The sequence below is a fragment of the Rhodococcus sp. IEGM 1302 genome (assembly GCF_030056935.1).
GTDB classification, from domain to species: Bacteria; Actinomycetota; Actinomycetes; order Mycobacteriales; family Mycobacteriaceae; genus Rhodococcus_F; species Rhodococcus_F qingshengii.
Genome location: NZ_JASHKY010000001.1, coordinates 308,948 through 970,358, shown reverse-complemented (window position 1 = coordinate 970,358; position 661,411 = coordinate 308,948). Strand labels below are relative to the sequence as shown.

The 661,411-nt window shown below is 62.1% G+C and carries 641 protein-coding genes, 1 tRNA gene and 3 pseudogenes (1 of these 645 only partly in view); 314 read left to right on the top strand and 331 right to left on the bottom strand.

Translation table 11 applies throughout. The features are described from left to right. The 5 genes from QM609_RS04690 to QM609_RS04670 all read left to right on the top strand — a co-directional run. A partial coding sequence (locus tag QM609_RS04690; RefSeq protein WP_502942710.1) for an AMP-binding enzyme occupies window positions 1-299 on the top strand: 299 nt, incomplete at its 5' end. Further along, entirely contained in the window at window positions 296-766 is a 471-nt protein-coding gene (locus QM609_RS04685) for a nuclear transport factor 2 family protein (RefSeq protein WP_042448401.1), read from the top strand. The genes QM609_RS04690 and QM609_RS04685, both read left to right, overlap by 4 nt. A 13-nt stretch (window positions 767-779) precedes the next feature. Further along, on the top strand, window positions 780-1,676 hold the full coding sequence (locus QM609_RS04680) for a TIGR03619 family F420-dependent LLM class oxidoreductase (RefSeq protein ID WP_050656594.1): 897 nt from the start codon (window positions 780-782) through the stop codon (window positions 1,674-1,676). A gap of 1 nt (window position 1,677) precedes the next feature. Then, window positions 1,678-2,193, top strand: a complete 516-nt coding sequence (locus tag QM609_RS04675) for a nuclear transport factor 2 family protein (RefSeq protein ID WP_050656595.1) — start codon at window positions 1,678-1,680, stop codon at window positions 2,191-2,193. Between the two features lie 157 nt (window positions 2,194-2,350). Continuing rightward, complete coding sequence (locus tag QM609_RS04670; RefSeq protein ID WP_371683553.1) at window positions 2,351-3,370, top strand: DUF222 domain-containing protein; 1,020 nt, start codon at window positions 2,351-2,353, stop codon at window positions 3,368-3,370. Window positions 3,371-3,807: 437 nt separating this feature from the next. On the opposite strand, the gene QM609_RS04665 is transcribed toward QM609_RS04670, so the two are convergent. Continuing rightward, window positions 3,808-3,963, bottom strand: coding sequence for a hypothetical protein (locus tag QM609_RS04665; protein WP_003940615.1), 156 nt, complete (start codon window positions 3,961-3,963; stop codon window positions 3,808-3,810). A gap of 135 nt (window positions 3,964-4,098) precedes the next feature. Here QM609_RS04665 and QM609_RS04660 point away from each other — a divergent pair, with 135 nt between their 5' ends. After that, window positions 4,099-4,923 carry a mycofactocin-coupled SDR family oxidoreductase gene (locus QM609_RS04660; protein ID WP_003940537.1) on the top strand — a complete coding sequence of 275 codons (825 nt, stop codon included), beginning with the start codon at window positions 4,099-4,101 and terminating at the stop codon, window positions 4,921-4,923. A 31-nt stretch (window positions 4,924-4,954) separates the two neighbouring features. Here QM609_RS04660 and QM609_RS04655 read toward each other — a convergent pair whose 3' ends face one another. The 7 genes from QM609_RS04655 to QM609_RS04625 form a co-directional block, all read right to left on the bottom strand. Then, window positions 4,955-5,743: an SDR family NAD(P)-dependent oxidoreductase gene (locus QM609_RS04655; RefSeq protein ID WP_003940182.1), complete on the bottom strand. Its 789-nt coding sequence runs from the start codon at window positions 5,741-5,743 to the stop codon at window positions 4,955-4,957. A gap of 78 nt (window positions 5,744-5,821) precedes the next feature. Continuing rightward, the gene (locus QM609_RS04650; RefSeq protein ID WP_003940283.1) at window positions 5,822-6,472 is read right to left on the bottom strand and encodes a PaaI family thioesterase; all 651 of its coding nucleotides are present in this window, start codon (window positions 6,470-6,472) and stop codon (window positions 5,822-5,824) included. Then, window positions 6,472-7,341 carry a MaoC/PaaZ C-terminal domain-containing protein gene (locus QM609_RS04645; protein WP_283337061.1) on the bottom strand — a complete coding sequence of 290 codons (870 nt, stop codon included), beginning with the start codon at window positions 7,339-7,341 and terminating at the stop codon, window positions 6,472-6,474. Before QM609_RS04645 ends, QM609_RS04650 begins: the two co-directional genes overlap by 1 nt. Further along, entirely contained in the window at window positions 7,341-8,543 is a 1,203-nt protein-coding gene (locus tag QM609_RS04640) for a lipid-transfer protein (protein WP_003940027.1), read from the bottom strand. Before QM609_RS04640 ends, QM609_RS04645 begins: the two co-directional genes overlap by 1 nt. Before the next feature lie 7 nt (window positions 8,544-8,550). Continuing rightward, on the bottom strand, window positions 8,551-10,731 hold the full coding sequence (locus QM609_RS04635; RefSeq protein WP_050656596.1) for an acyl-CoA dehydrogenase family protein: 2,181 nt from the start codon (window positions 10,729-10,731) through the stop codon (window positions 8,551-8,553). A gap of 34 nt (window positions 10,732-10,765) precedes the next feature. Next, window positions 10,766-11,929 (bottom strand): steroid 3-ketoacyl-CoA thiolase, encoded by a 1,164-nt coding sequence (locus tag QM609_RS04630; protein WP_007732681.1) that lies wholly within the window; start codon window positions 11,927-11,929, stop codon window positions 10,766-10,768. Between the two features lie 192 nt (window positions 11,930-12,121). Then, a complete protein-coding gene (locus QM609_RS04625; RefSeq protein ID WP_030536987.1) occupies window positions 12,122-12,748 on the bottom strand; it encodes a TetR/AcrR family transcriptional regulator in 627 nt (208 codons plus the stop codon). Between the two features lie 153 nt (window positions 12,749-12,901). Here QM609_RS04625 and QM609_RS04620 point away from each other — a divergent pair, with 153 nt between their 5' ends. Next, window positions 12,902-14,434: an FAD-dependent oxidoreductase gene (locus tag QM609_RS04620; RefSeq protein ID WP_030536986.1), complete on the top strand. Its 1,533-nt coding sequence runs from the start codon at window positions 12,902-12,904 to the stop codon at window positions 14,432-14,434. 79 nt (window positions 14,435-14,513) lie between these two features. On the opposite strand, the gene QM609_RS04615 is transcribed toward QM609_RS04620, so the two are convergent. The 7 genes from QM609_RS04615 to hsaA form a co-directional block, all read right to left on the bottom strand. After that, the gene (locus tag QM609_RS04615) at window positions 14,514-15,065 is read right to left on the bottom strand and encodes a pyridoxamine 5'-phosphate oxidase family protein (RefSeq protein ID WP_283337060.1); all 552 of its coding nucleotides are present in this window, start codon (window positions 15,063-15,065) and stop codon (window positions 14,514-14,516) included. Window positions 15,066-15,095: 30 nt separating this feature from the next. Beyond that, window positions 15,096-16,112 carry a TIGR03617 family F420-dependent LLM class oxidoreductase gene (locus tag QM609_RS04610; protein ID WP_050656598.1) on the bottom strand — a complete coding sequence of 339 codons (1,017 nt, stop codon included), beginning with the start codon at window positions 16,110-16,112 and terminating at the stop codon, window positions 15,096-15,098. A 1-nt stretch (window position 16,113) separates the two neighbouring features. Further along, entirely contained in the window at window positions 16,114-16,995 is an 882-nt protein-coding gene (locus QM609_RS04605; protein WP_030536983.1) for an SMP-30/gluconolactonase/LRE family protein, read from the bottom strand. 81 nt (window positions 16,996-17,076) lie between these two features. Next, window positions 17,077-17,538 carry an SRPBCC family protein gene (locus QM609_RS04600; RefSeq protein ID WP_050656857.1) on the bottom strand — a complete coding sequence of 154 codons (462 nt, stop codon included), beginning with the start codon at window positions 17,536-17,538 and terminating at the stop codon, window positions 17,077-17,079. Then, complete coding sequence (locus QM609_RS04595) at window positions 17,531-17,890, bottom strand: ArsR/SmtB family transcription factor (RefSeq protein WP_003940373.1); 360 nt, start codon at window positions 17,888-17,890, stop codon at window positions 17,531-17,533. The genes QM609_RS04600 and QM609_RS04595 overlap by 8 nt, the downstream gene beginning before the upstream one ends. A gap of 65 nt (window positions 17,891-17,955) precedes the next feature. After that, a complete protein-coding gene (locus QM609_RS04590) occupies window positions 17,956-19,248 on the bottom strand; it encodes a type I glutamate--ammonia ligase (RefSeq protein WP_050656856.1) in 1,293 nt (430 codons plus the stop codon). A gap of 38 nt (window positions 19,249-19,286) precedes the next feature. Next, window positions 19,287-20,453: a 3-hydroxy-9,10-secoandrosta-1,3,5(10)-triene-9,17-dione monooxygenase oxygenase subunit gene (gene hsaA / locus QM609_RS04585; protein ID WP_042448427.1), complete on the bottom strand. Its 1,167-nt coding sequence runs from the start codon at window positions 20,451-20,453 to the stop codon at window positions 19,287-19,289. A 237-nt stretch (window positions 20,454-20,690) separates the two neighbouring features. Between hsaA and QM609_RS04580 the strand changes: the two genes are divergently transcribed. The 4 genes from QM609_RS04580 to QM609_RS04565 are packed head-to-tail and all read left to right on the top strand — an operon-like array spanning window position 20,691 to window position 23,457. Next, a complete protein-coding gene (locus QM609_RS04580; protein ID WP_003940257.1) occupies window positions 20,691-21,854 on the top strand; it encodes a 3-ketosteroid-9-alpha-monooxygenase, oxygenase component in 1,164 nt (387 codons plus the stop codon). Beyond that, window positions 21,832-22,128 (top strand): hypothetical protein, encoded by a 297-nt coding sequence (locus QM609_RS04575; protein WP_003940353.1) that lies wholly within the window; start codon window positions 21,832-21,834, stop codon window positions 22,126-22,128. The genes QM609_RS04580 and QM609_RS04575 overlap by 23 nt, the downstream gene beginning before the upstream one ends. A 30-nt stretch (window positions 22,129-22,158) precedes the next feature. Next, the gene (locus QM609_RS04570) at window positions 22,159-22,947 is read left to right on the top strand and encodes an SDR family NAD(P)-dependent oxidoreductase (protein ID WP_020909164.1); all 789 of its coding nucleotides are present in this window, start codon (window positions 22,159-22,161) and stop codon (window positions 22,945-22,947) included. 51 nt (window positions 22,948-22,998) lie between these two features. After that, the gene (locus QM609_RS04565) at window positions 22,999-23,457 is read left to right on the top strand and encodes a nuclear transport factor 2 family protein (protein ID WP_050656855.1); all 459 of its coding nucleotides are present in this window, start codon (window positions 22,999-23,001) and stop codon (window positions 23,455-23,457) included. A 1-nt stretch (window position 23,458) separates the two neighbouring features. On the opposite strand, the gene QM609_RS04560 is transcribed toward QM609_RS04565, so the two are convergent. Continuing rightward, window positions 23,459-24,253, bottom strand: coding sequence for an SDR family NAD(P)-dependent oxidoreductase (locus tag QM609_RS04560; RefSeq protein ID WP_003940521.1), 795 nt, complete (start codon window positions 24,251-24,253; stop codon window positions 23,459-23,461). A 214-nt stretch (window positions 24,254-24,467) separates the two neighbouring features. Between QM609_RS04560 and QM609_RS04555 the strand changes: the two genes are divergently transcribed. Next, entirely contained in the window at window positions 24,468-25,046 is a 579-nt protein-coding gene (locus QM609_RS04555; RefSeq protein ID WP_050656854.1) for a GNAT family N-acetyltransferase, read from the top strand. Here QM609_RS04555 and QM609_RS04550 read toward each other — a convergent pair. From QM609_RS04550 to QM609_RS04525, 6 genes are all read right to left on the bottom strand, one after another. Beyond that, complete coding sequence (locus tag QM609_RS04550; protein WP_050656853.1) at window positions 25,037-25,543, bottom strand: ClbS/DfsB family four-helix bundle protein; 507 nt, start codon at window positions 25,541-25,543, stop codon at window positions 25,037-25,039. The genes QM609_RS04555 and QM609_RS04550 overlap by 10 nt on opposite strands. Before the next feature lie 87 nt (window positions 25,544-25,630). Continuing rightward, a complete protein-coding gene (locus QM609_RS04545) occupies window positions 25,631-26,566 on the bottom strand; it encodes an alpha/beta fold hydrolase (RefSeq protein ID WP_007732711.1) in 936 nt (311 codons plus the stop codon). Between the two features lie 32 nt (window positions 26,567-26,598). Further along, window positions 26,599-27,678 (bottom strand): dipeptidase, encoded by a 1,080-nt coding sequence (locus QM609_RS04540; protein ID WP_007732718.1) that lies wholly within the window; start codon window positions 27,676-27,678, stop codon window positions 26,599-26,601. A gap of 97 nt (window positions 27,679-27,775) precedes the next feature. Then, complete coding sequence (locus QM609_RS04535; protein ID WP_228232244.1) at window positions 27,776-29,170, bottom strand: serine hydrolase domain-containing protein; 1,395 nt, start codon at window positions 29,168-29,170, stop codon at window positions 27,776-27,778. A 217-nt stretch (window positions 29,171-29,387) separates the two neighbouring features. Beyond that, on the bottom strand, window positions 29,388-30,143 hold the full coding sequence (gene hutC / locus QM609_RS04530) for a histidine utilization transcriptional repressor HutC (RefSeq protein WP_024487384.1): 756 nt from the start codon (window positions 30,141-30,143) through the stop codon (window positions 29,388-29,390). A gap of 109 nt (window positions 30,144-30,252) precedes the next feature. After that, window positions 30,253-34,899: an NAD-glutamate dehydrogenase gene (locus QM609_RS04525; protein ID WP_228232245.1), complete on the bottom strand. Its 4,647-nt coding sequence runs from the start codon at window positions 34,897-34,899 to the stop codon at window positions 30,253-30,255. A 234-nt stretch (window positions 34,900-35,133) separates the two neighbouring features. On the opposite strand from QM609_RS04525, the gene QM609_RS04520 reads away from it, so the two are divergent. The 12 genes from QM609_RS04520 (at window position 35,134) to QM609_RS04465 (ending at window position 49,025) form a co-directional block, all read left to right on the top strand. Continuing rightward, a complete protein-coding gene (locus QM609_RS04520; RefSeq protein ID WP_007732726.1) occupies window positions 35,134-36,303 on the top strand; it encodes an acyl-CoA dehydrogenase family protein in 1,170 nt (389 codons plus the stop codon). 11 nt (window positions 36,304-36,314) lie between these two features. Next, window positions 36,315-37,457 (top strand): CaiB/BaiF CoA transferase family protein, encoded by a 1,143-nt coding sequence (locus tag QM609_RS04515; RefSeq protein WP_003940060.1) that lies wholly within the window; start codon window positions 36,315-36,317, stop codon window positions 37,455-37,457. A 37-nt stretch (window positions 37,458-37,494) separates the two neighbouring features. Further along, window positions 37,495-38,157, top strand: a complete 663-nt coding sequence (locus tag QM609_RS04510) for an IclR family transcriptional regulator (RefSeq protein WP_030536970.1) — start codon at window positions 37,495-37,497, stop codon at window positions 38,155-38,157. Between the two features lie 91 nt (window positions 38,158-38,248). Further along, entirely contained in the window at window positions 38,249-39,040 is a 792-nt protein-coding gene (locus QM609_RS04505) for an IclR family transcriptional regulator (RefSeq protein ID WP_007732728.1), read from the top strand. 109 nt (window positions 39,041-39,149) lie between these two features. Then, the gene (gene hutH, locus QM609_RS04500; RefSeq protein ID WP_007732730.1) at window positions 39,150-40,718 is read left to right on the top strand and encodes a histidine ammonia-lyase; all 1,569 of its coding nucleotides are present in this window, start codon (window positions 39,150-39,152) and stop codon (window positions 40,716-40,718) included. Then, a complete protein-coding gene (locus QM609_RS04495; protein WP_030536969.1) occupies window positions 40,715-41,788 on the top strand; it encodes a histidinol-phosphate transaminase in 1,074 nt (357 codons plus the stop codon). Before hutH ends, QM609_RS04495 begins: the two co-directional genes overlap by 4 nt. A 16-nt stretch (window positions 41,789-41,804) precedes the next feature. Further along, window positions 41,805-43,169, top strand: coding sequence for an FAD-binding oxidoreductase (locus QM609_RS04490; protein WP_050656850.1), 1,365 nt, complete (start codon window positions 41,805-41,807; stop codon window positions 43,167-43,169). Between the two features lie 203 nt (window positions 43,170-43,372). Next, complete coding sequence (locus QM609_RS04485) at window positions 43,373-44,809, top strand: purine-cytosine permease family protein (protein ID WP_003940251.1); 1,437 nt, start codon at window positions 43,373-43,375, stop codon at window positions 44,807-44,809. Between the two features lie 42 nt (window positions 44,810-44,851). Beyond that, the gene (gene hutU / locus QM609_RS04480) at window positions 44,852-46,525 is read left to right on the top strand and encodes a urocanate hydratase (protein WP_007732742.1); all 1,674 of its coding nucleotides are present in this window, start codon (window positions 44,852-44,854) and stop codon (window positions 46,523-46,525) included. 37 nt (window positions 46,526-46,562) lie between these two features. After that, a complete protein-coding gene (gene hutI / locus QM609_RS04475) occupies window positions 46,563-47,753 on the top strand; it encodes an imidazolonepropionase (protein WP_030536967.1) in 1,191 nt (396 codons plus the stop codon). Window positions 47,754-47,776: 23 nt separating this feature from the next. Then, the gene (gene hutG, locus QM609_RS04470) at window positions 47,777-48,745 is read left to right on the top strand and encodes a formimidoylglutamase (RefSeq protein WP_283337053.1); all 969 of its coding nucleotides are present in this window, start codon (window positions 47,777-47,779) and stop codon (window positions 48,743-48,745) included. A gap of 121 nt (window positions 48,746-48,866) precedes the next feature. Beyond that, entirely contained in the window at window positions 48,867-49,025 is a 159-nt protein-coding gene (locus QM609_RS04465; protein WP_155277930.1) for a hypothetical protein, read from the top strand. A 13-nt stretch (window positions 49,026-49,038) separates the two neighbouring features. Here QM609_RS04465 and QM609_RS04460 read toward each other — a convergent pair whose 3' ends face one another. From QM609_RS04460 to QM609_RS04430, 7 genes are all read right to left on the bottom strand, one after another. After that, a complete protein-coding gene (locus tag QM609_RS04460) occupies window positions 49,039-49,308 on the bottom strand; it encodes a hypothetical protein (protein ID WP_030536965.1) in 270 nt (89 codons plus the stop codon). A 238-nt stretch (window positions 49,309-49,546) separates the two neighbouring features. Continuing rightward, entirely contained in the window at window positions 49,547-50,455 is a 909-nt protein-coding gene (locus QM609_RS04455; RefSeq protein WP_030536963.1) for an ABC transporter substrate-binding protein, read from the bottom strand. A gap of 11 nt (window positions 50,456-50,466) precedes the next feature. Next, window positions 50,467-51,207, bottom strand: coding sequence for an ABC transporter permease (locus QM609_RS04450; protein WP_030536962.1), 741 nt, complete (start codon window positions 51,205-51,207; stop codon window positions 50,467-50,469). After that, window positions 51,204-51,854 carry an ABC transporter permease gene (locus tag QM609_RS04445; RefSeq protein WP_050656849.1) on the bottom strand — a complete coding sequence of 217 codons (651 nt, stop codon included), beginning with the start codon at window positions 51,852-51,854 and terminating at the stop codon, window positions 51,204-51,206. Before QM609_RS04445 ends, QM609_RS04450 begins: the two co-directional genes overlap by 4 nt. After that, window positions 51,851-52,966 (bottom strand): ABC transporter ATP-binding protein, encoded by a 1,116-nt coding sequence (locus tag QM609_RS04440; RefSeq protein ID WP_003940114.1) that lies wholly within the window; start codon window positions 52,964-52,966, stop codon window positions 51,851-51,853. Before QM609_RS04440 ends, QM609_RS04445 begins: the two co-directional genes overlap by 4 nt. A gap of 99 nt (window positions 52,967-53,065) precedes the next feature. Beyond that, window positions 53,066-54,538: an aromatic amino acid ammonia-lyase gene (locus QM609_RS04435; RefSeq protein ID WP_003940419.1), complete on the bottom strand. Its 1,473-nt coding sequence runs from the start codon at window positions 54,536-54,538 to the stop codon at window positions 53,066-53,068. A 198-nt stretch (window positions 54,539-54,736) separates the two neighbouring features. Beyond that, the gene (locus tag QM609_RS04430; RefSeq protein ID WP_003940587.1) at window positions 54,737-55,411 is read right to left on the bottom strand and encodes a TetR/AcrR family transcriptional regulator; all 675 of its coding nucleotides are present in this window, start codon (window positions 55,409-55,411) and stop codon (window positions 54,737-54,739) included. Window positions 55,412-55,521: 110 nt separating this feature from the next. Between QM609_RS04430 and QM609_RS04425 the strand changes: the two genes are divergently transcribed. Next, entirely contained in the window at window positions 55,522-55,896 is a 375-nt protein-coding gene (locus QM609_RS04425) for a nitroreductase family deazaflavin-dependent oxidoreductase (RefSeq protein WP_003940550.1), read from the top strand. A gap of 9 nt (window positions 55,897-55,905) precedes the next feature. On the opposite strand, the gene QM609_RS04420 is transcribed toward QM609_RS04425, so the two are convergent. The 4 genes from QM609_RS04420 to QM609_RS04405 all read right to left on the bottom strand — a co-directional run bounded on the left by QM609_RS04420 (window position 55,906) and on the right by QM609_RS04405 (window position 59,391). Continuing rightward, window positions 55,906-56,457 (bottom strand): TetR/AcrR family transcriptional regulator, encoded by a 552-nt coding sequence (locus QM609_RS04420; protein WP_003940236.1) that lies wholly within the window; start codon window positions 56,455-56,457, stop codon window positions 55,906-55,908. Window positions 56,458-56,484: 27 nt separating this feature from the next. Next, on the bottom strand, window positions 56,485-57,171 hold the full coding sequence (locus QM609_RS04415) for an ABC transporter ATP-binding protein (protein WP_003939803.1): 687 nt from the start codon (window positions 57,169-57,171) through the stop codon (window positions 56,485-56,487). After that, on the bottom strand, window positions 57,168-58,298 hold the full coding sequence (locus QM609_RS04410; protein ID WP_050656859.1) for an ABC transporter permease: 1,131 nt from the start codon (window positions 58,296-58,298) through the stop codon (window positions 57,168-57,170). The genes QM609_RS04415 and QM609_RS04410 overlap by 4 nt, the downstream gene beginning before the upstream one ends. 142 nt (window positions 58,299-58,440) lie before the next feature. Further along, window positions 58,441-59,391, bottom strand: coding sequence for a TauD/TfdA dioxygenase family protein (locus tag QM609_RS04405; protein ID WP_050656846.1), 951 nt, complete (start codon window positions 59,389-59,391; stop codon window positions 58,441-58,443). Window positions 59,392-59,566: 175 nt separating this feature from the next. Here QM609_RS04405 and QM609_RS04400 point away from each other — a divergent pair, with 175 nt between their 5' ends. Then, on the top strand, window positions 59,567-60,334 hold the full coding sequence (locus QM609_RS04400; protein ID WP_003940101.1) for a MerR family transcriptional regulator: 768 nt from the start codon (window positions 59,567-59,569) through the stop codon (window positions 60,332-60,334). A 78-nt stretch (window positions 60,335-60,412) separates the two neighbouring features. Continuing rightward, a complete protein-coding gene (locus tag QM609_RS04395; protein WP_050656858.1) occupies window positions 60,413-61,969 on the top strand; it encodes an alpha/beta fold hydrolase in 1,557 nt (518 codons plus the stop codon). Window positions 61,970-61,971: 2 nt separating this feature from the next. Here the strand turns inward: QM609_RS04395 and QM609_RS04390 are convergent, their stop codons facing one another. The 3 genes from QM609_RS04390 to QM609_RS04380 all read right to left on the bottom strand — a co-directional run bounded on the left by QM609_RS04390 (window position 61,972) and on the right by QM609_RS04380 (window position 65,546). Beyond that, window positions 61,972-63,492: an AMP-binding protein gene (locus tag QM609_RS04390; protein WP_050656845.1), complete on the bottom strand. Its 1,521-nt coding sequence runs from the start codon at window positions 63,490-63,492 to the stop codon at window positions 61,972-61,974. Between the two features lie 73 nt (window positions 63,493-63,565). Beyond that, entirely contained in the window at window positions 63,566-64,687 is a 1,122-nt protein-coding gene (locus QM609_RS04385) for a DUF5938 domain-containing protein (RefSeq protein WP_003940189.1), read from the bottom strand. Between the two features lie 55 nt (window positions 64,688-64,742). Beyond that, on the bottom strand, window positions 64,743-65,546 hold the full coding sequence (locus tag QM609_RS04380; RefSeq protein WP_007732778.1) for an SDR family NAD(P)-dependent oxidoreductase: 804 nt from the start codon (window positions 65,544-65,546) through the stop codon (window positions 64,743-64,745). Between the two features lie 343 nt (window positions 65,547-65,889). Between QM609_RS04380 and QM609_RS04375 the strand changes: the two genes are divergently transcribed. Next, window positions 65,890-66,492, top strand: coding sequence for a TetR/AcrR family transcriptional regulator (locus tag QM609_RS04375; protein ID WP_042448650.1), 603 nt, complete (start codon window positions 65,890-65,892; stop codon window positions 66,490-66,492). Here the strand turns inward: QM609_RS04375 and QM609_RS04370 are convergent, their stop codons facing one another. Further along, a complete protein-coding gene (locus QM609_RS04370) occupies window positions 66,493-67,086 on the bottom strand; it encodes a TetR/AcrR family transcriptional regulator (RefSeq protein ID WP_003940428.1) in 594 nt (197 codons plus the stop codon). A 117-nt stretch (window positions 67,087-67,203) separates the two neighbouring features. Here QM609_RS04370 and QM609_RS04365 point away from each other — a divergent pair, with 117 nt between their 5' ends. The 3 genes from QM609_RS04365 to QM609_RS04355 all read left to right on the top strand — a co-directional run bounded on the left by QM609_RS04365 (window position 67,204) and on the right by QM609_RS04355 (window position 70,073). Then, entirely contained in the window at window positions 67,204-67,965 is a 762-nt protein-coding gene (locus QM609_RS04365; RefSeq protein WP_003940058.1) for an enoyl-CoA hydratase-related protein, read from the top strand. A 241-nt stretch (window positions 67,966-68,206) separates the two neighbouring features. Then, complete coding sequence (locus QM609_RS04360) at window positions 68,207-68,722, top strand: OsmC family protein (protein WP_050656844.1); 516 nt, start codon at window positions 68,207-68,209, stop codon at window positions 68,720-68,722. A gap of 37 nt (window positions 68,723-68,759) precedes the next feature. Further along, a complete protein-coding gene (locus tag QM609_RS04355) occupies window positions 68,760-70,073 on the top strand; it encodes a bifunctional o-acetylhomoserine/o-acetylserine sulfhydrylase (RefSeq protein WP_050656843.1) in 1,314 nt (437 codons plus the stop codon). Window positions 70,074-70,137: 64 nt separating this feature from the next. Here QM609_RS04355 and bphC read toward each other — a convergent pair whose 3' ends face one another. The 4 genes from bphC to QM609_RS04335 form a co-directional block, all read right to left on the bottom strand. After that, window positions 70,138-71,058, bottom strand: coding sequence for a biphenyl-2,3-diol 1,2-dioxygenase (gene bphC / locus QM609_RS04350; RefSeq protein ID WP_003940493.1), 921 nt, complete (start codon window positions 71,056-71,058; stop codon window positions 70,138-70,140). 35 nt (window positions 71,059-71,093) lie between these two features. Beyond that, window positions 71,094-72,272 (bottom strand): acyl-CoA dehydrogenase family protein, encoded by a 1,179-nt coding sequence (locus QM609_RS04345; RefSeq protein ID WP_003940250.1) that lies wholly within the window; start codon window positions 72,270-72,272, stop codon window positions 71,094-71,096. A 171-nt stretch (window positions 72,273-72,443) separates the two neighbouring features. Further along, on the bottom strand, window positions 72,444-73,313 hold the full coding sequence (locus QM609_RS04340; protein WP_019745379.1) for an alpha/beta fold hydrolase: 870 nt from the start codon (window positions 73,311-73,313) through the stop codon (window positions 72,444-72,446). A 76-nt stretch (window positions 73,314-73,389) separates the two neighbouring features. Beyond that, a complete protein-coding gene (locus QM609_RS04335; RefSeq protein ID WP_007729442.1) occupies window positions 73,390-74,298 on the bottom strand; it encodes an IclR family transcriptional regulator in 909 nt (302 codons plus the stop codon). Between the two features lie 138 nt (window positions 74,299-74,436). Between QM609_RS04335 and QM609_RS04330 the strand changes: the two genes are divergently transcribed. The 3 genes from QM609_RS04330 to QM609_RS04320 all read left to right on the top strand — a co-directional run bounded on the left by QM609_RS04330 (window position 74,437) and on the right by QM609_RS04320 (window position 77,213). After that, a complete protein-coding gene (locus QM609_RS04330) occupies window positions 74,437-75,312 on the top strand; it encodes a TIGR03619 family F420-dependent LLM class oxidoreductase (RefSeq protein ID WP_003940045.1) in 876 nt (291 codons plus the stop codon). Between the two features lie 32 nt (window positions 75,313-75,344). Further along, window positions 75,345-75,836 carry a nuclear transport factor 2 family protein gene (locus QM609_RS04325; RefSeq protein WP_003939809.1) on the top strand — a complete coding sequence of 164 codons (492 nt, stop codon included), beginning with the start codon at window positions 75,345-75,347 and terminating at the stop codon, window positions 75,834-75,836. Between the two features lie 129 nt (window positions 75,837-75,965). Then, window positions 75,966-77,213: an Nramp family divalent metal transporter gene (locus QM609_RS04320; RefSeq protein ID WP_020909201.1), complete on the top strand. Its 1,248-nt coding sequence runs from the start codon at window positions 75,966-75,968 to the stop codon at window positions 77,211-77,213. Between the two features lie 56 nt (window positions 77,214-77,269). Here QM609_RS04320 and QM609_RS04315 read toward each other — a convergent pair whose 3' ends face one another. Next, window positions 77,270-78,865 carry an acyl-CoA synthetase gene (locus tag QM609_RS04315; RefSeq protein ID WP_007729448.1) on the bottom strand — a complete coding sequence of 532 codons (1,596 nt, stop codon included), beginning with the start codon at window positions 78,863-78,865 and terminating at the stop codon, window positions 77,270-77,272. A 370-nt stretch (window positions 78,866-79,235) separates the two neighbouring features. Here QM609_RS04315 and QM609_RS04310 point away from each other — a divergent pair, with 370 nt between their 5' ends. After that, window positions 79,236-80,174 (top strand): 3-oxoacyl-ACP reductase, encoded by a 939-nt coding sequence (locus QM609_RS04310; protein WP_007729451.1) that lies wholly within the window; start codon window positions 79,236-79,238, stop codon window positions 80,172-80,174. 27 nt (window positions 80,175-80,201) lie between these two features. Continuing rightward, entirely contained in the window at window positions 80,202-80,945 is a 744-nt protein-coding gene (locus QM609_RS04305; protein ID WP_019745385.1) for an SDR family NAD(P)-dependent oxidoreductase, read from the top strand. Between the two features lie 22 nt (window positions 80,946-80,967). On the opposite strand, the gene QM609_RS04300 is transcribed toward QM609_RS04305, so the two are convergent. Next, complete coding sequence (locus tag QM609_RS04300) at window positions 80,968-81,873, bottom strand: amidohydrolase family protein (protein WP_179090785.1); 906 nt, start codon at window positions 81,871-81,873, stop codon at window positions 80,968-80,970. Between the two features lie 125 nt (window positions 81,874-81,998). Here QM609_RS04300 and QM609_RS04295 point away from each other — a divergent pair, with 125 nt between their 5' ends. From QM609_RS04295 to QM609_RS04285, 3 genes are all read left to right on the top strand, one after another. Then, window positions 81,999-82,526 carry a nuclear transport factor 2 family protein gene (locus QM609_RS04295; RefSeq protein ID WP_050654616.1) on the top strand — a complete coding sequence of 176 codons (528 nt, stop codon included), beginning with the start codon at window positions 81,999-82,001 and terminating at the stop codon, window positions 82,524-82,526. Window positions 82,527-82,530: 4 nt separating this feature from the next. Continuing rightward, complete coding sequence (locus QM609_RS04290; protein WP_283337045.1) at window positions 82,531-83,664, top strand: oxidoreductase; 1,134 nt, start codon at window positions 82,531-82,533, stop codon at window positions 83,662-83,664. Window positions 83,665-83,744: 80 nt separating this feature from the next. Further along, complete coding sequence (locus QM609_RS04285; RefSeq protein WP_050654614.1) at window positions 83,745-84,743, top strand: MDR family oxidoreductase; 999 nt, start codon at window positions 83,745-83,747, stop codon at window positions 84,741-84,743. Window positions 84,744-84,748: 5 nt separating this feature from the next. Here the strand turns inward: QM609_RS04285 and QM609_RS04280 are convergent, their stop codons facing one another. Further along, on the bottom strand, window positions 84,749-85,300 hold the full coding sequence (locus QM609_RS04280; protein ID WP_007729467.1) for a ribonuclease H family protein: 552 nt from the start codon (window positions 85,298-85,300) through the stop codon (window positions 84,749-84,751). Window positions 85,301-85,345: 45 nt separating this feature from the next. Between QM609_RS04280 and QM609_RS04275 the strand changes: the two genes are divergently transcribed. From QM609_RS04275 to QM609_RS04265, 3 genes are all read left to right on the top strand, one after another. Further along, a complete protein-coding gene (locus QM609_RS04275) occupies window positions 85,346-86,299 on the top strand; it encodes a DNA-3-methyladenine glycosylase family protein (protein WP_042923994.1) in 954 nt (317 codons plus the stop codon). A gap of 17 nt (window positions 86,300-86,316) precedes the next feature. Then, the gene (locus QM609_RS04270; protein WP_003940212.1) at window positions 86,317-86,967 is read left to right on the top strand and encodes a pyridoxamine 5'-phosphate oxidase family protein; all 651 of its coding nucleotides are present in this window, start codon (window positions 86,317-86,319) and stop codon (window positions 86,965-86,967) included. A 111-nt stretch (window positions 86,968-87,078) separates the two neighbouring features. After that, the gene (locus QM609_RS04265; RefSeq protein ID WP_003940625.1) at window positions 87,079-87,576 is read left to right on the top strand and encodes a hypothetical protein; all 498 of its coding nucleotides are present in this window, start codon (window positions 87,079-87,081) and stop codon (window positions 87,574-87,576) included. A gap of 7 nt (window positions 87,577-87,583) precedes the next feature. On the opposite strand, the gene QM609_RS04260 is transcribed toward QM609_RS04265, so the two are convergent. The 5 genes from QM609_RS04260 to QM609_RS04240 all read right to left on the bottom strand — a co-directional run bounded on the left by QM609_RS04260 (window position 87,584) and on the right by QM609_RS04240 (window position 91,720). After that, a complete protein-coding gene (locus tag QM609_RS04260) occupies window positions 87,584-87,973 on the bottom strand; it encodes an ArsR/SmtB family transcription factor (protein ID WP_003940184.1) in 390 nt (129 codons plus the stop codon). A 60-nt stretch (window positions 87,974-88,033) separates the two neighbouring features. Continuing rightward, window positions 88,034-89,230, bottom strand: coding sequence for an acetyl-CoA C-acetyltransferase (locus QM609_RS04255; protein ID WP_050654613.1), 1,197 nt, complete (start codon window positions 89,228-89,230; stop codon window positions 88,034-88,036). Between the two features lie 40 nt (window positions 89,231-89,270). Continuing rightward, window positions 89,271-89,723 (bottom strand): MaoC family dehydratase, encoded by a 453-nt coding sequence (locus QM609_RS04250; RefSeq protein WP_050654612.1) that lies wholly within the window; start codon window positions 89,721-89,723, stop codon window positions 89,271-89,273. A 67-nt stretch (window positions 89,724-89,790) separates the two neighbouring features. Further along, window positions 89,791-90,537: a GntR family transcriptional regulator gene (locus QM609_RS04245; protein ID WP_003940169.1), complete on the bottom strand. Its 747-nt coding sequence runs from the start codon at window positions 90,535-90,537 to the stop codon at window positions 89,791-89,793. Between the two features lie 31 nt (window positions 90,538-90,568). After that, window positions 90,569-91,720 (bottom strand): acyl-CoA dehydrogenase family protein, encoded by a 1,152-nt coding sequence (locus tag QM609_RS04240; RefSeq protein WP_003940468.1) that lies wholly within the window; start codon window positions 91,718-91,720, stop codon window positions 90,569-90,571. Window positions 91,721-91,920: 200 nt separating this feature from the next. Here QM609_RS04240 and QM609_RS04235 point away from each other — a divergent pair, with 200 nt between their 5' ends. From QM609_RS04235 to QM609_RS04225, 3 genes are read left to right on the top strand one after another with little or no spacing between them, the layout of a single operon-like run. Beyond that, window positions 91,921-92,796 (top strand): HpcH/HpaI aldolase/citrate lyase family protein, encoded by an 876-nt coding sequence (locus tag QM609_RS04235; RefSeq protein ID WP_050654611.1) that lies wholly within the window; start codon window positions 91,921-91,923, stop codon window positions 92,794-92,796. Then, window positions 92,793-93,791, top strand: a complete 999-nt coding sequence (locus tag QM609_RS04230) for a MaoC family dehydratase (protein WP_050654610.1) — start codon at window positions 92,793-92,795, stop codon at window positions 93,789-93,791. The genes QM609_RS04235 and QM609_RS04230 overlap by 4 nt, the downstream gene beginning before the upstream one ends. Before the next feature lie 31 nt (window positions 93,792-93,822). Then, window positions 93,823-95,043, top strand: a complete 1,221-nt coding sequence (locus QM609_RS04225; RefSeq protein WP_050654609.1) for a CoA transferase — start codon at window positions 93,823-93,825, stop codon at window positions 95,041-95,043. A gap of 66 nt (window positions 95,044-95,109) precedes the next feature. Here QM609_RS04225 and QM609_RS04220 read toward each other — a convergent pair whose 3' ends face one another. Beyond that, a complete protein-coding gene (locus QM609_RS04220; RefSeq protein ID WP_003940617.1) occupies window positions 95,110-96,267 on the bottom strand; it encodes an acyl-CoA dehydrogenase family protein in 1,158 nt (385 codons plus the stop codon). Window positions 96,268-96,462: 195 nt separating this feature from the next. On the opposite strand from QM609_RS04220, the gene QM609_RS04215 reads away from it, so the two are divergent. The 5 genes from QM609_RS04215 (at window position 96,463) to QM609_RS04195 (ending at window position 102,666) form a co-directional block, all read left to right on the top strand. Next, window positions 96,463-97,926, top strand: coding sequence for an MFS transporter (locus QM609_RS04215; RefSeq protein ID WP_174519483.1), 1,464 nt, complete (start codon window positions 96,463-96,465; stop codon window positions 97,924-97,926). Between the two features lie 134 nt (window positions 97,927-98,060). After that, a complete protein-coding gene (locus QM609_RS04210; RefSeq protein ID WP_050654608.1) occupies window positions 98,061-99,191 on the top strand; it encodes a thiolase family protein in 1,131 nt (376 codons plus the stop codon). A gap of 54 nt (window positions 99,192-99,245) precedes the next feature. After that, complete coding sequence (locus QM609_RS04205) at window positions 99,246-100,010, top strand: SDR family NAD(P)-dependent oxidoreductase (RefSeq protein WP_003939944.1); 765 nt, start codon at window positions 99,246-99,248, stop codon at window positions 100,008-100,010. A gap of 41 nt (window positions 100,011-100,051) precedes the next feature. Next, a complete protein-coding gene (locus QM609_RS04200; protein ID WP_050654636.1) occupies window positions 100,052-101,707 on the top strand; it encodes a class I adenylate-forming enzyme family protein in 1,656 nt (551 codons plus the stop codon). A gap of 53 nt (window positions 101,708-101,760) precedes the next feature. Next, the gene (locus tag QM609_RS04195; RefSeq protein WP_371684401.1) at window positions 101,761-102,666 is read left to right on the top strand and encodes an NAD(P)H-dependent flavin oxidoreductase; all 906 of its coding nucleotides are present in this window, start codon (window positions 101,761-101,763) and stop codon (window positions 102,664-102,666) included. Here QM609_RS04195 and QM609_RS04190 read toward each other — a convergent pair. The 6 genes from QM609_RS04190 to QM609_RS04165 are packed head-to-tail and all read right to left on the bottom strand — an operon-like array spanning window position 102,663 to window position 108,706. Beyond that, a complete protein-coding gene (locus tag QM609_RS04190) occupies window positions 102,663-103,559 on the bottom strand; it encodes a LysR family transcriptional regulator (RefSeq protein ID WP_003939949.1) in 897 nt (298 codons plus the stop codon). The two genes, QM609_RS04195 and QM609_RS04190, sit on opposite strands and share 4 nt — an antisense overlap. Before the next feature lie 3 nt (window positions 103,560-103,562). After that, window positions 103,563-104,465, bottom strand: coding sequence for a LysR family transcriptional regulator (locus QM609_RS04185; protein WP_007729501.1), 903 nt, complete (start codon window positions 104,463-104,465; stop codon window positions 103,563-103,565). A gap of 30 nt (window positions 104,466-104,495) precedes the next feature. After that, window positions 104,496-105,308, bottom strand: coding sequence for an enoyl-CoA hydratase/isomerase family protein (locus QM609_RS04180; RefSeq protein ID WP_050654635.1), 813 nt, complete (start codon window positions 105,306-105,308; stop codon window positions 104,496-104,498). Continuing rightward, window positions 105,305-106,066 (bottom strand): crotonase/enoyl-CoA hydratase family protein, encoded by a 762-nt coding sequence (locus tag QM609_RS04175; protein ID WP_047272107.1) that lies wholly within the window; start codon window positions 106,064-106,066, stop codon window positions 105,305-105,307. Before QM609_RS04175 ends, QM609_RS04180 begins: the two co-directional genes overlap by 4 nt. A gap of 37 nt (window positions 106,067-106,103) precedes the next feature. Then, on the bottom strand, window positions 106,104-107,150 hold the full coding sequence (locus QM609_RS04170; RefSeq protein WP_042448546.1) for an MBL fold metallo-hydrolase: 1,047 nt from the start codon (window positions 107,148-107,150) through the stop codon (window positions 106,104-106,106). Continuing rightward, window positions 107,147-108,706: a long-chain-fatty-acid--CoA ligase gene (locus tag QM609_RS04165; protein WP_003939977.1), complete on the bottom strand. Its 1,560-nt coding sequence runs from the start codon at window positions 108,704-108,706 to the stop codon at window positions 107,147-107,149. Before QM609_RS04165 ends, QM609_RS04170 begins: the two co-directional genes overlap by 4 nt. Before the next feature lie 187 nt (window positions 108,707-108,893). Between QM609_RS04165 and QM609_RS04160 the strand changes: the two genes are divergently transcribed. Further along, the gene (locus QM609_RS04160; RefSeq protein ID WP_042923979.1) at window positions 108,894-109,838 is read left to right on the top strand and encodes a LysR family transcriptional regulator; all 945 of its coding nucleotides are present in this window, start codon (window positions 108,894-108,896) and stop codon (window positions 109,836-109,838) included. Here QM609_RS04160 and QM609_RS04155 read toward each other — a convergent pair. Next, window positions 109,772-110,662 carry a LysR family transcriptional regulator gene (locus QM609_RS04155; RefSeq protein WP_030537198.1) on the bottom strand — a complete coding sequence of 297 codons (891 nt, stop codon included), beginning with the start codon at window positions 110,660-110,662 and terminating at the stop codon, window positions 109,772-109,774. The genes QM609_RS04160 and QM609_RS04155 overlap by 67 nt on opposite strands. Before the next feature lie 182 nt (window positions 110,663-110,844). Here QM609_RS04155 and QM609_RS04150 point away from each other — a divergent pair, with 182 nt between their 5' ends. After that, window positions 110,845-112,515, top strand: a complete 1,671-nt coding sequence (locus tag QM609_RS04150; protein WP_007729525.1) for a chitobiase/beta-hexosaminidase C-terminal domain-containing protein — start codon at window positions 110,845-110,847, stop codon at window positions 112,513-112,515. Between the two features lie 50 nt (window positions 112,516-112,565). On the opposite strand, the gene QM609_RS04145 is transcribed toward QM609_RS04150, so the two are convergent. Next, window positions 112,566-113,756, bottom strand: coding sequence for an acyl-CoA dehydrogenase family protein (locus QM609_RS04145; RefSeq protein WP_050654634.1), 1,191 nt, complete (start codon window positions 113,754-113,756; stop codon window positions 112,566-112,568). A gap of 309 nt (window positions 113,757-114,065) precedes the next feature. Between QM609_RS04145 and QM609_RS04140 the strand changes: the two genes are divergently transcribed. Next, complete coding sequence (locus QM609_RS04140; RefSeq protein ID WP_050654605.1) at window positions 114,066-115,286, top strand: acetyl-CoA C-acetyltransferase; 1,221 nt, start codon at window positions 114,066-114,068, stop codon at window positions 115,284-115,286. Between the two features lie 5 nt (window positions 115,287-115,291). On the opposite strand, the gene QM609_RS04135 is transcribed toward QM609_RS04140, so the two are convergent. The 5 genes from QM609_RS04135 to QM609_RS04115 all read right to left on the bottom strand — a co-directional run bounded on the left by QM609_RS04135 (window position 115,292) and on the right by QM609_RS04115 (window position 120,994). Then, the gene (locus QM609_RS04135; protein ID WP_003940302.1) at window positions 115,292-116,488 is read right to left on the bottom strand and encodes a CaiB/BaiF CoA transferase family protein; all 1,197 of its coding nucleotides are present in this window, start codon (window positions 116,486-116,488) and stop codon (window positions 115,292-115,294) included. 72 nt (window positions 116,489-116,560) lie between these two features. Further along, a complete protein-coding gene (gene fabG, locus QM609_RS04130) occupies window positions 116,561-117,301 on the bottom strand; it encodes a 3-oxoacyl-ACP reductase FabG (RefSeq protein WP_003940214.1) in 741 nt (246 codons plus the stop codon). Window positions 117,302-117,343: 42 nt separating this feature from the next. Further along, complete coding sequence (locus QM609_RS04125; protein WP_050654604.1) at window positions 117,344-118,510, bottom strand: acyl-CoA dehydrogenase family protein; 1,167 nt, start codon at window positions 118,508-118,510, stop codon at window positions 117,344-117,346. A 120-nt stretch (window positions 118,511-118,630) separates the two neighbouring features. Beyond that, window positions 118,631-120,151 (bottom strand): acyl-CoA synthetase, encoded by a 1,521-nt coding sequence (locus tag QM609_RS04120; protein ID WP_042448562.1) that lies wholly within the window; start codon window positions 120,149-120,151, stop codon window positions 118,631-118,633. Window positions 120,152-120,196: 45 nt separating this feature from the next. Beyond that, window positions 120,197-120,994: an enoyl-CoA hydratase gene (locus tag QM609_RS04115; RefSeq protein WP_042448564.1), complete on the bottom strand. Its 798-nt coding sequence runs from the start codon at window positions 120,992-120,994 to the stop codon at window positions 120,197-120,199. A gap of 109 nt (window positions 120,995-121,103) precedes the next feature. On the opposite strand from QM609_RS04115, the gene QM609_RS04110 reads away from it, so the two are divergent. After that, the gene (locus tag QM609_RS04110; protein ID WP_003940108.1) at window positions 121,104-122,534 is read left to right on the top strand and encodes a coniferyl aldehyde dehydrogenase; all 1,431 of its coding nucleotides are present in this window, start codon (window positions 121,104-121,106) and stop codon (window positions 122,532-122,534) included. 36 nt (window positions 122,535-122,570) lie between these two features. On the opposite strand, the gene QM609_RS04105 is transcribed toward QM609_RS04110, so the two are convergent. From QM609_RS04105 to QM609_RS04065, 9 genes are all read right to left on the bottom strand, one after another. After that, window positions 122,571-124,493 (bottom strand): SEC-C domain-containing protein, encoded by a 1,923-nt coding sequence (locus QM609_RS04105; RefSeq protein ID WP_228232246.1) that lies wholly within the window; start codon window positions 124,491-124,493, stop codon window positions 122,571-122,573. Window positions 124,494-124,528: 35 nt separating this feature from the next. Further along, on the bottom strand, window positions 124,529-126,511 hold the full coding sequence (locus QM609_RS04100; RefSeq protein ID WP_283337037.1) for an SEC-C metal-binding domain-containing protein: 1,983 nt from the start codon (window positions 126,509-126,511) through the stop codon (window positions 124,529-124,531). An 18-nt stretch (window positions 126,512-126,529) separates the two neighbouring features. Next, on the bottom strand, window positions 126,530-127,207 hold the full coding sequence (locus tag QM609_RS04095) for a GAP family protein (protein ID WP_003940298.1): 678 nt from the start codon (window positions 127,205-127,207) through the stop codon (window positions 126,530-126,532). Between the two features lie 49 nt (window positions 127,208-127,256). Next, window positions 127,257-128,810 carry an acetolactate synthase large subunit gene (locus tag QM609_RS04090; RefSeq protein ID WP_037128881.1) on the bottom strand — a complete coding sequence of 518 codons (1,554 nt, stop codon included), beginning with the start codon at window positions 128,808-128,810 and terminating at the stop codon, window positions 127,257-127,259. 150 nt (window positions 128,811-128,960) lie between these two features. Then, window positions 128,961-130,535, bottom strand: coding sequence for a polyamine aminopropyltransferase (locus QM609_RS04085; protein ID WP_003940065.1), 1,575 nt, complete (start codon window positions 130,533-130,535; stop codon window positions 128,961-128,963). Beyond that, window positions 130,535-131,038, bottom strand: coding sequence for a DUF350 domain-containing protein (locus QM609_RS04080; protein ID WP_042448576.1), 504 nt, complete (start codon window positions 131,036-131,038; stop codon window positions 130,535-130,537). The genes QM609_RS04085 and QM609_RS04080 overlap by 1 nt, the downstream gene beginning before the upstream one ends. Continuing rightward, the gene (locus tag QM609_RS04075) at window positions 131,035-131,412 is read right to left on the bottom strand and encodes a DUF4247 domain-containing protein (RefSeq protein ID WP_050654602.1); all 378 of its coding nucleotides are present in this window, start codon (window positions 131,410-131,412) and stop codon (window positions 131,035-131,037) included. Before QM609_RS04075 ends, QM609_RS04080 begins: the two co-directional genes overlap by 4 nt. 26 nt (window positions 131,413-131,438) lie before the next feature. Next, window positions 131,439-131,939 (bottom strand): DUF2617 family protein, encoded by a 501-nt coding sequence (locus tag QM609_RS04070; RefSeq protein WP_042448582.1) that lies wholly within the window; start codon window positions 131,937-131,939, stop codon window positions 131,439-131,441. Then, on the bottom strand, window positions 131,936-132,568 hold the full coding sequence (locus tag QM609_RS04065; protein ID WP_050654601.1) for a DUF4178 domain-containing protein: 633 nt from the start codon (window positions 132,566-132,568) through the stop codon (window positions 131,936-131,938). Before QM609_RS04065 ends, QM609_RS04070 begins: the two co-directional genes overlap by 4 nt. 171 nt (window positions 132,569-132,739) lie before the next feature. Here QM609_RS04065 and QM609_RS04060 point away from each other — a divergent pair, with 171 nt between their 5' ends. Continuing rightward, on the top strand, window positions 132,740-134,053 hold the full coding sequence (locus QM609_RS04060; protein WP_050654600.1) for a YhgE/Pip domain-containing protein: 1,314 nt from the start codon (window positions 132,740-132,742) through the stop codon (window positions 134,051-134,053). A gap of 99 nt (window positions 134,054-134,152) precedes the next feature. Continuing rightward, window positions 134,153-135,529, top strand: coding sequence for an NAD-dependent succinate-semialdehyde dehydrogenase (locus QM609_RS04055; RefSeq protein WP_030537211.1), 1,377 nt, complete (start codon window positions 134,153-134,155; stop codon window positions 135,527-135,529). 118 nt (window positions 135,530-135,647) lie between these two features. Here the strand turns inward: QM609_RS04055 and QM609_RS04050 are convergent, their stop codons facing one another. Further along, complete coding sequence (locus tag QM609_RS04050) at window positions 135,648-135,926, bottom strand: hypothetical protein (RefSeq protein ID WP_003939940.1); 279 nt, start codon at window positions 135,924-135,926, stop codon at window positions 135,648-135,650. A 49-nt stretch (window positions 135,927-135,975) separates the two neighbouring features. On the opposite strand from QM609_RS04050, the gene QM609_RS04045 reads away from it, so the two are divergent. Next, window positions 135,976-136,419, top strand: coding sequence for a hypothetical protein (locus tag QM609_RS04045; RefSeq protein WP_050654599.1), 444 nt, complete (start codon window positions 135,976-135,978; stop codon window positions 136,417-136,419). A gap of 4 nt (window positions 136,420-136,423) precedes the next feature. Here the strand turns inward: QM609_RS04045 and QM609_RS04040 are convergent, their stop codons facing one another. Further along, window positions 136,424-137,257, bottom strand: coding sequence for an alpha/beta fold hydrolase (locus tag QM609_RS04040; protein WP_050654598.1), 834 nt, complete (start codon window positions 137,255-137,257; stop codon window positions 136,424-136,426). 74 nt (window positions 137,258-137,331) lie between these two features. On the opposite strand from QM609_RS04040, the gene QM609_RS04035 reads away from it, so the two are divergent. The 5 genes from QM609_RS04035 (at window position 137,332) to QM609_RS04015 (ending at window position 143,225) form a co-directional block, all read left to right on the top strand. Further along, window positions 137,332-137,811, top strand: coding sequence for a MarR family winged helix-turn-helix transcriptional regulator (locus tag QM609_RS04035; protein ID WP_050654597.1), 480 nt, complete (start codon window positions 137,332-137,334; stop codon window positions 137,809-137,811). Then, complete coding sequence (locus tag QM609_RS04030; RefSeq protein WP_003940006.1) at window positions 137,808-138,440, top strand: 5-oxoprolinase subunit B family protein; 633 nt, start codon at window positions 137,808-137,810, stop codon at window positions 138,438-138,440. The genes QM609_RS04035 and QM609_RS04030 overlap by 4 nt, the downstream gene beginning before the upstream one ends. Next, complete coding sequence (locus QM609_RS04025) at window positions 138,437-139,300, top strand: 5-oxoprolinase subunit C family protein (RefSeq protein ID WP_050654596.1); 864 nt, start codon at window positions 138,437-138,439, stop codon at window positions 139,298-139,300. The genes QM609_RS04030 and QM609_RS04025 overlap by 4 nt, the downstream gene beginning before the upstream one ends. 46 nt (window positions 139,301-139,346) lie before the next feature. Further along, window positions 139,347-140,897, top strand: coding sequence for a bifunctional 3'-5' exonuclease/DNA polymerase (locus QM609_RS04020; RefSeq protein ID WP_283337030.1), 1,551 nt, complete (start codon window positions 139,347-139,349; stop codon window positions 140,895-140,897). Between the two features lie 102 nt (window positions 140,898-140,999). Then, window positions 141,000-143,225: an MMPL family transporter gene (locus QM609_RS04015; protein WP_050654594.1), complete on the top strand. Its 2,226-nt coding sequence runs from the start codon at window positions 141,000-141,002 to the stop codon at window positions 143,223-143,225. Window positions 143,226-143,229: 4 nt separating this feature from the next. Here QM609_RS04015 and QM609_RS04010 read toward each other — a convergent pair whose 3' ends face one another. Genes QM609_RS04010 through QM609_RS03995 form a run of 4 tightly spaced genes read right to left on the bottom strand, consistent with a single transcriptional unit; the run spans window position 143,230 to window position 145,709 of the window. Further along, window positions 143,230-144,075, bottom strand: coding sequence for a DNA-3-methyladenine glycosylase family protein (locus QM609_RS04010; RefSeq protein ID WP_050654593.1), 846 nt, complete (start codon window positions 144,073-144,075; stop codon window positions 143,230-143,232). Then, window positions 144,072-144,671 carry a methylated-DNA--[protein]-cysteine S-methyltransferase gene (locus QM609_RS04005; RefSeq protein ID WP_007729599.1) on the bottom strand — a complete coding sequence of 200 codons (600 nt, stop codon included), beginning with the start codon at window positions 144,669-144,671 and terminating at the stop codon, window positions 144,072-144,074. The genes QM609_RS04010 and QM609_RS04005 overlap by 4 nt, the downstream gene beginning before the upstream one ends. Continuing rightward, window positions 144,668-145,222: an RNA polymerase sigma factor gene (locus tag QM609_RS04000; RefSeq protein WP_080961251.1), complete on the bottom strand. Its 555-nt coding sequence runs from the start codon at window positions 145,220-145,222 to the stop codon at window positions 144,668-144,670. The genes QM609_RS04005 and QM609_RS04000 overlap by 4 nt, the downstream gene beginning before the upstream one ends. Next, complete coding sequence (locus QM609_RS03995; RefSeq protein ID WP_003940613.1) at window positions 145,209-145,709, bottom strand: methylated-DNA--[protein]-cysteine S-methyltransferase; 501 nt, start codon at window positions 145,707-145,709, stop codon at window positions 145,209-145,211. The genes QM609_RS04000 and QM609_RS03995 overlap by 14 nt, the downstream gene beginning before the upstream one ends. Window positions 145,710-145,853: 144 nt before the next feature. Here QM609_RS03995 and QM609_RS03990 point away from each other — a divergent pair, with 144 nt between their 5' ends. Beyond that, window positions 145,854-146,399 (top strand): hypothetical protein, encoded by a 546-nt coding sequence (locus QM609_RS03990; protein ID WP_007729604.1) that lies wholly within the window; start codon window positions 145,854-145,856, stop codon window positions 146,397-146,399. Between the two features lie 4 nt (window positions 146,400-146,403). Here the strand turns inward: QM609_RS03990 and QM609_RS03985 are convergent, their stop codons facing one another. From QM609_RS03985 to QM609_RS03970, 4 genes are all read right to left on the bottom strand, one after another. Beyond that, window positions 146,404-147,141, bottom strand: coding sequence for an SDR family NAD(P)-dependent oxidoreductase (locus QM609_RS03985; RefSeq protein ID WP_050654592.1), 738 nt, complete (start codon window positions 147,139-147,141; stop codon window positions 146,404-146,406). Continuing rightward, the gene (locus tag QM609_RS03980) at window positions 147,138-148,163 is read right to left on the bottom strand and encodes a phosphotransferase family protein (protein ID WP_007729609.1); all 1,026 of its coding nucleotides are present in this window, start codon (window positions 148,161-148,163) and stop codon (window positions 147,138-147,140) included. Before QM609_RS03980 ends, QM609_RS03985 begins: the two co-directional genes overlap by 4 nt. Continuing rightward, window positions 148,160-149,371 (bottom strand): acyl-CoA dehydrogenase family protein, encoded by a 1,212-nt coding sequence (locus tag QM609_RS03975; protein ID WP_003940162.1) that lies wholly within the window; start codon window positions 149,369-149,371, stop codon window positions 148,160-148,162. Before QM609_RS03975 ends, QM609_RS03980 begins: the two co-directional genes overlap by 4 nt. A gap of 75 nt (window positions 149,372-149,446) precedes the next feature. Further along, complete coding sequence (locus QM609_RS03970; protein WP_283337029.1) at window positions 149,447-151,225, bottom strand: ABC transporter ATP-binding protein; 1,779 nt, start codon at window positions 151,223-151,225, stop codon at window positions 149,447-149,449. A gap of 95 nt (window positions 151,226-151,320) precedes the next feature. On the opposite strand from QM609_RS03970, the gene QM609_RS03965 reads away from it, so the two are divergent. Beyond that, window positions 151,321-151,908, top strand: coding sequence for a TetR/AcrR family transcriptional regulator (locus tag QM609_RS03965; protein ID WP_030537226.1), 588 nt, complete (start codon window positions 151,321-151,323; stop codon window positions 151,906-151,908). Here QM609_RS03965 and QM609_RS03960 read toward each other — a convergent pair. Further along, complete coding sequence (locus tag QM609_RS03960; protein WP_050654591.1) at window positions 151,843-153,378, bottom strand: helix-turn-helix transcriptional regulator; 1,536 nt, start codon at window positions 153,376-153,378, stop codon at window positions 151,843-151,845. The genes QM609_RS03965 and QM609_RS03960 overlap by 66 nt on opposite strands. A 170-nt stretch (window positions 153,379-153,548) precedes the next feature. Between QM609_RS03960 and QM609_RS03955 the strand changes: the two genes are divergently transcribed. From QM609_RS03955 to QM609_RS03930, 6 genes are all read left to right on the top strand, one after another. Next, complete coding sequence (locus QM609_RS03955) at window positions 153,549-153,923, top strand: PLDc N-terminal domain-containing protein (RefSeq protein WP_030537228.1); 375 nt, start codon at window positions 153,549-153,551, stop codon at window positions 153,921-153,923. Continuing rightward, window positions 153,920-154,357, top strand: a complete 438-nt coding sequence (locus QM609_RS03950; RefSeq protein ID WP_050654590.1) for a DUF6325 family protein — start codon at window positions 153,920-153,922, stop codon at window positions 154,355-154,357. The genes QM609_RS03955 and QM609_RS03950 overlap by 4 nt, the downstream gene beginning before the upstream one ends. A gap of 1 nt (window position 154,358) precedes the next feature. Continuing rightward, entirely contained in the window at window positions 154,359-154,667 is a 309-nt protein-coding gene (locus QM609_RS03945; RefSeq protein ID WP_007729626.1) for an SHOCT domain-containing protein, read from the top strand. 65 nt (window positions 154,668-154,732) lie between these two features. Continuing rightward, entirely contained in the window at window positions 154,733-155,710 is a 978-nt protein-coding gene (locus QM609_RS03940; RefSeq protein WP_003940299.1) for a DUF1214 domain-containing protein, read from the top strand. 27 nt (window positions 155,711-155,737) lie between these two features. Next, window positions 155,738-156,151, top strand: a complete 414-nt coding sequence (locus tag QM609_RS03935) for a phage holin family protein (RefSeq protein WP_050654589.1) — start codon at window positions 155,738-155,740, stop codon at window positions 156,149-156,151. Between the two features lie 38 nt (window positions 156,152-156,189). Beyond that, window positions 156,190-157,011, top strand: a complete 822-nt coding sequence (locus QM609_RS03930; RefSeq protein WP_047272157.1) for a tyrosine-protein phosphatase — start codon at window positions 156,190-156,192, stop codon at window positions 157,009-157,011. On the opposite strand, the gene QM609_RS03925 is transcribed toward QM609_RS03930, so the two are convergent. Beyond that, entirely contained in the window at window positions 156,998-157,975 is a 978-nt protein-coding gene (locus tag QM609_RS03925) for a DMT family transporter (protein ID WP_228232248.1), read from the bottom strand. The two genes, QM609_RS03930 and QM609_RS03925, sit on opposite strands and share 14 nt — an antisense overlap. 34 nt (window positions 157,976-158,009) lie before the next feature. On the opposite strand from QM609_RS03925, the gene QM609_RS03920 reads away from it, so the two are divergent. Beyond that, window positions 158,010-158,588 carry a TetR/AcrR family transcriptional regulator gene (locus tag QM609_RS03920; RefSeq protein ID WP_050654587.1) on the top strand — a complete coding sequence of 193 codons (579 nt, stop codon included), beginning with the start codon at window positions 158,010-158,012 and terminating at the stop codon, window positions 158,586-158,588. A gap of 50 nt (window positions 158,589-158,638) precedes the next feature. On the opposite strand, the gene QM609_RS03915 is transcribed toward QM609_RS03920, so the two are convergent. Then, the gene (locus tag QM609_RS03915; RefSeq protein WP_030536574.1) at window positions 158,639-159,265 is read right to left on the bottom strand and encodes a TetR/AcrR family transcriptional regulator; all 627 of its coding nucleotides are present in this window, start codon (window positions 159,263-159,265) and stop codon (window positions 158,639-158,641) included. Window positions 159,266-159,354: 89 nt separating this feature from the next. On the opposite strand from QM609_RS03915, the gene QM609_RS03910 reads away from it, so the two are divergent. Continuing rightward, window positions 159,355-159,816 (top strand): SRPBCC family protein, encoded by a 462-nt coding sequence (locus QM609_RS03910; protein ID WP_003940411.1) that lies wholly within the window; start codon window positions 159,355-159,357, stop codon window positions 159,814-159,816. A gap of 2 nt (window positions 159,817-159,818) precedes the next feature. Here QM609_RS03910 and QM609_RS03905 read toward each other — a convergent pair whose 3' ends face one another. The 3 genes from QM609_RS03905 to QM609_RS03895 all read right to left on the bottom strand — a co-directional run bounded on the left by QM609_RS03905 (window position 159,819) and on the right by QM609_RS03895 (window position 162,544). Beyond that, window positions 159,819-160,466: a TetR/AcrR family transcriptional regulator gene (locus QM609_RS03905; RefSeq protein WP_007730038.1), complete on the bottom strand. Its 648-nt coding sequence runs from the start codon at window positions 160,464-160,466 to the stop codon at window positions 159,819-159,821. Between the two features lie 97 nt (window positions 160,467-160,563). Next, window positions 160,564-161,325: an SDR family NAD(P)-dependent oxidoreductase gene (locus tag QM609_RS03900; protein WP_003939707.1), complete on the bottom strand. Its 762-nt coding sequence runs from the start codon at window positions 161,323-161,325 to the stop codon at window positions 160,564-160,566. Window positions 161,326-161,398: 73 nt separating this feature from the next. Continuing rightward, complete coding sequence (locus QM609_RS03895; RefSeq protein ID WP_007730036.1) at window positions 161,399-162,544, bottom strand: acyl-CoA dehydrogenase family protein; 1,146 nt, start codon at window positions 162,542-162,544, stop codon at window positions 161,399-161,401. 140 nt (window positions 162,545-162,684) lie between these two features. Between QM609_RS03895 and QM609_RS03890 the strand changes: the two genes are divergently transcribed. Further along, entirely contained in the window at window positions 162,685-163,293 is a 609-nt protein-coding gene (locus QM609_RS03890) for a TetR/AcrR family transcriptional regulator (protein ID WP_050654586.1), read from the top strand. Window positions 163,294-163,319: 26 nt separating this feature from the next. Then, window positions 163,320-163,898, top strand: a complete 579-nt coding sequence (locus QM609_RS03885) for a DUF7822 domain-containing protein (protein WP_050654585.1) — start codon at window positions 163,320-163,322, stop codon at window positions 163,896-163,898. Window positions 163,899-163,905: 7 nt separating this feature from the next. Here QM609_RS03885 and QM609_RS03880 read toward each other — a convergent pair whose 3' ends face one another. After that, complete coding sequence (locus QM609_RS03880) at window positions 163,906-165,147, bottom strand: RNA polymerase sigma factor (RefSeq protein WP_050654584.1); 1,242 nt, start codon at window positions 165,145-165,147, stop codon at window positions 163,906-163,908. Between the two features lie 6 nt (window positions 165,148-165,153). Next, on the bottom strand, window positions 165,154-165,498 hold the full coding sequence (locus tag QM609_RS03875) for a YciI family protein (RefSeq protein ID WP_007730031.1): 345 nt from the start codon (window positions 165,496-165,498) through the stop codon (window positions 165,154-165,156). Window positions 165,499-165,638: 140 nt separating this feature from the next. On the opposite strand from QM609_RS03875, the gene QM609_RS03870 reads away from it, so the two are divergent. Then, window positions 165,639-166,115 (top strand): DUF309 domain-containing protein, encoded by a 477-nt coding sequence (locus QM609_RS03870; RefSeq protein ID WP_003940372.1) that lies wholly within the window; start codon window positions 165,639-165,641, stop codon window positions 166,113-166,115. Further along, window positions 166,115-166,753, top strand: coding sequence for an LON peptidase substrate-binding domain-containing protein (locus QM609_RS03865; RefSeq protein WP_003940076.1), 639 nt, complete (start codon window positions 166,115-166,117; stop codon window positions 166,751-166,753). The genes QM609_RS03870 and QM609_RS03865 overlap by 1 nt, the downstream gene beginning before the upstream one ends. A gap of 6 nt (window positions 166,754-166,759) precedes the next feature. Here the strand turns inward: QM609_RS03865 and QM609_RS03860 are convergent, their stop codons facing one another. The 4 genes from QM609_RS03860 to QM609_RS03845 are packed head-to-tail and all read right to left on the bottom strand — an operon-like array spanning window position 166,760 to window position 170,523. After that, window positions 166,760-167,575 (bottom strand): mycofactocin-coupled SDR family oxidoreductase, encoded by an 816-nt coding sequence (locus QM609_RS03860; protein ID WP_042926525.1) that lies wholly within the window; start codon window positions 167,573-167,575, stop codon window positions 166,760-166,762. A gap of 58 nt (window positions 167,576-167,633) precedes the next feature. Continuing rightward, window positions 167,634-168,260, bottom strand: a complete 627-nt coding sequence (locus tag QM609_RS03855; protein WP_050654583.1) for a LutC/YkgG family protein — start codon at window positions 168,258-168,260, stop codon at window positions 167,634-167,636. After that, window positions 168,257-169,777 (bottom strand): LutB/LldF family L-lactate oxidation iron-sulfur protein, encoded by a 1,521-nt coding sequence (locus QM609_RS03850; protein ID WP_047272064.1) that lies wholly within the window; start codon window positions 169,775-169,777, stop codon window positions 168,257-168,259. The genes QM609_RS03855 and QM609_RS03850 overlap by 4 nt, the downstream gene beginning before the upstream one ends. Then, window positions 169,774-170,523 (bottom strand): (Fe-S)-binding protein, encoded by a 750-nt coding sequence (locus QM609_RS03845; protein ID WP_050654582.1) that lies wholly within the window; start codon window positions 170,521-170,523, stop codon window positions 169,774-169,776. Before QM609_RS03845 ends, QM609_RS03850 begins: the two co-directional genes overlap by 4 nt. A 98-nt stretch (window positions 170,524-170,621) precedes the next feature. Here QM609_RS03845 and QM609_RS03840 point away from each other — a divergent pair, with 98 nt between their 5' ends. After that, entirely contained in the window at window positions 170,622-171,332 is a 711-nt protein-coding gene (locus tag QM609_RS03840; RefSeq protein ID WP_030536564.1) for a FadR/GntR family transcriptional regulator, read from the top strand. A gap of 53 nt (window positions 171,333-171,385) precedes the next feature. Then, window positions 171,386-171,459: transfer RNA gene (locus tag QM609_RS03835), tRNA-Met, on the top strand. Between the two features lie 97 nt (window positions 171,460-171,556). On the opposite strand, the gene QM609_RS03830 is transcribed toward QM609_RS03835, so the two are convergent. Genes QM609_RS03830 through QM609_RS03795 form a run of 8 tightly spaced genes read right to left on the bottom strand, consistent with a single transcriptional unit; the run spans window position 171,557 to window position 178,532 of the window. Continuing rightward, the gene (locus QM609_RS03830; protein ID WP_050654581.1) at window positions 171,557-172,183 is read right to left on the bottom strand and encodes a TenA family protein; all 627 of its coding nucleotides are present in this window, start codon (window positions 172,181-172,183) and stop codon (window positions 171,557-171,559) included. Then, entirely contained in the window at window positions 172,180-172,932 is a 753-nt protein-coding gene (locus tag QM609_RS03825; protein ID WP_003939869.1) for a glutamine amidotransferase, read from the bottom strand. The genes QM609_RS03830 and QM609_RS03825 overlap by 4 nt, the downstream gene beginning before the upstream one ends. Further along, the gene (locus QM609_RS03820; protein ID WP_228232250.1) at window positions 172,925-174,016 is read right to left on the bottom strand and encodes a phosphotriesterase family protein; all 1,092 of its coding nucleotides are present in this window, start codon (window positions 174,014-174,016) and stop codon (window positions 172,925-172,927) included. Before QM609_RS03820 ends, QM609_RS03825 begins: the two co-directional genes overlap by 8 nt. After that, window positions 173,971-175,014: an ABC transporter permease gene (locus tag QM609_RS03815; RefSeq protein WP_007730024.1), complete on the bottom strand. Its 1,044-nt coding sequence runs from the start codon at window positions 175,012-175,014 to the stop codon at window positions 173,971-173,973. Before QM609_RS03815 ends, QM609_RS03820 begins: the two co-directional genes overlap by 46 nt. Further along, window positions 175,011-175,781: an ATP-binding cassette domain-containing protein gene (locus QM609_RS03810; RefSeq protein WP_003939830.1), complete on the bottom strand. Its 771-nt coding sequence runs from the start codon at window positions 175,779-175,781 to the stop codon at window positions 175,011-175,013. The genes QM609_RS03815 and QM609_RS03810 overlap by 4 nt, the downstream gene beginning before the upstream one ends. 2 nt (window positions 175,782-175,783) lie before the next feature. Continuing rightward, window positions 175,784-176,791: a substrate-binding domain-containing protein gene (locus tag QM609_RS03805; RefSeq protein WP_019745494.1), complete on the bottom strand. Its 1,008-nt coding sequence runs from the start codon at window positions 176,789-176,791 to the stop codon at window positions 175,784-175,786. Continuing rightward, window positions 176,788-177,687 carry a PfkB family carbohydrate kinase gene (locus QM609_RS03800; protein WP_050654580.1) on the bottom strand — a complete coding sequence of 300 codons (900 nt, stop codon included), beginning with the start codon at window positions 177,685-177,687 and terminating at the stop codon, window positions 176,788-176,790. The genes QM609_RS03805 and QM609_RS03800 overlap by 4 nt, the downstream gene beginning before the upstream one ends. Window positions 177,688-177,689: 2 nt before the next feature. Continuing rightward, window positions 177,690-178,532, bottom strand: a complete 843-nt coding sequence (locus tag QM609_RS03795) for a BtpA/SgcQ family protein (protein ID WP_050654579.1) — start codon at window positions 178,530-178,532, stop codon at window positions 177,690-177,692. Between the two features lie 234 nt (window positions 178,533-178,766). Between QM609_RS03795 and QM609_RS03790 the strand changes: the two genes are divergently transcribed. Then, window positions 178,767-179,792, top strand: a complete 1,026-nt coding sequence (locus QM609_RS03790; protein WP_042446970.1) for a LacI family DNA-binding transcriptional regulator — start codon at window positions 178,767-178,769, stop codon at window positions 179,790-179,792. Here the strand turns inward: QM609_RS03790 and QM609_RS03785 are convergent. The 4 genes from QM609_RS03785 to QM609_RS03770 form a co-directional block, all read right to left on the bottom strand. Next, entirely contained in the window at window positions 179,753-180,835 is a 1,083-nt protein-coding gene (locus tag QM609_RS03785) for a M20/M25/M40 family metallo-hydrolase (RefSeq protein WP_050654578.1), read from the bottom strand. The two genes, QM609_RS03790 and QM609_RS03785, sit on opposite strands and share 40 nt — an antisense overlap. 26 nt (window positions 180,836-180,861) lie before the next feature. Next, the gene (locus QM609_RS03780) at window positions 180,862-181,479 is read right to left on the bottom strand and encodes a sortase domain-containing protein (protein WP_050654577.1); all 618 of its coding nucleotides are present in this window, start codon (window positions 181,477-181,479) and stop codon (window positions 180,862-180,864) included. After that, a complete protein-coding gene (locus QM609_RS03775) occupies window positions 181,451-183,148 on the bottom strand; it encodes a hypothetical protein (protein ID WP_050654576.1) in 1,698 nt (565 codons plus the stop codon). The genes QM609_RS03780 and QM609_RS03775 overlap by 29 nt, the downstream gene beginning before the upstream one ends. A 133-nt stretch (window positions 183,149-183,281) precedes the next feature. Beyond that, complete coding sequence (locus QM609_RS03770; RefSeq protein ID WP_003940498.1) at window positions 183,282-183,854, bottom strand: peroxidase-related enzyme; 573 nt, start codon at window positions 183,852-183,854, stop codon at window positions 183,282-183,284. Between the two features lie 154 nt (window positions 183,855-184,008). Here QM609_RS03770 and QM609_RS03765 point away from each other — a divergent pair, with 154 nt between their 5' ends. After that, a complete protein-coding gene (locus tag QM609_RS03765) occupies window positions 184,009-184,887 on the top strand; it encodes an AraC family transcriptional regulator (protein ID WP_050654575.1) in 879 nt (292 codons plus the stop codon). 63 nt (window positions 184,888-184,950) lie between these two features. Here the strand turns inward: QM609_RS03765 and QM609_RS03760 are convergent, their stop codons facing one another. Together QM609_RS03760 and QM609_RS03755 are read right to left on the bottom strand one after the other, a co-directional pair. Then, complete coding sequence (locus tag QM609_RS03760) at window positions 184,951-185,598, bottom strand: CoA transferase subunit B (protein WP_003940102.1); 648 nt, start codon at window positions 185,596-185,598, stop codon at window positions 184,951-184,953. Then, window positions 185,595-186,341, bottom strand: a complete 747-nt coding sequence (locus QM609_RS03755) for a CoA transferase subunit A (RefSeq protein WP_030536554.1) — start codon at window positions 186,339-186,341, stop codon at window positions 185,595-185,597. Before QM609_RS03755 ends, QM609_RS03760 begins: the two co-directional genes overlap by 4 nt. 171 nt (window positions 186,342-186,512) lie before the next feature. Between QM609_RS03755 and pcaH the strand changes: the two genes are divergently transcribed. From pcaH to QM609_RS03725, 6 genes are read left to right on the top strand one after another with little or no spacing between them, the layout of a single operon-like run. Continuing rightward, on the top strand, window positions 186,513-187,232 hold the full coding sequence (gene pcaH / locus QM609_RS03750; protein WP_007730015.1) for a protocatechuate 3,4-dioxygenase subunit beta: 720 nt from the start codon (window positions 186,513-186,515) through the stop codon (window positions 187,230-187,232). After that, entirely contained in the window at window positions 187,225-187,866 is a 642-nt protein-coding gene (gene pcaG, locus QM609_RS03745; protein ID WP_042446987.1) for a protocatechuate 3,4-dioxygenase subunit alpha, read from the top strand. Before pcaH ends, pcaG begins: the two co-directional genes overlap by 8 nt. Before the next feature lie 11 nt (window positions 187,867-187,877). Then, window positions 187,878-189,206 carry a 3-carboxy-cis,cis-muconate cycloisomerase gene (pcaB, locus tag QM609_RS03740; RefSeq protein WP_050654574.1) on the top strand — a complete coding sequence of 443 codons (1,329 nt, stop codon included), beginning with the start codon at window positions 187,878-187,880 and terminating at the stop codon, window positions 189,204-189,206. Continuing rightward, entirely contained in the window at window positions 189,203-190,384 is a 1,182-nt protein-coding gene (gene pcaDC / locus QM609_RS03735) for a bifunctional 3-oxoadipate enol-lactonase/4-carboxymuconolactone decarboxylase PcaDC (protein WP_050654573.1), read from the top strand. Before pcaB ends, pcaDC begins: the two co-directional genes overlap by 4 nt. Next, window positions 190,381-191,205, top strand: coding sequence for an IclR family transcriptional regulator domain-containing protein (locus QM609_RS03730; protein ID WP_007730008.1), 825 nt, complete (start codon window positions 190,381-190,383; stop codon window positions 191,203-191,205). The genes pcaDC and QM609_RS03730 overlap by 4 nt, the downstream gene beginning before the upstream one ends. Before the next feature lie 24 nt (window positions 191,206-191,229). Beyond that, window positions 191,230-192,441 carry an acetyl-CoA C-acetyltransferase gene (locus tag QM609_RS03725; RefSeq protein ID WP_050654572.1) on the top strand — a complete coding sequence of 404 codons (1,212 nt, stop codon included), beginning with the start codon at window positions 191,230-191,232 and terminating at the stop codon, window positions 192,439-192,441. Here the strand turns inward: QM609_RS03725 and QM609_RS03720 are convergent, their stop codons facing one another. Beyond that, the gene (locus QM609_RS03720; protein WP_225320148.1) at window positions 192,442-192,981 is read right to left on the bottom strand and encodes a MarR family winged helix-turn-helix transcriptional regulator; all 540 of its coding nucleotides are present in this window, start codon (window positions 192,979-192,981) and stop codon (window positions 192,442-192,444) included. A gap of 72 nt (window positions 192,982-193,053) precedes the next feature. On the opposite strand from QM609_RS03720, the gene QM609_RS03715 reads away from it, so the two are divergent. Then, window positions 193,054-193,779 carry an SDR family NAD(P)-dependent oxidoreductase gene (locus QM609_RS03715; RefSeq protein WP_050654571.1) on the top strand — a complete coding sequence of 242 codons (726 nt, stop codon included), beginning with the start codon at window positions 193,054-193,056 and terminating at the stop codon, window positions 193,777-193,779. Here the strand turns inward: QM609_RS03715 and QM609_RS03710 are convergent, their stop codons facing one another. Further along, entirely contained in the window at window positions 193,780-194,499 is a 720-nt protein-coding gene (locus QM609_RS03710) for a dienelactone hydrolase family protein (protein ID WP_050654570.1), read from the bottom strand. It lies immediately after the preceding gene. Window positions 194,500-194,545: 46 nt separating this feature from the next. Further along, window positions 194,546-195,595: an ABC transporter substrate-binding protein gene (locus tag QM609_RS03705; RefSeq protein ID WP_228232258.1), complete on the bottom strand. Its 1,050-nt coding sequence runs from the start codon at window positions 195,593-195,595 to the stop codon at window positions 194,546-194,548. A gap of 346 nt (window positions 195,596-195,941) precedes the next feature. On the opposite strand from QM609_RS03705, the gene QM609_RS03700 reads away from it, so the two are divergent. Further along, complete coding sequence (locus QM609_RS03700; protein WP_003939930.1) at window positions 195,942-196,145, top strand: cold-shock protein; 204 nt, start codon at window positions 195,942-195,944, stop codon at window positions 196,143-196,145. A gap of 58 nt (window positions 196,146-196,203) precedes the next feature. On the opposite strand, the gene QM609_RS03695 is transcribed toward QM609_RS03700, so the two are convergent. Next, window positions 196,204-197,112 (bottom strand): LysR substrate-binding domain-containing protein, encoded by a 909-nt coding sequence (locus QM609_RS03695; protein ID WP_042447004.1) that lies wholly within the window; start codon window positions 197,110-197,112, stop codon window positions 196,204-196,206. A 95-nt stretch (window positions 197,113-197,207) separates the two neighbouring features. Between QM609_RS03695 and mqo the strand changes: the two genes are divergently transcribed. After that, window positions 197,208-198,650, top strand: a complete 1,443-nt coding sequence (gene mqo / locus QM609_RS03690) for a malate dehydrogenase (quinone) (protein ID WP_050654569.1) — start codon at window positions 197,208-197,210, stop codon at window positions 198,648-198,650. Here mqo and QM609_RS03685 read toward each other — a convergent pair. The 4 genes from QM609_RS03685 to QM609_RS03670 form a co-directional block, all read right to left on the bottom strand. Then, window positions 198,634-199,362, bottom strand: a complete 729-nt coding sequence (locus QM609_RS03685; RefSeq protein ID WP_283337020.1) for a Clp protease N-terminal domain-containing protein — start codon at window positions 199,360-199,362, stop codon at window positions 198,634-198,636. The genes mqo and QM609_RS03685 overlap by 17 nt on opposite strands. Window positions 199,363-199,432: 70 nt before the next feature. Then, window positions 199,433-200,218, bottom strand: a complete 786-nt coding sequence (locus QM609_RS03680) for an alpha/beta fold hydrolase (RefSeq protein WP_050654629.1) — start codon at window positions 200,216-200,218, stop codon at window positions 199,433-199,435. Between the two features lie 83 nt (window positions 200,219-200,301). Continuing rightward, entirely contained in the window at window positions 200,302-201,294 is a 993-nt protein-coding gene (locus QM609_RS03675; protein WP_007729992.1) for an ABC transporter substrate-binding protein, read from the bottom strand. 428 nt (window positions 201,295-201,722) lie between these two features. Next, a complete protein-coding gene (locus QM609_RS03670) occupies window positions 201,723-202,361 on the bottom strand; it encodes a DUF2461 domain-containing protein (protein WP_003939783.1) in 639 nt (212 codons plus the stop codon). Window positions 202,362-202,441: 80 nt separating this feature from the next. Here QM609_RS03670 and QM609_RS03665 point away from each other — a divergent pair, with 80 nt between their 5' ends. Next, on the top strand, window positions 202,442-203,293 hold the full coding sequence (locus QM609_RS03665) for a mechanosensitive ion channel family protein (protein ID WP_007729990.1): 852 nt from the start codon (window positions 202,442-202,444) through the stop codon (window positions 203,291-203,293). A 94-nt stretch (window positions 203,294-203,387) separates the two neighbouring features. Here the strand turns inward: QM609_RS03665 and codB are convergent, their stop codons facing one another. After that, window positions 203,388-204,719, bottom strand: coding sequence for a cytosine permease (gene codB / locus QM609_RS03660; protein WP_050654568.1), 1,332 nt, complete (start codon window positions 204,717-204,719; stop codon window positions 203,388-203,390). Then, window positions 204,716-205,180, bottom strand: a complete 465-nt coding sequence (locus tag QM609_RS03655; RefSeq protein WP_003940577.1) for a nucleoside deaminase — start codon at window positions 205,178-205,180, stop codon at window positions 204,716-204,718. Before QM609_RS03655 ends, codB begins: the two co-directional genes overlap by 4 nt. Window positions 205,181-205,355: 175 nt before the next feature. Here QM609_RS03655 and QM609_RS03650 point away from each other — a divergent pair, with 175 nt between their 5' ends. Together QM609_RS03650 and QM609_RS03645 are read left to right on the top strand one after the other, a co-directional pair. Next, entirely contained in the window at window positions 205,356-206,876 is a 1,521-nt protein-coding gene (locus QM609_RS03650; protein WP_228232260.1) for a PucR family transcriptional regulator, read from the top strand. 26 nt (window positions 206,877-206,902) lie between these two features. Then, entirely contained in the window at window positions 206,903-207,547 is a 645-nt protein-coding gene (locus QM609_RS03645) for a formylglycine-generating enzyme family protein (RefSeq protein ID WP_179090786.1), read from the top strand. Here the strand turns inward: QM609_RS03645 and QM609_RS03640 are convergent. Both QM609_RS03640 and QM609_RS03635 read right to left on the bottom strand, forming a co-directional pair. Further along, window positions 207,530-208,105 carry a P-loop NTPase family protein gene (locus tag QM609_RS03640; RefSeq protein ID WP_050654565.1) on the bottom strand — a complete coding sequence of 192 codons (576 nt, stop codon included), beginning with the start codon at window positions 208,103-208,105 and terminating at the stop codon, window positions 207,530-207,532. The two genes, QM609_RS03645 and QM609_RS03640, sit on opposite strands and share 18 nt — an antisense overlap. Window positions 208,106-208,123: 18 nt before the next feature. Next, window positions 208,124-209,233 carry a DUF6670 family protein gene (locus QM609_RS03635; RefSeq protein ID WP_050654564.1) on the bottom strand — a complete coding sequence of 370 codons (1,110 nt, stop codon included), beginning with the start codon at window positions 209,231-209,233 and terminating at the stop codon, window positions 208,124-208,126. Between the two features lie 146 nt (window positions 209,234-209,379). Between QM609_RS03635 and QM609_RS03630 the strand changes: the two genes are divergently transcribed. Genes QM609_RS03630 through QM609_RS03620 form a run of 3 tightly spaced genes read left to right on the top strand, consistent with a single transcriptional unit; the run spans window position 209,380 to window position 211,653 of the window. After that, complete coding sequence (locus tag QM609_RS03630; RefSeq protein WP_019745522.1) at window positions 209,380-210,222, top strand: alpha/beta hydrolase; 843 nt, start codon at window positions 209,380-209,382, stop codon at window positions 210,220-210,222. Between the two features lie 2 nt (window positions 210,223-210,224). Then, on the top strand, window positions 210,225-210,791 hold the full coding sequence (locus tag QM609_RS03625) for a nucleotidyltransferase family protein (protein ID WP_050654563.1): 567 nt from the start codon (window positions 210,225-210,227) through the stop codon (window positions 210,789-210,791). A 58-nt stretch (window positions 210,792-210,849) separates the two neighbouring features. Then, window positions 210,850-211,653: a transglutaminase-like domain-containing protein gene (locus QM609_RS03620; RefSeq protein WP_030536536.1), complete on the top strand. Its 804-nt coding sequence runs from the start codon at window positions 210,850-210,852 to the stop codon at window positions 211,651-211,653. A gap of 6 nt (window positions 211,654-211,659) precedes the next feature. Here QM609_RS03620 and QM609_RS03615 read toward each other — a convergent pair whose 3' ends face one another. The 4 genes from QM609_RS03615 to QM609_RS03600 all read right to left on the bottom strand — a co-directional run bounded on the left by QM609_RS03615 (window position 211,660) and on the right by QM609_RS03600 (window position 215,220). Next, a complete protein-coding gene (locus tag QM609_RS03615) occupies window positions 211,660-212,631 on the bottom strand; it encodes an alpha/beta hydrolase (protein WP_050654562.1) in 972 nt (323 codons plus the stop codon). A 143-nt stretch (window positions 212,632-212,774) separates the two neighbouring features. Further along, a complete protein-coding gene (locus QM609_RS03610; RefSeq protein WP_007729979.1) occupies window positions 212,775-213,212 on the bottom strand; it encodes an SRPBCC family protein in 438 nt (145 codons plus the stop codon). 76 nt (window positions 213,213-213,288) lie between these two features. Further along, window positions 213,289-213,819, bottom strand: coding sequence for a gluconokinase (locus QM609_RS03605; RefSeq protein WP_003940404.1), 531 nt, complete (start codon window positions 213,817-213,819; stop codon window positions 213,289-213,291). A gap of 12 nt (window positions 213,820-213,831) precedes the next feature. Next, window positions 213,832-215,220 (bottom strand): GntP family permease, encoded by a 1,389-nt coding sequence (locus tag QM609_RS03600; protein ID WP_003939838.1) that lies wholly within the window; start codon window positions 215,218-215,220, stop codon window positions 213,832-213,834. A 133-nt stretch (window positions 215,221-215,353) separates the two neighbouring features. Here QM609_RS03600 and QM609_RS03595 point away from each other — a divergent pair, with 133 nt between their 5' ends. After that, the gene (locus QM609_RS03595) at window positions 215,354-216,082 is read left to right on the top strand and encodes a FadR/GntR family transcriptional regulator (RefSeq protein ID WP_030536531.1); all 729 of its coding nucleotides are present in this window, start codon (window positions 215,354-215,356) and stop codon (window positions 216,080-216,082) included. Window positions 216,083-216,179: 97 nt separating this feature from the next. Continuing rightward, window positions 216,180-217,187 (top strand): NAD(P)H-dependent glycerol-3-phosphate dehydrogenase, encoded by a 1,008-nt coding sequence (locus QM609_RS03590; RefSeq protein WP_003940093.1) that lies wholly within the window; start codon window positions 216,180-216,182, stop codon window positions 217,185-217,187. Window positions 217,188-217,241: 54 nt separating this feature from the next. On the opposite strand, the gene QM609_RS03585 is transcribed toward QM609_RS03590, so the two are convergent. From QM609_RS03585 to QM609_RS03570, 4 genes are all read right to left on the bottom strand, one after another. Then, window positions 217,242-218,078: an SDR family oxidoreductase gene (locus QM609_RS03585; RefSeq protein WP_050654560.1), complete on the bottom strand. Its 837-nt coding sequence runs from the start codon at window positions 218,076-218,078 to the stop codon at window positions 217,242-217,244. A gap of 173 nt (window positions 218,079-218,251) precedes the next feature. Further along, a complete protein-coding gene (locus tag QM609_RS03580) occupies window positions 218,252-218,971 on the bottom strand; it encodes a M50 family metallopeptidase (protein WP_003940327.1) in 720 nt (239 codons plus the stop codon). Further along, window positions 218,968-220,155 carry an ATP-binding protein gene (locus QM609_RS03575; RefSeq protein WP_007729973.1) on the bottom strand — a complete coding sequence of 396 codons (1,188 nt, stop codon included), beginning with the start codon at window positions 220,153-220,155 and terminating at the stop codon, window positions 218,968-218,970. Before QM609_RS03575 ends, QM609_RS03580 begins: the two co-directional genes overlap by 4 nt. Before the next feature lie 119 nt (window positions 220,156-220,274). Beyond that, complete coding sequence (locus QM609_RS03570; protein WP_050654559.1) at window positions 220,275-221,336, bottom strand: NAD(P)/FAD-dependent oxidoreductase; 1,062 nt, start codon at window positions 221,334-221,336, stop codon at window positions 220,275-220,277. Window positions 221,337-221,450: 114 nt separating this feature from the next. On the opposite strand from QM609_RS03570, the gene QM609_RS03565 reads away from it, so the two are divergent. Beyond that, window positions 221,451-222,305: a hypothetical protein gene (locus tag QM609_RS03565; RefSeq protein WP_050654558.1), complete on the top strand. Its 855-nt coding sequence runs from the start codon at window positions 221,451-221,453 to the stop codon at window positions 222,303-222,305. 77 nt (window positions 222,306-222,382) lie between these two features. On the opposite strand, the gene QM609_RS03560 is transcribed toward QM609_RS03565, so the two are convergent. The 3 genes from QM609_RS03560 to QM609_RS03550 are packed head-to-tail and all read right to left on the bottom strand — an operon-like array spanning window position 222,383 to window position 223,923. Next, window positions 222,383-222,823, bottom strand: a complete 441-nt coding sequence (locus QM609_RS03560) for a MaoC/PaaZ C-terminal domain-containing protein (protein ID WP_030536527.1) — start codon at window positions 222,821-222,823, stop codon at window positions 222,383-222,385. Beyond that, complete coding sequence (locus tag QM609_RS03555) at window positions 222,820-223,269, bottom strand: FAS1-like dehydratase domain-containing protein (RefSeq protein ID WP_019745537.1); 450 nt, start codon at window positions 223,267-223,269, stop codon at window positions 222,820-222,822. The genes QM609_RS03560 and QM609_RS03555 overlap by 4 nt, the downstream gene beginning before the upstream one ends. Window positions 223,270-223,278: 9 nt before the next feature. Continuing rightward, entirely contained in the window at window positions 223,279-223,923 is a 645-nt protein-coding gene (locus QM609_RS03550) for a TetR/AcrR family transcriptional regulator (RefSeq protein ID WP_007729967.1), read from the bottom strand. Between the two features lie 112 nt (window positions 223,924-224,035). On the opposite strand from QM609_RS03550, the gene QM609_RS03545 reads away from it, so the two are divergent. Both QM609_RS03545 and QM609_RS03540 read left to right on the top strand, forming a co-directional pair. Continuing rightward, window positions 224,036-224,917 (top strand): alpha/beta fold hydrolase, encoded by an 882-nt coding sequence (locus QM609_RS03545; RefSeq protein ID WP_050654557.1) that lies wholly within the window; start codon window positions 224,036-224,038, stop codon window positions 224,915-224,917. 218 nt (window positions 224,918-225,135) lie between these two features. Further along, on the top strand, window positions 225,136-225,312 hold the full coding sequence (locus tag QM609_RS03540; RefSeq protein ID WP_167398219.1) for a hypothetical protein: 177 nt from the start codon (window positions 225,136-225,138) through the stop codon (window positions 225,310-225,312). 34 nt (window positions 225,313-225,346) lie between these two features. On the opposite strand, the gene QM609_RS03535 is transcribed toward QM609_RS03540, so the two are convergent. Next, complete coding sequence (locus tag QM609_RS03535) at window positions 225,347-225,646, bottom strand: DUF4259 domain-containing protein (RefSeq protein ID WP_228232262.1); 300 nt, start codon at window positions 225,644-225,646, stop codon at window positions 225,347-225,349. 1,420 nt (window positions 225,647-227,066) lie between these two features. Between QM609_RS03535 and QM609_RS03530 the strand changes: the two genes are divergently transcribed. Together QM609_RS03530 and QM609_RS03525 are read left to right on the top strand one after the other, a co-directional pair. Beyond that, a complete protein-coding gene (locus QM609_RS03530; protein WP_158656617.1) occupies window positions 227,067-227,204 on the top strand; it encodes a hypothetical protein in 138 nt (45 codons plus the stop codon). 303 nt (window positions 227,205-227,507) lie between these two features. Further along, on the top strand, window positions 227,508-229,463 hold the full coding sequence (locus QM609_RS03525; protein ID WP_228232263.1) for an ABC1 kinase family protein: 1,956 nt from the start codon (window positions 227,508-227,510) through the stop codon (window positions 229,461-229,463). 14 nt (window positions 229,464-229,477) lie between these two features. Here the strand turns inward: QM609_RS03525 and QM609_RS03520 are convergent, their stop codons facing one another. The 3 genes from QM609_RS03520 to QM609_RS03510 all read right to left on the bottom strand — a co-directional run bounded on the left by QM609_RS03520 (window position 229,478) and on the right by QM609_RS03510 (window position 232,267). Continuing rightward, complete coding sequence (locus QM609_RS03520) at window positions 229,478-230,209, bottom strand: hypothetical protein (RefSeq protein ID WP_283337012.1); 732 nt, start codon at window positions 230,207-230,209, stop codon at window positions 229,478-229,480. Between the two features lie 38 nt (window positions 230,210-230,247). Next, window positions 230,248-230,532: a hypothetical protein gene (locus tag QM609_RS03515; protein ID WP_042924918.1), complete on the bottom strand. Its 285-nt coding sequence runs from the start codon at window positions 230,530-230,532 to the stop codon at window positions 230,248-230,250. 127 nt (window positions 230,533-230,659) lie between these two features. After that, on the bottom strand, window positions 230,660-232,267 hold the full coding sequence (locus QM609_RS03510) for an AMP-binding protein (protein WP_050654553.1): 1,608 nt from the start codon (window positions 232,265-232,267) through the stop codon (window positions 230,660-230,662). 320 nt (window positions 232,268-232,587) lie between these two features. On the opposite strand from QM609_RS03510, the gene QM609_RS03505 reads away from it, so the two are divergent. Beyond that, window positions 232,588-233,103 carry a CGNR zinc finger domain-containing protein gene (locus QM609_RS03505; RefSeq protein ID WP_003940315.1) on the top strand — a complete coding sequence of 172 codons (516 nt, stop codon included), beginning with the start codon at window positions 232,588-232,590 and terminating at the stop codon, window positions 233,101-233,103. 10 nt (window positions 233,104-233,113) lie between these two features. Here QM609_RS03505 and QM609_RS03500 read toward each other — a convergent pair whose 3' ends face one another. The 3 genes from QM609_RS03500 to QM609_RS03490 all read right to left on the bottom strand — a co-directional run bounded on the left by QM609_RS03500 (window position 233,114) and on the right by QM609_RS03490 (window position 235,684). Continuing rightward, entirely contained in the window at window positions 233,114-233,746 is a 633-nt protein-coding gene (locus QM609_RS03500; RefSeq protein ID WP_030536522.1) for a hypothetical protein, read from the bottom strand. 87 nt (window positions 233,747-233,833) lie between these two features. Continuing rightward, window positions 233,834-234,370 (bottom strand): hypothetical protein, encoded by a 537-nt coding sequence (locus QM609_RS03495; RefSeq protein WP_007729952.1) that lies wholly within the window; start codon window positions 234,368-234,370, stop codon window positions 233,834-233,836. 150 nt (window positions 234,371-234,520) lie between these two features. Next, a complete protein-coding gene (locus QM609_RS03490; RefSeq protein WP_003940457.1) occupies window positions 234,521-235,684 on the bottom strand; it encodes an LLM class flavin-dependent oxidoreductase in 1,164 nt (387 codons plus the stop codon). 157 nt (window positions 235,685-235,841) lie between these two features. Between QM609_RS03490 and QM609_RS03485 the strand changes: the two genes are divergently transcribed. From QM609_RS03485 to QM609_RS03475, 3 genes are all read left to right on the top strand, one after another. Then, a complete protein-coding gene (locus QM609_RS03485; protein ID WP_050654628.1) occupies window positions 235,842-237,173 on the top strand; it encodes an MFS transporter in 1,332 nt (443 codons plus the stop codon). Between the two features lie 141 nt (window positions 237,174-237,314). Next, complete coding sequence (locus QM609_RS03480) at window positions 237,315-237,980, top strand: TetR/AcrR family transcriptional regulator (RefSeq protein WP_050654552.1); 666 nt, start codon at window positions 237,315-237,317, stop codon at window positions 237,978-237,980. Then, window positions 237,977-239,632: an FAD-binding dehydrogenase gene (locus tag QM609_RS03475; RefSeq protein WP_003940084.1), complete on the top strand. Its 1,656-nt coding sequence runs from the start codon at window positions 237,977-237,979 to the stop codon at window positions 239,630-239,632. Before QM609_RS03480 ends, QM609_RS03475 begins: the two co-directional genes overlap by 4 nt. An 8-nt stretch (window positions 239,633-239,640) precedes the next feature. Here the strand turns inward: QM609_RS03475 and QM609_RS03470 are convergent, their stop codons facing one another. Together QM609_RS03470 and QM609_RS03465 are read right to left on the bottom strand one after the other, a co-directional pair. Then, the gene (locus QM609_RS03470; protein ID WP_153211511.1) at window positions 239,641-239,778 is read right to left on the bottom strand and encodes a hypothetical protein; all 138 of its coding nucleotides are present in this window, start codon (window positions 239,776-239,778) and stop codon (window positions 239,641-239,643) included. A gap of 47 nt (window positions 239,779-239,825) precedes the next feature. Next, a complete protein-coding gene (locus QM609_RS03465) occupies window positions 239,826-242,192 on the bottom strand; it encodes an arylsulfatase (protein ID WP_102999462.1) in 2,367 nt (788 codons plus the stop codon). A 117-nt stretch (window positions 242,193-242,309) separates the two neighbouring features. Between QM609_RS03465 and QM609_RS03460 the strand changes: the two genes are divergently transcribed. From QM609_RS03460 to QM609_RS03445, 4 genes are all read left to right on the top strand, one after another. Beyond that, complete coding sequence (locus tag QM609_RS03460; RefSeq protein WP_050654551.1) at window positions 242,310-243,521, top strand: DUF2254 family protein; 1,212 nt, start codon at window positions 242,310-242,312, stop codon at window positions 243,519-243,521. Window positions 243,522-243,615: 94 nt separating this feature from the next. Beyond that, window positions 243,616-245,448 (top strand): APC family permease, encoded by a 1,833-nt coding sequence (locus tag QM609_RS03455; RefSeq protein WP_050654550.1) that lies wholly within the window; start codon window positions 243,616-243,618, stop codon window positions 245,446-245,448. 989 nt (window positions 245,449-246,437) lie between these two features. Then, entirely contained in the window at window positions 246,438-246,815 is a 378-nt protein-coding gene (locus QM609_RS03450) for a hypothetical protein (protein ID WP_283337010.1), read from the top strand. A gap of 32 nt (window positions 246,816-246,847) precedes the next feature. Continuing rightward, a complete protein-coding gene (locus tag QM609_RS03445; RefSeq protein WP_050654548.1) occupies window positions 246,848-247,507 on the top strand; it encodes a hypothetical protein in 660 nt (219 codons plus the stop codon). Window positions 247,508-247,989: 482 nt separating this feature from the next. Here QM609_RS03445 and QM609_RS03440 read toward each other — a convergent pair. From QM609_RS03440 to QM609_RS03420, 5 genes and pseudogenes are all read right to left on the bottom strand, one after another. Beyond that, a pseudogene (locus QM609_RS03440) lies at window positions 247,990-248,118 on the bottom strand (hypothetical protein); the annotation flags it as partial. A gap of 410 nt (window positions 248,119-248,528) precedes the next feature. Continuing rightward, a complete protein-coding gene (locus QM609_RS03435) occupies window positions 248,529-250,172 on the bottom strand; it encodes an ABC-F family ATP-binding cassette domain-containing protein (protein WP_050654546.1) in 1,644 nt (547 codons plus the stop codon). Window positions 250,173-250,505: 333 nt separating this feature from the next. After that, window positions 250,506-250,808: a hypothetical protein gene (locus QM609_RS03430; RefSeq protein WP_047271963.1), complete on the bottom strand. Its 303-nt coding sequence runs from the start codon at window positions 250,806-250,808 to the stop codon at window positions 250,506-250,508. Between the two features lie 1,543 nt (window positions 250,809-252,351). Further along, window positions 252,352-253,425: a VIT1/CCC1 transporter family protein gene (locus QM609_RS03425; RefSeq protein WP_042924901.1), complete on the bottom strand. Its 1,074-nt coding sequence runs from the start codon at window positions 253,423-253,425 to the stop codon at window positions 252,352-252,354. Window positions 253,426-253,449: 24 nt separating this feature from the next. Next, complete coding sequence (locus QM609_RS03420; RefSeq protein ID WP_003939910.1) at window positions 253,450-254,295, bottom strand: alpha/beta hydrolase; 846 nt, start codon at window positions 254,293-254,295, stop codon at window positions 253,450-253,452. A gap of 190 nt (window positions 254,296-254,485) precedes the next feature. On the opposite strand from QM609_RS03420, the gene QM609_RS03415 reads away from it, so the two are divergent. Further along, on the top strand, window positions 254,486-255,127 hold the full coding sequence (locus tag QM609_RS03415) for a DUF4232 domain-containing protein (RefSeq protein ID WP_042447085.1): 642 nt from the start codon (window positions 254,486-254,488) through the stop codon (window positions 255,125-255,127). A gap of 1 nt (window position 255,128) precedes the next feature. Here QM609_RS03415 and QM609_RS03410 read toward each other — a convergent pair whose 3' ends face one another. From QM609_RS03410 to QM609_RS03400, 3 genes are read right to left on the bottom strand one after another with little or no spacing between them, the layout of a single operon-like run. Further along, window positions 255,129-256,199: an ABC-2 membrane transporter-related protein gene (locus QM609_RS03410; RefSeq protein WP_065454941.1), complete on the bottom strand. Its 1,071-nt coding sequence runs from the start codon at window positions 256,197-256,199 to the stop codon at window positions 255,129-255,131. Then, window positions 256,196-257,065: an ABC transporter ATP-binding protein gene (locus tag QM609_RS03405; RefSeq protein ID WP_050657035.1), complete on the bottom strand. Its 870-nt coding sequence runs from the start codon at window positions 257,063-257,065 to the stop codon at window positions 256,196-256,198. The genes QM609_RS03410 and QM609_RS03405 overlap by 4 nt, the downstream gene beginning before the upstream one ends. Next, the gene (locus tag QM609_RS03400; RefSeq protein ID WP_003939899.1) at window positions 257,062-257,478 is read right to left on the bottom strand and encodes a GntR family transcriptional regulator; all 417 of its coding nucleotides are present in this window, start codon (window positions 257,476-257,478) and stop codon (window positions 257,062-257,064) included. Before QM609_RS03400 ends, QM609_RS03405 begins: the two co-directional genes overlap by 4 nt. Before the next feature lie 308 nt (window positions 257,479-257,786). Between QM609_RS03400 and QM609_RS03395 the strand changes: the two genes are divergently transcribed. The 4 genes from QM609_RS03395 to cobU are packed head-to-tail and all read left to right on the top strand — an operon-like array spanning window position 257,787 to window position 261,895. Continuing rightward, a complete protein-coding gene (locus tag QM609_RS03395; RefSeq protein WP_058038466.1) occupies window positions 257,787-258,746 on the top strand; it encodes an ABC transporter substrate-binding protein in 960 nt (319 codons plus the stop codon). A 7-nt stretch (window positions 258,747-258,753) separates the two neighbouring features. Continuing rightward, entirely contained in the window at window positions 258,754-259,788 is a 1,035-nt protein-coding gene (locus QM609_RS03390; RefSeq protein ID WP_019745569.1) for a FecCD family ABC transporter permease, read from the top strand. Beyond that, complete coding sequence (locus QM609_RS03385; RefSeq protein WP_050657036.1) at window positions 259,785-260,573, top strand: ABC transporter ATP-binding protein; 789 nt, start codon at window positions 259,785-259,787, stop codon at window positions 260,571-260,573. The genes QM609_RS03390 and QM609_RS03385 overlap by 4 nt, the downstream gene beginning before the upstream one ends. Then, complete coding sequence (gene cobU / locus QM609_RS03380) at window positions 260,573-261,895, top strand: bifunctional adenosylcobinamide kinase/adenosylcobinamide-phosphate guanylyltransferase (protein WP_050657037.1); 1,323 nt, start codon at window positions 260,573-260,575, stop codon at window positions 261,893-261,895. The genes QM609_RS03385 and cobU overlap by 1 nt, the downstream gene beginning before the upstream one ends. Window positions 261,896-261,897: 2 nt before the next feature. Here the strand turns inward: cobU and QM609_RS03375 are convergent, their stop codons facing one another. Both QM609_RS03375 and QM609_RS03370 read right to left on the bottom strand, forming a co-directional pair. Beyond that, window positions 261,898-262,683: an IclR family transcriptional regulator gene (locus QM609_RS03375; RefSeq protein WP_050657038.1), complete on the bottom strand. Its 786-nt coding sequence runs from the start codon at window positions 262,681-262,683 to the stop codon at window positions 261,898-261,900. Then, on the bottom strand, window positions 262,680-264,218 hold the full coding sequence (locus tag QM609_RS03370) for an APC family permease (protein ID WP_050657039.1): 1,539 nt from the start codon (window positions 264,216-264,218) through the stop codon (window positions 262,680-262,682). Before QM609_RS03370 ends, QM609_RS03375 begins: the two co-directional genes overlap by 4 nt. Window positions 264,219-264,566: 348 nt before the next feature. Between QM609_RS03370 and QM609_RS03365 the strand changes: the two genes are divergently transcribed. From QM609_RS03365 to QM609_RS03330, 8 genes are all read left to right on the top strand, one after another. Beyond that, the gene (locus QM609_RS03365; protein WP_063315621.1) at window positions 264,567-265,157 is read left to right on the top strand and encodes a MauE/DoxX family redox-associated membrane protein; all 591 of its coding nucleotides are present in this window, start codon (window positions 264,567-264,569) and stop codon (window positions 265,155-265,157) included. 44 nt (window positions 265,158-265,201) lie between these two features. Next, a complete protein-coding gene (locus QM609_RS03360; protein WP_019745575.1) occupies window positions 265,202-265,810 on the top strand; it encodes a redoxin domain-containing protein in 609 nt (202 codons plus the stop codon). Window positions 265,811-265,885: 75 nt separating this feature from the next. Next, the gene (locus QM609_RS03355; RefSeq protein ID WP_029256402.1) at window positions 265,886-266,557 is read left to right on the top strand and encodes a methylamine dehydrogenase light chain; all 672 of its coding nucleotides are present in this window, start codon (window positions 265,886-265,888) and stop codon (window positions 266,555-266,557) included. Then, window positions 266,554-267,873, top strand: a complete 1,320-nt coding sequence (locus QM609_RS03350) for a hypothetical protein (protein ID WP_050656033.1) — start codon at window positions 266,554-266,556, stop codon at window positions 267,871-267,873. Before QM609_RS03355 ends, QM609_RS03350 begins: the two co-directional genes overlap by 4 nt. Next, the gene (locus tag QM609_RS03345; protein ID WP_050656034.1) at window positions 267,870-269,459 is read left to right on the top strand and encodes a multicopper oxidase family protein; all 1,590 of its coding nucleotides are present in this window, start codon (window positions 267,870-267,872) and stop codon (window positions 269,457-269,459) included. The genes QM609_RS03350 and QM609_RS03345 overlap by 4 nt, the downstream gene beginning before the upstream one ends. A 27-nt stretch (window positions 269,460-269,486) precedes the next feature. After that, a complete protein-coding gene (locus QM609_RS03340) occupies window positions 269,487-269,834 on the top strand; it encodes a plastocyanin/azurin family copper-binding protein (RefSeq protein ID WP_050656035.1) in 348 nt (115 codons plus the stop codon). Beyond that, window positions 269,834-270,157, top strand: a complete 324-nt coding sequence (locus QM609_RS03335; protein WP_080712742.1) for a cupredoxin domain-containing protein — start codon at window positions 269,834-269,836, stop codon at window positions 270,155-270,157. Before QM609_RS03340 ends, QM609_RS03335 begins: the two co-directional genes overlap by 1 nt. A gap of 74 nt (window positions 270,158-270,231) precedes the next feature. Further along, complete coding sequence (locus tag QM609_RS03330) at window positions 270,232-271,068, top strand: hypothetical protein (protein ID WP_050656036.1); 837 nt, start codon at window positions 270,232-270,234, stop codon at window positions 271,066-271,068. A gap of 95 nt (window positions 271,069-271,163) precedes the next feature. Here QM609_RS03330 and QM609_RS03325 read toward each other — a convergent pair whose 3' ends face one another. From QM609_RS03325 to QM609_RS03300, 6 genes are read right to left on the bottom strand one after another with little or no spacing between them, the layout of a single operon-like run. Then, entirely contained in the window at window positions 271,164-271,853 is a 690-nt protein-coding gene (locus tag QM609_RS03325; RefSeq protein ID WP_050656037.1) for a SanA/YdcF family protein, read from the bottom strand. 25 nt (window positions 271,854-271,878) lie between these two features. Beyond that, a complete protein-coding gene (locus tag QM609_RS03320) occupies window positions 271,879-273,612 on the bottom strand; it encodes an ABC transporter ATP-binding protein (RefSeq protein ID WP_050656038.1) in 1,734 nt (577 codons plus the stop codon). Next, on the bottom strand, window positions 273,609-275,423 hold the full coding sequence (locus tag QM609_RS03315; RefSeq protein WP_228232269.1) for an ABC transporter ATP-binding protein: 1,815 nt from the start codon (window positions 275,421-275,423) through the stop codon (window positions 273,609-273,611). Before QM609_RS03315 ends, QM609_RS03320 begins: the two co-directional genes overlap by 4 nt. Next, window positions 275,420-275,767 (bottom strand): cupredoxin domain-containing protein, encoded by a 348-nt coding sequence (locus QM609_RS03310; protein WP_050656040.1) that lies wholly within the window; start codon window positions 275,765-275,767, stop codon window positions 275,420-275,422. Before QM609_RS03310 ends, QM609_RS03315 begins: the two co-directional genes overlap by 4 nt. A 10-nt stretch (window positions 275,768-275,777) precedes the next feature. Then, a complete protein-coding gene (locus QM609_RS03305) occupies window positions 275,778-277,340 on the bottom strand; it encodes a multicopper oxidase family protein (RefSeq protein ID WP_050656041.1) in 1,563 nt (520 codons plus the stop codon). Continuing rightward, a complete protein-coding gene (locus QM609_RS03300; protein ID WP_232319092.1) occupies window positions 277,337-278,221 on the bottom strand; it encodes an ABC transporter substrate-binding protein in 885 nt (294 codons plus the stop codon). The genes QM609_RS03305 and QM609_RS03300 overlap by 4 nt, the downstream gene beginning before the upstream one ends. 284 nt (window positions 278,222-278,505) lie before the next feature. On the opposite strand from QM609_RS03300, the gene QM609_RS03295 reads away from it, so the two are divergent. Continuing rightward, window positions 278,506-279,237 carry a TetR/AcrR family transcriptional regulator gene (locus tag QM609_RS03295; RefSeq protein WP_050656043.1) on the top strand — a complete coding sequence of 244 codons (732 nt, stop codon included), beginning with the start codon at window positions 278,506-278,508 and terminating at the stop codon, window positions 279,235-279,237. A gap of 62 nt (window positions 279,238-279,299) precedes the next feature. Here QM609_RS03295 and QM609_RS03290 read toward each other — a convergent pair whose 3' ends face one another. Next, a complete protein-coding gene (locus QM609_RS03290; RefSeq protein WP_050656044.1) occupies window positions 279,300-280,463 on the bottom strand; it encodes an alpha/beta hydrolase family protein in 1,164 nt (387 codons plus the stop codon). A gap of 174 nt (window positions 280,464-280,637) precedes the next feature. Between QM609_RS03290 and QM609_RS03285 the strand changes: the two genes are divergently transcribed. Then, window positions 280,638-281,078 carry a VOC family protein gene (locus tag QM609_RS03285; RefSeq protein WP_007729713.1) on the top strand — a complete coding sequence of 147 codons (441 nt, stop codon included), beginning with the start codon at window positions 280,638-280,640 and terminating at the stop codon, window positions 281,076-281,078. A gap of 21 nt (window positions 281,079-281,099) precedes the next feature. Here the strand turns inward: QM609_RS03285 and QM609_RS03280 are convergent, their stop codons facing one another. Both QM609_RS03280 and QM609_RS03275 read right to left on the bottom strand, forming a co-directional pair. Then, window positions 281,100-281,699, bottom strand: a complete 600-nt coding sequence (locus QM609_RS03280) for a TetR/AcrR family transcriptional regulator (RefSeq protein WP_030536496.1) — start codon at window positions 281,697-281,699, stop codon at window positions 281,100-281,102. 75 nt (window positions 281,700-281,774) lie between these two features. Then, the gene (locus QM609_RS03275) at window positions 281,775-283,208 is read right to left on the bottom strand and encodes an FUSC family protein (RefSeq protein WP_050656045.1); all 1,434 of its coding nucleotides are present in this window, start codon (window positions 283,206-283,208) and stop codon (window positions 281,775-281,777) included. Between the two features lie 58 nt (window positions 283,209-283,266). Between QM609_RS03275 and QM609_RS03270 the strand changes: the two genes are divergently transcribed. Further along, on the top strand, window positions 283,267-283,782 hold the full coding sequence (locus QM609_RS03270; RefSeq protein ID WP_003940222.1) for a MarR family winged helix-turn-helix transcriptional regulator: 516 nt from the start codon (window positions 283,267-283,269) through the stop codon (window positions 283,780-283,782). Between the two features lies 1 nt (window position 283,783). Here the strand turns inward: QM609_RS03270 and QM609_RS03265 are convergent, their stop codons facing one another. Next, window positions 283,784-284,188: a PaaI family thioesterase gene (locus QM609_RS03265; protein ID WP_019745591.1), complete on the bottom strand. Its 405-nt coding sequence runs from the start codon at window positions 284,186-284,188 to the stop codon at window positions 283,784-283,786. A gap of 117 nt (window positions 284,189-284,305) precedes the next feature. Here QM609_RS03265 and QM609_RS03260 point away from each other — a divergent pair, with 117 nt between their 5' ends. After that, complete coding sequence (locus QM609_RS03260; protein WP_050656046.1) at window positions 284,306-284,749, top strand: winged helix-turn-helix transcriptional regulator; 444 nt, start codon at window positions 284,306-284,308, stop codon at window positions 284,747-284,749. 2 nt (window positions 284,750-284,751) lie between these two features. On the opposite strand, the gene QM609_RS03255 is transcribed toward QM609_RS03260, so the two are convergent. The 4 genes from QM609_RS03255 to QM609_RS03240 form a co-directional block, all read right to left on the bottom strand. Then, the gene (locus QM609_RS03255) at window positions 284,752-285,207 is read right to left on the bottom strand and encodes a PPOX class F420-dependent oxidoreductase (RefSeq protein WP_050656047.1); all 456 of its coding nucleotides are present in this window, start codon (window positions 285,205-285,207) and stop codon (window positions 284,752-284,754) included. Window positions 285,208-285,240: 33 nt separating this feature from the next. Then, a complete protein-coding gene (locus tag QM609_RS03250; protein ID WP_003940463.1) occupies window positions 285,241-285,750 on the bottom strand; it encodes a hypothetical protein in 510 nt (169 codons plus the stop codon). A 70-nt stretch (window positions 285,751-285,820) separates the two neighbouring features. Further along, entirely contained in the window at window positions 285,821-286,636 is an 816-nt protein-coding gene (locus tag QM609_RS03245) for a DUF72 domain-containing protein (protein WP_050656048.1), read from the bottom strand. 44 nt (window positions 286,637-286,680) lie between these two features. Then, window positions 286,681-286,863: a hypothetical protein gene (locus tag QM609_RS03240; protein WP_003940600.1), complete on the bottom strand. Its 183-nt coding sequence runs from the start codon at window positions 286,861-286,863 to the stop codon at window positions 286,681-286,683. Window positions 286,864-286,944: 81 nt separating this feature from the next. Here QM609_RS03240 and QM609_RS03235 point away from each other — a divergent pair, with 81 nt between their 5' ends. From QM609_RS03235 to QM609_RS03215, 5 genes are all read left to right on the top strand, one after another. Further along, a complete protein-coding gene (locus QM609_RS03235; protein WP_007729728.1) occupies window positions 286,945-287,265 on the top strand; it encodes a GYD domain-containing protein in 321 nt (106 codons plus the stop codon). Between the two features lie 44 nt (window positions 287,266-287,309). After that, window positions 287,310-288,158 carry an LLM class F420-dependent oxidoreductase gene (locus tag QM609_RS03230; protein WP_076948696.1) on the top strand — a complete coding sequence of 283 codons (849 nt, stop codon included), beginning with the start codon at window positions 287,310-287,312 and terminating at the stop codon, window positions 288,156-288,158. A gap of 74 nt (window positions 288,159-288,232) precedes the next feature. Next, window positions 288,233-288,982 carry an SDR family oxidoreductase gene (locus QM609_RS03225; RefSeq protein WP_047271926.1) on the top strand — a complete coding sequence of 250 codons (750 nt, stop codon included), beginning with the start codon at window positions 288,233-288,235 and terminating at the stop codon, window positions 288,980-288,982. Window positions 288,983-289,044: 62 nt separating this feature from the next. Beyond that, window positions 289,045-289,509: an RrF2 family transcriptional regulator gene (locus tag QM609_RS03220; protein ID WP_050656050.1), complete on the top strand. Its 465-nt coding sequence runs from the start codon at window positions 289,045-289,047 to the stop codon at window positions 289,507-289,509. A 118-nt stretch (window positions 289,510-289,627) separates the two neighbouring features. Further along, window positions 289,628-290,770 carry a GGDEF domain-containing protein gene (locus QM609_RS03215; RefSeq protein ID WP_050656051.1) on the top strand — a complete coding sequence of 381 codons (1,143 nt, stop codon included), beginning with the start codon at window positions 289,628-289,630 and terminating at the stop codon, window positions 290,768-290,770. Between the two features lie 27 nt (window positions 290,771-290,797). On the opposite strand, the gene QM609_RS03210 is transcribed toward QM609_RS03215, so the two are convergent. Further along, window positions 290,798-291,682 (bottom strand): helix-turn-helix transcriptional regulator, encoded by an 885-nt coding sequence (locus QM609_RS03210; protein ID WP_007729733.1) that lies wholly within the window; start codon window positions 291,680-291,682, stop codon window positions 290,798-290,800. A 167-nt stretch (window positions 291,683-291,849) separates the two neighbouring features. On the opposite strand from QM609_RS03210, the gene QM609_RS03205 reads away from it, so the two are divergent. From QM609_RS03205 to QM609_RS03190, 4 genes are read left to right on the top strand one after another with little or no spacing between them, the layout of a single operon-like run. Continuing rightward, window positions 291,850-292,887: a zinc-dependent alcohol dehydrogenase family protein gene (locus QM609_RS03205; protein ID WP_030536486.1), complete on the top strand. Its 1,038-nt coding sequence runs from the start codon at window positions 291,850-291,852 to the stop codon at window positions 292,885-292,887. Between the two features lie 42 nt (window positions 292,888-292,929). Beyond that, entirely contained in the window at window positions 292,930-294,402 is a 1,473-nt protein-coding gene (locus tag QM609_RS03200; protein ID WP_050656069.1) for an MFS transporter, read from the top strand. Continuing rightward, on the top strand, window positions 294,377-294,763 hold the full coding sequence (locus QM609_RS03195; RefSeq protein WP_007729735.1) for a DUF2255 family protein: 387 nt from the start codon (window positions 294,377-294,379) through the stop codon (window positions 294,761-294,763). The genes QM609_RS03200 and QM609_RS03195 overlap by 26 nt, the downstream gene beginning before the upstream one ends. 29 nt (window positions 294,764-294,792) lie before the next feature. Next, window positions 294,793-295,206: a (R)-mandelonitrile lyase gene (locus QM609_RS03190; RefSeq protein ID WP_050656052.1), complete on the top strand. Its 414-nt coding sequence runs from the start codon at window positions 294,793-294,795 to the stop codon at window positions 295,204-295,206. Window positions 295,207-295,219: 13 nt separating this feature from the next. Here QM609_RS03190 and lexA read toward each other — a convergent pair whose 3' ends face one another. Continuing rightward, window positions 295,220-295,909, bottom strand: coding sequence for a transcriptional repressor LexA (gene lexA / locus QM609_RS03185; RefSeq protein WP_174519486.1), 690 nt, complete (start codon window positions 295,907-295,909; stop codon window positions 295,220-295,222). A gap of 77 nt (window positions 295,910-295,986) precedes the next feature. On the opposite strand from lexA, the gene QM609_RS03180 reads away from it, so the two are divergent. After that, a complete protein-coding gene (locus QM609_RS03180) occupies window positions 295,987-296,445 on the top strand; it encodes a hypothetical protein (protein ID WP_050656053.1) in 459 nt (152 codons plus the stop codon). Between the two features lie 102 nt (window positions 296,446-296,547). Here the strand turns inward: QM609_RS03180 and QM609_RS03175 are convergent, their stop codons facing one another. Further along, window positions 296,548-298,047: a flavin-containing monooxygenase gene (locus tag QM609_RS03175; protein WP_003940522.1), complete on the bottom strand. Its 1,500-nt coding sequence runs from the start codon at window positions 298,045-298,047 to the stop codon at window positions 296,548-296,550. Between the two features lie 516 nt (window positions 298,048-298,563). Between QM609_RS03175 and QM609_RS03170 the strand changes: the two genes are divergently transcribed. Together QM609_RS03170 and QM609_RS03165 are read left to right on the top strand one after the other, a co-directional pair. Beyond that, window positions 298,564-299,223 carry a helix-turn-helix transcriptional regulator gene (locus tag QM609_RS03170; protein WP_050656054.1) on the top strand — a complete coding sequence of 220 codons (660 nt, stop codon included), beginning with the start codon at window positions 298,564-298,566 and terminating at the stop codon, window positions 299,221-299,223. Between the two features lie 168 nt (window positions 299,224-299,391). Beyond that, complete coding sequence (locus tag QM609_RS03165; RefSeq protein ID WP_021331802.1) at window positions 299,392-300,279, top strand: ScbA/BarX family gamma-butyrolactone biosynthesis protein; 888 nt, start codon at window positions 299,392-299,394, stop codon at window positions 300,277-300,279. A gap of 38 nt (window positions 300,280-300,317) precedes the next feature. Here the strand turns inward: QM609_RS03165 and QM609_RS03160 are convergent, their stop codons facing one another. Next, complete coding sequence (locus QM609_RS03160) at window positions 300,318-300,962, bottom strand: ScbR family autoregulator-binding transcription factor (RefSeq protein ID WP_003940238.1); 645 nt, start codon at window positions 300,960-300,962, stop codon at window positions 300,318-300,320. 86 nt (window positions 300,963-301,048) lie between these two features. On the opposite strand from QM609_RS03160, the gene QM609_RS03155 reads away from it, so the two are divergent. The 5 genes from QM609_RS03155 to QM609_RS03135 all read left to right on the top strand — a co-directional run bounded on the left by QM609_RS03155 (window position 301,049) and on the right by QM609_RS03135 (window position 305,916). Next, window positions 301,049-301,891 carry an NAD-dependent epimerase/dehydratase family protein gene (locus QM609_RS03155; RefSeq protein WP_021331801.1) on the top strand — a complete coding sequence of 281 codons (843 nt, stop codon included), beginning with the start codon at window positions 301,049-301,051 and terminating at the stop codon, window positions 301,889-301,891. 358 nt (window positions 301,892-302,249) lie between these two features. Next, complete coding sequence (locus QM609_RS03150; protein WP_050656070.1) at window positions 302,250-303,368, top strand: hypothetical protein; 1,119 nt, start codon at window positions 302,250-302,252, stop codon at window positions 303,366-303,368. 219 nt (window positions 303,369-303,587) lie between these two features. Continuing rightward, the gene (locus QM609_RS03145) at window positions 303,588-304,301 is read left to right on the top strand and encodes a FadR/GntR family transcriptional regulator (protein ID WP_003940486.1); all 714 of its coding nucleotides are present in this window, start codon (window positions 303,588-303,590) and stop codon (window positions 304,299-304,301) included. 49 nt (window positions 304,302-304,350) lie between these two features. Beyond that, window positions 304,351-305,586, top strand: a complete 1,236-nt coding sequence (locus tag QM609_RS03140) for a CynX/NimT family MFS transporter (protein ID WP_050656055.1) — start codon at window positions 304,351-304,353, stop codon at window positions 305,584-305,586. A gap of 183 nt (window positions 305,587-305,769) precedes the next feature. Beyond that, window positions 305,770-305,916: a hypothetical protein gene (locus QM609_RS03135; protein ID WP_167398223.1), complete on the top strand. Its 147-nt coding sequence runs from the start codon at window positions 305,770-305,772 to the stop codon at window positions 305,914-305,916. A 5-nt stretch (window positions 305,917-305,921) separates the two neighbouring features. Here QM609_RS03135 and QM609_RS03130 read toward each other — a convergent pair whose 3' ends face one another. After that, the gene (locus QM609_RS03130; RefSeq protein WP_030536476.1) at window positions 305,922-306,578 is read right to left on the bottom strand and encodes an alpha-ketoglutarate-dependent dioxygenase AlkB family protein; all 657 of its coding nucleotides are present in this window, start codon (window positions 306,576-306,578) and stop codon (window positions 305,922-305,924) included. A gap of 94 nt (window positions 306,579-306,672) precedes the next feature. Between QM609_RS03130 and QM609_RS03125 the strand changes: the two genes are divergently transcribed. Genes QM609_RS03125 through QM609_RS03115 form a run of 3 tightly spaced genes read left to right on the top strand, consistent with a single transcriptional unit; the run spans window position 306,673 to window position 307,974 of the window. Beyond that, entirely contained in the window at window positions 306,673-307,017 is a 345-nt protein-coding gene (locus QM609_RS03125; RefSeq protein ID WP_003939956.1) for an ArsR/SmtB family transcription factor, read from the top strand. Window positions 307,018-307,019: 2 nt separating this feature from the next. Continuing rightward, complete coding sequence (locus QM609_RS03120; RefSeq protein ID WP_003940319.1) at window positions 307,020-307,502, top strand: SRPBCC family protein; 483 nt, start codon at window positions 307,020-307,022, stop codon at window positions 307,500-307,502. 40 nt (window positions 307,503-307,542) lie between these two features. Next, a complete protein-coding gene (locus QM609_RS03115) occupies window positions 307,543-307,974 on the top strand; it encodes a VOC family protein (RefSeq protein WP_050656056.1) in 432 nt (143 codons plus the stop codon). Here the strand turns inward: QM609_RS03115 and QM609_RS03110 are convergent. Genes QM609_RS03110 through QM609_RS03090 form a run of 5 tightly spaced genes read right to left on the bottom strand, consistent with a single transcriptional unit; the run spans window position 307,937 to window position 311,819 of the window. Then, window positions 307,937-308,230, bottom strand: coding sequence for an Ada metal-binding domain-containing protein (locus QM609_RS03110; protein ID WP_030536475.1), 294 nt, complete (start codon window positions 308,228-308,230; stop codon window positions 307,937-307,939). The genes QM609_RS03115 and QM609_RS03110 overlap by 38 nt on opposite strands. Continuing rightward, window positions 308,220-308,939 carry a 2OG-Fe(II) oxygenase gene (locus QM609_RS03105; RefSeq protein WP_050656057.1) on the bottom strand — a complete coding sequence of 240 codons (720 nt, stop codon included), beginning with the start codon at window positions 308,937-308,939 and terminating at the stop codon, window positions 308,220-308,222. Before QM609_RS03105 ends, QM609_RS03110 begins: the two co-directional genes overlap by 11 nt. Before the next feature lie 21 nt (window positions 308,940-308,960). Continuing rightward, the gene (locus tag QM609_RS03100) at window positions 308,961-309,980 is read right to left on the bottom strand and encodes an ABC transporter substrate-binding protein (RefSeq protein WP_050656058.1); all 1,020 of its coding nucleotides are present in this window, start codon (window positions 309,978-309,980) and stop codon (window positions 308,961-308,963) included. Continuing rightward, window positions 309,977-311,353, bottom strand: a complete 1,377-nt coding sequence (locus tag QM609_RS03095; RefSeq protein WP_050656059.1) for an MFS transporter — start codon at window positions 311,351-311,353, stop codon at window positions 309,977-309,979. The genes QM609_RS03100 and QM609_RS03095 overlap by 4 nt, the downstream gene beginning before the upstream one ends. A 46-nt stretch (window positions 311,354-311,399) precedes the next feature. Then, window positions 311,400-311,819: a MerR family transcriptional regulator gene (locus tag QM609_RS03090; protein WP_021345761.1), complete on the bottom strand. Its 420-nt coding sequence runs from the start codon at window positions 311,817-311,819 to the stop codon at window positions 311,400-311,402. Between the two features lie 132 nt (window positions 311,820-311,951). Here QM609_RS03090 and QM609_RS03085 point away from each other — a divergent pair, with 132 nt between their 5' ends. The 3 genes from QM609_RS03085 (at window position 311,952) to QM609_RS03075 (ending at window position 316,361) form a co-directional block, all read left to right on the top strand. Beyond that, entirely contained in the window at window positions 311,952-313,361 is a 1,410-nt protein-coding gene (locus QM609_RS03085) for an ABC1 kinase family protein (protein ID WP_030536471.1), read from the top strand. A 164-nt stretch (window positions 313,362-313,525) separates the two neighbouring features. Further along, the gene (locus QM609_RS03080) at window positions 313,526-315,166 is read left to right on the top strand and encodes a PucR family transcriptional regulator (RefSeq protein WP_030536470.1); all 1,641 of its coding nucleotides are present in this window, start codon (window positions 313,526-313,528) and stop codon (window positions 315,164-315,166) included. 79 nt (window positions 315,167-315,245) lie between these two features. Then, on the top strand, window positions 315,246-316,361 hold the full coding sequence (locus tag QM609_RS03075; protein ID WP_030536469.1) for an NDMA-dependent alcohol dehydrogenase: 1,116 nt from the start codon (window positions 315,246-315,248) through the stop codon (window positions 316,359-316,361). 58 nt (window positions 316,362-316,419) lie between these two features. Here QM609_RS03075 and QM609_RS03070 read toward each other — a convergent pair whose 3' ends face one another. Together QM609_RS03070 and QM609_RS03065 are read right to left on the bottom strand one after the other, a co-directional pair. Next, window positions 316,420-317,322: an alpha/beta hydrolase gene (locus tag QM609_RS03070; RefSeq protein ID WP_228232592.1), complete on the bottom strand. Its 903-nt coding sequence runs from the start codon at window positions 317,320-317,322 to the stop codon at window positions 316,420-316,422. A 294-nt stretch (window positions 317,323-317,616) separates the two neighbouring features. After that, entirely contained in the window at window positions 317,617-318,207 is a 591-nt protein-coding gene (locus QM609_RS03065; protein ID WP_003940245.1) for a GlcG/HbpS family heme-binding protein, read from the bottom strand. Window positions 318,208-318,391: 184 nt separating this feature from the next. Here QM609_RS03065 and QM609_RS03060 point away from each other — a divergent pair, with 184 nt between their 5' ends. Then, entirely contained in the window at window positions 318,392-319,561 is a 1,170-nt protein-coding gene (locus QM609_RS03060) for a sensor histidine kinase (protein ID WP_030536467.1), read from the top strand. Beyond that, the gene (locus QM609_RS03055; protein ID WP_050656060.1) at window positions 319,558-320,187 is read left to right on the top strand and encodes a response regulator; all 630 of its coding nucleotides are present in this window, start codon (window positions 319,558-319,560) and stop codon (window positions 320,185-320,187) included. The genes QM609_RS03060 and QM609_RS03055 overlap by 4 nt, the downstream gene beginning before the upstream one ends. A 21-nt stretch (window positions 320,188-320,208) precedes the next feature. Here the strand turns inward: QM609_RS03055 and QM609_RS03050 are convergent, their stop codons facing one another. The 6 genes from QM609_RS03050 to catA form a co-directional block, all read right to left on the bottom strand. Beyond that, entirely contained in the window at window positions 320,209-320,343 is a 135-nt protein-coding gene (locus QM609_RS03050) for a hypothetical protein (RefSeq protein WP_256261881.1), read from the bottom strand. A gap of 249 nt (window positions 320,344-320,592) precedes the next feature. Beyond that, window positions 320,593-322,056 carry a benzaldehyde dehydrogenase gene (locus QM609_RS03045; protein ID WP_030536465.1) on the bottom strand — a complete coding sequence of 488 codons (1,464 nt, stop codon included), beginning with the start codon at window positions 322,054-322,056 and terminating at the stop codon, window positions 320,593-320,595. A gap of 153 nt (window positions 322,057-322,209) precedes the next feature. Continuing rightward, window positions 322,210-323,157 (bottom strand): helix-turn-helix domain-containing protein, encoded by a 948-nt coding sequence (locus QM609_RS03040; protein ID WP_030536464.1) that lies wholly within the window; start codon window positions 323,155-323,157, stop codon window positions 322,210-322,212. A gap of 6 nt (window positions 323,158-323,163) precedes the next feature. Then, window positions 323,164-323,445 (bottom strand): muconolactone Delta-isomerase, encoded by a 282-nt coding sequence (gene catC / locus QM609_RS03035; protein WP_003940264.1) that lies wholly within the window; start codon window positions 323,443-323,445, stop codon window positions 323,164-323,166. A gap of 13 nt (window positions 323,446-323,458) precedes the next feature. Continuing rightward, window positions 323,459-324,580 (bottom strand): muconate/chloromuconate family cycloisomerase, encoded by a 1,122-nt coding sequence (locus tag QM609_RS03030; protein WP_003940572.1) that lies wholly within the window; start codon window positions 324,578-324,580, stop codon window positions 323,459-323,461. Between the two features lie 29 nt (window positions 324,581-324,609). Further along, the gene (catA, locus tag QM609_RS03025; RefSeq protein WP_003940427.1) at window positions 324,610-325,449 is read right to left on the bottom strand and encodes a catechol 1,2-dioxygenase; all 840 of its coding nucleotides are present in this window, start codon (window positions 325,447-325,449) and stop codon (window positions 324,610-324,612) included. 199 nt (window positions 325,450-325,648) lie between these two features. Here catA and QM609_RS03020 point away from each other — a divergent pair, with 199 nt between their 5' ends. Further along, window positions 325,649-326,419 carry an IclR family transcriptional regulator gene (locus QM609_RS03020; protein WP_003939932.1) on the top strand — a complete coding sequence of 257 codons (771 nt, stop codon included), beginning with the start codon at window positions 325,649-325,651 and terminating at the stop codon, window positions 326,417-326,419. Here QM609_RS03020 and QM609_RS03015 read toward each other — a convergent pair. Continuing rightward, entirely contained in the window at window positions 326,416-327,354 is a 939-nt protein-coding gene (locus QM609_RS03015) for an AraC family transcriptional regulator (RefSeq protein WP_007729772.1), read from the bottom strand. The genes QM609_RS03020 and QM609_RS03015 overlap by 4 nt on opposite strands. A 273-nt stretch (window positions 327,355-327,627) precedes the next feature. Here QM609_RS03015 and QM609_RS03010 point away from each other — a divergent pair, with 273 nt between their 5' ends. The 11 genes from QM609_RS03010 (at window position 327,628) to QM609_RS02960 (ending at window position 342,147) form a co-directional block, all read left to right on the top strand. Then, entirely contained in the window at window positions 327,628-328,197 is a 570-nt protein-coding gene (locus QM609_RS03010; protein ID WP_007729773.1) for a flavin reductase family protein, read from the top strand. A gap of 11 nt (window positions 328,198-328,208) precedes the next feature. After that, complete coding sequence (locus tag QM609_RS03005; protein WP_003939685.1) at window positions 328,209-329,837, top strand: 4-hydroxyphenylacetate 3-hydroxylase family protein; 1,629 nt, start codon at window positions 328,209-328,211, stop codon at window positions 329,835-329,837. Window positions 329,838-330,097: 260 nt separating this feature from the next. Continuing rightward, complete coding sequence (gene benA, locus QM609_RS03000; RefSeq protein ID WP_050656061.1) at window positions 330,098-331,495, top strand: benzoate 1,2-dioxygenase large subunit; 1,398 nt, start codon at window positions 330,098-330,100, stop codon at window positions 331,493-331,495. An 11-nt stretch (window positions 331,496-331,506) separates the two neighbouring features. Next, the gene (gene benB / locus QM609_RS02995) at window positions 331,507-332,016 is read left to right on the top strand and encodes a benzoate 1,2-dioxygenase small subunit (protein WP_003939939.1); all 510 of its coding nucleotides are present in this window, start codon (window positions 331,507-331,509) and stop codon (window positions 332,014-332,016) included. 31 nt (window positions 332,017-332,047) lie between these two features. Further along, a complete protein-coding gene (gene benC / locus QM609_RS02990) occupies window positions 332,048-333,601 on the top strand; it encodes a benzoate 1,2-dioxygenase electron transfer component BenC (protein WP_050656062.1) in 1,554 nt (517 codons plus the stop codon). Beyond that, window positions 333,598-334,380 (top strand): 1,6-dihydroxycyclohexa-2,4-diene-1-carboxylate dehydrogenase, encoded by a 783-nt coding sequence (locus tag QM609_RS02985; protein WP_050656063.1) that lies wholly within the window; start codon window positions 333,598-333,600, stop codon window positions 334,378-334,380. The genes benC and QM609_RS02985 overlap by 4 nt, the downstream gene beginning before the upstream one ends. 44 nt (window positions 334,381-334,424) lie before the next feature. After that, window positions 334,425-335,810, top strand: a complete 1,386-nt coding sequence (locus tag QM609_RS02980; protein WP_050656064.1) for an MFS transporter — start codon at window positions 334,425-334,427, stop codon at window positions 335,808-335,810. After that, window positions 335,807-338,509, top strand: coding sequence for a helix-turn-helix transcriptional regulator (locus QM609_RS02975; protein ID WP_050656065.1), 2,703 nt, complete (start codon window positions 335,807-335,809; stop codon window positions 338,507-338,509). Before QM609_RS02980 ends, QM609_RS02975 begins: the two co-directional genes overlap by 4 nt. Window positions 338,510-338,513: 4 nt before the next feature. Beyond that, window positions 338,514-339,758, top strand: coding sequence for a benzoate/H(+) symporter BenE family transporter (locus QM609_RS02970; RefSeq protein WP_050656066.1), 1,245 nt, complete (start codon window positions 338,514-338,516; stop codon window positions 339,756-339,758). A 62-nt stretch (window positions 339,759-339,820) separates the two neighbouring features. Further along, entirely contained in the window at window positions 339,821-341,068 is a 1,248-nt protein-coding gene (aztD, locus tag QM609_RS02965) for a zinc metallochaperone AztD (protein WP_050656067.1), read from the top strand. A gap of 278 nt (window positions 341,069-341,346) precedes the next feature. Further along, the gene (locus QM609_RS02960) at window positions 341,347-342,147 is read left to right on the top strand and encodes an NAD(P)H-binding protein (RefSeq protein WP_042925183.1); all 801 of its coding nucleotides are present in this window, start codon (window positions 341,347-341,349) and stop codon (window positions 342,145-342,147) included. A 218-nt stretch (window positions 342,148-342,365) separates the two neighbouring features. Here QM609_RS02960 and QM609_RS02955 read toward each other — a convergent pair whose 3' ends face one another. Further along, entirely contained in the window at window positions 342,366-342,833 is a 468-nt protein-coding gene (locus QM609_RS02955; protein ID WP_042925187.1) for a VOC family protein, read from the bottom strand. 123 nt (window positions 342,834-342,956) lie between these two features. Between QM609_RS02955 and QM609_RS02950 the strand changes: the two genes are divergently transcribed. The 6 genes from QM609_RS02950 (at window position 342,957) to QM609_RS02925 (ending at window position 348,588) form a co-directional block, all read left to right on the top strand. Next, window positions 342,957-343,910, top strand: coding sequence for a helix-turn-helix transcriptional regulator (locus tag QM609_RS02950; RefSeq protein ID WP_050656068.1), 954 nt, complete (start codon window positions 342,957-342,959; stop codon window positions 343,908-343,910). 122 nt (window positions 343,911-344,032) lie between these two features. Then, window positions 344,033-345,238 (top strand): MFS transporter, encoded by a 1,206-nt coding sequence (locus QM609_RS02945; RefSeq protein WP_283336991.1) that lies wholly within the window; start codon window positions 344,033-344,035, stop codon window positions 345,236-345,238. Window positions 345,239-345,340: 102 nt separating this feature from the next. Further along, window positions 345,341-346,009 (top strand): FadR/GntR family transcriptional regulator, encoded by a 669-nt coding sequence (locus QM609_RS02940; RefSeq protein WP_003939850.1) that lies wholly within the window; start codon window positions 345,341-345,343, stop codon window positions 346,007-346,009. A gap of 21 nt (window positions 346,010-346,030) precedes the next feature. Then, a complete protein-coding gene (locus QM609_RS02935; RefSeq protein WP_228232276.1) occupies window positions 346,031-346,459 on the top strand; it encodes a hypothetical protein in 429 nt (142 codons plus the stop codon). Between the two features lie 119 nt (window positions 346,460-346,578). After that, entirely contained in the window at window positions 346,579-347,940 is a 1,362-nt protein-coding gene (locus QM609_RS02930; RefSeq protein ID WP_149357898.1) for an HNH endonuclease signature motif containing protein, read from the top strand. 99 nt (window positions 347,941-348,039) lie between these two features. Beyond that, window positions 348,040-348,588 (top strand): SMI1/KNR4 family protein, encoded by a 549-nt coding sequence (locus QM609_RS02925; RefSeq protein WP_228232278.1) that lies wholly within the window; start codon window positions 348,040-348,042, stop codon window positions 348,586-348,588. A gap of 13 nt (window positions 348,589-348,601) precedes the next feature. On the opposite strand, the gene QM609_RS02920 is transcribed toward QM609_RS02925, so the two are convergent. Beyond that, on the bottom strand, window positions 348,602-349,483 hold the full coding sequence (locus tag QM609_RS02920; protein WP_047269436.1) for a DUF4190 domain-containing protein: 882 nt from the start codon (window positions 349,481-349,483) through the stop codon (window positions 348,602-348,604). 175 nt (window positions 349,484-349,658) lie between these two features. Here QM609_RS02920 and QM609_RS02915 point away from each other — a divergent pair, with 175 nt between their 5' ends. The 3 genes from QM609_RS02915 to QM609_RS02905 all read left to right on the top strand — a co-directional run bounded on the left by QM609_RS02915 (window position 349,659) and on the right by QM609_RS02905 (window position 352,487). After that, window positions 349,659-350,363: a TetR/AcrR family transcriptional regulator gene (locus QM609_RS02915; RefSeq protein WP_050655986.1), complete on the top strand. Its 705-nt coding sequence runs from the start codon at window positions 349,659-349,661 to the stop codon at window positions 350,361-350,363. Next, window positions 350,360-351,097 (top strand): SDR family oxidoreductase, encoded by a 738-nt coding sequence (locus tag QM609_RS02910; RefSeq protein ID WP_050655985.1) that lies wholly within the window; start codon window positions 350,360-350,362, stop codon window positions 351,095-351,097. The genes QM609_RS02915 and QM609_RS02910 overlap by 4 nt, the downstream gene beginning before the upstream one ends. Window positions 351,098-351,179: 82 nt before the next feature. Then, window positions 351,180-352,487, top strand: a complete 1,308-nt coding sequence (locus QM609_RS02905) for a serine hydrolase domain-containing protein (RefSeq protein ID WP_050655984.1) — start codon at window positions 351,180-351,182, stop codon at window positions 352,485-352,487. Between the two features lie 19 nt (window positions 352,488-352,506). Here QM609_RS02905 and QM609_RS02900 read toward each other — a convergent pair whose 3' ends face one another. From QM609_RS02900 to QM609_RS02890, 3 genes are all read right to left on the bottom strand, one after another. Then, window positions 352,507-353,343 (bottom strand): DUF1206 domain-containing protein, encoded by an 837-nt coding sequence (locus QM609_RS02900; RefSeq protein ID WP_003943056.1) that lies wholly within the window; start codon window positions 353,341-353,343, stop codon window positions 352,507-352,509. 61 nt (window positions 353,344-353,404) lie between these two features. After that, window positions 353,405-353,806, bottom strand: coding sequence for a hypothetical protein (locus tag QM609_RS02895; protein ID WP_037130583.1), 402 nt, complete (start codon window positions 353,804-353,806; stop codon window positions 353,405-353,407). Window positions 353,807-353,864: 58 nt separating this feature from the next. Beyond that, window positions 353,865-354,836 carry a serine/threonine dehydratase gene (locus QM609_RS02890; RefSeq protein WP_050655983.1) on the bottom strand — a complete coding sequence of 324 codons (972 nt, stop codon included), beginning with the start codon at window positions 354,834-354,836 and terminating at the stop codon, window positions 353,865-353,867. A gap of 167 nt (window positions 354,837-355,003) precedes the next feature. On the opposite strand from QM609_RS02890, the gene QM609_RS02885 reads away from it, so the two are divergent. Together QM609_RS02885 and QM609_RS02880 are read left to right on the top strand one after the other, a co-directional pair. After that, window positions 355,004-355,642: an NAD(P)-dependent oxidoreductase gene (locus tag QM609_RS02885; RefSeq protein ID WP_030536013.1), complete on the top strand. Its 639-nt coding sequence runs from the start codon at window positions 355,004-355,006 to the stop codon at window positions 355,640-355,642. Window positions 355,643-355,674: 32 nt separating this feature from the next. Then, complete coding sequence (locus QM609_RS02880) at window positions 355,675-356,592, top strand: nuclear transport factor 2 family protein (protein WP_225320166.1); 918 nt, start codon at window positions 355,675-355,677, stop codon at window positions 356,590-356,592. Window positions 356,593-356,628: 36 nt separating this feature from the next. Here QM609_RS02880 and QM609_RS02875 read toward each other — a convergent pair whose 3' ends face one another. From QM609_RS02875 to QM609_RS02860, 4 genes are all read right to left on the bottom strand, one after another. Next, on the bottom strand, window positions 356,629-357,795 hold the full coding sequence (locus tag QM609_RS02875; protein ID WP_007730881.1) for an alkane 1-monooxygenase: 1,167 nt from the start codon (window positions 357,793-357,795) through the stop codon (window positions 356,629-356,631). A 420-nt stretch (window positions 357,796-358,215) separates the two neighbouring features. Beyond that, a complete protein-coding gene (locus QM609_RS02870) occupies window positions 358,216-359,199 on the bottom strand; it encodes an ABC transporter substrate-binding protein (protein ID WP_030536016.1) in 984 nt (327 codons plus the stop codon). Between the two features lie 94 nt (window positions 359,200-359,293). Continuing rightward, the gene (locus QM609_RS02865) at window positions 359,294-360,151 is read right to left on the bottom strand and encodes a helix-turn-helix transcriptional regulator (RefSeq protein ID WP_050655982.1); all 858 of its coding nucleotides are present in this window, start codon (window positions 360,149-360,151) and stop codon (window positions 359,294-359,296) included. Continuing rightward, window positions 360,148-361,092, bottom strand: coding sequence for a D-cysteine desulfhydrase family protein (locus tag QM609_RS02860; protein WP_050655981.1), 945 nt, complete (start codon window positions 361,090-361,092; stop codon window positions 360,148-360,150). Before QM609_RS02860 ends, QM609_RS02865 begins: the two co-directional genes overlap by 4 nt. Before the next feature lie 56 nt (window positions 361,093-361,148). Between QM609_RS02860 and QM609_RS02855 the strand changes: the two genes are divergently transcribed. Next, complete coding sequence (locus QM609_RS02855) at window positions 361,149-361,835, top strand: dienelactone hydrolase family protein (RefSeq protein ID WP_050655980.1); 687 nt, start codon at window positions 361,149-361,151, stop codon at window positions 361,833-361,835. A gap of 13 nt (window positions 361,836-361,848) precedes the next feature. Here QM609_RS02855 and QM609_RS02850 read toward each other — a convergent pair whose 3' ends face one another. From QM609_RS02850 to kynB, 3 genes are read right to left on the bottom strand one after another with little or no spacing between them, the layout of a single operon-like run. Next, the gene (locus QM609_RS02850) at window positions 361,849-363,282 is read right to left on the bottom strand and encodes an amino acid permease (protein WP_003943087.1); all 1,434 of its coding nucleotides are present in this window, start codon (window positions 363,280-363,282) and stop codon (window positions 361,849-361,851) included. A 52-nt stretch (window positions 363,283-363,334) separates the two neighbouring features. Beyond that, window positions 363,335-364,600, bottom strand: a complete 1,266-nt coding sequence (kynU, locus tag QM609_RS02845; RefSeq protein ID WP_050655979.1) for a kynureninase — start codon at window positions 364,598-364,600, stop codon at window positions 363,335-363,337. Continuing rightward, window positions 364,597-365,328, bottom strand: a complete 732-nt coding sequence (gene kynB / locus QM609_RS02840; protein ID WP_050655978.1) for an arylformamidase — start codon at window positions 365,326-365,328, stop codon at window positions 364,597-364,599. The genes kynU and kynB overlap by 4 nt, the downstream gene beginning before the upstream one ends. Before the next feature lie 137 nt (window positions 365,329-365,465). Between kynB and QM609_RS02835 the strand changes: the two genes are divergently transcribed. Both QM609_RS02835 and QM609_RS02830 read left to right on the top strand, forming a co-directional pair. Beyond that, window positions 365,466-365,957 (top strand): Lrp/AsnC family transcriptional regulator, encoded by a 492-nt coding sequence (locus QM609_RS02835; protein ID WP_007730865.1) that lies wholly within the window; start codon window positions 365,466-365,468, stop codon window positions 365,955-365,957. A gap of 341 nt (window positions 365,958-366,298) precedes the next feature. Then, window positions 366,299-366,958 (top strand): phosphotransferase enzyme family protein, encoded by a 660-nt coding sequence (locus tag QM609_RS02830; RefSeq protein WP_238587990.1) that lies wholly within the window; start codon window positions 366,299-366,301, stop codon window positions 366,956-366,958. 49 nt (window positions 366,959-367,007) lie between these two features. On the opposite strand, the gene QM609_RS02825 is transcribed toward QM609_RS02830, so the two are convergent. The 5 genes from QM609_RS02825 to QM609_RS02805 all read right to left on the bottom strand — a co-directional run bounded on the left by QM609_RS02825 (window position 367,008) and on the right by QM609_RS02805 (window position 372,068). Further along, window positions 367,008-367,634: an MBL fold metallo-hydrolase gene (locus tag QM609_RS02825; RefSeq protein WP_007730862.1), complete on the bottom strand. Its 627-nt coding sequence runs from the start codon at window positions 367,632-367,634 to the stop codon at window positions 367,008-367,010. Beyond that, window positions 367,631-368,719 carry an S-(hydroxymethyl)mycothiol dehydrogenase gene (locus QM609_RS02820; protein ID WP_007730860.1) on the bottom strand — a complete coding sequence of 363 codons (1,089 nt, stop codon included), beginning with the start codon at window positions 368,717-368,719 and terminating at the stop codon, window positions 367,631-367,633. The genes QM609_RS02825 and QM609_RS02820 overlap by 4 nt, the downstream gene beginning before the upstream one ends. A gap of 148 nt (window positions 368,720-368,867) precedes the next feature. Further along, window positions 368,868-370,130, bottom strand: coding sequence for a helix-turn-helix transcriptional regulator (locus QM609_RS02815; RefSeq protein WP_050655977.1), 1,263 nt, complete (start codon window positions 370,128-370,130; stop codon window positions 368,868-368,870). Between the two features lie 22 nt (window positions 370,131-370,152). Then, a complete protein-coding gene (locus QM609_RS02810; RefSeq protein ID WP_050655976.1) occupies window positions 370,153-371,322 on the bottom strand; it encodes a glycoside hydrolase family 183 protein in 1,170 nt (389 codons plus the stop codon). Window positions 371,323-371,441: 119 nt separating this feature from the next. Then, the gene (locus tag QM609_RS02805; protein ID WP_007730853.1) at window positions 371,442-372,068 is read right to left on the bottom strand and encodes a type 1 glutamine amidotransferase; all 627 of its coding nucleotides are present in this window, start codon (window positions 372,066-372,068) and stop codon (window positions 371,442-371,444) included. A gap of 209 nt (window positions 372,069-372,277) precedes the next feature. On the opposite strand from QM609_RS02805, the gene QM609_RS02800 reads away from it, so the two are divergent. The 6 genes from QM609_RS02800 (at window position 372,278) to QM609_RS02775 (ending at window position 377,613) form a co-directional block, all read left to right on the top strand. Continuing rightward, window positions 372,278-372,781: a PASTA domain-containing protein gene (locus QM609_RS02800; RefSeq protein WP_030536029.1), complete on the top strand. Its 504-nt coding sequence runs from the start codon at window positions 372,278-372,280 to the stop codon at window positions 372,779-372,781. A gap of 129 nt (window positions 372,782-372,910) precedes the next feature. Then, window positions 372,911-373,687: a cysteate racemase gene (cuyB, locus tag QM609_RS02795; protein WP_225320168.1), complete on the top strand. Its 777-nt coding sequence runs from the start codon at window positions 372,911-372,913 to the stop codon at window positions 373,685-373,687. A 36-nt stretch (window positions 373,688-373,723) separates the two neighbouring features. Next, complete coding sequence (locus QM609_RS02790; RefSeq protein WP_019745689.1) at window positions 373,724-374,407, top strand: GntR family transcriptional regulator; 684 nt, start codon at window positions 373,724-373,726, stop codon at window positions 374,405-374,407. A gap of 62 nt (window positions 374,408-374,469) precedes the next feature. Then, a complete protein-coding gene (locus tag QM609_RS02785) occupies window positions 374,470-374,847 on the top strand; it encodes an ArsR/SmtB family transcription factor (protein ID WP_050655974.1) in 378 nt (125 codons plus the stop codon). Then, window positions 374,844-375,440 (top strand): SRPBCC domain-containing protein, encoded by a 597-nt coding sequence (locus QM609_RS02780; protein ID WP_042446276.1) that lies wholly within the window; start codon window positions 374,844-374,846, stop codon window positions 375,438-375,440. Before QM609_RS02785 ends, QM609_RS02780 begins: the two co-directional genes overlap by 4 nt. A 133-nt stretch (window positions 375,441-375,573) precedes the next feature. Next, a complete protein-coding gene (locus QM609_RS02775; protein WP_050655973.1) occupies window positions 375,574-377,613 on the top strand; it encodes a YhgE/Pip domain-containing protein in 2,040 nt (679 codons plus the stop codon). A 6-nt stretch (window positions 377,614-377,619) separates the two neighbouring features. On the opposite strand, the gene QM609_RS02770 is transcribed toward QM609_RS02775, so the two are convergent. The 12 genes from QM609_RS02770 to QM609_RS02715 all read right to left on the bottom strand — a co-directional run bounded on the left by QM609_RS02770 (window position 377,620) and on the right by QM609_RS02715 (window position 389,834). Beyond that, entirely contained in the window at window positions 377,620-378,819 is a 1,200-nt protein-coding gene (locus tag QM609_RS02770; RefSeq protein WP_039973188.1) for a glycoside hydrolase family 183 protein, read from the bottom strand. A gap of 173 nt (window positions 378,820-378,992) precedes the next feature. Further along, window positions 378,993-379,778 carry a RhlG family 3-oxoacyl-ACP reductase gene (locus tag QM609_RS02765; RefSeq protein ID WP_007730838.1) on the bottom strand — a complete coding sequence of 262 codons (786 nt, stop codon included), beginning with the start codon at window positions 379,776-379,778 and terminating at the stop codon, window positions 378,993-378,995. Further along, complete coding sequence (locus QM609_RS02760) at window positions 379,775-380,974, bottom strand: acetyl-CoA C-acyltransferase (RefSeq protein WP_007730836.1); 1,200 nt, start codon at window positions 380,972-380,974, stop codon at window positions 379,775-379,777. Before QM609_RS02760 ends, QM609_RS02765 begins: the two co-directional genes overlap by 4 nt. A gap of 79 nt (window positions 380,975-381,053) precedes the next feature. Continuing rightward, on the bottom strand, window positions 381,054-382,037 hold the full coding sequence (locus QM609_RS02755) for an NADPH:quinone oxidoreductase family protein (protein ID WP_003943088.1): 984 nt from the start codon (window positions 382,035-382,037) through the stop codon (window positions 381,054-381,056). A 31-nt stretch (window positions 382,038-382,068) separates the two neighbouring features. Further along, a complete protein-coding gene (locus tag QM609_RS02750; protein ID WP_047269421.1) occupies window positions 382,069-383,166 on the bottom strand; it encodes an acyl-CoA dehydrogenase family protein in 1,098 nt (365 codons plus the stop codon). Then, the gene (locus QM609_RS02745) at window positions 383,163-384,356 is read right to left on the bottom strand and encodes an acyl-CoA dehydrogenase family protein (protein ID WP_076948641.1); all 1,194 of its coding nucleotides are present in this window, start codon (window positions 384,354-384,356) and stop codon (window positions 383,163-383,165) included. Before QM609_RS02745 ends, QM609_RS02750 begins: the two co-directional genes overlap by 4 nt. A 34-nt stretch (window positions 384,357-384,390) precedes the next feature. Further along, window positions 384,391-385,149, bottom strand: a complete 759-nt coding sequence (gene fabG, locus QM609_RS02740; protein ID WP_042446291.1) for a 3-oxoacyl-ACP reductase FabG — start codon at window positions 385,147-385,149, stop codon at window positions 384,391-384,393. A gap of 45 nt (window positions 385,150-385,194) precedes the next feature. After that, on the bottom strand, window positions 385,195-386,229 hold the full coding sequence (locus QM609_RS02735) for a phosphotransferase family protein (RefSeq protein ID WP_039973187.1): 1,035 nt from the start codon (window positions 386,227-386,229) through the stop codon (window positions 385,195-385,197). Then, on the bottom strand, window positions 386,222-387,004 hold the full coding sequence (locus QM609_RS02730; protein WP_007730827.1) for an SDR family oxidoreductase: 783 nt from the start codon (window positions 387,002-387,004) through the stop codon (window positions 386,222-386,224). Before QM609_RS02730 ends, QM609_RS02735 begins: the two co-directional genes overlap by 8 nt. 1 nt (window position 387,005) lies before the next feature. Then, window positions 387,006-388,226: an acyl-CoA dehydrogenase family protein gene (locus tag QM609_RS02725; protein WP_019745701.1), complete on the bottom strand. Its 1,221-nt coding sequence runs from the start codon at window positions 388,224-388,226 to the stop codon at window positions 387,006-387,008. Beyond that, window positions 388,213-389,016, bottom strand: coding sequence for an enoyl-CoA hydratase-related protein (locus tag QM609_RS02720; protein ID WP_050656976.1), 804 nt, complete (start codon window positions 389,014-389,016; stop codon window positions 388,213-388,215). Before QM609_RS02720 ends, QM609_RS02725 begins: the two co-directional genes overlap by 14 nt. Then, complete coding sequence (locus QM609_RS02715; protein WP_003942864.1) at window positions 389,013-389,834, bottom strand: SDR family oxidoreductase; 822 nt, start codon at window positions 389,832-389,834, stop codon at window positions 389,013-389,015. The genes QM609_RS02720 and QM609_RS02715 overlap by 4 nt, the downstream gene beginning before the upstream one ends. Window positions 389,835-389,991: 157 nt before the next feature. Between QM609_RS02715 and QM609_RS02710 the strand changes: the two genes are divergently transcribed. Next, window positions 389,992-390,468 carry a MaoC family dehydratase gene (locus tag QM609_RS02710; RefSeq protein ID WP_003942878.1) on the top strand — a complete coding sequence of 159 codons (477 nt, stop codon included), beginning with the start codon at window positions 389,992-389,994 and terminating at the stop codon, window positions 390,466-390,468. A 73-nt stretch (window positions 390,469-390,541) separates the two neighbouring features. Here QM609_RS02710 and QM609_RS02705 read toward each other — a convergent pair whose 3' ends face one another. Further along, entirely contained in the window at window positions 390,542-391,222 is a 681-nt protein-coding gene (locus QM609_RS02705) for a TetR/AcrR family transcriptional regulator (protein ID WP_007730821.1), read from the bottom strand. A gap of 137 nt (window positions 391,223-391,359) precedes the next feature. Here QM609_RS02705 and QM609_RS02700 point away from each other — a divergent pair, with 137 nt between their 5' ends. Beyond that, window positions 391,360-392,862 carry a class I adenylate-forming enzyme family protein gene (locus tag QM609_RS02700; protein ID WP_050656978.1) on the top strand — a complete coding sequence of 501 codons (1,503 nt, stop codon included), beginning with the start codon at window positions 391,360-391,362 and terminating at the stop codon, window positions 392,860-392,862. Window positions 392,863-392,914: 52 nt separating this feature from the next. On the opposite strand, the gene QM609_RS02695 is transcribed toward QM609_RS02700, so the two are convergent. From QM609_RS02695 to QM609_RS02670, 6 genes are all read right to left on the bottom strand, one after another. Further along, window positions 392,915-393,202, bottom strand: coding sequence for a putative quinol monooxygenase (locus tag QM609_RS02695; protein ID WP_007730819.1), 288 nt, complete (start codon window positions 393,200-393,202; stop codon window positions 392,915-392,917). 55 nt (window positions 393,203-393,257) lie between these two features. Next, window positions 393,258-393,890, bottom strand: coding sequence for an HAD family hydrolase (locus tag QM609_RS02690; RefSeq protein ID WP_007730818.1), 633 nt, complete (start codon window positions 393,888-393,890; stop codon window positions 393,258-393,260). Between the two features lie 38 nt (window positions 393,891-393,928). After that, window positions 393,929-394,603: a TetR/AcrR family transcriptional regulator gene (locus QM609_RS02685; RefSeq protein ID WP_003943027.1), complete on the bottom strand. Its 675-nt coding sequence runs from the start codon at window positions 394,601-394,603 to the stop codon at window positions 393,929-393,931. Window positions 394,604-394,671: 68 nt separating this feature from the next. Next, entirely contained in the window at window positions 394,672-396,063 is a 1,392-nt protein-coding gene (locus QM609_RS02680; protein ID WP_050656979.1) for an MFS transporter, read from the bottom strand. A gap of 250 nt (window positions 396,064-396,313) precedes the next feature. Further along, the gene (locus QM609_RS02675; protein WP_076948617.1) at window positions 396,314-397,969 is read right to left on the bottom strand and encodes an AMP-binding protein; all 1,656 of its coding nucleotides are present in this window, start codon (window positions 397,967-397,969) and stop codon (window positions 396,314-396,316) included. A gap of 3 nt (window positions 397,970-397,972) precedes the next feature. After that, window positions 397,973-398,944 (bottom strand): phosphotriesterase family protein, encoded by a 972-nt coding sequence (locus QM609_RS02670; RefSeq protein WP_003943005.1) that lies wholly within the window; start codon window positions 398,942-398,944, stop codon window positions 397,973-397,975. A gap of 157 nt (window positions 398,945-399,101) precedes the next feature. Between QM609_RS02670 and QM609_RS02665 the strand changes: the two genes are divergently transcribed. The 3 genes from QM609_RS02665 to QM609_RS02655 all read left to right on the top strand — a co-directional run bounded on the left by QM609_RS02665 (window position 399,102) and on the right by QM609_RS02655 (window position 401,291). Beyond that, on the top strand, window positions 399,102-399,662 hold the full coding sequence (locus QM609_RS02665; protein ID WP_003943195.1) for a TetR/AcrR family transcriptional regulator: 561 nt from the start codon (window positions 399,102-399,104) through the stop codon (window positions 399,660-399,662). Window positions 399,663-399,764: 102 nt separating this feature from the next. Beyond that, window positions 399,765-400,469: a FadR/GntR family transcriptional regulator gene (locus QM609_RS02660; protein ID WP_003943086.1), complete on the top strand. Its 705-nt coding sequence runs from the start codon at window positions 399,765-399,767 to the stop codon at window positions 400,467-400,469. Window positions 400,470-400,484: 15 nt separating this feature from the next. Continuing rightward, complete coding sequence (locus tag QM609_RS02655) at window positions 400,485-401,291, top strand: ABC transporter ATP-binding protein (RefSeq protein WP_003943111.1); 807 nt, start codon at window positions 400,485-400,487, stop codon at window positions 401,289-401,291. A gap of 12 nt (window positions 401,292-401,303) precedes the next feature. On the opposite strand, the gene soxR is transcribed toward QM609_RS02655, so the two are convergent. Continuing rightward, a complete protein-coding gene (soxR, locus tag QM609_RS02650; RefSeq protein ID WP_003943238.1) occupies window positions 401,304-401,744 on the bottom strand; it encodes a redox-sensitive transcriptional activator SoxR in 441 nt (146 codons plus the stop codon). 63 nt (window positions 401,745-401,807) lie between these two features. Between soxR and QM609_RS02645 the strand changes: the two genes are divergently transcribed. Continuing rightward, window positions 401,808-403,238, top strand: a complete 1,431-nt coding sequence (locus QM609_RS02645) for an MFS transporter (RefSeq protein ID WP_050656772.1) — start codon at window positions 401,808-401,810, stop codon at window positions 403,236-403,238. 32 nt (window positions 403,239-403,270) lie between these two features. Next, window positions 403,271-403,483, top strand: coding sequence for a helix-hairpin-helix domain-containing protein (locus tag QM609_RS02640; RefSeq protein WP_007730800.1), 213 nt, complete (start codon window positions 403,271-403,273; stop codon window positions 403,481-403,483). 9 nt (window positions 403,484-403,492) lie between these two features. On the opposite strand, the gene QM609_RS02635 is transcribed toward QM609_RS02640, so the two are convergent. The 3 genes from QM609_RS02635 to QM609_RS02625 all read right to left on the bottom strand — a co-directional run bounded on the left by QM609_RS02635 (window position 403,493) and on the right by QM609_RS02625 (window position 406,848). Beyond that, window positions 403,493-404,587 (bottom strand): GGDEF domain-containing protein, encoded by a 1,095-nt coding sequence (locus tag QM609_RS02635; protein ID WP_030536047.1) that lies wholly within the window; start codon window positions 404,585-404,587, stop codon window positions 403,493-403,495. Between the two features lie 147 nt (window positions 404,588-404,734). Next, window positions 404,735-405,874: an EstA family serine hydrolase gene (locus tag QM609_RS02630; protein ID WP_042446349.1), complete on the bottom strand. Its 1,140-nt coding sequence runs from the start codon at window positions 405,872-405,874 to the stop codon at window positions 404,735-404,737. A 104-nt stretch (window positions 405,875-405,978) separates the two neighbouring features. Then, window positions 405,979-406,848, bottom strand: coding sequence for an oxygenase MpaB family protein (locus QM609_RS02625; protein ID WP_042446353.1), 870 nt, complete (start codon window positions 406,846-406,848; stop codon window positions 405,979-405,981). Window positions 406,849-406,964: 116 nt separating this feature from the next. Here QM609_RS02625 and QM609_RS02620 point away from each other — a divergent pair, with 116 nt between their 5' ends. Further along, the gene (locus QM609_RS02620; protein ID WP_050656789.1) at window positions 406,965-407,585 is read left to right on the top strand and encodes a TetR/AcrR family transcriptional regulator; all 621 of its coding nucleotides are present in this window, start codon (window positions 406,965-406,967) and stop codon (window positions 407,583-407,585) included. A gap of 10 nt (window positions 407,586-407,595) precedes the next feature. On the opposite strand, the gene QM609_RS02615 is transcribed toward QM609_RS02620, so the two are convergent. After that, window positions 407,596-408,288, bottom strand: a complete 693-nt coding sequence (locus QM609_RS02615) for a GntR family transcriptional regulator (RefSeq protein WP_050656773.1) — start codon at window positions 408,286-408,288, stop codon at window positions 407,596-407,598. A 9-nt stretch (window positions 408,289-408,297) separates the two neighbouring features. Further along, a complete protein-coding gene (locus QM609_RS02610) occupies window positions 408,298-409,440 on the bottom strand; it encodes an acyl-CoA dehydrogenase family protein (protein WP_007730792.1) in 1,143 nt (380 codons plus the stop codon). 127 nt (window positions 409,441-409,567) lie between these two features. On the opposite strand from QM609_RS02610, the gene QM609_RS02605 reads away from it, so the two are divergent. Beyond that, the gene (locus tag QM609_RS02605; protein ID WP_050656790.1) at window positions 409,568-411,094 is read left to right on the top strand and encodes an aldehyde dehydrogenase family protein; all 1,527 of its coding nucleotides are present in this window, start codon (window positions 409,568-409,570) and stop codon (window positions 411,092-411,094) included. 12 nt (window positions 411,095-411,106) lie between these two features. On the opposite strand, the gene sfnG is transcribed toward QM609_RS02605, so the two are convergent. Next, window positions 411,107-412,231, bottom strand: coding sequence for a dimethylsulfone monooxygenase SfnG (gene sfnG, locus QM609_RS02600; RefSeq protein ID WP_050656774.1), 1,125 nt, complete (start codon window positions 412,229-412,231; stop codon window positions 411,107-411,109). Between the two features lie 98 nt (window positions 412,232-412,329). Here sfnG and QM609_RS02595 point away from each other — a divergent pair, with 98 nt between their 5' ends. Next, window positions 412,330-413,550 carry an SfnB family sulfur acquisition oxidoreductase gene (locus QM609_RS02595; protein ID WP_050656775.1) on the top strand — a complete coding sequence of 407 codons (1,221 nt, stop codon included), beginning with the start codon at window positions 412,330-412,332 and terminating at the stop codon, window positions 413,548-413,550. Window positions 413,551-413,556: 6 nt separating this feature from the next. On the opposite strand, the gene QM609_RS02590 is transcribed toward QM609_RS02595, so the two are convergent. Beyond that, on the bottom strand, window positions 413,557-414,219 hold the full coding sequence (locus QM609_RS02590) for a TetR/AcrR family transcriptional regulator (RefSeq protein WP_007730788.1): 663 nt from the start codon (window positions 414,217-414,219) through the stop codon (window positions 413,557-413,559). 119 nt (window positions 414,220-414,338) lie between these two features. Here QM609_RS02590 and QM609_RS02585 point away from each other — a divergent pair, with 119 nt between their 5' ends. Next, a complete protein-coding gene (locus QM609_RS02585; protein ID WP_076948618.1) occupies window positions 414,339-415,733 on the top strand; it encodes an MFS transporter in 1,395 nt (464 codons plus the stop codon). A 6-nt stretch (window positions 415,734-415,739) separates the two neighbouring features. After that, window positions 415,740-416,735 (top strand): ABC transporter substrate-binding protein, encoded by a 996-nt coding sequence (locus QM609_RS02580; RefSeq protein ID WP_042446360.1) that lies wholly within the window; start codon window positions 415,740-415,742, stop codon window positions 416,733-416,735. On the opposite strand, the gene QM609_RS02575 is transcribed toward QM609_RS02580, so the two are convergent. Continuing rightward, window positions 416,722-417,549, bottom strand: a complete 828-nt coding sequence (locus QM609_RS02575) for a helix-turn-helix domain-containing protein (protein ID WP_030536057.1) — start codon at window positions 417,547-417,549, stop codon at window positions 416,722-416,724. The genes QM609_RS02580 and QM609_RS02575 overlap by 14 nt on opposite strands. Window positions 417,550-417,689: 140 nt before the next feature. Here QM609_RS02575 and QM609_RS02570 point away from each other — a divergent pair, with 140 nt between their 5' ends. Then, the gene (locus QM609_RS02570) at window positions 417,690-418,358 is read left to right on the top strand and encodes a DsbA family protein (protein ID WP_007730785.1); all 669 of its coding nucleotides are present in this window, start codon (window positions 417,690-417,692) and stop codon (window positions 418,356-418,358) included. 146 nt (window positions 418,359-418,504) lie between these two features. Continuing rightward, window positions 418,505-418,936 carry a MarR family winged helix-turn-helix transcriptional regulator gene (locus QM609_RS02565; protein ID WP_003942924.1) on the top strand — a complete coding sequence of 144 codons (432 nt, stop codon included), beginning with the start codon at window positions 418,505-418,507 and terminating at the stop codon, window positions 418,934-418,936. A 54-nt stretch (window positions 418,937-418,990) separates the two neighbouring features. Here the strand turns inward: QM609_RS02565 and QM609_RS02560 are convergent, their stop codons facing one another. Both QM609_RS02560 and QM609_RS02555 read right to left on the bottom strand, forming a co-directional pair. After that, window positions 418,991-419,683 (bottom strand): alpha/beta hydrolase, encoded by a 693-nt coding sequence (locus QM609_RS02560; protein ID WP_047269408.1) that lies wholly within the window; start codon window positions 419,681-419,683, stop codon window positions 418,991-418,993. A 190-nt stretch (window positions 419,684-419,873) separates the two neighbouring features. Continuing rightward, on the bottom strand, window positions 419,874-420,041 hold the full coding sequence (locus QM609_RS02555) for a hypothetical protein (protein ID WP_225320434.1): 168 nt from the start codon (window positions 420,039-420,041) through the stop codon (window positions 419,874-419,876). Between QM609_RS02555 and QM609_RS02550 the strand changes: the two genes are divergently transcribed. Beyond that, a complete protein-coding gene (locus QM609_RS02550; protein WP_228402304.1) occupies window positions 419,964-420,767 on the top strand; it encodes an AraC family transcriptional regulator in 804 nt (267 codons plus the stop codon). The genes QM609_RS02555 and QM609_RS02550 overlap by 78 nt on opposite strands. A 2-nt stretch (window positions 420,768-420,769) precedes the next feature. Here the strand turns inward: QM609_RS02550 and QM609_RS02545 are convergent, their stop codons facing one another. From QM609_RS02545 to QM609_RS02535, 3 genes are read right to left on the bottom strand one after another with little or no spacing between them, the layout of a single operon-like run. Then, window positions 420,770-421,498, bottom strand: a complete 729-nt coding sequence (locus QM609_RS02545; RefSeq protein ID WP_502942708.1) for a YdcF family protein — start codon at window positions 421,496-421,498, stop codon at window positions 420,770-420,772. Window positions 421,499-421,553: 55 nt separating this feature from the next. Beyond that, the gene (locus tag QM609_RS02540; protein WP_047269406.1) at window positions 421,554-422,081 is read right to left on the bottom strand and encodes a hypothetical protein; all 528 of its coding nucleotides are present in this window, start codon (window positions 422,079-422,081) and stop codon (window positions 421,554-421,556) included. A gap of 60 nt (window positions 422,082-422,141) precedes the next feature. After that, the gene (locus QM609_RS02535) at window positions 422,142-423,425 is read right to left on the bottom strand and encodes a PucR family transcriptional regulator (RefSeq protein WP_047269447.1); all 1,284 of its coding nucleotides are present in this window, start codon (window positions 423,423-423,425) and stop codon (window positions 422,142-422,144) included. Window positions 423,426-423,561: 136 nt separating this feature from the next. Here QM609_RS02535 and QM609_RS02530 point away from each other — a divergent pair, with 136 nt between their 5' ends. Then, window positions 423,562-424,437, top strand: coding sequence for an SGNH/GDSL hydrolase family protein (locus QM609_RS02530; RefSeq protein ID WP_042446375.1), 876 nt, complete (start codon window positions 423,562-423,564; stop codon window positions 424,435-424,437). A 52-nt stretch (window positions 424,438-424,489) separates the two neighbouring features. Continuing rightward, window positions 424,490-425,866, top strand: a complete 1,377-nt coding sequence (locus tag QM609_RS02525) for a spinster family MFS transporter (RefSeq protein ID WP_050656777.1) — start codon at window positions 424,490-424,492, stop codon at window positions 425,864-425,866. 52 nt (window positions 425,867-425,918) lie between these two features. Here QM609_RS02525 and QM609_RS02520 read toward each other — a convergent pair whose 3' ends face one another. Both QM609_RS02520 and QM609_RS02515 read right to left on the bottom strand, forming a co-directional pair. Then, window positions 425,919-427,175, bottom strand: coding sequence for a Tat pathway signal protein (locus tag QM609_RS02520; protein ID WP_050656778.1), 1,257 nt, complete (start codon window positions 427,173-427,175; stop codon window positions 425,919-425,921). Continuing rightward, the gene (locus QM609_RS02515; RefSeq protein WP_050656779.1) at window positions 427,172-428,500 is read right to left on the bottom strand and encodes a lipase family protein; all 1,329 of its coding nucleotides are present in this window, start codon (window positions 428,498-428,500) and stop codon (window positions 427,172-427,174) included. The genes QM609_RS02520 and QM609_RS02515 overlap by 4 nt, the downstream gene beginning before the upstream one ends. Window positions 428,501-428,656: 156 nt before the next feature. Here QM609_RS02515 and QM609_RS02510 point away from each other — a divergent pair, with 156 nt between their 5' ends. The 3 genes from QM609_RS02510 to QM609_RS02500 are packed head-to-tail and all read left to right on the top strand — an operon-like array spanning window position 428,657 to window position 432,105. Further along, on the top strand, window positions 428,657-429,406 hold the full coding sequence (locus tag QM609_RS02510) for a succinate dehydrogenase cytochrome b subunit (RefSeq protein WP_007730765.1): 750 nt from the start codon (window positions 428,657-428,659) through the stop codon (window positions 429,404-429,406). Further along, on the top strand, window positions 429,407-431,359 hold the full coding sequence (locus QM609_RS02505; RefSeq protein WP_007730764.1) for a fumarate reductase/succinate dehydrogenase flavoprotein subunit: 1,953 nt from the start codon (window positions 429,407-429,409) through the stop codon (window positions 431,357-431,359). Continuing rightward, entirely contained in the window at window positions 431,356-432,105 is a 750-nt protein-coding gene (locus tag QM609_RS02500) for a succinate dehydrogenase/fumarate reductase iron-sulfur subunit (protein WP_042921559.1), read from the top strand. Before QM609_RS02505 ends, QM609_RS02500 begins: the two co-directional genes overlap by 4 nt. Window positions 432,106-432,108: 3 nt before the next feature. On the opposite strand, the gene QM609_RS02495 is transcribed toward QM609_RS02500, so the two are convergent. After that, window positions 432,109-433,590: an anion permease gene (locus tag QM609_RS02495; protein WP_042446385.1), complete on the bottom strand. Its 1,482-nt coding sequence runs from the start codon at window positions 433,588-433,590 to the stop codon at window positions 432,109-432,111. Between the two features lie 427 nt (window positions 433,591-434,017). Between QM609_RS02495 and lepB the strand changes: the two genes are divergently transcribed. The 10 genes from lepB to QM609_RS02445 all read left to right on the top strand — a co-directional run bounded on the left by lepB (window position 434,018) and on the right by QM609_RS02445 (window position 442,292). After that, the gene (gene lepB / locus QM609_RS02490) at window positions 434,018-434,761 is read left to right on the top strand and encodes a signal peptidase I (protein WP_042446389.1); all 744 of its coding nucleotides are present in this window, start codon (window positions 434,018-434,020) and stop codon (window positions 434,759-434,761) included. A gap of 106 nt (window positions 434,762-434,867) precedes the next feature. Continuing rightward, window positions 434,868-435,221, top strand: coding sequence for a glyoxalase superfamily protein (locus QM609_RS02485; RefSeq protein WP_003942961.1), 354 nt, complete (start codon window positions 434,868-434,870; stop codon window positions 435,219-435,221). 55 nt (window positions 435,222-435,276) lie between these two features. Further along, window positions 435,277-436,326 carry a saccharopine dehydrogenase family protein gene (locus QM609_RS02480; RefSeq protein ID WP_042921555.1) on the top strand — a complete coding sequence of 350 codons (1,050 nt, stop codon included), beginning with the start codon at window positions 435,277-435,279 and terminating at the stop codon, window positions 436,324-436,326. Then, window positions 436,323-436,907, top strand: coding sequence for a TetR family transcriptional regulator (locus QM609_RS02475; RefSeq protein ID WP_003943180.1), 585 nt, complete (start codon window positions 436,323-436,325; stop codon window positions 436,905-436,907). Before QM609_RS02480 ends, QM609_RS02475 begins: the two co-directional genes overlap by 4 nt. Window positions 436,908-436,928: 21 nt before the next feature. Next, window positions 436,929-437,555 (top strand): SMI1/KNR4 family protein, encoded by a 627-nt coding sequence (locus tag QM609_RS02470; RefSeq protein ID WP_042446400.1) that lies wholly within the window; start codon window positions 436,929-436,931, stop codon window positions 437,553-437,555. Then, the gene (galT, locus tag QM609_RS02465; RefSeq protein WP_047269402.1) at window positions 437,552-438,652 is read left to right on the top strand and encodes a galactose-1-phosphate uridylyltransferase; all 1,101 of its coding nucleotides are present in this window, start codon (window positions 437,552-437,554) and stop codon (window positions 438,650-438,652) included. Before QM609_RS02470 ends, galT begins: the two co-directional genes overlap by 4 nt. Then, window positions 438,652-439,782 (top strand): galactokinase, encoded by a 1,131-nt coding sequence (galK, locus tag QM609_RS02460; protein ID WP_050656780.1) that lies wholly within the window; start codon window positions 438,652-438,654, stop codon window positions 439,780-439,782. The genes galT and galK overlap by 1 nt, the downstream gene beginning before the upstream one ends. Window positions 439,783-439,901: 119 nt before the next feature. Beyond that, window positions 439,902-440,351 carry an RrF2 family transcriptional regulator gene (locus QM609_RS02455; RefSeq protein WP_003943059.1) on the top strand — a complete coding sequence of 150 codons (450 nt, stop codon included), beginning with the start codon at window positions 439,902-439,904 and terminating at the stop codon, window positions 440,349-440,351. 31 nt (window positions 440,352-440,382) lie between these two features. After that, entirely contained in the window at window positions 440,383-441,576 is a 1,194-nt protein-coding gene (locus QM609_RS02450) for a globin domain-containing protein (RefSeq protein ID WP_064075004.1), read from the top strand. Between the two features lie 92 nt (window positions 441,577-441,668). Next, window positions 441,669-442,292 carry a LysE family translocator gene (locus QM609_RS02445; RefSeq protein WP_042446415.1) on the top strand — a complete coding sequence of 208 codons (624 nt, stop codon included), beginning with the start codon at window positions 441,669-441,671 and terminating at the stop codon, window positions 442,290-442,292. A gap of 2 nt (window positions 442,293-442,294) precedes the next feature. On the opposite strand, the gene paaK is transcribed toward QM609_RS02445, so the two are convergent. From paaK to QM609_RS02400, 9 genes are all read right to left on the bottom strand, one after another. Continuing rightward, window positions 442,295-443,596 (bottom strand): phenylacetate--CoA ligase PaaK, encoded by a 1,302-nt coding sequence (gene paaK, locus QM609_RS02440; RefSeq protein WP_050656782.1) that lies wholly within the window; start codon window positions 443,594-443,596, stop codon window positions 442,295-442,297. A gap of 41 nt (window positions 443,597-443,637) precedes the next feature. Then, window positions 443,638-444,717: a 1,2-phenylacetyl-CoA epoxidase subunit PaaE gene (paaE, locus tag QM609_RS02435; protein WP_050656783.1), complete on the bottom strand. Its 1,080-nt coding sequence runs from the start codon at window positions 444,715-444,717 to the stop codon at window positions 443,638-443,640. A 4-nt stretch (window positions 444,718-444,721) separates the two neighbouring features. After that, entirely contained in the window at window positions 444,722-445,180 is a 459-nt protein-coding gene (paaD, locus tag QM609_RS02430) for a 1,2-phenylacetyl-CoA epoxidase subunit PaaD (protein ID WP_047269445.1), read from the bottom strand. Window positions 445,181-445,245: 65 nt separating this feature from the next. Further along, window positions 445,246-446,163, bottom strand: coding sequence for a 1,2-phenylacetyl-CoA epoxidase subunit PaaC (gene paaC, locus QM609_RS02425; RefSeq protein WP_029256501.1), 918 nt, complete (start codon window positions 446,161-446,163; stop codon window positions 445,246-445,248). Between the two features lie 28 nt (window positions 446,164-446,191). Next, window positions 446,192-446,509, bottom strand: coding sequence for a 1,2-phenylacetyl-CoA epoxidase subunit PaaB (gene paaB, locus QM609_RS02420; protein ID WP_007730622.1), 318 nt, complete (start codon window positions 446,507-446,509; stop codon window positions 446,192-446,194). Then, window positions 446,506-447,474 (bottom strand): 1,2-phenylacetyl-CoA epoxidase subunit PaaA, encoded by a 969-nt coding sequence (gene paaA / locus QM609_RS02415; protein ID WP_050656784.1) that lies wholly within the window; start codon window positions 447,472-447,474, stop codon window positions 446,506-446,508. The genes paaB and paaA overlap by 4 nt, the downstream gene beginning before the upstream one ends. A gap of 92 nt (window positions 447,475-447,566) precedes the next feature. After that, window positions 447,567-448,352 carry an enoyl-CoA hydratase-related protein gene (locus QM609_RS02410; protein WP_050656785.1) on the bottom strand — a complete coding sequence of 262 codons (786 nt, stop codon included), beginning with the start codon at window positions 448,350-448,352 and terminating at the stop codon, window positions 447,567-447,569. Between the two features lie 27 nt (window positions 448,353-448,379). Beyond that, window positions 448,380-449,237 (bottom strand): 3-hydroxyacyl-CoA dehydrogenase family protein, encoded by an 858-nt coding sequence (locus tag QM609_RS02405; RefSeq protein ID WP_007730617.1) that lies wholly within the window; start codon window positions 449,235-449,237, stop codon window positions 448,380-448,382. After that, window positions 449,234-449,962 carry an enoyl-CoA hydratase/isomerase family protein gene (locus QM609_RS02400; protein WP_007730615.1) on the bottom strand — a complete coding sequence of 243 codons (729 nt, stop codon included), beginning with the start codon at window positions 449,960-449,962 and terminating at the stop codon, window positions 449,234-449,236. Before QM609_RS02400 ends, QM609_RS02405 begins: the two co-directional genes overlap by 4 nt. Before the next feature lie 107 nt (window positions 449,963-450,069). On the opposite strand from QM609_RS02400, the gene QM609_RS02395 reads away from it, so the two are divergent. The 4 genes from QM609_RS02395 (at window position 450,070) to paaI (ending at window position 453,565) form a co-directional block, all read left to right on the top strand. Further along, on the top strand, window positions 450,070-450,681 hold the full coding sequence (locus tag QM609_RS02395; RefSeq protein WP_007730612.1) for a TetR/AcrR family transcriptional regulator: 612 nt from the start codon (window positions 450,070-450,072) through the stop codon (window positions 450,679-450,681). An 88-nt stretch (window positions 450,682-450,769) separates the two neighbouring features. Next, window positions 450,770-452,812, top strand: a complete 2,043-nt coding sequence (gene paaZ, locus QM609_RS02390; RefSeq protein ID WP_030536074.1) for a phenylacetic acid degradation bifunctional protein PaaZ — start codon at window positions 450,770-450,772, stop codon at window positions 452,810-452,812. A gap of 6 nt (window positions 452,813-452,818) precedes the next feature. Next, window positions 452,819-453,130 (top strand): EthD family reductase, encoded by a 312-nt coding sequence (locus tag QM609_RS02385; protein WP_007730606.1) that lies wholly within the window; start codon window positions 452,819-452,821, stop codon window positions 453,128-453,130. Window positions 453,131-453,196: 66 nt separating this feature from the next. After that, on the top strand, window positions 453,197-453,565 hold the full coding sequence (paaI, locus tag QM609_RS02380) for a hydroxyphenylacetyl-CoA thioesterase PaaI (RefSeq protein ID WP_050656786.1): 369 nt from the start codon (window positions 453,197-453,199) through the stop codon (window positions 453,563-453,565). Between the two features lie 18 nt (window positions 453,566-453,583). Here the strand turns inward: paaI and QM609_RS02375 are convergent, their stop codons facing one another. Beyond that, entirely contained in the window at window positions 453,584-455,374 is a 1,791-nt protein-coding gene (locus tag QM609_RS02375) for a CocE/NonD family hydrolase (protein ID WP_042446428.1), read from the bottom strand. An 81-nt stretch (window positions 455,375-455,455) separates the two neighbouring features. Continuing rightward, complete coding sequence (locus QM609_RS02370; RefSeq protein ID WP_050656787.1) at window positions 455,456-455,902, bottom strand: cupredoxin domain-containing protein; 447 nt, start codon at window positions 455,900-455,902, stop codon at window positions 455,456-455,458. A 272-nt stretch (window positions 455,903-456,174) separates the two neighbouring features. Between QM609_RS02370 and QM609_RS02365 the strand changes: the two genes are divergently transcribed. Next, a complete protein-coding gene (locus tag QM609_RS02365) occupies window positions 456,175-456,537 on the top strand; it encodes a hypothetical protein (protein WP_042446474.1) in 363 nt (120 codons plus the stop codon). Between the two features lie 7 nt (window positions 456,538-456,544). Then, the gene (locus QM609_RS02360) at window positions 456,545-457,684 is read left to right on the top strand and encodes a cation:proton antiporter (protein ID WP_030536077.1); all 1,140 of its coding nucleotides are present in this window, start codon (window positions 456,545-456,547) and stop codon (window positions 457,682-457,684) included. Here the strand turns inward: QM609_RS02360 and QM609_RS02355 are convergent. Further along, window positions 457,668-458,429 (bottom strand): DUF2127 domain-containing protein, encoded by a 762-nt coding sequence (locus tag QM609_RS02355; protein ID WP_003943067.1) that lies wholly within the window; start codon window positions 458,427-458,429, stop codon window positions 457,668-457,670. The two genes, QM609_RS02360 and QM609_RS02355, sit on opposite strands and share 17 nt — an antisense overlap. Window positions 458,430-458,504: 75 nt before the next feature. On the opposite strand from QM609_RS02355, the gene QM609_RS02350 reads away from it, so the two are divergent. The 3 genes from QM609_RS02350 (at window position 458,505) to QM609_RS02340 (ending at window position 462,236) form a co-directional block, all read left to right on the top strand. Beyond that, complete coding sequence (locus tag QM609_RS02350) at window positions 458,505-459,311, top strand: alpha/beta fold hydrolase (protein ID WP_003942939.1); 807 nt, start codon at window positions 458,505-458,507, stop codon at window positions 459,309-459,311. Between the two features lie 118 nt (window positions 459,312-459,429). Continuing rightward, window positions 459,430-460,803, top strand: coding sequence for a 4-aminobutyrate--2-oxoglutarate transaminase (gabT, locus tag QM609_RS02345; protein WP_076948621.1), 1,374 nt, complete (start codon window positions 459,430-459,432; stop codon window positions 460,801-460,803). Continuing rightward, window positions 460,800-462,236 carry an aldehyde dehydrogenase family protein gene (locus QM609_RS02340; protein ID WP_076948622.1) on the top strand — a complete coding sequence of 479 codons (1,437 nt, stop codon included), beginning with the start codon at window positions 460,800-460,802 and terminating at the stop codon, window positions 462,234-462,236. The genes gabT and QM609_RS02340 overlap by 4 nt, the downstream gene beginning before the upstream one ends. Here QM609_RS02340 and QM609_RS02335 read toward each other — a convergent pair. After that, on the bottom strand, window positions 462,212-463,744 hold the full coding sequence (locus QM609_RS02335) for a PucR family transcriptional regulator (RefSeq protein ID WP_228232284.1): 1,533 nt from the start codon (window positions 463,742-463,744) through the stop codon (window positions 462,212-462,214). The genes QM609_RS02340 and QM609_RS02335 overlap by 25 nt on opposite strands. Window positions 463,745-463,922: 178 nt before the next feature. Here QM609_RS02335 and QM609_RS02330 point away from each other — a divergent pair, with 178 nt between their 5' ends. Further along, window positions 463,923-465,362 carry an amino acid permease gene (locus tag QM609_RS02330; protein WP_283336971.1) on the top strand — a complete coding sequence of 480 codons (1,440 nt, stop codon included), beginning with the start codon at window positions 463,923-463,925 and terminating at the stop codon, window positions 465,360-465,362. Window positions 465,363-465,483: 121 nt separating this feature from the next. After that, on the top strand, window positions 465,484-466,608 hold the full coding sequence (locus QM609_RS02325) for a GGDEF domain-containing protein (protein ID WP_076948643.1): 1,125 nt from the start codon (window positions 465,484-465,486) through the stop codon (window positions 466,606-466,608). Between the two features lies 1 nt (window position 466,609). Here QM609_RS02325 and QM609_RS02320 read toward each other — a convergent pair whose 3' ends face one another. The 7 genes from QM609_RS02320 to QM609_RS02290 all read right to left on the bottom strand — a co-directional run bounded on the left by QM609_RS02320 (window position 466,610) and on the right by QM609_RS02290 (window position 478,119). Next, window positions 466,610-468,937, bottom strand: coding sequence for a putative bifunctional diguanylate cyclase/phosphodiesterase (locus QM609_RS02320; RefSeq protein WP_050656928.1), 2,328 nt, complete (start codon window positions 468,935-468,937; stop codon window positions 466,610-466,612). 237 nt (window positions 468,938-469,174) lie between these two features. Beyond that, window positions 469,175-470,797 carry an MFS transporter gene (locus QM609_RS02315; protein WP_042446444.1) on the bottom strand — a complete coding sequence of 541 codons (1,623 nt, stop codon included), beginning with the start codon at window positions 470,795-470,797 and terminating at the stop codon, window positions 469,175-469,177. Between the two features lie 42 nt (window positions 470,798-470,839). Further along, entirely contained in the window at window positions 470,840-472,003 is a 1,164-nt protein-coding gene (locus QM609_RS02310) for a VWA domain-containing protein (RefSeq protein WP_050656927.1), read from the bottom strand. Beyond that, window positions 472,000-474,186: a DUF5682 family protein gene (locus QM609_RS02305; protein WP_076948624.1), complete on the bottom strand. Its 2,187-nt coding sequence runs from the start codon at window positions 474,184-474,186 to the stop codon at window positions 472,000-472,002. Before QM609_RS02305 ends, QM609_RS02310 begins: the two co-directional genes overlap by 4 nt. Further along, entirely contained in the window at window positions 474,183-475,253 is a 1,071-nt protein-coding gene (locus tag QM609_RS02300) for an ATP-binding protein (RefSeq protein WP_050656937.1), read from the bottom strand. The genes QM609_RS02305 and QM609_RS02300 overlap by 4 nt, the downstream gene beginning before the upstream one ends. A gap of 77 nt (window positions 475,254-475,330) precedes the next feature. Further along, window positions 475,331-476,815 carry a DUF5691 domain-containing protein gene (locus QM609_RS02295; RefSeq protein WP_050656925.1) on the bottom strand — a complete coding sequence of 495 codons (1,485 nt, stop codon included), beginning with the start codon at window positions 476,813-476,815 and terminating at the stop codon, window positions 475,331-475,333. Then, the gene (locus tag QM609_RS02290) at window positions 476,812-478,119 is read right to left on the bottom strand and encodes an SWIM zinc finger family protein (RefSeq protein ID WP_047269386.1); all 1,308 of its coding nucleotides are present in this window, start codon (window positions 478,117-478,119) and stop codon (window positions 476,812-476,814) included. The genes QM609_RS02295 and QM609_RS02290 overlap by 4 nt, the downstream gene beginning before the upstream one ends. A 116-nt stretch (window positions 478,120-478,235) precedes the next feature. Here QM609_RS02290 and QM609_RS02285 point away from each other — a divergent pair, with 116 nt between their 5' ends. Further along, the gene (locus QM609_RS02285) at window positions 478,236-479,537 is read left to right on the top strand and encodes an HNH endonuclease signature motif containing protein (RefSeq protein WP_050656924.1); all 1,302 of its coding nucleotides are present in this window, start codon (window positions 478,236-478,238) and stop codon (window positions 479,535-479,537) included. Between the two features lie 101 nt (window positions 479,538-479,638). Here the strand turns inward: QM609_RS02285 and QM609_RS02280 are convergent, their stop codons facing one another. The 5 genes from QM609_RS02280 to QM609_RS02260 all read right to left on the bottom strand — a co-directional run bounded on the left by QM609_RS02280 (window position 479,639) and on the right by QM609_RS02260 (window position 486,841). After that, window positions 479,639-480,928, bottom strand: coding sequence for a PucR family transcriptional regulator (locus tag QM609_RS02280; RefSeq protein ID WP_042921507.1), 1,290 nt, complete (start codon window positions 480,926-480,928; stop codon window positions 479,639-479,641). A 35-nt stretch (window positions 480,929-480,963) separates the two neighbouring features. Then, window positions 480,964-482,397 (bottom strand): phytoene desaturase family protein, encoded by a 1,434-nt coding sequence (locus QM609_RS02275; protein ID WP_030536102.1) that lies wholly within the window; start codon window positions 482,395-482,397, stop codon window positions 480,964-480,966. Continuing rightward, entirely contained in the window at window positions 482,394-484,241 is a 1,848-nt protein-coding gene (locus QM609_RS02270; RefSeq protein WP_042451545.1) for a DUF3556 domain-containing protein, read from the bottom strand. Before QM609_RS02270 ends, QM609_RS02275 begins: the two co-directional genes overlap by 4 nt. 85 nt (window positions 484,242-484,326) lie before the next feature. Continuing rightward, a complete protein-coding gene (locus tag QM609_RS02265) occupies window positions 484,327-485,799 on the bottom strand; it encodes a class I adenylate-forming enzyme family protein (protein ID WP_050656936.1) in 1,473 nt (490 codons plus the stop codon). Window positions 485,800-485,947: 148 nt separating this feature from the next. Next, on the bottom strand, window positions 485,948-486,841 hold the full coding sequence (locus QM609_RS02260; protein WP_003943053.1) for a LysR family transcriptional regulator ArgP: 894 nt from the start codon (window positions 486,839-486,841) through the stop codon (window positions 485,948-485,950). A 75-nt stretch (window positions 486,842-486,916) separates the two neighbouring features. On the opposite strand from QM609_RS02260, the gene QM609_RS02255 reads away from it, so the two are divergent. Both QM609_RS02255 and QM609_RS02250 read left to right on the top strand, forming a co-directional pair. After that, window positions 486,917-487,537 carry a LysE/ArgO family amino acid transporter gene (locus QM609_RS02255; protein WP_042451547.1) on the top strand — a complete coding sequence of 207 codons (621 nt, stop codon included), beginning with the start codon at window positions 486,917-486,919 and terminating at the stop codon, window positions 487,535-487,537. A 114-nt stretch (window positions 487,538-487,651) separates the two neighbouring features. After that, window positions 487,652-488,974: a ClC family H(+)/Cl(-) exchange transporter gene (locus QM609_RS02250; protein ID WP_050656935.1), complete on the top strand. Its 1,323-nt coding sequence runs from the start codon at window positions 487,652-487,654 to the stop codon at window positions 488,972-488,974. A gap of 43 nt (window positions 488,975-489,017) precedes the next feature. Here the strand turns inward: QM609_RS02250 and QM609_RS02245 are convergent, their stop codons facing one another. From QM609_RS02245 to QM609_RS02230, 4 genes are all read right to left on the bottom strand, one after another. Further along, window positions 489,018-489,887: a TIGR03619 family F420-dependent LLM class oxidoreductase gene (locus tag QM609_RS02245; RefSeq protein WP_050656934.1), complete on the bottom strand. Its 870-nt coding sequence runs from the start codon at window positions 489,885-489,887 to the stop codon at window positions 489,018-489,020. A 322-nt stretch (window positions 489,888-490,209) separates the two neighbouring features. Further along, entirely contained in the window at window positions 490,210-491,400 is a 1,191-nt protein-coding gene (locus QM609_RS02240; protein ID WP_050656923.1) for a 4-hydroxybenzoate 3-monooxygenase, read from the bottom strand. 98 nt (window positions 491,401-491,498) lie between these two features. Continuing rightward, a complete protein-coding gene (locus QM609_RS02235) occupies window positions 491,499-492,251 on the bottom strand; it encodes an IclR family transcriptional regulator (RefSeq protein ID WP_050656922.1) in 753 nt (250 codons plus the stop codon). Between the two features lie 49 nt (window positions 492,252-492,300). Further along, complete coding sequence (locus tag QM609_RS02230) at window positions 492,301-493,668, bottom strand: NAD(P)/FAD-dependent oxidoreductase (RefSeq protein WP_003942969.1); 1,368 nt, start codon at window positions 493,666-493,668, stop codon at window positions 492,301-492,303. A gap of 124 nt (window positions 493,669-493,792) precedes the next feature. On the opposite strand from QM609_RS02230, the gene QM609_RS02225 reads away from it, so the two are divergent. From QM609_RS02225 to QM609_RS02215, 3 genes are all read left to right on the top strand, one after another. Continuing rightward, a complete protein-coding gene (locus QM609_RS02225) occupies window positions 493,793-494,683 on the top strand; it encodes a LysR family transcriptional regulator (RefSeq protein ID WP_003943104.1) in 891 nt (296 codons plus the stop codon). A 93-nt stretch (window positions 494,684-494,776) separates the two neighbouring features. Continuing rightward, window positions 494,777-496,240 (top strand): benzaldehyde dehydrogenase, encoded by a 1,464-nt coding sequence (locus tag QM609_RS02220; protein WP_050656920.1) that lies wholly within the window; start codon window positions 494,777-494,779, stop codon window positions 496,238-496,240. A gap of 154 nt (window positions 496,241-496,394) precedes the next feature. After that, the gene (locus QM609_RS02215; RefSeq protein ID WP_202426560.1) at window positions 496,395-497,891 is read left to right on the top strand and encodes an MFS transporter; all 1,497 of its coding nucleotides are present in this window, start codon (window positions 496,395-496,397) and stop codon (window positions 497,889-497,891) included. A 27-nt stretch (window positions 497,892-497,918) separates the two neighbouring features. On the opposite strand, the gene QM609_RS02210 is transcribed toward QM609_RS02215, so the two are convergent. Beyond that, window positions 497,919-498,782 (bottom strand): SDR family NAD(P)-dependent oxidoreductase, encoded by an 864-nt coding sequence (locus tag QM609_RS02210; protein WP_030536111.1) that lies wholly within the window; start codon window positions 498,780-498,782, stop codon window positions 497,919-497,921. Between the two features lie 47 nt (window positions 498,783-498,829). After that, window positions 498,830-499,717, bottom strand: coding sequence for an SDR family NAD(P)-dependent oxidoreductase (locus tag QM609_RS02205; protein WP_042921616.1), 888 nt, complete (start codon window positions 499,715-499,717; stop codon window positions 498,830-498,832). Window positions 499,718-499,958: 241 nt separating this feature from the next. Between QM609_RS02205 and QM609_RS02200 the strand changes: the two genes are divergently transcribed. Beyond that, a complete protein-coding gene (locus QM609_RS02200; protein WP_007730530.1) occupies window positions 499,959-500,306 on the top strand; it encodes a hypothetical protein in 348 nt (115 codons plus the stop codon). Then, window positions 500,299-500,949 carry a Dabb family protein gene (locus tag QM609_RS02195; protein ID WP_030536113.1) on the top strand — a complete coding sequence of 217 codons (651 nt, stop codon included), beginning with the start codon at window positions 500,299-500,301 and terminating at the stop codon, window positions 500,947-500,949. The genes QM609_RS02200 and QM609_RS02195 overlap by 8 nt, the downstream gene beginning before the upstream one ends. A gap of 5 nt (window positions 500,950-500,954) precedes the next feature. On the opposite strand, the gene QM609_RS02190 is transcribed toward QM609_RS02195, so the two are convergent. Then, window positions 500,955-501,881, bottom strand: coding sequence for an alpha/beta hydrolase (locus tag QM609_RS02190; RefSeq protein ID WP_007730522.1), 927 nt, complete (start codon window positions 501,879-501,881; stop codon window positions 500,955-500,957). Window positions 501,882-502,145: 264 nt separating this feature from the next. Between QM609_RS02190 and QM609_RS02185 the strand changes: the two genes are divergently transcribed. Together QM609_RS02185 and QM609_RS02180 are read left to right on the top strand one after the other, a co-directional pair. Beyond that, a protein-coding gene (locus QM609_RS02185; protein ID WP_118603796.1) for an IS3 family transposase occupies window positions 502,146-503,401 on the top strand; the annotation gives its coding sequence in 2 pieces (ribosomal slippage) (window positions 502,146-502,419 and window positions 502,419-503,401; 1,257 coding nt in all). A gap of 97 nt (window positions 503,402-503,498) precedes the next feature. Continuing rightward, window positions 503,499-504,221 carry an IclR family transcriptional regulator gene (locus QM609_RS02180; RefSeq protein ID WP_007730520.1) on the top strand — a complete coding sequence of 241 codons (723 nt, stop codon included), beginning with the start codon at window positions 503,499-503,501 and terminating at the stop codon, window positions 504,219-504,221. A gap of 108 nt (window positions 504,222-504,329) precedes the next feature. On the opposite strand, the gene QM609_RS02175 is transcribed toward QM609_RS02180, so the two are convergent. Both QM609_RS02175 and QM609_RS02170 read right to left on the bottom strand, forming a co-directional pair. After that, window positions 504,330-504,911: a PadR family transcriptional regulator gene (locus QM609_RS02175; RefSeq protein WP_050656919.1), complete on the bottom strand. Its 582-nt coding sequence runs from the start codon at window positions 504,909-504,911 to the stop codon at window positions 504,330-504,332. Window positions 504,912-505,049: 138 nt separating this feature from the next. Then, the gene (locus QM609_RS02170) at window positions 505,050-506,315 is read right to left on the bottom strand and encodes a cytochrome P450 (protein ID WP_283336962.1); all 1,266 of its coding nucleotides are present in this window, start codon (window positions 506,313-506,315) and stop codon (window positions 505,050-505,052) included. A 368-nt stretch (window positions 506,316-506,683) separates the two neighbouring features. Here QM609_RS02170 and QM609_RS02165 point away from each other — a divergent pair, with 368 nt between their 5' ends. Further along, the gene (locus QM609_RS02165) at window positions 506,684-507,730 is read left to right on the top strand and encodes an NADP-dependent oxidoreductase (protein WP_050656933.1); all 1,047 of its coding nucleotides are present in this window, start codon (window positions 506,684-506,686) and stop codon (window positions 507,728-507,730) included. A gap of 61 nt (window positions 507,731-507,791) precedes the next feature. Here QM609_RS02165 and QM609_RS02160 read toward each other — a convergent pair whose 3' ends face one another. Continuing rightward, the gene (locus tag QM609_RS02160; RefSeq protein ID WP_003942925.1) at window positions 507,792-508,877 is read right to left on the bottom strand and encodes a TerC family protein; all 1,086 of its coding nucleotides are present in this window, start codon (window positions 508,875-508,877) and stop codon (window positions 507,792-507,794) included. A gap of 225 nt (window positions 508,878-509,102) precedes the next feature. Between QM609_RS02160 and QM609_RS02155 the strand changes: the two genes are divergently transcribed. Further along, window positions 509,103-509,450: a hypothetical protein gene (locus tag QM609_RS02155; RefSeq protein WP_030536118.1), complete on the top strand. Its 348-nt coding sequence runs from the start codon at window positions 509,103-509,105 to the stop codon at window positions 509,448-509,450. 4 nt (window positions 509,451-509,454) lie between these two features. Here QM609_RS02155 and QM609_RS02150 read toward each other — a convergent pair whose 3' ends face one another. Beyond that, window positions 509,455-510,687, bottom strand: coding sequence for a PucR family transcriptional regulator (locus QM609_RS02150; protein ID WP_050656918.1), 1,233 nt, complete (start codon window positions 510,685-510,687; stop codon window positions 509,455-509,457). Between the two features lie 162 nt (window positions 510,688-510,849). Here QM609_RS02150 and QM609_RS02145 point away from each other — a divergent pair, with 162 nt between their 5' ends. Continuing rightward, entirely contained in the window at window positions 510,850-511,677 is an 828-nt protein-coding gene (locus tag QM609_RS02145) for an SDR family oxidoreductase (RefSeq protein WP_003942902.1), read from the top strand. Here QM609_RS02145 and QM609_RS02140 read toward each other — a convergent pair whose 3' ends face one another. The 5 genes from QM609_RS02140 to QM609_RS02120 all read right to left on the bottom strand — a co-directional run bounded on the left by QM609_RS02140 (window position 511,678) and on the right by QM609_RS02120 (window position 517,738). Beyond that, complete coding sequence (locus QM609_RS02140; protein WP_042921490.1) at window positions 511,678-512,889, bottom strand: PucR family transcriptional regulator; 1,212 nt, start codon at window positions 512,887-512,889, stop codon at window positions 511,678-511,680. 37 nt (window positions 512,890-512,926) lie between these two features. Beyond that, the gene (gene scpC, locus QM609_RS02135; RefSeq protein ID WP_007730514.1) at window positions 512,927-514,480 is read right to left on the bottom strand and encodes a succinyl-CoA:acetate CoA-transferase ScpC; all 1,554 of its coding nucleotides are present in this window, start codon (window positions 514,478-514,480) and stop codon (window positions 512,927-512,929) included. Window positions 514,481-514,562: 82 nt separating this feature from the next. After that, window positions 514,563-516,206, bottom strand: a complete 1,644-nt coding sequence (locus QM609_RS02130) for an AMP-binding protein (RefSeq protein ID WP_050656917.1) — start codon at window positions 516,204-516,206, stop codon at window positions 514,563-514,565. Between the two features lie 14 nt (window positions 516,207-516,220). Further along, the gene (locus tag QM609_RS02125; protein ID WP_228232286.1) at window positions 516,221-517,099 is read right to left on the bottom strand and encodes a crotonase/enoyl-CoA hydratase family protein; all 879 of its coding nucleotides are present in this window, start codon (window positions 517,097-517,099) and stop codon (window positions 516,221-516,223) included. 45 nt (window positions 517,100-517,144) lie between these two features. Next, a complete protein-coding gene (locus tag QM609_RS02120; RefSeq protein WP_007730510.1) occupies window positions 517,145-517,738 on the bottom strand; it encodes a TetR/AcrR family transcriptional regulator in 594 nt (197 codons plus the stop codon). Window positions 517,739-517,862: 124 nt separating this feature from the next. Here QM609_RS02120 and QM609_RS02115 point away from each other — a divergent pair, with 124 nt between their 5' ends. Beyond that, on the top strand, window positions 517,863-518,516 hold the full coding sequence (locus QM609_RS02115; RefSeq protein ID WP_007730507.1) for a nucleoside/nucleotide kinase family protein: 654 nt from the start codon (window positions 517,863-517,865) through the stop codon (window positions 518,514-518,516). 14 nt (window positions 518,517-518,530) lie between these two features. Here the strand turns inward: QM609_RS02115 and QM609_RS02110 are convergent, their stop codons facing one another. The 5 genes from QM609_RS02110 to QM609_RS02090 form a co-directional block, all read right to left on the bottom strand. Continuing rightward, a complete protein-coding gene (locus QM609_RS02110; RefSeq protein ID WP_003942853.1) occupies window positions 518,531-518,665 on the bottom strand; it encodes a hypothetical protein in 135 nt (44 codons plus the stop codon). A gap of 227 nt (window positions 518,666-518,892) precedes the next feature. Further along, window positions 518,893-520,320 carry an aminobutyraldehyde dehydrogenase gene (locus QM609_RS02105; protein WP_371734693.1) on the bottom strand — a complete coding sequence of 476 codons (1,428 nt, stop codon included), beginning with the start codon at window positions 520,318-520,320 and terminating at the stop codon, window positions 518,893-518,895. Window positions 520,321-520,334: 14 nt separating this feature from the next. After that, window positions 520,335-520,697, bottom strand: a complete 363-nt coding sequence (locus QM609_RS02100; protein ID WP_007730501.1) for a cupin domain-containing protein — start codon at window positions 520,695-520,697, stop codon at window positions 520,335-520,337. Between the two features lies 1 nt (window position 520,698). Next, a complete protein-coding gene (locus QM609_RS02095) occupies window positions 520,699-522,303 on the bottom strand; it encodes a N,N-dimethylformamidase beta subunit family domain-containing protein (protein ID WP_050656914.1) in 1,605 nt (534 codons plus the stop codon). Then, window positions 522,300-523,754, bottom strand: coding sequence for an APC family permease (locus tag QM609_RS02090; RefSeq protein WP_050656913.1), 1,455 nt, complete (start codon window positions 523,752-523,754; stop codon window positions 522,300-522,302). Before QM609_RS02090 ends, QM609_RS02095 begins: the two co-directional genes overlap by 4 nt. Before the next feature lie 248 nt (window positions 523,755-524,002). Here QM609_RS02090 and QM609_RS02085 point away from each other — a divergent pair, with 248 nt between their 5' ends. The 3 genes from QM609_RS02085 (at window position 524,003) to QM609_RS02075 (ending at window position 526,708) form a co-directional block, all read left to right on the top strand. After that, complete coding sequence (locus QM609_RS02085; RefSeq protein ID WP_007730477.1) at window positions 524,003-525,049, top strand: LacI family DNA-binding transcriptional regulator; 1,047 nt, start codon at window positions 524,003-524,005, stop codon at window positions 525,047-525,049. A 90-nt stretch (window positions 525,050-525,139) separates the two neighbouring features. Continuing rightward, a complete protein-coding gene (locus QM609_RS02080; protein WP_030536126.1) occupies window positions 525,140-526,006 on the top strand; it encodes an alpha/beta hydrolase family protein in 867 nt (288 codons plus the stop codon). 336 nt (window positions 526,007-526,342) lie between these two features. After that, window positions 526,343-526,708 carry a hypothetical protein gene (locus tag QM609_RS02075; RefSeq protein WP_007730475.1) on the top strand — a complete coding sequence of 122 codons (366 nt, stop codon included), beginning with the start codon at window positions 526,343-526,345 and terminating at the stop codon, window positions 526,706-526,708. A gap of 137 nt (window positions 526,709-526,845) precedes the next feature. On the opposite strand, the gene QM609_RS02070 is transcribed toward QM609_RS02075, so the two are convergent. Together QM609_RS02070 and QM609_RS02065 are read right to left on the bottom strand one after the other, a co-directional pair. After that, window positions 526,846-528,180, bottom strand: a complete 1,335-nt coding sequence (locus QM609_RS02070; protein ID WP_050656991.1) for an MFS transporter — start codon at window positions 528,178-528,180, stop codon at window positions 526,846-526,848. Further along, entirely contained in the window at window positions 528,180-529,895 is a 1,716-nt protein-coding gene (locus QM609_RS02065; protein WP_030536127.1) for an amidohydrolase, read from the bottom strand. Before QM609_RS02065 ends, QM609_RS02070 begins: the two co-directional genes overlap by 1 nt. Window positions 529,896-530,119: 224 nt before the next feature. Here QM609_RS02065 and QM609_RS02060 point away from each other — a divergent pair, with 224 nt between their 5' ends. From QM609_RS02060 to QM609_RS02030, 7 genes are all read left to right on the top strand, one after another. Further along, window positions 530,120-531,022 (top strand): Lrp/AsnC family transcriptional regulator, encoded by a 903-nt coding sequence (locus tag QM609_RS02060; RefSeq protein ID WP_042921480.1) that lies wholly within the window; start codon window positions 530,120-530,122, stop codon window positions 531,020-531,022. A gap of 79 nt (window positions 531,023-531,101) precedes the next feature. Next, complete coding sequence (locus QM609_RS02055; RefSeq protein ID WP_050656993.1) at window positions 531,102-531,758, top strand: FadR/GntR family transcriptional regulator; 657 nt, start codon at window positions 531,102-531,104, stop codon at window positions 531,756-531,758. Then, entirely contained in the window at window positions 531,755-532,558 is an 804-nt protein-coding gene (locus QM609_RS02050) for a class I SAM-dependent methyltransferase (RefSeq protein WP_050656994.1), read from the top strand. The genes QM609_RS02055 and QM609_RS02050 overlap by 4 nt, the downstream gene beginning before the upstream one ends. A 56-nt stretch (window positions 532,559-532,614) precedes the next feature. Next, entirely contained in the window at window positions 532,615-533,166 is a 552-nt protein-coding gene (locus tag QM609_RS02045; RefSeq protein WP_050656995.1) for an acyl-CoA thioesterase, read from the top strand. Window positions 533,167-533,211: 45 nt separating this feature from the next. Further along, a complete protein-coding gene (locus tag QM609_RS02040; protein ID WP_228232288.1) occupies window positions 533,212-534,492 on the top strand; it encodes an NAD(P)/FAD-dependent oxidoreductase in 1,281 nt (426 codons plus the stop codon). A 69-nt stretch (window positions 534,493-534,561) separates the two neighbouring features. Then, complete coding sequence (locus QM609_RS02035) at window positions 534,562-534,885, top strand: DUF6292 family protein (RefSeq protein ID WP_003942947.1); 324 nt, start codon at window positions 534,562-534,564, stop codon at window positions 534,883-534,885. Window positions 534,886-534,965: 80 nt separating this feature from the next. Further along, window positions 534,966-536,387, top strand: a complete 1,422-nt coding sequence (locus QM609_RS02030) for a DUF2252 domain-containing protein (protein WP_030536132.1) — start codon at window positions 534,966-534,968, stop codon at window positions 536,385-536,387. Between the two features lie 4 nt (window positions 536,388-536,391). On the opposite strand, the gene QM609_RS02025 is transcribed toward QM609_RS02030, so the two are convergent. Both QM609_RS02025 and QM609_RS02020 read right to left on the bottom strand, forming a co-directional pair. Next, entirely contained in the window at window positions 536,392-536,649 is a 258-nt protein-coding gene (locus QM609_RS02025) for a WhiB family transcriptional regulator (RefSeq protein WP_003943196.1), read from the bottom strand. Window positions 536,650-536,668: 19 nt separating this feature from the next. Next, window positions 536,669-537,199 (bottom strand): HNH endonuclease, encoded by a 531-nt coding sequence (locus tag QM609_RS02020; RefSeq protein WP_102999525.1) that lies wholly within the window; start codon window positions 537,197-537,199, stop codon window positions 536,669-536,671. A 335-nt stretch (window positions 537,200-537,534) separates the two neighbouring features. Between QM609_RS02020 and QM609_RS02015 the strand changes: the two genes are divergently transcribed. After that, window positions 537,535-538,545 carry a threonine aldolase family protein gene (locus tag QM609_RS02015; protein ID WP_007730456.1) on the top strand — a complete coding sequence of 337 codons (1,011 nt, stop codon included), beginning with the start codon at window positions 537,535-537,537 and terminating at the stop codon, window positions 538,543-538,545. Between the two features lies 1 nt (window position 538,546). Here QM609_RS02015 and QM609_RS02010 read toward each other — a convergent pair whose 3' ends face one another. Both QM609_RS02010 and QM609_RS02005 read right to left on the bottom strand, forming a co-directional pair. After that, window positions 538,547-539,401 (bottom strand): LLM class flavin-dependent oxidoreductase, encoded by an 855-nt coding sequence (locus tag QM609_RS02010; RefSeq protein ID WP_030536134.1) that lies wholly within the window; start codon window positions 539,399-539,401, stop codon window positions 538,547-538,549. Beyond that, window positions 539,398-540,261: a patatin-like phospholipase family protein gene (locus QM609_RS02005; RefSeq protein ID WP_030536135.1), complete on the bottom strand. Its 864-nt coding sequence runs from the start codon at window positions 540,259-540,261 to the stop codon at window positions 539,398-539,400. Before QM609_RS02005 ends, QM609_RS02010 begins: the two co-directional genes overlap by 4 nt. A gap of 54 nt (window positions 540,262-540,315) precedes the next feature. On the opposite strand from QM609_RS02005, the gene QM609_RS02000 reads away from it, so the two are divergent. Both QM609_RS02000 and QM609_RS01995 read left to right on the top strand, forming a co-directional pair. Further along, window positions 540,316-542,001, top strand: a complete 1,686-nt coding sequence (locus tag QM609_RS02000; RefSeq protein WP_039973156.1) for a dihydroxyacetone kinase family protein — start codon at window positions 540,316-540,318, stop codon at window positions 541,999-542,001. A 101-nt stretch (window positions 542,002-542,102) separates the two neighbouring features. After that, a complete protein-coding gene (locus QM609_RS01995; protein WP_003943212.1) occupies window positions 542,103-543,725 on the top strand; it encodes a long-chain fatty acid--CoA ligase in 1,623 nt (540 codons plus the stop codon). 87 nt (window positions 543,726-543,812) lie between these two features. Here QM609_RS01995 and QM609_RS01990 read toward each other — a convergent pair whose 3' ends face one another. The 3 genes from QM609_RS01990 to QM609_RS01980 are packed head-to-tail and all read right to left on the bottom strand — an operon-like array spanning window position 543,813 to window position 546,436. After that, on the bottom strand, window positions 543,813-544,439 hold the full coding sequence (locus QM609_RS01990) for a TetR/AcrR family transcriptional regulator (protein WP_050656998.1): 627 nt from the start codon (window positions 544,437-544,439) through the stop codon (window positions 543,813-543,815). A 13-nt stretch (window positions 544,440-544,452) separates the two neighbouring features. Beyond that, window positions 544,453-545,214, bottom strand: coding sequence for a 3-hydroxyacyl-CoA dehydrogenase (locus tag QM609_RS01985; protein WP_003942978.1), 762 nt, complete (start codon window positions 545,212-545,214; stop codon window positions 544,453-544,455). Between the two features lie 28 nt (window positions 545,215-545,242). Further along, window positions 545,243-546,436, bottom strand: a complete 1,194-nt coding sequence (locus tag QM609_RS01980; protein WP_050656999.1) for a thiolase family protein — start codon at window positions 546,434-546,436, stop codon at window positions 545,243-545,245. 368 nt (window positions 546,437-546,804) lie between these two features. Here QM609_RS01980 and lanKC point away from each other — a divergent pair, with 368 nt between their 5' ends. Continuing rightward, the gene (gene lanKC / locus QM609_RS01975) at window positions 546,805-549,387 is read left to right on the top strand and encodes a class III lanthionine synthetase LanKC (protein ID WP_050657000.1); all 2,583 of its coding nucleotides are present in this window, start codon (window positions 546,805-546,807) and stop codon (window positions 549,385-549,387) included. Between the two features lie 638 nt (window positions 549,388-550,025). Here lanKC and QM609_RS01970 read toward each other — a convergent pair. Next, on the bottom strand, window positions 550,026-550,160 hold the full coding sequence (locus QM609_RS01970; protein WP_256082940.1) for a hypothetical protein: 135 nt from the start codon (window positions 550,158-550,160) through the stop codon (window positions 550,026-550,028). A gap of 484 nt (window positions 550,161-550,644) precedes the next feature. Between QM609_RS01970 and QM609_RS01965 the strand changes: the two genes are divergently transcribed. Together QM609_RS01965 and QM609_RS01960 are read left to right on the top strand one after the other, a co-directional pair. Beyond that, a complete protein-coding gene (locus tag QM609_RS01965; protein ID WP_050657001.1) occupies window positions 550,645-551,631 on the top strand; it encodes an ABC-2 membrane transporter-related protein in 987 nt (328 codons plus the stop codon). Between the two features lie 62 nt (window positions 551,632-551,693). Continuing rightward, window positions 551,694-552,932 (top strand): HNH endonuclease signature motif containing protein, encoded by a 1,239-nt coding sequence (locus QM609_RS01960; RefSeq protein WP_076948644.1) that lies wholly within the window; start codon window positions 551,694-551,696, stop codon window positions 552,930-552,932. A gap of 81 nt (window positions 552,933-553,013) precedes the next feature. On the opposite strand, the gene QM609_RS01955 is transcribed toward QM609_RS01960, so the two are convergent. Beyond that, a complete protein-coding gene (locus tag QM609_RS01955; protein ID WP_074447109.1) occupies window positions 553,014-553,856 on the bottom strand; it encodes an SDR family oxidoreductase in 843 nt (280 codons plus the stop codon). A 277-nt stretch (window positions 553,857-554,133) separates the two neighbouring features. Between QM609_RS01955 and QM609_RS01950 the strand changes: the two genes are divergently transcribed. From QM609_RS01950 to QM609_RS01935, 4 genes are all read left to right on the top strand, one after another. Next, complete coding sequence (locus QM609_RS01950) at window positions 554,134-555,141, top strand: AurF N-oxygenase family protein (protein ID WP_003943163.1); 1,008 nt, start codon at window positions 554,134-554,136, stop codon at window positions 555,139-555,141. Between the two features lie 33 nt (window positions 555,142-555,174). Beyond that, window positions 555,175-556,902, top strand: a complete 1,728-nt coding sequence (locus QM609_RS01945) for an FAD-dependent oxidoreductase (RefSeq protein ID WP_050655025.1) — start codon at window positions 555,175-555,177, stop codon at window positions 556,900-556,902. A gap of 212 nt (window positions 556,903-557,114) precedes the next feature. Further along, window positions 557,115-557,591: a Zn-ribbon domain-containing OB-fold protein gene (locus tag QM609_RS01940; protein WP_003943075.1), complete on the top strand. Its 477-nt coding sequence runs from the start codon at window positions 557,115-557,117 to the stop codon at window positions 557,589-557,591. Further along, a complete protein-coding gene (locus tag QM609_RS01935; protein WP_050655024.1) occupies window positions 557,588-558,778 on the top strand; it encodes a lipid-transfer protein in 1,191 nt (396 codons plus the stop codon). The genes QM609_RS01940 and QM609_RS01935 overlap by 4 nt, the downstream gene beginning before the upstream one ends. A gap of 30 nt (window positions 558,779-558,808) precedes the next feature. On the opposite strand, the gene QM609_RS01930 is transcribed toward QM609_RS01935, so the two are convergent. Beyond that, a complete protein-coding gene (locus tag QM609_RS01930) occupies window positions 558,809-559,615 on the bottom strand; it encodes an alpha/beta fold hydrolase (protein ID WP_007730412.1) in 807 nt (268 codons plus the stop codon). A gap of 99 nt (window positions 559,616-559,714) precedes the next feature. Here QM609_RS01930 and QM609_RS01925 point away from each other — a divergent pair, with 99 nt between their 5' ends. After that, window positions 559,715-560,731, top strand: coding sequence for a helix-turn-helix domain-containing protein (locus QM609_RS01925; RefSeq protein ID WP_228232290.1), 1,017 nt, complete (start codon window positions 559,715-559,717; stop codon window positions 560,729-560,731). Here QM609_RS01925 and QM609_RS01920 read toward each other — a convergent pair. Continuing rightward, window positions 560,716-561,423, bottom strand: a complete 708-nt coding sequence (locus QM609_RS01920; RefSeq protein WP_228232292.1) for an ankyrin repeat domain-containing protein — start codon at window positions 561,421-561,423, stop codon at window positions 560,716-560,718. The genes QM609_RS01925 and QM609_RS01920 overlap by 16 nt on opposite strands. Before the next feature lie 50 nt (window positions 561,424-561,473). Continuing rightward, a complete protein-coding gene (locus tag QM609_RS01915) occupies window positions 561,474-562,184 on the bottom strand; it encodes a FadR/GntR family transcriptional regulator (RefSeq protein ID WP_050655023.1) in 711 nt (236 codons plus the stop codon). 216 nt (window positions 562,185-562,400) lie between these two features. On the opposite strand from QM609_RS01915, the gene QM609_RS01910 reads away from it, so the two are divergent. The 5 genes from QM609_RS01910 to QM609_RS01890 all read left to right on the top strand — a co-directional run bounded on the left by QM609_RS01910 (window position 562,401) and on the right by QM609_RS01890 (window position 569,974). Further along, complete coding sequence (locus QM609_RS01910) at window positions 562,401-563,840, top strand: aspartate ammonia-lyase (RefSeq protein WP_050655022.1); 1,440 nt, start codon at window positions 562,401-562,403, stop codon at window positions 563,838-563,840. Continuing rightward, window positions 563,840-565,285 carry an amino acid permease gene (locus QM609_RS01905; RefSeq protein ID WP_007730398.1) on the top strand — a complete coding sequence of 482 codons (1,446 nt, stop codon included), beginning with the start codon at window positions 563,840-563,842 and terminating at the stop codon, window positions 565,283-565,285. Before QM609_RS01910 ends, QM609_RS01905 begins: the two co-directional genes overlap by 1 nt. Window positions 565,286-565,300: 15 nt before the next feature. Next, on the top strand, window positions 565,301-566,263 hold the full coding sequence (locus QM609_RS01900) for an asparaginase (RefSeq protein ID WP_050655021.1): 963 nt from the start codon (window positions 565,301-565,303) through the stop codon (window positions 566,261-566,263). Between the two features lie 175 nt (window positions 566,264-566,438). Next, a complete protein-coding gene (locus QM609_RS01895; protein ID WP_283336951.1) occupies window positions 566,439-569,138 on the top strand; it encodes a helix-turn-helix transcriptional regulator in 2,700 nt (899 codons plus the stop codon). A gap of 14 nt (window positions 569,139-569,152) precedes the next feature. Next, window positions 569,153-569,974, top strand: a complete 822-nt coding sequence (locus QM609_RS01890) for a hypothetical protein (RefSeq protein WP_050655019.1) — start codon at window positions 569,153-569,155, stop codon at window positions 569,972-569,974. Here QM609_RS01890 and QM609_RS01885 read toward each other — a convergent pair. The 3 genes from QM609_RS01885 to QM609_RS01875 are packed head-to-tail and all read right to left on the bottom strand — an operon-like array spanning window position 569,966 to window position 573,051. Then, a complete protein-coding gene (locus tag QM609_RS01885; RefSeq protein ID WP_050655018.1) occupies window positions 569,966-571,666 on the bottom strand; it encodes a SulP family inorganic anion transporter in 1,701 nt (566 codons plus the stop codon). The genes QM609_RS01890 and QM609_RS01885 overlap by 9 nt on opposite strands. After that, window positions 571,663-572,376: a GAP family protein gene (locus QM609_RS01880; protein ID WP_283336948.1), complete on the bottom strand. Its 714-nt coding sequence runs from the start codon at window positions 572,374-572,376 to the stop codon at window positions 571,663-571,665. Before QM609_RS01880 ends, QM609_RS01885 begins: the two co-directional genes overlap by 4 nt. A gap of 15 nt (window positions 572,377-572,391) precedes the next feature. Then, complete coding sequence (locus tag QM609_RS01875) at window positions 572,392-573,051, bottom strand: GAP family protein (RefSeq protein WP_007730384.1); 660 nt, start codon at window positions 573,049-573,051, stop codon at window positions 572,392-572,394. A 258-nt stretch (window positions 573,052-573,309) separates the two neighbouring features. On the opposite strand from QM609_RS01875, the gene QM609_RS01870 reads away from it, so the two are divergent. Beyond that, window positions 573,310-573,522 (top strand): DUF8691 family protein, encoded by a 213-nt coding sequence (locus QM609_RS01870; protein ID WP_003943015.1) that lies wholly within the window; start codon window positions 573,310-573,312, stop codon window positions 573,520-573,522. A 95-nt stretch (window positions 573,523-573,617) separates the two neighbouring features. On the opposite strand, the gene QM609_RS01865 is transcribed toward QM609_RS01870, so the two are convergent. Next, window positions 573,618-574,034 carry a DUF7144 family membrane protein gene (locus tag QM609_RS01865; protein ID WP_003943077.1) on the bottom strand — a complete coding sequence of 139 codons (417 nt, stop codon included), beginning with the start codon at window positions 574,032-574,034 and terminating at the stop codon, window positions 573,618-573,620. Window positions 574,035-574,179: 145 nt separating this feature from the next. Here QM609_RS01865 and QM609_RS01860 point away from each other — a divergent pair, with 145 nt between their 5' ends. After that, window positions 574,180-574,653: an SRPBCC family protein gene (locus tag QM609_RS01860; protein WP_050655037.1), complete on the top strand. Its 474-nt coding sequence runs from the start codon at window positions 574,180-574,182 to the stop codon at window positions 574,651-574,653. Window positions 574,654-574,707: 54 nt separating this feature from the next. Here the strand turns inward: QM609_RS01860 and QM609_RS01855 are convergent, their stop codons facing one another. Both QM609_RS01855 and QM609_RS01850 read right to left on the bottom strand, forming a co-directional pair. Then, window positions 574,708-575,379, bottom strand: a complete 672-nt coding sequence (locus tag QM609_RS01855; protein ID WP_228232295.1) for a cation efflux transmembrane domain-containing protein — start codon at window positions 575,377-575,379, stop codon at window positions 574,708-574,710. Then, a complete protein-coding gene (locus QM609_RS01850) occupies window positions 575,379-575,723 on the bottom strand; it encodes an ArsR/SmtB family transcription factor (protein ID WP_007730375.1) in 345 nt (114 codons plus the stop codon). Before QM609_RS01850 ends, QM609_RS01855 begins: the two co-directional genes overlap by 1 nt. Window positions 575,724-575,847: 124 nt before the next feature. On the opposite strand from QM609_RS01850, the gene QM609_RS01845 reads away from it, so the two are divergent. Continuing rightward, entirely contained in the window at window positions 575,848-576,618 is a 771-nt protein-coding gene (locus QM609_RS01845) for an acyl-[acyl-carrier-protein] thioesterase (protein ID WP_003943026.1), read from the top strand. On the opposite strand, the gene QM609_RS01840 is transcribed toward QM609_RS01845, so the two are convergent. Beyond that, entirely contained in the window at window positions 576,609-577,205 is a 597-nt protein-coding gene (locus QM609_RS01840) for a CHAP domain-containing protein (RefSeq protein WP_030536161.1), read from the bottom strand. The genes QM609_RS01845 and QM609_RS01840 overlap by 10 nt on opposite strands. A 131-nt stretch (window positions 577,206-577,336) precedes the next feature. Here QM609_RS01840 and QM609_RS01835 point away from each other — a divergent pair, with 131 nt between their 5' ends. The 4 genes from QM609_RS01835 (at window position 577,337) to QM609_RS01820 (ending at window position 580,537) form a co-directional block, all read left to right on the top strand. Continuing rightward, a complete protein-coding gene (locus tag QM609_RS01835) occupies window positions 577,337-577,852 on the top strand; it encodes a toxin-antitoxin system HicB family antitoxin (RefSeq protein WP_007730367.1) in 516 nt (171 codons plus the stop codon). Between the two features lie 65 nt (window positions 577,853-577,917). Continuing rightward, window positions 577,918-578,793 (top strand): DUF4097 family beta strand repeat-containing protein, encoded by an 876-nt coding sequence (locus tag QM609_RS01830; protein ID WP_050655016.1) that lies wholly within the window; start codon window positions 577,918-577,920, stop codon window positions 578,791-578,793. 14 nt (window positions 578,794-578,807) lie between these two features. Then, entirely contained in the window at window positions 578,808-579,749 is a 942-nt protein-coding gene (locus QM609_RS01825; protein ID WP_007730361.1) for a daunorubicin resistance protein DrrA family ABC transporter ATP-binding protein, read from the top strand. Continuing rightward, on the top strand, window positions 579,746-580,537 hold the full coding sequence (locus tag QM609_RS01820) for an ABC transporter permease (protein WP_050655015.1): 792 nt from the start codon (window positions 579,746-579,748) through the stop codon (window positions 580,535-580,537). Before QM609_RS01825 ends, QM609_RS01820 begins: the two co-directional genes overlap by 4 nt. On the opposite strand, the gene QM609_RS01815 is transcribed toward QM609_RS01820, so the two are convergent. Beyond that, window positions 580,492-581,286, bottom strand: a complete 795-nt coding sequence (locus QM609_RS01815; RefSeq protein WP_050655014.1) for a 2-phosphosulfolactate phosphatase — start codon at window positions 581,284-581,286, stop codon at window positions 580,492-580,494. The two genes, QM609_RS01820 and QM609_RS01815, sit on opposite strands and share 46 nt — an antisense overlap. A 12-nt stretch (window positions 581,287-581,298) precedes the next feature. Beyond that, the gene (locus QM609_RS01810) at window positions 581,299-582,126 is read right to left on the bottom strand and encodes a transglutaminase domain-containing protein (RefSeq protein WP_050655013.1); all 828 of its coding nucleotides are present in this window, start codon (window positions 582,124-582,126) and stop codon (window positions 581,299-581,301) included. 88 nt (window positions 582,127-582,214) lie between these two features. Between QM609_RS01810 and QM609_RS01805 the strand changes: the two genes are divergently transcribed. Next, window positions 582,215-583,228, top strand: a complete 1,014-nt coding sequence (locus QM609_RS01805; protein ID WP_228232297.1) for an ABC transporter substrate-binding protein — start codon at window positions 582,215-582,217, stop codon at window positions 583,226-583,228. Here QM609_RS01805 and QM609_RS01800 read toward each other — a convergent pair. Beyond that, window positions 583,203-584,495 carry an MFS transporter gene (locus tag QM609_RS01800; protein WP_050655011.1) on the bottom strand — a complete coding sequence of 431 codons (1,293 nt, stop codon included), beginning with the start codon at window positions 584,493-584,495 and terminating at the stop codon, window positions 583,203-583,205. The two genes, QM609_RS01805 and QM609_RS01800, sit on opposite strands and share 26 nt — an antisense overlap. Before the next feature lie 132 nt (window positions 584,496-584,627). Here QM609_RS01800 and QM609_RS01795 point away from each other — a divergent pair, with 132 nt between their 5' ends. Next, complete coding sequence (locus tag QM609_RS01795; protein WP_050655010.1) at window positions 584,628-585,749, top strand: endonuclease/exonuclease/phosphatase family protein; 1,122 nt, start codon at window positions 584,628-584,630, stop codon at window positions 585,747-585,749. On the opposite strand, the gene QM609_RS01790 is transcribed toward QM609_RS01795, so the two are convergent. Beyond that, window positions 585,720-586,799: an alpha/beta fold hydrolase gene (locus QM609_RS01790; RefSeq protein WP_050655009.1), complete on the bottom strand. Its 1,080-nt coding sequence runs from the start codon at window positions 586,797-586,799 to the stop codon at window positions 585,720-585,722. The two genes, QM609_RS01795 and QM609_RS01790, sit on opposite strands and share 30 nt — an antisense overlap. Before the next feature lie 106 nt (window positions 586,800-586,905). On the opposite strand from QM609_RS01790, the gene QM609_RS01785 reads away from it, so the two are divergent. After that, entirely contained in the window at window positions 586,906-587,508 is a 603-nt protein-coding gene (locus QM609_RS01785) for a TetR/AcrR family transcriptional regulator (protein WP_050655008.1), read from the top strand. Here QM609_RS01785 and pip read toward each other — a convergent pair. After that, window positions 587,496-588,455, bottom strand: coding sequence for a prolyl aminopeptidase (gene pip, locus QM609_RS01780; protein ID WP_050655007.1), 960 nt, complete (start codon window positions 588,453-588,455; stop codon window positions 587,496-587,498). The two genes, QM609_RS01785 and pip, sit on opposite strands and share 13 nt — an antisense overlap. Window positions 588,456-588,556: 101 nt before the next feature. Between pip and QM609_RS01775 the strand changes: the two genes are divergently transcribed. The 10 genes from QM609_RS01775 (at window position 588,557) to QM609_RS01730 (ending at window position 604,140) form a co-directional block, all read left to right on the top strand. Continuing rightward, a complete protein-coding gene (locus tag QM609_RS01775; protein ID WP_003942982.1) occupies window positions 588,557-589,015 on the top strand; it encodes a hypothetical protein in 459 nt (152 codons plus the stop codon). A gap of 4 nt (window positions 589,016-589,019) precedes the next feature. Next, the gene (locus QM609_RS01770; protein ID WP_007730333.1) at window positions 589,020-589,616 is read left to right on the top strand and encodes a hypothetical protein; all 597 of its coding nucleotides are present in this window, start codon (window positions 589,020-589,022) and stop codon (window positions 589,614-589,616) included. An 84-nt stretch (window positions 589,617-589,700) separates the two neighbouring features. Then, window positions 589,701-590,315, top strand: coding sequence for a TetR/AcrR family transcriptional regulator (locus QM609_RS01765; RefSeq protein ID WP_007730330.1), 615 nt, complete (start codon window positions 589,701-589,703; stop codon window positions 590,313-590,315). A 15-nt stretch (window positions 590,316-590,330) separates the two neighbouring features. Next, window positions 590,331-591,191 carry a 3-hydroxyacyl-CoA dehydrogenase gene (locus QM609_RS01760; protein ID WP_007730327.1) on the top strand — a complete coding sequence of 287 codons (861 nt, stop codon included), beginning with the start codon at window positions 590,331-590,333 and terminating at the stop codon, window positions 591,189-591,191. Window positions 591,192-591,391: 200 nt separating this feature from the next. Then, window positions 591,392-592,435 (top strand): ParB/Srx family N-terminal domain-containing protein, encoded by a 1,044-nt coding sequence (locus tag QM609_RS01755; protein WP_050655006.1) that lies wholly within the window; start codon window positions 591,392-591,394, stop codon window positions 592,433-592,435. Between the two features lie 182 nt (window positions 592,436-592,617). After that, window positions 592,618-598,086 (top strand): glutamate synthase-related protein, encoded by a 5,469-nt coding sequence (locus QM609_RS01750; RefSeq protein WP_283336938.1) that lies wholly within the window; start codon window positions 592,618-592,620, stop codon window positions 598,084-598,086. A gap of 33 nt (window positions 598,087-598,119) precedes the next feature. Further along, entirely contained in the window at window positions 598,120-599,892 is a 1,773-nt protein-coding gene (locus QM609_RS01745; protein WP_050655004.1) for a sulfite reductase subunit alpha, read from the top strand. 46 nt (window positions 599,893-599,938) lie between these two features. Continuing rightward, entirely contained in the window at window positions 599,939-600,832 is an 894-nt protein-coding gene (locus QM609_RS01740) for a ChuX/HutX family heme-like substrate-binding protein (protein ID WP_007730314.1), read from the top strand. Window positions 600,833-600,961: 129 nt separating this feature from the next. Then, the gene (locus QM609_RS01735) at window positions 600,962-602,593 is read left to right on the top strand and encodes an ATP-binding cassette domain-containing protein (protein ID WP_050655003.1); all 1,632 of its coding nucleotides are present in this window, start codon (window positions 600,962-600,964) and stop codon (window positions 602,591-602,593) included. Then, window positions 602,593-604,140, top strand: coding sequence for an ATP-binding cassette domain-containing protein (locus QM609_RS01730; RefSeq protein ID WP_050655002.1), 1,548 nt, complete (start codon window positions 602,593-602,595; stop codon window positions 604,138-604,140). Before QM609_RS01735 ends, QM609_RS01730 begins: the two co-directional genes overlap by 1 nt. A gap of 11 nt (window positions 604,141-604,151) precedes the next feature. Here QM609_RS01730 and QM609_RS01725 read toward each other — a convergent pair whose 3' ends face one another. From QM609_RS01725 to QM609_RS01720, 3 genes and pseudogenes are all read right to left on the bottom strand, one after another. Further along, window positions 604,152-604,556, bottom strand: a complete 405-nt coding sequence (locus QM609_RS01725; RefSeq protein WP_349307376.1) for a sugar O-acetyltransferase — start codon at window positions 604,554-604,556, stop codon at window positions 604,152-604,154. Between the two features lie 24 nt (window positions 604,557-604,580). After that, window positions 604,581-604,739, bottom strand: a pseudogene (locus QM609_RS29195) (maltose acetyltransferase domain-containing protein); the annotation flags it as partial. Between the two features lie 102 nt (window positions 604,740-604,841). Further along, window positions 604,842-605,999, bottom strand: coding sequence for an acetyl-CoA C-acetyltransferase (locus QM609_RS01720; protein ID WP_030536178.1), 1,158 nt, complete (start codon window positions 605,997-605,999; stop codon window positions 604,842-604,844). A gap of 654 nt (window positions 606,000-606,653) precedes the next feature. Here QM609_RS01720 and QM609_RS01715 point away from each other — a divergent pair. Continuing rightward, on the top strand, window positions 606,654-607,034 hold the full coding sequence (locus tag QM609_RS01715) for a hypothetical protein (protein WP_050655001.1): 381 nt from the start codon (window positions 606,654-606,656) through the stop codon (window positions 607,032-607,034). Between the two features lie 96 nt (window positions 607,035-607,130). On the opposite strand, the gene QM609_RS01710 is transcribed toward QM609_RS01715, so the two are convergent. Further along, a complete protein-coding gene (locus QM609_RS01710; RefSeq protein ID WP_050655000.1) occupies window positions 607,131-608,216 on the bottom strand; it encodes an ABC transporter substrate-binding protein in 1,086 nt (361 codons plus the stop codon). A 54-nt stretch (window positions 608,217-608,270) separates the two neighbouring features. Further along, window positions 608,271-609,101, bottom strand: a complete 831-nt coding sequence (locus QM609_RS01705; RefSeq protein ID WP_064443569.1) for a siderophore-interacting protein — start codon at window positions 609,099-609,101, stop codon at window positions 608,271-608,273. A gap of 172 nt (window positions 609,102-609,273) precedes the next feature. On the opposite strand from QM609_RS01705, the gene QM609_RS01700 reads away from it, so the two are divergent. The 3 genes from QM609_RS01700 to QM609_RS01690 all read left to right on the top strand — a co-directional run bounded on the left by QM609_RS01700 (window position 609,274) and on the right by QM609_RS01690 (window position 612,739). Continuing rightward, entirely contained in the window at window positions 609,274-610,857 is a 1,584-nt protein-coding gene (locus QM609_RS01700; RefSeq protein WP_050654998.1) for a helix-turn-helix transcriptional regulator, read from the top strand. A gap of 157 nt (window positions 610,858-611,014) precedes the next feature. Further along, complete coding sequence (locus tag QM609_RS01695) at window positions 611,015-612,130, top strand: agmatine deiminase family protein (protein WP_050654997.1); 1,116 nt, start codon at window positions 611,015-611,017, stop codon at window positions 612,128-612,130. A 36-nt stretch (window positions 612,131-612,166) separates the two neighbouring features. Next, a complete protein-coding gene (locus QM609_RS01690; protein ID WP_050654996.1) occupies window positions 612,167-612,739 on the top strand; it encodes a TetR/AcrR family transcriptional regulator in 573 nt (190 codons plus the stop codon). A gap of 3 nt (window positions 612,740-612,742) precedes the next feature. Here the strand turns inward: QM609_RS01690 and QM609_RS01685 are convergent, their stop codons facing one another. Continuing rightward, a complete protein-coding gene (locus QM609_RS01685; protein ID WP_050654995.1) occupies window positions 612,743-613,399 on the bottom strand; it encodes a TetR/AcrR family transcriptional regulator in 657 nt (218 codons plus the stop codon). A gap of 167 nt (window positions 613,400-613,566) precedes the next feature. Here QM609_RS01685 and QM609_RS01680 point away from each other — a divergent pair, with 167 nt between their 5' ends. From QM609_RS01680 to QM609_RS01655, 6 genes are read left to right on the top strand one after another with little or no spacing between them, the layout of a single operon-like run. Beyond that, window positions 613,567-614,955, top strand: a complete 1,389-nt coding sequence (locus QM609_RS01680) for a flavin-containing monooxygenase (protein ID WP_007730290.1) — start codon at window positions 613,567-613,569, stop codon at window positions 614,953-614,955. Then, window positions 614,952-616,106 carry a serine hydrolase domain-containing protein gene (locus tag QM609_RS01675; RefSeq protein WP_007730288.1) on the top strand — a complete coding sequence of 385 codons (1,155 nt, stop codon included), beginning with the start codon at window positions 614,952-614,954 and terminating at the stop codon, window positions 616,104-616,106. Before QM609_RS01680 ends, QM609_RS01675 begins: the two co-directional genes overlap by 4 nt. Further along, window positions 616,103-617,143, top strand: a complete 1,041-nt coding sequence (locus QM609_RS01670; RefSeq protein WP_030536186.1) for an NAD(P)-dependent alcohol dehydrogenase — start codon at window positions 616,103-616,105, stop codon at window positions 617,141-617,143. Before QM609_RS01675 ends, QM609_RS01670 begins: the two co-directional genes overlap by 4 nt. Before the next feature lie 19 nt (window positions 617,144-617,162). Beyond that, a complete protein-coding gene (gene casG / locus QM609_RS01665) occupies window positions 617,163-618,824 on the top strand; it encodes a steroid-24-oyl-CoA synthetase (protein WP_283336935.1) in 1,662 nt (553 codons plus the stop codon). After that, window positions 618,821-620,566 (top strand): N-acyl-D-amino-acid deacylase family protein, encoded by a 1,746-nt coding sequence (locus QM609_RS01660; RefSeq protein ID WP_050654992.1) that lies wholly within the window; start codon window positions 618,821-618,823, stop codon window positions 620,564-620,566. The genes casG and QM609_RS01660 overlap by 4 nt, the downstream gene beginning before the upstream one ends. After that, on the top strand, window positions 620,556-621,344 hold the full coding sequence (locus tag QM609_RS01655; RefSeq protein ID WP_030536188.1) for an SDR family NAD(P)-dependent oxidoreductase: 789 nt from the start codon (window positions 620,556-620,558) through the stop codon (window positions 621,342-621,344). Before QM609_RS01660 ends, QM609_RS01655 begins: the two co-directional genes overlap by 11 nt. Window position 621,345: 1 nt before the next feature. Here the strand turns inward: QM609_RS01655 and QM609_RS01650 are convergent, their stop codons facing one another. The 3 genes from QM609_RS01650 to QM609_RS01640 form a co-directional block, all read right to left on the bottom strand. After that, a complete protein-coding gene (locus QM609_RS01650; RefSeq protein ID WP_003943220.1) occupies window positions 621,346-621,825 on the bottom strand; it encodes a carboxymuconolactone decarboxylase family protein in 480 nt (159 codons plus the stop codon). Then, window positions 621,822-622,946, bottom strand: coding sequence for an NAD(P)H-dependent amine dehydrogenase family protein (locus QM609_RS01645; RefSeq protein WP_030536189.1), 1,125 nt, complete (start codon window positions 622,944-622,946; stop codon window positions 621,822-621,824). Before QM609_RS01645 ends, QM609_RS01650 begins: the two co-directional genes overlap by 4 nt. A 61-nt stretch (window positions 622,947-623,007) precedes the next feature. Beyond that, the gene (locus QM609_RS01640; RefSeq protein ID WP_050654991.1) at window positions 623,008-623,688 is read right to left on the bottom strand and encodes an NUDIX hydrolase; all 681 of its coding nucleotides are present in this window, start codon (window positions 623,686-623,688) and stop codon (window positions 623,008-623,010) included. A gap of 27 nt (window positions 623,689-623,715) precedes the next feature. Here QM609_RS01640 and QM609_RS01635 point away from each other — a divergent pair. The 7 genes and pseudogenes from QM609_RS01635 to QM609_RS01605 all read left to right on the top strand — a co-directional run. After that, window positions 623,716-624,648, top strand: a pseudogene (locus QM609_RS01635) (ADP-ribosylglycohydrolase family protein); the annotation flags it as partial. Between the two features lie 546 nt (window positions 624,649-625,194). Then, window positions 625,195-625,704, top strand: coding sequence for an O-acetyl-ADP-ribose deacetylase (locus QM609_RS01630; RefSeq protein ID WP_042922970.1), 510 nt, complete (start codon window positions 625,195-625,197; stop codon window positions 625,702-625,704). Between the two features lie 269 nt (window positions 625,705-625,973). Further along, complete coding sequence (locus QM609_RS01625; protein WP_042451633.1) at window positions 625,974-627,116, top strand: Ig-like domain-containing protein; 1,143 nt, start codon at window positions 625,974-625,976, stop codon at window positions 627,114-627,116. A gap of 29 nt (window positions 627,117-627,145) precedes the next feature. Beyond that, a complete protein-coding gene (locus QM609_RS01620) occupies window positions 627,146-628,891 on the top strand; it encodes an Ig-like domain-containing protein (RefSeq protein ID WP_218959820.1) in 1,746 nt (581 codons plus the stop codon). Window positions 628,892-628,995: 104 nt separating this feature from the next. Then, a complete protein-coding gene (locus QM609_RS01615) occupies window positions 628,996-631,119 on the top strand; it encodes a phosphocholine-specific phospholipase C (protein WP_050654989.1) in 2,124 nt (707 codons plus the stop codon). Between the two features lie 80 nt (window positions 631,120-631,199). Then, window positions 631,200-632,669, top strand: coding sequence for a cellulase family glycosylhydrolase (locus QM609_RS01610; protein WP_050655036.1), 1,470 nt, complete (start codon window positions 631,200-631,202; stop codon window positions 632,667-632,669). 83 nt (window positions 632,670-632,752) lie between these two features. After that, window positions 632,753-633,814 (top strand): alpha/beta hydrolase, encoded by a 1,062-nt coding sequence (locus QM609_RS01605; protein ID WP_007730276.1) that lies wholly within the window; start codon window positions 632,753-632,755, stop codon window positions 633,812-633,814. 8 nt (window positions 633,815-633,822) lie between these two features. On the opposite strand, the gene QM609_RS01600 is transcribed toward QM609_RS01605, so the two are convergent. Beyond that, window positions 633,823-634,149, bottom strand: coding sequence for a winged helix-turn-helix transcriptional regulator (locus tag QM609_RS01600; protein WP_007730275.1), 327 nt, complete (start codon window positions 634,147-634,149; stop codon window positions 633,823-633,825). A 56-nt stretch (window positions 634,150-634,205) separates the two neighbouring features. On the opposite strand from QM609_RS01600, the gene QM609_RS01595 reads away from it, so the two are divergent. After that, window positions 634,206-635,090 carry an SDR family oxidoreductase gene (locus QM609_RS01595; RefSeq protein WP_050654988.1) on the top strand — a complete coding sequence of 295 codons (885 nt, stop codon included), beginning with the start codon at window positions 634,206-634,208 and terminating at the stop codon, window positions 635,088-635,090. A gap of 61 nt (window positions 635,091-635,151) precedes the next feature. On the opposite strand, the gene QM609_RS01590 is transcribed toward QM609_RS01595, so the two are convergent. Together QM609_RS01590 and QM609_RS01585 are read right to left on the bottom strand one after the other, a co-directional pair. Beyond that, window positions 635,152-635,280 carry a hypothetical protein gene (locus QM609_RS01590; RefSeq protein ID WP_003943237.1) on the bottom strand — a complete coding sequence of 43 codons (129 nt, stop codon included), beginning with the start codon at window positions 635,278-635,280 and terminating at the stop codon, window positions 635,152-635,154. Window positions 635,281-635,459: 179 nt separating this feature from the next. Next, window positions 635,460-636,032 carry a TetR/AcrR family transcriptional regulator gene (locus tag QM609_RS01585; protein ID WP_050654987.1) on the bottom strand — a complete coding sequence of 191 codons (573 nt, stop codon included), beginning with the start codon at window positions 636,030-636,032 and terminating at the stop codon, window positions 635,460-635,462. A gap of 53 nt (window positions 636,033-636,085) precedes the next feature. On the opposite strand from QM609_RS01585, the gene QM609_RS01580 reads away from it, so the two are divergent. Next, the gene (locus tag QM609_RS01580; protein WP_050654986.1) at window positions 636,086-636,523 is read left to right on the top strand and encodes a DUF2867 domain-containing protein; all 438 of its coding nucleotides are present in this window, start codon (window positions 636,086-636,088) and stop codon (window positions 636,521-636,523) included. Here the strand turns inward: QM609_RS01580 and QM609_RS01575 are convergent, their stop codons facing one another. From QM609_RS01575 to QM609_RS01565, 3 genes are read right to left on the bottom strand one after another with little or no spacing between them, the layout of a single operon-like run. After that, entirely contained in the window at window positions 636,524-638,149 is a 1,626-nt protein-coding gene (locus QM609_RS01575; RefSeq protein ID WP_050654985.1) for a cation:proton antiporter, read from the bottom strand. It lies immediately after the preceding gene. Between the two features lie 39 nt (window positions 638,150-638,188). Then, window positions 638,189-638,854, bottom strand: a complete 666-nt coding sequence (locus tag QM609_RS01570) for a YoaK family protein (RefSeq protein WP_003943143.1) — start codon at window positions 638,852-638,854, stop codon at window positions 638,189-638,191. 14 nt (window positions 638,855-638,868) lie between these two features. Next, the gene (locus tag QM609_RS01565) at window positions 638,869-640,422 is read right to left on the bottom strand and encodes an MBL fold metallo-hydrolase (protein ID WP_050654984.1); all 1,554 of its coding nucleotides are present in this window, start codon (window positions 640,420-640,422) and stop codon (window positions 638,869-638,871) included. A gap of 244 nt (window positions 640,423-640,666) precedes the next feature. Between QM609_RS01565 and QM609_RS01560 the strand changes: the two genes are divergently transcribed. Next, window positions 640,667-641,644: an ABC transporter substrate-binding protein gene (locus QM609_RS01560; RefSeq protein WP_050654983.1), complete on the top strand. Its 978-nt coding sequence runs from the start codon at window positions 640,667-640,669 to the stop codon at window positions 641,642-641,644. A 33-nt stretch (window positions 641,645-641,677) separates the two neighbouring features. Here QM609_RS01560 and QM609_RS01555 read toward each other — a convergent pair whose 3' ends face one another. Both QM609_RS01555 and QM609_RS01550 read right to left on the bottom strand, forming a co-directional pair. Continuing rightward, complete coding sequence (locus tag QM609_RS01555) at window positions 641,678-642,163, bottom strand: hypothetical protein (protein ID WP_050654982.1); 486 nt, start codon at window positions 642,161-642,163, stop codon at window positions 641,678-641,680. A 71-nt stretch (window positions 642,164-642,234) separates the two neighbouring features. Continuing rightward, on the bottom strand, window positions 642,235-643,113 hold the full coding sequence (locus QM609_RS01550) for an alpha/beta fold hydrolase (protein WP_050654981.1): 879 nt from the start codon (window positions 643,111-643,113) through the stop codon (window positions 642,235-642,237). A 98-nt stretch (window positions 643,114-643,211) separates the two neighbouring features. On the opposite strand from QM609_RS01550, the gene QM609_RS01545 reads away from it, so the two are divergent. Then, complete coding sequence (locus QM609_RS01545; RefSeq protein WP_050654980.1) at window positions 643,212-645,170, top strand: AfsR/SARP family transcriptional regulator; 1,959 nt, start codon at window positions 643,212-643,214, stop codon at window positions 645,168-645,170. A 4-nt stretch (window positions 645,171-645,174) separates the two neighbouring features. Here QM609_RS01545 and QM609_RS01540 read toward each other — a convergent pair whose 3' ends face one another. The 4 genes from QM609_RS01540 to QM609_RS01525 all read right to left on the bottom strand — a co-directional run bounded on the left by QM609_RS01540 (window position 645,175) and on the right by QM609_RS01525 (window position 649,877). Further along, entirely contained in the window at window positions 645,175-646,749 is a 1,575-nt protein-coding gene (locus QM609_RS01540) for a carboxylesterase/lipase family protein (protein ID WP_050654979.1), read from the bottom strand. A gap of 25 nt (window positions 646,750-646,774) precedes the next feature. Then, window positions 646,775-647,452 carry a GAP family protein gene (locus tag QM609_RS01535; RefSeq protein ID WP_050655034.1) on the bottom strand — a complete coding sequence of 226 codons (678 nt, stop codon included), beginning with the start codon at window positions 647,450-647,452 and terminating at the stop codon, window positions 646,775-646,777. Window positions 647,453-647,526: 74 nt separating this feature from the next. Continuing rightward, window positions 647,527-649,221 (bottom strand): sensor histidine kinase, encoded by a 1,695-nt coding sequence (locus QM609_RS01530; RefSeq protein ID WP_050654978.1) that lies wholly within the window; start codon window positions 649,219-649,221, stop codon window positions 647,527-647,529. After that, window positions 649,218-649,877 (bottom strand): response regulator, encoded by a 660-nt coding sequence (locus QM609_RS01525; protein ID WP_050654977.1) that lies wholly within the window; start codon window positions 649,875-649,877, stop codon window positions 649,218-649,220. The genes QM609_RS01530 and QM609_RS01525 overlap by 4 nt, the downstream gene beginning before the upstream one ends. Window positions 649,878-650,050: 173 nt before the next feature. On the opposite strand from QM609_RS01525, the gene QM609_RS01520 reads away from it, so the two are divergent. From QM609_RS01520 to QM609_RS01510, 3 genes are all read left to right on the top strand, one after another. Further along, window positions 650,051-651,496 (top strand): MFS transporter, encoded by a 1,446-nt coding sequence (locus QM609_RS01520; protein WP_050654976.1) that lies wholly within the window; start codon window positions 650,051-650,053, stop codon window positions 651,494-651,496. A 76-nt stretch (window positions 651,497-651,572) separates the two neighbouring features. Then, complete coding sequence (locus tag QM609_RS01515) at window positions 651,573-654,968, top strand: ATP-binding protein (protein WP_007730236.1); 3,396 nt, start codon at window positions 651,573-651,575, stop codon at window positions 654,966-654,968. Between the two features lie 118 nt (window positions 654,969-655,086). After that, on the top strand, window positions 655,087-656,472 hold the full coding sequence (locus QM609_RS01510) for an FAD-binding oxidoreductase (RefSeq protein ID WP_050654975.1): 1,386 nt from the start codon (window positions 655,087-655,089) through the stop codon (window positions 656,470-656,472). Here the strand turns inward: QM609_RS01510 and QM609_RS01505 are convergent. After that, window positions 656,453-657,781: a diacylglycerol/lipid kinase family protein gene (locus QM609_RS01505; RefSeq protein WP_007730225.1), complete on the bottom strand. Its 1,329-nt coding sequence runs from the start codon at window positions 657,779-657,781 to the stop codon at window positions 656,453-656,455. The two genes, QM609_RS01510 and QM609_RS01505, sit on opposite strands and share 20 nt — an antisense overlap. 140 nt (window positions 657,782-657,921) lie before the next feature. Here QM609_RS01505 and QM609_RS01500 point away from each other — a divergent pair, with 140 nt between their 5' ends. The 4 genes from QM609_RS01500 to QM609_RS01485 are packed head-to-tail and all read left to right on the top strand — an operon-like array spanning window position 657,922 to window position 659,894. Then, on the top strand, window positions 657,922-658,356 hold the full coding sequence (locus QM609_RS01500; protein WP_007730223.1) for a hypothetical protein: 435 nt from the start codon (window positions 657,922-657,924) through the stop codon (window positions 658,354-658,356). Further along, window positions 658,353-658,616, top strand: coding sequence for a hypothetical protein (locus QM609_RS01495; RefSeq protein ID WP_007730221.1), 264 nt, complete (start codon window positions 658,353-658,355; stop codon window positions 658,614-658,616). Before QM609_RS01500 ends, QM609_RS01495 begins: the two co-directional genes overlap by 4 nt. Further along, entirely contained in the window at window positions 658,604-659,248 is a 645-nt protein-coding gene (locus QM609_RS01490) for a TetR/AcrR family transcriptional regulator (RefSeq protein WP_007730219.1), read from the top strand. Before QM609_RS01495 ends, QM609_RS01490 begins: the two co-directional genes overlap by 13 nt. 10 nt (window positions 659,249-659,258) lie before the next feature. Then, window positions 659,259-659,894: a DUF5701 family protein gene (locus QM609_RS01485; RefSeq protein ID WP_283336928.1), complete on the top strand. Its 636-nt coding sequence runs from the start codon at window positions 659,259-659,261 to the stop codon at window positions 659,892-659,894. Here the strand turns inward: QM609_RS01485 and QM609_RS01480 are convergent. Next, window positions 659,891-661,324 carry an amidase gene (locus QM609_RS01480; protein WP_050654974.1) on the bottom strand — a complete coding sequence of 478 codons (1,434 nt, stop codon included), beginning with the start codon at window positions 661,322-661,324 and terminating at the stop codon, window positions 659,891-659,893. The two genes, QM609_RS01485 and QM609_RS01480, sit on opposite strands and share 4 nt — an antisense overlap. 68 nt (window positions 661,325-661,392) lie before the next feature. Here QM609_RS01480 and QM609_RS01475 point away from each other — a divergent pair, with 68 nt between their 5' ends. Further along, window positions 661,393-661,411, top strand: the start of a protein-coding gene (locus tag QM609_RS01475; protein WP_228232299.1) for a TetR/AcrR family transcriptional regulator. It continues 614 nt past the right edge of the window; 19 of the gene's 633 nt are visible here — the first part of the coding sequence; the start codon lies at window positions 661,393-661,395; its stop codon lies off the right edge, out of view.

The window sequence follows — 661,411 nt, the reverse complement described above, 5'->3', positions numbered from 1 at the left end:
CCGACCTGATCCTGCGCGGCGGCGAGAACGTCTACCCCACCGAGATCGAGCAGACGCTCGACGAACACCCCGACGTGATCGAGTGCGCTGTCATCGGCATGCCGCACCCCGACCTCGGCCAGGAAGTGTCCGCCGTGGTTGTCCTGCGTCCCGGAGCCGCCACAACGGAGGCGGAGCTGCGTGATTACGCCGCCGAGCGACTGTCCTATTTCAAGGTGCCGTCGAAGTGGCGCATCACCAGCGATCTGCTGCCTCGCAATGCAACCGGCAAGATGGTTCGGCGCGAGATCACCGTATGACCACGGAGCTGTCACGGATCGTCGCCGAGTCGGCGATCCGTGACCTGCTCTGCGAGTACACGCATCTGATCGATCAGGGCCGATTGCGTGAAGTCGCTGCATTGTTCGCATCGTCCGACTACGGGCAGTGCGGGCCGGACGGGGTTGCCATCACGCTCATTTCGTCCGACGCCGACGCAGTGTTCGCAGCCTGCAGCGGCTTCATTCGAATGTACGGTGATCCGCCGGTTCCACGAACCAAACATCTGCTGACCAACACGCGAATCGCGGTCGACGGTGAATCAGCGACGGCACTCTCGTACGTCACGGTCATCCAAGGTACCGAAAATCTTGCCCTGCAACCTATTCTGGCGGGGCGCTACTTCGATCGCTTCACCTGCGTCGACGGGTCGTGGCAGTTCAGCTCGAGACTCTTCTGTCTGGACAACATGGGCGAGATGTCCGCGCATGCCAAGCGGGCACTGTAGAGGAACGACGACTGTGGAAATCGGCGTCAACATCTTGGGCCTCGAGGCCCTGTTCGACGGCAAGATTCGCCCGGTTCTGGACTTCGCCGCGCGTGCTGACCGTGCCGGGATCGATCTGATCTGCACCGGCGATCATCTCGGGTTCAATGCCGAAGCACACGCTCAGCGGGTAGCCGAACACAACTTCTTGTTCCCGTTGGATCACCCTTGGTACGAACCGATTTCACCTCTTTCCTCGATCGCCGCAGTGACCGAACGCGCTCGCCTCGGAGTATCGGTTCTGATCGCCACTGTTCGCCCAGCCGCCCTGCTTGCCAAACAGGTTGCAACTCTCGACTCATTGTCCGAAGGTCGAGCCGTCATGGGTTTCGGCGTCGGTTGGCAAGAAGCCGAATACACCGCTACCAACATGCCTTTCGACGCGCGATTCGGGCGCATGGAGGAGGCTGTCGCAGCGTGTCGCGAACTGTGGACCAATGCTCCGGCCACCTTCAAGGGACGCGACTTCGCCTTCGAGAACTACCACAGCCTCCCGCTGCCGATCCAAAATCGCGTACCGGTGCTCTTCGGTTTCGGACCAAGCCGGCGGAACTTCGACCGCATCGCACGCGTCGCCGACGGCTGGACCGTGAACCCGACCGATCTGGGAACGTTCACCGACAGTGTTGCACTGTTGCGCAACACGTTCGAAGCCCACCAACGTGACCCGGAGTCGGCGCGCGTGCAAGTGTCTGCGGCGCCGGTTCGACGCGACAACGGGTCCGTCGACCTCTCGGCAACCGCAGACAAGACCCGGGACTGGTTCGCCCGCGGCGCGCCCGTCGTCGTTTTTCGACCTGCCGTATTCGATTGCGCTGCCGAAGAACTACCAGAACTACTCGACTGGATAACCAGCATCAAGGAGGCATGACATGGACCGGGCACTGCAGGATCTCATCGACAAGCAGGCAATTCGTGAGGTGGTTCTGACGTACTGCCGCGGCATCGATCGCCTCGACTTCGATCTCGTCCGCAGCGCCTACCACCCGGACGCGATCGACCATCACACCGGATTCGACGGCACCATCGACGAGTACATCGCCTGGGCCACAACAAAACTCTCCGCGATCGGCGGCACGATGCACCACATCGGCAACCACCTGGTCGAACTGCACGGCGACCACGCGATCAGCGAGGCGTATTCGATGTCCACACACTGGGGCGGGCCCGAAGACATCGGAATGATCAACTTCACCAGTGGTGCGCGGTTCATCGACCACATGGAGCGACGCGACGGCCGTTGGGCGATCAAGGAGAGATGGGCCGTACGCGAGTGGACTCGCTCGGACGAGGGCCGCTTCGTCAACCCCGAAGGGCCTGGTCCGCGTGGGCGTCGAGATGCCTCGGATCCGCTGACAGCATTACGACTAACCCTTGAGATGCACTGAAATTCAGGAAACCGACTATTCCGACTGATTCAAGAATTCGACGCCATTCGAACGCATATTCGAATAAGATCGATGCATGGTCAACCCCACGACAGAGCTCTTCGGTATCTCAGCACAGCTGATTGGTACCGAAACTGATTGTGCGCTGGTTGATCTCATGACCGATCTGCATGCATGCGAGGCGATGCTGGTCGAACGCAAGCTCGCTGTGATTGCCGAGTTCTTTTCGCGGCGAAGCTCGGAGCATGTCGCCAGTGGTGCGTGGTCGTCGACCGCACACGAGTTGGCTGAATCGGAAGTCGGTGCGTCACTGACGATGGGTCGCGCGGCTGCCGGCAAGCTGATCGGGTTGGGGTTCTCGTTAAAGACTCGTCTGCATCGCACTCGAGCGGCGATGGCCCGTGGCGAGTTGGATCTGTACCGAGTTGGTTTGATCGATTCCGCGACCGCGAACGTGAAAGACGAATTGATCGACGAGGTGGAACGACTACTGCTCGAGCAGGTTCTCGCCCCACCAGTAGCAGGCGGAACGGGCTTGACGGGAAGGCGACTGACAGCGGCGATCGATCGGATCGTGGCGATGGTGGACCCGGAAGGTATGCGAGAACGCCGACGCCGTGCTCTCACCGATCGGTTCGTCGGAGTCAACGCTGCCGAGGACGGGATGGCAAAGATCTTGGGAAGCGTTCCGGCAGAACAGGCTCGGGCATTCGACGGCCGACTACGCGAGTTGGCAATGTCGGTATGCCGAAACGACTCTCGAACGTACGAGCAGCGACGAGCCGACGCGCTCTTCGAGTTGACCAACGGATCACAATTCTTGCCGTGCAACTGTGGCCGAGCTGATTGCCCGCAGGATCGTAGCGGTGGTGTTGTCGTTCGTCGGCCCGTGGTTCACGTCGTGATGACTGATTCCACTCTGCACGGTGGCGGCGAGCCCGCCCACCTCGACGGGTACGGGGTGATCAGCGCTGAGCATGCTCGCGATATCGCCCGTGACGCCGTAATTCGAAACGTCCGAGCACCTGCTGATGACGTCGCAGAGCCGGTGCCTGCTTCGGCGCGCGTCTACCGACCGGGCGCCGTTCTCGATACCTGGTTACGGATCATCGCGGGCAGCTGCCAATGGCTGCATTGTGATGTCCCGGCCTGGAATTCCGATCTGGACCACAAATGAACCGTTCCATCACGGCGACCCCGAATGCGGCGGTAAAACGGTCGCGTCGAATATGAGTGCGTTCTGCCGCAACCATCATCGCCTCAAGCATTCCGACCGGTGGCGGTTCACGTCGAACGAGGATCGGACCATGTCGCTGACGTCGCCGACCGGGCATTGTTACCGAACGCGACCCGCAGGATTGATGGCTGGATCGCACGAACCGACACCGCCCCAGGGCGGTCGAAATCGGCGGACCCAGGCGGAGAACAAAGCTGCCCGTATCCAGAGTGAACGCAATCGCCAGCGCCGACGGATACAGAAACGAGCAGAGGAGCACGTTCAATACAAGCGGCGGAAATCACCGCGAGCCCGCCGAGAACCCATCGACTACGGGGACGACCCGCCACCGTACTGAGATACCGAGCGGTGTCGAGGCGCGCCGACGGGTCGCAGGGTCAGTCTGACGTCGGCTTGGTGCCGTCTTCTGGTGCCGGATCGTCGTCGGCAAGCGGATCTATGGTGTCGACACCTTCGAGGACGGTCAGCTCTTCTTCCGCCTCGGCGAGGAGCCCTTTGGCTTCAGCTTCGACCTTCTTCACCCAATCGGACATCCCGAGCCTCTTCTCTTCCGAAGCGAGTTCCCGCTGTAACTGAACTCAGACTACGTCGCCGGCGACGAATTTCGCCGTCCCCTCGGGTCAGTACTCATGACCGAGTAATCATGATTCACGACGGACGGAGCACGCATGCCCGGACAGTTGGAAGGCAAAACCGCACTGATCACCGGGGCCGCCCGAGGTCAGGGCAGGAGCCACGCCGTGCGATTGGCGCAGGAGGGCGCGAACATCATTGCGCTCGACATCTGCCGTCAGATCGAATCGGTGGCCTACCCGATGGGAACCGCCGACGATTTGCGGCAGACAACAGCAGCGGTCGAGAACCTGGGACGAAGTATCGTCGCGCGAGAAGTGGATGTTCGCGATCTGTCCGCACTGCGAACTGCGGTATCCGAAGGAATTGCGGAGCTGGGCAGCGTCGACATCGTCCTGGCCAACGCCGGTATCGGCATGATGTCCCCGGATATCGACGATGCTCGCGCCTTCCGCGACCAGATGGAGGTCAACCTATTCGGCGTCTGGAATACCGTCCAGGCCGCAGCGCCCGCGATGATCGAACAAGGTACAGGTGGCGCAATAGTCCTTACCGGATCAACTCTGGGACTTGTCGGTCGTGGAGGTGACGGCACCGGCGGATCCGACGGCTACTGCGCGAGTAAACACGCCATCGTGGGGCTTGGGCGCACGTGGTCGCACTGGCTTGCTCCCCACAATATTCGTGTCAACTCCGTGCACCCGACTGGCGCGAATACACCGATGGTCGTCAACGACGCGGTCGCGAAGCTGTTTGCGGACTCCCCGACATCGAGCGGAGCCGACGTGGGCAACCTCTTGAACGTCGAGTTGATCGAAGCTGCCGACGTCAGCAACGCGATAGCCTGGCTGGTTTCGGATCAGGCTCGATACGTCACAGGTATCGCGTTGCCGGTCGACGCCGGGTTCACGGCCAAATAGACGCCGGATACACCGGCTGCGTCGCCGTCGATCAGTCGACGGTCGGCGCCCACTGCACGCCGTTGATGTGCCCACCACCGTCGACGAAGAGGGTGTTGCCGGTGACGTAACGGCTGTCGTCACTTGCCAGGAAGGCCGCAACGGGGCCGATGTCGTCGAGGGGATCGCCGATCCGCCCCATCGGGTTCTGTGCGGCCATCACTGCCACGTTCTCCGGATTGGCTTCGGCGACACGCTTGTACGCCGCACTCTGCGCACCGGGACAGATGACGTTGCAGTTCACCTGCTTGGGAGCCCACTCGCGGGCAGCAGTGCGAGTCAGGGTTCGCAATGCTTCCTTCGCCGCGTTGTACTGCACCGAGTACATGTGAGCATTCACGCCGTTGAGGCTGCACATGTTGATCACGCGGCCCGTGCCGTGACGCTCCAGTTCCGGCAGGGCAGCCTGCATCGCCCAGAATGCCGCCATCACTGCCATGTCGAAACCGCCGCGCAATTGCTCGTCGGACATCTTCTCGAGCCGAGCGAAACCGAAAGTCCGCCAAGCATTGTTGACCAGGATGTCGAGGCGTCCGAACCGCTCGACGGACTTGTCGACCATGGCAACAACCTGAGCTTTGTCAGTGACGTCGGTCCGGACGAATTCCGCCTCCGCGCCCCATTCGTCCCGCAACCACTGGGTGGTTTCGAGGCCCGCTGCCTCGTCGATCTCGGCAACCAACACCGACGCGCCTTCACGCGCGAACGCGCCCGCCACTCCGCGCCCGATGCCCATACCGGCACCGGTGACCACTGCTACACGTCCGTCGAGCTTGCCCACTGGGCCCTCCTTCGTCAGAACCCCTGTGCGCCTTTTTGGTAGTTCCCACTACCAAAAAGGCGCACGGGGGCGAAGCCCCTACCTGGGGCGCGGCACGGTCTTGTCGATGAACAGTCCCTCTACCGACACACACAATTCGCCGTCCGCAGTTTTGATCTCACCGACGGTGTGAATCTTGCGGCCGTCCTTGGACAGGAATTTGCCGCTGATCGTGAGTGGCTCGAACAGCGGAGTCGGGCGATGGTACCGAGTGCTCAATTGTGCTGTCATGCCGGAAGTTCCACCCCAGGCGTTCGCGACGCCGAGAACGTGATCGAGCAGCAGCGCCGAAACACCGCCGTGCACATGGCCGGGAGGGCCCTGGTACGGCAGCGTCAACGTGACCACTCCCTGCACCGACCCGTCAGCGAGCCCTTCCAGAACGAGCGGCGGCGCAATGGCGTTCTCGGGGCCGGTCACGGGGTCGTGACGAGTCACGCCCTCACCGTTCCACATGTCGATCAAGCGCTCGGCCACCTCGGGTGAGTGCTGTTCGAGATGCTCGGCAATGCTGTTGAGCTCCTCCGCAACCCGGTCCAGATTGGCGTTTCCGCGGTCGGTGCGCAGCATCGCGTCGACAACGCGACGCGCTGCTGCCGTGGCCCGGTCGACCGGGGCGTCCTGCGGCGGCGACGTCAGAATCGTGCCGCCCGGATGTGTCGCTGCTGTGGGGTGCGAACCGAGGTCCATCAGTTGATCTCCATTGTTGCGTGCGTGAGAACCGGGGAGTTCTCGCGTTCGGGGCACGTCGCCGCCAACGTCAGTGTGTTGCCGTCCTGCCATACCGAGGTGGTGATGGATTCGCCGGGGAAGAGCGAACCTGCAAACCGCACCGAGTAGTTCTTCACCCGCGTCGGATCTCCGTCGAGAATCCCGTCTACCACGGCCTTGCAGACGATGCCGTACGACGCGAGGCCGTGCAGAATCGGTGCATCGAAGCCCGCCATCTTCGCGAAGGAGGGATCAGCGTGCAGCGGGTTCATGTCTCCACTGAGTCGGTACACCAGCGCCTGTGAGGGACTCGTGCTCGACGTCAGTACCTTGTCGGGCGCTCGATCAGGCACCCCGGCAACAACTTCGGGCCCGGTGTTGCCGCCGAATCCACCTTCGCCGCGCGCCCAGATCTGCATTCCGGTGGTCCATAACGGATTCCCGTCCAGGTCCTCGGCCGCCGTATCGAGAACGATCACAGCTGCCTTTCCCTTGTCCCAGACATCGGCGACCCGAGAAGAAATACGGGCAGCACCCGTCGACGGGATGGGCGCGTGAAGTGCCAGCGACTGCCCACCGTGCAGGATCTTTCGCAGATCGATGTCGATTCCCGGCATACTCATCGACGGTGCGGGCAGTACACCCGCCGAAACTCCCTGGCCTGCAACCATTGCAAACGTCGGGAGTACCTTCAGCCCCTTTTCGTACACCCAGGTCAGTTCAGCGGGATCGAGAGCATTCACCCCTGCCCCGAGTCCCAATTGGTAGAGCATGACGTCGCGATCGGTCCACGACGCCTCGCGCACAGTCGGTTCGGCGGCCAACGCCACCTCGAGATCGATAGCCATCAGTTCTCCAAAGTTCCGGCTCGGTAGACCGTCACGACGCACGCGCCGCCCAGTCCGAGGTTGTGTTGCAAGCCAATACGAGCGCCTTCGACCTGCCGCGCATCCGCGGTCCCGCGGAGCTGCCACGTGAGTTCGGCGCACTGCGCCAAGCCCGTCGCGCCCAGCGGGTGTCCCTTCGAGATCAAACCACCCGACGGGTTGACGACCCACTGGCCGCCGTACGTGGTCGCGCCGGATTCGACGAGCTTTCCGCCTTCTCCGACCGCGCACATCCCCAGGCCCTCGTAGGTGATGATCTCGTTGATCGCGAAGCAGTCGTGCAGTTCGATGACGTCGACGTCATCGATGGTGATCCCGGCCTGCGCAAAGACCTGCTCTGCCGCAGCTGCCGTCATCGGCGCGCCGACCACGTCGATCATCGACTTCTCGGCGAACGCTGCCTCGGTGTCAGTGGTCAACGCCTGTGCGACGATTTCGATCGCCCGGTCTTCGAGGCCGTGCTCACGCACGAACTTCTCGCTCACGACGATCGCGGCTCCGGCGCCGTCCGAGGTCGGCGAGCACTGCGAACGTGTCAGCGGCTCGTGAATCATCTTGTCGCCGAGTACCTGTTCGAGGGTGTACTCGTCACGGAACTGTGCGTACGGATTGTTCACCGAATGCTTGTGATTCTTGACCGCCACCGCTGCGATCTGCTCGACCGTGGTGCCGTACTTCTTCATGTGCTCGACGGCAGCGTTACCGAACAGCTGAGCTGTCATCGGCGATCGGGCGAACCCGTAATCCTCGACCATGATCTTCAGCTGAGAGTCCAAGGTCGTGACCTTGGGCATCTCACCGTTACCGGTCAACGCCGTTTTGGTCATCTTCTCGAAGCCGACGGCCAAGGCGCACTCGGCTTGTCCGGCCTGGACCCACTCGCGCGCCATCATCAGCGCCGTCGAGCCGGTCGCGCAGTTGTTGTTGACGTTGAAGATCGGAATGCCGGTCAGACCGGTCTCGTAGAGAGCTCGCTGTCCTGCTGTCGACGCGTTGAACACGTAACCGACCGCAGCACGCTGAATCTGGCCGTAGCCGATCCCGGCATCGGTCAGGGCATTCGAGACGGCTTCGGTCACCATGTCCGGGTATTCCCAGTCGCGGGTCTCGATCTTCTCGAACTTGGTCATGCCGACGCCGATGACGAAGGTGCGATTGCTCATGTGCAGGTCACTTTCCCGGTTCAGGGTCGCGAGGCAGACCCAGGATTCGCTCACCGATGATGTTGAGCTGAACATTGGTTGTACCACCCGCGATGGACATGCACTGCGAGTTCAAGAACATCTGGGTTGCAGACATCCGATGCTGTTCGCCCAGAAGTGAACTCGGTCCGGCCCACTCCATTGCCACGTCCCAGACCTGCTGGATGTGCTCGACACCGATCAGCTTCGCCACCGAGGATTCGGCACCCGGCTGCGCGCCGGTGAGCGAGCGCAGCGTGGTGCGCAGACCGAGCAGACCACCGGATTGCGCGTCGCACAGCACCTTTCCGAGCACGGTCAGCTGCTCGTCGTCGATGCCACCGGGCAGTCCGTCGACCAGGCTCAGAAGAGCCTCGCCACCCGATCCGAGCGACGAGTCGTTGGACAGCGAGACACGCTCGTTGGCCAGCGTGGTGCGAGCGAGCTTCCAGCCGTCGCCTGGCGCGCCGACCAGGCACTCGTCGGGAACGAAGACGTCGTCGAAGAAGACTTCGTTGAACAGTGCTTCACCGGTGATCTCGCGCAGCGGACGAATGTCGAGGCCACTGTTCTTGATGTCGATGAGGAAGTAGGACAGGCCCTTGTGCTTGGGTGCGTCGGCGTCGGTGCGCGCGAGGCAGATTCCCCAGTGCGCGTCGCGTGCCATCGACGTCCACACCTTCTGGCCCTGCAACTTCCAGCCACCGTCGACCTTGGTGGCCTTTGTACTCAGTGCGGCGAGGTCGGAACCTGCGCCGGGCTCGGAGAAGAGCTGACACCAGACGATGTCGCCGCGCAGTGACGGCGGGACGAACTTGGCGAGCTGCTCTTCGTTGCCGTGCGCGATGAGCGTCGGGATGACCCAGTTGCCGATGATCATGTCGTGCGGCTTGATCTTCGCAGCGCGCAGTTCTTCGGCGATGACCAGCTGGCTGACGGCGTCGGCGGACTTGCCCCACGGAGCCGTGAAGTGCGGTGCGGTGTAGCCCTTTTCCGCGAGGTACGTCTTCTGCGCGGCACCTTCGAGTTCGAGCGCAGGACCGAGCTCGGCGCGAACGTCGGCGCGGACCGCCTCGGCCTCGGGCGGCAACTCGATGCTGAGCACGCGACGGGTGCCGGCAATGGTCAGCTCGGCAACGCGACGACGCCAGGATGCCGTGGAACCCAGCAGAATTCGCAGGGACTGCGCGCGGCGCAGGTACAGGTGCGCGTCGTGCTCCCACGTGTAGCCGATTCCGCCGAGCACCTGGATGCAGTCACGCGTGACGGAGAAGCCAGCCTCGAGGGCCGTGGCTCCGGCGACGGCTGCTGCGAGAGAAGCCTCCTCGGCACCGACGCCGTTGGCGGGAGTCAGCGCACGCGCAGCGTCCCAAGCGCAGACGCGTGCCTGTTCGGCAAGCGCGAGCATACGTGCAGCCTTGTGCTTGACACCCTGGAACTGGCCGATCGGGCGACCGAACTGCTGACGCACCTTCGCGTAGTCGGCCGACGTCGTGACTGCCCAGTCGGCCAAGCCTGATGCCTCGGCCGCGAACAGTGTTGCGGCAATGTCGAGTACACGCTGGGTATCGATGGTGAGGATCTCGGAATCGGTGAGCACCAAACCGTCGACGGTGACCTCGGAGTTACGACGCACGACGTCGTAGCTGGCCAAGTCCGTGACCTCGAGGCGGTCACGTCCGAGCAGAACGAATCCGCTGTCCGTCGCGAGGAGGAACAGGTCAGCGACATGGCCGCCGAGAATCTGGCTGGACGTTCCGCTGAGGGTGGTGTTGTCGCCGTCGCGGGTGATCTTCAGCGAACCCGGCTGCAGTGCAACAGCTCCGAGCGTGCTGCCATCCACGAGCGTCGGCAGTCTGTCCGTTTCTCCGGCATCGCTGAGAACAGCGCTGACCACTACCGTCGGCAGGAATGGTCCGGGAACCATCGAGCGTCCAAGTTCCTCGACGACGATGGCGAGTTCGACCAATCCGTATCCTGCGCCGCCGAATTCCTCGGCTACGTGTAGTCCGAGAAGCCCCTGCTCGGCAAGCCCGTTCCAGAGTTGGGGGCGAGTTTCGACCTTCGCCTCGACGGCTTCACGGACGACGGTGGGTGTTGCGTGACGCGCCGCCCAGCCCCGTACGGAGTCGCGGAGGTCACGATCTTCTTCACTCAATCCAATAGTCATGTCTACCTCGTCAATTCGACAGTGTCAGTACGGGTCAGATGCGTTCGATAATGGTGGCGGTCGAGAGAGCGCCACCGGCGCACATCGTGACCAGAGCCGTCGACTTGTTCGAGCGCTCGAGTTCGTGCAGCGCAGTGGTGATCAGACGAGCGCCCGTGGAACCGACGGGATGTCCGAGCGCGATCGCACCACCGTTGACGTTGACCTTGGACAGGTCTGCGCCGTGAACCTGCGCCCAGGAGAGCACGACCGAGGCAAAGGCTTCGTTGATTTCGACGAGATCGATGTCGTCCAAGGTCATTTTGGCCTTGTCGAGCACCATCTGGGTGGACTCGATCGGCCCGTCCAGGTGATAGAAGGGATCGGATCCGACCATGCCGGACGCGACGATCCGCGCGCGGGGCTTCAATCCCAGTTCCTGTGCGCGCTCTTCGCTCATCAGCAGTACCGCAGCCGCGCCATCACTGATCTGCGACGAGTTGCCGGCGGTGTGGATATGGCCTTCGATGACCGGCTTGAGCCCAGCCAGCGCTTCTGCCGTCGTCTCACGCAGTCCCCCGTCGCGAGTGACAGTGGCGATCTCACCGGTAGGCACGCCTTCCTTGTCCACCACGGGAGCCTTGACGGGCACGATCTCGCGGTCGAAGCGTCCTTCAGCCCAAGCCTGAGCTGCGCGGCGCTGCGATTCCAGACCGAACGCGTCGACGTCGGCGCGCGTGATCCCACGCTTCTCGGCAATTCGCTGCGCGGAGGTGAACTGGTCACCCATGTCGATGGTCCAGTCGTCCGGGTACGGGTTTCCCGTTCCGGGTGCGTTTGCCTGACCCAGGAACACACGGCTCATAGCCTCGACGCCGCAGCCGATACCGGCCGAGATCTGACCAGACGAAATCAGGCCGGAAATCAAATGCACTGCCTGCTGGGCGGATCCACAGGCGCAGTCGATAGTGGTTGCCGCGGTGCTGTACGGCAATCCGGCGTGCAGCCACGCCTGCCGCGTGACGTTGTTGGACTGCTCACCTGCCTGGGTGACACAGCCGCCGATGATCTGTCCGATGTCTTCCGGTGCGACGCCTGCCCGTTCGAGAACGCCGAGCTGCGCTGCTCCCAGAATCTCGGCGGGGTGCAGTCCCGCCAGGGCGCCGCGACGACGGCCGATCGGTGTCCGAGCGGCCTCGACGATGACTGCATGACCCATGATGTTCGCTCCTTCGTGGAGTTTTCGGTCGGCGAGCTGGCTCACCGTCTATTTTTCTGTAATTTATTCTATTAATGATGTCAGGGCAATGTCCGGATTGACATCAACTCCCAACCGATGCGGATTCAAAAATAGAATTGATTTCAATTTTGCGAACATGACGAACCCACCCCAGAGAGGGGCGAAGTCACGTCAGTGCCGTGAGAGATTCACCAGAAGCAGGTCGCATCCCTTGCGGATGTCGTACTCCGCATCGGGGATGGAGATTCGACCGTTGAGGCACGATTGGATGACCCCGAACCACAGCTGCATCAGCAGACGCAACCCGGTGTTGTCTTCCTCGGTGGGGTTCTCGATCCCGGCCGCGTCGAGGATGATCTGCCGGAAGCCGCGATCGATCTTTCCCACGTCCGGCACCGTCGCGACGTTGGCGGTACTGGACGACTGCAGCATCGCAGTCGAGAGAGCCGGCCGACGCAGTAACCCGCGAGTCGCGCGAACCAATACCTCGTACACCGCATCCTGCGGATTGTCCGACTGAACCTGATGCCTGACAAAGCTGGCACCGATCTGGTCGATCTGCTCGACCATCACAGCGACGAAGAGGTGCGTCTTCGAGGGGAAATAGCGATAAAGAGTGCCGATGGCCACGCCCGCCCGCTTGGCGACCTCGTGCATCTGTACCCGTGAGAGTTCCTTCTCGGTCCCCAATTCGGCTGCCGCTTCCAGCATCCGCACATGGCGCGCCCGCTGCTCGTCCGAACTGGGCTCTGCAGCGTCCCTGACCTCGGCAATTCTCGGCAACGTCGCCCCCATCATCGATTCTGTGTCCCGGTCGCGAACGACCTCGCCAATTCTCTCATCTCGACCACCCATCTCGGCATATTGCCCGCTCAGTGGGACCTGGCATGGCCTTCTCTCCCCGTGCGGTATTCCGTGGACACCCCACCCTCTTGGAGTTAGGACGCAATGATGCAGGACTGGACCACCGAGTGCGACGTGTTGGTAGTCGGCTCCGGCGGCGGCGCGCTGACCGGCGCATACACCGCGGCAGCTCGAGGATTGACGACGATCGTCCTCGAGAAAACCGATCGCTTCGGCGGAACTTCCGCGTACTCGGGCGCATCCATCTGGCTGCCGGGAACCCAAGTACAGGAACGTGCGGGACTCCCCGACTCGACGGAGAACGCACGCACCTATCTGCGCGCATTGCTCGGCGACGCCGAGTCCGAGCGCCAGGATGCCTATGTCGAGACCGCTCCCGATGTCGTCGCACTACTCGAGCAGAACCCGCACATCGAATTCGAGTTCCGTGCGTTCCCCGACTACTACAAGGCCGAAGGCCGGATGGACACGGGACGCTCCATCAACCCTCTCGATCTCGATCCTGCCGACATCGGTGACCTCGCCGGCAAGGTGCGTCCGGAACTCGACCAAGACCGCACCGGTCAGGATCATGCTCCCGGCCCGATGATCGGTGGGCGCGCACTGATCGGCCGACTGCTGGCCGCAGTCCAGAGCACCGGTAACGCAGAACTTCGTACCGAATCCATCCTCACCTCCCTGATCGTGGAAGACGGTCGGGTTGTCGGCGCCGAGGTCGAATCCGGCGGCGAAACCCAGCGAATCAAGGCGAACCGCGGTGTGCTGATGGCAGCGGGCGGCATCGAAGGCAACGCCGAGATGCGTGAGCAGGCCGGCACCCCCGGCAAAGCGATCTGGAGTATGGGTCCCTTCGGCGCCAACACCGGTGACGCGATCTCCGCCGGAATTGCTGTCGGTGGCGCAACCGCTTTGCTCGATCAGGCGTGGTTCTGCCCCGGCGTCGAGCAGCCGGACGGCAGCGCCGCATTCATGGTCGGCGTTCGCGGCGGACTCGTCGTCGACAACGCGGGCGAGCGTTACCTCAACGAGTCTCTCCCGTACGACCAGTTCGGCCGGGCCATGGATGCGCACGACGACAACGGTTCTGCAGTGCCGTCGTTCATGATCTTCGACTCGCGCGAGGGTGGCGGACTACCTGCCATCTGCATCCCGAACACGGCGCCCGCCAAGCACCTCGAGGCCGGAACCTGGTTCGCCGCCGACACTCTCGAAGAACTCGCCGCCAAGACCGGACTGCCGGCCGACGCATTGCGCAGCACTGTCGAAAAGTTCAACGACGCCGCAAAGCTGGGAGTCGACGAAGAGTTCCATCGCGGCGAAGACCCGTACGACGCATTCTTCTGCCCACCCAACGGCGGCGCGAATGCGGCACTGACGGCGATCGAGAACGGTCCGTTCTACGCGGCCCGCATCGTCCTCAGTGACCTCGGCACCAAGGGCGGATTGGTCACCGACGTCAACGGTCGAGTCCTGCGTGCCGACGGCAGCGCCATCGACGGCCTGTACGCCGCCGGCAATACGAGCGCGTCACTGAGCGGCCGCTTCTACCCCGGTCCTGGCGTTCCGCTCGGCACGGCCATGGTCTTCTCGTACCGAGCAGCCCAGGACATGGCGAAGTAACCAGCACAACGAGGACGTGGGGCAGGCAATGTCAGAATCACCTGCCCCACACTCTTTCGCACGGCGACGCGATTTTGTATCACTCCAGGTCGATACCGGGCAACCCGTCCACACTCTTCGCGTTCTTCTCGGCGCGATAGGCGATGAGCCGCTCCGGCCCCCTCTTCTCCGCTACGCGGTCGAGCACGTCACGATCGGATTGGTAGTCCATCAGCGGTACTGCGTATCCGCACGAATCCGAAACGCGCGTTAGATCGACCACGACGATCGACCGCAGCCCCGGGTGCTCAGGGAACCTACCGACAAGCTCGTTGAATGGTTCCGACCCTGCAAGCAGAACGTGTCCGTGACCGTGCAGTCGTACGATCTTCGGTGGTCCGTCAAACGCCATGAACATCAGTGTTATTCGGGAGTTCTCGCGCACGTGCGCGATGGTTTCCACACCGCTGCCGGCGAGGTCGAGGTACGCCACCCGGTTGGATGTCAGCACCACAAACGATCCGACTCCCCCTTTGGGTGAGCAATTGACCAACCCGTCAGCAGACAACGGTGCGGTGGCAACGACGAACAGCGGTTGAGCCTGCAACCACGTGGCGAGCTTTTCATCGATGCCTTCGTAGACGCGCCCCATGTCGAGAGTGTAGTTCGCGCCGACTGGACGTCACGGGGCAGACGCTGCGGCAGCTCGAATCTCCTCACACATCGCTGCGAAGACGCGGTCGTCGGCGGGATTCGCCGGCACCGCCAGTGCAATGCCGTCGCAGAGACTCGCGTATTTCGAACTCAGCACCTCGGGGAGTTCGGCGTAGGTGCATTGCGTGACCAGCCTGTCGAGAACATCGTCGGTGAGGACGGCAGGTAGTCGAGCCCAATCACCTGCCCGCGCCATCACTGTCAGTTCTTCCCCGACCTCGGATAATCCGAGGACCTCCAGCGCGACTCGGTACGCCGGAGTGGAGTAGAGAAAGGCAAGTTCACTGCGCACCGCTTCTCGTTGAGCAAGTATCGCGGCAGGATCTTTGCCGGTGATCATCTTCGGAACGGCAATCAGTCGCGGCTTCCTTCCGCCCGCCGTCAACGATGGAATGATCCTCTCCGCGAGCACCTTCGGATGGGAGCTGGTGGGGTGAGAAACAAAACCGTCGGCGACGGCTCCCGCCAGTGAGCACATGCGCGAGTTCACTCCCCCGGTCCAGATCTCCGGAGCCGGAACATCGAGCGGCCCCGGATTGAAGTAGGGCTGCAGCCGGTCGAAGGTGTAGTGCGTTCCGGCATGGTCGAGTTCACCGCCCTCCTGAAAAACTCGGAAGATCTCGCGTACAGCGCTGACGTAATCACGCAGTTGCGCAACAGGATCCGTCCACGGCATCGAGTACCGCCCGACGATGTTCCCACGCACCTGCGTCGCAAGCCCCAGTTGAAATCGCCCACCCGAGAAACCCGCAAGATCCCAGGCAGCCAAAGCCGTCACCATGGGACTGCGCGCAAACGCGACAACCATCGACGTCCGGACAGTGAGAGTACTGCTGTGCTCGACGGCCAGGGCCGCCACCGCAAACGGATCACGAATGGTTTCGGAGATGTGCACCGTGTCGAAACCAAGGTTCTCGATGCGTCGGACGTGCTGAGCTACCTGCCGCAGCGGAGTGTCGGCAGGTAGCGAGGTCACCAATTCCATATCAGCTCAAAGGCTCCAGGCGAATCGACAGCAGCTTTCCTTCGGTAGCCACCTTGCGAGCGTGTTCGTTGAAATCCGGGGCGGCACAAACGAACAGGGTACGACCGTCGGAACCGCCGAGTCCGCAAGCGAAGACACCGCTGTCGAAGGCAATTTCGTCGACTATCTCCCCGCTGGCGCCCACATGAAGAACACGGCTTCCGAGGGCATCGGCCACCCACATCGAATCGTCTCCGTCGATACAACACCCGTCCGCCGCAACGACGATCTGAGCGAGGGTGGTCTCCATCTCGGGTCCACCAGGCACCGGCCCGAACGACGCCCAGTCGCGGCGTTCACCCAGAGAGCCGTCGGCCTGGACGGCAAACGCACTGATTCGATTTCCCAGCGTTTCGTCCACGAGCAGATCTCCGGTCGACGTCAGAGCCATTCCGTTGGGGAAGTGGAGATCTCGCGCGACGACGTGCACCGATCCGTCCGGGTCGACGCGGAGGAGATCTGCCGTCTCGACGGGGGCCAGGTTCATCAGATCGAACCCGAAGTTGCCCACGTACGCTCGTCCCTGTGCGTCGACCAGCATGTCGTTGACGTTGGCACTGACGTACCCGGACAAGTCTGCGTGCACCACCAACTCGCCATCGGATTCTCGCCGCAGAATCTTCTGGTCCCGCATGGAGACGACCAGTAATCTGCCGTCCGGAAGCCACCCCAGCCCGGACGGCTGCCCTGGAACCTCCGCCTCGACGCGTATGTCTGTCCCGTCCTCGCAGGCCGAAATCACCTGGTAGGTGTAGAAGTCCGATACCCAGATCCGGTTCTCGTGCCAGCGCGGGCATTCGAAGTAGGTGTATCCCTCGAGAACTACCGCAACTTCTGGTGCCATCAGGCTCTCCTGCGTCGGTGACGAATGGTCTATCAGCCCCATTCAATCACCGGCACCGCTGTCGCGGTGTCCGATTCCCGACTAGTCGCCGGCGCGAACTTCGTCCAACACGTCGAAAGCGGATTCCCATCCGTCGTACACATTCCCGTCACCCTTGAATCCCGGAATTCCTACCAGGTGGAAGGTCATCTCGGTTTTGTCACCCCGTTCTGCGAGCGTGACCGTTATCCGAGGTGCGGCATCCACCGGATCACTCGGATTTCCCCAGGTGAAGACCAGCCTCTTCGGCTCGTCGACCTCGAGATAGGTTCCGCCGGTGGGGTACTCGGCTCCGTTCTCGTCGTTGATCATCAGGTAGCGGTACGTTCCGCCAACCCGGGGGTCGATCGTGACGTACTCCCGAGGACTGCTGACACCCTTCGGATGCCACCAGCGCGCCGCCTCGTCGGGGTCGGTCCACGCCTGCCAGACAAGGTCGCGCGGCGCATCGAAGATCCGGGTGATGGTGAATTCTGCAGTGGCATCGACGTTCTGGTCACTCATTGTCCTTCTCCTTCTTCGGTCGACGTTGCTTCAGCTCACGTAGACGCTCGTCGAGGAGGTCGAAGCGTTCGTTCCAGCCTCGCCGGTGTTCGTCGACCCAGGCGCTGGCGTCGTCGAGACCCTCTGCGCGAAGGGTGCACGTGCGCCATTGCGCGGTGGCGGTTCGTTCGATGAGACCGGCTCGCTCGAGCACCTTCAAATGCTGAGAGATGGCGGGTCGACTCATTTCGAACGGCTCGGCCAACTCACCGACGGTCATCGAACCATCAGTGAGGCGAGAGAGCATTTCACGCCTCGTCGGGTCGGCCAATGCGCTGAACACTGCATCGAGTCGGCCACTTCGCTCGTCCATGTAAGCAACTCCTTAATTAAGGAATAGCTTAAACATAGGACTCGACATCTTGCGCGTCAACCCTTTCAGCTCCAGGTATATCGAAGCCGCTCGACGGTTGTCGCCTCGTCCATCTGGGACAAAGTCTCGCGCTCAACTCCCTTCACTGACACCATCGCTTCGATGATCGACTCCCCGAAGATTTCCTTCGCCACCGAGGAGGAGTTGAACTTCTGCACTATCTCGCGCAGATCGGTGGGGACTCGGGTCACCCCGCGCTCATCACGTTCCGCCTCCGTGAGAGTCGACGGGTTCACCACAATTTCCGGCGGCAATGGCGAGGCATTGCCGATACCGATATGCGAAAGGCCAAGTATCGCAGCGGTCGCCAGATACGGGTTGGCCGATGGATCGACGATTTTCACTTCGGCGTTGGCGCCGTGTGGATTCGACGGTGACTCTGCGCAGAACCTCAGTGCCGCTTCCCGGTTCTCGAGCCCCCAACAGACGTAGGCCCCCGACCAATTGTCCGGTCGCAGCCTGACCCCGGAGAGCGGTGAGGACGCAAAGACGGCCGTGAATTCCGCGAGGTGAGAGAGGATTCCACCCAAAGCTGACGATCCTTTGTCGGTCATCCCGTACTCCTGCCCGCCACCGGAGAAGACGGGCCGCCCACCTGAGTTCAACGAAAAGTGCTGGTGTGCACCGTTCCCTGCACCTCCGACCGTAGGTATCGGTGAAAACGAGGCCGCCAATCCATGGGCTCTGGCAGTGCGGCTGATCAAGATCCGGGCCAGTATCACCAGGTCGGCAGCCTGAACAGGAGTTGCCGGAGCGATGGAGATCTCGAATTGATCCGGTCCGTACTCTGCATGCACTTGCTCGATATGAAGTTGTGCGCGTTCGGCATTGCGCAGAAGGTCCTTGAGGAAGTCCTCGCGGCGCAGGACTGCACCTAACCCGTACGCCGACCACGCTCCGTCACACGCATCACCGAAAAGAGTGAACTCGATCTCGTGACCCACCCGAGCTTCCAGTCCGTCGGCGGCAAGCCGCGCCACGACGGCAGTGAGTGCGGACCGAGTACACACGGCAGCCGTCGCACCGTCTTGCTCGTGCAACGTCGCCGGCGCCCACGACACGCCCCCGCCGAGATCACGGAGGTCGGAGCGGTCGATACGCAACCGGAGATCACCCACGACGGAAAAGGAATCGGTGAAGGCAATCCGATCGTCGCTACAGAAGACGTTCCAGCTCGGTGAGACTCCCGCACCGGCTTTCTCGAAGACACCGGTTCGGCCGGCCGGCATCACCTTCGCGCGCGCGACACCCGCCATGTCGACGATCGAGCCGATGGTCAGAGCCGGTACTTCCCTCATCCAAAGGCAAATACCCCACCCGGTGACGCGCCAACCCGTCAGATCAGGTTGTCCTCCACCGGCAGTCCGAACGCCGCCCGGCCGTAGAGCGCCAACGCGCGCTCGGGTTCGTTGGCAACGTGAACGCTGCCCGCATGAACGTCACGCCACGCACGCTCGATCGGGTTTCCGCGAGAGAGGGAGTTCCCGCCTGCCGTCTTGAAAAGCATGTCGATCGCTTCCACCGAGCGTTCCGTCGCACGAACCTGATCACGACGCGCACGCAGCCTCATCGAGAGTGGGAGCTCCTGACCGGCCACAGCAAGTTCGTACATCTCCCGGATATTGCGATCCATCTGCAGAATCGCAGCATCGATCTCCGACGACGCACGTGCGACGGCGACCTGAGCGAACTGATCCTCACTGAACCGTCCACCACCCAAACTCAGACGGACGCGCTCACGCATCACGTCCAGGTACCCCTCGTAACAACCGGCGACGATGCCCACACACGGAGCGGCAACCGTCGAGGTGAAGATGCTCCCGAACGGAAGTTTGTACAGCGGGCCAGGATTGACCGCTTGGCCAGGACCACGCAGTTGTGCGGTCTCGTAGTTGCGCTTCAATCGGTGCTCGGGAACGAAGGCCTTGTCGACCACGATCTCGTTGCTCGCGGTGCCGCGCATCCCCACGACATCCCACACGTCACGGATTTCGTAATCGGTGCGCGGCACCAACACCGTCATGAAATCGACGGGACGACCATCCATGCCGACCACCATCGCTCCCAGCAACGCCCAACTCGCGTGGTCGCAACCGGAGGAGAAACCCCACTGGCCCGATAGCTCGTAGCCTCCGTCCACCGCCGTCAGTCGACCGACCGGCGCATAGGCGGACGAAATGAGCGTCGTCTGATCCTCTCCCCACACGTCGGCCTGCGCTCGGTCGTCGAAAAGTGCAAGATGCCACGGGTGCACCCCCACCACCGACGCGACCCAACCGGTCGAGCCGCAGGCAGCCGAGATGGCCCTGACCACTTCGTAGAACTGAACCGGGTCGCTCTCGGCACCTCCGTATCTTTTCGGCGCCAGCATGGAGAAGACGCCGGCTTCGGACAGCTCCCGGATGGTCCGTTCGGAGATCTTGCGCGAATCGTCGACCTTCTGAGCGCGGGCCGCGATCTTCGGAAGCAGATCACGGACTGAACTCAGGACCTTGTTGACCATGGGAGACACTCCTCGCACCGAACCGTGAGGGAGCGGATCGGCAGATAGACATAACGGCTGCCCCGTCACGATATGTCGGTCACGCGTTCCGGTGATCGGAAGTCCCGGAGGCCGGGATCAGCCGCCGGATCCTCGCGCTCGCCGCTGGTCCCGGCCAGTGAGACGAGACCCCAGAGGCAATTCACGCTCCCCTAGCGTCGGGCGTCGACACTGCCCCTGGAAAGGACGGGACTCATCGTGACGATCACTCAGTCCGACAACGACGAGGTTCGCGAGATCCAAGCTGGAACCGCGCCTACACGCTTTGCGCGTGGATGGCACTGCATTGGACTCACGGAGTCCTTCAAGGACGGCCAGCCGCACTCCATCGAGGCGTTCGGCACCAAACTGGTCGTCTTCGCCGACAGTGAAGGCAACGTCAAGATCCTCGACGCGTACTGCCGTCACATGGGTGGCGACTTGAGCCAGGGCACCATCAAGGGCGACGCCATTGCCTGTCCGTTCCACGATTGGCGCTGGGGCGGCAACGGCAAGTGCCAGAAAATTCCGTACGCACGCCGCGTCCCCCCGCTGGCCAAGACGCGCGCCTGGCAAACCCTCGACCAGGACGGCATGCTCTTCGTCTGGCACGACCCCGAGGGCAACCCGCCGACCGACGACGTGGCTATCCCCCGCATCGAAGGCGCGCTCAGCGACGAGTGGAGCGACTGGGTCTGGTACACCACGACCGTCGACACCAACTGCCGCGAAATCGTCGACAACATCGTCGACATGGCGCACTTCTTCTACGTGCACTACTCCTTCCCGACGTACTTCAAGAACGTCTTCGAAGGCCACGCCGCAACGCAGTACATGCGCGGCGTCGCTCGCTCGGACATGCGTCCCCACGCAGCTGGCACCCCGAAGATGGTCGGCAGCAACTCGGTTGCGACGTACTTCGGCCCCTCCTTCATGGTCGACGACCTGACCTACGAGTACGAGGACTACAACGTCGACTCTGTGCTCATCAACTGCCACTACCCGGTCAGTGCGGACAAGTTCGTGCTCCAGTACGGCATCATCGTCAAGAAGTCGGATCGCTTCCAGGGTGAAGCCGCCGACGCGATGGCCGCGAACTTCGGCACGTTCATCGCCAAGGGCTTCGAGCAGGACGTCGAGATCTGGAAGAACAAGACTCGCATCGAGAACCCGCTCCTGTGCGAAGAAGACGGCCCGGTCTACCAGCTCCGTCGCTGGTACGAACAGTTCTACGTCGATGTCGCGGACATCGCTCCCGAGATGACCGAGCGCTTCGAATTCGAACTCGACACCGCGCGACCCGTCGCAGCCTGGCAGAAGGAAGTCGAAGACAACCTCGCTGCAAAGAAGGCAGACGAAGATGCAGCCTCTTCAGTGCGCTGAGTGCAAGGCTCAGGTCCTGGTCCAGAAGAACAGTTGGGAACACACCACCGTTCAGTGGAGTGACCAGGCCCGCGCCCAGTGCCTCGAAATCGCCGACGACCGTGAATTCGGGCAGCGAGAGGGACGACCCGGTGCCCCTCGCAAGCAGTGCGGCGCCTTGATCGCGTCCATCGTGAACGCTGCAACAGCGGGCGAACTCGAGATCCTCAACGACGAGCCGGTGCCTCAGCCGATCGTCGACGACAGCGAACCCGTACCGACTCCGTTTCACTAGTCAAGCCAACATCTTTCGAAGAAGGTAGTAATGATCGATCCTCAGTACTACGGCCCGTGGGCAGTCATCGCCGGCGGTTCAGAAGGTGTCGGCGCAGGGTTCGCCGACGAGCTCAGCAAGATCGGCATCAACCTCGTTCTCATCGCCCGCAAGCCGGGCCCGCTCGAGGAGACCGCGGCCAAGGCACGCGCCAACGGCGTCGAAGTACGCACTCTCGCATTGGATCTGCTCGTTCCGGACGCGCTCGATCAGATCAAGGCGGTCACCGACGACGTCGAGGTCGGCCTGCTCATCTTCAACGCCGGCGCCAACAGCTACGGCCACGAGTTCGTGACCGGTGATCTGACGGGATTTGCCGGAGTCATCGAGCTGAACATCAACAAGCAGCTCGAACTCTCGCACCACTTCGGCGGATTGATGAAGGATCGCGGACGCGGCGGCATCATGCTGCTCGGTTCGCTGGCCGGATTCATGGGCTCCGAGCACCAGAGCATCTACGCGGCGTCCAAGGCATTCGGGCGCATCTTCGCCGAAAGCCTGTGGCTCGAACTCCAGCCGTACGGCGTTCACGTCGTCGAGTTCATTCTCGGTGTCACTCGCACACCCGCTATGATTCGCGCGGGACTGAACTTCGACATCCCGGGCATGAACGTCGCAGAGCCCGAAGATGTTGCACGTGAAGGTCTCGAACACCTTGCCGACGGCCCGATCTGGGTGGCTGCAGGAAACTACGAAGGCGCCAAGAAGCGCAGTGGCTTCCCCCGAGACAAGATGGTCAAGGGCGCTGCCGAAGCGATGCGCAAGCTGCTCAACCGCTGACATCTGCTGTGCGCCTTTATTAACCCCCCGACGTTAAGAAAGGCGCACAGCATGAGCATCGACATCACCACTCTTCTCGACGAACGCGAGATCACCCGCTCCATCTTCGAGTTCGCCCGAGCCATGGATGCACGAGCGTGGGATGAACTCCACCGGATCATGACGCCGGACGCTACGGCAGAATTGGGCACCGGAACTCTGCGCGGACCCGCCGAGGTAGTGGCGTCCATCCGCTCGTTCCTCGACGAGTGCGGTCCCACCCAACATCTGATCGGTAACGTGCTGGTCGAGGTGGTCGGCGATCTCGCCACCAGCCGCTCCTATGTCAGCGACATGCATGTGGGCACCGGGAGCAAGGCTCACCTGAACTTCTTCACCCTCGGCGACTACCACGACTCATGGACGCGGATCGACGGAAAGTGGCGAATGACGCACCGCACCAAGCATTCACACGCCAGTCAGGGATCCATCGAGGTTCTGGGCGCCGGCCCCAGCGGTTGGCGGAGCTGATTCAGCTCAACATCGACGAACGGCCGGTCGCGAGCGGACTCTTGCTGGTGAGTCCGCCGTCGACCACCAGGGTCTGCCCCGTCATGTAGCGAGATTCGTCCGAAGCCAGGTAGACCATGGCATGCGCGATGTCTTCGGGTTCGCCGAGGTAAGGCAGGGCGTTTGCCTGCTTCATGCCGTCGATGACATCAGCGGGGATGTTGTCCACGAGAGCGGGTGTCATGATCGCGCCCGGCGCTACGGCATTGCACCGAACGCCGTTTGCTCCGTACTGGACTGCGATGTACTGCGTCAGACGAATGACTGCCGCTTTGGCGGATCCGTAGGCAGACTGCAGGGAATCCCCGATCAATCCACCTACCGAGGCCGTGTTGACGATCGATCCTCCACCGGCACTGTTCATGTGCGGAATGGCAAGTCGTGAAGCGACGACAGTGCTGCGGACGTTGAGCGACATCACGCGATCCCACTCGTCCAAGTCCATCCGGAGCAGGTCGAGATCCTTGCGCGGGTTACTACCGCCCACGTGATTACACAGGACGTTGATGCCGCCGAATTCGGCGACCGCCTTTTCGATCATCGCTGCCAGAGAGTCCTCGTTCATGACATCGACGCCGAAACCCATTGCATTGCCACCGGTCTCGCGAATCGCCACCGCTGCTTCCTCTGCACGCGCAGGATCGAGGTCGGCGACCAGCACCTTGGCGCCCTCTGCCGCCATGAGTTGTGCTGCTGCACGCCCGATTCCACTGGCGGCGCCTGTGATCACTACATTCTTGCCTTCGAGCCTGTTCATATCTGTTCCTTTCGCGGAGAATCGCCGTACCCGGATCTCACGTGCCCGGAGTTGACCGCTCGGCGATTGCCCGATCACTACCAGTCAACGCAGGATCGACAGCCTCGTCCAACTTTCTTGAATGAACTCACAAGTACGTGACCACGGCCCGCGCACCTGCTACACCGCCGAAATCGAGTGGCGACGGAAGACCTCCCTGTGCTGAAGTGGCACTATGCAGAATTCTGTTCGACCGCTGTCCATCGACGATCTCGACCGTGCCGCCGAGGTTCTCGGCGAGGCGTTTGCCGACTACCCCTGGACGAACTGGTGCGTCGCCGAAGACTCCCACGTGGAACGCGTCGCGACTCTGCAACGGATCTATCTCGAACACCTGGCACTACCGTTCGGGCGTTCCTACATCGACGATTCCGGCAACGGCGTCATCGCAGTCCTGCCGCCGGACGCTCCAGAGCCTGATGAAGCGACCGTCGAGAAGATCGTCGAACTGCACGGAGATCGGTTCGAGCGCGTTCTTCAGGCTGACGAACAACTGTCTGCGCTTCCCGTCCCCGACAACGCGTGGTCGTTGGCAACGATCGGTACGGCGCCGCGCTCACGCGGAACCGGATTGGGTTCTGCGCTACTGAAACATGCTTTGGCGGAACTGGATCGAACCGAACAGAATTGCTGGCTCGATACGTCGACCGAACGAAATCTACCGCTGTACCAACGGTTCGGTTTCACGATCGTCGGCCAGACCTCGCTCCCCGACGGACCGGACGTATGGCGGATGCATCGACTTCAGGGCTGATTGTTCGACTTCAGCACTCGCCGAATCATTTTCGACAACGACGCGTATTGGGTGATCGTGTTGACGGCGATCCACCTCGAGACCGGCCACGTCCGGGTCCACGAGAAAACCCCGACCGACAGCAGTTGATCGTCGTCAAGGGTCTCGATGTAGTTGCGCAATATCGCAACAGCAGCTCCCAAGCGGTCACGAAGCTCCTGAGCCGGAATGTCGATGCTCGCGTCGACAACCGACTGGTTCAGTGCGGGTGTTTGCGTCCACTTGTAACCCGCCGCCGGCGTCTGCGGAGCCTCGTCTCGCAGCCCGGCACCTATCCACTCTGCGACGGCCTCTGCCCACCAGACACGCACAGCGAGTACGTCGTGCACCGTCCACGCGTCGACGGCAACGGCGTCGAACGCATCGGCCTCGGCGACGCCGTCGAGTAACGCTTCGAGTTTCGAATACGCCGAGTCCAGCTCGCTCACCAGTTCTTCGCGTGACCAGGTCTGCGCCACAATGCCTCCGAACGATCAGTGGAGAAGAAAGAAGCGGGACCATCTCGACTCGATGGCCCCGCCTCCAACTTTAACGTCCTCCCGGATTCAGTTCAGCTCACCCAAGAACCTTCCGAGGTTCTCGGCGATTTCCTTCGACCTGGTGTGGTGCAGGTAGTGGTCTCCGTCCAGCAAGATCACCTCTCCGTGATCGACGGAGGCTGCCTGCCCCTCGTGCAGCTCTGTCCAGCCCTGAACTTCTGAATTGTTCACGGCGAACAACAGAATCGGAAGATCGGCTGGGAACGTCTTGCCGATTGCTTCAGCGAAGTTACTGGAAAGATGATCCATCTCGTTGAGATAGGTATCGCTGAAGTTGTTCTTCGCAGTCAACTGTCGCATCTCGTCCTTTGCGGCGGGATCGAGGTACTCGTCCGAGGCTTCACCACCGACGACCTTGGACAGCAATTCCGCCAAGCCCAATTGCCTTCCAACTCGGAGTGCGTCGATCGGGAATTTGGTATCCATGTTCGGCTGCCCTGGAACACTGCTGTCGATACCCACGAATGCGGTGACCTCGTCACGGTACTTCGCGGTGTAGTCCAGCGCATAGAGACCAGTGATCGAGTGCCCCATGAGGATGTATTCGTCAATTCCCAGCGACTGTACTGCCGTATGAATCTCTTCGACGATGTTCGCAGTCGTGCGGTCCTTGTCCGTTCCATCACTGTAGCCGTAACCGAAGGGCTCGATCGTGACGACGCGGTAGTCAGGTGCGAGCTCGTTGACAAGCGGTGTGAAGTCGAGAATCGGTGCGGACGTTCCGAACCCGGGTAACAGCACTATGGTCTGATCGCCGTTGCCGCGGATCGAGTAGCTCATGTTCTTTCCGTCGACGGACACGAACTGGTTGCCCGTCTCCCCGGCCGGAACGCTCGCTTTGCTGGAGCCGACATTGAATACGAGCGCTATCGATACCAGCACAACCAGAACTACGGACACCGAAGCAACCAGCTTCAGTGCAACGGTACGAATCTTCTTCATTCTCATCCTCATCTTCTCGGGCGTCGATACGGCTAGGAAAGGCTCGACATCGAGGCCGCACTGGTCTCGTCGAGCACACGCAACACGTTGTTGCCCATCAGCTTTGCCAAGTCCTCCGCGGACCAACCGCGTTCCGCCAGACGGTCTATCAACACCGCGAAACCGGATACGTCCTGCATACCGTCCGGAAAGTCGTCGAACCCATCGTAGTCACTGCCCAAACCGATGTGGTCGATGCCCGCGACGTCTCGGGCATGCTCGACGTGGTCGGCGAGATGGTCCACTGTCATCGCCGGTCGTGGGCCGACTCGCCCGCCTTTGAACCACTCGTTGTACTCGGCAGAAAGGAACATGGGTACAAAGGCGATCATGATGACCCCGCCGTTGTCCGCGAGCAGTCGCATGACGTCGTCGGGAACATTACGGGGGTGACCGCATAGCTGAGAGCACGACGAATGGCTGAAAATCACCGGCGCCGACGACGTCTCGATGGCATCTCTCATCGTTTCCACCGAGACGTGCGACAGGTCGACGAGTACGCCGAGCCGATTCATTTCGCGCACGATCTCGCGACCGAAGTCGGTCAGCCCGCCGTGTACTCGAGTGTCCGTCGCGGAGTCCGCCCACCCGGTGTTGTCGTTGTGCGTCAGCGTCATGTACCGAAGACCAAGGCGCGCCATCATTCTCAGGACACCGAGCGAGCTGCCGATGCTGTGACCGCCCTCCGCGCCCAACAAGGACGCGACCTTGCCCTCGCTCCAGATGCGACGCACGTCGTCACCTGTACGCGCGAATTCGAAAGTATCCGGATATCGCTCGATCATCCGGTACACGTAGTCGATCTGTTCGAGTGTGTACTGAACCGCCTCTGGCTCCGTCCGGTCACACGGGGTGTAGACCGACCAGAACTGCGCACCGACGCCGCCGCGACCGAGTTTGTCGATGTCGGTTTGGAAGATGGAATCCTTCTCGAGATTCTCCACCGAGTATGCGGCAGTTTCGCGAGCCGTCCAGGCCAGATCGTTGTGACCGTCGATGACCGGCGCAAGGCCGTAAGCATCCAGTGCCGCGGGGTGATTCACGTCCGGAAAAGGAGCGAGAGGTTTCATCATGAGTTTTCCTCGAAAAGTAGTGCGGGCAGGTCGAGGGCCCTCATCGCCTTCGACCTGCCCGAGATTTCATTCAGCGGAGAGAATCATCTCGCCGCGACTAGTCGGAAATCTTCTTGAAAAGCCTTGTCATGTAGAGATATTGCTCGCCATCGATCGTGAGATGAGCCATCTCACCCGAAGCGCTCTCGTTACTGATCGAGAACCGGGAGGCGGACAGAGGCACGACCTTGGTGGGCGGAGCCGGCGGCTCGCCGTCGATCTCGACCTTGGCGAAGTTCTGCACCTGGAATCCGCCGTCCTCGCCGCGCGTGAGTTCGATTCGCACGGTTGTCGATTCATAGGTTCCGAGAATGTGCGACAGGTCGATGTCTTCCGCATTCGGCTCGGACTTCGGCTCCGGCAGAACGAGATCGAGCTCCTGGGCGATCTCCTTCTCGATGTCGTGGGCCAGGGCGCCGCCGCCACGCGAGTTGGTCACCACGGCCATGGCGAGACCGAGCTCGGGGAAGGTGTGAAAACGAGTGATCTGGCCGATCGTCGCACCACCGTGCTGCGCGGACGTCACGCCACCCCAGTCGGACAGGATCCAGCCGAGACCCCAGGCCTGATCGACGCTCGAGACCGCGGTCAGGTCGAATTGCGGAGTGCGCATCAGGCGCGCGGATTCTTCGGACAGAATGCGTTCACCCGTCAATGCGAGTCCGTCACGCATGTGTGCAGCACCGAAGGTCAGGAGCGAGCTGACCGATCCGGTGATGATCCCGGCCGGACCGATACCGCGCGGAAGCAGCCACTGCTTGGTCGGAATCACCTTGTCCGGCGACGTCCGATCCGGGTTGGCCACGTGGCCGACGGCCGTGCGGAACAGCGGCGCGTCCTTGGCCTTGGTGATGATGTGCGTCAATCCGAGTGGCTTCCAGAGATATTCGACCAACGCCTCGTCCCACGTCATCTCACGAAGGACCTCGACGATGCGGCCGGCAACGGCAAAACCCGCGTTGCTGTAACTCAGATGCCCGCCGGGCTCGGTGACGCTGATCGCGGTCGCGAGTTCGTCTACGTACTTCTCGACGCAGTCGTCACCGTCACCGGTGTCGTTGAACAGGTCTCCGTCGATACCGCTTGTGTGCGTGAGCAACTGGCGGATCGTGATTTCCTTCGTGTTGGAAGGATCCGCGATCGTGAACTCCGGAAGCACCTCCACCACCAGGGTGTCCAGCGTCAGCTTGCCCTCGTCGACGAGCTGCATGATCAGCGTCGTCGTCCAGATCTTGCTCGCGGATCCGTACTGGAACAGGGTGTCTGCGTCGACGTCGACGCGCGTGTTCAGGCTCGTCACTCCGGTGGTGATGACACGGATATCCGCCGCGCAGTCTTCGCCCAGCGCGATCACACCGACCTGCGCGCCCGGTACCGAATGCTTGGCTGCCAGTTCGTCGAGGCGTTCCTGCCACTTCGGGGCGACAAGTAGGTCCTTGGGCAAGTCGGTCACAGGTCGAACTCCTTCGATCATGGAAGCGAGCGGCGTAGACGGCGTTGCTGGGATCCGCTCAGGTCTCACTCGTCGGGAAGTGAGGTTGCGGAAGCAATAACCGTCCACCCATGATCTCAGTGTGCTCGCAGTCACGTCCTGGTCGATTGCACCGAAGTCGGCCCCGAAAATGGTGCAATCGGACGAGCGAGTGTTCAGGATTCGCCATTCGAAACGATCAGCGCTCGAAGGTTCCTTCCAAGCGATTGCGTGAACCCGGATGGATCAAGCGCGCCGCGCTGACCAATCCGTTAGCCGACCAGGTGCGGCGGCGAATCAGCAGGCACGGTTCCCCGCGATCGATGCGTAACAGCTCGCATTCGTCCGGGCTACCCAACACCGCTTCCACGACATGCTCGCCGCGAACCAGAGGCGCAACGTCACTCAAGTAGTTGTTGGGGGTGATCGCGGTGAAGTCCTGGCGCAGATAGTCGGGCGCCTCGTTCGGATTCACGAATCGGTCTTCCACCTGAATCGGAGTTTCGTCCTCGAAGTGCACCATCAGCGAATGGAACACCCGTTTGCCCACCGATTCACGAAGGAACGTCTGCCCGTGGTCGGTTTCTTCCTCACGAACGAAGACGACCTCGGTTCGATGACGGTGGCCGCGGCGCTGAATCTCGTCGGCGATGTTCTTGACTTCGAACAGCGGGGACGCGGTCTTCGTGGCGGCGACAAAAGTACCGACCCCCATCATCCGCACGATCAGACCGTCGCTGGTGAGTTCGCGAAGCGCTCGATTGATCGTCATTCGTGACAACCCCAGCGCACTGACCAGTTGATTCTCCGAAGGCAGCTGATCGCCTTCGGTCCACCGACCCGAGTTGATCTGCGAGACCACGAGGTTCTTGACCCGTTCGTAGGCAGGGGCGGACTCGCCGCCTGCCTCGTTGAACAGCACGGCGAGTTCTGCGTCCACTTCGGCAATCGCCATCGCCACCACCCGTTCGTCGAAAACCACCGAGTCGGTTCTCCCGTTCGGCCTCCGAAGTCTATCCGCCTCGTGCACCTTTCCGATCCATCCGCGAGCGTCCGCGCCGGACCTAACCCACCATGCGCCGCAATTGGCTCGTCGCAACCGAAAGCGCAGCAAGATCGTGTTGCCCGGACGCCTCGATCTCTGCGAGCGCGAGAGTGGACCTCTCGATTCTCGACGCATTCCTTTCTTCCCACCTCGAGAGTTTTTCCGCTGTCGTGTCACCCGCTTCCGCGTCGGCCAAGACGTCGAGGGTCAGGGCCCGCACCGTCGAGTACAACTCGTCCCGCAACGACAACCTCGCCAACGCGTTCCATTTTCCGTCCTTGCTCAATGCCGACACTCGATTGAGCATCGGGACGAGCCCAACATGCTCACCGAGCCGGAAATAGAGTTCGCCGGTCTCCGAGATCGTCCGATCGGCAAGGTCCGCGATCTCCACCACGTCGAGCAGTCCGAACTGATCGAGCAATATCTCCACTCGCCTGACCAGGTTCTCCGGCGCGCCCTTGTCCGTGATGAGGACCGTTCGCGCAGCCAGGTTCCGCTGATCTGCGCCTACCAGCCAGTCATCGAGCTCTGCCGACGCCTCCGCGATGCGATCACCGAATCTGCTGATCTCGGCCCCGACGGCCAGCGGTTGCGGACGACGTGTCAGCATCCACCGTGACGCCCGGTCGAGCAGTCGCCTGGTGAGCAGGATCAACTCGTCGGACACTGCGGTCGAGATCGAGGCTTCGCTGATGTCGTGCCACAACCCCCACAGTCCGAACACCTCGGAGACCACAGTGAAGGCACGTACTGCGTCTTCCGGATCAGCGCCGACTTCTTCACCGAGCCGATACGCATAGGTGATGCCGCCTCGATCGATGACGTTGTTCGTCAGCACTGTCGCGACGATCTCGCGACGAAGTGGGTGCCGGTCGAGGGCGTCACCCCCTGCAACTCGAACGCCCTCCGGAAAATAGTTCGCCAGCACCTGGCGGTAGATCTGGTTGTCGATCGAGCTTCCCGCCAACAGCGTGGATTTCAGATCGAGCTTGACGTGGGCCATCAGTGTGGCGAGTTCCGGCGACGTCAGCCCCGTTCCCGACTTCTCGGCCGCGGCGAACTGCTTCTTGGTCGGAAACCCTTCGATGACACGGTCGACGATCCCGCGCGATTCGAGGTTGGAAATCACTCTGCCGTGCACACCGATCATCGCCCCCGCATCCGCCCGCGTGGTACCCATCAGTTCGTTCTGCGAACGGTTGTCTGCGAGAACGAGTTCTGCGACCTGGTCGGTCAGCGATTCGAGTAGTGCGTCACGACGTGAGTCCGTGACGACGCCTGAGCTGATCAGGGAGTCGAGAAGGATTTTGATGTTCACCTCGTGGTCGGAACAATCGACTCCGGCCGAATTGTCGAGGGCGTCTGTGTTGATCCGTCCACCGCCGCGTGCGTATTCGATCCGTCCGGCCTGGGTGAGGCCGAGATTGCCTCCTTCACCGATCACTCGGGCACGCACTTCGTTGCCGTTCACCCGAACGGCGTCGTTGCTCTTGTCGCCGACTTCGAGGTCGGACTCACCGGAGGCCTTGACGTACGTTCCGATGCCGCCGTTCCACAACAGATCTGCCGGGGACCGCAAAATCGCCCGAATCAGTTGCGGTGGAGTCAGTTCGGTGACGTCGTCCTCGAGGCCCAGTGCCTCTCGTATCTCGTCACTGATCGGAACGCGCTTCGCCGAGCGTTCCCACACTCCGCCGCCGGCACTGATCAAGGTCGGGTCGTAGTCGGCCCACGAGGATCGGGGGAGCGCAAAGAGACGTGATCGCTCGTCGTACGAGCGCTCAGGCGACGGGTTCGGATCGACGAACACGTGCCGATGATCGAACGCCGCGATCAGGCGAATGTGTCTGCTGCACAACATACCGTTGCCGAAGACGTCGCCACTCATGTCTCCGATCCCCACCGCGGTGAAGTCATCGTGCTGGGTATCGACGCCGAGCTCACGGAAGTGCCGCTTGACACTTTCCCAGGCGCCCTTCGCCGTGATACCCATGGCTTTGTGGTCGTAGCCGACCGACCCGCCGGACGCGAAGGCGTCGCCGAGCCAGAATCCGTACTCCGCGGCAACCTCGTTCGCGATGTCGGAGAACTTCGCAGTTCCCTTGTCCGCGGCGACAACAAGATACGTGTCGTCTCCGTCGTGGCGAACGACCCGCCGCGCCGCGACAACGGCCCCGCTCTGCTTGTCGACGTTGTCGGTCAGATCGAGTAGTCCGCGAATGAAGGATCGGTAGCAATCGATCCCGGCCGCCAACGCAGCTTCTCGGTCTGCGTCTGCGCCCCGCCCTGGAACCGGTGGGCGTTTGACGACAAATCCGCCCTTCGCTCCGACAGGCACGATGACTGCGTTCTTGACTGCCTGCGCCTTCACCAATCCCAGTACCTCGGTGCGAAAGTCCTCTTTCCGATCCGACCAGCGCAAGCCGCCGCGAGCCACCGTACCGAAACGAAGGTGCACACCTGCTACATCGGGTGAGTACACGAATATCTCGAACTTCGGTCGAGGGAAAGGCAATACGGACAGCTTCTCCGAATCGAACTTCAACGAGAGCGCGCCGAGCGATTCAGTGGGATACACGAAATAGTTGGTACGCAACGTGTTACGGACCAGTTCGGACAACGCGCGCAGGATCCGATCGGCGTCGAGTCCTTGCACCTGCGCCACGGCCGCTTCCACGTCCGCTGCTGCACGTGCACCTCGATCTCCGTCGACGACGCCAGGATCGAAACGGCTCTCGAACAATTCGCACAATCTGCCGGCGATCTCGGGATGATCGGCAAGTACCTCGGCGACGCGACCGGTGCTGTAAGGAAATCCCGCTTGCTGCAAGAACTCCGCGTACGCCCGCAGCACCACTACCTGTTTCCAGCCGAGTCCCGCGATCGCGACCAATTCGTTGAACGAGTCCGGCTCGGCGTCACCGTTTCGAACCGCGGCAAACGTCGCCGCGAATCGCGCGGCAAAGTTGTCGAAGCCTTCGACCGGAGCACTCGGGTAGTAGAGCGTGAACTCGTAGATCCTGGACTGTTCGGTTCCCACCGGTGCGATCTCGTACGGACGTTCGTCGACCACTTCGACGCCCAGGCTCTGCAATACGGGCAGCACCTCGCCCAGAGAGAGCGGATCACCCGATACGTACAGTCCGAGACGGTGAGTACCCGGTCCGTCGACAGATCGGGCCAACCGTGGACTTACTTCTCCGGGCGCGAGGCCCTCGAACACCGCCATGTCCTCGGCGGCTCGGACAGCGTCGAAATCCTGCTTGTATGCCACCGGAACTCGCTCGGCGAACCGAGCACGCCTGCGCCGCTCGTCGTAGTGCGAAGCATCCAGAACGAATCGTTCGTCCCACGTCAGGCAAGCGTCGACGACGAGGTCCCGAATCTCCCGTGCTTGTCGCGCCGACGCGAAGTTCGCGCCGCCGCCGACTGTGGCCGTGAAATGTACGACGGCCAAAGGGGATTCCGAGACTCGACTGGAGAACTCGATATTGTGAGCACCGAGTGCGTCGGCGAGTACCGACTCGGCCGTTGTTCTGATCGTCGTACTGAATTTCTCGCGCGGAACGAAGAGCAAAGCCGACAACTCTTGATCTCGCCCTGTGACCGGGGAACTTCCCACCGGTTGCAAGAACAGATGGATCGATGTGCGGCCGTCCACGGAAGTGAGTTCGTCCAGCGCGTCCGCGATTCGGGCCGGCTCGGCCGCCAGGAGCACTGTGACCGGAATCGACTGAATCACTGCCAGCATCGATTGTCCGACAAACGAATCGACGGTGGATCCTGAGGCCTCGAAGATGTCTGCGACGCGTCCTCGCACGAGCGGGGTTCGCCTGACGTCGGCGACGATACCGGTCGCGGTGAAGAACCCGACGAATCGGTACGCACGGTCGCCGACGGACACGTCGATCTCGGTGGCGTATTCGGATCCACCGAACCCTTGCCGGAGGTACACCACTGCAATCGCGAGGGGCGCCGCTTTCGAATCCGAAGAGCCGGTTGGATCGGGGAGCACGCCGATGGCGTACGGCTCGTCACTGTCGACAGTTCGCGCACCACCGATGACACTGAAGTTTCCGGCGCTGCACCACCGGAGAAAGTCAGCTTCTTCGGCGTAGCCGTTCGAGTCCAGTTGCTCGCGCGCCTCGTCGACGAGGTCCCGCAGGGGCACGGAATCGCGGAAGGCACGCGCGATACGGTCGAGGATTCCGGCGACGTCGTCCGCGATCACCTGCGCCTGCGCGTCCGAACAGTGTGCGGGTAGTCCTATGTGGATCCATGATTCGGTGCGCTCCCCGGCCCGGGCGTCTTCGGTGCTGTGCGCCGGTTGTACGGCTGTGCGAAGCACGGGGTGCACCACGAATTCAGGTTCCACGCGGGCACGGGCAAGTGTCGCCAAGACCGCTTCGACGAGCTGCGGCATGTCGTCGCCGACGTATTGAATCGCGGGGCCATCCCCTAACTCCCCGGCCGGCGCGAGTCGCGAGATCGACGAGTTGTGTCCTCGTCGACGCGAAAGGTCCATGTGCGCGGCGACAATCGCCAGCTTGCGGTCTTCGGCGAGCGCAGCGTATCGATCCGCCGACAAGCCCTCGAAATACGTACTGGACACCCTCCTCACATTCTCGGAGTCCGGTGTCGTGTCGACTGAAACGAGGCTCATGTCAGCACCTTCCGTCGAAAGCCACGCTGCTTCCGACTTGTAGTGGGTTCGATCCGCAATCAACTTGTCTATACAGGCTTAGACAAGTTGATCATTGCAGAACGTGAGCCGCGACACAACAACTTCACCCCTGGACAAATTCGCCACCCTCGGCCATAGTCAGTCCATGCCAACTAGTGGCAATTAGATTTCATTAGATGAAATTCGTAACTATTCCGCCTCGAAGGAGCCCCCGTGACTACCCAGACCGCGCCCGACACCGACAGCGTCGATCTCGCAGAGTTCCGCAGCACTGTCCGAGCCTTCGCCAACGCCGAGATCCACCCAGGAGCAGCCGCACGCGACGAGTCCAAGGAGTTCCCGGCGCAGCTGGTCAAGCGCCTCGGGCAGCAGGACCTCATGGGCATTTCCGTGCCCGAGGAATTCGGCGGGCTGGGTCTGTCGACACGAACCCAACTGGTCGCCATCGAAGAAGTTGCACGCACCGACGCCGCGCTGGCATCGATCTACACCGCCCACTACCTGGGCCTCGAGCCGATTCTCGTCGGCGGCTCCGAAGAGCAGAAGCATCGCTGGTTGCCCCAGCTCGCGTCGGGCGAACTACTGGCCGGCTTTGCACTCACAGAACCCGATGCCGGCTCCGACATCGCCTCGATGCGTACCGTCGCCCGACGCGAGGACGACGGCTGGCATCTCTCCGGATCGAAGACGTACATCTCCAACGCCAAGGAAGCCGACCTGGTCGTGCTCTTCGCCAAGACGGACCCGAGCGCAGGATTCCGAGGCATCACCGCCTTCGTCGTCCCCAAGGGAACTCCGGGAATCAGCTACTCGGAGCCGCAGGACAAGATGGGAATTCGTTCGGCCCCGACGTACACCGTCTACCTCGACGACGTCGTTCTGCCGCTCGACTCCGTGATCGGCACCGAAGGTCGCGGCGGCAACATTGCCTTGACCGCCCTGAACCGAGCACGCATCGACGTAGCGGCAATGGCAAACGGCATCGCTCTGCGCGCTTGGGAACTGGGACGCGAGTACGCAACGGAGCGAAAGCAGTTCGGCACGCCGATCTTCGACTTCCAGGCAATCCAGCTACTCCTCGGTGGCTGCGACGCGCAACTTGTCGCATCACGCGTCACCGCAGACTGGGCCGCCGACGTCAAGGACGCCGGTCAGGACATCCGCCGCGCCGCATCGATTTCGAAGTACGTCGCCACCGAAGCCTGCTTCTCGATCGTCGATCAAACCGTACAGATCCACGGTGGCGCAGGTTTCATGCGCGAATCGGAAATCGAACGCCTGTACCGCGATTGCCGCATTCTCCGCATCTTCGAGGGCACCTCGCAGATCCAGTTGCTCACCATTGCCGGCAATGCTCCGTCGCCGCGTTCCACCGAGTTCTGAAAGGCGCGGACATGACTGCACTTCCCCCACTCGACGGCATCCGGGTCATCGACCTCTCGCGCGTTCTTGCCGGACCCTACTGCACCGCACTGCTTTCCGACGCCGGTGCGGACGTCGTCAAGATCGAATCCGAACACGGTGAAGACTCTCGGCACCTCGGCCCGTTCCGCGACGGCGAGAGCATCTACTTCAACGTGCTCAATCGTGGCAAGCGTTCGGTGGCACTCAACCTCAAGAACGACGAGGACCGTGAGGCGCTGCTGACGCTCATCGAGACCGCCGACGTCGTCGTCGAAAACTTTCGCCCCGGCGTCACCAAGCGCCTGGGAATCGACTACGAGGCTGCGCGGGCTCGCAATCCGCGCATCGTGTACGCGTCCATCTCCGGTTTCGGACAGGACGGGCCCATGTCCGGAGCCGCCGCCTACGACCTTGTAGTCCAGGCTCTTTCGGGAATCATGAGCATCACCGGTTCGGAGGAATCCGGGCCGACACGGTTGGGTGAGTCGTTCGGAGACCTGGTCGCCGGGCTGTTCGCCGCCTGGGGAATCAGTACCGCCCTGCTGAGTGCACGGGCGAGCGGACTCGGGCAGCACCTTGACGTCGCGATGTTCGACAGCATGCTCGCCATGCTGCCGACAGCACACAGCCAACTGCAATCCACCGGGCTCACTCCCCCACGCGTCGGCAACCGTCATCCGGTGTCAACACCGTTCGACACCTACAAGGCCGACGACGGACTCTTCGTCCTCGCAGTTGCGAGCCAGTCGGGTTTCGAGAAGCTGGCGCAGACGATGAATCGCGTCGACCTGATCGCAGATCCCCGATTTGCCGACGACACCGCCCGGACCGAGAACGAACCGGCACTGCGCAAGGAGATCGAAAACTGGGCTGCCGGAAAGACCGTCGCCGACGTGGTCGGTATTCTCGGCGACGCGGGCCTCGCCGGCTCGGAAATCTGGGACGTCCAGCAGGCACTCACCTCCGCGCAGGCCGAGTATCGCGGAGTCGTCGAATCGTTCGAGCACCCGGTAGCAGGAAAAATCTCCTACGTACGACAACCCGTCGTGTTCGGTGATAGCCGACGCCCCGATGTCCGCCGCAGTCCCCTGCTGGACGAGCACCACGGTGAGGTACTGCCGGGCTCGCGATAGATTCAGCGCAGACATCCCTCGGCACTTGGAGTAGGACATGGCCCCCGGCGACGTGACCCGCAGCGCGAATCGCACGTTCGAACTTCTCGGTGCGATCGTCGAGCACGGCGGGTTGACGCTCGGCGACGCCGCCAAGGCAACCGATCTGGCAACCAGTACCGCGCTTCGCCTGATCAGAAGCCTCGAACAAACCGAGTTCGTCGTCCGCGGCGAGGACAACGTCTATCGCGTCGGCCCGCGGCTACTACAGATCGGGGCTCGCGCACTCGGTGACAATCAACTGTTGCCGAGAGCGCGGCCCGCGATGAAGGCCATCGCCGAAACCACGAGAGAGTCGACCTACCTGTCGACGAAGGGACCGAAAGACACTGCGCTGTATCTCGATCAGATCGAGGGCACGCACGCGATCCGCCACATGGGGTGGGTGGGCCAGAGCGTTCCCCTGGACGGCACCGCCGTCGGCGCAGCGTTGAGCGGCAAGGTAGGCGAGAGCGGGTACGCCATTGCGCACGACACCATCGAGGATCACTCGACCGGAGTTGCCGCGCCGATCTACAACGCGGTCGGTCAGATAGCCGGAGCGCTCAGCGTCGTGGGCCCGACCTTCCGTCTGACGGACGAGGTCTGCGCCAGCCACGGCCGCGTCTTGGTGGAGCACTGCGCCCGGTTGTCCGCGGAACTCGGCAACCAGACTCCCTGACCACCCCGAGCACTTGGCGATTCAGTCTCGTATCCGAGACAATGTGGGTCCCCGCTCCCACCTCAGCCCTACCCGTAAGGACACACCCCATATGACGACGAGCCGCGTGAAATCTGCTGAGCGCGTGCTCGACGTGCTCGATCTCCTGGCCCGCCGGGGTGTGCCGCTGGCGACGGCAGAAATCTCCAGCGCCCTCGAGCTGCCGAAGAGTACGACGCATCACCTCCTCAATGTCATGCGGGATCGACGGTTCGTCTCGTACTGGGCTGATCAACGCGCCTGGACCCTGGGTGTCTCGGCGTTCGAAGTCGGTGCGTCGTACATGCGGTCCGGCCCACTTCACCGTGAGGGCCAACGATTCATGCTGGCACTCACTCAGTCGACCGACGAGACCTCCCATCTGGCGGTACTTCAGGGTTCTGACGTCATCTACCTCGACAAACGTGAACCTCTGAAGCCCGGCGTTCGGTTGGTGACCGAGATCGGGACCCGCCTTCCGGCGCATCTCACCGCAGTCGGGCGGGCGATTCTGAGCCGTCTGGATGCGGAACAGATCAGCGCGCTCTACGAGGGGTACACCTGGCCGACGCGGACCGGAACGGGTCCGTCGACGCTCGCCGAACTGCGAGAACTGCTCGCCGCAGCACGTGAGAGCGGATATGCGGTCGAAGAGAATGCGACGACATCCGGGATCAACTGCATCGCCAGCCCCGTGATCACACGGGACGGTCGTCCGGTCGCAGCTCTCGGCGTCACCTTCCTCTCCGGCTCCAAATCGGCCGAGGAGAGTGCCCTGATCGCCGACCGAGTGCGCGCCGTCAGCGCCGAGTTCTCCGCCGATCTCGGAGATCGAATGGTGGAGACCCCGACCGCAGACATGTAGCCAATTCCTCCGTTCCGTACTTTGCGGGCCTTGTTTTCGTCTCATATTCAAGACTAGAGTCTCGTATACAAGACTTTGTTAGATAGCCACGCATCATCATTGGAGTCCCATGAACGCCACCCCTGCCACCCAGACAGCCACCCGAACCATCGAGGTCGGAATCGGCGCTGTCACCATCGCCGACGTCGTCGACGTCGCGCGCAACGGATACGGCGTTGCATTGACCGCGGAATCACTGGCCGCGATCGCCGAAAGTCGTGCACGCATCGAAGCGCTGGCCGCAGACCCCACACCGGTCTACGGAGTTTCCACCGGATTCGGCGCACTTGCCACCCGGCACATTCCGGCGCATCTGCGGACACAGTTGCAGCGCAGCCTGATCCGCTCACATGCGGCAGGTTCGGGACCGGAAGTCGAACGCGAAGTGATCCGGGCCTTGATGCTTCTGCGTCTGTCGACGCTCGCCACCGGGCGGACCGGAGTGCGCCCTGTAGTCGCACAGGCGTACGCCGACCTACTCACCGCAGGCATCACCCCGGTGGTGCACGAATACGGCAGCCTCGGATGCTCGGGAGATCTGGCACCACTGGCGCATGTGGCGATGGCAATCATCGGTGAAGGTTCCGTCCGCACCGCCGACGGTGAACTCACCGATGCGGCAACGGCATTGGCTGCCCATGGCCTCGAACCGGTGGTTCTGGCCGAGAAGGAAGGCCTCGCACTGATCAACGGTACCGACGGGATGCTCGGCCAACTGGCCCTTGCGATCACCGATCTCGATCATCTGCTCAAGTTGGCCGACATCGCTGCCGCTATGAGCGTCGAGGGCTTGCTCGGCACAGATCAAGTGTTCGCCGCCGATCTTCAGGCGCTTCGCCCCCACCCCGGACAGGGCGCGGCCGCCTCGAACATGGTGCGCTTGCTTGCCGACTCCCCGATCGTCGCCAGCCACGCGGGCCCTGACTGCACCAGAGTTCAGGACGCGTACTCACTGCGGTGCGCACCGCAGGTCGCCGGCGGCGCACGCGACACCGTCGATCACGCCCGCCTCGTCGCCGGGCGCGAATTGGCCAGTGCTGTCGACAATCCCGTCGTCACTCTCGACGGACGGGTTCGATCCAACGGTAACTTCCACGGAGCTCCCGTGGCTTACGTCTTGGACTTCCTCGCCATCGTGACCGCGGATGTCGCGGGTATCAGCGAACGCCGCACCGATCGCTTCCTCGACGTAGCACGCAATCACGGTCTGACCCCCTTCCTCGCCGACGACCCCGGTGTCGACAGCGGACTGATGATCGCGCAGTACACACAAGCTGCCATCGTGTCCGAACTCAAGCGACTCGCGAGCCCGGCCAGTGTCGATTCGATTCCCTCCTCGGCCATGCAGGAAGATCACGTCTCCATGGGATGGTCGGGTGCACGCAAGCTCCGCCGGTCCATCGACGGTCTCACCCGAGTTCTCGCGATCGAGATACTGACTGCAGCACGAGGAATCGATTTGCGCTCCCCACTCGAGCCCTCCCCCGCCACCGGAGCCGTCCTTCGGACCCTGCGCGAGAAGGTGCAGGGGCCGGGTACCGATCGCTTCCTGTCCCCCGAGATCGAGGCCGCGGTGGACTTGGCGGCATCGGGTGCACTTGTTGCGGCCGCGGAGAACGCGATCGGCGCCCTGGCATGAGCGCGCCCGGTGCGCTGAGGCCTCGCCCCCGACCCGAAATCGAAGCACTCCCTCGATACTCCAAAGCCGCCGGCCTCGAGCAGGTTCGGTGGCGGGCGTCGAGCAACGAGTCGACGGTTGCACCCTCGGCGGCCATTCTCGAGGCCGTCAATCTCGCGGCCTCACACTCGCACTTGTATCCGTCGCTGTTCGGCGACACGCTGATCGCTCGGTTGAGCGGCCGCCTGGGCGTCGGCGACGACCAGGTATTGGTCGGCGCCGGTTCGTTGGCACTGCTCCAGCAGGTATTGACTGCGTACACGGGTCCGGGCACCGAGGTCGTCTACCCGTGGCGCAGCTACGAGGCGTACCCGATACTGATCGGAATCGCCGGGGCGAGCGGTGTCCCCGTCGCACTCGATTCCGAACATCGGCACGATCTGAGTGCAATGGCGGCGGCGGTGACCCCGCAAACCCGCGCGGTACTCGTCTGCAACCCCAACAATCCGACCGGTAGCGAGTTCTCGACCGCCGAGTTCGTCGCGTTCGCCCGTGCAATCCCGAGCGACGTCCTCATCCTCCTGGACGAGGCCTACCGGGAGTTCGCGACCAGCGACGTCGACGGCGTCGACCTGCTTCGAGCCTTTCCCAACATCGTCGTCTTCCGAACCTTCTCCAAGGCTTACGGATTGGCCGGACTTCGTGCCGGCTATGCCGTCACCAACTCGGCGATCGCAGCGGATCTTCGCAGCGCTGCACCGCCCTTCGGGCTCAGCGCCGTTGCCGAGGCCGCAGCCTGCGCGGCCCTGACCGATCCGGCACACACCGATTCGATAGTCGAAACGGTGACCGCGGGTCGCTCTCACCTACGTGAGCAATTGGCTCTGCGCGGCGTCGAGACGGTCCCGAGCGGTGCCAACTTCGTGTGGATTCCTCTCGGCAAGAGAGCTTCTGCACTCGAAGCGGCCTGCGTCGCGCAGGGTGTCTCGGTCCGGATGTTCCCCGGCGAGGGTGTGCGGGTGACCGTAGGTGAGCGGGCAGCAGAAGACGCCGTGATCGCCGCTGTGGATGCACTCGCACACAACCTTTGACCGACTGGAGAAAAGAATGTCCGTCCACGAACTTGCTCGGTCGATCGGTTCGAGTCGCCTGATCACCGACCCTGCGGTAATGGACTCGTACCGCCGTGACGAGGCCCATCTCGCCGAACCCGGCCATCCGGCGGCCGTCATGCTCGCCGAAACTGCGGCCGACATTTCCGAGGCGCTGAAATGGGCTACTGCTCACCGTGTCCCGGTGGTAACCCGCGGTGCGGGAACCGGTTTGGCGGGCGGCGGGGCAGCCGTCGAGGGCTGCCTGGTCATCTCGACCACTCGCATGCGCTCGATTCTCGAGGTCAATCCGGACGATCAACTCGCTGTCGTGGAAGCCGGGGTGATCAACGCCGACATCAGTCGAGCAGCAGACGAGTACGGGCTGATGTACGCCCCTGATCCGAGCAGTTTCGAGATCTCCACGATCGGCGGAAACATCGCCACTAACGCCGGTGGACTGCGTTGCGTGAAGTACGGCGTCACCCGCGATTCAGTCCTGGGTCTCGAGGTTGTGCTCGCCGACGGTCGGATCGTGCGGACAGGCCGAAGGACCGTCAAAGGTGTTGCGGGATACGACTTGACCAGTCTTCTCGTCGGTTCGGAAGGAACACTCGGAGTCGTCACGAGTGCCACGCTGAAGTTGCAGCCCAAGCCCAAGAGAGCACCGGTCACCGTCGTCGGCAGTTTCGATTCTCTCCGCTCCGCAGCGGACGCGGTTGCCGCGGTCGTTCGCGACGGAATCGGGCCGAGCCTGCTGGAGCTGATCGATCGAGCAACGCTGCGCGCCGTCGACGACTGGAAACGAATCGGGTTGGAAGACAACACCGCCGCGATGCTGATCGCACAGGCCGACGGGGTCGATGCCGACGCAGCAGCCGCGGCTATGCAGAAACACTTCGAGAGGGCGGGCGCCGATTTTGTCGCCGTCTCGCAGGACGCGGCAGAAGCCGCACAGCTACTCGAGATTCGTCGACTCGCCTATCCGGCTTCCGAACGACTCGGGCAATGTCTCGTGGAAGACGTCGGGGTCCCGCGGTCGAAACTGCCCGACATGCTCGAGAGTATCGACCGAGCGGCCGCCGAGTACATGGTCAAGATCATGACTGTCGCGCATGCTGGTGACGGCAACGTCCATCCGACCTTCGTCTTCGACCGCGCTGCCGACGGCTCGGTCCCCGAAGCCGTGTGGACCGCCGCGGACGAGGTCTTCCGGCGTGCTCTCGAACTCGGCGGAACTCTGACCGGAGAGCACGGCGTCGGCGTTCTCAAGCGTCGCTGGCTCTCTCTCGAGCTCGGTGAGGACAGCATGCAACTGCACCGATCGATCAAGGCTGCCTTCGACCCGCTCGGAATCCTCAACCCGGGTAAGGGTTTCTGATTTCTCGCGCGGTGTTACACAGCATTTACGCGAAAACGGGTCCCGGGTATTGACGCCTGTATATACAGGCATATACATTTATCCGCAGTGACAGTGACCCAGCGCACAAAGCACAAGGCGCAAAGCACCAAGCACGAAGAAGGTGGGCAATACCCCGACGTCGATTCCGTCGCTCGACGGGCTCGCAGCAGAAAGACAGGCCTATGACTCACGATGGACCGGCCGAGGTCATCCTCACTCCGGAACGACGCACTATCGACGTCGTCCCGGATGCAGAACGACACGGCACCCCGCGCAGCCAGTTCACTCTCTGGTTCGGCGCCAACATGCAGATCACTGCAATCGTCGACGGCGCTCTCGCCGTCGTATTCGGCGCGGACGCCATCTGGGCGATCGTCGGACTTCTGATCGGCAACATCTTCGGTGGCGCTGTCATGGCGCTTCACTCCGCACAGGGCCCGCGTATGGGTCTCCCCCAGATGATCTCGAGTCGCGCCCAGTTCGGCGTCAAGGGAGCAGTCGTACCGCTTGTTCTCGTCATCCTGATGTACCTCGGCTTCGCTGCCACCGGCACCGTGTTGGCCGGACAGGCCGTCAACAAGATCCTGCACATCGACAGCCCCACCGTCGGCATCGTCGTCTTCGGTCTCCTCACCGCATTCGTCGCGGTCACCGGCTACAAGCTGATCCACATCGTCGGCAGGATCGCCACCGTCGTGGGCATCGTCGGATTCTCCTACCTGGCCGTTCGACTGTTCCTCGAGTACGACGTCGCCTCGTACGTCGGCATCAAGGGCTTCGACATAGTCACCTTCCTGCTCGCGATCTCGCTGGGTGCCGGTTGGCAGCTCACCTTCGGCCCGTACGTCGCCGACTACTCGCGTTACCTGCCGCGCAGCACTTCCGAGAGCACCACGTTCTGGTCGACGTTCCTCGGTAGTGTCATCGGATCGCAGTGGTCCATGACCTTCGGCGCTCTCGTCGCGGCCTGCGCCGGCGACGCGTTCCTGGGTAACCAGGTCGGCTTCATGGGAGATCTGGCCGGACCCGCTGCCATCGCCTTCCTGATCTACTTCGTCATCCTGGTCGGCAAGCTGACGGTGAACGTGCTCAACGCCTACGGCGGATTCATGTCGATCCTGACCACCGTCACCGCCTTCAACGGACAGTCGCGAATCTCGAGCACCGCGCGCACCCTCTACATCCTCGGTTTCACTGCGGTCTCGGTCTTGATCGCCATCGCCGCCAGCGCCGACTTCCTGGACAACTTCAAGAACTTCGTCCTGGTGTTGCTGATGGTGTTCACGCCGTGGAGTGCGATCAATCTGATCGACTACTACCTGATCTCCAAGGAACGCATCGACATTCCGGCGCTGTACGACGTCAACGGTCGATACGGAGCATGGAACTTCACCGCATTGGCTTGCTACGCCGCCGGCGTTCTCGCCCAGATCCCGTTCCTCGCCCAGAAGATGTACACCGGCCCCGTCACGGACATGCTCGGCGGCGCCGACATCTCGTGGCTGGTCGGCATCGTGTTCACCGGGCTGATCTATTACCCACTCGCCAAGCGCACCAGCAATCCACCCTCGTCGATGATCTACCCCGATCACACCGCGATGACCGACTCTCGCGTCTGATCCCCCAACGTCTTTCGAACTTCAGCAAGCTAGGAGAACACAATGGAAATCAGCACCCCCGGCCACGAGCCGCGCCCCGTCCGCGCTCCCCGCGGCCCCGAGCTCACGACGCTCGGTTGGCAGCAGGAGGGTGCCCTGCGCATGCTCATGAACAACCTCGACCCCGATGTTGCCGAGCACCCGGACAGCCTCGTCGTCTACGGCGGAACCGGTCGCGCAGCGCGTAGTTGGGCTGCCTTCGACGCCATGGTCGCCACGCTGAAGACCCTGAAGAACGACGAGACCATGCTGGTGCAGTCCGGCAAGCCGGTCGGTGTCTTCCGCACCAACGAGTGGGCACCGCGAGTGCTGATCGCCAACTCCAACCTGGTCGGTGACTGGGCGAACTGGGAAGAGTTCCGCCGTCTCGAAGACCTCGGCCTGACCATGTACGGCCAGATGACCGCAGGCTCCTGGATTTACATCGGCACCCAGGGAATCCTGCAGGGTACGTACGAGACCTTCGGCGCCATCGCGAAGAAGCGCTACAACGGCTCACTCGCCGGAACGATCACCCTCACTGCGGGTCTCGGCGGCATGGGCGGCGCTCAGCCTCTCGCCGTCACTATGAACGACGGCGTCGCGATCTGCGTCGACTGCGACATCACCCGCATCGACCGTCGTATTGCCCACAAGTACCTCGACACCAAGGCAGACAGCATCGAGCACGCGCTCGAACTGGCGACCGCGGCACGCGATGCCAAGAAGCCGCTCTCCATCGGCCTCGAAGGCAATGCGGCAGAGATCTTCCCGGCGCTGCTGGAGATGAAGGCCCCCATCGACATCGTGACCGACCAGACCTCGGCGCACGATCCCCTCGCCTACCTGCCGATCGGCATCGACTTCGGCGACATGAAGACCATGTCGGAGAAGGATCCGCAGAAGTTCACCGAAGATTCCCGCAACGCGATGGCCGCACACGTCAAGGCCATGGTCGGATTCATGGACGCCGGCGCCGAGGTATTCGACTACGGCAACTCCATCCGCGACGAGGCCCGCAAGGCCGGCTACGACCGTGCATTCGACTTCCCCGGATTCGTTCCCGCCTACATCCGTCCGCTCTTCGAAGAAGGCCTCGGCCCCTTCCGCTGGGCAGCGCTCTCGGGTGATCCCAAGGACATCGAGGCCACCGACAAGGCCATCCTCGAACTCTTCCCCGAGAACGAGCACCTGCGCCGCTGGATCACCATGGCCGGCGAAAAGGTTGCCTTCGAAGGCCTTCCGGCTCGCATCTGCTGGCTCGGATACGGTGAGCGCCACCTCGCCGGCCTCAAGTTCAACGAGATGGTGGCCTCGGGCGAGCTCTCCGCACCGATCGCCATCGGCCGCGATCACCTCGACTCCGGATCGGTCGCCTCGCCGTACCGCGAAACCGAATCGATGATCGACGGGTCCGACGCGATCGCCGACTGGCCGCTGCTCAACGCCCTGGTCAACACCGCGTCCGGCGCTTCGTGGGTTTCACTCCACCAAGGCGGCGGCGTCGGGATGGGGCGCTCCATCCACGCGGGACAGGTGTGCATCGCCGACGGCACCGAACTCGCAGCCAAGAAGCTCGAAGCAGTTCTCACCAACGATCCCGGGATGGGTGTCATCCGGCATGCGGATGCAGGATACGACCACGCCATCGACACGGCAGCCACCCGCGGCGTCCGCATCCCGATGACCGAGAACTGAAACAGCCCCACCACCTCACCCTGAGTTAGGAATTACATTGACCACGAATGGTTCTCGAACCACCGTTCTGACCAACATCGGAACCCTCGTCACCAATGACCCGACTCTGGGTGAGGGCAAGCTCGGCGTACGACACGACGCGGCAATCGTTTTCGAGGACGGCGTTGTTGCTTGGGTCGGTGATTCCGCCGACGCCCCGGCTGCCGATATCGGTCAGGATATCGGCGGTCGGGCCCTGCTCCCCGGATTCGTGGAGAGTCACTCGCACCTGGTGTTCGGTGGCGAGCGGGCCGAGGAATTCGCAGCTCGCATGGCGGGCGAGAAGTACGCGGCGGGCGGTATTCGCAACACCATCGAAGCGACGCGCTCGGCCACCGACGAACAATTGCAGGCCAATGTTCGACGCCTACTCGACGAATCCCTGCGCTCGGGCAGCACAACCGTCGAATGCAAGACCGGATACGGGCAGAACACCGAGAGCGAACTACGCAGCGCACTGATCGCCGGACAGTTCACCGACGAGGTCACACTGCTGGCCGCCCACGTTCCACCACCCGAATATGCCGGCCGCGTCGATGACTACGTCGCCATGGCGTGCGACGAGATGATCCCTGCCTGTGCGCCACACGCGAAGTGGATCGACGTCTTCTGCGAACGAGGGGCGTTCAACCGCGAACAGGCACATGCAGTCCTGAGCGCAGGCGTCGCCGCTGGACTGATCCCCCGCGTCCACGGCAATCAACTCGGCGAAGGGCCAGGAGTTCAACTCGCCGTCGAGATGGGAGCCGCATCCGTCGATCACGTCACCTACGTCACCGCCGAGGACATCGACGCCCTGGCTCAGAGTTCCACCGTCGCAACACTGTTGCCAGGTGCCGACTTCTCCACCCGCAACAAGTACCCCGACGCCCGCGCACTGCTGGACGCCGGCGTCACCGTAGCTCTCGGCGCCGACTGCAATCCCGGCACCTGCTACACCACCAGCCTCCCGTTCTGCATAGCAATTGCGGTGCGAGACATGCACATGACACCCGCCGAGGCAGTCTGGGCAGCCACTGCAGGAGGCGCCCGGGCGCTGCAGCGCACCGACGTCGGAACCCTTTCTCTCGGAACACGTGCCGACGCCATCGCGCTCGATGCACCGTCGTACCTCCACCTCGCCTACCGCCCGGGCGTCCCTCTGGTGCGCGAGGTCTGGAAAAACGGCGCACTCGCCACAAGCTACTGAAATACACTCACCGGGAGGCCGTCGTGGCACATCAGATCGCAGTCGACATCGAACCCAAGCCGTGGACCGGGCGCTCCGACGGCACCACTGCCGAGCATCTGCGGTGGCATCATGCCGTGCAACCGTATTCAGCCGAAACAGCTCCCGGCGACTGTGTTCTGATCGGATTCTCCAGCGACGAAGGAGTCCGCCGCAACAAGGGCCGCCGCGGTGCCGCGGATGGCCCCGACGCTTTGCGAGCCGGGTTGGCTTCCATGGCGCTGGCCGAACCACTGCAGATTCAGGACGCGGGAACCGTTGCCGTGTCGGGTGAAGAACTCGAGGCCGGTCAGGCCGCACTCGGGAACGCCGTCAGCGCTGCGCTTGATTCGGGACACTTCCCCGTGGTTCTCGGGGGAGGACACGAAATCGCCTACGGTACATACCTCGGCGTCGCGGGCTCCGAGTTGCGAACCGCCGAAGCCAAACTCGGAATCCTCAACTTGGATGCGCACTTCGACCTGCGGGGCGATCCGATACCCAGCTCCGGCACACCCTTTCGTCAGATCGCCGAGGACGAAGCCGCGGCAGGCACCTCGCATCAGTACAGCGTGATCGGAATCAGCCAACCGAGCAACACCACGGCACTGTTCGACACGGCTCACCGCCTCGGTGTTCGCTATCTGCTCGACGAAGAATGCGGAGCGATCGGCCGAGGCGTCGTGGATCAGTTCCTCGCAGACTTCCTCGACGACGTCGATCTGGTCTACCTGACCATCGACCTCGACGTCCTGCCTGCAGCTGTGGCGCCGGGCGTCAGCGCACCTGCGGCCTACGGAGTCAGCCTCGAAACCATCCAATACGTATGTGACCGAGTCACGTCCAGCGGAAAACTCGCGGTTCTCGATCTCGCCGAACTGAACCCGAGCCTCGACGTCGACAATCGCACTGCCCGAACGGCTGCTCGTCTGATCCACCGGATAGTCACGAAGCACGTGCCGGTTCAGCGCTAGCCTCGGCGCGCCTCCAGCAGATCTACGGGACTGCCTGAAAACTGATTCCACGAGTTCTGTCCGAGCACTCCAAACTATGTCCTTTGCCACCTCACAAGTGATGCCGCCTTGCAGATTGCCGATGGCGGCGACAACGCCTGTCTCGGGGTACGTGATCGTTCCGCACCCCTCGGATGTGGATGCCGTCGGCAATCGTGAAGTCGAAGTCGACGAATTGCCCGAGCAGTACTCGAAGCCGGGGACACCACCGATCACAGGAGGCCCGACCGTACCGTCGTGAATCGAAAAGCCGATCAACCCTCCGGGGTCGCCATTACCGACTTGCCCCGGATCACCGGTGGTGACGAAGATCGATTGGCCTGACTCAGTCTGAATCGTCCGTGTCGAATGATCGTTGCCGTAGGCCGATTCGATTTGAGCCACGGTGAGCCGTCACCGACGCCGCGGTCAGTCAGCGTTCCCGGCGGTGATTCGATGACGGTGACGCCCTCGCTGGTGAGAATTGCCCGTCCGGTGCCACCAGGCGTCGTGAACGGAACTACAGCGCAACTCGGAAACTGCATGGGCGTTCCAGCCTGATGCCAGACACACGCCGGCCACTACAACCGTGGTTGTAGTGGCTGCGCCGTTCCGAACTCGTCCAATGGGTGTGCGCGGTCGGCTTCTCGGCATGTCGGCATCCTTGGTCGGAACGGCTCGCCGCGAGGTCGAGGCATGCCTGACTTCGCGACGCTACCCCGAGCGGGGTCGAATCGATATCGTCTGTTCGGCCGACGACAAGGACGCCACCCCGGCCTTCGATCATGGCACCAGGGAGTTCTCCTGCAACCAGTCCTGAGCGATGTCACTCATGTCGTCGAGATCGGCAACGCGCTGGTTCATCTCGATGAGATCTTCGGTGGTCAGCGCCGCCGAAACCCCCGCGAGCACGGATCGGACGTCATCGCGAGCCTTCAACTCGTTGATGATCGGTGTGATGTTCTCCGCGAGGAAGAGGTGCTTCGTATCCTCGAGTGCAACCAAGTTCTCCGAGCGCATCGCAGGATCGGTACTGAAGACATCGGCAACCTGTATCTGCCCGCTCAGAAGCGCATTGAGCGTGAGGGGTCCACCTGCATCGAGTGCCAGGAACTCCCGGAATGTCAGGCCGTATTTGGTCTTCAAGCCGGCGACGCCGTTTTCGCGCGTCTTCCATTCCGGCGGTCCGCCGAGAGTCAACTCGTCGGCATGCTGCACCAGATCCTCGACGGTCTCCAGCGAATACTTTTCCGCCGTCTCCTGTTTGACGGCAAGTACATCCTTGTCCTCTGCGGGCGAGGGCTCGAGAGCCACCAGACCCTTGGGCAATTTCGCATCGATTTCAGCGGATACTTCATCTGAAGCCGTCGCCGTTGTCTTGCTGTCCAGATATTGCAACAAGGCGCCGGAATACTCGGGGATCAGATCGATGGAACCGTCGCGCAGTGCCGGTACATAGAGTTCTCGGCTACCGATGTTCAACTTCTCGGTAACGTCGATACCGTTGGCACGAAGCGCTTCGGCGTAAATGGTCGCAATCAGTTGGCTCTCGGGAAAATCGGCGGAACCGATCACGATGGCGCCCTCAGCACTACCGCCGCCGTCCGTAGCCAAGGGGTCCTTGCCGATTCCGCAGCTGGACAACGCAACCGCTGTTACGCCGACCAACGCGGCGATCAATACCTTCTTCATGTCGAACGTCCTCAGATCGGTGCGGGCTCAGGCACAGCGGTGCGCTGTGAGGGGGCGGCGGTCTTCTCGGTCTTCTTCTTCCGATCGCGCCTGGTCAGGCCAGGCGAAACGACCCGCGCAGTCAGTGCTCCGATTCCGAGATCGAAAACCAGGGCAATCAGCGATACCAGTACGGCTCCGGCCGCCATCTGGCCGTAATCGCTCTGAGCTTTTCCGTCGATCAACAACCGGCCGAGTCCGCCCAAAGAAATGTAAGCGGCGACAGTCGCAGTGGAGACGATCTGAAGCACGGCACTTCTGATGCCGGACAACATGAGTGGTAGGGCACATGGAATCTCGACCTCGGTCAAGATCCGCATCGACCGAAATCCCATCCCCCGCGCGGCGTCGACTGCAGCCTGATCGACCGCTCGAACTCCGGCGTACGTGTTGGTGAGAATGGGAGGGATCGCGAGAAGCACCAGGACGATGAGGCTGGGGATCAGATACGCGAGTTTGTTCGGGAATGACGGCGCGATGATGAGAACCAGTAGGATCAGCAGACCGATGGTCGGCAGCGCTCGTAGCGAGTTGGCCAGTCCAGCAACAACAACGGAGCCACGGCCCGTATGTCCGATGTAGAGACCGAGCGGGATCGCGATAACCGCAGCCACCGCCAGCGCGGCGAATGTGTACATCAAATGCTGAACGAGAAGGGTGGGGATGCCGTCCGGCCCGGTCCAGTGGGATCCGTCGAGAAGGAAGCTGATCATGATGTAGTCACTTTCGGGGTCCACGGCGTCAACAGCCGATTCGCCAACATGATGAGGAGATCAAGGATCAACGCCAGCACCAGACACAGAGCGATACCCGCGATGATGGGCGTGTAGAAACGCAACTGAAATCCCTGGGTGAACAAGGAACCTATCTGCGGAATACCCAGGAGTGCGCCGAGTGAGACAAGACTGACGTTCGAGACGACTGCGACGCGCAAACCTGCACAGATCACCGGAACTCCTACTGGCAACTGTACTTTCAACAGCGTCTGATACGGCCGGTAACCCATCGCCGTCGCTGCCAGAACCGTCTCCGGCGGAACCGAATCGAGCGCGTCGGCCACTACCCGCACGAGCAGAGCAACGGTGTACACGGTGAGCGCCACGATGATGTTCATCGGATCCAGAATCTTGGTACCCAGAATTGGAGGCAGGAGCACGAAGAGCGCGAGCGAAGGGATCGTGTAGAGCAATCCGGCCGTCCCCACCACGTAGGGATGCAACCGACGACTGCGATAGGCGACCCAGCCGATCGGCAACGCGACCACCAAGCCGATCACCAAGGGAATCAACGACAGCAGAACATGCCATCCCACCAAGTCCATCATCCGGTCGGACTGACGTCCGAGCCATTCGAAGTTCATCGAAGCGCCCTCCCCGCGTCAGCCAGATCGGCAGCCTCGATGGCTTCCACTGCAGCATGCGCAGTGACGGTTCCCACCAGGCGTCCGGCGTCGTCCACGACAACGCCCCGCTTGCTCGGCGCTGACAGCGCCGCATCCAGCAGAGCGCGCATCGTCCCGGTGGAATCAGCAAGTGTTCCACTGAGATTCAAGTCATCCGGGCGGATACAATCCGTGAGCGCGTCCGGCCTCACCCATCCGAGCGGCTTGTTCGCGGGATCCACTACCAACAGCCACGTATCGCCGGTGAGTGCGCGGGCCGCCGCAGCGGAATCGCCCAGATGCGCAACGGGTTCTGACACCGTCGGTAGGTCGCCGTCCAATGTCGTGAACCCCAACGATCGGTACCCACGGTCACGTCCGACGAAGTCGGCAACAAATTCGTCGGCAGGTTGAGTCAGCAATTCGAGGGGCGTCGCCGCCTGCGCAAGAATGCCGCCGGTACGCAGAACCACCACTTGATCCCCGAGTTTCAGCGCTTCGTCGATGTCGTGGGTGACGATGATGATCGTTTTTCCGATTTCCTTCTGCAGACGGAGAAACTCGTCTTGCAGCTGGCCGCGAACAACCGGATCAACGGCGCTGAACGGTTCGTCCATCAGCATGAATGACGGATCCGCAGCCAATGCTCGCGCAACACCGACTCGTTGCTGCTGCCCTCCGGAGAGCTGCCACGGATAGCGGTCGGCGAAGTTGGTCGTCAGACCAACCGTTTCGAGCAATTCCATAGCGCGAGTGCGAGATTCCTTTTTACTCGCACCGAGCAATCGAGGCATGGTCGCTATGTTGTCGACGATGGTGCGATGGGGAAAGAGACCCGCGTGCTGGATCACGTACCCGATGCGTCGACGCAGAAGGGCCGGATCCATTCCCGCCGTGGACTCGCCGTCGAGCGAAATCGTGCCTGACGTCGGTTCGATCAGCCTGTTGATCATGCGGAGTGAGGTCGTCTTGCCGCAGCCGGAAGGACCCACCAACGCGGTGATCTTTCCCGTCGGGCACTCCAGATCGAGAGCATCGACGGCAATGGTTCCGTCTGGATACGCCTTGGTGACCTTGTCGAATTTGATCATCTACGAACTACTTTCGTGTCGACCTGAGTCCGGACGCACCCAGGAGAAATGGTCGAGTTCCGTTCGAGCACACACCTACTTGTGATTCGGTCCACCTGCTTACTGGTCGAGCGGTTGAGAAAGAAAGTTCACGGCGGCACTCAGATCTGCACTGAGTGGCCGGTCTTCGGTCCTCGTGTCCAGCACCAAACGCGCACGCGCGAGGTACGCGCCGAGCTCGGTCGCCGGATCCAGCTCACGCTGTTGTTGCGAGAGTGCGCGAACTGCCGAGATCAGTTCACACGCCAGCACCAATCGAGATTGGGCAAGAATGTCCGCCAATTGAGTTGCAGCTTGGGATGCGAAACTTGCGTGATCCTCGGTGCCGCGCGAAATTACCGTGTGGCCCAACGACCCCGGTGCCGCCGACGAGCGGATCTCGGCAATGGCAGCAGAAGTCGTGTATTCGAGAAGCATGGTTCCGCTGCTGCCGTCGGGACCGTCTGCAAGGAACGCACGAAGGCCGGTGACTGCGGGGTCGGAGAGGTTGGCGAGCCGACATTGCGAGAGCAGGGCAGCACTGGCGACCGCCAACTTCGCCTCGTCGACTGCAAGGGCTATTGGCATTGCGTGGAAATTTCCGTTGTGGAACACCATGTCGTCTTCGACCGACACCAGCGGATTCTCCGAAGACGAATTCATCTCGATACTCAGCGTGTTCTGCAGTCGATGCACCGCTTGCCAGGTGGCACCCAAGATTTGCGGTAGGGCGCGAAACCCGAACGAGTCCTGAACTCTCACGGGTGTGATGTCGTGTGGTGCCAGCAGATCGCGAACCCGCTCTGCGACTTCCGCTTGACCGAAGTGCATTCTTGCCGACTGTACTTGTGCAGCAAACGGTTCGACAGAACTACGCGACGCAAGCACGGAAAGAACACTGACAACCAAGCAGTGCTGAAGCCACCCCGCGACTTCGATACTGGTGTCGCCGGCGATCGCCACCGTCATCGCATTGGTGGAAATGAACGGAAGTGCATCACCGTGGTGCGGAGTCCAACCGATTCCGGTGCGTCCGTCGCGAAGCGGGCTCTCGCCGATCAGCCCCATGGCGATTTCGGAGAACGCACTCAGGTCACCCGTTCCGATCGCACCGCGTGCGTGCACTGTCGGCAGGTTCTGTGAAGCAACAGCAGCAACCAGACCGTCGATGATGTCGGGATGCATACCTGAGCCGCCGTTGAGGATCTGGTTGGTGCGGATGACGATCGCGGCGCGCACCAACCGGTCAGGGAGCCTGGGGCCCGATCCCGTTGCGTGACTTCTCAGAAGCCTCAGATCCTGCTGCACACCGTCGGAGACGGATGTTTCGCGATTCCCGCCCACCCCGGTAGTGCGCCCGTACACCGCTTGACGGGAGGAAACCCGAACCGCGGTCTCCCATGACCGCCGTGTGAGCTCGAGAGCCGCGTCGGCAGGTCGAATCACGGCCGGCTCTCGCGCGATTTCGTTCACCCGGTGAACCGACAACCCTTTCCCGTCGAGCAGGACATTGTCGTCTTCCGTCCGGTCTTCTCCAGGAAGACGTTCAGTCATCAGAACTCCATCGATCGAAGGACTCGGCCACCGCGGTCGGCGTGCATCACATCATCTACGTAATGTGCCTTGGGTCACTTTTGATGAATGTATAGTCCTGTATATACAGCCACCTGTCAATAGGGACACTGCAGCTCATCCGCGTGCACACACCTTGCGTCACCCCAGTACGAGTGAGCAACTGGGCACGAATCGTTGCTATTCGAGGACCGGTGCCGCCGATGCGCGACGCGCCTCGAGCGCATCGAGGATGAGATCGAGACCGTAGGCGAACTCACTCGTGTGGTCGTAAGCCGGACTCAGACCGTGATCGACGATCATCTCGTGAAGGAAGGGCAACTCTTCAGCCGGAAGGTGCTCGAGGATGTCACTCGCAACTTCTTCGACGTCGCCGGGTGCGCTCATCGGTAGATTCGCCTCCTGGAGAACATATCCGCCGATATAGCTGTCGATCAGCGAGGCTCCGTGGGCGGCCATCGGCAGCGTGAACCCGGCCTTCCGGAGGACTCCGAGCACAGCGTCGAGATGACGCAGGGTCGCCGAGCCAGGGCTGCGTCGCGAATCCAGCAGACCGAGAGCCCAACGGTGCTGCGACAGGACTGTGCGAGCAGAAAAGGCGCGTCCACGGATTGCGTCTCGCCAATCCACACACTCACTGTCGGGCAGGTCGATCGCCTCGAAGACCGCATCGACGACGCCGTCGAGAATCGCATCTTTGTTGGGCACGTGGTGGTAGAGCGACATCGCCTCGATGCCCAGCTCCTGGGCCACCCGTCGCATCGTGACGGCCTCGACACCACCCGCGTCGGCAACGCGGATCGCACCCTCGATTACGCGAGTCCTGTTCAGCGACTGTCGCGGTTGCCGTGACACACAGACTCCCCTCGGCGGAACGAATACGTTGACAACCTTACATACGTAAGTCACCCTTACAGGCGTAAGCCCGCCTTACGCTCGTAAGGCGATCGAGAGAGGAGATCACAATGCCGATGCCGAGATGGTGGGGACATGTCAACAAACGAGTGTTCAACCCGCGTGCAATTTCGAGCGGTAAATGGCCGGTACTGACTCACGTCGGACGCACATCCGGCACGACCTACCGGACACCTCTCGACGCCTATCCGGTCGAGGGTGGCTACGTCTTCATTCTGGTGTACGGATCAGGCTCGGACTGGGTGCAGAACGTCCTGGAAGCGGGAAGCGCTCGACTGTCGGTCGACGAGACGGAGGTGAGCCTCGGCACCCCACGCCTCGTCGCGAAAGACGAAGCATTTCAAGCACTTTCCTCAGACGTGTCCCAACCCCCGAGGCTGCTCCGCATCACCGAGTACCTTCGGATGGATCTGATTACGGCCTGAGGGTGCCCGTCACGCGAGGACCTCACGCACGGCGGACCTGACTTCGTCCATGCTGCAACCGGATTCGATCAGTTCAGTACCCGTATGCACCAGCGAGTTGATCAACTTGGCGGTGAGCTTCGGGTCCGACACGCCACGGAGGCGAAGGGCCTCGACCAGCGGAAGCACAAGACTGTCGTGCATTTCCATGATCCGCGAATTTCGAAACGTTTGCGGGGTCAGCGTCGCCAGCGCTCCGACTATCGCATGCTCCCCGTCGGCAACCAGTTGGAGGTTTGCCTCGACGTACGCCCATACCGGATCGTCTGCGCCTGCCATCGCCTCGACGATCTTGTCGTTCCAGCGCGGGAACATGTCTTCGACGACGGCACCGAGGAGATCTTCCCGGGACCGGAAGTAGTGGTAGGCACTCGACCTGGCGAGCCCTGCCTTCGCTGCCACCTCACCGAGCCCCGGCGGCCGGTCCGGGGCCTCGGACAGAAGAGCGTGTGCAGCGTCGAGGAGAGCGCGGCGCTGAGCAGCACGATGCTCGACCACAGTGGGCGCATCGATCCTCGGCACCGAATCTCCTCCAGTCCCCTCGCGGGCTTACTCGCTCTGACGCAACCGACCGTCAACCATTTCGAGGATGCGGTCGCAGTGCCCGAGCACGTCGTGATCGTGGGTCACCATGATCGTAGCGACGCCTGCCTCGTGAGTTTCGCGCGAGAGCAGTTCGACCACCTCATGGCTGCGTTTGCGGTCGAGAGCAGCCGTCGGCTCGTCGACGAGCAGTAGCGAGGGATTGCTCATCAATGCCCGAGCGATACCGACGCGCTGGCGTTCACCGCCGGAGAGTTGACCGGGTCGACGATCTGCACGGTGACTCATACCGACCGAGTCGAGCAACTCCTCGGGATCGCGACCCGGCCGCCCCGTGAGCTTGGGGATCAGCCGAAGCTGATCGCGCGCCGTCAGCGCTGGAATCAGGTTGCCGGACTGAAAGACGAAGCCGACCTTGTCTCGTCGAAGTTTGGCGAGAGCACGGGCCGGCATCGCCGACACGTCCACGCCGTCGATGACAATCGTTCCACTCGACGGCCGACCGAGTCCGCCGGCCACAGCGAGCAAGCTCGACTTTCCAGCGCCTGACGGTCCGACGATCGCGACAAGTTCGCCGCACGAGACCTCGAGGTTCACGTTGTCGAGGGCGAGCACGGTGGAGTCACCGTCACCGAATCGAAGACTGACAGCGGTCAATACCAATCCGGTTGTGGTCTTTTCGACTGTGGTCATCGGTTTTCTCCCAATGCGGTGAGCGGGTTGACACGGGTAACACGGACGATGGCAACGGCTGCGCCGACCAGCCCGAGTACCGCCAAGAGCACTGCGCCGTTGACGACTGGGCCGGACTCGAGGGCGAACGGCATCCCCCCGCCTTCGAGCCCCGAACCGAGCCCCAAGCCCAGCAACACACCGAGGCCGATGGAACCAAGCAGCACTACCAGTGCCTGCGCCATGCCGTCACGAAGCAGGAAGCCGGTAGAGGCTCCCATCGCGCGCAACACTGCGAGTTCACGACCGCGCTGAACCGTCCAGATACTGAAGAATGCACCGACCACCAGGGCCGAAATCGCGTACAGAAACGCCTTGATCATCGACATAGTCATCATTTCCGCGGAGAACCCTGGTGAGGAGTCGAAAGATTCCTCGAGCGTCTTTGCGGACGTTCCCGCCGCCGCATCGCCCGACACGAGATCCGGTAACGCGCCACCAATGCCCCGAATCGCAACAACACTTGCTTCGGAATAGGCACTGGCATTGGCGGTTTCGCCGATCTTGGCACCGGCGTGAACCTCCTGCCAAGTACGCAGGGGCAGGTAGGCGACATCGACGTGACCGAAAGTGCGCTTGTCTTCGGTGAATCCGACAACTGTCAGCTCCGTACCGAGTCGATCGAGTATCACGGTGTCACCGATCGCAACACCGTCGTCACGGAAGGTAGAGCTGACGATGATGTCCGTGTCGGCATGCAGCCCCCTCCCGTCGGCGGAGACGGGCTCGAGGAAGGAGCCAGGTTCGATGCCGAAGAGCGTGAGATCGACAGGCGTGCCACTGCGAGTTTTTGCATTGACGATCATGTTGCCGAAGAGCTCGGCGTCTTGGACATCGGGTTGCATACGCCATGCCTGCGCCTGCTCCTCGGTGACGACCGAGCGCGAAAACGCCGAGTCGGCTTTGGTGTCCGGCGCGAAGGCAAACGCCTGAATCGGCGTCCGCTGCAAAGCGGAGACACCGTCATTTACCAGTCCGGACGAGAGGCCGGACAGAATCACCATCAGGATCGAGATGAGGGCAACCACGGCACCCATCAAGAGGAATCGATTTCGCGCAAACCACAGTTCACGCAGGGCGAGGAACATTCGGGAAGCTCCAAAGTCGTCGATACGAGTCACGCCGACTTTTATCGACGCCTTGTCGAAATCATATCGACAAGGCGTCGAAAAACTATGTGAGGTGCGTTACTACTTTCCGTAGTAGACACTCGAGGTGCTGAGCGTCGTATCAGCCCCCGACGCCCACCGGTCGATCCCCGACAATCGAGATTCGATCCATCACACGACGAGCCGGGAAGTAGTCACTGGCCGCGTAGTGCTGGCAGGTCCGATTGTCCCAGAAGGCAACAGTATTCGGCTCCCACTTCAAACGGACCTGAAATTCCGGACGATTGACGTGGCGATACAGCATCGTGAGAAGTTCGTTCGATTCCTCTTCTGACACGCCCAAGATCCGTTGCGTGAAGGTCATGTTGACGAACAACACCCGCCTGCCACTTTCCGGAATGATCCGAACCACCGGATGCTGCACAGCGGGGAACTTCGGACGCAACATCTCGACCGCATCCACCGGCATCGACCTACCGAACGAGTTGATCCAATCATGTTCTGCAACAAGTGGGTCGATACGCTTCTTGATGTCTTCAGGAAGCAGATCGTAGGCAGCTGCAGTATCGGCCCACAAAGTGTCACCACCCACCTCCGGCACCTCGACCGCACGAAGAACTGCTGCGAACGAAGGAAACTCGTGCCACGTAACGTCGTTGTGCCAGTTGTTCTCGACTCCGCCGACCATCGCATCCTTCGCCAGTGTCGTGACATCGACGTCCGTCTGCCCGGGCTGCGTGTACTTGAAGAACGGATGCTGTTCGAGATCGCCCCAACGCTCGGCAAAAGCTCGATGTTCCGCTCGGTCGAGGTCCTGATCGCGGAAGAAGAGGACTTTCCATTCGAGGAGAGCTCGGCGGAGTTCCGCAATCACGGCATCAGACAGACCCCCGCCGAGTCGAATACCGGAGATTTCCGCTCCGATCGTCGGCGCGACCGCCTTGACCGCAAAGTGTTCGTACGGTGCCGGAACTACCGACTCGGGATTCCGGCGAGCAACGAGTGGACCGTACGCAGCAAGCGGGTCGATGGGGATCGGAAAGATTGTTGCCGCAGGAAAAAGGGTAGCCATCAGGGCACTTCCTCGAAATCGACGATGTCGTAAAGGACAAAGGTCAGATTAAGTCCGCCTCCTTAAAGTGTCAACGGTCACGTTCTCCGGCGCGAATCTTGACCCTGACGCCGCGTCAAGGTTGGAGAATGGTTTTCACAGACGGAATCCGATTCGATCACGGGAGGGCAGGGCGATGATGACCATCGGCGAGCTGGCCAAATTGGCCGGCACCACCGTCAGATCCGTGCGCTACTACCACTCGAACGGCCTTCTCGAAGAACCACAACGCCAACCCAACGGCTACCGCATGTACCGGGCGGTGGACCTGGCACGACTGAGTCGCATCCGCCGCCTGCGCGATCTGGGGATTCCTGTTGCCAAGATCGCCGAACTACTCGACGGCGACGCTCACGACACTCGGTCCGCACTCGATGCCCTCGACAAGGAATTGGCGACGAAGGCCGAACAGATCGCTGTTCAGCGTGCGCACATCGAGTCGCTACGCCGCAATGCCGATCCTGAACTACCCGACGCGTTTTCGGAAGTGCTCGCACAGTACGTCGTTGCCGGTGCGCCGACAGCGTGGATCGACAACGAGCGTGAACTTCTGATCCTCGCACTCACGGTCTCCGGGGGCGATCCCGAGGTCTGCGATTCACTCCTGTCCGCCCATCGCCGGGTATTGGCCGAGCCGAACCGCGAGCAGGCCATCGAATTGATAACTCGCATGTATGCCCTCGCCGACGCACCGGCTGACGCGGACACGATTGCGGCCCTTGCCATTCAGTTCTGCGACTTCACCGAGAGCGTGCTACCCGAACAGGCTGCACCGGAGGACGCTTCCCCCACCCGGCTGGTAGCGGTACTGCGCGAACACCAAGCGGATCGACGAACCGTCACCCAGGAAAGATTCGCGAAGGCTGTGGCCGCGGAGTTCGCCGCCCGTCAATCCCGCCTCTGAAAACCCCTGATTAGCCCCCACATTCGAAGTGGGGTGACCAACACTGCCCGAAAATGGGCTCAACACAAGGACACGACAATGACTGGATTCACCATGCCCAGATCACGCATGCCTCGACCACGAAGGTGGCTGGCTACCACAATCGCCGCTGCCGCACTCGCCGTACCTGCATTGGCGGCGTGCTCGGATCCTGCTACTCCGCAGGAAGATCCACAATCGAATCTCAGCGCGTTCTACGAACAGGATCTCGAGTGGGGGCCATGCGCCACAGATACCGGAACGTCGACCGCAAGTGAATGCGCCATGGTCACAGTACCTTTGGACTATTCCGCCCCTGACGGCAAGACGATCGAAGTGGCGATCTCGCGGGTCGCATCCACCGACCCCGCACAGCGACGCGGGATCCTGCTCACCAACCCTGGTGGCCCGGGTGGCCGAGGACTGGGATTGCCCGAGATTCTGAATGCGGGCATGACACCGGAAGTCGCAGCGGCATACGACGTCATCGGCATGGATACCCGAGGACTCGGCAAGAGCACACCGATCGACTGCGGCGTCGAACAGATGACATGGATGCGGTCGCCGGGCACCACGGACGAGGGATGGAACGAGAGTGTTGCGCTCGCACGCGAGGCCGCTGACACATGCTGGGACAAGTACCCGGACTATCTGCCGCACATCAATACTCAAAACATCGCCCGAGACCTCGATGTGATTCGTGGCGCCCTCGACCAGGAGAAGGCGTCGTACTTCGGGTGGTCGTACGGTACATACCTCGGTGCAACCTATGCTCAAATGTTCCCGGACAGGATCGACCGTGTGGTTCTCGACAGTGCACCGGATCCGAAGAAATACGGATACGAGATGTTCCAGGACATGGGCCCGGCCAACGAGAAAGCGATCGACGGATTCTCGCAGTGGGCAGCAGAACACAACTCCACCTATGCACTCGGATCGACGCCCGCCGAAGTTCGCGCCCTCATCGAGAAGCTGATCTCGGACGCGGCCACCACTCCGATACAGATCGGTGACCATGCCGTCGACGATCACGTCCTTCCATTCCTGATGTACGTCAACGGAACCGGCGACACCGAGAAGGAGAGCGAGGCATTCGCACAGGTATTGGTTCAGTTGCGCGATCTCGCCGCAGGCAAGACCGTCGAGAACATCCATCCCCAGCTGACGGGATTGATGCAGGCATGGTTCCAGACCGAACTGGGAACCGGTCCTGACTATGCCGGGACAATCGCCATCGTCTGCGGAGATGTGTCGATGCCGAGCGATCCCCAGTGGTACCGCAACAAGTTGGAGGAACACCGTGATGATCAGCCGATCTTTGCCGGCACACACAACACGATCATGCCGTGCGCGTTCTGGCGCAGTGAGGCCCCTACGCGGATCGACATCGACAACAACGTTCCGGCATTGCAGATCCAGGCAACCGGTGACACCCGCACGACGTACGACGAAGGCCTCGGCATGCACGAAGCGATGAAAGGCTCACGGCTCGTGACAGTTCCAGGCCGCACTCATGCGGTGTTCCCGGGCTACGCAAATACTTGCGCGAACGCCGCCGTCAACTCGTACCTGCTCGACGGCTCACTACCGGCCGAAGACGTGGTGTGCGAGTCGTGACCTCAGCCCGTCAGCTCGCTCTTGATCTCGTTCTTGAGAACTTTGCCGACCTTGGAGCGAGGTAGATCGTCCCAGACGATGACTTGCTTCGGAGTCTTCACACTTCCGATGCGAGCCTTCACGAAAGCCATCACCTCGGCGCCGTCGATGTCGGCGCCGAGGTGCGGTTGCACCACTGCCACAACGCGTTCGCCCCACTTGTCATCCGGCAACCCGATCACTCCGCAGTCCTGAATCCCCGGATACGCCATGAGCGCCTGCTCCACCTCGACCGAATAGACGTTGAAACCGCCGGTGATGATCATGTCCTTCGCACGGTCGACGATGAACAGGAAATTGTCGTCGTCCAGGTACCCGATATCGCCGGTGTGATGCCAGCCGTGGGCTGACGCTTCCGCGGTTGCGTCGGGGTTCTTGTAATAACCCGCCATCACCAACGAACTGCGAATCACCACCTCACCACGCTCGCCACGTCCGAGCAGCGCGCCTTTGTCATCCATGATCCCGACGGTCACCAGCGGCGACGGTCGACCCGCCGACGAAAGTCGTGACGTTGCGACAGTGCCGTCCGAGCCGAAGTGCTCCTTCGGTGACATCGTCGAGATCATCATGGGGGCTTCACTCTGCCCGAACAGCTGAGCCATGACCGGGCCGATCTTGTCGATCGCCTCCGCGAGTCTGGTCGGGGAGATCGGCGCCGCTCCGTACCAGAAGCATTGCAGCGAGCTGAGATCCGTGGCAGACAGGGCCTCGTGCTCGAGCAGCATGTAGATGAGCGTCGGCGGCAGGAAGGTGTGAGTCACCTTGTGCTTCTGAACGTTCGCGAGGAAGTACCCGAGATCGGGCTTCGGCATGATCACCACTTCGCCGCCGAGGGCCATGATCGGGAAGCACAGAACACCGGCGGCGTGAGTCAACGGTGCCAGCGCCAGATACACCGGGCGCCCCTCGAACGGATAACTCATCAAAGTGATTGCGGTCATCGTCTCGATGTTGTGCCCGGTCAACATCACTCCCTTTGGCCGTCCAGTTGTACCACCGGTGCCGACCAGCATGGTGACGTCGTCGGGCGCCGCGGCGTCGAGTTCTTCTTCCCCGAGCCAGCTTTCGAGGGACTGTGCCGAGTCCCATTCGCCGTCGATGCAGACGAGCGTCACCAACTGGGGAAGCGCATCCTTGATCTGGTCGACTAGCGGCGCATAGGACTTCTGGAAGAACAGAGCGCGACAATCGAACAAATCCAACAGGTCTCGGTTTTCCGCAGCTTCGTTGCGAGGGTTGATCGGGCACCAGACGCCGCCGGCCCGGCTTATTCCGAATACGCACGAGAACGAGATCGGGTCGTTGCCGGACAGAATCGCGACCTTTTCGCCCGGCGCGATGCCCGAAGCCGCGAGTGAAGCTGCGAAGCGTCGGCTGAACTGCTGCACCTCGCCGTAGGAGAGAGTGCGCTCCCCCATCGTCAAACACGGTGCGGTGGAACCAAGAGAGGCTCCCTTGTCGAGATAGTCGGTCAAACGCATGGGGAGCCTCCAGGGCGGGGCTCCCGGCGCGCTACACGCCGGGAGCCGTGAACATGATGACGAGGGCGACGAGTTAGGCGTTGATGGTTACTTCCGGCTCCAGAGCCAGCCCGAAACTACGTAGCGCGCCGAGCAGTTCGCGATGGCCGAACGCCTGGCAAGCCGAGGCAAGCCCGGTCCGCTTCGGCGCCTGCTGGAGCAGAGAATGCGCTGCATAGGCGTGCAGGAGGCCCGTCTGCTTGTAGTTACAGTTTCCGTGGATCACGACGTGCGAGCGACCCAGCGGGCCCGACGCGTAGACGGAGTCGAGTGAGGTGTTGATGCGCGGATTTTCACGAGGGGGCATACCGGCCTGAACCGATCCGGCGATCTCGGCCAAGGCGGCTTCCTGCTCGTCGGCGGGCAGGGTCTTGATCTGCTCCTCCACGATCTTCTGCGTCGCGACAACGCCTTCCATCACGGTGCGGTCGAACACTCCGCCCGCAGCCTTGACGTTGGAAACTCGCGGATCGTTCTTGAACCACACCGGGTGGCATGTTCCGCCCCACGGCAATGCAAGCGCAGTTTCGTGCTGGCCCGGAACGACGACGTCGAAAGTCTGGCCGGGCGCCCACTGCACGTACTTGTTCTGCTCGAGGTAGTACCAGTTTGCCTTGAGGATGGTGAAGATCGTCTGAGTGGACGCGTAGGTGGGAAATCCCTTCCACAGCACGAGGATGTCGAGCGTATCGAGGCCCGGCGTTTCCAGTGCGATATTGGCCGCGATCTCACCGGTGGTGTACATCTGCGCGATACCGGGAGAGAGGAGCAGGCCCTTCTCCTGATACTTGTCGCTGAACTTCTCCTGGACGTCGAGTACCCAGTCCTGCTCACCGGTGGTATCCATGTAGTGGCAACCGGCATTCAACGCAGCCTCGACGACGGTGCCGCCGAGCTTGATGAACGGCCCGACCATGTTGCTGACAACCTGTGCACCGGTGAACAATTCGGTGAGAGCCTCGACCGTGTGCTCGACCTCGACGACCTCGTGATCGACGGTGTCCAAACCAGGGATCTTGTCGAGGACCTCTTGGATGCGAGCGGCGTCGCGGCCGGCTGCGATGAACGGGATGTTGAACTCGCGCAGGTATTCACACACCAGACGGCCGGTGTACCCGGAGACGCCGTAAACGATGACGGGCTTCTTTTCGGACATGTTCGTGGAACCTTTCGAAGACGTGAGAAGGGTGTACGTACGAATGAAGGGCGAGTTACATGCCCATGCCACCGTCGACCGGTAGGCCGATTCCGGTGATGAATCGCGCGGCGTCGGAGGACAAGAACACAACGGCGTCAGCCATGTCGTTCACTTCACCGAGGCGGCCGAGCGGGGTGAGGCCGATGACGTCTCCGACTGCTGCTTCGGCGCTGGGCCAGAGACCGAGCTTCTCCATGTCCGCCGCGAGTCCGAGACCCATCTCCGTGGCGACAAGACCCGGGTAGATGCAGTTGACGCGGACTCCGTAGCCGAGCTTGCCCGACTCGGCGGCGGCAACTCTGGTGAAGCGATCGACCGCGGACTTGGTCGCGGAGTATCCACTGATCCCGGGAAACGGAATGGTTGCGGCCACTGAAGAGATGTTGATGACGGAACCGCCGGTTCCGGCTACGCCACCCGGACGCATGCTGCGCAGTCCGTGTTTGGTTCCGAGCGCTGTTCCGAGGATGTTGACCTCACACATACGGCGGATGTCGTTCGGATCGAGGTCGACCACCAGCGAGGAAATCTCGATGCCTGCGTTGTTGACGAGGATGTCGAAGCCGCCGAGAGTCTCCGCGGTGGCGGCGACTGCCTCTTCCCAGTTGGCGTCGTCGGTGACGTCCAGCTTTACGAAGCCGGTTTTGACTCCGCCCGAACCAACAGCCTCTGCGGTGGCACGACCCTCGTCTTCGAGAACGTCGCCGATCATCACTGACGCCCCCGCCTTCGCCAACGCCTCAGCCATTCCGGCTCCGAGCCCCTTGGCACCACCTGTGACCAGTGCTTTTCGTCCCTCGAGATCAAACACGCTCATTTTCGACTGCCTCCATGACTGAAACGACTCTCGCGATGCCACCGTTCACAGCGACGCTGCCAAGTGGTGTGAGTCACAGAGTATTCAACTTTGGACGAGTGTCAAGAGAAATCTTGACGACTGTCAAGATTTTGTTACACGCTCGTCAAAGACCAGGGGTTACACTGATTCGGACGCGGTGATCGTGCCGCTGTGGAAACCGCAGGGAACAGGACGTGCCATCGTGACCACGACAGTCGAGAAGCCTAGTGAGGCAGGGAAAAAGGCTGCACCTAGCTCACCGGGCCAGCAGTCCGACTCCTCGAAGCGGTCCGACTCCGCCAAGCGGTCCAACGCAGACAAGGTGTCGCGTCGCCAGGTCGACAAATTCTCCGAGCGACGTGATCAACTCGCCGAGGCCGCACTGCAAACCCTGGCCGAATTGGGCTACGCACGCACGAGCCTGCGCGAAATCGCCCAGAATTCGGAGTTCTCCCACGGCGTCCTGCACTACTACTTCAGCGACAAGGTCGATCTCATCACCCACTGCGTGCGCCACTACAAGGCACGCTGCGTCACCCGCTACGACGGCATCGTCGCCACCGCGAAGACACCGGAGGAACTGAAAACCGGTTTCGGCGCACTGCTCGCCGAGACCATGATCGAAGAACCCACGATGCACCGCCTCTGGTACGACCTGCGCGCGCAGTCGATGTTCGAGGAGTCGTTCCGAGCCGACGTCGCCGCGATCGACGAGAGTCTCGAAAACATGATCTGGCGCATCGTTTCTCGCTACGCCGAGCTTCTCGACGTAGAGGCATCGGTCACCTCGGCGGCGATGTACGCAATCTTCGACGGCCTGTTCCAGCAGAGCCTGCTGCGCCATCTGTCCGGCGATCAGACTGCCGCAAACTATCTTTCGGAGAGCGTCCAGCAGATGCTGCCTCTGGTAGTGCCCACTCCCTGATCAGCGAGCAGCGATGCCTTCCGCGACGTACCTGGCTCCGCGATCGAATTCTCCGACCACGTCGTAATCGGCGTCTTGCCGCCAGAAGCGGACCAACGCTCCGTACGTACCACCGATCATCTGTGCGAGAAAGAGCGGCGGGTAGTCCGATCTCACTTCGCCGGCTTCGATACCGGCAGTGACGATCCGCAGAAGTTCCACGTGGAACCGATGATCGTGGGCCGCCCCCGCTCCGGAGGAGGCGAAGTCGCGCTCGAGTTCTGCAGTCACCATGCGCAGATAGCGCGGGTGCATGATCGCTTGCTGCGCAAAGTCCTGAAAAATCCGGGAGATCCGATCAGAAGTCGGCATCGGCGATTCCATGAGCTGATCCACCAGTGCCGCAAGCTGATCGAGATGATCACTGTGCAACGCCTCGAGAACCGAGTCCTTGCCCTGGAAGTAATTGAAGAAGGTGGCTCGCGACACCTCGGCTCGCTCGGCGATGTCGTCGACGGTCGTGCTGGCGAAACCCTGCGCCGAGAACAGAATTCGAGCAGCCGAGAGCAACCTGTCGTTGGTGTCGCGCTTGTTCTGTTCTCGTTTGGAAATCACGTCGACCTGCCCTTCTCCGCCTCAGAACACAGTCTTCGCCACAGTCCGGAATGTGTCCAATGTCCGTCCCGTCAGGTGACGCACCTCCGCCTCCGATAGGTGGACTACAGTCCAATTATGTCGACTGTTTCCACCGAACGCCATGACCGCGTTCTCATCGTCAGGATCGAACGCGAAGAACGCCGTAACGCGATCAACCGTGAGACTGCCGAGGGAATCGAAGCCGCGCTGAATCTTCTCGACGACGACCCTGATCTGTGGGTCGGCATCATCACCGGAACCCCCAACATCTTTTGCGCCGGAACCGATATCCGAGAGCGGGCCGACCTTCGCATGCCTCGCGGCGGTGAGTACGGCGTCATTCGGCGCCGGCGGAACAAGCCCCTGATCGCTGCAGTCGAGGGCTACGCGCTTGGTGGCGGTTTCGAAATCGCACTGGCCTGCGATCTGATCGTCGCTTCCGCCACAGCGCAATTCGGCCTTCCCGAAACCAAACGCGGTCTGGTTGCGACGTCCGGAGCACTCTTTCGGGCGCCTCGCGCGCTTCCGATCAACGTCGCCCGCGAACTCTTGATCACCGGCCGCACACTCGATCCCGAACGGGCAAAGGACCTCGGCGTCGTCAATGCAGTCACTGCCCCTGGTAAGGCACTCGACGAGGCACTGGTGATGGCAGCGGAGATCTGCGAGTCCTCCCCCACCTCCGTGAGTCTGAGTCTGAAGGCCATCGAGGCTCTCTACGCCGACGCCGACGCCGACGGATGGAAGGTCACCGACGACGCCAAGGACGCAGTGTTGCGCTCTCCGGACATCGCCGAAGGACTCGACGCTTTCGCCACTCGTCGGACACCCCGATGGAGCGGACTGCCGCCCGCATGACAGACCATAATCCGAGACAGATTTCCTATACGTCTGGTCGGAAAGGGTATGAACCGGTTACAGTCTCTCCTGTGACGGGAATCGGCGCATACGAGACGGGCACGCTGCTGACGCGGCGGCGCCATGTCGACTTTGCGCATGTCTGTACATCCGGGTGTCCGATCTACTGATCGGACCTACGACGTGAGCGCCGCTCACGTCGATACTCGTATATACACCCAGATCAGGGGACATTTCTGTCATGACCACCGCCTCCATCTCACACCTGAGTTCCGTCGTAGCAGCCAACGCCGACGCCATCGACAAAGACGCGAGCAAAGCACACGTCGTATTCAAGGCTTCCGCCCAGGCGCACGACGCCGTTGCCAGCACCATTTCTCTCGGTAAGTACAGCGTCGAGGTCGACGAGCCACCGGCCCTCGGCGGCGAGAACACCGCAGCCAATCCTGTCGAGTACTACCTTGCTTCCCTGCTCTCCTGCCAGGTGGTCACCTACCGCGTCTGGGCGGACAAACTCGGTATCGCTCTCGACGACATCTCGGCCAGGGCCGAAGGTGACCTCGACGTTCGTGGATTCTTCGGCTTCGACGACGCCGTCCGCCCGGGATTCTCCGAGGTCCGCGTGGTCGTCACCCTGACCGGCCCCGAACCCCGCGAGCGCTACCTGGAACTGCAGGAAACGGTCGACGCCCACTGCCCCGTACTCGATCTCACCCGCAATCCCGTCCCAGTGCATACAGTCGTCGAAACCGCCTGACCCGCACCAACCCACCTTCACCACGGAGTATGAATTCATGAGCGAGAACACCCCCGTCGATACCGATCCGACCGCCGATTGGTCGTTCGAAACCAAGCAGGTCCACGCCGGACAGGGCCCGGACAGCGCTACCAACGCTCGGGCGCTTCCGATCTACCAGACCACCAGCTACGTCTTCGACAACACCGACCATGCGGCGGCGCTCTTCGGCCTCGCCGAGCCGGGCAACATCTACACCCGCATCATGAACCCGACGCAGGACGCCGTCGAGCAGCGCATCGCCGCCCTCGAAGGCGGAGTCGCGGCTCTGCTGGTTGCGTCCGGTCAGGCCGCCGAATCCTTCGCGATCCTCAACCTCGCCGAGGCCGGGGACCACATCGTCTCAAGCCCTCGCCTGTACGGCGGCACGTACAACCTCTTCCACTACACGCTGCCCAAGCTCGGTATCACCGTCGACTTCGTCGAGGACCCGGACAACCTCGATCACTGGCGTGAGGCAATCCTTCCGAACACCAAGGCGTTCTACGGCGAAACCATCTCCAACCCCAAGAACGACGTGTTCGACATCCCCGGCATCAGCGCAGTCGCCCACGAGCACGGCATCCCGCTGATCGTGGACAACACGGTCGCAACTCCGTACCTCATTCAGCCGCTGAAGCACGGCGCCGACATCGTCGTCCACTCCGCCACCAAATACCTTGGCGGACACGGTACCGCGATCGCCGGCGTCATCGTCGACGGTGGCACCTTCGACTGGACCCAGGGACGCCACACCAACTTCACCACTCCGGATCCCAGCTACCACGGCGTCACCTTCGCCGATCTCGGCGCACCCGCCTACGCCCTCAAGGCACGCGTTCAGCTTCTGCGCGACCTCGGCTCGGCCATCGCACCGTTCAACGCCTTCCTCATCTCGCAGGGCATCGAGACCTTGAGCCTGCGCATCGAGCGCCACGTGTCCAACGCACAGAAGGTTGCCGAGTTCCTCGACGGCCGCGCCGAGGTCACGTCGGTCGCGTACGCCGGACTGGAATCCTCGCCCTGGCACGAGCGCGGAAAGCAGCTGGCTCCCAAGGGAACCGGCGCCATCGTCGCGTTCGAGCTCGCCGGTGGAGTCGACGCAGGCAAGAAGTTCGTCAACGCGCTGACGTTGCACAGCCACGTCGCCAACATCGGTGACGTTCGCTCACTCGTCATCCACCCCGCGTCGACGACGCACTCGCAGCTCACCCCCGAGGAGCAGCTCGCTTCGGGCGTCACGCCGGGGCTCGTCCGCCTCGCGGTCGGCATCGAAGGGATCGACGACATTCTCGCCGACCTCGAAACCGGTTTGGCCGCAGCAGCTTCCTGATCTATCGCACGAAAAAGCTCGGCCCCGATATGCATTGGGACCGAGCTTTTTCGTTGCGTAAGAGCTAGCTCTTGGGAGTGAACGCAGCCAGCGGTTCACTCTCGGACCAGTCATGGCCCCAGTAGCTGTCGGCCGTGATTTCCTCAGCGGTGTAGAAGGCTTCGTCGACAAGCATACCTTCGCAACCGAACTCCAGATCCCATCCACCCGGTGCGCGCACGTAGAACGACACCATCTTGTCGTTCGTGTGGCGACCCAACGTCGAGGAGATCGAGAAGCCGAGCTTGGCAACACGATCGAGAGCCTGACCGACGGCGTCGAGAGTCTCGGCTTCCATCATCAGGTGCACGAGACCGGGCTCGTCAACCGGCGGCGCCGGGCACAACGCCAGGCTGTGGTGGCGCTGGTTGACACCCATGAAGCGAACGCGGCGAGCCGGCGGCGGCGCATCGATACCGCCGAGACGGATGGAACCGCGCGGGAGGAATCCGAGCACCTCGGTGTAGAAGGTGTATGCCTCGTCGAAACGCGTAACCGGAAGCACCACATGGCCGAGGCCCTGATCGCCGGTGACGAAACGGCCGCCGTGCGGGGTGACCAACGGGCTGTGGTCGAGTACCGGTCCGAAGAAGACCTCGACTCGGTTACCGTTGGGATCGTCGAATGCGATGACCTGCTCGGCATCGCGGTAGCTGGCGTCGACCTCGGAAAGAACCTCGACCTCGACTCCGGCCTTCTCCACTGCTTCACGAACACGCTGGAGCGCGAACTGATCTCGCACTTCCCAGCCCACTGCGAGAGCCTTGTCCGTCTCACCGGGCAGGACGATCAGTCGCGCACGACGCTCGTCCAGGCGCAAGTAGAGGCCGTCGGCTTCCGGGCCACTACCGACCGCGAGGCCGAGTCCGTCGACCACGAGCTCGCGCCAGCGAGCCACGTCCTGCGTTTGGATCCTGAGATACCCCAGGCCCCGAATTTCAGTCATGCCTAACCGTCCTTGCTTCGAAAGTATTTGTGGGACTAGATCATCGAGCGGTGGATACCCTGCGGTTCGCCGCCGAGCTGCGAGAGCGTCGACGCATGGAAAATGGAGCCAGGTACGTGGATCGCGTGCGCGAGACCGGCATGAGCATCACGCCAGAACCGCTGCATCGGCGTGTTCAACTGCAAAGCCCCACCACCGGAACGAGCAAAGATCTCGTCCACCGCACGCACCGCCCGCCACGCAGCAGCAGTCTGCGTACGGCGACCGATCGCACGAAGCTCGAACGAAACTTCCTGCCCCTTCTCCGTCATGTCCCAGAAACGATCCACCGTCTCCAAGATCGCAGCCCGAGAAGCAGCGATCTCGGCCGCCGCCTCACCGATCGCGAACAGCACGTACGGATCTTCCTTGATCGGAACACCACTGACCGTCACACGCTCACGCTGCGCCGCCATGTTGCACGCCAACGCACCTTCGGCGATACCGATCAACGACGAGGTGATCCCCAACGGGAAAATGCACGAGAACGGGAACTTGTACAACGTCTCCGTACGGCCCGCTTCCTTCCACGCCGTCCCGTCGTACACCTTTCCGGCGTCGATCGTGCGGTACGTCGGCAGGAATGCGTCCTTGACGATCAGATCCTTCGACCCGGTTCCGCGTAGGCCCACGACATTCCAGCTGTCCTGGTCGATGTCGTAATCCGAACGCGGCAACAGCACGTGCAGGTGCTTCGGCGGCATCAACGGCTTGCCGGACTCGTCACCGACCATCGCACCGATCATGATCCAGTCACAATGATCGGTACCCGAGGAGAACGACCAGCGACCGTTGAGGATGTACCCGCCCTCGACCGGCCTCGCCACACCCATCGGCGCATACGGCGACGCCATCCACGTATCGGGATCGGTTCCCCACACCTCTTCCTGAGCCTTGCGGTCGAAGAACGCAAGCTCCCACGGATGAACACCGACGATGCCGCTGACCCAGCCCGTGGCACCGTCCATCGCGCCGATAGCCATTGCCGTCTCGGCGAATTCACGCGGATGCGCCTCGAGGCCACCGAACTCCTTCGGCTGGAACATCCGGATGACGCCGGAGTCGCGCAAGCGCTTCGCGCTGCCGTCCGTCAAGCGCATCAGCTTGTCGCCCTCGACTCCGTCGGCGCGGATCTCGTCGGCGAACTGTGAGATGTTGTCCAGAACCTGACCCATGATTTTTCCGGCTTTCTGGTTTCGCTACCCGGCGAGTGCCTGGGCAGAATGAAAATCTGTTGGTGAAACGGTGGCAGGTAGCCCACCGAAGTGCAGAAACGCTTCCCGGTGAGTGGGAGCACCCCTGTGCGCCTTTTTGGTAGTGGGGGCTACCAAAAAGGCGCACGGGCCTTACTTGCCTTCTGGACGCGTCAGAAATGCCAGAACGGACGCGACCCAGGCGTCGCGAGCTTCGATCATCGTCCAGTGTCCGCAGTTGGGGAAGATGTGAACTTCGCCGTTGGGGATGTCGCGCATCGGCAGAATCGCCATGTCCACGGGGCTGACGCGGTCGTCGCGTCCCCAGGTCAACAGCGTCGGCGCCTTGATCTTGTTCAGCTGCGCCCAGTACGGCACGGCGGTCGACGCAGCGGCAGCCGCGCCCATGGCGGCCATGGCCTTGCTGCTGTACATACGACGGGCGATCTCGAGCGTCGTCGGCTCGGTGGCCAGGGCCCAACGCTCTTCGATGAGCTGCTCGGTGACGACGGCACGGTCGAAGACCATCGAATGCAACCAGCGGACCAGGGCTTCGCGGGTGGGGTTGTCGGTGAACTCCATGAGGAGTTTGATGCCTTCACCGGGCCCCGGCGAGAAGGTGTTCTTTCCCATGCCGCCGATGGTGACGAGCTTGCTCACCCGGTGCGGCTCGTCGATCGCGACCTTGGTGGCGACGATGCCGCCCATGGAGTTACCGATCATGTGGACCGGGCCGAGGCCGAGGCCGTCGAGGAACATCCCGACCGACGCCTGCGCCATCATCATGGGATGGTCGGGGCCGGGATCGCTGACGCCGAATCCGGGAAACTCGAGAACGTAGCAGTGGAAGTGCTCCGCGAAGTCCGCGAGAACGCCGCGGTAGTTACGCCAACCGGTGACGCCGGGGCCCGATCCGTGCAGCAGCAGGAGCGGCGGGCCGTCGCCGGCTTCGTGGTACCGGAGCACACCGAGATCGGTCTGCAGTTCCTTCAGAGTTCCCTCGTAGCTCAGTTCAGTCGTCATGGTCCGAACGGTGCCATCAGGACCGCTGAGCTGCTATGACTCGTCCCGATCAGCGAGACAAGTCGATCAAAATACGTCAGATCCAGTGGTCGGACGACGCTGCCAGCAGGCGATCCATCGTCTCCGCCGAGAACGTATTGGTCGGAACGGGAGGCGTTTTGCGGCCGCGGCGAGGAGCACCCAGTTCGGGGTACAGCGTCCGTGAGACCTCGCGAGCCGCGTCGACGACCAGCGGAGCAACTCGCTCGAGCTGAGCGGTCCGCATGTCACCACACAACGCGATGCTGCCGACGGGACCCTCGTGTCCGCGAATTGCCGAAGCCACACAAGCGACTCCACGCGCCGACTCCCCGCGTTCGAAGGCCAGTCCCCGACGCTGACGGATGCGGTTCAGTTCCTGGTGGAGCACAGCGACGTCGGTGATCGTGTTCTCGGTGCAGCGGGGAAGAGAAGCCCCGAACAGAGCGTCGACGCGCTCGGGGTCGATCCACGCCAGCATCGCCTTGCCACCAGCCGTCGAATGAGCGAGCACTCTGCCGCCGACGCGGGACGGGAGCGCCGCGGCGAATCGTCCGCCGACCTTGTCGAGATAGACGCTCTCGCGTCCGTCGAGCACCGACAGGTGAACGACCATGCCGGTCTGCAGGTGCAGTTCGTGCAGAAGCGGTGCAGCGGCTTCGCGGATCTGGCTGTGGCCGCCGTCGCCACCACCGAGGCCGAGCGCGCGACGCCCGAGGCAGTAGCCGAACGATGCGTGATCGACCCAGTCCAGCTTGACCAGCTGATCGAGAATGCGGTGGACCGTGGAGCGCGGCAACTGAGTACGGCACGCGACCTCTTCCAGCGTCAGCCGCGCGGCGCGGCCGTCGAAGGCGTCGAGAATCAGTGTCATCCGCTCGACCATCGACGGCGGCAGATCCTTCTTGGGTTGCCCACCGGCAGTCTGGACGGTGGACAGTGTGTCGTTCATGTCAACAATGGTCATGGACGCCTCCCGAAAACTGGAATTGATTCTACCGACTATAACCCAGGTCACAGTTTCTGGAAAGTGAATCGATCTTTTCGATCCCGATCAGCGGTAATTCACCTGCCACCGGGCGAGTGGGGACGCTATAAACGCCCGATGCACCTGGGAATCGTCACACCGGTCCTGATTCAGCACCCGAGCACGCGCTCGGAGTGGGAGGCAAGTGCTGACATCGGCGAGATCGCCACAGTGGCCGCCACGGCGGATCGACTCGGTTTCCATCATCTGACCTGCAGTGAACACGTGGCGGTCCCCGAGGAGATTGCCGCCGAGCGCGGCGGAACCTACTGGGATCCGCTCGCCACCCTTGGTTTTCTCGCCGCGCGTACATCAAGAATCCTGCTGGCGACCCAGGTGCTGGTGTTGGGCTACCACCACCCCCTCGAGATCGCCAAGCGTTACGGAACGCTTGATCGCGTCAGCAATGGACGCCTGATACTCGGCCTCGGGGTGGGGACTCTGAAACAAGAATTCGATCTCATAAATGCTCCATTTGCCGACCGAGGAGCGCGCGCTGACGATGCCTTGGCCGCACTTCGGGCATCACTGTCGACGCCGACTCCGGAGTATCACGGCGAGTTCTACGACTACTCCGGATTTGTCGTCGAACCCCACGCCGTCCAGAAACGGGTGCCGCTGTGGATCGGCGGCCGGACCAAGAGATCGCTGCGCCGGGCCACCACACACGGCGACGGGTGGGTGCCGTTCGGGCTGCGATTCTCCGAACTGAAGGAAATGCTCGATGCCACGACGCTCCCCGACGGATTCGACGTGGTGCTTCCCGCCGGTGCGCCGCTCGATCCTCTCGGCAATCGCGAATCCACCCTTCGCGCCTTGACTCGCGTCCGTGACGCCGGGGCGACCATCGCCAGCTGCTCGGTCGGCGCTCGAAGCGTCGAGCACTACTGCGAACAACTCGAAGAACTTCACCGAATCGCCCTCGCCGAGGGCTTTTCTTTCACCACTTCCTGATTCCCCGACAATTCAATGCAAAGGACGTACCGATGACCGACTCGACCGCCCTGATCGAATCCCTGCTCGCCCGAGTGGAATTGCTCGAGGACAAGCTCGCGATCACCGAACTGCTGACCACATACAGCCCTGCCGTCGACAGCGGATCAGCCGACGAGGTCGCGAACCTGTGGCTCGAGGACGGCGTCTACGACGTCGATACCGGTGCGATGCACGGCCGCGGCGAACTGCGCGCGATGGTTCACAGCGCCTCACACCAGAACTGGATCATGAACGGCGCGGCCCACATGATGACACCCGCCCACATCCGCATCGACGGCAACAAGGCCGTCGCGACCTGCCATTCGCAGTTGGTCATCAAAGATCCCGAGAACCCGACGGGATTCAAGGTCCTCCGCATCACCGCAAACCGTTGGGAACTGATCAAGACGGACGGCGAGTGGAAGGTCGAACTGCGTACCAACGCCCTCCTCGACGGCCGACCCGAGGCTCGCGCTCTCCTGGCTGCCGGCGTGACGGCCTAACCGGCCTGTGCGCGGTTAGGGACCCTCTGCGGTCGCTGACCGCGCACAGCTGTTGAAAGTTCGGCTCCCCGAACTCTATAGTTCACTTATTCGAACCAACAGGTCCGAGTACGTGTGACCAGGAGACCGATGAGCACCAGTACGCAAGAGCCGACGACTCCGCGCCGACGACCCACGGGGAGATCCATCGCCCTGCTCGGTCCGGCGTTCGTCGCGGCAATCGCGTACGTCGATCCGGGCAACGTCGCCGCCAACCTCACCGCCGGCGCCAAGTACGGCTACCTCCTCATCTGGGTACTCGTACTCGCCAACGCGATGGCCGTCCTCGTGCAGTATCTGTCCGCGAAACTCGGTCTCGTCTCCGGCAGATCCCTGCCCGAAATGCTGGGTCAGCGCCTGCGTAAGAACAACCGCCGCGCCTTCTGGCTCCAGGCCGAGATGATGGCGATCGCGACCGACGTCGCCGAAGTCATCGGCGGCGCCATCGCACTCAACCTGCTCTTCAACATCCCGCTCTTCCTCGGCGGACTGATCACCGGATGCGTGTCGATGGTCATCCTGACGATCCAAAGTCGGCGCGGACAGCGCACTTTCGAGTTCGTGGTCATGGGATTGCTGGCCATCATCACCATCGGCTTCCTGACCGGGCTCGCCTTCACCGACGTCTCCGGCAGCGAGGCCGTCGCCGGACTGGTCCCCCGCTTCGAAGGAACCGAGACCGTACTGCTCGCCGCCAGCATGCTCGGAGCAACGGTCATGCCGCACGCGATCTACCTTCACTCCGCATTGGCACGTGATCGCCACGGCCACATCAAACCCGGCCCACGGTTGCAGCGACTACTCAAAGTCACCCGTTGGGATGTCGTCGTCGCGTTGATCATCGCCGGTGGCGTGAACATCGGCATGCTGCTTCTGGCCGCTTCGGCGCTGCGCGGAGTACCCGGCACCGACACCATCGACGGCGCGCATGCCGCGATCGAGAATTCGCTCGGCCCGGGCGTAGCCGTGGTGTTCGCGATCGGCCTCCTCGCCTCCGGACTCGCGTCGACCTCCGTGGGATGCGCGGCCGGCGCCGAGATCATGCATGGTCTTCTGGCCATTCGGATTCCGGTGATCACACGCCGGATCGTCACGCTCATCCCGGCACTGATCGTGCTCGGACTCGGCGTCGACCCGACGCTGGCGCTCGTGCTCAGCCAAGTGGTCTTGAGCCTGTGCATCCCCTTCGCGATCATCCCGCTGGTGCGAATGACCTCGGACCCCGAACTCATGGGCGACGCGCGCAATGCCCCGCTCACGACCGTCGCGGCGTGGATTGCGGCGGGCTTGATCGTTGCACTCAACGTCGCTCTGCTGGTTCTGACGGTGACAGGCTAGAGCACCGGAGCCACCCAACGCGTCCCTCACAAACGCGCTGGACGGCTCCGGCCGGACTAGGAGACTTGCTCGGCGAGAGTGGCCTTGGCCCAGCGATAGTCGGCCTTTCCGCTGGGAGAACGCCTGATCGACGGAACGTTCATGACGGTGCGCGGCACTTTGTACCGAGCGACCTGCGACGCGCAATGCTCACCGATCTCGGCAGCGTCCGGGACGTCGAAGCCTTCGCGGGTCGTGATGACCGCAGCGACGCGCTCACCGAACTTCGCATCCGGAATTCCCGCGACCAGAGCGTCGAGCACCGCCGGGTGACTCTTGAGCGCCTGCTCGACCTCTTCCGGATACACCTTCTCCCCGCCGGTGTTGATGCACTGAGAACCACGTCCCAGCAAGACGATCGAGCCGTCGGCTTCCACGCGCCCGACGTCGCCGAGCACCGACATCCGCACCCCGTCGATCACCGGGAACGTAGCCGCGGTCTTGACCGGATCATTGAAGTAGCCGACCGGCACGTGACCGCTGCGAGCGATGTAGCCGGTCTCGGGCGATCCCGGCTCCAGCGGCCGCATCCTTTCGTCCACGACGCGGGTCTCGTCGCGAGCGGCGATGCGCATCAGGCCGTCTTCGCCGATCTCCAGATTGCCGTCGACGCCCGACTCCGAGGAGCCGAATCCGTCGCGGATCACCAGGTTCGGAAGCATCGACTTGAGCTGCTCCCGCAGTGAGAGCGAGAACAAGGCTCCGCCGGACGAGACCATTCCGACCGTGCTGAGGTCGTAATCTGCTGCGTTTGCTGCCAATTCGTCTGCGAGCGGACGTGCCATCGCGTCTCCGACGACGGTGATGGAGACGGCCTTCTCACTTCCGGCGAGCTGCAGCGTCGCCTTCGCGTCGAACCGCGCCATGAGAATTGCGTTGGCGCCCATGAAGAATCCGGTGAACAGCGAGTACGACGCCGCACCGTGCATCAGGGGTGCGGTACTGAGCATGTTCATCGCGGGAACGTTCGGCACCGCGGCGAACAGAGCCTCAGCGGTCGTGTGCGGCGGACCGAACGGATTTCCGCCGGTGAGCGCCGCGAAGTAGAAGTCTTCATGACGCCACATGACACCCTTGGGCATCCCCGTCGTGCCGCCGGTGTAGATGACGAAGAGGTCGTCGTTGCTGCGGGGCGCGAAGTCACGAGTAGCGGGCTGCTCCGCGGCAGCGTCGGCGTATCCAACGACGTCGACACCTTCGATATCGCGGACCACGGACTTGCCGACGACAACGACGTGTTTGATGCCGGGCGCGGCCGGGAGAACCGTCTCCACGACGGAAACGAACTCCTCGTCCACGATCAGTGCCACCGACTGCGAATCGTTGTACAGATAGGTCAGTTCGGCGTCGACGTAGCGATAGTTGACGTTGATCGGGACCGCACGAATCTTGAGGCAGCCGAGCAAACTCTCGACGAACTCGATGCTGTTGCGCATGTGCAGAGCAACGTGATCGCCGGGCCCGACACCGACGCTCGCCAGGTGGCGGGCGATGCGATTCGAGCCCTCGTCCAGCTCGACGTAGGTGCGACGACGACCATCGCACACGAGCGCCGTGCGGTCCGGAATCAGATCCGAGATGCCCTCGTACAGATCTGCCAAATTCAGTGACACTGCTGGTGCCTTCCTTGATGTCCGGCCCGGTGAATTCGGGGCCGACCGTACTGCGTTTTCGGTGGGAACTATCCGACCCTGGAGCCGACGAATGCGGCCGAGAACCGAGCGGATCGGTGGTGACGCAAACGCGTACGCGGTGGGATCGCCGCGTCGCCCCAAGGTGGCATGCAGCGCTCGTGACCCAGATCACCGCTCCCGCTGAGTGAGACTCCTCCTCAGTCGGCCAAACTTCTGTTCAAAACTAGAACTAATTCTGATTTCGCTCGAATGATTTTTTCGGAACCGACTACCGAACTCTCGACTTCAAATTAGAATGAATACTAATTCTGCAAGACGTACCCGACCGCCCGGATCGAAGGAGCACGACATGACGCAATCACTGAGCTTGGAAGGCAAAGTTGCCGCCGTCACCGGCGCCGGCGCCGGCCTGGGTCGCGCCGAAGCACTCGGACTCGCGGCTGCCGGTGCAGCCGTCATCGTCAACGACATGGGTGCAGCGGCCAACGACGTGGTCGACGAGATCAAGGCCGCAGGTGGACAGGCACTCGCCATCACCGGCGACGTCTCCGACTGGTCGCTCGGCGGGCGCATCATCGAAGAGGCTGTCAAGAACTTCGGATCCTTCGACATCCTCGTCAACAATGCAGGCATCCTGCGCGACAAGATGATCTTCAACCTGACCGAATCCGATTGGGACGACGTCATCCGTGTGCACCTCAAGGGCCACGCCGCCACCTCGCACGCAGCCGCAGTCCACTGGCGCGCAGCCAGCAAGGCAGCCGACGCACCGGTCTACGGCCGCATCATCAACACCTCTTCCGAGGCCTTCCTCTTCGGCAGCGCCGGACAGCCCAACTACTCGGCAGCCAAGGCCGGCATCACCGCTCTGACGCTCTCGAGCGCAGCAGGTCTCTCCCGCTACGGCGTCCGCACCAACGCGATCTGCCCCCGCGCGCGCACCGCCATGACGGCAGAAGCCTTCGGCGAGAACAACACCGGCGTCGTCGGCCTCGATCCGCTTGCACCCGAGCGCGTCGCGACCCTGGTCAGCTACCTCGCATCCCCCGATTCCGACGAGATCAACGGACAGGTCTTCGTCGTCTACGGCAAGATGGTGGCGTTGATGGAAGCACCCAAGGTCGAGAACCGTTTCGACGCAGCCGGATCCGCGTTCACCGTCGAAGAGCTCGGTGGCCAGCTCTCGTCTTACTTCTCCGGCCGTGGGCCGTACGAGACCTACGCCGCCTACAGCATCGCCGGCCTCGAAAAGATTGCACTTGCAGTCGACGAGACCGCAACAGTTTGAGCAGCACTTACGAAGAGGAGCGTTTTCATGAGGTTGAACGGCAAGGTAGCGATCGTCACCGGCGGCGCCGGTGGAATCGGTCGCGCTATCACCCGAGTCTTCGCCCGTGAAGGCGCGAAGGTCCTGTTCGTCGATATCAACGACGAGCAGGGCCAGGCCCTCGAACAAGAACTGGCCGGCTCCGGCAAGTTCCTGAACGTCGACCTTGCTGCCGCCGGTTCGGCCGAGCAGATCCGTGACGCCGCGCTCGAGGCTTTCGGCAAGCTCGACATCCTGGTGAACAACGCTCACGCGTCCCGTCAGGCTCCGTTGCTCGAAACCACGCAGGACATGTTCGACCTGTCCTTCAACACCGGTTTCTACCCCGTTGTCCACCTCATGCAGGCGTGCCACGACGAACTCGCGAAGACCAAGGGTTCGGTCGTCAACTTCGCATCGGGTTCAGGTTTGGACGGAATGCCCACCCAGACGTCCTACGCTGCGGCCAAGGAAGCTGTGCGAGGCCTGACGCGCGTCGTCGCCAACGAGTGGGCGCCGGAAGGCATTCGGGTCAACGTGGTCTGCCCGTTCGCCGCCACCGAAGGCGTCGTCAAGTGGCAGGAAGCCTTCCCTGAGCGCGCAGCCGCATCGGTTGCCAAGGTGCCTCTCGGACGCATCGGTGATCCTGAAACCGACATCGCTCCCGTCGTGGTGTTCCTGGCGAGCGAGGATTCCAAGTACATGACGGGTCAGACGTTGATGGCCGACGGCGGCAGCATCAAACTGCGCTGAGTCGAAGTTCTTCTCGGTGAGCTCAGCTCACCGAGAAGAGCTTGGCGGCGTTGTCGTGCACGACGGCTCGCAGCCATTCGTCTCCGAGATCGAAGCGCGTAACCGCTTGCAAGGCTGTGAGATACGGGTACGGAATGTTCGGGAAGTCGCTACCGAACAGAATCCGGTCCTGCATGTCGACGAGCCGTGATACGTCTACCTTCGGGAAGGCACACTGCTCTTCCGTGAAGTCGGTGAACGCCATGGTCGTATCCAGGCGGACGTTGCCGTAAGCCTCTGCCAGATCGAGGAATTCGCTGTACTCGGGCATCCCCATGTGGGCGACGATCAACGACAGGCGCGGGTACCGTGCGAGCAGCGAAGAAATGCGATCAGGTCCCGTGTACTCCCCCGGCGCCGGTCCCGATCCACAGTGAATCACGATGGGCGTCTCGGAGTCCTCGAGTTGCCCCCAGACCTTGTCGAGCAGAGGGTCGTTCGGATCGTAGTTTCCGACCTGGATGTGGGACTTGAAGATTCGCGCGCCCGACTCCAAGGCCTTTCCGACGTACGACGCCGCCGACTCCTCGGGATAGAACGTGGCCGTGTGCAGGCAATCGGGCGTTTGCGCGGCAAATTCGACGGCCCACTGATTGAGCCACTCGGCCATCGCGTGCTTGTGCGGGTAGATCATCGACGTGAAAGCCCGGACACCGAACTCGCGGAGACGGTGTACCCGCTCCTCCTCGGCAAGTCGGTAGGCGATGGGCCAAGGACGACCGATCATCGGTCCCGCCGAATCGAAGTAACCCCACACCTTGTCCATGACGCTCTTCGGCATGAAATGGGTGTGGACGTCGATCACGCCAGGAACACCCAACTCGCGCCAAAAAGCCCGAACCTCGGCGATCTCCTCCGGTCCGGTCGATGGGACCTCTTCGGTACACACGTCTGACACCCCTTTCGTTCGCTCGACCATACCGAGTGCCGTCGCGCTCACCGGGACAGGTCGTTGACGGCCCGCCCGGAGCACCCGAATGTGAACCCATCTTGCCGATCACCGTTGGAGGTTGAATGTCTCAGGCCGAGTCCGAAGTGGGGTCGATCAGTGCCGTCGAGGAACTGCTCGCAATCGAGGAAATCAAGCGTGTGTTCGCCGCGCGCCTACGCTGCATGGACACCAAGCAGTGGCACGTCTACCCAACCCTGCACACCGCAGACGTCGTCAGCGAGACGTGGGGCGGACTCCCGACAGACAAGCAACCCAAGACCGGCGACACCTCGAACCAGGTAGTGGGCATCGACAAACTCACCGCGGCAATTCGGAACATGCTCGACGGCGAAATCCCCCTCACCACGGCGCACCACGCACACACTCCCGAAATCGTGCTGACCTCGCCCACCACCGCAACCGGCATCTGGGCGATGGAGGACATGCTGTGGTGGAACGACGGCGAGAAAGAACTGCACCTACACGGCTACGGCCACTACCACGAGAAATACCGCAAAGAAGACGGCAAGTGGCTGATCAGCTACCGAACCCTCACCCGGCTCCGTGTCGACCAGGACCCCGGATTCTTCCGATTCATGAAAGCGCTGTGACGAAGTGACCAACCCGCTGTTCCAACCGCTCCGCATCCGTTCGCTCGAACTGTCCAACCGCATAGTCATGTCGCCGATGACGCGCACGTACTCCATCGAGGGCGTGCCTGGCCGGGACGTCGCCGAGTACTACCGCCGACGAGCTGAGGGCGGCACCGGACTGATCGTCACCGAAGGCGTCGCGATCGATCACGAGGCTGCTGTCGACCACGCCAACGTCCCCAACCTCCACACTCCCGCTGCTCAGGCCGGATGGCGGAAGGTAGTCGACGACGTGCACGCTGCGGGCGGCAAGATCGTGCCTCAACTCTGGCACGTCGGACCTCTGTGGGGCGCGATGACGCAGATGGACCCCTCACTCAAGCCGATGCGCCCCTCAGGCGAATGGGGCCCGCTCGGCGTCACCTCGTACTCCGCTGCCTACGTCGAACGCGCACAGGCGAGCACCGAAGCGATGACCGAGCAGGACATCCAGGACGTCATCGACGCGTACGTCCGTAGCGCGAAGCACGCCGTCGAACTCGGCTTCGACGGCATCGCGATCCACGGCGGTCACGGCTACCTCCTCGATTCCTTCTTCTGGGAGGGCACCAACCAGCGCGACGACGCGTGGGGAGGCGACCTGGAGCGTCGTACCAGGTTCCCGGCCGCCGTCGTCGCCGCGATCCGCGCGGCCATCGGACCGGATCTGCCGATCATCTACCGTTTCTCACAGCACAAGCAGCAAGATTTCACCGCGAAGATCGCCGAAACCCCCGAAGAGTTGGGCGTCATCCTGGGCGCGCTGGTCGACGCCGGAGTCGACGTTCTCGACGCCAGCATCAGGCGTTTCGACGTGCCGGCCTTCGAAGGCAGCGATCTCTCGTTGGCGGGTTGGGCGAAGAAGCTGACCGGCGCCGTCACGATGGCCGTCGGCAGCGTCGGTATCGGAAAGTCGCTGCGGGACAGCCGCATCGAAGGCGTCGCACCTGTAGTCGACAACATCCCACAGCTCGAGGAGCGCATCGGCAGCGGAGAGTTCGATCTGATCGCGATCGGCCGTCTCCATCTCGCCGATCCTGCATTGGCAACTACCCTGCGCGCCGGTGGCCCGCTACCGGCGTTCGATCGAGCGGTGCATGAGGGCAGCTTGATCTAGGGGCTCCGCCCCTGTGCGCCTTTCTGGTAGTTCGCACTACCGAAAAGGCGCACAGGGCCGAAGGCCTTTATGTTCGACCCATGACTACTTTCAACGCCTGGGTCGCCCGCGACAGCGACGGCACCATCGACTTCGCCCCCGAAACCGTCGACGAATCCTTCCTCCCGGCAGGTGAGGTCACCATTCGCGTCGAGTATTCGAGCGTCAACTACAAGGACGCGCTCGCGGTCACGCCGAAAGGCGGGGTGGTTCGCGAGTACCCGATCGTCCCCGGTATCGACGTCGCCGGCGAGGTCATTGCCTCCGAGTCCGACGCATTCGCCCCGGGAGACAAGGTCGTCGCACATGGCTACGAGATCGGGACCGCCCGCAACGGCGGCTACGCCGAGATCGCCCGTTTGCCTGCCGAGTGGGTCGTGAAGCTCGACGGCATTTCCACCGCCGACGCTGCCGCGATCGGCACGGCAGGATTCACCGCAGCCATGAGCGTCCAAGCCATTCTGGCCAGCGGAGTGAAGCCAGCCGACGGTCCCGTCCTGGTGACGGGCGCGAGCGGCGGAGTCGGCACCGTCAGCGTCGACCTTCTGGCAAGCGCAGGCTTCGACGTGGTCGCCTCCAGCGGTAAGCCCGGCGCGGCAGACCTTCTGACGTCACTCGGTGCGTCTTCGGTGATCGGCCGGCTCCCCGAGGATCCCGACGCCAAGCCTCGCCCGCTCGGAAAATCTCAGTGGGCGGCGGCCGTCGACTGCGTCGGTGGAAAGACCCTCGCTCACGTTCTGAGCACGATCAATTACGGCGGTGTTGTCGCTGCCAGCGGATTGACCGGCGGCGCCGCGCTGCCTACGACCGTGCTGCCGTTCATTCTCCGCGGAGTCTCACTGCTGGGCATGGACTCGGTATTGATGCCGATCGAGCCCCGTCGCGCGCTGTGGACCCGGCTGGGCTCCGACTTGGCGCCACGTCATCTGAGGGAGATCACGAACCTCGTTGCCGTCCGCGACGTCGTCTCGGTGATCGATCAGGTACGCGAAGGCAAGTACACCGGCCGGGCGCTGGTTCAGGTTGCCGACGGATTCTGAACCGCTCAGAAAAGTGTGAACAGATCTGCCGGTTCTTCGGCCGTCGTGGACTTCTCCTTGTAAGGAGAGTTCACGGCGGTCGGTTCCTTCTTCACCGGGGCAGCAAGCGGGACCGATGCGATGTCCCCCGAGACGATGGCGCGTGCGGCTTCGCCGGCCAGCTTGTCTGCCATTTCGTTGTAGTGGTTGCCGACGTGCCCGCGCACCCAGCGAAAGCGCACCGGTCCGACACGATCGGTGATGGCTCGATCGATACTCTGGACCAGTTCGAGGTTCTTGACCGCCCCGCCGCTCGCGGTCTTCCAGCCCTTGCGCTTCCAACTGGGCAACCATTCGGAAGCGCACTTGATGGCGTACTGCGAGTCGGATTCGATGAGTAGAGGATCAGCACCGGGATGGGCGACGACGGCCTCGAACAGAGCACGCAACTCTGCAATCTGGTTGGTGCCGGACGCTTCTCCGCCGGACATGCTCGGACCCTCGTGATTGACCCACGCCCAGCCGATAGCCCCACCGGGGTTTCGCAGACAGGATCCGTCGGTGCTCACGATGATCATGGCTCGGACAATACGTTGCGCCACCGACACACGCCTTAACGGAGGATGGACGGTGGCGATACGCTGACCTCGATGACGCCGCTATCTCCGGTCGACGAAGTCACGGTGACTTCTCAGCGACCACTCGATGCCGCGCTGACGCTCAGCCCGCATCAGCGCGGACCCGGCGACCCCGCACATCGACGGTCAGCCGACGGAGCGATCTGGCGAGTTTCCCGCCAACTTTCGGGTCCTGTGACCTACCGCATCACCCAGTCGGATCGCCATACGGTCCGGGTACAGGCCTGGGGTCCCGGCGCCACGGAATTCCTGAACGGCGCCGAAGCGCTGCTCGGTCTCGACGACGAAGCCGAAGATTTTGCCCCCGAACATCCCAAGCTCGCCGAAGCTCATCGACGCTTCCCTCATCTGCGCATCGGCCGCACCGGCCGCGTCATGGAAGCTCTCGTTCCCGCGATCCTCGAGCAACGAGTCCACGGCATCGACGCATTCGCCGCGTGGCGCCGCCTGCTGACCAAGTTCGGGGAGCGCCCACCCGGCCCCGCGCCCGACGGAATGCGGGTTCCACTCACCGCGGACCAATGGCGTCGAATGCCGTCATGGGAATTCCATCGCGCGAACGTCGATCCAGCGAGGTCCAAGACGATCGTTCAGTGCGCTCGCGTCGCCGACCGCCTCGAGCAGGCATCCACGTTCCCCAGGACCGAGGCGACCAAACGGTTGCGAGCGGTACCCGGCGTCGGGATCTGGACTGCCGCCGAAGTGGCTCAGCGTGCATTCGGCGATTCAGATGCACTCTCGGTCGGCGACTACCACCTCGCTGCCGTCGTCGGGTGGTCACTGCTGGGTGAACCGATCGACGACGCCGAGATGGTGCAGTACCTCGCTCCCCTTCAACCGCATCGATACCGCGCCGTGAGGCTCCTGCAGGTCAGCGGGCAAGCCGTCAAACCCAAGTTCGGTCCGCGAACTGCCGTTGCCGACCACCGTTGGCACTGAGCATCAGGAGTTGGAAAATGTCGACCCGATACGCACACATCGCCTTCTCCCCCGCTGCGGTGGAGCGTCAGCGGTCGACCGGAAGTTTCACCGTGTACGGTTCGAAACTCGATCAGCCCGACGAAGGCCCGATGGAATTCGATTTCCGCGCGCAGGGATTCGTGAAATCCGTGGATTCCTTCTTCATGTCCACGGTGACGCCCGACGGTTGGCCGTACGTCCAACATCGCGGCGGCCCGCGCGGATTCCTGCATGTGTTGGGCCCGAATCGAATCGGATTCGCCGATCTCCCCGGCAATCAGCAATTCGTGACGCTCGGCAATCTGGAAGAGAACAATCGCATCTCGCTGTTCGTCATCGATTACCCGACGCGAACGAGATTGAAGATCTACGGGCGCGCGCAGGTGATCGAAGCGGACGAGGACCCTGCACTACTGCAACAGCTCTTGCAAGTCCCCGGCGGCACCATGACGGCAAAAGCCCAGCGTTCCATCGTCATCGACGTCGAAGCGTTCGACTGGAACTGCAGTCGAAACATCACGCCACGCTTCGACAAGGAGCGCATGGACGAATCCCTCGCTCTGGCACGCCAACCCCTGCAAGCCGAGGTAGATCGGCTTACTGCCGAGGTCGAAGAATTGCGTGCGCGGTTGTCGAAAAACGAATGAGACTAGGCGGTTTCAGGGCACTCGGAGTCGGGTAGCCACCAAACACGGCCCGTCGCGCGGAGACGACGGGTCCCGTTGTGCCCGAGGAGGTCCGCACGATCGATCCAGACGGTGGAGTTCTGGTTAACGAACTGCACCGCCACCATTCACGACTGGTTCCACACAGACAGATTGGCCGTCCCCATGAAACTGTCCCGAACTCTCACCATGTCCGTTCTCGTCGTCGCCGCAGTCGGCGCTGGAGCCGGCACCGCGGTCGCAGCGCCCCCGAATGCGGGCTTCGATCCGTCCCAACCCCTACTGACACCGACCGCAGAGTCGAACAGCCAGGCGGCGTTGATGCTCTTCCCCGGTAACGATCCGAAGCAGGCCGCGTTCGACACGATGGCCAACGAGGTCAATATCGGCTGGAACAACGGTGGTCTGCAATCGACCCTGATCGGAGCTAACCTCGGCGTCGGAATCGGCTGCCTGTCGATCTTCCCGAACTTTATCGCCGGCTGCATCGTCGGTGGAGTCATCGGCACGGTTGCCGGAGTCGGCGCAGGAATCACCAACGGAAACCCGAACGCTGCGCCGGCCGTCGAGAAGTTCTTCGCGACTCCTTGAGTAGCGCTCAGCTGTGCGTGTGCCCGGGGGTGGGTGTCTCGTCGTGAAAATGTGTGGCGCCGATCGAATGCAGCAGCTGGTGAACGGTGTCGTCCGCCAGTTGGTATCGCATCGATCGGCCGTCGCGGGTCGCGCTCACCCACCCCTGGCTACGCAGTAGCCGCAGCGCATGTGAGACGGCTGTGCCGCTCATCCCCAGCGCCACGGACAAATCCGTGACGCAGATACCCGGTGCGTGATGAAGGCAGAGCAACAGACGCAGACGATTGGTGTCGGAGAGAAGCTCGAAGCGACCGGACCAACTGGTGACGTCCAAACCCTCGAGTGCGGCCCTGGCGCGACGAACATCCTCGACGCTCAGCGCGCCACTGGTGTCTGCTGCGCCTGCATTCGTCAACCGACTGCCTCCGTAGAACTTCCGATCCCCCGCCGCAAGTGTACCCAGAAGCGAACCTCGTCAGGCAGACTCCACCACGGCCGCCATACCCTGGCCACCGCCGATACACATGGTCAACAGCGCTTTTCCGCCGCCGCGTCGGCCGAGTTCGTGAAGCGCGGTTGTTGCCATACGCGCACCCGTCGCTCCCACGGGGTGGCCGAGCGAGATGCCGGAACCGTTGACGTTCAGGCGATCGAGGTCCTCGAATCCCCATTCCTTCACGACGCCGAGAACCTGGCACGCAAACGCCTCGTTCAGCTCGACCAGATCGAAATCGGCAAAGCGTGCCCCGGTGCGAGCAAACAGTTTCGAGACGGCGGCAACCGGCCCGAGGCCCATCAGCGCCGGTTCACAACCGGCCGCGGCCCAACTGTCGAGGAACCCGATGGGTTCCAGCCCCAGCTCGTCCAGACGATCCTCGGCGACCACCAACATCGCTGCCGCAGCGTCGTTCTGTTGGCTGGCGTTACCGGCGGTCACGACGCCTCCCTCGGTCACCGCACGCAGCCGTGCCAAGGTTTCGAGTGAGGTATCCGGACGGATCCCCTCGTCAGCACGAAACTGTGTGACGTTCCCTTTTCGATCCGTCAGTTCGACGGCGACGATTTCGGCATCGAAGCGGCCGGATTCTCTTGCCAGTGTTGCCTTTCGGTGGCTGTCGACGGCGAAGGTGTCCGACTCTTCCCGCGTGATCCCGCAGCGTGTCGCGACGTTCTCGGCCGTTTCGATCATTCCGCTGATCCGACCGAATCGCCACTCGGGTTGCGAGCGCTCGCGGCCACGATCGAGGCGGTCGAACAGTTGCAGCCCACCGGATCTGGTGCCCCACCGCGCTCCGGTGGTGTAGTGCTCGATCCCGCTCATCGATTCGACGCCACCCGCGAGAACCACGTCGGCCGCACCCGTCTGGACCATCATGGCCGCGGTAACGATGGCCTGCAGACCCGTTCCACATCGGCGATCCGTTTGGAAGCCGGCTACCGAAATCGGCAACCCGGCCTCGAGCGCCGCCCACCTTCCGATGCACGGTGCCTCCGAATTGGCATACGACTGCCCCATCGCGACGTCGTCGATGCGGGACGGATCGATTCCGCTACGACGCACGGTCTCCTTGACGACGGTGGCAGCCAGACTTTCCGCAGGCACGTCACGAAGTGCCCCTCCGAAACGGCCCACCGCGGTTCTGACCGGCGCGACCAATGCTGCTCGTTTCACAACTGACCTCGAATCTCGTTCTGGAAGAATGGAAAAGGATTCAGGAGACCAACAGGCGCACGGTATCCGCTACCAGCGCAGGTTTACCCGCTCCTTCGATTTCGATCGTGTACCGCACGACTATCGTCGCGCCCTTCGAGGTGCGCTCGAAGGAAAGAATCTCCGCACCTGCCCGCACCGAAGAACCGACCTTGACCGGTTCGGGGAATCGCACCTTGTTGCTTCCGTAGTTCACGGTCATGGAGATTCCGTCGACACGCATCACCTGAGCGCCGAGCACCGGCAACAACGAGAGAGTCAGATAGCCGTGGGCAATGGTGCCGCCGTACGGACCCTGCGCTGCGCGCTCGGGATCCACGTGAATCCACTGGTGATCCTCGGTGGCGTCGGCGAACTTGTCGATCCGATCCTGTGTGACCGGGAACCACGCGCTGTAGCCCAAGTGCTCACCGACAGCCGTCTCTACTTCGTCGATTCCGTTGAAAATTCGCATAGTTCTCTCCTGAAAGGTGTTGAACAGCAAAGAAAAGTGCAGCGCTAATGTGCGCCGCGGCGCAGCGTCAATGTGCGCCGCGGCGCAGCGTGACCCGATACGTGTACTGCTCCGGCAAGAAATAGCTCACCGACAACTCGTTGGCAACGCCCTGCGCGTTGGAGTACAAACGGTCCACCCGCAACATGGCGTGGCCGATTTCGCAATCGACGTCCCTGGCAACGTCCGCCGTGGCCGGGGACACCGTGATCGATTGTGCTGCTTCGACAATCGGACTGTCGATCAGCGGTTCCAGCAAGCCGATCACCGTATTGGCGCTCACCGCACCGGCCGCCATGGCGGGCAGGTCGATGATCTGCCGCGCGATCGCCTCCGGCAGATGCGCCGTCGTCTGCACGAACGGAACTCCCTCGTGTATCCGCCGGAAGACCACGGTGTACACGACGTCGGTGTCGAGCCGAAGCCGACTGGCCGCCTCGATGTCCACGCGCCGTTGCAGCGGTGACACAACTTCCATCGTCGTGTCCCGCGAAAGGTTCATGAGATCTTCGATGGATCCGAGATGACGGAGATAGCGGCCGCTGTTCTCGGTCACGAACGTTCCGCGCCCGGGTACTCGGTACACGATGCCCTCGGCAACCAGATCGTGAAAGGCTCGGCGGACCGTCTGCCGACTCACGCCGTGATGCTGCGCCAGTTCGGATTCGGTGGGCAGTTGAATGCCGTCGCGGTAGGTACCGGCAGAGATCTGCTGACGAAGCTCACGAGAGAGGCGTTGGTACGCCGGCTCCGTCTCTCTTTCCTTACCGCTCATAGCGACATGATCCTACTTGCTCACCGATCCGTCACAGACCGCCGCGGGCAACCAGCTGCGAAACGATCACGTTGCGCTGAATTTCGTTGGTTCCCTCCCCGACGATCATCAGTGGTGCATCACGGAAATACCGCTCGACGTCGTACTCCGTCGAATAGCCGTAACCGCCGTGGATGCGGACGGCGGACAAAGCGATTTCCATCGCCACCTCGGAGGCGTACAGCTTGGCCATGCCTGCCTCCATGTCGCACCGCTCGCCGCTGTCGTACATCTGCGCCGCGTGCCACGTCAGCTGCCGTGCGGCCGTCAGCTTCGTTGCCATGTCGGCGAGGTAATTGCCGATCGACTGGTGCTTCCAGATCGGCTGGCCGAAGCTCTCGCGCTGCTGCGCGTACGCAAGTGAATCCTCGAGTGCGGCCGTGGCGACGCCCAGTGCACGGCAAGCCACCTGGATACGGCCGGTCTCGAGCCCCTTCATCATCTGACCGAAACCCTTTCCGGGAGTACCGCCCAGAATGGCCGACTCGGAGATGCGGTAATTGTCGAAGGACAGTTCACAACTCTCGACGCCCTTGTATCCGAGCTTCGGGAGGTCGCGGGAGACGGTCAGCCCTTCGCCGTGCTCGACGAGAACGATCGAGATGCCCGCATGACGAGGGCTTGCGCTTGGATCGGTCTTGCACAGCAAGGCGATCACGCCGGATCGGCGGGCATTGGTGATCCATGTCTTGGCGCCGTTGACGACCAGATCTGTGCCGTCGCTCTTGGCGTTGGTTGTCATGGCCTGCAGATCGGAACCTCCGCCGGGCTCGGTGAGGGCCATCGTTGCCCGGATCTCGCCGGTTGCCATTCGCGGCAGGTACTTCACCTTCTGTTCTTCGGTACCGAACAGCGAGATGAGCTTGGCGACCACAGTGTGCCCGCCCATCGCTCCCGCCAGGGACATCCATCCGCGCGACAGTTCTTGCGTCACCTGCGCATAACAGGGCATGGACACCGGCGATCCGCCGTACTCCTCGGGAATCGCGAGCCCGTAGATCCCGATCTGCTTCATCTGATCGATCCACTTCTCGGGATACTCGTTCGCGTGCTCCACCTCCTGGACCGTGGGCTTGACCTCTCGGTCGACGAACCGGCGCACGGTTTCGATCAGGAATGTCTCTTCGTCGTTGAGCTTGAGCATGAATCCGCCTCGACTTGAAATAAGTTTGTACGGCCATATTTCGATATTGTTCGCGCAATGTCAATACCGCGCCTTGACATCGATACGCAGCAACTGCCAGCATCGAGGCAGTTCGGTGCACATCAACGCCGTTCACGGCAGCTCATCCACTTCACAACTGGCCGTACATTTGATTTCCAGATCGAGGTAATCGACACACTATGGACGAGAACCACTACCGCGCCACCAGACATCGCGCGTCCCTGGTCGCGCCGGGTTCTGACGAGCGCAAGGCACGCAAAGCACTCTTCTCGAACGCAGACGAGGTGATTCTCGACCTCGAAGATGCCGTCACTTCGGCGAACAAGGACCTGGCGCGAACCCTCGTGAGCACCTTGGTGCACGAGTTCGGTAGGGCGCGCACCATCTCGGTCCGAATCAACGGCCTGACCACACCATGGGCCCGCGACGACCTGATCGCCTGCGGCGCCCTCGGAGAATCGCTGACGAGCGTGATCGTCCCGAAGGTCGAGTCCGCCGACGAACTACTCGAGGCCGAGCACATCCTCTTCACTGCCGGTGGGCACCACACCACCCTGCAAGCCCTGATCGAAACTCCGCTCGGCGTCCAGAATGCCGACTCCATCGCCCGCGCGACTCCTCGTCTCCAAGCCGCAATCATCGGATACGCCGATCTCGGTGCAGCGCTCGGCCGTTCACGCTCGGCACTGCCTGAACACTGGCTTGCCGTCCAGGACAGAATCCTGATCGCCTGCCGCGCAGCCGGCGTCGCAGCCATCGACGGGCCCTTTCTCGGCATCACCGACGACGACGCTTTCCGCCGCGCCGCGCACTGGACCAGCGCTCTCGGGTTCGACGGCAAATGGGTCATCCACCCGGCGCAGATCGACTCGGCCACTACCGCATTCACTCCTTCGGACGACGCCGTCAATGACGCCCGACGGGTACTGACCGCACTCGAAGAAGCCGAAACCCTGGGTTCGGGTGCCGCCCAACTCGACGGCCAGATGCTCGACGAAGCTGTGGCCGTAGCAGCGCGTCGTACGCTTGCCCGAGCCGAAGGAGTCACCGTATGAGCGAGCACTACGTGGGAGGCCCGTACTTCGACGAGCTCACCCATGGACAGATCTTCGACGAAGCCCCCGCGGTGACGTTGACCAGTGGACTCGCCGCCTCCCATCAGGCGATCCTCGGTGACCGCATGCGCCTGCCTCTCGACGCACACTTGTCGTCGAGCGTCACGGGTTCCGGTGCACCAGTGGCAAATCCAGGACTGGTCACCGACATCGCCATCGGCCAGTCAACCGTGGTCACACACCACGTCAAGGCGAACCTCTTCTACCGTGGACTGCGATTCCACCGTTTCCCGGTACTCGGCGACACCCTGTACACGCGCACCGAGGTTGTCGGTCTACGCGAGAACTCGGCCAAGCCGGGACGCGGCGCCACCGGACTTGCCGCGCTACGGATGACGTCTGCTGATCAGAACGGCAACACGGTCCTCGACTTCTACCGCTGCGCCATGCTCCCCCTGAGCCCCGACCCGATCGAGGCGAGAACTCGCCACGCCGACGACCTCGGGGCGATCGGTCCGTCCGAACCGGCTCCGTACGTATCACCTGACGGTTGGGACCTCGACACGTATCGAGAGCGGGTACCCGGCAGGCACTTCGATTCCGATTTGGTGGGCTCCGTCTTCCACAGCAGCGGCGACGTCGTCTCCAGCGCACCCGAACTTGCCCGGCTGAGCTTGAACATCGCAGCGACGCACCACGACGATCGCGTCGGCGCCCACGGTCGCCTCGTCTACGGCGGCCACACCATCGGGATCGCACTCGCCCAGGCGACTCGCGCTCTGCCCAACGTGGTGACGGTTCTCGGGTGGCACTCGTGCGATCACACCGGACCCGTTCACGAGGGCGATACCCTCACGAGCGAACTGCACGTCGAAAACTCGTCGCCCCTCGAACACGGAACCGCAGTGCAACTGCGTTCGCTCGTGTTCTCCCACAATGCTTCTGCGACACAAACTCCGGTTCTCGACTGGTGTTTCACCGTGTTGATGGCATGAGCACACACTCTTCTATCATGGAGGACCACACATGACTCAGAGCCCAGGCCCGCTGTCCGGGCTTCGCATCGTCGAGGTCTCGAGCTTTGTCGCCGCGCCGCTGTGCGGACTGACGCTCTCCCAACTCGGCGCCGAGGTGATCCGGATCGACCCGATCGGAGGTGCCTCCGATTACAACCGCTGGCCCGTCACAGACAAGGGCGAGAGCATCTACTGGACCGGACTCAACAAAGGCAAACGGTCACTGTCAGTGGACATGCGCGCCGAACGCGGCCAAGAACTGATACGCCAACTGGTCACGGCGCCGGGACCTGGCGGCGGAATCCTGGTCACCAACGCCGGCGGCCGTAAGTGGATGAGCCACGACTCCCTGGCCCAGTTGCGTAGCGACGTCATCACCCTCGAGATCCTCGGACGCCGCGACGGCAGCCCCGGAGTCGACTACACGGTCAACGCCGCCTTGGGATTTCCACAGATCACCGGCCCCGCCGACTACGCCGGAGTTGTCAACCACGCACTGCCCGCCTGGGACGTCGCATGCGGGCTCTACGCCGCCCTGTCGATCACTGCCGCAGTGCGCCAACGTGACTCGACCGGACATGGATCTCGGATCACGCTCCCACTCGAAGACGTCGCATTGGCCACCGCGGGAACCCTCGGTTACCTCACCGAGGTACAAGTGAACGGTCGCAGTCGCGAGTCCGGCGGAAACGCCGTCTACGGCACGTACGGAATCGATTTCGTCTCCAGCGACAACGAACGGTTCATGATCGTTGCACTCACTACCCGCCATTTCCGCGACCTCGCGTCGGTCACCGGCACCACGGCGGCTGTCGAAGCTGTCGAAGCTGCACTCGGAGCCGACTTCTCCACCGAAGCGGATCGCTACCGTCATCGAGAGGTACTCACTGCTCTGTTCTCACATTGGTTCCGGGAACACAGCGGCGCCGAGATCGCTGCAGCGCTGGACACATCGTCGGTTCTGTTCGAGAGGTACCGCAGTTTCGAGGAAGTGGTGAAATCTGGCGAACTGGAGAACAACCCGATGTTCTCCGCACTCGATCAACCTCGAATCGGAAGCTACCTGGCTGCCGCCAATCCTGCCTCGTTCGACGGCGCACACCTGGGTACCGGACCCGCCTCCGAGGTCGGCGGCGATTCGATCGCGGTGCTCGCCGACATCCTCGGAACCAACGCCGATCACGCCTCGACGCTGATCGCGGACGGCGTCGTCGGGGTTCCGGCGAACTGACCTACCCGGAAGATGTTTTCGGCCTCGGAACATTTGTTCCGAGGCCGAGAACATGTCGAGAGTGCGTCAGAGACCAAGATCCTTCGCGATGATGGTCTTCATGACTTCACTTGTGCCACCGTAGATTCGTGTGACACGCGTGTCTGCGTAAAGACGCGCGATGGGATACTCGGTGATGTAGCCGTACCCGCCGTGCAATTGGAGGCACTTGTCGATCACTCGACCTGCCGCCTCGGTGCAGAACAGTTTCGCCTTCGCTGCGTCGGGAATCGTCAGAGTGCCGCGGTCATGACATTCGAGTGCGTTGTCGGACACCAGCTGGATGGCATCAACCTCGGTAGCGCATTCGGCCAGAACGAATTTGGTGTTCTGGAAGGCCGCGACCGGCTTGCCGAACACCTTGCGGTCCTTGACGTAGTCGATGGCAAAGCGAAGCGCTGCACTGGCAGTGGCGGCCGCTCCGAACGCGATGGTCAACCGCTCCTGAGCCAGGTTGTGGGTCAGATAGCTGAAGCCGTCGCCCTCTTCTCCGAGTCGGTCCTCGACGGGCACCTTGACGTCGACAAACGAAAGCTCCGCAGTGTCGGAGGTCTTGAGCCCGATCTTGTTGATCTTGCGCCCCACCGAGTATCCGGGCGACGACGTATCGATCACCAGAATCGACAACCCCGTGCGCCGGTTCTCCGCTGTGCTGGGCGCGGTACGGCACACCACCAGGACGCGGTCGGCAAGTACTCCACCGGTGATGAACGTCTTGGAACCATTGACCACGTAGTGCGTACCGTCCTCCGACAGCTTGGCCGTGGTCGCGATGTTCGCCAGATCCGATCCTGTTCCCGGTTCGGTCATCGCAATCGCGAACATCAGATCTCCGGAAGCGAAGCCCGGCAACCAGCGGCTCTTCTGTTCTTCGTTCGCGTACTCGAGCAGGTAGGGCAGGATCAGGTTCGTATGCACCGACTGCGAGCCGAATGACGCCCCGGCGGCAGCAACTTCCTCGGCGACGACGACGTTGAACTTGAGCGACTTCTCGCCGCCTCCGCCGTATTCTTCCGGCACCTGAATTCCGAGTACGCCCAGCTCTCCGAGTCGTCGGTAGAAGTCACGGGGCGGGTGACCGTCCTCTTCCCACTTCTCGTGGACCGGGGTTACTTCCTTCGCGATGAAATCGCGAACGGTTGCCCGGAATGCCTCGTGATCCTCGTTGAACACGGTGCGCTGCATGTATGAACTCCAGTCGGTCAAGGGGACAGGGTGATCCTGATCTCACCTTGCCTCAATGTTCCGCATTCGATCCAACACTCATCGGCTATGCGTCCGATAGGGCGTACCAATATGGCCTGACCTGCGATACATAGGCAACCGCTATCGTTCCGATCATCGACGCGACATTGCTCAAAGTGATCCAGAACACGTTGAATGAGTCAGCCGGCAAACACACCACCATCGATCGCTTCGAGGCCGCGCTTCGAGCACGATCGCATCCGCCCACCAGTCTCGAAGGGACGCCACGTGACCCCCATCGCGCCACAGCGTAACGACGTCCAGCCCGAAGCAACAGCAACGCCAGATTCGTCAGCAGTTCCCGTCTTCGGTACCCGCAAGCGTGCGTGGACGATGACCGGGCTCGTCGTTTTCCTCTACATCGTCAACTACGCGGACAAGGCAGTCCTCGGAATCATCGCTCAGCCCCTCGCTCGTGAGCTCGGACTGAAGTCTTCGCAAATCGGCATGGTCGGCTCGCTCTTCTTCCTGATGTTCTGCATCGGTGGATTCCTCGCCGGACCGCTCAACAAGTACCTGACCCTGCGTTGGGCGCTGTTGATCCTGGCCGCAATCTGGTCCGTGGTCATGCTCCCCCTCGTTCTCGGCGCCAGCCTCGCGATGTTGATCGTCTCGCGCATGCTCCTCGGATTTGCCGAAGGCCCCAGTTCGGCGCTGATGCACACCGCGGCGTACTCGTGGCACCCGCCGGCCAAGCGCGGCCTTCCCGGCGCAATGCTCGCCGGATCCGCCTCTGTCGCAAAGATCGCCCTCGCGCCGGTACTGACCTTCATCGCCGTTCATTACGGCTGGCGCGCAGCGGTTCTCTCGCTCTCCGTTCTCGGTCTCGTGTGGATGGGTTGCTGGCTGGCCGGTTGGTCCGAGGGCCCGTACACGAGCAAGGCCGTCAAGGCGACCAAGACTGCAGATACAGAAGCAACCGAGGCAGCCGGGACAGCCACGAAGGCGGTCACCGAGCCCAACGTTCCGTGGCGCAAGATCCTGCTCTCCCGCACGTTCGTCAGCTGCTGCTTCCTCATCGCGACCATCTACGCGCTGACCACCGTCGTTCTCACCTGGTTGCCGTCGTACTTCGAGGTCGGCCTCGGATACAGTGCGATGCAGGCCGGTTCGATGTTCGCGCTGCCCTCGATCGTCGGTCTCGTCCTCATGATCACCTCCGGTTCCGTCACGGACAAGTTGATCGGCCGCGGCTTCACCTCTCGTACGGTTCGCGTCATCGTTCCCTGTGTCGGCGTTCTGATCTGCGGATCGATTCTCCTGTTCCTGCCACAGATCTCCACTCCCATCGTCGCTGTCGCCATGGTCTCGATCGGCTACGGGTTCTCGGCAATCACCTTCCCGCTCATCAACGCTGCGATCTCGGAGCTGTGCCCGCCGCAGCAGACTGCCGGAACGATGGGATTCTTCCTCGCCATCATGTCGATCGGTGGCCTGATTGCTCCTTACGCAACGGGAGTCATCGTGGACAACGCTGCAACCCCGGCCGACGGTTACGCCCAGTCCTTCCAGGCAATCGGCGTCATCGGAGTGATCGCCGCGGTTCTGGTCCTCGTCTTCGCCAATCCCGAGCGCGATCGCAAGCTCATCCGAGGCTGAGTACTCCACGTATAGCCACTCGCTAACAAAGCCATTCACCGAAAGACATTGCCGGGTCGACCCGCTCGTGATCGACTCGAGACACGCCCCGACCGCACAGTCGCAGAACCGGGCACGAACAGCAGGAGAGATACATGCGAGATGCCGTCATCGTCGACGCAGTACGTACACCGATCGGCCGTCGCGGCCGCGCCCTCTCGGAGATCCATCCGGCCGAGTTGTCCGCCCATGTACTGCTTGCGCTCGCTGAACGGACCGGACTCGACGCGGCGACGGTCGACGACGTGATCTGGGGTTGCGTCAGTCAGGTCGGCGAGCAGGCCGGAAGCATCGCCCGCACAGCGGCACTCGCTGCCGGCTGGCCCGACAGCGTTCCCGGCGTCACACTGACCCGGGCCTGCGGATCGAGCCAGCAGGCAGTTTCCTTTGCTGCGGCCACCGTCATCTCCGGTCAGAACGACGTGGTCGTAGCCGGAGGCGTCGAATCGATGTCACGAGTACCGATGGGTACCGCCAGCAAGAACGGTGAGCATTTTCCGGCTTCGGTACTCGAACGCTACGGGGTGGACGGTTTCAGCCAGGGGACCGGCGCCGAGATGATGGCCCGGAAATGGGCACTCACACGAACAGCTCTGGACGAATACTCCCTCCGCTCACACGAACTCGCGGCCCGTGCCACCGATGAAGGGGCATTCACCGGGCAGATCACTCCGATCGCGGGCTTGTCCCAGGACGAAGGCATTCGGCGAGGCGGAAGTGTGGAGTCGCTCGCGAAGTTGCCCCCGGCCTTCGACGCCGACGGTGCCATCCACGCCGGCAACTCTTCTCAGATCTCCGACGGGGCGGGCGCCACACTCGTCACGACCAGCGAGTACGCCCGGGCACGCGGGTGGAAGCCGCTCGTTCGTATTCACACCGCAGTGGTCGCAGCCGACGACCCGGTCATCATGCTCACCGGTCCGATTGCCGCCACCGCAAAGGCATTGGATCGCTCCGGATTGTCCATCGACGACATCGGCGCCTTCGAGATCAACGAGGCATTCGCCCCCGTCCCGCTTGCCTGGCAGGCTGAAACCGGCGCAGCCATCGATCGTGTGAATCCGCTCGGCGGCGCTATCGCGGTCGGCCACCCACTCGGCGGATCAGGTGCGATCTTGATGACTCGCCTGGCACATCACATGCGCGACAACGGAATTCGCTACGGTCTCCAGTCGATGTGCGAGGCCGGCGGCATGGCCAATGCGACCATTCTCGAATTGATCTGACCCGACAACGCTTTCGGGCCGACACGTCATCCAGCAGGAAAGAAGAATTGATCCATGAAACTCGAGGGACTTTCCACCGCGATCACCGGCGGCGCTTCAGGCCTCGGCCTGGCAACCGCTCGACGGCTGCTCGACGCCGGAGCGCAGGTCACGTTGATCGATCTGCCTTCGTCCGACGGTAAGCAGGTGGCGGCCGATCTCGGTGCTGCCGCACAATTCGCCCCGGCCGACGTCACCGACAGCGAACAATTCGCCGAAGCACTCGACGCGGCGCACGAGCGCGGCGGCCTCCGCGGCGTCGTCCACTGCGCGGGTGCCGGGCGTCGTATGCGCATTCTCGACAAGGACGGAAAAGCCGGATCGGTCGAAGATTTCGAGTTCGTCGTCAAGCTGAATCTTGTCGGTTCGTTCAACGCACTCCGTCTCGGCGCCGAGCGGATGGCGGAACTCGACGCCGTGGACGGTGAGCGAGGTGCCATCGTCATGACGGCGTCGGTCGCAGCATTCGAAGGTCAGATCGGTCAGATCAACTACACAGCGTCCAAAGCCGGCATCGTCGGTATGACGGTCACCGCTGCCCGCGATCTCGCCAGCCGCGGAATTCGCGTCAACACCATTGCTCCCGGCATCATGGACACTCCCCTCCTGGCGCGCCTACGCGAAGACGTGCGCACGGCCCTCGAAGCCTCTGTTCCCAATCCCTCACGACTGGGTCGTCCGGACGAGTTCGGCCAGCTCGCCGTCTCGATGCTCGAGAACGGCTACCTCAACGGCGAGACCATCAGACTCGACGGCGCTATCCGAATGGCTCCCCGGTGACGGGCATCAGCGTGATCGCCAATCCACAACTGCGCCACAACATGCACTACCCGGATACCACCATGGCCTACTGGGCACCCAGCATGGCGGCGCTCTACGGTGATCGCCTCGCCGTCGTGGACGGCGAGCGCACGTGCACGTTCCGCGAACTCGGTCAGCGCAGTGCACAATTCGCCGGCGCACTGCGGCAGGCCGGGGTCGGCGTCGGCGATGTCGTGTTGCTACACCTCGGCAACTGCGTCGAGTTCCTCCAGGCCTACTACGGCTGCCTGCAGGCCGGGGCGACAGTCACATTGGTCAATCCGCTGCAGCCAGAACTTGGACTGCGCAAGCAGATCGAGGAGACGTCCGCCGTTGCTGCGGTCACTCAGAGTTCGCAGCTGCACACACTGCTCGCGGCCTCTTCCGGAACCTCCGTGCGTACGATCGTGATGGTCCAGGACACCGAGGGCGCGCTCGACACACCGGAGTCGGTCGTCGCATTCGACGCCTTCATCGCCGATCTACCCACCGAATTCACCCCTGCCTCGGTTCGTAGCGACGACATCGCACACATCGCGTTCACCGGCGGAACCACCGGAGTCTCCAAAGGTGTTCGTGTTCTTCACCGCAACGTCGTCGGCAACATCACGCAGATGTGTGGGTGGAGAACCGGTCACGAGTTGGAAGCAGGTCCTGACGGTCTCGTCACGCCTCGACGCATCGACGGCCTCGACGTGCTCGGTCCGACGCCCGGGACCGGGGCGACCATCGTGGTCTCCCCTCTCTTCCACGCACATTCGTTGCTCAACACGTCGTTCCTGTTGATTTCCGGTCTCACCCAGGTATTTGCCGGTCGGTTCGAACCCGGCCGGATGCTCGAGCTGATCGAAAAGCACGAGGCCACCTATCTCACCGGGTCTCCCGCTATGTGGCACGCACTGTCGGTTCATCCCGACGCTACGGTGCGCAACACCGACAGCGTGTGCGTCGTGTCTTCGGGTGCTGCCCCGATCGACAGTGTCACGCTCGCCGCACTCCGCCGGGCATTTCCCAAAGCGCTCGTCGTCGAAGGCTACGGGCTGACCGAGGCCACCTGTGTGGTCACGGCCGCACCGCTGATCAACGGCTCGGAATATCGGCAGAGCAGCGTCGGCCTCCCGATCTTCGACACCGAAATCCAGATTCGCGATCAGCTCGACCGGAAGACCGTTCTGGGCGAGAACGAACGCGGCGAACTGTGGGTGCGTGGGCCTCAGGTCACCGACGGCTATCTCGGACACCCGGAAACCACCGCAGAACAGTTCGTCGACGGCTGGTTGGACACGGGAGACATCGCGTACCTGGACTCGGACGGATACCTCTTCATCTGTGACCGGGCCAAGGACATGCTCATCTACAAGGGGTACAACGTCTATCCGCGGGAACTCGAAGAGATTCTGGTTTCGCACCCGGCGATCTCGACTGCTGCGGTTGTCGGCCGCGAAGTGGGAAGCAACGGCCAGGAGCCCGTAGCCTTCGTCGTGATGATTCCGGGCGCCGAGTTCGACGCCGAGCAGATCAAAGCGTTCGTCGCCGAGCAGGTGCTGCCGTACAAGAAGATTCGCGAAGTCGTCGAGGTAGAACTCCTTCCGACATCGGCTGCCGGTAAGGTCCTCAAGACCGACCTCCGCTCGAGACTTCTCGAATCCGTCGATCAGAAAGGCGGTTCCAGGTGACGACCTTCGCAGACCTGACGTCGCAACTGCGTGTCCCGGTTCTCGCTTCACCGATGTTCATCATCTCGACTCCTGACCTCGTCATCGCGCAGTGCACCTCTGGCATCATCGGATCCTTCCCGGCACTGAATGCTCGTCCGCAGTCGGCACTTCGGGATTGGCTCAAACTGATCACCGTGGCTCGTGAGGAACATGATCGTGAGCACCCGGAGAATCCGTCGGCGCCATTTGCCGTCAACCTCATCGTCCACCGGTCCAACAACCGCCTGGAAGAGGATCTGGCGACCATCGCCGAGTTCGAGGTTCCGATCGTCATCACGTCCCTCGGCGCTCGCACCGACATCAACGACGCAGTCCACGCATACGGCGGAATCGTTCTCCATGACGTCATCGACAATCGCTTTGCATGCAAGGCGATCGAGAAGGGCGCCGACGGACTGATCGCGGTAGCTGCCGGGGCCGGTGGTCATGCCGGTAGGCAGTCGCCGTTTGCCCTGATTCGGGAGATTCGTGAGTGGTTCGCCGGTCCACTGCTGTTGTCAGGTGCCATCGCTCATGGTGATTCGATTCTCGCTGCGCTCGCGGCCGGGGCCGATTTGGCATACGTCGGATCAGCTTTCATCGCAACCGAAGAGGCTAACGCGGATCCTGCGTACAAGGAGATGATCGTGGATTCAGGGGCCTCCGACATCGTCTATTCCAACCTGTTCACCGGAGTACACGGAAACTACCTGCGGGGCAGCATCGTTGCCGCCGGCTTGGACCCCGACAACCTGGCCGAATCCGATCCATCCGCAATGAGTTTCGCGACCAACGACACCGATACCAAGGCGTGGCGAGACATCTGGGGCGCCGGACAGGGCATCGGAGCGATCGACGCAGTCCTTCCGACGCATGCAGTAGTAGAACGTCTCGCCGCCGAGTACTCTGCCGCGCGAGAACGTATCTGCCGACTCTAGTGCTGTGACCGGCGTTCGTCGGACAGGTACTCGTGGATCAGGTTCACGAATACCTGTCCCACCGGCGACAACGTCGAGGGGTCGAAGGCGAGACCGTACGCACGCAGAAATCTCGGCTCGCAGGCCCGTTCCACCACCTGACCAGGCATCGATTTCGCCACCGAGCGCTCGACCAACGAACCGCCGAGTCCGGCGATGACCATCGGGAGCCGCGACTCCCGTTGCTCGGTCACCACCGCGAGTTCCGTTCTGGTACCGGCCTTTCGGATCGAGTCTTCGATCGCGTCACCCATCGCTGCCCCGCGAGGAACGAATACCATGGGAATGTCCGGCATTTCCGAAAGGCGTACCGGCCCCTCGGGTAGTTCCGTTCCCGCCGGGTAGACCAGGCGGTATTCCTGCTCCCCCAATTCGACGATTTCGAGCCCTTCGCCCGCCTCGAGCGGCAGATGAGCCACCGCGAATTCGCAGTGGCCGTCCCGGATGAGACTTTCCAGATTGTCCTCACGCTCGAGTTCCGAGAATCTGACTCGTGCTTGCGGATACCGTCGACAGAACTCCGCAATCAGATCGACGATCGTCCCCGAGGTCAGTGCAGGGAAAGCCATGATGTCGAGGCGACCGACGATGGCGCCATCGGATGCCGTCAACTGTTCAGCCGCCGCAGCTACGTCTCGCAAAACCTGTCGACTCGGGCCGACCAGACTGCGACCGGCAGCACTGAGCACCATGCCGCGCCCGATGCGATGGAACAGCCTCACTCCCAGTTCACGTTCGAGCCCGCGCAACGCTTGTGACACGGTCGGCTGAGCAACGCCGAGAGCCGCTGCGGCGCCGTTGATCCCCTTGTTCTCGACCACTGCGAGGAAGTACTCCATCTGCCGGAACTCCACAGTTCACTCCTCTTCCGTGGACGGAACGGCGGAGGTGGCCATTTCCGCAGCCGTCGCGATGAATGCAGCGGCCGCCGGGGATTGCTCGCCCGAGCGATAGACGATACCGACGTCGCGTGTCAGCGGCGGATCGAAGGAGAAGGCGCAGACGTCTGTCATCTGCTGTTGTGCAACCCTTCTCGGCACTACAGTGGCGCCGATTCCGCGGCGAACCAGTTCCCACGTGGTCACAGGGTGGACACAGTCCACGACTACGTTCTCGGCGCCTTCGCTCAGTAGACCCCGGAACTGATTCGATTGATCACCGAGATCGACCACAAGCGGCAAACTGTGCAAGAGCGCTCGCGGAACCGGATCCGCCAACGGCGTTGCAAGTCGGCCGGACAACGACGCATGGGTGGCGAGCACCAACTCCTGAGTGGCAATCGGAGCCGTGACCAAACCTTCGTACCCGATACTCAGATCGGTGACGCCGACCTCGGCCGACCCTCGCCGCAACGCATTGTCGACCCCGGCCGGGCCGTACGTGTCGAGAACACGCACGACGATCTTCGGGAAGTTGGCCCGGAATCGCCGGACCAACTCGACCATCGGATCGATCGAGAACGCCGAGTACGAGACGACGTCGACACGACCGAACTCGAGTTCGCGAACGGCGGTCACTTTCGCCTTCGCGCGCTCGACGTCGGCAAGGATTCTCCTGGCCGCGAGATCGAACGTGCGGCCCGCGTCGGTAAGAACCAACCGCCTGCCCGTCCGGTCGAACAGCGTGGCGCCGAGTCGACGCTCGAGCGTACGAATTGCCTGTGACAGCGAGGGCTGCGAAATGTAGAGAGCCTGAGCGGCCTTCGTTATCCCACCGTGGTCGACAACAGCGACGAAGTAGGTGACGAAGTGCAGATCCACTCATCCATCATACGACCAGCGATCCGTCGCTCACTCCACCCGAGTTGCCCCTGGTACGGCCCACTCTCCGGTGAAGATCGGCTCCCGCTTTTCCACGAAGGCACGAACCGCGTCGGTGGCATCCGTCGCAAAATTGACCGCTTGCGCCCTCGCCTCGTTGTCCAAGGTCTCCCGCAACGAGAGGGAGGTGTGACGTTCGAGCATGGCGGCAGACTGACTCAGTGCGGCCGGCGGGCCGGCGGCGAGCCGCTGCGCCAGTGTTGACGTGTGTTCGTCCAGCTCGGCCGGTTCGACCAGATAAGTCACCAACCCGAGCTCGTAGGCTTCCTGTGCGTCGATCGTCTCGGCAAGCATCACCAGTCGCTTGGCTTGTTGGAGGCCGACCAGTCTCGGCAGGATCCACGAACCACCGAAGTCGACAGACAACCCCCGTTTGGCAAAGATCTGGCTGAACTTCGCACCCTTGGCCGCCACGACGAAGTCGCAGAGCAACGCCATGTTCCATCCGGCTCCGACGGCAAACCCGTCGACCTTCGCCACCAGAGGTTTGGGAAACTCACTCAGTGCGATTGCCGTTGCGTTGATGACACGCATGCGATCGAGCGGGTGCGACGAGCCACGCTTGTCCAGATCGGAGCCCGCGCAGAAGGTCCCATCCGCGCCGGTCAGGATCACCGAGCGAATCTGCGCGTCCTCTTGAAGTTCGAGGACTGCTTCACGTAGAGCGATCCAGGCGTCGAGATCGAGAGCGTTGCGGCGGTGCGGCCGACAGAGAACAATCGTCGCGACAGCACCGTCTCGTTCGATGCTTACGGCCGCACGCTCGATCGTCTCGGCACTCATGAACCACTCCACACGGGAGAGCGCTTCTCGGCAAATGCCGTGGCGCCCTCCTTGGCATCACGAGAGGTGAAGACCGGATCGATGAATTCGCGTTGCGCCACAAAGGCATCCGGATCGGTGTACTTGGCGGACATTGCCAGTACCTGCTTGGTCGCGCGAACAGCCAGTGGACCGTTAGCCGCTACTCGGGCCGCAAGCTCGCGTGCGACGGTCAGCGCCTGTCCCGGTTCGGCGAGCCGATTGACCAAGCCGTGATGGTGCGCCACGGTGGCACTGAGCGGATCCCCCGTGATCGCGATTTCCATGGCCAACTGATACGGAAGAATTTTCGGCAGACGTAGGAGTCCGCCGGCGGCCGCGGCAAGTCCCCGCTTCACCTCGGGCAGGCCGAATTTCGCGTCCGTGGACGCCACGATCAAGTCGGCCGCCAAGGCCAGTTCGCAACCGCCGGCGAGTGCCCAACCTTCGACGGCTGCAATCAGCGGCTTCGACGGCGGAGCCTCGGTCAGACCGGCAAAACCACGACCCGGTAGCGATGGCCGCTCTCCGCGCGCAAATCCCTTCAGATCCATACCGGCGCAGAAGGTTCCACCAGCTCCGGTCAGAATGCCGATGGTGAGATCGGAGCGTTCCTCGAACTCGTCGATGGCCGCAGCCAAGGCTTCGGCAAGTTCGAGATTGACCGCGTTCTTGGCCTCGGGACGATTGAGGGTGATGACGGCAACGCCGTCGGCGAAGTCGGTGAGCACGACGCTCATGTTCGGTTCCTACTTCCGTGATGAGATTCTTGAAAGGTCACTGCGCGCGAATGCTCCAGCGCACGGGTGTGCCGCCGGACGGTGTCACGATCTCCCGCTTGGCCAAAACAACAAGATGAGCATGGGTTTCGCGGACTGCCAAGCGAAGTAGTCGCGGCGACATCTGTTCGAACGGGCGAGACCAGGAGATCGTGCGTGAGAGTTCCCAGGCCGTGGATTCAGGCTCATCCTGCACCGCAGCCACGATCTCCGCCAATCGCTCCTCGTGGTGCCCCATCAATTGACGTGCACGATCGGCGATCCCACGGAATCGATATTCATGTGCCGGAAGCACTTCGCACTCGCCCAGTGTTGTCGTCGCCTCGAGCGAGAGAAGATAACGATGAAGTGGGTTCTCGAGTTCACCGGGAATCGTGGAGATGTTCGGGCTGATCCTCGGCAGCATGTGATCGCCGCTGAACAACAAGCCTCTGGCCTCTTCCACGAAGCAGAGATGTCCGGGAGTGTGCCCCGGTGTCCACTGGGCGCGGAGATTCCAACCGGGCAGGTTGAGTGAATCCCCATCTCCCAGAACAATGTCGATGGTTTCGTGCTCGGCGAACCGCACCAGGTCGACCCGAGACGCGTCGAGCACTTCGGCCGGTGCGCCGAGTTCGGACAATTGCAGGTTCCAGCCACTGATGTCGTCGCGGGTCTGCTCGGGACCGTGGTATCCGAGGAGCGTCGCGTCGGCCACATGCATCGCAAGCGTTGCGCCGCTGACCTGCCGAAGACGCGGCGCCAGACCGAAGTGATCCGGATGCAGGTGCGTGATTGCCGCATAGCGCACTTCGGAAACGTGGTATCCGATCGATGCTATGCCGTCGACGAGAGCCTGCCAGGACTGTTCGTGATCCCAACCGACGTCGATGAGGGCAAGTCCGTCGTCGAGCGCGAGTGCGTAGACGAGTACGTAACGCAAAGGGTTGTCCGGCATGGGAACAGGGATCGACCACAATCCGTCCCGCACCTGTTCGACCGGTGGAAGGACTTTGTTCGCCCATGCCTCACGTTGTGCGACACCGACGTCTTCGGTCACGATCATGATGCTTCTCCGCTCGCGTTCAGCATGGTCCGCAGGCTCGACTTGAGCAGTTTTCCGCTCGCGTTGCGAGGTAGGGAGTCCACGAAATGGATCTGGCGAGGTTTCTTGTACGACGCCAACTTCGCTGTGCTGAAAGCGATCAACTCGTCGACGCTCGGCACGTCGGCACCGTCGACCAGTTTGACCACTGCGGTCACGGATTCACCCCAGCGCTTGTCGGGAACCCCGACCACCGCGACCTCGGCGACCGAGGGGTGCTCGGCCAGAATGGATTCCACCTCGATCGGATAGACGTTCTCTCCGCCGGTGATGATCATGTCCTTGAGTCGATCGGTGACGAACAGATACCCCTCGTCGTCCAGATGGCCGGCGTCCCCCGTTCGGAGGAAACCGTCGTGGGTGAACAATTCGGCGGTCTCACGGTCACGTCGCCAGTATCCGCGAGTGTTGTTTCTACTGCGCGCGACGATCTCACCGGAATTATTGGGCGGCAATTCCTCACCAGTGGTGACGTCTCGAATCGAGATCTCGACGCCGATCATCGGCTTGCCCGCAGAGCGAAGCAACTCCGAACGCGGCCCGCTCACATGATGGTCGTAAGCACGAAGGACGGATACCGAACCCGTCGTCTCGGTCATCCCGTATCGCTGAACGAATTTGCAGTTCAAGACAGTCATCGCGTGGGCGAGGAGCGCCGGAGTGATCGGTGACGCCCCATAGGCGACCACCTCCAGGCTGGTCAGATCGAAACTGTCGAGAGTCGGCAGATCTACCAGCGTCTGAATGACTGCAGGCACCAGAAATGCGTGGGTGACGCGGTGGGTCGCGATGGCATCAGCGACCCGAGCCGGCGCCATGTCTCCGAGCAGCACCAAAGGCACTCCGGCCGACAAGCATGTACTCATCCAGCCGGCACCGGCGATGTGAAAGAGGGGAAGTGCATCGAGTGCGACTGCATTCGAACCGAATTCGTAGACATCGAACCCCTCGGGCTCGTTGTACAGATTCCGGTGCGTGGCCACGACGCCCTTGGGCCGGCCGGTTGTCCCGGACGTGTACAGCTGCAGAACTGCTGCGTCCGGATCGTGCCCGTGTCCGGGGTCGACACCGGTACCTGATGCCACGAACTCCGCCCAGGTTCGCGAATCCGGCAGGCCCCCTGCAGCTCCCACGGTTATGACCTCGATGTCCGGCAACGCTGCGGACATCGCCGCCGCCCCCGCGGCGAACTCGTCATCGACGATCAAGACGTCGAGCTCCGCGTCCTCGGCGATGTCGACGAGTTCGAGTGGGTTGAGCCGCCAGTTCAACGGTATGAACACAGCGCCTGCCTTCGCACATGCGATGAAGGTTTCCGCACCTTCGAGCCCCATACGCAGTAGCGCACCGACACGAGCACCCGTTGTGGTCACTTCTGCCAGCGCACTCGCCAAGGTGCTGGTCTCGCCATCCAGCTCAGCCCAAGTCAACGTTCGGTCGCCGCACGTGATTGCCGGATCGGACGGCCGTGTCGACGCCGAGTGGCGTATCCGGTTGGGTAGGTGAAGCTCGCTCACATCACGCTCCTGTGTTCCAGGTACTCACCGAGCACGAACCGCGGTCGGTGGTACTGGAACAGTCGACCATCGCTATGGCCTGCGCCACAAAGACGAGAAGGCGCACAGAGCCATAGCTCAGACCTATGTCAGCAGGTCGCAGCAAGTCACCGCCGCCAAGGGTCCGTCATCTGGGAGAATTCGTCAGATGCAGGCACCCGGGATGGACATACGCAGCGCGCAGTATCTCGTCGCGGTCGTCGATCACGGCAGCGTCACTGCCGCCGCGGACGTCCTGCGTATCTCGCAACCGTCCCTCTCGCAGGCCGTGCGCAACCTCGAACGAGCTCTCGGAGCCACACTCTTCGAGCGCACCACTCGCGGTCTGGCTCCCACCACGGTCGGACTGGCAGTTGCCGATTCTGCCCGTACGTTGCTCGCCGACGTTGCTCGGGCCGAGGCCGCGGTGGCTGCGGTAACCGCTTTGCGCGCCGGGGAACTCGCCATAGCGGTTCAGTCCGATCTCGCCATCGACCCTGTTGCAGAGGTCGCCGGACGCCTCCATCTGACGGCACCCGGAATTCGGTTCTCCACGAACGCCTCCGCCAACGCACAGGACGTGCGCGCGCTCGTGAGAGCAGGTACGTGTGAACTCGGGTTTCTCGAGACCCACCCGGGTGCCGAAGTCTCCGACGGGCTTCGAGAAATTGCCGTGAGCACCCAGGAAACGGTCTTGTCGATCCCCATTCGCCTGGCCACAGACCTCCCCGATCCGGTTCCGCGCACCGTGGTCGCGCGCCTGCCGATGGTGGTCGAGGCATCCGCAGTTCGGCGCGGGCACTCGATCGACGACGATCTGGAACTCACCGACGTCGTCGTGGAAGTACCTGATCGCCTTGCTGTCCGGGAAATGGTCGGGCAAGGTGTAGGCGCCGCGCTGCTGCCCAGATCGATCGCCGAACAAGACTCCCCGGCATCTGAGGTTCGCTCGCTTTTCCCACCGATCACCCGGCAGACGATCTTGGTCTACCGCGACGGCCCGCTCTCACCGGCCGGGTCTGCGTACATCGAGAACATCTCCCCACGTCACAAGCCCTCCACGAACAGCCTGCCCAACGGCGAGAGCGTCTCCGGATCGAACTCGACGCCGTAATTCAGTGAGATCGCCGGCTCCACCGGAAATATCTCCGCGCCGGACGCGACCGACCTCTCGGCCAACGAACGCTCCATGAATGCCATGCCCAAACCAGCAAAGACGAACGCGCCGACGGTCTCCCGCTGCGCCAACTCCGTCGACATCCGAGTCCGGGCCCCGGCGGCCTGCAGAGACGACTCGATGGCAAGGCGAGCCCGCGAGTGTTTGAGCACACCCACCACGGGGAGATCGGGCAATGCCGTCAATGACACCGGCTCTCCCGCAGCGGGTTTCACACCATTCGGCCAGACGTCAGGATGAACCCCCGACGGCACTGCCAGCCAGTACTCGTTCACCCCCAACACTTTCGTGGACAGCGCCGACATGTCGGGTGGCCAGTAACTGAAGACCACCTCGCACGCGCCGTCTGCCAACACCTGCTCAGACGTTGCACCCTGCGGCAACTCACCGACCCGAACGGTCACAGCAGGCCACCGCTCACGAAAGTCTGCCACGATGCGTGCGATCGGACCTTCGAGACCATGTGCCGCGGAGCAGATGTCGAGCCGGCCACGAGGCTCGTCGGCCGTACCGATCGCGACGTCGAACGCGGCCGCGCTGCTGCGAGTCATCTGCCTCGCCGGCCCTACCAACGCCCGACCTGCTGCCGTCAGCACCAAACCGCGACCGACGCGGTGAAACAGTTCGACTCCGAGTTCACGCTCGAGGCCACGAATACCCTGCGACAGCGACGGCTTGGTGACCGACAGATTCTGCGCAGCCGTCGACAAGGACTCACCACCGGCAACGGCAAGGAAGTACTCGATCTGACGTAGGTCCACTCCATCGACTTTGCCATAAACGCAGCCGGGTATACCGGTACCAAGCACTGCAGGGTGTTCACACACGCTTCATTAATCGGACATTCAGGACACACCTTCTTCTACCCGGCGCCACCTACCGTAATTGGTCCAGACCAATTACGGATAGGTCTGAACCACCGCGTCGAAGACAAGGAATCCTCGTGAGACGTACGACCATCGCGATAGCAGCCGTGACAGCGGCTCTCGCCGTTCCCGGCATCGCCCCCGCCGAATCCCACGCCGAACCCGGCTGGGGCAGTTCGTCCTTCGAATGGGGCAGCTCTTCGGGCGAGAACAACACGCCGCCCGCAGCGCCCGGCGTCAGCGTCCCCGGCGGACGGTACGAGCACCCCGTCGACCTGACCTTCACCGCCGAGCGCGGCGCCACCGTCCGCTACACCGTGGACGGAACGACACCCACCACCGACAGCCAAGCTGCCACGCCGGGACGTCCGCTGCACATCGCACAGGACACCAACGTCACTGTCGCAGCTTTCCGCGGCGATCACGCGAGCGCGGCCGTCTCGTTCGGCTACCTGATCAAGACCTCGGAAAAGCCGCTGGCTCAGGTCGTCGTGATGTCCGACGTCCACGTCGGCGATCACGCGAACAACGACAAGAAGTACGAAAGCTTCTTCGACACAATCGGTTCCATCTTCCCGAAACCCGACGCCATCCTCTCCAACGGGGACATGATCAACGACAACGGAGACGGCAAGGGGCCCGACCACAAGATCGTCGCAGAAATCTTCCAGGCAAACCTCGCCCGAAAGGGCATGAACGACACACAACTCCTGATCTCCAACGGCAATCACGATGCAAGTCTCGCGGCGATCAGAGCCGGATACCCGGCGGAGTGGTTCCCGGATTCCGGTGGCGGATACTACGAATCCGACGTCAATGGTGTCCATCTCTTCACGGTCAACACCGAAACCTACAACAATGATTCAGCGCAACGCAATTGGCTGAAGTCCCGCCTGACCGAAATCACCGCGGAGTCCGGGAACCTGACCAAGCCGATCCTGGTCCAGGGACACCGGCCGGCAAGCAACACAGCCATGGACGGGCAGCAGGCGTCGAACCCTCGATTGACCGAAGACCTGAGTGCCTTCCCTCAGGCAATCTTCTTCTCCGGGCACTCACATCTGAACAACAACGACGACCGGTCGATCCATCAGCGTGACTTCACGTCGGTCAACGACGGCTCGATGTCGTACATCGAAATCGATCACGGCTACCAGATGGTGACCGAGTCCGGTCTCGCGAACCGTTTCGAATCACCCACTGCCCAAGCGCTCTTCGTCGAGGTCTACCAGGACCGCACGGAAATCAACCGAATCAACATGGCGGCAGACAAGCACGACATCTACGCCGGTGGCGCGTGGTCAGCCAACTGGCAGCCGCCGTACTCGAGCGCGGGCACGCTGAGCGGTTCGGGGTGGACGGTCGAACTCGACGGGTCGACCAACCAGCAGATCAAGGACAACTTCCGCTACACCTCGGGCGCACGGAACACGCACGCGCCGGAGTTCACCTCGAGCACTCCGCTCTCGGTGACGACCGGCGAAAACGGTGCGACCGCACTGAGGATCGCGCAGGCCAAGGACGATCAGATGGTGCACCACTACGCCGTCGAGGTCACGGACACAGCCACCGGAGCGAAGGTGGTCTCGTCGAAGGTGCTCTCGGACTTCTACTTCATGCCGCGGCCGAACAGCCTCGACATTCCGATTCCCGATGCCGCAGCGGGCACCGCATACGAAGCCCGCGTCGAAGCCGTTGACGCATACGGCAACCGGTCACCGGTGACAACCCTGGCCTTCACCCGCTGACCCGACACGACAAAGCGGCACCGCGCATATTCGCGGTGCCGCTTCTCGGCTCAGTTGTACGTGCGAAGCAGGCCCTTGCTGATGATCTGCTTCTGGATGTCGCTGGTGCCTTCACCGATCAGAAGGAACGGCGCCTCACGCATCAACCGCTCGATCTCGTATTCCTTGGAATAGCCGTATCCGCCGTGGATACGGAAGCTGTCCTGGGTGACCTCCGAACAGAATTCACTCGCCAGATACTTCGCCATACCCGCTGCGACATCGTTGCGCTCACCCGAGTCCTTGAGCCTGGCAGCGTTGACCATCATCAGATGTGCCGCTTCGACTTTGGTGCCCATCTCGGCGATCCGGAACGCGATGGCCTGATGCTCGGCGATCGGCTTGCCGAAAGTCTCGCGTTGCTTGGCGTAGGTGACAGCCAGTTCGAAAGCGCGCTGGGCAATTCCGCAGGCACGCGCGGCGACGTTGACCCGGCCGACCTCGACACCGTCCATCATGTGCCGAAATCCCGAGCCAGGGGTGCCACCGAGAACCTCCTCGGCTCCGATCTCGAAACCGTCGAAGATCATCTCCGTGGTGTCGATTCCCTTGTACCCCATCTTCTCGAGCTTGCCCGGAATGTTCAGGCCCGGGAGTACCTCGCCGAAACCTGCGGGTTTCTCGATCAATATCGTCGTCAGATTGTTGTGCGGCTTCTCCGCGCCCTCGTCCGTCTTGACCAGGACTGCCACCAAGGTCGAGGAACCCCCGTTGGTCAGCCACATCTTCTGGCCGGTGATCACGTAATCGCCGGAGTCCGTCCGCTTCGCCTTGGTCGATATGGCAGCAACATCGGAACCGAGGGCAGGCTCCGACATGGAAAATGCACCGGTGAGTTCCCCGGAAGCCAAACGCGGCAGGTACTTCGCCTTCTGTTCCGGCGTCCCGTGCGCCGAAATCATGTGAGCCACGATGAAATGCGTGTTGATGACACCGGACACGCTCATCCATCCACGGGCCAATTCTTCGACGCACAGCGCGTAGGTGAGCAATGATTCGCCGATACCCCCGTACTCGGGGTCGATGGTCAGTCCGAACAGACCCATGTCCTTCATCTGCTTGACGATGTCGGTCGGGTACGTATCCGAGTGTTCGAGTTCCTGCGCCGCGGGGATGACCACACGATCGACGAACTCGCGTACCGCCCCGACGATATCGGTCTGGGTTTCGGTCAATCCCGCCGTCTGCGCCAAACGAGTCACTGTTCCACCTGTCAGTCGGTACTTCGTGCCCTCCCGGTCGACGAAATTGATTCGACTCCAGGAACTTTCATCCCACCGCGACGTGTGTGCGGCAGAGACGCTGCATCCATTCAATCCCCGAACGGTATATGTGTCAAAGTCGATTTCGCATACGAACCGTATGGCGGAAACTATGTCCGAACAGGTCGTTCCTGCTGTTGACAACCGCGCCACGTGTGCTGGATATTCGAGAGGCCAGGTCGCGGTGGGCCCTTCGATCGGCCCGTTCACGCGACGCATTCCCCACTCTCCTCGAGACAGGCGCATTCCATGCACGACGCAGTCATCTGTGAACCCGTTCGCACCCCGGTGGGCGGATTCGGCGGAGTCTTCAAGGACGTTCCCGTCACCACACTCGCCGGCACTGTTGTGCGTGGCCTCGTCGAACGAACCGGCATTGCGTCCACCGATGTCGACGACGTCATCTTCGGTCAGGGGTACGCCAACGGAGAGGCCGCGGCCATCGGACGAATCGCGGCACTCGACGCCGGTCTCGACGTGTCCGTTCCCGGAATACAACTCGATCGCCGTTGCGGTTCGGGATTGCAGGCGATCATCTACGCCGCGATGCAGGTACAGACTGGGATGAGTGATCTGGTCATCGCCGGCGGCGCCGAGAGCATGAGCGGAACCGAGTTCTACTCCACCGACATGCGTTGGGGCACAAAGCGCCCTTCCGTCGAGTTCCACGACCGATTGGCCAAACCGCGCACGAACTCCGGCGGAGTCAACTTTCCGGTGGAAGGCGGCATGATCGAGACCGCTGAGAACTTGCGCCGGGAGTACTCGATCACCCGCGACGAGCAGGACCGATACGCGGTGCGATCGCACGAACGGGCCGTTCACGCCCAAGACAGTGGGTACTTCGACGACGAGACCATTCCCGTTTCGGTGCCCGGACGCCGTGGTGAGCAGGCAGTCGTCACCCAAGACGAGCATCCGCGCCGAGGGATACAACTGTCCGATCTTGCTGCACTGCGCCCCATTCGAGGTCGCGTCGACCCTGAAGCAACAGTCACCGCCGGAAACGCCTGCGGCCAGAACGACGCCGGAGCCGCGGCCATCGTCACCACTGCGGCCAACGCCGAACGGCTGGGCCTGCGGCCGTTCGCGAAACTGGTCAGCTGGGGTGTGGCCGGTGTGGAGCCGAACCGGATGGGCATCGGACCGGTGCCTGCCGTGGCGAAGGCTCTCTCCCGTGTCGATCTGTCGCTGGACGACATCGACCTCATCGAAGTCAACGAGGCCTTCGCCGCCCAGGTTCTCGCGTGCGCCAAAGCCTGGGGATTGAGCGCGCAGGACATCGAGGAACGCTTCAACGTCAACGGTTCCGGAATCTCGCTCGGACATCCTGTCGGCGCTACCGGTGGGCGGATCCTCGCCAATCTGCTGCGCGAACTCGACCGGCGCAAGGCACGGTACGGGATCGAGACCATGTGTATCGGTGGCGGACAAGGGATTGCCGCGGTGTTCGAGAACCTGCGACGCTAGAAGCGTTAACCGATCGATCCGTCGCGGCGAAGTTCCGCGATCCGGTCGCCCGTAAGTCCCAACTCGGCCAGCAGAGAATCCGTCTGCTGGCCGAGTGCCGGAACGTCACCCATGCGCATTTCGACATCCGAATACGTCATCGGAGGCAGCACGGCATCGATCGGACCGTTCTCGGTGCCCACGGACCGCCATCTGGCACGCTTCTCCAGCTGCGGATGTTCCAGCAGACCGGCCATGTCGTTGAGTGCCGCGGCCGGAACACCAGCGGCGGCCAGACGCTGATCCAGATCTGTCGTCGAGTACAGACGCGTCAGAGAGCCCACCAATTCGTCCACCTCGCCACGGTTTTCGACGCGCACGATGTTGGTGCGGTAACGCGGATGATCGACCAGATCCTCTCGCTCGAACACGTCCACCATCAGCGCTCGCCATCCACGGTCGTTCTGGACGCCGATCAGGATTTCGCCGTCGGCCGTGGGATACGAATCGTAGGGAACGATCGCGGCATGGCCGAGACCGACACGTGGAATCTGCTTGTCCGCATACATTTTCATGTACATCGGATGGCCCAGCCACTCGACGGTGGAATCGAACATCGAGACCTCGACGAGCGCTCCCTTGCCCGTTCGCTCTCTACGGAACAGGGCGCTCAGAATCGAAGTCAGCGCGTACATTCCTGCTGCGATGTCGGAGACCGGGATGCCGGTCTTGGTGGCCGTCTCCGGTGTGCCTGTCACGGAGATCATTCCGGTCTCGGCTTGGACCAACATGTCGTAGGCCTTGCGCTCGCGCCGCGGGCCGGCACTGCCGTAGCCGGACATGTCGATCACGATGAGCCGTGGGTATTTATCGCGCAGTTCCTCCGCGCCGAACCCCAGTCTCGCGGCTGCGTCGGGAGCCAGGTTCTGCAGGAACACATCGGCTCGCGCGACCAGATCGAGAAGGATCTGCCGGCCGGCGTCCGACTTCACGTCGACGGCGATCGATTCCTTGGAACGGTTGAGCCACACGAAGTGTGATGCCTGACCGTGAACCGCCTGGTCGTAGTGACGCGCGAAGTCACCCTCGCCGACGCGTTCTATCTTGATCACCCGCGCACCCATGTCCGCGAGATGTCTGGTGGCGAGCGGTGCCGCCACCGCCTGTTCGAGTGCAACTACGGTGATTCCGTCGAGCGGAAGATCCGAGTTCGGCTGTCCCATGTCAGTAGTCACCCCAGAAGTTTTACACCCAGAATTCTCACACTCTGAATTCTTGCACTCGAACAGGACGGATCAGATGTGGCGGCCGCCGGTGATCTCGAGAACCGTGCCGGTCATGTAGCTCGAGAGGTCGCTCGCGAGGAACAGCACAACCGAAGCAACTTCCGAAGGCTCGGCTGCGCGCCCCATCGGAATCTCGGCAAGCTTCTCGTTCCAGATCCGTTCGGGCATCGCCTCGGTCATCGCCGTGCGGACCAGTCCGGGCTGAACGGCGTTGACGCGAACGTTCTTGAACGCGACCTCTTTTGCCGCGGCCTTCGTCAGACCGACGATCCCGGCCTTCGCGGCCGAGTAGTTGGTCTGCCCGAGCATGCCCACCTTGCCGGAGATCGACGAGATGTTCACGATCGCGCCCGTCTCACGCTCGCGCATGCGGGCGGCGGCAGCGCGTGTTCCGTTCCAGGCGCCCTTGAGGTGAACTGCGATCACGTCGTCGAAGTCCTGCTCGGTCATCTTCCGCATCGTGGCGTCGCGCGTCATGCCGGCGTTGTTGACCATGACATCGACTGGACCGAAAGCGCTTTCGGCCAGATCGAGCATGGCCTCGACCTGTCCGGAGTCACGCACGTCGCAGGAAGCGAAACGGGCGACCGACTCTCCACCGAGTTCGGCGACCGCAGCCGTTCCCACGGTTTCGTTGATGTCGCCGAGAACGACGGTCGCGCCTTCCTTGATGAAGGTGCGCGCAATTTCGAGCCCGATGCCCTGGGCTCCGCCGGTCACTACCGCAACCTTGCCGTCCAACAATCCCATGTCCACTCCGTTCGTGAGGTTAAAGCTCGTCTGGAAAATGTGTCAGCGCTGGTATTGCTTTTTCGCTTGCGCCACGAGCCCACCACCGAGAATCAGACGCTGGATCTCGCTGGTTCCCTCGTACAGGCGCAACAGGCGAACTTCACGGTAGATGCGTTCGACCGGAACACCGCGCATGTACCCGTTGCCCCCGTGGATCTGCACGGCGAGATCTGCGACCTTGCCCACCATCTCGGTGCAGAAAAGCTTTGCCGCCGAAGGCCCGAGACGGCGATCCTCACCGCTGACGTACCGCGCGGCCACCTCGCGCACCATCGCGCGCCCTGCCATCACACCGGCTTGCTGGTCTGCCAACATCGCTTGAACCAGCTGGAAGTCGCCGATCGCGGTGCCGCCCTGTTCCGTGACCACGGAGAACGCGACAGATTCGTCGAGCGCTCGCTGTGCTGCTCCCACCGAAAGCGCCGCGATATGGACTCGTCCGCGCGCGAGAGACGTCATCGCTGCGCGGTATCCGGTGTCCTGGTCGCCACCGACGAGGGCCGACTCGGGAACTCGGACGTTGTCGAAGGTGACCTCGGAGGTCCAAGCACCTTCTTGACCCATCTTCTTGTCCTTGGGACCGACCGTGACACCTGGCGTGTCAGCCGGAACCAGGAACACTGCAATTCCCGGACCATCGGAATCCGCCGGGCGAGTGCGCGCGAACACCACGAACAGCTGCGCCAGTGGAGCATTGGTGATGAACCGCTTGTTGCCGTCGATCACCCAGTCGGATCCGTCCAGAACGGCCTTGGTCCGAAGGCCGGCCGGGTTGGAGCCCGCGCCGGGTTCGGTGAGAGCAAAGGAAGCCACGACGTCGCCGGAGGCGATGCGCTCGAGCCACTGAGCCTTCTGCTCGTCGGTACCGAAGCCGACCAGCACCTGCCCGGCAATTCCGTTGTTGGTACCGAACATCGAACGCAGCGCCAGGGACGTGTAGCCGAATTCCATTGCCAGTTCGACGTCTTGGGTGAGATCGAGTCCGAGCCCACCCCATTCCTGAGGGATCGCGTAACCGAAGAGCCCGATAGCTGCGGCCTTCTTGCGTATGTCCTCAGGAATGGCGTCGGTGTCGGCTATCTCCTGCTCACGCGGAACTACTTCCTTACGGATGAACTCCCGCGCAGTCGCCAAGATATCTGCGAAGTCATCTGCGTCGACCTGCATTCCCACCACTCACCTTGCTGTTTCCGAAGTCCATGCCGTCCCCCGAAGTCAATACCGTGAGGCAATCGGAGTCAAAGACCTGAAAACGAACCGAAGGTAAGGCAGAACCTATAGCAAGCTTCAGACGGTGCGCAGTTCCCGCTTCAGTAGCTTGCCGCTCTGGTTGCGCGGAAGCTCGGCCACGAAACGGACATGCTTGGGCACCTTGAACGGAGCGATTCGCTCCTTGACGTGGGCAATCAACGCCTCGGGCGTCAACTCGTCGTTGCCGTCCTTGAGCACGACGATCGCGGTGACGGCCTCGATCCACTTGTCGTCGGGCGTACCGATCACGGCAACTTCTGCCACGGCTGGGTGCGTGTAGACCGCATCTTCGACCTCGCGTGACGCCACCAGGATGCCGCCGGTGTTGATGACGTCCTTGATCCGGTCGACGACCGTGATGAAACCTTCTTCGTCCCGCACGACCAGATCGCCCGAATGGAACCAGCCGTCACGGAAGGCCTCGGCGGTGGCTTCCGGATTCTCCCAGTAGCCGTTGCACAGCTGCGGTGAGCGGTAGAGAACCTCGCCGGACTCACCGTCGGCAACATCGTTTCCGTCGGCGTCGACGACGCGGGTTTCGACGAAGAACACCGCGCGACCACAGGAAGACGGGCGATCAGCATGCTCGCTGGGCTGGAGAACTGTTGCCAGTGGGCCGATTTCGGACTGACCGAAGCAGTTGTAGAAACCGATGTCCGGGTAGCGCTCGCGCAGACGATTGAGCACGGTGACCGGCATGATCGAGGCGCCGTACTGCGCCTTCTTCAGCGAAGACAGATCGCGGGTCTCGAGGTCCGGATGGTTGGCCAGCGGTACCCACACGGTCGGCGCCAGGAACAGCGATCCGATCTTTTCGGCTTCGACACGGCGCAGGATTTCCGGGATGTCCGGCGCCTGCATCAGACTGACCGTCGCGCCGACGGACAGGTACGGCAGCATGAAGACGTGCATGCCCGCGGAGTGGTACATCGGCATGCAGATCAGCGGGTTGTCGTTCTTGTCGAGGCCGAGCGCGATCACCGAGGACACGTACTCGTGAACCAGTGCACCGTGAGACATCATGGCGCCCTTGGGCTTCGAGGTGGTGCCCGAGGTGTACAGGAGTTGCGCCAGATTGGTCGACGTCGCCCGCGGTTCGAAGACCGGCACCTCGCCTGCCTCACCGATCGTGACGACGGACAGTTCCGCGTCCCGCAGTGCGATCACGTGATCGAGATCGAGGTCGGAGCGTACCGAGTCGAGCGTCGGCGCCAATGCCGGATCCACCAACACCGCGCGGGCGCCTGACTGCGCCACGAGGTACCGGAGTTCCTCCCCCTTCAGTGCGTAATTGACCGGAACATGCACCAAACCTGCTCGTGCACAGGCAAGAAATCCGATTGCATAGGCGTCGGAGTTGGTTCCGTATGCCGCGACGCGGTCGCCGTGTTCGAGCCCCAGACCGAGCAAGTAGGCGGCGACCCGCGTCACCGCGTCGTCGAGTTCGCGGTAGGTGCGAGTGCGATTTTCGAAGACGACGGCTACACGGTCGGGGTACTTGGCTGCCGAGCGCCGAAGCACTCCGTCGACAGTGTTGGTGCGTGGATCCAGGCTCATGCGCCTCAGGTTATAGGACGTCCAACTAAACCGGAAGAGCGATCGTTACTTATTGCGCCATTCGGGCTTTCGCTTGTCCACAAAGGCCTGCATACCTTCCTGAGCGTCGCAGGTCACGGCGTTGGTTGCCATAGTTTCCGCCATCGCCTCGTACGCCTGCGCTTGCGGAAGATCGATCTGGCGATAGAACGCCTGCTTACCGATCTTCACCGTCAAGGGGCTGGCCATCGTGACCTTGGCGGCCAGTTCGCGCACCTCTCGGTCCAGGTCTTCGGGCGCGACGACGAAGTTCACCAGACCCCAGTCCGCAGCGGTGTCGGCGTCGATCGTCTGCCCGGTGAGCAACATCTGCATCGAGCGCTTGCGCCCTACTGCCCTGCTCAGCGCCACCATGGGCGTCGAGCAGAACAGTCCGATCTTGACGCCCGGCGTGCCGAAGACAGCATTCGACGCAGCAACAACCAGATCACACGACGCGGCCAGTTGGCAGCCCGCCGCGATAGCCGGGCCCTGTACTGCGGCAATCACCGGCTGCGGAATCCGCTGTACGGTCTCCATCATCTCGGTACAGCCGTCGAAGATCGCCCGCTCGTCCTCGAGGGTTCTCCCGATCATCTCCGTCAGATCGTGTCCGGCGGAGAACACCGGGCCTTCGGCGCGCACGATCACGACCCGCACGCGCTCGTCTACAGACAATTCGACAAGGGCAGCCGTCACCTCACGCATGGTCTCCGCCGAGAGCGGATTGCGCCGCGCCGGCCGATCGAGCGTCAGGAAACCGAGTCCCACCGATTCCTCGACGGAAATCTTCACTGCAGTGTCTTCTACCTGTGTCTGCGACATGTGTTCTCTCTACCAATCGAATCCGTCCCGGTCAACGAGACGAAAAGGACATCCACTCGCACCGCGTCGATACGGTCCGGTCAATACTTCGCCACTACGAGGAGTGCCCATGAGCACCGATGCCGCCGTCACCACTGATCTCGAAGAGATTCTGCGCGCTCAGCAGGAAGCAACTCGAGCCGCTGGTCTTCCGTCCGCGCAGACACGACGCGAGCGCATTCAACGCGTCGTCGATCTCCTGGTGGCAAACCACAAGGATCTGACCGAGGCGATCAACGAAGACTTCGGCGGTCGAATCCCGGCCTACTCGGTGATGAATGACGTTCTCGGGTCGATGGTTTCACTCAAGCACGTTCGTGATTCGCTCGAAGAGTGGATGATTCGCTCACCGAGAGCTACCGGAGCGATGCAGGACCAGTTGGGTGCCACGGCGTACGTGTCGTACCAGCCGAAGGGTTCGATCGGCATCATCGGAACCTGGAATGCTCCCCTTTTCACTCTCCTGAGCCCGCTCGCCTGCGCCCTCGGAGCAGGAAATCGCGCCGTTCTCAAACCGTCGGAGATCGTGCCCAATACTGCGGCCGTCCTGGCCGAGGCGGCGCGTCGAACTCTCGACCCCGTGGAGGTCGCGGTGGTGACCGGCGGCCCGGAAGTCGCTGATCGGCTGACGTCCCTGCCTTTCGACCACCTCGTCTTCACCGGCAGCACGACCGTCGGAAAGCTGGTCATGGCCAATGCTGCGAAGAACCTGGTGCCGGTCACCCTCGAACTCGGCGGCAAGTCACCGAGCGTCTTGAGCCGCAGTGCCGATATCAGCTCTGCTGCTTCGCGTTTGGCTATCGCGAAGTCCACCAACGCCGGTCAACTCTGTGTCTCTCCCGATCTGATCTACGTTCCGCGCGAGAACACGGAAGCATTCATCGACGCGTTCACCGACCAGTTCACGGGACTGTTTCCCACGATTGCCGACAACAAAGACATGGTCTCGATAGTCAGCGATCGTCACCTCGCACGCATCGAGGGGTACATCGCGGACGCCGAAGAACGTGGGGCACGAATCATCACCGTTCCCGACGAAGAACTCTCCGCAGACACTCGTCGTCGCCCACTGCGAATCGTGGTCGACCCTCCGACCGACGCGCAGATCATGAAGGAGGAGATCTTCGGGCCGGCCGTCGTCGTCTTGCCGTACGACCAACTCGACAACGTCGTCGCCGACATCAATTCACGACCGAAACCGTTGGCGCTGTACTACTTCGGAACCGATCTGGACGAGAAGGAATCCGTACTCGAACGGACCGTCTCGGGCGGCGTCACCATCAACGACGCGATGTCTCACCCCGGGCTGAGCGACGCACCCTTCGGCGGCGTCGGAGCTTCGGGCATCGGGCACTACCACGGCCGTGAGGGTTTCCTCGAGTTCAGTCACGCGCGAACGGTATTCGAAGCAGCGCAGCATGACCCACGCGGTGAATGGGGAATGCTCCCGCCGTACGGTGAGGGTTTCGAGCAGATGATGTTGGCTCAGGTAACGCCCTAGGGCCTCCGGCCCCGTGCGCCTTTTTGGTAGTTCGCGCTACCGGAAAGGCGCACCGGCAAGGCCGCGGCTGAGGAACTCCACCAGCTGACCCGGCTCGGTGTCCTCAGACTCGATCAGTTGGATCAACTCCTTCTTGTCTTCTACCGCAAGCGGTTCGATGCCACCGAACGTGCGCATCGTGGACCCGGCCGGAAGAACACGAGCACACACGAGCGTGCCTGGCTCGAGGTTCAGCGAGCCCCACTCGTCCGTGACCTTCACCAGATGGCCGTTGCGGACGTCGCTGAGGGTCACCAACTGTCCCGGCTCCGTCGAGGCGACCTTGTACACCGAGCGCGGAATCGACAACCACTGATCGGCCAGTTCGCGTTCGTCGGCAGGCAGCAGTTCTCCGCGGCGCTCGACAAAAGCTGCGAAAATACCCGCATCGAACAAGGCAGCGTCGACGGCCAAACCACCTTCGACGGCCAGCGTCAGTGCTTCTTCGCTGTTGAACTGCTCGGCACGGATGAGCGCAAGATCGAACACGGCGTCGAAGTACTCCGGCGTGCGCGAGAACAACTGAGCCTTGACGTAGAGCCAGCTGGCCCGGTCGTCGAACGTCACCTCGGACTTACCGAGATGGCAAACCTTGAACTTTCGACCGGAACCGCACCAGCACTTGTCATTTCGTCCGAGTTCGGGGTGCTCGGCCGGGGCGTAGCGCTGAAGAACCTCGTGCAGAACCTCGGACTCGCCACCCTCGATTCGGCCCAGCAAAGCCAGCGCGCGCGTCACATCGCTTCGATCGGCGGCCAGTAGCGCCAGATCGAAGATCGCGGGAGTCCAGTCGGGATCGAGATCGTGCGCTGATTCGTACGACGCCTCAGCGGCCAGGATCTTGCCGAGACGATCCGAAGCCTTGCCCGCCAGCCAGTGCGCTGCCGGCTTGACACGACGCGACCCTTTTTCGGCGAGAGCAGTTGCAACAGAATGCAATACGGAATCATGATCGTCGAGTTCGGACAACAGCTCCAACGCTGCCGCAGCCGCGGGCGGCTCGGCGAGGCCTGCGAAGGCCTGCGGATCCTCCTTGATCTTCTTGCGCGCCCAGTCCGAGACATCGTCGACGCCTTCGGCTTTCGCGGCCATGACCACATCGACGAAGGCGATCACCGACGCTGCTTCTTCGGGGTGCAGATTCTCGCGGACCTCGAGCATGCGAGCCCGGTTCGCCAGGTGGTACGCCTCGAAATCGAATCCGTCGACCGCAACGTAATCACCGTCGCGGACGTAACCTGCCGCCTCGAGCATCTCGCCCAGCGGTGCGGTCGGCTGACGGAACAGCGACGGCTCGTCGAGCATCAATTGCCAGACAATGGCATCGAGGGTGTCAGCACCGGTGTCGGCGAGGACCGTCCCCAGACTCTCGCCGAATCCGGGTGCGGGATCCAGTACCTCGGGGATGGTGCAGAGTGTCAGCTCACGGTCAGCGACGAACAATCCGATCAAGTCACCTACCGAGCACTCGGCAAGGGTGTCGGTGTCGAGCAGAAAGCCTTCGTCGTGTGGGAACTCCGGATCTTCGATCCCACGATCAGCCAAAAGATCGTCGTCGGTCCCGCGGTGCACGACGCTGATGCCGTGGATTTCGTCGTCGTCACGATCGAGGAAAACCCGCAGCATCATCAGATCGGGGTTCGCGTCGAGAACGCCGGACCTGATTTCCGCTTCGGTGAGCCGATGGGTCAACACTCGATGCTCGAACAACGTGTCGAGGGCGGCGTACCGTTCCTCACTCAAGTATCCGAGCAACGGGTCCTCGACGTACTCGACGAATTCGGTCATGTCCTCGGCTGTACCGTGCCCGGCGTCAGCCAACAGGGTGCCCCAGTCCGCCGCTGTCTGCGGGCCGTGCTCACGCAACAACTCCATCGCGGCTTCGGCGATCAAGTCATTGGCATCCATCGGTTCGTTCACCTATCCAACTTTAACGGGGTCGACTCGATACATCGTCACCGGTCATCGGTCGAGTGATCGGCGCCTCCGCGCAACTCGCGCACCAGTTCTTCGGCCTCGAGATCTTCTGAAGCGAGAACCTCGAGTACCCTCGCGGCCTGCGATTCCGTAGCCATGACCACAACACCCACCGCAAACGCGCCAGTGGGGGCCGTCAGGACCCGAGCACTGATCACATCACCTGGCTCGCCTTCGACCGAGTGAGCAACCGTGACGGTCTCCTTGGACCCACGATCGAGCAGCACGACGCCGGTGTCGGACGTTTCGATCACCTCGTACACCGACCTCCGGATTCCGGGCCACTGTGCGGCTGTCACAACTTCCGCCTCCGGAAGTAGTTCGCTGCGTCTGGCCAAGAATTCGGCAAAGATTCCACCCTCGAACAGAGCGACGTCCAGTGCCGATCCGTCGAAGATCGTGGCCGCGATCAGTTCGTCCTCGGAGAGATTTTCGTTTTCGAGATCGTCGAGCCCGGTCACGATGTCGACGAATTCGGAGGCAAACGCAAACAGGCATGCCTTCTTGTACAGCCACCGACCGTCCGCCTTGACGGATTCATCGGCCTTTCCGAGGTGGCAGACCTTATACTTGCGGCCGGAACCGCACCAACACTTGTCGTTTCGCCCGAGTTCCGGGTGATCGGCTGGGACGAAGTCCTGCAGTACGGCGTAGAGATTCTCTTCACTTCCGCCGTCGATCCGCCCGAGCAGTGACAGCGCCCGGGTCGCATCGCCGCGGTCCGACGCGAACTGAGCCAGCTCGAACAAGGCCGGACCCCAACCGGATTCGGCAAGGAGCGCTTTCTCGTAGTGCGCCTCCGCTTCGAGGACGCGCCCCAGCCGATCGACAGCCTTACCGGCGAGCCAATGAGCCGCCGCCCTGACCGACCGTGGCCCTCGCTCGGCCAGTTCGGAGGCAAGCGCTTCGAGGATTGCGTCGGTCACCGGGTCCTGATTCCGAAATCCGAGATCGAACACGGCCACTGCAGCACCCGGATCTGCCAGTGAGACAAAAGAGTCCGGAGCAGCGCTCACATGACGGTGGGCCCAGTCCGCGATATCGAAGTCGGCGATGACCGCGTCGGTGTATCCGCGGTCCGCCAGATCGACAAACGCAACGGCAGAGACTGCCTCGTCGTGGGTCAGGTCGTAGGTACTGGCCACCAAGGCTGTCCGAATCTGCAGGTCGTAGGCGTCGAAGTCGAATCCCCGTCGGGCCAGTAGCTCACGCTCGTGCTCGCATGCCGTCCCACATGCGGGGGCTACCGCCGAGGCCGCCACCGACATAACCGTCGGCGGCCTGGAACAGTCCGTGCGGAACGAGCGGATGTAACCTGCCACCTCGAAGATCTCACCCAGCGGCGCAACAGGAACCGTGAAGAGTGACGGATCCTCGATCAGGAGTTGCCAGCACACAGAATCCAGGGCCTCGACTCCGTCCTCCTCGAAGAGTTCGCCGAGCGCCGGAGCAAGATCGGGTTCGTCCTCGATCTCGACCAGACGAAACGCAAGTGTTCCGTCTTCGACAGCCAAGCCGACGAGATCACCGTCGGCGCACTCGCCGAGGGTTCCGGCCGGAAGTACCACAACTCGTCGACTCCGGAAGGGAGCAGCTCCGCGTTCGGAGGCTGCTTCTTCCGCCAGGGCCACCCGGATCGCCCCGTCGTCGTCGCCGAATGCCAAGATCGGTTCCAGGTCGGGGCTCGCGTCAAGGATGTCCGACGCAATTTCGACTTCGCTGAGCCGGTGAGTGAACACGAGCCCTTCGAGGACCGTGTCGAGAGCGACGTACTTTCCGTTGGGCAGGTACCCGAGCATCGGTTCGGACAGGTACTCGAGTACATCGGCCAACTCGGTCGCAGTTCCGTACTCCTCGAGATGGGTCGCCCACTCTTCGAGACTCAGCGGGCCTTGCTCGCGCAGAACAGCCAAAGCAGCGGAGGCAATGGAACCGGCAGCGTCGTCGTCGAAATCAGTCACCCGCCAATGGTAGGCGACCTATTGCAGCCCACTGAGCCCCTCGCCCAGCACGGTCGCACCGAGGATCGTCAGGATGACCGTCATCATCACCGCGTTGTTGGCGGTCATCCATGCCTTCGCGGACGCGAGGATCTCGTCGGCACGCTTGCCGGAGAACACCTTCACCAGGATCGGCGACGCGATGCCGACGCTCGCGATGACCGTGAAGATCACCGCGGCAACAATCTGTTGGGCAACGACATTCGTGGCGACCGCGATAGTGGCCGCACCGGATACCGCCAGCGCTGCATTCTTGGGATTGACCGCCGCGGACAAGAACGCCAACCCGAACGCCTTCCGCGGAGTCAACCCGTCGACGCTCTTCATCCACTTCGGAACTGTCGGCTCACTCCCGTTTCGCGGACGCGCGCGCCACTGCTTGTATGCCAAGCCGAACAGGACAAGACCCAACACGATTCGTACGACGCTCGACCACATGGAAGTCTGCGACGACTCCGACTCCGCAAACGAATAGTCCGCGATCACGATGGTCACCGCGACGACTGCCGAGATTCCGAGGACCCACCCGAGTAGAAAAGATGCCGCCCCTCGATGTGCTCCAGCGGTGATCATGACGAGCACGATCACCGCCATGGGCATCGAGACGAAAAGCAGGCCGAGGGCAATCGGAAGAGACAGACCGATCGCAGCTAGCACCGAAAACCTCCAGTTGAATGCACGATCGACGATCGATTCGAGGTCGAAATCACGACGTCGGAGGCAGCATGACCTCGATGAGATGCGGGCCGGGTTCCGCCAGCGCTGCGGCAAACTGTTCGGCCAACTCCTCCGCTGTGTTCGCCCGCGACGCGGGCACTCCCAACCCCTCGGAGATCTTGACGTAGTCCATGTTCGGAGATGACAGATCCAGCATCGACTGTGCGACGACGCCGCCACCTTCTGCGCCGACTCGTTGCAGTTCGCCACGCAGGATGGCGTATGCGCGATTGTTGAGCAGAATCGTCGTGACGTTCAACATCTCTCGCGCCTGCGTCCACAACGCCGTGATGGTGTACATCGCGCTTCCGTCGGCTTCGAGATTGATCACCGGTCGCTCCGGCGCTGCCACAGCGGCGCCCGTCGCCACCGGGATGCCCTGGCCGATGGCACCTCCGGTGAGCGTGAGCACGTCGTGGCGCGGCGCTCCGGCAAGGGCAATCGGGATCGCCCAACCGGAAGTCGCCGCCTCGTCGGAGATGATGGCGTCGCCTGGCAGCAGGGCGCCGATCACGTCGGCCCAATTTCGAACGTCCAGAGGCCCGCTCGGCAGCGCCGGCCGATTCGCTTCCTGCAAAACAGGTTCGACTCCCGGTGCCACGAGTTCGGCCACTGCCTCCAGTGCACCGGCAACATCGTCGCCGACGCTTGCCAGCGTTGTCACCGCAGCACCCTCCGGTGCCAGATCGCTCGGTTTTCCGGGATACGCAAAGAACGAGACCGGCGAAACCGCTCCGGCCAGAACCAGCTGAGTTGTTCCGCGAAGTTGTTCGGTGGCGTGCTCGGCGAAGTATCCCAAGCGCTCGAATGACGGTAGCCCCGCACCTCGTTGAAGCCTGGCTGGAAAAGTCTCGATCAGAATCTGTGCACCGGTCGCGACCGCAATTCGGGAAGCGGCGCGCAGCCCAGCTTCGGAACAGGCTGCGCCGCCCAGCAGTAGCGTGGCGCGACCCTCGGCATTGAGCGCGCCCACCACCGAGTCGATCTGTGTTGCAGAAACTTCCGCCCGCGGCGGTATGTCCCGAGGACCCGCAAGAACTCCACCTTCGCCCCACGAGACGTCGGCAGGGAGGACAAGTGTGGCAATGCGTCCGGGCGGATTCATCGAGGCGGCAACGGCGTCGGCCGCGTCGCTACCGACGGTCGCGGTGGATTCGGAACGTCGACTCCACCCCTCCAACCATTCGGTCAGCGCATCGATGTTCGATTCGAGAGGAGCGTCGAAACCGTGGTGGTAGGTCGCGTGGTCCCCGACGATGTTCACGATCGGTGTGTGGGCGCGGCGCGCGTTGTGAAGGTTCGCCAGTCCGTTCGCCATACCGGGGCCCAGATGGAGCAGCGTCGCGGCAGGCTTTCCGGCGATCCGTGCGTAGCCGTCCGCGGCACCGGTCACGGCGCCCTCGAACAATCCGAGTACCGCACGCATCTGCGCAACGGAATCGAGTGCGGCGACAAAATGCATCTCGGACGTTCCTGGATTGCCGAAGCACACCTCGACGCCCGAGTCGACCAGGCTTTGGATAAGCGACTGTGCACCGTTCATTTCGATCACCTCTTCTTCATGAAAAGCTGCGAATGCTTCCTGCGCTTCATCGTGAGCAACCGGACTCCCGGTGCGTGCTCCTCGATCCGAACAGTCATCCGTACCTCCGTCGTGGCCGAGAGTCTCGATTCAAGCTACTCGGTCGGGAGTTCAGCGTTCGTAGCCCTTGCGCATATCGTCGACGATGCGCGGCCGGTCGAGTGTTGACGGCTCCATTTCCCGCCTCGGGCGATCGCGAGGAAACACCGAGGCCGACGCCAGAGTGGGCTCGTCGAGGAACCGCAGGTTCGGCACATCAGCGGGCAGACGAAGCTCGGGCGGCGTGGAACCTCTTTGCGCGAGCACATATCCCCAGTCACCGAAGCTCGGCACGAAAACGTGATAGGGCGAGACGCTCAGTCCGACAGCCGATACCGTCGACACCGTTCTCCAGTACGCATCCGGTGTCGAGTACGGGCTGCCGGACTGTACGACCATCAGCCCGCCCGGATTCATCGCGGCAGCGGCAAGTCCGTAGAACTCCATCGAATACAAGCGGCCAAGTGCGGGGGTGTCAGGATCCGGGAGGTCGACGATCACCGCATCGAAACCCGGTTCCGGACGCTCTCGCAGCCACCGAAACGCGTCGTCGAGTACGACGTCCACCCGTGGATCCTCGAGCGCTCCCTCGTTCAGATCACGAAGACGCGTGTTGGCCAACTCGATGACTGCCGGATCGAGTTCCACTTGAACGATCTGCTCGACGCTGTTCATTCGCAGCACTTCCCGTGCAGCGAGGCCGTCACCGCCGCCCAGAATCAGCACGCGCCGGGGGTCGTTCACCAGGGCCGGATACACCAGCGACTCCGTGTACCGATGCTCGTCGACACTGGAGAACTGCAGGTCTCCGTCGAGGAACAGGCGCACGTCGTTCCCCCGCTCGGTGACGACGATTTCCTGGTACACCGATCGCTCGGCGGCCACCACGGGATCGGTGTAGAGCCGCTGCCTCGACGTGGTCTCGATGTCCGACGCTGCGATCAGCAACCATCCGATCAAACTTGCTGCCAACAGCATTGCGACGACGGCGATCGATCGTGCGCGCAGGCTGAGCTGCCACCGAAGGAGTATCAGCGCGACCACTGCCGCAGCCACGAGATTGATCATGCCGGTGAGTGCGGCACCGCGAATCATTCCCGCCCACGGCAACAGTACGAACGGCCACAGCAGACCACCGATCAATGCGCCGAGGTAGTCGGCGGCATTGAGGTTGGCCAGTACCTTTCCGGTGCTCTGTGCGTCGTTGTCGCTGCGACCGGACTGCAAGAGCGTCATCAGCAGAGGCACTTCGGCACCGACGAGGATGCCGATCAGCGCGGTCGCCGCCACCAGAACTGCTGCGCTGGAACCGAAGAACGTGAAGGTCACGTACAGCGTGACGGCACTGAATCCGCCGATCAGCCCGAGCAGAATTTCGACGGTCACAAACGAGATGGCCGCATGCCCCAACAGCGGTTTGGCGGCCAGCGCTCCGATACCCAGAGCCGCAACAAATCCCGCGACGATCAACGACGTCTGGGTGATGCCGCCGCCGGTCAGACTCACGCTGAGTGTCAACAGGGCCAGCTCGTAGATCAGGCCACACGCAGCGCACGCCGCAACAGCCGCAAGGAGAAGGACGCGTGCGCGCGGGCCGAGCATCGTCGAACGCTCGTCAACTGTCACATCGGGATCAGCGGCAACCATCAGGTGAGCGCTGCGGCGTTCACCAAACCGATGGACAGCAAGCTCACACCCACAGCCCACGCGGCGCCACACATCTTCGGATCCTGCACCAGCGCAACCAACTTGCCGGGAAGGAATGCGTTCATCAATCGCAGCGCGATCGCTTGCAACACGATCGCGAACAGTCCGTACACCGCGGAGTCGGCGAGTCCCTGAGCAAAGCCGTCCGAACTGGTCAGGATTGCCGTCACCACGATGATCGCCAGCGCAAGATGATTGGAGGCCAACAGAATCGCAGCGTTCGGATTCTTGTCGACGTAAACCTGATGGCGGAGATTTCCGGGTGTCATGAGGTCGAGGACCAGGAATCCCGTCGCCAGAACCGCTGCACCGACGACGAAGTAGGCGAGGGTGCCGAGAACGCCCCCGACGAGCAATGCCGGATCCACCGTTCCGATCTCGACGGAAGTGGATGCAAAGATGTTCGTCACGCCGTTCTCCTTCTCATTGAGCATTACCGTCATTTGGCACTACCCGAGCCGCCGCTGCCACTGCTTCCACCCGCCGGGGATCCCGGGTTGAAGCCCGGTCCCAGGTACGCGTATCCGCCGCTGCGATACGTGCCGTCGATGTCCTCTACCTTGATGGTGCTGCCACCGCCCGAAGCCGAACTGACAGTGACGATGTCGTCGTCGTAGCGCAGGTATTCGTTGCCGCCGTCAGCACTTCGCGCCGCTGGTTGGTCCGCGTCGACAATCCGTGAGACGGTCGTGCCCACTGGATCTTTCGACGAGTACAACACGACGTCGCCATCCTGGGACGTCTTGGAATAGTTGTCCGCGATGAAGTCTTTGGCTCCACCACCGCACGCCGACAACATAATTGCGGCCGCCACCATCACCGGAGCAAACCACGTCCGCCCCCTCACGGGCGCCACCTACTGCGCGTCTTCACGATCACTCCTGTCCCCTCCCCCGGGTACAAATGCCAACTCTGCCAACTCCACCCCTGGCGGTCTCGCACGCCACACAACGCGGTCAACGCTGTGTCGTCGCCGGGAAAGGATCCGCAGATCCAACCGTCCTGGCCGGCGGACTCTCTCAACGATGCAGCTTCCGAATCGAATTCGACTCGGTCCAGGATCAGCGAGGAAGACTCGAACCGGTAGTTTTCCGTGGACTCCACTGCCGGCAAGGGTTCACCGCCGGCGGCAAGAGCATCGCACGAAACCTGCTCGGTCAGTTCCTTTCCCGACGCCCAGGCCGTCACCACGTGCGAAGCCCCGAGCACTCCGAGTGTCAGCGTCGCGTCGGAAGTTCCGATCACCAACTCGGCGAGGGTCGGTGGCGCAGGAGCTCCCAGTACCAACCCCAGTGCCGAGGCATCCACGTCGGTCGGCTCCACGTCGAGTAGATACAGGCTCATTCCGGGGGGCCCGAGTGGATGACAGTGAGTTCGCTGCGAGTGACCGCCCGTCCCGTGGAAACCTCCCACGACTGTCCGCGCGCCCACTTCTCGAATGCAATCAGGCCGGTCTTGTCTGCGGTCGCATAGTCCGCGTATTCCATCGAGCCGGAAGGGGCCGTACCCGTCGTACCCTCGGCCGTGAACTTCGCCGTTCCACTTTCGATCTTGCGGTGAACCTTGTCGTCGAGAATGACGTCGCCGTTCGGGACCAGGTTGGTTCCTTCTCGACGCATCCAGAGAGTCATCTCCAATTCGCCCTCGTCGTCCTCGACCGTCAACCAACGACGACCGGTCGAACCGTCGAGAAGGTGCTCACGCCAGATGTACCCCTCTTCGTCGAGCGTGATGGTCCCTCGAACAACATGGTCGATACCCGCGTACGTGATGATGTCGCCGACCCCGATCTTGTGGGGGTCGTACACCTCGGGATAGTCGGCGAGCGGGTCGACGCGAGCATTCGGCTTGCCCTGGCGTCCACGCAGGACCACAAACACGACGGCAGCGATCACTACGAGTATCAGGACAACTATCAGCACGTTGGTCAACGGTTTCTCCGAAATCGTCTCGGCAGGGTTGCCGCGGGCCATACCCTACCGATCCGTTCTCAGCCTTTTCGGATGAGACTGCCGGCAATCCGGCCTGTCGCCGACCGGACAGGTCTCCAGCGCCGCGGGCAGATCGAAAGACTGCCCCGGCGCACCTTTGCGTTTACGCTCAGCCCGAGGAACTCCGCGCGAACGAAAGCCGATCGACTGACGATGAGCAAGAACACGGAGCCGTCTGCCCGCACCGTCATGCACACACCACGATTCTGGTTGACACCATTGATAGTGGTCACCCTCTTGATGTCTGCGCTGGCAGCGTTGTACATGGGCGGAATACTCGACCCCAAGAAACACCTGGACCAGTTCCCGATCGCCCTGGTCAACCAGGACGAGGGCGACACCCTCCCCGGTGGCGACCCCGCCGACCGCAAGAACTTCGGAAACGACATCGTCGCCGGCCTCGAAAGCGGAATCGACCACCAGAAGATCGACCTGCAGCAGATCGGTATCGCCGAAGCCCAATCGCGGTTGAACTCCGGCACGCTGTACGGCGCGATCGTGATTCCCAGTGATTTCACGAAGAGGACGATCATCCTGGCGGAAGCCAGCGTCGTCGCCGGTGACGTAGAGCAACCGATCATCACGATCTACACCAATCCTCGCGCCGGTTCCGTCTCGGCATCGCTGGTCCAGTCGATCGGAACCACAGCCCTCGCCTCGGTCAACAAGAACATGGGCGAGCAACTCACCGCCCTTGTCACCGCGCAGTTGGAAGCGGGAGGCACCGGAGCCCAGATCTCCGGAGCGAGCCGCCTGCTGCTCGAAAACCCGGTGAACGTACTCACGGTTGCCCACGATCCGCTTCCCGACGGAACCGGATTCGGTTTGGTGGCATTCTATTTCGCGCTGCTGTTGGTCCTTGCGGGATTCACCGGAGCAACCGTGGTCAATTCCTTGGTGGACGGCATGCTCGGATACGCGCCTACCGAATTCGGTCCACTCTTCGTTCAGAACGACGTTGTGGGTATCAACAGGTTTCGAACGCTGCTCGTCAAATGGGCATTCATGATCGTGTTGTCCGGCATAGTCTCCGCGTTGTTCCAGTGGATCAGTCGCGCCCTCGGAATGCCGGTCACTCACGGGCTTGCATTGTGGGAGTACGGCGCGCTGGTCATCACAGCGGTGGGCATCACGGCGATGTCGGTGATGGCCGCGTTCGGCTCGTTGGGCATGTTGATCAACCTGTTCGTGTTCGTCATTCTCGCGCTGCCCTCGTCCGGTGGCACCATCCCCCTCGAAGCCAGCCCCAGGTTGTATGCCTGGCTGGCGCAATTCGAGCCGATGCACCAGATCTACATGGGCACGCGATCGATCCTGTTCTTCGGCGCACGCGGTGAGGCAGGCCTGCTGCATGCCGTCTGGATGACGTTGGTGGGGCTACTGATCGGCGTCGTACTCGGCATCGTGACCACCCGTTTCTACGACCGCAAGGGCTACGAGCGCACCCATCGTCCCAAGGTGGCGTGACATGGTACCCAGCCGGGATTTGATCGAAACCTGTTGAGCCGATTCAATGTGATTGCGCGTTTCGGGAATCTTCGAGCCCCTTCCGCACGTTGTACAACTATGGCTAATTACAAAACAGTCAATCCCGCGACAGGTGAAACCGTCAGGGAATTCGATACTTTGGATGACGCCGGAGTTGAAGCCGCACTTGCGAACACGCATCGCGGCTACTTGACCTGGCGCAACAGTGCGCCACAGCAGCGTGCGGCAGTCCTGAGCAAGACCGCCGAACTGTACACAGAGCGCGCAGACGAACTGGCCCGAATGATCTCCTTGGAGATGGGTAAGCCGGTCCGCGAGGCCAAGGGCGAAGTACAACTCTCGGCCGCGATCTATCAGTGGTATGCAGACCACGGTCCGGCACTGCTCGAGGAAGAACGACTCGACGTTCCCGGGGCCGAGGAGTCGGTTGTGTACCGGCGACCGATCGGCGCTCTCATCGGCGTCATGCCGTGGAACTTCCCGTACTACCAAGTCGCCCGCTTCGCGGCACCGAATCTGATGCTCGGTAACACGATCATTCTCAAGCACGCATCGAACTGTCCGCAGTCGGCGCTGCTGATGGAAGAGATTCTGCGACAAGCCGGATTGCCGGACGACGCCTACGTCAACGTCTTCGCGACCAACGAGCAGATCGCGGACATGATCGCCGATCCCCGAGTTCAAGGTGTGTCACTGACCGGCAGCGAACGCGCCGGAACCAGCGTCGCCGAAACTGCCGGACGCAATCTCAAGAAGGTCGTCCTCGAACTCGGCGGATCAGACGTGTTCATCGTCCTCGATTCCGACGACATGGATGCCACCGTCAAGTCCGCAACCAAGGCACGTCTGTCCAATGCCGGCCAGGCCTGCAACGCGGCCAAGCGTTTCATCGTCACCGAAGATTTCTACGACGACTTCACCGACAAGTTGGCGACGTCCTTCGAATCCGTCACTGCCGGTGACCCGTTGGACGAATCCACAGTCTTGGGTCCGCTCTCTTCGCAGAGCGCGGCAGACACTCTGATCGAGCAGATCGACGACGCTGTGTCCAAGGGTGCCACGCTGCTGACCGGTGGAAAGAAGATCGACGGCCCGGGCGCCTACGTTCAACCGACATTGCTCGCAGACGTGACACCGGACATGCGGGCCTACAGCGAAGAACTGTTCGGACCTGCCGGAGTCGTCTACAAGGTCAAGTCGGCCAGCGAGGCTGTGGAACTTGCCAATTCGTCGGTCTACGGCCTGAGCGGATCCGTCTGGAGCAGCGATCTCGATTCCGCCCGGTCGGTCGCTGCAGATCTCGACGTGGGAATGGCGTTCGTCAACGAGCACGGAACGACGTTGCCCGGTCTGCCTTTCGGCGGAGTCAAGCGCTCCGGAGTCGGCCGCGAGCTGGGTCCGTGGGGAATGGACGAGTTCGTCAACAAGAAGCTGCTCCGCGTCTCGAAGAAGTAGTTCGACACAGAAGTAGCTCGGCACAGAAGTAGCTCGGCGCAAAGGAAGGCCCTGACCTCGATGGAGGTCGGGGCCTTTCCTCATAACCCACGGACCAGCAAGCGGGTCCGCTGCCTGGTCACTCGCTTGCCGGCGTGGCACCCCCACGAGTGAGGCTCCACCCGAACCTCGTCGCGATGACAGCTGACACCCAGCCCAACAGTGCACCCACCAGTGGAGCAGCGACGGCGGTGTAGATCGCCTCGTTGGAAACACCAACCGACACGGCGGAGTCACCGACGAAGGCGAAATCGGTTCGGGAGGCGAAGGACGCCCACTCGATCAGGCCGGAGACAACAATAATCAGGAACCCCAGCAGGAAGCCGAAGCCGGCCAGCAGAACGTGAAGTGCGCGCATCCGGTCAGTCTGCCTGTAACACCCACCCAGATAAAACCGACCTGCTGGTATGACACTTTCACGAATCGCTCGAACTACCGTAGTCGCCGCTGCCCTCTGCGCGAGTGCAGCCATCGGTTCCGCAACTTCAGCGTCCGCGGACGTAGTCGACGTCACGATCCTTCCGGGTCTCAGCAGCGGGCCGACGACGCCGTACGGAGCGGCCTGCACGTATCTGGTGGTTGCCAGGACAGCAGCGTTGAACGAGCCGAACGTCTCGATTGTCGACATGAACCGGGCGTCGACCATGTTCCCGCAGGAACTGATCTGGGACACCGTCAATCCCTACTTCACCTTGCCGGTCGTACTCGGCCACGCCGTCACGCTGTGGACTCCGACTGCACCGGGCGAACACTCTCTGATGGCCTACCAGACGTCCGCGGGCGGGCCGGTCACAACGGTCGATGTCAATCCGGCGACACCGATCGGTCCGGGGTGCGTCGTCGCACCCTGATCCGCTAGCCCTCCAAGAAGTCGACGAGCACCCGGTTGATTTCATCGGCGGGAACCATCGGAATGCTGTGATGCGAAGAAGCTTTCAGCACCTCGACACGCGCTGCGGGAACCCTCTCCCGCACTGACTTCGACACGGTTTCCGCATCATGCACCCGTCCGTCTTGTGCGAGGACCACCAGCAACTCGACATCCAGTGCGCTCAAGGCCTCCTTCGAAGGACGTCGAGGCACTACGAGATCGGGTCGCGGTAGATCCGAAGTGCCCACTTCCACAAGAGACAGCCAGTCGGAGTCGATACTCAACTCACCTGTCTCCCAATCCAACAGTCGCCGTCGGCGCGCTCGCGACGGGGAGAGCAACAGCGGAAGCGCACGCAGAAGGTAGCCCGCCTTCATGCCGGAGAAACTCGAATTAGGATCGAGCAGAACAAGTTTCCCGACACGATTCGGTCGATGCAGCGCAAAGGCCAACGCAATCATTGCGCCATAGGAATGTCCGATCACATCAACGGTGCCGGCCCCGGTGCAATCGACTATCGAGTCCATCCACTCGATCAGATCGTCGACGGACTTCATCGGATCACCATTCGGAACGCTCCGCCCGGCATCGCCCATGGTGTCGACAGCAAAGACACGCCGGGATTTCGACAGCGTCGCAACATTGTCGAACCACACCGTCGAAGTGGCACCTCCCCCGGACAGAAGGATCAACGGCCGCGAGTCTGCATGCCCACAGACGTTCACATGCGTGTTACCGAACCGCCCCGCGAGATCCACACCCAGCGGTTTCTGCGGCCATTTGGTCAGTACAGCGTCGTATGCGCGATTGAAGTCCATCCCCCACCCCCATTTCTCTCGATTATCGAGATAGTAGACAATCAAGAGACAACACACCAGGGCTGGAGGCATCCTTGAGCGTCGGCGATGCAGAAGACGAAGCGATGGCGATCGTCCACTCGCTTCGCGCACTTACCGTCGACTTGAACGTGGCGGTTTCCGGCTTTGCGAACAAGTACAAAATGCACTCCACCGACGTGCGCGCGTTGATCTGCCTTCTCGATGCCGAGCGCTCGGACACACCGGCGACACCAGGCTGGCTCGGCGCACAGCTGGGTATCAACTCGGCGTCGGTGACCGCGCTCGTCGACCGGATGGTCAAAGCGGGCCACGTAGCTCGGGAGCGGGACTCAGCAGACCGCAGGCGGGTGCTCTTGCAGGTCACACCAACCGCAGCCGCACTCGGCGAGAGTTACTTCGGCCCACTCATTTCACGGGCGGTGAGCACCCTCGGCAATTACACCGCCCCAGAGCGAGCCACCATCGCGAGTTTCATCGCCGCGATGCGAGCGGACGTGGAGCGGACTCGAGTCGATAGGGAGCCCTCCCTGTGACTCGCATACTTCCCGCGGGAGAACGCGCATTGCTCGTGGACTTCGATTCCGAAGCTGGCGTTCTCGCGTTCACCGAAGCACTGACGCGTAACACCCCGGTCGGGGTCGAAGACTTCCTCCCCGCAGCTCGCACGGTCCTGGTCACGTGCACCCCGGCGGCAGATCTCACGTACGTCCGGAAGCGCTTGAACGATCTCGAGCAGACCGATTCTGCCGCGACCACAGACGAACATTTCGAGACGGATGCACTCACCATCGCCGTCAGGTACGACGGGCCCGACCTCGACGACGTCGCACAGTCACTTGGTATGAGCCGATCCGAGGTGGTTGCGGCCCACACCGGGGCAATGTGGCGTTGCGCCTTCATCGGATTCGCACCCGGCTTCGCCTACCTGACTTCAGGCGACACTCGGCTCGACGTTCCGCGTCGAACGCAATCACGAACCGCTGTGCCTGCCGGTTCCGTCGCCCTGGCCGCTGGATACAGCGCGGTCTACCCGCGTGCATCACCGGGTGGCTGGCAGATCATCGGGAGCACCGATGCCGTGATGTGGGATCTGAACGCCACACCACCGGCCACCGTTCAGCCCGGCAGACGCGTGCGCTTCGTGAACGAGGAACAACGATGAACGGCCTCGAGATACTCGACACCGGGCCGCTGAGCCTGATCCAGGACCTCGGACGGATAGGTCATCTTCGCTCGGGTGTCGGGGTTTCCGGTGCGGCGGACAGGCGATCTCTCAGGCTTGGCAATCGGCTCGTCGGCAACAACGAGGGCGCAGCCGGTGTCGAGGTCCTCCTGGGTGGGCTGAGTCTTCGGGCGCAGCAACCGACAACGATCGCGTTCACCGGTGCGCCTGCACAGGCCTACCGCGACGGCATTCCGGTCGGGCATTCGAGCGTGATCGATCTGCGGGCTGGGCAGACCGTCCGCCTGGACTACGCACCGAGTGGACTGCGGACGTATTTGACCGTCCGAGGCGGCATTGTGGTTCCCGAGATCCTGGGATCGCGCAGCACCGACACGATGTCCGGGATCGGTCCGGCGCCTCTCGAGCCTGGTGTTTTTCTCCCGATCGGGCCATCGCCGACCACGTTCTCAGCCGTCGACCTCGCACCGGTGCCGCCGATGGCAAACGAGACTCTCGCCATTCGAGTGGTGTTCGGTCCTCGCGCAGATCGATTCACCAACCCCGAAACACTCCTCCAGGGCCGATGGGCGATCTCGACCGACTCGGACCGAATCGGCGCACGCGTCGATCGCGTCGGCGCCGACGAACTACTTCGAAGAACAGACGACACCGAACTGCCCACCGAAGGCGTGGCACTCGGATCGATCCAGGTCCCACCCAGCGGCCAACCTGTCGTGTTCCTCGCCGATCACCCCATCACCGGCGGCTATCCGGTGGTGGGAGTGGTCGAGGACGCAGATATCGACCGACTCGGCCAAGCCCGCCCGGGTCAGCACATCCAGTTCGTCGGGGCCTGAGCACGCCGAGCGATGGCGTGTCGGACCCAGCCGTCACACTGATGTCGTGCGAGTTGTCCTGGTCCCCGGTAGTACGACGTCCACGGGAGCTGTGACGGCGACTGTCCTACGGACCGATCCCGCTGGAACGCCGCTCGCCGATCCCGTCGAATACCCCGACTTGATCGCAGCGGTACGCACCATCGAGGAAGCCGAGCACCCGCGGTGGGTGTGGCCGAGTACGGCGACCGTGTACCCACCTCTACTGCGGGCAGGCGTACGGGTTCAGCGGTGCCACGACATCTCCCTGACCCGCGCGATACTCGGAATGCGCGCCGGCAAACCGTCACCGCCCGCCGAGGAGTTCGACGACGATCGACTCGGACTCTTCGACACTGCACCCGTTCTCGATCCCCTCGCCGTCGTCACCGAATTCGCCGAGCAGCGCGCAACCATCGGCGCGGACGCTCGACTGGACTTGTTGATCGCAGCAGAATCGGCCGGCGCTCTCAGCGCCGCCGAGATGACGCACACGGGCCTTCCGTTCTCGACGCAGAAGCATCGCGAACTCCTCGAAGAACGGCTGGGGCCGCGGCCGACGGGATACGACCTCCCCGCTCGTATGCAGGAACTTGCCGCACAGATCAGTGAGGTCTTCGGGCGCACCGTCAATCCTTCGTCTTCGGTGGAGATCACCGAGGCGTTCGGTCGTCAGGGCATCGAACTTCCGTCGACGCGCAAGTGGTTTCTGCAGGAGATCGATCATCCGGCTGTGCCGCTACTCCTTCGTCATCGCGAACTCGCCAAGCTGTACAGCACCAACGGTTGGCAGTGGATGGACAGTTGGGTGCGGGGAGATCGATTCCGTCCGATCTACGTTCCCGGTGGTGTCGTGTCCGGCAGGTGGGCGAGTCGAGGCGGCGGGGCCCTCCAGATTCCGAAGACAATGCGCTCGAGCGTCGTCGCCGATCCGGGCCACGTGTTCGTCGTCGCCGACGCCGGTCAGCTCGAGCCCCGAATTCTGGCCGCCATGTCCGGCGACCGCCGCATGATGGCCGCCGCCGGGGACGACGACCTGTACGCACTTGTCGGTGCCGAAGCCTTCGGCGGTGATCACGCAAAAGCCAAGGTCGCAATCCTCGGAGTCCTGTACGGGGCGACGGCGGGTGAAGCCAAAGCACTGCTCGTCTTGTTGCGGAAGCGATTCCCGGTCGCCGTCGAGTACGTCGAGCAAGCTGCCAAGGCAGGTGAGCGCGGCGAGGTGGTGAAGTCACTGCTCGGCCGGGCCTGTCCCCCACCGTCTCCCGACTTCTACTCCCACGGCGACGCTCACGCCCGCGGTCGTTTCACGCGCAACTTCGTCGTGCAGGCCACTGCGTCCGAGTGGGCGCTGTGCCTCCTGGCCGACCTCAGGCGCCGCCTCGCCGAAGATCCGGACGGCGAGTTGGTCTTCTTCCAGCACGACGAGGTAGTCGTGCATACCCGAAATCCTGAGTCAGGTACCGCCCACGTGCTGGCCGCCGCGGCTTCGGCAACTCGATTGTTGTTCGGCGACACAGTCGTCCGTTTTCCCATGGACGTCGCAGCCCGCGAGACATACGGCAAAGGCACTTCGTAGCGTCGTCAATTCCACGCCAAGTGGTTCCACCGCGCCCGTATTGCGTGTTCTACTGGAAAATGTTGCTTTGTTGGTGCTGGTCGACTGCGTTCGAGGAGAACCATGACCAAGCTGGACACAACTGACGCAGAACGGAACGAGCGCGGAGCCGTGAAGCGCCTTCGCGTGCCGATCTTCACCGTGATCGCCCTTGCGATCTTCGCCTTCGTCGCAGGCGGATTCGGCGGTTCTTTCCAGGGCAAACTCGCCGAGGTTCAAAAGAACGACAACGCCTCGTACCTCCCGAGTTCCGCCGAATCGACAATCGTCAGCAACCAATCCGCGAACTTCCTCGCAGTCGAGACGATCCCTGGATTTGTTCTGTTCCATAGAGATTCGGCCCTCACCGAGGCGGACAAATCTGCAATCAACTCGGCCTACGGCGCCATTGCCGGCATCTCCGGGGTAGACGCCGACGGTATGCAGCCCACTCAGTACTCCGCCGACGGCACAACTGCGTCGATCTTCGTGCCACTCGTCGCCAAGGACGGAGACACATCCGTGGCAGGCGATGTCCTGGCGACCACCGAGCAGAACGTCATCGACGCAGCAAAACAAGCAGCTGGTGATGTCGAGGTACTCCCAGCCGGGCCAGGTGGGCTACTCGTTGCGTTCATCGACGCCTTTGCCGGTCTGGACGGAGCGCTCCTTGGCGCGGCACTCCTGGTCGTGATCCTCATCCTGCTTGTCGTGTACCGATCGCCGGTGTTGTGGTTCTTCCCGCTGTTCTCCGCGCTCCTCGCCATCGGTTTGTCGTCGATGGTGATCTATTTTCTCGCGAAAGCCGAACTACTGACGCTGACCGGGCAATCTCAAGGCATCCTTTTCGTATTGGTAATCGGTGCCGGTACCGACTACGCCCTACTCTTGATTTCTCGCTACCGCGAAGAACTGCACACGTATCCCAACCGCTTCGACGCGATGATCAAGGCCTGGCGCGAGTCTGCGCCGGCCATCACCGCTTCGGCTGTCACCGTGATTCTCGGTCTGCTTTGCCTGACGTTCTCTCAACTCAACTCCAACAAGAGCCTCGGACCCGTCGCCGCCATCGGGATCGCCTGCACCTATCTGGTGATGATGACGTTCATGCCGGTCGCTCTGGCCGCCACCGGACGGTGGGTCTTCTGGCCGCGCAAGCCCAAGGTCGATCACGCCGCAGACCTTACGACGCACGGGATGTGGGGCAAGATCGCCGAGGCCGTCGGTAGCAAGGACCGCCCACTGTGGATCGGCGCCACAGTGTTGTTGATCATCCTGTTCGCGGCCGGGATCGGCAGTCTCAAAACCGATGGCCTGACGTCTACCGAAAGCTTCACCAATCGTCCCGACGCCGTTGTCGGACAGGAACTCTACGACTCGAAGTTCGATCCCGGAGCCGGCGCACCGGCCGTGATCACCGCAAACGCCGACCAGGCCGACGCCGTCATCAAAGCAGCCAGCGGCGTCGAAGGTATCTCGCAGGATCCCGGCGCCGTCTGCACCCAGGTGGACGTCGCAAAGGTCAGCGATTTGATCAAGACCAACCCCGCTGCCGTCGCACAAGCCGCCGCTGCGGGTTGCGCCCCTGCGGCTTTCACCGTTGCACCGATCGACGGCCGAACCATGATCAATGCAACCCTCGCCGACTCCTACGATTCGCCGCAGGCACTCGAAACTGTCAAGCGACTGCGGACTGCCGTCCACGACGTGCCCGGCGCCGACGCGCTCGTCGGGGGCAGCACGGCCACCACCCTTGATGTCCAGGCCGCCTCGGTCCGCGACAGAAACCTGATCATCCCGATCGTGTTGGTGGTGATCTTCCTGGTTCTGGCCGCTTTGCTCCGCGCTCTGCTGATCCCGGTGATTCTCATTGTCACCGTGGTGCTTTCCTTCGCGGCGACCCTCGGTGTGAGCGGATTCTTCTTCACACACGTATTCGGGTTCGCCGGGGCGGATCAATCGTTCCCGCTGTTCGCCTTCGTCTTCCTCGTCGCACTGGGTATCGACTACAACATCTTCCTGATGACCAGAGTCCGGGAGGAGACCGGAGAATTCGGCACCCGTGCAGGTGTACTGCGCGGTCTTGCGGTGACGGGCGGTGTGATCACGTCAGCCGGAATCGTCTTGGCCGCAACATTTGCCGTACTGGGCATCCTGCCACTGGTCTTCCTCGCCGAGATCGGATTTGCCGTGGCCTTCGGCGTGCTGCTCGATACGATCATCGTGCGCAGCGTCCTGGTGCCGGCACTCTCTCACGACATCGGGAAACGTATTTGGTGGCCGTCCGAACTGGCGCGCGCGAAAGACTGACCGACTACAGAAACGCTTCCTTGGTCCACAGATGAAAGAGCGCGTAGGCTCGCCAGGGTCGCCAGCGCTCGGACAACGCTGCGGCTTCTTTGGCCGTCGAGACCCCCAACGCACGTTTCAACACCAGATCGTCGGGTACGAAGGCGTCGCGATCACCGAGAATTCGAACAGTGAGATAGTCAGCGGTCCACGGTCCGATTCCCTTTAGCGCCAACAGCTCTCGCCGAAATTGGACAGGATCCGCATTCCAGGAGAGATCGAGGCCGTTCGCTGCCGCAGTTGCCAGCGTGTGCACTGTTCTTGCGCGCGCTGTGGTCAATCCGACGGCTTTCTGTATGCCCTCCGTTGATTGCGCTGCAACCACGTCCGGATCAGGGAAGGCAAGAAAATCCCCTTGCACCGGCGCTCCGAATGCGCTGACAAAACGACCACCGAACGTCCTCGCCGCGCCGAGCGAAACCTGTTGTCCCAGAACGGTGAGCACTGCGGTCTCGAACCCGTCCACCGATCCGAGCACACGCAATCCTGGACGGGCGGCAACAAGTGGGGCCAACAACTCATCACTACCGAACGCTGCTTCGACAGCAGTGTGATCGGCGTCGAGGTCGAGCCAACGGCGCACGATCACCTCCAGCACTGCGGAATCCGCTACCGGCACATCGGAATCCACGACGACACCGTCGTCTGTCCACGACACCGACACAACTACCGGGCCGGAAGGCAACGGTATGACTCTGGTGTGAACACCGTCGTCGTGACGCTCGAGGCCTGCGACGCAGTGAGCCCGCAAGGCACCGGTGAGCGGTTCGACTGCATAGGGCGCCTGAAAGCGCAGCGTCACTGCGCTCACCGGCCGGCTTCCAGATCCAGCAGAATCGCTTTCAGTTCGGGGCCGCCGGCGTACTGTCCGAGGCTGCCGTCGCTGCGCACCACGCGGTGACACGGGACCACCAACGGCAGCGGATTCTTTGCGCATGCGGTCCCGACGGCACGCACCGCACGCGGGCTTCCCGACGCTGCTGCGACCACCGAATAGCTTGCAGTGTGGCCGTATTCGATCTCGGGGAGATGACGCAACACTTCGCGTCGGAACCCCTTCGCGAGTTGGAAGTCCAAGCGCAGATCGAATTCTCGACGCGCACCGGCAAAGTACTCGTCCAACTCGCGAGCGACAGTGTCCAGCCTGCGCGGGTAATGAAGCACACGGGGGCTGACGGTGTCCGCCAAACGTTCCAGAACGAGGTCGTGCCCTTCGACGGCAAAGGCAACCCGCACCAGGCCGACATCGGTCGCCGCCAGGAGCAGCTTTCCGACCGGCGAATCGACGGTTCGATATGCCACGTCGATCAATTCAGCTTCGGACGCCTGAGCAGCCAGGCGCGCCCGTAGGCGGATCATGGCGTCAGCGTCAACGGCTGGAAGCGCCTCGAACACATCGTTACTCATGAGTGACTCCCTTCCGCAGCGGTAGCGGACAAGTAGGTTCTTCGTAGGGTGGCGATACCGTCCGCACCCGCGCGTCTGGCGGCTGCCGGCGTGTTGCCGAGGATGTCCGCGATCTCTGCGTACGGCAGCCCACCCAGAAAGTGATAGGCGACCGCCGCACGTTGTTTGAGTGGTAGTTGTTCGAGTGCGTCCCAGAGTTCGTGATCCCACGTGCCCGGCACGCCGATTCGCGTCGGCAACTCCGGAACGTCGTCTGTCGGCACGGCCACGCGGGCACGCACTCGGGTGATGTCGATTGCCTTGCGGTGCGCGATGGTGACCAGCCAGGCTTCGATGTTCGCGTCCGGGTTCAGATCCGGGTATGCCCGCATCGCCGCGATGAACGTCTCGGACCACGCGTCCTCGGCGTCGACGGGCCCGACCACCGCGCGGCAGACACGGAGGACCACTGCACCGTATTCGGTCACGACGTCTTCGAACGGTTTGAGTGTCACGACCGGTAGACGTTCCCGATCACCGAATTGTGAGCCGAGCGCATCAGAAGAGGACATCCGATTCGCCGCCGTGCTCGCGGTCGAGCAGGAACCGCTTACGTTCGAGGCCGCCGGCGAAACCGGTCAGACTTCCGTCGCTACCGACCACGCGATGACAGGGAACGATGATGCTGATCGGATTCTTGCCGTTTGCCGCGGCGGCAGCACGGATCGCAAGCGGGTTACCCAAAGTTTGCGCGAGCTCCATGTAGGTCCAGGTTTCGCCGTACGGGATCGTTCGCAAGGTGTCCCACACCCGCTTCTGGAACTCGGTACCCACGGGCGCCAGCGGCACGGAGAACTCCGTGCGATCACCCTCGAAGTACTCGGTGAGCTGCGATTCGACTTCACCGAAGACCGCCGAGGAACGATCACCGAACGTGGACTCGTCCGGCTTGTGGCGATGCTCCGCCATGTACAGACCGCAGAGGTCGTCACCTGCTGCTACCAGCGTCAACGCTCCGATCGGCGAGTCGATCACAGTGTGCGTACGGATAGCCGTCATGTCTCGATCCTTCCAGGTTGCGCGGTGCGGCAGGCAGCGGGTGAATTGATTGTCCGCGCCGGCACCGACACCTCGAAGACGCCGCGGGCCTCGTGAATGTGAGATTTACCTGTACTTTGACGTCACATCAGGCAGTATCGAGGGATGGCTCTAGTTTTGCCCGGCAGCTCCACCGTCGTCCGCTCCGTCGGCGACGTGGTGCACTGGTCCCTGTCCACGGTCGCTTTTGCGGTCACCCTGCCCACTCGACTCGAGGCGCTCCTCTTCTCGGTCGAGAGGTTGGTGGCGCGCATCAACCAGATCGCCGACAACGCCGACCGCGTCGTCATCGGAGCTGCCGCCGTGACCGTTCGCGCTGAGACACTGGTCGAGGCCGTCGAGCAGACGTCGGACATCGCGGGACAACTCCTCGAGATCTACGAGCCCATCGCCCTACAGCTCGCGCCGCTCGCCGCCAGGTTCGCCGACGACCTTTCCGAGGCAGAGGTCAGCGCCGCGATCAAGCTGATCGACCAACTACCGGAGCTCACCGACCGGGTGGCCGCGGTGTTGCCCATCCTCGGAACCTTGGACTCCGTCTCGCCCGAGATCCACGAACTCCTCGGAGTGGTCAAGGACCTGCGGCAGGCGATCGTCGGGGTGCCTGGCTTTCACTTCTTTCGCAAGCGGGGCGAAGCCAAGCTGGATTGAAATTTCAGGCGGAGTAGCCGTTGGTCCCGGCCCGCGCCATGACGACCTTCGGAACGACCGCTCGAGACGAGAGCTTGAGCAGACCGTCCACCAACTCCACGACGTCGTCGACCTTGATCATGGTGTCCGGTGTGATCCGATCGTGTGTCCATGCCGACATGTCGGTGTCGACGTAACCGGGAGCGATGGCCGTCGCACTGACGCCGTTTCCGGATTCCTCGGCGTTGAGTGCCTCGACCATCGAAATCAGCGCAGCTTTGGTGGCTCCGTAGACGGCCAGGCCGCTCTCGGCATACACACCGGCCATCGAGGCGAGAGCGATCACCTTCGCTCCGCCGGCAAGGTCCGCGTCCGCCGCTGTACGCAGGAGCGGCAGCGACGCTTGCAATAGTGCAAACGGTGTTCGGAGATTGACGGCAACGGTCTTGTCGAAACGTCGCATCGGGTAATCCGCTACTCGCCCACTGGTTCCCACTCCGGCGTTGAGGACGAGAGCCCTCATGGAGCCGAATCGCTCATTGTGTGTGGCGACGAGTGCTGCGGCGAAGTTCTCGTCCGCCATGTCGCCGGCCGAGACGACGACGTCCGGCGATCCGGCGCGGGTAAGTTCTTCGGCGACAACGGCGAGCCGCTCGGTATCACGCGCCGTAATGGTCAGCCCGTACCCTTGCGAAGCCAAGCGTGTTGCGATGCCGAGCCCGATTCCCTTGGAGGCGCCGGTGACCAGTGCTGATCGAGTCATTCGAATTTCCCTTGCAGTGCGTTGAGTCCGGCCGAGATCAGTTCCGGCACAGAAGATCCAGCCTTGTCGAATCCCCCGCCGACGGTGGCTCCTGCTCGGAATCGGTGATCGATGCCCTGCGCCACGACGGCGAGTTTGAAGAACCCGAGCGCCATGTAGAAGTTCCAATGCGCCAGTTCACGACCCGAAACGGACGAATACCGTTGCGCCAGATCGACAACGGACGGTAGCGACGGGCTCGTCCACGCAGCAGGCTCACCCAGAACCAGATCCAGCGCGGGATGCCGATAGACGCACATCATCGCGATGTCCGCCAGCGGATCTCCCAGCGTCGACAGTTCCCAGTCCACCACTGCGGCAACCTTGGTGACGTCGTTCGCCGCGAGAATCGTGTTGTCGATCCGGTAGTCGCCGTGCACGATCGACGAGGCTGATTCCGCCGGAATCAATTCCGCGAGGCTCGACGCCAACCTGTCCACGTCGGCCGAGTCCTCGGTCTTGACGCGTGACCATTGACCGGCCCACAACTTCACCTGGCGGGCTACGTAACCGTCGGGTCTGCCGAGTTCGCCGAGACCCACTGCGGTGTAGTCGACGTCGTGCAGTGCAGCGAGAACACGCACCAACTCGTCGGTGCACTGCGTGACCTGCGCTGCCGGAACAGCTTCCAACTCGGTTTTGGTTCGGATCACTTGACCGGTGACGAACTCGACCACCGTGAACGACGCACCCATCACCGAGGCGTCCTCGCACAGCACGACGGTCGGCGCGACCGGCACGGCGGTGTTCTGCAACGCCGAGGTGATTCGGAACTCACGCGCAACGTCGTGCGCCGACGGCGTGAGGCCGGCCGTGGGTGGACGACGGAGAATCCACTTCGAGTTGTCGTCGAAGATTCCGTAGGTGAGATTGGATTTGCCGCCTGAAATCAGTTCGGCTCGCAACTCACCGCTCACCTCGACGCCTGCGGCTTGCAGATACTTGTGGAGCGCCGCGAGATCGAGTCCTGGAAAGTCCGTCACTTCGACTCCTCCCGAGCAGCGCGCTTCGCAGCTCCGACAACACGTTTCGCAATTGCCCAGCGATGAACCTCGGACGGGCCGTCGTAGACGCGGAAGGGACGCACTTCGCGGGACAAGCGTGCCAGCGGCAGATCGCCGGACACGCCCATTCCGCCACACATCTGAATGGAGCGGTCCACGATCCGGAAGATCGCCTCGGCAGCGTAGGTCTTGGCGATGGACGTCGCGTTGCTCGCGTGCCCGCCCTGATCGAGTTCGAAGCAGGCCTGCACCAGAAGTGCGCGGCTGGCTGCGATGTCGATCTCGTTGTCGGCGACCATCTTCTGGATCATTCCGAGATCACCGAGTTTCGAGCCGAAGCCTTCTCGTTCGGCAACCCTGGCCACGGCGACGTCGTGGCCGCGGCGCGCTGCACCGAGCCAGCGCATCACGTGCGTCATGCGGGCGGGACCGAGGCGAACCTGCGCGTAGGCGAAACCTTGATCGACCTCACCGAGAACGGCCTCGTCGGGTACGAAGAGATCCTCGAACGTGACCTCGCAGTGCCCGCCGATCATGGCCTTGTCGAGGGTGTCGATGTGTCGACCCACTACCAGGCCGGGAGTGTCCGTCGGCGCCAGGAACATGGTCGCTCCGCCGCGCTGCCCGGGCTCACCGGACGTGCGCGCCATGATGATGAAGAACCCGGCGCCGTCGGCGCCGGTGATGAACCATTTCTTACCGTTGATCTTCCAGCCACCGGGGACTTTCTCGGCGCGGGTGTTCAAAGCCGAAGGATCGGATCCCGCTCCCGGCGCGGGTTCGGTCATGGCGAATGCCGACCGCATGTCCCCGCTTGCGAGCGGCGCGAGGAACTGCTGCTTCTGTGCTTCGTTCGCCACGTGGGCCAGCATGTGAACGTTGCCCTCGTCCGGCGCCGCGATGTTGAGCGCCGTCGGCCCGAATAGCGAGTAGCCGGCTTCCTCGAAGACCGGCGCGCGATCACTCATGTTGAGTCCGTGTCCGCCGTACTCGATCGGCGCATGCGGGGCGAAGACACCGGCTTCTTTTGCTGCCGACTGCATCTCGATGCGGATTGCATCGCCACCCGCTACAGCGATGTCACCGGCGTGTTCGTCTTCGATGGGGAGCACTACGTTGCGCGTGAAGTCGCGCGTCTTCTCGATCAGCGCCACCACCTCGGGCGCGTACGTCAGATCGATTGCCACCAGCCACCTCCGAAAGAACATCCCGACCGAGCGATCGCTCGGTATCAGCACTCTCGCACACGCCGACGCGTCGGGTCAACAATCCTCGAGCATTGCCTCGCCCTGATCGAGCCGGCCGGCAACCACCATGTCGCGGTACAGATCGTCCTTGTCCATGAGCTCGTCATGGTTGCCGATGTTGCGGATCCGACCGTCTTCCATGACCACGATCCAGTCGGCGTCACGCACCGTCGAGAGCCGGTGAGCGATAGTCACCACGGCCCCGGTGCGCGCACGTTCGTTGATCGCGTCGACAATCGCGGCTTCGGTGAGCGTGTCGACCTGGGCAGTGGCTTCGTCGAGCAGAAGCAAAGCACTCGGCCGCAGAACTGCGCGCGCCATCGCGATCCGCTGACGTTGGCCGCCCGACAGCGAAGTGGCCGTCAGAGCGGTGTCGAGTCCGTTGGGCAGGGCCTCGATCGCGTCGTCGAGCCGGAGCAAGCGCAGAACGGCCTGGACTTCTTCGTCCGTCGCATCGGGATGGCTGAAGACGACGTTCTCCCGAATCGTTCCGGGCACCACCGGTGTCTCCTGCTCCACGTATGCGAGACTCTCGCGCACAGCGCGGTGATCGAGCGCGTCGTAACCGACTCCATGCAGGAGAACCTCACCCGATCGCGGTTCGACAAATCGCAGCACGGTCGAGAGCAAGGTCGTCTTTCCTGCACCCGACGGGCCGACGATGGCCATGTGCCCACGCGTCGGAATGACCAGCGAGACATCGCGCAACGCCGGCTGGTTCGATCCGTGGTAGCTCACGGTGACGTCGCGCAACTCGATCAGCGGCGCGGCAGCGTTGGTTTTCGCGACCACGTCCACGACCTCGTCGTACTGCTCGGTGGGCAACGACTGCATCTCGCGAATCCGGATAGCTGCCGCGATTCCCGACTGAACGGAGGTCACGTTCTGCGCAAGCTCCGACACCGGCCCCATCAGGGTGAAGGCGTAGAGCAGAAACGCGATGAGCGTCGAGACTGCCATTTCGCCGTCGGCGACTCGCCAGGCACCAAAGCCGAGGATGGCAATGATCGATCCTTGAATGGCGGTCCACGCGACAGTCCACGCGGTTGCCGACACTCGAACTGCCGTGATCGCATGCTTTTTCGCCTCGGACGCATTGTTCGTCACCAGAGCGCCGACGCGATCCTCGGCGAGGGAAACTTTGACCGTCCGGATCGCACGCAAGCCACCCTCGAGTACGCCGCCGAGCTGACCGAGCGATTCCTGGGTTCGCGCTTCGGCTGCGGAAATCCGAGGCATCAGAACGGCAAAGAGTATGGAGGCGAACACGATTGCCACCATGGTGACGCCCAACAACGGCAGATCCAGTACGCCCATCAGAACAATCGTTCCGATGGTCAACGCGGCTGCGTTCAGAATATTCACCGCGGCCGACGACGCAGCCTCCCGCAGCAGCAAGGTGTCAGACGTGACCCGGGTGACCAATTCACCCACGGATCGCGATTGCAGCGAAGGTACGGTCGCCGCCAGGAATCGCTTCACCAGCGACGACCTGGCGTCGAAGACAACCTTCTCGGCGGCGGTTCCGAGAACGATCCACTGAGCACAACCGAGCACGGCACCGACGATCAGAAGGACGACGAGCGTGAGGATAGGTCCTTTCAGCGACGCACCGGCATCGAGGGTGTCGAGAACCCACTTGGTGACCATGGGCGTTGCCAGCGTCGCCGCGGAGCCGCACAGCGCCAGTACCAATCCGAGGAGGAGCGACGGCAGATGCGGTCGAGCGAACTCCGAGAGGACGCGGAGATTGCTCCATTTCGGTGCGGGCTGAGAAGCGTCGGATTCAAGCATGAATTTATGGAACACGAATGTTCCATAAAGGGCAAGAGAAATTCCGATTCGGAAACACTGGATACCGAAACCGGACACGGCTACGCTTCGGATTCGTGACAACGATCCACAGCGCGCCAGAACAAAGCGCGACCCGCGAGCGCACACGGAAGGCCATCCTCGATGCTGCCGTTTCGGTGTTCGCATCCAAGCCTGCTGCGACCCTCAGCGAGATCGCTTCGGCCGCAAAGGTCGGCCGGACCACTTTGCACCGCTACTTTCCCGAACGGTCAGACCTGGTCGACGCAGTCGCGGCCGAGGCCACCCGCGCCGTCGGAGAGGCAGCAGCAGCAGCTCGACTCGGCGAGGGTACGGGAGCCGAAGCGCTGGTTCGCCTGTGCCATGAATACTTCGAACTGGCCGACCTCTTGACGGTCCTGTTCTTCACTCCCGGTGTGTATCAGGAAGATTCGTTTGCCGAGTCCGCGTCGAACGACGACTCAGTCACCGATGCCATCGAGCGCGGACACTCCGACGGTTCCATCGACCCCGACATGGGTTCGGACTGGGTGCAGAACCTGCTGTGGTCACTGCTCTACACGTCGATGGACTACGTGAACCGTGGTTCCGGGACGCGCCTACAAGCCTTGGACCTGACGGTTCGCAGCCTCCGCCGCGGAATCGCCCCCGATCCCGCGGTCTAGGTTGTCGGCTGCTTGGACTGCGGCACGCCGTTTGGTCACGCCTAGTTTGCGGTAGATCGAGCGAATGTGAGTCTTCACAGTGGGATAGGCGATGCCGAGGTGCGCAGCGATCTCGTCTGCAGTCATCGTAGTTCGCAGAAAAGTGAGGATCTCTTTCTCACGTTCCGTCAGGACTCCGGCGAGTTTGGCAGAGAGCTGGCCCCGTTTTTCCAGAATCGTGCGTAGGAGCTCGTGGTGTCTCGACCCCCGGACCGCGTGCGCTGTCAGGAGGTCGACAACTACCGGATCGCCGCTCAGAAATGGGGCGAGAATGCGCTCGGGGATTGCCTCGGCCAGCGCACGATCCAACTGCTCGTGTGCCTGCGGTCCACACCCTGCGACGGAGCTCAGGGCGGCAGACGTGACAAGGGTGCTCACCAGCGCGTATCGCGGCAGCGCGGCCGAGGTTGCCAAGCGAAGCGCTTGAGCCGACGGTTCCGGATCCCCCATGACTCGGTAGAGCTCCGCGAGAAGCGCGTGAGCGACCGCAGCACCTGTTCTGGTCAGCGTGGGCATTGCGATGCGGCGAGCTTGCTCGTCCTGTCCTTGAGCGTGGGCGAGCCAGGCCGTGGTGACGCGCCGCAGCGTATCCCAAGGAATGCCGTGCTTGTCCGCAGTGCTCACGCCTCGCAGCAGACGAGCGGCGTTGTGGTACCGGTCTTCCCGGTTCAGAGCGATCAGGCTCATCACCAGGTACAGACGGGCGAGCGCCTCGAAGTTGGTTCCGGGACTGCCCTCCACGATGATCGAGTCGAACTGAGCGATCGCTTCCTCGAAGTCGCCACGCCAGTAAGCGATGCACCCTCGATTCGACTGTGGGAGTCCACCTTCGAAGCGTTCCCAATCGGACGCCACATCTCGCGCAGGAAGGCCGTCGAGGATCTGTTCGGCTTCGGTGAATGCTCCCGCGTGGGTCAGCGCAAAGGCCAAGTTGGACTGTGCAAGACGCAATGTCTCCGTGCGCGACTGCAACTGCGCCTCGTCGCCGGCCGAGCGAAGTAGCGCGATGGCACGAGGAAGGTCACGACGAAGCCTGACCTCGGTCCATCCGAGGAGGAAAAGCGCGGACGGGTAATCGTCCTCGGGCTCGCACTGGGCGAGCGCGTGACGCGCGCGATCGGCGATGACGGCCTTGGTCGAGGTGTCCGGAGCGAGCAGCAGGTCGGTGAAGCAGACGACAAAATCGTCGGACGCCACCCGCAGACCCTGCCCGCGGAGAAACTCAGCGCCGTACGGATCACCGCTGAGATCGCGGCAGCACGCCCGTATCAGCAGGATGTGCGGATCGTGGGGATCGGGATGAGCAAGGCAGAGCTGCTCGAGTTCCCTGGTGTGAGATTCGAGAATCAAACGAAGCCAGTTTTTCCGCAGGACTCGTCGAGCCTGCTCCGCCTCACCAGAGGCGAGTGCGTCACGCACGGCTTCGATCATGTGTCGAAGATACTCGAGACGTTCGATGTCCGTGGAAATCCGGTCTCATCCGCTTCGGATGAGACCGCGATCGAAGCCTGCGGAAACCAGTGAGAATTGCCGGAATCAACCGAAATGCGCTAGTCGGCGGAATCCCGGTGCGCAGGCCTGACACGAAACGGATAAGACACATGAGCTTCTGGGAAAGCCTCGGCTGGATGCTGTGGGCAACCGTCTTCATCGGATATCTCTTCGCGCTGTTCGCGATCATCGCCGACCTGTTCCGCGACCACAAGCTCAGCGGTTGGTTGAAGGCCGTCTGGGTGTTCTTCCTACTCTTCCTGCCCATCCTCACCGCGCTCGTCTATCTCGTCGCCCGCGGCGAAGGGATGACGGAACGCAGCAACAAGGCCGCACGCGACGCCGAGAAGGCCGCCGAATCGTATATCCGCGAGGTCGCGGGGAAGAGCCCCAGCGAGGAGATCGCCGCAGCCGCAGCACTGCTCGAAGCCGGAGCGATCAGCGAGGACGAGTTCGCCGCACTCAAGCTGAAGGTCCTCTCGTGAGTGCCGCGCGTTTCGGCCCCGTCGACTTCTACCTTCTCGGCCTGCCTGGGCAGAGCCTCGACCCGGCCGCGCTCTCCGCACTGACCGACCTTACGGATACCGGCCTGGCGCGGCTGCTCGATCTGATCGTCATCTCCAAGTCCGAGGACGATGAACTCACCCTCATCGAAGTCGAGGAGTTGCCGAACGGCTTCGAGATCAACGTCGAGATGCTCGGCGCGTCCGGTCTGCTCGGGCATGAGGACATCACCGAACTCGCGGCAGCCATTCCCACCGGTGCCACAGCGCTGCTGGTCGCGCTCGAGCTGGTCTATCAGCGCGAACTCGCCGCACGCACCGCTGCGTCAGGCGCGGTGCTACTGGGTTACGAGCGGATACCCGCACCCGTCGTCAATGCCCTCATGGACACGATCATCCCGAAATTGGAGGTCTGACATGCCGTACATCCCGAGACGAGGCCGCCCCGGACTGCTGGGCCTCGCCGCCCGCACCGCGGTCGTCACCGGTACCGCGACCGCCGTCAGCGACGGTATGGCCACCCGCCGGCAAAGGAGAGCTCAGGCCGACTACGAGCAGGCGCAGTACGAATTCGCCCAGCAGCATGCCGCACTCCCGATGCCCACACCCGCACCCGCGGCCCCGGTCGATCTCGTCGCCGAGTTGCAGAAACTCGGCGACCTCAAATCACAAGGCCTGCTGAGCGACGCCGAGTTCCAAGCCGCGAAAGCGCGACTGCTCGGCTGATTCACCCCGACGGGCCATGGATTACCGCGCCCGCTTCCGTACCCCGACACCGATTGGAACCCACTATGTCCACGATCGCCGTCAACGTCCTGAACTTCAATCGGGCAGAGTCCGATCTCATGTTCGCTCGCCTGGCCGCGGGCGTCGGCCTGGGCACGTGGAACCACACTCGTGATCTCGGGTCACTCGACAACCAGCCGATCATCCGCCAGAACCGCGACACTCTGTACAGCAGCGCGATCATCGACGTGCGCGAGAACGTCACCATCACGGTGCCCGATACCGGCGAGCGCTACATCTCCGTGTGGGTGGTCAGTCAAGATCACTTCGGTCCCGTCATCCTGCGCGACCCGGGAGAGCACCTGCTCACGCGTGAATTGGTCGGGACCGACTACGCCGCACTGATCGTGCGCATCCTCGTCGATCCGAACAGCCCCGAAGACGTCGCCGAGGTGAACCGGTTGCAAGACGCCCTCAACATCGACGGCGGCGGAACGGGAGAGTTCCCGTTGCCCGACTACGACGAGCAATCGCAGACCGAGACCCGCGACGCACTCCTCGCACTCGCGCGAGGCATCACCACGTACGACCATTCATTCGGTACCGCTGCGGAAGTCGATCCGATCAGGCACCTGCTCGGTACCGCATCCGGCTGGGGTGGCCTTCCCGAGTACGAGGCCACCTACGTCAACTTCGACGAACGTCTCCCGGTCGGGGAATACCGTCTCCGCCTGAACGATGTTCCCGTGGATGCGTTCTGGTCGGTCTCGCTGTACAACGCGGCCGGATACTTCGAAGAGAACGCTCTGGGCGTCAACAGCATCAACAGCCTCACGGCCACCCCAGACTCCGACGGCAGCACCACCATTCGCTTCGGGGTCCATCTCGACGGCGTCGCGAACGCACTGCCCATCATGCCCGGGTGGAACTACGTACTGCGCCTGTACCGCCCCCGTCCCTCCGTGCTCGACGGCACCTGGACGGCGCCTCGTCCCGAAGCCCTGCAGCAAAGCGTTCCCCACGCACACACCACTCTCGGGTGACTCGACCTGACCACGGAGGTACAAGCCATGCGTCTGTTATTTCAGCTCATTTCGCAATGTGTTCTCGGCGCGATCGCGCTGATCGTCGTGCATTTTGCTCTTCCCGGGGTCAGCCTGGGCGTGAACGGCTTCTTGGCCGCTATCGGTGTATTCACCCTCGCACACATGATCCTCGGCCCATTCGTGCTCAGCGTGGCACTGCACTACGCAGCTCCGCTCGCGGGTGGTGTCGGTTTGGTCGCCACACTGCTCGCGCTCTGGGTTGCGACCCTGGTCCCCGACGGTATCGAGATCAGCGGCGTCGGGTCCTGGATCCTCGCCCCGATCATCGTGTGGGTGATCACGGCATTGGGCGGGTGGATCTTCATGGCTCTCGTCATCGACAAGTGGATCAAGAGACGCAATGCCGAAAAGCTCGTGCGCAGTGTGCAGAAGGCATGAATGATCAGTTCGGAAACGGAACCCACAAGGAGTCAGCCATGCCAACTCACCCGCTCGATCGCCGCGTTCTCCTGAAGACCGCTCCGAACTTCCGGGACCTCGGTGGCATTCCTGTTGCGGACGGCACCGTCCGCGCGGGCGCGCTCTATCGTTCGGCGACTCTGGCGAAACTCGACGGCGACGACCTTGCCGCGGTCGCCGACTTGGACGTCCGGACGGTATACGACCTGAGGACCGCCGCCGAGCGCGACGGCGCACTCGACAATCTCCCTGACTCGACGCGCACAGTCTGGCTCGACGTACTTGCCGACAATGCCCAAAACGCCGCGGCCACTGGACTACTCATGACGGACCCGGTCGCATACGCCGAGACCATCAGCGATGGACGTGGGATCGCACAGATGGAGGAAGCCAACCGCAACTTCGTCAGCCTGCCGTCCGCTCTCGACGCCTATCGCACGTTCTATCTCGACCTCATCGACGAAAAACGCTCCGGGGCAGCACTTTTCCACTGCACCACCGGCAAGGATCGAACCGGGTGGGCCGCGACCTCTTTCCTACTCCTCCTCGGGGCCGACGAAGCCGATGTACGCGCCGACTACCTGGAGACGAACACCGATCTGGCCCCCATGACAGAACCGATTCTCGACTTCGCCGCGAGCAAAGGCGTTGACGCAGAAGTGCTACGACCCCTCCTCGGAGTCCGTGACAGCTATTTCGACGCAGCTCTCGACGAAATGCGCACGCACTTCGGCACCGTCGAGGACTACGCAATCAACGGACTGAAGCTCACCGCAGAGCAACTCACCGCGCTCCGCGAGCGGTTCACATCCCGATCGGCCTTCATCAGCGCGACGTGATCGAAGCTCTCGCCGGGCAGGAATCCGTGCCCTCGTCCTGCTTCTTCGGGCGATTGCCCACCCGGGTGACCACGACGACGGCGACGATGCCCACCGCCAAGCCGAGCGCGGTGAACGGAGTGAAGGATTCTCCGAACATCAGTGCGCCCCAGACCGCGGTGACGGGGGCGATCAAGAACATCAGGGTGTTGACGGACGTAATGCCGATGCGGCGGAGCAACAACCAGTACAGCCCGTAACCACCGAAGGTGGACAACACGATCAACCAGAGCAACGCGATCCAGAATGTGCTGATACTCGGCGGTACGGCAGCATCCGAGACGATCGCCAGAGTTGTGAAAACTATTGCGCTGGTTGAGCAGTGGATGGCCAAAGCCTGCAGTGGCGGTGTGGACGTGGGAGCGCGTTGCTGGACGAAGGTGGATGCAACCAGGCTGAGCATCCCCAGGAACGGAATCGCGTACGCCCACCACGGCGCCGATGTACCGGCCCCGGCATCGGCTGCCGTGACCATCGCGACGCCGCCCAGTCCGATCGCCAACCCGATCCACTGCATACGCGGGACTGCGACCCCGAGGACCGGGCCGAGCAGAGTCGCCGCGACCAGCGGCTGAATACCGTCGATCAGTGCGGTGGTTCCGGTGTTCACACCGAGATCGACTGCCCAGTACACAGACAACAGGTAGCCGCTCTGAGAGAGCATTCCGATCACCACCTGCCTGCCGAGAGTCCGCGGAGTCGGCACCATGTTCCGGCGCCGGGCGGACAGCCAGACAATCGGGACGAGTACCGCCACGAGCGGAAGGAACCGCCACATCAGCAACGTAGGGATCTCGGCACTGTCGGCCCCGAGTTTGGCTCCGATGAAACCCGAACTCCAGCACGCGACGAACAGGACCGACAAGGTAGCCGTCACGGCAGATCTCGAGGTCACGATCCGAGGTATACCGATCTGTTTACTCATGAGTCCGACTATACAGATCGGTATACTTTTGTCCATGGCAGAGGAATTCACACCCGAATTGACTCCAAAAGCGCGTCGCATTCTGGAGTCTGCGTCGAAGCTGTTCTACGAAAAGGGGATTCATGCCGTAGGCGTGGATACCGTCGCACTGGACGCCGGGGTCACGAAGAAGACTTTGTACGAACGGTTCGGCTCGAAAGACGGTCTGGTCGTGGAATATCTGAAGGATCGAGATCGGCGGTGGCGAATCTTTCGCGACGGGAAGCTCGCATCAGCCGGACACAGCCGCGCCGAGCAGTTGAGTGCGGCATTCGACGCTTCCGCCTCCTGGTCCAAGGCGAGCGGAGGCAAGGGTTGCAGCATGGTCAACGCTCACGCCGAGTTCAGCGATCGGTCACACCCGGTGTTCGCTGTCATCGCCGAACAAAAGCGGGAGATGTCAGACCTTTTCCGGCGCATTCTGGCGACGGACGGACTAGCCGACGAACGTCTCGTCGAGGCAATCATGCTGCTTCACGAAGGTGCCCTCGTCGCAGACGGGATCGGTATCGGCACCGACCCCTTCGGCGCCGGCCGGGACGCGGCGCTCGAATTGCTCAAAAATTCAGACTGATTCGCGCAGTTGCCCCCACAGTCACTCCCCCACCCGCTTCGCCCCCACAGTCACTCCCCCACCCGCTTCGCCCCCACCATGCGCCTCGCTATCTCCAAATACCTCTCCACCAACTCGTCCGGAGACAACTCACCGTCCGGTCGGTACCAGACCGCGACGGCGACGCACATCGTCACCACGGCTCGGCTGGCGTCCTCGGGATGGTCGGCCTCGAACACTCCCGAAGCGACGCCGTCGAGGACGATCCGGTCCACCTGCTTCTGCTGTTCGTCGCGCTGGGCGATGTAACCAGCCCGGCTGTCGGGCTCCATGCTGCGGATCTCGGAGGAGGCGACGAACGACTGCTCGCGTCGAAACATGTGGAACCGCAACAGAGATTCGATCACCGCGTCGAAGCGATCGGAGGGATCGTCCCCGGCATCGAGTTCGGCGGCGCGGCTTCGCTCCAACAACTCCGTCATCACCACGGTCGCCAGACCGATCAGCAGAGCCTGCTTGGACGGGTAGTGGTGGTAGAGCCCCGGCACCGACAGCCCGGACCGCGACGCGACGTCACGGATCGAAGTCCCGTGATAGCCCTGCTCGACGAACGCCTCCAGCGCCGCAGCGAGCGGTTTCGGTAGTCCCAGGTCTTCGTAATCGCGCCAGGACCCGCGTACCGGAAGCTCGTTCGTCATACCGATACCGTAGATCGCTCTTGCGCCGCCGCCGAACACGTCGGAGCCATTGGTTAGAGTCGGTGTTCACCGAAAGACAGGGACCAGTCATGATCCATGTTCGCCACACCGCGGTTGCTGCCGTGCCGGTTGATGTCGCCTTCGACTACATCGACAACTACCGCAATGTCCCGACGTGGATGTTCGGTGTTTCCGAGTTCACCCCGTTCGGAGAGTTCGATCAGGGACTCGGCGCCACGTTCGACGCGGCCATGCAGATCGGGCCGAGCACGTTGCGCTCCAAACTCGAGGTCACCGAGTGGGAGAAGAATCGAATCATCAAGCTGTCTTCGCTCGGCGGTGTATCCAACTCGTCCACGTGGGAGTTCGCCGCGATCGACGATTCCAAGACCGAGCTTTCCGTCGACTTCGCCTACAAACTGCCCGGCGGCATTGCCGGCAAGGCACTCGGCCGATTGATCGGGCCGTTCGTCGAAAACGCTGTCAAGAACAGCGAGGAAACACTGCGCCACAGCCTCGAGGAGCAGTTCGCGGCCCGCGGCGAAGGCTGAAACTACCCGCGGTCGCCTTCGAGTCCCAGCGCGTTGGCCCACACCTGAGTAGCCGTCTTGACGACGTCCTCGAACGGGACGGGGTTGCCGTCGGCGCCAGGTTCCTCGGAGACGAATGAACTGTAGGCAAGACGGCTCACCATCGCCGACAGTGCTCGGGAAGCCAACAGCGGGTCCAACGAGGCATCTGCCTTGCCAGCCGCTTGCAAGCGTTCGATGGCTCGGGCATTACGAGAAATGAAGGTCTCGGCTCGGTCCCGACGCAGTTTCGCGAAGGCCGGATCGATGTGCGATACCTGCTCGAGTAGGCCCATGAGTTTGGCGTTGCGGCGAAAAGCCGTCAGGTAGGCACGGTTGCTCGATTCGAGGACCGCATACGGATTGTCGACGTCGCGGACCCGTCCCATGCCGGGGTGCAGCATGTCTTCCTGCGCGACGTCGAGAACTGCGGCGAAGATCTGCTCTTTGTTGTCGAAGTAGGTGTAGAACGTGCCGGTGGAGCAGTTCGCTTCCTTGGTGATGTCCGTGAGACGGGCGTCGAGATACCCTGCGCGCTCGAACACCGTTCGAGCCGCTGCGACCAAAGAAGCCCTGGTCCGGACGCCGCGGGCAGTCACCGGCAGGTCACGCAGAAGCTCCGTCGCAGCCATGGATGGTGGCGGACGGTCTTCCCAGTTCTCCTGAGGTTCGGCGCGAGAGGTCACCAGCTACTTATACGGCAAAGCCGGCGACATCTCGGCATCGGCGTCAGGTGATGGTGATTCCTCCGTCGACGGCGATGGTCTGACCGGTGACGTATCCGCCGGCCTCGGACGCGAGCCACACCATGGTGGCCGCGAGCTCTTCCGGATCGCCCATGCGGCCGAGGATCAGGCGCGGAGCCATCGCGTCCAAGTAACCGTCGTTGTATTGGTCTGTCATTTCCGACTTGAAGAAGCCGGGCGCGATCGCGTTGACGCGAATGCCCTTGCGCGTTCCCCACTGCTGTGCGAGGTCGCGGGTCAATCCGACGACGCCTGCCTTGCTCGCCGCATAGGCGGCCTGCGGGAGTCCGGCGGTCGTCAATCCGAGAATGCTCGAGATGTTGACGATGGAGCTGCCCGGGAGCATGACGCGGCCGCAGGCCTGCGCTGCCCAGTAGGACCCGTTGAGGTTGATGTCGATGACGGCGCGGAACTGGTCCGGGGTCTCGCGGGTCGCCGGAACGGCAGTTCCGACGCCGGCATTGTTGACCAGCACGTCCACGCGGCCGAACTTCTCCATCGCGGCGTCGACCATGTTCTGAGCCTGAGCCGGATCGACGATGTCGGTGGCCACGCACAATGCTTCGCGGCCTGCGTCACGCACGAGCTTGGCCGTGTCTTCGAGCTTGTCGACGCGGCGAGCAGCGAGGACGACGTCCGCGCCGGCCTCTGCTGCGGCTTTCGCAAACGCCACCCCGAGGCCCGACGACGCACCGGTCACGATGACCACTCGATCGGTCAGAGAGAACTTGTCGAGAACAGACATGCGCGGTGATGCTCCTGTGTCGTCGGGTTCGGGAAGTGGCGGTTGCAGTGACGTATCGACTGCAGTTGCGAAATTACAGGCCGAGATCGCGGCCGATGAGTTCCTTCATGATCTCGTTGGATCCGGCCCAGATCTTGGTGACGCGGGCGTCCATCCACGCGCGAGCGGCGCGGTACTCGGTCATGAAGCCGTAGCCACCGTGCAACTGAACGCAGTGATCGAGGACCTCGTTCTGCACCTGCGCGGTCCACCACTTAGCCTTCGCGGCGTCGATGGCGGTCAGCTCGCCGGCAGCGTGTGCCGCGACGCAGTTGTCGACGTAGGCCTGGGTGACCTCGATGCGGGTGACGAGATCCGCGAGAAGGAATTTGTTCCACTGCAGCGAGCCGATCGGCTGACCGAAAGCCTTGCGGTCCTTGGCATATTGCAGCGTCTCTTCGAGGATCGGAGCGGCGTGCGCGATGTTGGACACCGCAGCGCCGACGCGCTCCTGCGGCAGCATTTCCATCATGTGGATGAAGCCGCGGTCGATCTCACCGATGATGTTGGTGGACGGCACGCGAACGTTCTCGAAGAACAGTTCGGCGGTATCGGACTCGTGCTGGCCGACCTTGTCGAGCTTGCGTCCGCGCTCGAAGCCTTCCATGCCGGTCTCGACGGCAAAGAGGGTGATGCCCTTGGACTTCTTCTCGGGACTGGTCCGAGCCGCCACGATCACGAGGTCGGCGTTGTAGCCGTTGGTGATGAAGGTCTTGGAGCCGTTGATGATCCAGTCGTCGCCGTCCTTGACCGCAGTGGTCTTGAGCGAGGCGAGGTCGGATCCACCGGAAGGCTCGGTCATGCCGATGGCCGTCAGCATCTCACCGGTGCAGAACTTGGGCAGCCAACGCTGCTTCTGCTCTTCGGTGGTGAGCTGAACGAGGTAGGGAGCAACGACGTCGGCGTGAATGCCGAAGCTCGAGGCAACAGCTGCACTGGCGCGCGAGAGCTCTTCGGCCAGAACCGCGTTGAAGCGGTAGTCGCCGGCTTCGCTTCCGCCGTACGCCTCCGGAACCTCGAGTCCGAGGAAGCCGTTGCGTCCCGCTTCGAGCCAGATTTCACGATCGATGAAGCGCTGGTCGATCAGCTTCTCTGCGACCGGAAGGATGTTCCGGTTGACGAATTCGCGAGCAGATTCGCGAAATGCCTCGTGATCGGGTCCGTACAGAGTGCGACGCATGACGAGTTGCTTCCTTTCGGCGTGGCAATGCCACACGTAACGATGTTCCTAAGCATTCGCTTAGAATCTAAGCACCTGCTTATAGTGAATCGAGAGCGGGATATTGTCAACATCGAAATCCGTCACACCTGGAGGAAACCGTGAGCGATTCACCTGACGTGGTGATCAGCCCCTCCAAAGCTGCGGCCCGTATCCGCGCGGCAGCCGTGGACGCTTTTGCCTCTGCCGGCTACGGCGGCACCACCACCCGTGACATCGCCGCGCGACTCGACATGAGTCCCGCCGCCATGTACCCGCACTACCGCTCGAAAGAAGAGCTGCTTTTCGCGATCAGCTACGAAGGCCACACCGAAGCGTTGAAGGTGGTCGAGGGCGCCGACCGACCGGGTGAAGAACCGTCCGTTCGTTTGCAGGAACTGATCAGCACCTTCGCCAGTTGGCAGGCCGGGCACCATTCACTCGCTCGCGTTGTCCAGTACGAACTCACTGCCCTCACACCAGAGCACTACCGAACCGTCGTCGCGCTTCGCCGCAGCACGACGCGGGTGGTCCGGGAGGTTGTCGATGCCGGCGTGCAGTCGGGCGATTTCACGATCCCCGATGCCGAAGGCGTCACCCTCGCCTTGATGTCCCTGTGCGTCGACGTGTGCCGCTGGTTCCCGGCCGGCAACTACACGAATCCGGAAGACATCGGAAAACTGTACGGAGACCTGGCATTGAGGATGGTGGGCGCCGCCCGAATCAGGTGACGCCGACCGCAGAAAGGACTCGGCCAGTGGCCAACCGCACCTATCTCTACTCGACCCCTGTTGCTCCGCATGAGAATCCGGCTGCCGCTCGCGCCCGAGGTCTCACCGGTATCTCCGAGTGGTCGTACGCGATACCGCTGGTCCCGAGGATCCTTGTGTCCGTGAATCCCGTCGCCCAACAGTCGATCATCTGGGACGACACCCCCGACCTGATCGCGGTCACCGCGCCCTGTGGTCCTGGTATCGCCCGGCTCGAAGACTTCCTCGGCCGAATCGATCACCCCGAACTCGGCACGATGGCCGGCGATGCGCTGCGTTTCCTGCGCAGCCACACCGAACCCGACCACTACTTCGTCCTCGAGTGCGGCGAGATCTTCGACATGGACGACGAACCGTTCGCCGAACAGGGCACGGCCCTGATGACCGGTCTGGCGGACATCGACGCCGAGATGGAAGCGGCGCTGGCCACGCTCGCACCCGTCAAGCCAAGCTTCTGGGAGCGACTGTTCACGCCGACTCAGGAGAGCGTCGAGGAACCGCTACGCGAGCTCGGCCTCGGTTACTGGTCCGAGACCCTGTACTTCGATCTCGACGTCCCTCGATAGGAGCCGATCAGTCCGAGATCTCACCCAACCGACGCTCCAGGTAGGCCCGCTCCGGTTCCGTACCAACGAGTTTCAGAGCTTGTCGGTACGCGGATGCCGCTGCGTCGGTGCGCCCCAACCGAGCAAGTAGTTCGGCTCGTGCAAGGTGATACGGATGGTAGTCGGCAAGTTTGGGCTCCGCTGCCAGTTCCTCCAGCGCAGTCAGCCCGACTTCCTCGCCGTCGCGCATCGCCAACGCTACTGCCCGATTGACGGCCACGACCGGCGACGGAGTCAGCGTGAGGAGCACTCCGTAGAGAGCGCAGATCTGTGGCCAGTCGGTGCTCTCCACATCGGCGGCCTCGTGGTGCAATGCGGCGATAGCGGCCTGCACCCCGTACGGCCCCGGCGCTCCCCCGGTCAACGCGACTACGACGAGGTCGCTGCCTTCCTCGATCATCGGCTGGTCCCAGCACCCGCGATCCTGATCTTCGAGGAGGACGATCCCGCCGGCGGCGTCGGTACGGGCATCCCGACGCGCGTGGACGAGAAGCATCAATGCAAGCAACCCGGCGATCTCGCGCTCATCGGGAAGCAATGCGCGCAAGATCCTCGCCAGCCTGATCGCCTCCACCGCCAGGTCGACGCGTTGCAGATCCGGACCCGAACTCGCTGCGTACCCCTCGGTGAACACCGAGTAGATCACCTGCAGAACACCGGGCAAACGTTCCGGGAGTTCTTCGGCGCTGGGAGTGCGGAAGGGAATCCGAGCCTGACGGATTTTCTTCTTCGCGCGCACGATCCGCTGCGCCATCGTCGCCGAAGGAACGAGGAAGGCCCGAGCAACCTCGGGCGTCGTCAACCCTCCGAGGCAACGCAAGGTGAGTGCGATTCGGTCGTCCTCGGCCAGCGCTGGGTGCGAGCAGGTGAAGAACAGCTGCAACCGCTCGTCGGGAAGTTCTCCGTCGACCGTGGGCGGCGCCGGGTCGGCACGATCGGCGTCCACCTGCATCACCGCCAATCGCGCCGCATAGGCCTGATCACGACGAAGCCTGTCGACGGCTTTACGACGCGCCGTGGTCAGCAGCCAGGCGCCGGGTTTAGCCGGCACTCCGTCCACGGGCCAGTGCACCAACGCGGCCTCGACGGCTTCGGAGGTGACTTCCTCGGCCAGATCCAGATCACCGAAGCGGCGGACGAGCGAGGCCAAGAGTCGTCCGCGTTCCTCCCGGAACACTGACTCGATGGAGTTCTCGGCCTGCTCGTCCACGGCGAATCAGTCCCCGAACCCGGCCAGTGGACGCACCTCGACGCTGCCGCCGTCGCGCGCGCCGGGGCACCGCGCGGCCCAGGCCAGCGCCGCATCCAGATCAGGGACGTCGATGACGTCGTAGCCGCCGAGGATCTCACGGGTTTCAGCGAAGGGTCCGTCAGTGACGGTCTTTTCTCCGGACTGCGAGACCCGAACCGTCGTCGTAGTCGTCAGATCGGCGAGGGCATCGCCGGACACCCAGATGCCGGCATCCTTCATTTCCTTGTCGTATTGCTGCCAGTCCTCGAACGTGCACTGGGGTTCGGTGTCTCCGCCGGGTGCGGTGTAGATGAGCAACATGTACTTCATGACTGACTCCTTGGTCTGTTGTTTTTCTTGCGGCTTTCCTGCCTTACAACATGACGACGAACGGTTCTCCCCGGAATCGACAGGCGACTCGAAAAAACTTTTGGCGAGTTCGGCCGAGGCGCTGCCGTTAGGCTGAGTGTATGACCGAACGCGACCGGGACGCCGCTGGGAAACCCCTCAATTCGCGGCCCCGTGACGGACTCGGACGTCCACTGCCACGCGACGCAGCGGGCGGTGTCCCGCGCATTCCGGACGATGTACGCCTGCCACCAGACGAGTCGATCACCGAGGCGCAGCGCCTCCTCGACCACGGCATGCCTTTCCACGCACACGAGATTCTCGAAGGAACGTGGAAAAGCGCGCCGCCCGAGGAACGTGACCTGTGGCAGGGACTGGCTCAGTTGGCCGTCGGGCTCACCCATCTGCTTCGGGGCAACAACACCGGCGCCGTCTCACTCCTCGGCCAGGGTCACGACCGCATCAGGCACTACGAGGTCGAGAGTCCGCACGGCCTCGATATCCCCGGTCTACTGACGTGGTCCGAGCACCTGCTCGCCGAAATCGATCGCCCCGGCGATTTCCCCGCCCCTCCGATTCCGAGGTTGAGAATCCCCTGATGCCCATCTTCCCCATGTTTCCGCTCGGCTCCGCTTTGCTACCGGGTGAGGTGTTGCCCCTGAACATCTTCGAACCTCGGTATCGCGCACTGGTCGAGAACGTTCTCGAAGCTGCCGACGGCCCACTGTTCGGAGTAGTGCTCATCGCTCGTGGCCACGAGGTCGGTGGCGGCGAATCACGTCACGACGTCGGCACTCTGGCTCGGATCGAGTCTCATGTCGCCATGGGTGCCGGGCGGTATCAGTTGTATTGCCGGACCGAAGACCGCATCCGGGTCAATCGATGGCTGCCGGACGATCCCTACCCACTTGCCGAGGTCGAATTGTGGCCTGACGAGAACAACGGAACACCAGTCACTGCTTACGAATACGACTCGCTCCTCGAGCGCATCGAGTTCATGTACGGAATGTTGGGAAAGCTCGCACTTCGGGCCGGCGAACAGACTCCGCGAATGCCCGTCCCACCGGATCCCTTGGATCCGCTGGGTTCTCGGCTGTATGCCCTCGCCAGGAGCATTCCGATGGGTGACGCCGATCGCCTGGCGATTTTGACCGCGCCAGGCGCCGACGAACGTATTCGGACACTCTCGGAGGCAGTCGAGAACACCATCGAGGTCGCGCAGTTCAATCTCCTCTGAGCGCAACTACGCCATCGTCTGACCCATGTCGATGACGATCTTCGTCCCGGTGACCGCGCGGGAGAGGTCCGTCGCGAGGTAGACGACGGCGTTGGAGATGTCCTCGACGGTGGTGCGCGGGACCGAGGTGAGCGGCCACTTGTAGGAATTCATGTACTCCGGGTGCGCCGTGAGTACCTTGCCGACGTTGGGGTCATTGCCCATCTCGGTCTCCACGGCCCCCGGATGAATGCTGTTGACTCGAATGTCGAAGCCGCCCAATTCCGTTGCCGCAGTGCGTGCCAAACCGACGAGCCCGTGCTTGGCCGCCGAGTAGTGCGCGCAACCGGGCGCTTCGGCGACGCCGGCAGCACTACTCACAATCACGATGGAGCCACCGTTGCCCGCCTCGATCATTGCGGGAACCGCAGCCGCCATCGTGCGCCACACACCGTTGAGATTGATGTCCACCAGCGTCGACCACTGCTCTTCCGGCATCTCCCAGAAACGATTCCACGTAGCGATGCCCGCATTGGCAATCACGACGTCGAGGCGACCGAACTTGTCGACGCCCGACGCCACCGCCGCACGCAGTGCCTCGAGGTCACGGACGTCCGCTACAGCGGTGACGATCTCGCGCCCCTCCGCTCGCACGAGACGAGCCGTTTCTTCGAGGTCGGCTTCAGTCGCGGCCGCGTAACCCACGTCTTCGGACACCGACGCGCACACGTCGACAGCGATGACGTCTGCACCTTCCTGCGCGAGTCGAATCGCGTGATTGCGTCCCTGACCCCGCGCTGCACCGGTGATGAAAACGACCTTGCCTGCCAACAGTTGTGTCATGGCCGGGACGTTAGACGCTGATGTGGCCCGCTGCCTCCGAGTTCCCGCTCGACGGGAATCAACCGTCGACGATGACGACGTGAAGATTCCTCGGACCATGGACACCTTCGACGCGCTCGAGTTCGATGTCGGAGGTCGCCGACGGGCCGCTGATCATGGTGGTGGGGCGCTCCGGTGTCAGCTTCGCAATCGCCTCCGGCACTCCCACTTCCACACTGCTGCGATACACGACGCAGATGTGTGTGTCCGGTACCAGTGTCAACGCACGGCGTCCCTGTGATGGACCGGCGTCGAGGAAGATGGTGCCGGTTTCGGCGCACGATACCTTCGAGCCGGTGACAACGGCGTCGAGGTTCTCGAGTTCAGGAGCCGGTACGTCCGGGCTGTCCACCACCAGCGTTCCGTCGAATCCGGCTACCCATGATCGGTCGAGGCCGGCGGGGATCCCCAGAGTGTGTAGTCCGCGCCCTTTCAGTATTCCGGCGACGGCCTCGGCGATTTCTGTTGCAGCGCAATGGTGAACGTGCGCCTTGTAGTCCACCAGACGGTCGACGAACAAATCGATGAGTTCCTCGTCGGACATGGTTCTGCCAGTCCGGTAGTTTCGCGGTATCTCGCCTTCGCGGGCGGGCGCCAAGGTGATGGCATCACGAATGCGTCCGAGCACCACTTCACGTGAATTCATCTGTCCGCCTTCCCGTCACGACGAGCCTCGTCCAATGCCGCGCGGCCTTCGTCGGAGTCCCACCAGGATCGGAAGGTCTGCTTGGGCGGTGCGGGAATGTCTCTGGCAGCTGTCCAACCGTTCAATGGAGGTGGCAACGTAGAGATCTTCCCTTTCCTGCCGGCCACGACGCGTCCGAGCCCGGCAGCTTTCTGAGCCAACGTCCACCGGCCCTCGGTCGACATCGCCAGAGAGGCGGCTTTCATCGCCAAAGACTCTGCCGTGACACCGGATTGCTCGACCTTCTGGTGCCGCAATTCGACGAGCAGCGAGGGTATGTCGATCTTGACCGGGCAGGCGTCGAAGCACGCACCGCACAGACTCGAGGCAAAGGGAAGCGTCGAGTTGGGATCGTCTTTGCCATGCATGCCCGCGAGCTGCGGAGTCAGCACCGCGCCGATCGGTCCCGGATAGGTCGATCCGTAGGCGTGACCGCCGGTGCGCTCGTAGACCGGGCACACGTTCAGACACGCCGAGCACCGTATGCAGCTCAGGGCTTCCCTCCCGATCTTGTCGGCAAGCGCGGCAGTCCGACCGTTGTCGAGGAGGACCAGGTGGAACTCCTGTGGACCGTCGTCGGGCGTGACGCCGGTCCACATGGAGGTGTACGGGTTCATCCGCTCCCCCGTCGAGGACCGCGGCAGCAGTTGCAGGAAGACCTCCAGATCCTGATACGTCGGCAGAATCTTCTCGATGCCCATCACGGTGATCAGTGTTTTCGGCAGCGTCAGGCACATTCGCCCGTTGCCCTCCGACTCCACGACGGTCAGAGTGCCCGTGTCCGCGATGCCGAAATTGGCGCCGGAGACGGCGACCGGCGTCGTCATGAACTTGTGGCGTAAGAACTTTCGTGCAGCTGCGGCAAGTTCGGCCGGGTTCTCCCCGAGGTTCGGATCGACATCTGGCATCTCACGAAGGAATATCTCCCGAATCTCGGACCTGTTGCGATGGATCGCGGGAACCAGGATGTGCGACGGTTTGTCGTGGCCGAGTTGGACGATCAATTCCGCGAGATCGGTCTCGTAGGCGGTGATTCCGTGGGCTTCGAGATGCTCGTTGAGACCGATCTCCTGCGTGGCCATCGACTTGACCTTGATGACCTCGTCGGAGCCGGTGGCTTTGACAAGTTCGGTCACAATGGCGTTGGCCTCGTTGGCATCCGCCGCCCAATGCACATGCCCACCGCGCGCGATGACTGCAGCCTCGAACTGTTCGAGCAGTTCCGGCAACCGCGCCATGACGTCGGCCTTGATCGCCGAACCCGCGTCACGCAGCTCTTCCCAATCGGGCAGCTCTCCAGTCACGTTGATGCGCTTGGCACGGATGGTGTGCGTCGCCTTGCCGATATTGCGTCGCAGTTGCGCGTTGGCCAGCTCGTGATGTGCTGCGACGGGGAATTTCTCAGTACCTCGCAGGAACCCTGCACCCTCGGGCGACCTCGGCGGGAAGCTGGGCAGACCCAGCGTCACAGCGCTCATGCGTGCACCCGGCTTTCCACCGACGCCAGAATCTCCGCGAGGTGAATGGTCTTGGCGCCCATCTGCAGTCGTGACATACCGCCGCCGATGTGCATGAGGCAGGACGAGTCTCCGGCGCTGCAGAATTCGGCGCCGGTGTCCGCAACGTGGCGAATCTTGTCCGCCAGCATGGCCGTCGAAGTCTCCGCATTCTTGATGGCGAAGGTGCCGCCGAATCCACAGCAGGAATCTGCTTCGGGGAGTTCGACCAGATCGATGTCGCGGACGTTGCGCAGCAACTGAAGTGGCTTGTCCCCCACCCTCAACATGCGCAGTGAGTGACAGGTCGGGTGATAGGTGACCCGGTGCGGGAAGTACGCGCCCACATCGGTGACCCCGAGAACGTCCACGAGGAATTCGGAAAGCTCGTACGTCTTTGCCTTCACGGTCTGCACCTGTCCACACAGCGACGCGGTGCCGTAGCGCTCGGCGACGATCTCGTGTTGATGACGGACCGAACCGACGCACGACCCCGATGGTGCGACAACCGCGTCGATCGACGCATCACCGAAGGTGTCGGCGTAGTTCGCGACCAGCGGTAGTGCGCCCGGCTGATAGCCGGTATTGACGTGCGTCTGCCCGCAGCAGGTCTGCCCGGACGGAAACACGACGTCGTGCCCGAGACGGGTGAGCAGGAGGGCGGTGGCCTTGACGGCGTCGGGAAACATCGTGTCCCCGATGCAGGTGGCGAACAGCGCTACTCGCATGTGGTTCCCCGCAATCTGTCGGTGTGGTCTGACCACAGTAATACATCCCCGTACAGGCCACCCCATAAACGGCGTCCACCCGGTTATGCTCTTGCCTCATGCCGACCGAGCCGAGCCCGCGAGCGTGGGAACAAGTACTGAGCCACCTCGAACGTCGGCTCGTTTCAGGCGAGGTGTCTCCTGGCCAGCGCCTGCCGGGAGAGAGAATTCTGGCAGCAGAGTTGGGCGTCGGACGGTCATCGGTCCGAGAAGCGTTGCGGGTCATGGAAGCACTCGGCCTCCTCAAGGCGCAGACTGGCTCCGGCCCGACGTCCGGCGCGATGATCGTAGCCAAACCGACCGGCGGTATGACCATGCTGATGCGGATGCAGGTTGCAGCACAAGGCTTTCCGGTCTCGGATGTGGTGAAGACACGACTCGTTCTCGAATCCGAGGTGATGCAATCCCTGGCATCGCGGACTCCGACGCCCGACCTCCGCGCGGCCGTCGAACTGCTCGACTCGATGGAGGACGCAGCTCTCTCGGCCGAGGAATTCTTGCTACTCGACGCACAGTTCCACGTGGCGCTCGCCGACGCGGCGGGCAATCAGGTGATCGCAGCCATGATGACCGGCCTGCGCGAGTCCATCGAGGCCTACGTTCTCGCGGGCGTCCAGATCGACAGCTGGCCGAGCACCTGCATGCGACTGCGTGACGAACACCGAGGATTGGTGGATGCGGTCAACGCGGGTGACGGCGAACTCGCACGTCAGCGCATAGTCGGACACATCCGCGGTTACTACTCGGAAAGCGCGCACTCCAGCCGGTGACAGGGGGTGGTAATTGCGCCTCCAGAAGTCGTGTACTGTTGGTTTCACACCGACGCGGGGTGGAGCAGCTCGGTAGCTCGCTGGGCTCATAACCCAGAGGTCGCAGGTTCAAATCCTGTCCCCGCTACAAAGAAGAGGCCCGTAGGTTGCGAAAGCGACCTACGGGCCTTTTGCTGTGCGCCTTTATTAACCGCCGGGGGTTAATAAAGGCGCACAGCAGTGGTTCACACCACCACGTTGTGAAAATCGATCTCTGCGACCAGCATGCCGGAGAACCACCGATCCAGGTCCTCGTCGGTGACGGACTCGGGCATGGCGTCCACCTCGCACGCCAGCACCGCCACCTGAGACACGAACGGCGGAGCGACATGCATGTCCACCCAGTCCTGCAACGCTGGTTCGCGATCTACCTTCACTGCCGCCGCCTCCCGGCACCACGACAGATACAGGGTTTCCGCGGCGTACATGCCCACCAGCGCCGCCGCCCTGCCCTCTTCGCGAGCGAGGGCCAAGGCGTGCGTGGACAGCACGGCCGACTCCTCGACCAGCGCCGCTGCGTCACCCTCGTACGGGAAGCGGGAACGCAAGTGCGCGAAATACTCGCGCTGCTCGCCCACCAGGTTCGACATCGACGTCACGTGGTCGAGCGCGTCGTCGAGCGTCGGGGATTCCGCGACCACCAACCCCAACACCTTGACGGCCGTCAGTACAAATGCCTCTTCGATCACGAGGTACCGGCGGAATCCCTCATCACTCAACGTCCCGCCGATGGTGTCCTCGATGAATGGAACCGCCCGCGCGGCAGCGAGATTACTCTGCTGCCGCGCGAGCAGGTCTGAGGAGCGACTCATTCGCCGGCGACCCAACTGATCAAGCCGTCGAACAGGTCGGTGTATCCGGGCCACTGCTCACAGAACTCCGGCGGAGCCCAGTGCGGCGAGCAGTCCGAGGTGAAGACGATCGACCGTCCGGCGCCGTATTCACCGGCAGCGACAAGCGGATCGCCGTTGATGGTGGCGGGAACCACGGCACCGTCCTTCGCGACGACGCGGTTGTATCCCAGGAGCGCCGGCCAGGAATCGCCGGCACCACCGAGAGCCGGGTGAGCAGCATCGACGACGGTGGGAACGATCCCAGCCGGTGTCTCGACGCGATCGTCTTCGGCCAGCATCGTCACGGGCAGTACCTCGGCGATCGCGGTCTGGCGGAAAGCTGCTCGCGCCTGGAACCCGGAGAACGAGAGGTAACCACCGATCATCATCAGTGAGCCGCCGGCGTTCACCCAGTCACGAAGCGCGACAAGGCGATCCTCGCCGGCGCGGAACTGGTCGAACACGCCGGGAGCCAGCTGCAGCGAGTTCGCTCCGATGTCGGAGAGAACGACGACGTCGAACTGCGACAGTGCTTCTGCGGTACCGGGGAACTGCGTCGGCACCAGGTGTGCGGGCATGTGTGTCACGTCGTGGCCACGTGAGGTGAGCGCATCCCGAAGCGGGCCGACTCCCTCGACGTAGGAATGGACACTGAACTCGTCGACGCCCTTGACGTGCGTCGACGTCGTCATCCAGCTCTCGCCGGCGATCAGTACTCGTTTACCCATGACTGCTTCTGTTTCCTTTCGCGGCCTGCTCGAAGAGCGACCTCGGGTTGTCTCGCATCAATGCGGACACTTGCTGGGGATCTACGCCTGCGCGCACCAATCGGGCGGCGAAGGCGAGTGGTACGTAGGAGAATCCGTTTCCGCCGTGCTTTCTGAGCATTGATTTGAGGAAGAGGTCGTGACTGAGCAGGAGCTGTGATGCGTGACCGGAGGTGACCAATCCGGCTACCGCAGTGGCTGTTTCCGCCGGATGCGGAGAAAGACCCTCGCCGGGGAAATCGAAAGGCATCCCGATCATGTCGAACTCGAGAAAGACACCGCGGTCGGCGAGCGATCGTTGGTAGTCGGCGTCGTGTCCGGACGGGTCCATGTGGCACAGGACCACTGCTTGCGGATCGACGCCCATCTCGTCGACCACGATGTCGACGACGTGATGTCCCACGCGCTGCCAGCCCGGAAGGTGGACGAACAGGGGCACGTCCACCTCGCGCTGGGCGATGCATGCCGCCCGCAACGCTTTCGCCTCGTTCTGAGTGAAGAGCGGGGAGACTCCGATCTCCCCGATCACGCCAGGAGCCAATTCCTTTGCCGGATCGAACTCCTCGACGAGCGAACCTGCCAGATCGTCGACACCGAGTTCGTGGACCTCGACCGGATGGGTCGTCTCGAGGTACCACCCTGAACCCATGATCACTCGCACGTCTGACTTTCGCGAGAACTCCGCCAGCTTCTCCGGTGCCCGGCCCAGTCCCGGCGGTGTCAGATCGACGATCGTCCGACCACCGAGGCGGGCGAAGTCCGCAAGGTCTTCCACCACGGCCGATCCGTCGTCGACTCGACAATTGTCGAGACTGTAATACGGATTGTCGTGAAGAAGCCAGGCATCCTCGGCGCGTACCGGACCGGCCAACCGCTGTGCCACAACCGGATCCGGGGCCTCGGTGTACGCACCGGTGACGTCGTTGTGCAGATGTTCGTGTGGGAGAACCAGTCCGAGTTCCGAGCTGTCCACGGTTCCCGTGACAGTACGAACCTTGCTCATGAGCGTGCAGGCCCCGACGGTGCGGACTGCAGGTGTCGCCACAGCGCGCTCAGTGTATGTCCGCGCATGTTGATCCAGATGGCCAGTAGCAGAACGACACCGGTGATGATCGGCGTCAGGAACGGGCTCACGCCGAGCAGGGTCAATCCGTTGGCGATGATTCCGGTCAGGACGGCGCCGATGACGGTACCGATCACGGTGCCGCGACCGCCGAAGAGATTGGTGCCACCGAGAACCACCGCGGTGATCACGGTGAGCTCGAATCCCGTTGCGGAGTTGGCCGAACCCGAGCCCAGTCGAGCCGCGATCAGCAGTCCCGCGATACCGGCAGCCAAGCCGGTGAAGACGAGCGTCATCATGAGCACACGACGCGTGTTGACGCCGGACCGTCGCACGGATTCGACGTTGGAGCCGATACCGGTGACATAGCGCCCGAAGCGCATGCGGTTGAGCGCAATTGCTCCGATGACCACGACGACGAGAGCAATCCAGGCGCTGGCGGAGAACCCGAGGAATTCCGAAGTTCCGAGCTTCGCGAAGTAGGTGTCGGCCGGAACCGGAACGGAGAATCCTTCGGTCCGATACAGCGCGATACCGCGAATGACGGACATCGTCGCCAGGGTCACGATGAACGGCGGAATACCCTGATAGGCAGCGAGCCATCCGTTGACCAGGCCCCAGGCCGCACCCATCACCGGGGCGGCGACGAAGACCAGGGACGAATCGACGCCGGCCTGGATAAGCTCGGCACTCATCGCCGCGACGAACGCGACGATCGCACCGACGGACAGGTCGATCTGACCTGCCGTGATCACGAAAGTCATCGCCACCGCGATGATCAGAACCGGAGCGATCTGGGTTGCCAGGTTCGACAGGTTCGTAAATGTCAGGAACGACGACGTGGTCGCCGAGAAGACGGCTGCGACAGCAACTGTCACCGCCAGCATCGCGAGGGTGGGCTTGTTGACGCTGTCCCACAAGGAGGGTTTCGCGGCGAGCTTGCGCTCGATCGGCGCCTGGGTCTTCTCGAGAGTGGTCATGCCGTGGCTCCCTGTGTTGCTGCCGATGTCCGTTGCGGCACCGGAGTTCGAGTGATGAGTCCGACGAGGGACTCGATGTTGAGGTCGCCGATCGGAACGTCGTCGACACTCTGCCCCTCGTACATGACCGTGATTCGGTCACACACGCGGAACAGGTCCTGCAGGCGGTGTGTCACGAGAATGACGCCCACGCCGGCCGCTGCGACGTCCGTGATCAGCTTGAGCACCGACTCGACCTCGGCGACGGCAAGCGCTGCGGTGGGCTCGTCGAGGATCAGTACGTCTGGGCGGAAGGAGACTGCGCGGGCGATCGCGACGGTTTGCCGCTGTCCGCCGGACAGTTGCCCGATCTCCTGGTAGGTCGACTTCACCTTGACATGCAGGTCGGCGAGAATGTGAGCCGCCTTCTCGTGCATGGCATGCCGGTCGAGGAAGGGGCCTTTTCGCGGTTCTCTGCCGAGGAACAGGTTGCTGGCGACATCCAGCGTGTCGCACAGAGCCAGATCCTGGTAGACGATTCCGATCTTCTTCTGCTGGGCGTCGAGAGGCGTCGAAAAGCGCACTGGTTCACCGTTGACGCGCATTTCGCCGCCGTCGTGCTGAACCGCACCGGCGAGAATCTTCATCAGAGTGGACTTACCGGCGCCGTTGTCGCCGACCACTCCGAGTACTTCACCCTTCGCCAGCCGAAGGTCCACTCCTTGAAGGGACTTCACCGGTCCGTACGACTTGGTGATGCCCGAGAGTTCGATCAGTGGAGGTGCCATGATTACTTCTCCAAGTAGTACATGTAGTCGGCCACGTTCTCCGGGGTCACGATCTGGGTGGGAACCGGGATGTTTGCCGGAGCGCCGCGTCCGCAAGCCAGGTCGATTGCCGAATTCATTGCCTCATGGCCGAATTCGAAGGTGTTCTGCTGGACCACGCCTTTAAGCCAACCGGCTTTGAGTCCGCCTACCGCCTGATCCGAAAGATCCCAACCGACTGCTTCGATGCGATCCTGCGCCTTCTGACTGTTGACCGCCGCGACGAGACCGATCAGTGCCGGCTCACCGGTTGCGTAGACGTACTTCATGTCGCCACCGCCGGTCAGCAGGTTCTCCGCTGCGGTCTGTGCGTTCTCCTGAATGTTACGTCCGTCCACGACGGTGCCGACGGTCATTCCGCGGCCGGTCACGGTCTCCGTGAAGCCCTTCTGCCGCTCCAACTGGACAGTGCTGTTGAGCGCGCCGACGATACCGACCGTTCCGGTGTTGTTCGCGACGTCGGCCAAGGTGTTTCCGATCTTGGCACCGCCCTCGGCGTTGGCCGTACCGACCTGAGTCGACAGTGCCGGATCGTCGATGGTCGCGTCGACCGCGACGACGGGGATGCCCGCGTTCTTGGCCTTGACCACCGACGGCTTGATTCCGTCCGTGTCGATTGCATCGACGATGATCGCGTCGACTCCGGCGGCGATCAGATTGTCGAAGGCGTTGGCCTGCGCGACGGAATCGTCGTTGCCGCTGATGATCTGCAGGTCGACGCCTGCCTTGTCCGCGACGTTCTTCGCGGCATTGTTGATCTGGTTGAAGTACAGCGCCTGGAGGTTGATGGTCACCAGACCGACCTTGAGCTTGCCGTTCGTCCCGTCACAGCTTTCGGCGACCCGGGTCGGCTGCGGGATGGACGAGCCCCCCGATGCGTCCTTCGAGTCACTCGACGAAGCCGAGTCACAAGCGGTGAGCGTGAGCGCGACTGCAGCTCCCAGCGCCAGAGGCAATGCACGTTTCATCATCGAGTCTCCAAAAGGGTATGAGGGGTCAATGTTGCTGTGAAGCTGTCCAATTCATCTCGGGTTGGGCATCCGCGGGGGCCTGCGGTGGCGCAAGCCAATGCAGCCGATGCCCCGGCGAGTCGTGCGGCGTCCACCGGTGAGCGCCCGGCGTCGACAAAAGCGATGTACGTACCGCCGAAGCAATCACCGGCCCCGACTGCATCGACGACGTCGACCGCGACTGCCGGTTCGCTCGTCACCTCGCCGTCCGGTGTGGCCAGTGTCCAACCTCGCGAGCCGTCGGTCACCAGCAGGTGGGTGTGGTGCTCGGCGGCCAGAGTCTGCCACTGGTCGAAACCGATCCCGAACTCGCCTTCCCACAGGGCACGCCCTACGACGACGTGGTCGGCCAGAGCGAACGCGCGCAGTGCCGCGGCTTTGTTTTCACAACCGTCCAGATCGATTACCAGACTTACGCTTCCCGGTAATTCATCCGGGAGGAAGACCGCACGGTATCCGTCGAGGAACAGTCGTCCACCGCCGGCAGCCGCCAATCGGGTGACGACAACTCCGATGCGTTCGGCATCGTTCGGGTCGTCCTGGCTGATGATGGAGCGATCGCCGTCCTGCGCGATGAGAACAACTGCCGTCGACAGGAACGCATCTCGCGGCGACCAACTGGTGTCGACGCCATCTGCCTCGAGGGCTTCGAGAAACTCGGTGGACCGCGCGTCCGGGCCCACGGCACCGGCAAAGATCACTTGCGCGCCCATTCTGGCCGCGGATACCGCAGCATTTGCATTCATTCCACCGTCGATCTGACTGATGGCCGTTGCCTGAACGCGCTCACCGAGTACCGGTACGTGTGGGACATGTACCGTCACATCGTTGTTGGCGTATCCACAAAATACAATCATGGTTACTTTCCTGCGGCCCGGGACAGTTCGCGGACCTTCTCGCCTGCGACCCGTCCCCACCAGCGTCCATTGTCCTTCACCGAGGATGCAACTATGGCGCCGTCGCATTCCTTCATCAGCGCTGCGACATTGGCAGCCGTGATGCCGGATCCGATGATCACCGGAAGAACGGTGTTGTCTCGGATCACGGAAACCTCGTCGACCGAAGCGGCGTCACCGGTGCGCGAACCCGTCGCGATCAGAACATCTGCGTCGAAGAACTCGGCGTCTTCGGTCTGTTCCGCGACAGTGCGGTCCGCGACAATGGCATGCGCACCGTGTTTGACGTGCACGTCAGCGAAGATCCGGACCGGGTCGGCGCCGATGCGATGGCGGAAGCGCGTCGTCTTGGCGGCCTGACCCTCGATGAAGCCCTCATTGGCAATGTAGGCATTGGCCCACTGATTGACGCGCACAAAACTCGCGCCTGCCGCCCACGCTGCGGCCACTCCGCACTCGCCGGCGTTGGACAGGATGCTGACGCCGACCGCCTTGCCGAACTCGCCGACCACCGCTGCCGTGATGACTCCCATGCTGGCGGCGGTTTCGTATCCGTGTTCGCCGGGCTTGAGGAACGGTATGTCCCAGTGATTTTCGACGATCACACCGTCGAAACCGTTGTCGACATACGCGTGTGCTTCCTCGACGGCGAAGCGAGCAATTTCCGAAACCGGCTGCCCGGTGTAGTGCGGGCTGCCCGGCAGGGCCGGGAGGTGAATGGCCCCGATGAGAGATGGCGTGCCGGTGAACATATCTGCCAGCGCCGAGGGCTTGGGCGGAAAGACTCCGAGCGGTGATGCGGTCACTTCAGCTACCCCATTCCATGCGCAAGATTTGCGCTGTATGTCCATGCACAAGATCTGCACACGATGTAATCGATTGCCTTGATGAATTAGCAGGTTATGCGATCAACACCGGGTTGTGTCAAGGATTTCACAATTCGAATTTGTAAACGATTGCCTCAATCGCGTTACATGCGGGACACTGGACCGTGCGGTTCGATAACCTCGGACCCGAATCGAGCAGAAAACGGGGGACGCATGCGCAAGGCGACCATTCGCGATGTCGCGGAACTGGCCGGGGTCTCGACGGCCACCGTGTCGCGGGCACTGTCCGGCTCCCGCCCTGTCTCGGACGAGCTTGCAGCGACGATCAAACGAGCCGCGGATTCTCTCGGATACTCGGGAAACATCATCGCCAGCTCACTGCGTCGTAATCGGACGGACACTGTCGGAATGGTGGTTCCGAGTATCGCGAACCCCTTCTTCACTTCGCTGGTGGTCAACGTCGAACACGTCCTCGCTCGGCGCGGACTACAACTGTTCCTGTGCGATTCTCGTTCCGATCCCGACGTGGAAGCGCAGCGACTCAAGTCGCTCGTCTCCCGGCAAGTGGACGGAATCATCATCAGCCCGTGCCACGGCGAACTGAGTGCCGAGGCCGTCCGAGCCAGCGCGGCAACGCTTCCGGTCGTTCAACTGGACCGGTTTGCAATGGATACCCAGACGGACTGGGTCGGCGTCGACGACGACGCCGCTCAATCCCTGGTGATGGAGCATCTGTCGGAGCGTGGCGCGCAATCAGCCGCCTTCATCAGTTCCGAGCTGACCAATTCGTCAACAGAACTTCGCCGGGCCGGCTTCTTCCGCCACGCGGATCGAATGGGCATCGAAACTCGTGACGAGTGGACACAACTCGGCGAGTACTCGATCGAGTGGGGGCGCACGGCATCCAACATCATCCTGACCGGCAAAACTCGCCCCGACGCCCTGGTCTGCGCCGACGACTTGATCGCACTCGGCGTGTTGCAGACCTGTCACGCATTGGGCATCGACGTTCCCGGCGACGTTCTGGTCACCGGTTTCGACAACATCCCGTTCTCCGAATTGTGCAACCCGCCGTTGACCACCGTCGGGCAGCCGCAGGAAAGAATCGCGGAAGAAGCTGTGCGACTTCTGGATCAGGCGATGAACAACTCTTCCGAGTCGACAGCCCACATCGCGCTTGCTCCTGAACTGATTGTCCGTCAGTCCACCGTCGGCCAAGCGGCGGCAACCGCACCGTAAGCAGCGATCGCATCGTCCAGTTCGGAAACCTTGACGCTTTCGTTGGCCGCATGCATCAGCGAGGGAGTGCCAGGGCCCCAGATCACGACGGGAGCACCAGGGGCGGCGGCGGCCAGTACCGAAGCGTCGGTGAAGTACGAAACCGGTTCGGTTGCAACAGGGATAGGCAGGGTCGCCAACCACGGGTCCGACGCGTCGGTACGCACACCTCCCAGATGAATCGACGTCTCCACCGAGTCGACTTCTGGCTGGGCTCGCCACCACGCGAGCAGGTCGGCGCCGTCTCCCACCGTGCGGTGATCGATCACCGCACGTGCACTGTCCGGCACGATGTTCGGAGCCGAACCCCCGCCGACCAAGCCGAGGTTCCAGGTTTCGGCACCCAGAAACGCGTCGGACGACAGCGGAAGCTCACGCCGGGCTCGGTCGACGACGTCAAGCAGTTTGAGGACGGCGTTGGTTCCTCGCTGCGGCGTACTCCCGTGCGCGGCTTTTCCTTTGACGGACACTTCGAGCCACAGTGCGCCGCGGTGCCCCAGGTTGATTAGGTTGCCCGTTGCCTCGGGAACGATGACGGCCCCGACCTCGAGATTCGCAACGGCGTCGGCCGAACGAACAGCCCCGAGCGATCCGATTTCCTCGTCGCTAGTCAGCAACAGCGCGACCGGGACTCCACGTTCGAAGGCTTCGACTACCGCGGCAGTAGCGGCAACAAGACCGGCTTTCATGTCCGATGTCCCTCTGCCGAGGAATAATTCGCCGTCGACCTGTGCGGCATAGGGATCGAACTCCCAGTCGGAGACAGTGCCCACCGGCACCGTGTCCACGTGGCAGGCGAACAGTAGTCTCGCGGCCGAGGGTGCAGCTTCGTTGGTGATCAAGGCCCAGGGATGATTGCCGGTCAGGTCTGACTCCACCTTCGCCTGTGGCGCACGGGAGAGAACCAACGAGACAATCGAATCCATCGCCCGCCGTTGAGGAGCGGCCTCCCCCGAGACCGTGTCGAGAGCTACCAGTTCCGAGAGAAGTCCGAGGGAATCCATGTACCTATTCTTGCACTGCCACGGATTCAGTGCGCTGCCAGCTGGGCGATGACGACGTAATTGTCGTCGGTCGACTCTCCTTCGACGACATCACAATTGGCGAGGATCAGCCGTCCCGGAACCGATTCGCGCAACTCGTGAGCGCCCAGCAGCGAACCTTTGTGCAGCGGCCCGACTGTTTCGACGTCGTACTCGAGTGTGCCGTTCGGTGTACCCAGGAGAATTCGATCGCCCGGCTCCACTACCCGGAGCGCCCGGAACGGTGCTTCGCGAGTGGTGTAGTTGTGGCCGACCACGACAACTGTTTGTGTGGTCGACGTTCCCGGCATTCCGCTTTCACCCCACCACACCGGCAGTTCGTCGACGGGATTCAGTTGCTGCCCACTCTCGCCGCCGCGCATCAGTTTCTCCGAGTGCAACGGACTGCTCAGGTACGTAACCCCGGACGCAGACCTCAACTCGATCCGCTCGGGTTCTGCCGGATCGACGGTCACCGAAGCCGGTGCAGCCGCGATATGCGACTGCACCGGCGAGCGGTCTGGTAGCGATCCTGCGTTCTCGCCCGAACATCCGGATGCGAGGAGGGCGAGGATCGCTACCGCCGAGAGGCCGACGCTACGCAGACGTGTTGCCCGGGCCGTCATGACGCTTGCGACGAACAACCACCGTCGTAGCTGCTGCGGCGGCAGCGCCGACGACTCCGACGCCGATCAATACAGCCGGCAGGTTGGAGTTGCTGCTACCGCTGGTGCTGCTGCTTGCGGTGTCGCCGAGAGCAAGATCGACCGGGGGCAGGCTTCCAGCGAGTGCCGGATCGCCGTCGGCGTCGGTGACGTAGTAGTCGACGACGTCGAAGGCTCCCTTGTTGTTGTAGTAGCCGACCAGCTTGACGCCGGTCTTGTTCACTACAGCGGTGGTCTCGTCGACCTTCGTGACTCCGGAGCCGTCGTCGGTGTGCTCACCGATGATCACCTCACCGCCGACGCCTGTTCCGTTGTCGATCTCCTTCTCGCCCTTTGCCTTGAGCTCGTCGACGATCTTCTGCGCTGCATCCGCTTCGGCCTTTGCGGCGGCTGCAGCGGCCTGAGCTTCCTTGGCCTTTGCTGCTGCGGCGTCGGCCGCCGCCTTCGCGTCTTCGGCGGCCAGGTAGAGATCCTGCGCCTTCTTACTCGCTACTTCGGCAGCTTCGGCCTTCTTGGCGGCTTCGGCAGCCTTTTCGTCGGCGATTGCTCGCTTGTCGGTGGCCGCCTCCCCTGCAGCATCGGCCTCGGCCTGCGCCGTCTCCGCGGCCTTCTGTGCAGCGGCAGCGTCCTTCTGTGCGGAAGCTGCGGTAGCTGCCGCTTCATCAGCAGCCTTACGGGCGGCGGTGGCAGCTTCTACCTCGGTGGCGGCTGCGGACTCGGCTGCCTTGGCCTTGGTTTCAGCGGCGGTGGCCACCTTCTGAGTTTCCTTGACGGTGATCGCGAGCTGCTTGGCATTCCAAGCTGCGGCCAACGCCTGAGCCTTAGCGACGGCTGCCTTCGCGAAATCCCAGTTCTTGAAGGCTTCCTCGGCTTCCTTGTTCTTGTCCGCTACCAGTTTGGCGTTTGCATCCGCGGCAGCCTTCGCCTCATCGGCCTTGGCCTGCAGAGCATTAGCCTCGGCGCGCGCCCTTGCTGCCTCTTCGGTCTTGGGCCCCGAACCGGCGGCCTTCGCAGCCTCCTCGAGTTCAGCAGCCTTGGCTGCGGCCGCGTCGGCTTCTGCCTGAGCTGTTTTTGCTACCTCTCTCGCATCGGCCGCCGCGGACTCCGCAACCTTGGCTGCCTCTTCGGCTTCCTTGGCAGACTGTTCCGCGGCCCCGGCCTCCGCCTTGGCCTTGGTCGATTCGACCGCCGCCTTGGTTGCCTCGACGCTCGCCTGGGTCATTGCCTCGGTCGCCTTCACCGAAGTGTCTGTCGCTGCGGACGAGTCGACCCCTGCCGTCGCGGCTGCTTCGGCGGCCTTCGCTGCCGCGTCGGCAGCTGCCTTGGCTTTTGCTTCGGCTTCCGCCAGTGCTGCAGCGTCCGTACCAGCGGTTTCGGCACTGCCCGTGCCCGCGACCCCGGCTTCAACCTTCTCCGGCGTGGTCTCGGTGCTCGTCGCCGCGTCGGCGTCGGTGGTGGCAGCTGCCTCTTCCTCGGCGCAGGTCACCACCGGATCAGCGCTCGGGGTACACACGGTTTCCGGCTCTGCCGATGCAATTCCCGTGCCGCCCACCGCCAATCCGAGAGCTAGTACGGCACCGGCGGCCGCAGAGCGGACCCTCCGAGAATGGGCGATGGACTTCTCCGACATAGCGCTCAACCTTTCGGCCTTCTTTACGAAGACGGCAATTCCGGCGTGGACAGCCTTTACTTCGTCGGCTGACTTCCAGACGTTACGACCGGTCGGTCCGAAAAATTGAGAGCTGCTGCGCTAACCGCAGGAATCAGGACCGCGGAACGCGCCCCATCAGGTAGAACTCCGGATTGGGCAGCATGCCGGAGAAACTCGCCATGCGATTGCTGAGCCCGAAGAATGCAGTGATCGCGGCGATGTCCCACGCGTCCTCGTCGCCGAAGCCGTGCACACGGAGGGCGTCGAAGTCGGCGTCGGCGATTTCGTGTGAGGCGGAGTTCACCTTGGTGGCGAAGTCGAGCATCGCGCGCTGACGATCGGAGATCTCTGCGGTGCGATAGTTGACCGCAACCTGGTCGGCAACCAACGGCTTCTTCTCGTAGATACGCAGAATTGCGCCGTGCGCGACAACGCAGTACGTACATTTGTTGGCCGCAGAGATCGTGGTGACGATCATTTCTCGATCACCCTTGGTGAGTGCGGAATCTTCCTTGAGCATGATCGCGTCGTGGTATGCGAAGAATGCCCGGAACTCGGCTGGGCGCCGAGCGAACATCAGGAAGACGTTGGGCACGAACCCCGACTTCTCCTGGATCTCGAGAATCTTGGCGGCGATGTCCTCGGGCACCTCGGTCAATTCAGCCTGCGGAAAACGGGTGCTCACTGTGCCTCCTGGTCAACCATCGATGTTCGATTCAAGATAATGATGATTAACTGAGTTGTCCAGATGCATTTCCTGCCCTACTTTTTCGGGCACGGTTAGTCGGGTACGGCCCAAGTGATCTGCGTAGCGTGAAACCCGTGAACAGGAAGACACGATGATCGACGGACTGAACCGCGCACTCGACTACATCGAAAGCAATCTGAGCGGCGAGATCGAGACAGCCGAGATGGCAAGGCTGGCAACCACCTCGGAGTATCACTTTCGGAGGATGTTCTCGGCCCTGGCCGGCATTCCCGTATCCGAATACATCCGTCGACGTCGACTCACCCTGGCTGGTGCCGAGTTGTCCGTCAGCAGATCAGGAGTGTTGGAGACCGCCGTGAAGTACGGCTACTCGTCCGCGGAGGCCTTCACACGAGCGTTCACCGCATTTCACGGCGTGAGCCCCGGCGCGGTCACACGCGCTCCCGCCGTTCTCAAATCCCAACAGAAACTTGTCATTCACGTGACACTGGAAGGAGCCACACCGATGGACTACATGCTTGTGGACAAACCTGCCCTGACGGTAGTCGGGTTCAAGACCCGGGTTCCATTGGTTCACGAAGGTCCCAATTCTGCGATCGAAGATTTCACCTGCTCCGTGGACAAGGTTGCGTTGCGAGGGTTGCGCGAGCTCTCCGATCAGGACCCGGCGGGAATCGTCAGTGTCGTCGACAATTTGGCGCATCCCAGAACCGAAGGCACAGAACTGGATTACTACCTGGGAGTGGTCACCGGCAAACCTTCACCCACGGGTTTCGATGTGCTGACGGTCGACGCACACACATGGGCCGTCTTCACCGCCGACGGGTCGGAAATCGAATCTGTGCAGTATTTGTGGCGAGATATCTACACGGAATGGTTCCCTGCCAACCCTTTTCGCTCCGTACCTGGTCCCGAGATCATGCGCACCGAATACAACGACGATTTCACCGTCGCACGGTTCGAGCTCTGGATTCCGGTCGAGAGCGAGCTGAGCGACGTCGGGGCGTAAAACAGCCGCCAGGTCGGATGGAAGTCACGACCCGGCGGCTGAGCCATCAGATGAAACAGACTGTCAAAGAATCAGTTTCGCTCCGGTAGCAGCAACCACGTCCTCGACGCTGATGCCCGGCGCCGTCTCCACCAGGCGGAGACCGTCGTCAGTCACGTCGATCACGGCCATGTCGGTGATGATTCGCTGGACGCAGCCCTTACCGGTCAGCGGAAGCGAGCACTTCTCGACGATCTTGTGCTCACCCTTCTTCGAGACGTGCTCCATCATCACGATGACGCGCTTTGCGCCGTGGACCAGGTCCATCGCGCCGCCCATGCCTTTGACCATGTGGCCGGGGATCATCCAGTTCGCGAGGTCTCCGGTGGCACTGACCTGCATGGCACCGAGCACGGCAACGTCGACCTGGCCGCCGCGGATCATGCCGAACGACGCTGAGGAGTCGAAGAACGACGCACCGGGGAGAACGGTGATGGTCTCCTTGCCCGCATTGATCAGCTCGGGATCGAGTTCGTCCTCGGTCGGGTACGGCCCCACGCCCAGAACGCCGTTCTCCGAGTGCAATACAACGGTGATGTCGGTCGGGAGGTAGTTCGGAACCAGCGTCGGCATACCGATGCCGAGGTTCACGTACTGCCCGTCCTCGAGTTCGCGCGCGACGCGGGCCGCCATCTCTTCGCGGGTGAGTTTGGTGGGTAGTACAGAAGTCATGCTCGTACCGTCCGATTCTCGATGCCGACCGTCACGGGGCCGACGTGGACAACACGCTGAACGTGAATGCCCGGCGTGTGGATCTCGGCGGGGTCGAGCTCACCCGGCTCTACGAGGTGCTCGACCTGCGCAATGGTGATGCGCCCCGACGTTGCTGCAGCCGGATTGAAGTTCTGGGTACTCGCGCGGTAGACGAGGTTGCCGTGCCGGTCACCTTTCCAGGCATGGACCAGTGCATAGTCGGCGACGATGCCGCGCTCCATCACGTAGGTGACGCCGTCGAAGTCACGAGTTTCCTTGGGCGGACTGGCAACTGCGATGCCGCCGCTGCCGTCGTAACGCAGTGGCAGGCCGCCGTCGGCGACCTGGGTGCCGACGCCGGCCGGGGTGAAGAACGCGGGGATGCCCGCTCCCCCGGCGCGCATGCGCTCGGCGAGCGTGCCCTGCGGCGTGAGTTCGACTTCCAGCTCACCGGAAAGGTACTGACGCGCGAACTCCTTGTTGGAGCCGACGTACGAGCTGACAGTACGACGGATACGCCCCTTCTCCAGAAGCACTCCGAGCCCGAACCCGTCGGTGCCGCAGTTGTTGCTCACCGTTTCGAGTGATGTCGCGCCCTGCTCGAGGAGCGCATCGATGAGGATTTCCGGCACTCCGACGAGCCCGAAACCTCCGACAGCGATCGTGACGCCGTCCGGCACGTCGGCGACGGCCTCGGCAGCAGTGGGAATGACTTTGTCCATCATGTCGATCACAGTAGCGCGACCCGTACGTATTGTGAACCTCCGTCCGCATAACGAACATTTTTCGCCCCCGGCATTGCCTGGGTCACATCTACGAACTATTCTGTTCGCAGAGCGCAACACATGTACACATTGCGAACAGCTTCACGTAACCGAACGACGAGGTTCCCTATGCTGCATCTACCGCCGAGGTACCAGCGGCCGACTGGCGTCAACGCCCCGGCCGATTTCGCGGACTACAAGACGACTTCCCTTCGCCACCCGAAGCAGCCGCTGAAGCTGCTCCCCCAGCGACTCACGGAGCTCACCGGGCCGGTATTCGGCGAGGATCGCGTCGGCGCCGGCGAAAACGACCTGACCATTGCCAACGGCGGCGAAGCACAGGGACAGCGCATCGTCGTTCACGGCCGCGTACTCGACGGCGACGGAAAACCCGTCCCCCACACACTGCTCGAGGTATGGCAGGCCAACGCCGGTGGACGCTACCGCCACACCGGCGACAACTGGCCCGCGCCGCTGGATCCGTTCTTCAACGGCCTGGGTCGCTGCGTCACCGACGCGAACGGCCACTACAGCTTCACCACGATCAAGCCGGGCGCCTACCCGTGGATGAACCACGACAACGCCTGGCGACCGGCCCACATCCATTTCTCGCTGTTCGGCACGGCATTCACGCAGCGCCTCGTGACGCAGATGTACTTCCCCGACGATCCGATGTTCTTCCAGGACCCGATCTACAACGCGGTACCCGAAGCAGCACGTCACCGCATGGTCAGCGTCTTCGACTACGACGCCACAGTCCCCAACTGGGCTCTCGGGTTCCGCTTCGACATCGTCCTGCGCGGCCGTAACGCCTCCGTATTCGAGAACGAGGAAGACCACGATGACTGATCACACCGCGAAGCCCGCACCCACTTATCCGGTCGTCCCCGGCGACTTCACCACCGCCCCCTTCGGTGTCACGCCCTCTCAGACCGTCGGGCCGTACTGGCACATCGGCCTCCCCTGGACGGACGGCCCCGACGCCGCTCCCGCCGATGCCCCCGGACGAATCACGCTGGCCATCACGGTGATCGACGGCGCCCGTACACCCGTCGCCGACGCGATGATCGAAACATGGCAGGCCGATACGCTCGGACGCTTCAACCATCCGGACGATCCCCGTGGCGCAGTGGAGCTCACTCCGGCTGGTTTTCGCGGATTCGCCCGCAGCGCAGCGGATCCCACGGGCACTGCATTGGTCCACACTGTCAAGCCCGGTGCGCAGCCCACTGAAACGGATGCGGACGAGGCCCCACACGTGAACGTGTCGGTCTTCGCTCGCGGCATGCTCGACCGCCTGGTCACCCGCTTGTACTTCCCCGAAGACGCCGACGCACACGCAACAGATCCGGTGCTGTCCTCACTGAGCGAAACCGAACGCGCGAAGCTGGTTGCAACCAAGGTCGACGGTGGGTACTCCTGGACGGTCTATGTTCAGGACGAGGACGCGAACGGCGTCGAGACGCCCTTCTTCGAGCTGTAAGAGGAGTACACATGCCCACTCGCGGCGCACTGTTCGACCCGGTGTTCGGGGCCACCCGCGTATCGGAGCACCTGTCCGACCAGGCGTGGGTCACCGCGTTGCTCGACGTGGAGGCCGCACTGAGTTGTGCGATGGCCACAGTCGGGTTGGCGGACGGGGAACATTGCGCCGCGGTGGCTGCTGCCGCGGCCGAACTCTCACAACCGGGCGGTCTGGACATCGTGGCGCTCGGCCGCGCGTCGGCCGCCGGCGGAAATCCCGTCATTCCGCTGGTGAAGATGCTGCGCGAAAGGGTCGGACAGGAAGGTGTGCCTGCCTCCGTGGTGCACCCGGGCGCCACCAGTCAGGACATCATGGACTGTGCGCTGATGCTGTTGACGCGACGCGCGGGCGCGGTGGTTCTGGCCGACCTGACCCGCGCCGCCGATTCCGCCGCCCACCTCGCCCGCCTCCATCGCTCCACTCCGATGGTCGCGAGAACTCTGGGCCAGCAAGCACTTCCGACCACCTTCGGGCTACTGGCATCGAGTTGGTTCACCGCACTCGACGCCGCCGCGATCCGCCTCGAGATCGTGCTGTCCACGTTGCCGGTTCAATTCGGCGGAGCCGCAGGAACACTCGCTGCGTTGTATCCCGACGGGCTCAGGATCGCCGACGCGCTGGCCGACGAACTCGGCCTGGCCAGGCAGGTCACTCCCTGGCACACCGACCGCGTGACCATCGCAGAACTCGCGACCACACTCGGTATCGTCGCCGGCGCCGTTTCCAAGCCCGCCACCGACATCACCGTCATGGCGTCCACCGAACTGTCCGAGGTTGCCGAGAGCGCTCCGGGCGGCTCATCGGCCATGCCGCACAAGCAGAATCCGGTTGCCGCGATCACCGCCCGCGCGGCAGCGCGACGTGCTCCCGCACTGGTGGCCACAGCCCTGTCGAACATGGATCACGAATTCGCTCGCGCCGCAGGCCCCTGGCACGCCGAGTGGGAAACCGTCACCGATCTCCTGCGTCTGGCAGGCGGAGCGGCGCACCAGCTTTCCGTGAGCCTCACCGGCCTGCAAGTACACACCGAGTCGATGGCTCGCAATCTCGACATCACCGGTGGCCTGATTCTCGCCGAGCGTGTCACCAAGGCCCTGTCCGCACACACTGATCGAGCGCGCGACATCGTCACCGCGGCAGCCACTTCCGGAACCAGATTGGATCGTGATCCCGCCATCGCAGAGCACCTGAGCGAAACCGAGATCGCCGAACTACTCGACCCCGCACACTATCTGGGCCACGCCACCGATCTGGTCGACCGCGCCCTCGCCGAACGCCCCACAGGAGGATCTCGATGAGCGTCGCGCTCAACTTTCAACAGACCGGCAATCTCGATGCCCCGGCAGTGGTTCTCCTGGGTTCACTCGGATCCGATCTGTCCATGTGGCAGCCGCAGATTCACGCGCTGTCGAATCGCTACCGCGTCATCGCCGTCGACCATCGCGGCCACGGCAAGTCACCGGTGCCTGCGGGCCCCTACTCCATTGCCGATCTCGCCGGCGATGTCATCGCTCTCCTCGATTCGCTCGAACTCGAGTCCGTACATCTCGTCGGGCTCTCCCTCGGCGGCGCTGTCAGCCAGTGGATCGCCGCACATCACCCCACTCGCGTCGAGACGTTGACCTTGATGTGCACGTCCGCGCAGTTCGCCCCGGCTCAGCCGTGGATCGATCGCGCCCAGGCTGTCCGAGCGGACGGTATTGCATCCATCGCGGCCGCCGTGGTCGGACGCTGGTTCACGCCGGGTCTGGCCGACAACGATCCGGAACTAGTTGCCCGCCACGTCGCAATGGTCGAAGCCACACCCGACGAGGGCTATGCCGCCTGCTGCGAGGCGCTTTCGGTATGGGACGGCCGCGCCGACCTGGCCCGCATCGTCGCTCCGACGCTTCTCATCGCTGGCGAGCAGGATCCGGCGACGCCTCCGGCGACGTTGAGCGCGATCGCCGACGGTATCGCCGACGCGGTACTGCACGTCGTTGATCCCGGCGCACACCTGGCCAACGTCGAACAAGCCGGGCGCGTCACCAAACTACTTGCAACGCATATTGCCTCGCACACATCTACGCTCGCCCAACGTAGCGCCGCCGTGTCGGCCGGCATGACCGTACGACGCCAGGTGCTCGGCGACGCCCACGTCGACCGTTCCATTGCCGGTGCCACCGAGTTCACCGCCCCTTTCCAGGACTTCATCACTCGCACGGCGTGGGGTGACATCTGGTCGCGCCCCGGCCTCGATCACCACACCCGCAGGCTCCTCACTCTCGCGATCCTCACTGCCGTCGGCAACGAACACGAACTCGACATGCACATTCGCGCTGCGCTGCGTGCCGGGATCGATCCCGACGAACTCGTGGAAGTATTTCTCCATACCGCGGTCTATGCGGGTGTGCCGAACAGCAACTTGGCTTTTGCGCTGGGAAAGCAAGCACTCGCGGACCTCTCGGCCGAACCTGAGGAGAACGAGACAACATGAGTGAGAACAGCAGCGAGCAGGCGCCGGGACCGTCCCCGGACTACGTGCAGTCGCTGGCCCGTGGGCTTTCCGTCATCAAGGCTTTCGACGGTGAGCACCCGCGTCGCACCCTCAGCGAGGTTGCCCGGCACACCGATCTCACGCGTGCGACTGCTCGCCGCTTCCTACTCACGCTCGTCGAACTCGAATACGTACGTACTGACGGTTCGGTGTTCTGGTTGACGCCTCGCGTCCTCGAACTCGGCTACAGCTACCTGTCCAGTCTGTCTCTCCCCGAGATTGCCGGGCCGCATCTGGAAGCTTTGTCCGCCAAGGTCCGTGAATCCACGTCCGTGTCGATCCTCGACGGTGACGACGTCGTGTACGTGGCTCGTGTTCCGGTCAGCCGCATCATGACGGTGTCCATCACCATCGGCACGCGCTTTCCCGCGTACGCCACATCCATGGGTCGAGTTCTGCTCGCAGGCTTGCCGGACGACGCACTGGACGCCTACCTCGCCCGAGTGTCCTTCGCCCGCCTGACCGGCAAGACCATCTCCACCGCCGACGGACTGCGTGCCGAACTCGAGAAGATTCGCGCCGACGGGTTCGCGATTGTCGATCAGGAACTCGAAGAGGGTCTGCGCTCGCTCGCCGCACCCATCCGGGACGCGACCGGTGACGTGGTCGCGGCCGTCAACATCTCCACCCAAGCCGCCCGCTACAGCGCCGAAGCTGTTCGCGGTGAACTGGTTCCGGCCGCAGTCGCCACCGCGGACGCCATCTCCGTCGATCTCGGACGTACTCAGTCGTCCAACAATCACTCGGCTGCCACCCGCTGACCGAGCAGACCCAAGGAAGAACCAATGCCTGACGTTGTCATCTGTGAACCGCTCCGTACCCCTGTCGGCCGCTTCGGCGGTGTCTTCCGTGACGTAGCCCCGGAAGATCTCGCCTCGACGCTGATCACCGAACTCGTCACGCGTACCGGCATTTCCGGCGCGGAGATCGACGACGTCATTCTCGGCCAGGCTTCGCCGAACGGTGAGGCTCCGGCGATCGGACGCATCGCGGCGCTCAACGCGGGTCTGGGCATCGATGTTCCCGGCATGCAGGTGGATCGCCGGTGCGGGTCGGGATTACAGGCAGTCATCCAGGCCGTCATGCAGGTTCAGTCCGGTGGCAGTGACCTGGTCCTCGCGGGCGGTGCCGAGTCGATGAGCCAGGCCGAGTTCTACGCAACCGGAATGCGTTGGGGCGTCAAGGGTGAAGGAGTTGCGCTCAGCGATCGTCTCGCGCGCGCCCGCGTCACAGCCGGCGGACGTGACTTCCCGGTTCCCGGCGGAATGATCGAAACGGCAGAGAACCTGCGCGCCGAGTTCTCCATCAGCCGCGAGGATCAAGATGCACTCGCGGTTCAGTCCCATCAGCGTGCAGTCGCCGCACAGAAGAACGGCGTCTTCGCCGAAGAAATCGTTCCGGTATCCATTCCGCAGCGCAAGGGCGGGGCCCTGCTCGTCGACACCGACGAGCATCCACGCGCCGACACCTCGATGGAATCGCTTGCGCGCCTTCGTCCCATGCGCGCAAAGATCGACCCCGACTCCACCGTGACTGCAGGTAATGCCAGCGGTCAGAACGACGGCGCAGCACTGGCGATCGTCACCACCGCCGACAAAGCTCGTACCCTCGGACTGCGACCGCTCGCACGCCTCGCGAGTTGGAGCGTTGCGGGCGTTCCGCCGCGCACCATGGGCATCGGCCCCGTACCGGCGTCGGAGAAGGCACTCGGCCGCCTCGGGCTGTCCCTGGCGGACATGGACGTCATCGAACTCAACGAAGCCTTTGCGGCACAAGCACTTGCAGTCCTGCAGAGTTGGAATCTCGAGGCCGACGACCCACGCATCAACCCCAACGGCTCCGGCATCTCCCTCGGACATCCGGTCGGAGCTACGGGTGGACGAATCCTGGCCACCCTGTTGCGCGAGATGGACCGTCGCGAAGCGCGTTACGGCCTCGAGACGATGTGCATCGGCGGCGGGCAGGGCCTGGCTGCGGTCTTCGAGCGCCTGTCCTGATCAAGCCCCGACGTGCGCGACGCCGGAGTCACCGAGTTCGCCGCGTAGGCCGTCGAGAAAGACACGCAGCAGGTCGGTGAGTTCGGCCTGCTGCTGCTCGGTGAGAATCGACGTCAGTTCGGCTTCACGGCCGAGGACTCGGTCCACCAATTGCTCCACCAGTTCGTGACCGGCGGCAGTGAGGGTCACGAGCACTATTCGTGACCCTTCCGCGGCGGAAGACCTCTCCACCAGACCCGCGTTCTCCGCGCGCGCGAGTCGCTGCGAGATTGCACCGGCCGTGACTCCGGTCTGCTCGGTGATCTGGCGAGTCGTCAACTGATACGGCTCGCCGGATCGCCGCAGGACACTGAGCAGGTCCAGAGTCGCGGTGTCCGCACCGGCCGAGGCGAGTACCCGTCGGCGATCCTCACCGAGCAGCTTGGCGCACATCCACAGCCTGGTGACGATGCCGATACCCTCTACGGGCGTGCCCGGCCTTTCGCGAAGCCACGCCAAGGCAACCGCGTCCACCGCGTCGTCCGGGTTGTAGTCGCCCACCACTGCACACCTCGTTTAGCTCTAAATGATACGTTCTTCGTATAGGTCTAAACGTAGCTCACGGAGGTAGGCATGACACGCACAGTTCTGGTAACCGGCGGCGGAACAGGGATCGGGCGCGCAGTTGCAGCGGCGTTCACCCGGGACGGAGACACCGTTTTTGTCACCGGCCGACGCACGGAACCACTCGAAAAGACCGCGGAGGAGTTGGGCGATAATGTTCACGCCTTGACCTGTGACAACTCCGACCCGAAAGACCTGAAGCGGCTGCAGGATTCGCTTCCGGGAACCATCGACGTCGTGGCGCACTGCGCCGGCGGTAACACGGACTTCGATCGTGAAGCGCCGTCAGATCTGGAATCCCTGGCCGCCGGGTGGCGGGCCAATCTGGACTCCAATCTGATCTCGGCAGTGTTGACCACAGCAGCAGTTCGAGATCGAATCCCCAGTGGCGGTGCCGTCATCACCATCGGATCGATTGCCGCCGACAAGGGAGCTGGAGCGTACGGCGCTGCCAAAGCAGCAGTTGCGACGTGGAATGTCGATCTGGCCGCCGAACTGGGCCCAGAAGGCATCACCGCGAACATCGTCTCCCCCGGTTACATCGCCGACACCGAGTTCTTCCGGGACTTTCTGACGGACGAGCGTCGCGCGATGCTGATCGAATCCACCAGCACCAAGCGCGCCGGAACCCCGGACGACATCGCGTCTGCCGTCCATTTCTTGGCCTCACCGGGTGCCCGGCAGATCACCGGTCAGGTATTGGCAGTCAACGGCGGTGAGAGAACCAGTCGCTGATCATGCCAGGTGGCGCTCGAAGAACGAATCGATTCGCTTCCAGGCATCCTGCGCTGCAACAGGATCGGGACCGATTCCGAGAATGCGCTCCAAAGGACGAAGCACCTTGGGTCCGGCCTCCGCGTCGTTGAGGAACGCGTGGCCGGCGGTGGGGTACTCCTTGACGTCGTTCTCGATACCGGCATTGCTGAGCGCCGTCTCCAGCTTCGCTGCAGCACCCCGGAGCGAGAAGTCCTTGCCTCCGAAACTCCCGACGATTGGGCACGCATCCACCACGGCCTCATCGAGTTTGCGTGGAAGCTGACCGTAATTGACCGAGGCAGCGTCGAAATCTCCGGCGCTGACCATCGCGAAGCCGCCGCCCATGCAGAATCCGATGACACCGATCTTTCCGGTGCAGTCCCGGGATTCCACCAGCCAACTGCGAGCGACTTCGATGTCGGTGAACGCCTTGCCGTGTCCTCGAAGCATCGACGTCATGGTGGGCACGAGGCACCGCTTCGCCCCGCCCGCGCTGTAGAGGTCGACAGCAAGCGTCAAAAACCCCGCAGCGGCCAGCCGCTTGGCTTGCCGCTGCATCACCTCCTCGAGCCCGAAGGCCTCGTGAATCATCACTACCCCCGGCCACGGGCCGGGGGTAGTGGGGGTTTCGAGTATCGCTCGCAGCGGTTGTGATCCGCCGACTACTGCGGCGCGGCCCGTCAGATCTATGTCCACCATGTTTCGATGCTAGGCCGACGCAGGGTCCGTACGCTCGGAAGCGAGGTCAGGGGAGTTGTTTTCCCTGGCCCGCCGCAAGCCCGGTCAAGACCCCGGCGAGCTGCGGCAAGGCGTACGGCGCGCTCAGTGGACCGAAATTATCGACAAAGGCATTCGAGAGCAGAAGTTCGACCGGCGCATAGGATCGCGCCTTCACCGCGGGGAGGTTCTGGAAAACTGCGAAGTTCTCCAACCTCGTCGTCGCTTCCTGATCAGAAGCGAGGCTGAGCAAAATGTCTGCGGGTGCGAGTACCTCCGCCTGCTCCATCGACAGCGCAGTCATCTGCTCGGCGTTGTATCCGCGATAGTCGAGTCCGAGTTCGCGCAGCAGAACCCCGGGCGCACTGGCATCCCCCTGCACATACAACTGATCGCCGTACATCGAGCCGATCATGATCGTCTTGCCACCCAAGCCGTTCAGGGAAGCTGCGGTGTCGGAGATCAGAGCGTCGGTCCGGGCGATCGCTGCAGCAGCAGCCTCGTCGACAAAAGCTGCCTGCCCGACCGTGGCGACGCCGTCACGCCACGAGGTGGTCCAGTCCAGCGCGATGACCGGAGCGATCTGACTGAGCCTCTCGGCTGCAGGTTCGAGATAAGTCTTCATTCCGATGATGAGGTCCGGCGAGTAGCGCGCGATGATTTCCGGGTTGATTTCGCCTGTGGTGCCGAAGCTTTCGAGGTCGGCTATTCCCGCGGTGCTCTGCCAAGGCAGTGAACCGCGGTCCCACGATCCTGTGTTGCCGTAGGCGACTGGGTGAACGCCGAGCGAGAGCAGGAATTCCAGATCCGTGAAGTCGCTGGCAACAACGATCCTTTCCGGCTTCCCCGAGATCGTGGTGGTTCCGAGCGCATTGATCACCTCACGTTGTTCGCCGGCATCAGAAGCATCTGATGTAGTCGAACACCCCGCAAGGATGGCGGCCGCCGCCACTGCGCCGACCCCGAAGAACCCACGGCGACTGAGCTGGTCCACAAGTTCAGACGTCGTGGATTCACAAATCGTTCCGTACATGTATGCACTCTCCTTCTCGGCGACTGCTGCGCGCGCCGAGGGCACAGCGAAAGAGAGGTTAGCCCACCCTCATCTTCCATAGGGTTCCTACGTTTGCGATTCCGAGAGATCGGAGCGATAAAAATGGACCGTTCTCGAGCGGACAAGTACATTCCCGCTGATCTATCACCGCAGGCAGTTGGGCGAGCCACCAGTCCCTGCCTTCGGCGATCGGGTCGCTCCAGCGTCGAAAATCAGTCGAAGATCAGTTGCCATTCCCTCCTCGAAAGCTTCCGAATTACCGTCTTTTGCACGTCGCCCACCGTTCGACTTGCGCGGCGTGGGAGGATAGACATATCGAGATCGGGACTTCGATGTGAGGGCCCGGATCGAGTTTGTAGGGAGTATCGGTATGGCACAGGGCATCGTGAAGTGGTTCAACGGCGAAAAGGGCTTTGGTTTCATCGCTCCCGACGACGGAACACCGGACGTGTTCGTTCATTACTCTGAAATCTCGGGCAACGGCTACAAGTCGCTCGACGAGAACCAGCGTGTGGAGTTCGAGGTTGGCCAGGGCCAGAAGGGTCCTCAGGCCACCAATGTGCGCGCTGTCTAATCAGTGACACAAGAAGAGGGCCGCACCCGCAAGGGTGCGGCCCTCTTCTGCATTGTCCTTACGGCGACCCGAGAAGCGCTGTTGCACGAGCAATCAGGTGATCACGCAGTCGAATTACGGCGGGCGTCAGGCGGTAATTGCCGACGGCCAACGCGATGGTTCGATCGCGAACGCCCGTTACCGGAACAGCGACGAGATCCGGGTGATCGACCTCGGCGACGGGGAGCAACGCGATACCGAGACCACGCGAGACCAGGGCACGAATCGTTTCGAACTCCGTGATCTCGAATGCAACCCTCGGCTCGAATCCGGTTTGCATACAGCAAGAGTCGAGCAACATCCGAAGGTGATAGGTGGGCGGACTCGCGATGAATGTCTCGTCGACCAGTTCCGCGAGGTCGACACAATCTCTCGCCGCTAATCGATGTCCAGTACCCACATGCAGGAGTATTTGCTGATGCCCCAACAGCGTTGTAGGCAAGTCCTCCGGCGCTGGAATCATCACGGCAAGATCCAGACGCCCGTCTCGGACCATTTGCGCGAGTGATTCCCCATGCGCTTGCACAAGGTTCAATCGCACCCGCGGCGCCGCCTCGTGAAACTCTGCGAGCAGCGACGGGACGCTGATCGGGCCCAATGTCAGTGGAAACCCGAATCGTACGAGGCCACCCTCCGGATCCGCGTTACTACGGACCAGACCTACTGCGTTGTCCAGCTCCTTGACGAGGCGGCTAGTTAGTTCGTGTAATTCGCGCCCTGCCGAGGTCAGTGCAACCCGGCGCCCAACCGGCTGAAAAAGCTGAAATCCCAGCGTCTTTTCGAGCGTCTTCAATCTCCGGCTGAGCGAGGACTGAGGAATCCCGAGCAGGTCGGAAGCTCTCGTGATGTGGCCTTCCTCCGCGGCCACATCGAAGGCCGCCAGAAGCGGCGCCAGCCCTTCTACTTCAGCCGATCGAAACTCATCCATATTCGGATCATAAACCGATGGTTTCTTCATTGGACGGATGAGTCTGTTTGGGGCCACGATGCACATACACCCCAACCTCTGAGGAAAGGCCGCCCATGTTCACGTCGCCACCGTCGGGATTGAAACCTGGTTCCGAAGAGCCCCCACTCGACGCAATACTCATCGGCGCCGGGATCATGTCGGCAACGCTGGGTACATTGATTGCAAGACTCCAACCCGATTGGTCCATCGAGGTACTCGAACGGCTCGGCGAACCCGCCGGCGAAAGCTCCAACGCGTGGAACAACGCAGGAACCGGCCATTCGGGCCTATGCGAACTGAACTACATGCCCGACCCCAGCGACCCCGCGAAAGCTGTAGAGATCAGCCACCAATTCCACCTGTCTCGCCAATTCTGGGGATCACTCGCGGAAACCGGCGAGCTGAAACAAACCCCATCGTTCGTCAACCCAACCCCTCACATGGACGTCGTTTTCGGCAAACGAGACATCGAATATCTACGTCAGCGCCACGCCACGCTACATGGATTACCCGAATTCTCAGCCATGGAGTACACAGAAGATCCTCAGACGGTCAATAATTGGGCGCCGCTGATGATGCGCGGCCGAATGGATTCCGAACCGATAGCTGCGACTCGATACGCAGCAGGTACAGACGTGGACTTCGGTGCTCTGACCCGAGAACTGCTTCACACCATGACAAATCGTGGTGCACGCATCCGCACGAGCCACGACGTAACATCACTCCAGCGCATGACAGACGGCACGTGGCTCATCTGTGGGCGAAACACTATCTCTGGCATTCAGTTCCAACTGAGATCTAGATTCGTCTTCGTCGGCGCAGGCGGGTACGCGCTCAGGCTTCTTCAGAAGGCGCGAGTTCCCGAGGTTCGAGGCTATGCGGTGTTCCCACTCGGAGCCCAGTTCCTGCATACCGAAAAACGCACCGTCGTCGACTCCCACAACGCGAAGGTGTACAGCCAGGCCGCGATCGGAGCACCACCGATGTCGGTCCCCCATCTCGACAGGCGTGTGGTCGACGGCTGCCCGTCATTGATGTTCGGACCGTATGCCACCTTCAGCACACGACTCCTCAAGCATGGCAAGCTAACTGACTTGTTCGCTACGATCCGATTCCGAAACGTCGCAGTATTGCTTGCTGTCGGAATACAGAACATCTCGCTCGTCCGATACCTGTTCAGCCAATTACTGTCATCGAAACGGCGCAAGTTTGCCGCACTGCAACGCTTCTATCCCGAGGCCGATCCCGCAGACTGGAAGCTGATTCAGGCCGGGCAGCGCGCCCAATTGGTGAAGCCTCACCCGAGAAAGGTCGGGATGCTGACATTCGGCACAGAGGTAATCACCAGCGCAGAGGGATCGATTGCCGGTCTCCTGGGTGCATCGCCGGGAGCTTCGGTTGCACCATCTGTGATGACGGACGTACTCGCCAAGTGCTTTCCGAGCCACATCGAGCAATGGATGCCGGCACTTAAGGAATTGATGCCGGCACTGACACCGATCACTGATCCTGAATGACGGCCAACGCTCCAACGATGTTCGACTCCGCCACCGACTTCGAGATTCCGAGATCAGCCAGAACGCCTGATCCGTCTTCGAGTTCGAGCAGCGCGAGCAGGATGTGCTCGGTTCCGATGTAGTTGTGGCCCAGGCGAAGAGCCTCACGGAACGTCAGTTCCAGGACCTTGCGCGCACGAGCGTCGTACGGAATGAGTTCTGGTAGTTCGGAAGTCGGAGTCGGTAGTACACCGGCCACTGCAGCTCGGACGGATCCGAGCTCCACCCCTTGCGCCACTATCGCCTTCGCAGCCAACCCGGCAGGCTCCTCGACGAGCCCCAGGAGCAGGTGCTCCGGCTGGATCTCTGCGTTACCGGCGGCGCGGGCTTCGTTCTGCGAGGCCATGACGACGTTCTTCGCCCGGGGAGTGAACCGGTTGAACCCTTCGTTCGGATCCATCGGCTTCTGATCACTCGGCGCCTTGGGAACAAAACGCTTCTGCGCAGCCTGCTTCGAGACACCCATGCTCGCGCCGATCTCCGTCCACGACGCTCCCGACCTGCGCGCCTGGTCGACGAAGTGACCGATCAGGTGATCTGCAACTTCACCGAGATGATCAGCGGCAATCACGGCGTCGGAGAGTTGGTCGAGAGCATCGGTGTGCACCTTCTTGATCGCGTCGATGAGGTCGTCGAGTCGAACCTTATCGGTCATTTCCACTGGTTTGCTCATGCGTCAACCATAGGTTGACGCAATCGAAAGCGTCAACCCTAGGTTGACGATCGTCTTCGCCGCCCAGTGCTCAGCCGGAAAAGAATTCACGCAGAGCCGGGACAATAGCGTCGTCGGCGACGCCGTGGCCCTGACCGGGGATCTCCAAAGTCTTTGTCCCCGAGACTTTTGCAGCGATTCTCGTCGCCGAGGCAGGTGCCCATTGACCACTGTCACCGCCGTACATGACCAATGTAGGGACGGTAATGGAGGCAAGCCAGTCGAGCGACTGACAGCCGTGATCACACACCGCGACGTCGTAAGGCAAGGTGTGCGCGATGGCGCACATGTCGGGCCAATCGGCACTCCGCTTGATCTCGTCGACCATCTCCGGAGACGCGCCGGTCAGATCCAGAAAACGCGTCACAGCACCTTCCCTGTCGCCGCCCGCAATCAATCGCTCCAGGTCACTTTGGGCAGTCTCGTCACGCTGGTCGTCGTCCATGTACGGCGCCTCGTAGACGGCGAGCTTACGCATCGGAACGGCCTGCGCAGCGGCCTCCAAAGCCAGCGCGGCACCCGACGACAATCCGTAAACGAGCGGTGTTTCACCGGTGGCAGCGACGACCGCCCGCAAGTCCTCCACCTCGGCGTCGATCGAGAACGCGCGACTGTCACCGCTGTCCCCGCGTCCGCGCCTGTCGTACGAGTACACCGTGAAGTCCGCCGCCAACTCTGCAGCCAGGGAATCGAACCAACCGCGGTCGCAGAACGCTCCGGCGACCAGGACCACTGCTGGTCCGGCACCGGAGCGTTCGTATGCGATGGTCGTACCGTCGCGGGATTGCACTACCGCAGGGGATTGCTCTGTTTGCACGTCGATCTCCTCACGTCTGGTCAATGCCTACCTGATTAGACCGCCCGCGCTACCGAAACTCATCGGTCCGGTCGGCAGAGGCTTCAGCTGATCTTGTTGTACAGGGCATCCCAACCCTGTGCCACGTACGAAATCGTGTAGATCGAACCGTAGAACGTAGAGCCACCCAGACTGGTGACGTTGCCCGCCTGCACTGCCGGGAGTCGCTGCCACAGCTTGCTCGCCACCAATGCCTGGTACGCGGCACTGTCCTCGTTCTCGGTGATCATGAAGCCGTCGACGCCGGCCAGCACGTCGAGGCCCTCGAGGCTGACCCCGCCCTCGGGATCGAGCCCCTCCGAGGTGGCGGTTTTGCCACCGATGTCGCCGAGCGTCATGTCGCTGGGCTTGTCGCCCTTCTCGGAGGTACGGATGCTCGTGACGTACAGCGTGTTCGTGTCCGGCATGAACGAGACACTGGCGACGGTCTTGGACGCAATCTTCTCGGCATGACGACTGCGGATGTCGGAAATCAGATTGTCGTAGTCGAGCGTCAATCGATCGAGTGTGGCCGTTCGACCGAGCCAGCCCGACAACCGCGAGAGGTTTGTGCGCCAGTCGTCGGTGAACTCTGTCGTCAGAACCGGTGCGATGGTGGACATCTCGGCCACCGGCCACCACTCGCTCTCGTAGTTCAGGCACACGATCAGGTCGGGCTCGAGCGCCAAGATCTGCTCGCGGTTGGGGATCTCCGACAGGAACGGTACCGACGAATCGATAGGCACCCACGGTGTCGCCTGGGCGTACGTGTAGCCGACGAGCGGAAGTTCCAGCGCTACAGCAGGTTCCAGATCGAGCCGCGAGTCGATCGCGACAACCCTCTTCGGATTGACAGGAATGTCGTACGTTCCGAGAGGTGTCGTCACAGAACGCATTTCGGTTTCACCCGAACTGCTCCCGCTGTCACCGCAGGCCGCCAGGAACGCGCCCAGCCCGGCGATTCCGGCACCGAAGCCGAACTGCCGACGTGTGAGGTCCGAAACGAGGCGGTTGTCGGAGTAGCCCTCGGGAAGCAAGAGCGTGGATTGAGCGGGCATGCGTGTCGAACCTCCAAAAGAAATGAATCATCCACTGTTGCGAGCGGATAAGGATGCCCTAACAGCGTACGCAGGGAGGGTCGTCGCGATCGGCCCAGAAATAGTCGAATCAGGCCAATTCGCACCCCTTACTTGTCGAGTTTGCGCATCTCGACGAAGTAGACCGCACTGAACGCGAGGTAGGTGCCGACGATTCCGAGGACCGAGATGATCAGGACGAGAGCGAGAAACATAGCCATGATGGTCTCCACTGACACGGGTTGTTCACGATGTCGATCGAGAGAAAATGGCTTCGAACTGCGGCGCTGCGACTCGAAGCGGGGCCGAAACTTTCGGTTACACACACCACGCTAGCCCCAGGCGTCTCGAGTTTTGATGAACTCGAGGTGAACTCTCCTACGGCTACGTCACACTTTTCTGTCGGACGGTCAGTTCGGTCCGAGCACCTGTCCGGACCATTCGACCAAAGGCGTCAGTGCGCGCCACGCTGTGCGAACTTCCTTCAATGTCCTGGCGCTGTCCAGCCACGACGGGCTTGGGTAACTACGACCAGCAGTCAGCGACTTGTGACGCAGCAATTCGATCCGCGGGTGATCGACCGTGTATCCGCGAGGCGCCGTCTTGAGCTTGTCGCCGCCGATCGTGAATCCGGCCTTCTCGACGGAGGCCAGGATCTTCTCGAGCTCCGGCCCTCGAACGTCGTCGTCGACAGCCGCACGATAACGCGCGATGGTCTCCGAACTGCTGGCGTAGAAACCACCGGCCACCATCAACCCTGCCGCGTCGATCTGCACGTAGTAGCCACAGCTCTCGGCGAGACCGACGAACGCTCCCTGGTGCGTCTTGTACGGGATCTTGTCCTTCGAGAATCGAACGTCACGATACGGCCGAAAGAGCTTGGCCGTGCCGAATTCGTCCTCCAACGCCGCGGTCAACGACGCCATCGGACGACGAACCACTTCGTCGTACGTCTCCTTGTGCGCTGCCCACCAGGTCTTGCTGTTGTCGGCCTCCAAGTCTTCGTAGAAGTCGAGTGCAGCAACGGGTATGCCAGTGAACGCAGCCATGACGTAAGCCTAGCTGCCTGTTCGGCTTTGGACCGTCTGCCCTGCACCGATGCCCGGATCGGCCCGAATCCGTAGACTGCATGGAGATGATTTCCGAAATACAAGCATGGGAACTGACCGATACCAACCGAGACTGGTTGATTCACCGACCCGTCGAGATCGCGATCTACGTGGCACTCGCAGTCGTTCTGCGCTTCGCACTGCACCGCGGGATCGATCGAATGTCGAAGCCTCGCAAGTCTCCGAACGCCAAGGTGAACGAGCGCAGATCGCAGCGAGCCCGGACCATCGGTTCGGTACTCAAATCGACGGTGTCCATCGTCATCCTGGTCTGGTGTGTGCTGCAGATTCTCGGCATCCTCGGGATCAACGTCGCGCCGTTCATCGCATCCGCCGGAGTCATCGGCCTTGCCATCGGTTTCGGTGCACAAAACCTGGTGCGTGACTTCCTCTCCGGCATCTTCATGTTGCTCGAGGATCAGTACGGTGTCGGCGACGTCGTCGATCTCGGCGACGCGGTCGGCACCGTCGAAACAGTGGGCCTGCGCGTCACCACGATTCGAGATGTGAACGGCACCTTGTGGTACTGCCGCAACGGCGAAATCCTGCGAGTGGGCAACATGAGTCAGGGTTACGCCACTGCAGTTCTCGATCTCCCGATCGCCCACAATGCGAACGTGCACAAAGCGTGTGAGGTGGCGACGCGAGCTGTCCTCGAGGCGGCAGAGTCCGAACCGATCAGGGCGGACATGATCGACAAGCCGGAGATGCTGGGAGTCAATTCGGTTACTGCCGAGGCAATTACCATTCGAGTGACGGCGCAGGTCAAGCCTGGGCGCCAATGGGCAGTCCAGCGCGCATTTGCGCGCTCGGCTCTGACTGCGTTCGAAGAGCAGGGTATCGAGGCACCGTACCTGCCTGTTCTGCGATGACGGTTGAGACGGAAGCGTCTGCCCTTTCCATCAAGTGCGCGAGCCCCCGGCGCGGTCGATACCGCCGGGGGCTCGCTGGTGCCTGAAGCATGATTCAGACGGTGGAGGTCGATACCTCCCGATCTGCCGATCTGTTGCCAAACGCCTTGTGCAGGAACATCGTCAGTGCAATGGCTACCACGATTCCGATCAGCGGCGGGATTCCCACCTCGAACTCACCGGAAAGCCAAGCGAGGAACGCTGCGACGGCATAGACGGCGAGGTTGCGCCAGTGGACCGGCTGCGGGGTGTACCCCTCGGGGATGCCTCGCCGCCACCGGCACAGGAAGTCAGCGATGATCACGCCGCCCAATGGCGGGATGAAAGTTCCGAGCAGACTCAGGTAGTCGACCAGATGGTTGTGCACACCGGTCAGAGCGAGCGCCGTGCCGATCACACATCCACCGATGACGAACGGGGTCTTGCGAGGCTTTCTGAACAGTTCGGCACCGGCCACCCCGAAGGCGTATGCGGTGTCGGCGTTGCTCTTCCAGAGGTTCCCGAACAGCAAGACCAGGCCCCAGCCGACAAGCCCGAGGTTGTAGAGAATCAGCACGAAGTCACCTTCGTGGAACGTGATAGCTCCGATGGCACCGAACAGGATCATCAATCCGTTTCCGAGGAGGAACCCGATAACGCAGGCCCACACCGCTTGTGATCCGGAACGGGCAAACCTGGTCCAGTTGGGCGCTTGCGTTCCCGCCGATACGAACGTGCCGACGACAGTGGTGATTGCGAGCGCGATCGTCATGGTCGTCTGCGGTTGAACCGAGACCAGGCCGGAGAATCCACCGACCTCTTCGAGGGACCGGAACACGACCCAGCAGGCCAACGCCAGGATCAAGGGCGTCGAGACGAGCGAGACCCAATACATTCCGCGGTAGCCGTAGCAGGCGGTGATGCACATCAAGATGCTCGCCGCGATCATCACCGACGCCCGCGCGAGATAGGAATCCCAGCCCAATGCCTGCGCGGTGAGATCGCCGATCGTGCCGATGATGACTCCGTACCAGCCGATCTGGGTACCGCCCAGCAGGATCGAAGCGAGCTTGGACCCGCGAGTGCCGAAACTGTAGCGCGCCATCACAACTGTTGTCAGCCCGGTTCGGGCTCCGACGAACCCCATCATGGCGACGTAGACCCCCAAGATGGCGGATCCGGCGGCGATCACCACCATCAGTTTCCAGAACGAGAACGCGGTACCGAGCGCTGCTCCGGCCAACATCGTCGGTGTGAAGATGGTGAACCCCAGCAACACCACCGCGAGCGAGAAGAACGGCTTACGTGCATGAAGCGGAACCGGAGTGACGGGATAGTCTGGATCGATCGGGTGGCCTGCGCTCTCCGAATCGCCTGCGACCGTGGCAGGTTCGACGGCGCTGCTCATACAACTTCGCCGATGTCTTCGAGCCACAGGCTCGGGCGCTCGGCCAGCATGCGGTCCATCAGTGCCACACACTCCGCGTCGTCGACGACGTCGACCTGAATTCCGCTGCTGCGCAACCATTCCTCCGATGCCTCGAAGGAACGATTTTCGCCGACCACGATTCGAGGGATCTCGTACAGGCGCGCCGTTCCGGCGCACATGAAGCACGGCGACAAAGTCGTGTAGAGGACACACTCGCGATACACCGAGGCCGGCAGTCGTCCGGCGCGCTCGATGCAGTCGGTCTCTCCATGACGGATGGCGCTGTTCATCTGGACCCGACGGTTACGTCCGACTGCGAGAACCTCGCCCCGGTGAATCAGCGCCGCGCCGATCGGCACGCCGCCCTCCTCCCAACCGATCTTCGCCTGTTCGATCGCAAGTCCGAGAAAATACTCATCGGTGTGTGCCGGATGATTCATGTGCGCTCCTGGAGTCTGACCAAAATCGTCGATTGTGGCTCGTGTCACAATCCGACCACGGTGGTAACAGCCCGACAAGGGACAACCTGTCAGTTCGGCAGAACTAGCTCTATGACGAAGTGCCCCCTCGGCGGACGATATAGAAATGCTCCCGACTCTGCGACAAGTTCTTGCGATGCCCTCGTTTAAGGCCGCCGCAATCGAGGTGCTCGCGGGCGACATCGATACCGCGGTGGTCCGCTGGGTCCATTCGTCCGAGGTGTACGAGATGGGTGGGCTGCTGTCCGGAGGTGAGGTCCTTCTGACCACGGGCCTCGGTCTCCACGGGCGGTCTCCCGAGCAGCTCACCGCCTACATCGACCAATTGGCGGACGCGGGATGCGTCGCACTCGCGATGGAAGTCGGGCGCTCGTTCCTCACGGCCCCTCCCGAACTCGTCGAAGCTTCGCGCCGACGGGGACTCGCGTTCTTGGCCCTGCACGCAGTAGTGCCCTTCGAGCGGATGGTCGAAGACTTTCACGACCTCATGCTCCGCCGCACTCTCGGTTCGGCGCAAGCGGGCGAGCCTGTCTGGCAAGAACTTCTGAGTCTCGTGGTTGCAGGCCAGGGCATGACTGCGCTGCTCGACAAAGTGTCACGACTCGCGGGGTGCGGCGTCGATCTGCTCGACGCGGATGGCAGAACCGTCGAGCGCAGCACAACCGGCGCAGAGCGATCCGAGACCGAACGCACTATCCACGACGTACGCGGCCCGACGAACTCACTCGGTCGACTTGTCCTGTGCGGGCCGGCAACCACACGCCGAACCGCCGTCGCAAACTGCGCCGCCGTCGCGGTAGCTCTGGAACTCGGCCGTCACGGCGATCTCGGCCCAAGACAGTCACTCACCCAATCGGTGATCACCGACGTGGTGGGCGGTGTGCTCACATCGCACGGCGACTTGTCCGAGCGACTGACAGCGGCCGGGTGGACGCCGTTGTCGGAGGGGCACCACGTCCTCGTCGCCGCTGTCGACATCGATCGGCAAACCCCGGTTCGAGAGCTCGCTGACCAAGTACGCGACGCCGTGCGGGCCGTGCTCGGCTCCTGTGTCGTCGGGACTGCGGCCAATCACGTCATCGTGCTCGCGCACGGGTGGGCGTCCGCATCCCCCGCTCGAGTGCGGACTGCGTTCACCGAAGCCGACGAGCTGCTACGCCGCGGGCCGGGCGGTTCCGCGGTACGCACGCTCGGAGTGGCGACGCCGGTCGCGGATCTGTCGGGCGTCGGGGCTGCGGTCGCGCAAGCTCGCGAAGTCGTCCAGATCGCGCGGCGCTTCGGCTCCCGGACCGGAGTGATCCTCGCGAGGGACGTCGGCGTCCAACGACTGCTCGCCGCCGGAACGACACCCGCTTCGCTGTCCGTGTTCGTAACCGAGCAACTCGGTTCGCTGATCGCATACGACACAGCACATTCCGCCGATCTCGTCCGAACGCTCGACGCGTACCTCGCACATCGGGGCGGCAAGGCGAGAACCGCGGATTTCCTCGGCATTCGGCGTCAGTCGCTTTATGCACGGCTCACGCGTATCGAGAAGCTGATGGGTGTTTCCCTCGACGATCCGGCACAGGTGGTCTGCCTCGGGCTTGCGCTGACCGCATGGCGCATGCGCACCGGCCTTGATCCACAAGCTGCGTTCGAGCGTCTCCCCGGGTGAGCGACAACCTCTGCGATGATGAACGAATGACCGGAGCAGCGGAGTTGATGATCGAGATCCCTGCCGGCCAGGTGCACCTTCGGGACGACCGCAAAGGTACTGCGTGGACCTCGAAAGTCGAATCCTTCCGCCTCGCACGCCATCTCACCACCAGGGCGCTGCTTCACGGAGATTCGTCGGACGATTCGAGCAAACCAGCGGTCGACCTTTCATGGAAGGACGCCATCGCAACCTGCAACACACTTTCGGTCGCGGACGGTCTGACACCCGCATATCGAGACGTCGACACCGATTCTCCGCAGTGGGACCGGGGCGCAACTGGCTACCGGCTCGCCACCGAGGCCGAGTGGCAGTACGCATGCAAGGCCGGCACCTCCGGCTACCGCTACGGCGAGATCGACGAGATTGCCTGGTACAGCGACAATTCAGAGGGTAGAGCGCATCCCGTCGGAACCAAAACACCCAACAACTGGGGCCTGTACGACATGATCGGCAATGTCTGGGAATGGTGCTGGGATCTCTACGACCCCGAGGTTTACGGCACGTACCGGATCTTCCGCGGCGGCAGTTGGGCCGAAAGTGAGCGCGGTTGCGGCGCTACCGTAAGGAGGCGAAGCCACCCGACGTTTGCTATCGACGACTTGGGATTTCGCCTAGCTCAGACGATCTGAGGGCAGACGGCCGAGGACTTCGAGCACAGCCTCGATCTCTTCTCGACTGCGCAGCCGAACTATCGGCAACGACGGCACATCGACAAGAACCGTGGCCATACGCCCGACGTTGCGTCCGTCGCTTCGCCAGGCCCAGCGCACCACGTGATCCGGATCGAAGAGAATGGTGTGCAGTGGCGGCTCCATGTTGCGATTCCACAACACCTCTCGATGCAATCGCCGACGCACGGTTCGTGTGATCACCTGGCGCATCACCGTCCGCCGAGGCAGATCCAACCACAGCATCAGGTCCGCACGCTCGGCCAGAAGCTCACGCACCGCGCCGTACTGCCACTCGGTCACCCAGGCCGGCTCGCTGGAAAAGCGTCGTACTTCGGTTTCGAAACTGTCGAGCGGAATCCAGCCGGGCCCGTGGAACAGCGAGTCCAGCTCAGTGTGTTCGATCTCGAGAAGCCGCCCGATTCGACCGGCGAGAGTCGTCTTTCCGGCACCGGAAGTCCCCGCGACAAGGATCTTCTGCGGACGAATCGTCAGCGCGGCGGGGTCTACGAAAGGCACCGATACACCCTAGGGGCCTTACACTTCGCAGTCCACCCATTCGATGTAACCGGTGCCGTTGATCGACGCACCGTCGAAGCTTCCCCGGTAGGTATACGCGCCGACGTATCCCTTGCCGTGACCGTAGCGCCACTCCGACTCGATCTCGGCCTCGAACTCCACGACCGTCCTGCCGTGATCGCGTACCTGCCAACGCAGTACGCGCGGCACACGCATCTCGCGACCCTGTGGGTCGACGTGCAATGCGTCGGCGTACTCGAGCACGTCGAACTCGACGTCGTCGAAGACCTTCGCACTACCGTCGACAGTCCGAATGTAGGCGAGCTTGCACGCCGTAACCCCTGACGCTCGAACATCGGTGAGCAACAACTGATGCCGGTCGTCCAGTTGAACGATCTGGTAGGTGAAAAAGTCGGCCGGGAGCTTCCACGACTCGGGAAGCGCGCGGCGAGTCAACGATTGCGGTGTCATGCACCGCGCGTACTCGACGGTGCACGGAGCCGAAATACTCACCGGTCCATCCGGACTCGCAATTGTTCCGGAGCACTGTGCCAGCAGACTGACGTGGTCGTAGACGGGATTACGCACGAACCACGACGCTTGGTCCGTTGCCACGATCTCGAGATCGACGTCGAATGAGTCGTATCGCCCGGTGACACGGAAGTTCGGATAGCTGTTCTCGATGATCAGGTTGTCACCGAAGGCGATTCGCGAACCATCTTCTTCGAACGCACACTCATCGGCAGCGTCGTACGCCCGGTAGAAGTGATGGCCCGGCGCTGCGGTGGAACTCAGCACGGTTGCGGTGTTTCGCGCGTCGGGTGCAGCGAGATAGTCGTTGTCGAACACCACCGTCCCGGTTGCACCGATCAACGTCATGGTGTTGAGGTAACGGAAAGGCCCTGGCAGCCGGGGAACGAAGATCCCGTAGTGCGTCCACGCAAACTTCCGCGAAGCCAGGTGCGGACGCAGCATCTCGGGCCGATCGAACGGGCGTACCGATTCCGCCATTCGCTTGTCGATCAGCGGTAGCGCGCCGTCCAGCAAAGCCCGAACCGCGGGTCGCCACAATCGGCGCGAGCGGGTGGCGGGAACAGGGTCGGAACGATCAACGGTTTGTCCGGTCACGCCCCTAAGTTAATGTAACCAGCCGTAACAAACAAGTGTCGAAGTCTCCTCGACGACCTCACACCCTGAACACCCGCGCTCTGCCCACCGGGCGAATAGCATGTGAGAATCCGCGTACCGGAACCGGTCGCAGAGAGGGCGCAACAATGCAGCACGAAGAGTCGTCGTTCACCGGAGTCGCCGGTACCAAGATCGTCTACGACGTGTGGACACCGGACCGCGAACCCACCGGGGTTCTCGTCCTGTGCCACGGACTCGGCGAACACGCGAGGCGCTACGACCATGTTGCTGCGCGGCTCGGGGAACTCGGGCTCATCGTGTACGCACCCGACCATCGCGGGCACGGACGCTCTGGCGGCAAGCGCGTTCACCTCAAGGAATTCTCCGACTTCACCGACGACGTCCACACGTTGTTCTCGATCGTGACGGCGGCACATCCCGGCAAGGACAAGTTCCTGCTCGGGCACAGCATGGGCGGCGCGATCGCCCTTTCCTACGCCCTCGACCATCAGGCCGATCTCAAAGCCCTCGCCCTGTCCGGACCTGCGGTGATCATCGCAACCGGCACTCCGAAGATCGTGATGCAGCTGGGCAAGATCGTCGGCAAATACCTCCCGGACGTGCCCGTCGAGAACCTGGAAGCTGCTGCCGTATCGCGTGATCAGAAGGTCGTCGACAAGTACAACGCCGACCCGCTGGTTCACCACGGCAAGGTTCCCGCCGGCATCGCGCGCGGCATGATCACCGCCGCGGAAGGCTTCCCGGCGCGCCTGCCCTCGCTCACCATTCCCGTACTGCTTCAACACGGCTCGGACGACCGTTTGACGGACCCGGCCGGCAGCAAGCTCGTCGCAGATCTGGCCGGCTCTTCGGATGTGACCTTGAAGGTGTACGACGGCCTGTACCACGAGATCTTCAACGAGCCTGAGCAGGAAGAAGTTCTGAACGATCTGATCGAGTGGCTGCGTCCGCGGGTCACCGGAGCATAGTCATGTCTACGTGCGGGATCCTGCTGGCGGCCGGGGTCGGATCCCGCATGGGCAAGCCCAAAGCGCTCGTCACAAACGCCGAGGGTCAGTCTTGGCTCCACCACGGGGTGACGACACTGCAGTCCGCAGGCCTCTCACCGGTCATCGTGGTCCTCGGCGCGCAGGCAGAGGACGCCCTCGAACTACTGCCCACCACCGATGTCATTGTGGTGATATCGGATTGGCAACACGGAATGAGCGCGTCACTGCGCTGCGGACTCGAGGCCGCCATGCGAATCGACGACGCAGATGCGGCAGCGATCTCTCTGGTCGACGTCCCGGACCTCAACGCCGACACCGTGACGCGGATCGTGGGTCACAGCTCCCCATCACGAAACATACTGCGAAGAGCTGTCTTTCACGGCCGTCCCGGCCATCCCGTCCTGATCGGACGCGACCACTGGCCGACGCTTGCAAAGTCACTCACCGGGGACGGCGGCGCCAACACCTACCTACGCAAGAACGGGGTCGAGTTGGTGGAGTGCAGCGACCTCAGCAGCGGCGTCGACGTCGACTACCCCGAAGCCTGATCGCACGTCACAATCCTCCCAGGTGGTGGGTGTCCGTATTCGGTGTAAAGATGGCCCGATGAAACGTACAGTCGCCGCCCTGCTCGACATCGAGATCGACGAGGCGACCAACCTGGAGTTCAAGATCGCGGTGACGCGCGCGCCGGGTGTCGAACTGCTGGAAACGATGTCGTTCGTCCATGACGGCAATCCGCTCGAACCCCGCGAGATCACCGCCGAACACGGTACCCGGATTCACCTACTCGACTGTGCCCCAGGCAAACTGATCGTCAGCTACGACGCAACCGTCATCGGCCGCGCAGAACCGGCGTCGGTCAGCGACTACGACGTGTCGAAATATCTGCGCCCCAGCCGGTATGCCGAGGCCGACAAGTTCTTCGGTTTTGTCGCCGGGCAATTCGATCTCGCCACTCCCCCGGCCGAACTCCTCCTCGAAGTCACTCGCTGGGTGAGTACACATTTGAGTTATGTTCCCGGCACCAGTCGCGGCACCGACAGTGCGGTCGACACCTTGCTCGCCGGCGCCGGAGTGTGCCGCGACTACTCGCACCTGACCATCTCACTGCTGCGCGCCGTGGGGATTCCCGCTCGACTGGTGGCCGTCTACGCGCCGGGCTGCGATCCGATGGATTTTCACGCCGTAGTCGAAGCCAATATCGACCACGTCTGGCGCGTGGTCGATGCAACGCAATTGGCGCCGCGCAGCAATCTTGTGCGCATCTCGACCGGCCGAGATGCCGCAGACACAGCCTTCCTCGACAATCACGGCGGTTCGATCACGTTGCACGCCTCGGAAGTTCGCGCAGTCGTCGACGGCGTTCTCGACAACGACGACTACGCAACACTCACATCGATCGGCTGAAAAGCGTCAGGCGCTGATCTGGTTCTGCGAGGCCATCGTTCGCTCGAGGAACTTGGTCGTGAGATCGACGATCGCCTTCCCCTCCCGAAGAGCTTTCCCGATCACCGGGAAAGCATGGATCTGCCCACTCCAGATGTGCGTTTCGACGGCTTGTCCTGCCTTGATCAAGTTTTCGGTCATGATCTCGACGTCGGGACGCATCAGTTCGTATTCGGCGGACACCAGGAACGACGGCGGAATCAGACTGGCGTCGGCGTTGATCGGCGACTGCGCACCGGGAATCTCGTCCGGACCCTCGAGCCACCGGTCCTTGAGCTTTTCCACCTGTGACATCGGTAGGTAGGCATCACGTTTCATGAAATCGGGATCATGGTCCTCGAGGTTCACGTTGAGAAGAGGGGAATATCCCACCACGGCAGCGGGCCGCGTGATTCCGCGCAGTGCGGCAATTTCGGCGACCTTCATGGCCAGGTATCCGCCCGCCGAGTCACCGGCAACCACAATCTTGTTCGGGTCTTCGGCTGTCTCGAGCAACGCGGTGTACGCGGCCATTGCGTCCTTGACCGAGGTGCCGATGGAACCTTCCGGCAGCTGGCGGTAGCGCACGGAGATCACCGGTACTCCGGCCTTCGCAGAGAGCAAACCGCACAGTGCCCGGTGCGTTGCCAGACCGCAGAAGACGAATCCCCCTCCATGGAAGTAGAGGATCGTGGCGCCGGCCAACTCGCCCTGCGCTTTGCGTGGATGCTGCACCTTCTCGCTGGGCACACCACCCAGCGTGAAAGGCTCGATATCGAGGTTCTTCGGCTTCGGCAGTTTGTCCGCCATCGCGTCGAGTCGCTCGAGTTGGCGGATACCACGTTCGGTGGTCGGCCAGAGGGTGAACATCGGCTTCACGAACGTCCTGGTCAGGCAGAAGATGACCCGCGCTCGCGGACTCACGTTCCAATGCCATACCGTCGAATCTCGCGTCCGCATAGCGTCCTCCCAGGTCAAGCCGTTTTGTGCATTTGAGTTACACATACTTGTCGGCTGCTGATGTGAACGATAACTGACGCTGCGTCAAAATGACACGACGGGTATGGATCAATTGCTCGAGCGTGTGCAAGTTCTGGTCGCGATCACGGCCGGGAGAGATATGCGCACAGTCCGCGGTGCCCTCCACGCATCATCGCTTCATGATTCCACTCGAACAGCGGCTTCGCGACCTTCGCGGCCAGACCAAGCGCTCCGGACACCGCTACCTGTTGCCGAAATTCGGCTGTGCAACCAGATCCAGCGGGGCGCACCGCCCAGCTACTCCACCCGGTCATTGCGCCGGTGAGACGCACTTTCAGAAAGCGGTCAACTGAGTCTTCCACCTCGCGTCGCCCGAAGACCAGCAGCGTCAGAGGGACAGCGCTGCGGATGGACATGGAGCCTGAATGCTCGTCGATCGTCCCGACTCGGCGTATCTGAGGCCACCACTGCGAATACCGTTCGGCATCCGCGAGAACCTCGTAGACGCGGTCAGCAGAGGCAGGAAGCGTCCAGACGCTGTGGAAGTCGAAGTCGGTCACGGTTCAGTCCGTCTGCGCAGCAGCAGTCACCCAAGCACCGTAACCCGAACCGCGGGTGCCTACACGCCGGGCTTGCTCAGTATTCGAATGTCTCCACCCGTCGCAGGATCTCCTCCGCGATCTTGGCGGGACTCCCGCCCACGTCGACGACGATGGCCTGTTCGTCCGGGTCGACGGCCTCGAGTGTCGAGATCTGGGAGTCGAGCAGCGAGGCGGGCATGTAGTGATCGAGGCGAGCGGTCAATCGCTGGCCGATCTGATCCCGCGAACCGGCGAGGTGCACGAACACGACGTGCTCACCGCGAAGCACGTCGCGGTAGCTGCGCTTGAGTGCCGAACACGTAACGATGCCCGGCTGACCGGCGTCGGTATGGCTCTTGATCCAGACGGCGATCTTGTCGAGCCAGGGCCAGCGGTCTTCGTCGTTCAGCGGATGCCCGGTCGCCATCTTGTCGATGTTCGCCTGCGGGTGCAGATCGTCGCCTTCTTGAAGGTCCCAGCCCATCGCTCCGGCGAGCATGCCGCCGACCGTCGACTTTCCCGAACCCGAGACACCCATCAGGACGAGCACGGGGTACTGCTTCTGCTGTGCCGCTTCGCTGTTCATGTGCTCGCCTACCTAGATGAATGCGCTCAACACGAGCACTCCGGCCAGGCCCGATACCGAGATGATGCATTCCATCACGGTCCAGGTCTTGAGGTTCTGTACCACGCTGACGCCCAGATACTCCTTCACCAACCAGAATCCGGCGTCGTTGACGTGCGAGAGGAAGAGCGAGCCTGCGCCGATCGCCAAGACCATCAGCGAGACATGTGCGGACGAGAGATCGGCCGCAACCGGAGCAAGGATGCCCGACGCCGTCACCGTTGCCACCGTCGCCGAACCCGTTGCGACGCGGATCAATACCGCCACCAGCCAGGCCAGGAACAGCACGGGAAGGCTGCTGCCCTTGATCGCGTCGGCGATCACTCCGGCGATACCGGTGTCGATCAGGACCTGTTTGAAACCGCCACCGGCGCCGACGATCAACAAGATGCCTGCGATGGGAGGTAGGGAACTCTCGAGTGACTTCGAGATGGCCTTGCGGTCCATTCCGCCGCCGCGACCCAGCAGCACCATACCGACCAGAACCGCGAGACCCAAAGCCACAACGGGTGTTCCGAGGAAGTCGAGGACGGACTTGGGGAGTGCCTCGGAATCGGGTGCGATCACGTCTGCAAATGCTTTGCCCAGCATGAGAACAACCGGGAGGAGGATCGCTGCGAGAGTAGCCGCGAACGAGGGACGCTGCTTCTTCTCTTCCTCGCCTCGATCTTCGCCTGTGACAAAAAGATCCGGGACCTTCACGTCGACCCACCGTGCGGCGTACTTACTGAAGACCGGTCCGGCGAGAACAACAGTGGGGATCGCGACGAGGACACCGAGTGCGAGGGTGAGGCCGAGGTTTGCGTTCAAAGCCGAGACTGCAACCAGCGGCCCGGGGTGCGGGGGAACCAACCCGTGCATGGCCGAGAGGCCGGCGAGGGTGGGGATCGCGATGCGCATCAGGGACAAGCCGGAACGCCGCGCGACGAGGATGATGACCGGCATCAACAGGACGAGACCGATTTCGAAGAACATCGGCAGACCGATCACTGCGCCGACCAGAGCCATGGTCCACGGAAGCGCCTTGGTGCTGGAGCGGCCGACCAGCGTGTCGACCACTCGGTCGGCACCGCCGGAATCGGCGAGGAGTTTGCCGAACATCGCGCCGAAACCGATCAGGATTCCGACGCTTCCCATGGTCGACCCGAAGCCGGTGGCGAACGCCGCGACCGACTCGGCCGATCCGAGGCCGGCCGCCAGACCGACACCAACCGCACCGATGGACAGTGCGAGGAAGGGGTGCAGGTCGAGCCAGGTGATCAGCGCGATGATAACCGCGACGCCGGCGACTGCAGCGATGATCAATCGTGCGTCGCTACCAGCGGGGACGACCTCGGCCGCCAGCAATGCTGTGGTGTTCATAGGGACTCCCAGTCCGATGAGTGATTGAGGTCACTGTTCCTTAATTAACCTACAATTTCAAGAGCAGACACTAATTTGTAGTATTTATTCGGCTTCCACCGGGCTTACTCCATACGCATGGGACGATCTACGTATGCCTTCTGTCCCGTTTCAGCAGTTACACGACTCGATGCTGGAACAGCTCGGCCAAGACATAGTCGGTGGTGTGCTCGCTCCGGGTACCACGATCTCCGCCGACGAGGTGGCAACGCGCTACGACGTGTCGCGAACCGTCATCCGCGAAGTTGTCCGCGTTCTCGAATCCCTCGGACTTGCCTCGGTTCGTCGACGCGTCGGAATCACCATCCTGGGCTCCGAACACTGGAACTCGCTCGACCCCAATGTCATCCGCTGGCAACTGGCCGGTCCTGATCGGTTCGAGCAGCTGTCTATCCTCAGCGAACTCCGTTCCGGCATCGAACCTCTGGCTGCGCGACTCGCCGCAACTCGCGCCACACCTGAGCAGTGCGGCGCTCTCACTGCAGCCGTCATCGGCATGTCAGCTACCTCTCGCGCTGCCGATACCGGCGCCTATCTCGGCCATGACTCCGACTTCCACCGCACCCTGCTCGCCGCCTCCGGTAACCCGATGCTGCGGGCGATGTCGCAGATCGTCGTCGAGATACTCGAAGGCCGCACCCGCCACTCGTTGATGCCCCACGAGGCCGACCCCGAAGCGATTCACCTGCACGGAGTGGTCGCATCTGCTATTCAGGCCGGGGACGCCGACGCCGCGGAAGCCGCCATGCGCTCGATCGTCGCGGAATCCGCAGAAGCGGTCGAAACAATGCGCGAAAGCCCCGAACCGCCGCCTCATCTGTAAGTCGAGCCACAGACTCGGCGGAATTGGCCCGCAACTGCGCCGCAAGTGGAACGCTTGGCGCCATGACAGCACTCGCTACCCAGAACAGCGCACTCTGATGGCCCGCCCGGTACGCGTCGTCGTCCTCGGTGCCGGATCGTGGGGAACCACGGTGGCCGGCCTCGCTGCCCGCAACACCCCGACCCTGTTGTGGGCACGCAATTCCGAAGCAGCCGACGAGATCAATTCGCAACGGACCAACTCCAAATACCTTGGTGAGCGCAAACTTCCCAAGGGGCTCAAGGCAACCTCGGATCTGGTCGAAGCCGCCCGAGAAGCGGACGTACTCGTGTGCGGGGTGCCATCGCACGCCGTTCGCTCCACCCTCGCCGAGATCGCCAACGAGGTTCGGGCGTGGGTCCCGGTGTTGTCACTGTCCAAGGGCCTCGAGCCCGGCACCCGGCAGCGTCCCACCGAAGTGATCGCCGAGTGCCTGCCCGGCCATCCCGTCGGATTGCTCGCGGGCCCCAACATCGCCAAGGAGATCGTCGACGGCATGGCCGCGGCATCGGTCGTGGCGACCCAGGACGATCGCGTCGCCGCCGCGCTGCAACCCCTGTTCGCGTCGTCGGTCTTCCGCGTCTACCGCAACACCGACGTGCTCGGCTGCGAACTCGGCGGCATCCTCAAGAACATCGTTGCCATCGCCTCGGGCATGGCCGACGGTCTGGGAGTCGGTGACAACACTCGTGCGATGGTGCTCGCACGTGGTCTCGCCGAGATGACCCGACTCGGTGAAGCGATGGGCGCCAACCCACGCACCTTTGCCGGCTTGACGGGCGTCGGCGATCTGATTGCCACCTGCATGGCTCCGACTTCTCGGAACCGTCGCGTCGGCGAAGCTCTGGCGCAGGGATTGACCGTCGAGGAGGCGGTCGCCAAGCTCGGTCAGGTCGCCGAGGGCGTCAAGACCGCCCCCACTGTCATGGATCTGGCCCGTGAATACGGCGTCGACATGCCGATTGCCGCGGAGGTCGAGGCCGTCATCGGTGGTCGCCAAAGTGCCAGCGACGCATATCGCGGACTTCAGAAGGTTGCCCCGGGCGGCGAGCACGAAGTGGCGTGAGGAAGATCTACAGGTATCTAGCGATTTGGCTAGATACCTGTAGATCGCCCGAGATCACGAAATTGGAGCGTCGACGAAGATGTCGATCGCCAACGGTGACTGACCGCCGTACTGCGAGAAATCCGAGATCCCCGCCTCGCGCAAGATCTCGACGTCGAGCACTGTACGACCGGTATCCGTGCCGGCGGGACGCCCGAGAATCTCGACAGCCGCATCGGCCATGATCTCGGGTGAACGCGAGTGCTCGATACTGTCGTCTCCCCCGAGCAGGTTTCCGACAGCGGCCGTGGCGATCATGGTCTCCGGCCACAGGCAATTACTCGAAATCGGTGCACCTGAATACTCTGCGGCGATACCCAAGGCCGCCAATGTCATTCCGTATTTGGCCAACATGTAGCCCGGATGAGCACCCAACCAGTGCGGCGAAAAGTTGAGCGGCGGCGACAGCGTCAACACGTGCGCATTGGCCGAAACCCGAAGGTACGGAAGGCACGCGCGGGTGAGCGCGAAGGTACCACGGACATTGACCTGCTGCATCAGATCGAATCGCTTCATCGCGAGATCTTCGGTTTTCGAGATGTCGAGGACGCTCGCGTTGTTGACCACGATGTCGATGCCACCGAAGTGCTCTACCGCTGCAGCCACGGCCCGCGCGATGTCGTCGTCGTTCCTCACGTCGCCGACGACCGGAACGGCATGACCCTCGAGCTCGTTCAACTCGTCCACAGCCGTGTGGATAGTTCCGGGCAGCCTGGGATCCGGCGTATCGGTCTTGGCGAGCAACACGATATTTCCGCCGCGGCGCGCTATCGCACGGGCGATGGCAAGTCCGATGCCACGGCTTCCCCCGGACATGATCGCGGTTCGTCCGCGGAAGTTCTTGTCGTCCAAAACGAATCCTTGTCATCGTCGACGGTCTCCGTCGTTGCGGGTGTGGCCGCGGGAAGTCCCGGCACGACCACTCGTCGACTTCCACGATATGAGCGCCTTCATGCGATGACTACGTCCGCAGAGCATCAACAATCGTTGGTCCGTTGTCCTGACGGGACAACGGATCAATCCGGTCAGCCACCCACCGGGCGCAGAATCCACCATCCGCCGAGCACGAGCACCGCGACGTTCACGAGCAGGAACAACCCGACCCAGACGATCGCGGGTATCGGTGAGAGCCTGGCCAATTGGTCGGCGTCCGAGTCCGGTGCCCCGCCTCGTCGCATTCGCTGCCGTTGAAGTTCCACGACCGGGCGTGGTCCGGCAAAGAGGAGGAAGAGCGTCAGGAAGTACGCTGCGGCCACTTGCTGCTCCTGGGTCCCCCACCAGACGAGCCCGAACAACACGGCTCCCACCACGGCAAGTGAGAAGACTCCGTAGAGGTTTCGGATCAGGACCATCATCACCGCGATGACGAATACGCCGATCCACAGCACCGAGACCGCGCGCTGCGCGCCCAACAACCCGGCCGCGCCGAGTCCGAGAATCGACGGACCGACGTAACCCGCGAACGTCATCAGAATGACGCCGAAGCCGGTCGGTTTGCCCGACGAAATAGCAACACCCGACGTATCCGAATGCAGGCGAAGACCTTTCAACCGTCGACCGACCAGGACTGCGACGATCAGATGAGCGCCCTCGTGTGCGATGGTGACGACGTTGCGGGCGATCCGCCACAGGTGCGGTTCGAGAACGATGATCACGGCGATCAACGCGGCCAGTTGAACCACCCAGGCCGGCGGATTGGGACTGAGCGCCGCCACCCGATCCCACGCGGTTTCGAGCGCGTTCACTCCGCTTGTCCGCGCAGGTATCGGCCGAAGTGCGGGACCGTGAATCCGATGGATCCACGTTCTGCCGAATAGATCAGTCCCTTCTTGATCAGTCCATCGCGTGCCGGCGACAGGGAAGCCGGTTTGCGCCCCAACTCGACGGCGATCTTCGCGGTTGCGACGGGTCCGTCGTCACCGGCGAGATCGGCCATGGCGCGCATGTACTCACGCTCCGCGGGCGTTGCTCGCTCGTACCGCGATCCGAAGAAACCGACAGCGAGTTCTTCCTCAGCCGTCGGCGCGCCGACGCGCACGTCTTCTGCCGTGATCGGACTCGACGCCGCCACATCCCATGTGGCCTTTCCGTAGGCCTGAACGAAGTACGGGTACCCGTCAGCCGCTTCGTACAGAGCGTCGAGCGCGGATTCGGTGAACTCGACGTCCTCACGCTCGGCAGGTGCGATCAGTGCCTGATCTGCAGCTTCACGCTCGAGGCGGTCGATCCGGTGGTAGCTGAACAGGCGCTCCGAGTAGCTTTTCGACGCCGACAGCACAGCAGGCAGATGCGGAAGCCCTGCACCGACGACGATCAGCGGTGCCGCGTCCTGACTCAACTCGTGGCAGGCCCCGCAGATCGCCGAGACGTCCGCTGCTCCGAGGTCCTGCATCTCGTCGATGAAGATGGCGATCCCGACGCCGACATCTCTGGCCAGCGACGACGCGTCGAGCAGCAACTCGACCAGGTCGATCTCGATGTCGCCGCTGTCCGCGCGACCTTTGATCGCAGGTGCGTCGATGCCTGGTTGCCAGCGCTCGCGCATTCCCTTGTCCGCAGTGGCGCGTAGGGCAAACGATTTGAGGACTCCGAGGAACTGCTCGACTCGCTCCGGATCGCGATGGGAGACCGCGATCTCTCGGACTGCCATGTGGAGCGCTGACGAGAGTGGGCGTCGTAAATCCTGATCGGGGCGCGCCTCGATCTTGCCTGTCCCCCAGCTTCGGGAGATCGCGGCCGAACGCAACTGATTGAGCAGGACGGTCTTGCCGACGCCACGCAAGCCGGTGAGGACAACACTTCGTTCCGGGCGGCCACGCGCAATTCGCTCGAGAACGACGTCGAAGGCGTCGATCTGCTTGTCGCGCCCAGCGAGTTCCGGCGGGCGTTGACCGGCACCGGGGGCATACGGATTGCGCACGGGGTCCATGCCCATCGACGGTACAAGCCGAGTAGACGAATATCCCGCTCTCTAGCGCGTGTCCTAGAGAGAACTAGGAACCGCAATATCGGCTCGAACCTTGTCGAACCGGGCTCCGGCGTCGTCGTCTAACCGTCCAGGGTTGACGCTCGGGCGAAGTCCCCGGCCACGTGGGCTCCAATTGCTCCGGCCAGAATGATCGCCGGATGCGTCGCGGCCAGATAGAGCCCCGACACGCCTTCGGCGAAGCCCAGCAGCGGGCGGCCACCACGCGGGATGGGACGGTCAGCGACTACCGCCTCGATCAGTTCCACTTGGTCACCGTCCTCGAGCTGACTGCGGATCGCGTGCAGCGTCGGCCCCGCAAGCTCACGAGCATCTCCGGAGAACCCGACCGGAACATCTTCAGCCGCAATCAGTGTCGTGTCGTCCAATTGCCGGATCTCGAAATCCGGAGAGGAGAGTATTCCGTTCACCAATGGGTGGGGTGCCGAGAATCTGATGAGGCAACACGGGGAGGCGTCGACCTCGACGTCGACTCCCGCCGACGCCGCGAGTCCAGGAATCGCGGTACCCGCAGCGAGCACGGTGGCCGACCCATAGACGGGACCGTCGGCAGTCATTACTCCGCACACGCTCATGCCCTCCGCGAACACCCCGAGCGCACTGACACCGGAATACACTGTGGCACCGTATGCTTCGGCACCTCGCAGGAGCGATCGAGCGAACGCAACCGGGTCAACGCCACCGTCATCAGGCGCGTACGCTGCGACCGAGGGGGCCGTCCGCAATCCCGGCTCACGAGCAAGGATTTCCTCTTTACCGATGAGGTCGACGGGATGGCCGAGTGCTCGATGAGCATCTACGAACGCTCGAGTCTCCGCTTCCGTCTCTTCCCAGGTGATCGCGCCTCTGCGGCGCAAACCGAATGGCTCGACGAGTTCGCGCTCCAGGCGGTCGAATTCGACTGCAGCGCCTTGCCGGAACGGATCTGAGTAAGTTTCTGCGGCACTCTTCGAGAGGCCGACCCAGGCAAAGGAGTTGCCGGTCACCCCTCCCGCCACCGAGCCGTGCTCCAGCACGGTGACTCGGAGACCAACGCGCGCCAGGTGATACGCGATCGACGCGCCGACGACGCCGGCACCAATCACCAGGATCGGACTGTCGTTTCGACCATTCGGATGCGTCACCAGTGGACCATATCTGCGAGCCGCAACACGGATCCACTCAATTTGGATGCGAGGACTTCGGCGGTAAACGGAGGACTAAGCCTCGGCTCACATCGGGACCGATACGGTGTGCTCATGCTCTGGCGTTGGTTCGCAGTCGTGATCGTCATCCTCGCTGTTGCCGGCATTTGGCGGGTGACCACCCCCGAACGTCCCGTTGCCGCAATAGTCGACGCCGAGACGCTGGGGTGCGCGACCCCGTATCCGATCGGCCCGCTCCAGACGACATCAACGGCGACGGTTCCGGACGATTTCGTACCCGTCGCCGCCGTCACGTGCGACCCGTTTGTCAGCGACAACGTGGCAGCCGACCGAACCGTCAGCTTCTCTGCTCATCGTTGGGAGGGCGATTTCAGTCGGGCGGTGGAAATGCTGAGCCGCTCGTCCGCGCACAAGACTTGGTTCCCCGAAGGCTGCGGTGACAACTACAGCCTGGCTGTCCTGGAGCAATTCTGGTTGGTCGACGATCGAGGCCGAGCAACTCGGCCGGGGTATCCCTCCGATTCGTGTGGACTACCGAAACCCGGTGGCCTGGCCGCCATCAAGGAACTGACACCGGTCGGCAGTACCGAACACCGAATAGCTTTGTCCGACGATCAGATCTACGAACTGTCGCATTGCACGCCGACCTACCGACCAGCCACGACAGGTACAACGGCGCTGACATCGCTGTCGGCGGGCAGCGTTTTCTGCCGATTCTCCTCCACCGAATTCGTAGGCACATCGTCTACGACGGAAACCTTCGACGGACTTCCACCCGCTCCCGACTGTGACGCGGTGGCCACCGAGGTGGCGTCGACGATCTACGTGGACCGTCCTACGAACGAGGAACAATTACTCACCGTCGAACTCGACGGCTGTCGGCGCGTCATCGCCGACGGATACGCACCGATGCAAGCGTCGGACGAGCTGTTGGTGTCTTTCCGGTAGTGCTGTGCCACAATGCAGTTGATCTCCCGCCCGGATGCGTAGGTCCCGATGTGACCAGTGACAGCACTCAAAACCTGTCAGGCGCCCGGGAACTGAAGGTGCGCCTGGGTCTTTCCCAGAACCGTCTGGCCCTTGTGCGTGACGGTGACATCGATCCGCGTTGTCCGCATCGTGGCGTCGATCCGCGCGATCTTCGCAGTGATGGAGAGATCAGCACCATCGACGGCATCGACTACGACGGGTCGAGTAAAGCGAGTTTCGTACGAGAACACACCACTCGGATCGCCAACCCAGTCGACGATGGCCTGCAAAGCAATTCCGGCAGTGAGCATTCCGTGAGCCAGAACTCCCGGTAGCCCAGCCGCGGTAGCGATTGCGTCGTTGAAATGGATCGGGTTCATGTCGCCGGAGGCACCGGCGTAGCGAACTAGGTCATCACGAGTGAGGACCAGATCAACCTTCGCGACGATGTCACCGAGGACGAGGTTTTCGAAAACCGGCACGACGGGTACGGTCATGCACCTTCTCCTCGCGCCAGTAGCGTCGAGGTGACCGTTGCTACCAAAGCGTCGGTCACGTCGTGGATCTCGGAAACTGTCGACAGGATCGCACTGCCTGCACGCACTGTCACCCCTGTAATCGTCAGTGTCGTAGACAGGTCATCGCCGGCGACTATCGGACGCTGATGCTCGATCTTCTCGGAAGTATGGACCACACGAGTCGGATCGAGCCCGGTATCCGGCGTGCGCAGCAGTGCCATGATCGCTCGTTGCTGGACAACGGTTGTGAATGTTGTCGGTGCGATGACATCGACGAACCCGGCCTCCCTGGCGACACCGACATCATGGTGCAAGGGATTGCTCGAACGCACCGCCAGAGCGAACTCGCGAATCTTCTCGCGCCCGACAAGGTACGAAGACGAGGGAAACACCCGGCCGGCGAGCGCTGGGTTCACAGGAGACATCCCGGAATACTAACGGCGGCCGACTTCGGGTTGATTCGTGGCCTGAGGTCTCGTCGGCCCGAGAATGCGATCGAGGAGACGCTCAACCAACTGGACCGCCAATTCTGCTGTGCCGTAGCCGGGAAGCATCCCCTGGGCGAGCCCGGCGACAGCCGCCAGAATGAGCTCGGCGTCGAGGTCGGGATCCATTGACGGCGCAACCGCGTCCCGATTGGTCACTCGTTGAAGCTGGCCGGAAATGAGCGCTGTCAACTCTCTTGGGGCAGTGAGGGTTTCCTCGGCGGCGATTCCTTGTCCGGTCAGTGCGGCAGCGTGGAAGGCGCCGAGAACAATCGCTTCCTCCCGACGTTGTCGATCGAGTGGGAGCATGCCAACAAGGAACGCTGAAATAACCTCGCGGGGTGTCGCTTCCGCGCCAAGAACAGACAACTCCTGCATCAAGCGAGCACCCGCATCCTGACGCACAGCTTGATGCGTCGCGAGAAGGAATTCCCGCTTCGTGCCGAAGTAGTACTGCACGAGTCGTACCGAAATCCCGGCCTCGGCAGCAACGGACTGAAATGTCACCGCCGCGAGCCCACCGTCGACAATTACTCGCCGCACCGCGTCGGTGATCTCCCGTTGCCTCACTTCATGGTCGACCAGTCGCGGCATGAGGCTGTCCTTCCCCTTTCGAATGGATGACTTTGACTCGTTAATGATACGCACGTACCGCATTAGTGATACGGTCATACCATCAAAATTGAAAGCAGCGAGAGGGAGGCTCATGCCGAAGATCGGACGATTCAAGAACGAAGCATCAAAGCAGGCGTACCAGAGCATCTACCGAGAACTGGAGAGCACCTGGCCGGTTCCGTCGACACAACTCGACGTGCCGACATCGTTCGGAACCACCCATGTCCGTAGGTCGGGGACCGGCACGGAGACGCCGATCGTCCTGGTGCACTCTCTCGGGGCCAACTGTCTGCAATGGCACATCGTCATCGAGGACCTGTGCCGAGACCGAGTCGTGTACGCACTGGACACGATCGGCACACCAGGCCTCAGTGTCCAGACTTCTCCACTGACCGGGGAGTCCGACTTCGCCACCTGGATCAGCGAGGTATTGAACGAACTCGAGGTCGATCGCGTCCACCTGGTCGGCTACTCGCAGGGCGCGTGGCATGCCGTTCTCGTAGCACTTCATTCTCCTGAACGACTGGCGAGTGTGACGCTCATCGAACCGGGTGGAGTCTTCGACAAGCCCTCGTGGCGTGTGCTGCTGAAGATGGTCCGCGCCGGTATGCGCCGCACCGACAAGAATATTCGCAAGCTCAACGATTGGCTGTCCCCCGGGTACGTTCTCGGCGACCTCGAGTTCGCCCTCGCCAAGGAAGCGCTGAACTACCGGCCCGGTATCGGGTGGGCACGAATGCTCAAAGATGCAGAAGTGCAGTCGATCTCGGTCCCCATGCTCGTAATCTCCGGTGCTGAGACGGTGGTCTCCAACCCCGAGCAGGTGGCCGCGAGGTTAGCTGATCTTGTACCTGAAGCCGAAGTGGAGATCTATGCCGGAACCGGCCACGGAATCCTGGGACACATACCCGATCGGGTGATTCCCCGACTCATGAAGTTCGTCCGCAACCATGACGACGCGAAGCGGACGTGATCTCGCGGACCAGCCGCCGACAAGGTGGTGATGAAGCCGGTCAATCAGCCGGCCAAGGCGGTACAACTGACAGAGGAGAACATTCCTCTCCGACCACCGCGGTCAGGTAATGGTGGCCGTTGCCGCCGCCGTTTTGGTCGTGGCGGGAGGTCTGTGGTGGACGAAGACCATCTCCTCGCGCAGATACTCGGTGGCAGTGCTTCCGACTACGAGTCCGATTGACGATCACAGATGCGGACGTACCTGGGCTCGCGGTGACGGCCCGAGGTCGAACCCCCAGCGCCGCCCGAGCATTGGCGACCGACGCCGCCGAAGCTCTCTGTTCGATGTTCGAAGGAGCCAACGCAATGACTTCCGGAGGGTTCACGTTCACCGTCGTTCCACCGGGGAACTGACGGATCTATGGTCAGTAGCGCGGCCGCACCAGGTTTATGCCTGTTCGCGCTCGGCTGCGAGGGAGACGGCCTGTTCGAAGGTATGGACGAGCACTGCACGTCGAGCGACCTTGTGATCCTCGTCCGGTTCGAGTTCGTCAATGTAGCCATCCCACACGCGCAGATATCGATCGCGCCAGTCGATCAGCACTTGCGTCGATGGAAAGGTCACACCGACTCGTTTCGTCTGGGCAATATCGGTGAGGATCTCGAGCCACGCCGGCACCATCTCCCCGCCCCATTCATCCGGCTCCAGACTCGAATCGTCTTCGAACTCGGCAGTGATGTCGTCCACGATTCGACCGGTCAGGGCCCCCAACCCATCCGCGACGGTATCACTGTCAAAGTTTCCCGGACCCCAGACTCCCACAAGCCCTCCCATATCGATTGCGGATAAATTCAGGTCGACAGTCGCGTCGCCGTCGCAGCAGGCCGTGAGCGTGCTCGCAGTCGCAGGTCGGCAATTGCAAATTGGAGAATCTGCCGCCCGCTCAGTCAGAGCTTGCGGTCATTGGCGCCCGCCCAAATCGGACTGTCGACTATCTTCCGAAACTTCGGCGACCCACCGATTGCTGAAATTTTGAGCATCAACCAGTTCCAGATTCTCACAGCCACCTCCGCGTCGCATCTCACCGTCAACACTAACCGACCGGCGGGACTCTTTTGGCTACCGGTACACCACTATGCGTCGACCAGTTAGATCAAGTGTGAACTCGAACTGGCGCAACAGATCGCCGGGAACTGCAGGAGCGCTTGGGTCTTTCCCAGAACCGTCTGGCCCTTTGTGCGTGACGGCGATTGGTTCTGGGTGCATCGATCCGGTCGGAAGCACTGCGATGTTTGTCGGCACACGGAATTGCGCTCGGTGGAGATCGAGGATCCGTATCCACGGGTGTCGCAGGCAATTCCTGAAGATTCGCAGGGGAAATAGCTGCGCATCGCCACCCCCAACAGCGATTCCGTCGATTGTGTAACAACCACACGAAGAACAGCCATCGATGTCCGAAAGGAAGACTGATCCGGCGAGACCGCGAGGTAGTGTCACATCTGCCCAGCAAAACTCGCCACGATCTCGAGAAGACGGTCGGCCTCGCCAACTGCCACTTCTGACGTTACGACGTTGCTGGGCAGGTGTTTACGGAAAAGGGTTTCGCACGCGGGGTACCGATCGCTGCTGGGACTGATCACCCCTTCTCCGAAAGATGTTGGTAACGAATCGAACCCCGAGCATAGAGGTGCAACGATTGGGCGAGTTGATTCAACGCCCCGGTGTGCGATCTATCTGTTTGCGCCAATCATTTTCGGCAAAGGCTTAATTCGCCGAACGGGGCCGGGTACTGCAACAGCTGGTCGAGTATTCGATCACGCGTCTTACGCTAAGGAAGGACCGAGAACATGACTGAAGTAATTTCGTGGATTGTCCAGAATCCGATTGGTGCCGTCGTCGCGCTTGTTGCCGACATCATAATATTGACGATGTCGTCTGTCGCGGGACACTCGTAACCGAATCCGCCCGTCCTTCACGGTATTCCTAAGTCGGGGAACTACATTCGAAACACAGAGGGCCGCAACCGCAGCGTACTGTCGGCGCTCGTCACTGACCTTTCGTGGCCTCATATGCCCAACTGCGCTGAGTCCGTACTGACGTCCCTCGTGTCGAGTGTCGCACCACCAGTTTCAATCAGTCACGCCATCACTACTCAGGAGGAATCACAATGGGTTCGATCAACGCATTAAACGAATGGGTCAACCAAGCTACGTATGCGGGCGACCCGTTTGCCACCGCCATAGCGATCGTCCAGTTCTTCGCGGTGAGTCTCCTCAACCTGTTCACCGGCGGCCCCATTCTTTAAAGGAGTCCACTCGGTCTCACTTCTGCTCGGCGTCCATCGCAGCCTGTTCTTCGGCTGTAATGCTCCTCGCGAAAGGTGGCCGGGACATCGCTGACGAGCATGATGCGCAGTTCGGCCTCGCGGATGGTCAGTGAACGCAGTTTTGGACGGTCGATCAGGACGAGTCGACATCGGAGCGAATGAACACCGAAGTGCCCAAGCATGTTCGACGCTTGCGCACTGTCGGGCTTGTTACCCGGCAGTCGGGGTGGGCTCGGGGTTTTCCTGGATGTATCGCAGATTGCGAACCCCTACGCTATCGCAATGGACTTGATGGTCTGGATCGTCACGACGCCATTTCTTGCAGCAGCACTGGCGGGCGTGATGCGACGAACGCTGGGGACGAGAGTCGGATGGCCGCGAACCCTTGCGGTCGCGGTGATAGCACTCTCGGTGGGGGTTCCACTGTCGGGATACGTCGCAACGCTTGCAGGAATTGCCAGCCAGGACGATCAACTTCTGGTGAGCGTAGGAACAGCGCTCATATTCTTCGGAGTTGTCGCGCTCTGGGTGTTCGCAGCATGCCTGGCCGCATTGGTTTTCCTCGAAGTTGTCCTTCCAACAGGGTCCATCCCCGGACCGCCAGAAGCATTGCAGCGCAGCCGCAAATCGTGGCGACGAACCAAGCGATACGTCCAGATCATGGGCATCGTCGTGCGAGCGGGAGGCGGGCCGGCTCTCCGTGCTGGGCCATCAGCGCCTCAGTTCGGGGACGCGCTGGTGGAAGTAATCAACCGGTGCGGTGTCACTTTCGTCAAGTTGGGACAGATCCTCGGCACGCGAGACGACCTCATACCACCCGAGTTGGCTCGCACTCTCTCGTCTCTGCAAAGTTCGGCACGACCGGCTGATCCAGTCCGCATTGCGGAGCTACTGGCATCGGAACTCGGCGACGCACCAGAGTCGGTGTTCGCATGGTTCGATGTGGAGCCGTTCGCCGCTGCCTCTGTCGCACAGGTACATTCCGCGCGCACGGTTGAAGGCGTCGACGTTGTGGTGAAGGTTCAACGCCCCGAGGCGAGCGCACAAGTGAGCGTGGATTGCGATATCTTCCTTCGCGTGTCATCCCGCGCGGAGACCCGTTTTCCCTGGGCACGCGATATCGGCGTTCACCGACTCGCCGGGGGCCTCGTCACGTCACTGCTCGAGGAACTCGACTACCGCACCGAAGCAGCGAATACCGGCGCGATTGCTTCCACCATGTCGAACCGCCCGGATATCGTCGTTCCGCATATCTACCCCAACCTCAGTAGCGGACGGGTGCTCGTGATGGAACGTCTTCACGGCACACCGCTCTCCGACGGTGAGTCGGCGCTCACCGGCCTCGACCGCGACACCCGCAGCAGCGTCGCCAACGAACTTCTTGCGTCGTTGCTCGACGGGATCTTTGTCCACGGGGTGTTTCACGCGGACCTGCACCCCGGCAACATCATGATCCTCGATGACGGCCGGGTCGGGCTCCTCGACTTCGGCGCAGTAGGGGTTCTGGACGGCGAGACACGGATCTTGTTCGCCGTGCTCCTCAACGCTGCCCTCGCAGGTGATCCGGTGGCGACAGTCGACGCGATGCTGATGGCATTCGACGTGCCGCCCGAAGTTGATCGCGGAGCACTACGTCACCAGGTGGGCCGAGAGATCACCCTGCTCAGTGTCCAACCCAATGTTTCCATGGCATCGTTCGCGCGAATGTTCACTGTGCTTCGCGAACACCGAATCGGAGTGCCGGGAGACGTCGCCGCCGCTTTCCGTTCGCTCGCGTCCTTGGAGCGCGCCCTGCGGCTCCTGGATCCGCAGATCGACCTCGTCGCTGCTGTTCGGGCCGAAGTACCCCGACTGTTGACCCATGTCGCCAGCCCGACTGCAGCCGCGCAGGCCATCCTGTCGACGACGGCGGTCACAACCGCGGTGGTCAGGCGCCTGCCTGGTCAGCTCGATCAGATCGCGACCTCGATCGCCTCGGGAAGCTTCACACTTCGCACTCGCTCGGTTGCACACCCCGACGACAGGCGATGGCTACGACGGTCGGCGAACAACGCCCTGGGTATGGCGGCGGGAGTGACCGCGCTGATTGTCGCGGCGATCCTTCTGTTCGTACCTGGCGGACCACAACTCACACCTCAGCTGTCGGGCTATGCACTCGCGAGTGCGGTACTGGGCTTCGTCGGCGTCGTTCTGTGCATGCGGACCGTGTTCCGTTTGTTCACACTCGACAACAGGTAACCGAGAACTGATTTTCATCGCTTGATCTCGATGTCGTCGAAGTCGAGCGCCAGGAGGGTCGGCCGCGAGAGAACGCGACTGCCTGGGCCCCGTGGGAGAACGCGCCGTCGAGTGGGAAAGGTGAGACCGTCGAACTGACGGTGATGGTCACAGTAGAGAGCAGCTTTCGCCCAGCTGCCTACCGGTTCGGCGACGAAGTCGTGACGGCGGATGAGGCCACCGTTGTCGACATAGAAGGTCTGCTGCCGGCAATGGGTGTCGATTTCTGGCGAAAATGTTGCTTGTAGTCGTCGCCATTGCTGCCCGGATTCCTGCCAAGGTTCGGCTTCGGTGACAGTGATGTCGTCGCGGGCGAGCAGCAGCGGTGCGTTCAGATAGTTCCAAAAGGCGTAGCCGGCAAAGTAAGCGGTGTCGAGCGCGTCCCAGTGGAGGTTGCGCCGGACTCCACTCAACCCGAAAAACTCTGTACGTGGGTCGGTTCGACTCCCGAGTTCTTCGCCGTCACGAGTTTCGATCCGCACGACGCCCTTGTCGAACACAGCGCACTCGCCGACACGCGGAAAGTCTTGGAGGACAGTGCGTTGCTCGGCGACTTCAACCTCGACCGTGAACTTCGCCAGCTTGTTGCCGGGGAAGCGCTGAGGCAGCAGACCGCCCAAACGTCCCCGTGCCGTGATCGCTGAAACAGACTGCCAACGTTCGACTCCGCCATGTGCGGTGAGGACTTCATCGAGTAGTTCGGTCATATGTCGACGCTCTCCGTCCCCTGACGGAACTGTGGAAATCAGCGATCAGACGGACGCGTAGTTGTAGTTGCGTTCCTCCCGCGGTACCACTGCCACCCCGCGGTGATGATGACAGCGCCGGCAAGGGACCCGAGGATGCCGCTCGGGCGCAATGATAATCCGTCGCCTGCAATCAAACTCACGAGCAATCCGCCGACCAGCGAACCACCGATTCCCGCGATGAACGCGAAGGTCCAATCCACTCGTGCGGCCCTTTGTCCCAGAATCAACTGGGCTCCCGCTCCGATGACGATTCCGAACAGAAGTATTCCGATGATGAGCATGAGCTGAGACCCTTTCGTGGAGTGACGACGCAAGGCGCGAACGACTTACTCTGCGCCATCTTTCCGGTATGTCTCTTATGTCGTGGTGAAATCCGTGTGAAAGGTTGTCGCCACCCACTCCACACTGCTAGGACGAGGCCAGTGTCGTCGCCCAGCGGTAGTCCGCCTTACCAGCCGGGGTTCGCTTGACTTCATCGACCAGCACGATCGTGCGCGGCACCTTGTAGCCGGCCAACGTCTTGCGGCAATGTTCCTGTACCGCTTCGAGAGTCAACTCGTCGGATCCGGGGTAGGTCGCGATCACCGCTGCGACCTGCTGCCCCATGCGCGGGTCGGGCGCGGGGACAACGAGTGCGTCCGATATTGCCGGATGCGCGTGAAGGGCGGCCTCGACCTCTTCGGCGAAGACCTTCTCGCCACCGGTGTTGATGCACTGCGAGCCACGACCCAGGAAGACAATCGTGCCGTCCGCTTCGACCTTGCCCATGTCGCCGAGCACCGAAAGACGGGTGCCGTCAGCGCGGGTCGGGAACGTGCGGGCGGTCTTCTCTTCGTCCTTGTAGTAACCGAGCGGGACGTTTCCGATACGCGCGATGTAGCCCACGTCGTCGGAGCCGGCGGGGATCTCTTCGAGCCGCTCGTCGACCAGGATCATGTTCGGCGAGGGCGGCATTCGCAGATTCCCCGCCTCGTCGATGGAGAAGGCGCCGTCGTTACCGGACTCCGAGGCTCCGAAGTTGTCGCGCAACAGCAGGTCCGGCTTCACCGCCAGCATGCGATCCCGAACGCTGGTGGACCAGATCGCACCACCCGACGTGATCGAGAAGAGACTGCTGAAATCGACCTCGTCTTTGCGTCGTTCCATCTCGTCGACCAACGGCAATCCCATGCCGTCACCGACGATCAAGATCACCTGTACCGAATCCTTCTCGATCGCTTCGACGACCTTCTCCGCAACGAATTCTCGTCGTAGAACCACGCGCGCGCCGAGGGTGAGGAACGTGAACAGCGAATACAACGCTGCGCCGTGCATGAGGGGGGCGGCAATGAGGAACGAGAGTTCCGGAAATTCCTTTGCAGCGCTGGCTATCGCGGCGAGGTCCTGTCGAGCTTCCTCGCCGTACGGATTTCCGCCGGAGAGCGGCTTACGAAAGAAGTCGTCGTGACGCCACATGACGCCCTTCGGGTATCCGGTGGTCCCGCCGGTGTAGAGCAGGTACACGTCGTCGCCCGAACGAGAATCGAACTCCCCTACCGGTGACATCTCGCGAGCGTCGTCGAAGGAAACCACGGAAACTTCATGCGCTTTCGCTGCGGCGACCAGGTCGGCCTCGACCTCGCCGATCACGATCACCGTCTTCACCTTCGGGCATGCACCGAAAAGGGAAGCAAGGACACGCTGATGCTCGGGGAGTTCCACGACCACTGCGACCGAGTCGGAGTTGGTGAAGATGTACTCGAGCTCGGCGGGTGTGTACCGGTAGTTCACGTTGATCGGGACCGCACGGATCTTGATCAACCCGAGGATCGACGTGACATGTTCGACGCTGTTCTTCAGGAACAGGGCTACATGATCGCCGCGCGAGATGCCGGCTTGCGCGAGCAGGTTGGCCGTTCGGTTGGCTTCCGCGTCCAGCTCAGCGTAGGAGAAGTTCTCTCCCTCGTAAGTCAAGGCGACGCGATCAGGCACCGAGCTGGCGACGGTTTCGAATACATCAGCGAGGTTGAACTGCATCGTCTTCCCTTTCAGAGTCTGCGCCGCGATACCGAGGCATACAACCCTGAATCTAGAACACGTTCCATGTCACCCGAGGCAAAACGGAGCGATTAGCTGACCATTACCTAGACCTGACCTTGATCGGCGCAGCGACGGCCGAGCCCGCACCGCCCGACACCCATTCGGCGAGCAAGGTCTGCCACGACCCGCAATGGCAGCGCAGGTAGGTGACCGTCCCCTCGCTGGTCCGATGCCGAGATTCGATCTCCCAGCGGTGGATGCAACTTATCGGCGCGAAATCTGTTTTTTTCATACGACGAGCATGATGTAATGGCATTGTGCATCTCAACCCTTACGGCGAATATGCGGTGACGCTGGCCGCCGACCTGGCCAATCGAAATCCCGAGACCTTGGCCGAACTCGTCGAACGCTGCGTCGACGCAGGCATCATTCTCGATTTCCCCATCGCCGAGAAGGACCTCGACGAGACCCTCGACCTTCTGATCGAGTGGTCGAAAATCGTCGACGTCACGGAGGAGGCAGCCCGCGCCGAGTTGGTGAACGTCATGCTCGAGCAAGCGTCGGCGTATCCGCGCATGACCAACCATGCAAACGACGGGTGGCATCTGCACTACCGCGATCCGCAACAGTCGCTCGCCGAGGTCCTCAAGGCCCTCTTCTCGGTAGGCACGGCGCTGCACCTCGTCGGCCGCGGAATGCACAGATTAGGTCGGTGCACCCTGGACGAGTGCACCAACATCTACGCGGACACCTCACGCAACGGCAATCAGCGGTACTGCTCCCCCACGTGTGCGAATCGCGACGCGGTGCGACGCCACCGCGCGCGCAAGTGAGCCGGACCGACTACGACGTGGGACCCACTACCTCGAAATCCGAACCACCTTGGTAGTCGAACTGGAAGCTGCCGCCGCTGCTTCCCGAGCTGATTCGATTCCACGCGTCGATCAAGTCCTGGACCGTGTTATATCCCAGGTCCTCCAAAGAACCTGAGAGACTTCCGGTTCCGGCGCCCTCGAACCAGCCGCCGACCACAACGGCCTGCGGAATCGCGATAGTGGGGTTGGTCGGATCGAGCAGTCGAACGCACGCTCCCGCAACGGCGTACACCCCGGCCGGCAGATTGCCGACGGTCCGCGTGATCGTCTGCCCAGGCGAAACAGCAAACAGATCGAGGATGTTGCTGACGGTCGGATACACCAACACGCCGGGCTGGAGCAGCTTTGCCGGATCACGAATCACGTCGGGGACATCTCTGGCGTTGAGGATCGCCACTGTGCAGTTGATGAAGCTGAACCGCGGGTTCGGGTTGGTGATGGTGAAGGTGATCGCATTGTCCGCTGCGCTCACCGACATCGGAGGCGGGAGAATCGCCGGTGCTGCCGACGCCGTCGCCGGAGTCATGACAACAAGTCCCACGACGGCGGCCGACGCCGCGACAATGCTTCCGAGAACGCGTTTGAATCCACGACTTCGCATTTCCGAACCTCCAGGCAAGTCGGTCAGATCACCAGATGCCTGAAGAATAGACCGCTCAGTCGGAAAATTGGGGAGACAGACGGTGAGCTACCCGAAAAGTCCTTCGAGGCTGCCGCTGCCGAACAGGTCGCTCAGGCTTCCGGTATTGATGCCGCTGAACGGTCCACCGATGACAACGAGGCTCGGCACGCCAGGAACAGGCTTACCCAACGTCTCCAGATCGAGAAGATCGGAGCACGCACCGAGCACGGCGTAGGTTCCGTCCGGAACATCGGTCACGGTGTTGGTGACCGTCTGCCCCTTACCGACGGCGAACAGTGAGGACGGGTCGGTGATCTTGGGGTACACCACAAGGTTCGGATCGAGCAGCTTGAGCGGATCATCAAGCACGGCAGCAGAATCCGCGGCGTTGACGACAAACGCCTGGCACAACGGGGCAATGCCCGTGTTGTTGTTCGTGATCGTCAGTGCCAGATCGTTTCCGGTCACCTTGTACGAGACGACCGGCGGGACCACCTCGGCCGACGCAGTTGCAGGATTGACCATCGCGACGCCTGCCGCGGTTGCAGCGGCGACTGCCACGGTTCCCACGACGCGACGTACTCCACTCGTGCCCAGCTTCATCGAGGATCCTTTCGTACTGCGCCTTGAGTTCGGCAACAGTGCGCAGCCTAGAACGGATCTACTGACCGAATTGCGTGAACAGTCCCGGAGGGAGGCCGTGCCCGAAAGATCGGGACAAACGTCCCCTTCTCGAAGAGCTCGCTGTTCGACTCAGTTCCCACTGGAGACGAAGGGCGTTCGCACCGGTCCGCCGACCGAACCGTGCGGTGCTACCAATCCACGCTTTTCGAGGATCGGACGCACACCCTCACCGAACTGATACGCCTCTTCGAGATGGGGATAGCCCGACAATACAAAGTGATCCAGGCCGATCGCCGCGTACTCGGCAATCCGATCAGCCACTTCTTGGTGCGAACCTACCAATGCGGTGCCTGCACCCCCTCGCACCAATCCGACGCCGGTCCACAGGTTCGGCGCAATCTCCAGCGACCTCGCTCCGACGCCCTCCTTGTAAGCCGAACCGCCGCCGTGCAATTCGAGCATTCGACGCTGACCTTCGGAGCCGGATCGCGCAAGACTCGCCTGAGCCTGCTCGACGGTCGCCGGATCGAGCGCACTGAGCAGCCGATCCGCTTCCGCCCATGCCTGTTCCGAGGTGTCCCGGCTGATGACATGCAGACGGATTCCGTAGTCGAGGTGACGACCTTGGACTTCCGCGAGGTCGCGGATCCAGGCGATCTTGGCGGCAACAGCGGACGGCGTCTCACCCCAGGTGAGATACGTATCCGCGTAACGCGATGCGACGGTTCCGGCCGCCGGCGACGATCCGCCGAAGAAGATGGGCGGTACCGGATCCGGAATACGCTGCAGCGTAGCCTTTTCCACGTTGACGTACTCGCCGGAGAAATCAACCGGACCGTTACCGGACCACAACTGGCGGATCACGTCGAGGAACTCGCCGCATCGTGCGTACCGCTGATTCTTGTCGAGGAAGTCACCGAACGTGCGCTGCTCGTGGTCCTCCCCGCCGGTCACGACGTTGAGCAGCAGACGACCGCCCGACTGCCATTGGAAGGTTGCGGCCATCTGAGCGGCCAGCGTGGGGCTGAGCAACCCCGGGCGCAGAGCAACCAGAAACTTGAGCGTCTCGGTGGTCTCGAGCATCATCGCTGTCGTCAGCCATGCGTCTTCGCACCACGCGCCGGTCGGCGTGAGGACGGCCTCGAAGCCGTTCGTCTCGGCGGCCGCGCCGATCTGATTGAGGTATTTCAGCGTCGCCGGACGATCACCGGACATCGAGCTGCCGTGCCCACCCGCCATCAGATTCCGGGAATCACCGTAAGTAGGCAAGAACCAGTGGAAGCGCAGTGACACGGTGATTCCTTTCGTCGACGAACAGGCAGAACTCTTCTGTCATTACAACCACAGTCCACCTCGAAGAACAGGGTTGAAATCACCCTGATCGCTACGGGTGCCCACTTTCGGCTCCTGCGATACCTTCGTGAATTTGCACCGCGACCCGGGGGCTCCGATGACCACGTTTGCCGAAGTCGAGCACAATTCACCGTTCTCGAACGAGACCGACGACGAGCGGCGATCCAGACTGAGAACCGTCGTCGCCGCGAGCCTGCTCGGCACGACGGTCGAGTGGTACGACTTCTTCCTCTATGCGACGGCCGCGAGCCTCGTCTTCAACCAACTGTTCTTCCCCAACCAGAGTTCCTTTGTCGGGACCATGCTTTCTTTTGCGACCTTCGCGGTCGGCTTTCTCGTTCGCCCCATCGGCGGAGTGGTGTTCGGTCACATCGGCGATCGCATCGGACGCAAGAAAACGCTTGCCCTCACGATGTTCATCATGGGTATCGCGACGGCGCTCATGGGTGTCCTTCCGACCGCAGCTCAAATCGGGGTCGTTGCACCGATTCTGCTTCTGCTGCTTCGTATCCTGCAGGGATTTGCTCTCGGTGGTGAGTGGGCCGGAGCCGTTCTTCTGGCGGTCGAACACAGTCCGGAGAAGAAGCGCGGGCTGTTCGGCAGCATCCCGCAGATCGGGCTGGCTCTCGGCTTGGCTTTGGGCACAGGAATATTCGCACTACTTCAAACGGTCTTCGACGACGAACAGTTTCTCCGTTTCGGCTGGCGCATAGCCTTTGTTCTCAGCTTGGTGCTCGTGATCGTGGGGTTGGTGGTCCGTTTGAAGGTCGACGAGACGCCCGCCTTTCAGGCCGTTCGCGACCTCGAACAACGCTCGTCCGCCCCGCTCAGGGAAGTCTTTCAAAGAAAAGTCGCGCGAAACACCGTACTGGGCATGCTGTCTCGCTGGGGCGAGGGCGCCGCGTTCAACACCTGGGGCGTCTTTGCAATCACGTATGCAACCAAGACTCTGCATTTCGAAAAGGTTCCGGTACTTCTTGTGGTCACCGTGGCCGCAGTAGTGATGGCGATCTTGCTGCCGTTTTCCGGTTCACTCACTGATCGGTTCGGCCCGCAACGTGTCTACATCGTGGGCATCGCCGCGTACGGCCTCGCGATCTTCCCCGCCTTCGCACTGTTCGGTACCGAGAATCTCCTGCTCTTCGGAGTCGCGATGGTCGTGGTCTTCGGAGTGATTCACGCCTTGTTCTACGGCGCCCAGGGAACGCTGTATGCGAGCCTCTACCCCACAGAAATCCGGTACACCGGGTTGTCGGTCGTTTACCAGTTCTCGGGTATCTACGCCTCCGGCGTCACACCTCTGATTCTGACGGCACTGATCGGCGCCAGTGGCGGTTCGCCCTGGCTGGCATGTGGATATCTGGTGGCCACCTCGGCGATCAGCGTCGTCGCCACTGCGGCGATCAGGAAGCGTGATCTGCATCTGTAGCGATCACACCTGAATATTCACTTCTCTTGGACATTTACTAGATACGCATAGAAATACCTGCGAAGAAGGACAGATCGAGATACGCCTACGCATCGGATACATCCGTGTATCGTTTGGGGTCCCACCCTGACGGAGGCGCCGATGACGACTGGAACGGACAACTCGCCGGCCAAGCGTGTCACCAAACGCCGTGGTCAGACCCGGCAGCGCCTGCTCGACGCGGCTGCAGATGTCTTCTCCGAAGCCGGGTTCGGGCACGCCACGGTCGAGCAGATCTGCGAACGCGCCGGATACTCCCGAGGCGCGTTCTACTCCAACTTCGATTCACTCGACGAATTGTTCTTCGCGATGTGGGAGCAGCGATCTGCATCAATGCTCGCAGACCTGAGGTTGGCGACGGAGTCGATCACCGCCGGCAACACCGTCGACATCCATGCCGCTGTCGCCCGGATCGTGGCGGTGGTTCCGGTCGACCCCCAGTGGTACCGGATCAACGCGGAATTCACAGCCCACGCGCTCCGCAACCCGGCACTTCGCAAAGCCCTTGCCGACCGTGAAGACGCGATCCTTCGCACCCTGTTGCCCATCGTGGAGTCCGCACTCAGCGACGTCGGGCGAACAATCGTCGGCGACCCGACGGCGTTGGGACGGGCATTGGTCGCAGTGCACGACGGCACCAGCGTGCAGTGCCTCGTCGATACCGACACCAACGCCGCCTTTGCACTGCGCCGCGATATCTTCACTCGAATTCTGCTGTCCTACAGCGAAATAATCCAGAACAACCAATCGGAAGAGGAGTTGTCGTGAGCGAACAAGCTGACGTCATCGTTGTCGGGGCAGGGCTGGCGGGACTGGTCGCCACCTACGAACTGACGCGCGCGGGCCGCAAAGTCCTTGTCGTGGAACAGGAGAACGCTGCCAACCTCGGCGCGCAGGCATTTTGGTCTCTCGGCGGACTCTTCCTCGTGAACAGCCCCGAACAACGCCGACTCGGCATCAAGGACTCCCTCGAGTTGGCGATGCAGGACTGGATGGGCACAGCGGGATTCGACCGCGACCGCGAAGATCACTGGCCGCGTCAGTGGGCCAAGGCATACGTCGAGTTCGCAGCGGGCGACAAGCGTCAGTACCTGCACGATCTGGGGCTTCGCCTGATGCCGAATGTCGGCTGGGCCGAACGCGGCCGCGGAATGGCTCTCGGACACGGAAATTCGGTGCCGCGCTTCCACCTCACCTGGGGCACCGGACCTGGCGTCGTCGATGTCTTTCTGACCAAGGTCATAGCTGCCCAGAAACGTGGCCTTGTCACGTTCAAGCACCGCCACCAGGTGGATCAGTTGGTGGTCACCGATGGCGCGGTCACCGGTGTACGAGGAACCGTCCTCGAACCTTCCAGTGATCTGCGCGGTGTGAAGAGCTCACGCACCCCCATCGGCGAATTCGAGTTCGCCGCGCAGGCCGTCGTGGTCACCTCCGGTGGAATCGGCGGCAACTACGAACTGGTGAAGAAGAACTGGCCCGAGCGACTCGGCAAGGCACCCAAGCACATGCTGACGGGAGTACCGGCGCACGTCGACGGGCGCATGCTCGAAATCACCGAATCCGCGGGCGGAAACATCGTGAACCGCGACCGCATGTGGCACTACACCGAAGGCATCCAGAACTGGAATCCCATCTGGCCGAACCACGGAATCCGAATCATTCCCGGACCGTCCTCGATGTGGTTCGACGCCACCGGCAAGCGTCTGCCGGTCCCCAACTTCCCGGGCTTCGACACGATGGGAACTTTCAAGTACATCCTGGACAGCGGCCACGAGTACACGTGGTTCATCCTCGACCAGAAGATCATCGAGAAGGAGTTCGCACTCTCGGGATCGGAACAGAACCCGGACTTCACCAACCGCGACTTCAAGCTCCTCCTCGAACGAATCAAGAAGGGCGCGCCGGGACCGGTCGAGGCGTTCAAGCAGAAGGGCGCGGACTTCGTGGTGCGCAACAACCTTCGTGATCTGGTCGACGGCATGAACGCCCTCACCGACGAACCGCTCCTCGACTACGAGGACATCGAACGCGAGATGATCGCCCGCGACCGCGAAGTCGATAACAAGTACAGCAAGGACTTCCAGGTCACCGCCATCCACGGTGCCCGTAATCTGTTGGCAGACAAGATCGTGCGCGTCGTTGCACCGCACAAGATCCTGGACCCCAAGAACGGCCCACTGATCGCGGTCCGGTTGCACCTACTCACACGCAAGACCCTCGGCGGCTTGGAAACCAACCTGGATTCGCAGGTCATCAAGGCCGACGGCAGTGTCTTCGACGGTCTGTACGCAGCCGGTGAAGTCGCGGGCTTCGGCGGCGGCGGAGTCCACGGTTACAGCGCACTCGAGGGGACCTTCCTCGGCGGCTGCATCTTCTCGGGCCGCGCAGCCGGACGAGCATTGGCGCGCGACCTGTAGCTCCGAAATCAGGCGAGCGAATGCGTGACCAGAATGTGGTGGGCACGCATTCGCCGCGCCTCGTGCACGGATTGATGGTGGTGATGGTGCGTCGGCCCCCGCGCGTGGCGGACCAGATCGTGAACAGTACGGATGACGGTCGGCATTGCGACCCTCCCTCAGGAGATTGTGACTGCTGCTCTTGCCTGTGGAATCACTGTCTGGACACCGCCACTCGCGCCACCTCCTCCGGATCGATGAGGTGGGTATGGTCGTCGTCACCGACATCGATCTGCACGACGTCGATACGTGCGTTGAATGTGGTTGCGCCACTGTAATCAACACTGACAGGCATGCCGTAGTCATCCCCGATGTCGGTGGTCTCGTCCGCGGAGAAGACCATCGGTTGCGTCTGCTCGACGCGACCTGAGCCCACTTCGCGACCGTCGTGATAGATCGTGACCCCACCGCCTCTCGCGAGACCACCTCCGTCGTAGGTGAACTCAGCTCTGATCTGGTGTGATCCTGCCGGAATGTCAACGTCGGAACCGATGACGAACTCGGTCATGCCCAATAGGTTGTAGACGAATTTGGCGCGGCCTTCCCGCGCGTAAAGTGCCCAGCCACCAAATCTGCCTCCCTGCGCGATCATCACACCGTTGGCAGTAATGCCATCCGCGACGTCGACTGCTGCTGTGACACTGAATGATCGGTTCTTGATACTCAGCACGCTGTGCTCGCTCAGCCGTTTCATTCCGGGAAACAGAACCTGTCGATTCCCGGACACCAACTGCGGACGCCCCGCGATGTGAGGGTTGAACCTCTCGAATCTTCGGTCGTCGATCGGAAGCACGTTGTACTTGACTGCTTCGATCAACCACAAGCGTTGCAGTGCAGCGAGTTTCTCCGGCAACTCGGCCGCCAAATCTTTGGACTGCGTCCAATCCTGAGACCCGTCGTAGAGCTCCCACACGTCGTCGTCGAGAGCGGGGAGTGCCTCCGCGAAAAGCCACGGAGTGCTGTGCCTGGTGACCGCACTCCAACCCTTGTAATAGATTCCACGGTTGCCGGCCATCTCGAAGTACTGCAGATCGTGACGTTCGGCGACTTCGGCGTCGTCGAAGGTGTAGACCATGCTGGTCCCCTCGATGGGTGATTGCTGGACGCCGTTGACAAAGGTCGGTTCCGGTAGTTTCGCGACTTCGAGGATCGTCGGTGCAACGTCGATGACGTGGGTGAACTGCGACCGCGTCTCCCCCTTGGTCCGAATCCCTGCAGGCCAGTGCACGATCGTCCCGTTACGGGTGCCACCCCAGTGTGACGCAACCTGTTTCGTCCACTGATACGGCGTACACATTGCCCACGCCCACCCCACGGAATAGTGGTTGTATGCGTCCTTGGTACCGAATTTGTCTTTCACTTCCGCCATGAACTCGGGTGTTTCGATGGCGGCGAGTCCGTTGAAGTTGGCCATCTCGTTGAAAGCGCCGTTGATCGTCCCCTCTGCGGATGCTCCGTTGTCTCCGATGATGTAGTACACGAGAGTGTTGTCGAGAGCTCCGAGTTCTTCGATCGCATCGACAAGCCGGCCGACATGGAAATCGGTGTGTTCGAGAAATCCTGCATAGACTTCCATTTGGCGTTCGAGGACGGGCTTCATCTCCTCACTCATGTCCTCCCACGCCGGGATGGCCTCGGGACGCGGGGTGAGGACCGCATCCGCGGGAACGACCCCCCGCTGCTTCTGCTGCTCGAGAATCGATTCGCGTTGAGCGTCCCAACCTCCTGCGAACCGGCCCTCGTACTTGTCGGCCCACTGCTTCGGAACATGGTGCGGTGCATGTGTGGCGCCGGGTGCAAAGTAGACGAAGAACGGCTTGTCCGGAGCCAATGACTTCTGCATCCGAACCCAGTCGATCGCGTGATCGGCAAGGTCCTCAGTGAGGTGGTAACCCTCCTCCGGTGTCTTGTCCGGCTCGACAGGCGCGACGCCCTCGTACAGCGCCGGGTAATACTGGTTGTTCTCCCCGCCGATGAATCCGTAGAAATGCTCGAATCCGCCTTCTCCCGTCGGCCACGACGTGAACGGTCCCACCGGGGATGTTTGCCACGGCGGAACCTCGTGACACTTGCCGAACTGCGCCGTCGAGTATCCGTTGAGTTTCAACGTCATCGGCAGTGCGGCTTTGGTATTCGGCCGCAGGCCGGAAAGACCAGGAGCCGAGGTAGCGGTTTCGGTGATCGATCCCATGCCGACCGAATGATGGTTGCGCCCGCTCAGAAGAGCGGCGCGGGTCGGAGCACACAGTGCCGTCGTGTGAAACCGCGTGTACGTGAGCCCATTACTTTGCAATCGCTCAGCAGTCGGTGTGTCCGCTGGTCCTCCGAAGGCACTGCTCGCGCCATATCCCACGTCGTCCAACAGGACCACCAGAACATTGGGTGCGCCGGCCGGCGGTAGTAGCGGAGTGATCGGCGGAAACTCGGTGTCCGGATCCTTCGCGTCGTACGTCACCAGACCAAGATGTTGTCGATCCGGAATCGGTAGTACGGCGCGGCTCTGGTCTGTCGAATCCATCATGACGTCTCGCCTTCTGTCTCTCACATGGCTCTTTCAAGCGTTTCAGGATCACGACGACGTCGACATCATCCGTTTCGGGTGAAGGCGCACCATTGCCGCAGCGTGGAGGCTTGAAGTGTGGATCAGCCCGGACGTTTCGCTCCCACCCCGATCGGGCATGCCTTCCTCGTCCCCCGGCGCCGTGTACGTGCCGGCCTGACCCAGATCCTGTGCGTCGTCGTGGGACTGGCTGCCGGACTGGGGATGCCGTATGTCCGGAGCGGCCCGATGATTCCCGCCCGTCAGGTCAGCGAGATGCTCGTTGCCCTCGGACTGGGGTTATTGGGTGTAGTGGCAGTGATCTTCTCGCTGCTGTTCCTCGTCGTCCAGTGGGCCGCGACCACCTTCACTCCTCGCTTGTTGTTGTTCCGCGACGACCCCATCGTGTGGCGGACGTTTGCCTTCGCGATAGGCCAGTCGGTTTTCGACATCACGGCGGCGCTCGCCATCAGCAACGAAACGGATGTGTCCGTGGTTGTGCCCAGCCTCGCAGTGCTGGCACTCTTGGCCACGCTGACGCTGATCAGACTGCTCCAGCTGCGCGCATTCTCGGCCATCCAGTTGGCTCCTGTACTGACCACGATCTCGAGTCGTGGCCGAGCAGTCTTCGCCGCCGTGTACCCCACCACCGATCTGGAGTTGCCTCCTCTACCAACACTTCCGGTGATCACGACAATCGAGTGGCATCGACCGCCGGCCGTTCTGCAGCAGATCCTCGTCGAAGATCTCCTGCAGAGCGCTCGGAACTGCCGATCCATGGTGGTCCTCCGAGTGTCGCCGGGTAGCACGCTGCGAGACGGATTGCCGCTCGCCGACGTCTACGGCGGACCCATGCCCGCCAACACGATCCTTGACGCCTTGGTCAGTGGGAGTGAGCGGACCTTCACCCAGGACCCCCTACTCGCGATTCGGTTGTTGGCTGACATCGCGCTCAGAGCGCTCTCACCCGCTATCAACGATCCTGCGACGGCCGTGCAGGCTCTGGACGAGATCGAGGACCTCCTCTCTCTGGTGACCTCCGTACGCGCAGATTCGATCCGGGCCGTCGACGAGCATGGTGATCTGCGTGTGGTGATTCCACTGCCCGACTTCACGAGCTTCGTCAGAACCGGACTGGACGACGTCATAGCCTCGGCATCGAACTCGCCACTCGTTCTGGGCCGACTTCGCGACCTACTTTCGCACGTCGCCGCCCAATCGGAGTCTCGGAACCGCGATATTCTCGCCACGCGCGCTCGCTGGATTGATCAGCTGTCACAAGGCTTCCCGCGACTCGAACCCCCGTTGTGAACCCGTACAGATTTGCAGGCCATCGCGTCAAAGCATCGTCAAGATCAGTCTCAGAGCTACGGGAAATGACGATACTGACTCGGTGAGACATGCAGTGATACTCGGACACCGTGGAGTCATATCGTCGACCATCCGCGCCGGCGGCGAACCTGAGAAGCAAAAGCTCTCCGTCGCAACCGGACTGGCGGGTCTGTCGCTCGACGCGATGGCCTCGGTGTCGTACGGTCCAGAGGCCATCGTGTTGGTGTTGGCCCTCGCCGGCGGCGCGGGGATCGGCTTCACCGTGCCGGTGACGATCGCCATCGCAGTGCTGCTTGCAGTCCTGGTGGCGTCGTACCGCCAAGTGATCGCCGCATTTCCCGAAGGCGGTGGCGCCTACGCCGTCGCAAAGAAGCATCTGAGCCCGCGGGCAAGTTTGACCGCCGCCGCGTCGTTGATCGTCGACTACACCCTCAACGTCGCGGTATCGATCGCAGCCGGTGTCGCGGCTCTGACCTCCGCCTTCCCTGCGCTTCTTCCCTACACGGTCTGGATCGCACTGGCGATACTCGGCGGCATCACGGCACTGAATCTGCGGGGCATCGCAGATTCCGCGCGGGTATTCATGTTGCCCACCGTGGTTTTTGTCGTCAGCATCTTCACGGTGATCGGTGCCGGACTACTTCGGGAAAACCCTGCCGCCGCCACGGCTCCCTTCCTCGCCGACAACGCACACACGATCGGCATTCTCCTTCTGCTCAAGGCATTTTCGAGTGGTTGCGCCGCATTGACCGGAGTCGAAGCCATCGCCAATGCGGTACCCAGTTTCAAGAAGCCTCGCGTGCGTAGCGCTCAGCGTGCCGAAGTAGCTCTGGGAATCCTGTTGGGCACCATGCTGATCGGCCTTGCGGTGTTGATCGAAAAGTTCTCACTGGCCCCAGTCCCCGGAACAACGGTCCTGTCGCAACTCACTTCCGCTGCCCTCGGAAATGGTGTGGGCTACTACGTCGTCCAATTCTCCACCGTGATTCTGTTGGCGTTGGCCGCGAATACCTCGTACGGCGGACTTCCCAACCTGATGCGGATCCTCGCCGACGACAACGTGCTCCCGCACCGCTTCAGCCGGAAGTCGACGCGCGACGTCTTCACGTACGGCGTCTTGTCGCTCGGAGGCGTCGGTGCTCTCCTGCTCATCGGATCCGGCGGAAACATGAACACCTTGGTGCCGCTGTTCGCCATCGGTGTGTTCATCGGATTCACGCTCGCGCAGTTCGGCATGGTGCGCCACTGGCTCGCCGAACGGACACCGGGCTGGAAGTGGCGATTGGCGCTCAACGGTTTCGGGGCTGCGTTGACTTCTTTCGCAGCAGTGGTGACTACCGCCATGAAGTTCACCGAGGGCGCCTGGCTGATCGCTCTCGCGCTCCCTGCGCTCGTCCTCGGCATGGAACGCATCCGCGGTGCGTACACACATATCGGTACGCGGTTAACCGTTCAGGGTGAGAACGATTCTCTGTCTATCGGATACAAACCAGCGGTCCTAGTACCGGTGTCCGAAATTACGTCGCTCTCCACCCGCGCGATGGCCGCGGCAACGGCGATGTCGTCACAGCCCATCGCAATTCGAGTCTGCCTGGCCCACGAATCGACGACGGACTTCACACGCCGATGGCAAGCCCGACACCCGAATTCGCGTTTGATCGTCATCGAGGACACCGAGAATTCCGTGGGGAACACCCTCGCCCGATACATCCGCACACACTTCCCCCACCGAGAGACCTTTGTTGTCGTCGCCACCATCGACCCGGCGACCAGATGGCACCGGTTCCTCCCGAGCCAACGGACCGATGAGATCGCTCATGCACTGCGCAAACACACCGAGGCCGTGGTGTGCCAGATTCCGGTCCGGATCGATCCGGCTCACCGCGATCCCGCCCTACGCGCGTAAGCAGACGCTCAGAGCGAAGTCCCGAACAGCATGCCAGTGCCACCGGGACTAGCCCATATGCCGAGATCCCGATCAACGCCATGGTCGACCGACCACCAGTCGCCTGATCGGACCGCGTGTGATTCGACCTTCATTTCTTGCCCTTTCCCTGACGTGGCTCGGCCATTCCGAGCTGGTTGCGGATCGCCTTGGCGGTCAACTCGGGAATTTCCGAGTGCCGGGCAACGACTGTTCGTCGTGATCAGAAAAGCGTCAGTACTCCCAGTTGACACACCTTGCGGTGCTGTCGTGCATCCGAGGGCAGGAGTAGTCACCGCAGCCGCAGTTCAGTCCGGCGTAGTGGCTGGTCCCGGCCTGGTGGTCTCCGCCCTGCTCGAAGTCGTAACCGTTCACTGACTTGACCTTCCCGTCGTTGCCCGGCCCCCTCGGTAGCCCCTGACAATTTTTTTCCGTCCTGGCATGGAGCTCCGGATCGGCGAATTAGGGAGTGGCGCAATGCTTGGGCCGCAGAGTTTTTCAGCGAAGCGACTTTGAAAAGTTTTCGGAGCCGGAGGCCGGCGAAGCCGCCAGGGGTTGCGCCGGGACCACTGTCGATCAGGATCCGAAGGACAGAAAGGAAAAAAGGATCTTTTCACTTTCACAGAGCGGAGCGCAGCGGAGCATCCTCTTGGGGGACACCGCAAGTGGCCGGGCGGCCGGGCAGGCGGATGCAGTAGGTGATCCGACCGACCGGGTTGAGTGCCTGATATTCACTCCTGCTGAACCGAAACTCGGCCGGGGCAGGTTGCGATCCGCTTCTCGTGGCGCGCATCGGCGACATTGTTCCTGTTCAGGATGAATGAGTGGGGAGGATTGAGCTGCATTCCCGTCGCGTGGGACGTGACCGAGGTCATCTTGTCGCAAATGTTCGGTTACCGAAATATGCGATACCGTCAGTTACATCCAAGTGGGGCTGCGGCCGATGCAGCCTTCGCGTCATAGGAGGTTTCATGTCCCGTTCACGTATGGCCGTAGCTGCACTGCTGGTTCCGGCCGCTGCGGTTGCTGTCGCCCTGCTCGGGGCGGGTGCGGCTTCTGCCGCGGCCCCGTATTCCGGCAACGGTTATGTCGGCGTCAATTTCGATCAGAACGAGACCCGATTCATCGCCGACACGAATGCTGGCAACCTCCTCGGCCCCATTCCGGATCGGGGTTGGCGCGTGAACCTCGGCCCTGGTTCCATCTACCAGCCCACCGGAAACGTCGTCTATGCCACCGTCGACCAGATCGTCGACGAGGCAGCTTCACACGGAGGTCGTGTCTCCATCACGCTCAGTGACCCGGCGCTCTGGAATGGCACGTACGTCACCGGTTTTCAGCGCTGGTGACCTAGCTCGATCCAGAGAGGAGACCGTCGAAAATGAAGCTGAAAAAGGGCCAACTGGTTGCATCGGCGGCACTGGCCTCCGTGCTGCTCCTTTCGGGCTGCAATGAGACGGTCTCCGGTGCTCCGGTCGCCACAACCGTTGCCCCCACGTCAACCGAGTACAAGACCACCCTGGTTCCGCTTCCTGGAGTGGATTACCAGCGGTTTGTATGGCACGGAACCGACACCCAGGTTCTCATGCCACTCGTGGACGGTTGGCAATTCCACTCCAATTTCGATGAGGAGGCCGGCGACGGAGAGGGACTCATTCTCTACAACTCGACTGGTCTTCCTGAGGGCCGGATCACTTCCGGAACAATCGCTTTCAACTCCTGGGAGAAGAAGTACGCCAAGGACGAGGAGCAGGCCACCGTCCAGGCTTATCAGGACCTGGCTCGGCTGGACGACTTCAAGCTGATCGAGAAGAAGAAGACGAACGCCAGCGGATGGGACGCGACAGTGGGAACTGCGACCTTGACTTTCAAGGATCCTGGCACGGACCGCAAGCCTTTCTTCATCACCTTCGCCATCTACTCTCGGATGGAAGGTGGTCAGGCGAAGTCCTTCACGATCATGGCCGAGGACGAGTACGGCGATATTCAACAGGTCCAGGACTACAAGTTGAAGTTTGTCACCACCCCGCTGTTTCAGTGACGGGACCGGGAGCTCGGAGATTCGTACATGTTCCTGGTCTAGGTGGCGGGCGATTCGGTGATGGCGTCGGCGGTGACGAGCATGTCGATTTCGACGCTGTTGGTTCCGCTGGCATCGGTGCCATACACGGTTACTCCGGCCAGCCATTGGCCGTCGTGTCTGTTTACTGCACCAGAACCACCGGCTTGAGATGTATTGAGACTATGAGGCCATTTCAATGGCGCAACGCGGTGTGGACAATGGTGCACGAGCGGTTGGCGCCGCCCCCTGACTTGGCGTCATCACGGGAATGGAGCCTGTCATTGTGGTGGGCTCGACTAGCCCCTTCCATCCGCACCATCCTCCGCAGGACGCTACGACTTGGCTTTCGATTCGTCCGTCGTTGAACTCAGCGGTGATGCATACCGCCCGAGCCGGGTGATCACATACCGGGCATCTACCGAAGTAGTTCAAGACGTCACGCGACTCGGATGCCACAACCTTTACACGCTCGACCATATCTTCCTAGACTTGCACAGGCGCAGCTTGTTGATGGTGTGATCTGGGCCTTTTCGCAACACCAGTGTGGCACGGGCCCTGGTGGACAGGATGTTCTCGATCGGATTCGGTCGGCCCGCTTATTGCAGAGAATGCATTCTCGCCCAGAATTTCAAAACCCCGTCGAGGTATCCGGACATGTAGAGCGCGGATGTTTTTCACGCGCGCGTGCTCACGTGATCGGCGCTTGAATGCCCCCCCGAAAGAAGGTGCGCCCGCTCGACCACCCCTGTGAGGGATAAGGCCCGACTGCCGTGAGAGCAACGGTGTTCGCGCTCTGCACCGACATGATGACGGCTTGTTTTGAAAACCGGTCAGCAATGACACCTCCGAGGTCGCGAACGCGAAGAGACCGAGACTCAGACCAGTCGCAACGGCAGAGAGCTCGAGCGGGCTCTCGTCGATCTGGACAGAAGTATCCGGTAGTCACGACGGTGAAGCGGCCGTAGCGTTCGCCATCGCATGAGTCGCTCCACCCTCATGCCTACACCTCGCACTCGACGCCCGACAGCCTCAGGTTCGGCCATCCGTCAGTATCCCGCAGGATCTGTCGATCGTGAGTGGAAACCACCACGGCTGCCTCAGTAGCGCTGAGCGCCTCGGTCAACTCATCTACGAGAGCAATGGACAGGTGATTGGTCGGCTCGTCCAAGAGCAGCACGTGCGGGCGGCACGCGAGCGCAAGGGCGAGATCGAGTCGGCGTTGCTGGCCCATCGACAGCTCGCCGATCCGCTTGCTCATCTCATATGCGCGCAGGAGCCCCAATGATGACAGCGAGACTGCAGAACCCGTCTGAATCGTCCCAACCGCCACGAGTTCGTCGACCTGTGAGGAGTAAAACTCGCCCACCCGCTGTTCTGGAGGCAGCGACGATTCCTGTTGGAGCAGTACCACCCGCGCACAGTGCGCTGTATGAGAGCGCCCTGTCGTCGGATCCAATTTGCCTGCCAGCACCGATAGGAGTGTGGATTTTCCGGAACCGTTCGGTCCCGTCACCACATGCTTGGACCGCCCGTCGACGCGCAGCGATGTCGGTACGACTAGGCGACCAGCTACGGTTACCCCGCTTGCAACCAGCAGGGAAACTCCAGGCCGAGTCGGCAAGTCGGGAAACCTCAGCCTTTGAGGAGGCTCGGGAACGGGAAGGCGCTGCGATTCCAAGGTCTCGCGGCGACGGTGCACGCTTTGCACGAGGCCGGCGGCCCGAGTTGCGCGCTGATGTTTCCCTGCCCCTTTGCCTGGACGCCATCCACTGACGAGACGATTCTGTGCAGTAGTGAGATCCTCACGCAGTCGTGCCGTCTCCACCTTCTGTCGCTCGTAGTCTTGCTCCCATCGCGCGCGCTCACCTTCGCGGCCCGCCCGGTAGCCCGCGTATCCGTCGCCGTACACGCGGGGGCGGCCATCCGGTGTCGGGTCGAGCGCGAAGACGTTCTGCGCGACGTCGGCCAGAAATGCGCGGTCGTGGCTGACCACAACCACCCCTCCGGCTCGGGCACGGAGCCTCTCGGTGAGGTAGTCGAGTCCTACGCAGTCGAGGTGGTTGGTGGGCTCATCGAGCAGCAGGAAGTCATCGCTCGCCCCGAGCAGGCATGCCAGACGCACCCGATAGCGTTGTCCGACAGAGAGTTCGGTCAAGCGACGGGAGTGGTCAGTTTCGGCGCTGAGGGCGGCGAGTGCGATGCGCACCCGCCGCTCGGCGTTCCAAGCATCCAGTCTCTCCGCTTGTTCGAGCGCGGTAGCGAACCGCTCATCGGCCTTGATCTCCCCTGAGGCAAGACCGAGAGATGCGGCATCGAGTTCCGCCAGAGCGCACAGCGAATCGGCTATCGCATCTGCTACGACCCGGCCGACGGTGCGTGTGTCGGTTGTGAGCATCTCCTGCTGCGCGAGACCAAGTGTGCCGACACGTGTAACTGTGCCGCTATCCGGTTGAAGTGTTCCGGCGAGGACGTGTAGAAAAGTTGACTTTCCGCGGCCGTTCTCGCCCACAACCGCCCAGCGCGAGGAACACGTTACCGCGAGGTCGACCCCGCTCAGGACAGGTACGCCGCCGAATGAAACGGCGACGTTGGACACGACAAGTTGCGCATGCGAGCGCGCAGGAGTGATCGTTGAATCAGGCATTTGAATCCCTAAAAAGGGCGCGCTACAGAGACATACCGATGCTCGACCGAGCGCGCAGAAGTTGACGGAGACCCACAGGGGTCAGAGGTTCACGATCGACCGCCCGGCTCGGATTGCTCGACGAGCTCGGGGAACCAAATGAAATCCGTCACTCAAAGATCAAATGCATGTCGTCACGATAGCAGGAACCGGATGGACCATGCCCGGCAATAACCCACTGGCGGCACGTCGACCAATCGATCAATTCCAGCCATTGCCAACGTGGCATTCCCGCTGCGGGGCTTTGGATCAGGTCTCGTGTGTGTGCAGGCGTCACCATCCACTCACCTGCCGTTATTGTGAATGTTCTCGGATCATCCCGCGCAAGCTGTTGCGTGCACCCATCAGTTCATCGTCGGTTTCCCGAACTTGATTGACAAGCTCCGCGACTTGGTTTGTGAGCCTGGCGTTTTCATCCTGGCATCGCACATTCGCTGATGCCAGTTCGTCGACCCGTTGACGCAGGGTTTCGTTCGATTCGAATTCCAGTTGTTTGCCAAGGTTTTCGCGCAGGATCGTCTTCAATCGGTCGAGTGATGGACACGCTTCGCTCGCCTCCTCAAATTGCTTGAGGCAATAGCCGTGCAGATCGAGCACTTGGTAATCAGACGTTCGAAGGCGACCGCGAACGCTCGACTCAGATTGCGGCATCGACTGCGGGCAGTCTTCTGCAACACTGTGGAGATGACGTAGCTCAATGGACGATGGTGGCACCCAGCGAATGAGGACAACTGGATTTCCGGAATACTCTCAGTAGGGTCCGACGAAGCGCCTTGTTAGATCTGATAGGCACACTCGCCGACAGCGCCGGCACGCAAGAATGGCCAAATAATACAGGGTGGGTTTCTCTCAAAGGAATTACAACAAAAAGCTGCACGGTCTGCTGCCTTCGAATCTGCTGCGAAAATCTATCTAGACGCGGCGCGGGAGCATCGTTGAGTACGCTGACAACTTTCGACACAGGGTGTTGCGAAGTATCAAACGGGTCATAACTCGAATTGCCGGTCAATGGCAGGGACGTTAAAGGGGTGCGATGTCGAGGTTCGCGCAGTTCATCGACAGTGAAGTCGTTCAGCGTTGGGCGTCTACGATCGCCACCATCTTGTTTCCTGTGCTTATTTTACCTTCTGCAGTCGACGCCGCAGTCGAGGACGCCTCCGCATTGAACTGGGCACTCCTATTGATCGTGATCGGTGGATCTGTCGCCTTCCTTGCGACCGCCATTACGAAGTGGCGCAAGCACTATTCCCGACGGAAAGATGCCTGACCTCCGGCAGTCGCCGGTTACTACTTGATTCCAGCTGCATCAAGGACCGATCGATGAACACCGACTTCGTCTAACTGTCCGATTGATCGAGAAACCACTTCGGCTCTAATCACATGTTCAGAGTTGAGCGGGTCAAAACAGGATCTAGTCAATACGGATCGTGTGTTCTCGCCGTACGAGATTCCACCCTGTCGTCAAAACGAGCGCCCCGACGGCAGTTCCAAAAATGGGTCCGCCAATGAGCAGTCCAGTTATGAATCGGTAAACCGAGACCTTTTCGATCTGGGTCGATTCGAGGTCGTGCGGCCGGTAGCTGAATGTGTAGATCGTGAAGGGTTGGGAGGCGTACCACCACAACACGGCAGCACTTACGAGTCCGCACACCAAGCCGAAACCGGCGAAGGCCAGCAGAGTAACGGTCGCCGAGCGGCGTTGCCCCTTCAAAACTTCTCTTCCATCGCCACACACGCACGCTACCCAATGAGAAACCGCACACGAACGGTGGAAGGGTTTGAGCAGAACACCTCCACCTAGTGGGCCCCAACTCACCGGGATCAGGCAGGTGGCCGATGCGGTTTCACCGAGTACCCATTCTGGCAGCGGATGGAAATGTCGACGCCAACGAGTACCCTAAGTGCATCTAGTGGTTACATTGATTGCGATTCGCCGACATATTGCGGTCGAGGCCTTCAGGTTTCCGAGATGCGCGTCTACAGCAAAGCCCCGACCGGCGGGGTGAGGTGACAGACGGGGCCTGTGCAAGATTGGAGCCGTGGTGGATGGCTTCGCACTGGCACACAACGCAGCGGGCAAAATTCCGGTCCGGATCGATCCGGCTCACCGCGATCCCGCCCTACGCGCGTAAGCAGACGCTCAGAGCGAAGTCCCGAACAGCATGCCGAGCAGATACGTCGCGCCGGCAGCGCCGTAGCCGATCGCAAGTTGGCGTAGGGCCCGCTTGAACGGCGGCCCGCCCGAGAGCAACCCGACCACAACGCCCGTCGTCAGCAACGCGATCCCCACGAGAACAGATGCGACGATCAGAGCCGTCATGCCTTCCAGGCCGAACAGATACGGCAGCACCGGAATGATTGCGCCCGAGGCGAAGAAGCAGAAACTTGCCGCCGCTGCGCCCAACCCGGTACCGACGGCTTCATGGTCGTCGACAACGTCCGCGGCGCCGAAGGTGCTGTTCGCGAGGACCTCGGCGGCGCGCTGGTCCGCTTCCTCGGCGGACATGCCGCGGGCCCGGTAGACCAAGGCCAATTCGTTGGCGTCGACGTCGAGCAGGCCGACAGCTTCGCTGGCCGCGGGACCAGGATTGGACGCTTCCAACAACTCTCGCTGAGAGCGGACTGAAACGTACTCGCCGGCACCCATCGACAGGGCGCCGGCCAGAAGCCCGGCCATGCCGGTGATCAGAACGATCTGGTTGGAGACGCCGCTACCGCTGATGCCGAGTACAAGAGCGAGATTGCTGACGAGGCCGTCGTTGGCTCCGAAGACGGCGGCACGAAACGTCCCCGAAAGTCTGTTGCGGCCTCGGGTGGCCAAGGCCCGCACCACTTCTTCGTGGATCTTCTCGTCCGCGCCCATCGATGCGGTCGCGTCGGCGTCGTTCGGATAGGGGGATCGCGTCTCCGCGCGCTGGGCAAGAGCGAGCACGAAGACAGAGCCGAAGCGTCTGGCCAGAAAGCCCAGTATCCGAGTGCGGATATCACCGCGAAGTGGTTTGCCGACGTGATCGCCGAGTAGCGCTCGCCAGTGCGCCTCGTGTCGACCCTCCGCATCGGCCAGTGCGAGAAGGATTTCGCGCTCCTCGCCGCTGCGCCTACCCGCGAGGTCGCGGTAGACGGCGGCCTCGGCTTGTTCGTCGGCGAGGTATCGTCTCCAGCGCTTGACATCTCGCGGGTCTGGATCGGGTCGTGCGGCCGGAACTGTGGACATCGTGTTCCCCTTCCGGTGAGGCGGTCACGCTTCGAGTACGCGGTCCATCCACGTCGTCAGATCATTGATGACGTCGTCGCGGTTGGTCTCGTTGAAGATCTCGTGCCTGGCACCCGGATAGGTGTAATAGGTGACGTCTTCGATCCCCGCCGAGTTGTACCGTTCGACTGCGACGTCGGTACGGCTCAGCGCGGCGTTGAGAGGATCCGAGGTGCCGACGAAGACCAGGATCGGAAGGTCTTGTCGCACGCCCTCGACGTCGACGAACCTCGGCCCAGCTGCGATAAGCCCGCCCATGCCGGCGTCGTCCAGGCTGAAACCACACAGTGGATCGTTGATGTACAGATCCACCTGCGCTTCGTCACGGCTGAGCCAGTCGTGCGGAGTACGGGCCGGTTCGAATTCGGCGTTGAACTGGGCGAGGACGTCCGGGCCGTCGTTGACGAGGCTCTCGATGAGTTGATCGACCGCGGTGGTCCCCGACAGTGCGACGGCGTCGATCAGGTGTGAATGGTCGAGGATGTACTGCTGCGAAGCGAACGAACCGAGGCTGTGGCTGAGCAGTACGACGGGCAGGCCGGGGTGTTTGTCGCGGATGATGCCCGTGAGGGTCACCATGTCTGCCACCAAGCGGTTCCAGCCGTCGTCGCCGATGTTGCCTGGGCCGGCGTGCATGCTCTCACCGTGGCCGCGGTGGTCCGCCGCGTAGACGTGGAAACCGCGAGCATTCAGGGCTTCGGCAACGTGTGCGTAGCGTTTTGCGTGCTCACCCATACCGTGCGCGAGTTGAACAACCCCTCGAGGTTCCTGCTCGGTGGGCCATTCGTGGACATGAATGACCACTCCGTCGTCGCTGGTGAAGGTGAACATGCGCTACTCCCGGTGGTCGCGATCCGGACAGGTCATTTCTCATGCTAGATCCGCAACGGCAATCCATCCGGGAAGTAGGTCCTGATCACCGGCGAGCCTGATTCGTTTCTGCACATCCGGCTTCAAACTCGGATATACCGGACACGGATGTTCGGAAACAGTTGTCGACCAGCCTGAGGAGTACAGAGCGATGAATTCGAACCGCATGCGCAACGTCGGCTTGTTGGCGGCTCCACTTGCTGCTCTCGCCCTTCTCAGCGGTTGCGGCTCGGATGAAACGGGAACGGCCGAGAGTTCACCGGCACCCGCCTCAACGACGACCGCCTCTGCGCCGACGACCCAGACCGGCACCGCTTCACCTTCGACGACCCATACCGACCACACCCAAACGACAACCTCGACGGCACCCAATCCCGAAGGCTGCGCGATCGGGGAACTGAACGTCACCCTCGGCGAGTCGAGTGGCGCCGCCGGTTCTGTGGAGCTTCCGGTGGTCTTCACCAACACGGGCGGCCGCACGTGCACGCTCGACGGTTTCCCCGGCGTCTCGTATGTCACGGGAGCGTCCGGAAGCGAAGTGGGTGCTGCAGCCGGCCGCTCCGGATCCGGTTCACTCGTCTCCCTTGCCCCTGGCTCTGCCGCAACGTCTTTGGTGCGAGCTACGAACGTCGAGAACTACCCGGCAGATCAGTGCGGCGTGACCGACGTTGCGGGACTGAGGGTTTACCCACCCAACAGCTACGACTCGGTCTTCCTCGCCTACCCCACCAAGGGTTGCTCGATGACCGGCGCGAACATCAACCAGCTGACGGTCGCGCCGGTCGCCCGCTGAGTCACGGCTTGAGACGTCGTAGACCCCAGAGCGCAGGCAGGAGGAACAGGCCTGAAAGGATCAGGACGAGTGCAGCTTCCGTGAACTGGAAACGCCAGAACCGATCATCCGAGTGGTAGCGAACTTCGTAGTGGTCGACCCCGTGCTGCCGCAAACAGATCTCCATCTCTCTGTTCTGCTGCGCTGAGAGCACATCCATGCGGAGGTTGTACTCGGCGCCGGTCTCCTCCGGGCGCTGGTCGTACGGGTCCTCATCGCCTGATCCACCCCACGTGCACTCGTCGTATTTGACGTCGACCCAGTTACCTCGGAGGTCGACATATCCCTGCGCGAGTTCCCAATTGACCGCGGGGATACTGGTATCGCTCGAATAGTAGGAACTGAATCCGGCGACGGGTGACGTTCGGACACTCGGCTCGGCGTAATCGGGCCGTGCAACCAACTGAAATGCTGCCAGGATCGCAACAACACCGACCATCGTGATCGCCATTGCGCCGATCGAACTACGCACCAGCAAAGCCAGTGCTGCTCCGAGCATGAGTGCCATGAATGTGTATGCACCCAAGACCAGTCCGCTGGATTGAAAGAGCGGATACGACAGGTTCGATATCTCGACGAAAGTCGAACGCCCGGCAACAAATGCATACCGGGAGTTGTCCGGGAGAGATCGAGCCCATTGCAGTGCAAATCCGAGCAATGACGAAGCCACAGAAATCGGCAGGAAGACGATTAACACCCGGGTCCAGAACCAACGAGTCCGACTGACCGATTGAGTAAGCCCCAATACGTGTGTTCCTTGTTCGACATCCCGCGAAAACACGGTGACACCGATCAACACGCCGAGGAACACCGGCAGAGCAGTAGCAACCACTGTCGTCAGTGTGAGAGCAGTCTCTGCCGTGCAGATAGCGGTGATGTCATCGAAGCAACTGAGAGGCGATCCGAAGAGTTGGGCTTGTCCGCCGCTCTTGATGATCGCACCACTCGACAAGACAATGACTGCTAATGCCGCGAGGAATCCCAACGACACAACGAGCGATGTCCGGTGGTGCCGCCACGTAACCCAGATCATGCCGCCACCATCGTTTCTGCGCTCAGGTGCCCGAGCACCACGTCGTCGAGAGTTGCGTCGTCGATCACCCAGCCGGCCCGAGGGCTCGGACGGATTCCCTCCACCACGTGAGAATTCGACCGCACCCCCTTCTCGGTATGAATGACCGCACCGGCGCCGACCACGTCCGAGGGGTCGCCGTCCCCGATCAATACGTAATGGGCAGAGATCAATTCATCCAACGGACCGGACAATCTCGCGTTTCCGCCGCCCAGCAGAAGAAGTCGATCCGAGACGTCTGCCAATTCGGAGACGATGTGTGAAGACAACAGAACCGTGGTGCCGTACTCGGCAACGTCTTCGAGCAGAGTGGTCGCGACAGACCGCCGTGCCACCGGATCGAGATCTGCCAGAGGCTCGTCGAGTAGAAGCAACTGCGGCCTGCGCCCGAGTGCCAAAGCCAGTGCAACCCTGGTTCGTTGACCTGGCGACAGGGCTTTCGCCTTCGCATCGAGAGCAATTCCAGCGCGCTCCACCAGATCCAGAGCGTACTTCGCATCCCACTCGTCGTTGGTATATGCGCCGAATCGAAGAAGTTCTGCAACAGTGAATTTGGGATACAGCGGCTTGTGCTGAGCGAGGTACGACAGGCCTGGACAGATGCCGTCCTGATCCGGCGTGCTGCCCAGGACGGAGATCGAACCATGGTCAGGCATCGTCAACCCGACCGCCAAGGACATCAGTGTGGACTTGCCCGCTCCGTTCACCCCGACCAGGGCAGTGATGCTTCCTGTCGCGACCTCGAAAGTGCAGGCGTCGAGCACCTTCTTCTTGCCGAAGCGCTTGTCCACGTCCTGCATCGTCAGTGCCGATTCTTGCGCAGTCATGATGTCTCCCCCTGCTTTCCGGACGGATCCGTTTCGATGAACGTCTTCTCGAGTTCCAAACTCACCAGTGCTTCGATGTCCGTGCGCTCGAGTCCAGCAGCCACGGCATCTGCCACCCAGCGGGCCAACTCGCGCCGTAGCGCAGAGCTTTCCGCCATACCGGGCTTGGCCAGGGACTTCACGACGAACGTGCCCAATCCGGGCCTCGGGGCAACAAGCCCGTCGCGCTCGAGTTCCTTGTAGGCCTTCAAGACTGTGTTCGGGTTGATCGCGAGCGCTCCCACGACGTCCTTGGCTGTGGGCAGCCGATCCCCGACTTGGAGATCACCGAGCCTGAGCGCCTGCTTCACCTGAAGGACCAATTGCACGTAAGTGGGAATGCCGGATCGGCGGTCGATACGGAAGTCGATCATCCGAACCCTTTCACTAGTTCATTAGTGGAATAGATATTTACCCTGCCTTGACCTCCCGGGTCAAGCCAGACGACCCCTGTAAAGTGCAGATGCCCCGGTTCACCGGGGTGCCACGCTGCTCGTGTGAAGTTCGGTGAAACCCCGGCACTGTCGACGCAACTGTGAATTCGCCCGTCACTACTCGAGGCGAACGAGTCAGGTCACCGGCCTCGTGGCGACACGATGGTTCTCGGACGAAGGACCGCTCGTGGCGCTTCGCCTCGCGGCCGCGCTGCTCGCGACCCTTCGCCACTAGCGGAGGGGTGGCTGTGAGTACTCGGCCGACACGTAAATTCAGATCTGTACTTGCAGCACTGACGGTGAGCACCGCACTGCTTGCCGGTGCGTGCAGTAGCTCGACGTCCGATACACCCGCAACCACAGCGGCCTCGGACGGCTCGTTCCCGGTGACTGTTGTTTCCGGTCCCACGGATTCCGGCACGGACATCACCATCGAGTCACGTCCGCAGTCGATCGTGTCACTCAGTCCCAGCGCCACCGAGACCCTGTGGGCCGTCGGCGCGGGCGATCAGGTGAAGGCCGTCGACAATCAGTCCGACTACCCGGCCGGTATCCCGGTCACCGATCTCTCGGGCTTTCAACCGAACGTCGAAGCCATCCTCGGCTACGCACCGGATCTGGTGATCGCATCGGATGACATGAACGATCTTGTCTCCGGACTGCAAAAGGCGAAGGTGCCGACACTCCTACTACCGGCAGCGACGAGCATCGACGACGTCTACGCCCAAATCGAGCGCGTCGCGAAGGCCACCGGCCACGAAGACAAGGGCACCGAAGTTGTCGACACCATGCGCTCGGACATCGACGCCGCTGTCGCCAGTGTTCCTGCGCGCCAACAGCCGCTGACGTACTTCCACGAACTCGACTCCTCGCTCTACACCGTCACGAGTTCGAGCTTCGTCGGGCAGATCTACTCGCTGTTCGGAATGAAGAGCATCGCCGACGCCGCGGGGCAGGGTGACTATCCGCAGTTGTCCGCCGAATTCGTGGTACAGGCCAATCCTGATCTCATCTTTCTCGCAGACTCCCAATGCTGCGGAGTGACAGCAGAATCCGTCGCCGCTCGACCCGGGTGGAGCGGCATGAAAGCGGTTACCGGTAACCAGATCCATGTGCTCGACGAAGACCTCTCCAGCCGCTGGGGACCTCGTGTCGCCGACCAGGTGAAGGCCGTCGCGGCCATCGTTGCCCAAGTTCCCGCGGCCTGAGCACTCGATGATCAAAGCCGGTATCTCCCAACATCGGACCGCCGTTCTGCTCGGCGCCGCGCTCATTCTGTGCGCTGCCTTGCTGATCGGTGTTCTGGTGGGGCCGGCCGGATTGACGCCTGATCGGACCATTCTCGAACTTCTGGACGGAATACCCGGCATCCACCTCGATTCCGGCCTCACCGCAACACAGCAGGCGATTCTCTGGCAGATCCGGCTTCCGCGAGTAGTCCTGGGCGCGTTGGTCGGAGCAATGTTGGCCGTAGCCGGCGCCGCCTACCAGGGCGTGTTTCGAAATCCCTTGGCAGATCCGTATCTCCTCGGAGTTTCCAGCGGAGCCGGACTGGGCGCAACCCTCGCCATCGTTTCGGGCGGAGCGCTGGGCATGTTCGGAATTCCCATGGCCGCCTTCGTCGGTGGTGTGCTGGCAGTGTTCGCAACTTATTCGCTCGGTCGAAGCATTGGCGGGCCGCAGAACGCGGTAGTCATCATCCTCGCCGGTGTCGCAGTCGCAGCGTTCACGAATGCAGCGCAGACTTTTGTTCAGCAGCGGTTCGACGATTCACTGCGCGAGGTCTATTCCTGGCTACTCGGCGGACTGTCCACCGACGGTTGGTCGGAAGTTCTGGTTGTCCTGCCGTACGTTGCGCTGGCCTCTGCCGTCATCCTGGTACACCGGCGCGTACTCGACGTGATGGCGGTAGGTGACGTCGAAGCCGCCAGCCTCGGCGTCGACCCGGCCAGATCACGCCTGGTGCTGGTGCTCGCCGCAACTCTGGGAACGGCCGCGGTCGTGAGTGCAAGTGGACTCATCGGCTTTGTCGGAATCGTTGTTCCCCATGCGGTTCGACTGGTCGTCGGCCCATCTCATCGGCTGCTTCTCCCCCTGTCACTCATGCTCGGAGCGGCGTTTCTCGTCCTCACCGACGTTGCCGCCCGCACGGTCATGGCACCGGCCGAACTCCCCATCGGAGTTGTGACCGCGATGATCGGCGCTCCGTTCTTTCTTCTGGTTCTGCGCCGCAGCCGGGTCTCGGCATGACCGACAGCGCAGTGCGGTGCCGCGACCTCCGAGTCAACCTCGGCGGCAAGGACGTCGTCGACGGCATCGATCTCGATGTGACACCAGGCGATTGGGTTGCCGTGGTCGGGCCGAACGGCGCCGGCAAGACAACCTTGATGCATGCCCTCGCTGGATTGATTCCGTCTACCGGTGAGCTCTCGGTCGGGGGACTGAGTCCTCGCAATTCCAGCCGCAAGGCGATGTCCGCCGTCGTCGCGTTGATGCCTCAGCGTCCGGTAGTACCCGAGGGCTCAACGGTCAAGGAACTGGTTGCGCTCGGCCGCACTCCCTATCTACGACGCTTCGGAACCGAAACCGCCACTGACCGTTCGGTGATCTCTTCGGTGATCGAGAGGCTCGACCTCACCGAGTTCGCAGATCGACGAGCCACCGAACTTTCCGGCGGCGAATTGCAGCGCGTGGTCCTGGCTCGGGCGCTGGCTCAAGAACCGCAGGTACTGCTCCTGGACGAACCCACCAGCGCGCTCGACATCGGTCACCAGCAGCAGGTTCTCGACTTGGTGGAGGAACTGCGTGAAGCCGACAACATCACGGTCATCGCCGCGATGCACGACCTCACTCTCGCGGGTCAGTACGGTCGACGAATCGTGTTGCTGGACAAGGGCAGCGTCGTTGCCGACGGCACTCCCTCATCGGTGCTGGAGGCAGACCTCCTCGGCCGCGTGTACGGAGCTCGGGTCGAAATCCTGGACCGACCCAGCGGTCCCATAGTTGTTCCGATTCGGCAGGAGGGCACCCGCTGATGGAACTGATGTTGCTCGGCACCGGTGCTGCTGACGGTTGGCCGAACCCGTTCTGTACCTGCCCTTCCTGCCTGGAAGCCTTGTCGAGTGGAACCATTCGCGGGCACACTGCTGCCCTGGTGGACAACAGAATCCTGTTGGATTGTGGTCCGGAAGTACCGCGTGCCGCGTCGCGATTCGGTCGCACGCTGGCACACGTCGAACACATCCTGCTGACGCATTCGCATCCCGATCACCTCGGCCCGATGGCATTGCTGTTCCGGTCCTGGGCCTCGCGCACCGAACCACTACAGGTTCTCGGACCACCCGACGCGCTCGATCTCTGCCGAGACTGGGTAGGCCCGGATGACCCGGTGACCTTCACACCGCTCGAGACCGGCCAGTCGATCATGTTGGGCACCTATCGTGTTCGCGCACTCGAAGCCGCGCACGAAGTACCCACCCTTCTCTACGACATGACCGACGCATCCGGAACCCGAATCTTCTGGGCCACCGACACCGGGCCTTTGCCCGAATCAACTGTCGACGCCCTTGCCGACGCGCGTTTCGACGCCGTCTTTCTCGAAGAGACCTTCGGCTACAAGACCGACCACGGCACCGGGCACCACGATCTGTCGAGTTTCGCGGAGACGGTGTTGCGGCTCCGCAACTGCGACGCGATCACCGATCGAACCGATGTGGTCGCCGTACACCTCGGGCACCACAACCCCGTCGAAAACGAACTCTCGGAAGCACTTCGTGTGTCAGGGGCGCGAGCGGTTCCGGATGGAGCTGTGCTCGAGATCGGGGTAGGACAGAGCCATCGAACTCTGGTCACCGGTGGCGCCCGCTCGGGCAAGTCCACTTACGCGGAGGGCCTGCTTGCCGGCTACCGGCACGTCACGTACATCGCCACCGGGGATCCGCAGGACGACGATCCCGACTGGATCGAACGAATTGCGTCGCATCGCGCGCGGAGGCCGTCGACGTGGACGACGGTAGAGACCTCCGAAGTGACCGAGATTCTCGCAACCGCAACAACACCGATCCTGCTCGATTGCCTCGGCACGTGGTTGACCGCATGTCTGGATCGACATCAGGCGTGGGCGACAGAAGATCTCAGCGCCGTCCACGCAGATATCGACGTCTTGGCCGACGCCTGGACCGCCTGTCCGGTACCGATTGTCGCCGTCACCAACGAAGTCGGAAGCGGCGTCGTCCCGGACACGAAGTCCGGGAGACTGTTCCGCGATCTACTCGGTCTGGTGAACAGCCGCATCGCCAGTGAATCGGAGTCCGTGGTCCTGATGACCGCCGGACTCCCCCTGAGCCTGCGCGTGTGACGTCAGAGCAATCCGGTGAGCTGACGCGCACAATCGAGTAGGAAACCGACCAACTCTCGATCCTCGTCCGTCACTCGCCCGCTCGCTCCCTGAACACACAACCCGCCGGCCACCTGGTCTGCGTGATCTCGAACCGGTACTGCCACTGCGGATCGACCCAGGCGGCATTCCTGGTTCTCGAATGCAAAACCCTGCAGGCGAACAGACCTCAACTGCTCATACAACGCGTCGAAATCACCGAGGGTGAACTCCGTGACCCGGCGAAGTTCCAAACCCGAAAGCAACCGCTCGTCGTGCGCCAACAGAACCTTCCCCAGCGCATTCGCGTGAAGGTTCTTCGCCAGTGCGGCGATTCCGATGATCTCGTGGTCGGGATCCTTGTCGACGAAACGCAAGCGCCCACCGGTAAACGAGGCTACGTGCAGACCGAACCTCGTGTGTGTCCGCATGTCTTCGACGCGCTCGTGCAGGGTCGGCCCCGGACCGCTCGCCGACGCTGCATGTGAGAGCTCGGCAGTTCGACGCCCCAACGCGAACCCTGACAGGTCCGGCACCCGCACGAGAAAGCCCTCGGCCACCAGCAGATTGAGCATCCGATAAGCCGTTGCCGAAGGGACGCCTGCAAAAGTGGCGATCTCCTTCGCGGTTGTTCCCGGTCCCAGATGAGCCACCGCCTCGAGCATCCCCAGCGCCTTCTGAACCGCACGCGGTTGTTGTCCACTGAAGTGGGTCTCGTCGCCGATCCGTTTGTCTGATCGTGGACCAGCGGTTGCACGGTCCGCGGTCACCGCCCATGCTCCGGCGAGTTACCCTCGGCGGCCCCACGATCCGGCACGAGTCGCCTTCGCCCGTCACCGTCGATCAGCAGAGTGCCCGCACCGGGCAACAGGTCCGCCGTCTCGACGCTGTCGAAAGCTCCGACCATCAGAAGGCTTTCCGGTCTGGCTCTACGGAGCAATGCGCTCCACACTGTCCCCGACACAGCAACAGCAAGAGCAGCGATCGGCAGTGCCCACATCCCGTGAACCGCACCGTCGAGAACGATGTAAACCAGTAGACCGGCACCGGCGGCACTCACGGACAGGGTGCAAATCCGGGTCAGCGACGTATGTTCCCCGATTCGGCGCAAGAACTTCCACGAAGCAAAGGCCACCAGCGTGTAAGCGCAGACCAACGCGGTCTCCACCACGCCGTCGAAGGATCCCGAATCGTCGCGAACCGTATCCGAATAGATGAATACGCCCGCCGCACTTACCGCGACGAACGCAAGTACCGCAACGTACGGGGTGCGGAACCGTCTGTGTACGCGAGCGAGCGGCGCAGGCAGTACCCGTTCGATCCCCATCGAGTACAACAACCGCGAACCCGCCTGCGCACAACCGAGAGTGGATGCGAACCAGGAACACGTCATTCCGATCTTGACTGCCAGAACCACTTCCGCGCTGGCTCCGGATGCCGTTCCTTCGAAGTACGCTCCGACGATCGTTGCGCCGTGGCCGGTCATCGCCGCCCAGGCTGCAAAAACGAAGAGGACCCCGCAGATGATCGGCGAAATGAGAACCGTGCGTGTGACGCTGATGAGTGGTCGTTTCGCTTCCGGGCCGAAGAAGGCCGAGCTTTCGAAGCCCGCCATGCTGAGCACCGTCAGCATCGCGAGAAACGGAACTGCACTCAGCGACGGATTCGGCAGGGCAACAGCAGTTGTCGTGTCACTGTGCGTCGCCAGCATGACCACGACGATGAGAATCAACGAGCACGCTTCGACGACCAGGATCGCTCGGGTGGCGAACCGGACGCCTCGCACTGCAATCCACGCGACGGCCAGGGCAATCGCCACCGTCGTGATCACCGTCGCGGCAGGCCCTCGCACGTCGGGGCCGACAATGGCGATGGTATCGAGCAGACTCGGAACTGCCTGCGAGAAAACCGAAACCGAGATTCCGAGATACCCGAGTACCAGTGCGGCACCCGCCGTCAGTGTCGCCCGGATACCGGAGCCTTGGAAGACGAAGCTGTACAACGATCCTGCTGCGGCCAGTCTCCGCGTGAACTGAGTGATGCAGAACGCAACGAGAAACACCGCCGAAGTTGTCGCAGCAATCGCAGCCAACCCGACGTAGCCGGGACTGTAGGTGATCATCCACAGGGCGATGAACACCATTCCCGTTGCCGGAGCGATCGTGGAAAGTGATTGCCCCAACAGGTCGATCGGGGTCAGACGTCCTCGTCCGAGACCACGGAGCGGGGAGAACACGGGCTCACTGTGTTGATCCGCATTCTGCGCTCGCGTGATCGCCGCACGCAGTGCCGCACTCACGGCCATGAGTCACCGTCCGTCGCGTCCAGGCCCGAACCTACGAGCGAATTGTCAGAATTCGGTCAAGTTAGTCCGCTTATGTTTCCGCGCAGTTTCCACGATGGCGCGCACAGAACTTTCAAGTGAGAATCCGACTCTGTTTCCCACCCAGCGTCATGCCGGATCAAGGGCGGCCGACGGTATCCGGCCCCTCCGGGAGCACCTTGACCTGCGAGTTCTCCGATTCTCACACGACAACTGCTCTCTCAGTTGCACCTCGTCCAGGCGTAGCGCGGTCGACGCGGATTCGCAGCATCGCCCGTACAGGATGTGTCCCACACACCACCGGCACTACCCGAGAGGAACGGAGGAAGCATGGACTTGGTCAGCGCCACCACTTCGGCGATCATCGGATTTGTTCTCCTGCTCGCCGGCATTCCCAAGCTGAACGACCACGACGGGGTCCTTCGTTCGGTGCGCGGATACAAAGTGTTGCCGGTGCGACTCGAAGTACCGCTCGCTCGCATCCTTCCCGTCGCGGAAACCGTCGTAGGCATCCTTCTGGTTCTCGGCGTGGCCCATCGCCTCGCCGCCTTGGTTGCTGCCGTCATGTTCGCGTCGTTCTTCACGGGCCTCACGATCAACCTCCTGCGTGGGCGACGCGATCTGGACTGCGGATGTTTTGCATTCGGAGTCGGCGAGATTCCGCGTATCGGATGGTTCCACGCCGTTCGCGCCGGAACACTCGCGGTGATCGCTGTGGCACTGTCGGTCACCGCCGGACAGGCTGAGATCGGCGTCCAGGTCGTGGCGACGACCTTCGGATTCCTCCTCGTTCTGGCGGGAGTTGCGCTCGCACAGATTCGTTCGGTGGTCCACCTCGGACGACGCCCGGTCGACGACTACCTGTCGAGCGCCTCCATCCGCCTCCGAACCGCCGAAACCGCGTCCCGGTACGGCTCGTGAACTTACATCCCCACCACTGAAAACTCGAAGGCAGGACTACCACGATGACCACTTTCCTCCTTGTCGCGACAGTGATCCTGGTGATCGCCGTAGCCGTACTGTTCTTGATGGTTCTTGCTCTGGCTCGTGAAATCGGCCGCGTACAAGTACGTCTCGGACCTCTCGGTGCCCGGATGATGGATACCGGGCCCAAGGTCGAACAGGCCGGCCCATCGTTTGCCGGTCTCATCGATCAGGAAGGACGGACCGTCGGAGTCGGTGGTCACCGCGACAAACCTCAACTCCTGCTGTTCACAGCACCGAGTTGCTCGACGTGCAAGAGCCTTCTTCCCGGCGTAAGGGCAATGGCCCGAGCCGAATCGGATCTCGACGTGATCATCATCTCCGACGGAACACCCGAAGAGCATCGCGAGTTCCTGGCCGGCAGCGGGATCGGTTCCGAGCTCAGTTACATCGACGCTCGAGACGTCGGTATCGCATACCAGGTGGGCACCACTCCGTACGGCGTGATTCTCGACGAGCACGGCAAGATCCGAGGAAAGGGCCTGTGCAATCACATGGCTCAGGTGGAAAGCCTCCTCAATGCGCTCGAATCCGGCACCCCCTCACTCCAGCACCTTCATGCCCAGGCGAAATCCGGCAGCGCGGCCTGATCTTCCTGCACAGTTCGATCCTCTTCACGAATCAGGAGAAAATCGTTGGACGACAATGAATTCCCGCAGCACAACATGACGGAGAATCGATATCCCGTCGACGAGGCGACAGTTCAGGCCCAGGCCGAATGGATGGCGGGCCAGGGCGGTTCGCTTACCAGCCGAACCGGACGTAAACTCTCCGAACGAGTTTCGCGGCGATCCATGATCAGCCGGATCGGCAAGTGGACCATGGGTGTGTCAGGAGTGGCACTGATCAGCACACTTCCCGTGACACGTAGTGCCTTCGCCCAAGAGCCCGAGGTTCCTGCGCCGGCACCTGGCCCCGAACCTCTTGTCCCTGTCTACGACGGTAAAGATCCGGCCGAGTGCGAGTACTGGCGCTGGTGCAACATGGACGGAACGTCCTGTGCCGCATGCAACGGCGGCGGTGTCACCACCTGTGCCCCCGGCAGCAAGCCCGGCGCAGAGTTCTGGGTCGGATGCTGCACCAACCCTGATACCGGCAAGACCTATCTGATCGCCTACTACGACTGCTGCGGTGCGCCTTCGTGTTCCAACGCATTCTGCGGCGAACCGGACATGCAGGCCGTGATGTACAACCCGGTCTCCGGAAGCTACGACCAGGAAATCATCTGGTGTGTCTCCGACGAGTCCCAGGCATACACCTGCACGATGGCGCCCATCATCGGTGAGGACTGCCAGACTCGACCGGCCGAGCGCCCCAAGGTCGGTGCCGGATCATGAGCAGTCCGCGAACCCGAAAACTGGCGCGACCCGCCGTTGCCGTCATCCCACTCACCGTCGTACTCGCGCTGGCCGGTTGCAGTTCGTCCGACAACGACGAACCCTCCAGCGCAGGTGATGTCACCTATCCGACAGTTCCGTTCACTGCACCGGGCGAGGGAATCTCCCTCGGTCACGACGACCAGGAAATCGGCGACACCATTCCCGAGCCGTTGCACGTCGGTTCGATCACCCCGATCGCAGCTGACCGCTTGCTGGGCGTCGAAGGTGGATTCGGCCAACTCGAGCTCAGCGTCAACGTCATCGATCCGAAAACCGGTGTGGCCGAGAGCCGGATCACCGTCGGCCCGGGTATCTGGGATCCGGTCATTCACGGATTCGTCGGGGATTCCGCCGAGGATCCTGCGGTGCTCGCTGCCGAGGTGTGGCGGCCCCGAGGTTCCCGCGGCACGGCAGATTTCACGGTCAGCACCTACTCCGGGAACCTACTGGAACCAGCCGAGGTCATGCTTCCGGACGTCGCACGCGTACATTCCCGTCCCGGCTCGAACGCCGTGACCTCCGACGGCAAGTTCTTCGTCACGTGGGACGACGGTTTGTACGGCATCAGAGTGGTCGACCTCGAGAAGAAGGAAGCGACCGGTGCACTCCAGATAGTCGGCTGCGGTCCGTTCACGTGGATGATCGATCACGAGCTGTACAGCGTCTGCGAGGACACCCGGGAACTGCTGCACGTCACGATCGGTGACGACGGTGTTCCGAAGGAAACCGCCCGAAGCAAGGTCCTACCCGAGGATTTTGTCTCCACCCGCAAGGTCACGTGGGCATCGAAAGCGAATAAAGCCTTGCTGGTCAGTGAGAACGGCGATGTGTACGTCTTCGACTTCTCCAACGGACTACCTCAGGAAGGTGTCAAGCCGATCGGAAACGCCGGGCAGGACTCCGGTCGATTCTCGGAGAACGTCATCAACGCCGACGCAACCCGGCTCGCAATCGCATACACGGACACGGCTATTCATCCGGACTCTGCTCGGGGAGGCTCACTGGTCAAGATCGACTTGTCCGACGCAACGACCTTCGCCCCGGTGAAGAGCTTGACACTTGCCGACCTCGGCCTGACAGACATCGAGAGCATGACCTTCTCCGTCGACGGCGCCACGTTCTACGTGCTCGGTACCGGACCTGAGGTCGAAGGCTCCGCTCCGCAGAAGATCGTGGGTTACAACGCGAGCACCGGCGAACAGGTCAGTTCCGTCGATGTCTCGGGCAACGTCGGGGATGTCAGCGGGTTGATCACACCAGAAGTACTCCGATGAGTCGTCCCGGATCCGGTGTGGTGATGGGCCGGCGCCGCTTCCTGAGTTTGGGAGCACTCGGCGCCGGAGCACTCGGGCTCGGCGCAATGGGGACGATTGCCGGATGCAGTTCCACTGCAGCATCTCCGACGCCGACGACCGATCTCGACTACATCCTGCCCACCGACCCGGAAGTTGCCGCCGCAGAATCGGCGCGAGCCTGGAACGGGACCACCGCTGCGTTTGCCCTTGCCGCCGGATTCTCGACGGTAGATCTTGGCGGACGCCTCGTGGACACGTGGACGTACGGAGGCGCTGCGGTGGCTCCGGAACTTCGCCTGAAGTCCGGTGACCGGGTGAACGTCAGCGTCCAGAACGGCCTCGACGCCGAAACAACACTGCATTGGCACGGAATTCGAATCCGCAACGACATGGATGGCGCGGCACCCACCACGCAGGCTCCCATCGGCGCCGGTTCGAGTTTCGAGTACAACTTCATCGCACCGGATCCGGGAACGTACTGGTACCACTCGCACAGCGGATTGCAAGCCGATCGGGGGCTGTTCGGCGCCTTGATCGTCGAGAACCCGAACGACATCACCGGGGCCGACATCGATGCCGTTCTGGTGCTCGACGACTGGCTCGACGGATTGGGTACCACACCGGATTCCGTCCTGATGGCCCTGAACCCGGCAATTTCGGGCGGGCACGGCGGACACGGCGGTGGGGCAACAACTCCGGCGGAACACTCGGAAGCCGACATGTCCGTCGCGCAACAGTTGGTGAGCGGCGGACACGGTTCTTCCGAACCACTCGGCGGGATGACTCAACACATCGCGTATCCACTGCACTTGATCAACGGGCGGCCACCCAACGATCCTGCTGTCGTCACTGCAGCGCCCGGTTCGACCCTGCGACTGCGAATCATCAACGCAGCGGCCGAAACTCCGTACCGGTTTGCTGTGGCCGGTCACGAGATGACAATCGTCGCTACCGATGGCTACGACGTGGAACCAACTCCCGCTGACACCATCATCGTCGGAATGGCCCAACGCTACGACGTACTGGTGACGGTGAAGTCGGGAACATGGCCGGTGGTGGCGAAGGTCGAGGGCCGAGATGGTTATGCGTCGACCGTCCTACGCAGCACCGACGCGTTGGCCCTGGCGAACCCGGATGTGGGCGGAAACCTCTCGGAACTGGCCGGCCGACTGGTCACCGAAAGCGAACTCCGGCCCGCGGAATCCGCACGGCTCGAGACGAAATCGCCTGATCGCGACTACCGCATCGAGTTGATCCAGGCCGGCGATCGGTACGTCTGGGGAATGGCGGGGGCCGATGCAGGCAAGCTCGTCATGAAACAGGGCGAACGGGTCCGGATCACGATGAAGAACACGTCCACGATGTGGCACCCCATGCACACCCACGGCCACACGTTTGCGGTACCGGATTACGGCGGACTTCGCCGCGACACCGTCAACGTCCTACCCGGCACCGAGCTTGCCATCGAGTTCGACGCCGACAATCCCGGCGAGTGGATGTTCCACTGCCACAACGCCTACCACTTCGAGGCCGGCATGACGGCAAATCTGCGTTACGTCCGCTGACAAGTCGAAGAATGGAGAGAACACCTCATGAAGAAACTCGTTCCCGCTTTCCTGGCCGCGTGCGCTGCCCTGAGCCTCACCGCCTGCAGTAGTGATGCCGGTGCGTCGTCGGACGAACGTGCAGTCGTGATCGAGGTGAAGAACATGGCGTACACACCGGCATCGGTCGCCATCGAGAAGGGACAGACCGTCGAATGGAAGTTCGACGACAGCGGACTCCCCCACGACGTGGTCGGCAACGGTGATCTCGACGGGAAACTGAAGAGCGAGTTGCTCACCGAGGGAACCTTCTCGTACACGTTCGACGACGCCGGAACCTTCACCTACCACTGCACGCCCCACCCGATGATGGTGGGCACCGTGATCGTTCAATAGTGAGGAGGTGGATCGCCGGCTTCGGCCTCGCTGTCGCGGCGACGTGTGTCCCAGCTTGCGGCACAGAAGATCCCGTCCCCGACGTGGTGGTCGAGATCAGCAATGTTCAGTTCAGCCCGATGGACGTCACCGTGGAACACGGCGGCACCGTCGAGTGGCGCTTCGACGACGGTGGACTCCTGCATCATGTGGAATCACCCGGCCTGTTCGACAGTGGTATCACCGGAGACGGAACGTTCCGGCACACGTTCGAGAGCGTCGGCGTCTACGAGTATTCGTGCTCCGTGCACCCGTACATGATCGGAGTCATCACAGTGCTGTGAACACTGGCTCATCACTTTTCGCTGCGACTTCGACTCGACACTTTTCCTGAACCACAAACACTTCGGAGGATCTGATGACTACTGTTCTCTCACACGGCCCACTGCAGACCGATGTCCCTGACATCCGGCCGACCCTTCAAGGCTCGGTCGGCACCGCGACCCGTGTCAGCCTCGTCGCGGCGGGCGCCGCTGCGGGTGCCGGCCTCGCACTCGTGGCCACGCCATCTGCGACAACAGCTTTGACCACAGCTGTTATCGGCGCCGGACTGGTTACGTCGCTGGCCGCGAACTGGTCGACCTGCGGAATGTCCGTCGCCGGAGTTGTTGCCGCGCCGAAGCAAGTCGATCGGAAGGGATCCTCGACTCCCGTCCGCCGACTCGGCTGGCACGCTCTGGGTTCGGTCACGACGGGAGCCGTCACCGGGGCATTGATCGGCGCTCTCGGTGCGGCGATGTCCGGGTACGTGCCGGTCGGCTGGGCGCTGGGCGTCTGGGCCGTCGTCGCGGTTGCATACGGGCTGCACGAGTTGGGTGCGGTGAGCATGCCGACTCCGATGCGGCGCCAACAGCTTCCGCGCCATCTGCGCCGCACCATGGCGCCGTGGAAGGTCTCGCTGATCTTCGGCGCGATCATCGGTCCGGGATTTCTGATCTTCATCCGCTCGAGTGCGTACTACCTCTTGGCACTCGGCGTCATGGCTTCGGGTACACCGGCTCTCGGGGCGGCGCTGTTCACGGTCGTATCCCTTGGCCGCTGCATGCCCAGCCTCGCGGCAATCGTGCACACCAAGCGCGGTGGCTCGATGCCGGGATTCCTCTCGATCATGTGCGTCGTGGACCGTCGCGTGCAGAGCGTCACCGGCGCGGCATTGATCGCACTGGGAGCATTCGCCGCCGCAGCACTGATCTGACTCTCGACCGAGCACCCTTCACCTCGAGTGAACACACGCTCCGACTCTCCGGAGCGTGTGTTCGCTCGACAGAAACCGTGCGCACTCACCCCGCGTCAGGGAATCGACAGCGCCACCTGGACCGAGTCCTCCGACGGCGACGTCACCTTTGCGTCCCGACTCCACAGCATGTCCAGCGCTGCCTTGGGCTTGGCAAGAACCCACTCCCGGGCGGCGTTCTTGATCAGCGTCGGAGTTGCGCACCCGCAATCGCTGTTCACCCCGTCTGCGTCGATGCCGACGTCTCGGCACAATGCCACGGCGCGGGGCACGTGATACCCCTGAGTGACGATCAACGCCTTGGTCACCCCATACGTATGTATGGCCCGGAAGCAGGTGTCATAGGTGTCGAGGCCGTACGGATCCCCCACGATGCGACGCTCATCTATTCCCTGCTCCAACAGGTAGTTCGTCATCGCCGCGATCTCGTCACCCGAGCCGCCGTTCGCGTCGCCGGAGACGAGGACCGCTTTAGCCTTTCCCGCTTCCACCAGTTCGACTGCTGCGTCCAGCCGCCCTTTCAGGAAAGCCATCGGCTTACCGTCCTTGATCTGCGCGCCCAGCACGATCACTACCGGAGCATCGGGAGCATCGACGGCGTCCGACGTATGGCCGGCCGACGCCACGGAAATCCACACGATCGAGCCCGCATAGACAACTGCTCCGAGCACCGCAATGCCTGCGACCCAACGAGGCCACCGGCGCTTGCGCGGCGGTTTCACTGGATCTGCAGCAGCTTCGTCCATTCGTCGATCAAACCACACGGTTTGCTCATGGCTCGAGCGCTCGGTCGATCCTCCATCCCTCCGCGCCACTGCGCTCGGCCCACAGATCCGAGTACTTTCCACCTCGCGCGATCAGGTCTTCGTGGGAACCGACCTCCTCCACCCCACCGTCTTCGAGGTAGACGATGCGATCTGCTCCCTCAATAGTCGACAGGCGATGAGCGATGATCACCACCGTTCGACCACGGGCCAATCGGTGAATTGCCTCGGTGATGGCGACTTCGTTCTCTCCGTCGAGGGCTGAAGTCGCTTCATCGAGAAGAACAATCGGAGTGTCCTTGAGGAATGCCCGCGCAATCGAGACCCGCTGACGTTCACCGCCGGACAGCAGTGATCCGCCTTCACCTACCCTGGTCTCCTCACCGCTCGGCAAACGGTCGATCACTTCGCCTAGCCTGGAATCCACCACTGCTTGACGGACCTCCGACTCGGTGGCATCCGGTCTCGCCAACCGAACGTTCTCCAGGATGGTTCCGTCGAACAGGTAAACCTGCTGTGAGACAGTCGATATCCGAGACATCAATGCTCTCGTTCCGATGTCGCGAACATCGGCTCCCCCGATGGATACCGCACCTTCGTCGACGTCCCAGAATCTGGAGATCAGCCGAACCAGAGTTGTCTTTCCGGAACCGGAAGGACCGACCAGAGCAGTGACCGAGCAATCCGGGAATTCGAGGCTCACGTTACGAATCACGCGATCCGGGCCGTAGCCGAAGGAGACCGAATCGAACCGAATATCATACGAAGTAGGCTCTTTCGGCACCTCAGGTTCCGCCAGCACCGGTACATCGATCATCTCTCGGACAGATCCGAGCGACACCCGGGCCAGTGAGATACCTTCACCGAATCCTGCGAGCATCTGCATCGGCTCCACGAACCTCACGGCCAACACGAGAACAACGATCACGCTTGCTGTGTCGATGAACCCGGTGGTGACCAGCAGTGCCGCCAGAACCAGGACGGTGAGAAAGGCAACCTGAACGACGATCATGAAGCGCAGCAGATACTTGTCGACCGATCCGATTTCCTGCAGGTGTGCGTCCCGGTTGGACACAAGAGCTTCGTCCAACCGAGTCCAGCCTTCGCCGCTCTTACCGGCCGAACGTAGAACTTGCTGCGCCTGTGCATATTCGACGACGCGCGATGCCAACTCGGATTCGCTCTTGCCGATCGCCTCGTATTCGGGAACAACCGCACGCTGCACGTTGCGGTAAGCCCGAATCCCCAGTGGAACGAAGACGACCATCGCGAGAGACAGTCGCCAGTCCACAAACAACACAGCGATCGCCACTGTCGCTGGAGTCACCGTGACGGTGACGAGTTGCGCGATGATCATTCCCGGGATGCTCATCAAGATAGCCGTGCCCTCGGTGACCAGGCGAGTGAACGCTCCACGGTTTGCCTTGCTGAACCACCCGAGCGGAACCTGCACCAAGTGCTCACCGAGGCGATGCATGATTCCACCGGCAAAACCCTCGATTCCGATGCGGTACGCCCGATTCTCGGCGATCCACCGTACGGCGCCACAGGCCACCGCCACGAGAGCAGCCGTGACAACCCACGGCACTGCGGCGTCGTAATCGCCGCGAACCACCGCTTTCAGGATCGGAATCATCAGTGCAAAGACGACACCCTCGAGTATCCCAGCGAGCGTGAAACCTGCTATCTGACCTCGCATCCCATTGCCGCGCCCGAGGATTTCGTCCAGGTCTCGAATCATTGCAGCGCCTTTCGCGGAGATATGTCTTCGACGAGGGGGTTCTGGAGCGCCCACATCCGCGCGTAGGTTCCGCCGAGCGCCGACAACTGTTCGTGCGTACCCTTTTCCACGATCCGTCCGGCGTCGAGAACGAGTATCTGATCTGCATATCGGACGGTGTGCAGTCGATGAGCGATCACCATCAGGGTGCCGCCGTCCGCACTGATCTCACCCAGTGCGCGTTGAACGGCCGATTCACTGTGGGGATCGGCCTGCGAAGTCGCCTCGTCCAGGATGACGATCGGCGGGTTCTGAAGGATGGCGCGGGCGATCGTCAGGCGTTGCTTCTCCCCACCCGACAGCTCACCGCCCGAACCACCACCGATCTCGGTGTCGTACCCGTCCGGCAGTCGCATGATCACGTCGTGAATCTGCGCCCGCCTCGCCGCTGTCTCCACTTCCAGATCCGTTGCATCCGGTCGACCGAGCCGAATATTCTCGCGCACGCTGTCCCGCAGGAGCACAACATCTTGGAAGACGATGGCCATCGATCTCAAGACTTCGCGACTGGACTGATCTCGTAAATCGCTTCCGCCCAGTCGAATAGACCCGTCCGTGACGTCCCAGAACCGCGGAAGTAGACGCGCCAAAGTGGTCTTTCCGGAGCCGGAGGGGCCAACGATCGCGGTCACGGTGCCCGGTTGCATCTCGAAGGAGATGTTCTCGAGGACGCGCTGCCCAGTGGTGTATTCGAAGCCGACGCTGTCGAATTCGACCAAAGTGCTGCGAGCAGGCACTGCATCCTGAGGTTCGGCCAGCTCTGGTTCGCCGAGGATGCTCTCGACGTGAGTCGCTCCCAGTTGGCCTTCGCGGTAGAGGTTGGCCATCGTTCCCATGTGCAGAACCGATGACGGAACACCGATTCCGACGACCAGAAAGGCAACAAGAGCTACCGGGGTAATCCAACCCCCGGACAACATTGCAGTTCCCGTCGCCGTGATGACCACGATGAGTACCGCCGGTGAGAGGAGGATCGACATCGCGACCACCGGCCTTCCCATCCCCGACATCCATCGCACGCACACCGCAACCATCGAATCGACAGCGCTCGAGTAGCGCGCGAATGCGCGACTCCCACTCCCGTACGTCTTGACAACCTCGATACCGTCGCCCAGTTCTACTGTCGCAGAGGTCAATGTCGACATTGCAAGATTCCAGGAGTCGACGTTCGTTCGATAGGCTCTGCGCATCGACGGCGCGGCGAGAGCGAGACACACTCCGATGTAGCCGACCAGGACCAGGCTGAACTTCCAGTCCATCGCCACCAGATAGATCAGGGCCACTATCGGCGACAAGATCGCGGGCACCACGTCGGCGGGAAGGTGAGCGACGAGAAGATGCATCCGCTTCACGTCGTCCGTCATCGCCTGCTTCACTTCACCGGTGCCACCATTTGCAAACCACCCCAGAGGAACTCGGGACAGATGCCGAGCGATACGCGAGCGGATCGAGTATTTGAAATGCGCGTCGGCGGTGTGGCACACGGTCAGCGCTGCGTTGTAGACGACAAAACCGAGAATTGTGCCCGCTGCACCGATTGCGGCCCACAGCCAGACCAGGTTCAACGACGAGTCGGTCAGGAGCACCCGCGCGATCTCGACCACCGCAACGTAGGGCAGGAATCGCAACGGCACCGACAGTGCCGACAGACCCGCCCCTAGGAGGAGTTGATTTCTCACCGGCGCGATCATCCTGCCCAAAGCGTCGCGGTCGACGAGTCCAGGCGAGTCTTCCGGGGCTGCGGCCTCGTTCACTTTCATTGCCGCACTCACTCTTCGACGATGATCGTGCCGGTCATGTTCGGATGTGGTGTGCACGTGTAGGTGAACGTTCCGGCTTTGTCGAAGGTCTGACTGTAGGTTCCGCTTCCTTGGAGATCGCTCTTGATCCCCAACTCGGCGAACACGACATCGTGCGGCATTCCCTGGTCCTCGAAAATCCACGTGACGGTCTGTCCTGTGTGCACGGTGACGGAGTTCGGTGTGTACGCAAGGTTTTTCACCGAGATCTCGACCGGCGCTTGCTCGGTAGATCCCGTCGAATCGTTGCCGCACGACGTCAGTGTGAATACCACTGCAACAGCGATCAATGTGGTCAATCCGGTGCGAACTGACATTCTGCTCTCCTCATCGAACGTAGTGGAGGTCGGCAGTCATCCCGGCCTCGAAGTGGTACGCGTTGTGACAGTGAAACATCCACCGTCCTGGATTGTCGGCGTCGAAGTCGATCGCCATTTGTGTACGCGGAAGTACGATCACAGTGTCTCGGCGAAGCCCGCCGTAGGAGGGAACCGAGAACGTGTGCCCATGGGTGTGCATCGGGTGCCACATGTCGGTGTCGTTGTTCATGACGATTCGTATTCGCTCGCCCTGCTTCATTCTCAACCGACCGGCATCGGCGCCCGCCATTCCCCAGAGGTATCGATCGCCGGCCTGAATGAGATCCACCGAATACGCACGATCCGGTGCCCTCTGCTCCAGCGCTCCTGACGGGCGAAGCTCCGATTCCAGAACGAGCCGACCGCCGGAACCTGACAGCACTGCAGGCGAAGTCAGGTCGACGACCGCTACCGAATCCGGCGTCCGAAGCAGGCACGCGACGCCACCTGACTTCCCTTCCACCTTCGCGGCGATGGGCCACGAGCCGGACTGCACCGTCACCAATACGTCGTATCGCTGCGCGGGTGCGATCAGAATCTCGTCTCCGGCTGTGTAGGCAACGTCCTGCCCGTCAGCACTGACAACGGTCATCTCGTGCCCGGCGACCGAGAAACGGTACGGAGTCTCCGCCCCGGCATTGATCACCCGCAATCGAAGCCGAGTTCCGGCCGTCGCACTGACGACGAAGGGATCTTCCACAGGCCGTCCGTTGATCAGGTGCAGTGGATACGTGATGTGCGTTGCCATTCCACCGAGCGCCTCGGAATTGCCGTGACCGCTGGCGAGAAGTTCTGCGGCAGAATCAATCTCTGCATCATCGACTTCCGGTGGAGCTCCGCCGTGCCCGTGGTGTCCTCCCTGCACGTCCGGTGACAATGCGCGAAGCACTGCATCCGGGGTTGTTCCCAGCCCGTCGAGCCAGTCGTCGATCACGATGACGACGTCCTCGTCGGCTCCGGTCCGGTCGTTCGGGTCCTCGACCACGAGTGCACCGAATAACCCTCGATCGGCCTGCAATCCTGAATGGGAGTGGTACCAATATGTTCCGTGATCCGGGGCCACGAAGTCGTAGGTGAACTCGGCACCTGGTTGGATTCGTTCCTGGGTGACCGGCGGGACGCCGTCCATGTCGTTGCGGATCGCAATGCCGTGCCAGTGCACCGAGGTCTCCGTCGGAAGGTCGTTCTGCAAAAGAACGTTGAGCCGGTCTCCCTTGGAGATTCGAAGCTCCGGGCCAACTGCTTCCGCACCGTACGACCATGTGTCGACCTCTCTGGCGCCCAGACTCACCCGAGCCGGTGCAGCTGTCAGATTCCGTTCGACTGTGCGCCCGCTATGAAATCTCGCCTGTTCGGCAGCACGAACTTCGTCGTCGAACGGTGAAATCTCAGAACTGGATTCGTTCGCCGAGCCACGGCTGCACGCACTCAATGCCACAGAACCCAAAGCCGCAGAACCCACAGCCGCAGAGCCGAGCGTCACCGCTCCCCATCGCAGAGCCAGGCGCCGACTCAACGCACTCGAACTCATGCCGTCAGCGCCGTGAATTCCTGATAGCGCGTCGCGGCAACAGCTTCGGTTCCGGTGCCGGTCAGATTGCCGGCAGCCATGGCATCCATGTCCTCGATCATCCAGAAAGTGGCGAAGGGATGAGTGGCGAGCCACATGTCTCCGTTGACCTTGGCCACTCGGTTCTCCTGCACCGCTGAAAGACTCGAGAACCCGGGAACACCGGCAACCTTGCCGAACTCGTACACGCCCTCGTCGAACACGGCCACGATCCGAGCATCCTGCGCCGGGATCGCCTCGTCGGACAGGGGCGCATACGGCAGTCCTCCAGCGGCATTCGATCGCTGGGATTCCGGACGCCCGAAGCCGCTCTCCGCCAACAACAAGGACGGCGGCGCCTGCTCGGTGGTGGTGGCAAGGATTCCAGAACTGCTCATCAGCACCGACACGGTGTTCGCTTCACCACCGGACCGAGCAGAGACGTCAGCGATCTTGCCCTCCAAAGCGACAGTCAGCTTGTCGGCAACCGACTGACGATCAAAAGCGCGTCCGAAGAAGGCAAGATTCTCACGCCACGGAGTGGTGACGGCCGGGACCGGCACTGTGGGGACGGTCGACGCAAGGGAGTCGTAGTAGCTCCGATCGCCCATCGACGTGAAGATGACCAGTCCGGGATCCTGTGCGAGTACCTGCTCGATCGGGGGTGCACCGAGCGGCGGCACCGTGACCACCTCGGTACCAGCTGACGCCAAGATGTCCTGGCCGATCTCCGATCCCCACGACGTGAAGACCACGTCAGGGGTGATGCCGACGGCAAGGAGACCGAGTGCGGCGTATTCGTCGAGGGAAACAATTCGCCCGAGGTCGCCCGGAACCGACGTCTCACCGAATTCATGGGACACAACACGCGTTCCCTCGGCAGGTTCCGTCGTCGGTCCCGCCTCACTCGAGCTACAGGCGGCCGCAGTCAGGGCAACGACACTGACCAGCAGCGAAGCACCCAGCCTCGATAGGTAACCGGGTCGCGTTTTCAACTTCATGGTGTCCTTCAGCTTCGAAAAATCGTGGGGTTCGCATAAATCCGAGCACTGCTCGGATTTGGCAAGTAAACCTCACCTAAGTTCATCCGTCAATCGCTTGCGTCGACTACGCACACCGATCCGACGCCGCTAAGCTCGGTCGGACCATGACTGCGCCATCACCTGACAAGAAGTCCGCCGCGACATCAGAGCGCCGCCGGAGTTACAACACCGGGATCACTGCGGACGCAGTGGTGACCGTGGCGTTCGGGCTCAGTCGCGAGCACGGAGTCGAGGGCTGGTCGCTGCGGCAGCTGCTCGGCGAACTCGATACGTCGTTCTCCGTCGTCTATCGACTCGTCGGAGATCGGGACGCACTCTCGGCTGCGGTGGTCGACAGTGCGGTGTCGTCCGTGAACGTTCCATCCGCACAAGAAGATTGGCGTCAATGGCTGACACATCTGCTCTTGCAGATGCGAGAGGCATTGATCGAGTGTCCAGGTGCGGCGCAGTGGCTGCTGATGAACGGAGTTGCCACCCAGCGCAGCCGGGAACTCATGGAGGCAGGATTGGCATCGCTGATCGACGCCGGGTTCGGGGAAGAAGCCGCTCAGGCTTACACCGTCGCCTTCACCTCGACAATCACACTGATCGCCATGAACGACGCCAGGCGCATTCCCAGCGGACAGCCCTCACCCGATCACAGCGCGATGCTGGAACGACTGAGTAACGACGGACCCTCAGATCCTCGTTCATCGATGGAGACACTGATCGGGAAGTTCGCCGGTCCACCGGATGCTGCGGAAGCAACACGGGCAGAACACTATCGCTACACACTCGACCGCGTCCTCGACGGCCTCGAGGCGCGGCTGAACGCAATCAAGGAGTCACAGAAATGACCGAGGGTCGCTGTCGCAGTTGTGCGACAGCAACCCTCGGATGAGTTGGATTCTCGATATGTCTAACGGAACAGGTTCGCGACGAACGGAATCGTGTCAGCCTGTGATTCGACCAAAGCGCCGCTGTGATCGGTGTTGTAGGTCTTGAACGTGACCGGTTCACCGTTGGCGACCAACGCTGCAACCAGCGAAAGTGCAGACGGTGCAGGGACATCCACGTCGAGCAAGCCCTGGCCGATGAAGATGGGGCGATCGTATCCACTGGTCGGTACACCCATGTAATCGTTCAGCAGACCCTGGAAGTTCGGGATCTGACTGAGCGGGCGGGAAAAGATGTCACCGAGGACCAGATCCCTGGAAGCCTCGTCCAGGTCTGCGGCGCAGAGCTTTTCGGCCGAGTCGACCTTTTCCCTTCCCAAGTCGTTCAGGTAGGAATTCAAGTCGATCTCGGGGTGCGCTTCCCGCAAGCCCGCGAGGATGTAGAGCGCGTACGACGTCAATCCGCCGCCGAGGGCGATGGGAGGGAAGCCCGGACCGGCAGGCAGGAGGGTCAACTCGATGTTGGCCGGCACTCCGGTACCCACCCCGCCGCGATAGTCGAGAGAATCCCCACCGTATTCAGTGGCGTAGCGCGCCGTCGTGATGGCCGCTCCGCCGCCCTGCGACTGTCCGACCACTGCCCACCGATTCGAGATGGTGGGGTCGATCACCCGAGCAGCCTTGACCGAGTCGACGACGCTGTGCGCCTCCACCTTTCCGTCGAGATACGGCATCAGCCCCGGTGTTCCCAGACCGACGTAGTCGGTGGCGACTACGACGTAGCCCTCGGAGAGCCAACGCCCCAGGTAGGGGTAGTCGCGCTCGGGCAGGCCAGGCCCGACCAGCGAAGGGGCACAGGAATCGTCGAGTCCCGTGGTGCCGTGCGCCCACGCGATGACGGGCCAACCACCTTCCGGTGCCGGGCCGGCCGGGACGTAGTACGCGCCACTGCTCAGCGCAGGCCCGCCGTTGGAACCGATGGTCCAGTACGTGAATCGCTTGGCATCGGCGGTACCCGGAATCCACAGATCTTTCGGTAGCGGCTCACTCGACACCACAGTGCCGGTGGCTTGCGACGCGCTCGGTGCCTGTGCGGACGCGATGGGCGCAGCAACGGCGGAGCCGATCGTTGCAGCACAGAGGGCTGCGATGGATATGCGGGCAAACGACTTCGACTGGAATTTCACGTCTGACGACTCCGGTTCGTGCGGTGGGCGACCTCGTTGGACGTTATCGTAGATTTTGTTTAACCGATCGGTCAAGCAAAATCTTGCAGCTTCGTGAAACGTATATGTCGAGATTCCGGCCCCAACTCCGACCTAGCATCGAACCGCACGAAAAAACAGTAGGAGGATGTGTCCATGGCACACGTACAGCGTTTCGACCACATTGGCATCACCGTCGCGGACCTCGAATCAGCGACGGCATTCTTCGTCGGTCTGGGTCTCGAGGTGGAGGGCACCGGATCCGTGGAGGGTGAGTTCGTGGAAACCGTCTGCGGTATCCCTGGAGCCAAGTGCGAAATCGCCATGCTGCGCCCGCCGGGCGAAGGATCACGGCTCGAGCTCTCGTCCTTCGTCACGCCCGAGCACGTACCCGGATCGCCCGCTCCGATGGCCAACGAGATCGGGATACGCAACGTGTCTTTCGAGGTGGGCGATCTCCAGGTTGCGGTCGACGCGGTGGCTGCGGACGGTTACGGACTCATCGGCGGGATCGGCGAGTACGAGAACAGCGTGCGCATGGCCTACGTCCGGGGGCCTGAAGGGATCATCGTGTCCCTGTTCGAGCAGATCGCCTGAAGCGTCACGGCATTCGGAGCGTCAGATCGCCTTCCAGGAGCTGGCCAGAGCGCCCATCGCGGCCGCGAATTCGGCGAACGCCGCGTCGATTCTGACGCGGTCACCGGTGGTCACCAGATCGAGCGTCAACCCGCGAATCTGCGCCAACACGATCGTCGCGTAGCGATCAGCGCGATCGGGTGGACATCCGTGCGCGAGCGCAGCTTCCGCCAAACCACCCAACCAGTCCCCCACCACATGGTCGAGAAACTCGCGATACCGCTCCGGATGCAACAACGCCTGTCCGTAGATCTCGAACATCAAGCGAAAGTTCGGCAACGATTCCGCTGATGTGCGCCCATTCCAGTAACTCGTCAACATCTCGACGATGTCGGTCCCGGAAGAGATGTCGAGAGAAGAGCTGTCTCGCAGGGTGGCAACTACTTCAGTGAGCAGTTGTTCCTTCGAACCGAAATGATGGATGAGTGTCGCATGACTGATCCCCAGATCCTTGGCCAATGGCCGCATGGACAGTTCACCGACGCCGTTCGCCGTGACGTACGCGGTTACCTGCTCGAGCAATTCGGCACGGCGATGCTGGTAACGCAGTTTCCGGCCGTCGACCGGCGTGCTGTCCTCCACCTGCAGGAGCCTACGCAGTACCGGAAACACAGCAGTACCGGAAACACGGCAGTACCGGAAACACGGCAGAACCGGTTACACGGTGACGTGGTGGCGATCCGATCGACTGATCGTCACAGCGGCGACGACAACTCCGATCACCACGCCGATGAGAGTGTCCGCGACGCGAGCCACTGCCGCTTCGGTCCCGATCGGAGCACTGAAACCGATGAGGAGCAGTGCCATCGGGGTGACGGCCAGTGATGTCAGTGCATAGTTCTTGATCACGAGCAGCTCAGCAGCAGTCTGCAGAATCACGACCACGGCAACCGCTTGCCAGTAGCCGAGCGTCAATGCGATGAGAGCAGCAGCGACGACGGCGCCACCGACATTTCCCACCAACCGCTGAATCCCACGCTGGACGGTCTGCTTGTAGTTCAGCCCCTGCATCGCGGCGATGGCACCCATCGACGCCCAGAGCGGATGCTCCAACCCGGCTCCCGCCGCGAGCCAACCGGCCAGAGCCGACGCTGCCACGATGCGGAGAGCATTCATCCGCACCGGGCGCGAATACAGCCGATTCAATCCTTCGAGAAAATAGCCTTCGGGCGCGGCCAGGTTCTTTGCCGGTGCGAGATCGTGTTCGATCATGCTGGAACGCTTGAGCTTCCGAAGCTCCTTCTCGTGCCGAGCAATGCTGCGAATCAGGGTGGCGTCGCCGTGCAACTGCCACTCCTGAACTGCCGCTTCCGCTTCGTCGAGCACCGCCACCAGTTCGCGTCCGTGATCGACGGTCGACTTGATCCGGCCACTCGACGCAATAACCAAGCGGGCGTTGGCAATCGATCCGAGCGCCGGTTCCACTCCGCCTGCTCCGGACTGTTCGAGACGCCCCACCGCAGAGACTGCACGGGCAACTGCCAGGCGGGCAGGTCCCATCGGCAGTACGAGCGCTGGGAGCATCGCGGCCGCCCAACCGACCAGAACTCCGAGCGCACCGGCAGTGACCAACCGCGCCAAATCATCAACGCTGGAGGCATATCCGGCTGCACCGGTCGCCGCGAAGACGAGGATGACGGGCCCTGGTCCGGTGATCCGGAAGCCCGACATGAAGCAGTACGACGCACCCGCAAGCAAAGAGAGGATGCCGATCTGCAACCACATCGGAACGCCCGCGACACCCATGGCGCCGCCGAAGGCAATCGAAACCACCAGTGCAGCACCCACCATTGCCAGCTTGCCGGCCAACCGTGGATACGGCTCGTACCTGCCGAACGCGGCGCACAGCGCGCCCAAGGCCGCGAAGCCGGCCAATTCCCGATGCCCGAGCAGTCCGCCGACCACGAGGACTACGGCGGTGGCGAGCCCGACCCTGATCGCGGGGGCGATGGTCGCGTCGGCAGATCCGACGCGAAAAGCCGCTCGCCACGTCGCCCCGGAGACGGTATGTGCAATGGCTTCACTCGAATGAGTGAGACGGCTGGGCGTCCTGGCTGCGGTTTCGGTTCGGCTCACCCACCCAGCATACATTTATTTCACTAGTAAATTACTTGTGAAGTAATGTGAAATCTGTCGCTAAGATGGGGCCATGGGCGCGGCGAACAGATCCGAAGACGACTTCATCGACAAAGTCCGTCGCGAATGGAAGCGCGCCTACCCGGAGTTCGACACCGCCCCCGTCGAAGTGATGGGCCGGATCGCCCGCATCAACGCGCAGTCTCTTCACCAGCTCGACCGCGCACTGGCGTCCAGCGGGGTCTCTCGCGCCGAATTCGACGTGATGAGTGCACTCGCTCGCAGTGACCGTCCCCTGCGGGCGAGCGAAGTCACCGCCGTCACGATGGTCAGCGGCGCCGCCACCACAAAACACGCAGACCGCCTGGCCAAGCTGGGCTTTGTCGAGCGTCAGCGCTTCGAACACGACGGACGAGTGGTTCTGCTTCAACTCACCGATGCCGGTCGCGCATTGGTCGAGGCAGAGTTTCCCCGACGCGTCGAGCGAGACCGTCAAGTACTCACCGGACTCGACGAGGACGAACGTGCCCAACTGACGGCACTGCTCAAACGCATCTCACTCAACATCGACTCGGGGATCTGGGACTGACCTACTTCGGCAGCGGCACGTTCTGCAAGCGCACCTGACCGCGCGCCACCTCTTTCCCCGATTCCGGATCGGTGATGACCACCGACCACAACTGCTGAACGCGTCCCTGCTGTATCGGCACAGCCACGACGTCCACGCGCCCACCCGTACGCGCCCGCAGGAAATCCGTTCCGTTGTGCACTCCGACGGCAAATTCGCCACGGTCCGCCACTGCGGTACTCGCCCCGATGCTCGCGGCCGACTCGACGGCAGTCGTGTAAACGCCGCCGTGGACAACGCCCCACGGAGTGTGGTGTGCCTCGGACAGATCGATGTGCCCGACAACCTTCGTGCCGGACACCTCGTCCAGTTGCAATCCGGCAGCGCTGACGAATCCGCTTGCTGCCTCGAGATTCAATTCCGTCATGACGACCCCTCATCTGCTCCGTTGGATTTCTCGACCTACCTTCCGCCCTCGAATACATGCCGTCAAGTGCTAAGTTGGAATTCCCAACTAACATTTCCAACTAACAGGGGCCCAGAGATGACGGCGACAAAAGGACGCAACTGCTCCATCGCCAACGCCTTGGAGGTCGTCGGCGAGAAGTGGTCACTGTTGGTGCTCCGAGAAATCGTCCTCGGGCAACGACGGTTCGACGAGATCGCCGCGGGCACGGGTGCGAGCCGCGACATCCTCGCCGCGCGTCTACGCACCCTTGTCGACGCCGACGTCCTCACGAAGCGACGCTACGAAGACCATCCACCGCGCTACGAATACGTCGCCACCGAATCAGGGAAGGCGCTCTATCCCATTCTGATGGCGCTCATGGAATGGGGGGACGCCTTTGCGACGACGGGTCCACCGCCAACCGTCGTCGAACACCGTTGCGGTGAGATCCTGCACGCCCAAGTTGTGTGCGCGCACTGCAAAGAGCCGCTGGCCGCCAAAGACGCGCATGTAGTCGAACTCTCGCCGCCTACTCGATAGCGTCAGCGTCCGGGCGGAAACCCGCCTGTTGCGATCGGACCCCAGGAGTCGACGGTGACGCGGATCAGGCTCTTACCCTGCTTGCGCATGGCTTCGCGGTACTCGTCCCAGTCCGGATGATCACCGGCGATGGATCGGTAGTAGTCGACCAACGGTTCCACCGAGTCCGGGAGGTCGATCAACTCCGCGGTTCCGTTCACCTGGACGTACGGGCCATTCCACTCGTCGGAGTGGATACACAGAGACACCGCCGGGGTGCGGCGGACATTCGCGGCCTTGGCCCGTTCCGGGTACGTGGAGATGACGATCCGACCCTCGTCGTCGACCCCGCACGTCACCGGAGAGATCTGCAGCTCGCCGGATCTCTTCACCGTGACGAACGTGGCCCGATGGCGCGGCCTGATGAACTCGAGGAGTTCGGCAAACGACACACGATCTGCGCTGGCGATCTTGGACATGACCTCAGCCTAATTCGATTTACGAACTGACGCTCAGGGCATCTCGATGGTCTGAGCACGTGCGATTTCGTCGATTGCACGAATAATGTACGCGCTCTGAGCTTTCTTCACTCCGGTCGACAAACTCCCGATGACCAGAACCGCCGAACGCAGGTACGCGCCGTGCCCGATGCGGAACGAATCGTCTTCCAGATCCGAAATCCCGAGCGCCCCGGTGTAGACCGCAGCGAGCGCCTGCACGTCCAGATCCGGCAGCCACACGATCGTGGACTTGGCGCAGGCGGTGAGCGCATCCTGCACGTCCTCGCTGGACAAGCCGTCCGGATGCGTGTCCTCGAGCAATTCGCGCACGATCGCCGCGTGAACCGAGCTGACCTGCTCGAACGAGAGCCCGCGCAGTTCCTCGACAGCCACGAGTAGTCCGTCACGATTTGCCGCCCGCACCGCGGCGAGTGCGTCGGCCGTGGCATCGGCGATGTCACGGGCGACCTTCGGCCAATGCGTCGGCCAGCTCTGTTCTGGCGTCCGCTGTTCTGGCGTCATCGTGGTATCTCCTCGGTCCTCGTGTTCATGCGGAAGCCTTCCACATCCCACCGACAGGCCAGGCGATCCGTCAGCGCAGCCGCTCCAACAAGGACATTGCGTTGTGCGGCGCAAAGCCTTTCATGTCGTTGTCGAAGTAGACGTACACGTCGAGGCCCTCGTCCATCCAATCCCGAAAGCGCTTGGACCACTTGTCCAGAGCTTCGTCGGTGTAACCACTCGCATACAGTTCCTTGTCCCCGTGCATCCGCACATAGACAAAATCGGCAGTAGGAGTGGTGATGCGGGGATACCTGCCGGCTGTGTCTGCGACGACAAAACCGATGGAGTGCTCGCGCATCAGGTCCACGGCTTCGTCGGTCTCGAAGCTGGCGTGCCGCGCTTCCACCGCGTAGCGAATCGGCACGTCCCTCTCGGTCTGGGCGAACACTCGGTCTTCGGTGAGTTTGTCGTCGTGCTGTGCTGCCAGATCGGCTGCAGCCTGCGTGGTACGGGGAAGACCGTCGAAGAAGTCGGCCAATCGCTGCGATTCGAACTGCAGCGTCGGAGGTAGTTGCCACAGAATCGGCCCGAGCTTGGGGCCGAGGGCGAGTGTTCCGGCGGCAAAGAAGTTGGCGAGTCCGTCACGGGCGTCGAGCAGCCGTTTCATGTGTGTGATGTACCGGCCGCCCTTGATCGCGAACACAAAATCTTCGAGAGTTTCGCTGCGCCATTTGGTGTAGCTTTCCGGCTTCTGCAGCGCGTAGAACGAGCCGTTGATCTCAATCGACGTCAATCTCTCTGCGGCATAAGACAATTCTTTGCGGTGAGCAAGACCTTTCGGATAGAAATCTCCGCGCCACGCGGGATACGTCCACCCGGAGATACCTACCCGAATATCTGTCATCGATTCAGACTAAGCGGCACTCGAGCGTTTTGGCACTCCGTGTTTCAAACTCCGGCGCTGAGCGCGACGGATACCGGTACGACGGTCAGGCACACCACCGCACCGATGAACAACGCGATCACGAGGCGACGGTCCCACTTTCCGCGTGCACCACTGGCAGCGAGCATGAAGATCACAAAACCTACACACACGGACACGATAGTCACGATCACCGGAGTTCCAACCATGCCGTGATTGTCCCCTACCCATTGCCACCGAGCGCCCTACGGGTACACGATCGAAGTACCCATCCCGAGCTAGGAGTGGAAATGCCGAAATACCTCTGGCAAGTGACGTACTCACCCTCCGGCGCCGCCGGTCTACAGCAGGAGGGAGGCACTGCGCGGCGCGACGCGATAACGCGAATGGTCGAAAGCATCGGTGGCACTGTCGAATCCTGCCACTTCGCACTGGGCGGTCACGACATGTTCGTGATCGGCAACCTGCCGGACGACGTCGCGGCAGCCGCATTGAGCATTCGCACGGCTGCGGCAGGTGCAGCACGCTCGGAGTCGATCACACTGCTCACGCCGGAGCAGATCGACGAGGCAGTCAAGCGACCGACCGACTACCGCGCGCCGGGCAAATGACGACGGAAGGAATAGATCCCGGCAGCAGCCGAGTTGCACCCGCTGTGACGGAGACTACGAAAACACCTGACCTGGGCACCTACGGAATCTGGCGAGGAGCGGCTGGTTTGCCGCCCGAGCTGGGAACTGCGATCGAGAAACTCGGTTTCGGCACCATCTGGATCGGCGGCTCCCCACGCGCCGATCTACGGATCGCCGAGAAACTTCTCGACGCGACCGAGCACATCACCGTGGCAACCGGAATCGTCAACATCTGGTCCTCACCTGCGGCTGAGGTGGCGGAGTCCTATCACCGACTCGAAGCCGCGCACCCGGGGCGATTCCTGCTCGGCGTAGGCGTCGGACATCCGGAGGCGACCGGCGACTACACCAAGCCGTACGCCTCACTCGTGTCGTACCTCGACGAACTCGACGCGGCCCAGGTCCCGGAATCGCGGCGCGTCCTCGCCGCACTGGGGCCGAAGGTGTTGAAACTGTCCGCCGCTCGCGCCGCCGGCGCGCATCCGTACCTGACCACCCCCGAACACACGGCCGAAGCTCGCGAAATCCTCGGCCCTTCGAAGATCCTGGCCCCCGAGCACAAGGTTGTCCTGGAAACCGATCCGGAGAAGGCCAGAGCAATCGGTCGCCTCGCCGTCGCCAACCCGTATCTGTATCTGCGCAACTACACGAGCAATCTCGAGCGCCTCGGTTTTGCGCCCGAAGAGTTGGCCAACGAGGGGAACGATCGCGTCATCGACGCCCTGGTTGCGCGGGGTACCGCGAAGTCCATCGCGGATCGACTTCGGGAGCATGTCGCGGCGGGTGCCGATCACGTTGCGATCCAAGCACTTCCCGCCGAAGGTGATCCGATCGCGACCTACGAAGCACTGGCCGCCGAACTCTTCGACTGACCGGGCAACCCTTGACTTGGATAAGTAGTGGCCGAGTATACTTGGACACGACTTATCCGAGTAAAGGAGAAAACATGAAGATCGTCATTTTCGGAAGCGGACTCATCGGAAGCCAGGTCGCCGCCAAGCTCGCTGACGCCGGGCACGACGTGAAGGCGCTCGGTCGCGGCGACGGGATCGACATCACCACCGGCGCAGGTATCGCCGAGGCAGTCGAGGGTGCCGACGTCGTCGTGGATCTGACCAATTCCCCGTCGTGGTCGGACGACGACGTCTTGGCCTTCTTCCGCGACGGAACCGGCCACATCCTCGCCGCGGAAGAGAAGGCAGGCGTCGGGCACCACGTCATCCTGTCCATCGTGGGTGCCGATCGACTGCCCGATTCCGGGTACATGCGAGCCAAGGTCGCCCAGGAAGACCTGGTCAAAGCGGGCCCGACCCCCTACACGATCGTCCGATCGACCCAATTCTTCGAGTTCGTCGCCGGAATCGCCGACGCGGGAACCACCGACGGCGCCGTCCACGCAACGCCGGGACATCTGCAACCCATCGCGTCTCGAGACGTCGTGTCCCACGTCGCCGAGGTAGTGACCGGCGCGCCGCAAAACGGCACGGTCGAGATTGCCGGACCCGAACCGCTGGGCATCGACGAACTGGTCCGGCGCTTGTTCCTCGTCACCGGCGACAAGCGTTCGGTTATCTCCGATCCCGAAGCCGGCTACTTCGGCGCGAAACTCGACAACTCGGCACTGACCCCGACACCCGGTGCAGATGCATGGATCGCGCCGACAACATACGACGCGTGGCTTGCCGAGAAGGCCTGACGTCGACAACTCGAGCGACGTCCGGCCCGCACCGCTTTCCGCGGCGTCGATAGAGTCCAATCATGAAGCTTTCCGGAGGCGTGGAGTGGTCACTCCACTGCTGCGTGGTTCTGAGCCAGTCCGAAGGGCCGGTACCCACAGCCAGACTCGCCGAACTTCACGGGGTGTCGAAGACATACCTGGCGAAGCATCTGCGAGCGCTCGCGCATGCCGGTCTGGTCAATCCGACCGAGGGCCGAGACGGCGGGTACGTTCTCACCCGGGCTCCCGAGAAGATCACCGTTCTCGACGTCGTACAGGCCGTTGACGGCACCGAACCTGCGTTCCGGTGCACGGAGATTCGACAGCAAGGAATCCTCGCCGCCCCACCGGAACAGTGCCGTTCCGCCTGCGGAATCGCCAAGGTCATGGCCGACGCCGAAAAAGCCTGGCGCGCATCACTGTCGGGGGTCACTATTGCAGATCTTGCTGCAACCCTGGACCTTCCGGCACTCAGAAAGATCCTGACCACACCGATCACATCCTAGAGCAGCCCACACCCCACGAGACGGCAATCCATCGTTCAACTATCGGGTACCTTGTTCGGGGATCAAATCTTGACGAAGAATCTTCCGGGAATTTTCGCAAGATCTCGGAGGGGGTTTCATGGGAGTCAGTGGCGCTGCGGGGTTGGGGCAGAACATTCGTCAAACAACGGGACTGTTGAGTCGCTGGTGGTCTCTTGCGTACGACGGCGAATGGTTCCCGAGGTTCCTGGCTGCTCGATCGATGTTGGGGACAGCCAGGGTGGTCGTCACCTTTTGGTGTGCTGTGTTCGTGGCACTCGCCGTACTGGCTCAATTCGTGAAGGGTGGCGCAACCGAGCTCCCTGAACGGCTCGCGGCGGGCGCAGCATGCATGATCGCGCTCTACTGCATGATTCGCTGGTCACTCGGACGGTCTTGGCCGAGTCACCATCAATCCGTTCGTTTCGTTTCGCTCACCAATATCTGCTTGTCCTTGATACTTCTCGCCGGAATCCAATCGAGCTTCCTGGCATTGACCGGCACCGTCCTGTTCGTGGTCGTCGCGAACTATTCGTCGGTATTCCACAGCCCTCGAATAGTCACCGCACAGATCACCGGCGCGCTGTTCGTCGTTGCGCTACTGACAATTCGAGCTGTAACCGATCCGGATACCGACTCTTCGCTGTCGGTGTCCACTGGATTCGTCATCGGGTGTGTTATCGCTTCAGCTTCGATGACCGTGCATTTCCTCGTCCTGTATTTGACCGACGACGCACGACACTCTTGGCGTGATCCACTCACCGCTGCCCTGAATCGACGTGGGCTGCACAATGTCTGGCAACAGTTGTTCGGTGTCGGCGAACTCCAAGGACACGTAGTCCTTGCGGTGGTGATCGATGTCGATTCGTTCAAGAGCGTCAACGACAAACTGGGTCACGCGGAAGGCGATCGGATGCTGGTGACAGTCGGCCGGCGCCTGAACTCGGTGGTCGGAGAGGTCGGACTGGTTGCGCGGACTGGCGGCGACGAGTTCGTGATTCTCATGCCCGTGGAGCCACGTCGCATCGAACAAACCGTGGTGGACATTCACAATTCGATATCGCGGCCCGCCGGCCGGCAGTCGATTTCCGTGAGCGTCGGAGCCAGCGTGTGGCTGTCCTCGACAATCCCGGACGCTTCGGGAACCATCGATCGGATTCTTGCCGATGCCGACAACGCGATGTATCGGGCGAAACGACGAGGTGGAGACCAGGTAGCTTGGGCAGTAACGCATCTGAGCTGAATCGGCACGACTACCTGCCGATCGAATTCAGAGCGCCGCTTCGCTGTCGTTCGCCGGATCCAGCTGATCCTGGGTTGCCGCCCAACTCGCCAAGAGTTTGAGTGCGTCAGCCGTGGGCGTCCCCGGCGCCGCGGTGTAGACCAGCAGTGTCAGCCCGGGATTGGACGGCAGTTCCATCGCCTCGAAGTTCAGCTCCAGGTCTCCGACGACGGGGTGACGAACCTTCTTGAATCCCGTCCGATGAAAGCGCACATTGTGTTTCGCCCACCGGGTGCGGAATACCTCACTGCGAGTGGCAAGTTCACCGATGAGCTCGGTCAACGCCTTGTCATGAGGATTGCGCCCCGCTTCCGAGCGGAGCATCGCGGCGATGTCGTCTGCCGCGCGCTCCCAATCCACGAAGAAGTCCTGCGATGCCGGGTCCAGGTACACGAACCGGGCGTTGTTCGCCGGCCTACGTGGATCGGCCAACACCGGCGAATACAACGCGCGCGCCATACGATTGGCCGCCAGCATGTCGTGCCTGGCATTACGTACCCACGCCGGCGCGTCGGTGATGGCGTCGAGTATCTGCTGAATCGCCGGGCTCACGCCCTTGGGGGCGGGCCGCTTTCTACTCGGTGCGCCTGCACTGGCGGCCTTCGCGAGGTCGTACAAATGGGCAGTTTCGGCTTCGTCGAGTTGCAGTGCTCGGGAAAGGCTTTCGAGCACCGAGTCCGACGCTCCCGCCAGATTTCCGCGTTCCATGCGCACGTAGTAGTCGATGCTCACACCGGCGAGCAGAGCGACTTCCTCACGGCGCAACCCCTTGACGCGACGGTTCCCGCCGTAGGCCGGCAGCCCTGCCTGCTCGGGTGTGATGCGAGCACGACGGGAGCTGAGGAATTCGCGGATCTCGGCTCGGTTGTCCATGCAGTTCACGTTACTCGAGCGGAGAAGACCGAGGGAGGTACTGCCGTTACCTGGAACAACAGACACTCCCGCGCCCGCGAGGCGCGGCGTTGACTGATTGCAGTCGACCGGTCCACGCCGAAACGTCGACTTCGAAGCACGCGACACCAGAAGCAAGAGGGGACACCATGCGAGCAACCATCATGTACGGCGCCGGAGACGTTCGAGTCGAGACCGTGCCCGATCCGGCACTGCAGCAGCCGACGGACGCGATCGTGCGGGTCGTCAGGGCGTGCGTTTGCGGCTCTGATCTGCACCCTTACCACAACATGCCGGCCACGCCCGGTGGTTCCCCGATGGGCCACGAATTTGTCGGAGTGGTCGAAGAGACCGGTCGCGAGGTGTCCACGTTGAAGAAGGGCGACTTCGTCATCGCCCCCTTCGCCTGGTCCGACGGGACGTGCGACTTCTGCCGCGAAGGCTTGCAGACGTCTTGCCGACACGGTGGATTCTGGGCCGGAAACGGGATCGGAGGCGGTCAGGCAGAGGCCATCCGAGTGCCGTTGGCAGACGGCACCCTGGTCAAGGCGCCGGTCGGTGAGGATTCCGAACTCCTACCGTCACTGCTCACACTCTCCGACGTCTTCGGCACCGGCTATCACGCGGCGGTCAAGGGTGGCGTCAACCAACGCACGACGGTCACGGTCATCGGCGATGGAGCCGTGGGGCTGATGGCAGTGCTCTCCGCCAAACGCCTCGGCGCCGAGCGCATCATCCTCATGGGGCGCCACAAGACCCGCACGGATCTCGGTCTCGAGTTCGGAGCCACCGACGTGGTTGCCGAACGTGGAGATGAGGGCATCGAGAAAGTCCGCGAACTGACCGGAGGCGACGGCACTCATGTCGTCCTCGAAGCGGTAGGTCACATGCCTGCCTACGAGCAGTCGCTCGGAGTTGTCCGACCGGGCGGCGTCATCAGCCGAGTCGGGGTACCACAATACGAAGAAGCTCCAATCGGATTCGGGACACTCTTCGGACCCAACATCACACTCACCGGTGGACCGGCCCCGGTGCGCGCGTACATCGAAGAGCTGATGCCGGATGTGCTCGATGGAAAGATCGAGCCGGGCAAGGTCTTCGACCACACCGTCGGACTCGACGACGTAGCGGAAGGCTACCGAGCCATGGACTCCCGTGAATCGTTGAAGGTCCTCGTCCGCCCGTAGTCCACCACTTGCGAAAGTCCACCACTTGCGAAGAAGATGCGCGTGACCCACATTGCCACCCGTCCTGTTGCCGGTCGCATCAATCCCACCGCGATCCTGGCGATCATTCTGATCAGCTATTTCATGATCCTGCTCGACAATTCGATCATCTTCACCGGGCTACCCAGCATCCAAAGCAGCATGGGTTACTCGGCAACCGGGCTGTCCTGGGTCCAGGACGCCTACACCCTGGTGTTCGGCGGGCTTCTCCTGCTGGGTGCTCGTCTCGGGGACATCTTCGGCCGTCGTCGCGTATTCGTGGCCGGTCTCGCGATTTTCGCGATTGCGTCGTTTCTCGTCGGGGTCGCGCCGAACGGTTGGTGGCTCATCGCAGCGCGCGCTCTCCAAGGCGTCGGAGCAGCAGTGGTCGCCCCGGCGTCGCTGTCACTGCTGACCGCCAGTTTCCCGCCCGGCCCGGAGCGAACGCGCGCTGTTGCCTGGTACGGCGCTGCTGCGGGAATAGGCGCCAGCCTCGGACTCGTGATCGGCGGCGCCCTTGCCGACTGGGTGTCTTGGCGCGCAGGCTTTTTCATCAACGTTCCGATCGGTATCGCGATGATCGCTCTCGCTCCCCGGTTCATTCCGGAAACCGAGCCCAACTCCGGACGTTTCGATGTGACCGGCGCTGTTCTCGCCACACTCGGGATGACCGCGCTCGTCTTCGGCACCGTCAACTCGGCCGAAGCGGGGTGGACCTCTCCGATCACCGTTGCGACACTGGCGGCCGGGGCGATACTACTGACCTTGCTCTTCCTCAACGAAGCGAGAGCGGAGCAGCCGATCATGCCACTGAGGTTGTTCCGTAGCCGGGAGCGATCCGGGGCGTACGCCGCCCGAATGCTCTATCTGGGTGCCATGATCGGATTCTTCTACTTCACGACTCAGCTACTCCAAGGCGTCATGGGCTTCAGCGCGTTCCAAGCAGGCATCGCCTTCTTCCCGATGACGATCGTCAATTTTGCTGTGGCGATGCTTATTCCGCGACTGACACCGCGATTCGGAAATTCCGCAATTCTGTCGGTTGGCATTGCCGTCACCCTAGCCGGGATGGCGTGGCTCAGTCTGGTCCATCCCGGCAGCACGTACCTCACTGCGATAGCACTTCCGATGATCTTGATCGGCGCCGGACAGGGGTTGGCTTTCGCCCCACTGACTTCTGCCGGCATCTCCGGGGTACAGGCCGAAGATGCCGGTGCCGCATCAGGATTGGTCAACACTGCACATCAACTGGGCAGTGCTCTCGGACTCGGCACCCTCGTCGCAGTCTCCGCGGGCGCCGGATCCTCTGCCGACGACGCTACAACGGCACTCACCGATCACGTATCAACGGCTCTCACCGCAGGCACCGCCCTGCTCGCCGCTTGTCTCGTCATCGTCCTCGCACTGATCGTCCCGGCTACGAGAACGCGAAGTACCGCAAAGCAATTCGACCAGGAGAAAGGAAGCCGAGATGTCGCACTCGTGGACCGAGGCTGAACTGACCAAGATCGGCGACGCCGAGGAGTTGCAGGTCTCCTCGTACCGCCGAGACGGAACCGCAAGGCCGTACGTCACGATTTGGGTTGTCCGTACCGACAACCAACTGTACGTTCGCTCGGCCTACGGAACCGACAACCCGTGGTTCGTCCGAGCAACCGCAAGTGGAACGGGCCGAATCCGAGCAGGTGGAATCGAGCGGGACGTGGCGTTCGAGTCCGCCGCACCGGATGCCCACTCGTCGATCGACTCCGCCTATCACACCAAGTACGACCGCTACGGCCCGCAGATCGTCGGCTCCGTCACCGGCCGCGCCGCCGCACCCAACACCATTCGACTTGTTCCGCTGACGCAGAACTGAACCGCCCCTTTCGATTCCGAGGAGACCTCATGGAAATCTTGAAGCCCCAGCCCACCAGCAAAGCACCCAGCGACTGGTTCACCGGCGACGTCTGGTGGGACGTCATCTACGCCGGCCAGGAGCCGTCGAGGATGCGCGCCAACATGGTTCGCTTTGCACCGTGCGCGCGAACCGACTGGCATTCCCACGCCCTCGGACAGACCCTCCACATCGTCTCCGGGACCGCGCTGGTTCAAGCTCGCGGCGGCGAGATCGTCGAAGTCCACCCGGGTGAGACCGTCTACACCCCAGCGGGAGAGGAACACTGGCACGGCGCGGCACCCGACCGTTTCATGAGCCACCTCGCACTGTGGGAAGGACCCGGCGACGGAGGCACCGAAACTACATGGGGCGACAAAGTCACCGATGAGGAATACGGCGGTCCCCGCGCCAGACGTCGTTGAGACCGGACACCTCTCAGATACGGCGCATCACGGAAACAACTTTGCCCAGGATGACCGCGCGATCGCCGTCGATGACGCTGTACGCGGGATTGCGAGGCTCGAGGTACACGTGACCGTCGCGACGCCGGAGCACCTTCACCGTGGCCTCGCCGTCGATCATCGCGGCGACGATCTCACCGGAATGAGCTTCGTCCTGGCGGCGCACCACGACAACGTCACCGTCACAGATCGCTGCGTCGACCATCGACTCACCACGCACCCGAAGTCCGAACACCGTGCCGGAGCCGACGAGCTCGCGAGGAAGCGCAAGCACCTCGTCGGCGTGCTCCTCCGCGAGGATCGGCGCGCCGGCCGCGATGTCACCGACGACCGGAACCGTCACCGTATTCGACGACGACTGTTCCTTCGCGCCTACGAGGAACGGCCGCACGTCCAACTGCCGAGCCATGGCCGCTCCCCTACGGAGGAAGCCCTTCTCTTCGAGACTCTTGAGGTGCTTGGACACCGTCGACGTCGAGCGCAGACCAACCGCGTCTCCGATCTGCCGTGTGCTCGGCGTGCACCCGTTGGCAGCCACGAGATCCCGGATGGTCATCAGAATCTGCTGCTGGCGGAGCGGCAGGGAGGAGGCGTCGAGGCCACCGAACATGTCGAGATCGTCGTAATCGGTCACGATGAGAATCGTAGTGAGGGGTCCCGACATCCAGGCCAGGCAGCCGGAGTCTGCCAGAAACGGCACAGGCAGTTTGTTTCCCGAGCGGCGCATGGCACGCTGAGCTGATGGAGCAACTCGAACCGATGCGCCCGGTCAGTGTTGCAGTCGACACGCGGATCAAGACTCCACTCTGGAAGATGGTGGTGCTCTATCCGGCAGTGACATCGGTGTTCATGTTTGCCGCGCTCACCACCCGAACGGGAATTGGTCTTGTCGTACTCGGACTGGCCATTTTCGTAGTCGGCGCGACCACTTACGCGATGTCGGAGCGACGGATGCTTCGGGAGAACTCCGGGGTTCGAGTTCCATACTTCGCCGGACCTCCCGTCGCCCCGCGGCACGTCGATCTACTCGCGGCAGCAGGGATGCCCCTGCTTACGAGTGGAGCTGTGTTGACCGTGCGAGCGTCCGAAGCAGCGCGCCCCTGGGTCTTCATATCGGTGTTCGTGATAGCGATGGTCCTGGCAATAACTGTCCCGATGGTTGTGCATAACGCGCGGGTCAAGCGGACAGAATCAGCCTGAGCAGTCACGCCATACCGACATCTTGCAGCGTCACGTTCAGCCTTCCCAGACGTCGGACCGACGTCTGGGTGGTGCGACCGGTCCATCCCCCGGTGGAGCCGACTATGCGCTGGCGACCTTGCTATCAGGCACGACAGCAATATCGACCTTGCTGAACTGCAGCACACCGTCTTCGATCTCGGCGTCGTGCATCAGCTTGCGGTCGCGGTAGTAATTGTTGACCACTTTCCACGCGCCGCGGGCACCCTGACGCGGCATTTCTCCGTCGCCGCGCTGGATGTAGCCCGAGGTCAGGGCTCCGCCCATGAGAGATTCTTCCGCGAAGTCCTCAGGTTCGGCGTGAACCTCGAAAGTCGTGTAGTCGCGCTTACGCATGATCTTGAGTACGCGACACAGATAGGACGCGGCCAGGTCGGCCTTGAGCGTCCAGGATGCGTTGGTGTAGCCGAGGATCATCAGGAAGTTCGGAATGTCGGAGTAGAGCACGCTCTTGTAGGCGACCGTCTCGTTGAGCTTGACGGGCTCGCCGTCGATGCTCATGGTCGCCCCGCCCAGGATCTGTACGTTCAAGCCGGTCGCCGTGACGATGACGTCGGCCTCGATTTCGCGGCCCGACTCGGTCACGATGCCCTTCTCGGTGAACGTGGCGATACGGTCGGTGACGATGTCGGCCTTGCCGCTCTTGAGCACCTTGAACAGGTCCCCGTTGGGAACCACGCACAGGCGCTGATCCCACGGGTTGTAGTTGGGGGTGAAGTGACGCAGGTCCACGTTCTTGCCGAGTTGCAAGCGGATCTGGGTGAGGAACAGCTTCTTCGCCAGCTTCGGATTGGTGCGTGAGAGCTGAAAGCTGGCGCGTTGCAGTGCGATATTGCGGGCTCGACCGATCTTGTAAGCGATCTGGTCGGGAACGCGCGCAAGCTTGAGACCCTTGGCAACAGGGTCCTCGGACGGCAGCGCCTGGATCCACGTGGGCGAGCGCTGCAGCATGGTGACGTGACCGGCGGTGGGGGCCATCGACGGGATCAGGGTGATCGCGGTGGCACCGGAACCGATGACCACTACCTTCTTTCCGGTGTAATCGAGATCCTCCGGCCAGTGCTGCGGGTGCACGATCTGACCGCGGAAGTCGTCCTCACCGGGGAAGGCGGGGCGGTATCCCTTGTCGTAGTTGTAGTAACCACAGGCGCCGACGAGGACGTTCGCGGTCCACGTCTCGGTCTCCCCCGTCGCCTCGACCAGGACGGTCACGGACCACTGTGCAGTCGCGCGATCGAAGTCCATTGCCACGACCTTGCGGCCGAAGTTGATGTGGTCGGTGACGCCGTATTCCTTGGCGGTTTCCTCGACGTAGTCACGGATACTGGCGCCGTCTGCGAGCACTTTGGTTCCGATCCACGGACGGAAACCGAATCCGAAGGTGAGCATGTCGGAATCCGAACGGATGCCGGGATACTTGAACAGGTCCCAGGTGCCACCGATGTTCTCGCGGCGTTCGAGGATCGCGTAAGTGCTTCCGGTCTGCTCACGAATGAGGTGGCAAGCCGCGCCGATTCCGGACAAGCCAGCGCCGATGATCAGTACGTCGACATGCTGTGTCATGAGGAAACTCGTTTCGTCGGTCGTCGCGAAGCTACTTCTGGCGTCGGCAGTGACCGAGAACGATCGGCCGGTTCAGGCCGGGTTCCCTAAGGTCAGCGCCAATGAACAGGGTATGTGCAACTGACGGTAACAGTCAATATCTCGACCCGGCCGCGTACGGAACATTGAGGTGCGACGCACCGGCCTCGCGGAACTCGATCGAGACGCCTGAATGCCTCGAGACACCGGAGAGTTGTTCACGTCGTCGACGGAACGCCCAATGACTCGTCTACACGGGATACTCATCGCCCAAATATTCAGCGCCCCAGCATAATTCGAAGGTCCACGATCAGGTGTCGAACGCGCGAGTTTCCATGGGAAGACGGGCAACTGCGATATCGCCGTAACCTTCGTGCGCATCAGCGGAAAGGTCACTGCGATAGCTAACCTGCTGACGAAACCACGCTGAAAGCAACGGTTTTGGTTTCGCAGCGAAGAGAGCGGGCGGAGTGGACCTCCACCGGAGATGTAGTCGCTATGACACTCTCCAGCACAGTCACCCTGTACACCACTCATAGCGATCAAGGGTTCGCCAATGCAATCGCTGCCGGAATCAGCGCCAGGGCTTATTCAGAGCCACAAACCGCAGACATGAGCCTGTTAAGGCATCACACCAGCGATCACGGTAGAGCGCTCGTTCTCCTACCACTCGGGGGCGTCGATTGGCAGGTGAAGGAGCTCTCCGCGCTCGAGGGATCGGTCCTGGTCGGCGATCTCAGTAGCGGCAACTCCATGATTCGGGGGCTCGCAGCGGGCGCCCACGCCGTGCTCAACTCTCAACTGCCATTCACATCCCTGCTCGATGAGCTGCAGGCCGCGATCAACCCCAACTCCGCTCGGTCTGCACACGACAAGTCCTCGCTCGTACAACGCATCCGGTTGCGCACCGAAGAATTCGCACGAATCAGCAGTCTCACCGATCGCGAGTTCGAGATCGTGGGCCTTCTCTACGGAGGCTCGAATGTCGACTCGATTGCTCGAACCGCCCACATCGCACCGACCACGGTTCGCGCCCACATCCGAAGCATCCTGCAAAAACTGGGGGTGCATTCCCAGCTGGAGGCATGCGCGATGCTCCGCCGCTCTGGTCACGACGCACGCAGACACCCACTGGAACTTCGGATCGGACGCTTCTAGCAGGAAGTGCCCCAGACACACTCGCTGAGATGGGGTGCCGCCCCTGATCGAACTCGACCTTCGAAAAGATCGTCAATTTTGACGATTCGATGACGCGCCCGGACGTCGAATATTAGGTCCTACACGACACCGAAGACACGAGTGAACATCGAAAGGTGCATTCAATCAATGGAATACACACGCACAGTGCCGCGGCATCTTGTCCACAGACATGCTGTTGCCGAGGTTTTCTTGACGGACTACCGGATCGAATCGGACTCGGCGTACCAGGTTGCTGTGCAACTCCCGGTCTCGCACCGGATATTCGACGTATCGAGCGAGCAACACGATCCGCTCGGGGTGGCAGAAGCATTTCGACAGGCAGTGGTGCTTCTGTGCCACACCCGATACGAGATTCCACTGCACTACAAGTTCCTCATGGAAACGTTCAGCTTCGAGATGCTGGACGCGCTCGACGTGCAATCAGTCGCGGAGCCGTTGAGTTTCTCGATGACAGTGGACAACCTCACTCATCGCGACGGAGCGGTTTCGGGGGTCGAAGTATCGGGGATCCTCAGCGAGGGCAACCGGCACGTCGCCAGATGCAACGCTGTTGCGCGAGGAGTCAGCCCCGAGGGATACCGTCGAATTCGGCAAGGACGAGAAGACCACCGCCCGAGCCGACGCATCCTTCCTTCCGGAGCCGCGGTGGTCGGATCGGAGCGAGTCGGACGCCTAACCGATGGAGATGTGCTCATCAGCACTGATCCTGCTCGGCACGCGATGTTCTGCGCTCCCGATCCGCGCAACCACTCCCTTTTCGACCACCCCGTCGACCACATCCCAGGAATGATACTTTTCGAGGCCGCCCGACAAGCGCTCCGATTTCACATCGGCAACCCAGCAACAAAGATCGCCTCACTCTCGGCGGTCTTTCCGAGGTTCACTGAATGGGAAACGCCGTGCGAGGTGTCAACGATCCCCCTTGACGCGTCGGGCCATGTGCACCGAGTTCGGTTCACTCAAGAACTGGAAACCACCGCGGAACTCGAAATTACAGTTGCGGACCAATCATGAGAGGGAACGAACACGTTCTTCTCGTCGCGTCTTCCACGTCAAGCGCTCGGTGCTTCCCACTCTCTCGGTGCAAGCGCCGCCAGTTGCATGACGTGCGCCAACTTGTCCTCGCGGACGATCGTTGGCAGCACCAGGTTCCACATCTGACTCAACCGCTCGTACAGATCGGTTCTGCCCGTCAGCATTTCCGAGAGAATCTGCACTCCGGTGAACGACCCCACCACAAATCGAGCCAACGCGTCGATATCGGTGCCCGGGACGATATCGCCGGCTTCGGCCGCTTGGGTTGCCACCTGCTTGATAGCCTCGATCCAATCGAGGTACGGCTGTTCGATGGGGCCTTGAATACTGCCGATCTCCATCGTCAACCGCATGCCACCTCGCGCGATGGGCTCGGTCACAAGCTGCCGAGCCATCTCCTGCGAAACGAGCACCAGGGTTTCGACCGCGATGTCGGAGTGCGCAGCAACCCGCCGGGTACCCTCCATCGCCATACCGTGCTGCGCTGCGATGACCGCGTGCGCAAGCTCCTCCTTGGACGCGAAATGAAAATACATCGCCCCCTTCGACACACCCCCGTGCTGCAAGATCGTGCCCAAACTGGCGGAGTACCCGAACTTCTCGAAGCTCTTCGCAGCACCCAAAATGACGGCCTGGCGCGTCAGGACAGCACGCTCCTGCATGATCTACCCAGCTCTCGTTGCCGACGGAATGAATCTCAACGATACGTCGAAAGAGCCCGCAGCAACGCTCTCGACACGGACACACCGTGACGACTCTGGTACTCGGGGCCACTGGTTTCATCGGCTCGGCAGTGATGAAACAGCTGGTTTCCCGCCACGGAAACGCTGCAATCGGTTTCGTTCGCACGGCCACCGCAGCCAAACAGTTCGGCCGTGAAGGAATCGCCACCGTGATCGGCGACATCAACGAAAGTGCTTCTCTACGAGTTGCAATGAGTCAGGCGTCGACCGTCATCTGCTGCGTGTCGTACGTGGGCGACGACGAACAACAGTGCGTTCACGTCAACCAACACGGCGTACAGAACGTTGCGTCGATGGCCGCCGACGTCGGCGTCGAACGCTTGCTCTACGTCAGTACCGCGGCCGTGTACGGGCCGGGACCGTTTCGAGACTTGCCGGTCAACGGCGCACCTCTCAGCCCCTTCTCACCTGCCAGTCGCACGCGCGCTCTCGCCGAGAAGTTCGTGCGCGACGCCGGAGGCCTGGTCGTCCGGCCGCATCTCGTGTACGGACCCGGCGACAGATGGTTTCTTCCGACACTGACGCGAATTGTCTCTCGCCTCGACTCGATCATCGACGGCGGTAGCGCTGTCCTGTCGGTAGTCGACGTAGACCTACTCGCCCGATCCATCTACGAGTTGTCGATAGAACAGCAATTTCGCTACGGCTCAACACTTCACGTCAACGAGCCTGTCCCGCGGACAGTCATCGACCTTCTCGAGCAACATGCGCGGGAGACCAACTGGACTCTGCCCCAGAACTCTATCCCCCGCGCCGACGCGGTGAAAGCTGCTGCCCAGCTGAGTCTCGACATGCACCAGATCGACATGATCAGCCTCGATCACTGGTTCCGGTCGAGACTGTACTGATGGCACACGGATCACTCTCGCCAAAACACCTGTCTCCCAACCTTTTCAGCCCTCTCCATTGTTCAGCCTCAGCAATCAATACGACCTATTTCGCAGTCACTACAGGCAAACAGAGAGCTCTGATCGACGAAAACCACGGCTACACAAAGACGGCAGTGATCGCGCACACCAAAGAAGCGGCGTTCACGCGACTGGCAGCAGCCTGGGGCTCCCTTCCGTCCGCCTTCGCCGCCGAATGCAGTGTGTGGCGATCATGTCGTGCGCGACGGGACCGTCGGGATTTCCGACATCAAAGGAGAAAGTTCTCCGTCTCAACGACCTCGGCTACCGTCATCTGAACCAGAAAACGGGAGAACAGATGCTCACTGCGGATATTTTGCTGTCGGGCCCGCGCGGACGCCGGATGCTGCTCGCGTATGCGATCGACGCCGAACGCGCCCTGCGTCCCGAGCCAGGCGACGACATGTTCCGCATCAACGCTCACCGGGCGGCGTATCACCTCGACATCGGACAAGGAACCTCCCAAGTGTTGTTCGGCCCGGGCGCCGAAGAGGCCCGGCAGACCATAGTCACCGCGGAGGGCGTGGCGCGCAGCCTCACGGAAATATCGCTCCCCGACGTCACCGCCGTCGATCTACGCTCCGCCCTCGCAGAAGCGGTCGATGCGGCGCGTTACTGGCAGGATCCCGACGGAGAAGACGTCCTCGTCGCCACCGAAGTTATGCGAGATGAGCTTCGACGCGTCGCCGAGCACATCGCCGGCTCCGAATGCGCGCGGTGGTGGTCAACCTCGCTCGCCTCATCCGACCAATGGTCGATTCTGAGCAGAGGTGAGGAATCTCCGGACACAGACGAAGTGCCTGCTGCGCAACAACTCCTCAGCGAGTGGCGCACGAGCACCCTGGAATCGGAAGCGAGAGCTGAACGTGACCGCCCGGTGGACCCCGCGGCGAACTGGTCAGGTTATTGGTGGTCGAATCCACCCACTCAGGGTTCGACGAGGGCGCTGTTCGACGGGACTCCGGCGGGCTTGTGGTTCGTCGAAGACAGCATGGGATGGGAACGGGTCGTCGTCCGAGCATTGCGGCCACCGACTGGCGCACGCATCTACGAGATCGACAGCGCGCAAGCCTGGTCGGAGCTGTGCAGACGGTTCCCGCTCGAGGTCACCGCAGAAACGCGGCAGGTTTGGTATCGGACTACCGGCCGATCAGGCAGGTGGGTCATCCCCGACTGGGTGCAGGTCGCGGAAAGATTTGAGGGAGTGCACCTTACCGTGACGGGATACCTCGCGGCAGCAGGAACCGCGATCGAGGTCGATACCGAGACGGCGAGCGTCATCGCGGGCTGGGCACCCGACGAAACATACTGGTTCACCGATGCTGCCACCTACATTTCCGAGCCGTGTGCTTGGGTGCTGCACGACGGCCCGGAAGTGACCGACCAGCCCGCATGGACGCTGGAATCGCAGCAATGACCCGCACGTGAGGGTCTGCTAGGCATGAGGTTCCGTGAGGAATCGATCGCAGTTGCCCTTCGAGTCGAGTCAACTGCCCCGTGCGCGGTCGGCAGGAGCACTCACGTGCACGCAGACATGCGGAAGGGCGGTACCCCGCCCAGGCCGATCCGAACCCGAGTGCCCTAGATCACAAAGGTAAACCTATCCACAAATCGCCAAATGTCCTACATTTGACTCATGCCGGATTCCCGTATCGCACCCACCGCACGCAACATCCCACTTTCAGTGCAGATCGCGGAACAACTGCGGTCCCAGATCACTTCTGGCAACTGGGAATTAGGGGAGAAGATCCCCGGCGAGCATCAACTTGTCGAAATGACCGGCGCGAGCCGCAATACGGTCCGGGAGGCCATTCGCGGCCTCGTCCATGCCGGCCTCCTCGAAGCACGCCCGGGAGACGGAACCTACGTCTGCGCGAGCTCAGAACTCGAAATTGCACTTCAAAGACGTGCAGCGGCGGAGAACGTGCTCGAAATCTTCGAAGCCCGTGAAGCTTTGGAGCTCTACGCCGCCCGACTCGCAGCCGAACGAGCCCTGCCCGAAGACATCGACCGAATGACTCGGGCTTTGGATGGCCGAGACGCTGAGCCCGACGTCGCCAAATCCGTCGAGTACGACCTCGACTTCCACCTGGAGATGTTCGCAGCGAGCGGGAACCAACTGATCACGGACATCTACCGCAGTCTCGATCGCTCTGACACCATGAGCATCCCACAAGGTAAGTCCGACAAGGAGACTCGACAGCTGTTCATCGGACCTTGGACCGACGACGACCCACACCGGCAGCTGCTTGCGGCCATCCGTGACCGCGATCCGGACGGCGCAGCCGCCGCAGTGGTCCGACTGATGGACCACAGCCGATCCCTCTTTCTGCAAAACATGCCGAAGTAGCTGACACACAAGAGGTTCAGCGCACAGACAATCTCAGAAGGGCACACCTATGGCTAACGTCATCTCCGACACCGAAAACGTGGCGTCTGCCCCGAGCGCGATACCGATAATGCGCCGAGGACTCGTTATCGCTGGCATTCTTCTCATCGCAGCCAATCTTCGAGCCTCAATCACAGTCGTCGGCCCGCTACTCGGTGAGGTACGCACCGATCTCGATATCTCGTCGACAACAGCATCAGCGCTGATCAGCCTTCCACTGCTGTGCTTCGCAGTGTTCTCCCCCGTTGCCCCGGTCATCGCAGCTCGGTGGGGAATGGAACGGACACTCGCAGCAGCACTCGGCATGCTCGCCTTAGCGATCGTGATCCGCTCTGTTCCGTGGATGCCTGCGCTGTGGATCGGTACCGTATCGCTCGGCATGTCCATCGCAACAATGAACGTTCTACTGCCGGCGCTCCTCAAACGAGACTTCCCGACCGAAGCCGGCCGTTTGACCGGCATCTTCTCGGCGGTCTCTGCAGCCGTCGCCGCAACCGCATCCGGACTTGCCGTGCCGATCGCCGGTCTCACCGATCACGGTTGGCGGATCGCATTCGGAATCTGGGCTGCTATGGCTCTCATAGGATTTGGGGTGTTCCTTCCCCAACTTCGCCGACGCACGCTTCCGAAACACGATCATGCTGCGGCTTTGGATTCCCATCCAGGCGGCCATCGCTCCCCCTGGCGCTCAGCACTCGGGTGGCAGATCACAATATTCATGGGCGTCCAATCTCTCTTCTTCTACACCGTTCTGACATGGTGGCCCACCATTGAAGAATCACACGGCACTACCGCGGCTACCGCCGGACTGCATCAAGGCATCATGCAAATATTCTCGATCGTCGGCAGCCTCCTCACAGCAGTGCTCCTGCACAAACTGCCCAAGGATCAGAGAGGAGCCGTCCTCGGGCTGGTGTCGGTCGCCGCAGTGGCAGTTCTCGGCCAACTCCTCCTCCCCTCCTGGGCCCTGCTGTGGAATGCATTCCTCGGCATCGGCATCGGCGGATCGATTGTCATTGCCTTGTCCTTCTTCGCAATACGCACTGTCAATCACGGTCAAGCAGCGGCACTCTCGGGTATGGCACAGTCCGTCGGATACCTTCTGGCCGCCACCGGTCCCCTCGTTTTCGGTGCACTGCACGACGCCGTCGATTCCTGGACGACTCCGCTGATCGCGTTGCTGGTGCTGCTGGCCGTGCAACTCGTCTTCGGCTCCCTCGCCGGCCGCAACAAGACACTGGGATAAGCGAACCACGGTCGCCTCGAATCCACCCACCAACCTCCCCAGACCCGTGCCGCGACCCGAACTGTCGTCGACGTGCTGAGGTCCGAGGATGTCGACGAGAGAGCGGGGCGCTCAACGGCCTACCGAATTGCACCCGGCCCATCCCCGACTGGTGGATCGGAGCCGGAAGTCGATAATGAGGGCATGAACGAGACACAACCCCACAACCTCGAACGAGAGCGCTGGCGCACGCTGCCAACTCCACCGTCGACCGAGTTGATCGAGATGGTCGGGGACGGACCTTCGAGCGCAGACTTCGACCCTGCTGCACCAGCGGCACAGCAGGGGTGAGACAGTCACGACATTCCGGTATCGCGCAGCGTGATGTTCAACCGTCCGGACGGCAGACCTATGTCGGGACTTGCACTTCCCGCAATAACTTTCGGCACTCCGTGATATGCGAACCGAGACTCTCCACCGAAGACGAAGAGATCACCCGAATGGAGTTCGACATCGGTGTACGGCTTGTTCCGGTTCTCGGAATTCCCGAATCGAAAGACACAACTCTGCCCGACACTCAGTGAGACGACGGGAGCGTCGCAGCGCTCGTCCTTGTCCTGGTGCATTCCCATCCGAGCGCCCTCGTCGTAGAAATTGATCAGCGCGGTGTCCGGCGTGTACCGCTCCCCCGCAGTCGGATCATCATAGGCAGCGGCAACTGCGGCCCGGCCGAGATCGACGAGCCAGTCAGGCACCGCTGCGACAGGCGCACCGTTCACGTCGTCGGCGATGCGCGTGTACTTGTACGGCTGCCAATGCCAACCGAGACAGACTGTTTGCACCGACATCTTGTGCCCACCAGGGACAACAGCGGAGCGCATCGGTACGGGTGCGGTCGCCCACCGTCGGCACTCGGCCACCAAGAAGCGTTGCTGTTCGACGCTGAGCCAATCCGGAACGAGGATCGCCCCCGGCGCCACTTCCAATCGTGGCCGAGGAATCAGAGCGTTCATGGTTTCCACGCTAATCGGTTTCGAAGCATTGACACCCTCGGCATGGGCTCGTATCGTAATCAACAGGTTGGTTGATAAAGGAGATGGTTGACAAGTGATCGTGGATCCAGGGGCAGACGAGCGTCTCGACAAAGCGTTCATGGCGCTTGCCGACCCGGTACGACGGCGGATCATCGCCCGCCTGAGCACCGGCCCCCAAACGGTCAACGAGTTGGCCGAGCCGTTCGAGATCACGAAACAGGCCATCTCCAAACATATTCAGGTACTCGAAGCCGCGGGTTTGGTCACTCGCAGCCGCGAAGCCCAGAGGCGGCCGGTACATCTCAACGCCGCAACTCTCGAGGCTTTGACCGCCTGGATCGACCGCTATCGACTGATCCACGAACAACAGTTCCGCAAGCTCGATCACCTACTCAGCACCACACAGAAGGAGACTTAGCCATGGCTACCACCAATCCCGTCACCATCACGGCTCCTGAGGGCGTGCCGTACATCGACATCACCCGCGAATTCGACGCACCCGTCAGTGCCGTCTTCGCAGCTCATTCGAATCCCGATCTGGTCAAGCAGTGGCTCGGCCCCAACGGATACGAGATGGAGATCGACGAATACGAGTTCGTGAGCGGCGGTCGATACAAGTACGTCCATCGCAACCCCGAGGGCGAAGAGTTCCGGTTCAACGGTGTATTTCACGTCGTTCGCGAGAACGACTTTGCCATCCAGACCTTCGAATACGAGGGATTTCCCGACGTCGTCAGCATCGAATCGATCACGTTCGAGGATCTGGGCAACGGACGCACCCGCCTCTCCGGCCATTCCGTATATCCGAGCCTCGAAGCGCGAGACGGAATGATCGAGAGCAATATGGAGCTCGGCGTCACCGAAGGTTACGAACGCCTGGACAAGATCGTCGCGCAACTCTGACCACCTGTTTGCCCGAACCTCCTCAGCGAAAGGCAGTTTCATGGACTGGACCCTCGAAGTAGTCATCGTTCCCGTCAGTGACCTCGACCGCTCCATCGAGTTCTACCGTGACAAGGTCGGTTTCGATCTCGACCACCACCACACCGTCAACGAACACATGACGGTCGCCCAGCTCACTCCGCGTGGTTCGGGCTGCTCGATCGTCATCGGGAACCTGCCGTCGCAGACCGAGATGACCCCTGGTTCGTTGAAGGGATTGCAGTTGGTCGTGGCCGACGCTGCAGCGGCTCGCCAAGAGCTCATCGGCCGCGGCGTCGATGCCAGTGAAGTCACCGTCTTCGACGAGCGTGACGGGGGCACCTTCTTCGGATTCGCCGACCCGGACGGCAATACCTGGGCTGTCCAGCAGCTGAAGGTCCGCGGCGACAAGCCGCTCATTCCGAAGGAGTACCGCGACCGCTTCGGCGCGTAGCAACTACCTTCCAGGCTGCGTAACCTTCGGGCATGCAGACGGCACAGGGGCGATAGCCGGCCGCAATCGCGGTCGGCTCGTCCGCGAAGAACACCCGACTGGCGACATACCCGCCACGCGCGATTGCCTGCGCAGCCCCTCGACAGTCGAGTCGCCCGTAGATCTTCGTTTTCCGGTGCCCGCCAAGCACACCGGGCGTCGAACTCTCGTAGGGTTTGTTGCGAGCGTCGCGGAGAATGTACGTCTTACTCGGCATCGTGAAGCACCAATCCCAATGTTCGACGCGTACCCGAGTGCACCACGCTGACACCATGTCGCACAGGGGCTCTCGACCACCCACGAGAACTCTGCACCGGTCGATCCCGCGTGGTGAAGATCAACGCGTGACCTTGCTCGAGAACTGTCACCGTCCCTTTCGACTGGGCGCGCGGCCGCTGTTCCACGAGCAAGAACTCGCCGCCGACGTGGTCGATGCGAGGTCTGTCGAGCCCGATCACGACTTGCAAGGGAAACACCAACTCTCCGTACAAGTCCCGATGCAATGCATTCCAGTCACCAGGTCCGTAGGACAGAAGGATCGGGGTAGGGCGATTCTGACCGGCGTCGTGACACTGATCGATCCATTCTTCGAAAGAATCCGGCCACGGTGCACCCTCGCCCAGCTTGAACGCCCACTCCCGCGCCACGGGCAGGAGGTGTCGGTAGAAGGCGGATCGCATAGCCGTGATCGGCTCCGGTAAGGGATCACCGAAGTACCGGTACTCCCCTTGTCCGAAACGGTATCGAGCCATGTCGACGGTGCTCCGGAACCGGTCGACGTCCGAGTACCAGGAAGCAATTTCGCGGCACTCCGACTCGTCGAGTATCGGCGCCGTCTGGGCACACCCACTGGAGTCGATTCCCTCGATCAGCGCAGGCCAATCGAGGGAATCAACTCGAGCAGACAGATCGGTGAAGAGGTCCATACGTCGTAGACGACGCGGCGGTCAGGAATGTGAGAATGCCAGCAGCTGCTCAGCCAGATCGTTGTACGTACGGGCGATCCCGGCATAACTGAGCACGGGTTCCGGATTCCAGGTGCCGATCTTCCCCTCCTTCACCGCGGACAAGTTGGACCACGCAGGATTGGCGCCGAGCGTATCCAGTTGCAAACTGGACGGGCGATCGTCGAGGAAGATCATGTCGGCCGGATAGTGGTCCGCCATCTCCCAAGCCAGTTTCTCGACGTAGACCGACGATCCCGCGGCCGGATCGACGACGGCAAGGCCCAATCCCGCCAGATCTGCAAGGATCGGGAATCCCGAACGACTGACACGAATCGTGTCCGGATCTGCGGACGCGAACAAAACCTGTGAATTATTCAGCGAAGAAGCAACTTCGGAGATCCGTGCACGCGCAGCGTCGTAGTCTTTTCGCTGAGCCTCCATATCCTGGTCCGCCCCGAGTTCCACGGCGAGTTCCACGATCTCTTGCACGGTTCGGTCGATGGTTCCTGCTGCCGTTTCCACGAACAGTACTGTCGACAAGCCTTTCACCGCATCCAAGTTCGCCTCGTCGAGTAGTGCCGAACCACGCAGCTGAGGGACTATGACGACGTCCGGCTCCAGCGAAGCGATCTTCTCGAGTTCCACTTGTCCCCAGAGCTGCCCGACCATGTCGGTCTTCGCGAAATCCAAATTGCCGGAGATGCTGGTGTCCGTTGATCCCGGCGATCGTGTCAGTGCCCCGAAAACTCCGACAGGCACCAGTCCGTAATCCCACAGAGCACCCGCGATACCGGTGTAGGTGACAAATGTCCTTGGTGGTGAATCCAATTCGATCAGATTGTCGCGATCATCGGTGAAGGACCAGCCTGCGTCGCCTTCGCCCCCGGCGTCTGCGTCCGAACGCGAGCAACCGGCCGCTGCCAGCGCAGCAGCCAATCCTGCTGCAGCGCCGAGGAACCTGCGGCGATTCCAGTCCATCTCGATACGCCGGTGCGGTCGTGGAGTGAACAGCGTGGTCATGTGTGTGCCCTTTCGGCGATTGGTTGAACTGTTTCAGGAGTTGACGAACGAGAAAAGAGAAGGATCGACACCAAACCCGTGAGCATTCCGACGCCGGCACAGAAGACCAACGGCCACAGCAAGGCGAACTCGTCCGGACCGACGAAGAGCGAGCCGCACAACGCAATTCCGACGGCAAGCCCGAATTGACGCGACGAGTTGGCTGTTGCCGAAGCCGTCGCGGCGCGCTCTGCCGGGGCGTCCGACATCGCGGCACCCGGCAGCACCGGCGACACCATCGCCGAACCGACACCGGTCAGAATCAGCCCGGCGATCAGTGCGGGCCAGACCGGCTCGGTGAGAACGTACAGCATGGCCACGCAACCGATTCCGCAAAGGATCGTCCCGAATCCGAGCGACAGTCGAAGGTCGACTCGCTGAAGCCGTGATCCACACAAGGCCGATACGAAGACAAAAGCGAGCGGTTGAATCGAGAGCACGAGTGCGGCCGCCGATGCCGACAGTTCCAGCCCGTTCTGCAGCCACAGTGAAAGGACTACGAGCGGGCCGTAGGCCGCGAGGTAGTACCCGAACGCAGCGACGAGGACGCCGTCGAATTTCAGGGATCGGAACAATGCCGGATCGAGCATCGGACTGCTGCCTCGACGCTGCCAGAACACAAACGCCGTCAGCGCACCGATTGCGATCAGGAAGGCAAGAGCTGTCGACGACGAAGCCCACCCGATGTCGCCGCCCCACGTCACGCCGAGAACCGCGGCAACGGCAGCGAGGGTGAACAAAACGATTCCGGCCCAGTCGATGTTGTCGTCGCCGCGCTCACTGTCGGCGAAACAGAACACAGCCATTGCGAGCGCGACTGCGGCCACGGGGATTCCGGAATAGAAGACCGCACGCCAGTCGAAGAACTGCGTCAGCAGCCCTCCTGCAACATTGCCGATTCCCGCCGCCAATCCAGCGACGGCACCCCACGCGGCAAATGCCACGTGCCGATCGCGGCCCGAATATGCGTCGCCGAGCAGAGGCAGGAGCGTCGCGAACATCGCCGCACCGGCAATTCCTTGCGCGCCGCGAGCAACGACCAGAACCGTGACGTCCGGAGCAATCGCGCACACGGCCGTTGCAACCAGGAACACGACCAGTCCGCAGATGTAGAGGCGTTTGCGCCCCCACGCATCGCCGAGTGCGCCCATGCCCACAAGAAGCGCGGCAAGAGCCAGCGTGTAGGCGTCGACGACCCATGACATCGCGCCCGTACTGCCGTCCAAACCGACTGCGATGGCCGGCACCGCGATCGTTGTGATCGTGGCGTACGTCAGTAACAGGAAAGTTCCGATGCATGCGGCGATGAGCGGCAGCCATCGTCGTGCCGACATGGTCAACCTCCGGGTAGGGCGGTAAGTGCGCCCTAACTATGAAGGTTCAAGTGAACTTGAAGTCAAGCGCCGCTTCGACACGAATGTCGAGCTGCTCGAGCAACCACGGGCACTGCATCGGACGCTCTTGCCGACACGTCAGGTGATGCTCGAGGATCAGCTTCGCTCGCGTAGCAGCGGCGATCTGTGCCTCGAGTGTCGACACTTGATCTGCGAGAACCGTGGAGAACTGGTCGGACGTGGTGTCGGTTTCGATGAAGGACCGCACCTGTTCCAAGGACATTCCCGTCTCGGTGTACATCCGGATCAATGCCAGCCGGCGCAGCTCACGCTGCCCGTACCAGCGTTTACCGCCAGTTCGCGACCGCGCGGACAGCAGTCCTTCGTCCTCGTAATAACGCAAGGTCGACGCCGCAATTCCGAACGATTTTGCAACCTCGCCGATCGGGATCAAGTGCTCACGCATTCACCGATCGTAGGCTGAACGCGTAGGCGGTTCCGGCAGTTATGTGTGACTTGGCATACTGACTAACGGAAGGGGTCGCGTAAGTGATCTCACGGCAAAATGCTGGATGCGCTCGTTGAACGAGGGAGAGCTGTGCTGGATCCAACGCGACCTGTCGGGCCGTACTCGTCAGGAGTGCCCGCCACTGCCCTCGAAGTCCGCATGCCGGACCTCGAACGCTTCGGCCTCGCCCAGTTGTGGCGTTCCGCGATCATCGCCGTCGTGTTGTCCACGTCGATCATGCTGGCACTGATCGTGTGGCCTTTCCGCAAGCGTGGACGCACCTGGGCGGACGCTGCTTCCGACGGGATGGTCGACGGCTTCATCGCGCTGGGTCCCACCTTCGTCAAACTCGGGCAACTGGTCGCGTCGTCGTCAGGCCTGTTCCCCGCCCCCGTCGCCAATGCATGCTTACGTTGCCTCGACGACGTTCCGTCTTTCCCGGCCGAGCAGGCCAGAAGCGTCGTGCACGAAGACCTCGGATACTCCGTGGACGACCTGTTCGCGAAATTCGACGACGTACCTCTCGCGGCCGCATCGGTAGCGCAGGTACACGCGTGCGTTCTGCACGACGGCCGAGAGGCGGTCATCAAGATCCAGCGTCCGGACATCTATGCGCGGATGCTGATCGACCTGAGGGCGGCGTACTGGGGCGCGAACATCCTCGAGAAGTTTGTCGAGTTCCTTCGAATTGCCAATGCCACCGCCATCATTCGCGATCTACACAACGCAACGATGACGGAGTTGAACAGCGCGGTCGAGGCCGACCGGCAAACCACTTTCCGGAACAACATCAGTGCATTCGGTGACAACAAAGGAGTCACGACACCGGAGGTGTACTGGGACTACTGTGGTCCCCGCGTCATCTGTATGGAACGCATGCGCGGCGTTCCACTGGATCGGTTCGTCGCCGGTCCGGACGGCATCGACGAAGCCCGCATGCTGATCCGACGCGGAGTGAAGGTCTGGCTCGAATCAGTCATCGTTCACGGTCCGTTCCACGGAGATGTACACGCGGGAAATTTGTGGGTCCTCGACGACGGCCGGATAGCGATGCTCGACTTCGGCATCGTCGGCGTCCTTCCCGAGACCTGGAGATCCATTCTTTCCGACATGTTCCGAGCCACCCTCATCGACGGTGATTTCGCCCGTGTCGCCCGCGGAATTCGATCCTTGGGATATGCAACCGACTACGAAGTCGACGACGATCAGCTCGGTATGCAGGTCGCAACGGCTCTGGCCCCGATTCTCGGCCGTGACCTCGGTGAACTCAAGCTCAGTGAATTGATCATGGCACTGATTCAGTTGGGCAAGCAGTGGGGTGTTGCGAGTCCCGAGGAATTGGTTCTTTTCGGTAAACAACTCGGATACTTCGAGCGATATGCGACAGCGTTGGCACCTGGTTGGGTGATCGGACAAGACCTTTATCTGTTCAAGAACGTTTTTCCAGAGGCAGTCGCCGAAAAGGTGCAGGAACTCGGCATCACCATGCCTGACGAATAGATTTGTCCCCTATTTCCTTATTCTGCATTTCGTCTGTCGGGGTTAGCCTGTAATGACCCACCGGCCGAGGAGCAAATGTGCAGCCACTTTCTGTAGCCCTCCCGCAAGCGTCGACAGGTCCGAGGAATAACGGGCCGAGTGTCGGCACCACCCTCGGCGCCCTCATGCATTCCACGGACAAGTCCGTGATCGAGCTTCTGGAAAGCCCGGACGGACTCGATGTCGAAATCCGTTCGATCGCCCTCGTCGAGTCCTCCGATATCGACGGCACCGACAGCCGTGGTGCGATCTCCGACATCTACCTCCCCGTGGGGGTTCCCGAATCGACGTTGACGCAGTGGTTGCGAAAGTTCGAAGGCAGGCCGGCGAGGCGTCGTCCGAAGCTCTTGCTCGTCAAGAATGCGCGCGAGGCGACGACGCTTCTCACCGCCGCACGCAACATCGGAATCGCAGTGGCCGCGGTACATCCGCAGGCTAGTTCCGGACACGTCTATTCACTCGTACAACGACTTCTGACACAGAGCATGTACCGTTCGCGGGCCGTCTCAGGAGCTGTGGCCGGTGGCGATTCGGATCTGTTCGCGCTCTCGGAGACGATCGCCGAATTGACCGGCGGACTCGTGACGATCGACGACACGGCACTCCATGTCATCGCATATTCAGCTGCTCACGAAGGTGAAGACGAACTCCGTCAGCTCTCCATACTGGGCCGGGAGTGGCCGATCGAATACACCGAATGGATAGAGCGCAGAGGCGTGTTCGAGCATCTCAGGCGATCGGACGAGGTCATCAGTCTGCCCTCCGAGCCGAGCATCGGAGCCGCGCACAGGTTGGCTGTGAGCATCACCCGCCCGGACCTGTCAGCGCCGACGGGTTCTGTTGCACACCAACACAATCTCGGCAGCATCTGGGTGCAGCGCGCCTCTGAACCTCTTTCCGACGACGCCCAAGCGGTATTGCGGGGTGCAGCGGCAGTCGCCGCACGCATTCTCATGCGAACCTTGGACGCCTCCAGCCGCGAGAATGCCCAATTGCAAAGGCTGTTCGGCGTTCGCTCCGGCGGAGTCGACATGCACTCGCTGGCCGGCTCCTTCGGCATCAACACCGACGGACCGTCTGCGGTCATCGGATTTGCGACATCACTCGCGCCCGGATCGAATCTCGATCGAATCACCAACGCCTTGCGCCTGCGCGCCAGCGCATTCCGCAGCGACGCGGTCACAACGATCATCGACAACCGGATCTACGTGCTGTTTCCTCAGGCCGAACACGAGGTCGCGATCAGCGACTGGGCTTACGACACCGTGGGAGTAGTCGAGGCCCGTGCGGGCATCAGCGTGCGCGCCGCCGTCGCGGTCCCGATCGCGCGATTGCACGGCGTACCCGAGGCGCGTCGAGAAGTGGACCGCGTGCTCGATACCACCGATGATCACGAAACCTCGAAGGTCACCACACTCGCGGCGTCACGCACCGCGGTGTTGCTGGGCGAGATACTCGACCTCGTTGCTGATCACGAGCGATTGCGGGACCCTCGTATCGACAGACTCGTCTCCTACGACGACAAGAACACCTCTGACATGCAGTTCACGCTCACGGCCTACCTGACAGCTTTCGGGGATGTGAAGAAGGCCGCCTCGTCTCTGAAAGTACATCCGAACACGCTGCGCTACCGCATTCGGCGCGCTGAACAGATCATGGGCATTTCGTTGGACGAGCCGGATACGCGACTGCTCACCGAACTGCAACTCGCCATCTTGGGACGCACCCCGGACGAGTCTGAAAGATACGAAACGTCCGATCAGTGAGATAGGCCTCGAGCCCGTCCTGAACTCTCGAGTAGACAACTGAGGAAGCCGAAGAACAACTCTGACCTCAGGAGATACCTTGCGCACTCGTGGAGCCGTCATTCGCCAAGCACCAGGCACATACGAGGTGGTCGATCTCGAACTCGATTCACCCCGCAGCGGCGAACTCACTGTCAAAATGGTCGCCTCAGGCCTGTGCCACTCGGACGATCACATCGCCAGCGGCGACCACGGAGTCGGCCGCTACCCCATCTGCGGCGGACACGAAGGCGCCGGAATCGTCGTCGAGGTCGGGCCGAACACGGAAGGATGGTCCGAGGGCGATCATGTCGTGTTCTCGTTCCTCGCCGCCTGCGGCCGTTGCCGTTGGTGTGCAAGCGGAATCCAGAACCTCTGCGACAACGGCGCCGCCATCATGACTGGCAGCAGACCCGGCGAAACCTCGAGTTACAGAATGTCTCTCGACGGTCAGCCCGTCGCACAAACCTGCGGCCTGTCCACCTTCAGTGAATACACCACGGTCAGCACTCTCTCGGCTGTGAAAGTCGACAAGCACCTGCCACTCGACGCTTTGTGTCTGCTCGGCTGCGGCGTCGGAACCGGTTGGGGCGCCGCGGTCAACTCCGCTCAGGTGTATCCCGGGCAGACGGTCATCGTCATGGGCGTCGGCGGAATCGGAATCAACGCGGTGCAGGGCGCCTCGCATGCCGGCGCCGCCCACGTGATCGCGGTGGACCCGGTTGCGTTCAAGCGCGACAGTGCATTGAAGTTGGGCGCCACCCATGCCGTGGCCACCATGGAGGAAGCCACCGACATAGCGCGCTCGTTCACCAACGGCCAGGGCGCGGATTCGGCCATCGTCACCGTCGGTGTCACCACCGGAGAACATGTCGCGCAGGCATTCTCGTCGATCCGCAAGGCAGGAACCTGCGTCGTCACCGGCCTCGGGAAGATGACGGACGTCGGAATTCCCGTGAGCCTGATGGAACTCACGCTGTACCAGAAGAGAATTCAGGGATCCCTGTTCGGTGCATCCAATCCCACCGCCGACATTCCCTGGATGATCGATCTCTACACCAGCGGCAAGCTCGAACTCGACGGACTGATCACCAACCGATACACCCTCGACCAGATCAACGACGGTTTCGCCGACATGCATGCCGGTGGCAACCTCCGTGGAATCATCGCCTTCTGAGCGAGTTCTCTCCGGACTTTCGATCGAGAGCAAGTCCGGAGAGATCCTAACTACAGCTTCACCAGGCGTTCATGGTGTCGAGGATTTGTCCTCTGGCCATCCACAATTCAGCAGACCAATACGGCCACGAGTGAATTCCGGCGGGCGGAAAGCTGTACGTCGCTGGGATTCCCAAGGATTTCAGGCGAATTTCGAATGCACGCGCGTGCACCCACGAGAGCGCCTCGAGCCCCATGCCCGTCGCCGTGTGGAAGTAATCGATCGGCGCAGAGGGATGATCGTACGGTCCCGGGATGCCGTTGGACGACGAAATGTACATCGACAGTCCGCGAAGCGATTCCGCGTTGACGAACGGGTCGTTGCGAAGCCATCCGGATGACCACGGCGGGCCCCACATCGAATCGACGTTGTACCGGCCGGCGTCGAACATGGCTACGCGGATCGCTTCACGCATACCCGGACCCGAGATATTGATGTAGCCGGACAGCGAGCCGGCGAACTTGAACTGATCCCGATGATGCCCCGCCAGGTTCAACGCGGCACTGCCGCCCATCGACAACCCGATGATCGCATTGTTGGTTGGTGAAACGCCATACCCTGCAAGGAAGTCCGGAAGCTCGCGGGTGAGGAACGTTTCCCACCTGTACGTTATCGGCTGAGCGTTGAAATTGGACGGCGCGTACCAATCCGTGTAGAAACTCGACTCACCGCCGACCGGCATCACCAACGTGATGTTGTCATTGCGGTACTGATCGAGTGCGTTCGTTTCGAAACTCCAAGCATTTCTGTCGTTTTGCGCGCGAAGACCGTCGAGCAGGTACAACGCGGCGTTGCCACCGCGCGCGGCCCACTGCACCTGAACCTTGATGTTTCCCATCGAAGACGGGACCCACAACTCGTCGTACCCACCCCATGGCGCCGAGCGCGCCGGAGTAGCACTCGCAGCGGTCGGACCTAACATACCGCCGAGCAGGAATATCGACAACAACGCCGCTACGAGCACCCGCACCCGCCGTGTATTGCGTTCGGGCAACGTGAATCTGATTCTCTGCAAGGTTGTGTCTTTCCCCGAAACTGCGCATCAAGAAACTCGCTTCGGTAAGTGCATCGTCGGTTCCACTGTCGACGTGTTTGTCCCTTTCCTGGGGCTCCGGTGTTACAAAGTCGAGGTCATCGCAACAATCGGACAACTGTCGTGCCGAGCGAATCCAGGTGGCGAAAAGCACAATTCACGAAGCACGCTGAATGCGCTCACTCAGCCGAGTGACGAAGCGATCGCATCACGACCTGCGGCAGCACACGCTTGGTCCTGCATTCCGTCTGGAGCGCCACCGACACCGATACCGGCGATCGACCCGGCTCCAGCCTTCAATGTGACTCCACCTGCAAGGAAGAGAGTGCCGGGAAGGTCGGCGATGGTTGATCCTTCGCCTTTGGTACGCTGCGAGAGGTCACTGGTGTCGGCTCCGAAAGCTGCAGAGGTGTATGCCTTCTCGCGTGAGGCTTCCACCGTGTGCTGGGCTGCGTTGTCGCCGCGCACCATGGCGATGACATTTCCCGCGCGGTCTACGACGGAGACGGTGACGAAGCCGAGACCGTCGGCGCGGCATTTCGCCAGGGCCGCACCAGCAGCCTTCACTGCTGCGTCGGCACTGAGTCGATTCTGAGTGACAATCGCCGAATCACCGGTCGCGGCAGGCTGCTGCGTGGCAGTAATCGACGTCGTGCTCGATGCGTTCGCCACCGGTGTGTCGGTGGTCGAGCATGCGGCGCTGGCAAGGATTGCGACAACCGGAACGGCGACAGCGAGCGTACGGGGAAGTCGTGTGTAAATGCGGTGGTTCATGTCGGGCACACTTTCAATCGAATGGTTCGAAACCGTCCACTACAGCGTCGCGTCCGGGGGCGGGTGCGCACATCGGGCGCTCGGGTGACGAACCGTGCCCCCTACGGCTACCCGGATATCATCCGAATGGTTGATACGACGGTCTGGTGCCCTCCGTAACATTCGAGGGATGAGTAACGGAGCCATGAACGCCGACGCCGAACGCGGCCTACGCGGCCCGTTGGCGTATGCGATCCACGCGTCGTTCTTCGTACTGCTGTCTACATCGGGAGTTCGGTACGTCACAGTCCACGGGACCAGCGGTCGGTTCGGGGTTGTACTCGTCCTGGCCGTGGTCCTCGCCCTGCTCTACGCCGTCATGGCCACGGTGTCCTCGCGAGATGTGGTTCGCCAACGGCTGTGGATGTGGCCGGTACTGAGCGCATGGGCAGCGCTGGTCTGGCTTGCCCCGAGTTTCGCGTGGTGTGCGTTTCCCGTTCTCTTCCTCTGCATTCGTCTGTATCCGAGCAAGATCGCCTACCCCCTCGTCGGGATCCTGGGCGTCCTCGCCGGTATCGCGTTCTACCGGGTCACCGGTCGTGCCGAATTGGTGACACTTCTCGGGCCGCTGTGCACCGCGGCACTGGTCGCGGCCGCGTACGGGCAGATGGAACGAGATGCCCGAGAACGCCTTCGGCTTCTGCGTCAGGTAGCAGAAGCGCAATCTGCATTGGCAGATACCGAACGCGCTGCCGGCGTTGCCGCTGAGCGAGAGCGCCTCGCGCGCGAAATCCACGACACCGTTACCCAGGGACTGGCGAGCGCCCTTCTACGGCTCGAGGCAGCCGAACAAACGTGGAATACAACGGGTTCGCCGTCTCGAGCCGATGTCGATGCCGCAGCAGAGAACATCCGAACGAGCTTGATGCAGAGTCGCGACCTCGTCCACGATCTGGCGCCGACCAAGGGCGGTACGGGCGACTTCGACGCCTTGGTCGTGGCCGCCGCCCGCCAGTTCGTCCCGGCCGTTCGGATCCGCACCGTCGGTGAAGCCGTCATCTTGCCCTCGGACGTAGCTCATGCCGTCGTGCGAGTGGTCTCGAGCGCGTCCTCCAACATCGCCCGCCACGCTCGCGCCGAAACGGCGGGCGTGACGATCACGTATCTCGACCACTCCGTCTCCGTAGACATCTTCGACGACGGCGTCGGCTTCGATCCGGGAAAGCTCGCCGACCATTCTCGGTACGGTGGATACGGCCTGCGTGCGATGCGAAGCCGCGTCGCACAGCTCGGCGGATCGTTCACCGTGGAAAGTGCACCGGGAGACGGCACCGTCGTCGCGGCCCAGTTCCCTCTCGAACGGAGGATCCGGTGACCACCACCATTCGCGTGTTCCTCGTCGACGATCATCTGGTCGTGCGAGCCGGGCTGAGAGCGCTGCTGAACACTCAGCCGGACGTCGAAGTAGTCGGCGAAGCATCGTCCGGCGAGGAGGCGGCCACGGCGATACCGTCGGCCTCACCGGATCTGGTGATGATGGATCTGGACATGGGCACCGGCATGCACGGTGCAGAAGCGATCAAACGCCTGCGAAGCGACGGTGTCGATGTTCCCGTACTGGTTTTCACGACGTACGACACCGACGCCGACGTCGTGCGGGCCGTGGACGCCGGTGCCATCGGTTACCTACTCAAGGACTCAACGCCCGACGAGATCTTCGGCGCGGTGCGCGGCGCGGTAGCCGGGCGCAGCGTTCTCTCTCCCACTGTGGCCTCTCGTCTTGTCCAGCAGATGCAGCGCCTGCAGGAAGCGCTCACCGCCCGTGAGTCCGAACTGCTCAGCCTGCTCGCCGAGGGGATGACCAACCGCGAGCTGGGTAAAGCACTCTTCATCAGCGAAGCGACGGTGAAAACACACCTCGGGCACATCTACGCCAAACTCGGTGTCGATACTCGCTCTGCCGCAGTGTCCGTCGCACTACGTCGCGACGGAATACGCTGACCTCGGCGGCGGCCGAACAGCTCAGCCGCCCATCGCCTTACGCACTCCGTCGATCAGTTCGAGGAATTCAGCCTTGGGAGCAAAGTCGACATACTCCGAGTCGTCGATCGCTCCGGGAACGTGACCGGGTGCCCCAGTAGAACACGTCGCCGGCATCGTAGGTTTGCCGACCTGCTTCGGAATCTGTGTAGATCCTTCCTTTCAAGACGTATCCGTAGTGCGGACATTGACAGCGCCCGCCTTCCAATTGCGCGAACGGTTCGGCGAAGTCTGCACCAGCAGGGATTTTGACGAAGTTGACGATCATGTCGCCTTCTTCTCGCATCCGCAGTTCGAATTCGCCGTCCTGCAACACGATGGGAAGATCGTGAGCCGAGATGGTGTGCATCGGAGTGCCTTTCGGCTTCAGAAGGGGAAGGTCTGCGCTGCTGGCCGGCTGGTTCGCCACTGCCAGGTGGTGAATTCGTCCCAACTGCTTTGAGTTCCGAATCTCGCGCCGTTTCCGGAGGCACCCGTGCCACCGAATGGTGCATAGGCATCGTTGTTCAAAGTCTGATCGTTGATGTGCACGATGCCGGTACGCAGTCGGTCCGCGATCCGCTCGCCGCGTTCAACCGATCGTGTTTGAATGGCAGCAACCAGACCGTATTCGCTGTCATTGGCCGTCCTGACTGCCTCGTCTTCGTCCTTGACGATCACGACGGGCGCCACGGGCCCGAAGATTTCTTCACGGAACGCGGGCATGTCCGAGGTGACTCCGGCCAGGACGGTCGGCTGATAGAAGAGCCCTTCGTATGTTCCACCGGCGCGGATTTCGGCGCCGGCCGCCTTGGTGCCCTGGACGATTCGATCGACGTTCGCAATCTGCCGCGCGTTGATGAGCGGTCCGAGAGCGACGTCGCCTGTATTGGGATCCCCGACCGGCAGGACCGCTGCGCGCTTGGCCAGCAGGTCCAGGTACTGATCGGCGACCGATTCCAACACGATGTGGCGGCCTGCGGTCATGCAGACCTGCCCCTGATGCAGGAACGAACCCCACGCGCCCGCCGAGCTCGCGGCATCCAGGTCTGCGTCGTCGAGGACGATCAGCGCATTGTTCCCACCCAGTTCCAGCGAGACACGCTTGAGCGTGCGACCGGCAGTTGCCCCGACCTGACGGCCGACGGCGGTCGAACCCGTGAAGGACACCATCGCGATGCTCGGGCTCTCGCACAATGCCTGACCAGGTGCCGCGTCACCGGCGAGCACATGCAGGAGGCCTTCGGGAAGACCTGCGGACGTGAACAATTCCGCGATGACCGCACCCCCGCTGATCGCGGTTTGAACATCCGGCTTGAGAACGACGCCATTTCCGAGTGCCAAGGCGGGGGCGACAGCGCGCATGGCGAGGAGAAGCGGGAAATTCCACGGGCTGATCACGCCGACCACACCCAGGGGCACCCGGCGACCGATGCTCGTGCGCCCCTCCTGGCTGGCGGGCAGGAGGTGCCCGAACGGCTGTGTCGGCAGCGCCGAGGCTTCCCACAGTTCGGAGATGACAAGATCAACTTCGAATGCGGCTTTCCCTGGTACGGAACCACCTTCACGGATCAACCAGCGCTCCACCTCGGCTCGCTCGGCTTCCAAAATCTGCGCTGCCTTACGGATCACCGAAGCGCGAGCCTGCCCGATCGTCGCCGCCCACGCCGGCTGCGCGGCCGACGCGATGTGTGCCGCTCGATCGATATCCGCAGCAGTCGCCGTGCCGATCACACCGAGCACCTCGCCGGTAGCCGGTTCGAGCGACTCGACGGTGTCACCGCCTCCGTCGATCCATTGGCCGTCGAAAATCTTTCCGTGCCATTGCTGATGAGCGAGCAGATTCGTCATGCGTTCCTCGATTCGTAGCTTTCGCTGCGGTCCTCGCTGTTCGTGGACCTGAGCTCTTCGCGAGCCTGAAAAGCGATCTGGAACACACTCTGCCCCGGTATTCGGGCTCCCAGTTGTCGTGATCGGACACGTTTGTTGTTCGGATGCGACAGATCAGTGACGTTCGCGGGCGTTCGGATCAGGCGAGTTACGTACTTCCGACGGCGCCGCACCGAATTCCGCTTTGAATGCACGCGAAAACGCTGGTGCGTCATGGAAACACCATCGTGCGGCCAGGATGGAGATCGAATGACCCCGCAGTGAGACGTCGGTGAGATCGCGGCGTACGCGGATCAACCGTTCGCGGCGAATCAGCGCACTGAGGGTCAGATCCCCGTCACCGAAGTGACGCTGAACGGTTCGCGGCGACAGGTGCAACGCACCGGCGATCGACGCGACCGAGAGGTCTGGTGAGTCGAGATTCCGAAGCGCATATCGCAAGATCTCCTCTCGCGTCGAACGTCCGGGTGTCGCGGGCGCAGATCCTTGCATCAGAACTGCCGAAGCGAGATTGACTCCAGCATCTCCGAGAAGCCCGGCTGCGCTGCCGTCGACCTGGGATGCAACAGCGCCCGAGATGAAATTTTCCAGCAATGCACCGGACCCACGCCGACCGTCGTGGGTGCGCTCGAGCGCGCAATTCAGTTCTCGCTCGGTCAGACTCACCGCACTGCGCGGTAGGGTCATGACGGTGCACGACCAGTGACCGTCGAAACGCAGCGCGTACGAATGCTCGACGTCGTAGAGAATCATCGCGCCGGGCGGGGCCGTCAACTCGCGGTCCGATTGGCGCAGTATCGCGCTCCCGGTTCGGACCGTGCAGATCTTGAGCAGATCACTACCGTGTCGCTTTGCTGCGCGTGCGCTCCGCCGCAGTATCTGCGGTGAACCGGAGATGTCGAAAGCGCCTACATCCCCGAGACTTACGCCGCTGACCGTACCGACAGGCGCGGCATCGACGGAACTCTCGGGGCACAGGCCACCGAAGGTCTCCGACATCTCGCAGTGCCACTGCTGCACAGATTCCGGCAGGCTCGGAGGCCTGGCAGACACGGCAGACATGGCGGGCTACTTGATCGAAGATCCGTGCTGCGTCAACGGCATGACCTCGATGGTCATGTACGGGAACAGGGGCAGGTTCCAGAGAATCTCATGGAGTTCGTCAGCCGACTCGACATCGAAGATGCTGATGTTGCTGAACTGTCCCACAATTCGCCACAGATGCACCCACTTTCCCTGTCGCTGAAGGTCTTGCGAGTACGCCTTCTCCGTTGCGACGGTATCGGCGCGTACTTCCGGATCCAGGTCGCGCGGAATATCGACGTCCATCCGAACGTGAAAGAGTGCCATGTTCTTCTATCCTCTAGTTCCTGGTCCAGGTCTTGACGGCGTCCATGTTCAGTTCGACTCCCAGGCCAGGTCCGGCGGGGAGGTGCAACTGACCCTCGGAATACTTCAGGGGTTCCTGAAGCAACTCTTCGCTGAAGAGCAGTGGGCCGAAAAGCTCTGTTCCGAAGTTGATTCCGGGCTCGGCGCACGCGAAGTGCAACGAAGCGGCGGTGCCGATCGGGCCTTCGATGGACGTCGCACCGTGGCACGCGATACCGGCGGCCTTGGCAATCGCGACGATGTCGCGGCTGCGCTGGAGGCCACCACATTTGGTGGTCTTGAGGGCGATGACATCGGCGGCGCTCCGGCGGGCGATTTCCAGAGCGTCGTGTGGGGTCTGCACACTCTCGTCGGCCATGATCGGAATCGGTAGAAGCCTACTGAGTTCGGCGAGGACCTCGATTTGGTCTGCCGGAGTGGGTTGTTCGATCAGTTCGACTCCACCCTCGGCGAGTTGCGGCAAGTACCGCAGGGCAGTGAAGCGATCCCACCGTGCGTTGACGTCGACACGGACTCCGGCGTGGCCGTCCAGCGCCTGCGCGATGTTGACGATGCGCGCAACGTCGACTGCTGGATCGAGTGCTCCCATCTTGAGTTTGAAGCTGAAATTGAGCCGGGATTCGAGCTTTTCGTGAGCTTCCTCGATGATCTCGTCCGCCGGCGCAGCACCCAGTGCCCACGTGACGTCGACACTCTCGCGGAAAGCCCCGCCGAGGAGCGTGTGCACGGGGACTCCCAGGCTACGCGCCCAGGCGTCGTGCAACGCCACGTCGACTGCGGCCTTCGCGAATCGTGCATTGGCAACAACTTTTTCGATGTCGGCCATGATCGCGGTGATGTGATCCACGCGCCTGCCGACCACCACCGGCGCGATGTACTTCTCGATGATGACCTGCATCGTCTCCACCGATTCGCCACCCCACCACGGCCCGCCCGGAACGACTCCTTCGCCGTATCCGATCACCCCGTCGGAGGTGCGAATCGCGACCAGCAACAACGGCTGCGCCGTCATCGACGTGGTGGCGAACTTGTGGGGGCGAACCAGCGGAACGTCGAGGATGGTCGTCTCGATGGAGACGATCGACAGGTCTGTCATCAAATCACTTTCTTCAGAGCAGTTGTGGATCAGGCCGGATCGAGCACGAAGTCGTATGTGACCCGGTTGGTTCCGTCGGCACCTGGCTTCGGATCGAGAATCAGTTCGGGCTTCGTCGCCGTTGCCACGTCGTTCTCGATCCACTCTCCATCCTTGAAATAGAGCTGGGTGGTGATGGTGCGCTTACCGGGAGCCTTCACCATGAGGTGCAGGTGAGCCGGACGCCACGGGTGCCAGCCGGCCTTCTCGATGAACCAGCCGGTGGGGCCGTCGGTCGGGATCTGGTACGGCGCAGGCTGAATCGTGGTGATCTCGAAGCGTCCCTCGTCGTCGGCGACGATCGTTCCGCGGAGGTTGCCGTCGGGGATGTGCGGCGCGAAATGGGAGTAGTAGCCCTCGTCGTCCGCGTGCCAGAGTTCGACGGTTGCACCGCCCAACCCCTTGCCGTCGAGATCGCGAACCTGGCCCTCGAAGACCAGCTTCGATCCAACCTCGTTGTCACGCATCGGAAGTTCACACTTGGCAGGCAACGTCTTGGCATCGGCAACGTAGTACGGGCCCTCGATGCTTCCCTTGGTGCCGTGCTGGCCGCGGTACGCGACCTCCTCGACGTTGTGCTCGAGGAAGACGTCCAGCCACAGGGGCCACTCGCCGAACTGGCCGATGTCGATGAGCCACTGCTTGAGGACGCGGTACTCGGGGTAGGTGATGCCGTGCTTGTCGATGACGCCTGCGAGTGCCTCGAGCACGTCCTTGGCGATGGCCGAGACGCGTTCGGGCGGGGTGTCCGCGCTGACTCGTTCCTGGAGGAACTTGTCGGTGGCGGCAGTACCCGAACCTACTGCGGTGGGGCTCTCGGAAGTGGTCATGTGGTCCTCCTCGGGGCCGTATGTGGCTGTTACCGGGTGGGTGCCGTACTGCTGGGCTGCGTCGGCTCCCCAAGTTTGGGTTGTACGCTCTGCGTACATCTGTTACGCTGTGCGTACGCTTGTACTGTGCGCCCAGTCACAAGGTTTGTCAACCTTCGAAGGCGCCGATCGGGCATACCCGCAGATGAAAGGCCATTCCGTGAGCGAGAACGATCGCGATTACATCCAGAGCATCGAGCGTGGATTTGCTGTGCTGACGGCCTTCGACGAGAAGAACCCCAACCCGTCGCTCGCCGATCTTGCCGCCGAAACGGGTCTCTCCCGCCCAGCGGTCCGGCGCATCCTCCTCACGCTGCAGAAGCTCGGATACGTCACCGGCAACAACAGTCGGTGGTCGCTCACCCCACGCGTTCTGAGCATCGGGCAGCACTTCTCGGCATCACATGCCTTGACGGAGGCGGCGCTCCCTCGTCTGTTGGAGATCGCAGAACACACCCACGAGTCGGCGTCGCTCGGGGTGCTCGACGGTGTCGACGTGGTCTACGCCGCGCGTGTACCCGTCCGGCGGATCATGAGCATCAACGTCAGCGTCGGCACCAGAGTGCCTGCATATGCCACCTCCATGGGTCGAGCCCTGCTAGCTTGGGCGCCAACCGAAATCGTCGACAACGTCATCGCGAACTCCACGTTCGACGCCCTCACACCCACCACGATCACCGACGAAGGCGCATTCCATACCGCCCTCCGGGTGGTGCGCGAGCAGGGATACGCGCTCACATCGGAGGAACTGGAAGACGGCCTGATTTCCCTCGCTGCTCCCGTCCGCGACGCCGGTGGAAGCGTCGTCGGAGTGACAGCGTGTTCGACCTCGGCCGGACGAACATCCCCGGAAGCTTTCCGCGCCGACGTCGCGCCGTTCCTTGTCGAGAAGGCGAATCAGCTCAGCGCGGACATGGGGTACCGGAGCTAGCGCCTCAACACCTCGGAAGGCAGCAATCCGTACTTACGCCGAAAGGACGACGCGAACCGTCCGGTGTGCGTGAAACCCCATCTCACAGCGACATCGGTGACCGTCGTCGAGTCGTCGGCATCCACCAGATCTGCATGGACCCGCTCGAGACGGATGTCGAGCAGGCATTCCGACGGACTCCGACCCACGTACTGCCGAAATCCCTCCTGCAATCTCCGTACGCTGACGCCCGCCACCTCCGCCATCTCGGCTGCGGTCCACACGCGGGCCGGGTCGTCGTGCATCTCGTCGAGCACCCGCTTGACGATACGTGGCCTGGCGTGTCGCACCGCGTCCTCGCTTTCGGGCATTGCGGCAAGGACGAATGCCGTGACCACGGCGCCGGAGAGCTGACCTGCCACCAGTTCGTTGTGCAGCACGCCGACCGGGCCGAGTATCTGATCCGACAGTGAGCGAACAAATTTCAGCCATCTGGCTCCGTCGTCGCCCCGAAGATCCACCTGATCAGGCAAGTGCATTCCGGGTCGACCGAGAACCTTTTCCATCTCACGGTCGAGGTACTGACGGTCCATCCGGACTCCGACGATCTCGCAGTCCGCACTCCACCGCGTGATTCTCGTCGTGATGTCGGGTGGACATACCGTCGCAACACCCTGCGTCGAGAGCACGTGCGAGCCCGCGAACACCGACTCGAGCTCGCCCGAGAGCGGGATGTTCACCCCATAGGCACCGGGATGATCGGATTCGACGGCGACGTCAGCTCCCCACCGAATATGAGCGATCCTCAGCGGTCCCAACTCGGTGGTGCACACCCCGACTCCACTGGCCGCATGCCGAGACAACGGCGTCAGCGTGTGCGGAAAATAGGCGTCCGAAACCGCATGACACGCCTCGTCCCAGTCGCGGGGAGCTGTACCGATCATGGAGTCGACCATCGTCCTTCTTCACCTTCCAAACCCGTGACCAGCCACATTGCCGAGCAAGGGCGCTGAACATCATTGAACACTGTGTCCCCGGTCACTTCCAAGAGAAAACGGGTACGGGCCGCGATCGGGTGCGCAATCCGGATAGCCACCGCGCTGTACGGATCGACCGAAGCCTGCGCCCGCCGTACGTTCGTCTTCACTCCCGGCGCGAGTCGCCCACTACTTCCCTCCCGCACTTCGCGGCACTCTCACTCAACCGCCATCCGACAAGGAGGTCCGGTCATGGAACAAAATCAGCTTCGAGGAATCTTCGGTCAATTCGCGAGCGGCGTCACCGTCATCACCTGTACCAATGCCGACGGTCAACCACACGGAGCCACGGTCACCGCATTCACGGCCATTTCCCTGGAACCACGGCTGTGCCAGATCACGATGACTCGCAAGTCCAAGGCGTGCGGCTACCTCGGCAACGCGCCGTTTGCGGTCAACATCCTTGCCTCCGACCAAGTGGACACGGCCATGCATTTTGCCGGCCGACCGCAGCGCACCGAACCGAGGTGGATCGACGGACCGACCGCTCCCCTGCTCGACGGCGCCGCAGCAACCATCTCGTGCGTCCCGTGGAGGGAGTACGACGGCGGTGACCACATCATCTTCATCGGCGAGATCGTCGACGCTCAGTCGAGTGGCAAGGATCCGCTTCTGTTCTACCGAAGCACTTTTCACGATCTAGGCGCTACCTCGTCGACCACAGTCTGGAACGGAAGTCAGGACGACCCCCACAGCGGCTGGTTCGACGCCACCACTTCGTTCACCCCGATTCATCTTCAGCCCGCACCCCAAACGATCTGAAAGGCTTTGCCATGACGACCACCGAAATTCCTCCCACCGGCGTCGATCCCGCAGATTCCGGAGCGCCACAGGTCAATCCGGCCGCCGATTGCGAAGCCAACCGCACGAAGAACTTCGCCACCCGACCGATGACCGGTGACGAGTACATCTCGAGCCTGCAGGACGGTCGCGAGATCTGGCTTCACGGTGATCGCGTCAAGGACGTCACGACACACCCCGCGTTCCGGAATCCGATCCGCATGACCGCGAGGCTGTACGACGCTCTGCATACGGGCGAGCACGTGGACGCCTTGACCGTTCCGACGGACACGGGCAACGGCGGTGTCACCATGCCGTTCTTCCGCACTCCGACGTCCTCGGCCGATCTGCTCAAGGAACGCGATGCCATAGCGACGTGGGCTCGTATGACCTACGGCTGGATGGGCCGTTCCCCCGACTACAAGGCGAGTTTCCTGGGCACCCTCCACGCCAACAAGGAGTTGTACGCACCGTTCCAGGACAACGCCGAACGCTGGTACCGCGAATCGCAGGAGAAAGTTCTGTACTGGAACCACGCGATCATCAATCCCCCGGTGGATCGCCAACTTCCACCGGACGAGGTCGGTGACGTCTTCATGAAGGTGGAGAAGGAAACCGACGCAGGTTTGATCGTCAGCGGCGCCAAAGTGGTCGCCACCGGATCGGCGATCACGAACTACAACTTCATCGCTCACTACGGTCTGCCGATCAAGAAGAAGCAGTTCGCCCTGATCTGCACGGTACCGATGGACGCGCCGGGTGTGAAGCTGATCTGCCGCACCTCGTACACCGAACATGCTGCGGTGATGGGCAGTCCGTTCGATTATCCGCTGTCGAGTCGCATGGACGAGAACGACACCATCTTCGTCTTCGACAAGGTGTTGGTTCCGTGGGAAAACGTCTTCATGTACGGCGACGTCGACCGGATCAACGCATTCTTCCCTCAATCGGGCTTCCTGCCGCGCTTCACCTTTCAGGGCTGCACTCGCCTGGCCGTCAAGCTCGACTTCATCGCCGGACTGTTGATGAAGGCACTCGAAGCCACCGGCGCCGGCGGCTTCCGCGGAGTCCAGACCCGTGTCGGTGAGGTGATCGGGTGGCGAAACCTCTTCTGGTCGTTGACCGAATCGATGGCACGCGATCCCGAACAGTGGGTCGGCGATTCGGTGATCCCGAAGCTCGAGTACGGCCTCACCTATCGAATGTTCATGATCCAGGGGTACCCGCGGATCAAGGAGATCATCGAACAGGACGTCGCGTCGGGCTTGATCTACCTGCCTTCGAGTTCACTCGACTTCAAGAGCCCGGACGTGCGTCCGTACCTCGACAAGTACGTTCGCGGTTCCGACGGCATCACCGCCGTCGACCGCGTGAAAGTCATGAAGGCGCTGTGGGATTCGATCGGGACCGAGTTCGGCGGCCGACACGAACTCTACGAGCGCAACTACTCCGGCAATCACGAGAACGTCAAAGCCGAACTGCTGTTCGCAGCCCAGAATCGTGGACACGCAAGTTCCATGAAGGGACTGGCCGAGCAGTGCTTGAGTGAATACGACCTCGACGGCTGGACGGTCCCTGACCTCATCGGCAACGACGACGTCTCGTTCTTCAAAAACCGGTAATCCCCTCGGCAGGTAGGGCGGACTCGCGATGTCGAGTCCGCCCTGCTCGTCGTCTTCAGCAGGCATGGCCCATCAGCAGAATTCGACGAACACTGCACCCTTGGTCAGGACTAGGCAATTGCCTAGTGTGACCCGAGACACACGATGTCAAGGTGAATTCAGTACCGGACGCAGCCCCGTCCGGAAAGCGGGTCCCACCGATTTGGTCCGACAGCCCTCGGCTTTCTCGGTAGGCGCCCACTCTTATCTGGAGGACACCCATGACGGATATGTTGGATGCTGCCCGCGGCACCGACCAGTTCGCGAACATCCGCGCCGTCCTCGACGACGCGCTCGTCGAGGAGCCGGAGACCGGCCGCTACCAGGTGCGGCGCAGCGTCTTCACGGACGAGCAACTGTTCGAACTCGAGATGACGCACATCTTCGAAGGCAATTGGATCTACCTCGCGCACGAGAGCCAGATCCCGAACGTCGGCGACTACTTCACCACCTACATGGGCCGTCAGCCCATTGTGATCACCCGCAACAAGGACGGCGAATTGGGTGCGCTGATCAACGCATGCAGCCACCGCGGTGCGATGCTCTGTCGCCGTAAGACCGACAACCGAACCACCTTCACCTGCCCGTTCCACGGCTGGACCTTCAACAACAGCGGAAAACTCCTCAAGGCCAAGGACGCTCGCACCGGTGGCTATCCGGAGCAGTTCAACAAAGACGGCTCACACGACCTGACCAGGGTGGCGCGGTTCGAGAACTATCGCGGCTTCCTCTTCGGCAGCCTCAACCCCGACGTGCTGCCACTCGAAGAGCACCTCAGTGACACCACGAAGGTCATCGACATGATCGTCGATCAGTCACCTGACGGACTCGAAGTTCTGCGCGGTGCATCCACCTACACCTACGACGGCAACTGGAAGTTGCAGACCGAGAACGGTGCCGACGGCTACCACGTGTCTTCGACGCACTGGAACTACGCCGCTACCACCGCTCGCCGCACCGCCGGTGAATCGTCCAACGAGACCAAAGCCATGGACGCCGGCACCTGGGGGAAGCAGGGCGGTGGATACTTCTCCTACGACTACGGCCACCTCCTGCTCTGGATGTGGTGGGGCAATCCCGAGGACCGACCCCTGTTCGAACGCAAAGCAGAACTGGAGGCTCAGTTCGGTTCCAAGAAGGCCGAATTCATGGTCGGTGCGTCGAGGAACCTCTGCCTGTACCCGAACGTCTACCTCATGGATCAATTCAGCAGCCAGATCCGGCACTTCCGTCCGATCTCCGTGGACCAGACCGAAGTCACCATCTACTGCATCGCGCCCAAGGGAGAGAGCGCCGAAGCGCGCAGCAACCGCATCCGTCAGTACGAGGACTTCTTCAATGCCAGCGGTATGGCCACCCCGGACGATCTCGAAGAGTTCCGTTCCTGCCAGAAGACCTACCAGGCAGCCGGCGCCCCGTGGAACGACCTCAGCCGTGGCGTCACACACCAGATTCCCGGTCCGAACGACGTCGCGAAGGATCTCGGCATGAATCGCGTGCTCTCGAGCGGAGCCAAGACCGAGGACGAAGGCTTGTATCCCATTCAGCACGGGTACTGGCGCGACGCCATGCTTGCGGCCGTAGATGCCGAGCAAGCCGCTTCCAACCGGACCATCTGAGGACGATCACCATGACTGTCACCACCACCAATGCCGTCGCCCTCGAAACAGTGCAGCAGTTTCTCTACCGTGAGGCTCGCTATCTGGACGATCGCGAGTTCGAGAAGTGGATCGAGTGCTACCACCCCGATTCCGAGTACTGGATGCCCGCATGGGCGGACGACGGCGAGCTGACCACGGACCCGGCCGCAGAGATCTCCCTGATCTACTACCCGAATCGCGGCGGTATCGAGGACCGCGTGTTCCGAATCAGGACTGACCGTTCCAGCGCGACAAGCCTTCCCGAGCCCCGCACCGGTCACAACATCACCAACGTGGAAGTGATCGAAGAGCGCGGCTTCGTCGTCGACGTCCGCTTCAATTGGTTCACGCTGTACTTCCGCTACAACACAGTCGACACCTACTTCGGCACCTCGCACTACACGATCGACTTCTCGGGCGAGCAGCCGTTGATCATGAAGAAGAAGGTAGTCCTCAAGAACGACTACATCCATCACGTGGTCGACATCTACCACTTCTGACACGACTTCCCTTCGAATCGAGCTGTTTCCCATGAGCATTCAAGCTGCGCCGACCTTTCAAGTAGCCCTGAGTTTCGAAGACGGCATCACCCGCTTCGTCGAATGCAACACCGACGAGACCGTCGCGGACGCGTCGTACCGCGCACGAATCAACATTCCGCTCGACTGCCGCGACGGAGCATGTGGCACCTGCAAATCACTCTGTGAGTCAGGTACTTTCGATGCCGGCGACTACATCGAGGAGGCCCTGACGGACGACGAGGCCGAGCAGGGATACTGCCTTCCGTGCCAGATGGTGCCGGAATCTGATCTCGTGCTGCAGATTCCCACCACGTCGGCGGTCGCCAAGACCACTGCCGGTTCGTACACGTCCACCATCACCGAGATCATTCGCCATTCGGATTCCACGGTGGGTTTCACCGTCGCAGTCGACAACCGCGCAGATCTGGTCTTCCTCCCCGGTCAGTACGTGAACATCCTCGTTCCCGGAACCGAAGCGACGCGGTCGTACTCGTTCAGCTCCGGCCCTGAGGTCGAGTCGGCGTCGTTCCTGGTCAAGATCACCCCGGGTGGTCTGATGTCCGAGTATCTCAGTCAGCGCGCGCAGGTAGGCGACACTCTCGAATTGACCGGACCGATGGGTAGCTTCTTCCTCCGGTCAGGTCAACGGAGAGCCCTACTGCTTGCCGGCGGAACCGGCTTGGCCCCGCTGCTCTCCATACTGGAGAAGATGCGTACCGAAAGCTCCACTCGGCCCGTCCATCTGGTCTACGGCGTCAGCTCCGACACCGATCTCGTCGAACTCGACAAACTGCACGACTACGCGGAGTCTCTACCCCAGTTCACCTTCGACTACTGCGTATCCGATCCCGACAGCACAGCACCGAACAAGGGCTATGTCACGGGCTTGATCGAGCCCGATCACCTCGACGACGGCAACGTAGACGTCTACCTGTGCGGCCCGCCGCCGATGGTCGAAGCCGTACGTCTGCACTTCAAGGACGTATCGATCACACCCACGAACTTCTACTTCGAAAAGTTCAACAATGCGGCAGCACCGGCTGATTCACCGGCAGCCTCGGCCGAAGAATCAGCTGCCGGCACGTACGAGATCGGTGAAGAACATCTGCCGGTCGCGGAGTCGGACGCACAGTTCGACGCTCGGATGGCACTCGAACTCGGAGCAATGGAACTCACGATCGGCCGCCTCACTCCAGCACAGTTGACGGAGTACCGCATTCTGGCGGAGAACTCGGCTGCTTCCATCGACCGCGATCACTTCACGGACGCAGCGGCATTCACCGAAACCAATGCCCTGTTCCACGACTTCCTCTTCCGCTGCACCGGAAACGAAGTGCTCCTGCAGGCATACCACCGTCTCGAGGTCACACAACTGATGAACCGAGTGCTCCGCACCGCCGATTGGGTGGACGAACATGTCGCGGAGGATCACTCACGTATCGTGAGTGCATTCGAGCAGAATGATCGCGCCGCGGCCCGTGATCTGATCGTCCAGCACAGCGAACACGCCAAGTCGACGATGCACCGCGCCATCACCGACGCTCGGGAAAGTGTGGCGTCGTGAGCACGAGATTCTTCGCCGGCCGGTTCGACGACCGGGTCGTGGTCGTCACCGGAGCGGCTCAGGGGATCGGGCGCAGCGTTGCCGAAAGAGTTTCCGCAGAAGGCGGTTCCGTCGCGCTTGTGGATCGAGCTGAACTGGTTCACGACATTGCGACACCGCTGGAGCGTTCCCATTCGGTGACCGCGGATCTCGAGACGTTCGAAGGCGCCCAGAATGCAATAGATTCCGCATTGGAGCGCTTCGGACGCATCGACGTCCTGGTCAACAACGTCGGTGGGACCATCTGGGCCAAACCCTACGAGCACTACACGCCGCAGCAGATACAAGCCGAGGTCACACGATCACTGTTCCCCACGCTCTGGACGTGTCGCGCCGTACTGCCCCATCTGATCGAGCAGGCGAGCGGCACCATCGTCAACGTCTCCTCGGTCGCCACCCGCGGTGTCAACCGTGTTCCTTACGCGGCGGCCAAGGGCGGGGTCAGCGCGATCACCGCTGCACTGGCGATGGAAGTCGCGCAGTACGGAATACGCGTCGTGGCAACCGCTCCCGGCGGAACCGAGGCGCCACCACGCGTCGTGGCACGCGGACCGGGTGCCGAGACCGACGAGGAGAAGGCCTGGTACCAGCAGATCGTCGACCAGACCGTCGACTCGTCGCTACTCAAGCGTTACGGCACCCTGGACGAACAGGCTGCTGCTATCACTTTCCTTGCCTCCGAAGAGGCTTCGTATGTCACCGGAACGGTTCTGCCCGTCGCCGGTGGCGACCTCGGCTGAATCCAGCCTCCCCCGATTCCTGATCTCTCGAACGGAGATTCGCCATGTCCTCGATCGAACGTGGTTCCTGGGCCAGTGCCCGCCATCGCTCGTCAGTGTTGTGGGTGGTCACCATCGCCGCCATTGCCATTCTGTTCGACGGATACGACCTGGTCGTGTACGGCACGATCCTGCCCGTACTCATGGACGACCCCAGCCATATCGGCACCTTGACCGCATCTCAGGCCGGCGCGTTGGGTTCGTATGCACTCGTCGGAGTGATGGTCGGCGCACTGACGTGTGGAGCGATCGGCGATCACTTCGGTCGCCGAAAGATGATGCTGGTCAACATCATCTGGTTCTCGGTCGGAATGGCACTGGCAGCGTTCGCCACCAGCATCACCACCTTCGGTCTGCTGCGGTTCTTCACCGGCATCGGTGTCGGTGGGCTTGTCGCCACCGCCGGAGCCATGATTGCCGAGTTCGCGCCGCCGGGACGCCGCAATCTGTTCAACGCCATCGTCTACAGCGGTGTCCCGGCCGGTGGCGTCATGGCTTCCGTCCTGGCGATCGTTCTCCGTGATTCCATCGGATGGCGCGGACTGTTCCTCATCGGCGCCCTGCCATTGGTGTTCCTGTTCCCACTCGCCTGGTTCAAACTGCCCGAGTCTCCCGCGTGGCTGATTGCTCGCGGACGCGTCGAGGAAGCTCGCGCCATTTCCTCGAAAACCGGAATTCCATTGCCTGTCGGTACAGATCGACCCAACGACGCCGTAGCCGAGAAGGTCGGCTTCCGAGCGTTGGCGAGCAGACAATATGTCTGGGGCACCGCGCTTCTCGGCCTGATGAGCTTCGCCGGCCTCCTCCTGACCTACGGACTGAACACCTGGCTGCCCAAGATCATGGAAAACGCGGGATACAACGCGAAGGGTTCGCTCTCGTTCCTGTTGGTACTCAACGGCGGTGCCATCATCGGTGGACTTCTCGCCTCCAAGATCGCGGACGTCACCGGTCCACAGCGGGTTGTCGCAACCACCTTCGGCCTGGCCGCACTCGCCCTGCTCCTGTTCACATTCGGGTTCCCGCTTCCCGTACTCCTCGCCTCCGTTGCCATCGCGGGTGTCGGAACCATCGGTACTCAGGTTCTGATCTACGGATTCGTGTCCAACTACTATTCGACGGCCGCTCGGGCCGCAGGTGTCGCGTGGTGCGCCGGATTCGGACGTCTGGGCGGGATATTCGGGCCACTGATCGGCGGAAGTTTGATCAGCGCCGGAATCAGTTCCGAATCGGCGTTCTACGTCTTCGCCGGCATCGCGGTGATTGGCGCCATCGTCACCTTCTTCGTGCCGAAGCAAGCACCCGACCTGGGTGCCACTGCACTTCGATCCGATGGAGACCGTGCCGAAAAGGAAACCCGTGGTGAGCCCGGCGTTACGGTAGTCGGGTGACACTTCGTGACCTGTTGCTCGGCCGAGAACGCGAGCTCGCCGTTCTCGGCCGAGCCTTGGCCGCGGCAGAGACAGGAGTGCCGACTCTCGTGCTGGTCGAGGGCGATGCCGGTAGCGGTAAGTCCACTCTCGTCGACCGGTTCGCCGAAATCTCTTCCGCTCATACGCTCCGCCGCGCTCGTGGGCTGGAGTGGGAATCGAACACTGCCTTCGGAGTGATCGAACAACTACTCGAACGTCCGGTTTCCAACTCGGACCCGGTCGCCGTTGCACACGAGATCGTCGACGCAGCGGAGCAACTGACCCTGATCGTCGTCGACGATGCCCATCACAGCGATGTCAGCTCGCTTCAGGCAATCACCTCCGCCCTCCATCGAGGCCGAACGGCACCACTGCTGTTCGTCCTCGTCGCCGAGGAAACGCCGTTCCTGCGCGAGGATGTCAGGCAGATTCTCGACCTGCACTGGTCGACGCGTTTGCACATCAGCCCGATCGACGCACCCGTCATCATCGACATCGCGCGCATGCGAAGCGGAATCGACCTCAGCTCCGGCGTCGCGCTCGCCCTTCAGGACTTCACCGCGGGCAACACACTCGACATCGTCTCGCTTCTCGACGAGCTGCCACCTACCTATTGGACCCAGTGGCACCGAACTTTGCCCGTCCCTCGCCATCGTGCAGTATCGATCGCCGCCGCCCTCGCTACGTGTTCGGCGGGAGCACGAACGTTGATCGAAGCCGCAGCAGTTGTCGGGCGCAGCACGACGTTGTCGCATCTTGCTCAGCTGGCCGAAATCGACGACGTGGTCGGCGCCTTGGACAGCGCCTTTGCCAGCGGCCTCCTTTCTGTCCACGAGCAGCGCGGCAGCACCGAGGTGTCACTGAGCAGCACGATGGTCACGGCCGCAGTGCGCGGGGCGTTGGGACCCGCGCACTTGCATCTGCTGCACACACGCGCAGCCGAGATCGCTTGGGGAGAAGGTGAACGGCTTTTCCACCTTGCCGCTGCCAGCACCACCCATGACGAGGACCTCGCCGCCGAACTCGTTGCGTACGCATCACTACGAGCATCCGACGGCGCGTGGTCGGAAGTCGCCGACGCCATGGTCACGGCAAGCCGTCTCACCACGGCCCGAACCGAACACGAGGACCGACTGCTCCGCGGAGTCGACGCGCTGACCGGATCGGGTGACATCCCCCGCGCCATGGTCTTCGTGCCGGAGATCGAGAGTATTTCGCGCGGGCCTCTCCGCGACGCCGTCCTCGGCTACCTCGCCATCCATAGAGGGCGACCGACCGAGGCCGCCGATCTTCTGACCAGAGCGTGGGACAGCTGCAGCGTGGATCGTGAGCCAGGCATCGCTGCGATGATCGCCCAACGAATGGTCCTGCATTCTCTGGCTCGGCTCGATGGCACGGCGCTCGTCGAGTGGGTTGACCGCGCAGTCGAATTGGTGGGCCCTTCTGATCCCGCAGCAGTGGAGTCCGAAGCGATCAAGGGTCTCGGGCTCGGTGCTACCGGAAGAACCGAGAATGCGCTCGCGGCATACGCCGAACTCTCCGATCGTGTCCGCCCCGGAGCCCAAGCACAGCGCTTCCAGATGGGACGCGGATGGCTCGAGCTTGCGTTGGACCACCCGGAGTCCGCCAGACGCGACCTCGAAAGCGCGGTGTCCACAGAGTTTTCCAGTGGTTCGGCAAGAATCTCACTGTGGGCACAGGCCTGGCTCGCCCGCACTCAATTCGCTCTCGGCGCCTGGGACGAAGCGCTCTCGACCGTCGAGGGCGCCGGTGCCGAGGTGGATCGGTTCGAGATCGAGATCATCCGGCCGTTGGTCCACTGGTCGGGAGCACAGATTCACGCTCTGCGCGGCAACTGGGAACTGGCCCGTGACCATGTGCGACGTGCGTACGCCGGCATTCACGCCTACGAAATCATGTATGTTCCTGCACTTCTCGCCAGGGCCCAGGTTGCCGAGGCCGCCGCCGACTACGCCGAAGTTCTGGTGGCGCTGGCTCCGCTCACCTCGAGCAAGGCGCAACAATGGCTCGACGAGCCGGGCTTCTGGCCGTGGGTCGATCTCTACGCCAATGCATTGGTCATGGTCGGGCGAGCTGATGATGCCGACGCCTTTCTGCAACCACACGAGCAGACCGCACGACGTCGGGAGCACCGCTCAGCTGCGGCACGTCTCGGCTACGTTCGCGGCCGGATCCACGGCGCACGGGGCGAACTCGACTTGGCAAGAGAAAGTTTCGATGCTGCACTACTCGGCATCGAGACGCTGCCGCTCCCCTACGACCGAGCCCGAATCAATTTTGCCTACGGCCAAACTCTCCGCCGGGCCGGGAAACGCGCGGAGGCCGACGTCGTCCTCCGCGCCGCCCGCGAGCTGTATCACTCGTTGGGCGCCGCTACTTACGTCGAGCGCTGCGAGCGCGAACTCCGCGCGGGCGGGTTGAACCTCTCGCGGACGGAGAAGGGAATCACCGACCTGACCCCGCAAGAACGAGCCGTCGCCGACCTTGTCGCAGCGGGCAAGTCCAACAAGGAAGCTGCCGGCGAATTGTTCCTCTCCGTCAAGACCATTCAATATCACCTCACGCGCGCGTACGCGAAACTCGGACTGCGATCACGGAGCGAACTCGCGGCTTTGTTCCGCGACCGAGGGCTTTCGGATCCGCATCAGGAGAACTGAGAACATGCCGGACACTACGACGACCGCGCCCGTTCGCGTCGTCACCGAGCCACTCCCCCAACCGCTCTACGGCCCGAAACGGGTCTTGCGCGACTTCGGCGGAACGTCCATTGCCAACGGAATCATCGGCATCGTCTTCTCGGCCACCGGGCCGGTGGCGGTCATTCTCGCTGCGGGGTTGGCGGGTGGACTGAGTCAAGCTCAATTGGCCTCTTGGCTTTTCGGTGCCTTCTTCGTCAACGGCATTCTCACCATCACGGCTTCCTGGCTGTACCGGCAGCCGCTGGCCTTCTTCTGGACGATTCCCGGAACCGTTGTCGTCGGAGCGTCGTTGGAGCATCTGCCGTGGGAGCAAGTGCTCGGAGCGTTCTTCGCGACCGGCGCCCTGATCTTGATGTTGGGATTGACAGGGTGGGTCACACCGATCATGGCCGCATTACCCTTGCCCATCGTAATGGCAATGGTGGCAGGCGTTTTCCTTCATTTCGGAACGGATTTGGTCGAAGCGCCCGCCCACGACGCGGTGATCGCCCTGCCGATGATCGCCACCTTTGTCGCTCTGAGCGTGTTCGCCAAGCTGGGAAGATTCGTTCCGCCCGTTCTCGGCGCGTTGATTGTCGGCGTGGTCGTGATACTCGCGGCCGGAAGATTCAACTCCGCCGGCGACGCGCACGAGTGGCTGGCGCATCCGATGCTGACCACGCCAACCTGGTCTTGGCAGGCGATGATCGAACTGGTTGTACCGCTGGCGATCACAGTCGTCGTCGTGCAGAACGGCCAAGGAATCGCAGTCCTCCGCGCAGCGGGTCATCAACCGCCGATCGGGGCAGCAACGGTTGCCTGCGGTGTGTTCTCTCTCGTGAACGCGGCGGTGGGTTGTGTCTCGACGTGCCTGACCGGGCCGACGAACGCATTGCTCACGGCGTCGGGAGAGCGGACACGCCAATACACCGCCGGAATCTTCTGCGGCTTACTCGCCGTCGTCTTCGGACTGTTCGCCCCGACTTTCGTCGCGATGATGTTGGGAACTCCGACGGCATTCATCGTCACTCTGGGTGGTCTGGCCATGCTCAAGGCCTTACAGGGAGCCTTCGTGACCGCATTCGGCGGGAAATTCACCTTCGGCGCTTTGATCGCGTTCCTCGTGACGATCTCCGACATCGAACTGCTCAATATCGGAGCCGCTTTCTGGGGACTCGTCTTCGGGGTCATCGCCTCGCGCATGCTCGAACGAGCCGACTACACCTGACATGCGAATATTCGCATACTCGACTTTGACAATCATTTACATTAAGCGGTAGATCTATACCCATGCACCTCAACACCCGCATGTCGCGGCGCCTCACCCTTGCCACATCAGTAGGCCTCTCACTCGCCCTCGTTACGGGTTGCTCGTCCGACAACAAGGACTCCGCCCAGTCCGAAACCACGACCACGACGTCGGCCGCACCAACCGAACAGGCCTCGGCAACACCACGTCTCGCCGTGTCGTACGACGGCGGCGTCCTGGTGCTGGATGCAACTTCCCTCGACGTGGTCGGCGAGACCGAGATCGACGGCTTCACCCGACTCAACCCGGCCGGCGACGGTCGCCACGTCATGATCTCTGCCGGCGAAGCATTCAAGGTGCTCGACACCGGCACGTGGTCTTCGGCTCACGGTGATCATTCTCATTACTACACAGCCGATCCCGCGATGTCCGAGGTCGAGTTCGCAGCCAACGAGCCCGGACACGTCGTACGCCATGCCGGAAAGACGGTCCTCTTCAACGACGGCTCGGGACTGGTCGAGATCTTCGACCCGGTTCAGTTGGCAAAACGTCAGCCCCGCGTCGAGACGTACACCACCCCGGAACCCCATCACGGCGTCGCGGTCGCACTTGCCGACGGCAGTCTGTTGACGACAATCGGAAATTCGGAGTCCCGCAACGGCATAGCTGTCCTCGATGCCGACCGCAAGGAAATCCTGCGCAACGAACAGTGCCCAGGTGTCCACGGCGAAGCAGTCGCTGCCGGCGAAGCCATCGTGCTGGGCTGCCAGGACGGGTTGCTCGTGTACAAGAACGGAGCGATCACCAAGGTCCAGAGTCCGGATGCATACGGCCGCATCGGAAATCAGGCAGGCTCGGAGGAGTCGGACATCGTGCTGGGTGATTACAAGACTGACAAGGACGCCGAACTCGAACGTCCGCAACGGGTCTCGCTGACCAACACGACGACGTCCGAACTCAAGCTCGTCGACCTCGGCACCAGCTACACCTTCCGCTCACTCGGCCGCGGACCGCACGGAGAGGCACTGGTACTCGGCACCGACGGCGCCATCCACGTCATCGACCCGAACACCGGCGTCGTCACCAAGAAGATCGCCGTTATCGACGCATGGACCGAGCCCACCAAGTGGCAAGAGCCCAGGCCCGCGCTCTTCGTAGAAGATCACACCGCTTACGTCACCGACCCCGCGTCGAAGAAGCTGATCGCAGTCGACCTCGAGGACGGCAGCATCCTGACCGAGACCACCCTCGATCACGCCCCGAACGAATTGACCGGCGTAACCGGCTGATTCCCACCCTCGCTTCGGCCCCCATCTCACACCGAGATGGGGGCCGGAGCCGTCCTCGCGACTCTTACAAGGCAATCTCGATTCGTAGGCGGGCCGTACGGTTCGTTAGTCCTGCTAGAGTCACTTCAATGCTTTCTTGCCGCACTTCCTGACCACCATCCGCAGCATTAGCTTGTTACGTCGCCCTGGGATGACGATTCTGTGTGCCTTCATGGGGATTCGCGATAGCCGAATCCCTATCTGACCACTCACCAGAATCCACCTTTGGAGTACGTACCATGAGAAACTTTCTCGTCACCGGAGCCACCGGAAACCTGGGCGGCGCTGCGCTGCGCATCCTGCAGGCACATACCGGATCGAACACCCACGCATTGGTCCGAAGTACTACCCAAACCGATGCACTCGGTCATCAGGGGATCGATACGCGAGTCGGCGACTACACGGATCGCGCGAGTTTGCGGACCGCGTTCAGGGGCATCGACGGACTGCTGTTCGTATCGAGCCCGGCGCTCGATCCGAATGTCGGAATAGAGCAACACAAAGCTGTTGTGCAGGAGGCAGTCTCGGCAGGCGTCGAGCACATCGTGTACACAAGTGCGATGGGAGCGCAGCACGATCCCGGTCATCGCACTACGGAAATCGAGCTGCAGGAGATCGGTGTGAGCCACACTGTCCTCCGCAATGCTCTCTACTCGGATGCATTTGCTGCCAAGGTAATTAACGACATGGAGTCCGGACCCATCGTTTCCGCCGGCGCGGGAAGTTCTCTGGTCACCTCCTCCATTGCCGATCTCGCCGAAGCAGCAGTCATCGCGCTGACATTCCCTCCCACCAAGCAGGTGTGGGAACTTCGAGGCCCGGCCTGGACCTTCGATCAACTCGCCGAAGCAGTCTCAGCCGAACTTGGCAGGACAATCGAGCACCGCGAGGTGGGCGACCTCGAAACCGGACCCTTTGCTGTGCTCTTTCCACTGATTCGCAAAGGGATCTTCAGCGAAGAGTCCGATGACCTGGCAACACTGCTACAACGCGCCCCTCAGCCAATCGAAGCCGTTGTCGCCCAGCTCTGCCGGAGCTGAACGATGGGCAGGACCACGACTGACCGCGGCACGAGTCAGCGTGGAATAACTTTCCGCAGAGGTTCGTTGTAGAGGGTGTCGGTGTTCGGTTCTTTGCCCCGGGTACCACCCCAGAATTGCCACTTCGAGTGGCCACTTGCCGAGAGGCGCAAGACGGGCACCGACGCGCTGGAGCCGCTGGACACCTTTCGGTGCCAGCGGCTTTGTCGTCTGAATGATCAGGCCGGGTTTTCGCCGGCAGCGACGTCGAGGATCCACGTCACCCCGAACGCATCGGTGAGCATGCCGAAACCGGGGCTCCACGCCGCGGCGGCAAGACCCTCGATGATCGATGCACCAGCAGAGAGTTTGGCCCAGTAGTTCTGCACCTCTTCGAGGGTTTCACCGCGAACCGAGACGAAGAACGGTTGGTCGGTGATCGTGGTGCCGTTCTCGCGGTGTGTCGAGCCTGCGTTGCCGGCCGAGCCGCCCGACTGTCCTGGGATGTCGTATGCCATCACGCAGAATCCGTCCGCTGTCTCCACCTGGCCGAACACGATGTTCTCAGCGCCGGGCACCTCCTTGGGCATCCCGAAGTCGCCGTAGGTTGCGATCGTGACCTGGCCACCGAAGACGGACTGGTAGAACTCCAGAGCCGCGCGGGCGTCTCCGCGGAAGTTGAGGTGGGTCGTTGTCTTGATGCTCATGTCTGCTCCTGGTACGAACGTCGCTCGGGTTTTCCCTGACAACGTCGACTCTCACAGCCGTATAGGACTGTTTTCGTCCTAGACTCGTCGTAGTCTCACCGCACGGCGACCACCACTCGACTCTTGAATCTGCTGTCCCTCTTGCAGACGAGACGCGACTGGCCGGGCGCTCTACTCGCCGAGCGGCTCGACATCAGCCATCGCACGGTCCGCCGCGACATCGACCGGCTCAGGGAGATGGGTTACCGCATTGCGGCGACCATGGGCCCGGACGGCGGATACCGACTCGACGCCGGCAGCGAGCTGCCACCCCTGCTGTTCGACGACGATCAGGTCATCGCATTGGCAGTTGCGCTGCAGGCGGCGACGCTGACCGGCGTCGGTATCGAAGAGGATGCGGTTCGAGCGTTGACCACTGTGCGGCAAGTGATGCCGTCGCGTCTGCGCCATCGCCTCGACGCGCTCACGTTCACCACGATTTCGGCCGGCTCCGGCGACGCAGACTCCGTGTCCCCAGAGGTGCTCGTAGCAATTTCCGCTGCAGTCCGCGCTCGCGAGGTGTTCCGCTTCGATTACTCGAACGACCACTCAACCGACAACAGCGAAATAACACCCCCGCGCCGAGTGGAGCCGCATCATCTGGTGACCTCCAAGCGTCGCTGGTACCTCGTCGCGTGGGATCTCGCGCGAGACGACTGGCGAATCTTCCGCGCCGATCGCATCACCCCACGCACCCCGAACGGTCCCCGGTTCACGCCGAAGGAAATCCCCGGCGGCGACGTCAGCGAATACGTTTCCGCGCGCTTCAAAGGATCGGAACATATCAACAATTGGCCGTGCCATGGCAAGGTCGTTCTCCATCGACCAGCCAGTTATGTTCTTCCCTTTGTCGGGGACGGAATCGTCGAAGATCTTGGCCCCGAGCAGTGCAGTCTCGAAGCCGGATCATGGTCTTGGACGGCGCTGGCAGCCTCCTTCAACCGATTCGACACCGACATCGATGTCGTCGGCCCGGCAGAACTTACCCACGCTTTCGCACAACTCGCCGCCCGCAACGCCGCGACTGCTGCGAGTTAGTCAGTCGTCTCGAATGAGATCCAGGTCTCCAACACAACCGTGCGCCCGCGGGTTCGTGATAGCTTTCAAGTCCTCAGAGGACCTGAGGACTTGAAGACCTGAACGAAGGGATGCCCAAGGAGATGAAGAAGGGGCAAGTTGCATTTCTCACCGGCACACACGTCGTGAACGATCTGTACCAGGGGGCTGTGCCTGCACTGTTGCCGTTCATGATGCTCGAACGCGGATATTCCTATTCCGCGGTCGCCGGAATCACGCTCGCCGCGACCGGACTATCCAGTGTCGTGCAACCTGCATTCGGCATGCTGGTCGATCGAAAGAGCCGAAACTGGTTGGTACCGACAGGTTTTGTGACGGCCGCAGCAGGCATTGTCGTGGCAGCGATGAGCACCACCTACATCGTCACTTGGCTGGCAATTGCCGTGGCCGGCATCGGCATCGCCGCATACCATCCTCCCGCCACAAATTTGGCGCGCTCGGCTGGAGGTCATTCACAGAAAGCCATGAGCGTGTTCTCCGTGGGCGGTACGTTGGGCGCCTCGCTGGCGCCACCGTTTGTCACGCTCGTGGTTGGCTCACTCGGTTTGTCCGGCGGCTATCTACTCGCAGTTCCTGCAGCGGTGGCGGCTATTTGGTGGATGGTCGCCCAGTCGCGATCGGTCAACACGGGTGCGGCCGAGTCAGCCCAGTCGTTGAGTGCGCAACTGGCAGCGAACGGTCCCGTGTCAGACGATTGGCGCTCGTTTACACGACTCGTGCTGGTAACGGTCTGTTGGTCAATTCCGTACGTGACCACACTGTCGTTGGTCTCACCGTTCGTGCTCAACGCACTGAACGGATCGTCCTCGAGCGCTGCAATCGTGTTGTCCTCCTTCACATTGGCAGGAGCGGCCGGAACGCTACTGGGTGGAGTCCTCGCGGACCGTCGTGGTCGACGCGCATCCATCCGACTCGGCTACCTGCTTGCGGTACCTTCACTGGCGCTGCTCGCTGCCGCTCCGAACGTTGCAGTTGCCGAATCGGGAATCGTCTGTCTCGGATTTGCTATGTTCCTGCCCTTCGCACCACAGGTGACATTGGCGCAGGACTACCTACCGAATCGCCCCGGCACAGCAAGTGGGGTGACACTCGGACTAGCGATGTCCGTGGGAGGCATCGCATCTCCACTGTTCGGCTACCTGGCAGATCACTTTGGACCGCGCATGGCGATCGGGGCGACAACTGCAGTGCTGTTCGTCGGCGCCGTCATCGCATTCACCTTGCGCGATCGACGCCTCGACCCGGAAGACGAGACGGAGCGCGAACTGGACGTCATCGCCCTTCGATAAACCAAAAGACGGCCCCGTAGTCTGAAGATTCATCGGAGGACATGAAGTATTACTCGGTGAGCCGCTCCATTGCGGTTCACCGAGTCAGTCAGGAGCAGTCACATGGCAGTGCGCCAGATCAAGCAGCAGTCGCTGGTACAGAAAGCCGCGGACGAACTTGCGCGCCTCATCGGCGACGGCGAGTGGCCGGTCGGGACCAAAATCCCGAACGAGCAGGATCTGAGCACACTCCTCGGAGTCGGGCGTTCGACCGGCAGAGAGGCAGTTCGCGCACTGATTGCGTCGGGCCAGCTCTACTCGCATCAAGGGTCCGGCACCTACGTCATGTCCTCGACACCGGTCACAGAACTCGAGCGAGAACTCAAACGCTCGGACCGCCGCGAAGTCTACGAAGTACGCAGACTCCTGGAAGTGGAAGCGGGCCGCCTGGCTGCCATGCGCCGAACTTCGGCCGACGTCGATCTGTTACAGGCAGCACTCGAAGCCCGTGAAAATGCCTCGACACCAACAGAATTTGTCGACGCTGACATGGAACTACATCGCGCCGTGGTGAATGCTGCGCACAACAGCGTGCTGTCGATGGTGTTCGATTCATTCATCGAAACGCTCCGCAACTCGGCCCTGGACGTGATCACCGACGTCGCGGCGCGAGACCCCGAATCGATCGACGACGAAGCCGCTGCCCACCGAGATCTAGTGGAAGCCATCGTCGCGGGTGATGCCGACGCTGCCAGCGCGGCAACGCGCAGGAACATGGACGGGCTCGACTGACCCTCTCTATCGTTGTCAGGCATGACGTCCACATCGCTCCCTCCACGGGGTCTCCGGATCGGTCTGTCCGCCATCGCGTGGCTAAACCTGCTCTCTGCGCTCGTAGGAATGGCGGGCCTGACGATCGGCGGCGGGATGGGCCTGCCTCCTGAGTGGATCGAGGGAACCGTCTTCCCTTCATATTTCTGGCCCGGAATCCTCCTCGGCGTTGTCGTCGGAGGCATCCAGGCCGCCGCGCTCTTCGCTCAGCACAACAGGTTCCGTCTGACGTGGGGCCTGCACGCGGCCGCCGGCCTGACCATGATGATCTGGATCTTCGTCGAGATCGCCATCGTTCTCGCCTGGTCGCCGCTGCAGGGCATCTTCTTCGCCACCGGACTAGTCCAGACGATCCTCGCCGTTCTCGCACTCGGTGCCTGGCCTCGCCCCTTCCTCCAACGAGTCGAGTAACGACGGAACCTGTTCTCGAACAACAGAATCACGACGGCCGGGCCCACCTCACCTTCTCGAAAAAGCCCTTGACTCGAAAGTATGTTCGAGTATGATGGGAGGTGGAACGGGGGGTTCTCATGACGATCAACATCACCGAAGATGCCGTCACCGACGTGGTCAACAACTCCGCCGTGGGTGTGCGCGGACGATTGTGGCGGCTTCACCCCAGCGACGTCCGCGAGATCGCCATCACCGCGTCAGCGGAAATCCTTCGCCTGGAAGCCATTCGAGTCGCCGCTGTCGACACCCTGACGTTGAACCCGGACGAACAAGTACTCTGCTACCGCGGCACCGGACAATGGCTCGCGAACCACACCATGCTGCAGATCTCCACCGGCAGAAGAATCGCAGCCCTGGGCAAAGCGCTACGGTCGTTTCCCGAGATCGAAGACCAATTCGATGCCGGTGACCTCACTTTCGAGCACGCAGCACTGATCGTGGCGTTCTGCGAATCCCCACCCAAGGCAATGCCCGACGCCGCACTACCGTACTGCCGCGACACACTCCTCGCCGCAGCATCCGGAACCGAAGCAACCACCGTCAAACTGCGCTACGCCATCAGCGTCCTCGAGCACATGTTCGAATCCGACGACCCACCACCAAGCGAAGACACCGACCGCAACGAACTGCGCATCTCCCCCACCCTCAACGGAAGAGTCGCCGTCCGAGGCGATTTCGACGGAGTGACCGGCGAAATGCTTCTCTCCGCCCTCTCCAACCTCTCCATGCCCACCCCCGCCGAAGACGGCACACCCGACAAACGACCCGCCGCCACACGCAACGCAGACGCCATGGCAGAACTCATCCGACGCTACCTCGACAACGCTGCCACCGGCATCGACGGCGGCCAACGCCCACACCTGAACGTGCACATCAACGCCAAAGACCTGGCCTACCACCGTGAATGCGCCACAACGGGTGATGGCTCAACACCTGCCCCGTCCGAGGACGACGATCCCGGCATGCTCGATCTCGACTTTCACGATCTCGACAAACAAGATCTCGATGTCGGCCACATGCCCTGGATGGGACCACTGAGCGTCGGCCGCACCCGCATGATCGCCTGCGACTGCATGCTCTCCAGCGTCCTCCTCGACGAAAACGGTGCCCCACTCGACGTCACCCCACTCAAAAGGCTTGTCACCGCAGCACAACGCACCGCCCTGATCGCCCGCGACAAAGGCTGCGCCTTCCCCGGCTGCGACTGCGTCCCCGCCTGGACCGACGCCCACCACATCCAACACTGGGCCAAAGGAGGACCAACCGTCATGGACAACCTGGTCCTACTCTGCCGAACCCACCACACCCTGATGCACCGAAAACCCGGATTCACCGGCAAATGGGAAATCCGAATGGGCACCGATCACCTGCCCTGGTTCATCCCACCACCGGGCATCGACCCCGACCGGAAACCCCGCCGCTCCACCACGCGGATCTGAACCCGGAGGTCACCGAGCACACGCCTCGGTGACCCATTCCGGCGTGCTTCGATAGCCGGAAAGGGCGGCACGGTGTCCCCTATTGCTAGCGTTGAGGGTGTGTTTGCACAGGGAACCAACGCGCTGACGGTAGACGGCCGACCGACGCTCGCGCATATCGATTTTGCCCTTATGGATTCCTATCGATTTCCCGACCGGCAGGGCTTCCCAGATTCATATCGCGCATTCATCAGGCACGCAGGTTGGGCGCGGACCTTCGGACTCTGGCTCATCTATCCGCCCGTCCTTCCCGGATTTGCCGACGGCTGGCAAGGGCGCGCCCGCAACCTCACCGCTCATCTTCATTCGGTCTACACAGAAGGACAGGATGACGAGTTCGATTGGATGATCGAACCCGACGGCGATTGGTCACTCCCCGACTCGCTGCAGGTTTTCGGATGGAGCGAAAACGGTGACGCCCTCCTGTGGGACACAGCATCACGCGACACCGACGGAGAGTTTCCGGTTTGGGAATCACGCTCGTTCAACTCTCTCCACCGCCTCGGCGGGAGCATCCACGAAGCACTACCGTCCATTCGCACCCGGGCTATGGGCCTGTTCGGACCTCGCACCTTCGACATCGAGCCACTCCAGCCCACCCAACTCTGACGCGCGACCCAAATTATCGATAGGCCGCGGACACAGCCACGAATACGACACCTACGACGACGACCAGCGACAGATAACCGAGAACGAGTCCGGCCACTGCCAATCCTCGCCCACTTTCGCCGGAACGGCGAATCTGGTTCAACGACACATGGCCCACTGGAATAGCAAGAACTCCACCGAAGATTCCAAGTACAAGTGCGACGATGGCCAAGGCATTCGTGCCGACCGCTGGTCGCGCTGGATAACGCGCTTCAAGTTGATCTGCGAGTACCGGAATCCCGTCCGATGTGAAGCCCACTTGTGCAAAAACGGGTCGGCCATCGGCGGTGTAGCCGACCACCCCAGGGAGCGGTGCCGCCACCTGCCTGACAGGCCCGAACGTCGAACGAAGGCTCCTCCCTAACAGCAGCGCCGCGGCCATATACAGCAACAGCCCCGCCACAGATCCGGCTATCCAGGCTCCACGAAACGCCGGCCCGTCGACGTCGAGGATCCTCCCCGCCGCCCTCACACCGGATCCTGCTGCACCGACCGCGATACTCAAATTCACTGCGCCAGGAATAACGGCAAGCATGGCAATGGCACCGACACCAAGCGACAATGCCGGGCCACCGCGACGCCGCCACGCCAACGAACTCATCAGCGCTGCAAACAAAGTCACAGCGGCGCCTAGAAGCCCAGTCACAAATCCGACAACGACTCCCGTCTCGAAGTCCCCACCTAGATGACGAGCAACCCACTGTGCCCAGGCCCGCGCGAATGGCGGCCCGAGCGTCAGCGAGACAACGACCGTTGCAACCGCAACGCACGCCACGACACTGATGACCCGCAGAATCCACCCCAGATAACCGAAATGCGAATTATTCTGCGCAACAGTAGTTTCCGAGTCGATCACCAGGATTCCTTCGTTCAGAGTGTGAGAACAGAACGGCTCTAGCCGTCACTCCACACAGAACCGTGGCCGGACCGGCTCACTCATCTGATCAAGTTCTGGCGCCTGTGTCTGTAGTTCGTTCGCACGACCAAACCGGCGATAGCAACGATTACATAGTTGTGTTAGCGTTGTTTTTATGAGCTCGAGAGCAAAGATTCTGGCCGCGGCAACCGAGCTGCTCAACACCTCCCCCAACGGCGACATATCCACCCGCGCCGTGTGCGAGATGGCCGGCGTCGGCGCCCCCGCGCTCTACCGTCAGTTCGGCGACAAGGACGGACTGCTCGCAGCCGTCGTCGAGGCGGGCTTCTTCGAATACCTCGAAGGCAAACGGGCTGCGACACCTTCCGATGACCCCGTCGCCGATCTGCGGGCCGGCTGGGATGCGCACACCGCCTTCGCGCTCGCGCATCCCGCTCACTACCGCTTGATGCACTCACCTTCCGCCCAGAGCGCCGACACCGCCCTGCAGGCTCAGGCGCTACTTCGATCCGTTCTCCAACGATGCGCTGCGGCAGGTGTTCTGACCGTATCGGTCGACGTGGCTACGCAGATGGTGATGTCCGCGAATGCGGGCGTCGCTCTGATGCTCGTCGTCAGGCCGGAACAGTACCCCGATCCGACGCTGTCACAGCGAGTTCGCGACGGAATCTTCGCGTCCATCATCGACGAATCCGGCGCCCACCCGGAAACCTCACTCAACAGAGTTGCATCTACTCTCGACGCCCAACTGGCCGCTGCAGATTCAACTTCTCTCTCCGCCAACGAAGTCGGCCTACTACGAGAGTGGCTTCGCAAGCTGTCCGATGCAACCGAAACCAGTTCAGGAGTTACATCATGACTGACACCACCACCCGCGTCGCCATCGTCACCGGAGCGTCCGGCGGCATCGGGCGAGCGACTGCCGAGAAGCTCGCCGCCGACGGAATGGCTGTCGCCGTGCACTATTCAGGAAACATTCAACGCGCCCAGGAAACAGCTGACGCCATCGTCGCTGCGGGCGGTCGCGCCATCGCGGTGCATGCGGACGTCGCCGACGAAGGTGAAGTCGCCACACTGTTCGATACGGTCGAGGAGGAGTTCGGGGGCATCGACGTCGTCGTTCACGCAGCCGGAATCATGATCCTCTCCACCGTCGCAGAACTGAACTTCGACGATTTCGATCGGATGCATCGGACCAACGTCCGAGGGACCTTCGTGGTCGACCAGCAGGCAGCCAGACGTGTCCGGCGCGGTGGTGCGATCATCAATTTCTCCACCTCCGTGAAGAAGCTGGCATTTCCGACTTATGCCGCGTACGCCGCCACCAAAGGTGCTGTCGACGCGATCACTCTGGTTCTCGCGAAAGAGCTACGGGGACGCGATATCACGGTCAACGCCGTAGCCCCAGGCCCCACGGCCACCGATCTGTTCCTTGACGGGAAAGACGAAGCTACAGTGGAGAACCTGTCCAAGCTGGCTCCCCTGGAACGCCTCGGCACACCGATGGACATCGCGGAGGCTGTCGCATTTCTCGCCGGCCCAGCTCGTTGGGTCAATGGCCAGGTCATCTACGTCAACGGCGGCGTGATTTAGCGAAACCATCGCCTAAGGACCACACCTTGGCAATTCCGACAAAACAGTCAAACCAGTCGACTTTGGTTGTAATGTGCAAACAATGGATAACCAGGATCGAGGGTCCGCCCGGACGTCACGACGACAGTTCATCAGCGTTGCAGGGCTGGCGGCAACCGCGGTCATAACCCTCGCGACCTCCTCGACCGCCGGCGCCGCCGGCCCCACGGCACCCAATCCAGGTTCGCGGGTCGGCGATCCTGCTGAAGCCCAAGCGGTGCAACGCGTCGCAGAGACACTGCTGAACAGCGGCGTTCCCGGCCTTGCCTTCGCTATCGTCAAACCGGATGAGAAGAACCGCAAGGCGAGTGTCACCACTACGTACCACTACGGCCAGGCCGACGTCGAAAACGGCGTGAGAGTCACTCCACGAACGCAATTCGAGATCGCCTCGGAGACCAAGACCTTCACCGCTGCACTACTGGCGAAACTGATCGCTCGGGGAGAAGTCGGATTGGACGACCTGGCGAGCAAGTATTCGGATGGCAACCCGCTGCCGAAAGGCATCGGCGGCGAGGAGATCACGCTTCGCCAACTGGTCACCCACCGTTCCGGCCTGAGCGACGACCCGCCCAATCTTTCGGCGGGGTGTGCCGATCCCACACGATCGTGCACGGACGAGAAGGCGAAGTACACCAGAAATATGCTCTGGAAAGGACTCCAAGACGCCGGCGCCTTGGAGTTCGCCCCCGGTAGCCACTGGCTGTACTCGGACTTCGGGTTCGGACTGCTCGGCACACTGATGGCCGACAAAATCATTCCGGGACAAGAGAAGCCACCATTCGCGGCGGCAGTCGCCCGCGAAATCACCGACCCGCTCGGGATGATGGGTACCGTGATCGAGACCAAAGCAACCGACCTTGCCGTTCCGTACCACCTCGACGGCACACGAGCGCCTCTGTGGAACAACACGGGTGCGATCGCAGGAGGGGGTGGGCTGGTCAGCACCGCCGAGGACATGTCGATTTGGGCTGCAACAACTCTCGGCTACGGAAACAACCCGCTCAAACCAGTCCTGACCTCGATGCTCGAGCAGATCGACACGCAAGCTCCGGAGAATCCTGCATTCGGAATGGGAATGGCGTGGCAGCTCCAACCCCCGACGCCGAACTTCCCACAACGGTTCGCCAAGAAAAACGGAGACAGCTCGGGATCCAACTGCATCACCCTGCTGGTTCCCGACAGCGGCTGGTCGATCACGATTCTGGCGAACGGTGGAAATGCGGCGATGATCGACCCTGCAGCCGTGAACCTGATGCATGATCTGGTTCCGAGACGACCCATATTCGGTAGCTCGACGGGAAGTTCGTCGGGCAGCGACGTCGGCTTCCAGACCGGGTCATTCGGATAGGCCCACTTGCCTACAGGCGCTACATCTTCGTCGAGCGCGCCATCACGAAGCAGTAGAGCCCGTAGGTGATGATGCCCAATCCGGCAAGGATCAGCAGCGCCACTCCGTACGGCTGCGCGCCCAGCGTCTTGAACGCTCCGTCGAGTCCGGAGGACTTGCCGGGTTCGGAACTGTTGACCGCAAGAAGAACCAGAATGCCGACTGCAGCGATGGCCAAGCCCTTGGCGACGTACCCGACGGTTCCGAGTCGGCGCACGAAATTGCTGGGTGTGCCTTTCAGATCATCGAGGAAGTTCTGGCTCGCGCCCTTGTACACGTGGTACACACCAACGGCGATGATCGCGATCCCGCCGATCACCAATGCGATAGTTCCAAGCGTGTTCTCCATCAAACGCGCCGTGATCCCCGCACTCTGACCGCTGCTGGACTTCCCGCTACCGCGGGCGAATCCGAATGCAGTGAAAGCAAAACCGAAATAGACGAGCGAAATGCCCAGAGCCTTTGCGCGGTTGAAGAACTCTTTCTTCTTGTCGTCAGAGGACGGCGACGACGAGCTTCCCAACGCAGCTTCGGCCAATCTCCACAACGCCATGGCAAGGAAGGCCACGACGCCGACCCACAGAGCGAAGACACCCCCTGGCTTTCCTGCCAACTCGGCCATCGCACCCGATTGGTCCGCAGACCCGGATCCACCGAGAGCAAGGCGGATCGCGATATATCCGATCAGCAGATGAACCACACCGCTGACGACGAATCCGGCACGGGCAAAGCGCTCGAAGACATTGTTCTGTGCGACGTCAGCCGCCGTGGACGCGACGCTCTTCTGGTCGTGCGGTGACGATTCTTTATTCATCATGATCGTCGAACCATATACGGGCAGACGCTTCCCTCGAACGCCTGCATCAAGTGTTTCGAGATCAAGGGTTTCGAGGGTTCTGATCCGGCGTCGACCGCGGTTCTTCGGGGTTGGGAACCTTGGGGTCGATCGTGTCTGCATGATCTCGTTGCTGGTTCAGTTCGTCGCGAGAACTCGTCGCCTCTTTCCGATGCTGCGCTGCATGATGTTGCAGCGCAGACGCTTCCGCCGCTTTGGCGTCGGCCTCAGCCTGCACCATGCGCGCTTTGGCTGCTGTCTCTTCTGCCCGCGCCTCGCGCTCGCCTACTTGCAGTGACTTGTCTGCGACGTCTTCGCGGATCTGTTCTGCCTCGATGTGACGACGCTCGTCACGCCTGTTTCGCGCCACCCACAGGAGTGCGGCCACGATCGCTATCACCACGACCACGGCAACAATTATCCAGATAATGCTGCTGGTACTCATACTGCGAGAGGTACCCACCTGCGACTTTCTCACACGCAGGCAAACAAATACGCTGAAATTACAGGTCGGTCGGATGTGTGTTGGCTCCGCATAGAACCACGCACAGTTCACCGTCGGACGGCGGCGACACCGTTCCGTTCAGAACCGGAGCCAATGCTGCTGCGGTTCCCAACTCCACCAGAATCCGGAACTCCCGCCACAGGAATGCCCGCGCTTGCCGGATCGAATCATCTTCGACCACAACACTGTCTACCGAACTCTCATGCAGTGTCTCCCAGGCGATGGCACCAATTCGTGTAGCCCCCAACGAGTCTCCGGCGATACTGTTTACTTCGATATCCACCGGACGCCCCGCATCGAGCGAGGTGCGCAAGGTGGCAGCCCCGGTCGGCTCGACGGCTACCACGTGATCTTCGGGACGAGCCGCCGCGACGATTCCAGAGACCAATCCGCCGCCGCCGACTGCAACGCAATACGTAATCGGTCCGGATGCGTCGTCTTCGAGCTCGAGAGCGATGGTGCCGGCCCCACTGACGATGTCGGGCAGGTCGTAGGCATGCAGTTCGAGCGCACCGCTGGTGCGTGCGATGTCCGCCGCAGCGGCAGCAGCGAGCGCATACCGGTCGCCTACCTTGTGAACGGTTGCACCCAACTCTCCGAGAGCCTTCACCTTGGCATCAGGCGCTGTCTCCGGTACCACCACTGTGCAGGTGAGTCCTCGTCGCCGCGCTGCCCACGCGGCCCCGATTGCAGCGTTGCCGCCAGACGCGATCACCACGCCGGCATCGGGCATGGTGCCGTCGGCGACCGCTCGTTCCACTGCATTGAGACTGCCGCGCACTTTGAAGGAACCGCCGTGCTGGAGGTACTCGAGCTTGAACAGAACCGGTACCTCACCCTGTGGCGTCGGTAGCGCAGTGCGAAAGATCGGAGTACGCCGCGCCAGTCCTGCGATACGAGTCCGCGCAGCTTCGACGTCCGAGCGCTCGATTGCCACTGGACCTGCATTGTTGTCGGCGGTGAGAGTCATGTACCAACCCTACGGTTCGCAACGTCGACCCGAAGCAGTCGGCCCATCGTCATCATGATGTCTGTTTTTCACCAAGGAATGCCCGCATCTGACCGAGACAATGCACCTCGGGGTGAATAAATTTACTACTACAAGCACAACGACGACATCAAGGAAAGGCACACCCCATGTCGAAGATCGCAGTATTCGGTGGAAACGGTTTTGCAGGAAGCGCAATCGCGAAAGAAGCCGCTTCACGCGGCCACGAGGTAACCGTCGTCGCTCGCAGCGCGCAGTCCGGAACCGACACGAATGTCGTGCAGGGTTCTGTTCACGACAACACGATCGTGGAGCAGATCACGGCAGACAACGACGTCGTTGTCGTTGCCATCCCCGCTCGCGAGATCGACGGCAAGCGCCTGCTCGACGCCGTCACTCCCCTCGCAGATGCCGCCGCTCGCAACGGTGCTCGCATTGCCGTAGTCGGTGGCGCCGGCAGCCTGTTGGTCTCCGAGGGTGGGCCACGCGTCGTCGACACCCCCGACTTCCCGGACGCATACAAGGGTGAGGCACTCGCTCACGCCGACGTCCTCGATGCGCTCCGCGCGACCGACAGCAATGTCGACTGGTTCTACGTGAGCCCGGCCGCTGCGTTCGGTGCCCATGCCGGCGTCGCCCCGAAGGGATCGTTCCAGTTGGGTGGCGACATTCTCCTGACGGACGCCGAGGGCAACTCCGCCATCGCGGGCGAAGACTACGCACACGCTTTTGTCGACGAGATCGAGACTCCGGCCCACCGTCGCCAGCGTTTCACCGTCGCACACTGAATATGAGCAACCTTCGTAGGCGCGCAGCCTGGATGACTGTTCCCGCTGCCGCCGCACTCCTGCTCACCGCGTGCTCCAACGACGCGGAATCCGCAACGCCCAGCAGTTCTACGACGTCCACGAGCGTTGTTGCCGAACAGGGCGATCAACTCGAATCCAACAAGACCGTCGTCACGGACTTCTACGAACTGGCGTTCAACGGCCGTCAGGTTCAGCAAGCCGCCGACCGGTACCTTGGCGACGTCTACATCCAGCACAACCCCACCGCCGCCGATGGGGCAGCCGGATTTGTCAGCGGCATAGGCGGTTACGTCGAGGCCACACCCGGATTGCATGCCGAGATCACTCGCGTTTTCGCCGAGGGCGATCTGGTTGCCCTCCAGTCCCACACCACGTCTGCACCCGGCGACCGCGGCCAGGCGGTATTCGACATCTTCCGCGTCGACAACGGCAAGATCGTCGAACACTGGGATGCCATTCAAGACGTGCCGGAAACGTCCGCGAATCCGAACACGATGTTCGACGGACCCACCTCGTCGCCGTCCAAGTCGTCAGAAGTCTTGGAGCGCAACACGGCCAACGCGTTGACGTTCCTGCAGCTCGCCTTCAACGAAGGCAAAGCCGCCGAGGCTGCCGACCAGCTGGTCGGTCCGACCTACACGCAGCACAACCCCTCGTTCGCTGACGGCAAGGACGCATTTGTCACCGCACTGGCCGGGATCGAACCCGTTACCGAAGACAAGGCCACCAAGTTTCCACGGACGGTAGCCGAGGGCGACTTCGTCTTTGTTCAGACCTTCGCTTCGTCCGGTGAGGGAACGGCCGGCAGCGGCTCGATGGACATCTTCCGATTCGACGAGAACGGCAAAATCGTCGAGCATTGGGACGCCGTCCAGGACTACCCGTCGACGACTGCAAGCGGCAACACCGTGTGGGACGACGGTCGCTGAGACGACAACTCCGAACAGTTCAGAGAGGGATGCGGATCAGCCGACGTTGATTCGTTCTGTGTCGCCGTCGTAGTAGTCCAACAATCTCTGATCCATCACCCGGCGCCACAGCGGTGGAATCCACGCGATCACGATCATCACTGCGTAGCCGGCCGGAAGTTGCGGCGCTTCGGCCGCGCTACGCAGACTTTGGTACCGCAGCTTCGGGTTGGCGTGGTGATCGCTGTGCCGCTGCAGTTGGTAGAGAAACAGATTGCTCACGACGTGATCGCTGTTCCAACTGTCAGCGGGGCTGCAGCGAACGTACGAGCCGTCGGCACGCTTGCCACGCAGCAGGCCGTAATGCTCGAGGTAGTTCGCGGCTTCGAGGAAGGTGAATCCGGCAACTGCCTGCAGCAGGAGCCAGGGCGCGACCTCCCAACCGAAGATACCGATCAGCGTCGCGAAAAGGACAACGCTCATCGCCCAAGCGTTGAGAATATTGTTCTCGAAGCTCCAGGTTCGTTTGCCTTTCCGCTGGAGTCGAGCGCTCTCGATCCGCCAGGCAGAACGCAGGCCGCCGAACACACTTCGTGGCAAGAACCTCCAGAAGCTCTCACCGAACCGCGAGCTGGCCGGGTCCTGCGGAGTCGCTACACGCACATGGTGGCCGAAATTATGTTCCACGTAGAAGTGCCCGTAGAGAGATTGCGCAAGCGCCACTTTCGCGAGCCACTGTTCGATCTTCTCGCTCTTGTGGCCGAGCTCGTGGGCCGCGTTGATACCGACGCCGGCGACGACGCCCACCGTGAACGACATCGCGATCTTCTCCGCGATTCCCATCGGAGCGTTGATCCAGCACCAGCAGGCGAAGACCAGACCGGCGTATTGCAAGGGGAGGAACGCGTAAGTGCACCAGCGGTAGTAGCGGTCCTTCTGCAGTCGTGGGATCGCATCGTCCGGCGGACTTTCGCCGTCTTCACCGGCCAGCATGTCGATGATCGGGATGACGATGACCAGTAGCCACGCGCCGGTCGCCCAGAACAATCCGAGACGAAGGTTGTCGACGAGAATCCAGGAGAGGAACGGGCTGAGTGGAATCAGCAATCCGAGCGGCCACAGGTACCTCTTGCGGTCGCGCCAGCGCGGATTTTCGCCGGACGGCGAGTCGGTGTTCTGGACAGCGTTCGATTCGGTACGCCGTGCGTCGGAAGTCGCTGTCATTCGCCGATCTCGCCTTTCGTCCCCTCGAACGATTCGCCCCACGCACCGTTCACGCTCAGCAAACCAGAACTAATGTCCGGACGGGTATGGTCCCGAAATCCAGAGCGCCCTGCTCGAAAGACGGCACGAGCGCTTGTACTCACCAAAAACTCCCCCGCACATCACTGCTCACCCCGACAGTAGATACGGACAAAATACCCCACGGATCTGCGGGGATGGCGACCACCTCCGCACGTCGCCGAGGATCGATGATCCCTGCCAGGGCAAGGTCGAACCGCGTCGCCCTCGTCGAAGTAACGGTAACCGGCAGTGACAGAAATCATAAGCAGAGGACAGGATTTCCGCTCGTAGTGGCGACCAAAAAGACTGCGCGCCCTCAACTGGTCAGTTGCGGGCACGCAGTGAAAAGGTGAGCAAGCGTCAGAGCGTTGCAAACACCTTCGTTTTCACTTCGTTCAGCCAACCGTTCGCGGTCACGAAGTCTGTGACGCTCGACTGCAATCCGAAGACGTGCCCGGCCTGCGCCGCCGGCAGCCTCGTGAAGAGGTTGTCGTCGAGGACCGCCTGAACCGCCGCACTGGTCGACCCGTCCGCGTTCAGCGGATACAGCACGACCGTCACGCCGTTCAGGATGTCGGCCAACTGCTCCATCGGATAGGACGCGTATCCGGCATCGGTGTAATTGGTCGGAACACCGGGCCCGTACGCCAATCCGAGTTCGTTGACCACCAAATTGCCGATCGCCCCGGTGGGCTGCTGAACCGAGAAAGCGCCGGGCGCGTCTCCGAGTGAAATGTGAATCCACTTGTTGGTCGCGATCACGTCGGCGTACTCGCCACGGACACGTTCGAGATTCTCTTCGTAAGCAGTCCGCGTCGACTCGAGCACGTCGGTTTTGCCAATTGCCTCAGCAAGCTCGGTGGTGATCTTCTTCCAGTCGCCTCGGCTCTCTCCCTTGACGATGACGGTGGGTGCAATGCCGGACAGACGGTCGAACGCCGCTTGGTCCACCTCGTCGGCGTCGCCGACAATGATGTCGGGATCCGCCGCAGCGATCGCTTCGAAGTTCATTTCCCCGAAAGGCCCGATGGTCGGGAGCCCGTCGACGAAGGCCTGCTGCTCCGGCGTGAATTCACTGATCCACTTGCCGTAGTCCTGCACAGCAGCCGGTTTCACTCCGAGAGACATGAGCTGCCAAGGAGTGTCGTACGACGCGGCGACGACGCGCTCAGGTGAAACCGGCACCTCGATGTCCCCGTACGCCGACGCGACGGTCCGGACGTCCGTCTGCTCGGAGTCGGCCGACGACGAGGAACAGCCGGTCACCACCATCGCACCTACGACGGCAACCGCCGCCGCTGCGATGACTCTGGAACCGAAAGAAAATGATCGAATTGCGCGCACGCAGAACTCCTACAGGGTGATTGTTTAGCCAACCCTAAGTTCATTCTGCGGCACGGCACAAGTCCGATCGAGGCACTTAGAGTCGCTGTTCGGACTAGTCCTGTAGCCAATCGGTCATTGGCGCGCGCGGATGATCGATCAGGCTTGCAAACTCCCCCGGCGTCACGCCCATCGTTCGACGAAAAGCCGCACCGAACGCGCTTTCGGAACGAAAACCCGTCTTCCGCGCCACAAACGAGATGCTTCGACCGAGTGCCAGAAGTTGCATCGCATGATGAGCCCGCAGTCGCATACGCCATTCCGAGAAGGTCAATCCGGTTTCGGCCGGAAACCGTCGTGTGAGAGTCCTCGTACTGACCTTCGCGTCGGTGGCCCACTCCTCGACCGATCGGGTGTCGGCCGGGCTGGCAACCAACTGATCTGCGATCTGCCGAAGCCACGGCGTCGTCGGCAGCGGCACATCGAAAATCAGTCGCGGAACGGGTTCGACGAGGTCGATGGCAAACGCCTCGGCTCGTCGACGAGCCGCGTCGGTCAAGTCGTCTCGGGTGAGGTGATCGAGTACTTGTTCGAGCAGCGGAGGGGTGGACAAGGCCACCACACGATCCAACCCGGTCACATCGGATGCCACCAACCACGTGCACGACAATTCTGTGCCGCTGCGCGCTGTCACCTCGTGGGGAACAAAGGACGGGATCCACAGACTGACTCCGCTCGGCACCGTGTACACAGTCTCCGGAGTACGGACCTCGAGAACACCGTCGATCGCCCACAGCAATTCGTGATCGCTGTGGCGGTGCATCTCCCACGTGTAGTCGGAATCGACGGCCAGCCGATTGGTCGCCAACCGCAAGTACCCGTCGGCACTGACGCGCAGCGGTCGAACGACGCGTTGCCACTCGGACAGTTCGTCGAGCGGACTGCTGAGCGGGTAGTCGATCTGCTCGCTCACCGCAGCGTCGACAGTTCGGGATGTCCGAACAGGCCAGGCAACCCACCGGTGTGCAGGAAGACCGTTTTTGATCCCGCCGTGATGGCTTCGTCCTTCACGAGTTGGATCAATCCCGCAAAGGCTCGGCCGGTGTACGTCGGGTCGAGGAAGATGCCCTCCGTACGAGCCAATAATCGAATCGCGCCGGCTGATGCTTCCGTGAGCGTCGAATATCCTTGTCCAACTTGGTTTCGCAGGATCTGAAGATCTGCGGCTCGCATAGCCGGACCAGGCATCTCGTCCAACAACCCAGCGACAGTCGACACCGGGTCGGCAACAGCCCCGACGTCGACGCCCACAACTCTGTCGACGCCCAGATGCGCGACAAGGCCTGCCATCGTTCCACCCGATCCGAGTGCAACCACGACGCGATCGACGCCGGCGAGTTGCTGTTCGATCTCGCGTGCGCAGTCCACGTATCCCTGCGCAGCCACCGCGCTGGTACCACCGAAGGGAATGACAAAAGGTACACCGCCCGAGTCCGCGACGGCCTGCACCGCGGCGTCGAGCGCGGATGCCGTGTCCCCACCGGCCCAGACGATCTCAGCGCCCGCGAGTGCATCCAGAACGAGATTTCCCTGCGCGGATTCCGGCTCGGCACCACCGAGCACCAGCACACAACGCAATCCCAAACGGGCTGCTGCCGACGCAGTCAAGCGAGCGTGATTGCTTTGCGGCGCACCGGTAGTGATCAGAGTCGTCGCGCCGACGGCCAAAGCCTGAGCGCAGGTGTACTGCAGCTTTCGGATCTTGTTGCCGCCGCCGCCCAGGCCAGTGACGTCGTCACGTTTGATCCACAGATCTTCCGGCCCCAATCCGAGTGCCTGCGCGCAACGCGCCAGAGGTTCGACGGGCGTCGGCCAACTGCCCAAGCTGATCGGCGGAACGGCGGAACTCAACATTTGACGAGTCTAGTTCGACCGTGCACCTACAGGCTGGGCTCGCATACAGTCGGGACATGGGAACTTTCACGACGACCACACGTGATGTACCGCTGACCGTCAGCCGACCGGATTCGCCGAGTGAACCGAGACATGCGGTAGTAGTTCTCCAAGAAGCGTGGGGCGTGAACCAACACATCGAGAGCATCCTCGAACGCCTCGCCGATGCCGGCTACCTTGCCGTCGCCCCGCATCTCTACCACCGCGGCGCACAGACCTCCTTCACCGACTTCCCGTCCGCGAAGGATGCGCTCATGGCACTCGACGGCACAAGCATCGGCCACGACGTACGTGCCGCCGTCGACTACAGCCGATCCGAGGGAGCAGAGAAAGTCGGCTCCCTCGGATTCTGCATGGGCGGCACCGCATCCCTGTGGTGTGCCGCCGTACCCCTCGTCGATTCCGCTGTCACGTACTACGGTGGCGGCGTTGCAGAAGCCCGATGGGATGGGATTGCCGCAGGCACCGAACTTGCAGCGCAACTGCAGGTCCCGTGGCTCGGTCACTACGGCGACCTCGATCCCAGTATCCCGCCGGAGAGCGTCGAGCAATTGCGCGCAACCGCGTCCGATCTCGCCCGGGTGTACCGTTATTCCGACGCCGGCCACGCGTTCAACAACGACACTTCGACCAGCCACTACGCCCCGGATTCTGCTGCCCTCGCCTGGACCCGCACTATGGAGTTCTTCAACGAAACCCTTTGATTGCCAGCGCGAGTCAGGGCACCCGCTTGACCACCGTGCCGGTGATCTCGTCCTGAACCTGCTCAGCCGTCACCGCTCGACTCTGTGCCCGACGTGAGCGGGTGAAGTAGTAGATGCCGATCACGGCGAGGACAAACGGTACTCCGAACACCAAGGTCATCTTGAAATCCTCGACCCACAACGTCGTGACGAGGATCGCGACCATGAGGACACCTCCCAGTATCGTCCCCACCGGGAAGAACGGAATCGTGAAGGAGAGTGTCCGTCCTTCGCTCGCCATCCGCTTGCGAAAGAACCAGTGCGTCACGAAGATCAGCAGCCACGTCGCCATTGCCCCGAACATCGACAGCGAGATCATCAAGGTGAATGCCTGCTCGGGAAAGAGAACGTAGACGATGGTTGCGACGGCGATACCCGACGTCGACAGCAGCAAGGCATTGACCGGTGAGCCGTTGGCCCTGACCTTGCCGAGAATGGCCGGCGCGTCACCAGCACGGGAGAGCGAGAACATCATTCGCGAAGACACGTACAGCTGACTGTTCATCGCGGACAGCGCGGCAATGATCACCACGAAGTTCAGCACGCTGTCTGCGCCCGGAATCTTCACGACCTGCATCACCGTGACGAAAGGGCTTCCGCCGCTCAATATCTTGTCCATCGGAGCGATTGCCAGAATCAAGGCAAGCGTTGCGATGTAGAAGACGAACAGTCGGACGATCGTCACACGGAATGCCTTCTTCACCGCCACTGCCGGGTTTTCCGCCTCACCGGCCGCAATGGCGATCATCTCGATGCTCAAGTAGCTGAAGATCGATACGATCACGGCAAACCACATGCCGGACAAACCATTCGGGAAGAATCCGCCACCGGCCGTGTAATTGTGGAATCCGTAGTCCGGGTTTCCGCTACCGAACACGACGTACGCTGCCATCACGATGAACGCCACGATCGCGAAGACCTTGATCGTCGAGAACCAGTACTCCATCGTTCCGAAGGCCTTGACGTTGAACATGTTCACGCCGATCAGCACTCCGGAGAACAACACGATCCACAGCCACGACGGTACGTCGGCGAACCAGAACTGCATGTATTCACCGATCGCGGTGACCTCGGTCCCGACCGCGAGGACGATGCATGACCAGTAGAGATAGCGAACGAGGAAGCCGATCAACGGTCCGACGTAGAATTCTGCGTACGCACCGAACGAACCTGATGTCGCATGTGCAACAGTCATTTCGGCGAGGGCACCCATCAGCAGGAGGGCGATCAACCCGCCGATCGCGTAACTGATGATGACGCTCGGGCCGGCAAAGCCGATGGCGAACTTACTGCCGAGGAAGAGTCCGGTGCCGATTGCACCGCCGAGCGCGATCATGCTCATCTGCTTGGGGCCGAGTTCGCGTTTGAGACCTGATTCTCGCTGCTGAATGTTTTTGAAATCACTCATGAAAGCTCCTTGCGAAAGGCGGTACCTCCCGGTCCGCGGAAACTTGGAAGAATCAGGTGACTGCGTCGCGCTCGCGGAATTCGGGGCGATCCCAGGACTTGTTCTCGAGGATGTCTCGCAACACGTCGACGGCGTTCCACACGTCGGCGTATCCGAGATAGAGCGGAGTGATACCGAACCTCAGCACTCCTGGTTCGCGGTAGTCGCCGATGACGCCCCGCGCGATGAGAGCCTTCATGATGGAATAGCCCTCGGGATGAACAAAACTCACGTGCGAGCCACGACGCTCGTGCTCGCGCGGCGTGATCAACTCCAAACCGTAGGCAGCGCAACGCTCCTCGACGAGGCTGATGAAGAGATCGGCCAGCGCGAGCGACTTGCTGCGGATGTCGGCCATGTCAGCTTTGAGCATGATGTCGAGACCACATTCGACGAGAGACAACGACGTGATGGGTTGAGTACCACTCAGAAACCGTCGTATTCCTGCGCCCGGTTCGTAGGCCGACTCCATCGCGAACGGTCGCGCGTGCCCCCACCACCCGGACAGCGGCTGGATTCCGGTGTTCTGATGGCGACGGTTGACCCAGATGAATGCAGGTGAACCCGGACCGCCATTGAGGTACTTGTACGTACACCCGACCGCGAAGTCGGCGTCGGCTCCGCTCAGATCGACAGTGACGGCGCCGGCCGAGTGTGCGAGATCCCAGATCATGAGGGCGCCACGTTCCTGCACTGCTGCAGTGACTTCCGTCATCGCATACAGGTTTCCGGTGCGGTAGTTGACGTGCGACAACATCACTACGGCGGTGTCCGGTCCTACTGCTTCGGTGACGTCGCCCGGTTGGTCGATCAGGCGTAGTTCGTATCCCTGATCGAGCAGCGAGATGATGCCCTCCGCAATGTAGAGGTCAGTGGGGAAATTGTCGCGCTCGGAGACGATCACCTTCCGGCTGGGATCCTGTGCAGCCGCGATGGACAGCGCGGAGGCCAATGCCTTGAACAGGTTGATCGACGTCGAATCCGTTACTACCACTTCGCCTTCACCTGCTCCCAGCAACGGGGCAAGTTTGTCACCGAGGCGGACCGGGAGGTCGAACCATCCAGCCTCGTTCCAACTGCGAACCAAGCCGTTGCCCCACTCGTCGCCGATCACTCTCGCGGCGCATTCCTGCGCGGCAATGGGACGCGCGCCGAGCGAGTTTCCGTCGAAGTAGAGAACGCCCTCCGGAATCGCGAACTCGCGGCGGAACTCCCTCAGGGGATCCACTGCGTCGGCCTTGACGCAGTCTTCCAACGAAAGTGTGGTTGTCGATGTCATGACGATTCTTCTCCTGCATGTGTCGGCGTTGAGGGTGATGAAGGCAGAGTCCGGAGCACGGCCCGTACCGGGCTGGCATCGAGGTCGAGGAACTTCAGCGGCAGTGCGATCAACTCGTAGTAGCCTTCGTCGACGTCGTCGAGGCAAAGCCCTTCGAGGATCGCGACGCTACGATCGCTTGCCGCGTGGTGCCCGTCCATGGTCTTGCTGTCCATCGGATCGAACGAGGCGCCGTCGATTCCGATCAGAACTCCACCGCGGTCGGCGAACCAGTGGGTCAGCTCCGGAGAAACACCGGCGAAGTCGTTGTCCCACTTGCGTGGGTACTTCGGGTACGTCCTCAGAATCAGCCGTTGCGGCAGATGGCCGCCGAGTCGCTCCACCGTCTCTTCGACGGGCCTGATGCAGGCGGCACCGTCGACCCCCGTCATGTCGACCACCAGTGCTTCGCCGAGATAGGGCTCGAGGGGAACGGAACCAATGGTCGCGCCGTCGATGCGAGTGTGCGCCGGCGCATCGGCGTGAGCACCGATATGCGGAGTGGTGGTGATTCGGTTGATGGTGACGGCGTCACTGCCGCCGAGGTCGGACGTGACAGCGCGGGTGAAGGCGGTATCGCCTGGCCACACGGGCGTCGATTCGGAGATCGGCGGGCTGATGTCGATCAACCGCGCCCTCCAGTCGCCCGTGTGTCCGTCGCCCGCGTGTCGGCCGATCCTCGGAAGCATCCAGACCCCTTCGTCGCAACAGTCGACTGTGTAGATCTCGACCGTTTGATAATTCGATGTGTTTGGCAAAAGCTAGGATCATCGACGGGCGCGGTCAATAGTTGCTGAATATTTTCGCGACGGCAGGGAGAAATCGGATGATAAATGCGATCGAACGGGCAGCTGCCGCAGCTCGGCCGAATCATGTTCGGCTCGACGACGTCGATACAGCGATTCTCCGCGAACTCGTCCGGGATGCACGCATCCCCAACAATGCACTCGCCGAGAAGGTCGGGATAGCGCCGTCGACCGCTCTGGCGCGGATGCGCGCTCTACGCGAATCGGGCGTCATCAAGGGGTTTCACGCAGACATAGACCTCGAGCTACTCGGCCTCGAGATCTCGGCGATGGTGTCGATTCTGATTCACTCCCACGCCAGAAGTCGAATGACGGAAATTGCCGAGCACCTGAGCGGATTGGATTCCGTTCAGCGAGTGTTCCTGATGAGTGGGGACCGTGATCTCCTGGTGCACGTGTCGTGTGAATCCCCCACTCGGCTTCGCGATTTCGTCAGCGCGCACCTCAACGATCCGGCCATCGCCAATACCCAGACCAACCTGATCTTCAGCGAACTGAGTCAAGGCGGCTGAACTGCAGCTGTCGCCAAGGCGTCTTCGGGTGCTTCCGAGATCGACACCTCGATTCGAACTTCCCCCACTAGAGTCGAACGGCATGTTGCCACTCGGGTTGTCCATGCTCTGGGAGTCGGTGGAGCCGGAAGCCGCTCTGGAGGAGCGATTCGGATTCAACAGCTTTGGCGCAGCCACCCATTGGGTCTCGGCGGTACTCGAGCAGACTTGGGGGTTGACGGCCCTCGAGTGCTCGCGAATGGCGATCAGTGACCAGAACGCGATCGTGTGGGTTGCGAGCGACCGCGGTGGGCTGGTGGTGAAGTGGTCGCGCGCTACTGAGCGCACTCGCCGCGCAGGGCGTGCCCGTTCCGTCACCAATCTCGTCCCTGAACGGATTGGACCGGGAAACACTGGAAGGGCCTTCGTGCGCAGTGTCATTCACCGTACTGCCGGAGTTGGCGGGAGATTGGTTGGACGTGCAGGACCGCGTGGCGGTCCGTTCGGCAGGAGCATGTCTGGCAGAAATACACCGAACGCTCGGCGCCACCCATGTCGACGGATCGGTTTTCTCGTCGCGCAGCACCGGGTTGAAGGAGCGCATCGGTGGTTGGCTCGAGAATTTCGACCGCGGGTTCGCGCCTGAGGCAACGCGTAGGCTCGTGGGCCTCCTGGCGCGTGCGTCCGAGCTCGATGACCAAACTCAACTGGTACACAACGACTTCCGTGCAGCCAACATCTTGACTCGAAACTCTCGGACCACCGGAGTACTCGACTTCGACGACGTGGTGATCGAGCACCGGGTGAGCGACCTGGCCAAGGCAAGCGTCTATCTGGGCACCCTGTTCACCGATTGGCGACCGACACCGATCGCGGTACGGCAGAGCCTGCGCGCCGGCTACGAATCCGTCCGTCCCCTCAGCCGATCCGAGACAGAATGGTTCGAGATCCTCGAACTGTGGCACGGCCTGATGGCAATCCCGGGTGAGAACGACACCGCCGGTTGGGCATCAGCGTTGTGACAAAAGTGGGGACGCCGGTACCGGCGTCCCCACTTCGCTTCTGATCACATCAGGATCCGGCGCGGATCCATTCTTCGAGATGCGGCGCCTCGGTACCGATCGTCGTGCCGTCGCCGTGACCGGTGTGAACCTTGGTCTCGGCGGGGAGCGCGAACAGCTTGTCGCGAATGGACCCGATGATGGTCGGGAAGTCTGAGTACGACCGCCCCGTTGCGCCGGGTCCACCGGAGAACAAGGTGTCGCCGCTGAACAGTTCCCCCGCCTCGGGCAGGTAGAGGCAGGTCGACCCCGGGGAATGGCCCGGTGTGTGGATGGCCAGAATGTCCGTACCCGCCACAGCAATACGCTGATCATCTTCCAAGCTCAGATGCTTCACCCCGGGGTGAGTCATCTCCCAGAGGACATCGTCGGCCGGGTTCAGGTAGATCGGAGCGTCGAGTTTCTCGGCCAGCTCCGGCGCAACGGTGACGTGGTCGTTGTGGCCGTGGGTGCAGACGATTCCGATCACCTTGCGTCCACCGACAGCGTCGATGATCGGCTGCGCGGTGTGAGCTGCGTCGACGATCACCACTTCGTTGTCGTCACCGATCAGCCAGATGTTGTTGTCGACGTCCCATGTTCCGCCGTCGAGGCTGAACGTGCCCGAGGTGACGACGCGATCGACTCGCAATGTCACAGGACCACCACCGAACGGAGAACCTCGCCGCGGTGCATCGTCTCGAATGCCTTCTCGACCTCGTCGAGCTTGATGCGCTCGCTGACGAACTTCTCGAGCGGCAGACGCCCCTGCTGGTACAGGTCGACCAGAACGGGGAAGTCACGCTCGGGCAGGCAGTCGCCGTACCACGACGACTTGAGGGCTCCGCCGCGCGAGAAGAAGTCCACCAGCGGCATTTCCAGCTTCATGTCCGGCGTCGGAACTCCCACCAGCACTACGGTTCCCGCGAGGTCGCGGGCGTAGAACGCCTGCTTCCAGGTCTCGGGACGGCCGACTGCGTCGACAACCACGTCGGCGCCGAAACCTCCGGTCAGCTCCTGGACTGCTTCGACGACGTCGTCGACCTCGGTCGCATTGATCGTGTGCGTGGCACCAAGTTCCGTGGCCCACTCCAGCTTTCGTGGATCCCGGTCGATGGCGATGATGGTATTGGCACCGGCCAGGCGTGAACCCATGATCGCTGCGTCGCCGACGCCGCCACACCCGATCACAGCCACCGAATCACCGCGTCCGACGTTGCCGGTGTTCATCGCGGCACCCATGCCGGCCATGACGCCGCAACCGAGCAGTCCGACGACAGCCGGATCGGCCGAGGCGTCGACCTTGGTGCACTGGCCTTCGTGAACGAGCGTCTTGTCTGCGAATGCGCCGATGCCGAGTGCCGGCGTCAGTTCGGTGCCGTCTTCGAGCGTCATCTTCTGCTCGGCGTTGAACGTGTCGAAGCAGTACTGCGGGCGGCCACGCTTACACGCACGACACTGCCCGCATACGGCACGCCAGTTGAGGACGACGAAGTCGCCCACCTCGACGTGAGTGACACCGGGGCCGACGCTCTCGACGATGCCCGACGCCTCGTGCCCGAGCAGGAACGGGTACTCGTCGTTGATTCCGCCGTCGCGGTAGGTCAGGTCGGTGTGGCACACACCGCACGCTGCAATGGCGACCACTACCTCATTGGCGCCGGGATCGGGGATCGTGATGGGGACGATTTCGACGGGGGCACCCTTGGATCGGGCGATGACGCCGCGTACCTGCTGTGGCATGGCTTTGCTCCTGGCTTCGTGCGATTGAGGACGTGTCGTCACATGGCGCCGTGTTTTCACATTGCGATATGTGCACTCGTTGAAAGGTTAGCCCGAAGTAGGTGCCCGCAACCCTGGTCGAACTGACTGACCGACCTGGCCGAAAGGACTAGGGTGCAGGCTTCACGCCGGCCTCGGCGCCCGCGGCGGCCGCCGCACCCCGACTCTCGACGCCCAATTTCCGCAGGACCCCGGCAACATGAAACTTGACTGTGCTCTCACTGACGCCGAGTCGCTCCGAGATTGCCTTGTTGCGCCGTCCGGCCACCAGATGCTCGAGTACCTCGAACTCCCGCGGTGCCAGTTCGGTGAGTACGTCGCGGTTCGGCAGCGCGACTGGGGCGTCGAGCGGGATGGTTGCGCTGATCCGGTTCCCCCACCTGGGCGTCGACTCGGATTCGACGGTTCCGCCCAAAGTCTCTACCCTCGAACGTAATTGGCGTTCCACGTCGATCACATCGGCTTCACCACCACCGTCGTCGCGGATGTCGATCGAGAGCGAAGCCGCGTCGAGGGTCCAGGCCACCCGGATTCGCGAGAGCGTCTGCTGATCCGACAAGGCCAAGACCGCGCCGCGGACGACCGCGCGGGCGCCGTGCGCCACTTCACCGGGTAACCCACGCCCGTCGACGGGTGGCTCCACCAACTCCAACGCGATTTCCCGATGCTTGAGCAGCGAACGCAATTCCCCACGCATCCGCGCAAAAGCGGTGGTGGTCGACTCTTCGGCCAACTCGCGGTGCACGTCGACGGCCGAACGCAGGCCGATCAGGGCCGAAGCCGCAGTCTCCCTGGCCGAGGTTCGAGCACGCGTGTCGTCGAGATCCGCCGAGCGCAGCGTCGCCAGCATCGTCTCGAGGGTGGCCGCATGCACCTCCGTCATCTCTGCCACGGTGCGTGCACGCTCGGACGACGCTGCCCGCGACTCGGCGAGATATGCCGGACTCGCGTTCCGCACCTGGAGCTGAATTCCGGTTGCAGTCACCGCGAACAGTGCCTGGATCAATTCGAGGGATGCCGCCTTCACCGGTCCGGGGTGCGGCGTCAGCATGAGTAGGGTGTCTGTTCGATCGAGCATCGCGAGCGCTTCACGGTCTCGGCCGGCGATAGCGCATTTTCCCCGAAATATCTGTCCGACAGTGAGATCCGTACGGATACGGTCGAGTTCGGCGATGGTCACACGATCGACGACAGCTGGATCCCCGGCAACCTTGCGCGGCCTACCGGTGCATTCACGGGTGAAGATCACCAGAGAGGTGTGCGGCGCCATGTCCGCGATCAACGTCGAAAATCGTCGGCCGATTTCGGGAAGTGGTCCCACCAACACGTCTCGAAGGGCGGTGATCAGTAGCGCATTGTCGGTGGTGCTCACCGTTCAACGATAACCATCCGGTTCACTGGTGCAGCGTGGTCTTCATGAGCATCACGTTGTAGTCGGACCACGTGGTGGCGAGAAAGTAGAGGTCCTGCCCCTGCGACCAGGGGTGCATGTACGCGCCGTAGAGTCCCGGAACCGCGTCGGTGCCGATCACGACGTCCGGTGCGCTCCACGGGCCGGTCAGGTCCGAGGCCGTCCGCAGCACCAGCGCTCCCCACTCGTTGGAGTACATCGCGACGAACTTTCCGAGATAGTTGTTGTACTGCACCGACAGTTCGCTGACATCCCCGTCGAGAACTACTGCAGCGGCAGCAGGATTGTTGGGGACCCATGCCTTTCCGTCCCAGTATTCGTACGCCGCGACGTCCGCGATGGAGGCTTCCTTGACTCGCGAGAGACGCCCCTCGCCAAAGCGTCCGGCGGGGGTGCCGAAGTTGTAGACGTAACCACCGTCTTTGACGAAGGACCCCATCTGGAAGTTGTCGTTACCTGTCAACGGCAGATTGGGCCGGGACGAGGCCGGTTCGATCTGCCAGGTCTCACCGTTGTCGTGCGAGGACGCGATCTGCGAGAAGTTGGTGACCCACTCGCCCGACCCTCCCCACGAACGTATCGACATGTAGTTGACGTACTGAACGCCGCCCACGGAGATACCCGTCGTCGGAATGCTGCTGGTTTCGACGCCGGTGACTTTCAGACTTCCGATGATCTCGCGCGAGTGATTCGGTCGGTCGGTCGGCGAGGAGTCGATGTTCATGCCGTCGGACAGATTTCCGTCCGAGCTACGGAACAGGACGTTGCTGCGCCAGTCGCCGACCACCCCGGAGCACAGAGGGTCAGATCCGATACCGACGGTGTCACCGAAAGCTGTCAGGACCTGACCTGCGCCGTTGTCCCACATGATGCCCAGATCCGTGCCGAGAACGTTGAACCGCTCGACGGTTTGGTTGGGGCTCAGCGCGCCCGTGATGTACTCGACCGCCGAGGTGCGGCCTTGCAATTCCGGCAGTTTGCCATCCGTGCCGTTGAGCCAGGGAATCGGATTGGTCGGCCCACCTGATTGATCCAAGCTCCCGGTGACATTGCAATCCCACGGGGATGCATTGGCCTGGGTCGCCCCCAAGACCGCGGTCGACGCGAGTACACACGTCACTGCTGCTGTCGATATCTTCCGCATCCGGCGCATCGCTCCCCTTTCGCGGGGGAGATCCGGACTCTACGAGGTGTGTTGCTCGACCGGATCGGTTCATCCACCCACGAGAACACAAGGTAACAGGTAAATCGGTCAATCAGGACGAAACGGGCTTATTCGGTGGAGATGGATTTCAACCATTTCTCCATCACGGCTGCGGCAATCTCGAGCCCCTGCGACTCGGCTGCACTCAACTGCTGCATGAAGATGCGCGGACCGTCCGCTCCCAGCGAAGCATGCAGCGAATCGCGGTACTCGGCCAGTTCCATCCATTCGCGCGCCACCGCGGAGGACGCTTCGAGGTGAAACTGAACGGCGTAACTCTGCTTGTATCGGAAGAGTTGATTCGGATACTTGGCTGAACCAGCGAGCCGCACCGCGCCGTTCGGAATGTCGAAGGTATCCGAATGCCATTGCATTGCAGGAAATGTGGAGGGCAGATCTCCCCACACGGGATCTTGCCGGCCCTCGACAGTCAAGGTGATCTCCTCAACTCCGACTTCAGGCACAGCGCCCGTGTAGACGCGAGCACCCAGCGCCGCGGCGAGCAACTGCGAACCCAGACACACTCCCCACACCGGGACGTCGCTCTCGACCAGATCGCGAATGTATTCGATCTCGGATGCCAACCACTCGACCTCGCCCTGATCGCCGACGCCCATCGGCCCGCCCATCACGATCACGGCGTCGAACCGTCGATGTGCCGGAAGCGGGTCGGTGCCCAGAAGAACAGTCTGCACGTCTCCGTAGCTCTCCAGGACAGGCGAATACGCCGCTGGGGGTTCACACTGCGCGTGTCGTAGTTCCAGAAAATGCATGTAGGCAATTCCTCTCGAATCCGGTGCCGAAAGCCTATGGTTCTATTCGACATAAGGCACATCGACGGCGTCGGATGTGCTCTGCGCTCGAATCTCCGCTTTCATCGCCCCTTTACCGACAAGGAACGTCTGTGCGCGCACCACACCTCTTTTCGACATCGATTCGCCCGCCCTCAACTGCCGTTCGCATCGGACTCAGCGCATTCGCCTTGGCGTCACTTGCCGCGTGCTCAGGAACAAGCACCGACAGCGAGGCCGAATCAACATCCACCGCGACCACCACTGCAACCTCGACAACTCAACCCACGACGACTCAGGCTCCATTGACCACCTCGGTGATCGGTACGACGAATTCTCCACTGGCCACGACCCCAGTCGCCGCGGAAGTGACGCCCGCTGCAGCTCCCGCGGTCATGCCCAACGTCGTGTGCATGAATCTTCAAGACGCACAGGACACCATTCAGTCGGCCGGAGTCTTCTTCTCCAGAAGTGCTGACGCAACCGGCGCGGGTCGACGCCAACTGGTCGATTCCAACTGGATTGTCGTCGATCAGACACCCTCTGCCGGAAGTCCTTTCGGGGAAATCGAAGCCGTGCTCTCGGCCGTGAAGATCGGCGAACCGAACCCCTGCTGATCGGCTGAGTTCTCGAACTTCGCAATTCCGGGAACACTGCGCCTTACTTGACAACTACCTCCGACCTCCTTCACTGTAGTCAACATTACGAGTATCCAATATATTGGATGCGAAAGGTTGGATTGCAACATGAAGGTGCCACGAATACGGCAGAGCGCCAGCTCTCCGGCGTCCATGAGCGACCCCGTCATCGGAATACTCGGAGGCATGGGGCCCGCCGCTACTGCCGACTTCTACTCCAAACTCGTTGCGCTGACACCAGGTTCGACGGATCAGGAGCACCCCAAAGTTGTCATCTGGGCCGATCCCACCGTTCCCGACCGGACATTGGCACTCACCGAGAACGGCCCTGACCCCACTCCGTGGCTGATCCGCGGTGCGCGCGTTCTCCGAGAGTCGGGCGCGACGACGCTCGCCATCCCATGCAATACCGCCCACGCCTTCCTGCCCGCCATCTCGTCCCAACTGGGACTTCCCGTCGTCCACATGATCGACGAAGTCGCTCGGCACATCCGGACGCTCTCACCCGCCGTCACATCCGTCGGACTATTGGCCACCACGGGGACGGTCCGCACCGGGTTGTATCAACAATGGCTGTCGGAATACTCGATCGACGTCCTGGTGCCCGGACCTGCGATCCAGGACGAACTGGTGATGCCGGCGATCCGAGCAATCAAGAGCGGCAACGTCGGAGACGAGACCACCGACAAGCTCGTCAGGGCCGCTGATCTTCTCGTCGAATCGGGCGCGCAGGTCGTCGTGGCCGGGTGCACCGAGATTCCGCTCGGACTGCCCGCCGACGCCACAACCTGTCAGATCATCGATCCGGCAACAATTCTCGCCCGCGCTCTGCTCCGGCGGGTTGCAGATGCCCGGAGACACCCTTCGATGGTCGTTTCGGGCTGACCTGCAGCAGGGAGGCTGCAGAGTACGATATCCAGTATGTTGCGTGGCGGTAAACCGGTTGAGCGAGCACGAATGAGCGACATCGCTCTCGAACGCATTCGCGAAGCGATCGTCACCGGTGAACTGGCGCCGGGCTCGAAGATCAAGGACAGCGAACTCGCCGAGTATCTGGGACTGAGCAGAACTCCAGTCCGCGAAGCGCTCGCAAGGCTGGTCGACACCGGACTCGTGGAAGCGAAACCTGGTGCGTACACGCGCATCACCACCCTCGACCGCGGCGACGTCGAGGCAACACTCGCAGTCATCGAAGCTCTCGACCAACTGGCCGTCGTCACCGCTGTACCGAATCTCACCGACGAGATGATCGGGGCGATGCGTTCGGCCAACAAGGACTTCGCTGCCGCCGTCAAACGAAACGACATAGGCCGAGCCCTGACCGCAGACGATCGCCTACACAGCGTCATCATCGACGCTGCGGCAAATCCGCTGTTGAAGAAGCTGATTCACCAGGTTCACCCACAAATTCACCGCATCTACTACCGCAAGTTCTCGAGCCTTCTCGGCAGCCAGGACTCCGTCGACCATCACAACAAGCTGATCGAGCTGTGCGCAGACCACGATGCCGAGGCGGCAGCGACACTGTCGGCCGAACATCGACGCCATCTCGGCGGGCTGATCGGTGAACTCTTCGACGCCGACGAGTTCGCGCTCTCGGACTGACCGACGCCCGAATACAAGTTTCGGCGCTTGCCTATATTGGCCATTGCCGATATAAATGACTGGTGCATGCGTTCGACGTTCTCGGAGACCCAGTTCGGCGAAGAATCATGGAACTCCTGTCCAGCGGCGAGCGCTCGGCGGGTCAGATCGCCGAAGTCGTGGCAGCGGAGTTCGGAATCTCGCAACCGACCGCGTCCGGGCACCTGCGAGTGCTCCGAGAAAACGGATTCGCCACCGTCCGCAGCGAAGGCACCAGGCGTCTCTATGCCGTCGAGCCCGCGCCATTGCAAGAAGTGGACCAATGGCTCGACGGATTCCGGCAGTTCTGGAGCGGTCCTCTCGACGCATTGGCCACAGAACTCGCACGCGGGAAACGACGCGGCTCGAAGCGGAGCAGATCTTCACAACCGAATTCTTCCGACGAAGGAGACTCACAATGACCGAGATCGCGAACCAGGACACCAGCCTCACCGCGGTGGAGCGGAGCATGGGTAACCGCGACATCGCAGAAGGTTCGGCTCGAACAGCCGTACTCAAGCGCCGCTACAACGCGTCGGTCGACGACGTCTGGGATGCCATCACGACCCCTGACCGCATCAACCGTTTCTTCCTTCCGGTGAGCGGAGACTTCCAGGTGGGCGGCTCGTACGCCTTCGAAGGCCAGGCAAGTGGCGAGATCCTGGCCTGCGACGCCCCACACCTGCTGCGACTGCAGTGGACACCGCCCGGCGATCGCGGATACAGCGATCAGGTCGAGATCCGGCTGACTGCAGACGGTCCCGACGCCACCTGGCTCGAGTTGGAGCACGCCTCCGTCGCCGATGTCTTCCGCAACGACCCTGACACCGGCTGCTACGGCGTCGGAACCGGCTGGGAAGGCCCACTTCACTACCTGGGCGAATACTTGCGCGGCACTCTCCCTGATGCGCCGAGCACCGAGTGGTACACCTTCGACGAAGCAGAGGAGCTTCGTCTGGCCAACTTCCGAGGGTGGGAGTGGGCAAAGATCGAGGCAGAGCACGGCGACCGATAACGCCCAATTCTTCGAAAACGGTCACAGGATGGCCGTTTGCTTTGTATCGTGACCGAGCTGGACGTATGTCCAGCAGTTTTGGTGGCTTCCTTTCGTGCCACACCTGCTTCGGTCCACGAGAAGAGAGCTCCACATGGCGCCACAACCCGTAGTCGACAACGCGGCCACGACGCGACGCACGCACATCATCCGGACAGTTCTCGCTGTCCTCGTCATCGCACCGCTGTCGATTGCGGCGTTCTACATGTGGGCACTGTGGGATCCGGGCGACACGGTCAACCGCTTGCCCGTCGCCATCGTCAACGCCGATGCGGGCACAGAACTCGACGGAACACGTCTGCAAGCCGGCGATGAAGTTGTTGCCGCACTCGTCGAGAGCGGAGACGTTGCATGGAAGGTCGTCTCGGAACAGGAAGCCGCCGACGGCGTCAACGACGGCACCTATTACTTCTCTGTCGTCATTCCGAAGACTTTCAGCGCGGATGTGGCCAGTGCCGCATCGGGTTCGGGCCGCAAGGCCGAACTCGACGTCTTGTACAACGATTACAACAGTCTGGTCGCCGGCCCGGTCGGTGAAAGCATCATCGCTCAGGTGCGCTCTGCGGTCTCCGAGTCGATCGGCGAGCAGTCCATCGACCAGGTGCTGGTCGGGTTGGGTGAACTCGGAACAGGATTCGGTGAAGCAGCAGCAGGAGCGCAACAGCTGTCCGACGGATCCTCCGAAGCGCTTGCCGGAACCAACGAGCTCTACGCTGGAAGCAAGGAACTCGCCACCGGCATGGGCGAAGCAAATCAGGGCGGCAAGGAGCTGGCCGCCGGAGCCGGCGAGCTGGCTGCCGGAGCTGGCGAAGCTGCTGCAGGCTCGGGCGAGCTGAGCAGCGGACTCAACCAGTTGGTCGGGGGCACCGACGAACTCGGCGCAGGCGCCCGACAGATCAGCGAAGTGGTCGACATGGTCACCACCCCGGTACTCGACCTCGCGGGGTCCTCGGACGCCGTCGTCGGTCAGATCGACGCCCTCACGTCGATGCTTCGAAACTCGGCCGATCCGGTCTCCGCCGGACTCGTCGAAGCCCTGGGTGGACTGCGGGCTTCCCTGACTGCACAACCGTCGGACGACGACGTGATCGGTCAGCTCGGCCAGCTTCGCGACGGCGCGCGGGAGATCTCGCGCCAACTCACCGATCCGAGCAGCGACTACCGTGGTGGGCTCCTTGCCGCCGCGGCCGGTGCAGGTGAACTCAACACCGGCCTGGGCCAACTGTCCAACGGTGCAGGCCAACTCGCTACCGGTGCACAGGAACTTTCCACCGGGCTTGGGCAGTTGGACACTGGAAGTATTGCGCTCCGTGACGGTCTCGGGCAGCTATCGGCCGGCGTCGGCGAGCTCGACGCGGGCAGCGCGGAACTCGCCACCGGTTTGTCCGACGGTGCCGCCCAGGTGCCGCAGTTCACGGACGACGAGCGCGCCACCACGGCCAATCTTCTCTCGTCCCCGGTTGCCGTCGACGCGCGGAACAACTATCCCGCAGCCGGTTTCGGACCGGGAGCCGTCCCTGCCGTGATCTCAGTGGCACTGTTCCTGTGCGGAATTCTCACGTGGTTCGTCGTCCGCCCACGACGCGGACGTTCACTGAACTCGCACACCAGCGTGGTACGTGAGGGGCTGCGCCGCTACCGCATTCCCGCCCTGGTCACCTTGGTCGCGGCGCTCGTGTTGTCGGTGGTGTCACTGACCGTGGCAAACGTCGAACCACCTAGTGTTCTGGCGATGATCGCAGTGATGATCCTGGTGGGTGCCGCCGCGGTCAGCTCGGGCAGGCTCTTCACCGTTGTGTTCGGTGCCGTCAACGGAACCTTCATCGCTCTGGGCGCCTTGATGATTCAGATCTTCGCCTTCGGCGCGGTATACCCCATCGAACAGATGCCGACGGTTCTGCAGTGGCTGCACGCTCTGATGCCACTCACGTGGGCGCGCAACGCCATGCGCATGGTCCTTGTCGGATACTACGGCCCGAAATTCTGGGTGGCGGTAATCGCTCTGGCTGCCTTGGTGATCGGAGCCGTCCTGTTCACCATCTGGTGGCGCCGCCGACAAGCACCGCCGACCGACGCCGATGACGACGCGCCGATCACCGAGGAGATCGTGTACCTCCAGCAAACGCAAGCGTGAGCCGGATCAGCGAACGAGCGTCGTACGCATCAACATGACGTTGTAGTCGGCCCACGTGGTGGCAAGGAAATACAGATCCGAACCACTGGACCACGGGTGGATGTATGCGGCGTAGATACCGGGAACCTCGACCAGATTGACCAATGTTTCCGGTGCCGTCCACGGACCGACCGGACTGGGAGCGGTTCGCATCACGATCGAACTGAACGCGTCGGCGTACATCGCCACGAACTTGCCGAGGAACTCGTTGTACTGAACGGAGATCTCCCCGATGCGGCCGTCCATGACGGGTACGGCCGCAGCGGGATCGGCAAGGATCCAGCCGTTTCCGTTCCAGTACTCGTAGGCGGAAAGATCGAGGATCGCCCCCTCGGGCACGCGAGAAAGTCGAACCTCGCCGGATCGTCCCGCGGGGGTTCCGTAGTTGTAGACGAACCCGCCGTCCTTCACCATCGAGCTCATCTGGAAGTTCTCGCTACCGGCGACGGGGGCGACACCCGCGGGAAGAACCCCACCGATGTTGGGGCGCAGAGTTTCCGGACGAGTGGTCCACGTTTCGCCGTTGTCCGAGGAGGTGGCAATCTGCGAGTAGTTCGTGCTCCACTGCCCGGCCTCGCCCCAGTTACGCACCGACATGTAGCTCAGATACTGCACACCGTTCACTGCGATGCCGCTCGTGGGGATGCTGGAGGCCTCGACACCCGGAATCTTCAGACCGGAAATGATCTCACGCGCCTGAGCTGTGCCGTCCATCGGCGCACTGTCGATGCGCATACCGTCGGCCAGTACCCGATCCGAGCTGCGGAAGAGTACATTGCTTCGCCACTCGCCCACCAAACCGTCGCAGCCGGGGTTACGACTGAGCCCGGTGGTATCGCCGAAAGCGGTCAGAATCTGCCCCGCACCGTTGTCCCACATGATGCCCAGGTCGGTACCCAGGACATTGAAGCGATCAACGGTCTTGTTTGGACTGTATGTCCCGGTGACCTTTTCGATCGCGGCAGTACGACCGGACAGACCTGGCAACCCTCCGGTGTTGCCGTTGAGCCACGGCGCCGCATTGGCCGGACCACCGCTACTACCGACGCCACTGACTCCGACGCAGCCCGGCGCAGCCATCGCCGGCGAAGCCACCGCCGTGACGGCAGCAGCTGCCAGAGCAGCAACTACCCCGAACACCCCCAACGATCTCCCCGCGCGAAACATGACTCCCCCATGGCCGGGATTGTTGGTGTTGTCGTCGTCGTTCCCCCCGAACCTCGGACAATCTAGCAACTGCAGTCACAGATAACCCAATCAGACAAAGACGCGAAAAGGCCTGAAAGTCATAGTAGTTCAGACTTTCAGGCCTTTTCGGACAGAGAAGATCAGTCAGTAGGTCAGCGCGCTCCGCTCGCACCGCCGTCGAGTGGAATCACCGCGCCGGTCAGATAAGCCCCGGCACGTGAAGCCAGGAAGATGGCAAGACCTGCGGCATCCTGGGGAGTTCCGACCCGGCCCAACGGGACCGAGTCCGCCACAGCCTTTGCACTCTGTTCGTCCTCGAGGAGGAATGCCATCATCTTCGACGGGAACGGGCCCGGCGCAATGGCATTGACCGTGATCTGTTCCCCCGCAAGCGTTGCCGCGAGCTTGCGCGTCAACATGTGCACCGCAGCCTTACTGGCTCCGTACGAGAAGTTCTCCGAACCCGACACCACGAGTCCGTCGATCGATCCGATATTGATCACGCGCGCGGGATCTTCCGCCGTGGCTGCAGACCGCAACTGCGGCAACAGCTTCTGCGTCAGTAGGAAGATTGCCTTGACATTGATGTCGAAAATCTTGTCGAAGCCTGCGGCCGGAAAATCGTCGACGGGAGCTCCCCACGTGGCACCGGCGTTGTTGACCAGTACGTCGAGCGTCGGCGAAATCTCGGCGACCTTCGCAGCGAGGCTCTCGACCCCCTCGTCCGTGGACAGATCGGCCGGATGCGAAATGCAGGTGCCGAACTCCGAAAGCTCTCGCGCGGCTTCGTCACAGGCTTCGGCTTTTCGGGCCGAAATGACGACCGTCGCTCCGCCTTCGACAAACCCGCGAGCGATCATGTATCCGATGCCGCGTGATCCACCGGTGACCACAACGGTCTTGCCACTGACGTCGAACAGTCCCTCGATCAAGCTCATGCGACCTCGAAAAGCCCGGCAGCACCCATACCGCCGCCGATGCACATGGTCACCACCACGAGCTTGGCTCCGCGCCGTTTTCCTTCAAGAAGAGCATGGCCGACCAGACGAGCCCCCGTCATTCCGTACGGATGGCCGACGGAGATACCGCCGCCGTCGACGTTGTACTTCTCGGGATCGATCCCGAGCTTGTCGCGGCAGTACAGGGCCTGAGAGGCGAAGGCCTCGTTGAGTTCCCAGAGATCGATGTCGTCGACCTTCAGCCCGTGAAGATCCAGCAGACGCGGAATCGCGAACACCGGTCCGATGCCCATCTCGTCGGGAGCGCAACCCGCGACAGCCATGCCACGGTAGATACCGAGAGGAGCCAACCCGCGGCGTTCCGCCTCGCCTGCCTCCATCAGCACCGACGCCGAAGCGCCGTCGGAGAGCTGAGACGAGTTGCCCGCAGTAATGGACGAATGAGCACTGACAGTCCCGTCGGCCAGAACCGGTCGCAGACTCGACAGCCCTTCCAACGTGGTGGAAGCGCGGTTGCCTTCGTCGCGGGTCAGCGTCACGGACTCGCTGCGGATCTCACCGGTCTCCTTGTCCTGCACCTGCTTGATCGAGGGCAGCGGGACGATCTCGAGATCGAACCGACCTGCGTCCTGGGCCGCTGCGGTCCGCTGCTGGGAGACGAGCGCGAACTCGTCCTGCTGCTCGCGGGTGACTCCGTAGCGCTCGGCGACGATCTCGGCCGTGTGCAGCATCGGCATGTAGATCGACGGCTTGTTTTCCTTCAGCCACGGATCAGCCGCGCGGAAGTTGTTCATGTGATCGTTCTGGACCAACGAGATCGATTCGACTCCGCCGCCGACCGCGATCTGCATTCCGTCGTCCACGATCTGCTTTGCTGCGGTCGCGATGGCCATGAGCCCGGACGAGCACTGACGATCGATCGTCATTCCGGACACCGAGTCCGGAAGCCCGGCCCGCAGTACCGCTTGCCGCGCGACGTTGCCGCCGGAAGAGCCCTGCTGCAGCGCGGCGCCGAGGATGACGTCCTCGACCTCGCCACCTTCGAGGCCCGCGCGCTGAACTGCATTCGAAATAGCATGTGCAGCAAGCTCTTGAGCCTGAGTGTTGTTGAACGCGCCGCGGTACGCCTTACCGATCGGGGTACGGGCGGTGGAAACGATGACAGCTTGCCTCATCGGGGAATCCTTTCGTCGAACACGAAGTGCTGTGCGCCTTTATTAACCGCCGGGGGTTAATAAAGGCGCACAGCAAGAATCAGGGCTGGAACACGACGCGACCGACCGTGGTGCCGTCGCCGAGGCGACCGATACCGTCGGCAACGTCCGTCAACGACAACCGCTCACTGATCAGTGGTTTGACCAAGCCGGCATCGGCGAGCCTGGTGAGCTCGACGTGGCAGTCGTCGATGGCCTGCTGGTTGTAGGCCTTGTACAGCCCCCAGTGCAGTCCGATGATCGAATAGTTCTTGATGAGAGCGTGATTGAGTGCCGGCTGCGGGATCGTGCCACCGGCGAAGCCGATGATGACGATCCGTCCCTCGAAGGCGATGCACTTGGTGGACTTCGCGTATGCGTCGCCGCCGACCGGATCGAAGACCACGTCGGCGCCCTTGCCGCCGGTGAACTCCTTGACCGCTGCCACGAAGTCCTCACTGTGACGGTCTACGACGAGGTCTGCGCCGAGCTTGCGCGCGTACTCGGCCTTGTCCGGGCCGCCGACGACACCGATCACCTTGGCGCCTGCCGCCTTGCCGAGTTGCACTGCCGCACTACCGACACCACCCGCAGCAGCGTGGACCAACAACGTCTCACCCTCGAGCAGTTGGGTGCGGCGATGCAGAGCGAACCACGCTGTCTGATAGCCGATGCTCAGAGCGGATGCTTCCGCGTCGTCGAGAGCCGACGGCGCCGGGAACGTGTTGTTCTGATCCAGTACCGAGTACTCGGCGAATCCGCCGGACGGCAGACTCGGATTACCGATCACCCGGTCCCCCACTGCGAATTTGGTCACCGATTCACCGACCGAGACCACTTCACCACACAGTTCGACACCGGGTGTGAAGGGCAGCGGCGGCTTGATCTGGTACTCACCGCGGCACATGAGGACGTCGGGGAAGTTGGCCGGAGCCGCCAGCACCTTGACCAACATCTCCGTCGCATTCGGGGTGGGATCCGCGGTCTCCTCCAACGCGAGCACATCGCGGGGTTGACCGAGTTCGTTGACGCGCCAAGCCTTCACAGCAATTCTCCAGACAGATAGTGGGTGAGTTTCAGGACGAGATCGGGAGGTCGACCAACTCGGCGAGGCGTGCCCGATGCTGATACGCGGTTCCCAGCGACAGCTGATCGCTCTTCGCCCGTTTGAGGTACAGGTGCGCCGGATACTCCCACGTCATTCCGATACCACCATGAAGTTGGACGCACTCCTCCGCAGCATGAACCGCGACGCCGCTGCAGAATGCCTGGGCCACCGTCGCTGCGATCGCCGCATCGGCGTCGCCGCGTGCATAGGTGTCCGCCGCATAGCGTGCTGCCGCGCCCGAAGAGCTGACTTCGAGCCAGAGATCGGCGAGGCGGTGCTTGATCGCCTGGTACGAACCGATCGCCCGGCCGAACTGCTTGCGCTCCTTCACATACGCGAGAGTCGTTTCGAGGCACCACTGAGCTACAGCGAACTGTTCGGACGCCAGAAGTGCGCTTCCGCAGAGCAACGCTTCCTCAACCGCTTGCGCCGCATTGCCGCTGTCGACACGGACCGACGACGAACCCGAGAACTCGACGTCCGCCAATCGGCGCGTCATGTCCAGGGACAGAACCGGCGTGACGGTAGCGTCGGCGATCCGAACGGTGTGCAGCTCCAGACCGCTCTCACCGGCAACCGGAACAACAAGAACATCGGACTCGGCGACGCCGGCAACCGTCGTGACGCTGCCGACGAGTCCACTCGCCGTTGCCTTGACAGTGGGTGTGAAAGTTCCTGGTGCAGTGGACAACGGGACGATCAGAGCAGCCGTCGAATCCCCCGCCGCCAATTGACCGAGCACCTCGGTCTCGCCGGCCTTCAGCAACGCCGTGGTCGCCAGCACAGCGCTGGTGAAGAACGGAACGGGAGCGACCGCACGTCCGATCTCCTCCATCACGACCGCCGCCTCACGCGTCGACGCACCTGCCCCGCCCAGTTCCTCGGGTACCAGCAGTCCCGCCAAACCGAGTTCCGACGCCAGCGACTTCCACAGCCCGGTGAAGTCGGCGGACACGTCGTCGTACGCCGTGACCACGGTGTCGGCGCCGGCCCGCTCGCTCAGCAGTCGTCTGACGCTGGCTCGCAGATCTTGTTCGGTCTCGGAGTACAGCAGATCGGCGCTCATCGGGGTAGGTCCTTCCAGGCGATGTCCTTGTCGACGCGATGCTCGGGTGGCAACCCGAGTACACGTTCTGCGATGACGTTGCGCAGGATCTCCGACGTTCCGCCCTCGATCGAATTGCCCTTGGCTCGCAGGTACCGGTATCCGGGTTCACGCCCGGTGAAGTCGACGGAATCCGGTCGACGCAGTGTCCAGTCGTCGTAGCGCAGACCGGCTTCGCCGTGCAGTTCGAGGTCGAATCCAGAAATCTGCTGAGCCAAACCGGCAAACGCGAGCTTCATTCCCGAGCCTTCGGGGCCGGGCTGGCCGGCGGCGAGCTGCTGGCGCAGTCGCTCACCGGTCAGACGCGCAACTTCGGATTCGGTCCAGAGCCGCATCAACTCGTCGTGCATCGCCGGATTACGCAGCTCGGGCTCGTCACGCCAGGCCTGAGCGACCTTTCCGATCATGCCTCCCTCACGCGGTGCGCCCGAACCGATGGCAACACGCTCGTTGTTCAGGGTGGTGGTCGCAACCTTCCACCCCTGGCCTTCGGCTCCGAGGCGATTGGCGTCCGGAATCCTGACGTCCGTGAGGAATACCTCGTTGAATTCGGCCTCGCCGGTGATCTGACGCAGCGGCCGGACATCGACGCCCGGATCGGTCATGTCGCAGATGAAGTAGCTCAGACCCGCATGCTTGGAACGTGACGGATCGGTCCTGGCCACGAGAATCGCCAGCTGCGCATTCTGCGCGCCCGACGTCCATACCTTCTGCCCGTTGACTATCCAGTCGTCGCCGTCGCGGACGGCGCGGGTAGCGACGGCCGCGAGGTCCGAACCTGCGCCCGGTTCACTGAACAGCTGGCAGTAGACCGTCTCCGCAGTCCACAACGGGCGCAGGAACTTCTGCTTCTGCTCCTCGGTGCCGAAGGCAGCGATGGTCGGTGCCGCCATGCCCAGTCCGATCCCGTTCTTGCCGGTGGCCGGGCCCGGTGCACCGGCGGCCTCCAGCTGAGCGTTCACCTGACGCTGAAAGCTCTGCGGTACACCGAGTCCCCCATGACCTTCGGGGAAATGAACCCACGCCAGTCCGGCGTCGAATCGTGCGCCGAGGAAATTCGATACCGACACGCTGCTCGGATCGTTCTCCGCGAGAAGCGTGTTCACCTTTTCGGTGAGATCACGCGATACTGCCTCTTCGTCGAAAGCCATGCCCATTCCTTCGGTTCGAGCGGTGAGCGGACGGTCAGTCCTTCGGTCCACCGGCGACGTAGACGACCTGACCGGAAACGAAGCCCGCGCCTTCGCTGACGAAGAACGACGCGGTGTGCGCGATGTCCTCGGGCTGACCGACACGGTTGACCGGAATCTGCGAAGCGGCAGCGGTCTTGAAGTCCTCGAAGCCGACGCCCATGCGCTCGGCCGTTGCGGCGGTCATCTCGGTTTCGATGAATCCGGGGGCAATAGCGTTCGCGGTCACGCCGAACTTGCCCAGCTCGAAGGCCAATGTCTTGGTGAAGCCCTGCATTCCGGCCTTCGCAGCGGAGTAGTTGACCTGTCCACGATTACCGAGAGCCGACGTGCTCGAGAGGTTCACGATGCGGCCGAACTTCGCTTCCACCATGTACTTCTGCACCGCACGCGACATGAGGAACGCTCCGCGCAGGTGGACGTTCATCACCGAATCCCACTCGGCAACACTCATCTTGAACAGAAGGTTGTCGCGAGTGATACCGGCATTGTTGATCAGCACGGTAGGTGCACCCAGGTCTGCGGCCACACGATCCACCGCTGCGGCGACCGAAGCCTCGTCGGAGACGTCAGCGCCGACGGCCAGCGCCTGTCCGCCTGCGGCCTTGATCGCGTCGACGGTTCCGGCACACGCCGCTTCGTCGAGGTCGAGCACGGCGACGGCAAAACCGTCTTCCGACAGTCGCTTCGCTACTGCCGCACCGATTCCGCGTGCTGCACCCGTGACAATTGCGGTTCTACGTTCCTGGCTCACTGGCCCTCCATACTTTCGTGATTCGACGGACACCGGACGATCTCGTCAGATCCCGGCCTGATCTGCAATTTCCCTGGCTTTGGCGACCAAGGCGTCAATACGTTCCACGGTGGGAGTTCCGCTCTCGGCGGCATTCTGCGGTTCGTCGCGGGCGCGACGCATCACGCCCTCGGCGATCACGGCAATCTTCCACAGTCCCAACGTGTGCCAGAACTTCAGCGCAGCAGGATCCCGTCCGGTGGCCTCGAGATAGATCCGGGAGATCTCCTCTCGCGAGGGGAATCCCGGGAGTGCCGACGCCGGGAAATCGCCGCCGGTATTCTCACCAGCCGCCGGCCAGTACGCCAACAAGCTTCCGACGTCCGCCAACGGATCACCGAGTGTGCACAGTTCCCAGTCGAGGGCCGCGACAACTTCGCCGTTGCTCGCCGAGGTGATCACATTGCGTAGGTGAAAGTCGCCGTGCACCAACGTGGTTTCAGTGTGATCCGGCTGGGCTGCAATCAGGCGTCGGGTGAGATCGTCGAGATCAGGGCATTCCCGCGTCTTCGACTGTTCCCATTGACCTCCCCAACGCTTCAACTGCCGTGCAGCGTAGGGCTTGTGGCTTGCCAGGTCGTCGAGACCGGCCTGCTCGAGGTCGACGGCGTGTATCTTCGCCAGCGTCTGAGCGAGCGAGATTCCGATTGCCCGGCGACGATCTTCCGACAACGCCTCCGCAAGAGGCATTCGGTCCACCACTTCGCCGTCCACGAATTCCATGAGGAGCAGCGGAACTTCGGTGACGGCAGGATCCTCGGTCAACCCGAATACTCGCGGCGAAGGCACGTCGGTGGATTCGAGAGCGCTCAGGATTCGAGCCTCACGCGCCACGTCGTGAGCCGAGGCCAGCAGATGCCCCAGCGGTGGGCGTCGTAGCACCCAGCGATTGCCGTCCTGATCGCGAACCAGGTACGTGAGATTCGACTGCCCCAAGCCGATTCGATCGAAGGACAACGGCCCGGAAAAGTCGATCCCCAGGCCTGCGATCCACCCGGTGACCGCTTCGGTATCGAGTCCCACTACTCCGACGCTAGCCACCGACGGACGCTCCCTGCCGGAACGGGAGTGCGTCACCCAACAACTGGCCACCGTCGATGGTCATGATCTCGCCGGTGATCCACTGGGCTGCATCCGAAACCAGGAAGGCAATGGCAGCGGCCACGTCCTCGGGTTCACCGATGCGTCCGAGAGCAGTCGACGCGGACACCGCTTCTTCGTGTTCTTTCCACAGAGCTTCGGCGAGTTTGGTTCTCACCACTCCCGGCGCAACGGCGTTGACACGAATCTTCGGTGACAACTCGAGCGCCAACTGCTTGGTGATGTGGATCAGAGCAGCCTTCGACGCGTTGTACGTACCGATTCCCGCCTCGAACGCCATGCCGCCGATCGAAGCGGTGTTGACCACGGAACCACCGTGCTCGCCCATCCAGGCCCGCGCTGCGAGGCCGGTCCACAGGACTGGAGCCCACACGTTGACGTCGAAAGTCTTGGCGAAGCGCGAGTGATCCTGGTTGATGATCGGCCCGAACGACGGGTTGGTGCCCGCGTTGTTCACCAAGATGTCGAGACTGCCGAAACGCTCGATCGTCTGCTCGACGCACTTGCGTGCAGCATCCTCGTCCGTCGCGTGAGCGCCGACGCCGATCGCGTTGCCGTTCACCTGTGCGGCAGCCGCATCTGCGGATTCCTGTGAGCGCGAAGTCAGTACGACGTTTCCGCCCGCCGCCGCAATCGCCTGCGCGGTCGCGAGGCCGATGCCCCGCGATGCGCCTGTGACGATTGCCGTCTTACCTGTGAGATCCAGTCCTGCCATGTCAGTTCGCCTTGACTTCGCGGTACTTGCGCAGTTCCTGCTTGGCGATGGCGCGCTTGTGCACCTCGTCCGGGCCGTCGGCCAGGCGAAGGGTGCGCATGTGGGCGTAAGCCATCGCGAGCGGGAAGTCGTCGGTGACGCCGCCACCGCCGTGAACCTGGATGGCGCGGTCGATGATCTTGAGCGCGATGTTCGGTGCCGCAACCTTGATGGCTGCGATCTCGGTGCGCGCTTCCTTGTTGCCCACCGTGTCCATCATGTGTGCGGCCTTGAGCGTGAGGAGTCGAACCATCTCGATGTCGATACGAGCCTCGGCGATCCAGTCCTGGATATTCGCGTTGTCACTGACGGGCTTCCCGAAGGTGATGCGGGTGGATGCGCGCTTGCACATCAGTTCCAGTGCGCGCTCGGCCATTCCGATTGCACGCATGCAGTGGTGGATGCGGCCGGGGCCGAGGCGGGCCTGGCTGATCGCGAATCCTTCACCCTCACCGGCGAGAATGTCCTTGGCCGGGACGCGCACGTCCTCGAAAGTGATCTCGCCGTGTCCTTCGCGGTCCTGGTAGCCGAAAACCGGCAGGTTGCGCAGGATCGTGACGCCGGGAGCATCGATCGGCACGACCATCATCGACTGCTGACGGTGGGTGGCGGCATTGAAGTCGGTCTTACCCATGACGATCAGAACCTTGCAGTTCTGGTGCAAGGCGTTGGAAGCGAACCACTTACGGCCGTTCAGCACGTACTCGTCGCCGTCACGGTCCATACGGAGCTGGATGTTGGTGGCGTCGGAGCTGGCAACCTCGGGCTCGGTCATCGCGAAAGCGGAACGAATTTCGCCTTCGAGAAGCGGCTTGAGGTACTTCTCCTTGTGCTCGTCGGTGCCGAAGAGCGTGAGCACCTCCATGTTTCCCGTGTCCGGAGCGGCGCAGTTGGTGGCCTCTGAGGCCAGGTGGCTGCGGCCCATGATCTCCGCGAGCGGTGCGTATTCCAGGTTGGTCAGGCCGGGGCCCCATTCGGGATGGGGATGGAAGAGGTTCCACAGCCCGCGGGCCTTGGCTTCCTTCTTCAAGTCGTCGATGATCGGCGGCTGAAAGTGCGGGTTACCGGACTCACGCATCTGCTCTTCGTAGACCGCTTCGGCCGGGTAAACGTGCTTGTCCATGAAATCGAGCAGTTCGGCCTGGTACTTCTTGGTGCGATCCGAGAACTCAAACACTGACATGTGAACTCCTGACAGAGAGGGAAGGAAAATTGGGGGCTCGATGTTCGAGATGGCTGTTGACACCCTCGACGACATCCGGGCCGTGAAATGCGTTCAGCATCAGCGATTCCGCATGCCTGGCGGAATCAGTGAAGGTCGAGTGCGCGTCGGCACTCATCTGAGATTTGATGACGGAGAGGGACGTCGGCGAGCAGTTCGCCGCGATGTCCTCGGCGTAAGCAATCGCCGCATCCAGAACGTCACCGCCGGTGACCAGGTGGTCGATCAGACCGATGCGGTACGCCTCGTCGGCGTCCACCATCCGGCTGGAAAGCAGAAGATCGACTGCTCGACTGTGCCCGACCAAGCGGGGCAACATCCAGGAGATGCCGTACTCCGCAATCAGGCCTCGACGCGCGAACGCGGTAGTGAATCGTGTTGCGCTCGAACCGAAACGAACGTCGCAGTACAGAGCCTCGACCATTCCGAGCCCGGCAGCGACGCCGTTGACGGCGGCGATCAGCGGCTTGCGGATGGTGGTCGGGAAATGACGGTCTCGCGGCCGGACAAGATCACTTTCGGAGACTTCGCCGACGTTCTTCAAATTGCCGAGGTCAGCCCCCGAGCAGAATCCTCGGCCGGAGCCGGTGACAACAATTGCTCGGACACTGGGATCTTCGTCTGCCACGGCCAGAAAGTCGTAGTACTGATCTTCGAGCTCGTTGGTCCACGCGTTGAGAACGCGGGGCCGATTGAATGTCAGAACCAGCACCGCTCCTCTCTGCTCGGAGAGGACGAGTTCCTCGGTCATCGTGTTCCCGCGAGGAGCGACGCCTGGTACCGGCGCATCCCGCGCAGCCAACGGTCGTAGTCGGCGCCCTTCTGCCGGTACATGTCCAGCACGTTCTTGTGCGGAAGGATGAGAAATTCTTCGGCATCCACTGCCGCAAGAACGATTTCGGCGCATTCGGCAGGCTCGAGAACATTGCCTGCCGCAAGCACGGCTCCGGTTGCGGCCTTGCCGACCGGATCGCCGGAGTTCTCACCTTCGTAGAGAAGCTTGGTGTTGACGCCCATCGGGCACAAGCAACTGACGCGAACACCCTGATCTCCGTAGGTGATCGAGAGCCACTCGGCAAACGCGACCGCGGCATGTTTGGTCACCGAGTACGCGGCGGACCCGACCTGACTGAGCAAGCCGGCCGCAGAGGCCGTGCTGATGAAGTAGCCCTCCCCGCGCTCCGTCCAGCCGGGGACGAGGAGCCTGGCAGCGCGAATGTGGGCGCGAACGTTGACGTCGATCGTCGTGTCCCAGACGTCTTCACTGATGTCGAGGCCCATGCCACCGGTAACGCCGGCATTGGCGAAGTAGAGGTCGACCGGGCCGAATTCCTTTTCCGCCTGCGCGATCAGGCCCGCAATGACCGTCTCGTCGGAGACGTCGCCACCGGCAGACACGGCCGCTCCGGGACGCTCCGCGTTGATCGCCTCTGCTACTGCCGAAGCTGCTGCCCCGTCCAGGTCAGCCACTACGACGCGAGCACCCTCGGCAGCCAGTCGCTCGGCCAGTGCACCGCCGATTCCCCCGCCGCCACCGGTGACAATTGCTACCTTCTGGGCAACCTTCATGAGCGATTCCTCTCGCTTGCGTCATACCTACGCGCTGACAGTGATCCACGTCTCCCCTCATGTATAGTTGAATCCGGCGTCAGTTTCAACCGTCGAATCGCGACGGTCACCCGAACGGCCCGTTCCGTCCTCCTGAACTGCGAGTAAAGGGATAACGATGACTGAAAACCAATTGCCCGTCCGCCCGTCCACCTTCGCCGAGCTCGAGAAGCTCATCGGCCAGGAACTTGGCCCGACGGAGTGGTACGACATCACCCAGGAGCGCATCAACGCGTTCGCCGAAGCCACAAACGATCATCAGTGGATTCATGTCGACCCGGAACGAGCCGCATCGAGCCCGCTCGGCAGCACGATCGCGCACGGACTCTTCAGCCTCTCACTGGGACCCCAGTTCTCCTACCAACTCATCCACTTCGACGGCTTCGCCCACAGCCTCAATTACGGCTACGACAAGGTTCGCTTCCCCGCTCCCGTTCCCGTGGGATCCCGGGTCCGCATGCGCGCAACCGTCGTGTCCGCGGAGCAGTTACCCGGCGGAATCCAAGTGAAGATGAGCCAGGTGGTCGAGCGCGAGGGTTCCGACAAGCCCGTCGTGGTCGCCGAATCCGTCGCTCGCGTCGTCGAAAAGAGCTGAACCGAAAAGAGCTGAACCGAGACTGGGACGCCCGGCCGCTCGAACATCGATGCAGCCGGGGCGGCCCACCTCGTCAGAGACGGTCGGGGAACTTCAGAGCGTTCGCCCACAGATCGGTCACAGTGGCGACAATCTGATCGAACTCCGGTGAACGCCCGTCCACCTCACCCTCACGAAGGGTGAACAGACTGTAGGCGAGTCGACTCACCATGCCGGACAGAGCAATCGACGCCGTCATCGGATCCAGCGTCGTGTCCGCGATGCCGCGGGACTGCAGATCTGCAATCCCGCGGGCGTTACGGCGTATGAACGCATTGGCGCGCTCGCTGCGGAACTTCCGGAACTCCGGGTCGATGTGAGCAACCTGCTCCATGAGCCCCATCAACTTCGCATTGCGTTGATACGCGGCCAGATACGCTCGATTACTTGCCTCGAGCACGGCGTACGGATCGTCCGCGCTCGCAACGCGTCCCATGCCCGGGTGCATCATGTCGTCTCGCGCGACCTCGAGGACGGCGGCGAACACCTCTTCCTTGTTCGCGAAGTACGTGTAGAACGATCCCGTCGCGCAACCGGCTTCTTTGGCGATGTCGATCAAACGTGCATCGAGATAGCCACTGCGCTCGAAAACCTTACGGGCAGCAGCAACCAATGCCGCACGCGTGCGTGTCCCCCGCTCGGTGGTCGGTCGATCCCGGAGCAGCGCGGGCGGCGCCACCGGTAAGGCGGCAATTCGCGATTCGTCGTCGAGCACGGTGCGCTCCTCATCCTTCCGATCAACATCATTTTCGGGACAATCCCAGCAGACTCGATGTTGACGCCGGATTCAAGTGTACGCTCTGGTGAGACCCAGGACACACAATCGGTCGATTCCTCCCGAAAGGCAGAACCATGGTTAGCGTTCTCGACCCGGTGACCCGTCACGCGGAAGCCACTCCGGAAAATATTGCAATTCGCGGCACGGATAGTCATTGGACATACCGACAGCTTCACGACGCGTCTCTGGCGTTCGCCGGCCGCATTCGCGACGAAGGGTTGAGCATCGGCGACCGGGTTCTGCTCGCGGCGCCGTCGGTGCCTGAATTCATCGTGGCATACATGGGGATTCAGGCTGCAGGTTGTGTCGTGGTGCCCATCAACACGATGTCGGCGCAACCCGAAGTCGAGTACGTACTGGACGACGCCGAGATTTCGCTGGCGATCGCCTGGCACCAGCTCGGTCCCGCAGTTCAGGATGCAGGGAGTGCGCGGGGCGTCCCGGTGTGGACGCTCACCGAAGAATCGGCGAAGGCCGACCATCCACCGGCAACGGTGGTCGACCGCGACATAGCGGACACCACGGCGATTCTCTACACCTCCGGTACCACCGGACGTCCGAAGGGCGCTCAGCTGACAGTCGGGAATCTGTTGTCTGCCGGTGAGATCGGCGCCGAGAGCAGCCGCGGAAATCCCTCGGACCGCACCGGCACCGGACTGCCGCTCTTTCACATCTTCGGCCAGGGTTCGGTCATGATGGCAACCTTCACCGGCGGCGGATCACTATCCCTGCTCGCCCGGTTCGACCCGGCCGCCATGCTCGATCTGGTGCGTCGGGACAAGCTCACCATCATGGCGGGCGTCCCCACCATGTGGAATGCCATGCTGCACGCCGCAGCCGACGTGGACAGCTCCGACTTCGAACAACTGCGGATCGCAATCTCCGGTGGCGCATCACTTCCCGGTGAAGTCGCTCGCGCCTTCGAAGCACGGTTCAACTGCACAATCCTCGAGGGCTACGGCCTGACCGAGACGAGCGCATTCGGAACTTTCAACAGCATCGACCGCGTCGCAAAGATCGGATACACCGGCCGCGCCGTACCGCGCACCGAGGTCGAGGTCCGTGATCACGACGGAAATGTCTGCCAGGCAGGCACAGTGGGCGAGGTATTCATCAAAGGACCGACGGTCATGAAGGGCTACTGGAGGCGCCCGGCCGACACGGCCGCAGTCCTGTCCGACGACGGATGGTTCCGCACCGGAGACCTCGGCGAGACCGACGCCGACGGTGACCTTCGCATCGTCGACCGCGTCAAGGACCTCATCATCCGCGGTGGATACAACGTCTATCCAGGCGAGGTCGAAGAGGTGCTCTACCAGCACCCCGACATCATCGAGGCCGCGGTGATCGGTATACCCGACGACTACTACGGCGAGGAGGTTGCGGCGGTGGTGGCCGTGCGCCCAGGCTCCGACCTCGAAGCAGATGACGTCACCTCGTGGGCTCGGGAACGTCTGTCCGCCTACAAGATTCCGCGGGTGGTCCAGTTCATCGACGCGCTCCCGAAGGGTTCGACGGGAAAGATCCTCAAGCGATCGATCGACCGCACCGAACTCCTCGCCCAGAAGCAGAACTGAAAACACAGGTGAACCCCGGCGAGATTTCGCCGGGGTTCACCTGTCCATGCGCTCAGAGTGCGTCGAAGTACTCGATCTGCGGGGCGCCTGCGAGGAAGGGCGCCATCGCCTTTCCCGCGGCCTGGAAATGCTCGGACGATCCATGGGCCTTGATCGCAGCACTGTCTTGATACAGCTCCATGAACTTGTACGAATTCGTATCCGTCTTCGAGCGGATCAGTTGATACAGAACCGTTCCGGGCTCTTCCGTGCGCACCTTCTCGGCAAGTTCGGCGACTACGGCTTCGAACTGTTCGCCGCTTCCGTCTTTGACGGTGATATCCGCGATGACAGCAATCATTCATTCCTCCAAAAGTGTTCCAGCAGTATTCGAGTGTTACCGAGAACCTACAGTTTCACTGCATGGGCAGTAGTCCGAACGTCGATTCCAACTGACTGCGAGTGCTTTCCGCATCGGTGTGGAGAATGCCGGCGATCCCCAATCGTGCCGCGCCGTCGAGGTTCTGTTGCAGGTCGTCGATCATCACGGCGCCTTCGGGCGCTACACCCAGCCGCTCACACGCGATGGTGTAGATCTGACGAGAGGGCTTACGAATCCCTACTTCCGAGGAGATCACCACTTCGTCGGCGAGGTCCTCGAGCACAAAACCCGCGTAGCAATCACGCCCGAAAGCATTGGACACGAGCGCAACAGGGTGACCCGCCGCTCGGACGTCCGCAATCAGTCGCACCATCTCTTCGTCTCGGACAAGCCCGGCCTGCATACGGTCGACCAATCCTTCGCTGTCCACGACGGCGCCGTGCGCTCGTAGCCGTTCCCCGAATCCTGCTTCGAAGGCCTCCTGGTCGATCTTTCCGGATTCGTGATCGGAGAGCAGTCTCTTCGAGACGTCGTCGCGGGAGAGCAGGGTCAACGGAAGTCGTGGGTCGCCCCCAAGCGAGGCCCCGAAATCTTCGAAGGCCCGCAGCACACTGGAGGTGAGAACTCCACCGAAATCGACGAGCACTGCCGTACGCGTGGGTGTCATTGCTCCATCAGACACCAAACATGAACCCGGCGTCAACATCAATTTTGGCGTAGCGAGAATTGCAAAGTGTTGATCCACAACCGGTTGACGGTATCGAGCAGACCGTCGAAGGTCACTCCGGCGGCGCCGTCCTCGCCGCCGCGGGATACGAAGTACCCGAACGCAAGTCGACTGATCATCCCGGAGAGTGCCCGAGACGTCAGTAGCGGATCCAGATTCGCGTCCGCCAGTCCGGCTTTCTGCAGCTTCTCGATACTGCGCGCGTTGCGTCGAACAAACGCGTCAGCACGCTCGAGGCGGAGAACCCGGAACTCCGGATCGATGCTTGCCACCTGCTCGAGCAGTCCCATCAGCTTCGCGTTCCGTCGGTACGCCTCGAGGTACGCGCGGTTACTCGCCGCGATGACCTCAGCAGGATCCGCGCCTTTCGGAGTGTGCGGCATACCCGGATGCATCATGTCTTCGCGTGCCAACTCCATCACTGCCGCGAAGATCTCTTCTTTGCTCGCGAAGTAGGTGTAGAAGGTACCGGCCGAGCACTGCGCCTCCACAGTGATGTCGATCAGCCGCGAGTCCAGATAGCCGGACCGTTCGAAAACGGTGCGGGCCGCATCGATCAACGCTCGCCGCGTACGCAAACCACGCTGAGTGGAGGGGAGTTCCCGTGACACTGTCGACGAAGCATCTTCGGAGCCTGTGCGTGCTGCAGCCATGCTCCAGTTATACGTCAGACGCCCGCTACCGGTGACCGATAGCGGGCGTCTGCTCGAAACCGAAAGAGTTACTTGGCGTACAGGTGCGCGCCCGGAATTGCGTTCGGATCGTCCCGAACTTCCTTCGGGTTGGTCTCTTTCAGCACCCAGGCACTGAAGAAGGTCACCAGACCCATGAGGGCTACGAACACGGCAACCCATGTAGTGGTCCCGGTCTTCGCGATGAGTGCCGTCATGATGAACGGAGTACCACCGCTGACCGTGATCGCCGCCAGCTGGTACGCCAACGATGCTGCCGAGTAACGCACGTTGGGCGCGAACAGCTCACCCATGTACGCAGCGATCGGCCCGTAGGTCATCGACTGGAACACGCTGCCGACTGTCACCGCGATGAAGAACAGCGGCAGGGACTTGGTGTTGATCAACCAGAAGTACGGGAATGCCCAGACCACGATCGCCGCGGCGCCGATCAGGATCATCGGACGACGACCGATCTTGTCGGACATCTTCCCGGACCACAGCACCACACCGACTGTCAGCAACGCACTCAGGAGCGAGATGATGAGCAGTGAGTTCCGCTTCAACCCCAGTTCGGTTGTGCCGTAGCTGAGCACGCCGGCGATGCTGATGTAGAACAGTGCATTGGTGGCGGCCAGAAGTCCGCAACCGAGCAGAATCTTGCGCCAGTGATCCTTGAGCGCCTGCGCCAGTGGAGCCTGAACGACGACGTCCTTTTGGTTCTTCTTGGCGTCTTCCTGCAACTCGAGGAATTCCGGCGTGTCCTCGACCTTCGTCTGGATGTACAGAACCACGGGGAAGAGCAGCGCGCTGGCGAAGAACGGAACCCGCCAACCCCAGCTCAGGAATGCTTCGTTGGAAATGGTCGCGGTCGCGACGAGGAAGACCAGGTTGCCAAGCACTACACCGAACGAGACACCCATCTGACCGAAAGTGCCTGAGAATCCGCGCTTCTTGGGACTCGCTGATTCGGTGAGGAGAAGGACGATTCCGCCCCACTGGCCACCGCAGGCGAGACCTTGGATGAATCGCAGTGTCACCAGAAGAATCGGAGCGACGACGCCGATTGCCGACGCACTCGGGATCGCGCCGATCAGGAACGTCGCGACGGCCATCAGCAACAGGCAGGTGACGACAGCGGGCTTACGCCCATACTTGTCGCCGAAGTGTCCGGCGACCAAACCGCCGATGGGGCGGGCAACGAAGCCGGCCCAGAACGTACTGAACGAGAGCAATGTGCCCATCAGTGCGGATGAATCGGGGAAGAACACATGCGGAAAGACCAGTGCCGCAGCCGTTCCGTACAAGAAGAAGTCGTACCACTCGATGGAACTGCCGAGCAGTCCCGCGCCGAGAAGTTTGCGGTGCGCTTTCTTCTTCTTCCGTTCCTGATCGGACAGGCCCCCTGCCTGCGTGTTCGAATCCACTGCCGATCTCGTCATGGGTTACTCCTCGATGGGTCGGACGCTCGTCGCGCCGGGAGTTGAGAAGCGGAACCGGGCCAGAAGTAGAAACTGACACCAACTTCAACTCTGTGGCGTTGCGATCAGTCTGCGATACAAAAAGAGTGATGTCAATCACTGAAATGCATTGCCGCATAGGGGACTAAATCCCCTACCGATGCTCGTCAGCCACCACGACGAATGGCCGGCTCACCTTGTCGGCGGCCGGCAATTCGTTTGTCAGGCAGATCTAGTTCGGTACCCGCAGTTCACGACGAAGAATCTTGCCGCTCACTGTTTTCGGGAGGTCATTCATTACCTCGACGATGCGTGGATACTTGTATGCTGCAAGCCTTTCCTTGCAGAACTCGACCAGATCCTCGGTGGTCGCCTCGGCACCGTCCTTGAAAGACACGAAGGCCTTCACGGTTTCGCCCCGATACGGATCCATGACACCGACGACGGCAGCTTCTCGTACGGCGGGGTGTTCGTAGAGAACATCTTCCACTTCGCGTGGCCACACTTTGAAGCCCGACGCATTTATCTGATCCTTCATCCGGTCGACGATGTAAAACCAACCGTCGCCGTCCATGAATCCGATGTCGCCGGTGTGAAAACGCCCGTCCGGCATGGCATGTGCGGTCTCGTCCGGCTTGTTCCAGTATCCGAGTGCAACCTGGGGACCGGAGACCACGATCTCGCCGTACTCCCCGACCTGTACCGGCTTGTCGTTCTCGTCCACCACCTCGGCGTACGTATTCGATACCGGTACGCCGACAGCAACGGCCCCCGACGCCGGATCTACCGGCGCTTCACGCGAATTCGGCACCACGATTGCCGGGCTGTTCGTCTCGGTCAGCCCGTAGCCGTTGTGAATGTAGTGACCGAACTTCGACCGGAACGCTTCCAACGCCGCGTGCGGGATCGGCGCGCCACCTGAATACACCGACTCGAGAGAGCTCAAAGATTCCTTCGAGACTGCGGCGCTGTCCGTCCACGCGATGAATACCGTGATCGCTCCGATGATCGCGGTAGCCCGATGCTCCGAAATTGACTCCGCTGCAACGATGGGATGGAATCGGCAGGTCAGAATCGTGGGCGCGCCGGCCAGGAGTGGAGCCGCGACGTGCCCGATCAACCCGGTGATATGGAACAGTGGCGCCACCGCGAACATCGCGCCGCCGGGGCGCAACCCCAGCCAGTCCCGATAGATCTGCGCTGCGAACACGACATTTGAGTGCGTGTTCATCGACCCCTTCGGCGGGCCGGTCGTCCCCGACGTATAAGGAAGGTAGGCAAGGTCTTCCGGGGACAGATCGACCTTCTCGGGCTTCTGCCCTCGATGAGCCTCGATCAGTTCCAGTAGGTCCGGAAATCCATCATGACGAATCCTGGACGCCGAACCGAAGATCCGTTCATCGTCGCGCGACTGAAAATCCCGTTCCGACGTAGTGATGACCCGTCGCACTTCGGTGCCCTCGGACGCAGTCGCCACGGTCTCGGCCGAGGACTCGAGACAGATGACTGCTACCGCTCCGCTGTCGGCCAGTACGGTGGACAGCTCACGGTCGCGGTACATCGGATTGACCGGAACGACGACGGCACCGAGCTTCCAGACCGCGACTGTCGCGATCACGAACTGCGGAACATTCTGCAGGACAAAGGAAACTCTGTCTGCGAACCCGATTCCATCCTTGGCGAGGGCTACGGCAAGCGCATCCGACATCTCGTCGAGCTCGGCAAAGCTGACGGTGCTGTCGAAGTACCTGATGATCGGGGCGGTGCGATCGCGCTCCAGCGAAGCACGGAACATCGCGAGGACGTCGACGTGCTCGATGTCTACGTTCGGCGGAGTGTCGGCGTCGTAATTGGCGAGCCAGGGCTTGCTCTCGTACACGTTGGTCATATCTCAGCTCTCGAAGTACCGACGTGGGTTGTCCACCAGCATCGCCTTGACCTGGTCTTCGGTGACACCACGTTCGAGCAGCGCCGGAATGACATCATCACTGATGTGGGTGTAGTTCCAGTTCGGAAGTGCCACTTCTCTTGCAGCACTGGGGAAGTAGTCGATGAAACACGACGCGTCATGCGCCAGAACCATCTTCTCCGCGTAACCGCGACGGGCCATCTCCACCACGGTGTTGACACGATCCTCGAACGACAGGAACGGTTCGAGACCGAAACGGTCCATCCCCAGTAGCGAACCGGCATCGGCCAGCGCACACAGGTAGTCGAGATCGGTGGTGTCGCCGGAGTGACCGATGACCACCTTGGTCAGATCCGCACCCTCTTCGGCCAGAACCTTCTGCGCGACCAGCCCGGATTCAGTGTGCGGATTGGTGTGCACGGTGATCGGCACTCCCGTTTCCACCTGCGACTGTCCGACCGCGCGCATGACCCGCTCGACGCCGGGGGTAAGGCCCGGCTCCTCGATGGCGCACTTCAGGAAGGAGGCTCGGACACCGGTTCCGGCGATTCCTTCCCTGATGTCCTTGACGAACAGTTCGACCATCGGCTCGGGGCCGTCGAACAGCAATCCCGGTCCGGTGTAATGGAATTGGAAGGGAATGTCGTTGTAGGTGTAGATGCCGGTAGCAACGATGATGTTGAGATCGACCTGCTCGTTGATCCGGACGATTCGCGGAATGTACCGGCCGAGGCCGATCACTGTGGGATCGACGATCGTGCTGATTCCGCGGGACTTCACCTCGGTCAGCTTTGCTACTGCGTCCGCTACCCGCACTTCCTCGTCCCAGGGTTCGGGGTAGTCGGGGTAGTTCTGGCGCAACTCCTCACCCAGAACGAAGACATGCTCGTGCATCAACACCTTTCCCAGATCGGCTGTATCCACCGGCCCACGAACGGTTTGTACTGAACTCATCGATCGAACCCCTGACTGTGATCGCCATCACTAACATGAGACAATGAGCTAGTGTGTCTCACGTGGCCAGGTTCGTCAATAGGCTCGATCCCCCGAGGCTCACCATTTTTCAACGGCCGAAATTGTGCAGTACCGGACAACCGGAGAGAATGTCCCGATGCCTACCGACCTCGAACGCCGACGCGCGATCGACACCGCCGCGAGCATGTACCTCGCGGAGGAACCACTCGACATGTCACTGCTCGCCGAACGTCTCGGCGTAGGCCGCGCGACGCTGTACCGCTGGGTCGGCAACCGCGACGAGCTGCTCGGAACAGTGCTGGCCGAGGCCACCGAACGGACATACCGAAAGGCGATGTCACAGGCGTCGGGGCAAGGTCCGGAGTACATTCTCGACGTCTTCGGCCGCGTTATGCGATCGGTGGAATCGTCGACAGAACTGCGCGCGCTGACCAAACGCGAACCGATGGTGTTCATCAAACTCGCGATGATGCCCGGCTCCATCGAATCGATCTCCGCCTCCATCACCGCCGAAATCTTGCAGTCCCAGGTCGACGCCGGCCAACTGACGATCACGCTCTCGCCGCAAGTGCTGGGCGAAGCCCTCGTTCGCATCTGCGACGTACACCTCTACGCCCCCCTGCTCGGCCGAGAAAAGGCCGAGATCGAGACAGCCCTCGACCTGATCGCACTGCTCCTCGGCGTCACCCGCAACTGACACGCTTCGACCGCGTGAACACTACGGCGACACACCGGCCACCCGAGTCCTCAGACGTCTGATGAGTTGTTACTCTTTCGGTACCCACCCGAGAGGCGAGCCGTGTCCGACGACCACACAGGATTCACACTTCGCAGTGGTCCGCTGGTACCGCAACTCGAACAGTTGCTGCGCGGGCGAATCATGCATGGAACGTGGGCGCCGTCCGAGCGCATACCGAGCGAGGCGGCCCTCGCCGTCGAACTCGGCGTCGGGCGTTCCTCGATTCGCGAGGCAATCCGCCTCCTCGCTCGCGACGGACTACTCGAAGTCCGACACGGCGTCGGAACCTTCGTGGCTGCCGCGTCCGAACTCGAGCACGTCGACGAATTCACCAAACTTCTTCGACGCTCGAGGATCCTCGAGGTCTTCGAAGTCCGTCGCGCACTCGAGATCGAGGCCGCCAGACTGGCCGCGGAGCGGGTACAACCCGAGGACCTCGACGGCCTGCGGCGGCGACTGACCATGCGACACAGTCATTTCGAGGGTGATGTCGAGAAGTTCGTCGACGTCGACCTCGACTTCCACACCGAAGTCGTTCGACTGTCAGGAAACGCAGTTCTGCTCTCGCTTTTCACGTCGGTGCGTCCACTCCTTCGTGAATCCCTCGTCGAGATGATGGCCCACGAGGCCGGCGTCCCCGACACCTCACATGCCCATGATCAGTTGGTCGAGGCCCTTCAAGACGCCGACCCAGAAGCCGCGGTAGCGGCAACTCGAGCAAACATCGACACCGTCCTACGACGACTGCGTGTGCTCGACGCCTAAGAGAGGTTAGTTCTCGTGCAACACCCCACCGGCACAGTTCTGTCGACCGAACACGTGGATCTCGTCCGCGACGGCCGATACTTGTTGAAAGACATCAACATTTCGATCGAACCCGGACAACACTGGGTCCTCCTCGGCGCGAACGGCGCGGGCAAGAGCACGCTTCTGAGCCTGCTCGGAGCAACCGCCCACCCGACTCGCGGTTCCGTTTACGTCCTCGGCCACAAGTTGGGCCGCGTCGACATGAGGGAACTGCGGATGGACATCGGGCACGTGAACCCTCGTCACACGATCGGAATTCCGATCACCGTCCGCAACGTCGTGATCACCGGCCTCACCAACACCACCGAGGTGATGCCGCGCTGGTCACCGACGCCGGAGCAAGAGGCTCACGCCGACGCACTGATCGATCTACTCGGAATGAGTCCGCGTTCGGACGCACTGTGGCCCAACTTGTCCCAAGGCGAACGGGGACGAGCCCTGATCGCCCGCGCACTCATGGTCGAACCGCGCCTGCTTCTGCTCGACGAACCGGCGACCGGGCTCGATCTTGCTGCACGCGAACAACTCTTGACGGCACTGGACGACCTCCGCAATCAGAACCCGTCACTTGCCAGCATCCTCGTGACGCACCACATCGAGGAGATCCCCAGCACCACCACACATGCTCTTCTGATCAAGGACGGCGTCGTGACCGCCAGCGGCCTCGCCGAGGATGTGATCACCACCCAGAACATCAGCGAGTGCTTCTCGCATCCCATCGAGATCGAGCGTCGTGGTGGTCGGTGGAATGCTCAGTCGCGGCCACGCGAAAGAGTGTGACCGACAGTAGTTTCAGAGACGTCTGGCGCCGGGTCCCTCCCGGCCCAGTTCGTCTCCAGGGTTGAGCAGGTTGCATGTTTTCAGTGACAGACACCCGCAGCCGATACAGCCCGTCAGTTCGTCCTGCATCCGGTTGATGGCCTGCTTGCGATCCTCGAGGCGCTGATTCCACTCCGTGGAAATCTTGCGCCAGTCCTTCTTCGTCGGAGTTCGCCCCTGCGGCAACGATCCGAATACTTCGGCAACTTCGGCCAGGGGTATCCCGAATCTGACTGCCAACTGGATCAGCGACACCCGCCGGATCGAATGCCGCGGGAACTTCCTCATATTTCCTGCCGTCCGCTCCGCAGGAACCAGACCGAGTGTTTCGTAGTAGCGCACAGCCGACACGGCGACGCCAGTGCGCTCCGATACCTCGCCGATCGAGAGAAGTTCGTCACTCTTACGGATCATTCTGCCTCCCAATGGCTGCGCGACATTGACCTGAAGCGCACTCGAGATTCTACCTTCGACAACATGCACTCCCCCACCGATGCTCCCACCGGAACCTGGCGGCAGCTCCTGAGCGGTCGATACCTCGGCACCGCTACCGTCCTCGCAGGCGGCGTTGCGCTGTACGCGACCAACGTCTACCTGACGACCAGCCTGCTTCCGACTGCCATCGACGACATCGGCGGTCAGCAGTACTACGCCTGGACCGCGACGGTCTTCCTCATTGCTTCCGTCATCTCTTCGATGTTGGTCACCAACGTCCTCGCTGCCAGGGGACCGCGCGGGGCCTACCTGATCGGCCTCGCGATCTTCGCGCTCGGCACCGTTGTCTGTGCGGTCAGCCCGACGATGGAATTGCTGTTGGTCGGCCGCACGATCCAGGGTTCGGGCGGTGGCCTGCTGGCCGGTCTCGGTTACGCCGTCATCAATGCCGCGCTCCCCAGACATCTGTGGACTCGCGGGGCCGCGCTGGTTTCGGCGATGTGGGGAGTCGGCACCTTCGCCGGCCCTGCAATCGGCGGTGTCTTTGCTCAGTTCGGAGCCTGGCGATGGGCTTTCGGCGTCCTGGTCATCGCGACGATCGCAGTCGCCGCTCTCGTCCCCAGCGCGCTACCGGCACATGAACCGGGCAGCACCACCAGTAGCCCGGTGCCGGTCCTCTCGCTGGCATTGCTGACTGCGGCAGCTTTGCTGGTCAGCGTTGCCGGAATTCTGTCCAACCTCGCCGTGACCGCCGCAATGGTTCTCGCCGCTGTGCTGCTACTGATCGCTTTTGTCGCCGCTGACCGTCGCTCGCGCCACGGCGTACTACCGCCGTCGACGTTCAACGCGTCGTCCCTCAAATGGGTGTACCTGACCATCGTCGTCCTCGCTGTCGCGTCGACCGTCGAGACGTTCATTCCACTCTTCGGGCAACGACTTGCCGGCCTGGCGCCGCTCGCGGCCGGATTCCTCGGGGCCGCACTCGCTCTCGGCTGGACTCTCGGCGAAATCCCGAGCGCCTCGGCAACAGCCCCTCGTATCGTGCGACGAATCGTTGTCAGCGGTCCGATCCTCGTCGCGATCGGGTTGGGCATCATGGCAGCATTTCTCACCGAACACGCCGGCGCCGGTGCGGTGGTCGCGTGGGTGATCGGACTGCTGTTCGCCGGCGTCGGAATCGGCATCGCCTGGCCTCATCTTGCAGTCGGGGCGATGACCTCGGTCACCGATCCCGGAGAAGGTGCGCGTGCCTCCGCTGCCATCAACACCGTTCAGCTGATCGCCAATGCCTTCGGTGCAGCCCTGGCCGGAGTGCTGGTCAACATCGGCGAACCGTCGACGCTTCGTTCTGCGCAATTGCTTCTCTTCACCTTCGCCGCTGTCTCGATCATCGGCATTGCCGTGGCAGCTCGCGCACTTCCGCGAACGCCCGACAAAATCGGCAGCCCCGAAATCGTTCACGACGCTCGCTAAACTGTGAGAAACCCACACGGAGGAGTTGGCCAGTGACAGAACCGGATCCGGGCACAGTGGAAACCGACTTCCCGAAGACGGGAGCTCCCGCACAGCGCGCGCTGATCGCAGCGGGTTACACCCATCTCGCGCAGCTGACGTCCGTGTCCGAGAAGGAACTCGGCGCTTTGCACGGGATGGGACCGAAGGCCTTGAGGATTCTGCGCGAAGCACTCGCCGAACGTGGTCTGAGCTTCGCCGACTGAGCTCTCACATCAGACCAGGCTCGCCCGCACCTGGTTGCCACCTTCGCGCTTCGCTTCGTACATCACCGAGTCCGCGACGCGGAAGAGTTCGGCAAAAGCAGCGTCGACGGACTCACCCGGATTCCGGGGCGCGGTGCGGACCGCCATTCCGATGCTCGCGCTCGTCGGAGGGTCATCGTTCGCTCCGTCCATCGCGGAGCGGATCTGTCCTTCCAGCCTGGAGATCACGCTGACCGGTACCCGTTCGACCACGACGAACTCGTCACCGCCCATACGAGCAGTCAAGGCGGACTGGGTTGTCCACAAACGGATGCGCAGTGCAGTTCGCATGATCGTGCTGTCTCCTACGTCATGGCCGTGAACGTCGTTGATCGTCTTGAAGCGATCGAGGTCGATCACCACTACGAGCAGTGCATCCGCTTCGGTGACCGGAGCGCCCATCAAGTCATTCACCCGACGCGCCAATCCGCGACGGTTGAGCAGTCCGGTCAACGGGTCGATGTCGGAGGTAGTGGCATCCGAACCCAGGACCGCCAGAACAATCTGTGACACAACAGGAATCACGATGATCGTAGCCAGCACAACCGAGATCTTCGCCAGTCCCAAGCCGACGTCCGCTGCTGGCCCGAACAACAAAGTCCACCCCGAAAGCACCGTGACGGTCGAGGCGAAGACCAAGTGACCGACTTGGAGTTTCGGATTGTGGAAGAACGCGATGTAGCCGCCGATCGACGCGAAAACGACGCACGCGATGAGTCGTCCCAGCGGTTCCGAGTCGGTTTCGGCCGCCGCCGCAATCGCGACGTCGGAACCCACGACAAAGGTGTACGACCACAGCGGCGTAGGCGGAAACAGCCACCAGATCAGGGCCGCGCCGAGGCACAGCGCGATGACCGCCAGATTGACCGCTCGCCAGAACGTACCTTGCGGACCGACGTCACTGAATCGCGCCGACAGCAACACCAGCCCCATCCAGAATGCTGTTCCGCCGACCAGCGCCCGGCAGGAAGTCAAGAACCCGCGGTCCTCGAGGTACCTGCTGAAACTGTGGAACTGGTCCGGCAACTGCCACCAGCGCATGACGACGTCGACCAAACCGTTCATCGCCGATCAGCCGATGCAGCTCCGCAACTTTTGGGCGTACTTCGACGAAACGGACTCGCTGATTTCCCCCCGGAGCACACTGGCATATCCGGCAGCATAGTCAGCGGCGACAGACAAAAACCGTTCTGCCGGATTTGAATCGGTCGATCAACTCAAAGCGTCGTAGGCCGCCGATACGTACTGCGCCGATCTCTCGGAACCGAGCAGACCCGGCCCCATCTTGTTCATCACGTACGAGAACGTCATGCGCTTCTCGGTGTCGATGATGATCTGCGAGCCACCCCAACCTCCCCAGAAGCAGATTCGCCCCTCCGGAATGAACGGGACGGACTCGGGCGTCGGCAATCCGAATCCGACGCCGAAGCGGACCGGCACGCCGAGGACGAGGTCGACCCCGTACGACTGCTCCTCGAAGATCTTGTCGATCGTTTCCTCCGACAGCAAGCGAACGTCACCGACCTTGCCACCGCACGCGATCACCGATTGGATCCTTGCGAGTGCCCTCGCATTCGAATGACCGTTGGCCGCACCGATCTCGGCGGCGCGCCACCCGTCGGTCCACGAACCTGTAGCGTCAGCGGGCGGCGCGGTGAATGTCTTCACCATGATGTTGTCCATCCCGAGTGCCGCGATGTCGATCGGCAACGGCGGTGGCGCAATCACATTCGAGACTCGCCCGTATTCCGACTTCGGCAAGCCCAGGCGGAAATCAGCATCGAGTGGGCCGGCGATTTCCTCGTCGATGAAGCGGCCGAGGGTTCGTCCGTCGATGCGCCTGACGACCTCGCCGATCAGGTGGCCGTAGTTGAGGGCGTGGTATCCGGATGCCGTACCCGGTTCCCACCACGGAGCCTGTGTCGCCAACCGGGCGGTGGCATATTCGTCGTCGCAAATGTTCTCGAGGGTGAACGGTTGATCCCACCCCGACACACCCGAGGTGTGCGACAACAGTTGCCGGACCCGAATTCGGTCCTTGCCCGCTGCTGCGAATTCCGGCCAGTACTGCGCGACCGGGGCGTCGAGATCAAGCAACCCGCGGTCGACGAGCATGAGCGCGGCCAGTGCGGTCACGGTCTTGCTGCAGGACCAGACATTGGTAACGGTGTCGCGAGACCAAGGAGCAGTGTGCTCGACGTCGACCCAACCGCCCCACATGTCGACGACGGATTCGCCGTCGATCGTCAGTGCGATCGCTGCCCCGACGTCCTCGCCGGAATCGAGATTGCGCGCCAGCGCCTCCTTCAAGCCAGAGAATCGCTGGTCACATACGCCTTCGATGTTCGCCACTGACAGCCTCCACAGGAATGATGAAACTTGACGTCAACTTCAACTACGTTGAGTATGTGTCCGATTCACCTGTGGTGTCAATCACTTCAAGTGCCAGAGTCGGCTCAGACCAACGGGATTCCCTTGGCGATGCGCCGACGCAGATCCCAGAGATAGAAGTTGTAGGGAAACATCCGCAGAATCTTCGGACTGAACCGATTGACCAGCGCGGCGACGCGCATGGATCGGTCGAAGTTACGCTGCTGACGCACTGACCACGGGAGCCGCATTTCGTCACGAAAGGCTTGGGGCAGGAACCCGGTGGTGACAAATCGGTTGAGCGGACCGACCACGGGATGCAACAACTTCGGAGTGAAGGTCGCCGACGCGATCCCGTAGAGATGCTCACGAATCGTCTCGTCGATCGCCACCTTGTCGAGGTTCTCGTTCCAGTAGACCTCGAACGCGTCCCGGTCCGCCGGCCACATGTCGCGTCGCATCTGAAGGGTTGTACCGAACGTGGCGCTGCGCTGATAGAACGCATCCCGGGTTACCGGATCGAGATCCCCGTACAAGATTTTGTAGACGTCCTCGAAGCCTCGGTACAGGCAGGCGGCTACCCACAACTGCAGTTCGGGATCGAACGCGTTGTATTCGACCGCGCTGTTCTCATCGGAGCGAACGTGCTTGTGAGAGCCGTTGACTGCGCGTCGGTACAGCTTCTTTTCTTCGTCCGTCGCCAGGCTCGCCACCGCGAGATACGTCAGCGTCGTCCGGGTTCGCTTCACCGGATGCCGATCCAACCGACCCGTCTCGACCTTGCTCTCATACACGCCGTACCCCACCGCCGGGCGCGCCAACTGCATGATGACGTTGGCGCCGGCGGCCAACAGTCCGAGCCCGGACATCGCCTTTTCAACCTCGGCGTCGATGTCGACCGCCTGGACGCCGACCGCTCCGATGCCGCCTACCACCGCTTCCTCGCGCCCGTCCATCGAATCCCTACTCACCGTCATGGCAGAACCCCTTCGAGTCGATATCTGCGAACGCATGTTCTCAGATGAGTGAAACGCCGAAATTCCGAGATGTCAAGCAATCTCGGGATGCAAAGATGGTCTTCATGAATGACCAACCGCGTTCGTACGGTGGCGTCGACGGCGCGCTCCGCATAGCCCAACGACGGGAGGCGCTGATCGAGGCCGGTCTGGAACTCATGGGCTCCGCCGAGCCCGAACTGACGGTCCGCGGAGTGTGCAAGAAGGCCGGTGTCGCGGCGCGGTACTTCTACGAGAGCTTCACCGATCGTGATGCTCTGATGTCGGCCGTCTACGACACCGTCATCACGGACATCGCCGTTTCAACCCAGGCTGCAGTGGACGCCGCCGAGACCGAACGCGGCAAGGCGCTCGCTGGAATCGCGAACATCGTCCGCACTATCGCGAACGATCCCCGTCGCGGACGTCTACTGTTCTCCAGCGCCCTGACGAGCCCTGTCCTGGCCGAGAAACGCCAAGCGTCGACGACGATATTCATCGGTCTCCTGGCCGCCAACGCGAAGACCTTCTACCGATTGAACGACAGCGGTCATCTGACCCTGACGGCCACGTTCCTGGTCGGCGGCCTGGCGCAGACCCTCAGTGCATGGCTCGACGGGTACATCGACGTGACGGAAGAAGAACTGGTCGCCGAATGTGCGGCGATCCTGCTCGCACCCGCCATGCCGCCGTCTTGAGCTCCTGCATTCAGTCCCAGATCCCGATGTTGTCGAGGTGAGCGAGAAGTCGAGCAGCGCCGTCGGAGAACTGCAGACTCATCTGCGCGTCCACCTGTTCTCGATCGTGCTTCTCGAACGCCGCGATCAAAGCATCGTGGCTCGATACCGCAAGCTCACCCCAGCCTGGATCCGTCGCGTAGAGACGAGCAGGGGTGTACCGAATCGCGCCGAACAGGAACCATGCCAACTTCGCACCACCCGCAGCGCGATTGATCAGGCGATGGAACTCGAATTCGCACTGCTCGATCGCAGCTGCATCCGAAGCGCCGACCGCCGCTCGCAAATCGGCATTGAGTTCCGTGAGTTCCGCGAGTTGATCAGCGGTGATGCTGTCCATCGCCCGCAACGCCAGCTTGACCGCGATCTGCCCCTGCAACCAGAAGATGTCTTCGATGTCCTGGCGACTGAGGGGCGAGACGAGATAGCCGCGATGCGGAACCAACTCGACCATCCCCTCGCCGCGTAATGCGACGAGGGCTTCTCGCACCGGCGTGACGCTGACCCCGAGGTCGGCCGCGGTTTCGTCCAGCCTGACGAACTCGCCCGGACGGACCGAGCCGGACATGATCAGGTTGCGAACGTGGTTGGCCACGTCCTCCGACAACTGTGGCCGTCTCCTCAGCTCAGATGTCGCTCTCCGAGTGCGTGCAGACGTTGCCACAACCGATCCTCACAGTCCGTACGTTTTGCCGATGATGTCTCGCTGAATCTCGTTGGTACCACCATAAATGGAGGACACAAGAGTCTTTCGCACATGGTGCTCCATGTCGAACTCAGTCGCGTAACCGTACCCACCCATCATCTGCATCCCCTCGAGCGCGACCTTCTTGGCGGTCTCGGTCAGCTTGAGCTTGGCCATCGACGCTTCCCGCGGGAACATCTTGGTCGGGTTGGCGTCGACCATTCGGGCCACGCTGTAGACCAGCAGACGGCCGCATTCGATCTCCGTGGCGAGATCCGCGATCCGGTGGCGAAGCGCCTGAAACGATCCGACCGGACGGCCGAACTGCTTACGCGTGGTGACGAATTCGAGGGTGTCGTCGAAAGCGCGCTGCGCGGTCCCGAGCATCATCGCCGCGAGGATGAGGCGTTCGATGTTGAGTCCGGCCATGAGTTGACGCCAGCCGTTGCCGACTTCGCCAACCACCGCGTCCTCGGGCAGGAATGTGTCGGTGAAGTAGAGATCGTTGACCTCCTTGCCGCCCATGGTGTCGATTCCACTGATCTTCAATCCGGAGATGTCGGCCGGGACATGGAACATCGTCAGGCCCTCATGCTTGCCTTCACCTCGGGATGTGCGAGCCACCAGAAGGATGTTCTCGGCGAAGTGCGCGTTGGAACACCACGTCTTCTGGCCGTTGATCAGCCACCCACCGTCGACCTTCTCGGCGCGGCAACTCAGATTTCCCACGTCGGAGCCCGCTTCGGGTTCGGACATCGAGATCGACTGAGACGCGCCACGGACGATCCCGCCGAGCACTGCCTCCTTCTGGGCCGGACTGCCGAACTTCTCGTATGCAGCCCCGGTGATGACGGTCGGGCCGAGTCCACCGATCGGCGCCATGCCCTTGGCGGCTTCCTCCAGAAAGATGCACAGGTCGACCGTGCTTCCGGCGGATCCGCCGTATTCCTCCGGGACAGTCAGCCCGAGCCATCCCAATTCCGCCATCTTCTCGTAGAACGCCTGGTTGTGGTTATGGGCGCCATGATCGGTCAGCAGGTCTCGCTGCTCACGGGTACCACTTTCCTTCTTGCAGAACGACGCTACCGACTTGGCGAAATCAGACTGCTCCTGCGTGAAATCCATGTACATCGAAAACTCCCGAGTGAGATGAGGCTGGAGGCTTGTCGGAGCTCGGTCCGACGCATACTGTGACTACCAGCACAGTAAATCACATCACATATATGTGATGCACCGACATGTGGAGGATCTGAAGAACATGACAGAACAGCTCGGCCGCCAGAGCACGTCCACGTCGACAGATCCGAGATCGGACGATCACACTTTCGCGAGCCTCGACCCTCGCAATGATTCCGTGGTCGCGCAGCACCCCATTGCAGACCAGCAGGAGATCGAGAAAGCGGTCGCCGCAGCACGCACGGCGTCGAAGTGGTGGGATCAACTCGGATTCCAAGGCCGCCGGAAGGTGCTCGGCAATTTCCGCGCCGCGATCGCCACTCACGCCGAATCGATGGCGGCGATCATTTCCGCCGAGACCGGAAAACCCAGCGACGACGCACTACTCGAAGTCATGCTGGCCGTCGAACATCTCGACTGGGCGGCACGCAACGCACAGAAAGTGTTGCGCCGCAGACGCGTCGGTGCAGGACTGATCAGCGCCAACCAGTCTGCATCCGTTGGCTACCGGCCGATGGGCGTCGTCGGCGTGATCGGCCCCTGGAACTATCCGCTGTACACACCGATGGGGTCGATCGGCTACGCACTGGCCGCCGGCAACGCCGTAGTCTTCAAACCGAGCGAACTCTCACCAGGCGTCGGCGTCGAATTGGCCCGGCTGTGGAACATCGCCGCACCCGGACACCCTGTCCTGCAGACCATTACCGGTGACGGAAAAACCGGTGCACTTCTGTGTTCGTCCGGTGTCGACAAGATCGCATTCACCGGTTCGACCGCTACCGCAAAGCGCGTAATGGCCGCCTGCGCGGACACCCTCACCCCCCTGGTCGCCGAATGCGGCGGCAAGGACGCCATGCTGGTGGACTCCGACGCCAACCTCGATGCGGCCGTGAGCTTCGCGGCATTCGGGGCAGTGGGCAACGGCGGACAAACCTGTGCCGGCGTCGAACGAATCTACGTCGCAGCGCCCGTGTACGACGCCTTCCTGTCCAAGCTCACCGCCGCGCTACGAGACGCCCACGCCGGCGCCACCGACAGCTCGACCTACGGGCCGATGACGCTGGGAAAGCAGACTGGGATAGTCCGGGGCCAGATCGAAGACGCTCTCAGTCGCGGCGCGAAAGCTGTACTCGGCGGACTTGATTCGTTCAACGGTCCGTTCATCGATCCGATCATCCTGACGGATGTTCCGGAGGATTCCACGGCGATCACCGAGGAGACGTTCGGCCCGAGCGTCGTGGTGAACAAGGTCGCCGACATGAACGAGGGGATCGAGCGCGCCAATGCATCGAAGTACGGCTTGGGCGCCTCGGTGTTCACCAAGAGTTCGTCGAAGGGCCGAGCGATTGCCGAAAAGCTCGAATGCGGTGTCGTCACGGTCAATTCGGTTCTCGGATTCGCCGGAATCGCCGCCCTGCCGTTCGGCGGGGTCGGCGATTCCGGATTCGGCCGTATCCACGGAGCCGATGGGCTGCGTGAGTTCAGCAGTGTGAAATCACTGGCCGTTCAGAAGTTCAACGCTCCGCTGGACCTGCTGACCATCGAGCGAAAAGCCAGGGACATGAAGATCTCACGTTGGATGCTGGCGAAACGCCACGCGAAGTCCTGAGAGATCAGGCGATCAGCCGGCGGTGACGAGCACCTGCTCGTCGCTGTCGGCTGCTTCGAGTTCACGAACCAGCGGAAGCACCTTGGCCCCGAAGTATTCGATCTCCTCCTGGAAATGCAGGAATCCGCCGAGAATCAGATCGACACCGCGACGGCGATATTCGACGATCCGATGCGCGATTTGTTCCGGCGTGCCGATCAGTTGCGAGCGGAAACCGTCGTTGTACTGAACCAAGTCCTCGAACGTCGAATCCGCCCACATCCCGTCCTTGGACGCGGTCGACGCGCCGGCCTGTTGGACTGCATTCTTGAATCCCTCGACCGCAGGGCGGTTGGCCTTGGCGATGATCTCGCGCAGTGTGTCCTTTGCTTCCGCCTCGGTGTCGCGGGCGATGATGAATCCGTTGAGCCCGAACTTGACCTCCCGATCGTTCTCACGAGCAACACGGCGAACGTCGACCAACTGTTCGGTGACGCCGTCGTAGTCCTTGCCGTTACTGAAGTACCAATCCGAATACCGGCCCGCGTTCTCACGGGCTGCCGCCGAGTTACCACCTTGGAACAGTTCGGGATTGGGGCGCTCCGGAGTGTTGAGAGGCTTCGGCTTCAACGTGAAGTCGTGGATGCGGTAGAAGTCGCCACGGAAATCGACGGCGTCCTCCGTCCAGATCTTACGAAGAACCTGAAGGAACTCGGCGCTACGCCGATAACGCTCGTCGTGCTCGAGCCACGGCTCGCCTAGATGTGTGAACTCGTCCTTGAACCAACCACTGACGACGTTGACGGCAAATCGACCGTTCGACAAGTGATCGGCGGTAGCGCCCAGTTTCGCCAACACGGCCGGCTGCCAGAGTCCCGGATGCACCGCGGCGATCACCTTGAGCTTCTCGGTGGCCAGGAGAAGCGCAAGGCTGAAGCTCGTGGATTCGTGCTGGAATTCGGCCCCGTAGCTCGCCTCGTAACGTACCTGGCTCAGGGCGTACTCGAAGCCGTTGTTCTCGGCGGTCTGTGCCAGCTTCTTGTTGTACTCGTAGTCCCAGCTGGTCCGCTGCTCGATGTCGGAGGTGACCAGACCACCACTGACATTGGGCACCCAGTAGGCGAACTTGATCTCGTCGGCGATACGTTCAGTAGACATGAAACCCAGCAAACATGCAGTTCCCAGTGGTTTCCAGGGTAGCGATCACACAGGTTGTAAGTGTTGGGTGGGTGCTGCGACTGTGAAACGGTGGCAGCATGACTGCTGTGGACATTCAGGAGATCGCGCACCGCATCACCAGCGAGGACGAGGCGCTCTCGGTGGCGTCACAGCTGTCCGACGAGTTCGCGGCAGGTGCCGGAGTCCGCGATGCGCAGCGCCTCCTTCCCCACGACGAGGTTCGCACCCTGGCGCGGTCCGGCTTGCTCGGACTCTCGGTGCCGAAGGAGTTCGGTGGCATCGACGCAAGCACCGAGACGTTGGCCGAGGTCTTCCGCCTACTCGCCGAGGGCGATCCCAGCATCGCGCAGATTCCGCACAGCCACTTCACTTTCCTGGAAGCGCTCCGGTACCAGGGGTCTAACGAGCAGAAGCAGTTCTTCTACGCCGAAGCATTGTCGGGTAAGCAGTTCGCCAACGCCCAGAGCGAGCGCGGCAACAAGACCATCGACATCGACGGCACCACTCTCACCCCCGACGGGGAAGACTTTGTGCTCGAAGGTCGAAAATTCTATTGCACCGGAGCGCTTTTCGCAGATTGGATCGTGGTGCGTGCCGCCAATGCGGATCAATTCACCGAGACCGGCGCACAGGTGAAATCCGCGGTCTACCTACCCCTGAATACTCCCGGACTGTCGATCGTCGACGACTGGGACGGCATGGGACAGAAGACAACTGCAAGCGGAACTGTGACCCTGGAATCCGTTTCGGTGCCGCGGTTCAATGTCGTACCCTTCACGTCGCTCTTCACTCACCCGACCACCTACGGAGCACAGGCCCAGATCCTGCACGCCGCGATCGACACCGGCATCGCGTCGGCTGCACTGCGTGAATCCGTGAAACTCGCGGCAAAGGCGCGTCCCTTCTTCGAGGCGAAAGTCGATACAGCGGTGGAGGATCCACTGCTCGTTCAACTCGCCGGCGAAGCGGCAATCGAGGTTCGCGCTGCCAGATCCCTCTTGGCGGAAGCAGCGCGATCGATCGACGTGGCGCGTCGTGATCCCACCGAGGACTCCACGGCCCGAGCATCCATCGACGCTGCAACTGCCAAAGTGGTCGGTGCCAGGGCGTCATTGGCGGCCACGAGCACGCTGTTCGAGATCGGTGGCACCAGAAGCGCAGGCGAATCGGCGAACCTCTCGCGGTTCTGGCGTGACGCGCGCACGCACACCCTGCACGATCCGACGAGGTGGAAGGTCCAGCACATCGGCCGGTGGACACTGTCCGGGACAATCCCACCGCGGCACGGGCTGCTGTGAACACACTCAGTCGGAGTTCATATATCCGCTGATCAAGACTTCCAGTCCTTCCAAGTAGCTCTCAGTCGTCGTCCCTCCCGGCCAGTCCTCGAGCACCTCACTGAGCACCGGCAGTTTCTCGGGCCCGATTTCTCGGATCTTGACCGCGAGAGGTGACACGCTGCCTTCCGGTCGCGTAGTGGTGTCGTAGATGTTGAGCAATGCGCCGAGTGTGTAGTTCCACAGCGCTCGATAGATCAACAGTGCGCGACGAGGTGACATACCGAGTTCGACACACGCGGCCATCGCCCGATCGACCAAGACCACAGCGCCGCTCCCACCACGGCCACCGCGCTGAAGCAACTCGATGATCCAGCGCTCCGACGCCAGCTTTTCGAAGATCGCGGTGAAGATCGTGCGAAGCCGTTCGACCTGATCCTGCGGCAGGACCAGCGCGCCGAGATCTTGTGAGTACACATCGAGCACCGCGCTGATCAGCTGTTCCTTGTCGCCCACGTGCCGGTACAGCGCCATCGGCGTGGTGCCGAGCGACTTCGCCAACGCTCGCATGCTCAACGCGTCGGCGCCGCCGGTCTGAAGCTGCCGTTTCGCCTCGTCGACTATCTGCTCCGACGTGATCGTCGGGGGACGTCCGAGCCGCGGTGATCTCGGTTCCATCTTTTCGGCCATCCGTCGATTGTGCGCGCCCCTGCTACGACGCTCTCGCCCGGGGAACCCCTTGCATCTCAGTCGCCAGCAAGGTAAACCTAACTACTTATGAGAACGCGTATACAAATTAGGTACCTGCAATGACAACAACAACTCGAGCGGTAGCCGCACCGGCTCTGGTCCTCACAGCCGCCGCGGCAGCGCAGTTCCTGGTGGCCTTCGACATGTCGGTCATCAACGTCGCGCTGCCCGACATCCAGGAATCGCTGAACTTTTCCGACGCCGGGTTGTCCTGGGTCGTCAACGCGTACGCCCTCGCCTTCGGCGGACTGCTGCTTCTCGGCGGTCGTCTGTGCGACGTGATGGGCACTCGTCGAGTTCTGGTTTCCGGGCTTCTGCTGTTCGCCCTCGTCAGCATCGTCGGCACCTTCTCCGTGTCCGCCGAAATGCTTGTCGGAGCTCGGGCGCTTCAAGGCGTCGGCGCTGCACTGATCGCGCCGGCCGGGCTCGCCGCCCTCAGTCAGGCCTTTCCCACCGGACGCGCCAGGGCCAAGGCATTCGGCATCGGCGCAATGTCGTCAGCACTGGGCGGCGCACTCGGTGTCGTCCTGAGCGGCATTTTGACCGAAGGGCTCAGTTGGCGATGGGTGATGTTCGCCGGCGCACCAGTGGCCCTGATCGCCGCAGTTGCCGGTGCCCGCGGCCTGCCGGCCGGCCAAGCCGCCAGAGGCGGCTCTCTCGATCTCCCCGGAGCCATCTTGGCGACGGCCGGAATCACCGCCCTTGTCGGCACAGTGATCGCCACGGAATCACATTCCTGGACTTCAGGTTACGTGCTGGGTGGATTCGCGCTCACGATCGCGCTGCTCACTGCTTTCGTTGTGGTCGAAAGCCACTGCGCCACACCACTGGTACGACTGTCCACCCTGCTTCGACCCCGAATCGGACTGGCCAACGCCATCATGTGCCTGGTGTGCGCGGCACAGTTCAGCGCGTTCTTCTTCGTCTCACTCTTCCTGCAACGCGGGCTGGGCTATTCACCGACCACCACCGGTCTGGCTTTCCTGCCCTTCTGCTTCGGCCTGGTGATCGGCATCCTCGCGTCCACCAAACTCCTTCCGCGCTACGGAGTTCGACCGCTGCTCGTAGTCGGGACAGCAGTCGCCGCAATCGGAACTTTCATGTTTTCGACCATGAACCTCGACAGTCCCTTCTGGGCCGTCATCCTGGTGCCTTCGCTTCTGGCGAGCATCGGCATCGGTCTGTCGTTCATGCCGCTCAGTAACGTCGCCACCGCCGACGCTCCCCCCGAAGAAGTCGGCATGGCATCCGGGCTACTGAGTACATCGCGTCAGATCGGCGGTTCACTCGGACTAGCCGTTCTCGTGAGCGTCGCCGCTTCCTCGACGGCACGTTCGGACAGCGCGCCGACCGAAGCACTGGTTTCCGGATACTCCCAAGCCCTCTTCGTCTGCTCCGGCCTACTGCTGGCCGGTACCCTCCTGTCCTTCTTCTTCCCACGAATGGATCGTTGACCTCAGATGTTCACCACCCGAACCGCATTCGGCATCGTCTCGGCGCTTCTCCTGACCGTCGCCGGCGCAAGCGCGTGCAGCAGCTCCGCCGAGTCCGACACCGCCTCTGCAACTCGCTCCGTCACCCACGAACTCGGCACCGTCGAAGTTCCGGCCTCACCGCAGCGCATTCTCGCGCTCGACGAGTACGCGGGGTTGAGTGCACTCGCACTCGGCGTGAAGCCCACCGTCGTCTACAGCACCCTGCGATCGGACGTCGCCAAGTCGATCCTGCGCGAGCAGGGCGTCGAAGTTCTCGACAAGCCAACCTTCTTCGCCAACCCCGCCGTCGAGGAGATCGCGTCCGTCGAACCCGATGAAATCTTGATGAGCAATGCCGGTCCATTACCGAGCCTGTTCGCTCAGATCAACGCCGTGGCGCCAACCTTGGTCCTCCCGTACTCGGCGCCGTGGCGTGACGTGCTCGAACAAGCTGGGGCACAGCTCGATCGAGGCAGTGAAGCAACCGCCATGATCGGAAAGCTGGAATCCGGTCTCGAAGACGTCAAGTCCGCGGCTGCCGGCCAGAGCCTTGCGATCCTTCTCGGCTACAGCGGAAACCTGTTCACCGTGCCACCGACCACTCCCATCTCCACACTGGTCACCGAGGCCGGATTCACCAGGCCGGCATCGGAAATCAACGCGACCAACAATCAAGACACCGGCACGATTTCGCCCGTCTCACCGGAACTCCTACCCGAGCATGCGGCGCAGACCGTCGCCGTACTTTCCGGGCAGCAGTACGACGCATCCATCGTGCGAAACACTCCACTGTTCGACAACCTGACACCCGATCCGGCGCACGCTCTGGACGTCAGCGGTGATCTCTGGTTCGGCAGCCATCCTTTTGCCATCTACTGGATCATCCAGGATCTGGACGGCATCGCACATGGCAAGGGGCAGAACAGTATCGGAACCCTCGACAGCGCCGACGCGCGATGGGCGGCATTCAGCGCGCTCTGACGTCCTGACGAAAGGTCAGCGGAGAAACACCCACCCGGGTGGCGAAGAACTTCGTGAAGTTCGCAGAATCGTCGAACCCCAACTTCGACGCCACCTGGGTGACCGTGTCCGTGCCGAAAGACAGCAGACGTTTCGCTTCGAGAACCACACGCTGATCGATGTACTGCTTTGCCGTCATCCCGGCAGCGGCTCGGGTGGCCCGCAGCACAGTCTTCTCGGAGTACCCGATCTTGTTGGCGTACTCCGAAACCGAACGGACCGTGGCGAAGTCACGTTCGACAACGGCATGAAACCTTTCGAACACGTCATTGTGCGCCAGCACGGAACTCTGTTCCTGTCCACCGAGATGGGTCAGTTTCAACAGAATTGCTGTCAGCGTGTGCCGCAGAATGGCCGCGCGAACGACCGGCGCGGAAGTATCCGGGCAGCCGTAGTTCAGGTTCAGGTGTTTCATACCCGTGCTGATGGTCTCGAGGTTCTCGCCGGACAACTGCCACGCTGCCTGCCGACTGCGAGCGTTCCCGTCCAACAACTGCTGACTGACGGCATCGAGCGACGAGGGCGTGAACAGAACAACCGTCGCCTCGAAATCCTGGATTCGCCCCCACTGTTGCACCTGCCCCGGTCTGACCCAGAACACGGTCCCCGGGCTCACCGCGTAGTTCACGAAGTCGATGGTGTGTAACGCCGAGCCCTCGGTCACCAGCGCGAGCAAGTGAAACTGCGGACGTTGGGGGCCGACGAACTCTGCGCTTCCCCCGTTGATGCGAATGGTGTCCAGGCTGAGTACTTCGATCTCGGTCGCGTCAGCCACCGAAGATGCGTACCCGACGTCCCGGACGGGTACTTGTCTGTTTTTCACTAGTTCGGGACTCATCTTCACCGTGACCGAATACCCGAATGCGACATATCGTCAGGGTATCAATCAGTTCACGCTCGGATAGGAATCTTCCAGTGCAGACATCACGCTCGGAAACAGCAGGCAAGACGCAACTCACCTACGTCTTCGACGCCTATTGCGGGTGGTGTTTCGGCTTCGGCCCTGCGTTGACGGAGTTCGTCCGTCAAAATGCCGATTCCATCGACTTGTCCGTGGTCAGCGGCGGACTGTTCACCGGTGAGCGCGTCGCGCCCATGTCTTCGGCTCCGTACCTGAAATCAGCCAACGCCACCATCGCCGCCCAGACCGGCGCTGTCTTCGGTGACGGATATTCACAACTGGTGACTGATGGGCGGTTCGTCATGGATTCGACGGATGCAGCGATCGGACTCGCCGCACTGCGCGCGCAAGATCCGACACGCGCCCTCGACATCGCGGAGGCCATGCAGATCGCGTTCTACCGAGACGGTCGCAGCCTTTCCGATCCTGAGACGTACCGATCCATCGCGGAATCCCTCCAACTCGACCCATCTGCCGCGGTGTCTTCCCTGTTCACCGCCGCCTCGAAGGATGCCGCCCGCGCTGATTTCGTCCGAGCACGCAGGCTCGGCGCCACTTCGTTTCCGACGCTGTTGTTCCACGGGAGCGACGGGTCCGTCGTGAAATTCGGTTCTCCGACCAGTACCGCGGCCGATCTCACCCGCGACCTGAACACGTGTGTGCGGGCGTATGCGGTGGCTTGACCCACCCACCTTGCGAGCGAAAGGTACGCCCGGCGCCTTCAGTACGCCGAACGTACCTTTCGCTCAGCGTGACTTCACCCAAATCACTTCGGCCCCCCTTCTGGTTTGATGAACACCGAACGAATCGCACCAAAGGGGAAACGACAGTGGTTTCAGATCCGATCACGGGCCTGGAGATGGAACTTGCCGACATGTGGCAACGAGGACGCGCCCAGGCGCGCACCTATGCGCGCGCAATTCATCCCAAACTCGATCCGGCGCTCTACCCGGTTCTGGTCATCCTGAACCGTTCGGATGCGGTGCGGATGTCCGACCTGATCTGCACCCTCGATATCGAGAAGTCCACCTTGACCCGGCAAATCGACGCCGCAGCTCGACTCGGTCTGGTGGAACGAATCCCCGATCCCGACGACGCTCGCGCCAAGTTGGTAGCTCTGACCCCTGAGGCGCGAACGAAGCTCACGACCATCCGCAATCACCAGATAGATCGCTGGCGCGCCCGACTCGCGAAATGGGATACGGACGACATCACCACGCTGACAGCGCTGCTTCACCGACTGGGCAGTTCCGAGGACTGACGACAAAGTAATCGTGATGGGCAGCCCACTCGAACAGCCGGACGATTTACGCCGTCACGACAATTCTGCAGCAGCACGCAGAATCAACTGGGTGACCTCGTGCGGGTGGGACGCCAAGGATGCATGGCCTGCGTCGAGTTCCTCGATCTCGCGGGCACCGATACGCTCTGCCATCCATCGCTCGGTTTCCGGCGGAATCATTCGGTCCTGCCCTGAAACCTGATACCAACTGGGCTTCCCACGCCATGCCGGCGGCCCTGACGGGTCCGAGAAGCACTGACCCGCAATGGGTTTCTGCGTCAGCGCCATGACCAATGCTTCGGTGTCGTCGAGATCCTGACTGAAACTCTCCTGAAACTTGTCCGGGGCGATCCACAAGAAGCCCTCGGCGTCCGGCGCGATGTTCGCCGCGCCCGCCGGCTGATCCGTGCGGGCGAAGATACTTCCCAGGCTGTCACCCTCGTCCGGCGCAAAGGCAGCGATATATACCAGTCCCACAACGTTTTCCGCATGACCCGCGCCTGTGATCACCGCGCCGCCGTACGAGTGTCCGACCAGCAGGGTCGGGCCGTCCATCGATTCGGCCAACTTCCTGGTCCGGTCCACGTCGTCGGCGAGCGAAGTAAGTGGATTCTGGACCGCAACCACTCGATGCCCGGCGTTGTGCAGGGTGGGTATGACGTGACGCCAATGAGAACCGTCTCCCCAGGCTCCATGCACCAGAACGATGTTTACCTTCTCTGCCATGACCAACTCCTCCAGATACGCAGTGCGACGAATACTCCGACGATCGGCAAGCCTTCGAAACCCAGACCTTGCCTGTTACCCACGTTAAGGGGATCCTGGATCAATAACCATGACCAGATTGCCAAGTTTTTGTGCAGAAACGCCGAATGCTCGAGACCATCGGAGTGATCGATCCATGAGGACAACATCATCACAGCGGTACGTACCCACCACCGACGAGACTCGAACCCGGGACACCCTCTCGCACGTTCTCGAAGTCGTCCACCTTCGCGGTGATCAGATTCATCGCTGCGTCCACGGCGAGAACTTCACCGTGGAGGTACCCACTGGGGTGCGAGCACTTCACATTGCCGAGCACGGTGACATCGTGATCAGAACGCAGGGCAAAGCCCCGATCGAACTCGGCCCCGGGGAACTCGTACTGTTACCCCATGGGCATGCTCATACGATCGAGAATGCGATGCCGATGCACCCGAAAAACGAAACATGTTGGCTTTTCGGTACTTTCACACTCGACGACGTCGCAGCGCAGCGACTGCTGTCCGTTCTGCCGGACTTCGTCGAACTGCGCGCGACACAAGGGACCCCGGTCGAGTGGCTCGATGTGAGCAGCCGACTGTTGGGCGCCGAGGTGGACGATCCGAAACCTGGTTCCTCCGTGATGGTTTCCCGGATTCTCGACCTTCTCTTCGTCCAGATCCTCAGAGCGTGGGCTCGAGCGGACGGATCGAACGGCGGATGGTTGACCGCAGCAATGGATCCACGAATCGGGCAGGCCCTCGAGGCCGTCCACAACGACCCGTCACGCAACTGGACCATCGACGAACTGGCGACGCTGTCCACCCTGTCGAGATCGTCTTTTGCGGAGCGCTTCTCGCGACTGGTCGGCCAGACGCCCGGCGCTTACATCACCGAGCGCCGACTCGACCGTGCCGCCGAACTACTCGTGCAAACCACCGAGCCGGTCGGAACCATTGCGATAACTGTCGGCTACGAATCCGATGCCGCGTTCAGCCGCGCCTTCCGTCGACGATTCGACGCCTCGCCGTTGAACTGGCGAAAGTCCAACTCCCACAATCACTGACGTCAGGTCGCAGCGATTACACCTGCGACCGGGATCCGGCCGAGAACTGCAACGCGGAAGTCCACCATCGCGCGCTCCACGTGATTGGCGCTCGAGACCACAACCACGCCGGTCGCGCCTCGATCGGCGAGAATCCGCGCAGAGTTGATCGCATTCTCGACTGTCGACCACGAAGTTCCCTCTTCGGTGATCCGGCCCGGGTTGACGCCGTTGGCAACGAGCCATTCGCGCATCGCCCTGGCTTCCGTTACTCCGGCCTTCGGAGCCCCACCGCTTGTGATGATCGGAGACTGCGGGGACTGACGGGCCAGCTGGAGCGCCGCCTGAAGCCGGTCGACCAACATCGGACGCATCGTGCCGTCGTCGAAGAGGCCGGCACCCAAGACGACGATGTTCGTGCCCACGGGGTTGAGGTCGAGCAGCACGGGCGACTGGCGTGTCAGCGTCTCAGCACTCGTGCACGCAAGAATGAGAGACCGCACCGGTGTTTGGCAGCCGCCCACCGTCGACAGGATGCCGTTGACGACCGTCGTCGGAGTGATGTCGGCACTCGCTGTCGCCGGCGACAATCCCACTCCGGCTGCGGCGATTACCGAAGCAGCAATCAATCCCTTCGTCAGAGACCTACGAACATTTGCCATGTAGCCGAACCCCCAGATTGTCGATTGTCCAGCCCACGGTAACGAACATTTCGTCGCGATTGCATCATTTGACTCAAATTTACTGTTCACTGACCGTCACACAGATTAAACATAAATATTGGGCAACAATTCGGGTTCGAAACCGTCATCTACCAGCATCTCGAATCGACGCGCCTGCCGCGTTACCGATCTGAGCTGCAGCATCCCCGAGCAGGCCGGCGACACTGAACGGCAACAATTCGTTGTTGCAGATCACGATGTTGCATCCGGGTGTTCCTGCTCGCCCCGTCCCGACCATCGTGTCGAAGATCAATTCGGGGTTCGCGAAGCCGACGAGCTGTGACGGATCGTCGATGAGCGGACCACCCGACCCATGCACGGGAGGCTCGACGTACGGCGGCGGTGGAACGTCCACGATCGAAGCGACGACAAGCCGCAAGAACTCCTGGAGATAGAGATCCCGAGGCGCGTTCTGCCACACCGGATGCGAAACATACTTGCTCACCGGCGCATTCACGGAGTAGAAGTCCTCGCCCGCGTTCACCCAGGTCAAGAAGCCGTACCCCCCATTGGACGGAGAGGGCGCGGACAACTCGTCGAGGTAGGCGGAGCCGATCAACGTCTGATCACGCCACGCGCCTCGTTGCACCATCAGCTGACCCAGTCTGGCCATGTCTCCCGGCCGGATTGCCAATCCGAGAATCAGACACGTTCACAGAGAACCACAGACGCATCACGTTTGGGAAGAGTCCGCCTCCATTCCGAGCGCGCGACGCGCTCCCAGCGCCATGGTGACCTGTACAAGATCTTTCGGTGACGACAGGTCAAGTCCCGTCAGGGAACTCGCTTTACGCAGGCGGTACACGACCGTGTTCGGGTGTACGTGCAACTGCCGAGCGGTGGTAGCTCGATCGAATCCGGAGTCGATGAAAGATTCGAGCGTCTCGAGCACGGCAGGATCGGACTCCAACGGCGACAACACATCTGCGAGGATCGGCAGCGCAGCGCTCGGGCGGGTCAGTTGATACTCGACTGCAAGATCCTCGAGACGCACGACCCCACTTGTACGGCCGTACTTTCGGGCAACGTTCAGCACCTCGCGCGCCTGCGACACCGCTGCGGGAATTGCGGGCGGTGCCGCGACATGTACGGCGGCAACCGTCGATGCACCGATGACCTTCTCGAGATCACCCAATCGTCGACACAATGAAAGATATTGCGGACTCGACGCCCAGTTCCCCTCAGCGGGTTCCGATTCCACAATAGGAATCAGTACGGCTCCGCCACTGCTCCCGAGCACCCCGAGCGCTTTGTCACGCCCCACCTGATCGAGCTCTCGTTGCAGGTGGCGCACCTTTCTCCGCTCGGCGACGGCAGTGTCCACCTCGGTCGAGGACTCGTCGTCATTCCGTTCGACGTGCAGCGCCACCACCCAGTACAGGCGCGCCAACCTGATGCCCACATCGTCGGAGACCCGATCAACATCGACACCCGTCGAAAGTGCTACGAACAATGACCTTCGCGCAGAATCCTCGTCCGTCTGGGTGGCATGGTCGGAACCGTAGCCGGCAAGAACCGCCGACGCGGAGGCCGCGGTGTATGCATTCAGGAGTCGTCCGGTGCGGGCAAGTGCGACACCGTCTTCCGGGACCGCCCATTCGCTGATGGTCTCCCACCACAGCCCGGCTGCCAGGTGATATGCCCGCAGCACCTCACCGAGTGGAACCAATTCCTGAGCCCGTTGGCGAGCCGATTCGCTGATGTCGGCGAGCAACTCGGGCGTCAGATCGGCGCCGGTCCGCAGCATCGAAATGAACAGTTCCAGATTGCGCCTCACGATGGTGGTGACGTCGTTACGCAATGCCTCGTCAGGGAGCAACCGGTAGAAGGTGACGTCGCGGTGGACCAGATCGACTGTCTCAATGACCAGTGGATGGGTGCGTTGCGCCAGTCGGTCGGCCAGAGATCTGCCACCAACCAGGATCGGCTCGAACGGCAGATTTTTGTTTCCTGACACAAAACCCTCCACAGAATTGAATTGCCACCACAAGGCCGACCTGCCTTTTTCCTATCACTATGTAACCCACGCCACTCACGAATTCACAATCAGCGGCGTAACTGGAAGTCCCACCTTCGACCAAGAGGAGCCTCGAGTGACGTGGAAAACGCGCAGCGCAGCCATTCTGGCAGGCGTCGTGGCTGCCGGTTCGATCGCGGCTCTCGGGACCGGTGTGTCGAGTGCCGAGACACCGGTCAGCACTATCCAGTACGTCGCACTCGGCGATTCCGCGGCGGCCGGCCCACTGGTCACCGCGCAGGACTCGTCGTCACCGGGCTGTCTACGATCACTCGACAACTACCCGTCCGTGGTGGCGCGAGAACTCGGCGCTCAACTCACGGATATGACCTGCTCGTCGGCGCGATCCGCCAACGTCACGGACACCGCACAATCGACGTTCTCCGGTCAAGTATCACCGCAGGCAACAGCATTGGGGCCTGATACCGACCTCGTCACCATCACCATCGGTGCCAACGACATCTCGTTGTTCCCGACAGTTCTGAGTTGCGTCAATCCACTCCCCGAACCCGCCGGAACGTCCTGCCGTGACAAGTTCACCTCCGGTGGCGTCGATCAACAGCGACAAATGATCGAAAATGCGTCCACAGGTTGGAGTTCCATGATCGAAGTCGCGCAGGATCGAGCACCTTCGGCGCGCATCGTCGTGGTCGGATACGGAACATACATCCGTGGTGGCGGCTGCCCCGGCACTCAGCCGTTCTGGCCGCGCGACGCCGACTATCTCCAGAGTGTGATCGACTACGGCAACACGGTCATGGCAGCAACTGCGGCCCGTCACGGCGTCGAGTACATCGACATCACCGAAACCACTGCCGGGCATGACATCTGCACGGACCCTGCCACTGCTTACTACACGGGAATCGTCCCTACCCAGCCGGCGGTTCCACTGCATCCCACTGCGGCCGGGATGCAGGCGATCGGGAAAACGGTCGCCGACGCTCTGTCCTGAGCTTCTCCCCCAGCACAATTCATTCAGCACTCGCGAAAAGGGTGGAACAATCATGTCAATTCAACGAGACGCTCCGCCGCTGCCGTCCGTCGACGGCGCCCCTGTCGGAACACGTGACAAACTTCTCGGCGGCACACTCGTCGCCCTGTTTCTCGCGAACATGCTCAACTTCTTCGACCGGGCGATCCCCTCGGTCGTTGCCGAGCCGATCAAGAACGAGTTTTCGCTCAGTGACTTGCAATTGGGATTGATCACCTCTGCATTCACCCTCGTCTACGCAGTCGCAGGACTGCCTCTGGGCCGGTTGGCCGACACGAAGAACCGTCCCAAGATCATCGGGATCGGACTCCTGGTGTGGAGCGGACTGACGGCAGCAACCGGTGCCGCCGGCAGCTACGTGCTGTTCATCCTCGCGCGTCTCGGCGTCGGTGTGGGCGAAGCAACCTTCACACCCGCAGCAAACTCGATGATCGGCGATATCTACCCGGCGGAACGACGCTCACGCGCACTTGGTGTCTTCATGCTCGGTTTGCCAATTGGCCTCATGCTCGCCTACTTCACCGTCGGCAAGATCGCCGAGGCATTCGACAGCTGGCGTGCACCGTTCTTCCTCGCGGCGATTCCCGGTGTCCTGCTGGCAGTCGTGCTCTACCGCATGGCAGATCCGGTTCGTGGTGGTTCCGAAAGTCCGGAGGCCCGCGCAGCCGCTGTTTCAGAGGCACCGATCACCCGCCCGATCCGTCGTCTGCTCGCAATTCCCACGCTTCGTTGGCTCATCCTTGCCGGGCTGACGTTCAACTTCGCCGCCTACGCAGTGAATTCGTTTGTCGTCCCACTGCTCATGCGCCAGTACCACCTGAAACTGACTGCGGCGGCATCGGTCACCGGCATCATCGTCGGAATCACGGGCCTGATCGGATTGCTTCTCGGCGCTCGCTACGCTGACAAGGCCAGCGCACGCTCACCGCGCGCACGGTTGATGATCGGTGTCGGAACCTCGGCATTGGCGGCACCTTTGACGGCGCTGGCACTGTTGCAACACGGCGGAAACGTCGTGATGTTCACGCTCTTGTTCTCGGCCGGGTGGCTTCTGGCCTACGGCTTCTACATCAGCGTCTACCCTGCCATTCACGACGTCGTGGTTCCCAGGCTCCGCGGCACTGCGACGGCGCTGTTCTTCGCTGCCATGTACCTTCTCGGCGGATTCTCCGGACCGGTTGCCGTTGGAGCGATCTCGGACTGGTTCGCCAAGCGTGCACTTGCAGATGCCGGTACCGGGAAGTTGGCTCAGTACGCCGGCGACGGGTTGAACTCGGCCATGTATCTCGTGCCGATCATGTTGGCACTCACCGCGGTATTCATCTACCTGGCTACCCGCACTGTCGGCAAGGACTCCGCGCGCATGCAAGCAGAGCTGAGCCAGGCCTGACCGACAAGTTCACGGGCGGTGGCGGGACCCTGAGGCCCCGCCACCGCCGAGTTCAGTTGACCGTAATCGCCAGAGTCGACAACATGGACCGCAACATGTCCGGCAAGCGAGCGATCATTCGCTGCTCGGTTATCCGAACGGAGACGGGCGCGGCCAGCGTCGCTCGCCACAGTTCCGGTTGATTCTTCATCAGGTTGTTGTAGACCGGGAGCAACTGATCGTTGATGTAGGTCCAACGACCATCCCGGTCCGCCCAGTTGAAGTCCGGAAGCGGCGTTTGCACAACAGCATTGCCCACCGCGAACGAGAGCGGGTTCGACTCGCGTGGCGGCACGACGCCAGGCATCGACGGTGATGCGGCGAAGGTGGTCAGGTAAGTCAACGAGCGACCAACGCTACTGCGGTAGGCCTTCGCCTCGTCCCACTGATCACCCACCGACTGGTACTGCTCCCTTCGCAGCAGACGCACATTGCCGTCGAAGACCGATTCCGGTGTCCCCGAAGCAATGTTGTTCCACGCGATACGGGCGTTCTCGTCGAGCAGCCCTGCGCGATCGAGTTCGGCGATGCCGTCGACACCGTCGTGAACCCACGCCATGTGCATGGGAATCAGGTCCGAGAAGATGTGTTTGCTCATCGCAATCACTTTCCCCTGGAACCACATCACGTCCTCGGGGCGAATCTCGTGGCCGACCTGGAGAAGTGCCGCAATGTCCTCGGGCGCTCCCATCGACGATGCAACCGGCGCCCCGATGCGGTCGATCTCTCGCCACACCAGTGCCATCGCCTCGCTGATCGCTTGGACTTCCAGCACAACCCGCCCGTAGTCCAAGTCGAGGAGTCCACCGGCGAAAGCGGGCCCGACCATTCCTCCCATACCTGCCCACTGCAGCTCTCGATGCTCGAGCTGGAGTCGCTCGTAGAATTGGAAAGTGTTGGTGAGATTTCCGAGATTCGCGTGCACACCGTCGAACGGAGTCCACGAAGCGAGATCGATACCTGCCGACTCCGTCCCGACCGCGAGCCAGTACTGCTTGAGCAGTGTCTGATAGCGATGCGGATCCACTCCCGAGGCTCGGGCGGTATCCACCAAAGACCGCAGCGTCGCGGAATCCGATGGCAGAGAAGGATGCAGGCCGCCCGTGGCTTCGGCGTTTGCGTTCACTGCTTCCAGGTCGAGGTACCTGTCGAGCTCACCAGTACCCGCGGACGCCCTGCCTCCCAGTACGACGGCACCGCCGATACCTGCCGAAGCAACGAGAACCGTGCGCGCAAAATCCCTGCGCGTCAGAGACTTCCGCAAGCTCATCGTCCCTCGGCTTCGTCGAACGTCTTTGCCAGCCAGGCGATGTCCTGCATACCCAGCTGATCGGTCACCGTCTTGTACAGGTTGGTCACGTAATCGAGCGGCCCGCACTGCGACGGGAGCAGGTCCACGTTGCCGCCGTCTGCTCGATATGTCTGCGCCAAGTGCTCTGCCTCACTGAAGGGAACGAGAAAGTCGTCCTCACAGGAAGAAATCAGAAGCTTGGAAGCCGGCGCCTGCTTTCCCAACGTGTTGTCCGCGTACGCCGCGGCCAGCGCAGGGATCGTTCGGGGCGAAGGGTTGGCGAGTAGGACGTCGAACGGAACGAATGGGAGTCCGAGGTAGAGCGCCTGGCAGGACGCGCGGAAGGCTGCGGCGACGTTGTGACCGATCGGAGTCAGATGGTCGTCGAGCCGAACGTCGGGGTAGCCCGCGTCGAATCCGAGAATGCTCGAGAAGACGAATCCGGAACCGATCCCACCGGCCGCTGTTTCCTCGAACGTTGCGGGGTCGATCATCATCGCCTGAATGGCACTGGCCTGGACGTTCAGTTCCGGCGCATAATCATGGGCTTGTTCCGCGGCAAAGCCCGCTGCGACACCGCCTCCGGCGACACCGTAGATGCCGACAGGGGTGTCTGATTCGAGGCCGCCTTCCGGAAGCGCGAGTGCTGCCCGAACGCCGTCGAGCGTTGCCTTCCCTGAGAACTGTCCGATCGAGAACGGATGGGGAGCAGTGTCGCCGTCGTTGCCGACGTCGCTCATCATCACTGCCCAGCCGTGGCCGAACATCTGAGCCACCGGGCCGAGCGCCGAGAACATCGCCGGGTCGCTCTGATTGCCGCCGGTCCACTGGTGACTTGGTGCGCAGTTCGCGCCGAGGCTGTCGTTCGCCTCGGCGTATCCGATGATCTTGCGATCACCTGGCGCAGTTCCGTCCTCGGGAATCATCAGAATTCCGGTGCTGATCACCTGCCGACCGAAGTGATCAGTGGTGGTGTACATGAGTTGGTGAGCCGAGACCACGTCGGGACGGACCTGGTAGACCTGCACGCTGACCGGACGCGCTTTGAGAAGTGTGCCGGGGGCGGTACCCGGCTCGATTTCAGGTTCGTCGAACCACGGATCATCGGACGAGAGCCCGAGTGGAGTCAATTCGGTGGAAATGTCAGCGCCTTGGAGTGCCTTCACGACCAACGGGTTGAACACGTCGGCCAGGTCGACGGTCTCCTGCGCGCCAGCCGGCGACCCCACCGCAAACAAGGCCACTGCCAGGGCCGATGCCGTTCCGGCGCGCCATGACCACCGTCGCCACGTCGAGTCAAACATCGTTCACGAGTTCCTTACTTTCGGGTAATGAGCACCCCTACACTCCCATTCACCTGCATTAACAGACAAGTCGGGCACCCATCCGTTGGCCGAAAACCTCGATCGGGCTTAGGCTGACGGCACCTGTCCGGCAAGTCTGGCGTGGGAGGTTTGTCTGTGAGTGCTCCGACCCGTGTATCGCGAGCTACCGGCGATTCACTCCAAGCTCGAGCGCGGCCGTCCAACATCACGTGCAAGATTCTGATGGCCGTGACAGGACTGATCTTCGCCGCTTTCGTTCTCGTTCACATGATCGGAAACCTGAAGGTCTACACCGGTGCCGATCACTTCGACGACTACGCACACTGGCTACGAACGGTGTTCGAACCCTTCCTGCCCTACGAGGGACTTCTGTGGATTCTTCGCATCGTCTTGCTCGCGTCATTGGTCGCACACGTCTGGTGTGCCTGGCTGCTCACCGTCCGCGGACGCCGAGCTCGAGGAAAATTTCGACGTAAAGGTCTGGGAATCAAGTCCTTTACAGCGCGCACGATGCCCGTCACCGGAGCTGTGCTGCTGCTATTCGTCATTTTCCACATACTCGACCTCACGACCGGAACCCGACCCATCGGCAGCAGCGAGTACGAAGCGGCCACGCGCACACAGAGTTACGCATACGACAATCTGATTGCCAGCTTCGAGCGTCCGCTGGTGGCAGCGTTCTACATCGTCGCGATGGCTCTGCTGGCAATGCACCTCGCACACGGACTCTGGAGCGCGGTCAACGATCTCGGCGTGACCGGCCAACGACTGCGCCAGATTGGCGTTGCACTCTCCGGAATCTTTGCGCTCGTCGTGATGGTCGGAAACATGTCGATCCCCATCGCGGTCATGACCGGCGCCATCTCGAAGACAGGAGCGTCATAAGTGAACAGCTTCGAACTCGACGATCTGCGCAGCATCGGGACACCGGTGGACGGTAAGGTCCCGGCCGGCGATCCGGCGACGGCCTGGCCCACTCGCAAACTCGACTACAAGCTCGTCAGCCCACTCAACCGGCGCAAGTTCACGGTCATCGTCGTCGGTACCGGCCTCGCCGGCGCGGCCTGCGCCGCCTCCCTCGGTGAACTGGGCTACCACGTCGAGTCCTTCACCTTCCACGATGCACCCCGCCGTGCACACAGTGTCGCCGCGCAAGGAGGCATCAACGCTGCTCGCGCTCGAAAAGTGGACAACGACAGTCTCGCCCGCTTCGTGAAGGACACCGTCAAGGGCGGTGATTTCCGGGGCCGTGAGGCCGACTGTTTCCGTCTCGCCGAAGAATCCGTACGCGTCATCGATCACATGAATGCCATCGGGGCACCGTTTGCTCGCGAGTACGGCGGCACTCTGGCCACCCGATCCTTCGGCGGCGTTCAGGTGTCGCGCACGTACTACACGCGCGGGCAGACAGGCCAGCAGTTGCAGATAGCGTCGTCGCAGGCACTGCAACGTCAGATCGCAGCCGGAACGGTCAACCTACACACCCGAACCGAGATGCTCGATCTCATCGTTTCGGACGGGCGAGCACAAGGGATAGTCACACGCGATCTCGTGACCGGTGAGATCGGCGCCACCACAGGCCATGCCGTCGTACTGGCATCCGGCGGCTACGGAACCGTATTCCACAAGTCCACACTTGCGAAGAATTCCAACGCCACGGCCGCGTGGCGAGCGCACCGACGCGGTGCGTTGATGGCTTCACCCTCGTTCATCCAATTCCATCCGACGGCGCTTCCCGTCAACTCCGAGTGGCAGTCGAAAACCATTCTGATGAGCGAATCCCTGCGCAACGACGGCCGGATCTGGGTACCGGCCAAGCCCGGAGACGATCGTGAGCCCGGCGACATTCCCGAAAACGAACGCGACTACTACCTCGAGCGCAAATATCCTGCGTTCGGGAACCTCTCTCCCCGCGACGTCTCTTCACGGGCCGCCCGCGAGCAAATCGACTCCGGTCACGGCGTCGGCCCTCTGAAAAACAGTGTGTACCTGGATTTCCGCGATGCGTTGGCACGGCTCGGCCGCAAGACCATCGAGGAGCGATACGGAAATCTGTTCTCGATGTATCGCGACGCCACCAGCGAAGACCCCTATACGGTGCCGATGCGCATCGCCCCCGGAGCCCACTTCACCATGGGAGGACTGTGGAACGACTACGACCAGATGACCTCCATCCCCGGCTTGTTCGTCGGTGGTGAGGCAGGCTGGGGATACCACGGGGCCAACCGCCTCGGCGCCAATTCGTTGCTCTCGGCATGCGTCGACGGCTGGTTCACCCTCCCGTACGCGATTCCGAATTATCTTGCACCGCTACTCGGATCCACTCCACTCGAACTGTCCGATCCCGCTGTGACGTCGACGCTCACTGACGTGAGGGGTCGGGTGGACCTGCTGCTCTCGGTCGGCGGAACACACGGCCCCGACAGGTTCCATCGACAACTGGGCGAGATCCTCTATGCGGGTTGCGGTGTCACCCGAACGGCCGAGGGCTTGACCAAGGCGATCGCCGAAATCCGCGCACTGCGAACCGATTTCTGGTCGAACCTGCGAGTTGCCGGCAGCGGAAACCAGTTCAACCAGGAGTTGGAAAGGGCCGGCAGGGTAGCCGATTTCCTCGAGCTCGCCGAACTGATGTGCGTCGATGCTCTCGATCGTGACGAGTCCTGTGGAGCGCACTTTCGTGCCGAACATCAGACTCCCGACGGCGAAGCGCAGCGAAACGATCAGGACTGGTGCTTCGTCTCCGCGTGGGAAACCGCCCAGGACGGCAGACACGTTCGACACGACGAGCCGTTGTCCTTCACCGCTGTTCCACTGCAGACGAGGAACTACGTATGAAAATCACCGTGGACGTGTGGCGCCAATCCGGACCTGAGTCGTCCGGCGCATTCGACACCTACCAAATAGACGACGCGACGGTGGAGATGTCGCTGCTGGAGCTCCTCGACCGACTCAACGACCAACTCGTGGAGAGCGGCAACGAACCCATCGCCTTCGATTCCGACTGCCGAGAAGGGATCTGCGGGTCCTGTGGCATCACCGTCGACGACGTTCCCCATGGGCCGGTTGCGAACACTCCCACGTGCCGTCAGCACCTGCGCAGCTTCTCCGACGGTGACCGAATCAAACTGGAGCCGTTCCGCTCCGCGGCCTTTCCCGTGGTCCGAGACCTCGTCGTCGATCGCTCTGCGCTCGACCGGGTGCTCGAAGCCGGTGGATACGTTTCGGTCAATGCAGGAACCGCGCCGGACGCAGACAGTCAGCCGCTCTCGCATCAAAGTGCCGAAGCTGCACTGGACTTCGCCGCGTGCATCGGCTGTGGCGCTTGCGTGGCAGCCTGCCCGAACGGTGCCGCGCACCTCTTCACCGGGTCCAAACTGACCCACCTGTCTCTCGTCACGCAGGGCCGCAACGAACGTGGCAAGCGGGCCCGAGCGATGTCGCACCAGATGGAGGCCGATTTCGGGCCGTGCTCGACCTACGGTGAATGTGCGCAGGTGTGTCCCGCGGAGATACCGCTGACCGCGATTGCCGCTGTCAACAAGGAATCGATGCGATTCGGATTGCGGCGCAAGGACAACTGATCGTCACCAGGCGCCGATCAGCTTCATCCACGCGCCGCCGATGATCGTCCAGATCAGGATGATCACGACGCTCATCACGAAACCGATTCGGAACCACTCCGAGGTCTTGATGTATCCGGAACCGTAGATCACTCCGGCCGGACCGGACGCGTAGTGCGAGATACCGCCGAACAGGCTGCCGATGAAGCCGAATACCAGGGCCGAGAACAGCGGCGGCGCACCGGTTGCCACCGCCGCGCCGAGAAACACCGCGTACATGGCGACGATCTGCGCGGTGTTCGACGCAAACAGATAGTGCGCGTAGAAGTACACCAAGGTCAGGATCGCAAAAGCCCAGATCCACGGCAAACCGTCGACGCTCGAGGAGACCTGGGTTCCGATCCACGAGATCACGCCGAGTTCTTCGAGATGGCTTGCCATACCGACCAGAACGGCAAAGAACACGAGCGTCTGCCACGCCCCGGTGTCGTGGACCAGGTTGTTCCACGTCAGCACCTTGGTCACCAACAGGATGCCGATTCCGACGAATGCTGTTGTAGTGGCATTGACGTTGAGCTGCGAGCCCAGGCACCAGAGCACCAGCAGCAGAACGAAGGTGGCGGCCATGATCTTCTCGTTGCGGCTGATCGGACCTGCCTTGCGCAGTTCCTCCCTGGCTTGCTCGGGTGCTTTCGGAGTCTTCAACATCGTGGGCGGGAAGATCTTCGACATCACCCACGGGATCGCGATCAGACTCGCAATTCCCGGAACCGATGCTGCCAGCGCCCATTTGCCCCACGAGATGTCGATGCCGATCTTGGCAGCCGCATCGACGGCCACAGGGTTACCCGCCATGGCGGTGATGAACATCGCGGAGGTCACGACGTTGACTTGCAGCGACGTGAGCAGCAGATATGCTCCGAGCTTCTTGCGAGAGTCCTCGGGCTCGGGATTGGAGTCCTCCAACTTGCTCAGCGAGACGATGATCGGATAGACGACGCCACCCGCACGGGCGGTGTTCGACGGCGTCGCCGGAGCAAGTATCAAGTCCGTCAACGCCATTCCGTAGGACAATCCGAGACTCGACTTGCCGAGTTTGGTCACGAACATGAGCGCAACCCGTTTGCCGAGTCCAGTGACCAGAAAGCCCTCGGCAATGAAGAACGATGCGACAATCAGCCAGATCGTGGTGTTACTGAAGCCGGACAACGCTTCCGTCGGCGTCTCGGTCTGGGTGATCATGGCGATCGACAGGCCTACCAGCGCCACAGAACCCGTCGGCAGCGGCTGCAAGATCAACGCCACGATGGTGCCGACGAAGATTCCGAGCATGTGCATGCCCTTGGGATCCACACCGTCCGGAACAGGCATGAAATAGATGATCAAGCCGAGGACGACGGGCACCGCAGCCGGGTAGTACCGCCTGAGCACTGATTGTTTCGACGGCTCCGCCGGCGGTGTCGTCTCAGAAAAAGACTCAGTGCTTTCGGATTTGGCCTCGGACATTTGCATCTCCTCGACTTGTCGCCCCAGGTGATCGCCCCAGATGATTGTCCCCCAAACATCAGGTTTTCGTGCGGTCAATCCAAGTTCGAGAGAAATTGCCCGGAAGTACAGTCGTCCTTACGAGGCGCTGTCTCGCACCGACGCTTCAGTGGGAGAATGCCCATCTCTCGCAAAAGATTGTGCCAATCGATCAACAGAGGCGCCGGCGTGCTGCACGCTTGAATCTCGGAGAGTTGTTCAACCTGCTTCTGCGAAAGGTATTCGTCGGCACGATGTTTGGGTCAGGACTGCGCGGATTGCCGATCTCGACCGGATCTTCGCGCGTGATGTGATCCAATTCCGAAGCATGTCAGCCGACAGACAGACCCACGAACCGAGAAGATTCGTATCGGGCCGACGACTGGTTGCGCCATCTATTGTCGGGAGTGTGACGGAATCCGACGCCCACGAGGACTCGACCGACTCCACTGAATCGGCAGTGGCCGATCACCCGAGGAAACGTCCACTGTGGCGTGAGATTCTGATCCTCGTTGTCGTCGCACTTGTCCTGAGTGTTGTCATTCAGAACTTCGTCGGACGCATCTTTCTGATCCCGTCGGAGTCCATGGAACCGACACTTCACGGATGCACCGGCTGCACGGGAGACAAGATCCTCGTCGACAGAATCAGCTATCGATTCGGGGATCCGCAACCTGGGGATGTGGTCGTGTTCAAGGGACCCGAGTCCTGGAACGACGAGTACAAATCCATTCGATCCGACAATTCGATTGTTCGCGCGTTTCAGGGACTCGGGTCCATCGTCGGCTTGGTCCCGCCGGACGAAAACGACCTCGTGAAGCGGGTAGTCGCGGTCGGTGGCCAAACCGTACAGTGTCTGTCCGAGGAAGAGGGGCTTCGGGTGAACGGCAAGCCGCTGACCGAGCCGTACATCGACAAGCGCATTCCGGGCAACGATACCTCTTGTCAAGGAAGGTATTTCGGGCCGGTCACGGTTCCCGACGGGAACCTGTGGGTGATGGGCGACAACCGCGCCCATTCGAAGGATTCACGTTTCCATCTCGATGACGAACACAGTGGAACGGTGCCGATCGACAATGTCATCGGCAAGGTTCAATTGATCGTCCTTCCCTTCTCACGGTGGGGAACTGTGAGCTCGTTCGATCCGCAGTGACAGATCGAATCAACCAGGCGGCCCGCATCTTCGGACGGCACAGTCGACATGGCTCCGCTTTCGGACGATCATCGAGCGCATCTGTTACCGAGGGTAGGAGAACCACATGCGCGCTCGACGCATCACCGCCAATCTCAAAGTCGCCGATGTCGGAACCGCCAAGAGCTTCTACTCCGACTTTCTCGGCCTGAGCACCGAAGAGTTCAACATGGGGTGGGTCGCTCGCTACACCTCTCCCGACACCGGCGCGAACGTACAGCTCGTCACGCACGACGCCACTGCAGCCGAGGACTCGGTCATCTCAGTCCACACGGACGACGTCGACGGCGCCTACGAAGAGGCCCGCAGGCTCGGCTACGAAATCGTGCACCCCATAACGACCGAAGAGTGGGGTGTTCGCCGATTCCTCGTCCGGGCACCCGATGGCAACGTCGTCAACATCGTGCGACACCGGGACTGAGCAGCGGAAAGAACCCCATTCGACGCTTTAGGTCATTTGACCTAGAGTTAGGTGCATGACCGATTCATTGCAGTATTCAGCCGACGGCCCGATCCTCGTGGCCGGCGGATACGGAACCGTGGGCAGCGCCCTGACAGCGTTGCTCGCCCCCGACTTCCCACTACTCCTCACCGGACGCACCCCCGAGCGAGGCGACGAACTGGCCGGCCGTCACGGCGCTTCCGTCCGCCGCTGGGACCTCCTCGACCCGACACCCTTCGACGCGTCCGTACGCGCGGTCGTTTCGACGGTCAACGATCCCCACGATCGTGTCCTGTCCGCCGCCGTCGAGGCCGGCATTCCGTACGTGGACATCACCCGCTGGACAACCCGCGTCGCTCGCGCCGCCACTCTGGCGGGTCAGAAGTCGCCGAGCGCACCGGTGTACCTGTCGTCCGGATGGATGGGCGGAGTCACCAATATCGTCGCCGCAGCGCTGGCCGAGGAACTGGGTGGCGCGAGCACGATCGACGTCTCGATTCGCTACGACGTCAACGACATTGCCGGGCTGGACTCCGTCGACTTCATCGATCGGCTCGGGCAGGATTTCGAGGTGATGCAGCAAGGAAACCCGATCACCGTCAGCCCGTTGACGGATACACGCTGGGTCGACTTCCCCGGATCGCGCACCAAGGTCGGAAGAATCGACACTCCGGAACAATTCACGTTCCCCATGACCTTGGGCGCCGAAACTGCCAGCACTCGAATAGGTTTCAGTTCGAATGCATCCACAACTGCGCTGCTCGCCGCCAAGAAGGTGGGTCTGTTCCGTTGGGGTCGCGGCGACCGCTTCACACCGCTACGACGCGGACTCCTGTACTCGCCGGGCAAGGGCGGGAGCGCGCAAGTACGCATCGATGTCACCGGCCCGAGCGGCACGACAAGCGCGACAATCGTCGACCGGCAGGGCCAGGCTCACCTCACCGCGGTGGGCGGCGCGTTGGCCGTCAGACGAGCCTTGGCCGACGATGCCCGGCCTGGAGTCACTTTCCCCGAATCGCTTCCGAACCCTCGCCGCACCGTCTCCGAGTTGGAGAGCTTCGGGGTGGCAGTATTGCGACCATGACCCTCTCCAAGGGCGCCGCCCGTGCGGCAGCACTTCTCGACGCAGCAGAACAGGTCCTCACTACTCAGGGCAATGCCAACTCGGCAATGCGCGATTTCGCAGCCGCGGCCGGAGTGCGGGTAGGACATCTGCAGCACTACTACCCCACCCGTGCAGATCTGATACGCGCAGTGATGTCACGTGCATTGACCCGCTCACTGGATCGCCTTGCCGTCGTCCCCGATACGGATCAGAGCCTTTCCCGCGAGGAATCCGAACACTTCATCGGAGTCCTGCTCGGAGAACAGGACGACCAGGCCACGGTGCGTCTGTACGTCGAAGTATGGGCCATTGCAGCGGCGGACCAAGAAGTCGCGGTCGTGCTTCGAGACTTCTACGCCCAGTACATCGCACACGTAGAGCGCGCAGTCGCGTGTGCACAACCGGAGCTGGATGCGGCGGAACTTGGCGCGACAGCGCAGACCATCGTGAGCTTGCTCGAGGGTTCCGCAATTCTCCGATCGGGAATCACCGGCCGAAAGTCCGAGGCTTCGGACCGAAAGCTCGTGGACACACTGCAGTACCTGATTCACGGGTCCTGACTCGGACGTATCGTAAAGCCCATGAGCGTTGCAAACGAATGGAGCCGAATCGAAGCGTGGTGCCGTACACACGCACCGGTGACGGCTGCAGCGTTTCAACCAGGACTCGGTGACGCCGTTATCGAGGAATTCGAAGCCTCGACCGGCGTCACGTGGCCCCAGGAACTTCGCGACCTGTATCGGGTCCACAACGGCAGCCTGACCCACGACGACCGGACCGGCCTCTTTCTCGGCAGCGTGCTCCCGGACAAATTCTTCTACCCCATCGACGTCGCAACAGAAGTTCGTCTCACTCTGCTCGAAACGTGGGATGAGACGATCTACGAGAATCCAGACCTCTACGCCGAGGACGAGATGGATCGACACGATCAACGCGACGCAGGCACTGCCGCAACCATGTTCATCCCCTCGTTCGTTCCCTTCGCCGGACTGGACGAGTACCACTACTTCGTGGACACCCGCAGCGGCGCACTCCACCATTGTGTGACCGAGTATGCCTCGGACGCCACTGACAACGGCGGTCCGATCTGGGCGTCCATCTCGGTAATGCTGGCCGCCCATGCCGTAGCGCTGGAAACAGGATCAACGATCGGAGTGTGGAAACCCGTTGTCAGCAAGGGTGTTCTGGAATGGGAAGTCGACGCATGACACCCAAGCAGGATCCGACCCGTCGCACCCTCGCCGACGGGCGTCAGATCTTCTACTTCGACGATGCCGGCAGTGCCCGCGCCCACTCTGCGCGAGATTCCCGCGAATTGCCGGCTCTCGACCACTCGTCTCGGATGAGATTCGACGTTCTCACCGGGGAGTGGATCACCATGGCTTCGCATCGCATGACACGGACACATCTCCCCTCCGCCGCCGAATGTCCATTGTGCCCGACCGACGAAACACGCACGCCCACAGAGATACCCGACGGAGACTACGACGTCGCGGTGTTCGAGAATCGGTTTCCGAGCTTTGCCGCGGCGCCCGAGGAAGACATTGACAGTCCCGGAGACGGTGCGGGCGATCGCCCAGCGGCCGGTCACTGCGAAGTGATGTGCTTCTCGAGCGATCACACGGCGTCCGTCGCCGAGCTTCCACTCGAACGCATGCGCACGATTGTGGGTGCCTGGATTTCTCGGACCGAAGAGTTGTCGGCGGATCCGCTTGTGGAACAAGTGTTCTGCTTCGAGAACCGCGGCGAAGAAATCGGGGTGACACTCACCCATCCACACGGACAGATCTACGCATACCCGTATGTCACGCCACGCACCCGATCGATGCTGACGCAGGCGCACAAACACTTCGAGCGCACCGGTCGCTCACTACTCGGCGATGTTCTGGCGTTCGAGCGCGAGGACAAGGCCCGGTTGATCTACGACGGAGATCACTGGAGCGCCTACGTCCCGACCGCCGCACGATGGCCCATCGAGATTCACCTGGCACCGCACCGAGACGTCCCGGACCTCCCCTCGCTGAACGACCAAGAGCGCGAGGAGCTTGCGGTCGTCTACCAAGATGTCCTACGCCGTATCGATCGCTTCTATCCGGGCGTCGACCGGGTACCGTACATCGCGGCTTGGCACCAAGCTCCCGTCCGCATCAACCGACCTCTGGGCCGACTGCATCTTCAGCTGTTCTCGATCTTGCGCGCACCGGGCAAACTCAAATACCTCGCCGGGTCCGAGTCCGCCATGGGCGCCTGGGTGAACGACACCGTTCCCGAGGCAGTCGCGGCCCGTCTACGGGAGTTGAAATAGTGGATACCGTCTCGAACAATTCTGTGCTCCAACAGTTTCACGCCACCTACGGCTATCCGGCAACCGGAGTGTGGGCGGCACCCGGTCGAGTCAACCTGATCGGTGAACACACGGACTACAACGGTGGATTGTGCCTACCGGTCGCTCTCGAGCAGCGAACACTGGTTGCCGTCGCACTGCGCAGCGACGGGGTCGTCCGCGTGCACAGTCGGCAATCCGCCGAGACGTACACCGGGCCCCTCGGCGACATCGCCGCAGGGTGGGCCGCCTACCCCACAGCCGTTCTGTGGTCTCTTGCGCGCAGAGGCCTCCCGATCGAAGGAATCGATCTTGCCGTCGACTCGTCGGTACCGGTCGGGGCCGGGCTATCGAGCTCCGCTGCCCTCACCTGTTCGGTTGCGTTGGCCGTCAACGAACTTCATGATTCACCTTTCGCCCGCGATGAGCTGGTACAGGTGTGCATCCAGGCCGAGAACGACGGCGTCGGCGCACCGACCGGAGGGATGGATCAAACCATTGCCCTCTTTGCTCAGCCCTCGACTGCGCTCCTGCTGGACTGCCAGGACGGATCCACCGAACCCATACCTTTCGAACTCCACGGTGCAGGGTACGAACTGATCGTCATCGACACCCGGGTCAAACACTCGCTCGCAGACGGACAGTACGGAATGCGGCGCTCTCAATGCGTCGCTGCAGCAGCAGCTCTCGGCGTCGGCAGCTTGCGAGAGGCTACAGCAGACCAGGCCGAGACAGTGCGAGACCCGATCCTCCGGGCGCGGGCACGGCACGTCGTGACCGAGATCGAGAGGACGCGGAAGACCGCAGAACTTCTGCGCAGCAGCAGATTCAGTGACGTCGGCGAGCTGTTCGACAACTCGCACGCCTCGTTGCGCGACGACTTCGAGGTCTCGTGCGATGAACTCGACGTCGCCGTTGCCGCAGCACGACGCGGCGGCGCGATCGGTGCGCGGATGACCGGCGGCGGATTCGGAGGCTCAGCCATCGCGCTGGTTCCGGAAGGAAGCGGAGCGGAGGTCATCGCATCGGTGAGCCGCGACTTTGCGGCGCGAGGTTGGCGAGCACCACACTTTCTCGGCGTCGTTGCCGGGGGTTCGGCCGCCCGTCTCTGAGCGAACGGCACGTTCAGCGCACTGGAGGTGCCGAACGTACCGTTCGCCCTGGTTGGGACACCTCGAGATCCCCCTCACATAAATAGTCATTTCAGATGCGAATTATGTAGGTTCAGATCATGCAACTGACGCAGTTCACCGATCTGGGATTGCGCGTCGTCATGCGGTTGGCAGTACTCGACGCGGATGCCTCCCCCAGTACCCGGGATGTTGCGCAGCAGCTCAACGTGTCGTACTCCCATGCCACCAAGGTGGTTACACGGCTCGGTGAGCTCGGCATCGTGACAACCAGGCGCGGCCGCGGCGGTGGGCTTTCCATCACCGAACTCGGCCGCACCGCCACCATCGGCTGGCTGGCCAGACGCCTCGAAGGCCCGGGTGAAGTCGTCGACTGCGAAGGCGACAAACCGTGCCCACTGCGCGGAGGTTGCCTCCTTCGAAGTGCGTTGCGCGAAGCACAGGAAGCGTTTTTCGTTTCACTCGACGCGGTCACGATCGAAGACGTCATCCGGCAGCCGTCCAAAACTGTCCTGCTACGCCTCACCACCCGGAGCGACGAAGCAGGCTGATCAATCGAATTTCGACCGAACGGAGCAGCTCATGCTTTCCCCACAGTCAACCGAGGTCATTCGCGCCACCCTTCCCGTGGTCGGCGCCGCCATCGGCGATATCACAACCCTGTTCTACCGCAAGATGTTCGACGCACATCCTGAACTCGAACGTGATTTGTTCAATCGCGGCAATCAGAAACAGGGCGAACAGCAGAAGGCTCTCGCCGGCGCCATCGCGGCATTCGCGACGCTTCAGCTCGAGCCGGACAGCGCCAAGGTCGATCTCATACTTTCACGTATCGCCCACAAGCATGCGTCGCTGGGAATCACTCCCGACCAGTACGCAATCGTGCACGAACACCTCTTTGCCGCGATCGTCGAAATACTCGGCGATGCAGTCACTCCCGACGTCGCGGCAGCCTGGGACGAGGTCTACTGGCTGATGGCGGAAACCCTCATCACGATGGAGCGTGGCCTCTACCAACTCGCCGGCGTCGACGCCGGTGACGTCTGGCGCACGGTAAGGATCAGCGAACGAGTTCTTCAGTCCGCCGACACCGTCTCACTGACGCTCACGTCGCTCGACGGTAGCGCACTCCCCACCTTCGCTCCCGGACAGTACCTTTCAGTCGGGGTTACGCTGCCCGACGGCGCCCGCCAGATCCGTCAATACAGCCTGTGTTCGATACCGAGCAGCGCAGACTGGCGGATCAGCGTCAAGCGAATCTCCGGAACTCCCGATGGCGAAGTGTCGAACTTCCTCTACAACAACGTATTCGAAGGTCAAGAACTCTCCGTCACCACACCTTTCGGCGATCTCACCATGCCGGACGACAACTCACCGCTCCTGCTCGCGTCGGCCGGAATCGGTTGCACACCGATGATCGGGATGCTCAATCATCTCGTGGACACCGGTGCTGACCGTTCGGTATCTGTCATCCATGCGGATCGATCCATTGCGGATCACGCGCACCGCGCAGAACTCAGCACACTCGTCGACCAGATTCCCGCCGCAACCCTGCACCGTTGGTACGAGGATCTCGGCACGCACGTTGCGTTCGGATCGGTTCACGAAGGACGGGCGGATTTGCAAGGTATTGCAGTGGAGCCCGATACCCAAGCCTTCCTTTGCGGGCCGATGCCGTTCATGTTGGCGATGCGCGCATCGTTGCTCGAAAGGGACGTCCCGGCACAGAATATCCACTACGAGGTCTTCGGGCCCGACAGCTGGGCCAACACCTGAGCGGACCACTGCCTGCGAACTGGACCTTGGCGCGCGACTGCAAACCCTTGTGTACTCGACGAAACATACGCATCGAGTAGTGGGAGACCGACATGATCACGTCAGCGTCGATGACGGGAGTCGCGCTGATCGCCCTGGCGATGGTTCTGACACCGGGCCCCAACATGATCTATCTGGTGTCCCGCAGCATCAGCCAGGGCCGCCGGGCGGGTTTGATCTCGCTCGGCGGAGTCGCAACCGGTTTCCTGGTCTACCTCGCCGCCACGTGTGCAGGGCTGACGGCGGTTCTCTTCGCCGTACCAACGGTGTTCACCGCGGTGAAAATCGGTGGTGCCCTGTACCTGGCCTATCTCGCCTGGTCGACACTCCGACCAGGTGGGAAGTCCGCCTTCGAGGTGGGCGAGGTCGACCGCCACGGTAGCGGCCGTCTGTTCGGGATGGGGTTGACCACCAATCTGCTCAATCCCAAGATTGCGCTGATGTACGCGGCCCTGATCCCCCAGTTCGTCGATCCCACTGCGGGTCCGGTCTGGCAACAGGCACTCGTACTCGGCGGCGTGCAGATCCTGGTCGCAGTCACCGTCAACGCGTTGATCGTGTGCTGTGCGGCAGCCGTGTCGACCTTCCTCATGGCGCGTCCGGTGTGGATGCGGGCTCAGAAATGGCTAGCTGGTGGCATTCTCGGAATCTTCGCCACCCGCATGGCCCTGGAGTAGTTTCAGTCCTTCGGACGTTGGTCGATCAGACGACGCGCTTTGCCGATCGAGCGTTCGAGTCCGCCGGGTTCGAGAACGCTCACCTCGACCGTGACACCGATCTTGTTCTTCACCAGCTTCTCCAACGCCGAAGACGCTGCCGCATGATCGGAAATTGCCGCGTCAGGGCGAGCCTCGACGCGCACTGTCAGAGTATCCATCCGGCCCGGACGCTCCAGCACACACTGGAATTGGGGTGCCAGGGCGGGGACGGTCAGGATCAGCTCTTCGATCTGTGTGGGGAACAGATTGACCCCACGCAGGATGATCATGTCGTCGGTCCGGCCGGTGACCTTCTGCATCCGACGCATCGAGCGCGCCGTACCGGGCAACAGACGGGTCAGGTCCCTGGTTCGGTAGCGAATGATGGGCAGCGCTTCCTTGGTGAGAGAGGTGAAAACCAGCTCACCTTCTTCACCGTCCGGCAGCACTTCGCCCGTGACCGGATCGATGATCTCCGGGTAGAAGTGGTCTTCCCAGATATGGAGCCCGTCTTTGGTTTCCACACATTCCATTGCCACACCCGGGCCCATGATCTCGGAGAGTCCGTAGATGTCGACCGCATGCATGTCGAGTTGCTGTTCCAGCTCGGTACGCATCTGTTCGGTCCACGGCTCCGCTCCGAAAACTCCCACCCTCAGTGAGGTCTTCGAGGGATCGATGCCTTTCTTGATCATCGCATCCACGATGGTCAACATGTACGACGGAGTCACCATGATGGCGTCGGGCTCGAAGTCCTCGATCAGTTGAATCTGCCGCTCGGTCATGCCACCGGACATGGGAATGACCGTGCAGCCCAAGCGCTCCGCACCGTAGTGTGCTCCCAACCCACCGGTGAACAGACCGTACCCGTAAGCCACGTGAACCTTGTCCGAAGACCGCACGCCGCCGGCCGAGAGACTGCGCGCGATGAGATCGGCCCAGTTGTTCAGGTCGTTGCTCGTGTACCCCACCACCGTCGGGCGACCGGTGGTCCCCGAAGACGCGTGAATTCGCGAGACCCGGTCCTGTGGCACCGCAAACATCTTGAACGGATAGTTCTCACGTAGATCCGCTTTGGTGGTGAAGGGAAACTTCGCGAGATCGCTCAGATCCTTCAAGTCGCTCGGGTGGACGCCGGCGTCGTCGAAAGCTTTGCGGTAGTGCGGAACATTGGTGTACGCGTGCATCAGGGACCATTGCATCCGCTCGAGTTGGAGCGTCGAAATGCGGTCCCGACTGGCAAATTCGATGTCTTGCGATGTAGCAGTGGCGAGTTCGGTCATGATTGTCTCCGGTGGGCTCAGTGAGGGCGCTGTGCGGGCGGTCAGGCGTCGAAATCGACTGTTATCTGTTCACCGACAGGGAAGGTCTGGCAGGTCAGTACGAAACCCGCGTCGACTTCGTAGTCTTCGAGTGCGTAGTTCCTGCGCATCTCGACGTCACCGCAGGTGACCTTGGCGCGACACGTTCCACAGACCCCGCCCTTGCACGCGAAGGGCAGATCCGATCGGTACTGTTCCGCTGCATCGAGAATCGACTGGTCTCGCGGAAGTGTCGCGGTGGTCGATCGACCGTCGAGAGTAATAGTCACCTCGCTGCTCGGTCCGACAATTCCGCGCTCACGATGCACTGCAACCGGCGGAGCGACGTCGTCGACGTAGAACAGCTCGTGATGGATGCGATCCTTGGCAATTCCCAAGCCGGCCAGTACTTCCTGGGCGTCGTTGACCATCCCGAACGGACCACACAACCAGAAGCCGTCGACCTGGTCGCACGGAACGAGAGAGGTGAAGATCTCGCGCAACCGGTCGGCGTCGAGACGGCCCGAGAACAACTCGACCTCGCGCGGCTCGCGAGAGAGGACATGAATAACGTCCAGGCGTGCACCGTACCGGTCCTTCAGGTCGGCGATTTCTTCGGCGAACATGACCGAACGGGTGCGCCTGTTCCCGTACAGCAGGGTGACATCGGCCTCGGGGTTCACCAGCAGTGTTGCAGCGATGGACAACATGGGCGTGATTCCGGAGCCCGCCGCGATCAGAACGTGCCGTCCACCCAATGCCGGATCGGCGACAAAATTGCCAGATGGGCCCAGGACGTCGATTCGATCCCCGGCCTTGACGTCTCGCACCAACCAGGAGGAGAAGAGTCCGTCTGCTACTTCGCGAACCCCCACACGTGGAGACGCCCCGACCGGTGCACAAATCGAGTAGGAGCGACGGTGTTCGACGCCGTCGATCATCCGCCGCAGTGTCAGTGACTGCCCGGCGCCGAAGTCGAATTGATCGGCGATATCGGCAGGCACGTCGAAGGTGACGGCAACTGCGTCGTCGCACAGTGATTCGACACCGGCGACCGTCAACGGGTGAAATGGTTTGTTCCGGTCCGTCGTTGCGGTACTCATCTGTTCAGATCTCCTTCACGTGATCGAACGGCTCGAGGCAGTCGAGGCAGCGATAGAGCGCTTTGCACAGGGTCGCACCGAATTCCGAACTCAGTCTGGTGTTTGCCGAACCGCACTGGGGGCACAGGATGTCGCGCGGCTTGGCCGTCAAGGTCAAGGCGATCGGGCCGGAGGTGCGACGCGGCGCGGCCCCCGGCACCGAGTACCCGGCCGTCCGAAGTTTCGCGAGCCCCTCTTCGCTGATCCAATCCGAACTCCAAGGCGGCGACAGTTGAGTCTTGATCTGGACGCTGCCGTACCCCGCGTCGGTCAGCTTGTGCTCGATGTCGTCTCGCATCGTCGCCATCGCCGGACACCCGGAATAGGTGGGAGTGATTGTCACACAGACCAAGTTCGCTTCGACGTCGACCGATCGGATGACGCCGAGATCGGCCAAGGTCAACAGTGGCATCTCCGGATCCATCACCGAGGCGACGATCTCCTGCGCCGAAGAGACAGTAGCGGAAGAGACGGTAGCGGCAGTCACGGTCACCACACCCCTTCCGGATGCTCCCGAGCGACGCTCTGCATTTCGGCGAGAAGTAGCCCCAGTGCCCCGGTGTGCAGTCCGGCACGCCCGCCGCGGCCGCCGACGAAACCGGAGAAACGCGAAGGGGGCTCTTCCATTTCGGCTGCATGGAGGACCTGGGCAAGAACAGCGTCGAACTCCGGCCGAACAGTACGCGGATCCACTCCGACGCCAACTTCTGCCAAAACGAGTTCGTCCTGGGTGGGAACAAAGAGTTCGTCCACGAACGGGAAGATCTCGAGCAGGGCCGCGGCAGTCCGACGCTTGGATTCTGCCGTGCCGGCGCCCAACGTGACAACCCATCTTGCCGCGTAGTCGCGGTGGTAGGTCAGTTCTTTGACGCCCTTGTTCGCCACGGCCGCGAGGACCGGGTCCCGCGATGTGCGGAGCCGATCGAACAGCGCCAGCCGCCAGGTCGAGAACACGAGTAGCCGAACGACCGTGTGCGCGAAGTCGCCGTTGGCGAGCTCCACCAGTCTCACGTTGCGGAAACCGAACTGATCACGAAAGAAGGCAAGCGCATCTTCAGCCGGCACCGGCGACGTGTCCGAGATGAACGGAACGACAGTGGAATCGGCTGCTGCCGCGCGAGCCAGCAGCAGCCTGGCCTGTCCGATCAGATCCAGACCGACATTCGCGAGAGCTACCTCTTCTTCGAGTTCCGGTGCCCGCGTCGACCATTCGGCGAGGCGCTGCGAACTGACGAGCGCGTCGTCGCCGAGCATGAGGCAGTAGCGCGCCAGCGCACCGAGATCGACGTCATCCGGCACCGTGGTGTCGACTCCGGCGAGGGGGTCGTCGAAGCTGGTTCCGAACGCCCACTGACCGTGGCCGTCGCCGTCGACCAGGCCGTCGTAGGCACTGTCGTGATCGTTCATCTGTTGGTCCTCGAAGTCGAAGTGATTCTCACATGTGCGGAACGGAGTCCGGGATGTCGTAGAAAGTCGGGTGCCGGTAGACCTTGTCGCCGCTCGGCGCGAAGAACGGATCCTTTTCTGCCGGACTCGAAGCCACGATGTTCGCTGACGGCACGACCCAGATGCTCACGCCTTCGTTACGTCTGGTGTAGACGTCGCGCGCGTGGCGTAGGGCCATCTGATCGTCTGCCGCGCGCAGGGATCCGACATGCACGTGGTTCAGTCCGCGCTTTCCCCTCAGAAATACCTCGTACAAAGGCCATTCGCCCCGCACCTGATCGCGCTGTACCTGATCGTTCTCGCTCATGATGTTTCCCCAGTCGTGCGATCGTGCGCGAGTCTCTCGCGCTGTGCAAAGGCGTACGCGGCCTCGCGAACCCAGACCCCGTTGTCGTGTGCGGCTTTCCGATTGGTGATCCGCTCGACGCTCGCCGCTCCGTTGCCGCGGACCACGTCCATGAATTCGCTCCAGTCCGGCTCGCCGAAATCGTGTGCGCCACGCTCGGGGTTCCAGCGCAGGTCGGGATCAGGGAAGGTCACACCGAGTATCTCGGCCTGCGGTATCGACATGTCCACGAATCGTTGCCGCAGTTCGTCGTTCGTGTGCCGCTTGATGCGCCACTTCATCGACTGCTCGGTGTTCGGCGATTCGTCGTCCGGCGGTCCGAACATCATCAGAGCGGGCCACCACCATCGGTCGACGGCTTCCTGCACCATTGCCCGTTGAGCTTCCGTGCCGCGCATCATCGTCGCCAACAGCTCGAAGCCTTGCCGCTGATGGAACGATTCCTCCTTGCACACACGGATCATCGCGCGCGCATACGGCCCGAAGGAGCTGCGGCACAGCGGAACCTGATTGCAGATAGCGGCTCCGTCGACCAGCCAGCCGATCACACCCACGTCGGCGTAGGTCAGTGTCGGGTAGTTGAAGATCGAGGAGTACTTCTGCTTTCCCTCGATCAGTTTGGTGGTCAGATCGCCACGATCGGCACCGAGCGTCTCGGCCGCGGAGTAGAGATACAGACCGTGCCCGGCTTCGTCCTGGACCTTCGCCATCAGGATCGCCTTGCGTCGCAACGAAGGCGCACGGGTGAGCCAGTTTCCCTCGGGCTGCATTCCGATGATTTCGGAGTGCGCATGCTGGGCAACCTGACGGATCAGAGTCTTGCGGTAGCCGTCCGGCATCCAGTCGCGAGGCTCGATGCGCTGGTCTGCCGCGATCGTCTCGTCGAACAGGTTCTGCAGGTCTTGTGGAGCTTCCACGTTGGTCATCGTACCTACCTTTTATTACCGAATGATCGGTTGGTAACTAGTATGCACCGAGGTGTCCCAGCACACAAGAGAATCTTTCGCCGCACCAGAAATCAGCGGCCCTCGAAAACCGGCTTCTGCTTCGACAGGAAAGCCGTGACTGCGCCTCGATGATCTGCCGTGGAACCCAGCTCCACCTGTGCGTTCGCCTCGGCCGCCAGCGTCCGGGAAAGCCCAGGAGCAACGGCACGGATCAGCGATTTCACGTGGGCGAAGGCCGCGGTGGGTCCGTCGGCAAGCCGACGCGCGAGTACCCGAGCCTCAGCTGCGACGTCCTCGTCGGCCACCACGCGATGAACCAAGCCCCACTCCAGCGCACTCTGCGCGTCGAACTTGTCGCCGAGCAACATCAGGCCACTGGCGCGGCTAGGTCCGAGCGCGTGCACGAGCGCATGACTGAGCCCGGAGTCACTGGCCAGACCGATGCCGGTGAATGCCGTCGCAAAGCTCGCGCGAGCCCCCACGACACGGATGTCTCCGGCCAACGCGATTCCCAACCCGGCCCCGACGCAGGCTCCGCCGATACCCACCACCACCGGGACAGAGAGCGTCGACAGCGCCGTGACGATGGGGTTGTAGTGCGCCTCGACGGTATCCATCGCGTGCGCCGGATCAGCATCCAACGCTGCGGCGTGCTCGCCCAGATCCTGACCGACGCAGAAGTTCTTGCCTTCGGCGAGAATCAACACCGCTCGAACCTCTGCGTCCGCGTGGACCTGCAGCAACGCTTCGAGCAGCTGAGACTTCATTTCGCCGTTGACGGCATTGGCGGCCTTGGGTCGGTCGAGAGTGATTGTCGCCAAACCTCGCTCGATCTCCAAGCGAATCACGTCAGTCATCGATGTTCCTTTCGCAGGCAGTTCGGTTCAGCTCCATGTGTGAAAACCCTGTCCCGTCTTGCGCCCCAACTCGCCGCGAGCCACCTTCTCTCGCAGCAGTGCTGGAGGTGCAAATCGATCACCGAGCGTGCTCGCGAGGTGTTCGGCGATCGCCAGGCGCACATCCAACCCGACCAGATCTGTCGAACGCAGCGGGCCCATCGGATGCCGATACCCCAATTCCATTGCTCGGTCGATCGATTCCGCGTCCGCCACACCCTCTTCGAGCATGCGGATGGCTTCGAGCCCGAGACCGACACCAAGCCGGCTGGTTGCAAAACCAGGTGAGTCGTTGACGAGCACCTCGGCTTTGCCGAGCATCGACACCCATGCTCGTACCGAGTCGACAACCTCGGGGCGGGTCTGAGGCGCCCGGACGATCTCGACCAACAGCGACGCCGGGACTGGATTGAAGAAGTGCATACCGATGAACCGGCCCGGATCCGTCAGCGCTGCGCCGAGTTCGGCGATCGACATGGAACTGGTGTTGCTGGCGATCACGGTGCTTTCTCCGGCAACGGTTTCCGCAGCGGCGAGCACCTCGACCTTGAGGGCCGCAATTTCCGGGACCGCCTCGACGATCAGGTCGAGCGACGGTGGCAACGAGGTCACTGCGTCCACGGTGCTCACGCGCGCCAGCACCGTCGCGGGGTCCTGGTCGTCGAGTTTCCCTCGCTCGTGAGCTCTGTCGAGGCCGGCGGAAACACGCTGCAACGCGGCCGCGGTGTCGCCACTCTCCGCGATGGTGACCGCCCCGCCGAGACTGGCGAACACCTGGGCGATACCCGCACCCATGCGTCCACCGCCGATGACTCCGACGGTCTTCGGTGCAACTGCTTCAGTCATGATTTCTTCTCCAGGAAGGCCGTCATGCGATCGCGCTTGTCCGAACTCTCGAACAGGACGGCCTGGGCGATGTCGTCGGCAAACGGATGCGATCCCGGCGCATCGACGATGATCTTGGTCAATCGCAGTGCCAGCGGGGACAGTCGGGAAATGCGGTCGAGCAGCCGATGCGCTGCGTCGACGTGGCAGTTCGGTTCGGTTACCTCGACAACCAGGCCCGCTCGTAGCGCCTGCTCGGCGTCGAGGTTCCTGGCACCGAGGAGCACCTGCTTCGCGATCGAGACGCCGACGAGCTTCGGCAATCGATAGCTGGCGCCGGCGGCTGCCATTATGCCGAGATTGGGCTCCGGATTCCCGAAGACCGCCGTCGTTGTCGCGATGCGAATGTCGCAGGCGTAGGTCAACTCTGCCCCACCGCCGAGCGCGTAGCCGCTCACGGCGGCCACGGTGGGAAGCGGGAGCTTTCCGATTCGGTCGAACAGCGTGCGGTTGATACCCGCGAACGCTTCCTCTCGTCCGCGCTCTCGGAGCTCCGCGATGTCAGCGCCGCCTGCGAAGTGGTCGCCGCGCCCCGCAAGCAGGAGCAGCTTCGGATCCCGTTCGAGGCGTCCACAAACCTGATGCAGTTCGTCGATCATTTCCGCGTTGATCGCATTGCGTTGCGCGGGCCTGTCGAGGGTGACCACGACGCGATCCTCGCGCTCGTCCACGTGCAGGGTGTTCACATTCGCTCCTTCTCGCTCTTCTCCATTAGTAACCGAACATTCGGTCGTTTGGCAAGGGTGAGAACGAGGATGGTGCACAGCTTTGCCCGAACTGAGAAGATGGGGACATGACTACGGCACGCCCCACTCGACGCACCGGCCTCCCCGGACGTCCCGGCTACGACCTCGATTCGCTCCTGGCCGTGGCCGTGAAGGTGTTCAACGACAAGGGCTACGACGGCGCCAGCATGGAGGTGCTCGCCAAGAAACTCGGCATCACGAAGTCCTCGATCTACCACCATGTGTCCGGAAAGTCAGAACTTCTCGAACTCGCCCTTTCGCGTGCACTCAACGCCCTGTTTGCGGTCACGACCGAAGAGGGCGCCACCACCGGTCCGTACATCGACCGGCTCGAATACCTGGTCCGGCGCAGCGTAGAGGTGCTGGTCGCAGAGCTTCCATACGTCACCCTGCTCCTGCGCGTCCGCGGCAACACGACGGTCGAGCGCGCCGCGCTAGCTCGTCGACGCGAATTCGACAACTTCGTCGGAGGTCTCGTCGCGTCCGCCGCAGCGGAGGGAGACTTGCGCCCGGACATCGAACCAGCCCTCGCCAGCAAGCTGATGTTCGGCACCGTCAACTCACTGATCGAGTGGTACAAACCCCGAGCGGGTGAGTCCGTCTCCGACATCGCCGACGCGGTCGTCGCCGTCACTTTCGACGGACTTCGCAAGGCCTGACTCCAGGCAGTTCTGCCGAATCCTTGACAACGCGGCGTTACCGGGCGATCGTAATTACCGACCGAACGTACGGTGAGATGGAGTTGTCGTGAGCAGACTGTTGGAAAGCTATGTGGCCGGTCAGTGGTACGCCGCACCGGACGCAGGTACCCCGTTGCCGAGCGCAGTGGACGGATCGGAGGTGGCCCGGATCTCCGCAACCGGCATCGACCTCGCCGAGATGGTTACGTACGCCCGCGAGGTCGGCGGGCCTGCACTGTCCGCGATGACCTTCCACGAACGTGCCGGCGCGCTCAAGGCTCTCGCCCTCACGTTGATGGCAGGAAAAGCCGAGTTCTACACACTCTCCACTGCCACCGGTGCGACGACGCGAGATTCCGGGGTGGACATCGACGGCGGATTCGGGACCCTGCTGAGCTACGCGAGCAAGGCTCGGCGCGAATTGCCCGACAGCACAGTCTTTCTGGACGGAAACGTCGAGCCTCTCGGCAAGGGCGGAACCTTCCTCGGGCAACACATCTATACATCACGTCGCGGCGTCGCCGTGCAGATCAACGCCTTCAATTTCCCGGTGTGGGGGTTCCTGGAGAAGCTGGCACCGGCATTCATCGCGGGGGTGCCGTCCATCGTCAAACCTGCCAGTTCCACGGCATATCTCACCGAACTCGTCTTCCGGCGCATCATCGAGTCAGGCTTGCTCCCAGAGGGTTCCGTCCAACTGCTCTCCGGTAGTGCACGCGGCCTCCTCGATCACCTCGGCGGGCAGGACTCAGTGGCATTCACCGGATCCGCCGACACCGCGGCAACGCTGCGTGCTCACCCGAACGTCGTCGGCAAGGGCGTCCATTTCAATGCCGAAGCCGATTCACTCAACGCGTCGATCCTCGGCGAGGACGCCGTACCAGGAACGCCCGAATTCGATTTGTACGTCAAACAACTCGTCACCGAGATGACGGTCAAGGCGGGCCAGAAGTGCACGGCGATCCGGCGCGCCCTGGTCCCGCTCTCGCTGGTCGACGCCGTTGTCGATGCCGCATCCGAGCGACTGAACAAAGTGGTCGTGGGACACCCCGATGCTGATGGCGTCACTATGGGAGCTCTCGCCAGCATCGAACAGCGTGACGAGGTCTTGAAATCCATTCGCGGTCTGACGAAGTCGGCAACTATCGTATTCGGAGACCCGGACAACGTCGACGTGGTCGGTGCCGACGGCCAGTCAGGAGCCTTCCTTTCCCCAGTCCTTCTCCGGGCGGAAGAGAATGCGCACGAGGTACACGAACTGGAGGCCTTCGGACCCGTCAGCACCGTCATCGGATACGACGGCATCGATCATGCGATCGAACTCGCGGCCCGTGGCGAGGGAAGCCTCGTCGCCTCGGTGGTCACTGCCGACACCGACATCGCACGTCGACTGGTGCTGGGTCTCGCAGCTTTTCACGGCAGAGTGCTCGTGCTGAACCGCGACGACGCCAAGGAATCCACCGGCCACGGCTCTCCCCTTCCAGTCCTCGTACACGGCGGTCCCGGCCGTGCCGGCGGCGGTGAGGAGCTGGGTGGCATCCGCGGAGTTCTGCACCACATGCAGCGGACCGCCGTACAGGGCACACCCGACGTCCTCACCGCAGTCGGCGAGCGCTGGTTCACCGGATCGCAGCGCACGACCGGATCCGAACATCCATTCCGAAAGAGTCTCGCCGAGTTGAAGATCGGTGACACTGTTGTCGGCGGTCCGCGCCAGGTCACACTCGCAGACATCGATCATTTTGCAGAGTTCACCGGTGACACCTTCTACGCTCACACCGATCCGGTGGCCGCTGCGGCGAATCCACTCTTCGGCGGCATCGTCGCGCACGGCTATCTTGTTGTCTCACTCGCTGCGGGCCTGTTCGTCGACCCGGCTCCCGGCCCGGTTCTCGCGAACTTCGGCGTGGACAGCCTCAGGTTCCTGACTCCGGTCAAAGCCGAAGACAGCCTGACGGTCACCCTCACAGCCAAGACCATCACACCTCGCAGCAGCGCCGACTACGGTGAGGTTCGTTGGGACGCCGTGGTGACGAACCAGGACAACGATCCGGTCGCGACATACGACGTCCTGACTCTGGTAGCCAAGACTCGCCCCGAAGGGAATTGAAAGCACATGACCTATCGAGTAGCAGTGTGTTACGGACGCCCCACCGATCCGGAGGCTTTCGACAAGTACTACAACGAGATCCACGTCCCGCTCGCCAGCGCAGTGCCAGGGCTCTCGGACTTCACGTTCAGCAAGTGCTCGACGCTGGACGGCTCCGATCCAGTCTTCTATGCCGTCGCCAACCTCGAGTTTCCCGATCTCGAGACTATGCAGAGCGGCCTGAAGTCCCCGGAGATGGGCGCCGCTGGAAAAGATGTCGCAAACTTTGCCACCGGCACGGTCGACATGTATGTCCAGGAAGTTGTCTCGGTCCTCTAGACCCCTGCAATTTCCCGATCACACAGGAGTTGTCTCGTGAGTACAGGAAGCATCACCGCCAGAGAGATGTTCGACGCGGACCAGGCATCGCAGGCACTCGGTATCGAGATTTCCGAGCTGGCGCCCGGTAGCGCAACCGTGACCGTCACCGTGGGCGAAACCATGGTGAACGGTCACGGAATCACACACGGCGGTTATGTTTTCCTGCTCGCGGACACCGCGTTTGCGCTCGCCTGCAACGGCTACGAGGATTCAGCCGTTGCAGTGCGCGCGGACATCAGATTTCTGCGTCCGACCCGTCTGGGCGACACCTTGACCGCGGTCGCCACCGAGAAGGCTCGAGGCGGCCGAAGTGGGATCTACGACGTGGCCGTTCGCAATGGCGACGCCGTCGTGGCCGAGTTCCGCGGCGACAGTCGAACCATCACCCGCTGAAATTCAGCCCACGGTGTATCAGCCCACGACGGGAAGTTCGAGGGGGCCGGAACCGTCGGCAAAGATCGTCACCGGCATACCTTGCAGTCCCCCACGGAAACTGATGTCGCCACCGGTGATCGCGAGACGCACGGAATGCCCTGGCTCGAATCGATGCACTATCGCCGGCATCGTCACCGGCACCGGCTGCGACGGATCACTGATGCGTATGGGTGCGATGAGTCCGTTGATCAGCGAGGAAGTTCCGTCCGGAGCCACGTCGTAGAGTTTCGCGAACACCACCGGCTGTCCGGGCGCCGCAACACGCAGCGTCACAGTGGGGGCTCCCACCACGTCCATCGCCTCGGTCATCGGCGCAGTGGTCCAGAGCGCCTCGGTTCCCGGAATCTGTGCATTCGGAATGTTTCCGGCCGGATTGATATTGAGTGGCTCTACGCCCGTCGGCAGCCCAGCCGGTGCGGTGACGATCGTCTTCGAACCCGGTATCACCGGCGTGCCGTCCGGTAGCAGTCCCCCGTCAGCGGACAGATGGAAGGCGCGAGCGGTCCCGACATCGACGGTGTCGGACGTCGCGTAGGCCGGTGCCGCGTTTCCCTCGTAGTCGATCCAGTTGCGGAAATACGCGAATTCCGGGCCGGTCTCCGTGTTCTCGTCCTTGAGGTAGTGATCGAACCAGTCCATGAAGCGACCGGTCTCGTACTGGGTATCCTCGTCGGGTGCGGAGAAGCTGAACTCGCCCGGCGCAGCGGCCAAGTGGCTGTGCCCCCACGAATGCCAGATCATCTTGGCATCGACGCCACGATCCTTCAGCGCGTCGTAAGTCGCGGTTGCCTCGTTCAGATCGAACAGGGTGTCCTGTTGCCCCTGAGCAAGCAGTACCGGAATGTTGATCCGGTCGACGAACGACGAGACCGACGACGCTCGGAGCTCACTCACTACTTGCGGTCCGATATCGCCGGTCACCACTGCCTCGGCGATCGCGTTGCACATGTAAGGGACGTAGTTCGGGCAGCCGGGTAGCCGTGCGGGATCTGCGATGTAACCGTCCACACCGGGATTCGCGATGCCCGCGCCGAAGAGCAGCGATGCAAAGAGCACCTTCGCTGCTCCCGGCTCCGCAGTCGACACTCCGGAGATGGTCCCGGTGCTGTTGGGCGCCAGAGAATACGAGAGATCGTTCCAGGTGATCATGGGGATGATGGTGTCGATGCGGGGATCGACACTCGCGGCGGCGAATTGAATGCCGCCGCCGTAAGAGCCACCCGTCATTCCGACCCGCGGGTCGTTCGTCGACGGTGCACCGGTGTGATCGACGGAGTCCTGAACGACCGTGGTGAGCGCCGGATAGGGCTGCGTCAGAGCCTGATCCGTGAAGGCAATCCCTTCTTGGCCGCCGAGGAAGCTGACCAACTGGGAAGCGGCGATACCGTCGTATGCGGGAGAGTCGAGTGTGATCTTGCAACTCGTGCCGCCGAAACCCAATCCCGAATACGTCAGTCCGACATACCCGTTCTCGGCGAAGTTCTGCAGGGCAGGAATCTGGTCCTTGTACGAACCGCCGAACCCGTTGGTGGTCAGGATCGCGGGAGCTGGGTTGTCAGCGTCGACGCCATCGGGAACAAAGAGTTCACCGACGACGGTGCACGGCGTCGAGAGTTCAGGCCCGACATCGACCGAGAAGTACAGCAGCTGTGACGAATACGAGCCGTTCGGTGAATCCGCGAGCGCCGGCGGCGAAAAGCCGAGGGCGCAAACCACGAGCGTGACGACACTGATCGCTGTTCTCCGGCGCACCTGAAAACCGTACACCCGGATCTGTTCTCCACCAGCTCAATCCGGCGCGTGCCGCCAACGTTTTCTCGCGAAAGTCACGCCAGACCGAGCCGAGCTCTACTTGACCGTCAAGGTGCCGTGCATGCTCGGGTGGTAGGTGCAGTGGAACGTGTACGTTCCAGGCTCGTTCGGCACCGTGATGGTTTCCGTCTCACCCGCTTCGATGTCCTCGTTGAACAACCCCGCGGTATCGGACGTGACCGAGTGCTCGACGGTGTCGTTGTTCTGAATGGTCAGTACCTGTCCGGGCATCACCGACTCCGGCGTCGAATATTCGAAACCGCTGATCACGATTCCCATCGACGACGCTCCCGGCGTCGACATAGCCAGAGGCATGCTCGGCATCGACATACTGGTCGGCATGCTGGTCATCGGCATACTGGTCATCCCCATGCCGTCGTGATCGGCCGAATCGTTGTCCGACGAATCGTTGTTGTCACTGCACGCGGTCAGTGCGAACACCGCCAGGATCAGCGCTGCGAGCACTGCGAGAATCCGCTTCATTGCTTCGCCTCCTGCTCGTTCCCCCGCAGTCTGCTGATTACCCGCCGCCTAGGGGGCCAAACAGCTCCGATGTGGTGCCTGCGGCGCTGATAGTGCACGATTTCTGCACCAGCTCCACTCGCGGACCGACACTGAAGGAAACAGCACAGATGGTCAAGAGCAAAACGTCGAAGGCAGCCCAGCCGAAGGCGTCGAAGGCAGCGCAGCCGAAGGCTCCCAAGACAGCAGAGCCGAAGGTAGCCGAGAAGGCTCCCGCCGTTCTCTGGAAGGACCTGCCGGACGAGCACGACTACCCGGCAGCCCGCGATTACCTCCAGTTGGGCGCGACGCCGGTTCAGGTCCAAGCTCTCGTGTACGCCCTCAAGACGGCGACGCTGGTCTCGAAGAAGGCCAAAGACATCCTGCGGGCTGCTGGGCTCCCTCTGCTTCCGGTCGACAACCCACACGTTGCTGCCGACCTGTTGAAGATCCGCAAGGGGATCGCGCTGTCGCCGATCCTGCTGGTGCAGGGAGACTTCCGCGCCGGAGTACCGGCGCAGATCGCCGACGGCTACCACCGTGTCTGTGCGAGCTACCACGTGGACGAGAACACCGCCATCCCCGCGAAGATCGCACCCTCGACAGTTAACTCGTAGGTCGTCGATGACCTTCGGCATCCTTGCCCTCGTCGCGCTGGCCGGCATTCTCGGCCCGCTGCTCGGCGCTCGCGTCAGCTGGCATGTCCCCGTGGTGGTCGGCGAACTTGCCGCGGGCGTCGTCTTCGGTGTCACCGGTTTCGGGCTGCTCGACTCTTCGGACCAGACTTTCACGTTTCTGGCCGATATCGGATTCGCGCTCACGATGATGGTGGCCGGCTCACACGTCCCGGTCCGCGATCCGGCAGTCCGTGCGGCAATCGGCAAGGGTGCCGTTCGCTCGGTTGTCGTCGGACTTCTGTCGGTTGTTGCCGGCTACGGTGCGGCGACGGCATTCGGCACCGGTCACGCCGCGCTGTACGCGGTCCTGATCGCGTCGTCGTCCGCGGCGTTGATTCTCCCCATCGTCGATTCGCTGGGGCTCGGTGGAACCTCGGTTCTGCAGATGACTGCCCAGGTCGCGATCGCGGACACCGTCTGCATTGTTGCGCTGCCTTTGGTGATCGATCCGGACAATGCCCCTCGTGCCGGTGTCGGCGCACTGGCTGTGGCGGCGTGTGCGGTTGCCTTGTTCTTCGTACTGCGAGCCTTCCACCGGTCCGGCCATTGGCGAAGGCTCCACAAATTCTCGGAGAAACGAAAGTTTGCACTCGAACTCCGGATCAATCTGGTGATCCTCTTTTCTCTGGCAGCGCTGGCGTCGAGCACTCACGTGTCGATCATGCTCGCGGGCTTCGCCTTCGGGCTCGTTCTTGCCGCGATCGGTGAACCCCGCCGCCTCGCCAAACAGCTCTTCGCCATCACCGACGGCTTCTTCGCTCCCCTCTTCTTCGTCTGGTTGGGAGCGGCGATCAATCTGCGCGACCTCGTCACCCATCCGTCCGCCATCTGGCTCGGATTGGTCTTGGGCGGAGCAACTCTCGTGGTTCACGCCGCGATACGCGCCCTCGGTCTCCCGCTCCCTCTCGGCGTGCTGTCCGCCGCACAACTGGGAGTACCGGTTGCCGCAGTTACGGTGGGCACTCAATTGGGGGTGATGGGCGACGGTGAACCCGCAGCCATCCTCCTCGCCGCCATGATCACGATCGGTGCAGCAACGCTGGCGGGTGCTGCCGCGTCGAAAGCTGGTCTCACGAAGCCTGCTTGACCGCGGCCCTCTCCACCGTCAGCAAGCTCTCCTCCGAATGTTCGGCGTGATACGCCGCGCCGCCGCCGCGGACACCGAAGAGTCGCTTGCTCCAGATCAGCCATACGACGGCAGCGATGTTCACCAGCAGCAACCCGGCCCTCAACCACGTGATCTTCTCGGTCAATTCGTAGATTTCGAGGGGCAGGAACAAGCTGGTCGCCACCACCGCGAAGTACTCGCCCCAGCGTTCGACCATCCACAGGCCGACTGCCTCGATCACTTGAAGGCCGGCGTAGACCAACAGCCCGACTGCGATCCAGGTGAGCGTCGTAGCGGACAACGAAAACGCCTGCTCGATGTGATGGACCAGTTTGGAATCGTCGATGTTCCAGCCCAATTGACGGGCAAGTGGCCTGATCAACGGCAATTCGTTCTCGAAGGCGTCCTCGGCGCGACCCTTCGACGATCTCAGTTCGAACACACCGATCGCCAGAAGAACCAAACCCAGAGCGCGGAACATTCTCTCGGTGGCGAGAAGTCGCATGATCAACCGGTCGCGAAGCAGCCTCCCCCGCGGAACCTCGGGGGCGGCGTCCGCCGGTCCCGATGCTCGGGGCGCTCCCGGGACGAAGTTGCCGCAACGTAGGCACCGCCACGCCTGACCCACCGCAGTATCCACATGTAGTCGATCCCGCAGCTCAGGTTCGTCCGGAGCGTAGGTCTCGTGACCGTGCCAACTGCACGAGCGCAATGCGAAGTCCACGGGTGAACTCTATGCCGCATATGCCCGGTAGCGTGGATACCCGCTGACCGTGCACTTCGAACGATGAGGATTCCGATGACAACCACCAAGATCGAAACCCGGCATGGCGTCATGGCAGTCGACGACAGTGCCACCGACGGTTTTCCGGTTGTCTTCATCCACGGGAACTCGGCCAGCCGCTCCATCTTCCGTCATCAGGTCGACGCCGACTGGGCCGGCGACTACCGCATGATCACTCTGGACCTACTCGGCCACGGCGACTCCGAGGACGCGAGCGATCCCGAAGCCGCATACACGCAGAACGGTTACGCCGACGCCATCGTCGATGTTCTGACCGAACTCGGCGTCGAAAGAGCCGTTGTCGTCGGCTGGTCGCTCGGCGGACACATCGCTCTCGAGTTGATCGCGAAATTCCCCGGGCTCACCGGAATCGTCATCACCGGTACGCCGCCGGCAAATCCCGAGACGCTCGGCGACGCCTTCAATGCCGGCGACGGATTGTCCATCGGCGGCACCGAGGTCATCACCGCGCAAGAAGCCGAACTCTACGCACGAATGACCGCCGTTCCCTTCGAGCAGGCTGCCCTCGACGCCGCGATACGCACGGACGGACGCGCTCGCAAGATCATGTTCGACGCATTCGGCGCCGGCCGCGAATCGGATCAGAAGGCTCTGGTTGCAACGGCGTCTGTGCCTCTCGCGGTGATCGACGGCGCCGAGGACCCGTTCGTGAACACGTCGTATGTCGCGTCGTTGACCTTCGCGAATCTCTGGGAGGGCACGTATCACGTGATTCCCGGTGTGGGGCATGCAGCGTTCTGGGAAGCCCCTGAGGTGTACAACCCACTGTTGCAACGATTCCTCGGCAGTTTCGCACAGTAACCTGCTGGACAACCTGCTGGACGCGGCGTCCTATGAGATAGAAGCCACTCGACAATCCGGCCATGTCCGGATTATTCATCGCCGTCCTACAGTTCGGAAAACGACTGGAGGCACTGCGATGACCATTCTCGAGCACGGCACGGAAACGTGTATCGGTGGACCGACCCTTCCCCAGATTCGACGCCTCGTCACCGAAGTGCCCGGCCCCAACTCGCGCGCTTTGGCAAAGCGCCGGAGCGCCGCACTGCCGGCCGGGCTGACCAGCGGATCCAGCATTTACGTTGCCGCAGCGGGCGGAGGAGTTGTCGTCGACGTCGACGACAACTCGTTCATCGACTTCGGCAGCGGCATCGCCGTGACCACCGTCGGAAACAGTGCGCCGCGCGTGGTCGAACGCACCACGCGCCAGCTCGGTCAGTTCACCCATACGTGTTTCCTCGCAAACCCCTACGAGGGGTACCTCGAGGTCTGCGAAGCGCTCAACCGCCTGACCCCGGGAGATCACGAGAAGCGAACAGCGCTGTTCAACACCGGCAGCGAAGCGCTCGAGAACGCCGTGAAATACGCACGTGCCGCCACCGGTCGCCCGGCAGTTGTCGTCTTCGACCACGCATTCCACGGTCGCACGTTGATGACCATGACGATGACAGCCAAGAACCAGCCGTACAAGGCCACATTCGGCCCGTTCGCACCAGAGGTCTACCGGGTTCCGATGGCATACCCCTACCGTTGGCCGAGCGGCCCCGAAAACGCGGCCGACGAAGCATTCGCCCAGTTCCGTCTTGCGATCGACACTCAGATCGGCGCCGAATCGGTAGCCGCTGTGGTCGTGGAACCGATTCAGGGTGAGGGCGGTTTCATCGTTCCCGCTCCGGGATTCCTGAAGCGAATCTCGGAATTCTGCCGTGAGCGCGGCATTCTCGTCGTCGCGGACGAGGTCCAGACCGGTATCGCACGAACCGGATCCTGGTTCGCCAGCGAGAGTGAGGACTTCGTCCCCGACATCATCACAACCGCAAAAGGTCTCGCCGGCGGAATGCCACTCGCCGCCGTGACCGGCCGTGCCGACGTCATGGACGCCGCGCATCCCGGTGGTATCGGCGGTACGTACAGCGGCAATCCCGTTGCCTGCGAGGCCGCCCTGGCAGTTTTCGAGACGATCGAGATGGAAGGGCTCCTCGACCGCGCCAAGGACATCGGCGACATTCTGACCACAGGTTTGTCCGAAATCGCTTCGGACACAGACATAATCGGCGACATTCGTGGACGCGGCGCCATGATTGCAATCGAACTCGTCCACGACGAGGACAAGGCTCCGAATCGCGAGGCCGTCGCCCAGATCGTCAGCTACGCCCACGCGCACGGTCTCCTTCTGCTCACCGCCGGCACCTATGGAAACGTCGTCCGTTTCCTCCCACCGCTGAGCATCTCCGACGAGTTGCTGACCGAAGGACTCGGTATTCTTCGCGACGCTGTGGCCGCAGTCCGATGAGCGTCGCAGTGCGCAGCTTGATCGGCGGAGCTTGGGTCACGGGCAGCGACGGCACACTGACGGACACCAACCCGGCCCGTCCCGACGAGGTTGTCGCCACCGGAGGCCGCGCCGGTGCCTCCGAAATGGCGACCGGTGTTCGCGTCGCCCGCATCGCCGCGAACGACTGGGCCCGCCTGCCGATGTCCGCACGCGGCGCATACCTCACTCGTGCAGCGGAAATCATCGAATCCAACGCTGAGGCCTGGGGCGAAGAACTCACCCGCGAAGAAGGGAAAACGCTGGCCGAGGGTATCGGAGAGGTGCGCCGCGCAGCGCAGATTCTGCGTTACTACGGCAACGCCGCCGACCGCGAGACCGGAACGGTGTATTCCTCCCCACGTAGCAGCGAGCAGATTCTCGTCACTCGCAAACCTCTCGGCGTGGTAGGCGTCGTCACGCCGTTCAACTTCCCGATCGCGATCCCGGCATGGAAGATTGCGCCTGCCTTGGTGTACGGAAACACCGTCGTCTGGAAACCGGCTGCCGCGGTGCCCCTTCTGGCCTTCCGTCTCGCGCAGGCACTGACCGAAGCGGGCCTACCCGACGGAGTCCTGAACATGATCCTCGCCGACAGCGCGGCCGGTGAAGCGCTGGTCGATCACCCGGACCTCGACGCCGTCACCTTCACCGGTTCCACCGGCGTCGGCCGAAAGATCGCGGGATCTGCTGCGGCGCGCGGAGTTCCGGTACAGGCGGAAATGGGTGGAAAGAACGCAGCCGTCGTACTTGCCGACGCAGATCTCGAGCTTGCGGTCGAGCAGGTCATGCTGGGTGCATTCCGGTCAACCGGCCAGAAATGCACGGCCACTTCACGTCTGGTGCTCCATGAATCCATCGCCGAGGAATTCCTGGCCAGGCTGACCGTTGAAGTCAAGCAACTGAGAGTCGGAGATCCACTCGATCCCGACGTCACGACAGGTCCCGTGGTCAGCGCATACGCGCAGCAGTCGATCATCGACGGGATCAATCGAGCCGTCGACGGCGGCGCCAGGGTTGTGGCCACCGCCGAAGCGCCGCAGTCGGGCTACTACGTCCAACCGACAGTGCTGGAACTACCGTCGAGCACCGAACTGTGGTTCGAGGAACTCTTCGGCCCGGTACTGGCGGTGCAGCGGGCAGCAACAACCGCAGACGCATTCCGCTTGGCGAACGAGGGCGAATTCGGTTTGTCCGCAGCATTGTTCACGCAAGACCTGACCAGTGCACTGGCCGGTATCGACGATCTGGACGTGGGGATCCTGCACGTGAATTCGGAATCGGCGGGCGCTGATCCCCACGTACCTTTCGGCGGCGCGAAGAGGAGTGGATACGGACCCAAGGAACAAGGCGACGCGGCGCGAGAGTTCTTCACTCACACCACCACCGTCTATCTCAGGGGCGGCCGAGCGTGATCTGAATTCGATTCCGCCTGCAGCAGTTCACGAGCTTTGAGTGCGATCCACAACTCGGACCGGGTGTGGGCGGAATCGAGATCTCTCCCGATCAACTCGGCAGCCTTGTCCATGCGGTTACGCAGCGTGTGCCGGTGAACACCCAATTGCGCTGCAGCGGATTCCCATTGACCATTGTGGTGCAGGAACGCTTCGATCGAGTCCACCAGACGGGAACCGTTCTCGGCGTCGTAGCCTTCCAGCACACCGAGACCGCTGGCCGCGATCGACTGCAGAACATCGCTCGACTGCACACTCAACAAGAGACTGAAAGTCCCGAGTTCCGAGAACGGAACGAGTGTGTGTCCTTCGACCTGCCCCACTTTGGCAGCAGAGACGGCCTCGCGCAGACTGGCCGCAACACCGCTAATCGGCCGGACGCCACCGATTCCACCGTTGATACTCCGGCGTGAATTCTCCCGTACTCTCGCATACACACTGCGCGTGACCTTCTCCGCAACTTCACTTTTCACGACGAACCACACACCGGTTCCGTCAGTCAGCGGGGCCAACAGGTACGGCACCGACTCTTCTTCCAGGGCCGCTGAAGTGATGTCGGTGGCCGCAAGCAAAGGTCCGACATCGGTCAAGGCGGTTGCCACCACCGTGGTTTCGGATTCGAATCCGAAGTACCGCAACAGACTTTCGTCGACGTCACCGCCGGCCTGGCGCACCATCGTCGTAACGGCCAACCTCAGCCGCTGTTCGGCATCGACAACCCGCAACGGCTTGGCAAGCTCGATGGTCAACAGCGACACCGTGTGGCCCACCAACAATCGCTCGGACTGATCCAAGGCGGCCTCGGACGCCACGGCCAGCGTGCCGCTCACAGCAAGGCGGTGAATGGCCAGGTGACCGTCGTCGTCCACCACGATCCGGCTGCGCTCCTTACCTGATCGCTCCCTGATGCGTTCGGGCAGAGACGAACTCGTACCTTCCGTCAGAGCCAGCACCGCGCCGTCCCGATCGAGAACACAGACTGCTGCGTGAACGGCTCGACCCAGGGCAGTGATCAGAGCCGGCACCCCGTCGAGCAGGGCACGCGCCAACTTCTCCTGCGCGTCGACCACCGCCTGCACCGTTCGTATCTGGTCGGCGGTCAGTTCGTCGATCACGGCCCGCGAAATGGCGATGAACGGCGTCTCCTTGGCGACGGAAAGCACGGCAAAACCCAGTTCGTCGCCGGCCCTGATGATCGCGTCCGGCACCCTCTCGTGCACGGTGCCGGTGTCGAACGCCAGTGCCACCGCACCGGTCTGCGCGATGCGCTCGACGTACTCGTATTGCTTTGTCGCCGAACGCGGTAGATGCAGCCCCGTCGTCATGACAAGCTCTCCACCGGCGAGCCAACGGGTCGGATCCTGCAATTCGATTGCGTGCGCCCAGCTGATCGACAGATCCACGTCGTCGTGACCGGCAACGATCGTGAGGCCGAGCGAGGTGGTGGCCGCCAGGCGCCGGACAGTCATCGGCATTACCGGAACCTCCAAGGGCAGTGAATAGAAAGGCAGTGGATAAATGGGCAGTGGACAGAACTGACAGTTTCCAGTTCAGATTTGTACATCAAGTCCATGTTCTGGATCACACGATGAGCTTAGCGTCTCTCCGAAAGAACTGATCGCGTCATGCAATAGGAGCTGAGCCCAGATGCCCGACAGCAGCACCGAAACAGCCGAAGCCGCCAGCGTTCATTCGACACTCAAAACAGGCTTGAAGAAGCGCCACCTGACCATGCTTTCCATGGGCGGCGTCATCGGCGCCGGTTTCTTCGTCGGGCTGAGCGGAATCATCAACCAGGCCGGCCCCGGCGCAGTCATCACGTGCGCGATCTGCGGCATCATCGTGTTCCTGGTGATGCGCATGCTCGGCGAAATGGCCGTGGCCAAGCCGTGTACGGGATCGTTCACCGAATACGCCCGCATGGCGTTGGGCGACTGGGCGGGTTTCACCACTGGCTGGCTCTACTGGTATTTCTGGGTGATCGTCGTCGGCATCGAATCCGTCGTCGGAGCAACCTTGCTCTCCCGGTGGATCCATGGTGTCCCGCTCTGGCTCATGTCAGCGGTACTCCTGTTGGTGATGACCGGGGTCAATCTTCTCTCCGTCAGCAACTTCGGCGAGGCTGAATACTGGTTTGCGGGTATCAAGGTCGCCGTCATCATCGGCTTCATCGTGCTCGGCAGTCTGTTCGTCTTCGGCATCTGGCCCGGCAGTGAAGTCGATTTCAGCAATCTGACCGGCCACGGAGGATTTCTGCCGAACGGCTTCACCCCCGTACTGGTGGGCGTTGTCGCCGTGATCTTCTCCATGACCGGAGCCGAGCTTGTCACGATCGCCGCAGCGGAATCCGCCGAACCTGCCGGAGCGATCAGGCGGGCCACGAACACGGTCGTCTTCCGCATTCTCGCCTTCTTCGTTGTCGCCACCTTCCTCCTCGTGACGATGCTGCCGTGGGATTCGTTCGTCGTCGGCGATTCTCCGTTCATCTCCGCACTCGACCTGCTCGGAATTCCCGGCGCCGCCGACATTCTCAATCTCGTGGTTCTGGTCGCGGTGCTGTCCTGCCTCAATTCCGGCCTGTACACGGCGTCACGGATGCTCTTCGCACTCTCCGTCTACAACGACGCGCCGGCCTGGATGACACGGACCAACAGCCGCGGCGTGCCGGTGAAGGGCGTACTCGCCTGCACCGTGGCCGGGTACTTCTGTATCGCGGCCGGCTACATCTGGCCGGATACGATTTTCTTGTTCCTCGTGAATTCGTCGGGCGCAATCTGCTTGTTCGTTTACATCCTGATCTGTGTATCCGAACTACGCCTCCGACGCCGATGGGAACGCGAAAGCCCCGAGATTCTGAAATTCCGTGTCTGGTTGTATCCCGGCCTGCCGATAGTGGTCACTGGTCTGATTCTCGTGATCCTGGTGGGAATGGGTCTCAACGAACCCACGCGCGCGGAATTCGTCCAAAGCCTGGTCGCGCTGGGGGTCATCCTCGCCGCTCACGGCGTGAGAAAGTCTCGTACGCGAAAAGTCGGATCGTTCGCGACCGCCTCGAACAACGCACACAGCAGTTCGAAGAAAGCTTGAAACAAGCATCGAGTAAGCGCTCGACTCGATAATTGAACCTCTTCCCCGAAAAGAGCCGATCCGATGGAAGCGGTCGAACATAGATTTTCTCTTTACCTAAATTCAAGGCAAAATGGACAGCATGCCGAGCCCTGTCATCGCCTCCGAGGGGCACAGTTCTTGGCGAACACTTCACGAATGGTTCAACGAACCACACGACTACGAGTGGATAAAGCACCAGAGATCCGGCCGGGCAATCATTCCGATCTTCCGAACCTTGCTCGGAATGATGACGATCATCTTCGGACTGTCCGCTTTCTACAAATTGATCGGTCCAGATACGCCGCCGACCACCCCCGGCAAAGCTCTTTCGATTTTCATGATCTGTACGTGTGTGGGAATCGCCGCATGCTGGTTCACACAACCGTTTCCCGGACGCCGGGGGTTGCTTGCATTCGGAATATTCGCAGATCTCGGGATCGCGGCTGCCGTCCTCCTGGTGCCGGATCGCTCGTCCGGGACGTTCGGTTGCATCGTCTTCGCGGTCACCGGAACCTTTGCGACGCTTTTTGTCAGCGCAAAGTGGCTTGTCGCTCATGTCGTTTGGTCGACGACCGTCACGACCACCGTTTTCGTTCTTGCATATCTGGAAGGCGACGTCGATATCACGACGCTTCTGGCCCGCGGCACCGTTCTTTTCGGAGCTGTCACACTCGTTCCCATTTTTGCGCACCTGACTTGGCGCACTCTCTACCGCGATGCCCAGTATTCGGACCGGGATCCCCTCACTGGACTGTTCAACCGTCGGGGACTGGAAGGGGCAGTCGGCGATCTCTTCGAGAGCGCCCGAGACGATTCTTCATCTCTCGCCTTCATCGTCGTCGATATCGACAAATTCAAAACGGTGAATGATCTTCACGGTCATGCCGAAGGCGATCATGTCATCAGGAGAACCGCGAACCGATTGAGCACACATCTCGGCGAACGCGGAGTCATCGCTCGAACCGGCGGGGAAGAATACCTGGCCGTCATCGCCGGCGATCCCGAATCGACAACCCTGTTGATCGAAGGGATAAACGCGGCGCTGTCGGATTGTTCCGACGCGATCCCCACAACGGTGAGCGTCGGAGCGGTGATGATGACCGCCGAATCGAAGGCGTGGAGCGGCGGTGCTTCCGCAATCCTGGCGGCGACAAATGTCGCGGATTCGATGATGTATCAAGCGAAGGCGGCAGGCGGTAATACGATCCGCTCGGCTCAGATCTGATTCACAGCCACGTAAGTGGGTGGACGCTGCGCCCGGTTTCCGTGTCCGTCGCGGCAAGATACACATCGACGCGCTCAGCGGTCAGAGCCTTGCTGATGTGGTAACCCTGGACCAGGTCACACCCGACCCACTGGACGCGGCGGAACTGCTCGATGGTCTCCACGCCCTCGGCCAACGATTTCATACCGAGGGCCGCGGCCAATTCGACAATGGACTTCACCACGGACATCTTCGGATCGTCCGAGTCGGTGACCAGCATGCGATCGATCTTGAGAACGTCGATTGGAAGTCTCTGGAGCGTGGCGAAGGACGAATAGCCGGTGCCGAAATCGTCGAGTGCGACGGTGACCCCGAGCTCACGCAGCTTGTAGAGATCCCGGATCGCGCGATCGTCCACAACACCTGTCTCGGTGATTTCGAGCTGCAGCAGTTGCGGAGGCAAGCCCGAATCCGTCAGCGCTTTCTTCACCATCGCACCGAACTCTCGCGACACCAACTGCACTGGTGAAACGTTGACCGAGACGCCAATTCCGGTCGGCCACCCCGCAGCGGCGGCGGTCGCCATCGCCATTGCCTGCGCACCGAGGGGAATGATCATTCCGGTTTCCTCCGCCACCGAGATGAACTGGCTGGGCCCGATGAGGCCGCGGCTGGGATGGTTCCACCGAAGAAGAGCCTCGAAGGCCACCACTTCACCGGTCTGAGTGTCGACCTGAGGCTGGTAATGGAGATCGAACTGCCCTTCCTCGATCCCTCTGTTCAGCTCGTGCAACGCCGTTGCCCGCGCCGATGCCCTCGCCCGCAGCAGCGGCGAGAACTTGCCCACTCGATTGCGTCCCGTCGACTTCGCCTCGTACAGAGCCAGATCTGCCAGCATCACCAATCCGTCGGCGTCCGTCGAATCCTCGGGCGCGCTCGAGTAACCGATCGTGGCCCGCACTTCGATCCGATTGCCTTCGACGAAGAATGGTTCGTGCAGCACTTCCAGGTACCGATCGAAGATCACACCGGGATCGTCGCGCGAAGACGTACAGACGATCAGCCCGAATTCGTCACCGCCCATCCGCGAGCACATGTCCGAACCGATCACGTCGCGAAGGCGTTTCGTGACTTCGAGAAGTAATTGGTCCCCGATCGGATGGCCAAGGGTGTCGTTCACCGATTTGAAGTTGTCGAGGTCGAGAATCCCGACGAGAACCTGCTTCTCCGGCACGCGGGAATCGATCGCTTCCTCGAGCGCCACTCCGAACGCACGACGGTTCGGTAACCCGGTCAACGAGTCGGTGGCCGCAAGGCGAAGGATCTCCTGCTCGTGGACATACCTCTCCGTGATGTCGGAACCGACACCGCGCCAACCCAGAATCACGCCGGATTCGAGGACCCGTGGATTGCCGGAAAGAGACCACCAGCGTCGCCTACCGTCGACATGCACCGGCACGACAGTGTCCCGGAAGGGAGCACTCGATTCGAGTTTGTCGATCATCTGGGCCGCGGCCGCACGCCCCTCCGGACTCGATGCGATCTGGAGTCTGGTGAGGAGTTGTCCGAAGGTGAGTTGCTGCAACTCGTCCACCGTCATACCTGCGACCTCGGCGAGACGTGCCGAGGTGTGGGAGAACCGGCCGTTGGTGTCGCATTCCCACAGCCAGTCGCGGGAACCGCCCTCGAAACCGTCGAGCAACAACGCCACAGTCTGACGCTCGGATTCCGCCTGAAACTCTGCGAGACAACGTCTCTGGAAAGAGGCCGACAGATAGACCGCCCCTACGGTGAGCGCAAACATGTAGATGCACAACTGAATCGCAAGTATGCGAAAGTGTGGTTCGGCGTGGACGACGAGAACAGTGAAGACGCCGAGGCCGTGAATGTAGATCCAGGTCAGGCTCACCGATCTCAGACTCGAGAACGTCACGGTCCCGGCGCCCATGATCCCGGCCATCGTCGCGATCAGAACCAAGTCGCGGAAGACGTCCATGTCGTGAAAGAGCAGAGCGAAAAGTGTGACGTCGAGGGTCGCGACCACGATCACTTCGACGAGCAGACCCACGTAGTCGTAGCGCGGGGTGTGCTTCGACGGCCGCCAGCGAAGGGGAATCCATACTCGGATCGAATTCGCGAGGACGAGAAAGATGAGGGCGCCACCCAACCACCTGAGCGTCTGACGTCCGGGCGGGACGGTGTAGGTCAGAATCACGACCAAACTCGCCATGTACGCAAGATTGGCGAACGGCGCGACGGCTGCAGCTTCGTCTATCTGACGGCGAAACAGGCTGTTGCAGTCGGCCTCCGAAGCAGGATCTTGCCTGCCCAATCGACTCGGACGGCTCATCAGCGAGGCATCCCGACATCTGCGCAGGCGCCATCAGCGGGCGTCGAATCCGCTCGCCTGGCCATCCGAACCTCCCCTGGCTCCCCACCGAACCCTTATCCGGTGAAACGTCAGTGTTTCAGACTCGCTGCTTGTTTCCTTCACAACGGTAGCCATCTGACGAATCGATTGTGCGCAGATCACTATATCCAGAGGTCGTTCCGTCGATCGTCCAGGTCGATCCGCGATTGCTGATTCTTAGCTCGAACCACGTTTGTCGCCGACCGCGACGCGGGGGATTCGAGCGGTCGGGAACAACGCGGCGATTGCGAGCAGCGCTGCCACGGCAAAAGCGACACGCAACGCGTCCAGCCTGGCTTCTTCGTTCACGTCCACGATCGCATCCGCCGTGGACTCGGCGACGCCGGCGTCATCGAGAGCGGATCGGAGTTGCGTCGTCGACAGGAACGGCACGCCCGAGGCCATGTCGGTGCTCGCTTGCTGCTGCACCGATGTCGGAACCGCCGGATTGTCTTCGATTCCGGCGATCGCCGACGTCGTGAGAGTGGCAATGAGAACCGATCCGATCAGGGCAGTTCCCAAGGAAGCGCCGAGGTTGGTGGCGGTGTTCTGCAACCCGCCGACCTCGGTGCTGCGCTCGTCCGGGACCGAGGACACCGTGACGGCTCCGAGCTGCGAAGACAGGCACCCCAAGCCGAAACCCATGAACAGCATGGGAATCATCACGATCGCCGCATTGGCGCCGGGGTCCATGCCTGCAACGAGCATCAGAATGCCGACGACCATGACCAACAATCCGACTCGGACCACGCGTCGCGGGTTCGCGGTAGGCCGTAGCTTCGGAATACCGATCGCCGCCACGACGAGCGCCGCCGACAACGGCAGGATGCGAACGCCCGTCTCCAGGGCACTGAGCTCCAGAACTACGGACAAGAACAACGGGACCGCGAAGAACACGCCCGCCTGGACCAGAAACTGCGCGAAGAACATGGAAAGTCCGCCACTGAGCTCGCGGTTTCGCAGCATCGCCGGATCAAGCAACGGCTCCTTCCCCGCAGCGGCCAGGCGTCCCTCCCAGCGCAGGAATCCGTACACGACCAGGAGCCCGGCGATCAGCAGCCACACCACCGGGGAAAGCCCGACCAACTGCGGTCCGTCGGGTTTGGCCTGCACCCAACCCCACTCGCTCGAGCGCAGTACACCGAAGACGATCATGCCCAGTCCCACCACGGACAAGATCGATCCGACGTAGTCGAGGCGCGACTTCGACGGTGGGACGTCGACCACCTTGCTGAGCACCAGCAAGATCAGGACAACGATCACGACTTCGCCGACGAACACGTAACGCCATGACGCAAATGTCGTCGCGGCGCCGCCGATCAGCGGCCCGACCGCCACGGCCATCGCGCCGGCGGCAGCGACCAGACCGTAGGCAGCCGGGCGCTTCTGAGCCGGAAAGTTGGTGGCGACGAGCGCGACGATCGCGGGCATGATGAGTGCCGCACCGACGCCTTCGAGGAACGACCATCCGATCAGCAGGACCGCAAGATTGGGAGCGAGCGCCGTTGTCAGAGAACCTGCGCCGTAGATGATCAAGCCGAGCGCGAAGGCCCGGCGACGACCCATCATCGACCCCAGCTTGCTGCCCGTGATCATCAGCGTCGCCATGACCAGGGTGTACAGCGTGATCGCGGTTTGAATACCGGTGATGCTCGTGCCGACGTCCTCGGCGACGGTTGCCATCGAAACGTTCATGACCGAACTGTCCAAGGTCATCAGGAATTGGCTGGATGCCAACACCGTGAGAACCAGTCCTGAACCCGCCTGCGTCGTCGAACCAGCAACCTGTCCGTCACCCATCGTGCGGGTGTACCCGGTGTTCAGGTTCTCGAAGCAGACCGGTCAGTGCTGTTCGAGGCTGAGCTGATCCGCCCAAGCCGACACGTCCCCGCGTTCCAGAGCCACCGCCAGCAGTTCCGGAAACTTGTCCGGCGTGCACGCAAACGCGGGAATCCCGAGGGCACTCAGCGACGCTGCATTGTCGTGATCGAACGACGGTGCCCCGTCGTCCGAGAGTGCCAGTAGAACCACGACTTGAACGCCGGAGTTCTTCATGGCGGCCATCCGGCGCAACATCTCGTTGCGAATACCGCCCTCGTAGAGGTCCGAGATCAGAACGAACATCGACTCGGCAGGACGCGAGATCAGTGACTGGCTGTACGCGATTGCGCGGTTGATGTCCGTGCCCCCACCAAGTTGGGTCCCGAAAAGGACGTCGACTGGATCGGACAGTTTGTCCGTCAGGTCGACGACGGCAGTGTCGAAAACCACGAGCGAAGTCTTCAGCGCCTGCATCGACGCCAACACCGCGCCGAACACGGACGCGTAGACGACGCTGGACGCCATCGAACCCGATTGGTCGATCGCCAGGACTACGTCGCGCTGCACGGATTTCGACTTGCGGCCGTATCCGACGAGCCGCTCGGGGACGACGGTTCGATACTCCGGAAGGTAGTGCGACAGATTTGCTCGGATGGTTCGGTCCCAGTCGATGTCACGCAACTTCGGATTCGACGTTCTGGCCGAACGATTGAGTGCCCCGGTCACTGCGGCCTTCGTTTTCTGCGCGATTCGCTCTTCGACTTCCCGAACCACCTTGCCGACGACCATTCGAGCAGTGGCCTTGCTGGCCTCCGGCATGACCTGGTTGAGGCTCAGCAGCGTCCCGACCAGATGCACATCGGGCTCGACGGCATCGAGCAGTTCCGGTTCGAGCAGCAACTGCGCCAAACCCAGTCGGTCGATCGCGTCCTTCTGCATCACCTGCACCACCGTGCCGGGAAAGTACGTCCGGATATCGCCGAGCCATCTGGCGACGGACGGAGCCGACGCCCCCAATCCGGCTGAGCGGCGTCGCCCCTTGGTCGGGCCGGACGAATCGTAGAGTGCGGCAAGAGCTGCATCCATTCGACGCTCGCCCGGTTGGCCCAGCCCACCCGTCGATTCTTCGGCGGATTCCCCGAGCATCAGTCTCCAGCGTCGAAGGCGCTGATCGTCGTCGCTCATGCGCCCACCCCCAAGATGTCCGCAACGACCGCCATTGCCGCTCTGCCGCGTCGAGCATCGGTCTCCACTGTCGTTTCGACGCGTCGTCCACCTCTGACCGCCTGACCGATCGCTCGACGCTCCCCCGCCTCGAACGCTCCGAACGTACGTCGAAGCAGTGGAAGCGTGTCGATGAAGTCCTGCTCACGAAGTTGGCGAACCCACGTGTCGATCAGCGTGAGCAACGCTCGATCGTGAACGAGCACAAGCCCTCCTCCACCGAGAAACCCGTCGACCCACCCGGCTTTGGCTGTCGGCGTGCTTCCCACGGACAGGGCCCGAGACAAGCGCTGGGCTGCAGCGGTTTCCGTGATCGAACCGCTGTCGCGCAGTAGCCGCACCATCCGGCCGACGAGTAATCCGTTGACGTCGTCACGGTCGATCACGCCGGCCATGGCCTGCAGCCACCGTGCGCTCGCATCGCGATCGTCACGAACCATGACTGCCGAGTGAACCTTGTCGAGGTGTTCGCGAAACTCCTCGGCACTGGGATCGTCCAGGCCCGTGACGGCGACTGCGAGGCCGGTGCAAATGCGGATCAACAGGCTGTCGGCGACGTCGACCAATGCCGACACGTCGGTTCCGCGCACATCGCCGTACCGCAGCGTTCGCGTCAGCGTGGGCAGCGCCGCCATCAGGTGCGACACGTCATGATCTAGTGCCGCAACCGTTTTCACACTTTCCAGCACAGCGGACAACGCTGCCGGCAGGTTCGCCAGGAGCGAGTTCTCCAGTAGTCCGATCAGTGACGCGAGAGAGATGTCCGGCTCGTTGATCTTCGAGACGACACGTGATGTTGCCGCTGCAGCCACCGTCGTGCCCCACAGCGACGCCTCGATCACCGAGACCGAGAATTCGGGCTTCCATTGCAGCGCCCAAGTCTCCCGGAACGTTCCGGTGGAACGGACCTCACTGTCGGCCGGGGTCCCCCAATCGATCTCGAGGATCCCCAGTCGGTGCAGGAACTGGGAACGCTCGACGTCGATGTCGCGTCGCAGGTCCAGATCGAGATTCTTGGCTCCCGCTTGTTGTTTGAGCCGCAAAGTCTTTGAACGTGCTCGCAGGTCTGCTTCGAGCGGAACCGTCGGAGTTTCTTCGGGCACCGCGCCCAGCGCTTCGCCCACAACCAATCTTCGCGTGATCAGATCCAGAAGAACGTCGTTCCCGTCGCACATCACCGACCTCGTTGCCTCGGTGACCTCCGACAATCCCGCCAAGGGTCGAGAACGCAGTGCCGCCAACGTATCTGCCAACCGGACAGCTTCGATGACGTGAGCACTCGAGATCGGAAGGTCCTCGTCCCTGAGCACCCGCGCAACTTTGGTGAGCCACCGCGTGATCGTCTTGTCGTTCGCGGTGAACAGGTGGTGATACCAGCCCGGCGAGGTAATTCCGGCGCCGTAACCCGATGCCGATGCCAGACGTGAGTGAGTCCAGGGAACCCACGTCAGCGAGGTCTTGACCTTGGACATTCCTTTGAGGATGCGAGCATCGGGTGCCGCCGGCCCCAAGGCTCCGACCAACGCCGGCGCGTGCCAGGCTCCGCAGACGACCGCTACCCGCTCAGCGCCATCTTTCAACGTCTTTCGCAGCACCTGACGCATATACGCTTCGCGATGCGCTGTCTCCTCGTCGATCGGCACTGTCTCACGCAGCGCCTCCATCGCCTCGGTGATCGCATCGAAAGAATCTGCGCCCGAGCTCGATTCGATCACCGAATCCCACCAGCGCTCGGTGTCGTCGAAACCCGCGGCCGCGGCCAGTTCCGACAGAGGATCGCCCTCGCGGACAGTACGAATCCCCTGATCCGCCAACACGTTGAAGGCGGGCAGATCGCAGAACCGTGCCTGCACACCGTTCTTCGCAGCCCACTGCAGCGCTTGCCATTCGGGTGAGAACACCGCAAACGGCCAGAATGCCGCGTTCGACGGTTCGCCAGTGGCGTACGCGAGCAACGCAATCGGTGGTTCCATCGATTCCGACGCCGCCAGCATCACCAACGGGTCTGCGTCCGAAGGCCCTTCTATCAGGACGACGTCAGGCGAGAACTCTTCCAGACCCTGCCGAACCGAACGAGCAGATCCCGGGCCGTGGTGACGGATACCGAAGACCCGGACACGCAGGTCCGGAATCACGATGGTCACCCGGTGACCTCGCGGCACGCCCGGTAGAAGTCGGACCACTCGCCGCGTTCACGCACTACTGCCTCGAGGTACTCGTTCCACACCACCTTGTCTGCGACCGGATCCTTGATCACCGAGCCCAGGATTCCGGCAGCGACGTCGGATGCCCGCAGTACGCCGTCCCCGAAATGCGCAGACAACGCCAAACCGTTGGTGACCACCGAGATCGCCTCCGCCGTCGACAGAGTTCCGGACGGGGACTTCAACTTGGTGCGGCCGTCGGTGGTCGTGCCTGATCGCAGTTCCCGGAACACGGTGACGACCCGGCGAATTTCCTCGGCTGCTGCGGGGGTTGTCGGCAATTCCAGTGCTGCGCCCAGCTGTTCGACTCGACGTGCCACGATGGCCACCTCGTCTTCCTCGCTGGCCGGCAAAGGGAGGACTACGGTATTGAACCGTCGACGCAGTGCGGACGACAGGTCGTTGACACCGCGATCGCGATCGTTGGCGGTAGCGATCAGGTTGAAGCCCTTGGCTGCCTGCACCTCGATGCCCAGCTCCGGCACCGGCAACGTCTTCTCGGAGAGAATGGTGATGAGGGCGTCCTGCACGTCGGCCGGAATGCGCGTCAACTCTTCGACGCGGGCGATCTTCCCGGTTTCCATCGCCGTCATCACGGGAGAAGGCACCAGCGCACCGGCGGTCGGCCCCTCGGAGAGAAGACGTGCGTAGTTCCAGCCGTAGCGGATAGCTTCCTCGGGCGTGCCCGACGTGCCCTGGACCAGGAGCGTCGACGCACCCGAGATTGCGGCCGAAAGATGTTCGGAGACCCAGGTCTTGGCCGTACCGGGAACCCCCAACAGCAGTAGCGCCCGGTCGGTGGCAAGAGTTGCGACGGCCACTTCCATCAACCTCCGTGGACCGACGTACTTCGGCGAAATGACGGTTCCGTCGTCGAGAGTGCCACCCAACAGATACGTCACGACGGCCCAGGGCGACAAGTTCCACGACGGTGGACGCGGACGAGCATCCTGCGCGGCCAGTGCTTCGAGTTCGAGCGCGTACTCCTGCTCTGCGTGGGGCCGCATCAGCTTTGCCGGTTGCGCGAGCTTTTCCGGTTCCGCGAGCTTTTCCGGTTCCGTGGTGGGCACGGTTACGCTGTCAGTCATGTGAGCTCCTCGAGCAGGGTCTTGCGGTGGGTGATGACGCTGGCAGTTCTGGCGAAGGTCTGCCGCCAGTCCGGGTCACGTGCACGTTCCGCAGCACGCTCCAGCAAAGTTACTGCGCTGTAAGGAAATCGAGTCTCGGCCAGGCGCAGCGATGCGACGTACTTGTAGCGTGAGAATTCGCCGGCCTTGGCGCCTCCGTCGGCACGTCTGGCCGCAACTCGTTCCCACTGGGCCACCACTGCCCGGGTGATGTCCTCGGGCCATGGACCTCGCAGAGCGTCGTAGATCGCTGCCCGGCCCGGGTGCAGAACGTTGGCGTCGCCGTTTCCGGACCTCAACAGATCAGCCAGCGCCTTGGCCGGCACCAACGGGAGCACGCGCCGATCGGTGGCGGTGCCGCGCATACGAAAGAGTTCCAGCGCCCATTCCGTATTGTTCTGCGCGACTGCGGCGGTGGACCACGCGTCGTGAAGGATCGGCTCCCAGCTTTCGTCAACGCTCATCCCCAAGACCTTGCCTGGTCCACCGATCATGTTGTTCCACAGAGACAACGGCGCAGAACCGATCGCCTGACGCACATACTCGGCACGATAGTCGGTGTGTGGATTCGGCCGGTCTTCGATGCCGTCTCGCCTCGCCGCTGAATCGACTTCCTCAGGCGGAACGATGACGAGCGTGGACCGAACGAGTTTCCTTTCCACCCGCACCCATTTCCGAACCCGAGCAGCCATTCTCTCCCCGAACTCCGATTCGGGGAGTTGTCCGAGTACTTCCACTGCCGCACGTCGCACGTCCTTGCGACGGTCGTCGAGGGCTTCCTCCAACAATGGTTGATCATCCGTGCTCAGCCCGTTTGCCAGCGCCGCGACGAAGGCAGCCTTCTGTTCGCCCCGCTCGGTGCCCCAGGACTTTCGGAGTTCGGCCAGCGCCAGCGCGGGATCTGTTCGACGAGTGTCCATCAGCCACTGTGTGCGCTGCGACGAACTTCCGTGACGCCACACGTCCGGGTTGGCATCCCTGGTTCGGACGAGCTTGCTCCACTCGGGGTTTTGCGCGGCAAGCCATCGACCACGCTCGCCGACAATCTGCAGGATGCTCTCCCGGTGAGCTTCACTTGCACGTGCAAAGGAAAGCAACTCGGCGACCAGATGATCAGGCGCACGGTAATTGTGCTCCAACGCGACTGCGAACCATTCGTCGAGCAAGGTCGCCTTGGCCGCGAGCATCGACAGCAGATGCGCCGATGAGGATTCCGGCAGCGTGAATCGAACATCGTCTGGCGCAGGTGTCGGCACCGCCGCCGTGGTGGAGCCCGCACCGCCACGGCGGTACGCCCTCTCCAACGCTGCTCCTGCGAGAAGCATCTCGGCAGGATCGCCGTCGAGTTCGCGAGCGTAGCCACGCACTTCAGCCGGCAGCTCCTCGAATGTTGTTGCTGTTCTGGCTGTCCCAAGGAGGGCCGCTGAGATCAATGTACTCACAGCACGATCACCTGCCCTCCCGTGAAAACCGAGATCGGAGTAAAAGCCAGCGCGTTCCACGTTCCGCAGACTGTGACCGGGTAACCGCCGGAAATGCCGAGCAACTTCCACAGAAGATCCGAATCACCCTCTGCCCGAAGCGCTGTGCCCGATTCGTCGACGACAAACCATGATCCGTCGACGAACGACGGGACCACCGAACTGATCACTGCCGGCCACGAGCGCAACCATGGATCCGCGGCGAGGGCATCGGTAAACTGCTGCAACGCAGTGTCGATGCTTCCGAACGGCATGGTTGTGAAGGGCTCCGGCTCTCCGTGCGTGACCCCTATCCGCGCCCGCAATGCCGCGGCACCGGGATAGAAATGAACATCGGCGTTGAGCAGAAACCCGACTGGCGGCGTTTCGGTGGCAAAATTGGCCGACCCGTGGGAGAAGTCGAGCAGCATGGCCCACCGCTTCGAATTCCTGCCGAGCATCCACACCGTTCGGGTGAACAGTCGCTTCTCCTCGGTGATCCCGGAACCGAGAATCATCCAGTTCTCTTTCACCGGAATCGATTCCATCACACTCTCGGTTGAGACCGGATAGCCGACGTGTGCTTTCACCGAATAGGCAAGATCTTCCGGCAACTCGGACAGCTTCTGATGCGCAGCAACCAGCAGGTGCAACCGAGCCAACTCGTCGAGGACTTTCTCGGGCCAGTTCTCGGTAGACGCAACGGTGCCCGCCAAGGCTCGAAGTGTGCCTGCGACACCAGGCGCCTGAGCATCCACCATTCGAGCAGCTACTGCGTCGAAGCCCGCCCAGGATGTGTCCATCGCTGCCAGACCACTGCGGATCTGATCGGTGATCCACAGGTCCAATTCGACGAGCCCGCTCGCAACGCGGTCGGCGCGCTTCTGCGCTGTCGCCGGGTCGGGAGCCTTCTTGGGGGCCTCGTCGCCGGTCTCAGCCCTTTCGCCGCGGGTCTCGGCCTTCTCCTCGCGGCGCAACAACCACTCTGCCGCGAAGTCGGCGGGCTCGTCCGTCGACGGCACACGCCCTTCCGACCATTCCACCAGCAGCCCTAGAGCATGTTTGCACGGAAACTTTCGACTGGGGCACGAGCACTTGTATGCAGGGCCCCTCAGGTCGACCACTGCTTGATACGGCTTCGAGCCGCTGCCCTGACACAGCCCCCAGAGCGCGAGACCCCTGTTGCCGGCATGGCTCCACGAACCAGCCAACTTGCGCGCAGCGGCCAGCGATGCGGCGTCCGGAGCTACCGACGCCACCTGCCCAGCTGTCCACGGCGAAGTCACTCGACCACAGTATGACAACCCGCTGACATCACAGAGTCAGGCCGATTCGGTGGTGAACAACCCCTTGACTCGAACACATATTCGAATATGATTTGGGGAGGGGATCGGGGGATTCAATGAGTGTCTTGTTGTCGGACGTGGTGTCTGGTTCTGCGGTGGGGTTACGCGGACGTCTGTGGCAGTTACCTGCTTCTGAGTTACGTGCGGCTGCGGTGTCGGCGAGCGCGGAGATTCTGCGCCTGGAAGCAGTTCGAGTGGCTGTGGTGGACGAGTTGTCGTTGCGTCCGGATGATCAGGTGATTGCCAGCCGCGGTGTGGGGTCCTGGTTGGCGGCCAACACGATGTTGCAGGTTCGGGACGGGAAGAAGATCGCCGCCCTGGGTGCAGCTTTGCGGCCGTTTCCGGCGGTGGCGGCTCGGTTCGATGGCGGGGATTGCTCCTTCGAGCATGCCGTTTTGATCGTGGCGTTCTGTGAATCACCGCCGAAAGGCATGCCGGAGGAGGCGCTACCGAAGTGCATCGATTTGTTGTTGGCTGCTGCGTCGGGGGTGGAGGCGACGACGACGAAAGTGCGGAACGTGATCGCGACCTTGGAGCGGTTGTTCGAGTCCGATGAGATCCCGCCCGCCGAGGATGTCGATCTCAATGAGTTGCGGATCGCGTCGACATTGAACGGTCGGGTGGTGGTGCGCGGCGATTTCGACGCCCTCACCGGTGAGATGCTGTTGTCGGCGTTGTCGAATCTGACGATGCCGACCCCGGCACCGGACGGGACTCCCGATTCTCGGTCGGCGGCGAAACGCACCGCGGACGGGTTCACCGAACTGATCCGCCGTTACCTGGACTGCGCGAAGACCGGTACGGATGGTGGTCAGCGTCCGCATGTGAACGTGCACATCAACGCCCGTGATTTGGCGGAGCATCGGGACTGCGCCGCCACACCAACTGATGGTGGTGGAGTGGCTGTGTCTGATCTTGATGTCGGGCACATGCCGTGGCTGGGGCCGCTCTCGGTCTCGCAGACCAGACTCCTTGGGTGCGATTGTTTCCTGTCCACTGTTCTGCTCGACGATCACGGCGCGCCCTTGGATGCGAGACCAGGAAAACGATTGGTCACCGCCGAACAGCGAGTGGCGTTGATCGCCCGGGACAAGGGCTGCGCGTTCCCCGGCTGCACATGTGTACCGGCCTGGACGGATGCGCACCATATCCGGCACTGGGCCAACGGCGGCCCGACGGTGATGAACAACCTGGTGCTGCTGTGCCGTTCACACCACCGACTGATGCACCGAAAATCAGGGTTCGTCGGGAAATGGGAAATCCGAATAGGAGTCGACAACAAGCCGTGGTTCATCCCACCACCCTCGATCGACCCCGGACAGCAACCCAGGCCGGCGAACACCACCTTCAAAACCTGAGAAGAACCTCAGGCACAACAGAACACGGCCAGGCTCCGCATCGGACATCAAAACCCGATACGGAGCCCACAGGCCGTGGCGCGTCCACAACTTTCCACAACTCACGACGTTCGCGCGGGGCGCAAGACCGATCTGCCCAACAACTCACAAACCTGCAGGGCCAGAGCAAGATCCAACTTGTCTCGGCCGGCAGCAACTGGATCGCCGAGCGCCTTATTGATGCGATACTTCACCGTATTCCGGTGCAGATTCATGTGATTGGCAGTGTGCAGATGACTTTCACCATGTGCAAAGTACACACTCAACGTCGTCCGCAAGGATGCAGCAGAGGGCGTATCTTCCGCCAACGGGCCAAGCACCTCCCAGACCCATGACTTCGTCGAATCGATGTTCTCGGACAGAAGTGAAACCACAGCGACGCCGCGGTCTCCGAAGCTCACCACAGGTCGCTGCGGTGTATCCGGGACGGCAGCAACCGAATAGGCGGCGGTTGCCTGTTCGTGGGACCGTTTGAAACCGTCGACCCCTGACCCCGGCAGTCCGATTGCCACCCGCGCCCCGCCGTCCAACGGCACTGCCGCCGCGAGAACCTCCGGATCCGGCGCAGGCACCCGGCGACCGAACGGCAGCCACGCCCACACCGTGCGCCGATCGATGGCGGTGATGATCGGCGGCTTGTCCGCTCCCGCCGCTGCGCCGAGATCACGTACGAGTCGGTCCAGCGTATTGATGCCCATGACGTCGGCATCCCACGTCGACCAGACCACCAGGGCGACGTGGTTCTGACCGAGGCGGTACCCGGTCTCCGCTTCGAAAGCAGCGGTATCTGCGTTGGCGCCGGACAGGAGGGCGTGGATTGCGGCCGAATGGAGGTTTCCCTGCGCTGCCATCCATCGACTGCGTTCCCGCTCGTACGCGTCGAAGACGTAGAGCGTGATCCAGTCGATGTAGCTGTAGACCACGTCCGAAGTGTGTTTCAGGACAGCCAAAGTGAGTCGCGCCGGAATATCCAGTGTGCTGATCTCGTCGTGGCAGATCCGCATCAGATCGCCTTGGCCCATGTGATAGGCCCGGACAAGGGAGTTGGACGGGACATCCCGCTGCGCCAGACGCAGCGCGTATTCCACTGCAGCAGTGGTGGGTTGGAGATGATCGATCGGAATGTCGTTGGCCAATACGTGGATGATCGTCGTGATGTTTCCCTGCACGCTGGCCTCGAGCATTTCGAGCAATTTGGCGTCTGCATCCAATTGGTCGATTTCGTGAGCCATCATGAAGGCCATCTCACGCGCGATGTCGGCGCTGCGCTCGTCGAGTCGTCGTGCCAACTCGGCAACCACCGCAAGCACTTCCGGCTCCGCGGCTGCAGGCACTCGGGCGAGGCGCCGCATCGCACCGGCGCCTCGCTCCTTGTGCGATGGACTACTCACAGAACTTCCGCACCCTTTCGTCGCAGGTACTTCAGAGCCGATTCGGCTGCGTTGTACCCGCACATTCCATGTGCTCCGGCACCCGGCGGGGTCGAGGCCGAGCACAGGTAAGTGCCCGCGATCCCCGTGCTGTACGGATCGACTGCGACGCGCGGACGCAAGACAACCTGCAGTTCGGTGTTGGCACCTCCGATGATGTCGCCGCCTACCTGATTCGGATTGTCCTCTGCCAGGTCAGCTGTACCACTGCTCGACGTCGCGACAATCTGCTCCCGGAATCCTGGCGCAAACCTCTCGATCTGACGGATGATCGCCTCCGTAGCGTCGCCGGCGTAACCGTGAGGCACGTGCGCATAGGCATACAGCGGATGAACGTTCCCGGCAGATCGGGTGGGATCAGCCAGGTATTGCTGACCTAGCAGCACGAACGGCCGGTCCGGCATGCGGCCTGAATTCGTCTCACGCTCAGCGGCCACGATTTCGTCGAAACCACCTGCCAGATGGACAGTTCCGGCCCGAGCACAGTCCGGATTGGTCCACGGCACATGACCTTCGATCGCAAAATCGACCTTGAATGCTCCGGGAGCCTGCTTGAACTTTCGATAGGCCCTCGCCACTCGGCCAGGGAGTCGATCGCCCAGAATTTCGAGCGCACCCCCCGGATTGACATCCAGCAGAACAACATCGGCGTCCGGAATCTCGGAGGCCGTACGAACCCGAACGCCGGTGTCGATCTTGCCGCCGTGATCGAGGAGCATCGCAGCCATCGCGTCGGTGATCGACCGCGAACCTCCCTCGGCAACCGGCCAACCGTAGCGGTGACCAGCAGCAGTGATCATCAATCCCACCGCCGAGGTGGCCGGACGGTTGAGTGGATAGAAGGCGTGTGCGGCAACCCCGCCGAACAGCGCCTTCCCCTTGTCCGTCTTCCACAGTTTGGCGGTCACCGTTGCCGGAAGCAGCGCTCGCGGACCGAAAGCTGCGAGCCGCAGCGGATGGTGCGGAACATTGACGATCGGGCGCATCAGATCGGACGCCAGCGCATCGAACCCAGTCGACAAGTCACCGAACATGCGTTGCCATCGAGGCCCGTCAGCGCCGAGTCCCGCAGCCGTCTGCTCCAGCGAGCGGTACAGAACCCCGGCGTCCCCGTTGTCGAGCGGATGCGCGCAGTCCACCTCTGCCCATCTCCAGATCAGCCCGTATCGCTCGAGGTCCAGCTTGGACAGGTACGGCGAGCCGATACCCATCGGGTGAAACGCCGAGCAGTGATCATGGATCAACCCCGGCACGTCGATCGGACCGGAGCGGGTGCCTCCGCCGATCTGGTCGGCAGCCTCGAGCACCTGCACGTCCACACCGCTACGTGCGAGGTGTACCGCGGCAGCGAGCCCATTGGGCCCGCTGCCGACGACTACGGCCTTTGTCACTTACTCACCTCTTGCTCGCTACCGCTGACCCTCGTACGCATCTTCGGTTCGGAGACAACCTGCGGATCCGTTGCCGCGCGGTCGGCCCGTACGTCCAGTGTCCACTGAACGTCGAACGGAATGGGCCCGTTCGGCAACCACGGCTGTTCGGCGACTGCGTCGGCGACCTTGAAAGTACCTCGTTCGATGACACCGAGAGCGGCATCGATCACCTGGTACTCCTGCGTTCCCTTGTGGATGGGCTGCGATTCGATCCAGGTCACCAGGAACTCACCGGGTGCGAAATTGCAGCGACGCTGAATGGCTGCGATCAACTTCGCGTCGTGCAGGTGCCCGTCACCGAAGTTGAAGGCGACGATGGAGTTGCACATGAACTCTGCTTCCCGCAGTGAGTACGTGTTGATGTCGTCGCCGAGGTGCCTGATCATCAGAGAGAACAGCGCACGCCCCTGGCTGTGCATGGAACGCCAGCCCAACAGCTGATGCAGAACGACATCGGACACATCTTCGGGGTACATCGTCATCAACTGATTGCGCGTATCCGGCGACGGACGCTTGATGAACTGGTCGATCTTGGCTTCAGCGCCCGGCGCGAATGCCCACGTCGCGGATGCCCAGTTGCCGGCGTACTGACGCATCGACGGCAGGAAGGACACCAGATCGGGTCGAAGGTTTCCGAGAATGGGGAAGAAGGCAAGGGCTGCAACAATTCCCGCGGTAATCCACGGTGAGGACATGGCGCCGAGTCCGTAGCCGTCCCATGCCGGGAATCCCAGGAACAGGAAGACCGAGGCGTAGGCGAACAGAAGATTCCATTCGAGTGGGACGGCAAGCGGGAAGGTCGACGCGATGAACAGATGGAATCCGACCATGAGGATCACGGCGAGGATCGTGAGGGTCTTGTTCGTCGAGAACAGCAGTATCAACGGGGTGACGATTTCGACCATCGTTCCGGCCACGTGTGCGACGCCGCCGCCCAGGTGTGAAGGCCGCAGATCCTCCGGGAAATTCCGGTAGTGGGCGCGCTTGATCTTCTTCGACGGGATCCACGGGGTATTGCTGAGCATCGGAGGAACCACCAGCGAGAAATGGCGACCGAACTTCGAGACACCGGCACCGATCCACACCATGACGATCAGCAGTTTGAGCGCCAGGATCATGTCGACGAACGGCAGGAATGTGAAGAAGAAGATCGCCGGCAGGTACTGCTCACTACGGGCAGCGATGAAGGGCACCTTGTCCCGCAACCCGAGAATCACCATGAGTACCAGGAAGGAGTACAAGACCGTCGGGCGCACCAGTCCGGCATTGTCAGCGATTGCCGAGTCGATTCCTGTGGTGTGAACACCGGGGAGAACAGCGGCAACAAGGAGATTGGCGACTGCGGCGACATAGATGAAGACGTCGAACACCGTGCGGGTGTCACCCGAGGTGAGCGGCACTTTGCCCGGCCACGGTGGCAGACGTATGGTGCCGGGGCGGAGCCAGTAGAGAACTCCACCGGTCATCGGCTTGAAGTGGCCGGCGAGCGGCCCCCAGGATCCTGCCAAGCCCAGCATCTCGAGCATCATCGTCCAGATGATGAGTTTCTGGTAGACGATCGGCTGGTTCCACCACGATCCGATGTCGAACCACGAGAGACCGGAAGTCAAAGTGGCAACGGCTGTTCCAGCTGCCAGGTAGAGGAACAACAGTTTCATGATGTAGACGGTGTGGACCATCTTCGGCGTACCGAAGCCGTAATCCACCCAGTGCGTGGACATGTCACGCAGACGCTCGAGAAACGGCTTGTCCATGAACGTTGCCGGATCGACGGGAGGGAAGTTTCCTTCTTTGAATCCCATGATGTGCTCCTGAAATACGGAATGTGGGCATGACGGATCAACTCGACGGACGTCGTCGAGTTGTGCTGGTACTACGGGGAAGTGACTAGTGAGCGGGAGTTGCGCTCAAAGCTCGTCTCATTCCAGGTTTGTCGATCTTGCCCACCGGGTTTCGGGGAAGCGCATCGACGACGTAGATCGCCACTGGCACCTTTACTCGGGTGAGCAAGGCCGTGACATATTCGAGCAGTTCGTCTTCGGTGACGGGCGCATCGGGGTAGGCGACAACATAGGCAACTGGCACCTCTCCGTAGACCTGGTGCGGAGCGCCGATGACGGCTGCCTCGAGCACGGAAGGGTGTGTAGCGAGCGAGTTTTCGATCTCCTTGGGGTAGATGTTCTCTCCCCCACGGATGATCATGTCCTTGATGCGATCGACCAGGGTCAGGTAGCCGTCCTCGTCGAGGACTCCGACGTCACCGGTATGCAACCAACCATCCTTGACGGTCTTCGCAGTTTCCTCCGGCTTACCCAGATAGCCACGCATCACGTTGTCACCCTTGATGACCACCTCTCCGGCAGTCCCGGCGGGCGCAAAGGTTCCGTCCTCGGCAAGAATGGCAATCTGCTGGCCGGGCAACGCCGGGCCGACCGTACCGAGTTTGCGCACGCCGTCCACAGGATTGCAGGCCGACGCACAGGTCCCCTCGGTGAGTCCGTAACCTTCCACGATCACGAAACCGAAACGCTGCTCAGCGCGTTCGAGGAGTTCCTTGCTGATCGGCGCCGCACCGCACACGGCAAACCTCAAGGACGACGTGTCGATCGAAGGGTCTTCCGGCTGTGAGGTCAGCATCGCGTAGATTGCCGGCACCGCCGAGAAATACGTGGGGCGAAGCCGCGCGACGTCGTCGAAGAATCTCGAAACCGAGAACTTCCCGGTGACACTCACCTGTCCGCCGACAAGTAAGGGCGTCAAGACGCTGACGCAGATCGCGTTGACATGGAACAGCGGCAGAATCAGCAGGCAGTGATCCGCGCCGGTAACACCGATGTTCTTGCCCATCGACGAAGCCATGAACTGCAGGTTGGCATGAGTCAGCATCACTCCCTTGGGCCGTCCGGTGGAGCCGCTGGTGTAGATGAGCAACGCCAGATCGTCTGCTGCAACATCGATTCCGGGTCGGGGATCGGTCGGCGGCACTGTCGCCAGATCCTCGACGGCCAACACTGCGCGGCCGCCCGAGGGTGCGTCGGCAGTGGCGGTGATGACCAACTCGGCCCCGGAGTCCGCGATCTGGTAGTCCGCTTCGTTCGCGGTGAACATCGGATTGATGGGTGTAGCGGCAGCACCGATGCGCCAGGCAGCCATGATCGCGATCAGCAACTCGACGCGATTGGGCAGCATGATCGCCACCACGTCACCGAGGCCGATTCCGAGTCCGGCCAATTGCGCGGCAACAGCTTCCGTGCGATCTGCGAACTCTTCATACGTGAGTTCGACGTGGTCGTCCCGCAAGCACGGCTTCTGCCCGTACTTCTCTGCAAGATCCCAAGCCAGATATCCGATGTTCGCCACGAGAGTCAGCACCTTTCATTCGTGTGTGACTCAAAACACTATCGGCGTCCTGCGGCCGAAGAAACGGTCCCAGGGGATCAACTTGTCCAGGTTCTTTGTTCCCTGAGCACAACACCGCCCGAGCACAACACCGCACGTGCGGTGCACATCAGCTCGACGGCTGATGCAACACCTCGTGGGCGCGTCTGGTCACCACCTCGGAGATCCGGCGCAAGACAGGTGACGACAGTTTCCACTGCTGCCAGTACAGCGGAACGTCGTCCACGAAGTCCGGATCGAATCCGATCAGCACGCCGGAGCGATCGTCGTCGCCGCGCTGCAGGTCCGGTATCAATCCCCAGCCGTATCCCCGCCTGACGGCGTCCGCGAAGTCTGCCGATGAAGGAACAAGATGACGGGGCGGATCGGCGGGGTGGCCGACCTTTTGATCGAGGTAGCGATCCTGCAGTAGATCCTTGCGATTGAACACAACCAGCGGCGCCTCCGAAAGGGATTCGGCCGTGACACCGTCTGCGAACCAACGACGGCAGAACTCTGCACTCGCCATCGGCCGATACCGCATGATGCCCAAACGGCTGGAGGTACACCCTTGAATCGGTGACGCAACAGAGGTGACGGCAGCCATGACCGAACCGTCGCGCAGTAGTTCGGTGGTGTGGTCTTGATCGTCGAGATGAAAATCGAAACCGACTTCTTGCGTGAACTCCGCGAGGGCCCCGAGAACCCAGGTGGACAGCGAATCGGCATTGACCGCGATCGAGACGCGTGCAAACATCCCTGAACCATTTTCAAGGCCGAGTTCTCGCACGGTGTCACGCGACAGTGCGTCTATCTGACGGGCAAGACGCAGGACTTCTCTCCCCGAATCGGTGACCCGGATGGGTTTGGTGCGCTGCACCAGGATCCGGCCAACCGAGGTCTCGAGACCTTTGATTCGTTGGCTGACCGCCGAAGGCGTGATGTGTAACTTCCGCGCCGCCGCCTCGAAGGTTCCCTCGTCGACCGCGGCGTGCAATGCCCTCAGTTGCTCGAAATCCAACATAATCTGAAGCTACTCTGATGCATCCTAAGAATCATTAGCTGGACTGACTGAAATCCGAGCGGCAGGCTCGACGACATGCTCAGCACCAACGACCCTGCGTCGGCCCTCGTCGGTTTCGGGGTCGGACTGTCTTTGATCGTCGCAATCGGCGCCCAGAATGCGTTTGTTCTTCGTCAAGGCCTGACGCGATCACACGTACTCCCGATCGTCGCAGTGTGCGCGTTGTCAGACGCAATTCTCATCCTCGCGGGCGTCAGCGGAATCGGGACCCTCCTCGAACACGCACCGTCGATGATCACGTTCGTTCGTATCGCCGGCGCCGTTTTCCTCCTCAGCTATGCGCTCTTCGCCGCCAAGCGGGCACTTCACCCCCAGACGTTGGCGCCGGATCGACATGGCAACGGGTCGAGGCTTGCCGCCGTCACGATGGCATTGGCTCTCACCTGGCTCAATCCACACGTGTACCTCGACACCGTCGTGCTCATGGGTTCCATCGCCAACGGTCGCGGCGAGATCGGACGTTGGTGGTTTGCCGCCGGTGCCATCACGGCAAGTGTGGTCTGGTTCGGCGCCCTCGGTTACGGCGCACGTCTGCTGACGCCGCTTTTTGCGAAACCCAACGCCTGGCGGGTTCTCGATGCTCTGATCGCCGTGATGATGGCGGTTCTCGGAATCAGCCTGCTTGTCGAATTGTGACCAGGCTGCACAACCTCGATCCGACCCTGCGGGTAGCGCGATGGGTTACCGTCCAAGGTGAGGAAGCTCAATTCACCTGTCGCGAGTTGTGACCATCAGGTAGGGCTGATCACGATGACCGAGGACGATGGCGGCACCGAACCGCGTGACTCCAACCGCGGACTGGGTTTGCTGTGTCTACTCGCTGCGGTCGCCGGCGTCGGGGTCGGATTTGTCGGCGGCGCGTTCCGTTGGTGTCTGATCAGGGCCGACGAACTTCGTCAGGCGATCGTGAACTGGGCGCATCACGTTCCGTACGTCGGGTGGCTCGTGCCGGTCCTCCTGGTGGCCCTGTGTACCGTACTTGCCGTACTGATCGTCAGACGAGTGCCCCTCGCAAAGGGAAGCGGCATCCAGCACGTCGAGGCGGTGTCCCGCGGTGAAGCGAAACCGCCGGGAATCAATCTCGTGCCCGCCAGATTCATCGGCGGCCTCTTGGCGATCGGCTCCGGTCTGGTTCTCGGTCGTGAAGGCCCCACCGTACACATGGGTGCGGCGATCGGAGCAGAAGCGGGACGGCGAGCCCGCCTCACCGAACCCGACGTCGCCATGCTGCAAACATCCACGGCCGGAGCAGGACTCGCTGTCGCATTCAACGCGCCGATCGCGGGGGCACTGTTCGTCTGCGAGGAGGTGACGCGCTCGTTCCGGCTGCGCACCGTGCTGCCAACCCTTTTCGGTGTTTCAGTGGCGGTGGGCTGTGCACGGATCGTCATCGGTGATCAACCCGATTTCGAAGTCGGCACCGTCCCGACACCTCAACTCGCATTCTTGCCACTGTTCGTCGTCTTCGGAATCCTCACGGGGCTACTGGGTATTGCGTACAACCGCCTGATTCTAGGACTACTCGACATCGTGGCACGGCTCGACAAGATCCCACCGACTGTCATCGGCGCAACGATCGGCGCCGTCATCGGCCTGACGCTGTTCCTCGACCCGTTGGCCAGTGAGGGCGGCGACGTTCTTGCACAGATGATCGTCGGCGGAAGGACCTTCGTACTGCCGATCCTGCTGCTGTACTTGGTGGTTCGGTTCTTCACCGGCCCGCTCTCGTATGCCGCTGGAACTCCCGGCGGACTGTTCGCTCCCTTACTCGCTCTCGGCGCGCTCTGGGGGTCGATCTTCACCGGACTGTCGAGCTTCGTGCCCGGAGTGGACGCCGGGCTCACGGTCACCATGGCCACCGTCGGTATGGCGGCCTTCTTCGGCGCCGTAGTACGCGCACCGTTCACCGGCATCGTGATCGTGGTCGAAATGACCGCGGTGACGTCGACGCTGGTCCCGATGCTCGCTGCCACTGCGGCAGCGGTATTCGTCACCACGTCGGCAGGGTCGGCACCTATCTACGACAGTCTGCGCGAACGGATGTTGGAGCCGCAACGCCCGCATACGGATTGATCCCCGCACACGGGTCATTGCAGCACAGGTGCGCTACGTGAATTCAGAATTTGCAGATGACTTCCTCGGAGAACCTGCGTACCGCATCTTTCTTCGCTTCCAGGTCGCAGTCGAACCCGAGGCCGTACATGGCCCAAGGAATGACGATCGATTCCGTCACTCCGCTATCGGCCAGTTCCAGGGAGCCGTCGAGACCGAAGCGATCGGCGCAGACGGCCTGAATTTCGAACGGGGACTCGGCGCGCCCGTACTCGACCCGCAGGACGCCGATCCTCGCGATGAGAGCTTGCAGATCAGCGAAAGAGACTGTAGCCGAGGTCCAACCGTCACCCACTCGCGCTGCACGGCGCAATGCGGCCGCGGAATGTCCTCCGATGTAGATGGGGACGGGATCGACCGGCGCCGGGCTCATCTGCAGCCTGTCGAAGTCGAAGAACTTGCCGTGATGTTCGACCATACCGCCGCCTAGAACCAGTCGCAGTACCTCGAGCATCTCGTCGACTCGCGGGCCTCGATCCTTGGGGGAAGCGCCGCACCACTCGAATTCCTCTGGCGCCCAGCCCACACCGACCCCGAGACCGAAGCGGCCTCCTGTCAGATTCGCGACCGACCCCACCTGGCTTGCCAGCAGCAGAGGATTGCGTGAGCTGAGCTCGAGCACCTGCGGATAAAAGCGAATCTTCGACGTTCCGGGTCCCATGAAGGCCGCGGCAATCATGGGGTCTACAAATGGTGTCTTCACGTCCCACATCCGCACACCGTCAGCGGTATACGGATACCCGGTAGCGCCCCGCTCGGGAAAGAACAGTGAGTCGGGCATCGTGATCGAAGAAAAGCCGCATTCTTCGGCCACTTTCGCAAGTGCAACGAGTTGAGAGAGGGGAATCATCGCCACGGCGAGGCTGAACTTCATCGGAAGATCCCTCTGTTCAGTTGACCGGAGCGACTGAAGTGCCTCGATGAGCTCGAAGTCGGTTCGCACCGATCGGCTTGGGAGACAGTGGATCCTGAACAGTCACTTCTTGCAACGCTCAGTCATACGACAACTCCCCCGCAGTGCGGTCGAAGCATCAGCCACCCTCGGTTGGACAAGGACGTGTTCGAGGTTACAAAGCTCCCGCTACTTCGGCTCGGCGGCTTCCCGCCAGGCGGACACATACCAAGAACTTCGGGGTCCTGGTGACACCTGGCACCCCACTCCCCCTGATTTCGCACCGTGCAACCTGCGAATCGGCCTACTGATGCAAGGGAGTTCCGACGTAGTTCTCGGCGATCAGCGTTCGTCCGGCCACCGAACGCGTGACCATGTCCAACTCGGCCAACTGTCGGCGATGCCCGAAACCGCTGTCGTCTGGCAAGCGATGGAGCATCGACGACATCCACCACGAGAAGTGCTGCGTCCGCCACACACGCGGCAACACCGTTTCGGTGTACCCGTCCAGCATCTTTCGGTCGGACGAGGTGAAGAAACCGTCCATTGCCTTCGCCAGTGCGTAGACGTCGGCGATCGCGAGATTCATTCCCTTCGCGCCGGTCGGCGGCACGGTGTGCGCCGCATCCCCTGCAAGAAACAGGTTGCCGTGCTGCATCGGCTCACACACGAAGCTGCGGAACTGGAGGATCGACTTCTGAAAGATCCTGCCGTCCTTGATCTCCGCCCCCTCACCGTCGACGCGCATGTGCAGCTCGTCCCAGATTCGATCGTCGGACCAGTTGTCCACGGAGTCGTCCGGATCGACCTGAAGGTAATGACGCTGTACCTCGGGCGTCCGTGTGCTGATCAGTGCAAACCCGCGCTCATGGTTGGCATAGATCAGTTCTTCGGACGACGGCGGCGCCTCGGCCAGGATGCCGAACCACGCGAAGGGATACTGGCGGAAATGATCTGTTCGGATCGACGGTTCGGGAATCAGCTTTCGCGTTCCGGTGCGTGAACCGTCGCAACCGGCCACCAGGGCGCACTCGAGCTTCTGATCATTTCCGTCCGAGTCGACAAAAGTGATACTCGGGCGATCCGATTCGTGATCGTGTACTTGCGCGTCGGACACTCCGAATCGAATGTCCCCGCCGTCAGCGAGACGCCGCGCGATCAGATCCTTGAGCACCTCGTGTTGCGGATACACCGTGACTGCTCGCCCGTCGGTCAGTTCGTCGAACGCGATTCGGTGCCCTCGTCCACCGAATCGCAACTCGATTCCGTGATGTTCGAGGCCCTCCCGCTTCAGTCGATCACCGAGTCCGGTCTCGACCATGAGATCAACCGTGTTCTGTTCGAGCACGCCGGCACGAATGGTGCCTTCTACCTCTTCGCGGGTGCGGCATTCCAGGACAACCGAATCGATTCCCTTCAGATCCAACAGATGCGAGAGCATCAACCCGGCGGGACCACCACCGACGATTCCGACCTGGGTGCGTGAAGAAGACATACAGAGAGCTCCTGAGGTGAGTGACGATTGAGACCACCCTCGACCACGATCACTCCTCTGAACAGCTGCAATTTCACTCAGTGAAAGACCGAAACGAGCTATCGAAACCCACCGCTACCAAGCCCGCGTGATATTCCACGGGCGGCCGCGACCAACGCCGGCAGTAAAGGAGCCGGATCCTGCTCCACCGGAACAACTGTCGAGACCGCTGCCACGACACTGCCCCCGGCTTCGCGGACAGGAGCGGCGACGGCAAGGGTTCCGACGTTCAGATACTCGCGACAGACCACGAATCCGGCGCGCCTGATCTCGTCGAGAGTTGCTCGCAAAATCCGCTCGGAAGTAATGGTTTTGGGAGTGAACGACTCGAGGCCGGCGCGAAGGACGTCGTCGAGAAGCTCGGTTCCGCCGTGCGCGAGGAGAATCAATCCACCGCTGGACGCGTGCAACGGCAATCTTCCGCCGGCACGGCCGACCACGGTGACGGCGCTACGCGAGGACAAGCGCTCGAGGTACAGAGCCTCGGTGCCCTCACGAACGACCAACTGCACGTTCTCTCGGGTGACCTCGTACAGGTCCTCGAGGAACGGCAACGCCACCTGCCGTAGGCCGTGAGCGCCGGGAGCGAGAGCGCCGATCTCCCACAACCGGACTCCGACCTGGTACTTGTCGTCACTCCGACGCTCGAGTGCGCCCTCAGCCACCAACTGCCCACACAGTCTATGGACGGTGGGCAGAGGCAAACCGCTGCGACGACTGATCTCCGACTGCGTCAACCGCGGCGATTTCGCGTCGAAGGCACCGAGCACGATAAATGCCCGGCCGATCAACGAACGCTCGCCTGATGCCATTCACACAGTGTGACTGACATCAGGCGAAACGTGTTCAGGCGGTGCGGAGCTACGCGGAGTGCGCCAATTCCGGTTCGCGTTCGGTCACCGGCGGCGTGGCCTCGATCTTCATCGGCTCCTGCGCGTAGTGGAAGTGCGGACGACGGTGACCGATGAACGAACCGAACCACGACATCACAGCGACATACCGGTTGCGGAAGCCCACCAGATACATCACGTGCACGGCCAGCCACATGAACCAGGCGATCGTGCCCTTGAACTCGACCTTGCGGACGCGACACACAGCGCTGAATCGGCTGATGATCGACATGCTGCCCTTGTCGAAGTATTTGAAAGGCGTTCCGGCCTTGACCTTTCCGTTCACAGTCTTCGCTGCGTGACGTCCACCCTGCATTGCAACGGGCGACTGACCAGGCAGACCGTTCAGCGAAGTCATGTCGCCGATGGCAAAGACGTTGGCGAACCCGCCGACGGTCAAGTCCGGATTGATGAGCAGACGACCTGCACGGTCACTCTCACAACCGGTCGCCTCGCCGAGCACTGCTGCGAAGTCGTTGGCGCGAACACCGGCCGACCAGATGACGGTCTCGGCGTCGATGCGCTTCTCTTCCTTGGTCTTTGCCGAAGAGACGGTGACACCGTGCTCGTCGATGGCGGTGACCATAGTGTTGAGAACAACCTCGACACCCGACTTCTCGAGCGAGGCCTGTGTGTACTCACTGAGCTTGCCGCCGAAGGCCGGAAGCGCAACGCCCGCGCCCTCGACCATGGTGACCGTGACCTCGTCGGCGCTGATGTTGTTGATGGACTTGGCGAAGTAGCGACGCGCCAGTTCCTTGATCTGTCCGGCGAGCTCGACGCCGGTCGCGCCTGCACCGACGACAACGAAGCTGAGCAGGTTGCGGCGAACCAGCGCGTCGTTGGTGGTGTGAGCCTCTTCGAAGCAACGCAGGATCTGCTTACGCAGGACCTCGGCATCCTCGACGGTCTTGAGCTTGTAGGTGACCTTTTCGAACTCGTCATGACCGAAGTACGCCTGGGTGGCACCGGTGGCTGCGATGAGCGAGCGGTATCCGAGAGTGTGGCGGGTGCCCGAAGCCTCGTAGACGACGGTGTTCTCTTCGGCGTTGACCTCGACGACGCGACCGAGACGCACGTCGGCGTTGGGGTACTTCTGCAGGATCGTGCGGATGGGCGGAGCAACTTCGCCTGCCGACAGAACGCCCGTCGCCACCTGGTAGAGCAGCGGCTGGAAGAGGTGCTCGGTGGTGGCGGAGATGAGGACGAACGGCGTCTTGGACTTCGCGAGGGTCTTGGCCGCGGCGAGGGCTCCGAATCCCGAACCGACGATGACTACCTGAGTCTGCTCGTGTCCAGTCGCGTCGATGTCAGCGCGACCCGCAGCTGTTCTATCCACAACAAATCTCCTCAACCAAATTGAAAGTATGACTATTACGGTATGGACTGATCATGGGTCGGGTCCAGCTAGCTGGAGTATTCGCAAGACTGTTATCTCGATTGCTCATAAGTAAGCTGTCCTCATGGACTTCCGCCAACTCAAGTACTTCCTCGTCGTGAGCGAGGAACTGAGCTTCAGTCGCGCTGCCGAGCGCTGCTTCATCTCGCAGTCGGCGATCAGCCATCAGGTCGCCCGACTGGAGAAGGAGCTTGGCGCGACACTCTTCGAACGCTCGACCCGAGCCGTTCGCCTTGCCCCGGCAGGATCGCGACTCGTGCCCATCGCGCAGCAAGTCCTCAGCCTCGAAACGATGGCCTACTCCGTCGCACGCGACCCACGAGCCCGGATCCGGATCACCGGAAACATGAGCTTCGCCGCTCAGACGCTGGACGCCATCGCACACGTGCGCGAACTTCATCCGGACCTGGACGTCGAGTTCGTCATCAAGAGTTTTGCCCACCGCATGGACGCCGTGGCCTCCGGTGACGCCGACATCGCGCTGATTCGCGGCGGCGTCGACCGCCCCGGACTCGAACCCTTGGACCTCGGCGTCGAAGATCTGCTGGTCGTCATGTCGAGCCGGCACCCCCTGGCCGGCCAGCAAAGCGTCGACCTCAATGATCTGGCCGCATACCCCCTGCTCCTGCCGCCGCGCCAAAGCCAGGTGCTCATTCACAAGGTGGTCGAGGACGCGTTCCGCGAGATAGATCGACGCGTCCAACTGGGCCCTGCAATTCCGAGCGATCACACAGCCACGCTGGACGTGATCACCAACCCGCGCGCCTGGACCCTGCTGTATTCGATCACCGCAGGCGAATCTCCACGCGCCGGCATCAGCTTCATGCGAGAATCGCACGGCCGCTTGCGAATTCCCGTCTCGGGAGTGACCCGCAGCGGCGCCACCCACTCGACCGAGTTCGCCGATCTGATCCAAGCGCTCAAGGACGCCATGAATCCGTCTTTCACTGAGTGAAAGTGCGATGGCGATCGACTCCCCTCACGGAGCAACGTGGTCCACAACCATGTGATGCGGCGCGCGGTTGCATCCCTTTACCGAGGAGCGGCCATGACGCGTTTGCTGAGCGAACCTGTGTGGGAATCGAAGATCTTCGACGGCGAATGGGTTCTCGGTAGCGCCGACGATCGTATTGTCGTCGAACCGGCCACCGGCAAGCAGTTGACGACGGTCGGCATGGCAACACCAGACGACGTGGCAGCCGCTGCAACAAAAGCTACTGCCGCTCAGAAGGATTGGGCAGCAAGGCCGTACACCGAACGAGCCGCCGTTCTACGCCGCGCCGGTCAACTGTTCGAGCGGTACGCCGACGAAATCGGCGAATGGGTAATCCGCGAGGCCGGCAGCATTCCCGCCAAAGCCGGACTGGAAACCCACACCGCTGCCGAAGAGTGCTACAACGCAGCAGCTTTGGCCGCACACCCCGTCGGCGAGGTGCTGCGCTCGGAGCAACCGCGGCTGAGCTTCTCTCGTCGCGTCCCCGTCGGCACCGTCGGCGTCATCGCACCGTTCAACTTCCCGATCATTCTGTCGATCCGTGCAGTCGCTCCCGCACTGGCACTGGGTAATTCGGTGATCCTCAAGCCTGATCCGCGCACGGCGATCTGTGGCGGTGTGGTTCTTGCCCGCATCTTCGAAGAAGCCGGTTTGCCTGCCGGAGTGTTCGGCATGCTGCCGGGTGGCGCTGACGCCGGTGAGGCAATCGTGGTTCATCCGAGCGTTCGCGTCATCGCATTCACCGGGTCGACCCGGGCAGGACGCGCTGTCGGTGAACTGGCGGGCCGCCATCTCAAACGAGCACACCTCGAACTCGGAGGAAACAACGCACTGATCGTCATGGACGACGTCGACCTCGAAAAGGCTGCATCTGTAGGCGCTTTCGGCTCGTTCATGCACCAGGGGCAGATCTGCATGACCACCGGCCGCCAGCTCGTCCACGAAAGCATCGCCGCCGATTACACCGCACTCCTTGCCGAACGCGCCGACAAGCTTCCGGTAGGCGACCCGTTCACCGGTCAGGTCGCACTCGGACCCATCATCGACGCCAAACAACGCGACCACATCCACTCCCTGGTCACCGGAAGCATCGCGGCCGGAGCAAAACTGGCGGCCGGCGGCACCTACGAGGATCTCTTCTACCGGCCCACCGTGCTGGCCGACACCCCACTCACCGCGCCGGCATTCGCCGACGAAGTCTTCGGGCCAGTCGCACCGGTCACCTCCTTCGCCACCGTCGAACAAGCCGTCGCCATAGCCAACGATTCCGAGTACGGGTTGTCGCTGGGCATTCTGACCTCCGACGCCATGCGCGGGCTCGAGCTCGCCCAACAAATCCCCACCGGCCTCGTACACATCAACGATCAGACCGTCGGCGACGAAGCAGTCATCCCGTTCGGCGGCATGGCGTCTTCGGGTAACGGTGGCCGCGTCGGCGGTATCGGCGCAAACCTCGACGCCTTCACCGAAACGCAGTGGGTGACTGCGCAGAGCGCACTCCCGGTCTACCCCTTCTAGTCCGGAACACGCCGAGTTGGTCCTGAATACACCGAGCTGGCCCCAGGGGCTCACTGACCAGCATTGACGGGATCGATCTCGCGGACTTACCATCCAGAGAAAATTACTTCGGCACATTAAGCAATTTCTCTTGTAATTCCCGAGAAGGACCCACTTGACGAATTCAGTGACGACCGACAGCGCCGCGCAGCCAACGGTCCACGACACCCCGGATGTATCCGTCGTAACATCGCCGCGCCGCGAGGCCGTCATCATCGGGGCGCTCAGCCTGGCCGCGATGATCGTCTCGATGATGCAGACACTGCCCGTCCCGATTTTGGGGCGTATTCAGTCCGATCTGGGCGCATCCGCGGCCGGCATCAGTTGGGTGACGACGGCGACGTTGCTGTCGGCCGCCGTTTTCACTCCCCTGTTGGGCCGCTACGGCGATCAGCACGGCAAGAAGCGCACGCTGGTCGGCGTTCTGGTCGTCATGGTCATCGGTTCGATCGTCGCCGCACTGGCACACAATCTGCCACTTCTCATCCTCGGACGCGTCCTCCAGGGGACCGCCACCGCCATCTTCCCGCTGGCTCTGTCGGTCCTGCGCGAAGAGGTCCGCCCACACAAGCTTCCCGGCGCGATGGCATTGGTCAGCGGAACTCTCGCATTCGGCAGCGGGCTCGCCCTCGTAGCCACCGGACTTCTCACATCGGCTCCGGATGCCGACTACCGCAACGCCTTCTGGATGGCCACCGGGTTCGCGTTGCTTGCCCTCGTCGCCGTCATCACGCTGGTTCCGGCAACCAAGCACAAGAGCGGCGGGCGCGTCGACGTCATCGGCGCGCTGAGCCTGGGTGCTGCACTCCTTCTGCTCCTGTTGTCGATTTCGCAAGGCCACCAATGGGGTTGGTTCTCACCCGTGACCATCGGTGTTTTCCTGGGCTCGATCGTGATGTTCGCAGTCTGGGTCTGGATCGAGAAGATCGTCGACGAACCACTGGTCGACATGCGAATGTTCGTCCACCGGCCCGTGATGATGGCGAATCTGGCGGGGGTCATGCTGGGCTTCGGAATGTTCGCCAACTTCCTGGGCATCTCCTATCTCGTCCAGCTTCCCCACGCCCTCACGGGATACGGATTCGACGCCAGCATTCTGCGTGCGTCGGTGGAATTCCTGCTGCCGGGTGCGATTGCCTCGCTGATCGCAGCACCGATCGGTGGGCGGCTCATCAGAGTGCGTGGGCCACGCTTCGTCCTGGGACTCACCGCCATCTGTGGTGCGGTGCCGTTCGCCTGGCTCGCGTACGACCACACGCACACCGCGTCGGTCATCGGTGCCGGCATCGTGATCGGCGCCGCCGTGAGCCTGGGCTACGCGGCCATGCCCGCGATCATCATGTCGAGCGTTCCGCGACACCAGAGTGGAATAGCCAACGGCATCAACTCGATCTCCCGTTCCACCGGCAGCGCCATGGGCAGTGCAGTGGTGACTACGATTCTCGCCTCGATGACCATCGCGAACCTGCCAGAGGGCGTATCCGCTCTGCCCAGCGAATCCGCCTTCACCGTCACCTTCGTCACTGCCGCCGTAGCTTTCGCTCTGGTCGGCCTGGTGGGTTGGTCAGGCCTCCCCAAGAGTGCGTCGACGTCTGTCAACGGCAGCGCGTGAACAGGCCTGCTCCGAACAGCTCCGCATTCACGAGATGCCCATGCGTGTGAGCATTGTGCGAGGATCGGCGGGAGGTAGCAGGTCTCGAAGCTGAGCGGCTCGGCGGTCGGTGAACTGCCGACACGCGTCGTCGTCGGAGAACACCCAGAAGTCCCCACGCGCTATTGCTTCGGTCATGTGCTCGGCGGCATCGAGCGGGTCGAGTCCGGATTCGACGTTCGCCTGTTGCATTGCATCGAAGACAGCGTTTGCCGTGACGTTCGTAGTCGGCGCGTCACGCTGGGCCGCACGAAAGATCTCACTCCGGATCGAGTGTGGAACAACAGCACTGACCTGAATCGGAGAGTCGACCAACGACAGATCTTGGTGCAAGCTCTCGGTCATCGCCAGCACCGCGAACTTACTGACGATGTACGGTCCTTGCACCGCGGCGCTGTTGATCCCGCCGACAGAAGACAGATTGGCCACACACGCCGGCCTACCCACCTTCAACATCAATGGCACGAAAGCACGAAGGCAATAGAAGACGCCGTCGACGTTGATCTCCATCAACCGTCTCCACCGCGCACCACTGACTTCCCACAGCAACCCGGCCGTCTCCACTCCGGCATTGTTGACAAGCAACTCGACGCTGCCGTGACGATCGAACACATTGTCCGCCATCCTCTTCACGGCATCGGCATCCGCTACGTCCACTCCATGGACGTCAGCTCTCCCACCGGCCGCGCGAATGTCCTCGGCGACGAGCGACGCACGCTCCTCGTCGATGTCGGCAACGACCACCGTCATTCCCAGCCGCGCAAGGTGACGGGCGAACCCTGCACCGATACCGGCCCCCGCACCGGTCACGACGGCCGTACCGGTACCGAACCGGCGTTCAGCGTGGGACATCTCCACTCCTCGGGTTGTGTCGCCGAAACTATTGCTCGACAAAGACTTCAGATTCCTTCGGGCAGAATGTTGGGATTGCACCACGTCGGTGGCTCACGTCTGGGCATCAGCCCTTGCCCGTCGAGCGCCTTCACGACCAGATCCTGATACCAGGGAAAATGAAGACTGAAGGCTACAAGGCCGGTCCGCTCGGCCGCGGGAAGAGAACACATGGCCAGTACCGTCTCGGCAAGATACTCGACGGGCTCGGTTTCGTATCCATCCGGAATGAGTGCGTCGGCGCCGGGAGTCGAGATCGCAGTGGAAGGCCCCACCGAGTTGACCGCGATATTGTCGTCCAGCACCTCCGCGGCGAGGCCCTGTGTGAACCTGTGCAGTGCTGCCTTCATCGACGCGTAAATCACGTCACCCGACGTCTTGTTGTAGTCGCGGAAGGGCCTGATCGGATTCAGTCCCGTCGAGGAACCGATGTTCACGATCCAGCCTGCGCCGCGCTCTCGCATGTAGGGGATGGCTGCCTTCGACAGGGCGAACGGCGCGCGAATGTAGTGGTCGAGGGTCCGATCGAACGTCGCCAGCGACATCTTCTCGATCGGCGCGTAGTCGGCAAACCCGGCATTGTTCACGAGGATGTCGATACCTCCGGTCCGCGAGACGACCTTCTCGATCAATCCGTCGCGAGCCTCGGAATCCTCGAGATCGGCCGGAATGGCAAGTGCACGACCGTGTTGCGACTCGATCATCTCGACGGTCTCGGACAACGTACCGCCGATGACGACATTACTGTCGGCACGGACTGCCGCGGTAGGCCGAGTCGACCGTGCGGTGACGACCACGGTTGCCCCCTCTGCCGCCAGTCGCCTGGCGATCGCCCTGCCGATGCCTCGACTGCTCCCGGTCACCAGCGCGGTCTTCCCTACCAGCGAGTGATTCAACTGCTCCTCCAAGGCTCTTCCACTTCACGACATCGAACACATGACGTATGTGTTCGACCTGAGTTCGACTGCATTTCACGCAATCGTCGTCCGCCATGTTGCATCATCCGATTCTGTTGCACAGCAACGATTCCCGCCTGACGGGAGGTGTCGAAATGCCGGGCACATGACCAAATTCGCTATCTCCCGCTGTGTGAGATCGAAAGCATCACAACGGGTTAGGGGAAAGTAATCTTCACCAATGGCAGATGAAACGCTCTACGTGATCGATCGGATAGTCACGAAACCGGGATGCGGTCGACAGTTCGTCGACGCGCTACTCGACCAGTATTTGCCGAGTGCACAGCGTCGCGGCATGACACTCGCCGACGTACTCGTCAGCCCTCCGTTGTGGTGCGATCAAGACCCGAACACCTTGACCGTCACCTGGACGGTCGACGGCACGGCCGGCTGGTGGTCGATGACGCGCCAGGGCCGCAGAGACTCCACCCTCAGGCAGTGGTGGGATGCAATGGCTCCGCTCATAATCGAACGGAGTCGCTCCATGGCCGCCGCAGCAAAGGACATCGAAGGACTGAGCAATGTATAACGTGACAAGAGTCGTGCACGCCGCCAACGGGGCGGGCGCCGACGAGTGGACCGCTGCAGTGAAGAACATTGCCGCAGTTGCCGAATCGTCGAACGCGCTGCGTCGTCTCGTCTGTACGACACTTCCCGGCGTCATCAACGGCGGAGATCTGATCGTCCATCTTCAGTTCGAAGACGAGATGGCTTGGCAGACAGCCCGAGATGCGGTCGACGACAGCCTGCGCTGCGCCGCCGTCGACCACTTCCACGGTGCCGAGTACTCGTCCGGGACCACGGGACGTTCCGGCGCCGAAGCCGCCGGTCAGGTGTACCGAGCGCTGTTCATCCGGGTATCCCCCAGCACACCCCAGGACGTACTCGAGGAATTCGAACGGGATCTGCTCAGGATGCCTACCCATATCTCGTCGATCTGCGCCTGGCGTCTCAGCCGAGTCGACGCAGCGATCGGGCACACACCATGGACTCATGTCTGGGAGCAGGAGTTCACCGACCTCGGCTCACTGCAGACCCAGTACCTCGATCATCCGATTCACTGGGCAGTGGTGGACCGGTGGTTCGACCCCGAATGTCCCGAGGCCGTGGTCCACGACAGAATCTGTCACACGTTCGGCAATCTCACCGAGAGACTCCTGACAGTGAAGTGATCTGCCTACTCGCTACCGAGCGCCTCGCGCGTCATCGCCCAAAGCTTCTGTCGCGCAGGCTCGGTCAGTGACAAAGACGGGATAGTGAGGAAGCCGTGGAACAATCCTTCGAAGCGATGATGGCGCACCGAAACGCCAGCCGTCGCGAGCATCTGCGCATACGCGTCACCTGACGAACACGGCGGATCGAGTTCGGCTGTCACGACGACAGCAGACGGAAGACCGGCGAGCGTCTCCGCACGCGTAGGAATCACACGGGCGTCGTCGCGACCTTCAGGCGCGTACTGCTGCCAGTACCATTCCATCGCTGCGGTGGTGTTGTAGTGACCCGTGCCGTAGAGCCGATACGACTCGGTTTCGAAGTCGTCGTCGATCACGGGGTAGATGAGAACCTGAAGGGCGATTTCCGGACCACCCCGATCCCGAGCGGCAATAGCCACGGTCGCCGCGAGGTTCCCTCCCGCACTGTCGCCCACAAGTGCGATTTTACCTGCGTCGGAACCGTATTCGGCAGCATGCTCGCTGGCCCACGCCACCGCGGCGTAGACGTCGTCGTGGGCTGCCGGTGCCGGATGCTCCGGCGCCAACCGATAGTCGACGGCAACCACTACTGCGCCGACTCCCTGCGCCATCGATCGACAGAATTCGTCGTGACTGTCCAGATCGCAGAACACGAAACCGCCCCCGTGAGCGAAGACCACGAGAGGAACGTCGTTCGAGGTTCCATGCGGACGAAAGACGCGAATTGCCAGATCTCCACCGGGACCGTCGATTACGTGATTCTCGACTGAAAGCATGTCGGGAAGACCCGTCAGCGGCGCACGTCGGTTCCGAATCAGAGTTCGTAGCTCCGACGGCGGGACACTGGTGACATCCGGGAATCCAGCGTTGAGGGTTGCAAGCATCGTGGTGACTTCCGCTTGAATCGTCATATCGTCTCCTGGTCTCTCAGCCCGGCGGGTGGCGCTACGTCTGCGCCGGCATCCGCGTTTGTCCACTTGGCGTGTGATCACGTCAACGTAGATCGCCCACCACCAAGCAAGGAACCCGCTCTCCCGATCAGTGGTCCGTTTCCGCCGACGAGCACCGGAGGCGTCCGATCCACAGGGTGGCCTTCTTCACAAAGCAGAAAAAACATGTCATCATGAACCGTGCCGGGTTTGATGCCGCATCCGTTTTTGTGAAGGATGCAGATCATGCCCAAGCGTTACCCACTCGAGCAGCGTGAGCGAGCCGTCAAGATGGTCCTCGATCACCTCGACGAATATCGGTCCGTCTACTCCGCATGCCAGGTGATAGGCCCGAAACTCGGCATTGGTGCCGAATCGCTGCGGAACTGGACCAGGCAAGCCCAGGTCGATGCTCAGGAGGTGCCCGGAGCGAGCACCGCGGAGCAAATGCGGATCAAGGAACTCGAGCGTGAGAACCGAGAACTCAAGGAAGCCAACGAAATTCTGAAGTCGGCATCGATTTTCTTCGCGAGGGAACTCGACCCTCGCCGCCGCTGATAGTCCAGTTCATCGACGACATGCGTGCACAAAATTTCAGGGTCGAGTCGATCTGCCGAGTGCTCACCACACAAGGAATCCAGGTCGCCCCACGCACATACCGCAACTGGAAAACCTCACCACCATCTGCAAGGACGATCACCGACGCCCACCTCACCAAGGAACTGCGGTCCACCATCGGCACTGCCGAAGGGCTCTACGGCCGACGAAAGATGACGGCTTATCTGCGCCGCAAAGGCCACCACGTCGCTGCCTGCACCGTCGACCGTTTGATGCGCGACGAAGGACTGAACGGGGTGGTCAGAGGCAGACAGCACCGAACCACGATTCCAGGCGGCAAGGACAGCCGGCGGGCACCAGACCTGCTCGATCGCGATTTCACCGCTGAAGCTCCGAACCGCACATGGGTTACCGATTTCACTTATTGCCGAACGTGGGCGGGGTTCGTCTACGTCGCTTTCGTGATCGACTGCTTCTCCCGGGCAATCGTCGGCTGGCATGCCTCGACAGTGAAGGACACGGGCATGGTCACCACGGCCTTGAAGATGGCGTTGTGGCGACGCGATCACGGTGGACATCGGGTCGGTGATGGGTTGATCCATCACAGCGATGCCGGTAGCCAATATACATCTATTTCCTTCGCGGAAACGCTTGTGTTGGAAGGGATTGCAGCTTCAATTGGAAGTGTCGGCGACGCCTACGACAATGCCCTCGCGGAGTCGACGATCGGACTGTTCAAGACAGAAGCGGTTTCCAAGAGTAGTCCCTTTCTGCAGGGCCCGATCAAGACGATCGACGACATCGAATTCGCGACGATGGAGTGGGTGGATTGGTTCAATACCCGCCGTCTGCACAGCACCTTGGACTATGTCACTCCGGACGAGTTCGAGGCCGTCTATTACTCTCAATTATCGATTCTCCAGCCGGAGATGTCGCCAGCATAGGAGCGGCAAGAAACCCGGCACGGTTCATCATTCCTAATCGAAATAGCCTTGTCCAGGGCAGTTGTCCAACTTGACTACGGGATAGCAGAGGGAACACATGTCGCTCCAGCTCGAGGTCGATCCCGCAACGCCGAACGCCTTCCTCGACCGAGTCTCTCTGCTACTGGATGCGTTCGGCGGTCGAGATCGTCTCACCCTCGCCGAGATTGTCCGACGAACCGGGCTTCCAAGGTCTTCAGCCCACCGCATACTCGACCATCTGGTCCAACTTCGGTGGCTGCACCGCAGCGGCCGCGATTACACGCTCGGGTTGCGGCTCGTGGAACTCGGCTCGTTGGCCGTGTACCAGGACAGACTTCACTCAGCTGCGCATCCGCACCTGTACGAATTGCACCGGCGTACCGGACTGATCGTCGAGATGACGATTCTCGACGGCTCAAATGTGGTGTGCCGCGCCCACATGGCAGGTCGTTTCGCCAGCATGATTCCGAATCGGATCGGTTTCAGCACGCGCGCAGACGGAACTCTCGTCGGCAGGGTCCTCCACACCTTCAACAACGAGCGAGGAGAGGCGGCCGACGAGGTCCGAAAAACCGGCGTGGGATACGGCCGTGACACGCCGATCGACGGATTCGGCACGATCGCCACTCCGATCGGCCCGATCGGCGTCGCGACCTCCGCGCTGTCGATCTGCGGACCGCTCCGACAAATGCCGCTCGACGAGCGGAACTCGCCTCTCACCGGGCTTCTTCGGGAAACAGCCGCTTCCCTGTGGCGAAATGCGGGCGTCCGGACCACCGAAAGCATGCGAGCTCAGTAGGCACGAAGACTAGGCACGAAGACTGGGCACGAAGACTGGGCACGAAAACCTCGACAGCACAATTCTATTGGCGTCGGGCAGAATCTGGAGAGTTGTACCTCCGCACGCTCAGATCAACTTCCAACTACCGGCATTGACGGGCTGCGGCAAGCCGAGAGCGTTGGCGTCGCCTTGCGCGAATCGAGCGGCGGCCTCATCGATGTCATCGAGCAACTGAGCGGCGAGGTCGATCTCCATCTGAAAATGGCGGCCTATCCATCGCAGACTCATCTCGGTAAATGCCCAGGCGGGTTCATTCTCCGAGTTATCGGCGTGTTCGATTGCCTTGAGCTTCTTTGCCTCGAGGTTGTCGATGTGATCGAGCACTATCGACTTGAGCTGATCGGGGTCGTTGAGGTGGCCGACCCACAGTCTCAACATCACTCCATGTTTGAGAACGGGGGTTTCGATCTCCGATCGGCGTGACCATGATCTGAGAGCCTCGATACCGGATTCGGTTATCGTGAACACTCGTCGACGACGCCCACCCGACTCCGAAACCTCCCGCGAACTGACGAATCCCAGCGTTTCCAGCTTTTTGAGCTCGGTATAGACCTGGCTCACCGACGGGCTCCAGTAATAGAACCCGATGCTCCAGTCGGCCCAGCTTTTCAGATCGCTGCCACTGAGTTCTTCTCCGAATGTGAGCATTCCCAGCACTGCCCAACTTGTCGCGGGCAATGCCGGGTAACACGCAGTTGCGGGATCAGGCACCGGCCCAGACTAACAAGACGTCGACCATCTGACACCGACTTGCCCACCGAGTGGTCTGTTCACGAATTCGTGCAATCAGAAAAGGTTCAATCGCAGTTCGGAGACACCGCGGATAAAGGCCGTGCCACCCCACGTCACTCCACCGTCGACGAGCTCGGTCTTCGGCGCTTTGTCGATCAACGCCTTCAGGATGGTCTTGATCTCCAGCCGGGCCAACCACGCACCGAGGCAAGCGTGCGCACCGTGACCGAACGTGATGTGGTCCCGGACATTTGACCTCGACCAGTCCAATCTGTCCGCGTTCGGACCGAATCGAGTTTCATCGCGATTTGCCGACGCCAGCCACGTCACAATGTGATTTCCGGCCGGAATCACCGCATCTCCCACCGCGTAATCCTCGGGAGCAATGCGAATCATCAACTGCGCCGTCGGCTCATAGCGCAGGACTTCTTCTACCGCGTGATCGAGCAGTGCCCTGTCGTCGACGAGTCGTTCCCACTGATCACGATGGCCCATAAGTGCATTCATGGTGAGACCGACCTGATTGACTGTGGTGTCCAGTCCGGCGATGACCAAAGTCTGCACGGTAGCGGCAACTTGATCCGGCCCGATTATCTCGCCTTCGTCGCCGGCGGAGATGAAGTCCGACAGGATGTCGTCGCCAAGATTGTTGCGCTTCCAAGCGATAACGTCCTGAAGGTGTGCCGAGAAATCACGCTGAGCGGAAATGTAGTCGCTGGTCTGCTCGGCAGTCAGAAACGGATCGAGTAGGTTGAGTCCCTTACGGGTCCACTCGAACATCGTATCGGTGTCGGCAGGTACGGGGATACCGAAAATTTCGCAGACCAGGCGAATCGGTAGCGGATGAGCAACTTCCGTCACCAGCTCGATCTCGGAGCCCCGTCCATGATCGGCAAGCAACTCGTCGACGATTTCCTTCGCCCGCGCGTCGTAACGCTTGATTGCCCTGGGCGTGAACGGGCGCGCCAGTAGCTTGCGCAATGCCAGATGGTCCGGTGGATCCAGCTTCGACAACGATGGGCGCAACAAGTAGGCGTCGCTGCCACCGGCCGCCTTGATCCGCATATTGCGCGGTGCCTCGAGTGCATACTGTTCCGACGAACTCAGCGACTTGTCCGCCAGTGCGCGTTTCACGTCGTCGTAGGCGAAAAGCATGTATACGCCATTCGAATGCTGTTGTACCGGAGCAACTTCTCGCGCAATCGCGTACCGCGCGTACGGATCGGACAGGAAGCCTGGCTCCGTTGGATCGACCAATCCCGTTCTGAGCCAATCCGTTGTGTCATGAACCGCACGCCCCGAACCCACCGGCGAAGTCATAGTCAACCTCTCGTCCTCGACAAAATCACTCACACAAGATCTGGCAGATCATTGACGCCCTCGTAAAAATCCACAGCCGAATACCACTGGTGACGAGCGTCAGCGCTGCGCTGAACTGAACTGCGCAGAGCTTCACAGTCGGACTACGAGGCAACCAACAAACCGCCCGCTGTATGGGAAATGAAGTCGCGCTCCGGACGTCGGGTTGCCACATTCTCACTGAGCGGGCGGGAAGGTGCGCTCCTTGCTGCTCGAGGACAGAATTCCCAGACGTCTTCGCCGTGAATCAGTAAGGCGGCGAGATCAATTCCGGGCAATCGTCCCGAGAAGTGATGCGAACCGGTGTCGAAGCAGATTGGAAATTGCGCATGACCGAATATGTGAACCGCGCTGTGCGAGTCGTTCGAGCTCCCCGCGGCTTGCCTGTCGTAGAAGATTTTCGGATCGACGAGGTCCCGATCCGGCCGCCCGCGGACGGCGAAGTTCTGTTCCGCGCCCACTATCTTTCGATCGATCCGGCGATACGAAGACGCCTACCGTCCACCAGCTCTGCCCCCGGGCCGTTGGGAGCTGCTGCCGGTATCGGCGACGTCGTCTTGGCTGGAGTAGTGCCTGCGCACTCCGGTTTGGACGGCATCGCAGTCGGCGAAGTGATTTCTTCGCGGCATCCTGACTTTGCGGCAGGTGATTTGGTTCGAGGCGGCACGCACTGGCAGGTTTATCACACAATCAAAGGCGCTGCCCTGGACCGCATACCGAGGGAGAATCGAGCTTCCCTAGGAGATGAACTCGGAATTCTAGGACAGCCAGGATTTGTCGCACACTGCGGAATGCGGTTGGTCGCCGACGTCCGAGAGCGAGACACAGTCGTGGTTTCGGCGGCCGGCGGAGCAGTCGGCATGGTTGCAGGCCAAATCGCGAAGCTGGCGGGCGCCCGGGTGATCGGAATCGCCGGGGGTGAGAAGACCGAATACGTTGTGGAGGAATTGGGGTTCGACGCCTGCATAGATAGGAAGACGGCGAACATCGGCGAGCAGTTGGACGAATTGTGTCCGAAGGGCGTCGACGTCTATTTCGACAACGTCGGAGGCTCGATCACGCGAGCGGTTTTCGATCGCATGGCCGATTTCGGAAGGGTCGTCGTGTGCGGAATGATCAGCGAATACAACCAGGATGAAAGCGAAGTCGGGCCTCCCCTACGCCCTGTACTACGCAAACGTCTACGCATCGAAGGGTTCATCTGCTACGACCACTACGACCGGTACCCGGAGTACCGGGCGTGGGCGTCCGCTCGAATCGCCGAAGGTGGACTGCGCTACCGCAACGATGTCACCGAGGGCATCGAAAATGCCCCAGCGGCCTTGATCGGGCAGCTTTCGGGGCACAACCGGGGGAAGCAGTTGGTGAGGATTTGACAAAGGGAGACCACACGTCGTTGTGTGGTCTCCCTTTTCGATTCGTTCAGCCGATCAGGCGTCAGCCTCTGGGCCGAGCATCTACCTTGTCGTCATCGTCGTCGCGCTCGCCGGTTGCGAGCTGGACGCCGGATTTCTCGATGCTGCCGTCAGCACCTGACTTCTCGAGGTCGATCGGTGCATCACCGGTCGCAACCTCTTCGGCCTCAGGCTCTTCCGGTAGCGGCTTCTTGAGACTCAGGATGATCGAGCCTGCCAACACCACGATGATCACCGCGAGGCTGACCAGTGAGGGAATCTCGGGGATCGACGTGCTGATCACCTTGTGGCTGGCCTGCATGATCAGCTTCACGCCGATGAAGGCGAGGATGATCGACAGACCCTTGGACAGGTAGTGGAACTTCTCGAGCAGGCCCGAGAGCAGGAAGTACAGGGCACGCAGACCCAAGATCGCAAACGCGTTGCTGGAGTACACGATGAATGGATCGTCACTCACTGCCAGCACTGCCGGGACACTGTCGACTGCGAACACGAGGTCGGCAGCTTCGATGGCGACGACGACGGCGAACAGTGGTGTTGCGACGCGCTTTCCGGCTTCCTTGACGAAGAACTTGGTTCCTGCGTATTCCTCACGGACCGGCATGATCTTGCGCAGCAAGCGAACCGCCAGCGAGGTTCCCGGATCGAAGTTCTCGTCGTCGTCCTTGAGCAGCTTGTAGGCGCTGTAGAGCAGGATGGCGGCGAAGACGAACAGCACGGCCGTGAACTTGCTGACCACGGCAACGCCGGCGGCGAGGAAGATACCGCGGAAGATCAGGGCGCCGATGACACCGAAGAACAACACGCGGTGCTGGTATTCACGGGGCACCTTGAAGTAACCGAAGATCAGGGCGAACACGAACAGGTTGTCGACGGAGAGGCTCTTCTCCAACAGCCAGGCCGTGGTGAATTCGACGCCCGAGTTCACCCCCAAGGTCAGGGTGACGACCACCGCGAATACGAGAGACAAACCGACCCAGAGTGCACTCCACCAGGCCGCTTCCTTGAAGCCGATGACGTGCGCGCCGCGGTGGGCGAGCAGGTCGATGAGCAACATGACGACGATGACTGCGGCGAACGCGGCCCACGCCCACATGGGAACGTTCATCGCTGACCACCTACCCGAATGGCACTGATGACTGCGGTCACGGGGAGCTCCTTCACTGGGTTCGGACGGCCGTCTCGCCGTCTTCTCCAGTGTTCCTTGCCGACTTCTATCCATCCCGGTCGAAATATCGACGACTTTCACACCTGAAGTTGCCGAAACCATGCAATCTGAGGGTGTTGGGTCCGAAACCGCCGCTGGACGGCATCTTGTTCTAGCCTGGCAAGCATGAGCACCTCGTTGTACTACTCCGCCGTTCGCACCACACCGCTGACCGACGACGAGAAGGCCGAAGTCGACCGACTCATCGCCGTCCACAACGACGAATTTCCGTTCGACTACGAGGTCCTGGACCTCTATCCGTCGGATATCCCCGACACTCTGCTCAACGGTTCGACAAAGATCTCGAGCGACCCGACCGAGGTAATCCCTTCGCTCGTCTACTGGTTCAACGCTCTGACCGAACTCCGGCGAGCGGTGCCCGACGCAGACTGGGACGTTTCACTCGACGACACCCCCGCCGATTGGGATGACAGCTCCGGCTATTCGCTCCCCGGGCTCGACGACATGCAGTAGCGAGTCACGGGTTCGCCAGGAGGGCGGCTCCGTAGCTCTCCAGCGCGATGAGCGCCAACTCTGTTGGCAGCCGACGCTGGTCCACGCTGCGGTCTAACAGCTTTTCGGCCTGATCGAGTCGATACCGCACGGTGTTCTTGTGCAGACCGAGCGCCAGGGCGGTAGCGGCTGCAGTGCAATTGTTCTCGTAATAGACCCGAACGGTGTCTCGGATACGCGTCGTGACGCCGTCCGCGCCGGCGAGGCCTTTCAATTCCCGAGCCACCAACGCACGCAGTTCGTCCAGATCTTCGGTGAGCAGACAGGGAACCTGAACATCTTCGTAGACGGTGACCCCCGGCGAACCCGTGGAACGGACCGCGATGCGCTGCGCGGCGAGAGCCTCGCGGTGACTGCGCGCGAATCCTTCCATTCCGTAACCGCTGGCCCCCACCGCGACACGAAGATCCGAATTCCGAGCACGATCGAGCGCCGCCCACTCATGGTCGTCGAAATGCGCGACCCACGACCACACCTCGCGCGCCCCCGAAGGCAGCGTCAGCACGCGCTCGGCATTCGACTCGTCCACAAAGGAACGCGCATACGAGTCCAATCGGGCCAATACGTCGGCGGCCGGATCGGTGTCGTCCGTCCAGAGAACAAACGCAGTGTGGTGGCGCCGCATCGGGTAGTCGAGAATCTGCGACACCTCATCGGAGTGAAGTGCTTCGCCTGCGACAATCGCGTGCACCGTCTCGGACCGACGCGCAAAAGCGCCGCGCGCCAAGCTCTCACGCTCCTTCGCATACGTTGCCACCAACAATTCGGTGGTCACTTCCAGCCATCTCATCGCCGAACCCCACACTCGGACCAGAAGTGCGCGCTTGAGTTCCGGACCGATCGGGAGTGCTTCTATCGACTCGTCGACGAAGCCCAGCATCGCGAGGCGTCCGGCACCGTAGATCTTGAGCAGGACTCGAAGATCCATACCGCGCCTGGCAACGGTGAGTGCAAGCGCAACCGACTCCGGCGGCGGCGTGACCTCCTGGGAACCGCCCGCGATCGCGGCCACGATGACGCGAAGCTGCGCCGCAGTGCTCGCATCCACATCGCGTCGTAGCTCCCGATCACCCGCCACTTCAGGATTGGCCACCGCAATGGCGTCGTCGATGCGTTGAACGAAACCGTCGATCACCTCCGGCTGGAGATAGATGGGCGCGAGATTTGCAATCCAGCCGTCCAACTCCGATGTGTCCATGGCGCCTCCCCGACTTGTCACCCTGATTGTGACTTAGTCACAAATCTATCGTCTCACTTCGGCCAAGAAACCCTAGCAACCCGGTTTCGACTGGTCCACAATCACATCCCTGCAGATTCATCTCACTGCAACCAACCCCTATCTTTGGAGACGCTGGAGTAAATGAACAAACCTTTCGACGGTCAGGTAGTGGTCATCACCGGCGGCGCCCGGGGCATCGGATACGCCACCGCGAAGCGGCTGATCAGCCTGGGTGCGACGGTCGCGATCGGCGACATCGACGAAGCCACTCTCGCGCGAGCAGCCAAGGATTTGGGCATCCGCACGTTCGGGCGCCTCGACGTCACCGACCCCGCCTCGTTCTTCGACTTCCTCGACACCGTCGAAGGTGAACTCGGCCCGATCGACGTGCTGGTCAACAATGCGGGCATCATGCCGGTCGGACGGATCGTCGACGAGGACGACTCCGTGACCAGACGCATCATCGAGATCGACGTCCTCGGCGTGATCACGGGAACCAAGCTCGCATTGCGACGGATGCTTCCGCGCGGACGTGGACACGTCATCAACATCGCTTCGCTTGCAGGCGAACTCCCGTGCCCCGGTTTGTCGACGTACTGCGGCGCCAAGCATGCGGTGTTGGGCTTCACCGATTCTGTCCGCAAGGAAGTTCGTGGCACCGGAGTTCACATCTCGTCCGTGCTGCCGACGCTCACCAACACCCAACTCACCTCGGGCACTTCGGGAATGAAGGGATTCCGAGAGGTTCAGCCGGAGGAAATCGCCGAAGCCGTCGTCGGCTTGATCACCAAACCGCGCCCACGCGTACGCATTACGCGGGTGTCCGGGCTGCTCGTGCAGGCACAGGGCTTCTTCCCCCGGCGGCCGTACGAGGCATTGAGCCGACTGTTCGGCGTCGAGACGCAGTTTCTCGGCGACGTCGACACCGCGGCACGTGCTGCCTACGAAGAACGCGCCCGCGCAAGCTGATCAGGTCAGCTCGGTGGCCGGCCAGTCGAGCAGCTTCGCACCCAGTACGGCAGCGTGGAGCGCGAAGCTGTCGTTGGGATCGTTGACGTTCTGACCGGTGAGTTCACGGATGCGGTCCAACCGGTACGTCACGGCGCGGACGGACAAATGCAGGTCTCGGGCGGTTTTAGCCGTATTGCCGCCGGCGGAAAAGTACGCGAGCAGTGTGTCGATCATCGGTCCAGCGCCACCACGCGCCTCGAGCAGCGGTGTGAGAAGGGTGTGGATCAGGTCGGTGACCGCCGGTCTGTCGTTGACCAGAACCCGGTAGACCAGCAGGTCACGAGCATCGATGATCGGTGCGGTCAACGACAGGCGCTGCGCCAGGTCCAGTGCGTCCAGCGCCTCCCGGTACGACGCCACCACGCCCGAAGCGGTGGTTCGAGGGCGCCCGACAGCGATCTGCCACGTGCCGTCCAAAGGACGCCGCTGCAACTGCACTCGCCCGTCGTCATCGGTCCCCGGCCCGAGAGCCGACCGAATCCCTGCCAGCACGTGGTCGACGGCATCGCGATCCGGCGCCGCGAAAACGACCACCAGTTTGCCGCTCTTGCTGGCGACCAACGCATCGGCGTCACCCTTGCTACCCAGAACGGCACGTTCGACGGCGCGCACCAAAGGGTTGTCGTCGGTGAACTCACGGGCGGCGGTCACTACCGCCACGGCATGCGGACCACTGAGGTGGAGACCGAATCCTGAAGCGCGATCCAACAATCCGACGACGTCAGCGCCGCCGGTCAACAAGTCGTCGACGAACTCGCGGCGTGCCGATACCTGCGAGCGGACCAGAGAACGTCTGGCCAACTGAAAACCTTCGGCCAGTTCGGCGACGGCATCGTCGACGGCACGCAGCATCACTTCGCCGGCCGCGACGACGGCGTTCGGATCCGATTGTGCCGCAATAACAGCAGGCAGTTCACGCCACAGACGCCAGGCCGAGGAGAGATACAGATCGAGCAGGGCTCGCAGGGCGACACCCTGCTGCGCTGCTTCTTCCCCGCGAGCGCGGAAGCGGTGCAGCTGACGACGCTGCAGCGGCTTCCCCTCGCATACGGCGACACTGAGCACGTCCAGGAAATCACCCAGCAGTTCGACGGGTAGGCCACCGGCGTCATCGGCCCCCGCCGCGGCAACCCGGCGTATGGCGTCGTCAGGTACCCCGGTTCGGCTCACCCTCGCATTCTCTCACTGCCGGCAGCATTGCCTGGCGTCACGAAAGGCGCATCGAACCCGTGTCGATGTACCGCTGATGGAACGAGAATGCCTCGCCCAGGATGTGCGGCGTCTGCCCCGCACCCGGTTGAGCGTCGGCGCGAGCGATGTAATCGTGGAGCAGTGGCCGGAACTCCGGGTGAGCACACTTGTCGACGATCAGGCGCGCGCGTCGCCGCGGCGACAGACCGCGCAGATCCGCCAACCCCTGCTCGGTCACCAACACCTGAGTGTCGTGCTCGGTGTGGTCGACGTGCGGAACCATCGGCACGATCGCCGAGATCTCACCGCCGCGGGCCGTCGACGGGCTCAGGAACATGGACACGTAGCCGTTGCGGGCGAAGTCCCCCGAGCCGCCGATTCCGTTCATGATCTTCGTCCCCATGACGTGCGTCGAGTTCACGTTGCCGTAGATGTCGGCCTCGAGCATGCCGTTCATGGCGATGATTCCGAGCCTGCGCACCACCTCCGGGTGGTTGCTGATCTCCTGCGGACGGAGAGTGATGTGGTGGCGGTAGAAGTCGATGTTCGCGGTCAGTTCTTCGATGCCCTCTTCGGTGAGCGCCAAAGCCGTCGACGACGCATGCGCGACCGTTCCGTCCTTGATCAGCTTCAGCATCCCGTCCTGGATGACCTCGGAGTAGCAGGTCAGGCCGCGATACGGCCCCCGATCGAGCCCTCCGAGCACCGCGTTGGCGACATTGCCGATGCCCGCCTGCAGCGGAAGCAACGTATCGGCCGGCATCCGTCCGGCGCGCACCTCGAAGTCGAAGAATTCCAGGACGTGGCCGGCGATCGCCTCACTGACGGCGTCGGGTGCAGTGAGAGGGCTCGCGCTGTCACGGCAGTTGGTCTCGACAACGGCCACAACCTTCGTGGGATCCACTCGGAACGTGGTCTGGCCGATCCGGTCCTCGACACGAATGATCTCGAGCGGCTTGCGATGCGGCGGCAGCGCGGTGCCGTAATAGACGTCGTGAATACCTTCCATCGCCTCGGGCACCCACGAGTTGACTTCGAGGATGACCCTGTCGGCGACGTCCAGCCAGGTCTTGTTGTTGCCAATCGACGCGGAGGGAATCAATTCCCCTGATTCGGTGATACCGGCGACCTCGACCACCGCGACGTCTACGTTGCCGTAGTAGCCCTCCCACACCTGCTGAGCCACGTGGGAGAGATGGATGTCCACGTAGTCCATACGACCGTCGTTGATCCGGCGACGTGCGGTGGCCTCGGACTGATACGGCATGCGCAGCGCGATTCCGTCGACCTCCGCGAGCAGCCTTTCGGTCTCGGTGGACACAGAAGCGCCGGTCAGGAGATTGATCGTGAAGTTCGATCCGTTGCCGCGGGTCCGGTGAATGCGCTCGGCCAGGGCCGGAATGACAACCTTTGGTGTACCGGCGCTTGCGAAACCGCTGATCGCGACGGTGTCGCCCGGGTTGATGAACTTCACGGCGTCGGACGCGGACATCACCTTCGACGCAAACGCTGTGGCGCGAATGCGGTTGGAGGTGGCGTTGTGTCCGGTCTCACCGAAGGTTGAACTCACGGCACCAGGATAAACAGGGCACGTCGAAGCGATTTACGGGGATAACCCAGACAGAATCGCTCCGACGTGCTACGAGCACCGATCAGTTGACGACGCCGTACACGCCTTCGCCGACCAGGCTCGCAATTCGATATTTCTGGATCTTGCCCGACCCTGTCAGTGGGAACGCCTCCGCGCTGAACCACTCCTTGGGCGCCTTGTGGCGCGCCAGTCGCTCGGTGCAGAACTCGACCAGTTCAGCGGCGGTCGGTTGGTCGGACTCGTCCTTCCAGCGGATGACGGCGACAACTCGCTCACCCCACACCTCGTCGGGCACACCCACGACCGCCACGTCGAGAATCTTCGGATGTGTGAAGATCACGGACTCGACCTCACGCGGATAGATGTTCTCACCGCCGCGGATGATCATGTCCTTGAGGCGGCCGGTAACCCGGACGTATCCACGTTCGTCCATCGTCCCCAAATCGCCGGTATGCAACCAACCGTCCTTGTCCACGGTGTCGGCCGAAGCCTCCGGATTACGGAAGTACTCGGTCATGACGAGGTACCCGCGCGCGCAGATCTCGCCTTGTTCGCCGAGCGGCACGCTGTCCCCGGTCACGACGTCGGAGATCTTCACCTCGACCTGCGGCAACGCGAGTCCGACCGTCTCCGACTTGTCTTCGTGGGTGTCGGCCGGGCTGGTCTGTGTGATGACGGGGCTGGCCTCGGTTTGTCCGTAGACGATGCTGAACCCCGCCCCGAAGGCCGACTCCACCGTGCTGACGAGTTCGGGCGGGACCGACGACCCGCCGGATACGACCACCGAACAGGCCGAGAAGTCGCGGCTCGCGAAGCTGGCGTCGTTGATCATCGCGATCAGCATCGTCGGCACTCCACTGACCACGTCAGCGTGAAAGCGTTCCGCCGCATCGAGAACCGCAGTCGGATCGAAGTACTGGATCAGGCCGATGGACATTCTTCGCTGCGCGGCGCCGAGAACCAGGATGCCGCACCCGGCGGTGTGGAACAGCGGCATGGCCGACACAACCGAACCCCGCTCAGGGAATCGGCCTCTCCGACTCACAAAATCGGCATTGTTGACCAATCCGCGGTGATGCAACAGAGCACCTTTGGGAACTCCGGTGGTTCCCGACGTGTACTGGATCTGCGCATTGTCGTCAGGCGAGACTTCGGGCAGAGCGCCCCGTTCGCCCGCCCAACCTCGAACCTGGCGATCCCACTCCTCGAAGTTGACTGCAAGAACTTCTTCTCCCGAAATCGAAATCGCCTCGGATGCAACCGCTGCCATATCGCCACCGCGAAACTTTCCGGTGTGGAAGAGCCCCCGAGACTGGGACTGCGACAAGACGTACGCCAGCTCCTCCGCACCCAACGCAGGATTGGCGGTCACCAGAACCATCCCGGCGAGCGCGGCGCCGTATTGCAGAATCATCCATTCCGGAACGTTCGGAGCCCAGACGGTGATCCTGTCTCCGCGATCGAACTGGGACAAGAGGTAGTGCGCACACCCCTCCGCTTCGTCCAGCAGTTGCGCGAAGGTCCACGTGCGATCGGTTTCAGCCGCCCCGGAAAGCGAATGCGATTGCGTCGGAACCACTTCTCTGATTGCAATCAGATTCGGCGAGTCCGCGGCGCACTCTCGCAGCAGCCCACCCACCGTTTGCTCCTCTATCGGGTCAGACACGTCAGCGGGGAAGTACGACGTTTCGAGAACACTGCTCATCTCACATCCACTTTCTATCGAGGAGGGGTGTCGGACGCGGGGAGCGGCCCGCCTCCGTCTGGAATCTTGCGTCCGGAATCGCGGTACTGAACCGCGGCATGGAATCCGTCGCGCTCGGCAAAATCCTTGAACCAGCGCCCCTCCGGGGAGTGACGCGTAATTCCGTCGAACAGGGTTGCCAGTACCTGGGTGCCTTGCAATCCCATGTTGTCGTACGCCTGGTTGATCATCATCTTCTGCATGGCCAACTGATTGAGCGGAACACCGGCGATGCGATCCGCCAACGCTTCCACCGCCGAGTCCAATTCGTCGGCCGGCACCGCTTCGAGCGCCAATCCCCAGTCAGCCGCAGTGACACCGTCAATGGTGTCTCCCGTCAACAGCATTCGCTTGGCACGCTGGGCTCCGAGCCGGTACACCCACATCGCCGTCGTCGGGCAACCCCACACACGCGCAGGCGGGTATCCGATGCGAGCGTCGTCGGCCATGATCAGCATGTCGCAGGACAGCGCGATGTCACTCCCACCGGCAATCGCATATCCCTGAACCTTGCAGATCGTCGGCTTGAGCGATCGCCAGAGCGTGAAGAAGTCGTCGGTGTTCTGCTTCATCCCGCGAAAGTCCTTGATGGGGTCCCAGACCGGGCCCTGGTTCCAATTTCCGTCAAGGTCACCTTCGGCAAACTTCTTGAGGTCGTACCCGGCACAAAACGCCTTGCCCGCACCTTGCAAGACGATCACACGGACCTCGTCGTCGTCATTGGCTGCTGCCACCGCGTTTCGAATGTCAGACGGCATCCGGTCGTCGATCGCGTTGAGCCGATCGGGACGGTTGAGCGTGATATACGCTTTACCACCGGACGTCTCGTACTTCAGGGTCGCAAAATCCGTCATCATCGGTCCTGTCGACAGAGCGCGCCTCGCTCGGAACGAGTTGCGCTAGTTCTGGGTGAGGAGCAGGCGAACGACGCCTGCCCATTGACTGATCGAACGACGCGCAGACGCGTCGCTCTTCTGCACTGCCCGGGACAGCGCCAAACCACGGAGCATCAGCACCGTCAGATCTGCAATCTGCGAATAGTTCTCGGAAGCAACAATTTCGGGACCGAAAGCGTCGTGGACAACTCGCCGCAGATCCCGTCCGGCGATTCGCTCCGATTCCCGGAGCACCTCGGCCAACACCGGATCCGTCCGCGCTGCGGACCACAGTTCGAGTTCCGCTTGAAATGGCGGCTGAGTCAACGCCGAATACAGAGCGGAGATCGAGTTCTCGATCGTGTCAACCGACGAATCCTGCCGAGACATGGCAGCTCTTACCGCCACCTCGTTCCGTACGACGATGTTCGACACCAACGCCGCAGTGAGCTCCTGCATGTTCGGAAAGTGGTGCAGCAGAGCGCCCCGACTGACTCCGGCAGCGGTTTGCACCGACTGCGCCGTCAGAGATGAATAACCGTCCGCTATCAGTAAATCCGTTGCCGCATCGAGAATCCGGTGGCGCGTCGCTTCGCGCTGCGCATCGCGCAGGGTCACGGTCTCACCTCCAACTTCTCGAGTGGCATGGATCACAGTTTCACAGTCCATTCAGACTGTCAATGGCCGAAAGCCTCCGGCGTACTCTCGATGCACCGGCCCTTCGGACTGATCGGAGCAACACGTGACGACCTCACCGCCGACCGTCTCGCTGACGCTCGACCAACTTGCTTCACGCGCTGCTTCCCTGATCACCGACGACGGTCGGAGAATCCTCGGCATCACGGGCGCACCGGGAGCCGGAAAGTCGACGGTGTCACAGGCAATTGTGCGGAAATTAGGTTCTCGTTGCTCCATCGTCGAGATGGACGGTTTTCATCTTGCCAATCGGGAACTCGACCGACTCGGCAGGCATGAACGCAAAGGCGCACCGGACACCTTCGACGTCGACGGCTACGCGGCTCTACTACGCCGACTCCGAGCCTCGAACTCGACGGTCTATGCTCCGGTCTTCGATCGCGAGTTCGACGAATCAATAGGCAGCACAACGGCTGTCGATCCATGTACACCGCTGATAGTCACCGAGGGGAACTATCTCCTCCTACCCAGTGGTGGATGGCAGGAAGTGCGAGCAGCACTCGACGAGGTCTGGTATCTCGACGTTCCGGAGGAAACTCGGACGAAGCGCTTGGTGAAACGCCACAGCCGCTTCGGAAAGAGTTCCGAAGCGGCTGCAGAGTGGGTGAAACGGGTAGATCAGCCGAACGCCGAGTTGATCAGCGCAGTCAGGCCACGCGCGGATCTGATCGTCAGAATCGAACGGTCCGAGCCTCACTGATGTCAGCTGAAAACCTAAGAACCGCCGCCGGTTCCGAGAAAAGTGGCCAGCCCGGCAACTCCGGCGATTCCGCCGAATATCGCCGCCAATGCACCGGCGACGGTGATAACGCTGTCGAGCGCTTTGAGATCGGTGTCGGATGAACCCATGGCAGTCTCCTGGAGTCAGAATTGAAAGTGGGGTTGAATGTGCGCCGAAGTGCGCAATGTTGCACACGTCACTTTACCGGCATTCGCGACCCGAATCAACGAAAATTCTCTCTAAACATGTTGCACTGCAACATATTCAAACAGCAGCTTGCAGGTCCACCGAGGCACGACGACGGCCACCGTCCCGCAGCGCGGGCAGGTGGCCGTCGTTGGATATTGCCGAGGAGTCAGACGCTCGTCACATGCATGACGTGCTTGGCCCTCGTGTACTCCGCCAGTGCGAGCTCCGACAGATCCTTGCCGTAACCCGACCCGGCGAAGCCACCGTGAGGCATCTCAGCGGCGAGCATTCCGTGGGCTCCCACCCAGACGCAGCCGAAGTCCAGTTCGGCCGTCATCCTCATCGCGGTGCCGTGGTCGGACGTCCACACGCTCGACGCGAGAGCGTACTTGGTCCCGTTCGCAAGTTCGATCGCTTCAGCCTCGGTGGAGAACGACTGTACGGTGACAACCGGCCCGAATATCTCTTCCTGGACCAGTTCATCTTCCTGCTGCACCCCGGAAATAACAGTCGGCAGATAGAAAAACCCTGGTCCAGCTGGCTTTCCCCCGCCAATACATACGTTCGTATTTGCTGAGCGTCTCTCTACCAACTCCGCCACTCGATCACGGTGAGCGCGGCTGACCAGGGGGCCGAGACAATCGCCCGATTCCGGTCCGCCCAACCTCAAGTCCGCGGCCGCAGCCGTCAACTTCTCGGTGAACTCCTCCGCAACCTCCTCTTGAACGAGAATCCTCGTCGCAGCGGTGCAATCTTGACCGCTGTTGTAAAAGGCCCCGGCAACAATCCCCGCGACTGCGCCGTCGAGGTCCGCGTCGGCGAAAACAACGGCGGGTGCCTTGCCTCCGAGTTCGAGATGCAACAGCTTGACGTCTTCCGACGCGGCCTTTGCGACCGAAATACCCGCTCTCGTCGATCCCGTCAGCGCAATCATCCGAGGAACCGGATGAGCGACGAGCGCGGCTCCGGTATCGCGATCGCCGCACACTACGTTCAACACCCCGGGCAAATAGATCTGCGCTGCAAGCACTCCCAGCATCACCGCGGTTTCCGGCGTCTCCTCGGCCGGCTTGAGCACGAGGGTGTTTCCCGTCGCGAGTGCCGGCGCGATCTTCCAGACCGCCATCATCAACGGGTAGTTCCAAGGAGCGATCGCACCGATCACGCCAATGGGTTCACGTCTGACATAAGACGTAGCACCCTCCGTGTACTCCATTGCGGCAACGCCCGGCAGAGAGCGGGCAATACCCGCGAAGTACCGCAGAAAGTCAACACACTGCGGGATCTCGTCGTCTCGCACCTGCCTGAGAGGCTTGCCGGTACTGCGGCATTCGACCTCGAGGAAATATTTCGCGTTTGCTTCCAGCGCGTCCGCGAGGGCCAGCAGCAACTCCTGACGGCGCGCAGGGGTGGACCGGCGCCAGGACCGCGCAGCCTTCTCGGACGAACGGCAGGCTCGGTCGACGTCATCGGCGGAACCGACGGCAGCACGGGCGTATACATTGTCGGTCACCGGATCGACCAGCACGGAAAGTCTACCTGGCGGGCTCTCGCACGTTCCGTTGATCACGTGACCAAACGCTGCGACAGTCATCGAAGTTTCCACCGTCATGAGCGCGATCCGGGGAGCGCGACGAAGAACTTCTTCGACGGCTCAACCGTCTCCCAGGTACCGCGAAACGACTGCGGCACGAAAAATGCTTCCCCAGCGGAGAATTCGCGACGGTTTCCATCGAGGTCGATCAGCGCCACCCGGCCGCTGATCATGATGCAGACCTCGTCGTACGGATACGGGTCGCACAAGAGCGTGCCGGGCTCGCCTTCCCAACCACCGCCGAAGTATTCCCCGTTCGGATCTCCGAACGACCTCCATTCGGATTCCGACCAGTTCGGGCTCGCGTCGTCACCCCACTCCGGGATGAACCGCGTCCCCTGCCCTGGCCCGAACATTCGAATGTCGTTGACACTCATGTCATTTTTCCTTCGTGTTGGAGCTGGAAATTCGTGCAGCAAACAGATTTAGTACGTTTGCAGTTATTCGTTCGGTGAACGGATCGTGATGGATCAGCCCGTTCACCCATTCGGTGGAACCTGCGTTGAACACGGAGCCGAGACCTCGCTTGTGACAGGCGACCATTCCCGATCCGTATTCGAGATCACGAAGGTGATCTGGAGGCTCACTGCCATAGAAGCATTCGATGATTCCCTGCACTTCGGCGAAAGGCGCACCGATCGGAACTTTCCCGTTCCATTTGTCCCGCGAACCCGAAACTGCCGGCGCCATCGCGATGATCTCCAGATCCTCGGGAGCGCCGTCGACGCCGGTCGCATACGGCTGGCCCTTCCGGAACGTGAAATCCACGCCGTCCATCTCGAATCCGGCAACACAGATCGGGGCGATCCCGAAGTTGTCTCCGTAGTACAGGTCGGTTCCGTTCAACGCCCAATGATCCGGCCGGTATACCGTGAAACCGCCCGAAGACCTGGGAGTTGTTGCACCGTAACGATTGTAGACACCGGCCATGCCGGTCAATCCCATCGTCCACGCCCCCGGTCGGGCAACCTCGGGCGAATCCCACGCCGTCGTCACCCGGGTCGGGTCGACTTCTCGCATCGGATCGTCGAACGGATTCTTGTAACAGACTTGTGCGTCGTTTTCGAGGCGTACCTGCCACAGGAAGTTCCCGCCGAATCGCGCCAGACCACCACCCTCTTCGACGAAATCATCTATGCGGTCACGCATCTCCCAGGACCAGTACTCGTCGTGACCGACGACAACTGCGCATGAATATCCATGCAGCGCTGACGGATCGTTATGCAGATCGTGTTGTGTCACGTGGTGGACGCGGAACCCCTGCTCTTCCGCCCAGACCGTGAACGGCCTCTCGTAAGTGGCCCAGAAGGCGTCCGCATGGTGACGCGAGTAGCCGTTCACCCACGCCCATTCGTACGGCGGGTGACGGGGTATCCATCCGATTCCCGGTGTGTCGGTGTGGATGTTGCGTGCTGCGCCCTCGGGTTTGCGCAACATCCCCCGCGCGACGGGACGCTGCGTCGAGGAAATCGGTGTCGGCACATCGCCGGAGCCGTCCGGAACACCTCGGTAGTGGTTTGCCCCACCCCAGTCGTTGTAGGCCAACATCGTGCTGGTGGTGTGAATGAGTACGAAGTCGGCATGCTCGGGTTCGCGCGCCTTGACGACGAAGAAGCCCTCCCGCTCAATAGTCACCCCTTCGTGGAGCATCCGGACCAGAACCAAGTACATGCCGGACGTCCATTTCGGATCTATCTCGACGGCAAGGGATTCCGCCCAGTCGCAGCCCACTGCGTACGCGCCGGCAGGCGTCGGCTGCTGCTTGCCCGGCAGACCGAAGTATTGCGCGACCTGTTGCGGCCGGGCGCCGTCTCGAACAATTTCGAGGTCGTATTCTTCTGCGGTGGTATGCACTCGGATCGAGACGGTGTCACCACCGAAGTACGAGAACCTGTCCGCATAGACCCATATCTCTGGAGCGCCCGGAACAATTCCGGGACGTTCGACCAACCCTCCGGGGACCGACCATGCGTATTCGCTCATGCCGACAACTCCTCGACCGAGTGTTCACATACGCGCATCCCGCGGACCACGCCGAATGCGAAAGCCAACAGCAATGGCACTGCCAACAAGAAGTTTTGCGCGGTGGTCAACCCGGTCAGGTCACTCATGTTCATCAAGAGGTATCCGAGCGCGACGATCAACGCCACTGCAGCGAGCGAGGGTGCAATCAACCTCTGCCACAGACCTTCACCGCGAGAATCCTGCGAGAAGAACCTGAGCACGGCGACGGAAGTGAGAACCTGCAACACCAGCACACCGATGATCGTTGGTGTATTCGTCCACACGACTACTTGGGTGTACGGGTCTGCGGGCGTCAGCGCAAAGCCGGCGATTGCCGCGAATACCAGTGCGCCTTGTGTGATTCCGGCGACGCTCGGCGTTCCAGTGGTCGGCGAAACCCGTGCAAGCCCGGCAGGAAAGACTCTCGCGCGCCCCATGGTGAGCAGATAGCGACTGCAAGCATTGTGGAGGGCAAGGCAACCCGCGAAGAAGCTCGTGACGATCAACAGATGCATCACGTCGGTCATCATGGAGCCGGCAAATTCATTGTTGAGATCGAAGATCAGCTCGGACGGGTCACCGCCGAGTAGGTCGCCCATCCGACTCGGGCCGACGGCCTGCACGATCACCCAAGCACAGAATGCGTAGACCACGGCCAGAACAGTGACTGCTGTGTAGGTCGCACGCGACACTGTGCGTTTGGAATCGACAACTTCCTCGCTGTAGATCGCCGTCTGCTCGAAACCGACGAAGGAGGTGAAGGTCAACACGAAGACGCTCGCCAGTCCGGCTGTCATGAAGGTCGACGGCGAAAAACTGTCGAGCGACAGTCCTTCGTGGCCGCCTTTCAACAGAACCGCCACACAGAAGACTGCGAGGACGCCGAGCTCGAGCGCCATCAAAACGGCCAGCACCTTCGCGCCGATATCGACCCTGCGATATCCCACCACCACGACCAGAACTGCGACCGCCAATGCGCAGGTGTAGACGGAAACGGTTACTCCCAAGAACAACTCGATCGTCGACGAGAGAAAGATGCCGCAAGCGACGACGAATCCGATCTGGCCACCGAGATAGCCGATGTAAGCCAGCACAGAGGCGCCTGCGCCGACTGTTTTTCCGAGCCCTTCGGTGATGTAGGCGTAGAACGCGCCCGCGCCGCGGATATGCCTGCTCATCGCCGTGAAGCCGACGGCGAACAGTAGATAGACGATCCCGGGAACGACGTACCCCACCGGAAGCGCAGCGCCGGAAACCATCAGGCCCAGTGGCGCGAATCCCACCAGGATCGTCAGTGGCGCCGCTGCGGCGATGACGAAGAAGACCAGATGACGGCTGTTGATAGTTCCGGCGCGCAGGCCCGAGGATGACGTGGGAGAACCGGATTCAGAATGCGTTCCTGCACCGGGAGGGTCGGTTTTTTCGGTCATGGGGAGGCTCCGCGAGTTAAGGCAAGTATGCGCCTGCCTGGTCAGGTTTCCCGAGGTTCGCCCGAATTTCTCTCGACGTTCGCCCGGTGTTCCTAAGAGAGTGCCGAATCGTTTCATCAGTGTCAATACCTGCGCTGAAACGATTCGACGTTTTGTTCTGAGGTGCCCCTCACCGGTGCACGCAACATGCCGAAACGATTGATCGATAGGCTGGAGACAAACCGACCAACGAGTAGAAACGATCCGCAGTGGCTACCCCTGTTTCGCCGACGCTTCGTGATGTCGCCAACGCCGCCGGCGTCGCGGTGTCCACGGTCTCCTATGCACTCAACGGCAAGGGCCGGGTCGACGCGGCCACTCGCGCTCGGGTTCAAGAGGTTGCCGACCGCCTTGGATACCGTGCCAATCGGTCGGCCCAGAATCTCAGGTCGGGTCGGACTGCCACCCTCGGGCTGATGCTCCCCGCTCCCGACCAACTGTCATCGGCCGAGTACCTCAATTTCGACTGGTACGGGCGCGTGGCGACCGCCGCGACCCAGGCTGCATTCCACGCCGATCACTCACTCCTCCTACTGCCGTCGATGAAAGATCCGAACGGACTGCGGCGCATCGAGATGGACGGCGTACTGGTCGTCGACCCGATGGTCGACGACCCGCGCGTCGAAGTTCTGCAGAAGATCGGAATCCCCTCTGTCGCAGTGGGTCCTGGACAATCCGGGCAGTTCGGATACTCCACCTCACCGGACCTCGTCTCCACCACGGAGACTCTTCTGAACCACCTCGCCGAACGTGGCGCAAGGGACATTTTCGTCCTCACTCCCGGAATGCATTCGGAGTGGACCCGCGCAACGACTTTCGCTTACTTCGAGTGGTGCCGCGCCCGAGGGGTGGCACCACGCACCAGCGAGGAATTGACGTCGTTTCCGGGCGCCAGCACCGTCGGAGGCCTCATCGGGGCCGCGTATGCGGCCACCCGCGAGGCCCTCGACTCCTCGACTCCGCCTGACGCGATCCTGTCGTTGATTCTCGGTTGCGCCCCGGCAGCGGCGCGAGCGGCCCTCGATCTCGGGCTGTCGATTCCGGGTGACGTCTTGATTGCACAGGACAGCGACGAACCTGCCCTGCTGGTTTCCCAGCCCCCGATCACTGCCTTCGACTTCTTCCCCCAAGAACAGGCGGCAGCGGCCGTAGATGCACTGTTGGCTCTGGTCAACGGTGACGAACCCCCAGTTCAGAGCTATACGCGTAGCGAACTCCGCGTGCGAGCGAGCACGGCCCATTCGCTCACACCATAAATTCACCTGGCACCGATAGACTGATTTCCGAATTATCGTCCGTCGCCTGCCGAGAGGAATCAGGTCATCGCGCACCGCTCCCGCGACCGCTTGGCCGGGTATCTCGCCGTAGTGCTGGTCTGTGCACTCGCCCTCCTCGCATCTGTCAGCAGTGCGACCGGCCTCGACCGCGACGTCGCTCCGGTCCGCATCGCCTACGCCGCGGCCGCAGACACTTTCGGCGATCTGTATCTTCCAGAAGGATCGGACGGTGACCTGCCGGTCGTCGTACTCATTCACGGCGGTGGATGGGCCCAGAAGAGCAATCTCGAATACGCGGGCGCGTGGGCAAAAACCCTGACCCCGTACGGAATTGCGGTCTGGAACATCGAATACAGACGCGTCGGCGGTCAGGGTGGTTGGCCGACCACGCTCTCCGATACCGTTACGGCCACCAACGCCCTGGCCGGCATCGTTCAGGAAAAGGCCTCCGGGCGACTGGATTTGAGCCGTGTACACATCGCCGGCTACTCCGCGGGTGGACAACTTGCCGCCTGGGTCGCATCGCGATCCCAACAGGGTGCAGACGCCCCGGAACCAAACCTCTCGGTGCCGGTTCGCTCGACGACGATCATGGCCGGCGTCTTCGACATGACGCTCGCCGCAACCGCGGGCAAAGATCGATTTGTTCGAAATCTTCTGGGCGGCATGCCTACCGATCATCCCGATCGCTACCGCATCGCATCACCGATCGAGCACCTCCCCACCGGCCTCCCCGTCACGGTGATCCACGGACTCGGAGACAAGGTCGTGTCGGTCGAACAGAGTCGGCGCTATGCCCGTGCCGCCCGAGCAGCAGGCGACGTGGTCGATCTGATCGAACTTCCCGGCGTCGGCCACGGCGAGTTCGGCAACCCGACGACCGACGCCTGGGCTACCACCAAGCAAGCAATAATCGGCCACATAAATGCCTCTTGAGCAGGTAATACGGGCCACAGTGCTCTCAGCCGCTCGAAATAGAATTAGCTGAAACTCAATCGATGACGTACGGTGGGGTTATCAGAGGGCAGCCGTCAGTCAGGCAGCCGGTCGCTTCGCCCGGAACAACAGTTCCAGTATTCGTTCCAGGGGCAGACTTCCAGTTCGGTGCAAATCCGCGCCTTTGATCACTACGCACTTTCATCAGTCCCGCAGATTGTTGACCAGGCCGAAGGCTCCGACGGAGTCCGCCGCCAATCGCGTACCGACTGCACCAGTATCAACATGCGCTACACACCGCACGGGCCCAAAGACCCTGCGGTTCAAAGGAATACCTTGATCAACACCATGATTCACCCCGACGACACGAACAACCAGACGAACAGCAACTCGACGAACGGTCTACGGATCCCGACTACTTCGGGCCGGATCCGCGAGCGCGGTATCGAAATCGTCTGCACCCTCTACCGTTGCAGCACCGACGAAGCCGCCGAGCTGTTGCTCCGACATTCTCAGACCAACAACCTCAAGGTCACCAGCCTGATCAAAGCGCTTGTCGCCCTGATCGACGAAGACACGTCCGGCACTGGTTACGGAAGCAGTAACACGCTGGCGTCTCACTTCTGGCTGCGTGAGATCAGAAATCTCAGCCAGGCCCACCGACGCAGCGATCATTTTCATCGCCATCTCGTCGGCGCGTAACCGGCGCTGAACGACAACTGACCTGAAACGACAGCTGGGGCAGTACACGGAAATCGTGTACTGCCCCAGCTGTCGTGTTTTCAGTTGTCAGGCGGAAGCCGACTCTCGGCAGTCAGGCGGAAGCCGACTCTCGGCAATCAGGCGGAAGCCGATTCCTTGTTCAGGCCCTGCTGAGCACTGTCGGTATCGGTCGCCTCGTCCACGTGCTGCGGAGCGAAGAGCAGGCACACGATGCTCAGGATGCACATGCCGATCAGCAGTGCGATGACCGGCCAGATGCTGCCGGTTGCCTTGTACATCAGCGTCGACACCAGCGGTGACAGTCCGCCGAAGATAGCGCCTGCACCTTGGTACGCCAACGAGATGCTCGTGTAGCGCGCCTGCGGCTTGAACATCTGCGACAGAACAGCGGCGATCGGACCGTACGTGGCCGCCAGCACCAGTCGCATGACAGCGAAGGTCAGGAAGATCAGGAACACGGATCCGGACTTCAGCACCAGGAACTGCGGCGCTGCGAGAATCGCGACTGCCGCAAGGCCCCAGATGACGACGCGGACGCGTCCCACCTTGTCGCCGAGCCACGCCACGCCGAGAGTCGCGATCAACTCGACCACTGCAGCGACACTGAGCGCGTTGAGAATCAACGTCTCCGACAATCCGACGTCGGGGTCGGTTGCGTATGCCGTGATGAAGGTCGTCACGAGGTAGTAGCCGCCGACTGCGACGGGCAGAATGCCGATGCCCAGGATGATCGGGCGCCAGTTGGTCACCAGCGCGTACTTGAGCGGGAGCATTTCCGGTACGTCCGCGGACTTCACCTCGGATTCGAAAACCGGGGACTCTTCGACCTTCAGGCGAACGACCAAGCCGACGAGAATCAGCAGCGCCGAGCAGAGGAACGGCAGTCGCCAAGCCCACTCGCGCAGAGCGTCGTCGCCGAAGGTGGAGAGAATGCTGAAGAAACCTGTGGCCAGGAGCGCGCCGGCCGGGTTGCCCAGCTGAGCGAAACCGCCGTAGAAGGTCTTCTTGTCCTCGGGTGCATGCTCGACGGCCATCAGGACCGCGCCGCCCCATTCGCCGCCGACGGCAAAGCCTTGGACGAAGCGGAGCAGTACCAGCAGTAACGGCGCCCAGAACCCGATCGACGCGTAAGTGGGCAACATGCCGATGAGGAACGTGCCTGCACCCATCAGCGTCAAAGTCACCACCAATGCGGTGCGTCGGCCCATCTTGTCACCGACATGGCCGAACACGATTCCGCCGAGCGGGCGAGCGAAGAAACCGACGGCGTATGTCGCGAACGCCGCCGCAACGCCGGTCAGGCGGTCGGTTCCGGGTGGGAAGAAGATGTCACCGAACACCAGGGCGGCTGCCGTGGCATACACGTAGAAGTCGTACCACTCGATAGTTGTACCGACGAAGGCTGCAAATCCCGCCTTGCGGGCCTTCACGATCTGTTGCTCTCGGTTCATTACTTTTCCTCGGTGGTCGAAGTGCTCGACAATAGGTGGTTATGACCTGAATGTGCGAGTTCGCCGTCGATCCAGGTCTCTCGGACCTCGATCTGCGCAATCGCGTCGGCCGGAACCTCGAGGGGATCCGCGCCCAGAATGACGAAGTCGGCCCGCTTGCCGACCGAGATGCTGCCCAGCTCTGCTTCGCGGCCCAGCGCACGCGCACCGTTGAGGGTATGAGCCTGCAATGCCTGGTCGGCGGTGATGCGGAGTGCATCGGAGCCGAGCTGATGACCCTGACGCGTCACACGAGTAACGGCTGCCTGAATTGCTTCGAGCGGCTTCGGCTCTGCGACGGGGGCGTCGGAGCTGATGGTCACGGGAACTTCGGCAGCGATGAACTCGCCGAGCGGGTTGAACCGCTCGCCCGGAGTGCCGATCGCAGCGGTGACGCCCTCGCCCCAGTTGTAGTAGTGCTGTGGCTGGTTCACCGGGTAGACACCGGCCAGGTTCATCCTTGCGATCTGCTCGGCCGTCGGGAGTCCGCAATGCTCGATGCGGTGACGAGCGTCGGCGTCGGGGTGAGCCTTCTGCGCAGCTTCGATGGCATCGAGCACCATGTCGATGGCGGTCGGTGACTGAGCGTGCGTGGCGGTCTGCAGACCCACCGAATGTGCCTTGGCAATCAGCTCCGAGTAGTCCGCCGGCTCGTGGTAGAGCTGCCCGGTGCGGCACGGGTCGCCCACGTAGCCGTCGGGGAAGTATGCGGTCCAGCCTCCGAGTGTGCCGTCGGCGTAGAACTTGATGCCGCCGAACGCGAGCCGCGAATTGCCGAAGGCGCCGTGCATTCCCGTGTCGATGACGTGATCGAGGAGGTGGCTGAGCATGTACATGCTGACGCGGGTCTTGAGCTGATCCTGCTCGGCCAGACGCAGGTACATGTCGAATTCACGCCGGGTCACCTGGCAGTCACCGATGGTGGTGACGCCACCGGCCAGGAACTTGTCCTGAGCGACCGACAGCTGGCGAAGGTGCTCTTCCGGCTCGTCCTCGAGATGGAAGTTGGGGCCGTGATGGCCGACCTTCACTCCGTTGACGCCGGTGAGAATGTTGCACGCGGCGTCGGAGAGCTCACCGGTGAGTTCGCCGTCTTCATCTCGGAAGAACTCGCCACCGGCCGGATTCTCGGTGCTCGCGTCGATACCGTGCTTGTCGAAAGTGAAGGAGTTGACGACGCCGCCGTGACCGCTCGCGTTCATGAGGTAGACCTCGCGATCGGTGGCCACCTGATCGAGCTCTTCCTTGAGCGGGTGACGCCCTTCGATCAGGTTGCGGTGCTCGTAGCCGTATCCGCGAATCGGGACGCCCGCAGGTGCTGTGAGCGCCGCTTCCTGAAGTAGCGCAATGATTCCGGGGATGGAATGTGCCTTCTCCGGCCCACAGTCCACCCAGCTGAGCATCTGCCCGTACATCAACGGGTGTGCATGTGGATCGACGAAGCCGGGGACGACGGTGGCGCCGTCGAGTTCGACCACCGCGGTTGTGCGAGTGCTCAGCCGACGCGCCTCCGTGCGGCATTCCTCGAGCGTTCCCACCGCTGCAAAGCGGTTTCCGAACACCAGGAACGCTTCGGCTCCCACCGTGCTGTCGTCAACGGTGTGGATCTTGGCGCCGGTGAAGATCGTGCCGGTGGCGTCGAGAGGCGAGGCTTCGTGCGTGTGCAACTTGCGCATGGTGGTCCTTCGTCGAGATGGTGGTGCAGGTCACTGCGTGTTGAGCGAAAACTACGCCCTGACCTGGAGCTATGCAATGCATCAAAGTTTCAGACCAGGCGGTATACAACTTTTTTGTATGAGTTTTCGAGCATTTCTGCACTTATCCACATCATCCATGGCCACATGCGACTGTTCTAATAGGAAGCTCATACAGAAAAATCTCTGGAAAAGTTGGGGCAACCATGACGGTCGATCTCGATTCCAAGCTCATTGCCGCACTTCAGCGCAACGGGCGAGCGACGTACCGCGAACTGTCCGTGGCGGTCGACGCCCCACGAGCGGCGGTGTCCACCAGAGTGCAGGCGCTACTCGACTCGGGAACGGTGTCCGTAGTGGCCGTCGCGCACCCCGAACTTCTCGGGCTGAAGGCGCTTGCACACGTCTCGATCGCGGTGTCCGGACCGATGACCCCGGTGCTGGACGCGTTGATCGCATCCGAGGCCGCCGTCTACATCTCGGCAGTCAGCGGGCAGTACAACGTGATTGCGGAACTTCGGGTGCCCAGTCACGACGATCTGTACCGTGCCATCGCCGAACTCCGCTCACAACGTGGCGTTCGATCCGTGAGCACGCTGGTCTACGTCGACGTCATCAAGGGAATCTTCATGCCCGAGACCGCTTTACAAGCCGATATCCGACTCGACTCGACAGATGTCGCGTTGATCGAACTGCTCGAGCGCAACGGGCGAATGCCCTTTCTCGAACTGGCCGAACACACCGGACTGTCGCCGAGCGCCGTGCGCAACCGGGTCAATCATCTGATCGCGAGCACGGCACTGCGCGTCGGCGCTGTCGTCAAGCGGCGAGGTGGTGGCCGAACGCTGGCGATGGGCATCGGCGTCAATCTGGGCTCACGGGACGACAACGCGGTATCGGAGATCGAGTCGCTGCCCGGAATCGAATTCCTCGCCCGGACCCTCGGACGATACGACGTGATCGCGACGGTCGCCGCCAACTCGTCCAACGACCTCCATGCCCTGTCCGAGCGAATCCGGGGCATCGACGGTGTCAGCGGCTTGGAATCGTGGGCGCATCTCGAGGTCTTCAAGGAGCACTACGCCCGCAGCCTGGACGTACGCGGATAATTCCCAAGTCATTGACTCACTCGTGAGAGCACACTAACCTCGGGCAAAGTCATTGACTCACTTACCCGAGGTGGCACACATGTCCGACTCCGGACGCAAGGTAGACATCGTCGCTGCGGCGATCGAGGAGGCGATATCGACCGGCCGATGGCCCGTCGGATCAAAACTCCCGCCGGAGACCGCATTGGTCGAGGAATTGGGAGTCGCCCGAAACACCATGCGCGAAGCGGTACGGGCGCTTGCACACGCCGGAGTTCTGTCCGTTCGTCACGGTGGCGGCGTGTACGTCATGGCGGCGTCGCCGGTCGAAGGACTACTCGGGCGCAGGCTCGCCAGAGGTGACGTTCTCGACGTACTGAGCCTGCGACGCGGACTCGAGGTCGAAGCCGCGCGACTTGCAGCGCAGCGCCACACCCCCGAAGATCTCGCGCGGATACATGCAGCCTGGAATGCCCACCCCGGTCACGTCGGCGGCTTCACTGTCGAAGCCGGCATGGCCTTGCACCTTTCGATCGTCGAGGCGTCCCACAATTCCGCACTGATCGACGTCTACCGGGGAGTCCTTGCCGCCGTGACGGATTCGCTGTCCGCCGTCAGTGTCGGTCCAGGTTTCCACGTCGACGAGCACCGACCCTTGATCGCTGCCATCGAGGAACGCAACCCCGGCGAAGCAGCGCGTGCGGCAGGCGCAGCGCTCGATACGGTCATCGACGCAGTCGAAAGGAGCTTGTCGTGAATCGGGGAAACTGGAACGGTGCGGCATATTCCCCTCTTGCCGAACAACTCTCACCTGCATCGACAGAGGCGCTGCGCTCGATCGGGCACGTGAGCACGGCGTACGACGTCTGCGCCGGAACGGGGAACTTTACGCTCCCGGCGGCCCAGTCCGGGATCGCGGTCCACGCACTCGACCTCTCCGCCAGCCAGCTGGAGGTCGCGCGCGAACGCTGGATTCCTCGCCCCGGAACTACCGAACCCACTTTCACGATCGGCGATGCACAGTCTCTGCCGTGGTCGGATTCGAGCGCCGACGCCTGTGTCAGCATCTTCGGGATCATCTTCTGTCCCAACCCTGCGATCGCCCTCGCAGAGATGATGCGGGTGACCCGGCCAGGCGGAAAGATCTGCGTCGCAACGTGGTCGGAGAACGGGTGGGCAGCAGCACTCCGCCGGGAGGCCGCCTCGGCGTGGAATGGCATCACACCACTACCGACGACATGGTCGAGCTCGAGCGAATTCGAGAAGGCAGCAGCCGGATTGGAGTCGGTGAGCTCGGCCTCCCACCTGCTCGAGTGGCAACTACCAGCCGGATCGGATCCCGTCGAGGAACTGTGCGACCAGGCACCGGCGTTGAAGAACTTTCGCGAGGCCGTTCGAAGCACAGGGAATTGGGCTTCGATGTCAGCGCACCTCCGCTCGACGCTCGAGCCCTATCTCAGGTCGAGCGCGGCCGGCCCCGTCGCCACCAGCGAATACATCCTCCACGTTGGCACTGTCCCGAACTCTGACACCGCGCTCTTCCGAACGCGCGGGTAACCCTCTTTGCCGGATACGGTCTCTTCACCGTCCACCGAACCGAAGAGGCCCGCTTGATGTCTGAATCGAACTCCCTACCTGAATTGAAACAAGCATCGCAGCAAGCATCGAAACAAACCTTGTCCATGTCCGTCCTCATGACGCCGGACATGTCAAACTTCTCGGGCAACGTGCACGGCGGAACGATTCTGAAGTTTCTCGACCAGGTTGCCTATGCGTGCGCGAGTCGATATGCCCAGACCTACGTCGTGACTCTGTCGGTGGATCGTGTGGTGTTCCGCGAGCCGGTGCATGTCGGCGAACTCGTCACGTTCAGCGCTTCCGTCAATTACACCGGGCGCACCTCGATGGAAATCGGAATTCGAGTCGAAACCGAAGACATTCTTCTCGGAAAATCTCGCCACACCAATAGTTGCTATTTCACGATGGTGGCGATGGGAAGCGACGGGAAACCGGCTGAGGTACCCCAACTCCGGCCGACCGGAAAAATCGCCAGGCAGCGATTCGAGGCCGGGCGACGGCGTCGTGAACTGCGCAGAGAGAACGAGCTTCGTGAACAGTCCATCCGGGCCGCAGTTCGGGACTTAACGCCCGAACACGATGACTGAATCCAGTCATATTTAAGTTATAACCTTATGCATTAAGCTGATCGAGTGACTTCGAAGGCACGGGAAAAGTATGACGTTGTGATTGTCGGCGCGAGCATCGCGGGATGCGCGGCCGCCATCATGTACGCCCAGCAAGGTCTGCGGATAGCGCTTCTCGACGCTCGCTCCGACATCCGGGCGCACAAAGTCCTGTGCACTCACCACCTGCAACCGTGCGGTGCCCCGATCTTGCAACGACTCGGCGCCACGGAAAAACTGCTCGCCCTGGGAATGGTGGAAACCGTTCCGACATTCTGGACCCCTTGGGGAGTGATCACCCCTGACGCGGCAGAGAACTCACCGCCACCTGGGTTCAACGTCCGAAGGGAAACTCTCGACCCCCTACTGCGCCAACTAGCGAACGACTACCCGAACGTCGACCTTCTTCTCGGGTATCGCGTTTCCGGACTGCTGACCGAGAACGGCACTACTGCAGGCGTCTACGGCACCGAACAGGGTTCGGCCTTCACTGTCGAAGCACGATTGACCGTCGGAGCAGACGGCAAGGATTCGACCGTCGCACGATCCGCGCGTTGCGACTCCGTGAGCGCGTCCAACGGGCGCTTCAGCTACTTCGCCCAACTCTCGGGACTCGAACGACCCGACGGAGAAACGTCATTGTCGTGGTTCATGGATCCCGACGTCGCCTACCTGCTCCCCAACGACGGCGGAATCAGCGTGCTGGTCGTCTTCCCTGCCCTCGACAAGCTCGGCTCGTTCGCTGACGACCTGTCTACTGCTTTCCTCGAGTACGCCAACGCATTACCCGGCGCTCCACTTGTTCGGCGAGAGCACATCGTCGGGAAGATCGTTGGTACCAAACACTTCTCCACAACCCTCACCGAACCCGTAGGTAACGGGTTCGCACTCATCGGCGACGCTGCGGCAACCAACGACCCGTTGTGGGGTATCGGATGCGCGTGGGCACTCGAGACCGCTCAGATGCTGGTCGATGCGACCGCGCACATGCTGACGGAGACGCCGGCAGACACACTCGACTCACATCGGAACGTGAACGCTGCATTGACCGAATACCGTAGCGCCAGAGCGAGTATGACGAATCACATCGACTACATGAGCGGTTACGCCGGCGGGCGAAAGTTCACCGCGATCGAACGTCTGCTCATCTCCGCGGCCACCCACGACCACGACGAAGCCCGAAGGTTCTACTTGTTCGGTTCCCGGTTGATACCGGCCGAACAGTATCTCTCGACTCGCTCGGTCGCGCGGGCAGCACAAAAACATCTCAGGCACCGTCTGCGTCGTAGATCTGTGGCCGGGACGTAATCTGACAAGCGCTTTTTCGGCGCCGGCAACGGGGAACCCTCCGATCGCAACCGAGCCGGAGGAGCGACCATGCGTGCACACATCGCCATTCCGAGTGAATCGACTTGTCACAGGTACGTAGTCGCCGTCGCCAGCTCCACCTTCGCCGAATCGGTCATCTGGTGCGACGGCCCCGCGTTCGACGCAGTACTCGTTCTGGGCAGCGAGATTCCGCAGCACAGTGGCCACCGAGCCGTACTCGCCTGGAATCACTACTTCGGGTGGGCGCTCGGCGTGGAAACCACACCGGATGCGTCGTTCGCCGTTGTCGAATGCCTCGGTATCGGGAGAATGCCGGATCCTGAACTGTGCGCCGACCGCGCTGTCGAGTTGATTGCCCAGGCGGGTAGTTAAGGAACTCGTCGCGCGGCGCACAATCCGGCGGGCATAAGATCGAGCGCGAGTTTCGCACGCCCGACGAAAGAGAGCCCGACATGGACCCGCTGAACAGGCCTGCCGGTCAGCTGGCTCTCGAGAACGAACCGGACGGCAGGGCGACTTTGCGGGCGCGTCAGACGCCGCGCAGTGAGCGTCGCAAGATCGGGAAAGGCCTGCGCAAGCGAGTGGCGCGATCGTCGCTCGGCGACTGGACGCCCCCATCCGATCGACGTGACCCGGTCGATCAGGTCAACACGGCACACGAGGGAAGACTCGACTGGTTGGTTCCGATCCGTGTGGGGCGAATGGTCGCTTCGCCATACGGATTCCTGCGCGGTACCGCCGGATTGATGGCGGAGGACATGGCGCAGCTGCCGTCCACCGGCATCACTCCCGTCATCTGTGGAGATGCGCACGTCGGAAACTTCGGGTTCTACGGATCTCCGGAACGCGAACTTGTCATAGACCTCAACGATTTCGACGAAGCACATCCCGGCCCCTGGGAATGGGATCTACGAAGGCTAGCTGCGAGCATCTGGGTGGCCGGTCGACAGAACGGTCTCACCGAAGCTCAATGCGAAACAGCAACAACCTCGTGTGTGTCCGCGTATCGCCTCCACTTGGCGAAGCTCTCCGAGCGTCCGCTGTTCGATCGCTCCTTCGACCGGGTCGATCTCGACGGACTCACCGACCACGTCACCGATCCTGGGTTGCTGGCCGAGATCAGGCGCGCCGCGGAGCGCGCCCGGCGGCGTACGAGTGACCATGCGGTGCCGCGGTTCACCGTCGAGGATCACGGACGGCGCCAGTTGGTCGAGAACCCGCCGCTCACAACACGACTCACGCCGCAGGACACCGACTTCCTCCTGGAGGGTCTGGACGAGTATCTCGAAACCCTTGCACCACACTGGCGCCGAGTCGTCTCGGGATACAACGTCATCGACGTCGCGCACCGGGTTGTCGGAGTCGGGAGTGTCGCTCTGCGCGCCTATGTGGCCCTGTGCGAAGGGAGCATCCCGGACGACGTCATCTTCTTGCAGCTCAAGCAGGCTCGCCGATCCGTCGTTGCACCCTTCGTGCACGGTGACTCGGCCTGGCACGACCATCAAGGACGACGCGTCGCGGAATACCAGCAGGCTCTCCAGACAGTCAGCGATCCACTGCTCGGGTGGTGCACCGTGGACGACCGCCAGTACTACGTCCGTCAGTTCCGGAACATGAAAGGTTCTGTGGACCTGAACAATATCGATGCAGCGGCCTTGACCGACTATGTCGCGATCTGCGGTCGCCTACTGGCCAAGGGGCATGCACGAACCAGCGGCGCGTCACTGATTTCCGGTTACCTGGGAACCTCGGACACGGTCGACACCGCCCTCACCCGGTTTGCTCGGCTCTACGCCGATCAAACCGAACGTGACCACGACGCTCTGTGCCGGGCGGTATCGGCCGGTACGATCGCCGCGGAGCCGGGAATCTGATCCCTCACGCCGCGACGATCCTGCCCTGCTCGAACTTCACTCCTCCCCAGATTCCGGTCTGGCCAGTGGCAGAGGCGAATTCGCGACACGATTCCGCAATCGGGCACCTGTTGCACACGTCGGTCGCGTAGTCGTATCCCTCGGACGGAAAGGGAAACCAGCGGTCCGGCTCGGGGTCTCCTCGACATTCCGCCTGCCACCAGGTTCGGTCGTCCGAGATCGGCAGAAGCTCAGCTAGATTCGAGATTTCGTCAGCGCACATCACTTACTCCTTCCGACCGTCACGTCCGACTCAATTGACGCCAGATCTCCTGCTGCACTTTCTCGATGCGCCGAGGTGCCTTCGGCTCCCACAGCAGCCGCATACCGGCCTCGGCCGGTGTGCGATCCGCTTTGCGCTGATTGCAGGAACTGCAGCACGCCACCAGATTTCCCCACGTGTTGGGCCCGTTACGGCTCCGCGGCTGGACATGGTCGATGGTCGTTGCCCGGGCGGCGCAGTACGCACATCGACGACCGTCCCGGTCGAAGACACCGGCAAAAGTGGCCCGACTGGAATCGGTGACCGTCACCCGGTGAGCAACGTACACGTACTCGGCGAGCAGGATCGTGCTCGGCAGTGGGATTTCGACGTGCTTGGAGCGCACCGGAAATATCGGGGTCACGTCTTCGGTGGACTGCGCGGAGCCGGTAGCGATCAGGACGACCGCACGATCGGCGCTCACTTCACCGAGGTACTCGTACGTGGCGTTGAGTACCCGGACGGGGCGGTTCATCCAACTGTGAGCAAGTGCGCGGTTCGGGTTCCGCATGAGAGTTCTCAGTTCGTGTCGAGGAGTGAAACTCCTGGACACGAAGACGGGTCAGGAGCAAATGCAAGAAATGGGGAACGGCATATATCCAGCGCCGCTCTGTTCCCCGAATGCGGGATGGGAAATACCGCGGGGTGAGAGCCCGCGCAGGTGCAACGCTTGCTTCCAGTCGCGCATGCCTGTCCCCTACCACTTCTTGTTCTCGTCACCGGCGATTGCCGGCGCTCATCATCACACGGAAGGCATCCTCAGCGATATCGATTTATCAGGCCGGAAGAGCCGTCCTGGAAATACCGCGGTTTGACGCCGGAACACGCGGCTTGATCGAATGAGCCATGACTTCGTCGTACATCGACCTACGCTCGGACACCGTCACCAAGCCTGATGCGGAGATGCGGAAGGCGATGGCCGACGCCGAGGTCGGTGACGACGTCCTCGATCACGACCCGACCATGGCGGCGCTCGAGGAAGAGGTGGCGCACACTCTGGGTTTACCGGCGGCACTGTGGGTGCCGAGCGGATCGATGGGCAACCTGATTGCGCTGATGCTGCACCTTCACCGCGGCGATCAGTTCCTGGCACCGGAACACTCTCACGTCTTGGGCTCCGAATTGGGCACCGCTGCCTGGCTCGCCCAGGGAATGCCGATGGCGTTGCCGCACGACGGCGGACCCGGACGTCCCACCCCCGAGACTGTCGTGAAGGCGGCGGGCTCCCCCGGCCCGTACTTCGCGTTGAACACCACGCTGCTCTGTCTCGAGAACACTCATAACTTCGCCGGCGGTGCCGTCATGAATCCGACCGAATGGACGAAGCTGGTCGACGCAGCGCGATCACGCGGCTTGAAGATTCACCTCGACGGCGCCCGTCTCTGGAATGCCGCTGTTGCACTCGATGTTTCGCCCACCGAATTGACTTCCGGCGCCGATACCGTTCAGGTGTGCCTGAGTAAGGGACTCGGTGCGCCGGTCGGCTCGATACTCGCCGCATCACCCGAATTGATCACCGAAGCCCGAAGGATCCGCAAGATGCTCGGCGGCGGCGTTCGTCAGGGCGGAGTGCTGGCCGCAGCCGGCATCGTCGCGTTGCGCTCACAAGCTCGCCTCTCCGACGATCACGACAACGCGCAGCGCCTCGCGTCGGGGCTTCGTGAACGCGGTTGGGCCGTCGACGAACCTGCCACCAACATCGTTCTGGCCGCGACAGCCGATCCGTCGGTCACCGTTGCTCAGCTCGCCGCTGTCGATGTCGGCGCGGTCACCGTTGCCGGGAAGGTTCGGTTCGTGACACATCGCGACGTGAGCACTGCCGACATCGACGCGGTTCTGTCCAGAGTAACCTTCTGAACTACGCCACCAGGGGTTGAACCTCCTGCGCGACAAAGCGAATGAACTCGCGGACATCCGGCTCGTCAACAGTCGGTTGGAGTACCACGGTGGTTGCACCTGCTGCAACCCATCGCCGTGTTGCTGCCGCGACTTCGGCCGCGTTGCCCACGGCAATCGCATCCTCCGGCGACTCGCTACCGGACGCTGCGGCCTCGGCAAGGGCGCGCTCACGACCGCCGGAACCGAAAGCACAGATGACGTAGACGACGACCTCGTGATCCGACGCCCCGATGTGAGCGATCGCCCGACGCACGCCGTCCGGGGTCGTCCCACCCGAGAGCACGGTGCCCTGCGCCAACTCGCCACTGAGCGCCAAAGTCTTTGGCCCCGTGGCGCCGACGAGCAACTGCGGCACCGTCTCCGGTGGCCACGCCAGCGTGACGTCCGTGAGATTCACGTATCGACCGGACACCGTCACCGACTCACCGCCCAGTAGCCGCTCGACTGCTCCGAACTGCTCCCGCAGGAGGGTCAACGGCGATTCGGCTTTGGCCCCGATCTGCCGCATCCAACTCTGAACGCCGTGACCGAAGCCAACCCGTAGTCGATCCGGATGAACTCTGGCCAGCGCTGAAATCTCCATCGCCGTGATCGCGGTGTTGCGCATCGGGGTCGGCAGCACACCGATCGCCACACCCACGCGATCGGTCTCAGCCAATACAGTTGCAGCAGTGGCTATTCCTCCGCCGAAGAAGCAGTCTTCCCACAACCAGACCTCGTCGATACCGACTTCGTCTGCATACCTGGCATGTCGAACCAGATCTTCCGGAGATTGCTCCGGGCGCACGACGACGGCAATCCGTGCGGCGCTCATGCCGTCACCAGAAACGCGGCGATCTCGTCGGCGGTTCGACGGCCCTGTTCGCGGCCGAGTTCGGCTGCGGGGCGCCTGGTTGTCGGTGAAAGCGAGTTCGTTCCGATCGCTTCGACGACGGCGTCGTCGGCGAAGACAGGCAGCACGGGCAAGGGCGTCATCACGTCGATTTCCTCTCGTAGACTGCCGCCCAGAAGATTCGGGGCGGGGTCGGCTGCGGGTGAAAGAACCACGACCACATCGCAGTCGGCAGCCAGATGAACATTCGAGCCACTCGCCATTCCGCCGTCCATGTACCGCTCGCCCTCGATCACGACTACCGGCCACACCCCTGGTACGGCGCAACTTGCTCCGACTGCGTCGATCAGTTCTACGCCGTCAGCGTTGCCGAACACCCTCAACTCACCGGTCTGTGCGTTGATCGCCGGGATGCGCAACTCCCGGTCGGGCCACAACCGATTGGGCAGCCTCGCCTCGATGACCGCGCGACGCACGGCAGGTTCGACGGTATCGGCTCTCATCGCTGCTTCGCCGAGAAAACGGAGCTGCTCGGCCCGGTCCTGCGATCCTGCGATCGCGTCGACGAACATCTGACCGAGTACCTCGACATCGACCTTCGGGTCGATTTCGCCGGTCGCCTCCGCTGTTTGTGCGTCGAAAAGTTCTTGCAGTGTCACGCCGCTCGCTATCTGAGCGCTCACCGTGGAACCTGCGGAAGTGCCGATCAACACGTCCGCCGTCAGCAGCGCAGCGGCAGTGTCCGGTGATTTGTCCTGAAGGCCCAACAGAAAACCTGTTTCCCAGGCGATTCCCGCAACGCCGCCACCGGCAAGTACCAACCCCAATTTCACGCCGTCCACCTCTCGTCGATCGTGATCCGTGCCCGAAGTCGACGTTAGACCTACTCTGAAGTGATGTTCATGCGCAGCGCAAAGACATTTGTTCCCGACGCACTCCGTGGGTTGATCGCATCCACCGACGACATCGCGTGGAATCCCGACCCTGGGTACCTCACACGCGCAAGGCCACTTCCCCGCGGACGGGTCGCGCTCGTCTCCGGCGGCGGTTCAGGCCACGAACCCATGCACGCCGGATTCATCGGCGAAGGAATGCTCACAGCCGTCTGCCCCGGATTGGTCTTCAGCTCACCCAATGCACTTCAGATCCACGAGGGATCCAAGGCTGCCGACGCCGGCGGCGGCGTCCTTCACATCGTGAAGAACTACACCGGCGACGTGATGAACTTCGGTATCGCCCGAGAGTTGCTACGCGAGGACAAGATCGATACGGACGTCGTCCTGGTCGACGACGACGTCGCGACCGAACGCGCAGACGGCAGCGGTCCGGGACGACGCGGTACTGCGGCAACCATCGTGGTGGAGAAGGTCTGCGGCGCATCCGCCGCCCGCGGCGACGACCTGGCCGAGGTGACCCGGATCGGACAACACGTCGCGCACTCCGCTCGGAGCATGGCCGTCGCCCTTCGCCCATGCACTTTGCCGGGGGCTGACGAGCCGTCGTTCGACTTGCCGGCGGGTCAGATGGAACTCGGTATCGGCATCCACGGCGAACGCGGCACAGAACGCGTGGACGCCCTGCCCGCACCGGAATTGGTGCGGCGGCTGACGGACCCGATCATCAAGTCCCTGAGTCTCGCCGAAGGCGACCGCGTCATCGCCGTCGTCAACGGTCTCGGCGCCACCCACCCGCTGGAGTTGCAACTTCTGTTCGCCGAACTCGGAGATTATCTGGACGAACAGGGAATTCACATCGAGCGGACACTGATCGGAACCTTCGTCACTGCATTGAACATGGCAGGCGCGTCCATCACCCTTGTTCGCACAGACAAAGAAATCCTCGAATTATGGGACGCACCAACAAAAGCGCCCGCCTGGCCGAATGCTATAGCGCGTGAGTACACCGGCATGGGCACGCGCGAATCTTTCGGTCCCACATTCACACCCGACACCTCACGCACCGCCGAAAGCAGCTTCGTCGGAAGCTGGATTGCGGACTGGGCCGAGAAGGTACTGGATCAGGAACCGGCACTGACCGATCTCGACCGACGAGCGGGCGACGGCGATTTCGGGACCAACATGGTGGCCGCACTGGATCAACTCGACATCTCGGCGATCCGTGACACGTACTCCACCGCAACGATATTCGATGCAGTCTCACAGGCGTACCTCGGCCACGCCGGTGGCACCTCCGGCGCATTGTTCGGCATCTGGTTCCGGCATTTCTTCCGCGTTGCCGCAGACTCGGCGGACTCCGAACTCGACCTCGGCGCGATCGCGGCTGCAGCGCGAGCGGGACTCGACAACATCACCTCGCTCGGCGGCGCACGCGTCGGCGACAAGACGATGGTCGACGCGATAGTTCCGGCGGTCGAGTCGTTGGAGCAATCCGTGAGCTCGGAAGCCGATCGAGATGCTGCGCTGGCGAGCGCAGCGGAAGCCGCAGCGGCCGGGGCGGAGTCGACCGAAACCATGCTCGCGAACCGCGGACGTGCAAGTTATGTGGGCGAAGCCGCTCGCGGAGTAGTCGATCCGGGAGCGCTACTCATAGCGTGGTTCTTCGCCAGTGCAGTGGGTCACTAGCGAGCACTTCGGGGCTGTGACTAATCTGGCAGCCACAGCACATCGTTTGTGACGACCCGTGGGCAAAAGCACCGGTCTCACACACCACACAGGAGCAGCCCATGCTGAGCACCATGCAAGACGCCCCCCTCTCCATTGCTCAACTTCTCCGCCACGGTGCCTCCGTTCACGGCGCCTCCGAGGTTGTCACGTGGACCGAGTCCGGCCCGCGCCGTGTGTCCTACGCTGACGTCGGCAAGCGCTGTGCTCAGCTCGCGCACGCCCTGCGCGGGCTCGGCGTCGAGGGCGACGAGCGAGTCGCCACGTTCATGTGGAACAACTCCGAGCACCTCGAGGCGTACCTGGCGATCCCCTCGATGGGCGCTGTGCTCCACACCCTGAACATTCGTCTGTTCCCCGAGCAGTTGATCCATGTCGCCAATCACGCCGAGGACCGCGTGATCATCGTCGACCCGTCCCTGATTCCGCTTCTCTCTCCGCAGCTTCCGTCGCTGACCACCGTCAAACACATCGTCGTCACCGGCTCCTCCACTGCAGGACTCGAAGCTCCCGAGGGAGTGCAGGTTCACACCTACGAGGGCTTGATCGCCGATCAGCCCACCGAGTTCGACTGGCCCGAGGTCGACGAACTGAGCGCTGCCGCAATGTGTTACACGTCCGGCACCACGGGTGACCCCAAGGGCGTCGTCTACTCCCACCGTTCGATCTACCTGCACTCCATGCAGGTCTGCATGAGCGACGGCCCCAACCTCGCGCAGGGCGATCGTGCACTCGCCGTGGTGCCTCAGTTCCACGCCATGTCGTGGGGACTTCCCTACGCCGCATTCATGATCGGTGCTTCGCTGATCATGCCCGACCGCTTCCTCCAGCCTGCCCCGTTGGCTGCGATCATCGCCAGCGAGAAGCCGACGTTCGCCGCAGCCGTCCCCACCATCTGGCAGGGCCTGCACCTCTACCTCGAGCAGAACCCGCAGGACATCTCCTCGATGCGCGAGGTTCTGATCGGTGGGTCCGCGGTACCGCCGGCCCTCATGCACGCATTCGAAGCCGACCACAACGTCTCCGTCCTGCACGCCTGGGGCATGACCGAAACCTCCCCACTCGGATCCGTCGCCCGCCCGCCGGCCGGTGTCACCGGCGACGCGATGTGGAAGTACCGCTACTCGCAGGGTCGATTCCCGGCATCCGTCGAGGCGCGTCTCATCGACGACGACGGCAAAGTTGTTGCACACGACGGAGTTTCCGTCGGCGAACTCGAAGTGCGCGGCCCTTGGATCACCGGGTCGTACTACGGCGTCGATGCGGAAGACAAGTTCAACGACGGCTGGCTCAAGACCGGCGACGTCGGATCCATCACGGCCGACGGCTTCCTGAGCCTGTCCGACCGCTCCAAGGACATCATCAAGTCCGGCGGCGAATGGATCTCATCGGTCGACCTCGAGAACGCCGTCATGGGTCACCCTGACGTCACCGAAGCTGCCGTCATCGGCGTGCCGGACGAGAAGTGGGACGAGCGCCCGTTGGTCGCGGTTGTTCTGCGCGCCGGATCCGAGACCACGATGTCCGAACTCCAGCAATATCTTTCGGACAAGGTAGCCAAGTGGCAGCTCCCCGAGAACTGGGCTGTGGTTCAGGAAGTTCCGAAGACGAGCGTCGGCAAGTTCGACAAGAAACGCCTTCGCGCCGACTACCACGAGGGCGGACTCGAAGTCACTCGCCTCTGACACGGAGTGAATGCTGAAGCATGAATACTGAAGGTGGGCAACAGGTTTTCACTCTGTTGCCCACCTTCATTTAGCGAGCAATGCACTTTACGGACGATAACCGACCGTGCGAAAAGCGATGTCGACGTACTTCTGCGCCAATTGCGACGGCGACATCGGACCGCCGGTCTGGAACCAACGCGGCAGTGACTGCGCCATACCGAGTATTGCCCGGACGGTCTCTTCGGTATCGGTGACCGCGAAATCTCCCGATGCCACACCGTCGTCGACGATCCTGCGCATCAGCAACTCGAGCCGCTTACGACTGGCGGCGTATCGACTTCGACTTTCCGGTGAGACATGCCGGATCTCGGTGTCCAACGCAGCATGCCGCGACCGGTGGGTCATATAGAGAACTATCGCCTCCACCACCAAGGCGAAGCGTCGTACCGGATTTTCGCCGGCCTCCGCTTCTGCCGCTTCGGTTCTGGTATTCAGCTCACTCATCGAGACCTCGAACAAAGCGACGAGAATTGCCTCTTTGTTCGCGTGGTGATAGTAGAGCGCGGGAACGGTTACCCCGACACGATTGGCAATCTGGCGCACCGTCGTGCCGTGGTAACCATTCTCGTCGAAAAGCTCGAGCGAAGCCATCAGGATGTCGGTCATCACCAGCGGCGGGAAGGACCTCCAGTCCACTGCCACCGAGCTCACCGACTCCACCTCGCCAGTCATGTGATAGCCGAAATTACCGCGGTGCCATACGGATTGCACCGTCGAGGCGGATCGTCTCACCATTGAGCATGGGGTTGGAAACGATGTGCGCAGCAAGCGCGCCGTACTCGCTGGGATCACCCAGGCGAGAGGGGTGAGGCACCTGCTGACCCAACGACGCCTGGGCTGCTTCGGGCAGTCCAGCCAGCAACGGGGTCTTGAACAAGCCGGGTGCAATGGTGTTGACGCGGATCAGCAGCGACGCGAGGTCACGGGCGATGGGAAGCGTCATACCGACGACGCCGCCCTTCGACGCGGAGTACGCAGCCTGCCCGATCTGGCCGTCATACGCTGCGACCGAAGCGGTGTTGATGATGACGCCGCGTTCACCGTCGATCGGCTCGGTCTTCGAAATACGTTCCGCAGCAAGACGAAGGACGTTGAAGGTGCCGATCAGATTGACGTCGATGACCTTCTTGAACGCGTCGAGCGGGAAAGCGCCCTTCTTGCTGACCGTCTTGACTGCGTTGCCGATTCCGGCGCAGTTGACCGCCACCCGCAGGGGTCCGAGGGATTCGGCCACATCGAGTGCAGCGGTGACCGCAGCCTCGTCGGTGACGTCTGCCGCCGCGAAGCGGACCCGGTCGCCGAGTTCCTTGGCGATGGCTTCACCGTTGGACGACGGAAGGTCGATGATGACGACGCTGGCGCCGTCGGCAAGAAGGGCTTTGGTGGTGGCCAGGCCGAGGCCGGATGCTCCACCGGTGACGACGGCGACGCTGTCGTTGACGATCATGAGAGTTCCTTTCGAAAGGTTATGTGTTTCAGATGCGTTCGATGATGGTGGCGTTGGCCATGCCGGCGCCCTCGCACATGGTCTGCAATCCGTAGCGTCCGCCGGTGGCCTCGAGGTGGTTGACCATCGTGGTCAGCAGTCGAGTACCCGAGGACCCCAGGGCGTGTCCGAGGGCAATGGCGCCGCCCCACGGGTTGAGCTTTGCCGGGTCGGCGCCGAACTCGTGAGCCCAGGCGAGCGGTACGGGAGCAAATGCCTCGTTGACCTCGTAGGTATCGATGTCGTCGATGCTCAGGCCGGCGCGAGCGAGCACCTTGTGGGTGGCCGGGATGGGCGCGGTGAGCATGAAGATCGGGTCGTCGCCCGCGACCGAGAAGGAGTGGAAGCGTGCTCGCGGCGTCAGCCCCAGCTTCGACGCCATTTCTTCGCTCATGATCAGTGCTGCGGACGCGCCGTCGGTGAGCGGAGACGAGTTACCGGGAGTGATCGACCACTGTGCCTCGGGGAAGCGCTGCGCGTACTTCTCCGAGTAGAACGACGGCTTCAAACCGGCGAGTCCCTCGGCGGTAGTAGACGCGCGAACCGTCTCGTCGACGATATGCGAGACGGTCTCACCGGCGGCGTTGGTCACCGAGATCGGCAGAATCTCCTTGTCGAAGAGCCCCTTCGCCGCTGCCTCTGCTGCCCGCTGGTGGGACTGCGCGGAGAATGAGTCGAGAGCGTCGCGGTCAAGCTTCCACTTGGCGGCGATCAATTCTGCAGAGATTCCCTGGTTGACCAGGCCTTCGGGGTAGCGAGCCGCGACGCCCGGACCGGAAGCGTCCTTCCCCATCGTCGTGGTACCCATCGGGACACGACTCATGGATTCGACGCCTGCCGCGATCACGATGTCGTAGGCCCCGGCGATCACGCCCTGCGCCGCAAAGTGCGCAGCTTGCTGACTTGATCCGCACTGGCGATCAATCGTGGTGGCGGGTACCGACTCGGGGAACCCTGCCGACAGGACCGCGCTGCGGGTGATGTTGAGCGCCTGCTCACCGGCCTGGCCGACGCAACCGCCGATCACGTCGTCCACCAGGGCGGGGTCGAGGCCGTTTCGCGAGGTGATGGAACGCAGAACGTGGGCCATCAGTTCGACAGGGTGCGTCCCGGACAGTGCTCCGCCCGGCTTTCCCTTGCCGGACGCGATCCGGACTACATCGACGATCACTGCCTTGGTCATCTTCGTTCCCTTCGAGGACGTGCATTGCTGGGGCGGTCCGGCACCCGAGTTTCGTGGCGCCGGGTACCGGACCGAGATCGAGGGAGCACCCTGACTTAGCGCTCGCTAAAGAACTACCACCGACTTGATCCTCTCGTCAAGAGGGGGCCTCCGAACTCGAAACAAATGCGGCCGACTAAAAGCTAAGCGATCAGTGACCTCGCCTGGCCCACACCCTTCATTAGTACTTTCGAATGATAGGTTTTCAATCTTCGCCCGAAATGTCCGGAATCGGATAACCTTCCGCCACAAGCAATCCAAGCCACAGGGGATTCGGGGCGTGGCACCAATCGATGACAACCGCAGGGGGACTGACCGGGAGGTTTGGCGTGGACCTGCGATACGTTGCCTTCACGCGTGCCGACCCGCATTTCTACGACCGAATCAGAACGGTCACCCGACCAGATACATCAACTGACCAGCACTTTATCCCCGCGAAGTCGGTGGATTGGTCGCTCTGGCGGCGCGGTCCCCAAAGTGGACCGTGGAACTACTTCCAACCGCCCGACGGTCTGCTGCCAGAACAAGGATGGAAGATTCACTGCTCCGCTACCCAAGCCAACGCGCAGGAGCTGCTCGATACCGTTTCCGTGTATTGCGGTCACAATCATGTGCCGTTCAAATTTCTTCGGACGGCAGCAGACCTGATGTTGTCCAACAGCAAGCAGGCCAATCGAACTTCCAGCGGAAAATTCATCACGATCTATCCGGCGGATGGTGTTGCCACACAACGTGTCATCACCGAACTGGACAAGCTTGTCACCGGTGCCGACGGGCCGTACATCCTCAGCGATGTGCGATGGAACCGGGGACCGCTCTACTTACGGTACGGCGCGTATCTGCCCATGCAGACCTACGATTCATTCGGCGATCGCGTCCCCGCAATTCGGCGTCCTGACGGATCGCTCGAACCCGATGTGCGCGGCACTTCCTTCAGAACTCCGGACTGGGTACAAATCCCGGACTTCGTTCGCGCGCAGCAAGACAAGCTGAAATCACATGACGAATTCCCCTATTCGATCAATGAAGCCCTGCACTTCAGCAACAGCGGGGGGATCTACTCCGCGTTCGACGACGCCGGCATCGATCTGGTCATCAAAGAAGGCCGTCCCTTTACCGCCCCGGACGCCAACGGCCGGTACGCAATCGACCGCATCCGTAACGAGTACGACAAGTTGACTCACCTTGCCGACAACCCGCACACACCTTCTGCGATCAGGTTGTTCGAGCGCGAGGGACACCACTTCCTTGTCACCGAGCGCGCCGCCGGCACTCCCCTGAATCAGGAAGTTGCGCTCCGCCACCCACTGATACGCGCGGACCAGACACTCAGTTCCCGAACGGAATACAGAACCTGGGCACTCGACATTGCACAACAGTTGACTACCGCAGTCGAGAGCTTCCACAACGCCGGAATCGTTCATGCCGATCTTCACCCTGGCAACGTCATGTGCTCACCGTCCGGTATTCGGATCATCGACTTCGAGATGGCCCACAACATCGACGAGCATCCGCCCCGGTCCACCGGAGCCCCCGGATACACAGCACCTCGACAGTTGACAGGAATCGCGGCGGATCGATACTCTTTGGGATGCATCGAGCTGGGACTCTTTGTCCCACTTACTACATTGTTCCCTCTCGATTGCAACAAGATTCCCGAACTCATCGACTATGCGGTGTCTCGATTCGATCTTCCTCGTGCCTTCGGTGCCTCGCTCTATTCGATGCTCGACGTACAGGCGCCGGAACCGGAGAATCGCCCGCATCGTTGGGACACGTCGCCCGGGGAAAACCTGCAACGGGCGGCCGCTCTATTGCGCTGCGGCATCCTCGCCTCGCTTGATCTCTCCCGCCCTGATCGACTCTTTCCCGGTGACATCGCCCAGTTCGAAGTGAACGGCTACGGCATTGCTCACGGCTCGTGCGGAAACCTGCTCGCCGATGTACTTCCCGCAGACACCTTGGAGTCAGTTCTGGAATGGACTGAACATCAAGTTGATTCGGATACTCAACCAAAGTTCGGCTTCTTCGACGGGCTCGCGGGTGCGGTGCATACCTTTCGGCAACTAGGGCGACACTCGACTGCCGACAGATGGGTAGAGACTTTGTGCAAAGCTCCACTCGACGAGCACGACTCCAGCCTCTTCGGCGGCCTTTCCGGAATCGGGTGCCTTCTACTCGAGGAATCGGAGTCATGTCCGGCGGCATCGTCAACTCTCGCTCTCGTCACCGAAACTCTGCGGGATCGCCTTCCGGCTGCTCGCGCACACGTCCACTTCACCGACGGAACATCCTGGGCGACAACGGGTCGCGGCGGCTTGATGAGAGGGCCGAGCGGGCAAGCACTGTTCTGGACTCGCCACTACGAACGGACCGGTGATCCTCGATCGCTGGAACACGCGCGACAGCTTGTCGACATCGATCTGTCCGTGATGCGGATGTGCCCTGACGGTTCGATGCAGCTGACAGAAGAGCGCCGCACGATGCCGTACCTCGGATCGGGATCCGTCGGCGTGGGCCTGGTACTTCTTCAACTTGTTCGACATGTCGACGAGCCGCGCTACGCGTCTGCGCTACTTGCCATATCCCGCGCTGCCGCCGTCGAATTCACTGCCCAAGCCGGACTACTCAACGGGCGAGCCGGGCTGATTCTCTTTCTCGGCGAACTCTCCAAGAGTCCATATGCCGGCGCCGATTGTGAGCAGACGCTTGCCCAGCAGTTCCAGCTTCTGGGCTTGCACAGCCTCAATCACGCAGGAGGACTGCACTTTCCAGGTGAACAGAACCTGAGACTCTCGACAGACTGGGCAACCGGATCTGCAGGAATACTGGCGTTGCTCCGATATACCGGATCGGCAACTGCCCGACAGTCGTTTCCACTGATGTGCGCGTCGAACTGCCACATCGCCTAATTGTTCGGAAGTTATCACCCACGGCAGATTGGAGCACAGAAGTACCAGGCGAAAAACCTGGAATTAAATCAACACCGCAAGCAAACTCGATCGATCAAATCCATCGGCAAGAACGCCGATCAACAAAGGAAATGACAATGGACGCTATTCTCTCCCTTCAAGATCTGTCAGTCGCCGCCGGCAACGTCGGAGACGCAGGCCAGCTCGAGCAGAACGCGGCAATCAGTTCGCTCAGTTTCTTCTGCCTCTGACCTCAGGCCGATACCTCGGAGCAAGTCCGGGGTATCGGCTTTTACAATCCATATCGAAAAGAAAATACGGGTCGCCGCGTCGACTATCGACGAAGCGACCCGTATTGCAATGTCATTCCGCGCTGAACGAGGGAATCATCATGCTTCCCATCACTGCCAAGCCGCTGACATCTCGAAGCGAACCCAGAGCATTACTCAAGAAAGAAAAAAGCATCAGATACTCACCTCCTTAAGCTGCGAGTTTCCGGATCGGAAGGTCATCCCTGCACCCACCCGTCGCTCGACAATGCAGTCAGCATCTCGAAGAAGCTGACGTGGATCGCTGACAGTGACCCGGTGAAAAGACCAAAAACATCTTCCAAGGAACCCATTTTCGCCCTCCCTAATCTATTTGAACGGATTGAACGGGACGTCGAGGCCGAAGTCCACGGAGAGCGCGAAAGGCATTGTGATGATGGACTTGAAAGCAGTCAGCATCATGGGCAAGAGCGCCGAAACCGAACCCAGATCAGATGAATTCATCTCACATCCTCCTATTCGCTCGAGATTCCGACGAGTCCGTCGATGACGACTCCACCGGCATCGATTGACCCGTAGGCGAAATTCAGAATCGCCTGCAAGAACGGAACTAACATTTCCCACTCCTTCGCAACGGACATTCGCATGTCGTCGGTACTATTATCCGTCGCCCGTATTGCGGGATCTGGGGCCGAGCGATCACGATGTGGATGTAACCGTAGACAAAATCCTAGAACATGTGCCAGTTTTTGCGCTTTATTTCAAAGATCCCACCTTAAGTAGGATATTAGACGATTTACTCATAGGTGAACTCGTACTTAAGTCCTACACAAAATGTCGAAATCTGGCGGTTCCGCGTGGCAGGCCCATTACAGAATGAACGGTATCGTTTCATCATGGAACGCATCCACACTTCACCGAGCTGCATTCGCCGATGATCTACGCGACCTGGCGGCAATGCCGAGGGCAGATCGTATGGTCACTGGCGATGATATTCCTCCTGATCCTGACAGCCGCACTTTCAGGCTGGTTCGTTCAGCGTTCGGGCGAGAGTTGGGACTTCGGCGACATCTGCTCACGCTGGTACGACGGAGGTGGCAGTTGCCGTGCCGACACCGCTCTCACCTTGACGACGCTTCTCGTACTCCTACTACCGTTCGCCTCAGGAATGCTGGTCGGCGTCACCACATTCGCCCGAGACTTCGAGCAGGGTCCCGAAAACCTCGATTTTCTCGAGTCCACCAGCCTTGTTCGATGGTATTTCTTGCGGGTCCTGGTGGTCTTCGTTCCCATCACCCTTGCGATGGCAGTCCTGGGCCTGGTGCTCGGCTGGACTCAGACGCTTGGCCGGGGACAGGCGGCAACAAATGAGGCCACCTCGTTTTCCTTGATGGAGTTCCCCAATTTTCAGACGACGGGAATCGTCTTCGGCGCCTACACCTTTTTAGCAATGACTACCGGCAGCGCAGCCGCATTGCTCATCCGCAACACCGTCTTCGCGATGGTCATGACTCTTCTCGCGTTCTTGATCGTGCCCGTCGCACTGAGCGCGACGATGCGCGAGCATTACTTGGCCCCCGACACTGAAGTGCAACCCATCGACGGACTGGCACGTGCAGCGGAATATGCACCGTCGCCGTATGAAAATCTCGACTCGAGGTGGGTCATCGATGCCGGCTTCGCCGATACGGATGGCAACATGATCGACGCCGATTACACAATGTGCTGGGGCTCAGACAATTCCGATCGCAAGCAGCAAGACCTCGAGGTCGACAACTGCCTTCGAGAACAGGGAATCGATCACTATGCCGTGATCTATCACCCACAGAGCCGGTACTGGCAATTTCAGTTCATCGAGACTGCCGTGATGCTGTTGTGCTCCGGGTTGATGGTGGCGCTCGCACTCGTCGGCGCACGTGGACTTCGTCGGCGACCCGCCTATAACCGACTGTCCGAAATGTCGAAATCGATTTGATAGCAGCAATTTTCGATCCACATTCTCTTGTGTTCGAAACTCTGTTCGATTATGCTTTCGGCATGGACAGTCGGGATGCGTGGCAGCTGGATGGCGAGGGCCTCAAGGGGGAGGTTCTGGATCTGGTGCGTGTCCGGCACGAGTTGCAGTCGCGGTTGGTGTTGCTGATCGTGGAGATGTTTTCCCGTGAGGTTCTCGGCGGGAAGGGTTTTCGGGCGATCGCGCAGTGGTTGCATGGTTCGACGAATCTGGAGATCGGTGAGTGCAGTCTGCTGGTCGGGTTGGCGCGGTTGTTGATGCTCGAACCTGTTGTCGCGGATGCGTTTCATCGCGGTGACGTGGATGCGTTGAAGGCGCGGCAGGTGGCGTCGTTTTGTCAGCATCCGCCGAAGAACATGACCCTGGCGGATGTGGACAGGGCTCGCGGGATTTTGTTGTCGTTGGCGTCGAAGAACATTGCGGATTGCGATGCGGTGCGGGCGGCGATTCGGCGGATCGAGAAGCAGTACGGCAAGCGCGAGGACGGCGTCCCGGTCGGCGAGGATTCCGAACGTAACGAGTTCTACGCCTCGAAAGGCTTGTACGGGCGGGTCACTGTGAAGGGTGATCTGGATGCGATCAACGGGGCCCGGTTGATCACGTTGTTGTCGAGCCTGTCTGCGCCGACACCGGAGAAGGACGGCGTGAAGGACACGCGTACTCCGGCATTACGGCGTGCGGACGGGTTTTGCGAGTTGTTGCGCCGGTACGAGCGGGCGGGGTTGGGCCCGATCGAAGGCGGGGTGAAACCGCACATCACGGTCACCGCGTCCGCGAAAGACATGACCGACCTTAAAGTTCTGAAAGACCTGTTGCCGTCCACTGAGGAGTTGGGATTTGCGTGGACGGATTGGGTGGGCCCGATCAGTATCGACACCGCACGGATGCTGGCGTGCGACTGCACGATCACGCGGATCTTGTTGGACGAGAATGGTGTTCCGCTCGACTGCGGCAAGGAAGCGAGAACGGCGACGGTTCCGCAGCGGCGGGCGTTGGCGGTTCGTGATGGTGGGTGTGCGTTTCCGGGGTGCGGGACACCGTCGGGGTGGTGCGATGCTCATCATATTGTTCACTGGAACGATGGTGGCCCAACAGATCTCGATAATCTGATTCTGTTGTGTGGCCATCATCATCGGACGCTGCATCACACCGAGTGGCGTGTCGAGATCGGCCCGGATCGGAAATCGGTGTTCTATCCACCGATGTCGATCGATCCGTATCAACAGCCGATCGGCGGGAACAGCCCACCTACAGCAGCCTGAACCGCGACAATCGAATACATCAGCACCGGGGACGAACCATGCCCCGGTGCTGGTGCACGTTTCTGGTCAGATCCCAGCCCCTCAGATCCCAGCCCTTCGCACGAGAGCGTCAGTGGCAGAAGGGGATACAACGTCAATCGCTCGTAACAGCCCCGCGTACCGCGGATACAGCTCGACGGGACGCGTATTGATCGCCCTCAAGATCCACGATGCAGCTTGATCGGCCGTCAGCGCCGGCTGGCTCACGTAATCCGCCGTCGGCGCGATCATCGGTGTTCGTATGAGTGGGAATTGCACTGTGGTGACATCGACACCGGTGCCGTGACATTCCGCGCCGAGGCTTCGGCCGAATGCACTGAGAGCAGACTTCGACGCGTGATAGGCACTGAACCTCGGCATCACGCCCGCAGTGACTCCCCAGGTTCCGACGTTGATGATGTGTCCGGACTTCGCCTCGAGCATCGCGGGCAGTAGCCGCAACGTCAGTCTTGTCGGCCCGAAGTAGTTCAGCGCCATGGTGCGCTCGTAGTCATGGAATCGGTCGACCGAATCCAACGCGGTACGCCGGATCGAGCGACCCGCATTGTTGACGAGGATGTCGACCGACCCGAATCGATCCGCGATCGTCTCCGCGAGTTCGTCAACGGCTTCACCGCGGGAGAGGTCCGCAGGCACGATGTGTGCCCATCCTCCCCTGCGGTGAATCTCGTCCCGTACGTGTTCGAGGTTTTCCTCACCGCGCGCGACCAGGATCATCTCGGCTCCCCGACGAGCCAAAAGATGAGCTGTCGCCTCACCGATCCCCGACGAGGCTCCCGTCAGGACGATGGTCTTGTCGGAAAGCGTGACGCCGCGAGACGGAACAAGGGAGCGCAGACGCGTCGGCGGTCTCAATGCAAGATTGCTGAGAATCGATCTGATCACGTCGGCCTCGGTTCGATCTTCGCGTGCGATTCGGTGCGAACCCGTCCCTGAACAGCCCACTTCGGACGCACCGCGGAAATTACTCAAAAGTAAGTTATGGCGCCGTTTCGGCCGTGTCAAGAATTCGTCGGGATTCAGGAGTATCTGCCACTAGCTTTTCCTGATACCTCGGGTTACATTAAATCCAGACCGAGTGCCAGCGATCACACAACCGGCCCTCGATTCCACCGAACACCGCGAGAAATACCAGCGGTGACCGAAACGAAGAGGAGACGCCATGACGCTCACATCGCCGCTCGACAAGCGCGGAGAAGCATCCGACGACTCGTACAACGAGACGCTTCGACTCCTGTCCGAGGGCTCGGTGCACAAGCACTTCGACCCGTACCTCGACATCGACTGGGACTCCCCCGAGTTTGCCGTCGTCCCGAACGATCGCCGCTGGATCCTCCCGGCCGAGACTGACCCGCTGGGCGCACACCCGTGGTACCAGTCGCAGTCCGAGGCCAGGCAGATCGAAATCGGCATGTGGCGCCAGGCCAATGTCGCGAAGGTCGGTCTCCAATTCGAGAACATCCTGATCCGCGGCATGATGCAGTACGTCTTCTCACTGCCCAACGATTCGGCCGAGGCGCGCTACTGCACGCACGAGTCGGTCGAAGAGTGCAACCACACGATGATGTTCCAGGAGATGGTCAACCGCATCGGTGCCGACGCTCCCGGGATGAGCCGTCCGATGAAGATGCTTGCACCCTTCATCCCCCTCGCTGCGGGTCCGTTCCCCGAACTGTTCTTCGTCGGTGTCCTCGCCGGTGAAGAGCCCATCGACCACATTCAGAAGAGCATCCTGCGCGCCGGCGGCCAGATCCACCCGATCATGCAGTCGGTCATGGCCATCCACGTAGCCGAGGAAGCGCGTCATATCTCGTTCGCGCACAAGCTTCTGAGCCGCCGCATCCCGCTGATGTCACGCCCGAACCGGTTTGTCCTCTCGCTGCTGTTCCCGATCGTCATGCGCATTCTCTGTGACGCCATCGTCATCCCGCCGAAGTCCTTCTGGAAGCAGTTCGACATCCCGAAGTCCGTGAAGAAGGACCTGTTCTGGGATCTGCCCGAGTCGCGACAGACCCTGCGCAACTACTTCGGTGACGTCCGCATGCTGGCCACCGACACCGGCCTGATGAACCGTGCCTCGCGCCTGGTGTGGAAGGCCTGCAAGATGGACGGCCGCGCATCACGCTTCCGTAGCGAACCTCACCGCAGCTCGCACAACGCCGCCGCGTAGCTCCCGGACAGTCGAGATCGGACTCATAGCGCCATGCCACACGTAGTCACGCAGTCCTGTTGCAGCGACGCCTCGTGCGTCTACGCCTGCCCGGTCAACTGCATCCATCCGACGCCGGACGAGCCGGACTTCCTCACCGCCGAGATGCTGCACATCGATCCGCAGGCCTGCGTCGACTGCGGCGCATGCGTCTCGGCCTGCCCGGTCGACGCCATCGTCCCCGAGTCGAAGCTGACCGACCCGCAGCGAGTCTTCCTGTCCATCAATTCGGACTTCTACAAGGAAGAGCGGCCCAGGCCGCTTCTCGCCAAGGTCATCCCGGCAGCCCACGTCGACAAGGGCCGACCGCCGTTGCGCGTTGCCATCGTCGGTTCCGGACCGTCGGCGATGTACGCCGCGGACGAGTTGCTGACTCAGCCTGACGTGCAGGTCAACGTCTTCGATCGCCTTCCTGTGCCTTACGGCTTGGTTCGCGCCGGCGTTGCTCCGGACCATCAGAAGACCAAGCAGGTCACTCGCTTGTTCGACAAGATCGCCGCACAAAAGGGTTTCGAGTTCTACCTCAACGTCGAGATCGGCAAGCACATCTCGCACAGCGAACTGCTCGAAAATCACCATGCGGTGCTCTACGCAGTCGGCGCTTCGTCCGACCGTGGTCTCGGCATTCCGGGCGCTGATCTGCCTGGCACGGCCTCGGCCACCGACTTCGTGGCCTGGTACAACGGCCACCCCGATCACGCCGACGACGTCTTCGATCTCTCGCATCGCCGCGCGGTCATCATCGGAAACGGAAACGTCGCGCTCGACGTCGCTCGCATTCTGACGGCCGATCCCGAGAAGTTGGCGGGCACTGACATCTCCGCTCACGCACTCGCCGCTCTGCGGAAGAGTCGCGTCGAAGAAGTTGTCATCGTGGGTCGACGCGGAATCGCGCAGTCCGCGTTCACAGTCCCCGAGTTCACCGGCCTGATGGCACTGCCGGACATCGAACTCTCTGTCGGACCCGACGACATGGTTCTCGACTCGGCCACCGAAGAACTGGCAAAACGCGGCGAGCTTCCGCATGCCGTCGAGCAGAAGTTGCGTCTCCTCGAAGCACTGAAGAACCGCGATCACGTCGACGTCGGCAACAAGCGCATCACGTTGCGCTACCTGCTCACACCGACCTCGATCACCGGCGACGATCAGGTCAGCGGAATCGAGTTCGCTCGCAACGCTCTTGTCGACGCAAACGGAACCGTGCAGATCGAAGCAACCGGCGATACCGAGACCATCGATACCGGCTTGGTCCTCACCTCGATCGGCTACCGCGGAGTGCCCATCCCCGGCGTCCCGTTCGACGAGCGTGCGTCGGTCATTCCGAACGAGAACGGCCGAGTCCTCGAAGCTCCGAACGGTGATCCCGCCACCGGGGTCTACGCGACCGGTTGGATCAAGCGCGGACCGAGTGGGTTCATCGGCACCAACAAGTCCTGCGCGCAGGAAACGATCAGGATGCTCGTCGACGACTTCAACGACGGACGCCTGACCAACCCGGTCGCCGACGACTCCGCAGTCGATCGTCTGGTCCGGGCGCGACAGTCCGACGTCGTCGACCGCGAGGGCTGGCATGCCATCGACAAGGCGGAACTGGAACGCGGCGCTGCGCACGATCGTGCCCGCGAAAAGGTTCTGGATCAGGTCGAGATCACCTCCATCCTCGACGCTGCGGCCCGGGTGAAACCGACGCGTCGATTCGGTCGATCTGTACGCGTTCGCTGATCCGCTACAGGTAAACAGCTACTTTCACGCACACGGCCCCGCCTGCAGACTCGTCTGCCCGGCGGGGCCGTCTGCGTTCCGGCAACGTCCCACTCAGCGAAAATTTTTGCCCGTCAGCGGCCGAAATCGTGTAATACTGCAACCTGTTCCAGTAAGCGGCACAGCGGGCCCACGATCCCCCGGATCAGGCTCGCCAACCAGATGAGGATTGCATGAGCGAGACTGCAACGCCGGCGCCGAACGGGAGTGTGACGCCTGCAGTAGAGGGTTGGTTCACCACCGGCGACGAACCTGCTCTGATCGGCACGAAGTGCCAATCCTGCGGCACCATTTCCTTCCCTCGTGAGGCGACGTTCTGCAAGAACCCGAGCTGCTTCAGCGAGGAGTTCGACGACGTGGAACTCTCCCGCCGCGGCACTGTCTGGTCGTACACCGACGCGCAGTACCAGCCCCCGCCGCCGTACATCCCGCGCTCGGATCCGTACGAGCCTTTTGCTCTCGCAGCAGTCGAGCTGCCCGAGGGGATCGTCATCCTCGGCCAGGTGGCCGACGGATTCGGCGTCGACGATCTCAAGGTCGGCAATACCGTCGAATTGGTTGTCGAGCCGCTGTACACCGACGAAACCGGAGTACGTACGACGTGGCGCTGGAAGCCTGTCGCCGCAGCTGATCAGGAGTTGCAGTCATGAGCAAGGACGTCGCAGTACTCGGTGTCGGTATGCACCCCTGGGGCAAGTGGGGGCAGTCGTTCGTGAAATACGGCGTTGCGGCCGCTCGCGCCGCGCTCGCCGATTCGGGTGTGAATTGGCAGGATGTCGACTTCATCGTCGGCGGCGAGACCGTCCGCAACGGGTACGGCGGATACGTCGCCGGAGCCACCTTCGCGCAGGCACTCGGCTGGAACGGCGCTCGCGTCGCCACGTCGTACGCCGCGTGTGCGACGGGAGCCCAGGCACTCGACACCGCTCGCGCACGAATCCTGGCCGGCCTCAGCGAAGTTGCCCTGGTCGTCGGCGCCGACACCACGCCGAAGGGCTTCCTCGCTCCCGTCGCCGGTGAGCGTTGGGACGACCCGGACTGGCTGCGCTTCCGCCTCATGGGTATGACCAACCCGGCGTACTTCGCGCTCAACGCGCGTCGTCGCATCGACCTCTACGGCGCCACCGCGGAGGATTTCGCCAACGTGAAGGTCAAGAACGCCAGGCACGGGCTGAGCAATCCGAATGCGCGCTACCGCAAGGAAGTCACCGTCGAGAACGTGTTGGCCTCCCCCGTGGTGTCCAATCCCCTTCACCTGCTCGACATCTGCGCGACGTCCGACGGCGGCGCCGCAATCTTGCTGACGTCGATGGAATACGCCCGCAAGATGGGCATCTCGGAACCTGTTCGCATCAAGGCTATTTCGACGGTCACGCCGACGTTCCCCCAGACGATCATGGACATGCCGAACTTCTCCACCGATTCCAGTTCCGCCGTTCCCGCTCCGGAGCGCACGTTCAAGGAATCCATCGGCTACGCCGCATACGAAGAAGCCGGGATCTCTCCCGAGGACGTCGACGTCGCCGAGGTCTACGACCTCGCTACCTCGGTGGAACTGGACTGGATCGAAGACCTCGCGCTGTGCAAGCGGGGCGAGGCCGAGCACCTTCTGCGTGCGGGTGACACCAGTATCGGAGGCCGCATCCCGGTCAATCCGTCCGGTGGTCTCGCGTGCTTCGGCGAAGCCGTTCCCGCACAGGCACTTGCGCAGGTGTGCGAGCTCACCTGGCAGCTGCGCGGACAAGCCGAAGGCCGTCAGGTCGAAGGCGCCCGCATCGGTATCACCGCCAACCAAGGTCTGTTCGGACACGGCTCCTCGGTAATCGTTTCCGCCTGACCCTGTTCTACTTTCGTGGCGGTCGCACACTCACCCGTGAGCGGCCGCCACGATCACGTCTGCCACTGCCCCTGGCTGTGAGACCAGCGAGGCATGGGAGGTCGGGAGTTCGCTGGTGTTCGCGCCCATCCGGTTTGCCATGAACCGCTGCGCCGATGCGGGGATCACGCGATCCTCACCGGCAACCAGATACCAGCTCGGTGTGTTCGCCCACGACGGTGGCCCGCCGAGCTCGAGGTTCGCCCACAAAGCCGCAGACTTCTGATGCGCCAACATCGTTGCCGCTGTCTCGTCGGAAACATCCTGAGCGAAGACGGAATGGAAATACTCGTCCGTGACGTAGCCGTCGACGTTCTTCCCGCCGATCGCGTGAGGATCGTCGACGATCTTCAATCCCAGAGCCGGAGGAAGCAATTGGCTGCCAGGAAACCTGATGGGATCGATCGTGATCTGCACCGGCTCACCCTGAACCGGAGCAAACGCCGCGATGTACACCAACGACTGCACCTTCGGGTCGTGAACATTGGTGATCACCGCGCCGCCGTACGAGTGTCCGACGAGCACGACAGGTCCGTCGATGTCCGCAACCGTCTTCTCGATCACGGACGCGTCGTAAGCGGGCCCGCGTAGAGGATTGTCCGGCGCCACGACGCGATAGCCACGCGAACGTAGGTCGGCGGCAACGCCGTCCCAACTGGTCGCGTCGGCAAAAGCGCCGTGGACGAGAACGACGGTTGGCTTGGGGCTCGCCACCGCAGCGCCGGAGCCGAAGATCACTCCAGCCGCGACTGTCATGAGTAACGCCAGAACTGCGGTGAATACACGTGAGATCTTCATGCGTTTCCTTCACTCTCGTCGAAAAGCGAGAAACTGCGGTAGGCCGGGACACGCCCGTTTCGATCCTAGAAATACCTGCTGCGACGGACGTGACTGTCCGTGCAGACTTTTGAGCTCACACTGCACAACTTCTGGTTGAGCGTCCGCATCGCGGGGTATCAGGGCTGCATGGCTTTGCTCCTGGATACTTCCGTGTTGGAGCCTGACCAACGCGCGGACGCCTTTGTCGACGCGATGGGTCGTGCCTCGGTCCCGTGTGCAATCCACTTGGAGAACCCGGAACGGGTGAGCGCGAGAATGAACGTGTGGAACCTCGGTGCAGCATCACTGTTCCGCTCCGAGTCGACCGGTATGCGGTTGACCCGAACACCACGTCACGTCCGGTCCGCGTCGATGCCCGTCCTTGTGATTGCCCTGCAGGAGATCGGGATCGGCCATCTAGATCAGCACGACGAACAACGCAGAGTGCCCGCCGGTGAGCTGTTGATGACGGACCTGACGTCGACCTACGATTTCTCCTGGCCGGGAACGGGCGCTTCCCAGTGCCTCTACGTTCCGATGGATCGGCTGGGACTGCCGATCGACACCGTGCGGGACGCAGCTACCCGGCCTCATCACAGCAATCTGTACCCCGTGATGATCGCGCACGTTCGTGAATTGTTCCGCAGCGCCGCTCTGTTGGAGACCGATCCTGCCGCCGAACAATTGGGCGAGGCCTCGATCGAACTCGCACGTGCTTTGGTCGCTTCGATCGCACATGCGAATCCTGACGCATCCGCTCCGAGATCGGCCCTTGCCATGACTTCGATCCGTCGATACATCCGTGAACACCTTCACGATCCGACACTGAATCCCGCACGAATTGCTCAAGCCCACAACATCTCACTGCGACAGCTGTACAAGATCTGCTCGGACAACGGCTTTCGGATCGAACAGTGGATCATCACCCAGCGCCTGCAGAAGGCTCGGGACGAACTGGCTCGACCCGCTACCGTCGATCTGCCGATCGCGACCGTTGCGCACCGGGCGGGGTTTGTCGACGCCGGACACTTCAGCCGACGCTTTCGACAGGCCTACGGGCTGAGCCCGACTCGTTGGCGTCAGCTCCGCGATTGAAGCAGCGCCACAACGTCTGACTGACCACGACTTTCGGCATTGTCCAACGCGGTCTTCCCCGATGCATCCCGGATCGAGGGATCTGCCCCCGCGTCGAGAAGCTGAGTGATCACGTCGATATAGCGCACCGAACCATCGCCGTACACAACGGCTTCGAGTAGCGCCGTCCACCCGGGATCGTTGACGTGATTGACCGGAACCCCGGCAGCGATCAGCATCCGGACGCTCTCGACATGCGCGTGTTCACTCGCGGGAATCAGCGCCGTACCGCCGTAACGGTTCACGCTGTCGACGTCCGCGCCGTGGGCGAGCGTGAGCGCCAGAATCTCGTTCAAACCCTCGGCTCCGGAATACAGGAAGGCCGAATCCTGCATGGAATCCTTCGCGTTCACGTCTGCTCCGGCAAGAATCAACGTAGAAGCCGCGGCGACGGCGTCGTTCTTGGTGGCCTCGACGAGTGGAGTCCGTTCGCCCTCGCCGCGAGCTTCGATGTTCGCGCCCGAAGCCAGGGCCGCGGTGATCGCTGCCGGATCATTGCGGTCCACCGCATCGAAGAGTGCCCGTTCGGATTCCGGCGTCGATGGCGGCTTTACGCCCGTAATCGATACAGCTGCCGTTGTCGTCGCTGACGCGGCGATCGTCGACGTCACCGCGGTGTCGGACGAACTGCAGCCGGCCAACGCCCCGGTCACTGATACCGCGAGGATAACGCAGACGAGGACAGACCTACCCGGAAGCGCCGTCACAGCGGATTACTTTCTTGGACAAGAGTTTCAAGCGTCATCCTGACGGCGTCCAGATGTTCGGCCATCGCCCTGGAGGCGTGGTCGTAACTGCCTGATGCGATTCCTTCGACTATTCGTTCGTGTTCCTCGTTCGACCTTTCCTGGCGACCGGCAACAAGATTGAGTGTCTCGGACTGCCTTGTCAACGCTTCACGAATATCGACGATTACGGACTCGAAGACCCGATTCCTACTGGCTTTCGCGATCAGTCCGTGGAACTGCGCATCGAGTGCGACCCATACGAGCGGATCATCCTCGTCACGCATCTGCTGGACCAGTCCGCGGAGGGCCGTCAACTCCTCCGCTGTGTGCCGTTGGGCAGCCCACCCTGCGGCCGGAATTTCAACATGCGGCCGCGCTTCGACCAACTCGTTGGCCGCGTAGCTGCCGAAGTCGAGGTCTCGCGCTATCGAATCGCTGACGACGAAGGTGCCGAGCCCGGATTTCGTCTCGGTGAGCCCGAGGGCATGGCACGAGCGCAGGGCTTCACGGATGACCGATCGACTGACCCCGTGTCTTTCGGCCAGGGACGCCTCGGACGGGAGACGCTCTCCGACTGCCAGTTCGCCGGAGGTTATTGCGGCACGGAGGTCTGCGAGGACTGCCTCGGCAGCACTCACCCGCGAGGCGACGGGTCGCCTGGTGGCCCAGCTGTCTGACAGGTTCATGCCGTCATTGTTGCGACTGCCGAAGACCCGCGTCAAACATCGCACCTGATGAAGGGTTGACGTGCCGGAGTGAGCGAGGTAACAATTACACCTGTCAGACAGCCTGATAGCCCGATAGCTGGGCGGGACTACTACTCGACCGTCAGCGCTGCGATCCCGAAATACACCCACCGCGCAGAGTGATGCTTGCGCGAAGAGACACGAGGAATTGATCAAGTGCTCGAAACGCGAACAGAACACGATCTGCTCGGCGATCGCGAGGTTCCAGCCGATTCGTACTGGGGTATCCACACCTTGCGCGCAATGGAGAACTTCCCGATCACTGGTCGAACAATCGCCACGAACCCGCATCTGATCCGCGGCATCGCTTACGTCAAGTGGGCCGCAGCCAGCGCAAACGAAAAGCTGGGCATCCTCGACCGCCCGCGCGCGGAGGCCATCTCACAGGCATGCAAGGAGATCGTGGACGGGCGGTGGCACGAACAGTTCGTGGTGGACGTCATCCAGGGTGGCGCCGGCACGTCGACGAACATGAATGCGAACGAGGTCATCGCCAATCGCGCGTTGGAAATCCTCGGCCACCAGCGCGGCGACTACGAACGGCTTCACCCCAATGAACACGTGAACCTGAGCCAATCGACCAACGACGTCTACCCCACGGCCGTGAATATCTCGACGATCTTCGCGATCGATGACCTGCTGGATGCACTTCTTACACTCCAGAACGCATTCACGACCAAATCTCTTCAGTTCGCCGACACAGTGAAGATGGGACGCACCCAACTGCAGGACGCCGTGCCGATGACCCTGGGTCAGGAGTTCGGGACCTACGCGGTCATGATCGAGGAGGATCGGGCGCGTCTGGCTGAGGCCGCTCTTCTCGTTCACGAGATCAACCTCGGTGCGACTGCTATCGGCACTGGCCTCAACGCACCCGCCGGCTACGCCGAGGTGGCCTGTTCCGACCTGGGCGCACTGACCGGACTGCCGCTGGTGTTGGCAACGGATCTTGTCGAAGCGACCCAAGACGTGGGCCAGTTCGTCCACCTCTCCGGCGTCCTCAAGCGGGTCGCTGTGAAGTTGTCCAAGGTGTGCAACGATCTCCGGCTGCTCTCTTCGGGCCCGCGAGCGGGATTGAACGAGATCAATCTTCCACCGGTGCAGGCAGGTTCGTCGATCATGCCGGGCAAGGTCAATCCTGTCATTCCCGAAGTCCTCAATCAGGTCGCGTACGAAGTCATCGGCAACGACGTGACGATCACGATGGCTGCGGAATCCGGTCAGCTCCAACTCAACGCTTTCGAGCCGATCATCGTGCACTCACTGTCCGAAGGAATGCGACACCTCGGTGCGGCTTGCCGCATTTTGGCGGACCGGTGCGTACTCGGCATCACGGCTAACACCGAACTGCTGCGCGCCCGAGTCGAAGACTCCATCGGCCTCGTCACCGCGCTCAACCCCTACATCGGATATACCGCGTCCACTCGGATCGCCCAGGAGGCGTTGATTTCCGGGCGTCGCGTCGCAGATCTCGTAATCGAAGCCGGCCTGCTCGACCGAGAGGAACTCGATCGGTTGCTCAGCCCCGAACATCTCGCCAATCTCCGCGTTTCGGGCGAGAAGCCTCATGCCACCGCTGTTGCGGAGGAGGTTTGATGACCGTCGAACGGGAAGAGACAGGCCGCGCCGAAGTTGCCACTGAGGAGGATCTTGGGTATCAGAAAGCGCTCGGCCCCAGACAAATTCAGATGATCGCGATCGGTGGTGCGATCGGAACCGGCCTTTTCATGGGTGCGGGAGGGCGACTACAACAGGCGGGCCCGGCCTTGGTTCTCGTGTACGCGCTGTGCGGATTCTTCGCGTTCCTGATCCTGAGGGCACTCGGCGAACTGGTGATGCACCGACCGACTTCCGGATCCTTCGTTTCCTACGCACGCGAATTCTTCGGCGAAAAGATGGCTTTCGCTGCGGGCTGGTTGTACTGGATGAACTGGGCAATGACTGCCGTGGTCGACGTCACGGCTGTGGCGTTGTACATGAACTTCTTCAAAAAGTACTGGGCGCCACTGGGACACATCGATCAGTGGATGTTCGCTCTGATCGCGGTGTTGCTGGTTCTCGGACTGAATCTCGTGTCCGTGAAAGTCTTCGGAGAGTTGGAGTTCTGGTTCGCGTTGATCAAGGTCGTGGCCTTGACCGCATTCCTCGGGTTCGGTGTCTATTTCGTACTCTTCGGCACGCCCATCGAAGGGCATTCCTCCGGATTCAGCCTGATCGCCGACAACGGTGGGCTGTTCCCCAACGGAATACTGCCGGCAGTCGTGGTGATTCAGGGCGTCGTGTTCGCTTACGCTTCAATTGAACTCGTGGGGACCACGGCTGGAGAGACCGAAAATCCCCGGAAGGTGATACCCAAGGCGATCAACACAGTGATCATTCGGATCCTCGTCTTCTACGTGGGGTCGGTCCTGCTGCTCTCACTGTTGCTCCCGTACACCGAATACCACGCCGGTGAAAGTCCATTCGTCACATTCTTCGGTTCGATCAACATCCAAGGCGCAGATGCGATCATGAATCTGGTCGTTCTCACGGCGGCGTTGTCTTCCCTCAATGCCGGATTGTATTCGACCGGACGAATACTCCATTCGATGGCGACGGCCGGTTCGGCGCCTGCCTTCGCTGCCAGAATGAACAAAGCCGGAGTGCCGTACGGGGGAATCGCACTCACCGGCGTGGTCATCCTGTTCGGCGTCGGGCTCAATGCTGTTGTCCCAGCGCAGGCCTTCGAAATAGTCCTCAATCTTGCGGCACTGGGCATCATCAGTGCATGGGCGGTAATTGTGCTGTGCCAGTTGAGGCTCTGGCAACTTGCGAAACAAGGCAAAGTCACTCGCCCTTCCTTCCGCATATTCGGCGCACCGTACACCGGGATCGCGACACTGGTCTTTCTTGCGGTCGTTATCGTGTTGATGGCATTCGACAACCCTGTTGGAACGTGGACCGTCGGATCCATCGCGATCATCGCACCGCTCTTGATGATTGGTTGGTACGCCGCCAGGAATCGTATTCGCGAGTTGGCCATCCACCACCCCGCAGCTTGACGTGAAAGGACCACAGTGTCGAAAGTCGCAGTTGTCACTACCGGTGGCACCATCGCCAGCACCCGGGATGCGCATGGAATCAGCCGGCCCGCAATCACCGGTGCAGATCTGGTCGGCAACGAGCAGACCGACATCGAGCTTCGAGTCGTCGACGTGATGTCGAAGGACAGCTCGAGCATGACCTTCGCGGACATGGATCGTGTTCGCGACGCCGTAGCCGATCAATTGAAAGATCCCGGACTCGACTCGGTGGTCGTGCTTCACGGCACCGACACGATGGAGGAAACTGCGTTCTTGTTGGACCTGCACCACGACGACCAACGCCCGGTGGTCTTCACCGGCGCGCAGCGCACTTTCGACCATCCCGAATCCGACGCTCGTTCGAATCTCGCCGCGGCGATCTCAGCCGGACTGGACATCTCGTCACACGGGCGTGGTGTCCTCATCGCCTTCGGCGGTTCGGTCCATCCAGCCGCAGGTACGCGAAAGTCCGATACGACGGCACTCGATGCCTTCCGCCGCGTGCACATCGATCCGCTCCTGCTGCGTACTCCCGAACCATTGCCGTGGCATCCGATTTCGGACACCCGCGTCGACATCATCGCCGTGTATCCCGGGGCAGACCGCGTACAGATCGACGCCTGCGTGCACGCCGGGGCGCAGGGACTTGTTCTCGACGGACTCGGTTCGGGAAATGCCAATCCGACGATAGTCGAGGCCGTACGAGACTGCGTAGACGCTCACATTCCGGTAGCCGTGACAACTCGGGTGCCCTCGGGGCCAATCTCCCCGGTTTACGGTGGCGGTGGTGGCGGGCACGACTTGATCGCCGCAGGCGCTGTATTTTCCACCGATCTTCGAGCCGGGCAGGCACGTGTACTTCTGGCAGCCTTGTTGTCAGATCCGGATCTCGTGGGCCTGGAAAAGGTATTCGACCGCTATTCGAGGTTTGCTCGCACCCCGCCGTTCGGGCGGTAGAACTGGCGACACCATTCATTGTTCGAAATTCACTCCGCTAAATCAGGGACTTTGGTCCGAATATTCGACTTGGACGCTTATTTGGTGTCCGAATTGGGTAGTTTCACATCATCTAACTCGTTCAAAATTTCGATCCAGCGGTCACGTCCAGTGCAGCCAGTCGAACAGGAGTCGGATGAGCAGCCCATTTCGTGATGCCGCTGCAGTAACGCTCGACGCGTCTCACCGCGTCGGGCAAGCGCACGTGCCAGGCGCCGCACTCAACGGTCGTTTTCACCCGCCAACTGCCGTGAAAGGACTGGTCGCGCGTCCGCGCCTGCACCGCAAACTCACCGCATCCACTGCCACCAAAGGCTCAGGCCCCGGGCCTGTCGGGTTGCTCTCGGCTCCGGCCGGTGCGGGGAAGACCCTACTTCTGGCCGATTGGGCTCGCGAATATTCCCGAGCCTCCCCTGATGTTGCGCTGGCCTGGCTGACGTTGGCCGAGCGCGACAACAACGTGTCGATACTGTGTGAATCCCTCGCCGAGGCGATCGCGACCTCCGTCGATGCGGCCGGCCAGAGGCTCCCCGTGCAGACCGGATCCAGGCCGCCCGTCGAGCAGTGGCTCGCGCACTTTGCGGAAACCCTCGAAACGCACGAGCGCCGAACAACGTTGATCCTCGACGACGTTCACACCCTCCACGATCCGATGTCGATCGGTCTCCTCGATCGGATACTCACACAGACCCCGGGCAACCTGTCGATTATCGTTGCCGCCCGCTACGAACCACCGCTCACGTGGCATCGTCTGGCTCTCGACGGCCGACTCACCCGCTTTGCATCCACCGATCTCGCTTTCGATCGCTCCGAGATCACCGCGATATTCGGCGAGTACGACATCACGCTGCGCGACGACGAACTCGCAATCGTCGAGAACTTCACCAAGGGGTGGGGCGCCGTCGTTCGCCTGACCGCCGCGTTTCTGGCCGGCCGCAGTGACATCGGCGATGCACTGGACGAGTTCACGCACACACCCCGCCCGATCGCCGACTTTCTCGTCGACGAGGTACTGACGTCCTTGCCCGAACATGTCGCCTCGTTCATGTTGCGAACATCGGTAGTCGATTCTTTCTCCGCCCAACTGGCGGAAACTCTGACGGACTCGAACACTCTATCCGAGATCGACTCGCTGATTCAGTTCAACTTCCCCGTGACCCGTACCGATTCCGCCGACCACACAACGTGGTTCAGCTATCACCCTCTCTTGCGCGAGCACCTTCGGGCAGAGTTCCGTCGCGTCGATCACGTCGAGAGAAACCGCGTACACCTGCGAGCAGCAAGCTGGTTCGAAAGCAATCACTTCGAACTCGAGGCGCTCGAACTCGAGGTGTCGATCGGAGACCCACACCGCATTCTCGCGTTTCTCGAACGCTGCGGGCTGGGCCTCGTACTCGACGGGCACTGCGGGGACGTCGTGCGAGTCCTGGAATCGGTGTCGACGCAGGTTTCGGAATCCCCGATCACCCGACTGGTGCTGGCGGCGGCCGCCCTCCACTCCGGTGACGTGACCTCGGCGACCACGTGCCTCGATCTTCTCGAGGCAACTCATCCACCGATTGCAGAAGATCCATTGTTCCTGGCGATGAGCCTGGAAATCTCCTGCGTTACGGCGACTTCCGACAACGAGCCGCTGGCGGCACGTCTGGAGCGGCGCCAGAAAAGCACCCACTCCGACATCGAAGCCTACGCACACATGGAATTGGCGACGGCACACTTACTGCGACGTGAGTTCGACAGGGCGACTGTCGAATACACTCAAGCCGTCGCACTCGGGACAATACGGGGCAGGGCGCGATTCGTCTTGAAGTCGCTGACCGGACTGGGCTACGTAGCTTCTCTCAGCGGAGACATCGGGGCGATGAGGGCTCACTCCGTCTACGCTCTCGACTACGCGGTCGAACATCGCATCACGACGACTGCGGAGTACGAGTTGTCCGCGTCGGTGGCCGCCTTTGCCACATATCTCTGCGCTTCGAGCGAACTCCCGTACCGCATCCCGACAATCGGAAACTACCGGAGCACAGACGTTCTCGGCGCCAGCGCGCCGGTGTTCGGGTGGCACTCCGTCGTAACCTTCGGCCTTCACAGTCTCGACGGCTCGACCGACCGACGCTCGACCGCCGCCGATGTCCGCGACGCGATGCTCAGCGCGATCGAATTACGTACCTTCGCGTTCGCGACCTTGGCTCTTCTACCACCCGTCGTCCACGCATGCCTTTCCGTCGGCGAGGTGGAATGGGCAGCGAGACTCGTGCGTGACGCAGCCGATCAATTCGGAGAAACGTCGGAGATACATCTCGCACGGGGTGCCGTCGCCTTCTCGTCCAACAAGTTCGCGGAAGCACTCGTCGAAGTTTCCGAAGCTCTCGGGTCCTCCGAAATCCCGTTGCTCGCACATCACGTCTACGCCTGGACACTCGAAGCCGGGATCCACGCTGCAACAGGTCACGAGCGCAAGTCGTTTCGCTCCCTCCACAAAGCGCTGCGCGCCGCGGAAGCCGGTAGCCTGCTACGCCCCTTCCTCGACTACGGCGCATCCCTGCGGCCGGTGTTCGACGAGTTCAGTGGACATTTCGGCGATCAGGAAGCATTTGCCGAACAGGTACGTAGCCGCATTCGCCCACAAGAATTGGTGAGTGCACCGATCCTCACGCCAGGCGAATACACCGTGCTCCGTGAACTGGCTTCCGGAGACACCACCGAGTCCATTGCCGACACGCTGTTCCTTTCCGTCAACACCATCAAGACGCATCTTCGCGGGATCTATCGCAAGTTGGAAGTGAGCAACCGACGCGACGCGCTCAAGGCTGCGCGACGCGGCGGACTCATCTGAGCAAGACTGCTTCCATGCCCCCGAAGCTGTATTCCGATACGCGCGATCGATTGACCGTGTGGGCGAGACGTACACCCAGTCGACGGTTGGCGACTGATGCAACCATCGGGGTCTTCGAAGTCGGGCTCGTGGACAGCGCCATGACTTTGGCGGCCCAGGCCTTTACGTCATTGCTCCCGGTCATGATTGCAGCGTCGACCTTGGAGAAGCTGAAGCCGTTGGCTGATGCCGCCAAAGACGACCTCGGCGTCCAACTCCCCGACACCGTATTGACCAGTACCTCTACCGCGGCAGCGTTCGGGATTGTCGGCTTGCTCATGCTGCTGATCAGTTCCACGTCCTACGCTCGCGCTCTCGGCCGGATGTACGGACGGATCTGGAGCGTGCCGACGGCGACACTCCGTCAGGCGTGGCGGTGGTTCGCGGTAGTGTGCGTCGTGGCCGCGTCGGTGGTCGGTGCGGCCCTGTGCCGTGAACTGAATGGTGTTCCGGGAGTAGGCAGAGTCCTGGAGTTCACAGCGGTCTACGTCGTGTGGGCACTCGTGTGGACAGCCGTGCCCATGCTGCTGACGGCCAATCGCATGACCACTCGAATGTGCGTCGGGTCAGGATTGCTCACCGCGACGGGCCTGACCGGACTGCACGTGGCCGGCACTCTTTTCCTCCCCCGAATGACAAAGACGTCGCAGGACGAGTTCGGTCTTCTGGGCGTGATGTTCACCGTCATCGGCTGGCTGTTCATCTTCTCGGCCATCGTGGTTGTCGCGTCGACGATCGTCGGATCAGTGGCCAAAGATTCCGGTCCCCTGGGAATCTGGCTACGGACATCACGCTGAGGTGTTGTCTCGACCTGCAAGCGCTTTCGAGACGGTCGGATAGACGTCGACCTTCAGCGCGCCCTGGTCGGCACCGGACAGAACGTCGCGGAACTGCCCGATGTCGCGTGCCACTCGGAAGCTCACATTTCTGCGTGCCAACGAATCTCGAAGCTGAGCCAACATCTGCGCAGCGCTGACGTCGATGAACGGTGACGTCTCGGCGTCGAGAACGACCATGGTGGTGCCGGCGGTCACCAGACCGGTGATCTGATCACGCACGTGATCGGCATTGGCGAAGAACATCCCCGCTTCGACCCTGACCACTACGACGCCGTCGAGTGTCTTCAGATCAGGATGCCCACTGATGTCGACCCAGCGCGTGCCGTCCTTGGCCAGAGCGGCCACGTGCGGTTTGGAGACCCGATACAGGAGCAGCAACATCGAGACGGCGATTCCGATGATCAGACCGGGCAACGTGTCGAAGAGGAGAACCCCGAACATCGCCGCGATCGCCGCCGCGAAATCGGCCCGGGCAGCGTGCCCGTAGATACTGCCCAACCTCTTCGTCCACACCCGGTACAGCGCTGCGAGGGAGGAGAAATCGACCAGTTCGATCACTGCTGCGATGACCACAGCCGAGAGCGTCGCCTCTGGCAACTTCTCGAACAGGCCGGTGAGAAACAGCAGTGTCACCAGCGTCAGCGCCGCGACCACCAGTCCGCTGACCTGAGATTTGGCGCCCGCTCCTCCGTTGACGGCGGTCTTCGACAGGCTGCCGTTGACCACCATTCCCGAGCAGAGACCCGATCCGAGATTGGCCGCACCCAGTCCTGCCAGTTCACGATTGGCGTCGATGGTGTAGCCGGCTTTGGCCGCGTATGTCTTTGCAGCGCCAAGACCTTCGGCGAAACCGATGAGCAGAACGCCGACCGCCGGTCCGACCAGGTCGAGGTAGTCCTCAGCTCCCACACCACTCGGCAGACCCATCGACGGCAGGCCCGAGTCGATGTGTCCGACAATGTCGATGCCACGATCGTCGAGGCCGAACAACGCTACTGCGGTAATGCCCAGCAGCACGACGAGGAGCGAACCCGGTACGAGCGGAAGCCATCGCTTGACGCCCAGGACCATTGCCAGGCTGAGCAATCCGATGATCACGGTCGGTAGGTCGACCTCACCCAGTTCCTTCACCACTGTCCACGTCTGGACGAAGAAGTTTCCCTCCCCCTTGTCCACGCCCAGGAGTTTGGGTACTTGACCGATGATGATCGTGAGCGCCAGACCGACGATGAATCCCTTGAGAACCGGCTCGGAGATGAAGGACGCGATGAATCCGAGGCGCATGAATCCTGCGAGCAGTCCGACGAGCCCGGTCACGATCGCCAATGCCGCCGACAGCGCGATGAATCGGCCGTCGTTTCCTGAAGCCAATGGCGCAATCATCGCCGCGGACAACGCTGCGGTCGCCGACATCGGCCCGACGATCAGATGGCGCGAACTGCCGGCTGCTGCATACAGAATCAATGACGGAACCGCAGCATAAAGCCCGACCACCGGCGGAACTCCGGCGATGGTGGCGTACGCGAGCGCTTCCGGAACAAGGACAGCCCACACCGTAAGGCCCGCAATGATGTCGGGGCGAAGCCAAGCGCGTTGATAGTCGGACAACGATCCGAAGACCCACCAGGTCCGCGTGTGCGGAGCACTCATAGTCCTTGCACCCCTTTACTGATCTGCATCGCCGCGATCAGGACGAGGAGCCCGACGTTCAGCAAGTGCATGTTGGTGGCTATCCAGGTGCGGATCTTCAGCAGCGGTTCGGTTGCCTCGTCCTTCTTGATCAGCAGGAGGGCAACAGGTACCGCGACCGAGGTCACGGACACCAACGAGAAGATCACGGCCGAGACGATCTGCGACGTCGGTGCCACGGTGCTGAGACGAAGGTTCATCGCTGCTGCGATGGCACACGACATGTCGATGGGGTTGAGAACGAACAGCGCGAAACCGAGCACACCGGATCGCATTGGTTGGAAGTGCTCAACCGATTGCAGCATCTTCGGCAGCTGAGGGGCCGCAGCCACAACGTCGCCAGGGGCAACTGCAGCCGCCATCGCCTGAACCCCGCGACGACTGCGTGAGTAGACGAACCAGGCACCCGCCAGCAGAGTTGCCCCGAGAACGAGATGGATGATGGGCACCCACAGCGGAGGGTGTGTGCGCTGATGAACCTGGAGTGCGGTCAAGATGACGTACGAACCGGCCAGCGCGACAACTATTCCGAGATACCACCCGATCAGGTACGCAATGCTGTTGATACGCGCTCGTTCGGAAAACAGTACGGCCACAACGGCGACAACCGCCAGCGGGCTCATGATGATCCCGAGCGCCAGCGGGATCTGTTGCAGTAGCAGCGATCCCATAACTACCTCCAGTTGTCAGAGACCGCCGATGCCCTTGCCGATGAGAACAACACCGATAACCAGGATCAACACACTCATCACCGTGGCGTTGTTTTCCTGCAACCACACCTTCAGCTTGGCCAGCGGACCACGCAGTCGCTCCGCGGCAACGAGGTAGCCGATCACGGGCACGCACACTGTGCAGGCCGCGATGATCGTGAAAACCAGAATGGCGACAACAACTTCTCCGGAGCCCAATGACGCGGATCCGATCGAGATTCCGGCCGCGATACACATCATCAGATTCTTCGGATTGATCGCAGCCAGAGCGAAGCCCAAGCCGAGGCCTTTGACAGCGGTCATGTCATCGATGGCGTGCATCCACTTCGGGGTTTCGTGCTCGCCTCCGCGTCCGCGCCATTGCTTGACTCCGAACGCAAGAAGCAATACACCCAACGCCAGCTTGATCCACGACACTGTCGCTGACGGATCACCTTCGGAGTCACCGAGCTTGCTGGACAGAAGCACGAAGATCACGGTGGCGACGACGATTCCCAGTATCCAGCCCAGCGCGAACCCGACGCTCGTGCTGCCGGCACGCTTGGACAACAACATCAAGATTGCCGCGATGATCGGGATCGGCGATACCGCAACGCCGACCGCGAGGGGTAACAGATCCCCGATGACAGATCCCATGCCGACCTCTTCTCTCTCCCGGTCGACACTAGGGGTGGCGACTCTACGGAGCCTCACACAAAAGGGATGAACGGATCCGCGACGACATTCACCCGTAGGGGATGACGCCCCGAGCGCGTACGGGAGTAAGACTGGATCCCACGGATGCGGAGTCCTGGATCGGGCAGCGACGCCGATTGCACTTGACGACATGCGATTTCGAGGCTCGGAGCGCTGCCTTCTCGAACCTCATGGCCCTACGAAATGGAGCGGATACTGATGAATGCTCCCACTCGGTATCAATTCCTCATCGACGGCGAAGTGTCGGACCGCGTCAAGGCCGCATTTCCTGAACTCAGTGTCGCCAGTGCCGCCGGCGGGTTCACCAGTTTGTACGGACCCGTCGCGGACCACACGGCTATGCGGAGCATCATGGCCCGTCTCGATTCCCTCGGCCTGACCGTCGCCGAAATGCGTCGACTCCCAGACTGATCCGAGCCACACCCTGTCGAAATGTCCCACGCACGAGCGATGGTCCCGACCGAGTCGACTCGGTCGGGACCAACTGCTCTCGGGTTGTTCGGTGCCTAGACTCTGTCCCTGTCCCAGGTCGCGACCGCCCAGATCACAACGACATCGAGCGCGATGACCAGGATCGACCACAGTGGGTAATACGGCATCCACAAGAAGTTGGCGATGATCGAGAGCGACGCAATGACGATTGCCGCCGCCCTGGCCCACACTGCACCGGTGAAGAGGCCGAGGGCCACCACGATCCCGATGATGCCCAAGATGATGTGGATCCAACCCCACGTCGTGATGTCGAACTTGTACGTGTAGTTGATACCCACGACAAACAGATTGTTGTCGGCAACGGCCGCGATGCCCTGAAGCAGAGCGACAATGCCTGCGGTGAGCAGCAGAATTGCTGCTGCAAACGTCGTACCTACCGCGAAACCCTGCCGGACAGGGTGATTCGCGGGTTCCCGCGGTGGAGCAGTCATCAGCGTTCCTTTCGACAGAATGCACTTCCCTTACTCAGTCTCGAGGGGCTGGAAGGCGAAAACATCACCCGTCGCGGATGAACCGCAGGTCACCGACCCGTACCCGCTTGCCGGGATCGCAAACCAATGTTGGCAGACTGGCACTGTGCAACACACCGTAGTCGTGATCACCGATATCTATGCTCCACCGGCGGTGATCTTCGATCTCGAACTCGACATGGACGAACACTCGGCCTCGCTCCGCGCAACAGATGAGGTGGCAGTCACGAGTACGGGTAGATCGACGCTGGGAGAGGGCGACGAGGTGTCGTTCACTGCTCGGCATCTCGGGTGGAGATTCTCGATGACAAGCCGGATCACGCAGTACAACCGTCCGTACTCGTTCACAGACGAGCAGGTCCGCGGCCCGTTTGCCGCAATGCGGCACGAGCACGTCTTCGACGTTCAGCCGGGTGGGTGGACGCGGATGCATGACCGCTTCACGGTTACGGCCCCCTTCGGGGCGCTCGGACACCTGGCGCTGAGGTTGGCTGTCGGCCCGTATCTGCGGCGCCTTCTCGAGCAACGCGCCGCGCACATCAAGGGCCGCGCAGAAGTCGGCACGCCTTTCATCGAGTGAACACCCGCTCTGACGCACCGCAGCGAGTGCTCACTCGACAAAACCTGTGTTCACTCAGCAGCAGTCGCACTCGTCACCGCTCTCGGGCACAGCCACAACCGGGCAGCACGGATCGCCCTTCCACGCGTTGATGCCTTCTTTCACCGCGATGACGGCGATGACCAGTGCAGCAATCGGATCTGCCCACGACCAGCCGAGTACCGAATTGAGCAGCAAACCGACCAGCAAGACCGCAGAAAGGTAGGTACAGAGGAGCGTCTGCTTCGAATCCGCGACCGCCGACAGCGAACCCAACTCCCGACCGGCTCGGCGTTGCGCATAGGACAGAGCCGGCATGATCGCCAAACTCACTGCAGCCAAGAGTATTCCGACGCTCGTGTGCCGAGCTTCCCCCAGACCGAACAGCGACCGAATCGCGTCGAACGAGACATACGCAGCGAGCCCGAAGAACGAGAATGCGATCACTCGCAGTGCCGCCTTCTCACGGCTCGTCGGATCCGGCGCCGAGAACTGCCAGGCAACAGCTGCCGCCGAGGACACTTCGATCACCGAATCGAGGCCGAAACCGAACAGTGCTGCGGACGACACTCGTGTGCCCTCCGCCAGCGCGATGATCGCTTCGACGACGTTGTAGCTGATCGTGATCGCCACGAAGATGCGAATTCTTCTCGACAAGAGCGCACGCCGGTCAGTCGAGAGCCCGACACCGTCAACGGGCGCAACCATCAGCAGCACCCCTCTGATTCGCTGTCCGGGCAGTACGACGGATCCACCGCGAGTACGACCCCGAGCAGGTCGTCGAGGGCCCGACCGATATGTACATCGGCGAGTTCGTATCTGGTCCGGCGCCCTTCCGGGACGGCCACCACCAAGCCACAACCGCGCAGGCACGCCAGATGGTTGGACAGCTTCTGCCTGGTCACAGCCAGCGTTTCAGCGAGGTCGGACGGATACCGCGGTGCGGTCTTCAGTTCGAGCAGTATCCGTGTCCGAGTCTCGTCGGACAGTGCATGCCCGAACCTCGCAAGCACCGCCACGTTGGTCACCACATCTACGCCCTCGATATCCATACGTGCGACAGTACATCGAAAACTGGATTCAGAAAACGATGAACTCCGATGGTTCAAGATCCCACCATCGGGTAACGCAAGCGTGAAGCCACCCAACCAAGCGAACACCGGGAGCCCACATCCGATGAACCGTACAAAAGTCGACGACCACGTAGCGATGGCCGAACTACCGACAACCGGAAGCATCTTCCAGGCCTCGTGGCCGGTGCGTACGGGTGACATCCACACCGACAAACAACTGCGCCTCGACGCGATCGCGCGCTACCTCCAAGACGCGGGCTTCGACAATCTCGTCGACCGCGGCGCCATGGATACACACCCGCTGTGGATGGTACGAAGAACGGTGATCGATGTACTCGAACCGGTCGTCTGGCCGGATCGAGTTCACCTGCAGCGCTGGTGTTCAGGCCTGTCGAACAAGTGGTGTTCGATGCGAGTTCGCATCAGATCCGATGGCGGCGGGTTGATCGAAACCGAGGCGTTCTGGATCAACATCGACCCGAAGACGGGAATGCCGGCATCCATCAGTGAGAAGTTCACCGCTGCCCTGGCATCGACGGCCGTGGACCAGCATCTTCACTGGCGTCGGTGGATCGACCCGACCCCGGACACGACGCCGTCAGCGGATACGCCGTTCCCGTTGCGCTCGAGCGATTTCGACCCCTTCGATCACGTGAACAACGCAATCTACTGGCAGCCCGTGGAAGATGCGCTGCCCGACAGATTACGAAGCGGGCCCTTTCGCGCGATCCTCGAGTACACCCAGCCCATCAAGAGAGGTGAGCAGGTGAGCGTGCGAACCGGCACGAACACGCTGCACATCGACGCAGGCGACGAGGCACGTGCGTCGGCGCGGTGGTTCGCCTTGTCTCCGAAGAGCAACGATCAGGGGTGAAGTTTTCCGAATCCCACGACGGCAGAGTCGGATTGCCAGTCCAGGTCATGAACCCGCACCTTGCCGAACTCGTTGCCGCCAACCGTGATCGCAGAGTTGCCGTCCACTGCCACAACGATGTTGGTGTGCTGACCGACCCATCTCGAACTGTCGTAGATCACCACATCACCCACATTCGGGGTGTACCCGCTGCCGTTCTCGGCGTACGCGCCGATCCCTTGGTAATACTCCTGCAAGGTGTACACCCCCGGGATGCGCCAACTTCCGGAGTTCGGGTTGGACAACGGTCGACCCGCTTCCCTCATGATCCAGCTGACAAAGTCGGCGCACCACTCTTCGTCGATGCCGTCGGAATAGAAGGTGCCCGGACGGTCCTGCTCATGCTCGGATTGCAGTAGCTCGAGCACCCGACCTTGATCAGACGTGAGCGCACTCGCGTCCACCGCCGGGAACTCAGCCGTGTCCCAGGGCAGGTACCGCGATGGTGCGATCGCGACGACCACCACCCCAACCACGATCACGACGCCGAGCACCCCGGCAATCCAGAGCACGATGCGGCGTCGGCGGTTCGATTCGGCAGGACTCACCCTTACGAGTGTGCCAGCCTGCCGCGGACCGAATCGCCAACCACCCCGATGACCTGGCAATTCTCACCAAATTCACACGAATGTGCCACCAAACTATTGCGATGGCACCAAAGTGGTGCCATAGTGATGCCATGGACTTGACACCGTACGTAGACAACCTTCGCCACGAACTCGCGGTGGCGGCCGAAGCAGGCGGAGAAGACGCAAAGGCACTCGCCGATCGTTTGACCGCACCGCTGGAATCAGCAGTGCGACTCACCCTTCTCGACGCATTGTCTGCGGCAGCCGCCGAGATCACGCGTGACCTCGCCCCGGGTTCGGTGGACCTGCGCCTGCGGGGACGCGAACCCGAATTCGTGGTGGCACCAGCCATCAGTGAACCGGTTCCAGCCCCCGTCGAAGAGGACCCGACTCCGGCACCGCGCCCCGTCACGGAGTCCGACGACGCCTCGATGACTCGAATCAACTTGCGGCTGGGGCAAGACCTCAAAGACCGGATCGAGGCGGCGGCCCGGGAAGCCGGGATCTCCGTCAACGCGTGGCTGGTTCGCTCGGCTGCAACGGCTCTGGAAGGCGGCGCGAACAGAAGCACTCCGAGACAGCGCACGTCCCAAGGTTCCGAAAGCTTCAGCGGCTGGGTGCACTGACACCGGCTTCATCTTTCGCACCACCCTCTTTCATCAACCGAGACAACCTCATCGGGAGTATCACCATGCCTACATTCAGCACACCTGACCCCATCACCTTGAACTTCGACGTGGCAGTCGCACACATCCGGATCACGGCGAGCAGCCGCAACGACACTGTCGTGGAAGTGTTGCCCAGCAACTCGTCTCGCGAGGTCGACGTTCGAGTCGCCGAACAAACGCGCGTCGAATTCGCAGGTGGCCGGCTGCAGATCAAGACTCCGAAACAGCGCGGCCTCGGCATCTTCGGGAAGACAGGATCTGTGGACATCTCCGTTCAGCTTCCCTCCGGCTCGGAACTCGAAGGCACTGCTGCAGTTGCCAGCCTCCGTAGCGAAGGCACTCTCGGACGAACACGGGTGAAGGTTTCCGCGGGCGATTGCACACTGGAAACCACCGGGCCGCTCAACGTCAGCACCGGGGCCGGCGCGATCATCGTCGAGCACGTGGCCGGTGACATCGACACGAGCACCGGGTCCGGAAGCATCCGCATCGGCCGCGTCGACGGCAACGCGGAGGTCAAGAACTCCAACGGCGACATCAACATCGGCACGATCACCGGCGCACTGAAGGCGAAGACCGCCAACGGCAGTGTCGCCGTCGAGCACGCCGAATCCGACGCGAGCGCCGCAACCGCCAACGGCGACATCCGTTTCGAGACCATCGAGAGTGGAGTCGTATCCGCCAAGACGGCCGCCGGGCGAATCCATATCGGCGTTCGATCCGGAACCGCCGCACGATTCGACGCTCATACGTCCTTCGGCCGCGTCGACAACCAGATGAATGCCACGCACGGTCCGGCTTCCACTGAACGCCGGGTAGACGTCCGGGCACACACCAGCTACGGCGACATCGTCATTCGACGTTCGGAGCCTCGAGAAGAATCCAACAAGAAGATCTAGCGAAAGGAACGCTGATGTCCCGTAAACCAGCCATCACCGCGACGGGCCTGAAGAAGGCCTACGACGACAAGACGGTACTGGACGGAATCGACATCTCCGTCGACCGCGGAACCGTCTTTGCGCTCCTCGGCCCCAACGGCGCCGGCAAGACCACCATCGTGGAAATTCTCTCGACCCTCGTTCCGGCAGACGGCGGCAACATCCGCATCGCCGGGTACAACCCTTCCGACGATCCCGACGCGGTGCGTTCGCGCATCGGCGTCACCGGGCAGTTCTCAGCGGTCGACGACTATCTGTCCGGTGAGGAAAACCTTCTCCTCATGGCCGACCTGCACCATCTCGGCAAGGACGAACGTCGAACGCGCACTGAAGAACTCCTGAAGAAGTTCGATCTGATCGACTCCGCGGACAAGCTGGCGTCGACCTACTCGGGCGGCATGCGTCGACGGCTCGACCTGGCAATGACGTTGATCGGGCGGCCGGAGATCATCTTCCTGGACGAACCCACCACCGGTCTCGACCCCCGGAGTCGACGCACCATGTGGCAGATCATCCGGGAGTTGGTCGAGGGCGGTGTCACCATCTTCCTCACGACCCAGTACCTCGAGGAAGCTGATCAACTGGCCGACCACATCGCCGTCCTCGATCAGGGACGGATCGTCGCCCAAGGTACGGCAGCGGAACTCAAACGGCACATCCCCGGCGGCCACATTCGTCTTCACTTCTTCGACCGAGATCAGCTCGATTCTGCTGCAGCTGTTTTCGACGAATCATCACGTGACGATGCCGCCTATGTCCTCCAGGTCCCCAGCGACGGGGGTGTCCGCTCGCTGCGCTCTCTTCTCGACCAACTCGACGCTCACTCGATCGACGTCAAGGAACTCTCCGTGCACACACCCGACCTGGACGACGTGTTCCTGACTCTGACCGCCACCGAAAGGACCGACGCGCGATGACCACCATGACGCTTGCCTATCAAGACTCGAAAACCATGCTGCGTCGCAGTATTCGACACATCCTTCGATATCCGTCGATGACGGTGATGCTCGTCGGAATGCCAGTCGTTTTCCTACTGCTGTTCGTCTACGTGCTCGGCGGAACGCTCGGGAACGGCCTCGGCCCCGGCGGTGGCGGTCGAGCCGAGTACGTCAATTACGTTGCACCGGCGATCATTCTGATGACCGTGGCATCAGCGGCACAAGGTACTGCCATCTCCGTCGCAACCGATATGACCGCCGGGATCATTGCACGATTCCGAACGATGGCGATCACGCGCACGTCCGTCCTGACCGGTCACGTTCTCGGCAGCCTCCTTCAGACGATCGTGAGCCTCGTTGTCGTCATCGCCGTAGCGATAGCCGTCGGCTTCCGGCCCACTGCAGGCTTCGTGGAGTGGGCCGCGACGTTTGCACTCCTCGTCCTGGTCTCCATCGCCATGATGTGGTTGTCGGTCGCCTTCGGCCTCGTCAGCAAGAGTGTCGAGACGGCCAGCAACCTTCCAATGGTGTTGATCCTCTTGCCGTTCCTGGGAAGCGGCTTTGTCCCCACCGACTCGATGCCGACCGTGTTGCGATGGTTTGCCGAGTATCAGCCGTTCACTCCGATCATCGAGACTCTTCGAGGACTTCTTCTCGGCGAAGCTATCGGGAACAACGCGATACTCGCGATCGGATGGTGCGTCGCAATCACCTTCCTCTCCTACCTCTGGGCGCGGAGTTTGTTCAACCGACGCCCGGTGCGCTGACCTCGAAACACACGATCTTCGAGAACAGGTACGGTGTCGCTGTCGTCGAGTTCCGAGGCGATGGCGACGTCGTGTGGAAACCCCATGACGATCAACTCGCGCCCTGAGGCGCAGTCCCGTAACCGTTCCTCGTACGAATCCGACACCGCCGTCCAGGCAGTCGCCGCCATCTGCGCCTCGGGCGATGGGGACCCTTCCCAACCAGTCGCGGTCAACGCCGTGACAACCGCACCGGCGCCCCACAGATCCTCCACCGCCGGACGCAACTCTCCACCGGGCCACTTTTCACCGGACGCGACTATCGCAACCCTCGATCTCGAACCATGTTCGTGCACAATCCAATCCGCGACGGCGGAAGCGTTCCTCAACGAAGCGCCGACACACACCGCAACCTGAGACGCCAACGCAAACGCGATAGTCGACCCGTTCGGCGACGGCAGCACCAGCCGACTCGACACCTCGGCTTCGCGAATCGTCTTGGGAGACAGACTGATCTGACCCTCCGCGGCTACGCTCCGCCTCACCGCCAGGACCGCATCGGCATCACGCGCGTAATCGACCGCGCGCTCGTCGTTCCAGGAAAAGGGAAGTACGTCGATTCCCGCGTCGGCGGCAACGCTCAGCGTCGTCGTGAACGAGAGAACGTCTACCACCACTGCCACGTCGACGCCGGCAGCAATCGCTTCGGCGCCGCGCAACCCCCAGTCGAATCGAAGTCCGTAATCGAGTTGGCGATGCTCCGGATTCATCGCACCAGCATCTCAGAAACGAATCAGCTTGTCCGGCACGCGCAAGTCATCGTGCTCGTACAGTGCTCGCACGGCAACGGGATCGTCGGCGGCGCACACCGCGGCGACATCGTCCAACAGTAGGTCGTAGTCGGCGCCTGTCTTTCCGTCGTAGGCGTCCGTCATACGACCCCACTCGTCCCACGGCAGAGTTTCGACCTTGTTCATCGCGGCGAGATCCTTCACAGCGTTGCCTCGGATCTCGGCCGGCCCCCAGTTCTCGGTGCCGTACACCCCGAACTGGGACGCGTCGATCTCCCCGCGTCGATATGCCAGCCACGCCTCACCACCACTGAGGAATTCTCCCGGCTGCAGATCATGGGCGTGAGGAAGGACGTTCTGTCCGAGGATCTCGGAATCGATGCGGATCCACCGCTTGCCCGCGTCGTCCCAGTACTCGGTGATCCAGTGGTCCACGCCCTGTCCCGGTTGAAAGTAGGTGGCGAAACCACAACGGACCCGGGCGGCAAAACCGCGGTAGCGCAGAAACGCACAACTCAAAACTGCAAAGTGCCGACAGGTTCCGACGAGCCGCTTGTCGGGTTCACGGGCGGAGGTCACCGGTGCCGGATCGAGCGCAAGCAGGCGTTGGAGCAGAACGCTTGCCGGCCGGATCTGGTTTTCGTCGAATCGGTCGGCAGGCAGATTCAGCGACTGAGCATCGGTGGGTTGGACCACCAGGTACGGCACTACCCGGCATATTTTCACGGGGTCGGTGGAGAGCGACTCGAGGGCGAGCATGTCCACCCCGTCGATGCGGGTGAACGGTCCTGCTGATGTGTAGTCGAGAACCGCCGTCATGGGCGGAGGTTAACAAACACTGCCGACACAGCAACTCCACTATGGTTAGGGTCCCATAACCATGAAACCCGAGGTTGCCGTGAACCCTATGTTGAGCCGCCGTGCCATGCTGTCCGTCACTTTCGCAACAGCAGCCGGTTTCGCCCTTGCTGCCTGTGGCGACAGCGCGAAGGACGAATCCACTCCCGGCACCGAAGGTGCTCACGCCGAGGCCAACGCCTTCCCGGTGACGATCGACCACAAGTTCGGCTCCACCACCATCGAGCAGGCACCCAGCCGCATCGCAGCGGTCGGTATCGGCGACGCGGACGTTTTGCTTTCCCTCGGGCTGACGCCCGTCCTGGTCCCGGTGTGGAAGGGATCGACCGACGACGGAATCGGCGTCTGGGCCGACTCTGCAGTCCAGGGCACCGAGCCGACGCCATTGGCCAACGCCACCACCGATTTCGACATCGAAACGATCGTGGCTGCAGCGCCTGACTTGATCATCGCCGTCAACAACGCGATCGACGAGGATCTGTACAAGCAGCTCAGCGCCATCGCGCCGACGGTGCTGCACGCCGCCGATCAGACGGATTGGGTTCTGCCCTGGCAGGAAGTCACGACCCGTATCGGCACCGCTGTGGGCGTTCCCGCGCAGGCAAAGCAGGAGGTTCAGGAAGTCGAAGACCTCATCGTTCGCACCCGCGCGGAGAACCCCCAGTTCGAAGGCAAGACAGCAGCTCTCGTCATTCGCTGGAGCGATGGAAATCTTCGAGCGTTCAGCCCCGAGGCTGCGCGCGCTCAGCTGCTCACGCAACTGGGATTCACGGCTCCTGCCGCACTGAAGGATCGGTTCGCGGGCAAGCTGAACTACGAGATCTCCGCCGAGAACTACGACCTCCTCGAGTGCGACTACCTGCTCTTCGACAACTACGAGAAGGCTCGCGCCGAGATGGAGTCGCAGCCGGCGTTCACCAATCTGAACGTGGTCGAGACCGGAGGCCTGATCAGCTTGGACCCCATCGTCAGTGACGCGGTGTCCATGCCGAACCCGCTCACCATTCCGTTTGTGCTGGAAGATTTCGTCGCAAAGATCAATCAGACGATCGCGGGTCGATAACTTTCGTTCGGCCTGACCACACCCACAACACCACAGCCGACACGGCCACGCAGAGCGCAACGATCACCCATGGTGACGCCGGCGCTGCGTGGCCGTTGTCGACGAGGTCGTACACGAATCCGACTCCCACGGTTCCCAGGAGCGCGAGCAGACCGCCGATCGTGTTGAGCATGCCGAAGTGCGCTCCGAGGTTGCTTTCACGACCGAGGATCGCGATGGTGTCTCGCATCGGCGGCACCATCAACATCTGTCCCAGGTGCAGCAGCCCGATCCACACCGCCAGACCGACTATCTGCGTCGACGCCGAAGCTGCGGAGTCGACGCCGGTGACCAGCGGAACCAGGAACGACACCGAAATGAGCACAAGCCCGAAGGTGATCGCGCGCCGATGCCCGATGCGGTGGGCAACCGCGACCGTCGGTCCCTGCCCGACGATCACCAACACCGCCGCGCCCACGTAGAACCATCCCAGCGCCGACTGCGAACCGATTCCGCGCTCGAGCTGTTCCGGAAGCATCAGGTACAGCTGGCTGTACGCAACCAGCTGAAAACTGCAGAGCGTCGCGAAGAGCAGAAAGTTGTTGTTGGTCAGGACACTTCGCCAGACGTCGCGCAGCGTATAGGTCGACACCGGGCCGTCGTGGGCATCGCCCGGTCGGGGGAACCAGATGAAGAACCCGACCCACATGATCGCAAAGAGCAACGCGGCGCTCGACGCCGTCCACGAGAACGGAAACATCAACAGAGCAGCTCCCAGCGCCGGACCGATCACGGTTCCCAGGCGGCTGCACATCTGTTCCACTGCAAACAAATCGGTACGACGCATAACTCCGGCGGACTCGAGTTCGCGTCCGTACTCCGCGTTGGCCGACTCCACTGCGGGCGCGAAGAGCGCGGCAGCAAAGCCGACCAGGAGCACGCCGACGATCACGGCGCTCATGCTTTCTGCCAGACCGAGCATCAGAAAACCGACTACACGAACGGCTATGCCCAGCAGGATGATCGGACGCTTGCCGAACCTGTCGGCGAGGCTTCCACCGATGAAGAACATGCCCTGCTGACTGAACATCCGCAATCCGAGGACGAGGCCGACAATCCAGGCCGCAAATCCGAGGTCCTCCGAAAGGTGCACCGCCAGAAAGGGGACAACCAGATAGAACCCGATGTTGAACAGCACCATCGAGAGGAGGAGCAGCTTCACCACCGGCGGCAGGACACGAACCTTCGCGAAGGTCTTGTTACCGGGGAAACGCTCACTGAGTACCACGATCAGAAGACTATTGCCCGCACGGCGTTCTGAGGAAATCTGCCATTTTACAATTGGTTAACTGTCCGTTTAGGTAGCGATGGTAATCATCTTCCGGGGGTTCGAGCACACGACAACGAGAGCCGGGATTTGATGAATGGATTGACGCGCCGCCAGATGGTCAAGGCGATGGCGGTAGCCGCGGGCACAGTCACCGCGAGCGCATTTACATTGGGTGCCAATACCTCCGTCGCGGGGGCGAGCCCCGCGCAGGAGATCAAAGCGCTCTCCCTCAACACCTGGCACGGCGGAACCAAGATCAACGGTGGCCTGCAGCTGATCGCCGACATGATCATCTCGACACAGGCGTCGATAGTTCTCCTGTCGGAAGCCGGCACTGCGACAACTGCATTGGCGGACATGCTGACCAAATCAGGAACCACCTTCTACGGAGCAGCGTCCTCCGACGTGGGGATTCTCTCCAAGTTTCCGATCGAGGAAACAGCCGACCTGAACTCGATGATCAAGGCAGTCGTGACGGTCGACGGCAAACAAATCGCCGCCTACTCGGCACATCTGGCCTACACGTCCTACGCGACGTATCTACCGCGCGGATACGGCGCGGGTGTTCCCAAGCCCGGAGAGTTCTCCGAGTTCGGCTGGAACAAGATGCCGTCCGGTCCGGTCACGGACCCCGAGACGGTTCAGCGCGTGAACATCAATTCGGGACGACCCAAGGCAATTTCGACGTTCGTCGACGATGCGGCAAAAGAACGGGCCAAGGGCAGATCCGTCATCCTCGGTGGCGATTTCAACGAACCGTCGGCCCTGGATTGGACCGACGGCACGCGAAATCTGTTCGACCACAACGGTGTAGTCGTTCCTTGGGAATCCACCCGCCTGCTCGACCAAGCCGGATTCGTCGACGCTTACCGCAGTAAGTACCCGAACCCGGCCACACACCCGGGCTTCACCTGGCCGTCCGACAATCCCGACGTCGACACCTCACAGCTCACCTGGGCACCCGAGGCAGACGAACGCGATCGGATCGACTACATCTTCGCCGATCGCGCTTCGGACCTGAAGCTGGGATCCGTCGGGATCATCGGCCCGCGAAAGACGATCGTGCACAACCAAAGAGTGGAAGAGAACTCCCAGGACAACTTCATCGCTTCGCCGACGCCGTGGCCGACCGATCACAAAGCCGTTCTTGCGACGTATCGTTTTGCCAGCTTCGGCGGCGGATCATCGACCGGTTCGTGGAGCGGTTCCTGACAGGGCATCTCGTAGCCAGTCGATCATCATCGGCGTCAACTCGGGCAGCTTGGTCACTGCGCAGTGCCCCGCATCCGGGATGACGTGTACCTGCGTGTTCGGGCGCTCCTCGAAGAGAGTGGTGTCCGAGAGCGGGATGTGAACGTCGTCGGCCCCGTTGACCACAAGCATCGGGGTCCGGCCGTCGTCGGCGGTCATCAAGACACTGCGATCGAAAGCACGCAGACCCTGTACCAGCGCCTCTTTGGTTGCCGGTGCATCGAAACCCAGTGCGTTTCCGACGATGTCACCCATGCCGTAGACCAGGCGCTCCGCGTTCGCGGTCTCGAACGCGCCCTTGACCGGGGCGCCGATGTTGATCACCGCATCGACGGCGCCGGTCAACCCCGACCGCACGGCGAAGTTGCCACCGAAGGAGACTCCCAGGTGTGCCACCTGGCCATTGCCGAGGGCGCGAGCCGTCGCCACCAGTCCGTCGATCACCTCGTCACCGAAAGCGTCGAGAGGAACCGGTGATTCACCAGTTCCCGGCTGGTCGAAGGCAACAACAGTCACTCCGGCGTTCTTCGCGAACGCACTGACCAACGGATGCATGTCCATCTTCCAGCCGTCGACGCCGCCGCTGAGCAACAGGACGGGTGCATCCTCGTACCTCCCGTCCACGGAGAGAATGTGCACCGGTAGCTCGATCTCGCCGGATCGGTAGGGCAGGGACAGGATTCGACGCTCGAACTCGAGCCCGAATCCCGGTGCTGCCTTGACGTATTCGTCCACCTGATTCTGCAGGGCCCGGCGCCGCGAATCGTTGGCCAGGACGGGGAACTTGGCGATTCCGTAGATCATCGCCGCGAGTGAATGATTGCCGGCCGCGGAGTACTTTGCTGCCAACGCCGACCACTCGTACGACCAACCACCCGGCGCGTCGGCCCAGGTCGAGTGGATGGACGCGCGCAGTTCCTCGAGATCCGAGACGGGGAGCCCGAAGCTCAGAAACTGTCCTGTGCGCTCTTCGAAGAGGCCTCGGTGATCGACAGGAAATTCGTATGACATGGGAAAACACCCCTCAATTCATCTCTAATGCAACGATCAGTTGCATTAGCTCAGTGAACCACGTGCCTCCAGCTAACACAACACCTTGTTGCGATAAGGTTGACTCATGACTTCGACACCACAACGGCCCGGAGGGCGTAGTGCCAGGGTGCGCGAGGCCGTCCTGGCAGCCACGGCGGCCGAATTGTCCGAACGCGGATTCGCCGCGATGACCATCGAGGACATAGCCACCCGCTCCGGAGTCCACAAGACCACGATCTACCGGCGATGGAGCACGCTGTCCCAACTGGTGGCCGACGCGGCCGTCGAGGTATCGGCAACCACCGTTCCCATCCCGGATACCGGTTCCATCGAATCCGATCTGCGCGAGATGGCCAGATCGATAGTCGCACTGGTGACCAGCGAGTCAGGCGGCGCGTTGGTGGCTGCACTGTTCTCCGATGCGGTCCGCACGCCCGAGGTCGCGAGACTCAAGCGCGAGTTCTATTCCGCACGTTACGAACTGGCAGACATCGTCGTTCGCCGAGCAGTCGAGCGCGGGGAGATCTCCGAGAAGGTCTCGGCCGCTGATCTTCTGGCGGCCGTCGCCGCACCCATCTACTATCGCCTGCTGGTCGCCGATCTACCGGTCGACCAGTCGGTTGCCGATCGTGCTGCTGCCGGCGCGCTCGCTGCGGCCCGCGCCGGGGCACTCGATCAGGCCGAATGAGCCAGTGAATTCAGCGCTTCCACGATTGCCTCGTTGAATCCGCTGCCGCCATGCCCGGCGCCGTCGAGTACCACCAACTCACTACCCCGCCAACGCCGGTGGATCGCCCAGGCAGTGTCGAGTGGCCCGGAAATGTCATACCGTCCGTGCACGAGAATCGCGGGAATCTCAGCGAGACGGTCCATTCCGTCCAATATCTGATTCGGCGCCAGGAAGCAGTCGTTACCCCAGTAATGCGTAACCAGCCTGGTCATCACCCGGCGGAAGTCCGGATTCTGGTATCGAACACTCGGAGTCCACCCCGGCATCAGCGACACGTGCACGTCTTCCCAACGGCACCACTGCAACGCGGCATTCTCGCGCACAACAGGATCCGGATCGGCAAGCAGTCGCGCGTACGCCGCGGGGAGGTTTCCGTCACGCTCGTCCACCGGCAACGGCGCCACGAACTCCTCCCATTCACGCGGAAATACCCGGCCCATGGCACGGGTGATCCACTCGATTTCGACCCTCGTCCCGCCGGTGATCGCGCCCAGGGCCATCGCTTGCACCCGCGCGGGAAACGCCTGCGCGTACACCAGACCCAAACTCACGCCCCAGGAAAGTCCCGTGACGATCCATCGCTCGATACCGAGATGCTCACGAAGACGCTCGATGTCTTCCACAATGTGCGCCGTGGTGTTCACGGTCAGATCGACGTCCGGACTGCTCGCTAGCGGAAGACTGCGCCCACAGCCTCGCTGATCGAACAGAACTGCGCGAAAGACTTCGGGATCGAAGAAACGCCTGGCGCCGACAGTGCATCCCGAACCAGGACCGCCGTGTAGGTAGAGAACCGGAATGCCCGCCGGATTGCCGACTGTCTCCCAGTAGAGACTCTGACCGTCCGCCACTTCCAACAGCCCCGACTCGTACGGCTCGACGGGCGGGTACAGGACAGCAGTCATAGGCGGTGATTCTTCCATCAAGCTGCCTACTCGAGTAGGCAGCACGCGGCCGAGCAATGGCCTAGCGTGGACAGGACACCACTGCGACGGGAGTACACCAGATGCGTGATGGGTTCAGGTTGCCGGGATACGGCGGCGCCGCAGTCTTCCTTCGCAGTCATGCGGTTCCCGCCACTGTCTTCGAATCCGACGTACCCACACTCGTTTTCGACGTCGGGCTGCTCAGCCCCGACCGCTTCAATCAGTATCTCAGCCGACATACGGACGACGGATTCGTCGAACGGCTGGCGGCGTTCTTCTTTCACGCGGCCGCAGACTTCCATCCCGAGAAATCGCTTCCGGCGTTCACCGACGAACGACTCGGGCTGATGATCTCGGTCTGTTCCAGCACCGATCGAGAGGTGGAACTCGACTTCTCACTCGCCGAAGATCCCGAATCGGAGGACACCGAACGCGACGAGATGACCTTCGAGACAAGCCGAGTCGTCCTCGCGACCTCGGCGCAGACGGTTTCTCGACTGACCGGTGGAGTAACCACCCACTTCGACGGGGAGTTGTAGAGACATGGGTTTTCTCTTCGAGGTTCTCGATTTTCCCGAAGGCAGTCGGATGACCGATCTGTGGAACAACACATGGGCTGAGCCGGCAATGGGCGAGGAAATTGCCTCCGGCCACTTCATTCATCTGGGCGACGATCAACACGTCGACGTGGAGACCGATTTTCTCAGTAGCCACCTACCGTTCAACGTGGCAGGCTTCGGTGGAGTCTTTCCCGACGGCAAACCTTGGATGTTCGTCATGCAGAAGGCGCCGGCGGACCTCGCGACCAGGCTTCGCGGCGAGGACGATCCGCACTCACTTCTGCGCGGATCACTCGACCGCGCCATGTCTTTCAACCCTGATGCACTGGTGGCCGAGGAATTGTCCTGGAGGCACGCCGATCTGGTGAAGGTGTACGAGGAAGAGGGAATCCCTGCGGTATCCGTCGCGGGTTGGTCGGTTGCGGATCTCCTGCGTGGCCTCTTGGCGCAGTGTTGCAACGTCGAACTTGCCGCCGTCGTCGCCGGATACCCAGAGTGCGCCTATCCCGAATCGGCGCATGCGTGCGAAGCGGACGTGTTCTCAGACGTGTTCGCCGGTTGGGTCAGCGGACTGCGGTGATGTGACGGAGGAGACTCCACCCTCCCGATATTTCGGAGTAGACTCATTTATGAGCGTGATCCGAAATGGAACGAGGTGAGCGGGATGACGAAGCCGGACCAAGAGCTGGGCCGTCGCGAACGCAACAAACTCGAGAAGCAGACACGCATCTTCGACGCCGCTGCCGAACTGTTCGCGGAAAAGGGCTACAGCGCAGTCACAACTCAAGAAATTGCCGACCGCGCCGATGTAGCCGGCGGCACTCTCTTTCGTTACGCCGCAAGCAAAGCCGAGTTGCTGCTCATGGTGTACAACGCGGAATACCGCAAGCAGATCGAATTGGGAGAAGAGTGTGAAGCCAAGTCGACCGGCACAGAAGATCGTGTGCTCGAGCTGGTTTCACCCCTGCTGATCGCAAGTCGCCGAAGCGACGAGAACACCGGCATCTACCAACGCGAGGTGTTGTTCGGTGAGCCCAGCGAGTGTTTCCGGGCCGAAGGCCTGGAACTCTCGCAGCGCCTGCAAACGCGGATTGCGCAAATCTTGCACGAGGCACACCCCCACCACACCACCCGAACCACCACTGCAGCGCGAACGATTTCCAACGTGCTGCACTTCGAAATAGCCCGCGCGGCATTGGACCGGATCACGGCTGACGAACTCACGAACATCGTTGCCGCACAGGTCCGATTGACGCTTGCCGGACTACCCACCGAATAGGATTGAGGATCGAAAATGACTGAACTGAAGCAGATCACCGTTCTGGGTACCGGAGTTCTCGGCTCACAGATCGCCTATCAGGCCGCCTATCACGGCTTCGACGTCGTCGCGTACGACATCAACGCCGAGGTCATCGAAAAGGCCAAGGCTCGGTTCGACTCGTTGGCCGCGGCCTACAAGGCCGAGAACGTCGAGGGTGCCAAGGAAGGCAAGGCTGACGAAGCGCTGCAACGTATTACGTACTCGTACGATCTAGGCGAAGCCGTCGCCAAGGCCGACCTGGTCATCGAGGCAATTCCCGAGGACATCGCCATCAAGCGCGACACCTACGAGAAGCTTGCCACGGTTGCTCCTGAGCACACGGTGTTCGCTACCAACTCCTCGACGCTGCTGCCGAGCGATCTCAAGGAGTTCACCGGCCGCCCCGAGAAGTTCCTCGCACTGCACTTCGCAAATCACGTGTGGGTCAACAACACTGCCGAGGTCATGGGCACCGAGTCCACCGACCCCGCCGTGTACCGCGAGGTCGTCGAGTTCGCGAAGAACATCGGCATGGTGCCGATCGAACTCAAGAAGGAGAAGGCGGGCTACGTACTCAACTCGCTCCTGGTCCCGCTCCTCAACGCGGCCTCCGACCTGCTGATCGACGGCATCGCCGATCCCGACATGGTCGACAAGACGTGGCGTATCGGCACCGGAGCCCCGTTCGGCCCCTTCCAGATCATGGACGTCGTCGGGTTGACCACCGTCTACAACATCTCCTCCCAGGGCGGCGAGAAGCAGCGCGAATTCGCCGACTACATCAAGAAGAACTACATCGACGAGGGCAAGCTCGGCGTTGCTGTCGGCGAGGGCTTCTACAACTACAAGGGCTGATCAATTGCAAGGCTGATCAATTGCAAGGCTGATCAACTGCAGGGCTGATCAACCAACAGGCTCACCGCGCGGTGGTTACGACGTGAATTCACGTGGTAGCCACCGCGCGGACGTCTGTTGTCAGTAAGTCCGAAACCACCCTGAGCGATTGTGACGCAAGCTTCTTCACGTGCGAACCCATCATCAGGAGAGATCCCCATATGCGTCGTTCCGCCATCTCGGCACTCACAACACTGGCACTGCTCGGCGCCGGAACATTGGTCAGCACTCCCGCTGTCGCCGCTCCCCTCGCGTGTGGCGGAATCTCCACCGGTTCGTTCTCAGGCTCCGCCGGCGGATCGGAGTACCTGTGCGCCAAGGAAGGTGATCTCCTGGACGTGCGCATCGGCGACGTTCACGCGACACAACCGTCACTCGGCTACGACGAGGTGTACTACAAGCTCGGGCGATACACGCTCGGAAAAGACACGATCAACAAGAAGTTCGACGACTGGTGTGAGGCGAACGGCCAGATCCAGGCCGCGACCGCTACTGCGGCGTCGACGCTGAAGGACCCGTCGTCCTTCACCTGCCAGCTCCCGGTGGGTCAGGAAACCGCGGAGAGCATCGCGCCCATGAAGACCGTGGTCGTCGGACCCCGCGGCGATCTCTACCTGACCGACGGTCACCACACCCTCACGTCCTTCATCGAGACGGCCGACGGCGGTCCCGACCTTCACGTGCGACTGCGGGTTCTCGGCAACCTCAGCGGCTTGAGTGAAGGTGCCTTCTGGACCGAGATGGAGAAGAACAAGTGGGTCTGGTCGCGTGACGTCGACGGAAACCAGGTACCGGTCCAGGCTCTGCCGAAGAGCGTCGGCCTGGCCAACTTCGCCGACGACAAGTACCGCAGCTTGATGTACTTCTCCCGCGACATCGGATTCGCCGCGGGCACGATTCCGTTCCAGGAGTTCTACTGGGGCGCCTGGGTCCGCGACACCGCGCCCGTCGACCTCACCAACTGGAATCGCGATGATCTCTCCAGCTACCTGGGCACCGTGAAGTCGGTGACCAAAGCACAGACTGCGTTGACGGGCGATGCCGTCGTCGACAGCGGATTCACTGCCACCGATCTTGGCGTCCTGTCGGTCTGGAACGACGGCAAAGCCGAGTCCAAGGGCGAGTTCGCAAAGCTGTCCAAGCCGTACACAGACGACAAGCCGGGCAAGATCGCCTACGCACTTGCCTACAAAGCAACCCTCTGACCTGCTCAGATCCAAGTCACACCAAGCAGACTTGACTAAGGTAAGCCTCTACTCAGTAGTCTGAACCCATTCGGGTGCCGCTTCATCGAAGCAGCGACGCCCTGCCCTGACGGAATACATGCCGTCGTATCTGCCCGGTCGAACAATCTCCGGGCAACCAGGACAGGGAGAAGGTTGCTGCAGTGAGCACGTCCATCGTCGGTTTGTACGACCCCGCAGATGACAAGAGCAGTTGCGGGGTCGGGTTCATCACGCGCAAGGACGGCGTGCAGACCCACGATGTCCTGATCAAGGGGCGAGAAGCACTCTGCTCGGTACCGCACCGCGGCGGTATGTCTTCCGAGGGCGTCGGCGACGGCGGCGGTGTCTCGGTTGACCTCTCCCTCCGGTTCTTCCGCAAGGTCACCGGGCGCTCAGATCTCCGCGCCGGCCGCTTCTGCGTCGGCAACTTCTTCCTTCCGGACAACGATGCTCAGCATGCTCGTGCAGCCGCTCTGGTGGAACGCGAACTTCTGGACCGAGGCTTCACCACCCTCGCTGTGCGCAACGTGCCGGTCGACGACTCGGCGATTCGGCCGGCAGCCATCGCGCATCAGCTTCCGATCAGGCAGTGGATTTTCGAGGTCCCCACTCCGCGTCCCGAGCCTGCGGTTGTCGATCGCCTCGTGCACGAAGCTCTGCTCGCCATCGAAGCCATCGCGTACAACACCCCTGCACTACGCGGGTTGTACCCACTCTCGCTCAGCGCGCGAACTCAGGTTCTCAAGGGTCGCTTGAACTCCGACGAAGTGATCCCGTACTTCCGCGACCTGGTCGACCCCGATCACGCCGTGCACACGATGTACTTCCATACGCGGTTCTCGACCAACACGGACCCGCATCCCACGATGGCGCAGCCGTTCCGGTTCATGGCTCACAACGGAGAACTGAACACGGACAAGAAGAATCGGCTCTCCGAAGCTGCTGTCGCCAGTGCAAAACGACGTGCGATCGTCCGTCCGCCCGGCCAGTCCGACAGTTGCCGACTCGATCAGACCCTGGAAGCACGCGTCATCGAGGACAGTGTCGACCTGGTGACGGCTGTGGTCTCGATGATGCCGCCTGCCTGGGAAAACGACACCACCCTCTCCCCCGCAGTGCGTGCGATGTTCGAGTACTTCTCGCTGTACGAGGAGAAGAACGACGGACCGGCAGCGCTGGTGTTCGGCGACGGCACCATCATCGGTGCGCGCCTGGATCGCCTCGGTCTGCGTCCACTACGCACGATCGAGACACACGACTACGTGTGCGCATTCTCCGAAGCCGGACAGATCGCGTTCGCACCCGAGACGGTGATTCACCGTGGCCGCGTCGAGGCCGGCGGAATGTTGTACTTCGATCATCGCGATCGCCATACCTACACTGCCCGCGAAGCTCTGGAAAAGATTGCCGCTCAGCGCGACTACCAGTCGTTGCTGGAGCAATCGCGAATCCTGATCGAAGACATTCCCGCCGTGCCAGCGGAGAAAGTCAGCTCCCCGACCCGTTACAACGGCACCTTCGAGGTTCATCAGCGCTACATGGCGTACTCCCTGGATCAGGAAAGTTTCAAATTCCTGATGGATCCGATGCTCACGCACGGAGCCGAAAAGGTCTCCGCCATGGGTTACGGCAACGCCATCAACGCATTCAGCGACCGCGAAGGCGGTGTGGCACGTTACTTTTCGCAGCGATTCGCCCAGGTAACCAACCCTCCCCTCGACAGCATCCGTGAAGCGGACGGTATGACCCTCCGGGTCGCATTGGGTGCGAAGATGTCCCCCGGACAGGGCAAGCAGATCGTCATCGCCTCGCCGATCCTCGGGCACCTGGACATGCTCAAGATCCGCGAACAGAACCACACTCCGCACCGCCGCTTCGAAATGCTCTACCCCGCCGAGGGTGACGCGCAGACAATGGTCGACGCGATGACCGCGCTCGGCGACGCTGTTGTCGCCTTCGCGGCCGAACAGGGCGGAATCGCAGTCCTGACCGACCGCCACGTATCTCACGAGCGCGCAACACTTCCCGCGATCATGGTCGTCGGAGCACTGAATCAGCGTCTCATCGACGCGGGCCTGCGATTGCGCGTCTCTCTCATCGTCGAGAGCGGCCAGATCGAGTCCTCCCACCACGTTGCCGCTGCGCTCGGTTTCGGCGCTTCCGCTGTCTACCCCTTGTCCGTTCAGTTGCGAGCCGAGGAGAAGTTCGCCGCTGACCCGGATGCCGCGTTCCGACGCTTCGCGAAGGCCGCCGAGAAGTCCCTGATGAAGACGATGGGACGCGTCGGTCTGTGCACCGTCGAAAGCTACATCGGCGGAGAATTTTTCGAACCCAACTTCCTCGATACGTCCGACCCTGTTCTGCGCCAGTGGTTCCCCAACATGAAGTCACCGGTGGGTGGCGTCGGTTTCGACACCGTCGCGGTGACCTCGAAGCAGTGGCACGAGCGTGCGAGCGCAGTCGGGGGCGAGAAGGATCTGCCACTGCTCGGCCTGTTCAAGGAGCGTGCAGACGGCGCAGGGCATTCGTTCGGTACCACCGCGGTCCGTAAGTACGTCGAACTCACCGAAGAGAAGATCGCGTTCGACAGTCCCTCCGGAACAGAACAATTCGAGGCTCTACGTCTACTGCCGCTCGGACGGCTCGACGACGCCTTCCGCCTCGACGCCGGGGCATACCGAGCGACGAGCTTCGACCGGTTGACCACCGAGCAGATCGACGACTTCGACATCACCGCCGGGTACCGGGACTTTTCCACTGTCATGGCTGCGGAACGATCGCGTCGTCCCGCCGCGTTGCGCGATGTCATCTCCGTGCCCGGTGATGTCACATTTGCGGTTACGACAGCCGAGTTCACCGACCAGATCAGCCGATTCTCGGTGCGCGGCAATAAGACGATCGTGATGCGTGGAATCCGGTGTGAATCTGCCGCGGACGGCCGGTACACACTTAGCCTGGACGGTCCACTGGCCGACGACACCGCTCGGGTGGTAGCACTCGGCGATGCTCTTTCCGTCGCCTTTGCCGACGACGTCACCATCGAGGCCACCGACCCGGATCTGGTGCTGAATGCAACCGGTATTGCGGCAGAGTTCCTGTCCAAGCTGAGGGTCGCACCGGCAGGTGTACCTCTCTCCGAGGTACAGAGTGCAAGCGACATCACCCCGAAGTTGGCGTCGGGTGCCATGAGCCATGGCGCACTGAACGCTCCGGCGCACGAAGCCGTCGCCCACGGCACGAACATGGTCGGTGCGATGTCCAACAGCGGCGAAGGCGGCGAACACCTTTCGCGCTACGACACGATTCGTGCATCGCGCATCAAGCAGTTTGCATCCGGACGCTTCGGAATCTGGGCGGGCTACCTCGCCGATCCGATGCTCGAAGAGATCGAGATCAAACTCGGCCAAGGCGCAAAACCCGGTGAGGGCGGGCAGCTTCCGGCCGCCAAGGTCACCGTCGACATCGCTGCCGCCCGCGGCGGAACGCCCGGGGTCGAACTGGTTTCGCCGCCGCCTCACCACGACACGTACTCCATCGAGGACCTCGCTCAGCTCATCCACGACTGCAAGGCAGCTCGCATTCGGGTGATCGTGAAGTTGGTGTCCTCGGAAGGAATCGGCACCATCGCCGTCGGTGTCGCCAAGGCCGGCGCCGACGTCATCAACGTCGCCGGAAATACCGGTGGCACCGGCGCCGCTTCGGTGACCAGCCTCAAGTACGCGGGCCGTGCGGCCGAGGTCGGTATCGCCGAGGTCCATCAAGCTCTGTGTGCCAACGGCCTTCGCCAGAAAGTCGTTCTGCGATGCTCGGGCGCGCATCAGACCGGCAGCGACATCATCACTTCCGCCCTACTCGGCGCAGACAGCTTCGAGTTCGGTACGTCGGCGCTGATGATGATGGGCTGCGTCATGGCCAAGAACTGCAACATCAAGTGCCCCGCCGGTCTGACCACCAACCCGGAACTGTTCGACGGCGATCCCCGCGCGATGGCGCAGTACCTTCTCAACATCGCTCACGAAACTCGGGAACTGCTCGCGAATCTGGGAATGCGGTCCCTTCAGGAAGCGCGGGGTCGAACGGATCTCCTGCATCTGCTCGATCACCCGTCTATTGTCGGCAATCTGAAGCTGGACGCGATGTTCGAGACCGCTCCGAACATCACCATCGACAATCCTGTGTACCGCGAACGTGAGTACGCGCTCGACGAGAAGATCATGGACGAGGTTCGTACGGTGTTCTTCAACCGTGGCGAGGCCTCGGTCGCCGTGTCCGGACCTGAATTCGCCGAAGGTGCACTGCACCTGGGTAACCGGAACAAGAGCGTCGGTGGTCAGTTGGCGATCGACCTCGAACGCGAACTCAACTACGGAGCGGCCGGCCTTCTAGCTCCGGGAGTACTGACCGACGAGCGTGGGCGACGCTACCTGGCGCCGGGCAGCGTGCGCGTCCTGACGACCGGATCTGCGGGCCTGTCGTTCGGCGCATTCTGCAACGACGGCATGCACCTGGAACACACCGGGACATGTAACGACGGTGTGGGAAAGAGTATGAGCGGCGGAGTGATTGCCGTGCGCAGCCCAGGCGGCGGCTCCAGTGACGCCGGTGGAAACGTGTTGATCGGCAACTTCGCGCTCTTCGGCGCCACCGGTGGACGAGTGTTCGTCGAAGGTGAAGCAGGCGATCGCTTCGCAGTTCGCAACTCCGGCGCCAGTGCTGTCGTCGAAGGTGTCGGAGACTTCGCCGGCGAGTACATGACTAACGGTGCTGTCGTGAATCTCGGCGAGTTCGGCAAGGGTGTCGGCAACGGCATGAGTGGTGGCTTCTTCTACCAGTACGACCCTCGTGGCGAATTGGCACTGCGAGCAAGTACCGATTCCGTACTGCTGGGTTCTATCACCGCTGCGACCGACCCTCTTGCCGCCGTCCACAACCACGCAGTACAACTCCTGCTCGAACTGCATGTGGAGGCAACGGGATCCGCGCTCGGCACCCGACTGCTCGAGAACTGGGAAGTCGAACAGCACTCGTTCGTCTGCGCGATGCCCAAGGCACTGATGCTCTACCAGGACAGTGATGCAATCCTGGCTGCGAAGTCGCACAAAGAGCTCCTCGAAGAATTGGCGTCCGCCATCGCAGCACGTCAGGTCCGCACCTTCAAACTCGCAGTGCGCGACGGGCGCCCCGCACTGAACGGAGCAGTCCCTGCCTACGGCGAGACCGATACGGCGACGATGTATGCGCTGCTCAGTGAGTACACCGTGCTTCACTTCGCGCAACAACTCGCCACCGCCCGCACGCCGGGTGCGTCCGGACCCGACGATCCAGCAGTGCAGAAAGCGGCCCGAAACCTGGTGCTGACCGAGGACTTCGCCCTCGTCCAGCACTTGGTCAAGTACTCGAAAGAGATTCTGGCCGACTACGACGACGAACAGTTGGCTGCGCTGATTGCAGCCAAGCGGGTCGACGACTACAAGCAGGCGCTGAGCCTACGCAACGTGTTGGCCATGGACAGCCCGGCGACGTACGGGTGGATTCTGTTTCAAGACAACAAGAATCGGGACAAGCTCGGATCACTGCCGAACTTCGACGAACTGTTCGCTTCGCGCACGATCCCCGACCTGGTGTCCTGACCTCCTCCCCCGAAAGTAGGTGAGCTTCAAATCATGGAAATCCCGTACATCCCCGAATACGCACCGTTCACCGGCGACCAGCGCGCGTGGCTTTCCGGATTCCTGGCCGGTCTACACTCGCGAACTGTCATGTCCGGTCAAACCGGTACTGCAACAGCGACAGTGGAGAGAGCTGCCGGCGCAGCCGTGCACATCCTTTACGGAAGTCAGACCGGCAACGCGGAGTCCTTGGCTGAAGACGTAGCCGCAGCTGCTCGTGCCCACGGTCTCGAACCACTTGTCGCGGGTCTGGACACCGTGGATATCAATGCACTTTCCGCCATGCGCCGGGTGCTCGTCATCACCTCCACCTACGGCGAGGGCGAGATGCCCGACAACGCGCAGCTGTTCTGGGATGCAGTCGAATCCGAGAGTGCGCCCCGGCTGGAGGGTCTCTACTTCGGAGTACTCGCACTCGGTGACACCAGCTACGACGGGTACTGCCAGTCGGGAAAGAACATCGACGCCCGCTTCGAAGCGCTCGGCGGGACCCGGGTTGTCGACCGCACCGATTGCGACGTCGACTACGAGGATCCGGCGGCCGAGTGGATCGTTCGGGCCGTCGCTGCGGTGGCCGGTGTCGACGGTGATGCGGGGGCCGCTGCCTCGCCGGTTGCGCCCGCTCAGACGAAGACCAAGTCCCAGTGGACTCGCAAGAACCCCTATCCTGCAACCGTCCTCGCCAACCGGCTGTTGTCCGGCGAGGACTCAGCCAAGGAAGTCCGCCACTTCACCTTTGCGCTCGGCGAGGACGGTCTGGACTACGAGGCCGGAGATGGATTGGGCATCCGCCCGATCAACGACCCCGCCCTCGTCGAGGCGATCATCCATCAGCTCGGTGTCAGCGGCGATTACGTGGTTACCGCGAAAGACGGCTCGTCCGCACTGTTGGACCAGGTGTTGACCAGCGACTACGAGATCTCCATTCCCTCGCGCGATTTGATCGAAGACATCGCCCGACGCAGCGGCGACGCCGAACTGCAGCATATTCTCGACACGGAAGATCGGGAAGCGCTCGATGCGTGGCTGTGGGGCAGGGACGTTCTCGATCTCCTCCAGTTGGACAACAGCATTCGCCTGAATCCCGAGGATCTGCTTACACTTCTTCGCCCGCTGCAACATCGGGTCTATTCGATCTCCTCCAGCCCGCTGGCCCACGACGGCACCGTCCATCTGACGGTAGCGAGTGTGCGCTACCGCTCGGGCGAGCGGGACCGCGGCGGCGTCTGCTCGACGTACCTGGCGGACCGCGTCGGCGAGGGCGATCGGGTCGGAGTTTTTGTCTCCAAGAACAATTCGTTCCGCCTACCCGCCGATGACGCTGTTCCCGTCGTGATGATCGGCCCCGGAACCGGCATCGCACCCTTCCGCGCTTTCCTGCACGAGCGTCGCGCGCGCAACGCGTCGGGGCAGAATTGGCTCTTCTTCGGCGATCAGCATCAGTCGAGCGACTTCATCTACGAGGACGAGTTGAACGGGCTGACCCGTGACGGTGTCCTGACTCGCCTCGATCTGGCCTTCTCGCGCGATCAGTCCGAGAAGATCTACGTCCAGACTCGTATGCGCGAGCAGGGCCGAGACTTGTTCGACTGGCTCGAAAACGGTGCGCACGTGTACGTCTGCGGCGACGCCACTCGGATGGCAAAGGACGTCGACGACGCATTGCACGAGGTCGTCGCCGAGCACGGTGGGTTGGATGCGGACGCCGCCGAGGATTACGTCAACAACCTCAAACGATCGAAGCGGTACCTAAGGGATGTCTACTGAGATGTGCCCGCACCGTGGCGAATGTCGTTGCGCAGCTTTGGCACGCATGTCGGACCTGGACGCACTGCTTGCGCGTCCGGGGTTCCGTGGTGGACTGATCGACACCGCACCTGACGTAGTCGGCAAAATGTTGCCGCTCTTGGACGACACGGTAGCAATCACCGTCGCAGGCCCGGTGGCTGTCAACGACTCGGGCAAGTACTCCGTTCCGACAGTTCCCGGCGATCCGTTGGTCTGCGCGCCCGGGCTCGTCTCTCTGCGTTTGAACGTTGCCTCCCTCGGCTCGGTGGTGACCACGGAAGCAGAGCAGCACCTACCGCCGACGCTCCGCATGTTCGACATCCACGGATCAAGTTCACACACCACGTATTTGACCCCGGCCTCGGATCGTCTCGCCTTCGAAGCGATGCGAACTGCGCCGAGCACTGCGAGGGAAACAAGCCCTCCCATCCAGACGTCGAATACGCCCGCATTCTGGGCCCAGGCCGATCAGCTGACACAGCTCGACTTCATCCTCGCGGACGGCGGCAGCGAACGTCGTAGCGGCCTGGTCGCTCTGGGCGCCCTCGGTTACCGGCGAGTCGATCCTCACCTCATGGCTGCCGGGATGGAGCACCTGTCCTACCACCAACTGCCCGTCACGACCGTCGTCGCCGGGAACGGATGCCTGCAGATCCACCGTGGTGACCTCGACGCCGCAGCCATGTTCGGGGGGACGCTGACTTTGGCGTCCGACACCTGCCGGACGATGATCGACCTGAATGGTGTCTCGGAGTGCTGGCTGACCCGCACCCACGGCGTTCACGGCCTGACCAGCTCGATCGAGATGTACGACTTCCGCCGCAAATGCGTGGCAGTCTTCACCCAAACGGGTCCAACCGAACCCGCAGTCATGGGCGTGTGGGAAGACGTCATGAGTTCCATCTCGGCCGCATCCTGACACCGACGGATGCTGGGCAAGTGTAAGAAATCGGCGTACGGCGATAACCACATGGAGCCATCGACCCCTAACCTTAGGTCTCGGTCATTTGTCGTGCCTGCACCCTGACGCTGATTCAAGGAGTTATCCATGCCCCGCCCTCTCGTCGAACCGTCGCTGGTCCCGGCCTTGCGCCCGGCGCTGCCTGCATTGGCTGCCGGGGTCGTCGCGGCCGCAGCGTCGGGGGTCGCGATGCTCGGGGCGCTCTGGTGCGTCGTGCAACTCATCGGTGAACCGTCGATGAGCTGGGCCGGGTGGGCATGTGCGCTCTGGCTCGTGGGCGTCGCGCTCGCTGCCACATCGTCGTGGCTCTCGCACCACGCGGAATCGCTTTTCGAGGCAAGGGTTCGCCGCCAACTCGCAGCCCACCTCGTTCGCCTACCGGCAAGCACGCTGTCCCGCTACAGCGGAGACGCACTGCGGAGGCTCGTTTCGGACGACATCTCGGCGCTGCACCATATGACTGCGCACCTACCGGCAGAGTTCGCCACACTCATCGTGGTCCCCGCGGTCACGATCGCGGCGTTGGTTGCCTCAGCCGGCCCCGTGGCGCTTCTCGCTCTGGCTCCCGGCATCGTGGCAGCTCTGTTCTACCTGGTCGTGATCCCCCGAATGGCCGCTCGGCACAGCGCTGAAAGCGCGGATGTCATGGGCGACATCGTGACTGCCGTGGACGACTATGCCCGCGGCATCCGCGTCTGCCGGATCTACGGTGCGCAGACCGGCGCTGCCGCCGACTATGCAGAATCGACAGCACGGTTCACCCGGGGAATGCAGGAGCGCGTTCGACTCGTGGCTACCCCTGCGGCCGTCGCCGTTGCCCTCATGCAGGCGACGGCGACGTTCGCGATCGCCTATGCCGTCGGAATTCACTGGGATGCAACGACGTTGGCCGCCACCATTCTCTTCAGCCTCGCAATCGTGACACCGGCCCTGCGGCTCGGGCACGGCCTCGACTACGTCGCTGCTGGAGGCTCTGCTGCGGGCCGGCTCGCCGCTGCCCTGGACGAACCCACCCTCCCTGCCGGTGAAGCGCCAACCGTTCCGGCCTCGAGTCCCTCCGATCGACTGGAGATCGTCAACCTGACTGTCACGATCGCGGACCGCAGAGTCGTCGACGACGTCGCGCATGCATTCCGCCCAGCCACGATCACTGCGATCACGGGACCGAGTGGAGCGGGCAAGTCGACGCTCCTGAAAGCATTGGCCGGCTTCGAGATCCCGGAACTGGGTACCGTCCGCTACGCAGGTCGTAGCATCACCGTGATCGACGAGAACCTGCGGCCACAGTCCCTTCTGCTCACACCCCAGGGCGCAGACGTGTTACCTGCCACGGTGCGCGAGAACATCGCGCTGGCCGCCCCCGATGCAACGGACGCGGAATACACCGCCGCACTACGCCGGGCACAGATCGACGTCAGCCTCGATGCCGACGCCACTTCACTCTCCGGAGGAGAACGTCAGCGCGTCGGGCTTGCTCGGGTGTTCCTCTCGCCCGCAGCAGTACTGCTGCTCGACGAGCCGACCAGTGCACTCGACGATCGCACGGCCGCCGAACTGCTGAAGGAATTGCGACACCTCGCACATGACGAAGGAAAGACGATTGTGATCGTCACCCACGACCCCGCTCTTGCAGACGATGCCGACGATCGACTCGACCTCGGCGGTCGAAACGTGAACGACGCTGCCTCGCACAGTGCAGCCCTGACTGGAGCCGAATAATGAACAGCGCCAATGTAGCCCGACGACGCTTGATCACCATCGGACTCGGTTGGGTGTCCGTCGCTGTCCTAGAGGCGATCGCGTACACCACCCTCGCGCTCTCGATCGCTGATCACCGGTCGCCGGTTCTCGTCCTGGCCACGGCCACCATCGCTCTATTCGTGACCGTCCTGGTCTCGCGGGGCGGTTACTTCACCGGGGCTCGACTCGTCGGCGATCTCTACGACGCTCTCGGCGATGCCTTCGCCCGTGCGAAACTGTCCTGGTTCACCGACGACAACCGGGCACTGCTCGCCACCGTCGCCGGGCGCGGGATCCCGTCGCTGATGAGTGTTCCCGCGCACCAACTTCAGACCTTCCTGGTTGCACCGCTGATCCCGCTGCTCCTGCTTCCTGGGATCGCGGTCGTCGCGGGGCCAGGTGTCATGCTGCTCGTCGGTGGACTGCTCGCCGTGTCGCTCGCCGCTCAGACGCTGGCCCAGCGTGCGCTCAGCCGAGCGGACGAGCGCCGACACGAAGCCGAGCTCGCAGCAACTCAGTCGACACTCGAACTCACCGATCATCTCGAATTACTGCGTACGGCAGCCGGTCCCACACGTTCCATCGAACGAATCGAGCGAAGCTGGCGGAATCAGGAAGCCGCGCTTGCACGGACAAATCTCGCCGCGGCACCAGCGACATTCATCTCGGCGATCGCCACCATTGTGCCGTTGGCAGGTGCAGTGATTTTCCTCGCTGCCACCGGATTCGACGATCCCGCAGCCGCTCTCGCCCTCGTCATCCTCACCGCCCGCGCCGCTGCGCCGCTCGACGAACTCGCCCTGGCCGGAATCGGAGTCAACGAGCTGCGCGCAACGGTTCGCGACTACCGCACAGCGACTTCGGCTCCCGCACTGGCCGAGCCCGCACCCCGGGACGCCGCGCGCCCTGTTGGAACTGACATCGAGGTCGCCGGGGTAGACCACGCTCCGGTTCTGCGCGGCATCACCGCGAAGATCCCCGCGGGTGAGCGAGTTCTCGTCGCAGGACGCTCGGGTACGGGGAAAAGCACACTTCTCGGGCTGCTCATGCGCTTCGACGATCCTGACCAAGGCAGCGTCACTCTGGGCGGAGTTTCATTGCGCGACTTGCCCTACGACGCTCTGGCGGCACATATCGGCTACGTGCCGCAGGACCCACTCGTGTTCTCGGGCACCCTCGGGGAGAACATCGGACTTGGAAGACCGGGCGCTACCGAAACCGAGATCGAGGACGCCGCAAGGCGCGCTGCCCTCGGCGCCGTTCTCGACCGCTCGACGCTCGGCATTCATCAGGACATCGGACACCAGGGTGCCGCTCTCTCCGGTGGCGAACGTCAGCGGGTGGCGATCGCTCGCGCCTTCCTCAAAGACGCTCCCGTCCTGGTTCTCGACGAAGCCACCTCGGCCCTCGACGAGGCCACCGAGCGCCGTATCGCCGGCGCCGTGCGGGAACTGGCGGCCACCGTCTTCGTCGTCACCCACCGCGACCCCGCCATCTGGGAGCCCACCCGCACGATCACCCTCTGACATCGCATGCCCTAGTGCTCGCGTTGCAGTCCCTCAACTTCGGCAGGTGTCCGACGGATAACCCTTGCCGGCGATCCAGCAGCAACGACGTGATCAGGAATGTCATGCAAGACCACACTTCCCGCGCCGATCACGGCGTTGTGACCGATCGAAACTCCTGCACCGACAGTGACTGAGGCGCCGAGCCACGTGTTCTCACCGATGACGATCGGAGCAGCCCGCTCCCATCCCTCGCGGCGCCGTCGATGATCATCGACAGGGTGCAACGCTGTCATCAGCTGGGCTCCAGGCCCGATCCTCACGTCCGCGCCGATCGTGATCAGCGCATCATCCATGAAGAACCCGTTCGCGTTGACGAATGCGTTGGCTCCGAGCCGAATGTTGTGTCCGTAGCTGCATTGGAACCGCGGCACCACCAAAGCTCCGTCACCTACCTCACCAAAAAGGCTGGCGAGAGCCCGTGAGCGGACAGCGTCGTCGTCCGCCGCAGCCCCATTGAACGAGTCGAGTCGACGCCAACACTCAAGCCGCCGTTCCCGCAGCTCGTCATCATCGAGATACCACTCACCACGAGCAAGACGATCCGCCTGTTCTCCCACACTCGGATCGTCGCACACCGCGCCACGGCACCCCTGTTGGGCGCGTTGCACCCGACAAAGCGCTACAACAGAAGGTCTTCCATGCCGCCCAATTTCGCGAGCTCAGCTCAGCCGCTCGATGATGGTGACGTTCGCGGTCCCACCACCCTCACACATGGTTTGGAGTCCGTACCGTCCATCAATGCGGTCCAACTCGTGCAACATCGTGGCGAACAACTTGGTGCCAGTGGCCCCAAGAGGGTGGCCCAGTGCGATTCCACCACCGTTGGGATTGACCCGGGAGGGATCTGCACCCGTCTCGATCAACCAGCTCAGAACTACCGAAGCGAATGCCTCGTTCATTTCTACGGTATCCATCTGGCCGATCGCCATGCCGGATTTCGCCAGTGCATACTTCGTCGCGGGTATCGGCGCCGAGAGCTGCAGCATCGGATCGTCGCCGCGCACGCTCATATGATGAATGCGCGCACGTGGCTTCAATCCATGAACCTCGAGCGCCTTCTCGGAGACGATCAGGGCCGCTGATGCGCCGTCACAGATCTGCGAAGCCACAGCAGCCGTCAGCAACGAGCCATCCCTCAATGCGGGCAGTGCAGCCATCTGCTCCATGGATGTCTCTCGTGGGCATTCGTCAACGACGCATTGGCCCAATGACACTGTCTCACGCTCGAATCGGCCGTCTGTGATGGCAGCACGGGCACGCTGATGCGATTGCAGTGCCCACTCCTCCATGTCTTCACGGCTGATACCCCATTTCTTGGCAATCAGGTCGGCGCCGACGAACTGTGAGATTTCGGCCTCGCCGAATCGTGCTGCCCACCCCCGGGACTTGCTGAAGGGCGTGTCGAATCCGTACTCGTTGCCGGCACGCATTGCCGCCGAGATAGGAATCGAGGACATGTTCTGCACACCGCCGACAAGCACCACATCTTGGGTCCCGCTCATGACCGCTTGCGCTGCGAAGTGGACGGCTTGCTGTGAAGATCCGCATTGTCTGTCGACTGTCGTTCCTGGGATGTCCAACGGTAGGCCTGCTGAAAGCCAGGCGGTGCGGGCAATGTTGCCCGATTGCGGCCCGATAGCGTCGACACAACCGAAGATCACATCGTCGACGGCCATCGGGTCCAGTCGAGTGCGGTCGAGAATCGATGTGATCACGTGGGCCCCCATGTCCGCTGGGTGCTCTCCTGCGAGCGAGCCGTGCCGTTTACCCACCGGAGTGCGGAGCGCATCGACGACATAAGCCTGAGGTGCAACCATACGAACTCCTTCGAAATCGAGCTTTGTCGGGCTTTCGATGTCGCACACACTCTAGCGATCAAGCATTTGTTTGGTAGATGAAACGTGATTTCGAGACCCGCAGCCACCACCACAGGATTGGTCTCCGCACTTCTATCCAACGAAATCCACTGCTGTCGCAATCATTCGACAGTTCGAGGCTCGACCCCCAAACGCGGCTTGGCTGCCCACGCCGCAGACCCCTCACGCCAGCGTGAAACCGCGAAAGATGCGAGAACAGCTGCGGGAGTGCATCTTCGAGCGGAACGAGCGCATCATCCATATCCATTGCCTTCCCTGAGAAATCGTTCAGCCCGCCTTGCGAACAACACCAGCTTTGTCGAGCTACACCGCAAGCCGGCTGGCCGATGGCTGGAAAGTTAGTACTTTCGGTGGAGCCCAGCACGATTGGGCTATTCACCGCCCAATACAGGCTTCGTAAACCGATACGCGTTGCAGGACAACGATTCTACAAACGGTCACGCACTCAGCGATTCATGAACCGCCGCTGGCTCGAAAACTGGATCCCCTTGCGGTAATTGCGCTCCGGGTAGAGCATGGGCACCACACCGTCTTCGATTACCGGAGGTTACCGTGACGAATCTCGTACGCCGATTATCTGCCTGCGTATCCATAGTGGCCGTTTCGGTTCTCGCGCCCGCAGCCGTTGCCTCCGCGGCGGTCACCGTTCCGTTCCAAATCAACCCGGCGCCTTTCGGGAACCCAAACGGCAGCTTCGATGCACCCCCTGTCCACTGTGTGGCGGTAGTCGGCGAACAACCTGGCACGGTGACGATCACCGGCGCCAAAGACGAGCGGTGGGGTTGCATGCTTTCGACGGAAGTGCGCTGGATGAACCTCTCGACAGGAGCCTCCGGCTCCGGTCGGCTTTCTGGCGACAACCAAGGAACCCCGGGAGAGGCAACCCTGCAGACTGGAGCCGGGCAAGTTGCCGTCGCCATATTGCCTGCCGCCGGACCTGTCACCCCGGGTTTCGCAACCTTCTTCGTCCCATAGGCAACCCCCAAACCCGGGACACCTGCTGTACGAACGACCCGTCGCCACACAATCGTGTGGCGACGGGTGAGGGCTTTCCGTTCTCCAGTTGTACGCCTACAGCTTCGCGCTGATGAGCGGCACGATATGTTCAGCCGCCCACATCGTTCCGATCGGGCCACCGCTCGTGATTGCCCACAGAACGTCGCCACCGTCGGCGGTGCGAGGAGGCAGAGCGACCCAACGACCGGAGGACACCGCTCCCAGCGCTTGGAAGAGCTTCCCGCCGGTCAGCTTGTCGAAATCCTCCTCGCTGCCGGCGGCACTGCGGCCGATCAGCAGGAAGTCCGCATCGATGTTCTCGAGAAGTTCCTCGCCGACAGTGCTTTGGGTGACGAACTCCTGTGCACGCGGGTTCTCGGCAAAACCGAGCTCGCCCAAGAAAGTTGCCGGAGCCGAATCGGGCGCTGAAAGGTACTGCAGCCCATTGCCGGTTCCGTAGAAGATCGCCCAGGTTGCGGTCAGGCCAGTGAGTTCAGGGTTCTCCTGACGCACCTTCGCAAAATACCGATCATGGTCCGCCACGATCTTTTCGGCTGCCTTCGAGAGGTCGAGTGTCTCGCCGAGTACGCGGATCGATTCCTTCCACGGCACGAGCATCCGCGACTTCGTGTCGGGGCTCGTCACCACCGGTGCGATTGAGGACAAACGTTCGTAGTAATCGCCCATCGACAAACCACCCAGGCCGTCGGCCCAGCCGACGGCGACGATGAGGTCAGGTTCGCTCGCGGCGATCGCTTCGACGGGAAGTGTGCCGCCCATCGCGAACTCGAAGGTGTCGAGATCCTCTGCGCCGTAAGGCAGCAAGTACGACTGGGAAGCCGACTCCTTGACCATCGACGAGGAGAGAACGGGTTTGACGCCGAGCGCGAGGAGCATTTCCGTGTCGACGGCATTGGGGACGATTGCGGCAACCCGCTCCGGGCGCTTCTCGAGAATACCTGTACCATATGGCGATTCCAGGGTCAGCGGGTAAGTAGTCGTTCCTTCCGCAGCGGGAAGGGCGTTCCCCTCCGAACCGGGAGTGGACGCCGTTTTCGAGTTTTCGGCCGAGGCCGAGCACCCGGACACAAGGAGCGCTGCGGCGAGCGCGGCCCCGATCAGTCCGATGATCCGTGATCGTCTGGTGCGCAGGACTGTCATTTCTGCCTTTCGGTGTTATCGAGCGCTTCGGTCTTACCGAGCGATGGAGCCGGGTCAGGAATCTGTGCGCACTGTGTCGCTGCGTTTCCAGTAGCCGGTGAAATCGATGTCGGTCTTCGCAATTCCTCGATCACGAATCAAATGACGCCGAAGCGAGCGAATCGTCGCCTGTTCGCCTGCAAGCCAAGCGAATACGCGTCCGTCAGGCCATTCGACTGCACTGACCGCGTCGAGCAACAAAGAATTAGTGCCGGGCTCCGCCCCCTCGCGTGGCAACCACGTGACACTCACCCCGGGCAACTCGCGCACCGATTGAATGTGAGCCGAGTCCGCAATTTCGACGAACACATGCCCCCTGACATCGGCAGGCAATTCCTCGAGCAGACGTGCGATCGCAGGTAGCGCCGTCTCGTCACCGACGACGAGCAGATACTCGCAATCTTCCGGGAGTCCCTGCGATACAGAGGGACCCGCGATGTGCATTCGGTCGCCCGGGCCGGCGTCGCGCGCCCAGGTGGTAGCAACTCCACCGCCGTGAACGACGAAATCGACGTCGAGTTCCCTTGTTCGCGGATCGTAACGGCGCACGGTGTACGCGCGGGCAAGTGGACGGCGTCCCGCTGCGAAAGTCACAGTGCCGTCGACTATCACCGGCAAGACCGGATCGGTTTCGCCAGGATAGGCGAACAACAATCGGAGGTCGTCGTCGAAGCCGGTGCTGACGAAGGCGGGCTCGGCAAAGCCGTCGGCGTTTGTGAAGGTGTCGAGCTGCGCTCCGGTGAGCGTCACTCTCCGCATGCCCGGCGTCACGTCTGTCACCCGACGTACCTCGAGTTCACGCAAGGTGACTGAGTACGCCGTTGTCGGACGGGTGTTTCGGGGCACGGAAAGACTCCTCGGAAGCGCACAGACGGGGGGTTCGACCCACGCTCGATCACGGCGGGAGGGCCATTGAATAAAGCTAGCCTGCCCTAATCGGTTACGGTTATCCGTGCGTGCCGACTTCTTACACTCATCGGTGGCTGCGTGAGAAAGCATCTGAATCGGGAGGGCATACGTGGGACCACGGTTGGTGTTCTCCGCGGGCGAAGTCCCCGAGATCCCCGCGTCCCGACTCTCCTTGATCGCGAATGCACGTGAGCCACTGCTCTTCTGGGTACACACCGGACACGCGGAACTACAGATCGGCGACCGCACCCGCAGCGTGACCGCTGGGGCGGCAACCTGGGTGCCCGCGGGAATCGCCTACAGCATCCGAGTCGACCCGGGAGCGGTCGCGTTTCCCATTCCGATGCCCGCTGCCGACCTGCCGCCCACGTTGAACCGGATCATCGATTTCGAGATCCCGGCAGCCTGGCAGGACTGGCTCGTCCACCAGTTCGCGCACAACTTGGGATTTCTGCGCGGTGGGGCGACTGTGGGGGCCGGACTACTCGAGCTTGTCGCGGGGGCCCATTCCAACGACGCCGACGCTTCGGTGTCGTACGCCCCACCGAATTTGCCACGCTCGGCCGAGACCCTCGAGATCGCTCGCACGCTTCTACGGACGCCAGCCGACGACACGGAGCTTTCCCAGTTCGCCCGGCAACTCAAGATCGGCGTCCGCACCCTGCAGCGCCGATTCACGGAGGAGACGGGGTTGCCTTTCGCGCGTTGGCGCACCTCGGCCCGGATCGCGGCAGCAATCGCATACCTGAACTCCGGCCGCGAAATCGGATGGACGGGTGGGCAGGTCGGATTCGCGACGCCCGCGGGATTCACCCGTGCCTTCCGTGAACACACCGGTGTGACACCCAGTGACTACACACGTGCAAACCAAGGCTCAGCGCCGATCCATGAGAACGAGACCTTGGCACAGAGCGTCGTACTCTTGTCCGAGGAAGGCGCCCACTCAGGCTCGGCGCCGATACCGCCGACGATTCCCGCAAGCGGAACGTGGGCCAGGGTCAACAACTTTCACGTCATCGTCTGGATCTACCGAGGCTCCGCCCGGGTCACTTTCGGCGACCGAACCTGGAATCTGAGGCGGGGCGACGCGATGTGGCTTCCCGCGGGAGTACGCAACAGCGTCGAGATCGCGGAGGGTTCGCTTCTACTTCCGCTCGGATCCCAGCCTGGCGACTCTCCCGTCACTGCACCGCCGCCACGAGTGCTGCACTTCGCGCGCGAAGCGGAGGCGTATCTGTTACACACGGTCGTTGCGAATTACACCCTTCTGCGCCCCGAAATCCATGACCCAGCGAGGATCTCGAGGCTGATCCGAAACAGCGCGGCGACGCGGACACCCGGCGGCCGAACCGATCCTGTCGAAACGATCCTTACCGCACTCCGCGCGGACCCCACCGATTCGCGCACGCTGCCGGAGTGGAGCGCTCGACTCGGCGTCGACGAGGGCCTGCTCCACAAACGCTTCGTAGCGGCCACCGGCCAGAGCTTCCCGCGCTGGCGCGGTCAGTTGCGGATGACCCTCGCCCGCGCTTATCTCGAGGAGGGCTTCTCGGCCGGAGATACCGCCCGTCGACTCGGCTACGCGCACGCGTCCGGATTCACCAAGGTCTTCATCGGTGCCCACGGCATGTCGCCCCGGGACTACCAGCGCCGCGGATGGCGGGGAACGGTCGAAGGACTCATCGACTCGTGACCTTCCGACGGATGAGTCCTTCGATCCGTCGTGTCGCCCGCCGAAACGGTCTCGAACTGGCACTACTTCCTTGACTAAATTTTCAGTCAAGGTTTACGCTCCATGCAAGCAGGACGCGGACCGGGCGCGCACGCACACAGCACAAGGAGTCACCGCAATGCAAAGACGTCGGTTCATTCAGGCAGGCGCCGCTGCGCTCAGTGGCCTCTTTTTGGCAGGCTGCGGCGATTCCGACTCAGCCTCGGGCGGGAGCAATGGAGACGACGATCTTCGCGAGTGGGTGATGCCGGAAGAGGGGGATCCGCACAAGCGCACCTGGATGGCGTTCGGTGCCAGCGAAGCGATCTGGGGAGCAGCCCTCCTGCCCGAAGTCCAGCGCAACCTCGCGACTATCGCGCAGACCATCGCGCAGTTCGAGCCCGTCTCGATGCTTGTTCGTTCCGAGGAACTGGACTTGGCTCGCTCCCTCGTCGGCCCATCGGTCGAACTGATCGCCGCGCCTCTCGACGACCTCTGGATGCGCGACACCGGCCCTGTATTCGTGAAAGGCAACGGGACCAAAGCGGGTATCGATTTCAACTTCAACGGTTGGGGCGAGAAGCAGGATTTTGATAAGGACGGCCAGGTCGCAGCTTTCGTTGCCGCCCGTGCGGGAGTCGAATCATTGCCTACCGACCTGATCCTCGAAGGCGGCGGCATCGAGGTCGACGGCGAAGGCACAGCCATCATCACCGAAAGCTGTGTACTCAACAACAACCGCAACCCGGGATGGTCGAAGTCGGACGTCGAGGCCGAACTCGGCCCCCTGCTCGGTCTCGACAAGATCATCTGGCTACCGGGAATCGCCGGCAAGGACATCACGGACGGCCACACGGACTTCTACGCCCGTTTCGCACGCCCAGGTGTCGTGGTCGCAGGCCTCGACACAGACCCGGAGTCGTTCGACCACGACGTGACCGCACGTCACCTCGAGATTCTCCAGAACGCGACCGACGCACAGGGACGGAAGCTGGAAGTGGTGGTCCTCGAGGCGCCGGTCGCGATCAGGCCCGACTTCGAATCGGACGATTTCGCAGCCGGATATATCAACTTCTACGTATGCAATGGGGCGGTCATCGCACCCGAGTTCGGTGACCCCGAGGCCGACCAGGCCGCCAGAAGTGAATTGGAGCGCCTCTTCCCCGACCGCCGTGTCGTGCAGATCAACATCGACGCCATCGCCGCGGGTGGTGGCGGCATTCACTGCACCACCCAGCAGGAACCCGCGGACTAGAAACCTGTCCCGACCACCCTCGTAGAATTCGGACTCGTGTCGAACCGCCAAACGCAAATCTTGGAAGCAGCAGTCCGCGTCATTGCCCAACACGGCGTACGCGGGCTGAGGGTGGAGACGCTCGCTGCCGAGGCCGGAGTGTCGACGGCACTCATCTACTACCACTTCCAGAACCGTGCAGGTGTGCTGCGCCGGGCCCTCGATCACATCAACGATCGCGCCGCGCTGTACACCGAAAGCGCCTTCACGGAGACAGACCCTCGTGCGCAGCTCGAGCAGATGCTCCTGCTGGAGTTTCAGAATGCCCCGAAGATTCGAGAGAACAGCATCGCCTGGGGTGAACTCCGAGCAAGCGCAGTCTTCGCCGACGAGCTGCGCGAACCGCTACGCACCACGACGCAAGAGTGGGCCGACGACGTCGAATCTTTGATCCGCCAAGCGCAGGATGCCGGGCTCGCTGACCCGAAGGCAAGCCCGGCCGACGCCGCCGAGCGACTCACCGCCCTGGTCGAGGGTCTGAGTGAACGCTGGCTGAGCGGCTCGATCCCCATCGAACGAGCCAGAGAACTGCTCACCGGTGCGATCGGCGTGGAGATCGATCCGAGCTAGCCTCTACCGCTCGTCGACGCCCTTCGATTCCGGCGACAGGGCCGGGAACCAGATGTCGGTCAGAACCTCGGCCGCCTGCATCCGAGTCACGTCGATCGTCCCCTGCACGGCCCAGCGTGTGAAGAATCGCTCCAACTGACTCACGAGCAGTTCGACGCGCAACCTCGCCTCGTCGTGCTGTTCCTCCGGCCAACGGCCCAGGTACTTGGGCATGGCATTCGGTAGTTGGGTCATACCGTCTCGCGCTGTCTCGCGGAACTCCGGTTCGAGTGCCACGGCCTCGTCCCACGCCGGCAGCAGGCGCTTGTTCTCGTCGAACCAGTCGAAGGCACGCTCCAGCCACGCAGTGAACTCCACGCGAGAGTTCGTGTCGAGGACCCGATCGAGATCGATGTAGAAAGCGAACGCACTCGCCGCCATCCCGGCCGCGCCGATCGTCTTGAGCATCTCCACTTTGCTGGCGAAATGCACGTAGAACGTGGCTCGACTGCATCCGACGACCGAGGCGATGTCATCGACTGTCACGGCCGCGTATCCCCGCTCCTCGAACAGAGTGCGTGCGGCGTCCACGAGTTTGGCCCGCGTCGCGCGTTTCTGCTCGTCGCGAAGTGTTCCCCGCCTGTTCTTCGGGCCGTCCGTAGTCGTGCTCACGTCGCCCACCTTGCTCGCATTTCAACCTCCTGGCAAATCACCGACTCGCCGTCACCAAAAAACATTGCGTCATTCATTGACACAACGTCAGCGAGTGGCGCACTATGACTCAAGTCACTTCTCGGGATTCGATTCTTCTTCTCGCACGCCCGAAACAGAACAGAAAGCGATGGCGAATGAGCCCCTCCCCCTTGCCGAGCGTGTGCATCATCGGCGCCGGGCCTACCGGAATCACGACGGCCAAGCGAATGAAGGAATTCGGAATACCCTTCGACTGCTACGAAGCGTCCGACGAGGTCGGCGGAAACTGGTACTACAAGAATCCCAACGGGATGTCGGCCTGCTACCAGAGCCTGCATATCGACACGTCGAAGTGGCGCTTGGCATTCGAGGACTTCCCGGTCTCCGCTGACCTTCCCGACTTCCCGCACCACTCCGAACTCTTCCAGTACTTCAAGGACTACGTCGAGCACTTCGGACTGCGTGAGTCGATCATCTTCAACACCAGTGTTGTTGCAGCAGAACGTGATACAGACGGGCTGTGGACCATCACGCGCTCGGACGGCGAAGTTCGCACCTACGACGTCCTGATGGTCTGCAACGGACATCATTGGGATCCCAACATCCCGGACTACCCAGGTGAGTTCGACGGGGTCCTCATGCACAGCCACAGCTACAACGACCCGTTCGACCCGGTCGACATGCGCGGCAAAAAGGTAGTCGTGGTCGGAATGGGCAACTCCGGCTTGGATATTGCCTCCGAACTGGGCCAGAGATACCTCGCCGACAAGCTCATCGTGTCGGCTCGCCGTGGAGTCTGGGTACTGCCGAAATATCTCGGCGGTGTACCCGGCGACAAACTGATCACCCCGCCCTGGATGCCGCGTGGTCTACGACTGTTCCTGAGTCGTCGATTCCTCGGCAAGAATCTGGGAACGATGGAAGGCTACGGTCTGCCGAAGCCGGACCACCGCCCCTTCGAGGCCCACCCGTCGGCCAGCGGCGAGTTCCTCGGACGCGCCGGGTCAGGCGACATAACCTTCAAGCCTGCCATCACCAAACTCGACGGAAAGCAGGTTCACTTCGCGGACGGCACCGCCGAGGACGTCGACGTGGTCATCTGCGCCACCGGCTACAACATCAGCTTCCCCTTCTTCAGCGATCCGAATCTGCTGCCGGACAAAGACAACCGATTCCCACTGTTCAAACGAATGATGAAGCCCGGCATCGACAACCTCTTCTTCATGGGACTGGCGCAGCCCATGCCGACACTCGTCAACTTCGCCGAGCAGCAGAGCAAACTCGTCGCGGCCTACCTGACCGGCAAATACCAACTGCCGTCTGCGAACGAGATGCAGGAGATCACCAAAGCCGACGAGGCGTACTTCCTCGCCCCCTATTACAAGTCGCCGCGGCACACCATCCAGCTCGAGTTCGATCCCTACGTCCGCAACATGAACAAGGAAATCGCCAAGGGCACCAAGCGTGCTGCGGCCTCCGGAAACAAGCTACCTGTTGCCGCGCGTGCAGCAGCACACGAACTCGAGAAGGCGGATCGCGCATGAGTCTGGTGAACGGTCACTGCGACAACGAGTTCGACGCCGTCCGAGCGGCTTTCGAGGCTCAACTCGAATCCGGTGAAGAACTCGGCGGCTCCGTTGCCATCACCGTCGACGGAGAATCCGTGGTCGATCTCTGGGGCGGGTACGCCGACGAATCCCGTACCACTCCTTGGGGCAGCGACACCATCGTCAACACGTTCTCCATCACCAAGACCATGACGGCCCTGTGTGCGCTCCTGCTGGTCGAACGCGGCCAATTGGACGTGTACCAGAAAGTTGCTCACTACTGGCCCGAATTTGCGGCAAACGGTAAGGAAGACATCGAAGTTCGCCACCTCCTGTCGCATACGTCTGGCGTCTCCGGTTGGGAGCGCCCGATCGAACTGACGGACATCTACGACCTCGAGGCGTCCACCGCTCGCCTCGCTACCCAGAAGCCTTGGTGGACCCCAGGTACGGCGTCGGGCTATCACGCGATCAACTACGGCCATCTCGTCGGTGAGGTCATTCGTCGCATCGACGGGCGAACTCTCGGCAGGTTCTTTGCCGAAGAGCTTTCCGGTCCACTGGGAGCCGACTTCCATATCGGCACGTCCGCAGAGCATTTCGGTCGAATCGCCACCATGGTTCCGCCGCCCGCGTTGGAGTTCGACCTGTCCACGCTCGACCAGGACAGCATCTTCATCAAGACCCTGACCTGCCCACTGCTCGACTACCCCGAGGTCAACACCGCACCCTGGCGGGAAGCCGAGATCGGCGCAGTCAACGGCCACGGCAACGCACGTTCTATCGCTCGGGTCCAATCCCTGATCTCGAACGGTGGTGTGCTCGACGGCCGGAAGCTGCTCTCGCAGAGCACCATCGACCTGATCTTCGAGATCCAAGCCGACGGTATCGATCTCGGGATCATGACACCACTCAAGTTCGGCATCGGCTACGGACTGCCACATCCGGTTACCGCGCCACTGATTCCCGACGGACGCACCTGCTGGTGGGCAGGTATCGGCGGCTCGATGCTGGTCAACGATCTGGACCGACGGATGACCTTCGCCTACGTCATGAACAAGATGGCACCGGGTCTGATCGGATCCGACCGCAGCAACGCGTACCTGAGCGCCGCATACAACTCCGAGGTCAGCGAGGTCAGCTCATGAAGGCAGCCCAGCTCATGGGGCCCGGGCTCCTGGAAATCAACGACGTGCCGGTCCCGGAGATCGGCCCGTCGGAACTACTGATTCGGGTGGGCGCAGCGGGAATCTGCCACTCCGATCTCCATCTCCTGCACTTTCCGTACAAGATGCGCGAAGAACCGCTGACAATCGGCCACGAAATTGCCGGAACGATCGAAGCCGTCGGGAGTGGCGTCGACGGCCGTTCCGTCGGAGAGCGTGGCGTCGTCTACCTCTGTTGGTCATGTGGACAGTGCCGAGAATGCATGAGCGGCAACGAGAATATGTGCCTCGCCGCTGGACGCACCGCGATGCCGCCCTGCCCCGGACTCGGCCCTGAGGGCGGGATGGCCGAGTACGTCAAGATCCCGGCTCGCTCCTTCGTACCCATCGGCGACCTCGACTTCCTGCAGGCCGCACCACTCGCCGATGCAGCGCTGACGAGCTACCACGCCATTCGCGGTGCCCGCGAACATCTCCAGCCCGGTGCCACCGCCGTCGTGATCGGCGTCGGCGGACTCGGTCACGTTGCAGTACAGATACTTCGCGCAATCAGTGCCGTGCGCATCATCGCCGTCGATGTCGGACAGGATCAACTCGATCTCGCCAAACGTTGCGGCGCCGACATCACGCTCGAATCGGGACCGGACACCGCGCAGCACATCCTCGACCTCACATCGGCCAGAGGCGCAGAAGTCATCTTCGACTTCGTCGGTATCGACGCAACTGCACAGATGTCCGTTCAAGCGGTTGCGCCGAACGGCGCGTATCGCATGGTAGGTCTCGGAGGCGGAAACCCCGGAATCACTGCCGAAGCTGCCGGCGGACCAGGCTGGCCGTGGGGCGCATCGATCCGGAAGTCGTACGGCGGCACCAGAAACGACCTCGTCGATTCCATCGCCCTGGCACAGGCCGGTCTGGTAACGGTAGAAGTAGCCCGCTTCGACCTCGCTGATGCCCGCGACGCACTCGACCGTCTCGAACACGGCAAGGTCACCGGACGCGCAGTGCTCGTACCCTAATCTTCGAAAGGCACTTCACGTGACTACTTCCGCTGATACACAAGCATTCATCGCGTCCGTCATGGCCGGGCTGACCGGCCCCGGTGGTCCTTTCGAGATGCAGGTCGAGGATGTACTGGGCAGTTCGATGCCCGTCATGAAGAACCGTGACAAGGCACTCGGCGACGTGCTCGCTGCATCCTTCGACTTCGGATCACGCGACTATCTGGTGACCAAGGACCGACGCTTCAGCTACCTCGAGCACGGCGAGGCCGTAGCAGCATTGGCGACGGCGCTGCGCGAGCGGTACGGCGTCCGCAAGGGTGATCGGGTCGGCATACTTGCTGCCAATACGCCGGAATGGGTGATGACCTTCTGGGCGGCTCAGTCCCTCGGTGCCATCGCCGTCGGATTCAACTCGTGGTGGGTGGCCCACGAGGTGGCGTACGGCATCGATCACACCACCCCCACAGCGGTGATCGCCGACGCCAAACGCGCGCAGATTCTTTCCGAACTGAACACCGATGTTCCCGTACTCACGATGGAAGAAGATCTACCTACCTTGATGGAGAAGTATTCGGGATCGACACTGCCCCGTACTTCCGTCAACGAGGACGATCCGGCCGTCATCCTGTACACGAGCGGAACCAGCGGCCGCCCCAAGGGGGCTGTTCACAGTCACCGAAACGTGTTGGCCGTCATCGACTACCACCGCTACAGCGATCGCCTCGCTGCGGCGTTCGCCGGCAAACCCAGCGACGGCCGACCGAGTGACTTGCGGTATCTGCTGACCGCGCCGCTGTTTCACATTGCAAGCCTGCATAACCTGGCGATCCCACGACTCGCGACGGGCGGAGCGGTGGTCATCCATCAGGGCGCCTTCGACGTCGACGAAGTCCTTTCCCTCGTCGAACGCGAGAAGGTCACCAACTGGGCGGTGGTCCCCACCATGGCAACCCGTCTCCTCGAGTACGGCAGTCTCGAGAAGTACGACCTGACCTCACTGAGCGCCTTTGCGCTCGCGTCTGCGCCGTCATCTCCGGCCTTGCAGGACCGACTGCGCGCACGACTGCCTTTTGCGCAGCACACCTTGGTCGACAGCTACGGGCTCACCGAATCCTCCACCGGCATTTCAGTTGCCACACCACCGGAACTTGCCGCGTTCCCCGGAACTCTCGGCCGGCCGATCATCGGGGTGAGCGTGGAGGTGCGCGACCCCTTCGGTGTTGCAGTCCCCGACGGCGAGGAAGGTGAGATCTGCGCGCGCAGCGCCTATGTGATGTTGGGGTACTGGAACGACGAGACCGCGACTGCAGCCGCTATCGGTCCTGATCGATGGCTCCGAACCGGCGACTTCGGAGTATTCGAGGACGGCCGACTCCGCCTGACGGGTCGCCGATCCGACCTGATCCTGCGCGGCGGCGAGAACGTCTACCCTCTCGAAATCGAGCAGACCATCGACGAGCATCCCGCCGTACTCGAATGCGCTGTGATCGGCATTGATTCGGCAGACCTCGGCCAAGAAGTTGCAGCCGTCGTCGTTTTGCGGAGTGAGGGAGCCGCCGGCGAAGAAGAACTACGCGACTACGTCGCCGAGCGACTGGCTTACTTCAAGGTGCCGGTGAAGTGGAAACTGAGCACAACTCCTCTGCCCCGCAATGCAACCGGAAAAACGATACGTGCAAAGGTGGTTCTCTCATGACCTACGACGCCGTGATCAACAACGGTCTGTGGTTCGACGGCACCGGGGCCAAACCAGCTGTCCGCAATCTGGGTATCCGCGATGGGTTGGTTACTGCCATCTCCCTCGATCCACTCGACGAAACCGACTGTCCCCGTGTCATCGACGCCAGGCGCAAGTGGGTGATCCCGGGCATCGTGGACATCCACACTCACTACGACGTCGAGATCCTCGAAGGCCCGGCGCTGAGCGAATCTCTCAGACACGGGGTCACGTCGATCTTTGTCGGATCGTGTTCCCTGTCCACCATTCACGCCAGCCCCTCCGACGCGGGTGATCTCTTCGGCAGAGTAGAGGCAATTCCGCGTAAGCACGTCGTCGACGCACTCAACCGTGCCAAGACCTGGAACTCTGCGAGCGAGTATGTTGCTGCACTAGAGGCGCTTCCGCTAGGTCCCAATGTTGCAGCCTTCATCGGACACTCCGATATGCGGGCCGCCGAGATGGGACTGGATCGTGCTACCAGGAAGGATGTCCATCCCACAGACGCCGAACTCGCGTCGATGGAAGCACAGTTGACCGAAGCTCTCGACGCAGGATTCGTCGGGATGTCCAGTCAGCAATTGTTGTTCGACAAACTCGACGGCGAGACCTGCCGCTCACGCACGCTGCCGTCGACGTATGCAACCACGAAAGAACGACGCCGACTCAATGCGATCCTGCGCCGTCGGGGACGGGTATTTCAGGCCGGACCTGACCTCTCCAACCCGATGAGTACCGGAGCGATGGCGTTCTCCAGCGCGGGTATCTGGCGTAAGCGACTCAAGACGAGCATGCTTTCGGCGGCCGACATCAAGTCCAACAAGTTGGCCGTGGTGATACTCGGCCCACTGGCACACTTGGTCAATCGACTCGGCGGCGACCTGCGCTGGCAGCACCTGCCAGTTCCCTTCGAGGTATATGCCGACGGCATCGACCTGGTTGTCTTCGAGGAGTTCGGATCTGGCGCTGCAGCACTGCATCTGACCGACGAGATGGAACGCAACGTCCTCATGCAGAGCGAGGATTACCGTCGACAATTCCGCAAGGACTACGACCAGAAGTTCGGTGTCAAAGTTTGGCATCGCGATTTCTTCGACGCCGAGATCGTCTCCTGCCCCGACGAATCCCTGGTCGGCAAGAGCTTCGGGCAGGTCGGCGTCGAACGTGGCGGCCTCCACCCTGTCGATGCATTCCTGGATCTGGTCCTCGAACACGGCACGAAAGTGCGTTGGCGCACAACCATCTCGAACCACCGGCCGGAGGTTTTGGACAAGTTCGCCCAGGAAAATGGCGTCCAACTCGGGTTCTCCGACGCCGGAGCGCATTTGCGCAACATGGCGTTCTACAACTTCGGCTTACGCCTACTACGACGTGTCTACGATGCCCAAAAGGTCGGCCGTCCGTTCATGACCGTCGAGGCAGCGGTGCATCGTCTCACCGGTGAACTCGCCGAGTGGTACGACATCGATGCCGGGCACCTTCGATTAGGTGATCGCGCCGACCTGGTTGTGATCGATCCCGCTCATCTCGACGATTCGCTCGACGCGTACGCGGAAAGCCCGGTTGTGGAGTACGACAACCTCTCCCGCATGGTCAATCGCAACGACCAGACCGTCACCGCAGTGTTCGTCGGCGGCGAGTACGTCTTCGGCGACGGAGAAGCAGCACCCGTTCTCGGCAACCGCCGAACCGGAAAGTTCTTGAAAGCAGGTGCCCATTAACACGTCCAGATTTGCCGGGAAAACAGCAGTCGTCACTGGAGCAGCATCAGGTATCGGTGCAGCCATCGCACTAAGGCTTATCGACGAAGGCGCACAGGTAGCTGGAATCGACATCGCTGCAGAGGGTTTGAAAGAGATAGCCTCCCAGCACGGCGGGGCCTTCCTCGCCGTTCCCACTGACGTCACCAAGGAATCCGATGTTGCCGAGGCCCTTGCCGCGGCGGCGGCGGAATTCGGCGGTATCGATCTGGCTTTCAACGTTGCCGGTGCGTCGAGGGTGGGGCAGATCGTCGACCTCGACGAGGCCGACTGGGACTTCACCATCGACCTGGTGCAGAAGGGCGTCTTCCTCTGCACCAAACATGAAGCGCGGCATATCCGAGAGCACGGTCGCGGTGGTGCGATAGTCAACGTGTCCTCATTGAACGCGCACGTGCCGAGCCCCTACGGGAGCGCATACGCGACAGGCAAAGCCGGAGTCGAGATGTTCAGCAAGAATGCCGCGATCGAACTGGCTGCGTCGGGGATCCGGGTCAATGCCGTTCTACCCGGCCTGGTCGACACGCCACTGGTCGCGCCGGTCATGAACTACGAACCCGCCCGCGACATGTTTCTCAGCCGAATCCCCATGTCCCGAGCGGCAACTCCCGACGAGATCGCGGGCCCCTGCCTCTATCTCGCCAGCGACGACGCCTCGTACATCACCGGAACCAGTCTGGTCGTCGACGGCGGCTGGGAGGTCTCGAACTACCCGGATCTGACGACGCTGGGCAACTAGTTCAGTTACCGGGCAACACACATTGAGTATCGAGGCCGAGGACGTGGTTGAGCCGGCCGAAGGCCAACCACGATCCGAGGCACATGCTCAACTCGACGATTTCTCGCTGGGAATAGTGAGCGGTCATGCGTTCCCAGAACTCGTCGTCGAGTCCGTGGTGGTCGAGGGCGTATCTCTCGGCGTATTCGGCAGCGAGGCGCGTCCTGTCGTCGAAGGCATCGGTGGTGCGCCAGTCGGTGACAGACTGATCGAACGTCGACTCCACAGTCTCGCCGTCACGCTCGGTGCGCCAGTCCTGACAGAAGATGCACCCGTTGATCTGAGCGATCCGAAGCCTGGCCGCCTCGAACTCGCGGAGTCCGAGAGTGCCGTCCGTGTAGACCTTTTGGGAGAACCCGGCGGCCGCGGGTCCGATGCCGGGGACCATCTCTCCCCACACGTAGCCGATCGGATTCTTGCCTTCGGGTATGTCGATATTCATGTGAGTACCTCCGAGTTTCGGGCACCGAGCTTGCCGACGCCGGGTGTGAGCGGAACGTCCAGCGCGTCGTAGAGACCGGGTTCAGCCTGACGTAGCCAGGGAATTGCGTTGACGAGACGTCCTACGGCCGTGGCATTTCCACCGGCCGCGCGATTTCCACCTTCATCGGTGGCTTCGACGTTGATCTCGATTCGTGGTCGTCCTTCGACGATCACCTTGTGCGCGCCGTCGCCGCCGTCGGGCGGGAGCGGCCAGTCGCGGGCACAGGACGGATGAATACGCGTGACGTGTTCGATCACGATCAGTGGTTCCCCGCCGACGATTCCCTGAACCTCGAATCGCAGTGCGCCTTGGGTGCCGGCCGCGAACTCCCCCATATGTTCGGTCGACACGGTTTCCTCGAGCGGGCGGCGCAGCAAGGTCTCGCGGATCTCGTCGAGTTCCACCCCGAGTGCCCGGGCGATGAGCCGAATCTGCCCGCCCCAGACCATGGTGGGTACGGTCGGCGCGACCATGGGAGGTTCGTAGTCCATCGGCTGACCCATCCCGATCAGGTAGCGGACAGAATCCGGCTGTTCGTAGGTCGTGTAGTCGAAGATTTCCTGACACCGGATCTGGTCGATTGTCCCCGCGAGCCCGCTGACGAGAATCGGCAGGATGTCGTTGCCCCAGCCTGGGTCGATACCGGAGACGAACAGAGCGCCGCCGCCCGCCTTGGCAGCAGCTTCGACGGGATCACGAAGTTCGGGAGGCGCAGATTTCGGGTCGTACAGCGCATATACGGACGGCGTGACCACCACAGCTCCGGCGGCCAGTGCCCGCGTGATGTCGGCAACCGCGTCGTCGGGCCGAATGTCGCCGGACGCCGCGTAGACCACCGCGCCGGGAGACGCTGCGAGCACGGCATCGGCGTCGTCGGTAGCCGCGACGCCCAGGTGCACTCCCAGATCGGCGAGGTCACCGGCGTCTCGCCCGACCTTCTCGGGGTTCGCAACGATGACGCCGACAAGTTCGAGGGCCGGATTGGCTGTCACAGCGCGAATCGATGCACGCCCGACGTTGCCGGTACCCCACACGACAGTCGGAATCTTGGACTCGGCTTCATTCGAAACTGCACCCATCAATCGGACATTACCCAGCTCAGCGCGTCAGGTCAGCAGAACTGCAAGAATTCGTTTCACTTCATCCGGTCAAAAATGCCATTGCCTGCGCAGTCAGTGCGCCGTCACCCCGCCTCCGGTACGCCTCGGCGGGTCGGCCGTTACCTGGTCTGCTCATCTCGCCGGTACTTTCGAGCGCGTCGAACACCTGCCGGCGGAAGCTGTCCTTCTGGAACGGACGATCGAAGATCACCTCGTACAGTCCCCGAAGTTCGGCGACGGTGAACGTCCCGCCCGACAATCCGTCCGGATCCACGTACGACGCATACCTCGTGCGTAGGTCCGTGACCGCGAGTCGCACCATGTCGGCGTGATCGAATGCGAGTCCGCTCACTGCCTCGTCGTCGTACACATCGACGAGAAGCGCCGAATCGGGCAGTGCCGATTCCGGTAGGCAAGCCGTGTGTGCGACCGACAAAACCCATCCACGGTCGTCGCGGTCCGGTCGGTCGAAGATCGCCAACTGGTGGAAGCTCGTCTGGGCCAACTCTGCCTTGACCGACAGGGCACGATCGGCTGCGGCCGTGAGCAATTCGCGTTCGTGCAGAAATGTTCCCGGTAGCGCCAGCGCACCGAGACGGTGCCGAACCACCAGAACTTTCAGAGATCCACCGCTGTACGTCAGCACCGCGACGTCCACTGCCACAGACGGACGCGGATAGTCCGTCAATCCCTTGCCGCTCGTGTCTGTCCATTTATTCACCCTTGCATGTTATCTCAAACATGATCTATGGTTAGCGCAAAGTTGATCAAACGATCATCGCGAACCGAAGAGGTGGCTATGAAACTCACCGCACAGCAGTCCGATCGAGCGGCCGGCGTTCTGCTCGGCACCGCAGCAGGAGACGCGCTCGGCGCCGGCTACGAATTCACCTACCCGAAGGCCGAGGTCACGATCGACATGATCGGTGGCGGCCCGTTCGACTGGGCGCCGGGAGAATGGACCGACGACGCCTCGATGGCAGTTGCGATCGCCGAGGTGGCCGCTACCGGAATCGACATCGGAAGCGCTGACGGTCTCGATGCCATTGCAGCACAGTTCATCCGGTGGTACGACTCGAAGCCCGCGGACATCGGCAACCAGACGCGAGCAGTGTTGTCCGTCCGCTCCGAAAGCGCAGCGGCGATGGCGGATCGTGCGCGGGCGATCAGCGGCCGCAAAGCCGGCAACGGCTCGCTCATGCGGACTGCTCCCGTCGCCCTCTCCTACTTGGACGATGCAGAAGGTGCCAGGTCGGCAGCGCACCGGATCAGTTCACTCACGCACGACGACCCGCGTGCCGGACAGGCGTGCGAGTTGTGGACCCATGCCATCCGCCATGCCGTTGTCTCCGGCAACTTCGACGGTGTTCGCGGCTTCCTCTCCGTTGCCGATCAGGACGTCGCCGAATACTGGGGCCCGCTGCTCGATCAGGCCGAAACCGGGAACCCGCAGGACTTCTCCAAGAACGGTTGGGTGGTGCATGCACTTCAGACTGCTTGGTGGGCAATCACTTCCACGGACAATGGCGATGCTCGCCACCTCCAGTACGCATTGGAAGCAGCAGTAAGAGCCGGCGGGGACACCGACACGACGGCGGCCATCGCGGGTGGCCTCCTCGGCGCCCGCTGGGGAGCGTCGGCGGTTCCCGCCCGTTGGCGCCGAATCATGCATGGCTGGCCGGGATACCGTTCCTCCGATCTGATTCGCCTGGCAATAAAGACTGCTCGCGGCGGTACCGACGACAAGACCGGATGGCCGTCGACGGCAGAACTCGACTACTCGAGGTTTCGCGGAACCCACCACCTGACGACGCACCCGCACGACGACGGCGTCATGCTCGGCGGCGTCGATGCGGTGTCCACTGCAGACTACGACGCCGTGGTCAGCCTGTGCCGCATGGGAACACGACAGGTCGCCCCTGATCACGTCGAGTTCTGGTTGGTCGACGACGGTCACGATTCCAACGCCAACCTCGAGTTCGTTCTCGACGACGCAGCGCGCACCGTCCAGGCGTTGCGGGCCGAGGGAAAGCGCGTACTCCTCCATTGCGTTCAGGCGCACAGTCGCACGCCGTCGGTTGCAGCGCGATACTCGATGTTGATCGGACGTGATCCCTACGACGTACGCTCGGCTATGCCGTGGGCTCGCCCGAAGCGTGAACTCTGGAACACGGCAGTCGGAAACGCGTCCGTCGGACACACAGCCGTCGGATACACAGGAGGATCCATGCCCGCTATTACAGTCGTCGAAGGTGACATCACGACGCTGACCGTCGACGCCATCGTCAATGCGGCCAACTCCAGGCTCCTCGGCGGCGGCGGTGTCGACGGCGCGATCCACCGTGCCGGGGGACCGGAGATCCTGAAGGCTTGCGAGGTATTGCGCAACACCAGCCTTCCCGACGGCCTGCCGGTGGGTGCGGCCGTAGCCACCACCGCCGGAAAGCTGCACGCCAAGGCCGTGATTCACACCGTCGGCCCGAGGTATTCGCGCTCCGAGGACCGTTCCGGTCTGCTTCGGTCGGCGTACACCCGCAGCCTCGCCGTGGCCGACTCGATCGGCGCCCGTACCGTCGCCTTTCCGTTGATCTCGGCAGGGGTCTACGGCTGGCCGAAGGAAGATGCCGTCCGACAGGCCGTTTCAGCGATTCGCGCGGCGAAGACCGAGGTCGAGACGGTCACACTGGTCGCATTCAACAAGGAGACGGCAGACCTGATGCGCCGCGCGATCGCCTGACCGTTTACCGGGCCCACTTCACGCCACGTTAAAGCAGTGCAGAGCGGTCGGAGAAGTGGAGAAATTTCACCGGTTGGACGTTTGTCCAACAATTTGTCCGAATCGCATATTTTGCGGCTCGCTCTGTGTTCTACTCCTCTCCAGGGTTTGAGCTGGTGGTGAGCAAACGACGAGACGTATTCGATTCTCTGTCAGCTCGAGGCCGGTTCCCGGACCCGGCTTCAAGCCGAGAGCTCGATCTTGTCGAGCGCTACTCAAGGAGAATGTGAATGGTGTCGACGTTGATGCGCCGAGGAGTGGGGGTGGCCGCGTCGTTGACCGGATGCGTTGCCCTCGTGATCGGCGGAACCGGAGTCTCGTCCGCCGCTGATGTGGACCTTCCGTTCACGGCATCGTGCCACGGGTGGCAGTTCCCCGGACCGATCACGCACAACGAGACGCGTGATTCCGGCGTCACGATCAGTGCGCCGGCCGTGGTCCCGCCGAACTCCACCTTCACATACCGCCTCGCGCCCAAGCCGATGACGGTCCCCAAGGACGGTTACGACCTCAGGTCCGTCGTGAACTGGACGCGTCTCAAGTTCGATTTCGACATCCCTGCAGGCACCTCCTACGTGGGGGCGCAGATCGTGGCCGGCACCAGCTCGAATCTGGGTGGGGTCGCCCCGACGATCACGCGGGTGAACGATGCCGGTTCACCCGATCCGAATGGGACGCATCTTCGTATCTCCGGCAACAACATCACGGCGGGCAACGGACCCAACACCGACGACAACGGCGGCGGCGGAATCGAGGTCGGTGGAGGAAAGACGTTCCAGCTCCCGGCAGTCGACGTCACCGTCACGTCAGGGGCTGTCGGCACCCAGATCAAGCCCATGCTGCGCGTGTCCGACTCCAACTCGGGTTCCTACGACAGTGCCGCCAACTACCTGACCTTCCTGCAGCAGGAGACCCTGCTCGGCGGCGTCAAATACTGGCTGACCACCAATTGCTCACCACGCGACAATCGTTCGGCCGGATTGAACGCCGGCGGCCGGCCGCTCGCCGTGATCAACGTCGACTCCAGCCTCGCTCAGACACAGACGCGAATCGACGCACCCGGTAAGGCCGTCGTCGGTGACTCCGTGGAACTGACGGCAACGGTCACTCCGTGGCCGTCGGGAGGAACAGTGCAGTTCCGTGACGGAGGGGTCGACCTCGGCGCTCCGGTGGCCGTCGTCAACGGCGTCGCGAAGGCCAACCGCACGATGACAACAGCGGGCGACCACAACATCACGGCGTACTACACGGGATCGGCCGGTTTCATGGAGTCGATGTCGGGCGCCGTGACGATCAACGTCGTCGAACCGTCCGAGCCCGAGCCTGGCACCGGTAGCCTCGGCAGCCTTGGTACCCCCGGATTCGGGTCGTGAAAACTGTGAACAGAAACCAGGATTCGACGATGAACTCGAAACTCCTACGCGGCTCTGCGATTGCAACCGTCTCGGTACTGGCCGGCGGCTTGTTCTCCATCGTCGGCGGCGGGATCGCCTCGGCTGCCCCCGAGACCAAGAGCGTGGCCTTCACAACTGCATGCCATGTGCGCGAGATGGACGGTGTGGCAAGCCCGATCACGTTCAACGAGACACTCGGCTCGGGAGTCACCATCACCGCGCCGACCACCGCGGCACCAGGTGAGACCGTCACCTACCGCGTGCAGCCGAACGAGATGAAGGCAAACAGCGGCGGTCATGCCAGCCGTGGAGTCGTACATTGGGCCCGGATCAAGTACGACTTCGACATCCCGTCCGGCGTCGAATTCGTGAGTTCCCAGCTTGTGGCGGACAGTGCGTACGGCCTCGGATCCGACAGTGCCACTCCGACAGTCACACGGATCGACGACGGCGGTAATCCATCGGCATCCGGTACGCACCTGCGTATCTCCGGATCGAATCGGACCACCGGAAACGGTCCGTCCTCCGCAGTTCGATCGAGTGACGGCATCATCGTCGGTGCCAACACCAAGTTCCGACTCCCCGCAGTCGACGTCACGGTCAAAGCTGGTGCGGCCGGTACCGAGATCAAGCCTTCGCTGAGGGTTTCCGATCCCGGTTCCGCCAACTACGACGACGACCGAAATGCGCTCACATTCGTCCAGCGCGAAAAGGATGTCTTCACAGTCAACTACTGGGAGCGCTACAACTGCTCCCCGCGGGACAACAGGAACTCCGGCCTCAACGCCGGTGGGCAGGCCCTGACCACCATCTACGTCAGCCAACCGACAACCACCACGATCCAGATGCCCGGCTCGATCCAAGCCAGCACACCGACCGAGCTTGTCGCAAAGGTGGATCCGGCTCCGGTCAACGGAAACGTGCAGTTCAGGGTGGACGGCGCCGACGTCGGTACACCGGTCACGCCCGGTGCCGACGGCACTGCCCGGCTACCGCATACCTTCTTCACCGCCGGAACCGCGCGGGTCTCCGCAACGTTCCAGGGCGTCAACGGATTCCAGAGTTCCAACTCGACCGAGGCAATGGTCACGGTGACTGCCGCACCTGTCGTCAAGCAGACCGACACTGCCGTGAACGTTCCTACCGATGCGAAGACGGGCATATCGGTGTCGCTGAGGGCGCAGGTCACGCCGACACCCGCCGGTGGCACTCTCCAGTTCAAGGACGGCGCTGCAGATATCGGCGCTCCGATCCCGGTGGGCGCTGACGGCAAAGCCACTCTGGAACATGCCTTCACCTCGGCTGGATCTCATGCCGTCTCGGCCTACTACTCCGGCGCAACAGGATTCATGCCGTCGATGGCATCCGCTCAAACGGTCACCGTGTCTGATCCCGCACCGTCCGATGTCACCACCTCGACCTCACTGGCAGCTCCCGCGACGACCAAGCAGAATGTCGCGGCAGAACTGTCCGCGACTGTCACCCCCAACCCCGGCGGGGGCTCGGTTCAGTTCTACGACGGCGACCAACCCATCGGACAGCCCGTTGTCGTCGGAGTCGATGGAGTGGCGCGACTGACGCACACTTTCGCATCGACGGGCGATCATCGGATCAAGGCGGCATACGCCGGGCGAAGTGGATTCACACAGTCCGCGTCGGACGAATCCGTCGTCAAGGTTTCTGCTGCGCCTGACGACGGCGGGAACGGCGGTTCGGGCAGCCTCGGTTCACTGGGCGGTCTCTTCGGTTCCTGATCGAATTCTTCTCGACGCTGTTGCCGCTGCACCGATTCGGAGCAGCGGCAGCAGCCTGTTGCGGCCGTGGTCATAGAACTGATTGATTTATCGATGGAGCACAAGTGTCCAGGAATTCTCTTTCTCGACGGTCGTTTCTCGCCGCCGGGGTCGGTGCAACTGCAGTCGCCGCTACTTCCCTTCTGCCGCCGTCGCTTCAACGTGTACTGGCGACACCCGCAAACTCCGGCGGGCTCGATTCGATCGAGCATGTAGTCCTCGTCATGCAGGAGAACCGATCTTTCGACCACTACTACGGCGCGCTGAGGGGTGTTCGCGGCTTCGGTGATCCGAATGCGTTGCGTCTACGCAGCGGCAACAGCGTCTTCGAACAACCCGGTCCTACCGGTCCTGTGCTCCCCTTCCCCATCCGCGATTCCGCTGCGGCACAACGCATGGACACCCAGAACGTGACCGGACTCGACCACAGCTGGGCGGGCGGACATGCCGCACTCGCCGACGGCTGGCACGACGGTTGGATCGCGGCAAAAACCAGTACGACAATGGCGTACTACGACCGGCAAGACATCCCGTTCCATTACGAACTGGCGGACGCGTTCACGATCTGCGACGCCTACCACTGCTCCGTACCGACATCGACGAGCCCCAACCGGAACTATTGGGTCTCTGGATACACCGGATACGAGCCACTTTCGCCTAATCCGACCGAGTCGGTCCTGCCTTCGGATCCGCCCGGCCCCGAGGGAAGAGCTGTAACCAATGCGGCCTACAACCCCTGGCACGCCGGCTACGGATGGACGACGGTTCCCGAGCGGTTGCAGTCCGCCGGCATTTCCTGGAAGACCTACCAGGAGTGGGACAACTTCGGAGACAACAACCTCGAATACTTCACTGCCTTCAAGAAAGTGGCGGCAGGGCTGCTTGGTCGGCCAAGCCTGCTCCCCTACGAAATCCAGACCTTGGCCGGGTTCTATCTCGCCCTGCCGTCGATGCCGGCGCCGGTCCAGGACGCAGCGGTACTGGCCCTCGCGAATGCCGCAGACCAACTGTCGCCTGCTGATCGCCAACTCTACGATCGCGCGCTGTACCGATCCCGGCCCGGCACACTGGCCGCCGAGTTCAGGAAGGACGTCGAGTCGGGCCGACTGCCGCAAGTCAGTTATCTCGTTCCGTCCGAGGTGGATTCGGAGCATCCATCGGGTTCGTCACCTGCGGCGAGCGCAACACTGCTCTATCAAGTACTCGACGCCATCGCGTCCGATCCGGATCTGTGGGCGAAGACGGCCGTGATCGTCAACTTCGACGAGAACGACGGGTACTTCGACCATGTACCGCCACCTCGACCGCCGCGCTCGGTCGAAGCCGAATGGGTCGGTAATCAGCCGCTCGGTCTCGGCCCGCGGGTGCCTATGACGATCATCTCGCCGTGGACTGTTGGCGGTTTCGTTTGTTCACAAGTGTTCGACCACACGTCCGTCACGCAGTTCCTGGAGACGCGGTTCGGAATCACGCAACCGGAAATCGACCCGTGGCGACGCACGGTGAGTGGCGACCTGACGTCGGCGTTCGACTTCGCCAACCCGCGTAGTCGACCGACTTTGGCGCGCCCGCAACCCACTCCGGCGCTGGAACCGCGGTGGACACCGACCCCGCCCACCGAACAGAGAATGCCTCTGCAGGAGAACGGCACTAGACCAGCACGGGCACTTCCCTATCAACCCGACGCCTACACGACGGTGAACCCGGAAACCGGCTCGTTGGCGGTCCATCTGGTCAATACCGGTGCCGCATCAACGCACCTGGCCATGTACCCGTACGCAGGTGAGTTCGACGAGCCACGGCATTACGACCTCCTGGGTGAGGTCGATGACACCGTTGCGCTCAGTGATCGCGTCTACAGCCTGACCCTGTTGGGTCCCAACGGTTTCAGGCGCGAGTTCAGCGGAGCTACAGACAGTGCGGCAGCCTCGCTCGACGTCTCGACAACTGTCGACGCAGGGACGCGCACGCTTGTACTGACGGCGACCAATTCCGGAAGTCGTGCACTGACGGTCAATGTGGACGGAAACCGACGCAAACTCGCTGCCGGTGCACACTCTCAGTGGACGGTGCGTTCGGTGGACGGCTGGTATCAGGCCGCCGTGACGGTCGACGAAGATCCTGAATTCAAGCGCGTGCTCGTCGGACACATCGAAAACGGGCGGACCAGCGTAAGCCAACCGACGTGAATCGACACCGAGCGTTCAAGCCCAGGGCCGAATCCCCATTCGGACAAGTCAATCCATCCACACACCCAGAAGGAGTTTCCGTGCGTCGTATCCCGCTCTCAGCACTGATAGTCGCGGGCTCACTGATACTGGGCGGCGGAATTGCCGCGGCTCAGGGCAGCCTGCCCACGTCGGGGAGCGCCGATGGCACGTCGGTGCCACCGTCGTACCTGACCGACGACGCCGGGCGCTCCTTGATCCTGCGAGGGTTCAACACGGCGTCGAGCGCAAAGAGCGCACCCGACGGCATGCCGAAGTTCACCGAAGCCGATCTCGAGCGCGAACATGCCGACATGGGAACAAATTTCGTGCGTTTCCTGATCTCCTGGCGTTCGCTGGAGCCAGAGCCGGGACAGTACGACCAGGAATATCTGGACCGCGTCGAGGACCGAGTCAGCTGGTACGCCGAGCGCGGCTACAAGGTCATGCTCGACATGCATCAGGACGTCTACTCCGGCGCGATCACACCAGAGGGCAACAGTGGCAACGGCGCCGGCAACATCGGCAACGGCGCGCCGGCCTGGGCGACCTACATGGACGGCCTTCCGGTCAGCCCTCAAGACCGGTGGGAGCTGTACTACGTCCAACCCGGTGTGATGCGTGCATTCGACAACTTCTGGAACACCACCGGCCAACATCCCGAACTGGTCGAGCACTACGCGAACGCCTGGCAGGCGGTGGCCGAACGTTTTGCAGGCAATGACACCGTCGTGGCATACGACCTGATGAACGAGCCGTGGGGCGGTTCCCTCCAAGGCCCCGCCTTCGAAGGTGGGCCCCTCGCTGCCTTGTATCAGCGAACCACCAACGCCATCAGGGAAGTTGATCAGGACAGCTGGGTGTGTGTGGCCCCGCAGGCCGTCGGCGTCAACCAAGGTGTCCCCAGCGGGCTCACGAAGATCAACGACCCACGAGCCGGCGAACAGCGAATCGCCTACTGCCCACACCTGTACCCGCTGCCCCTCGACCTCGGTGACGGATACTCCGGCCTCTCACGCACACTCACCGACGCGACCATCGACACCTGGCGCGACAGCGTCGAACACATCGCAGGCAACGTACTCGGCGGCGTTCCGATCATTCTCGGCGAATTCGGGCTCGACACAACACTGCCCGGCGCAACCGACTACATCGACCGCGTCTACACGACCGCCCGAGACCTCGGCGCGGGTGTCTCCTACTGGTCCAGTGATCCAGGTCCTTGGGGCCCGTACCTGCCGGACGGATCGCAGACACTCCTCGTCGACACCCTGAACAAGCCGTATCCGCGTGCCGTCGCGGGCACACCCACCGAATGGTCCTCGACCGTTGACCGCCTTCAGCTGACGTTCACCCCGAACCCCGCGGTAACGGCACCGACCGAGATCTATCTACCCGAGAGCGGCTTTCCCGGCGGCGTCGACGTCGCGGGCGCCGACATCGTGAACTGGAACCCCCAAAGCCGGCTTCTCACAGTGGAAACCGCGGACGACGCGGGCCCCGTCACAGTCACGGTGACGCCGGCAAGCTGACCGCGAGCGCCGAGATTCCTGGATATTTGTCCGGTTCTTTCGTAACGTACAAGCGACGGGTGATCGGCCGACGGAAGGCGAGTATGTCCACGGAGAAGATGTCTGTCCAAGATCGTGTTGCGCGGGTGGTGCTCGATGTCGTCGGCGCCTTACCGACCGGCGCGCAGCGCATTCTCGGTGGCAAGCCGAAGGAGATCGACGGGCAGACTCTGCACCCCGAGATCCAGCTTGCGCTGAGATTGCTCTCAGCGGTCGAAGGTACGAGCTTCGAGCATCTTCCGGTCGAAGAGGGACGGGCTCAGATCGACGCCGAATCGCGACTGTTCGGCGGTACGCCCATCGACATCGAGACGGTACGTGACCTCGAGATCCCGGCCGGGGATCACGCGATTCCGGCTCGGCTGTATCGCCCGGCCGGAGTCTCAACGCCCGCTCCACTTTTGGTGTACTTCCACGGCGGCGGGTTCGTCCTCGGCAGCCTCGAGAGCGGCGACAGTGTGTGCCGCTTCCTGGCCCGCCACGGCGAGGTCAGTGTGTTGTCGGTGGACTACCGGTTAGCACCGGAGTTCCCGTTCCCCGCCGGGGTCGATGACGCCGTCGCCGCATTCCGGTACTGCGTCGAGCATGCCACAGATCTGGGTGCAGATCCGAAATCCATTGCGGTAGGCGGAGACAGCGCGGGTGGGAACTTGGCTGCCGTCGTCGCGCAGTCCACGACCGAAGACGACGTCAAACCAGTATTCCAACTGCTCTTCTTCCCCTGGGTGGACCTTTCGTCGAAGCGCCCTTCGCACAAGATGTTCGGCACCGACTTCTTTCTCACCGACGCCCAACTCGACTGGTATGCAGCCCATTACCTGTCGGGCGGCGCTTCGGCTCTCGACCCGCGAGTCTCACCGCTGCTCACTCCGGACCTGGCCGGCCTACCGCCCGCGTACGTTGCCGTCGCCGGTTTCGACCCACTACGCGACGAGGGTGAGGAATACGCGGACCGGCTGCGAGAGGCCGGAGTCCCGGTTGCACTCAGGCGTCACAGTGGATTGATCCATGCCTTCGTCAACACCACCGGTGTCGGCCATACCGGTCAAGATGCGATGTTCGAGGCCTGCGGCGCTCTGCGGGTTGGACTTTCGGGCCCGCACTGAGGGCAGGGTCACGAAACGGGGAGTGCCAGATCCGCCCACTCGACCATCGCTTCGAGCACGGAGCGCAGTTCCATCCCCGTCGCGGTGAGTTCGTACTCCACTCGCGGCGGCACCTCGGCGTAGGCAGTCCGGGTCACCAGATCGAACTCCTCGAATCGCTTGAGTCTGGCGGACAGTGTCCTGGGACTGATGCCGGGCAATGCGCGTCGTAGTTCCGTGAAGCGCATCGGGCCGTGCGTGAGCTCACGAACGATCAGCGTTGCCCACGGTCCGTCCAGAACCAGCAGAAAGCGCGCGACGCCGCACTCCGGAAGCTCGTGACCTGATTCACTCATCGATTCCCCATTAGTTCACTTGAAGTAACTGGTTCCCAATCTGAACTATAGGCGTCATGACTTACACAGTGCATGGCGCCACCGGCGCACAGGGTTCTCCCGTTCTCGCGGGATTGGTCGCGGCTCTCGCCGGATCGACAGGTGCCGAAGTCCGAGCAATCACCCGCAACCCCGACCAGACGTTCGAGGGTGCGAACACCGTCGTCGCGGACAATGCGTCAGTCGACTCTCTCGCCGACGCTTATCGCGGGGTAGACGGGGTGTTCTTCCACCTGCCACTCGCCGGTGACACCGAGACGCTAGCTGGTTACGCCCACAACGTTCTGGCAGCAGCAAGAGTGACAGGTCCTTCGCGGTTCGTGATCTCTACCAGCGGCACGGTGACCCGCGACGCTACTTCGCCGCTTGCCGGTCCCAACACACCCGTTCTCTCCGAGCTCGTCGACGGACTCCGCGCCGAAGGTATCGCGGTGACCGTCCTGACCCCGCGTTTGTTCCTCGAGAATCTTCTTCTGCCCACCGTGCTGTCGGGGGTGAAAGACGAAGGGGTCCTGCGTTACCCACTACGTGCCGATCTCGCGGTCGCATGGAGTTCACATCTCGACGTCGCTGATGCAGCCGTTGCGGCCCTGACTCTCGACGTAGCACCGGACGCGGTCGACATCGGACAGATTCCGGCGATCACCGGCATCGAACTGGCCGTAGCATTCGCCGAACACTTCTCGCGCGCGGTAACTTTCGAAGCCGTGACGCCCGATGCCTTCGGTGCGTCGATTGCGCCGATCATCGGAGGGGGCGCAGCAGCCGGGGTTTCCCAGCTCTACACGGGACTCGAATCTGCCGACAGCGTCGCGTTCGACTCCGCGACGGGTTCTGCCGTTGCCTTGGGCATCGTCGCCCGCAGCACCCGGGCCTGGCTGGTAGATCTCGGAGTGAACTGACCGGAGCAACGCAATCGGCCGGCTCCGCGAAGTATCGCGTGGAGCCGGCCGATTTCCGGGGTTACCGGTGCGTGCGGGTCTTCAACTGGCGGTTCAGCTGCCGACTCCCGAAGTCCAGACCGGCACCGTCACTGGTGGCCAGCACGGTGAGTCCAGCGGCGACCAGCAACGAAATAAGCACAACGCTCATGGTGAGTCACCTTTCTTCCTGTCGTGAAACGGTTTTGCGCCTCCGGGAAATGTCGACATATCCGGCACCCCACTTCAGCTGACCTCAAAGTATCTGTAACTATGGGTTACGCGCAATGTGTGGTCCCTCACCTGAAAGCGCAGGGTGATGCGCAGATCACGCTGCGTTCGACGGCGGACTTACCTGGCCAGAACCATATTCACGAACTCGTCGGCGAGCGCCTGAGCGTCCGCACCGCTGCCAGGAACCACATCGGGCGCACTGTGTACCAATTGCATCTGCCCCAGGTACATCGAATAGGCAAGTACGCCACGATGTTCCGCTTTCTGCCTGTCCATCCCCAGATCGACCAACAACGTCACGATGTAGGTAACTCGACGCTCGGTGACACGTCGAACCGCCGCCGAAACCAAAGGATGGCCGATCCCGGCAAGCAGTTCCAACTCCGCACGGCGACCGGCCAATCCGGTCGTGACCGAATCCACCAGACGACGCAACCTCACCTCCGCCGGTTCACCAGAGGACTCGACGGAGGAGATCAGTCTCTCGGTTGCCAAAACTTCCCACCGGCCGAGCGCAGCTTGCAGCAATTCGTCGCGGTTGGCGAAGTGCCAATAAAAGGAACCCTTGGTCGATCCGAGCGTGCGCGCCACCTTTTCCACTGCAACTGCATCAGGCCCATGGCTTGTCAGAGCCTGGAAAGCTGCATCGATCCACTGGTCACGAGAGAGTCGGGCGCGGGCATTCGTCACCTCCGTACGGTACCGTATGGGTAAGTTCCATACGGCACCGTACGGAGGACGAAATGACACTCGCTTTCAAGGCAATGCCTGCACCGGACTGGGCAGAAGCCACCACGATCACCATCCCGGCTGTTCCGACCCATACATCCGAGGAGTGGGCGCAGGCAGTCTTCGACGTCAGGAATGTCCCCGCACCCGTCCTCGCGATGTTCTGGCTCAGGGAGCGGATAGTCGGACTGCTCGGCATCGCCAAGGGACGCCCCGACACCTTTGCCGTCGACAAGATCGCCGACGGCGAGGCCCTCATCGAAGCGGACGAGAAACACCTACGATTCGTCGCCTCGGTTCAGGCCGACAACGACGCCGGCCTCCTGCACGTCGTCACCGCCGTGGAGCTGAAGAACCGCGCGGGCCGAATCTACTTCGCCCCCGTTCAGGTACTGCACGGCGTGATCACGCGGGCAATGATGACGTCTGCTCGAAAGCGCCTGTGCACGTGATCAACCGTCCGGGCCGCCCCTGAGTTCGAGACTGATCTGATCGGCATCCAGCGCGGCAAGTGCCGATCCGAGCATCCGTGCGTCGAACACGCCATCGTCACGTGCGTCGAGCAGTGCCTGACGCTGCGCTTCGATCACGTCGAGGCGGATCCTCTTCTTCGACCGACCCTCTGGCGGAACGACACTCGCAGCAGCATCTTCGAGGAGGTCGAGCAACCTGCGATGCTCGTCTAGTTCGGATTCGGTGAGGTCCTGCGCTGCCGGACCGGTCGCCACTACGACGCGCTTCAACGTCCCACCCTGAAGGATCAACGAGCCTGCTGCCACCAGGAACGCAACCAAGATCAGGAGCGATCGACTCGGGGTGTCTTCCGGCAGAGTCTGCGCTGCAGCCAGAGTGACCGCCCCGCGCATGCCGGCCCAGATGACGATCGTGCCTTCACGCCATCCCAACGGCGCAGCGAGGTAGTAGTCGATATCGGCAACCGTCCGCCGAACCCGAACCTTGAACCTTTCCATCTGATTCGCCGAAGGTGCCCGGCGCCTGCTGCGTCGTTCGTCTGGCGGGTAATCCTCGGGATTGTCGAGGCGATTCGCGATGTCGGAGAGTCTGGGTTTCATGCGTTCACGAAAATTCGCCCGCGCTTGGAGCGCTCGCAGGAGCGGGGCCACGTACAGAGCCCGCACCAAGATCGTGAGGAACAGTGCACCCGCCGCCACGAAGACCGCCGTGGATATGCCCTCGTGGTCGACCCGGACATCGTCGACTATCGACGAGAGTTCGAGGCCCATCACCAGGAAGATCGCACCTTCGAGGACCAATTCGACTGTGCGCCAGTTCTGGGAGTCGGACAACCGGTGTCGCGGTGACAGCTTCCGAGGAGCGTCGTAGCCGGTGACGAGCCCGGCCACGACTGCAGCAACCAACCCTGACGCACCCAACTCTTCGGCGGGGATCGCCGCCAGAAACGGCACCGTGAACGAGATGACCGTGTTGACCGTCGAATCGGTGACACGGGCGCGAACCATCAGGTTGACCTTGCCGACGACAACTCCGATGACCGCGGCCACGACGACGGCAAAAGCGAACTTGCCCAACACACTCCACAGCGACACCGATGCGGCGGCCCCGGCGATGGCAGTACGCAACAGAACCAGAGCGGTGGCGTCGTTGAGCAGGCTTTCGCCTTCGAGGATCGACACCACCCGCGGCGAGACCGGGAGTTTCTTGACGATGGACGTCGCGACGGCATCCGTCGGGCTCACGATCGCACCGAGTGCAATGCCCCACCAGATACCGAGTCCTGGTATCACCCAGGAGAAGAACACACCGAGAACAAGCGCACTCACGACCACGAGCAGAACGGAAAGCCCACCGATGGCACCGAACTCACGCCGAAACTCCATCGACGGCATCGAGACCGAGGCGGAGTACAGCAGTGGCGGAAGCACGCCTGCCAGAATCCATTCCGGGTCGATGTCCACTGCTGGGACAAATGGTAAGAGGCTGACAACGATCCCGGCCATCACCAGAATCAACGGTGCTGCGACTCCGATCCGCGCTCCGAGCGTCGAGGCCGCGACGATTCCGAGCAGTCCGAGCACCACGATGATCAGAGCATCCACTGCTTCCCCCTGTACCCCCGGATTTGTGTCTGGCTCTTTCTACACCTTTGCCGGAGACGGGGGCGAGACCTGCCAGGCAACGGCGATCAGAACAACCGTGAACGCCGATGCGGGCCACAGAGCGTGAAGACCGATCCACCGATGAACGAGCGCACCGACCACCGCGCCCGCGATCAACCCCGCGCACATCCCGAAGTGCTGCAGCCACGCCCACTTCGGGCCACCCAGAAAGGCTCCGGTCAGACGCTGGCCCATCTTGACCAGCGCACCGGTCATGTACGTGACACCGATCGTCACCTCGCCGTCGCGCTGGAACACCGAGTTGACGGCTCCCATCGCCAAGGCCATCGCCGAGATCGCGCCGGGGGTGACGTCGAGGCTGCTCATCACCGAACCGATGGACAGCAGCCCGGCTACAACCGCGAGCACCGTGACCTTGCGAGCCCGGACCGAATAGCGCTCCGTGAAGTGGGTGACGACGGTTCCCAGCGCGATTCCCAGGAGGAAGAGCACGATGATTCCGCCGGCAACTCTCGCGGTCGACCACACCCCGTCGGCAAATGCGACGCTCGCCTGCGTCATGTTGCCGCTCATGAACGAAACGAAAGGCCCACCGAGCGTGATGAATCCGAGCGCGTCGACGTAACCGGCCAACCCGGCGAGCGCTGTCGCCAGGCCGATGAGCGACCTGCTGTATCCCGTCACCCGACGAGCTCGGTTCAGCTCAGCTTGCTGGTGCGCAGCTCGTGGCCCTTGGACGTCTTGCAGCGGCCGGTCTCGAGATCCCACTGCCAGCCGTGCAGATCGCAGGTGAGGTTGGTGCCGTCGACGACACCGAACTTCGACAGGTCCGCCTTGAGGTGTGGGCAACGACGCTGAATCTCGTACCCGCCCAACTCGATAGACGCGCTGTCGTCGTGGGCCTCGGCGAACCAGCCGTCGGCGTACGCGATGCGCTCGTCGGTGAGGCACTTGAAGAACGTGTAGAGGAATTCGTTGTACCCACCGATGCGCCACGCCGTGAAGCGTGTCGACAGGAAGATGGTGTTGACCCAGTCGGGCTCGTCGTCACGCAGAACGGTGCGAACCAGTTCGGGAGCGATGCGGAAGCCGTAGCGGTACTTGCCTTCTCCGTCGATGGGCTCACGAACGATCCGCTTCGGGAAGTCGAGGACGACCGTCTCCTCTCCCATCACGAGTCCGACGGGGTAGCCGATTCCGTCGCAGATCAGATCGGACTGAGCCATGATCGGCTCGAACTTGGCCTTGAGACCGTCGAGCAGCGGCTCGCCTTCGGCCGGCGCCCACGTGGCCTTCTGCGCGGCGATGACCGGTGCCATCTTCTGCGCCATCTTCTCGATGTACTCGGCCTTGTTCGAGAAGATCCTGTCGACGTCCGCGTCCGGGATGGGATGCGTCAGTGCGACCTTCTCGCTTCCGCGAAGTTCGACGGCCGAGCCGGGGATCATCAGCAGACCACGATCGTTGCCGTTGATGCGCATCTGCTCGAGGAACGTGATCTGGTCGGGGAAGATGTTTCCCTCGTCGCCGTGATCGTCGTTGAGGTAACGCAGGTCGTCGTCGAGGAAGACCGGCGGGCCGGCCGACGGGACAACCCAGGCAGCGTCGACCTGGGAGATGTAGTTGCGGCAGCGGTCCATGCCGCGCTGACGCTTCTGCTTGCCGAAGTTGCGCTTGGTGCCCTTCGGGATGTCGTAGACCATCGGGTACCAGATCGCGCCCGAGTACTGCAGCAGATGGATGTCGACCTTCCCGAAGGCGTCGGTCAGCGGGTCCAGGTCGACGGGCCTGGCGTCGTTCATGTTGAAACAGGTGGTTTCCCCGTCCGAGACGACGAGGCCCGAGTCACCGATCGGACCGTCCGCGGGAGCGCGCAGAGCGATGATCATGATGTCGAGATCGCCCTTGGGACCGCTGACGGTGTGCTTGACGGAGTCTTCCGTCTCGAAGAACTTGTGGAAGCCGAGCTTCTCGAGTTCACGCTTGAGGTCCGGCACCGGGTAATCGGGGAGCAGGACTGTGGCGTCCTTGTTGACGTGCGCGATCAGATTCTTCGGATCGAAGTGGTCCTTGTGCAGGTGCGAGACGTAGAGGTAGTCGCAGTTGCCCAGCGCGTCCCAGTCCAACTCTGTGTTGTCGGGGAACGGCACCCAGGACGCAAAATACGTCGGGGTCACCCATGGATCACACAGGATGGATCCGGCCTCGGTCTGGATGTGAAATCCTGCGTGGCCGACGCTGGTGATCTGCATTGCAACCTCCGAAATCGTACTGCTGGTCAACTCAGCATAGTCGGCGCGATCAGGGCCAAATCGCGATCGAGGAGGCGGCCGGTTGTGACGTCATGCACGTCAGAGGTCGAAAGTGGGTTGTGAATCAGACCTGCCGGTGACGCGGACAACACTCTCTGTGCTGGCGTGTTCGCCGTATTTCTTGGCGTTCGCGGGAGCTGTTTCAGCATTCCCGAAGACAGCCCCTAAGGCTAACCTAACAAGCATGACTCGACTCCTTTCTCCCTCCACGACCGATCGCGACTACTGGGCGATCGTGGACAACCTGACGCGACGCGGTTTCTTCGGCGTCGGCGCGGGCGTCGCTGCGGCCGCGTTTCTCGCCGCCTGCGGCAGCACGGAAAGTTCGACGCCCGAGAACGCGGAGACCTTCGAGTTCACGCGCGGCGACGAGAATCTGATCATTCCGACGGACCCGCAGAACGTCGTTGCCCTCGACCCGCGGGACGGCCTCGAATTGTCGATCCTCGCCGGATACCCGGTGACCGCCTACCCGACCGGCGCAGCCGAACACCTACGCCGTGAGGTCCCGGATGCCACGGGTGTCGAGATCTTCGCCGAAGGTGCTTCCGATCCCAACTTCGAATACATCTCGACTCTCGGCGCAGACCTTCTCGTCCTCAGCGCCGGCTGGTGGGACACTGGGTCGTACGGCAACGACCGGATGCAGCAGATCGCACCGGTCCTGCCCGTCGGCAAGGACTTCACCCCGGAGTGGCGGAAGGTCATGTCGGACTTCCTCACCGGCATCGGGCGCAGCGATCGCGCCGAAGAAGTACTCGCCGAGTACGACGCCCATGTAGCTCAGGTCCGCCCGACCGTCGAACCGCTGATGGCCGGCAAGAAGGTTGCCTTCGTCGCCGCCGCGGAGGATCAGATCGCGTGGTTCCAGAACGATTTCCGCACCGCCGTCGCCGAGGACCTGGGATTCGAGGTGCTCCGTGAAGGCCCCGACCTTCGCGTGATGCTCGGATCGGAGCAGTTCAACCGTCTCGAAGAAGCCGACGTCATCTTCGCCTTGGATCGCAGCGCCTCCGGCAGCGTGTACACCTCGCCGACGTGGCAGCGTCTGCCCGCCGCGCAGGCTGGTCGAGTGATTCCCTTCGACTACTACAAGGCCGCGGGATACGCCTTGACCGCCAAGGTTCTCGTCGACGACTTGGCGGCCGGGGTCAAGCGGTAGAACCCGACCTTCGTCAACCCGACGGGGCCCCGATCATTCGGCACCGGCGGCTCGTCCTGTCACGCGGTCCCGAAACTCGCGGAACGCTTGGAAACCACCGGTGAGCGCCCGCGCCAGTTCCTCGGCGCTGTCGACCCAGACGACGTCCTCCAACTCGGAAACGTCGTCGGGCTCGTGATTGCGCTGGGGAACGAGAAACGTCGGGTCACCCTGGGGGTTGACGATCAGGAACCCAGCCGCCGAGCAGAGGTCGTAGACGAACGCGCACTCGGCAGGCGACAGCGTCGCGTGGAAGATTCCACCACTGAGTGGATCGCTCTGCTCGAGCGAGTCGAGATGAAGGTCGGAGAAGGCCCCGTCGATCGTCAATGCCCTGTCGTCACGGTCGACGATCTCGCCTCCGTACGGGCTCTCGACCACGCGCAGCCCCTGCTGATCGAGGAAAGCGGCGACCGCCGCCCGATCAACATCGAGTTGCACGTCCTTCGTCACCCGCATGAAGTGCAGCGAGAAACCCATCGATCCCCCTCGTCCATTCGCGACGCACGTGATGCGCTCGCCAGTACCTCGACAGCCGAGAAGCGTCAAAACTACCTCTCGAGTAGGGTCCGGATCGCCTCGACCACTTCGGCAGGCGCCTCTTCTGCCATGAAGTGACCTGCGGACAGCGTGCGGTGCTCGAGATCGGGCGCCCACGCTTTCCACAGGGCCTCGGCGTCGTAGCCGAGCATCGAGCCCCAGTCCTGCTGAATGACCGTGACCGGCATGTGCAGTTGGTTGCCCGCCTCCCGATCGGACTGATCGTGTTCGATGTCGATGCCTGCCGACGCCCGGTAATCGGCAACGATCGACGGCACCGCCTCCCGTGAGGCGCGCAGGTATTCCGCCCGCACGTCTACCGGAATCGCTTCGCGGTTCTGCGTCCACACGTCGAGAAAGTACTCGAAGAACGCGTCGGCGCTGGCGCTGATCATCTGCTCGGGAAGACCAGGTGGCTGAGCCATGAGATAGAGATGGAACGCCACAGCAGCATTCGATCCATGCAGGATGTCCCACATATCCAGGGTGGGGAGCACGTCCAGCGAGCCGAGTTGCGTGATCACATCCGGATGATCCAGCCCCGATCTGACGGCAACCAGTGCGCCACGATCGTGGCCGACGAGGGCAAACTTCTCGTGTCCCAATTTCCTCGCCACCTCGACGATGTCGGCAGCCATTGTTCGTTTGGAGTAGGTGTCCGGGTTTTCCTCGACCGGTTTGTCGCTGGCTCCGTATCCGCGGAGATCCGGGCAGATGACGGTGTGATCCGACGCCAAGGCAGTGGCTACGTGACGCCACATGAGGTGAGTCTGAGGGAAGCCGTGCAGAAGGACGAGTGGTGTTCCGCTTCCGCCGACCGCGACGTTGAGCCGCACTCCGTCTGCTGTGGAAATCTGCTGGTAGTCGAAGCCTGGAATGGTGATAGTCATCGATCGCTCTCGTTAGTCGGGGTGATGGCAGGTCGGGGTGATGGCAATCAGCTTCGCCGCAGTCGATGAGCGTTCGATGAGCGCGATAGCGTGGGGAAATGCGAGACCACACATTTGAAGCCCCGGCTTTCGGAGTGCTCGGACCCGTGGTCGCGTGGAACGAGTCTTCACACCAGATCGATCTGAAGGGTCCACGACACCGAGCGGTCCTCGCTCGTCTCGTCGTCGCCCGCGGCCGTGTTGTTCCCGTGGACGTGATTGTCGACGACCTCTGGGTCGATCCTCCGTCCGGCGCTACCAGCGCAATACGTACGTTCGTTTCCGCATTGAGGCGTGCGCTCGAACCGGATCGCGCGCCGCGAAAGAAGCCGAAAGTCATTGTCACCGAAGGGCCCGGTTACGCCTTTCATGCAGCACCCGACGCGGTCGACGCTTGGGAATTCGAAAGACTGGTGCGAGAAGCCGCAGATTCGACGCCGGCGCAATCACTCGAACTGCTCCGAACCGCGCTGCAGCTGTGGAGAGGGCCGGCCTACGCGGAGTTCGCCGACGAGCCTTGGGCCCGAACGGAGCGATCACGCTTGGAGGAACTGCGTCTGACTGCCGTCGAACGCTTGGCATCCGCGCAGCTCGATCTCGGGCGAGCTGCCGAAGCGATTCCCGATCTGGATGCCCACGTGACGGAACACCCTTGGCGCGAGGAGGGTTGGCGACTACTCGCTCTGGCACTGTACCGGTCCGATCGTCAAGGCGATGCTCTGGCAGTCCTACGTCGCGCACGGAAGTTACTCGCCGAAGAGTTGGGCATCGACCCTGGTCCACGACTGAACGACCTCGAGTCCGACATTCTCCGCCGGGAAACCCGCCTGGATCCTGTAGGGGCAGAACAGATCTTCAGTCAGGTTTCGGCAGCGTACGACCGGACCGTAGCGGCAGGATCGAAATCGAGATTGGAGTCAACCGTCGGCCTCCTCCGAAGTTTGGCAGTTGCGGGCGGAAGCGGACTCGAGACTGCCCGAAACCAACGACTGACAATCATCGGCGCCGCTGAACAATTGGACGACGTCGAACTCACCGCGCGGATCATCGGCAATTACGACGTGCCCGGGATCTGGACGCGATCCGACGATCCTCGGCAGGCTACGCAGATCGTCGAGGCCGCTCAGCGCACTCTCGATCGACTTCCGGCCGGCAACGAACCCGCTCGGGCGAGACTGTTGGCGACAATCGCACTCGAATCGCGCGGACTGCCCGGTCATCACGGTCTCGAATGTGCCCGTGCCGCAGTACAGATCGGTCGCGCTCTCGACGATCCAGGGCTCCTGGCCTTCGCTCTGAACGGATTGTTCATGCAGACGTTCTGGACTAACGGTCTGGCCTCCGAGCGCGACGACATCGGCCGTGAACTGGTCGACCTCGCCATTCGACACGGCCTGGCTACCTTCGAAATCCTCGGCCATCTGATCCGCATGCAAACCCTCAGCGCCCTTGGGCAATTCGATGCAGCCGAGCTACATGCCGAGACGGTTGATCGATTGGCCGGACGTCACGAACGCCCGTTGGCAGCGGTGTTCACCACCTGGTTTCGCGCTGTGCGTACTGCCGCTGCCGGCGCGGAGGCCGCGCACTGCGAGAAGCTGTACGAAGCTGCGGCGGTCAATCTTTCCGATGCCGGCATGCCGGGTCTCGCGGACGGCATACTCCCTCTCGCAATTCTCGCCCTCCGCGTATGGCGGGGACTGCCGGCGGTTTTCGACCCGACTACGCAGTGGGGCCCCTACGAACCCTGGGCCCGGCCACACCTGCTCATCGCACAGGGGCAGACGAACGAAGCAGCGAAGGCCGTCGAGGCATTGCCGGACCCGCCCGAAGACCTACTCTCCGAGGCACTGTGGTGCTTGACTGCCGCAGCGGCCACTGCAGTCGGCGACCATCGAGTCAAGGAGCGTGCGCGAGCGGCGCTCCTACCTGCCGCCGCCGAAATAGCCGGCGCCGGAAGCGGAATGCTCACCGTGGGACCCGTCTCGCACTACCTGGCCGAATTGGAGCAGGGCTGAACCGTCAGGTGAATGCAATCACCGTCTCACCCCACGCCTCCCGGATCTCGCGGTCGAGATCAGCGACGACGGCATCGCGTTTGTCGATCAACAGTGTCGAGCGTGTGTCGGTGTCGTAAGTGGGCCACCCCGGGTCCGCACCCAGTTCGCGATCGTCCCCGGCGTCGTAATCGCCTGCAGCTCTGGCAAAGTCCAACCACCTCGCCTGCATGCGCTCAGAGACATGACGCGCCGCGCTCAAGCCACCCAACTTGTAGGTGATGTCTCGTGCCCCGTGGTTGATGTTGCCGAAGACGTAGGCAAGTTCGGTGCCGTGGGTCGCACCGATCTTCAGCGCCTTGAGCATCGGCGGCGCGTAGTCGAAGCGATACAACCACGTCGGCGCAACCTTGCTGTGCGCTTCGGCGATCCACAACGTAGGCAGCCGGAATCCGAAATCACGGGTCAAACCGAGACCGGCGCCCAGCTTGGACAGTCCCGAATACGCGCCTTCGATTTGAGAATGATCCGGTAGCTCGAGTCCTGGATGATCGTCGGCGATCTCCGCGAACATCGACGTGATCACGACGGGATCGATCGGCATCAACGGCGACTTCATCATCCGGAAGAGCGAAGATTCGTCCTTGTTGGTTCCGATGATCAGCGGAATCGGGTGTGCATTGCCGTGACGGAACGCGCGCACCGGGTAGTCAGGGAGCAGATCACCGTCGACGATCGGCGCGAACGCCAAAGTGCCAGGCGTCTCCTGGGGGACGCGAGCAAACAGTTCGTCTGACGGCCCGATCAAGTCTTCGGCAGACGTGGACCGCAACAGACCCAGATCGCTTCCGCCGCTGAAGATCTCGAGAAACAGCTTCGCGACGATCTCACCACGTTCACTACCGTACACCGAAGTGGCGGGCGAACTTTCGGCAATAGCGCGATGAAACAGGCCGCGAGCGGACGGGACGGTCATCAGCGTCGTCACCGCGCCGCCACCTGCCGACTCGCCGAACAACGTCACTTTGTCGGGATCGCCACCGAAAGCCGCGATGTTGCCTTGAACCCATTGCAGCGCTGCAATCATGTCGCGGAGAGCGACATTGGGCTCGAAGGTATGTTCACTCGAATTGAAGGACGAGAAATCGACGAAGCCGAACACACCGATGCGGTAGTTGATCGAGACGACGACAACGTCGCCGTTCTCAGCCAATGTGGTTGCGTCGAAAAGTGGTTGGCTGGACGCTCCGCGGAAATACGCTCCGCCGTGAATCCAGACCATCACCGGTTTACCCGGCGCATCAGAACCGACAGGGCCCGGTGCCCACACGTTGAGGAACAGGCAGTCTTCGTCCATCGGAACGTTCTCACCGAGCGGGATCATCGCGAGTCGACTTTGCGGCTCACACGGTCCGAATTCTGTTGCGTCCTGGACCTCGGTCCATGGCTTCGGCGGAACCGGCGCGCGAAATCGCAGCGGACCGACCGGAGGTGCCGCGTAACGAATCCCCTTCCAACTCGACACCGAGCCTTTCGTCGATCCTCGAACCGGCCCGTACGTTGTCTCGACTACCGGCGCTTCGCTGGGTGTGATCGTCATTCGATTTCTCCTCGAAAACAAGTTGCTACTTCGACAGGGCTTCGACAACGTGCGAGAGTTCCAATGCTGCCAGCATCAGGAACAAAACGGTCATGATTGCTGCATTGTGGCTGATCAGAGTGCTTTTGGTGGCGCTCAGTGCATCGGTCACCTTCGCCGAGGGCACGGCAGCCAATGCTGACAGCACGATCAAGGCGATGGACGCCCCTACCGCGAACAGGACGGAGTACGCGATCACTGATACCCAGCCGAGGTGCCCGCCACCGATGATCGAACCTGCCTTGAGTTCGAGCGGCAGGTTCTTCGCGTTGGGTACGGTCAACAACAGTCCCAGAACCGCAGCTTTGGCCGGTTGCATCGAGTCGATCTGTGCCAGCCACGACGGCATCGCCGGCTCGGCATCGTCTTTCGGACGGCCACGCCAACTCGAGTACGCGAGCGCCAGAAAACCGACAGTGAACACGACGGCGAACACCGTCTGGACGGTATGCGCGCTGCCGCTGGACTTCGATTCCACTTCGGTGGTCGAGAGTGCCGTCGCTGCTGTGATCGCTGTCGCGGCCAGCACGATGCTCGCGGTGTACGCGAATGCATTTGCCTTCGCCCGAGTGGACAGCAGGATCGCGATGATCGCAACCAGAGGAATCGGGCTGATGACGACGCCGGTGGCGAGTGGGATGAGCTGCGCAGTAATCGATTCCATTTCTGCGACCGTACAAGCGGCCAATCCGGCCATTGGCGAAACGTTCGGCCTCCACGACATCGCCACTCACGGTGTCACAGAAGCACGGCTGTGAGGACCACCCGGTCTTCCTCTTCGACAAGTTCGAGGGACGTTACCGTACCGGCGAGCGATTCAAGCCCGATCCCTGAGTCCCGTGCCACCGGCATCCGACCCGGCGAACTGATCCGCACTACTACCGCCCGAGCATCGGCGAGTGTCACCTCGAGGAAGACGGGCCCTCCTGCACCGTGTTTCACGGCGTTGGTCAGTCCCTCCGACAGGATCTCCACCACGCTGTCGAGCCGAGCGGAGCCGGAACCGATCACCGCCCAGACTTCGTCGTCGACGTGACTGACGACCGGAATTGCGTAGCGCCACACCGTGACAAGATCATCGATACGCTTTCGGGCATCGGAGTCAGCCGGCTGATCGGATGACGCAGACAGGTCGCTTTCCAAGCCGTCGAGAATGTGGGCAATGGTTGCCGCAACATCGACCGGGCGACCGGCAACGGCGCCCGAAGACCATGCGGCCGCTACGAGTTCGCCCTGCACCGACGAGTGCAACAACCTGGCCAGTCCGCGTCGGGTGTGCATGAGCTCGGCATGGATACGAGCTGCATCGAGCGCTTGCCGGCTCAGGGCGCTGCGGAGTTGACGCTCCTCGTCCTGACGCTGCGTATCCGCAGCCCTGATCAGACAGACGGACAGCGCAACCAACGGGTAGACGGCCATCGACGAGAGATAGAAAGTCGGGGTACGGCCGAACACCGTCAGGAGCAGCCACGTCGCGGTACTGCTGATCAACGCACTCGCGCAGTACACCGCAGAAAGAGTCGCGATCCGTCTCAGAGGGCCGTCTCCGCTGCTGACAACTCGGCGAGCGCACGCATTGCCACCGACGAAGAGCCAGAAACCGACGCCGAGCTGGACCGCCGTGAACGTCACGCCGTAAGTCGTAAGCAGGTAGACGGTCACCAGTGCCGTGTACGCGAACACCGGTACGTACAGTGGCGCCGGTTCAACGCTGCGTACGACGCCGATCAGTCGATCTCTCGCCGTCAGCCGCACAGTCGGCGTCGGTGATTCGATCGGGGGAATCTCCCGGAACAGTCGATGACTCATCGGGCGAACCACGTCGTCGGAGATTCGCTTCAAGAGAGCTGCTCCTCGCACTCCCTCGAGTTCCGTTTCAGCAACCGCGTGCATGACCGTCTCGATACTGCGCTCGAGCTCTCGCCGACACTGCGCACGGGTTTGGCCGAGGCGGAATCGATCCCGGGTCTGTTGGAGTCGGACGGCGGCCCCGGCAACCTTCAAACTCCGTTGCAGCGCGAGGCGGTCACGGAGAGCGCTTACCAGTACGGCGGTCAACGACAAGAAGACAACGCTGCACACGACGTTGAGTGCCACACGGACGAGCATCGGTCTGGGGTCGACGGGGAGTTCGAGCGAGCGGGTGATCGCGTCGAGGACGAACGGGCGGATCGCGCCGACCACTGCGAACAGGGCCAGGGCTGCGAGCTGCGATCGGTGTGCTGCAAGAACAGCCCTCGCCATCAGCAGCATCACCCCGACAACGCAGTGGGTCGCGAAGGCGCCGACTGCCATCACGCCTACTTCGCGCACCCCGGTACACAGGTAGTAGTTGGCCATCACGGTCACCGCGAACGGCAGCGTCAGAATCCAGGACCACTTGGTGACGATGTTCCGATCACCGAGACGAAGCCACCACTCGCGCGGGTTCACACCGAGTCGGTCACTTCGGGCACACCGAAATGGCGGATGAAGATACTCGCAGCAAGCACTCGCGGATTGGTGGACGAATCGTGCGTCAATCCCAGGCTCTCGAGAGTGCGCGCGATGAGCTTCTCCACACCTCGGATCGAGGACCCACGATGCGCTGCGATTGCGCTGTTCGACCACCCGAGCGAGATGTAACGCAGAAGATCGAGCTGTGATCTGGTGAGGCTCGACAAGGCGGAGTCCGGATCACTCCCGAGCGTCGGTGGCTCGGTTTCCGTCAACGCGGCCTCCACTACGCCGATCAACTGATCCGCCGACTGGACAGCCGCCTTGTCCACGAACAACGATTTCGGCGGCACACCCGCAGAACCTGGCGCTGTCGATGCGTTGGGGTAGTTCGTCAGGAACACGATCGCGCAATGCGGAGCCTTCACGGTGACGATGTTCGCGAGATCGACGCCGTTCGGCCGCACGCCAAGGTCGATGTCCGTGACCAAGAGGTCAGGATCGAATCCGTCGAACTCCGTGAGCGCTTCGACCGCCGATCCGGCCGTATGGACCACGAACCCGGCGTGTGTGAGCGTGTCACCGACGAGCGCACGCATCAGTGGTTGGTCTTCCACCACCAACACCCGTCGCACCCACTGGCTGGTCTCCATGACCAGAGATTAACCGTTGGGAGAGTGCGTATTCGACCGAGCAGGTGGTGACGGATTCCGAGTAACACGGCAGTTATCAACCATGCGGGTTCCAAGCATTTCGCCCGATATGTCCCAAGCGTCGGAGCGCAGGGTGTTCCGAGTACACACCCCTTCGACCATCAGGACGGGCCATGACCGCACCGATCACCCCGAAGAACACCGCAGTACGACGAGCCACTCTGCTGGCAGTATGCGTGAGCACCGCAATGCTCATGCTCGACATCGCCGTCGTCAACACCGCCCTGCCGTCGATCGCATTCGATCTCGATACCGGAGTCAGCGCCCTGCAATGGGTGATCGACGCGTACACGCTGGCATTGGCGACGGTGGTTCTCAGCGCCGGATCGTGGGCAGACCGACGGGGTCGACGCCATGTTTTCGTCATCGGCATTCTGTGGTTCACCACGGCATCTCTGTTCTGCGCTCTGGCGCCGAACATCTGGGTGCTCGACCTCGCGCGGGCCGCTCAGGGTATCGGCGGTGCCGTACTCTTCGCCTGCTCACTTGCCTTGCTGGCGGACGTGTTCGAGAAGGGTCCCCAGCGCGCGACTGCTCTGGCTGCATACGGCGCCACGATCGGGGGCGCGTTTGCCGTCGGCCCACTGGTGGGCGGGTTGCTCACCGAGTTGTTGGATTGGCGCGCAATCTTTTTGATCAACGTTCCGATCGGGTTGATCACACTGGCGATGACGGTGCGGTGGGTTCCCGAGTCACGCGATCCTCGACCTCGCGGCGCGGACGTGCCCGGGCAGATTCTGGTGTCCACCGGCCTGGCAGCTCTGGTGTTCGGTTTGTTACGCGGTAACGAGGATGGGTGGTTCGAGCCGCAGCCGATGATCGCCGCGGTGATCGCCGCGGCCGCCATGATCGGTTTCTCCCTGCACGAGCTTCGTACCACCGAGCCCATGCTGCCCCCGCATCTGCTCGCCAATCGGGCCTTCGCCGGCGCGCAGATCGCAGCGTTCTCGATCTCCGCCTCCATGTTCGCGGTGTTCGTCTACACGACCATCTACCTGCAGAACGTGCTGCATCTGTCTCCCATGGACGCCGGCCTGGTGTATCTACCGGCGACGATAGCGATGTTCGTCGTCGCGGGCGCCACCGCGAAATTGGACGGGCGCATCCCCGTCTCGGTCTCGTTGACGTGCTCGCTTCTACTCGTCTCGGTGGGGCTGGTCATGATGACCGTCGTCGACGTGACCAGTTCGCCGTACGCGATACTTCCCGGATTTGTTGTCGCGTGCGTGGGGGCCGGGGTGTTCAACCCCGTCATGAGTGGGTTGGTTCTGGGCGAAAGCACTTCGAACCATTCCGGATTGGCCGCAGGGATCAACGACGCGTTCCGGCAGACCGGCATCGCAGTCGGGGTTGCCGTGCTCGGCGCCTTCCTTCCGGCGCAGTCGATGCTGCCCGGCGGACCACCGGACGACTTCGTCGGTGGACTTCGGTTGGCACTGTTTGTCGCAGCCTTCATCGCAGCTCTCGGTTCGTTGGTCTGTGCGGCGACGCTGCGCACTACCAGCGTCAACCAGACTCTTTCCGAGGAATCCGAGCAGATGTTGACGAGAACTAGTTGACCGTTTTGTCCTGCATGTATGAATTTCGCTCCTTAGAATCGAACCGTCCTGCGTCCGCAGGTACGAGGGGAAACGGATGATCTATCGACTGCTCGGGCCGTTGGAGGTCGCACGGGGTCCGGCGACGAGCGACGTGATCGATCTGGGCCCTCGAAAACAACGAACGGTCCTTGCCGTTCTACTGCTCAACCGTGGTCGCGTCGTCTCCACCGACCGGCTGATCGATGCTCTCTGGCACGACGACGCACCGGCGAGTGCGATGGCAAGCATCCAGGCGTACATCTCCAACCTGCGCCGAGCGCTACGCGTCGAAACCGGTACGGCGTCACCGATAGTGCGTCAATCGCCTGGCTATGTCCTCGAGGTCGCTCCGGCAGACGTCGATCTGTCGGTGTTTCTCGACGACGCCGAAACGGCGCGACAACACGCTGAGAACGAACGGTGGCAGGAGGCTTTGACGACCGCTGACCGTGCCCTCGCCTCGGTCCGGGGGCAGCTTCTGGACGACCTGAACGACGCGCACTGGGTGGAGGTGGAAGCCGCAGCCTTCGAGGAAGTGCGGACCGAGTGCCGGGAGACCCGAATAACGGCGCTTCTGGCTCTGGGGCGCCTGGCACCCGCGCTGGTCGAAGCTGCTCAACTCTGTAGCGAGTACCCGTTCCGCGACCGGACCTGCTGGCTGCGAATGGTTGCCCTGCATCGGGCGGGCAGGTCACCGGAAGCGTTGGAACAGTTTCGATTACACGCGTCTCGGCTCGACGCCGAGCTGGGACTGGAGCCCGGCGGGGAGCTGACAGCATTGCAAGGCGCGATCCTGCGCCACGAACCCGGCCTGGCCGCCTGGCCGCGCACTCCGGGATGGACGGGGGCCGAACAAGTTTCGGTCCCGGCTTCTCCCCCAGCCGTAGCAGCGATGCCCGAGACGGATTCCTCACGCTTGTTCGTCGGGCGCGACGCTCAGACGATTGTCGCCGACAAGATGCTCGACGACGTTCGCCGTGGCTCGCCTCGCTGGTTGATCTTGACCGGCCCCGCCGGCATCGGCAAGACACGATTCGCCGAGGAGTGTTCGTCGAGAACAACGTCCATTCGAGGAGCCACCGTCTGGGCACGTTGCCCGGAGGACGACGGAACGCCGCCGTGGTGGCCGATCCGCCGACTGGTTCGGGAACTCGGAGCCGACGCCGATTTCGTACTGACGCCGCCGACGGACATCGATCCGGACGAAGCGAGATTTGCCGTCTACGAACGGGTTCGCACCACCATCGAAGCTGCGGCGAAAGATGCACTGTTGACCGTCGTCATCGACGACATTCAATGGGCCGATCCCACGTCCCTTCGTTGCCTGACCTACCTGGTCGGCGCAATGACCAGTGCCAGAGTCTGGTTCGTGTCGACGCTCCGAGACTCGGAAGTCGGGCCGGCAGTGCGCAAGTTCGAAGAAGCCGTACTCCACGGCGAAGGAAACCGAACCATGATTGTGCCGGCGCTCGCGCAGGGCGAGGTTGCAACACTCGCAAGGTGCGTCTCCGGGGACACGCTCGACGACGCGGAGGCGCGAACCCTGGCGGAACGAACCGGCGGCAACCCGCTGTTCGTCTCGGAGTACGCCAGGCTTCCCCGGAACGAGCGACTGGGCGACGGCATCCCCGTCGCCGTTCGATCTGTCCTCGGTCGACGGCTTGCCGCAGTGGAACCGGCAGTGTTGCACGCTCTTCGGGTTGCCGCAGTTATCGGCGACGCCATCGAGGTGTACACACTGGCCGCAGCCACCCGTCTCGATGTCGACACTCTCGCCGACCATCTCGACGCGGCTGCTGATGAACGAATCATCGTCGCGGACTCGGCAAACGGCGGTTACGTCTTTGCTCACGGCCTTCTCCGAGACGAAGTCCTCGAAGCGATACCCACGCTTCGTCGCCAGCGGATACATGCCCGAGTTGCCGAAGTGCTCGAAAATTCCTCCGATCCGGACCGGCTGAGCCGCCGCGCGCAACATCTGATGTCAGCACTTCCCCTGGTCGATCCACTCGTCGTTCTGGAGGCATGCACGGCTGCAGCTCAGGATGCGACCGATCGGTGGAGTTCGGAGACCGCGGCCGAGTGGTGGGAGGCAGCTGTCCGCGCGTTCGACTTACTTCCGGTGTCCCAGCAATCCGCTGACGATCGGGACGACCTGCTGGTGGCCAGAGTCGAGGCCCTCGCCCGCGCAGGTCGAGGGCAGACAGTTCTCGACGTCGTCAATGCCGGTCTCCTCGAGGCTGTTCGGGAGGGGCGAACCTCCGCCGTCGGACGACTGGCAGGCGCATTACTTCGGGCCGCCGGTGCGTGGCCGTGGGTTTCCTACGGTACCGATCCGGGACCACTGCTCGAACGGCTCGCGGCGGTCGAGCCCTTGGTCGAGAACGACAGGTCAGCTCACGCACGGGTTCTTGCTGCGCTGGCGGTGGGAAGTTGCTACCACCCCGAAGCCGAGATCCCGAATCGATGGAGCGCCCGTGCTCTCGACATCGCCCGCGAACTCGACGATCCGGATGTGATCGCGGACGCGCTGCTCGGACGGATTCTGCTTTTCTCCGGAGTCGCGGTGCACAGCGCGGAGTCCATGCGCCTACTGCGCGAGCTTTTCGAACTGCCGCACCAACAATCGCGTGTCGACAGCGTCGTCGCACACGCCGTCGCGAGCATGACGGAGATGAATCTGGCCAATGTCGATGCCGCCGTCAAACACGTCAGGCAGGGGATCATCGGCTGCGAGCTACTGAGACTCCCGGTGGTTCGGGTCCAATTACGCTGGATGGAAGCAACTCTCGCCGAATGGTACGGAGACTTCGCGCAAGCCCGCCGGCAGTACGAGACGGCCAGGCAGATCCATCTGCAAACGGAGTTGTACACGGCTGGCAGCGCAGATCTGGCGTTCAACACTCTGGAATGGGAGCGAGGTGCGTTGGCAGAATCTGATCCCGGTGTCGTGGAACCTGATTCGTGGACCATCGCCATCGACGCCGCCCGAGGCGAGCGCGAGGCCACTTCCGAAGGCATCAAGAAGTGGCTGATCAATCGCGGGCCACAGACGTGGACGACATTGGGACACCAGACACTACTTGCACGCGTCGTGGCAGATCTGGAACTGGTCGAATACGCCGACACGTTCATCGACCTACTCTCGCCACACACCGGCTGCATCGCAACGGTGGGCCATGTCGGTGAACTGGGCTCGGTCGCCGAAGCCTCCGCGCGTCTGCACGCGCTTCTCGGTCACGTCGAGCAGGCATCGACTCTCCTGGATCAGGCCGAGAAGATCGCAACTGGCTCCGGCGGAGCACCAACACTGCTGCGCTGTCGACTGCTTCGGGCGCAGCTCCGAGAGCCGTCCGCCGAACGTGAACGGGAGCTGACGGAAGTGGCGGCCGAATCGGAGACACTCGGCATGCGGGGCGTAGCTGAACGAGCGCGATCGACATGGCCCTGAACTGCGAGAATGCGCTTGGATAAAACTTGGATCCGCTCGGGATACATACGTCAAGAACCACCCAAGCCTGTTCGGACATCCTTCCCTTGACCGAAAGACGGATGAGGAAAGGAAGACCATGAACCTTCAAACCCCCACGCTCGACGCCGCGGTCGAATCACTGCGCGCAGAGGTGACCGGCTCCGTTTCCCTGCCTGGCGAAACGGGATACGAGTTGGCGATTCCGTGGAATGCAGCGGTTCCCGTCGCGCCTGGCGCTGTGGTGGCAGTCGAGAGCGCGCAAGACATTGTCGCAACGGTGCGATTCGCGGCGAAGTTGGGTCTGCGCGTCGGTGTTCAGCGCACCGGCCACGGCGCGGTCCCTCTCGGCAGTGACGTTCTCCTCGTCCACACCGGCAGGCTCACGGAGTGCGTCGTCGACCCCGAAAACCGCACTGCCCGAATCGGCGCGGGCTTGATCTGGCAGGACGTCATCGACGCTGCCGCACCCCACGGCTTGGCGCCACTGGCAGGTTCTTCACCCACGGTCGGAGTCGCCGGCTTCCTCACCGGCGCCGGCATCGGCCCGATGGTGCGCACGTACGGGCTCTCGTCGGATCACGTTCGTTCGTTCGACATCGTCACCGGCAGTGGCGAACTCATTCATGTCACCCCCGACGAACATGCCGAATTGTTCTGGGGACTGCGCGGCGGCAAGGCCACACTGGGCATTGTCACAGCCATCGAGATCGACCTACTACCGGTCACCCACTTCTACGGCGGTGCACTCTATTTCGACGGCGCAGATGCAAGCGTGGTCGCGCACGCCTGGCTGGACTGGTGCGCCGACCTGCCTGAGCACAGCTCGACCTCTCTTGCCTTTCTGCAACTTCCACCCCTTCCACAGGTTCCGCCACCGCTGGCCGGCAGGCTCACCGTCGCGGTCAGATTCGCAAGTCTTGCCGAGGAATCCGATGCCAAGTCACTGATCGACCGAATCCGTTCAATCGCAACGCCCTTGATCGACGCAGTCGGTGTGCTGCCTTATGCCGCCCTCGGGGCAGTGCACGCCGATCCCGTCGACCCGATGCCGACGCACGAATCCACGGCATTGACCAACGAGCTGTCACACGAGGCCGTCGACGCATTGCTGGCCGCTGCCGGCCCCGGATCCGGTTCACCCCAAACCGTCGTCGAATTACGTCTCCTCGGGGGCGCCCTCGCACGGGAACCTGAGCACCGCAGCGCCTTCTGCCATCGGGACGCTGCCTTCTCGCTGTTCACCGTCGGAGTTCTTGCCCCACCGATGGTCGACGCGGTAGTCCCGCACGCCGAGACTCTCGGACGAACGATGGCGCCATGGACGAACGGGCATGCACTGCCCAACTTCGCGCCGAGCGTCGACCCGGAGAAGATCGCCCGCACCTACGACGAGGACACCGCTCACTGGCTGAGCGCTTTGGCGGACACGCATGATCCGCAGGGAGTCCTGGCCGTCGGTCAGGTCATGCGCTGGATCTCCTGAACTTCGCCAACTCTCGCAACCGGACCAGATCCCAGGCGTGCCGGGGTCGACGGATACCCGGTCGATCTCGGGGGACTCTGACCCTCAGCGCCTGCGGACTGACCGTGCACCTGACCGGAGTTGGCATCACCAGCGCCTCGCCGTCGACGCCGACCGGAATCTCGTCGGTGTCGGCGTCGACGATCACCTCGAATCCGGTGCCCTGAGCCAGACCGTGTTGATGCGCCCGATGGAGCAACCCGATGGCCTGACGGGCACTGCTGACGGAGATCGCGACGATTCCGAGAGTGCCCCGGTCCAATCGCGGCCGATGACCGAGCCCCGCCAGGTCGTTCATCTCGTACGGGCCGTTGCTGACCAGCACAGCCTGTGGACCCACCGCGGACACGCTCGGGGAGCGCGCAGTCAGCACCGCTCCGGCACGTCCGGCGAGGAGATCCGGGAGCATCTGCAAGAAAGTGCTGGTCTTGGCGTCGCGGTACTCCGGACTCTGGACTACCTCGGCGTACGCCCCGAACGATGCGTTGTTGACGAAAGTTCGACCGCCGACATTTCCCAGATCCACCGTGACCTCGACGCCGTCGACGAGCGCGTCGAGGCACCGAGATGGATCCTCGAGATCGAGCCCCAGATCCGCGGCGAAGTGGTTGCGCGTTCCCGCGCTGACGACGAGGAAGGGCAGGTCGTGTTCGGCCGCGACAGCAGCAACCAGTGCCTGTGTTCCGTCGCCACCGGCCACACCGAGTAGGTCGGCGCCGTCCGCGACCGCCTGCCTGGCCAAGGCCGTCACGTCGATCTTCTCGGGCCCCTCGAGCAGTGCGACCGTGGCCCCCAGTTCCTCGGCCTTGCGTTTCAAGTCGAACTTCTCGACCTTGCCACCACCGGAGTTCGGGTTCATCACGAAGAACGGCTTGACGGGCGGCGGTGCCGGTCGCTCGACAACCGGCAATTCCTTCTCCTCCCCCGCCAAGGCGGTGCGAGCGCAGATACCGGCTACCACGAACAACCCGATCGCGAGCAATACCACCCACAGGAGTCGTTCTCGGACCAGGAACGTGAGCACCACGATCGGGGTCAGTACCACCACCGCCAACGAGATCCAGCGGAGGAATCCGCGGGTGGTCAGAAACCAGTACACGGCCACGACGCACACGACCACCCCACCGATCCCCAGGATCAGCATGGTCAAGGCTTTCAGTCCGGCGAAGATCAGGAGCACCGCGACTGCAAGAACCAGGGCCGCGAAGGCTGCGCGCGCCAACCAACTCTGTTTCGACGAGGGCCGATCCGTGTGGGCAGAGGTCGTCATCGAGCCACCTCCCCGCGATTGTCATTTCGGCCGGTACTTCGACGCTATCCCTTCGAAGCAGGCCAGTCACCTACCGGCAAGAATCTCGCGATCGCGCACTGCTACTTTATGACGACACCTCGTCATAAAAAGGAGTAACCGTGACAACACCGACGTCCGAAGCGTGGGAATCCGCCGAAGGAACCCTGACCGGCCTTCGGAAAGCCGGACTCCACGGACTGCGTTGGACGGCCTGGTTGGCCGGCGCGACAGGTCTCGCGCAGTTGGTGTCGATCGGGCTGAACTTCACCGACACTGTCAGCGGAATCGTTCCGGCCACGTACCCGCCTGTAGATGTGGCGTGCAGCGTCGTCGCGCTCGTTCTTCTGGTCAGCCTGCTTGTCGGCCGCCCCAACGGTCCCGCGATGTTGTCGAGTCTCGCCCTCCTCATGGCCATGCTGATGGCGCCCACCCTTCACAAACACGCACCCGAGTCGCTCTGGCTGGCGGCGGCACACGCCGTCTCGGTCGTCGCCGTCATCACGCTGTCCGTGATGACTTCGCGGTTCTCCAGTGCCGAGTTGGATCGGTCGTGACACCGGATTCACCCCTCTCGCTTGCAGCTGAGGAATGGATCACTGATCTCACTACCGCGGAGATGGAGCGATTGCGCAAACGCACGACGCTCACACTCGCCGAAGAGCAAGAGGTCTGCCGATCCGTACGCTCGATCGCGCAGCAGATGATGCTCGCACCCGTCTCGATGTGGCAAGGTGATCCGCGCCTTGTTGCGGACCTGTTCGACCTCCCCGTGACCGTGAATCAGACCCAGGAGGATCGACCATGCCGAAGTTGACCGGTGGTGCGACAACCGCTGAGCACAAAATCGCCACCCGAGAAGCCATGTTGGACGCATTCATTCGCGAACTTCACGAGCAGGGTTGGCAAAACGTGAAGCTGCAGACCGTGGCCCAGGCGGCCGGCGTCTCGCGGACAGCGGTGTACAACTACTTCCCCGACAAATCCGCGTTACTGCTCGCCTGGTCCACACGCGAGATGGATAGATTCCTACTCCTGGCCGAGCGTGAACTCGCGGACCGCGAGAATCCTGTGGACCGACTCGAAATCCTCGTCAAACTGACACTCGTCGAGTTCTCACTGCAACGATTCACAGGAATCGCGTTGGTCGAATTGTTGTCAGCGCATGATCGCGAAATTTTCCTCGAACATATTGTCCCGCTGTCGGTTCTGGTCGAACAGCTCGTTCAGGAAGGTGTCGACGCCGGTGTCTTTGTCGATTCCGATGCTGCCGCATCCGCGCAACTCATCCTCGCCTGCGTGGAAAGCCGACGCCCGATGCTCATGGCCGGCGACCGAGTTGACGCCGTCGTAGCGACCACCGTCCCGTTCATCATGCGCGCGTTGGGCGTTGCGTGGCCGACTTCCCTCGCGGCCGAACCCTCCGATCGCTCTGCTCACGATCGGTAGGATCGCAGATATGCATTTCTACCTCCCGCCCATCGATCAGCAGGCCGAGCGATTGATCGAACTCGGTGTTCACGAGATGGCTGGACTTTCTGCCGGCGATGTCAGGGAGGCCGCAACCGGGCACGGTGATGTCGGACTACTCACCGTGCACGAAAAACTGGCTCCGGCTTCAGTTCTGACTCCGCTGCTCGAGCTCGAGAACAAGCGCGGATTCATAGTTGTCGACATGGCGGACGTCGATCTGTTCGCCCCCACCGAGCAGGCAACGCTGCCCGAAAGCCCATTACATCTGCTCAGTGGAGTCGACCGCGGGGATCACCTGGCCAACTGGAGCCCGGACGAAGCATTGCCCGCAATCGTCGACGCAGACCGTACGCCGCTGACGCTTACCGAAGGCATCCACTGGCTGTTGCAGCGCCCCGACATTCTCGAACGCGGAAAGTGTTTCATGACCATCGGCTCCCGACTGCGCAAACCTGACGGATCCTTCGACACCAGAACTCCCGCCGTGTGGATCAGCAACGGAACCGGTCGCGACGGCAAAGACAACCGCAACGCCCCGAAAGTCGGGTGGTGCTGGTGGGGTAACCGCCACACGTGGTTGGGGTTCGCATCGGCGAGCGACCGGGTACCGCTCCCGAACTAGAGCACGGTTGCGCGGTCGAATCGGTATCGATCCTTCCACGGCATCTCGGCCTCGAGCATTGCAGCGGCAGAAAGTAATTCCGCGTCGCAACCCCATTTCGCCGAGATCATGATGCCGAGTGGAACGCCGTCTTCCGTCCAACCGAGTGGCAGACTGATCGACGGGAAACCGGTTGCATTGGCGACGACGGTGTTTCCGGTGAAAGCGACCATGTCGATCAGTTCGGTCGCGGGGTCTTCGTCGTTGCGCAACTCCCCGATCGCAAGCGGCGGCTTCGTCACAGTCGGAGTGACAACAAGGTCGGCGTCGGCGTAGTCGAGACTCCATCGTCGCGCCCAGGCCTGAACAATTCCGATTGCCGCGGCCAGCTCACCCGAAGGCACCTCGTTTGCTTGAACTCGCAAGTGTTGCACTATCGGACGCAGAAGGTATTCGTACTCCTCCGGGATCGGCTTGGTTCCCGCCAAAGACGAGAACATCTTGACGAAAGCATCGATGAAAATGTCATCGCGAGCCTGCGGTCGCTCGAACACGTTGTGGCCCAAACCCTCCAGCACAGACCCAACCTTCGATACAGCAGCCGAGAGCTGCGCATCCACAGCTCCGCCGGAGACCGATCCGTGAGCAAGAGCGACGGTCAAGGGGCGGGCCTGAACTCCCCCAGCCTGTACGACGAACTCTTCGAACGACTTCGGCCGAGGCGGGTGGATAGTTCCGGCGCCGGGTCGCGTCGCCAGAACGTCCAGCAGCGCAGCGGTATCGCGAACTGTCCGGGCGATCGGCCCCTTGCTCGCAAATCCGAAGTTGTCATGCCCCGCCACGCCCATCGTGATCAAACCGCGGCTCGGCTTGAGGCCAACGACTCCGCACGTACTTGCCGGCGAACGCAACGAACCGGCGGTGTCACTTCCCTGTGCAAACGGCACCAGACCAGCGCCGACGGCGGCAGCAGCGCCGCCACTGCTGCCGGCGGCACTCCGCGTGCGATCGAACGGGCTGCGAGCAGGCGGAGCGACTTCCGGCTCGGTGTAACAGGCTGCCCCGAACTCGGGCACCGTCGTCTTACCGATGTCGATCAACCCACCTTCTCGGATCGCCTCGACGATCTCGTCGTCAGCGTCCGGCACGAAGTCGCGAAAGAGCGCCGATCCGAAGGTCGTGCGAATGCCGCGCGTTGCGTCGAGGTCTTTGATTGCCGTCGGAACGCCGAACAGACGCGGAAGGGGCCCGGCGTCCCGCTCGTCCAACCTGCGCTGCGCTTGTTCGGCGAGGGCGACAGCGTGCTCCCCGGCGATCGTCGTGAAGGCGCCGACGTCATCGGCAGTGGTCGCACGGTCGACGAAGTACCTGGTGACTTCGGGAATCGAGACCTGCTTGGCGGCGATCACACCGGCAAGTTCGACGGCAGACAGTTGATGGAGATCGGTCATCGGGCAGCGCTCCTTGGAGGTCGATGGACACTTGTAATTTCGATACGCGTATCGCTATTGTTGTCAGCATGGTATCCGAATCCACCA

Bases quoted from the DNA above. Each gene is read 5' to 3' on its own strand.
- QM609_RS02300 (WP_050656937.1), bottom strand. From the start codon at position 475,253: ATGCGGCCCCACGCAGAGCAGGAGTACGCGCTCGAACTCGAAGCACTG.
- QM609_RS01540 (WP_050654979.1), bottom strand. From the start codon at position 646,749: ATGACGATCACACCCAGCGAAGCGCCGGTAGTCGAGACAACGTACGGG.
- QM609_RS03865 (WP_003940076.1), top strand. From the start codon at position 166,115: ATGCCCATCTTCCCCATGTTTCCGCTCGGCTCCGCTTTGCTACCGGGT.
- QM609_RS02835 (WP_007730865.1), top strand. From the start codon at position 365,466: ATGATAAATGCGATCGAACGGGCAGCTGCCGCAGCTCGGCCGAATCAT.
- QM609_RS02055 (WP_050656993.1), top strand. From the start codon at position 531,102: ATGTCCGACTCCGGACGCAAGGTAGACATCGTCGCTGCGGCGATCGAG.
- QM609_RS03210 (WP_007729733.1), bottom strand. From the start codon at position 291,682: ATGGACAACCGAGCCGAGATCCGCGAATTCCTCAGCTCCCGTCGTGCT.
- QM609_RS03400 (WP_003939899.1), bottom strand. From the start codon at position 257,478: ATGATCGACTTCCGTATCGACCGCCGATCCGGCATTCCCACTTACGTG.
- QM609_RS02240 (WP_050656923.1), bottom strand. From the start codon at position 491,400: ATGTCTTCTTCACGCACCCAGGTCGGAATCGTCGGTGGTGGTCCCGCC.
- QM609_RS04280 (WP_007729467.1), bottom strand. From the start codon at position 85,300: ATGATCATCGTGAGCACCGACGGATCCTGTCTGCGAAACCCCGGTGGG.
- QM609_RS03005 (WP_003939685.1), top strand. From the start codon at position 328,209: ATGACGACCACCGAAATTCCTCCCACCGGCGTCGATCCCGCAGATTCC.
- fabG (WP_003940214.1), bottom strand. From the start codon at position 117,301: ATGGGATTGTTGGACGGCAAGGTTGCGGTAGTGACCGGCGGAGCCCAG.
- QM609_RS04175 (WP_047272107.1), bottom strand. From the start codon at position 106,066: ATGAGCGTCGTGCTCACCGACTTCGCCGACGGCGTTGCCGTCATCACC.
- QM609_RS01730 (WP_050655002.1), top strand. From the start codon at position 602,593: ATGAACAGCGCCAATGTAGCCCGACGACGCTTGATCACCATCGGACTC.
- paaC (WP_029256501.1), bottom strand. From the start codon at position 446,163: ATGAACGATCACGACAGTGCCTACGACGGCCTGGTCGACGGCGACGGC.
- QM609_RS03945 (WP_007729626.1), top strand. From the start codon at position 154,359: ATGCCGTACATCCCGAGACGAGGCCGCCCCGGACTGCTGGGCCTCGCC.
- QM609_RS01565 (WP_050654984.1), bottom strand. From the start codon at position 640,422: ATGCAGATCACCAGCGTCGGCCACGCAGGATTTCACATCCAGACCGAG.
- QM609_RS03350 (WP_050656033.1), top strand. From the start codon at position 266,554: ATGAGCAGTCCGCGAACCCGAAAACTGGCGCGACCCGCCGTTGCCGTC.
- QM609_RS01560 (WP_050654983.1), top strand. From the start codon at position 640,667: ATGACTCGACTCCTTTCTCCCTCCACGACCGATCGCGACTACTGGGCG.
- kynB (WP_050655978.1), bottom strand. From the start codon at position 365,328: ATGCTTCCGAGGATCGGCCGACACGCGGGCGACGGACACACGGGCGAC.
- QM609_RS03180 (WP_050656053.1), top strand. From the start codon at position 295,987: ATGGAGCAACTCGAACCGATGCGCCCGGTCAGTGTTGCAGTCGACACG.
- QM609_RS03220 (WP_050656050.1), top strand. From the start codon at position 289,045: ATGAAGCTTTCCGGAGGCGTGGAGTGGTCACTCCACTGCTGCGTGGTT.
- soxR (WP_003943238.1), bottom strand. From the start codon at position 401,744: ATGATCCGTAAGAGTGACGAACTTCTCTCGATCGGCGAGGTATCGGAG.
- QM609_RS03135 (WP_167398223.1), top strand. From the start codon at position 305,770: ATGAACGAGACACAACCCCACAACCTCGAACGAGAGCGCTGGCGCACG.
- bphC (WP_003940493.1), bottom strand. From the start codon at position 71,058: ATGACTGAAATTCGGGGCCTGGGGTATCTCAGGATCCAAACGCAGGAC.
- QM609_RS02745 (WP_076948641.1), bottom strand. From the start codon at position 384,356: ATGGCTTTCGACGAAGAGGCAGTATCGCGTGATCTCACCGAAAAGGTG.
- QM609_RS03520 (WP_283337012.1), bottom strand. From the start codon at position 230,209: ATGACCGAACTACTCGATGAAGTCCTCACCGCACATGGCGGAGTCGAA.
- QM609_RS01795 (WP_050655010.1), top strand. From the start codon at position 584,628: ATGAATGGATTGACGCGCCGCCAGATGGTCAAGGCGATGGCGGTAGCC.
- QM609_RS01510 (WP_050654975.1), top strand. From the start codon at position 655,087: ATGAACCTTCAAACCCCCACGCTCGACGCCGCGGTCGAATCACTGCGC.
- QM609_RS02590 (WP_007730788.1), bottom strand. From the start codon at position 414,219: ATGGCCGAAAAGATGGAACCGAGATCACCGCGGCTCGGACGTCCCCCG.
- QM609_RS02525 (WP_050656777.1), top strand. From the start codon at position 424,490: ATGTCAATTCAACGAGACGCTCCGCCGCTGCCGTCCGTCGACGGCGCC.
- QM609_RS02155 (WP_030536118.1), top strand. From the start codon at position 509,103: ATGAGCACCTCGTTGTACTACTCCGCCGTTCGCACCACACCGCTGACC.
- QM609_RS04455 (WP_030536963.1), bottom strand. From the start codon at position 50,455: ATGAAGAAGGTATTGATCGCCGCGTTGGTCGGCGTAACAGCGGTTGCG.
- QM609_RS03700 (WP_003939930.1), top strand. From the start codon at position 195,942: ATGGCACAGGGCATCGTGAAGTGGTTCAACGGCGAAAAGGGCTTTGGT.
- QM609_RS03525 (WP_228232263.1), top strand. From the start codon at position 227,508: ATGGACTTGATGGTCTGGATCGTCACGACGCCATTTCTTGCAGCAGCA.
- QM609_RS03435 (WP_050654546.1), bottom strand. From the start codon at position 250,172: ATGCCTGATTCAACGATCACTCCTGCGCGCTCGCATGCGCAACTTGTC.
- QM609_RS04510 (WP_030536970.1), top strand. From the start codon at position 37,495: ATGGCCCCCGGCGACGTGACCCGCAGCGCGAATCGCACGTTCGAACTT.
- QM609_RS04000 (WP_080961251.1), bottom strand. From the start codon at position 145,222: ATGTCCTCTTCTGATGCGCTCGGCTCACAATTCGGTGATCGGGAACGT.
- QM609_RS03985 (WP_050654592.1), bottom strand. From the start codon at position 147,141: ATGACTCGATCAGCACTGGTCACCGGCGCCTCCAAGGGAATCGGGCTC.
- QM609_RS01980 (WP_050656999.1), bottom strand. From the start codon at position 546,436: ATGACCAAGGCAGTGATCGTCGATGTAGTCCGGATCGCGTCCGGCAAG.
- QM609_RS03710 (WP_050654570.1), bottom strand. From the start codon at position 194,499: ATGGTGGACATAGATCTGACGGGCCGCGCCGCAGTAGTCGGCGGATCA.
- QM609_RS02770 (WP_039973188.1), bottom strand. From the start codon at position 378,819: ATGTTTCGCGCGGGGAGATCGTTGGGGGTGTTCGGGGTAGTTGCTGCT.
- QM609_RS03425 (WP_042924901.1), bottom strand. From the start codon at position 253,425: ATGTCCACAGTTCCGGCCGCACGACCCGATCCAGACCCGCGAGATGTC.
- QM609_RS04380 (WP_007732778.1), bottom strand. From the start codon at position 65,546: ATGAGCGTGTTTGATCTCGAGGGACGAAAAGCACTGGTCACAGGTGGT.
- QM609_RS04050 (WP_003939940.1), bottom strand. From the start codon at position 135,926: ATGCGCGCACTTCACGTTCTGCTGGCCGGCTTCGGCTTCCTGCTGGGG.
- QM609_RS04250 (WP_050654612.1), bottom strand. From the start codon at position 89,723: ATGCGAATTTTCAACGGAATCGACGAAGTAGAGACGGCTGTCGGTGAG.
- QM609_RS02645 (WP_050656772.1), top strand. From the start codon at position 401,808: ATGCACTCCCCCACCGATGCTCCCACCGGAACCTGGCGGCAGCTCCTG.
- QM609_RS02280 (WP_042921507.1), bottom strand. From the start codon at position 480,928: ATGCGGCGCCTCGCCCGAGTGCCTGCAGCCGCGGAGCCGGAAGTGCTT.
- QM609_RS04090 (WP_037128881.1), bottom strand. From the start codon at position 128,810: ATGAACGGTGCACAGTCGCTTATCCAAAGCCTGGTCGACTCGGGCGTC.
- QM609_RS03900 (WP_003939707.1), bottom strand. From the start codon at position 161,325: ATGTCTGTTCTCGACAAGTTCTCTCTGACCGATCGAGTGGTCATCGTG.
- QM609_RS03825 (WP_003939869.1), bottom strand. From the start codon at position 172,932: ATGGGTAAACGAGTACTGATCGCCGGCGAGAGCTGGATGACGACGTCG.
- QM609_RS04515 (WP_003940060.1), top strand. From the start codon at position 36,315: ATGACTGCACTTCCCCCACTCGACGGCATCCGGGTCATCGACCTCTCG.
- QM609_RS03095 (WP_050656059.1), bottom strand. From the start codon at position 311,353: ATGTCGGCACGACGATGGCTGCCGCTCATCGCCGCATGCATCGGAACT.
- QM609_RS02610 (WP_007730792.1), bottom strand. From the start codon at position 409,440: ATGTACATGGATTTCACGCAGGAGCAGTCTGATTTCGCCAAGTCGGTA.
- QM609_RS01875 (WP_007730384.1), bottom strand. From the start codon at position 573,051: ATGGGATCTGTCATCGGGGATCTGTTACCCCTCGCGGTCGGCGTTGCG.
- QM609_RS02285 (WP_050656924.1), top strand. From the start codon at position 478,236: ATGAGTGTCTTGTTGTCGGACGTGGTGTCTGGTTCTGCGGTGGGGTTA.
- QM609_RS04340 (WP_019745379.1), bottom strand. From the start codon at position 73,313: ATGACGACTGAACTGAGCTACGAGGGAACTCTGAAGGAACTGCAGACC.
- hutH (WP_007732730.1), top strand. From the start codon at position 39,150: ATGAACGCCACCCCTGCCACCCAGACAGCCACCCGAACCATCGAGGTC.
- QM609_RS01505 (WP_007730225.1), bottom strand. From the start codon at position 657,781: ATGACGACCTCTGCCCACACGGATCGGCCCTCGTCGAAACAGAGTTGG.
- QM609_RS01895 (WP_283336951.1), top strand. From the start codon at position 566,439: ATGAGCAGCCCATTTCGTGATGCCGCTGCAGTAACGCTCGACGCGTCT.
- QM609_RS04015 (WP_050654594.1), top strand. From the start codon at position 141,000: ATGACCAAGCTGGACACAACTGACGCAGAACGGAACGAGCGCGGAGCC.
- QM609_RS04225 (WP_050654609.1), top strand. From the start codon at position 93,823: ATGACTCAGAGCCCAGGCCCGCTGTCCGGGCTTCGCATCGTCGAGGTC.
- QM609_RS01810 (WP_050655013.1), bottom strand. From the start codon at position 582,126: ATGACGGCGGTTCTCGACTACACATCAGCAGGACCGTTCACCCGCATC.
- pip (WP_050655007.1), bottom strand. From the start codon at position 588,455: ATGACTGCTGTCCTGTACCCGCCCGTCGAGCCGTACGAGTCGGGGCTG.
- QM609_RS03600 (WP_003939838.1), bottom strand. From the start codon at position 215,220: ATGAACACCACAGCATTGCTGGCGGCCGAGGTCGTCCCCGCTGGTAGC.
- gabT (WP_076948621.1), top strand. From the start codon at position 459,430: ATGACCATTCTCGAGCACGGCACGGAAACGTGTATCGGTGGACCGACC.
- QM609_RS04080 (WP_042448576.1), bottom strand. From the start codon at position 131,038: ATGACGGTAATGCTCAATGAGAAGGAGAACGGCGTGACGAACATCTTT.
- QM609_RS04305 (WP_019745385.1), top strand. From the start codon at position 80,202: ATGAGGTTGAACGGCAAGGTAGCGATCGTCACCGGCGGCGCCGGTGGA.
- QM609_RS03995 (WP_003940613.1), bottom strand. From the start codon at position 145,709: ATGACGGCTATCCGTACGCACACTGTGATCGACTCGCCGATCGGAGCG.
- QM609_RS04220 (WP_003940617.1), bottom strand. From the start codon at position 96,267: ATGCAGCGCACCGTGTTCAACGAGGATCACGAGGCATTCCGGGCAACC.
- QM609_RS02765 (WP_007730838.1), bottom strand. From the start codon at position 379,778: ATGAGCTTGATCGAGGGACTGTTCGACGTCAGTGGCAAGACCGTTGTG.
- QM609_RS01480 (WP_050654974.1), bottom strand. From the start codon at position 661,324: ATGACCGATCTCCATCAACTGTCTGCCGTCGAACTTGCCGGTGTGATC.
- QM609_RS01600 (WP_007730275.1), bottom strand. From the start codon at position 634,149: ATGAGTGAATCAGGTCACGAGCTTCCGGAGTGCGGCGTCGCGCGCTTT.
- QM609_RS01595 (WP_050654988.1), top strand. From the start codon at position 634,206: ATGACTTACACAGTGCATGGCGCCACCGGCGCACAGGGTTCTCCCGTT.
- QM609_RS01745 (WP_050655004.1), top strand. From the start codon at position 598,120: ATGGAAATCCCGTACATCCCCGAATACGCACCGTTCACCGGCGACCAG.
- QM609_RS01605 (WP_007730276.1), top strand. From the start codon at position 632,753: ATGTCCACGGAGAAGATGTCTGTCCAAGATCGTGTTGCGCGGGTGGTG.
- QM609_RS02700 (WP_050656978.1), top strand. From the start codon at position 391,360: ATGGTTAGCGTTCTCGACCCGGTGACCCGTCACGCGGAAGCCACTCCG.
- QM609_RS04075 (WP_050654602.1), bottom strand. From the start codon at position 131,412: ATGGTGGCGGCCGCAATTATGTTGTCGGCGTGCGGTGGTGGAGCCAAA.
- cobU (WP_050657037.1), top strand. From the start codon at position 260,573: ATGGAACTGATGTTGCTCGGCACCGGTGCTGCTGACGGTTGGCCGAAC.
- QM609_RS03530 (WP_158656617.1), top strand. From the start codon at position 227,067: ATGGGTTCGATCAACGCATTAAACGAATGGGTCAACCAAGCTACGTAT.
- QM609_RS03935 (WP_050654589.1), top strand. From the start codon at position 155,738: ATGCGTCTGTTATTTCAGCTCATTTCGCAATGTGTTCTCGGCGCGATC.
- QM609_RS02880 (WP_225320166.1), top strand. From the start codon at position 355,675: ATGACTGTTCCCGCTGCCGCCGCACTCCTGCTCACCGCGTGCTCCAAC.
- QM609_RS04140 (WP_050654605.1), top strand. From the start codon at position 114,066: ATGCACGACGCAGTCATCTGTGAACCCGTTCGCACCCCGGTGGGCGGA.
- QM609_RS01490 (WP_007730219.1), top strand. From the start codon at position 658,604: ATGCCGAAGTTGACCGGTGGTGCGACAACCGCTGAGCACAAAATCGCC.
- QM609_RS01720 (WP_030536178.1), bottom strand. From the start codon at position 605,999: ATGGTTGCACCTCAGGCTTATGTCGTCGATGCGCTCCGCACTCCGGTG.
- QM609_RS02010 (WP_030536134.1), bottom strand. From the start codon at position 539,401: ATGAGCGCCGCACGGATTGCCGTCGTCGTGCGCCCGGAGCAATCTCCG.
- QM609_RS02945 (WP_283336991.1), top strand. From the start codon at position 344,033: ATGAAGAAGGGGCAAGTTGCATTTCTCACCGGCACACACGTCGTGAAC.
- QM609_RS01870 (WP_003943015.1), top strand. From the start codon at position 573,310: ATGAATGCTCCCACTCGGTATCAATTCCTCATCGACGGCGAAGTGTCG.
- QM609_RS04405 (WP_050656846.1), bottom strand. From the start codon at position 59,391: ATGGCTACCCTTTTTCCTGCGGCAACAATCTTTCCGATCCCCATCGAC.
- QM609_RS02895 (WP_037130583.1), bottom strand. From the start codon at position 353,806: ATGAGTACCAGCAGCATTATCTGGATAATTGTTGCCGTGGTCGTGGTG.
- QM609_RS03165 (WP_021331802.1), top strand. From the start codon at position 299,392: ATGGAATACACACGCACAGTGCCGCGGCATCTTGTCCACAGACATGCT.
- pcaG (WP_042446987.1), top strand. From the start codon at position 187,225: ATGACTGATCACACCGCGAAGCCCGCACCCACTTATCCGGTCGTCCCC.
- QM609_RS03130 (WP_030536476.1), bottom strand. From the start codon at position 306,578: ATGAACGCTCTGATTCCTCGGCCACGATTGGAAGTGGCGCCGGGGGCG.
- QM609_RS02485 (WP_003942961.1), top strand. From the start codon at position 434,868: ATGCGCGCTCGACGCATCACCGCCAATCTCAAAGTCGCCGATGTCGGA.
- QM609_RS04325 (WP_003939809.1), top strand. From the start codon at position 75,345: ATGACCGACTCGACCGCCCTGATCGAATCCCTGCTCGCCCGAGTGGAA.
- QM609_RS04160 (WP_042923979.1), top strand. From the start codon at position 108,894: ATGCAGGCACCCGGGATGGACATACGCAGCGCGCAGTATCTCGTCGCG.
- QM609_RS01515 (WP_007730236.1), top strand. From the start codon at position 651,573: ATGATCTATCGACTGCTCGGGCCGTTGGAGGTCGCACGGGGTCCGGCG.
- QM609_RS03330 (WP_050656036.1), top strand. From the start codon at position 270,232: ATGACTACTGTTCTCTCACACGGCCCACTGCAGACCGATGTCCCTGAC.
- QM609_RS03450 (WP_283337010.1), top strand. From the start codon at position 246,438: ATGTCCCGTTCACGTATGGCCGTAGCTGCACTGCTGGTTCCGGCCGCT.
- QM609_RS02675 (WP_076948617.1), bottom strand. From the start codon at position 397,969: ATGACCAACGTGTACGAGAGCAAGCCCTGGCTCGCCAATTACGACGCC.
- QM609_RS03225 (WP_047271926.1), top strand. From the start codon at position 288,233: ATGAAGATCGTCATTTTCGGAAGCGGACTCATCGGAAGCCAGGTCGCC.
- QM609_RS03990 (WP_007729604.1), top strand. From the start codon at position 145,854: ATGGCTCTAGTTTTGCCCGGCAGCTCCACCGTCGTCCGCTCCGTCGGC.
- QM609_RS02130 (WP_050656917.1), bottom strand. From the start codon at position 516,206: ATGAGCAGTGTTCTCGAAACGTCGTACTTCCCCGCTGACGTGTCTGAC.
- QM609_RS03120 (WP_003940319.1), top strand. From the start codon at position 307,020: ATGGCTACCACCAATCCCGTCACCATCACGGCTCCTGAGGGCGTGCCG.
- QM609_RS03205 (WP_030536486.1), top strand. From the start codon at position 291,850: ATGCGAGCAACCATCATGTACGGCGCCGGAGACGTTCGAGTCGAGACC.
- QM609_RS02220 (WP_050656920.1), top strand. From the start codon at position 494,777: ATGACGCGTTTGCTGAGCGAACCTGTGTGGGAATCGAAGATCTTCGAC.
- QM609_RS03810 (WP_003939830.1), bottom strand. From the start codon at position 175,781: ATGGCACCTCCACTGATCGAACTCTCGGGCATCACCAAGTCGTACGGA.
- QM609_RS04320 (WP_020909201.1), top strand. From the start codon at position 75,966: ATGAGCACCAGTACGCAAGAGCCGACGACTCCGCGCCGACGACCCACG.
- QM609_RS04555 (WP_050656854.1), top strand. From the start codon at position 24,468: ATGCAGAATTCTGTTCGACCGCTGTCCATCGACGATCTCGACCGTGCC.
- QM609_RS03060 (WP_030536467.1), top strand. From the start codon at position 318,392: ATGAACGCCGACGCCGAACGCGGCCTACGCGGCCCGTTGGCGTATGCG.
- QM609_RS02250 (WP_050656935.1), top strand. From the start codon at position 487,652: ATGACCGAGGACGATGGCGGCACCGAACCGCGTGACTCCAACCGCGGA.
- QM609_RS02000 (WP_039973156.1), top strand. From the start codon at position 540,316: ATGTTCATGCGCAGCGCAAAGACATTTGTTCCCGACGCACTCCGTGGG.
- QM609_RS02160 (WP_003942925.1), bottom strand. From the start codon at position 508,877: ATGAACGTTCCCATGTGGGCGTGGGCCGCGTTCGCCGCAGTCATCGTC.
- QM609_RS03340 (WP_050656035.1), top strand. From the start codon at position 269,487: ATGAAGAAACTCGTTCCCGCTTTCCTGGCCGCGTGCGCTGCCCTGAGC.
- QM609_RS04630 (WP_007732681.1), bottom strand. From the start codon at position 11,929: ATGGGTCATGCAGTCATCGTCGAGGCCGCTCGGACACCGATCGGCCGT.
- QM609_RS02665 (WP_003943195.1), top strand. From the start codon at position 399,102: ATGCCTACCGACCTCGAACGCCGACGCGCGATCGACACCGCCGCGAGC.
- QM609_RS02515 (WP_050656779.1), bottom strand. From the start codon at position 428,500: ATGTTTGACTCGACGTGGCGACGGTGGTCATGGCGCGCCGGAACGGCA.
- paaD (WP_047269445.1), bottom strand. From the start codon at position 445,180: ATGGATCCGGAGATGCCACTGTTGACCTTGGCCGATCTCGGCGTCATC.
- QM609_RS04275 (WP_042923994.1), top strand. From the start codon at position 85,346: ATGGACGGTGGCGATACGCTGACCTCGATGACGCCGCTATCTCCGGTC.
- QM609_RS03050 (WP_256261881.1), bottom strand. From the start codon at position 320,343: ATGCCGGCGACGTGTTCTACTGGGGCACCCGGTCACGTTCCCGGAGCG.
- QM609_RS03390 (WP_019745569.1), top strand. From the start codon at position 258,754: ATGATCAAAGCCGGTATCTCCCAACATCGGACCGCCGTTCTGCTCGGC.
- QM609_RS03215 (WP_050656051.1), top strand. From the start codon at position 289,628: ATGGGAGTCAGTGGCGCTGCGGGGTTGGGGCAGAACATTCGTCAAACA.
- QM609_RS03465 (WP_102999462.1), bottom strand. From the start codon at position 242,192: ATGATGGATTCGACAGACCAGAGCCGCGCCGTACTACCGATTCCGGAT.
- benA (WP_050656061.1), top strand. From the start codon at position 330,098: ATGACGGATATGTTGGATGCTGCCCGCGGCACCGACCAGTTCGCGAAC.
- QM609_RS01755 (WP_050655006.1), top strand. From the start codon at position 591,392: ATGCGTCGTTCCGCCATCTCGGCACTCACAACACTGGCACTGCTCGGC.
- QM609_RS04135 (WP_003940302.1), bottom strand. From the start codon at position 116,488: ATGGGACAGCCGAACTCGGATCTTCCGCTCGACGGAATCACCGTAGTT.
- QM609_RS04605 (WP_030536983.1), bottom strand. From the start codon at position 16,995: ATGGCACCAGAAGTTGCGGTAGTTCTCGAGGGATACACCTACTTCGAA.
- QM609_RS03245 (WP_050656048.1), bottom strand. From the start codon at position 286,636: ATGACAGATATTCGGGTAGGTATCTCCGGGTGGACGTATCCCGCGTGG.
- QM609_RS02370 (WP_050656787.1), bottom strand. From the start codon at position 455,902: ATGAAGCGGATTCTCGCAGTGCTCGCAGCGCTGATCCTGGCGGTGTTC.
- QM609_RS03550 (WP_007729967.1), bottom strand. From the start codon at position 223,923: ATGCCGCGACTGGTCGACCATGAAGTGAGGCAACGGGAGATCACCGAC.
- paaI (WP_050656786.1), top strand. From the start codon at position 453,197: ATGTTCGACGCGGACCAGGCATCGCAGGCACTCGGTATCGAGATTTCC.
- QM609_RS02455 (WP_003943059.1), top strand. From the start codon at position 439,902: ATGCAACTGACGCAGTTCACCGATCTGGGATTGCGCGTCGTCATGCGG.
- QM609_RS02955 (WP_042925187.1), bottom strand. From the start codon at position 342,833: ATGAGCATCAAGACAACGACCCACCTCAACTTCCGCGGAGACGCCCGC.
- QM609_RS03970 (WP_283337029.1), bottom strand. From the start codon at position 151,225: ATGCTTGAATCCGACGCTTCTCAGCCCGCACCGAAATGGAGCAATCTC.
- QM609_RS04575 (WP_003940353.1), top strand. From the start codon at position 21,832: ATGCAGCCTCTTCAGTGCGCTGAGTGCAAGGCTCAGGTCCTGGTCCAG.
- QM609_RS03015 (WP_007729772.1), bottom strand. From the start codon at position 327,354: ATGGTCGACTCCATGATCGGTACAGCTCCCCGCGACTGGGACGAGGCG.
- QM609_RS01805 (WP_228232297.1), top strand. From the start codon at position 582,215: ATGTTGAGCCGCCGTGCCATGCTGTCCGTCACTTTCGCAACAGCAGCC.
- QM609_RS04595 (WP_003940373.1), bottom strand. From the start codon at position 17,890: ATGGACGAGCGAAGTGGCCGACTCGATGCAGTGTTCAGCGCATTGGCC.
- QM609_RS02385 (WP_007730606.1), top strand. From the start codon at position 452,819: ATGACCTATCGAGTAGCAGTGTGTTACGGACGCCCCACCGATCCGGAG.
- QM609_RS03630 (WP_019745522.1), top strand. From the start codon at position 209,380: ATGCAGCACGAAGAGTCGTCGTTCACCGGAGTCGCCGGTACCAAGATC.
- QM609_RS03555 (WP_019745537.1), bottom strand. From the start codon at position 223,269: ATGTCTCCTGTGAACCCAGCGCTCGCCGGCCGGGTGTTTCCCTCGTCT.
- QM609_RS02200 (WP_007730530.1), top strand. From the start codon at position 499,959: ATGGCAGATGAAACGCTCTACGTGATCGATCGGATAGTCACGAAACCG.
- catC (WP_003940264.1), bottom strand. From the start codon at position 323,445: ATGGCACTCTTTCACGTTCGGATGGACGTCGATATTCCGCGCGACCTG.
- QM609_RS01760 (WP_007730327.1), top strand. From the start codon at position 590,331: ATGACTGAACTGAAGCAGATCACCGTTCTGGGTACCGGAGTTCTCGGC.
- QM609_RS03235 (WP_007729728.1), top strand. From the start codon at position 286,945: ATGCCGAAATACCTCTGGCAAGTGACGTACTCACCCTCCGGCGCCGCC.
- QM609_RS02245 (WP_050656934.1), bottom strand. From the start codon at position 489,887: ATGAAGTTCAGCCTCGCCGTGGCGATGATTCCCCTCTCTCAACTCGTT.
- QM609_RS04180 (WP_050654635.1), bottom strand. From the start codon at position 105,308: ATGAGTGCCGAGACGATCGAGCGTGCGGCCGTAAGCATCGAACGAGAC.
- QM609_RS02520 (WP_050656778.1), bottom strand. From the start codon at position 427,175: ATGAGCTTGCGGAAGTCTCTGACGCGCAGGGATTTTGCGCGCACGGTT.
- QM609_RS03670 (WP_003939783.1), bottom strand. From the start codon at position 202,361: ATGGCTGCGTTCACTGGCATACCCGTTGCTGCACTCGACTTCTACGAA.
- QM609_RS03110 (WP_030536475.1), bottom strand. From the start codon at position 308,230: ATGCCGAGTAAGACGTACATTCTCCGCGACGCTCGCAACAAACCCTAC.
- QM609_RS01535 (WP_050655034.1), bottom strand. From the start codon at position 647,452: ATGGAATCGATTACTGCGCAGCTCATCCCACTCGCCACCGGCGTCGTC.
- QM609_RS01835 (WP_007730367.1), top strand. From the start codon at position 577,337: ATGGACTTGACACCGTACGTAGACAACCTTCGCCACGAACTCGCGGTG.
- QM609_RS02935 (WP_228232276.1), top strand. From the start codon at position 346,031: ATGACGTCCACATCGCTCCCTCCACGGGGTCTCCGGATCGGTCTGTCC.
- QM609_RS01845 (WP_003943026.1), top strand. From the start codon at position 575,848: ATGAACCGTACAAAAGTCGACGACCACGTAGCGATGGCCGAACTACCG.
- QM609_RS03790 (WP_042446970.1), top strand. From the start codon at position 178,767: ATGCGCAAGGCGACCATTCGCGATGTCGCGGAACTGGCCGGGGTCTCG.
- QM609_RS03170 (WP_050656054.1), top strand. From the start codon at position 298,564: ATGACACTCTCCAGCACAGTCACCCTGTACACCACTCATAGCGATCAA.
- QM609_RS01950 (WP_003943163.1), top strand. From the start codon at position 554,134: ATGACGCTCACATCGCCGCTCGACAAGCGCGGAGAAGCATCCGACGAC.
- QM609_RS04045 (WP_050654599.1), top strand. From the start codon at position 135,976: ATGACACTTTCACGAATCGCTCGAACTACCGTAGTCGCCGCTGCCCTC.
- QM609_RS01890 (WP_050655019.1), top strand. From the start codon at position 569,153: ATGCCCCCGAAGCTGTATTCCGATACGCGCGATCGATTGACCGTGTGG.
- QM609_RS04125 (WP_050654604.1), bottom strand. From the start codon at position 118,510: ATGCAGGTCGACGCAGATGACTTCGCAGATATCTTGGCGACTGCGCGG.
- QM609_RS01825 (WP_007730361.1), top strand. From the start codon at position 578,808: ATGTCCCGTAAACCAGCCATCACCGCGACGGGCCTGAAGAAGGCCTAC.
- QM609_RS03385 (WP_050657036.1), top strand. From the start codon at position 259,785: ATGACCGACAGCGCAGTGCGGTGCCGCGACCTCCGAGTCAACCTCGGC.
- QM609_RS04040 (WP_050654598.1), bottom strand. From the start codon at position 137,257: ATGGACTTCAATCGCGCATACGACGCTGTACTGACCAAATGGCCGCAG.
- QM609_RS03240 (WP_003940600.1), bottom strand. From the start codon at position 286,863: ATGGTTGGAACTCCGGTGATCGTGACTATCGTGTCCGTGTGTGTAGGT.
- QM609_RS04120 (WP_042448562.1), bottom strand. From the start codon at position 120,151: ATGAGCCTGGATCCACGCACCAACACTGTCGACGGAGTGCTTCGGCGC.
- codB (WP_050654568.1), bottom strand. From the start codon at position 204,719: ATGAGCAGCGCCGTCGAACCTGCCACGGTCGCAGGCGATTCGGAGAGC.
- QM609_RS04335 (WP_007729442.1), bottom strand. From the start codon at position 74,298: ATGACCATTGTTGACATGAACGACACACTGTCCACCGTCCAGACTGCC.
- QM609_RS04495 (WP_030536969.1), top strand. From the start codon at position 40,715: ATGAGCGCGCCCGGTGCGCTGAGGCCTCGCCCCCGACCCGAAATCGAA.
- QM609_RS02635 (WP_030536047.1), bottom strand. From the start codon at position 404,587: ATGAACGGTTTGGTCGACGTCGTCATGCGCTGGTGGCAGTTGCCGGAC.
- QM609_RS03485 (WP_050654628.1), top strand. From the start codon at position 235,842: ATGACCACGTTTGCCGAAGTCGAGCACAATTCACCGTTCTCGAACGAG.
- QM609_RS02605 (WP_050656790.1), top strand. From the start codon at position 409,568: ATGACAGAACAGCTCGGCCGCCAGAGCACGTCCACGTCGACAGATCCG.
- QM609_RS03645 (WP_179090786.1), top strand. From the start codon at position 206,903: ATGACCGGAGCAGCGGAGTTGATGATCGAGATCCCTGCCGGCCAGGTG.
- QM609_RS01790 (WP_050655009.1), bottom strand. From the start codon at position 586,799: ATGTCATACGAATTTCCTGTCGATCACCGAGGCCTCTTCGAAGAGCGC.
- QM609_RS02045 (WP_050656995.1), top strand. From the start codon at position 532,615: ATGTCTGAATCGAACTCCCTACCTGAATTGAAACAAGCATCGCAGCAA.
- QM609_RS04435 (WP_003940419.1), bottom strand. From the start codon at position 54,538: ATGACTGAACGTCTTCCTGGAGAAGACCGGACGGAAGACGACAATGTC.
- QM609_RS03105 (WP_050656057.1), bottom strand. From the start codon at position 308,939: ATGGACCTCTTCACCGATCTGTCTGCTCGAGTTGATTCCCTCGATTGG.
- QM609_RS02690 (WP_007730818.1), bottom strand. From the start codon at position 393,890: ATGACACCCACGCGTACGGCAGTGCTCGTCGATTTCGGTGGAGTTCTC.
- QM609_RS03270 (WP_003940222.1), top strand. From the start codon at position 283,267: ATGGGCGCGGCGAACAGATCCGAAGACGACTTCATCGACAAAGTCCGT.
- QM609_RS03370 (WP_050657039.1), bottom strand. From the start codon at position 264,218: ATGGCCGTGAGTGCGGCACTGCGTGCGGCGATCACGCGAGCGCAGAAT.
- QM609_RS03415 (WP_042447085.1), top strand. From the start codon at position 254,486: ATGAATTCGAACCGCATGCGCAACGTCGGCTTGTTGGCGGCTCCACTT.
- QM609_RS01885 (WP_050655018.1), bottom strand. From the start codon at position 571,666: ATGAGTGCTCCGCACACGCGGACCTGGTGGGTCTTCGGATCGTTGTCC.
- QM609_RS02270 (WP_042451545.1), bottom strand. From the start codon at position 484,241: ATGGGATTCAAAGAAGGAAACTTCCCTCCCGTCGATCCGGCAACGTTC.
- QM609_RS03320 (WP_050656038.1), bottom strand. From the start codon at position 273,612: ATGATTCGAGACCTGGACGAAATCCTCGGGCGCGGCAATGGGATGCGA.
- QM609_RS01765 (WP_007730330.1), top strand. From the start codon at position 589,701: ATGACGAAGCCGGACCAAGAGCTGGGCCGTCGCGAACGCAACAAACTC.
- QM609_RS03560 (WP_030536527.1), bottom strand. From the start codon at position 222,823: ATGACCGTACCCGTCGTGCCGGTTTTCGAAAACCTCGTCCTCGGTGAC.
- QM609_RS03160 (WP_003940238.1), bottom strand. From the start codon at position 300,962: ATGCAGGAGCGTGCTGTCCTGACGCGCCAGGCCGTCATTTTGGGTGCT.
- QM609_RS02225 (WP_003943104.1), top strand. From the start codon at position 493,793: ATGGACTTCCGCCAACTCAAGTACTTCCTCGTCGTGAGCGAGGAACTG.
- QM609_RS02315 (WP_042446444.1), bottom strand. From the start codon at position 470,797: ATGGGTGACGGACAGGTTGCTGGTTCGACGACGCAGGCGGGTTCAGGA.
- QM609_RS04625 (WP_030536987.1), bottom strand. From the start codon at position 12,748: ATGATGGGGGCGACGTTGCCGAGAATTGCCGAGGTCAGGGACGCTGCA.
- QM609_RS04570 (WP_020909164.1), top strand. From the start codon at position 22,159: ATGATCGATCCTCAGTACTACGGCCCGTGGGCAGTCATCGCCGGCGGT.
- QM609_RS02855 (WP_050655980.1), top strand. From the start codon at position 361,149: ATGGGAACTTTCACGACGACCACACGTGATGTACCGCTGACCGTCAGC.
- QM609_RS03420 (WP_003939910.1), bottom strand. From the start codon at position 254,295: ATGTTCACCTTCACCAGCGACGACGGAGTGGTCATTCATGTCCACGAA.
- QM609_RS04060 (WP_050654600.1), top strand. From the start codon at position 132,740: ATGAGCAAGAACACGGAGCCGTCTGCCCGCACCGTCATGCACACACCA.
- QM609_RS03845 (WP_050654582.1), bottom strand. From the start codon at position 170,523: ATGCGAGTAGCGCTGTTCGCCACCTGCATCGGGGACACGATGTTTCCC.
- QM609_RS01625 (WP_042451633.1), top strand. From the start codon at position 625,974: ATGGTGTCGACGTTGATGCGCCGAGGAGTGGGGGTGGCCGCGTCGTTG.
- QM609_RS01650 (WP_003943220.1), bottom strand. From the start codon at position 621,825: ATGAATATCGACATACCCGAAGGCAAGAATCCGATCGGCTACGTGTGG.
- QM609_RS03800 (WP_050654580.1), bottom strand. From the start codon at position 177,687: ATGATTGTATTTTGTGGATACGCCAACAACGATGTGACGGTACATGTC.
- QM609_RS01855 (WP_228232295.1), bottom strand. From the start codon at position 575,379: ATGGTTGCGCCCGTTGACGGTGTCGGGCTCTCGACTGACCGGCGTGCG.
- QM609_RS04025 (WP_050654596.1), top strand. From the start codon at position 138,437: ATGAACGGCCTCGAGATACTCGACACCGGGCCGCTGAGCCTGATCCAG.
- QM609_RS03040 (WP_030536464.1), bottom strand. From the start codon at position 323,157: ATGTCTGCCGTGTCTGCCAGGCCTCCGAGCCTGCCGGAATCTGTGCAG.
- QM609_RS02015 (WP_007730456.1), top strand. From the start codon at position 537,535: ATGACTTCGTCGTACATCGACCTACGCTCGGACACCGTCACCAAGCCT.
- QM609_RS02680 (WP_050656979.1), bottom strand. From the start codon at position 396,063: ATGACGAGATCGGCAGTGGATTCGAACACGCAGGCAGGGGGCCTGTCC.
- QM609_RS02255 (WP_042451547.1), top strand. From the start codon at position 486,917: ATGCTCAGCACCAACGACCCTGCGTCGGCCCTCGTCGGTTTCGGGGTC.
- QM609_RS01670 (WP_030536186.1), top strand. From the start codon at position 616,103: ATGAAGGCAGCCCAGCTCATGGGGCCCGGGCTCCTGGAAATCAACGAC.
- QM609_RS02595 (WP_050656775.1), top strand. From the start codon at position 412,330: ATGACTGCTGTGGACATTCAGGAGATCGCGCACCGCATCACCAGCGAG.
- QM609_RS01960 (WP_076948644.1), top strand. From the start codon at position 551,694: ATGGACAGTCGGGATGCGTGGCAGCTGGATGGCGAGGGCCTCAAGGGG.
- QM609_RS03765 (WP_050654575.1), top strand. From the start codon at position 184,009: ATGATCGACGGACTGAACCGCGCACTCGACTACATCGAAAGCAATCTG.
- QM609_RS02500 (WP_042921559.1), top strand. From the start codon at position 431,356: ATGAAAATCACCGTGGACGTGTGGCGCCAATCCGGACCTGAGTCGTCC.
- lexA (WP_174519486.1), bottom strand. From the start codon at position 295,909: ATGTCGGGACCCCTCACTACGATTCTCATCGTGACCGATTACGACGAT.
- QM609_RS01970 (WP_256082940.1), bottom strand. From the start codon at position 550,160: ATGAATTCATCTGATCTGGGTTCGGTTTCGGCGCTCTTGCCCATGATG.
- benB (WP_003939939.1), top strand. From the start codon at position 331,507: ATGACTGTCACCACCACCAATGCCGTCGCCCTCGAAACAGTGCAGCAG.
- QM609_RS02775 (WP_050655973.1), top strand. From the start codon at position 375,574: ATGGCGCCACAACCCGTAGTCGACAACGCGGCCACGACGCGACGCACG.
- QM609_RS02100 (WP_007730501.1), bottom strand. From the start codon at position 520,697: ATGAGTGTCAACGACATTCGAATGTTCGGGCCAGGGCAGGGGACGCGG.
- QM609_RS02915 (WP_050655986.1), top strand. From the start codon at position 349,659: ATGAGCTCGAGAGCAAAGATTCTGGCCGCGGCAACCGAGCTGCTCAAC.
- QM609_RS04110 (WP_003940108.1), top strand. From the start codon at position 121,104: ATGAGCACCGATGCCGCCGTCACCACTGATCTCGAAGAGATTCTGCGC.
- QM609_RS03345 (WP_050656034.1), top strand. From the start codon at position 267,870: ATGAGTCGTCCCGGATCCGGTGTGGTGATGGGCCGGCGCCGCTTCCTG.
- QM609_RS03840 (WP_030536564.1), top strand. From the start codon at position 170,622: ATGCCGACCGAGCCGAGCCCGCGAGCGTGGGAACAAGTACTGAGCCAC.
- cuyB (WP_225320168.1), top strand. From the start codon at position 372,911: ATGAAGGTGCCACGAATACGGCAGAGCGCCAGCTCTCCGGCGTCCATG.
- QM609_RS03875 (WP_007730031.1), bottom strand. From the start codon at position 165,498: ATGAAGTACATGTTGCTCATCTACACCGCACCCGGCGGAGACACCGAA.
- QM609_RS02190 (WP_007730522.1), bottom strand. From the start codon at position 501,881: ATGACGATTCAAGCGGAAGTCACCACGATGCTTGCAACCCTCAACGCT.
- QM609_RS04240 (WP_003940468.1), bottom strand. From the start codon at position 91,720: ATGCTCAAGCTCAACGACGAAGAGACATTCCTGATCGAAACCGTGCGC.
- QM609_RS01995 (WP_003943212.1), top strand. From the start codon at position 542,103: ATGCTGAGCACCATGCAAGACGCCCCCCTCTCCATTGCTCAACTTCTC.
- QM609_RS01485 (WP_283336928.1), top strand. From the start codon at position 659,259: ATGCATTTCTACCTCCCGCCCATCGATCAGCAGGCCGAGCGATTGATC.
- QM609_RS01820 (WP_050655015.1), top strand. From the start codon at position 579,746: ATGACCACCATGACGCTTGCCTATCAAGACTCGAAAACCATGCTGCGT.
- QM609_RS03260 (WP_050656046.1), top strand. From the start codon at position 284,306: ATGACGGCGACAAAAGGACGCAACTGCTCCATCGCCAACGCCTTGGAG.
- sfnG (WP_050656774.1), bottom strand. From the start codon at position 412,231: ATGTCTACTGAACGTATCGCCGACGAGATCAAGTTCGCCTACTGGGTG.
- QM609_RS02715 (WP_003942864.1), bottom strand. From the start codon at position 389,834: ATGAAGGTTGCCCAGAAGGTAGCAATTGTCACCGGTGGCGGCGGGGGA.
- QM609_RS02125 (WP_228232286.1), bottom strand. From the start codon at position 517,099: ATGACGGATTTTGCGACCCTGAAGTACGAGACGTCCGGTGGTAAAGCG.
- QM609_RS04600 (WP_050656857.1), bottom strand. From the start codon at position 17,538: ATGAGTGACCAGAACGTCGATGCCACTGCAGAATTCACCATCACCCGG.
- QM609_RS02780 (WP_042446276.1), top strand. From the start codon at position 374,844: ATGACCGAGATCGCGAACCAGGACACCAGCCTCACCGCGGTGGAGCGG.
- QM609_RS03755 (WP_030536554.1), bottom strand. From the start codon at position 186,341: ATGGACAAAGTCATTCCCACTGCTGCCGAGGCCGTCGCCGACGTGCCG.
- QM609_RS04545 (WP_007732711.1), bottom strand. From the start codon at position 26,566: ATGAAGAAGATTCGTACCGTTGCACTGAAGCTGGTTGCTTCGGTGTCC.
- QM609_RS03850 (WP_047272064.1), bottom strand. From the start codon at position 169,777: ATGAGCGCTGTGACGCTGGGTCTGCCCAGCTTCCCGCCGAGGTCGCCC.
- QM609_RS02070 (WP_050656991.1), bottom strand. From the start codon at position 528,180: ATGAACCGAGAGCAACAGATCGTGAAGGCCCGCAAGGCGGGATTTGCA.
- QM609_RS02180 (WP_007730520.1), top strand. From the start codon at position 503,499: ATGTCGCTCCAGCTCGAGGTCGATCCCGCAACGCCGAACGCCTTCCTC.
- QM609_RS02670 (WP_003943005.1), bottom strand. From the start codon at position 398,944: ATGAGTTCAGTACAAACCGTTCGTGGGCCGGTGGATACAGCCGATCTG.
- QM609_RS04215 (WP_174519483.1), top strand. From the start codon at position 96,463: ATGAGTCAGCCGGCAAACACACCACCATCGATCGCTTCGAGGCCGCGC.
- QM609_RS02260 (WP_003943053.1), bottom strand. From the start codon at position 486,841: ATGTTGGATTTCGAGCAACTGAGGGCATTGCACGCCGCGGTCGACGAG.
- QM609_RS03175 (WP_003940522.1), bottom strand. From the start codon at position 298,047: ATGACACAGCATGTCGACGTACTGATCATCGGCGCTGGCTTGTCCGGA.
- QM609_RS04235 (WP_050654611.1), top strand. From the start codon at position 91,921: ATGGACGAGAACCACTACCGCGCCACCAGACATCGCGCGTCCCTGGTC.
- QM609_RS01880 (WP_283336948.1), bottom strand. From the start codon at position 572,376: ATGGGATCGCTGCTACTGCAACAGATCCCGCTGGCGCTCGGGATCATC.
- catA (WP_003940427.1), bottom strand. From the start codon at position 325,449: ATGACCACTTCCGAGAGCCCCACCGCAGTAGGTTCGGGTACTGCCGCC.
- QM609_RS02480 (WP_042921555.1), top strand. From the start codon at position 435,277: ATGACCGATTCATTGCAGTATTCAGCCGACGGCCCGATCCTCGTGGCC.
- QM609_RS02065 (WP_030536127.1), bottom strand. From the start codon at position 529,895: ATGCGCAAGTTGCACACGCACGAAGCCTCGCCTCTCGACGCCACCGGC.
- QM609_RS04445 (WP_050656849.1), bottom strand. From the start codon at position 51,854: ATGAACTTCGAATGGCTCGGACGTCAGTCCGACCGGATGATGGACTTG.
- QM609_RS04115 (WP_042448564.1), bottom strand. From the start codon at position 120,994: ATGTCGCAGACACAGGTAGAAGACACTGCAGTGAAGATTTCCGTCGAG.
- QM609_RS02360 (WP_030536077.1), top strand. From the start codon at position 456,545: ATGACCTTCGGCATCCTTGCCCTCGTCGCGCTGGCCGGCATTCTCGGC.
- QM609_RS02060 (WP_042921480.1), top strand. From the start codon at position 530,120: ATGACGGTCGATCTCGATTCCAAGCTCATTGCCGCACTTCAGCGCAAC.
- QM609_RS03830 (WP_050654581.1), bottom strand. From the start codon at position 172,183: ATGAGTCGCTCCTCAGACCTGCTCGCGCGGCAGCAGAGTAATCTCGCT.
- QM609_RS04055 (WP_030537211.1), top strand. From the start codon at position 134,153: ATGGCTAATTACAAAACAGTCAATCCCGCGACAGGTGAAACCGTCAGG.
- QM609_RS04210 (WP_050654608.1), top strand. From the start codon at position 98,061: ATGCGAGATGCCGTCATCGTCGACGCAGTACGTACACCGATCGGCCGT.
- galT (WP_047269402.1), top strand. From the start codon at position 437,552: ATGACACCCAAGCAGGATCCGACCCGTCGCACCCTCGCCGACGGGCGT.
- QM609_RS02940 (WP_003939850.1), top strand. From the start codon at position 345,341: ATGGCAGTGCGCCAGATCAAGCAGCAGTCGCTGGTACAGAAAGCCGCG.
- QM609_RS01815 (WP_050655014.1), bottom strand. From the start codon at position 581,286: ATGAATCCGGAGCATCGCCAACTCGATTACGGACTTCGATTCGACTGG.
- QM609_RS03360 (WP_019745575.1), top strand. From the start codon at position 265,202: ATGACCACTTTCCTCCTTGTCGCGACAGTGATCCTGGTGATCGCCGTA.
- paaB (WP_007730622.1), bottom strand. From the start codon at position 446,509: ATGAGCGAGAACGATCAGGTACAGCGCGATCAGGTGCGGGGCGAATGG.
- QM609_RS02720 (WP_050656976.1), bottom strand. From the start codon at position 389,016: ATGACCGAGGAACTCGTCCTCTCCGAGCAGAGAGGAGCGGTGCTGGTT.
- QM609_RS02320 (WP_050656928.1), bottom strand. From the start codon at position 468,937: ATGAGCCGTCCGAGTCGATTGGGCAGGCAAGATCCTGCTTCGGAGGCC.
- QM609_RS03815 (WP_007730024.1), bottom strand. From the start codon at position 175,014: ATGACCACTCTCGAGAAGACCCAGGCGCCGATCGAGCGCAAGCTCGCC.
- hsaA (WP_042448427.1), bottom strand. From the start codon at position 20,453: ATGGTCAACAAGGTCCTGAGTTCAGTCCGTGATCTGCTTCCGAAGATC.
- QM609_RS03495 (WP_007729952.1), bottom strand. From the start codon at position 234,370: ATGAAGCTGGGCACGAGTGGAGTACGTCGCGTCGTGGGAACCGTGGCA.
- QM609_RS03365 (WP_063315621.1), top strand. From the start codon at position 264,567: ATGGACTTGGTCAGCGCCACCACTTCGGCGATCATCGGATTTGTTCTC.
- QM609_RS03070 (WP_228232592.1), bottom strand. From the start codon at position 317,322: ATGTTAGGTCCGACCGCTGCGAGTGCTACTCCGGCGCGCTCGGCGCCA.
- paaA (WP_050656784.1), bottom strand. From the start codon at position 447,474: ATGACCAACGTGGAAGCTCCACAAGACCTGCAGAACCTGTTCGACGAG.
- QM609_RS02340 (WP_076948622.1), top strand. From the start codon at position 460,800: ATGAGCGTCGCAGTGCGCAGCTTGATCGGCGGAGCTTGGGTCACGGGC.
- QM609_RS04650 (WP_003940283.1), bottom strand. From the start codon at position 6,472: ATGGACCTCGGTTCGCACCCCACAGCAGCGACACATCCGGGCGGCACG.
- QM609_RS04645 (WP_283337061.1), bottom strand. From the start codon at position 7,341: ATGGCTATCGATCTCGAGGTGGCGTTGGCCGCCGAACCGACTGTGCGC.
- QM609_RS02960 (WP_042925183.1), top strand. From the start codon at position 341,347: ATGAGAAACTTTCTCGTCACCGGAGCCACCGGAAACCTGGGCGGCGCT.
- QM609_RS01905 (WP_007730398.1), top strand. From the start codon at position 563,840: ATGACCGTCGAACGGGAAGAGACAGGCCGCGCCGAAGTTGCCACTGAG.
- QM609_RS02145 (WP_003942902.1), top strand. From the start codon at position 510,850: ATGAACAAACCTTTCGACGGTCAGGTAGTGGTCATCACCGGCGGCGCC.
- aztD (WP_050656067.1), top strand. From the start codon at position 339,821: ATGCACCTCAACACCCGCATGTCGCGGCGCCTCACCCTTGCCACATCA.
- QM609_RS02685 (WP_003943027.1), bottom strand. From the start codon at position 394,603: ATGGCTGCAGCACGCACAGGCTCCGAAGATGCTTCGTCGACAGTGTCA.
- QM609_RS04665 (WP_003940615.1), bottom strand. From the start codon at position 3,963: ATGTCCGATTGGGTGAAGAAGGTCGAAGCTGAAGCCAAAGGGCTCCTC.
- QM609_RS04485 (WP_003940251.1), top strand. From the start codon at position 43,373: ATGACTCACGATGGACCGGCCGAGGTCATCCTCACTCCGGAACGACGC.
- QM609_RS03855 (WP_050654583.1), bottom strand. From the start codon at position 168,260: ATGAATTCACGTGAAGTGGTGCTCGGACGCATTCGTGATGCCATCACC.
- QM609_RS04085 (WP_003940065.1), bottom strand. From the start codon at position 130,535: ATGGTTGCCGCTGATCCCGATGTGACAGTTGACGAGCGTTCGACGATG.
- QM609_RS04505 (WP_007732728.1), top strand. From the start codon at position 38,249: ATGACGACGAGCCGCGTGAAATCTGCTGAGCGCGTGCTCGACGTGCTC.
- QM609_RS02890 (WP_050655983.1), bottom strand. From the start codon at position 354,836: ATGACTCTCACCGCCGACAACAATGCAGGTCCAGTGGCAATCGAGCGC.
- QM609_RS04590 (WP_050656856.1), bottom strand. From the start codon at position 19,248: ATGAGGGAAGTACCGGCTCTGACCATCGGCTCGATCGTCGACATGGCG.
- QM609_RS01985 (WP_003942978.1), bottom strand. From the start codon at position 545,214: ATGATCGTCAACGACAGCGTCGCCGTCGTCACCGGTGGAGCATCCGGC.
- QM609_RS02165 (WP_050656933.1), top strand. From the start codon at position 506,684: ATGACCGAATATGTGAACCGCGCTGTGCGAGTCGTTCGAGCTCCCCGC.
- QM609_RS03445 (WP_050654548.1), top strand. From the start codon at position 246,848: ATGAAGCTGAAAAAGGGCCAACTGGTTGCATCGGCGGCACTGGCCTCC.
- QM609_RS02030 (WP_030536132.1), top strand. From the start codon at position 534,966: ATGGACCCGCTGAACAGGCCTGCCGGTCAGCTGGCTCTCGAGAACGAA.
- QM609_RS01590 (WP_003943237.1), bottom strand. From the start codon at position 635,280: ATGAGCGTTGTGCTTATTTCGTTGCTGGTCGCCGCTGGACTCACCGTG.
- QM609_RS02330 (WP_283336971.1), top strand. From the start codon at position 463,923: ATGCCCGACAGCAGCACCGAAACAGCCGAAGCCGCCAGCGTTCATTCG.
- QM609_RS04425 (WP_003940550.1), top strand. From the start codon at position 55,522: ATGCCGATGCCGAGATGGTGGGGACATGTCAACAAACGAGTGTTCAAC.
- QM609_RS04620 (WP_030536986.1), top strand. From the start codon at position 12,902: ATGCAGGACTGGACCACCGAGTGCGACGTGTTGGTAGTCGGCTCCGGC.
- QM609_RS03500 (WP_030536522.1), bottom strand. From the start codon at position 233,746: ATGCGAAGTCGTGGATTCAAACGCGTTCTCGGAAGCATTGTCGCGGCG.
- QM609_RS04360 (WP_050656844.1), top strand. From the start codon at position 68,207: ATGACCACCGCCTCCATCTCACACCTGAGTTCCGTCGTAGCAGCCAAC.
- QM609_RS01770 (WP_007730333.1), top strand. From the start codon at position 589,020: ATGGGTTTTCTCTTCGAGGTTCTCGATTTTCCCGAAGGCAGTCGGATG.
- QM609_RS03470 (WP_153211511.1), bottom strand. From the start codon at position 239,778: ATGCCGACCGTCATCCGTACTGTTCACGATCTGGTCCGCCACGCGCGG.
- QM609_RS04490 (WP_050656850.1), top strand. From the start codon at position 41,805: ATGTCCGTCCACGAACTTGCTCGGTCGATCGGTTCGAGTCGCCTGATC.
- QM609_RS02090 (WP_050656913.1), bottom strand. From the start codon at position 523,754: ATGACCGAAAAAACCGACCCTCCCGGTGCAGGAACGCATTCTGAATCC.
- QM609_RS02730 (WP_007730827.1), bottom strand. From the start codon at position 387,004: ATGGCAGGACTGGATCTCACAGGTAAGACGGCAATCGTCACAGGCGCA.
- QM609_RS04465 (WP_155277930.1), top strand. From the start codon at position 48,867: ATGGCGGCGACAACGCCTGTCTCGGGGTACGTGATCGTTCCGCACCCC.
- QM609_RS04330 (WP_003940045.1), top strand. From the start codon at position 74,437: ATGCACCTGGGAATCGTCACACCGGTCCTGATTCAGCACCCGAGCACG.
- QM609_RS03305 (WP_050656041.1), bottom strand. From the start codon at position 277,340: ATGAGTTCGAGTGCGTTGAGTCGGCGCCTGGCTCTGCGATGGGGAGCG.
- QM609_RS02025 (WP_003943196.1), bottom strand. From the start codon at position 536,649: ATGTGCGCTGACGAAATCTCGAATCTAGCTGAGCTTCTGCCGATCTCG.
- QM609_RS02560 (WP_047269408.1), bottom strand. From the start codon at position 419,683: ATGGCAGAGAAGGTAAACATCGTTCTGGTGCATGGAGCCTGGGGAGAC.
- QM609_RS03410 (WP_065454941.1), bottom strand. From the start codon at position 256,199: ATGATCTGGGTTACGTGGCGGCACCACCGGACATCGCTCGTTGTGTCG.
- QM609_RS01580 (WP_050654986.1), top strand. From the start codon at position 636,086: ATGACACTCGCTTTCAAGGCAATGCCTGCACCGGACTGGGCAGAAGCC.
- QM609_RS03625 (WP_050654563.1), top strand. From the start codon at position 210,225: ATGTCTACGTGCGGGATCCTGCTGGCGGCCGGGGTCGGATCCCGCATG.
- QM609_RS03140 (WP_050656055.1), top strand. From the start codon at position 304,351: ATGGCTAACGTCATCTCCGACACCGAAAACGTGGCGTCTGCCCCGAGC.
- QM609_RS01555 (WP_050654982.1), bottom strand. From the start codon at position 642,163: ATGGGTTTCTCGCTGCACTTCATGCGGGTGACGAAGGACGTGCAACTC.
- QM609_RS03115 (WP_050656056.1), top strand. From the start codon at position 307,543: ATGGACTGGACCCTCGAAGTAGTCATCGTTCCCGTCAGTGACCTCGAC.
- QM609_RS01620 (WP_218959820.1), top strand. From the start codon at position 627,146: ATGAACTCGAAACTCCTACGCGGCTCTGCGATTGCAACCGTCTCGGTA.
- QM609_RS02695 (WP_007730819.1), bottom strand. From the start codon at position 393,202: ATGATTGCTGTCATCGCGGATATCACCGTCAAAGACGGAAGCGGCGAA.
- QM609_RS01740 (WP_007730314.1), top strand. From the start codon at position 599,939: ATGTCGGACCTGGACGCACTGCTTGCGCGTCCGGGGTTCCGTGGTGGA.
- QM609_RS03730 (WP_007730008.1), top strand. From the start codon at position 190,381: ATGAGTGAGAACAGCAGCGAGCAGGCGCCGGGACCGTCCCCGGACTAC.
- QM609_RS03615 (WP_050654562.1), bottom strand. From the start codon at position 212,631: ATGCGGACGCGAGATTCGACGGTATGGCATTGGAACGTGAGTCCGCGA.
- QM609_RS01710 (WP_050655000.1), bottom strand. From the start codon at position 608,216: ATGACAGTCCTGCGCACCAGACGATCACGGATCATCGGACTGATCGGG.
- QM609_RS04170 (WP_042448546.1), bottom strand. From the start codon at position 107,150: ATGATCGTGACCGAAGACGTCGGTGTCGCACAACGTGAGGCATGGGCG.
- QM609_RS04685 (WP_042448401.1), top strand. From the start codon at position 296: ATGACCACGGAGCTGTCACGGATCGTCGCCGAGTCGGCGATCCGTGAC.
- QM609_RS02585 (WP_076948618.1), top strand. From the start codon at position 414,339: ATGACAACAACAACTCGAGCGGTAGCCGCACCGGCTCTGGTCCTCACA.
- QM609_RS02875 (WP_007730881.1), bottom strand. From the start codon at position 357,795: ATGACAGCGACTTCCGACGCACGGCGTACCGAATCGAACGCTGTCCAG.
- QM609_RS03940 (WP_003940299.1), top strand. From the start codon at position 154,733: ATGTCCACGATCGCCGTCAACGTCCTGAACTTCAATCGGGCAGAGTCC.
- QM609_RS03510 (WP_050654553.1), bottom strand. From the start codon at position 232,267: ATGCAGTTCAACCTCGCTGATGTATTCGAAACCGTCGCCAGCTCGGTG.
- QM609_RS03065 (WP_003940245.1), bottom strand. From the start codon at position 318,207: ATGAACCACCGCATTTACACACGACTTCCCCGTACGCTCGCTGTCGCC.
- QM609_RS04395 (WP_050656858.1), top strand. From the start codon at position 60,413: ATGACTGGATTCACCATGCCCAGATCACGCATGCCTCGACCACGAAGG.
- QM609_RS02150 (WP_050656918.1), bottom strand. From the start codon at position 510,687: ATGGACACATCGGAGTTGGACGGCTGGATTGCAAATCTCGCGCCCATC.
- QM609_RS03145 (WP_003940486.1), top strand. From the start codon at position 303,588: ATGCCGGATTCCCGTATCGCACCCACCGCACGCAACATCCCACTTTCA.
- QM609_RS02395 (WP_007730612.1), top strand. From the start codon at position 450,070: ATGACTACGGCACGCCCCACTCGACGCACCGGCCTCCCCGGACGTCCC.
- QM609_RS02760 (WP_007730836.1), bottom strand. From the start codon at position 380,974: ATGAGGCAAGCTGTCATCGTTTCCACCGCCCGTACCCCGATCGGTAAG.
- QM609_RS02020 (WP_102999525.1), bottom strand. From the start codon at position 537,199: ATGCGGAACCCGAACCGCGCACTTGCTCACAGTTGGATGAACCGCCCC.
- QM609_RS01775 (WP_003942982.1), top strand. From the start codon at position 588,557: ATGCGTGATGGGTTCAGGTTGCCGGGATACGGCGGCGCCGCAGTCTTC.
- kynU (WP_050655979.1), bottom strand. From the start codon at position 364,600: ATGACATCGACAACCACACTTTCGTTGGAAGACTGCGTCAAGGCCGAC.
- QM609_RS01935 (WP_050655024.1), top strand. From the start codon at position 557,588: ATGAGCAAGGACGTCGCAGTACTCGGTGTCGGTATGCACCCCTGGGGC.
- QM609_RS04355 (WP_050656843.1), top strand. From the start codon at position 68,760: ATGAGCGAGAACACCCCCGTCGATACCGATCCGACCGCCGATTGGTCG.
- QM609_RS04345 (WP_003940250.1), bottom strand. From the start codon at position 72,272: ATGGGTCAGGTTCTGGACAACATCTCACAGTTCGCCGACGAGATCCGC.
- QM609_RS03870 (WP_003940372.1), top strand. From the start codon at position 165,639: ATGACCGAACGCGACCGGGACGCCGCTGGGAAACCCCTCAATTCGCGG.
- QM609_RS03675 (WP_007729992.1), bottom strand. From the start codon at position 201,294: ATGCCCGCTCAATCCACGCTCTTGCTTCCCGAGGGCTACTCCGACAAC.
- QM609_RS02910 (WP_050655985.1), top strand. From the start codon at position 350,360: ATGACTGACACCACCACCCGCGTCGCCATCGTCACCGGAGCGTCCGGC.
- QM609_RS04410 (WP_050656859.1), bottom strand. From the start codon at position 58,298: ATGTTCCTCGCCCTGCGTGAACTGTGGTTTGCGCGAAATCGATTCCTC.
- QM609_RS03685 (WP_283337020.1), bottom strand. From the start codon at position 199,362: ATGAGCAAACCAGTGGAAATGACCGATAAGGTTCGACTCGACGACCTC.
- QM609_RS01675 (WP_007730288.1), top strand. From the start codon at position 614,952: ATGAGTCTGGTGAACGGTCACTGCGACAACGAGTTCGACGCCGTCCGA.
- QM609_RS02905 (WP_050655984.1), top strand. From the start codon at position 351,180: ATGGATAACCAGGATCGAGGGTCCGCCCGGACGTCACGACGACAGTTC.
- QM609_RS02930 (WP_149357898.1), top strand. From the start codon at position 346,579: ATGACGATCAACATCACCGAAGATGCCGTCACCGACGTGGTCAACAAC.
- QM609_RS04460 (WP_030536965.1), bottom strand. From the start codon at position 49,308: ATGCAGTTTCCGAGTTGCGCTGTAGTTCCGTTCACGACGCCTGGTGGC.
- QM609_RS01525 (WP_050654977.1), bottom strand. From the start codon at position 649,877: ATGGAGACCAGCCAGTGGGTGCGACGGGTGTTGGTGGTGGAAGACCAA.
- QM609_RS02625 (WP_042446353.1), bottom strand. From the start codon at position 406,848: ATGGACGGGCGCGAGGAAGCGGTGGTAGGCGGCATCGGAGCGGTCGGC.
- QM609_RS02470 (WP_042446400.1), top strand. From the start codon at position 436,929: ATGAGCGTTGCAAACGAATGGAGCCGAATCGAAGCGTGGTGCCGTACA.
- QM609_RS04450 (WP_030536962.1), bottom strand. From the start codon at position 51,207: ATGATCAGCTTCCTTCTCGACGGATCCCACTGGACCGGGCCGGACGGC.
- QM609_RS04065 (WP_050654601.1), bottom strand. From the start codon at position 132,568: ATGGCCCGCGGCAACCCTGCCGAGACGATTTCGGAGAAACCGTTGACC.
- QM609_RS03010 (WP_007729773.1), top strand. From the start codon at position 327,628: ATGGAACAAAATCAGCTTCGAGGAATCTTCGGTCAATTCGCGAGCGGC.
- QM609_RS04310 (WP_007729451.1), top strand. From the start codon at position 79,236: ATGACGCAATCACTGAGCTTGGAAGGCAAAGTTGCCGCCGTCACCGGC.
- QM609_RS04200 (WP_050654636.1), top strand. From the start codon at position 100,052: ATGCACTACCCGGATACCACCATGGCCTACTGGGCACCCAGCATGGCG.
- QM609_RS02750 (WP_047269421.1), bottom strand. From the start codon at position 383,166: ATGAGCGCCGATCTGCTGTACTCCGAGACCGAACAAGATCTGCGAGCC.
- QM609_RS04205 (WP_003939944.1), top strand. From the start codon at position 99,246: ATGAAACTCGAGGGACTTTCCACCGCGATCACCGGCGGCGCTTCAGGC.
- QM609_RS03715 (WP_050654571.1), top strand. From the start codon at position 193,054: ATGACACGCACAGTTCTGGTAACCGGCGGCGGAACAGGGATCGGGCGC.
- QM609_RS03925 (WP_228232248.1), bottom strand. From the start codon at position 157,975: ATGAGTAAACAGATCGGTATACCTCGGATCGTGACCTCGAGATCTGCC.
- QM609_RS02325 (WP_076948643.1), top strand. From the start codon at position 465,484: ATGCCGAGCCCTGTCATCGCCTCCGAGGGGCACAGTTCTTGGCGAACA.
- paaK (WP_050656782.1), bottom strand. From the start codon at position 443,596: ATGACCGAACTCGCCACTGCTACATCGCAAGACATCGAATTTGCCAGT.
- QM609_RS02850 (WP_003943087.1), bottom strand. From the start codon at position 363,282: ATGAGTGATTTCAAAAACATTCAGCAGCGAGAATCAGGTCTCAAACGC.
- QM609_RS03150 (WP_050656070.1), top strand. From the start codon at position 302,250: ATGCTCACTGCGGATATTTTGCTGTCGGGCCCGCGCGGACGCCGGATG.
- QM609_RS03515 (WP_042924918.1), bottom strand. From the start codon at position 230,532: ATGCTCATCATCGGAATACTTCTGTTCGGAATCGTCATCGGAGCGGGA.
- paaE (WP_050656783.1), bottom strand. From the start codon at position 444,717: ATGAGTACCGCAACGACGGACCGGAACAAACCATTTCACCCGTTGACG.
- QM609_RS03030 (WP_003940572.1), bottom strand. From the start codon at position 324,580: ATGACAGACCTGTCGATCGTCTCCATCGAGACGACCATCCTCGACGTT.
- QM609_RS03805 (WP_019745494.1), bottom strand. From the start codon at position 176,791: ATGATGAAACGTGCATTGCCTCTGGCGCTGGGAGCTGCAGTCGCGCTC.
- QM609_RS03650 (WP_228232260.1), top strand. From the start codon at position 205,356: ATGCCCTCGTTTAAGGCCGCCGCAATCGAGGTGCTCGCGGGCGACATC.
- QM609_RS03325 (WP_050656037.1), bottom strand. From the start codon at position 271,853: ATGGACGAAGCTGCTGCAGATCCAGTGAAACCGCCGCGCAAGCGCCGG.
- QM609_RS03620 (WP_030536536.1), top strand. From the start codon at position 210,850: ATGAAACGTACAGTCGCCGCCCTGCTCGACATCGAGATCGACGAGGCG.
- QM609_RS03080 (WP_030536470.1), top strand. From the start codon at position 313,526: ATGCATTCCACGGACAAGTCCGTGATCGAGCTTCTGGAAAGCCCGGAC.
- QM609_RS03665 (WP_007729990.1), top strand. From the start codon at position 202,442: ATGGAGATGATTTCCGAAATACAAGCATGGGAACTGACCGATACCAAC.
- QM609_RS02175 (WP_050656919.1), bottom strand. From the start codon at position 504,911: ATGCTCACATTCGGAGAAGAACTCAGTGGCAGCGATCTGAAAAGCTGG.
- QM609_RS03725 (WP_050654572.1), top strand. From the start codon at position 191,230: ATGCCTGACGTTGTCATCTGTGAACCGCTCCGTACCCCTGTCGGCCGC.
- QM609_RS03265 (WP_019745591.1), bottom strand. From the start codon at position 284,188: ATGACGGAATTGAATCTCGAGGCAGCAAGCGGATTCGTCAGCGCTGCC.
- QM609_RS03405 (WP_050657035.1), bottom strand. From the start codon at position 257,065: ATGACTGCGCAAGAATCGGCACTGACGATGCAGGACGTGGACAAGCGC.
- QM609_RS02450 (WP_064075004.1), top strand. From the start codon at position 440,383: ATGCTTTCCCCACAGTCAACCGAGGTCATTCGCGCCACCCTTCCCGTG.
- QM609_RS04385 (WP_003940189.1), bottom strand. From the start codon at position 64,687: ATGTCCGAAAAGAAGCCCGTCATCGTTTACGGCGTCTCCGGGTACACC.
- QM609_RS01865 (WP_003943077.1), bottom strand. From the start codon at position 574,034: ATGACTGCTCCACCGCGGGAACCCGCGAATCACCCTGTCCGGCAGGGT.
- QM609_RS02540 (WP_047269406.1), bottom strand. From the start codon at position 422,081: ATGGCCAGACTGGGTCAGCTGATGGTGCAACGAGGCGCGTGGCGTGAT.
- QM609_RS04070 (WP_042448582.1), bottom strand. From the start codon at position 131,939: ATGAGCCTGTATCTACTCGACGTGGAGCCGACCGACGTGGATGCCTCG.
- QM609_RS04640 (WP_003940027.1), bottom strand. From the start codon at position 8,543: ATGAGCAATCGCACCTTCGTCATCGGCGTCGGCATGACCAAGTTCGAG.
- QM609_RS03250 (WP_003940463.1), bottom strand. From the start codon at position 285,750: ATGACGCCAGAACAGCGGACGCCAGAACAGAGCTGGCCGACGCATTGG.
- QM609_RS04560 (WP_003940521.1), bottom strand. From the start codon at position 24,253: ATGAACAGGCTCGAAGGCAAGAATGTAGTGATCACAGGCGCCGCCAGT.
- QM609_RS02310 (WP_050656927.1), bottom strand. From the start codon at position 472,003: ATGAGCGACGACGATCAGCGCCTTCGACGCTGGAGACTGATGCTCGGG.
- QM609_RS04660 (WP_003940537.1), top strand. From the start codon at position 4,099: ATGCCCGGACAGTTGGAAGGCAAAACCGCACTGATCACCGGGGCCGCC.
- QM609_RS03910 (WP_003940411.1), top strand. From the start codon at position 159,355: ATGATCCATGTTCGCCACACCGCGGTTGCTGCCGTGCCGGTTGATGTC.
- QM609_RS04670 (WP_371683553.1), top strand. From the start codon at position 2,351: ATGACCGATCTGCATGCATGCGAGGCGATGCTGGTCGAACGCAAGCTC.
- QM609_RS03960 (WP_050654591.1), bottom strand. From the start codon at position 153,378: ATGATCGAAGCCGTGCGTGACGCACTCGCCTCTGGTGAGGCGGAGCAG.
- QM609_RS02790 (WP_019745689.1), top strand. From the start codon at position 373,724: ATGTTGCGTGGCGGTAAACCGGTTGAGCGAGCACGAATGAGCGACATC.
- QM609_RS03190 (WP_050656052.1), top strand. From the start codon at position 294,793: ATGGAAATCTTGAAGCCCCAGCCCACCAGCAAAGCACCCAGCGACTGG.
- QM609_RS02350 (WP_003942939.1), top strand. From the start codon at position 458,505: ATGACAACCACCAAGATCGAAACCCGGCATGGCGTCATGGCAGTCGAC.
- QM609_RS03545 (WP_050654557.1), top strand. From the start codon at position 224,036: ATGCCGAAGATCGGACGATTCAAGAACGAAGCATCAAAGCAGGCGTAC.
- QM609_RS02335 (WP_228232284.1), bottom strand. From the start codon at position 463,744: ATGACTGTCCGGCGCCTGGCGGCCACCACCTCGCTCGGCCTCACGATC.
- QM609_RS03785 (WP_050654578.1), bottom strand. From the start codon at position 180,835: ATGGATTCCCTCGGACTTCTCTCGGAACTGGTAGCTCTCGACACGGTC.
- QM609_RS01680 (WP_007730290.1), top strand. From the start codon at position 613,567: ATGAGCCCCTCCCCCTTGCCGAGCGTGTGCATCATCGGCGCCGGGCCT.
- QM609_RS04565 (WP_050656855.1), top strand. From the start codon at position 22,999: ATGAGCATCGACATCACCACTCTTCTCGACGAACGCGAGATCACCCGC.
- QM609_RS01830 (WP_050655016.1), top strand. From the start codon at position 577,918: ATGCCTACATTCAGCACACCTGACCCCATCACCTTGAACTTCGACGTG.
- QM609_RS01630 (WP_042922970.1), top strand. From the start codon at position 625,195: ATGCCCGCTATTACAGTCGTCGAAGGTGACATCACGACGCTGACCGTC.
- pcaDC (WP_050654573.1), top strand. From the start codon at position 189,203: ATGAGCGTCGCGCTCAACTTTCAACAGACCGGCAATCTCGATGCCCCG.
- QM609_RS01940 (WP_003943075.1), top strand. From the start codon at position 557,115: ATGAGCGAGACTGCAACGCCGGCGCCGAACGGGAGTGTGACGCCTGCA.
- QM609_RS03780 (WP_050654577.1), bottom strand. From the start codon at position 181,479: ATGACGGCCCGGGCAACACGTCTGCGTAGCGTCGGCCTCTCGGCGGTA.
- QM609_RS04440 (WP_003940114.1), bottom strand. From the start codon at position 52,966: ATGATCAAATTCGACAAGGTCACCAAGGCGTATCCAGACGGAACCATT.
- QM609_RS03905 (WP_007730038.1), bottom strand. From the start codon at position 160,466: ATGGCTGCGACGGAGCTTCTGCGTGACCTGCCGGTGACTGCCCGCGGC.
- QM609_RS03775 (WP_050654576.1), bottom strand. From the start codon at position 183,148: ATGTCGGAGAAGTCCATCGCCCATTCTCGGAGGGTCCGCTCTGCGGCC.
- QM609_RS02105 (WP_371734693.1), bottom strand. From the start codon at position 520,320: ATGACTGTCGCAGCGTTTGGTCACGTGATCAACGGAACGTGCGAGAGC.
- QM609_RS03595 (WP_030536531.1), top strand. From the start codon at position 215,354: ATGCCTTCTGTCCCGTTTCAGCAGTTACACGACTCGATGCTGGAACAG.
- QM609_RS01520 (WP_050654976.1), top strand. From the start codon at position 650,051: ATGACCGCACCGATCACCCCGAAGAACACCGCAGTACGACGAGCCACT.
- QM609_RS02900 (WP_003943056.1), bottom strand. From the start codon at position 353,343: ATGATGAATAAAGAATCGTCACCGCACGACCAGAAGAGCGTCGCGTCC.
- QM609_RS02620 (WP_050656789.1), top strand. From the start codon at position 406,965: ATGGTCTTCATGAATGACCAACCGCGTTCGTACGGTGGCGTCGACGGC.
- QM609_RS02195 (WP_030536113.1), top strand. From the start codon at position 500,299: ATGTATAACGTGACAAGAGTCGTGCACGCCGCCAACGGGGCGGGCGCC.
- pcaH (WP_007730015.1), top strand. From the start codon at position 186,513: ATGCTGCATCTACCGCCGAGGTACCAGCGGCCGACTGGCGTCAACGCC.
- QM609_RS04675 (WP_050656595.1), top strand. From the start codon at position 1,678: ATGGACCGGGCACTGCAGGATCTCATCGACAAGCAGGCAATTCGTGAG.
- QM609_RS02035 (WP_003942947.1), top strand. From the start codon at position 534,562: ATGCGTGCACACATCGCCATTCCGAGTGAATCGACTTGTCACAGGTAC.
- QM609_RS02445 (WP_042446415.1), top strand. From the start codon at position 441,669: ATGATCACGTCAGCGTCGATGACGGGAGTCGCGCTGATCGCCCTGGCG.
- QM609_RS02970 (WP_050656066.1), top strand. From the start codon at position 338,514: ATGCCGGACACTACGACGACCGCGCCCGTTCGCGTCGTCACCGAGCCA.
- QM609_RS03930 (WP_047272157.1), top strand. From the start codon at position 156,190: ATGCCAACTCACCCGCTCGATCGCCGCGTTCTCCTGAAGACCGCTCCG.
- QM609_RS02410 (WP_050656785.1), bottom strand. From the start codon at position 448,352: ATGACTGACGTGATTCGCTTGGAGATCGAGCGAGGTTTGGCGACAATC.
- QM609_RS02885 (WP_030536013.1), top strand. From the start codon at position 355,004: ATGTCGAAGATCGCAGTATTCGGTGGAAACGGTTTTGCAGGAAGCGCA.
- QM609_RS03275 (WP_050656045.1), bottom strand. From the start codon at position 283,208: ATGTATGCTGGGTGGGTGAGCCGAACCGAAACCGCAGCCAGGACGCCC.
- QM609_RS03695 (WP_042447004.1), bottom strand. From the start codon at position 197,112: ATGGATGAGTTTCGATCGGCTGAAGTAGAAGGGCTGGCGCCGCTTCTG.
- QM609_RS01660 (WP_050654992.1), top strand. From the start codon at position 618,821: ATGACCTACGACGCCGTGATCAACAACGGTCTGTGGTTCGACGGCACC.
- QM609_RS02495 (WP_042446385.1), bottom strand. From the start codon at position 433,590: ATGTCCGAGGCCAAATCCGAAAGCACTGAGTCTTTTTCTGAGACGACA.
- QM609_RS03920 (WP_050654587.1), top strand. From the start codon at position 158,010: ATGGCAGAGGAATTCACACCCGAATTGACTCCAAAAGCGCGTCGCATT.
- QM609_RS01695 (WP_050654997.1), top strand. From the start codon at position 611,015: ATGCAAAGACGTCGGTTCATTCAGGCAGGCGCCGCTGCGCTCAGTGGC.
- QM609_RS03100 (WP_050656058.1), bottom strand. From the start codon at position 309,980: ATGACCACGCTGTTCACTCCACGACCGCACCGGCGTATCGAGATGGAC.
- QM609_RS04525 (WP_228232245.1), bottom strand. From the start codon at position 34,899: ATGAGCCTCGTTTCAGTCGACACGACACCGGACTCCGAGAATGTGAGG.
- QM609_RS03310 (WP_050656040.1), bottom strand. From the start codon at position 275,767: ATGTCAGTTCGCACCGGATTGACCACATTGATCGCTGTTGCAGTGGTA.
- QM609_RS03760 (WP_003940102.1), bottom strand. From the start codon at position 185,598: ATGACTTCTGTACTACCCACCAAACTCACCCGCGAAGAGATGGCGGCC.
- benC (WP_050656062.1), top strand. From the start codon at position 332,048: ATGAGCATTCAAGCTGCGCCGACCTTTCAAGTAGCCCTGAGTTTCGAA.
- QM609_RS03575 (WP_007729973.1), bottom strand. From the start codon at position 220,155: ATGGACCCCGTGCGCAATCCGTATGCCCCCGGTGCCGGTCAACGCCCG.
- mqo (WP_050654569.1), top strand. From the start codon at position 197,208: ATGTTCACGTCGCCACCGTCGGGATTGAAACCTGGTTCCGAAGAGCCC.
- QM609_RS01545 (WP_050654980.1), top strand. From the start codon at position 643,212: ATGCGAGACCACACATTTGAAGCCCCGGCTTTCGGAGTGCTCGGACCC.
- QM609_RS03605 (WP_003940404.1), bottom strand. From the start codon at position 213,819: ATGAACAGCGAAGCGGCACAGCAGAAGCAGTACCCCGTGCTCGTCCTG.
- QM609_RS04005 (WP_007729599.1), bottom strand. From the start codon at position 144,671: ATGAGTAACGATGTGTTCGAGGCGCTTCCAGCCGTTGACGCTGACGCC.
- QM609_RS02405 (WP_007730617.1), bottom strand. From the start codon at position 449,237: ATGACTGAAGCAGTTGCACCGAAGACCGTCGGAGTCATCGGCGGTGGA.
- QM609_RS02110 (WP_003942853.1), bottom strand. From the start codon at position 518,665: ATGGGTTCATCCGACACCGATCTCAAAGCGCTCGACAGCGTTATCACC.
- QM609_RS03655 (WP_003940577.1), bottom strand. From the start codon at position 205,180: ATGAATCATCCGGCACACACCGATGAGTATTTTCTCGGACTTGCGATC.
- QM609_RS04365 (WP_003940058.1), top strand. From the start codon at position 67,204: ATGTCGACTGTTTCCACCGAACGCCATGACCGCGTTCTCATCGTCAGG.
- QM609_RS03255 (WP_050656047.1), bottom strand. From the start codon at position 285,207: ATGTCCAAGATCGCCAGCGCAGATCGTGTGTCGTTTGCCGAACTCCTC.
- QM609_RS03295 (WP_050656043.1), top strand. From the start codon at position 278,506: ATGACTGCGCCATCACCTGACAAGAAGTCCGCCGCGACATCAGAGCGC.
- QM609_RS02170 (WP_283336962.1), bottom strand. From the start codon at position 506,315: ATGACTTCGCCGGTGGGTTCGGGGCGTGCGGTTCATGACACAACGGAT.
- QM609_RS02475 (WP_003943180.1), top strand. From the start codon at position 436,323: ATGACCCTCTCCAAGGGCGCCGCCCGTGCGGCAGCACTTCTCGACGCA.
- QM609_RS03090 (WP_021345761.1), bottom strand. From the start codon at position 311,819: ATGCGTGAGCACTTGATCCCGATCGGCGAGGTTGCAAAATCGTTCGGA.
- QM609_RS02810 (WP_050655976.1), bottom strand. From the start codon at position 371,322: ATGCGCCGGATGCGGAAGATATCGACAGCAGCAGTGACGTGTGTACTC.
- QM609_RS02210 (WP_030536111.1), bottom strand. From the start codon at position 498,782: ATGTCCCACGCTGAACGCCGGTTCGGTACCGGTACGGCCGTCGTGACC.
- QM609_RS02820 (WP_007730860.1), bottom strand. From the start codon at position 368,719: ATGCCACAGCAGGTACGCGGCGTCATCGCCCGATCCAAGGGTGCCCCC.
- pcaB (WP_050654574.1), top strand. From the start codon at position 187,878: ATGCCCACTCGCGGCGCACTGTTCGACCCGGTGTTCGGGGCCACCCGC.
- QM609_RS03955 (WP_030537228.1), top strand. From the start codon at position 153,549: ATGAGCTTCTGGGAAAGCCTCGGCTGGATGCTGTGGGCAACCGTCTTC.
- hutU (WP_007732742.1), top strand. From the start codon at position 44,852: ATGGAAATCAGCACCCCCGGCCACGAGCCGCGCCCCGTCCGCGCTCCC.
- QM609_RS01850 (WP_007730375.1), bottom strand. From the start codon at position 575,723: ATGGATATCGAGGGCGTAGATGTGGTGACCAACGTGGCGGTGCTTGCG.
- QM609_RS04400 (WP_003940101.1), top strand. From the start codon at position 59,567: ATGATGACCATCGGCGAGCTGGCCAAATTGGCCGGCACCACCGTCAGA.
- QM609_RS04270 (WP_003940212.1), top strand. From the start codon at position 86,317: ATGTCGACCCGATACGCACACATCGCCTTCTCCCCCGCTGCGGTGGAG.
- QM609_RS03860 (WP_042926525.1), bottom strand. From the start codon at position 167,575: ATGACACAACTGTTGGCAGGCAAGGTCGTTTTCATCACCGGTGCAGCG.
- QM609_RS04635 (WP_050656596.1), bottom strand. From the start codon at position 10,731: ATGACTATTGGATTGAGTGAAGAAGATCGTGACCTCCGCGACTCCGTA.
- QM609_RS02235 (WP_050656922.1), bottom strand. From the start codon at position 492,251: ATGGCATCAGGCGAGCGTTCGTTGATCGGCCGGGCATTTATCGTGCTC.
- QM609_RS04615 (WP_283337060.1), bottom strand. From the start codon at position 15,065: ATGGGGCGCGTCTACGAAGGCATCGATGAAAAGCTCGCCACGTGGTTG.
- QM609_RS03590 (WP_003940093.1), top strand. From the start codon at position 216,180: ATGGCCCGCCCGGTACGCGTCGTCGTCCTCGGTGCCGGATCGTGGGGA.
- QM609_RS03480 (WP_050654552.1), top strand. From the start codon at position 237,315: ATGACGACTGGAACGGACAACTCGCCGGCCAAGCGTGTCACCAAACGC.
- QM609_RS01990 (WP_050656998.1), bottom strand. From the start codon at position 544,439: ATGACTGGCGAGGTGGAGTCGGTGAGCTCGGTGGCAGTGGACTGGAGG.
- QM609_RS03915 (WP_030536574.1), bottom strand. From the start codon at position 159,265: ATGACGAACGAGCTTCCGGTACGCGGGTCCTGGCGCGATTACGAAGAC.
- QM609_RS03565 (WP_050654558.1), top strand. From the start codon at position 221,451: ATGCTCTGGCGTTGGTTCGCAGTCGTGATCGTCATCCTCGCTGTTGCC.
- QM609_RS02860 (WP_050655981.1), bottom strand. From the start codon at position 361,092: ATGTTGAGTTCCGCCGTTCCGCCGATCAGCTTGGGCAGTTGGCCGACG.
- QM609_RS03285 (WP_007729713.1), top strand. From the start codon at position 280,638: ATGGCACACGTACAGCGTTTCGACCACATTGGCATCACCGTCGCGGAC.
- QM609_RS04390 (WP_050656845.1), bottom strand. From the start codon at position 63,492: ATGCGTTTGACCGACTATCTCGACAAGGGAGCCTCTCTTGGTTCCACC.
- QM609_RS04230 (WP_050654610.1), top strand. From the start codon at position 92,793: ATGAGCGAGCACTACGTGGGAGGCCCGTACTTCGACGAGCTCACCCAT.
- QM609_RS04245 (WP_003940169.1), bottom strand. From the start codon at position 90,537: ATGAGCGGTAAGGAAAGAGAGACGGAGCCGGCGTACCAACGCCTCTCT.
- hutC (WP_024487384.1), bottom strand. From the start codon at position 30,143: ATGGCGATTGCCGAAGTGGACGCAGAACTCGCCGTGCTGTTCAACGAG.
- QM609_RS01645 (WP_030536189.1), bottom strand. From the start codon at position 622,946: ATGGGTGCAGTTTCGAATGAAGCCGAGTCCAAGATTCCGACTGTCGTG.
- QM609_RS01915 (WP_050655023.1), bottom strand. From the start codon at position 562,184: ATGAACCTGTCAGACAGCTGGGCCACCAGGCGACCCGTCGCCTCGCGG.
- QM609_RS03045 (WP_030536465.1), bottom strand. From the start codon at position 322,056: ATGACGAATCTGCTCGCTCATCAGCAATGGCACGGAAAGATTTTCGAC.
- QM609_RS01550 (WP_050654981.1), bottom strand. From the start codon at position 643,113: ATGACTATCACCATTCCAGGCTTCGACTACCAGCAGATTTCCACAGCA.
- QM609_RS01965 (WP_050657001.1), top strand. From the start codon at position 550,645: ATGATATTCCTCCTGATCCTGACAGCCGCACTTTCAGGCTGGTTCGTT.
- QM609_RS01785 (WP_050655008.1), top strand. From the start codon at position 586,906: ATGACTTCGACACCACAACGGCCCGGAGGGCGTAGTGCCAGGGTGCGC.
- QM609_RS04415 (WP_003939803.1), bottom strand. From the start codon at position 57,171: ATGACCACAGTCGAAAAGACCACAACCGGATTGGTATTGACCGCTGTC.
- QM609_RS01945 (WP_050655025.1), top strand. From the start codon at position 555,175: ATGCCACACGTAGTCACGCAGTCCTGTTGCAGCGACGCCTCGTGCGTC.
- QM609_RS04540 (WP_007732718.1), bottom strand. From the start codon at position 27,678: ATGATGAAACCTCTCGCTCCTTTTCCGGACGTGAATCACCCCGCGGCA.
- QM609_RS02580 (WP_042446360.1), top strand. From the start codon at position 415,740: ATGTTCACCACCCGAACCGCATTCGGCATCGTCTCGGCGCTTCTCCTG.
- QM609_RS03895 (WP_007730036.1), bottom strand. From the start codon at position 162,544: ATGCGTCGCACTCTGTACGGACCCGATCACGAGGCATTTCGCGAATCT.
- QM609_RS02710 (WP_003942878.1), top strand. From the start codon at position 389,992: ATGACTGAAAACCAATTGCCCGTCCGCCCGTCCACCTTCGCCGAGCTC.
- QM609_RS02980 (WP_050656064.1), top strand. From the start codon at position 334,425: ATGTCCTCGATCGAACGTGGTTCCTGGGCCAGTGCCCGCCATCGCTCG.
- QM609_RS03355 (WP_029256402.1), top strand. From the start codon at position 265,886: ATGACGGAGAATCGATATCCCGTCGACGAGGCGACAGTTCAGGCCCAG.
- QM609_RS04610 (WP_050656598.1), bottom strand. From the start codon at position 16,112: ATGGAATTGGTGACCTCGCTACCTGCCGACACTCCGCTGCGGCAGGTA.
- QM609_RS04285 (WP_050654614.1), top strand. From the start codon at position 83,745: ATGACTACTTTCAACGCCTGGGTCGCCCGCGACAGCGACGGCACCATC.
- QM609_RS01735 (WP_050655003.1), top strand. From the start codon at position 600,962: ATGCCCCGCCCTCTCGTCGAACCGTCGCTGGTCCCGGCCTTGCGCCCG.
- QM609_RS02095 (WP_050656914.1), bottom strand. From the start codon at position 522,303: ATGAGCGAATACGCATGGTCGGTCCCCGGAGGGTTGGTCGAACGTCCC.
- QM609_RS04295 (WP_050654616.1), top strand. From the start codon at position 81,999: ATGTCTCAGGCCGAGTCCGAAGTGGGGTCGATCAGTGCCGTCGAGGAA.
- QM609_RS02725 (WP_019745701.1), bottom strand. From the start codon at position 388,226: ATGTCAGTGTTTGAGTTCTCGGATCGCACCAAGAAGTACCAGGCCGAA.
- QM609_RS03195 (WP_007729735.1), top strand. From the start codon at position 294,377: ATGTCGCACTCGTGGACCGAGGCTGAACTGACCAAGATCGGCGACGCC.
- QM609_RS04195 (WP_371684401.1), top strand. From the start codon at position 101,761: ATGTTCATCATCTCGACTCCTGACCTCGTCATCGCGCAGTGCACCTCT.
- QM609_RS01930 (WP_007730412.1), bottom strand. From the start codon at position 559,615: ATGAAGATCTCACGTGTATTCACCGCAGTTCTGGCGTTACTCATGACA.